The following is a 711,210-nucleotide window of genomic DNA, read 5'->3' as shown; positions in this document are numbered from 1 at the left end:
ACTCCACGTAAGCCGTTCGGCTTCTTTCAAGAACCGTGTGAACACCAGTATGCCTTTACGCTTGCTGCCTGTAACGGTGTTGTTCACTAGCCTTTGCACGATGTGCACGAGGTAGCCGTAGAAGTCTATCCTTTCGTATTCCATGGTGACAGACTTGTCCGTGTAGTCGGCACCGGTGGTGTTCACTTTCAAGTTACGTTCGTTCCAACCGACAGGATTCATCGGGTAATAATTCAACTTGGACAAATACCCCATGTCCAAGAGGGTGGAAATCTGAACCTGATAAATCACCTCGGAGAACACACATGGTCTTGTCCGGGTGATGAACTTCAACATGCTCCCGAAATCACGGCTTGAAGAAAGGCGGTAAGGTGTTGCGCTAAGACCTATGATCTTACAGTTTAGCTTTTGAAAGAACTCCTTATACATACCCTCTTTGGGATTGCACAAATGAGCTTCATCTACAAGCACAAATTTGAAGTGGCTGAATTGTTCCTTATGGTTGATTGCAGAGCCGATGGTGGCAAATGTTATCTTTGCTATCTGTTTTTGTCTGACAGATGCGGAATACACAGCACAATCAAACGGACAGATTTTAATCATCTTCTCATAGTTTTGTACAAGTATTTCCTTGCTTGGGCAAAATATGAGTACATTGTCATTTAGCCTGTTCGCTATATCTGCAATAACCCATGATTTCCCCCCGCCCGTTGGGATAACTATCAATCCGTTGTGTTTTACTTTTGGGTTGAGGAAAAAGGCTACCGCCTTGTCGGAGGCAGCCTTTTGATAATCTCTAAGTTGGATTTCCATCATGATGCCCTTTCTATCAGCGGAAGTATGTCCTTCCTTTTCAGCGTCTCATAAATGAACAGCCTCCCTCTTTGCGTCCATTCCGTGTTCATTATCACGTCAGGACGACCGTCATGATGCGTGATGTTTACCGATTTGCTGTGGACATAACCTTTTGACATGTAGGGCGCATAAAGAATCCATTGCCCGTTCACCTTCCGTTGTATCCCGTTTTCGGCCAAAAGTTTGTTGAATGCTTTGGCGCTCATCCCGTAGTCTTGTGCTATCTGCGTTGTTACCACCGTGCCTTTGCTTGAGAGGATGATTTCGAGGTAGTCGGTCTTTTTCTTCATCTCTACGATTTCCGCGCTCATGACCGATATTTGTTTCTGCTGTTCCTCTATCTGCTTTTGTTGGTTGGCGGCGAGCATGAGGGCTTCGCTGAACGAATGAGGCACGAGGTAGCCGCCGGACTTGGCGACTTTTTCACAAGCGATAAAATATCTCCGTGCTTGCTTCCCTTTTTCGTTACCCTCTAACATCGAAAGCTCTTTTGCCATGTCAACGGATAAGGCATATTCGATGAGTGGACGACCTCCAGAGGGGTTATTCATAAAATTAGGAAAAACCTCAAAATCCTGATTTTCAACGAAACCGTATTTCTCGATTCTATTCTTAATCCAATCAGCAAATTTTTGATTGCTTTCCAAAAAATGATGTAACTCTCTTGCAGATACGGCGCGTTTGCCGTTCTGCTCCGTGATTTTAATAAGTTCATTCATGTGGTACGATTGATTTAAATGTTAGACAATAGAACTTTCAAGCAATCCTTGTGTGGGTCGCTTGAACGATAGGTTTTACAGAACTCTGCAAATGCTTCTAAAAGTCCGTTGGATAGGATGAAATAGTACGCCTCGTTTTTGGCGTTCTTCTCTATTTCAAACTTACGATAAGACACAGTTTTCGCACTGCGGGGCGCAAAGTTGCGGGTACTATTATTCGCCTTAACTCTGATTTCGTTGGTCTTTGGCATTGAACGAAATTTAAGTTATTGAACGAAGAAAGGCTATCGCCTCCCGTCTCGCCAAAGACCGATACACATAGTGAATATGAGCATCCAATGGGATTTGATAGCCTTATATCCTTGCAGATATGTACGCTTACAAACGAACATAAAAATATGCCCACTATTCAACTATTTATGTAGTCTTTGGCGAAGACATTGCAAAGATAGCTCAAATTTCTGAAATGCCAAGCAATAGCCTTATTTTTTTATCCGGTGGGCAATATCATGATGGCATTGTTCTTCTTCGCTTTGTTGTTGAAGAAAGAAACGGCGGCATCAGAGGCTTTCTGTTGGTAATCTCTTAGTTTGTACATGGTCAATAGTGGGTTGTTATGGTTAATTCTTTTACTCCATTCATGTAAAGGGCATGAAAATAGGCAGGAATAAACGTGTTCATATCTACCCAGCCTTTTTTAGCCATGTGTATTATCCAGTCTTTTTCAGTCAGTCTGGACTCGTCTATAGAATACATTGGATGTCCTAAGTGGCGCAAACTTCCATCTTGTTTCACTTCCCAATCTTTAGACAATTTGTCGGATTCATCGGTGTAATCTTTTTCAATATCCAGGAATGACACATATTCTCTTTTCATCTCGCCTTTTGCTTTAATTTTTTTCATACTTTTTATCCAATAAAAAAGGCCGCAACCTTACAGGATGCAGCCTTTCAGTTATTCTTTGTATTGCATATAAAAAAAGCGGTGAAAATAAATTCCGCCGCTCCGTAAACAAATGCCTGAATTGCGAATCAAACGAGTTTCAGGCGGGTTATCTTATTATTCTACGTTCAACTCCCTATGCTGTTCCAAATACATATCCCTTAAAGGCAAGCTGAGGATGAAACAAACATCCTGTAGGGAAAGGTTATAAGGCTTGTCTTCTCCGGATTGGCCTTTCAGCGTATAAGTAGGTGATTTATAGACAAAATCCTTTAAAGGCTTGAATATATCATTGTCTGTATTGGCCAAAAGTACCCAATAGGCCGCGTCTTCCACATCCAAAGCCGCTTTGGGATTTCGTTCGTCTATCTTCGAGAAAAAGAAATCTTTGTTAGCTTCCAAAAATGTTTTCCCATTTATGTCTCCAAACACCCTCACCCCGTTATCGTTCAAACGTCGTGGGCTTTTCTTTAATGAAAAAATATTGGAAATGCTCTCGTCTTTAAGCACTAAAATATTCTTTATGGTAAGAATATCGTCTCTCATGCTTTCTAAATTAGATTTGAGCACCGTAAGTTCAGCCTCGTGATTTCCGCACCGGCTTTCCAGTTTATCGTGTTTTTGGTCGTGTTTGTCCTCCCATTTTGTAAGCTTACGTGAAGCTACAAAGCATGTCACACCTACTATGATGACAATGGCAAAAGTAGGCCAATTTGCAAGAAGATATTCCAATATGGTTTCCATGTCTTTTTTTTATGCTTACTCTCTGTCTACAAATATAAGCGATTTGCATGCAGGATGCACGTGCTGCGCGTTATAATTTAGTTTTATTTAAAAAACAAAAGTATGATAAAACAGTTTTCAAACGCCCTTTTCCTTTTTCAGTTCGCGGACTTTTTGGGAATATTCCTCAATAAGTTCCTTGTACTCGGACTCTGAGTATTTACGGCTTTCGTTCTTCGCCCTGTATTCCACCATGTCAACCCTCTTTTCTCCAATTTGGGCGACAAGGCCGCGCCGGAACATTTGGGCATTGCCTTGGTTGTAAATGTTGCACGCCACACATTGGGGGCGGCAGTTGTCCTCATCAAAGCGCGTGGACATATACCGGCGTGACATGTAGTGGCCGTTCTGTATCTTTTTCCAAGGTTTGAACGCCCCACAGCTGATGCACTGGCACATACCGCCAGGAAGCGCGTATTTGAGACGGATGTATTGGGAAAAAACTGTATCAAGCTTCTTTTTGTAATCCGGCTTCTTCTTTACTTTGATACCTGCCTTGTCGAATAACGGCAAGGGCTTTTCTTTCTTCTTTGGCTTTCGTTTTATGTAGTACGGCATAATTCATTGTTTTAGTTTGTGGTAATCGGCAGGACTCGAACCTGCAATCTACCCGTTAACCAACAGGCGCGTTAACCAATTCCGCCACGATACCATGTGCCCGTCCTATCTTCACAGACCGGAGGGGCGTTGTTTTAACTAATACCTAATCCTAACCAAATAGTATAATTATAGTGGAGGCCGCCCCGGAATCGAACCGGCTTCTTTACCGTATGGCAATATCCTTCCATGTGGACGAACGGCCTCGGGGAATACTCCTTATTTTGTCATTTTTAGGAAATTCGGTGCAATGCCGTACAGCGGTGTTTTACCGTCCCATTTGTCGATGAATTGTTTATAAAGGATTTCTTCCGTCAATCCGCGTGATTGTATCAAGGCTTGCTCAGTTCGTAGTTGTTCAAGCTCGTTCCGCTTCTTCTGCTCTTCTATCTGTTGATCTAACACGGAAATATTGGTGTTCACTTCATTCCGGCTGTCTATCTTCTCGCGTACTTTGTCAGAAAACTCCAACTGTGCAGAAAACGACTTCAATTCAAGTCCACGATCCTCAAACTCATTACGGACAATCTCTTCCAATTTCTTTTCAAAAGCCAACGACCCACCGTCTGCCATCAGTGTATCGGTCTTGTATTTGCGGCTTTCTTCTTTTATCAAATCATAAATGCGAGGTTCTAAGATATTATCCTCCAAGGATTGCATGAAACCGTCTTTTCCGTTCTCGGTGTCGGCACGGTCGATGTGCTTGTTGTCAAACACCACGTCTATGGCACGGCTCTTGGAAACCTTGTAAGAGTAGACCGGGCGAGCGGTAAACTCGGTGTTGTCGGCGGCTTTCAGCATGACGGGTTCGGAAAATTCCCCGCGTTGGTCGAACAGTGGCACTTGGAACAGCTCCGTCCCCGGCTCGACTACCGACACTTTTCCGGAAACTATGGAAAAGTCCTCTTTCCCGGACTTACCATAGTTTTCCATCAATACGCCCGCATAGTTGGGGGCCACGCGTTGGCACGATGACATTACAAAAAATGCAGCAATGAATGTGAACATGGTTTTAATCTGAATCTTTTTCATTCTTAATAAATTTAATTAGTTTGTTGAGAAAATAAATGATTGTTGCTATTATGATTGCGATGCCCAACCACGCATTGACGTGGTTGAACAGTTTGTTGCCTGCCAGGCATCCGGCCAAAAGCACTATGACGGGTATGAAGTTACTTCTCATGAAAAGTACGATGTTTGGGTTGAAAACTCCGGTATCCACCAATCCGGGATGAAATCATTCTCCATGCACAGCCTCCTATACTTCAATGATTACGATGTCAGGCGCAACACCTTTGATTGCTTCTATCTGTCCGTCAATCACATTGTTCTTGTATTCTTCAATGGCCTCATTTGCACCGGCAGAAACAAGGGATAATGAAACATCACGGCCATCCACATCTGCATAAATCTCGACCTCTATTTCTTCACATGCAAAGCCTTTGAAAAGAGGAATGTTCAGCTTGAAGGACTTCGGAAGATTGGAATCTACCACTTGCGAATAGTTGTCAACCTTGCTTCCATTTTCCTCTTTGCTGCGCTCGATGTCCTGATTTACTTTAGCCTTGAAATTTTTCAAAGTAGAAACCAGTGTCATGTTCTCAGCCTTGTCCTTGAAGAAAGCCCGGTGCATCTTGAAGAACTGGGACAGCTTGATAGGCTCCCATTCTTTTCCTGTGTTTACTCCGAACTCCAACATTTCTTTTGAAAAACACAATACGCCATTGATTTGTGTACGGTAATAATTGGTCTCGTCTATCGTGAGAAGCAAACTCATGTTATTACGGCTTACAGTAATATTTGAGGACTTCTGATTGATAAGTTCCACACGTTTTTCCAACCACCGTAGAGGTGCATCGATAGTACCTTCAAAGACAACTCTTTCTGGCTCTTTGGGGTCGAGTGCTGCGGGTGCTTCACCTTCTCTTAATACTACTTCAATAGGTCTGCCGTTGTAATCTTTCGGCACAACCAAGTTGATTTTGTTCTCGCTCATGATTCTGTTCCTGTTTTACGGTTAATACTGAATACTGTCTTTTGCATCTCTTGTGGCATGATTGGACGACTGTAAACCAATTCGCCAAACCGGTTATAGAATCCGGCCATCTTTTCCTCATGGTAGAGGATTTTGGCACATTCTTCATTGTCCACGAACTCCGAACCTTTCTTTATATGCTCCAAGAGTTCTTGTTTCTCCTCGTTCAAAGGTTTCAACCGCTCTTTGAACTCTTCCATTGCCTCTTTCTTCTCAATCTCAATGTCGTTGATGGTGATTGAAACCTCGGCCAATGATTCTTTCTTTTGTGCCAACTCGTCAGGATTAAACCTGTGGGTGTAACCAATTCTCTCTACTGCATCGGCATTGTCCTTTAAGAATTGCCAACGCTCTTTCTCAGGGATGTCCTGACCCAAAAATTTGTCCATAATCAAATAAATTCTTTATTACGTTCTACTTCTATTTCCATTAATTGTATCAACCTTTCCTCATCGGGGCTTGGGATATAGATACCGGCATTTGACGCACACCAGTTTCTGAAACGGTCTACCGTAAGGGCAAATTCAGAACTGTCCAATTCGGAAGAGCTTCTAAGGTACTTCACATGCCCAAGATATTTGTCTTCCCTTTCCCGAATAAAAGTACCAGGGTTGCAAAGAATCTTGTAATAGTTACGCTTCACATATTCCATGGTTTCACCGATTTGGCACCCGAAATATGAAAGGCAGACATGAAGGTATTTGTTGGCCTGAATGCTCCTCTGTGGTTTCTTCTCGATCAAATCAAATATCTTTTTGTCCTTGATGAGCTTTTCCAATTTTGCCCTTGCCTGCCCGGCGTGGAGTTCGTTGGAACCGTCGTACCTCATAAATTATCAGAAAGGCAAGTCGTCAAGAGGTGACACGCTTGGGGCTGCGGCCACTTGTTCGGGGGTTGGTGCGTTCGGTTGCGACTGGTAGGTCTGCAAGTCACCGATGAAGTAGTTTTCCCCCTCCTTCCGTTCTTCTTTCTTGGGGGAACAAGAAACGAAGTGGGTATATGTCCTGTCGCCAAAGGTTGCAGGTTCTTTCCTTTCCCCCACAAAGATGTTCAGGAATATACGTTCCTTTCCGTCCTTGCACATGATTTTCTTCATCTGTGAGCGTGGTATGTCGCTCAGGCAGATACTTCCATATAAACTGCTCATTTTCTAATGTTTTTTATGTTACTATTTCACTTTTAAAATCACGCTTCCGGAAACCTTGGTTTTGATGAGATAAGCCTTGTAAAGGTCGGGATGGTCGGAGGCGAAACGCTTCTTGTCGAAGTCTTCCCTTTCGCTGTCTTCCTTGCGTGTAAAAGACACTCTGTCCCCGACCCACTTGCTTACACCGGCATTCTGCATCTCGAATTTTACGCCATCGGCCAGTTCCTTTTTCTTTTCTGACCAATATTTATATTGCCGGTCGATTTCGGCTATGGCATCTTCCATGGCGGCATATTTTTCCGGAAGGCTCGTATCCGTGAAGGAAAGGGCATAGGGGTTGGCGAATTGCTCACCGTTCACCTCGTGCTCCATCAATGACACCACCACACCATCCGGGATGCGTTCAACTTCCACGAGTTCATGGCGTTCTCCGCGTAGCCAGATGGCATAAAGGTGGAGGACTTTTGCGCCGGGATTCTGACGTTCAAAAAGGTAGGCGTAGACGGAAAGCTGCCACCTGACATATTCCTTGTCAAGCTTATAAGTAGTCTTTATGTCAGCCAATGTAAATGTTGATTCGCCATCCCTGTAAACCTTGTCGATGCAGCTTGCAAAGTGTTCGTTGTCTGATACAAGGTATTCGCTTTCCTCATGCTTCAGGGCGTATGTCTCTTTCAGTTCCTTGTAGCCTATTGCCTCTGGACTTTCATGTTCCACACCTAGACTGTCCACCAACTCACAAACCGAATGGATGAATGAGCCGCGTTCTGCGGCGTTGCGCATCGTTTCTTCATCAATCCCGTCATACTTTCCGGGAAAGAGTTGCCGTGAAAGCATGCCGGTTATCCCGTCAAGCATCCTGCCGGCCGGCGTTATGTAGGTGTGAGTGGCCGGATAAAACACGACATCCGATTTTTTAAGCTTGTACATAAGGCACCTCCTTTTTCCTTTCACCCAGACGCTTCATGAAAGCCTTGTCATCATGAAGCATGGTATATTTGTTGAATATTTTGGATAGTTCGGCCGTGTCCTTGGCAGCATCTATCTCTTGGAAAGCCATGTCCCGGTTGTCGGAAAGCCCGTCGTCCTTACCGCCGGTGTTCGTGTCGTCGCAGTCTTTCGTGTCGTCGATACAAAACATTCCGTTCAGGGCGTACTTCCGGGCATAGGAAGAAGCCGCTCCCGTCACCTGTGAGCCATCCATGCCTTTCTTGCTTTCTTCTTCACGAGCATAAGCGGTAGTCGATACGGTTTCGCCGTTCTCATTCTTTAATGTGACGGTGGCCTTTACATATATGCGCGTACCAACAAGAACCATTTCGTCGGCGATCGTAAGTTCGCACTTATGTTCATACAATAAGGGCTTCAATGCCTCCAGTATGTCTTCGCAACTCCGGTACTTGTACTTCCCGAAGTTGTTCCATTGCCCTTTGGGAGCTTTCAGGCTGTGTTGGATTTCTATTAGTTCTTTCATTTTACTTCCAATTCTGATTTGAGGAATTGCTTCAGGTCACGACCGTAATAAAACGGACGGCCATCCGAACCTGTGATAATTATTTCATTGTCCCCCTCGCTACAATCCCGGCTATATTCGCCATGGATAAGGCTTGTTTGACTTCTGCCTTGGAGTAGTAAAGCGGAGAATTACGACCAACGCCTTTCCTTGTCGCCCGAATGACACCTTCCGAAACCAAACGGTTAAAACGCTTGATGTCTATCCGCATCATTTTTAACCAAAGTTTTATTTCAGATGCCCGGACTAAATCTTGCGGTGGCTCGTATGCTTTGACGGCCTGCATATAGCCCACTTGAACAAAGTCGGCTATGACAGAATTTAGTTCTTGAATGTCCATGATAATTTACTTTATACATATAATAGATATATAACCGGGATATTCTGTTGCAGAAACCCTAAACTTCACATCCATTGCTGTTTTCAGTTCACCCAAAAGCCGTCCCGTGCTATTTCTTCGGCTTGCTTCTGCCCTGATTCCATTATATCTTTTTTTCTCGAACGGGACTTTGTACACATCCCCTTTTTTCATGCTGTAAAATAAGCCAACATGAGTATAATTTTCATCTATCATTATTTCCTTTATCATATTTTACCTCCTTTCCGTTACCATAAATTTTTATCCGACAATGTGTCATAATACTCTTTGTTAGCCATGTATTCTTCGGCTATCTCACTGTCCGTGTCATGCCCCAATACTTTGATAAGTTCATAAACATGCGGATTCAGGTTGTTCACAATCTCGTTTGTCCGGTCTGCGTGTCCGGCTAACCCTAATGCCACTATAAACAATGTGGCGATTCCAATGTTTCTTAATGTTTTCATATTGTTTGTTTTAGTTTGCTACCCCTCAACGGCTTAAACCGGTTGTTACCCCGAATCTTACGGGAGGGGATATTTTAATTTCATCACGCTGCTGTCTCATGCTCTTCACGGTTTCACGCCGTGCCTCACCGCCATTCGATTGCTTTTACGCTACTGTAACCCGCATCTGCTATGTGTATGTTTCGATTCTATCTCACTGCCATACCGCTTATTGCGCCGCGTTACTTTCAAGCCCACGCGGACTGGCTACCATTTATGCTTGGGTCAAGCCGTCTTTATACTGTTTCCGCCAGTGTCTTGTTGGTGGCCGGGGAATCGAACCCCGGCTTCATCCCATCACCAATATATCCCGTATCCGTAACCTTGGGCGCGGTCTAAGGCCATACGGTTGTCCATTGCGGCCTCATATTCTTCATCGTCACGCATCTCTTCGAGATATACTTCGTTGTCTATCTTTTCGCTGCTTACCGAATTCTCTATCAGCTTTTGGATGTTGGGGTATGCCTTACGGGCATCATCACCGTATATCATAGCTTCTACTTTACCCGCCAAGGCATCGTATGACACTTCAAGGTCGCATGTTCTACCCTCAAAGTACGCGTGTGAGGTGCGTTCCCAATGGTTGAACCTGTTTATCAGCTTGTCCTCTATCGTAGCCGCAAGACTTATTAATTGACTTTTGATGTTTTTTCTCATAATCGTGCGTATTTTAAATTAATAATCGTATATTTGTGACGTTGTTGTTTCACGTTGATGATGCAAAGATAGATATTTTATCAATATATTCGATTTGTATATTGATAATTTATCAAGCTATTAACGCTAATTAACATAATAGAAATGAGGGAAAAAATGTTCAGATTTGACAAATACATGAAATACAGAAACTTGAATGATAATCAAGTTACTGTAGAATGTAAACTAAGCCAAGGGTTGCTAAGCCAAGCAAGAACGGGAAAGAGTGACCTCGGTAATTCAACAATAAATAAGATATTGAATATTTATCAAGACTTAAACCGTGTTTGGCTTTTGACTGGCGAAGGCGAGATGCTCAACTCGGCTTATTCAAATAATAGGGTTACCATGAATGGTAATGAGAATATTAGTAATATCGGGGGACAAAATATCAGTATATCCCTTCCCGAAGAGGGTTCTCAAAAAATTATTAAACCGGACGGGACTGTGGAACTGCATTCCATGAGTAAAAATATAGATAATTCCAACAATACCGATAAATTTATTGAACTTCTTAAAAAAAAGGATGAGCAAATCGACCGGTTAATAACTTTGTTGGAAAAGAAATAAATCAGAATGTTTAATCAATTAATATATTATGGAAAATAAACTTTATATAACAACCACAAATAAATTCGAGAATGGCGAAATACAAAAATATATGGGATTGGTATGTACAAACGTAGTTGTTGGTACAAATGTATTTTCTGATTTCGCAGCTTCTTTCACTGATTTCTTTGGAGGAAAATCGAATTCATATAGAAATAAATTGGAATACATCTATAAAGAGGCTTTGAAAGATTTAGAGAACAGAACAAGAAAGCTTGGTGCAAACGCAATTGTTGGAGCAAGGATAGATTTTGATGAAATATCCGGAAAGGATAAGTCTATGTTTATGGTTTCCATATCAGGAACAGCTTGCCGTGTAAACATAAACGAATCAGAAATAAAGGAAGAAATCCAATCAGGAATTATAGAACAAGAAGTGTTAGAAAAAGAAATTAAAAAAAGAGAAATCATTAAATCAATAAAAGAGAACCAAAAAGTAGAAGAAGAATGGATTGAATTCATGCAAGAAAATCCTATAAAAGAAATCATTCCTGATTTAATTGGATTATACATAGCAGAGAAAAAAAATTATAGGGCTGTAGATGGAATCTTTAATGTAATTAAATCTTACAATAGAGGTGATTTAATACCAATATTATATGATAAGATTTTGGATTATAAAGATTTCCAATACAGTATTGATATAATTAAGAGACTTAAATTATTTGATGCGAATAGGGTGTTAAATATTTGCAAGAATGACCTAAAGAAAGGAATTTTACTTTTGAATATAGAACCCAATTACTACAAAAAAGAAGAATTAGAGTACATGAAGGGAATATGCCAATATTATGAAAATATGCCCAATACTGGTAAAATAGAAAAATTAAAAACTGGAGTATTTAATAAAAAAGAAGAAGATAAATTTATATGTGAAAATGGTCATACAAACAATATTGACTCTATTTTTTGCGCAAAATGTGGTGTAAATATAAATGGACTGAATGAAAAAGAATTTGAAGAAGTAAATGAATTTAAAAATAGAGTTCAAGTCTTGATTGATATTTTAAAGTAAAGTGCAACTAAACTAACACAAGATTCCTGTTAATCACCCAAACTTTAAATATTCGGACTTCAAATTGAAGATTTCCGATGTTTTTGGAGTTTATAAAGTAATTTTATATTTATCAATTAAATAGTCATATTATGAAGAAAGTATTATTAATACTGCCCATGTTGGTGGCTTTGTTTTTTATTGGGTGCAGCAGTGACGATTATAAAGACAATAAGGAAATCAATTTGTTAAATGGGACAAAATGGTCATATACAACCTCTACTTTTAATCATATTCAAAAAGAATTTGAAGATAAGGAGAATAAAAGTAATGTGGAATATCTTTTAAGAATATGTCCAAGTATAAATTATACAATAGAAGATTATAATATAGGAGAAGAAAAGTTTAAAATCAATCTTTGTGAACATAATGGTCATTCACGTCACGAAAAAGATTCTTTGAGCTTCTATGACCAAAAATGTTATTATGAGTATAGAAGTATTGAATACATTCAGGATGTGACAAAAACAACAGAAACTGCAACATATAAATTTAAAGAGGGGAATTATATTGGGTCTTTTGGAGGTAGCAGCTATTTTGGTGTAACTGTAAAAAGTTACGGCGTTTATAGGAGTACGATTGGAGGAGATGTTGTTGTTATACCACTCGACGGGAATTATTGTTACAACATGTCTTCAGTAAAATACTGTTCAGAAGTATTGGAACAAGAGATTGATTCTGACACCAAAATACTTTATTATGATTTTGATAAAGATAATATATCTATATTCGACGGAAGTTATGATATAAAAGGAAGCTATTCAGACTATTATATGAATCTAAACTTTAATCTACCATACGAAAGAAGCGTTATGTTGCCGAAAAAGCAATAAACTCCCTTAAAAGTTCATCGCATTCAAAACAGAGCACAGCCATGGAACTGAAAGACTTCGTAAAAGAAACATTGGTACAGATAACAAAAGGAGTGAAATAAGAACGGATGCAGAATCAACCATGGATGAGTTATTGGTGACAGGATAGGCAGGGCATTTAAAGAATAGTTTTGCAAATTGTTTACCCGTTGTTTTCCCTTGTTGGAATAAAATAGATGTAAATGAATTAAAAACAAGTAGTTAATAAACAACTCCTCTCAGATTGTGGTTCTGAATGTCGTGGGTTCGAATCCCACTAGTCACCCAAAGAAAAAGGATTTCCCGTCGGGAAATCCTTTTTTAATGCCTTTATATCGTACTCCCCGATACAAAAGAACAGACAGATGCTCCCTTGCGAAAACATCCGTCTATTACGAATCCGAGAAATCAGATGAGGGCTGCCTCAAAAAATATATTGGACACGTAATTGCCCCAAGAATAGGTTTTTCTTGTAAAATTCATTGCAATGTTCTCCTACAAGGACATAACTTCCGTTCAGTTTTACGGCCAAATATTCATTCAAATAGAAGTTAGCTCCCAACGAAACGTCGCTTTCCCGTCCGCCCATGATGCCGGCCCTGCCATCGTTCAAGTTCGTATAATTGAAACGTGCCGTGAGTTCTACGGCCTGTTTACTGCCCGGCCTGCCGGGAATGCCGTACAGATCGTCATACGCAAACCCTCTTCCCCGGACCAGAAAGCCTGCCTGCACGTATCCTCCCTGCGGACGGTAAGCCTCCCCTTCCGTACGATTGAGACGGTTCAGAAAGTATTCCCCCTGTGCCATGAAACGCGGAGTGGTATAAAGTATCTCAAAAACGCCTTTGAGTTCTGTCCCTAAACGATCCACGGTGGCTTCCATCAATGGAAACGGGAACATGGATGTCACGCCATCATTCGATACAGTTTTTGTCGGCGGTTCCACCGTATTCACCGGTTTGGTACGGAAAGAAAAAGCACCGCCCACATGCAACAGATTCCCTTTCCACCGCTTGCGCCAAACGCCCCGCGAAGTGGAAACCAAAGCGTTAACCTGCCCGTCACCGATTTTATTGATGTCGTTATGCGTATACAATCCCGTAGCCCAATATCCAAATGGCAGACTGGAATGATAAGTCAACCCGAGCTTGCGTCCGTCCGTAAAAGCCAATACGGATCCGGCCGACTGATGAAAGCGCATGTCTGCCGTACTGATGAGCATATCCATGGAATAAGGTTCATAAGCATTTCCTAACGAAAGGACACCATGTTTAAAGTGATAGTTCAACAACAAATCCTTGATGGCTACTTTGTTTCCTCCCAAACCAATGTCGGCTTTCATTTCATATTGCCTGTAAGTAGCTTTGAAGCCCACACGGAAATCTTCCAAGCGATAATACCCCTGCACATTTTCCTTGCCATAACCGGACACAGCGGCATCCAGCAATGCCCTCGAACGAAACTTCACGGTAAGAGGTTCGTCCGCCAGTGCCGTCATAAAGCAACTTCCCATGCCCAACCACACGCATGCCATCCATTTTCTCATACGCACCGGTTCAGTATGTTCATGAATTGCGGAAGTGCCTCTTCCACAGGTATTGCCCAACCATAATCCGCCACATTGAAGATCGGAGCCGTACGGTCCGGGTTAACAGCTATCACGCAACGCGCTCCGGTGATGGCCGCCGTATGCTGTATCTGTCCGCTGATACCGATGGCGATATACAAATCCGGAGCTATCGTATGCCCGGTCTGCCCCACTTGCACGGAAGCGTCCACCAATCCGGCTTCTACTGCCGCACGAGACCCGGCCACCGTCGCACCGATACGTTCGGCCCACTCCCGGATTTCATCGGCACATCTCCGCGTTTTCACGCCTCGTCCTATACCTATTATAATAGAACTGTCGTTCAGCGAAGTTCCGGCCACTTCTTCCGCCACGGTCTCCAACACGCGAACACGGCTGTCGGCTCTTCCTGCCTCATAAGCATGATAGACGATTTCCCTCCTCCTCGAAGTATCCCTCTGCCGGGCTTTCATCACCCCGGGACGTACGGAAGCCATTTGCGGCCTACAAACGGGGTTGACAATCGTAGCCATCAGATTTCCTCCGAAAGCCGGGCGTATTTGGCGCAACAGTCCGCTGTCCGTATCCATTTCCAACTCCGTACAATCTGCCGTCAATCCGGTATGCAGTACAGCAGCCAATCGTGCGGACAAACCACGACCGCATGGCGTAGCCCCGATAAGCAGGACCGAAGGATGCTGTTTGCGCACCAAGCCGGCCCACACCTCCGTATAGTTTTCCTCCACAAAATCCGATAGAAGCGGAGACTCCACCACGTGCACGCGGTCTGCACCGGCGGCTATCAACTCATCTGCCCATGCAGCCACCTCACCGCCTATCAGTACAGCCTCAACCGGTTGGGGACGGCAAGCCGCAAGTGCCACAGCCTTTCCCAAAAGTTCCCGGCTTACCGGTGCCAAAGCTCCGTCCATGACTTCCGCCCACACCCAAATGCCATTGGAATCATCCACAGGCTGTTCCTGCCTTTCATCTTGACGCTGCATCACCCAAGCTCCAACCGGACAAGCCTGCACACAAGCGCCACATAACCGGCAATTCTCTTCATCCACCTCCGGAAAGTCGCCCATACGGATAGCCCCATAGGCACAACTTTCGGCACATATTCCGCAGGATACACATTGCCCGGCCTGTAATTGAAGTATAAAATCCTTATCTTTATTCATTTTCATCTTGCTTTTTAAAAATTAATTCCGCGTCTCATGCTTTCACGGACGACTGCAAAAAACTTTTCCCCGTCGGGAAGCCATTCCACGTCTTTCTTCCGTTGAGGCACCATAGTAGACACTACTTGAGTAGGAGATGCCTGCAATCCGACCTGCGAAGGTTCCAGTCCCAAGTCGCATTCATCCCAATGAAGGATGGCCTGCCGCTGAGCCCACCGCCAACCGGCCAGTGTGGGACAATCCAGTTCCCCCGTCTCCCGACCAACCGTCACGACACAAGGCAAATCCACCTCCATACGTTGGAGTAAACGACCGGCCTTCTTCCTCACACATATACAAGTATCCGATATGTCCGAAACCTCCATCAAATGCGTCACTTGGGGAATGTCCAACTGTCCGGCTACCTCAGGCCCCACTTGTGCCGTATCGCCATCCACCGCCATTTTCCCGAAAAGCAACAAGTCGTATTCACCCAACTTGCGCACGGCTGCCGCCAGTACCAGGCTCGTACACCACGTATCGCTTCCGGCAAATGCCTTGGAGGACAACAAAACCGCCTTATCCGCCCCTCTTTGCAAAGCCTCCCGGAGCACTTCTTCCGCCGAAGCGGGTCCCATGCTTACCGCCACTATCTCAGCCCCCGTCTGCCTTTTCAATTTTACTGCCAACTGCAAGGCATACAAGTCATCAGGATTTGTCCGGGTCATGGCCGACGAACGCTTCAGCGTCCGGGTTACAGGATCCATCTCTACCTTTGTAGACAAAGGCACTTGCTTTAAGAATACAATATACCGCTTCATATCTTTCGCTTTTTTATCTTCCATATATCCGAACCCTATCCACCTTTTTTATTGGAACGGGCATCCGCACACCTTTTTTGAAACTCAACCGAAAACGAGTCCACTGCCCCGAAACGGTCCGGTGCAAACCCGGCCGGATCCACAAACGGCTCTTCCCGCAAAATCAATTCTGCGGCCAAGCGTCCCATACCTCCACCGGCAGCCACGCCTCCTCCACAGCATCCGGCTACGGCATACAACCCTTCGTATGGACGCACCTGCCCGATAATGAATTTGGCATCCGGCACGTAACATGAAGGCCCGGCCACATAATGCGCGACACCCAGCGTTTCTATGTCCGGAAGATAACGCTGTAGCAACGGGGCACACTCGTCGAGCACTTTCCATTCGGCTGCCTTATTGAAATCGAAATCCTCCAACTTATCCGTCAATGTGTCGGGATTGAAGGCTTGACATTCACTTTCGCGCAAGCCGATAATCAACGCCCCCACATCCGAACGGGTGAAAGCACGGGCATCGGGAATCACCGTAAAAGGATGGTTTGCCGGAAAACGCCCGGGGTTTGTTCCCGTAATCCAAAAATGACTCCGTACCGGAGTAAAAGGAAGCCCTACCCCTAAAGGACGCATCAACAGGTTGGCCCACGAGCCTGCGGCATTCACGACAACCGGCGCCAGTACTTTTTCCCCGTCCGCCAACTCCACTCCTGTCGCCTTGTCTCCAACAGCCACAATGGCTTTTACTTTCGTATTCGGACGCAATTCCGCCCCGAGACTTCGTGCAGCACGTGCATAACCGGAACATAACAAAGCACAATCTATAAACGCATCCGTAGGCATGTAAAGCGCCTCTTCTACCGCCGAGACCTCCATCCAAGGAAGAAGTTCTTTCAAACGCCTCCGGTCGATACGTTCATTCGGTATTCCGAAACGTACGGCCGCTTCTTCCAATGCTTCGAGTTCTTTCAGCGATGCGTCGGACGAAGAGATGGTCACACTGCCGCACTGCTGCAGTTCGAGCGATTCCCCCAAAAGGCACTCTATTTCATCGATGCAATCATACGTTTCCTGCACCATTTCCATCAAAGCCGGTTTGGTACGCGCCCGTGTCAACAGGCAGGCTGCACGGGACGAAGCCTGCGACGCTATCTCGTTGGCATCCAACAACAACACCTTCCCCGCCTTACGTTTGGCCAACTGGTAAGCCGTGGCGCATCCCAACAAACCGCCACCGATAATTATCACATCATAATCCTGTTTCATCGTCAAATTGCATTATATTGAGGATTCATATACAAAGTCGTACGCTCCGTCTGTTCTTTCCCATGCCCTTGAGCGGAATACCGTTTATAAATCAATACGGCAGCCACTGTGAACAATACCGCACAAACCGCGCCGACCGCGCATGCCATGTGGTTGTAAAGCGCAAACCACTCCATGTCGAAATTCAGAAACTCCTTGGTGGAAAGCAGAGTCACCGTACCCATGTAGCCGATGAAGTCGATAATGGCGATGAAGAAACCTACATTTCCCCTGATACGGAAACAAGCGATGAAGCGATCGAAGAAAATCGTCTGGAAAGTCAGATAGGCAATGTAGAGGCACAGGCTCTGCACAAACAACCACACTACTGGCTGCCAATCCAATGCCTCATAATTCAGCGACACGTATGTCATGACCAAACAACCGGCAATGACCAGTCCCATCAAGCACATCAAAGCCCGAATATTGCTGCGGAAGAAGACGAAAGCGGCAAAAATCCCGAGGATGACCAACGTAACAATCGTATCCACCTGGGCGAAAAGCCAAGAAGACTGATTGCTCATATCCAGGATATTGACCAGAAAATCTTCCTTGATATCGCGCAGCACTAGCAACATGAAGTTGCCCACGAACAACAAGGTAAGAATCGGAGCGTAACCTCGGAACAAGCGTTTACGTCCGTTTCCGTCCAATGTCACACGTTCGTTACGCAGTGCAATATCTTCTTCCGTAGGCTGTGGCAGACGCTTCAACATATACCCCATAAAAACGAGAAGAGGCAAAGCAAAAGCCCCAATCACGGCAGGCATCCAGAACTGTCCCACGTGCATCTCGTTCATGGCAAACAAGCCGAAACTCTTGGCCACACCAGAACTGAACACCATGCTTACCCCCAACAGACTGGCCAACATGTCCGTCACCTTGCGTCCCTCGATAAAGCTGAATATCACGCCCCACATGCAACCGAGCGACAAGCCGTTCAAAAACATGGCCGCCACATTGAACGGAGGAGCCAACAGGCCGAAGCCGACCAAAGCAGCCTCGGCTGCTACCGCCGAACAGACGAAAAACTTGAAACGACGCTCCTTCTTCAACTCCGAAATCAACTTGATGCCAAAGAACTTGGCTATCACATAACCTAAAATCTGAATCGTCGTCACCGCCACCTTGTAGTCCGTGCCGAAGAAATCAAGCCCCTCGAACGAAGCCGCCGTATAAGGTTTGCGCAAGGCATACACCAAAGAGTAGGAAAGCAAGGCTGCACCGCCCGCCCACAGGATGAGCAACGCATCCGAAAATCTTTTGTTCTTTACGATTTGTTCCATAACCATAGTTTTGTTTTCGGCTGCAAAACTATCCCAAACCGCCATCTGAAAAAATTAATTCATCATATATCATACGCCCGTCCAAACCCGTATTTATAATGTAACATTCATCTCACGGTAATGAAGCACGAAAGCAACAGGTTTGTAACATGGAAAACGTACCTTTGCCCCAAAGAACATACGTATGGACAAATTGGTATCACTCTACGAACGAATGAAGAAACTGCGCGAAGCCGGTGTACGGATGAAGGACATCTCCGAGGAGACGGGCATCGCGTCCAGCGTACTCTCCTCGCTCTATTCTTCCGTGCTCCCCACATACATCAATCTGCTCTCCGGAGGATGCGGTACGGAAAGTGCGTTAGACCAAGGGCTGCAACAAGTCAACAACGTGTCGAAACGCAAACTGCAAGGTTGCCTCGACGAATTGTACGACAAAGTGAGCCACATCGAGCCACGTTTCGTTTCCAACAAAAACGGCGGACGACCTTTCCTGGACGACATCGAGAAAGAAGCCATCAAATACCTGCCCAATGCCGGCACCTATACCGGGCTTTACCAGTCTTACAGTTCTTCATCCTACTCCGACGGACTGAAAGTGGAGCCTTATATGATATCCTCTATCGTAGATGGCGACACCATGCCCAAAGTCTATTGCCAGAACCTGTCGGGTGACTACTATATCGGCGTGGGGCTGTTCTCGCCGTTTCAAATCGGTTATCTGATGTTCAACGAACAAAAACGCCTGCAACTTGCCCTGAAGGTGGTCTACCTGCAACTGCCCATCATCGAGTATCCCCAAATCATGAAAGGAATCTATCTGACACACGACTATAACCGCAATCCGATCGCCCGGCGCATCCTCTTTGTCCGGCAAGGCGACGAAATCCCACTGGAAGAGTTTGCCGACTTACGCACAGAAGTAATCCCCAAAGCACAACTGACCGGAGAACTGTTGGAATACTATAATTACACTTGCTGCAACGAGGATATCATACGGAGCATGATGCTGATATCACCGGACAAGGATACCAAAGAACTCCAACGCGAAAAGCAACTCCTGAAAATCCTCAGTACACAAGAGGGTCTCTGAAGATACGGCACCCGCCATACGAAAGGCCGCAGAAGGATATCTCCTTCTGCGGCCTTTCGTATAAAACCTTACTTTCATTCTTCCGTCAGACGAATCGCAAAGCCACCTCCGCGAGCCATATCCAACGTCAGTTTCGTATTCCGGTCCACATTCATCGTCTCGCAGGCATACGTTGTCGGATGGTCGCCCGACTCTAGTTTATCCTTGAAAACCACGGCGCGGTAGGTCTTCCCGCGTTTCAGGAAACCGAAGTCCACCGTCACGCTACGCGGTGTCCAGTTCGTCATGCCGCCCACGTACCAATCCTTACCGGTTTGCTTGGCCATCACGATGTACTCGCCCAAACGGGCATCGAGCGGAAGGGTCTTGTCCCACACCGAAGGAACTTTCGACAGGTAATCCAAAATGTCGGGATATTTGTTATATTCCGAAGGCGCGTCGCACAGGTAACCGATCCAATGGTCGAATATGACATACATGGACAAGACATGCGAACGCGTCCCCATGTTCATCGGAGGGATGCTGTCCAGGTCACGTGGTTGGAACTCTTCGGGCGTCACGTTGCGCATGCCGCCCGGCGTGTAATCTTCCGGTCCGGCCAATGAACGGATGAAGGGGAAACGTGTATGGTATTCGGGCGTGATGGTCTTTTCCCAGAAATTGCATTCAGCCCCTCTCACAGCCTCATAATTCATCACGTTGGGGTAAGTACGGTTCAAGCCCACCGGTACGGGACAACCGTGGAAGATGGCCACCATCCGGTACTGCGCCAACCGTTCGGCAAATTCGCGCCCCCAGCGCATGGCAATCTGGTCGTTGCGTTCGAAGAAATCAATCTTGGCACCCGCCACCCCGCACTCGTGCATCTGCTTGATCCAATCGTCCGGATTCTCCAAGGGGCAACTGGCCCAAGTCCAAACCAATATCTTCACGTTCTTTCCCCGGGCATAGTCGCACAATTCCTTGATGTACTCCATTTTCCATCCGGCATCGAGCGTCATGTACTCTATACCGTTCTCCGAAGCCCAGTCTACATAGTATTTATAAAGTTGCAACGAAAGATGTTTGTTCCCCACCGGGAAGTCCACGCCTTCCACCACGGCTTTGTGCCACCATTCCCAAGCACTCTTTCCGGGTTGTATCCACGAGGTATCCTCAATCTTGCAAGGTTCGGCCAACATGTAGACCAACTCATTGTTCAACAACGTCTTGTCGTCGTCGGACACGATCATGACGCGCCACGGGAACGTACGGTCGCCTCCCGTCCTTGCAATGTAATCCTCACGTGAAATCACCAAATGGTTGGAATACCAACGGTAAGGGTTCGACGGGTCTCCGTCCATCACTTCTTTGGGGTAGGCCGCCCACTTTCCGCGCATGGCATTCTGCCCGGCGGCTTCCATATACAAGCCGGGATAATCGTAAGTGTCCGATTCCGTCACCACCACCTTGTAGGGCTTGCCGGGATACTCGAAGAGCACCGGAGAAACGGAAAAACGACCGGCCGGAATCTCACCCGGCGAACGATACACCTTGTAAAGCCGCTCGAAATTACGGTAGCCCTGATGAATCTGGTGCACCTTGCCCGACTGTTCACGCTCGGGTGCGGTATTGCTGTCGCACTCCGGGAAATACACCGTAGGGGTAAAAGCAAAATTGAACACGGCATCTTCGCTGTTGATAATGATTTCCTTGTCCCAGTGCGTCACGAAACGGTAAGCCCACCCTTCGTTGTAGGCTCTCACGACCAGGTCGTAGTCCGTGCCGTAAGACAACACTATTTCATTGTACGCCTCTTCCAGGGTCTTGTTTTTCCCCGCCACGACGTCTATCTTGCGGTTCACACGGTCTTTCTTCACAGAGGTCACGGGGTCGCCTCCCACGTTACGCCCGTCGGACAGGTTCATCCCTACCACCGAAGGTTCCACCAACTTCACCTTATCGTACCACACTTCAAATTCCGTACACCCATCCACACGGAGCTTCACCTCCAGTTTCTTGTCGGGCGAAGCCAATTTGTACTCTTCCGCTCTCAGGGCAAACGTCCAACAGAAGAATACTACCAAAGATAACATGATTTTTTGAGCCATATCGCTATATAGATTTAAGAATGATTATTCGTCTGCAAAGTAAGCCTGTTTCACTAAAAGCCGGAATGGAGAGAATCACTTATCACATGGACAATTTTGCGATTCTCTCCATTCCTATATGACTTGCCGTACAGCCGCTCATTCCCCCCCCCCACTGCTTGTTCGGCGTGCGCCCCAACACGAAGTGCAACTCACCGCCACGGACGATATCCTCGTGATCGATGTAACAACGGTTGTAAGGCTTGCCGTTCAGCGTGGCCGACTGTATGTAACAGGCATCGGGCGCATTCCCCTCCGTAGTGACTACAAACTTACGGCCTTTGGCATAACGGCGGTCGAGCACGATTTCCACACGGTCGAACACAGGAGCTGTCAATTCATAACGCGTCTCGCCCGGACAAAGCGGATGGAACCCCGCAGAAGCCAGGATATACCAGGCCGACATCTGCCCCACATCCTCATTGCCGCACAGTCCGGCCAGACTGTTCTTGTAAGCGTCGGCACAAATCACACGCGTCCAGTACTGCGTGAGCCACGGTGCCCCCAAGCGGTTGAAGAGGAAAGGCACGTGGTGCACGGGTTCATTGGCATGGTTGTAATAAGGATTCCAATAAAATTCGCGCGGCGTGTTTTCAAAGAAGGATTCCAAATCGGCCAGCACCTTGTCGCGGCCGCCCATGATTTCCACCATGCCGGGCACGTCGTGCGGCACGAACCAACCCTGTTGATAGGGATTACACTCCATGCAACCGTACCACTCCTGCAAGCGTCCCTTTTCCGGCCAGTCCGCCCACGAGCCGTCGGCATTGCGCACGCGGAACCATCCCTTTTCCTTATCAAAGATTTTACGGTATGCCTGCCCGCGTTGGTGGTAAGTGCCGGCATCCTCCGTCTTGCCCAGAGCCTCGGCCCATTCGCCTACGCACCAGTCGAAGTATCCATATTCCAACGTTTCCGATATGCCGCTGCCGCCGGGCGAGTATCCCAGTTCCGGATGATGGCCGATGCGGTCGGCCGTCTGGCGGGCAAAGCGGTAGGCTTTCTCCACGTCGTATCCGCGTATGCCTTTCATATAGGCATCGACGATGACGGCTATGGCCGGATTACCCAACATGCAGCCGCTGTAAGCGTTCAGGAACTCCCAACGTTCGTACACGCCCGTACCGTTTTCCTCGGCCAGAGTGACAAACGAGTTGATCATGTCGTTCACCACCTCCGGATTGATAAGGTTTTGCAGGGGGAACTGGCTGCGGAACACATCCCAACCGCTGAATACCGTACGCTTCTTGAATGCGTCGGTCTTGTACACCTTCCGGTCTCCTCCTACGTATTCACCCGTCACGTCGCGATAGTCACGCGGGTCTATCATCGTGTGGTACAGCGAAGTATAAAAAATCGTGCGCTCATCCTCCGTCCCCCCGGAGATTTTGATTTTCGACAAGGCCTCGTCCCACAGCGCAGCCGCCTTTTCGCAATACCGCTCGAAGTCCTTTCCCTTCAATTCGGCTTTGAAGTTCGCCTCCGCCCCCTCCAGACTGACAAAGGAAATGGCCGTGCGCATCAGCACCTGTTCACCCTCGCACGTGGGAAACTCCGTATAAAATCCCAGGTGGTCTCCCTCCATGCGGTCGGGACGTTCCGTCACCTTCGCCCGGCGCACCGCATCGGCAAATTCCGGCAAAGTCACGTTTTCCAACTTGCGCCCCATGCCTTCGGGAAATTCGGCCGACCATACGCCGTAACGTTCCAACGGCTTGCTGAAACGGGTGTAAAAGTAGACCGTATAATCGGCCTTCCCTCCCCCGTTGCCCCAACCGCCTCCGTCGGGCGTGCAACGCATCCATCCGCGAATGGTGTAGTCGTCCACACGCTCCACGTACTGCCGGACAGACGTACCGCCCACACGGCGGGCCAAGTCGATTTGAATGCGCGAACATTCGTTTTCCGGATAAGTGAAACGCATGACCCCGCCGTGAGGCGTGGCCGTCAGCTCCGCCCGGATGTCATAATCGGTCAGGCGGACAGCGTAATATCCTGCACGTGCCGTCTCGCTCTCCTTGTCGTAACGCGAACGGTAGCCCTCTTCCGGACGTTCCGCCTCGCCGCGATACGTATGCAAAGGTCCTGTGGTGGGCATCACCAGATAATTCCCCAAATCGCCATACCATCCGACACCGCTCATCTGGGTCAAGGCAAAGCCTTCGATGGTCGTATGTTCATAACTGTACCCCGAACCGTTGTCGCCTCCGGTAATGGTATTGGGGCTGACCTGCGTCATGCCCCACGGCGTAGCCACACCAGGAAAGGTCTTTCCCAACCCATGTTCGGCCTTGGCCATTTGCGTGTTCGTCGTGGCTCCAATAAACGGATTTACATACTCCGACAAGCGTTTCCCGCCACGAGCCTGCACGCCCAAAGACCACACGACCGCTATGGTCAGCACTCCGGCCTGCTTCAAATTCATCTTTATTTCCATGATATTCCGTATGATATTTAAATAGTATAACTCTGTGTACAAAAGTACGAAAAGAAAAACTTGCCCATGTCCGAAATTCTCGTCAAAAACATGTAATTTTGCTTCATAGTCAATATTTTTTATTGCAGGCCGTAAAACTGGCAGTCCATCAACAACACTCTATCATTCAACTACTTCCGATTCTTTAAAAATCATCAGGAGATTGATTTTTTATTCTGCTCCAAACGATTTTCCACTCTCATGAGATTGATTTTTCGTTCTGCGCCAAACGATTTCACGAACTCCGCTCAACAATCCACCGCCCCCTGTTTGTCAAAATAAGCCACCACACCTCCGGCATTCCGCACCGCCTCCTGTCCACCCCCAAACGCCCCACCGCAAAATCGTCCATATCATAAGTGATTCTATCCATTTCCCAAACCGTAAAAAGCATGTTACTTTGCATCCGGAAATAAACAAACTTAAATCAACTCATTCACATGAAGACGAAAACGAACCTTTACCTGTTTTTGATTGCGCTGATTTCTGCCATGGGCGGATTCCTCTTCGGTTACGACTGGGTCGTCATCGGTGGCGCGAAACCTTTTTATGAACAATATTTCCAGATTGCAAACAGCCCCACGATGCAGGGTTGGGCCATGAGCAGCGCGTTGATAGGCTGCCTCATCGGTGCGTTGAGCGCAGGAAAGTTGAGCGACCGATTAGGACGTAAACCGATTCTGATCGTGGCCGCAGGGCTGTTTATCTGTACAGCCATAGGGACCGGTGCAGCGAATTCCTTCGGATGGTTCAACGTGTTCCGCCTCATCGGCGGATTCGCCATCGGCATCGCCTCGAGCCTTTCTCCTATGTATATAGCGGAAATCGCCCCGGCCCACTTGCGCGGACGTTTCGTGTCCATCAACCAGTTGACGGTGGTACTGGGTATCCTCAGCGCACAAATCGTCAACTGGCAGATTGCCGAACCGGTGGCCGACCATGCCACAGCCGAAATGATCCGTCTGTCATGGAACGGGCAAACGGGATGGCGGTGGATGTTCTGGGCCATGACCGTACCCGCCGCGCTGTTCTTCTTCTTCAGTTTCGTGTTGCCCGAAAGCCCGCGTTGGTTAGCTTCGTCGGGATATAAGGAGAAAGCATTCAGAATCTTCACGAAGATAGGCGGCGAGGCACATGCTCGTGAAGAACTGGCCGCCATCGAAGCCGCCTCGCGCGAAAAGACCGTGGAGGGCGGATTCCGGCAGTTGCTCCATCCCTCGATGCGCAAAATCCTGCTCATCGGAGTGGTAATGGCCGTGTTGCAGCAATGGTGTGGCATCAACGTCATCTTCAACTATGCCCAGGAAATCTTCATGGCTGCCGGTTACGGCGTGTCCGACGTGTTGATGAACATCGTGGTGACGGGAGTAACCAACGTGATTTTCACCATTCTGGCCATGTGCGTGGTAGACCGTTGGGGACGCAAGGCACTGACACTCTTCGGCGCGTTCGGCCTGACGTTGATCTACGCTTTCATGGGCGCAGCCTACTGGTTCCACATCAGCGGCGTACTGCTGCTTGTCATCGTGGTGGCCGCCATCGCCTGCTATGCCATGACATTGGCTACGACCATGTGGGTCATCATCTCCGAAATATTCCCCAACCGCATACGGGGTGTGGCCATGTCTGTTTGCACATTTGCCTTGTGGGCAGCCTGCTTCATACTGACTTACACGTTCCCTGTACTGAACACGGGACTGGGCGCAGCCGGGACATTCTGGCTCTATGGCATCATCTGCCTCGCAGGAGGCATCTTCGTATGGCGCCGCCTGCCTGAGACGAAAGGCAAGAGTCTGGAAGAAATCGAACACGAACTTATCCAATAACTTCATACATCATGGAAAAAATCACATCCTATTTGATTCAAAGCACGGTGAACACCTCCGAGGTGCGTGCATGGGAAGAGGACATCCTGCTCCCCACCTACGAAATCGGCAAGGAAGAAAAGAACCCGATTTTCTTGGAAAAACGTGTATACCAAGGCAGCAGCGGTTCGGTATATCCCTATCCGGTAGTAGAAAAAATCTCAGATGAAAAGAAAGACAAGCTTTACCATGCGCTCTTCATCGAGAACGAATATATCAAGGTGATGATACTCCCGGAACTGGGCGGACGTATCCACATGGCCTACGACAAGGTAAAGCAACGCCACTTCGTGTACTACAACCAAGTGGTGAAGCCCGCGCTCGTCGGGTTGACCGGCCCGTGGATTTCAGGCGGTATCGAGTTCAACTGGCCGCAACACCACCGCCCGTCCACGTTCCTGCCCACAGACTTCTCCATCGAGGAGCATGCCGACGGCAGCAAGACAGTATGGTGCAACGAAGTGGAACGCATGTTCCGCACCAAAGGCATGCAAGGCTTTACGCTCTATCCGGGCAAGGCATACATCGAAATCAACGTGAAGATTTACAACCGTACGTCTTTCCCCCAGACGTTCCTGTGGTGGGCAAACCCGGCCGTGGTGGTCAACGACCACTACCATTCAGTGTTCCCGCCCGATGTGAACGCCGTGTTCGACCATGGCAAGCGTGACGTGTCATCGTTCCCCATCGCAACAGGCGTGTACTATAAACAAGACTACTCTGCCGGTGTGGACATCTCGAAATACAAGAATATCCCCGTGCCGACCTCATACATGGCCATCCAATCGAAATTCGACTTCGTAGGAGGCTATGAAGAAGACGTGAAAGGCGGATTGCTCCACGTGGCCGACCATCACGTGTCGCCGGGAAAGAAGCAATGGACATGGGGAAACGGCGACTTCGGACGCGCATGGGACCGCAACCTGACGGACGAGGACGGCCCGTACATCGAACTGATGACGGGCATGTACACCGACAACCAACCGGACTTCACTTGGTTGCAGCCCTACGAGGAAAAGTCGTGGAAACAGTACTTCATGCCTTACGCCGAGGTGGGCTACGTGAAGAATGCCACCAAGGACGCGTTGCTGAACATGGAAGTCAAGGAGGGCAAAGGCAAAGTCATCCTGTACACCACCGGAGTTAACAAGGACGTGCATGTATTCGTCAAGGACAACGTGGGCGGTGCCACCCTTTTCGACAAAGTCATCTCCATCTCCCCGGCAGAACCGTTCCAAGCAGAATTTGCAGCCGAGGGCTTGAAAGACGAAGACATCCTGGTTGAAATCCGCAACCATGAAGGCCGTATCCTGGTAAGCTATCAGGCCGACAAACCGGAAATCAAGCCCGTACCGGATCCGGCCAAAGCCGCCAAAGACCCGAAGGACATCGCGTCCATCGAGCAACTTTTCCTGACGGGACTGCACTTGGAGCAATACCGCCACGCGACTTACAACCCGATGGACTACTATGAGGAAGCGTTGCGCCGCGAACCGGGCGACGTGCGTTGCAACAACGCCATGGGGTTACTCCTGATGCGCAAGGGACAATTCGCCAAGGCTGAAGGTTATTTCCGTAAATCCGTCGAGACCCTGACGGAACGCAATCCGAACCCTTACGACGGTGAACCGTATTACAATCTGGGTTGGAGCTGTCTGATACAGGACAAAACGGACGAGGCGTACGACGCTTTCTTCAAATCGGCTTGGAATGCCGCTTGGCAGGATGCCGCCTATTACAACTTGGCTGCCATCGACTGCCGCAGGGGCAACTTCGAGAAAGCTCTCGACCTGATAGACCGCTCGCTCGTGCGCAACTGGCACCACCACAAGGCACGCCAACTGAAAGCTTCCATCCTGCGCCACTTGGGACGTAAGGAAGAAGCCCTCGGACTGATAGCGGAATCGCTCAAGATAGACCGCTTCAACATGGGATGCCGCTTCGAGCAATATCTTCTCACGGACAACGACAACGTACTGAAGGAAATGCAGCGACTGATGCGCGGCGCAGCCCACGTCTACATCGAATACGCACTCGATTTCGCACAGGCCGGACTTTACGACGAGGCCATCAACTTGTTGGAGGGTTACGCCGCCACACAAAGCTCAGTCTACCCGATGGTACATTACGCGTTGGGCTACTGCCACTCACGTAAAGGCGACACAGTCAAGGCGCTCGAATATTACAAAAAGGCCGAACAGGATGACCATTCTTACTGCTTCCCCAACCGCATCGAAGAAGTATTGGTGTTGCAGGATGCGATGAAAGAGAACCACGAAGCCTGCGCCAAAGCGGCCTACGCCCTCGGCAACTTCTGGTATGCCGCACGGCAATACGACAATGCCATCACATGTTGGGAGGCATCGGCCGCCATCGACCCAACGTTCCCCACCGTATGGCGCAACCTCTCGCTGGCTTACTACAACAAACGCAATGACCCGCAGAAGGCCGTGGATACACTGGAGAAGGCTTACCGCCTCGATGAAAGCGACGCCCGCATCCTGATGGAATTGGACCAGCTCTACAAACGGCTCGGACGTCCGCAAGCGGAACGTCTCGCATTCCTCGAAGCCCATCCGGCCGAAACGGAAAGCCGCGACGACCTGTCCATCGAGCGCATCACGCTCTACAACCAATTAGGACGCTATGAAGAGGCCAAGGCACTGATTGCCGCCCGCAAATTCCATCCGTGGGAAGGCGGTGAAGGAAAAATCACGGGACAATACACCATCTGCCATGTGGAACTGGCCAAAATCGCCCTGCGCGAACACCGCTACGCCGACGCTTTGGCTTTGTTGCTAGCCACAGACCAATACCCGTATAACTTGGGTGAGGGCAAACTCATCAATGCCGAAGAGAACGACATCTGGTATTACAAAGGACTGGCTTACCGCGGACTGGGAGACGAAGAAAATGCCACGCTTTGGTTGCACAAGGCCACCCAAGGCTCTGCCGAACCGCAACAGGCGTTCTTCTACAACGATGCGCAACCGGACAAGATTTTCTATCAGGGACTGGCTTGGCGCGCATTGGGCGAGGAAGGCAAGGCACGCGGACGCTTCAACAAGCTCATCAAGCACGGTGAGAAACACTTGTTCGACCACTGCCGCATAGACTACTTTGCCGTATCGTTGCCCGACCTGGCCATCTGGGAGGACAATCTGGACAAGCGCAACGCCATCCACTGCAACTATGTCATGGGATTGGGCTATTTAGGATTGGAAGACCGCGTACACGCCATCGAGTACTTGGACAAGGCACGCGCTTTGGACATCAACCACCAAGGCGCACAAATCCATCGTGAATTATGCGAATAAACACACAAGTGATCTGTAATATGCCGACGGGCACCCCGGTTTACGGCTTCCGGTTGACGAACTCAACCGGGGCCGTGGTTGAACTGGCCAACTGGGGTGCCCGTTGGCTTTCTGCCATCGTGCCGGACAAACACGGAGAGATGGCGAATGTGCTCGTCCGTCCGACTGACCTGCTGTCGGACGGATTCTACATGGGAGCCATCGTGGGCCGTTTTGCCAACCGTATCGGAGACGCACGCTTCTGCATAAACGGGCAAATTTACCAACTGGAAAAAAACGACGGACAGAACACGAACCATGGCGGATTCTCCGGATTCGACCGCATGCTGTGGGACTGGGAAATTTTGGACGACGGTGTACGCTTCAAGCGGCTTTCTCCTGACGGAGAGGGAGGTTACCCTGGCAATGTTCACGTAACAGTGGAATACCGTTGGACCGATGATAACGAACTGTCCATTCGTTACTATGGAACGACAGACAAGGCAACCTTTCTGAATCTGACGAACCATGCCTACTTCAATTTGGGCGGCAAAAAAGAGCGAATCACGGGGCACATATTACACATCCCGTCACATACGATGTTGGACACCACCCCACAGTTCATCCCTACGGGAAAACGGGTAAATGTGGACGGCACGCCTTTCGATTTTACTTCAGCCAAGCCCATCGGACAGGACTTATATGACGACCACGAGCAACTGAAATGGAACAAAGGCTACAACCACTGTTACATACTGAAAACAGAAAAGTCTCCCGACATGGTGGAGGCCGCCCGATTGTCCAACCCCACCACGGGCCGCAGCCTGACGGTAAAAACCGATCTGCCCTCCGTACTGCTCTACACAGCCGGTTATTACGTCTACCCCGATACCGCCGTCTGCCTCGAAACGCAATACTATCCCGACACGCCATCGCATCCCGATTTCCCCTCCTGCCTGTTGCGCCCCGGGGAGGAATACCGGCAAACTACTGTGTTCCGGTTCGATACGGAATAAGACTTTACATCACCAACACGCCCCAAAATGCGTGTTGGCTTTTTCCAAACACTATAGAATCATCAGATATAAACAACCGACTTTCTGCCTTCATACAATATGCCCCGAACCTCATTCAACCTATATTTTACAGGTGTCAATGATTTGGGTTATCCACCTATTGAATCTCGGACATTTTTCAAGCATACTCATTATCCCCACCTCCAATGCTATTAAGTTTCCCTCCAACACTTTATTGTAATCAGATTTCAAGGCCAACAATCTTTTAGAAGGTGCTCCCTCTGGAGATGAATTTATATCCTCTGGATTTTCATACGAGGAAACAATATTACCTGTTCTTTTAGCACATTCTTCTGGAAAATAGTATGCAAAGCCATTATTATTAGAAAACAAAAGAGCCTCAAATTCATGTAACTGGATATAAGAAAAGAAACGTCTATCTCCGATATTTTCATTCATAGCGCTTTCCAGTGCTTCGACACGCTCTATTTTACTGGCTTTCGCCATACATTCTTCATACCTTGGCATGGTGTTAGGTATCCTGAAAAAATCAATAAATGTAGTCACAACAAAATCCTTTCTTGAAGATTTCAGAAGCAATTTTACGGTATTCCATAAATGTTGGTAATTCACCATTCCACCTCTCCCGTTCCTACTGGTCCGGATTAAAACAGGAGTAATGCTAAATACACCAAATCCCTGTAAATAAGGAGAGATAACAGTATTGACAAACTCCTGCTCAGTTTGTCCTTCCACAACAATATATACACGTCTCATAGCTGTCCTCCTATCATATTCTTCTCCCACAAATCACTAATAGACAAATCGTATTCATCCATCCATGTCGCCAAATCCTCTTCTGACAAATGCCTAAAAACAGATTGGCTTTCAACCCTATCCACAACTATAATATCTTCCACATCAAAACAATTCACTAAATTTGTAGATTGTGTGGATAAAATAATCTGACTCTTATTGGATGCACGTTTAACAAGTTCGGCAAACTTATTTATAGCAGCAGGATGCAAACCAAGCTCGGGCTCATCAATCACAATAATCTCGGGGGTTTTTGATTGCAACAGTAAAGTGGCCAAAGCAATAAAACGTAAAGTCCCATCCGAAAAACTGTATCCGTTAAGATACATATCAGTCTCCTTTTCTTCCCATTCCAGACGTATTCTTTCCTTATCATTCACATCCGGACGTAACTTGAAACACTTAAAATAAGGCGCAATGGAACTTACCACCCCTTCTATCAACCGAAAATTAGTTTCATCATTCTGCATCATAGAATAGAGAAATGCCGCCAAATTAGAACCATTGTCACGAAGGTATTCGTTATCATTGATATTACAATCTCCACGCATAGGAGAACTTGCACTGGTATCATGAAAATGATATACCGTAAAGCTACTCAAATATTTCTTTAAATAACCGGCCCTCCATTTGAGATTTTGGATTAAAGAAGATTCTTCAACAGCGGAATCCCATAGCGTCTTATTCCATTCCGTATAATCCTTACCTTCTGTATGGAAATTATTGAAATAATCCCCCGTTTTTTCTATAAATCCCTTATTGGATTGCGCGGGTTTTATTTCAAAAAAGAAAGCATTATTATTATCGAAATCCAACAATCCATGGATGGAAGGAGATACCTTCCTCCCACGATACAACAAGCTGTCAATACCACCTTTTGACAAAGTATAACTTCCGAACCGTTGCTCATATATGGCTTTCGTCAATTCAAAAAATGAGATAAAATTACTTTTACCCACACCGTTTGAACCAATGAGCACATTCAATCGGTTTAAGGGTAAAGACAAATCCCTTATCGACTTATAATTCTTTATTATAACCTGCTCTATCATATCATACTGTTTTTATTATTCCAATCAGTCCCATAAACTCAAAACACATCTCACAAAGCCATGAAACCCCTTCATCCCATTTTGATTTATCATCCATATCAAAAGAGCATACTTTTATCTTTCATTACTTGTACTCCACACAAATATACTATATTCACACAACTCCAACAATCATATTATGGATTAAAGATAAAGTATTAACAATATTTTATGGCACATATCAAGACCTTGCACAGCCATGTTGCATTAAACATTATAACAGGGCTATCCGAACAAATGCCCTTTACCTCACGGATACAACAAAAAAGACCTGCTGAAAAACAGCAAGTCTTACATGGAGCGGAAAACGGGACTCAAACCCGCGACCCCCAGCTTGGAAGGCTAGTGCTCTATCGACTGAGCTATTTCCGCGTGATTTCCCTGAAATCGGATGCAAAGATAATGAAAAGAGCCATTATATGCAAGCCTATCGCGAAATTACAGTCATTTTTTACCCAGAATAGTTTCTCCTTTCCACTGGAGCAGCCCCGGACTCATCCATTTCAAGACTTGCCCCGTCACAGTCCGGCCTGCTTCCATTCCATGTATCCACCGTCAAGTTCCACTACCTTATAATGAAGCTCACTCAGAATCCGTGCAGCTTTCTTGCTGCGTTTCCCACTCCGGCAATACAAGGCTATGGTCTTGTTCTTCGGTAAAACGGCCTTGCTCTTCTGTTCGAAATCCGGTTGTAACACGTCTATGTTCATCGCCCCGGCAATATGCCCCTCCGCATATTCTTCGTCCGTACGTACATCTAAACGCACGACCGCCGTATCGGCAATGCATTCTTTGAATTCTGCTACGGAAAGCGAACGGAAATCCCCGTCCGAAACATGGCAACCGAAAAGGCTGCTCAAAAATGCACTCATTCCCATGGCTACCCCCAATATATAGAAACGTCTCATACTTCTCATTCTTTAATCCCCAATCAACAAAAACCGCATCATTCAACCGTCCGGACCCTATTCATATCACGAGGTTTGGGAGAAGGTTCTTCGTCCGGATAACCGAAAGCTATGGCATAAAGTAATTTATGCGTTTCGGGAAAATCCAATTCATCAAGCAATTCACGACCTTCCGGTTCATTCAGGAAACGGCAAATACCACCCAAGCAACATGAACCAATCCCTAACGATTGAGCCGCAATCATCATGTTTCCACCCAACAGCCCGCAATCTACCTGCGACAAATCATAAGTCGTATCGTATGCGATAAATACCAACACAGGTGCACCGTATGCCGCCCGAAGAGTGGTTTCCCCCTGTCCTTTCCCCATAAAATGGCTGTAAGCCGAATCTATCGAAGCCAACAAACGGGGATTGTCCACAACACGTACTTCCCACGATTGAAGTCCCTTCCCGTTGGGAGCATACAGCCCACATTCCACAATCTGCGCCCACTTGTCCTTCTCCACCGGTTGAGGCTTGTATCTCCGGATGCTGCGACGCTGCAGAATCGTATTCACGACTTCATTTTTCACCACCACACTGTCTGCCGCCCCCGTTTCTCCTTCACGGGAAGCAGGCTCCGTATGGCAACTGCAAAGCAGGAAAATTCCTGCTACTAAAGATAATAGAGATTTCGTATTCATGTCTCGTTCCTCAATTATATAATTATTTAAAACCTTATCCTTTCTTTTTTGATTTATATTCCGACGGCGACATGCCCATGTATTTCGTGAACTGCCGGGAAAAATAAAGCGAATCCTCATAACCGACCAACGGACTGATCTGACTGATTTTCAAATCTGTGAAATCCAGATAATGACAGGCTTCCTGAATACGGAGGTATCCCAAATAACGCAAAGGGGGAGAACCGGTCTTGTCCTCAAAGACATTGGAGAAGTAAGACGGGGAAAGTTTCACTTCGCGGGCAATATCCGTCAGACGGATTTTCTTATTCAGGTTTTCCTGCATGAAATGAATGGCACGCTGCACCACGTCTCGTTTTTCCTGCACACCCGCAAAACGGCACTCACGGTATTCTCCAAGAAACTTCATGGAACCCAGAAAGTGGAAAAGGCTCGTCGTGGCATACAGCATGTAGTTCTTGTTATACCCAGAACTGACCGAAGCATAAATTTCTTCAAACAGCAGCAGACGTTCTTTGATACGGGAATGTTCTGCCGGTGAAATATCATGCGGCTTACTGAACCCTACGCTGAAAAAGGCGGCTTTTGCGCCATCGAAATGAATCCAGTAAATCGTCCAAGGATTCTCGGCTTTACTGCCATAAGCATGTGCCTTATATTTGGGCAAAATGAAAAACTGGTTAGCCCCAACGTCATAACGCTTACCGTCCAGTTCGAACCATCCCTCCCCCTCTACACAATAAATCAGCACAAACTCATTGGAATCCTCCTCTTTCCGCTCACAATAATGAAAACCTGCATGCGGATAATAACCGATATCCGTGATATAAAGCTCGCGGCCCAAAGGGTCGCGCTTCAACTCTTCTATCAAAAATCCCGGCAAGACGACTATCCGTTCTCCCTTGAATCCTTCCTTTATCCGTGGCATGGCTTTTATTTTTTTAAGGTGCAAGCAAAGTTAAGAAAAACAAGGATACAAAAAGCCATACCTCCTTACTTTTCTTACAAAAAAAGAGCCGCATCCGGTAAAATATCTCCCGAAGCAACTCTTTTTTCATTCAATCACAATACGTAAAGTCTCACTTGATGCGCTTATAACCATACACAGCCAAATCCCCTAGCTCTTCCTCGATACGGAGCAACTGGTTATATTTGGCCATACGGTCGGAACGGCTCAAAGAACCGGTCTTGATTTGGCCGCTGTTCGTGGCCACGGCAATATCGGCAATCGTAGCATCCTCTGTCTCTCCCGAACGGTGGGAAGTAACCGTTGTATAACCATGGCGATGAGCCATCTCGATGGCATCCAAAGTTTCGCTGAGCGAACCGATTTGGTTCACCTTGATCAAAATGGAATTGGCACATCCCATGGCAATCCCCTTGGACAAGAAGTCCACGTTGGTCACAAACAAGTCATCGCCCACCAACTGGCAACGTCCGCCGATACGTTCCGTCAACTTCTTCCAACCGTCCCAGTCATTCTCGCTCATACCGTCTTCAATGGAATCAATCGGATACTTCGTGATTAATTCTTCCAGGTAGGCAATCTGCTCGTCTGAAGTACGCTTCTTACCTTTCCCTCCTTCAAAAATGGTATAATCGTACACTCCATCTTTATAGAATTCGGAGGAAGCGCAGTCCATACCAATCATCACATCCTTACCCGGCACGTAACCGGCAGCCTTAATGGCAGCGATTATGGATTCGAGAGCATCCTCAGTGCCGTCCAATGAAGGAGCAAAACCGCCTTCATCTCCTACAGCCGTGCTCAAGCCACGGCCGTGAAGCACTTTCTTCAAGGCATGGAACACTTCGGCCCCCATCCGCAGCCCCTCACGGAAAGAAGGAGCACCCACCGGACGAATCATGAATTCCTGAAAAGCTATCGGCGCATCGCTATGCGAACCTCCGTTGATGATATTCATCATCGGCACAGGCATCACGTATGTGTTCACGCCGCCAATATAACGATATAAAGGAATGTCCAAATATTCCGCAGCAGCCTTAGCCACAGCCAACGATACCCCGAGAATGGCATTGGCACCTAAATTAGACTTTGTCTTCGTGCCGTCGAGTGCCAACATCTTGTGGTCGATGGCACGCTGTTCCAAAGCACTATAGCCCACCAAGGCCGGAGCAATTACCTTATTCACATTTTCCACAGCCTTCAACACGCCTTTACCTCCGTAACGTTTTTCATCTCCGTCACGTAGTTCCAAGGCTTCGTGTTCGCCCGTAGAAGCTCCCGAAGGCACCGATGAGCGGCCCACCACGCCGCATTCCAATTCCACCTCTACTTCTACCGTCGGATTACCACGGGAGTCCAATATCTCACGCCCTTTGATTGATTTGATTTTCATATTCACTTTTGTTTTTAAATTAAACATCTTTTTCCATGGCAAAGTTCATCACTTTACACCATTCTTACAATACCTGAAAAAAGGGATTCTAACAAGACGCAAGATACTGACTTTTAAGTACGCCTGCAAACAGGAGAAGTTAAATATGCAGTTTTATACCGACAGCCAGACTTAAAATTTCTTTAAACTTGATGCTACGGTCACCAAAGAAAGTACAGAAATCGGTATCACACGCCCCTAATTCATAATACAAGGATATATCTTGTACCCTCCAATTGGAAACATCCGGTATGTCATACACGATACGTTGGCCCAAGGACAGATTGGCACGGATACGAGTTGAGAAACCGTAATATCCTTTAGGATAACGGTCCGGCTCGTGCGTCCAGAACTTATCGCTTAACACGGAGGACAAGAACAAACTGCATGACAAGGGCTGAATCACCCACGCACTTCCTTTCACACGTAACCGCCAGGGCAGATACGATTGTTTCAGAGTGAAAACGGCCTTATGATGTTCACTTTCAAATTTAGGCAGAAAGCCCAACATGACATCTGTCTCCCATTGCTGCTTCTTCCCGTATGTCCAACCCGTACCGATTGAGGCGGCACCGATGCTTCCCGCAAACTGTATCTTGTAATGGTCGGGAATCAAACGTTTCCACCCCTCCATACGGCGTGCCATCATTTTCTCATAGCGTGTCGGGACAGAGTCTGCCCTCTCCGTCGCGCCCTGCCCCATTACAAAAGAAGGCATGCCCACTGAAAACCATATACTAAAAATCGCAACGTTCAATTTCATATCCTTCTTCTTTTATGGTAATGACGTAATACCCTCGCTTCCCGACTGTCGTACATCCGTAATATACGACTCCGTCATCAAAAAACTCCTCTTCTGCCCAACGGTGGATGTGGCCGAACAGACAAAACTGCACATGGGGGAAACTGGCAATGTAATGCTCAAAGGCGCGCCCCACATTGTTGTTGAACTCCCCGTCGCCGGGCGGCACGTGCATGGCCACAATGGTTTTCTCTACGCCCACCGGCATATTCCTCAATTCGTCCTCCATAAAATTGAAATCGGGAACCGGATGGCTGTAATCATATTCGAGCGCGTTGGTATTCAAACAAACAAAACGCACATTGCCAACCGTAAAAGCAAAATTGTCACTCCCGAAAACTTTCTGGTACACATCAAAACCCGTCCCCAGACAATCATGATTCCCCAACAGGCAAACATACGGCACCCGTAACTTGTTCAAGAAATCACGTGCCCATAAGAACTCTTTCGTCTCCCCGAAGTCTGCCATGTCGCCGCCATGCAACACAAAATCAATGTCGCCACGGTTATTGATGATATTCACGACTTCTTTCGTTTCGTCATACCGGCGTTGGGTATCGCTGATCATGGCAAAACGGAACTCACGCCTTCCCCGCATCTTGTCTTCAATCAAACGGATGTTCTTCTCCGTCAGCCCGGTCTCTCCTTCTATACGCGTATCGTAGGGATGATATTCGATGATTTCGCAAGAAGACAATATTCCCACCCCGCAAAGTACACCCACGACGGAATTGTATATTCTGCTCATAAAAAACACTTTTGAATATCAAAGATAGAAAAAGAAGCAATACGAAACACACAAAAAGTCCATTTCGGATGGATTAGAAGAATAATTCCTCCTTTTAGGACAACACCCCAAGCCTGCCCCACAAGAAAAAAAGCACGACAAGGGGCAAGCATACAGAAGCCCTGAAATCATTTGGCGCAGAATAAAAAATCAATCACAGCCAAACGATTTTTCATTTGGCTGTGATTGATTTCCGTTTTGGCGCAGAATGATCCCCCGCCATTACCTATATGATTTACAACATCTTACGGAAGCCCTCAAGAAATAAAGATTTCATACAATATGGCATACCGGCATCAGTCAGGGAAGATGCCTTTATAGCGTGCCTTAATGGCTTCTACCCTCTCCCGAGCAAGAGGAGGCACGTCGGCTAACGGGTAGTCCAACCCGAGTTCCTCGTATTTGAACACCCCCATCGTATGATAAGGCAACCATTCTATTTTGCGCACAACCTTGTAATGTCGTACAAACTCTACCAGTTCATCCAACAGCGTGTCATCGTCCGTCAGGCCGGGTACGACCACATGGCGAATCCAAACCTCCGTACCTCTCTTTTCCAATTCATCAAGCAAAGCCCGGGCATTCCGTCCGTCACTTCCGCTGACTTTCCTGCAAAGTTCGGGGCGAAGCGCCTTAATGTCGAGAAGCACCAGGTTCGTATAATCCAACACTGCACATACGCGTTCATTGAACACGGCCCCTGAAGTATCCAATGCCGTATGAAGGCCTTCCTCGCGGCAGAGACGAAAAAACTCGCGGCAGAAATCAGCCTGCAACAAGGGTTCGCCCCCAGTCAACGTCACCCCTCCACGGGCTATGAAACTGCGTACCTTGAGCACTTCGGCAAGCAATTCCTCCGGAGCCATTTGATAACGGGCCGGACGACCGGCATCCCAAGTGTCCGGATTATGGCAATACAGGCAACGAAGCGGACAACCTTGCAGGAAGGTCACAAAACGAATTCCGGGACCGTCGACGGTCCCGAAACTCTCCAATGAATGTATTTTACCCACCAATGGTTTTTCCATTTCCTTTTATATTATAAGGAGTGGTTGATGGTACGCGAAATGACATCCAACTGTTGTTCACGCGTCAGCTTCACAAAGTTCACGGCATAGCCGGACACGCGGATGGTCAACTGAGGATACTTCTCGGGATGTTCCATGGCATCCATCAACAATTCCTTGTCGAACACATTGACATTGAGATGTTGGCCGCCGTCCGGAGTGAAATAACCATCCAACAGGCCGACCAGATTATTTACCTGAATGTCGCGCTCCTTGCCCAACGTAGCCGGAGATATGGCAAAAGTGTAAGAGATACCGTCGTGTGCATGATGGAACGGAAGCTTGGCCACCGAAGCCAACGCCGCAACGGCTCCTTTCACGTCACGCCCGTTCATCGGGTTGGCCCCCGGTGCAAACGGAGTACCGCCCTGGCGGCCGTCGGGAGTCGTACCGGTTTTCTTTCCATACACCACATTGCTGGTAATCGTCAGGATGGACTGCGTGGCAACCGCATTGCGGTAAGTCTCGTGCTGACGGAGGTAATCCATGAATTTCTCCGTGATTTCCACTGCGATGGCATCCGTGCGGTCGTCATTGTTGCCATAAGGCACATACTCGCCTTCACGCTCGAAGTCCACAGCCAAGCCGCGCTCGTCGCGAACCACCTTCACCTTGCAGTCGCGGATGGCAGCCAAAGAGTCGGCCACGATGGACAAACCGGCAATACCGGTAGCACGGATACGCTGTACGTCGCCATCGTGCAGAGCCATTTCGTATGCCTCATAGTCATACTTGTCGTGCATATAGTGGATAATCTTCAAGGCATTCACGTACACCTTGGCCAACCAACGCATCATCTGCTCGTATTTCTCCATCACCTCGTCATAGTCAAGGTATTCGCTCGTAATCGGTTCGAATTTGGGAGCCACCTGCACACCGCTACGCTCGTCGCGCCCGCCGTTGATGGCATACAGCAAGCACTTGGCCAGATTGGCACGGGCTCCGAAGAACTGCATCTGCTTGCCGATTTTCATCGGAGACACACAGCATGCGATGCCATAGTCGTCACCGTAATCCACCCGCATCAGGTCGTCGTTCTCATACTGGATGGCCGACGTGTCGATAGAAACTCTGGCACAGAACTTCTTCCAGTTCTCCGGCAATTTGTCCGCCCACAGCACCGTAAGGTTCGGTTCCGGAGCCGGCCCGAGGTTGTAAAGCGTATGCAGGTAACGGAAACAAGTCTTCGTCACCAACGTGCGGCCGTCCACGCCCATGCCGCCGAGGGATTCCGTCACCCATACAGGGTCACCGGAAAACAAGTCGTTATATTCGGGCGTACGCAAGAACCGTACGATACGCAACTTTATAATCATCTGGTCTACCAACTCCTGTGCTTCTTCTTCCGTCAGTTTCCCCTCGCGGATATCTTTCTCGATATAGATGTCGAGGAACGTAGAAGTACGCCCTATGGACATGGCCGCACCGTCCTGGTCCTTCACCGCAGCCAGATAAGCCAGATATACAAACTGCACGGCTTCGCGGGCATCCTTGGCCGGACGGGCCACGTCGAATCCGTATGCGGCACACATCTTCTCAAAATCCTGCAAGGCACGAATCTGCTCCGTAACCTCTTCACGGTTGCGGATGATTTCATCATTCAGTTCCTGGATGTCAAGGCGTTTTTGGAATTTTTTCTTGTCCTCAATCAAACGTGCAGTACCATACAAAGCCACACGACGATAGTCACCGATGATACGGCCACGACCGTATGCATCCGGCAAACCTGTAATAATGGCCGAACGGCGACATGCCAACATTTCATCGGTATAAGCTGAAAACACTCCTTCGTTGTGCGTCTTACGGTATTTCGTGAAAATCTCTTTCGTCATCGGGTCGAGATGGTAGCCGTAAGCTTCCAAGCTGTTTTCCACCATGCGGATACCGCCTTTCGGAAAAATACCACGCTTGAGCGGGGCATCCGTTTGCAGTCCCACAACCACTTCATTATCCTTATCTATATAACCCGGCCCGTAAGTCGTGATGCTTTGGGGGAGTTTTGTTTCGGTGTCATACACACCCTTCTCACGCTCCACCTTGAACATCTCGGTCAATTTGTTCCACACTTTGCGGGTCTTCTCCGACGACGGCTTCAGGAAAGAATCATCCCCCGTGTAAGGAGTATAATTGTTCTGAATGAAATCACGCACGTTGATCTCCTTCTTCCACAATTCGCCTTTGAAGCCGGCCCAGCTTTCGTTGTTACGTTCCATAATTTATCCGTTTTAGTTATTTATGTGCTAACCGGCTGCAAAGATACGGAGAAATAACGGATTCCCCTATACCGACTTGTAGGTATTTCAAATTTAAAACTATCCTTATACTACTTTTGTATTCATTCCAATCAAAAACCGGACCAATTATGGAACCTGATATACATCCGGTCTGGGTTCCGTGTTACTGTTCCCGGATAAGGAGGCTTAAAATCACAATAACGGTTCCCCGAGTCCAATATCAGGCGATACACATTTTGCCCGGGCAACTTTACCAGAATCATTCCTTTGCTGAATCCAAGAAATTCATATATGAACTGTTCTTTTTTATCATTCACAATCAGATGCTTGCCAATAATAAAGACCTTTCCGGTGGCACTGACCCGCACATCTTCCTTCCGGAACGAGAAGTCCAGCCCGCGTTCCCTGAAGCGGAACATGTACGCGGCATCCTGCTTGACCAGTTCAAACCGCCCGAGACGTCCGAGTTCCGGCATCCTTTCGTAGTGCCTCCGGGTCTTGCCGTCCCAATAAACCTGCTTTCCCGTAAAGTCACACCCCTTAAAAAAGTCCCCTTTGCATTCCACCTTTCCATAAAGTTCCGGCCTCAAATCACGCCCCTTCCCGTCCACCACCGTCACCTTCCCCCGGAAGACGGCATCGTATGGGTAAAAACACAGGGCAAAATAAGGTTCAGGTATCCGTTCTACCCGCACGAACTGAGGGGCACACACCTCTTTTCCATCCAACGCTATGCCGTATTTTCCGCCCTGCATAAAAACTTCCATTCCCTCGCGCTTCTCCTCTTTCCGTTTGATACGGACCATCTCCAGATTCACCAACTGTTTTTCCATGGCCTCTTCTCCTATATATATAGGAAAAGTATTGCCCGTTGTGGGTCGGCCAACCTCCCTTCCATCAAACATCCGCTGCCAGTCCCATCTTTGTATAGGCATACCGAAAGCCAAATACAGTCCCACCTGGTCCAATACCATCACGTGGCTTTTCTTGCAGGATACACGCATCCCCCGCCCCACCTGCTGCAAATATTTGGCCAATGAAAGCGTGGGTCGGGCAAGTTGGATGACCTCTACCTCCGGCACGTCCCATCCTTCCGAGAATATGTCGACGTTGACCATCAACGTGAAACGGCCGTTCCGATAGTCTTCCACCAAACTCCGGCGTTCCTCCGGCGGAGTCTTCGCGTCAATCATGCAACAACTTACCCCGCCATCCCGATAATACTCCAAGATATGACGCGCATGTTCCCGGTTTATGGCATACACTATGCCTTTCTTTCCTGAAGCAAACGTCCGGTAAGTGTCATACAGATGACGGATGCTTTCAGGACAATCCATCACCGTAGCCATCTCTTTCAACTGGTAATCGCCATCCGCACCACGCTTGGACAACAGTCCCACCCGGCGTACCGCCCTACTGTTCGGGTCGGCACTTATATATTCAAAATCAGCCAACCACCCCTCGTCGATAAAGCGTTCCATACTCCACGTTTGGAGCAATACCTCGAACAAGTCCGTGAAAGGTTCGCCGCTCAACCGGCAAGGCGTAGCCGTCAGTCCCAAGAAAAGAGCCTCCGGCCACTTTTCCCACAATATGCGGTAAGTCTTCGCCAAGGCATGATGAGCCTCGTCCACAACCACAACAGAAGGGCAAAAAGAAAGACTATCTATACATCGGCTCAACGTCTGTATGCTCGCCACCCGGACGTTCTCCGCCAACAACGCCTTCCGGCCACCGGCAATCACCCCGTGGCGTACTCCGAAACGAGACAAGGTTTCCGAAATCTGCTCTACCAATTCTATACGGTGCGTCACGACCAACACCCCGTCCGCAGCATTCTCGCGGACCACGGCAGCCATCAAGTACGTCTTCCCCGTCCCTGTAGGCATCTGCACCATCACGCTCCTGATCCCGCCCCACCATTTTTCATACAGGCGGTGCTTCATTTCCCACTGATAGCTGCGCAATTCCGTATAACCAGAATCTACTTGCTCCATATTTTGCTATACGCAATAGCTGTACTATATGACAAAAGCAAACACAGCATGAATACCACGACAATCGGCGTTTTATACCCGATACAATAAAATATGATATCAAAAACGAACATGTGTACCAAATACCATTCGTATGAAAAGCGGTTGGTCCACTCCAACAACCGGTTAAGCGGCTTGATTCCCACCTTATAGATGACAAGAGCAAGAGACATATAACCCACCAATGAGGGTATGTCATTGTAAAGTTTCCATGGCCACCCCGCGAAGCCCATTATGCCAGTCACCCCCACACCGGCCACGCACAACGGCAACAAATATTTCCACTGGGGCACTTCCAGTGCTTTAGGATTGCCATGATATATTTCTGCCATCTTCATCCCTAAGCAAAACTCCCACAAATATTGCAGGAAGAAACTATTCCAAACCCGCTCCTCTGCATATCCTAATAGGCCTACGGATGTAGACCATAACAGGCTGACAATGAGCGCAAGCTTTACCCCCCCCGAATGTTAAATAACTTAACAATAAGAGGCCAAGCAAGATAGAACTGAATGATAGTAGACACAAACCACATCTGCCCTCCCATAGAACTCTCCAGTTCAGGAACAAACATTTTGAAAAGTAACAAATTGCCCCACAGCGGCATGAACCATTCACGCCCCATACAAGCCATCCAGACCGCCGTGGCCACGCACAAGACGGCCATCGGCATATAAATCCTCGTAAAACGTTTCTTCAGGAAAGCTATGTATCCTAAAGGCTTACGAAGGTAAGAAAGGTATAAGCCAAATCCCGAACAGAGGATAAAAACGTGTACTCCGGCACCACCAAAGGCTGCTGCTTTTTCCCATATTCCGGAAATCCCCAACATCCCTACAAGATGCATGATTACTATGGTAAAAATGGAATACCCGCGCAAAAAGTTTACCACATCAAGCTTTTTCATTTTCATTTCAATCTTTAAACGGGTTACGATAAATCCCAAGCAGTTGCCGGCCGAAATACAAAAAGAATTTCACATCATCCACAAAGTATCTCCTGAACATTCGCTTGGGCTCCATCAGGAATCTGTAAAACCATTCCATCGCCAACATCTGCATCCATTTCGGTGCCCGTTTCACATTGCCGGCCTCAAAGTCGACCGTAGCCCCCAAAGCCATCCAAATATCGACTCCCGGCATGCGGCTTTTATGACGGAAAATCCATTTTTCCTGTTTGGGCGCCCCCACACCGACCAGTACCACATTGGCACCGGAAGCATTAATGGTACGGTAAATCAATTCATTTTCCTCCGGTTTGTTTTCAAAACCATACGAAGGAGACATCGCCCCCACCACGATTTCGCGCCCCACCGAGGCATTGATACTTTCCATGGCCTTTTGTGCCACACCTTCCATCGCACCCAAAAGAAATATCCGGCAATCCGGATTATCCTTATGATATTGATAGAAAGCCGTAAAGAAACTGCTACCCGGAATGGCTTCCGGTATTCTTTTCTTCAGCAAACGAGAGCACAAATACAAGATTTTACTGTCGCAAACCACCCACTCCGCCTTTTGATAAAGGTCATAAAACTCACGGTCATGCTGGAGTTTGACCAAATGATCAAGATTCGGAGTGACCAATACCCCGCGTTTCAAGCTTTGCAGCAGTTCAATCCGGGTAATGGACAAGAGGTTCGCATTCAAAATACGAACAGAATCAGACATCATAAAAAAAGAAATATGCTATTAAAAAAGAGAATCAAAAAGTTGCTCCCAAGATTGATATACAGAATCTAAAGAATATTTACGGCTCGTCACTATTGCATTTTCCGCCATGCGCTGACGCTCATCAGACGACTGCATCAGGACAGACAGCTTTTCTGCCATAAGCGCAGCATTATATCCCTTTTTATCATACGGCAAAATCAAACCATTTTTACCGTCTTCCACAATATCATATACAGCAGAATAGCTCCCGTAAACGGCTGGTACCACCCCAAAACTCATACACTCCGGCAGCACCAACGGAAAACCTTCAAACTCCGAAGTCAGCAATAAGATGGAAGCTCGCTCATAATACCCTCTTGGATTCTGAAAGCCCTCAAAAGAAACGTTTTCCAACTGCGATTCAAATACTTGATTCTTCAGATTCACCCTGTCCGGCCCATCACCCACTATAGTCAATCGCCAATCCGGATAACACTGTTCCAACAAAGCCCAAGTTTGCAAAATCCGCAGCACACGCTTTTGATTACAATCCAATCGCCCGACATAGATTATCTCTTTTTGTTTGAATAAGGGCGGCAAATCACCCCCGTTACAACATCTTTTAACATTTTATTCCAATGAATGCATACACTTCCACGTGAAAACAAGAAACTTTTGTCCCGTGCCGCTTTTGCCATACGTTCCCGGCTTCTCTGGTTTTCCATCAATTCTAATAGCATTTCGGCCATTGCCTTAGGACAGAAACCCTCTTTAGAACGATATGGCACAATCCGTCCGTCCTTTCCGTCTTCAAGAATATCATGGACAGCCGTATAACTATCCAAGACAATAGGTACAACTCCAAAACTCATAGCTTCCACAATCACAAGTCCGAACCCCTCATATTCAGAAGTCAAAAGCAATAAGGAAGCCCGCTCATAATAAGAACGAGAATTACGAAACCCTTCAAACCGAATATTTCTCAACCCCAAAGAACTCGCATACCTTTCCATACCCTCCCTATCCGGCCCGTCTCCTACAATTACCAATGTCCAATCAGGACATACACGTTCCACTTGCGCCCATACATCAACCACACGAAACACCCTTTTCTGGTTATTATCTATCCGGCCTACGAACAAGACCTCCTGACACTTCTTAATAAGGTCAAGTTCATAACCAGACGTTTCTATAGTGACTGGATTGGTAATAACCGCAAGCTTTTTTGTGTCTTTCAAACGTGTGAATTTTCGGAATCCATCCACAAAACTTTCCGACAACACCACATAACGGTCGCTATTGCGGTACACATACCGCATGCTTGCAGAAGTTATTTGCTTAAATACCCCATGCGCCATCCGAAGAAGGAACTTTCTTAACGGATTTCCCGTTTTTTCCAGAAGGAGTTCCACAGACTTTAATTTTCCGTTAGTAGAAGGATCATTGTGGTAAACAGCAATCGTTTTAACCCCAAGCCCCTTGGCCGCTTTCTTCAAAATCAAAGCTGGAAAAAATGGAAGTCCCCATTGGTTGATTACGACTTCTATATGACGGCTTGTCAAGATGCCTCGTAATGTAGCCACATTTCCATGCCCCACATGATAGCCGCTTAAGACATAAAAAGCGATGCGGTCGTCCAATCGCTGCCTCATGAGAGGCGAAGGTGGTTTAAAAGTAACAATCGTCACTTGATGGCCATGCTCTACAAAACTCTTTGCCAACACAGTCGTTACCATCTCCTGACCTCCGAGTTCAAAGGCTTTCATTAAAAAAAGGATGTTCATAAAAAATCATTTTATATTTGAAGTCTATTTACACAGCCTTCAAACAAACTATTCCATTTTTCCATAATCACCTCAATCCTAAAATCTTCCATTCTCTTTTTTGCCGCAGTCCTCAGTTTAACCCTTAATGACCGACTTTCAATCAACATGGAAAGATTCCGAGCAAAAGCGTCGACATCACCAAACGGACAAAGCAATGCTGTCTCCTTATCAGATAGCAGCCATTTCACCCCAACTATATCAAACGCACAAATAGGTACACCCATCATCGCGGCTTCCGCTAAGACCAAGCCAAATCCTTCGTGTTCCGATGTCAAGCAAAAGATAGAACTTTCCAAATACTTTTCCATCACATTGTCAACAGCGTCATTCAGTTTAAATGAATCTGCCACCCCCACAGCGTCTATCCTGTCCTGCAGCCAAGCCTTATCAGGTCCCATACCGTAAACATCAATTTGCCAACCTTTGTATTTTGAATGTATCCTTCGCCACACTTCCACCAACAAATCCAACCGTTTCTGTTCATGATACCTCGCCACACATATTATTTTTTTATTGTCCAACTCAGACAACACAGGAGAAACCAAGGGGGTGAAATTCCCTATCACCACACAATTCTTCACATTCCAATAATGTTTGTCTTCCTCGGTAAGTACCACGAACCTGTCATAACGCGCATATATAAATTGCGCAATCCCAAAATACAACGTTCTAAATATTTTACTTTTGTCATGCAAATTATAATCCATCCCGACTTTAGAAAAGTGAATCTCCATGACTTTAGGAACCCTCCTTTTCACAAATGGAATTATCCATGTCAATACCTGTGTCTGCGCATTGATTACAATATCAGGATTTACCTCTTGGATTACCTTACCTACTTTTCTAATATCCTTTGCGATACAACCCAACTTCTTCATTATGGTTGCATTCTCCCCCCCCGATTTTATTGTCCTTATTATCAGATTATTAGAAAGTTTAAAAGCAGATTCCACTTTACCGTTGTATGTACATATTGTAACTTCGTGACCTAACACATCAGACAAATAATTGGCTTTATCCACAACAATACGTGCCATGCCACCTTTGTAGCTTAAACCGTTGATAAAATACAATATCCTCATGATTATTACATTTTTATATTTTTACCCATGTATTCGGAAAGATATCAGGTAGTCCTGTGCCATGGTTCCACCATTTCTGGGGATAATAGATTCTCTTTTTCTTCCGTCCCAACCTCGCCCCCCAATAACTAAAGGTACTGTTAGCCATTATACCATATCGGCATTGTGACATCAAATACATATCAAGCGGAGAATCCGTACCAGAATTCCAATCCACAAAAACAGCACGGTTCCCTAATTCCAAATTCTGCTTTACCCATTGAATATCATCTGAAAAGCAAACAAACTTTACGAATGGACTTATCTCTTTCATACTTTTCAACGCCCTTTGATAATAAGAAAGCGTGCAACATCCCTCAAAAAGAGATTTAAAAGTCGGAGACAAATAATCTCCACGACGTACATGAACAAAACAGCAATCTGAAGAACGAATCTCGGATAAAAGCAACCTGTTCTTTTCAGAGAGACCAGACTCGTCTACCTTCCACTCTAACCAAATATTATCATCCGGTATATATTTTTTTGTAAACTTAAAAGGGAAAAACACAATAGCCCTGGGATATTTACAGATTTCCTGATTCAAATCCAACCATTTAGAATTTGGAACACATTGTTTATACAAATAAAATAGCCCCGTAACAGGCAAAACCCACCAAGGTTGACGAGGTAATGACACCTTAAACCATTTATCAATTTCTAACCCATAATGTTCTGACAGTTTCTTTCCATACAAGCCATAAAACCGCTCTTGAGGAAAAAGCCTTTTCAGGTAAAGATAAAAGGCATAAGCAAACATCTGATTACCTAAACCTCCTGTAAATACAAGTATTTTCACCGTATAAAATAATTAGTCCGTATTCAGTATTTTTACTACACGCGCAGGATTCCCACAAGCGACACAATCGGAAGGAACACTTTTGGTAACAACACTTCCTGCACCGATTATAGAACGCGCACCAATCGTCACTCCTTTTAAGATAATACTATTAACCCCTATCAATACATCATCTTCGACAACCACAGGCGCACAACGTTTTTGCTTAGCGTCTTCCTCTCTAACCCTACGTACATTGAAATCCAAAGCATGCGCATCTGTATCCATAACCTTCACATTTGCTCCTATTTTCACATAATTGCCAATTGTTATACTTTGGGCAGCCCAGAGTACCGTACTACTCATACCTACATGATTTCCTATGCATATGCAGGCATTCTCCCCTGCATAAAAAAACCTTCGATATTGCCACAAAGTGGATTCCGATGCCCGCCGCTTGACATATAAAAATTATCCCCGATAGAAACCTTTGCCGAGGGATCTATATTTACCCCCACATGCCCGTGTATTACACAATGTCGTCCTACGCAGATGACACACGCCCTCAACTTCATATAATTTTTGTATCGGTTACATAGATTAAAAAGCCTGCCCATGCAGGCCTTCAAAACATACAACCCTTTCATGCCACCTCCCCTTCTTTTGAAAGGAAGTAAGCCGGAACCGCATGCCTTTCTTATAGAATATTAATATTTATTAACTATATAGAAGAGGGTAAAATATGGCTTATCCAACGATAACGCATTTCGACGTATTTCCGGTACAGGAAACAAAAGCAACGAGCCGTCCATACATCCGGATAGTCATTCAATTCCAAAGATATAGTATCCGTATCAAACGAAATATATTCTAATCTCTGCTTAGAAATGAAACGTCCAGCAATATACCCACCTTTTCTAAAGGTATTTAAATGCCGCTCCACATAAGACTGAGGATAATAATTCAAACAAAAATTCCCATAAGTTTCAAATTCGGAAAAACCATTGGAAACACCGGGTTCAACCGCATTTATAATTTTTTCTATCCAGTCCTCTCCCCTAACGCCACACGAAGATATCCTACCTATCAGATCTGCCATGATTTGCTTGTCAAACATCATGTGTTCCGCAATATAAGATTTCTCATTAAATTCGGAGATATCCAAAATCCTTTTTATTGTGTCAAAATAAGGTTTATGGAATTCCTTTTTCATAGCGAACATAACCTTCCCATCCACAAAGAAATCTAGCTTCCTCAAAGGAATCGTATCAGCGTCCCAAGACAAGTAATATTGATTTTGGGAATAATCGCTCAATGCAAAACCCATCTTAATAAACTGTTGCAAATACCACCCCGGACGGCCATCCACGTTGCCACTTTGTTTGAGCAGGCTCTTTATTCGGAAAAAAGACAAACCCGGCAGCAACACATTCTCGTCAACCACTTCCATCCTCCTGGCTTCTTTGGGCAAGTACTTCCGGTACCTCGCATCCGTAATGATGTATATATTATCCGGGGAAATATACTTCACCACATACTGCAATACCCTGTCAAGCATCCCATAGTCCTTATAAACGACCGGGATTATCAAATCAAATTTATTCCTTTCCATACCCTATTTACATTTAAACCTTTCTAAGCATACACGTAACAACCGCTTGGCCTTTGTCCAAGCAAGAGGGAAAAAATAGAAATGTATCGCGGCCCGGGTCTGGGCTAACGTCAAAGCCCTACTGTGCCTTAACAGAATCCCGGTTTCTTGATGGATATACCTGCTAAATTTCGCATAGAACTCCTTAAACTCCGGAGTAAATATTTGTTGCCGGGAGAACAAGATGGTATCCCACAAACAAGCAATAGCTTGGGCGCGGAACGGCCAATAATCCTCACGCGAAACATGCAAATCAGCAAACTCAAGCAAGCCTTGGTAAATCGTCACCAAGTCGGTATTCATTTTTTGCTTTCTTGAAGACATAATACTGCCAGTTTTTCGAAGCCTATACACATAAACCGGATCCGGCAGAACATAGCAAGATTGCGCCAGATAAGTCATTCGGATTCCAAAATCCCCGTCTTCGTGATACACACCCGGCAGAAAGCGCAAGTTATTGTCTAAAAGGAACTGCCGACGCAAGATATAGCGTTGGCTGGCTCCTTTCAGATTCCCCACAAACATATATTCCCGTCCGGTCCTTGCAGACATGGAAGGGAAATTCTCAGCAGACTCCCTTCCGGTAGCCTCATCATGATGAAGCAAACGGGTAGCAATCATATCCACTCCATCACATCTTCGTACCACATCAATAACTCTGCTCACAGCTTCGGGAAGAAGCCAATCATCACTATCCACAAACCACACGTATTTGCCTTTGGCAAGGTTTAACCCCGCATTGCGCGCACAACTCAAGCCTTTGTTTTCTTGGTTTACGACAGTTATGTTGGACATCGTAGGAATAAATCCACTTGCAACCTCCATAGAATCGTCCGAAGTACCATCATTGACCAATATGACCTCATAAAGTGCCTCAACTTCCGGAGACCAAATGCTTTTTAAGCAACATAAAATATAGTCACGCACATTATAAACGGGAACAATAATTGTCAGTAGCATGTTGTTCTATATTATACCATTTATAAATAATGAAGAAAACAGATAAAAACGTTGCATCCGTAACCCCAATGAGACTTGTAGCAGAACGCATAATCAACCATGACAACAATAAGGCATACAAAACGTTCTTGCCCGGCGATGGCCGAGCCATCTTATACAAACATACGTTATAAAAAAGGTATCCGGCCAATCCGACCAACCCCTGATTAGTCAATAAGGGCAACCAAACCGATTCTCCCCCATAAAATTCATTATAGAATGATGAGGGATTGAATTCCATCCCTTGGCCAAACAAGGGTGATTGCAAAAAGAACCTTAATGCGATGGAAAACTGGACCATCCGCATTTCCGTGGAACTTCCTCCCGCATCGTCAGCCACATCGGATGCAAATACGGATTTTAAAAGGTACAAGACATAATCGCCTTGTAGCAACAGAAAACAAACAAGGATTAAGAGAAAAGGCCTTATCTTTCGAAAGGATATTTTCATATCACGGAATATCATGACAAAAGGGAACAGCCCCAAAATCGGAGTACGTGACGTACATATCACGACCCCACTTAACAACAAACAAATCCCCATAATTATCCAAGCCTTTCCACCGCGTGCCACTTTCAATAAATACCATACAAGAAGGTACAATAGCGTCACGCACAATACGCCATAACTTATGGCATGTGGAATAAAAGACCTATAACGTTCACGACCAAAACGCACCAAATCATTGTCTGAAAAGAACGAAAGTTCCTCATTGGATACAGATTGAATATAATCATCCAAAGGATTTATGCTCAATAAGGGGCCTAATAACCCATTTCCACATAAGAGAACTATAAAAAACAGATAAGAATAAACAGCAAAATATATATCTTTCCGGTTCTGCAAACAACAGTAATATACATACGAAAAGCATAACACGCTAATCAAAATTCTTGGAATATAATTCAATGCCATATCCGGATACAAGCAATTCAACACATAGGAAACTGAATAAATGACAAAACATTTTTTTAAAGGGAATTTCTCTTTCACAAACAAGTGCCTCCTCAGCCCAAATAGAGATATTGCAAATAAACAAAAGGCAAAATCAACCGTCATACTCGGCAACAACCTTACATTCATTCCAAAAAAAAGCTTAAAAGGCATAAACAATAATACCCCCTTCTTAAAATCATATAAAGTCAATAGGACGAAAAAAGCGAATAATACATAAATAATAGCCATACGCCTATTTTACCTCTTTAGTTTCTCCGCTATTCGGGACAAATAATACTTAACTGTAGAAATGCCATCATAAAAAATTTCTACGGGTGGAATACATCTCAACAATGGATATCTCATTTTATATACGAGCAACTTTTCTTTTATTTTCTTGTGATGATAGTTATATTCACTAATTTCCTCTACACCAACTTCATCCGGATGCAAAATCAGTTGTTCCCAACGTTCGATGTTTTTTTCTACACCAAAACGGGATTGTATAAAATCATATAATGCCCCAACATCATCCGAAGGAGACTTAATACGAGCTATGATATATTGTGCCAATCGGGAAGGATTCCGGTATAAATAAGACTTATTAAAAACAGTATCCAAATAAGCAGGATGCAAAACCGTAGTAATACTACAACCAGCAAGTTGCATTTCCATAGCTGTTATAGGCAAACATTCCGACACTCCTGTAGGATTAGGTACTGCAACCTTACATTTTCCCATTACGCCTAATTTTTCTTCTTTCAAGATTCCCAGAAAATGAACGGAAGGCAACACTTCCCCCTTTTCATTTGTCAAATACGACATAAACAAATCCTCATAATCTTTTTCCGCAATCCCATATCGTCCTAACCCGGCATCCCGATTGTACAGTTTACCACTCCCGATTACATATAATTGGGCATCGGGAATCTCACTCAACACTTTTTTCCATGCACTGGCTAAAACATGGAACCCTTTTGCACGCACTATACTGCCCATGTAAACCACATTATGGTTATCCCTATCCTCAGCCGCATAATACTCCCGTTCTTTTATTGGGAATATATTGTATATGTAGGTAGACTTTAATGTGGCCAAATGGTCACGGTACAATTCCATTTGCTCACGCCCCACGTTCACTATCTTTTGAACGTAAGGCAACTTCACAAATAAATCCAACAAGGAATATTTCACAGTATTATGCGCCCAAACAAGAATGGACAAGGATTTCGAAAAGCCATCCAACACATTTTTATCAAAATACTTAATATCCACAACCAACAAGTTTATCCCCAAGTCACAGCATTTGACGCAAACATCGTACAACTGCCCTGCATAAAAAACATTCTTATGAGGAAATGTTCCCTTAAAATTCACAAAAAGGTATACATCTATTTCGTTTTCTCTTTGTTCCAACAAATAAGGAACTAACAAAAACTCGTATTCCGACCCACCCAAGCCCGGGTTTCCAGTTATAATAGAAGAATAATCACCCTCTGGTAATGTTGGGTTATTCAAATAAAAGGCAATTTTCTTTTTCATAATGTTTTTACTTATTTATATGCCTACCTACCGTATTTTTCAATTTTAAAATCAATATAGAATATGTGTCATGATTGACACTCACAAATACCACTAAACCTATGGCAAAGGTAAATCCTAAAATCCACCCTTTTTCCATCAAACTAACAAAATAAAGCAACATGATAATTAGTATGTTATATACTATTACCGCCTTTGCTTTAAACTCTACAAAACCCGCAGAAAAGAATATTCGGCTCACCATCGACAATAAGTGAGATAGGATAATAGCCACGCAAGCACCCAACAAACCATATTGAGGTATCAGCAAGTAATTGAAAACGATGGCTCCTACCCCTCCAAAAATAGTGGAAATAAAAATATAATTACTTTTCCGAATTGCCGTAAAAACAGAACCAACAAAAGCCGAAGTGTTTGAAAATAAAACCGACAGACATAACAATGGAACATACTTCCAAGCTTCCATATATTCTGCTGACGTAAACAGCATGACAAACAACTTTGAAAACAAGACCAATACCATGCAAAGAAACGTCTGCATACCGAAAACCACCCGGAACATCTTATTGTAGTACAGAGAAAAATCTTTTTTTGCAAATTCTTCTATTGCCGTTATATTCCATGCTTGTTGGAATAATCCAAAAACCATATTCAGCACATTAGGTAATTTGTTTGCCACAGCAAACAAACCAATGGCAAACATCCCTACATGCCGTTCCAACAATGGCCGGTTTAAACTGGACACCAACCACCACATGATGGCCGTTGGAATCAGCGGTATGGAATATTTCAACATTCGTTTTAGACAAGTCCAGTCAAACATAAATACGGACAAGAACCGATATGAACGGGAATAGAAAAAAGTAAATATTCCAGTTATTGTATTAGCGATTATCATCGCAGTAGCAAACCCATAAACACCCGTACGAGGAATGAGTAATATGGAAAAAAGAGCTATTGATGCCGATTGCACAATCCCGGTAAAACTGAACACAGACATTTTATTGATACCACGACAAAAATCCTGCGCATATTTTTGAAACAAATTTGAAATTAAAATGCCATAGACATACCATATATATTCAAAAAAGCTATTCTTCGCTCCGATAAACGTCAACAGAAAGAAAGCAAAGGCGCACAATAAACTACAAAAAATCTGAAAAAAGAATCCAGATGAATAGTACTTTTTTATTTCAACTTCTGTCGCTCCTGAAGGAAACACAAATATGGCATCACTCACATCACACGCCACTACGTTAAGCAACAGCCCTGCATAAACACCCATAATGTCGGTGACACCATAATCTGCGGGTGAAAGCCAACTCGTGTACAACGGCAACATAATGAACCCCATTAACTTGGAGCCCACATTGCCTATCAGGACAAATGATATGTTTTTGGCTAATATTTTATTTCTACCCATGTTTCTGAAGTGCTTGACGGGCTTCTTGCAACGTACAGAAACCTTCATCTTTCACAAGGTCACGTTCCATCTCTTCGGCCCACCAATCAATAGCCGTATCCAAACCAAATGACAAGGCCGATGATGAATTAATAGTCGCAACCCGTTCAAACCCCGCACCTAAAAGTACCAACAGTTGCATGGGAACCACTTTGTCGAACACTTCCACATGCGGAAAAAAAGACTTGTAATCACACTTGTCACGCGGATGAGGCTTGATTACCACATTATCCTCGCCATAATGAGACACTATTTTTCTATAAACATTCATCTGTTCCTCCTCTGTCATGTGCCCGTCTACGGCATAAGGCTGCGTCAACAAGATGACTTTGCAACTCCTGAATCTGTCCATACATTCTTCATCAATATTAAAAATCCTAAGAATAAGCTCTTTCTTGGATTCTGGAAAACTGTTCCATGCTTCTTCAAGACGCATGACTATTTTCTCTTTCCCCTTATGGTAAGGCTTGTCATAAGGGGAAGAAGTATAAACAGCGGTAACTAGACGTGATGTCCCGACAGGGTGACAATAATAATCCCCGAAAAAAAATCTCGCTATCATACGTTTAAACGAGGGTGCTTTTTCAAACGACATATACCGTGCGTAAAGACTGCTCTTTTCCCATATATCCAACACGTTCGGGCAGTCTTCTACATACCCCATCTTCAGCCCTCGCAACAACCACCAATTAAAATCCAATCCAAAAATTTCCGAACGAAAAAGTTCCGGATACTTGATTTTCCGTATGGCAGGTACTAATAAAGCCGCAACAAAACGATTCCTAAAATACAATTTCCTCAAATCTAAAAAATACCGGTGCGGCATATGCTTTCGTATTTCCTCAGGAATATCTTTCGTAAAAAAATACACTGTATCCTTTATTTGCTCTTCCGTAGAAAGGAAGAGGTAAAACATGAAACAATACAATGAGTTTGGCATGCAAACCCTTTGGTCTCTTTTTGTCATATGTCATATATTATTTTAGAGTTATCAATACTGTTTATTCCATAGGCTTTACATTGATTTTTGGTAATTCATGTTAGCAAGAATCACCAAAACATACCTTCCGATTTAAGCCATTTCTCCGTACGGTATATATCATCCATGTCATGCACGTCAAAACTTTCCTTCACAATAACAGGCTTAACATAATTACCCATAAATCTCCAAGGAGCCTGACCTTCCTCCTTGCCATAAATGGAATTTAACAGGCGAAGAGACCAGAAATTATGACAAAGCACATAATTCAAGGGTAAATCCTGACGGTTGGTTGATATTTGACGACCATGAAAATCAAACCAAGTATCAAGACAGCCATCCTCACGTAATCTTTTGCTACGATAAGGATGGCGATCCAACTCCAACATAACTGGACATGACGCTGATAATCCCGGATTATCAATAAGGTTCATTATAGATTCCCTTATCCATTCAGTCTTAGTTATAGCGTTATTTGCGAGTAAAACTACCAATATATCTGGTTCACATCCATCATCTTTCATTACACCAAGCGCATGAACAATGGCATCTACATGTTGAGCTGTAGGTGATGCCAACTCTGCAGGGCGGACAATACGCTTATATCCGACCTCTTCAGCAGCACTTAAAATCTTTTCATCATCACTGCTGACATAAAAATCGGTGATAAGTTCACATTCCTTTGCTGCCATTGCAGGATATTGACACAGCGGTCGGCCAAGAACTGGAAGAATGTTTTTGTCTTTAAGGGAGTTATTACCACGCCCGGTTAACAATGCTGAAATTTTCATGCAACCCTCCTTTCTGCCAAGTGGAAAAGAGGATTGCAATATATTATGTTATTATATTTTACCCCCCCCCAACAGTAGTATTTACCATATATGGGTCTATCTGAGAAACAGACTCATCCATATCCAACCACGCACGCGCACATGCCAAATCCAAACCATCGTCTATGTCACATCCTGTTCTTTTATCAACGATGAATTTATAGGGATGTTGACCATGAAAATATGCCCATTCTATCATTTTCTCTCTTGGAGCCATCAGGATGCCATCTGTTACAAAATACAAAGCAGGCAGTTGTTGGCTTGGCACATGCTTCAAACCCAATTCATAATTCAGCGGTCCATTCTCATTCCAGATATAACGCTTGAAACACTCAACACTCATCAATGAGTCATAGCCATTCCCCAACGCAGGATAATATGCAGCAATAGCTTCCCTATAATGCCTTGGAAAAACCAAAGGAGAAGTACAAGTGGCCCATAATATAGTTTCACCGTCTACATTCTCAGCTATATGCCGCACTACCTCACCGAATGTTTTTGTCTTTTCATCACAATATTCAGGAGCACGCTTGTGTGTATCAGCACCTACAGTCTTGGCCATTGCCAACATCATGTCAGAATCTGAAGAAACCACTATCTTGGTAATCTCCGGCACTTCTTGTAATTGACGAATCTTGTTAACTAACAGGTTAGTCCCTGCAAAAGGGGCTACGTTCTTGTTTTTCAAGCGCGTACTACCGGCACGCACAGGAATGACAGCTGTAATTGTCCTCATAATTACTTCTTAATTTTAATATGACAGTTGATTTTAATACATTTATAGATGTTTTCCGATTATACCGTAAACATCCAATTCTGACATACCCCCTGCCTTTCAGGCCGTACGTCTAATATAAGATTAAAATGTAAGCACTCAATTTAGGGCATATCCCTTTGAAAGGGCATTTTTCAATACCCTAAACCGAGTTTTGTTAATAAATTAGTTTTGAATTTAACATTGGTCAATAGCCAAAGTGATTTTGCCAGAAACCATGTTGACATAACCCCTACACCCGTTAAAGATTTTAAAAAAAAGTTCCGATGAAGTTCCAGATGGAACCGCCATGAAGCTTTACCGTTCCAATCACACTGTGATAAGTTGCTGCCATTTCAGCACCGGCATCACGGAAGATACCTATTCCTAAAAACTCAAGACAAACGGACACCTCCCAATCAGCATACCACGCCTTGGGTTTTCTCGGATTCCATTAGATTCACTTTCATTCTTTACTCCTCAACCTTCCACTCTTCCACCCCTTTGGTATCAGACGAAAAGTTCACACCTACGAGGAACACCTTCGGGCCATCTTTCCGGTAAGGCTCGGCATAGCCTTTCTCATGAATCTGTCGCAAAGCCTCGTCGGCACTGCCGTCGAGTTTGATTTCCATCACATAGATGTAATCCGACGTTTTGATGACGATGTCGATACGGCCGCGATGGATAGTGCGCTCCACTTCGGTATAAAAGCCCATCATCTTGAAGATGACATACATGGTGTTCTGAAAGTAGAGCTCCATCTTGCCCATTACCTGGTAACTGTTATCGGCAAACATCGTCTGCAAACGTTCCATGAAAGCTTCGGCATCGCCGCGCTCTACCTCTTGGATGAACTTTTGGATGAAGAACTCCGATTCACCCCTTTCTTTCGGGGCGTAATATGGCAACAGGTAACGCACAAATCCGTTTTCCACTTCCTGGTTCGGAAAGCCTAACTTATACATTCTGAAACGTTCGTCATATCCTTTAATGGTCAGATAACCACTCTGATAAAGCAGAGGAACCGGATTCCTATGTACGGAATCTATGCTGTTCAACATATCCGAGGTTTGTTCCTCGTGCGCCAAATGGTTCAATTCATAATTCGTACGTTTCAGAATCTCCACCAAGAAAGAGGGAGTGCCCGTTTCAAACCAATAGTCATTGAATTGTTTGTTCTTCAACGCATTCAACAAGCTGAACGGATTGTACACCCCTATGGAATCTCGATCGAAATGATAACCATCGTACATTTCTTTTAATCGGTCCAGTGTTTCTTCATAAGTCAGTCCGTTACTTTCCGCCATCTCCTCCACCGCCGGTTTCAACCCGCTGTGCAATTCCTCTTCCGTGATACCGCAAAGTGAAGCCCAATTGCGATTGAGCGAAATATCTTCCAGATTGTTCAAGTCGCTGAACACACTGAGTTTACTGAACTTTGACACTCCGGTTAGCAAACCAAACTTGATATAGCGGTCTTGCGTCTTGAGCACGGAATAAAACAAACGGAGAATGCCACGCAACTCTTCCTGAAGTTCGTTGTTGCCGATGTTCTGAAGCAACGGCTTGTCATACTCGTCCACCAATATCGCGACCCTGTGACCTGTCTTTTCGTAAGCACGCTGCACAACTCCCTTGAAGCGCAAGCCCACGTTGCGTTCCGCTTCCACTGCCCCATACTCTTGCTCCCATGCCGTCAAGGCCTCGTTCAACGTATCTAAAAGCGATTGGACACTTTCGTATTTCCCGGTGTTCAAGTCGAGATGAAACACCGGACATTCCGTCCAATCCGTCTCTAGCCGTTCCATGGCTAACCCTTTAAACAACTCCTTTTTCCCTTTGAAATAGGCCTCGATAGTGGAAACCAACAATGATTTGCCAAACCGTCGCGGACGGCTCAGAAAATAATAGTTACCGGTATCCACCATCTTATAGATAAGCTCCGTTTTATCCACATATAGATAACCGGCCTTTATCAGTTTTTCAAAACTCTGTATGCCTATGGGAAACCTCATCTTCACAACCTGTTTAAATGATTCTTCCACAAAGATAACGGCCAAAGAAGAATAAACCAAACATTTCTACCTCTTTTATTATATACATGATTTATCCTGTACGGGAAGTTCCCTCAAAAAAGCCTTAGGAATATAGGCCGAAGCCAGAAAGCATATCGGCTGCAAATCCACGATGACACACGTCTGGCGGTCTATACGGGCCACTCGCCCCACTACGCCCTTGAAATCCCCTTCGGTAATCACGACTTGTTGGTCTTTCTTAATCCGGAAATCAGCCGGCGAGACGGCACGGATAGACTCGCTCCCTCCGATGGTGAAACGAATAAAATTGACCATTTCCTTGTGGGGTATAACCACCACGTCATTCAGCCCGTTTTCATTCAAAGACGTATGGTCGTACATGAAATGGAGGCTTACGGGCATCTTGTCCTTTCGACGGGATTCAGATTTCAATGGGAATGACACCAAACGGCGAGCCGTGCACTCGTCCGTAAACACGAAAACAAGATTGGGCAAGAGGGATTCCTCTACTTTCTTCTTCTCTCCTTTCACCATCTTCAATGTCTTCCGTTTCGGCACATACACCAAAACGCCCCGTTTCTTCAACAAGTCTTCAGCCTCCCGTTCACGTCCATACGTAGCTCTCAAAACATACCATCGGCATTCTTGCGGAAGACCGTGCGTCGGATGCAGGACATACTCCAAGGACACCCCGGTCCCGCATCTTTGCGAACCGGCGGCTGTGACGGGAGGCAATCCCTCACTCGGAAGACGGCTACCGCTTTCTTCCGGAATACTGGCTACATTAATCAACGTATCCATCACACCTTGGCACGGAAGTCCTGTGTGACGACACAAAAAAAGCGTGAGACCGTCGTTACTCGTCCCACCCTAAGAGGCTCTGGTATGCCCATCACTGTTGAACGAGCAACATCCAGAGCCCACGCCGATATGGATATAACTTCTCCCTTTACGACACAGTGCCCCGTATCGAAAAGGGATGCGCATATATACACATCCCGAGGACATCTACTGTTGCCTCATCCCTGACAGTGATTGAAATTTACCAGATTCCTTAGAGTCAAGAACAAGACGTCACGTAAACGCCTTTAATATGTCGCGAATCTCCGTCCCCACCCTTCCCCCGCATAAGCGGTTCGGCGCAGGCTTCCGTCCGTTTTCAGCATCCCTGACAAATTACTCCGTCAGGACAAGCTTCGCACGAACCCGGAAATTCTGCGGCAAAGATAATTATTTTTTCATTCCATTCAAAAAATTCACCTTTAATTAACTCATAAACTTCAGCGATGCCGCCTTGGTCCCATCGAAATGTGAAAACAGTCCGAAAACGTCAGGCAAACGACTTTCCGGTGTGCGGCAAACGTTCGAGCAATCTACTGAGAACTTTTTACGGATGTCCTGCAGGTGATGTTCCTTCCCCACCCCCTTCATTATGTTTTCATTAAAAAAGGGTTCACATCCTTCATTCTATCTAATAATCAAACGATTAAGGTGAACCCTTCACTCAAACAGCCTTCACAAGGGGGTCACCGAAAAAATGCGTTCCACACTGTGGCACAACGCTTTACGGTGAACCTTCAGCCGTCATTCACAAAAAAGAAAAATCAAATGCCCTTTATGGTTCCCGTACGAAAAAACTTTGTGCCATTTCATCCATCTCTTTTCGGAAAGGTTCACTCGTGGCCCACTGCACGATGGTCATGCACCGTAAAGGATTATCCTTATAATATCCGTAAGTGGTACGCCTCGCCTCAATCCATTTTCCATCCTTGAGGGAAATCCGTTGAGGGCTACTGACTTTCACAAATTCAACCCCGTTCAGAACGACCGTTTCGCAAGTACACCCCACAAGCAAATGCCCGTCACCGTCACATACGCTCAGCTCTAAAGCATCCCTCATCCCTTGGGCATCCGTATCAGCCGTAGCATCCGAATACTCTATAGTCATCCAGTTCAACCCGTTTTCGATGCGGAAATCCGACCATCCATCCGGCTTTCTATGCCAATTGGACGGATAACGGAAACTGAAACCACTCGCTTCATCGCTGAAAGGAATCCAGACATCCTGATCTGTCATGGTCCAACCCTCTACTACGGTATACTCCCTATTCTGCCCCATACCATCCTCTTCAGGATGAATACCCGTTTCTCCGTTTTCCACATAGGCTTCCAACTGCCCACTCCGCCAAGCTTCGCGCACGTCTTGGTAATCGGGAGGCATTCCGTGTGTCAAGGCGGAAAACCAACAGACAAGCTCAGACAACAAGACGAACTCTGCCAGACAAGCCACAACCATCCGTTTGCCCTTTTCACGCACCTTATCTGCCACTCCATATACCACCCCCAACAAGAATCCTGCGACCAACCCTCCTGTATGCGCAGCGTTATCCACATTATTATCCCCTATCCCATACAACAAATTATACAAAATAAATCCTCCGATGGCAATGAGCAAAATCTTTCGCCAGGAAGATTGGCCTTTATAAAACAACAAACGGGCAAACAAAGCACCATACAGGCCGAAAATTGCTCCGGAAGCCCCTACACTAATCCAGTCTGCATGGCAAAACAAACCGGCCACCGAAGAATAAAGCCCTGCAAGAGAATAGACCATGACGACCCTGAGAGAGCCCAACATAGGTTCCAAAAACAAGCCTACGAACAAAAGGGCATATACATTCATTATCAAATGTATAAGGCCGGAATGTACAAAATTGCAAGTCCATACACGCCAATAATCACCTGTTAAAGTCAACGGGCCAAAATTGGCTCCCCAATGCAACAAACTGATATTATCCGGCTCCAACACCCCCACGCCGGTCAAACACATCACGAAAAACACCAGTATGTTGCACCCCAAAAGCAACGGAATAGCCCAAAAATCCCTACGAGGAATGAAAAAAGATAGAAAAAAGCCTTTTCCGGGCTCGGCAGCACCTGCCAACACATCCCTATCCATATTTTCGAAGCTTCTTTCCCCGCCACTGCCTGATACCAACCGAGAAGACAGACTCGAACCCATATCAGGATCAAAAGCCTTGTGATTGTCCATCTGCAAATCCACCCTCAAAAAACGCTGCCATATCCCAATCCTAAAAAACGGTGTAGCAACACCTCACAGGATGGAAAATGGCAGCAAAACACCAAAAATCAAACTTTCTCTTTATTCCTTTATAATATGTTCACCGTCCTCCGCAATATGATAAGATTTGGTCAACATATTGGAAGACTTATGCCCCACCGTAATAAAAGCATCACCTTTTTCTATCTGGTAGCTTCGCACATAGCCCTCTTCCCCATATCCGGACGCCTCCAAAGCCTCTTTACAGAACACCGGCAAGTTCTCCACCAGTTTGGACACGTCATTGTAGGTGAAAAGCATATCCTTGAAGCCGTCATAAGTGTCAATCACATTATCGTCATGATCCGAAATCACCATGTCCTGTTTATCCAGTTTGTTACGGACATCCTTATTGTCGTACCAACTATATTCCGCCATCTTGTTCTTATCTTCCGGCGTCACGATTTGTATCGTCACACTCGTAGAAGGATTGCCCGGCTTGTAATTCAAATAGGTATAAATCTCGGCAAACTCTGCCGTTTCCTTTTTTGCCTTGGCCAATTCCAACAATTCATCTATCTTCCCGTCCAACTCGCCGACATTGGCTCCGATAATCGTGTCCGACGGCGTAGTGGTGGCATTCTCTTTCATTTTATTCACAAAATCACATGATGCCATCGTAACGGCAACTACACATAAGGCCAAAACTCCTTTCCAAACATTTGTTCCCATAGTTCCATTTTTTAAAAGTTATCACTCTACTTATTTGTTTGCGAAAGTTAGCGTTTTTATACTTAATAAAATTACCCCCCCCAGATATTTAACACAAATTTAACAATGCAAGTCTGACTTTCTAAAAAAGGAAGTATAAAGCATGCTTCCGGAAACTTAAGCCCCATATTAATAAACGGGTAAATCATTGGGGTACTCAAAAAACTTTTGTAATTTTGTCCCAAATATCGAAATCAGAATAAAAATGAATGTTTTAGAGTTAAGTGAACAAGAAATCGTAAGAAGGAACAACCTGAACGAACTCCGTGCCTTGGGCATCGACCCTTATCCGGCTGACGAATACCCGACAGATGCTTTCTCGACCGACATCAAAGCCGAATACAATGATGCTGCGGAAGAGAAACGCCAAGTGTGCATCGCGGGCCGTATCATGAGCCGACGCATCATGGGCAAAGCCTCTTTCCTCGAATTGCAGGACTCCAAAGGGCGCATTCAGGTGTACGTCACCCGCGATGATATTTGTCCCGGAGAAAACAAGGATTTATACAATACCGTTTTCAAGAAATTACTTGATTTGGGAGATTTCGTCGGTATCAAAGGCTTTGTTTTCAAGACTCAAACAGGAGAAATCAGCGTGCACACGCAAGAACTGACGGTTTTGGCCAAGAGCCTTAGGCCCCTGCCCATCGTCAAGATGAAAGACGGCGAGGTATATGACTCTTTCGACGACCCGGAACTGCGCTACCGCCAACGTTACGTGGACTTGATTGTCAACAGCGGCGTAAAGGAAACATTCCTGAAGCGTTCGGCCATCCTGAAAACGTTGCGTGCCGCCCTGGACGAAGCAGGCTACACGGAGGTGGAGACACCTATCCTGCAATCCATCCCGGGAGGAGCCAGTGCGCGCCCGTTCATTACCCACCACAACTCGCTCGACATCGACCTGTATCTTCGTATCGCCACGGAACTTTACCTGAAACGCCTCATCGTAGGCGGTTTCGAAGGTGTGTACGAAATCGGGAAGAACTTCCGCAACGAGGGTATGGACAAGAGCCACAATCCGGAGTTCACTTGCATGGAACTATACGTACAATACAAGGATTACAACTGGATGATGGCATTTACCGAAAAACTGCTCGAACGCATCTGCATCGCCGTGAACGGGGGCACGGAGAGCGTGGTGGACGGAAAGACCATCAGCTTCAAAGCTCCTTACCGTCGTTTGCCCATCTTAGAGGCCATCAAAGAAAAGACAGGATATGACCTGAACGGGAAGAGCGAAGAGGAAATCCGCGAGATATGCAAGACCCTGAACCTGGAAATCGACGACACAATGGGTAAAGGCAAACTTATCGACGAGATTTTCGGCGAGTTCTGTGAGGGTACTTACATCCAACCGACTTTCATCACCGACTATCCGGTGGAAATGTCGCCGCTCACCAAGAAACATCGTAGCAATCCGGCGTTGACCGAACGTTTCGAGTTGATGGTCAACGGTAAGGAATTGGCTAACGCTTATTCGGAATTGAACGACCCGATAGATCAGGAAGAGCGTTTCATCGAACAGATGCGCCTGAGCGAGAAGGGCGACGACGAAGCGATGTTCATCGATCAGGATTTCCTGCGTGCCTTGCAATATGGCATGCCCCCCACTAGCGGCATCGGTATCGGCATCGACCGTCTGGTCATGCTCATGACGGGCCAGACCACGATTCAAGAGGTTCTCTTCTTCCCGCAAATGCGCCCTGAAAAGAAAGTACCCAAGGACAGTGCCGACAAATACGCTGCCATCGGCGTGCCCGAGGCACTCGTGCCCGTGCTGCAAAAAGCCGGATATAACCTGGTAAGCGACATGAAGGACGTCAATCCGCAAAAGCTACAGCAACAAGTGGGAGAGGTCATCAAGAAATACAAACTCGACATCGAAAAGCCATCTGTCAACGACGTGGCCGAATGGATTGCTAAAATATAACAACCGGAAAATATGGGAAATTGTGGAACCATAGCCATCATGGGGGGCGGTAGCTGGGCTACCGCCATCGCCAAGATGATGTTGGAGCGAAACGATTCCATCCATTGGTACATGCGACGGGAAGACCGCATCGAGGAATTCCGCCGCCTGGGGCACAATCCGGCTTACCTGACCAGCGTGCATTTTGACGTAAACCGTATCCACTTCTCTGCCGACATCAATAAAATAGTGGAAGAAGCGGACACTCTGATATTCGTTACTCCTTCACCTTATTTAAAAAGCCACCTGAAAAAACTCAAGACTCGCCTGCGCGACAAGTTTGTCGTCACAGCCATTAAGGGTATCGTGCCCGACGAGAACTTGGTCTGTTCGGAATATTTTCATCAGGTGTATAACGTGCCCGACGAGAATCTGGCTGTTTTGGGAGGGCCGAGCCATGCGGAAGAAGTGGCTCTGGGACGGCTTACTTATCTGACCGTGGGATGCGCCGACTTGGAAAAGGCGCAAAACTTTGCCGACATGATCAGCAGCGAATACGTCAAGACCAAAACCAGCGACGACGTCATCGGCATCGAATACGCTTCGGTGTTGAAAAACGTCTACGCCATTGCAGCAGGCATCTGCAACGGCCTGAAGTATGGAGACAACTTCCAGTCTGTCATCATGTCCAACGCGGCACAGGAGATGAACCGCTTTCTCACGGTAGTACACCCCATCGAACGGAATATCATCGATTCGGTCTATCTGGGCGACCTCCTCGTCACGGGATATTCCAACTTCAGCCGCAACCGGGTGTTCGGCTCCATGATAGGCAAGGGTTACAGTGTGAAAAGCGCGCAAATAGAAATGGAAATGATAGCCGAAGGATATTACGGCACCAAATGCATGAAGGACATCAACAAATGCCTCCATGTCAACATGCCGATTCTGGATGCCGTATATAACATCCTTTACGAACGTATCTCGCCGAGCATCGAGATAAAACTGCTCACCGATTCATTCCGATAACTCATTATTGTTTTTTAATAGCGTAAAAAGATGAAGAATATTCAATTAGACATCACAAAAGCATCACAGTTTCTGAACGCTGATGCCATCGCGGCTTACGAGCCGAAGGTGAAAGCCGCACAGGAAGCTTTGGAAAACGGCACTTGCCCGGGTAACGATTTCTTAGGTTGGCTGCACTTGCCGTCATCCATCACCTCTGACTTCATTGGCGAACTGAATGCTACGGCACAGGTACTTCGCGAGAATTGCGAAGTGGTCGTAGTAGCCGGTATCGGCGGAAGCTACCTCGGCGCACGCACTGTCATCGAGGCTTTGAGCAACAGTTTCCAGTGGTTGCTGAACGATAAGAAGAACCCGGTCATCCTGTTTGCCGGAAACAATATCGGCGAAGACTATCTGGCCGAGATGTGCGCCTACTTAGCCGACAAGAAATTCGGTGTCATCAATATTTCCAAGAGCGGCACGACCACCGAAACGGCTTTGGCTTTCCGCCTGCTGAAGAAGCAATGCGAAGACCAACGCGGCAAGGACATGGCCCGCAAAGTCATCGTGGCCGTAACCGATGCCAAGAAAGGTGCCGCCCGTACCACGGCTGACAAGGAAGGATACAAGAGCTTTATCATCCCCGACAATGTGGGCGGACGTTTCTCCGTACTCACTCCCGTAGGCTTGTTGCCTATCGCCGTGGCTGGTTTCGACATCGCACAACTCGTGGCCGGTGCCGCCGACATGGAAAAAGCTACTGCCGCGGACGTACCTTTCATGGAAAACCCCTCGGCCGTATATGCAGCCTGCCGCAACGCTTTGTATGCAGAAGGCAAGAAAATCGAAATCTTGGTAAACTACCAACCTAAGTTGCACTACCTGAACGAATGGTGGAAACAATTATACGGAGAATCGGAAGGCAAGGACCAAAAAGGCATTTTCCCGGCTGCCGTGGACTTTACTACCGACCTTCATTCCATGGGACAGTGGATTCAGGACGGTGAACGCACCATCTTCGAGACCGTCATCAGCATCGAACAGCCCAACCACAAGGTGCTCTTCCCTTCGGACGACGAAAATCTGGACGGCCTGAACTTCCTGGCCGGAAAGCGTGTGGACGAAGTGAACAAAATGGCCGAACTGGGTACGCAACTGGCTCACGTGGACGGCGGTGTGCCCAACATGCGCCTGAGTGTCCCCGTGCTGAACGAATACTACTTGGGACAAATCATCTATTTCTTCGAGAAAGCTTGTGGTATCAGCGGCAACCTTTTGGGCGTAAATACCTTCAACCAACCGGGCGTGGAAGCCTATAAAAAGAACATGTTCGCCCTGCTGAACAAACCGGGTTACGAAAAAGAAAGTGAAGCCATCCGTGCACGCTTAAACAAATAAGCCCATGTTTGAAACTGAAAAAGACAAATATTTAATGAAGCACGGCTTTGGGGCGACGAGCCTTAAAGCCGTGCTCTTTGATATGGACGGGGTCCTCTTCGACTCCATGCCCAACCATGCGTATTCCTGGAGCCACGCCATGACGCAGTTCGGGCTTCATATCACACCCGAAGAGGCGTACATGCACGAAGGGCGTACAGGAGGCGGTACCATCGACCTGCTGGCACAACGCTGTTGGGGACGTAAAGCCACAGAAGAGGAAAAACAGACCATCTACAAAGCCAAGTCCGACGTGTTCAGCCGTTGCCCGGAAGCCCCGCAAATGCCGGGCGCTTACGAGCTACTGAAAAAGGTAAAAGCCGGCGGTTTCACTCCGATGGTCGTCACCGGTTCCGGACAAATCAGCCTTATCGACCGGCTGAACCATAATTTCCCAGACATTTTCCGGCGAGAACTGATGGTGACCAGCTTTGATGTAAAATACGGCAAGCCCAACCCTGAACCTTATCTCATGGGGTTGGAAAAAGCCGGTATACAACCGTGGGAAGGCCTTGTGGTGGAAAACGCCCCCTTGGGTGTACAAGCCGGAGTTGCCGCCGGCATCTTCACCATTGCGGTCAACACAGGCCCGTTGCCCGACAAAGTACTGCTCGATGCCGGAGCCGATTTGTTGTTCCCGTCCATGATGTCGCTTTGTGAACACTGGGAAGAAATACGAAAGACTTTCGCCTGACATTTTTATCCAACTATAGTATGACTTTATCTGAATTATTACAAAACGACCGGTTCGCCCGGGCGGCTGGTGTCGAAATACTCGACATCCGTCCGGGATATGCCAAAGCCCGGATGGAAGTCACTCCGGCGCATCTCAACGCAGCCGGAGTCTGTCAGGGAGGTGCCCTTTTCACGTTGGCCGACCTTGCTTTTGCCGCAGTAGCCAACAGTTACGCACAGGTAACCTTGTCCTTAAGCGCCAATATCACATTCTTGAAAGCCGTATCCTCCGGATGGCTTTACGCCGAAGCACGAGAGATACACCATCACCCACGCATTCCTTATATAGAGGTAAGAATCTGCCAGGAAAATGGTGATTTAGTGGCTATCCTCAACAGCACAGGTTACCGGAAGAAAGACGTATTACCTATCAACAATCCATCCGATACGGAACGACCATGAAGATCCTGCTAATTGAAGACGAAGAGGAGTTGCGGAATACCGTCAGGGAATACCTCACACGTGAAAAATTCATCGTGGAGTGTGCGGAAGATTATGCTTCTGCCATGGAAAAAGTGAACGATTACGATTATGACTGTGTCTTATTGGACATCATGCTGCCCGGCGGAAGCGGGTTGTCCATTTTGGCCCACCTTAAACGGACGCGCAAACAGGAAAGTGTCATCATCATCTCGGCCAAAGACTCCATTGAGGACAAGGTGGAAGGGCTTGACCTCGGTGCCGACGATTATCTGGCCAAACCGTTCCATCTGGCTGAACTTAATGCACGGGTGAAATCCCTGCTGCGCAGGAAAAAGGCCGGAGGAGACACCAGTATCGTACTGGGCAACCTGACTTTAGTGCCCGACACCCGTAAAGCAACCGTAGATGGGAACGAGCTGAACCTCAACCGCAAGGAGTTCGACCTGCTGTATTATTTCATCAGCAATCCCAACCGCCTCATCAATCGCATGGCATTGGCAGAATCCGTATGGGGCGACCACATTGACCAGGCGGACAGCCTTGATTTCATTTACTCCCAAGTGAAGAACCTGCGAAAGAAAATGAAAGCCGCAGGCGCACAAGCTGAAATAAAAGCCGTCTACGGCTTCGGTTATAAACTGGCATTCGATATGCCGTAAATCTTCCAGTCCGCCCATGAAGTTATTGCGTTATACCCACTTTAATCTCTCTTTCCTCCTTTTTTTGTTATTAGGCGGATGGGGAACCTTTTTCTATTACACCGTCATCGACGAAGTAATGGACGAGACCGACGATGCCCTGGCGAATTACCGGGATATTATTGTGGGGAAAATTCTGGCGGATTCTACTCTTTTAGATACCGAGGATAAAATCATACACAGCTACAGCATCCGTCCACTCGCCACGGAAGAAGTCGAGCACTATCGCGACCGGTACTATGACGGTACGGTATATATCGAGACTGAAGATGAATATGAACCCGTACGTATCATGAAGTCCTGTTTCATGGCTACCGACCTGAAATATTATGAATTGGAACTTCGGCTTTCTACTTTGGAAAGGGATGACCTGATAACGGCCATATTCAAATACCTTGTCGCACTTTACATCGCATTGCTTTGTTGTATCATCTTCAGCACACGCCTTATCCTGAAGTCCGTGTTCCGTCCGCTCGACCGCCTGTTGGAATGGCTTGAAAACGTATCACCCGGACGCCCGGCACCTTATTTGAATCCGGATTGCCGTATCCGGGAGTTCCGTACCCTGAACCGTGCTGCCCTTGAAATGCACGAACGAGCAGAAAAAGCATACCGTGAACAGAAGGAATTCATCGAAAACGCCTCCCACGAACTGCAAACCCCGTTGGCTGTCATCAACGGTAAGTTGGAGTTATTGGCCGAACATGAGAATCTCGATGAAGAGGAACTGAAAACCATCGACGATATGTTCCGCAGCCTGCACCGTGCCATACAGCTCAATAAATCCCTGCTCCTGCTTTCACGTATCCAAAACCGGCAATTCGAGGAAGTTGCAGAAGTAGACATGAACCGGCATGCCCGGCATATTATAGGACTCTTGTCTGACTTGTACGAAGAAAAAGAATTGGACTATCACCTGTCGGACACGGAAACCTGCCGCATCCGTATGAACGAATCACTGGCTCATACTTTATTGACTAACCTCATCAAAAATGCCATCATACATAGCCCGGACCATGGACGCGTAGACATCGTTATCCATTCTGCCCGAATCGAAATCATCAACGATGGAAACCAGGCACTTGACAAACAACAAATATTCAAACGTTTCTATAAAGGTAATGCCGGACAAAAGGAATCGACCGGATTGGGACTGTCCATCGCCCAATCCATAGCCAATCTTTACCATATAAAACTCACATATTATCATGACGGACGACACCACTTCGTGTTAAAAATTGCAAAGCCATAGAACTTGAAGTATAAATCCCAAATCTTTCCAGAATCAGGTATTTCCTTTGCGGTTACAATAGCATTACTAACCATTAAAAGAACTTACCGTTATGAGAAAGATGTTTGCCATATTGCTTTTGGGAATGGTCATCGTAACGACAGCTTGCGCTGACAATGATGTCATCACCCGTAATGTAAACGATTTGCCTGTTCCGGCACGTACGATTCTAAAACAGCAATTTGCCCATACTAAAGTTTCGTATATCAAAATAGACAAAGACTGGTTCAAATCGGCCACCTACGACGTACAGCTTGTCAACGGTACGGAAATATCCTTCGACAGCAAAGGCGATTGGACCGAAGTAGACGGAAAAAGGTCTGAAGTTCCTGCTTTTTTTATCCCGGCTCCCATCAAGAAACAAGTGAACGACATGTTTCCCGGGGAGAAAATCACCAAAATAGAAAAAGACAGCCGTGAGTATGAAGTGGAACTTACCAACGACGTAGACCTCAAATTCGACCGGAAATTCAATATCCGCGAGATAGACTGAAAAAACGAGATTTTCACAAGAATATAAACCTTAAAAAAAACAAAACAAAATGAGAAAGAATATATGGAAATGGGGGCTTTTCATCTTATTGCTCGCCCCGGTTATGACCGCATGTAAAGATGACGATGAGGATGACTACAACTTCCGGAATGATCCACACATCATCCAAACGGTAGAAAGCCGTTATCCGGGAGCACAAATCGTGGAAGTCGAGCGTACCTACCGAGGATATGAAATACAAATGTGGCTGAACAACGCAGAAGTGGACATGCACCTCGACCTCAACTATCAATGGCTTTATACGGAATTCGAGGACATTGCATGGACATCCCTTCCCGAAGCCGTTGTCAACAGCTTTACGCAAAACGGATTCACGTTCAACCCACGTGAAGACGATGTGGACCGCATTGAATATCCCAACGGAACAGAAACGTCCATACAATACCGTATCGAATTGGACCGTGAACCTACAGACATCATACTCTACTACAATGCGGACGGAAGCCAACACCCGGGAAGTGGCTCCGACCCCTCGGCACAAATCCCACAGGAAGTACGCCAAATGGTAGCGGCCAAATATCCCGGTGCCAATATTATTGAAATGAACCGCACTGCAAAAGGCTACGAAATACAACTGTGGCTGAACAACGCAGAAGTGGACATGCATGTAGATACGAATTACCAATGGCTGTTCACAGAGTTTGAGGATATGGCATGGACATCAGTTCCTGAAGCCGTAGTCAACAGCTTCACACAAGAAGGTTACACGTTCAATCCTCGTGAGGACGATGTGGACCGCATTGAATATCCCAACGGAACGGACACAGGTATCTATTACCGTATTGAATTGGATCGTGAACCGATGGACCTCATTCTGGTTTACAATCCCGACGGCAGCAAACGTTCATAAGAATATTTCCTTAAGGAAAGAGTCACTCCCTGCCGGTAAAGACATGCCGGCAGGGAGTGTTTTCATCCTCTTCCTGCTTACCAATACACCTGTTTGCCATCCTTATACTCGAACAACCGTTCCGCTTCTCCCCTACTCAAGTCGCGGAGTAACAAAAGCGCATGTTTCGGCACACCCTTGAAAAGTAAAGAGTCTGACGTGGCTGTTTGCCGGGCAAACCCAAAGCTCATACAAATCCCCCTTACGGACAAAATTATCCCGATTACGGGGTGTATAGACAATCTTCCCTATATGCTTTCGCTCGCCAAGGTCGAGTCCGGCCCATCCCCCGTCGGCGAAAGGATAATCATACGATGTGTCCGTATGCCCGTCGAACACATTGAAATAAGAATGGTCGCCTGCCGCACCGTCTTCCGGACCCAAGACTTTTCCGGCCAACGGCACCGTGTCATTGGCAGACGAATAGAACCCGGCCTCGGAGATATTCCCATAACCACCTGCCGGACCGTAATACCTCACATAACGGTATGCTTTGGAGGAATCTGTTTTTACCACGGTGCAAAGCCTGCCCGGAATCTCACGAATCAGGAGCAACGTGTCTTTTTGTTTGAAAGAAGGCGAATTGCTGCCCTCAAACACCCCATTGACCATCCGTCCCAAAAAGAACTCCCCAAGCATTCCGAATTTGCTCAGCAGAACGACATCTTCTGTTTCTTCCCGTGCCTCATAAAACTCCATTTTCCCGTTCTCCTTCCCTGCGCTGAAAGGTGAAGACACCGGATCCAATTTGTCATGAGCCGCGTCATAAACCGCCAGACAGTAAATGGTACCTCCGTGACAACCCTTAAAGACAGCATTGGAGCCGTCATATCTTGTCCATCCCACAGGTTTCCAAGCATAGCGGTCGGACATGCAAATGTAAACGACCTCGCCCCTTTTCACGTCCCGGACGAAATGCCGTTTCCCAACGGATAAAGTAAAAGCCTTGTCCGTGGCATACAGACGGGTGACATCCTCGAAGAATGGATAGCGGAATACAGGATGCACACTATCCAACGGCAACTGCAACGAATCCGTCATGGCACGGTTCAGGCTGAACCGTTGCCTGAACACTTTTCCATACACATCGTCATAGACTTCGGCTTTCAGCAAACGGTGCCACCAATAAAACATGGAAAAATACCAAGTCTGTCCATGTTGGTCTACCAAGAAGTTCCAGTAATGGGGCGCGTTGTTGTTACCACGCATCGGAAGTTCCTCTATGCCGCAAGGGATTCCCAACGCCCTGTAAATGTATACCAACATGTCGCACAAGTCCAGACAACTTCCGCCCCTCCAGTCCGCTATCCTCGGACCGATACGCACGCTCGTCGCCATTTCGCCCGTAAAATGAAAAGGTGCCCGGAGCAGGCTGTCCAAAACAATGTGGGCGGCAAATGTGGGGTTCTCTATTTGAGGGTCATCCTTATACTTCTCGATAATAGGCATGAACTGGTAATACAATTTTTCCCGCCACGGAACCAATTCCTCGTTTCCTATGCGGTAAGGCAGTATATACTCACAGAATTGCTCGAACGAAACGTTTTTGCCCCACGGCTGTTCCCTCCATACCTTGAAGGCCCATTCTATATTGGAAACCAAAAAGCCGGGTTCCATGTCCACGTCCGCTTTCCATCGTATCTGCTGCACGTTTTTGGGCTTTCCGCACAACCTTTCCGCCGAATCCAACGCCTGCCGGTACGTGTAACGTCCCGTGCTGAATATATCGTATGCCTTGTACATGGACTCCAACTCCCCACTGTCAGCCCCTTGGTAATATGCCATATTGTCTATCAGGAACAAAGCCGCCTCGTATTTCAACGAATCTTCCTGATATAATTCCAATATCCCCTTCAAACCGGGATTTTCAGCCAAAGCCATTTCGCGGACATGTACCCTTTCCGAACACCTCGAACCCCAGACGGCATAAACCCCAACCGCAACTATCACGATGACTGCCGTAACCGCCATCTTCCCAACAACCGGTTTTCTTATCTTCATAAGTTTCATAGCTTTTTCATCATTCCGTCTCGCGGCACCGTCTTTTCACCGTGCCGCACATCCTCCAATATTTCCTTTTTAATCCGTTGCACGTCCGGAGAATCCACCTTTATCCTCTTCCGGGCTACCACGTCTGCCACAGAATCCGCCCTATCCCGCTGTCTTCCGGACTTGTATGCGTAATACAGTCCCTCCAAAGGCGCAAACCTGACGGGGCACATCCAATGGGCCTGTTCATAATGTCGCACGGCTTCGCCATACTTCCCGGCCGCCCGGCAAATGTCCCCGGTCAGGAGGGACAAGTTATACGAGGGCCATAACGCCCGGCATTCCCTTGCCGTCGACAACGCCTCTTCACAACGCCCGGCATAAAACTGTTCGGCGGCATAATTATACAGGAAAGAAGCGTCATGGTGGTAATGCCCGTACAATTCCGCATACCGGGGCATCATTTCACGCGAATGCCCGCGCAAGGCTTGACGAGCCACCCGGCTCCATTCATATTCATAAGAATAGGCAACGGACACCTTTATCAACGCCACGACCGCTACCACTATTCCGACCATGCCAACCCAACGCCAACATTTCCCATTCATCCTGCCCCGTCCAAGCATACCGCTACACATACGTCCCACGGCCGCTATCCCTATCACCGAAGCCAACGGATATTTCAACGGATAGGAAAACAGGGCAAAAACGACGCATGCACACAAAGAAACAGCCAACATGCGGGAAAAGATGTCGCGCCTCCGGAACAATCCGGACAAAAGCCAAGCCAAAGCCCCCAATGACAATAATACGCCCGGCAAACCGTACTCAATCCATACCCATACGAACTCGTTCAACGGATGGTACACCTCACTGGCCAACCACGCATGTCCGCTATCGGCATGCGCCTTGAAGTAGTCGGCTTGCCGGGGCATATACTCCCGCAGGAAACCGCCGGGGCCATATCCGGCAAAAGGCCGTGCCTGCACCAGTTCCCATGAACGTTCCAATATGAAACGGCGTCCGTTGGTGGAATCCATCTTGACCACCGAAATGCCCCAGGCCAGACCAACAGCCAACACCGCCAAAATCGTCAGTTTCATCATACGATGACCTTGCCACTGTTTTTGCAACCACAAGGCGGCATACAATGCCAAACATATCCATCCGGTACGGGAACCCGCGCATAATATGGCTGTCAAGATGACCAAAGCACATACGGCAAGGGCAGAACGGAACCAAAGCCTTCCCGGGCACCTTTGCCACAAACAGGCATGGAACGGCAAAGCGGCGCAAAGGCAGAAAGCCAACCCGGCAGGATTGTCGAACGTGCCGGATGCCGCCATCCCTTCTTGTCCTCCCCGGAACATCCGGACTATCGCATACACGGCCTCCAAGAAAGCCACGCCCACTAAGGCTTCGCAAAACGCGTCTTCCACGCGCCCCCACCACCCAAAAGCCCGCCGTCCGGAACCTCGATGCCTGCAGGCCACAAGCACCTGTATCCCGAATGTCAAAAGCACCAACAGCCCTACGGCTTCGGCCAAGACCCATTTCGGCCTTAGCCATTCCTCCGAAAAGCCCCTTACCGGTGGAAAGAAACAGGCGGCAAACAGGCACAGGAACAAGTAAAAGTAAACGCCTGCCCCGTCTGCCACCTGCTTTCCTTCGGGAACACTTCCCCTGATATGTTGGCCGCTTCTCTCCATTACCATCGTTGCATCTCTTTTTCCGCCTTCAATATACGGCGGAACCGGTCACGGAACATCGTTTCGTTTTTCATGTCGAGCGTTTGTTTGAAGACCAACCCGTTGCGGTCGAAAGTCATCTGCTTGCCACTGTTGTAGAAATGGAACAACTCCTGTAGTTTGAGGTAACTTTCGCCATCTTCTATATGAACGATTGGTGCAGACAACTCTTTTCTTATTTGGGCGAACCTGTTTTCATCCGAATACGCCTCCCCGTTGACTATCGCGATGATTTGCAAGTCCGGAAAACTTTCATAATCTGCCATGATGTTCTTCACGGATGAATTGGAACAAAAGCTCCAATCCCCATTCGGGTCTGAAAGCCAAACCACCTGCACATACCGGCCTTTATACCTATTTAAAATAGACTTCATCTCCCGACAACCGTCCCCTTCCGGTATTTCATAGACCCATGAGGCCGAGTTCCCGGACAAACGGTTCAATTCCTTTATTTTCTCCTTAAAGTAGGGGTAAGTCAAATAGGAAGAAGACAAGAAGTCCACCAACCTTTCGCGTTGTCCTACACTCCATTCCCCTTGCAAACCTGTAATTTTTTGTGTGAGGTAGGCTTGCACAGCCCAAGGAGTCCCCTCTGCGCCGGTCAGTTCGCGCAAAAGGTTCACTTGAAGGCTGTCTTTTTCTATTTCTACTTTCACATAGTCCAAAGGTTCTGTTTCAGAAGAATTATCCCCAAAAGCATACATATCAAGGAAAGCCATCATATATGTCATATCGATAGACGGAGGATACCCCAAACTATAAGGCAAGAAAGAAAGCGACGGATCATCCAAAGAAAGGATGTTCAACACCTTATAGGCTGAATAATCATAACCTGCATAATCTTCTTTTTGCACCTGCACTTTTCTCGGGCGTTCTACCTTTTCTTCAAACAACCGGCTGGCCATGTACAAATAACGGTCTGTCAATTCAAACCTTTGACGGTTCTTCAAAAGATGCGTCTCCCATGGAGAAAGCTTGTACTTCCATGCCACATAGTCGCAAAGCCGCATGTTTTCCGCCACACTCTCGTCCACATTCTTCAGGAAATATTCAGTGTCCAGGTTCCGTCCATAATCCGACAAACGTTCCCATCCGTAACAGATGAGCGGCACGTCCTGATGTTTCAACAGGTTCTCATAACAGCCTTTCGGATGGCTACTGGCATACTCCACTGTCACATTATCTTCCCGCACCCCTTTCACGGTGATGTCAAGCGTATCCCCGGGACGGACATAGAAAGGAACAGGCAAGTTTCCACCTCCCATCTTCATTTCCGCCCACACCGGATGGTCCAAAGAAAGTTCTGCATAGAATGTCCCGTCCGGCTTCAAAGCCGTGCAAGGGCGATTTATGGGATAAGGGGCAATCTCCCTATGTCCCAAAAAACTGACATCAAAGAACAAAATACCATTATTCCAATCCCGTGAATATTCCTCTATCTTGCCGCGCACCACGGCCTTTCCCTTTCGGAACATCTTCTCGGAGGTCTCTTCCGCGTCCATCACTTCTTTGGCCTTTGGAATCTTCACCTTGGCCTTGGCTGCGTGGATGCCATAGATGCGGAACATATCCTTGTCCGTTCCTTCTATCAGGTCGAATATCTTCGTGTCCTTCGGCATCGGTTCGAAGAGCAGACGGAACTCCAACAGCCCGGCTTTCGGAATATAGCATTTCTCGCCCAACGCCAACCCTACAGCCCCCTTCACGGGATAGCGTACGTCCTCTTCATCGCTCAGGTACGTGGACGGTGCGAATTGGAACCAGGCATTGATTTTCCCCTTCGCCGTGCAATACATGACCGTGGCCGTGTCGGACAGCACCACCTTGTCTATGCCCACCATCCCCGCATTGGAATAGAAAAACTGCAAACGCGTATAGGCCATTTCACCTTTTCCTAATAGCGTGGTTGGCAGCAATGCTGCCACCAACCACAAGATTTTTTTCCTGTTCATCATTCTTCTTTTTCTAATAATTCACGTAAACTCCGACGGAACTGTGTCTCATTTGCCGTGTAAAGCGGAGTAGACAACATCTCCCCTTCTCTGTTCAACGTAATATCTTTTATATAATCAGGAAGTCGAAGTTGCGCACGCAAAATACTGCTTTCTTCAAAATCCAACCAATAACAGTCTTCCTCCGGCAAATACGCTTTCACAAATTGCTCGAATTCCTCTTTAGTACATGTATTGGCACTGAACAAAAATACGAACTGCAAATCTTTATGGTTCCGGAAGTCGGGTATCAAATTGACCATCCGGTTATTCACGAAATCAAAACCGCTGTTTCCGGGTTTCATCCATTCCATCTGCACATATTTTCCTTTATACTTGTCCACAATCGGCTGTAATATCTCAAGTGCCTTTCCCTCCAACTTCGTTGTAGCCGGAAGCGGCCGGGCATATTCGGAAGCCAAATCCCATATTTTCCCCTTCAAATAAGGATTCGTGAGGCAAGCTGCCCTATGCTCCACGATTTCTTTCCGCCCTTCCGGAGTCAGGAAATCAGGCAAGTCACAGACTTTGTTAACGAGATAAGCTTGAACCAAATAAGGAATCTCCTTGAACCCCATGACACCCCTAAGTTCCTCCACTTGCAAGCTGTCCATCAACCGCAGCCCTTCCACATCCGACCAGTCCACGTCTCCCATCGAAGCCAAAGACCAAGCATCCGTCATGGGCTGCATGTCCTTCATACGTGACACCATTGCGCTAAAATAAGGAATAAAGGACATGGACGGGTCATCTGTGGGCATCTCATTCAACACTTTATATAAGGAATAATCATTGCCTTCGTAAAAATCCCTCCGCAGTTCCTCATTCGGTGGATAATAGCCATACCGGCTCGACAGCATCCAGTTGGCCAATACGGTTTGGTTGATGACCACCGCCACCTGTTGCCGGGCTTTCAGGAGGTGCGCCTCCCATGGAGACAGTCCGTATTTCCACACGAAATAATCACAAAGCCGATTTCCCGTTTCCAACGTCTTCTCCGTCATGATCCAAAACTCCTCATCGGTAAGCGTCTTCCAAATCTCTCCCTTACGCTCCCATTCGGCATAGACTTCCGGCATCTTGCATTTCAGCAATTTCTCATGACATCCTTTGGAATGGCTGCTGGTGTATTCTACTGTCTCAATCCCATTCCCTTTCGCTTTTATCACCAAGTTGAGCGTGTCGCCCGGACGCACATAGACCGGAATATCCGGCCCATACCCCGGCTTCAGTTCATCCCACACGGGATGCTCCAAGGGCCACTCTATGCAAAAAGTGCCATCCGGACGAATCAGTGTGGACGATGAGTTTTCGGGACGGCTTCCCAACGTATTGTCCTCCACCGACATGACACCATACCCCCACCCAGGTTTGTAGCCTTCTATCTTTCCCCGTACCACGGCCTTACCTGTCCGGAACATGTTTTCCCCGATTTCCTCTGTATCTACTTCTTCCCGAGCCACCGGTATCTTCACTTTCGACTTGGCATCATGCAGACCGTACCAACGTGCCATATCACGTTCTTCCCCCTCTATCATGTCGAATATCTTCGTGTCCTTGGGCATAGGGGCAAAAACCAACTGGAACTCCGTCCTCCCGCTTTTAGGCATGTAAAACTTCTCGTCCAATGTCAATCCTACAGCCTTTCTTACGGGATACTCCACAGCTTTCTCGTCACTCAAATAAGTGCTCGAAGCCATTTGAATCCAAGAATAAGGTCTGAAACTTACGGAAAAATGCACCACTGTAGCCGTATCGGACAATACGACCTTCTCAATATTCCATCCTCCTGCATTATTGGAATACAGAGACTGCAAACGGGTGTAGACTACCTCACCTTTTCCGAATAAAAAGGTCGGCAACATGCAAGCAAGAAAAAAAGCCTGCATTTTAATGAATGCTGAACTCCTCATATTTTTCTCTTTTTAATATGCATACCACTCCGTTCGCTTACCGCACATTATTATATTGCATATACCGCCCACTGTCCGTAACGCCCACGGCCTCTACGCTGACTGCCGTCCGCTTGCTGTTGTTGTAAAGGCGGACCGTGGCACTCCCCTTCGCATCAAACTTCACTTCGGGCATCCATAAGAGCGTACGGCGGTAATCTTCCGTTCCGGGCAAAGGACGGCGACTGTAGTCGGGGCTGTAGAAATCGTCGCAGACGGCATAACCGTGCCACAGGTAACGGCGGTCACGGCAAGAAGGGAAATATTCCCCGTTGGGACGGAGCTGCATCCCCACGATGACTTCCGGTTGGTTGTCCTGCCGGTATTTCCAACTCCCCATTTCACGGGGCACATAGTCCGTATAAATATAGAACCGTTCCAACAGGCTCAGCGACCGGAATTTCTCGAATTCCCCACGCGACAGCCAATCGGGAACAGGATGGGTCGGCGTGCCCGGCATGACTGGCTTGTCCCACAAGCGGTTGGGCCAAGCATTGAAGGTCGTCCGAAGAAAATAATCACGGTATTTGTTCATGTCGCCCACGAACAAGAACGAAACGAGCGTGGACACGGCAGGACTGCTCAAATAATAGAAAGGCACATCGGCCAGGCCGTAGTCGGCCATCATGTTGTAGGCATCATATGCGTCTATCACCACAGCCGGTTTCGCCGGGTCGTAACGGCGCAACCCGTTCCTCCGCGTCCGTACCGTCACGGAAGGCAACACGCGGCCTTCGAACGCACCGCGCACAAGGCTGTCCTCATGGGCAAACGGTTCGAGGTCGCGCGGCGATATGTCCTGATAAAAACTGTAGGGATGCGCAAAATGGGGGTGGAACAAGTCCAACTTCACATAATAGTCCGGCCAAGCCTCCTCGTCGGTGAAGCCTTTCTGGCGCATTTTGCGGATATAGTCTGTACCCTTTTTCAGTTTCGCCGCACTGAGGAACATCATGCAATCACCGTAAATCTTGGGCATGGGCATGTAGAACGAGCCGTCTTTCGTCTGCTGCTTCAATTCAAAAGTCTCCGGTCCCTGCGTGAACATGGCCCAGACGTTCACCTCCTTTTTCAAATTGCTGATCTTTTTGAAATCTATGTTCTGCCTTTCAGAGCGGTTGACACATCCTCCGATGGTCTGGAACTTCTCGGGCAACCAAGCGGGCGCGAACCGTTCCACGTCCGCCATCTCGCACCATTTGTAACGCCGCCACCCCTGCACCATCATGAGCCGGTCGAGGGCCTGGCGGTGGAGGCTGTCATCGGATTCGAAATAATAACCGGGATTTTCCACAAACCCTTTGATTTCACTGGCAAGGAGCATTTCGGTGAGTATCGTGCCGTTGTCGTACGTATCCTCTTCCGTTTCCCGGTCGCGGACGGCAAGGGAAAGGCTGGACAGGGAATCCGCCGGGTCGGCTAATTGCAGATGCAAGGTGATGGAATCGAAAGGTTCGTAAGACTGGCAGATACCGGAAACGGCCAGCCTCGGGGCATCATAGTCGTGATGGTTGACGAAAAAGAGCCGGTCGGCGTAGATGCGCCCCTTGCCATCGAACACCGTAAGTTGGTTGACTCCCGTGGGGAGACTGTCCAACGGGATGGCCATCCGGCACGTACGGCATCCGGATGCCGCCCCGTCCGCCACATCCACGCTCCCGGACGAAAGAAGGGAAACAGGAAGCGTACGGTAGAAACGGGACACTCCGCCACTCATGACATGCAAGGCCACGGGGCCATCCACACCGACAGCCTGCACCACGGCCTCCACCACGCTGTCGCCCACCGTGACAGCCAAGGCACAACCTTCTTTCTCCACTTCGGGAAGTTCTTCCTCATACCCATACCCCTTGTAAGTGAAGGTAGCACGGTAATCCGCGTCCTCCGACACGTCCGGCAGGCGGAATGTCGTCCGGCCGCGTTCGTCCGTCCGGCAAACAGCCGCCACCTTTCCATCCTTATCCCGGACGGAAAGCTCCATGCCGCCAAGGTGTTGCCCGTCCTCGCCGTTCAGTTCAAGAGCCACCCGGCAAGCCGTGCCGGCCACGAGGTCCCCCCCTTCGGGATAGAAACGCAAGTCCACTTCGGGTTTCTTTTTCTTCGGCGTTTTATAGTAACGGCGCATGGGGCGTAACGTCATGTCTTTCACAAAATCCCCGGCTTCCTCGGGTTTGTCATATACGGGGAACACCCGGGAATAAAGTTTCTCATAGTCGCGGAAAAACTCCTTGGCCATCTTCTTGCTGTAGAACAAATCCTCCGAAATACGCACATGGGGATATTCGCACTGCCCGAAGTTGAGCATCCAACGCGTGTAGGCCCGCAATTCGTAGTATCCGGCATAAAGCGTGTCCTTGAGCACGAACATGCCGTGGGCTGTACCGTCCTCCATCTCCAATTGCTGCCGTTCCACGGAATACCCGTCCGGCGTGAGAAGCTCCACGTAGAGAATCTTGCTCAGGTCGGTCAACGTGCCCCGGTCGGAACGCATGACGTATCCCTTATACCAAAGGGTGTCGCCAAGGAAATAACAAGTGTTGTCCAAATGGAGATACACTTTTTCCTGCGGCAGCCCGACACCGAAACCCTCCACTTTGCGATAAAGCGAATCCGTACCTTCAAAACCTGCCGTTCCCTGCCCGTGCATGGGGAGCGGCCCCCCCAATCCACACATCAGCACCCATACTAAAAACACATATTTCATAGTCCTGCATTTTATTTAAACGACTGAGCATTACAAAGTAAAATAACAAAAACGACACAAGCAACTTTTCGCTATCAAATATTATCAAATCCGGTATCAAATATTATCAGAAAATGTCAACGCCAAAAAAACATCTTCTTTCTTTTGTTCTTTCCAGACGTTTCTTTTAAATTTGTAGGACTTAACCGGATAAAAATAACAAAAACATGAAACACAAAATTAACCTAATCGCGTCATCGGCCGCCATCTTAATCCTGACTGCAATCACAGGGGCATGCATCAGCCTACACCACTGTATGGAATGGGAAACCTACTGCGACGATGGCACCCTACCCTTATTGGCCATAAGGCACACGCAAAACATGATATTCCACGCCTATTACTGGATGGGCATTGCTTTCGTATGTTTATGCCTGATGACAGCCATGATGGTATGGTACTTCCGCCAACAACAAAAACGCCATCCGGAATTGGTCGATTTGATGGCAGACACGTCGGAATGCGAACTCCACAAGATACAAGTGAACATCTATACCAACGAAATCATCATAGACGGCATAGCCTACCCAAGCCGCTGCCAAGTGGTGTCCCTGTTGGACTACCTGATGAAACAACCCACGCACGAAATCTCATTCATGGAACTCAATACAGTATTCAATGAGAATTTCTTTGACGGCACGCCTGCTTCCAAACGGAGAATCAGCAACCTCAAATATGAAGTCAACGACTTGTTGAAAAGCGGAGGATTTGAAATGACCAAAGTTTCTGCCGACAGGTTTGCCTTGACCCCTATCAACCAAAGAGCATCCTGACATTGACAAAAAGTAAAACCGACCTCCACGAGACTCGCGTATTTCCGCCCCCTCACGGAAGTACCCGGAAATACGCGAGTCTCGCAGGGAGACGGAAAGACAATCTGACAGCCCATAAGGTTTTCTTGCCACATCCTGCTCAACGGGATGGAAAATGTAACGCTGAAGGCTCAAAGACGAGAAAGCCCCAACCGGATTTGCATGCCATTTTGACATCCGGCTTTTACAAACCAAAACACTCCAAATAGAATAAAACCACGCCTGAAAAGCCTTTCCTTACCCCGTTTTCAGGTGCTTTCCGTCGCCATGTGCGGATATTCCCTCAACAACGTGCGGAGAAAAAAAATGTTTTCTCAGCCGAACGAAAAACCATTCGGCTGAGACTGATTCTTAAAAATCCCCAACATAGTGAAAAAACAAGCCTGAAATGCTAAAAAATGTACCTAAAACCACCTTGCGCCCCCTCTAAAACCTGCCGGTTTTCAGGGCATGCCTTAATCAAAAAACGTGGTTTTACTGTCAAAAAGACAGCAAAACCACGAAATATCGTCCATTCATGAAAGTTACAGGCACGTTTACCCTTGGAGTCCGGCAGGCGCTTCCGCTGTCCCTTCCACTCCGCGCAACGGTTCGTTCTCTTCGGGAATCACCTTCTTGGCACTGGCCTTGGCGCCCAACTTGATAAGCTTGTTGGCCGCCCCCACCACGCTCAACCGCCCGTCCTTCAGCTTGTCGGCGGCCTTGGCAAAGGAGGATGAAGCATCTTGCAACTTCTGTCCCACCGTCTCGAAATGGCCGATAAAGTCGGCCACGCGGTCGAGCAACATCCGGGCCGTATCATAGATGGCCTCCTGGTTCTGCGCCTGTTGCATTTGGGTCCACGCAATCTGGATGATGCGGAGTGCCGCCGTGAGGTTCTGCTCGCCGGTAATGAACACCCCTTTGGAAAAAGCCTCACGCCACAACTCCGGTGCTTCGGCCAACGCCAACTGAAGCGCCCCTTCGTTGGGCACGAACATGATGACGTAATTCAAAGCCTGACGCGGCAACTTGATGTACGCGCTGTAATCCTTGCGGGCCAATTCGGCCACATGCTGCCGCACGCTACGGACATGCCGCTGTAGGGCTTCGGCACGCGCCTCATCGTTCTCGGCGTTCTGGTAGTCCACGAAAGCCGTAAGCGACACCTTGGAGTCGATTACCGCATCTTTCCCGTCGGGGTAATGCAGGATGGTGTCGGGAATCATCCGCTTCCCGGACTCTTCGTTCAAGATGGCCTTGCCGGTGCGGTCGCGCAGGGTCACCTGCTTCTCGTAATGTATGCCTTCTTTCAGCCCTTGGCTTTCGAGCAATTCGTCCAGAATCAACTCGCCCCAATTCCCCTGCACCTTGTTCTCGTTGCGCAACGCCGAAGCCAGCTTGTCGGCCTCAGCCCCGATTTCACGCGTACGCTTCATCACTTCCTCAATGGCTTTCTCCAACGAGGCCGTGTTCTTGTTATGCGTGTCGCGGCTGCTGTCCATGGCCGTACGCATTTCCCGGATGGTCTCTTTCAGCGGGTCTATGATAGCCGTCATCTGCACCGTGTTCTGCTGCGAAAGCTCACGGGTACGCTGTCCCAGAATCTCACGGGTGGCATTCTGCAACTGCTCCTGCATGAGGTCCATCTGTTCCTTGAAACGGCGGTTTCGCTCTTCGGCCTCGCGCACCATCTGTTCGCGCACCAACACCAATTCCTTTTCCACCGTCTGCTTGTCGGCAGCCAGACCTTTGTTTTCGCGGTTCAGCGTCTCGCACCGCTCTTGCAACTCGGCCAAACGGTTCTCCATGCGCCCCTCGCGCTCCTTGAAATCCTGCGACTGCCGTCCTGCCAGTTCTTCCATGTCGAGACGACGTTTTTCCATCTCTTCCTCACGGGCCTGCAGCAGGGTCTGCAAGGAAGACAAACGTGCCTTCGTCCACAAAAAAACAACACCGGCACCACATACCAAACCGGCGAGCAGCCATAAAAGTCCTGTCATTTCTTCTTTTTCCTTACGTTTTACAACAAAATTACATTTTTTAATGGACAAAGCAAAACGAACTTTGTATTTTTGCAAGATTAATCCCAAAAAACAAACAGAAATGGAACTCATACCTGTAAAAACGACAGCCCCGTATTATGCTGAAGCCGAACGGCTCATGACGGACGCTTTCCCGCCCGAAGAACGCCGTCCATTGGAGCGGCAACGCCAATACACCGACCACAACCCACTTTTCCACCCTCAAGTCGTTGTGGAAAACGGGACGTTTGCCGGACTGTTCAACTATTGGACCTTGGACGGGTTCCTTTATGGGGAACACTTGGCCACCTGCCCCCACTTGCGCGGCGGCGGACTGGGACGGCGCATCCTCGATGCCTTCATCCGGCAAGCCGGACAACCTATCGTGCTGGAAGTGGAGCCGCCCACAACCGACATTGCTGCACGGCGCATCGGCTTCTACCGCCGCTGCGGTTTCCGCCTGTGGGAACATCGTACCTATATGCAGCCTCCTTACGCCGCCGACCTCTCGCCGCTCCCCCTGCTCCTTATGGTGCACGGCGATTTGGACGAAGAGAAAGACTTTGAACGCATCTGCCACGAAATCCATACGAAAGTGTACGAATGGCAGGGAGGCAAGTTGGAACCCGAATCACCCTACAAATAAATCCGGTGCGGCGGAAAGCTTTCGCCGCACCGGATTTCCTTGCCGGCATCCCGTATTCCCGGGTCAATCCGTCTCGATACTGTTCAACAAGTCTGCCTTCCCCTCGTTAATCAGTTTCAATATCAATTCACCGAACAATGTGTTTTGCCAAGCAAACCATGCACGGGTAAAGTTCTTCGGGTCGTTCTTATGGAAAGACTCGTGCATGAATCCCGTACCGGCATCCGTATTCACCAACATTTCCACACAGGCTTTGATTTCCTTGTCGTCACGGCTCGTAAAAGCTTTCATCATGATGCTCATCGGCCAAATCATATCGTAACCGACATGCGGCCCGCCGATGCCTTCGCCCGCCGTCCCTTTAAAGAAATAAGGATTGTCCTTGCTCCATATCAGCTTGCGGGTATTCTGATACACCGGGTCGTCCACTGGCACGTCACCCAGATAAGGCATGGCCAACAGGCTAGGCACATTGGCATCGTCCATGAGCAAACGGTTGCCAAAACCGTCCACCTCGAAAGCATACACCTTTCCGTAACGGGGATGATCGTATACGGCGTATTTCTTCAAGGCGGCCTCCACTTCATCCGCCAATTCACGGCATTCTTTGGCCAACGTCTTTTCATGGTTCACCTCGGTCAATATCTCGGCAGCCTTACGCAAGGAAGTCACGGCAAAGAAATTGGAAGGCACCAGAAACTGAAACGTGGTGGCATCGTCGGAGGGTCGGAAAGCCGAGGCTATCAACCCCACAGGCTTCACCGGATTGCCCCATCCGTTATTGGTCATGGTGTCGAGCGCACGTTCCGTCTTGCGTTGGAAATGATAGGGGCCGTTCCCCTCCTTACGCTGCTGTTCCCGGAACGTCTGTAGAATGTAGGCCACGGCTTGCAGCCATTCGTCGGAGAAAACACTGGCATCTCCCGTCACCTTCCAATAATGGTAGGCCAGACGAATGGGATAACACAGCGAGTCGATTTCCCATTTCCGCTCATACACTTCGGGCTTCATATCCGTCATGTCGGACGCCCAATAGCTTCCCGTCGCCTCCTTATTGAAGGCATTGGCGTATGGGTCGATATTGATACACCGGAACTGACGGCGAATCACTCCGGCCAACATTTTCTTCAGTTCAGGATCCTCATTGGCCAACTGTACGTAGGGCCACACTTGCGCACCGGAATCCCGCAACCACATGGCATGTATATCACCCGTGTACACGAAGGTGTCGTCCGCCCCGTCGAAGTGGACGGTCGTATCCAACGTATTCGGGAAACAATTCTCAAACATCCATGCCAATTTCGTATTCGTCAACAGTTTCTTGGCACGTTGTATCTGTTCCTCCACAGCCTTGGACGTGAACAAACGTTTTTCAGGACGATGGCTCTTCCACGCGCTAACTTGGGTATTGTCCCGTTCGGCCACATACTCCTGCACTACGGCCGCCCGGGTCTCCACCGTCATTCCGGCAACCCCCACGGCGACTCCTACAATTTTAATAAGATTTAAGTTCATAACATTTATTGTGAATTAGTATTAAGTTGGGTTATCTTATAAAATAGATTTCCACCGTATGAAAACCCAAAGCACGGAACAAGGCCGTGAACTGATTGCGTGCATTGGCCTCTGCCCTACGCATATTTGATGGTGTCAGGCATTGGCGCAACATCTTCACGTAGGCACGGTCGTACAAATCTCGACGCACGTCATTCGACCACTTCCCACTCTCATAAAAAACCTTAGTACGGGCTTCGTCGATAAAATTCTTGTCCAGCAAATGCACGGCCGGCAAACGGAGAGTCACGGTATCACCACGTGCCTGCACCCATTCCCCGGTCACCCGGTTCATGTCGATGCCGATGCGGGGGACTCCGGTGTACACAGCCACCAAGCGGTCGTCGGTAAAGAATCCTTCGCGCAACGTGTCTGCCACGACTTCAGACTGGACCGACAAGAATTCCCATTGCCCGATTTGTTCGATACGGCGTATCTCCTGAGAGGTCAGCTCGATACGGTTATCAAAACCGACTTCCACCGATATGCCTCCTTTACGGTTCCATTTTACCAACAACCCGATAAAGACTGCCAATACGACGGCCACGACCAACCATTTCAGTGCACTCAACCATTTTCCCATTTCATTTCAGTTTTTCAGTCCGTCCTTCACGTTCCAACAGCAACGGCATATCTGCCGCCGTAAAATCCTTACGGAAAGAAACCACTATGTTCCGCTCGTCATAGCCCAACCTCGTCAACATCGGCACCAACACGTGGGCCGCATTCTCGCGGGCCATCTCCAAAATGCCCAACTGCGGCACGGAAGCCAGAATCTCGTCTTCCCCCTGACGCGTAAAATCGGCCAGTTCCGCAGAAGTATAGTCCGAACGTGTCAAAGACACAAATTGCTTCACTTCATCGTGATTGATGCGCGAGGAGGTCACGACCACCCGTGGATCGGGCAAAGTGACCACAATACGGTCGCCCGAACGCAACACATTCTTCTCGCCGAACCCCGTGAAGTCAATGTAAGCTTTCAGGGTTACATCGAGAGGTATCATGACCTTGCGTTCGCCGATAGGCACTTTTACATCGAACGTCCGCTGAAAGAGATTCCCTTTCACCCGCAACGGGTCATCCTTCAAAACTAATTTATGCACTTCATATTCGGCCGTATACAGACGGGCACACTCCTTTACCTGCATAACCAAGGAGAGCGTATCGACCCGGACGGCCTCTGCTTTCGTCTCTTTCCCGCGACAAGCCGACAAAAGAGACAGGCACAAAACTATGACAAAACAGAACGTTATTTTCATTGCAAATGCTTGGGGGCTTCAAAGATAGGCATTTATGGAATAACAGGCAACAAAAGAAGACCTAAAAATATAACAGACAAGCTTGTCCAACTCGCCTTTTTTTTGTTCCTTTGTGAAACGGTTGAGAAAAAGAAGAAAATGCAGACACATTTCAAATTCCTATGTATGGCATGCACCGTACTGCTGTGCTACAGTTGCGGTGGAAATAACCCGCAAACCGTCAGCGGATACAGTGAATATGAAAAACCGGACACGACAAATTCCGTGCAGGAAATGAAAGACTATCATTACAGTGCAGAAGTCAAAGTCGGACAAACGCGATATACGTACGACATCGTACGGGAGGTAAACGACACGCTTCCGTTAGTGACGGGGGACGGCGGCGAACGCTATGCCGACAACTATATCCGGTTGCGCGTGAACCGCGAAGGAAAAGAAATCTTCAATAAAGCCTTTACCAAAAACCACTTCAGAAACTATATGGAAAAAGGCTTCATATCCCATGCCATCTTGGAAGGAATGGCTTTCGACAAAGTGGACGGCAACAACCTGCGCTTCGCTGCCAGTGTCAGCTACCCGGCTTCGGACATCTACATCCCGTTGTCCATTACCATCTCGCCCGACGGCAATTACCAAATAACGAAAGATGAAGTCTTGGACACGGTGGTAGCCACAGACTCTACGGAAACGGGAGAATAAATCCGACACGAGGTTGACAACAGACAAAAAAGGAGGTGAAGACATGATAGTCATTAAAATAAGCCGTGGCGCAACCCAACGCATAATATGGATTCTGGCCCTCCTGGTTCTGGCCGGGGGACTTACGGTGGCTTTCTTCCACCTGCGTGACAAAATCTTCCCCTCCACCACGTTTGAACTGAATGACGAATTAGGGGGAAACATCTTCCCATCCCTGATTCTTTCCACAGCCACTACGGACACCCTCATCGTAGCCCCCACGGAAAAAGGCGCGTTGGGCAATCCCAAATCGGGAATCTCGATACAAATCACAAGTCCCGTAAAAGACGCCCGCCTCCATGTTGAGGTGGCAGAAACACCGTTTTTCAAACGTTCCGTATCGGAATTCATCCTTCCCGAGGAAGGAAAGGCTTACACGGTGTATCCCGACATTCTTTGGAACTACGACGCTTTACGCAACAACACACAGGCCGAACCCATCACCGTGTCGGTGGAAGTACAAATCAAAGACCGGGAGGCAAGCCAACGCGTACGCACGTTCTCCGTGCGCAGCATCAATGAATGCCTCATCGGCTACAATGACAAGAAGAACCGCTTCCACAATACAGGTGTCCTGTTTGCCGCATACGTGAACGAGGATAGTCCGTTGATAGACAAAATCCTGCGGGAAGCCTTGAACACACGTATCGTCAACCGTTTCATGGGCTATCAGAACAAGCGTAAAGACTACGTGGACAAGCAGGTTTATGCCCTATGGAACGTGCTGCAACGGCGCAAGTTCCGTTACAGTTCGATTTCATACAGCAGTCTTTCGAGCAACGTGGTCTATTCCCAACGCGTACGGACGTTGGAAGACGCCCTGGCTTCTTCGCAAATCAACTGCGTGGACGGCAGCGTATTGTTCGCCTCCCTGCTCCGCGCCATCAACATCGACCCGATATTGGTGCGTATTCCGGGGCACATGTATGTTGGGTATTACACCGACCGCAGTCATAACCAGGCTAATTTTCTGGAGACTACGATGATCGGAGATATAGACCTGGATGATTTTTTCCCCGAAGAAAAACTGGATTCCACTTCCGAAGGCAAGTCGCAGGAGGAAATGTCGCGGCTCACTTTCGAGAAATCCAAAGAGTATGCCCGTCGTAAATACTCGGCCGACAGCGCACGTATCCACACGCTCCCACGGCAATACATGTTTCTGGAAATCTCCAAGGCATTAAGACGGAAGATACAACCGTTGGGCAAATGAAACAGTTTCTAAAAAAGGAGATGGACTCTCGCAAAGCCATCCCCTTCAAGTTCCTGAAAAAATATCTACCGTCCACTCCTACGAAACGAATTTCCGTCTCTGCCCGCGCACGGTTCAACCTTCCTGCGACGGATAATGCAAATTGGCGTCCGTCATCTGTTCCAGCACTTCATGGAGGTATTTGGCAGACTCCCATTTAGCCATCGGCAAGTCCTGCAACAAATAATTGCCGCAGTCGCGCGGGGTTGCCCCAGGAACTTCCCCTTCATATTCCGCAATGAAACGGAACGTTTCTTTCATCAGTTCCACAATATCCTCCGACTGCAAGTCCCCTTTCATCAGCAGGTAATTTCCCGTCAGGCACCCCATCGGCCCCCAATACACAATCTTATCGGACCATACCGGATGATTGCGCAGGAACGTGGCCGCCAGATGTTCTATCGTATGCAACGCACCTTGCCCCAAAGCCGGCTCACGGTTGGGTTCTTTCATGCGGACATCGAACGTGGTCACTGCCTCACCTCCCACTTCATCTTTACGAGAGACGTAAATGCCCCGCAACAAGTGAATGTGGTCAATCGTAAAACTTGGAATTTTCTTCATTGGATTTATATGTTTTTTCGGATTAAGACAAAGAAGAAGGCAAACCCTCCAAGAAGGTACGTACTACCCCGAAAGATCGGTCGGCCATCGTTTCCCAAAAATTCTCGTACTGCTGCCAGTGCGCATCGGCTCCCGGCGTGTCGCTGATAATCCGGAAACTGATGAAAGGCACGCGGTAGAGGTGGCAAACCTGAGCTATGGCAGCCGATTCCATGTCTACGGCCAATCCCTCCGGGAATTCGGCCTTTATGGCATCAAACTCGGCGCGTTCCGTAATGAACTTGTCACCGGTACAAATCAACCCGGCATGCACGGGTACGGAAGCATCTAAAGAAACAGCTACGGAAAGCAAACGCCCGTCACAAACAAACCTGGCCGGCATATCTTGTATTTGTCCGACCTCGTTCCCGTTACCACACCACACATCGTGATAAACGACTTCCGAGGCTGCCACGACTTCCATCACCCCGGCTTTTTCGTCGATGCCTCCGGCCACTCCCGTACTCACCACCACATCCGGCTGCATGTGGGCCATCAGTTCGGACGCACCAACGGCTGCGTTCACTTTCCCAATACCACACTCCATGATATATAAGGTGTTCCCGCCCAACCGTCCTACGGTATACTCAAAAAGTCCATGCTGTTCCGTACGCATTCCCTTGACCAACCGGGCCAACTGTTCGCGTTCGGAAGCCATCGCTGCAATAATTCCTATTTTCATTCGCCATCGTCTTTATTTCCTTGCAAAAGTACAACTTTTCCACCACTAATTCAATATAACTGGAACAATCGGTTGTTCTTTCACATCGTCTATCGCAACAGAACGGTACTTTACACGGGCAAAATCTATGGCCTTCAAGTCGATACTTCGGATCTCGCTGTTGTACATGGTGCGGTAATAAAACACCAAACCTGTCATATCCGTGGCTGAAGTCCACTGCGTGGCACTCGGAATATCCACCGGCACCTTGGCATCTGCAAATTCAATCCCTACAGGAATGTCGAAATTATTCAATATCTGGAAAGCCTGCAGCACCGTCTTCCGCGCCGTAGCCTGCATGGGAGAAGAAGTCTGATAGAAAGCCGCACGCACAAAACGGGACGGAGGCGTCACGTCGCCGGGAATCCCTAAAAAGCCGCTGCCCGCGCCAAAAGCTGCAAGTTTCACCTTGCCAAACGGTTTGGCCTCTGCCCCTCCGGCATACAGGTTTACATAATTGTTCAGGTTCGTCATCTGCCATTCAAAACCTGGAGAGTTGGTAAGCACGCCTAATTCATTTTCATAAAAATGAGGAATGCCGCCCACAATCTCTAACACGACCTGTCGTCCCGAAGCGTCCGCAATACGCCAATGGACTGTAGAAGCACGTGGGTCGGATGACACTACATGTACTTTTCCAAGCGCCTCTTTTACCTCATCCACCGTCTTGAACCGAGACAACATCCAAGGTACAAGTTGCAAATCGGACAATGTACTCTCACGTTGCCCCTCACCGTACGCTTCATAACTACCGTAGTGAGGGAAGTAAAACAAACCGGCAGCCAGTCCGGCCTCATTCAGTCCATCGGCCACAAAATCCTCCAACTCCACGGCTATCCCTACATAACCGTATGCCGCCGTAAATTTCAATCCGTTTTTTTGTCCGCCAGGCACATATGATTGTTGCACATACCCCCGAGGAACAACCACATAACGGCTGTTCAGGTAGCTGCCGCCCCACTCTATGGTACGAGCCAAGACAGTGGCGCCGTCCTGCGACTTCAACGTAATTCCCGTACATGCCTCAGCAGTATGCGGAACACACAGCCCAACCGCCGTAACGGCAAGCCCGAAAACCATCCCCTTTATTATTTTATTCACATTCCTCATCTTTTCAATATTTTATATGGTTATATTTCGAAAGGTACGAAAAAAAACATACTTTTGCAAGCATAATCCAGTATTATATTTTCCAACTTCACAAAGATGCAACGCTTGTATGCCTTCTTATTATTGTTCCTAAATGCAGTATTATGGGTTCTTGTCGCAATCATCAGCCCCCTATATTTGTTATTGCATGCCCTCTACCAAACATGCAAACGATGCTTCGTACACCCCGAATTCCCCCGGAAGAGACTCGAATCCCTCATTAAAACTTATCTTAGAAAAGGGTAAGTAAGACTTGAAATATCCGGCCTCTCTACTCAAATAAAAGTATACAAACAAAAGGACTCCCTCCATCAACTTCCAAAAGTTGATGGAGGGAGTCCGCATCTATTAACTAACACCTAATGTAATTACTTCACTTCCTCAAAATCTGCATCTTGAATAGTATCATCAGAAGAAGAGTTTCCAGCGTTGGCATTACTCTGCCCTCCGGCATTCTGCTGTGCACCGGCTCCAGGCTGTGCACCACCCTGGTACATCTGTGCACTGGCAGCCTGCCATGCTGCATTCATTTCGGCAATAGCAGCATCGATGGCGGCAACATCACCTGCCTTGTGGGCATCTTTCAATTTCTGCAAAGCTCCTTCGATAGCAGGTTTCTTGTCAGCCGGAATCTTATCACCCAACTCTTTCAACTGGTTCTCAGTCTGGAAAATCATAGAGTCAGCCTGATTCATCTTGTCTACTCTTTCACGCTCTTTCTTGTCGGCATCTGCATTAGCCTCAGCCTCAGCTTTCATACGGTCTATTTCGTCTTTGCTCAAACCAGAAGAAGCTTCGATACGGATAGCCTGTTCCTTACCGGTAGCCTTATCCTTGGCAGACACTTTCAAAATACCATTGGCATCGATGTCGAAAGTCACCTCTATTTGAGGAACTCCACGACGAGCAGGCGCAATGCCGGTCAAATTAAACTGACCGATAGACTTATTCTGAGCGGCCATCGGACGTTCTCCCTGCAATACATGAATAGTCACTTCCGTCTGATTGTCGGCAGCCGTGCTGAAGACTTCGCTCTTGTTGCACGGGATTGTCGTATTGGCTTCAATCAACTTCGTCATTACGCCACCCATCGTCTCAATACCCATAGACAACGGCGTCACATCCAACAATACGATGTCGCCCACTCCGGCTTCCTTATTCAGGATAGCCCCTTGGATAGAAGCACCTACCGCTACGACCTCATCTGGATTTACACCTTTAGACGGAGCCTTGCCGAAGAAATCTTCTACTAACTTCTGGATGGCCGGAATACGGCTCGAACCTCCGACAAGAATTACTTCGTCAATGTCTGAATTACTCAAACCGGCATCCTGCATTGCCTTCTGGCACGGCACCTTACAAGCCTGAATCAAATTATCAGCCAACTGCTCGAACTTAGCACGCGTCAAGGTCTTCACCAAGTGCTTGGGTACACCGCCTACAGCCGTGATATAAGGCAAATTGATTTCCGTAGTCGTAGACGAAGACAATTCAATCTTGGCTTTCTCGGCAGCTTCTTTCAAACGTTGCAATGCCATCGGGTCTTGTTTCAAATCTACTCCTTCTTCTGCCTTGAAGTCAGCAGCCAACCAGTCGATAATCACTTGGTCGAAATCATCACCTCCGAGGTGAGTATCACCATTGGTAGAAAGCACCTCGAATACACCGCTACCAAACTCCAGTATGGAAATATCAAATGTACCGCCCCCCAAATCGAAGACAGCAATCTTCATGTCCTTATTGGACTTATCCACACCGTAAGCCAAAGCCGCAGCCGTCGGTTCATTCACAATACGTTTCACTTCCAAACCGGCAATCTGTCCGGCCTCTTTCGTCGCCTGACGCTGAGAATCGGAAAAATAAGCCGGCACAGTAATCACTGCTTCCGTCACTTCCTGACCCAGATAATCCTCAGCCGTCTTCTTCATCTTCTGGAGAACCATGGCAGAGATTTCCTGAGGAGTATAGAGACGACCCTCAATATCCACACGAGGCGTGTTGTTATCTCCTCTTACTACTGAATAAGGAACACGCGAGATTTCCTTCTGTACCTGATCATAGGTCTCACCCATGAAACGTTTGATAGAGAAAATGGTATTCTTCGGATTCGTAATCGCCTGACGTTTGGCCGGATCACCCACCAAGCGTTCGCCGTTTTTAAACGCCACGATAGAAGGAGTCGTACGCTTGCCTTCGTTGTTAGCGATTACTACCGGTTCGTTACCTTCAAATACGGAAACACAAGAGTTTGTAGTTCCCAAGTCAATTCCAATAATCTTTCCCATAATATATCTACTTTTTTATTATTAATCTAAATTGAATGTATTTCTTACGTCCGCCTCTTACAAAAGCAACGCACTGTTATAAAAACAAACCGCGTGCCAAACTATCTCATGAAGCAGAAAAAACTATAAAAAAAGATTTATCGGAATCAAGAGAGAGTTTTTCCGCTATCTTTGTTCTCGGACAAGCCCATCTGCGACAGTCAGACCTGAAAACTGCCAAAATGGCTGAAAAAATTTAAAATGTATGACGAAAATAGCACGACTTCTATTATTTCTTTGCACCTTATTGGTATTCCATATTTCTATGGCACGCCCACGGGTAGCCGTAGTACTAAGCGGAGGTGGTGCAAAAGGTACGGCACACATCGGGGCACTGAAAGTAATTGAAGAAGCAGGAGTCCCCATCGACATGATTGTAGGTACGAGCATGGGCAGTATCATCGGCGGGTTATATGCCATAGGATATACGACCGAACAGCTCGACAGCATATTCATGGCACAAGACTGGAACACATTGCTTAGCGACAAAGCTTATCGCAATGCACTTAACCTACAGGCCCGGGAACAAAATTCACAATACATCCTCTCCGTCCCCTTCTTTGAAAAACCGCAAGACTTAATCAGCGGAGGGGTCATCAAAGGAAGAAACATCGGGCGTATGTTATGGCAACTCACCGAAGGCTACCACGACTCCATTGATTTTCAAAAAATGCCAATCCCATTTGCCTGTATTTCCCAGGATTTGGTGACAGGCGAAGAGATCGTATTCCGAAACGGCGTACTGCCCATCGCCATACGTGCCAGCATGTCCATTCCCGGTGCTTTTGCCCCGATATCCATGAACGGCAAACTACTCATCGACGGTGGTATCATCAACAATTACCCGGTAGATGTGGCACGGCAAATGGGAGCAGACATTGTCATAGGGGTGGACGTACAGGATCCGATGAAAAATGCAGAAGAACTTCAAAACAATATCTTCGCACAACTCAACCAACTCATCGACTTGCAAAGGAAAGACCGTTGGGAACAAAACATAGCTCTTTCAGACGTCTATATCAAGGTCAATGTAAAAGGATACAACACAGCCAGTTTCAACACAACCGCCATAGACTCCCTGATGGGACGTGGAGCACAAGCAGCCCGTTCACAAATAGACACCTTACGGGCTATAGGCAGCCGCTTCTCTCCCGACGACTCCATCGTGAGCCGTCCCACACCTCCTTTCTTCTACATGCACCGCCCGGGAAATATCGAAGCGCGCTATGCAGGGAGCTTAAAAATCCTGATAGGCGACGCACCCAGAAATTCCATCAACCTTGGACTTAGGTTCGACAACGAAGAACTGGCCGCCTTGCTGTTCAACGGACAAATGCAGCTCGGGAAAAAAAGGAACCACCACGTCAACCTGACTTTACGTTTAGGAAAGCAAACTTATGGCGACGCACATTACAATCTCGACTTAGGCAGGGAATGGAACCTTACCACAGGCTACCGTTATACCTATAACGATTTTAACATCTATGAGAAAGGAGAACGGACATACGGCATCAGCTTCAATCATCATTTCGGAGAAGTCGGATTCACCAAAAGTTGGAAAAACGTACGTCTCAAATTGGGAGGAATTTACCAACTCTACAACTACGGCTCCTTCCTCTATCGCTTCGAGGACAACTCGCCGACAGACATTACCAAAGAAAGCTACCTGAAGTTCGGCACGCAATATGCCGTCAATACATTGGACGACAATTACTTCCCGACAAAAGGTTCCGAATTGGAAATGGCATATTACTATGCCATACCATTAAACGGGAACAAAGCCTTCCACACAGCGGGAATACATTGGAACGCCGCATTCTCTTTCAACTCACGCTTCACTTTAATGCCCCGGATAGAAGGGCGCTATCTGACGACAGAAAACACCGTTGCCGAAATGAACACGCTCGGTGGACAAGAAAGAGGCAAATACTTCAGTCAACAAATACCATTTTACGGCATCAACCATTTCGAGATGCCCCATCGTTCTTTGGTCGTGGCGGGAATAGAAGCCCGTCAACGCATCGGAGGGAAGCATTACGTCAGTGGTATATTCAACATCGCCGCCACATCGGATGACTGGATGCATTTTTTCAAAAACAGTTTCAACGACAACGACCTGTCGGGATATCACATCTTCGGTGGAGCCGTAAAGTATGACCTACGCACTTTCATCGGCCCTGTCGGTTTTACTATATGCTACAGCGACCGCGCCAAAGCTTCCGGATACATAAGGGCGGGATTCAATTTCTGAAACCCGCCCTTCAGTCCTTCACGGCTTTTTCACTCGGCTTTAAACTCCAAAACTCCGCCTTTCATCAAGTCACGGATGTCAATAAAAGGCGCATCCAGTTTCTTTCCGTTAAAAAGAATAACCGGCAGATGCTTATGTCCTTTCAGCCCTTCGGCACGAACTGTCAACACCTTGCCATGCGGCAGTTCCACACGGGCCGACGGGAACCTCGGAATCCCCAACGCATATTCTCCCGATGCCGGAGTCACCGGATAAAAGCCCAACGAACTGAACAGATACCAGGCGGACATCTGTCCGCAGTCGTCATTTCCCGACAACCCGTCCGCCCCGTTCCTGTAATGAGTGTCCAAGATTTCCGGAATACGTTCTTGCGCCTTGTCGAAACGACCGCAATAGTTATATAGATACACATAATGGTGGCCAGGCTCATTGTCATGCCGGTAATGCCCGTTGTCGAACACGTTATCGAGCGCTGCGGCAAAAGACTCGTCACCCCCCATCAAATCTATCAGCCCCTGCACATCCTGCATGACACAAAATTGATAAGTCCAGTTGGCCCCTTCGGTAAACCCTGCATGCTCCCCGGCCCAACTGCCATCGGCATTACGCGCTTGGAAAAGTTTCGTTTTCGGATTATACAAATAGCGGTAATTCTTTGCCCTTCTCATTAAATCTTCATAATCAGCCGTTTTTCCCAAAGCCTTTGCCATTTGGGCAATGCAATAGTCGCTTAAAGCGAACTCCAACGTACGGGCCACGGATTCATTGGTCTTGTCATCGGCCACATACCCGTTTTTCAGATAATTGGTCAATCCGCCCCGTGCTTCATATCCCCCGTTCCACCATTCGCGGTCACCCCAACGCGACTTATCGTCACCCGTAGGAGGCACGTAGGCATCCTTACGAATCGCTTCATACGCCTTCTCCACGTCATAATCGCGGAAGCCATTGACGTAAGCGTCCGCTATCACAGCGTCCGCATGCGTGCCGATCATGATATTCGTATAGGTAGGATTCGGCCATTTGGGTATCCAACCGCCCTCTTCATACATTTGTACCAATGCCGTAACCATGTCGTCCACCCGTTCGGGCGCCATGATTTGCAGCCAAGGATGTTCAGCCCTGAAAGTATCCCACAAAGAATAAGCATTATAGGAAACGCCCTGATGCACCTTATCGTCAAACGGACTGTAATAACGGCCATATTCCGAAAACTCCCGAGGATACTGCAAGGTACGGAAAAACGCCGTATAGAATATCGTACGGTCTTCTTCGCTCGCCCCCTCCAAGTCTATCTTGGAAAGCTTTTCCTCCCATTCCTTTTTCACTTTTTTCGTCACGGATGCAAACGAAGACCTGGCCGGAATCTCTTTCGACAGGTTCACCGCAGCTTGCTCGAAGTCGATAAAAGAACTGCCGATACGCACATCAACCCACGTCGTCCCCGCAGGAAACTCGACATATCCGCCTACAGAACCACCTTCCGCCTGTACAGACTTTCCGCTGACCGTCCCGTCGCGCCATGTACCGTAATCGGCAAAATCTTGGGAGAACTTCAACACATAATATCCCTTGAACCCCGGCAAGGCCGGCCCCAAATGGGCATCATGCCTTTCCTTATTATATATATGCACCTCACGCTTGTCGGGATAGATGCGTATGAAGCCTCCTTCGTTTTCCCTTCCGGCCTCCAAATAAAGCAAGGCTTTTTCATCCTTTGGGTATGTGACATGGAAGAAAGACGCACGTGAAGTCGCCGTCATTTCCGTGGTAATCTCCGAACCGCCATGTTTTCCCGAAGCGTATGACACCTTGTAATAATAAGGCTTAGCCACTTCTTTCCCACGGTCCAGACGTACTTGCCTGTCCTTCGCCTTAATCTTCAGTTCCCCACTTTGGGGCATCAGGGTCATGAACCCGTAATCCCCCATCCAGATGGCCGGTTGGTGCGTGCCCATAAAACCGATTAAGACCGAATCGCAATGGCGATACATCGTACGGGATATGCCGTTAATACGGGTCGCCGCACACCATTGGGTCATGGCAAACGGCGTGCCCACGGCCGGAGTCGTCCCCCCGTATTCCGTCTCATGGCTACCGTCCGTACCAATCATCATACTTACCTCATCCACATGGAATTTAGCTGTTTTTGCGGCTTTTCCCGACATGACAACAGGACACGAAGCCACACTCATCAATAAAAATAAAGTTCGTAATACTCTCATGTTATTAAAAATTTGGTTAGGGTTGTCTTACAAATAAACGGAAAAGAACAGCCCTACGGCCATTCTTTTCGTTCATAAAAAGGGATATTGTCACGGATTGGCATTGGCATCCTGCAAGGCTGCCGCAATCAGTCCTTCCACTTCGTCGCAGAGTTCGGGGTTGTCTTTCAACATCTTTTTCACGGCATCCCTTCCCTGTCCTATCTTCGTGTCGTTGTAACTGTACCACGAACCGCTCTTCTTCAGAATGCCCAGTTCCGTACCCAAGTCCACGATTTCGCCGATTTTGGAAATGCCTTCTCCGAAAGTGATTTCAAATTCAGCCTTACGGAAAGGAGGTGCCACCTTGTTTTTCACCACTTTCACGCGCACTTGGTTTCCAATCACCTCGTCGCCGTCCTTGATGCTCGTCACACGGCGGATGTCCAAGCGTACGCTGGCATAAAACTTCAAAGCGTTACCGCCGGTCGTCGTCTCCGGATTACCGAACATCACGCCGATTTTCTCACGCAACTGGTTGATGAAAATACAAGTGGTGTTCGTCTTGTTGATCGTGGAGGTCAGTTTGCGCAAGGCCTGGCTCATCAAGCGGGCCTGCAGGCCGACCTTGTTGTCCCCCATGTCACCCTCGATTTCGGCCTTCGGCGTCAAGGCTGCCACGGAGTCTATCACGATAATGTCAATGGCCGACGAACGGATCAACTGGTCGGCTATTTCCAATGCCTGCTCCCCGTTGTCCGGCTGTGAAATCCACAAATTGTCCACGTCCACGCCCAACTTGGCGGCATAAAAGCGGTCGAAGGCGTGTTCCGCATCGATAAACGCGGCTATCCCGCCGGCTTTCTGCGCCTCGGCGATGGCATGGATGGCCAAGGTCGTTTTACCGGAACTTTCCGGACCGTAAATCTCTATGATACGTCCGCGAGGGTATCCCCCCACGCCCAAAGCGGCATTCAACGCGATGGATCCCGTAGGAATCACATCCACTTGTTCCACGTGGTCATCGCCCAGTTTCATGATAGAACCCTTTCCGAAGTTCTTCTCTATCTTGTCCATTGCAGCCTGCAAGGCCTTCAGCTTTTCCGTATTCGGCCCCGCAAACAAAACTGCTTCTTCTTCTTTCTTTGCCATATTCTTTTTTATAATCAAATCATCTATGTTCCACCTCCCCACAGCACCCCGGCAAGGGATGCCTTCCGGGAAATGCAGGATTAAAGTTCAAGGTCGCCGTTGAACACTTCGTGCCACGGAAGCCCGTCCTTGTTCAACTCCTCCATGAACGGATCCGGGTCGAACTCTTCCACATTCCACACACCGGGCTTCTTCCAGATGCCTTTCAGGAACATCATGGCCCCGATCATGGCCGGCACGCCCGTCGTATAGCTAACCCCCTGCATGCCGGTCTCCAGATAAGCGGCATGATGGCTGCAATTATTGTACACGTAATAAGTCAGTTCTTTTCCGTCCTTCACCCCACGGATACGGCAACCGATACTGGTCTCGCCTTCATAGTTTTCACCCAAATCCTGCGGGTTGGGCAACACGGCCTTGAGAAACTGCAACGGAACGATTTTCACCCCATTGTAATCCACCTCGTCTATGCGTGCCATACCGATATTCTGAATCACGCGCAGATGCGTAAGGTATTCCTGCCCGAAAGTCATCCAGAAACGGGCCCGCTTGATGGTCGGGAAGTTTTTCACCAACGATTCGAGTTCTTCGTGGAACAACAAATAAGAGTCGCGCGGACCGATGTTCGGATACGTCAGGTCCTTATGGATTTCCATGGGCTTCGTCTCCACCCACTGTCCGTTCTCGTAATAACGCCCGTTCTGCGTGATTTCGCGGATGTTGATTTCCGGATTGAAGTTTGTGGCAAAAGCCTTATGATGGTTCCCCGCATTGCAGTCCACGATGTCCAGGTAATGGATTTCGTCGAAATAATGTTTGGCCGCGTATGCCGTATACACGCCGGAAACGCCCGGGTCGAAACCGCACCCTAAGATGGCGGTCAGTCCGGCCTCCTCGAAACGTTTCTTGTAGGCCCACTGCCAACTGTATTCAAAATGAGCCACGTCCTTCGGCTCGTAATTTGCCGTATCCAGATAATTGCACCCGGTTTGCAGGCAAGCTTCCATAATGGTCAAGTCCTGATAAGGCAAGGCCAGGTTCATCACCATGTCCGGCTTGTAACCGTTCAGCAGTTCCACCAACTCTTCCACGTTGTCGGCATCCACCTTTGCCGTTTGGATAGACGGGTTCCCGATGGCCTTCACGATGGCGTCGCATTTGGCCTTCGTACGGCTGGCAATCATGATTTCGTCAAACACTTCCGGATGCTGGGCCACTTTGTGCGCTGCTACCGTGGCCACACCGCCGGCACCGATAATTAAAACTTTTCCCATTTTTTGAATTCGGTATTATAATTAAATATGTATAGGATGCAAAGTTAATGACTTTTTCCAAGAAGCAAAGAAAAAGCCTGTTTTTTTGATTTTTATTTGAATTAGATAATTTGCTCACGCTCGGCAGACTCGAACAAGTTCGGTCTGTTCTCGCTTAATCGCAAATTTCGTCCCCTCTGATGCCCAACGCATTCATCAACGAATAACCGAGGATCTCCTGCCGGAACCCTCTCCCGGCCTGAGGCTCCATGGCCAGCAACGTGACGTCCTTGCCTTCGGTCCGGCCCAAAATCTCGCGTACTCGAAGACCGTATTTCTCCACGTCCGGCACGATGACCAGTCGTTTGATACCTTTCTCGTCGGCCAACGCCTCGAGCGACTGCAAATAGAGGGCATCTCCGTCCACCAAGTTCTCCACCTGTACGGAACTCAATTTGAACTCCCCCAAATGCCCGTCGCAGAACGCCTTGCCGTCAAGCTCGGCCTCGAAGTCCGAGGGCGTGAAGTTGTCCAAGGCTTTCCGCCCCTTGCCGTGAATCAACACGACCTGTATGTCGTTCTTCCCCTCGCCGACTCCCCCGTCCAAAGCCGCGCAAACCAACCATTGCGCCAGGTCGGCTTTAGGAATCGGACGGTTCAGCATCCGCTCGAAATTCACGATTAAATTGAACGCCACGGCATCCACGTAATCCGCATCCACCAGAATGACATTCTCACTCCATTTCGTTTCTTCCATTTTATGTAGTACTGTTTTCCGTTTACAAAGATAGCGAAAGGCGAGCGCAGTTCCAAGCCAAAAGCTTGCTTTTGAGTGAAAGACTGCCGAGCCGCATCCTATCTTCGTGAAACAAAGATAAACAAAGGCGGGTGCAGAGGCAAACGAAAACGAAGTTTTCTTGTGCCCCCACTCTGCCTTTTTGCTTTCAAAATGACAGCAAAAAGACAATACGGTACAGCGATAAAACCTTTATAAATCATGGTTCCAGACGTTTTCGGGACGTTTCCAGACACATTTTTTCACACTTGAAGTTCGTTTTTTTATCTTTTTAAGCCTAAACGCGTTTCAATCTCAAGAGATTGATTTTCCATTCGGCTGAAAAAACATTTTTTTTCTCCGCATGTCGTACGGGAAATGTCCGTACATGGAAGCGGAAAGCACCTGAAAACGACGTGGGAAAAGCTTTTTCCGGCTCGATTTCATTCTATTTGAAACATTTCCACCTGTAAAAAACGGATATCAAAATGCCACGTCCGTCCGGTTTGTGCTACCACCCCCTCCACTCTCCTGCGCAGAACCTTGCCACCCGGCTTTCCGGATGTTACCGGTAAGCCCCCTGTAGCTGACAAACAGCTTCTCCGCCACCCCTGCGAGAATCGCGTATTTCCGAAGCCACCCGGACAAGGACGCAAATAACGGATTCTCATGAAGGCCGATTTGACTTTTTGACAAAGAGGCTTGTCTCTTTTATGAAACCACATCTGCCGATTCCGTCAGCCCGCGAAGCGTTCCGCCTGCCATATTTTCATCTTTCATGACATTTTGTCAGTCTACGCCTTATGGCAAACATTTTGATACGAGATAAGTGTGGCTCGACAACGCCACGTTGGGAAACAGAAAAATAAACAATTAAATATAGAAAGGAAACAACCATGACTTTTGACAAATTTACCATCAAGGCTCAAGAGGCCATTCAGGAAGCCGTCAACCTTGTACAGGCAAGGGGACAGCAAGCCATCGAACCGGAACACTTGTTGGCCGGTATCCTCAAAGTGGGAGAAAATGTCACGAATTTCCTCTTTCAGAAATTAGGAGTCAACAGCCGGCAAATCGAACAGGTACTGGAAAGCCAGATTGCTTCGCTGCCAAAGGTCCAGGGGGGCGAACCTTACCTGAGCCGTGAAAGCAATGAAGTGCTGACACGGGCACAGGATTACGCTTCCAAGGGCGGAGACGAGTTCGTCTCGCTCGAACCGATGCTTCTGGCTTTGCTGAACGTGAAAAGCACGGCCTCCAGAATACTGAAGGACGCAGGCATCACCGAAAAGGAACTGGCATCTGCCGTCAACGAACTGCGAAAAGGGGAAAAAGTGACTTCTCAAAACAGTGAAGACACTTATCAGGCGCTCAACAAGTATGCCAAGAATCTCATCGAAGAAGCGCGGAGCGGAAAGCTCGACCCGGTCATCGGACGGGACGAAGAGATACGGCGCGTGCTGCAAATCCTGAGCCGACGTACGAAGAACAACCCGATATTAATCGGCGAACCGGGTACGGGCAAGACGGCCATCGTGGAAGGACTGGCCCATCGTATCCTGCGGGGCGACGTACCGGAAAACCTGAAAGACAAACAACTCTACTCCCTCGACATGGGTGCGCTGATTGCCGGTGCCAAATACAAAGGGGAATTCGAGGAACGTCTGAAATCCGTCATCAACGAAGTGACGAAAAGTGAAGGACGCATCATCCTCTTCATCGACGAAATCCACACGTTGGTGGGCGCAGGAAAGGGCGAGGGTGCCATGGATGCCGCCAACATACTGAAGCCTGCTTTGGCACGGGGCGAGTTGCGGAGTATCGGTGCCACCACGTTGGACGAATACCAGAAGTACTTCGAGAAGGACAAGGCACTGGAACGCCGTTTCCAGACGGTCATGGTCAACGAGCCGGACACGCTCAGCACCATTTCCATCCTGAGGGGACTGAAGGAAAGGTATGAGAACCACCACAAGGTGCGTATCCAAGACGATGCCATCATCGCCGCCGTGGAACTTTCCAACCGCTATATCACAGACCGTTTCCTCCCGGACAAGGCCATCGACCTGATGGACGAAGCGGCAGCCAAACTGCGCATGGAGCGTGACTCCGTACCGGAAGAACTGGACGAAATCGAACGCCGGTTGAAACAGTTGGAAATCGAACGCGAGGCCATCAAACGGGAAAACGACCAGCCCAAACTGGAACAACTGAGCAAGGAGATTGCCGAACTGAAAGAACAGGAAAGCAGCTACAAGGCCAAATGGGAAGCCGAACGCGGACTGGTGAACAAAATCCAGCAGAACAAACAGCAGATCGAGCAGTTGAAGTTCGAGGCCGAACGGGCCGAACGCGAAGGCGACTATGGCAAGGTGGCCGAAATCCGTTACGGCAAGCTCAAGGCTTTGGAGGACGAAATCAACCGGATACAAGACCAGTTAAAGGACACACAGGGCGGAGACGCGATGATTAAAGAGGAAGTGACCTCGGAAGACATCGCCGACGTGGTAAGCCGTTGGACGGGCATTCCCGTGAGCAAGATGCTGCAAAGCGAACGCGAGAAGCTGCTCCATCTGGAAGAGGAACTCCACAAACGGGTCATCGGGCAGGACGAGGCCATACAGGCCGTGAGCGATGCCGTGCGGCGCAGCCGTGCGGGACTGCAAGACCCGAAACGCCCCATCGGCTCGTTCATCTTCTTGGGAACGACCGGTGTAGGCAAGACCGAACTGGCCAAAGCTTTGGCCGAATACCTCTTCGACGACGAGACGCTGATGACGCGTATCGACATGTCGGAATACCAAGAGAAATTCAGCGTGAGCCGGTTGATTGGTGCGCCTCCGGGATACGTAGGGTACGACGAGGGCGGACAACTCACGGAAGCCGTACGCCGCAAACCTTATTCGGTGGTTTTGTTCGATGAAATAGAAAAGGCGCATCCTGACGTATTCAACATCCTGTTGCAAGTGCTCGACGACGGCCGTCTGACCGACAATAAGGGACGCGTGGTGAACTTCAAGAACACCATCATCATCATGACGAGCAACCTGGGAAGCGGTTACATCCAGAGCCAGTTCGAGAAACTGACGCCGCAGACCGGCGCACAAGCCCGCGAAGCCCTCATAGAGGAGACGAAAAAAGAGGTGCTCGGCATGCTGAAGAAGACCATCCGTCCGGAGTTCCTGAACCGTATCGACGAGACCATCATGTTCTTGCCGCTCACGCAGGAACAAATCAAACAGGTGGTGCGCCTGCAAATCAACGGCATCACCAAGATGTTGGAGGGCAACGGCGTAGCCTTGCAACTGACCGATGCCGCCCTGGACTTCCTGGCCGATGCGGGTTACGATCCCGAGTTCGGTGCCCGTCCGGTCAAACGGGCCATCCAGCGTTACCTGCTGAACGACTTGTCGAAGACCATGTTGGCACAGCACATCGACCGGACGAGACCCATCATCGTGGATGCGGACGGAAACGGATTGGTGTTCAGAAACTAAGCATAAACAAAGAGCGGGAATGTGAGGCCACACATTCCCGCTCTTTTTGTTCGTTTTTCACAATATACTTACTTTCAAGTATCCATGTGTCCACTCCTCTGCTGACATAACCTTATAAAACAATCAAGCAACACCACAATACCCAAAAACAAGTATTTTCCAATCCGGCAAATTACCGACTTTCCACGATTGCAAGACACGCTTTCCAAGTCGTATCTTTGCATTCGCAAAACAAACCTCCTAAACTCATCAAACATTGAAAACGGTAATCAGATTGTTAAGCCTTACATTGGCATTTATTACGGGAATAGGCCACCTTTCAGGACAAGCCCAAAAACAGGCCATGGTCTCAGGCAAGGTCATCTCCACTTCTAACGAAATCATGGACTTTGCCACCGTACAAGTCAAAGGAACTTCTATCGGAACACGTCCCAATGAAAAAGGAATCTATCATTTGAAAGTCGACGCGGGAAAACACACATTGGTGTTTAAGGCTATGGGATACGCCACGGTGGAACGTACCGTCACTCTCCAGGCCGGCGAACGCCAGAAGTTGAATATCAAAATGCACCAAAAAGATATGGAACTGGCCGAAGTGAAAGTGGAAGCCAGCCACGTGGGCCGCATCAACAAATCGGCATTCAACGCAGTGGCCGTAGACTTGAAAAGCATGGCCGGACTGAACAAGAACCTGGCCGAGGTGCTGACCACCGTTCCGGGCGTCAAGCTGCGCGAGACGGGCGGAATGGGTTCGGACATGCAACTCATGCTCGACGGTTTTACGGGCAAACACGTCAAGGTCTTTATCGACGGCGTACCGCAGGAAGGAGCCGGAACGGCCCTCAATCTGAACAACCTGCCGGTGAACTTCGCCGAACGCATCGAGGTCTACCGCGGAGTGGTTCCCGTCGGTTTCGGTACCGATGCCTTGGGCGGGGTCATCAATATCGTCACCAACCAAAGGAAACTCGGTTGGTTTGCCGATGCCTCTTATTCTTACGGCTCGTTCAACACCCACAAATCTTTCGTCAACTTCGGCCAGTCGTTCAAGAACGGCCTGCTGTATGAAATCAACGCTTTCCAGAATTTCTCGGACAACAACTATTACATTGATTACTACGTTACGGAATTCAGCGATGACGGCATTTCGGAGAACACCGACAAGACGAAGATTTACCATATAAAACGTTTCAACGACCGTTTCCACAACGAAGCCGTGAGCGGCAAAATCGGGGTGACCGACAAGAAATGGGCCGACCGCCTGATGCTGGGCTTCAGCTACACCCACTTTTATAAGGAAATACAAAACGGAGTATTGCAGAAAGTCGTGTTCGGAGAAAAACACCGTCATGGCTTCTCGTTCATCCCCTCTTTGGAATACCGCAAACGCAACTTGTGGGTCGAGGGACTCGATGTCATGGCCAATGTCAACTACAACCACAACATCACCCACAACATAGATACGGCATCTTACAAATACAACTGGTTGGGACAACGGAAATATACCGGCGTGCCGGGGGAGCAATCCAACCAGAACAACGAGGCCAAGAACAAGAACTGGAACGGTACGCTCACGGCCAACTACCGCATCGGCCACGCCCATTTGGTCACGTTCAACCATGTGCTGAGCACTTTTGAACGCACCACCCGTTCGTACGTCTCAGGAAGTTCGCGCCTTTCGGACTTCAGCATCCCCAAGCGTTCCCGCAAGAACGTCACGGGACTGTCTTACCGCTTCATGCCTACAGAGAAATGGAACGCCACGGTGTTCGGCAAGTATTACAACCAATACAACGAAGGCCCCGTATCCCAAAGCGACGACGGTATCGGCAACTACATACAGATGTCGCAAAAGACGAGTGCTTTCGGCTACGGGGCCGCAGGGACTTACTTCATCCTGAAAAACCTGCAGGCCAAGTTGTCATACGAGAAAGCTTACCGCCTGCCCTCGACCGACGAACTTTTCGGCGACGAAGACCTGGAAGCCGGGCGGGCGAACCTGCGTCCCGAAAAAAGCGACAATGTCAACTTCAACCTCGGCTACACTCCGCGATTCGGCAAACACGGACTGTACATGGAGGGAAGCCTCATCTACCGCGACACGAAGGATTACATCCGTCGCGGATTGGACAACGTGGGCGGCATGGACTTCGGATTCTACGAGAACCACGGACGGGTCAAGACCAAAGGGTACAATGTCTCCTTGCGTTACAGCTATGCGGACTGGTTCAGCTTGGGCGGGACGTTCAACAGCATGGACGCCATCGACCGTGAGAAACGGTTGGCCGAAGGCACGGGGCAGGCTTCGCTGACCTACGGACAGCGCATCCCCAACCAACCCTACCGCTACGCCAATTTCGACGCGTCGTTCTACTGGCATGACTTGTTCGGCAAAGGCAACATGCTCTCGCTCACCTACGACAGCTATTACCAGCACGAGTTCCCCTTGTACTGGGAAGACTTCGGCGACCCGGACACCAAAGCACGCGTTCCCGAACAGTTCTCCCACAACCTCACGCTGAATTACAGTGTGGCCAAGGGACGTTACAACTTTTCACTCGAATGCCGTAACCTGACGGACGAAAAGCTTTACGACAATTACAGCCTGCAAAAGGCCGGACGGGCTTTCTATGGAAAGGTAAGAGTATACTTCGGGAAATAAACAGCATCATTCACTCAATAAATAATTAAAAACATGGAAAAAAGATTCTTCACTTGGGCGCTTGCTGCCGCCCTCTGCGCCGGTGGCGCATTGACTTCGTGCAGCGACGACGACACCACTCCCGGCGGAGGCAATGGCAATGGCGGCGCCACGGCTCCGGGTACAAGCAAATACGTCATTGCAGCCAAGGCAGACGAAGGTACTTATCTCGTCACCAGCGAGACACTCGACGAAGGTAGCGTGACGGTATTGGGCAACGGCACGGAAGCCATCGGTGCATCCTACTGGGTATTTTACGGGCAGCAATACCTCTTCGGCTTGCAATATAACGATGGAAATGCGGGTACCGGAGCCTCTTATGTCCTGAACGCCACAACCGGAAAAGTAAAAGAAGCACGGGAATATACGTTCAACCGTGTAACGACATACGGGACATGGGGCGACAATGTCATCACGTCTTCCACCAACGATGGCTCGAAAGAGAAAGATTCTAAAGGCCATTATGCCAAATATTTGCAGTTCAACTATCTAAACGTACATACCGGTAATACGACAACAGGTACGCGCATCGCGGAAAACTTCCTGGGTAACGGAGAAATCGTCAGCTTTGCCGGTTTCGTAGAAGCCAACGGCAAGCTCTACACCTCGGTAGTCCCCATGGGCATGAGCCACTACGGCGTGAACACCTACCCCGAAAAAGTCACGGATCAAGCCCTCATAGCAACCCAAGACGGGGGGAGCGGTTCCGGAAAATATACAGCCGGGCAAATCCCTTCGACCCAATATCCGGACAAGGCTTTCATAGCTATTTACAGTGGGGACAGCTTCAACGATACTCCGGTCATTGCGGAAACCGATAAGATTGGCTTCGCCTGCGGACGTATGAAATCACAATACTATCAAACCATTTGGGCAGCGGACAACGGTGACCTTTATGTATTCTCTCCGGGCTACGGACGTACGGCCACCTCTTCTGCCGACCTGAAGAAAGTCACAGGACAACTGCCTTCGGGCGTTGTCCGCATCAAGGCCGGCCAGACCACTTTCGACCCGGATTACTACTATAACCTCGAGTCACAAGGCACCGGACATCCGATGTTCCGTTGTTGGCATATCACGGCCGACTATTTCTTGCTTCAGATGTACAGCGAAGGAACGATGAGCGGCAAGAATGCACCGACCAAAGAATTGGCCGTATTCAAGGGCCAAAGCGGCACGCTGACCCAAGTAACCGAGGGATTGCCGGCCCAAGACAAGATTTCGTCTTTCGGTATTCCTTTCAGCGACAATGGCGTGGCCTACATTCCGGTCACGACCACAGACGGCGACGCTCCGGCACTCTACAAGATAGACCCGGCCACGGCTAAAGCCACCAAAGGATTGACCATCATTACCCACAACAGCGTGTCGGCCATCGGCAAACTGTCTGCTACGAACTAATTTTGGGATATGAGAAAAACATTCGCCAAGATTCACCTTTGGTTTTCCCTTCCATTCGGCATCATTATCAGCGTCGTCTGCCTTTCGGGGGCGGCGTTGGTATTTGAGCAGGATGTCACCCGTGCCTTGAATCCCGGCTTTTACCGGGTCGAAGCAGAGGACGGGGCAAAGCCGCTCACGCCTTCCGAACTGGTCACGAAGCTCGGCATGCAACTTCCGGACTCATTGCAGATTTCCGGCCTGCAAATGTCAGGCGACCCGGAAGAAGCCTGGATGGTCAGCTTTGAGCACTTAAACCGCAAGACGCTAAGCGTAAACCCTTACACCGGCGAGATAAACGGATGGAACAAAAGCTATCCTTTCTTTCAGATCATGCGCAAACTTCATCGTTGGCTAATGGATGTCCCGCCCCGGAAAGGAGACAAGACCGTGGGTAAAACGATCGTCGGTGTCACTACGTTGGTCTTCGTTGCGATACTCATCAGTGGTGTGGTGATTTGGATACCGAAAACCAAAAAGGCTCTGAAAAACCGCCTTCAAGTATCCTGCAACAAAGGATGGCGGCGTTTCTGGTACGACAGTCACGTATCGCTCGGTTTCTACGCCACACCATTCCTCCTCGTCATGGCACTGACCGGGCTTACCTGGTCGTTCACTTGGTACCGCACTGCCGCCTATTCCCTTTTCGGTGGCACCGCGCCAAAAGAGGAAAACACGCCTCGACCGGAATATCAGCAAAAGGGACGGAAAGATACCGCAAAACAGTCCCGGCCGGAAAGACAGCAGCATATCAGGGGAGAAAAAGGCCGGGAAGGAAACACTTTCAATTATGCCGTATGGGACAAAGCCGCAGACGCTGTCCGCCAGATTTATCCGACCTACAAGTCGGTCAAGTTGGGTACGGAAGGCATAGAAGTAGCCCCCAACCCGAATACCGACCGTCGTCAAACGGATAAAATACAATTTGACCCGCAAACAGGTCGCCTCGGTTCCATAACCTATTATAAGGATGCCCCGGCCTCACAGACGCTGAAAGGTTGGTTTTATGCCTTCCACACCGGCTCCTGGGGCGGCCTATGGACCAAGGTGCTTTATTTCCTGGCTGCTTTCATCGGAGGGATTCTCCCGCTCAGCGGCTATTACTTGTGGTACAAACGAAAGTTCTCGTCTCGACGGAAACGTTAACACCTTCATTCTACGTAATGCACACGTCCCCGGGAAATCCCAAACGGAAATTCCCGGGGACGTATCTTATATCCTATAACCCGACCCACTCCTCCGAAAAAATAGGCGGACTGATCCATGTCGGGTCGCGGAACCACCGACGAGGATAGATTTTCATACCGTTGCCGTCTACGGCCAAATATGCCCCCCAAAAGCTGAACGTGGAATTGGAAATGATATGCCCACGACACAAAGTCATCAAATATAAATCCACGTAGTCGGGCATCAGTTCCGTATGTTCCACATATACGGCATCCTCCATCCAAAGATTCTCCCTCACCCATTCCATATCATCGGAAAAGAAAAAGAAACGCGCATCGGGCCTCTTCTTTCTGACATAAGCAATGGCTTGCCGGAAATAGTCCACTCCGCATAAAACGAAACTCGAGTTCGAAGGATGCAAATAATCTCCGCGCCTCACGTGTACCGATACCGGGTAATCCACGGCTCTTATCATCTGTACGAAACCACTCTGTAGTTCTGCCAAAAACTGACGGAAAGAGAAGTAACGACGAGCATTCGGTATAAAACGCCGATGCTGGCTGTAATCGTCTATCAACACGGCGTCGGGCTTCTCATCATCATACAGCCTTTTCAAAACTCCTACGGCACGACAGATCTTGAGCCCCCAAACCACCAGTCTTATCCCCCACGGACAGGAAGGCAATTCCAGTTCAAAACAATCGGAAAGCCTCAATCCATCATGCTGTTTCAACCTACGGCGGTCGTAAAACAGATAAACCTTACCGTTTCCGGAGTCCATCAAATCCCGGAAACGACAATATTCAAACATCTGGTTCCCCAGTCCTCCTTTCAGACAAACGATTTTCATGCCGTCCGCATACAATTCTAAAGACGTATTTTCTTCTTCACCTTTTTCGACTCGTTTTGCAGACGGTCGAGTGCCGTCACCACATACGTATATTTCCGGTTTCCGTCCTCGTACGGCAGTTTATAGAAAGTGTTCGGCGTAATCGCCACGATATTCTCGGCATATTCCAAATCTACAGGCTCGCCCTCGGCAAAACGGTAAACCACGTATTGACACGCACGGTCCATCTCGCCTTTTCCCCTTGGCGCACGCCAAAACAGCATGTAGCCGTCTTCCGTCCACAAGGCAGTCAGCTTGCGCACCTTCTTCGGCCGCTTGTGGTCTATCCACGGCATCTCAGGCTGCAAAGCCGGATAACGGTGGTAATAGTTGCGCAACATCGTGCCATAGTTTCCTTTGTTGTCCACCACGGCCTTGGCATACCATTGGCAACTGCCCTCGATGTTAGGCAGCGAACGTTGCAAGGCCATCTTGCGCTCCATCTGGTGTTTGTTCGGGTCCACGGGGTCGGCTTTGGCTACCGTGCGGTCCACGTCCTGCCCGATGATGAGCGGCCTGTGGCCGGCATGCTCGCTCCACCAACGTATCAGTGTATCATAATCTGCTGCGGAATGCCCGATTTCCCAATACACCTGAGGAATGTTATAATCCACCCAACCTTCCTTCACCCACTTCAGCACATCGGCATAGAGATCGTCATAGTTCTGCAGTCCGCGCGTATTGCTGCCGTTCTCCGGGTCGCTCTTCAAGTTACGGTAAATACCGAAAGGAGACACGCCGAACTTCACCCAAGGCTTCACGGCATGGATGCAGTCGTGCAACTGGCGGATGAAAAGGTTCACGTTCTCCCGCCGCCAGTCATCGCGGTTCATCCCGTTCCCGTAACGCGCATACGTCTGGTCGTCCGGGATGCGCAAACCGCTTTCGGGATAAGGATAAAAGTAATCGTCGATATGAATGCCATCCACGTCATAACGCAACAGGATGTCCGTCACGACGTTGCAAATGTAGTCCCGGTTCTCAGGCATCCCCGGATCCATAATCAGTTGTTCGCCATACCAGAAATACCGCCCGGGATGCTTTCTGTAATCATGTGTGGCAGCCAGTTCCTTCGTACCCTTCGTTTTGGCCCGGTAAGGATTGATCCAGGCATGCAGCTCCATACCCCGTGCATGACATTGGGCTATCATCCATTGCAACGGATCCCAATAGGGAGAAGGCGGCGTGCCTTGCTTTCCGGTCAGATAACGGCTCCACGGTTCGAAGCTGCTGGCATAAAGCGCGTCGAACTCGGGGCGCACCTGAAACAGTATGGCATTGATACCGCACTTTTGCAGTTCATTCAACTGGTACGTCAGCGTACGCTGCATCTCTGCCGTACCCAACCCCATAAACTGATAGTTCACACACTGTATCCATGCGCCGCGAAACTCCCGTTTGGGCGACAACTGGGCCTGCAACGCAAAGCTGCAAAGCCACATCATCAAAAGCAAAAGTGATTTTTTATTCATCATACACGTTATTTCCGTGCAAAAATACAATAAAAATCCATCATGCCTTTGCCAAACATTGACTAACTTTGCAAACATAAGGACAATTAACGAAAACAACTGATGAACGACTACATACACATCAAGGGGGCAAGGGTGAACAACCTGAAGAATATCGACCTGGACATTCCGCGCAATAAACTGATTGTCATCACCGGCCTGTCCGGATCGGGCAAGTCTTCGCTAGCGTTCGACACGCTCTACGCCGAAGGACAGCGACGCTACGTGGAGAGCCTGTCGGCTTACGCCCGGCAGTTTCTCGGACGAATGAGCAAACCGGAATGCGACTACATCAAAGGCATCCCGCCCGCCATCGCCATCGAGCAAAAGGTGAGCAGCCGCAATCCCCGTTCCACCGTAGGGACTTCCACTGAAATTTACGAGTACCTGCGCCTGTTGTATGCCCGTATCGGGCACACTTTCTCCCCCGTGAGCGGTCAGGAAGTGAAAAAAAACACCACGGAAGACGTAGTGCAATGTATGTTGTCCTACTCCAAAGGCACGCGCTTCACCGTACTCGCCCCGTTGCAGGTCCGTGAAGGACGTACCCTTCAAGAGCAACTGGACAGCGACTTCAAGCAAGGATTCTCGCGCATCGAAGTGGACGGCGAGGTCGTGCGCATCGAAGACTTCATGTTGGAACTGTCCTCGGACCCGTCGAAAGGCGAACACCGCACCATCCATCTGCTCATCGACCGCATGAGTTGCGATGACAGCAAAGACAGTATTTCCCGACTGACAGACTCGGCCGAAACCGCCTTTTATGAAGGGAACGGGCAATGTATGCTGCGCATCGCGCCGTCGGGTATCCTGCACTCCTTTTCCACACGTTTTGAAGCGGACGGCATCACGTTCGAGGAACCGACGGACAATTTGTTCGCCTTCAACTCGCCGGTCGGTGCCTGCCCCGTATGCGAGGGATTCGGACGGGTCATCGGCATCGACGAAAAGTTGGTCATCCCCAACTCGGCCCTCAGCGTGTACGACGGAGCCGTGGTCTGTTGGCGCGGAGAAAAGATGGGCGAATGGAAAACGGAGTTCTGCCGTAGGGCTCAGAAAGTGAACTTCCCTATTTTTGAACCCTATTACAAGTTGACCCGGGAACAAAAAGATTATCTATGGCACGGGACGGCCGGTGCTTCATCGCCCGATGAGGAAGTCTGCATCGACAACTTCTTCAAGATGTTGGAAAAAGACCAATACAAAATACAGAACCGCGTCATGTTGGCGCGTTACCGGGGCAAGACGATCTGCCCCCAATGCCACGGCACGCGCCTGCGTCCCGAAGCCGGATATGTGAAAGTGGGCGGGCGGGCCATTTCGGATTTGGTAGACCTGCCCGTCACCGAACTGAAGAAGTTCTTCGACACGCTGACGCTCACCGCCCACGAGGCGGAAGTGGGCAAACGCCTACTCACAGAAATCAACAACCGCATCCGTTTCCTGCTCGACGTAGGACTGGGATACCTCACCCTGAACCGCCTGAGCAACACGCTTTCGGGCGGCGAAAGCCAACGCATCAACCTGGCCACGTCATTGGGCAGCAGCCTGGTGGGTTCGCTCTATATCTTAGACGAACCGAGCATCGGACTACACAGCCGCGACACGGACAAACTCATCCGTGTGCTCCGGCAATTACAACAATTAGGCAACACGGTCATCGTGGTAGAACATGACGAGGAAATCATCCGTGCGGCAGACTACATCATCGACATCGGACCGCAGGCCGGACGATTGGGCGGTGAGGTGGTGTTCCAAGGCGACCTACAGCAGATGTTGGCCGAGAAACCGCAGGGCACACGGAGCTACACCGTGAAATACCTGACGGGGCAGGAAACCATCGCCTTGCCGGACAGCGTACGCCCATGGACAAACTATATCGAAGTGAAAGGCGCACGGGCCAACAACCTGCGCGGCATCGACGTACGCTTCCCGCTCAACGTCATGACGGTGGTCACGGGAGTCAGCGGCTCAGGCAAGTCCACCCTCGTGCGCGACATCTTCTACCGTGCCATGAAAAGGCAGTTCGACGAAGTGGCAGACCGCCCGGGAGAGTTCCTCGGACTGGAAGGCGACCTGCAAATGGTAAAAAATATCGAGTTCGTGGACCAGAACCCCATCGGAAAATCCTCGCGCAGCAACCCCGTCACTTATATCAAGGCTTACGACGAGATACGCAAACTGTTCGCCGCACAACCGCTGTCCCAACAAATGGGTTTCACGCCCGGCTTCTTCTCTTTCAACACCGAAGGCGGACGTTGCGAGGAATGCAAGGGCGAAGGGACAGTCACGGTGGAAATGCAGTTCATGGCCGACCTCGTGCTGGAATGCGAGTCATGCCACGGCAAACGGTTCAAAAGCGACCTGTTGGAGGTGAAATTCGGCGGGCAGAACATTTACGACGTGCTCAACATGACAGTGAACCAAGCCATCGAGTTCTTCGACGCACAGGGGCAAGCCAAGATTTCCAAAAAGCTCAAACCACTACAAGACGTGGGACTGGGCTACATCAAGTTGGGACAATCGTCCAACACCCTATCGGGCGGCGAGAACCAACGCGTGAAACTAGCCTACTATCTCGGCATGGAAAAGGTGGAACCTACCATTTTCATCTTCGACGAACCGACCACGGGGCTGCATTTCCATGACATCAAACGCCTGTTGGCGGCTTTCGACGCCCTCATCCTGCGCGGCCACACGCTCGTCATCATCGAACACAACATGGATGTCATAAAATGTGCCGACCACATCATCGACCTCGGTCCGGAAGGAGGCGCGCAAGGCGGCAACGTGGTCGTGTGCGGCACACCGCACGAAGTAGCGGCCTGCCCGGACAGCTATACGGGCCGCTACCTGAAAGAAAAGCTCTGAAGTCCGGCCTGACCATATAAGAAGCCCCTCGCACATTCACCGTGCAAGGGGCTTCACCAACCTTAAAATCCACTATCCTCTACCGGACCATGGCTTTTACCACAGTAGTCCGTCCGTCGGCACCGGCCACCTTGAAGAGGTAAGCCCCTCTTGCCAGTACAAAAGCCACTTCGTTTCCTGTAGCCTCCTCGGTAGCCACAATCTTACCGTCGACCGTCACCACGGTCACGGCATCGCCGTCGGCCACACCAAACACGGTGGCCTTGCCCATACCGGACTTCACATATATATCATGCCGTTGGTCTGCATCCATACGTTTGAAACTCAAAGTAAAGCGTCCCTCAGCGACTCCCGCTTCCGCCGTCCGGAACGAGTAAGCCCCTTCTTTCAGGTCGGCCGCCTTGCCCGTCACTGCATCTTTCAGTATCACATATTCATAATCCCCGGCCTCGCAGTCTTCCGGAATGCCGATGGAGTACATTCCCGCTTCGGGCAGGCTTACGCCCACGCCTATCTTGCCTTCACGGTCGATGGCCGAAAGCAACGAATAACGTCCGCCGTCGCGTACGGCAAAGATTTCAGGTTCGCCGTTGTCGTTCATCCATTTCACGCCGTCGTGCGCCAAGTCGAATTCCATCGAGGCTTCTTCCGACGGCACCGCCATCAACTGCAACTCGTCATGGATGCCACCGGTTTCCACGCCTCGCTTGCCTGCTTCAGGCGCAATATAAAGCGCCAAGTCCGTACTACGTACCGGTTCCTGCACTTCTTCGGCACGCATCCCCACGTCAAACGTCTCCTTTTCTTTCAGGGTTGCCGTCTGCGTAAAGACTGCGCTGCCCGCAGGAATATTACCCTGTACACGCGTACCGTCGGATGACAAGCCCATAGCCGTGTAATACCCATCATTGGCATAGCCATACACCACACGGCCATATTCCATATCCTCGTAGTTCATCGTACAGAGGTATGGCGAACCGAAGAGGTTCCATCCCATGTTCTCCTTATGGGTGAACTTATCCCCGTCTTCATCAGCGGAACTCCAAGGAGCATTGAAATTATACTGCTTCAATTCGATGCTCTTCGGCTGTCCGTCTTCCTTGTAATCCGTTCCATAGAAACGCAGGGTCATGTCCTTGTCATGTCCTTCCGGTGCCTCAAAGAGCAACCCTTCCGTCACAGCCTCAAGCACACCCGAAGAAATATCCCTCCAAGCTTTCGAATCACTCTCCTCGAAAGCGTAGTCATGTCCTGCACGCAAATTCCCGTCATACCGGAATATGCCTACTTGGGTATCCTCTTTCCCGTCCACTGTCATACGGTCTACACGGAATGGCATAGCCACCAAGTCCTTATATCCGTTATCCGCCACCAGTTTGCGTTCTGCGGCAAAGTGCGTCAAAGCGACTTGCCTGCCTCCGCCCCACAAGCCGGCACCGTGTTCCAACAACAAGAACCCGGGGTTGAAAGGCGATGCGGAAGCATAGCCGCGCTTCAGGCGCAGTTCACCGCCTTCGCGCACGTACACCACTGACTTTCCATGCGGATAGTCACCGTCCGTCACCTCCGCGCTCCCCTCCACGTTCCATGTCTCGAAACAGCCGTTGTCCACCGTGCCACGCACACGCAGGTTACCCGCAAGGTCTTTCTCATGTCCGGCCCTCGTCATGTAAGTCTCGATATCCGTTTTCCCGCCATCGATATTCCCGGTATCCGTTTCCTTCAACTGGTATGCCCAATATCCATCGGCCACATAACCGTTCTCCTGTCCGGCCTCCACCGTGTTTTCCTTCGAGGCATCGCCCAACGTGCCGCCGTTCACAGCCGTCACGTTCACGGCCTTTCCTTGCCCGTCCACGGTCGCCCCGTCCACAATACTATTATATAATACTCCACCGGTTCCCAAATCCAACTTGCTGCCGGATGCAAGGATAGAAGTAGACAACATGCCTGCGGAAACTCTGTTATCTTCGCCCTTCACTTCAAAGCCGTCCACCACACTGGCACCGGTCATTTCCAGGGAGGACAAGGAAGAACGTCCGGAAACTTCCAACAAGCCCTTCCGTGCCGCCAACACGGCGTCGGGTGTTTCTCCGGCCTCATCGGCCATGCTGCCATACACTTTCACATTCTGGCGGGCCAGGCGCAACGGCAAGCCTTTCACGTTCCCGTGTACAAACACGTAACCGTTCTCCCCTTCGTGGCCCTGGGCATATACTGTAGCCAAATCGGCAGCCCCTTGCAAATCGCCCATGGCATTGGCCCAGTCGCTTCCACTTTGGTCTCCTCCTGCCACACCGGCTTTCACATAAATCACCGGTTTCAATTCCGACGCATATTCGTATGCTCCCACGTCGATGCCTTCTCCCACCGCACGCTGGCTTCCGGCCAAATCGCTTTCGGCAGACGGAATCGGTTCATCTTCTTTTCCCAACACCTCACGCTGATAGGCCGCATTGTCGCCTTTGTCCAACAAAGTCAGGTTAGGACGGATACGGTAGTCACGTGACAAAACATCCCCATTATCCGGATCCACAAAGTTCGGTCCATGCTCAATGTCGCTGTTCTCAGCTGTTCCCAAAGAGACATTTCCATTTCCGGACAACCCGTCCAACTCCTCGCCGTTCCTCCATGCCACGGAGTTGTACACCGCTTTCGGGGTGCCTTCCACAGCCTTCCTCTGGTTTTGCGCAAAGGTGGCATTGACCACCGTGGTTCCTGTCGTGGCTCTCAGTCCAGTCTGCCCGTCGCCCATCAAGGTATTCACAATCAGAATATCCCCGTTGCTCTCCGTCAAGTCGATGCCTGTAATATTGGCGCGTGAAGCCACATTCTTCAATGTGAGCTTGCCTTCGCCGGAAGCATTGGCCCGGACACCGGTATTACCGCTACGGAATGTCAAGCCCTCCACAGTCACCGGCTTACCCTTGGTACTGACATCCAACAGGATGGTATTCCCATCCTTAGCCGATATTACCGTAGGTTGGCCAAAATCCTGTTTACCAGCATCGTTATAAGAGCCTTTCACCGTCAGACTCTTTGTCACGATATCCTCCGTTGTGCCCATATTGATTTGGTAAGCCACATTGCCCGTGTACAAATTGGTCTTAATACTATATTCACCGGCTTTGATGAATACCTTTTTCTGGATGGTCGAAGGATTAGTTTGCGAACCGGTGGAATTGGCCATTGCATTCAAAGCGCCCCGCAAGTCGGAAGTAGCATTCTCCCAACTCTCCCCCGAACGGTCGCCGCTTTCTTCCGTAGCCACGTAGACGGCATCCAAGCTATACAGGTTAGTCGGATACTGGTATTCATACAAACCTATATCTATCTTCTTGTCTTGCTCTTGTCCCTGTTCATCCTTCGGGCCGGCATAACGTTTGTCCCCCGCCATGTATCCTTGGTACGCCTCCTTATTGCTGTTCATCCATTCACAGTAAGCTCCCGATTCCTCTCCCCCGACTGTTTTTTCACCATGACCGGCATCTACCAAAACAGAAATAGCTCCCGGATTCCAACGTGCATCCGACACATATCCTTCGACACCGGCCACCGTGGAGGGACGGGAGAAACGTGGCCCGTCAATATGGTTGTTTCGGGAATCAAGCTGTACAAATCCGGTCGACACCACATTATCTTCCAACGGTACATCGGAAGCTGAATAGACCATTTTAGCTACTGATACCGGTGCACCTTCCCCTTCATTGCCCCATACCACCGTATTGGTCAGTAACCCGCCGGGCACATATAAAGCCGCATATTTACTGGCCTTGTTCCTTGCAAGGGTATTGTTCATCAATTCCACCGTAACATCTTCACCGCTCGTAGCCAAGGCACCTCCCATCGAAGGTTGTCCGTCCAAAGCCCCGTCTGCCTCGTTGTTCACCCAAAGCGTATTGACGGCTTTGAACGAAGCCTTTCCACCGCGGCTTCCGGCCACGTATACCGCTCCTCCCCGGACGTCATTCACCGTAGTCCCTTCTCCTACCTTAGGATTATCCACCGTACCGTTTCCGGCAAACACGGAACCGGATACGACGACATCCGCATTCAAGGCATGCAATGCGCCTCCGCGCACAGCCTTATTATTCAACAGCCGGCATCGATTCAATGTATAGTCTACGCCATAGGTATATATACCGCCTCCTCGTCCAAATTCCTTCTGTCCTTCCAATGTAGAAGCCGTCTCGCCATCCATAATGGTCAATCCGTCCAATACCACGCCCTTGCTGTCCGTAACGTCGTCTTCTGCCCTACTATATATCACATGGTACACGTTACGTGCGCCTTCAGCCACATTCACACGTCCGGAAAGGATGGTCTGGTGGGCAAAATCCCAGGGCTCTTTCACACCGTTCCCGCTAAACTCTCCTGATTCACGTTTGTTCAACAAATCCTGTATCTGTTCAGGAGCATAATTTGATATATCCTCAAAATGAACTCCGCTTGCATTCACCAAGGATATCTCCCCCCAGGCATACGGTTCGTCTCCCTTAAACCCACCGAACAACTTGACATTGTCTGGAATGACATACGAATTGTCACGTTGGCTTGGTTCTCCCGCACTCTCGTCCGCCCCACCTTCACGAGTGTACAAAGGCTTATACGTGCCTTCAGCCAACCAGATTTCAAATTCAATGTCCTTTGCATTTGGAATGACCTTGGATGCCCGTACCTGGCGGATATACTTCAAAGCATCGCCCAAATGGAAAAGACTGGTATAGAACGAACATCCCAACAATTCGCCCTCCTTTCCGGCTTCTTCCTCTGTCAATTCCGTATTGTTGAGAGGAGATACGAAAATGCGCCGCACCACCTCATGCGCATTCTCCGGAATCTTCATCGTCCCCCCGGGATGCGCATAGGCTCCTGCATCTATCAGAGATTCTTCGTCACTTGTATTCTCCGCACGAAGATTGCCTTGCATATCGTAAATAGAAACATCAAGTTTGTCCACCCAATTCTTCTGAAACCTTACCGATGCCCCATGCTTGATCAATGCCGAGAACTCCCTTGGCACATAATAGTCGTTTTTGAAATAAAGTTTCCACTCCGTGGTCATTGACTTGTTGCCGTAATTGGACGGCATTTCATACGTCTCCACGAAACAGTTATTAAACGGGTAGAAAGCCGTCACCTTGGAGTCGATAGAAGCAAACAAAGCATCCGGGTAAACCTCTTGCGTGATACCGCTCACGTTCTTGTCGCTAGGAGCCGTATTGCCCCATACCACGGTATTGGCTGTCAACGCCGCACCACGCTCCACAAATATACCGCCCCCCGTACCTGTAGCCGTGTTCCCTGCCACCGTGGAGGAGATAATATAAGAACGCGTTTCCACTTGGCTCATATCTTTCCCTTCGGTACCGGCATAGATACCGGCTCCCTTTTCAGCCGTATTGCCCATCACACCGCATCCGGAAACCCGTCCACCGGGCAAAACGAACAGCCCGCCACCTTCCGTAGCCGTATTGTTACGCACCACACAGTTGCGCACATGGGCATTCTTTGGCACAATGGTTCCGCCCCCCCGGGTTCTTGAATCTCCATACCCGACGGTAGACGTAGCCTGTCCGTCCTCCAAATAGACACCGTCGAGCACAGCCGGCTTCTCCAATGCCGCCGTGGCTTCCGTGCCAAACTGCACGGCATGGTAGCCGTTCACCTCTTGACGCGTACCTGTGGCCTCGGAAACCGCGCTCAACACAGTCATATAACGGGCTGCATCGCGTGGAGATGCCTCATCCCAGTTTCCTTCCTCCGTAGACGTACCTTCCCAATAACCACCCTTGACCGTCACCCCCGCAGGAATGACGAAAGTATAACTTTGCGGGTCTTTGGGATCAGACAGCGTATTGGCATGATAAACCACTCCCTCTACATTAGCTCCTTCGTACCCGGCTATCTTCACCGTCACTCCGTCTCGGCTTGCCGCCAACCGTCCGGCTGCATTCAACACTTCCTGCAACTTCATGGCGCAGGCCGCATTCGCAGGAGAATCTCCCACGGCAGTCCCTTTTCCGTTGAAAGTCACATAAAATATTCCGTCGGCATCAGCCTTCACGGCATCTTCATTGTTCCGCTCGTATGCCCCGATGTCCACCGTACAGTCCTTGATACGGTCGGTGAAGTCAACATCTGTGGCGGGAAGGGATATATTGTCTCCCAAATCTTCCGTACCATGGTTCAAGCAGACCGTGGCAGCACTCAACCTGTAATTATTCTCGGTCGCGGCCTCATCTCCCTTTTCGAAAGGATTGGACGATGCAGCACTACCCGAATAACAGTCGTGAAGCCGACGTAAGACTTCGTCGCTTAAAGTTACGTTCGACTGTATGTAACTATTGTACGCCCCATTGAATTTTGTCACGTCCACAAAGCCCAACGCGGCATTGCTGTTGCCATAAATCAAACAGTTGTAAAGACGTAAGTTGGCAGAACCATAACTGTCACTAAAATACTGATGCAATCCGCCCGTTCCGTTAGACTGATTATAAGCAATCGTATTGTTGTAGAAAGTGGCCGCTTCGATAAAGATACCACCCCCATGGGTTTGTGCATAATTGTTAGCCACCAAGTTGTTATACCCGGTACCGAGAATCATGTACATGCCACCGCCGTATGATTCGCCACCTTCGTTACGGTTGTTCAGGATAAAACAATTGACCACCTTGCTGTTCTCTCCGTCACAATAAATCCCCGCCCCACGCGTACAACCGGAGGAATTGTAGTTTTCCGTCACCACGCAATTCTGCAAGGTCACGCCACGGAACATGCGCACGCCTGCACCACCATCTCGATTGGCTTGGTAACCCTTATAAAATCCGTGACGGATTGTGAAACCGTCCCATGTGGCTCCTTCATATTCCACATAACCTCCTTCTTGGTTCTCCCAACGGTAGGTGTTGGAAGCTGTCTCATCCGCTCCAGGAACGGAGTTGCCATAACCTTTATTTATCCAATGGTTGCTCCAATCATTCCAAGTCCATCCCCATTCCCAATAGCTATACGAACTCTCCCGACCCGACGGTGATTTGGTCGGCAAACACACATCCGGTTGGAACAACACAGGCTTACGGGTCCTACCCGGCAAACTACCGGAATTGTTAACCGGATTGGTTTCCTGTATCTGCAAAATCGTTTCATATAAATTCTTCTCCAAGCCCTCCGACTCCTGATTGGCCGGGATGTATTGCGAGAGCAACGGATGGCGGTCATCCAAACCCGGTGTTCCGGAAGCCGGGAAACCGCCCAATACCTCCACCTTGTCTCGGATGACGAAACCCTTATAGTCGGTATAAGTTCCTCCGGCCACCCATACCTGTACACGCTGGCCGCTCTCGGCAGAAGACGCCGCACGCTCTACGGCATATTGCAATCCGCCAATATACCGTTCATAACGTTTGTTACGGATATTGATACCAGAGGCACCCGTCACATGGGTCACTCCACCATGAAATTCCGTCTTGTAATTCACATTACTGGCCTCCAGATTATTTTCATTGAGATGCTCGAAAAACAACTTGCTAGCTCCGGAAGTCTCACCATAAGGACGGGCCGAAGCATCATAGAAACCCACATAACGCGAATCTGTTGTGGAAACACCTAATGTGTTTTTTCTGCCAAGGTCGTAAACCTCATTGCCCGCAATGGCATTTTCCCATGACGAGCCGTCTTTGCGGCCTGCCCCGCCGGCCGTGACATAAAGCACTGTCCCGTTCTCCGGCAGGTCGGCCTCGTAAGCACCTTTGTCCGGCATACCACCTAAATTACGCCCTTTCCCGACAATGTCCTTATCCAAATGCGAAGGTGTCCCGGCAGCCTTGTTTATCAAGCTTCCGGCCTCAGCGGAACTGGTATTCGGCAAGAAACTGGAATAGCCGCCCAGATAAGTGTCATATCCCATGGTCGCACCGGCTTGATTCGTGGGATTGGCAAAGTTTTTAGCCCCTTCAACCCCCAAGGAAGCTCCGGTGAACGTGTCAGCCCCCGCCGTGTTCCCGGCAGAAAAAGAAGAAGCCCCCATATCGGCAGGAGCCGACCCCATGTTGTTCACCACGGTGACATGGTACATCGTAAGGTCGTTGCACAAAATGACCGGATTGGTTTCCGTAGTATTCGTATTATTGTTGACCACACAATTCTCTAACGTCAGCTTAGCTGCGGAAGCCGAAATAGCCGCACCGTTCACCGCCGTATTATTCTCGAAAACCGTATTCCTCACGGTAACGTCGGCTCCGGAAGCCACCAACAAACCTGCCCCTTGGGTACTTGTAGCTTCCCCGGCAGCATATCCTCCTGTAACATGCAATCCGTCGAACACCACCTTGGCTCCTGCCTCGACGGTAATGCAATGGTAAATGCCGTCTTCCAGAGCCGTACCATCGGGATTCCCATTAATCCAAGTACGATATGTCAAAGGATCGCGTTCTCCCACTCCTCCTTCCATTCTCTGATAACCGCCCTTAATCGTCAACGTCGCCCCGCCCGGCATTCTCGATACATTCACAGTAGCCGTCTTAGGATCCAAATTGGTAAAGGCATAGCGCGGATAACAATCTCCTTCTGTAATACAAATCTCGAATGATTTTCCACGGGCTTTCTCCTCATCATAAGCTGCGAAGCAAGCTATGGCCTCATTGACGGAACGATAAGCTTTCTCCCAACTGCTTCCGTCGTGGCTCGGAGTGGTACACTCCATATCCACATACAAACGGATGACATCCCCGTCTTCCTGCGGATGCAACGGCATGGCCTTGACGGCCACGGCGCCCAAGCAAGGTTTCTGTGCGAAAAGCGTCCCGCGAATATCCAATTCCGGATTCAGCAAAACGTCTTCGGGAAACTGCCCCAATGTAAGTCCCCTGGCCCGTAAATTAGACCCGGTTTGGGGTATCCAATGATAATCCACCGAAGTCCAACCGGCTTGCACACCGATATCCTGGGGCATCTTTTCCGTTTCAAAGTCCGGAGATATCACACTTTCCTCAGGACGGGAATTGGCTTCCGTCAGCGAAATCAAGTTCTGTTGGAGGGTATTGTTCCACACGGCATTGCCCATGCCAGAAACAGCAGTATAAAAGAAACGCACCTTATCCACCGAAGAGTTATCAGCATAAACAGGAACGTTGATGCCATCAATCTGATTGTTCCACAATACGGAATTCACCACCAAGGCATATTCGTCCACATACAGTCCACCCGTACGGGAGGTTCGGCTCGCACTCGCATCTGCCCCATTCGGCGTGTTATTGTTCGTAATAGTGGCATGCAACACCACCCCTCCCCGGTCGCAATATACGGCACCATTTTTACGGCTCGTATTGTTACTGACCACCGAAGTAGACAATATCAGATATTCCGGATGCCGCCCGTCAAACCAGGCTTCATGGCTTGCCATGTATATTCCGCCTCCATCGTCAGCCGAATTATTAGCCAACATAGACCGCAAGACAATGCCCGTATTGTCCATGTAAACACCTCCTCCGCTACCATCGGCATTGTTATTATAAATCAGCGAACCGCTCACACATCCGCCTTCCATATATACAGCGCCTCCGTTCCCTTCGGCCGAATTCTCCGTGACAATACAATTATTAAGGTAGGCATTAGCCTGCATATAGACACCGCCCCCTCTGTCGCCGTCATAATCCCCCGCATATTCAACCCTTGCACTTCCTCCCTTAATGGTCACCCCATCAAGTACCGTGGAACGAGTGAAAGCACTCCCGTCCATACGGGCAAACCATACTACATGACTGGAATTGCTACCGCTCACCGTCCATTTCTGGTCATTTTCAGACCATACGCATTTCCGCCCCGTCTCATCCTCACTGACGTAACCGGACCCTTTCAATACCGTCAGGTACTCGTATTCCCAAGGTATGCCGCCGTCCTTAAGCTTACGCTCTCCCTTGCGGGTCTCTGTCCCGGCAAAACCACCATAAACGTTGATACCTTCTTTCATGATGAAAGCCGCAGTGTGCTGCTTGCCGTTCTCCATCAACTCCGTAGGAGCATACTCTCCCTGGGCTACCCAGACCTCGCCCGCCTGTCCGGTCTCGGCCAAACGGTTGATGGCTGCCTGCACATCCGGAAATGCTGTCTCCCAACTCTTGCCATCGGCACCGACCGACGAAGCCCCTTGCTTGACACGCAATACCCGTTCGGCCGGTACCGCCTGAAACTCGTATGCACCGATGTCTATCCTGCCATTAGAAAAACGTGGATAACCGGACAAGTCAACTTCTCCATAATCCGTGTAGACCTCGTCGGCACCTTTGTCTATAAATGCAGAGCCCTCCAACACTTCCCATGCCCAAATCGGATAAGCATCATTGTTCCAATCGAAATCACGGTCGAAACTCGTCTTTTGGGAGGGACTGGAAAAGAACGGTGAAGCCTGGGACCGGTCGTTGTTTTTATCGCTTACATAAATATTGCCATCTGCGTCGATGCCACCCGCATCCGTCACTTCATGGTAAGAAGAAGATTTGAACTTCGGGCTAATTTCATCAAACAGTGCCGTATTCCCCCATACCACGGTATTGAACACCGCATAATCATCCGTCTGCCGTGTCATGTCGATACCGGCTACAGTATTGCGGGCCACAGTAGAATTGACCACACGGGAGGAAGGAGATATACGGACTCCCCCATTCTCATTGTTAAACACGGAAGTATTCACTACCGTGCCGGCACCTTCCAACCAAATTCCTCCCCCGGCATTTCTTAATTCCCCGCGTTGGCCCGCCGCATTATTGTAAACCATGCAACGTTCTATCAACGACGTGTTCGTAGCTTCATCGGCATTCCCCTCTACATAAAGGGCTCCTCCCTGAGCGGCATAATTATTGAAGAAAAAGCACCGGCTGATAGTATAGGCGCACGCATACTCCCCGCCTTTCACTTCTATTCCTCCACCGTTTTGCCCTTCCGCATGCCCGCCCATGATGGTGAATCCGTCCACCACCGAGCGCTCGTTGTTCTTGTTATCCGACTGCGCACAATCCACGCTCACTTCCAATACCCGTACCGCATTGTCCTGCCGGGTAGTGTTCCCCGTATAAATCAAGGACGTAGGATCTATTCGGTCATCGCCATTCAAGTCGGCAGAAAGCACCGAACGGAAAGTGAAGCTGCAGGCCTTCCCCTGCGTGGCACGCTGCTCCACATCGGTTTCATTTCCATAAAAACCGCCATAGAGCCTCACGCCAGCTTTCAGGAAAAAAGGCTTGTCTTTGGCATCTACTTTGTACACGGCTCCTGCCTCAAGTCCCTGCACCCAAATTTCATCACCGGGGACAGCCTTCGACAAAGCGTCTTCCAACCCGTAAAACGGTCCGTCCCAAGCATTTTCCACCTTCGGAGCCTGACCGTCCGGAGTCACGTAATAACGTGTCTGTGCCATGGCAGCCAAAGCCATCATCCCCCATAACACCATAAACAAAGAAAAACGTCTTTCTGACATCCTTCGTACATTGAATGTATTGATTACAGGCATATACATGATTATAATGATTTTACGTGTTAATTACCTTGATTGGACATCAGCTGCAAGTCATGACTTTCAGCCTCAAAGGAAGTTCCTTTCACAGACAGGTTCACCTTATGCCACGAGGCTGCATCCAACGGTGAAAGAAATTCCGCCGTGTATTCGGTCTTCTCGCTTGCGCTTTCTCCCTTCTTCTTATGGGACACACTGAATGTAAACTTATTCTTCTGTCCGGAAAAGGTGTAGAAATAGGTACGTCCGTTACGTTCGCTCACCGCATCGTCTGCTTGGTAATAGCCTGCGTACGTAAGGGCTTCTTCCGCCTGATGGAATTGCGGGAAGAACCATCCCCTTTCCGTCCCGTAAAGTGTGATGCTTCCCATCCGGGCTTCCACATAACCTTCGGGAGAATAAGCGTCCTCAGCATCCCATTGCACGTCCACTTTGGCTATTATCCGTTGGAGGGTTACTTTGATTGTGGTAATCTTTTCCTTTTCGACCTCTATGGCTTTTCCGGCCCGGCCGCTGAAAAGACTGAGCAAATAGGCCTTTTTCTCTTCTGCCGTAGAAAAACCAGAAAGCAATGCCGTCTGCAAGTCTTGGATTCCCTGTTCCGAAGAGGCCGTCACGGTCGTCACGCCTGTTTCCTTGTAGGCCACGGCATATACATCCCTTACCGTTCCGGCAAAAGCGTAAAACTTTTGTTCCTTGCCTGACACATAATCTTCACCCAACGAATAGTGAAGCACTTGCCCCCAATCGTACACAAGGAAGATGTCAATCCGTGTCCATTCTGCCGTACCTTCGCCCGTACCGGAACCGGGGTCTCCCATCCCTCTCAAAGAAGCAGCATCCAATCTCACCGACACTGTCACTTCGCAATCCTTCGGTGGCAACAAAGTCTCACCGGCCGGTTCTTCCCCTCCGCATGCCGTCCAACACAGCAGACAGAAGAGCCACAGCCATTTCATCCCTTTCCGTACCTTATGCTCCATATCCTTTTCTCCTTACATCGTTCATAACCAGTTACATTTCACCTTCATAATCATTACCCGGCTTCCAATCGGTGTCTATCTCCACACCGGCCGTGATGTCTACGGATTCGCCCCCCGATTCGGTGATGTCGAACTCGGCTTCCAACACGCGCCCCGCCTCTATGGGTTCAGTCACGGTAAATATATGTTGTATGATTTTATCTTCAAATTCAGAGTAGAAATACAATTTCCACGTGCCGGTGGTCTTCGTGGCGTACCGGCGGACACCTTCTCCCAAGGTGGGATAACAATAAAAGACGAAATCGTCGCATTGGCCGCTTACCGTCTTCCTGAAACCGGAAGCGTCGGTCACCATCTTGTCATGGTCGACATATTCATCGGCCCAACAACGGAACCCGCCCTTGGTCTGCGACAGGTAGCACTTGACGTTCGCTAGCGTGGTAGGATGGTTCACGCGGATTTTCATCTTGCCCACTACCGGACTCATCAGCACCGTGTAGTGCTCTTGGTCCCGGTTCTCCAACTTCAAACTCAACAGGCCGACAAAAGGAGCATAGGCCAAAGCCCGGACTGTATCTCCCGCCACCGGCGTTTCATCCACACATACTCCGGACAAGTCATTCCCAAAAGCATGCACGCCTCCCGTCACCATGTCATTATTATGATTGGCCACCGCGATATGGTCGTAATCGCCCATAGGAAGGGTGACCTTAAAATAGAGGTCTTCCGGCATGTCCTGCGGAGCAAACATCTTGTCATAATACAGGCTTTGGGGCGTATTCCAAAAACCTAAATGAAGCGAATGCAAAGCATCGTCGAACTCTGGATCAACCCCGTGCTGCAAATCTATCTGGTAGGATACCGTAATGTCCCGCATCTCTACGCCTGTAGGACAATCGGACAAATCCTCGTCTATACACGCGGCCAAGGACAAAGCGCACACCATGCATGCCCCTATGCCATATCTGTCTATGTTCGTCTTCATTCGTTTCATCAAAATCCTTATTCAATTCTGTTCATTCTGCTATTGAAAAACAGCAAGGCCGCACGGCCTGTGCAGCACAAAGCCGCACAACCTTGCTGTGATGAGTGGACTTTCCCTTCCTTTTTAGAAAACAGGGAAACGGCCTACGGTTTAGATTTCCTCCTCGTAGGTCACACCTTTCTGCCAAGCCACATTGATTTCCACACCGATATTGACATCCGTTGAAATGACTTCCGAACCGGACACACGTCCCCAGTCGGTTACAGTGGCATTCAGCAATGTAGTGTAGTCTTTCATGAAGACATCCTTTCCTTCAGCGTCTGCCTTGTCATCCGTCAATACCAACGGCAAGAAGAGGTAAGTGATTGTAGTTCCACCTAAAGTTTCTCCCTTATCATTCTTGATATATGTATTTTCAGGCATCTCGAATACGATATTCATAGATACATCTTCGTTATCCTTCGTAGCGGCTACTACGGAATAGAAAGATGCCCCTGCCACCTTTCCGTCAGACAGGCCAAAAGAAACGGCTTGGTCTACAAACCCGTCAGTGTTGACTCCGGTAGCTGTCTCATAGATGGATACCAAATCAGTACCAACCCGTTCAAAATCGGTATCCAATTTCTGGGACTGTCCACCGATAATGATGCTGTGTACTTTTATACCGGCTACATCTGCCGTCTTACCCTCACCTGACAACTCTGGGTTATCATAGAAACAAGTTGTAGAAGCATCTCCATTGATAATACCGGCCGCCAACATGCCAACGGCATAATTTACATTGGACAACTTGATGGCTTTATAACCCTTAATAGACGTTCCCACAGTAATGGCAGTACTTGCGGCATCCAAAGTTTCTCCCCCATAAATCTGATTCCCCGTAATGCCGGCATGACCGTAATAATACAATCCATGCGGTTTGTACAACGTACTTGTCACCTTCTCGGCATCATAAGGCGCAGTGGTCTGTGTCAATGTGGAAGTCACTCCATCAAAAATTTTGCTTTCATCCAATGCGCTGATATTACCGTACACCTTGAACTCGTTGATGTTCTCGTTCAACTTCGCAGTTTCCTCCACGCGAGAAAGGTCATTGGTGAAATTCGGCATCTTAATCGGATTAAGATAAGCGGAAGAAGCTTGAGGCGTAGCGGTGGTAATCATCGGCACCACATAAATGTTGCTGATGGTTTGGATGGTAGCACCCATGTTAGCCTCATCCTGGCTCAAACGCTTGTCCACAGCCCCTTTCACAGAAAGAGCCAAAGTCACATCGTTCTTCTTCCCGTTAATCAACGAACCGAGGTCCGTTCCTCCGGCGACCTCCTCGTCACTCGAGCAGGAAGCCAATCCCATCGTACTGGCCACGATTGCCGTGGCAAACAAGTACATTCCATTTTTCATTTTCATAAAAGTTAAATTTTAAATGAATAAAACAATTAATAAACTCTATAATTAGAAAATCTCATAAATTCCGTCATTCCACGGCCTGTACGCCCTTCAGGTTGCCCGCAGCCTCGCTGTCGCCCGCCTTCACGGCACGCTCGAAGCATACGATGGCCTCCTTACGCTGCCCCGTCTTGAAGTAGGCCACACCCAACGTGTTCCACTTGCGTTCGTCGTCCAACGGTTCGAGCAGGGCAACCGCCTCGGCATCGCGCCCCCCGCGCACCAAAGCCACGGCCCGGTTGATAGCTTCGGCTGCCTCGTCCGGCACAGCCTCATAGTAAGCACGGATATACCCCGAATTACGTTGGTCGGCAAAGACCGACTGCTTCAGGTATTGGTAAGGCCGCCCGCCATTGAGCCTGCGGATACGCTGCTCGCGCAGGTTGGCATCCGGCGTGTGGTCGATGATTTGCAACAGCTCCTGCCGCTCGTCCAGGTCGCTCTCGGCGATGACATCGCGCAAGTCGGCCCATGCCTCCCCTGCACCCACCACCTCATACACACTGTCGGGCATGTCCACCCGGGCATCAAGGTAGTCTTTCAGGACTTCGGCACGCCGCCCGGCCAGATGCTCGTTGAAAGCCACGGAGCCTTCAATGGATGCCAAGCCCACAATCACCACCTTCACGATGGATGAGGTCTTGTCGTCCTTCACGCGCCGCATCATGTCCACGATACGCGCCAACGTGGCCTCGTTGTCGCGGAAGTCTTCGCGCAAGTCCCACTTTCCCACGGGGAAATGCACGTAAAGCGCATCTTTCATTTTGCGCAAAGGGATGTCGCGCGTATAGGGCTTGTATTCGCTGACGGGCTTCAGCACGGGTTCGCGCACGGCAATCTGTTCAGCCACGCTCAGCACTGGCACGACAGCCTTGGGTTTCGACGTGAACCAACACGTAGCACCCAAATCGAGCGCAGCCAACGGCCGCACGTCACAGCAGTCCTCGAACTCGCAATCCACCGTAAGCGAAAGCTCCGACGCACGCATCCACGGCTCCGCCTCTACCACCTTATTATAATATAGGGTATCGGCGGCAGCTGCCACGACGGCACGTTCTTCACCGTGCAAAGCCGCACGGCGGTCGAAGTAACGGCGGTTGCGCCGCCCGGCCAGTTCCACAGGAGGCAGCGCCAACGTGTCGCCCGCCTTCGTGGTAAGGCGCGGCGTAAGGATGAGACGGTCGTCGGAGGTAATTTCCACATCGCCGGCAGCCACGGAAAAGGCCACTTTGAGTTGCGTACTGTCCTGCCACGACAACACAGGTTCGCCCGTCGGCACCACCTGTTGGGCCGACAACGGACAGGAAGACAGGCACAAGGCCGCTGCTCCCATCCACGCTTGTATATCATTGATTATCTTCATCTTTTCGGTCTGATTTACTTGAACACATAAATAAAAGACACGGACAACTTGGTGGGCACGAAGCGGTGGGTAGTACGCTCTTCCAACTTGTCGCCACACTTGCGGCACTCATAGGCACTGAAGTCTGCGAAAGAATAGCCCAACCCCAACTCGGCCTCCAAACTCCAATGGCGGCTCAGGATCCAATGGTAGCCGTAACCCAGACCCACAGCCCACTCATTACCCTGCATGCGCTCATCTTCCAACTTGGGCAACAGGCCGAAAGGCAGGTTCACCCCTCCGGCATTAAACCGCGTGTAAGAAGCGTGAAGCCCTAAGAAGTGCCCACCGAACGGACGGCATATCCAATAACGGTACTCCGGCTGCACCCGTAGGTGACGCCATTTCTTGTTGTCGGAAAACGTCCAGGGATTCCACGAAAGCCCCAAAGCCATGGTGGACTTGCGCCCCACTTTCACTTCGGGTTCCAAATTCAACGAAGCTGTAGCCCAGTTCACCACATCCGTTTTTAACGCTACGGTCTGTGCTTGAACAGCGACGAACCAACTGCACAGCCCCAGCAAACATAAAACAAGTCGTTTGCTCTTCATCATGGTTTTCAGTTTATAGAATATACGTAAAGGCCCGCTTTCATCTGAAAGCGGACAATATACCAAATGCCCGACATGGCCAAACATAGCGGGGTTTATCGACAAAATACAAAAAGATATTACATGATTTACATGTGTGTGTGTGTGTGTGTGTGTGTGTGTGTGTGTGTGTGTGTGTGTTTACACAAATATTCGGAACAACCAAATACAAATAGTTAAAAAAGCAGTTCAAAACGCATGTTTTCTCATATAAAATCGTCAAAAAACGGTATTTTTCGCCCTTGCACAGTACTATCAGCAACGGCCTCCACACCGTAGCACCTCTCTGATTTCTATGTACAAGTCCGTTTTTCATCATCGCATTTGGATAATATTACGTGACAAATATAGAATTTATAAACAAAACAAACAAATTTTCTCGACATTTTTTTAAAAAATCATGGATATAAGTACTCTTCACTTCCCTCCAAAGGGTTTTATAAAACCATCCTTCATCCTTCAGAATCTGTCATAAGACACTATAATACAATATATTATAAACTGAAGAATGGTTTTGTGAAACTTCTGGGTAGGGGTAGGAGCTTTCAGACAAAAGAACAAAAGGACACAAGGTGAATGCCGACTTCCACAAACGGGATTTGACAAGTTGCACCTTATGTCCTTTTGTCTAATAATAATTCCCGGAGAAGGGTTTCGCCCTTCTGTCACCCAAGACCGGCAGTTCCGCTTACTGCGCGGGTGCCTGCTGTGCCGGAGCTTGCCCGGCCGGAGCAGCCTGTTGCTGCGGTTGGCTAGCACCGAATCCCGGCAAATTGTTGGAATTTACGGCCTTTTGCTCGGTGGCCGCCTTCATCATGGCAGACTCTTCCGTAGCCACTTTGGGAATAAAGAATACCGAAACCACGCTCAATACGACCATGGCAGCCGCCAATCCCCAAGTCAGTTTTTCAATCACATCCGTCGTCTTGCGCACACCCATAATCTGATTGGAAGCGGAGAAGCTAGAAGCGAGACCTCCACCTTTGGACTCCTGGATGAGTACAACCAGACACATCAGAATGGCAAGAATGACGATGAGAACAACCAATACTGTGTACATGTTTACGATTTTTTATTTTTATTATTTATTATCAATTTCTCCAAGAAACGAATCTGGTCTGCAAAGTAACGGTTTTTTTTTGGATATTTCAAACTTAACCGCCTTATAATTTCCATCGCTTTGGTATATCGGCCTTGTTTTATATAAATTTTAGCCAATGTTTCGGTAAAATAGTCCTCATCCTCCTCGTTTTCGCCCTCGGCAGGAAGAGCAGGAGTCTGCAACTCGCTGTCGGCATCCTGCTTCAGTACGATGCGTTTATCCCCTTGCCCGATAAATTCGTCTATCAGTTCCTGATGCTGCATGCGGGGCACTGCCGTAATCGTGTCGGGAGCGTCTTCACTCTGCATCAGGTATGCCATATAGTCTGTGGAAGCATCCACCGGCTTCGGGCGGTGGGGCTTCTCCTCCGGCAAGTTGGCCAGAAAATTGTCTATGAGCGAATAAGTGCGGTCCTCTTCCACCTCTCCCGCCTTCTCTGCTTTCGTCTGATACTTCTTGACGGGTTCGAACCGATAGTTTACGCCTTCTATCAAACGGAACAGGGCTTTACGGTCGGGCAGGAAAAAGGCGGCGCGACGAAGCTCCCGGTCGAAAGCCGCATCGTGCAAGAGGTACAGATTACGCAAATAGAGCAGACGGGCCGGTTGGAAATAAGGATAGTCGCTGACCAACTTCTCCAGGCGGGGCAACGTCTCCTTATCCAGTTTCTCCGGATGCTTGATATAATCCGACAAGTTCAAATCCATATCCTTACCAATTCGCTACGGTTGCATTAAATATCTGGTCCACAATATCCTTCACCATCTGGGTCACCAGTTCCTCTTGTACAGCGGTCAACTGTTGCGAAGAGTCATACTGGGAGGTGGCACTGAACTTCTGTTCGAAGTCTTCATCATGGTTGGCATTATTCACAAAACGGACATTCACTGTCATCTTCAACTGCACCTGCGACGAAAACCCGTCGGCAGACACGGCCTTGTTGAACTGGCTGTATTCCACAATCTCGCCCGAAAGCTGCAAATCCCCGTTACGGTTCACCTGCCTCAACTTGGTCTGGCGGGCAAAGACGTCGGTCAACTGGTTGCTGAAAATAGACTGCATGGGCGCCCATACGTATGCAGAGCGGATGGGGAAAGGTGAAATCTGTATCGTCTTGGTTTTCGTATAGTCGATGGATGCCCCGTTGAATTTATAGGAAATAGAACAAGCCGCCAACAAAAAGACACAAGACAACAGCCCGACCACCTTACTTTTAAATATCCTCTTTATCCAAACCATATTCCTTTATTTTACGATAAAGCGTCCTTTCGGAGATGTTCAGTTCCTGGGCGGCCTTGCGACGCTTGCCCCGGTTCTTCTCCAAAGCCCTCACTATCACCTGACGTTCCACGTCGTTCAAAGACACGGTCTCTTCCACATATTCTTCCGGAGTCTGAAACTCATCCGCCCCTTTGGCCGCATGAGCCACCGGATAAGTGACATCCGGCTGATAATAAGTAATAGGACGCTCGACAACCTGAGGGGCGGAAGAGTGCTCACGCTCCACCCGCTGCCCGTGCACCAACTTTTTCAGTTCCGTCACGTCGTTGCGCAAATCGAAAAGTATCTTGTACAACAGTTCGCGTTCGTTTTCAAAACTGTGGCCTTCATTCCGTTTGTTCAACGGTACGATGTCATGCGTCACCGGATCTTCGGGGATATACCCGGACAAGATTTCAGGAGTGATAATCCGCTCCGGGGAGAGGATGGAAATCTGTTCCGTCACGTTCTTCAGTTGGCGGACGTTCCCCGGCCATGAATATCTTTTCAGCCTTTCCTGGGCGGCTTCCGTCAGCTCCACAGGATCCGGCATATTATACTTTTCCGCCGTGTCCATCGCAAACTTCTTGAAAAGCAGCACCACATCGTCCCCCCGTTCGCGAAGAGCCGGCATCTTGACGGGAATCGTGTTCAGGCGGTAGAACAGGTCTTCGCGGAAACGGCCGTCGCGGATGGCCTGCGCCATGTTGACATTGGTAGCCGCCACGATGCGCACGTCGGTCTTACGCACGTCGCTCGAACCGACCCGGATGTATTCTCCCGTCTCCAACACACGCAACAAACGCGCCTGCGTGGCCAAAGGCAGCTCTCCAACCTCGTCAAGAAACAGCGTACCTCCGTTGGCCGCCCCGAAATAGCCTTCACGCTCTCCTATCGCCCCGGTAAAAGCCCCTTTCTCATGACCGAACAGTTCGGAATCTATCGTCCCTTCTGGAATGGAACCGCAATTCACGGCAAAGTATTTCTTCGTCTTCCTCAGGCTGTTGTCGTGGATAATACGGGGAATGATTTCCTTTCCCACGCCGCTCTCCCCGGTAATCAATACGGATAAGTCCGTCTTGGCCACCTGCAAAGCAATGTCCACTGCATGGTTCAACCCTTCCGAGTTGCCCACGATACCATATCTTCTTTTCTGTGCCTGAACGTCGGATGTATTCATATCTTCTCCCAAAATGCGATTGTCGACAAAATTACATAAAAAATCCCGTGGGACACAACTTTAACCGCATTAATTTAAGAAAAACTAAGCAGGCTTATTGCCCAGTTTGATCAACAGCAAACCGACGGCTGTCCACACCAGTTCGCGCAGACGGACAATCAAACCGGTGTAAACACCGTAGGCACCGGCCAGGGAAAGTCCGCCCACGGCTAAGGCAAAACCGCCTTCACGCGCTCCCATACCCATCGGAATAAAGAAAAACAAATTGGCAAAAAGCGACGTGAAAGCCTGTATCAGCACGCAATCCCAAAAAGAAACATGATCGGTCAGTATCAGCAAGATGAACTGGATTTCAAGACAACCGGCCACCCGCACGGCGAACTCTATGAACAACGACAGGTAGAACGTGGACTTACGCTGTGCATGCAAGGCGGCTATCTGGCTGTCCACCTTCCGTATGGACTCTTCCCGCGTGCCGATGAACCGCCGCAGACGGGACTTCAACCCGGGTATATGGGCCAACAAGCGCAAGGCTTTCATGGCTAACCCGTTTTTATATCCCTTCTGGAAGAAGTAAATGCCCGCAGCGCAGAAGGCGGAACAAACGGTCATGAATACCGCCATCCCCGCCGACATTTCCCGTCCATAGAGCCACAAATAAAGGAGAATGGAGAAAGTCCAAAAACAGAAATGGGAAAAGATGTGCATCATGGCATACAAAATCACACTGGATGTTGCCTTGGCCGCCCCCACGTAGGGCGTCAGCTCCATGATACGGTAAGGCTCGCCGCCGAGCAGTCCCACCGGAGTGACATAGTTCAGCGCATAACCGCTGACCGTGTACTTATAAATCTTCAGGAAAGGAATTTTCGGTGCCGCCCCGTCGTGGATGATGACCGACCAAGCCCAGGCGTTGGCCAGATAAAGGAAGACCCATAAGAGGATGACGGCCGGAAACCAGTATCCCGCCCGACGGACGTTGTCCCATAATTCCGAATAGGACAAGTCCGAAGTGCAGAGCATAATAATGATGGCCACCACGCCGATGGCCAGAAACACGTTACGGTAAAGAGGCTTCATGTTATTCTTCCGGAGCGTTCAGTTTGAGTTTGTCGCTGTCGTCACGACGCTCGTGATACTGCTTGCGCAAAGGATGGGCATACGCTTCTTCGTAACGGGCACGGTTGCGGTACACATCCAATGCCGCATAGACCGCCTGGCGGAAGGATGACTCGTCGGCCTTTCCCTGTCCGGCGATATCGTAGGCCGTACCATGGTCTGGAGAAGTACGGACGATGGGCAGTCCTGCCGTATAATTCACCCCGTCCGCCATGGACAGTGCCTTGAACGGTGCCAATCCCTGGTCGTGATACATGGCCAACACGCCGTCGAAATGCTCGTACGTACGGTTTCCGAAAAAGCCGTCGGCCGCATAAGGGCCGAAACAGAAAACGCCATCCTTCTCCATCTCCAGGAGAGCCGGACGGATAATATCCTTTTCTTCCGTGCCCAACAGGCCGCCGTCGCCGGCATGGGGGTTCAGTGCCAATACGGCGATACGCGGGTTCGATACATTAAAATCCTTGCGCAACGCCTCATGGAAGATACGGATTTTTTGCATAACGGCTTCCTTGGTTATCGCCTGCGCCACGTCGCGAATCGGCAAATGTGTAGTCACCAAAGCCACGCGAAGCACGTCATTCATCAAAATCATCAGTGCCTCCCGGCCTTCGCCGACGCGCTCCTGTATATATTCCGTATGTCCGGGAAAGTGGAAACCATCTCCCTGTATCGTTGCCTTGTTGATGGGTGCCGTCACCAATACATCGAACAGTCTCTCGCGATAATCCACCATAGCCCTTTCCAAAGCCGCCAAAGCCGCTTTGCCGCTCTCGGCAGAGGGCTGTCCGAAATCGATTTTCACCTCTTCTTCCAGACAGTCCACCAAATTCAACTTGCCCTCCACGGCCTCGTCCGCTTTTTGTATCGTGACGAAGTTTGTCGTCAGCTCCATCGCCTTGCGGTGATAAGTGGCCACTTTGGGCGAACCATATATAATAGGTATACATAACTCCAACATCATCGGTTCGCTGAAAAGCTTCAGGATAACCTCGTATCCCACACCGTTTATGTCACCGTGGGTTATCCCCACCAATATCTTACCATTCTTCATATCTTTTGTTTCTGATTTATTCTTGTTCTTTTCCTGCCACCACGCTGACTTCGGGTATGTTGGCTTTCAATTCACGGGCTTGCTCGCCCGGCAAGCAAAGGGTGTACAACGCAGCCTCCAACCGACGAATCAGCCCTCTCTTCATTTTCTCCGGCGCATAAACAAAGCCTTCCGCCACCACCACGCGGTTGTTCAACGTGTCCACCCGGGAATGGCTGACAAACGGGCCGCCCATGGCATCATGCTCCATTTTCCACAGTCCGCGTGCCTCCATGGCATACCCTCCTTTCACCGTAATGGGTTTCACCGAAGTACAAACCGTGTCGGTAGCCATATACATACGGGGTTCCACACCGGGGATATTGACTTTCATCACGGAATCGCGTTTGGCCAACACGTATGCCTTGTTGAACGTCCAAGGCCCTTCATAAGGATAGGAATACATACAGATGTTCACTAACCCGGAAGCCGTGTTGGAAGAAGTCCAGAAGAAGTCTTTCCCTTTCTTGTAGCTCTTGATTTCCGCCGGTGCCCAGAATTGGCAACCGAAGATGGAATCGGCCAAGAAAGACACGACTTCCGAATGTTTTTTCTCCAATTCATTGATTTGCCGGTTCATTTCCATTTTCACCAGAAAGTCGATGATGGCCTGGGAGTTCTTTTTCACAAAAGCGGCAAAGTCCTTTTCATTCGGACTTTGAATCGTCAACAGGACCTGCGGTTGGGCATACACGTCGCGTGTGAATTTCATTTTGGTCTGTGTATATTGGTCGGGAGCTATATCCACCTTTATGATGTTCCGAAAAATATTCAACACCTGATTAAAACGCGAAGGGTCGGTCTGAGAAATACGGAACGAACGTTCGGGCTGCGGAAGGCCGGGAATATCCGTATCCAACACATCAAACAACGCACGTCCCGCAGGACGCTGCCACAGGGAATCACCAACAACAACCAACACTTCGTACGGGCGCCCACTGGACGTAGGCTTAGTCAAATGGTCACAGGCAGCCAACAGTATCACGGCAACCCATATTCCGCACCACGACATCCATCGATTTCCTAAAATCCTTTTCATAGCCTTATTCTGTCTTTTTAAGTTCCACACCTTGTTGTTTCGCCGTGCTCAACAATCCGCAAGCGGCAAAAATATCCTGTCCGCGCGACGCCCGGATGGTAGAAAAAAGCCCGTGCCCGGTCAGGTAATCCCGAAAACGCAACATGCCTTCCTCCGACGTCCCCTTCAAGTCCACGCCGGGAACGGGATGGAAACGAATCAAGTTCATCCGGCATTCCACCCCTCCAAGCAAGCGCAAGAGCTCCTTGGCATGCGCCAAGGTGTCGTTCACCCCTTCAAACATCGTATATTCAAAAGAAAGGCGACGTTGGTGCGTAAAGTCGTACTCCCGGAGCAACGCCACGATTTCCTGCAGGCCGTAACTGTTCTCGGCCGGCATCAACCGGGCACGTTGGTCGGCAAACGGGTTATGCAGGCTGACTGCCAGATGACATTCACTCTCGTCCAAAAAACGTTTCAGCCCCTTGCGCAGTCCGACGGTAGACACCGTAATGCGCTTAGGACTCCAGGCATAGCCATAATCGGCTGTCAGAATCTCCGTGGCGCGCAACACATTATCCAGATTGTCCAACGGTTCTCCCTGCCCCATGAACACCACATTGGTCAGGGTGTCGCGCTCCGGCAGCGAATACAGTTGGTTCAGGATATCAGCAGCCGTCAGCTGTCCGGAAAAGCCTTGTTTTCCGGTCATGCAAAAACGGCAGTTCATCCTGCACCCCACCTGGGAAGACACGCAAAGCGTAGCCCGGTCGCCATCGGGGATATACACCGTCTCCACGTATCCGCCCGCCGCCGTACGGTACAGATACTTCACGGTCCCGTCTGCCGAGCGTTGGCAATCCACCGGACCCAAGCAGCCCACGGTATAACGTTCGTTCAACAAACATCGGTTCTTCGCCGAAATATTGGTCATTTCGTCAATGGAAGCCACCTTCTTCCCATATAGCCATTCCGCCATCTGACGGGCGGCAAAAGACGGCATACCGATTTCCCCCGCCACGGACTTCAACTCCGACAACGTCATGCCCAATAATGCTATCTTATCCTCCACGGTTATCTCTTCTCCTTTATTTTACAGGCAAAGTTACGGAAAAAAGAGAAAACTTTCCACTATATTGGACTTCTATTAGTATATTTGCACGCTATAATACATAAATTACCACATGAAATCGTCATCACATTCTCCACGAATAGACTGTTTCCTCCCTTGCGGAACGGAAAATCAAACCGCCGGACTGGTACAGGAACTCCGCGACAGCGGATGGACAGGCCGTATCTACGGGCTATGCCCCGCAGGCGTCGGGGCCATCCTGCCGGAGACCTGCCTGCCGTTACCTACCGACGGGATTTTCAGCACACAGACTATCCTGGACATGGCTCGCCTCTGCGAGGCCGAATACTGCTTGTTCTACCACAAAGCCTTGCCGCTGGAACTGGGATTCCATGCCCTCGACCGACTGTTGCGTGTGGCCGACGACACCCGTGCCGACTTGCTTTATGCCGACCACTACGCCATACAGGACGGGACACGGCAACCCCATCCGCTCATAGACTACCAAAAGGGCAGCCTGCGCGACGATTTCGACTTCGGCCCGTTGGTCCTGATACGTACCGAAGCCCTGAAAGCATACGCCGGACAAGAGAATTTGCCCGACTATCATTTTGCAGGATGGTATGACTTACGTCTGTATCTGAGCCGTCACGGCGAGTTGTTCCATTTAAACGAACTCCTTTATACGAAAACGGAAACCGACGCCCGGAAAAGCGGAGAGAAAAACTTCGACTACGTAGACCCGAAAAACCGCACCGTGCAAATCGAAATGGAAAAAGCCTGCACGGAGCACCTGAAGCAAATCGGGGCTTATCTGGCTCCCGATGAATTCGACGAGGTAGACTTCCGTACCGAAGATTTTCCCTGTGAGGCCACCGTCGTCATTCCGGTACGCAACCGGGTCCGTACTATCGAAGATGCCATCCGCAGCGTGCTGTCCCAAGAAACAGATTTCGATTTCAACCTTATCGTGGCAGACAATCATTCCACAGACGGAACGACGGAAGCCATCGCGCGTTATGCCGCCCGTGACCCTCGCGTCGTCCACCTTATCCCCGAACGCGGCGACTTGGGCATCGGGGGCTGTTGGAACTTGGCCGTACACCACCCGCGTTGCGGACGCTTCGTCGTCCAGTTGGATTCGGACGACCTGTACAGTTCACCACAGACTTTGCAGCGCATCATACAAACTTTTTATCATGAAAAGGCAGCCATGGTCATCGGAGCCTACCGCATGACGGACTTCTCCCTGCAAACTCTGCCGCCGGGCCTGATAGACCACAAGGAATGGACACCCGAAAACGGACGCAACAATGCCTTGCGCATCAACGGACTGGGTGCCCCGCGCGCTTTCTTCACTCCGATTCTGAGGAAGCTGCAAATCCCGAACACCAGTTACGGGGAAGATTATGCGCTCGGCTTATGCTTTTCACGCTACTATCGCATCGGGCGCATTTATGAAGAACTTTACTTGTGCCGGCGTTGGGAAGGCAATTCCGACGCGGCACTGAGCATAGAAAAAGTCAATGCCCACAATCTTTATAAGGACCGGCTACGTACTATCGAGATAGAAGCCCGCCGCCGGTTGAACCGACTGTGGGCACACCCGCTGACCCCCGAAGACATGCAGGCTTTCTTCCGCAAGCAATTAGAGGACTGGGACGAAGCCCGACAACGTTACGAAGACCTTCAAAAAGCGGAAACCAAGGAACTGGTCATCGGCGACCATACGCTGACCGCCCAGTTCAATCCGGCACGCATGACCTCGACCGGAGCCAGCATCTCCGCCGAAGCCTTGGCCGCACGCCCGTGCTTCCTTTGCGACCTGAACCGGCCGGAGGCACAACATGCCCTACCCATAGAAGGACATTATCAACTGTTGGTGAACCCTTATCCCATCTTACCGGAACACTTTACCATTCCGGCACGGAGACATACTCCGCAAAGCATCCTGCCTCACTTCAAGACCTTGCGCAACATGGCCTGGAACATACCGGAAGCCGTCTTTTTCTACAACGGCCCCGTATGCGGCGCTTCAGCCCCCGACCACATGCACTTCCAGGCCGGGAAACGGGGTGTGCTGCCCATCGAACGGGACTGGAAAAGTTACGAAATGGGGATGGAAAAACTCTATCCTCTGCAACCGGCCGAAGAAGAAAGCATCGAGGAAATCATGATGCAGAACGCCAACTGCGGACTTTACATCCTCAAAAGTTATATCTGTCCGGTATTTGTCATCCGCACCCGTCCGTCGGAACATCCCTGCCTGCTTTTTGAAAAACTCTACTATGCCCTTCCGCTCTGCGACGGGGAAAGCGAACCGCGTATGAATATCCTTTGCTGGCGGCAATCCTGGAACGCCGGACGCGAAGACGAAATCGTCATCTTGATTTTCCCACGCAAGAAACACAGACCGGCTTGCTACGGACAGACCGGCGAGCATCAACTGCTCGTCAGCCCCGGAGCCTTGGATATGGGCGGGCTGCTCATCACACCGCGAGAAAAAGATTTCCGAACCCTCACGGCCGGACTGGCTACGGACATTCTGCGTGAAGTGACGCTGAGCGAGGAAGAGCTGCAGCCGGTCATCGGGCAGTTCACCCGTCATCTGAAGAAAGACGGCACGGAAAACACGGAGCCACGCACGGCTCCTGAACGGCTTCATGAAGGCACGGAACCCGAGGTCAGCGTAGGCATCATGAGCCGGCAACGCATTCGTTTCTCTCTCAACGCCACCTACTCGGCCAAAGGCAGCCTCGTAAGGGGCGAGCAAACGGTGGAATGCAGCGAAGGAGGCATCCTGTGGAATGGAAACCTATACCGGGAACTGACTTTTACCCCACAGGAAAACAAAGCTTCTTTCTCGCTTTACGACGTGACAATCGGTATCAAATTCCATTGGGAACGGCAAGAAACGCAAATCTTCAGCGGCACGTTGAAATTAGTGGTGGAAGAAGAAAAAATCGTGGCCATCAACGTGTTGCCGGTGGAAGACTACCTCATCAGTGTCATTTCCAGCGAAATGAACGCCTCCGCCTCTCCTGAGTTCCTGAAAGCATCGGCCGTCATCAGCCGGAGCTGGCTCTATGCCCAGATAGAAAAGCGCAAACAACTGAGTAACCACGACCGTGGATTCTTCTCGTTCAGCAAAAGCGACGGAGAGCTGATCCGTTGGTACGACCGCGAAGACCATACGATATTCGACGTATGTGCCGACGACCATTGCCAACGCTATCAGGGCATCACGCGGGCCAGCAACGAGGCCGTGGTGGAAGCCGTCAAAGCCACACGCGGACAAATCCTCACGTCGGGGGATGACATCTGCGACGCACGTTTCTCGAAATGCTGCGGCGGAGCGACCGAAGAGTTCGAATACTGTTGGGAAGACAAGCATCTATCTTACCTGACCAGCATCAGAGATATTGCGCCTGAGAACCTGTCGGGCATCCGTCCGGCACTTCCGGACCTCACCCGGGAAGAAGAGGCGGAAAAGTGGATACGAAGCAACCCGCCTTCGTTCTGCCACACGGAAGACGAAGAAATACTCCGCCAAGTGCTGAACGACTACGACCGGGAAACCACGGACTTCTACCGTTGGCGCGTGGAATACACGCAAGACGAATTGTCCGGGCTCATCGAGGAGAACCTGAAAACGGATTTTGGCAGCATCCTCGACCTCATCCCCGTGGAACGCGGACGAGGCGGACATATCAGCCGGTTGAGAATCGTCGGTACACAGGAGACACTCGTCATCGGAAAAGAGTTGGAAATACGCCGTGTATTAAGCCACACCCATTTGTTCAGTTCGGCATTCGTGGTCGACAAGGAGGATTTGCACGACGGCATACCCGGCCGGTTCGTCCTCCACGGTGCCGGATGGGGGCACGGCGTGGGCTTATGCCAGATCGGGGCGGCGGTCATGGGAGCCAAAGGTTACCGTTACGACGAAATCCTGAAACATTATTATGACGGAATCACCATCCGGAAAGCCTACTCCTGACAGCCTTATGAAAAGAAAACCTTACGCCATAGACGACCGGCAAACACCGGAAACCCCAAGCCGGAACCCATGGAAATGGATTCCGACCCTGTACTTTGCCGAGGCACTGCCTTACGTGACGGTCATGAGCATCTCTACCGTCATGTACGAACGCATGGGACTTTCCAACGCCGAAATCGCTTTCTACACTAGCGCACTCTACCTCCCGTGGGTCGTCAAACCCCTATGGAGCCCGTTCATCGACCTTGCCAAAAGCAAAAGATGGTGGATATTGGCCATGGAGTTCCTCATCGCCGCCGCCATAGCCGGAGTGGCCTTCACGCTTCCCTCCGCCCATTTCCTCGTCTTTACCCTGATGTTCCTGTGGATGATGGCTTTCAGCAGTGCCACCCACGACATCGCAGCCGACGGTTTTTACATGTTGGCGCTCGACCCGCACGAGCAAAGCCTGTATGTGGGCATCAGGAGCACGTTCTACCGCATCGCCACCATAGCGGGCAGCGGACTGCTCATCATGTTGGCGGGCACGTTGGAAACTTTCACCCGCCGCATCGCCTATTCGTGGAGCATCGCTTTCTACGTGCTGGCGGCATTCTTCATTGCCGTGACTGCCTACCACTTTTTCCACTTGCCGCGCCCCGACTGCGACCGGACACGAAAAGCCGTGTCGGCCCGCAGCCTGTGGAAAGACATTTGGCTCACCGTCACATCGTTTTTCCGGAAACCGCAGCCTGTGGCCGCCGTCCTTTTCATGCTTTTCTACCGCCTGCCGGAAGCGTTGCTCATCCGGATTTCCAACCTGTTCCTGATTAAACCCGTCAGCGAAGGCGGACTGGGGCTTTCCACGCAGGAAGTAGGGTTCGTACAGGGAACGGTAGGCGTACTCGGCCTGACCCTCGGCGGCATCATAGGCGGTATAGCCGCCTCGCGCAACGGGCTGAAAAAGTGGCTGTGGCCGATGGTATGGAGCATCACGCTACCAGACCTTGTATATGTCTATCTGAGTTACTTCCAGTCTACGAATTTCTTGCTTATCAACGCCATGGTATTCATTGAGCAATTCGGTTACGGCTTTGGCTTCACTGCCTACATGCTGTTCCTCCTATATTATTCGCAAGGGGAACAACAGACTTCGCATTATGCCTTCTGCACGGCTTTCATGGCCCTGTCCATGATGCTGCCGGGCGCCGTGGCCGGAGAATTGCAGGAAGCCGTGGGATACTTCCACTTCTTCCTTATCGTAATGGCCTGCTGCTTGGTGACGGTCGGCGTCACAGCACTGCTGAAAATAGACCCGGAATTCGGGAAAAAAGAACATCATGGAAACCAAGCATAACCTACGGAAAGCCTTGTTGGTGGCCGACGGAGGCTCCACAAAAACCGACTGGTGCCTGGCAGTTCCCCATCGGGAGCCTCAGCTTTTCCGTACGCGTGGACTCAACCCTGCCCTGTTGGAACCTCCCGCCATCCGGGAAATCCTGCAAACGGAACTGCTTCCCCGGTTGGCCCCCCATCTCCAAGGACCGGAAACGGAAACCCATATCTATTATTACGGTGCGGGATGCCTGCCTTCCGTCTGCGACAAGATGGGACAGGCCCTTACCGGACTCTTCCCCCGCTCCACAGCCGAAGTCCATTCCGACCTGTTGGGGGCTGCACGGGCCTTATGCGGACACGAAGCCGGCATTGCCTGCATTTTGGGCACCGGTTCCAATTCCTGCCGTTACGACGGACAGGACATTGTGCAACATGTGTCTCCGTTGGGATACATCTTAGGGGACGAAGGCAGCGGCACAGCTTTAGGCAAACGCCTGATAGGCGACTGGCTCAAAGGACTTTTAGACGAAGAACTAAGCCGTAAGCTGGCGGAAAGCTACGGATGGGACGAAGCTGACATCATCCGGAAAGTGTACCGAGAACCGGAAGCCAACCGTTTCTTAGCTTCTTTCACACCTTTCCTGAAAACCCACCGTACCCACCCTGACGCCCACCGTATACTCACAGACTGCTTCAAAGCCTTCTTTGAACGGAACATCATGGCTTACCACCCCGGATCGCTTGCCGTACACTTCGTGGGCAGCATAGCCGCCATTTTCCACCAAGAACTGGAGGAGGCTGCCGGAATATACGACATACGGATAGGAAACATCCTCAAAGAACCGATAGACCGGATGGTAAATTACCATCGGCAAAAACTGAAAGACAAAGCAGATTAAAAGATTTTTAAGGAAAATGCAGTGTTTTTCGCAAAATATGTTTTATAGCATGTTTTTTTACTTGCACGCACCTAAAAATGCGCTTACCTTTGCAGCGTTATCCTGAAAACAATCTTTTTACCTTAAACAAAACTAATACCTAAAAAACTAAAGAAATACGGGTCGCTGTGAAGCGACCCGTATTTCTTTTATCCCTTTAAAAAGGTCCCGTCACCAACCGAGGCCGACAACGGGACCACCGCTCAGGGGCAACTGACGGGAAAGTAATCGAATGAAAAGCGCGGAACTCCACCGTAAGACAATATCGCAGCATTCTTTTCCGGCCTGAGGATAAAAGTGATAGATTGCGTTTCGCTGCGATTTTCTCCGTCTCCCACCTTTTCGTATGTGACCGTCTGCGGAATGCGACAGGTGGTTTTCCCCCACAGTCCGGCATACCAAATAAAATCATAAAGCCCCGGAAAACAATTCATCTCTTGGAGGTAGATACCGGGATTTAACTTCAGGGAATCCTGCATGTCATAGCCAAAAGTATAAATCTCATGCCTCTCGTATAGATTGTTCGTATGGGAAACATCGGAAACCACCGTCTCCAGATTCCCGTCCTTCCAAGTGTACCGCGCCACGCCGGTTTCCCTGTAGCCCGAACTGTTCTCACGATGGTAGTTCATCTCGGTTATATGTCCCTCGGAGTCGTAAGAAGCCGATACCTCTCCCCTAAAAGGACGGGCTTTTCCACCGTTTGCCGTCTCTTGCTCCATGCCGTTGAATTCCATATAAACCACATGGCCTTCCGGAGCGACACGAACGGGCTTGAAACAAACCTCGCGGACACGACCGGTGGCTACGGACTTCTTTTTCGTGAAAACCCGAAACGCCAATGGATGCGTCTCCACTATAAAAGTACCATATTCCGTACTGTAGCCTCCGACTATCCGTCCGTCACGATATTTAAACCGGGTCATATTACTATCCCCCCGACTCCATCCGGCAATCGGACGTACGATACCCATATCTCGCAAACAGGGAACCGACACAGCGACTTCCCCTTCTAAGGGATGCGATTTTTTATTACTCCGACAGGCCACACAGCCACAGGCCATATACGTAACGAGCCATATTTTCATCAAACTACGGACCATTCTTATCATATTCCTGCGTTACTATTATTTTATATTACCAATAGCGGTCCATCTCTTGGTAAGAGATAGACTACCGTTTGCAAATGTAGGTAAAAAGCCAGATAACGCCAAGTAACTGTATGAAAAAATCTAAGAAATGCGATGTTTTTCTAAACTTTGTATTTTTTAAATGGCTGTAAAATAGTATATTTTAAATGTCGGTCTATCTCTTACCAAGAGATGGACTTTTTTTCATCCCCCAATAGACCTCGGAAAAACGGCTAAGAAACAGCAAACAAGATGCCCTGTTTATAAAAAACGTTAAATACAACCATTTTCATTTCCCACCTATTGTTTATTTCAAAAAAGTCCGTAACTTTGCATCGTGTTTTTCATAGTATTAGATTTAAGGTTAACAAAGGTTGGGTCAGAGCGCTGACCCTTTTTTTATATCCTTACTGTGAAGTAGGGATATTTTTTTGTAGTCGGAAAAAGAAAGATTACGGGGAGTTCCACAGTATCCCTCAGCCACTTACAGAAGCATCGTTTATCAACATTTTTCCGCTCAAAAGCACCACTGAAAATCAATCGTTTACATTCTTAAAATTGTTCTGCGCCAAATGAAAAATCGTTTGGCTGAAATTGATTTTTCAATCTGCTGCAAACGATTTTTCAATCTCCGCAAGATTATTTTTGTTGGTATAGATGAAAAAAATCCCTATTTTTGCAAAACATACAAAGCAAAAAGGAAAAAACATGCAAAACACCATGAAAAGACATCCACGCGTGGACGTGGCTGACGTATTACGCGGAATAGCCGTAATGGGCATCATCCTGCTACATTCCATCGAACATTTCAATTTCTACTCCTTCCCCGACACGGCAGGACAAAGCGAATGGCTGAACTTCAGCGACAAAGCCATCTGGGACGGCATGTTCTTCCTCTTTGGCGGGAAAGCCTATGCCGTTTTCGCATTGCTCTTCGGTTTCAGTTTCTTCATCCAATACGACAACCAGCGGCTGCGCGGAAAAGATTTCAGGGGACGGTTTTGCTGGCGGCTCGCCCTGCTGTTCCTCTTCGGCAACCTGAACGCCTCGTTCTTTACGGCGGAGGTGTTGGTGCTCTACTCTTTAGTGGGCTTCATCCTTCCGCTCACCTGCCGTCTGAAAGACAAGTGGCTGCTGATATTGGCCTGCGTCCTGCTCATCCAGCCCCTGCCCTTATACTACGCCATCCGGGCGGCCTGCGACCCGGCATTCGTCACTCCGGCCGTACCCACCGGACATTTATGGGCACAAACTTTCGCCGTACAACAAGGCGGCACGTTCTGGGAAACCGTACGCGTGAACCTTTGGGAGGGACAACTGGCCAGTCTGGCTTGGGCCTGGGACAACGGACGCGTGTTCCAGACGGCGGCCCTATTCCTCTTCGGACTGCTCATCGGCCGACGGGGCTTGTTCCTGAAAGAAAACCTGAAAGTGTGGAACAAGATACTTTGCGGAGCCTTAGTTGCATTTTTCCCGCTGTACGGGCTTGGCAACATGCTGCCCGACTTCATCAGCAATCCGTCCGTATTGACCCCGCTGAACCTTGTGGTAAGCTCTTTGTATAAATTCGCTTTCATGTTGGTACTGGTTTCGGGCGGGCTCATGGCCTTTTACCGCACCCGGATGCAAGCGTTCATGAGCAAAATCATCCCATACGGCAAGATGAGCCTGACGAACTACATCACCCAAAGCATTGCCGGAGCCATGCTTTATTACAACTGGGGCTTTTCCTTGCACGACGATTTGGGCATTACGGCCAGCCTGTTGGCCGGAATGGCGTTCTTCGTCCTGCAATTTTCTTTCTGCAAATGGTGGATGAAACACCACGACCACGGCCCGTTGGAATATGTGTGGAAACGGGCCACATGGCTGAAATGACCCGTATGGTTACGAATGTTCCTTAACCTTATCATATAATGAGAACTTTATTCCTTCTTATCTTCTTGGGAGTGGCCGGAAACATTTCCGTCCCCTCCCATGCCAAGTCCAAACCACGTGGGGGACAAAACTATTACGTAGACGCGCAAAACGGTGATGACCGCGCCGACGGAAAGAGCGAAAAGACGGCTTGGAAAAGCCTGTCGCGGACGAAAGAAATACAACTGAATGCCGGCGATTCCTTATTATTGCGCAGGAACTCATCATTCAACGGGCTGTTGGAAGTGTCGGCCGAGGGGATGGCAGGACGTCCGGTCGTAATCGGTGCTTACGGCACAGGCAGGAAACCTTGCATCCAAGCCCCGGACTCGTCGCTGTACACGGTCTTGGTGCGCAATTCAGACTATCTCACTTTAGAGAATCTGGAGGTCGTGAACACCGGAAAGCAAAGGATGGCGAACCGCACGGGCGTGAAAGTGCTCTGCGAAGATTATGGCGTGTCGCACGACATCGTGCTCCGGGCACTCCATATCCACGACGTGAACGGCAGCCTGATCAAACAGAAAGGGGGAGGTTCGGGCATACTCATCGTCAACCGGGGTAAAGACACGCCCTCCACGTTCGACGGATTACGGGTGGAAGACTGCATCATCCGGAGGTGCGAGCGGAACGGCATCATCTGGTCCGGTTACAGCGACCGCGAACATTGGCATCCCAACACACGTACCGTCATACGCAAAAACCTGATAGAGGAAGTCCCGGGCGACGGCATCGTCCCCATCGGATGCGACGGAGCCTTGATAGAATACAACCTGATGCGCAACTGCCCGGGCACATTGCCCCACAGCGAGGCCGCCGCAGGCTTTTGGCCTTGGAGTTGCGACAACACCGTGATGCAGTTCAACGAAGTGAGCGACCATAAGGCCCCATGGGACGCACAAGGATTCGACTCGGATTACAACTGCCGCAACACGACCATACAATACAACTATAGCCACGACAACGACGGCGGACTGGTCCTGATTTGCAATTCAGGCACGTACCACGGTGCAGGCAACCAAGGCAGCGCGGTGCAATATAATGTGAGCATCAATGACGCTATCCGCCCGCGTGCGACCCGTAGCGGAATATTCTCGGCCAACATCCACATTGCCGGTCCTTGCAAAAACACATTGGTACAACGGAACCTCTTGCATGTCAACCCCAAAACGGAGCCGTTCATCGACCGCAGTATCATCACGTCCGATTCATGGGACGGCTATGCGGACTCTACCGTGTTCCGGGAAAATGTATTCTTCGTCCCGCAGGAATCAGAAATCCGCCTGAACCGCTCCACCCGTAACACGTTCGACGGGAACTATTACTTAGGCAACATAAAAGGCCGTCCCGAAGACCCGAACGGCAGAAACGCATCGGACTATTACAACCAGTGCATCAGCAAAGACCCGTCCGGCTTCAACAGTTTGTCTTTTCTCTTCGACACGGTAATTATCGGTGACGGCTCTGCCGTACTGAAAGCGGTGAACCGGGACACCATCCACCGCTTTTTTGAAATGATGAAAGAAGAATGAGCCTTTCAAAAGAATAACGGGAGCCAGTCTTGCCGACCTCGCTCCCGTTACACTTTTTTTATAATATGGCTTTGCCCGTTCCTTAAATGGACAAAATCCCCAATACATTTATCAACTCTTTCTTCACCGGCTTGTCGCTCTTGATGGCATTGCAGAACGGTACGTACACCACTTCATCATTCTTGATGCCGATCATCACGTTACGCTGCCCTTCGCGCAAAGCCGTAATGGCGCCTACCCCCAAACGGGAAGCCAAAATACGGTCGTAAGCACTCGGAGAGCCGCCACGCTGCAAATGCCCGAGAATAGACACGCGCACGTCGAATTCGGGATATTCTTTCTTCACCCGGTCGGCATAATACATGGCACCGCACTTGGGGCTTTCGGACACGATAACCATACTGGAACTCTTGCTCTTGCGAATACCCCGGCTGATGAACTGTTCCAACTGGTCGGCATTGGAAGAGTCTTCGGGAATGATGGCAGCTTCCGCCCCGCTAGCTATCGCACTGTTCTGCGCCAGGAAACCGGCATCGCGCCCCATCACTTCGATGAAGAATATACGTTCGTGCGAAGTCGCGGTATCACGAATCTTGTCTACACACTGCACAATGGTATTCAACGTCGTGTCGTAACCGATAGTGGAATCCGTCCCGCTCAGGTCATTGTCGATGGTGCCGGGCAGACCGATACAGGGCACATCGAATTCCTCAGCAAAAATGCGTGCACCTTCAAGCGAACCGTTACCCCCTATGATAATCAAGGCATCAATACCCTGTTCCACCATGTTGTCATAAGCCTTTTTACGCCCCTCCGGCGTAAGGAATTCCTTGCTGCGAGCCGTTTTCAGAATCGTTCCTCCCCTCTGGATGATATTGCTCACATTCTCTGTCGTAAATTCCTGAATTTCGTTGTTAATCAATCCTTCATAACCACGATATATACCTTTTACCTTCAAACCCGCTGCTATCCCGGCACGCGTAACAGCGCGGATAGCGGCATTCATTCCGGGAGCATCTCCTCCGGAAGTCAAAATACCTATACAATTAATCTTTCCCATGTTAGATGATTATAAATGACGCTGCAAAGATACAAACAAAAACAAGAAATACATTCATTTTCTTGCCTTTTTAATTGCATATTTATACCTTTTATTGTAACTTTGCGCCCGATTATATACAACATAATGTCTAACATTATTAATTTTATTATTTTCAATTAATTAAATGGCAGAATTAAAGAACGTAGCACCGTTGGCAGACTTCGACTGGAATGCTTATGAAAGCGGTGACACTCTGGTGAACGAGAGCCGCGAAGCTCAGGAAAAGGCCTACGAAGGCTCTTTAAACAAAGTAAATGACCATGAAGTGGTTGACGGTACGGTTATCGCGATGAACAAGCGTGAAGTGGTGGTGAACATCGGCTTCAAGTCAGACGGCATCATCCCGATGAGCGAATTCCGCTACAATCCCGATTTGAAAGTCGGAGACAAAGTCGAGGTTTACATCGAGAACCAAGAGGACAAGAAAGGACAGCTCATCCTTTCTCACAAGAAGGCACGCGCTACCCGTTCTTGGGATCGTGTGAACGAAGCCCTCGAAAATGAAGAGATCATCAAGGGTTACATCAAATGCCGTACGAAAGGTGGCATGATTGTGGACGTATTCGGCATTGAAGCATTCTTGCCGGGTTCACAAATCGACGTGAAACCCATTCGCGACTACGATGTATTCGTAGGAAAGACTATGGAATTCAAGGTCGTTAAAATCAACCAGGAATTCAAGAATGTCGTTGTTTCGCACAAGGCTCTTATCGAAGCCGAATTGGAACAACAGAAAAAAGAAATCATCAGCAAGCTTGAAAAAGGACAGGTACTTGAGGGTACCGTTAAGAATATCACCTCTTACGGCGTCTTCATCGACTTGGGCGGCGTAGACGGTCTGATCCACATCACCGACCTCTCTTGGGGACGCGTGAGCGATCCGAAAGAAGTGGTACAGCTTGACCAGAAGATCAATGTGGTTATCCTTGACTTCGACGACGAGAAGAAGCGTATCGCATTGGGTCTGAAACAGCTGACTCCGCATCCTTGGGACGCTTTGGATCCGAACTTGAAAGTAGGTGACAAAGTAAAAGGCAAAGTTGTCGTGATGGCCGATTACGGTGCATTCATCGAAATCGCTCCGGGCGTAGAAGGTTTGATCCACGTATCGGAAATGTCTTGGAGCCAACACTTGCGTTCTGCACAGGACTTCATGAAAGTGGGTGACGAAGTAGAAGCTGTCATTCTGACTTTGGATCGTGAAGAACGTAAGATGTCTTTGGGCATCAAACAGCTGAAAGCCGACCCTTGGGAAAACATTGAAGAGAAATACCCCGTAGGTTCCAAACATACGGCCAAAGTACGCAACTTTACGAACTTCGGCGTATTTGTCGAGATAGAAGAAGGCGTAGACGGTTTGATTCATATCTCCGACCTTTCTTGGACAAAGAAAATCAAGCATCCGTCTGAATTTACGCAGATTGGCGCAGAAATCGAGGTTCAGGTATTGGAAATCGACAAAGAAAACCGCCGTTTGAGTTTGGGTCACAAGCAACTTGAAGAGAATCCTTGGGATGTGTTTGAAACCGTATTCACGGTGAACTCTATTCACGAAGGTACTATCGTCGAGATGTTGGACAAAGGCGCTGTAATCCAATTGGAATATGGTGTAGAAGGCTTTGCTACTCCGAAACATTTGGTGAAGGAAGACGGCAGCCAGGCTCAACTGAACGAAAAATTGCAGTTCAAGGTAATTGAGTTTAACAAGGAAAGCAAACGTATCATCTTGTCTCACAGCCGTATCTACGAAGATGCACAGCGCGCTGAAGCTAAAGAAGCCAAAAAAACAACTAACAGCGCCAAGAAAGGTACGAAAAAAGAAGAAACTCCGGTGATTCAAAACCAAGCAGCTGCTACCACCTTGGGTGACATCGACGCATTGGCTGCATTGAAAGCCCAAATGGAAAAAGGCGAATAAGCCACATTCCTAAATAGGAAAAAATACGAAAGAAAGGGTGATGATTATTTCTCATCGCCCTTTTTTATGTATTTTTGTACAATGAAACTCATATCCGGAAGGCATGGAAAAGTTTGAATTGACAATTTTGGGATGCGGGTCTGCACTACCTACCACACGGCACTTCGCCACGTCACAGGTCATCAACATCCGCGAAAAATTATACATGATTGATTGCGGAGAAGGAGCACAACTGCAGTTGAGGCGTTCGCGGCTTAAATTCTCGCGGCTGAACCATATATTCATCTCCCACCTGCACGGCGACCACTGTTTCGGTTTAATAGGCCTCATCTCTACTTTTGGCTTATTAGGGCGTACAGCGCCTCTATACGTACATGCCCCGGCGGCATTCGGCCCCATATTGCAAAGTCTGCTGAGCTTTTTTTGTAAAGGGTTAGATTTCCGTGTTGAGTTCTACCCCGTAGATACCTCGCGCCATACTTTGATTCATGAAGACCGCTCCGTCTACGTTTACTCCATCCCCCTGCGCCACCGTATTGAATGCTGCGGTTTTCTGTTTCAGGAGAAAGCCACTCTGCCACACATCCGGCGAGACATGATCGATTTCTACCGTATCCCGATCTGTGAAATCAATAACATCAAAAACGGAATGGACTGGACTACGGAAGACGGCACACTCGTCCCCAACCACCGGCTTACCGAACCATCGGACCCTCCACGCTCTTTCGCCTATTGCTCGGATACGTGCTATCTACCGGAACTTGCCCAATATATCCAAAAAGCAGATTTATTATTTCATGAAGCCACGTTCTCGCACGATGACCTGGCAAGGGCAAAAGAAACATTCCATACCACGGCCCTACAGGCAGCCACACTCGCACGGGACAGCCAAGTCAAAAAGCTCTGTATCGGTCATTTTTCGGCACGGTACGAAGACGAAAGCCAACTCCTGAAAGAAGCCCAAAGCATATTTGAACCGACAATCCTTGCAAGGGAAAATCTTCTCATAAAAATTTAACGAAGGGAAAAATCGTTTTTCACACAATAAAATTTGTTTCTTCCGTTAGGAATACCTATATTTGTACCATTAGAATAAATGAAGAATAAGACTATGATGAAAAAGACACTTCTTTTAATATTGACGACCTTCCTCCTGAATACCGCAGGAGTTTGTTGGGCGCAAGAAGAGAAGAACGAGCCGGAGACAGAACTTTCGGCCACATCCATAGTCGTGAAAGGCTCTACTTTATCAGTCTATAACGCCAACGGAAGCATATTGGAGATTTTCTCCCTGACAGGTACTAAGGTGGCAACAATAAGAATTGACAGCAACGAAAAAACAGTAGACTTATCTCTGAAGAAAGGCTGTTATATATTAAAGGTTAATAAAGTAGTGCGCAAGATTTCCATCCGCTAATTCATGTAATGGGATTTTCTCGTTTTTTCAATCTCTTCCTCTTCGGTCTGATTATCATTTCATGCCATGAAGAGAAAAGAAATGCAAACATCAACATCCAGTTGGACGATTTTGCAGATTGGAACATACGGGAATATAGTTTGTCCAGTCGGAAAATACGACATGAAATCGACAGCCTGCGGCTACTTCCTCTCAAAATGTATGCAGACGAGCATACCCGTAAATACTATGCCTCCAGTGCTCCTTTCCTTTGGATTACCCGCTCGGGCATAGATGAAAAAGCGGATACGTTACTGACTTACCTCCAAAAGGCTTCTTTGGCCGGTCTACGGGAAAGTAATTTTTATATATCCGAGCTTCAAACGAACCTGCGACGAATCCGTCAACTGGATTTCGACACCGAAAACAACATCAATTCCGTTTTCGGACGTACCGAGTTCCTGCTTACGAAAGCTTATCTCAGATACGTATGCGGACAACGCTTCGGATACGTCCAACCGAACTATATTTTCAACCGGTTAGAACAAACGGACACAACGAAAAAAGCTCCTTTTCGCCGATTGTATGACACCGAGACGGAAAGCGCGAATCAAGAATTCATCCATAAAGCCCTCTCTATACTGAAAGACGGGAACTTTACCGATTTTTTCCGGGACATACAACCCGATAACCCATTATACTACCAACTGACAAACCTTTGCCTGCAAACGCAAAATCCAGAAACACGCCGTAAAGCCATCATCAATATCGAACGGAGCCGTTGGCGAACCCCTCGCGCCGCGCACGACAAGTACGTATGGGTCAACCTGGCTGCCGCGAAGCTTTATGCCGTAGACGAAAAGAAGCCGGAATATCTGGACATGAAAATATGCATCGGCAGCCCCAAAAGTAAAACCCCCATGTTGCAAAGCCGTATCGAAAGGGTAGACATGAATCCATATTGGAACATCCCATACAGCATTGTAAAAAAGGAGATAGCCCCTCGACATGCAGGAAACGAGGCTTATTTCTCACGCAACCGTTATCGTATTTTCAGTAAAGAAACCGGAGAAGAACTACCTCCTGCAGCAGTCACGGCCGACATGCTTACCAGTGGCCGTTACAGGGTACGCCAAGATAACGGAGAAGGTAATTCCTTGGGAAGACTTATATTCAGGTTTCCCAACAATTTCTCCATCTACCTGCACGACACCAACAACAAACAGGCTTTCAAGCGCACAAACAGAGCCATCAGCCACGGATGTATCCGAATAGAAAAACCGCTCGAACTGGCTGTCTTTTTATTAGATACACCAGAAGAAAAAACAGTAAACAGACTTCGGGAAGCTATCGGACTACCTCCGTTGAATTCATCTATTCCCATAGAAAAAAAAGAAGGCGAACCGTTGAAAGTAGGCATACAACGTTTCGATCCTTCCATACCTGTCGTCATAGACTATTACACCCTCTATCCGAAACCCGACGGCGGATGGGAAGAAAGTCCCGACCCATACGGTTATGATGAAATTTTACTCAAAAAGTTAGAAGCTTTTTAAACCATCTTCCCTTCCGGGTGTCCTATCTAAACAACGACTTGTACGAGCATGAATTCTACGGAGGAAACTTCACTCATCCACCGGCTGAACCAACCGGAACATCAACGCCAAGCATTTGAACAATTGGTGAACCTTTACAGCCCTCAGCTGTATCGTCAAATCCGCCGTATGGTATACAGTCATGACGACACCAATGACATTTTGCAAAATACATTTATCAAAGCATGGGTCAATTTAGACACTTTCCGCGGCGATGCCCGTCTGAGTACATGGCTTTACCGTATTGCCACCAATGAAACCCTGAACTTCCTACAACGGAAAAAAGACACGACCGGACTGGACGATGCCCCGTCGGCCATCGTCAGCCAACTGACGGCCGACGAATATTTCGATGGAAACGAAACGGAGCTTCAGTTGCAAAAAGCCATCGCCAGTTTGCCGGACAAGCAACGCGCCGTATTCCATTTAAAGTATTACGAAGAAATGAAATACGAAGAAATGAGCTGCATATTAGACACCAGCGTAGGTGCCTTGAAAGCCTCCTACCACCATGCCGTGAAAAAAATATGCGATTTTTTTAAATCCCAAGATTAAACCTTTTGAATCCGGAAATATCAAATATACAAAGAAAGGAATGCCAATTATGAAAGAAGAAGATTTCATCCGAAAAAAATACGGTTCCGGCAACCCGTTCAAGGTTCCGGAAGAGTATTTCGAGCAGTTTACGTCCGAATTGATGAGCAAATTGCCGGAGAAGGAAATGAAGCCTGTTCTCTCTATGCCCTCCCGCCGACGAACACGCATACGCACGCTATGGTATGCAGTGGCCGCCGCCCTATGCGGTGCCATGTTTCTCGGAACATATTATCTCCGGTCCGTAATTCACCCCCACAGTGAAAGCCCTGTGGCACAATATGGAGAGACCATAGAAACCGAAGACATTTATATGGATGACGTTCTCGATTACGCCATGGTCAGCAACCACGAAATCGCCCTATATTTGACAGATGTGTATTAATTCATAGACATAAAACCAGATGAAAAGAAAAATACTGCCCATGTTCGTCTTGTTTTGGGTACTCGGTCACATACAGTTCATGGCCCAACCGCCCAAAAGACAGTTCTCTCCTCAAGATTTTGTGAAGCGTCTGGAGAGTTTCATCGTACGTGAAGCCTGCCTGACTCCGACCGAAGCCACGGCCTTTTTCCCGATTTTCCACGAACTTCATGACAAACAACGGGGCATCAACTGGCAAATCAGGGAACTTAAAAAAAGAAGCCTCCCTGCCCATGCGACAGACAAAGATTACTATAACCTCATCAAAGAAATCAATAAATTAAAGATTGAGTCGGCCGAACTGGAAGACCTTTACTACAAAAAAATGTGCAAAGCGATTCCGGCCCGGAAAGTACATGAAGCGATGCAGGCCGAAGACCGCTTCCACCGTCGCATGTTACGTAAGTTCAGCAACCGGCCGGACAAGTCCAAGCAAAAGTAAGCACAGCTCGCAAGGCTGTGCTTTTTCGTTTCAAGTCCATATCTAAAGAATACATAAAAAAGCCCCCTCCCCATCCCGATAACAGATTAATCTTCGTAACTTTGAAGAAGATATATGATATAAACCCTAACATGTTTTCATCCATGCTGACCACCCTCTGCATCTTGATTCTTTCCGCCATATTTTTTGTCAGCGGAAAAATACGTTCCGACATCGTGGCATTATGCGCCTTAGTAGCCCTGCTGATATTCCAGATCCTCACTCCGGAAGAAGCCCTGTCGGGATTCTCCAACTCCGTAGTCATTATGATGGTGGGCCTGTTTGTCGTCGGAGGAGCCATCTTCCAGACCGGCCTGGCCAAAATGCTAAGTTCGCGCATTCTCAAACTGGCCGGAAACAGCGAGCTACGCCTGTTCATCCTCATCATGGCTGTCACCTCGGCCATCGGCGCTTTCGTCAGCAACACTGGTACCGTGGCCCTGATGCTCCCGATTGTCGTCAGTTTGGCGGCATCCAATCCCCACATGAACGCTAGCCGGCTACTTATGCCGCTAGCCTTTGCCAGCAGTATGGGCGGCATGATGACCCTAATCGGCACGCCTCCCAACCTCGTCATACAGAACACGCTGACAGACGCGGGCTATCCCAACCTCTCTTTCTTTTCATTTCTTCCCGTAGGACTTATCTGCGTAGTTACAGGTACCATAGTCCTGCTGCCACTCAGCAAAATGTTCTTATCCAAGCGAGGTACAGAAAGCCGCACAGGCAAGCATTCGGGAAAGTCGCTCAAAGAGTTAGTACATGAGTACGGACTCTCCGACAACCTTTTCCGGTTAAGAGTCCCTGCACAGTCCGCGCTGAAAGGCAAAACCATCATAGAACTGGACATACGCCGCAGATACGGGCTGAACATCCTGGAAGTACGGAGAGGAGAGGCATCGCAACACCGTTTCCTGAAAACCATCACGCAAAAATTGGCCGAGCCGGACACCATCCTGCAAGCAGAAGACATCCTATATGTCAAAGGAGATTTCGAACAAGTACACACTTGGGCTGTAGCACACCGGTTGGAAATCCTTGACGGCCGGGCTTCGGAAGACATACGCAGAGACCGTTCGCTGGATTTCTATGACATAGGCATCGCAGAAATCGTCTTAATGCCGGCCTCAAGGATCGTCAACCGCACGATTAAAGAAATAGGCTTCAGAGACAAATTCAATGTTAACGTATTGGGTATCCGCCGTAAGAAAGAATACCTGTTGCAGGATTTGGGAGACCTTCGCATCCACTCCGGCGACGTACTACTCATACAAGGTACATGGAGCGACATCTCGCGGTTGAGCAAAGAGGATGAAGACTGGGTCGTATTGGGAGAACCGCTTGACGAAGCGGCCAAGGTGACCCTGGACTACAAAGCCCCGTTGGCAGCAGCCATCATGATACTGATGGTCGCCATGATGGTATTCGACTTCATCCCCGTAGCCCCCGTCACGGCAGTCATGATAGCCGGTATCCTGATGGTGCTGACCGGATGTTTCCGCAATGTGGAAGCGGCCTATAAAACCATTAATTGGGAAAGCATCGTGCTGATTGCCGCCATGCTTCCCATGTCGTTAGCCTTGGAAAAAACGGGAGGAGCCGAGTTCATATCCAACAGCCTTGTCAACGGACTGGGCAGTTACGGCCCTTTGGCACTCATGGCCGGAATCTATTTCACGACCTCCCTGATGACCATGTTCATCAGCAACACAGCGACGGCCGTATTGTTGGCTCCCATAGCTTTGCAAAGTGCGCAACAGATTGGTGTCAGCCCTGTCCCTTTCCTGTTTGCCGTCACCCTCGGTGCCAGCATGTGTTTCGCGTCTCCGTTTTCCACTCCTCCCAACGCATTGGTCATGCCGGCCGGCCAATACACCTTCATGGATTACGTCAAAGTCGGATTGCCGCTGCAAATCATTATGGGCATCGTCATGATATTCGTACTGCCCTTGCTTTTCCCCTTCTGACTTCACCTTCGAAGTTGCAGATAATCTTAAGCTAAAAGTAGGGTTCAGACACACTCCGAACCGTCTTCAGATATTGGATTTTCATTCTGCGCCAAACGATTTTTCAATCTCCTGCGATTGATTTTTCGTTTGGCGCAGAACGATTTCACGTTGTAAGGCAGATGATTTTTGCCTCTCAAAAAAGCACAAAAAGTTACTTTAAACAAAAAATATGCAACGCAGCCGAAAACAAGATAATCCCATACCGCTTACCTTTGCAACGTACCGAAAGGACAGGAAAAACAATATAAACAAAAAACATCATTTGAATGCCATGTATGTATCTACGTTAAAACTTCAACCCGGAATATGCCTGAAAACGGTGTTCGCATTACTATTGGCCGCCTCCGCCTCTGCATGCCATTGCCGTAACGCACGGACGTGTCCGGACAAGCAAAGACTCATCGTCACCACAGACCTCGGGGGCACGGACCCGGACGATACCCAGTCGATGATTCATCTTCTGGTATGTTCCAATGCGATAGACATCGAAGGGTTGATCAGCTCGCAGGTCTGGTCGGACATGCCGGACAAGGTGGACCGAATTCATGAAGTTGTCGGGCAATTTGAAAAAGTCCTGCCACGCTTGAAAAAACATGCGGAAGGCTATCCTGAACCGGGCTACCTCTGCTCCGTCATCCGGCAAGGCCAAAAGACATCCAATATGGCGGGCGTGGGAGACGGCAAAGCATCTCCCGGCTCCGAACTCATCATCGAAGCCGTGGACAAAAAGGAGGACCTGCGACCGGTATGGATTGCCGCTTGGGGCGGCATGAACACTGTGGCTCAGGCACTTTGGACTGTGACGCACACGCGCTCCCCCGAAGACATCGAAAGGTTCGTACGTAAAATCCGCATCTATGATGTGTTGGGACAGGACGACGCTGGTGCTTGGATTGCCAAGAACTATCCCGGTATCTTATACATCCGTAACAAAGCGGTTTACGGATGGACACCATCGGACACGTGGGTCAGGGAAAACATACAAAGCCACAGCCCGTTCGGGAAATACTATCCCGACAAGGAGTGGGTGTTTGAAGGAGATTCGCCATCTTTCCTTTACGTATATGCCAACGGGCTGAATGTCCCCGAAGAACCTACTTTCGGGGGATGGGGCGGACGCTTTTCCACTTACAAGGCCAAGAACGTGCGAGGTATGGATTTCATCACCCGGAGCGGGAACAACGAAAGCCAATACGATCCGTACTGCATGTACGTCAGCGCAGCCGAAGGAGGCGAGGCTATAAAAAGATGGCAACAGGAAATATGGAACGACTTCGCTGCACGCATGGCATGGACTACCACAAGCGAATATTCCGCCGTCAACCACCATCCTACAGCCATTGTGGACGGGCATGACGACATGAACTGCATATATAAAAAGGTGAAGGCAGGCCGTGATATGGAATTCGACGCTTCCGCATCTTACGACCCCGATGGGAATCCGTTGGATTTCCGTTGGGAAATCTATGCCGAACCCAGTACGTATAAGGGTAAGGTAAACATGGAAAACGGGGATTCCCCGAAATGCCGCATACAGATCCCGGCAGAGGCATCCGGAAAGTCCCTGCACGTCATTCTCTCCCTGACCGACCGGGGCACGCCGGCACTGACGGCATATAAACGGATAGTCGTACAAGTATTATAAGAAACGGGGCGTTACAAGTCGCCCCGTTTCTCCATTTCTTTCGCCTCGTTCCAAAGCGCATCCATTTCTCCCAAGGTCATATCCTTCAAAGATCGTCCTTGGCGGATGGAATGTTGCTCCACATAATTGAACCGCCGGATGAACTTGCGGTTCGTACGCTCTAAGGCGTTGTCAGGATTGATATGATAAAGCCTTCCGGCATTGATGACACTGAAAAGGAAATCGCCGAACTCATCGGTGGATTTCTCCTTGTCCCCCCGAGCCAGTTCTGCCTGCAATTCGCCAAGCTCTTCCCTCACCTTGCCCCATACGTCCTCTTTCTTTTCCCAATCGAAGCCGACATTACGAGCCTTGTCCTGAATGCGGTAAGCCTTGATGAGCGAAGGCAAAGCTTCCGGCACGCCACCCAACACGCTCTGGTTGCCGTCTTTCTCCTTCAATTTGATTTGTTCCCAATTCTGGCTTACCTGGCCTGCCGTGTCTGCCTGCGCTTCGCCGTACACATGCGGATGGCGGAAAATCAGTTTGTCCGTCAACTTGTCACACACGTCTGCTATATCAAAATCCCCCGTCTCACTGGCAATCTTGGCATAGAAACACACGTGCAACAGCACGTCGCCCAGCTCCTTGCAAATGTTTTTCTTGTCGTCTTTCATCAGGGCGTCACACAACTCAAAGGTTTCCTCTATCGTGTTCGGCCGCAAACTCTCGTTCGTCTGTTTCCTGTCCCACGGACACTTTTCGCGCAACGTATCCAACACGTCGAGGAAACGCCCGAAAGCCTCTAATTTTTCTTCTCTGCTATGCATAAATATTCCTGTTTATCCCGCAAAAATACGCTTTTTTCCCGCTTCGCCCAATACCGGCGGGACATTTTTGCCATAATAAACACCGATGGCAGAGACTCGGCAAATGCGATAGCCACTATCGAAACTTTCGCGAACGAAAACTTTCCGGAGAACGACAAACCGCCTACTTTTGCGGTACCAAAAAGAAAAAAGACATGAATAATCAGATGACCATTTGGATTTTAACCGTAGGTTGCTTATTTTTGATTTTTATTTTCAGAAGCATCCAAAAGGTGCGCAAGGAAACGGGAGACAGCAAGATTCTTGAAATAGGAAACGAAAACAATATCTATGACGAATTCGACGACGACGAATCATAAAGAGGCACTCATTGCAGAGACGGATATTCCTGCAACGCCGAAAGATGCATGCATCTTTCTTTCCGACTACGCCGCATGGCTCTTAGGATGCGGTGCCACATGTATCCGTATAGAAAAGAATGTAAAACGGATGGCCGACAGATGGAACATGGTATCGGAAATGACCATCTTGCCCTCTCATATACACATGACAGTGTGGAACGATGACCGCAGCCACTCGTACAGCAATATCGTAAGGCTGCATCATACGGGCATCAGTTTCGACATCAATACCCAACTGAGCAAATTAAGTTGGGCGATAGCCGACCGGAAAATAGGTTTCGCAGAGGCCCAACGGAATTTTGAAGCCATCGTGCAGACCCGACCGGCCAATCCTTGGATGGTGTGGATACTGGCATCCTTGGCCAACATGGCATTTTGCCGTCTGTTCGGAGGAGATTTCATAGCCATGGCCATCGTACTGACAGGGACATTGGCAGGCTACAAACTGAAACAGGTCATGTTGGAAGACAGGCAAGACGTACGTTTCGTTTTCTTCTGCTGCGCGTTCTTCTCTTCCGTAATCGGTGCGGCGGGTTACGTATTCGACCTCAGCGATACACCGGAAATCGCCCTTGGCACCAGTGTCCTGTACCTGATACCGGGCATTCCTTACATTAACTCCGTAAGCGACCTTCTGGACGGCCACTATATCAGTTCATTCAGCCGTTTCATGAATGCCATGGTACTGACCGCTTGTTTGTCGGCCGGCTTGTGCGGCGGTTTATTACTCATGAATATCAAATGGCTTTAACGATGATGACTTATCTCTTCAATATTCTTCAGGACGGATTCTTTGCGGCGATTGCTGCCATCGGCTTTGCCAGTATCAGTAATCCTCCGCGTCAGGCTTACAAGTATTGTGCCCTCATAGCGGCCTTGGGCCACGCCACACGGTATGTCCTCACCCACAACGCTTACGGTGAGATGCACCTCATCAGTGCTAGCTTCATCGCGTCGTTGGTCATCGGCGTACTGACAGTGTTTCTGGCTCCACGTGCCAAATGCCCGGCGGAGACCTTCTCCTTCCCTGCACTGCTACCCATGATTCCGGGAATGTACGCCTACCGTACGATTGAAGCTCTTTTGCTCTGCCTGACCTATCAGGAAGAACATGCTTTCAACCACTATTTCTATCTGTTGTCCTACAACGGTTTGACTTGCACATTTATTATATTGGGAATGGTCGTAGGAGCCACGCTACCCATCTTCCTGTTCAAGAACACTTCATTTAAAGCCACACGCTAATCACCGACAATATGGAATTACGACAACTCAGGTATTTCGTCAAAGCAGCCGAAACACTCAACTTTTCCGAAGCCGCCAAAGGGCTGTACATCACACAAAGTACATTATCCCAGCAAATCCGACAACTGGAAACCGAGTTGGACGTACAACTCTTCCAACGCAACAGCCATGAAGTGACGCTGACCGAAGCCGGAGCGGAACTTTTGCCATACGCCAAAGAAACCCTGTATGCCGCCGACACGTGCAAAGAGCACATACGCGACCTGCAACAACTGCTCACCGGCACGCTAAACATCGGCGTGACCTATTCGTTCAGCCCGATTCTGACGGAAACTGTGTTGGCTTTCATGAAACTGTACCCCGAAGTGAAACTGAACATTTTCTACAAGACCATGACGGAACTGATGCAAATGCTCGTCAAGCGAGAAGTGGATTTCGTATTGGCCTTCAAGCCCACACGCCGTTACGAACAGATCGAATCGCACATCCTCTTCGACAACCACCTGTCGGTCATCGTGCGTTCCGACCATGCTTTGGCCCAAAAACAGAAAGTGACACTCAGCGAACTGGAAAAATATGAATTCGCCCTGCCTAGCAAAGGCTTGCAGGCCCGGAACACATTCGACCAAGTGTTTTCCGAACGCGACTACAAATTCAAAGTCCGTGTGGAACTGAACGAAGTCAATATCCTGCTGAAACTGATTAAGAAAAGCAATCTGGTGACCATACTCTCCGAAGCCACCATACACGACGAAACGGATGTCAAAGCCATCCCGTTGGATGTCAAGGAATATGAGATGGAAGGATGCATCCACACCTTAAAGCACACCTACCGGAAGCACTCGGCCCTCAAATTCATCCAACTGCTCAGTGAATCGAACGCCATCCGCGAAAGGATGCACACTTGGTTAGGATAGCAAGTTAGAACGGGGTCTCAACGTACTGCCGGTCAAGAGCACATGGCGCCGCAAAACCAACCAACCGAACAAGACACAGCCTTTCAGGATACTGGACATACTGATGGCCCACCATACGCCGGCTATCCCCCATCCCCAATGTCCTAAAAGCAAAGCCAGAGGGATGCGCAACATGTTGCCGGTGATACTGACCAAAGCCGGGGGCACCGTACGCCCGGTACCGTAGAAAACACCTTGCGTAGTGATCTCAAGCATCATAAAAATCATGGAATAACTATCTATTTTCAAGAAAAGCCCTCCGGCACGGTAAGCATCCTGCTCCGGTGTAATAAGGGAAAAAATCCATTCGCCGCCTACATAAAACAAGGCCGTGCATCCGATACCTATGGCAGCCGTAATCCCCAACGTCATTTTAAACGCCTTGCGGATACGCTCCTCACATCCGGCCGCATAGTTTTGTGCCACGAAGGTACCCAGTGCAGTGCTGAATCCTTGTGAGGTGTACCAAGCTATGGCTTCCAACTGCCCACCGGCCGTCAAAGTCATTACCCCCAAATATCCTCCCTCTGCCGATGCCGTACGCCCCATGAACAAACTAATCAAAGAGAAAAAGATATTCAACAAAGCCACCGGCAACCCGACTTTGAAGATTAAAGGTACATAAGGCAAACGCAACGGAACCAATATCCGAAAACCTTCGAACAACCGGTGCCTCCTCATCAATACGTAAAAAAACATCAGGCAAACCGTAGCCTGAGAAATCCAAGTAGCCCAAGCTGCCCCCAAAATCCCCATGTCGAGACCTAAAATGAAAAGCGGGTCAAGCAGCATATTGAGTGCCAATCCTATTCCATTTACATAAAAAGGAACCTGCGTATGCCCCGAAGCATTGTAGATCCCGGTGAAAGCAGCAGACGTAAAAATAAAAGGGAAAGCCGTAGATACCACCCGCAAATAGTCCACTGACAATTGCGACACATCACGTTCCATCCCGAATATCCCTATCAACGGAGTAGCACACGTCCAGATTAATGTAGTCCATACTATGGAAATCAACAAAGCCAACGTCAGATTATGCGATGCATAAGCCTGTGCCTTATCCATACGCTGTGCACCTATGCACTGGCCGACATTTACCTCCGAACCAACCTTGTTGATAAGAGCCAGGGAATTACTCGTCCAAGTCAGCACCCCGACTGCCCCAATAGCCGCAACCGATTTGCTACCCAAGCTTCCTACCCAAGCCATATCGGTAAAACTATAGGCCATTTGGACAAATGACGAGCCCATGACGGGAAGAGCCAGTCTCACCAGTTGTCCGCGAATAGAACCGCAGGTCAAATCTTTAACGTATTGCATCATAGGAATAAAAAAGCTGAAAAGCGGTGCAAAGATAGTGATAATCCGGAAGATTAGTCTTTTTTCATATTTATTATTAGGCAAAATGCAATAAAACAAACTACTTTTGCAGCCGAATTATCCTATACCGTTTGAACATCCAACCCATTATGAAATGAAATATCCATTGAACAAGAAAGAATTGAGATTTAAGAAAAAGAAGTTTCTTTATGCTTTTATATGCATCGCATTGGTGGTAGGCGTATACTGGATTCTGACCCGCGAGAAACAACCGGCCCCCGAAATTCCGGTGGTCTCCGTCATGCCCGTGGAGCAGCAAAATGTGGAAATCTTCGGAGAATACGTAGGACGCATACGTGCCCAACAGTTCGTGGAAGTACGTGCCCGTGTGGAAGGTTTCCTGGAGAACATGTTATTTGAAGAAGGCACGTACGTCAGCCGCAACCAGGTTCTTTTTGTCATCGACCAACGACAATACCGTGCCAAAGCCGACAAAGCGCGTGCACAATTAAAAAAAGACGAGGCACAAGCCCGAAAGGCCAAACGCGACTTGGACCGCATCAAGCCCTTGTACGAACAAAATGCAGCCAGCCAGTTGGATTTGGACAATGCCGTGGCAGCATACGAAACGGCTGTGGCTAGCGTGGGAATGAGCCAAGCCGATCTGGACCAAGCGGAACAAGAGCTGGGCTACACCATCGTGCGTTCCCCCATCTCCGGTCACATCAGCGAGCGGCATGTAGACTTGGGTACTTTGGTGGGCAGCGGCGGCAAATCGCTGTTGGCTACTATCGTCAAGAGCGATACGGTACTGGTGGACTTCAGCATGACCGCCCTCGACTACCTCAAGAGCAAGGAACGTAACGTAAATATCGGGCAAAAGGACCAGAACCGCTCTTGGCAGCCTACCGTCACCATCACGTTGCCGGACAACACGACCTATCCTTTCAAGGGATTGGTGGACTTTGCGGAACCCCAAGTAGACCCGCGGACCGGCACCTTCTCCGTACGTGCGGAAATGCCTAATCCGGACCACGTGCTGTTGCCGGGACAGTTCACAAAAGTCAAAGCCCTGCTTGATGTCCGCGAGAAGGCCACGGTGGTCCCGCAAAAGGCACTTATTATCGAAAAAGGCGGGGCTTACGTCTTTGTCATGCGTAAAGACTCCACCGTGGAACGGCGTTTCATCGAATTAGGACCGGAATTCGGGAACCACGTCGTAGTGGAACGCGGCCTGGTTCCGAACGAACAGCTTGTCACCGAAGGTTACCATAAGCTGACCCCCGGCATGAAAGTGCACGTAGCCACGGCTGAGACAAACGAAAAGAAACAGCAAACGAAAACTGCCCAATAATCAAGAAGCCCATGAAAGTGACTTATTTCATTGACCGTCCGGTGTTCTCGATGGTCATATCCCTACTGATTGTCATCGTGGGATTCATAGGTCTGACCTTATTGCCCATTGACCAATATCCTCAAATTACGCCTCCGGTAGTCAAGATCAGCGCATCCTACCCGGGAGCCAGTGCGCTGACGGTATCGCAGGCCGTAGCCACCCCCATCGAACAGGAACTGAACGGAACACCGGGCATGCTGTATATGGAATCCAGTAGTTCCAATTCCGGAGGTTTTTCCGCCACGGTTACGTTCGACATCTCTGCCGACCCCGACTTGGCGGCTGTAGAAATACAGAACCGCGTGAAACTGGCAGAATCACGTCTGCCTGCCGAGGTGATACAAAACGGAATCTCCGTGGAGAAACAGGCTCCTAGCCAACTCATGACCTTATGCCTGACTTCCGACGACCCGAAATTCGATGAAATCTATCTGAGCAACTTTGCCACCATCAATGTGCTCGACGTATTGCGACGCATACCGGGTGTAGGCCGTGTGTCGAACATCGGAAGCCGCTATTACGCCATGCAGATATGGGTTCAACCGGACAAGTTGGCCAACTTCGGCCTGACGGTACAGGACGTGCAGAACGCCTTAAAAGACCAAAACCGCGAATCCGCAGCAGGCGTACTCGGACAGCAACCCATAGAAGGTTTGGACATCACCATCCCTATCTCTACCAAAGGGCGGCTCTCTACCGTCAGCCAATTCGAGGAAATCGTGCTCCGTGCCGATGCAGATGGCTCGCTCATCCGGCTGCGCGACGTGGCACGCATCTCGCTCGAAGCCCAGTCTTACAACACGGAAAGCGGTATCAACGGAGGGAATGCAGCCGTACTCGGCATTTACATGCTACCGGGAGCAAATGCCATGGAAGTGGCAGAGAACGTGAAAAAGGCCATGGACGAAATCAGCAAGAACTTTCCGGAAGGACTGGAATATGAGATTCCGTTCGACATGACGACTTACATTTCGGAATCCATCCACGAAGTGTACAAGACGCTCTTCGAAGCATTGGTATTGGTGATTTTCGTAGTTTTCCTTTCCCTGCAAAGTTGGCGTGCCACGCTGATACCCGTCGTGGCCGTACCGATTTCCCTTATCGGAACTTTCGGCTTCATGCTGATATTCGGATTCTCGCTTAACATGTTGACTTTGTTGGGACTGATTTTGGCCATCGGTATTGTGGTGGACGACGCTATCGTCGTGGTAGAGAACGTGGAACGCATCATGGAAGAAGAACATCTCGGCGCATACGAAGCCACAAAGAAAGCCATGACAGGACTGGCCGGTGCCCTGATAGCCACATCATTGGTATTGGCAGCCGTGTTCGTGCCAGTAAGCTTCCTGCCGGGCATCACGGGACAACTCTACCGCCAGTTCACCGTAACGATTGTGGTATCGGTACTGATTTCCACCGTAGTGGCCCTGACGCTAAGTCCGGTCATGTGCTCGCTCATCCTGAAACCGGCCGACCCGAACAAACCTAAAAACATCGTTTTCCGCAAAATCAACGAATGGTTGTCCGTCGGAAACCACAAATACATCCAAGGAATCCAAAAAGTCTTGATACATCCTAAACGAATCATTCTGAGTTTTTGCCTGGTCATCGGGCTGACTTTCGTCCTTCACCGTATGGTGCCGACCAGTTTCCTCCCGGTAGAAGACCAAGGATATTTCAAGGTGGAACTGGAGCTTCCGGAAGGAGCCACACTCGAACGTACACGGAACGTGACCGAACGTGCCATCCGTTACCTGATGGAGAACCCGGCTGTGGAATACGTACAAAACGTAACCGGAAGCAGCCCCCACGTAGGTACGAGCCAAGCGCGTAGCGAACTGACCGTCATCCTGAAACCATGGGAGGAACGGGACAAGACCACGATTGATGAAGTCATGGCCGAGGTCAAAACGCATTTTAAGGAATACCCCGAATGCAAAGTCTACCTGTCCACCCCTCCGGTCATTCCCGGGTTGGGTTCATCGGGCGGCTTTGAGATGCAACTGGAGGCGCGTGGCGATGCCACATTCGAGAACCTCGTACAGGCCACCGACACCTTATTATATTATGCGGCACAACGCAAGGAACTGTCGGGACTTTCATCTTCCCTCCAGGCCGAGATTCCGCAGCTTTATTTCGATGTGGACCGCGACAAGGTGAAACTGTCCGGCGTACCAATGGCCGACGTTTTCTCCACGATGAAAGCCTATACCGGGTCGGTCTACGTCAACGACTTCAACATGTTCAACCGTATCTACCGCGTGTACATACAGGCTGAAGCCGACTACCGTGAGCATCCCGAAAACATCAATTTGTTTTTCGTACGCGGAAGCAACAACGCCATGATACCACTGACCTCCTTAGGTACGACTTCCTATACGACGGGGCCGGGCAGCATCAAACGTTTCAACATGTTCAACAGTGCCATTATCCGAGGAGACGCCGCCGACGGTTACAGTTCAGGACAAGCCATGGAAGTCATCGAACAGGTAGCCCGCGAGCATCTGCCCGACAACATCGGCGTGGAATGGAGCGGACTGTCCTATCAGGAAAAACAAGCGGGCGGGCAGACCGGCCTCGTGCTGATGCTCGTGTTCATCTTCGTTTTCCTGTTCCTTGCAGCCTTGTATGAGAGTTGGATGGTACCCATCGCCGTACTGCTGTCCCTGCCGGTAGCCGCCCTCGGTGCATACCTTGGCATCACGCTTTGTGGGTTGGAAAACGACATTTATTTCCAAATCGGACTGGTGATGTTGGTCGGACTGGCCGCAAAAAACGCCATCCTGATTGTCGAATTTGCCAAAGACGAAGTAGATCGTGGCGGAGACTTGGTAGCCTCGACCCTCCATGCGGCACGCCTGCGTTTCCGTCCCATCCTCATGACTTCACTGGCCTTCATTTTGGGCATGTTGCCCATGGTAGTGGCCAGCGGTCCCGGCTCGGCTAGCCGCCAAGCCATCGGCACGGGCGTATTCTTCGGTATGATAGTGGCCGTATCGGTCGGCATCCTGTTGGTACCGTTCTTCTTTGTGCTGATATACAAAGCCAAAGGCAAATTCAACCGCAAACGCCTTTCCGGTGCCGGACTCATCTTATTGGCAGCCGGCACGGGACTGTCATCCTGCCAAATCGGCAAATCCTATACCCGTCCGGATATGCCCTTGCCCGCCCGGCTCGACACGCTTACGCAAGACACGGCATCCATAGGCGACCTCTCGTGGTGGGAACTTTATAACGACACTACTCTTCAACAGCTGATTCACCGGGCACTCACGTACAATAAAGACCTGAAAATAGCATCGGCACGAATGAATGAATTGGCAGCCCTGAAACGTGTCGACTTTGCGAACATGTTTCCACAAGCCACCGCTCGCCTGAACGGCAATCGTGAAACGACAAACTACGGCGGTGACAAATTCGATGCCGACTCGGAACTCAGCCTTACCGCTTCCATTTCTTGGGAACTTGACTTGTGGGGCAACCTCCGTTGGGCACGCGACCGCAGCACGGCGGAATTTCTGGCTTCGGTGGAAAACTGCCGGGCCGTAAAAATGGGGTTGGTGGCACAGGTGGCACAGTCTTACTTCGAACTGATGGCGTTGGACAACGAACTGGCCATCGTGCGCCGTACATTGGAAGCTCGGCGAGAAGGCGTACGGTTGGCAGAAATCCGTTTCAAGGGTGGGCTGACCTCCGAAATCGTATTCCAACAAGCTAAAGTGGAATTGGCCAAGACGGCCACCATGGTACCAGACCTGGAACGCAGGATTTCCCTGAAAGAAAGCGAAATCGCACTCTTGACTGGTGATTTCCCCTACGCCGTAAACCGCAACATCCTACCCGAAGAAATACAGTTGCCCGACGCTCTTCCTTTGGGGTTGCCCTCCACGCTTCTGGAACGACGCCCCGACATACGGAAAGCCGAACGGGAGCTGATGGCAGCCCATGCCGAAGTTGGATTGGCTTACACCAACATGTTCCCCCGCCTGGCACTGACCGCCACATTAGGTACGGAAAGCGAAACGCTTCGGGATTTCCTGAAATCGCCCTACTCCTACCTTGCAGGCAACTTACTGAGCCCCCTCTTTGCCATGGGCAAAAACCGTGCAGCCCTGAAAGCGAAACGGGCCGCTTACGAAGGTGCCGTGGCCGAATATGAGCAAACAGTGCTCACAGCCTTCAAGGAGACACATGACGCCATCATCAACTTCAACAAAATAAAAGACATCTACGAGTCGCGCCGCCAACTGGCCGAAGCTTCGCGCACGGCAGTGGAGTTGGCACAACTGCAATACATCAACGGGGTCATCGGTTACCTGGACCTTCTGGACGCCCAACGTAACTACTTCGACGCCCAAGTGTCGTTGAGCAACGCCGTGTGCAACAAACAGCTGATGATTATCAACCTCTATAAAGCCCTCGGCGGAGGTTGGAAGTAATTTATTTATTCCCCCACTTTCTTGCAATTAACACAGAAAGTGGGGGAATGTATATTTCATCACTATTTTTCTTTGACCTGTCCCTTGTAATACATCACCCTTGGCTTAGTTCCCATATATACATATTTGATAAAAGAATAGACAGAATCCCTTCCGGCTTCTATATCCTCCACCATTTCCTGTTCCCATTTCGGCTCAAAGAATCTCCGCCCGATATCCCGCGAGCCAGCAAAGAGCCCCTCCACATTGCCATCTTGATTCCTGATGCTAATCGTAGCCAACTGGTCGAGCAGTCCATAATCTTCACGGGCGGCATCAAAAAAATACTGCAAATAATAAGTCTCACCTTTCCTGACAATCCGAGGATAGGCATAGTCGCGATAATAATCAGGAGCAAGCTGCAAAATGACCAGACTTCCCTTGGCTTTTAGGTATGCCGCCCGTTCATCCCTCGGCCAATGAGAAAGCCACCCGCCATTTTTCTCCAAAAGCTTCTGGCAAACCTTCTTTGCCCTTTTAATCAGCCTGTCATGCTCACGCAACGTCAACGGGTAGGGATTCACCGCACTCACATAGCCATAAACCATCACTGAATCTACCTTTTCTCCTTGTGCCGGGGCTGCCAGCACACCACCGCACGCGAGCATCCCGGCCATCCATATTTTCATTATCGTCTTCATCGCTTCCACCTCTTTTCTATAATTTTCGGTATTACTTCATGCCTCATCACGATATTCCCCTTGTAATTCCTGTTGGGAATGATATAAGGGAATGGAATCCATGTCTTTGCCAACCCGTCTTCCCACTCCGGAGGGTAAAGCCTTATCCCAATATAATAGGGTACCTCAAAAGAATAAGCCTGCGCATCCTCATCACACACCTTCACCTCTACCATACCATGACGCCGGGCATCTTTTTCATACGCCCGGTCTTCAATTCTTGGATCAAACCAAAACAAGGCACTGTACACCTTGATGGCACGCTCTCGTTCATACACTCTCATTTCCGTTACGGACATCTCCCTAATATTCATGTTGTCCGAATAATAATCCGGCAACAACTGCAATATGACTTTCTTGGCCTTGGCTTCCAGGTATGCCCAACGTTCTTTAAAATTCCACTCTCCCAAGCGACGGTATTCGTTTTCCTTGAGCAGACTGTCGCAAACCGACCTGTATTTCTCCACCCGCTCCAAACGTTCGGTTTCCGTCATAGGGAATGGGGGCGGAACCACCATCAGGTAGTTTCCCAACGTCACAGTCCTGCGTCCCTCCACATGGTAGGTATACTCCCGGTAACGCTCCTGCGCCCCACCACACAAGCAGGCACTTGCAAGCCCTATGGCACATATCACTTTAACTCCGTTTCTCATAATCCCATTCAATAAGTGTCCAAATCCGCCCAACTTTTCGGAGTCGGACGACGTTCTTCACGATTCTCGTAATAAAGTTTAGCAGCCTGATGCAAATCATGGCCACCATATATCTCCCCCTCAAAGTCTGCACTATAATCATAAAGATAAAAGGCGATACCGTGCGCACCCACGGCTTGTATATCCCCACCGGAAAACCCCACTCCCCGATGCGCCTCCGGTGGACAATAAGTCAACGGGGTATGTGTATGGAAAAAACCGATAGGATACCAAGCCTCATCCAAAGGATCCAATGGAGAAATGATTTCAGGAGCAGTAAAATCCGTATGGGCGGTTTCGTCACAATTCATAATCCATGGCCCATCTTTGATTTCATCTCTCTGCACCGAGACCTCACCATTTTTTGCCACTGCATATATCCAAAAAGACTTTTCCCTCCTTCCCATTTCACTGGCATCTTCCAAAGTTTCATTCCAAGCCTCATACATGTCATCTGATAGTGCTGCTTCAATTTCTAATGGATCCGGAAACCACACCTCTACGTTTTCCACCTTTGAGACTCTAATGGTATCCTTTTTCTCATTTTGGACGACTAACTTAAACTTCCATTCCCCAAGAATGGACAAGAAAATACGGGGTACCACCTTCTGACTCACCTCTCCATCGGCATATATGATACCTTATAATGGATAGACGGATCATCGATTATTTTATAATTCGGTTCTGCCCCGATATTCCCTATCACGTAATACCGCCATCCGTCATATTCCCCTTCCGGAAACGTCAACACATTCTCTTTCCTTACGCCCATATAGTCGTTTGTACCATCTAAATTGAGTGACAATCTCGAATCCATCGCAAAAACGACTCCATTCTTTTTTAATATCCTGACGCCATATTCGTCAAACGACTCCTCTTCCGTACAAGAAACGATGACTATCAACAACATGAACACATAAATTATTTTTTCTTTCATAAACCTTATTTTTAAGATGGCTAAAAATAGAAACAAATATGAGAAACGGATGCTAATAATCATTCAGCCCATCACTCATTTAATATATTTAACGAAAGTTAGACAAGTTGTGATGATATAACACATATCGGATACAGCACTTTTTTAATAATCAACCCAAATAACGGTTTAAACAGCAAATCAAGCCAGAACAGAAATTCAAAAAGAGACAACAATGCTCAAAAGAAATCCCTCAAAAATGCGCGCCAAACGATTTTCCGCTTTCAAGAGGACAAAAAGACGGGCAACGTAGAGGATGAAAATCCCTTTTCCGGAAATCAGTTTTTGTGTTCTTCTTCCTCCTTCCGTTTCTTTTCTTGAATCAAACTCATGAAAGCCGAAGATATAAGACCAGTGGGAATGGCTATCATCGCAATGCCTACCATACAAATCACACCGCTCAGCAACCGTCCCAATGCCGTAACCGGATAGACATCCCCATAACCCACGGTGGTGAACGTCACCACAGCCCACCAAAAACCGTCGCCGATATTGGCAAAGGCTTCGGGTTGTGCCTCGTGTTCGATATAGTACATCAGGATGCCCGAAAACCCTAAGAGGATGCCACAAGCCGTACAAGCCGTTATCAATTCATCCTTCACCATCTGCAACACACGTCCGATAAGTTGGAACGAGCGGGAATAGCGTATCAACTTAAAAATCATTAAGATGTAGGCCAGTACCGCCAAATGTACAAAGATGGTCTCCCGATACAGGTAAATGATGAGAAAAGGGATGACAGCCACAAAATCTATCAAACCATAAAACGAAAACAAATACCTGAAACGGGAACGCCAAGCACGATACTGACGATATTGGACAGGAGCTGCTATGATGCGCAACACATATTCGACCGTAAAGACGAAGGAGGCCAAATAACAAAAGCTGTATAATTGCAGGCGATAAGGTGCAGAGGACTCGAAAGAACTGCAAATCACGGAGAAAATCGCCCCGACAATGAAAAACAAGACCGTATAGCGGAACCACCTTGTCGTTAAATATCGGTGTACGGCAAGATACAACTTTTCATGATGAATCACGAACCTCTTCCTGCCCCGAGCCGGAATCGTAGGATGCGCCCTGTGTTTTATTTCCATTTTATCACTAATTAAACATCCAAAGGTAACATTTTATTCTTGAACCTCCATCTCCTTATTAGTTTTTATAAAGAAGAATCGCGTTGATATGTAATATATATTAAAATCATGTTTTTTATACCTATTTTCTTGTCTATCCTAAAACATTTCATTATAATTGTCAAATTCAGGAGATAAAGATGTAGTTGGCATTCAGCCCTACAAGAACAAGGGGGTGAGAAAAGACTATTTTTGTTTATTAAAAAACGGACGCTTATGAAACAGAAAATTCTCAGCTTAATCATTATTCTAATGGCAGGAGCACAGCCCTTATTTCCTTTCGAGTGGGAAGAAGACACCTTGACCAAAGAGGTGGACTTTAGTGAGGAGGTAGACGATGTTGTACAAGATGGTGATGCTTGGTGCGTCTATGCCTCCATGGAAGCGGTAGACGGTACGGAGCAATGTACGCATTGTTTTAACTATATCCACAATTTCTTAGTTGGAAAAGACTGCAACGTCTATGGTTCATCTTACATTCCTGATGACAAATACAAAGCTGCGATGGAGATGTTCAATAATAATTCTAACTCGACATGCACTTCCAAAGAAACTTTCTCAAAGTTCGGAGTGGCAGGAGGAGACAACCGCTTCTTGGAATCGGAAGGATATAACAATGTCAGCGGTACGACTTTTGCGAAACAACTGATGGATCCAAACGAATACATATCCTCTCCCGTTTTATTGCAAAAAGCAGACGGAGAATTTGGACATTGCGTCGTATTCGTACGCTCTCAATATTATAATAAAGATTGGTACGACCGCTCAAGTTCCATAACGATAATGGATCCATACAGGGGTTGTGAAGAAGAAATAAGTTATGGACAATTGATGGAATATGATGCAGTATATAGCAAATAAACAAAAGACTCTATCTTTATCTTTAACATTAAAATAATATAGTTATGAGAAATAAAATATTCTTTTTCGTTTCACTGATTGTTTTTGGTACATTACTTTCTTGTGTAAATACAAGTATCAACATGGAAGGGCCTTCAGCCACCGCCCCTAAGGCATTGCCAGTATATGCCCTTCAAGCAGCCGCCCTACTGCCGGGAGGAAGCCTGTACACCCCCATCACAGAAGGTGCTCGCGACACCATTTTAAACAAAATCCAAAAATATGAAACACGACAAAAGGATAAAAGTGTCGCAGTTTCCACCAAATCACTACGGAATATCCGTTACTTTCCTGTAATAGAAGCATTCAAAGATAGTACAGACCACGTACAACATTATCGGGCATCGAAAGGTGTAGTCTGCCTGAATGAAACAAGCCACATTTACTATGGGGCAGAATATCAAGACCGAAGCAATTTTAAGAAAGAAGACAACCTCTACATGTACAACGGCATCAAGGAAGTACACGGACAGAAATTTGCCGACGAAACGGTAAGACGGTACAAGGCCATCAAGTGGACTGTTGGTAAATATTTTAAGGACGGAAAAATGTCCAATAAAATGGACTATGCCATCCAAGAGTCTGACGATGGCAGTTTCTTTATGCTAAAATCCACTACCCTATACGGTGGTAGTAACGACATCTGCTATTTCAAAGACGGCAAGCCGTATATTTGTAAAGAAGGTAAAGATGGCACCATCATCGGAAAAGAACTGCAATGAGATACTTGACCGACCGAACGGAATTTACCGAGTACACAAAGGTATTTACCGTAATTTAATTGTCCCAAACTCCGGCATATATAACCTTTTTTATGTAACTTTGCAAGTCCTAAAAAGAAATACATAAAAACGTTATATACAATGGAATTAGCAAGTAAATACAATCCGGCCGACGTAGAGGGCAAATGGTACCAATACTGGCTCGACCACAAGCTTTTCAGTTCTAAACCCGACGGACGAGAACCTTATACGGTAGTCATCCCGCCCCCCAATGTGACGGGGGTGCTCCACATGGGGCACGTGCTCAACGAAACCATTCAGGACATCCTCGTGCGCCGCGCCCGTATGGATGGTAAGAACGCTTGTTGGGTGCCGGGTACCGACCATGCTTCCATCGCCACCGAAGCCAAGGTGGTAAACCGTTTGGCGGAAAAGGGCATCAAGAAGACTGACCTCACCCGCGAAGAGTTCCTGAAATATGCCTGGGAATGGACGGACGAACACGGTGGCATTATCCTGAAACAGTTGCGTAAACTGGGAGCCAGTTGCGATTGGGACCGCACGGCCTTCACCATGGATGAGAAACGGAGCGAAAGCGTCATCAAGGTATTCTGCAACCTGTACGACAAAGGATTGATTTACCGTGGCGTGCGCATGGTGAACTGGGATCCGAAAGCCCTGACAGCCCTCTCGGACGAAGAGGTGATTTACAAGGAAGAACACAGCAAGCTGTACTATCTGAAATATATGGTAGCCAATGAAAACGGCCAACCGGACGGAAGCGGACGCTATGCCGTGGTAGCCACCACGCGCCCCGAAACCATCATGGGCGACACGGCGATGTGTATCAACCCGAACGACCCGAAGAACACGTGGCTGAAAGGACAAAAGGTGATTGTGCCTCTGGTAGGCCGCTGTATCCCCGTCATCGAAGACGACTATGTGGACATCGAGTTCGGAACGGGTTGCCTGAAGGTGACACCGGCACACGACGTGAACGACTATATGTTGGGCGAGAAATACAACCTGCCTTCCATCGACATCTTCAACGACAACGGCACGATTAGCGAGGCTGCCGGGATGTACGTGGGCATGGACCGTTTCGACGTGCGCAGGCAAATCTGCATCGACTTGGAAAAAGCAGGATTGTTGGAGAAAGTGGAAGACTATACCAACAAGGTGGGCTTCTCCGAACGCACCAACGTGCCCATCGAACCGAAGCTTTCCATGCAATGGTTCCTGAAGATGGAACACTTGGCGCAAATCGCTTTGGAGCCGGTGATGAAGGACGAAATCAAGTTCTATCCGGCCAAATACAAAAACACTTACCGTCACTGGATGGAGAACATCAAAGACTGGTGCATAAGCCGACAGTTGTGGTGGGGACACCGCATCCCGGCCTACTACCTGCCGCAAGGCGGATTCGTGGTGGCCGAGACCGCCGAAAAAGCACTCGAACTGGCCAAGGAGAAGACCGGTGACACCAACCTGACTGCATCCGACCTACGTCAGGACGAGGACGCATTGGACACTTGGTTCTCCAGTTGGTTATGGCCGATTTCGCTGTTCGACGGCATCAACCATCCGGGCAACGAGGAGCTCAACTACTATTACCCCACGTCCGACCTCGTAACGGGTCCGGACATCATCTTCTTCTGGGTAGCGCGCATGATCATGGCAGGCTACGAATACGAAGGGAAGATGCCGTTCAAGAACGTGTACTTCACCGGCATCGTGCGCGACAAATTAGGACGCAAGATGAGTAAGTCGTTGGGTAACAGCCCCGACCCGCTCGATTTGATAGAACGATACGGTGCTGACGGCGTACGTATGGGAATGATGCTGTCCGCCCCGGCAGGTAACGACATCCTGTTCGACGACGCACTCTGCGAGCAAGGCCGCAACTTCAACAACAAGATATGGAACGCCTTCCGCCTCGTGAAAGGCTGGCAGACGGCCGACATCGCGCAACCGGAAACGGCAGCCATCGCCACACGTTGGTTCGATGCCATGCTGAGAACCACAGCAAGGGAAGTGGCAGACTTGTTCAAGAAGTACCGTCTGAGCGAGGCCCTCATGGCCGTGTACAAGCTGTTCTGGGACGAGTTCTCCAGTTGGTACCTCGAAATGGTCAAACCGGCTTACGGACAGCCCATCGACAACAAGACGTACGAACAGACCTTGTCGTTCTTCGACACGCTGTTGAAACTCCTGCACCCGTTCATGCCTTTCATCACCGAAGAACTTTGGCAACACATCTATGACCGCCTGCCGGGTGAGAGCATCATGATTTCACCGCTCCACACCGCTGCACCTACGGAAGACGATGCCACACTTATCTCCCATGTCGAAAACGTAAAAAGCATCGTGGCCGGCGTGCGTACCGTACGCAACCAAAAGAACATCGCCCCGAAAGAGGCATTGACATTGGAAGTCGTGGGCGGGAATCCGGAAGCAGACTTTGAAGGTGTCATCAAGAAAATGGGCAATCTGAGTGCCGTCAACCCTGTGGTACAGAAAGGCGAAGGCACGGCTTCGTTCATGGTGGGCACGACGGAATATGCCGTACCGTTGGGCAACCTGATAGACGTGGAAGCGGAAATCGCCAAACAAGAAGCCGAACTGAAACACTTGGAAGGCTTCCTTGCAGGTGTCTTGAAAAAGCTTTCCAACGAACGTTTCGTAGCCAACGCCCCCACTGCCGTGGTGGAAATGGAACGCAAGAAACAAGCCGATGCCGAAAGCAAAATCGCGGCTTTGAAAGAAAGTTTGGCCAAGTTGAAGAAGTAAAGCCCTTCACCACTATTATTGGAAGCAACCGTTTGCACGCCCTACCAAGCATGCAAACGGTTCTTTTTATTTCCAACTCCCCCTATTCATCCATAAAATCAAACCAAGTGCTTTTTTAACAGAGTTTTCTTTGTCCGAACCCCGCTTTTCACTACCTTAGCCCACGACAATAACATATCGTTAACTCAAAAACACATTTTACTATGGAGCATCTCCTGTTTTGGATGATTCCCGTATCATCCTTGTTGGCATTGCTGCTGGCTTGGTACTTCTACCGCCAGATGATGAGAGAGAGTGAAGGCACACCGGCCATGCAGAAAATCGCCTCGCATGTGCGCCAAGGTGCCATGTCGTACCTGAAACAACAGTACAAAATCGTGGGACTGGTCTTTCTGGCACTCGTCGTGCTGTTTTCGGTCATGGCCTATGGCTTCAACCTGCAAAACTCGTGGGTACCGATAGCCTTCCTCACCGGTGGTTTTTTCTCCGGACTTTCCGGCTTTTTAGGCATGAAAACGGCTACCTACGCATCGGCACGTACAGCCAACGCTGCCCGTAACTCCCTGAACAAAGGACTGCGCGTGGCTTTCCGCAGCGGCGCGGTCATGGGGTTGGTCGTTGTCGGACTCGGCCTGTTCGACATCTCTTTCTGGTATCTCCTTTTGGATGCCTTTATCCCTGCCGACATCTACGCCCCGACAGCCAAACTCTGCATGATTACCACCACCATGCTGACCTTCGGCATGGGAGCCAGCACGCAGGCCCTGTTCGCCCGTGTGGGAGGCGGCATCTACACGAAAGCGGCTGACGTGGGTGCGGACTTGGTAGGCAAGGTGGAAGCCGGTATCCCGGAGGACGACCCGCGCAACCCGGCCACGATAGCCGACAACGTGGGCGACAACGTGGGCGACGTGGCCGGTATGGGGGCCGACCTGTACGAGTCTTATTGCGGTTCCATCCTGGCCACCTCCGCATTGGGTGCCGCGGCATTCATGGCCGGAGGCGACGTGGACATGCAGTTCAAGGCGGTCATTGCCCCGATGCTGATAGCCGCAGTGGGCATCCTGCTCTCCATTTTAGGCATATTTTCCGTGCGCACCAAGGAAGACGCAGGCATGAAAGACCTGCTCAACTCCCTGTCCGTAGGCACGAACCTGAGTTCCGCCCTGATTGTCGTGGCGACTTTCCTTATCCTTTGGGTGTTGCAGATAGACAACTGGCTGAACATTTCGTTTGCCGTGGTCATCGGGCTTTTGGTAGGTATCGTCATCGGACGCTCCACGGAATATTACACGTCACAGTCCTACCGCCCCACCCAACTGTTGGCTGAGAGCGGAAAAACGGGCCCGGCCACGGTCATCATATCCGGTATCGGGTTGGGCATGGTGTCCACCACCATCCCAGTGATAGCCGTCGTCATCGGCATCATCCTTTCCTATTGGCTGGCTGCAGGGTTCGACTTTGCCAACGTGAGCATGGGGCTATACGGCATCGGTATCGCCGCCGTGGGCATGCTCTCCACCTTGGGCATCACCTTGGCCACGGACGCTTACGGCCCCATAGCCGACAACGCGGGCGGAAACGCTGAAATGAGCGGACTGGGCGAGGCCGTGCGCAAACGCACGGATGCTTTGGATTCGTTGGGTAACACCACGGCAGCTACTGGCAAAGGCTTTGCCATCGGCTCGGCAGCCCTGACCGGACTGGCATTGTTAGCATCCTATATCGAAGAAATCCGCATCGGTCTGACGCGCTTGGGCGAAACTGTACTGACCCTGCCGAACGGCGACACGTTGGCCATACATGATGCTTCGTTCACCGACTTCATGACCTACTATGACGTGACGCTGATGAACCCGAAAGTCCTCTCGGGCATGTTCATCGGCAGCATGATGGCTTTCCTTTTCTGCGGGTTGACCATGAACGCCGTAGGGCGTGCAGCAGCCCACATGGTAGAGGAAGTGCGGCGGCAGTTCCGTGAAATCAAGGGCATCCTGAGCGGAGAAGCCGAACCGGATTATGCCCGTTGCGTGCAGATTTCCACCAAAGGCGCACAACGTGAAATGGTCTTCCCTTCGCTACTGGCCATCGTAGCTCCCATCGTTACCGGACTGGTATTCGGCGTGCCGGGCGTCATCGGCCTTTTGGTCGGCGGCTTGTCGGCCGGTTTCGTGTTGGCTATCTTCATGGCCAACTCCGGTGGTGCCTGGGACAATGCCAAGAAATATATCGAAGAAGGTAATTTCGGCGGGAAGGGCGGCGAGGTACACCGTGCCACCGTGGTGGGCGACACCGTGGGCGACCCGTTCAAGGACACTTCCGGCCCAAGCCTGAACATCCTCATCAAGCTCATGTCGATGGTGGCCATCGTCATGGCCGGACTCACCGTCTCGTGGAGCCTGTTCTGACCTTAACTTTATACTATATAAAACCTTCCCCTCCGTCTTATCTTCACGATAAACGGAGGGGATTTCTGCACAATAAACACATAAAAACAAATATTCTTGAATCTAATTCACCCAATCGGATATTTCCCTGTATTTTTCACTATACTAAAAGTGTCACGCCCTCAATTTACAAATTAATCCCATTCTCCTCTATATCCCGACAAAAAGACATTGTTTTAATCCTTTACGCTTGTTTTAAATTGAGAAAACAGCATCAGATAAAGCCCCAAAAGAGAATAATCATACAAAGAAGCTGTGTATTTCCGCATAAATCCTGCATATATGCAAATCAATCTCAAGAGATTGAAAAATCGTTTGGCTGAAAGCGATTTTCCGATGTGCGCAGAACGAACGGAAAACATATACCACACGACTTAAAACCAAGCTCCAAACGCCCCCCAAACAAGATTTTAAGCATACGAAAAACACTATTTGAACTCATTTTGTTTCCAAAAAACAAAAAACAAACGGATAGGAATTGCGACATTTCGCTTACATCCTATCCGCATCTGTTCGTATGATTCGACATAAAGGCGAAACAAAAAACGGGAAAAACACCCGACGGCTTACACTCTGCCTTTTCCCCAACACGCGAGAATGCCCTCGCACGGAACAAAACGCCTTCTGTCCGAAAATACGCGATTCTCGTCCCATGAGATTTGACATTCTGACATTTTGATAAATCCTCGCACCCGGCAAAACCCAAACGGACTTGACTTTGCCCTCACCCAATCGCGATTTTGTCCGTTCAAGGGATACCTTATTCCTCCAAAAGCTTTTTCAGGAAATCATCCAAATCTTCGTCCAACCCCTTCAGCAATTCACCGTCCACTATCACCGTCTCATCGTCCACAAGGTACAAGTCGCAAAGCGTTTCCTTGTCCTCATCCACCAGGACGAAAGAATAAGGCTTCAATAAGGACAGGTTCTCCAACGTATCTTTCATATTTTGGATACACTGGCGCAACACGGGCGTAATCTCTTCATAGAAATCCTCATCTCCGTTATCCATCCACTGCTCTACTACGCAACGCGTCAGCTCTTCATCGTCATCGTTGAACGCCAACAACTCGCCGGAATCGGCTTTTACCTGAAGATGGATATCCGTCAAGGCCAAATCCTCCCGGCCTTGCGGGTATTTGGCTGCAATCTTCCTGAGTGCACGTTCAATCTGCTGGATGGTCTGTGAAGTGGCTTTCATAATCTGTCATTTTTGTCTATAGTTATATCAAAGGTACAAAAAAAACAGTATCGGAAAAACATTCCAGTACCAAAATTTAAGGAAGAGAAGCGAAAAAAACATCATGACATCCGAAGAGAGTACCCATACAACAAACTTCCCCCGAACGCAGCCGGAAAACCCGACCCCGTCCGGGGGATAATACAACTTATCGTCAGTCTGCCGATTTACAACCCGCGTCCGTGACAGTTCTTAAATTTCTTTCCGCTACCGCAAGGACAAGGGTCGTTACGTCCCGGAAGCTTCTCAGCCACTACCGGTTGCTGCTTCTGCGGTTCACGCGTATCCTGACGGGCAGCTGCCTCCTGGTTGGGGTCGGTCAAGTCCTCGCGGGATTCCACGTATCTCTCCTGACGGGGAGCCGGTTCCGGTTCGGCCTCACGCACCTGTTCGGGCTGCTGCACCGGAATCTGCCCGCGCATCAGTACGCTGACGGTCTGGTTGTTAATCTTGTCCACCATGGCATCGAAGAGCTTCACGCTTTCGAGTTTGAAAATCAACAAGGGGTCTTTCTGTTCGTAGCTAGCGTTCTGTACGGAATGTTTCAGCTCGTCCAGTTCGCGCAAGTTCTCTTTCCACGCCTCGTCGATGGTATGCAGCATGATGGCCTTCTCGAAAGCCTTCACGATGGAACGGCTTTCCGTTTCGTAAGCCTCTTTGAGCGGAGTGGAAATCTGATAAATACGACGTCCGTCCGTCACGGGCACCATGATGTTCTCATACATGTGCCCTTGTGCCTCATACACCTGTTTGATGACAGGCTGGGCCACAGCAGCCAACATATCCGTCTTTTGCTTGAAACGTTCCATGGCAGCCTGGAAGGCCTTTTCGCACAAATCTTCACGCTTCATGCTGTTCATCTCGTCCTCCGTAAACGGCACTTCCATGGCCATGACCTCGATAAATCCTTCCTTGCATCCCTGGTAGTCATTATTCTCGATGATATTCACGCAACGGTCCCAAATCATATTGGAGATGTCCATCCCGATACGCTCCCCCATCAGGGCGTGGCGACGCTTCTCATAAACCACCGTACGCTGTTTGTTCATCACGTCGTCGTATTCCAACAGACGCTTGCGCACGCCGAAGTGGTTCTCTTCCACCTTCTTCTGGGCACGCTCGATGGCATTGCTGATCATCTTGTGTTCAATCATCTCGCCGTCTTCAAAGCCCAACTTGTCCATCACCCTGGAAATCCGTTCGCTGGCAAACAGACGCATCAGCTTGTCCTCCAAGGACACGAAGAAAACGGATGAACCCGGGTCTCCCTGACGTCCGGCACGACCGCGCAACTGACGGTCTACACGACGGCTCTCATGACGCTCCGTACCGATAATGGCCAAACCACCGGCTTTCTTCACCTCGTCGCTCAGCTTGATGTCGGTACCACGACCGGCCATATTGGTGGCAATGGTCACCGTACTGCTTTGTCCGGCCTGCGCCACGATATCCGCCTCCTGTTGGTGCAACTTGGCGTTCAACACGTTGTGAGGAATCTTACGCATCTGCAACATCTTGCTCAACATCTCGGAAATCTCCACCGAAGTCGTACCGACCAAAACGGGACGTCCGGCCTTTACCAGTTCTTCTATTTCCGTGATGACGGCCTTATACTTTTCACGCTGTGTCTTATACACACGGTCGTTCATGTCCTTACGTGCAATCGGACGGTTGGTCGGAATCTCCACCACATCGAGTTTATAGATGTCCCAGAACTCTCCGGCCTCGGTCACGGCCGTACCGGTCATACCCGCCAACTTATGATACATGCGGAAATAGTTCTGCAAGGTAATCGTGGCAAAAGTCTGGGTGGCAGCCTGCACCTTGACATGTTCCTTGGCTTCCACAGCCTGATGCAAGCCGTCGCTCCAACGGCGCCCGTCCATGATACGTCCCGTCTGCTCGTCCACAATCTTCACCTCGCCGTCGATGATGACATATTCATCGTCGCGGTTGAACATGGTGTAAGCTTTCAGCAACTGCTGCAAGGTATGCATACGCTCGCTCTTCACGGCATAATCGGAATAGAGTTGGTCTTTCTTCATCACGCGCTCTTCGTCGGAAAGCGACTTGTCCGCCTCCAAAGCCGACATGGCCGACGTGATGTCTGGCATGACGAACAAATCCGGATCGGAAGTAGCCTTAGACAACCAGGCAAAACCCTTGTCCGTCAAATCCACGCTGTTCAACTTCTCATCCACAACGAAATACAACGGTTCCACAGCCTCGGGCATGCGCTTGTTGTTGTTTTCCATATAGATTTCCTCGGTCTTCAACATACCGGACTTGATTCCCTGTTCGGACAAATACTTGATCAAAGGTTTGTTCTTGGGCAACGCCTTATGGCTACGGTACAGTTGCAGGAATCCCTGCTCCACCTTTTCCTTGTCTCCCGAAGCTATCATCTGCTTGGCCTCGGCCAGATATTGCGTAGCCAACTGGCGCTGTACGCCCACCAACTTCTCTACCAAAGGCTGGTATTGTTCGAACAACTGGTCATCGCCTTTAGGCACAGGCCCGGATATAATCAACGGCGTACGGGCATCGTCGATCAATACGGAGTCGACCTCGTCCACGATGGCGTAATTGTGTGCACGTTGCACCAAATCCTTGGGATTCGTTGCCATATTGTCGCGCAAGTAGTCGAAACCGAACTCGTTGTTCGTTCCGAACGTGATGTCGGCCAGATAGGCACGACGGCGGGCGTCGCTGTTGGGCTGATGCTTGTCGATACAGTCCACACTCAAACCGTGGAACATGTAGAGCGGCCCCATCCACTCGGAGTCACGCTTGGCCAGATAGTCATTGACCGTCACCACATGCACGCCGTTTCCGGTCAGGGCATTCAGGAACACAGGCAGGGTTGCCACCAATGTTTTACCCTCTCCGGTCGCCATCTCGGCAATCTTGCCTTGGTGCAGCACGACACCACCGAAAAGCTGCACGTCGTAGTGTATCATATTCCACACCGTATCGTTTCCTCCGGCCGTCCAATGATTGTGGTAATGCGCCGTGTCGCCCTCAATGTCCACGAAATCGAACTTTGCCGCCAACTCGCGGTCAAAATCGTTGGCCGTCACGTCCACGATTTCCTGAGTGGCAAAACGCTCGGCCGTGGACTTCACGATGGAGAACACCACCGGCATGACTTCGTTCAAAGCCTGTTCGTAGCGTTCCAACACGTCTTTCTCCAACTTGTCAATCTGCGAAAAAAGAGAAGAACGGTCTTCAATCGGCATTTCTTCCACCTTTGCCTTCAACTCTGCAATTTTAGCCTTGAGGTCGTCGGCCGAAGACTGCACGTACTTTTTCACTTCCTGCGTCTTGGCACGCAGGGCATCATTACTGAGTGCCTGAATTTCAGGGTAAGCTTTTTTCACGGTCTCTACCAACGGCTGAATCAACTTCATGTCCCGGGTAGACTTATTCCCGAAAAGCTTGCTCAAAAACTTGTTTATATCCATATATTTTGTTTTGTTTTTTTATTCACGCGATGCGCTTTGCGCTTCTTTGCGCAAAGTTAATCAAAAAAAGTAAAAGAATAGAAAATTATTTAAATATCTTCATCAGCGGACGGCCGATAAAGGGGCTGCGGAACATGCGTTGGGAGCGCGGATACGCATGAAACGGGCCACAGTGGGGGCGATACAATCCACCGTCACCGGCGTCTTTACCGTTTCAGGCCGTACGTTACACCCGAAAAAGAAAATGGGAAAACCTACGTATGAAGCCCTTTCCAAGGTCTGTTCATGCGTCTCTTCGTTGACAACCTTCCAACCTGGAGATACTTCAATGAAAATATCTCCCGAACGCATCTGGTTGAAGCTGTTCCTCAAACGGCGTATTTCGGTCTCTCCCGCAGACAAAGCCAACCGTTGGGAAGTGTACACGTCTTTTACACCGGCCATCTGTATCAAGAAAGCCTGCGCACGTGTCAGCACGTCGCTCAAATTCAGTTGTTTGTCTTCTATAAGTTTCTGGTTTAAGAACAGTTGCGAGCCGAACTCCGTCTCGACATACTGCCCTTGGCCATATACTGCCATCAGGTACATGTTCAACAACGCAGAAGCACGCGTCACGCTGAACGTACCGGTGGGTATACGGTATTTCGAGAAATCGGTGATTTCGTCATCGGTATATCCCGTAGAAGTAACGACCAATAAAAAACGCCCGGCTCCTACTTTCTTTTCCAACATCGTAATCAACTCTGCCAATTCAAGGTCAAGGCGCACATACGTGTCCTGCAACTCTACCGGAACCTCGGCTACCGGCTTATGATCGAACGTCCCCGCATAATACGTCAGAGACAGGAAATCCGTCACAAGGTCTTCGCCCAACTCGGTATGATCCAAACAATGTTTGGCGAAACGGTTGACCTCGTCATTGACATAGGCACTGGTCTTGAACTCATAAATCTTACGGTCCCCTGCAAACTTATGTGTGAACCCTTTGCTCTCTTGAGGCGAAATAAAGAAATTGAAATTCTCTACAATCGGACTGATTGGGGTCCAGGACAAATCGGAAATACGACCGGACAAACGGTCGGAAACATCATAACGTAAGGCCCAATCCGGATACTGGCCATAATAAGACGTACTGCTCCACTGCCCGGAAGCATTGTCTATCCAAAAAGCACCGTCGGCGGCATGCCCGGCTGCTAAGATTGCAGCATCGGCATCCGGGGCAATGCTGTACACCAAAGCCCGCCCTCCGGTAGCCATCTTCAGTTCATCGGTGACGGTCGATACATTCAACGCCACCGGAGAGTACTTCTCGGAAGTCAGCCATCCCTCGCACGCTGTGTCGTCCACACAATACATCGGACGCAAAGTCTTACGATCCATCCAACGTCCGCCCACGATTCCATTATCGTAAGGCACCGTGCCCGTCATGATACATGCCACTGCCGAGGCACGGTCTATGTGGGAAAAAGGATAGGCTGCATCCATATAGCTACGCCCGTCGCGCATCACCTTATTGAAACCTCCGGCTCCGAAAAGCGAAGAAAAGGCTTCCATATAGTCCGTACGCAACTGGTCTATCGTCACGTTGACCACCAACCGAGGGACAGGATGCGACGTCTGGGCTTCCATATTGGCCCAGGTCAGTACCATAATCAACGGAGTCAGAAAACGATAGCTTCTATAATGCATGGCTTGCTTATTTTTCTTTTTTTCGATAGCTTATCCAATAACTACACGAACGTAGCAACAAAGCTAAGGCCAAAGGTACAATTACCACACAGAAATCTTGTGGTATCAGGGCAGAAAAAAACATAAATAATATTAAAACCGACGCGTTTAATGGATGGTAGTAAGTTTTTCTCCTTTTAACTGCACACCAAACCACCCACGGCATGGCCACCAACGGAATGGGATTGAAGACCCAAATCTGCCAATTCGAGCCTACTGTGGGATGAACGGAGAAGAAAAAGAGAAACGTGACCACCAATCCGATTCCTCCGACCAATGACATCAAAAAAATGTCTATCCCCCAAAAACATGCATGACGCCACCGTTCCACTACGGTCAACCCCGCCACGCAAAAGAAAAGTATCCATGCTGACAGTGCCGGAGACCAAGGGAATTCTTTCTGTATTTCCACATCACGCCCTTCAACCACTTCCGATTGAGACAACACCAACGGCCGCGTACTGCCGTCAGATTCCTGAATCACCGCGTCATTGGCGTAACGCAACAAATAAAAAGGAGCGAACATCTCGTCACGTACAGAAATAGGACGGTCGGCCTCCGCCCCCAAACAAATGTCATTACCCAATTCCGCCCAAGGATGCTGAGCCGTATACTGATGAATAATCTCGCGACATGTACGGACAGTGTCCTGTTCCGGATAAATAATCTTTCCTTCCACAGCCTCCTCTATACGGTCGCGCGCCCGCGTCGTACAATTATCATAAAGAAAGTTGTAGCGGTATTCCCTGTTTTCCGGACGCATATTCTCTACCAACAACGTCCAAAGCCGTTCCTTCTCCGACGCACTCAGATTCAGCACTTGCTGATAGACGGTCGACCCGCGCTCTTCATATTCCTCGGCAAAGTAAGCAAAAGGCAAGGCTCCAATCTGATAATCACACTCGCCTCGCGTAAAGCGCCATATAAAATTCGGACGGTTAAAGCTGAACACCCCGTAATTAAAAACCCAATCCTCCGCCGTGGTATATGATTTCACACGAATGGCCGTATGGCCATACAAAGAATAAACCTCGGTTCCGGGAGAACAAGTCAAAAGGCTAACCTCAACAGAGTCGGCCCGAAAGGCATGAGCCACTCCTCCTATATATAATAGGGTGTATAAAAACAAAAATCTCAAATATCTCATTCCATGCCATATTTAGCTTTGCAAAGTTAGTGCATTTTCCCTTTTGCCCCATGCCATTCACAGAAAAAAGCGAGACGAGCATCTTTTTGACAAAGAATTAATCTGCCATGTTATTTTTTGATTAACTTTGCAACCGCAAAGCATGAACACGTGAACTTAATCATAGACATAGGAAATACGTTGGCCAAACTGGTAGCCTTTGACGGTGACACTCCGGTGGAAGAAATCAAGACCTCAAATGAAACACTGGAACGCCTGCCGGAGTTCGTGAATAAATATGCGTTTAAACAAGGTATCGTAGGAAGTGTGTTCGGCATCACCGCAGAAGCCGAACGACAACTGAAAAGGCTCGACTTCCCTTTGTTGTATTTAAATGCACAGACTCCCGTCCCGATTACAAACGATTACCGGACTCCGGATACGTTGGGGGCGGACCGGTTGGCTGCGGCCGTCGGTGCCTACATGCAATATCCTGGACATGACATCCTTATTGTCGATGCCGGGACATGCCTGACCTACGAATTCATCGACAAAAACGGACATTACAAGGGGGGGTGCATTTCCCCAGGACTTCAAATGCGCCTAAAAAGCCTCCGCGCTTTCACGGCCAAACTTCCGTTGATAGACAGCGAGGGGCCGCTCTTGGACATCGGATATGACACGGAAACGTCTATCCGCTCCGGAGTCATTCAGGGTATGAAGTTTGAAATTGAAGGGCGCATCAAATATTTCCAAGAAAAATACCCGTCCCTTTTGGTTTTTTTAACTGGCGGCGATATTTTTAACTTTGATAGCAAAATAAAAAATCTCATCTTTGCAGACAAATATATAGTGCCCAGAGGGCTAAACCGAATATTAGCATTTAATAATGAGCAGTCATAAACTTATACTATGCGTGTTGCTGACCATGGCAACACTATATGCTCCCGCACAAACCAATGGTTCAAACTCCCCGTATTCCCGCTTCGGACTCGGCAGCTTGAAAGACCAGTCGCAAGGTTTCAACAAGGCTATGAGCGGAGTGGCACTGGGCTTTCGCGACGGGAACCGCATCAACATGCAAAATCCGGCATCTTACTCTGCCATAGACTCTTTATCATTCATATTCGACGTAGGCCTCACGCTGCAAAACGTAAATTTCAAAAGTGGAGGTAATAGTATCAATGCGCACAACACAACGTTGGACTATATCAACGCCGGCTTCCGTTTGTGCCCGGGACTGGGATTTTCATTCGGTTTTATTCCTTTTTCCAGTATTGGATACAACTTCTCGGAAAGCAAATATCTGGGCGACCATTTCAACAGCGGTTCGACCATGACTTATACCAACAGCTATACCGGCGACGGAGGGCTGCATGAGGTGTACGTGGGTTTGGGGTGGAATCCGTTTGCAGATTTGTCTATCGGAGCCAATTTCGGATACGTTTGGGGAAACTATGCCCAAAACATCACACAGACATTTTATGAAAATGGAACAGCCACTAGCGCAAGCAACGGATTACGTCGACAAATAGATGCCGACCTCTCATCTTATAAAATAGATATCGGTATACAATATCCTATACAACTTGGTAAAAACGACGTTTTGACTCCCGGTATTACATACGGTATCGGACATGCGATCAACTCTCCCGCCCATTATTACAGTTATGTGGCCAATGGAGACACCACGAAATCAGTCATAGAAAAGGCTTTTGAACTACCCACATCTTTCGGAGTCGGATTGGCGTGGGCACACAAAGAACAATGGAAAATAGGTTTGGACGTAACTCATCAAAGGTGGGGAGAATGCCGCGTGCCTCAAATCATAAACGACAAGTTTGTCAGCACTACGGAAAACTATATGAACCGTACCAAAATTGTTATCGGAGGTGAGTTCCAACCGGACCGTTACAGCAATAAATATTTAAGACGAGTACAGTACCGCGCAGGAGCATCCTTTTCCACACCTTATTATAAGGTAAACGGACATGACGGCCCACGGGAATTCGGCGTAACGGCGGGATTCGCCCTCCCCGTATCCAACAATATCAATAACCGTTCCGTGGTCAATATCGCATTTCAATGGGGCAGATCCGTTCCCGGCGTATCATCTTTGATTACAGAAAACTACCTGCGGCTCAACGTCGGTATTACGTTCAACGAAAGATGGTTCATGAAATGGAAGATTCAATAATGAGGAAAAGTAAGATAAAGTCTACGGCGGGATTGTCCCGTTCGACCCACATAACAGTCTCCGTTTGGGCGACTGTTATGCTTATTTTAGTACTCTCGTGTTCTACGGAAAAGTCAAACCACGCTCCGGCCATAAACGAAAACGACTCCTTACCTTTCATGCAATCATGGGGCATCTCGACCCTTATTTCGGACTCCGGAGTCATCCGCTATAAAATCACGGCAGAAGAATGGAATATCTACAATACGACCAATCCGCCGCGATGGACTTTCGTAAAAGGCATACTTTTGGAAAAGTTCGACTCCACGTTCCACATCGATTGGTTTGTGCAATCGGATACGGCATATTGCCACAACCAACAACTATGGGAGTTGCGCGGACGTGTGGTTATACGAAACCAAGAGGGTACTGTCTTTACCAGCGAAGAACTTTTTTGGGATATGGACCGTCACGAAATGTATTCCAACATGTTCATGACCATCCGGAAACCGGATGAATTCCTACAAGGTTATAATTTCCGTTCCAACGAGCAAATGACACGCTACTCTGTCAGCAATGCCAATGCCGAAACGCCTTTCAGCGATAGTGGCAGTTCGTCCTCCAATGACTCGGTCATGCGTGCCGCTCCCACCAAACCCAATCAGCCATGACACTGACCATTATAGAAATCATCATCATACTGTTGCTCTCCGCTTTTTTCTCGGGGATGGAAATTGCATTTGTCTCTTCCAACAAACTTCGAGTCGAACTGGACCGCAGCGATGCCAGTCTGACGTCCAAAATTCTGACCATATTCTATACACGCCCAAATGATTTCATCTCAACCCTTTTGGTCGGAAACAACATTGCGTTGGTCATCTATGGTATTTTAATGGCAGGAGTGATTAACGAATTCGTCCTTTCCCCGATCCACTTAAACCAAAATGAAGGGCTGAATGTGGCTCTGCAAACCATCATTTCAACCCTAATCGTGTTAGTAACTGGAGAGTTCCTTCCGAAAACGCTATTCAAGATAAACCCGAACCGTATGCTGAAGATATTCGCCGTTCCGGCGTTTATCATCTACATTCTACTTTATCCCGTATCCAAATTCACCAGTGCGTTATCTCGCGGCATATTGCGCCTGATGGGACTTAAAGTAAACAAAAAAGCGTCGGAACAGGCTTTTACCAAAATAGACTTGGACAACCTGATACAGTCCAGCATCGAATCGGTTCAAAATGAAAACGAAATTACGGATGAAATCAAGATATTCCAAAATGCCCTGTACTTCTCGGAAGTCAAGGTTCGGGACTGTATGGTGCCGCGAACAGAAATAGAAGCGGTGGAAATCAGTTCATCCATAGAAAACCTTAAAAACAGGTTTATTGAAAGCGGAAATTCCAAAATCATCGTTTACAAAGAAGACATTGATCATATCGTAGGCTTTATCCATTCATCCGAAATGTTCCGGAATCCGGCTGACTGGACTTTACGAATTAAAGAAACTCCTGTGGTCCCGGAAACGATGTCTGCCCAGAAGTTATTAAAGAAGTTCATGCAGCAGAAAAAATCTCTGGCTATCGTAGTAGACGAATTCGGCGGAACTTCGGGAATCGTAACGATGGAAGATTTAGTAGAAGAAATCTTCGGCGATATTGAAGACGAACACGACAATACAAACTACATTGCCCAAAAGGTTGATGAGAATGAATACGTCCTGTCCGGACGACTGGAAATAGAAAAAGCCAATGAATTGTTGGGATTGGATTTGCCGGAATCCGAAGAATATGTCACCGTCAGCGGATTAATTCTACATCAATACCAAAGCTTTCCGAAACTGAACGAAATCATCAGATTCGGCCATTTCGAGTTCAAAATCATCAAGAATACAACGACAAAAATAGAACTTGTACGTCTGAAAATCATCGAATAACTAAAATTTAGCCTGACAGACATGAATATGTGCGAAGATTTTTGTATCTTCGTGCGCTTAAATCGTTTAAAGAAAATAATAAAAACAATAATCATTTAAATCAATGGCAACATTACAGAAAATCAGAGCTAAGGGGCCTTTGTTGGTCATCGTGATCGGCGTGGCTCTTTTTGCATTCATTGCCGAAGAAGCCATGCGCTCCATCCAGTCTGCTTCTAACGAAAGCAAGCAGCAAGTCGGCGAAATTTACGGAGAGCGGATTTCAGTACATGAATTCCAAAACTTAGTGGACGAATATGCGGAAGTTGTGAAGTTCACCAGTGGCAACAGTGCACTCAACGACCAACAGCTTACCCAATTGCGCGACCAAGTTTGGAACACATACGTCAACAACAAACTCATCGAGCACGAAGCTGAAGAGTTGGGACTGACCGTCACTGACGCAGAAATCCAATCCATCATTTCGGAAGGCAACAGCCCCATACTGATGCAAACACCTTTCCGCAACGAACAAACTGGCCGTTTCGATGCCAATGTCCTGAAGAAATTCCTGACCGATTATGAAGGCATGAAAACCAAAAGCGAACAGATGCCGGCCGAATACATGGACTACTATAACAGTCTCTACAAATTCTGGATGTTCATTGAAAAGACCCTCCGTCAGGAAAGTCTTGCGCAAAAATACCAAGTACTGTTGGGCAAAGCGATGTTAGGCAACAAAATCATAGACAAGGCCGCATTCGAGGCACGTGCCAATGAAAGCGACATTATCATGGCTGCCGTGCCCTACTCTACCATTAATGACAAAGATATCAAAGTGGAAGAAAGCGATTTAAAAGCCAAATACAATGAGTTGAAAGAAAGATTCAAGCAAACAGCCGAAAGCCGCGACATCAAATTCATTGATGTACAGGTCAAAGCCAGCGCAGCCGACAAGGCAGCCTTAGACAAAGACATGGCGGAGACTGCCACAGCGTTGGCTGCCGGAGGCGACATTGCTAAAATTGTCCGTGAGAGCGGCTCTACGATTAATTACAGTCCGCTTCCGGTCAGCAAGAACATATTCCCCAACGACATAGCTTCACAATTGGATTCCATGGCTGTAGGACAGATGAAAGCTCCCTATTATTATGCAGGAGACAACACGATGAACATCATCAAGGTAATCAACAAGATTTCCGCACCGGATTCCATTCAGCTCCGCCAAATACAAGTGGCAGGTGCCGATATGAATGCCATCCAAAAGACAGCCGACAGTATCATGACGGCATTGCACAACGGTGTGGCTTTCGATTCCATCGCCAAGAAATACAACCAGACCGGCGAAAAGACATGGATTACTTCACGTAATTATGAAGGTGCTCCTTTGGACGGCGACAACTTGAAGTTTATCAAGACCATCACCAACATGCCGGTGAATGCCACCGAAAAGATTGACTTTGCCCAAGGATGTATCATCGCACAAGTTACAGACCGCCGTGCCATGATCAATAAATATGATGTGGCCGTAATCAAATGCCCGATTGAGTTCAGCAAAGATACTTATGCAAAGGCTTATAACGACTTCAGCCACTTCATTGCTTCCAATCCTACCCAAAAGGATATCGAAGCCAAAGCACTGAAAAACGGCTATAACTTACAAGAGCGTAAAGACTTGTTCAGCAATGAACATTATGTAGGAGGAGTAAGCAACACGCGTGAGGCCATGCGATGGATATTCAATGAAGACACCGAAATAGGCAATGTATCTCCTCTTTACGAATGTGGTGAGAACGATCACATGCTTGTGGCCATCCTTACTGGTATACACAAGGACGGTTACCGCACGATGGAGGATATGAAAGAATATCTCACGCAAGAAGTCATCAAGGACAAAAAAGCCGAGATGCTGAAAGAGAAACTGGCCCAGACAAAAAGCATAGCAGACGCCATGAAAGTACAAGGTGCCGTAAGCGACACCATCAAGCACGTGACGTTCAGTGCCTCTGCTTTCGTAATGAAGACCGGCTCTAGCGAACCGATATTGAGTGCCGTAGCCAGCAAAACAGCGGCCAATCAATTCGCAGGTCCGTTCAAGGGCAATGCCGGAGTTTACACGTTGCAGGTTATCAACAAGAACAAATCGGCCGAGAAGTTCGACGCTAAAAAAGAAGAGGCTCAACAAGAGTCCCTCAACATGCGCGCCATCAGCCGTTTTGCCAATGAACTGTATGAAAAGGCCGAAGTAAAAGACAATCGTTACCTCTTCTTCTAAAAAAGCGGAGACTTTACGATAAAAACAATAGAAACCTACAAGATTATACTATCTTGTAGGTTTTTTTCGTTATATTTGTAAAGTAGAGCTTTTTCTACCCATTAAAAAGAATATTATGGAAGATTTCAACTTACTGGCCCCCCTGCTGTTGGCCATTGTCGGCTTGTTAGTCGGTGCTATATTAAAGTCCATACTGAGACGAACGGGCTTTCCCTATACCGTAGGACTGTTTGTATTCGGTTTATTGATAGGACTCCTCAACCGTTTCCACTATTTCGACTTCATGCCACGCGTAGAAAACGCAGTGGCAACCGTAGCCGATACGAATCCGGATTTCATTCTATATGTTTTCCTCCCCATTTTGATATTCGACGCGGCATACGAAATGAACATGCACATCTTCAAAAAAACATTAGCCAATTCCACCCTACTGGCTGTCCCTGGATTAGTCGTCTGTATGCTGCTTACAGCCGCCCTCATGATTGGCATCAGCCTGTTTGTTCCGGAATACGCCTCATGGACATGGCCATTGGCTCTCATGTTCGGTGCCCTCATCAGCGCGACCGACCCGGTAGCCGTCGTCGCTTTATTGCACGAACTGGGTACCAGCAAACGTTTTTCCACTTTAGTAGACGGAGAGTCTTTGCTCAACGATGGAACCGGCATAGTATGTTTCATGCTGTTTTTCGGAGCCTATACGCTTAGTGGAGCAAGCATAGCTTCTCCCATAGTGCAATTTCTGGAAGTAGTTATTGGAGGAATACTTTTAGGATTCTGCCTGGCTCGACTAACAATATGGTTCATTACACGTATCAACTCGGAGGAGATGATACAAAACAGCGTCATCATCCTTTCTGCCTACGTCACGTTTATTCTGTCCCAATACTATATGGGCATATCCGGTGTCATCGCTTTAGTGGCTTTCGGACTGACCATCTCTTATACCGGACGCCCCAGACTGAAACCGCAAGTAAACATATTCATGGAAAAGTTTTGGGGACTTCTTACCCACATAGCCAATACATTGGTTTTTATCATGGTCGGCGTGGTCATTGCAGAGAAAGTAGACTTGAATTGGTCCGACCTCATCATTTTGTTGCTTGTCTACGTAGGACTAAACCTCATCCGTTTTGCCATGATCATGCTTTTCTACCCCGCTATGAAAAGATTGGGATACGGACTTTCCAAACGCGAGTCCGTCATCCTGACATGGGGCGGCCTTCGCGGAGCATTAGGCATGACATTGGCCCTGATGGTTTCTTACACACCGGGGATTCCGGAAGACATCAGGCGACAGGTCCTGTTTCTCACAGCCGGTATCGTCACGCTCACTCTTTCCATCAATGCCACCACCATGCGTTGGCTATTGAGACGATTGGGCTTAATACAAGTTTCCAACGCCAGAGTACTGATAGATTCCAAAATCCAAGGATACTTACACGACAGTGCAGAAAAATATATGGAAAAACTGTCTGCAAAGCCAACATTGCATGATGCTAACTGGAACAAAGTGAAAAAATACCTTCCACCGTCTCTGCCGTTGCCTTCGTCTGGAACTCTTCCCACAATGGAATTCCTTTCCGAAATACGTCTCCGTATATTGGACCGCGAAAAGGCTGTATGCCATCAACTTTATGATGAAGGTGTCGTTTCGAAAACCACATTCCTTCATTTGATGAACTCTCTCGACGAGATGTATGACCATGACGGACAGTATACGTTGGATTTCCGTCCTTCCATATTCGATTATTGCGACCGAACCTCCATCCTGACTCATATTCAAAAGAAACTTCACTTGGGGGACAGTGTCAGTTTCTACTTCCGCGAACGTATCGTAAACGTATATGACATGGCCAGAGGGTTCATCATTTTACAAAACGAGGACCTGAACCTGTTAAACGAACTCAACGCTTCCGAACTCCTCACGCCCGAACAGAAAAAACGATTGGACATTCTCCGTACGGAAATCAACCATAACATAGACCGAATGAATCACGTCACCTTGCAACTGGAACAAAATTACCCGAAGGCTTACCGCCACGCGCTCACCGTCAAGTCTATCCGTATGATGCTCACTTACGAGCGTCGCACCATCCGTAAACTCCAAGACGATGGCGTGATTTCCGAAAAAGACGCAGAACGCTTCATCGAAAAAGTAGACGAACGGACAGACCAAGGCAATTCTTTCCGCTATTCAGTACCGGGCACTCTATTACGGGGAATACTACACGCAATAGGCCCGAAGAAGAGATGACCCACAATGGGGGACGGAACGTCAGGTTCCGTCTCACTTTATTTCACCCATTCTTCCAATTTCTTTTTCAGCACTCCTGTCCCATAGCCACGCCAGACATGCATAATCCGCCCTTCAGGTGATACAATCACGTAATGAGGAATGCCTTTGATACCATAATGAGCGTATATTCCCACTGTCCCTTGCATATCATTCAGGTTGGTCCATGTAATACCCTTTCTTTCGGATGCTTCTTTCCAAACCTTTTCACTGTCAGAACTGATACTCACTACAACAAGCCTGTCTTTCCACATCTCTTGTACCTCACGCATCTCAGGAAAAGCCATCAGACAAGGACCACAGCCTGCACTCCAAAAGTCGAGCAACAAATACCGTCCTTCAAAATCCGACAGATGGCATACCTGCCCTTTCAAGTCATACAAGTCCGTGTCGTACACGCAATCGCCTACTGCTACGGCTTTAGGAGGAAACAACTGTGCGGTTACCTTCTTTCCTGCTTCCGTCCCAAGCCAATCCTGAGGAATACGCTCATACAATCGTTTCAAATCTTCGGTATAAGGAAACGAATCCACCACACTCACAAATGCGCTCCGTGCATTCATTTGCTGCATCCACACCTTATTTACCGGCATCTGTTCCATGACGGCTATGTCATTCCTGATAATGAGCATTTCAAGCGAATCTACCATGGGATTCAAATTCTCTCTAATACTGTCTTGATAGGCTTTCAGCATCTCTTCTGACAAATCCGGATCGTCTACTCTATCCCACAGTTCTCTCGTCTTTACCATGACTTCCTGTTGTTCATCTATCAATGTCCTCGACGCATCAATAAAGCGGTTATACCACTGTTGTTCCGGAATCTTGCTTGCAACCGACCAAGTACGCAACAATTTATTGCAACCTTCTATCCTAACCGTATCTCCGGCAGCCGCATAAACATCAAGATAAGTACTCGGAAATCCCTCACTTAGCCCCATCAGTACAAAATTCTCCACTTGGCTATTCAAAGAATCAACTGTAAACGAGAACCTTCCGGTTTCCAACGTGTCCGTCTCCATCTGTCTCATCACTCTTCCATCCGTACTATACAGTCCTATACAAGCACCATCTTCCACATGGAACAAACGTCCGGTTATCACACACGGTTCTTGTGCCTCAGCCGTAAGGGATACAAAAGCACCCAAAAACAATATCAGCTTTTTCTTCATGGTGCTACTAAATATAAGACCCAAAGGTGTCAGATAAACCGACACCTTTGGGTCTTATTAAATTTTCAATTCATCAATTATTCTCCGGACGCAATTTACGCACCGTTTCTGCCGTACGCCACATTTCGCTGTCGTGCAAAGCCTTCAATTCAGCTTCCAACTTCACGCGGTAGTCAGGCTTCGAGTTGGAATCAATCGAGATTTGCGCCTCATTACCGGTCACTACGCTCTGGTACAACTTCTGCACCACCGGCTTGATGGCATCGTGGAACGGGCCCATCCAATCCAATGCGCCACGCTGCGCCGTCGTGGAACAGTTGGCATACATCCAGTCCATACCATTCTTGGCAAACAACGGCATCAAGGATTGGGTCAATTCTTCCACCGTTTCATTGAAAGCCTCGGAAGGAGTATGTCCGTTCTCGCGCAATACCTCATATTGTGCCAATAACAAGCCCTGGATAGCACCCATCAAAGAACCACGCTCACCGGTCAAATCGGATGTAGCCTCACGCTTAAATGTAGTCTCGAACAAATAACCAGAACCGATACCGATACCGAAAGCCAGTACTTTATCCAATGCCTTACCACTGGCATCCTGATAAATAGCGTATGAAGAGTTCAAGCCGCGGCCTTCGAGGAACATCGTGCGCAATGAAGTACCCGAACCCTTGGGAGCCACCATGATGACATCAATATCTTTAGGAGGTACCACACCCGTACGGTCACTCCAGTTAATCGCAAAACCATGAGAGAAATACAAGGTCTTGCCCGGAGTCAGATAAGGCTTGATGGTCGGCCACAACTGCATCTGAGCCGCATCGGAAAGCAACATACAAACTATCGTACCCTTTTCGGCAGCTTCTTCAAGAGAAAACAAAGTCTCCCCCGGCACCCAACCGTCAGCCACAGCCTTGTCGTATGTCTTACCCTGACGTTGGCCTACAATTACATTAAAACCGTTATCACGCAAGTTACAAGCCTGACCAGGTCCTTGAACACCATACCCTAAAACTGCAATCGTCTCGTTCTTCAATATTTCACGAGCCTTTTCCAATGGAAATTCCTCACGGGTCATCACAGTCTCGATGACACCGCCAAAATTCAATTCTGCCATTTTCTATTTCTGTTTTGTGCGACAAACAGCCGCGTTCTTTATTAAAATCCTTTTTTGCACTAAACTCGACGACAAAGTTACAAAATTATTCTAATACACCTACAATAAATTGCTATTTGTTATCAAATTTAAGTTTACTTCGACACACGACTTCCCCCTCGGGATTCTCTCCTCCCACGTTTTTACGGACTTCAACATCGTAAGTCCCGTCTTCGTTTTCCTCGCGGAAGAAGCTGAGCGTGTCACCGGAATAGCTTTCAGCCACGTAGGCCATTTCAAAACGGCGTATCACATGCCCGGCATACCATTCCTTGGAAAACAAGTCCAACACATGTTCAATATATTTAATACTGTTCACATGCCCGTTGATGTCTATATCACTATAATACACATCCATAGAACGTACCGGCATACAACTGCTCACCTTGATACGGCCAGGCTTCTCTATCGGGCAAGCCTTTTCCGTCTCTATATAGTCTACGATATCACCGCCGTGCAGCGACAACAAATCTGCCGGTTTACGGGTATCCATATTGATCATGGCCCACACGGAACGCGCATAACCGTAAACCTTACCGTCCTCCCCGTAAATGGAAAAGTTACGGTCGGTAAACAAACGGTATACGTTCTCCACCCACGTATCGACAGAGAACTCCTCATATTGGGACGGCATGTCTTCCAATTCAATGGCCAAACGTGACAACACCCACGTGTAGTTGCTCTCATTCAGTTCTGCCATACCGAAACCGCGCTCCGTGGCATGGAATCCGGCACAGTTGAGCAAATGGTTGCCCAACACCCCCATGAAAAGCTTTCCCGTGAAATCCACGTGAAAAGGTTCGGCCACAAACGAATAAGTCCCGACTTTATTCTCTTTCATTCGAATCCCTACCTTATTTATTCTTTATTTTGAAGCTCCTCATACGCACGCCGCCTTTCTTCCAAAAACTCGTCCAGATATTCCGTACAACTCTTTGTAATGGCTATACGCCCCGAACGCACGTATTGCAATACGCACTTATACTCGTTCAAAGCGAAATAAAGCGACATGATGTCATCTGTCATTCCCTTTTTGCTGACCACGGTATAAGTCGGGTTCACCTCCACAATCTGCGCTCCGTGCTGACGTACGGCCTTTGAGATGTCCGGATTCTCCAACACCTTGGGAGTGGCCAGTTTATAAAGCGCCACTTCCTGGATGAAGATTTCGTCGTCCGTGAAATAATGAGCCTGAAGCACATCTATGCGTTTCTCTATCTGCTTGGTGATAATCTGCACCTGTTCCTCCGTGCTCCAACAAGTAATGGTATACTTATGTACCCCCTTGATACTGGAAGCCGACACATTCAGACTTTCGATATTCACCTGCCTGCGGGTAAAAACCGCAGTCACCTGATTCAAAAGCCCCGCAAAGTTCTCGGAGAAAACAATCAAGGTATAGAATTTCTTCTCTTGTTCCATCTAAAAATCCTCCCGTTAATAATCCAAAACCATGTCGTCCACGTCATTGCCCGGACAACACATCGGCAACACACGGCCTTCTTCAATCACGGCCACCTGCAACAAGTAAGGCCCTTCTGCCTCGACCATCTCCCGTATGGCCGCAGCCAAATCCTCACGCTCCACGACCGTACGGTTCGGTATGCCGTAAGCCGAAGCAATCATATTGTAGTCCGGATTCATCATCGGCGTGAAAGAATACCGTTTCCCGAAGAACATTTCCTGCCACTGGCGCACATTACCCAGGTAGTTGTTATTGAGCAATATGATTTTCACCGGACTACGTTGTTCCATAATCGTGCCCAACTCCTGAAGCGTCATCTGAATGCCTCCGTCGCCTAAAAAGAGACATACCATACGTCCCGGAGCGCCGAATGTGGCTCCGATGGCAGCCGGCAATCCGAATCCCATCGTTCCCATACCACCGGAGGTCACGATGCTGCGTTGTTCCGAGAATTTGAAATAACGGGCAGCCATCATCTGGTTTTGTCCCACGTCGGTCACCAAGACAGCCTTATTACCGGTCATCTCCGTTACCTTACGTACAACCTCCCCCATCTTTATCGGTCCGTCTGCCGGATGGATTTCAGGTTCTACCACTGCCTCCTTTTCTCTCTCGTGATGTTCCCCGAAACTGTCAATCCACTCCGTATGCCGGTTAGGCTTCACCAATTCGAGTACCTGGGCCAACGTCTGTTTGCAATTCCCTAACACGGCTACATCTACCGGTACATTCTTGTTGATTTCACTGGGATCTATTTCAAAATGTATCTTTTTGGCCTGACGGGCGTATGTACTTAATTTGCCAGTTATACGGTCGTCAAAACGCATGCCCACGGCTATCAGCACGTCACACTCCTGTGTCTTTACGCTGTTGGCCAGACTTCCGTGCATACCCAACATCCCCATATTCAACGGATGGTCGGACGGCAAAGCAGACAAGCCCAGCAAAGTGCAACCGGCAGGAATATCGGCCCGTTCAATCAACTGACGGACTTCTTCTTGCGCGCCGCCAAGCTCAACCCCTTGTCCGACAAGGATAAACGGACGTTTCGCGTTGTTTATCAATGCAGCCGCCTGACGTATCGCCCACGGATCGGTCTTGGGCACAGGCACATAACTGCGAATGAAATCCGTACCCTGCGGTTCGTAGTCCACCAAGCCGACCTGCGCATTCTTGGCAAAATCCAGCACGACCGGCCCCGGCCTGCCGCTCTTTGCAATATAAAAGGCACGGCTTACCGCCCAAGCCACATCTTCCGGACGGCGGATCTGATAGGCCCATTTGCTAATGGGTTGCGTCACGCCTACCAAGTCGCATTCCTGAAAGGCATCGGAACCCAACAAAGAAGCACCGACCTGCCCGGCAATCACCACGATGGGCGTACTGTCCATCATGGCATCCACAATGCCGGTAATGGTGTTCGTCGCCCCCGGTCCACTGGTCACCAATGCCACTCCGACCTTACCCGACACACGGGCATACCCTTGTGCCGCATGGGTAGCCCCTTGCTCATGCCGTACCAATACATGGTTCAACTTATCCTTATATCCGTACAAGGCGTCATATACCGGCATGATGGCACCTCCCGGATAGCCGAAAAGCGTCGTAACCCCTTCGTGCTCCAACGAACGCATCAAAGCCTCTGCGCCTGTTATCTTTTCTTTTGCCATATTGAAAACTGTTTTTAATCTACCATACGAACTCCACCCTTGTCGGCCGAACTCACCATTGAAGCGTATGCTTTCAGCGATTTGGGTACGACACGCTTACGCGTCATCGGACGTTGCGGACGGGCTGCCAATTCAGCTTCGCTCAACTTGACGTTGATGCTCCGGTTCGGGATGTCTATTTCGATAATGTCTCCGTCCACAATCTTACCGATATTCCCACCGGCTGCCGCTTCGGGCGAAATATGGCCGATACTTAAACCGGAAGTGCCCCCGGAAAAACGCCCGTCGGTAATCAGGGCACACTCTTTCCCCAAATGACGGCTTTTCAGATAGGATGTCGGATAAAGCATCTCCTGCATACCCGGTCCGCCCTTTGGTCCTTCGTGCGTGATGACCACCACGTCGCCACTCACCACACTTCCGTTCAGGATGCCTTCACAAGCGTCTTCCTGAGAATCGAAGACTTTAGCCGGCCCGCTGAAATGCCAGATGCTTTCGTCCACTCCGGCCGTCTTCACCACGCAACCGTCTTGGGCTATATTCCCGAACAGCACGGCCAAGCCGCCGTCCTTGCTATAAGCATGTTCCACATCGCGGATGCATCCCGTGGCACGGTCGGTGTCCAACGTATCGTACACCTTGCACTGCGAACCCATCTTGTTACTGAAGACCCCGCCCGGCGCACTGCTGTAAATGCGCCGCGCCTCATCGTCCACCTGTCCGGACGTAATACTATATTTCGCAATATCTTCGCCTAAAGTACGGCCGTTCACCCTGCGGCACGACGTATCCAACAAACTGGCCTTTGCCAATTCACCTAATATATTAAGGATGCCGCCCGCACGGTTACATTCCTGGATGGAATACTTCTGCGTGTTGGGAGCCAACTTGCATAGGCAAGGCACTCTACGGCTCAGTGCGTCGATGTCCGCCATCTTGAAGTCCACCCCGGCCTCGTTGGCCACGGCCAACAGATGCAGCACGGTATTGGACGACCCGCCCATGGCAATATCCAACGTCATGGCGTTCAGGAAAGCCTGACGCGTGGCGATGCTCTTCGGCAATACGCCCTCATCTCCTTCCTCATAATATTTGAACGCATTCTCTACCACTAATCTGGCCGCATCCTGAAACAAACGGATACGGTTGGCATGCGTCGCCAAAATAGTCCCGTTCCCCGGGAGGGAAAGGCCGATAGCCTCCGTCAGACTGTTCATGGAGTTGGCTGTAAACATCCCCGAGCAACTACCGCAACCCGGACAAGCACATGCCTCAATCTTCACCATCTCCTCATCGCTCACTGACGTGTCTGCCCCTTTGATCATGGCCGTAATCAAGTCGGCGTTCTCCCCGTTGATTTTGTGTGCCTCCATCGGTCCTCCGGAAACAAACACCGTAGGGATATTCAGGCGCATGCTAGCCATCAGCATGCCCGGCGTGATCTTGTCGCAATTCGAAATGCAAATCATGGCATCCGCCTTATGCGCGTTGACCATATACTCCACGCTGTCGGCGATGATATCGCGCGAAGGCAGAGAATACAGCATCCCGTCGTGCCCCATAGCGATACCGTCGTCGATGGCTATCGTATTGAATTCCGCAGCATAGCATCCCATCTTTTCGATTTCAGCCTTCACCATCTGCCCGATTTCATGCAAATGGGTATGCCCCGGCACGAACTGGGTGAAAGAATTGACGATAGCCACGATCGGCTTCCCGAACTGTTCACGTTTCATCCCATTGGCCACCCACAATGCACGGGCTCCCGCCATACGGCGTCCTTCTGTGCTCTGCGCACTGCGCAACTTATGTTTCATCTTTATAGCGTTTTTATACTTTTTCTTTATAGCTGCAAATTTAGTCCCTTTTTTCCTATTAGACAAAAGTTTGGGGTATAAAAGTGAGATATTCATAAACAACAGTTACCAAATCAGGTCACACCAAAGAAAATCGATACAAATATACGTTGTTTTATTTTAAACTGTCATCCTGCTATCGAAACGACATTTGTAGTCAAAAAATGGATGGAAATATATCACGTTGCAGTCTCATATACGCACACCTCTTCACTAACGCCTCATACAACACAAATTAAAAGCAAAACCGATTAATGCGCGACTTGACACGTTACAATGCCAAATATCCTGCACACCTGATGTCGAAAGACAAGAAAAGAGAGTCCGCCCCCCGATGGTATAACCATCCAAGGAAGGCATGGACGCTTTATTTGGGCCGTGGAACCTGTCGAATTGCCCCATTATTACCGTCCGGACGAAATCACCCCGGAGATGTACAACCGACGGATACGCATTATCGGTGGACAACTTAATGATTGTGAAGATGGACTGATAACCACAAGAGGTTCAAAGACCAAGAGGTCGTTGGTTAAACGACCAACCTTGTTGGCTTCTTCTGTGGAAGTAGAACCGGAATACTTCCAACTCCTCTGAAAGATTTATGCTATTTTCCACGAGAAACGGAAATGGCATATAAACTTTTTCGCTATATTTGTAAATATATAAATTAAGGTGGAGGAACAAATCATGCAACAGGGCGGAAGACTTTACCCCATAGGAATACAAACGTTCGAGAAAATAAGGAACGGCAACTATTTGTATATAGACAAGACCCAATATGTCTACCAAATGGCGCACTCATCTTCGAATTACATGTTCCTGAGCCGTCCGCGCCGTTTCGGTAAGTCTTTGCTGACCAGCACCTTGGAAGCCTATTTCGAAGGCCGGAAGGAGCAGTTCAAAGAATTGGCCGTGGAAAAGTTGGAAACGGAATGGACGAAATACCCCGTCCTGCATTTCGACATGAGCACGGCCAAGCATGTGGACAAGGAGCGCTTGGAAAGCGAACTGAACCTGAAACTGATTGAATACGAAAACGTATATGGCCGTGGCGAAGGTGAGGAAAATGTGAACCAACGCCTACAAGGTGTTATCCGCCGTGCCTACGAACAGACGGGCCGCCAAGTGGTGGTGCTCATCGACGAATACGACGCGCCCCTGCTCGACGTGGTGCATGAAGAAAAAGACCTGCCCGTCCTCCGTAACATCATGCGTAATTTCTATAGTCCGCTCAAAGCCTGCGACCCCTACCTGCGCTTCGTGTTCCTGACGGGCATCACCAAGTTCTCGCAACTGAGCATCTTCAGTGAACTGAACAATATTAAAAATATCAGCATGCTGCCGGAATACGCCGCCATCTGCGGCATTACGGAGGAGGAGATGGCTACCCAGATGGATGAAGATTTGGACATTTTGGCCGGACGGTTGGGTGTGAGCCGTGAAGAGGCTGTACAGAAACTCAAGTACAATTACGACGGCTACCATTTCGCGTGGCCCTCGCCTGACATCTACAACCCTTTCAGCCTGTTGAACGCTTTCGCCGACGGGCGGTTGGATTCCTATTGGTTCGGCAGCGACACGCCCACTTACCTCATCGAGATGCTGAAAAAGTACAATGTGCAGCCCCAACAAATCGGAGGACGGAAAGCCATGGCGGAGTCTTTCGATGCCCCCACGGAACGCATGACGGACATCGCCCCGTTGCTCTACCAAAGCGGTTACGTCACCATCAAGGGATATTCCCCCATCACACAGCTCTACACGTTGGACATCCCCAACAAGGAGGTGCGCCTCGGACTGATGAAGAGCCTTTTGCCCGGTTATTTGGACCGCCGTACGACGGACGGTTTGACTACCGTGGCCTTGCTCTATGAGGCCATTTATGAAGAGCGGTTGGACGACGCGTTGCGATTGTTGCAGACATTCCTTTCCACCGTTCCTTATTGCGACCGCACGGACTACGAAGGCCATTACCAACAGATGCTTTACGTCATCTTCAGCCTCCTCGGCACGTATGTGGACGCGGAAGTACGTACCCTGAGCGGACGGGTGGACATGGTGATGCGCACGGCCACCACGCTCTACGTCGTGGAACTGAAACTGAACCAGTCGGCCACAGCCGCCATGCAACAGATTGACCTGAAGAACTATCCCGAACGCTTCGTCCTGTGCGGCTTGCCCGTGGTGAAGGTCGGCATCAACTTCGACATGGAAAGGCATACCCTGAAAGATTGGGTAATCACTAACTAAAATACACCCAAGGGAATTTCCAAAAACATCCTTCATCCTTCAGGATGTATGTTAAATATCTATCATACAACACATTAGAAACTGAACGGTAAAATTTCATCTTTCAGTTCCCTTTCATGGCAGAAAGCCGTCAAACGTTCTGCGCCAAACGATTTTTCAATCTAAGCCAAACGATTTTTCATTCTCCGCAGATTGGTTTTCCGTTCTCTTCCAAAGGAAATGAAACGTGGCTGAAGGATAGCTGAAACATCCTTCAGCCCATAACGCACAAACAATGAATCAATTAGCATGCATCCTGAAAGATGAAGGATGTTTTTGGGAAAACTCTTATGTAGGAAGAGAGAGATAAGCTGATAATAAAACAATTGCGAATGGCGGATTTTATTCGTAACTTTGTCCATACAAAATATCCAAAACATGCACATTACAACTCCTATACGTACCACAGAGACTATTGAGGCACTGACCCGGCTGTGGGAAGCATCAGTACGGCAAAGCCACCATTTCCTGACAGAAAAGGACATACAAGCATTAAAACCATACGCAAAGGCCGGTCTCGAATCCATAGAAAACCTCTTTGTTTCATACGAGCAAAATGAAGCCACAGGATTTATCGGCATAGAAAAAGACAAAATCGAAATGCTTTTCATCTCACCTGAATATTTCGGAAAAGGTATCGGGAAGCTACTGCTTACCATGGCTTGCGAGAAACTCGGCGTGCGATATGTGGACGTAAACGAACAAAACCACAAGGCAGAAGGTTTCTACCGCCATTTGGGGTTCCAAACTTTTGAACGCACGGAAACAGACGAGCAAGGTAACCCATTCCCTATCCTGAAAATGAAACGAGTACCCCTACCTCCCCCTACATATCAGATAGAAAGAGAAACGAAATAGGGCTTTAAAACCATCAAAACAAGCCATCCGCTTTTGTTTGTCATTTATTTCCTGTAACTTTGCAACTCTTTATCATTAATAATAGGATATATATGGATACGACACCCAACAAGTACATCACCGTCGCATACGAACTCTATACGGATTTCGACGGGAAAAAAGAATTAGTGGAAAAAGCTCCTATTGAGCACCCTTTCCAGTTTATTTCGGATATGGGCACAACTTTAGATGCTTTTGAAGCACAAATCAAACCGTTACAGAAAGGAGAGAAATTCAATTTCACACTGTCCGTAGAAGAAGCTTACGGTGAGTATGAACAGGAACGCGTACTGGAACTGAACAAAGATGTATTCAAAATAAACGGACATTTTGACAAAGAGCATATTTATCCGGGAAGCGTGGTACCCTTGATGAATGCAGACGGAGCACGTTTTAACGGAACAATCACAGACGTGAAAGAAGATACCGTAACCGTAGACCTGAATCATCCCTTAGCCGGAAAAGCATTGAACTTCATCGGTGAAGTCACTGAAAACCGCGATGCGACAAAAGACGAAATACAAGGCATGCTCAACATGCTGAGCGGCGAAGGAGGTTGCGGATGCGGATGCGACAGTTGTGGTGGAGGTTGCGGAGACGATTGCGGCTGTGACGGGCACCATCACGAAGAGAGTTGCGGATGCGGACATTGCCATTAAAAAACGGCATCTGTATATTTTATATCGGAAGGGTGAGACATGAGCAATACATTCGGTAACATATTCCGGCTGACGACTTTCGGGGAGAGCCACGGGCCTGGAATAGGCGGAATCATCGACGGATTTCCGGCCAGTATCGACATCGACCAGAACTTCATACAACGCGAACTGGACCGTCGTCGGCCGGGACAAAGCAGAATCACGACTCCCCGCAAAGAAGCGGACAAGGTGGAACTGCTGTCCGGAGTGTTCGAAGGCAAATCTACCGGGTGCCCTATCGGCTTCCTGGTACGCAACACCAACCAACATTCCAATGATTACGACAACATACGCAACCTGTACCGACCATCACATGCCGATTTCACCTACACTCAAAAATACGGCTTGCGTGACCATACGGGTGGAGGACGTTCTTCGGCACGTGAAACCATAGCACGTTGCGTGGGCGGTGCCTTGGCAAAACTGGCTCTCAAACAAATCGGAGTGGAAATCTATGCCTATACCTCACAAGTGGGTAACATAGCTTTGGAACACGATTATACGCATTACGACCCGGCACAAATCGAAACGAACGATGTACGTTGCCCGGATACGGAAAAAGCCGCTGCCATGGAAAGCCTCATTTCGGAAGTCAAAGCAAAAGGAGATACAATCGGAGGTATCATCACGGGAGTAATCCGCCATTGCCCCATAGGGTTGGGTGAACCGGCTTTCAGCAAACTCCATGCTGCATTGGGAGGTGCCATGTTGGGCATCAACGCCGTAAAAGGATTCGAATACGGACGAGGGTTTGCCGGAGTAAGCCAACGGGGAAGTGAACAAAATGATGTCTTCATAGCAAAAAATGGAACCATCGGAACACGCACCAACAATAGCGGAGGCATACAAGGCGGAATCAGCAACGGACAAGACATCTATTTCAGGGTGGCTTTCAAGCCAGTCGCTACCATCCTGATGGAACAGGAAACCGTAACACTGGACGGAACCCCGACGATCATAAAAGCTCGCGGACGGCACGATGCCTGCGTACTTCCTCGTGCGGTACCTGTGGTAGAAGCTATGGCGGCCATGACGATTCTGGATTATTACCTGCTCAACAAAACCACGCATTTATAATTGCAACGGAGAAAAATATCCGGATTCGTAGAAAAAAGCAGTTATTTCGCAGATTCTATTTGGATGCGGCCGAAGGAATAACTATCTTTGAAACGTAAAGGATATAAAGTTGTGAAACTTTAAGATAGCTTAGTTAAAAGTTTAGTTTAGTTTAGTTTTTGTGTTGGTATCCCGCCTCGGTTTTGAGGCGGGATATTTTTTCCCACATGTTCCTTTTTCTACCTTTCTCTTTCAGCAGTTTGAAAAGGAGCCAACCTCACCAAATCCATTGTATTTTTATAAGGACAACAGCAAGGTTGTAATCTAAAAAACAAAACAACCATTTTCATACCTATTCGTAACTATTTTGCATAAATTTTATCCGAATCATCAGTTTTGAAAAATATCTTTTCTTTTTCTCAAGAAAAACCGGATTACGCCCCATTGCATTTTGGCAATCAATTAGTACTTTTGCAAAACAAAACGTCACGATACAACAAAATAATATCGCATATAGATTATGAAACAAGAAAAACAAAATCCTTTTATCAAATATAACGGCATTAAAGATGCAAAGAAGCACATCCACAAGGCAAGTGGATTGTACGACGCCTCGAACGAACATGACGCATGCGGAGTAGGTATGATTGTGGACATACACGGCAACAAATCCCATGAATTAGTGGATTCTGCCCTTAAAGTGTTGGAAAACATGAAGCACAGGGGGGCGGAAGGCGCCGACAACAAGACGGGCGACGGGGCAGGCATCATGCTCCAAATCCCCCATGAATTCATCCTCCTGCAAGGCATCCCCGTCCCGGAAAAAGGAAAATACGGCACAGGGCTTGTCTTCCTGCCCAAGGACGGGCAGGAGCAATCCCACATGCTAAGCATCATGATTGAGGAGATAGAACGGGAAGGCTTGAACCTGATGCACTTGCGCAACGTGCCGGTCAATTCGTCTATCCTTGGAAAAGACGCATTGGGCACGGAACCAAGCATCAAGCAAGTATTCATCACCGGTTCCACTGATACGGAGAACTTGGAACGCACCCTATATATAATAAGGAAGAGGATTGAGAACCGCATACATCACAAAGATTTCTATATCGTATCCCTGTCGAGCAAGAATATCGTGTACAAAGGAATGCTGTCGTCCGTACAAGTGAGGGAATACTTCCCCGACCTGACCCAACCGTACTTCACCAGTGGGTTGGCCGTCGTGCATTCCCGATTCAGCACCAATACCTTCCCGACCTGGAGCCTGGCGCAGCCTTTCCGCCTGTTGGCGCATAACGGTGAAATCAACACCATACGGGGCAACCGAGCTTGGATGGAGGCACGGGAAAGCGTGCTCTCCACACCCACGCTTGGCAACGTGAAACAAATCAGGCCCATCATCCAACCCGGCATGAGCGACAGTGCCTCGTTGGACAACGTGTTGGAATTCTTCGTCATGTCCGGCCTGAGCCTGCCCCACGCCATGGCCATGTTGGTGCCGGAATCCTTCAACGACAAGAACCCTATCAGCGAAGACCTGAAGGCTTTCTATGAGTACCACTCCATCCTGATGGAACCGTGGGACGGCCCGGCCGCCCTGCTCTTCAGTGACGGACGCTATGCCGGAGGCATGCTCGACCGCAACGGCCTGCGCCCTGCCCGTTACCTGATAACGCGGAACGACATGATGGTCGTGGCCAGCGAGGCAGGCACCATCCACTTCGAGCCGGGGGACATCAAGGAAAAAGGACGGTTGCAACCGGGCAAAATACTCTTGGTGGACACCCAAGAGGGAAAAATATACTATGACGGGGAACTGAAAGTCCAGTTGGCTGCTGCTAAGCCCTATCAGCAATGGCTCTCCACGAACCGTATAGAACTGGACACGCTGCGAAGTGGGCGGAAAGTTGAAAACAATGTGGAGGACTACAGTCGCAAGCTGCGTAACTTCGGCTATACGCGCGAAGATATCGAACGCACGCTCATCCCGATGGCAACGAACGGAGCGGAGCCGACCGCTTCCATGGGGAACGACACCCCGTTGGCCGTGCTCTCCGACAAGCCTCAACTGCTGTTCAACTATTTCCGCCAACAGTTTGCCCAAGTGACCAACCCTCCCATCGACCCGATCCGCGAGGAACTGGTCATGTCGCTGAGCGAGTACATCGGTGCCGTGGGTATGAACATCCTGTTGCCGAGCGAGGCACACTGCAAAATGGTACGCTTGCCTCATCCTGTATTGACCAACACCCAGTTGGATATCCTGTGCAACATACGTTACAAGGGGTTCAACACCGTGAAGCTCCCCATCCTGTTCGACGTGCACGGAGGGAAGGCTGCCTTGCAAGAAGCCTTGTCCACCTTATGCAAGCAAGCGGAAGCGTCCGTCGACGAAGGAGTGAACTACATTATCCTGTCCGACCGCGGAGTGGATGCCGGACACGCAGCCATCCCCTCGCTGTTGGCCGTAAGTGCCGTACACCACCATTTGATTTCCGTACAAAAACGTGTGCAGACCGCACTGATTATCGAAAGCGGTGAAATCCGTGAGGTCATGCACGCGGCCCTGCTGTTGGGTTACGGGGCAAGTGCCATCAATCCCTATATAGCTTTTGCCGTATTAGACGATTTGGTCAAGCGACACGAAATACAGATGAATTACGAAACAGCAGAGAAAAACTACATCAAGGCTATCTGCAAAGGATTGTACAAGGTGATGAGCAAGATGGGCATCAGCACGATACGTTCTTACCGAGGTGCCAAAATATTCGAAGCTGTCGGACTCAGTGAGGAATTACTGAAAACCTATTTCGGCACGCCGGCCTCTACCATCGGTGGCATACGGTTGGAGGAAATCGCAAAAGACTATACCATTTTCCACGATGCCGGTTTCCGGCTCACAGAACCCGGACACCTCTTGCCCCATACCGGACTGTTCTCTTTCCGCAAAGATGGCGAGCAACATGCCTGGAATCCTGAAACCATATCAGCCCTGCAAATCGCCACGCGCCTTGGCAGTTACAAGAAATTCAAGGAATTCACGAAGATGGTGGACGGGAAAAAACAGCCGATATTCCTGCGTGATTTCTTCGGGTTCAAACGTAACCCCGTCGACATCAACAAGGTAGAACCCGTGGAGGACATCGTCAAGCATTTCGTCACCGGTGCCATGTCGTTCGGTGCCATCAGCAAGGAAGCCCACGAAGCCCTGGCATTGGCCATGAACGAGCTTGGCACCCGAAGCAATACGGGAGAAGGCGGGGAAGACAACGCCCGTTTCCATGAGACATACGAAGGCATCCCTCTTTGCAGCAAGACCAAGCAGGTGGCATCCGGACGTTTCGGTGTCACGACCGAATACCTCGCCAATGCCGAAGAGATACAAATCAAAGTAGCACAAGGTGCCAAACCGGGGGAAGGTGGCCAACTTCCGGGTTTCAAAGTGGATGAGGTGATTGCCAAAACGCGCCACTCCATTCCGGGCATATCCCTGATTTCTCCCCCGCCCCACCACGACATCTACTCCATCGAAGATTTGGCACAACTGATTTTCGACCTGAAGAATGTCAACCCACAAGCTCGAATCAGCGTAAAACTGGTAGCCGAAAGTGGGGTCGGCACGATAGCCGCCGGAGTGGCCAAGGCCAAGGCCGACCTGATTGTCATCTCGGGCGCGGAAGGTGGAACGGGTGCTTCGCCTGCGTCATCCATGCGTTATGCGGGCATCTCTCCGGAAATCGGTCTTAGTGAGACCCAACAGACTTTGGTACTCAACGGACTGCGCGGACAAGTACGCCTGCAAACCGACGGACAACTCAAAACAGGGCGCGACATCATCGGCATGGCCCTCCTCGGGGCCGAAGAATTCGGCTTCGGCACGACCGTGCTTATCGTATTAGGATGCGTCATGATGCGCAAATGCCACACCAACGCCTGCCCAGTCGGGGTCGCCACCCAAGACCCGGTATTGCGCAGCCATTTCCGAGGACACTATAAATATGTGGTGAATTATTTCCGCTTTTTGGCCGAAGAAGTACGCGAATACTTGGCAGAAATGGGATTCACACGACTGGAAGACATCGTGGGGCGCACTGACCTCATCGAAATTAAGCCTGTGGAAAAAGAGACAAAAATTGGGCTGTTGGACTTCAGCCGACTATTACACAAGGTGGAAAGCAATACGGCCATCCATCACGTATGCGAACAAAAGCATGAAATCAGCCACGTGAAAGACGTGGAAATCATAGCCTCAGCCACAGAAGCCCTCGAACATGGCAAGGAAGTATCCCTGGAATACGCCATCGCCAACACCGACCGCTCCGTAGGAGCCATGCTGTCAGGTGCCGTAGCCACACGGTATGGCAACGAAGGGCTTCCCGAACAAACCATCAACGTGAAATTCAAAGGTTCAGCCGGACAAAGCTTCGGGGCGTTCCTAGCCCACGGCATCTGCTTCAAACTGGAAGGCGAGGCAAACGATTACTTGGGCAAAGGGTTGAGCGGCGGACTGATTTCCGTCTGTCCTCCCGTGCGTTCCAACTTCGATGCGGAAAAGAACACTATTGCGGGCAACACGCTGCTATATGGTGCCACGAGCGGCGAGGTCTACATCAACGGCCGGGCCGGCGAACGTTTTGCCGTACGCAACTCCGGAGCCATCGCCGTCGTGGAAGGTGTGGGAGACCACTGCTGCGAATACATGACAGGGGGGCGCGTGGTCGTGTTAGGCGAAACCGGACGCAATTTCGCTGCCGGCATGAGCGGGGGCGTGGCATACGTTTGGGACAAAAGCCATACGTTCGACTACTTCTGCAACATGGAAATGGTGGAACTTTCGCTTTTGGAAAACTCCACCTCACGCAAAGAGCTGCATGAACTTGTCCGCCAACACTACCTCTACACCGGTTCGAGCCTGGCCCTCACCATGTTGGACGACTGGAATCACTACGTAGACGAGTTCATACAAGTCACACCCATCGAATACAAGCGCGTACTGGCAGAAGAGCAAATGCGCAAACTGCAACAAAAAATAGCAGACGTACAACGGGATTACTAACAGAATCGACAAACGACAAAAAATAAAGAAAAAAATGGGAAACCCTAAAGCATTCCTCACCATATCGCGGCAGGAAGCCGGCTACCGCCCGGTGCACGACCGCATCAACGACTTCGGAGAAGTGGAACAGACCCTGAACACCAGTGACCGCAAACTGCAAGCCTCACGTTGCATGGATTGCGGAGTGCCTTTCTGCCACTGGGCATGTCCCTTAGGTAACCGTCCGCCCGAGTTCCAAGATGCGCTTTACAAAGGCAAATGGGAAGAAGCATACGAAATCCTGTCCCAAACCAACGATTTTCCGGAATTCACCGGACGCATCTGCCCTGCGCTCTGCGAGAAAAGCTGCGTGCTGAAACTGGCCATCGATGCCCCGGTCACCATCCGTGAGGATGAGGCGGCCATCATCGAAGCAGCTTTCCGCGAAGGCTATGTCAAACCGAAGACCTACCCACGAAACGGGAAGAAAGTGGCCGTCGTAGGTTCCGGCCCGGCAGGCATGGCTGCCGCCAACCAACTGAACCGCATGGGGTATGAAGTAACGGTATTTGAAAAGGATGAAAGCGTGGGCGGATTATTACGCTTCGGGATTCCGAACTTTAAACTCAACAAGGCCATCATAGACAGGAGAATAGAAATCATGAAAGCTGAAGGCGTCATCTTCAAGACAAACTCACCCGTAGACATGAAACACCTGCCCGAAGGTTTCGATGCTTACTGTATTTGCACGGGAACACCACAGGCACGCGACCTCGACATCCCGGGGCGTAACCTCAAAGGCATACACTTCGCATTGGAAATGCTAGCCCAACAAAACCGGATTTTGGGCGGACAGACCTTCGGCAAGGAAGAACGCATAAACGCCAAAGGCAAACATGTGGTCGTCATCGGTGGCGGCGATACGGGAAGCGACTGCATCGGCACGAGCAACCGACAGGGTGCGACCAACGTCACGCAAATAGAAATCATGCCGAAACCTCCGGTAGGGCATAACCCAACCACCCCATGGCCGCAATGGCCCGTAATCTTAAAGACCAGTTCCAGCCACGAAGAAGGATGCACACGCCAGTGGTACCTGACCTCCAACCGTTTCATCGGCACGAAAGACGGCCGGGTTTGCGGTGTGGAAGTGGAAGAAGTGGAGTGGGTTCCCAATCCGGACGGAGGCCGTCCCGTCATGCGCCCTACTGGGAAAAAGGAAACTCTCAAGGCTGACCTCGTGCTGTTGGCCATGGGATTCCTCAAGCCCCAACAGCCGGCATTCGCAAGCAATGTTTTCGTGGCCGGAGACGCGGCCACCGGTGCTAGCCTCGTAGTCCGCTGCATCGCAGGAGGACGCAAAGCGGCCCAAGACATCAACGCTTACTTAACAAAAGCTTTAACGCCATGTGTGGAATAACAGCCCTTTTCAACCTCAAACAACAAACGCCTGAATTACGAAAAAAGGCTTTGTCCATGTCTAAGAAAATCCGGCACCGCGGGCCGGATTGGAGTGGCATTTATTGTGGCAAGACAGCCATCTTATGCCACGAACGCCTTTCCATCGTTGATCCGCAAAGCGGCGGGCAGCCTCTTTTCTCGCCCGACCGTAAACAAATACTGGCCGTCAACGGGGAAATCTACAACCACCGCCAAATCCGTGAACAGTATACCGGACGATACGACTTCCAAACGGGCAGCGACTGCGAGGTCATCCTCGCGCTCTACCGGGACAAAGGCATCCATTTCTTAGAAGACCTGAATGGAATTTTTGCCTTCGCCCTTTATGACGAAGAACAGGACGACTTCCTGATAGCCCGCGACCCCATCGGAGTCATACCTTTATATATAGGACATGACAAGGACGGCATCCTATATCTGGCCAGCGAACTGAAAGCACTTGAAGGTTTCTGCGACGAATACGAGCCGTTCTTGCCGGGACATTATTACTGTGGCAAGGAAGGGAAGATGACGCGTTGGTACACCCGTGATTGGATGGACTACTCGAACGTGAAGGACAATTATACCCATGACGCCTGTAACGCTACTAAAGTCACGGACTGTGGAAACAGCTATCCCATACAAGTAGAAGCCGTACGTGATGCCTTGGAAGCTGCCGTACGCCGCCAACTGATGAGCGACGTTCCCTATGGCGTGCTGCTCTCCGGCGGATTGGACAGTTCCGTCATTTCGGCCATAGTGCGGAAGTTTGCGGCACGCCGCATCGAGACCGACGGGCAATCCACGGCGTGGTGGCCGCAACTCCACAGCTTCGCCGTGGGACTGAAAGGCGCCCCGGACTTGGCCAAGGCCAAGGAAGTTGCCAACTACATCGGTACCGTACACCACGAAATCAACTATACCATCCAAGAGGGATTGGATGCCGTGCGTGATGTCATCTACTACATCGAGACCTACGACGTGACCACCGTGCGCGCCTCCACCCCGATGTACCTGCTTGCCCGCGTCATCAAGAGCATGGGCATCAAGATGGTATTGAGCGGTGAAGGCGCAGATGAAGTGTTCGGCGGTTACCTCTATTTCCACAAAGCACCGGATGCCCAGGCCTTTCACGAAGAAACGGTGCGCAAGCTCTCCAAACTGTACCTTTACGACTGCCTGCGAGCCAACAAATCCCTCTCAGCATGGGGCGTGGAAGGGCGCGTTCCTTTCCTCGACAAGGAATTTCTCGACGTGGCCATGCGCCTCAACCCGGCAGTCAAAATGTGCCCGGGCAAGACGATTGAAAAGAAAATCGTACGCGATGCTTTCGCCAATCTCTTACCCGAAAGCGTGGTCTGGCGGCAGAAAGAACAATTCAGCGACGGCGTGGGATACAGTTGGATTGACACATTGAAGGATATCACATCACAGGCCGTCAGCGACGAACAGATGGCACATGCCTCGGAACGGTTTCCCATCAACCCGCCCATGAACAAAGAAGAATACTATTACCGTAGCATCTTCGAAGAATATTTCCCGAGCGACAGCGCAGCCCGAAGCGTACCGAGCGTACCGAGTGTGGCCTGCTCCACAGCCGAAGCCTTGGCTTGGGACACCTCGTTCAAAGGACAAAACGAACCGAGCGGGCGAGCCGTAAACGGAATACATGAAGATGCCTACAGGAAAACGAAAATATGAAAATAGAATTTACCAAAATGCAGGGGGCTGGCAATGACTACATCTACGTCAATACCCTGAAGTACCCCGTCTCGCATCCCGAGGCATTGGCAAAGGAATGGAGCAAACCACATACCGGCATCGGAAGCGACGGGCTTGTCCTGATAGGGCCTTCCGAAACAGGAGATTTCAGCATGCGCATCTTCAACGCAGACGGTTCAGAAGCCATGATGTGCGGCAATGCTAGCCGCTGCGTCGGCAAGTACGTGTATGAATACGGACTTACCGATAAAAAAGAAATCGCCTTGGAAACCCTCTCCGGAATAAAAACCTTATATTTACATTTACAAGGCGAGAATGTGGATTCGGTAACCGTAGACATGGGGGCTCCGTGCGACATTCGTACCGTGGATTTAGGAAACGGCTATCTTTTCCGTGAAGGTACAGCCGTAAACATGGGCAACCCGCATCTGGTGATTTTCACCCATGACGTTTCTGCTATTGACTTGCTTTCCGAAGGTCCGGCCATGGAACATCACCCGCTATTCCCGAACCGCGTCAACGTGGAATTCGCCCAGGTCTTACCCGACGGGAATGTCCGGATGCGTGTATGGGAACGAGGCTCAGGTATTACACAGGCCTGTGGAACAGGAGCGTGCGCTACGGCCGTAGCCGCTGCTTTCACCAGACGTGGCAAAGGCAAGACCGACATCATCATGGATGGAGGCACACTCACCATCGAATACGAACCGCAAAACGACCAGATTCTGATGACCGGTCCTGCCACAAAAGTATTCGACGGAACAATAAATATGGATAGATAAAAACAACATAGCATTATGGCATTAGTAAACGAACATTACCTCAAACTGCCGGGAAACTATTTATTCTCGGACATCGCCAAGAAAATAAACACGTTCAAAGTGACCCACCCGGGCAAAAGGCTCATCCGCCTGGGTATAGGGGATGTGACCCGTCCGCTGCCACAGGCATGTATCACGGCCATGCATAAGGCCGTGGACGAAATGTCCACGGCTGAAACATTCCATGGATACGGACCAGAGCAAGGCTATGATTTCCTGATTGAAGCCATCCTCAAAAATGATTTCGCTTCTCGCGGCATCAGCCTGAGCCCTACTGAAATCTTCATCAACGACGGTGCCAAAAGTGACACCGGCAACATCGGTGAGGTCCTGCGTTGGGACAACAGTATGGGCGTGACCGACCCCATCTATCCGGTCTACATAGACAGCAATGTCATGTGCGGACGATCCGGCGAATTGGGAGAAGACGGGAAGTGGAGCAATGTCACCTACCTGCCCTGCACGGCAGAGAACCATTTCATCCCGCAAATTCCCGACCGGCGCATAGACATCATCTACCTATGTTATCCCAACAACCCGACCGGCACAACCCTAACTAAGACGGAACTGAAAAAATGGGTGGATTACGCCTTAGCCAATGACACCTTGATTTTCTTCGATGCCGCATACGAAGCCTACATCCGTGAAGACGATGTTCCCCACTCCATCTACGAAATCAAAGGTGCGAAACGTTGTGCCATCGAGTTCCGTAGCTTTTCCAAAACGGCAGGGTTCACAGGTGTGCGCTGCGGTTATACGGTAGTACCCAAAGAACTGACAGCCGCCACCTTGGAGGGCGAACGTGTCCCCGTCAACAAACTCTGGAATCGCCGCCAATGCACCAAGTTCAACGGCACGAGTTACATCACCCAACGCGGAGCGGAAGCCATCTATACGGCAGAAGGCAAGGCGCAAGTGAAAGCCACCATCGACTATTATATGGAAAACGCACACATCATGCGCGAAGGCCTGCAATCTGCCGGATTCAAGGTCTATGGCGGAGTCAATGCGCCCTACATTTGGCTGAAAACACCCGATAACACGGGTTCCTGGCGTTTTTTCGAGCAACTGCTATACGAAGTAAACGTAGTCGGCACACCGGGCGTAGGCTTCGGCCCCAACGGTGAAGGCTACCTCCGCCTCACGGCTTTCGGCGAGCGCGAAGACTGCATCGAAGCCATGCGGCGCATCAGGATGTGGATATAAACAGAGGTGTTTATACTCCAACAGCTACATAAATTAAGTTAAAAGGATTCCACTCTTTTGTTCAAAAGACAAAAGAGTGCGTATCTTTGTACTATTAATGAAGCATTTTCAAAAAATCATACTGTCATTCCTATTTGCAGCCATTACATTTCTAATTTCTGCCAATACGAACGCTTTCCGTGAACAACACTCGGAAAGTAAAAAAGTATATGCCGAAAATGTACACAAACAGCAAGAGTTACACACGGTAAAGTCACAAGTCTTATTCGATGGGGAAATTTCACCGGAAATCGTATGGGCACGGGTATTGACAGCCCAACCTACACGTTCTCTGCAAAATTTCCATTTACAGACTTTGCAATACCTGCCATTCCGCACCCAAAAACGATTATCTGCACTATGCGGAATGAGCACCAATGGCAAACAATTCGAAACGGCAGCCCCATTCTACTGCCAACCTTCATGCGAATACTATGTGTTCGCTTTATGCCGCCTACTCATTTAGCGAGATTTCCTTATCCGATTTATAGACAGACTGGCAAAGGTTCATTTTGCCGGAATAATAGTGTATTATCTCATTATGTTTTATTTTATAATTAAAAAGATATGGAAAATCAAGCTATAGCCCAACGTCCTAACGAACAGGATATCCAAAAAAGATTCAACTCACGTAACGCTGTCTCATCCGGCATACTTATAACAATAGGCGTTTTCATGGTATCGCTTACCCTTACGATGCACACTACAGACAGCAATATCCTTTCGCTCGTTTTCATGGCGTGTGGAGGAAGTATGGCCATTTATGGCATGATACGGATTTTGAGCCATGCCTCCAGAACCGTATATGCTCCTACCGGCAGTACAATTAAAGAATACCATCTATACTATTCTCCGGAATATTTTGATACATTGCAACATGTCATTGAAGCTAATGGGGTTCCCGAATGCATTCCTGTAGCTCCGGTGGACAATACTACAGTCAGACTGGATATCCTCATGTCGGAAGATAAGAAGTTTGCCCGGTTACAGTTATTGAAATACGAAAACTATATTTTCCATCCGGCCACGGAAGTTTATTATTATCCCGAAGCTGAAGCCAGACGCATCCATGCCTTAATGAAAAATAGCAAGTAAATATTCCACACACTTCTTTTAGCACCCTCCACGCGGATTTGTCTTTCATAGAGACATCTTTTGTGGAGGGTTCTTTTGCATGGCCAAAAATTATCCATATATTTGCCACAAGCGTTTCTGCAATTCTACATTACAAGATAAAAAAGCGGGTAATGAAATACCGTTGACATCCCGAATGAATGCAGCGGACACTTGTTTGACATTGTACACCGTAACGGTGCGACACATCTCTACACCAACGGCCAACTCATTGCAGACAAATTCCACGATGTCCACCCGCTATTCTACGGCCCATGGTGACTGCCACCAACTGAAGTACGCATACCCATTACAATTCACCACGGTTTTATTTCATTAAAAACATAGTCTATCGTGACACTATCAGGAACCTTGTCTATGACGGAAGCCATATAAGCAGTAGTTTTCTCACCAATCAAAGACGGATAGAACTCGTGTGTGACCTCATAGCGGTACAAGGTTGGCGACAAGGGAACAAGTTCCACTTTAAAACCTTTCACCCACACACCACTTTCTACAGTGTATTTCCAAAGTATCACAGAATAACGGCTGTAATCCACCGTATAAAAGAATGTATAGTCCCAAGCTTCAGGCCACGTCACATACTTTAAGAAATCCGGTATCATACGTATCAAAGCAAATTCCTTGTCTTCCATATCAAGTTCGGGAGTCGACAAACCACTCTTTAAAACATTCGTAGTGTATATCAATCCCAAACCACGTTCGCTCCTCACCGAAAGCGACACACCGCACGATGCCGGAAGTTTGGCATATTTCCCACAAATCAAACGGACGGAAGAAGTATCGGCAGGGGAATAAAAGTAGTCAAATAAGTATTCAAAGTGCTCGCCAACTTCCACCAACGTGTCACGTTTCACATAATATGAGGGAGAATAAAGTTCCGCGCTCCCCAACAAATAAGTATACCGTTCGAAATCCAAATCCTCAGGCACTGGCAACGTGTCCGGTAACCACACAGACAAATCGTCACGGCTGTCAAGGCGTATCACTCGATCCCGTTCCAATAAAGGTAATAAAGAAGCGAAGAAAGAAGAATCTGTAGCTGACAACATTTCCTTCACCAAACTCACTTTACTCGTGCCTACACTGTCTGGACACATTGATACCATATCCACCTCTTCTGTATCACTGCAAGATACCTGGCACATCACAACCATAAGAGATATCAACCATTTCATAAAAAAATTCTTCATACACTTATCTTTTTATCAGAAATTTATCAACAAAATTGGTAGTTAGTATTTTTTGCCACTCCTTCTTTTTACTTTCTCAGGATTTCTTCCGCTTCTTTTTTTATACTCCTTACCTTTGGCGATTTTTTCACCTTATTCGCCTTGTCCAAGATGATTTTGGCAAGTTCCTTTGCCCGATATTCGTCACCAGATTCCTGATATAATTTCATTTCATAATAAAGAGGAAGATAACGACAAGGAATCATGGCATGCGCATAACGATATTCTTTAATAGCCGAATCCGGCATATCCAAATGGAAAAAATCATCAGCCATCAGTATCCTTACATTATAATCAGCCATACGAACAGCACATTCTTTCAGCACTTTCAGGCTTTCTTCATATTTCCCCGTATAGTGAAGTAACGCGCCATAATTATATAAGAACAAGCGATTGTCCTTATAGTCTTCATACATAATGGCATATCGCGCCATAACCTTATCATCGATATTTGATTCAGCCTGCTCCTGAATATGAATCCTATAAAATTCTTTTTTATAACAAGAAAAAACAACAAAAAAAGAAAAAATACAGATACACAATATGCCGATAGACACAAGCTTTGGTTTATGTAACTTGACGGATGCCCCATACGCCACATAAAAAAGCAACAATATAATAAGCCATACGAACGGAACTGCAAAAGGATAAGAAAAACAACACCAGACGTTTAACACCACCCAAATACTTGCCATAAGCCCCCTCTGTGGATACATGGAACACAAAATCATACGCAACGTGAACCCCATAAAAACAAGCACACCAATAAGTACAGCAATACCATAGTTCACCGCTACCAATATAAATTCATTAAACGGATGGCTGACTTCTCCGGCCAAAAGGCTGAAAGAAGAATCCGGATTCAAAATGAAATATTCGGCTTGCCTGTTCATATATTGCGAGACGAATCCCCCTGTCCCCCAACCATAAAACGGACAATCCGCTATCATTCCCAAGGCAATACTCCATATCAGAAACCGCCCGTTGGCCGACTCCGGTTTATACACATAAAGCACACCAACTAAAAATATCACCCCAATTATTAACGCGAACAAGAAGTATTTCTTTCTGAACAAGGATTTTATTTGCATCAATTCCATATAACTGACTATTAAAAGAGCAAAAAGAGAAGACAGTAAGGCCGTCCTGGAATCGGAGAGGATAATGAATAAAAAGAAAAGTGAAGACACTAACGACCAAAAAGAACTCTCTTTTGCACTCGACTTCAAAGCATAATAATAACTGACAGGCAGACAAAATGACAAGAGCATGCCAAACACAGCCGGATTCTCAAAACTTCCGGAAAAGGAATGAAAACAGAAATAGCTATGTACCATTCCTGAAAGTTGAAGCGATGCATATACTATTTCCAAAATCCCCACACAACAGAATGTCTTAAGTATCTTGTCCAATGGCAACGGTTTTATGAAAGTATGGGAAATCAGCAACCTTCCCCCGTAATATCCGGATGCCACGATAATGGCCGCCCAAGTCCAACAACGCCGTATGGCATCTGCAAGTTCAAGATGAGCCGCAGATATGCAAAACACGCTCCCCATGCACACAAACAATGTGGGGTAATGTACAAACTTTGTATTCATAACAACCGATTAATGCAAGTTCAACTTTTTTACATCCTCCTCACAAGGGCAACCGGAAAATGCACCATCCTCTATTAAAGTAAGCGAAGATGGAAAGACGACGTGATTCAGTTTGCCGCAACCATCAAACGCATAGCTACGGATGACAGAAATCCCTTCAGGAAAATCTATGACAGCAAGTTTGTTGCAATTCATAAACACATACTCTTGCAGTTCTTTCACACCTCCCGACATTTGCACAATGGCCAGTTGGGGACATTGTGTAAATGCAAACTCTCCTATGGATGTTACAGAGTGAGGTATAACAACTTCAAAAAGATTTGGGCAACGAGCAAATGCACCATCTTCGATAGCCTCCAAACCATCCGGAAGGAAAAGTATGTTTTTCAATAACGGCTTTGCCGAGAATGCCGATTTGCCAATCCTTTTCACACCATTGGGAATAGAAGAAGCCGCACATCCTAAAACAAGAACCGCAGAATCTCTCCTGATAATGGCATTGCAACTGTCTGGTGAACTATACACAGGGTTATCCTTATGCACTGTTATTCTGGACAAAGCATCACAACTATCAAAAGCATTCACAGAAAACAATGTCATGCTTTCGGGAATATGAATTTCACGAATCTGCGTTCCGGCAAAAGCATATCCTCCGATACATTCCACACCTTCCACAAGCCGGGAAACAGCACATCCCGCTATCAACTTCAAACTACCGGTCTCTATAATTGCATTACAATTCCGGCGAGAATCATAAAACGAGTTTTTCCGGTCTACAACAACCGAAGACAAACTGTGACATCCCCAAAACAATCCTGGATATTCTCCCGCATCTATCTGCTCAACATTTTCGGGTATATACAAAGATTTCAAGGATTCACATCCACAAAAAGCAGCTTCGCCTATGCTCTTAAGTGACCGAGGGAGAATAACATGTTCCAAATCCACACATCCGTCAAAAGCCCATTTCCCTATTTCGCGAACTCCTTCAGGGATTCTAATTTCCTTCATGCCATGACAATAAGCAAAAGCTTCCTCCCCAATGGACTTCACACTGGAAGGAACAGTCGCAGCCGGACATGCAACAACAAGTTTGTCAAGTTCTGTATCTATGATGGCATTGCAACAGTCTCTCGAATCTATGAAATCATTATCCGGATCTACCACAATGGATTTAAGGTTCCGACAACCGACAAACATATGACGTCCATAACCCGCCGAAGCCGGAAGCTTCACCGTTTCAAGATTGATGCAAGCACCAAAAGCATTGTCACCAAACGTAGACACTCCTTCATCTACTACCAAATGACGTATTTCCGCACAACCGGAAAACCCATCCGGTGCCACGCCTTGTACCTTGTAAGTCTTCCCCTCGTGCTCTACCGAAGCTGGAATGTGAAATTCCTTCTCCATAGGTTCTTGTGATTTGTAAACAGTACGTGCCCTGGATACCAACACACTCCCGTCATATAAAACCTCAAACTCGAATCCACCCTTTATAAACTTGGGTCTACCATGTATCAATGACATGCAGCCCCACATAAGTGCTATAAAAAACCATATTCTTTTTTCCATACGCATGCTTTGAATGAAGTATAGGAGCTACAAGCAAGCTCCTACACCATTAACATATAATAACATCTTCTACCGTTTTTGTTTCAAACCTACATTTAATAGCGTTTGCTATATTTTCACTGGGCTTTATTCTATCTAATATATAATAGAAAATCCAGTATAATCATACTTGTCGGGATTCATTTTACTTCGTCCATTCTCTGCCGATTTAATACTAATAATACCATTTTTATTTACTCCTGTACAAATACTTGCATGCTGTTCACTATTAGAATTAATAATATACGTGCCACCAGGATGTGCTTTTTTCCATTCCGAAGTAGAAACATGAGCCTGCATTTCTTCATAAGAATCAAAAGACAATATCTCCCCCTTGAGAATACCACTTTGCCGACCAATCTCCGCTGCCAAAGAAGGTTTCATTGCACCACCCGTATACGGCTGATAATTCGCGTCCACGTTTCCGTTTCCATCAACCTTTTTATACTCCATTGCAAATTTCTTCACTTCAGCATAAGCCTGAGCTGCAGTATAAATATTACCTTGTGCATCTCTACCTATGGTACGTCCAAAAACTTTCTTTTTCTTGTCTACTGCAATTTGAAGAATCGCATTAAGCATACATTCGTCCTCCTCTTTTGGAACATCAAAAGTACTGGGAGGCAATTGATTTCCTGTCGTTATATCAAACTGAGAATTCCTTTTAAACAAAGGAACTGTCTGATTGACATCAAGACCTGCCGGTTCATCAAAAAAATCCGAATCATCATTACAGCCCACCATAAAGGTGACACTTGCTGCCACTATTGCACATAGAGGTACAGCCGCTTTTGAAAATTTCATTTTTTAACTTTTTAAAATTCTTCCTACTCTAGCTTTTCGGATTCCGCCCTTTTTACCTGTTTGGTCAGGCAACTATTGCACGAAAATTATCTTTCACGCTTCTAAACAACTTTCACCACCACACTTGCAAACCATTCTCATATGAAAATATACGTTCTTCTGAACCTTTGGTCAAATCTTTCAGAAGATAAAGCCCTCCACTAGGTATACCTGTAAGGCAAAGTTCGTTGCCCTTGGCTTTTTGATGGACAAGTTCCTTCCAACGACTTTCCATCCAACAATACAAGACATAGTCATCCCCTACCTCTATACAGTTACCGTCATTACGTGGAATAAAGCGCAACCGGGATATTCGGGTCCCCGATGGCAGTTTAAGGCCGACCCAATTTCCATCTGGACTTTTGGCACAAAACCCTGTAAGGATATTGCCATCGAAAACATTTTCTTTTCTGGCCCAAGCTTCTCCCTCCGACCCGATAATTTCCCCAATGACTTTCTTCCCGCCTTTGTCAAAAAAGACAAGTTCATTGATATTGCAATACGAGCCTTTTCCTCCGATATAGCGTAAATATTTGTATGTCCTATCATCTTTGACAGGAATATCATACCAGTTCCCATCCGTAATTCCTTTGTGGATATAGAAAACAGTACTATCAGAAAAATCAGAATGGTTGGAACCTTGAAACTGTCCTCCATCCATACGGAAATTAAAAAAATCCTCCGCTCCCATAAAAGGATATTTACGCACCAGTTCCATGGTTTGACATTTATGTATATCAGCCTTGAGACTCATAATTTTTCCGTCTTTCTTAAGAAGAAACGGATCACCGAACGGCACTATTTGCCCATTCTCATAAACAGCTGCCATATAAACTATGTCACGCCCCATGGATTTAAATGTAACTTTTCCTCCTTTTATCCGACCATAATAGACTGGCACCCAATTGTGATTATCGAACACACAGATGTATGCCAAACGATGGTTTTCCACGAAATCACAGGGTACATTCATAGTCACATCTGATATCGGACAATATTCTTCCGTCACATCCGTATATCGCGGATTCTGAAATAAGACAGGTACTTCCGTCTCACCCTCCATATCTTCGGCCATCTTTCGATTTAGAGAAAAACACCTTCGAAAAACCTTGGGCTTCTTATAAGGATGGAAATAGTGCACGGTATCCCCCGGAACATTACCTGCATAAAACGTCACCGATTTACCATCCGGCTTAATAATAACACTCCAAGAATGCCCTTGGCTCCGGTTTCCCCACTGTGGAGCAAAGTCTTCTGCCGCAGGAATCCCAAGGTGGCGACACAAATAGATGGAGAAATCCGCTTCATCCAAACATTTCCCGGACTTTGCCTTAAATAAGGTGTACCCTTTAGGTGAAAGCAAACCATTATTCGTATAGAATTCAAACTGATGTGCCACGTCATAAACACGAATAGCTTCCGAAATGGCCGAACCAATAGAATAAACAGGATTGGAGTGTTCACGTCCTCCGCACTTTTCAAAACACCATTTTTGCGTATCCTCTTCAGAATATGGAGCCTGTACCAGATATTCCACACCGGATTGCATGTCTTTCTCTGAGTCGAGATACATTCCCGTATGTTTATTCATAATACGGAAATAACCACCACCAACCGGAATTATAGCCCAATTTTGAAATGGACGCAAAACAGAATATCCTTGTGAAACCACGGAGTATGGGCATAATGTTTCTGGTGTACCGAATTTAACCTCAAGACATCGGTCTATAGAGTCCTTTATACAAGAATGTATTTTCCATAACAGGTATCCTTGATAATCCAACCGAAGCAACTGGGTACTGTCGCTTTCAGACAAGGGGTAAAGCTCTATTCCTGACAATTTTGAACCTTGTGAAAAATCAAAGGTGATATAGTTATGAGTTTGCTTATTACTGACATAATAATAATCCGTAGAAAAGTCTGTTTGCCCTCTGTCTGGATAAGGTTCAACCGAACTAAACTGTACATAATCCAAATCCAATAAACCAGACGGGTTACAAAGAGTTACCACATTCGCGCCTTTCTTTATATTAAACGCCTTATTAAACCACTTTTCAACAAAAGTATCCATGTTACGTGTTTTGGCCAAATTCAATGTATCGACAACCTCTCCATTGACTTTTAAAAGAGCAGTAAGATTTTGTGCCATAGTGGCATATCTCATAATTAGGCGCTTCTTCGCATCATTGTTGGAAACGACATTAAAGGCAACCTCCGATTGAACAGAACAAAGCGTAGCACACCTATGACACGACGCACCGTCAGCTTCTTTTATGCCGGAAGATAGAAGGTGTCCGTTTTCAGCTTCATATTGCAATCCCCGGCGAGTAATTATATCATTCTTCTTCAATAAAGGAAACTCCTCTTCGATTCCCTCATGCCAATCACTCAGCAACTCGTTGTTCAGCCTGTAAGGAAGTACGTACTCAAAGAAAACGGTCTTGTCATATTCCCTGTTCCAACCCATATTCCTCCATACGTCACAGGCATAATTTATCATTTTGATGAGATAGCCTGCTCTTACTGCCGTTATATCTGCCACCATCCTGGTTTGGGAATCATCAACAGCCATCGCATGCCGGTTGAAATAATTTGTCCTGTCGTTGAGCGGCTCCATAGCCGTTTTTAAATACAACGAATCGTATAGCCGAGTTGCCGGACCTACACATGTAGAATGAAAAGGCATGTTTTCAATGAGAAATCTGGCCGCTTCATATTTGAAGCCGTCTTTCTCACTTTCGAAATGTTCCAACACTTTTTCAAGTTCCATACGGTTACTTCCGGCTCGCTCCAAGGCTTGATTTAATCGCAAATCACATGAATTAAAAAATATAGCCACACAGCACAATAGAGAAGGCAATAGAAGATGAGCGGAAATCCTAAGAGACTTTTTCATCACACACAATTTAAAGTTAAATTCATAGAAGTCCGCTCTGCTTGAAACAGAACGGACTGGAAGAACCGTCACATGGCAAAGGCATTGAAGCCCCCATCCACCACGGCCACCGTCCCGGTAACGAAGGCCGAGGCATCGCTGATGAGATAGTGTATCGTGCCGCAAAGCTCTTCGGGACGGCCGAAACGTTTGAACGGTGTCTGGCGGATGACATCCTCGCCGCGCGGTGTCAGGCTACCGTCGGGGTTGGTAAGCAGCGCACGGTTCTGGTTCGTCAGGAAGAAGCCCGGCGCGATGGCGTTCACACGGATGCCGGAAGTGAATTTCGTGGCTACTTCATTGGCCAAGAAGGCCGTGAAGTTGGAAATGCCCGCTTTGGCTGCCGCATAACCGCACACGCGGGTCATGGGACGGAAAGCCGCCATGGAACTGAAATTGACAATCGCGCCCTTTCCTGCCTCCACCATCGGGCGGAGGAATATCTGCGTGGGGATGACCGTTCCCGTAAGGTTTACATTCAACACCCGTTCGAACTCTTCCACCTTGAGGTCGAAGAACGTCCCGGTCGGCGCAATGGTGGCACCCGGCATGTTGCCGCCCGCCGCATTGAGCAAGGCATCCACCTTGCCGTAGGCCGACAACACGTCTTGCAGGTTCTGCTCCACTACGACCGGATTCATCACATCCGTTTTCAGAAACATCACCTCGCCGCCTTTTCCGCAAATATCATCCGCTATCTGTTTGCCGGTCTCTTCATTACGCCCCATCAGTACCACCTTGGCACCTTGCAGGGCAAGGTACTCCCCGATTTCCCGGCCTAGCACACCCGTACCGCCGGTAACGACCACCACTTGTCCTTGAATATCAAATAAATTCTTCATGTCCGTTTATTTTTAACCTTTATCCATTTTCAAATTTTTCCTTCCGCTATCTCACGGTTCACTACTGCCATAACCCCTTCCATCTGCCCAAGGGCCAACATGCGCCCGTGGAAAGAGTAACCGGCATTGTACCCCATCTTCTCGTCGCCCAACATCAGAGGAGCATGGTCTACCCTCATCGGCAAGGAAGGATTCTCCTTTTGGAACGTGCGTACCAAATCAATGATGCCCGCACGTCCGGCCAGATGGGAAGCTTCCTTGAAATTGCCGCCGGGCAGCACGTCCGTGCTGCGCAGATGCACGAATTTCGTGCGAGAAGCATACTTGCGTGCCAGTTCCGGCACATTATTGTGCGCTCCGGCACTCAACGAACCGGCACAGAACGTCAACCCGTTGTGCGGGTTGTCCACAGCGTTCAGGAACCAAGTGATGTCCTCGTCGCACGTCACGATGCGTGGCAACCCCAGTATCTGCAAGGGAGGATCGTCGGGATGCACGCACATGTCCACCCCGTATTGCTCGCATACCGGCATGACGGCGGAGAGGAAATAACGCATGTTCTCGCGCAAGGCATCACGGTCTATACCTTTATACAGGCCGAGCAGCTCGCGGAAGATTTCCACCGGCTTCTCATCGTCTTCCTTGATATTACCGTTCACGAACCCCTGCGTCTTGATGATGATGTTTTCCACCAGTTTATGGTCATCCTCCGGTGTCATCACAGCTTTCTTCCGTTCCACCTGTTCCATGATGTCTGCCCCGTAATCGGTTTCCGCCCCTTCTCGCTTCAGGATGCAACAATCGAAATAGGCGAAATCCGCACGGTCGAAATAAAGCGACGACGTGCCGTCCGCATTCGGATATTCCAAGTCGGTACGCGCCCAGTCGAGCACGGGCATGAAGTTGTAGCACACCGTCTTGATACCGGCCTTGCCCAGATTGGCCAAGCTCACGATATAGTTCTCTATCAGGCGGTCACGGTCAGGACCGCCATACTTGATGCTTTCACTCACCGGAAGGCTTTCCACCACCGACCAACGCAGACCGGCCGCTGCGACATAGTCCCGCATTTCCGCCACTGCCTCGTAAGGCCAGATTTCCCCGTTCGGGATGTCATGCAAAGCCGTCACGATGCCTTCCACGCCAATCTGGCGCAACATGGACAACGTGATTTTGTCTTTCTTCCCGAACCATCTCCAAGTTTTTTCCATATCTTCTTTTCTTTAGAACCTAAAATAGTTTTTGGCATTGTAATAGCAGATGTCTTCCACCATCTGCCGGATGCGCGGCATTTCGCCTACGGGCATCTCGCCCTTCTCCACGTCACGCCCCAAAAGGTTACAGAGCGTGCGGCGGAAGTATTCATGGCGCGGGTAGGAAAGGAACGACCGCGAGTCGGTCAGCATCCCTACAAAACGGCTCAACAGGCCGAGCACGGAAAGGGCGTTCATCTGCCGCTCCATCCCGTCCTTCTGGTCGTTGAACCACCATCCCGAACCGAACTGTATCTTGCCCGGCACGCTCCCGTCCTGGAAATTACCAATCATCGTGGCCACCATCTCGTTGGCCGCCGGGTTCAGGTTGTAGAGGATGGTTCGGGGGAGGATGCCACGGCTGTCCAAGCGGTCAAGGAACCGTGCCATGGAGAGGGCGGTATTGAACTCGCCGATGGAATCGAAACCCGTATCCGGCCCCACGAGACGCATCATCCGACTGTTGGCATTGCGTATCGTCCCGTAATGGAATTGTTGTGTCCATCCCTTTTCGGCATCCATCCGGGCAAACTCCACCAACATGGCCGACTTGAAACGGGCACATTCCGCACCGTCCAAAGGCGTACCGCCATATACCTTGTCAAACAACCGCTTAATGTCGTTTTCCACATAATCTTCTGCATAGAATTCCGACAGCCCGTGGTCTGAAAGACGGCAGCCTTGTGCGGCAAAGAAGTCATGACGTGCTTCCAATGCTCCGACAAAATCGGCATAACAGGAAATGGTCTGCCCGGAAACTTGCTCCAACCGCCCCACATAGTCGCGGAATGACGAGGGACTCTCCACGGCCATCGCTTTGTCCGGTCGCCACGTCGGGAGCATCCGGATCTCAAAACCGCTCGCTTTCGCGGCGATATGGTATTCCAAACTGTCCACCGGGTCATCGGTGGTGCATACTGTTTCCACATGGTAATGCCGCATCAGCCCACGTGCGGAAAACCCAGGTTGTGCCAGTTTCTCGTTGCATTCTTCGTAAATCTCGCGAGCCGTTGAGGGGTTCAACAATTTGTCGATGCCGAAAGCCGTGCGCAGTTCCAGATGCGTCCAGTGGTACAACGGGTTGCGCAAGGTATAGGGTACTGTCTCCGCCCATTTTTCAAACTTTTCCCAATCGGAAGCATCGCCCGTAATGTAACGTTCGTCCACCCCGTTAGTGCGCATGGCACGCCACTTGTAATGGTCTCCCCCCAACCACAATTCCGTAATGGAACGGAAGCGGTAGTCCTCCGCCACCATCCGTGGGTCGAGATGGCAATGGTAATCAATGACAGGCAAACGTTCGGCATGCCCGTGATAAAGCTCCCGCGCGGTATCCGTCCCGAGCAGGAAATCCTTGTCCATAAATGGTTTCATGTTTCTTGTCTCCTATTCTTTAATCAACTGGTAGCGCGGCACCAAGAGTTTGATGATGACCCAACTCAACAGATACCCTAACGACGCCACCATAAATACTATCATATAACCGGCTTCGATACCCCGGAAGCCTAAAAACTCCATCTGCGTTTCCTTGGAATAGGTAAACAACATACCGGAACACATGTTGAACAGCAAACAACCGATACCGCCCGACATACCACCAATACCCGTCACTGTGGCCACGGCGGATTTGGGAAACATGTCGCCCACCACGGAATAGACATTCGCGCTCCAACTCTGATGCGCCGCCCCGATGATGCCGATTATCACGATGGGAAACCAATACGACCAACTCCCCAAAGGCTGGGCCACCAAGCCGATAAGGGGAAAGAAGGCATAAATAAGCATGGCGCGCATGCGTCCGGCATAAGGGTTCATACCCTTGTGCCCCACGAACCATGTGGGCAAATAGCCCCCCACGATGGAAAGCATCGAAATCAGATAGAGGGTGAAAATGAGTAACATGCCCGTCGTGGAGTCCGAACTGTATCCGTAGACATCATGCACGTAAGCCGGTGCCCAAAAGAGGAAGAACCACCACACGCCATCGGGCAGGAAACGTCCGGCCACGACAGCCCATGTCTGGCGATAAGTCAGGCACTTCCAAATGCCGATACCCCTCGTCGGACGAGCCTCATCCGTACCTTCGGCTAAAGGAGCATCGGCGGCGGAATCCTGCTCAATGTAGGCCAGTTCCGCAGCATTGACACGCTTGCTTTTCTGCGGCGCATCATACACATACACCCAAACGCCCATCCAGACGAAGCCCACGGCACCCACCAAGAGGAAGGACATCTCCCAACCCCAACAACGGGCCAGCAAAGGTATGACGAAAGGAGCAAGCAAGGCACCAATCTGTGCCCCGCTGTTGAACACACTGGTAGCGAACCCACGGTCCTTTTTCGGAAAATATTCTGCCGTAATCTTGATGGCTGCCGGAAAATTTCCGGATTCGCCAATGGCCAACACGCAGCGGGCTGCCAAAAAAAGCCAGACGCTGACAGTGGCCACGGTCCACACACCGTCCCCCACCGTCTGCAACGTAGCCAGGTTCTGCCGCGCCCCCGCGAAATCCGTCAGCCACTCGCCACCCAACAGCCCGTTAGTGGCAATCCCGCAAAAGGCATGGAGGCACGCCCCGGCCGACCACAGCCCTATGGCCCACAAATAACCGCGCCGCGCACCTACCTTGTCGATAAACTTGCCGACGACCAACATGGCTATGGCGTACACAATGGAGAAACACCCCGTGATAAGCCCATAGTCCGTGTCGTTCCACCCGAATTCAGGCGCAATAAAATCCTTCCACGTCAGCGATAAAACCTGACGGTCCATGTAGTTGATGGCCGTAGCCAGAAACAACATGGAACACACGACCCAACGATAACGGGTCATTCCTGCAAATGTTTGATTTGATTCATTCATGTTTTTCCGGTTTTCCTTAAAGTTTATATTCCGTAAACGTTGCAAATATATAGTTTTCACCCACAAACGAGCCTAAAAAACAACTCGAATTACATGCGATGTAACATATTCAAAAAAATTTGCTACACCACAAAAAGCCCAAGCCATGCCACTCGTTAAAATCCGGAAGGCTCCCACTACTTACAAAGATAAGCCATACCACTCCTGCCCGAAAACGTATTCATGAAATTGAACGAAACGGCACCCCATTTTGAACGAAAAGCCACATAAAAACAAAATGTCAAAATGCAAAAGACACACATGCGAGAATGCGCCATTTCCCTCCTAAAAGACAAACAGCTCCCCACGATGCATTCTCGCACGATGGCACCGGAACAGAAAGACACTCACTCGGGATTCATACCGACTCGGCCTCACGGCAAAGCCCAAATCCTGCGGACATTTACGGCTAAGCGGTCATCTTTTACCCACATTCACTTTACATCTTGTCATTAGTTCCTTGTACGCCCATCGTCGTGAAATAGCTCGAAAAAGAGCTTTTCCATGATGCTTCCACCACGGAATCTTCTTTGTTTCCGACCCATTTGCGGAGGTTTTTATTTTTTTCTGCGCAGAAAAAAATATCGCTTTCAGCCGAATGAAAAATCATTTGGCTGAAAGCGGCAAGCAAAAAAGCGTAAAAAAATGAAAGAAATGCGGCATAGAAACATTTCATCCGGTGTCCTATTAACATTTCGTTTCTATTTATGGCATTTAACAGCTCTATCAAAAGTGCTTTGATTGACATTTTGTCAGCACTATACCCCCAAGTGAAGCCATTCCATACAGGCAAAACTATCTTTCAGATTTTTTGGAGGGAGAGAGGAAATATGATAAATTTGCGACCGAAAACACGATTCTCATTTCAAATCCATCCGATGATGATCAAACAGAAACTTTTAACGGGATACCTCTTGCTATGCCCGTTGTGCCTGCAAGCACAGAAATGGCTTCCGGCAACGCCGGAGGAAAACCGCGAAATCCGATTATTGGGATGCCGTTACGACAAAGAACGGTTAGTTAGCCGCACGCCCATAGACGGCAGAAACCCCGAATGGGAAGTCCGCACGGAAAAACAAAAGGTGCAGGACGGCGAACTGTTCACGTTCCGCTTCAAGGCTTTAAAAGACATGCCTGAATCCGGTGTGGCCGTGGCTTTCGACCGCTACCGTTGGACGAGCGACAATTACGTGATGATTCCGGCTTCCGTCTACAACGGCAACCGCCAACGCATCGTGAACCGCAATTACGCCACGGGGCTCGACCCGTCGGATTATGACCGTCCGGACCTGGCCCTGACCTCCAACCCCATCCCGCAGCTTTCGCCTGATTTCGGCAGCTCCTCCCGTTTGGAGGTGAGCGTATGCAACGCCGCCACTCCGGTCATCGCATTCCTCGACCGGCAAAAGCAAGAAGGTGTTCTCCTCCTGACCGACCAGGGAATCGAACGGGACGGACAAATCATAGACCACGCACTGATAGTGGAAGAGGCTCCGGACCGCAGCATGGCCTCGTTCGTCATCAGTGCGCCCGGCGTGAGGGAGAAAAAGCCGGAGTTCATCGGCTTCAGCCCCAGTCCGGACCGCGGCCTCGCGATACGCAAGGGAGACGAAATCACCATCCGCGTGACCCGCCTCAGCTATCCCTGCCACGACGTGCCGCAACTGCTCGGCCACTTCATGCACGACCGCAAACGCCATATCCGATGCGCCGCCCCACGCCACCTCGTGCCGATGAGCGAAGTGTTGTCCATCATGGACCGGAACATCGACGCACGCTATTACCAAAAAGACAGTGTGGAGTTCTACCGCCCCGAAACGGCCGACTGGATGTCGTACGGATGGATTGGCGGACTCATCAACACCTATCCCATGCTTGCCATTGGCGACGACGAGCACCTGCGCCGCGTGGCCCGCACGTTCGACTTCGCCTTGCCTCGTGCCAAAGGGAAAAGCGGTTATTACTATGACATCCTGCAACCGGACGGCACGATGCTCAACCGCGATGCCGCCGCCGTAGTGCCGGGCGTGGCGGTGACGCGCCGCAATGCCGACGTGCTCTATTGGATGGTGAAACAATTCGACCTGATGAAGCGGATGGGCAAAAGCGACCGCATCCGGCCCGAGTGGGAAGATGCCGTGCGCAAACTGGCCGACGCATTCGTACGCACGTGGAAAGAAGAAGGCACGTGGGGGAACTACCTGCACGTGGAAACAGGAAAAGTGGCCGTGTTCAACACCACGAGCGGGGCAATGGCCGTGGGCGGCCTGGCTCTGGCTGCGGAATACTTCTGCCATCCGGAGTACTTGAAAGTGGCCGAACAGGCTGCATCCGACTTCTACCGCCAGTTTTCCATCGTAGGCTTCACTTCGGGCGGATGCGGGGACATCCTACAGAACTCCGATTCCGAAACCGCCGCCGCCCTGATGACCTCCTTGACGACCCTATACGAAAAGACCGGAAAAGCCGGTTACCTGCAACAAGCCCAAGACCTGGCTCATTTATGTGCCTCGTGGACCGTCTCGTTCGACTACCGTCTGCCCGACGACACGCCATTGGCCCAGTTGGGAGCCAACTTGACAGGTGCCGTATGGGCCAGCACACAAAACAAACATGGCGCGCCGGGATTCTGCACACAGTCGGGCGACGCGCTGTTCAAACTCTACCGTGCCACGGGCGACACGTTGTATGCCGAACTCCTGCGCGACATCATCCATGCGCATGCCGAGGGCATCCAACCCAACGGCAAAATCACGGAACGCCTCACTTACTGCGATTCCGACCGGCGCGGTTCGCGGGCCGACGGATGGGAAACGGGATGGAACGAGACGAACGGGGCGTTGATGGCTTTGGAAATACCGGGCATATATGTCCGCACCGACCTCGGCCGGTTCTACGTGTTCGACCACGTGGAGGCACAGGTGGTAAAAAACGACACCAAACGGCTTGTTCTCCGCCTCACCAACCCCACGGCATACGATGCGGAAGTCACCCTCGTGGCCGAAAACGGCGAATCAGCGAAGAAACCTTTGGGCGACAACGCTTTCCTCAAATGGAAAGACAAGGTGAAAGTAAAAGCCGGACAGTCGGTCTCCTACACGATCAAGAAATAAAACAAGACGAAAGCCATTCCTGCCCCCGGCACGGCAAGAATGGCTTTCTGTTTTCATCGGCACAGTCCTGACACGAGAGATAGGTGTCAGCGCAAATTCCAATATACCACGTAACGTTGGCGATGGACATCATACAAGGGCTTGACCTCCACGCCGTCGGGCGTGACGAACGCCAAAGCCTTTCCCTTGCGTTGCAACACGTTGCCGGGATGCTTCTCGTCCCAACGCAACGCACAGGGCAGTCCTTCGGGAATATGATAGTCGTACGAATAATAATCATTGTACTTCGCCGGATCGGAATACGGTGCAGGCGCTTGCATGCCTTCCGTCCCCAATTCACCGGCCAGTACCACCGGCCCGTAAAGCAAAGCCCCACGCTCCGTCCCGTCCGGTGTACGCTCCAGACGCAGTCCCATGGCATAATCCGCTTCTATACGGTCGCCATCCTTCCAACGGCGCGACAGGAGGATATATGAGCCGGGCTTTTGCCGCACTTTCACCTTCTTGCCGTTGACTTTCACGTAGACCTCACTGCTCCATGACGGATAGCGGAGCCTTACCGTCAGCTGCTTCGGCTCGTCCAACCCGACCGTAAACGTCACCTTGCCCTCTTCGGGGAAACGGGTATCCTGCCGCAAGACCAGTCCTTTTTCCTGCCATTTCACTTCGGAAGGGATAAACAGATTCACGAAGATGCCGTCCCGGTCATGATAATAAATGGCTTCGGCATACTTGGCGTGGTTCTCGAACCCGCTGCCCACACAGCACCAAAACGAGTTCTCGGGCGTGCTGTACACCCGGTGCGTACCCGTCTGCAAAGGAAGGAAATAGGCCACCATCCCCGACGCAGGGTCCTGTTGGCCGAGGATGTGGTTGTACAAGGCACGTTCGTAATAATCGGCCACCTCGGGCGAAGCATCCCAACAAAACAAGTGGCGGCTCAGTTTCAGCATGTTGTATGTGCAACAGGTCTCGCCTGTATAACCGCTGATATGCGCGGTGAACTTGTCCGTGGGGAAATAATGTTCCTTGTCGCTGCTGCAACCCGGCGCAAACGTGTGACGGTCAATCATCGTATGCCAGAAAAACTCGCTCAGGGCCTTGCTGTCCGCATCGCCGGTCAGTTCATAATTCCGGGCCTCGGCCAACACTTTCGGGATGAACGTGTTCGTGTGCTTCGTGCCCAAATCGTCCTTTTGCGCCTTCAATGGGTCGATGACCTCGTTGTGGTAGAAGAAACCGGCCAACCATTTGTAACGTTCGTCGCCCGTCAAGGCATAAAGGTTGTAAAACGACTCGTTGATGCCTCCGAACTCGTTCCTTATCATCTTGCGGCGCGTCTCTTCCGAAAGGGGTTTGAGTTTCGCATAGGCCCAGTCGCCCATCTTCCCCGCCACCTCCAAAGCCTGCGTGTTGCCGGCATAAAGATATTGGTCTATCAGCCCGGAGAATATCTTGTGCAAAGTATACCACGGTGCCCAAACACTTGTGGCACGGATATTACGGTTAATCAGTTCTTCAGGAAATGCACTTAAATAACCGTTCCCAAGGGCAACCTGCACCTCTGCCAAACCGGCCACAAGACTGTCGCCTTTCAGTTTGAACACTTCGCTTCCCGTCGCGGCATACATCAATGACAGGGCCGAAAGGAAATGCCCCGTGGTATGTCCCCGCAACTCGCAGTCTAGGGACTCCCATCCGCCCAACTTCTTCACGGTCATGTAACCGCCCTCTCGCCCCGCAAAGATACCGGCCGTGGTCCGGAAACCATGCAACAAGCGGTCCACGCCAATAGACACCATCCAAACGGAGTCCCGCATCATGTTGTCGCGGAAACGCCCCGGCAACAACCTTACGTCCTGCAATTCAAAACTCTCCGCAGCAAGCGGCACTTTCACCCCTTCCTTGAATTTGTCCCCGTATATGCCGGGATAAACGGATTGGGCGCAAGCCATAGTGGCACAGGCACACAACAAACTACATAACCATTTTCTTTGTTTCATCTATCTATGTTTTTTATGATTTAACCTGTTTCTTCAATATCACATTTCCATCCTCATAGACCACCTTTTCTGCATGTCCGTTCACCCGCAAGGATGAAGGACGCGAGCCTGCATGGAAAACAGCCCGCACGTAGGGCTGTCCTTGTACGTGCACATCCAGCTCCTTGCCTTCGGCATGCTGCATCACGAACAACTTCGACAAGGAAGAATAATAAGAAACGCCGCCCCGGCGCAGGGCACTGCCATAGCAAACGAAGATGTCCCCGGCCGTAGACGGATCTGCCCCTTCGTCATACGTCACGGTGAACATATAGGCATCTGTGGTCCACCCGTCGGCCTCAATCCATGAATTATTGTGCATCAACCTGCCGTCGGCCTGTTGGTTGATATACATGTCGGTCACTTTACCACCGCGACGCACCCGCAGCCCTATCCAGTCCTTGCCTTCGCGTTTCTCCATATAAGGCAGGTCTTTGTCTCCGGGATGGTCTTTCAGGATGATGGCGGTCAACCCTTTGATGCGTTTATGCTCACCGGGCAAATGGAATGAATAATACTCCTCTTTGCCTTTCAAGTCTTCCGTCGGTCCGGTCTTCACTTCCCAATACAAATCTTCCGGATAGTCATGCACGAAATCGGACAAGGCCAGCAGACGGGGATAAAGCGGACGGATGATGACAGACGCACTATCCGACGTGACGGTCAAGTCCGGCCCCCGCTTCACGGCTTTTCCGCTATAATGCCACAACCATTCGAAGTGCCCGGCATGATGTGCCTTGATGTCGTCTATCACGTAAATGACCTTATCCATCCAAAGGAAATGGCGGAAATTCCGGCTGAACTTGTCCGCCATCGGCCCCGTACCGTTGGCCAACACGTATTTCACCTGCCCGTTATCCATCAGATGATGCAGGCTACCGCGCAGATAAGAGCCTTCATACTGCTGTTCCCGCGACTGCCCTTCGCCGTTGAAAAGCACCACGTTGTGCGCATCGCTTTGGAAGAAATATCCCCGGTATTCAGGATTGGCATAACCACAATTTCCTGCATCCTTGAGGATGTCCACGCCTTTATGGAAGAGTATGAGCGAATTGGCATCGGCATGCGAGTGGTTCCAGGTATGCCCGCTCTTGACGGCCAACATCGTGGCATCCTTTTTCCATGAATCGCGCACCATGGCCCATCCGAAATCTTTCAGCAGCCATGAGGTCGGCAAATCCGGTGTTTCGGGAGCCTTCCGTGTGTCCGGCATGTACAGGAACCCCATGGGGCGGTTGCGGAAATAACCGTCACGATGTTGCCCTTCCTGTACCTGGTTGAAGTACCACAGCATGTCCGGACGCTGTATCCCCAAAGCATACAAGAGCATCATGCTCGACTCCGCCGTCACATTCTTATGACTATCACCGAATCCTACATCATAAAGAATGCCCGTACGCGGATAACATACTTGCAGGAAATAATCGGGCAGCTTTTCCAGTTGTGGCACGGGAGAAGCCTTCCGGCCGGGATGCACGTTCTGCCAGGCTATCCTGTACTGCAAAGCTTCCTGTATGCCGAAGTTGGCATAGTTGAGGCTTTCGTACATACCTCCGGCCTCGTCGAACGTCTTCATCTTGTTTTGCAACACGTCCCCGGCAAAACCGAACCATTCGGGCATGACCTCATTCAAGGTTGCCGCCCACTCGCGGGCCTGAGGCAGCTCGTTCTGCAACGCCAAAGCCAACAAGCCCGCATTGTACACGCAAGAGGTCCACCAGTTATGTCCCATGGAATTGAGGGTATGGATACGCGTGGGTTCCAATACCCAGTCGCCCAAAGCCGGTTCCAACCCGAGACGGAGCAACTTTTCTGCCAAATCCTTCCTTTCTTTTTCGGACAAGGTCTCGTAAATGGCATCGTACGCCAGGGCGGACATCAGGCATTTGTGGGACAACCCCAAATCGGACCGCCATACGGGCTTCCGCGACAGCATTTCCTCGCTTCCCCATGTCTTGGCACTCGTCAACGATTGCAAAATGGACTTCAAACGGTCGGCATAACGTTGGTCGCCTGTCATCAGGTAAGCCAAAGATAGATAGTCCGCCCTCCGGAAATTATTTCCTTTCAAAGCCCCGTCGGCCACCTTGCGGATGTCCTCCCAACAACGGGCCATGCAGGTATCCGACTCCATCCTCGACTTGGCCGCTTCCACCCTCGCCTTTGTAAACAGCAAGGCCGGATGCTTGACTTGCTGCGCATACAGCGAAAAGGAGAGGAAAAGTCCTCCCACACAAACAAAAAACTTTTTCATCTTATATCTAAATCATTAAACGCTTCTATATCCTAATACGATTGAAAACCGCAAAATACTGACTCGAAAAGAAAAAAAATCAGTTTGGCGTAAGTGAATTGCCTTTCCCAATCGTATTAGGATATGAACAAGGTTTTAAAAATCAAATTTTACCATCAATGAAAAAACAATTCATTTCTTTGTGCATGTTGTGGTTGGCCACCTCGGGATGGGCCTCGCCACACACTTACAAACTATGGTCGCCCGACCGCAATTACGAGTTCACCTTTACGCAAGAGGATTCGGACGGTGCAACCCGGCTGTCCTACACCTTATCATACAAGGGAAAAAAGATTATAGGGAAATCAGACCTGGGAGTAGACATAGAAAACAAATTATTGGAAAGTGCCCTCGGCATTCCTAACGACCCTTGCAAGCAGTGGGGCGACAACCGGGCTTTTATCGGGGCGGATTCTGCCGAACACAAAGAGACATGGAAACCTTTATATGGCGAACGGGCAGAAATCCCAGACCATTACCGCAGCCTGTGTGTCAAGTTCAGGAAAGGAGAAGCCCCTTCGGAAAAAGCACCGGACGGTTATGACCGTTCCCGTACTTATTTCATGAACGTGGAAGTGAGGGCTTACAACGAAGGCGTGGCTTTCCGCTACCACTTCCCTGTTACCACCAACGGGCTGTTCCTGCATATCACCAAGGAACTGACCGAATTTGCCATGCCCGAAGGCACCATGGCCTACTATGAACCGTGGGCACAGGCCCCCATCACATTGCTGCCGCTAAAGGGATGGGACGGAGAAAGCGAACGCCCCTTGACCATGAAGCTGCCGGACGGATTGACCGTGTCCTTGGGCGAAGCCCGCATGCGCGATTATGTGCGTACCAAGTTCGGACTTTCCCCTTCCCGGCCGAACACCGTCACGGCCAACATGTATGACTGCGCGGATGTCATCTCGCCCTACGATACGCCTTGGCGCGTCATCATGGCGGCAGAACGCCCCGTAGATTTGATTGCCCACAACCATATCTACCTGAACCTGAACGATCCCTGTGCGCTGCAAGGAGACCTTTCATGGATTAAACCCGGCAAGGCATTCCGCTGTGGGTTAAAACAAAAAGACGCGTTGGCGGCTGTGGATTTCGCAGCCGAACGAGGCCTGCAATACATAGAACTGGATGCCGGATGGTATGGGCCTGAGATGTTCATGAGCAGTGACGCCACAAAAGTGGCCGAAGGTAAGGATCTGGATTTCAAAGCGCTTTGCGACTATGCGGCCACAAAAGGCATCGGCGTATGGGTTTACGTGAACCAACGCGCCCTGATCCAACAATTAGACGACATACTTCCCCTTTATAAAAAATGGGGCATCAAAGGCATCAAGTTCGGTTTCGTACAGGTGGGCAACCAGTTCTGGACCATCTGGTTGCATAACGCCGTACGCAAATGCGCGGATTATGGCATCATGGTGGACATACATGACGAGTACCGCCCCACGGGATTGAGCCGCACCCTGCCCAACCTGATGACCCAGGAAGGCATAGCCGGTAACGAAACCATGCCCGACGCACGGCACAACACCACCTTACCCTTCACGCGTTTCCTTGCCGGACCGGCAGACTACACGCCTTGTTACTTCAACAACCGGGTAAAAGCCACACACGGCCACCAATTGGCCATGCCTGTGGTGTATTACAGTCCCATCACTTTCCTCTATTGGTACGACACGCCCCAACTCTACCGAGGCGAAAAGGAACTGGACTTCTGGAAACACGTACCGACCACATGGGACGAGACCTACCCGATAGACGGGCAAATCGGTGAGTACGTAGCCATCGCACGGCGCAGCGGACAAAAATGGTTTGTGGGAGTCATGAACGGTATGGACGCACGGACACTCTCGTTACCCACGGAGTTCCTGCAACGGGGAAAGAAGTATGTGGTGACACTTTACGAGGATGACCCTGATTTGGACACACGTACCAAGGTTGCCACCAGACAAAAGACCATCAAAGGCGGCCAGTCCCTCAAACTAGAATTGCAAGCTTCCGGCGGGGCGGCCATGGAAATAGAAAAAGCCCCATAAGAAGCATCCATTTTTTGCCAATACTAAAAACCGGGGATGCCGTTCTTGGCATCCCCGGAATATTTGTACTTGTTACCCTCGTCAATGTACCACAACCTTCTTACCATTTACAATGTAAATTCCCGGACGGGTAGGATTCGAAATGGCACGCCCCGAAAGGTCATAGGTTCCTTGCATTCCTTCAACCACCGTGTCTGCCTCCACATCATTGATGCCGGTCACATCATCTTCGGTCACGTTACTTCCGTAATAGAAAAGGCTAAAATTATCGAACACAATCCAGTCGGAAGGAACCACCTTGGTGTTTTTCAAGCCCACTTTCATGTCTTCTACATCTTTCTTGATTTCTACGACAAGCGTATTGTCGTAAAGATGTTCCTCCATATAATCGACAGCTGCGGCCACATTATTAGGGATATACAAATCCTGCGTCAAGACCTGAGAAGCCGTTCCCAACTTTTTCTCTTGTCCTCCTGCCATGATATTGTTAATCAGGGAAGACTTGTTATATAAATAAACAGCTGCGGCCACGTTGTCAATGCCGGAAACATAATCCTTACCGACTTGGGAATAGGCACCCGGACGTTCAAAACCCTGTACCCCGACACGATACACCCCTTTGGGCATTTGTTTCAACGTCTGATACATGTCGAACGTCGAAGAAGTATTGCACAGCCCGTTCGTGAAAAGAAGCACGTCGGCTTGGGCGCATTCCCAACCGTCAAGGCTTTCCATACCGGCATTGTCTATCAGGAAAGAGAGATCGTAAGCCGACAGGTTGTCAAGCACCGTGTTCGTCATAAACGAAGTGATGCCCGTGTACATCTCGCGGATAGCACCATCCAGTTCTTCTACGGTCGTAAGGTTGTCCACTGCCGCTTCCATCTTTTGGATCAAGGCCGTGAAGCTACCGGAAGCATCGTCCGTGGCATCATGGTGTGAAACTTCCACCATTTCCTTGGCACCTGCCACATAACGACGTAGTTTCTCACGATTCAAAGCCACCTTACCTTCGTCCACCAAACGCAACTGGTCGGCCGTGAGGATGACCCAACGCTGGCTGGCTGCCGCATTACTGAAATCCTGCGAAGAAGCCGTCTTTATCTCTCCGTTTGCCTCGGCCTGCAATGCCGGAGGAGTCTCAATCCTACGCTTGCCTTCGCATATCCAATACCCCTTGGTATTAATGGAATGTTCACCCGCTCCCAAAATAACCGGAACACGGCCTCTCATCAGGTGGAAACTTTCATTCTCTCCGGGTTCGGCCACTTCGGCGGTCTTGATGGTACCACTCTTGAAAGTAAAATACTTACCCGACTTGGCATTACGCAACAGGTAATAGCATGTCTGGGGTTGGAACACAAGATACCAGGCGTAGGCATCGTCACCAACCAATTCGTCCGTAGAAACAGCACGATAAGCCAACGTGCCGTCCGCATTCTCTGTCAGGTAAGCCGTCCCGCGTCCGTAAGCCTCATCTTCGTTCGTGATATAGTATTTAACATCATCCTCGCTCTCAAATATATAATAAGGAGTGGGCGAACCACCGGAAGGAGGCAAGCCATCCACTCCCAATCCAAACGTCTGCAAGGCATTGGCGATATAAAGCAAACGTGTGCCATTGTCAGCCCCGGCTCCGTTGATGCCGAAAGGCCCCATGTGCATGCCATCACCGTTACACAAATCCTCCCCATTGGTCAAAAACTCCACAATAAGATTGGCCAAGTCACCTTGCCACCATACACCGGACTGGATTTTAGGCATTTTGGTGGGATACAAACCCTGCCACTTGGTAGATGCCTTGAGTTCTTCATACCACCAACGTCCGTGTTGACCTACTCCCACACCATGATTGGATTCATGCATTACCGTTCCAGTGCGTTGGTATGCAGGGTTAGGACCTACCGACATCCATCCCCCATAACTACATTCTGCCGTCGGAGTACCGGCACCAAAAGACACTGTAATCCCATAATCCCGTATGCTCGTCCATTTGTTGTAGTAGTCCATCGCCTCGCGACACGCATTACTAATCCGTTTGTTGTCGTCCGGTCCTCCATTGTTAGCATAACTCCAAGTACAGTTCCCCATGGGAAGCGTTATGATTTTGCGCACTTCACCGTATCCCACGGCATTACCCTGTGTCATGGCAAAAGCACGTACATAATATACTGTGGCCGGTTCCAAAGGTTCCATGATATAAATGAGACCGGGATAGTTCAACACTTGCTCCCCTTCGGTCACATAATTGTCTGCCAAAGTCGGTTCTTTGTGGGTGGCCCAACAATAGCCCTGCAACTTGATGTCCTTCTCTTCCATGCCATTCACGGTGACACGTCCCAAAGCTCCGACGGCACCACGGGGAATGAAACTCGATGTCACCACCCCCGGCACATCACCCGAAGGATTGGCCGCATAATACAGCAATTCTGCTTGAGCCAACTCCTTGACCAACAATTCTATTTCTTCCCTTGTACTCTTGGCCGCCTTGTAAAGCCCGTCAGCCTTGTCGATGGCCGCCTTCAGCCCGTCCGCGCCGTTAGCCAATCCTTCGGCAAGCACCTTCTCCGACTTTTGGATGACTTCCAAGAAGAAAGCATAATCCCCCACACTGGTTTGCGAGGCATTGATTGCCGCACGCAAAACGGCTGCATAACCCGCGATGTCTTCCACCTCAGTCACAGCCTTGGCTTCTTTCACGGCCTTCGTCAGCGCGGCAAGACTGTCGGCATGCTGGTAGGAAGCGAGCAACGCTTCTCCTTCCTGTATCATCTGCTTGAACTCCGCAAACTGGACATCGGCATCGAATCCCGCATAATAAATATGGAAATCATCAAAAGCCACTTTGTCTCCGGTACATCCTATTGTGTTCACTCCTATTTGAGCCTGATTGTCCACTACCACGAAATCGAGCGTGTACTGAGCTGTTCGGTTCAGTTCTTTCTTCGCATTGTTGGCATACACATAAGCACCACTCTGTACAATGGCCGGATTACTTTCCTGAATGTTTTGAGCCGACAATGTAAGCCGGTAATTCCCGTTGGGCAATTCTACAAACTGGTAGATGTCAGCATCCGGCACTTTTGCCCCACCATTCCAAATTTCACAATAATAGGAACCGCTCTTCAGCACAAAAACGTCATTGCCTTGGGTGCCGAACCCAGTAGACACCCATCCCTTGGTATCGTCCTCAAAATCTGGATTCAACATATTGGAAGTCATTTCCAACGGTTCTTCGGGTGAAGCCAACGCAAGCCGGTAATTATAAATGGCAGCCTTCAATGCAGCATACACCTCGGTCACATCCTTAGTAGAAGTCCCGTCTACCACAGCTTTCCCGTCAGCCAAAGCGGCATCGAGCACTTTCTGTTCGGGTGTGTCAAGATGCTTGTCGATACTCTCGGCTTCTGTGATAAGTTTGCCCACCTCTTCACGAAAAACTTCATAAGTCTCTTCCGTTGGTTCTTCAAGAGTCATGTGAAAATCATCCACACATACGTAATTCCCCGTTGCCCCTTGTACAAGGAGACCAATCTCCAATGTACCATCTACCGTCGTAGTCTTCACGTCATATTTTCCCGGCAAATTAATTTCGGTTTTGTCGTCATTGGCATACAACCACACCCCTGTCTGTTTGGCATCGGCATCATTCTGTTGGATGTTCTGCGCGACCACGCTCACCGTATAAGTACCCGCAGGCAAATCGGTTAACACCTGCTCGACACTGCCATCCGCCACCCGGCTTCCGGCTCCACTCCAGGTCTCGACATAATAATCGCCCACCTTCAAAGGGAAGTCGCTATTTCCTTGGCGTCCCATCCTACTGATTTCCCAACCGGTAGCTTCCTCCTCGAAGCCGGGATTGACAATGCGCTCCGTCATGTCCGTCTGTGCATGCAGCGACAAGGCCACGCACATGAAGAGAGATAGAAAGAATTGTTTTTTCATTGTGGTTAATTTTAAAAATTAGAAATCAAGATAATTATTGGTGCTCCTTCTCAATTTGATAAAAGAAACCGGATTACCTTGTTACAAAGGTAAGGGAAAGCCTCAACCAATACATTGAATTATATCGACAAAGAATAGCACTTTACCACCCATTCTTACATTTATCTCATATCCCCCATGCAAACCTTCAATGAACGGCATCGCCTACCGTTGTCACTCCAACGCAAGACAAATACCCCACGCCCCGGCAGGTGTATTTCCGTCTTGCCACATCTGTCACCCAACATACTGCAAAGGCTACCATCAGCCGAATATAGCCGTAAATCGAGCAATGCCCCGTCTGCCCACAGACGAAGCACGCTCCCATGTACATCATAACGCACATCAGCAACGGTTTGTATTGATGGCACTCCCGTAACAAAGTTTTCCAGTTCTTCCACACTACGGAATGTTTTAACCCAAGCCACACGATAAACATCATTCACTAATCCCGCCACTTTCAAACCGAACCGCGAAAGTTCCCATAGGTCTTCACTGCCCAACCGGTTATCCGCACCGAAATTTCTCGTGCGGAGGTCGCAATAATACACGTTGTCCCCGATACGGCCGGTCCACTTACCGTAACCGTTGCCGAAAGGCCCGCGTTCCGTGTCCACCGCAATCCGGTCAGGTTCCGCGCCGTCCACCTTGATGGCAAACACAGGCCAGTTACGCCCATCAAGCAAAGTCTTTCCCGTCAACTTGATGTCCCCGCGATAGGAACCGTCAGACTGCTTGGCACAATGCACCACCATACACCCGTCATCCACAGCAAGCTCCACGCCGGAAGTCACAGCCGTCCATCCGGCCACCGTCGCATCCGCACGGGCAAAGTCTTCATCCAAATGTCCCAGACCTTCGGGAGCAGGCAACGGAGCAGCCTCATAGAACAATAAAGACCCGCAATCACCTTCGGGATTGAAACCCTCAGGACGGAACTTCTCCAATAACTCCTCCGTATAGGGCATTTCCAACCCACGGCGATGGACATAATGGTTGAATGGAGCCTCGAAGATGGGACGTATCACCCCTCGTCCTTTTTCCGATATGACCGGCCAGTTGCTGTATTTTCCTGTCACATCTTTCCATACCTTGTAAGGGACATCGTAGCCCAAATTGTAACGTGCCACATACTCGCACCCTTTCAAGAAACGGTTGTCCAACAACCCATAAAGGTCATCTCCCTGATGCCAAGCTACCTCACACACCATCGCCATGGCCGACAGTCCCAACATGCTATGCTGTTGGTCACGCCCGCTCTCCTGAAGCTGTCCGGTCTCACCGTCGATATAGTTCCGAATCGTGCCGTTATCCTCCCCGTCCAGGTAAAAGTCCTTTGCCCGGTCATACATTTCCCTGTCATCCGTCAGGATGGCTGTTGCCATATAAGCCTTCGTCACGATCAAGCCCCAATTTCCGTTGGTACAGGCCGGCATGGCATAAAAATCGTCCATTGCCCGCTGAAAATGTTCCTTCAACATAGCCACGACGTTTTCAATCTCGGTCCCAGGGATTCCGGAGTCCGTATGCTTCAGTATTTCCAAGGCACTGGCTATCTTAAATCCTTCCAAGCCTGCCAAAAGCATGCGGTCGTTCGATTCTGGTATTCCTTGCAAGGTAGAAGCATAAGCCGAAAGGATATCCATCGATTTACGGGCATACATCCGGTTGTCCGTCAACACCCACATCAGGGCATCCTCGTAGGCCGCACTGAAATCCGAACTCATCCCATTCGAGGTGTACTTGTAATCCGGATGGTCGCGCGAAATATAAGGATAAGGGCCGTTCATTTTATACGCCTCTCCTACTCGGGGCGAAGATTTCAATAATAGAAAACCTTCATACACAGGATAAGCCCGACGAGCAATATAGTCTTTCATTCGGAACACGCTCTCCTTCGTGACAACGATACCGGGGTGGACAAACGACTTTTCGCCATTTTCCTCTAATCCGGCACTTTCTGCCTTCATGCCCCAAACACTGAGTAAGACCAATAACAAGCCACGCAAAAAATGTCTGTGTGTCATATCATATCTTTTATTTACTGTTCCACAAATTCCGTACCTCATGGCAAAACCAACTTTTTACCGTCCACCACATAGATTCCGCCCGGCAAGGCCACGCGCCAATCCGGCCGGGAGGTATCCACCGGCACGCGAGTACCGTCTATACGGTAAACGGCAGGAGAACCTTCACATTCCATTGATATGCGAGGCACAGTAAGAGGAGTATCTTTCAAATCCTCACCATAGCGTGCCATCAACTCTTCCAAGGTATAAAAGCCAATGTCATCTATTCTCGTGTCTTTATACAGCGACTCTCCATTCACGGCAAAGCACAAACCTTTCAATGTGTAAGCCTCTACGCCTTCCGCATAGCAATCCCCCAATAAAGGCTCGATACGGCGGTTGGCAGAAGAATCCAACTGCCAGACGAACAACTGTTCGTCTCCGCCCGCTCCGCATCCTTTCACGGAATAGGTTGCCGCCTGCCCGCTCGTACTGGCCTTCGTCTCGTCATCCATTCCTCTGGGTAACCGATAGGTTGCTTCTTGGAACGCCACCATGTTCAAGTTCACACCATGGATAGCCAAGTACAATTTATCCGAAGTTATATGATATGCCATAGGTTCGCCCACCACGGTAAAAGTCGGTACAAGTTCACTTGCATAACGATTGGAAACCAAAAGTTTGTCACTCTGGTCTGTCAGAATTTCCCCTTTCCCTATAGGAGTAGAATAATCACGGGAGTTCCACACATAATCGGTTTCTTCCGAAGGACGGGCTGTCTCCTCCACACGGATAGAACGCAGACGGACTGCATTATCCGTTCCTTTTACGGTCATACGCAACACACTGGCACCCGCACGAAGCCTCAACACACCTAACTCATGTTCTTGGAATCCTTGTCCCACAGGCAATTCGCCCCCAACAGCCGTGCCATTATCCACTGCGGCATACAGTGCGCCTCCAACTACCGACACCTCAGCATCGGCCCAAATGCGATAATACCCGTCTTTGGCTACGGTAAAACTATAGTTCATCCATTCACCATCTTCCATCCCGGTTACGACATAGCTATCGCCTACCGTTTCTATTTCCACGGTACCGTCCGTACGATACAACTTACATTTTTCCGTGCCTTTGTCATGGTAAGTCAGCCCTTCACCGTTTGCGGCCAAACTATAGAAGTCATAATCCACGGCCCGTATCGTTCCAGGCAAGGCCGGAAGCCCAGACACATGCCGACCATCCACAAACGTCCCGCCATCTCCGGCCATCCAAACCGTACGGTAATCCAACAAACCTCCGGGCATGCTGCCATCCTCCGCCTTCTTCACATCGAAAGCACGCTGTACCCAAAGCAAACTATCTGCCGGTAATCCCATACGTACCTTATATTGCATCCACATCGTACCGGGACTGTGGAACTGCTTCCCTCTCGTCCAATCCGTTTGGTTTCCTTCCGACCATGGATTGATTTTCAGGCCCTCCCAACGGGCACAACGCGCCATGCGGCGGATGAATTGCCCATTCTCCACCGTTGGCTCAAAAAGTTCTTCTTCCGGCCAATACTTGTTCTTCATCTGTTCACGGTTATACCAACCGTAGTTGTACTTGGCCGCATAAGTGATGCCCTGCAAGATTCGCCCGCCGTAGGCAGAAAACACGTCATCGCCTTGGTTCCATGCCGTACGGGCAATGTCCACCATATTACACATGCCGTCCATGATATGCCCTTGGTCACGCGAAGCCTCCTGACACTGGCCGTTCTCCCAAATCCAATACTTCAACTCATCGTCATAACCATAGTCTTCCTCCTCGCCCACCGTAATCTTGCTTGCGTCATATAAGATATAGTATTCATCATTCACGTGTGACTGAACACCGTGCGGTATTTTCGGCCCTTTAGGATAAGGCAGGTCATCCTGACGATGGGACAGGCTCAACAATTTTCGGTAAGCCCGCTCGTAAATGGTATCGTTGTCCAAATAGATACCCATGGCCATCAGGGTACGCAAACCATACAAGCCTTGGTTGCCATGTCGTCCCGGATCACCTTGAAAAATATTCCAATACACCGTCACACGGTTTTCCAACGTGTCGGACGAGGAGTATTTGGCATAATAATCTTCCACTGTACTATATCCGGGACTCACCAGGAAATCCTTGAACCCCTGTTGGTCTTCGGGTTTCCATCCCTCATAATCACGCAATAATTCGGCAGCCTCAATGAGCATGGTAGCCTTGGAAGCATCCAAGCAATTCGTCCCATAAGGTTTAATACTACGTACGGGAGCATAGCGGTTCAGCACGGCCACGGCTTTGTCCGCATAGGACGTTTCATCCGTCAGCTTCCACATCATGGCATTATGGAAAGCCACCTGTCCGAACTCATCCAACCACAAATTAGGATTATCCCAAATGACAGGCTGCCCTTCGTGGACAGGCAAAGGACGTTCATAGTCACGATAAGTCGTGTAACGGCTTTCCTTGAATTCAAGGAAAGCCGAATAATAAGGTTCTTGACCGGCATCCACCATGGCCCGCATCCTGTCGATATCAGCCTGTGTATAGGATATGCCGGGATGCTTAAACACACGCTGCTGCCCCATGGCATTCAGTCCGGCCAGGCAAACGCACAATAATATCATCTTTTTCATACATCCTCCTTTTTTATTTTCCGTCAAACTTCACCGTCGTAGGCAAATACCAGTTCTGCGGATTTTTCAGTTTGGCGCGTATGGCCTCGCGTCCGCTACCCGTAAACTTATCTGCCACTTTGTCTGCCAAATAAGAAGGATCGTTCCGATAACGGGCAATGCGCATCAGGTCATGGAAACGGTTACCCTCCAATGCCGTCTCCAAGGCATATTCCGCAAGAAGTTCGTCCTCCACGAATCGCAGGGTATCTTCGGCCGTAGCACATTCTTCGATGACATACGTCGGGTCAAGCTGCAGGTTCTGTTGCCCACAACCACGCCCGTGCAAACCGTAGTTCCCGGAGAAGAAGCCCACATTTCCCGAATACGTAAGCCCGAAATCTATCCAAGGCTCACCGGTCAATTCGTCTTTCAACAGGTCATTGTATATTTCATAAGTATCCTTGTTCAGGCCATATTTCAGCACACCATAGAATGCCAGTTTAGGCTTTCCCAAGCGATTGACGGCCTCGGCATAACGCAGGTAAACCAAAGCCGTGCGGCACAAGACAACGTAAGCGTTGTCATTGGCTTCCATATAATTATACTTGTCCACATACGGACGTTCCGTCTCACTCCCGTTCACGGTTTCCATCTCCCGGACGTATGTACCGTATTCTCCACGCAAGTCTCCGCTCACGGGTTTGGTGTTGATGGTATAAGCCTGTCCATTGAACAAATCAATCAAGGTTTGGGACGGAGCCAGAACATACGAAGAATTGAACATTTTGGATAATCCGGAAGAATTCCCTGCATATTCGTCAGTAAAAGGAATAGCTGTCAAAATGTCGGAATACGCGAACCCTGAGAACTGTGTCGGCCAATTCATTCCGGCAGGCAACAACGTGGACTCATTGTAGGAATTTGCATAAGAAGATGTCGTCAAACGGTTCCAATATATCAGGTCATAATATGTTTGCGCTGCTTTCAAGAAATCACGGTTCCACATATAAAGTTCGCCCAACACGAAACGTACAGGCAACATCAGTTGGTTGGCCGTATAATTCTCGTATCGCACGGAACCGGCAAAACCAGGATCGGCATTTCCCATCACCCAACCATTGCTTGTCGGCGTGTCATCCGATACCATCCAAGGCAACACGTTTTCCAAATCCTGAATCAACACAGGCAACAAACCATCCAAATCCAATGTCCGCATCTCCACCGGACGACTCACATCCAAAAAGGCATCGTCAGCATACTTCACCCGTCCATAATCCAAACACAACTGCAAGTAACACCAAGCACGGAGCGTCTTGGCCTGTGCCATATAAGGACGCAACACCTTGACAGGATAATTCTTATCCTCCTCCCTACGGGTAATAGTGGTATCCAAGCGGTGGATATAATAATTGCAATTGTTAATCAACGCATAATAATCGCGTTCTTTCAGGTAAGAATTTTCCTCATCCACATTGAATTCACAGATGTCATGCAATTCCTGAGAGGAGTTTTCCGTCACATCCATCAGGTCCCCCCGGAGTTCGCCCATAATCACATAATTGTCCCCGACAGCCTGCAACCCTTGCAACAGGCCGAACAACCCGGCCCGGGCTGCTGTTTCGTCCTCGTAACGCTGCCCATCGGTTTTCAACACGGCATCAGAATCCGTTTCAAAAAAGTCGCTGCAAGAAGCGCACAACCATCCGGCGCATCCAAAACCTATATATAATAAGGTATATCTCAAAATCTTCTTCATGGTTTTTACAAATTAAGTTTCACACCGATTTGATAAGAACGACCGTGGCTCAACAATCCATTGTCGATACCTTGGTACAACACACCGGACTGCATGGACACGTCCGGATCCGGCCCCAGATACTTGGTCAAGGTCAAAAGGTTGGAAGCACCCGCCCAAAACGTTACGCCTTGGATATAAATGTTGTTGATAGGCCAACGATAAGACAGACGTACATCCTTCAACTTGAAAAAGCTGCCGTCTTCTATCCAACGCGAACTGAAACGACTGTTCCCCATCGGGTCGCCATACACCGCTTTCGGCATATCCGTCACCTGTCCTTCGTAGCGCCAACGGTTCATGACCGCCTGAGTCTGGTTGAACGTACCGGACATGCTCTCCAAAGTCTGCCGTTGATAATTGTATATATCACCGCCGCATTTGAACGTACAGAGTAGGTCCAAAGCAAAACGCCCCATCGTGAAACGGTTTCCCCACGAACCAGTGAAATCAGGATTCGGATCACCTATGACCGTTTTGTCCTTATCATCCAATACCCCGTCTGCGTGCAAGTCGGCAAAACGTACATCACCGGCATGAAAAGTGCTATAGGAGGCATCTTCATTCTGTATCCTCAATCCTGCAACACGCGCCTCGGCTTCCGTAGCATACACCCCGTGAGCCTCATAACCATAGAACACTCCGGCAGGACGGCCTACAGAAGTCAAGACTTCTCCCCCCAATATCTCCGTAGTGTAATCCCCATCCGGCAAGGCCGTGATTTCATTCCTATAGCGAGCGATGCCTATTTCCGTATTCCATTTGAACGGTTTGGTATCCAACACTTTGGCAGAAAAGGCTATTTCGATTCCTTTGTTGGAAAGTTCGCCTCCGTTTTGCAGGAAATCTTCCAAACCGGTTTCCGTATCTGCTTGCTTCCATGTGAGCAAGTCTTTCGTCCGATGTTGGTAATAATCCACGCTGATGCCCAACCGGTCGTTCAGGAAAGCCAAATCCACACCCACGTTCCATTTGCGTGTCGTCTCCCATTTCAAGGCAGAATTGGCAAGGTTCGCCAACTTCAGACCCACGGCTGAACCCAGATAATTCACTCCGGAAAGATAAGAATAGCCATACATACCGTCGATGTTGTCGTTCCCTGTGATACCGAAACTGGCTCTTAGGTTCAAACGGTCGACAAAAGCCAATGGACGCATAAAACGTTCATTAGTGACTAACCATGAGCCACCTACACTCGGGAACGTCCCCCACGTGCCTCCGCACATCCGGAAACTTCCGGGGGCATCCTTTCCGAAACGGGAAGAAGCATCCATGGAAACTGCCGCCCACAAAGTATAACGTTCCTGATAGGTATATTTTCCTTGTGCATACAAAGCCACGGAACTCCAATCGGTGTTCAAGCCGTCCACCGTACGGTAAGACAAAGAATTATTCATGTTCGATACCTTGTCGTTTCCCGTATTATGACCGTCCTCATATACACTCTTGAAAGAGGAATTCATAATGCGGTATCCCACAAAGGCATCCACAAAATGGTCATTGTGAATCAACTTATGATAAGACACTTTGGCCTCACCGAACAAGTTGTTCTGTGTTACCGTCTGGTCCTTCACCGTATTCTCCCACACTTGATTGCCAACGACTTGCGGGGACACGCCTACCATCGGGGAAAAATAATGGCTTTTAGAGTTATTGAAGCTATAACTAAAACGCCCCTCAACTGACCAGTTGTCCGTTATGTCCCATTTCGGTGCCAAACTCACCCCGAAACGGTATTGTTTGTTCGTATTCTCGGCATTGGCCAACAAAGCCAACGGATTGGACACACCCAAATCATCCACGTCATTCAGCGTGTTCGTCAACTGAGTACCATCGTCAGTATAGCTGTATCCCACCAAAAAAGGAGCCTTAACCAGTGCCAAATAACGCGGCGAGGTGGTCTTGTTCACCCCGTCATCCTGAAGCGTATAATTCAGATTCGTAAAATACACATCCGTAGCCAAAGTCAAGGTCTTGGTCAGGAACACATCGGAATTGATACGGGCGTTCAAACGGGAAAAGTCCGTTTCTTCCACTACGCCTTTCTGTCCGTCATAGCTCAACGAAATGGAATACTTGGCAATATCGTCCCCGCCCTGCACATTAATGCCGTAATGCTGCATATTGCCGTTACGGGTCACATTATCCGTCCAATCATTATGCTGGTGGTAAGTGGAATAGTCCGCTGCTGCCGGATTCATTCCTAAATATCCATCGAACAACGTAGCCCACTTGCCAGACTGCCCGCTGCCTTTCAGCATCTCACTCAAATAGGTACGATAGGCATCGCTCCCCATCACCCTCATGGCTTTAGGAGCCTGTTGGAAACCGAAAGACAAGTCGGCTGCGATACGGGTCGTAATGCTGCGCCCACGCTTAGTCGACACAAGGATAACCCCATTAGCTCCTTTACTGCCGTATAAAGAAGTCGCGTCCTTGATAACCTGTACGGACTCTATGTCGTTCACGTCAATAAAAGCCAACGGATTCTCATAAAAGCCGTCATGAACGGTCTCCACCAACGTAGAAGTATCCCATATCGTACCATCCACAACGATCAAAGGCTGTGCGTTCACATTTAATGAATTGTATCCCCGTATGAACATGTTGGAACCTTCACCGCCCACAGCACTCCGGGTGGCCGTACGCACATCGCTTCCCCATCGTTCCCCCAACACATCATCTAATGAAACGGCTTGCGTATTGGTAAAGGCATCCTCCCCCTTCAACGTCAGGAACGCATCACTGTACACAGAAACCTCCTTCACCGAATCGCCCTGCAAAGGCACGATACGCTGCAAGTATCCTTCCGAAGAAAGCGTCAATTGTACCATATAAGACGGTACACGCACTTTATACCTACCATTTTCGTCTGTCAAAGAAGACCACGCTCCGGCAGCCACCTTTACGCCTTGCACGGGACGGCCCGTCTGTGCGTCCGTCACCTTACCACTCACATAAATCTTCTGCACCTCTTTTCCGCGTCCGGAAAGTTCCCCGGCCTGTGCGGAAACAAATCCCAAAGCCATGGTCATCATGGCATATTTTAATATGTCCGTCATCGCATTATTCTATTACAGGTTCAAAAATTAGGCAATCTATCCGCATGGTACGGGTATATTTCGTCGTCTCATTCCGGGCCACATTCGCCTGCACACGCAGTTTCACGCAATCATTATCCTGCGTTTCAGGACCGGAAAAGGGGGATTCCGAATAGTTGGCATAAGGCAACTTGATTTGGGTGACGAACATCTTCGTCATGGTACTGCCATTCGTCGGAGCCTCACCCACGATTACCTCGTCCTCATACATCCGACCATCCTCATGCACATAATTCAAATAAAAATTCACTTTCGTACTGTCAGCTTCCACGCCCTCCATATAGGCACAAGCCGGAGCAAACACACAATACACGTTGTACCGAGCTGCCAATGTATTGGGCACGGTAAACTGTACAATAGGCTGTTGGCGGGGATTCTCACTGGTAGCCGTCACCTCAATAAAACGTTGTTCTGATACAGAATCCCGAAACAGCGTAGCGGACGAGCTGCGCGAACTGATAACCGCATAATTGGACTCGCGTCCCGAAGTATTCTCGGCCTCGACCACGATGGTCTTCAACCAAGACTCCTCCGGCTTATGGAGCAAGTCATCGGTTTTCCAAATCCGGCCGTTGCTGACCGGTTCTTCAACGGCCCCGGCTAACAGGTAAGAAGGATGATGGAATACATTGCCCGAAGTGGAAGCCAAAGAATCACCGGGAACAGAGGAAAAATCAACGTCCTTGCGGAATACCAAATCCATACAAATGGCTTGCTTCATCCAAGCTTCCGACAAGGAGTCCGACAAGGCCGTACTTACGGCATACTCCCTGTCTGGAATAATCAAGGATTTCACGGTGTCTTTCAACGTCTCGCCGAAAGTACGGAAATACTCTGCCATACGCCCCCGGCTTTTTTTCCATCCCTCATCAGAGGGAACAATCATCGTGTACACACTGTCTTCCGAATGCAAGTGGCCATACCGCTGCAACCAATCATTATTGAAATCGAAAATCGAATCGTACACGATTTGTCCCGAAGCGTTCTTGCCGATAGCCGTACTCTTTTCCTCATTGAACGTGTATTCGTCAAAAGAAGTCAGGAATGCCGCAAGCGAATCCGTCCCATTTCCTTCCTGGCAGATATTCTCATACAGATTATAATAGAACGGGGCTATCCGCGACAAACCGTGAACCAGTCCGTTTCCGGCCGGGATTTCTTCTGCCTTTACCGGAACTCCGGCAAAAGTATAGTTACCGTTTTCACGGGCATAGTCCTGCGATTTCCCGTTCAGCATTTTCACCCTCACGGAAGAAGTATCGGCCAAGTCTACCCCTCCATAAAGGTAACGGGAAATATGGTTCTCCAAGAATTGAGACTTCGTTTCCGCATTCACCGTGTAACCGGCCATAGCCTCATTGTCCGGAGCCCATACCGTAAAGGTCTGGTCCGTGGCCAATACGGAATCCAGTCCCGCACGTTTCACCACACTGCAAAACTCAGAGTACTCCGGCATGCTCTCCAACACTTGCATCAGGTTACGGGTCTCCACGGTCCCGTCCAAACCGTAATGCTCGTCCCACAGGTTATCCTGGCAACCGGCCATAACGGCCAATGCCCCGGCGGCTAACGATATTTTTATCATAATCTTCTTCATGATGTCCTTCATTTGGAATTACTGTTCTTTTGTTGCATAATATGAATTCTGGTGTAATTGGGTATTGGCGTTCATCTCCGTCAACGATATGGGAAGATACCAAGCCAACGGATTGGACAGGCGAGCCTTGTAAGTAGAAATCTCACGGGCATACGCCTCCTCTAACAAAGCATACGAATTTGAAGTTGACCCTTCCCGGCGCACCTTGCGCAACAGGTCGTACCATCTCTTACCCTCGAAGCAAAGCTCGCGACGACGTTCTTGCAGAACCATCGCACGCACGTCATCCATCGTAGGATAATCTGCATACTCCAATGAATCCATTTCCATCGTGGCACGCTTGTAAGTGACGTTACACAACGAGATAACCGTCTTCCGTTCATCATCCGTCACAGCCATTTCGGCCAAAGCTTCCGCTTTCATCAAATAAATGTCGGAAAGACGGTAGAATATCCAATTAGCCGTACTGGTAGAACTTCGGTAAACATATTCTCCCGAAGAATGGGGCACCAAAGCCGATGCCGGCGACTGCCCTTCATACTTGAACACTTTGAAACTCGTAGGAGGAACAACAGCACCGTCCGACCCGACATCCACAGTAGCTGCCACAAAGTCACGGGCACGGTAATCATATTGCACGTCCTGATAAGCATTGAACATTTGCGCTGTCGGTTCGAAATGCGCACTCTTACCCTTGCTACTGTTACCATACAGATTGGCCGTAGCACCATTCATCTTCCCTTCGCTGTCGAAATTCAATTCGAAAATGCTCTCGGTGGAATTTCCATTATAAAAAACGGAATTGTACATACGGTTTCCCTCCACCATCATCATCTCCGTCTCATATAAAGCTTCGTTGCGCAACACGCGGTCACAAGCATCCACACAAGCCTGATAGTCGGCACGTGCATCGGCATTGCCTACATCGGAAGCTTTCCACAAATACACATCGGCCAGAAGCGCACGCACGCCATTTTTTGTAATGCGTCCACGAGTGTACTGTTCCGTGGGCCACTCCTCTGGAGCATAACTTTCCGCCAGTTTCAAATCCTCTATCATGGCCGGTACGATAACACCGTCAGCCGAACTCTGTGCCACTTGGTAATCCTGCTGTTCACTTTCGCTAGGTTCCGTCACGTAAGGCACATCACCGAAACTACGTATCAAATAGAAATAACAGAGCGCACGCAAGGTATATGCTTCTGCCAGATAATTGTGCAAACGTTCTTCGGTAAAGTTGGCATCACGATCACGTACGGCAGGAGCCGACTTAATGACCTTGTTACAGATATTGATGACTTTATAAAAATCGCCCCAAGTCACCAATGCGTTAGAGGACAGCAAATTGGCATCTTTCAGATACTGTTCGTCCGTAGAAGCCGATGTCGAATAATCCATATTGTCCGAACGCGCCTCCCCCCAATAGATTATCCGGCTAATCACATTGTCTTCCAACATAAAACGGTAGCAAGAGGCCACCACGCTCTGCACGTCCTCTCCCGTCTCCCAATATTCATCGTCCACGATGTCATCTTCCGGATAAAGTGTCAGGAAATCGTTGCATGCAGTAAAAGCCCACAGGCATGAGGCTGCCAACAAGATATTTTTCAGATAGTATTTCATTGTTTTCATCATTTCCGTTTTTTAATTAAAATGTGGCTGAAAGTCCGAAAGTCCATTCCTTGGCACGTGGAGTCATGGAGTTGTCCACAGCTATGCCATAATAGTCTTTGGCCGTATCCGTACAAATAGAAATCTCTGGATCTACACCGGAATATTTGGTAAAACACCAAAGGTTGTTCACCGTGAGATAAGCACTCAGGTTCGTCATTCCGATACGCTTTACCCAATTAGAGGGAAAACGGTAACGGAAAGTGATATATTTCACACGAAGAAACGATCCGTCTTCCACATAACGGTCGGAAGCCAACCAATTGTACCCTTGGTTATATACGGCACGAGGCATGTCGGTCACATCACCTTCCTTACGCCAACGCCAATTCACCGTTGTACACTGATTGTAGGCATTATACATGTTCTCGGCGTTCATACGGGCCATATTCACAATCTTGTTGCCCCAACGGTAATTGCAGAACAGATTCACGGAGAAACGGTCATAACGCAAAGTGAACCCGAAACCACCCTGCATTTTGGGGTTACAGTTTCCTAAATAAACCACATCATACTGGTCGATACTACCGTCGTGGTTAATGTCCTCATAAATGGCATCCCCACCTTGGAACTGGTACTTGGTCGTGCTGTGGTAATAGTACATCGGTTTCACCGTTCCGTCGAAGTTCGTCATCGGCACACCGTTCTCATCCCGGGCCACCGGACAGGTTTTTCCCTCGGCAACAGCCTGGTCATAACGGTCATAACTGTAAGAATACACACCTTTGTAGCGGAAGCCGTAAATAGAACCGAAAGAATTTCCCTCCTGCAAACGGGTATAATAAGCACCGTTCCCAAAGGCCGAATGATTGTTGAAGTTGTTCAATACACTCGGATCAAGGCTGCGGATCATGTTCTTGTTAGAAGCAAAGTTCGTATTGATATCCAACGAGAACTTGCCTTTTTCCACCACCTTGTTGAAATTGACTGTAAGTTCCCAACCGTCATTGTCCATCCGTCCTACGTTCTTGTAGGTCAAAGTAGCAAAACCGGAAGAAGACGGTATATCGATATCCTTAAACAACAAGTCGTCCGTACGCTTCTTGTACCAATCATACACGACAGATACCTTCCCGTTCCAAAGTTCCATATCGAATCCCAAGTTCAACGAGGTCACCTTTTCCCATTTCAAGCCGTCGAGCCGGATACGGGTAGGATACACCGCGCTCAAATCCATATATCCCGTGGAATTCGTTGTCAACAAGCTGTATTGCAGGTAGTTTTTCCCGGGTTGTCGTCCGGCAATACCCCAACTCGGACGGAAAGCCAACAATGTCAGAACCTTTCCAGTGTACTTGTTCAACCAAGGTTCATCCGAAATAATCCATTTTCCACCCACGCCGGGGAAGAAGCCGTAACGGTTGGAGGGGCCGAATTGCGTGGATCCGTCCACACGTAAATTGGCATCAAAGATGTAACGTCCCTTGAAGCTGTAGTGCACGCGTCCCATCCACCCCAAGGTCTTATCATTACTGTTACCGTTCTCCGTTCCTGAAATATAACCTGTAGCCGTGGCATCCGTAATATCCGAACTCGGCAATCCTTGCTTTTTCACATATTGGGAATGGCTGGTCGTAGTAGTCAATTGCATCAGAGCCTGTGCCTGCAAGTTATGGTCGTCATTCAGGAAATGGCTCTGATAAGTAATACCATGCTCCGTTGCCACGGTTAGCTTACCGGAAGTCTTGGTTTCCGCCACATTGGCCGAACCGTAATTATCCGCAGCGTTGTACACGCACTCGGCAGGCAAGAACCTTTCCTCCCTTTCGTTGTTCAAATCGATGGCCACCCATCCCAAATAACGCAAATAATGCTTTGCCGGATCGAAAAAGTCGTACTGCAAGGACATCTTCGGCATCAGACGATAACCCTTCAGGTCATTTTTGGCCAACTTGCCCAAAGCCACAGGATTCTTCAAGTCACGCTGTTCCTTGTTGAAGTCCGTATTGATGTCCATGTTAAGGTAACGCCCGGTACTGTTACCGTCTGCATCTTCCTCGTAAACGGCCATGTTCGGCATCTTCTTGTAAGCTATATCTAACAATTTATCATAATTACGGTCGTTATCCGAATAGGTAAACTGGAACTCTGAGGTAAACAACATACGGTCGGACACATAATAATCCAACTGCGAACGGGTAGAGAAACGTTTGTAACGTTCACCCATGACCGTACCTTTCTCGTCATAATATCCTCCCGAAATACGGAAAGCAGCCCTTTCGCCTCCTCCCGATACGGTCAGGTAGTGGTCATTCGTCCAACCGTGACGCGTCACCTCGTCCACCCAGTCTGTATTGTTATTGTAATTCTGGTTATCGGGCTCATAACGCAACTCGTCATAGTCATACTGTTCATAAGTCTCGTCGCGCCCACTCAGCGTACGGTTGAAATAGGCCTGCTTCATCATCATGGTATAGTCACCGCCCGACAGGAGCTTCATTCCCTTGGGCTGTGTGGCACCGGATAATTTATAGGTATAAGAAACCCGTGTCTTGCCGCGTGTACCCCGCTTGGTCTTGATAAGCAGCACACCGTTGGCTCCCTTGGAACCCCACATGGCCGTAGAAGCCGCATCCTTAAGTACCGTGATTTCTTCGATATCCTCCGTGTTCACGCTCAACAAGTCCGCATACTCTTCTTCATTGGCCGTGCCGAAGTCGAAGCTCTCATCTATTTCACCACTGTAAGGAACACCATTGACTACCACCAAAGGCTGCGAATTACCGGTTATGGAAGTTGTTCCACGGATACGCATTTGGCTGCCCGAACCGGGACTTCCTCCCATGACAATGTCCAGACCGGCCACACGTCCCTGCAAGGCATCGTCCGCCGAAGCCACCGATACGCCTTCCATGGCATCCATCTTGAACGTCGTCATGGCCATGCTCACCTCCCGTTGGGGGATATTGAACGCCCCGTCCGGACCTTTTTTATGAGCCTTGACCACCACTTCGCTCACTTTCATCGTATTGTCCACCATCTTGACGTTGAACTTGCGTTGAGAGCCGATGGGAAACTCCTGCGTCTTATACCCCATATAGGTGAACACCAACTTATTGTTCACATTCTTCACCTTGAATGCGAAGTTACCGTTCATATCCGTAGTCATTCCCCCGACCACACGGTTCGTGGCATCCTTTTCAGCCACGGTACAGCCCATCAGTTCAAGGCCGTCATTCGCATCCACCACATGCCCGCTCACCATCACCTGCGCCCCGGCATGCAGCATTGTGCCTAAAAAAGCCAATAATATCAATACTCTCTTCATTGCATTGCTGTTTAAGGTCATTTTAATTCTGTTTTGAATCACCGGACGGACGGTCGAACATCAGCACTTGGTCTATTTGCTGAATTACGGCATACGTATAAGCCTCAATCGTCGTGGCTTTCTCCTTGTCGCTATTGTTCAAGGTAAGGTCACGCGTCATCAAGTTATAGGCGTTTCCATTCGTCAGCACATGGGCCGTCACCTTTCCGAGCGCATGGTCCGCTTCCGAAGAGAGGGTCACGCTTCCGCCCCGGTTCGTCACATAAATCGGATAAAACTTGTTCGTATTCTCGTTGATCGTAGAAGTCAGATAAGCCTCGTCCTCCACTTGTTCTCCTTTGACGAACACGGAATTATCTTGAAAATGATAACGCACGAAACGCTCCATCACGTTCTCCAACGAATCACGCACCGACAGGTCACCCTCGTTCTCAATCTGCGCCACTGTGGGAATCCAGCCTTTTTCCTGTGCCCCACGTATCGCCTCGTTCGTCGGCACATACACGGTATAATGATATTGGTTCAAGAACTTCACCTTGCGTCCGGGAGCCACGGTAGAAGTAGTCGGGTTGTTGACAAAGATGCCCAACAAGGCACACATGTCATAAAACTCCTTGAATTCATCCCGTGTGGAAAGCACGTCATAGATAGAAGTGGTGGTATTCTGCAGAATGCCATCAATCAAATAAGCATTGCCGTTCTCCTTATTATATACTTTCGTAATGGACAAAGGAGTTTCATTACCAGCCCCGCTGATTTTATTATCTGCCGTGATACGAATCGGGGCATAGCCCTTGGTAATGAAGTATTCCTGCCCTGCAGCCCGCGCCGCAGCAAAATCCTCATTGCTAGCCGTCACCAGGGTTTGGCAGTTCAGGATGTCCTCCAAACGGTTTTTCAGGATGCCGCTATTGCTGACCACTCCATTCGTGCCCAAAGGAAAACCATTGTCCATAATCACTTCCCCGTCCGAAGTCCGGGTGGCCGTGGCAGCCACTGTATTCTGCGCTGTCAAGTTAAAATCCAACTTACACTGGTAATTGGTCGAAGCATATGATTTGGCCACCGGATCCACGTAATCCGTCATGTATTCATTCGGCGTGATAAAAAACTGGTACGTACTTTTCAAAGAACGCAAATAGTAAACGAATTGTGCATCCACCATGGCTTGGTTGAATATGGAATTCAATGAATCGATTTTAGCCGGCCCCATCACCGTCCGGTAGTCTAACGGCGTAAAGACTTTGTCCGTCACATATACCACTCCGTTGCGCCCTACGAATTTATCCACGATATTCTCCTTGCTTACTTCCATCTCATAACCGGCCTCATCCTTGATGTCGTTAAAACGACTGGGCAACGAAGAAAGGAAAGAATATTTCTGATGATTGGCCACGATGTCAGCGGCAATGTTATCCGGCACGTTGTCCCACGAACCGAAAGCCTCGAAGAAATCGCTGCCCTCTCCGTCGGCCGACAAAAAGCGGTCCATGGCCTCGTTCGTTGGCACGAACATGCAACCCATATCCGTTTCATAACCGGGTTGGTTGGAGTTTCCCCCCTTGGGTTGGTACAAATTCCATCCGGGATCGAAATAAAGCAAACCCGGTGCATTCGTACCGTTGAACTCCGTAAAAGCATACGCCGGACTTTGATTGAAATAACGGGTTTGGAAAATAGAATCGCCATTCTCGTCACGTTTATAGAACACCGGACAAGCGAAACGGTCCATCAAACTGTTGAAACGACTCACATTTCCGTTGGAACGGATATAGGCTGCCATGTTCTCGGGCGGAACCAATACATCCTCCAACTCATGCAGGTAGCCGTTCTGGCATACGATGTCCTTCTGGATAATCTTGTTGGCAAACAATGACGCATCCTCAGCCTCACGGGGAATGCCGGTCACAAAACTGAAATCATCGTCCGTAATGCGCTTACCTTCCATCACATCGGGGAAGAACTGCACCAATGTCCATTTCGTCGCATCGGACAACAATTTGATGGGTTTCCCTGCCCGGCGATAGGGTGCAAAGAATTTACTGTCCGGCAACTTGTCGGCGGCCACCACCGGAATGGTATCTTCCACCTCGAAATCCGTCGTACGGCGGAACGTGATTTGCCCACGGTCGCTCAACGACAAACGCTCCAACAGCTGTGAATAAGGGATAGTCCCAATTTTCAGCAACATCATTTTGAAAGAATAAGGCAAGTCCTCGTAACGGCGATACCCCATTTCGTTTTCCTGGAAAAAACGCTCGAAAGAGGCATCATTGGAGAAAAACAGCGTATTGCTTCCCGATACCTTCATGGCATCCGTATACCCGCAATCATCTATCAGACGGATATAATAGTTACAGTCCCCGCGCTTTTGCAGGTAATCATAGATGTTGCTGTTCAGCCACGACGGGATATGGTCTTCCATCTCCTCGAACTTGTCCGTACAGGCGACCGGGAACGCCCATGCAGCCCCCAGAGCCAACATCGTCAGTAATTTATAGTATTTCATGATACGGTAATATTTGTTTCCTTTTTAATGTGTATCTTCACTCTCTATCAGGTTAGTCGGCATGAACTCGATATAATCCAGATGGCAGTTGCCATTGAGCATCTGCACGAAACGGAATTCATGCGTGGAAGTCTCCGGCCAACTGAAAATCCCCAATACCTTGCGCATCTCGAAAGGATCGTTACGGGTGGAACCTTTTATCCCGCCGCTTTGCCCCATCATCAATTCACGCGAACAGAAGCTGTCCGGTCCTTTCATGAATCCACGGTTGTGCATGCTCTTGTCATTCTCGTAACCGTATGGGTCGTCTTCGCGGGAACCTTCATCCCACCATGCCCCGGAATTGTCCTGTGTAAACTGCCACACCTGTTCCCAACCGATGGAAGCGTCCGTTCCCTTCAGCCGCATGTCGATAGGGATGCCGCAAGGCTCGTCGTCCAGATAGAATTGCGTGATGCCACGCGTGGCCGCATCCACACGATAACCGATGCGCACTTCATAACTTCCTGCCGGCACCGGCCCCACGGTAATGGACGCATCGAACATGCCCCAGATTTCGAGATAATCCCCAAGGAAGAAACTGTGCATGTTGGAACCTATATACTTGGCAAATATCGTACTGCTTTCCTCGAACTTGAAATTCTTACAGTACCCTTGCGGCACATAATAATCCTTGTTGGAGATGACATCGTTGTTACGGAGTTCCGGTGTAAAGATGGTGAAGTCCATGCGGATACGCTTGCCACGCATGATACGCCCTATCTTATCCTCATCATACACCAACATGTCGGTAAGCGCATGGATGACCCCGTTTTGGCAATCCAGATTGCTGTGTGCCAAATCCAATGTCACCACATCATCTTCTTCCTCTGCCATATTCGTATATTTCGCATCATAACAGTTGCGTTCATCATTGAATACGGGCTTCTGCGCATCTTGGTCTCCCCATTTGAACGCCTGTACCGTGATAATAGTCTGGTCAGCCATAGGCACCAGATATTGTTCCAACCAAAACGAACCGTCACGATAGTTCTCGCGCAACCAGTCCGCATCAATCCAAGTGTGGGTCATCACATAATCCCGCGTGTTTACGATTTGGTTGGAAGTCAGCATCACCGGCAACAGGTGGTAGGCCACAAAACGGTAAAGGCTGCTGCGCTCATCCGTGTCCGGCAAATCCTTCCCTTCGGGGAAGTACGTCCGGGCATAAGCCCGCATGTCTTCCAAAGACCGGATACCGTTCAAGGCCAACACGGAATCCGTTTCCAATAAAGCCGTATAACGGTAATTCTTAGTCTTGGGGAAATTCGCGCTACCCGAATAAGGGTCGTCTGCCGGTTTGGATGTAGCGGGAACATAAGTCTCATCGTCCAAAAGCGTCAGGGCATCCCGTAACCCAGTGGCATGCAGAGCCTCACCATACAACTTGAAATGCCCCTCCGACTCGATGTAATCGGCCACCAAGTCCGTATTGCCGGCCAACGCCTTGTCCACCACATGCACTACGCCATTCACTTTAATATGGTCGCCCGACACGATACGCGCCGTATTGTTGACCATCCAAGAGGCACCGTCAGACGCAATGGAGGTGTACAAATAACGCCCCAACATGTTTTTCGTCTCGATGGCACCGGACTCGAACCCCGCTGTCTCATAATAAGGCACGCCATTGGCCTCACCGTCTATCAAATGGTAAAACACCATCTCTTTGACCGCCTCCACGGAGTCCAAGAAGTTGTCGAACGTGCCATACCCTTGTTCCGAAGCATAAGCTTCCATCGCCTCATTGTCCGGCACGAAACAAGTATACGCCCCGTACGATTCCAACAAGGAGAAAGCCCCCGCCACCCTCAACGCCTCCGCAAAATCGGAATATTCCGCGTTGTTTTCCACAAAGTCACCGATGGTCTCTCCCGTAAACGTCGTGTAGTTCTCTCCCACGTCGTCCGAGTCTTGACAGGCGGTAAAACTAGCCAGGACCATAACCGCGATACATGACAAAAACTTAAGCCTCATAACTTATATTCTTTTATCTTCTTCATTTATTCATTTCCTACGGAAAGAACTGCTCTATCCCCTTCTATACCCTACTACGATTGGGATTTTTAAAATACCTACAAGAAGCTTAAAAAAAATACTTTTTCCCGTCAATGCGTATCTTCATCCTCTAACAGGTTGGTCGGAATGAACTCGATGTAGTCGAAATGACAACTTCCGTCCAACATTTGTACCACACGGAATTCGTGCGTCGCCATTTCCGGCCAACTGAAAATCCCCAAGACTTTACGCAAAGCATACGGGTCGTTACGGGCTGAAGCCTTCACTCCTCCGGTCACACCTGAAATCAGCAGTTCCTTGGACCCGAAACTATCCGGAGCTTTCATAAAGTTACGGTTATGGAGGCTTTTGTCATTTTCATAGCCATAATAGTCATCCGGATTTCCTTCCCCCCAACTGCCGATATAGGGATTGTTGACCTGTGTGTACACGTATGCCTGTTCCCAACCGATAGAAGCATCAGTTCCTTTCAAGCGCATGTCAATAGGTATACCGCAGGGCACACCATCGAAATAAAACTGCGTGATACCGCGATGGTTCGTGTTTACACGATAACCGATACGAACTTCGTAACTTCCTTCCGGTATCGGTCCGACGGTAATAGACACATCGAACATGCCCCACATCTCCATAAAATCATGCAAGTAGTCGCTGTGCATGTTGTCCCCTACATATTTTGCAAAGACATTGCTGCTTTCCTCGTATCGCAATTTCTTGCAATACCCCTCAGGTATATAATAACATTTGTTAGAAATAATATCGTTGTTACGAAGCTCAGGAAGGAACGTAGTGAAATCCATACGGAAACGCTTGCCACGCATAATGCGTCCTATCTTATCCTTGTCATACACCAACATGCCGGTAAGCGCATGGATGACCCCGTTCTGGCAATCCAGATTACTATGCGCCATATCTAATGTCACCACATCGTCCTCTTCTTCGGCCATATTCGTATATTTCGGGTCATAACAGTTACGTTCATCATTGAACACTGGTTTTTGAGCCGGTTGGTCACCCCATTGGAATGCTTGTACCGTAATAATCGATTCGTCTGCCATAGGTACCAAATACTGCTCCAACCAGAAACGTCCGTCACGGTAATTCTCACGCCGCCAGTCTTCATCCATCCAAGTCTGCGTTATCACCAAATCCCGTGTATTCACAATTTGATTGGAAGTCAGCATCACCGGTAAGAGATGATAACCTACAAAACGGCTGAGACTGCTGCGCTTGTCATCATCCGGCAAATCTGCCCCTTCGGGATAATACCGTTCTGCATATTCCCGCATGTCGTCCAAAGTATGGATCCCGTTCAAAGCCAACACGGAGTCTGTCTCCAATAAGGCTGTATAACGGAATTTCTTAGCTGCGGGGAAATAACAAGTAGAAGAATAGGGGTCGTTAGACGGTTTGGTCGTAGCCTGTACATAAGTCTCATCGTCCAAAAGCATCAATGAATCCCGCCATCCGGTAGCATGCAAAGCCTCGCCATACAGTTTGAAATGCCCTTCCGACTCGATATAATCGGCCAACAAATCCGTGTTACCGGCCAGGACTTTGTCTACCAAATGCACCACGCCGTTCACTTTTATATGATCCCCCGAAATGATGCGTGCCGTACTGTTGATCATCCAAGCCGCCCCGTCAGGCGCAATGGAGGTGTACAAATAACGCCCCAACATGTTTTTCGTCTCAATGGCACCGTTCTCAAACCCGGCCGTTTCATAGTTGCCCACGCCTCCGCTTTCGCCGTCAATCAAATGGTAGAACACCATCTCCTTGACCGCCTCCACGGAGTCCAAGAAATGTTCGAACGTCCCATAACCTTGTTCTCTCACGTAAGCTTCCATCGCCTCATTGTCCGGCACGAAACAAGTGTATGCTCCGTACGACTCCAACAAAGAGAAAGCATTGGCCGTTTTCAAGGCTTCCGTAAAATCGGAATACTCCGCATTATTCTCCAGAAAATCACTGATGGTTTCTCCGGTGAACGTCGTGTAATTCTCTCCCACGTCATCCGAATCCTGACAGGCGGTAAAACCAGTCAGCACCATAACCGCGATACATGACAAATACTTAAACCTCATAACTTTATTTTTTATTTTCTTCATTTATTCATTTCCTACGGAAAGAACTGCTCTATCCCCTTCTATACCCTACTACGATTGGGATTTTTAAAATACCTACAAGAAAACCAAAAATATTTGTGTACATCATCAGAAAAATCCGCGCCTCTTGCCAAAGGGCGCGGATTCATAATATGTCCATACAAGCTTTTTTCACTCAACAGCAGTGAAATAAAATCATTTCTCAGGCGTAAAAACCCCCACGTAACCGCCGCCTGAACCCATCTTTATCTTCAGCAACTTACCAGAAGAGATACATACCGTCTTTTTCGACACTTGAGTAGGTTGTTTACTAGTATTCTTGGCATCCGCCCAATACGTCAGCTCATAATTCCCTTCAGGCAAGAATGAAGTATCAATCCTTATTTCACGTTTCGTGCTGTTGTTCATTGCCCCGATAAACCATTGCTCTCCCGAACGCTTTGCCAAGGCGACATATTCACCGGGATATCCAGCTAAAAAATGGGTATCATCCCATACCGTAGGCACCAACTTCAGGAAATCAATACCCGGTTGTCCCAAAGCATAACGCGGATGTTCACACATAACGGTTAAAGGACTATTATAAATCACGAATTTCGACAGTTCTGCACAACGGGTATTGGGCACCGTTGTAGGAGTTTGAGGCTTAAAGTCCTTCATCGGCACATTCAAGAAACCACCAGGCGTATAGTCCATCGGCCCGGCAAGCATACGCGTAAAAGCAAGAGTTACATTGTGTTCAGGAGTAACACGCGCAGAGAATTTTGAATACTCTCCACCCATTACACCTTCGCGAGTCAACAAATTGGGATATGTACGTTCCATGCCATCGGGCTTGTAAGCACCATGGAAGTTCACCATCAGCTTATGTTTGGCGGCTTCTTTCACAATACGGTGATACCAGTTCACCATATCTTGGTCATCTCGATCCATAAAATCTATTTTTACACCGGCTATTCCCCATTTCTCATATAGAGCGAAGGCCTCCTTGTAACTGTCATCCTTATTCACATCCGTACAATACAGCCATAACCAACAACGCACGTTCTTCGAGCGGGCATAATCCAGTATTTCCGGCATATTCAGTTGTGGCGCCGGCTTGGTGATGTCTGCCTCCACTTTGTTATATGGACCATACCATTGCCAGTCTATCAGCATATACGGCCATCCCTGTTCCGATGCGAAATCAATGTACTCCTTTATCACACTGGTTTCCATCTTCACTTCACCACTCCACCAATGATCCCAAGCGCACATTCCAGGTTTTATCCATGAAGTGTCATCCAAAGCACAAGGTGGATTCAAGCTATACACCAACTCCGATTCAATAAACTTACCCGGATGATTACCTATCATTATCACACGCCAAGGCGTGGCCTTCTTCTCACAGAAACAGGCTTTCACCCCATCTTCCTTTTCACCAGGCAAAGGAGACAATTTCGTAACAAGCATCTGCCTTCCCTCCTGTCCGCCGTCCGACTTCCCGATATAAAAACCTGGATAATCATCAATATGAGCCTCAGTGATGGCTATATAATCCTGCTTGTCTATCTCAACCAAAAAGGGAAGTCCCACCACTGTGTCGACCGGAAGCACGCCAAGCCGCGTAGGCACAAACTCGGCTTCCTGACTGGAGGTGTAATTACGTTTGTACTTCGCAGCCCAACCAATGGCATTTACGGGTAAAGAGAATCCTGTCAATTCACGGGTTATCTGTCGATTACCAATCTTTCTTGCGCCATACAATTGGTAACGAAAAGCGATACCATCGTCATACACCCGGACAATAAAATCCATACGTCTTCGGTCGCCTGCTCCTTCTTTCAAAGCCAAAGTCATCTCATTCCAACTCACTTTTACTTTTCCATGCTTGTTTTTCACCACAGGAACCCAAGTATCAGACTTTGCCTCCATAGAAGGGGTATTCACTAAAGTAAAACCGCCCGACATAGGTTTCTCCCCCTTAAACTCAAAACCTAATGGAGAATCACAAACTAACGTCTTTCCATTATAAGAAACAGAATACCCCAAATTCTCTCCACTGTGGATTCTCATCTGTATCTTTCCGTCAGGAGAGGCCATCTGCCATTGTTGCGCAGATAGATTCGATACCAACAACAAACATAAAACTATCAGATAATTTTTCATATACCATAAAAAAAACAATTTATAATCACCGTCACATGTTGTCCGTACAGAACAAACTTAATGAATGCCACGTAACAAACTACATATCTTCCTCTATTATCACTAACGGGGACGGAACATATCCGCCCCCGTAGCCAATCCGCTCTCACAGACTTATTTCACCAACACTTTTTTCACCATACCATCGGCACGCACGATATAGATGCCCGGACGGACGGTTTCATGCACCGTGCCCTCGAACTCGGACACGCAAGTGCCATCAACCGTATAGATTGCACCGGATTCCGAAGTGAAGACATTGATGGTGCGTCCTGTCACGAAGACCTTCAAGTCACCGCCGTCGGCCTGCACGTCGCGCACGCCCGTGGCAAAGCTTTCGGACGGGATGTTGTCCACAGTCTCGTAGGTGCGAATCCAGTCGATGTAAAGCGCATCGCCTTGTTGGAAACCCGCTGTACTCATGAACTGACCTACATAATTGGTCTTACCGACACCGATGTAACGCAACAAATCCCAATAATACACATCACCCTTCATTTCCGCATCAGACAAACTCAAGGCAAATTCCGAATTCAAACCGTTCACTTGCTGCAAGAAGTTAAACTTGTCCACCGTAATCTCCGGGTTCGTACCCTTGCACTTCATGGCAATATAACGGCGTACGCCCGGATTGAGGCTAATCATGCAGGATTCGTCACGCACTCCGCCTTCCGGGTCACGGTCGTAAAAGTTCGTGAACACGCCACCTTCACGACGCATGGACGGACTGGTCGGATAAGTAGTCACATTGCCCAAAGACGTTCCGTCGAACGAATCGTATGTATCAGCCGCCGTCAGTTTCAGGCACTGCAAATCTTCACCCTCTGCATCTTTATAGGTATCCTTGTTCACACGCGACCACATGCGCCAACGCTGCATGCGCCAACCGTCCAACATGAAGGTCTGGCCGTGTTCGCCCATCACAAGTTCCGCACCGTTGATGGTACCCTTGGTGCTCGGATCGTCTTCTGCCTCTCCATTGAACTCCCAAGCCTCGAACAGACCGGTCTTTTCATCATCCGTCGGGTTGTAGCTTCCCAAAGCATCCTCTATCAAGAAGCAATAGGGTATCATGGAATCGTAGTCTTCTGACGAGAATTCAGGGAACTCTTTCACCGGTTTCAACTCGTAACCCGACTTGTAATAATAGAATGACCCGCACTTCATGTCGAACGAGCCATACCCGTCGCGGTCGGCAAAAGTAAAGGTGGCCGCATCGTCCGTACCTTTCACCATAAGCAAAGTACCGTCCGTGCATTGCACGACTACACCGTCTTTACCTTTCAGGTTATATGCCAACTGCCCGTTGCTTTCACCTACCGGAACGAAAGTCAACGGAGTGGCACTCTCATTGGCACCCAAAGCCAAAGGATAGCCCGTATAAGTGTCTTTCGTCACTTCACTCGTAGACACATACAAAGACGTACCATTGTCTGCCGTACGGATATAATTATAAATCAAATCCTCTGCCGGATTGACGTATGAATAGAACTCGGCTACGGCGGCATTCACCTCTTCGATAGCGGACAAATACTCTTCCGTCGCGGCATCGGCCTTGTTGTACACACCGTCCGCCTTCGCATGTACTTCCTTCAAAGCCGCATACGCCTCGTCAGCATCCCCCATGTAGTTTTGGAAACCCTTGATGACCTTCTCTGCTTCGTACAAAGCCGTGTTCAATATGTCTTTTTGGGGATTGGACACCGGACCATCGCCCCAGTTTTCCTCGGCCGTCAGGCTCTTTACAGCCGCATCCATGGAGGGGAAGGTTTTCAACCATTTGACGTTCATATACGGCATTTCCTCCGGCGTTTTGGCACGCTTCACGATAGTGTCTCCCTTTTCATCCGTCTCCGCATACATCGTGTCGCCACGGGTGATAAATCCGACAGAGAAATGGGAAATCTTTATCGGGACACGGTCTATCAAACGACGTGACGCCAACGCCATGGAAGAACTGTCGCGGATGGAAGCGAAGTTGACGGCCACAATGATTTCACACTTCTCCTGATCTTCCGTCACCGGCAAACGCTTCATGTACCATACCGTGTCGTTCTTCTGTGCCGTCAGATCATTGTCTCCTGTGTTCACGCGGACCGACAGCGTAGAGTCATTCCGGTCGCGATTATATAAAAATATGGAATCACGCCCCAAGGCATCCTTGGCCCAAGGGGCATGCCCCTTCACTACGTCCAAAGCTTTCTTGAACCCCCAAATGCCGCCTCCTTGTTCGTTTTCCATATCCACGTCCTGTGCCCCGGTGTATGGGTTGTGCCAGAAGAACTCTATCCAATAATTGCTTTCATTGGCTTTCTTGGTTTGCGACTGGCGCGGAATGGAGAGTTTGGCCACGAACACCGGATGCTCAGGAGTGATGGTCATGAATCCCTCACCTTTCACCTTTTCTTTCCAGTCCAAGCGGCCACGCAGCAAGAAACCGCCGTTCTCAGGCTTGAACTCCTTTTGATGCACCCCCGGGATAAACCTCAGATAATCCCCCTCGAACTTAAAACTCGGATACCATTGCGCCCACTGTTTCCCTTCGGGGCCGAAATCCATCAAGGCATTGGCCTGCATTTGGGCCGCCGTCCAGTTGTAATACCCGTCCACGCCGTGAACGTCACGTGCCCCGGCCATGCCGGCATAGCACAACAAAGACGCGCCAAGTAAATGTCTTAGTCTCATAAAAACAAAAATTTAAAGTTAAACCATACATGTTGACAACTCCTTCTATATCCTACTACGATTGGGAATAAGAAAATACCTACGCCAAACAAAAAAAATCATTTTGTCCGTTTTATCCAATAAATCCGCGCCTCTTGTCAAAAAGGCGCGGATTTATCTGTTTCCCGGCTCCGGCTCTTACCGGACAAGGACTAACCTAACCGGACTTGCATATCAACGTACGATGACTTTCTTCACTGCCGCTCCGGCACGCACGATATAAATGCCCGGACGGACGGTTTCATGCGCCGTGCCCTCGAAAGCAGCCACACGTGTTCCGTCTACGGTATAAATACCGCCTGCCTCTGCCGTGAAGACGTTAATGGTGCGTCCTGTCACGAAGACTTTCAAGTCACCGCCGTCGGACTGCACGTCGCGCACGCCCGTGGCAAAGCTTTCGGACGGAATATCGTCCATGCTCTCGTAAGTGCGGATCCAGTCGATGTACAGCGCATCGCCTTGTTGGAAGCCCGCCGTACTCATATATTGACTCACATAAGCCGACTTACCGACACTGATATAACGTAACAAATCCCAATAATACACATCACCTTTCATTTCCGCATCTGCCAGACTTAATTCAAAACCTGTAGCATTGGTTTCCGGCTTAGCCAAGAAGTTAAAGACATCCACCGTAATCTCCGGATTCGTCCCCTTGCACTTCATGGCAATATAACGGCGTACGCCCGGGTTGAAGCTAATCATGCAGGATTCGTCACGCACGCCGCCTTCCGGGTCACGGTCGTAGAAGTTCGTGAACACGCCGCCCTCACGGCGCAATGCCGGATTAGACGGATAAGTCGTCACATTCCCTAAAGATATCCCGTCGAACGAATCGTATGTATCAGCCACCGTCAGTTTCAGGCACTGCAAATCTTCACCCTCTGCATCCTTATAGGTATCCTTGTTCACACGCGACCACATGCGCCAACGTTGCATACGCCAACCGTCCAACATGAAGGTCTGGCCGTGTTCGCCCATCACAAGTTCCGCACCGTTGATGGTACCCTTGGTGCTCGGGTCGTCTTCAGCCTCTCCATTGAACTCCCAAGCCTCGAACAGACCGGTCTTCTCGTCATCCGAAGGAACATAGCTCGACAAGGCATCCTCAATCTGGAACAAATAAGGCTGCATGCCTTCGTAATCCGTATCCGGGAATTCATCCACCGTCTTCAACTCATAACCGGACTTATAATAATAGTACGAACCGCATTGCATATCGAACAGTCCGAAACCGTCGCGGTCGGCAAAGGTAAAGGAAGCCGCATCGCTTGCACCGTTCACCAAAAGCAAAGTCCCGTCCGTGCATTGTACCACTACGCCATCCTTGCCTTTCAGGTTATATGTGACCAAACCGTTGTCTTCGCCCACGGGCACAAAAGTTAAAGGCATGGCACTTTCGTTAGCACCCAATGCCAAAGGACGGCCCGTGTAACTGTCTTTCGTCACTTCATCAGACAAGGCATACAAAGAAACGGAACCGTCAGAAGTTCGGATATAATTATATACCAAGTCCTCTGCCGGATTGACGTATGAATAGAACTCGGCTACGGCGGCATTCACCTCTTCGATAGCGGACAAATACTCTTCCGTCGTGGCATCGGCCTTGTTGTACACACCGTCCGCCTTCGCATGTACTTCCTTCAAAGCCGCATACGCCTCGTCAGCATCCCCCATGTAGTTTTGGAAACCCTTGATGATTTTCTCAGCCTCGTACAAGGCTGTGTTCAGCACATCCTTTTGCGGGTCAGCCTTTTCACCGTCACCCCAGTTGTTCTCTGCTGTCAGGCTCTTTACCACCGCATCCATGGACGGGAAGGTCTTCAGCCATTTCACTTCCATGTACGGCAACTCGTCACGCGTCTTGGCACGGGAGAAGATCGTATCACCGTTCTCATCCGTCTCCACGTACATGGTATCGGAACGCGATATGCAGTTCACCGTAAACTCCGAAAGGCGGATTGGCACGCGGTCTATCAGGCGGCGCGACGGCAAAGCCACGCTCGATGAATCCAAGATGGACGCAAAGTTAATGGCCACCAGAATTTCACAACGCTCCTGGTCTTCCGTCACAGGCAAACGTTTCATATACCATACCGTATCGCCCTTTTGGGGTGTGGGAGACGTTCCCTTGTCATTGATACGGATGGACAATGTGGAGTCTTCTCGCGCCGCATTATATAAATAGATGGAATCGCGCCCCAAGGCATCTTTGCTCCATGGGCAATGGGATTTCACCACATCCAACTTCTCCTTAAATCCCCAGAATCCACCGCCTCCGTCATTCGGCATCGGGTCGTTCACCTTACCTGTATAAGGATTATTCCACCGGAAACTTATCCAAGTATTGCTGTTACCCGGCTGTGCGGCCTCCGACTGCCGAGGTATGGACATCTTACACACAAACACCGGATATTCCGGACGCATTGTCATAAATCCCGCACCGCTTACTTGCTCATTAAACTTAATTCCGGAACGGAATTGAAAGCCCCCCTTAGTTGGTTCCAACGTCGTGTTATTCACCCCGAGAATCCACCGGAGATAATTTCCTTCGAATCCAAAACTCGGATTCCACTGTGCCCATTTCTTTCCGTTGTTGTCCAAAGAAATATTGACACCAGACTGCATCTGGGCTGTTGTCCAGTTGTAATACCCGTTCACCCCGTGAACGTCACGTGCCCCGGACATGCCGGCATAGCACAGCAAAGACGCGCCAAGTAAATGTCTTAGTCTCATAAAAACAAAAATTTAAAGTTAAACCTTAATTTTATAACCTCTCCTATTTCCTACTACGATTGGGAACGAGAAAATACCTACGGCCTCATCACATTTATCCACAAACCAATGTGGCAAGGGAGAGGGGTGGCAGCTCGAATTCCAACCGTTGGCCGCCTATTTGCAGGTTACGCTTTTCTGGTTGCGGTCCGGAATTGCATGTCACAACCACCGTCTTGCCCTCATGGTTACGGAAAGCCAACATGTTCCCAGGGGCAGACACTTTCAACCGCCGACTCCCGGGCTGCACAAAATGCGACAGGTGTTTCATCAAATAAAACTCATCGGTATAGACCACCTCACGTGTCTGGCGGTTCACCCTCACCAAGGAGTTTTGAGCCCAATCCCAACCGCTTTTGCCCGTCTCATCCAACACCATGTTCCAATACATATAGGAACTCACGCCATGGTTGAAACAATGCACCACGGCTTTCCAACTTCGTTCAAGCGAAGTCCAGTCGTTTTCCCCGTCGCCGCATTCGTTTTCCGTCTGCATGTAACGGTAACGGGGGTATTCGCGCTGAATAACCGGTAACGCTTGCTTTCCCGTCCATTGTACTCCGATACCATCGATGGCCGCAGCTGCATCCTTGTCTTTCAAGAACGCACGCACATAATCGGGATTCGGATAGTTCACCGTACCCAGCCAAATCTCAGTATCGATACCGTCTTTCTTAAATTGCGGGGCCAGGAACTTACCGACGAAAATGGCCAGATCCTCGGGGCGCCATGTACAAGACGGCCAAGCCGGTTGCCAAGCGATTTCGTTCTGCGGCATCACCATGCTGATGTTCACCCCATTTTTCCGGTATTCCTGAATGTATTTGGAAAAATAAAGTGCGTATGCCTCCAAGTAGCCGACCTGCATGTTGAAGCCGGTCGTATGGATGAATGTGGCCCGACGGGGATCAAGACGGTTGTGTCCCGTCCCTAACTTATCCACCCCATGGCTTTTCAGAGAATAATGCTCATTGATTTTCATCCAGATGGGGGGTGTCCACGGACTGGCCCACAATTTCAAGTCTAGCCTCAACTTCAAGGCTTCCTTAATGTAGGGTATCAAAGTATAACGGTCACGCCCGACATTGAAATTACGCATCTCATAATCGTCTTTCACGTCATCATAAGAGTAATAGGCAAAAGCATAATCGCTACAAGCTATCGGTGTACGCCCGTAAGCGAAGTTTATGCCTTCTTTAGCAAACAAGGCTTCCATGACTTTTCCACGTTCTTCTGCATCCAAACACTGCAAAGCATCCCAACCCAGTTCGTTGAAAGTCCCGCCAAACCCGTCTACCTCTTGCATCAGGCTGTCCGTATAAACATACACATCAGCCTTTTGCCCGTCATTTTTCAACACTTTGACCTTCTGCCCCTTCCAACGTTCCGTAGCTGTAGTCGTAACCATCTCAATCTGTTGAGCTGCCACCGAAAGATATGTGCATCCCAACCCAATCCATAATAATACGTTTCTTTTCATATTTATTGGTTTACAAATAATTTAAAAAATCAACATTTCATTTCACCGTCATCGTGCGTACCACATCTGTTTCCGGACGGAACGGACGGCCGTTCACCGTCACATTCTCCAACGTGTACCCTCCTACGCTCCTCTGTTTGTCGTAGTCTATGATCAGGCTAGGATTGATATTCCCCTCCGGGGCCGTCACCGAAATATTGCGGAAACGGACATTTTCGACACGGTTGCCCGGCGCACGGTTATACTTTTCACTGTAATCCACGCGCATCTCGAACAAGCGGGCTTTCGGCACGTCTTCTATGCGAATGGAATCATACGTCACATCGCGGATGGTATTCTTGTCACCGCAACCGATGGTAAGCATGCCGTCGCCTGCATGGAAAAGGATGTCGCAATCATGTATGCGCACGTTTTCCAATGTCTCGCCGGTCTCGCTACGGTCGTCGCCATGCGTCCCGATATTGACCGGATGCGCCCAGTCGCACCACAGAGTGGCCCTCGAAATGTCAAAGTCACTACTTCCTCCCCAATACCACCAACGGTGGTTGTAAAGGGCAATGCAGTCGTCCGAATTACGCAGGAACACGTTGTGGATTTTCACATGCCGGCAACACATCAGGTCTATGCCGTCGCTCCAAGGACGGGCAGAAAAAGACTTGAGGTTACGGATGGTGATGTTTTCCGACTGTCCGCCATATACCGTATAATGCTGTGGGTTCAATACGGTCACACCGTCCACCAATACGTCCTTGGAATAGGTGATTTCGATGCCGCGCAACGGATGGGCAATGATGCCCCGCCCGATGATGCGCACATCCTCGGCACGGTCTACAATAAGCCGTGCGCAGACCACCGCGCCCGGTGCCAGATAAACGGTCGTATGGCTCGGTATCTTGATTTCCCCGCTAGGCAAATCCTTGGGCTTATGCACGCCCGGTCCGAAATAAATCAGCCGTGCGTCCTGCATGAATATGTCCTGCGCGTTTGGAGCCGTCCAGTTGATAGTGCCCGGTTCATCGCCTGTATAGGTTTCCGTAAGCATGGCATTGGCAAAGACATGCAGGTTCTGTTTCCGCTCGCCGTTGAATTCCACACTCAGGAATTCCGGACGCTGCAAGGCGAACTCCACCGTACGCTCGTCCACCTGCCGGGCCACAATGCCCCGTGAAGCCGGTTTCACCTTCACTGCCATCCGGCCGTCTGCGCCCAAAGCATCGGCACGGCAGTTCCTGACCTTCACCGCCACTGGCCCACCCATCTCGAATTCGGCAAAAGAAGCGTGACGGACCTTCCGCACATCCACTTCGCAATCCAGATTCGGAACTTGTCTCCACTCACTGTCACTGCCTGCAAGAGGCTTTACGTACACCTCGTAATCCGGATTCCGTTTCAGCCCTTCTTTTCCTTCGGGCCATTCACTCACCCGTATTTGTGCCTGCACCGTCCAAGCCATCAGGCACAACAAGATGGCCATTTTACATTTTCCCATTCCTTTCATGTTTTTAGCGTTTTACATCATGTTTCAGGTAAAGTTTCTTTTTCAGCCTTAATGCGCAATATCGTATAAGAGAACGGACGGAACTCATAGGTAAACTTCCGGCCGAAGTCCCCATACGCGGAAACCACAGGCGTAATCTTACGTGGCTCTTCGAAAGAGTTTTCTGCCAAAGCACTGTCTGCCGCCAAGGTAATGACTTGCCCGTCGGGTACCACGTCGCCGGCACCTTTGAGACGGAACGTGACGGGATAAGGGGTTTCTGTAGCATTGACCACCTTCAAGACCAATTCCCCACGCGGTTCGTCATAACCGGAAGCCACGAACTGCAACGGCACGGGGGCGGGTTCGTGCGATAACATACGCACCCCATTCACATAGAGTTCGCTCTTATGGGGACTGACAATCAATTTTAAATCGTACCAAAGGCCCGTTTCCAATCCTTCGTAAGGACGTTCAGCCAATACTTTTCCCCGGTTGCTGTTCGCAATCTGTTGCAACATCACCTTGCAGTTGCCCCATCCCCCGATATTGTACATATATCCGTCCTGCCCGTTGCCCGTCATGCCGAAATATAGCAGGAAACCTTCCGAACCTCCCATCTTCCGTGCCTTACACTCCAACACGAAATCCTGACTGTCCACACCATTCAGGATGTACTGCGTACCGGCCTCGTTGGAAACCTGAGACAAGACCTTGCCTTCATACTTCCATGCGCCGCTCCGGCGTGAGAAGTCTTCCAAGGACAACGGCACGGGCTTACCGCCCGATATCAGCTTGATATCCTTGAACTCTACTTGGGTCATCCACGAACCGAAGCCCACATGCCCTGAAGGATACGCCGCCGTACCGGCCCCTTTCAGTACCTTGTCGTTCGGCACGGTGTACGTAGGCTTGTTTTCCGCAGCCATCTGTTGCACGTAATATGAAGCCCGGCCTACGACTTGTTCGGAATCGAACCAAATCAGATTGGTCGGCCATTTCCGATTGTTCCGGTTTTCCAACAATGGGGCATACGAAGCCATCCGGACCAAATCGCCGTTCTTCTCCATGCCGCCAATAAAGGCTGCTTCGGACAAAGCCGCCAACATGTTGCCTCCGCCCACTCCCCGGTTGCAGGCATATTCACCCACATATACCGTATGCTTGCCTCGCTCGTAATCATCGAACATATCCGTATTGCGGAAAAAGAATTCGGGAGCCACGTAATAATGCGGATCGACCATGTCGGTCTTCGTAATCTGCATCGGGCCGTTGCGTTCGGGCATCTCATTATATATTAATGTAAGCTGCGGATACTTCTTTTTGACAGCCTGATAAAACAAGTCGAAACGTCGGTCATACTCCGGCCCCCAATTTTCGTTGCCGATTTCCACATACTGCAAGGGGAAAGGCGCGGGATGGCCATCGGCAGCCCGGCGTGCCCCCCACTGGGTAGACGTATCGCCCAAAGCGTATTCTATCGCGTCCAGACAATCTTGTATATAATAAGGTATGTCGCCCTCGGAAGAAGCATCTCCCATACGGAACTGGCAACCTAACCCTACATTGCATACGAACATGGCCTTGGCTCCGACATCCTCGCAGAACTGCAACATTTCATAATAACCGAAACCGTACGAACAACGGTAGCCCCACGTGCTGTATTCTCCGGGACGTGCCGCCGGATCACCCAATGTTTTTTTCCATTCAAAACGGTTGTCCAAGGTGATGCCTTCCACCACGCAACCACCGGGCCAACGGAAAAAAGCGGGACGGAGTCCGGCCAACATTTCCGCCACATCCTTACGTAAGCCGTTCGGACGTTGCTTGAACGTCTGTTCCGGAAACAAAGACACATAGTCCAACCAAGCCTTACCAGGTGCATTGAATTCCAAAGCCAACGAAGCCTTGCCGTCCGTTGCGGAAGGCGTGAGTACCAGTTTCACATCATGCCACTCGCCGTCAGCCGGACAAGCCACGGGTGCCAAGGCCAAAACGTCCCCCGATGCAGAAAGCATTTTGGCGACGACCGTGCCCCGGTAACCGGGGGCCAGACGAAGAATCGTGCGCAAATGATAACGTTCGCCCTTTTTAAGTCCCATTCCCCAATACCCCTCGTTGATGACTTGTACCGGACTTTGCGAGCCACGCACCGTGACTTCCAGGTTATTCGGTGCCGTGGCAAACTTTGGGCGGTCTTGGGTCAGCCGCATGGATGCTGCCGACGGGTCTCCGGCTTTCAGGCTCCAAGCCCTGACCTTCCCGCCATGCCATTCAAAAGAACGGTCGCGTACTTCACCCGTCAAATGATATTTCCGCGCCACCGGCCGCAACTTCAGACCGTCCACCCGGTAACCTTTGGGTATCACGTCCTCCTCAAAACTACGGTTCTGCACCAACTCGGCATACAAACCTCCATCCCCGGCATGGTTGATTTCCTCAAAAAACAGGCCGTACATCGCAGGGGATATTTCCACCCCACGTCGGCTTAAGTCCACCACTACTTCTTCTGTCGCGACGGATGTGTCTTGGCATCCTGCCGCCACCACACTCATCAATGCTCCGCAAAGCCATTGTCTCACACGCATAAAGTTCTTTTTGAATTTATTTTATTATAATATGATTTTACGCACCCCCGTATGTTCTCCGTCGGATACCTTCAACAGATATACACCGGAAGACATGTGACCGACCGGCATACCACATTCCAAACCTCCGGAAACCCCGACCGTGCCGACCAATGTACCGGACAGCGAATACAGGCCGACAACCGTATTACGGGCTGGAACTGACGAGAAGCGGACCGTAAGCCTGCCGCCGGAAACCTCCGCACACCATTCAGCTCCGGCCTGCGCCGTACTTTCCACACTGCTTCCCTCAGACACGACCTGCGTCCGGACTACGGGAAGCGCGGAGGCATAAAGCAGATTGCCCGTTTGCAACGCCGTGATTTCGGAACGGCCCGCCGACAAAGGTAAAAGACCGTGGCCGTTCACCACTTCAACCACGGAAGGAGCTGAACTCTTTAAAGCCACGGAAAGACCGGAAGTGGAGGATACCGGAGGCGTGAAAGCCTCATCGCCCACTTTGCATTCCGCCAACTCCCCAAAAGTGATGGCCTGCGTGGCGGCTCCATATAAAGCCGAAACCTGACCGGCATCCAAGGCACAATCGTACACGCGAACGTCGTCCACCCAACCGAAAAGAGAAGGGTCGGAAGCGTAAGCCGAACGCCCGATGAAGTTTTGCGTGGTCGCTCCCAAGGAAGACGGCGACAAGGTCAGGTTCTCATTCCGGCCCACCTCCACCCCATTGGCATAGAGGATTCCCGTGTTCCCCTTTTGCGTCAGCACGATGTGCGTCCACGCTCCGGCTTTCATTTTAAAATTCGTGTTGATTTGCTGTTCATCCGAATTACCGCCCTGGGTGATGGCATAACGCAAGAAGCCGGTCTGCGCGGCTTGGACCGTCAAAAAGAAATTATTGTCCGTGCCCCGGTTGCAGTCCACAATACGTGCCCAATTCTCCACACGCTCAGGTCTCACCCAAAGCGACAGGCTGAAGTCCTTCCAACCCGATGCCCAACCGGAAGGAAAGGACAGGTAGCCGCCATTCAGGCGTACACCGGAATGGAACTTGCCGCCTTCGTACCCAACATTACCCACCAACTGCGCCACACCGCCGTTCCACACGTCCGTGGCCTCCGTTCCGGAGCCTTCGTCCAACGGCCAGTACTGGCAACGGCCCACCTGGGGATAGGCTTTTGCCTCGTCGGAAGCTTTGCCCTCGCCTACGGCATTCACGGCCGACACCACATAATAATACATCTGGCCGTTGTCCACTTTGTGGTCCGTAAAACGGCAGTCCATCGCACGCCCCATCAAAGTATAGGGTCCTCCAAAGGAAGTACCGCGCCGCACTTGGTAATAGGCCGTACGCTCGCCAGTAGCCTCCCACGACAGTCCCACGAAACCGTTACCCGCAAAAGCCTTTACTCCTGAAGGAGCGGAAGGCAAAGACAAGGCGGATGTGGAAGCGGAACCTTCTGCACACCCATTACTCTCACCGGCAGCATTGGAAGACCATACCTTATAATAATAGGTGGTGGCAGGCTCCAGACCGTCGTCCACATACGAAGGTTCGGACAAATTGGTGGCCAACGTGACAAACGGCCCGTCAGGCGATGTGGCGCGGCACAGTTTATAAGCCGACACATGGCCTTGGGTGCTCCAAGACAGTTTCAAGGCCGTGCTGCCCGATGTTTCCACTTTCAAATTCTCCGGCATGGGCGGCAAGGCCGTACCGGCAGCCGTCAAGGACACATGGTCGAAACTTACGGTATAGCCCTCCGGGCGGCCGCCACCGCCGCAGACCCATATTCCGGCCAAACAATCCGTCGGGAACGGGATGTCCGCCGCCCCAATCTGGTGCCAGACCGTTCCGTAATCGGAAACGTATGCTTCAAACTTATCGCCCTTGCGCACCAGTTTGAACCAAAACGGCATCCATGTGTGGTCGCTTCCGTCTATCCATCCGCCACCGTCGGACGTACCTCGCCAAATGAAATGGGTTTGCCGCGTTCCGGCATCGCCTACCCACAACATGACTTTTTGGGAAGATGTCGTAGTGTTCTCCCGTACCACAAGCCCGAATTTCTCTTTGTTTCCGAACTGTTCGCCCGAAAACATCCTGGCCACTAATTCAAAATCACCGCTAACCGCCGAGTATGTAAAATTGCCTTCCGGATGGTCCGGCCTGTATATATCCCGTCCGGAACCCGTTACCACGAAAGTGTTACCGTTTACCGGAGCATACTTTGTCACCCCGTCTATCATCCAGTCTTCCTTGTCAATATCCCTCTGCGTCCACCCGGCCGGAAATAATGTGGTAGATCCTTGTTCCGCCGTAGCACTCACGGGAGCCGTCCAACCGCTCTCACCAGACTGGTTCTTGGCCCGCACCCGGTAATAATAAGTCTTTCCCGGAACGATGGCTGTATCGGCATACTCCGAAGTGGCATTGCCCGACCAACTTCCTATGGTTTCAAAACCACCGTCCGGCGACATGGAACGTTGTATGTCGTAACCATTTGCCACATCTCCACCTGCCGGCTTCCAATCCAAAGCAATCCGGTGCAACCCTCCCTGCGCTTCCAGCCCTTCCGGCACGGGAGGTACGGGACAAGGCACATACGCCGTGGTCGTATCGGAACAAGTGTACATCAAACCGTACAGCACGTCCACGTTTTTCAGTTTCATCATCGTGCGCAACCAAGGGGCATCAAGCCCTTTCCGGTCTACATAATGGTGATATACCAGTTCATTTGCCAATATGCGGTTGTTCGGCATGGAACCGGGATTCCCGCTGGACGGCGCAGGATAGTAAAATTTATGCCCTTGGTATACGATAGGTTTCCAATCTACGGGATGTTCGAGATTGAACTTGGCATAATATTCAAAACCTTTCAGCAACAGGTTGTCCTGATAGGAAAACATATCCACTCCCTGATTCCACAACGTCTGGCAGAGGTCTGCATAAAAATCAAGTCCAATCACTGCATGGGGCTGGTCACGTCCCATTTCCGTAGGTTGGCCGTCAAAGACAATACCTTGGTTGATACTACCTCCGCTTGCCCCGTTTTTATAATAGTCGATGGCACTGTTCACCATTTCGGCATCATCAAGATACACTCCGATGTAAAGGCAGCACGTGTTGGCCGGGCCGTCCCATCCGGGCCAAGATCCCGGCGTGCCCAAGAAATCCCGGCAAGCCGGATAGAAATAATCACGGGCCATTTTTTCAAAACGCTCCCGATCTTCCTGCTCCCATCCGGGATACAACCGGACGAGGTCGGCAGCTTTCATAAAAGCCGCTACCGGCAACATGAACAATTCTCCCGTCACCACGCTTTTTATGCTGTTCGACCAATCGTTCAATATGTCCACGGCACAACGGGCATGCGACTCATCTCCGGTCACATACCAACGCAACATGTTGTAATAGGCCGCCTTCGCATCGCGTTCGGCCCTTTGCCGCGTACCGTCAGACCCTCCTAAAGTAGGTTTCGGACTGGCTTTGAAATCTGCACGGGAATCCCGGAAATTGCACAAGGAATCCCACCCCTCAATCCAAGGATGTTCCTTAGCCAGGACTTTCTCTTTCATCCGGTCCAAATCGGCACGGGAATGGTTCAACCCCGGATGTACGAAAGGAGCTTGCAAAGTCTGCGCCAACCCCGGAATACATGCCGCGACGCACACGGCCCATACTACCAACTTTTTCATTTCACGTTCTTTTTAAGGTTATGACAATCAAAAAAAACCGCAGGAAACATCATCAATCCCCGGCATCCTCCAAGTAAATCACTCTGCTTGAATAAGCGTTCTTGCGGTTGCGTTCCACCTGATGCACGTATGGCAACTCCAAGCCGTTGGCCATCAGGAAAGCCCCGCTCACGACCTTACCCTCGTAAGGCAAGGGCTGGTTGTCGATACGGTTCAACTCGCGGATACGGTAGTTCTTCTCGGCATCCAGCCCGGACATCCTGACACGTGGCAAGTGCTGGTTCATGAAATGTTCCGTCTTCCACCAATAGAACACAGCCTCCGCCTTATCCTGCGAGACGTACATCAAGGAAGCGGCTCCCAATCCCTCATAAGGAGACAGCAGGCGGTAAAGGTCTCCTTTCTGCACGACCGGACGGATGGTCTTGTAATCCGCGATGGCCCTGCGGCACATCTCCTTCTCTTCTTCCGTCATGTCCTTCGGTTGTATCTCCATACCGAGACGGCCACTCATAGCCACGTCGATACGGAACTTCAAAGGTACCGTACGGAATGTCTGGTGATTGGGTGCCGCACTGATATGGCTAGCCATGGCCATGGCCGGAAAGAAATACGATGTCCCCCACTGCATATAAATACGTTGCAAGGCATCGGTGTTGTCGCTCACCCAAAACTCGTCGAAGTAGGGCAACACACCGTAATTGGCCCGTCCCCCGCCTTGTGCGCAAGCTTGCAGGGTCAAGTCGGGGTATTTCTCCCTGATACGGCGGCATACAGCCTCAAATCCGCAATGGTAGGCTATATACAGATGGCTTTGCCGGTTACCTTCAAGATAATGCGAACCGTGATTCAGTATACCCATATTGGCATCCCACTTGATATAATCTATACCGGGATACTTCGTCATCAGGCCGTCCACCACGCCGAACACGTAATCCTGCACATCGGGATTGGACAAATCCAACACCAACTGTGTCCCGCCGCGGCCGGTCACAGGTTCTCGCCCGGGAGCCTGTACAATCCAATCGGGGTGCTTCTCATACAGTTCGCTCCGGGTATTCGTCATTTCAGGTTCTATCCAAATACCGAATTTGATGCCGCGCTTCTCTGCCTCACGGAGCAACTTGCCCACCCCTCCGGGCAGTTTCCGGCGGTCGGTCACCCAGTCGCCCAAAGAAGTCTTGTCGCTGTTGCGCGAATATTTCCCACCAAACCACCCGTCGTCCATCACGAAAAGCTCTCCGCCCATGGCCGCGATGTCGGACATCATGGCTTCCATGCCTTCTTCGTTGATTTTAAAATACACCCCTTCCCAACTGTTCAACAGGATTTTGCGTTCACGGTCGCCATGCGCCAACTTGTACTTACGCCCCCAACGGTGGAAGTTCCGGCTAGCCTGCCCCAAACCTTCACTGCTGAACGTCAAGGCCAACGGCGGTGTGGTGAAATCTTCTCCCCGCCCCAGATGCCAGGACGAACGGTCTTCGTTGATGCCGGCAAAGAAATGGTGGTATTCGCTTTCATCGGTATTGACACGCAACTTGTAGTTACCGCCATAGCACAAAGCCGCCCCGATGACCCTCCCGTTGTCTTCCTGCGGACGGCCATCCAAGGAAAACATCACTTCCGCATGGGCGGTGTGGGAATTGCGCACGCCATCCTTGTTTTGGATGACCTCCATACCAGGACGCAAAGGCTCTTGCACCAAACGCGCTTCATTGGCCCACGCCCCGTAAAGGCGGGACAACCATACGTCGCCGCGACGCACGGGCAAATAAGCTGAAGCAAACTGCCCGAGCACCACTTCGCCTTTCTCTTCGTTGCGGAAAGAGGACCATGCCTCGATAATGTCCACATCCCGATAAGCCTTGTAATACAACGTCACATAGAAATCATATACCTTGTCTTTCATTCGGATGGAAAGCGTACGGGCCTCACCGGTATCCTTTTCTTCCATCGCGCACACCTCCAACTGCGTGGACAAGTTCCCGTCACTATGCCGGACGGCAAATGCCGCCTCGTACGGGCAGTCCAGTCCATAAGCCGGATAAGCCGGTTGGTCACAGTTCCTGACGTAGCCGATGTTTTCCACATCCAACGGTGAAAGGCTGCGCCCATAATATACATACTTCGGTTCTTCACCCTGTTCCACATCCAACACGAGCGAAGTGTTCGGCGTGGAAAGACAAACGTTACGTGCTTCACTTCCCACAGGCAAGCAAACGGCAAGGCACAATATTCCCCATGCCCGTGCCGCCTTCCTCTGCCACGGGTTCCTGTCATTCAACTCCATTCTTTTATTTTATTAGATTGATCATTCCACTATCAGTACCGTTGTCGAACACGGCTGTACCATCAAGACCTTATCCCTTACGACTTCTTTTCCGGGGAAGGTATGTACCCGTCCCTCCGTCGGGACCGCCACCTCGAATGTCCGGTCACGGGTACAGTTCATGGCTATCAGATATTTGCCGTAACGCAAGGTATAGAAATCCCCCTTTCCGGCATAGACGCTTTCCTGTCCGGGCTTAAACTCCACGCCATCGGGTATCCTCGCTATCGGAAGCTGCTCGCCGGTATGGGCCGACTTTACCTCGGGATAGAAATTCCGCGCGGGAGAGAAAAAGAGATTGTTCCGTTCGGGACGGGTGTAGGTATATCCGCTCGGTGTATACCGGATGTCTTCGAACACGGTGGCCACACGGTCGCATTCTGGAGTGATGTAGTGTACACGCGCCAAGAAGTTCACCGCGAAATTGGCCCGCCAATACAAAGATGTGTATAGGATTTCATCCCCGTTCTTCAACGCCACCACGCCTACTTCCTCGTCCGAAAACAGCACGTCCGGCATGCCTTCCGACATGGGCAGACGTCCTTCACGGCGCGGCTGTTTCATAATCAGCTCATATTCGCCCGGCAAACGCAAGAGCGTATAGGTGGAATTCAATCCTCGGTCTTTCATCTTCTCCTTGACCACGGCAAAGAACTGGTTGTCCTCCATCATTTGTTGGGCGTATGCCACCGCTTCTGGATCCAACGTGGCGGCCGCAGCCATGATGGGCGTGCCCTCACGATGGTAGCCGCGCTCACCGTAAGTGATGCCTGCCGGATAATAGCCATGGTCACGCCAACCGATGACCGATTCGCCACGCATGGCGGCATATCCCTCATTATCTGGCGTGGGATAACGGAAATGGCTCCGCGCATGCAGGATTTTCAACATCTGGGCACGAACCAAGGGGTCACGAGTGTCCGTCAGGCCGCGTTCACCCGTAGCCTCATAAAGATGCACCATCCAGTTCAGTATTTCGCCATAGCCGCCCACGTAGCCCAATTCCTTGCTCAGTCCGTCCTGTGAAAACTGGTAATATATCTTCCCCAACGGCCACGTAGGCAGCCCGTCGGCCGACAAACTACCCGACCACGGGGCTATGCCCATGGATTCATAAATGAACGCCAAGGCTTGCCAGACAGGCAGAGCCTTTTCCGGTGCAAAAACAGCCAACATACGGTTCACGTTATACAGATGTAAATCCACAATCATGCTTTGGTTGGTGTACGAACGGCGGTGTGTCTTGGCATAGTCCACACACGCGGCAAACATGTCCGTCCAGTTTTCCCTCCGCGTACGCCCGTTGGCCATTTTCCCGTCCCACACTTCACGAATCTCCGGCAAGAATACATTCAAAGCCTCGCACAGGGGACCAACTGTCAGCCATGAACCGTCGTAAACCGATTTGGGTTCACGGGCAAAACGTTCATAATATTGGTCGGCCGTACGGATGACCAGCTCCGCCACGGCTTTGTTCCGGTAAGCCACCGTCCAAGGTTCGTGGTAAGCGTATGCCAAAAGGGCTGCGGTTTCCTGGTCGATTTCCGTTTTCTTCATATAGCCGGATATCTGGCGGTTCACAAATTGCCTGACTTCCTCCATGACTTCTTCACCCGGTGCCGTACGCACCCGGCGCTCTCCCTGCTCGAATTCCCGAATTTCTTTCTTGGAAGGCCGGAAACAGGCCTCTGTATGGGTATACCCTTTATAAATGGCCTTCGACGGTTTCTCCATTACTTTCTGGTACGCGTCGAAAGAATTTCCGTAACGTGCGATACGTCCGGTGGAGCGGATGCTCAATTCTATTTTCTTCTTCCCTTTCGTCATGCTGAGCGGCAAGGGCACGGTGGTATAAGTGAAATGTCCCGGACGCGGCAAATCCTCATTGGCGATATCCAACACGTCGTAGTCGCCCAAATGGCGGTAACCCACCTGCTTTCCCTCGCAAAACAATATCAACAGATTGCTGTTCCCACTGTCGGAACCCCAAAAACGGGCGGTGAAGTAATTCTGCCGCTCCGGATCCACTTCCATCGTGAAGGTCATATTACCACCCTCCACCCGTTCACCGGGCACAGGTAACAACACACGGGCCGGTTCTTCCATCCCTCCTCTGACAATCTCGGTTGCCTTGTCGGAAAAACCATGTCTCCGCTCGGAAGACGGCTGTCCGAAGACAATCTCGTCCCAAACTCCGGCCACACGTGCTCCCCATATATTCACTGTTCCTATCACCCACACGGCACACCAACAAAATCTCAATATATCCATGGCTCTTTTCTTTTTTAAGGTAAAAATACAAAAACATACTCAGGATTCAATATTCCCCGACAGCTTTAAGATAAGCCCTAACCAACATACGGCCTTTCTGTATTTGCGCCTGTACCGTGCGGCGGCTGACATGGAGTTGCTGTGCAATCTCCTCGGCCGACTTCTCCCTGAAACGGTTCAGGTAATACACGTTCCGGCAAGCCAATGGCAATGCCTTCATCCGTACATGTTCGTTCTCCACCAGACTTTGGGCATGTATTTTCTGCTCCATCTCGTCCGAGGCTTCCGACCGGAAGTCATACATATACGAATAGGCCTCAGCTTTTCTCACCCGTCCCCTCAGCCGGTCGACCAAAATGTTCTGGACGACCGTAAACGCAAGATTACGGATGGTAGCGGCACACACCATGTCCCCCATATTCAGGATTCGGATGAATGCGTCCTGCACGGCATCTTCGGCATCCTCCATGTCATGGATACGTTTATAAGCATAAGCCACTAGCTTTTCGCGATAAAGGGCATAAGCTTCTGCCACCAACTCTTTTTTAGGAATTTCGTTCAGCTCTTTCATGATATTATGTGTTTTAATATTTATTCGCCTTTTGGACATCGCAAAATTATGGATTGGAAAATCAAAAAACAACCCCTTGTCCTTTTCATGGCGTTTATTGAGATTTTATCAGACTAAAAACTATATAATATACTGAAACACAAATATTTACCCCCCCAATCAGCAGTCTGTAAAAATTGGACGGACTTGCAGATATGAGCTTCCATGCGGGGAACACCACTTTTTCAAGCCTTTTCCACCTAATTTGCAAGGCCAAAACTTGCAATCCTGCGCCTAAAAATATAAATTTGCAGACGTTAACGAAATAAATCGATTCATGAAAGTTTTCCGAACCTATCTATTGATATTTGTTTTTGCCACCATCCTCCCGTATCATAAGTGTATTCCATTAATGGCGAATATCCCCCATCACATACATTATATGACGGATTTAGATGGTTTGCCCAATTATACGGTATACAAAATATTTAAAGACAGCCAAGGAATGATGTGGTTCGGTACGTTCAACGGCATCTGTCGGTTCGACGGCCGTTCGTTTACACATTTTCATATAGACTGCCCAAAACCGTTCAATGCCGTGACAGACATTGTGGAAACTGAAAAGGGAGAAATCCTGTTCGGTACACGCAAAGGACTTTATCTCGTCAACCAACCATTGCAAACCTGTGAACATATCTGTCCTCAAATCAATTATGTCAACGGATTCGGAAAAGTGGGGCACACACTTCTCATCGGAGCAAGAAACGGCTTGTGGCAATACGAAAATCCAGAAAAAGCAGAAACCATCAAAATCGGAAACAACATCATTTCCAAAGGAAATAGCATCAATGACATCACAGACGACGGCAAAGGAGGAGCATGGCTTTGCAGCAACGAGCGCCTGATTCACCTGAACCTACGGCAAAAGACCCTGAAAACGTTTGAAGCAGACCCCAAACTATTCACTGGATACCTTCGTAATATCTGCCGCGTGGGTGAACGCCTATTCATAGGAACAAACAACAACGGTTTGTTTGCCTTCGACCCGGCTACAGCTTCATTCCGTCCCTATATCAATATGGACTGCCCGGTCATTTACGACCTCTATTCCGATGGCAAAAGCTTGCTCTATGTCTCTACCGATGGCAACGGAGCCTATATCATAGACACCCATACGAACCAAATCGTACGGACTTTCCGTACAGACACTCCAGACTACCCTCTTCCGGCCAATGCCGTCTATACTTTCTGGCACGATGCGGAACTCGGTATCAACTGGTTCGGCTTTGCCCAAGACGGTGCATGCTACAACTATTACCGACAACCGGTTTTCCAGATTTACCGGTACAAGAACTTCGACACCGGAAAGCTTACCGTACGAAGTTTTTGCATACACGACGGAGACAAAGCCATAGGCACAAGAGAAGGACTGTGGTTTATCTCGGAATCACGGGACATCGTCCACTATTTCACTCCCGAACAACTCGGCGGACGCATCGTGACCAATATCCAATACTTCGGCGGACATTTCGTCATCGCCACCTATGAAAAAGGATTATGCACCCTCAATCCGAAAACTTTGGAACTGCACCATTTGGATCAGGACGAAAAACTGAGAAGCGGTAATTTCAGTCGCATCGAGCCTTTACAAAACCGGTTACTCTTCGCATGCAGCAATATGGGAATTTTTGTGCTCGACACGGATTTCAACATCGTCAAGCACTTCCATAGCCGCAACTCGGAACTACCGGACGGATACATCTGCGACATACAGTTCGACCTTACCGGCAAAGGTTGGATAGGCTGCATAGACAAACTGGCTATTTATGACCCGCTTACACAAACTATCCAAGCCAGAGATTTTCCTAAAAACTATTTTAATAACGAAGCTAACCTGACTTTCAACCTTTGCCGCAACGGTGACATATTGGCCATGTCGGAGACTTCCGTTTTCCGCACCAAATCGGACCTGAGCGAATATACCACGTTGGACCTTTACGACCGCATACAGGTCGGCAACATCTTCTTCGTCACGGAAAACCGGCAGGGAAAATATTGGATTGGTACCGACCGAGGCCTCTTCCTGTTTGAAAAAGATTTGAAACACTACCGCCAGTTCAACGAGACCGATAACCTCCCTTCACTGAAATTCAATCGGAATGAATTCCAAGAAACCCCAGACGGCACATTCTGGTTTGGCTGTACCGAAGGGCTTATCTACATTCCCCGAAAAGACCAGACATTGCTCACACGCCCGACCAGAGGAAAAGTGATACTAAACGAAGCCACGGTAGACGGCTTGCCGTTGTCGCCGTCAGATTTCCACCTACAGTCCACACAGTATAAAATTAGATTAGGTTGGAATTTCCGCAGCCAAACATTGGCTATCGTCCCCCTCTTGCTCAACTATGGGCATCCGCAAGGCCGGTATTATGAATATTCGATAGACGGAAGCGATTTCCGTTCTTATGCGGAAGGGGAAAACATCTTGTTCAACAGACTATCCTTAGGCAACCATGACTTGAAAATCAGGTTAGCCGGACACGAGGAGACCGCTACGACATGGCAAATCTCCGTGCGTCCCTCCATTCTGTTCTATCTGGAAACCTTGCTGTTCATCTTGTTGCTCCTCGCGACATGGCAGTTCCACGTCCTCAAGACCAAACGCATGAGGATCAAACAGGCCTTTTCCCGCAAACATCAAATGGACATGGCCATCGCAGCCTCCCGGGCAATCAGGATGCAAAAGGAACGGGACGAACAGAAGAAAAAGGAGTACGAAGAAGCACGGGCACAGGCTTTGTACCAAAAATCCAAAATGAACCACAATGAACACAAAACCATCTATAAAAAAATCAAGGAATGCATGGAGCAGGAAAGGCCGTATACCAACCCCAACCTGCGCCTCACGGAACTGGCCTCTATGGCAGATACGACTCCGGCCAAACTGTCACAAATGCTCAACCAACATTTGAAACAGACTTTCTTCGACTTCATCAACCTTTACCGAGTGGAGGAATTCAAACGCCGCGTGACAGACGAGAAGAACAGCCAGTACACAGTGTCGGCCATCGCTGAAGCCTGTGGCTTCAAACGTTCCACTTTTTTTGCCACCTTCAAGAAGTTCGAACATTGCACGCCCACAGAGTGGCTGCAAAAGAAAGAAGCTGAACGCCCGTCTAAAAACAAAGCGAAAGCGTCAAAAGACAAGCAAACCGGAATGGACTGACAATATGTCAAAAAGTAAATCCTTGCCTCACGAGAATCCGTGATTTCCACTTTTCCGTAAGACGAACCGGAAATAACGGATTCTCGTGAAGATTGAAAAAGTCAAGAAGAAAGCAAAATTTGCCCTTTACGTTCCTTATGGACTTGTTTACCGGCCCATGCAATACGGTTCACAAGAAACTTCCGCAGACAAGATGCAACGGAAGTACATTTTGGCACTTCGTCTATCCACGTTTTTACGAACCAAATAGAGTTTTTCCACCTCAAAAAGCCATACTTTCGGGCGTTTTCAGCCTCCCCAAACACCAAAAGGCAAAGGCACACCCGTCATTCTGCGCCGAATGATTTTCCACCTTGCTCCAAACGATTTTTCATTCGCCTGAAAGAAATTCGCATTTTTCCGGAATAAAAGGCGTTTTCCTGCATATATTTCGTATAATTATTCACAAAACACAATTTTCAGAGAAATTATTTCTATATCCCGGTTTACTGAAATCTTTATTTCACTTACATTTTGATTCAAAAACATACAATCGTATGACACATAGGCAAATACAACAAGTCCATAGCCCTTGCCCCCCCTTAACCCGTCAACGGCGGAGGACATAAAAGCTGCGCTCCACAGGTTCGGCCGTCTGTACCTGCCCGGGCAAGCCGTATTGCCAGGCCACCACCGTCACCTTCACCGGGAACTTGGCACGGGGCGGGATACGGGTCAGGCGCAAAGCCGAACCTTCCACCTCGGCAGGTCCCTCCTTTACATAATAAGATACAGGAAGACCGCAATCCGAAACTGCCTTGAGCGACACCACATCCGTCCCCTCCCCGACATCTTCCAGACCGGGAAAGAGCAAACATTGCCGTTTACCCTCTTTAAGAGGATAAGGAATGCGGATGGTGAGTTCCTGCACCACACTCTTATGGCGGTCGTCCCCATCGTAACAAGCCACAAGACACATCTCTGCCGTACGCTTCACATTGTCTGTGCCCATGCGGTAGAAATCCACCTTGAATGTCGTATCGTCCACCACTTTCACCGGGCCGCAAATACGTTCGACATAAGGATGCCCCTTCACGTCCGGACGCACCACCTTGCGACGGAGGCTATCGGTGAAAACAGGCCGCAAGCGGAACGTCAACCCGTCTGCCTCCGGTATGAAACGCGGATTGGCCTTGACATGCCGTTCTGCGTCATATCCCACCAAACGCCCCTGCTGCTCCACACCCAAATATAACAGTTCCTTCCCACGTTCTTCGGCATAACGGGCTTCCGTAAGTTCTGCCATCTCACGGTCGAAATACCAGAACGCATCATGCACGTCGCCCTTGTATTTCGCAAAAGGGGCGGCCTTGGCCCGATGCGGCTGCACGGGATGCCAACGTTCCGCCAACCACCCATCCTCGGGACGCACTTTCTTCAACTCCGGAACATGGCTTCCCGAAGCATCCTCCGGCAAACGCACCAGCATGGCCTTCTTCACGAACAAGGCGATATATTCCGCCGTACGGTCCGACACATCGAAATGGCCGCGACCCGCATCGCACAAAAACGAAATGCAACTCCCGGGATACATCATGCGGAATGCCAGGGCCGGATTGACACGGGCCTCCCACCATTCATACTCTCCCTCTACCATCAGGCCGGGGATGCCGTCGATATTCCTCGTACGTCCCCACTCTATATTGTCGCGTCCGTAACCGGTCAGGTTCGTGCGTGGGGCATCACCGTGGTAAGACACCACGGCCAACGTACGCTCCGGATGCCACGCGGCAAAGTTCCAAGGGAAAGTAGCCATGGCGGAATGGCCGAACGGCACGACGGGCGCATACGCCAGTTCCGCATATCCGCTGACCTCAGCCAAATCTTCCAACATACGCCAATACGCTTCCGGTGTACCCTTATCTGCATTCCACACTTGATCCCACCCGGGTGTAACCCAAACCAAAGCCAGTCCCATGTCCCGAATGGCACGACGGAAAACCTCGTTCTCGAACAACGTTTCTTCACACATGTTATGGTTGCCCACCATGACGGCTTTCACCCGATGGCAATCGTCCGGGATGTAAAGGAACGCCCTCGGATGCCCACCGGTCTCGTCAGAAACAATGCCGGGTATGGGCACCGACCATTGCCATTCGGCCGCCCACCCCCGGCATACCATCAAAACTAATCCTAATAATAAAATTTGTCTTTTCATTGTTCCCACGCATTTTTTCCTGAAGAAACAACCTTCTTACCCCACGCAAAACCAATCCTCAAACTAACTGTTAACCTAATTTCGATGAATAAGTGCATGAAAAAACCAACTCATCTTTATCTTAAATACGTTCGAGAACCACAAAAGACTTATTCCAACCAGTTAAATAATACTAAACAGACTGATAGACTCCCACGCCCTGCCACCGTAAGCCGGTTGCTCAGCCCCGGAATGGCCTCCGGACAGACATTTCCAATCCGGATTGAGGTTCAGCACTTCACGGGAAGCACGGGCCGCGCCCAATAACAGACACCAACTTCAAAGAAACAGGGCACACAAATATTCCGGTAATACGTTCATGATATCGTTTGATTCGTTAATACCTTAAAATGTCACGCCGCGTCTCCTGCCCGTCGGTATAAAACACGACCGTCAATGTGGACAATTCTTTTGCCGTAGGAGTAAATGCCGTTTTCATCCGCAGTTCCTGCACACCATAAGGCAACAGTTTCCCGACTTCGCCTTCAGCCAACGTACGTCCATCAGCCTGCACCGCCACACGGGACGGACGGGAAGCCGACAAACCATAGTTCTTCACTTCCAGAATCAAAGCCTGCCGTTCTTTGTCATACATGGGATAAGCCGCCGAAAGCATGGCCGGACGGTAATCCACGTAAGGCAAGGAAGCATAGCCGTAAAGCAAACCGCCCTTCTTGCCGCGTCCTAACAATTTGGGCGCGAACTCATCCGGCCCGATGCCGCTCCCCGCCCCGTCGAACACCGCAATCAAATCCTTCCCTTCCTTACGGGTACGGACCACTTTGCTGCCCCGGCCGAAATTGACTTCGGTAAACGACCCGAAGCGCAAGGACCTCACGTCTATGTCTTTTTGCGGGTTGAATCCCTGTTCCGCCCGTATCCTCACCTCTATGGCCTTCGTGCCTGCCGTAATAGGTTCCTTGTTAAGCACTTCCAAGCGCAATCCCGGATTCAACGGAATGCAAATATTCTTGGAACTATGGTTATCGTTCGGTTGGTCTTCCCATTTTATGGTGTCGATTACCGCAAAGTTCATCTGCACGGCACGCCCCGACTCGTCCTGAAATACCTTGGGACGCTCGTACTTGAACCAATGCTCCACCCGTCCGTCCGGATGCACGGACACGCCTGGCACGTAGGCTTCGCCTTGTTCCGTCACCCAATGCAACCCGTCCTTGGAACGTTGGTAATAGGCGATGCGTCCCAACCAATCGTTGACAATCAGATGATATTGCAGGGAATCGCGCCATACCACCGGGTCTTCAAACCGTCCCTCCACCGGAGGATATACGCTACGGTCTGACAACTGTTCGTAAGGAGCAAGGCCATCGCGGCTAATCCACACGCCACCGCCCCGGCACACCATCAGGTAAGAGCCGTCCGGCCTGCGCGCAAAAGTCAGGTTGGACAAGCCTTCCACGATGTTGCGGTTACGCGTATTGAAAGTGAATCTTCGGTACTGCCACGGCCCTTTCACGGAAGGGGCAATATAATACCCGTCAATGACATAGACCACCACGCGGCCATCCGCCAGCCGGAACGCTTCGGGATTGTGTCCTTTGCCTATCGTGTCGCGCACGGTATACGGGCCCTCCAAACGTTCGCCCACGGCATGGTATACCGTAGAGTTAGGCCAGAACATGTGGCCTTTAGGTGAGTTTTCCGGCCATCCGCAAACAAACAGATGGTATTTCCCGTCAGGCTCCCGCAAGATGTTTCCACCCCAAAAAGACGTTCCGGCCAATTCAATCCCATTATCCACCAGACGGGGACGGACACTGTCCGCTCCCCATACGTCGGCCGACAGGACTTCGCCTTTCATCGGTTGCAAACGGTCCATAAAACGGGCACCTTCCACTAAGTATTTCCAATCGGACGGACGCTCCCGTTCCGTCACTTGTGCACGGGCTCCCCAACCGAACGCAACGGCCAAAGAGAGCATAAAGAGTCTTTTCATTCGTACCTTAGTTTTTATTCTACGGCAAAGATACCGCATTTGCGTCTTATCATGATAGGACAATCCCCAACAAGAATAGGACAAAAAAGCATTTTTCTCCCCACACAACCGGCATCCCTATAATCATATATACGAAAATACGATACGAACGACCAACCTTTATCTTATTTTTCTAATATGATTAACACCGGATACAGGCTAAAAAGAGCGAGAAAATAAAATATCCTGAAAACAACCTTCCACCTCAGACAAACCTAATACCCTGAAACCACATTAACCTAATTTCAATATTAACCAACTGCTTTCATTATCTTATACGCTTGAGAACGGCAAACTACTTAACCGTCCTCCCATTTTTTTTCGAAATTTCTTCAGAAACCATGTTTGCTATCACCGGACTGCCGTAGAAAGAGGAAAAACCGTCGGGCTTGCTACTGCTGCCCGTCACATGGGCAATGAAGAAACCATAGACACCCTCGCGCAAGTTAATCCAAGGGTAAGCTCCGGCCCATCCCGGCGAACTGATACGATAGGCCTCTCCGGTCTCCTCGTCCACCATTTCACGCCATTCGCCCAGTCCGTAAATGCCCTGATGATGACGTCCAAGCGCACGCTCCACATATTCTCCAGAAGCGACTTTAGCTGTTCCCACTTGGTCTGCCTGCATTTCTTTCACGGTGGCTTCCCCAAGAATACGCTGTCCCTCGAAAACGCCACCATGTATAATCATGTCTAAAAAGTTCATATAATCATTCAACGTCGTACACAGCCCGCCGCCCAACATGGGTGCGTGTCCTCCGTCCGTATTGACAGGAGTGAAATGGGAACAAGTCATGCGTAAAGGCCCGGCTAAAAGCTCCTGAAACAAGGTTTCAAATTCCTTCCCCGCAGCCACCTCGGCCATGCGCCCGGCCACCTGCATGGCCAGACCGCCATACTCGAACCGCGTTCCGGGCGTGAATACGGTATCTAAAGGCAAGATTTCCGCTACGGCCGAATCCAAATGGTTGTAATTATCGACCCGAGGTTCGGGCAAATAAGGCCGGATACCCGATGTATGAGACAACAACCGGCGTAAGGGAATCACGCCTTTCGGGTCTCCCTTGAACTCCGGCAGCCATTTCTCCACAGGGTCGTCCCATGACAGTTCCGTCCGGTCTACCACGGCGGCCACCACCGCAGCGGCCACCCACTTTCCGGCAGAGGCCACATAAACGGGAGTGTCCGGCGATACGGCACCGTATGACTTGCGGAACAAAACCGCCGTATCCTGTTTTACACAAATGGCCGCACCGGGATAATATCCCTTGTCCACCCAACCTTGAATCAACGAGTCAAGCCCCGTAAAGTCCGGCTTCTTCCCGTGCGTTCCGTTCCCGCCGCCGCAAGCGGCCACCATGCCCCCTAACAGGCATCCCCATATCCAAACTTCAATTTTCTTCATACGTTTGCCATTTTATCATCCACCATCTATTCCATAATACGTTTTTCCGGCCCATTTTACTTATTCTATTTTGTTTTTTTTGCATTTCCCTTGTAAATGCGAAAAAAATCATCCAAACCGAATGGTATCGACAAACGCCTTGACTATCTCACGACCGTCTCCATCTGTGGGATGTAAAGACTCCGAATGCCACTACAGCCCCATTCTTCATTCCACAAGAGCATACAGCCCACAATAGGTCTTCTTTTCTACATACTCCATTATTTTAAGTCCTAAAAGCCGGACTGTCTCACGACACCCCGGCTACACCATCTAAATTCCAAAAAAATAAAGAATCTTGCCGTCAACGAATGAACAGCAATTCGCGATACTTAGGTAACGGCCACATCTGGTCGTCCACAATCAACTCCAACTTGTCGATATGGTAACGGATTTGTTCCAACATCGGTGCAATGGTGTCATGGTAGGCCACGGCCTTTGCCCGTTCGCCTTCAATCTTGTTGGCCACCTTGCGAGCCTCGACCATCGCATCCACGTGATCCTTGATATAGGCCGTGCGTTCGGAAATCTCCCTGATGATGGCCAGGTTCTCGGCCGACAATTTGCCGGCTTCTTCCGCACTGAACAATCCCTTCATCTTGTACACATTGTCTATCAACTTGCTTTGGTACCCGATGGCCACAGGCACGATATGGTTCATGGCCAAATCGCCGAGCACACGTGCTTCTATCTGGATTTTCTTGGTATAGGTTTCCCATTTCACTTCATTGCGGGCTTCCAACTCCACTTGGGTCATCACTCCTGTAGACCCGAACATGGCAATGCTCTCTGCCGACAAGTAGTTGTCGAAAATAACGGGGCAGCTCGTCTCGCAATCCAGACCGCGCCGCTCTGCTTCGGCCTTCCACTCATCGCTGTAACCGTTCCCGTCGAAACGGATGGGCTTGCAGATTTTGATATATTTCCGTATCACCTGGATAAGGGCAGCCTCTTTGGTCTCGCCTTTATCCATCAAGGCATCCACTTCAGCCTTGAATTCCGTCAGCTGTTCGGCCACAGCGGTGTTGAGAGCTATCATCGCGCTCGCGCAGTTGGCCTCTGAACCCACAGCCCGGAACTCGAAACGGTTTCCGGTAAAGGCGAAAGGCGACGTACGGTTACGGTCTGTGTTGTCTATCAACAACTCAGGAATCTGCGGAATGTCCAACTTCATCCCATGCTTGCCCTCCAAAAGGACCAGTTCCTCGTCAGTGCTCTCCTCCAGGTGGTCAAGCACACGGCTCAACTGCGTGCCGAGGAAAGAGGAAATGATAGCCGGGGGGGCCTCGTTGGCTCCCAAACGATGAGCGTTGGTGGCACTCATGATGGAGGCTTTCAGCAAACCGTTGTGCCGGTACACGGCCATCAGGGTGTTCACGATAAATGTGATGAAACGCAAGTTCTCCTCCGCCGTCTTGCCCGGAGCCATCAGCAGCACGCCGGTATCGGTACCCAACGACCAGTTGTTATGCTTACCGGAACCGTTCACGCCCTTGAAAGGCTTCTCATGCAGCAACACGCGGAATCCGTGCGTGCGGGCCACCTTGCGCATCAGCGACATGATCAGCATGTTGTGGTCTACAGCCAAGTTGCATTCCTCGAAGATCGGAGCAAGCTCGAACTGGTTTGGCGCTACCTCGTTATGGCGTGTCTTCACCGGAATGCCCAGTTCCAATGCCTGTATCTCCAAATCCTTCATGAAAGCGGCCACACGGGTCGGGATGGCCCCGAAATAATGGTCTTCCAACTGTTGGTTCTTCGAAGCTTCATGCCCCATCAGCGTACGCCCGGTCAGCAACAAGTCCGGACGGGCGGCATACAAGCCTTCGTCCACCAAAAAGTATTCCTGCTCCCATCCCAAATAAGAAACCACCTTCTTCACAGAGGGGTCGAAGTAATGGCACACCTCTACCGCCGCCTTGTCCACCGCACGCAAAGCCTTCAGCAAAGGAGCCTTGTAGTCAAGCGACTCACCGGTATAAGCGATGAACACGGTGGGGATGCACAGCGTGTCGTCTACCACGAATACGGGCGAAGAGGGATCCCAAGCACTGTAGCCGCGCGCCTCGAACGTGTTCCGTATGCCCCCGTTGGGGAAGGACGAGGCATCGGGTTCCTGCTGCACGAGCAACTTTCCCGAAAATTCTTCCATCATCCCGCCTTTGCCGTCGTGCTCCACGAAAGCGTCATGCTTCTCTGCCGTGCCTTCCGTCAACGGTTGGAACCAGTGGGTGTAATGCGTCACCCCCAATTCCGTAGCCCAACGCTTCATGCCCGAAGCCACCTCGTCGGCAATGTTGCGATCCAAAGCGGCACCATGGTCCATGGCATCCACCAACTTCGCATATACAGTACTGGACAAATACTTGAACATCTTCTCGCGGTTGAACACATACTTGCCGAAATATTCACTGGGGCGTTCCGTCGGAACAGCCACTTCTTTCGCCTTCACATGGAAGGCACTCTCTACAACCCTGAATCTTAATTCTGACATAATCACCTAAGTATTTTGATTTCCATATTATTCTTGCCGGTTACGGCCTGCCTTACAAATCGTAGGCAGATTCACCGTGTTCGTAAATGTCAAGCCCTTCTTCTTCCACTCTCTTGTCCACACGGATGCCGACCAGTTTGTCCACTACCTTGAACAGCACGAAGGTCATCACCGCACTGAACACCATCGAAATGACCGTGGCCGCAATCTGAATCCACAACTGGTTCCAATCTCCGTAAAGCGCACCCTGCACGCCATCTTCACCAGTGACAAAACGGGTGGCAAACACGCCGGTAAGCACCGACCCGATGATGCCGCCCACCCCATGCACGCCAAAGGCATCGAGGGCATCGTCATAACCGAACTTGGGCTTCACTACAGCCACCATCCAGAAACAAACTGCCGACGTTATCAAACCGATACACAACGCTCCGAACAAGTCTACCGAACCTGCCGCCGGAGTAATGGCCACCAAGCCCGCCACGGCACCCGTACAAGCCCCCACCGTAGTGCATTTCTTGTTGACGGCCCAATCAATGGCCGCCCAAGTGACGGCTGCCACGCACGTGGCGATATGCGTCACCAGAAACGCATTGGCCGCCAGACCGTCGGCTGCCAGGCCGCTTCCGGCATTGAATCCGAACCAACCCAACCAAAGCAATGCCGTGCCTAAAAAGACAAAAGGAATGTTGTGCGGAGTGATGGGACGGCCTGCCCTATAATCCTTACGCCGCCCCACCATAAGTGCCATCACCAATGCGGCCACACCTGCGTTGATATGTACCACCGTGCCTCCGGCAAAGTCCACGGCACCCATTTCCATCAGGAAACCGCCGCCCCATACCCAATGGGCCATAGGCATGTAGACCAGTATGCTCCACAACACCGTGAAGCACAAGAAGCCGGCAAACCTCACACGTTCGGCGAACGCACCGAGAATCAAAGCCGGTGTAATCAGGGCGAACATGCACTGGAACATTACGAACAGCATTTCGGGAATGCCGGTCGCTGTCAGCGTGTCCAAACCTATGCCGTTCAACATCACCTTGTCGAATCCCCCGATACCGTATTTAAAGAAACCGCTGCCTTCATATCCGGTGCCGAAGGCAAGGCTATAGCCGAAAGCCACCCACAAGATGCTGACCACCCCGGCTATGGCCAGGCTCTGCATCACCAGGCTCAGCATGTTTTTCTGACGCACAAGGCCACCGTAGAACAAGGCGATTCCGGGAATCGTCATCATAAACACCAAAAGGGTTGCCACTATCATCCAAGCCGTGTGGCCTGAATCCAATATCACTGATGTATCCATAATCTTACTTTTTTATCATTCAACTAAGTTTTTAACCTTGGTGGAAACCGTCCCGCCTCACTTTTCCTGTTCCGCGTTATAAAGCGCGATGTCACCGCGCTCCCCCGTACGGATCCGGACGGAATCCTCCACCGGGATGATGAAAATGCGCCCGTCGCCGATTTCGCCCGTATAGGCAGCCTTCATCACGGCTTGCACGGTCTTCTCCACGTTCTTGTCGCGCACGACGATGGACACCAACATGCGCTCGATAGAACTGGTGTCGTAGGCCACGCCACGGTAAATACGCGCCTCGCGCATCTTGCCCACGCCCCTCACTTCATAATACGAGAACCACTCGATGTCTGCCGCCAACAAGGCGTCCTTCACATCATCGAACTTGGTCCGCCGAATAATCGCTTCAATCTTTTTCATAATTAACCCATTTATATTACTGATCCTATTCTTTCTTTTTATGTTATCCCTTCAAACAACCTTACTTACCTTGTCCAAAACCAACCTTTAGGAATTATCACATTTTTATTATGCTTAGAAACTGAGTCCTGCCGTAAAATAGGCGTTCTCCGTAGCCGGGTTCCATGTCACCTTGGCAAACAAGGGCAAGGCAAACGATTGGGTTACCCGAATCTCCTTGGCCGCCCGCAAGGCTACCTCGGACACTTCAAAGCCCGAACAACCGCCATTATAGAAAGATGTCTCCCAAGGCACGGCCGCCACCGTGGCATTCCAATCCAAACCGCCTAAACGGAAAGGAGCGGAAAGTGCAAAAAAAGAAGAGTAAGCCCGCTTGCCATCCTCTTTCAACCCGTCGTTGCCACCGATGTTCGTGTACCAGTCCACGGCCAGGAAGCCGAAGTCATACCCAACCTGCGCTTCGTAGACATGCAACGTGGAATTGCTGCCGAAATGGAAGTACTTCCCGTCAATATTCGCTCCCGTCTTGAAATTCGTCCCCTTGCTGAAACTGTAATCGGTAACCGACACGCTGAAACCTTTTATGGCATAGCCTAAAGTCAAATCGAACTCTTTGGCATATTCGCTGCCCCAAGAGGCTGAACCCCATGCCGTAAGCGAAAGGCCTTTCCACGAAAGCGAAACGGAAAGCTGTATGCTGACATCGCCTAATTCCTGGCCACGCCAAATATAACTGCTCACCAAGTCTGCCCCGACTGAGGCTTCCACCTTGTCTTGCGCTCCTGCTGCCACCGGAACAAGCGTTGCCGCCATCCCTAAGGCCATTGCTTTCTGAATCTTCTCCATCATACTTCTTACCTTTTTATATGAAACATAACATACCAACTCCATTCTGCGCGTAGAAATTTTCTTTTTGTATAACTATAACCACAAATATCAATCAATATGCTTTTGTTTAATGCAAAGTTATGTCTTTTTGATAGCTCAATAAATAAATTCGGTTTCCTTTTTACAAAGAATATTTGAATAGATTGCGATTTATTAGCACTTACACAACAAAACCTTTCTGATTATAACTATAAAGACCAAAATACTCGTGTTCTTTCACCAAAATAAAAACCGTTGAAAACTTATTTGCCAAAAACGCCCCATGCTCCCAAGCCCTGTACGTCCCCATATTATTGGAAGCGATTTCATAATCCTCCCTACACATTTTACAAATTGTCAAAATGCCAAGCCAACCACTGCGAGAATCATCCATATCCCTTCTGCCACCGACAGTCACGAAAAAAACGAAATCTCGCACGCCGGACTTTTATCCCAATGACATCTTACACAGGCATTTCGTGTACACGCAGACAGACGAACAAGTCATTGAACCGCACGTCAGCCGACGGCACGTAAGCTTCATCCCCGTATCTGCCGACATCCTGATTTCCGTTTCTGCCCCGTAAACAGGCCACAATAAGAGAAAAAACGAAGAGAGAACCTCGTTTTTTCCACCGCAACAAGACCTTTCCACCTCCGTTTCAACACACCGCTGCACTGACAAGAGGAGAAAAAAAGTGTTTCTTCAAGAGACCGAAAAACCAATCTCTTGAGATTGAAATACATATATACAGAAAAAGGCCGCATATATGCAGCCTAAAACTTATATTTATTCAAAACTCGCGTTTTTCCACCCCATTATATCCGGTTTTCACTTCACAGAAAAAAGGAAAAAGCTATCATCCTGCAATAAAACAAGAAACAAACGCGACAATTTGCCAGGTCTTGTTTTCCTCGGAACAAACCGGACATCCCCGAAAGCCCAAACGGACTGTGCCGGAAAACCCATACAAGCCTTCCGGCACAGCCCTATCGGATATTTCTTATCAGAAATAAAAACCTAATCCTAACTTCAAGCCGACCTTGCTTCCGTCCGAGAAGTCATTCAGGCTCATGTGGTAATATACCGCCGGCTCTATCGTGATGAAACGGTTCACGAAAAAGGCATACCCCACCTCGGGGCATAGCTGCACGTTGTTCACGCTCTTGGTGGCATGCTCATACTGCAAACCAAGGCCCATATAAATGCCGTTTTGCGTGAAATAATAACGCCCGCCTACTCCCATCTGGAAATGGTCGGTCCAACGCGTATGGTCGTACCCCAACTTTCCATAAAGCATCCACGCCTTCTGTATGAAATAACCTCCATTCAGCTCCAAACCGAAATTCAACTTCTCGTTGGAACTATAGGATAACCCCAAACTGGTGGTGGAAGCCGACACATACGTAGTCCCCTTCTCAAATTGTGCCTTCGCACCCATTGCCGCCATCATCAGCAGCAAGGACAGCATTAACTTTCTCATATTATCTTTTTTCTTGATTAATATTCATATCATGTTCTTGTTTATCCGCCAATTTTTCACGCCGCCGGTAAAGATACCACAACGCCACCAGTATCACGGCATTTAAGGCCATCGTAGCCCAAATATGCCGGCTGCCCATATCCGTACGGGGGATGAAATAGGCATACACCGCTACGGAATATAAAGTAAATCCCAACAAGATAACGGTGGATTTCCGGAACCGTCTTCTTTTCATACCCTTGTCTTTTTAAATTGTAAATACCATTTCATGAACATTCCTAATAAGAGTGCGGCCACCCCTCCCCCGACTGCGCAACCCAGCACGTAGGACAACCCGAATCCTTCGGGAGCCACCAGTATATAGGTCGTACAGACAGCCGTCATGAACAATGCCGGAAACAGGGTCACATAAAACGTCTTTCCTTTCCGCGCAAGCCATACGGTAACCGCCCATAACGTAAAGATAGACAAAGTTTGATTAAACCACGCAAAATAGCGCCACAATATATCAAAGTTGATATTCATTAACACTGCGGCGATGACAAACAAAGGCAATGAAATCATCAAGCGGCGCAAAATGGTGTCTTGCCTATAATGCAGGAAATCGGAGGCTATCAGGCGTGCGCACCGGAAGGCCGTGTCGCCCGAAGTTATGGGAGCCGCCACCACACCGAGTATCGCCAGCACGGCACCGGCCGTCCCCATCCAATCCTGGCAAATGGCATTGACCACAATGGCGGGATTGGATTTTCCCGACGGTGACATCAGTTCGGCCAACGCCTCATAACTGCCTGCAAACTTAATGGCCGCAGCCGCCCATATCAAAGCCACCACACCCTCGGTTATCATAGCACCGTAGAACACGCGCCGCCCCAATTTCTCGTTCTTCATGCAACGCGCCATCATCGGGCTTTGGGTGGCATGAAAACCGCTGATAGCCCCGCAGGCTATCGTAATGAAAAGCATGGGAAATATGGAAAGGTTCTTATCGGGATGATGGCTCTCGAAAGCCGACGTAATCTCGGGCATCCAACCGTCGTGGGTGAAAATGCCGATCAACACACCGACAGCCATAAACAACAAGGCCACACCGAAAAGGGGGTAGATACGTCCGATAAGGGTATCGATGGGCAACAAAGTAGCCAACACGTAATACACGAAAATCACAACGCTCCAAAACAAAGCGGAACCCCATGCGCCCCAGTCCCCGGTCATGGAAGCCAACAACCCGGCAGGCGTGGTGACAAATACCGTGCCGACCAAGACCATCAGAATCAGGGAAAAGACTCGCATCACCAGGCGGATACCCGCCCCCAGTTCGTCGCCCACCACTTCGGGCAGACTGGATCCGTTCTTCCGCAGGGAAATCATGCCGGACAGGTAGTCGTGCACCGCCCCGCCGAATATGCATCCGAACACAATCCACAAATAAGCCGCCGGCCCGTAAAGGATACCCAGAATCGCACCGAATATAGGTCCCGTCCCGGCAATGTTCAGAAACTGGATGAGATAGACTTTCCACGTAGGCATCGGTGTATAATCCACACCGTCGGCCATCGTATAACAAGGTGTCTTTCGGGAGGCATCCACCCCGAATACTCTTTCGACAAAGGCACCGTAGACGATATAGCCCAACACCAGTAGCACCAATGCCGTAGTGAATGTTATCATATCAGGTTATCAATTAAATCACGCAAAAATAATAAATTGTATCGTAAACCATGGCATTTGTCCCCGAAACTTTCATTTTATACCCCGAAAAGCTTAACTTTGCACCTGATAAAGCTGCATACACCTACATGAAAAGATATATCTTCTCCTTATATATATGTGTCACCGGCTGCCTGGCAGCAATGGCCACGCAACGTTTCGATTCACTCTTCTCCCCAAAACGGGAAACCCGAGCCGTGTGGTTGACCACGTTCAGCAGTTTGGACTGGCCGAAAAACAAAGCGGACTCCCCGGCCGGCATCAAGGCACAACAGGATGAACTGTGCCATATACTCGACCGGCTCAAAGAAGTGAACATCAACACCGTGCTGCTCCAGACCCGGGTGAGAGGAAGTGTCATCTACCCTTCGGCCATAGAGCCGTGGGATGGCTGCCTGACCGGCACCCCGGGACGTGCGCCGGGATACGACCCCTTGGCCTTTGCCATCCGGGAATGCCACAAACGAGGGATGGAGCTGCATGCGTGGCTTGTAGCCATACCTTGTTTCAAGGCATCCGCTGCCACACGCATGGGAAAACGTTCCGTACTGAAAACCCATCCCAAACTTTGCGTACGCCACGGAGACAGTTGGTATCTCGACCCAGGGCAACCGGGAACCGCCGACTACCTGGCTTCCCTCTGCCGTGAAATAGCAGCGAACTACGACGTGGACGGCATCCATTTCGACTATATCCGTTATCCGGAAAACGCGGTGAAATTCAACGACGCCGCCTCTTACCGCAAATACGGCAAGAGGCAAAACAAGGCAGACTGGCGCCGCAGCAACATGACCCGTTGTGTACGGGCGATGTACCGGGCCGTGAAAGCAGCCAAGCCCTGGGTCAAGGTCAGCTCCTCGCCCGTGGGCAAGTTCAGCGACCTGAGCCGCTATCCGTCCTATAACTGGAATGCCTACTCTGCCGTACATCAGGATGCACAGGGTTGGTTGCGTGAAGGAATACAAGACATGCTGTTCCCGATGATGTACTTCCGGGGCAATCATTTCTACCCTTTCGCTATCGACTGGAAAGAAAACGACTACGGCCGGTCGGTCGTCCCGGGATTGGGCATCTACTTCCTTAGTCCGGAAGAAAAGGACTGGCCGTTGGAGGATATTACCCGCGAGTTGTATTTCACACGCTCTTTAGACCTCGGGGGGCAGGCATTCTTCCGTTACGCGTATCTGAACGACAACCACAAAGGCTTGTTTGATTTCCTGAAAGACGTATATTACCCCTTCCCGGCCCTGCCATCGGCTTGTAACAGCCTGGACAGTATCCCGCCGGAACGTCCGGGAAATTTACACAAAAGCCGGGAAGCGCAAACGTATGTGCTCCGATGGTCGCCGTCTGTCGATAACCGATGCGGAAAAGATGTGAGATACAACGTGTACGCTTCACGGACCTCTCCCGTGGACATCGCTTCCGCACGGAACCTTATCGCCGTGAATGTGGATTCTTGCAGCCTTCCCGTCAACGGGGAATTCTGCACCCTCAACGGCATCAGTTTCGCAGTAACGGCCATAGACCGTTTCGGAAATGAAAGCGAACCGGCACAGCTCCCGTCCGGATGGTCCGGCAGACCGGACTTCCCAAGGCGATTCCTTCCCCACGACTCGCAGACCTTGGACATCCCTGAACAGGACAGCCCTTACGTAGCGGTTGTAGATGCGTACGGGCGTATCGTCAGTACGGCACCTTACAGCCGCCGTGTCCGTATCGGGCATTTAGCCAAAGGGCTGTATGAAATCAGGACCTTGGCCAAGAAAGGACGCTCAAAACACATCGGATATTTTATCAAATAAATTCGACCGTCTTATGAAAACAGTCAGACTTATCACCTGTGACGGAGCCTTTCAAGCCCGTTTGATTCAGGGGGCGTTGGAAAACGAAGGCATCGCCTCCGTCCTGCACAACGAAAACACGTCCAACATCCTGCGCGGATTCACTCCCACGATTTCCGGAGTGGATATTTTCGTGTATGAAGACGACTATGAACGTGCCATGGCCCTGCTCGAACGCAACCAGATGATACCGGAACAATTAAAATACTGTCCCTGCTGCCATTCGCCCCACATCAAGTTCGTATTGAAAAAGTCTCATAGTTTCAGGGCGTTCATGGCCGCCATATTCAGTATCCTGGCCGGCGCACCTCCGGGCACGACGCATTGGGAATATGTATGCAAAGACTGTGGGGCGCATTTTGAAACGCCCACAGCACGACAAAGGAAAGAGACACAAGACACCACCACACCCGACACAAAATGAACATCAGACCTGCACAATCCTCCGATATGCCCGGCATCATGGGCATATTCGACCACGCCCGAAAATTTATGAGGGCTAACGGCAACCCTCACCAATGGACAGACGGTTATCCTTCGGAAGAGCTCATAGAAACGGAAATCCGCCACGGACACTGCTTCGTCTGCGAAAACGAAACGGACGGCATGGTAGCCACATTTTGCTTTTCGGTGGGAAACGACCCTACCTATTCCCATATCGAAGGGAAATGGCTGAACGAGGCGCCATACGGTGTGATTCACCGCCTGGCATCCAACGGAAAGGCCAAAGGCGTCGCCCGGCAATGCATCGCATGGTGTTTTGCCCAGCACCACAATTTACGCGCAGACACCCACGCCGACAACCTCATCATGCAAAAGCTACTGAAGGCCAACGGATTCCATGAATGCGGCATCATCTACACCCGCGAGTCGCCGCGCATCGCTTATCAAAAGGTCACGGATGCCGCTCCATCCGGACTCCAAGCATAACGCCGCATATCCACGTTTCCGTTTCTTCTGAAAGCCACACCTTCGGCTTCCAACAATGCCTTCTGTTCCGGCCAGGACGGGACAAGCCGTCCACAGCCATTCACCACCCGGTGGCAGGGAAGGCCGAGCGCATCCGGTACGTTACGCAAAGCCCTACCGACCCAACGGGCATGTTGGGGAAAGCCGACCAAAACGGCAATTTGCTTATAGGTTGCCACCCGACCGACCGGAATCTCTTTCACGATGCCATACACATCCTGATAAAAAAGGGAAGCATCTACCATGCCATCTGCAACTGTTATCTGATATTATCTGATGTTTCACTCTCACAATAAAGTGTACGATACAGCATCCACGTCCCTGCTGTTCGTTCCCACCATGAAGGTGAAGTCGCCTTTCTCCACCACAAAATTCATCCGATTGTCGTAAAAGCCTAATTGCTCATCGGTAATATCAAACACGACCTCCTTGCCCTCTCCCGGCTTCAAGGCTATTTTCTCAAAGCCCTTCAGTTCTTTGACCGGACGGGTTATAGAGGCAGACTCATCCCTCACATACAATTGTACGACCTCCTCTCCCTCATAACGTCCAGTGTTCTTCACTTCCACTCTCACACGGGCGTGCACCTTCCCGCCATCGCCCGGAAGCACCTTTAGGGCCGAATACTCAAAAGTGGTATAAGACAGGCCGAACGCAAAAGGGAAGGCCGGTTCGGAAGGTATGTCAATGTACTTGGCACACCACCCGCTGCTCGCATAAGGACGTCCCGTACTCTTATATTGGTAATACAAAGGAAGCTGTCCCTGATGCGTAGGAAAGGTCATCGGCAATTTACCGGAAGGATTATAATCTCCCCACAACACGTTGCAAATGGCCGGTCCGGCCTCGCTACCCAACCACCACGTACACAAAATAGCCGGAGCCTGCTGACGCACCTCGTTGAAAATCACGGGGCGACCGCACATCATCAATACAATCACCGGCTTACCCGCCTTTACCAATTCCGTCACCAACCGCTGCTGCTGTTCCGGAATGGATATGTTTCCTTTAGAAGTCATCTCTCCACTTTCCCAAGCACGCTCGCCCATGGCCACGACAACAACATCAGCACGTCGGGCAGCCTTTAGCGTTCCTTTTAAATCCTTAATTTCATTACTTTCCAAATCATAGCCCTCGTGAAAGTCTACTTCCACACCACGCTTTTGCATGGCTTCGTAAAGTGTTACCACCTTACTCTCGTCGGCACACGTCCATGAGCCGCACATGTCTTTCTGCGACTTTGACAAACCACCAATCAACGCCACGCGCCTCACCGATGAAGCCAAAGGCAACACTGCCCCCTCGTTCTTGAGCAACACCACAGAGCGCTCTGCCATATAGCGTGCCTCCCGGCGCGACCGTTCCGACCCGATGACGGTACGCTCCCGTTCTTCATTGCAATAACGGAAAGGGTCGTCAAACAAACCCAACTTATATTTCTGTTCCAAAATACGGCGGACAGCATCGTCCAACAAAGCCTCCGGCACTTTCTTTTCTCGAACCAGATCCGCCAAGTTCCGGGCATAACATTCCGACACCATCTCCATATCCAAACCTGCCGTGATGGCCTTGTTGGCGGCTTCCTTCTGATCCTTGGCATAACGATGGTTCACCATCTCTCCCACAGAACCCCAATCGGACACAACAAATCCTTGGAAACCCCACTTTTCTTTCAAGAGACCACGCAGCAAATCTTCGTTACCGGTACACGGGCGATTCTCGAAATCATTGAACGCACTCATGACCGTGCCCGCTCCGGCTTCTACACCAGCCTTGTAGGGCGGCATATAGAAATTGGCAAAATGCCCCCAAGACATGTCCACACTGTTATAATCCTTTCCGGCCACCGCCGCACCGTAACCCACAAAATGCTTGATACAAGCCAAAATCGTACTGTCGGCCGACAAGTCGTCACCTTGCAAACCACGTACACGGGCAGCGGCCACTTTGGCACCATAATACGGATCTTCGCCCGCCCCCTCCATGACACGTCCCCAACGGGCATCCCAACTGATATCCACCATCGGGGCAAACGTCCAATGCAGCCCGGCTGCCGCAGCCTCCCGTGCGGAACACCGCGCCCCCATCTTGATAGCCTCCAAATCGAAACTTGCCGCCTCAGCCAATGGCAACGGGAAGCCGGTGCGAAAACCATGTATCACATCCAATCCGAAAAGCAAAGGAATCTTCAAACGGGATTTCATCGCCGCTTCCTGATATTTACGGGTCTCTGCCGCACCGGACACGTTCAGCATGGAACCCAACAAACCTCTACTGATATCCGTCGTACGGCTCAACTGTGTATTATCCGGCCCCGTGGCAAAACCTCCTGCACACTGGCTCAACTGTCCAATCTTCTCTTCCAACGTCATCTTCTTCAAAAGGGAAGATACAAAACGGTTCATACTCTCATCATCCTCTGCCGCACGCAGCCCTGAAGGCCATAAAAGCCCAACACAACATATTGTATAAAAAAGAGTTTTCATATCATTTTGTCATTATATACACACTATCTATAAAAATATTGAAGAAAGAATGGTTCACCGTATTCCCACGAAAATAAAAATCTTTTTGTCCACGATAAATTCATGTTTTACCCCCGTCCCTCCCTCCTTTGGGAAACACCCACAACGCCGCCCGGTAATGTACGGACGGGGACACCGGAGCCAACGGCAGATATCCCCTAAGCAACTTTCTTCCGGACAAGCGTAACGAGTGCGTTTCTTCACATCGGCAGTGCTCCGACCACAACCGCCCCGCTTCCTTCTCATAGTCTATCACAAAACGCGCTTCCGAAGAGGGAGCCAGGAAAGAAGCCAAATCGACAGAAACTTGTCCCATCGTGCGGCGCAAGTTGATTTCCACACAAGGATGCACACACAGGTATTCGGCCCCCGGTACACGGCACAACATCATATCCACACCCAGGTGGCCGCTGTAGCCGTTGCCCAACCAACCTGCCAAATATTGCGTAACGGCCCTTTTCAACGTCTGCCATAAAGGCAAAGGAACCCTATCGGTCAACCAACGCACCTTATCCTCTTCGGAAGCCACCCAATTCCCGGCATACGTGCCGCGTGCGGTGGTCAGGAAAACCGAAAGCCCCGTATACCTCACGATTCCGGTACCGTCGGCATAAAATTCCATGGCAAAATCCGACACCTTATCATATACAGGCTCTACGATTACCCCGCCTTGTTCACGAAGCTGACGCAGACACCAACCCGAAAGCGGCGGCGCATAACCTCCCCGCCCCAAACGCAAGCCCTTTCCGCTGCCCGACCACGGCGCCTTCAATAGGGTTTCGGGATATTGCCGCATCCTTCGGATGATGTCCTGTTCGCCGGTACAGTAATAAGAAACGCCACAAAGCCTATCCCTCCACTCCTGCCCCAAATCCGAATCGGGGCTGCATAAATAAGCCAACATGTCCACGGCATGACGGCGGTTCGACAGCTCACGGTAACGCGCCAAACGCGCTTCATCAGGCAAACGGCTTCTGTCCGCACCGCCCGTCAACAGACGTTGCACCATCAATGGGCTCCATCCCCAAGGGGCGACGTCGGCATCCGAAGGCAAGCCGTCGCGCCCGATCCATCTCACTTCCGGACAAATCCCGCCAGTTCCTTCCGCCCAACACCGGGCAACCTCCACCGAGTCCACGCACACGGCATCCCCCGTCTGCGCCCACCATACGGGCAATGCCGAAAGGTCGTCGGCCATCTTCCGTGCCGAAGCCGGGGGGATGAAATACGGACTGGGGCAGGCCAACGCCAGGTCGTTCTCGGGATTGAATATATGCAAGGTCATGGAGGAGAATGAAGAACAAGACCCGGACTTTTACTTCCCGGCCGGCAAAACGCCCTCCGAGGTCATCAGCACGCGCCGCATCGTGCCGTCGGCATTATAATATAAATAATCGGCACATACGCTCCGGCTGCACGATGTCCCACCCTTCAAGGCACCGTTGTGATAAAAAAAGTACCACCTGCCTTTATATTCCTGAATAGCCTGATGGTTTGAGCTGCTATTCCCGGCCCATTCGTTCAGAATGCCCTGATAAACCCAAGGCCCCTCTATATCGTCGGCCATGGCGTAAGCGATACGCTCGGGAAAACCGCTGGCATAAGATAGGTAATACTTATCACCGCGCTTGTGAATCCAAGGAGCTTCTTCAAACACAAACCCGTCAAAATTCACCTGACGGATTTTCCCTTCGATTTCAACCATGTTTTCTTTCAGCCGTGCATAATAGCATTCCCCGTTGCCCCAGAATATCCAAGCCTGCCCGTCGTCGTCAATCAAAACTGTCGGGTCGATGCAAGCCCACTGTTTCTGAGACGCGAAACAATCGGCCACGGTCAACAAGGGTTTGCCCAACGCATCTTTATAAGGGCCTTCCGGACGGTCGGACACAGCCACCCCGATGCCCGTATGGTCGGTACTGACATACCAGTAAAACTTCCCGTTCCTTTCCACCACCTGCGAAGCGTATGCAATTCCCGAAGACCACTTGAACTCGTCCGCGCGCAACGGTACGGGATATTCCCGATAGTGTTCTAAATCCGTCGTAGCGAACACGCACCAATTCTCCATGTGCGTACGTTGCTGGTTGCCCTCAAAATCTTCGCCCGCAAAAATCCAAAGCGTATCCTTATAAACCAGGGTTGCCGGGTCGGCTGTATATTTATGCCGCACCACGGGATTTCCTTCCGCTTTCCATTCATATACTTGCGCCCGTACGGCTGAAAGCAGCCAAAAGGATGCTAAAAATACAGAAATAAGTCTCATTTTTCGAATTGTTTTTTAATTCCACATTTAAATTTATCCGACAAATATAACGCTTTACTTCCACTCCACCTATAATCTGCCCTACATTTCACCCCACAAACACTTCCCCGCCCCCATTATCGCAAAATCCGCCTTTTTGAAACCAATCTTCCATTACATGCAACAAGAGAAACAGTCCTTCCTGAAAAAAGAGCCTACTTTTGCCCTGTCAAATATCAAACATCAATCAAAGAAACATGAGAAAAAACGTTCTTATCTTAGCTTGCATCTCCATCTTGTCTTTCACAAGTTGCACTTCACAAAAAACGCAGGACTACACCGCCTATCTGTTTGCTTACTTTGAAGGTTCGGGCGAACTGATGGCACAAGAACAACTGAGATTTGCTGTGAGTGCGGATGCCGTACACTGGAAAGCCCTGAACGGGAACCGCCCCGTCATCCCATCGGACGAAATATCCCAAACGGGGGGCATACGCGACCCGCACATCCTGCGCGGAGAAGACGGGCATACCTTTTATATCACGGCCACAGACATGTTCACCCGAAAGAACGGTTGGGAATACAATCCCGGCATCGTCTTGCTCAAATCCGGCAACCTGACCGATTGGACACACGGCATCGTCGACTTGGAAAAATCCTACCCCGAGAAGTTCGCCCACATCAAATGGGTGTGGGCACCCCAAACCATTTACGATCCCGAAGCACGGAAATACTTGGTCTACTTCACCGTACGCTTCGAATACGACACCGCCCTCAATTTCTATTGCGCATACGCCAACGAAGATTTCACGGCATTTGAAAATGAGCCCCAACTGATGTTCGCCCCCAAATACGGTGCCATAGACGGCGACATCATCCATAAAGACGGCACCTATCATTTCTTCTATAAAGGAAACACCAAAGACCGGAACGGCAAAGAACTGAAAAGCGGCATACAGCAAGCCACGGCCCCGTCATTACGCGGCCCGTGGAAAGAACATTTCGCATATCTCGACGCGTATGCCGGAACCCGCACGCACGTGGAAGGCTCCAGCATATTCAAACTGAACGATTCGGACGAATACATCCTGATGTACGACCTTTACAGCAGCGGACGCTATGAATTCCAACGCAGCAAGGACCTCATCCATTTCAGTTCCAAACCGGAAACCTTCGCCAAAGACTTCCATCCGCGCCATGGTTCCGTCATCGGCATCACCCGCGAAGAGGCCACCCGTCTGGACCAAAGATGGGGAGGAGCTCCAGAAGAAGCCAAACAGTAAAAAACCAAATCCATTACCTAATCTCCATTTCAGATGCGGCAAACGGCAAAATCCTTTCCCTTTAGGACGTACCCGTTTGCCGCTTAAAAAGTCCTTCCGACAAGCGGAATAAGAAGCACAGGAAACTTTCCTAATAAACAAATGAAAGGACATACCCCCTTTTTACCGACAAAACGTAAGTTCCACGGATTTTCTCCGAATGAGACGCTCCATGTTCCGGCTACGTTCCATGTTGTTTTCACCCCTTTTTAGATACATAAATTCACATTTCAACCTTGTTTTTAGACTTTTTTCAGCTTAAACGCATTTCAATCACAGCCGAATGATTTTTCGTTCGGCTGAGAAAACATTTTTTTTGTCCTCGTGATGGGGCATCCTTCTCCGCATGCGAGTGGAGAAAAGCCCTGAAAACAGAAAAAAAATATGCCCATACGGCTCGTTTTTCTCCTAAACGAGACGCGTCGGACTGCAAAAAACGAATGACAGGATGCCCTACGGAGTCCGTTTCATGCTTCCACGAATCCCGCCCCCGCACGCACGTCGTGCCTGCATGCCGTGCATCTTGAAAGCCCGACAGGCCGAAGGGAGTTCAAAATGTCACTCGCCCGACGTGCGAGAATCGCGTATTTCCGCACTTCCCCGCCTTCAGCCCCAAATGACGCATTCCTACAAGGCCGAAATTGACAATTTGACAATCTGCATGCTTCGAATAAGAAAATGAAGAAAAAACAAAGATTTTGCCAACCCGACTTTGCACTTTTGCGGTTTTACACTATCTTTGCATATTGTATCAAGCACCAAAGGATGGAGTCTTTTTTCAGAACACATGCGTACCTTGTGGAGCACACCCACGCTCCTGTCCGTCGCGCCCTCATGGACGAGATAGACTGGAACGACCGTCTGATTGGCATTAAAGGTACACGCGGAGTAGGAAAGACCACTTTCCTCCTGCAATATGCCAAAGAACACTTCCACGTGGAAGACCGGAAATGCCTCTACATCAATCTGAACAATTTCTATTTTCAGGGCAAGGGCATTGCCGAATTCGCCACAGAGTTCTACGAAGGCGGGGGAAAAGTATTGCTGATCGACCAGGTGTTCAAACAACCGGACTGGAGCACGGACCTGCGCAAATGCTACGACACGCTGCCGGGGCTGAAAATCGTATTCACCGGTTCGTCCGTCATGCGGCTGAAGACGGAAAACCCGGAACTGAACGGCCTGGTGAAATCATACAACCTGAGAGGTTTCTCTTTCCGCGAGTTTCTCAACTTGCAGACGGGCAACGACTTCCCGTCTTATACGCTCGACGAAATCCTGAACCGTCATGAACAAATCGTACGCAGCATCCTGCCTAAAGCCAGTCCGCTGAAGTTCTTCCAAGACTATCTGCACCACGGTTTCTACCCGTTCTTCTTAGAAAAGCGGAATTTCTCCGAAAACCTGCTCAAGACCATGAACATGATGCTCGAAGTGGACATCTTGCTCATCAAACAAATAGAGCTGAAATATTTGGCGAAAATCAAAAAATTACTATATTTGCTCGCGATAGACAGCCCGGTGGCTCCCAACGTCAGCCAGTTGGCAGAGGACATCCACACGTCGCGGGCCACGGTAATGAACTACATCAAGTATCTGGCCGACGCGCGGCTCATCAACATGATTTATCCGAAAGGGGAAACCTTTCCCAAAAAACCGGCCCGGATCATGATGCACAACAGCAACTTGATGTACGTCATCTACCCGTGCCGCTTGGAAGAGCAGGACATCCTGGAGACTTTCTTCCAAAACACGATGTGGAAAGACCATAAACTGAACAAGGGAGAAAAGGGCACTTCGTTCCTGGTGGACGAAAACCTGAAATTCAAAATCTGCCCCAACGAAGAACGACGGCGGAACGCCGAAACGATATATGCCCGGCATAAGATAGAAATAGGGCACGGGAACGAAATACCGATATGGTTGTTCGGATTCCTATATTAAGTTGAATATAAAGAAATTGTAGTTTAATCTCGTAATATTAATCATTATTATGGCAAAAGAAAAAAAGTTTATCACTTGTGATGGTAACCAGGCCGCAGCGCATATCTCGTATATGTTCTCGGAAGTTGCAGCCATCTACCCCATCACCCCGTCGTCGACCATGGCAGAATACGTGGACGAATGGGCAGCACAGGGCCGTAAGAACATCTTCGGCGAAACAGTGTTGGTACAAGAAATGCAGTCGGAAGGCGGTGCCGCCGGAGCCGTCCACGGTTCGTTGCAGGCCGGTGCGCTGACCACGACTTACACGGCATCCCAAGGTTTGTTGCTGATGATTCCGAACATGTACAAGATTGCAGGCGAACTGCTGCCTTGCGTGTTCCACGTGTCGGCCCGTACCTTGGCTTCTCATTCACTGTGTATCTTCGGCGACCATCAGGACGTCATGTCTTGCCGTCAGACCGGTTTCGCCATGTTGTGCGAAGGTTCCGTACAGGAAGTGATGAATTTGGCCGGCGTGGCACACTTGTCTACCATCAAGAGCCGCGTGCCGTTCCTGAACTTCTTCGACGGATTCCGTACGTCTCACGAAATCCAGAAGATTGAAATGCTGGAGAACGACGACCTCGCTCCCTTGGTAGACCAGGAGGCTTTGAAGGAATTCCGCAGCCGTGCCTTGTCGCCCGAACATCCGGTGGCACGCGGTATGGCCGAAAACCCCGACACGTTCTTCACTCACCGTGAATCTTGCAATAATTACTACGACGCAGTTCCCGCCATCGTAGAGGACTACATGAACAAGGTGTCTGAAATCACCGGCCGCAAGTACGGCTTGTTCTCTTACTACGGTGCCGCAGACGCTGAACGCGTCATCATCGCCATGGGGTCCGTAACCGAAGCCATCCGCGAAACCATCGACTACCTGACCGCACAGGGCGAAAAGGTGGGCTTGGTAGCCGTTCACCTGTACCGTCCGTTCTCGGCCAAACATTTCTTGGCTGCCGTTCCGGCCACAGCCAAGACTATTGCCGTACTGGACCGCACGAAAGAACCGGGTGCCAACGGCGAACCGCTGTATCTGGATGTGAAAGAATGCTTCTACGGCAAGGAAAACGCCCCGGTTATCGTAGGCGGACGTTATGGCCTCGGGTCTAACGACACGACTCCGGCACAAATCTTGGCCGTATACGAGAATCTGGCTCTTCCGGAACCGAAAAACCAGTTCACCCTCGGCATCGTGGACGACGTGACGTTCACTTCGCTTCCTCAGAAAGAAGAGGTGGCCATGGGCGGCGAAGGCATGTTCGAAGCCAAGTTCTACGGCTTGGGTGCCGACGGTACGGTGGGTGCCAACAAGAACTCCGTGAAGATTATCGGCGACAACACCAACAAGCACTGCCAGGCTTACTTCTCTTACGACTCTAAGAAGTCCGGTGGTTTCACGTGCTCTCACTTGCGTTTCGGAGATTCTCCCATCCGCTCCACTTACTTGGTGAACACGCCTAACTTCGTGGCTTGCCACGTTCAGGCTTATCTCCACATGTACGATGTGACCCGTGGATTGAAGAAGAACGGTACGTTCTTGCTCAACACCATCTGGGAAGGCGAGGAACTGGCCAAGAACCTGCCGAACAAGGTAAAGGCTTACTTTGCCAAGAACAATATTAAGGTATATTACATCAACGCCACCAAGATTGCACAGGAAATCGGGTTGGGCAACCGTACCAACACCATCCTCCAGTCTGCATTCTTCCGTATCACCGGCGTAATCCCGGTAGACCTCGCTGTTGAACAAATGAAGAAGTTCATCGTGAAGTCCTACGGCAAGAAGGGTGAAGACGTGGTGAACAAGAACTATGCTGCCGTAGACCGTGGCGGTGAATACAAGGAACTGGCCGTAGACCCGGCATGGGCCACACTCGAAGCCGATGCTGCTCCGGCCAACAACGACCCTGCATTCATCAACGAAGTGGTTCGTCCTATCAACGCACAGGACGGCGACTTGCTGAAAGTTTCCGCATTCAAGGGCATCGAGGACGGTACTTGGCCGCAAGGTACGGCCGCATACGAGAAACGCGGTGTGGCAGCCTTCGTTCCGACATGGAACCCCGACAACTGTATCCAGTGCAACAAGTGCGCATACGTTTGTCCCCACGCTGCCATCCGTCCGTTCGTCCTTGATGCTGAGGAAATGAAGGGCTTCAACGCTCCGGTCATCGAAATGAAGGCTCCGGCAGCCATGAAAGGCATGAATTTCCGCATCCAGGTGAGCGTGATGGACTGCTTGGGTTGTGGCAACTGTGCCGACGTATGTCCGGGCAACCCGAAATTGGGCAAGGCACTTACGATGGTTCCGTTGGAACAAGAACTCGATGAAGCTCCGAACTGGAACTATTGCGCCAAGAACGTGAAGAGCAAACAAGACTTGGTAGACATCAAGAGCAACGTGAAGAACTCACAGTTCGCACAGCCGTTGTTCGAGTTCTCCGGTGCATGTTCTGGTTGCGGTGAAACTCCGTATGTGAAATTGATTTCTCAGTTGTTCGGCGACCGTGAAATCGTAGCCAACGCCACAGGTTGTTCTTCCATCTACTCCGGTTCCATTCCTTCTACTCCTTATACGACCAACGCCAAAGGTCAAGGTCCGGCATGGGCCAACTCTTTGTTCGAGGACTTCTGCGAATTCGGCCTCGGTATGGCATTGGCCAACAAGAAGATGCGTGCACGTATCGAAGAGCTGCTCAAGGGTGCCATCGCTGCCGATGAGACTCCGGCCGACTTCAAGGCTGCCGCTCAGGAATGGCTCGAAGGCAAGGACGACGCAGATGCCAGCAAGGCCGCTGCCGAAAAACTCGTCCCGATGATTGAGGCAGGCAAGGCTGCCGGTTGCCCGGCTTGCGCCAAACTGTCCGAACTGGCACACTATTTGGTAAAACGCAGCCAGTGGATTATCGGTGGCGACGGTGCCTCTTACGATATCGGCTACGGTGGTCTGGACCACGTCATCGCTTCGGGTGAAGATGTCAATATCCTCGTATTGGATACCGAAGTATATTCCAACACCGGTGGCCAGTCTTCCAAGGCAACCCCGCTCGGTGCCATTGCCAAGTTTGCCGCCTCCGGTAAGCGCGTACGCAAGAAAGACTTGGGTATGATTGCCACCACTTACGGTTACGTGTACGTGGCACAGATTGCCATGGGAGCCGACCAGGCACAGTGCCTGAAGGCCATCCGCGAAGCCGAGGCTTATCCCGGCCCGTCCATCATCATCGCTTACGCTCCTTGTATCAACCACGGTTTGAAGAAGGGCATGGGCAAATCGCAGGCAGAGGAAGAAGCAGCCGTGAAGTGCGGTTACTGGCACTTGTGGCGTTTCAACCCGGCTTTGGAAGCCGAAGGCAAGAACCCGTTCTCGCTCGACTCCAAAGAGCCTGACTGGGATGCTTTCCAGGATTACCTGAAAGGCGAAGTCCGCTTTGCTTCCGTCATGAAGCAATACCCGGCCGAAGCCGCCGACCTCTTCAACGCTTGCGAGGATATGGCCAAGAAGCGTTACCAGAGCTACGTGCGCATGACCAAGATGGACTGGAGCGAATAAGCTTCTCCCTGATTGATAAATAGAAAAGAATGCGTTCCCTGTTGAAGGAACGCATTCTTTTTATAAGCTTTATTCCTATAAGAATTACGTCCTATCAAGCGTGAAAACCATTACCTTTTCGCCCCTTAAAAAGCCCATTTCTGCGAGAAATAACTTTTGCCGTGCTTGATATAAATAAGACTTAAGCTACCTCCTTGTATCTTGTATAGACATACTCATAGATTTTCTGCCGATACTCCGTTATGCTGTTTTCATCATAGCATTCCGGCAGTTCCGCCCATAATGTGTCGCGAATCAAGTTGTCTATCGCCGCCTTGGTTTCTTGCTTGTCTGTCCAATGGTCAAACTCGGCAATCTTTTCCTTGATTTTCTTGAGCAGATTGACTGACACCTTCTTGATGCTTTCAATGTCCTTCTTGCTAAGGTTGTCAGAGAACAGCAAATCGTAAACAGAAAGTTCTTCGTCACTTTCAAAACCTTCGCGCACATAGCGTTTTTGTTCTTGGTCAAGGCTTTGCGACAATGCCATCAGTTCCATGAATGTCTTTTCTATGCCGACACGGTCTTGCTCACTGTTGTAACGGTTTATGATTTCCGTGTATTTCTCATAAAAATTGATGCGCATGGGATTGTTATTGAGCATTTGTTCAATCCTTTGCTTGACAAGGTCTTCCAAATCATTCAATACCAATCTTGGTGTCTTGGTCTTGGCGAACTCCTTGCGCAACAAGTCGAAATCAATCTTGCTGATGTCAAATTGTTTGGCCGGTTTATTCCCATCACCCGGCACCACTTGCACATAGTCGTTTACTATCTTGTTGAGTTCCACCATCAAGTCGGTGTTGTCGGCATGTTTGATTTTCTTGTTCAGTTCTCCGCTTATAACTGTTATGGCATTCTTCTTCCTCAGCGTGAAGTCGTCCACTTCTTCGCGGTTGACATATTTGAACATGTTGGCCAATTCGCTCGCGTATGTTTTGAAGGTCTTTCTGCTTTCGTTGGTTTCACAAACAGCATTGGCTGCATCGCGCACCAAAGCCAACTTGTCAAAGCCTGTGGCATCCATTAACTTTTGGAGTTCAAAACCACATTGGGAAAGGAACGTTGTCGCCAATTCTATGCTCTTTCCTATGCGTCTTATCAGTTCCTCCTTGTCTATGGCAGGTGAACCGCCGTCGGTGCCATTCTTCTGCATGGTATAGTCTGCCAAGGCTTTGCGTAACGCCTTTACAACACCTATGTAGTCGATAATCAACCCATTGCTTTTTCCTTCCGCCTTTCGGTTTGCCCGGGCTATGGTCTGCATCAGCGTGTGTGCTTTCAAAGGCTTGTCGAGATACAGGCAAGACAAGGTTTTCACATCAAATCCCGTCAGCCACATGGCACAGACGAACACCACCCGGAATGGACAGTCTGCCTGTTTGAACTCTTTATCAAGTGGGCGTTTTTCCATTTTCCTACGATGTAGTTCTATATCCAGTCCCCACTTGCCGAATGTCTGCATCTCGTTCTGTTCCTGGCTCACCACCACGCACATTTCCGTTTCGCGTAGCCACTTCAACTTGCGGTCAATCTCCAATGCCTCTTGTTGGGTGGAGTGCTTGCGCTTTTCTTCGGTCTCGGCAATTACTTGTGACCAATACTTTTGTGCTAAGTTGTACATCCTCACACAGGTCACTTTGTTGATGCAGACGAACATCGCCTTGCCGCTTGTCCAAAGGCCAGTGTAATGGTACACAAAATCCTTCGCCACTTTGTCAAGGCGGTCTTCTGCCGTAAGCAGGTGTATCTCTTTGGCAAATTCCTTTTCGAGTTTTGCTTCTTGAGCCGGGTCAAGGTCTGCCTTTTCAATGGCTTCGGCTATACGTCGGTTCAGTTCGGCATTGTCCTTATCCATCATCGGTATGTTCAACTGTTCCCCCCTGTTCTCATAGAACAAAGGCACGGTCGCACCATCGTCCACAGCCCGCTTGAAGTCGTAAATGGAAATATAACCACCAAATGTCCGCTCGGTGATGTTGTCGTTGGCCAACAAAGGTGTGCCTGTAAAACCTATGCGCGAACAAGTAGGCAGCAAGCGGCGCATGTTCTCGGCATAATACCCGTATTGGCTGCGATGGGCTTCGTCCGACATGACAAGAATGTCATAATCGGGATTGATAGGCTCTGCATCGGGCTTGTTGAATTTCTGTATCAAGGTGAATATGAAGCCGGGATTGTCTTTCAGCATGGCTACCAACCGCTCACCGCTTGTGGCTATGTACTTCTCGGCCTTGGTGGAGCCAAGCAATCCGCAACCTTCAAATGTGCCGCTAATCTGTTCGTTCAATTCATCTCGGTCGGTCAGCACCACAATGGTGGGCGAACCTGTGAAGCGGCGGCGTATCTTTTGGGCAAGAAACAGCATCGAGTAGCTTTTTCCGCTGCCCTGCGTATGCCAGAATACACCAAGTTTGCCGTTTCGGAGCTTGCGCTCCGCGTATGCCTTTACCGCCTCGTTCACGCCGAGATATTGGTGGTTTAGGGCAAGAATCTTTGCCGTCTTGCCATCGGAGTGGTCGTAAAGGATGAAATTCTCCAGCAGGTCTATGAAGTTATCTTTCCGGCAGATGCCGCGCAACATGGTTTCAAGTTCCACACTGCCCTCGTCTTCTTCTTTCAGGCGTTTCCATTCGTGGAAGAACTCCCACGGGCTGCCCAACGTGCCGACCTTGGCTTCAAGGCCGTTTGACAGCATGACGATGGCGTTGTAGTAGAACAGTTGCGGTATGGTGTCGAGATAGTCGCGGTAGTTGTCGTTGTAGGCATTCTCCACCTCCACGGTGTTCTTTTTCAATTCAACGAACAGCAGGGGCAGGCCGTTGACATAGCCCACGATGTCGGTGCGGCGGCGGTATAGTTCGCCGTGTATCTTCATTTCCTTGACGGCGAGAAAATGGTTTTCTTTTGGTTCACCAAAGTTAATGAGCATGGCTTTGCGCGTGTCGGATTCACCCTTGCTGTTTTTCACGGCAATGTCTATCCCGTCGCGTATCAGCCGATACTTTTCTTCGTTTACCTGTATGAGCGATGCCGTCGAAAGCCGTGTTTCGAGCGCACTGATAGCTTGTTCCACCTGCGTGTCGTTCATCCACGGATTCAGTTTCCGCAAGGCCTGACGCACATGGCGTTTCAGCAAAACCTCACGATAGTTTTTTCGCCCGAATGTACCATTCTCACCCAACACTTCCTGATTGTAGGCTGTTGCCACATCCCAACCTAATTCATCGTGCAGCAACTGGCCTGCGCTTTCTTGCACCAATATGTTTTCTGAATACTCGTTCATGGCTCTAAACTTTTATTTCGCCCGACATCAACTTAGGAAGCAAGCGGTCGCGTGCTTCGGTAAGAAGGATAATTTCTTTTTCAACATTTCGTATGATATTGTAATAAGGCTCAACAATGCCTACATATTGTTCCTGTAATAGCTTTGGGGCCTTGAGCATTTTTATGGCAGATAGTGTATTGCGATTTAATGTTGGAATCGCTCCTCCGTTATTCAAAACTGAAAAATCCACAGTTTGCAGTATACCATAAAGATAAAGAAAATGATGCTCTTTCATGTCACTTATATATAATGATGTGTTGTGAGGCCAAAAGTCTTCCCATATCAACTGATATTTCCCCAAACTGCCAGACCTACCTGTTACAATGCCTGGTCCATGAATTTTGTATTTATTGTGATAACCAATAACCGAGGTTGAACCTACCACTGGATATTTACCGTATTGCATGTTGCTTCTTGTCAAATCATAGCCTCGATGGAAGGTCATTATAGAATTGATATCTGTTTTCTCCCAACCCTCCGGCACTCCATCCACAATCTTAGTTTGTTCATACCCCGGAAAACGCAAATCCACAAACCATTCTTTGTAAAGCCGCTGTGCGGCTTCCTCCAAAAGTTTGATTTGACAACGGTAGTTGTCTATGAGGTTGTCGTAAGCGGAAAGAAGCAAGCCTATTTTCTGTTGTATTTGTTTGTCTTCAAAAACTTTAATCTCAATCTCTTCAAAGGCTGCTTTTGCAATAAACTCACGCCCTGAAGCTGTACCTTTGTTGTGTAACTTCAGTGATGGGAGAAAGTTGCGAAGAAGGTAATAAGCATAATGGTTATCAAAGTCTTCATTAGGAATAATGGCATTTATAGATTGATTGACAAAGCAATCGCACGGAGTCATAGTAAGTTTTGTCCCTATAGTCCCAATGCATGGAACGCAAATAGAATCTTTAGGGACAATTCTCGACTTACATTGCTCTGCGGATTTTTTCGAGAACATTTCTTCTGTGGAGCGAGTGTATTTCTCGTTTTCATTTATGTCTGTAGGTTTTATCCATAACGCATAATCGCCATAATTGTCTTTATCTTTTTTAGGTGGCGTGCTGCCCGTTACAACATTACCTAAAAATCCAATTGTTACAGTCTTCAACCCGTTCATACTTCATCCTCCTCCAATTCTTTTTCAATTTCATCAATTTGCGGCAAGGCTGATGCCACATCCGCAAAGAGCTTTTCTGTTTCGTATTGGGCAATGCCGAGAGGTTGCGTTATGCCCCTCAGTGCAAAACGCGCTTTTGTATCACTCTTTGTACGGCAAAGCAACAGGCCGATAGTCGGTTTGTCGTCCGGTGTTTTCACATACTCGTCCACAGCCGATATGTAAAAATTCAGCTTGCTCACAAATTCGGGTATGAACTCAACGGCCTTCAGTTCCACAACTACATAACAATGCAGTTTGAGATGGTACATCAACAGGTCGATATAATAGTCATCCCCGTCCACCGTGATATGGTATTGGCGACCCACGAAAGCAAATCCCCGTCCCATTTCTATCAGGAAGTCGGTTATCCGCTCTGTAAGTCTTTTCTCAATGTCAAGTTCGTTTTGCAGGGCGACCGTCCCTAAGAAGCTGAATTTATACGGGTCTTTGAATGCCTGCCTTGCCAAATCGGATTGAATGGGTGGAAGTGTGACGGCAAAGTTGTTGATGCTTTTCCCTTTGGCATGGATATATCCGTTGGCTATCTGCGTAAGCATGGTGTCGCGCGTCCAACCTTCCGATGCCGTGGCCATGATGTAGAACACGCGTTCGGCAGGGTCTTTTACCTTTGAAAGCAGCGAGATATGGTGATACCATGTGATTTGGGTGAGCGGGAGTTGAACCATTTCCTCGTCCGCCTTAATTTGTGCAAGTCCGACTTGCCCAATTGGTATTCTCTGTAATTCTGCAAGTGTCGTTTTTAGGATTGGATATTTTTGTAATTGTGCAAGTGAGACTTGCACAATTGGAAAATCAGGATAAGAATCGGCAAATCGTCTCATTTCTTTAAGATTACGTACGGAGTATCCCCTGTCATCAGGGAAGCGTTGCATCAAATCCCGCGATAACTGATTGACCACTTGCGCTCCCCATCCTTCACGTTTCTGTTTTTCAAGGATGTCGCAGCCTATGTGCCAATACAACGAGAGCAGGTCGGCATTGACCCGTAAGGAGGTTTGATACTTGGCTTTTTCAATAAGTTCAATGATGCCCTTACGCCATTCGGTATAACCTTTTGGCAGCAATTCCCCACTTGTAAATTTTTCAACTTGGAATGTCATTTCAACGCCTCCCAATTCTGTTGTATTTTAGCCATCAACTGATTCGCCTCAGTTTGCAGCTTGGCAAGTTCTGCATGTATTTCGTTCATACGCTGGGTGAAATCCACACCGTCATCTTCCGTTTCCGCCACTCCCACATAGACACCCGGCGTGAGGCTGTAGTCCTTTTCGGCTATTTGCGCGATGGTCGCTATGCGGCACAAGCCGGGTATGTCTTGGTAAACACCGTCATAGCCGAATTTTGAAGTGAGCCATACGGCTTCTTCCGCCACGGTCACGGATTCCCTCAATTCGGTCACTTGCGCTTCTAACTCTGCCACGACTGCTTTCAGTTCCGCCTTTTCCTTGCGCTTCTTGGTGGCTTTCAGTGCCTCTTGGTGTTGTTTCAGGCTGTTGGCAAAAGTGGTTTCGGTGGATTTCGCTGCTTGAAATATATCTTCAAAAGTGGGATTTTCCGTATGCCAAACCATATTGTCATATTTCCCGGCTATCTGTGAGAAATATCTCCAATAATCTTGTATCAGCCTTTTGTAATTATCAGTCTCTCCCCTGTAAAGCCAAACGATGGCACCCAGATTGCGCAACTGCCATTCGCTCCATTCGTTAAGTGTGCGGTCAACCACGGTATAATAGTTTCGTGCATCAATGAACAGCACTTTGTCTTTCAGGTCCTCGGCTTTCCCTTTGTTGAAAAACCAAAGCGAACATGGCAAAGACAGCGTGTAAAAAAAGTTATTGCCCACACTGACCATTACATCCACATGGCCTGTCTCCACAATCTTCTGCCGGATGTCCTTTTCTTTACGGGAAGAATCAGTGGCAGAAGAAGCCATGACAAAGCCCGCACGACCATTCTCATTAAGGTAGGAATAGAAATAGGAAATCCAAAGGTAGTTGGCATTGCTGAACGACTTGCCCGACTTGTCAACACCGGGAATACCGAAAGGCAAGCGACCAGCGTTCATGGCATTCTCCACATTTACCTTATCTACGTTGAAAGGCGGGTTGGCCATCACGTAATCACAGCAACCGTCAAGGTTGTGGGCATCGTGATAGAAAGAGTTTGCTTCATCGCCCGATTTGATGACACCAGTCAAACCATGTACGGCCATGTTCATCAGACAGAGTTGGGCGTTGTATTCCACTTTTTCTTGTCCGTAGAAAGTCATCTTGCTATTGGCTTCCATGCCCGATTGTTCCACAAAGTCGCCCGTTTGCACAAACATGCCGCCAGAGCCACATGCCGGGTCGAGCAGTATGCCTTCCTTGGGTTCGAGCACGTTGACTATCATCTTGACCAATGACTTGGGCGTGAAAAATACACCATCATCGCTTGCCACATTCTTGGCAAACTTGTTCAAGAAATACTCATAAATGCGGCCTATAATATCGCCCCCGACTTCGGAAAGCGCACTGTTGTTGAATATGCGGAGTAATTCGGAAAGCAATTCAGGGGCAAAAATGGTATAGTTTTTTGGTAAGACCCCATGCAACTGTTCCGATTGTTGCTCAATCAGTTCCATTGCGTTGTTGACCACTTCACCGAGACTTCCCAATGTGTTCCCGTTTAGGCCAGTCAACTGCAATGACGCCACATTAGCAGGCAGGTTCACCAGGTAATCATATTGTACTTCTTTGGGCAGGAATATGGCGGACTTGGCTTTGAAATCGCTTGCTTCAACAGGTAATTTCCGCCCGTTTCTCATGGGACGGTTGGCAAGGATTTCCTGTTCGACCAATTTGAAACGACTAAAAGCATAGCGCAAAAAAATCAGTCCCAACACTGGCATACAATATTGGTTTGATGTCAACTTCGACCCGCTCCGCAGCATATCTGCCGATTCCCAAAGTTCCGCTTCCAGTTTTCTTATGTTTATCATACAGCTATTGTCTTTTCTCCGTACTGTTTAATAGGTCTTTAACATCCACTTCAAGCAATCTGGCGATTTGGCCAAATGTACGTAAATCAGGCTGTGCCGTATTAGAGCACCACTTGCAGACCGTGCAGGAACTTTTACCCAATTCGCCTGCTAACCATTTGCCTGTTCTTTTCTTTTCAACAAGAACAACTTTGATGCGATTTAGTCCCGTCATTTCTAATAGTTTTAATTTGAATGTAAAGACAATTAAACTTATCTAAAAACCTTTCAATTTATTTGATTTTCCTTTTGTTGCACATACCTATATACAGCCTCCGAAATATCGGCTATAACCCGGGCCGTGGCCTGTTCGCTTTCTTCCGAATCGCGGACCAACACGGCAATACTGTAACGATGCCCGTCCGGAAGGAAAACAAAACCGATATCGTTTGTCCCGATAATCTGTCCCTTTCCGTTACGGTCGCCCGTACCAGTCTTGTGCCCGATGACCGCCTTCGTACCGGCAAGCGGTGCCGGCAGACGGTCGCGCCCCGTCTGGCAGGAAATCATGGTTTGCTCTATGAAATCCCGGTATGCTCCCTTAGCCGCCTTACCCGAAACCAACCATTCCAACAGGCGTACCGCCTCTAACGGAGTCGTCCAATTCCGGTAACAATCCGCCAGATTGCGGTGCATATCGTCCTCCGTGACTTCAATGGCAAAATCCCGCAAGCCCATGCTGCGTAAATACTCATCCGTAGCAGCCGGGCCTCCGAACACCCGGAAAAGAATGTCGCAGGCATTGTTGTCGCTCAGGTGCAAAGTATACTTCAAAAGCTCGCCCACGGAAAGAGACAGGTTTCCGTCCGGATACTTGTCCCGTAACGGACTGTACGTATCCGGGTGCAAATCGTCCGGCCGGACATGCACCAACGTATCGAAAGAAACGCCACGCTGCCCGCAAGCGTCAGCCACGGCCAAAGCCTGATGGAACTTGAATACGCTCATCATGGGAAAGCGCACGTCATTGTTCACCGTCAGCGTGTCCCTCCCGTCCAATATGACGGCTATTCCGACTTGCGCTTTCTTGTCTGCCACCATACGGCGCAACTGTTCCTGCAAATCTCCCCACCCGGCCTGCAATGCCAACACCGGAGAGAGGCACAAAACGCCCGCCCATATCGTACGTATCCGTCTTTTCATCTGCCTTCCCCTTTTGCTCTTTACTCCAGGCCTTGTTCTTTCAACCGCAAACGAATCAAGTCCAAATGGGACATGTATCCGCTGAAAGTCACGGATATATCCTCTTTATGCACTTTCAACACCGCCAACAGGGCTTTCACCGTACGGGGAAGGTCGGAAGTAGTGGTTGCCTCGTTCAACCGCAACGTCGCGGGAAGGCGGTCCATCCGCTCTTCAAACCAATGCGTCAGCTCGTCCACTTCCTGTTTCGTATATGCCGGTTTATAAATATGCGGATTCTTTTCCACCGCAGGCTTCTGTTCTTGCTCTTCTGTCATCTTTCGTCATTCATTAAAAATACACGTTCCTAAAACCGTCTCGGCACAAGCATATCCTTCTTCGTACAAGGCCGTCAGTTTCCCTATATTGTCTTCAAGACGGTCCACCTCGAGTTTTTCAAGCGGACGCACCACCAGAATCTTTCCTTCATCCTCAAGTTGCTCTATCAGCTCCAACTGGCGGTTATAACATTCGCACCTGTGGCTGAGCGCCACCCGCAGACGGGGAAAACGGCGATAAATAAAAGAAGGAATACGGATGTCCCGGCCCGTCTTGCGATAGCCTCGGTTGCGCGTCAGCACGACTACGTTGCGTTCATAACCGAGCGACATCGCCCGCTCCACCGGTATGGAATCCACGATTCCACCATCCAACATCGGCTCCCGGTCTACCATGACCACGGGACAAACGTATGGCAAGCTGCTAGAAGCTTTGGCTATCCGTATCAGTCGGTTATAATTCTCTTTCTCCAACAAATAATTGGCACGCCCCGTCAGGCAATTGGTGGTCACCATCTCGAACACCCCGGGATTGGCCCGGTAAGCCTCGAAATCGTAAGGCACGATGCGCTCCGGGAAATCCTTGTACAGCAGTTCTTGGTTCAGTATGCTATGTTGCGTCCACAAAAAACGCATACCGATATATTTGTATTTTTTAAGCATGTCGATATTACTGTACTTCGCCCGCCCGCGTTGGCGGCTCATATAGGACAAGCCATTGCACGCCCCTGCCGACACGGCCACCGTGTAGGGAAAATCAACGTGATGGTCGAGTAGCCAGTCCAACACCCCGCAGGTAAAAACTCCGCGCATGCCCCCTCCTTCCAACACTAAACCCGTATGCTTGCCTATCTCCATAATTATTCCTAATTTACGAGTAAAGTTAATGAAAATCCCAAATGAAATCAGTATTTTTGCATACTTTATTAAATGTTTCATCTTTAAACTACGTTTATGTTATTTGACAAAGAAACATATATGGCCCGACGCGACCGGCTGCAACGTCAGGTGAAAGAAGGCTTGATATTGCTTTTCGGGAACAACGATGCACCGTCCAATTATCCGGCCAACGCATACAAATACCGGCAAGACAGTAGTTTTCTTTATTTTTACGGACAGCACCGCGAAGGACTCGTGGGGGTAATCGACATAGACAATCACAAGGAATACCTGATTGGCAACGATATTGACATCGAAGACATCGTATGGTTCGGTGACGTGGACAGTGTGGCCGACCTTGCCGCACAAAGCGGCGTGGAACACAGTGCCCCGATGAGCCGTCTGGAGGAATTGGTAAGAAAAGCCCGAAGCCAAGGACGAAAAATCCACTTCCTGCCTCCTTACCGCCACGACCTGATGATCCAACTCATGGACCTGACAGGCATACATCCTTCACGGCAACGCGAGGAAGCATCGTTGGAACTCATCATGGCGGTCATCGACCAACGGGCTGTGAAAACGCCGGCCGAAATAAAGGAAATCGAGCGGGCCTGCGCCATCGGCCATGAGATGCACACGACGGCCATGCGCCTTTGCCGCCCCGGAGTGAGCGAACAATACATCGCGGGCACCATCAGCGGTATTGCCTCGGCCAAAGGTTGCATGACCAGTTTCCCCACCATTCTTTCCATGCACGGGGAAATCATGCACGGCTACCCTTCTACACGTCCTTTGGAAGACGGACGGCTGATGCTTTGCGACGCAGGAGCGGAAACCAACGAGAACTATTGCTCGGACAATACGCGCACCACTCCCATCAACGGCAGGTTTACCTCCCGCCAACGGGATATTTACAGCATCGTGGAGGCTTGCCATGACCACGTACTGGACATCGCACGCCCCGGCATCAAATGGTGGGACGTGCACATGAGTGTAGCCCGCCTCATGACCGACCGCCTGAAAGAACTCGGCCTGATGAGAGGCGACACGGAAGAAGCCGTACGCAACGGAGCGCACGCCATGTTCTTCCCGCATGGCCTGGGACACATGATGGGCATGGACGTGCACGACATGGAAGGATTGGGGCAACGGCATGTGGGCTTCGACGACGAAGTGCAGCCGTCCACGCAATTCGGCACGAACTGCCTGCGCTGCGGACGCCGTTTGCAAGAAGGTTGGGTCATGACCGACGAACCGGGCATTTATTTCATCCCGGCCCTGATTGATGAATGGAAAAGCAAAGGAATCAACAAGGATTTCATCAATTTCGACCTTCTGGAAACCTACAAGGATTTCGGGGGCATCCGCATAGAAGATGACATCCTGATTACAGCAAACGGTTGCCGCATGTTGGGACATGAACGCATCCCGTACCATATAGAAGACGTGGAAGAGTTTATGGCACAAAGGACTAATTAATGTATCACTAAAATATCCGAAATGAAAAAACAACTTTTATTTATCGCATGTGCTTGCCTGTCACTGGGCGTATCGGCCAAGAAACACGTGGAAAAAGCCGACACCGGTTTCGTCTTTACCACGGTGAAAGAAAACCCTATCACTTCCATCAAGAACCAGAACCAAAGCGGTACGTGCTGGTGCTTCAGCACGCTGTCTTTTTTCGAATCCGAACTGCTCCGCATGGGAAAAGGCGAACATGACCTTTGCGAAATGTTCGTCGTACACAAAACGATGGAAGACCGTGCCGCCCAAACCGTCCGCACGCACGGCGATGTCTCGTTCGCGCAAGGAGGAAGTTTCTACGACGTGATCTACTGCATGCAGAATTACGGTATCGTACCGCAAGAAGCCATGCCGGAGCCGGGCACGCTTTACGGCGACACACTGCCCAACCACAATGAGGTGGACCTCGTAGCCACAGCCTTCGTAGATGCTTTGGCCACGAGCAACCTGAAAAAACTGTCTCCCGTATGGAAACAGGCTTTTTGCGGTATCTATGATGCCTACTTGGGCAAATGCCCCGAGAAATTCACTTACAAAGGCAAGGAATACACTCCGCAAAGCTACATGCAGTCGTTGGGCCTGGACATGGACGATTACGTGTCCCTGACTTCTTATACCCATCATCCGTTCTACAAACCTTTTGTCATCGAAGTACAAGACAACTGGCGTTGGTCGCAATCCTACAACTTGCCAATCGACGAATTGATGGAGGTATTCGACTATGCCATTAACAACGGGTTTACCATCGCGTGGGGTTCGGACGTGAGCGAGACAGGCTTCACACGCAACGGTATCGCCGTGATGCCGGACGTGAAGCAGGCAGAAGACTTGGTAGGTTCAGACGCAGCCCGTTGGCTCGGATTGAGCAACAACAGCAAACGTGCGGAAATCGTCAAGAAACTGACTTCCAAACCGCTTCCGGAGGTTAAAGTCACTCAGGAAATGCGCCAGATGGCTTACGACAACTGGGAAACGACGGATGACCATGGCATGCAGATTTACGGTATCGCCAAAGACCAGAACGGAAAAGAATACTACATGGTGAAGAACTCGTGGGGCGATGCCGGAACTTACAAAGGCATCTGGTACGCTTCGAAAGCATTCGTTGCCTACAAGACCATGAATATCGTAGTGAACAAAAATGCCATCCCCGAACCAATCCGGAAAAAATTGGGGCTGAATTAAAAAAGACAGAGGAACAACCGCTTTCTCATAAAGAGAGTAAAAAGCTACCGCAGTTTTCCAAAAAAGATGGGGAAACTGCGGTTTTCTTATATTTTTTTCCTACTTTTACATGAATAACCGTGTGGCCACGTGACAAGCCTCACGCCCGGAGATAGCATAAAAAGGAAAAAAATACATATAATGAACTATAAATGGAAATTAGAACCTCCTACACCGGAAAAACAGGAAGCGGCTGAGAGATTGGCCAAAGAGCTGAACATCAGCCCCATTCTCGGTCGTCTCTTGATAGAACGCAATATCACGACGGTGGCGGATGCCAAGAAATTCTTCCGTCCCTCGCTCACAGGGCTGTACGACCCGTTCATGTTTACCGATATGGACAGGGCCGTAGAGCGCCTGAACAAAGCTTTGGGACGCAAGGAGAGAATCATGGTTTATGGAGATTATGACGTAGACGGCTGCACGGCTGTAGCATTGGTCTACAAGTTCCTGCAACAATATTATTCCAATATCGACTATTATATCCCCGACCGTTACGAAGAAGGGTATGGCGTGTCGGTCAAAGGAATCGACTATGCATACGAAAGCGAGGTCAAACTGATTATCGTGCTCGACTGCGGCATCAAGGCCGTAGATGAGATTGCATACGCCAAAGAAAAGGGTATCGACTTCATTATCTGCGACCACCACGTACCGGACGAAATCCTTCCGCCGGCCGTGGCGATTCTGAATGCCAAACGATTCAACTCAACTTATCCCTATCCCCATTTGTCCGGCTGCGGCGTAGGTTTCAAATTCATGCAAGCTTTCGCACAAAGCAACGGCATCGAGTTCAGCCAACTTATCCCGTTATTGGACCTTTGTGCCGTCAGCATTGCGTCGGACATCGTACCGATTATGGGAGAAAACCGAATCCTGGCCTACCACGGCCTACGGCAACTGAATGCCAACCCGAGCATCGGGCTAAAGGCCATCATCGACGTATGCGGCTTGTCGGAACGGGAGCTGACCATCAGTGACATCATCTTCAAAATCGGACCGCGTATCAATGCTTCGGGACGCATACAAAACGGAAAAGAGGCCGTGGCGTTGCTTGTGGAAAAAGACTATCAGACAGCGCATGAAATGGCGGAACAAATCAACCGCTACAACGACATGCGCAAAGGCTTGGACAAGTCTATGACGGAGGAAGCAAACGGTATCGTAGAGAAACTGGACAAACAAAGCGAACAAAAATCCATCGTCATTTACAACGAAGAGTGGCACAAGGGGGTTATCGGCATCGTAGCCTCACGCCTGACGGAAATCTATTACCGGCCTTCGGTCGTACTGACCCGCACGGACAATCTGGCCACGGGTTCGGCGCGTTCCGTCTCGGGATTCGATGTCTACAAGGCTATCGAAAGTTGCCGGGACTTATTGGAGAATTTCGGAGGACATACGTATGCTGCGGGCTTGTCCATGAAAGTGGAAAACGTACCGGAATTCCACCGGCGTTTCGAAGCTTACGTGGAAACACATATCCTGCCGGAACAGACTTCGGCCATATTGAACATCGACGCGCAAATAGACTTCAAGGACATCACGCGCAAATTCCACCATGACCTTAAAAAGTTCAACCCTTTCGGACCGGACAATACGAAACCGCTGTTCTGCACGCAACATGTATATGACTACGGAACGAGCAAGGTCGTAGGACGCGAACAAGAACATATCAAATTGGAATTGGTGGACAACAAGAGCAACAACGTCATGAACGGCATCGCTTTCGGGCAAAGTTCACAGGCCCGTTACATCAAGACCAAACGTTCTTTCGATATTTGCTACACTATCGAAGAAAACACACATAAACGGGGCGAAGTGCAACTTCAGATAGAGGACATCCGCCCCTCCGGTAAAGAATAAGCTTCACAAGATCCTCGCATGGAAGACGTTTATCTGTCCATATTGAAAAAGTATTGGGGGTATGACGGGTTTCGCGGCATACAGCGGGAAATCATAGAAAGTATCGGAAACGGACGGGATACTTTGGGGCTTATGCCAACCGGTGGCGGCAAGTCCATTACATTTCAAGTGCCTGCGCTTAGCCGTGAAGGCATTTGTATCGTGGTCACTCCGCTTATCGCTTTGATGAAAGACCAGGTACGTAACTTGCGCGGAAGAGGCATCAAGGCTGCTGCCGTCTATTCCGGACTGTCACGTGAGGAAATCCTCGTTACGCTGGAGAACTGCATTTTCGGCAATTATAAGTTCCTCTATGTATCCCCCGAACGGTTAGCCTCGGATATCTTCCTCGCAAAGGTGCGCCACATGCCCGTGAGTTTCCTTACGGTGGACGAGGCGCACTGCATCTCCCAATGGGGATATGACTTCCGGCCTTCGTACACCCGGATTGCGGAAATCCGTAAAATCCTGCCGGACATTCCGGTTCTTGCCCTAACGGCCACGGCTACGCCCGAAGTGGTCAAGGACATCCAACGCCAGTTGGCTTTCAGGGAGGAGAATGCTTTCCGTATGAGTTTTGAGCGGAAAAATCTGGCTTACATTGTCCGGCATACAGAAGACAAGTTTGGGGAACTCATCCATATTCTAAACAGCACGAAAGGATCGGCCATTGTATATACCAGAAGCCGCCGGAATACCCGGGAGACCACGGAGAAGTTACAAGCTGCCGGTATGTCCGCGACCTTTTACCATGCCGGACTGAACGATGCGGAAAAAGACCTTCGCCAACATCAATGGCAAGAGGACAAAATACGGATTATGGTAGCGACCAATGCTTTTGGCATGGGAATCGACAAGCCGGATGTACGTTTGGTCATCCATCTCGACCTGCCGGACTCCATAGAGGCTTACTTCCAGGAGGCGGGGCGGGCCGGACGTGACGGTGCACAGGCTTACGCAGTACTGCTATACCAAAGACACGACCGTACACGCTTGATGAAACGTATCCCCGATACTTTTCCGGACAAGGATGCCATACGGGATGTGTACGAACACATTTGTTATTATTACCAGATGGCCATGGGAGACGGTTACAACGTAACCCGCGAATTCGACTTAGACGAATTCTGCCGTAACTTCAAACACTTTCCGGTCCAGACCGACAGTGCGCTACATTTATTGGAACGGGCAGGCTATATTGAATATACGGAAGAACAAGACAACGCCTCCCGCATACACTTTCTGCTCCGCCGCGACGAGCTATACCGCATTCATGAACTCGAGGCAGAACAGGAACAACTCATCCAATGGGTTTTACGCAGCTATGGAGGCGTGTTCAGCGATTATGTCTTTATGGACGAACGGCGTATTGCGGCTTTATCCGGGCTGACCACAGACCAGGTTTACCATGGACTGTTGGCACTTGGCAGGGCCAGAATCCTCCATTACATCCCCCGCAAAAAAACGCCTTATATCACCTTCTCTTGTAAACGCATCGAAAAGGAACGTATCGTATTCCCTCCTTCCGTGTACGACGAACGCAAGAAAAATTTTAAAGAGCGGATTGAGTCCATGTTATACTATGCAGAAGAGGCTGACTTTTGCCGTAGCAAAGTCCTTTTGCACTATTTCGGTGAAAAAGACGCACCCCCCTGCGAACAATGTGACGTTTGCCGGAAACGGAAATCTCATCCGCATACGGATGCTACGGACAAACAAATCATCGCACTTATACTGGAGACTTTAAAGGACGGCCAGAAGCACAGTGTGTCGGAAATGACTTTCCCGGGCATTCCCCGTGAAAAGACAGCACAGCTTCTGCACCAAATGATTGAGGAAGAAACCGTACGTATTCAAAATGGCGTATTGTTTCTTCCTCATCCCTGAGAATCTCATTCCTCAACGTATATGGAATACACTTGCTATTTAATGGCTACTTTCACCGTACGTTTTGTTTCTTCTTCCATCCAAGTAAGAATATAAATACCCTTTCTAAAAGAAGACAAATCTGCTGTCTGGCTTATTCTAAACTGCATGACACATTCACCATTTGCCGCATAAATGGAAGCATGCCCGTCTATTTGCTTCATGTCATTGGACTCAAAATGCAACTGTTTTGTGTCCGGATTATACAATACCCAATACTGACTCTCGCGACCAGACGATTCCACTGAGGTCTCCCCTTTTGCTTCATCTTTCTCAATACGCCATTGCCGGGTATCTTTCAAACTGTTCTCCGAATCATTGGTCCAACTTAACACACTATTTCCATTTTCCGCAGAACCTCCCGCATTATTTATAGCCAATTGGGTCAGCCTATTGACCAATATGTAAGTGTTGCCTGTATTTACCGGTACAAAACTCCATTGTTGACGGTGTTGGGAACTACGCGGTTTACGTAACTCCAACTGTGTTCCTGTTTTATAAATTTCTCCTTCTTTCACGGCACAGTCGTACAAAGCCAAGCCGCTTTCACGATTGACGATCTGATAGTATTCTCCTACCGCCAGAATCTCCCACTGTTGGGTTTCTCGCTCACGAGCCGGCGACCATGTACATACTTTATCCCCTTCGCTGTCTAAAACATCAATGGCATTGCCTGTACCTTTATTAAAAAGACGATAATAAAATCCCGTATCCAACGTAAACTCCGGAGTAGGTTCTTCCATGCTCCCCATCTCTTCCGCTGCTTTGGCAAAAGTATTCGTCAAATATGCGCAATGCGTATGCAGAAATGATTTTAAATAATCTACCCCCTCCTGATATGTACTAAAAAGCACAATCTCATTATAGTCCCGCCGGTCGATAGGCCACTTCTGGAAATTCATGGCTTGCGAACGGTCTATAACTACAGACATACTGTCGATATAATCCATGACGTGCTCTTCTATCCCACGTGCCAGATACTCCTTCCACGTCCGATTTATCAACTGTACGAACCAAGGATCTTTCCACATTTGTAATACCCACTTCTGTGTCAAGTCTCCTCCAAAACCTTTATTTATCATCAAGCTCTCTGATACATCTCCCACGCGGTTGCAATTATTGAAAGCAATATCGTAATCCCATAAAGGTCCCCAATAGAATTTCTGGTCATCTTTCTTCTTGTACATATAGGTACTCCAGAAACCGTCCACATTACCGGTCAACTCTGTTGAAATATACCAACTGGCCAAAGTCAAGGAATCCACATAAGGACGATATCCCTTTTCCGGATCTGCAAAATCCGAAGAAAACAAGGCATCTTCGAACAATTGCATGTGGTTCTTAATATACTCTATTTGTCTAGGAATAATCACCTCTTCATCCGGAGATTTTACCGTTACCAACACATTACGTTTCGTTTTATAATGTACAGGTTCAGCCGCACCAAAACCATCAACCTCCAAAAAGTATCCACCGGTTATATTAGCACCCTCCGTAGGAATCTCATCCTGTTCATCAATATCCACACGCTTCTTTCTTACTTCCATTTGGTCGGATAGTTGGTAATTACCCAAATATGTACCGTTCAGTATCAAATCCACAAACTGGGCACCGGCCGTAAAAGGCTGTCCGGCAAAATCTCCGATACAGGCAGCCACAGCATTACGAAGCAAAGTTTTATCTGCAAAATTAGCCAACAGTGTCCAACTCTTCGCCTTTGCCCGTTCCGGCCCCATGAATTCCTGCTTTTCGGCAAACTTTATCCTATAAGGTTTCTTATCCAAATTCCAAGTAGAATTTCCACGTCCCCTAACACCTAATGCATCGTACGTCTTCACGCCATTACTGTCTACATAATGCAACACGGCATCCACATAGTCTTCTTTGCTCACTATAGGTCGGCCGCCTTCCGTCTCGATATAAATAGTGGGCAAATCTGTCTGCTGCACGTATTCCTGTGCCTGAAGTTGGAATGTACAGGAGAACAACATCAAAAATAAGCTTAAACTAAGTATTTTTCTTTTCATATCAAATAGATTTATGGTTTCTGCGCGTAAAGGTAATACTTTTTCGTGAGACTTTAAACTCTTAAGCAAAAAAACAAGCGAAAGTCACTTCCAAATTCAATGTAACACCGTCTTTACGCCTTGAGATGGAATGGAAGCAAGTGAGGTCATTTTACAAATTCTCTCTACACAGTGGCTCCCCCCCTTTATGCCTATACAGCATATTAGCGCCGGAGGATGTGAAAGGGGAACCTCGCAACGGCCATAAAAAAACCCGTTCCCCCGCCCGGCATGGGCCGTGCGCGGGGGAACGGAATGGAAAAAGGCGGCTACCTACTCTCCCGCCTTGCGGGCAGTACCATCGGCGAGGGCGGGCTTAACTTCTCTGTTCGGGATGGGAAGAGGTGGGACACCGCCGCTATAGCCACCATGATGGATTCGAACTGCGGCACGCGCCGGGGCGCGGACCGAGTGTGGGACACAAGTCAAACAAACAAAACGAAAGGATGACGAACAGGAATGCCATGTGCGGGCAGGGATACCACGAACGGCGAAAGCTTTCGGGCTATTAGTAGTGCTCGGCTTTGGCGTCGCCGCCTTTACACCTGCACCCTATCCACGTCATCGTCTTTGACGGCCCTCTAAAAGGAAATCTAATCTTGTGGAAGGCTTCGCGCTTAGATGCTTTCAGCGCTTATCCATACCCGACGCGGATACCCGGCGGTGCGCCTGGCGGCACAACCGGCAAACCGGAGGTCGGTCCGGCACGGTCCTCTCGTACTAGTGCCCGAACCACGCAAATTTCCAACGCCCACGATAGATAGAGACCGAACTGTCTCACGACGTTCTGAACCCAGCTCGCGTGCCACTTTAATGGGCGAACAGCCCAACCCTTGGGACCTTCTCCAGCCCCAGGATGTGACGAGCCGACATCGAGGTGCCAAACCACTCCGTCGATATGAGCTCTTGGGAGGGATCAGCCTGTTATCCCCGGAGTACCTTTTATCCTTTGAGCGACGGACCTTCCATGCGGAACCGCCGGATCACTATGCTCCAGTTTCCTGCCTGTGCGGCCTGTCGGCCTCCCAGTCAAGCGCCCTTCTGCCATTACACTCTGCGGCCGGTTACCAATCGGCCTGAGGGCACCTTGAGGAGCCTCCGTTACGCTTTTGGAGGCGACCACCCCAGTCAAACTACCCGCCAAACGCGGTCCTTGTATCCAACAAGTTAGTACCCAGACGGCCAAAGGGCCGTATTTCAACGACGGCTCCAAAGGCACTGGCGTGCCTCATTCTACGCCTCCGGCCTATCCTACACATCGACGGCCCGGGTACAACGTTAAGCTGTAGTAAAGGTTCACGGGGTCTTTTCGTCCCATCGCGGGTAATCGGCATCTTCACCGATACTACAATTTCACTGGGATCACGGTTGAGACAGTGTCCGGATCATTACACCATTCGTGCAGGTCGGAACTTACCCGACAAGGAATTTCGCTACCTTAGGACCGTTATAGTTACGGCCGCCGTTTACCGGGGCTTCAATTCGGGCCTTCTACATAAGTATGAGCCCTCCTCTTAACCTTCCGGCACCGGGCAGGTGTCAGGCTGTATACGGCTTCTTTCGAATTTGCACAGCCCTGTGTTTTTGTTAAACAGTTGCCTGGACCTATTCTCTGCGCCTCGTTTACACGAGGACCCCTTGTTCCGAAGGTACGGGGTCAATTTGCCTAGTTCCTTAACCGTGAATCTCCCAAGCGCCTTAGTATGTTCTACCCGACCACGTGTGTCCGTTTACGGTACGGATGACTTGGTGCTGGAGTTTAGCGGGTTTTCTCGGGAGCATGGTTACCGGCGCTGTCGCGTTGCCCAGAAGGGCGCCGCGTACTTTCGCGCTTCGGCTCGGGAGGTGGGCTTGCCTGCCTCCCTCGTAACCTTTGCGCTTAAACCCCCTTTTCCGTCAGGGGGCGGCCGTGTCACTTCTCCGTCGCCGCGTCACACACCAAGACAGTAACGGAATATTAACCGTTTGATCCATCGCCCTCGCCCTTAGGCTTATGCTTAGGGACCGACTCACCCTGAACCGATTGGCGTTGTTCAGGAAACCTTGGTCTTTCGGCGGGAGGGGATCGCACCCTCCTTATCGTTACTTATACCTACATTTGCTTTTCCATCCGCTCCAGAGCCGCTCGCGCGGCGCCTTCGACGCAGGATGGAATGCTCCCCTACCGATATTCTCATATCCCACGGCTTCGGTAACTGGTTTCATACCCGATTATTATCCACGCCCATCCCCTCGACTAGTGAGCTGTTACGCACTCTTTGAATGAATGGCTGCTTCCAAGCCAACATCCTAGCTGTCTGGGGGGACGGACTGCGTTAGTCTAACTTAACCAGCATTTCGGGACCTTGGCCGGTGGTCTGGATTCTTCTCCTCTCGGGCACGGACCTTAGCACCCGTGCCCTTACTCCATGGATTGGCCGGCGCGCATTCGGAGTTTGTCAGGACTTGACAGGCGGTGAAGCCCTCGCATCCTATCAGTCGCTCTACCTCGCGCCGGGAACTCCACAGGCGGCACCTAAATGCCTTTCGGGGAGTACGAGCTATCTCCGAGTTTGATTGGCCTTTCACTCCTACACTCACCTCATCCAGAAGCTTTTCAACGCTTATTGGTGCGGACCTCCATCCCGTGTTACCGGGACTTCATCCTGGACAAGTGTAGATCACCCGGTTTCGCGTCTGCCACCACCGACTCCTGCGCCCTTTTAAGACTCGCTTCCGCTGCGGCTGCGGGGCTCATGCCCCTTGGCCTTGCCGGTGACGGCAACTCGTAGGTTCATTATGCAAAAGGCACGCCGTCACGCCCAATGGGCGCTCCGACCGCTTGTAGGCGCACGGTTTCAGGATCTTTTTCACTCCCCTAACAGGGGTGCTTTTCACCTTTCCCTCACGGTACTGGTTCACTATCGGTCTCTTACGAGTATTTAGCCTTGCCGGATGGGCCCGGCTGATTCACACAGGATTACACGTGTCCCGCGCTACTCAGGATTCCGCTACGCTTCGCATGGCTTCGTGTAAGGGGCTGTCACCCTCTATGGCGGAACTTTCCAGTTCCTTCCACTCGCCATCACTCTTGCGACATCGCGGTCCTACAACCCCGGCGATGCCTGGACAACGCCGGTTTGGGCTATTCCCCGGTCGCTCGCCACTACTGGGGGAATCATTATTTATTTTCTTCTCCTGCGGGTACTAAGATGTTTCAGTTCCCCGCGTTCGCCTCCCGCTCTCGCGGGATAACGTTTCTTCAAAACGTTGGGTTGCCCCATTCGGATACCCGCGGGTCAATGGCCATTTGCGCCTCACCGCGGCTTGTCGCAGCTTATCACGTCCTTCATCGCCTGTAAGAGCCTAGGCATCCGCCGTGCGCCCTTGAATACTTTCGCCTCGGCCGCCGGCCGCCTTCCACCAGGGAAGATACGGCAGGCGGGCCTGCCTGCACATGTTCGTTAAAACATACCTCGTTCGCTTTCTTTACGTTTTGTCTGTCCAACATGTCAATGATCGCATGCCCCCTCGGGGCCGGGTGGAGAATAACGGATTCGAACCGTTGACCCCCTGCTTGCAAAGCAGGTGCTCTAGCCAGCTGAGCTAATCCCCCCGAAAATACCCGCGTAGTCCCAGGCAGAGTTGAACTGCCGACCTCCACATTATCAGTGTGGCGCTCTGACCAACTGAGCTATGGGACTGGCGTGACCCTGTGACCCGGATGCGGGCGGGCGGCGGAAACGCCACCGGGCGGAAGCTGAGCCTCCTGCATCCCTCACTTATCCTTTTTTAAGCCTCACATACCAAAACAAGAAAGACAGCCGTACAAGAGGAAACTACCCGGGAGCGGACGCGGAATGGACCGTTTTGCGGGAAGGACCCCAGAAAGGAGGTGTTCCAGCCGCACCTTCCGGTACGGCTACCTTGTTACGACTTAGCCCCAATCACCGGTTTTACCCTAGGCCGACCCTCGCGGTCACGGACTTCAGGCACCCCCGGCTTTCATGGCTTGACGGGCGGTGTGTACAAGGCCCGGGAACGTATTCACCGCGCCATGGCTGATGCGCGATTACTAGCGAATCCAGCTTCGTGGAGTCGGGTTGCAGACTCCAGTCCGAACTGAGAGGGGTTTTAGGGATTGGCCAACCGTCACCGGGCAGCGGCCCTCTGTACCCCCCATTGTAACACGTGTGTCGCCCCGGACGTAAGGGCCGTGCTGATTTGACGTCATCCCCACCTTCCTCGCACCTTGCGGTGGCAGTGTCCCCAAAGTGCCCGGCATTACCCGGTGGCAACTGGGGAGGGGGGTTGCGCTCGTTATGGCACTTAAGCCGACACCTCACGGCACGAGCTGACGACAACCATGCAGCACCTTCGCAGGAGTCCCGAAGGAAAGGGCCGTCTCCGGCCCATGCACCTGCGATTCAAGCCCGGGTAAGGTTCCTCGCGTATCATCGAATTAAACCACATGTTCCTCCGCTTGTGCGGGCCCCCGTCAATTCCTTTGAGTTTCACCGTTGCCGGCGTACTCCCCAGGTGGAATGCTTAACGCTTTCGCTTGGCCGCCGACACTATGTCGCCGACAGCGGGCATTCATCGTTTACTGTGCGGACTACCAGGGTATCTAATCCTGTTTGATACCCGCACCTTCGAGCCTCAGCGTCAGTAATGCCCCGGTACAATGCCTGCGCGATCGGAGTTCCTCGTGATATCTAAGCATTTCACCGCTACACCACGAATTCCATGTACCCTGTGCATACTCAAGGCTGCCAGTTTCAACGGCGGAACGCGGTTGAGCCGCGCCATTTGACCGCTGACTTGACTGCCCGCCTACGCTCCCTTTAAACCCAATAAATCCGGATAACGCTCGCATCTTCCGTATTACCGCGGCTGCTGGCACGGAATTAGCCGATGCTTATTCATAAGGTACCTGCAAATGGCCATACATGGCCAACTTTATCCCCTTATAAAAGGAGTTTACAACCCGTAGGGCCGTCGTCCTCCACGCTACTTGGCTGGTTCAGGCTCGCGCCCATTGACCAATATTCCTCACTGCTGCCTCCCGTAGGAGTTTGGACCGTGTCTCAGTTCCAATGTGGGGGACCTTCCTCTCAGAACCCCTACCCATCGTCGCCTTGGTGGGCCGTTACCCCGCCAACAAGCTAATGGGACGCATCCCCATCCTTTACCAATTAATCTTTATTCATCAAGCCATGCGACTAAACGAATTCATCGGGTATTAAACTTCCTTTCAGAAGGCTATCCCCGGGTAAAGGGCAGGTTGGATACGCGTTACTCACCCGTGCGCCGGTCGCCATCAAACTTAGCAAGCTAAGTTCATGCTGCCCCTCGACTTGCATGTGTTAAGCCTGTAGCTAGCGTTCATCCTGAGCCAGGATCAAACTCTCCATTGTAGAATATCTTTTTGACCCGCCTTACGGCGGGGCATATCGTCTGTTCCGGACTCCCCGAACTTGTCACGCCTACCGGCGTGCCGCTCCTGGTTCCCCCTCAACTCGAATGAGGGGTATGACGGTTCGTTTCTTTTTTACCCTTGGACATTTCTCAAAGAGGAAACAACCTCCAAAAAAACATCCAAGCTCTTGTACTACTTTCTCTCTTTATGTAAGACTTTCAATGAACTCTTTCATTTACCGCCCCCGCTCCGCAGCGGCCACACAAGGCCTTGCTTCCCGAAAGCGAGTGCAAAGGTACAACCTTTTACCATAACTGCCAAACGTTTGCCAATAAAAACCGAAAAAAATATCAACCGGATTAATTTACACCTTATTATATTTAACGTATTCCGATGTTTGAATCGCGTCATTCCCCCGCATACCCATATATGAAATCGTCCAGGCTTACGTCTCACGTGTTCAAAGCGTCACGGATTCATGGAATTCCACCACAGCCTCGATACCTTTCCGAAACATATCCAATGGGAAATTCTCATTAGGCGAATGAATCGCATTACTCTCCAAACCGAATCCCATCAAAACAGTCTTGGTTCCCAAAATCTTTTCAAAATCACTTATGATAGGGATACTGCCACCACGGCGCACAGCCAACGGCTTTCGCCCGAACGCCTTGGTGAAACCTTCTTCCGCAGCTTTGTAAGCAGGCAAGGTTATCGGACAGACATAGCCTTCGCCACCGTGCATAGGAGTCACTTTCACCTGCACGTAGTCCGGAGCTATGGATTCGATATAATCGACAAACATCCGGGAAATCTTCTCATGCTGTTGATGGGGAACCAAACGGCAAGACACCTTGGCATAGGCTTTAGACGGCAATACGGTCTTAGAACCCTCTCCCGTATAACCGCCCCAAATACCACACACATCGAACGACGGACGGCAACTATTCCGCTCGATCGTGCTGTATCCGTTCTCTCCTTTCAAAGCATGTACACCGATAGCTTGTTTATAACGTTCCTCGTCAAACGGGATTTCAGACAGCATCCGACGTTCTTCCTCCGACAGTTCTTCCACTTCATCATAAAAACCCGGTATTGTAATACGCCCATCTTCGTCAGTCATACGAGCCAACAAACCACACAATACATTAATCGGATTAGCTACCGCTCCACCGAAATGCCCGGAATGCAAATCACGGTTCGGCCCTGTCACCTCGATTTCCCAGTAAGCCAAACCTCTCAGTCCCGTCGTAAGCGAAGGCAGGTCGAGCGCGAGCATACTGGTGTCGCTCACTAAAATCACATCACAAGCCAACAGCTCACGGTACTCTTGCAGGAAAGCATTCAGACTGGGAGACCCGATTTCTTCTTCCCCCTCCAATATGAATTTGACGTTATGGCACAGAGCCCCTTCCCGCACCATATACTCAAAAGCCTTTAGTTGAATCATAGACTGCCCTTTATCATCATCCGCCCCACGGGCAAATACATGTCCGTCACGCACTTCCGGTTCAAAAGGGTCACTTTTCCATAAGTCCAACGGTTCGGCAGGCATCACATCGTAATGGCCATATACCAAAACCGTTGGCGCATCCTCCCCCACACGCTTTTCCGCATACACCAAAGGATTTCCTGAAGAAGGCATCAACCGCGCTTCATCTGCTCCAGCCTCTAAAAGCAAATCTCTCCAACGTTCGGCACAAGCCACCATATCATTCTTATGCGCCGGGTCGGCACTCACGCTCGGAATGCGAATCAGACTGAACCACTCTTCCAAAAAACGGGCTTCATTTTCTTCGATATACTCTTTTACGCTTTTCGCCATATATTTTCCATTTAAAAATTTCACACTTTGCATTCTTTGCCCAAATATATAGAATATATTCCATTGTCCTGCTATTTTAGACATAAAAAAGCCTTCCGCTCCTTGCAAACAGGAACGGAAGGCCATATTTGCCCAATGTGCCATACTTAAATCTTCTTCGACCAGACGGATGCTTCTCCTGAACGTAACCCGCCCGAAGATACTTTAACCGTAATTTTTCCAGGATTAAACGTCGTCCGCACCGCCACGCGCATCAAACCACCTTCGGCCTGCAACTCCGTATCGCCCGGGGCATGGTATTCCAAAGGTTTTCCTTCCGTGACATAGAAATTGTAAGAACCTTTGTACACCCCTTCGCCTTCCACTTCAAACTTCAACTGGTTGTCGGCAAAAGGACACCAATGCCCATCCTTGTCCACCACGCGCACCGTAGCGATGAAAGCATCCGAAGCATTGGCTTTCAATTCAAATCTTTCCCCGTCCGGTTTTGGTGTCGGTTCTTCGATTTCCACTTCCAAAGCGTACGGCTCGCCGGCAGAGGCGATCTCATCCTCGCAAACGGGACGTTTCCGTTCGTCCAACCCCACGGCCTTGACCGTACCCAGCTCCCATAGGATGCCTTTCCACGTGCAGCGGCGCGTCCGCGCCTCCGGTTCCACAATCCCACGGGATACCCCGTTGACGAAGAGTTCCACATAAGGACAGTTGCTCCACGCATCCACGTCCTGCAATCCCCGGAAGTTCCAATGGCTCTGCAAGGCCACACCGGGACGCTCGTCGAAAGGCACCCAAACGGCTTTCTCGAAAATCCGGTACAGCAATTTCGGGAAGCGGTTGCCGTCCATGGCGCACGAACCAAGGCTCTTTTGGTTGCGCATGCCGTTGAGGTAAATGGTGTACCCCTCCCCATACGTCTCGGCCAACATCCAATTAATCCATCCGCATGCGCGTTTGTCCATATTATCAAAATAATTATTCACATAGTCCATCGAGAACTCTTTTTCATTATCGTAGTCGAAACGGGCGATGCACCAACTGGGCAAGCCCGACCAGTTCGTCCCGTAGACTTCCGTATTCCACGAAGGACTTCCTTCCACTTTCTCATAACGGTTTGTATAACCTATCACGACCGGTTCGTTCTTGTCCCACTCCGGTGGGTAACCGTCGCGGTTCTGCACGAGACGCGGTTGGATGTAATCCCATTTCTTCACTTGTTCCAGCGTATAAGACGGCAGGTATTTCTCCCCATCGTACGCCAAACCATTATTCGACTCCCAAATGACCACGCACGGATTGTTCCGGTAGGCCACCATCACATCGCGGTCGTACTCCCTTTTGTAAGTAATAGCCGGTTCGTCCTTCAACGCCCATTCATTGTCGCCGCTGTTGACAACCAACAAGATGCCGTAGCGGTCGCAAGCCTCGAACACTTCGGGAAAAGGCGGTTGGTGCCCCACGCGCAGCGTGTTGCCGCCGCACCGCGCTATCCGGGCCATGTCATTCCACCAGAAAGCCGCAGGGACAGCGGCCCCCAATCCCGGGTAATTATTCCGGTAACCGAAGCCGCGCAAAAAACATTTCTCACCGTTGACATAGCAAAAATCCTCGTCCCACGTGATTTGCCGGATGCCCCACAGACGGCTTTGCCTGTCCACCAGTCGTCCGTCCACGTAAACTTCATTCTCCACCTTATATAAATAAGGTGTACCGGAAGTCCCTATCGGATACCACAAACGGGGACGCTCCACCACTCCCGTCCGGTCAAACAATACGGTCTGACCGCCTGCGGCACGACGTGTGTCCTTGAAAGCCAAAGCGGTCTTGCCTTTCGCATCCTTCAGATATGTGCGCAGCTCCACGTCGCACGCTTCCGTACCCGCATTCTCCACGTTCACCTGAAAACGTACTTCGGCTTTGTCTTTGGTAGCCGACACCGTCCCGAAGTAAGTTCCCCACTTGCCCATAGGAGAATAAGAATCAAAAGGAATGTGCACCTTGTTCTTCTTGTGCAGGTAGACGGGGCAGACGATACCTCCCATGGCCTGACCGAAGCCTTCGTTGGTCCCGAAACCGGGCCAAGTGAAAAACGTGCCCTCGGCATTGGACACCCTTACCGCAATCTGGTTCTCTTTTCCATAACGCAAATAAGGCGTAATGTCCACCACGAAAGGCAATGCACTCCCCACATGGGTCACAGCTTCCGGCTGCTTCACCTTTGTATTGCTTCTTATCGGAGTTCCGTTCACATACACCGTTGCCCCTATGTTCACTCCCTGAAACTCCAAGAAGAACATCTGCCCACGGTCTTTTTCGTCTATGGTTATTTTCTTACGATACCACGCTTCTCCACGCCAACAACGCTCTCCCGTACTGGTATTCAAATAAGTGTCCTGCTCATTATAACAATGAGGAATCCCTACCGTCTGCCATCCGGTATCGTCGAACGAAAGCGAAGCCATGGCCCCGGCCTGTTCATAATCCTGCCCTGCTTTAGGGTTCACTTCCACTTCACTCAACGTTACAGGCACATCCTGTCCCTGTTCTGCCTTGCATTTCAATCCGGAAAAACGCACATAACGTGCCGTCCCCTTAACTTTCAAATTCAAATAAGTAGCCGTCACCGTCTCGGTATACCCCACCGTTCCGGTATGCCCCACGGTCGTAAAGTCGCCCTCTTTATGGAGCACACAGAGTTTCTTTCCTTCCGAAAGGGTTTGCCAAGTACTACCGTCGGCGGATACTTCCAACTTGACCTCTGCAAACCTCGTCCGGTCCGTGTCGAACCACAGTTTCACAGAAGATAAGGAAACGGACTTGCCCAAATCCACGCTCCATATTCCTCCTTCCGGAGCATCTCCAAGTTTCCAGTCCGAATGGATATCACCGTCGTGAACCACGGGAACGGACTTTCCGTCCAAACACACCTGCGCGTCTTTCGCCAAATTGATTTCCTGACGCACCACTTTCGTAAATTTCCATGGAGTATCCCCCAAATTAATACGTGTAGACACACTTTTAGCCTGCCCGCCACTCGCAAAAGCCAACAAGCATAGACACATTGACAATAAGTCTTTTCTTTTCATGTCGAAAAACTGTAAATTAAGTTTTTTAGGTTGTGATTATTTTTAAAGAACCGGTCCCGCATTTCCTTGCCTTCTACCACGGGGAAATGCCATCCGATTTCACATTAAAGTTCGTAAAAGTCCATCGTTTTTGCAAGCGGAAGAACAAAAATTAACGGTGTGTACGCGCCCAACACAGTTCACCAACGGGCACAAAGGGCTTTATACCGGAAAACATGGCTTCCTGCACGAAGGACAAACCGTAAAAGCCATCCCAAGACAGAAAAAACGTAAAGATTCATAAAAACAGAATCTCATTTGATTTTCAAGCATTTGAATCCTCAAAATCAATCTGCGGAGAATGAAAAATCAATCTGCGCCAAACGAAAAATCAATCAAAGGAGATTGAAAAAACGTTTGGCGCAGATTGATTTTTGTATATAAGTTTCCTACGAAAATACCAGAAAACGAAATAAGCCGAAATACGATTACTCCACCGTGACCGACTTGGCCAAATTACGTGGTTGATCCACATCCTTGCCCTTGCATACGGCTATATGGTAGGCCAACAACTGCAAAGGGACGGAAACCACCAACGGCTCGAAACATTCCATTGTCTCGGGAAGTTCTATCACCTCGTCCGCCAAATCCCGTATCTTCGTGTCGCCTTTCGTCACGAGCGCAATGACACGTCCCTGACGGGCTTTTACCTCCTGGATATTGCTGATGAGCTTTTCGTACATCCCGTTGCGTGTGGCGATGACAAACACCGGCATTTCCGAATCGATGAGCGCAATGGGACCATGCTTCATCTCAGCAGCCGGGTAGCCTTCGGCATGGATATAAGAAATTTCCTTCAACTTCAAGGCGCCCTCGAGCGCCACAGGATAACAGTAGCCGCGCCCCAGATAGAGGCAGTTGTGCGCATAGGTGAAAATCTTGGCCATCTGGGCTATCTGTTCATTAGCCTTTAGTGCCTCTTTCATTTTCTCGGGTATGGCCACCAACTCCCGCACCATCTTGACATACTCATCCTGCGAAATCGTCCCGCGCGCCTTGGCCAAAGCCAACGTCAACATGGCTAATACCGTCACCTGCCCCGTGAACGCCTTTGTAGAAGCCACGCCTATTTCCGGCCCCACATGGATGTAAGCCCCGGTATGCGTGGCCCGAGGTATGGAAGCACCCACGGAATTACAGATACCGAACACGAACGCCCCTTGCTTGCGTGCCAGTTCGATGGCGGCCAACGTGTCGGCCGTCTCGCCGGACTGCGATATGGCAATCACTACGTCGGTAGGCAAAATGACGGGATTACGGTAGCGGAACTCTGAAGCATATTCCACGTATACGGGAATACGGCAATAGTTCTCGATAAGTTGTTGGCCAATAAGCCCCGCATGCCATGACGTTCCGCATGCCACGATAATAAAACGGCTCGCGCTCAACAACTTGTCCTTGTGGTCGATGACCGCCGAAAGCGTCACGTTGTCGGCATCTATGTTGATGCGCCCGCGCATGCAATCAAGCAGGCAATCCGGCTGCTCGAAAATCTCCTTGAGCATGAAATACGGATAGCCTCCCTTTTCCAGTTGGCCAAGATTGATGTCCACCGTTTTCACCGTAGGGTGCATGCGCGTGTTGTCCATATCCACCACCTTCAGCTCGTCTCCGGGACGGATGACGGCGATGTCCCCGTCTTCCAAGTACACCACCTTGTCAGTGTATTCCACAATAGGGGTGGCATCCGAGGCCAGATAAAACTCATTGTCGCGCCCGATGCCCACCACCAACGGACTGCTCTTGCGTGCGGCGATGATTTGTTCGGGATGCCTTTTGTCCAATATCGCGATGGCATAGGCACCGATGACCTCATGCAAGGCCACTTGCACGGCACCCAACAAATCCAAATCATTGCTCACCTGGATATATTCAATGAGCTGCACCAACACTTCGGAATCCGTCTGGCTGCGGAACTTCACGCCGCGTTGCTGCAAACGTTCCTTCAACGTGGCATAGTTCTCGATGATGCCGTTATGGATCAGCGCCAGGTTGCCCGATGCCGAATAATGGGGATGGGCGTTTTCTGCACATGGTTCGCCATGCGTGGCCCAACGCGTATGGGCGATACCGATATGCCCGCTCACGTCTTTTGCTTCCACCGAGCGTTCCAAATCGCTGACCTTGCCTTTCGCCTTATACACATTCAAATCTCCCGAATTACTGATCAAAGCCACGCCGGCACTGTCATAACCACGGTACTCCAGACGCTTAAGTCCTTTTATCAAAATGGGGTAAGCCTCTCTCTTACCTATATATCCGACTATTCCACACATATTCCATTTATTTTTCCAAAAGCAAACTTAGTAAAGTCTAAACGCTTAAACATGATTTATCGTACAAATGTACGTTATTTTAAGCAATTTTAGTATATTTGCGCACAGAAAAAAACGAGAATAAAATGGGATTTCTAAAAACATTGTTCGGCGCCCGGGAAGAGTCCCCGGAAGAAAAAACCGAGAAACGCCGCGAGCGGGATTTTAACGTACTGAAATATGACGGTGTACGCGCCTGTAAAATGGGGGAGGTCAAATATGCCATACGTTGTTTCCGCGAAGCACTTGCCCTCCGGAACGATTCCGAAACCGCAAGTTATCTGGCCGAAGCCTTGCTCTCCGACAAACAGGCTGAAGAAGGCCGGAGCATATTGGCAAAACTGGCCGAAGAACTGCCGGACCATATCGGCGTACGGTTGGCCATGGCCCGTGCCGATGAAATGATGCAGGATTATACGCGCATGGACGAAGATTGCCAGGCCGCCTTGCAAATCGACAGTTGCCATGCCGGAGCGCTCTACCGCTCGGCCCAAGCCAAACATGCCTTGCACGACGAACTGAACGCCGTGGCCCTGTTGACACAAGCCATCGTACAGGACGGCCATTTGACGGAAGCTTACCTGTTGCGCGCAGAAATCCTCCGCGCCATGGGCAGCCTGACAGAAGCCGAAGCCGACATCGACCACTTACTTGAAAGCGAGGAAACACGACCTGCACCCGAAGAAGCCGTAATGTTGAAAGCCGCACTGCGACTGCAGCAAGGGGATGCTCCCACAGCCATTACCTATTATAATAAGGTGAAAACGCAAAACCCTCTAATGGGAGAAGCGTACGTGGGACTCAGCACGGCATACGCCGCCAACCGTCAGCTCGACCGGGCACTGTCCACACTGGACGAAGCCGTGGAACTCATGCCGGACTTCAGCGAAGGATACAAAGAACGCGGACGCATCAAACTGATGCTCAACGACAAGGCCGGGGCGACCGATGACCTGAAAAAAGCGTTGGAAACCTCTCCGGAAGCAGCCAAGGCCGTCGAAGGACAGTTCAGCAACATAGAACAAGAGATGAACGGACAATACAAAAACCGTAACCCTTACGGTTTCTAAATGTAATCAAAATCAGGTATTCTTTCACATTTTTCCCGTTTAAGAGGAAAAAAGCGGCGAAAACATTTGCCGGGAATGAAAAAATCCCTAATTTTGCAACAGATTCAAAAATACGAAGATGAAAGAATTATTCAACACATATTTTTATTTCTTCTTTTACTTTTACTTTAGCCATAAAGTGAAGCGGGAGTTCGTATGTGTACCAAACAGAGAATTATACTAATCCAATAAGACATGAGGTCCCGCTTCCCACCGAAGCGGGACTTTTTTGTAAAAACGACAAAACAAAAACAATGAAACGAATTGCAATCCAAGGTATCAAAGGGTCGTACCACGACATGGCCGCCCACTACTTCTTCGACAAAGAGGACATAGAACTTATCTGCTGCTCCACCTTTGAAGAAGTATTTGCCACGGTAAAGGACGACAGTACGGTACTCGGTATGGCTGCCATCGAGAATACCATAGCGGGCAGCCTGTTGCACAATTACGAGTTGCTTTGCGACAGTGGACTTACCATCGTAGGCGAGCATAAGCTGCGCATTTCCCACAGCCTGCTTTGCCTCCCGGACGACAACATAGAGGACATCACCGAGGTACATTCCCATCCGGTAGCCCTGATGCAATGCCGCGAATTCCTGGCCCGGCATCCTCGTCTGAAAGTCGTGGAAGGAGAAGATACGGCCGGCTCGGCGGAAATCATCAGCCGGGAACAACTGCGCGGACAAGCCGCCATCTGTTCCAAATTCGCAGCCCCGCTGTACGGCATGAAAGTATTGGAAGAAGGCATCGAGACCAACAAACACAATTTCACCCGTTTTCTGGTCTTCAGCCAACCGCAACGCGCCAACCTGCTGCGTGATATACGCCAGACCAACAAAGCCAGCCTGGTATTCACCCTTCCCCACGAAGAAGGCTCGCTCTCGCAGGTGTTGTCCATCCTTTCTTTCTATAAATTGAACCTGACCAAAATACAATCCCTCCCCCTCGTGGGAAAAGAGTGGCAATATATGTTTTACGTAGACTTGGGCTTCGACGATTATACCCGCTATTCACAAAGCATAGATGCCATTACCCCGCTGACCAAAGAACTCAAAATATTAGGAGAATATCAAGATGGAAGACAAACTATATAAATTCCGCATACAGCCAGCCGAACGGCTGAGTTCCGTACAGGAATACTATTTCTCAGTGAAACTCAAAGAAGTGGCACGCATGAACGCCGAAGGTAAGGACGTTATCAGCCTGGCTATCGGAAGTCCGGACATGCCCCCTTCGCCCCAAACCATAGAAACGCTGTGCGAAGAAGCCCGACATGCAGACGCACACGGCTACCAACCCACAACGGGCATCCCCGAACTGCGCCGGGCCATGGCCGATTTCTACAAACGGTGGTACGACGTGGATTTGGACCCGGCCTGCGAAATACAGCCGCTTATCGGCTCCAAGGAAGGCATACTCCACGTCACGTTGGCCCTGGCCAATCCGGGCGACCGCGTGTTGGTGCCCAATCCGGGATACCCCACCTACACGTCGCTCAGCAAAATCCTCGGCCAACAAATCACCTATTATGACTTGCAGCCCGAAAACGGTTGGCAACCCGACTTCAAAGCCTTGGAAGAAATGGACCTGACGGGCGTGAAAATCCTATGGACCAACTATCCCAACATGCCGACGGGTGCCAACGCCCGGCGCGAAACGTACGAAAAACTGGTAGACTTCGCCTTGCGCCACAACCTTGTCATCGTGAACGACAACCCGTATAGCTTCATCCTGAACCACGAACGGCTCAGCATCCTGCAAGTCCCTGGCGCCAAACGCTGCTGCATCGAGTTCAACTCCATGAGCAAGAGCCACAACATGCCGGGTTGGCGCGTAGGCATGTTGGCCACGAACGCGGAATTCGTGCAATGGATTCTCAAAGTGAAGAGCAATATCGACTCGGGAACCTTCCGCCCAATGCAGCTCGCAGCAGCAGCAGCCTACCGGAACGATGCCCAATGGCACGAAGAAGCCAACATACACGTGTACGCCGAACGCCGGGCACTGGCCGAGGAAATCATGCGCACACTGGGCTGCACCTTCGACCCGACGCAAGTGGGCATGTTCCTTTGGGGGCGCATCCCGGAAAGTTGCGACAACGTGGAACAACTTACGGAGAAGATTCTGCACGAGGCACGGGTCTTCATCACGCCGGGATTCATCTTCGGCAGTAACGGTAACCGGTATATCCGGATTTCGCTTTGCGCCAAAAAAGAGAAAATAGCCGAAGCTTTGGAACGTATCCGAAAAGTATTTTAAGCACCAAAAAGCATTGAATTAAAAACATAACGATATGGACGATTTACGATTAACTTCCCTGAACCTTCCGGGAATAGACGAAAACAAGCGACCACTCGTCATCGCCGGCCCCTGCAGTGCCGAAACTGAGGAACAAGTCATGGCCACCGCCCGGCAACTGGCCGAAAAAGGATTCAAGATATTCCGTGCCGGTGTATGGAAGCCGCGTACCAAACCGGGAGGATTCGAAGGTATGGGCGAGACGGCATTACCCTGGCTGCAACGCGTCAAGGAAGAGACCGGCATGCTGATAGCCACCGAAGTGGCCATGCCCAAGCATGTGGAAGCGTCTCTCAAAGCCGGAGTGGACTTACTTTGGGTCGGAGCACGTACTACAGCTAATCCTTTCGCCATGCAGGAGCTGGCCGATTCCCTCAAAGGTGTGGACATCCCGGTTTTGGTCAAAAATCCGGTGAATCCCGACATCGAACTTTGGATAGGAGCCTTACAGCGCATCAACGGGGCAGGCATCACCCGTTTGGGGGCCATCCACCGCGGATTCTCCAGCATCGACCAGAAAATCTACCGCAATGCTCCCATGTGGCACATCCCCATCGAACTGCACCGCCGTTTCCCCAACTTGCCCCTCATCTGCGACCCGAGCCACATCGGCGGACGCCGCGACTTGATTGCCCCGCTCTGCCAACAGGCCATGGATATGGGCTTCAACGGATTGATAGTAGAAAGCCACTGTAACCCGGATTGTGCATGGAGCGACGCCAAACAACAAGTCATGCCCGATGTGCTCGACTTCATACTTGACCGTCTGGTGGTACGCGAGAACGTGGAAATGACAGAAAGCCTGTCAGCCCTGCGCAAACAGATAGATACCTTGGACAATGACCTGATGGACCTGTTGACCCGCAGGATGCGTGTGAGCCGCGAAATCGCGACCTATAAAAAGGAACACGACATGGCCGTGGTGCAAACCGGACGCTACTCTGAAATCCTTGACAAACGGGGGGCGCAAGGCGTACTCTGTGGAATGGACGCAGATTTCGTCAGGAAAATCTATGAAGCCATCCACGAGGAAAGCGTACGCCAACAAATGGACATCATTAACAAGTAAGCACGGACAAAAAGAACAAACATCATGAGAATACTCATTTTAGGAGCCGGGAAAATGGGCTCATTCTTCGTGGACTTGCTGAGTTTCGACCATGAGACGGCAGTATACGACATCGATGCCAAACGGCTACGGTTCATGTACAATACGCAACGTTTCACCTCGATGGACGAAATAGACGCATTCCGCCCCGAACTGGTCATCAATGCCGTGACACTGAAATATACACTGGATGTCTTCCGACAAGTGATTCCCCACCTGCCTCAAGACTGTATCCTGAGCGACATTTCGTCCGTCAAAACGGGATTCAAGGAGTTTTATGAAGGTGCAGGCATGCGTTATGTCAGCACACACCCCATGTTCGGCCCCACGTTTGCCAACTTAGGCAGCCTGAACCACGAGAACGCCATTGTCATCAACGAAGGCGACTATATGGGACGCATCTTTTTCCGTGACTTATACAGTCGGCTCGGATTACATGTCTGCGAATACTCGTTCGAGGAACATGATGAGACCATGGCCTACTCGCTCAGTATTCCTTTCGTATCGACTTTCACCTTCGCTGCGGTGATGAAACATCAGGATGCCCCGGGCACGACATTCAAACGCCATCTGAAAATAGCCCAGGGCGTGCTGAGCGAAGACGACTGCCTCCTTCGGGAAATCCTTTTCAACCCGCGTACCAAAAGTCATGTGGAGCGCATCCGCGAAGAGTTGAAAAGCCTCATCCACATCATCGACGAGCGCGACGAAGAAGGGCTGAACCGCTACCTGACACGTATCCGGGAAAACATCAAATAAAAAACGCCCGAAGGCTCCATACCCAACCGCAAGCCCGGACCCACTCTACAAGCGTCCGGACCTGCGGTTGGACTTTTTTTGAAAAAGGGAACGATTTCCAATAACCACGGACATGAATAGGAAAATAAATGGCTATCTTTGCGGACATGAAAAGAATTATTCTGATTACAGGAGGAGAACGCTCCGGTAAAAGCATGTATGCCGAACAGTTGGCACTGCGACTGTCCGAACAGCCTGTTTACATGGCCACGGCACGCATTTGGGACGAGGAGTTCCGCCAACGCGTACATATCCACCGCGAACGGCGAGGCCCGCAATGGACCAACATTGAGGAAGAAAAATACCTGAGCCGCCACGACCTGAGGGGACGGACGGTGTTGGTGGATTGCGTCACGCTGTGGACCACGAATTTTTTTTTCGACTATACGCCGCAGCCGGGTTCTCGGGTTCCGAATCCCTCCGACACCGTGGAAAGCCGACAGGCCCAAGCCGGAATCCGGCAAGTAGAGGAGACGCTGCAAGCCGTGAAAGAAGAATTCCTGCGCTTCACTTCGCAGGAGGCGACTTTCATATTCGTAACCAACGAAATCGGGATGGGAGGCGTATCGACTAACGAAGTGCAACGCCGCTTTACCGACTTGTTGGGTTGGACCAACCAATTCGTAGCGTCCCAGGCCGATGAGGTCTACCTGATGGTGAGCGGTATCCCTGTGAAAATCAAATGAACATGAAAACATTCCGAATTACGACTCCGGACGAGGCTTTGCGCCCTGCCCTGCAAAACAAAATAGACAACCTGAACAAGCCGAAAGGGTCGATGGGACGGTTGGAAGAATTAGCCCTGCAAATCGGCCTGATACAACACACGCTCTCACCGGAATTGCGCCACCCTTGCCACCTGCTGTTCGGTGCCGACCATGGAATCGAACGCGAAGGAGTCAGCATATCCCCTCGCGAAATCACCTGGCAACAGATGATTAACTTCAGCCACGGGGGAGGCGGAGTAAATATGTTCTGCCGCCAACACGGTTTCGACCTGTTCCTGATAGACATGGGAGTGGACTACGATTTGCATTCCTATCCCGGCATCATCGACTGTAAAGTAGCACGTGGTACACGGAACTTCCTTCACGAAGCGGCCATGACGGAAGAGGAAACGGACCGATGCATAGAAACCGGTGCCCGCATGGTGACAGAATGCCACGAACGGGGCTGTAACGTCGTCAGCATAGGCGAAATGGGAATTGGCAACACCTCTCCTTCTTCCATTTGGATGCACTTGCTGACCGGCACGCCGTTGGAAATGTGCGTGGGGGCAGGAGCCGGACTGGACAATGCCGGTATCCGCCACAAATACGAGGTCCTGCAAAATGCCGTACAGCATTTCCGCGCCCATCATCCCGACCTGCAAGATGCCGATGTCTGTTCAACCCAGTACGCCACGGAAATGCTCCGTTGGTTCGGCGGCTTCGAAATGACGGCGGCCATCGGTGCGATGCTGCGTGCCGCCGAATTGGGCATGGTGATTCTGGTGGACGGTTTCATCATGACGGCCTGCATGCTGATGGCCTCACGGCTTTATCCGGCCATACGCCACTATGCCGTGTTCTGCCACGAAGGCGACGAGGCCGGACACCGGCGGATGCTCGCAGCCTTGCATGCCCGAGGGCTGCTCCAGATAGGCTTGCGCCTCGGTGAGGGCACAGGTGCTTTGTGCGCCTATCCGCTCTTGCAATCCGCCGTCCGCATGCTCAACGAAATGAACAACTTCGAAAACGCTCACATTACCAAATACTTTTAATCCCGCATCCCACTATGACAGACCGACTATGGGCTTCACTGATTTTCTTCACGCGCCTGCCTTTCTGGCGCATCCGGCAAGTGGACGCCAAGTGTTTCAAACACGTGGTAGACTACTGGCCGTTCGCAGGTTGGCTCACGGGAGGTACGGCCGCTCTCGTTTTCTGGCTTGTTTCAGGGATTCTACCGGTCACCACGGCTGCTTTGGCAGCGACAGGCACACGCTTGTGGCTTACCGGTGCCTTGCATGAAGACGGATTGGCTGACTTCTGTGACGGATTCGGCGGAGGTACCACACGCGAACGTACATTGGCCATCATGAAGGATTCCCATATCGGTACGTATGGTGTCCTGGGACTGGTCTTCTACATCGGACTGCTAATCAGTCTGGTCTCGGCTCTGCCGCTTTGTATGGCTCCGGCCATTATCTTCACAGCCGACGTGTATGCCAAAGCATGCAGCAGTTTCATCATCCTGCAACTCCCCTACGCCCGGACGGCAGAACAAGCCAAAGCGGGGGTCGTTTACTCCGTCTGGAATAAACAGGCTATCGCTAGCCACGTATTCCGTTGCCTGCTCGCCCTTGTCCCATGCGTAGCGTGGCTCCTGTCCGGCCCGACCGTTTTCCCTTTCTGGGCTTTTCTGGCTCCCCCGGTTACGGAACTTCTGCTCACCGGCTGGATGAAACGCCGGTTGCAAGGTTATACGGGCGACTGTTGCGGTGCCTTGTTCTTGCTCTGTGAGTTGAGTTTCTATTTATCTATTGTCATACTTTACCATTTCATATAATCCCGTCATGGAAATCTATTTAGCCCGACATACCTCAGTAGACGTCCCACGCGGCACTTGCTACGGTTTTACGGATGTTCCCCTCCGTGCCACATTCCGGCGCGAAGCCACTGCCACCCGACTACGGCTTGGCAACCTCACTTTCGACCACGTGTACACCAGTCCGCTCAGCCGGGCGGCCAAGTTAGCCACATTCTGCGGTTATCCCGCTGCCGAACGGGACGAACGGCTGAAAGAAATGAATATGGGCGACTGGGAAATGCAACGTTTCGATGACATCATCGACGAACGGTTACAACTTTGGTACGACGACTTCCTGAACCAACCGACCACAGGCGGAGAATCGTTCCGCGACCTTTATGCCCGAGTAGCAGCCTTCTTGGACGACCTGAACAGGAAGGACTACCGGCGTGTAGCCATCTTCGCCCACGGCGGAGTACTGATTTGTGCCCAAGTTTATGCCGGTGCCATCCCGTTGGAAGACGGTTTCAAGCATCTGACATCCTACGGCGGCGTAGTGAAAATCAATATCTGAGCATCATGAAACATATATTGCTTTATCCCGTCCTGCTCATTTGCTTCCTCGCCTGTCTTCCCGCCAATGCCCTTCCGTACGTTTTCAGCCGGTTGGATGCGTCGGACGGCCTAAGCGACAACCAAGTGCAACATATCCTGCAACTGCCGGACGGACGGATGGTCTTCACGACATTAGGTAACATCAACCTATACGACGGCATGCGGTTCCATTACATACACCGGAACGACTCCGACGTGTATGCCATCGACGGTTACCATGGGCATTACCATGTATATGTAGGCGACCATGAAAGACTTTGGGTAAAGGATTACGGCAAAGCATGGTGCCTCGACCTCCGGCATGAACGGTACCTCAAGCAACCGGAACAGGTTTTCTCAGAAACGGGGATACGGGAAAAAGTAAACGACTTGTTCGTGGACTCCGAAAAGGGATTATGGTTGGTCTCTTCCAAAGGAATTTGGGAAACCCGGAAGAAACGTTACCTTTTACTCCCGAAAGATGCCGGCGAGTTGCAGGACGTTGAAGTCTCGGACGGACGAATTTACCTTTTTTCCAGTTCCGGGGAAGTGCTTTGCTACTCACAAAACCAAGGTAAACTGCTTTACCGGGCAACGGCTTATCCGGAAAGCGAACATGCAAACTACGGCCGCACCTCGCTCGTGGTCAAGGGACCTGACGGCAACTTCTACCAAGTCAGGAGCGGCATGAAGTCCGGATTGTTCGCCTTTTTCCCAAAATCGCGCACATGGAAGCAATTATTGGATACCCAAAGCCCCTTGCACACGTTGATAGTCCCATCTCCCCAAATGGCTTACATCAGCAGCCTGAACGGTATTTGGGCCATCAACCTGGCCAACGGCAAAGCCCATTTCCAATCTAGCCTCCGTACGACCGACGGCAAGCAACTACAGACCGACCTCAACACCATATACCAAGACCGCCAACAGGGCATTTGGTTGGGCACAGGAAACCGTGGCATACTCTACACCCACCCCGAACGTTTCAAATTCATCTCCACGGCCACGCAGGAAGAACTGCCATTTGAGGATTCCCTGAAAACGGCTACAAGACAACGGGCACGACGCCCGCCCATTTTCAAAGGGCAACAGTACAATGACGTGCATACCGACCGCCACGGGCGGACATGGGCCGGCACGCCGGACGGGCTGCGCCTTTTCTTCCCCGGACAAGACCAATACCGTACATTCTATACGGAAGACGGATTACCCAACAACTTCATCCATGCCATCACGGAAGACGGGCACGGGCAAATATGGCTGTCCACAAGTGATGGCATCTCGCGCCTGACCGTCAACGAAAACGCAGATTCGGCATGGTTTACCAATTACCGGCAGGAAGACGGAACGCTCAAAGGGGAGTACCGTAACCAAGAAGTACAAAATTTGCCGGACGGAAGCATTTTGATGGGGGGAGTGAACGGATGGACGATGTTCCACCCCGACAGCGTGGAAATCCCCCGCAAGGATTTCCTCCCCCTTCTCATCAGTCTGTCTTTGTACGGAGAGCCAGTACACATCTCACAGGATTCCACCCACACGCATCCTCTTCTTCCACAAGCCCCGCCCTACGTCAAACATTTCGAGTTCAATTACAGGCAGAACCACATCGGCTTCGACTTTTCTGCCCTGAACTATGCCTGGCCTACACACACCTATTACCGTTACCGTCTCATCCACGAAGGTGACTCCACATGGCATATAGTACGCCCGCAAGCCAATAGCAGTATCATAGACCACAAAGGCAACCTGCATCTGACCTTTTCCCTTCTCCCACCCGGAAACTACCGCCTGGAAGTCATGGCTTCCACACAATCCCACCTTTGGGATGGCCCTGTCACGGATGTCACATTCACGATCCATGCCCCATGGTGGCTTACCCGTTGGGCTTACGCAAGTTATGCCATCCTACTCCTGCTATTGGCAGCCATCGGAATACGCCTATATATACGTCAGACCAAACGACGTATCCTGCGCCGGCACAAAGAAGACATTCTTCTCCTACGCATCCAACACCTTATCGAACGGTGCGACAGTTACGAACAACAAGCCTCAATAGCCAATACACGCGACAACAAACCACAAGAAAAAGAAGAACCACCTATCAGCGCCAATGACAGTGATTTTTTAAACAAGGCCGTAGCTTTGGTTGAGGCTCACCTGAACAGCCCGGGATACACCGTAGAGCAGCTTAGTAAAGACCTATGCATGGAACGCAGCGGATTGTATAAAAAATTAAATACGTTAATAGACAAATCGCCTAGCCTGTTCATCCGGAGCATTCGTCTGCGGCGAGCCGCAGACCTCATCCGAAAGGGGGGGATGAACATGGCAGACATAGCAGAACAAGTAGGATTCAGCTCGGCCAGCTACATGAGCAAATGTTTCCAGGAAGAATTTGGCTGCCGACCTTCGGAATACGCCGAAAAAGAGCAAGAATCAACATAATTACCACACGTTTCAACATAATTGTTACTGGTTTTTATCTGTTCTGGAATAACTTTGCACCATCAACATTCACTTTAAAAGTTTTCAAGACATGAGAAAAACCTTATTGACATTTTATGGCTTGGCTTGCATGGCCTGCCTGCACGCACAAGAGGTGACACGAACGGCGGAAGGCGCAAAAAATTTCATCCGCACACAAGATGTGACGGAAGAAATACGTTTCTATTCCGACGCCATCGTGCGTGTTATCAAGTACCCCGCACGCCAAATGCCCGACAAAAAAAGCTATCCGGTCATCAAGACACCGGAAAACATAGATATTTCCTATACGGAACAGGGCGGCAATTTATCCATGAAAACCCAAAACTTAGAAGTCATCATGGATAAGAATTCCGGCAAAATCACATTTAAAGACCTCCAAGGCAACTTATTGATACAGGAAAAAGAATTTGGCACGAACTTCATTCCATGCAAAGACGGCCCTCATGCCAGTTACCGCGTGACGCAACGTTTCATGCTCGAACCCGACGAAACCATTTTTGGACTGGGACAACAACAAACAGGCAAGTTGAACCAACGCGGCCAAGAACTGATGCTACGTAATGAAAACACTCGCATATGTATCCCCTACATCACGTCGGAAAAAGGTTACGGCCTCTATTGGGACAACCCGTCACCTACCCTTTTCTCCGACACACCGCAGGAAACCAGTTTCAACAGCGAAGCCGGACTGATGAGCGACTATTACATTATTTATAAAGACGGCACACAAGACGGTGTCATTGCCGGCGTACGTGAGCTGACAGGACAAGCCTCCATGCTTCCACTCTGGACCATGGGATTCTGGCAATGCCGTGAACGTTACAAAAGCCCCGATGAACTGTGTGGTGTATTGGACAAATACCGCGATTTGGAGATTCCCTTGGACGGTATCGTGCAAGACTGGCAATACTGGGGATGCGATTCCAATTGGAATGCCATGAAGTTCATGAACCCGCGCTACATCAACAAAATGGGAGACCCGGAATGGATGAGATATTTGCCTAACGGCGAAGATCCCAATGCCAAATATCCGGAGCCACGCATCAAGACCCCCAAAGAAATGGTGGAATATGTGCACAAGAACAACGCCCACCTGATGATTTCCGTATGGGCTAGCTTCGGACCTTGGACAGACCAATACAAGGAACTGGATGTCATGAATGCGTTATTAAAGTTCGAGACATGGCCACGTAATGCCGGAGTACACCCCTATGACCCCTTCAATCCCAAGGCACGGGATTTGTATTGGCGTTACCTGAAGAACCTTTACGACTTGGGCATTGATGCCTGGTGGACGGACTCCACGGAACCGGACCGCTTTGACATGGGTGAGAAAGAATTCAGCCTTCCTACGGCAGACGGCACTTTCCGTAGCGTGCACAATGCCTTCCCGCTTGTCAGCAACCAAGGCGTATACGAACACCAACGTGCCGTATCGGACAGCAAACGCCTGTTCCTCATGACCCGTTCCTCATACTTTGGCCAACAGCGTTACGGCTCATTCTGTTGGAGCGGCGATGTGTCTTCACAATGGAATGTCATGCGTGCCCAAATTGCGGGCGGATTAAATTACTCGCTTTGCGGTATCCCTTACTGGAACACGGACATAGGAGGTTTCTTCGGTTGGGAATATAACAATGACTGGCACAACGTGGCCATGCAGGAATTGCAAGTCCGTTGGATGCAATGGGGTTGTTTCATGCCTATCATGCGTAACCACTGTTCTTCGCCCATGGAAAGCGAAATCTACAAGTTCGGTGAACCGGGCTATTGGGCCTACGATGTCCAAAAAGATTTCGTTGAACTGCGTTACCGGCTTTTGCCTTATATATATAGCCTTTGCGGTGAAGCCACCCAAAATAACGGCAGCATCATGCGCCCGTTCGTTATGGATTTCCCCAAAGACAAGAAAGCCATCCGGACCGACAATGAATACATGTTTGGCCGCAACCTGCTCGTGATGCCCGTTACAGATTCACTTTACACCTATTTAGACCCCAAGACCAAAAAGGGATACACTTCAGTACCCGATGTGGCCAAGGCCGTGAAGAATGTAAAAGTCTATCTGCCCCAAGGTGCCAAATGGTACAACTTTTGGACGAACGAATTGCATGCCGGAGGGCAAACGGTCAATATGCCATGCCCCATCGACATCATGCCGGTGTACGTGAAAGCCGGTTCCATCATGGCCTTCGGCCCTGCAGTGCAATACACATCCGAAAAGAAGTGGGACAACTTGGAAATCCGTATCTATCCGGGAGCCGACGGCGAGTTCACCCTCTATGAAGACGAAGGCGACAATTACAATTATGAAAAAGGAGCTTTCAGCCAAATCCGTTTCCATTGGGATGACGCAACCCGCACACTGACCATAGATGACCGTAAAGGCGAATACAAAGGAATGTTGAAGAAACGTAACTTCCGTATCCTCGTAGTAGACCGCCAATCCCCTTCGGGCGACAAAGAACCGACCCAGTTTAGCCGTTCCGTACGTTACAACGGAAAAGCACAGGCCATCAAGTTGTAAAAAAAACTTTTAAACATCTGGATGCCGCACGCCTTCGCAATTCATTACCGCAGGTGTGCGGCATTCGTTTTTTACGAACACAACCCTTAACTCCATTTTGGGTAACAGCAAGCCATCGGGGGACATCCCCCTACACTGGAATTTTCCAAAAAACCTGCTTCATCCTTCAGTACACAATATAAATATATAATAATCAAATTATTATAAACTGAAAGTTGTTCCGGTCATCTTTCAGCCATGCTTCATTTCTTTTGGAAAAGAACGGAAAACCAATCGGCTGAGAATGAAAAATCATTTGGCTGAGAATGAAATATCGTTTGACGCAGAACGTTTGACGACCTTCAGCCATGAAAGGAAACTGAAAGATAGGTATTTAATCTTTCAGTTCACAATATATTATATGATAGTCGTTTACCACATATCCTGAAAGATGAAAGACTTTTTTGCAACCCTCTTTGGGAAGAGCGCATGAGAAATCCCCCTAATTTTCCTTTCCAAATTGGCATTTATTATCCAATTTCTGAATAACATAATCCTATTTTATGGATGTTTATTTTCATATCTTTGTATAAAAAATTTTAAAACTATATTAATCTAATTTTTATTTTCAACATATTAAAATTTAAGGTTATGAAAAATAAAATCAGCCCCATCTTATCTATGGGTGCGGTGTTGTTCTCGTTCATGCTAACGACTTTATTTCCGAGTTGTAACGACGACCTTGCCGCCGACAGCTATTACACATTCACGGGAGAAATGATGAGCGACTTTTTAGAAAACCATGAAGATTTCAGCCAATTCAAACGTATAGTGGAGAGGGCAGGAAGAATGGACTTACTGGCAAGCCGGGGGGCGAGGACGCTGTTCCCGCCCGTGAACTCCGGCGTGGAAGATTTCCTGAAAGAAAGGGGATACGCCTCCGTCGAGGACATTCCGGCATCTTTTTGCGACACGCTCGTCAAAGCCTGCCTAGTAGAACGGACATTGTACACATACAACCTGTCCGAAACACATCAGGAAAGCAACCAACTTGACCTGCCCGTAATCATCGTGACCGACGGAGACACGGTCGATGCCAACGGAATGACACTCAGCGTCATCAACCGGCGTGCCGCCATCATCAACGAATTGAAGAACGACTCCGTGGAAAACGGCGTGGTGCATCCCGTGGACAAGGTGATTGTGCCCAACACCAGTCTCGGAGCCAGCCTGTTAGACGATAACCACCAGGACTTCACCATTTTCTATGAAGCCCTCAAACGGACGGCCCTGCTCGATTCCTTGTCACGTTACCGCGATGATGATTACGAAGTGTGGAAAAATAACTATAAAGAATTTACACAAAGCATGCACATCGGGAACGAGGACTACGTGGGCAAACGCCCCGACCATCGATACAGCGGTTTTACCCTCTTCATCGTGCCCGACAAGGTGCTTTATGAGAAGTATCCGGACCGTTTCAACGAGGATATGACCATGGATCAAAAGATTGATGCACTGTACGACTTGGCCGTAGAAAAATACAACGACAACACATCTGCCAGTATTTTCGGGCTGGACAAGACAGAACCCGCCTCAGGCAAGACTTATAAAGAACTGTATTGGGACAAATCCTCCCTGAAAAGCCGGTATAACCCGTTGAACATGTTCCTGTCCTACCATATCCTCGACCGCCTGTTCACCAGTACGGCCAAGCTCATCAACTGTTGGCAAATCAACACGGCCTATGCCGACCCGACGGAATGGGTGGGAACGATGCTGGATTTTTCCTCCATCAAACTGGAAAAAGTGTACCGTACAATCGATCCGGCCGTGGAGTACGAGCGCGAGTTCTACATCAATCATAGCGAAGCTTGCATGTACAACAACTACGAACGAATCCGCGGCGCCCACTTGACAACTCCTGAAAATGCAGACAACTTTTCATTGAACGTGGCCTATTATTACGTGGACGACGTGTTGGCCTACGACCAAACCATGCGCAACAAGGTGATGAACACACGCATGCGCATTGATTTCATGACACTTTGGCCGGAACTGACCAATAATAATATCCGTTTGGCCGGGAATCCTACACAAGCTTATAATTCTGGTGACAACAGTGAAGACGGAACCGAAGCAGGCGGCTTCAATTACTACCTTCCACCCGGTTATCTAAGAAACGTGTCCATCAGCGACAATACCACATTCTTCATATCGCGCCCCATCGTATATTGGTCCAACATGGGTGGAGATGTATTAGGCATACTGGGAACAAGTTACGATGTAACATTCCGACTGCCGAACGTACCGCCCGGAACATACGAGCTTCGTTTAGGTTACTGTGCCTTAGTGGATCGTGGCATCGGTCAAGTCTACGTGGACGGCATTCCACAAGGTATCCCAATGGATATGCGCTATAGTGCAAGTGACGCAAGAGTAGGCGGACTCTATAACGGGGGCAAAGGTTGGAGAAACAAAGAAGAAAATTCCAGTGGTATTTACACATCGGAAGAGCTGGAAGAAAATGCCCGGGTAATGAAAAACAACGGCTACTACAGTGCTCCCAAAAGTGTATTCTACGGAAATGACGGTAACGACGCGCCAAGATACAGCGCAAATACTTGTACTATTTATTATAACCAAGATAACTTAATGCGCCGTAAAATCTGCAATGTGGAAGTAAAAGCCAATACACACCACACCATACGCTTGCGTTCTGTACTAACTAGTAGCGAAAGTGGAAACTTCACCCTTGACTACATGGAACTTGTACCCATAGACATCTGCGGAGCCGGAGGTCTTGGAGAGGACCTTTACTAATAAGGCTGATTAAAATATCTTTGGTTTAAAGCCGCACACCATTACGACCCTATGTCATTGGCGTGCGGCTTTCAGCGTCCTTTCACTTAAGTCCGACATAATGAACAAGATTTTGCATTTATTATCCAAGTTTCGGATAATATCATCCTATTCTGGTTAGTGTAGCTTTTTATACCTTTGCATATCTGACAAGAAATCAAGAGTGAATTAATCTAATTTTTATTCTTACAAATTTTAAGATTATGGAAAACAAATTCAAATCTTGGATATCCCTATGCGCCCTATTGCTCTCGGTCGTACAGATACCCCTTTTTTCCGGTTGCAATGACGACCTTGCCGCCGACAGCTATTACACATTCACGGGAGAAATGATGAGCGACTTCCTGAACAACCATGAAGATTTCAGCCAATTCAGGCGTATAGTGGAGAGGGCAGGAAGAATGGACTTGCTGGCAAGCAGGGGAGCGAGGACGCTGTTCCCGCCCGTGAACTCCGGCGTGGAAGATTTCCTGAAAGAAAGGGGATACGCCTCCGTCGAGGACATCCCGGCATCATATTGCGACACACTCGTCAAAGCTTGTTTGGTGGAGCGTACCTTGTATACATACAACTTGTCCAAAACGCATCAGGAAAGCAACCAACTTGACCTGCCCATAATCATCGTGACCGACGAAGACACGGTTGATGCCAACGGAATGACACTCAGCGTCATAAACCGGCGTGCCGCCATCATCAACGAATTGAAGAACGACTCCGTGGAAAACGGCGTGGTGCATCCCGTGGACAAGGTGATTGTGCCCAACACCAGTCTCGGAGCCAGCCTGTTGGACGATAACCACCAGGACTTCACCATTTTCTATGAAGCCCTCAAACGGACGGCCTTGCTCGATTCGCTCTCCCGTTACCGTGACGACGATTACGAAGTGTGGAAAAACAATTATGCCCCATTCACGCAAAGCATGCGTATCGGGAACGAGGACTACGTGGGCAAACGCCCCGACCATCGTTATAGCGGTTTTACCCTTTTTATCGTACCGGACAAGGTTCTTTACGAAAAATACTCCGACCGTTTCAACGAAAGCATGACCATGGACCAAAAGATTGATGCACTGTACGACTTGGCCGTAGAAAAGTACGATGACAACATTTCAGCCGGCATCTTCGGATTGGACAAGACTGACCCTGCCACCGGCAAGACTTATAAGGAGCTGTATTGGAACAAATCCTCCCTGAAAAGCCGGCATAACCCGTTGAACATGTTCCTTTCCTACCACATCCTCGACCGCCTGTTCACTAGCACAGCCAAACTTATCAACTGTTGGCAAATCTACACGGCCTATGCAGACCCGACGGAATGGGTGGGAACGATGCTCGACTTCTCTACCATCAAACTGGAAAAAGTGTATAGCACAATCGACCCGGCGGTGGAATATGAACGGGACTTCTACATCAACCATAGCCAAGCCTGTGCTTATAACAATTACGAACGAATCCGCGGCGCCCACCTGACAACTCCTGAAAATGCGGACAACTTTTCATTGAACGTGGCCTATTATTACGTGGATGACGTGTTGGCCTACGACCAGACCATGCGCAACAAGGTGATGAACACACGCATGCGCATTGACGTACTGACCTTGTGGCCGGAACTGACCACCAACAACATCCGCCTTTGCGGAAACCCCACTCAGGGTTACAACGCCGGGGACAACAGCGAAGAGGGAACCGAAGCCGGAGGCCACAATTATTATCTCCCACCGGGTTACCTGAAGAACGTGAAGTTCAGTGAAAACACCATATTCTTCTTGGAGCGTCCCATCGTACAATGGTCTAATATGGGCGGGGACGTGGTAGGCATATTGGGAACAAGCTACGACATCACGTTCCGCCTGCCGAGCGTGCCGCCCGGAACATACGAACTGCGGTTGGGGTACACTGCTTTGGAATCCCGTGGCATCGGCCAGGTCTACGTGGACGGTATTCCACAGGGTCTACCCATGGACATGCGCATTTTCGGAAACGACGGAAGTATCGGTGGTCTCTACAACGGATGGGCTGGTTGGCGCAACAAAGACGAGAATGCCGGTGGAATCTATACCACGGAAGAGTTGGAAGAAAACGCCCGAATCATGAAGAACAACGGTTATTACAGTGCTCCCAAAAGCGTATTCTTCGGTAATGACGGGAACGACGCACCGAGATACAGCGCAAACACATGTACCATTTATTATAACTCAGTAAACTTGCTGCGCCGCAAAATCTGCAACGTGGAAGTAAAACCCAATACCCACCACTCCGTGCGTTTACGCTCCGTATTGACCAGTAGCGAAACTTCTGATTTCACGCTTGACTTCATGGAACTGGTTCCGATAGACATCTGCGGAGCCGGAGGTCTTGGGGAAGACCTCTATTGACAGGTTGAATTCTCGCGAAGCCGTTACCGCCTGCCACAACGGTACACATACCTGCCTACCCTTCATTATTGACAATGAAGGATAGGTATTTTTTGCTTTTTTAGGACGCAATTTCATTTTTAACAGAAAAAAACGAATATATTATATATTTCTTTAGTACCTTTACAACCCGAAAAAAAATAGAATTAACCTAATAAAACCTATTCGATCCATGAAGTATCTATCCAAAATTACCCCATGTATCTGCGCCATCCTCCTTTTAATAGGACAGGGTGGGATTCTCACAAGTTGTAACGATGACCTTGCAGCCGACAGTTACTACACTTTCACCGGTGAAATGATGAGTGATTTTTTGGCGAACCGTGAAGATTTCAGCCAGTTCAAACGCATCGTAGAACGAGCCGGCAGAATGGACTTGTTGGCAAGCCGGGGAGCGAGGACGCTGTTCCCGCCCGTAAACTCCGGCGTGGAAGCTTTTCTAAAAGAAAGAGGATACGCCTCCGTCGAAGACATTCCGGCATCTTTTTGCGACACGTTGGTAAAAGCCTGCCTTATAGAACGAACGTTGTACACATACAACCTTTCTGAGACGCATCAGGAAAGCAACCAATTGGATTTACCCTTGATTATCGTGACCGATGGTGACACGGTCGATGCCAACGGTATGACGCTCAGCGTCATTAACCGACGTGCCGCCATCATCAACGAACTGAAGAATGACTCTGTAGAAAACGGAGTAGTACATCCTGTAGACAAGGTTTTAGTACCCAATACCAGTCTGGGAGCCAGCCTATTGGATGAGAACCATGAAGATTTCACCATCTTCTATGAAGCCCTCAAACGGACCGCACTGCTCGACTCCCTGTCACGCTACCGTGATGATGACTACGAAGAATGGAAAAACAACTACGCTCCATTCACACAAAGCATGCGTATCGGAAATGAAAACTATGTAGGCAAACGTCCGGATCATCGATATAGCGGTTTCACGCTTCTCATCGTACCCGACAAAGTACTTTACGAGAAATACAACGACCGTTTCAACGAGGGCATGACCATGGATGAAAAGATCGACGCCCTGTATGACTTAGCTGAAGAAAAATACGATGACAACACTTCTGCTAGCATCTTCGGGTTAGACAAGACAGACCCTTCTACCGGAAAGACATACAAAGAACTTTATTGGAACAAATCTTCATTGAAGAGCCAATATAACCCCCTGCACATGTTCCTGTCTTACCATATCCTCGACCGGTTGTTCACTAGCACGGCCAAACTGGTAAACTGTTGGGGAGTCAATACGGCTTATCTTGACCCGACGGAATGGGTCGGCACCTTGTTAGACTTTTCTACAATAAAATTGGAACGGGTTTACCGTACAATCGACCCTGCGGTAGAATACGAACGTGATTACTATATCAACCATAGTCATGCCAGCGCGTACAACAATGATGAACGCATCCGAGGTGCCCATCTGACGACTCCTGAAAATACCGACAACTTCTCGTTGAATGTGGCTTATTTCTACATAGACGACGTGTTGGCCTACGACCAAACCATGCGCGCCAAGGTCATGAATACCCGTATGCGAATCGACTTCATGACGTTGTGGCCGGAACTGACCAATAACAACATCCGCTTGTGCGGTAATCCTACACAAGCCTATAACGCCGGAGACAACAGCGAAGACGGGACAGAAGCCGGAGGTTACAATTATTATCTTCCACCCGGTTACTTAAAGAATGCCACATTCAGCGAAAACACCACTTTCTTCATACAGCGCCCCATCGTATATTGGTCGAGTTTGCATGGAGACGTATTAGGCGTTTTGGGTACGAGTTACGACGTGACCTTCCGCCTGCCTAATGTGCCTCCCGGCACCTACGAACTGCGTTTAGGTTATTGCGCCTTGGCCGACCGCGGAATCGGACAGGTTTATGTGGACGGCGTACCTCAAGGCATTCCTATAGACATGCGATACGGCCCTAGCGACGCAAGAGTAGGCGGCCTTTACAACGGCTTCAAGGGTTGGAGAAACAAAGAAGAAAACTCCAGCGGTATCTATACTTCTGAGGAATTGGAAGAGAATGCACGTGTCATGAAGAATAACGGATACTACAGCGGCCCTAAGGGTGCGTTCTACAATAACGACGGAACTGACGCACCAAGATACAGTGCAAGCGTCTGTGTAACTCATTATAACCAGAACGATTTGATGCGTCGTAAAATCTGTAACGTGGAAGTAAAAGCAAACACCCACCATACCATACGTTTGCGTTCCGTGCTTTCAAGCAGTGAAAGCGGAAACTTCGTCCTCGATTACATGGAACTGGTTCCGATAGACATCTGCGGAGCCGGAGGTCTCGGGGAAGACCTCTATTAAACACGTTCCGCAACAAACCATAGTCCCATCTGTATACGGCTTTCTAACAAGGCCGGAATACAGATGGGACATTTTTTTCGGGCATATTTAGGATTTTTCATACTTCTCCTTGCCATATTCACCACATATCAGCTATATTTGCTTTTTACGATTGTATTCATTAAAACTTTAACGCATGAAGAATTGGAGAATAGAGGCCATTATCTTGGCCGTAGGATTGTCATTAGCCGGCGTATTCGTACGCAATGGCCTCAGCGAGTTTTCATCCCACAGCCGTGTAGTAACCGTCAAGGGGTTAGCCGAAATGGAAGTAAAAGCCGATAAGGTTACGTGGCCGCTGACTTATAAAGTCTTGGGAAACGATATGGTATCCCTTTATAATGAGATAGAGGAATCCAATGCAAAAATCATCGCATTCCTGAAAAGCAAAGGGGTCAAGGAGAATGAAATTAGCATAAACGCCCCGGAAATCATCGACACCAAAGCCGAACGCTATAATACGACCGTGCAACCCTACCGCTACAATGTAACCACGGTCATCACGGTCACCTCTAAACAAGTAGACTTGGTGAGAGGTCTCATCAACGAACAAAGCGAACTGCTCAAACAAGGAGTTGCCATCATTTCCGGAGATTACCGCTACAACGTGGCATACGACTACACGAGCCTCAACGACATCAAGCCAAAAATGATAGAGGAAGCCACCAAAAATGCACGTACGGCTGCCGAAAAGTTTGCCAAAGACTCGGAAAGCCGCTTGGGAAGCATACAACGCGCCTACCAAGGACAATTCTCCATCGAGAACCGGGATCCGAACACACCTTATATAAAACAGGTACGTGTCGTTACGACGATAGACTACTCGCTTGAGGACTGACCGGAGTTCACAACTTGGAAATGGATTCCAACAGACCGGGTATATCAGCAGGGCTGTCCGCAAAACGGACGGCCCCGTTTCGTTCCAAGAAATCCCGGTCGCGGAAACCCCATAATACAGAAATACACGGAAGCCCCGCATGGGCAGCCGTAGCCACGTCTACATCCGAGTCTCCTACGTAAACGGCTTCGTCCTTTTCCACCCCCAGTTCCTGCAATGCAATTTCCACCATGTCGGGAGCCGGTTTGCGACGTATGCCGGCACGCTCTCCTACGGCCACTTGTACCGTATCCTGAAAATAATGACGATAGAGTTCATCCACCCCGCCTTGCAGTTTATTCGACACAATGGCAATCTTATAACCGGCCATTTTCAGTTCATGCAACAAATCCGCAATACCCGGATATAAACCGGTCTTCACCATGCAATGTTCCACATAATAGCGTTTGAAACAGTCGAAAACAGCCTCAAACCGCCCACTATCCGTACCGGTTGGCACGGCACGTTCCATCAATTTGCGCACTCCGTTACCCACAAAACTGCGCACCTCCTCCACACTGCGCGGAGGAAATCCGAACTGTACCAGAGCATAATTCGTACTATCCGCCAAATCGTCCAACGTATTAAGCAACGTACCGTCCAAGTCAAAAACGACCGTAGTAATTTTCGCCATCCTTATTATCTATAATCGAACAAAATTTCCGCAAAGGTACAAAAAAGCGGCCCACACACAAGTGCAAGCCGCATAAAGTCTTACCTTATTTGCTAAATCAGAATGCGTAACCCAAACGAATCATATGGTTTACCGCACCGGCCGGGCCGTCATCCCACGCTTCTCCGAAACCACGCTTGAAGGTGTATTCAAAGTTAACACGTTTATACCATACGCCTAAGCCCAACAAGATACCTCCGTCACAACGGTTGTAATCATCAATGTCACCAATCTTAATTTCATCATCCACGAATTCTTCCCAATGTTCCCAATCATCATCAACGTCCCATTTAATCTTGCCTCCCATATCAACACCGAAGAAAGCACCGAAACGTCCGTCAATGGCAAAGTTGTTTGTCAAATTGTACTTATAACCAATGGTTACCGGGATATTGAAATTATGTGCCCGAAATTTCATATCAGAGTGGTCGGCCTCAAAACCACGCGTACCAAACATCAAGCCCACATTCCAATAAGCACCTTTATAAAAGTTCTTGTTATAATCCAAGCTAATATTGTAGCTCGGCAACATGTCCAACCCTGCGGTATTGTCCCCTTTGAAATTATTAGCCGCAAAACCACCACGCAAGATGAATTCTCCACCTTTCACTTGTGCATTCATCGTAGCTGCCCCCACCATGAAAGCTGCTACCAACATTAAAAAGATTTTTTTCATAAATTAAGTTTTTAAATTAAACAATATCGGCGCATTTATCACACCTCACACAAATATACGCAAATAAAATCTATCTGAAGTAGATTTCAGAGAAAAAAGATTCTTCATCCTACTTTTTGGAAACAAATAAATCCAAAACGGACAAAAGAAAGTAAAAATTAATAAGAAAAACGATGGAAGAATTTGATTTATCTCTTCATAAGAGAGCAACTATTTAATGCAAAAATATTCAAAAGATTGTATAACGCAAAATTATCTTCCGATAAAATACAAATTATGTGCACAAAATGTTGAGAAAGTTAAGAGAAACCGTCTTTTCAAGAAGGCTATCATACTATATAACAAGATGAAACGCCACACAATTGCTCTCTTATGAAGAGATATACATTTAAACCAAAAAAGGAAACACAGATATGAGATTCGGAATACAACCTTATAGCATGTTTTTTCTACTCGCTTTAGCTTGTGAATCAATTATGGCTCAAAGCGTAGACTACTCGGTGGTGTCTGTTCCGGAAGAATCGGGAACCGATTTCACCCAAATTTCCCAGACCACAGATTATGTGTGCATGCCGGAAGTCAAACGAAGCAACCGAGGCATCGGTTGGTTCTCCAACCGCATTCTGGATATTTCCACAGACGGAAGCCAGATTGCCTACCTGTCTTTCCGTAACAACACGACCAATATCTTCATTAAAGATTTGAGTAAACAAGGTTCTTCCATCCAGAAAACCAACCGTACTGCCGTATTGGACTTTTCTTATTCACCCGACGGTAAGCAAATCGTGTTCTCCGAGGCTCGCGGGAAGACCAATCAGATATTCCAAACGTCTGCCGACAAGGGTTTCGTATGCCGCCAAATCACAACCGGCAACATGGACTATTCCCCGATTTATTCGGCGAATATGAATTTGATATTCTTTGCCCGACAGGAAAACAAAAGCATCAGCATCTGGAGCCATGACATGAAAAACAACTTCTTAGCCAACTACTCCCAAGGCCTGAACCCCTACCCCGTCAAAGGCGAACCGGCATTCATCTGCGTGCGCCCCAATGCTGCGGGACACAGCGAGATATGGAAGGTCAACTACGAGACTGGAGTGGAGGAATGCATCGTCTCGCAACCCGATCGCGACTTCACCTCTCCTTCCATCTCACCGGACGGACAATGGTTGTTGTTCGTGGGAAGCAGTAAAATAGAAACCGGCTCTTTTTCTTACTACAATACCGACTTGTTCGTGTCGCGTCTGGACGGAACGGGATTTGCCCAACTCACCTACCATGCCGCAGACGACCTCAGCCCGGTGTGGAGCAAGGACGGACACTACATCTACTTTGTGTCGCAACGTGGAAACAAAGAAGCCAAAGCCAACATCTGGCGTATGACATTCAACTATTAGTGTTTAATCAAATAATTTACTAACATCAAAATTTGGGATTATGAAAAAGTTTAAGTGTTTATTGACCGCGATGTTGTTGGGTTGCTCTACAATGTCTTTCGCACAGTTCATGAACGGCAGCGGTTCATCAGCTTCATCATCTTCTGACGTAGAGGCTTGGAAAGGTTTGCGGTTCTCGTATGACCGCGTATTCATCAACCAAGACTTCGACGACCCCGATGACTTGGATATGAATGGATTCTCCGTAGATTACGAACATGCTTTTAAAGTCGCTAAGAAATTGCCCTTGTTCATCCAAACCGGTATAGGAATCAACTTCTCACGCCATAGCGACAGTGAAAGCGAATCAGATGAATATTATGGCTATACAGTCGGATATGAATCCAAGAATTCTATCACACAATTAGGCTTGAACATACCCATAAATTTAGTCTATGGCGTAAAAATCAACGAACAGTTGGCCATCAAGCCTTACACGGGTTTCTATCTGCGTGTAAATCTAATGGCAAAAGAAAAGGAAGAATTCACTCTTAATATTCCATCAGAGTTTGAAGACTACATTGACAGAAGCGATTACGAATACGACGAAAGCTATAACTTGTTCGACAAAGACGACGTAAACGAATTGTATGGTTCCGACGACTGGAAATGGAACCGTGTGCAGTTCGGATGGCAAATCGGAGCCACACTCGACATCAGCAAGTTCAACGTGGGCATCGGTTATGCTCTCGATTTCAATGAAATCACGGAAAAGACCAAAACCAGCAAGTTTATGGTCAAATTAGGATATAACTTCTAATCCATAGAAGTTTCTTCATGGCTTAAACCAACGGGAACATGCAGTGAGTGCACGTCCCCGTTTTTTATCCACCCTCTCCCTCTCATATCTTATCATTTTTACGTACCTTTGCCCCAAAATGGAATCACCATGCTCAACGGACACGGAGACGACTCATACCGGTACAACCGTAAGATAACCCTGAACTTCAGCAGCAATGTATATCACCATACATCGCTTGCCCCCCTGTTCCGGCATTTGGAGAACTGTTGGGAGCAAGTACGTTCCTATCCCGAACCGTCACCGTATGCCGTAGAAAACAAACTGGCCCAAGCGATGGGGATAAGCGCAGAATCGGTCTGCCTGACGAGCGGAGCCACAGAAGCCATCTATCTGGTTGCGCAGGCTTTTTCCGGAAGACGTTCCTGCATCCTGTCCCCCACGTTTTCGGAATATGCGGATGCCTGCCGCCTGCACGGCCATCAGGTACAATCCATCTATACCACCGACCATCTGCCGGAGGATGTGGACATCGTGTGGATCTGTAATCCGAACAACCCGACCGGAGCCGTCCTTCCCCACGATGAGATGAAACGGTTAGCCGCGCAGCATCCGGATGTCCTGTTCGTCATCGACCAAAGTTATGAGGATTTCACCCTGCGCAGGCTGTTTTCTCCGCATGAAGCCGCCGCACTGCCTAACGTCATATTGCTCCATTCCCTGACGAAACGTTTCGGCATCCCGGGATTGCGCGTCGGCTACCTGACCGCCCGGCGGGAATGGACGGCGCGTGTCCGGCAGAACAAAATGCCGTGGTCGGTCAACACATTGGCATTGGAAGCCGCCCTCTTCCTGACGGAACATGAAAAAGACTTTCGGTTCGACCTGCAAGCTTTATTAGAAGAGCGGGCACGCGTGGCCAGGCAATTGGAAGCCCTGCACATAGCCGAAGTTTGGCCAGGAGAGACCCACTACCTGTTGACCCGGCTACGGATGGGCAAGGCCTCGGCACTGAAGGACTACTTGGCCGAAACGCATGGCATGCTCATCCGCGATGCCGGTAATTTTGAAGGATTGGACGAACGGTACTTCCGCATAGCCGTACAATCCCCCGAAGAAGACGACCGCCTGCTCTCCGCCATCGGAGAGTGGATGTTTTCCATATAACCACGACTATGCACAGCATTATTCCTTTACTCATCGGATGGGGGTTGGACCTCTGCACCGGAGACCCCGCCCGGCTACCGCACCCCATAGTGGCTTTCGGCCGTTGGATCAGTTTTTTTGAACGGAAAGCCAACCACGGGAACCACCGGCGTGCCAAAGGGACTTTCTGGACCATCGCCACGCTCTGCACCCTGTTCCTATCCGCCCATCTCGCCTTGGCCACCTTATGGGCAGCCTGCCTGCAATGGGAGATCTGGGGAACTTATTTGTACTATCTCGTGACGGGCATACTTATCTTTTACTGTCTGGCAGGCACGACGCTCGTCCGGGAAGTGCGCAGGGTATTCCGAGCCGCCGACCGTTCTTTGGAAGAAGGAAGGCGGCAAGTGAGCCGCATCGTAGGACGGGATACAAGCCGCCTCAGCGACCAGGAAATACGCACCGCCGCTTTGGAAACCTTGGCGGAAAACTTGAGTGACGGTGTCATCGCCCCGTTATTCTGGCTCTACGTGCTAGGTATCCCGGGGATGCTGACCTATAAAATGATCAACACCATGGATTCCATGCTCGGCTACCGCACCGAACGGTTCAAGGACTTCGGCCGCACAGCCGCCCGGATAGACGATGCCGCCAACTACTTGCCTGCCCGGCTCACCGCCCTTCTGATGGCGTTGGCCACGTGCATCCCCTTCCGGAAAGGCAAAAGCGCCCGCAACCTGAAAGAAGAACTGCGCTTCATCCGACGCTACGGCCGGATGCATGCTAGCCCGAACTCCGGCTACCCCGAAGCGGCGTTGGCCGGCATATTGGACTGCCGCTTCGGCGGGCCGCACCACTACTTCGGCGAGTATTGTTTCAAACCGTACATCGGAAACCGCCTGCGCCCGCTCACCACTGCCGACATGCGACAGGCCGTGGCCATCAACCGGTGTGCGGAAATCCTGATGATCCTGACGGGCGTCTTACTCTACCTCCTCTGACGACAAGATGCGATAGAACTTCTCCATATCCAAATGCCGCCGAACATGGGCGGCCAAAAGGTCGTATTGCCTTTCTTTGTAGTCAGCATAGTCCTCCGTAGTCCCGCAAGCTGTCCCCTCCGTATAAGGAGCCAAAAGGAAATCCAAGACAGAAGGGTTGTCCAGAATACCATGGATGTAAGTCCCCATGCAACGGTCATGGACATAACACCCGTCGGCTGTCCCGTCCGCCAATCGGTTCAAGGGGATGAAGGATTGCCCTGCCTCGTCGGCCACCGTCCTGCCCATGTGGATTTCATAGCCCCGGCACAGCGTTCCGCAGCCGTGAAAACGGAACTCCACCTGACGGGTCACTTTCTCCCGGCCGATGACCGTATGCACGGGCAATAGCCCCAGACCGGACAAGCGTGCCGGTGTGCCTTCCACCCCGTCGGGGTCGGCCACCTCCGTGCCCATCATCTGATAGCCTCCGCAAATCCCCATGACGGTCTTGCCGCCCCGGGCTGCTTGTACCACGGCCTCGGCCAAGCCGTTGCGTTTCAGTTCGCGCAGGTCGTCCAACGTGCTTTTACTACCGGGTAACACGATGACATCCGCTTTCTGCAACTCATCTGCCCGGTCGGTGTAATACAGGTGCACCCTGTCGTCGCGTTCCAATCGGTCGAAATCCGTGAAGTTCGACAGATGGAGCAACTTCACCACGGCCACATTCACCCGTCCCGCTACGGCACGTCCGTTCTTCTGTTCCAGTTCCACGGAATCCTCCTCCTCAATCTGTATGTCGTGGAAATAAGGTATCACTCCGAGTACCGGCACGCCGCACACTTCCTCCATCATCCGCACACCATCGTCGAACAACCGACGGTCGCCCCTGAACTTGTTAACGATGATTCCTTTTATCCGGCAACGGTCTTCAGGTGTCTGCAACATGATGGAACCGTAAGCCGAAGCGAAAACCCCGCCCCGGTCGATGTCTGCCACCAAGAACACGTCTGCCCTGGCATGGCGGGCCATGGGCATGTTCACGATGTCGCGGTCCCGCAGGTTGATTTCGGCAATGCTGCCCGCACCCTCCATCACAATGGGATTATAGCGGATGGCGAGCCGGTCGAACGCTGCACACACCGCCGCCCGCAGTTCCTCCCGTCCGCCTCGGCGGAAATAGTCGTAAGCCGAACTGTTCCCCACGGGCCGCCCGTTGAGCACCACTTGCGACGTATGGTCGGAATTCGGTTTGAGCAGCACGGGGTTCATATCCGTGTGGCACGGTATGCCGGCCGCTTCGGCCTGTACGGCCTGCGCCCGCCCTATCTCAAACCCTTCGGGAGTGGCATACGAATTGAGCGACATGTTCTGCGCCTTAAACGGGGCGGGACGGTAACCGTCTTGCCGGAGGATGCGGCATAAGGCCGCCGCCAGTACGCTCTTGCCCACGTCGCTCCCCGTACCGGCCAACATGAAAGGATGTAATTTTCCCATATACGAATCATGGATGATTATGCCGCAAAGTTAAGGCGAAACCCGTGATAATAAAAATGAAAGGTCTGAAAAATGAACCGTCACCATGACCGGACGGAAACAATGGCAAAGCCCATACGTTCATTTTATCCAACAAAACGACCTCGCACCGTGAAATCGCAACACACTATATTCTAATAAATTACAATCTTAAAATCAATCTCCTGAGATTGATTTCCCGTTCTGCGCCAAACGATTTTTCATTCTACGCCAAACGATTTTCCGTTTGGCGCACGATGAAAATGCGCCTTCAAGTCCTCTTACAAACGGAAAGGCGGTATCGTGCCATCACTACCGGGGACAACCCAAAAGAGGATGCCCCGGTACACCCCGAAACATCCCCCTACTTTACCCCTTATGCCAAGAAGGAGAAGAACTGCTTACTGTATTTCAATCACACGGTTCACTTTCGCTTTTTCTTCCGGCGTGCGTTTCGGAAGCGTGATGTTCAACACTCCGTCGCTCACGTTTGCACTGATCTTGTCTTTCTCTACATCATCCGGCAAAACCAAAGCCTGTTGGAACTTGGCGTAAGAAAACTCACGACGCAAATAGCGTTTGTTCTTCTTGTCTTCCTCTTTTACCTCGTTCTTTTTCTCCATCGAGATAACCAGTTCTCCGTCTTCGCCCAAATGGATGGTAAAATCTTCTTTCGTCATTCCCGGGGCGGCCACTTCCACCTTATAGTCTGCGTCGCTTTCTATCACGTTGATAGCCGGTGCCGTGGCGTTTACCTTGCCCATCCATTCATTATCGAAAAAGTCGTTAAACAAACTCGGTAACCAATTCTGTCCATTGTACTTTCTAATCGGTGACATAATCTTCATCTCCTATCTTTTAAGTTTTACATTCATTTTTTTCTTTCCGGACGGCCTTCCTGCCGGTTGCCCCGTCCGCTTGATTAAAATACAAACCCCGTACCCGGCAACTCCAAACTTTCATCGGGCCGCCTGAGATTAAACTTTTGAAAACCTTTTTAAGCCTGTACGGACTGATTTTAAAATTGTGCAATCCTTTTTAGCACCAACTCTTTTTTCCAACTGACACTATTGGCGTAGGAAGCGACAAAATGTCAGCAATCAACGGTTTATCATTTTCTTTCTATTCTTTTTATTTCATTATATTTTACTTCGCAAGGATAAATCCTTATATTTGTAACATGATTATTTTTCTTTCAATCCCCAATCACCCGACGAAGCAGAAATATCCGGTAGGGCGCATCTTCCAGTCGCGAGGAAATGATGGAACGTATCGCAGACATATACATTATTAATATAACAAAAACAGAAAATGAAGAAAATGACGTTCAAAGTTTGCATGGCGGCTTGCTGCGCCGCATTGGCCTTAAGCGCCTGTAGTGAAGAAGATGCCACCCTGCACGGCGTGGCACCGTCGAAAATCGGTACCATCAGCCTGAACACCGGCAAAGACCAAGTGCGCCCCGGCCAACCCCTGACAGCCTACATCGCCCTCCCCACAGGCGGGCAGAACATCAGCGAAGCAACTTACACATGGGGTGTCCTGAACTATCCTTCGGACAAGGAAGAAAACGGCACGGCCTATTTCAGCTTCACCGCACCCGAAGAACCGGGGCAATACAATTTATCGTTTAACGCCCGTTACTTGTTCCTCGGTCCTGACGCGGAAGGCAATATTTACAAGGACATGAGCAGTACGTTAGACTATACCGTCATTACCTGCAACATTTTCAGCAGTTTTTGGAATGATGATATAACCACCACCCTGAAGGTATACCCCCAACTCACGGAAAACGAATCGCAACCCGGCACTTATTTGGGCACATTCGCGGACAAACTGTCCTCCAGTTCTGCCGCCACCATCAACCGTGCCTTCATATTCAACAACGACGTTCTGTCGAAAATCACGGAATATGAAATCTACTCCAATAAGGACGTAAAGACATACGCCAGAAAATTCTATCTCCTGCTGAACTATGCCCAAAGGAGATTCAACATGGAAGTGAAGGCCACATATTACGACGATGCTTCAGTTCCCGGCCTCCATACCCCGATAGCCGAAGAAGACTGGAACAATGAAAATTGGAGGAACGAGATTGGCCAAAAACTCCAAGCCGGTACTCTCCGCCTTTATTGCCAATTACAAGACGAGCATACCCAACTGTGGCTGAGTGCGTTCAACACCAGTGACGGCAGTGGCATCTACATCGTCCGTGACTACACTGCGAATACCATCAGATAAACCTTTCGACATGAATCACATGCTGTGCAATTAGCACGGCAAAAAAACATAAACAAAAAGCATCGCATCCCTGTATGCCATTGCACGTTTCTTCGGGAAACGTCCGGCCATACAGGGACGCGATGCTTTCAACAAACGATAAAACTATTGTTTCATCAAGTATGCCTTGAATCCGGCAAAATCCTTGCCCATCGGGATACTCTTCTTCTCCCCTTTCATGAAGGCTGCCAACTTTTCAGGTATGTCCACCGAGCCACCGATGATATTCTCCACCGTGGCTTGGAACTTGGCCGGATGTGCCGTTTCGAGGAACACACCGCATTCACCCTTACGCAGCCCCTCGCTCAAAGCACGGAAGCCGCAAGCCCCATGCGGGTCGAGCAAGTAACCGTTTGTTTCATAACAAGCCTTTACCGTCTCGGCAATCTGCGCGTCGGTATAAGTCGCCCCGCTGATTTCAGCCGTAATGGCCGCGTGGCTTCCCTTGTATAAATCGTAAATACGGGCAAAATTACTGGGGTCGCCCACATCCATGGCATTGGCGATGGTCTGCACCGACGCACGGGGATGGTATTCTCCCGTCTGCAAATAATTATAGAAGATGTCGTTGGCATTGTTGGCTGCAATGAAACGCTTCACCGGCAAACCCATCACCTTGCCGAACAGTCCGGCCGTGATATTTCCGAAGTTTCCGCTCGGCACGCATACCACCAACTCGTCGGCCTTACCGAGCTTCTTCATCTGGGCGTAAGCGTAGAAATAGTAAAATGCCTGCGGCAGGAAACGGGCCACGTTGATGGAATTGGCCGAAGTCAGCTTCATGTGACGGTTCAGTTCCTCGTCCATGAAAGCGTTTTTCACCAAAGCCTGGCAATCGTCGAACACGCCATCCACTTCGAGGGCGGTAATGTTCTGCCCCAACGTCGTAAACTGGCATTCCTGGATGGCACTCACCTTGCCTTTCGGATAAAGTACATACACGTGGATGCCTTCCACACCCAGAAAACCGTTGGCCACGGCACTCCCCGTGTCGCCGGAAGTAGCCACCAACACATTCACCTGATTGCACCCTTCCTGCTTGATGAAGTATCCTAAAAGGCGGGCCATGAAACGCGCCCCCACGTCTTTAAAGGCTAACGTGGGGCCGTGGAAAAGTTCCAAGGAATAGATGTTCTCCGTCACTTTCACCACCGGACAGTCGAAACTCAACGTGTCGTACACGATTTGTTTCAATGTATCGGCCGGTACATCCTCTCCGAAGAAAGCGTCCGCCACGCGGTAGGCCACTTCTTGAAAAGAAAGGTCCTGTATTTCGTCGAAGAACGACTCCGGAAGATGCCGGATTACCTCGGGCATAAACAAACCTTTGTCGCTCGCCAAGCCTTTCACTACGGCTTCGTGAAGCGTAGCGCGGTCGGCCTTACCGTTCGTACTATAATATTTCATAAAGTATGTTCGATTAATGTTTCATAAATTCACGAATAAACTCATCGCCCCGAAGCAACCCGTAACTTCCGGCTTTAGCAGCGTCCTCATCGAACGTCTGCACGCAGTCCGCCTCTATGCCCGAATAGTAAATGGCAAACGGTATCGGGTCGGGCGTATGCGTACGGTGGGCGCAAGGCGTAGGATGGTCGGGCAACACGGCGATGGCCACCGGCTCTTCCCAACCCTTCACGGCTTCCAAAATCGGACCGATGGCACGGCGGTCCAGATTCTCTATCGTCTGCAACTTCAATTCCACGTTCCCGTCATGGCCGGCTTCGTCGCTTGCCTCCACATGCAGATACACGAAATCACCGTCTTTCAAGGCTTCTATCGCCGCTTGGGCCTTGCCTTCATAATTCGTATCGTACAAACCGGTAGCCCCTTCCACATCTATGACGCGCAAACCGGCATAACGTCCGATACCCCGTATGAGGTCTACGGCGGTAATGACCGCACCCTTTTTGATTTGAGGATAAGTCTCCGTCAACGGGACCATGGCCGGACGGTTGCCGCCGCCCCACGGCCAAATACTGTTGGCCGCATCGCGGCCTTCCTTCATCCGGCGGAGGTTCAACGGATGGTCGGCCAACAATTTCTGCGATTCCAAAACCAAGTGGTTCAGCAAGTCCGCAGTTTCCTGTGCTTCGGGCATTTCTGCCTCCACCAAACAGTCACGGAAAGGCGTGCCCGGCACATCATGCGGAGGCGTACAACGCAGGTGCTTGTTTCCGCCTTTAATGACCAACAGATGGCGGTACTGCACTCCCGTATAAAAATGTATGCGCCCGTTACCTAACTTTTCTTGCAGGAAACGAATCAGCACATCCGCCTCTTCCGTCTCCAACCTTCCGCAAGAATGGTTTTTTATCTTACCTTCTTCAATGCAAATCAGATTACAACGCAACGCCAAATCGTCATCGGCCAATTCGACTCCGATACTGGCCGCTTCAAGTGGGCCACGCCCTTCATACACCTTGTGTTGGTCGTAGCCCAAAATGGAAGAATTGGCCACTTCGCTACCGGGATGAAAACCCTCCGGCACGGTCTGCAACAGTCCGTTGCGTCCCATACGGGCTATCCAATCCATATTAGGCGTATGGGCATATTGCAGCAGCGTCTTATTGCCCAAGGCCGGAACTTTCCAATCGGCCATGCCGTCGCCCAGTATAATAATATGCTTCATCTTTATCTCCTTACCTTAATTATATATATGTCATACGTTGGCAATACTCATGATGTCGGCAAAAACACCGGCCGCAGTCACTCCGGCCCCGGCCCCGTACCCCTGGATTTGCATAGGATACTCCTTATAGCGTTCGGTAGTCAACAAAATTATGTTGTTGGAACCTTCAAGATTATAGAACGGATGTTCGCGCCCTACCTCACACAGTTCCACACTGGCTTTGCCGTTTTCGTAACGGGAAACAAAACGCCAACGTTTTCCTTCGCCCTCCAACACCTTACGCCTCCGTTCGAAATCGGCATCCAGGGAAGGCAGGTTCTTCCAAAATTCATCCAATGTGCCCTGGAAAAACGAATCGGGCACGAACAGGTGCTTCTCCACATCGGACTGCTCGATACGGTAACCGGCTTCACGCGCCAAAATCACCAACTTACGGATGACATCCTTTCCACTCAAATCCACACGGGGATCGGGCTCGCTATATCCTTCTTCCTTGGCCAACCGCACGGTCTCGCTAAACGGGACGTCGGCCGAAATCTTGTTGAATATAAAATTCAAAGTTCCGCTCAATACGGCTTCTATCTTCAAAATCTTATCACCGCTGTTCAGCAAATCGTTCATGGTACGGATAATGGGAAGACCGGCTCCCACATTCGTCTCGAACAGGAACTTCACCCCACGCTTACGGGCTGTAGATTTCAGTTTCTGATAAGTGGCGTAATCGGAAGAGGCCGCAGCCTTATTGGCCGCCACCACGGAGATGTTATGCTCCAGGAATTCCTGATACAGCCCGGCCACATCGGCACTGGCCGTACAGTCGACAAACACGGAATTGAAGATGTTCATGCCAATCACTTCGTCACGCAAGCGGTTTAAATCGCTCGGTGCACTAAGCGTCAACCGTTCACGGCAGTTCTCCAGACCGATACCTTCTCGGTCGAACATCGCATTATGCCCGCTGGCAATACCCACGACCTTAAGCTTCAATCCCCGTTCTTTCTTCAATTTCTCACTCTGCTGCGCCAACTGCGCAATCAAGCTGCTACCCACCGTCCCTACTCCGCACAGAAAAAGGTTGAGGACTTGGTATTCCGAAAGAAAAAAACTATCATGGATGACATTGAGTGTCTTGCGCAAGAACTGTCCGTCCACCACAAAAGAAATGTTCGTCTCCGATGCCCCCTGCGCACAAGCAATCACATTGATACCGCTACGCCCCAACGTTCCGAACAACTTACCGGCGATACCGGGCGTGTGCTTCATGTTCTCGCCCACGATGGCCACTGTAGCCAAACCGCTTTCCGCCGTCATCCTGTACATCGCTCCCGTCTCTATTTCCTTGGAGAACTCCGCATTCAAAACCTCGCAAGCCGCATCGGCATCCGCATCGCGCACACCGATGGAGGTGCTGTTTTCGGAAGAAGCCTGCGAAACGAGGAACACACTGATACCGTTATTGGCCAAAGCCGAGAAAATCCGTCGGTTGACCCCAATGACACCGACCATGGACAAACCTGAAACCGTAATCAATGTCGTTCCGTTTATACTGGAAATACCCTTGATAGGCTTCTGGTCTTCGGCGATGTCGCTCTTAATCACCGTGCCTTTTCCCGAAGGATTAAACGTATTTTTGATGAGAATCGGGATATTCTTTACGCAAACCGGATAGATGGTAGGTGGATAAACCACCTTCGCACCGAAGTTGCAAAGCTCCATAGCCTCTACATAACTCAACTCATTGATGGTATAAGCGGTGGAAATCACCTTAGGGTCGGCCGTCATGAACCCATCCACATCGGTCCATATCTCCAAAAAAGAGGCATCCAATGCCGCTGCAATGATGGAGGCCGTATAGTCCGACCCTCCACGGCCTAAGTTCGTCACCTCTCCGGAGTCGGCATCCGTGGAAATGAATCCCGGCACCAAAGAGACCTTCGGCAAGTCGACAAAAGCCTGTTTGACCAATTCGTGCGTCAAATCAGATGCCAACAACTGACGTCCCGACTTAATCTCTGTCTTAATAAAGGTACGAGAGTCAAACCATTTGGCTCCGTCTATCAACACGGCTACTATATTGGACGACAGCCGCTCCCCGTAGCTGACTATGGCAGCAGATGTCTTAGGCGAAAGGTCACGGATAAGATAAACGCCTTGATAAATGCTTTTCAACTCATCCAACAAGGCATCGATAGTCTCCGACAAACGTTCCTTATTTTCTCCGGAAGGAATTACAGTTTCTATCATCTGGTGATGACGCTCGGCAATCTCGTCAAACTCGGACAGGTAAGACAAGTCTCCGGCCAAGGCCAACTTAGATGTCTTTATCAACTTGTCGGTAATTCCGCCCAATGCAGATACTACGACCACCACAGGCTCCTCTTCAGCCTCAACAATCTTTTTAACACTCAGGATGCTTTCTACGGAACCTACGGATGTTCCCCCAAATTTTAATACTTTCATATCTACGTTTTCTGAATTGGATCTCTTTGCATGCAGGCCCACAACACCTGTCTCGACCGCTCCGAGACCTTAATATTTCAAAGTTGTTCTATCGTTACATAACATCCGCAAAAATAGCAATTATTTATCTAAAAAGGCTTATGAAATAAAATTAATTTGTATTTTTGCCTAATAAATCATCGACATTAAGTATACATTCACATGACAAAAAAAAGTTTTCTTCCCTATATCTTATTACTGTTGATTGCCATGCCGGTGAACGCCGGAAAGGATTTCTATGAAGGAGAACCCGTATATGCGAGCCGTTGGAGGGATTACCGGCGGAGTTCTTACTTCGGCCTGCGTTTCGGTCTGAACGTCCCTACGGTACGATACAAAGGGACAGGAGGAGAAGCACAGACCAACCCGTTACCGCGCTACCACATCGGGTTGGTTTACGGGAACAAGCTCGGAGACGGACTGCCCTTTTATTTGGAAAGCGGATTAATCTACACGGAAAAGGGGACGGAAATAGAAGCCACGGAGGAAGTCGAGTTTAAGAAATGCTACATGAGGTATCTGGAAATTCCCATTGTCCTGAAATATAAGCTCAATACTAACGCCGACGATTTTACCGTGCAACCGTTTTTCGGTGGTTTCATGGCCGTAGGCGTAGGCGGAACGGCCAAACTTTACGATTCCCGTACCAAGATAGACCCTTTCGGAGCCGACCGCTATAAACGCTTCGATGCCGGACTACGGGTCGGCTGCGGCATGGCTTTCCAGAATTTTTATTTTGAAATGGGCTATGACATAGGATTGTTCAATATCGCCGGACGAAATTATAGCGAATACCATTACGACGACTTCGACGGGCATATCCGCACGGGCAATCTCACGATGTCCTTGGGGGTAGACTTCTAACCCCCAAGGTAGGCCGCAGCCGCCTCCGCGCAACGTTCCCCGTCCATCGCGGCCGACACGATGCCTCCGGCATATCCGGCACCTTCGCCACAGGGGAACAATCCTTTCAACCGCACGTGCTGCAACGTTTCGCCATCACGCGAAATGCGGATAGGCGCAGATGTACGGCTTTCCACTCCTATCATCACGGCCTCGTTGGTCAGGAAACCACGGGAGGCTTTGCCGAAACGGCGGAAGCCCTCTGCCAGCCGTGCCGTGATGAACTTCGGCATCCAGAAATGCAAAGGCGAGGACACCAGTCCGGGAGCATACGAACTCGCGGGCAGGTCGTAACTCAAACGCCCGTTCACGAAATCTGCCATCCGTTGCGCGGGAGCCGTCTGCCGGCAATTCCCCTGCTGCCAGTTCTGTTCTTCCAAGGCTTCCTGGAAGAACATCATGGCCAACGGATGCCGCACGTCCGGCTGCCAACCGGAAACAGCCATAAAATCGGCCAGTGATTTCTCCTCCAGATCTTCCGGGTGCAACTCCACCACCATACCGGAATTACTCCATTTCGACCCACGGTTGCTGGGCGACATCCCGTTGACCACCGTCTGCCGGGGACCGCTGGCAGCCGGAACAACGAATCCACCCGGACACATACAGAAACTATACACCCCACGGCCTTCCACTTGTTGCACAAAGCTATACTCCGCAGCCGGAAGATACTTTCCCCGCCCGTTCCGGTTGTGATATTGTATCTGGTCGATGAGGAGCGACGGATGCTCCAAACGCACACCGACCGCCAAGCCCTTGCTTTCGATTTCCACACCATGGGCATGCAACCAACGATAGACATCACGCGCCGAGTGCCCCGTGGCCAGGATGACCGGCCCCCGGAATGTTTTCCCCGTGTTCGTTTCTATCCCCACGACCCTATCTTTCTCTATGAGCAAAGCATCCATACGGGTCTCGAAATGCACTTCTCCCCCACAGTCCAGAATCGTCTTGCGCATATTCTCGATGACTCTCGGAAGCTTGTCCGTCCCGATGTGGGGATGGGCATCTTGCAGGATGGACACACTGGCACCGTGTTGGCAGAACACGTTCAGGATTTTCCCCGCATTCCCGCGTTTCTTGCTCCGGGTATACAACTTCCCGTCGGAATAAGCTCCTGCACCGCCCTCCCCGAAACTGTAATTACTCTCGCTGTCCACTTTATGCTCACGCGATATTTTAGCCAAATCCAACTTGCGGTCGCGGACGTTCTTGCCTCGTTCCACGATGACGGGACGATACCCCGCTTCGATCAGGCGCAAGGCGGCAAACAGCCCGCCGGGACCGGCACCGACCACGACCACCTGCGGTCGTCCCTCCACATTCCGGTACGCCGTACGGACAAATTCATCGTCCTCCGGCTGCTCATTGACATACACCCGTACCTTCAAGTTGACGAATATCGTGCGTTGACGGGCGTCAATACTGCGTTTCAACACTCGAATGGCCGTCAGCGTCCGTTCGTCCTTTCCTTTCTCGCACGCAATGTAACGGCGCAAGGCCTGCTCGTTGGCCGCCGTTTCCGGCAAGACCCTGAGTTGGTATTCTTCTATCATATCCTTATCGTTATCTGTTCGTTTAACCGAAAAGCGCACGGAGCGCCTCTTCCACTTTCCGCACTGGGACAAGTTCTATCTTCAGTTTCGACGTGTCGAATCCCTGCAAGTTGTGACGCGGAACAATCATTCGCCGGAAACCGAGCTTGGCAGCTTCCGCCACACGTTGCTCGATACGGTTCACCGGACGTATCTCGCCGCTCAAGCCGACTTCCCCGGCCATGCAGACACCGCTTTCGATGCCTGTGTCCACATTGCTGCTCAACACGGCGGAAATGACGGACAAGTCGATGGCCGGATCGGTCACTTTCAACCCTCCGGCTATGTTCAGGAACACGTCTTTCTGCGCCAGCTTGAACCCAACCCGCTTCTCCAACACGGCCAACAACATATTCAACCGGCGCAGGTCGAAGCCGGTGGCCGAACGTTGCGGCGTGCCGTAGGCTGCCGTGCTGACCAGTGCCTGCGTCTCGATGAGGAAGGGGCGCACGCCTTCGATGGCCGAAGAGATGGCCACGCCGCTCAGCCCTTCGTGATTCTCGGTGAGCAACAGTTCCGAAGGATTGCTCACCTGCCGCAAACCGTCCTGCCGCATCTCGTAGATGCCCAACTCGGCCGTACTGCCGAAACGGTTCTTGATACTGCGCAGGATGCGGTACATATAATGTTGGTCGCCCTCGAACTGCAACACGGCATCCACGATATGTTCCAACACCTTGGGGCCGGCCAGTGTCCCCTCCTTATTGATATGGCCGATCAATATCACGGGAATGTTGCTCTCCTTGGCGAATTTCAACAACAGCGCAGCGCACTCGCGTACTTGCGAGATACTGCCGGGCGAACTGTCCACGGCCTCGGTCATGATGGTCTGTATGGAATCTATGACCACCAACTGCGGCTGCTCGTTACGGACGTGCAGGAAAATCTGATCGAGCGAAGTCTCGCACACGACCATGCAAGACGAACGGGACAAGAACCCTTCCTGTCCGTCCGCCTTTCCTCCTGCCCTTGGCACCAAACGGTCGGCACGCAACTTCAACTGCCGCGCACTCTCCTCGCCGCTGACATAAAGCACACGCTTGTCCGTCATCTTCAGTACGGTCTGCAAGACCAAAGTGGACTTCCCGATACCGGGTTCCCCACCCAAGAGCACCAATGAGCCGGGCACCAGTCCGCCGCCCAACACGCGGTTCAGTTCCTCGTCGTGCATGTCCAACCGTGGTTCCTCGTCGGTCACAATCTGTCCCACGGGAATGGGCCGCCTACGCAACGGTTCCCCCGGCAACGCCTGGTGAAATCCTCCTGACGCGATGGCCGACACACTCTCCTTACGCACTGTGAATTCCTTAAAAGTATTCCATTCCCCGCACGCAGGACAACGCCCCACCCACTTCGGTGATTCCTGTCCGCAATTCGCACACACATAGACGGTCTTATCCTTTGCCATAGAATCTCCTTGTTCTTTGAAAGGATAAAAGTACAGAGTTTTTCCGGAGTGACCATAAAAATGCGGGAGAAAATTTTTCCAAACCACACGATTGACAAAAAGTTTCCGGATACTTTCGTTTCATCACAAAAGGAAAGCAATTCCGCGTTTTGCAGTTGAAATAAAAAAGAAGATGGAGTGCCGTTTAGAAGCCCGTAAGTTAAAAAAGCGGGAAGAGAACTGATTCTATCCGTCATTTCTGCCCGTTTCGCCTCATTTTTCTGCTGAGAATAAAAAATCGTTTGGCTGAAAGCGATTTTCCATTCTCCGCAGATTGGTGCTTCAAACTCCATTTTTTGGATAAAAACATTCAGGAATATCCCCGAGACAAGAGATGTCAAGCCAGATTTTTTCTCTAACCGACGCTTTTCAACCGCTCTAAAAACAAAAACAAAATGCAAGCTTACTTCGTTTCAAACTTACTCCTCTACAAGCTTCCAACGCCCAATGCCCACTTTTCATTTTCAAAAAGACCGTAAAAACGCCCCGAAAACTTTCTCCATGTACAACCTCAGCTTTCCAAATAGTGCGCATTCTCCCATCATGTTCCCTTCCGGGCACAAATACGCCATTCTCGCCACTTCCAAACTGACGTTTTGGCACTCTGACACTTTGTCTGTTTACCACCCGATGCAGGCCCGTCATAACGGGCGCAACATTTCGGCCAGTCCGGCAAACGAACAAAAGCGGGAGGAGATACCGTTTTGTGTCCATACCATATCCTGCGGACTGATGACTGCAAGACTCGCTACCCCCTCTCCGCCCTCGTCCGGCGCAATGGGGCGGAAACCGTGCCGCACCAAAAGGTTCTGTGCCCAATAACGCAAAGCCTCATCGGCTGCTTCCAGACGAACCACCCGGTTGTTACGGTTCTCCGGGGCGTAGATGCCGCGAACCGCGTCGAAACGGATGGACGTGCTGCCAAACAGCCGGTCCATCGCCCCCGACAGCACCAAATCCTCGGTCGTCCCGCACAGCATCTCGCGTTCCTGCGTCATCAACCATAAGCGATCGGACATGGCCAAGGCCTGGTCCACATCGTGCGTGGAAAGCAAAACGGCCTTCCGTTCTTCCACCGCCAGTTTCCGGAGCAGGCGCATCACCTCCATACGGCTTTCCACATCCAGAAAAGCCGTAGGTTCATCCAAGAGAATCAACGGGCATTCTTGTACCAGCACCTTGGCAATCATGGCTTTCTGTCGTTCCCCGTCGGACAACTCCGCCACATAACGACGTGCCTTTCCGGCCATGCCGACCTCTTCCAACGCCCACCATACCAAGGCTTTGTCGGCAGAAGCCAGACGGCCGAAAAAACCGGTGTACGGTTGACGCCCCAAAGCCACCAGTTCGTAAACGGTCAGCCCGCCTGCCTGCATGCGGTCGGTCAACACCACGCCTATGATCTTGGAACGCTCATGTGCGGTATAAACATCCAAAGGCCGTCCCATGAGCACCAGACGACCGGACAAAGAAGGCTGCATGCCTGCCAACGTACGCAACAAAGTGGATTTCCCGGCTCCATTGCATCCTAACAAACAGGTCAGTTCGCCGCCCGACAAACTGAAATCCAACCCTTGATGCACTTCCGTCAACTGCTTTCCCTGGCGGTACCCCGTAGCAATCCGTTCCCCTTCGAGCACTATCTGCTTTCCCATTAATTGAAATACTGTATTCTACGTTGGTTCACAATGACATAAATAATCACCGGCGCACCCAACACGGGTGTCACTGCATTCAGGGGGAGAAGTCCCGCCTCACCGGGCAGGATACAAATCAAATTGCAAAGCAAGGCCACCGCCCCGCCGCTCAACAACGTCACCGGCAAAAGGGCATTGTGGTTCGACGTCCCCAACAGCAACCGGGCCACATGCGGCACAGCCAACCCGATGAACGACACCGGGCCGCAAAAAGCCGTGACCACAGCCGTCAGGATTCCCGTAACCACCAACAACATGCTGCGCGTACGACGTACATTCACCCCAAGGTTCTCCGCGTAACGTTCTCCCAACAACAAGGCATTCAGCGGCTTAATCAACAGGATGGACATCAGCAACCCGAGTGAGGTGAAAGCCGCAAACCACGGCAGTTGTTCCAACGAAACGCCCCCGAAGTTGCCCATCCCCCAAACCATGTAAGAGTGCACGCCTTCGGCCGTGGCGAAGAAATTCAGCAAGGAAATGGCCGACGAGGCCACGTAGCCCATCATGATGCCGGCAATCAACAGCATGACGCTGCTACGTATCAGCGTGGAAAGAAAAAGAATCACCCCCATGACCAACACGGCACCGACGAAAGCACCGGCCACCACGGCCAGAAAACCGGAAAAAGAGAAAGTGCCGGCCGACACCATTCCACCTCCGGCCAACATGACCAAGGCCACCCCGAGACTTGCCCCCGAACTGATACCCAAAATCGACGGGTCCGCCAACGGGTTGTTGAACACCGTCTGCAACATCAGGCCCGAGGCGGCCAAGGCGGCCCCACAGCACCAGGCCGTCACGCACAAAGGCACGCGGGATTCCCACACGATGAACGACCAAGCTTCGTTTTCCACCGTCCCACCCGTCAACGCGCCCCAGACCGCTCCGGCCGGAATGTCCACCGAACCGAGCAGCAGGTTAGCCGCCGCCAACATAAAAATGACGACGACCAATATCCCTCCGCACACATATCCTTTACGCTCCACCGGAATCATCTTTTTCAGTCCGCTAATTTACGAAAATATCTGCCACCTTCCGCCTTTGCCACGTCCGGATGGAATATTTTTATCAAATCTTCCAGCAACCATTCGGGATGGAAAGGCGTTTCTTCATAGTATGGCACCCTCCCGGTATTGCAGCCGTACACCCGCCGTTCACGGAAGGCCCGGAATCCGGCGTATGGCGCATAATCGTTTTTCAGATTCCGATAGGTCTTATCCTCCGGCATGTTGTACTTAATCAGCCAAATGTCGGCATCCTTCGCTTTCTCATACACCGTCTCAAAGCTCAGGGGAGACGAGCCGCTGTTCTTCAAGTCACGGAACACATAGTCGGCACCGGCATCGGCAAACGTCCGTCCGACCGTACTGCGTCCGCCCGGCACATACCACGTGGCTCCGGACTTCAAATCGGCAAACACGGTAGGCTTGTCTTTCATTCCGGCCACTTTTCCGGCCCACTTGAGATAATCGGCTTCTACCCGGGCAAACAAAGAATCGGCCTCGGCTGCTTTTCCGAACAACAGGCCGTAGAAACGCATCCATTCGGCACGCCCCAACGAAGAGGTTTCCATATAGTCGGCACATTCGATGATGGGAATGTCCAACTTGCCCAACCGGCCATATCCCCCGCTGTTTTCAAACGGAGAAAGCATCACAGCATCGGGATGCAACGCCATAAGCTTCTCGATGTCCGGATTCATCCCGCTGCCCAAATCCGCGATACGTCCCGTGCGGCATCCCTCCTTGATGTAGGGCAGGTCGATATACCGGAGGTCGCACACTCCGCCCACGGCAGCCAGTGCCCCCAACTCTTCCATCAACCCGCAATGCACAGACGAATAAATGACGGCTTTCTGCAACGGCACGCGTACGACCGTCCCCTGCGGCAGACTGTCGGGCAATGGCTCGTCTCGTCCGACCAACACATACGTGTGCAGTATTTCCAACGTATCCCACGGATTTCTCAGCGTAGCCACCCGGTAACCGTCGTAAGACACAACCTTCAGGTTCTCTGCATACTTTAAATCCAACGTGTCACCGCCCTCGTCCAAAAAGGAAGCCGTCTTGCCCCCGTCCTTACAAGAGGACAGAAGCAAAACGGCAAACAAACCATAAAAAAGGCTACTTACCTTCATCTCCTTATTTTGTGACAAACACCATCTTCGAGGTGGACATTCCGGCTTCAAACGTACGTTTATAAGTTCCATCCGCCCCGTATACATGTACGTCGGATGCAGCACCGTAAGGTACGTCAAACACATACACATCGCCAGATGCTGGATCAACAGCCAAACCGTTGGCACTCTGCAAATCAGCCATGTCCATAAACTCTTGCTCATCTCCTGTCTTTAAGTCACGGACGTAAGCACGAGCCACTTCCGGCATATAATACTCTGAATAAAGGATGTACATTTTCTCCCCGGCATTCGCGATATAAGTTGCACGGCACACCTGTTCCACTTGGTCTGTTTCCGGATCGAGACGTTGCATCGTACCGTAAATATACTGGTCCGGAGTCAAGGACGGGCTTCCTGCATAGTTGCCATTGGACACGAAGTATACATACCCGTCTTCTGCCGTGATGCACTGGGTATAAGGATTGAGCATCACTTCAATATCCTTCAGCTTGGTGAAAGAAGCTGCATCAACCACAGCCAACCACTTTCCTTTTGAATACCCCGAAATATTGACATACAGTTTGCCGTTGGCGGAGGTAATGGCCTCGGGATGGTCATAACCTGTTTGTGCCCCGGCATCTATAAGATTCAGTTTGCCATCGATGGCCATGGAAGTCGTATCGATACGGGAAACCGTCCCATCGTATGCTGTAAAATAAACCTTCCCCTCACACGCTGCCATGTAGCGAGGCTCAACCGGAGTACCGTCTTCGGTAGCCACCGGAATGGATTTCAGAACCTTGCACTTACGGTCCATGATGACAACTTTGGAAGAACCGCTCACCGTCACGTATATTTTCGAACCATACACACAAAGGTCTTGCCCCAAGTCGCCAAGCCCTTCGCCATTGGCAGCCGCATAAAGGTCTTCGCTCAACTTTCCGGTCTGAAAATCCAAATATTGGATACTGGCATCATTTCCACCCCAATTTCCGGTATTCAACACATAAGCTCCCAAAGCGACCACGGGGGAAGGAACCGCAGTGCTGTCACTTCCATTGGCACCGCCTCCATTTCCACCAGTCTCTTCTCCCGGCTTTCCACCATCTCCAACCGTGTCATCATCCTCGCTACAAGCGGTAAAACACCCTAAAGCCAGAGCCATTATGGCCCATTTACACCATTTCATTTTCATTTTTTTCGTTATTAAAAGTTTATAAAGAATATGTTATTGCCACTTTAAAATTCCTCCCGGGCATCGGATAGTAACGCACCACCTCATAATTTCTTCCACCCAGATTGGCCGCGTCCACCTGCAGGCGCAACTTATGATCCCTGAACCGGAAAACACGGTACAAGGAAAGGCTATGATCGGAATAGGCATTCACGAGATTGCTCTTTTTGTTTTGCGGCAGACGATAGCGTTCACCGCTCCATGCCACATTATATGCCAGGTTCATCCACGGCATTTCAAGTACCACACTTCCACCTCCGGAATGTTTCGGCGTATAGGCAATCTGATGACGCCACAACTTGCTACCGCGTTTCGTCACGTCTTCCGCCTGCATGAAACTGTACGCTCCTGTCAAACTCAAATTCCAAGCTTTTGCCAAAGCCCATTCGGCAGCCAGATTGGCATCCACGCCGTAAGTCTCCACTTTGCCTACGTTGGACATTTTCCATACGAACATCGTCGGAACTGCCACAATCTTGTCTTTCACCTTATTATAATAAGCATCCAACGAAAAGCTCACGTAATCCGCCACTTTTCCCATACGTCCGGCCCAGGTGGTCCCTATATTCCATTGGCACGTTGTTTCCGGACGCAAGCGGCTGTTCCCAATGAGCAGATAATAGAGGTCATTGAAAGTCGGGACACGGAATATGTCTTTATAAGACACGCGCAAACGCCAACTCGCCTTTTTCACAGGGCGCCACGCCAGGCTTACCGCCGGAGAAAGCCGCTTACGGTCGTCGGCAGCCATCCCTAAAGAAACTCGTTCGGTAATGAAAGTATTCAGTAAGGAAGCCGTCACCTGAAACTGCGGTTGACGGTATTGTGCTGAAAAGGCCGTCAGACTGGTATAACGTTCCGGGTATTGGCATTGGTCCAACGTCGTGGCCAAATCGTTATACACAAAATCCTGCGCCAACGAAAAAGAAAGGTTTTTCACGGGCATCGCCCATAACGTCGCGGTCAGGTAGGTCTCCGTCTGGCGAAAACGGCCTTCCGTCGGCCCGGCAGCCTTCTTGTCCGTATCTTTGTTCCAACTATAATTGAACTTCCCGGAAGCCTTCAGTTTCCACTTCTCCGAAAAACGGTTCTCATACCTCAACTGGCCGAAATAATTACGGTCATAAAGCCGTTCCGCCGCATAGGGATTGTCATATACGACACTACCGGGCAATCCTCGACGGGAATCGAACAGATACCCCTTCACATCCAAATCCTGACGTTCTGTCAAATGGGCAAAAAGATTCACCTCCGCACGGTATGCCCCTATGTCGCTATTGTTACGCCGTCCTTTTATCTGTTTATCCAAGTTCATCATCGTAAAATGATAATTCCCGTCGGCACGTAAATATTCACCGTAAAGAGAACAAGACAAACGCGGCGTGAACCGATGGGCATAGAAGAATGAGGGGTTGGCCAAACCGTAAGACCCCGCCTTCACCTTTACCGAAAGAGTGAAATCCCGGCCTTCAAAATCAGGCCGGCTCGTTTCGATGCTCAACGCACTTGCAGCAGCCAACATGCGTGCCGTCTGATAAATATTGTCGCTTTGCCCGATAGTCAACGTCAATGAAGAAACATTATCCAACGAGAAACGGGAGATGTCCACCTGTCCCGACTGGCAATCCCCTATGGCCACACCATCGTAGAGCACGGCTGTATGCTGTGCGCCCAGACTGCGTACGGAAACAGTTTTCAACCCTCCCACACCGCCATAATCCTTCAGGGTCACCCCCGAAAAATGCCGTACGGCATCCGACACGTCCAACACGCCCATACGTTCCAACTCCGCCTTATCAAGCGTCTGCACAGGAGCACCCGAACGTACGGTGGCAGGCAAAGCCTTCTCGGTCACCGTCAGACCTTTCATCTGTTTCAGCCCCACATCCACGCTATCTGCACCATTTTGTGCGAGCACGAACACAGTCTCCATACAAAATGACACAAGCAACCATCCTCTCATTTTATGAGATTCCTTGTATACGCCCATTTATATCTTCATTCTTCACTCAAGACACCTTCCTCCCATCCCACGGAGATTCCGGCATGACTACGTTTTGCAGGTCTTCTGACTTACTCCGGCTTGTTGGCCTTCCCACCTTATTATTATAAATAAGGAAGTGGCTTGAGGTTTGAAACAAACCGCACAATGAGTTCACAGCAGCGGGACTGTCCGGGATTTCCACCCGATTCCCTTTTCATCTGCCGACCTGAAAGGGCTTTCCCATAGGCCGGGCAGAACAAAACGTTGCAAAGTTATTAAAAAAATCAGTATCCCAAGACCTTTTCATTGATTTATATCAAGAAAAGGGCATTTAAATGATAACAAATGCCCTTTTACTTGTTTTGCAGGAAGAATCGCCGTACCTTTGTAATGTCATAAGGAACAAAAGATATTTAGTTTTTAGGTATTTAGCTCCGTGAAGGAGCAATGTTTAGGTAAAAGATTGTTAGATTAAAAAAGAAAGGTAAGAAGATTATGACAGGATTAATGATTATCGCAGCGGTCGTAGTAGCTATGGCAGTTGCAACAGGTTCAAAGAAGAGCAACGGTAAGTTCTTGGGTTCAAGTACTTCAATGTTGTTCGGTAATAAAAACCTGAATGCAGGTGCAGCTTGTTAAGTGCAATGCACCTTAGTTTGAAACCAATTAAATTTTTGATAAGGTAAGGATGTCTGGAATAAGGCATCCTTATTTCTTTTTAAGATACGACGAGATTTGAGTAACTTTGCATGGAAATATGAGCGTGAACATGAAACTATCCCCCGAGATTGCCATTATAGAAGCCAACACATTGACCTGTATGGGACTACGCGGCCTCATTGAACGGATGATGCCACAAGCTGTCGTCCGCACGTTCAACAGTTTTGAACAACTGATGCGCGACACACCGGACATGTATTTCCACTACTTTATTTCAGCCCAGACCCTTGTGGAGCACAGCGCCTTCTTTGTGGAACGGAAAGAAAAAACCATTGTGCTTACCAATGGGACAACCGGCACCCCTCAAACCTCCCACTTCCATACGTTGAATATCTACCAAAACGAAGACAATATGGTGCGTGCATTGCTGCAACTGCAACAGTATGCGCATGCTCACGGACGACATCTGCCCCAAGGTATGAGGAAGCCCATATCGGGAACCACAGCCTATACCGACCCCAACGGACTCAGTCATCGCGAAATCGAAGTGCTCATACTCATTGTACGCGGACTGACGAACAAGGAAATTGCCGACCACTTGTGTATCGGCACTACCACCGTTATCTCCCACCGCAAGAACATCATGGAAAAACTCAATGTCCGCTCCGTATCGGGACTGACTATCTATGCCGTCATGAACGGGTACATAGAGGCCGACCGCATCTGAAGAGTATTCCTTATAAACTTTTAGTTCTCTCCAATCAAAACCAATCTATTTCCATATTTTTTCCCTTTCCATTGCTTCTTTCATATTCTTGCAATTTAAGCCCTGCTTCTTTTTTAAGATATCCCGTCAAAGAAGAAGGTACTTTTTCTTTCTTCCCTACTATTTGATGAGCCTTCTCCAACATTTCCAAATCCCGTCCCTCTTTTTCATACAACCCCATCAACAGATATAAAGGGTAAATACGGTGGGGAACTCTATAATAAGCCTTATAAAACATTTCTTCAGCCTCCTCAAACCTGCCAAGAGCTTGAAAGTTTTTTCCCATGAGATTAAAAAACATGGGGTCAGAACTTCGTTTTGACCCTTCATTTAATATTATGTTGCTTTCTTCGTAATGACCATTATACGACAAACACATTCCATACTCAAAAAGGAAACCAACATCTTTCTTCAAATCGGGATACAAAACCCTGTAACAATTCTCTATGCCCTCATATTTTTCCCTATCAAAATATGGCCGCACCATATCCCAATGCCTCACGGCCACCCACGTTCGGTAAGATTTATTAAATCGGATACATACCATCGTACCCATTCCAATCAAAACCAACAAGTCACACACCAATCCAACCTTTCCATACCTTTTCTTTTCATCAAGCACCATTGGCATCCACGCAGCCCATAATAAAATAAACAAAGATAATAAGCATGTGGCAAAATATCGAAGAGGATAAGAAAAAAAAGAAACCACCATAAAACTCACCATTGCACCACATAACCCGACAACCTCAACATTCCGACACCTAAGAAGGCGTATATAGATATAAGCCATAAGGCACAAACAAGACAAAACTCCCGGCAGTCCAAGTTCTATCCATATCTGCAAATATTCATTATAAGCATAATCCGGGGCACCAGCCAACATTTCCTCATCCTGTGTCCCTTTCTTATCCCGAAAATACGCTTCTTGTGCTTCCCCATAAACATACGGGAAACCGCCTATCCCCCCCCCGGAGAATATCTGTTGTTTAGCCACCGGATAAGAGATTTTCCAGATGAACAAACGACCGTCTGCCGAATCTTTTTTCAGCACATACATGCCATACAAAAAAGGAACACAAAGAACGAATACAGCCAACAATACAAAACACTTTTTTATCCACGCACACTTCATCCGTAACCAAAACATTGACATCAAACTGATTACAGACGCCACCCAAGCTGCCCGACTTACACACATGACGAGTATGACTACGGAAAACAAAAGATAAAAAGCAGAAAGATAAAAAAGCATATTTGTAACCTTTTGCCCATGTCTAAACCTCACAAACAACGCATAGTCCAAGGCCAAGGGCAAAATAAGGACAATCAAACCCATCTATATAGTGCCATGCTTTGCCCTCATCCAATATCCCTATTCCAATGGGATGTTATATCCCTTGTGGAAATCCTCGCTCTGATAAGCCTTATGCTCATCCCAATAGACCAAAGAGCCTCCGCAAGAACCATACAGCCGCCCGTTCACCTGGTCATAACCGACAGTATGGGAACCATTCACTTCGATGGCCTGCCCTGCTTTCTGCATATCTTCTTTTATGACCTGCACGCTGTTTTGGGCTTTGTCGTACACGCACCACACTGTCACTTTCACTTGGGCTTCGGGATAGTCCTTTGAATGGAACACGATTCCTTCAATTTTCCTGAAAGACAGATTTTCATCTATTTTCACGTAACTGCACGTATTCCACACGATAGTGGAATCTATTGGCGCAGGTAACGCAAAAGTGAGCATTTCACCCGCCCCGTCTTGCTTCCCACGAACCTCCATCTTTTCACAAGCCTCCGCCAAACTTTCGTAAAGCCTACGTTTCTGTTCTTTGGACAAGTCCTTTTGTAGAACGGAATAATCCACCTGGTAATATCGGGATGCCTTTTTCCACAATTCGTATTCTTTTTGGGTTGTTTTCTCTTTTACCCAATCCGGCATAGAATCAAGGGGGCAGAAAGAAGAACCGGTCTCCTTGTCCAATGATTCCCCGGACTTTGGAGCAACCTCGCCCTGAGCCAAACACACTTGCCCCAAAAGTACCAACAATAAAAATACAACTTTTCTCATGACTGCTACAATATATTTTGCTTTTTTCATCGTTCTCTTTTTTTTAGTTTTTAAATATCTGTTCACTCTACACACTACCATTGCATTAATGTTTCATTCCATAGGCAATATTCTTATTCATGTTCCACATATATTTAAATCTCACATCGCAAAGTTAAGCATACTTTTGAGTAGAAACCAAATATTTGAGTTTGCATTTTCAGATATCGAGATTTTTTCTATCTAATTGAATATGTACAAGTTACAAAAATCCTATCAAAAAAAGAATTTGCATCGTATTTTGAAAGCTAAATTTTTGGTATTTATTTTAGCTTTAAGACCACTTTTTATAAACAGGTACTATACTTAGGCAAAACATTAAACAAACCTTCGTGTTACCATCTCTTTACCCCCACACAACCTTACCCAAGATTCGCGTATTTCCACCCCAAACCCGACGTGACGGTTTCGGAGCGATTCTCACGCACCGGACGCAAAACACATCGTATCCCTTTCGCTTCCGCACACCTGCAATCTGTACGACCTGGGCAGATTTCGTCCGCAGGGCGTGCTGCCATGTGTCAGCCTACGGCACGTTCTGCCTACAAAACGACACTTCGTTTTTGTCATCCGAAAACCATCAGTTAGACGAAAAAACGGCATTTTCAGCACATTTTCATCTCGTCCGGCTTCAAACTCCTCCACTTCCTGCGGAGAAAAACCGGAAAATCTGCGGAGAAAAAAAATGTTTTCTCAGCCGAATGAAAAATTTTCTTCTTCATAAAAAACGGGAAATTGAAGGTAAACGCGCACTGAATCCGTCATTTTTCACATTCGGCAACGGTTTTACAGTTCCATTAACTCCTGTTTTGGCGTGAAAAAACAAGGAAAAACAGAATAAAATAGAGGAAACCGCAGGCCAAGGATAAAGAAAACAATATACAAAATCTATTCCATGACCACTTCCGTATGCCTTTGCTTCCGGCGGAAAATCCTAATAAATAAGGATTGCCCCACCCGACGATTCATCGTAACTTTGCATCCCGAAACAAAAACCACGGATGGACAGATTGAGCATCATATCAGCAATATTATTCCTCTCGGGCGCAACTTCATACGCGCTCCCCATCGAGGAAACGGCAGAAGACAGCGCACGGGTAAAAGACATCGAAGAGGTGGTCATCGTATATTCTCCCAAAGAAACCGGCAAATTACGGCAAGCTCCAATCGCCGTTTCCCTTTTCGACCGGACGGCATTAGACGACCAACATACTGCTTCGCTGAAAGAACTTTCGGCTTTCGTACCCAACTTCTACATGCCGGACTACGGCAGCAGCCTGACCTCGGCGGCTTACATACGCGGCATCGGTTCGCGCATCAACACCCCGGCCGTGGGATTGTACGTGGACAACGTAGGATATGCAGACAAAAGTGCCTACGACATTGAATTGCTAGACGTGGAACGCGTGGACGTGTTGCGCGGCCCGCAGGCCACACTGTACGGACGGAATGCCATGGGCGGCCTGCTCCGCGTGTTTACCCGCAACCCGTTCCATTATCAAGGTACGGACATCCGCATGGGGACTTCGGTAAAAGACAAGGGTTACCAGTTGTCGGCATCGCATTACCAAAAGACAAGCCACAGGATGGCATACGCCTTGAGCGGGTTTTACAAGCATTCGGAAGGGTTCTTCGAAAACGTCACACGGCATGAGACAGTAGGAGGAAGCGAAACCGGAGGCGGACGCGTACGGATCATTTACCTTCCGGCAGAGGCTTGGAAACTGGACTTCTCTACGGATTATTCGTATCGTGAAGACCGGGGTTACCCCTACCGCTATTTGGGTGTCACCGAAGGAGAAGAGCCACGTCCCGACCGTATAGGCCGCATCCTCTACAACCGTCCTTCATTCTACCGCCGGAGCTTGCTGAACAGCAGCCTCAACGCGCAATATACTGCCGACCGGTTCATCCTGTCGTCCGTCACGGCCTACCAAAACCTGAACGACAACATGACGCTTGATCAGGATTTCACGGAAGCGGACTATTTCAGCCTGACCCAAAAGCAACGCATCAACTCCTGGAGCGAAGAACTGACTTTCAAAAGCCGCAGTAACCGCCGTTGGGAATGGATAGGAGGTATCTATGCCATGCGCCAGACCCTACACACGAAAAGTCCGGTATCTCTGACCCGCGAGTTCATGAACACCGTGTTCGACAAAGCCAATGTCGCCATCAGCCCGATGGGTATGGGACTTACATTAGATATGCCAGTTTCCCCCTACGTGGCCGACGGGGCTTTCGACACCCCGACCACCGACCTTGCCGCTTTCCACCAAAGCACGTTCAACGACTTGTTCGGGACGGAAGGGCTGAGCCTTGTGGCCGGCCTGCGCGTGGAATATGAAAAAATGAGGTTGGACTACGATTACGGTGGTCGCATGGACTACGGCGTGGAGCTTACTTCCCCTATGATGCCGCTCGTCCTCGAAGGCCTGTCGGACGACAGCCATTTCCGGGGCAGCCTGAAACACGATTACGTGCAATGGTTACCTAAGGTGGCCTTGCAATACCACTTTTCGGCGCAAAACAACGTGTACGTAAGTTGGAGCAAGGGCTACCGCAGCGGAGGATACAACGTACAGATGTTCAGCGACCTGGTGCAAGGCGATTTGAAAAGCCGGATGATGCGCTCCGTCAAGGACAAGACGGCGGAGACGCTGAACGGACCGATGTACGCCCACATGCCGGAAGCCGTGAAACAGATGATTGTCAGCCAAATTCCGCAGGAGGAGTTTTCCGGAACTCCGGCACAGACCCGCTTCAAACCGGAATACAGTTATAATTATGAGGCAGGCGGGCACTTCTCGTTCTCGGACGGCAAGATACAACTGGATGCCGCCGTGTTCTACATGGACGTGTACGACCAACAGATTTCCAAATTCGTGAGCAGCGGATTGGGGCGTGTCATGGTCAACGCCGGACGGGGACGGAGTTGCGGTACGGAAATAGGACTGCGCGGCGGATGGTTGGACAACCGCCTGACGTGGCATGCGTCATACGGCTACACGCACTCCGTATTCAAACGCTATGAAGCGCAGGAAGCCCGGACGGAAACAGCGCAAGAGGCGGTGAAATATGACGGTAACCATGTGCCTTTTGTCCCCATGCACACGCTCGCGGCAGGTGTGGAATACGAACAACCTTTGAAACACCATAAGATAAAAAGCTATTTCTTCGGCGTGAATACCACGGGAGCCGGAAAAATCTACTGGAGCGAGGACAATGCTTACCACCAACCGTTTTACGCGCTGTTGAATGCCCATGCCGGTTTGGACTTCGGCTCCGTACGCATCGACATCTGGGGCAAAAACCTGACGGATACGGACTACGACGCTTTCTTTTTTACTTCGGCCGCTACCACCCGCAACATGAAATTCGGACAACGGGGCAATCCGTTACAGTTCGGAGTGGATGTCAGCCTGCATTTCTGACTCTCCCCCGCAAGACAGACGGGTCATTCATTCCATGCACCGCAATGCGGACAACGCCCTTTGCTGTGAAGCTTGGCTCCGCAACGCCCGCAAACGTAAGGACAACGGGCATAACGGAAATAACGCCACAACGCCCAACCGACGTAAAACAAGAAAAAAGGATAGCCGAGATAATACAACGTGGTGAGCGAAAAGAACAGGTAACACCCCGCACATACGCCCAACAAGGCAAACAAGTACAGCATGGCTTCCTGAAAAGGGAGTTGCCGGCAAACGTCCTCCACCGATGCTATGGACAGAATGACTATCAGCCACACGGAAGCCACGAACAAGCCCAAAATAAACGGCAATCCGAAAGGATTGAGTGTCGGGTGGAAATAAAACTCCGTCCATGTATCGGGTACAAAATTCTGCATACTGGCATAAAGCGTTGCGGCACCAGACAGCGTCAGGCATAGCAAAGTAGGGTAACAACTTCCGATGTCATCGAAATGCACGATATGGAAACGCTTGCGACGCATACGGCGTACCAACCACAATACCAACAGCACGCCTAAAACGGACAGGAAATATATCAGGTGCGTATTGCTGAAAGCATGGATAAACTGCGAAATGGAATCATCCGGAACAACCCGTGCCAACAAATCCTGCTCGTGCACCCAACCCATGGTGGACTGGTCGCGGGCTACTTTCACCCAAACCGAATCCACCGTGTCCTCCGGCACAATCATGACTTCAGCCACGACGAGACGGTCGTCCGCAAATACAGCCACGGTGTCTTCCGGCACACCTGCATGTACCGGATTATGGACGGGATGTACGGTTTGCAGGCACAAAGAATCTTCCACCACCACGAAATTATAATTCCGGTTATAATGATGGGAAGCCTCAAAATCAAGCGAATCCTTCCGTTTCTCCGTCAAATCCCACTCGTCGGAATAATCGGGCTTCTGGTAATAACAACCGACCGACAACAAACTGCCTAATAACAGGTAAATCAGAAAAAAGCTACTCTTCCGCATCGGCACAGACTTTCATTTGGCAGGCTTTACAGTCGAAAGACAAACGGAAACGGCGTCCGTCGGACGAAACCAAATAATACGGTTCACGGAAAGGAGACTTCTCTCCCCCGTAACGCGGACACCATCCCATGCTGTAACGCAGGCAATGGCGGCAAAACATCAGCACGGCACCGGCAGGTTCCCGTTTCTCGAAAGCCGGAGCAATGCACACTGCCCCTTGCCGGTGGTAGAAGTCCTCAGCCTTGCGGTTCATCACATTGGCCAGATACGTCACCTCTTCCGGAACCCACCGCACCGGAGCCTTCCCTTGCTTTTCATCCCGGCTGCGCGTAAAGGCTGTCGGAAGAGGGCGCACCTCTCGCAACTCATTCATTTTGCGTGCCGACAGCAACCGTCCTACCAACGTCCTGCGCCAATCGGCTAATACGGAAGAAGGGATAAACCAGTCGGAACGGAAACGAATGTCCACTCCGTCCGCCTCGAACGGCGTATTTCCTAACTTGGATAACTGGGCCTTGATGTTTTCGGCCTGCGAGCTGCGTGCCTTTTCTTTGGGATAGGGGAAAGCTACGGTTACCGACACCTCGTCCTCGTCGCGCACCTCCAACGTGAAACCCTCGGCATACTCGCCCAACGTCCATTCCACCCGGATTTTGCGGACAGCGGACGGACGGGACAGCACGTCCTCGAACGCCTTGTCGAAATTGCGGTACAGACGGGCGTGAGGACGGACACGCGGCATTTCCGCCGGATAAATCTTATTGGCTTCCACACGGTTCACGCGAAATCCCTGCAAGTTACCCTGCTCGTCCAAAAAGCACAGTCCGTCACCGTTGGCAAACGGCTTGACTCCGGATACGACAATACACCTTCCACGGACGTCTTTCACCGTTCCCACTTCTTCACCCAACGATTTGGGCGTATGGAACGAAAAAATATCAGGTGTACGGCCATCCAGAAAATAACGGGTGAATCCTCGGTTGAAACTTTTCTCCAAACAGGGTGTGAACGCCAAAGAGACCTGCCCCGATGAAGCCCGGCGGTACTCCGGACGGCGTTTGAAGATTTCGTCCAGACGGCTGCGGTACCACGCAGTCACGTTTTTCACGTATGCCACGTCCTTCAGACGTCCTTCGATTTTCAACGAAGTCACACCGGCATCCAACAAGCGTTCCAAATCCGCTCCCCGGTTCATGTCCTTCAAAGAAAGCAAGTGGCGGCCTTGTTCTATCATACGTCCGTCGCTGTCCACCATATCGAACTTCAACCGGCAGAACTGGGCGCACTCTCCCCGATTGGCACTCCGCCCGAAGCAATGCTGCGACACGTAGCACTGCCCACTGTAACTGACGCAGAGTGCCCCGTGCACAAAAACCTCCAACGGCACGTCGCAAGCCGCATGAACGGCCTGAATCTCGGCCAAAGACAGTTCACGTGCCAACACCACCTGGCTGAAACCCAAACCGTGGAGAAACTTCACCTTATCCGGCGTACGGTTGTCCATCTGCGTGCTGGCATGCAAAGGGATGGGCGGCAGGTCGAGTTCCAGCAAAGCCATGTCCTGCACGATGAGCGCATCCACTCCGGCACGATACAACGCCCACACCAACTTTTCCGTCTCGGGCAATTCCTCGTCCTTCAATATCGTATTGACCGTGACATACACTTTGACACGGAACGTATGGGCATACTCCACCACACGGGCGATGTCCTCCACGGAATTGCCCGCCGACGCCCTTGCCCCGAAACGGGAAGCACCGATATACACGGCATCTGCCCCGTGGTCCACTGCCGCCATGGCACATTCCACATTACGGGCCGGAGCCAGAAGCTCCACTGGTCTTTGTCTAATCATCGGATACTGTTAATATCGTAAGGAGTTTCCTGATACACGTAATAATTCAGCCAGTTGGAAAACAACAGATTCCCATGAGCACGCCACGTCACCAACGGTCCTTCTTCCGGCACATTGTGACAGTAATAGTTCACCGGCATGTCTATCGGCAAACCTTTCTCCAAATCGCGACGGTATTCCGTATCCAAGGTATAGGGGGAATACTCGGCATGCCCCGTGATGTAAATCTCCCGTCCGCCACGCGCCATGACCATGCACACCCCGGACTGGGGAGATTCGGCAATGACCTCAAGGCCGGGCACCCGGAGCACGTCCTCGCGCCGTATCTCCGTATGGCGGCTGTGCGGCATATAAAACTCATCATCGAAACCGCGGAATATCGGCAGCATGGGAGCCAACGGATATTGCTTGAAAACACCGAACATCTTCCGGTCCAACTTGTATTTGGGTACGCCATAATAATGGTACAATCCGGCTTGGGCGGCCCAACAGATATAAAGGGTGGAAGTGACATGGGTACGTGCCCAGTCGAAAATCTCCTTGATTTCGTCCCAATAGTTCACCTCCTCGTAATCGAGATGTTCTACTGGCGCACCGGTAATAATCATACCATCGAACTTCTCTTCCTTCATCAGTTCGAAATCACGGTAGAAAGCTTTCATGTGCTCCACCGGCGTATTCTTCGACGTGTGCCCCTTCACTTTCATGAAAGAGACCTCGACCTGCAAAGGCGTGTTGGACAACAGACGGACAAGGTCGGTCTCTGTCGTAATTTTCAACGGCATGAGGTTCAATACGACAATGCGCAACGGGCGGATGTCCTGCGAAGAGGCCCGCGAGCTGTCGATGACAAAGATGTTCTCTTTTTTCAACAACTCGATGGCCGGAAGCTTATCTGGTAAATTTAATGGCATGTATAATCGGTTTTATCGTTTCTATGACCACGCAAAATTAGCAAAATCTTACCGAAACGCCTACCATTTTAACGCAACAAGCGGAACGATTTAGAATCTTTATCGTTCCGCTTGCCTAAAAAATATATGCCTGCGCCGAATGGCTTACCAAATCGTCACGCGCTTTTCTTTCGGCACGAACATCGAATCTTTTTCAGTGATGCCAAAAGCCTCGTACCAAGCGTCGATATGGGGCAATGCGCCGTCCACACGCCAACGTCCCAATGAATGGGGGTCGCTCTTCGTCCGTACGCGGATCTCCTCGTCACGGATGTTTCCGGCCCACAGGTTCGCATAAGCCAGGAAGAACCGCTGTTCGGGCGTGAAACCGTCTTCCGTCTGCAAAGGCTTCTCTTTCATCGCATTTTGGAATGCCGTATATGAAACCATCAAACCACCATGGTCGGCCAGGTTCTCACCCAAGGTCAAAGCACCGTTTCCTTTCAAACCGGGCAACACCTCTATATTGTTAAAGAAATCCTCCATCACTTTGGCACGGGCTTCGAAGCGTTCCGCATCACCCGGTGCCCACCAATCGGTCAGGTTTCCGTTCTTGTCGAACTGACGGCCCTGGTCATCGAATCCGTGCGTCATCTCATGACCGATAACCACACCTATGGCACCATAATTATAAGCATCGTCGGCCTCCATATCGAAGAACGGCGGCTGAAGGATACCGGCCGGGAAGCAAATTTCATTGGTCGTCGGGTTATAGTAAGCGTTCACAGTCTGCGGAGTCATGTACCATTCGTCACGGTCGACGGGCTTATTCAACTTCTTGTCGATGATATATGCCAAATCGAACTCATTGCTGCGCACGATGTTGGCCCAGTAACTGTCATCCTTGATTTCCAAACCCGAATAGTCGCGCCATTTGTCGGGGTAGCCCACCTTGACATAGAAAGAAGCCAATTTGTCCAAAGCCACTTTCTTCGTCTCGTTGCTCATCCAATCCTGTACTTTGATACGTTCAGCCAAAGCGTCTTGCAGGTTTTTCACCAGTTTCACCATACGCTCCTTGGCGGCTGCGGGGAAGTATTTCTCCACATATTTCTCGCCCAAGCCTTCGCCTAATACACCTTCCACCGTACCTACGGCTTTCTTCCAACGCGGACGGTCTTGCTGCTTCCCGCTCATCACCCTGCCATAAAAATCAAAACGGCAGGCACGGAGTTCATCGCTAAGATAGGGAGCCGACGAATTGATCAATTTCCATTCCATGAACGCTTTCTGGTCTTCCACCGGAGTTTCGGCCAATATCTTTTCCACCTCATGAATCGGCTCGGGTTGGCCTACGCTGACTTCTTTCAGTCCCTGAATACCCATCGTACTGAAAAATACATCCCAATCTATTCCGGAATAGTCTTTTTTCAGTTCCTCGTACGTCATCTTATGGTAATTCGCTTCGGGATCACGCTGCTGCACGGCCGAATAAGAAGGAACGGCAATACGGGTTTCAATGCCCATCACAGCCTCCATCTTACGTTTGGCCTCTTCTGGAGTAGAGCCGCACAAGGTGAACATCTTCTCCATATATGCCTTGAATGATTCACGGATATGCACCGTAGCCGAATCATTATCCAAATAATACTCTTTCTCTCCAAGGCTCAGCCCCCCCTGTCCGATTTGAAGGAGGTTCATGCTGCTGTTCTTGATGTCGGCATCGATGTAGAAGCCGAAGTAACCGGGAAGCCCTTTCCGGCCAAGCTTGGCCATCTGGGCTATGATTTCCTTGCGGTCCTGGATGGCCGCAATGGCATCCATATCCTCTTTAATCGGGGCATAACCGTCCTTGTTCTGTTTCACGCTGTCCATGGCGATGTTATACAAATCACCGATTTTCTGCTCCAATGTCCCGACTTCGTGCTGTCCTTTGGCCATGGCTTCAATCAAACCGCGCAACTGCTTGTTGTTGTTCTCAATCAAGACCTCAAAATTCCCGTAAGTCGAGTACTCGCCTGTGAGTGGATGGGCTTTGATCCAACCGCCACAGGCATACTGATAAAAATTGTCTCCCGGCTTTGCCGTCTGATCCAAGTTAGCCAGGTCGATTCCCGTCTTGGAAGTCGGCCCGCCGCAGCCCGCCAATGCCAAAGAAGCAAAGGCCATCATCGGAATAAATTGTTTTAAGTTCATCATATCATTCATTTAAGATAATATTTGTAGAATATTCAAGATTGTGCCTCTTCAAGTTCCAACGAAGTCTCTTCCCACGTATTGACGGCCTCGTCCAACTGCTTCTTCAACGCACCATGGCGTTCGTAAATCGAAACATCGGCAGCCCCTTCCGGTGTAGCCATCTGCTCTTCCAACATTTTCACTGCGGCCTCCAACTCCTCGATTCGGGCTTCACACTGCTCCACAGCCTTCTCCAACTTACGGATTTTTTTCTGTTGTTCTTTCTGCTGTTCGTAGCTCAACCGATTGGAAGCTCCTGTTTTTTCCTCCACAGAAGAAACCACCGTCGAAGATGTGGAAAGTGAAGGTTTCTGCAAATCGTTCAAAGATTCGATATTCTTACGCTGCAAGAAGTCATAGATGCCTCCCAAATGTTCCTTGACCATTCCCCCGCCGAACTCATACACTTTGGAGACGAGGCCGTCAAGAAATTCGCGGTCGTGGCTTACGACAACCACCGTCCCGTCGAAATCCCGTATGGCATCCTTTAATACGTCTTTGGAACGCATGTCCAGGTGGTTCGTAGGTTCGTCGAGAATCAGGAAGTTCACGGGTTCGAGCAAGAGCTTAATCATGGCCAAACGGCTCCGTTCCCCCCCCGACAACACCTTGACTTTCTTCTCGGAAGCTTCGCCGCCGAACATGAATGCTCCCAATATGTCGCGTATCTTCAAGCGGATGTCTCCCTTGGCCACACGGTCTATCGTGTCGAACACCGTCAGTTCGCCGTCTAAAAGTTGCGCCTGGTTTTGTGCAAAATAACCTATCTGCACGTTATGCCCCAACTTCAAACTCCCCTCGAAAGGAATCTCACCCATAATACATTTAACTAAGGTAGATTTTCCTTCGCCGTTCTTTCCGACAAACGCCACCTTCTCGCCGCGTTTGATGGTCAAGTCCACATCATGGAACACGACATGTTCCCCGTATGCCTTTCTCACGCCTTCACAAATCAGAGGGTAGTCGCCGCTACGCAAGGCGGGCGGGAACTTCAGCCTCAAAGCCGAGTTGTCCACCTCATCAACCTCTATCGGCACCATCTTTTCAAGCTGTTTGATGCGGCTCTGTACCTGCACGGCCTTAGTGGGTTTATAGCGGAACCTTTCGATAAACTCCTTGATGTCGGCTATTTCTTTCTGTTGGTTCTCGTATGCACGAAGCTGCTGCTCGCGACGTTCTGCGCGTAACCGCACGTACTCGTCATACTTTACCTTGTAATCGAACACGCGGCCGCAGGAAATTTCCAAGGTTCGGTTGGTTACATTATTGATAAAGGCGCGGTCATGACTCACCAAGACGACGGCATTGGCCTTAGTGGCCAGAAAATTTTCAAGCCACTGTATGCTCTCGATGTCCAAATGATTGGTCGGCTCATCGAGCAACAGCACGTCGGGTCTCCTCAACAGCAACTTGGCCAACTCTATACGCATGCGCCATCCTCCGCTGAACTCACGGGTGGGACGGTCGAAATCCCCGCGCACAAATCCCAAACCCATCAAAGTGCGTTCCAGTTCGGCCTGATAATTCATACCGCCCATCATCTGAAAACGCTCGCTCTCATGCGTAAACTTTTCCACGAGAGCCATGTAGCTTTCACTGTCGTAATCCGTACGGTCGGCCAGTTCCTGGTTCATCCGGTCGAGCCGTTCCTGCATTTGGCTGATATGGGAAAAGGCTTGTTCTGCCTCTTCACGCACCGTATGCTCGTCGCTCAACACCATCACCTGCGGCAGATAGCCGATGGTGGAACCGCCGGAAACAGCCACCGTCCCCGAGGTGGGCTGTTGCAATCCGGCTATAATCTTCAACATGGTGGACTTCCCGGCCCCGTTCTTTCCCACGAGGGCGATACGGTCTTTGTCATTGATGACATACGAAACGTCCTGAAACAACGGGGTCGCCCCGAACTCCACCTTTAACTTTTCAACTGATACCAATGCTCTATAATTTTGTTGCAAAGATAGTGAAAGGCAGGCGCAGGAACAAAAGAAAACATCGTTTTCTACTTGTTCCTGTCCATCCCTATTCTTTTTTCGTCCTTATATGGACTGTAGAATCAGTACCCGCGTGAACCAAGGCGGGCGATTTCATCCGGATTCAAGGCACGATGGTAGACCGTATAACTTTCCATACGGCCATTGCAAGCGTCCAAGACCAAACGGCGCAAACCGCAATCGCCCTCGATGGTTTGGTCGACCAAGCCATTGACATAAGTGGTCAAACGTCCGTTTTCCGACACGACGGCAAGCGCGAGGCGAGGATAGGGCACCACGGGGTACCATTTGCCGTTCGTCCCCCGGCCATAACGTGACCAACTGTCCGCCGTTCCCAACACGTTGCAACTCCGGACGGCTTTCTGCCCTATCGTCAAACAAGGCTTGAACGAAACGGAATCGGCTGCCCACGACCAACCGTCTGCCTCGCAGACAGTACCGTGTAAAGGCATGCCGTCTGTCGCCACCGAGATGAAAACCGTGAAATCGCCTTTCTGCCATTCGCGTGGGACATCCACTTTAATCCCTTTTCCTTTTTCCTGCATCTGCCCGCCTGCGGCGCATTTACCTGCCACCACACCCTTGTCCAAATCCACAGGTTCTTCCGTCCACCGGAAATCGCCGTAAACGGAAGTGGGATACCCCGGACGTGCTGAACTGACAATCCAATCGAAATAGTCACCATGCATCCATGCCAGACGTAAAGGCGAACTTTCGGAATCCGGAAGAATGTAAGGCCGCACGTTATTCTTACGGGAATGGCGGGTAACAGGCTCTGCCTTCACGTCCCCACTGCGGACATCTACCGTGTACTTGACAATCTCATACACACGCCCGAACGCCCCACTGACGGGCACAGAACAATACACAACCTCCGGATGTGCCGGATCTATGGCCATGCCGCCGCTGTAACAACGTTCGATATCCGGCGTCTGGTGGAAATGACCTCCTGCATGCGCCAAGAAGATTTCCTTCCAAGCTTGTCCGTCCCAATACTTATAGTAATAATCATGCCGCGTCTTGTCCCCACTTATTTTGACCATGGCTATTACCGGATGGCCCTGCTTGTCGGTAGCCACCTGCCACACCCAGTCGCGCACACCGGGCGTATGATCTACGACCGCTACCGGGTAATCTACGGCATGCTGCTCCGTACGGTTCACCTTAAACGGTCCGTCGGCAATAGTAGACAAGACCTTGCCCTGTACGTCTTCTAATTGCAAGGTTTTGATGTTGACACTGTTCAGGTATAACCAATTCGGATTTTCGTTATCCGGATGACCGGTCGTATAGGTAAACATGATACGGTCTTTCCCGTTGGAATAGTATTTGGCATACGGACGTGCGCCCGTGGACTGCACCATCTGGTAAGGCCCCCAGTCCATCTTCACCTCATCATTCTCATCCGGCAATGACAACCGCGCGATGGTGGGATGCCAACGGATACCGCGCCAACATAAATAGATATGCTCCGGGTCGTCGGACAATATGAAAGGAGAAGGATAGGTCGTATTGTCTTTCGTCAGGATTTTCCTCTCTTCGCCCAACGTCGTAATGTCGCCGGGGGCATGCGATATGCGGTAATAGAAGCACGGCTCATCCGTATGGCGCGAATAGAATATCATGATACGTTCGTCCGGCAATACCAGAAACGTCGGGTTGTTATGGTCGTCCGGTTGGAAGTAAGAACGTACCAACACCTCCGACCTCCGCCCCTTCAGAAAATCATACTGCACAGCCTTCACAGCCCCATGCACGTCGATATAACCGACATAACTGCTGTTTATCGTGCCGCTTTCATTCTCATAATGCAACGCACGCGGGTCGGCAAACCAACACCATGCGCCTTCGTCGGCCAATTTTTTACCTTCGTAAACCGTAGCCTCGGCGGGAGAAAGATGGTTTTGTGCAGCCGCCGTCCCTACAAATCCGACCCAAAGGGTCACCGCAATCAATAATAAATTTTTCATGAATATGGATTAGTTTAATGTATTTGCCTTTCTACGGCTTTCATTTATCATGTAATAATAAGCCGCGCAAGCCGTCAAGAAATATACCCCGGCCTGAATCCACAGGCCGACGTACTCGAATGCCACATCCTCCAATAAAGCCCCCATCGTGTTGATACGTACGAAACCGTTGATGCCGAACGTAGAAGGAGCCAACCAGGATACATATTTCCAGAAATCGGGCACAGCCACTCCCGGCCATGAAATACCCGAAATGAACAACAAAGGCAAGGAGGTGAACACGAATACCAACATGCAAGTCTCACGTTGGCACACCAGAATGGAACACGTCATGGCAAAGAATATACATGCCAACAAATAAGGCACCATGAACGCCAACAAGTCAGACGTTTGGGGTATTTGAGCTAAATGGAACAGTTGTGGCACTACAATCAACACCCACACGCTCACCAAAGCATACAGCATCAGGTAACACAGAGCTTTGCCCAACACCAAACGCACCGTACCTCTCCCTGTCCCTTGAACCAGTTGGGTATGCAACGTGGCCCGTTCGCGGGCAGAACCGTTTATCAGTCCTATACCCAGAAGCAGCGTCTGTTGGATGACCAACATCAACACAGCCGGAATCAGGAAACTGGCAAACCCGTTCGTCGGATTGAACAAAGCCACACTCTCGTACCGTAAAGGTGCAGTAGACACTTCATCCTGCCGCACGGTGGTATTCCCCATCCGTTTGATCTGCAATTCGGTGTTCATATCCAAAGACACGTCCGTACACGCCGTCAGCAGCGCTTTGTAGTAAAGCAATCCGCTCATATCGCAGTACAAACCGACATACGCCTGTTGCATCCGGTTGACCTTACGGCTGAAATCATCCGGAATACGGATGATGCCATATGCTTTCGTGCGGCGCATCAATTCTTTCGCCTCTTCCATATTTCCCGTCCGCGCCACGACTTTTACATCGGGAGAAGCATCAACCCTGCGGACAAAGTCGCGGCTGAGAGCCGTATTCGCCCCATCGACCACCACCGCCGGGACTTCCCTGACCGTTTCTCCCGTATAAATAAAAGCATAGAGCAAGGGATAAAGTACCGGTACCAGAATAAAAAAGATCAGTACTCCCTGGTCACGCACCACACGACCGGCTTCCTTACGCCATATAAAAAACGTATCACTGACAGCCTCACGGAATAGGATATGCAATTCTTTTATCGTTCTCATGACAGATTAAGGTATATAATCATAGTTCAACATTACCGTACGCAACCGCCTGAGCAATAGTAACGGAAGTAGAACGAACAACAACAAAGCCAAATAAGGCTTCCAAGCATAAACCATCGGGTAACCGTTCAGCGTCTGACTGACATAAATCAGGAAATAATGCCTCAACGGGAATAAGTTACTCAGCACTTGCAAAGCCGGATGCATAGCCATCACCGGGAACGAAAAACCCGAAATGGAAAACGACACGACCCCCCACAGCGAACTGGAACTCAGAGCCAACCGCAACGTGGGCAGGACAGAAATGAGAAATACTCCGAAGGACTGCGATGCCAACACCATCAAAAAAGCAGCACATAACAGCGGACCGATACCGCTATGGCACGGAAAACCCAGTATGCCATAAAGGTAAGCGTCGTAAGCTGCGGCTACGCTGAAAAAGATGACCGTATGAGGAAGCAACTTGCCTACAAGGGCATTCCACATCCGATTGTCCGCCATGGCCAACCACTCTTTCCCCGTACCCTCCTTGATTTCGCTCCCGATGGCAAAGACCGTGACCATGAATATCATCATCATCAAGATGCCGGGCAGAATCGTATTGTTCAAATAGACCGAATAGTTCAGCCACGGATTGGACAAAGCGTGCGTGTCGATGACGATCGGTTGTAAGAAAGCCATAGCCGTACGCTCGTCCATTCCTTTGGCCTGCAACGTCTGCAAGCCGACCGAAGCATTGGCCAACACGGACATCGTACGTAAATCACGATATATCAATGAACCGGCAATAAGCAGGCTGTTATTGGTATAAAAAGACACCGTGGGCTGCCGGCTCGACAGAATCTTTTCGGTAGTGCCCTCCGGGATATAGTAGAAAGCATAAATTCTACCTTGTTGCATGGCCCGCCGCGCCTCACTGACCGAGGCATAATCTTCTGTCAGGTGCACTTGGCTGAAAGCATCCATGTTACGCAATATTTCCCGCGTCGTGGACGTATTGTCTTCGTCCACCACTCCCACGGGCATATCCTTGGGTAGCCCCTCGTACATCAGCGTGGTAAAGAAAAGGCAACAAAGGAGTGGAGCCGCTACCATGCAACAAAGGTACAACGGCCGGGAAACCAGCCGCCGTAACTCACGCACCATAATGCCTGCTATACCATGAGACTCCTGCATGCCCGTTACCTCCTTATCGTTTGATGATGACCGACATGCCCGGACGAAGCACTTCCTTCACCCCCACCGGAACCGCACGCACCTCAAACGTTTTCAAGTCGAATTGTCCGGTGGTCTTGGTTGCTTTCCATGCCGCATAAGTTCCCCTGTCCTTCATGTAAGTCACTTTCAGTTTGATGTCTTTACCGAAAGCAGGCACGTACGCCGTGAATTCTTTTCCCACGGCCAAACCGCTTAACAAATCTTCACGCACATTGAATGTCGCCCAACGGTCGTCCAACATCGTAATGTTCATGATAGGCGCTCCCGTACCGACCAATTCTCCCGTCTCGGGGAAAATCTCGGAGACTTCACCGTCCATCTGCGCCAATAATATAGTCTCTCTCATGTAAGACTCCACCTCGGCAATCGCCCCCTTCGCACGTGCGACTTGTGCGGCTGCCGCTTCCTTATCCTCACGCTGCGCCCCATTACGTGCCATTTCGTATTGTGCCCGGGCGGCGCGTTCCGTGGCTTTCATCGCCTGATAGTTTGCATAAGCCTCGTCACGCTTCTGTGCGCTCATCACTCCTTCTTCGAACAAACGGTTGACGCGATGATAAGACTTTTCCGCAATATCCAAACCGGCTTTTGCCTTTTGCCACATCTCGTATGCCCCCTGCAACTGTTCTGCCCGCGTCCCGCGGTCGGCTTTTTCCTTAATAGCTTGGGCTGCCTGACCGGCCGCTTCGGCCTGTGACAGTTTGGCCGCCACATCCGGAGCCTCCAATACGACCAACGTATCCCCGGCTCTCACATGATCGCCCTCCTTCACATAGAAATGCAATATCCTGCCCGGCACCTTACTGGAAACCCTATATTCAGATGCCTCCATTTGTCCCTGGACCGACTCATCGTCGTGCCCCAACAGAAGCATTCCTGCCACAGCTACAGCCGCAATGACCACCACGAGCGTTACCAACGCCCATATCACATTATTATTTTGTTTCTTGAGTTCCATACATCCATTTACATTTTATTATCGTCAAGGTTTCATTCTCATTATAATCCCGGGCCTAACGTACCCATGGCCTTTTGCAGGTAAGTCTGTGCCAACTTCAAATCTATCTGTGCGTCAATCCTATCCGACTGGGCGGAAAGCCAGGCCGTTTGGGCCTCCATGACATTCGTCACAGGAATCACTCCTTCCTTGAATCCCTTATCGGCATAACGGAGATTCTCTTCCGCTTTTTCCATGTTCTTCTCCGACAAAGCCAGTCTCTTTTGTGCTTCCGTATTCTTAAACAGGCTCTGATTGACCTGTAATTCTATCTTTTCCTGCGCTTCGGTCTGCTGCAAACGGGCGATATTGACTTCACTTTTAGCAGCCTTTACCTTATATATACCCTCATTCCAATGAAAAATAGGCACGGAAAGCATGATGCCCACGTTCCACATCCCACGGAACTTATTCTCGAAACCGTTCAACAATGAAGGATTGGAAACCAAATATCCACCGGTCAAAGCCAACGAAGGCAGCATTTCCGAACGAACCACCCGTACTTTGTCTTCGTATATCTTATGAGCCCAATCCAAACTTTTCAATTCCGGACGATTAGTCCACGCCCGCTGTACGGCATCCTCGGGTACCGTCTCCGACACTTGCAAATCCGTCCGGCTTTGCATAAATCGCTCACGATCGGCAGAGGCAAGCGAGCTTGTCTCTGCGCTCGCTAACTCGCGATTTTCATCCGTCAACGTGAACTTCGTGTCCAAATCCATACCGCACAACTGACAAAGCACCATTTTAGACAAAGCCAAACCATTGTCAACCTTAGTCAATAGCATTTCAGCTTCGTTTACTTTCACCTTTACCGTCAATCCGTCCGCCTTGGTAGCCACTCCTTCCCGTATCATCTTCTCCACATCGCCGTCCAGACGGTTTACCAAGTCCAAGAAGCTCTCCGCCATCTTTTTCTTATAGCTCAAAGACACGACTGTCCAATAGGCATCATCCGTGTTGAGAATCAAATCCTGCAACTGGGCATCATGCTGCGTACGCGCCAATGCTTCGGAAAACTTCGTGATACGGTGGTAAGCCCTGATTTTACCCCCCATATACAAAGGTTGCATCAGTGTCACAGCTCCGGCCCACATGTTACGGGTATCCGTCCGCAAGGCATCCGTCAGTTCATTGCCCAACTGGTTTAAAGCCGTGGACATGCCGTCCAGTTTTCCGCTCTGTATGGCCTGCTGCAAAGAAGCCGCCAACTGGGGATTCGTCTGTGCGATATGCTGGATGATAGGAGTAGCCGCCTGTGTCAACCCTTGCTGCAACGAGGTTCCCATGTGGTTCAGAGCCGATTTCTGCCCGTCGTTCAACAATGAAATTTCATCACTGAAATACATGTACGTTCCCGTGGCCGAGAAATCCGGAAGGAAGTTGGTAAATGCCGCTTTCCGGTCATAATGTGCCTTCCGCATCCTTTCTTTGGCTATCAGCAGGCTCTTGTTGTTTGCAATGGCCATATTCCGGCAACTATCCAGGCTGAGCACACGCTGCGCGTGTAACATGCTGAAAAAAGCCGCGAGAATCAAAAAGCCGAAAAGTCTTTTCATCTTGTCTGTTTTTAATATTCCGCTTGATCGTCACCTGAAAATTGCATAGGCAACGATGCAAAAGTATAACAAAAATAGGTCAAATCCTCATGATTTAACCTATTTTCGTACATATTGCACATTCCTCAACATTTCTACTTCTCATAGTTGAAGCTTGCGTTTCCGATATTATGCCCATCGGCAAAAACCGACACGCGATAAGTACCCTTGCTCAAAAACTCATTGACATCCCAATATACCGTCACCGACGTAGCTTCTCCGTTATATTCGATATCCTTTTTAGCAGAATACTCCAAGTTCCGGTTCTCATAGACAAACGTTCCTCCGTTCGTCAGCACTTCGTTGTTCGGTTTGGTGATGCGCACATAAATACTCCGGTTTCCGGCTTGTGCCGTAATGTTCCTCGCAATGACAAAGCTGACGACAAACTTCTTCACATCCTTGACTTTACGGGCCTTCTTCCCACGCTTGTTCTGTCCGACCATAGAAATGCCCGTGGCATCCAGTTGGGAAGCGATGGCCACTTTCTCGCTCAGCGTTTCCTTTTCCGTAGACAGGTTCGTGATAGTCTGCGTAGCCTGGGTGTACTGGGCTTTCACCTGTTGGTTCTCGCTACGAAGCTGCTCGTTTACTCGGTTCAACGAATCTATTTCATGCACATAGCTTCTCAAGATGCTGCGCAACGTGGCCAATTCTTTTTTCAGACGCATGATTTCGGCCGCATCAGTGGCTTTCACTTGCTTCAATTCAGCCAACAACTCTTCCGTCCGTTGCTGCTCCTTATCCAACTGGGCTATCAGCGAATCATTGTTGATTTGCGTTTTCATTTCGCTGTACTGCTGGGCAAAGCGGGCATATTCGTTTTCCATCTCCCTTTTGTCCATTTCCGCCAGTTTCAGCATTTCCTCTTTCTCTGCACTCTCCTGCATATAAGAATAGACCATGTAGCCTAATCCCGCACAAAGGAGCAAGACTACGACCGAAGCAATGATGATTATCTTTTTCTTGTCCATAGTTGAAGTGTTTTTCGCGTTCCTCGCACGCGCTCCCAAACTTATTTATAATAACGGACGCAAAGATAATTCTTTTCTGCCAAGGCAAAAAGCATTTTTCAACTTTTAAAAAGAAAAAAGTAGCGGCTGATTTTATATAAATACAATCTTTTTTCCTAAATTCGCGACCAATTACAGAAAATTAACATCCTCGTCATCATGATGAAAAGACTTTTTGCCGGGCGTTTCATCCGCTCGATAGGTTACCTTTTAAGTGTACATCTCGTAGCATTGCTGTTCTTCTTCGGACTCCGTGTCGCGCTTTTTATCGCCACAGACTATGATTTCCCGAAAGAGATATCGGAAGACTATGCCTTGCAAAGCGTGGCGTTCCTGCGCGGTCTCTGGTTCGACAACGTCATCGCCTGTTACATCCTGCTGCTGCCGTTGGCGGTATTCTGGATAGCCGGATGGTTCGGCTACACCGCCCGTTGGCTTTACCGCTCCTCTGCGTTCTTCTTCATCTTTTTCTATTCGCTGTGTTTCATCATTTCCGCAGCCAATATCCCTTATTTCGCCTACTTCTTCAAGCCCATCAATTCCTCCATATTCAACTGGTTCGACTACGCAGGCACCACAGCGGGAATGGTATTCGGCGAAACGTCCTATTACCTTCCCATCGCTTTGGGACTGGCAGCCATCGCGGCTTTTGCCTGCATCACCCTCCGGTTGTCACGCGCGTTCTTCCTTTTAAGCCGGAACGCCGCGCCCCCGGCAAACAGATGGAAAGCCGCCGCCCTTACGTTTGTGGCCGGAGCCGCCCTTATAGGCTTGTGCTTTTTCGGCATCCGCGGACGGCGGGGTTATAACCCCATAAAAGTAAGCCAGGCGTATTACTGCAATGATGCCTTCCTGAACCAATTAGGGATTAACCCGGTATTCAACCTGATGACCAGTGCCATCGACGACAACCGGAAGGAAAACCGCCTCCTGCACCTCATGGCGGAAGACGAAGCCATAGCCCGCGTGCAAACCCTCCTCGGACGGAAGGGCATGGACGGCATATCGCCCATCGCACGCCGCGTGGAAGTCGACAGCCTGCCGACACGCCGCAACGTGGTCGTCATCCTCATGGAGTCCATGTCGGCTCACCTGATGCAAACTTTCGGTCACGAAACCAGCCTTACGCCCTTCCTCGACAGTCTGTGGCAACAATCGCTCAGCTTCAGCCATTTCTATTCATCCGGCATCCACACCAACCATGGCATGTATTCCTCGCTCTATTCGTTCCCGGCCATGATGAAGCGCAACGCCATGAAAGGCTCCGTCATTCCGGTCTACTCCGGCCTGCCCACCGTACTGAAAGAAAATGGTTACCATAACATGTTCTTCATGACGCACGAATCGCAATACGACAACATGAACGCCTTTTTCCGTACCAACGGTTTCGACGACATTTATTCGCAGGAAAACTACCCGGCGGACAAGGTGGTCAACGGATTCGGCGTACAAGACGACTTCCTATTCCAATACGCCCTGCCCGTGCTCGACCGGCAAGCCCAAAGCGGACAACCGTTTTTCAGCGTCCTGCTCACTATCAGCAACCATCCGCCTTACATCATCCCGCCCTACTTCCATCCGCGCAGCCGGACGACGGAAGAACAAATCGTGGAATATGCCGACTGGTCCATCCGGAACTTCATGACGGAAGCCCTCAAACGTCCTTGGGCGGACAACACGCTGTTCGTCCTCTTGGGCGACCACGGCAAACTGGTGGGCACGCCCGAATGCGAAAGCCCGCAATCGTATAACCACATCCCGCTCATGATTTACGGGCGGGACATAGCTCCGCGTATCGTGGACGCTTACGGCGGGCAGGTGGATTTGGCCCCGACCCTTTTGAGCCTGTTAGGTATCGGTTACGTGCAAAACGATTTCGGTGTGGATTTGCTGAAAGAGAAGCGTCCTTATATGTATTTCACAGCCGACAACCTCATCGGCGTGAGGGACTCGTCACGCCTGTTCCTTTATTTTCCGGACACGCAACAGGAAATCCGATACCGCACGGAGGGTATGACTGTACAGGCTGCCGAGGACGACCCGGTTTTCCGCGACATGAAGCAATACGGTTTTGCCATGCTCCAATGTGCCGAGGTACTGGTGCAACGGCAACAAACCCTCAACCATCCTCAAGAGGGCAAGCGGTAGAAAGCGGATCCGGCTCCCTCCTTCCTGAATTTGACATTCTGTCAAAAAGTCAAATCCAAGCATACGAGAATGTCGTATTTGCAGCCCAACTGAACAATCGGTGCAAATACGCCATTCTCGCGTGTTTACCCATAAACAAAAAGTCAGCCTGTATCCGATCCGGCTTTCATTCGGACATCTGGCATGCCCAACCGTCCGCATCCCCATGGAAACCCGTCAGCTTACACAGGATTATCATGGCAAAACGACACACGGATGACGACACTTTCCGGTCTCCAAATAGAGGAAAAAACGGACTTTTCCTCCTGTCTTTCCACCCTTTCCCAGGCATTCGTCCCCGTTTTTATCCATCCTGTGAAACCGTTCTGCGGCAAATGATTTTTCATTCGCCTGCAAACGAAAAATTTTCTTCCTCATGATGAATTGCATATATACGGAATATCGTTGCATAACCGACTCCGTACACGGATATTTATTCAAAACAAAAACCCTAAAAAGGACTGAAAGCGGTTTTCCATCACCAAAATGGGATGCAAAAAGCAACAAAATGACAACCTTTTGCCCTCTATTCCCTGCAAAATTACTTGGAAACGATTTCTTTTTTTTGTATATTTGCATACGGTGATACATGCCGTAGAAAGGAGCAACCAAGAACAGCATACGATTCTACGAACCGGTTCCGGAAACGGACATGGCACGCGTCACGGCTACCGTCGCAGCGTTCAATTCCGGACGGACATCCGAAATCGGTTTTTATGCCATCAGCATCGCCACACCTTACCGGCGGTATTATGCCTTGTGGCGCATATTCGCAGACGAACGCCCTCCCCTCTTCATCCGTACGTTGGCTGATACATTCGTCATGGCCGCAGGCAAAGCCATGGACTTGCTGAAGTACTGCAAGGTAACTCTGAAGTGGATGGACAATACTTTTTTCATTCCTTATTACGAACAGACTTACGACACGCTGCCCTTCGGAAAATACCGGGGCAAACGCATCGCGGAAGTCTACTACATCGACCCGAACTACGTCCTGTGGATGGCCAACCGCTTCGAGCCGGAAAAGAAAAAGCTCCTGAAACTGAAAGAAACCGCACAATGTTTCGCCGTGGTACACGCGGAACTCAGTCCCCCACGACGGCCTGCCTACCGTTCGCCCAGCCGTTACGTCGGGGAGATAGGAGAAAAACTGGAAGCCCTCCGCTTGAAAATCCTATTCGTCAAGCAGCAAGTGGACACTTACAAGCCAGACTTTTATATCGACCAACGCATTTTGGCCGCAGACAGCCAAGGAAACCGTTATATCTTCACCGAAAAAGCGGCCGGAAAAAGCCAGACGCCCAAAGCTTTGAGCTGCTTCAGCCGCCAGTTTTCACCCGGCATGGACATCACGCTCTCCGCCCGCGTCATGGGGCATTACGAGAGCCGGGGCGTAAAATATACGCGTTTAGGGTACGTGAAATACGGTTGACGGTTATTCCAATACCGTCACCTTGCGTACCACGACCTCCTGCAAAGGACGCTCTTTTGCCGTACGCACTTTTTCTATGGCCTCAGCCACTTGCAGCCCTTCCACCACCTCGCCGAACACGGTGTATTCTCCATCCAAATGGGGCGCACCGCCTACTGTGGTATAGGCCTGTTTCTGCGCCTCGTTAAACGGCACAGGCGGATGGGCAGCTACCTTTGCTTCCGCCTCATGCAACAAAGAGTCTTTCAGACTTTCCAGTTTTTCGGTTTCGCCACGACGGCGCATCAGGTACATTTCTTTGAGATGCCCTCGCGAAAGTTCCTCGTAAAGCGTATCCACCCGGCTTTGGTAAATGGCAGAATAAAGCTCCATCAACGAACTTGGCGTATAGGCCTTCCCCGTCACGATATAGAACTGTGTACCGCTGGAGGCCTTTTCGGGATTCACGTCATCCCCCATACGGGCTGCCGCCAATGCGCCTTTCTTATGAAAATGGTGCGGATAACGGATCTCCGCCGGAATCGTATAACGGTAGGCCGCAGTATCCACGGCCGGTTTCATTCCCCCGGGTTTGAGAGCCGGGTCTCCGGTCTGCACCATAAAGCCTCGTACGACACGATGAAACAAAATATTGTCGTACGCCCCTGCCCGGGCTAACTTGATGAAATTATCACGATGCTTGGGCGTATCGTTATACAACTTCACTTTCATGTCGCCCATAGAGGTTTCTATCAGTACTTCAGTCTCTTCCATTGCTTTCTTCTTTTGCGGACCGCAAGACATTACAGTCATGCAGCACGCGATATAAATCATACTTTTCAATTTCATGCAACCGACGGATGACGATTATTATCCTGCAAAAATAATGAATATGGGGAGTTTTTGTTTTATTTTAGTGAAAAAATATTCCCGAATTCAAAAAAAAGCCGTTCCTTTGTAGTACACTATAACTGAGATTATGAAAAAAAGAATCCTGAAATGGGTAATCGGCATTTTACTCACCCCCATCATACTATTCTTCATATCGGCTACACTGCTTTATCTTCCTCCCATACAAGATTTTGCCGTACGCAAGGCTACGGCCTATCTGTCCGAGACCACTGGCATGAAAGTGCATGTGGGCCGGTTGCGGTTGACCTTCCTTTTCAATATCGACTTGCAGGACGTACAGATAAAAGACGGGCAGGACGACAGCCTGTTGGACGTAGAACGCCTGAACGTGGATTTGAGTTTCGCATCCCTGCTCCACGGGGAAATTGACGTGGAAGGCATCGAACTGACCCGTGCCGCAGTCAACACCAAATCCATGATTGCCGGGGTGGAAATCAAGGGTAGCATAGGACGCTTCTTTATAAACTCCCATGGTATAGAAATCCCACAGGAAATGGTGACGGTGAATACGGCCCTGCTTTCGGATGCCGACGTGGCCATCGCCCTGACGGATTCCACGACGGAAGACACGGCCGCCAGTTCGCCAGTGAACTGGAAAATCGCCCTCGGGCAAGTGGACCTGACACGCACCCGGGTACGGTTCAGCATGCCGGACGACAGCATGACCGTTTCGGGCGGAATCCTTGCGGCGACCCTGCGGAACGGTCTCATAGACTTAGGACAAGCCCTGTACACAGTGGAAACTTTCGACTTGCAGGCCGATTCGCTATTCTACGACCTGCCATACGAGAAAACCGCAGAAGGCCTGGATGTCAACCATATTGCACTCGGGGACATTGGTTTGGGCATCGACAGTATCACATTCGACGGAAATACCTTAGGACTTTCATTGGCGTTACGCGAAACGCACATGAAAGAAAAAAGCGGTCTGGAAATCCGTTCGCTGACAGGGCACTTCAATATGGATTCTACTTCCCTGCATGTATCCGGACTGGTACTCCGCACCCCGGATTCTTACATCAGGACACAGGCTGACATGGACCTTGCCTCCGTAGCCGAACAGCCCCAAGGGAAAATGTCCGCCCGGCTTATGGGAGAACTGGGCAAACAGGACGTATTATTGTTTGCCGGAGGATTGCCCCCTGCCTTTGTCAAGGCTTATCCCAACTCCCCCATCATCTTACGGTTATCGGCCGACGGGAATCTGGATACGCTGAACCTCACGACCGCAGAAGCACGGTTGGCCGGCGCTTTCGAGCTGAAAGCCGACGGAAAGATGTTCCGGCTGACAGACTCCGTACGAAGGTCGGGTCACGTGAATCTGGCCCTGCGTACACGCAATCTCGATTTTGCGAGGGCATTGGCCGGAGAAGAGGCTCTGGAAGACATAGCCCTGCCCCCGATGCGACTGGACGGAAATGTGGGGTTGGACGGACAAAAATACACCGCCGACCTCCGTTTAAGGGAAGGAAAAGGAAGCGTGCAAGTAAAAGGAGGATTCGACGCAGCACGGGCCTACCAGGCGAAACTGGCCATAAAGGACCTGCAACTCCGTCATTTCTTACCCAAAGATTCCCTGTACGGCCTGTCCCTCACGGCATCTGCCAAGGGCGTCGGAACGGATTTATTCAGCCGACATACCCGGATGCAGGCCGACATGACATTGGAAAGCCTGCAATACGGACAACTGCATCTCAGTGACATCAAACTGGATGCCGGATTGCAAAAAGGCAACGGTCACGTCGCGCTCGACAGCCATAACCCGCTATTGGATATGCGCTCCAGAATCGACGCGCTGCTAAGCCGACATAATACCGACCTGACTTTCAGTATGGATATGCGCAGCATCGACCTGTATGCCCTGCGCCTGACCGACAAACCGTTCAAGGCGGGTATGTGCCTGCACATGGACGGCAGTACGAACCTAAAAAACGCCCATACGGTACACGGAACCATATCGGACATATCCCTCATGATGCTAGATTCGGTATTCCGCCCCAAAGATTTGGCCATGAATGTGCTGGCTCTTCCGGACACCACGTATGCCGACATTTCGGCCGGCGACTTCAAACTGCATCTTGACGGACGCGACGGATACGAAACCCTGATGCAGAAAGGTGAAGAATTCATGGCCGTGGCCGACCAACAAATGCAACGCCGGCACCTGAACCAGGATTCACTCAAAATTTTCCTGCCACGCATGACACTCAATATGGAATCGGGGAAAAACAATCCCGTAGCCAACTATCTGACGGCCATGGGATATTCTCTCAACGAATTGAAGCTAAACCTGAACGCCGACCCTGAAATCGGCCTGAACGGAGGCGGCCATATTTACACGATGAATGCAGGAGGCATCTTACTGGATACGATACAGATGCACATCTTTCAGGATACGACCGGCGTAAAAATGGATGGACGGGTACGAAACGGCCCTAAGAACAAACAATTCGTATTCGAGTCCCGGCTGAATGCTTATCTGCACTCCACCGGAGCGGGAATCAATCTGATTTATCTGGATGACAAGCGTAAAAAAGGAGTGGATCTGGGACTGAGAGCCGACGTGCAAGACAATGGCATAAAGGTCGTGTTCTCACAAATTCATCCGATTATCGCCTATCGAAAATTCGATATCAACGAGGATAACTACATATTCCTGGGAAATGACAGACGGGTGGAAGCGGATGTGAATATGCTTGCCGACGACGGCACGGGAGCCAGGGTTTACTCGACGCCCAATCCGGAAGCCTTGCAAGACCTGTCTGTCAACCTGAACCATGTGAACCTAAAGGAACTGACTGCCGTCATTCCATACGCACCCCGTATCTCCGGATTAATGCAAACCGATGCCCACTTGATACAAACGAAGGAAAACCTGTCCGTCGTAGCAGACGTTTCAGTCGAAAACATGGCATACGAAGAAGCCCCTTTGGGAAACATCGGACTGGGACTGGTTTATCTGCCTAACAACGACGGGACACATTTCGTAGATGCACGTATCTCGCACAATGAAACAGAAGTACTTACGCTTTCAGGAGCTTACAAGGACAACGGCAAAAGCGGAACGATAGAGGCGGACTTGGACTTGGCTGAGTTCCCGCTGTCGTTGGCCAACGGTTTTGTCCCGGCCCAAATGGCAGCGTTAGGCGGAATGGCCGACGGCTGCATGAAGGTGAGCGGCCCGACCGACCGTCCCGTCGTAGAAGGATGGTTGGCCACCAAAGCCATGAAAATAACGTCGTCCGAATATAGTTTGAACCTGCGTCTGGAGGATGACACCATCAAAGTAAGGCAAAGCCACCTGAATTTAGACAAGCTGAACGTATATTCCACAGGAAAGAACCCGCTCGTGTTCGACGGAACAGTGGATTTCGCCAACTTCGATAATATCTTGCTCGACCTGAAAATGAATGCATCCAACTTCGAACTTATCAACGCCAAACGTACCCAACAGGCATCAGCCTACGGAAAAGTATACGTGGATGTCAATGCACGGATGGCCGGGAATCTGAACAATATCAACATCAACGGACGCTTGGGGGTATTGGGAAGCACCGATGTGACATACGTACTGAAAGACACGCCGCTTTCATCGGAAGACCGATTGAGCGGTCTGGTCACGTTCGTGGACTTCAGCGATACTACGACCGTGGCAACCCAGGAAGAAGTACAGCCCATGAACATGAACGTGATGATGCAAATCAGCATAGACCAGGGTACACAGGTACACTGCCTGCTAAGTGCCGACCGCTCCAAATACGTGGACCTGGAAGGTGGCGGCGAGCTGACCATGAACTATACTCCGCAGGGAGAACTGACGCTCACCGGACGTTATACGGTGCTGAACGGAGAAATGAAATACTCACTTCCGGTTATCCCTTTGAAGACATTCACCATCGCCTCGGGCAGTTATGTGGATTTCAACGGACCTATCCTGAATCCTACTTTGAACATCTCAGCATCCGAACGTATGCGTGCCACCGTAACGGAAAACGATACCCCACGCACCGTTTCCTTCGAAGTGGGGCTGTCCATCACGCGTACGTTGGAAAACATGGGCTTGGAATTCACCATCGCCGCCCCCGAAGACATGACCGTGCAGAACCAACTCGCAGCCATGTCGATAGAGGAGCGCGGGAAAGTGGCCGTCACCATGTTGGCCACCGGCATGTACTTGTTGGGGGATAATGAAAGCGGAGGGTTCTCCACGACCAATGCCCTGAATGCCCTGTTGCAAAGCGAAATCACCAACATTGCAGGCAAGGCTCTTGAAACCATAGACTTGAGCCTCGGCGTAGACCAAGAAACTACGGCCGAGGGGACGGAACGCACGGATTATTCATTCCGCTTTGCCAAACGCTTCTGGGGCAACCGCGTGAGCATCATCGTGGGCGGCAAAGTGTCTACGGGCGAGAATGTGGAAAATACCGGCCAGTCATTAATAGACAATGTATCGTTAGAATACCGCTTGGACAAGAGTGCCACTCGTTATGTCACCCTATTCTATGACAAGAGTTATGAATCTTTGTTGGAAGGCGAAATCACCGAAATGGGAGCCGGTCTCGTACTAAGACGCAAAATGACACGTTTAGGGGAACTGTTCATCTTCAAGAACAGAAAAAAGAATGAACCTCAACACGAAAAAGAGAAAAAATGATGAAGGCAAGACTGAAGATATATTGTGGCATTATCCTATGCTGCGGTTTGGCCGCAGGTTGCTCAACGACCAAGAACCTTCCCGAAGAAGAGGTTCTGTACACCGGTATCAAGGAAATAGACTATGGCCAAAAATCGAAAAAGAAAGCCAAGAAAAAGGCCAAACAAAAGGAGGAAGAGGGAGTCATTACCTCTCTTGCCGATGCTTACAAAGCGGTAGACGACTTACTCACACAAAGAGATTTGTCCGTGCTGAAACGGAAAGAGGAATTGACACAGGAGCAAAAGGATTCCATCGCCGCCGTGCAACGTATCGAAGAAGAGGCGTATGAAACGGCGAAGGAAGAAGTGGATGCGGCACTGGCTTACGCCCCCAACAACGCTCTTTTCGGAAGTTCGTCCTACCGTATTCCGTTCCCCACCGGACTGTGGATATACAACGCCTTGGTGGGTAAGAAGTCACGCTTCGCAAAATGGCTGTTCGACACATTTGCAGGTACTCCGGTTTTCATCAGCACCGTCAACCCGAAGACCCGTGCACTCGTGGCACAAAACACACTCCGGAACTACGGTTATTTCAACGGCACCGTGGATTATGAAATCCTACCGGAAAAGAACCCCAAAAAGGCCAAAATCAGCTATACCGTCAGACCGCGCAACTTGTTTCGCCTGGACTCCATAGCCTACCTTCGCTTTCCGGCTGTGGGCGACAGCCTGATACGGGAAACGTTCCGGCAACGTACCCTTTTCAGCGGTGATCCGTTCAGCGTAATCAATCTCGATGCCGAAAGAACACGTATTTATAACATGTTCCGTAATTCCGGTTATTTCTACTATAAACCAGAATACATTACCTACCGTGCAGACACCATACAGCGACCGGGATTCGTACAACTGCAAGTCGTGCCGGCCGACGGCATTCCTGCATCGGCCAACAAAAGGTATTACCTTGGACGAACCACCGTCAACCTGTTCAACAATGAATCTTACGAACTGACCGACACGCTACGGTTTCGCGACTACACCTTATATTATAATGGAGGAAAGAAAGGAAAAATTCCCTTGCGCTTCGGTGCCCTCCGGCGTAATATGTTCTATCGGAAAGGCATGCTCTACCGACAGGACATCATGAGCTTCGTACAACAACAACTCTCCGAAATGAATGTGTTCAGCACGGTAAACCTGAAATACGTTCCGCGTGACACCACTGCACTCAACGATACGCTCGACATCGAAATCACCGGTATCCTGGACAAGCCCTACGACGGGGAGTTCACCACAAAGGTGACCTCTAAAAGCAACGGGCAGATTGGGCCGGGCCTCTCGTTCAGCATGTCCAAACGTAATGCTTTCCGGGGTGCTGAAAAATTGAAATTCGAAGTACACGGTTCATACGAATGGCAAACCAACTCTACCGTAAAAGGACGCAGTTCCGTCATCAACTCCTACGAATACGGTACTTCATTGTCATTGGACTATCCCCGACTGATATTTCCCGGGGCACGTAAGTTCTCCCGACGCGCCAAAACGAGCACCTCGTTCGTATTGGATGCTACATGGATGAACCGGGCCAACTATTTCGGCATGGTGTCTTTGAGCGCACGGGCAGCCTATACTTACCAAGCACGTCCTACCATCAAACACGAATTCGTCCCGTTCCGCTTGGATTACGACGAACTGTTGAGTACAACCGCTACTTTCGACTCTATCATGAACGTCAACCAGGCCCTCTACGTAAGCATGCGCGACCAGTTCGTGCCTTCCATGCGCTACACTTTCACTTACTCCAGTCCGCGCAGAGCACGTAATCCGCGTACTTTCATTTTTGAAGTGAAAGAAAGCGGAAACGTCACTTCCGGTATTTACGCTGCTTTCGGCAAACCGTTCAACCAAAAAGACAAGAAACTTTTCAACGTGCCTTTTGCACAGTATATCCGTTTCCTGGCCGAGTTCAGGGAAGAATTCCGACTTACTCCCCGCACAAGCATCGCCACGCGAGTGGGAACCGGCGTGATATTCAGTTACGGAAACTCTACCGCAGCTCCTTACAACGACCTCTTCAGCGTAGGTGGTGCCAACAGTATCCGTGCGTTCACCGTCCGAGGCGTGGGACCGGGTAGCTATATTCCGGGCGCGTCGGCCTATTCCTATATCGACCAGATGGGAGACTTCAAAATCGAAATGAACGCTGAGTATCGCTTCCCCATCGTTTCTATGCTTTCCGGAGCCGTATTCCTGGATGCTGGAAACGTTTGGCTTCTGGATGCAGACGTAAATCGTCCGGGAGGAACTTTCGACATTTCAAGATTCGGCAAGGACTTGGCTTTAGGCACAGGATTGGGTATTCGTTGCGACCTCGATTTCCTCGTATTGCGTTTCGATGTCGGAGTGGGACTTCACGCTCCTTACGACACAGGAAAGAGCGGCTATTACAACATGCCGAAATTCAAAGACAGTCTGGGATACCATTTTGCCGTAGGTTATCCTTTCTAAACTTACGGGATACCATATTAGGTACAACGTTTGCCTGCACACTCATATACCGCATAAAAAAAGGAAGAAGAAAGGACGGTTGTCTCAAATAAAAAAGCTACTTTTGCAATACAAAACGCAAATATTTAACTTTTAAACGAACGAATATGAAACCTACACTTTTCTTGTTGGCTGCCGGAATGGGCAGCCGTTATGGCGGTTTGAAACAATTGGACGGACTGGGTCCGAATGGCGAAACCATCATGGACTATTCTATCTATGATGCCATCCGTGCCGGTTTCGGCAAAATCGTCTTTGTCATCCGCAAAGACTTTGAAGAACAATTCCGCACACAAATCCTTTCAAAATACGAAGGAAAGATTCCGGCTGAGTTGGTATTCCAAAGTCTGGACGCACTGCCCGAAGGCTTTACATGCCCGGAAGGCCGTGTAAAGCCATGGGGTACGAACCATGCCGTATTGATGGGTAAAGATGTCATCAAAGAACCGTTCTGTGTCATCAACTGTGATGACTTCTACGGCCGCGACGCATTCGCCACCATCGGAAAGTTCCTGAGCGAATTGCCGGAAGGCAGCCAAAACACATACGCCATGGTGGGCTTCCGTTGCTGCAATACGCTCAGCGAAAACGGCTCCGTAGCACGTGGTGTCTGCATGTATGACGACCATCATCACTTGAAAGATGTGGTGGAACGTACGGAAATCATGCGTGTGGACGGTCCTATCTGCTACAAAGACGAAGAAGGCAAATGGATTCCGTTGGAAGAGAACGTACCGGTCAGCATGAACATGTGGGGCTTCACTCCCGACTACTTCCAGCATAGCGAAGAATATTTCAAAGAGTTCCTGAGTAATCCGAAGAACATGGAAAACCCGAAAGCCGAGTTCTTCATCCCGCTGATGGTGAATAAGCTCATCAACGAAGGTACCGCTACGGTAGAAGTGCTCGACACTACCAGCAAATGGTTCGGTGTAACATACGCAGCCGACCGTGAAGCCACAGTAGAAAAGATTGCCTCCTTAGTAGCAGCAGGAGAATACCCGGAAAAGCTGTTCTAAACAAGGCTCTTTTATTTCTTTACCTAAAAAAAGAATCCTTCTTGCATGGAGTTCATCCGGCAAGAAGGATTCTTTTTTCATATTGCCCGCCCTCCATCTGACTGTCACCTAAAGTCAGTCTGTTTTTTTCTGCAAGATAAAGTAAAAAACACAGTATTGTCTTACACAAAAAATCGTAAAATGAAGAAATCAACAATCTGTAAAAGCAAGAAAGCCGACTTCTTGTCTTTCATGCAAAATCAAATCCAAGAAAAAAAGATGCGCAACAAAATCAAAACATCTGCGAACTACCAATCATCCCTGCGTTCCTTTACACATTTCCTCCAAAACAAAGGCTACTGTCGCCCTATAAGCTTCGAATCTATCACCGAAGAATTAATCGCATCTTACGAGACCTACCTACAACACGAACGCGGTATCACCAAAAACAGCAGTTCCTTTTATATCCGCACATTGCATGCGGCCTATAAAAAAGGAATTGCCATGCTCAATCTGAAACTTCGAGACCCCTTCGGCAACGTCTATACGGGAGTAGACAAAACCCGAAAACGGGCTGTAAACATCGATGTCATCATCAAACTCATGCAATATAAGAAGCTCAATAAAAGTATGGAATTCAGTCGCGATACATTTGTATTTTGCTTTTTCGCACAAGGTATGCCTTTCATAGACTTCGCCAAACTAAAAAAGGAAAATCTGCAAAACGGACGCCTCTCCTATTATCGGAGTAAAACCGGACGCCTGCTCTCTGTCAAGGTAGACAGAATCATGAGAACCATCATCAATAAATACGCCTCTCCCCAATCGGACTTTCTTTTCCCTGTGATGAAAACCACAGAATTCCGACAGTCCGTTTACGACTCAGCCTTACGGACATACAATCTCAATTTAAAAAAGCTATCCGAATTGTTAGGAGAGAAAGCCACGCTCACCTCTTACGTCCCGAGGCATTCATGGGCCTCGGAAGCCTTAAAGCTTCATATCCCGATGCACGTCATCAGCGAATCTATGGGGCATTCCAATGAAAAGACCACTTCCATCTATCTCACTTCGCTGGACCACCGCAACATTGATGCTGCAACAAGAAAAATATTTGAAATGGCAAATAGAAGAAGTAAAATAAAGAAACGAATCAGGCAGCCTTCAACAAAAACTTCAACGCTCTCCTATTCAGCAATATATCCTCAATATTATTATTCCATCTCTATGCAAGAGGTGGATAAATCCGATGCAAATGTAGATAAAATACTTAAACCCACAAAATAATCGGTCTTTTTTTCACCGAAAAACAAACGATTTACTAAAAAAACACGAAAGAACAGATTTGGAAGATGGTTCTAAAGCACTATGACTCACATATAATAGACAGGCCTACATTCCCTTTTTCCACCTCTTGCATAGAGAGAGAAATGAATATGCTTCTAAAAACAGGAAAGTAGAGAACATATATTTTTTAATTAATTTGTTTTATTATGAAGAAGAAGTTTATTAGTGTTGCGATGTTTTGCGCATTGATTGCCAGTACCCCGGTTTGGGTCGGCTGCTCAGATTACGATGACGACATTGCCAATCTACAATCGCAAGTAGACGCATTGAAACAAACGGTAGATGTTTCAACCGCAGAAGCCCTGAAAGCCTTGCAAGAAGCTCAAGCCGCCCTGCAGGAGGACATCAACGCACTGACAGCGGGCAAAGCCGACGCACAGGCCGTGAAGGACTTACAGGAAACCGTGGCTGCACTCCAAACAGCCATCACAGAGAACGACATCACCAAAATCGGTGAATTGAGTTCCCAGGTCAGCGAACTGGTCGCACAGGTAAATGGAATAGAAGGCGACTTGGATAAGACCCAAAGCGACCTTGAGAAACAAAAGACTGAGTTGGAAAGCAAAGTCAACAGCCTGCGTACCGATTTGGAGAAAGCCATTGCCGACAAAGCCGACCAAGCTACCGTGGACAGCATCAAGTCTGAATTGGATACGGCTGTAACGAACCTTACAGACGTAGAAAACCGTTTGGTGGAAGTAGAGAAATGGATTAAGAACAACGGACAGGAATTGGCTAAACTGACTGCAAACGTAAGCCAGATCAACAACCTGATAGCTAAAATCAGCGAAGAAGCGGCTACGACTATTTCCGACCCGGCCATCTTGGCAGCCATCAAGGCATTGCCCACCACGGTAAGTTCGCTTACCACCCTGCAACAACAAATCGGCAAGGAAACGGAAGCCGGAAGCATCCTCTACCGTCTGGCCGCCCTTGAAGAATGGAAGAACACTATCGTGACCGAATTACTGACCGGCACGGGATACAGCAGCTTTGCCGACATTTGCCAAGACATCAAAGAGCTGCAAGAAGCATTGACGGGCAGCGGCAGCGAAACTCCGGGCGTAGAACCGAGCGACCCGGGCTTGGTTGAACAATTCAACGCACTGAAAGCCGAAATGGCCAAGTTCGACATGATTCAAAGCGTGGTGTACATCCCGAACCTTACTTCTACCGAAGAAGGAGGCTATTTGTTGAAGTCTTCCGTGCTGAAAGTGTACAACGAAAAGCTCACGACAGCGGACAAATACGAGACGGTGGCACAAGGCATAGCATCCAACAAAATCCAATTCCGCGTGTCTCCGGCCTCTAAAGCCAACGACTTCATAGGAGAAAACGCCAAATATACCTTGACTTTCGACGGCTCGCTAATCAGCAAGAAAAGCTTCTCTAAAGTGAAGACGGCAGGAGCCCCCGTTTTAGTCGACGCAGAATCCGGCATCATCGAATACTCCGTAGAGACAGAAATTGGCGAGAATGAGATTTGGGCCGTTTGCGCCGTCATTAAGGCCGTAGACCCACAACCTGCCGAAGGAGAAGAAAGCACGGGAAGCGCAAAGGACAACACGGACCTGACCACGACCTATTTCAAGGCAACGAGAGTGACGGACAAGGTGAAAACCATTGAAATCACGAACGACAACAGTTCCGCAACGAGCTTGCCTTACATGAATCCGGATGGCAGCAACAGCATGTTGGACTACAGCAAGAACCGCAAAGTCGTAGGTAAGGCTGAAGATGGTTCCGTAATCGTGGAAGACATGGTAGGAGAATACGGCGTTCCGACTACGATTTCCTACGAACTGTCCACGTTGACGAACGACGACAAGAGCGACGACAACTGGTTCAAGATTGATAACGGCCAACTTACATTGCCGAATGCATCGAATGCCATGATCGGACGTAAAGTCACAGTCACTCCCGTGGCCGACTTCGGTTCGTTCCAACTCAAGGCACCGGCATACAAAGAAGTAACCGTCGCACGCCGCGTTGTAGAACATAGCGTAAAAGAGACCAAGGAACTGACATGGAACAAGGACATCCAGTTCATTGCCCTGAGCAGCGACGAAATGGACGAAATCATCAAAGCGACCGAACTGTCACGCGGTGACTTCATGGAGCTTATCGATGAAAACGAACCGGCAGACTTGGCCAAGTTGTGCCTGATGACCGGTAAAGACATCTTGGAAAAAATGCCTGCAGCAACCGACAAGGTAGCAAACGACAACACGCTGTACATCGTCGTTCCTGCCCGAATGAATACCGGTGAAGCCAAGAAACTCGATATCACATTGAAGGAACAAAACAGCAGTACCACGCAGACCGACTCTTACATCATCCATGTAAACGTCAGCAAGATGCAGTATCCTGTCACTGTAATCGAGAAGAACCCGACCCGCTGGACAGAAGACGGTCAGACCATCGAATACAGACCGCAGATTGAATGGGCTGACGGCTCAACCGACAAGGTGGAAAGCGTGGGCAACACGTTCAATGCCGAAGACTTGTTCGCCGACTATGCCGCATTGAGCCAACAGGCCGCCGACCTCGGCTTCACCCTCGTCATCAAAGCCAAGGGACTCACAAATACTGACGGTGTCAGCTACAACTCTGCCACCAGGGCACTTACTTACGACAAGACCCAATATAACGGCAAAGTCGTTGAATTTGAAATCTATTTGGACTACAACGGTACAAAGATTGGCGCAACCAACTGTAAGATCAGCGTACAGGCATTGAGCGGAACATGGACGAACCCGACTCAGATGGCCATGAGCGTCACCGACTTGTCTAAGACTTATGACGTGGCCGAAGGCGCCAAATGGGTTGATGTCGCCGGACGCACTATATGGGAAAACGGTGCCAAGGTGAAGACCGGCCAAGACGATAAAGGCAACTGGTTGTCCGACTTCAGCAAGGATCCGTTCTCGACAGCTGTATATGGCATGACTGCCCCGTCATTCCATGTCATCGACCCGAAGACCGGAGCGGCCATTGCCGACCAATATGTCAACGTAGACAGCTCTACCGGTGAAGTTTCGTTCACGGACGATGCCAAACAAGCGTCTTTCGCCACGGCTTATACGGTAACCATCCGTATCAGTGCCGATTCTCCGTGGGGCGCAATCACGAACATGCCGGACGACCATGTAGACATGACGTTCACCATTGCACAAGGTGCAAAATAATGACAAAAAGAGAAAGTAATCTCATAAAAAGCCTTGCCCGTCCGTTTTCTCTCCATCTACGGACGAAGTAAGGAAGGTTGGTCAGAGACGGTCTCCGCGAGGAGGCCGTCTCTTGTATTTATAACACTACGGACAACCGCGCCAGATAATCATAATGTTCCCCGTCCTGCAACCGTTCCGCACGGAAACCGTTTTCCTGTGCATAGTAGGCCAAAGTGTCGAAGTCCACATAGAGCCACGGGAAAGGTGCGCCTTTCACTCGCTTGTACTGCATCCGGAAATCCAACTCACCGTAGTAACCGGCATTCAGGTCGATGTCCAACGCGCCGTCTTCGTCTTCATAAATATAGCGCAAGTCACTGGAATCCACCAACACGCAACCGCCGGGTGCCAACAGTTGCTTCATGCGACGGAAAAACAAGGGCATGCGTTCCAGCCGCCCGATGATGCCGGAACCGTTCATCAGCATCAGCACCGTATCGTAACATCCGGTGAAAGCCTCGTCAAAGACATCCGCCTCCCAAGCCTGCCTCACCCCACGCCGACGCATCACGTCCACCGACAACGGCGAGATATCCACCGCCGTCACGTCCAACCCGCGCCTTTGCAAGGCCAGGCTGTGGCAGCCCGCCCCGGCACCGACATCCAACACCCGCCCGCGACACAAGTCCAAAGCTTTCCGTTCCAATGGCGGCATATCCTCCTCTTCACGGAACAACGTGCCGACCGGCATCTCGTCTTCGTCGAACTGCGGGGAGAACACCCGCAGGCGACCGGCCCTGCCTGTCTCATAATAGTCACGGATGGCCTGCCCCATCGGGTCACATCCGGCTTCCAACAATCCGTTCTTCATATTTTTATGTCTTAGAAGCGCAAAGATACGACAAATATCCTCGCCCCTATGCTTATTTGCATTATCTTTGCGGAAAAAGACAAGCAAGATGAACCAAGGACACATAGAAAAAAGGACGTTCCCCGTATTGGGGATGAGTTGCGCCGCCTGCGCCGCACGGGTGGACAAGACCCTCAACGGACAACCGGGGGTGCGCACGGCCTCCGTCAACTACGCGGCGTCCACGGCTACCGTGGAATACGACACGGCACAATGCAGCCCCGAACAACTGAAAGCGGCTTTGCAGGCTGCGGGTTACGACCTGTTGGTGGGCGATGACCGCAAACTGTTGGAAGACCGGGCGGAACAGGCGCACGACGAGAAGTACCGACGCTTGCGGCAACGCACCGTCTGGGCCATCATCCTCGCCCTGCCCGTGGCCGTCATCGGCATGTTTTTCATGCATACGCCATACGCCGACCTCATCTCATGGGCATTATCCACCCCCGTCGTCCTCTGGTTGGGACGGGATTTCCACCGCAACGCCTGGCGGCAACTGCGGCACGGCACGGCCAATATGGACACCTTGGTGTCGAACAGCACGCTCATTGCCTACGTCTTCAGCCTATTCAACATGCTCTTCCCGGAATTCTGGACGGCACGGGGCGTAGAACCACACGTCTATTTCGAAGCGGCGAGCGTCATCATCGCCTTTATCCTGTTGGGACGACTCTTGGAAGAAAGGGCCAAGGGCAACACATCGACGGCCATCCGCAAGCTCATGGGGCTGCAACCCCGTACGGTCACCATCGTGGACGACCGTGGAGAAACACATGAAATCAGCATCGACGACCTGCAACGGGGGCAAACCGTCTCCGTCCGTCCCGGCGAACGGATTGCCGTGGACGGCTCCATCGTCTCGGGCAGTTCGTACGTCGACGAAAGCATGCTGAGCGGCGAGCCTGCGCCCGTAGCCAAACGCGAAGGGGCACACGTTTTCGCAGGCACCATCAACCAAAGGGGGGCGTTCCGTTTCCGTGCCGAAAAAGTAGGAGCCGACACCGTACTGGCCCACATCATCCGCATGGTACAGGACGCGCAAGGCAGCAAAGCCCCCGTGCAACGGTTAGTAGACCGCATCGCGGCCATATTCGTACCGGCCATCATCGGCATCGCCCTCCTTTCATTCGCCTTGTGGTGGGTACTCGCCCCGTCGGACGGTTTCACGCACGGCCTGCTGGCTTTGGTCACCGTGCTCATCATCGCCTGTCCCTGTGCGCTTGGACTGGCCACGCCGACAGCCATCATGGTGGGCATCGGCAAGGCAGCCGAACACGGCATCCTCATCAAAGACGCTGAAAGCTTGGAAACCGCGCGGAAAATAGACACCGTCGTATTGGACAAGACGGGCACGCTCACCGAAGGGCACCCTATCGTCTCGGGTATCTTCTGGGAAGAAGACGGTGCGGCAAATTTGTCCGATATCCTTTACAGCATCGAAAAACGTTCGGAACATCCTTTGGCAGAAGCCATCGTGAAGCACATCCAGGGACGGGAAGTCCCCATCACCGGTTTCAAGAGCATCACGGGTTGGGGCGTGAAAGGATGCCATGGCGGCAAGACGTACTTCGTAGGCAACCGCCGCCTGATTGACGAACACCACATCAGCGTCAGCCAAAGACTGAACGAGATGGCCGATTGGATGAACAAAACGGGAGCCACCATCGTCTATTTTGCCAATGAAAAGGAGGTGCTTGCCGTCATGCCCATAGGCGACCGTATCAAAGAAACGGCAATCGGCATCGTGGCGGAACTGGACGAAATGGGCATAAAAGCATGTATATTGTCGGGCGACAGTTCCTACGCGGTAGGCAACGTGGCCACCGCTATCGGCACCTTCTATTACCAGGCAGAAGCAACCCCGAAAGACAAGGTAGCCTTCATCGAAAAGCTACAGCGTGCCGGACGGAAGGTGGCCATGGTGGGCGACGGCATCAACGACAGTGCCGCCTTGGCCCAAGCCGACCTGAGCATCGCCATGGGACGGGGCAGCGACATCGCCATGGACGTGGCGCAAATGACGATTATCTCGTCCGACCCGTCCAAGATTCCGGATGCCATACGGCTGTCCGCACGCACCGTGCGCACCATCCGGCAGAACCTGTTCTGGGCTTTCATCTATAATATAATAGGAATACCCATAGCCGCCGGGGTTCTCTACCCCCTTTGCGGCTTCCTGCTCAACCCGATGATAGCCGGGGCGGCCATGGCCATGAGCAGCGTATGCGTCGTGACGAACAGCCTGCGGCTGAAACGGGTCAGGCTGCAACATGAAGAAACCGAAATTTCAAAATTCTATGCAAAAATGAAGAAAGAATATAAAGTGGAAGGCATGATGTGCGACCATTGCCGCGCACATGTGGAAAAGGCATTGAACAACATCAAGGGCGTGAACGCCATTGTCACCTTAGACCCTCCCGTGGCCGTCATCGAATACTCAGGAGACGTGATTCCCTTGGAAGAATTACAGGCCGCGTTGGCCGAAGAGGGTTACAAAATCTCGGAAATGTAAAGGAAGGAGGAAACCATGCAGTTAGACAAGCTTTGCGTGGCCTGTTTCTCGCCCACGCACACTTCGATGAAAATCGCACGCGCCATCGCCGACGGCACGCGCATCGCACGCCGTGAGGAAATCGACCTGACCACCGACCCTGACGACACACCCGTTGCGGTACGCAATGCCATCTGCATCGTGGCCGCCCCCGTCTACGGGGGACTTGTGGCCCCGGTAGCCGTCCGGCGCATCGCCCGCCTGCGGGCGGAAAACAGCATCGCCATCCCGGTGGTGGTCTATGGCAACCGCGACTACGAGGATGCCTTGGTACAGCTCCGCGACCTCCTGCACGCCCAAGGGTTCACGCCCCTCTGCGGCGCGGCATTCGTGGGCGAACACTCCTACAGCCGCCCAGGCATGCCCATTGCCGAAGGCCGCCCTGATGCCGCCGACTTGCAGAAGGCCGCCGCTTTCGGGGCGCAGGCATACGGCAGCCTGTTGCGCCAACTGGACTTGCAAAACCCTCCGGCCACGGATGCACGCGACTTCGCCCTGACCTACGACAGCCCGTTGGAAAACCTTGTGACCGCGCCCGCGATGAAGGGCAACGTACCCTACAAGACCCTTGGCCCCTCCACACCGCAGGCCCCGGTAGTGAATGACAACTGCTACGGTTGCGGAGAATGCGTGGACTGGTGCCCCACCGGTGCCATCACCATAGCCGACGGACGCTCTGCCACCCGTGCGGACTTGTGCACCAAATGCTGTGCTTGCGTCAAGTTCTGCCCCGTAGGCGGACGCACTTTCGACACCCCTTATACTGCCATGTTGCACCAGAACTTCAGTGCACGCCGCGAACCGGAATGTTTCGTCTGACAAAATGTCAGTCTTGATGGCATAAGAATCGCTTATACGCCTCCGTATTCGGGCGAGGTGACAAAAAACGTCGGCATTTCAAGCCGACGTTTTTACTTTCCGCAACCGGAAGCAAGGTTTTCGCTTACAAAAAGACACCCTCTCCACACCGCCATGCGGCATGCCCCGCATACCAATGACATCCGCCAGCCTTTTCCCGTGACAAAAAGCATGAGGATTTGGCGCACGGAAATCCGTCAGATAAATCAAGAAAGGCTCTTCTGCCCTCCCTTTTACACCGTTTACCGCCCCCTTTTCCGCCGCACGGAAGACCGTTTCCGGCCGCCAAGCGGACAACTCCATTTTTTTCTACGCCAAAACTTTTTCCGCTTTCAGCCAAACGAAATTCCAATCTCAGGAGATTGAAACCCCGAATTCAAAAGAAATGCGTCATAAATACATAAAACGGGACTTATCCCGATTTGAATTTAACATTTCCTCTCTATTTGAGCCTTTTACGACCCGTCGATTATGCGTAAAAGGCTGACATATTGTCAGCACTTCACGTCCTGCCTCGTCCGCCTTATTTTCCCTTTCCCATCTTTTTTTTCTCAATTCTGTTTGCGTTACCAATAGTTTTATTTAATTTTGCCGCACCTAATCATTTACGAATTAATACCAAGAAAATTAGGAATATGGAAGCTGTATTCGGTTACATCATCGGCCTCGGGGCCGCAGTCATGATGCCCATTATCTTTACCATACTGGGCGTCTGTATCAAAATCAAGTTCGGAAAAGCCTTACAAAGCGGCCTTTACGTGGGTGTCGGCTTCGTGGGATTGTCGGTCATTACGGCGTTGCTCACCAGCAGCCTCAGTCCTTCGCTCTCGAAAGTGGTGGAGATTTACGACCTCAACCTCGAAGTGTTCGACATGGGATGGCCTGCTGCAGCCGCCGTGGCTTATAACACGTCGGTAGGCGCATTCATCATTCCCGTATGCCTCGGAGTGAACATCCTGATGCTCCTCACCAAAACGACAAAGACCGTCAACATCGACCTGTGGAACTATTGGCATTTCGCCTTCATCGGCGCGATGGTCTACTACACGATGGACAATATCGCATGGGGTTTCTTCGCCGCCGTCATCTGTTATATCCTGACGCTGATAGCCGCCGACTATACGGCTCCGAAATTCCAGAAATTCTACGATAAGATGGATGGCATCTCCATCCCGCAGCCTTTCTGCCAAGGATTCATGCCTTTCGCCATCCTCATCAACAAGGCGCTCGACCTGATTCCGGGGTTCAACAAACTGTATATCGACGCGGAGGGCATGAAGAAGAAATTCGGCATCCTGGGCGAACCGCTCTTCCTCGGCGTATTGGTGGGATGCGGCATCGGCGCACTGGCCTGCAAGAACGGGCAGGAACTGGTGGACGGCATTCCGGGTATCCTCGGACTGGGTATCAAGATGGGAGCCGTCATGGAGCTGATTCCCCGCATCACGGGACTGTTCATCGAAGGCCTGCGCCCCATCTCCGATGCCACGCGCCAGATGATTGCCCGCAAATTCGGTGAGAATGCCGGTCTGCACATCGGTATGAGCCCGGCCTTGGTCATCGGCCACCCGACTACGCTCGTCGTATCGTTGCTGCTCATCCCTGTCACGCTGTTCCTCGCCGTCGTCCTGCCGGGCAACCAGTTCCTTCCTTTAGCTTCGTTGGCCGGCATGTTCTACGTGTTCCCCATCATCCTGCCCATCACGAACGGCAATGTGGTGAAGACGTTCATCATCGGCCTTATCCTGATGGTCATCGGGTTGTATTTCGTGACGAACCTCGCGCCCTACTTCACCAGTGCGGCACACGATGTGTTCAACATCACGAAGGACACGGCCGTAGCCATTCCCGAAGGTTTCGAGGGCGGCGCACTCGACTTTGCCTCCAGTCCGTTGGCATGGGTCATCTTCCACCTGACACACACGGTGAAATATGTGGGTCCGGCCGTCCTCGTGGCCTGCACGCTCGGGTTGGCTGCCCTCAACCGCCGCGCCATCGTCCGCAAGAAGTACTAAGACGCGGGCGCATACCACGCATTTGAATCTAACATCACATAATCAAAAACAGAAAGAAAATGAAAAGATTTGCATTGGCTCTTTGCCTCGGCCTCGGCGCACTTTCGGCAAATGCCCAAATGAACTACAAAGTACAGACCGCCTGCCATCCGCAGGATGTCAAGCACTACGACACCGAACGCCTGCGCAGTGCCTTCATGATGGACAAAGTCATGGCTCCGGATGAAATCAACCTCACGTACACCCTCTACGACCGTCTGATTTACGGTGGAGTGATGCCGGTAAACAAGGTTCTGAAACTGGAGAAGTTCCATGAACTCGGACCGGAAATCACCTACTTTTTGGAACGCCGGGAATTGGGCGTAATCAATGTCGGTGGAGACGGTGTGGTAACTGTAGACGGCAAAGCATACGAAATGAAATACAAAGAGGCTCTCTACGTAGGCTGCGGCAACAAAGAAGTTACCTTCAAGAGCAACGACCCGGCCAAACCGGCCAAATTCTACATCAACTCGGCTCCCGCATACAAGCAGTTCATCACCCAGTTGATCACGACAGATGCAAAGTTACAGAAAGCCAACCCCAAGAAATATGTATTGGGCATCTCCGACCATTACGGCAAGATGGAAGAAAGCAACGACCGTGTGGTCAACCAGTTAATCGTAAAAGACGTTTTGGAGAAAGTGAAAGGCGGCGGCACGAACCAACTGCAAATGGGACTCACGGAACTGGCTCCGGGTTCCGTGTGGAACACGATGCCCGCACACACGCACACACGCCGGATGGAAGCTTACTTCTATTTCAACGTAACCGACGGCAACGCCATCTGCCATTTGATGGGCGAGCCGAAAGAGGAACGCCTCGTATGGTTACACAATGAGCAAGCCATCACTTCGCCAGAATGGAGCATCCACGCTGCTGCCGGAACCAGCAACTATAGCTTTATTTGGGGAATGGCCGGCGAGAACTTGAAATACAGCGACAAAGACGAAATCAAATATCAAGATATGCGCTAAGCGTTTGGTTACTACCGCATATACCCATATCCCCGCCCTCTACTCCAAAGGACGGGGATATTTTATTTTACACAGTTTAACACTCCTGCCGTTTGTTTTCCCATTTCTTTCCAGAATCAATCCTTTACTTTGTATCATCAAAAAGAAACAAATGTCTAACTTTCAAAAAATGAACATTATGAAAAAGTTATTATTCTTACTGCTGAGTGTATTCACTTTACAAGTCGCTCAGGCCGACAACGACAAACCCATCACATTCGACAAGCTGCCTGCTAAAGCACAGACCTTCATCAAACAGAACTTCCCCACGGAAAAGGTGGCATTCACCAAAATGGAGAAAGGATTCTTGGACACGAGCTACGATGTCGTGTTTGTCAACGGCAACGGGGTTGAGTTCGACAAGAACGGCGAATGGACAGAATTGGATTGCAAACGCAGTAGCGTACCGACGAAAGCCGTTCCCGCCCAAATCACAAAGTTCGTAAAAGAAAGCCATCCCAATGCTGCCATCCTCAAATTGGAGCGCGACCGTTACACCTACGAAGTGAAACTGTCCAACTTCTGGGAAATCAAATTCGACAAGCAATTCAATGTCATTGACATGGATATGGATGACTAAACAGAAAAAACTGCAAATCCGGATCCGGCACATTCCATCCCGAAAAGGGGGGAATGTGCCTTTTTCGTACCCCTCCGGTTACCGGCAGCTTTTTTCAGTACGCATATCCACAAAAACATATCTTTTCATAAAATAGGTTGTATCACGGCAAAATATTCAAGCAAGCTTAAGATTTTGCATTCGATTTGCATTATCTTTGTGAACATGAACATCCGTAAACTTTTCCTCTTTGCATTTTGGACGAGTTGCTGCCTGACATCGACTTTATACGCCCAAGAACGCGCCAAACCTAAAAACGGAGAAGGCGTATCGACATTTCTTCAACGTTTTGGCTACACTTCCCGTGCAGCCCAAAAGGAGTTTCTGGAAATCAACAAAGGGAAACTGACCCGTGACGGAGGCTTGATACTGGGACGTAGTTATCGGCTTCCCACCGGTAAGAAGTCCGGGAAAAAAGCGCGGGCAGGCAGCCGTAAGACTAGCGTCGTAGAACCGCTTTTCGGCCCGTCATACCAAAACGTATCCGTCCGTTCCCATGAGTTAGACGGTGCTTGCTTATATCTGGTCAGCGGGCACGGAGGTCCCGATCCCGGAGCCATCGGGAAAGCAGGTAACCGGGAATTGCACGAAGACGAGTATGCCTACGACATCATCCTGCGGTTGGGACGTGCATTGATGGAAAAAGGCGCCAAGGTACATATCATCATCCAGGATGAGAAAGACGGCATCCGCGATGACCGATATTTGTCCAACAGCGACCGTGAGACCTGCCTCGGGCAAACGATTCCGCTCGACCAGATAGCCCGACTACAGCAGCGGTGCGATGCCATCAACCGACTGACGTATAAGGACAAAGAGAAATACAAACGTGCCATCTTCATCCACGTGGACAGCCGTGGGCGGAAAGACCAGGTGGATGTATTCTTCTACCACTCTCCCGGCAGCAAGTTAGGAAAACGTCTGGCGGAAAACATTCACAAAACCTTTGAACGGAAATACGACAAACACCAACCGAACCGGGGATTCCGGGGTACGGTAAGCGAACGTTCGCTCTACGTATTAAAAAAATCCAATCCGGCGGCAGCTTTCCTGGAACTGGGCAACCTGCAAAACGAACGCGACCGGAAACGCCTCGTCATCCCGTCCAACCGCCAAGCCTTAGCCGACTGGATTTGCCAAGGTATCATAAAAGATTTCAAAGGGAAACAGTAAAACCGCAGCCCCTATAAGGCAAAAAGAACGCATAGAGGAAATCATCCCCTATGCGTTCTCTTTTTTTAGTGCACGCGCTTCACAGCGCACGCAACTACCAACCTATTATTTCATATAAAACTTCTTCACTGTTCCGTCAGAGTACTTGAAGATGTTGACCTGCCCTTTGACAGGTTCTGCCGCACGACGACCATCTACCGTATAGATGCCGGTAAGTTCTGCGCCATTGGCATTCTTCACGCCATAAATGCTGCTGCCTTTATGGGCTTCTTCAGCATCAGCCAAAACCTTCTCGATTCCGGCTTCGATGGCCGTTGCATCGATCTGGCTTTCGGCCGTCAGCTTCACTTCCTCGTACAAGCCCTTCACTTCGTTGCTGATGGAATCAATGTCCTCCTGCAAAGCAGCAATGTCGGCAGTGAACTGCCCTGCCACCTCTGCATAATCCGTTTCTATCGTTGTCTTAGCGGCGTCTAATTTAGCCTGCAAAGCCCCGATTTCTTCTGTCAGACGGACAAAAGCCTCGTCATTGGCAACCTTGGCTGCCTGTAAAGCCAAAGCGTCGTCCACCATCTTCACGATAGCCGTATCAATGCTAACCACAGGAGCCAACACCTCGTCATAAATAACCGGGAGCGTTTCATTGGCGTAAGCCTCGTCCACAGACTTCCGCAAATCCTCAATACGGGTAGCCACTTCCTGGACGGCATTCACGACGACCGCACTGTCTTTCACGTCAGCAGCCTCCGTATTGATTTTCTCCACGGCAGCCTCATAACGCGTACGCAGCCCCTGTATGGAGTCATTGGCAGGAGTATAGTAGGCGATGAAAGAATTAATCACCTCCATGACTAACTTACCCTCCATATTAATGCCATGCCCTGCATTATCCGACAAAATAATTTCATCCAACGAAAGTTCTGCAACCTCTTGGAAAGTCTCGGAAGCTTTCACAAAGAAAGAAAACACCACACCCGTATCTCCTTTGAGGGTATCACTCGTCAGACCACTCAGCACCAATTTGGTACGACCGTCTTCCAAAATACTGGAAGAGATAGACAAATTCTGTGGTAAACGTTCACCATATTCAAACTTAGGTGCACCGTTGGCCTCCGTATCCAATGACAGTCCTTCGGGCAACGACAACACTGCCTCCATACCACGGACACTCGTATAGTTACGCAAGCCCAAGCTTACTTTTTTAACACTACCGTCGTTCTTCATGCAAATAGAGTCTTCGGTAAGATAGAAAAAGCCCACGTTCGGACTCACATGTGCGGTATAGGACTCAAGGTGGTACCCCTTGATGTTACCGGTCTCTTCGTCAAACTCCGAACTGCTGCCTACAATGTTATCCAACACGATTTCACTGGTTTCCACCATATTCTCATTTGCCTTTACTTTGAAATAAGCCACGGCACCGCGGTCGCCTGCAATATTATAAATCCCATTGGGCTGAATGAGAAGGCGCACCGTCTTGATACCTTTGGCCATATCGTCCATGGAACTTTGCACCTCATTCATATAAATGCTGTGAGAAGAACGGCTCAAACGCACCTCATCGCGTTGTACGCTATTCGTAACGAAATCCAAGCCTTTGGGAAGCTTGAAGTCCATCTGCAAACCCACCATAGGATCGCTATTCTCCAAATAGACAGAAATCGTCTTCTCTTCTTCCACCTTGATATTGAAATTATCAATGGTGACCTTGTTCTCAGCTTCAGCACTTGCCACAAAAGCCATCACCATGCCCCATATCCATAGGCACTTCGCCGCAAACCGTCGCATCGAAGTATTTGTATTCTTTGTCATACGTTCTGTTTTTATTGTTCTACATTAATCCTTTAGAAGGAAAGCGCGGCCACCTTACGTGGCAGCCACGCTTCCTACACACAGAGACTTTATTCACTTACTTCTTCAAAACTTTCTTCACTGAACCGTCAGCATTACGGATAATGTTGATACCTCTTGTGAACTTGTCCATGATCTGACCGCCCACAGAGTATATTTTCTCTTTCACGCTTGGGTTGGCCTGCACACCATTGATACCGGTTACGCCGCCTTCGCCACTGCCACCGATGCTGTAAAGTACGCCATCGGCATCTGCTGCAAGCACATTGCCTACGGTCATCTTAGAAGCAGCACGACCCGATACTTCCAAATAAACCAGGGCTTCGCCATTTGCGTTAAGCTCTTTATTCTGGAGCGAACTTACCACGATGCGGTGCGTCGTCCCATCGGCCAATGTATTGGAATACAACTGGTGGTCGTCTGCACTTCCACCCAAAGATTCTCCCAACAAAGTTACGCCTGCGGGAAGCGTCACGTCCATCTGACAAGCTACGTAGGGGTTCACGTTTTTCAGAAGGATGGCTACACGCTTCGTACCTCCGACTTCTTCCATGTTCATCTCTACGCTTTCTTCGGTCTGCGTCATCGCAGGCTCTGCCAAACGTACACGAGGTGCCACTTGACTGACCTCCATCGTGTTGTAACCCATAATCTTGTTCGTGAGCTTCGTCAGGTCAGCCACGTTGATCCGACCGTCGTCATTCACATCTGCGGCATACTACTTGATCGTACCGGCGATAGCCTCGGCTTTAGACGGGTCGAGCACATACATCATCAATTCCGTGTAGTCGAGTACATCGACAACGCCGTCACGCAATACATCACCCCGTATGAACGATTCGGTTTCTATCGTCTCACGTACGTTTGCCATCCGTTCTTCCTGCTTTGCAAGTGCGGCCTGAATTTGCGGAAGGGCTTCCTTTACGTAGTGAATCGATGTCGAAACAATATTATTACCATTGATGTCTATATCGACGTAACCGTCTTTAGCCTGTTCGTTATACTCTTCGATTATATTCAAATCCTTATTGACAAGATTCAAAGTATCTCTCAAGGCATCTTCAACTTCGACAATGAATGTATGATTGTTCACAGACTTAACAAGTTCACTCCTGTCACTTTGCGCCTTATCAATCACACCCGTATATTCTATGCCGGAAGCCTTACAGTCCAAAGAATCGATACGCCACAACACTTTGTCCATAATGAATTTAAGCGTATTTTCGGCATCCACTCCAGCCAACTCGATGTCAGCATAGTATTCATCCATAGCCTTACCGTATTTGCCGATATGGGCCGTAATGTCAGCTATACTTTCTGCATTAGCCTTCTCGTCTACCTTGTAATACTCAAAGCCTGTCAACTTGTCTACTACAGTGGTGAGCGAGTCATTCAAATGAGCCATATCAGCCTTGCGAGCCTCGTAAGCCTCATCGTTGAGCGTATAACGTTCCTGATCTTTTGCGATGTCGGACAACAACGTCTTCAAATCAGACAAGATAACATCCATCTTGTGATTCAACTTGTCTTGATAGAACAACATGTTCGCCTTGTTCTGCTCTATACCGTCTTTCACGGCTACCACATCACTTTCAAGTCCGGCCATATCGCCCTCGAATTTACCCTGTACATTGGCATGACATGCAGCAAGCGTCTCTCGTCCAACCTTCACATCTCCTTCCACTTCTCCTGCACGGTTCATAAGAACTGTGTAAGCATTCTCTGTGGCAGCAGCATCCGTGTAAGTTGCCAGTTTCGTACGCATGCCTGCAATCCAAGTCTCATAAGCCAAGAATAACGGCTGTTTGGCTTTAGTTTCTGCGTTGTCGATTGCACCGCCTTTAGCGGTATCCTTCGTAAAGGCAGCCATTTTTTCCTTGATAGCTGTAGACAAAGCGTTTACTTCTGCCTCAGCGTCAGCATCGCCTTTCACCTTATTCTGTGCGTCGGCACAAGCGGCCTGCAAGACATTGAACTCTGCCAATATTTGAACCGATTCTTTCATATTGGCCGATCGATAGACTCTTTCGGTAGAAGTCGTGATGTTCTTGCATTCATTCTCGGCAGTTGTCTTGTAAGTGTTATCCAACCCACCTTCGTAACGTTTGGTCTCCAAATCGCTCATCAGCCTGTCGATACGAGCTTGCAAAGCCTCCACACCGCAAGTGTCGGTCAGGATATAGGCATCGACATACTTCGCAGCCTCATCCAACGGAGCCTGCAAGGCTTCAACTTTCTCAATAAGAACGTTATATACGTCATTATTGGTCACATAAAGGTTATGTTCCTTCTTCCCGTCGACATAAGCCTTATACATTGGAACACCGAACTGTTCTAACTTCGCATGCAACTCTTCCATGACAGCACCATAAATATGGCCCGTGTTATCAGCATACGTCTTTTCAGCTTCTGTCAACGTAGGCCGGGTTGCCTTGATATCATCAACGAATTTCTTTCCATCGACTCCTTCAAGATAAGCACCATTTTCATACCATTCTTCCAATTCTGTCAAATGGCTGTTGTATTGGTTAAGGGTATCGGTAGACAATGTCTCCCATTCGTACACTGCTGCAGGTTCTTTTCCATCCGCAATCCAAGCTTCGAAATTAGCGAAATCAGAGACGATGCCGTCCACTTTCGTGATATTGAACTGACCCGGAACGAAATCTTTGATAGCTTCTGCTTTTTCGAGGACAGCCTTAACGTTAGCAAACGCCTCATCAGCCGTAACATAATCGGCATCAACCAATTCTTGACGGGCATCTTCATACAGTTTATTCGCAGTTTCATATTCTCCGTCAAAGAACGTATACGTAGCACTTTGCACAGCTGCATCCATTGTATACAATATCTGGTCAATCTTGCTTTCGTATGCCCGTACGTCGGCCTCATATTGTTTATCAGGGTCGAACAACATCTTGTCTGTATTTTGAGCCTCGCTAAAGGCTGCAAAAGCTTCATTCTCGATGTTGTTGATTTCTTGAAGGTAGTTTTGGATACTTGCATTCGCTGTTTCTACCGCACTCTTAACGACATTAAGCAGTTCCGGAGTCTGTACTTTGCTGACCTGCCCTATCACATCCACAGCCTCGATGTAGCAATTACGCATATCCTCGACGGCACTGTTAAAGCTATTGTAACGGGTCTGGTTATCAGTTTTCACAGCATCCACGTAACCCTGCTCACGACTTGCTCCGATCGTAACCACCTGCATTCTGATGGTTTGCAATACACCATGTATGGTTCCATATTGTTCATCGGATTTACCCTTCTCAAAAGCTGTGGCAATATCCTTCGCAACTTGTCCTTCAAGTTTGCTCTTCTCCGCCTCTAATTGTTCGATAAAGGCTTTGGCTGCCGTAGTCGGGTCACCTACAGTCAATATGGTATACAAACTATCCACGGAATTTTTCACAGTTGCGTATTCTGTATCCAGTGTGTTATCCACTTTGATATTTGTCTCAGCATCCTTAGATACCTGCTTTATCTTTTCACAAATATCAGTGTAGCCCTCTTTGAAGTTGTCTTCCCGCGTCTGGCAGCTTTCGTCACTATTGTCGTTGTAATGGCTCTTCCAAGCCGCATTCACGTTAGCCACCCAATTATCGAAATCTATCACATACATGCCTTTCGGGTTGGTATTCTCGCCCAACAGGCCATTTACGTAATGGTTTTCACTATTGCCCAATGCCAAATTTGACAGTTCGCCCAATTCCGCTACTATCAAGTTGTGGATATCCGTCTTCTTGGTTTCTACGGCCAATCTTTCGTAAGCCGCCAAGTTCTTCCTGGCCACTTCCAATTCGGTCAATGTCGCTTTCACCTTGCCGTCAATAACCTTCATCGCCTCGTGAATAGCGGCACTGTCATTGTGTAATGTATCGCCCTTATACGCGTTCACCATCGCCGTCTCCTGCTTACCAAGCTCCGTGGTATAACTTCCCTTCAGGTCATCAAAATGCTTTTTCGACACATCCTTGTCATCAATAGGAGTCCAATTCGCATCAATCTTACCGATATTTCCCGCAATACCATCAGCAACCTTCGTCAGACTTGCCTGTACGGAGTTGTTCTTGGCGTGGATTTCCTTCGCCTCACCGACCTCATCAATGAAGGCACTGACATCCTCAAGAAGTTTCGCCATCTCAGCACTGGCATCAGACAAGGCTGCCAAAGTTTCAGCCTGCTTATCCTCGCTTGTGTAGTCCAAATCAGTTACCGTTTTTTCTATTTTATCTACAGAGTTGTACAATACCGTCTGCTTTTCAAGCAAGTTCTTTGCAAAAGACCCGTAAATCTCCGTAGTCACCGAAAGTCCATCCAGATCATCATTTACAGATTTGATATCCGCAGTGATTTGATTCTTCAAACGGTTGATGGTAATTACGACTACTTGCTGGTCATACCATTCTTTGTGCTTATCGAAAGTTCCCACCAAGGTTTTCACCTCGCCCGTGATACCTGTAGTTTCATTTCCCTTGGCATTGGTTGCCTCCGTCAAAACATTGTTCATGCCGTTAGCATGCGTATCCCCATCGGCATCCTTGGCAACCGTTGCGGCTTTCAAAGCTGTCTGAAGGTCGGACAATGTCTTGTTCATTTCGTCTAACTTGCCGCCATAAGTTGGCAAATCATCGATATTTTCGTCCGGTGTTTCCGTTCCGGTATAGACCGGTACATAACGTCCGTCGCCATTCCCGACCTTGTCCGAAAGCTTTTTGATTTCTGCTTGAATATCAGAGATAGTCTTTGCAGCGTTGTCATAAACCTTCACGACGGCCTTGGCAGTATTCACATAACCCTCGATTTTGCCCTTAAGAGATTCTATTTCAGTTTTCTTCGTATCTTTGTTATCGGCACAAGTCCCTTCATCAAAGCTTTTCTTTATATACGAAGAGAATGCATCTATCTCCTCTTGCAACTTCTTCTCATCGGTATCTTTATAGATGTCGCCCACCGACACGTCGCCATACTTCAGGGCATGCACTTCTGTCTTGGCCTTATCGAACGCAGCCGTTTGAACATCCAACGCAGCGGTCAATTCCACTTTAGCCTGATAGTTCGGCAAAGATTGGTATTCTTTTTCAATGATGGTATTCAGGCTCTTTGTCACCGGTTCCTTAGCCGTCTCGTATGCACCACCTTTTTGGGTATAAGCATCCAACGTATACTTCTTGTATTGATTTACGACCTCGGTTTCGATTGCCTTAAGATCGGCTTCGGCTTTTTCCAACTCGGACTTATACTTTTCGGAAACCACCGCGTCTTTTTTCAATTCCGCAAGCAATGCCCATGGACTCTTGCCGTCTGTCCTTTCAGCAATCAAAGCCTTGTATATATTGTCATTGTTTTGGATACTGTCCGTATAGAATTTATGCACCTCGTCTGTTTTCTTGTACAAACTGTCCAAAGCGTGCGTGTTAGCCTCATATCCCTCTTCTGCGGTCTGATGGTTCTCATTCGTTCCGTTTTTCCTCTCCACAGCTACAATGCCCAGGTTCACTTCGTTAAATGCATTGTGAGCCTCAGTACGCATCGTCTCATACAAGCCCGGGAAATCCTGAGGGTCTACCGCTACTTTCATGAAGGCCTGCAACTGTTCGTTATAATGAGCCTTAGTAAAGTTGATTTTCCCCAACACTTCGTCATAAGCCGTATGGTTCTTATCGACATTCACCAACTTATCGGTGAATTTTTTTATAGCTTCCGATGCCTTTTTGGCAAATTCACTGTTGAATGTTAGCGTACATTCAGTAGCAGCAGTACCATTATCATAATAACCTTCAATTTTAAGAAGGAAAGCATCGATTGTTTCCTTTGCAGCATTATATTCGCTCTGGGACAACACCTTGGCATAGTCCTGAGCACTTTGCTTGCTGTTTACTCCGTCTGCATCACTCAAATTGCCAATATTTGTATCCCAAGCGCTTTTCAGAGCTGTTTTTTGTTCTTCACCGACAGCCTTCGAAGCCGTATAAGCTCTCCAGTTGGCCAAATGCGCCTCGATATCCGTATCAAGTGCCTTGACCTCTGACATGAGTGTACTTCCTTCCACGCCATTGAGGTAAAACTTATACTCACCATACACCGTATAAGCAGCGAAATCACCGGCAGCATCATCTTTCACCCGATTGATTTTTACCGTCAGGTCACTATACCGCTTATTAAATTCGGCATATTTATCCGCATCATCCTCTTGGCTCACTTTTGCAATAGCCTTCGAAGCAGCATTAAGCAATGTCCGTTGTGCTCTAGCAAAATCGAATACCAGTTCCAACTTGAAACCGCCAACCCGGAATTCCTTTCCCGTCTCGACAGCCTCAATGGCAAGAGTAACCTCGGATGCCGCAGTACCTTCCACTTTGAACTCGCCGTTTGTCAACGCCTTGCCGTTCACCAAGAACTTAGCATTCATCGAGGTAGTAGCCGACAACTTGTATGTACCAGGTAAAAGGGAACCCAAAGACTGAGAAATCGTGGTACCATTTGGAGATGTCAACACACCGTTCACCAACGATGGTTTTTCCGCTCCCACCCATTGATCCACTTCTGTCTTAATCTGATCCAAATTTGCATTGGCATAGGCTGCCATAGAAGCAGATGTCATTGCAAGAACAGAAACCAGTGTCTTCTTTTTCATACTTTTAATGTTTTAAATTCTATACTTATCTTTTAAAGTCTCTTTATTCTTCAAGATGCCCCACCTATCTCTATATATAGTATAGGCACCCGCCTAATTTTGCATCGGTAAAATTACCTACAATTCAAAAATAACATGCAAACCTAAAAGGTGTTATTCGTGAACCATGCCATTCTTTTCGTGAAAACGCATTACACCTATGCCCCCAACTTCAAAAAAAGAGACCCACCACCCCAAAAGGCAAAAGTGCGCACCCTACTACGGCACGGGCATCCTACCCCGACCTTTTTAAGGGAAGGCATATATCCAACCAAAGATTTTTGTGAAAAGACCCTTCATCCTTCAGGTTGCATGGTAATCCACTCATAATTTTGACGTTATAAGCTGAAAGATGTTTCAGGCATCTTTCAGCCACACTTCATTCCGTTTGACTGCAATCGGGAAACCAATCGGCTGAGATTGAAAAATCAATTGGCTGAAAACGAAAAATCAATTGGCGCAGACCTTCTGACGGCATTCAACCATGAAAAGCAACTGAAAGACAGGCATCCTATCCTTCACACTGTAACATACTATATGACAACACATTGCCTCTCATCCTGAAAGATGAAAAATGATTTTTGAACCTTCTTAGAAAGGAAGCATGCGGACAAGAGCCACCAAATTTCAGTCCTCCCTATTTTTTCCTCCTTATCACTTTGTTTTTATCCGATAATTCCTTTTCTTTGCATAGACATAACATCTAACAGACAAATCCTATGGGCGAATTAAAAGACAGATACATACGTTTCGACTGGGCCATCAAGCGGATGCTACGCGACAAAGCCAACTTCGCCGTGTTGGAAGGGTTGCTCACCGTGCTCTTCGAGGACAAGACGCAAATCGTGGAAATACTGGAAAGTGAGGGCAACCAGTTGGCCGAAACAGACAAGTTCAACCGCGTGGACATCAAGGCCAAAAACAGCAAGGGAGAAATCATACTCGTGGAGGTGCAGAACACGCGGGAAGTTTATTATCTGGAACGCATTCTCTACGGCGTGGCCAAGACCATCACCGAACACATTTCATTAGGCGAGAGCTATGGAAACATCAAGAAGGTTTACTCCATCAGCATCGTCTATTTCGATTTGGGAAAGGGTAACGATTACCTCTACCATGGGCAAAACCGTTTCATCGGCGTACATACCGATGACGAGCTGCAAATCACGACCAAGCAAGAAGATGCCCTCTTACCCAAATACCCGAGAGAAATCTTCCCGGAATACTACATCATCCGCGTGAACGAGTTCAACAAAGTAGCAAAAACACCGTTGGAGGAATGGGTAAACTACCTGAAGACAGGCGAGATAGAACCTGAAACGAAAGCACCTGGATTGAGCGAAGCACGGGAAAAACTGAAATACTACAGCATGACGCCCGGTGAACGCCATGCCTACGACGAGCATCTCAATGCCATCATGATACAAAACGACGTGCTAAGTACCGCCAAAATGGAAGGCTTGGCCGAAGGAAGAGCCGAAGGAAGAGCCGAAGGAAGGGCTGAGGGATTGGAAGAAGGATGGGCGAAAGGAAAAGCCGAGGGCCTCTTATCCACCGCACGCAAGCTCAAATCCATGGGCATGCCGCCTGAAGACATATCACTGGCCACAGGACTTACGATAGAAGAAATCCAAGAATTATGAGTTCCCGGCATCGTCCCAATAGGGGTGATCGCACAAATGCATGCCACATGCCGGGATAGCGCACGCATTCAACGTTGCGTCACCATGGTATCCAACTTTCCACTGATGTTCTCCATAAGCATGCGAAGCACCGGTTTGGGAAGGTGCAAGGTATAGTTGGTACCATGATCGTCCACTAATACCGCCACCTGTTTCACCGCGTTGACATGAAAGACCCGCCGGGTGTTGACGATATATTTACGCCCCAAGCGCAGGAACGCGTCACCGGCCTTCCCCTTGTCCGAGAGAGCGGCTTCCACTTTGGCAAGGCCGAAAGGAATCATGAAATGTGTCCCCGAAGAGTAATAGACATGAGTGTAATGGTCGTCGGCCTCAAAATACAACATCCTGTCGAGATCCACGACATAGAGTTCACCATACACACTGAAGCATAGTTTGTTTTCCATCTGCGCAACCTCGCCGCACTGTCATCCTGCGGCTTCGTGCCCGTGTCTTCCTCTCAGGCACCGGTTAATTTTTTAAACGACATAATTCCGGGCACATACGAAAAAGCGTGGAAAACCCGCCCGTTGCTGTTCCACGCATTGAGGCTCTCGCATTGCCCATATCAGTAGAACAACAACGCACAGTCCCACGCCGATATGAACAACACCCACCTTTATGGCATCGTATGTGGTGTGCCACTAAAACGTGGCACACGCACCAACGGCAATAAAGGTATGCGCTCCTGTACACACCCCATGGGCATCTGCCGCTGCCATGTCCTGACTGATATTACGAATTTGCGAGATTCCAACGCGTCAAGAACAAAGCGTCTAAGCAAACGCCTTCTCAATATATGCACACCCCCACCGCTGTTTTACGGCTAAATTGCCTTACAACTTTTTTCCGTGTCTCCACATGAAAAACCCCTCTCGGCGTGGAATGTAAATGCAAAGATAGGAATAAATATAATAAAACCCGAAACATCCGGAAACAAACCGATGTTTCAGGACCTAAAAAACAAAATCGTTCAAAAACGACGTGCCCGTAAACGCGAACAGGACACAAGGCTTCCGCAAAGCGTGAAACCGCCAGCCAACAACATGGCAGCATGGGGCGCACGGTCCCCGTTGATATAAAAGAGCAAGGCTACCAAGGCTGCCCCCATGGTCTGCCCCACCAAACGTGCCGTGGCTTGCATCCCGCTTGCCCCACCGGTCCGATATGACGGTGCGGAACTCAGCAACAGGTGGTTGTTGGGAGATTGGAACAGTCCAAAACCGAAACCGCAGAGCATCAAACGTGCCACCAACCCGCCATAACCCGCCGACGGCGACACATCTGCCAACAAGAAGCAGCCGACACTCATCACCAGTAACCCGAAACCTCCCAACAGCCCCGGATGGATTTTCGTGGCCAACGTGCCGGCCAAAGGACCGGCCACCACAATCACCAAAGGCCATGCGGTCATCAGCAGCCCCGTCTCTGCCGCGCTCATCCCGAACGTGAGATGGAACATAAAAGGCAAGGCCACCATGCCTAACATTTGCGAAGTGAAAGAAAGGATACTGGTCAGCACGGACAAAGAAAACACGGGTATGCGAAGCAAATCGAAAGGCAGCATCGGATAGGGTTGGCGCAACTGACGACGCACGAAAACGGCCCCTATCCCGACCAAAAGGACAACTCCGACCACAATCCAACGAAAGGAGAGCCCGTGGGAAAAGGCTTCCACACAACCGATGAACAGACCGAACGTAAGAGCGTTCAGCACTGCCGAAGGGAAATCGAACCGTCGCCCCTCGACGCAAGTCGGATTCCCCGGCAAGTATCTACGGGCCAAAAAGAATGTCAGTACGCCGAACGGCAAATTCACGGCAAACAGCCATGGCCAGGAAGACACGGACAAAATAGCACCGGACAATGTAGGTCCGGCCACGGAAGCCAAAGCCACGACCGTGGCATTCAGCCCGAAACCTTTGGCCAGATGGCGTTTCGGATAAATCAGACGCACCAAAGAGCCGTTCACACTCATCACCATGGCCGCCCCCACGCCTTGCAACATGCGTGAAAGAACCAACAGGGCAAACGAACCGGACAAGGCACAACACAACGAACCGACGGTAAAGAAGACCATTCCCCACAGATAGGTACGTTTGAACCCGAACAGCTCGCCCAACGCGGAACAAGGCAACAGGGTCATGACGACCACCAGTTGGAAAGCATTGACTATCCAGATGGAATCGGAGGAAGAGATTTGCAACTGACGCGCAATCGTGGGCAAGGCCACGTTGCATATCGTGCCATCGATGACCGAAAGGAACAACCCCGAAAAAATAGCCACCATGGCATAATAGATTTGCGGACGGTGAAGCCCGTCCCAATCCATATTCCCCACCACGTGCACCGTGGAAGTTTTCCGCTCGTTTTGTACCATCGCTCTTTTCAAGTTAAAAAAGCCGTCCTGCCCACGGCAAAACGGCTTATACATTATAATATATACAATTACTTCTTTACCTCTACGATATGCGTCGGTGCCTGTTCCGCATTCCTCCGGTCGGTCTCTTCCACCACACGGCGGGCAAAGGCCATGAACGCTTGTCCCGTCTGGCTCCCGTCGTTCAATACTTCGGGCGTACCGTTGTCACCATTCTCGCAAATGCTCTGCACGATGGGAATCTGTCCCAACAAAGGCACGTGCATCTCTTCGGCAAGGCGTTTCACCCCTTCTTTCCCGAACAGGTAGTATCTGTTTTGCGGCAACTCGGCCGGAGTGAACCATGCCATGTTTTCCACCAACCCGAGGATGGGGACATTCACTTTCTCGTTCTGGTACATGTTGATGCCTTTGCGCGCATCGGCCAACGCCACTTTCTGCGGCGTGCTGACAATGACAGCACCGGTAATAGGTAAGGTCTGCACCAACGTGAGATGGATATCGCTCGTACCCGGAGGCGTGTCGAGGATGAAGTAATCCAAGTCGCCCCAGTTTGCATCGCCTATCAACTGCTTCAACGCATTGCAGGCCATCGCCCCACGCCACAAAGTGGCCTGGTCGGGATTGACAAAGAATCCGATGGAAAGCATCTTGATGCCGTAACTCTCCACCGGCACAATCAAATCACGCCCATTCACCGGTTCGGCATAAGGATGCGCATCTTCCACATGGAACATCTTGGGCATGCTCGGCCCGAAGATGTCTGTATCAAGCAGTCCAACCTTATAACCCATCTTGGCCAAAGCCACAGCCAAGTTGGCCGCTACCGTAGATTTCCCCACACCGCCTTTGCCGGACGACACGGCGATAATGTTCTTCACGCCGGGCAACAGTTGCCCCACCTCCGGGCGGGGAGCCTGCAAGGTTTTGGTGTGTATCTCCACCTCCACCTCCTTGCCCACGTAGGCATGGATGGCAGCCTCGGAAGCTTTCACGAGCGACTTGAGGAAAGGATTCGTCGGCTTGTCGAAAATCAACGAAAAACTGACATGCAGCCCGCTGATACGCAGATCGTCTTCCACCATCCCGGCCTCTACGATGTTCTTTCCCGTACCGGGATAACGCACGGTAGCCAGTGCGTCCATAATCAATTTGGGATATATTTCCATAAGTTCGGTATTTTAATTCGTTCTTTCATTTAGCCGTCGACAATCCGCTGCGCTTGCTGCGGTTGTAACTCCGGTATTCATCCAATTCTATCTCCACTTCCGGCTCCGACAGTTCTCCGGCTTGCGGCAAGAGGAAACGCATGTATTTGATATCCAGTCCGCGGTCGAGCCATTGCTGCTCGTAATACGTCCGGATGTTCAGGATACGGGCTTCTTCGGTATCCGGATGCTCGGCCAACGTACTGTGATACAAGTCGCGGGTGGAAAATTCCAAGGGCAAACCGTTCTTTTCCACCATATATTCCGTATAAGTGAAAAGGAAATTGGAATCGGTTTTCAAGTGAATCCGTCCACGGTCTTGCAGGAAACGGCGGTAACGCGCCATGAAGTAAGTAGACGTGAGACGTTTGGTCACTTTCTTCATCTGCGGGTCGCTGAACGTCAGCCAAATCTCGGCCACTTCGCCTTCGGCAAAGAAACGGTCGGTAACCTCTATGTTCGTACGCAGGAACGCCACGTTGGGCAAGCCTTCGCGCAACGCCTCCGTGGCTCCCGTCCACATACGGGCGCCCTTGATGTCCACCCCGATAAAGTTTTTGTCGGGATACAAACGGGCCAACCCCACGGTATATTCACCCCGCCCGCACCCGAGTTCCAACACGATAGGATGGTCGTTCCGGAAAAAATCTTCATGCCAACGCCCTTTCATATCGAAAGGCACTTCATCCACGACCGAATAAGGGTATTCAAACACATGAGGATAACTGGCCATGTCGGCAAACTTTGCTAATTTCCCTTTTCCCATTCTATTTTTATATCAATCTGTTTATCTATCACAAAGGTAGGCAATATCAGAAAAATAAAAAAGCCGCCGACAAACTTTTCCTCTTGTCGGCAGCTCAAAATCATGAATTCGAGAACTCTTTATTCCCCTTGCGCCTGAGCCGCTTCGTACTCGGCTTTCACATCCTCATAGAAGTGCGCCGAAGCTGATTGCATGTAAGGAACCAACCACAAGAGGCCGATGCCCAACGTCAAGATGCAAAGTAACCCCCAACCAATGAAGGTCAAGTACAAATAAAACAGGTCGAACTTATGCCCCTCCATCATCTTCATGCTTTTTTCAATGGCACCATTAAATTTCAATTCGGGATTATCCCGCAAGACAAAAACCGTCATGGCATAAGAAAAAGACTTGATGATGCCCGGCACGATAAGCAACAAGGTCCAAAGAAACGTATAGATACCGGTGAGTATCATCGTCCCGGCCACACGGGTGTAATCGCGAAAACCCTCGAATAACTGCCCGACCTTATACTCGTCTCCACTACGCAAATTGTCGAGGAACAGCACAGATATGCTCCAACCAAGAGGTATCAGCACCAACTGTATAATGGAACCTACTCCATCATAAACTTTTAAGTCGATACTAGCCGGTAACACTCCCATAACCGCCAGATAAACCAACGTAACCATAACCGCGCCGCCCCATTTTCCAGAAAGCGACGCCCGGGCTGCAGCCCGCATTTCACTTGCACTTCTAATCATAATAATAGATTTTTTAATGAATAAATCAGTCCATCACCACCGTAGTCCATCCGTGCACATCGGGTTCGATGCCGTACTGGATATTACGCAGGTGGTGATATAACTGTGTACAAACCGGTCCCGGCTTGCCGTCTTTGCTGATAATATAGCTCTTCTTGTTCTCCAAATCGTCGATACGCTCGATGGGACTGATAACCGCAGCCGTACCGCATGCCCCGGCCTCTTCGAAAGTGGCCAGTTCTTCTTCCGGAATCTGGCGGCGTTCCACCGTCATGCCCATGTCTTCAGCCAACTGCATCAGGCTCTTGTTGGTGATGGAAGGCAAGATGGACGTGGACTTCGGTGTGACATACGTATTGTTCTTGATGCCGAAGAAATTGGCAGCCCCGCATTCGTCGATATATTTCTTTTCTTTCGCATCGAGGTAAAACTCGCAGGAGTACCCCAAATCGTGTGCCATCTTGTTCGCTTTCAAGCTCGCCGCATAGTTCCCACCTACTTTATAAATACCCGTTCCCAACGGTGCGGAACGGTCGAACTCGCGGATAATCACGTATGGATTGGTGGCGAAGCCTCCCTTGAAGTATGGTCCTACCGGCGTGACGAAAATCACGAAGAGGTATTCGTTAGCCGGATGCACGCCCACTTGGGCACCCGTGCCGATAAGCAGCGGACGGATGTACAACGTGGCACCGCTCTCGTATGGCGGAATGAAACGCTCGTTGAGCCGCACCACCTTCTTGACCATTTCCTCGAAACGTTCCGTAGTCAGTTCGGGCATCAGTATGCCACGGCACGTGCTCTGCAAACGCTTGGCATTCTCATCCATGCGGAACACGCGCACCTTGCCATCCGGACAACGGTAAGCTTTCAGCCCCTCGAAAGCTTCCTGCCCGTAGTGCAGGCAAGTAGCCGCCATGTGGATATTGAGGGTCTCCTCCGAACAAACTTCAATCTCTCCCCACTTCCCGTCGCGATAATAGCAACGTACGTTATAGTCTGTCTTCATATAGCCGAAAGACAGGTTCGCCCAATCGATTTCTTTCATCTTTTCCGTTTTTTAAATTTCATTCTGAAAGACAAAATTACAGAATTTTATTATTTTAAAGGCATTTTCCGCAAAGAATTTATCATTTAACAAGAAAAACGCCATACACCGGACGAAACCGGAACCGCCTCAGGCTTCTTTCTCGCCCGTTTCCAGTATTTTTTTGATTTCTTCGTCCGTCACGTAAAGCTTCTCGCGGCAGAACGCTACCAAGCGTTGAGCTTCCTTCAATTCCCCGGCCAACTGGTCGATGCCGGTCTCGTTTGACTCAATCCGGCGCACCAATTCTTCCAGACGCGCCATAGCCTCCTCGTATGACAAGTTTTCTTTCTTCATATACCTTATATTATTGTACGACCGAGCGTATCTCGCCTTCCGCCAAACGGGTCGTGATTTCTTCTCCTCCTTTCAGTTCCGAAGCCTTCCGCACCAACTTTCCACCGCAAAACGTCATGCTGTAGCCCCTCTTGAGCAACAGGACGGGGTCGGCCGCCTCGCATTTCTGCTGCAGGAGCTGCAAGCGGAACCGCTCACGCTCCATGCGCACGGGGATGCCGCGCCCCAACCGCCCGGCATACAGGTCGAGGCGATGGTGTTCGTCGGAAAGGCGTTGCCGGCCGGCATGGAACAGACATGCGGCCATCTGCTCCAACCTGCGCTCCCCACGGGTACGCACCTGCAGGGCTGCCGCCGACAACCGGGCGGACAAACGCTCCACGCGCAAACGCTCACCTTCCATGCGCCCCTTGGCCTGCTGTTGGATTTCGCGTGCCACAGCCTCCAGACGCGAGGCCGCCTCCAACTGGTGATGGATGAGGAACGCGGCGGCAGCCGTGGGAGTCTTTACCCGCGTGTGCGCCACGAGGTCTATCACCGTGTCGTCGCGCTCATGCCCGATGCCGGTTATCACCGGCAAAGGGAACTGTGCACAAGCCGCTGCCAACAAATAGGTGTCGAAGCCGGACAAGTCACTGGTCGCCCCTCCACCACGGATAATCACCACGGCATCCCACTCGTCTTGCCGAGCCATGACGGCATCCAATGCCGCCAACACCGATGATTCCACATGTTCGCCCTGCATCACGGCAGGGAAAAGCCGGACGGTGAAACGCAGGCGATAGTCATTGCGGAGCAACTGGTTGCAGAAATCACCGTAACCGGCGGCTGTGGCCGACGAAATGACGGCTATACGGTTGGCCAACATCGGCAAAGGCAGTTCCTTATTGTCGTTCAGGATGCCGTCTGCCTCCAAGCGTGCCAGAATCTCCCGGCGTAGACGCGCCATGTCACCCAACGTATAGGCCGGATCGATGTCTGCCACGGTCAACGAATAACCATAAAGTTCATGAAAGGTGACCCCGACCTTGACCAAAACCTTCAGTCCCGGCGATAAAGCCCGCCCTGTCTCCCGCTCGAACATGGGTTTCAGCAGACGGTACGTCCCGGCCCAAACCACACCGCGAGCTTTGGCCACCAAGTCACGGCCGTTCACGGACTTCTGCACGAACTCCAGATAACAATGGCCGTTGTAAGCCTCGCGTACCTCGCTCAGTTCGGCCTGCAACCAATATTCGGCCTGCAACGTACGTTCCAACGTGCCGCGCACCAACCCATTCAGTTCATATAGTGTCAATGCCTCCATCTCAGTCTTCCAAATAAGCTTGCAGCCCCCGTTGCGAACCGATGTAGGCACCGCCCACCATCTTGTCGCCGACGTAGAACACGGCAGACTGGCCGGGTGTCACAGCCGAAGCCTTCTCCTTGAAACGCACCAGTCCCAATTCCTCGCTGCCTCCTTCTTCCGGAAAGAGGTTCTTCACCCGTCGCACGGTGCACGGTATCGGGCGGCTTCGGTAACGGATGCGCACCGACAAGCTGCCGTCGTCCCAAGTCCCGTCCTCCGGCATGCGCATGCCGGACACCAACATGTGGCTCGCGTCCAAATCGTCCGCATCACCCAGCATCACCGTGTTCTTCCGGGCATTCAACCTCAACACGTAGGCCGGCTTGCCCAAGGCAATGCCCAACCCCTTACGTTGCCCCACCGTGAAATACGGGAAACCGCAATGCGTACCGATGACGCGCCCCTGTACGTCGACAAACTTGCCTTCGCCCACGCACCGGTCCAAGTCCGGCACCTGCTCACGCAGGAAATCCCGATAGTCCTTGTCTATGAAACAAATTTCCATCGATTCTCCGCTGCGGGCTTTCATCTCAAATCCCTTCCGTGCCAGATAGCCCCGCACGTCTTCCTTTCTCATCGCGCCCAATGGGAAAATACAGCGCGACAGCACGTCTTGCCCCAACCGCCAAAGGAAATAGGACTGGTCTTTTTTCCCGTCCACACCGCAATATAATGCGTAGTGCCCGTCCTCTTCTTTCACTCTCACATAATGCCCCGTGGCAATATAATCGCAACCCAACTTGTCCGCCCACTCCACCAACACGCGGAACTTGAACGCGGGATTGCACATCACACAGGGATTCGGCGTACGCCCGGCAAGATATTCATCCACGAAATCACGGACTACGATATCTTTAAAGGCCGTCCGCTCGTCAGCCACATAATGGACGATGCCCAAACGAGCGGCCAAGGCCCGGGCATCTTGTATGAAATCGGGATATTCTTGCCCCGCATCGGTAAACTGGCGCGCCAAGTCCCACACGCGCATCGTCACGCCCACCACCTCGTAACCTTCGTCCTGCAACATCAGGCACACCGCCGAACTGTCGATGCCTCCCGACATGCCGACCAATACCTTCTTTCTTTCATGTTCCATATCCGTTAGCGTGAAAGTCCTTTTACACAAAAGTACGAAGAAAAAAATAAAGTAAGGGGAAAACCAAGAATTATTTCTGCGTCTTCCGACACGTCTATAAATATTTCTTACGCCTCCGGAGGAAGCCGAATCATTCTGCGGAGAACGGAAAATCAATCTCAGCCAAACGAAAAATCAATCTCCTGAGATTGATTTTCAAATCTACTGAGATTAAAATTCGATTCTGCGTCAAAATTTATTATACTGTATAACAACTACTTACTAAAACATCTATTCGGGATTCCATACCGACATGGTGTCAAGATTGTTCTATTTCAAAGAAAAGGCCGCTTTCCCTTGGAGGAAAACGGCCTTTAGTATCGTCTGACGGCTCGTGCCCAAGTTAGCTCAAGAAGCCCAACAACACACCGGCAGCCACAGCCGAGCCTATCACACCGGCCACATTCGGCCCCATGGCATGCATCAACAGGTAGTTCTTGGAATCGTATTCCAACCCCAGATTCTGCGAGATACGGGCAGCCATCGGCACGGCGGACACGCCCGCATTACCGATAAGCGGATTGATTTTCTTGTGTTTCGGCAAGAACAGGTTGAAGAACTTGACGAACAACACGCCCGAAGCTGTAGCGATGATAAAAGCCAAGGCACCCAAAGCAAAAATCTTTATCGTGTCCATCGTCAAGAACTCGCTAGCCTGCGTGGAGCATCCCACCGTAAGGCCGAGCAACATGACGATGACATCGTTCAACGCACTACCGGCCGTCTTGGCCAAGCGAGTCGTCTTCGTACTTTCTTTCAACAGGTTACCGAAAAACAACATACCCAAAAGCGGGAGGCCGGAAGGCACGATGAAAGTCGTCATCAACAATCCCACGATAGGAAATATGATCTTCTCGGTCTGCGAAACCTGACGTGCGGGCTTCATGCGTATCACACGCTCCTTCTTCGTGGTGAGCAAGCGCATCAAAGGCGGCTGGATGACCGGCACCAAAGCCATGTAGGAATAGGCGCACACGGCTATGGCCCCCATCAGGTTCGGCGAGAGCTTGGAAGACAGGAAGATGGCCGTCGGCCCGTCGGCTCCGCCGATGATGGCGATGCCTGCCGCCTGGTTAGGCTCGAAACCCAAGGCCAAGGCTATCATGTAGGCCCCGAAGATACCGAATTGGGCGGCAGCACCGACCAACAAAAGCTTCGGGTTGGCTATCAACGCCGAGAAATCCGTCATGGCACCGATACCGAGGAATACCAAAGGCGGATACCAACCGGTCTTCACCCCCTGATAAAAAATGTTCAACACGGAATTATCCTCATACAGCCCGACTTCAAGCCCGACGGCTTTAAAAGGAATATTTCCCAAGATAATACCCAAACCGATAGGAATCAAAAGCAAAGGCTCGAAATCCTTCTTGATGGCCAACCACAAGAAGAACGCACCCACCAGTATCATGATCCAATTCCCCAACTCGGCATTTGCAAAGCCCGTATAGGTGAGGAAGTCGGATAATTTTGTTCCGATGAAATCAAATACTTCCATAGCCCTAACCGATTGTTACCAGAATTGCACCTTCACGCACCGAGTCGCCCTTGTTTACATGCACGGCCATTACCGTACCGTCGCACTCGGCATTGATATTGTTTTCCATCTTCATGGCTTCGAGCACCACCACGGTCTGTCCTTTCTTCACGGCTTGTCCCACGTTGACAGCCACGGCATTCACCGTGCCGGGCAGCGGGGCACGGACGGCCGTACCGTTCCCGACCGGGACTTCGGGCTGCGCTGCCGGTGCGGCAGCCGGAGTGACAGGGCCATGATGCACATGGGCTACCGGACGGATGACCGGCTTGTGGGTCAAATGCATCGGACGTTCCATCTCCACTTCGAAAGGAATCCCGTTGACTTCCACTTGAGCCATGTTCCCCTCCACATCGTTAATCTTCACCGTATATTCGGCACCCTTTACCTTATATTTATATTCTTTCATGATGATTCTTTTTTTGATTAGACTTTAACGTTTGATTTTATTCCGGCCACTCACGCATGGTGTAGCCCTTCGCATTCCATTCGGAGTGCTCTTCGGTATGGTAAGTCAGGACGTTGCTCTCCACGTCATGCACGTCTTCCTCATAATCGCGGAGTGCCATGGCAATGACAGCCATATAGACTTTCATGTCCACCCCTTTGGTCTCCATACCCTGTTTGGCCATGACGGCAGCTTTGTCAGCTTGGTCGCGCACCGCACGGATAGCCCGCACACGGGCCATCTTCGATACCAGTGTCACGGCATAGCCGAACAGGCGGAAAAAGACATAAAGGGCCAACAGGCACCCGAACACGACCCCCATCGCCATGATGGACATGGCAATGCCATACGGGTCTTTCTCTTTGAATTCCGCAACTTTGTCCTGCACTTTGCCCTGTCCGGCATTCGGTGCCCCGGGAGTCACCTCTTCCGCATCAAGCACCATCCAGACGTAAGCCTCGCTATCAGAATCATACACCCGGGCGTATGACTGGTTTTCGGCCAAGGGCGGTACAGTGATGGAATCGAGCAACGTCTTGCCGTTTCCGTCAAACAAGGCGATGAAGTTTTCCTCGCCTTCCTTTAACGTAAAGTTGGTGTGCAAAGTACCGAGATTCGTATGCCCGTCGGCAAAAAACACGATGCGCTGTTGGGCAGTCAAGTTCGTGCGTTCATCCCCTTTCGGTACGAGCGACATCAACTTGACACGTTCCGGCACGGAAAGGTCTTTGTTCAAAGCCTCACGATTCGTAGTCAGATAACAACTACGGATGTTGTTGGTTCCCCACGAAGTGTTGGCAATCTCAATCCAACCCGAACGCTCCCCGTATTCGTCAATGAGACCGTGCGTGTTGGTCACAACCACTTCATTGATTTTGAAGCTGAAGGCCCCCTGCCCGAAAGCAGCGGCCACAACCGTCAAACCAACAAGGATTCCTAAAAATCTTTTGTGTAACATCATCTTTATATTGGATTACAATGGAATATTCCCATGCTTCTTCACAGGGTTCAATAATTTCTTGGTCTGCAACTGGGCCAACGCACGAATGACACGGAAGCGCGTGTTGCGCGGCTCTATCACATCGTCGATGTAACCGTACTTGGCAGCCTGGTAAGGATTGGTAAAGAGTTTGTTATACTCGGCTTCCTTCTCTTCCAGGAAGGCTTTCGGGTCTTCGGCTTCCTTGGCATCCTTGGCGTACAATACGGCCACGGCCCCGGAAGCGCCCATCACCGCAATTTCCGCCGACGGCCAAGCATAATTGATGTCTCCACGCAGCTGCTTACAGCTCATCACGATATGGGATCCGCCATAGCTCTTGCGCAAGGTCACCGTCACCTTAGGCACGGTGGCTTCCCCGTAGGCATACAGCAACTTCGCCCCGTGCAATATCACGGCGTTGTACTCTTGCCCCGTACCCGGCAGGAAGCCCGGCACATCCACCAAGGTCACCAACGGAATGTTGAACGCATCGCAAAAACGCACGAAACGCGCCCCCTTGCGGCTGGCATTGCAGTCGAGCACGCCTGCATAGCACTTCGGTTGGTTGGCCACCACGCCCACGCTCTGCCCGTTGAAGCGGGCGAAGCCCACAATGATATTCTTGGCATAATCGGGCTGCACTTCAAAAAACTCACCATTGTCCACTATCGCTCCGATAACTTCGTACATGTCATACGCCTGATTCGGATTGTCCGGAATGATTTCATTGAGGAAATCCTCCAAACGGTCAATCGGGTCGGTACATTCCACCCGTGGTGCTTCCTCCATGTTGTTTTGAGGAATATAACTGATAAGGGTACGGATCATCTGCATGGCCTCTTCTTCCGTTTCGGCCGTGAAGTGCGTCACACCAGACTTCGTGGCATGCACGCTCGCGCCTCCCAAGTCTTCTTGAGACACATCCTCGCCAGTCACCGTCTTCACGACTTTCGGACCGGTCAGGAACATATAAGAGGTGTTCTCCATCATCAAAATAAAATCCGTCAGGGCCGGAGAATATACGGCACCGCCCGCACAAGGCCCGAAAATACCGGAAATCTGGGGAATCACACCGGATGCCTCAATGTTACGCTGGAAGATATTGGCATAACCACCCAAGGCGTTGATACCTTCTTGGATACGTGCTCCGCCCGAATCATTGATACCGATACAAGGTGCCCCCATTTTCATGGCCTGGTCCATCACCTTACAGATTTTCTCGGCCATGGTCTCAGACAAAGAGCCTCCGTTCACCGTGAAGTCCTGTGCAAACACATAAACCAAACGCCCGTCGATAGTACCGCTTCCGGTCACGACCCCGTCCCCCAAATATTGTTTCTTCTCCATGCCGAAGTTGGTGCAACGATGGAGCTTGAACATGTCCATTTCCTCGAAACTGCCTTCATCCAGCAACATGTCAATGCGTTCGCGAGCCGTATATTTCCCTCTCGCATGTTGTTTTTCTATGGCCTTCTCGCCTCCTCCCATGCGCGCTTTGGCACGGAGTTCCACTAATTCCTTGATTCTCTCTAACTGATTACTCATGATACTTAATATGATTTAAGAAACACTATCTGCTACCTGTCCGCCTCACTCTGGCGGTTGAGTATTGCCATGCTGCAACAAAGGTACTAAAAAAGAATTTCCATCAAGCCTTTTATGCGGAAAAAATTAGTCGAAAAAAGATAACCGGCCTTACGGGCTTTTTTCGTACCTTTGCCTTACTTAAATTAACTTAATATGTCGAATCACGCTTCACCATTAGATTTAGGAACTCTTCCCGTCAGCAAGCTACTTAAACAATATGCTTTCCCGGCCATCGTCGCCATGACGGCTTCTTCACTCTATAACATGGTGGACAGTATCTTCATCGGTCATGGCGTGGGGCCTTTGGCTATCTCCGGGTTGGCACTCACGTTCCCTTTCATGAACCTGTCCGCAGCGTTCGGAGCCATGGTCGGAATCGGAGCGTCGACCTTGATATCCGTGAGATTGGGACAACAAGACTACAAAGCCGCCCAAGACATTTTCGGCAACGTCGTCACCCTGACCCTGATCCTGGGTGTCTTGTTCAGCATCGTGGCATTGGTGTTCCTCGACCCGATCCTGAACTTTTTCGGTGCCAGCCCCGCCACATTACCTTATGCCAGAGAGTACATGGAAATTATATTGTTGGGTAACGTCATCACGCACAGTTTCTTCACTTTCAACGCCATCCTACGTTCTACGGGCCATCCTCAACTGGCCATGAACGCTACCATCATGGCTGTGGTGGGAAACACCATCCTCAATCCTATTTTCATTTACGGGATGGACATGGGCATACGCGGCGCTGCCACGGCCACGATTCTGGCACAAATCGTCTCGTTGCTGTGGCAGGTGAGCGTCTTCCGCCGCCCCAAGGAGCTTATCCAGTTCAAACGTGGCATTTACCGCCTGAAAAAGAAAATCGTCAAGGATACTTTCGCCATCGGCATGTCTCCCTTCCTGATGAACAGTTGCGCTTGCCTCGTCGTAATCCTCATCAACCGCGGACTTGGACAATACGGGGGTGACTTGGCTATCGGTGCGTATGGTATCGTCAACCGCGTCTTGTTCATCTTCATCATGATTGTCATAGGATTAAACCAAGGCATGCAGCCCATCGCCGGATACAATTACGGTTCTCAGGACTACCATCGCGTACTCAAGGTATTGCGTTACACCCTGCTTTGGGGAACGTTGATTACCACAACCGGTTTCCTCATCGGGGAGTTGCTTCCGGAATTGTGTGTCCGTGCCTTTACAACAGACGAAGAACTGACCGACATAGCCGTGAAGGGTATGCGTATCGTAGTCATATTCTATCCTTTAATCGGCATGCAAATGGTCACGACCAACTTCTTCCAAAGCATCGGGCAGGCGAGCAAAAGTATTTTCCTGTCCCTGACACGGCAACTTTTGTTCCTCATCCCGCTGCTTCTGACATTGCCTCAGTTCTGGGGCGTAAAAGGAGTATGGTTGGCCATGCCCATATCCGATGCCATCGCATGTATAGTAGCCGGAATCATGTTAATCACAGCATATAGAAAATTTAAAAAATTAGCCGTATAACGTCATGAGAAAACATATCATTATCAATGTAGGACGCCAGTTAGGCAGCGGCGGACGCATCATCGGGAACCGCATTGCGGAAGATTTCAACATCAAGTTTTATGACAAGGAACTTTTGGACCTGGCTGCAAAAGAAAGCGGCTTCAATAAAAAGTTCTTCGAGCGCAATGATGAGCATAAAGGTTTCCTCAAAATACTTTTCAGCTCTTTTGCCCCCATCTTCGGTAGTAGCGACCCATACGCCAACCAACTCAGTGACGAATCGCTTTTCAAATTTCAAAGCGACGCCATCCGCAAGGCGGCCGAACAGGATTCTTGCGTGTTCGTAGGAAGATGTGCCGACTATATCCTGCGCGACTATCCCAACACCGTGAATGTCTTTATCACGGCCGACATGCCCGACCGAATCAAACGAGTCTGCGAGATGCTCCACATCACGGAAAAAGAGGCAGAAAAGAAATGTATAGAAGGAGACGAGAAACGTTCCGAATACTATAACTACTACAGTGCCAAGACTTGGGGAAGCGCAGCGTCCTATGACCTTTGCATCAATTCGTCTGCCTTAGGCATAGAAGCTACTGTCGACATAGTCGAAGACTTCATAGCCCAGAAGCTGAAACTATGAAGCGCATCGGATTGCTTTCGGACACCCACCGTTATTGGGACCGGAAATATCTGGAGTATTTTGAAGAATGCGATGAGATTTGGCATGCTGGAGACATCGGCTCCATGGAAGTGGTACAAAAATTGTCTGCATTCCGCCCTTTCAGGGCTGTATATGGAAACTGCGACGGTGAGGACATCCGTAAAATGTTCGGCGAGAAGCTCCGGTGGCGTTGCGAAGATGCCGAGGTGCTGATGACGCACATCGGAGGATACCCCGGCAAATATGCTCCCGACATACGAACGCAACTGTACAGTCATCCGCCTCATTTGTTCATCTGTGGGCATTCCCATATCCTAAAGGTTCAGTTCGACCCTAAATTAGGTTTGCTGCATATCAACCCGGGAGCTGCGGGCATCATGGGTTGGCACAAAGTACGTACGCTCGTACGTTTCACCGTAGAGGGGCAGACCTTCAAAGACTTGGAGGTGATAGAAATACCACGAACGGAAAGTTCATCCTGCATATTATAAAATCCGCATTATACGTATGGCGCCCGGTTTATTGGATAAACCGGGCGCCATACGTACAAATCTACCTGCACGGCATCAGAATGCCCCGCAAAGCAACAGTACAATCAACTGTGCCGTCAGAATGCGCAAGAACATCGTCAACGGGTAAACAGTAGAATAGCCCACAGCAGGAGCATCCGTACTGGATGCCTGATTGGCAAAAGCCAAGGCCGGGGGGTCGGTCGTGCTACCGGCTATCAATCCCATGATAGTGAAGTAGTTCAACTTGAAACGCATCCGGGCAATTATACCTATTATTAATATAGGTATCACAGTTATCAGGAAACCGGTCCACACATACGTCAGACCGTCACCGGCAACAACAGTCTCCACAAAATGCTCCCCGGCTTTTATCCCCACACTGGCCAGGAATAAAGCTAATCCGAACTCGCGCAACATGAAATTGGCACTTGTAGACACATACGTGACCAAACGGAACTTATAACCGAAACGGCCTATCAAAATGGCCACAATCAGCGGCCCTCCGGCCAAACCGAGCTTCACAGGCGTGGGCACGCCCGGGAAAGCAAACGGAATGCTTCCGAATATGATGCCGACCAGAATACCGACAAAAATCGTCACTAAGTTGGGATGATCCAAACGCTTCACGGAGTTACCCATCAGGCTCGCCACACGGTCGACTGCATCTTCCGGCCCAACCACGACAATCTTGTCGCCCACCTGCATACGCAAGTTACGGTCGGCGAAAAGGTTCATTCCGGAACGGGAAATACGCGTCACATTCACCCCATAGACAGAACTGAAATGCAACTGGCCGAAAGTCTTGCCGTTCATTTTCGGTTGAGTTACCACAATGCTCTTCGACACCATCGGCATGTCCTGCATGTCCCAGTCGATATATTCTTCCGGTCCGATAAAGGCACGGACAGCTTCCGCATCGTCTTCGGCACAAGTAATGAACAAGTGGTCGCCCAAATAAAACTTCGTATCCTTGGTCGGTATACTTACATGGCCGTCATGCAGGGCACGCGAACAAACATAATTGCGTCCCAAGAAATCGCGCACCTGCAGCAACGTCTTTTCATGCAGGGCCGTGTTCGTGACCTTCAAAGTCATCTTGTGAGGCTTGGCGTGCGGGTTTTCTGCCTGTTGCGCCAATATACGGTCTTCCTCGTCTTTCAACACGATACCGCAAATATAACGAATGGAAATAGTAGCAGCGATAATACCCACCACCCCGAGGGGATAGGCACAAGCATAACCTGAAGCTATCTGCGGAATGGCCTGCCCGTTCGCAAAGACCTGAGTCAACGCCTCCGTGGCCGCCCCCAATCCCGGCGTGTTTGTCACCGCACCGCAAAGTACCCCCACCATCATCGGCAAGTTACGCGGGTCGTTCGTATCAAACACACAAAAATACAAAACCAACATCACCAGGATGTTCAACGCCACGATGCCACAAGCCAACAGATTCAATGTCACACCACCTTTCTTGAAAGACTCGAAGAACCCCGGTCCCACCTGCAAGCCGATACAATACACAAACAGTATCAAACCGAAATCCTGCAAGAAATTCAACGTGGAGACAGGACCGGTAAATCCGAAATGTCCGGCCAAAATACCTGCAAACAACACGAACGTCACTCCTAATGAGATGCCGAAAAATTTAATTTTTCCCAAATAGACTCCCAAAGAAATTACCGCCGTGTACAACAAGACGATATGGGCAATGGAATTTGAATCAAACAGCAATTGCTCTAACCAATTCATCGCTTTACTTTAATTTTATATATAAATGATTTTTTAATTCTTCCTATTCGTCGGCAAAAGTACTCAAAAAAAGGACACCAACTGAGTTTTTCCATCTGATTTTTTGTACTTCTACAAAAGTTTTGTTACTTTTGTTCGATTGATAAAATTCTTTTTAACAGTATAGCTATGGCAGATAGTAAAGAAAAGCTTTTCTCTGACTTCATTGCACCTACGCGACAAGAATGGCTCGACAAAATCAACGTCGACCTCAAAGGTGCGGATTATCAGAAAAAAATGGTCTGGAGAACCAATGAAGGGTTCAGCGCAGAACCATTTTACCGAAAAGAAGATTTGGAAGGTATGGCGCAAACCCATGCACTTCCCGGCGAATTCCCCTATGTTAGAGGGAACAAGAAGGACAACAACCGTTGGTATGTCCGCCAAAACATCCGAGTGACCGTCCCAAAAGAAGCGAATGAAAAAGCACTCGACCTCCTGAATAAAGGAGTCACATCATTAGGGTTTAAAGTCCCGGCCAAAGAGTTGAACGCCACGTTCATCTCCACTTTATTGGAAGGAATCAAGGCCGATGCGGTGGAACTGAATTTCAGTACTTGTCAAGGTCATACCGTAGAATTAGCCCGTCTCCTGACGGCATACTACGATGAAAAAGGATATGACCGCGCCGCATTAGTGGGCAGCATCGACTTCGACCCGATGCAGAAGATACTGACCAAGGGCAAGGATACGACCGCCCTGTTGAACAGACTGGCGGAACTGGTCAATATCCTCGCACCGTTCCCGAAAATGCGTTGCGTTTGTATCAATGCCGACACGCTCTGCAACGCCGGTGCTTATATCTATCAGGAACTGGGCTATGCCCTGGCATGGGGGAACGAATACCTCAACCTGATGGTAGAGGCCGGTATCCCGGCAGCCCTTGCCGCCAAGAAAATCAAATTCAACTTCGGCATCAGCGGTGTCTATTTCATGGAAATCGCCAAGTTCCGTGCTGCACGCATGATGTGGGCCAACATCGTAAAACAATATAACCCGGTTTGTCCGCGCGAAGACTGCACCAACACGGGTGAGGATAAGTTCTGCAACTGTGCCTGCAAAATGTATGTCAACGCCACCACTTCCACTTACAACATGACGGTGTTCGACAGCTACGTGAACATGCTGCGCACGCAGACTGAGGCGATGAGTGCCGCATTGGCCAACGTAGACGCCATCGTAGTGACTCCGTTCGACACTCCATACGAGACTCCGACTGATTTTGCTGAACGTATCGCCCGCAACCAACAGCTGTTGTTGCAGGAAGAAAGCCACTTCGACAAAATCGTAGACGTGGCCGGTGGGTCATATTTCATCGAAACGCTCACCCGTTCGTTGGCAGAAGAAGCTTGGAAACTGTTCCTTACCGTAGAAGAAGAGGGCGGATTCCTTGCAGCCGCCAAGGCAGGCTGCATCCAAAAGGCCGTGAACGACACCAACGCCAAGCGTCATGCCAACGCAGGCAAGCGCAAGGAGTTCCTGCTCGGTACGAACCAATTCCCCAACTTCAACGAAAAGAGCGAAGGAAAAGCCCCATTGGCTGCCACATGCTGCTGCCACAGCCACGGTGACAGTTGCGAAAAACCGTTCGCCAAACTGGAAACAAGCCGTCTGGCTGCCGATTTCGAAACATTGCGCCTACAGACAGAACAAGCCGAAAAGCAGCCGGTGGCTTTCATGCTCACCATAGGCAACCTGGCCATGCGTCAGGCACGCGCCCAGTTCAGTTGCAACTTCCTGGCTTGCGCCGGCTACAAGGTGATAGACAATTTAGGTTTCCCAACCGTGGAAGAAGGCGTGGAAGCCGCCATGAAGGCAGGTGCCGACATCGTGGTGCTTTGCTCCAGCGATGACGAATACGCCGAATATGCCATCCCGGCTTTCAAAGCCGTGGACGGCCGTGCCATGTTTGTCGTGGCCGGTGCTCCGGCCTGCATGGAGGACTTGAAAGCCGCAGGTATCGAGTATTTCATCCACGTCCGTGTAGACCAACTCCAGACACTGAAAGAGTATAACGCAAAATTGGGAATCAAATGAGACAGAATTTTAAAGACATAAACATATTCTCCGGTTTCGGCCAAAAGAACGGCCAGGACTGGCAAAAAGAAAACGGTATCACCGCCAACTGGAAAACGCCCGAACAGATCGACATCCAGCCGGTGTACACCCAAGAGGATTTGGAAGGAATGGAGCATTTGGACTTTGCAGCCGGTATACCTCCGTTCCTGCGCGGCCCGTACAGCATGATGTACCCGTTCCGCCCGTGGACCATCCGCCAGTACGCCGGATTCTCCACCGCCGAGGAAAGTAACGCATTCTACCGCCGCAACTTGGCTAGCGGACAGAAAGGTTTGTCCGTGGCTTTCGACCTCCCGACACATCGTGGCTACGACCCAGACAACGAACGTGTGGTAGGCGACGTGGGCAAGGCCGGCGTGTCAATCTGTTCATTGGAGAACATGAAAGTGCTTTTCGAGGGAATCCCCTTGAACAAGATGTCCGTCTCCATGACGATGAACGGTGCCGTACTCCCCATCCTGGCCTTTTACATCAACGCCGGACTGGAACAAGGCGCACAGTTGGAAGAAATGGCCGGAACCATCCAGAACGACATCCTGAAAGAATTCATGGTGCGCAACACCTATATTTATCCACCCGCCTTCTCAATGAAGATTATTGCCGACATCTTTGAGTACACTTCACAGAAGATGCCTAAGTTCAACTCCATTTCCATCTCCGGTTACCACATGCAGGAAGCCGGTGCCACGGCGGACATCGAGCTGGCCTACACATTGGCCGACGGTATGGACTACCTGCGCGCCGGAGTGAACGCCGGAATCGACATCGACGCATTCGCGCCTCGTTTGTCTTTCTTTTGGGCCATTGGCATGAACCATTTCATGGAGATTGCCAAGATGCGTGCGGCACGTTTGCTGTGGGCAAAAATCGTGAAAAGCTTTGGTGCGAAAAACCCGAAATCCATGGCGTTGCGTACCCACTCGCAGACTTCCGGTTGGTCGCTTACGGAACAGGACCCGTTCAACAACGTGGGACGTACGTGTATCGAGGCCATGGCAGCCGTTTTGGGGCACACCCAGTCGTTGCATACCAACTCGTTGGACGAAGCCATCGCCCTGCCGACGGATTTCTCGGCCCGTATCGCACGTAACACGCAGATATACATCCAGAACGAAACCCAAGTGTGCAAGCACATTGACCCGTGGGCTGGTTCTTACTATGTGGAAACCCTGACGAACGAACTCGTCCACAAGGCTTGGGAACACATTCAGGAAATCGAGAAACTGGGCGGTATGGCCAAAGCCATTGAAACCGGTCTGCCCAAGATGCGTATCGAAGAGGCCGCAGCCCGTACACAGGCCCGTATCGACTCCGGCGCACAGACCATCGTGGGTGTGAACAAATACCGTTTGGACCACGAAGATCCAATCGACATCCTCGAAGTGGACAACACTGCCGTCCGCCTGCAACAGGAAGAAAACCTGAAGAAGCTGAAAGCCGGACGGAACGAGGAAGAGGTGAAAAAGGCATTGGCCGCCATCACCGAATGCGTACGCGAGTTCAACGAAGGCAAGAAGAGCGAACACAACCTGCTCGACCTAGCCGTAAAGGCAGCCAGCGTACGTGCCACGTTAGGAGAGATTTCAGACGCTTGCGAGGCTATCGTAGGCCGATATAAAGCCGTAATCAGAACTATTTCACAAGTGTATTCATCAGAAAGTAAAGCAGACGCCGACTTCGCCGAAGCTTGCGAGTTGACGGAAGAGTTCGCCCGGCAGGAAGGCCGCCGGCCGCGTATCATGATTGCCAAGATGGGACAGGACGGCCACGACCGCGGGGCCAAGGTTTGTGCCACGGGTTATGCCGACTGCGGTTTCGACGTCGACATGGGACCGTTGTTCCAGACACCGGCCGAGGCTGCACGCCAAGCCGTAGAGAACGACGTGAACATCATGGGCGTAAGTTCGCTGGCAGCCGGACACAAGACCCTCATCCCGCAAGTCATCGAAGAGCTGAAGCGGTTGGGACGCGAGGACATCATGGTCATCGCAGGCGGTGTCATCCCGGCGCAGGACTACGACTTCCTGTACAAAGCAGGCGTAGCGGCTATCTTCGGTCCCGGAACCTCCGTAGCCAAAGCAGCCTGTGAAATGATGAAAATCCTTTTGGACAAAGAATAAATACCACTTAATTTTTTCTTCATGGCGGTCATTCCGGCTTAGGTCGGGGTGACCGTTTTCCATATCTGGAGCATGGGGTAGAAAAGAAGAAAGCATATAGTCGGACTCCTCGCTGAAAATCATGAATAGCCAAACACGAAACAGCCAACCACCCGATACAAGACCAAAAAACGTCCGGCAGAAATGGAAAACCATCCGGCACAAAAAGAACAAAAAGCCTCAAAGGGAAATATAGATAACTTATAAACAGTCATTTATACATTATGAATCATCAATAACAACCGGTCGCCCAACATCAGTTCCAGCGAACCGTTCGGCACAATATAACGGTCGCCCCGCTTAATCATAATAACCAGCGTTCCTTCCGGAAGCGACAGTTCGCGAATATGACGTCCCCGTTGCAGAAGCTCTTCCGTACAAAGCACTTCACGTAACGTGCTCCCGACATCCTCGGTCAGTTCGATACCGAAGTTGTCCTCTTTTTCCGGCAAGGGTTCCGTAAGGCCCAACTTACGTGCCACCCATGACAAGGACATACCCTGAAAAAGCAAAGATATCAACGTGACGAAAAACACGATATTGAAAATCTGACTGGCACCGTCCACTTGCGCCATCACCGGATAGGTAGCGAAAATAATGGGAGCAGCCCCACGGATACCGACCCAGGAAATAAAAAGCTTGGATTTATTCGTGATTTTCCGTCCAAAAGGCAGAAGGCTTAACCATACGCTAAGCGGACGGGCCACAAAGGTCATAAAGACGCTGACCAGGACAGCCGTCAGCATGACGGGAAGCATCTCGTGGGGATTGACCAACAGTCCCAACATGAGGAACATCACAATCTGGAGCAGCCATGTCATGCCATCGAGAAAAGTTCCTATTTCCTTCTTCTTGAACAGGCGGCTGTTGCCGATGACCATACCGGCAATATAAACCGCCAGATACCCATTGCCTTTCAGCAAATAGACCGAGCAATAAATGATGAAAATGAAACAAAGCACCATGATGGAATAAAGCTCGGCATTCTTCAGGCTCACACGGTTGATGAGCCATACGGACAAACGTCCCAACAGATACCCCCCGGCTATGCCGACTACAAACTGCAGCAGAAAAGACCACAGGATTTCCCAACCTGAAACTCCTCCGGCCTGCAGGCATTGTATCAGGATGATGGTCAACAGATAGGCCATCGGGTCATTGCTCCCGCTTTCGAGTTCCAACATCGGTTTAAGATTATGTTTCAGGTTGATTTGCTGCGAACGAAGGATGTTGAAGACGGAGGCGGAGTCGGTGGACGACATCGTGGCGGCCAATAACAAGGAACCGATGAGGGTGAAACCGACGCCCGTATGCAGTTGCCAACCGGAAACCCAATAGACGAACAATCCGCAAAAAAGCGTAGTCAGAAACACGCCGGAGGTAGCCAACATGACCCCCGGCGACAATACCGGACGGATGTCCTCCATCTTCGTGTCCATTCCTCCCGTGAAAAGAATGATACACAATGCCACCATACCGATATGTTGGGCCACCGACACATCGTCGAACTGTATGCCCAGACCGTCTGTGCCGAACAGCATGCCGGCCAACAAGAACATCAACAGGGTAGGGATACCGAAACGGTAACCGGTCTTGCTCATCAGGATACTACAGAAAATCAGAAAGGCGGATACAAGCAATCCTATTTCAATGGAAACATTCATAGTTACGGCTCTTGGAATTTAATTGTACAAAGATGAAAAAAATAACATTCTTCGTCAACCGTCCGTGCCGTAAAAAAACAAAAAAGATATTTCCGAGTGTAACCGTACAAGGCTTGTCCCCACAAAAAAAGGAGCCCGAAAGCTCCTTTTATCCTCATATCACTTCCTTTACAGACCGGGTTGACGGTCCAAGTAACTGCGAATGTCGGGCGAAGAAGGACGCAACATATTGGCATTCACAATCTTCCCCTCGGGATCGAGCAGGATGAAATGGGGAATACCGTCGGCCTTGTATGCCGTCTGGAAACGGCTTCCCGTACCCAAAAACAACTGCATTCCCGTCATCGGATGACTTTTCACCATCTTCAGCCAATCAGCCTTACGTGCATCCGTAGAAAGGCTCAGGAAGGTGATATTGCGCCCTTTGTATTCTTCTTCCAACTGCTTGAGGAAAGGCATCTCACGGCGACACGGACCGCACCACGTCGCCCAAAGGTCGATGTACACATATTTCCCCCTGAAATCAGCCACAGTGTATGACTTCCCGTCCACATCCCATGCCCGGAAATCGGGGGAAGGGTTACCCGGACGGGCCAAATCCCAAGCATCATATTTTTCTTTGAAGGCAGCCTGCAGTACGGGATCGGTCACGTAAGTGCCGTGCAGATTCAGCAATTCATCTATATTGCTGATGCCGTACTGTTCCACTTGCTCGATAGCCAATACGTTCAACAGTGCCTGTTTCACTTTGTCATCCTCGATATGGTCGGCAATATAGTTCATCATGCAAATAGTACGGTCGTATGGTGTCTTTGCTTCTTCTTTCTTGCAGCCGAACATTCGGGCTATCTCCTTCATATACTCACGATACTCTTTCAGTTCTACCAGGTTTTCGTCTGCCACAGCATACTTTTTAAGCGTATCGTAATAGGCTTCGTCCGGGCGGTAAGTGGTATCCTGAGCCACAAAAGGATGCCCCACAGCGTACATCATCAGCGAAGAAGCATAGGCATAACGGATGCGGCCGGTTTCGACGGCAACGAAACGCGGACTGACTTCGTCCAACTTCCATGCCTTCAATATACGCATCATGGACTCTTCTTTCTTGTCCACCAACGCGGCGTACTCATCAAATGGCAGGGCCATCTTCTCTTGCGGGACATCCAACAGGGTCACCTGATTCAGATACTTAAAGATTTTCTCTTTGCCTCCATCCGCTTCAAATTTTACGGTTCCCTTGAAATCAGCCCCGTCGAAGGAGATATGGATACGATCTCCGTCTTCCAAAAAAATATTTTTGCTGTCCATTCCATAAAACAGACTGGCATGTACGGCACCTATATGCTGAAAGGTATGGCTACCGTGCCCGTTGTCGTCCAACGGAATCTCTACGATCGTAGTCTGATACACCACAACAACTGTCGAAGCCGTCTTATTTGCCACATCGACTGTCAACTGAATATCGGCCCGACTCTCTACGAACCCCAAAGCACAAAAGACAAACGTTAAAAAGGCTGTCTTAAACCACATATTATTTTTCATCATCTCATTCATTATTAATTATTGTTGATAAATTACTTTCTCGCGGTAAATCACGTCCACAATATCTGCAAAACCGGAGTATCGTTCCACCGGAACGGCATTCTGGAAATTGCCTTCATTCGTGAATCCGTCATAAATACGCAATGTACCCTCGCCCGTATCATTTTTCTTGCTGCCTACAATCAGGTCGTAAGAACGGTTGTCTGTGTCTTCTTGTTCCCACAGATAGAATTTCAAACAGGTGATTTCTTCTCCTTCTGGCAATTCGAACTGTAATTCTGCCGCCGGAGCCGCATTGGAAAAATTCACGCGATAGACCTTTCTACCCACGGCATAATACATAAATGTCTTCAGGGAACTGAACGCAAAGTGTGTGGCCCCGGCAATGTCGGTACAAGCAGACAAATCCACATAATAAGCTTTCTCATAGGCATAACCGTATTTGGCTTCGGCAAAAGAGTAAAGTTCATTGAGAATGATGCCATACAAGAAACGTTGGTTGTCTTTACCCAAAACGGCATATGTCATCCCGTTACCGTCCTGATTACGGTCGTAGCGGGTATTCTCCATACAGATAAAGTCCATCCGGTCTGCTCTTTTCGGCCATGCGAAAAGCTCTTCATTCACTGTAGGGAAACCGTCGGCGGCCAATTCATCCATCGGCACGTCTCTCACATTATCCAATCCGATAGACGCGAACTCCGAAGCACAGACCACAAAACGGCGGTTATTCTTGTCCCACATCATAAAAGCCGGAATAAAAGGAGTCCCTTTGGCATTATAACCGACTGCCGGCTCTACATAAAAACCATTGGCTCGGACGGAACCGAACAACCCGTCGCCGGACAAAGTATTACAATAATACACACGTCCCGCAATATCGACAAACAACTTGCCTGGCCTGTGAGAAGCCAAGCAACGTACCGTACCGGTATACATTCCGTTACCGAACTCATAACCTATCATATAGGAGTCGTTCCACTGAAAATCGTTATTGCTCAAACGCGTAGTCCCACTACCGGCCACCAAATAGAAAGGCTCTTGCATCCCAGGGTCGCAAACCAGCTGGTAAGGTTGTAGCCAATCCTCCAACTCCGTCCCTTTCAACAAATCATAATACACATTATCCGTTTCCTTGATGTGCGACACCATGTCCAGACGCACACGCCCGTTGTCGGAGCACAATACCAACCACCCCAACGAAAGCGGCGTATCCACGTTCAACGTGGCCGACTTTTGATAATACAGCCCCGACGCCTTCTCCCTAATGGTCAGTACCAACTGATAGTTGCCCTGTGCAAGAGTCAATTCCACATCCAGATTCAAAGCCGTACCCAACACAACCGGTTCCTGGCTCCCGGCCTGGTCGTACGCCTTCCATTCATAAGTATAAGCATCCGGTACGAACTCTTTTGCTGCCACCTCCGGCTTTACGACGAAAGGTTCACGGGAAATGGCAGAATAAGCGTCATCGAACGAAATGTTCAAATCGTTCAAATCCCTGTAATCGTAATTCCCCTTATCTTCCGCACAGCTTTGCCATAAGAACGGCAACACCAACCATAGCAAACGGATATATTTCATTCTTTCCATATCATTCCATTTTAGTTATCAGAGGTTATGGGAGTAAAATCCAACAGTTGGCGATCATCCCCTTCGGCTGCCGGGTCCACCAATGCGTCTACATCCACCGTTCCTTGTTCATATCCCAACAATATATATAATTGCTTCGTCATATAAGTATCTATTTCCCTTTGCATGTACACCCATTTATTGAAAGGAATAGCCCCCTTCACATTATAGTCGGCACGATCCACCACATCATCGAACAGCTTCCACATCAGACGTAACTTACGTTCTGAAAACTCGCCGACATACTCGGGAAGCCATCCGGCCGGAGGAGTAGAATAGAAGTCGGAAAAATCTATCCGGAACTTCAACATCTCGGTGTAAGGACGTTCCTCGCTTCCCGTAGAATCCCTCTCCAGAAACGTAGTGAAATACTCGTTAGCCGACAGTTCCAGATAAATGGACTTCAATTCCGTTTTAATGGCTTCCGTACGTTTCAAACGAACCACATAGGAAAACATGGAAGCATGAGCCGGTACCACCGCCGGTGTCAGCAACTCATAATCCACTCCTTCCTCGGCATTGTCCGACCAAACCTTGAGATTGACCGGACGATCGATATCAGCCTGCCTTCCAATGGTCTGTATGACTACCGGTACGTCGAGATACATCGTTTCGTCCGGCCCATAAACGAAAGTCAAAGTCGTCGTATCTACCAACACACTCCCCGAAGTCCGGTTATTAAAGTAAATTCCGTCGGGAGCACTATACAAATCCGGCGTACGTTCATCGCATGCACTCCACAAGCAAAGCGCAAGGCACATCGGAAACCATATTTTTAAATTCTTCATCATAACCTGTTTATTGTCTGTTGTCTGATTCCGTATCCGGTAAAGGAACTACAAAAAATTTCTCCGAAACCGGGATGAATTCCGTAATAGGATCAAAAGTAATCAATACCGGTGAATAGTTCCGCTTATGATAGAAAAAGATTTGTCCCTCCCCATACAGCTCTCTCACGACCTCGTATCCCAAGACACGCGGAGCATATTTAGATTCATCCATTTTCTCTACTCCACGGTGTTCCCGTAACTTATTCACCCAATTGCCCATAAGAGGGCGTTCGCTCACCTCGTCGTAAAGGTCTGCAATAATCAGATACATTTCTCCCAACCGTATCATCGGAACGATAGTGTTCTCTATCTTCCCCACTTCGGTAATGTCCGCATACTTATAGAAATAGTAATCATTTCCGCTCTTTTTCCAGTTGGCAATGTAACGATAGTCGTCAGTAGACCCGCCGTAGTCCGCTCCGCCGCCGAAATAAGGCATCTCCAGAAGAGCCGGATCCATCCTGAGCACCGGCTTCGGGCTTCGATCCGGATCGTTGTTGTTCTTGAACATCAGATTACGGTTCACATTCGTCAGACCGAAAATCACTTCCGTAGCAAAAATGCGATCCACATTCTCCGGTGTCCCTAACACGTCCGCTTTATTCACAAACGGGAAATGCTGCGGGGCAATATTAATAATCCCTTCGGCATAGCTTTTAGCCTTGGCTTTATAGTCCTCCTGATGCTCATCCTTGTAACTGGATATATAGTGATATGCCCGCGCCAACAACGCCTGTACGGCATAATAATTAAGCCTCAACGTACGGTACTCCAAGAAATTGCTTCCCCCCGTCGTCGCATGATTGACCAAATGGTCCGTCGTCGTGATAATCGGGTCATCGGCCAACAGTTTTTCCGCTTCAGACAAGTCCTCTATGACATGGCGCATCACTTCATTCCCCGGTAACAGTTCCTGCACCTGCAAGGTAGTGGATGTCTCATAGGGAATACTGGTCTTCGTCGGGTTCAGCTTATACACGGGACCGAACAGACGGAACATGTCGAAATGCAGCAAAGCCCTTAACGCCAACGCTTCTCCCCGAATCAAATTATAATTGTTGCCTGTAAAGACCGACTTACGACTCTCCATCTGTTCCAATATCGTATTGCAATTACGAATCAATGCATACGCCTTGTCCCACGTATTGTCGAGTCTCGTACGCCAATACTCGGTAGTGAAGTTCCGGTTGTTCAAATCAATATAATCGCCCCAAGTCAATGGATCGGTACCAATCAGATAAGACCCTCCCATAATCTCCACCATTTCCACGGTAAGCGTCTGGCCGTACAGCTCGTCCTTGTTCAAATCAATATACACTCCGTTAAGCAATTTCTTGAAACCTTCTTCGGTACTTAACAAATCACCTTCGGCCATGGTGTCGTAGGGCTTCACTTCAAGCCAGTCACTACATCCGGCCGTGAAAAACAAGCCGGAAAAAGACAATATGATATATTTTAATATTTTCATAATTTCTATAGCTTTAGAATACGGCTGAAACAGAAAATGACACAGTTCGCGCAAAAGGATAATCAATACCCCGTTCCGCTTTTACGGTAGACACCCGGAAGATGTCGTTCATGTTAGCCTGAAGGGTCAACGACGACAGACCGACCTTTTTAATGAAAGGTTGCGTGAATTCATATCCTACATTGAAGGACTCTCCGGCAAACGTATTCTCATCCATTACGAAACGGGAAGACTTGTCCGTTTTCTGCACTAAGGAGATACCCTTAAACTGCGCTTCCTGACCTGGAACGGACCAACGGTCATACAGCGCACGCCGGTCCTGATTGTAGTTTATGTCACTCAAATCGATATTCTCCACCTTATTATATAAGTCTGAATTGAATATCTGCCCCCCGAGTTGGTAACGGAAATAAGCTCCGAACGAAAAGCCCTTGTAATAAAAGGTCGTTCCCAAGACCCCTTCCAATTTGGGCTGCGTGTCACCGACGACCACTTCGTCATTCACATCATAATCGAACGAATAACTACCGTCTTTCTTAATAAAAAGCTCTTTACCCGTAGCTGGGTCAATACCTGCCGAACGGACAGCCCAAATAGCCGTCGGGCTTCCCCCATCGTAATAACGCGTCGTCCCCGTCACCGAAGCCTGTCCGGCTTTGTTCAAGGCACTCAAAGAATTGCCTATATTAGCGTACTCCGATTTATACGTCCGCGCATTCAAGCTGACGGTCCATTGTATCCCCTTCTCCACGTTATGAATAGGAGACACACGCAACGTAGCCTCCAGTCCGTTCGTATTTTGCTGGCCGGCATTCATCGCTACGCTCTTTACGCCTACCGAACCCGGTGTCGTAATGACAGCCAACAGCGAGTCTGTAATTTTGCGGAAGACATCCACAGTTACATTCAAACGATTGTCGAACATGGCTATATCCGTCCCTACCGTATAATTCAAAGTGTTCTGCCACTGAAGGTCGGAATTTCCCAAAGCCGATATCAAAACACCCGCACCGAACACATTGGTCATCCATCCATTGAATTGATAAGTCGTGAAAGCCTGATAAGCGGAAAAGTTCTGATTACCGGGATTGCCGACAGACGCACGCAACTTGAGCAGTTGGAACAGGTCCGTGCCGCTCATAAACTTTTCCTTGTGAATGTTCCAACCTATACCCACCGACCACGTATCGCGGAAACGGTGGCTCGACCCGAACATGGAAGCCCCGTCGCGCCGATAGTTAACGTCGAGCAAATAACGGTTGTCATACGCGTATCCACCATTCAAATAGAAACTGGCCGCACGCGTGGTGCTTTCGGAATATGACGGTTTTCCACCATCCGGATAGCCATTGGCAAAAGAAGGTGCACCGAACTGGTCTTCGGTGAAGCCTATTGCCTTATAACCGTTACGGGTAGACTCCGTGTTGGAAAAATTAAACCCGCCGACAAGATTGAGCATGTGGACTTCCCGGAACAGCTTGCCGTAAGTCACGGACAGGTCCCCTTCATACTTCGTGACAGCGGTAGTGGAATGTTCGTATGAGCCTTTCTCCGTATCGCTCATACTGTCGAAATCCGTATGCAACGGAGACAAACGCGTTTCGGCTGTGGCCGTAGTTTTCGTCACTCCGAATTTGGCACGGGCACGCAAATCCGTCGTGGCAAACCATTCCGCAATGAAGTTATTCGTAAAGCCAAATTCATCCCCACGGTCATAATTGCTCAGACGGGCATTCCAAAGCGGATTCGGAACAGGAGCCTCGTCGTCATTCTCCGGAACATACAAATACTTGTCTACTCCGCCATCGGCATTGTACTTGCGGTAATAGGGATTAGCCAAAGCATATTCGGAGAACGAGACCACAGGGTCGGACGTTTCCAGATAATCAATCGTCAGTTTATTACTGAACTGAAACTTCCCGGTACGATAAATCAAATCCAGATTTCCGGATAGGGTCTGGCGGCTCGACTCCTTCATCACGCCTTCCGTATTCCCGTAAGTCAGCCCTAAGCCATACCTGATTTTCTCTTCTCCGCCATCGGCATAAACATTATGTTTTTGCACGAAACCGGTACGCAACGGCTCACTCAACCAATAAGTATCCACTCCACGTGCCACTTCTTTCAAACGTTCGTTCCTCAGGTTGTCCAACCTCAGTTGGTTTAACGGGTCGTTCGTCAAATCAGTATATAACCCGGCCAATTCTTCGAACTTTATCTTTTCGTTGGCATTCATCAGGTTATAATCCGTCAAGTCGGCCTTTGTCAGGGAGAAGTCGCCTTTATAACTCAAGCGCAACCGTCCCTTCTCCGGCTTCACCGTCTCGATGACCACAACACCATTGGCCGCTTTCGAACCATAAATAGCCGTAGAGGCCGCATCCTTCAATATCGTAACGGAAGCCACGCGGTTCATGTTCAAATCCGAGACCGTCTGCAAATCGGTTTCAAATCCGTCCAGTATGAACAAGGGCTGATTCGGATCCGTACCATATTCCTCTTTCAACCCCATGATGCTGCTCTTGCCGCGGATTTCGATGTCCGGCATGCGGTTGGGATCTGAACCAAACTGGATGTTGTCCGCGATTTTGAAAGATGGATCGAGGGTTTTCAAACTCTGCAAGACATTCTGTACCCCGATTTTTTTCAATTCCGGTCCCTCGAAAGTAGCAGCCGACCCCGTAAAGCTTTCCTTCTTACGTTGGTATATTCCCGTCACCACCACTTCATTCATGGTTTTCGATGCCGGGGCCATCACAACCTTCTTAAAACTTTCCGTATGGGACGCGTCCAATTCCCGCTCTAACTTTTCGTAGCCGATATAAGTGAAAACCACTTTATAACGTCCTTTGGGCAAAGTTAATGAATAAGCACCGTCTATATCCGTCACCGTAATCACGTCCGTACCCAACACGCGAATGGAAACTCCAATCATGGTCTCTCCAGTCTCCTTGTCCACCACAACTCCTTTTACCGTCATTTTCTCCGGACTTCCGACTGTTTCAGCACGAACCGCCCCTCCGACACCTGTACCGTTCTGTGCATAAAGCGCAGAGACCGATGAAAGCGCCATAACAAAAACGAAAAGGGCAAACCCGGCACCGCAAGCCTTTAAACGGAAAAATACGATTCTCAAGTTTATTTTCATACTTCTTTCGTTATATATAAAAAGCAGGACATTATTACTCCTGCCAACCATTTTATATTCCCTTTCTCCAACACTTTGGAAAAAGAAAAATAAAACGAAGAGAAAGAAGTCCCACAAGACCCGGTTCCCTTCATTTTACATATATATCTTCAGGTTATTTCACTACAACTTTCGCTGTCTGACTGCCGACTTTTACCAAATACAGCCCAGACTTCAGACCGCCGAATGCAGCCGTAGCTCCGTGCACAGACGACACCAACATACCCTGTGCGTCAAACACACTGATTTCGGCACTTTCCAACCCTTCTACGCGAATCGAGCCGTCTGAACTATAAATTTTGACATCCTTGATACAACGGCTGCTAATGCCACTTCCTGTCTTCACGGCCTCACCGCCAACGACAGACATTTGCAATGGCATTTCCATTACCTCATCGAATCCGTTGTCTAATACCAAATAGCCCGAAGTCACCAACTTGTCTTTTTCCACAAAAAAGAACGGAGCTTCGTTGGGATTATACCCACCTTCCTCTGTCGGTTGCTGCCCGAAACACATGCCATTGGCCAGTTTCATATCATGCGGCAATACCAATATGCCACCATCGGCATAGAACTCAGCGGTCACATCCGTGTTTTCCACCCCAAACCAATTTCCTAAGCTCACACCGGAAGAAATCGTTTCTGAGGTATTTCCCGTAATTTTCAGCTTAAAATTTTCAGACGCATCAGCCAACAAAATATTATCGACTCTCGTCGACGCGAAATCGTACTCCCCAATCACATCACTAAGATTATAGGAGACTTCCTCTTTGGTCATGGTATATGCAGAAGCGTAAGAAAGCATCCCCATAACCTCATTCTCCATATCCATAATGGTGACATCTTCCAATGCATTCTGCGCCGTAATCTGTATTTTGCCGTCTTTCTCCGCCACCTGATAATTAAAGACAACAGTCCCTCCTGTAGATGCCGCATCCGCTACAACCATTAAATTCATTCCCATTATAAACACTGCGGTTGGCGTTTCTCCCTTCAACGTTCCATCTTCCTGGTTATAGGTCAACGTCACACCACCGCCATAACCGAAGAAACCGAGCACCTTCACTTCATTCTCTGATTCGCCCGGCAACACGGCCATATTATAATCCGTTGTGGCAGGAACCGGAGCCTCGCCCGCCGCTCCAGAAACCATGTCAACATAAGAGCATTCTCCACTAAATTTATAGCGGCCATACAAATCCTTAACCGAAGGGAAACCGGCTGCCGAAACCATTTCCACACCCAATGAAACAGCAAACAAGGCAATCAAAACTGCCTTAAAAATAGAAGTAGACTTTCTCATAGACACACTTTTTTACATTAAAACAATGCAAAAATAATAAAAAAGAAAGAAAAGAAGAGGCTTCGGGCGTTTTTTAACTATAAAACAACCGCAAAAATACAATCCCAATCCCCAGACATCCTTGTATCCACTTGCAAATCGAAAGACTTTCCCTGCATTTTTCCGGCAAAAAACACTATCTTTGTCCCGCTATAATGAAGAAGAGAAACGCATGATTGTATGTATCGCAGAGAAACCCAGTGTGGGTAAAGACATTGCCAAAGTGCTGGGCGCCACGCAAGACCACCGTAATTATTGGGAAGGCAACGGCTACCAGGTCACTTGGACTTTCGGTCATCTTTGCGAGCTGAAGGAACCGCACGAATATACTCCGCTCTGGAAAGCGTGGAGCCTTTCTTCATTACCTATGATTCCTCCCCGCTTCGGCATCAAGCTAAAAAGCGACAAGGGCATCGAAGAACAATTCCGGGTGATTGAGCGACTGATGCAGGCTGCCGACATGATCATCAACTGCGGCGATGCCGGGCAGGAGGGGGAGCTGATACAACGTTGGGTCATGCAGAAGGCCGGTGCCCGATGCCCGGTGAAACGCCTCTGGATTTCGTCACTCACGGAAGAAGCCATCCGTGAGGGATTCAGCAACCTGAAAGACCAGAGCGAATACCAGTCGCTCTACGAAGCCGGACTGAGCCGCGCCATCGGCGACTGGACTTTGGGCATGAATGCCACGCGGCTCTACACGTTGAAATACGCACAGGGACGCCAGGTGCTGAGCATCGGACGGGTGCAGACTCCCACACTGGCTCTCATCGTCAACCGTCAACTGGAAATCGAGAACTTCAAGCCGGAACCTTATTGGGTACTGACCACCAACTACCGTGATACAGTCTTTACCGCTGTGTTGGAACAAGACGAAGAGGAAACCGCAACGGCTTCTCAGGAAAAAGGTGCGAACGGCAACGGAAGCGGCAAGGCAAACGATGTGACACGCCGGGGATTCACCTCGGAAGAAGAAGGACGGAAAGCCCTTGAACAAATCAAAGACGCACCGTTCACGATTACGTCCGTCACCAAGAAAAACGGAACGGAAGCCCCTCCCCGCTTGTACGACCTGACCTCGCTACAGGTGGAATGCAACCGCAAGTTTTCTTTCTCGTCCGACCTGACCCTGCAACTCATCCAGTCGCTCTACGAGAAGAAAGTCACGACTTATCCACGTGTGGACACCACTTTCCTGAGCGACGACATTTATCCGAAATGCAACGCCATCCTCAACGGTATAGCCGACGAATATGCCGCCTTGCTCCAACCCTTGCGTGGCGCGGCGTTGAAAAAGAGTAAAAAGGTGTTCGACTCTTCCAAAGTCACCGACCACCATGCCATTATCCCCACAGGAGTAGCACCGCACGGCTTGACACCGGACGAACAACGGGTATTCGACCTCGTGGCGCGGCGTTTCATTGCAGCGTTCTACCCCGACTGCAAATTCGCCACCACCACCATCCTCGGCGAAACGGCCGACATCCCGTTCAAAGCCACCGGCAAACAGATTCTCTTGCCGGGTTGGCGAGAGGTGTATGCACAGGAGGCCAAGACGGTGGAAACCTTGGGAAAAAACGCCGAGGAAGAACGCACGCTCCCTGTTTTCACGAAAGGTGAAAGCGGCCCCCACGTTCCGGACTTGGCCGAAAAATGGACACAGCCACCCAAACCTTACACAGAAGCTACGCTCTTGCGCGCCATGGAGACTGCGGGTCGCCTGGTGGACGACGACGAATTACGTGATGCCTTGAAAGAGAACGGTATCGGCCGTCCGTCCACCCGGGCCGCCATCATCCAGACCCTCTTCAAGCGGCATTATATTCGGTTGGAACGAAAGAACCTTATAGCCACTCCCACGGGAGTGGAACTCATCAGCCTCATCCATGAGGAACTGCTCAAAAGTGCCGAGTTGACCGGCATTTGGGAACGCCGCCTTCGGTTGATTGAAAAGAAAACCTACGATGCCAAAACTTTTTTGGAAGAACTCAAGCAAATGGTAGCCGAAATCGTGCATACCGTCCTGGCAGACAACACCAACCGTCGCGTCGCGGAAACACAGGAAGATAAGCCTGTACCAAAAGGGAAAAAGGGAAACGTAAAAGAAAAGTCAGCTAAAGCACCAAGAACGGCACGCAAAATCGCGAGCAAGCGAGAGCAGAACCAAGCCCGCCTGACTATGCCGGGCGAGAGCGATTTATCTAAAAAGTCGGCCGCTCCTCAAACAGCCATAATCCCGGCCACGCCTCCAGCCCCCAAAGAGGGTGACCTCTGCCCGCTCTGCGGAAAGGGGCACATCATCAAAGGCAAGACCGCTTTCGGCTGTTCGGAATGGAAAAACGGATGTACTTTCCGCGCACCGTTGGAAATCTCTTCGTAAGCCGCGTCCTTGCATGCCATACCGCCTCCTACACAAGTTTTTCGTGAAAACATCCTTCATCTTTCAGGATGCACTTTAACATCCTCATAACATTGATGTTATAAGCTGAAGGATATTTCAGCCATCTTTCAGCCATGCTTCATTCCGTCCGGCAGAGACTGGAAAATCGCTTGGCGCAGAACGAGAGATCGTTCGGCTTAGATTAAAAAATCATTTGGCGCAGAACTTTTCATTGCTTTCTGCCATGAAGGGGAGCTGAAAGATGACTGAAACATCCTTCATCCTACAATTCATTCTATAACAACCGATTATCGAACAATCTGAAAGATGAAGGATGTTTTTGCAAAAAACCTTGGGGAAACATACAGAAAATGATGGACTCCGGCAAAATACCTTTTCTATCCCAACAATCTCCAACTATCCTAAGTTCTTTGAAGAAATAAAGAAAATCATTAGAAAATAAGAGATTATCGTAAAAATCCACTATCTTTGTATTCGGATTGAGGCAACTCTTTTCAATACACGTGAAATAAAAAAGGAGCGTTATGCTTTCATCTTTTGTTTTAGGACTAAGTATCGCTACTATAATAGGTATCGTCATAGTAACGATACGGTTATTGCTAAAAAAGAGATTAAATGAACTGTCGGAACGAATTACAACCATAACTCCTTATAAGGATATACAAAAAAGCAGAGAAAAGGAACTAAAGCAAAGTAATGAAAGTTTTTTCATTGATATTGAAACCGATTTAAGGAATAGTTTTAATGAACACATAATATCCTCTTCGGAAGAGAAACAATTCACAAAATATTATACTGAGTTCTTCCATAAAGTCAATTCTTTGCAGAGAAGTCTTGAAGCATTCCATATAAAACCGTCCGAGACAATCTCAAAATTTACACATGATTTCGGAAACATCCACTCAATTGTCAAAAGACATAATGAGCAGGTTATCCAAGACACTCTTGACACCCACAAAGTTTTTTTCGACCATTGTCTTAAATACCCGTTAGACACACAGCAAAGGCGTTCAATCGTGTCTGAGGAAGATAATTGTTTGGTGGTTAGTAGTGCAGGAAGTGGAAAAACATCGTCCATTGTAGGAAAGGGAAGGTTCCTGGTAGACATCAAGCACATCAATCCTCAAAAGATTCTTCTTATCAGCTATACAAACAAAGCTGCTGCCGAGTTGACGGAAAGGATGGATATAGAAGGACTAAGGGGATACACCTTTCATAAACTTGCTATTGACATCATCGGGAAAGCGACAGGACAAAAGCCCTCCATCTGCGATAACACAGACGCATTGTTTGTGAAAATATATCATAAACTATTAGAAGATAAGTGGTTCAAAAAAGGTATTATAGAATACTTTGTTGACTATCAAGTGCAAGAAGAGGATTGGGAGCATCACAAAAATGAGCGTAGACAAAAACTCTCCGAATTAAAAGAAGCACGCTTGAAAGCGCAATTCCCTGACATGGACGGGAAAACTATTTATGTTCGTAGTGAGCAGGAGCAGAAAATCTGTTTTGTATTATCTTCTTTGGGTGTGAAATTCAGGTATGAAGAGCCTTACGAACATCCATTGGCTGATGAAATGCATTCACAATACAGACCCGATTTTTCCATTTACTTTGAGCAGGATGGCAAGACAAAACGTATTTATTTAGAGCATTTTGGTGTGGATGAACATGGACTTGTTCCCACATGGTTAGCAAAAGACAAAGGCATTACTTATGAAGAAGCAAACCAAAAATACAATGACGGAATAACATGGAAAAAAGCAGCCCATGAGAAGTTTGGGACTATATTATTGACAACTTCAAGTGCTGATTTCCATTATTCAGATATTCGGCATACATTAAAAGCTTCATTGGAAAAGATAGGCGTTCCTGTTCAAGAAAAAACAGATGCCGAATTATACGATATGGTTCTTCCTCCAAACAGCAAGCAAGAAAAGGCTTTCATTCGGCTTGTTGTAACTTTTGTGACATTGATTAAGTCAAGCTGTAAGTCCATAAAAGAAGTTTTGAAACAGGCTAAAAATGTTGGAGACGAACGCAGTACATTCATTATCAAAAGAATATTCCAACCTGTTTATGAGCGGTATATTGAAGAATTGAAAAACAGCAATCAGATAGACTTTACCGACGCTATTCTGCAAGCCACGGAAATATGCCGTTCCACCCATCCTGTAAAGTATGAGTATATCATCGTTGACGAGTTCCAAGACATATCAGTTGACCGCTACAATTTCCTTAAAGTACTCCGAGAAGGCAATCCTCCTGCAAAATTGTATTGCGTGGGCGATGATTGGCAATCCATATACCGTTTTTCAGGAAGTGACATGGCTCTTTTCAATCAATTCTCTGATTATTTCGGCTCCACAGAAATCAATAGAATCGAAACGACATACCGTTTTGGAGAGCCTTTGGTAAGCCTGTCATCGCAATTCATCCAACGGAATAAGACACAGCTAAAAAAGGATATACACCCATTCAATCCGCAAATCAAAACCGAATTACAATTCTGCGCTTATGAACGGCGTGACTATTGTAACGCTATCGGACAATTGGTAGCGTCTATTCCTGCGGATAAATCCATCTTTCTGTTGGGACGGTATTCATTTGATGACTACTATTTATCATTTCTGTACAAATCTGTGAAAGAGGGCAATCGCTTTTACTACTTCATTAGAGGCAGAAAAATAGAATTCTTGACTGTCCATAAATCTAAAGGGCTTGAAGCGGATTATGTGATAATACTCCAATGCAACAAAGATACCTATGGCTTCCCTTCAATGGTAAGTGATGACCCTGTTCTTGATTATGTTTTGACCAAAAGTGACCAATATCCATATGGGGAAGAACGTAGGTTATTTTATGTGGCTATCACCAGAGCGAAAATAAAAACATATATACTTTACGACAAGCGTTTCCCGTCTGTTTTTGTTGACGAGTTCTTACATCCTGAAAAGGTCACGGAAGAAAGTTATGACAAGCACCCCAATGCAAATAAGAAATGGACACGCAGTGCTGACAAGTTTCTGCTTACTCTTTACCATGAAGGAAAGAGTATAAAGCACATCGCAGAGAAAATGGGAAGAAGTCAAACCTCTATCGTTATGCGAATAGGAAAACTAGAAGGCAAGCAATAATAAAAACGCTCATAATGCTTTTCATTAGACAAATTGCACTACTTTTGCATAATAAGAGTTGTTTGACAGAAAGAAAAGCAACGCATTTCACTAAATTTGAGACTGTTGCCAAGTCATTACCCCGTTATTTGAAAAAGGACTCACAAGCAGTTTATTTCTAATCTATTTTATTTCGCTATCGTTTTTTTAGAAAACAGCGGTAAATGATTATCCATTGGACGACATGTCCAACCCCATCCTGGTTATCGCAGAAGAACAATAAATAATGGTTAAACTGTATTAAAAACACAGGCATTTGCGTGTAAACAGCACACTCTTCACTCCCTATTTATATAACTTTGGAGAGAAATTCAACCCAATAACTTTTAATCACTTAAACCATGAACAGTACTCGTATCAACAAACTGATTCTTAGTTTACTATTTTTATGCCTGGCAACCACAGGCCGTGCACAAACCTTCCCTCGCCTGCTTTTGAGTGGGGATTATCCCGACCCGTCCATCATCAGGGAAGGAAAAGACTTCTACATGACAAACTCATCTTTCAATTACGCACCGGGACTGCTCATTTGGCACTCTACCGATTTGGTGAACTGGACCCCCATAGCCCGTGCACTCCATGCACTCGACGGTTCGGTCTACGCTCCAGACTTGGTGAAGTACAAAGGACGTTACTATATCTACTATCCTGCTGCCGGAGCCAACTATGTGGTCTATGCCGATGATATCCGAGGCCCGTGGAGCCAACCGGTGAAACTCGACCTGACGGGCATCGACCCTGGACATGTAGTGGGCGAAGACGGCAAACGGTATTTATATGTGGACAAAGGTGCCATAGCCCCGCTAAGCGACGACGGGCTGAAAGTGACGGGACCGAAAAAGACCGTCTACGAAGGTTGGCGGTTCCCCAAGGATTGGAAAACCGAAGGCAATGGCGACATGTTCCTCGAAGGCCCGAAACTGCTGCACAAGGACGGTTATTATTATATGGTATCGGCAGAAGGCGGCACCGCCGGACCGGCCACGAGTCACATGGTAGTCGTGGCACGTTCCAAAAGCGTGTTCGGCCCGTGGGAGAACTCCCCCTACAACCCTTTGGTGCATACCTACAATGCAAGCGACCCTTGGTGGTCGAAAGGACACGGTACGCTCATCGACGATGCCGAAGGGAACTGGTGGGTGGTGTACCATGCTTACGCACAAGGTTACCACACGTTGGGTCGCCAGACGCTGATAGACCCGGTGGAATGGACAGCCGACGGATGGGTCAAGCTGCGGCATGATGCCCGTCCGCTCCCGGCACAAGACCCTGAAAAACACGGACTGGAACTCTCCGATGACTTCACGGGCAAGCAACTCGGCCTGCAATGGACCTTTTGGAAGGAATACGCCCCCGAAAGCCTCTCATTCGGCAAGGACGGCATGAGCGTCAAAGCCAAAGGCAAGACTCCTACGGATGGACGTTTGCTTTTGACCACAGCCACAGACAAGAACTATGAGCTCACAACGGAAATCACCCTCGGAAAAGGGAACACGGGCGGTTTGCTCCTTTTCTATGACGAGAAGGCATACGCCGGTGTCGCTTCGGACGGAAAGACGCTCACGATATACCGCAACGGGGAAAAAGCCGAAACCATGCCTTCCGATTACCACAAGCATTTCTACCTCCGCCTGCTCAACCGTGCCAACCGCGTGACCCTCTCTGCCAGCAAGGACGGAAAGTCATGGAAGGAACTGGCCACGGATATCGACGTGTCAGGACTTCATCACAACAACTACGGTGGGTTCTATGCCCTCCGTCCTGCACTCCTGTCCGCAGGAAAAGGACGTACGACTTTCCGCAACTTCACCTACCGTGACGCCACACCGCAAGAAAAAGACATGGCGGCCTACCTTATGGTATTCCATCAGGACGAAGACCACTGCCTGCATGCAGCCATCAGCCGCGACGGTTATACGTTTACCGCCCTGAACGATGGCAAGCCCATTATTGCAGGCGATACAATCGCCGACCAGAAAGGTATCCGCGACCCGCATATCTACCGTGGCCCGGACGGCGGCTTCTACTTGGCCATGACCGACTTGCATATTTATGCACAACGCGAGGGTTACCGCGATACGGAATGGGAGCGCGACGGGAAAGCTTATGGTTGGGGAAACAACCGTGGCTTGGTGCTGATGAAATCGTTCGACCTCATCCATTGGACACGCACCAACATACGTTTCGACCAGATGTCCAAGGAATTTGCACAGATAGGTTGTGCTTGGGCACCGGAAACAGTCTATGACCCCGCCACAGGACGGATGATGATTTATTTCACCATGCGGTTCGGCAACGAGCAAAACAGGCTTTATTATGTCTACGTAAACCAAGATTTCAACCGTATCGAGAGTATTCCGCAAATCTTGTTTGAATACCCCTCTGGAGCGTCTGCCATCGACGGCGACATCACCCCGATATGGAACGAGGAACGGCAAAAAATGGAATATCACCTGTTCTACGTGGCGCATGAATCCGGTTCGGGCATCAAACAGGCGGTTTCCGACCGTATCGACGGAAGCTACCGGTTCGACCCGCGTTGGATAGACTTTGAACCGGTGGCCTGTGAGGCACCTAACGTTTGGAAACGCATCGGTGAAAACAAATGGGTACTCATGTACGACATCTTCGGCATCAACCCGCACAACTTCGGCTTTGTGGAAACCTGTGACTTCGTACACTTCAAGAACTTGGGACGCTTCAACGAAGGCATAATGAAAACCACCAACTTCCGGTCGCCCAAGCACGGTGCCGTCATCCACCTGACAAAAGAAGAGGCGGACCGGATCGAAGACTATTGGAACAATCAGAAACACTGAAAAAATCCTCCTCCCTGCACAGGCTCTATCTCCATAGGTAAAACCATAACGGAACCGCCTGCGCAACCCAAGCCATGGAATACGGTTTTTCTCATTCGTCCGTATTCGTGGCTTTTTATTGTCTTAACCATCTTTAATATTAAAAAAATAAGTAATTCGCCGTCCTTATTCGTATATACATAAAGAGATTTATTATCATTACTTAATTTACACTTATGAACAATGACATGAAAAGCAAAAGGAAAAAACTCTGCATGCTGTTAGCTTCTTGCTTCGTGGCATGTACCGGCACCGGACTTTATGCACAGGAAGACGGATTGCGACTGCACTTCGACTTCGAACAAGTAAACGGTACTTCCGTCACGGACGCTTCTACGTCCGGCATCATAGCTTCGTTGAAAAACGGTGCCAAGGTGGAAGAAATGGGAAAATACCATGTGCTCAATTTGGGCAACCAGTCTGGTTATCTTGATTTGACCGAAAAAACGGGCGCCCTATTCAAAGAAATGGACTCCTATACAGTCTCCATGTACTACCGGGTAGACGAAAACGCCTCGCTTTCCGGCGCGGGATTCTTCCTTTGGTCCTTCTCCACATCCATGGCTTGCACCGCTTCTGAGGGGAAATATTCGGCCTACCGCTTGAACGCACAACGGTTTGCCAACTCCACAGGTGGTTATCAACACGAAACGGGTATTGAAATCGGAGGAGAATCGGAAAAAGGCCAGTGGATACACGTCCTTTATACACAAAACGGAAAGAACGGCACGCTTTATCTTAACGGTGTACGCAAAGGGTCAAACAGTTCGATGCCTGCCAACTCGGAAAACTTCAATGCCTCCATTCCTTACGTATGGATTGGACGTGCTCCTTTTTCCGCAGACAATTACTTGAAACAAACCCTCGTGAGCGACATCAGACTTTACGGCAAAGTATTGGGCACGGCGGAAATCAACGCCCTCTCACAAATCACCGAAGATTTGGAGCATGAATTCCGCTATGGTACCCCCGGCGATTTCACAGCCCTGCGAACCGCCATCCGGGAAGCAGAAGATTTCTTGGCCGGACATGCTGCAATTTATCCGGAAGCTGCCGTGGCGATTTACCTGGATGAAATCAACATGGCCAAAACCCTCGCTGAAGAAGGAAAAGTGAACCAAAACGTCATTGACAAACAAATCAAAGCCTTGGCCGCAGCACAGAACACGTTGAAAGCCACTGACGGATTTGAATTCGATGACGAGGATGTCGTGGAAGGCTATGATACGGATAAAGGATTCCGACATCCCGGTGCTCTCCACACCGATGAGGACTTTGAACGCATACGGCAACAGTTGAAGGACGGCAACGCAAAAGTCATAGCCGCATACAATGTACTGAAAAACGCGGCTTATTCACAATCCAATGCCGCCACCTATCCCGTTGAAACCATTGTCCGTGGCGGAGGAGTAGGGGAAAACTATATCAACGCCGCACGTGGTGCCACCATCGCTTACCAGAATGCGCTTCGTTGGAAAATAGACAGGTCGGAAGAACACGCCCGCCACGCCGTAGACGTCCTTATGGCTTGGGCACGCACAACGAAAGCCATCGGCGGAGACTCCAATTATGCGTTGGCAGCCGGACTATACGGTTATGCTTTTGCCAACGCAGCCGAACTGGTACGCGACTACGAGGGTTGGAATGCAGAAGACTTTGCAGAGTTCAAACGATGGATGCTCAATGTGTGGTATCCTTCTTGTATAGGATTCCTACGTGGCCGAAACGGCACGTGGGAAAACTCCGGAGGATGGGGGAAGTGCCCTGGGCATTATTGGTCGAACTGGGGATTGTGCAACGTATTGGCCGTAATGAGCATCGGCATCCTTTGTGATGACGTGTTCCTTTATAACCAAGGCCTTTCTTTCTACAAATACGACCAAGTAGGTACTTTCGTAGACCCACGTACAGCCAACCCGATTTTGAATGACGGACTGACGGAATTCATAGGCAATCTGGTGGTCACGACACAAAATTCGGAGTTGGAAACAGGTGCGTACGGAAAATTGGGACAGATGCAGGAAAGCGGTCGCGACATCGGTCACGCTGCCATGGCTGCAGGATTGGCTGTGGATGTGGCACACATCGGATGGAACCAAGGAGACGACCTGTTTTCCTACATGGACAACCGTCTGGCCGCCGGCATCGAATATTTGGCGGCACAGACGCAAAGCGTGCCTAACCTGCCTTGGACCGACTATCATTATGCCGACCGGGGATTAGCTTGGTGGGACAACCGGTCGTGGCTACAAAAATCACCGGCACTGGGAGAACAAATTCGTCCGTACTGGGGCACCGTCATCGGACATTACGAGGGCATCAAAGGCGTGAAAATGCCTTTCTCTGAAATGGCTTACGAAAAAATGGGTATTGACGGAGGCGGACAGGGCAGTGTCAGCGGAGGATACGACCACATGGGCTATTCCGTGCTGATGAACACCCGAGACTTCGCACAACCTGACCAAGTGCCCACACCACTCACCCCTGTCATGGAATATAATGGAACAACAGTACCCCACAACGAACTTGGCGGGCTTACCAACACCTATGCCATAGCACCGACCAACGCCCTCCCGGTTGGCACTATCGTCACGCTGAAGCCCCAACTTCCGGTTGGCACGGCAGACACCGGGAAATGGAAATGGAACAACGGAGAGACATCCAAGGACATTACGATTGTGGCGAACAAGAGCGGTGTATGGCGCGTGACTTACACCAATGAAAAAGGCGTGGAAAGCGAACAGGCGTTCACCATTGCCGTAGCAGGAGATTGCGAAGAAAGCGACATTATACCTTTTATTACTGCCAATGGAAACAAATTGCAAACCCGCACGGTCAACATCCTATACGGCAACCCCGTAACCCTCGAAGTCCAAGCAAAGATGGGTTGGGGATATTACACATGGGAAAACGGAGCCACCGGTCCGTCCATCACTTTGCCGAACGTGACAACTAGCCGGAACGTATCCGTATTATTCATCGGACAAGGTGGACGGAAACAAAAGGTGACATTCCATATCAACGTGCAAATTGCCCGTCCGGACATCACTGTCAACGGAGGACGCTACACGGACTCCTCCATGGCCATAGTGGAACAAGGGGACAACGTGACCCTTTCTGTCACCCCATCCGACTTCATGGTGAACGGAAGTTACCTATGGAACGACGATTCGACAGGAGACGAACTTGTAATCAACGACATACAGACTTCCGGGACGTATAGCCTTTCTTATACGGCAGGAAACCACTCCACCACCCTCAACTATCAAATTTATGTAAAAGACGACAATTACCGAACTATCCCGGTCGGCTATTATTATATCCGACACAGAGGATATGACACTTACCTGACCAACCATGGGAACGGCACGGTTCCATCCTTTGAACCGAAAGGAAGAGAAGAGAACAAAGCCCAACAATGGTATGTGGACAACAGGCCGCCTTCCACGGCGTGCGGTTTCATGTCTTTATTGGACCAAGCCTATCTGAAAGATGACGGGACATGGAAAACAACATCCACAAGGATGTTCCGCCTCAGCGGAGCCAAAGGCATAACACCTCTGGCCATACAGAAATCCGCACGATCGGGTAAAATATTCTGGAATGTGGACGAAAACGGTAACATAAATTTCGCTGCAACAGAAGAACCTAACGATTATCCTTTTGAATTTATTCCCATAGAAGGCAGCAGCATACCTGAGACCCAAACGGGAAACCATACCGTCATACGTAAACTCTACTATACATTAGACGGCATACGAACTACCAATTTGCAGAAAGGCATTTATATCCGACAGACACTGTTCAACGACGGCACCATGAAACAAGAAAAGGTTGTCATTCGTTAGCGTTCCGTCTATCTAACAAGACACCCTCAAAAAGATACTCCTGAATCCATTTCGGTTCAAAAAAATCCGTTAGTTCCAACGGTAAATGAAATAAAAAAATTATATTTGCATACCGAATGGAATATGAAAAAATGGATTTCTCTTTTTGGGGGTATTTTTGTGACGTTATGGCTCGCAAGCTGTAGCGCGGAAAGCAATGTGAAAAAGGGAGATAAATTCTATGCCATAGGAGAATACTTCGAAGCGGCAGCCGAATACCGTAAAGCCTATATGCGCACCAAACCCAAGGAACGCGCCAAGAGGGGCGAACGGGCCTACAAAGCTGCGGACTGCTACCGGCGCATCAATTATACTTCACGGGCCATCGGATCATACCAAAATGCAGCACGATACAACTACCCGGACAGCATCGTTTATTTTTATTTGGCTGAAATGCAACGCAAAAACGGCGATTATAAAAAGGCGTTGCAGAATTATGAGATTTACCTTCAGTACAAACCAAACGACGTATTGGCACGTCCCGGACTACAGGGCTGTACCATGGCACCCATCTGGAAACAGAAACCGACACTGTATTCGATAAGGAAAGAACCGCTACTCAATGCCCGACGCTCGGACTATTGCCCGATGTTGGCAGGTGATGACATGGACATGCTGTATCTGACTTCCACACGCCCACAGGCAACAGGCAACGAACTGAGCGGCATTACGGGTATCAAGTCCGGTGATATCTTTATCTCCAGAAAAGACGATAAAGGGAAATGGCAGGCACCGGAACTGGTAGAATCCGAAGTAAACAGCGAATACGATGAAGGAGCCTGCGCCTTTTCGCCGGACGGCAAAACAATGTATTTCACCCGTTGCACGCATGACCCCGAATATCCACGATATGCACAAATTTATACCTCGGAACGCACGGATGCCAGTTGGAGTGCACCCAAATTATTGGAAATCACAAAAGACACTTTATCCTCCTTTGCCCATCCTACCGTATCGCCGGATGGCAGATGGCTGTATTTCGTATCCGACATGCCGGGAGGATTAGGAGGCTTGGACATCTGGCGAATAGAAATAGGAGAACATGGATTAGGCGGAGTGGATAATCTCGGCGAACCCATCAATACTCCGGGGAATGAAATGTTCCCTTCATTCCGTCCGAACGGAGATTTGTATTTTTCCTCCGACGGACACGTTGGCATGGGCGGATTAGACTTATTCAAGGCCGAACAGGACAGTGCGGGTACATGGACCGTAGAAAACCTGAAATATCCGATGAATTCGCAAGGAGATGATTTTGCCATGACTTTTGACGGACTGCACAACCGGGGATTTTTCAGCACCAACCGGGGAGATGCCCGAGGGTGGGACCACATCATGAGTTTCGAATGCCCGGAAGTATTGCTTACGGTCAAAGGATGGGTCTACGAAAAAGACGGCTATGAACTGCCGGAAGGCCTGGTTTACATGGTGGGCAACGACGGGACAAACTTGAAACTGAGCGTGAAAGGAGACGGTTCTTTTACCCAAGAAATCCAACCCAATGTAGACTATGTATTCTTAGGTACGTGCAAGGGATTCCTGAACCATAAAGAACAACTGCGAGTGGACACTAGCAGCATAAGCAAAGAATACGTACTTCAGTTCGAACTGGCTTCCATCACAGCTCCCGTACTGGTAGACAATGTATTTTACGCCTTCGACAGTGCGGAACTCACGGACTCTTCTACTCTTGCACTGGACTCCCTCGTCACGCTCATGGAAGACAACCCGAACATCACGATTGAACTCAGCTCGCATTGCGACTACCGGGGAAGGGATGAATACAATATCCGCCTCTCCCAACGCCGGGCAGAATCAGTGGTGAAGTACCTGATAGCACACGGCGTCGCTACCGACCGCCTGACTCCCATCGGATATGGCGAGACACGCCCGAAAGTCATCCGCAAACGATTGACGGAACGGTACCCGTTCCTGCATGAGAACGACACATTGACGGAGGCTTTCATCAAAAAACTGCCAGAAGAACAGCAGGAAATCTGCAACGCCCTGAACCGCCGGACGGAATTCCGCGTCCTCCGTACCACTTACGGTTTGTTCGATACTCCGGAAACCCCGAAAAACAACACGGAGGCAAAAGAGCAGTAATCTTTTTCCTCATGCCTATTTCAACCCGAACTTTACCGGTAAAGAAAACAACACCCTGATTTGGCAGATTTCCCCATCTTTTTCCACCACAAATTGCATATATACTCTTCCACTCGCTTCTTCAGATACACAAACTGGCGGATACTTTATATTTTTCGATAAGAAGGCCATACATGCCTTGTTTCCACACCGTCCCGTTGGCATAATACCACACCTTTTTTCGCTTTCCCCAAAACGCCTCCAACCCCCAAACTTTCAGAATCCACTCCTACAGACCGTTCTTTCACAATAACCCAATTTTGCGATTGCACACTTTGCAACCCCGCCATAAGCATCACAAGGAGACTCACAATAGTTTTCACCAAACACATATTCCTTCATTTCTAATCATAAAGCATACCCGACATGGAATGTCCCTGCCCGATATGCTTTATCGTTTAAGCCGGCATCAATGTGGAGATTTCCGTTTTCTCGCTTAAATGCTCCTTCAAAAAAGCCTTTATGCGAGCTATCAGATTCATACAACCATTACTCATCTCTTCATCCTGCGTCTGATAATCGAGATCGCCACACACGGAACCTACCAGATGTTCCTTCTCAGATGTACAATAATCCAAGAATAAGTGAATTTTATTCCAACTACTGTAATCCATAAAACGTGTCAGAAAGTTGCGCTGCCGTCCTTCCATAACCACGATAAAATCGGCCTGATTCAGTAAGTTGCCTACTTTATCAGGACCACTGCTTTCCGGAACCACACTTTCATGAGAAGTGACTCCCCACATGGCCATATCGGCGGACTCTACTTCAATATCCGGCACCTCTGCCTCTTGTATTTTCTTCTTAAAAAGATATTCTACAAAAGGTAACCTACAGGCGCACCCTGAACCGATAAATAAAATTTTCATAGCGCTGTATAGATTAAGTTAGACAATTAGACATCTACGGTGTGAGTAGAACTCTCATCGCTTCAATCCATTCACACTCTCAGGCTTTAAATATAGCATTTACAGAATAAAAAAGCAAGTAACAAGAGAGAAATATATCATTTTTTAGTATTTTTCACTTTATTCTATTGATTTACGCCGTAAATCTCCTTTTAAACTATAAGTCGAAAGATAGCTTGTCCGTATTTTCCACTCCTGTGGATAAAGGTTATTGGCCCGTCCGCCTATATTTTTCACGAAACCGATCGGAGTGTCCCGAAACGTCAGCAACACGTAACCTTTAGGAGTGTCGGGAGGCAAGACAAGCACTTCTTTACGTAAATAGGGCACCGCCATGTCGTAGGAAACGGGGACAACCGGGAAAGCCGCACGATTCAAGTCGACGGACATCGCTAAAGCGTGAAGCGGAATATAGTCCTTCCCCTTTACCGTAGCCAACGGAACACCAACCTGCCATACTTTAACCGATTCTCTCAACAAGCCTATCTGACGAGAGAATGAAGCACGTATAGCCGTCCACACCGGTCCGTCGGAAACGAAATCAAAGGTATCGGCATGAAGCAACCATGACCGGCAGGAAGCAGGCAAAGCCGGAACGGAAGCTTGTACAGTACGTTTCTTTTTAGACTTCACACGCTCACTTTTATACCAGTCAGAGGACATCCCCCAATCCGAAGCCCCTTCCTCACCATTTTTTCGTAAAACGGCCAAAAAGAAGCCTTCTCCACGAGTAAAACCGGGAATGAAATGGGCGACGGGAAAAAGCCTTTCCGCCTTCACCGTATCTTTTACAGAGGAGAGCGGAAGCAGGTTCCCCACGACTCCCCAACCCGGTTCCACATCAAGAGGAAGTATTTCCGCACCGAGTTCTTCGGCTATCCAAGCCACATTTTCCTCATCCTCCAAAGCATTCAGCGTACAAGTACTGTACACCAACAACCCACCAGGCTTCAACGAAGGCCATACGTCACGCAAAATCTCACGCTGACGGTCACGGCACATCCGGACAGCCTCCATACTCCAACCTGTCACGGCATCTTCTTCTTTTCGGAACATCCCCTCGCCGGAGCACGGCACATCGGTCACCAACAAGTCGAAAAAGGCTGGCAAACGGGCAAAATCCCTTGGATAACTGTTGGTCACTACCACGTCAGGATGTCCCCACTTCGTCAGATTCTCCAGTAAAACCTGAGCACGTGCCTTTACGGGTTCGTTGGCCACCAACAGACTACCCTCCGGCAGACACGAACGAATATGGGTAGACTTGCCGCCGGGTGCAGCACAAAGGTCGAGCGCTATCACCGGACGGGTTACATAACGGCATAAGACCTGCCCGAGAAACATGGAAGCAGCCTCTTGTACATAATAGGCACCGGCATGGAATAATGGGTCGAATGTGAACGGAGGACGTTCGCTCAGGTAACCTCCTTCACCGGAAGCCCAAGGCACCGGGCCATCTCCCCCATTCAAATATTCCGTCGAAAGACCGGCCCATAAGGACTTGAACGGATTCAGCCTCACACTCACGGAAGGTTCTTCATCCAAAGCTTGGGCAAAACGTGCATAACGCTCCGTACCAAGCAAACGTAGGGCGTAGTCTTTAAACTCCTGAGATATATCCGGTCGTGTCATGTCGTATCATTTTATGAGGATAAAAGTACGCAAAAAAAACGTGGCGAACAACAAAATCGGACGGATTTTAATTTGCTTCTGCGCTCGCCTTTCGCTATCTTTGTTCCCACGAAGATAGGATGCGGCTCGGCATAGCCAAACCAGAAAACTTTGTTTTCATTTGTCTCTGCACTCGCCTTTCGCTATCTTTGTACATTAAATCAAACCGCTTACCACATGAAACGCCCTATATTTCCCGTCATATGGCTTTGCCTTTTATGGGCTTGTCTCGCACAAAATATTGTCTTGGCACAAAATGGCATCACTGTCTACTCCGATACGGTGTCGGCTTTGGAAGACGTGGCCGACGATAGCACGTGGAGTTCTCCCCCATCGGTTTACTCCCACACATTTTCTCTCATGGACGATTTGGGAAACGAAGGAGTTTTGGACTTTTTATCTGGACTTCTCGGAATTGGCGGTGTGCTCTTTACAATACTTACCGTAATCCTGTTCCTCATTCCTGCCCTCCTCGTGCTTTTGGCCGTCTACCTGATATACCGTTCCCACCGCGAGAAGAACAGGAGGATAGAAAGAGCCGCGTATGCCCCTGAAAGACGGACGATAGACGAAGATACGAGAAACCAAATGCTCAAACAATCTGCCATAAAGAACGCCTGTTGGGGGGTAGGGCTTATCGTCGTTGAATGGATCATCGACTTCACAGACTTGTTGTTCGTCGTGGGCGTAGTCATGCTCTGCATAGCCGCCAACGATTGGCTGACCACCCTTATCAATAAGAAAAAAAAATAAAACAATATTAAGAATGAAACAATATCTCGACCTGTTACATAGGATAATGGAAGAAGGCGTGGAGAAGAGCGACCGTACAGGTACGGGCACCCTCAGCGTATTCGGCCATCAGATGCGGTTCAACCTCGAAGAAGGATTTCCGCTGCTTACCACAAAGAAGTTACACCTGAAGTCCATCATCCATGAACTGCTCTGGTTCCTGCAAGGCGATACCAACGTGAAATATTTGCAGGAACACGGCGTAAGGATATGGAATGAATGGGCAGATGAAAACGGCGATCTGGGACATATTTACGGGTATCAGTGGCGTTCGTGGCCGGACTATAAAGGTGGATTCATAGACCAGATACAAGAGGCTGTGGATACCATCAGACACAATCCCGATTCACGCCGTATCATCGTCAGTGCATGGAACGTCGGCGACCTCGGGAACATGAACCTGCCTCCCTGCCATGCTTTTTTTCAGTTTTACGTAGCTAAAGGGAAATTGAGCCTTCAGCTTTACCAACGTAGTGCGGATACGTTTCTCGGTGTTCCCTTCAATATCGCATCATACGCCCTGTTGTTGATGATGATGGCACAGGTGACGGGACTGAAAGCAGGCGACTTCGTACACACGTTAGGAGACACACATATCTATAAGAACCATCTGGAACAAGTGAAACTGCAACTCACCCGGGAACCTCGTCCCCTGCCTCGCATGAGACTCAATCCGGACGTGAAAAGCATCTTCGACTTCAAGTTTGAAGACTTCACATTGGAAAACTATAACCCTTGGCCGCACATTGCCGGTGCGGTTTCCGTATAACCCTCTAACCATCCCGACATGATATCCATTATCGTAGCTATTGCACGCAACCGTGCCATCGGTTTTGAAAACCACTTGCTGTACCGGCTTCCCGACGACCTGAAGCGATTCAAGGCACTCACCACCGGACATACCATCATCATGGGGCGCAAGACGTTTGAATCCTTTCCCAAAGGAGCGTTGCCCAACCGGCGTAATATCGTGCTGAGCAGAAACAAAGCTGCCGTCTTCCCCGGTGCGGAAACATTCAGTAGCTTACAAGAGGCCCTGTCACATTGTAAGGAAGAAGAAGAGATATTCATCATCGGCGGTGAAAGCGTGTATCAAGAGGCCCTGCCACTCGCCCAGAAAATATATCTCACGGAAATAGAAGACACGCCCCAAGAAGCGGATGCTTTCTTCCCCCCTTTCGACATCCGGCCATGGGAACTCATACAAAGTTCTCGACATAATAGGGACGAGAAACATCAATATCCTTTCTCCTTCAAAGATTATCAGAGAAAGAGCCGCCATTGATACCCAGAAGAAATTCCGTCTCAAACGAAGAACCGTATAGAATACAAGACTTAAAAAGAAAAAAAGAGGTTGTCCGCCTTCCTGACGAGACCACCTCTTTTTCTTTTCTCCCAATTATTCTTCTTCCTCTACTTCCACATCCATATTCTCCGTGCCGCCCTTCTTGTGCTTTATTTCAGGAATCGGCATCTGCCGGTTAATTGCCTCATGAAAAGAAATAATGGTTTCAGAACGTTGCAAGCCTAAAGGCTGTAACTTATCATGGATGATACTCAACATGTGATGGTTGTTCCGGGCATAGATTTTGATAAACATGTCATAATCGCCTGTCGTATAATGGCATTCAACCACTTCCGGAATATTCCACAATTCCGCAACCACCCGGTCGAAATCCGAAGGATCTTTCAGAAAAAGCCCCACATAGGCACAAGTCTCGTAACCGATCCTTTCCGGATCCAACACGTATTGTGAACCTTTCAAGACTCCTAAGCGAGTCAACTTCTGTATGCGCTGATGAATCGCTGCACCAGACACGTGACAAGCACGGGCCACTTCCAAAAAAGGAATACGTGCGTTGTCAGCAATTAACTTTAGAATCTGCTCGTCAAGAGCATCCAAATTAGCAATCCCCATAATCTATTCGTTTATTTATTGCAAAAATAAAGAAAAAACAAAGACCTTGGTATAAATCCATAAAAAAAACGGTATTTTCATAATGAAAATACCGTTTTTTAATAATATCCTTCTATCAATTTCGCTTTGCTGCAGAATAATTGATTTTTAAGGCCCACGATTTTCTCAGCACCTGCTTGATGTCTGTTATAATACCCATCTGTGTACGCTGATCCACTTTCATGGAAACCACTTGGGCTGCTTGGTCTGTCATTCTTGTACGTTCCTCCGCAATAAAATCCATGACTTCTGCAGGTTCTGCAAAACGATCATTCAATTGGATACGCGTACCTGAACCCATAGCTGCGCGCAACTGGTCGGTTGGTGGTCCTACATAAATGAAGGACACAGCAGACTTCTTTTCCAATTTCTCCAGTTCCGTACCAGTAGGCACCGTAAACTTCACTTTCAAAGTCACTTCGCGCATGGTGGTAACAATCATGAAGAAGAACAAGATTGTAAAAATCAAGTCTGGAAGCGATGAAGTATTCAATTCTGGCATCTCACGGCTTCCACCTCTGCTAAATCTTCCCATCAGTCATTTCCTCCATAATTTTTAGGTTCTGCCTCAGAAATCTTCTGCGGATAATACTCACGAATTGCAGCTTGATGCTCATCATCCAGAGCACTGTAAACTCTTCCGAACTTAGCTTTGCTCAACTCATCACGCAACTCATTATAAGCTCGTACCAATTCATTCTGCACTTGGAAATACACATTATAGCTCGTACCACGGTCTGTCTGCACTGAAATCACATGCTTGTCTGTCACAGCGCATACCCCCAACAAAGGAATATTCTTGGCGTGCTTCTCTGGCATCGTCGCACTGTTGTTTTCATTCTTGACGAATTCTTTCACTTTATCACACAGCTGTGTAATCTCAATGAAATCACCCCCGCACATTAACTGCCCGGCAGCATTGACCTTGACCATCAACACATTTCTCTCTTTCACGTCTATCTGCGCCTCGTCTTGTTCATCTTCAGGAGGGGGCGGCAAACGTCTTGCCAATCCCGAATCCGTATCCATTGAAGTCGTTACGAGGAAGAAGATCAGCAATATGAAAGAAATATCCGCTGTTGAACTGGCGTTCAGTCCGGGTACTTTTCTTTTTTTTCTTGCCATTCCTTATCGTTTTAGACGTTTTTCTTATTTCTTTCTCTTCATTATACCGGACATGTTGAAAACCACAGCTACGGTAGTCAATAACAACATGATATAAATGGAAACCATAAACATATCGGTTACTGTCACCATTGTCGCTGAAGTCACGGTTCCATCAGCCGCTGTAAATTCAGTTTCGCCCATTCCGAGCACCCAACCGATAACCAAAGAAAGTACCAAAATCGCAAAAGACACAGCACTGATTTTAGCACCCGGCACACCGCTAATATCTCCACCCTTAGAGCCCATGGAAATTTTAACACCGCGGATGACACTCCAAAGAGCTAACAAACACGTCACAGCGAACATGCCGTACATCAACCACATCAATCCTTCCGTACAAACAGGAGCGTTATAATCTCCTACGGGATTATCATATCCATATCCGAAGAATGCCGCAAAAAACAATACGATGATTGCAAAGCAAGCATACAGGACATAATATGACGTCATATATTTCTTTGCTGCCATATTGCTAATTATTTTTTCAAGTTATACTTCATGCACATGTCAAGCAAAGAAATAGTAGCTTCTTCCATGTTAGAAGTGATTTCCTCAATTTTGGAAAGGATATAGTTATAGAATACCTGCAATACCAATGCAACAATAATACCGAAGATAGTTGTGATCAAGGCCACTTTCATACCACCTGCAACGACTGTCGGGGAGATATCACCTGCAGCCTGAATCTGGTCGAAGGCCATCACCATACCAATCACAGTACCCAAGAACCCGAGTGACGGTGCCATTGCAATAAACAAGGTAATCCAAGAACATCCTTTTTCCAAATAACCGGCCTGCACGGCACCGTATGCCGTAATAGAACGCTCTACATCCTCCACACCGTCATCGAAACGCATTAAGCCCTGATAGCAGATAGAAGCAATAGGACCGCGAGTGTTACGGCAAATCGTCTTTGCACCTTCAACATCACCTGCATTCAGTCTTTCCTCAATCTGAGCCATCAATTTCTTAGAATCGATTTCAGCCAAGCTCAAGTAAATGATACGTTCGATGCAGAAAGCCAAACCGAACACCAAGGCTATAGCAACCAATGACATGAAGCCAGCATCACCTTCGATAAACTTCGTCTTCAATTCCTTGTGGAAGCTTTCTTCTTCTACCGGTGCAACGGTTTCTTCTGTAGCATCCATTGCCTCAACAGCCGCCGTATCTACAGCAGCCGAGTCTACAGCCGCACTGTCTACCATAGTGGCAGCCGAATCCGATTCCGCAGCAGCGGCCTCGTCAGTCTGTGCCATCATGGCCTGAGTCGCACCGAATGCAAAAACTCCAAACATCGCAATAATTGCAAATAACTTTTTCATTGTGTGTCTAATTTTTTAAGATTAATATTAATTATTATTATTTCCTCGTTTATGTTTAGCGGAGAGAGGGGGATTCGAACCCCCGATACGCTTTAGGCGTATACACGCTTTCCAGGCGTGCCTCTTCAGCCACTCGAGCATCTCTCCTTCTCAAAACGGGCGCAAGTTACAAAAAAAAACGATATGCCTCCGTTTTCGAGTACAAAAATATTCTTTTTTTTCCGGACTACCACCATACTCAGCCCAAAAAGTTCGTCTCATCCTACAAAAAGTTTAATTTTAACCTTTCGACGGCTTCATTTACGGGCGCCTGAATAAATTTTCAACGCATTTTCGTACGTTTGTCCGGCAACCGTTTCCACCGGCAAACCGTAAACTTCCGCCACTTTCACCAACGTGTGCCGGATATATGCGCTTTCGTTCCTTTTGCCCCGGCGAGGAACCGGCGACAGATAAGGAGCATCGGTTTCCAGCACCACCCGCTCTATCGGTATCTGCCGCAACACCTCCGGCAAGGCAGACTTTTTAAAAGTCAGCACACCATTGATACCTATCATGAATCCTTCGAATGAAAGCAACTCCCGCGCCTCTTCCGCCGTGCCGCCAAAGCTATGGAAAACTCCCCCAACCCCTCTCGTACGAAAAGGAGCGAGCACGTCCACCAGTTCTTTTTGTGCCGAACGGGAATGAATCATCAAAGGTAGCCCGTAGGCTAACGACCACTCCACTTGACAACGGAATGCTTCTTGTTGTTCCTTATAATAAGTACTATCCCAATAATAGTCCAATCCCACTTCGCCGATACCTATAAAAGGATGGCCGGCTTGCAGCAGTGCCTCCATACGCCCGAGCACCTCGCGATAATCTGCCCTCACTTCCGTGGGGTGAAGCCCCAACATCGGATAAAAAAAGCCCGGATGCCCCGTGCACAAGTCCAACATGGCAGGAATCGTCGACTCGTCTATGTTGGGGAGAAACACCTTTTCCACATCGTTCTGCAAGGCACGGGAAACCACCTCCTCCAAATCTCCGGCAAAAACCTCGTCAAACAAATGGGCATGCGTATCAATTATTCTCATCACCGACTTCCCCGCTCCTTCAAGACTTCCGATTCAACAAACTTTGCGCCATCTCCCACAAAGGTTCCTTCCGCTCCTCGGGTAAATTTACCTTGTCCAGAATTTCACGGGCCCGTTCATAATAAAAACGGATTTTCTCGTCACACAAGGCACGGATACCCATCTTGTCATACAATGCTGTCACTGCGGCTATCTTTTCTTCCGGCACATAAGTTCCTTCCTCTTTCTTCAGCCACTGTTCCAACCGTTCCCGGTCGGCAGGCAAAGCACGTCCCAACGCGTTAATCAGCATATAGGTCTTCTTGTTACACAGGATATCCCCTCCTATTTTCTTACCGAAAACCGCCGGGTCACCATATACGTCCAAATAATCGTCCTGCAACTGGAAAGCCAGGCCGAGGTTCTCGCCGAAACGATAAAGGAGTTCCGCATCCTGCCGGGGAGCGCCCCCCAACCATGCACCGATTTTCAGCGCACAAGCCAACAACACGGACGTTTTCAAGCGAATCATTTCTATATATTCCTCTTCGCTGACATCCGCACGAGCCTCAAATTCCATATCGTATTGCTGCCCTTCTCCGATTTCGAGGGCAGTTTCCGTAAACAAACTCATAACGTCTCCCAGATGTTCCGCCGGACACCCCTGCTGCATGTAGCGGTAAGCCATGACCAACATGGAGTCCCCGCTCAATATCGCGGCATTGTCATCCCATTTCTTATGCACGGTAGCCATGCCCCGCCGCATATCGGCCCTATCCATCAAATCATCGTGCAGCAACGTATAATTATGATAAATTTCGATGGCCACGGCTTGGGAACCGATTTCCTCAACCTTTTCCTTATACAGGTTATAAGCCATCAGCATCAATACCGGCCGGATGCGTTTTCCTCCCATCGAAAGGACGTAACGAATCGGTTCGTAGAGTTCTGCAGGCTGACGCTCGAAAGACATTCCGGCTATCTCGCCGTTAATGTAGTCTAAAACTTCTTTCCAATTATACATAGGCTATGTTTCTCACAAAAGGAGGCTGCCGTGAGCAGCCTCCTTAATATTATACATCTTATATTATTGCAATCTGAACATCACCGGCAATGAGAATTTCACACGCACCGGTTTACCTCTCTGCTTACCAGGACTCCACTTCGGCATCATCTTCAACACGCGTTCTGCTTCCTTTGACAGATAAGGATCCGGGCTGCGCACAATCTTGATATCCACAATGGAACCGTCCTTGTTCACCACGAACTGAGCGTATACACGTCCCTGAATACCTTGCTCCACACAAATAGGGGGATACTTGATGTTGTCGGACAACCACTTCATACAAGCTTCTTCACCACCGGGGAAACGAGGATTCTCCTCCACGATGTCATAAATCTGGTTTTCGTCCACTTCTTCCACCACAGGGCCTACCGGTCCCGTAGCCACGGCCGTTGTACCCGTACCCGGAGTCGTCACAATGGCTTGGTTCACTTCCTCGGAAGTTTCCACTTCCTCCTCCACCAATTCCGTTTCGTTGTCCACGATATTGATGATTTCAGCAATTTTCGGGGCCGCAGCCGGGGGGGGCGCCACCACTTCGGGCTGCTGCGTGATGGGAATCATGTCCTCCTCAATCGCCGCCGTGAATACAGGTTCCGTTTCAATAACCTTCTTGTCATGCTGTGTCCACTCGAATGCGACAAACATGGCCGAAAGAGCCAAGACAAAGCCCATCAGTAATCCGGTGCCTTTCTTGCCTTCGAGATCCGCGCTCAATGATTTTTTAATTTCCATATTATATTTAGCTTTTTACGTATTCTTCATGCAAGGGCAAAAGTAGCACATTTTTTTTATATACTCATGCGCTTCACCCCATTTTTTTTCCAATCTCACATTTTTTTTCGTTCTACACCCTAAATCGGACTTTTCCACGTTATATCTGCATAACGGTATCCCCATACGGAATTATTGCGCAAATATAATCAGATATTTCAGAAAATCCGTATCTTTGGCCACAAAATTCATTCCAGATGACGAAAAAGCTTATTTTAGCATTATATATCCTGCTTGCCGCCGCGTCACATGCCCAAGAAAGCAACTCCGTGTTCAACTTTTTGGAAATGCCCGTGTCCGCACATTCCACGGCTTTGGGCGGGCGCAACATCTCCCTGATAGAGGATGACGCGTCGCTCGTCTTCAGCAACCCCGCACTGCTCAGTTCCGTGAGCGACAAGACGCTGAATCTCAACTTCATGACTTACCTGCAAGGGTGTAACGTGGGGAGCGCGGCGTTTGTCAAGATATTGGGAGAACGTTCCACAATGGGCGTCACGGCACAATATGCCCACTACGGCACCATGGACGAAATCACGGCCGACAACGTCACCGTGGGCTCTTTCTCGGCCATGGACATGGCTTTGAGCGGAATGTATGCCTACAACCTGAACGACCGGTGGGCCGGTGGTGCCACGGGCAAGTTCATCTATTCGAAATACGGCGACTATTCGTCTGTAGCACTGGCCGTAGACTTGGGCGTAAATTACTACAACGAGAATACGGATTTCTCGTTGTCGGCCGTAGCGCGCAACCTGGGCGGACAGGTAAAAGCATTCGGTGAAATCCACGAAAAACTGCCCTTTTCCATGCAAATCGGTTTTACGAAAGGATTCGACCACGCCCCATTCCGCGTGTCCGTCACCCTCGTAGACCTGACACGATGGGACAAGGATTACTATTTCGCATCGGGCGAAGAGTTGTCTACAGGCAAGATGCTTATGAACCATCTGGCAGCGGGCGTGGATTTCCTGCCTACCGACTACATGTACCTGTCCTTAGGTTACAACTTCCGGAAAGCCAATGAAATGAAGGCGGCAGGCTCTTCCCACGCCGCCGGTCTTTGTGCCGGTGCGGGCATCCTGCTTTCCCGTTTCGGTTTCGGACTGGCATACGCCCAGTACCACCTGTCCGCCCCGTCTTTCGTCTTCAACGCGTCCTACCGCCTGTAAGGACAGACAAGTCCCCATTTCAGCTTATACATTATTATAATATACAGAACGACATGAAAAAAATCACGATTGCCATAGACGGTTTTTCCTCTTGCGGGAAAAGCACGATGGCCAAAGATTTAGCTCGCGAAATAGGCTATATTTACATTGACAGCGGTGCCATGTACCGTGCCGTCACGCTCTACTGCCTCCGGCATGGGCTATTCCACGGAGACGAGGTAGACACCGACCACCTGAAAACCGCCCTTCCGCACCTGAACATCTCTTTTAAGCTCAATCCCGAGACAGGAAGGCCGCAAACCTATCTAGACGGGGCGTTGGTGGAAGACGACATCCGTACGCTGGCCGTATCGTCCAAAGTCAGCATCGTGGCTGCACTCGATTTCGTGCGCAAGGCCATGGTCAGCCTCCAACAACAGATGGGACGGGAAAAAGGTATCGTCATGGACGGACGGGACATCGGCACGACGGTGTTCCCCGATGCCGAACTCAAAATATTCGTGACCGCCTCTCCCGAAATCCGTGCCCGACGCCGCTATGACGAATTACAGGCCAAAGGGGAAGAAGGCAGTTACGAGGAAATCCTGGAAAACGTGAAAGAACGCGACCGGATAGACACAAGCCGCACCGTAAGTCCGCTCCGTAAGGCCGACGACGCCATAGAACTGGACAACAGCCACATGACGATTTCCGAACAAAAGGAATGGCTTGCAGCCCAGTTCCGAAAAGCTACCGAAGCGGAATAAAGAGTATTCTATAAAAATATGCGAACCATTGCATACCAACAAGATAAATCTGGCTAAAAAATCTACTGAGAATGAAAAATCAATCTCCTGAGATTGAAAAATCATTCTGCTTCGATTGATTTTCCATTCGGAGCAGAACGAAACGATAACTTCAGCAAAACGGGAAAAGGGACTGTACGGCACAGTGCTTAAAACTTAAAGGATTTTTACAAATGAAGATAGAGATAGACCAAGGGTCGGGTTTCTGCTTCGGCGTGACCCGCGCCATCAACAAGGCGGAAGAAGAGTTGGCACGGGGAGCCACGCTCTACTGTCTGGGCGACATCGTGCACAACGGCAAGGAATGCGACCGCCTGAAAAAACTCGGCCTCATCACCATCGACCACGCCACGTTCTCGACCTTGCACCACGCCAAAGTGCTCTTGCGTGCCCACGGCGAGCCTCCGGCCACGTACGGGCAAGCCGAAACCAACGGGATTGAAATCATAGATGCGACCTGCCCTGTGGTACTTCACTTACAGGAACGCATCAAAAAGGAATACCAGGCGGGGGGCACGGAAAGCAAACAAATCGTCATCTACGGAAAGAACGGCCATGCCGAAGTGCTCGGTCTCGTGGGACAGACCGATGGCAAGGCCATCGTCATCGAATCGCCGGAAGAAGTGGACAAACTGGATTTCAACCGGGACATTTGCCTGTATTCGCAAACCACCAAACCGTTGGAGGGTTTCCGGAAAATCGTGGAATACATCGGCGCGCACATCTCTCCCACAGCCACCTTCCGTTACTACGACACCATTTGCCGCCAAGTGGCCAACCGCATGCCGCACATCCGCGATTTCGCCACACGCCACGATGTGATTCTCTTCGTGTGCGGCAAAAAGAGTTCCAACGGGAAGGTCTTGTATGACGAATGCCGGAGCGTGAACCCGCGCTCGTATTTGGTAGATGCCGCGTCGGAGATTGATTTCGTCTGGTTGGAGGACTGCCGTTCGGTAGGCATCTGCGGGGCCACGTCCACTCCGAAGTGGCTGATGGAGGAATGCGCCGAAGCCATCCGGAAGCGGATGCAACCGTAAACAGACAGGACGGGGCTTCCTGTCCATAATAAAAACAGCCGGGACGGATGCCACACATCTGTCCCGGCTGTTTTCTACGCGCCATCTCCGCTCACCGGAGCGAGGCGAAATATTCATCGAGCAACTGTTTGGCTGCCACGAAAGAGGTTTGCCGTCCCGACAACACCATGGCTTCGGCTTCGGCCAGACGGGATACAATTTGTCCGTTCTGGAAAAAACTGTTGCGCAACTGCTCGTTGATGGTCTCATACATCCAGTATTTGGACTGCTCGTTGCGCCGGTGTTCAAAATATCCGTTCCCTTTCACAAAATCCATATAGCGGTACACCATGTCCCAAATCTCCTTCACGCCCAAATTGTAAAAGCCGGAATAGGTCAGCACTTGTGGTGTCCACCCGCTTTCAGGAGCCGGGAACAGGTGCAACGCATTGCGGAACTGCGTAGCGGCCAACTGGCACTTGTCCACGTTGTTCCCGTCGCATTTGTTGATGACGATGCCGTCGGCCATCTCCATGATCCCGCGTTTGATGCCTTGCAACTCATCTCCCGTACCGGCCAACTGGATGAGCAGGAAGAAGTCTACCATGGAATGACAGGCCGTTTCGCTCTGTCCCACGCCCACCGTCTCCACGAAAATCTTGTCGAAACCGGCGGCCTCGCACAGGATGATCGTCTCACGCGTCTTGCGGGCCACGCCACCTAACGAACCGGCCGAGGGACTGGGACGGATAAAAGAGTCAGGATGCACGGCCAGTTTCTCCATACGGGTCTTGTCGCCCAAAATGCTCCCTTTGCTTCGCTCGCTGCTCGGATCGATGGCCAACACGGCCAATTTGCCTCCGTACTCCTGCAACACATGGATACCGAAAGCGTCGATACTCGTACTTTTCCCGGCACCGGGCACCCCGCTGATGCCCACGCGAATGGAACGCCCGGCATGGGGCAGGCACTTTTCTATCACTTCCTGCGCCACGGCCTGATGGGCGGGGTTCGTACTTTCTACCAACGTCACGGCCCGGCCGAGCACCGTCACGTCCCCTTTCAGGATGCCTTCCACATAATCCCCTGCCGACATCTGCTGATGCCGGTACCGGCCACGCTTCAGGTAGGGGTTCACAATCGAAGGTTGGGCTACGCCGCTGTTCACGGTCAGCCCCTTATATTCCGCACTGTTCTCAGGATGTTCCATAGCCGTCATCTTTATTGCTTCACGTTTACGGTAATAATCTCTTTCGAGCGGGCCGGGTCGTTCGTAATCAACAACACGCGCGGGCTGCTCTTCACTTTATTCAGATATTTAGCCAACACCGTGACTTTCAGCTTCGCCGTCTCGCCCGGCTCGATATTCCGGTCGCTCAACCCCACAGCCAAAGCCTTATTGAAGACTTGCAAAGTCCGGATTTCGAGCGTACGCTTGCCCTTATTGCTCACAAGGACTGTCATAGACTTCTTGCGCTTCCGTCCCAGTTCGCCCATGTCCAATGTGTCGGCGGAAAGCTCCATGTGAGGTGCCTGTTCCCTGTCTTTCGCCGACAAGGACGAAAAGTCGGGCAACAACACGGAAGAAACCGTAATCTCATTGTCTTCCGACACTTTGTCGCCCACCTTACGGGCCAAGTAGATGGAAGTCTGCGTCAACCCCATCTGATGCAACTTCTCACTGTCCAACGTAAGCATAATCTTGCCGATACGCCCGCCGCTCAACGTCTCCGGGAAATACTGTGCCGAGAGATAAGACGGCAAGTGCATCAGGTAAGGCTTGTAGCTCTTGCGGCCTAAATTGACGATTTGCAGTTCCACCATCGGATGGTCTCCTCGGTTCACGTTGTCAAATTCTATATTATTGATATTCAATCGCACATTACCCAAATCGATGGGAAAAGAGCCTGAATAGTCGGACAGTTTAGACACCACGCGCCCTTGTATATGCAGATAAACCGGCTCGTCCGAAGCATTGGTGTACACCTCAAGGTCTTTCTGGAAAACGCCTAGCATCTTGGCGTCATATACCGCCGTAATCGTACCTTCCGCTCCGGGAGCTATCAGCTCGCGCGTCCAGTCCACGGCCGTACAGCCGCATGAAGGGATGACTTCCGTGATACTCAACGGGTCAGTCCCCGTGTTGCGCAACGTAAAGTTTACTTTAGAAGGCAGTTGAAACATAATCTCACCCATGTTGGCCACATCGCGGTCTATGGCAAGCCGGGGTTGTGCCCACACGGCTCCCGCCAGTATCATTCCCCAAACGCTCAGGAAGGTTCTTTTCACAGACATATTCGTACTTTCATTTTGAGACAAAGATAAGAAAAACGGCCCCATCCCACAAGGAAGGAACCGTTTTTTTCAAGGTTTCACCGGAGCTAACGTACGCAAGGCGGCTTCCATACGGCGCACCAGGTCGCGTTTGTTCGTATCGGGCGAATAAATAAACCCTTCCGTCACCAACAAACGCCCCTGCGCAGAGTCGGGATATGCCAACGACACGAAAGGACCGCCGAGCGCCCCTTTGCGCATCTCCCACAGACCGCGCATCTCATATACCTGACGCCCGTCGGCCAACTGAACAGACCGTTGTACCACCAACGGTTCGCCGTTTTCACGTGTGGTGGTCATCCAGTTCTCGGGTGTCGAACCGGGAATATTCCGTTTCATGACCGAATCACGCAGATCTACCCACCGTTTGGTCAACAACATGCTGCTGTCTGCCAACGGAAGACTGTAGCACACATAGTTCATGTCTTGTGTCTGACGGTCTGACGAAGCCCAGATAAACTGTTCCCCTTTTTTGACCTTGGCGATATCTGCCGGCACCTTCACCGTATAGCCGAAAAGTTCCCGCGACGCGTCATCCACAACCTTGCTGTACTTTTTCTTCAAACGCGCTACTTCCCACTGCATTTCCGAAGCAAGGAACAAATCGGTTATCTGCTCCCGATGGGTCATCAGAAAACGGTTGAGCGAAGCCGCATCCCGCGCCTTGATGTTCACATAAGTCTGCGGTACGGCTTTCACATTATACGCCACTCCCATTTCCACCCCATCGGCTTGAGGGTCCTCACGCACCTCGATGATATTACGCATCGTGGAGTATTGCCCCGAATAATTTTCCGGGAATATCCGCATCATCCGGAACATGGGTTCGTACTGCGACAAGCCGGGCACACTGCCTTTCAGCACATCTTCCAACGAATCACGGGCACTCGTTTTCCAAAGCGAAGCATCTACAATCAGCAACAACTCCCCGGGCAGTCCCTTGGATGGCCCCAACGGGGCTTTCTTTTCTCCACCGCCACAGGCGAAACACATACACGCCACGCAAAGTGCTAAAATCCCTTGCCTCCAAAAACTTTTCTTCTTCATATTCATTTTACTTTAGGCGAGACACAGACGCGAATCCAATCCCGCAAATGACACAATCTGTTTCCATAACCACCCTGCGAATCGCTCACGAGCAGCCACGTACGCCGTCCGTCGGCCAGACGGCTTCCTTCGCACAGACCTTCGTAATTGGCCAATTTCGGCCTGACCAAGCGCATGCGGGTAGAAAAAGCCGCAACCGGTTCCTTTTTCAAAGCGTAACCGGATAACCGTTCCGACGGGGGCTTTTCCGGAAGTGCCGTTCCTGAACCGGGTACGACCTCATAAATCTTCATCAGGGTACGGGCTTTCAACCGCCTCTCCGGTACATTGAATTCCCGCTCCATCACCCATAAGCGTCCGCCTTCCTGCGGCCAGATCGCGACCACCCCGAAAGCATATTGTTCTCCTTTGGCCTCCGACACGGGCATGTCCAACGGATAAGCATACGATGCACGCGGCAGCCCGTCACGCCCGAAACTCTGCAAACGAAGGTAAACGCCATGCCCCGCACCGGGTTCAGCCACCCTGCCATCGACCTTCAAGGCATTCTCGGTCACGGTCCAGAAAGTTTCGGACTCACGGTCGTAACCCAAAGCTTCGAAACCATAATTCGGCGTAATGGCCGACCGCCCCAATGCCGGAGGGACAGCCAATTCCCGATGTGCCGGTGCGCCGTCCGTCCGATAGGCCACAATACGTTGGTCGGCTTCTCCGCTTACCCACACCAAAGAATCTTCCGGCACGAAAGCCACACCCTCCGCATCCCTTCCACCTTTCAAAGCGGAATCCGTTCCACGGAATCCTTCATTCACCACCTCGGTCACTTGTCCCGTCCGTTCATCCTGTACGATACGGAACACAAAGAACCCGTCCCGTGTCTCCTTGTCGCTCACCACGGCATAGTGCCCGTCTCCTATCGGCGTAATCCCGCTGTAATTCCCCGGCCGAATGTTCCACTGTCCCAAATCTTTCGGTTTCAAGAGTTCCACTTGCTGAGCCACCGCATATCCTGCGGAGAGCCACAGCATCACCATACCGAATATGACATTCAATACATATTTCATTTGCTTACCTCCAATACCGTTCCTGCCCCGTATGCACTGAACTCGGGTGCATACACCCCGTTCAGCTTCACCGCACCGAGGGCATAACGTCCGGCACGCTCCACGTAGCATTCCGCCTCTATCACGTAAGTCCCCTTGGGCAAACGCTCGAAGAAATAGTTCGTCGAAGCGTCCTTCACCTCCTTATAATATCCCAAACCATTGCGGTATTCATAGCCCGAACGGGAGTCCACAGGTTCCAGACAAGCCGCGCGGCCCGCTTTCAGGCGGACGTACTCATAGTCGCGGTCGGACGTGAGCACGTAACGGAGCGTCACGCGGTCGCCCACCCGGGGACGATCATTGTCCACTTCCTGGCGAATGCGAAGACCCGAAGCGGAACTGCCGACCTCGGACAACGGCAAACGGTATTGCGCATACACCGCACCCCAAGCGGACGGACGGTCTCCCGCCTTTTCCACTTTCAACAAACCGGCACCTTTCGACAGTTCACGGCCTTCCACCGTAGCCGTCACCGTACCCAAACCGGCCAACTTGCTTTCCGAAGATTTCAATATGGCTAGCTCTTCACCCTTCGGGCTTTCCAACCGGACCACATCATTCGAGCGCAAGACCAAATCCCGTTTTTGCCCTTGCATCAAGGCATACACGGCGTCCATGCTGCTCGTAGTAGTCCCCCAGGCCTGCAAACGCTTCTGCGATAACAGCCAGCGGCACATTCCCTCTTGTTCCTTTTCATCCGCGTTTCCCGGCGCTGATAATGCTTCCATCAACAATGTATGCACCGCAATCTTCCGGTCGGAACCCACAAAGCCGTTGGAAGGGTATTCAAGGTGCAACCCTTCTGCCCCGTCCACCAAATGTTCACGCAAAGAACGTACCAGTCCGGCGGCGGCATCAGCCTTGCCCATATAGCGCAATACGATGACGGCCTGGGCGGTTTCGGTAAGAGAAAGCCTGTCACTATCCCCCGCCATCCGTCGTTTTCCGTCAGCCTCTCTTTGTTCCACACAATCCAGTATACGGCTTTGCATATATCCCAAATCTTTACGGACAGATGCATCAAACCAAGTCACGTCGCTCAGGCTTGCCAAATAGAGGTAATCCAACCAATAGGAACCTCCGTACGCATGGATTTTATGCTCGCGCAGGCTTTCCTTGTCCCTGATAATTTCTTCGTGTGCCTTGCCCATCAAATAAACCATCATCTTCTTCACGTCCACATACTGCGCCAAGAGGCTGTCTGTCTTTACGCCCGCCCCGCTCCGGAGCAACAGACAAGCCACACGCTCTGTCAGCCATGCGTTGCCGGACATCCCCTTGAACCAACCGAACGAACCATCACCGCGCTGCAACTTGCCCAAAGCCTCGGCAAACCGGCGACGCAGGTCAGCCTGACGGTTGGCATCAAACAACTGTTGCAAAGCCGGCAACCGCTGCGTCTCCATCTCGGCATCAGCCACCCAAGGTGTTTCTTCCAACACGATGCCGGTCAGGTCTTCCCCGCCAGACAAAGGACTTTTGAGCTCTTCACCCGCCTCGCGTTGCCAAAGTTCCACCGCCGTTTTCACTTGTGGATACCGTGCGGCCAATGTAGAGGAAAGCGTGGAAGCATAATAGGCCGCACCCAATGAGAGCACATCATCCGTCCGTGGCTCCAACACGGAAGGCAGGGCCTGCACGGCATACCACAAGGGATTGGCCGTATATTCCACCGTCAGACAGCGGTGCTCCGCCTCAGGATGGTTGCCTTGGAACAAACCGCCGAGCCGTATCACCGTATCCCCCTCGTGCGACACCACGAAAGGCTGGGTCTGCGTCAGCCATTCCTTGTCCTCCAAAATAGGAAGATAACGCTGTTCCCCGTCTGCATGCTCCCCGGCTTCGAAGATTATGCGACAAGCCGGCAAGGACACACTGCCTGAAGGCGTGTAGGCAAAAGACACCACCGTATCCGATTCCGCCTCCATCTCCACCTTCACCGTCTCTTTCCAAAGGCCCTCTCCCGTAGCCGGGTCGAACACTTCCATCGTGGCCTTGCCTTCCAACGTTTTCCCGGTCAAGTTGAACAACGTGGCCGAAAGCGTGGCACGATCGCCCATCCGCACGAAGCGCGGCAAGCTGAGTTGGGCCATCACCTCTTTGGCGGCTACCACCTCGTCCGTCAACAAGCCCGCCATCATGTCTTTCGTATGGGCCAAAGCCATGAATTTCCACGTCGTCAGGCTTTCGGGCAAAGTGAAGCGCAAGGTCACCACGCCGCTCGTGTCTGTCATCAAACGGGGATAGAAAAAGGCTGTTTCATTCAGGTTCTCACGAATTACCACGTCTTGCGACACTCCGTCTGCCGCAACACCGTCCGCTGTTTTTTTCATGGCTGACATCGCCACGGGTGCGTGCAGCACAGGAGGTTCCGCAAGTGCAACTTCTGCCTCGGCTGCCTGCGCCCCGTACGCCATATCCAACCCGGCAATCCTACCGCTACCCGGAGACATGCCCACCACTACAGTATTATCCGTAATATTGAGCACTTCTTCAACCGTACGGAGACCGCCCCACGCCAACATCGCCGGATTAAAATAGTCGAACCGCAAAGGTTTAGAAACCGTGTAAGGGACACGTGCAGCATACGCAATATAATTGCTGCCGAACCAATTCGTCATACCCATCCTGACAGAAGGCAACGAGGGAAAGAAATGTTGGTAAAAATTCCAGCCATGCGGCTTGATGGCATCCAAGGAGGTATCATACAGTGTAGCCATCAGCTGTGCCGGAGCAGGCCGCCCATCGGGCAATGTGACCCGGAGCCGCCATGTTTCTTCCGTACCCGGCTGCAGACGGTCGCGGAACGATGTCCACGCAAGACGCAACTTCCGTTCAGGACACGGACGGACAAGCCGCACTTCCCTTGTCGAACAACGTCCGTCCCGCACCAAATAAAACACAGCCTGCATCCCGTCTGCCCCATCTGGCACGGACGGATAAGTGAAGTCCATGATGGTATCGGACACAGAATAAACCTTTTCCTCCAAAATACGGTCTTCACAGAACAACATGTAATATAGCGTGACACTGTCGGCCGCCGTACCCACCATCAGACGGGCAGGTTTATCCGGACGGACGGTGTCGTTCACGCAATAGAACCAAAGGTTATCATCGTTGCCCGGACGACGGTCCGACAGGCTGAAAAGTTTGAACGTGTAGGAGGTTTCCACCGTGTCACCTTCTGCCACAGCCCGTACCACCCATCCGTAATCCGCAGAAGGAAGAGCTGACAACTCCGCAATCCGCACCTCGCGGTTGGCAGGCAGACAGATACCCGACAACACTTTCTTCGTCAGTCGGTGTTTCTCCGACAAGAAGAGGTCGGCGGTCACTTCCACTGGTCCCGTATAAAGGGCACCCGCAGCCGTACGCACCCTTGCCGTAAAAGCAGGCAGGCTGTCTTTCACGCACGGTAATGCCCCCTCCAACGCAAGTTCCAATCCCTCCTTGGTCAAAGGGAATCCAATTTTGGCCGACTGCGTCTCGCCAGATGCAGACGTGACCGACACTTCCACCATCTGGCGCAGCCCCCAACTACCCCATGACTCTTCAGTCTCACGCACCGGAACACGCAACATGAACTGCCCGTCTTCACCGGTATAAACCGTATCGAGCGGAAGCTCCTTTTCCCCGTCGACCACCCGATAGAGGGCACGAACGACGAAAGATGTGGCCGACACCCGTGCATGCCGCAAGGGAACCCCATTGTAGTTCATGGCCATACCCATCAGGCTTACCGTGTCGCCCGGGACGAAGTGTTCGCCCACCTCGTCCAAATGCACCTCAAAGGTGGGACGCTTGTATACCTCTACCCTGAAATCCGTATGTCCCCATTCTGTACGTATGAAATAACGCCCGGAAAGTCCGGTCGTTGGCAAAGTGAAAGTGCCCGAAAACGTACCGAAAGCATCGCTCTCCACTTTTTGTTCCGCCACGGCCTTCCCATTCGGGTCGTGCAATTCCAACACCACCTTACGCCCTTGCACGGTATGGCTTTCAGCCTGTCGCTCATTGTAACACAGTCCACCCACATACACCGTCTGTCCGGGGCGGTACACCGCCCTGTCTGTGTACAAACGCTCCCGCACCTGTTCCCGTTCTTCTTTGTGGAAAGGCATCCGGAAACGCTCCTGCCAAGGTTGGGCATAACGGTCATCCCCTTTACGAGCCTTTATCGTCAGGCCGTAATGCCCTATATGGTTCCGGATATAAGCGGCATCGCGCCAACGGGCTTTTCCCTCGGCATCCGTCAAAGCGGTATGCAACAGCGTGTCACGATAGTACCATTCCACCGTGGCCGATGGCACGGGCCGCCCCGTACATCCCTCCACTACCGTGCAAAGGCTAGTGCTGTCCGGCAAGAAACCGCCCACCAATAACAAACGTGATGACTTCACCCCGTGGATTTGGGAGGGTTGCAATGTTTCTTGTCCATCCGCTTTTGCGACTATCATATAGTAGCCCACACCGGGAACACGCAAATCGAAAGTATCTGTCACGGCCTCGTATGGAGCATACGCCTTCCATGCCAGGCGTTCTGTCTTCCGCAATCGTCCATACCGTTTCAAGTAAGCCAAGCGGTCGCTCCTATACTTCTTTTCCACCTTATCCCAATCAGGTTCTCCCTCTGGCAACAGGTACCAACTTAACTCCACTCCGGACACATTGCGGTGTTCCACTCGTGCTTCGTAACCCATGTCGGGGTTCACGCTTTCAGACATCCGGAAACGCATTTCCGGTGCTTCCAGTCTTTTCCGGTGATTCAGTAGTTCCTTCGAACGTGGATAAGCCTTATATCTTTCATAGCCTTCTTCTATCCATTGCACTTTCAGGCGCGGACTGACCTCCAAATCGAGCATGCACAGATAAATTTCTGCCGCCAACGGCAAATCACCGAAATGGGCGAGCATCCGCTCGTACGCCTTATACGTTCCGGTTTGCAGCACTTCCCGTTCGCGCCTTGCCACACCGTCAGGGTCATGCTCCGCCACACCTCCATTCGACACACGTGCCACATGTCCGATAGAGTCTAACATCACCAACAATTCCGCCTCACGGTTTCCATTCTTACGATAGACAGCGAGCATTTGTCCATACACGTCCTTGTCTACATCTTCTATCGCAACGGTCCTGTACCGTTTCATAGCCACTGCCCGCCTCCCGATGACATTCAGCAAATCCCCGCCGAAGTAACCGGCATCCTTCCCTTTTTCCACAAAAGGCATGTAGTCGGCGGCTTTGGCCGCTGCCAACAAGTCCGGACGAGCCATGGACAGTTGGTAATTCTCCGATGCAACCTTCATAAACTGCTCCCGCGACCACTCGCGGATGCTGTCGGGATGGGCATCCGTACGGTCGCTGTAATTCCGGTTACGGCCTGCATTGTCTTCATACAATTCTCCCAACACGGAGGCCAGCACCGCCCGTTGAACCTCGTCGGTGGTCTGCCGTTTGAGCCGCTCCAGTTTCATGATGTCGGAATAAAAGCTATCGGGCACGATGTCCTGACGGAGCTTGCAACCGTAGAGCAAAGCTGCCATCTGCTGACCTTTTTGCCTCTCTTTGTCTGCCTTGGCGGCTATCTGTTCCACAACCTTATAAGCAGATTTCGGCAAATCTTGTCTTTCATATTTTTCCACTTGTTTCCATAAATCATCGAAACCCGCAGCCGGGCACCCTGTTCCGAAACAAAGGAACATCACGCATATACTCCATAAGATTTTTTGCTTCATAGTTATTTCTTTTGGTTTTTAGTTCTGATTCATGCAAATAACGGCATTCTTCTTGAAAAATGAAACTATTCAACGTTATAATATTCTAAAAACCATACATCACAGACCAACTGGTTCTCCAATTCACCCATACCCAAAGCCCAAAAACCTGAAAATCCACGACAAAACGAGAAGTGAGGAAGTGGTAAAATCGTTCTGCGCCAAACGAAAAATCAGTCTCCTTTGATTGATTTTTCGTTTGGCGCAGATTGATTATCGAATCTAAGGAGAACTTTTTAATGCATTCAACCAACTAAAAAACAGCTGTTTACAGATACACGTAAGAATAACAAGAAATCCGGACAAAGCGATGCAGACATCCGCTCCGCAACATGCCCCCGTAATCTCCAAAGCCCATCATGGCCGCATGGAAAAAGGGAACATGCCCGCACGACACATCCCCTTTCCCTATGCAAAATTCCGCTTATTTACGCCTTCTCCGGTATCCGGCGGAGCAACTCCTTCAGGAAATCCCAGAACTTGGTCACCGACGGGATGTGGCAACGCTCATCCGGCGTATGCGGCGAACGGAGCGTAGGACCGAAACTTACCAAGTCCATATCGGGATATACTTCCCCGATAAGACTGCACTCCAAACCGGCATGCACGACCTGTACCAACGCCTCTTCGCCAAACATCTCCTTATAGATTTCCACCATCTGCGCCGTAATCTGCGAATCGAAGTTAGGCTGCCATGCCCCGTAACGACCGCTGAATTCCACCTTCATGCCCGCCATGTTGAAGCAGCTTTCCAACATGGTCCCGACATAGTCCATCATGCTCTCGCTCGAACTGCGTGCCAGAACCAGCACTTCCGCACGTTCCGGTGTCACATTGACAATTGCCAGGTTGGACGAAGTCTCCACGATGTGCGGAATGGAGGGGATGTAGCGAAGTACGCCGTCATGACAAGCCATAATGGCATCCAACACATTGTCCTGAATGTCTTCCGGCACCTGAACCGCAGGCATATCCACGCGCTCCATCGTCATCACGATGTGCTCTTCCACGCCACGGTATTCTTCGGCAAACATGTCCGCACAATAATCCACCAGTCCTTGCAACTCATCCACATCATCCGCCGGTACCGTCACTACAGCTTCGCTCTCACGAGGTATGGCGTTACGCATGTTGCCGCCTTTCCACGAAGCCAACCGTGCTTCGTTCTCGCGGATGGCCATGTTCAGGAACCTCGCCATCAGTTTGTTGGCATTGGCACGGTTCTCGCAAATCTCCAAGCCGGAATGTCCGCCGCGCAACCCTTTGACCGTCACCTTGACCGCCACGTCTGCCGGGTCTGCCTCCACGGCTTTATAAGCAATCGATGCCGTCACGTTCACTCCTCCGGCACTTCCTACCACAAATTCGCCCATCGTCTCATTGTCGAAGTTCAGCAGGATGTCGCCCGTCAACGTGTCGGACGCAAGATGGTTGACCCCGTACATGCAAGTTTCCTCGTCGGCTGTAATCAATGCCTCCAACGGGCCGTGCTCCAGGCTCTCGTCTTCCATCACGGCCATGATGGCCGCCACGCCCATTCCGTCGTCCGAGCCCAAGGTCGTCCCCTTGGCTTTCACCCACTCGCCGTCGATATAGGTTTCAATGGGGTCGGTCTCAAAATTATGCCGGCTCTCTGCCGTTTTCTGCGGCACCATGTCCATGTGGGCCTGCATGACGGCTTTCTTACGGTTCTCCATGCCCGGTGTGGCAGGTTTGCGCATGACGATGTTTTCGCCACCGTCTTTGAAAGCCTCGATACCATGGGCTGCCGCCCAATCCAACAGGAATTGCTGTACTTTTTCCAAATGTCCTGACGGACGCGGAACCTGTGTCAATGCATGGAAATTCTTCCATACCACCTGCGGTTCCAAGTTCTTAATCTCGTTCATAACAACCTATTATTATGGTTTGACAATCTGATTTAATTTCTTCCACCCCCTGCTTCCTCCTGGCCTATCCGACGGGTAAAAGCCAATGCCCCGGCAGCATAGAAGCCCAACAACATGACAAGCAAGGTCTGCAACGTATGCACGATGAGCACGAACACGACAGCATCCGGCTCACATACGCCGTAGAGCACCAAAATGGTTTTCACCGCAAAATGCCACGGCCCGGCACCATTCGGCGTGGGTACCAAGACGGCAAACGTGCCGACCACGAAAGCTATCAAGGCGGCCATAGCCCCCAACCCCGAAGTATAGGAAAAACAATAAAAAGTCAAATAGAAATGCAGGAAATAGGCAAGCCATATCCCCAAGGAATACATTATATATATAGGTATATGGCGGACATTGCGCAAAGAAAACACTCCGTCCACAATATTGCGAAGCAAATTGCGGGTATGGTTGAACCACGCCAACCGCCTGGCCAAAACGGCAAGAAACACCAACACGACCAACAAACAAGCTGCCGTGACCCAATAACCGGCTGCAGAAAAGCGTCCGGCCAGTTCTTCAAAACTTACTCCCGTCTCGGCAAAGAACACCATGAACACCTTGACCTGCAGCAAGACTGCCAAAGCAGCCAATAACAAGATCAACAGGGAATCCACCATGCGCTCCGTCACCACCGTCCCCAAGGATTTCGTAAAAGAAGTGCCGTCGTACTTCTTCAATACACCGCAACGCAAGACCTCCCCCACCCGGGGCACCACAAGACTGGAAGCGTATGAAAGAAACACGGCATGCACGCACGAAGACAAACGCGGACGTTCTCCCAACGGAGCCAATGCCTGCCTCCAACGCACGGCACGCAACACCTGCGCCAACACACCGAAAGGCATGGAAAGCCACATCCACGTCCAATCCATCCCGTCGTTCAAAGCCTCCCACAGCCCGTTCCAGTCGAAATCACGGTACATCCACCACAAAATCAAGCCTCCCAACGCCAAGGGGAAGGCTATTTTTAACGCATGACGAATGATCTTAGAAGTTTCCAATGCCGTCTATGTCTATTTTTGATTACCTTTGTATCCACAAAAATAAAACAAAAAAACAACAATGAAGACAGTCAAGCCCAAAAAGTTTCTCGGACAGCATTTTTTAAAAGACCTGAAAATCGCACAGGACATCGCCGATACAGTAGATGCCTGCCCCGGAATCCCGGTGCTCGAGGTAGGGCCGGGCATGGGTGTCATGACCCAGTTCCTCGTCGGCAAGGGCCGCCCCGTCAAAGTGGTCGAGATTGATTTCGAATCCGTGGCCTACCTACGTGCCAATTACCCCCAGTTGGAAGAAAACATCATAGAAGACGATTTCCTGAAAATGCACCTGGAACGGACGTTCGGCGGGCAACCGTTCGTGCTTACGGGCAACTACCCTTATAACATTTCCAGCCAGATATTCTTCAAGATGCTCGACTACAAAGACCTCATCCCTTGCTGTACGGGCATGATACAGAAAGAGGTGGCGGAACGCATTGCCGCCGGTCCGGGCAGCAAGACCTACGGTATCCTGAGCGTACTCATCCAGGCATGGTACAGCGTGGAATACTTATTCACGGTGCATGAACACGTATTCAATCCTCCCCCCAAGGTGAAGAGCGCGGTCATCCGTATGACACGCAACTCCACGACGGACTTAGGTTGCAACGAGCGGCTCTTCAAACAGGTAGTGAAAACCACATTCAACCAACGGCGCAAAGTGCTTCGCAACTCCATCCGCCCCGTGCTGGCCGATGCCGACCACAAGGCACGGCAGGAAGGGCGGCTGCCTAAAGACCACGCCGAATTCCTCTCCGCCGAGATATTCGGCCGCCGCCCGGAACAATTATCCGTGGCCGATTTCATCAATCTGACCAATGCCATAACGCGGGAAACTTCCGAAACGGCATACTCCGGAGAAAAGATATAAAAAAACGGCCTCAAAGCCGTTTTTTTATTTGTAACTTCAAGCGGTTTATCGTATCTTTGCACCGCAATTTATCAGAGTATTTATTTAAAATGGACGATTATCACGCGGAAAATATGAACTAAGTAGGACAGAGGTTTGCAAGGAGCTGCCTCCGTTCCGTTATAATTATGGAGGATTTTTATTCATGCGAACATACTGGAATACAAACCGCGGCCTGCGCACGCTCGAAAAGTGGGAACCCAACTGTTGGGTGCAAGTTACTTGTCCGACTCAGGACGATATAGATTATCTGGAGAATACGCTCCACATCCCCGATTACTTTTTAATGGACATCGCCGATACCGACGAGCGTGCCCGCTATGAGTTCGACGACGGTTGGATACTCATCATCCTGCGTATCCCTTACGTGAAAGAAGTACGCTCGCGCACGCCTTATACGACCATACCCCTCGGTATCATCCTGAACAAAGAGGTGTGCATCACCGTGTGCAATTTCGAGACGAACATGATGATTGACTTCGTGAGCTACCAGCAAAAACGCGGATTGGGATTCACCGACTCCGTAGACATGGTGTTCCGCCTGTTCCTTTCGTCTGCCGTGTGGTACCTGAAACGGCTGAAGCAAATCAACCTGCTCATCGAGAAAGCCAAGCAACACTTGGATCGTAACGTGGACAACGTGGACCTCATCAACTTGTCGCGCCTGCAAGACAGCCTGACTTATTTCATCACTTCCATCCGAGGCAATGAGACGTTGCTCTCCAAGCTGAAGTTCAAACTTCCGGTGGACGAACTGGATGCCGACCTTATCGAGGATGTCAATATCGAGATGAGCCAGGCACGCGAGACGACATCCATCTATGCCAACATCCTCGACTCGACGATGGACACTTACGCCAACATCATCAACAATAACACGAGCGGCGTGATGAAAATGCTGACGTCCATTTCCATCATCCTCATGTTCCCCACGCTCATCGCCAGTTTACTCGGCATGAACCTGGTCAACGGCATGGAGAATTGGGCATGGGGATTCCCCGTAGCTTTGATGCTTACCGTGGGCATTACAGTGGCATTCGTATGGTATTTCAAGCGAAAAACATGGATTTAAAGCCGGGCAAAGTAAAAAAACAGGAGATTTTTTAGGTTTCCACCGTTTTTTATACTTAATTTGTGCCGATTAAATGAATAGTAAAACCGAATCAGATACTAAAACAAGTAACATGATGGACTCTCAAGAAACTCTCCAGACGGAAGAGAACGTAACAAAAAACGTAACACCTGAAGTGAACGAAACGGAAAATCAAACGATAGAAGTGCCGCAAACACAGGAAGAAGTCGTAGCACGAGTGAAGGAACTGGCCGAAGCCGACGCTCCGGCCGAGAAACAGGAATTGGATGCCCTGAAGCAGGCCTTCTACAAAATACATAAGGCAAACGTGGCAGCAGCCCGTACGCAATTCATCGAAAACGGAGGCGAGCCCGAAGCTTTCCTTCCGGTACCGAATGTGCTCGAGGACGAATTCAAGGCGGCCATGAACGTCATCAAGCAAAAAAGAGCTGAATTGCAGGCCGAACTGGACCGGCAGAAAGAAGAGAACCTGCAGAAAAAGCAGGAAATCTTGGAACGCATCAAGACCCTGAGCGCCACACCGGAGGAAGCCAACCAAGCCTACAAGGAGTTTAAGGAACTCCAGAACCAATGGAAGGAACTGACACTCGTCCCGGCAGAAAAAGCCAACGAGCTGTGGAAAACCTACCAGTTGTACGTAGAGCAATATTACGACCAACTGAAACTCAACAACGAATTCCGTGAGTACGATTTCAAGAAGAACCTGGAAATCAAAACCCACCTTTGCGAAGCTGCGGAAAAGCTGAACGAAGAAGCCGATGTCATATCAGCTTTCCAACAGTTGCAAGCCTTGCATCAGGAATTCAAGGAAACGGGACCCGTGGCGAAAGAATTGCGCGAAGAAATCTGGGCACGCTTCAAAGCCGCTTCCACCGCCGTGAACAAACGCCACCAACAATATTTCGAGGAGCTGAAGCAGAAAGAAGAAGAAAACCTGGCACACAAGACCGCACTCTGCGAGAAAATAGAAGCCATCGACCTGACCGCCATCAAGACGGCGGCTGCATGGGAGTCACAGACGCAGCAAATCATCGAGATGCAAAAGGAATGGCGTACCATTGGTTTCGCCCCTCAAAAGATGAACGTGAAGATTTTCGAGCGTTTCCGTGGCGCATGCGACCGGTTCTTCACGGAAAAGGCTTCATTCTTCAAACGCCTGAAAGAGGAACAGGCTCAAAACTTGGCCAAGAAAACGGAACTCTGCGAAAAGGCTGAGGCACTGAAAGACAGCACGGACTGGAAAGCCACGGCCGACAAGCTCATGCAGATACAGAAGGAATGGAAGGCCATCGGTGCCGTTCCTAAAAAGCATTCCGAATCTCTTTGGCAACGTTTCATCGGTGCCTGCGACTATTTCTTCGAACAGAAGGGCAAGAACACGGCATCCCAACGCGGGGAGGAAAAAGAGAACTTGCAAAAGAAGGAACAGGTCATCGATAAGCTGAAAGCCTTGTTGGAGTCCAACGAGGAAGAAAACAAACAGGATGCCGTAAGAGAGCTGATGAAGGAATGGAACGAAATCGGTTTCGTGCCTTTCAAGGAGAAAGACAAAATCTATAAGGCTTACCACGAAACGGTAGACCAACTGTTCAAGGCCCTGAACATGTCGGCCGCACGCCGCCGTCTGGACAACTTCAAGAACAACTTGAAGAACGATGCCAAAGAAGGCGGACAAGGCTTGTCCCGCGAACGGGAACGCCTGGTACGGGCTTACGAGAACAAACGCAGCGAAATCAAGACGTACGAGAACAACCTGGGTTTCCTGACTTGCAGTTCGAAGAAGGGCAGCAGCCTCCTCAACGAAATGAACAAGAAGATGGAGAAGTTGAAAGACGAATTGAACCTGATTGGCGAAAAGATTGCCGCCATCGACAAGGAAATCAAAGCCGCCCAGGCTGAATAAAAGGACAAACCATTTAAAAACAATTTGCCGCATCCGGAATTTTACTTCGGACGCGGCTTTTTTTATGCAAGTTTTTGAATTCATGCTCCGCCACAGCCTAATGTTGCGGAGCGCAGGACGGACGCACGGCGCAGAGACTTGCCTCACCGCCCTGAACAGCTTCAAGCGTTTCCGGAATCATGCCGATTTGGATTACGACGAGGTTACCTCCGACCTCGTGCAACGTTATGAAAGCCATCTGAAGGAACAAGGTCTCTGCCGCAACACGTCATCATTCTACATCCGGCAGTTCCGCACCTGTTACAATCTGGCTGTGGAACAAGGGCTGACTGCCGACCGGCATCCGTTCCGGCACGTCTACACCGGAGTGGACAAGACCGTGAAACGGGCACTCCGGCAAGAGGACATATCACGAATCTACCGCATGGATTTGTCCGGCTTGCCACAGGCAGCTTTCGCCCGCGACATCTTCATGTTCAGTTTCTTCACCCGTGGGATGCCGTTCGTGGACATGGCCTACCTGAAAAAGTCGGACGTAGCGGATTTGAAGAAAATCGGGCAACAGCTCGGCCTGTCCATACCGCTGACCACGCATTGCGCAAGACATTCAAATTCTCATTTCTTATTGAAAAAACAAATAGTTAAATCGTTTATTATTCCTGTTTTACATATTGTATAGATATATCCGGCACTTGTTTGTTATATAAATACAAGCATGATCCAATTGGAAGTGATAATCAGCTTTTATTCTATACTTGAAATAGTAACATCATCAAATTCATCCATATAATCGATAAGTCGTTCATTGTGATTACCGCGTTTAACCTTCATCTCAATGTTGGCCTCGAAGATTTCACCTTGTGAGGTACGACGGTCACGCAGTTCATAAGAATAGAGTTCAATGCAGTCATCCTTTATCTGGTTGACCACACGTTTCACGCTCTCTTTCTTAGTAGCTGTAAAGGTAAGTTGCACCGTAGTAGTTCCGACAGTCGGAATAAAGGAATTCATAACTTCCAGCCCGAAAAGCACCATGGCTGTAGCTATGCCGGCTGCTATATACATGCCAGTTCCACAGGCCAACCCGATAGCTGCCGTTACCCATAATCCGGCGGCTGTAGTCAGACCGCGCACTGCATTCTTTTGAAAAATAATTGTTCCCGCTCCAAGGAAACCAATACCGGAAACCACTTGTGCCGCTACTCTCGATGAGTCTTTTAAATCAAAGCCAAAGCCATATTGTGATACAATACAAAAAAGAGCACTACCCAATGCCACCAAGAAATGCGTACGGAATCCGGCTTCTTTTGAACGATATTCACGCTCTATTCCTATGACTCCGCCTAAAAGAAGAGCTACAAATAATCTAAGTGTTATTTCTAAAATCATATCCATCGTTTATATATTTTCGTTTCCTTGTCTTTGGGTATCCAACTGTCCACCAAAGCTCTGTTTTGTTTTATCCATTCCCTTACAGCCTCGCGTTCCGTTCCCCTTGTCTGCTCAATGGCACTCATCAGTGAACTGATTTGCCGGTCCGTAAGATGAATATTCCCCAACAGTTCTGCAGCGAATGGATGTTCCTTGCTGAATCCGGTACGGGCAATCGCCCGGATATATTCCGAGGCTCCATAGATATTTTTCGGGTCGTCCAATACTTTAAGTTCGTAACGGTCGAACATCCAATGGGGGGTCCATCCGGTTACTACAATCCATTCTTTCTTTTTAATCGCCTTGTCAAGAAGCGCAGTCATGGCCGGACCGCTTGAAATCATCAGTTTGTAATCCAGTCCGTAAGTTGGTATGGCCGTTTCCGTACATTTCATGATACCCGTGCCTGCATCAATGCCTACAATTTCCCCATTGAAACGTTCTGTGAACTCCGGCAGCTCCTCTATGCTGTTAATGGGGACATAAGCCGGTACCACAAGACCGATACGGGCACTGTCGAACACCTGCCCCAATATTTCAAATTTTCCCTGATATTTTTCAAAATAGGGTTTATGCGTAACGGGAAGCCAACTGTCAAGAAACACATCCGTCTTTCCACGTGCAAGCGAGGTGAATATCGGGGCAATATCCGCATTGAGCAGTTCTACTTGAAAACCTTGTTCCACAAGAATTTCACGGGCTAAATGGGTCACTGCGATACCTTCCGCCCAGTTAGGATAAGCGATGCTTATTTTATTGGGATTGATGACACACGATGTCATCAAGGTACTGCTGATAATGGTTGTGATAAATCTGAATATTCTCATAAATTCATTGTGCTAAATATGATGATTATTTCTTTTGGGCGATACCTTGGGTAATACGGTCTAAAATAATAGCCAGTATCACAACGGCAATGCCGCCTTCAAAGCCGAGTCCGATTTTCATTTGTGTGATGCCTTTCAGTACCACTTCTCCCAAGCCTCCGGCTGAAATCATGGCAGACACCACTACCATGGAAAGTGCCATCATGATGGTCTGGTTGATGCCGGTTAGTATGGTGGGTAAAGCCAAGGGCAACTGTACCTTGAAAAGTAATTGGCGGGGAGTGGCTCCGAACGATCGGGCAGCTTCTATTACGTTTTTAGGTACTTGCCGTATGCCCAATCCCGTAAGCCGCACCACCGGAGGCATGGCAAAGATGATGGTGGCGAAAGCACCGGGAACCGTACCCAATCCGAAAAACAATACCGCAGGAATCAGATAGACGAAAGCGGGCATGGTCTGCATACAGTCCAGAACGGGACGGAGCATCCGGTTACAGCGTTCACTTTTTCCCGCCCAAATGCCGAGTGGGATTCCTATCAGCAAAGCCATGCAAGTGGAGGAAAGCACTAAGGCGAGCGTTTGCATGGTTTCCTCCCAAAATCCCATACCCCATATCAACAACAGTCCCAGAAGAGTAAAAACCCCCATGCCTTTACCTACTTTCCACCAAGCCAGTGAAACGGTCAGTGGAATAAAAACATAAAACGGGATAGCGTACAATGCCAGTTGGAAACTATCAATAAAACTTTCTACGCCTACATTCAACGCATCAAAAAAAAACGCGCCTTCCTCGGCCAGCCATTCGATGGCTGCTTCTATATAACATCCTATATCTATCATTGTATATATCGTTTTTTGTATTATAAATCAATTGCTTGTTGGATAATGTCGTTTATCTCTTCCTTATCCTTGCCGGTCACTTCCACAATGAGCGATGAAAGTGGAACCACTCCTTCAAATTCGCGTTCTTCATTCACCACCCAGATCGGCGAATTGGTCTTGGTCATCAGCGGAAGGATGTCTTCCACCACCGTGTCTGCGGTAATGGAATGAACCTCGCTTTTTATGACCGAAGCGATGTCTTTCACCTTCGCTTCACGCAATTTCACAAGATCTCCCAACCGAACCTCGCCTTGCAAAATACCGCCCGCATCCACTACGGGAAGTACGGTAAGTTTACGCTCCTTCATTTTGCGTATGAGCACTTCCGGTCCTTCCTTACCCAAACGTGCCACCAGAGGCTTGTCCACCATAATCGAAGCGGCTGTGACGATACGGCTGCGATCCACATTCTCCACAAAACTCTGTACATAGCCATTGGCGGGTTCCGTGAGGATTTCCTCCGAGGTGCCAATCTGTTGAATCTCACCGTCGCGCATGATAGCGATACGGTCACCCAACTTGATGGCTTCTTCCAAGTCGTGGGTAATGAACACGATGGTCTTTTTCATTTTTGATTGTAAGGCCAGCAGCTCGTCCTGCATCTGCACCCGGATCAACGGGTCCAGGGCCGAGAAAGCCTCGTCCATCAACAACACCTCAGGGTCATTCGCCAAAGCACGTGCCAATCCGACACGTTGTTGCATACCGCCTGAAAGCTCGTTTATCATCTGATTTTCATAGCCGTCAAGCCCTACAAGTTTCATGCATTCCAGTGCTTTTTGTTCGCGCCCTTCCTTACCTATGCCTTGCAGCTCAAGTCCAAAAGCAATATTCTGCAACACGGTACGGTGAGGCAACAGGCCGAAATGCTGAAATACCATAGCCAGTTCCTTGCGTCGGACGGCACGCAGTTCCTCATCGGACATGGTGACGATGTTCTTGCCATCGACCGCAATTGCCCCAAAGGTGGGTTTATTAAGCCGGTTGATACAACGTAACAAACTGGATTTTCCGCTTCCACTTAACCCCATAATGACGAATATCTCACCTTCGTTGATGGTAAAGTTGGCTCCATTTACAGCGACAGTGCATCCTGTTTCTTTTTTGATTTCCTGTTTACTCTTTCCTTTCATCAGCATTTTGAACGCTTTGTTCCGTTCACGACCGAAAATAAGGTAGAGTTTCATCACTTCTATTTTCTTTTTTTCATTCATAAACAAACCTTTCTTTCATTCGTTAATCTTTTCTTCGGCTTAAACACAAAACAAGTTGAATGTCTATTTGATAAGCAAATAGACACACTGAAATTCGATTGTCATTCCATACGGAATAACAATCATTTCTTTTTTATTGTTTCAGAAAACAACTACAATAGGGGCGATACTAATAAGTCTGAATCATGTGAGATAAACGGACCTGTTTTCAACTAAGAATTGTCCCGATGATTCTGCCCTCTAAAGGCTTTTGTTGCACGATGTATTTGCAAAGATACTAAAAACATACGGTTAAACAAACGTTATTGGCTAGCATCCGGGACTTTTACAGCCCCATACGTAGTATGGATAAATTCTTAATATTTTTCAACAAATGGCAAAAGATGGCAAATAACCCGTATTTGTCGTTTTTTCCTTGCTTGTCAAACTTTTAAAGGCTAATTTTGCATTTTTGTTAATTCGCTCTGTTTGTTTCGTCATCTGAAAGAGCACAAAAAACTATTTCACAAATGAATATCCGACTGAAACCCAAAGAGATTACAGATGCTTATAGTACGCCCATTGTTCAGCAAACTTCCTTTTGGTCGAAAGTAAAAGAACAGCTTGGCATGAGTTCCTGCGCTTTCGATTACAGCGTGCGCAACAGTGACCTTTACACCCACGTGGGAGGTTATGCGTACACTCAAGCCGATTTCATTATGTTCTTTCAACATCTCAACCGTGAGGATTATATCGCTTATCTGCCCTATGGCCCCGAGATAGAACCATCAGAAGAAAATCAAGGTACTTTTCTGGAAGAACTTTCCGAATCACTTCGCTCTTTCCTGCCCAAGCATTGCATAGCCCTGCGTTATGACCTCAATTGGAAAAGCCATTGGTGCAAAGCTGATGATTTTGACGAAGCAGGCCGATGGGTAGGACTTCCCCAAAAAGAGTTTCAAGAAATAAAACTCAACTATGGCACTTGCTGCCATAACCTGCGTAAAGCCAACACCAACATTCTGCCGGCCAATACCATTGTACTTGATTTATCCACCGATGAAGAGAAAATACTTGCACGGATGAAACCCAAGACACGTTATAACATCCGCTTGGCACTGAAACACGGAGTAGAGGTGCGTTCGGCAGGAATCGAAGGATTACAGATTTGGCATAGCCTCTATCAAGAAACTGCTTTCCGTAACGGGCTTCACCTGAACGATATTCAGTATTTCCATTCCATATTTGCTTCAAAGATGGAATGTGACGACCCCAAAGTGAATGTAAAGTTACTCATAGCCTATCATGACAACACTCCGTTGGCTGCGATGTTCTTGGTGTTCTCATCCCATCGGGCTACTTACCTCTATGGAGCCTCTTCGTCATCTCACCGCAACCTAATGCCCACTTATGCCTTGCAATGGAGAGCTATACAGTTGGCGCGTGAGCACAACTGCTTGGAGTATGATATGTTCGGTATCGCTCCGTATGCCGATGCCTCACATCCCATGTACGGGCTTTATAAGTTCAAACATGGTTTTGGTGGAGAAATCTATCATCAATTGGGATGTTGGGACTATCCTCTAGAAGAGGATAAGTATCAATATTTTACGGCAAAGGAAATGAGCATGCAGGGATATTACCAACCTTAAAAGTATTCATTATAATCGGTAAAGAAGTCACGGTTTATGTTTTACAGTTCATCCTCATTTAATTATTCGTTAATATGTTGTTCTTTGTATGGTATAAGATCAGCGATGGATACCAGAATTTTAGCATTGCTGAAATATCACCCTTATAAAAAGATGGAAAAATACGGTTTGCGATAGATTGAAAAACGAATAAAGTTCATTTTCTTTTTCAGCAGCAGAAAGGTAACTTTCTCCATTGATGACTGTATTCTTCCCCACCCGTACATAAGGATTTAATGTCATACAAGGCACCAACGGGAAAACACGGAAAGTGTGAATTCCATAACAAAGAAAAGGATTCACCCTACTCCACATATTAGACGCCGAGGCCGACTAAGCGTCTTCTTACAGATTGGCCGGCAGGGGAAGCCCCGTCTTAAACTAATATTTACTCCGTATGCCACATGAGAATAAAGGCCAAAAGGATAAAGATTGAAATCGGGCAGAAAGCCTGGTGCCCATTGATTACAATCCTCAAAGCCATCACCGAAGCCTTCTGATTTCAAAGCCTGCCGCCTCCACGCGTCAGGCTTCTTTTTCCCAAACAGCTTCCTTCAGGCATATTCCGTCAGCCCGAAACATGAAACGGCGTTTCTACCTAACAAGTGTTAAAAGAACATAGCCACACCATAAAATCCTATCCCCCACACCTTGACGTGCCCCCTGTATCCCCCTCTCCCAAGAGTTTTCAGAAAAATGGCTTCATCTTTCAGCCCGAACGATAACACACTGTGTTCCAATACGTACAATAACTGAAGGATAGAACATCCATCTTTCAGCCTTCCTTCAGGATGAAAACAGGAAACCGGTCGGCTGAAAGCGGAAAATCATTTGGCGCAGAACGAAAAATCGCTTGGCTGAGATTGAAAAATCGTTTGGCGCAGAAAAAAAGCCCTTTTAAGGAAGAGCCTTTCCCGTCTTCCGTAAGGTATGCAGACACCTTCGGCTGAAAGATGGCCGGTACATCCTTCAGGGCACAACAAACTTGTTTTTAAGAGACTTACGATAAGACCTGAAAGATGAAGGAGCTTTTTTGAAAAATCCCTGTGAGGGAAAAGAATACCATTTTCACATCGCCCCGGAACCAACCACCGCGCACAAAAAAGGCTTTCCCCGAAATGAGGAAAGCCTCGTGTTGGACTACCAGTCCTTCAAATATCGCTCTGAATAGCATCTTTCTGATACTCGTTGATATATTAGTTAATGTTATCATTATTAATTAATAGTAGCGATAAGTATCATTAGACTGCATGAGTAGTCTTAATATTGGGCTCTGCATTGGGCGCAACTGATAATTATCATTATTCGCTATAATAACGATGTACAAAGATAATAATGATTATTACAATCGCATAATTTTGACATTAATTGTTGTAATATGGTTATATCCTATTAATTATAATAAATCATCACTTAATTATAGTACCACAATGATGATTATAAGACAAGTAGTCCTACAACTTATTGTACAGAGAATATAAGAAAGCAAAAGCTTTTGCTATTCTTGTGGTGAGAGAGCCCCAAAGGGAGACCAAATCAATAATCCAATATATCCCTGCTATCCTATATCCCTGATATTACAATATACGGCACTCGTGGCACTTGGCACTCAGCCTGCGAAAGACCTTGCTACGATTGGGCTTGTAACAGTTTACAAGTGCCAAGAAGTGCCAATTAGTGCCATTGATAATCAGATTATAGGCGACAAGGTTAATATACGTTAATGACAAAACATATAAAATCCAAGAAATGCTGGGTATCTCTATGACTAATTTGTCAGATTCAGGAGCAAATCAACTGACAAATTGTCTAATAATCTGACGATTAGTCATAATAATAGTATAAGTTATCCAAATCACCTCAAATCACTTTTTGCCTTAAATTACCCTGTTTTTTCCGTGGAACGATTTTTGATTTAATAACCACAGAAAATCATAATAAACTATATATGAACAGGCTAATCAAAACCTTTTATTCCACTAACAAAGTCAAGTTCTCACTAAAGAACCCTGCATTGGAAGTCTCTACTATCAGAGTGCGTACCAATATTAATGGTGAAAGATTCTCTTATTATCTTCCGTCAAAGTACAAACTGAATCGTTCCTGTTGGGACAGTGAAGCAGGGAGAGCCATTGAGGATGCAAAGAAGAATCCGCAATTAAAGGGCAATCCGCAGTTACAGTTGATTATGCGTAATATTAATAAGGAGATAGAGAAAACCCAGAATGCTTTAATTATGATATTGGAGTTATGTCAAGCTCATGGAGTAACTCCGACATTGGAGCAGGTTCGCACAGAGTTAAGGAAAGAATTGTTAGGAGAGCAACCCGAAGAGCAGGAAGAAGAAAAAGAAAGCAAACCTTTGATTACTGATTTCTTTGAGTTAGCCAATTATTATATTGAGTTGTGTGAGAATCAGTCTATTCTAAATCAAAAGGGGGAGAAGTTTGCCAAAGGTTCTATCTATAACCATAAAGCAGCAGTGAAAATTGTTAGGGAGTTCTGCGAATATGCCAATATAAAGAAACTATCTTTAGAAGATGTAGATGCTTACTTTTATGCAGCATTCCTAAAATATATGACTACTGAAGCGGAGCACGACAGGGGAAAATATAAGACTAACGGCATAGGAAAGATAGTCAAGAGCATTAAAGTCTTTGCCCGATTTGCCCACGAGAATGGCTATACCCTTAATGACAGCTACCGTAAATTTAAGGTATTCCGTGAAGAAGTGGAAACGGTATATCTGAATGAAACCGAACTAACAGCCCTGTATAATCTTAAATTACCCGAAAATTTGGCACAAGTACGAGACGCATTCCTCGTTAGCTGTTATACAGGGCTGCGATATGGCGATATGGCTCGTTTGGAACAGAAGCATTTCCACGATAGTACAGGTACGATAGAGATTGATACTCAAAAGACAAAGGAAAGGGTTGTTATTCCTATCCATCCAAAGGTAAGGGAAATATTCGAGAAATATAATCAGGCAATGCCTAAGGTACAATGCAACCAAGCAACAAACAGAAATCTGAAAACCATTTGTAAGGCAGCAGGAATAACGGAACTTATAACCCGAACCGAAACAATAGGCGGAAAGCGTACAGAGGTAACTTACCACAAATATGAACTGGTAAGCTCTCATACCGCAAGACGCTCGTTTGCGACCAATGCCTATAAAAGCGGTATGCCCACTCTTTCAATAATGAAACTGACAGGACACCGAACAGAAACTTCCTTTATGAAATATATCCGTATCGGTAAGGAAGAAAATGCAGAGATATTGAGTAATTACGAATTTTTTAAATAGAAACATGGAAGTAGCAGATTATTTTGTTAATTTAAAAGGTAAAAAACACACTCTTGAAAAAATTGATATACCATTATCGGAAATAATAGATGCATTAGGGCTGGACAAGGACAAGGACGAAGATATAGAAGAAGCAGAAAAAGTATTAAATTACGCTCTAAAATATGCTCAAGAAAGAAAGAATAAAAAAAATGGTATTAAAACTTTTACATTAAATGAATCAGTGTTACTAATGATATCCTTTTTAAGCCATTTTGATTTTAAATATTTAAGTCCTACTGATATTTCTGGTGTTGGAAATGTATTTTTTAATTATGACCCTAAAAAGATTCGTAAGGAGATTTATAAAATTAAAAATGATAAGGAAAATAGCAGAAATAAAGTTAAAGCTCAAATTGAGAATTTAATTAAGAAATTACAACCTTATCTTGAAGACGGAAGTTATAATAAGGAGCAACTTAATAAAATGAGACAATGGTTTATTGATAATGCGTTTAGTACAACCCCTCTTTTTAAGGAAGAAGTAAAAGAATAATTATATTTGTCTTGATGTAATCCCCCTATAAGTTACCAATACTTATAGGGGGATTACTTTTTTTATCCAATGAAGTCTATGTGATTAAGTATTTGAAAATCAATAATAAAAAAATAAGCACTGTTTCTAAATTGACCTTTTTTAACCAAACTGTCCTAAGGACACATCAATAAGGATTAGAAGTGAAATCCTGACCTTTGTGCAAAATTAAAAACACAAAGAGAAATGAAGAAAAATTTCTTAATAACAGATGATACCTTAGCAGCTAAGGTTGATTCATTAATGGAAATTGCCGAAACAGTAAAGGCAAAGTTAAGCAAAATGGAGAATAAAAAAAATTCTCCTAATAATAAGTATCTAACAAGGCAGGAAACAGCCGACTATCTTCGGTGCAGCCTTAGTAGTTTACACAGGATGGTTAATAATGGAACACTACCCTGTAGAAAAGTGGGCAGAAAGTCCTTGTTCCTTTTGAGTGATGTCGAAAATATAATACTAACTTTAAATGTTTAAAACATGGAAAAGAAACAATTTCCTTTAGAAATCTTTCCTCTTAAAATTATGGAGTTCGTGAATGAAACTATTATATGTTATGGTTATAACATACACTTTCTTACAGCAGCCATACTGATAGTTGTTTCTATTGCGATAGGACGCAGTGTAACTATACGTTTTAATAATGATTTTATTGTATCAGCATTGCTTTATATTGTTATAGTAGGTAAACCCAATACAGGAAAGACGCATCCGTTAAAGTTTGCTCTTGAGCCGATAATAAAGTTAGATTCTGAATTATACGAAAAGTATAAGGAAAAATTGGCTGAATATCTGCAAGCAAAGAAGGAGGATAAGTCCATTGATATTCCTGTTCCAGTGCTGGGAAAGATTATCATTAGAGACTTTACTATTGAAGCCTTATGCTCACAGCTTAAAAATAACCCAAGAGGAACACTTTTATATATGGATGAAATTATGGGGTGGGTTCGTAATATGGGCAAATATACAGGCGGTTCAGATATTGCTGCCTACCTAAGCATTTGGAGCGAAGAAGATATATCCGTAGATAGAAAAACAACGGAAAATCTTAGAATACAAAAACCGTTTTTATCAATTATTGGTGGAATACAGACAGGCATCTTATCGGAACTAATGACAAAAGATTTTTTGCATCAAGGTTTTTTAGATAGAATACTTTTTGTAATGCCACAAGAATTAAAGGCTTTGGAGTGGACTGAAATGAGTGTAAATTCTGAATTGAAAGACTTCTATTTTCAGTTTATTAAAAAGATGTTTGATATTCCTGTTGAAACAGTTGGAGAAGGTATAGTTTCTACTGTACTCGATTTCTCTGCTGAAGCAAAAGAATATCTCATATCATGGAGAAATACAACCCATAAGGCAGTTCTTCAAGAAAATGAGAATGAATATTATGTTGGTGCATACGGTAAAATGGATATTTACGTACTTCGTTTTTCCCTTATTCTGCAAATGATGTATTATGCAGCAGGAGAGGAGGATATGGATAAAGTAGGTTTAAGGGCTGTTAAGGGCGCTATTTGCTTGGCTGACTACTTTATGCAAGAAGCAAAGAAAGTATTTGATTTGGTCTTTGTCAGGGATATACGCCAAGAAATGAATGAGCAGAAAAGGAAATTTTATAATGCACTTCCCGAAATCTTTAGATTGCAAGACGGAATAAATTTAGGTATGGAAATGGGATTAACCTTTGATGTGGCAAAGAAATTTATTTCAAGGAATAAAGCATATTTTGAGAAAAACGGTAAAGGCATCTATAAAAAAACATTTATTGATGAATGAACATAAATACATCCTTGAGCCAAGCGGTAACAGACGGAAGTATCATGCCTGCCCCCATTGTGGGGCAGAAAAATTTACTTTGTACATTGATGTAGATACAGGACTACCGTTAGCAGACTATGTAGGTCGTTGTGAGAGAATTAATTCTTGTAGGTATCATTATCCGCCAAGAAAGTATTTTGAAGAAATTATTAATAAAAATAACAAATTTATGTACACAGAAAATGAATCCAAAGAAACAACATCAGTTGTTAAAGAAGAAAGAGTAAACAGACGTTATTCTAAAATTGTTGATTATGTAAAAAATGCTCTTTTCTGCTTTTTGGTTACAATATTTGGTAAACAAAAAGTTTTGGCTGCCTTTCAGAAATACGATGTACGAATATCAATGCTGTTTAGAAAGGACAACAAGTATGGAGCTGCTTTTATTATGAAAGCAAAAGATGGTCTTATCAGACAGGTAAAGGAAATGGCTTATGACCCGAATACAGGTAAAAGGGTAAAGGAAGAGCAAAGCGTATTTAAGTATGACTATAAAACCAATAGTTATCAGACAGACAATGACGGACTCAGAATACTTTACGCAGGAAAAAGCCTAATGAAAGATTATGACTTTGAAAACAAGTTGTGTTTCTTCGGAGAACATTTGTTGGCAGGTGAGGTAGACAAGCCTATTGCAATAGTGGAATCTGAAAAGACTGCCATTATATGCGATATATGTATGCCCGAATATATTTGGCTTGCAACAGGTGGCAAGAATGGTTGTAAATGGACAACAGACGAAGTATATCAAGTATTGAAAGATGCAAACCAGCCAATTATACTTTTTCCTGACCTTAACGCAACCGAAGATTGGACTGAAAAAGCTGAAATACTGCTAGCTGCTGGACTTGATGTCAGCATTTATGATTTGGAAGAACAAGAGGGAATAACAGAAGAGGATAAGGCAAAAGGCTTGGATATTGGAGATTATCTCATTCGTTTTTGGAAAGAAAATCATCCTGAAGATGGTGAAACGCTTGAAGAGATAAAATGCAAGAAAGCCAATATTCCTCAATTAAGTAAGATGCTTTCTTCTTTGTCTCCCAAGAAAGAACTTGGTACGATTGAGGAACTGGGGATAACGATAGACCCTAACGAAGTGGATAGCTTGTTACCCAAAAAGTCTTCGGCTTCGGTGTCGGATGTTGATTTGGATGTAATATCCGATATAGAATAAGCTCCTATTTTGGTAATTATCTGTATTGTCATATCATACTTGCTATAATGTCATTGAGTAAATTTTCGGCTCTTTGGTCATAATTCAGAGCGGATAAGTGGTTTTCAAGTTCATCAAAACCATTTGTCCGCTCAATTAATAATAGGAGGGTTTGTAAATCTTTGAAATCGGTAGTCTTACGCTGTACATTACTGCAGTTTACATAACGGTCAAACTTGGATGCAAATAGGTATATTGGGGACATGACCTTTATATCATTGATAATACAGCCGAACCTGCTGTTATTGTACTCATAATCAATAAGTATATCCGTGTCTGTATGGATATTGGAAGATTCCAAAGATAGCATATAGTCTGAATCTTCCTTAACCACAAACCCTAAAGTGTGCTTGATATTGCGGATAAACTTGTCCTTATGGCTGTTATCGTATGCTGTCCAAAAATCAAGGTCATTATCAGATCTGTTTCTCCAAAACGGAATGGAGTAATACCTACACAGCAAGTCTATTGCCGTTCCACCGATAAGGTATAAGCCATATCGGGTGGCGGTCTTTACAATCTCCGTATCGTATGGAGTGTATTGTTGGAATAGTGGTAGTGTGTTGCTCATTGATTGATAATATCAGGGTTAATAAGCAGGTAACCGTCCAAGTCTTGGCTCTCGTCCGTATATAGGTAATCTCCTATAATATCCCATACCAAACCCGAACCTACAACCGATTGGAACAGGCTCGACAGATTATAGACATCTTCCAATGTAAGCCTGCAATCTTCTTTCCCTACAAACAGCAATTTACATTTCTCGTTAGGTTCTATCTTGATTAGATTTTTCGTGATTGGACGGATAATCTCGTTAGTCAGATTAGTATAATCAAGCGACAGGGTACAATTACCCTCCTTGCTTATTATCTTGAATTTGAATATTTTCCTTTGCATGGGATTTTTTGCAACAAAGGTAGGTTGGCAATTACGACAGAATTAGACGTAGGTACAGAAAAAGAGCCACTACTCCGTAATTGGAATAATAGCTCTATGGATATGAGTTGCTATGGCTTATTCATCTAAATTATCAAAACTTGAATATTCTCCATTAAATTTTAAACGTGCAATTCCTGTATTTCCATTCCTGTTTTTGGCAACAATTATTTCTGTCTTACCATGCAAGTCATTACCATTTTCATCACTATAAATTTTATAATATTCTGGACGATGAATAAAACATATCACATCTGCATCTTCCTCAATGGTATTACCACGTAAATCTCTTAGTTTAGGACGTTTGCCCTCTATTCCAACACTATCTTCTGCGCCACGATTCTGTTGACTGAATGCTATAATCGGGATATTCAAGTCTTTAGCCAATGCTTTTAATCTACGTATAATATAAGCCACTTCCTCATTTCTATCTGAGAATAGAAGTCCTGCGCTTATTAATTGCAAATAATCAACAATAATCAGTTTTATTTGGAAATCACTAACCAATCGGATTGCTTGTTGGGATAATTCGTGTATGGACAAAAAGGGAGAGTCATCAAGGTAAATAGGAGCAATATCCATTTGCTTTTCAGCATCTTCAAGTCTGCGTTTTTCTTCTTCGTTTAAAGTATCCGTATAGCCATTGTCGTAAACCATTATTTTCTCTCCATTCACTTTGCTTAATGCCATACGAAATTTGTTTATAACTTGTTTATTTGACATTTCAAGAGAAAAGAAAGCAGTAGGTGTTCTGTTCTTTACTGCTATTTCTCTTAATAAAGACATTCCAAAGGCTGTCTTTCCCATTGCAGGACGAGCAGCAATAACAATCAAGTCGCCATTGTTCCACCCATTTGTTATTTTATCCAATTCAGGAAATCCCGATTTTATATTCGGTTTTTTAGTTCCCTCTAATCCATTTCTTCCAAAGCATTTCATATTTTCTAATTTTTATGATTAATACATTGCAAAGTTATTACCTGACCTGCGACATTTTCTGACGTAGGATTTGTTTATTTACGAAAACAACCGCTACAATTTTTCATAATCATAGCGGTTGGTATAGAGAAATTATTTCTTATTTTTCAAGAAACTCAAATCGGGTTCATGGTAACGGCTTGATTTCAGTATCTTACCGTCTTCACGATAAATCGGTTTTCCATTTTCGTCCAACTTGCTCATATTGCTTTCATGCACCGCATCGAAGATACGCTCAAATTCATCTTGTAAACCGTGAGAGACGACTGTTCCCAACAAGGTGTAAGCTATATCGGCTAATTCTTTGGCTACCGCTTGCAGCCGTTCATCCTCTGTATCTCCTGTGATTGCGTATTCTTCTGCATATTCATCAACTTCTTCTTTCATCACACGCATACGAAGTTCATGTAAATCTTGGGGAATGCGCAAAGTTGGCTGTTCATTTATGTACAAGCCAAAAGCCCGATGAAATTCTTCTAATTGTTTGAGCTGCTTTTTCATACCCTAATTTATTTGTATTATGTTAGTGATAGGATTAGGTGTTGATTCCGTAATTTCCATATTACCGTCTATATCAATCGTTCCAATAACAGATTGGCTTGTACTATATTGAAAACCTGCAAAATACAATAAATCAGAACCGTCCATTGTATAAATGGAACGAAAATCAATGCCTTTACTTGACAAGTCCAATTCCTTGATACTGTAGTCCTCTAATGCTATAATATCCAATTTATCCACAGATTTCCGTGCATATAAAGCATTTGCTGTAACATAGGTAGAATAATTCTTAGTGAAGAATCCGTTTAGATTAACAGGGATTTCTGTCAATGTCCTTGTTGCAAGTATATATTCGTATGTGCGTCCATAAACATTTATCAGCATCGTAGCCCTACGTTCGTTCCATTTCACTTGTATATCATTAGGCTGTGGTCTTCCCCAATAATCAAGAAGTTCCGTCTCTGCCATAATTTGACTTTGGAGTTCTTGTTTCTCATTCAACTTGCTAACTACAAGTTTGTAAGAATCGTATTCTCCACTCACAGCCGTGAGATATAAATCCTCGTTGTCGTGAGAAACAAAAGCGTTTCCATATTCTGTTTGGGGGATAAAATTAGAAATGATAAACTGTTGCGTACCATACGACGGACGGATATATCTGTAATCGTAGAAGCATATTCCTTTATTATTCACAACAAATTGAGCTTGGGGTACTGAAGCCTGTGCATACATTTCCAATTTCAAATTTGTAACATCTTGCGTATGTATTTTATACAAGACAAGACCAGAATATTGTGTTGCATAGATATTTTCTTGTTTATCTGTTATAGCGTTTTCTCCATTTAGTCCTATACCTAAATCATATATCGCTTCTGTCTCTTTATTAATGAGGTAAGAGTGTCCTCCATCTATTATTGGATCAAGAAGTATATTCCCATTCTCATCAAATGAGGGTTTATAATTTATAGGTCTTTCTGTGTTTATCATCAGATACGTTTCATTAATATCCCATATTTTAGACAAATCATTTATTCTAACCGTATCACCCTTATTGTCAATCCATGATAATTCCATGTCTCTACCGTCTTTCTTAATCTGCCGATATTGGGCAGCAGAAGAACGGGTGTTAGTTCCACTTGTATAGATATACTTTGCATCTTTGATATTCAGCCCCACAATATCACCGTGTTGGGGCAGTTGGGGCAGTTCATCATCATTACTGCAAGATACAAGAAAAAAGGCTGTACAAGCAGCCAATAAATACTTCAATTTCATGATGTTATTTCTTAATGTTATTAATAATTCTATCCGATAATTCTTTCAATCCGATTTCATCCAAACTGCTCAATTCAGCTTTTTCCCCTATCAAAAGAGGGTGTTTAGGATTCCCTTTCGTAGTAGCTCCGTATGCCTTGAAGTGATAATTCCTACTGAACAGGCTGATAATACCGTCAATATCTTTTTCTTTATTTCCAAACAACAAGTCATACAGGTATTTCCTCTTTCCGATAAGATTACCCCAAGCGCACCATACATCTGCTTCTTTTATTTCGGATAACAAGTTCTTTATGGCAGTCAGATTGTTACGGTGTATTTCCATATTGGGTTCTATATCCATGTCATCGGGATTGGTTGCACGTTGCGAATACACATTCAGCATATACCATGCTCCATATTCACCGCTTCTTTTGGTATATTTCTGTACCCTTTTTAGTGTCGGGTCAAGCTGTTCAGGTATTGCCGTACTTGGATTTATACCGATACAGATTAATGCTTTCTTACAGGAAGTATCAAATTGTTCTCCCAATACATATCTTACCCCTGTAACTTCATAGCCGTTTATTATCTGGCTTTCCGCTGTTTTCTCATACTCATACAGCCATCCTTTTTCAATAATTTTCTTTCCCATAATCCTTGAATTTTAACCAAGCGCTAAGTATTACTAAGCACAAAGATAAATCTTTTCTTCAACTTTACAAGTTGTTAATCAGAGTTTTTTGCATGAAGTCAAAGGTTGATATATTTGTCATACAGAAAGTTAAGGAGAAGCGTAAGGAGCTTGGCATATCACAGCGTGGTATGGCTGAAATTCTTGGTTGTTCTCCTAGCTTCATCGGACAGATAGAGAGCGACAAATTCGATATGAAATACAGCGTTCATCAGTTGTATGTCATAGCACAGGAATTTGAGTGTTCTCCTGCCGATTTCTTTCCTCCTCTTGATACAGACTTGTAAGTTTGCTGCAAATATCGGATTATGGGTACGACAGTTTAAGTCGGTAATCTTGCTTTTTTCATTATATTTCTTGATTTATGGGCAAAAAATAACCGTTACATTGCTGTAACGGTCTCTATATCGGTCAATCATCATATTTTGAGAGTAATTGTATTATCCTTTCCTTAATCTTGTTTCGCAATGAAAGTGGAGACAACACCTCTATGTATTCTCCATAGCTCATTATCTTGTTTTCTAACTCTGGATTTATTATGAGATGCAGTGTTATTATATCTCCGTTTATACTTTGTGAGGAGTGTATCGGCAAAGATTGGATATAAGGCAGCATAACGGCAGATACTTTCAGCCTTACTTCCTCTATCGGGGCATTGGGATTGTTAGCAGGTTCATACACCAGCCCATATACATTATCAAACTTCTTTGCTTTCTGCTCCAATTCTTCTCTACGTTGGAATACCTTGTCTGTAATCCGTATTTGTCTGATTCTGTCAAGTCCGAATGTGCGGAACACTCCCATATCCTCACAATAGGCGAACAGATACCACATTCCCTCAAATTCTTTCAAGAGATAAGGTTCTACGGTATATTGCTTTTGTTCTTCCGTCTGATAGCTAAGATGGTCAATACTGATAACCATACATTGCTGTACTGCTTGCAACAATACACCTATATTCTCTACTCCTTTAGCATGCGGATTGGGGCTTATTGACAGATATTTCAGCAGCTTTTGCCTATCCTTGATATTGGATAATATCACATCTGAACTTTCAGCTAATCCGAGAAAGTACAGCAGTTTATCCATATCCATGCTACAAGTTTCATCAATATAATAGCCGTTCTTTTTGCTGTCATAGATAACCTCTACATCAAAGTTACTCCTAATATCTGCCATATCACGTTGCAATGTCCGCAATGTAACGGCAATGTCGTTCCGCTCCAAGTATTGCAACAATACGGATGCACTTGGGTGGTCTCCTCTCATAATCCTACGAATGATAAGATAGTCTCTTCTTATAGTATTTTTATTGTTCATAGTTGATTGTTTATCAGTAATATAATATCAAGAATCGTTCCTTGATAACTCAATATGACAAGCCGTCATATCAAGGATATGCGATTTCTATATCGGCAAATATACGGAATACTCCACGACAATACTCGTCATATCAAAAGAATATTGCAGGCAAATCACTGTAAATACAGGCTTGACAAGTCGTCATATCTATATTGTGGGCTTTGATTGGTCTCCGATTGGTCTCAGAGCCCAATGTAGCTCTTGATATAAGGAAATATATCCCTTTTAGCACACTATCAATGGCACTAATTGGCACTTCTTGGCACTTGTAAACTGTTACAAGCCCAATCGTAGCAAGGTCTTTCGCAGGCTGAGTGCCAAGTGCCACGAGTGCCGTATATTGTAATATCAGGGATATAGGGGCATTATAATAGTATCATATAATATCAGAAAGTATCATCATTTTGGGCTCTATTTGGGGCTCTCAAAAAATAAGAAAAGCCCTAAGATATTGTTTCTTAGAGCTTTTCTTTGATTGGTTGTTGGACTACCAATCCTTCAATTATCATTCTGTACTGCATTCTATTGATACTTGTTGATACATTAATTAATATCACTATTGTTGATTATTAGTAGCGATAAGTATCATTAGATTGCATAAGTAATCTCAATATTGGGCTCTGTATTGGGCTCAACTAAAAATTATCATATTATGGTTATAGTTATAATTGTATAGTGTCAGGAAGTATCATCATTTTGGGCTCTATTTGGGGCTCTCAAAAAATAAGAAAGCCCTAAGAAATTGTTTCTTAAGGCTTTTCTTTGATTGGTTGTTGGACTACCAGGATTCGAACCTGGAAAAACAGGACCAGAATCTGTTGTGTTACCATTACACCATAGTCCAATCTTCCACAAAAAACAGATGCCACCGGCACTGTTGCAGTTGGGCTACCAGGATTCGAACCTGGAAAAACAGGACCAGAATCTGTTGTGTTACCATTACACCATAGCCCACTGTCCTTTTTGCGAGTGCAAATTTAGCGACTTATTTTTGAACCCACAAATTTTTATACCCTTTTTTCATGCGGGAACTGCCGTATCCACATAAATCCCAATCCACAGCAGCCGCCCTATGTTTCCGGGCGTACCGCCACGCACAAACCGGATTATATTATCTAAAAAAGATAAAAAGCAAAGGGTTTTGAGCCTAAAAATTGGAATGATAACATATTATATACTATCTTTGCCCGACAATTTATGTATGGATTAACGCATGAACGAAACGCAACAATTAGTAAATGCCATCACGGAAGGCATACAGGAAAAGAAAGGAAAGAACATCGTCGTAGCCGACTTGACGAACATAGGCGACACCATCTGCCAATATTTCATCATCTGCCAAGGGAACTCTCCCTCACAAGTGCGGGCGATAGCGGAATCCATAGAGGAATCCGCGCGGCTCAAAGCGCACGCCAAACCTGTAGCCGTGGACGGATTGAGGAACGCCGAATGGGTGGCAATGGATTATACGGACATCATCGTACATGTCTTCCTGCCGCAAACACGAGAGTTTTACGACATCGAACACCTATGGGAAGACGCGCAACTGACCGCGCTTCCCGACATTGACTAAACTCATCCTAAAACATCATGAACGAAAAAGAGAACAAGAATAAGATGCCCCGGTTCAACATGAATTGGATATACGGCATAATCATCGTGATATTGGTATACCTCTTCTTCACGGGAACGGGAGGAAGTTCCACCAAAACGGTGGACTACACGACTTTCGAGACTTACGTCAAAAAGGGTTACGCCACCGGAATCATCGCCCAAAAAGACAAGGGCGTGTTGCAAATGGGAGTCAAAAAAGAGCACCGCGCTGACGTGTTCGGCACAAACGATGTCAAAGGCATCGGAGGCCTGCCCGTCATCAGCGTGGAATATGCCGATAACAAAGCATTACTCGATTTGGTACATGAAGCACAAAACACCGGTGCGTTCAAGGGCACGTTGAAATACGAGCAGAGCAGCGACTTCATGAGCAATATCTTCTGGAACTTTTTCCCCTTGCTCGTCATCATCGCCATTTGGGTATTCATCATGAGACGGATGAGCGGCGGAAGCCCGACGGGGAGCAGCGTATTCAGCGTAGGGAAAAGTAAAGCCAAGCTCATAGAGAAAGGCGAAGCCACGAGAGTGACTTTCAAGGACGTGGCCGGACAGGCCGGTGCCAAAATGGAAGTGGCGGAAATCGTGGAGTTCCTCAAGAACCCAAAGAAATTCACCGATTTGGGAGGCAAGATACCCAAAGGAGCTCTGTTGGTAGGCCCTCCGGGAACGGGTAAGACATTATTAGCCAAGGCCGTGGCCGGAGAAGCCAACGTACCGTTCTTTTCCCTCTCGGGTTCCGACTTCGTGGAAATGTTCGTTGGCGTAGGAGCCAGCCGCGTACGTGACTTGTTCCGTCAGGCCAAAGAAAAATCCCCGTGCATCATCTTCATCGACGAAATCGACGCCGTGGGACGGGCACGTGGAAAGAATCCTGCCATGGGAGGAAACGACGAACGGGAAAACACATTGAACCAGTTGTTGACCGAAATGGATGGTTTCGGCACCAATAGCGGCGTCATCATCCTGGCTGCCACCAACCGGGTGGACATTCTGGACAAAGCCTTGCTGCGTGCCGGACGTTTTGACCGTCAGATACACGTGGACCTGCCGGACCTGAATGAACGGAAAGCCGTATTCAAAGTCCATCTCCGTCCGGTGAAAACGGACAGCACGGTGGACATTGACTTGTTGGCCCGCCAAACACCGGGTTTCTCCGGTGCCGACATCGCCAACGTATGTAACGAAGCCGCCCTGATTGCAGCCCGGCATGGGAAAAAGGCCGTGAGCAAAGATGACTTCTTGAGTGCCGTGGACCGTATTATCGGAGGATTGGAAAAACAGACCAAAGTCATGACGGTGGAAGAAAAACAGACCATTGCCTTGCACGAAGCGGGACATGCCACCATTTCCTGGTTCCTGCAATACGCCAATCCGCTGATTAAAGTGACCATCGTGCCGCGCGGACGTGCACTTGGCGCAGCCTGGTATTTGCCAGAGGAACGACAGATTACGACCAAAGAGCAGATGCTCGACGAAATGTGCGCCACATTGGGCGGCCGGGCTGCCGAAGAATTATTCACGGGTCACATCTCTTCCGGTGCGTTGAACGACCTAGAGCGCGTGACCAAACAGGCTTACAGCATGATTGCTTATCTGGGTATGAGTGAGCGGCTGCCGAACCTCTGTTATTACAACAACGACGAATACAACTTTACGAAGCCTTATTCCGACCAGACCGCACAACTGATTGACGAGGAAGTGAAGCAGATGATTGCCGAACAATACGAACGTGCCAAGTCCTTGTTGCGCGAACATCAAGAGGGACATGCGGAACTGGCAAAAATACTGGTGGAGCGCGAAGTGATTTTCGCCGAAGACGTGGAGAAGATTTTCGGCAAACGTCCGTGGACTAGCCGCACGGAAGAATTGCTTAGCATGAACGAAGAACTCCCGGGAGACGAGATGGCTCAGGATGCTGACGAGCAAAAAGAGGAACAGCCTGCGACTGCCTCGGAGGAGCAACCGACGGATATGCTATCCGAACATCCTACGGAAACCACGGCACAAGCAGACGCTCACGAGGCTGAAAAACCGCAAGACGCACAAGCCCCTAAAGAAAAATGACCGATAAAATAAAGAATTTATGTCTCCGCACAGCCACCGGTATCGCTTTCGTAGCGGTACTGGTGGGCGGTATTTTATGGAGTAACGTCACGTTCACCCTGCTCTTTGCCGTGGTAACGGGCCTGAGCGTACGGGAGTTTTGCCAAGTGGTGAACCGGCGGGCCGACGTACAAACCAATGCAGTGATTTGTACGGTGGCCGGAATTTACCTCTTTTTGGCCGTTTCGGGCTTTTGCAGCAACCTTACCCCTTCCGGGGTATTCATCCCGTATCTGCTATCAGTGGTGTACCTGTTGGTCAGTGAACTTTACCTGAAAAGCGAACATGCACTGAACAATTGGGCCTATACCATGATGAGCCAGATGTACGTGGCCTTGCCGTTTGCATCGCTCAATATATTGGCTTACCAACCCGAAGCGTCTTACAGCATCGGTGTGGCCTATGCGGGCATGCTGCCGTTTTCCGTATTCGTATTCCTTTGGGCCAGTGACTCCGGAGCTTACTGTTTCGGTTCGCTTTTCGGTCGTCACAAACTGTTTCCGCGTATCTCTCCGAACAAATCGTGGGAAGGTTCCGTAGGCGGGGGATTGGTAGCCGTAGCCGCATCACAGATTTTTGCCTGCTTCGAACCGTCGCTCGGCAGATGGGAATGGTTGGGACTGTCACTTACAGTGGTAATATTCGGCACATGGGGCGACCTTGTGGAAAGCCTTTTGAAACGGCAGTTACGAATCAAGGACAGCGGCAATATCCTGCCAGGACACGGAGGGATGCTTGATCGTTTCGACAGCTCATTACTGGCCATTCCGGCTTCTGTCATCTACCTCTACACCCTTACTTTATTATAAATTAAAGAGAAAAAGGCAACCCGGCCATGATGGCCATACCTGATACAAGAAGCGGGAACCATTTGCTCGAAGCAACGGTTCCCGCCCTTTCATTATCCGTACAGGCCTGCCTTAACGGCAGCTATCAGAAGAGGCTATCCGTTCCACGCCACGCCCCAACAGACGGAGCATGAGACTTGCCGCCTTCGCGGGCGCACCGGTATCCCCTAACTTGACAGCCATCTCTTCATAGCCCTGCAACATGGCTGTGCGTCCGTTTCCGCCGGGCAGAATCCGAGAAAGTTCCTCCCGTATATTCCCCACGCTCATCCCGTCGGCCACCAACTCCTTGACCACCTCTCGCCCGGCTATCAGATTGACCAACGAAATATAACGGACTTTCAAAATATGCCGACGCAAGAAAGAGACCAGTTTTCCGCAAGCTGTATAATAACATACCACTTGGGGCACCCGGAAAAGTGCAGTCTCCAACGTAGCCGTCCCAGACGTGACCAAAGCAGCGCAGGCATGGTGCAATATACGATAGGTCTGTCCGTACAGGATTTTCACACGGCTGCCCCGTAACACTTTTCCATAAAATTCAGGGTCTATATTAGGAGCCGCCGCCAACACCAACTCATACTGTCCGGCATAAACGGAAGCAGCCTCTACCATCATGGGCAAGTTGTCTTTGATTTCCTGTTTACGGCTTCCGGCCAACAAAGCTAAGACAGGCTTGCCCTCCAATCCGTTGTCTTCCGCAAAACGTTCAAAATCCCTTTCGTTTTCCTTTTTGTAAGCCTCCACTTCGTCCAACGTAGGATTACCCACATAATGAATAGGATAATGATGCTTACCCTCAAAGAAGTCCACCTCGAACGGAAGGATGGAAAAAAGCTCATCCACATCTCGTTTGATATTCTTGATACGATACTCCTTCCATGCCCATATCTTGGGAGAGATATAGTAATATACCGGTATGGGACTATGCGCATGCACGAATTCCGCCACAGACAAATTGAAACCGGGATAATCCACCAGAATCAACACATCGGGGTTCCACACCAAAACGTCCCGTTTGCATGCCTTCATGTTGTGCAGTATCGTACGTAGATGGAGCAACACGGGAATAAACCCCATGTAGGCCAATTCTTTATAATGACGTACCAAAGTCCCGCCCTGCGCCTTCATCAGGTCTCCTCCCAAAAAGCGGAAATCCGCTTCGGCATCCCGGGCTTTCAGTTCTTTCATCAGATGAGACGCATGCAAGTCCCCACTGGCCTCACCGACAATCAGATAATATTTCATAAAACCTCCAAGTCTTTGAGTCCGTCCATGGCCTGATAAGCCGTTACGTCCACCGTGACTGGAGTCACCGCCACATAGCCGTGTGCCAAAGCCCAAGCATCCGTATCCGTACGCTCCGGCTCCTTGTTGGTATACTCACCGGTAAGCCAAAAATACTTTCCGCCCCGAGGATGATCGGCCGCATACAACTCGTTGGACCACATCCCACGGGCCATCCTGCATACCTTCGTTCCACGGTACCCCTGTCCCGACGGTTGGGGAAAGTTTACATTCAGGCATACCCCTGCGGGCAATCCCGTTTTCAACACACGCGCCACAATGCCTCGCACGTATGGGACGGTAGGAGAAAAATCAGCGTCCTCATCGAAATCACACAAGGAAAAACCGACAGACGGGATGCCTTTCATACACCCCTCTAACACCACACCCATCGTCCCCGAATAATGCACGTTGACAGAAGAATTGTCCCCATGGTTGATACCACTGACCACCACGTCCGGTTTACGACCGGTTTCCATTTCAAGTGCCAGTTTCACACAGTCTACCGGAGTCCCGCTACACGCACAGATTTTTATGCCCGGACGTACAGCCATGACGCGATAACGTAAAGGGTCGTGCGCCGTAATGGCACAGGCAGAACCGGAACGCGCCCCGTCCGGTGCCATAACAAGAATGTCTCCCAAAGGCGACAACATATCTATCAATTCGTTCAATCCTTTTGCCTGTACTCCATCATCATTCGAGAGTAGGATAAGCGGCCTCATGTCGTTCATTTTCACCTATATTTGTTTCTACAAAAGTACGAAAAAAGGTTTAAAAGCTCAGTGCTTTCACTGAAAAACATTATCTTTGCGGCATGATGTTCCATATAGTTATTAACAATACAGTCGAGTTTTCAACAATTTAACGTTTCTATCTGCATTCTCTAAAGCGCAGTAGTCAGGAATACGTTACTTTTGTGCAAACCAAATATTAGGATATGGGAAAGATTATTGCTTTAGCAAATCAGAAAGGAGGGGTCGGAAAGACCACGACTTCGATGAATCTGGCCGCCTCTTTAGCGACATTGGAAAAAAAGGTCTTGCTTGTCGATGCGGATCCTCAGGCCAATGCATCTTCCGGTTTGGGAGTAGACGTATCAGAAATAGACTGCTCTATCTATGAATGTATCATCGACCATGCAGATCCGCGCGATGCCATCTATACTACGGATATCGAGGGATTGGACATCATTCCTTCCCACATTGATTTGGTCGGTGCGGAAATAGAAATGCTGAACCTTCCCAACCGGGAAAAAGTGCTGACGGGCATCCTTTCCCCCATGAAGGGCGAATACGATTACATTTTGATAGATTGTTCCCCTTCATTAGGTCTCATCACCGTAAACGCATTGACGGCAGCCGATGCCGTAATCATCCCGGTCCAGTGTGAATATTTCGCATTGGAAGGTATCAGCAAACTTCTCAATACGATCAAGATTATCAAATCCAAGCTCAACCCGTCTTTGGAAATCGAAGGTTTCTTGCTGACCATGTATGACAGCCGCCTGCGTTTGGCCAACCAGATTTATGATGAAGTGAAAAAACATTTCCAGGAACTGGTCTTCAAAACCGTCATCCAACGGAACGTCAAACTCAGCGAAGCCCCGAGCCACGGTCTCCCGGTCATCCTTTACGATACGGATTCCACAGGTTCCAAGAACCATTTGGCCTTGGCGAAAGAAATTATTGAAAAAGACAAATAACAGAAAAAAGAATGGCTGTACACAAGAAATACCCTGCTTTAGGACGAGGATTGGACGCTCTGATTTCCACCAAGGAAGTCCACACGGACGGTTCCTCTACCATTAATGAAATCGAACTGGACAAGATATCTCCGAATCCCAACCAACCGAGAAGGGATTTTGACCCTGAAAGTCTGCGCGAACTGGCCGCCTCCATTGCGGAAATAGGTATCGTACAACCTATCACACTCCGCAAAATGGAGGATGACACGTTTCAGATCATCGCCGGAGAACGGCGTTGGAGAGCTTCCAAACAAGCCGGCTTGCACACCATCCCGGCATACATACGTACGGCAGATGACGAAAATGTCATGGAAATGGCCTTGATAGAGAACATCCAACGCGAAGACCTGAATTCGGTGGAGATAGCACTGGCCTACCAACATCTTATCGAACAGTACAGCTTGACACAAGAAAAATTGAGTGAACGCATCGGCAAAAACCGCTCTACCATCACGAATTATTTGCGTCTGCTCCGTTTGCCCGCCCCTATTCAGATGGCTTTGCAAAACAAAGACATCGACATGGGACACGCACGCGCTTTACTCGCCTTGGACAACCCTACGCTGCAAATTAAATTATTCCAACAAATCATCCAGGAGAACCTTTCCGTCCGGAAGGTGGAAGAAATGGTCAAGGCACTCACGGAAGGCGAAAGCGTAAAAAGCGGAGGCAAAAAGATCATACCGAAAGGAGCACGCTTGCCAGAGGAATACAACGTATTGAAACAAAGTCTATCTAAATTCTTTCAAGCCAAAGTACAACTTACTTGTTCGGATAAAGGTAAGGGGAAGATTAGCATTCCGTTTGCGAACGAAGAGGAATTGGAACGTATTATCGAACTGTTTGACCGTTTAAAAAGTTGAAGTGTATTAGACTCTTATATCATCATTCACTCATCCTGCTCGGCATCTTGTTCATGCACGGTGGGGTGTCTTCAGTTTGGGGGCAAGCACCTCTGACAGCAGACAGCAGGCCTGCCGTACACGACTCTGCGTCCACCGCAGTTTCCCTGCTCACCGACACGTTGGCCGTTACGGCCAAAGACACCATCCCACCCGTTATCACCGAAACGTCCCCCACGCCCGGTGACAGTTTGCCGTCCGCAGGAACGTTGACGGACACCACCGCAACCGCATTGGATTCCACTGCCGTCGGCCTGAAAAGCGATTCATTGCTCCGCCACACGCCCCCTTTTATGGAAAAGCGTTTCATTCCCAATCCACAGCGTGCACTGTGGTTATCCCTGATTATTCCGGGAGCCGGCCAGATTTACAACCGTAAACTGTGGAAGATTCCTATTGTCTATGGAGGCTTTTTAGGATGTCTTTATGCCCTGACATGGAACAACCAGATGTATGGCGACTATTCACAAGCCTATCTGGATATCATGGATGATGACCCCAACACGAAGAGCTACGAGAACATGCTCCCGTTGAATTACAGCATTGCAGGCCGGGAAGAGCAATACAAAGAAATATTCAAGAACAAAAAGAACTATTACCGCAAGTATCGCGACATGAGCATATTCGCCATGATAGCCGTATACCTGCTTTCGGTAGTAGACGCATACGTGGACGCGGAACTCTCGTCTTTCGACATTTCCAAGGACTTGAGCCTACAGTTCGAACCTGCCGTCTTTAATTTCGGCGGACGGGGACGGGAGGCTTCGGTAGGCGTCCAATGTAATTTAAACTTTTAAACCATGATGAAGAAAATCGGATTATTCTGTATAGCAGCTTTATTGGCTACGGGGATGAAAGCACAAAACGACATCACCGTACACGACGACCAGACGGGAAAAGACGAAGTAATCGGCCTCCCGGAAGGTATGACCTACGAAATAGACAGCTTGTTGCAAGAATGGAACACCAAGAACTACCTGGGATTGGATGAGAAGTGCGAAAGTTCGGACGAGAATCCGCAATACAGCAAGGAGGAATACATCTCGCGCCTCAACCGCCTGCCCAATGTCATAGAAATGCCCTACAACGAAGTGGTACGGAAATTCATCGACCAATATTGTACACGGCTGAGACGCTCCGTATCCTACATGTTGGCAGCCAATAACTTTTACGTACCTATATTCGAGGAGGCATTGGAAAGTTACCAGTTACCCCTCGAACTGAAATACCTGCCGGTCATCGAATCCGCCCTCAACCCCGGAGCCACCTCACGGGTCGGTGCAGCCGGATTGTGGCAATTCATGATTTCTACCGGTAAAGTATATGGCCTCGATGTCAATAGTCTGATAGACGAACGTCGTGACCCCATCAAGTCCTCGTATGCCGCCGCACATTACCTGCAAGACCTCTATCAGATTTTCGGCGACTGGACTTTGGTCATTGCGGCTTACAACTGCGGGCCGGCCAATGTGAACAAAGCCATCCGACGCGCAGGAGGAAGCAGGGATTATTGGCAAATCTATCCTTATCTTCCGCAGGAAACAAGAGGTTATGTTCCGGCTTTCATTGCCGCCAATTACGTCATGAACTATTATTGCGAACATAATATATGCCCGATGACCACCACGTTACCGCCTAGCACGGACACCATCATCGTTGACCGTGACGTGCATTTCGACCAAATCGTAGCCGTATGCAACGTCAAGGCGGAAGAAGTCAAAGCCCTTAATCCGCAATATCGTACGGGCCTTATTCCGGGTGCCAAGAAAAGTTGCATTCTCCGCCTGCCCACTCACGGTATCAGCGCGTTCATTGCGGCCGGAGATTCCGTTTACACTTATAAGTCGGATGAACTGTTTACCAACCGTAGCGAGGTGGAAGTAAGCCAATCTGCAAAAAAATCATCCGCTACACGTTCACGCAGCGGCAAGAACAGCCGCAGCAAATCGAGAACCCACACCATACGCTCGGGAGAGACTCTCTCGACGATTGCGAAACGTTACGGAACGACCGTATCCAAACTCAAACGCCTCAACGGCATAAAAGGTACAAGCATACGGGCCGGGAAAACACTGAGGGTCAGATAAAACAGCTGCAAAAGAGAAAAGGAGGTAATTATGGATGACTTAGCCAAAAAGCAATTTGAGGAGGATAAAATGGTAAACGATGCCTTTCAGCATCTGATAGACACTTATTTGGCATCGCGCCACCGCAAAAAGGTGGAAATCATTACCAAGGCTTTTAATTTTGCCAAACAAGCCCATAAAGGAGTGCGCCGCCTTTCCGGCGAACCTTACATCATGCATCCGTTGGCCGTAGCCCAAATCGTATGCGGCGAAATCGGCTTGGGTTCTACCTCCATCTGCGCCGCCTTGCTCCACGACGTAGTAGAAGACACAGACTACACCGTGGAAGATATCTCCAACATCTTCGGTCCTAAAATCGCCCAAATCGTAGACGGGCTTACAAAAATATCGGGAGGCATCTTCGGCGACAAGGCGTCTGCCCAAGCCGAGTCTTTCAAGAAACTGTTGCTGACCATGAGCGACGACATCCGGGTAATCCTCATCAAGATTTCCGACCGGTTGCATAACATGCGTACGTTAGGCTCACAGCCTCCCAACAAACAATATAAGATAGCCGGGGAAACCCTTTATATCTATGCGCCGCTAGCCAACCGCCTCGGACTGAACAAAATCAAGGAAGAACTGGAAGACCTGAGTTTCCGGTACGAACACCCTGAGGAATACCAACAGATTATCGACAAACTCGCACAGACCCGCGCCCATCGTGAAACCCTCTTTGAAGATTTCACGCGCCCCATCCGCGAGGCATTGGACAAGATGGGACTTACCTATACCATCAAGGCACGCATCAAGACACCTCATTCCATCTGGTGCAAAATGCAAAACAAGCATATCGAGTTTGAAGAAGTCTACGACATTCTGGCCGTAAGAATCATCTTCGAACCCCAAAGGGCTGAGGACGAAATCAGCGAATGCTTCCGCATCTACGTGTGTGCCAGCCGTATATACAAGCCGCACCCCGAACGGTTGCGCGATTGGTTGACTCATCCGAAAGCCAATGGCTACCAAGCTCTGCATGTCACGCTTATGAGCAAGACGGGCCAATGGATAGAAGTGCAAATCCGCTCCACAAAAATGGACGAGATGGCAGAGCAAGGATTTGCCGCCCATTGGAAATATAAAGAAGGCAGCAAAACGACAGCAGACAGCGAAGACGAACTGGAAAAATGGCTCCACACCATCAAAGAAATCCTGGACGACCCACAGCCGAACGCCTTGGACTTCCTCGATGCCATCAAGTTGAACCTCTACGCCTCGGAAATCTTCGTAGTTACGCCCAAAGGGGAGTTCAAGACGATGCCGGCCGACTGCACGGCACTCGATTTCGCATTCAGTATCCACACGTTTCTCGGCAGCCATTGTATCGGTGCGAAGGTGAACCATAAATTAGTACCGCTCAGCCATAAATTACAAAGTGGCGACCAAGTGGAAATCCTGACCTCGAAAACCCAACGGGTACAGAAGGAATGGATTAATTTTGCCACCACGGCCAAGGCCAAAGGCAAAATCCAGGCCATCTTGCGCCGCGAAGAACGCGAACAGCAGAAGCAAGGAGAAGAAATGCTCAACGAATTTTTCGAAAAAGCAGAGATTGAACCCAACAGCATGAACGTGGACAAACTATGTGACTTGCACCACATCAAGTTCCGCGAAGAACTCTTTCAGGCCATAGGCACCAGAAATATCGTGTTGGGCACGGCCGACCTGAACGTACTTCATGAGAAATCAGGGAACAAGGGCAACAGTTGGACACATTTCATCCCTTTCCTGAAGAAGAAGTCTCCTTCTTCAAAAACAAAAGAGAAACCAACCCCGGAACAACCGGTCTCAATAGACCGGAAGAAAACAGTGATCCTGAACGAAGAAAACATCCAGAATTTCACCATTGCGGAATGCTGCCACCCCATCCCGGGAGATGACGTGTTGGGATATATCGACAGCGACAAGCACATTTACATCCACAAACGCCAATGCCCCGTGGCCGCCAAACTCAAAACCAGCGACGGCAACCATATTCTTGCGGCCACATGGGACGTACATAAAACGCTGTTCTTCCCCGCCACCATCAAAGTCAGCGGCATCGACAATATCGGTATCCTGCATGAAATGACCGGTGTTCTGTCCAACCAACTTAACATCAATATCTACAAATTGACCGTCACGACAAAGGATGGCATATTCGATTGCGAAATACAATTAGGGGTACACGACGTGGAAGATGTCAAAACCATCTGCAACAAACTGAAAAACATGACCGGTGTTGAAGAAGCGACAAGAATAGACTGAGGCATCCCCTCCATATACCATAGAAAGGAATCAGACCAAACCGTCTAATTCCTTTTTTATTTGCATCAACTCTTCCCGGATGCTCCGCAAGCGGGCGACAATCTCCGCATCGCGTTCCGCACCATCCTTATTATTCTTCAACGCCTTGCGAGCCGCAGCCAACTTCATGCCCTTGTCCTTGACCAAATGGCGGACAAGCCTCAGCTGATCAATGTCTTCCTGGGAATATTGACGTACGTTACGCCCTGCCTTTTTGGGAGTTATCGAGGGAAATTCTTTCTCCCAATAGCGTAGCAAAGTCTCGGACAAGCCCAACATTTCCGCCACTTCCCCTATGGAATAATAAAGTTTCAACTCCTTATTCGGATTCAGTGCCATAATTCAATTCTTTTTCCGTTCGTTTCCAGTCATTTCCTTGCAAAAGTAGGCAAAACGGCCTATCTTTGCAAAACTTTTTGGAAAATAGTAACGCATAAAATAAAAATCAAATGACTGCAAACGAAATCCGCGACTCGTTCGTCAAGTTCTTCGAGTCTAAGGGGCATCTTATTGTCCCGTCTGCGCCGATGGTCATCAAAGACGACCCGACGCTGATGTTTACCAATGCGGGCATGAACCAGTTCAAAGACATCATCCTGGGCAACCGTCCCGCCACAAGCAAACGTTGCACCGATTCGCAGAAATGCCTCCGTGTCAGCGGCAAACACAATGATTTGGAAGAAGTAGGCCATGACACTTACCACCATACCATGTTCGAAATGCTCGGCAACTGGAGCTTCGGCGACTACTTCAAGAAAGAAGCCATCGAATGGGCATGGGAATATCTGGTAGACGTGTTGAAAATTGACAAGTCCAACTTGTATGCCACCGTCTTTGAAGGTTCACCTGAAGAAGGACTGGAACGCGACAACGAAGCGGCCTCTTATTGGGAGAAGTTCCTTCCGGCCGACCACATCATCAACGGCAACAAGCACGACAACTTTTGGGAAATGGGTGCCACGGGTCCCTGCGGTCCCTGTTCCGAAATCCATATCGACCTGCGTCCGGAGGAAGAAAAAGCGAAAGTTCCCGGTCGCGAACTGGTGAACAAGGACAACCCGTTGGTCATCGAAATATGGAACCTCGTGTTCATGCAATACAACCGTAAGGCCGACCAAAGCCTAGAGCCCCTTCCGGCCAAAGTCATCGACACGGGTATGGGGTTCGAACGTTTGTGCGCCGTGATGCAAGGCAAACGTTCCAATTACGACACAGACGTGTTCCAACCCATTATCCGGGTAATCGGTGATTTATCGGATTGCCGGTACGGTGAAGACCCGAAGAAGGACGTGGCCATGCGCGTAGTGGCCGACCACTTGCGCACCATAGCTTTCTCCATTGCCGATGGCCAGTTGCCGGGCAATGCCAAAGCCGGCTACGTCATCCGCCGTATCCTGCGCCGCGCCGTACGCTATGCCTACACGTTCTTAGGGCAAAAAGAAGCTTTCATGTACAAGCTCCTGCCCGTGCTCGTGCAGGAAATGGGAAAATCCTACCCGGAATTGGAAGCCCAAAAGGTGCTCATCTCCAAAGTGATGAAAGAGGAAGAAGACTCCTTCTTGCGCACTTTGGAAACCGGTATCCGCCTGCTCGACCGTGTGATGGCCGAAACGCGCGCATCAGGGAAGACCGTCATAGACGGCGTGGAAGCATTCACGCTGTTCGACACCTACGGTTTCCCACTCGACCTGACGGAACTCATCTGCCGTGAGAACGGCATGACCGTGGACGAAGAAACGTTCCATGCGGAAATGCAGAAGCAGAAAGAACGCGCACGCAACGCCGCCGCCGTGGAAACGGGAGACTGGGTCGTAGTGAGGGAAGGAGAAACCGAGTTCAAAGGTTGGGACTACACGGAACACGAATGCCACATCCTCCGCTACCGCAAGGTGACACAAAAGAAACAGACGTTCTATCAAATCGTACTCGACTATACACCGTTCTATGCCGAAATGGGCGGACAGGTGGGCGACCGTGGTGTACTTTGTTCGGAACACGAAACCATAGAAATCGTTGACACCAAACGGGAAAACAACCTCCCGGTACATATTGCCAAGACTTTGCCCGAACACCCCGAAGCCGACTTCATGGCCTGCGTAGATACTGATTTGCGTGCTGCGAGCGAAGCCAACCACACTTGTACGCACTTGCTCGACCAGGCCCTGCGCACGGTGTTGGGCGAACATGTGGAACAGAAAGGTTCATTGGTCACCCCGGAATACTTGCGCTTCGACTTCTCCCACTTCCAGAAAGTGACCGACGAACAACTGCGCGAAGTGGAACGCATCGTCAATGCCAAAATCCGCGAAGACCTGCCCCTGCAAGACCACCGCGACATGCCGATAGAAAAGGCCAAGGAACTGGGCGCCATCGCGCTCTTCGGTGAGAAATACGGCGACCGGGTGCGCGTCGTGCAATTCGGCGACAGCGTGGAATTCTGTGGCGGTTGCCATGCCAAATCCACCGGCCGCATCGGCATGGTGAAAATCCTGAGCGAGAGTTCGGTAGCTGCCGGCATCCGCCGCATCGAGGCCATCACAGGCGAAAAAGTGGAAAACATGCTTTATACCCTGCAAGACCTGACTAACGAATTGAGAACCTTGTTCAACAATGCCCCGGACGTGAAAGCAGCCATCCTCAAATCCATTGAGGAAAACGCAACCCTGAAGAAGCAGATTGAAGAAAGCATGAAAGAAAAGGCCGCACAGGCCAAGGCACGTATCGTCTCGCAGGCCGCCATCGTAAACGGTGTTACGCTATACCGCAGCATTCTCCCCATGCCTGCCGATCTCGTGAAAGACATGGCCTTCCAACTTCGGAACGGTGCGGAAGACGCATTGGTCATCATCGGCAGCCTGCACGAAGGCAAGCCCATGCTGACGGCTGCGGCTTCAGACAATATGGTAAAGGCACACGGCATGAACGTGGGCAAAATCGTCCGCGAAGCAGCCAAGCTCATTCAGGGCGGTGGCGGCGGACAGCCCCACTTCGCCACAGCCGGCGGCAAGAATGCCGACGGGCTGAGCGCGGCCGTAGACAAGTTCGTCGAACTGGCGGCATTATAAACCGCACCACACCCCGGCATCGAATAGCAAGTGGGGAGGAGCATGGCTCTTCCCCACCTTTTTATTCCTTTATCCTGACTTATGAAAATGCTATGAATTTCCAAGACATTCCATTCTTTCTCGCCCCATCCGGAAAGATTTTTATAAAAGCCTATCATACAATGCAATACAAATCTCCTCATATCCTTATATCAATCTGCGGAGAACAAAAAACCAACATGAGGAGAACGAAAAATCAATCTCAGCCAACTGATTTTCCGTTCTCCTCATGTTGAAAAACGCCACGGATGCACCCATCAGAAATCCGTACAGAAACATTCTATACCATCCTGCTTTCCACTTGATTCGGTGGCCAGTTCACCAGATACAAGGTTTCCGTGGCCCGGGTAAAGGCCGTGTACAACCAACGGACATAATCGGGCGTAAGCATGTCTTCCGTCATATAGCCCTGATCCACGAAGACCCGTTGCCACTGTCCGCCCTGTGCCTTATGGCAAGTCACGGCATAGGCATATTTCACCTGCAAGGCATTGAAATAGGGATCGGTTTTCAACTTTTTCAACCGTTCACGCCTCACCGTAATGTCCATATAATCCGCTTCTACGGCAAAGAATAGGGCATCGGACTGTTTTTTCGTCAAGGCCGGTGCTTCGCTCTGTAACGTATCCAACAATACCGTCGCCTCCAGCTCTACATCGTCATAATCGGGAAAGCGCAGCCACACATCGGCAAAGCGAAACCCGTACATTTCACGCGTACGCCGCACTTTCCGCACGACCGCCACGTCACCATTGGCCAAGAAATCGAAGGGACAGTCCTTCTGTCCCGCAGTCCAGAAATAATTGTTCTTGGCCACTAATAACTGGTCGCCTCCCGTAAGTTCTTCTTCCCGCCCTAAGATGCGCCCCCTTATGCCGTTGTTATAAATGTTGGCTCGTTTGTTCGACCGCGTCACCACGATGGCCTGGTCCAGTCCGCACCGGCTGTAAGCTTCTTCCAAAGCTTCTATCAATTCATCTCCGGGTACGCGACGGATATCGGGAAAACCCTGGATGCGCACTTGGGGCAATCCGGTGTACTCATCCGCTGTAATCCAATGTCTCAGGCGTGTGGCATTCCACAATATGCCGCTCTCGTCATGCTGCCGGACCACTTGCGTCAGTTCTCCTTCCCATACATGCAAGCCATATCCTTCCAATGCGCGTCGAGAGAGGGCCGGACTGAGTTCCTCCCCCACGGGAGGCAACTGTGCCGTGTCGCCCACCAACATCAAACGGCATCCCTCGCCCGAATAAACGAACTGTATCAAGTCGTCCAACAAGCAACCGGAACCGAAATGCCCCACTCCGCCGGTACTCCCCGAAATCATGGAAGCCTCGTCCACAATAAATAAGGTATGTTTCTGCAGGTTGACATTCTGTAAGAAATTGTCCGTCTCATTGGAAAAAGTCTTCTGACGGTATATGCGCTTATGAATGGTAAAGGCCGGATGCCCCGCATGCAGGGCGAAGACTTTGGCCGCCCGCCCCGTAGGTGCCATCAGGACGGTTTTCTGCTTCAAATCGTCCAAGGCCCTGACCAACGCGCTCAATACGGAAGTCTTGCCCGTACCGGCATATCCGCGCCACAAACAAAGCCCGTCCTTGTCCCCCGACAAAAGGAAATCTGCCGTCATGGCTATCATCTCCCGTTGCCCGTTTGTAACTTCAAAGGGACATTTTCCCTCTATAAACCGCTCTAAATCCTTATTTATCATAAAACCGAGATAAAAAGTTCGCCGAAAAGTCGAATATTAAATTTATTTATCTTACTTTTGCGATGCGAATGTAACAAATAAAAATTATAAATGTATCATGAAAAAAGCAATTAATGTCATCCTGGGCTTATGCGCAGTGGTTTTGCTTTATCTCTGCTACGAGAGCATCATGCAACCCATCCAGTTCAACAAGGAGAAGGACATACGGGAAGCAGCAGTTAAGGCACGTTTGATTCAAATCAAAGATGCGGAAGAACAGTACCGCCAACAACATCAAGGTGAGTTCTGCGACACGCTCGACGTGCTGATCAACTTCATTAAAACGGCACAAATCCCCCACGTGACCAAGGTGGGAGAACTGAGTGACAAACAAATGGAAAGCGGGCTGACCGAATCCAAGGCTGCAGCCATTGTAAACAGCGGAGACGCTGCCGCCATCGCAGCCAACGGGTTGCAGAATTTCCGTCGCGACACGACATGGACTCCCATGGCCGAAGCCATTGTGGGTACAAACGGTAACGCAGATTCACTCAAATTCATCCCGTATAGTGACGGACAGACTTTTGAATTGGAGAAAACCATCCACGTAGGCCGCTCCGGTGTGACTCAAAATGTGATGGAATGCCGTGCTCCTTATTCTGCTTACCTGAAAGGCCTGAGCGAACGCGAGATTTACAACCTGACAGATGCGGCTGAGAAACAAGGCCGTTATGCCGGACTGAAAATTGGTGACCTCATGACCCCGAACAACAATGCAGGAAACTGGGAATAATCAAAGTCAAACTTATAATCTGTCCATCCGCCTGCACGCGGATGGATTTTCTTTTTATAGCTACAACCCGGCAACGACGGAACCGGTAGCTATAGAAGACTATATTTATCATGAAGAAGAAAGCGTCGCGGAAACCCTGAAAAAGGCCATCGGGCAATCTGCCATAGTCCAAAAAAGGAATAACTCCGTGGTTTATGGCTTAGTGACAGGACTCTCCATGCAAGTGCCTTTAGAATGTTTCCGGAAAGAGGAAGCCCATGCGCTCTATCGCCTGACATATGCTCAGGAAAAAACGGGCAAAACCTATTATAATATCCTGCCCCATCTGGAAATAGCCCAGATATTTACAGTAGACCTTGAAGTGGAACGCATACTCAGCCAATATTTTCCGAGCATACGTTTTTATCACAGCCATACCATGATATTGGAAAAGCTGTGGCTTTTGTCCCAACAGGACAAACGGCAATTATACGCTTATTTCGACGAAAAAGAAGTTTTCGTATTCGGCTATCGGGAACAACGGTTATGCTATGCCAATGCCTTTTCGGCCGACATGGCAGACAATGCGGTCTATTTTATCCTTTCCGTATGGAAAGACCTGAAAATGGATGTACGTCAGGAGGAATGCATACTATTGGGCAACGGCAATATAAAGAATGACACGGCACGGATCCTTACCCGATACTTGCAGAACGTCAGAAACACGGATACGGCCGATATTTACCGCCGTTCCACGTTGGCACGGAATCAGCAGCTCCCGTTCGACCTGTTGGCCTTATGGGTTCATGTGATATAATATAAATCATCGTTATGAGAGTCATCACCGGTATATACAAGGGCAGGCATTTCGATGTCCCCCGCAGTTTCAAGGCACGTCCCACGACGGATTTTGCCAAGGAAAACTTGTTCAACGTACTCAACGGCTATCTGGATTTCGAAGAAGAGCCGGAGGCGTTGGACCTTTTTGCCGGCACCGGCAGCATTACCATAGAACTGCTTTCAAGAGGGTGCGGAAAGGTGGTTTCCGTGGAGCGTGATGCCCAACATTTCCGCTTCATCAGCCAGATTATCGACACGCTGAAAGCCCCCAACTGCCACCTTTTGCGTGCCGACGTATTCCGTTATTTAGACCGGTGCAATGAACAGTTCGACTTTATCTTTGCCGACCCTCCCTATGCCCTGAAGGAATTGGAAGAACTTCCCGACCTCGTGTTCCGGCACAACCTGCTGAAACCCGACGGCCTGTTCGTGTTGGAACATGGCAAGACCAATGACTTCAGCACACATCCTTCTTTCAAAGAACACCGCGCATACGGGAGCGTGAACTTTTCCTTCTTCAAAGCAAAGGAGACAGCAAGCGAATAGAGGATTCGGCTACACGGCACCAAATGGAACGTGTCTCCCACGTCTCCAAGTTCAACATCCTGCAATGGCTCTGGTCTTCCTGAAACACTTTTTTCATGTGCAATGCCGCCTCTTTGTCGTACACGAAAGCGTTTACCTCGAAATTGCGCTCAAAACTTCTGAAATCTATGTTGGTAGAGCCACAGGACATCAACGTATCGTCACACACCAACGTCTTGGAGTGCAGGAAACCTTTCTGATAAAGGTACACCCTCACTCCGGCACGCATCACGTCGTGAAGAAACGAACGCGAAGCCCACGTCAGGAACCGCTTGTCCGTGCGCTCCGGTATCATCAAACGCACGTCCACTCCCGCCAGGGCAGCCGTTTGCAACGCAAACAACATACGTTCCGTAGGCATGAAATAAGGACTTTGCAAGTAACAATACTGACGTGCACGCAGGAGCGCCAGAATCATTCCCTGCATGATATCCGGCCACGGTGCCGTAGGTATGGAGGTCACAATCTGTATCAAGGCATTCCGGCTCACGTAGGGTTCACGGTCGCAGGCCATGATCTTACGGCACTCCTCTTCCCGAGGATAATAGACTTGGTCTGTAATCGTCTGCCCGGCCGCCACATACCAGTCTGAAAGGAAGGCACGTTGCAAACCGCCTACGGCATTCCCCATGATGCGCACATGCGTATCGCGCCATACAGGTTGGCTTCTATCCACCTGATAAAAATAACGCTCAGCCAGATTCATGCCGCCCACATAACCGATAATGCCGTCGATGACCACAATCTTCCGATGATTCCGGAAGTCCACCTTACTGGTGAATTTCGGGAAACGTACCGGAAGGAAAGGCGCCACCTGTATGCCATCCGTTTCCATCTGCTTGAAAAAGCGGTTCTTCACATTCCAACATCCCACGTCGTCGTACACCAAACGCACGCTCACTCCTTCGCGGGCCTTGGCTGCCAAAGCCTCGCGCACCAGTTGTCCCACCTTGTCATCTTCTATGATATAAAACTCCACATGAATGTGATGCCGCGCCGCAGCTATGTCACGTAACAAGTTATCAAGCATTTCCTCTCCCGAGATAAAGAAACGCATTTTATTGTCAGGATAGGGAAACGAACCGCTTTGCCGACGGAACAACTTAATCAAAGGCTTATGCTCTGCCGGAAGTTCCGGAAAACCTCCCTGATAGAAACGCACGGCCGAACGACGTGCAAGCTGGCTGGCACACGCCCGGCTTACAAAATGTTCCCGCTTACGATTCCTACCGAAAAAAAAATAAATAACTAATCCGATGACAGGTAAGGAAAACAACACCATCAGCCATGCCACAGTCTTCACCGGCTGACGGTTTTCCAAAATCACCACCAGCATCTGGCTCAAAACTATAAACAAGTAAAAAGCACCAAGTACACTATAAATTACCACATCGAACACGTCTCAATCCGGTTTCTTTATAACAAACATACAAAAAAGTATTGAAATCCGGCCAAGAAGCGGAAGAAAAAGCAACACAACTCCACCAAAACATAAAAATAGTGGTCCAAAGTCCCGGAAAACGGAACTTTGGACCACCGTAATCAATGAATTTGGACACCCGCTTAAAAACGTGGACCTCCGAAACCGCCACGCCCCCTCCGGGGACCTCCTCCATGGCCTTTTCCTTCAGGCTCTTCACCTATAACATTACGCCCTCCCAACAAATTGAGCTTATAAATGAAATGGACCATGACGTAACTGTTAATGGAATTGTTCCAAGAGTCCGTACGTTGCGTAGCGGAGACCGAACGCCAAATGTTACTCCGTTCGCGCAAAATATCATACCACTTCACTGCGACCGTGGCAGCATTCCCTTTCAAGAAACTCTGCGAAAGTTCCGCATTCCAAATCAATTCATTAGTATTCATCGTCGCATCATCATATCCTCGACGACTGCTTTGGTCTATGTTGGACGAGAAACTCATGTTCCACGGCATATTCACCTGCACGTTTCCCCCATAAGAAAAGTTATACGTATCCAGATTCGCATTCTCCTGCAAATCGTTCCGGGCATGCTGGTAGTTGATGTTGCCATTCACTCCTATCTCAAGTAGGTCATTACGGAAATTAAACCTGACCCGTTCCCCAATATTGGAATTCTTCGTGGTACTCTTTTGACTGAGGTTTACGATTTGGTCGGATGTAACATCTTGACTTACATCCGAGTCTGAACTTATATAACCTACATCATTCGCATAATAGAAAGAGGTAAAAGTGAAAAAGTTGAAATACTTCTTTTCCCCGATTGCCGTATTGAACATCAGCCCCGTCCAAGTATTCCAATTACCGTCGATATTCATAGGCATGGTGGTACGCCGTCCCGAAGCCTCATCATAAAGCACGGCCGTGCTGATGCTGTTTTTCGTCATGTTCATGTTCATATGCACCATCCACCCGCGTTGCAAATCGGGGATGTAATTGTTGTAAAACAGTTCCATGCGGTTATTCCACGAAGGTTTCAACCCAGGATTACCTTTCGACACGTTCAACGGGTCTGAATCGTCAGTCACATCCAACAAGTTCGTCATTGAAGGTTGCGAGGAACGCCCGTTATAACGGAAACGCAACTGTCCGGTTTCAGAGAACTTATAACGGAAATCTATACGCGGCGCCCAATTGTGCACATTGCGCACCACAGAAGTATCAAGACTCCCCTTGGTATAATCCATATAAGTTTTCTGCGGCTGCACAGACACACCCGCACTGAAACGTATCTTGTCTTTCCCATAACGGAACATCACCGTAGCCTCCTGGTTATGCTCCTTGTAAGTGGCATACTGGCTGTTTTGGTAATTGCGAGCCAATTCCAACCAATCCACACCCGGAATATACTCCAAAGGGAATGCCTCGAGCTGTTCCTGTGTAATGACACCTTTGGACACCAAGCTATCCAAAGAATACATCGAACGGTCGGAATCCGAATAACGGTACTGGTAGCGGTAGCTGAACTGCAAATGCGCGCCCTCAAACAACGGTTCGCTATAGCTCAAATCCGCACTCCCGTTATAACTTTTCGAAGGGTTCGCATTATATTGGTGCATGTAAGATTTTTCGTTGTTCCCATCAGGCTTGCGCCGGAGGAAATAATTCACTTCCGATATGCTGAACGACTTGTTTTCCGAATCGGAAAGCCCTCCCCTCATACGCAAAGTAAGGTTGCGTCCTTTGCTGTTCAGGCGACGGTTCACCATTAGCATTCCGTCCACGGAATAGCTTTTCCCGTCACTGTGGTTCCAACGCCTGTTATCATTCACCACGATACTGTCTGCCACATAATCACGGTATTGCGAAAGCGGATCGGACATGCCCCATGCGTACGGGTCATCATTGAACGTCACGCTACTGCTCTGCCCGTTGCTGTAATTTTCCGAATAAGAGAAATTGGGACGGAACATGATGCGCGTCATCGTATCCGGCGACCATTCAAGCCGGAAGTTAGAATTCACGTTCGTGTTACCCGACCGTGTCCGGCCAGAATTATTGGAAAAAGAACTGTTCGCCCCTGCGGAAAGGAATGTTTCGGAATTGGTAATGGAAAGTTGGTCCGTGTTACGATGGTAATAACGTGCATTCCCCCCCACCCTCAGGCGGCCTGCCTCATTTTCTTTCTTTCCGTTCTCCCATACGAAGTCGATTCCCGCCTCTTTCATGGCCTCCCGTCCGTTTTGGTTCAAGTTGTTGGCCCCCCCGAGCCCAGTCACGCGGAGCTTGTCTGTGAAATGGTTCACCATGAAACGTCCTGTATATCGCTTTTCCGTACCATATCCCCCGTCCACATTAGAAATCCATCCTTTTTTCATTTCCAGTTTCACGGAAAGGTCGATAACCGTCTCTTCCTCACCGTCCTCGATACCAGTCATCCGCGTATAGTCGCTCTTGCGGTCGTAAGACTTTATCTTTTCAATCATATTGGTCGGCAAGTTTTTCATCGCCACCCGGGTGTCGTTGTCAAAAAATTCCTTGCCGTCAATCATGATTTTCTTCACCTCCTTACCGTTGATGGTAATCGTCCCGTCTTCCGCGACCTCAGCACCGGGCAATTTCTTCACCAACTCTTCCAAAGCCGAGCCTTCGGGCACTCGATAAGCACCGGCATTGTAAACGAAAGTATCCGCCTTCATTTCCACCTGTGCCTGACGAGCTGTCACTTCGATCGCATCCAGTACAGCCGCATTAGTCTCCAAAAGGATGGTGCCCATTGCCATCGAAGGTTTTGAAGCCGCCACCTGTACATCTTTATAATAAGGCTTAAACCCCACCGAAGTAATTCTGAATATGTATTTCCCTGGTTTCACGCTTTTGATGGAAAACTTACCGTCCAATCCGGAACTGGCCCCCGCAACCAATGTACTATCTACAGGTTTGAGCAACACCACTGATGCTGAAAAAGCCGGCTCATTAGTGTCTTCCTCTATCACAGTTCCACTCACCGTCACACTCTTACCGGCAGTTTTCTTTTGTTCTCCAACCGCCGCATCCTGCGCCCATAAGCACAAGCTCCACATACATAGCACAAAAGCTAGCACGTTTCTTTTTTTCATGTTTATCCAGATCTTAAAATTAATTTTTAAACGCCATTCGGTAGTATGACGAACAACCCACCTATCGGTTTAATCCAACGGGTGCTTTTTAACAAAAAAAAATGTATTTATCACCTAACCACCTGCAAAATTAAATAATCCACAAGAAATAAAAGGCAAAATGGAACATTATCTTCCAAAAAACCTATCTTTGCAATCGAATTATCATGAACATGCGCTATGCAAAAGCAGAAAATCATTATTTCACAAAATCTGAGGGAGAGTTTGGAACAGGCCATAACCCACCAACCTCATGACAAGTTATTTGTCCTGACGGATGAAACCACATATAAAAAGTGTTGGCCGGTTATCTCCGGTTTCCCGTCCATGCAACAGTCTGAACACATCGTCATCAGTGCCACAGACGAACACAAAAGCATAGAGACCCTCATTTCAGTATGGACCGAATTAAGTCAAAAAGGCGGCACACGCCATTCCCTGTTGGTCAATTTAGGCGGGGGAATGGTAACCGACCTTGGAGGGTTTGCAGCCTCCACTTTTAAAAGAGGTATCCCGTACATCAACATCCCTACGACTTTGCTAGCCATGGTGGATGCAGCTGTAGGCGGAAAAACAGGCATTAACTTCAACGGTTTGAAAAACGAAATAGGAGCTTTCGCACCCGCCGCAAGCGTATTGTTGGATACAGAGTTCCTGAAAACACTGGACTACAAGAACATCTGTTCCGGATATGCGGAAATGCTGAAACACGGCCTTATCAGCACAGAAAAGCATTGGGCAGAATTGGTCTCATTCGACTTGGACGACATCGACTATCTCCAACTGCAAGAGATGGTGGCCCAAAGCGTAGCCATCAAGGAAAATGTCGTGGCACAGGATCCGTATGAACAGGGTATCCGCAAGGCCCTGAACTTAGGGCATACAGCCGGGCATGCACTCGAAAGCTTGGCCTTGGCAGAAGAGCGTACCGTACTGCACGGTTACGCAGTGGCCTGGGGATTGGTATGCGAACTTTACCTGAGTTGCCTGCGAGAGGATTTTCCAAAAGACAAGCTACGCCAGACTACAGAGTTCATCAAAAGGTACTACGGTGTGTTCCCTTTCGACTGCAAGGCGTACGAAACGCTATACCAATTCATGACCCACGACAAAAAAAACACGTCGGGAGAGGTCAACTTCACACTATTGGGCGGCATAGGAGATATCCGTATCAACCGTACAGCCGGAAAGGACGAAATCTTCAACATGTTGGACTTCTACCGTGAAACCATGGGTTGCTGACACATTTTTAATTTTAATATAAACATGATGAAAAAAACATTAACCATTCTCGCCATGGCCGGTTTGCTGGGCATCCCGGCACATCTTTCGGCTCAAAGAGCCAAGACAGGAAATCCCGTACTCCCGGAATTTCATGCCGATCCTGAAATCCTGTATGCGAAACAAACCAACAAGTACTACATCTATTCCACTACCGACGGAACTCCGGGATGGGGCGGATACTATTTCACGGTCTTCAGTTCCAAAGATTTGACCGACTGGCGCCACGAGGGTATCATGCTCGACTTGGGTACCGACCAAGTGAAGTGGTCCGACGGTAATGCGTGGGCACCGTGCATCATCGAAAAGAAAATAGACGGGAAATACAAATATTTCTTCTATTTCAGCGGCAACACGCCCAACGGGAAAGCCATCGGAGTAGCTACCGCAGACCATCCTTGCGGACCGTTCACCGATGCCGGACATCCTATCATAGACCGTCGGCCTGAAGGTCAGAAACACGGGCAGCAGATAGACGTGGATGTGTTTGAAGACCCCGTAAGCGGAAAAAGCTATCTTTATTGGGGCAACGGCTACATGGCCGGTGCAGAACTGAACGAAGACATGATGAGCATCAAACCGGAAACGGAAACACTCATGACCCCACAAGGCGGTACGCTGCAAGATTATGCCTTCCGAGAAGCTCCTTACGTGTTCTACCGCAAAGGCACTTACTATTTCTTGTGGAGCGTGGACGACACAGGTTCTCCCAACTATCACGTAGCCTATGGTACAGCCAAATCTCCGCTCGGACCGATTGAAGTAGCCAAAAATCCAGTTATCCTCATCCAACGTCCCGAACAGGAAATCTATGGCCCGGCACATAACGCCGTCCTACAGATTCCCGGTAAAGACGAATGGTACATCGTATATCACCGCATCAATAAGAATTATATCAAACATCAGCCGGGCGTACACCGCGAAGTATGTATCGACAAAATGGAATTCAACGAAGACGGCACCATCAAACCGGTCATTCCTACACACGAAGGAATCAAACGGGTGAAATGACCTGAATATCGGTAAACAATTCCGCATGAAGCGCGGATTGCCACACATAAGCAGCCGGATAACGGTTGCGCACTTCAGGGCAGGATAAAGACTGTATAACGTCGGCTTTATCCTGCCCTGTGACATAAAACCATGTATGACGGGCACGAACCATGACTTCACCGGTCATAGCAATGCGACGTTGGCCGGTGACGGGATGAGTGCTAAGTACATAAGGAGCCAAAGTATGAAGCAACTTTTCCTGTCCGGGAAAGACAGAGGAGGTATGCCCATCTGCTCCAATACCTAATAACACAAAATCAAACACTGGTATGCGCCCGTCCAATGGTAATTGCGACAACACCATCGAAGAATAGCGCAAAGCTTCTCTTTCCGCATCCTCTTGCCCTCCGCGTATCCGGAAAACCTGTTCCGAAGTTAATGGAACCTTATCCAACAAATGTATCTTAGCCAACCGGTAATTGCTGTCTTTGTTCCCAGAAGAAACACAACGTTCATCCACCCAATACACTCGGAAACGATTCCAAGGCGTCAATTCAGCGAACTCCTCTACCCACACATCAAACAAGACAGCCGGTGTACTGCCTCCTGAGAAGGCAACATTGACCATGTCGCCTTCACCCCCTGTCCCGGAAGGTTGCCTAATGGCAGCTAGCATATTCCGAAGCAACATTCTTGCCGCTTCACGGGCATTATCCGCTACATGTATGTTCATAGCTCACAATATAAATGAGTATTCGTCAAATTCTTACACGGATTGGTCCACGACGCTCCATGACGAGCCATCAGGCTATCTGCCTCCAACGGCCCCCACGAGCCTGCCGGATAACCGTAAAGCGGGCATTCCGGCACATCCTGCCAATATTTCAGTATCGGATCGAAAAAATGCCATCCGCTTTCTACGGCATCGCTACGGATAAACAACGTAGGGTCGCCCGCAATACAATCCTCTATTAAGCGTGCATAAGCATCCTCCGTAGGCAGGCGACCTAATTCGGCATAACTGAAGTCCATATCCATCGGGAGTACTTCGAAGCCTTCACCCGGCTTTTTCATGCCGAGACGCAATACAATCCCTTCATTGGGTTGTATACGTATCACCAAACGATTGGGTACCGGACAAGTACCTCCTTCGCAACGGAACAAGGAATAAGGTGCCGGCTTGAAGTGTATCACAATCTCACTCACTTTTGTAGGCATCTGTTTACCCGTGCGGATATAAAAAGGTACGCCGCCCCACCGCCAGTTGTTCAACTCCAACCGCATAGCCAAATAAGTTTCCGTCCGAGACAAAGTTGGCACTTGCTCTTCCTCTCTATATCCCTTACGGCCTTCAGAAGCCATATATTGCCCACGCACCACCGAATGACGGATGTCTTCTCCAGTCAATGGCGTCAAGGACTGGTAGACTTTCACCACCTCATTCCGGAATCCCGAAGCATCAAAGGCAGCAGGAGGCTCCATGGCTGTCACAGCCAACAACTGTGCCAAATGGTTCTGCACCATGTCGCGTAAGGTCCCTACTCCGTCATAGAAACCTCCCCGCGTCCCGATTCCCATATTCTCCACGGCCGTAATCTCTACGTAATCTATATAATTCCGGTTCCATAAAGGCTCGAAGACACTGTTGGCAAAACGGAGAGCCAGTATATTCTGCACCGTCTCTTTCCCCAAAAAATGATCGATGCGATAGATCTGCTCTTCCCGAAAGGCATCCAAATAAATACGGTTCAGTTCCAACGCCGACGACAAGTCATAACCGAAAGGTTTCTCCACGACGATACGCCTGAAACCATCGCCATCCCGATTCAATCCCTCCGCCTTCAAATGGCGGGGAATCACGCCGTAAAGCAACGGCGGAGTAGCCAAGTAATACAAATAATTATGAGGATTATCTATTGTCCGATCTATCTCCTCCAAGCGTATCCTCAACTCCGCATAAGCTTCCGGCTTCGAAGGATCGGCTGAAAGATAATGCAAGCAGGACAAAAATGCATGGATTGCTTTTTCGTCCACCTCGTCCGGTCGTACGAAAGAAAGCAACCCCTCACGTATAGATGTACGGAAACGGTCATCATCATAAGACGTACGCGCCATCCCCAACACAGCAAAACGGCGGGGCAACCGTCCCGCTTTATATAAAAGGTAAAGTGCCGGCATCAGTTTACGCCTTGTCAGGTCTCCCGACGCGCCAAATATCACAAGAGTCAAAGCATCCGGTTTGTTCATATTTCCTCCTTATTTTATTGTAGTGAGACCCATTCTTCATGATAAAACTTTCCCCTTTCACCATCCGTCCGCTCAAAAGTATGCGCACCGAAATAATCACGTTGCGCCTGAATCAAATTGGCAGGTAAAAAGTCCGTAGTCAAAGAATGGAAATAATTGAGCGCAGAGGCAAATGCCGGTACAGCCACCCCTTCACATACAGCCGTAGCCACCACTCTACGCCATGCAGGCAAAGCCTCCCTGACTTGCGTGGAGAAGGTTGGGAACAACATCAGATTCCCTCGTCCTCCCCCTGCCTCGTAAGCCCGGGCAAGTTCGTCCAGAAAAGCCGACCGAATGATACAGCCTCCCCGCCACATTCGGGCTATCATGGCCAAATCCAGATTCCACCCAAACTGTTCAGAAGCTCTCGACAGCAAATCAAACCCTTGAGCATAAGCCACTAACTTGGAGGCAAACAAAGTCTGTTCTACTTCATCAGCCGAGAATGAAGCATACGGTTCTTCCTCCAACCGGGAAGCATATACACGTGCCGCCTCCACACGCAGTTCCTTCTGCGTAGAGATATTACGTTGGAAAACAGCTTCCGCTATCAATCCGAACGATTCTCCCAATTCGAGCGCGTTCTTCACCGACCATTGTCCCGTACCTTTCTGCCCGGCCACGTCCAGAATACGATCCACCAAATACCCACCGTCAGCTTCTTTATAAGCCAAGATTTCGGATGTTATTTCCACTAAATAACTTTTTAAGCGGCCTTCGTTCCAACGACCGAACAAGCGACTCATCCGTTCATTGTCCATTCCACCGGCCCGTTTCAACAGGAAATAGGTTTCGGCAATCAGTTGCATGTCACCGTACTCTATGCCATTATGCACCATTTTAACAAAATGTCCGGCTCCGTCCGGCCCCACCCAGTCACAACAAGGGGTTCCGTCGGCTGCCTTTGCAGCCATATCTTGTAAAAGAGGGCGAATCAACGGCCAAGCCTCTTTCGCTCCGCCCGGCATGATGGAAGCCCCCCGAAGGGCTCCCTCTGCCCCGCCGGAAACTCCTGCCCCGACAAACAGCAATCCATGAGCGCGGCAAGCAGCTACCCGCCGTCCAGTATCCACATAATCCGAATTACCTCCGTCTATCAAAACGTCCCCCTCTGCCAGAAAAGGACTCACTTGGTCGATAAGTTCGTCCACTGCATTACCTGCCCGCACCATCATCATAATAATTCTCGGTCGGTTCAAAGATGCCACAAACTCTGACAAGTCCGAAAAGCCCAGAATTTGCTTTCCGGCAGCACGTCCTTCCACAAAACGTTCCGCAACACCTTCTTCCACGCCGGGCACAGTCCGGTTCCACACCGAGACCCTACGCCCGTTTCTTTCCATATTCAGCGCAAGGTTTTCTCCCATAACGCCCAGCCCAATCAAGCCTACATCCGACAACTGCTCCATAAGTTCTATCTTTTTATCGTTTATTCTTTTCCAAAGGTCAGAAAAGAAGCAGGTAAATCCAAATGTTTACGGAAATAATTCGTCTAACTTAACAACTTTATGGTTTTCATAAAATGCCAGTGCAAACTTTTTATTGTGTTTAAGAACAAAATACTATCCCGCAAGACTTTACTTAATTAAATATCTATGTAAACATTCGTAACTCCAATACAAAAAAACGCACCCACAGCACCCACAAGGGTATAAATCGTGAAGCGCAGAAACAAGTCTTGGAGAAAAATCTTCCCGTTCAAATAGATATTTTCAAATCAATTTGCTAATTTTGTAACAAATGCCTTATATCATGAAGCACTGGGTGACATTTTTGTATTTTACGGTTTGGTTTGGAAGCATGCTATGGTGTACATCCGGTCATTTTATAGATGCGGAAATCACGCCAAAATGGCATTGTGCCATTTTTGGGCAAACTTTTTTTGTTTGATAATTGATTGATAACCAGTAGTTAGTTTCGCTTAAAAAAGCTAATCTCTACTTATAAGCATACATAGAGGGTTTCAATAACCAACTGATACTGAAGACAAAAGTATATAAAAAAGTCGGATTGTAAAACACTGGAAAAGAACCTTCTTTTATCAATCAAGGAAATCAAAAAGTGTATAGAGCAAAGTGGCGCATGTATGGTATAGATAATTCCGTACATGCGCCACTTTCTTAATCATCTGATTTGCATTGATTTACATTAATTGTTATTATATACTATCATTTGGTACTGATAAGCATTGATTTTGCTTGTGGGGTGTATTATTGTCCACCTAAAAAAATCAAGAATATCTCCTTGAAACGGGTTTGACGAGCAGGTCGATGTGCTCGTGTTCAAGGATATGTTCCATAGCCTTGTATATGGGCATCTTTTCGATACCGGCAATCTTCAGGGCTTCCATCTTGATGGTATTCTCGATGAGCAGCAGGTAGTCTTCCTCCTTCAGCTCAACATATTTCTGTGACTGTGATTTTAATTTTGCCATATTGATGTTGTTATTTGTTTCCGAAGTCGGCAGGAATCTCACCCCACAGGCGGTTGTCCCAGTGCAGCACTTCGATGTCCTTGATTCTTGCCTCCATCACTTTGAGGAATATCTCCGCTTTCTGCAATGCCGGGCATCTGCGTGAAGAGGCTGTCTGTTTGTTACAATACCACGTGATGGCTGTAATGCTGTCCGAGTAGATTGTTCGCGGACTTTCCGGATGTTCCATGACATATCTGACCGCCTCGACAATGCCGAGAAACTCCCCGATATTGTTCGTCCAGTTACCGATAGCTTTGGAAAAGAGTTCTTTTCCTGAAGAGAGGTCGACAGCCCGGAAGCGTGTCAACCTCTCTTTTGCAGAATGGGCACCGTCGGTCGCAATACCCACGACCGGTTTTTCTTTCATTGAATTCCTCCCTGATGTCTGTCTCCCGTATAGATGAACCCGTCGGATTCCATACGTCGTACCAGAGCACGCGCCTGATTCAGATAGTCGGTGATGACACCTTCCTTGTACTTGATATCCTTGCGTCCCTTGAGGATTTCCAGCACACCGTCTATTGTGCGGCTCATTACGCTCTTGCCGTCTTTCGGGTCGAAGAAAATCTTTTTGTTGCCGAACGTCACAGTTACTTGATACAATGTCTTCGGGACGATCACTGTTTCCACATGCGCCTGAAATAACACGGGGGTAGCGGCAACGACTACATACCCGTTGGCTTTGTGCATGGGTTTCAACTCTACCGAGTATAGTATGTTTGGCTCGAGAGTTCCTTTCAGGTCTTCCGAAAGGACACAAATCTGCTTGCCGAATCTTGAGTCTTCACGGACTCCCATCAATTTACGTGTCTTGGAATGGCGCGAAACGAACCCTATCAGTTCGCCCGTCTCTTCCGATCTCGCAAACTTCAGTTGCGATTTTTCCGATGTCATATTACTGTTCTTTCATATTCAATCTATTGCTTTCAATTGACAATCTGTTTTCAATGGGTCACTTTTCCATACAAATATATGCCAATTTTTCACGCCAACAAAACGTTTTAGTTATTAATTTTCAGATGGTTATGTGTAATATATATAGAGAAAAGGCTGCATTCAGTACAGCCTTTCCTCCTCTGTAAAATGACTGAAACGCTCGTCAGTATCAGAAGTTTGCAGTAGATAACGGCATTTCCAATAACGGTAAATCCGCCTTCCGTTGGGTATACAGTGATTTATATCGTCAGCATTCAGATATTGGTTCCCTTGTTCCGTACCGTGGTGCATCCATGTAGCGCACCCGGGCAGGTCCGGGTTGTTCCGGACATAGAAGTCCATTTTCTCTTTACCGGCGACAAAGATATTGTGTATCCGTACGTCCTTATCGATAGGAAACCGGTAGGCGTACAACGCGAAGTCACAGATGTCGGTTTCCAGCAGGTTGCCGCCAAAGTGTTCGGGAGCTTTCCGTTTCAGGTTCTCGAACCCCTCCAGAATACCCGGCCTGTCGCATATCTCGGCAAACCTTTCATCCGTTACCGGCTCAGCCGTCGCATAAACCACCCGAAAACCATTATCCGTACTGTCCAGTACCATGACATGCGCGACTATCCCCGGTGATTTGTTGATACTTTCGTCAATGCTGTCCGAGTCCGTGGTCAGACAGCATTTCAGCGTTCCGATGATTAATACCGCTACCACCAACAGTGTCCAAGGACCTATTGCTGCCGCTATCAATATCAATTCATCGGCCCGTTTCCGTATTTGTTTCATTGATTTTGAGAATGTGGCGGCCGGATACCCCCCGGACCTCGGACACGCATACCTTGCATCCTGCATCCAGCAACCGGTTTCTACATTCTTCCAAGGCGGCGTCGGAAATCCTGATGGCAGGTATACCTGCCGCCGTCATCTTGAACCGGGGCACTTCCGTGATCCGGGTAATCGTTTCGGCATCATCAAAATACGCCTCGAATGAATCTCCGACATGGAAAAGGATGATGGTTTCCACGCCATGCCTTTCCTTCATGCCGCCGTAACAGCGGCGAATAATCTCTTCCTTTTTCATATCAAATAGATATATTAGGTTTGATGTCAGCCAAACATGAAAGTGCCTGTAATCCGTTCAACTGCCGGGCTTTCGTCCGAAATACATATACAGACTTTCTTCATCTGACAAATATACAATAAATTACGGAACGACCCATGTCTATTGCATGAAACTATCCTTTCATCTTCACCTCCCTTCTTTCAAATTGTTCGCGGATGATTTCAACGAGTTGTCCGATGCTGTCGATTTTGTGACTCTTACCGCAGGCTTTGCCATGGAACAATGGCGTGAAGTACAGGTTAAAATCCTCATCGATGGAAAAACCTCCCACGAGGACGATACCCGCCTTGATACGGTAATACTCGCCGTACATGGCGTAATCATCCGTAGTTTTGGTGAACCCGTACTCCGGCAACAAGTCCGGCAAAGTGTCCAGGATCGGCCGGATAACATCCTTGAGAAAATTCGGGGTCTCAACTTCCTTTTTCCGTTTCCGACCTTTTCTGCCGGTTCCGTTATCGTCTTGCAGGTAATGGGCATCGAAACGATCCCGATACCTTTCTGTCAGTTCCTTAATATCCATATCCTTTATACATTTAATTGTTTTCCTCAAGCCACTCTTCCAGTGTCATGGAGTCCTCGAAACCGTATTCGTCAATCTGTACATAGCCGTCCTTTTCCGTGATAAACTCTTTCCTGGTCAGGATGGTTCCGCCATGATTTACCATCACCGTCGGTTCGATGGTCGCCAGACGGTCCCCGTCATCCGACTCCCGGATATCGTATGCGTACAGTCCCTCCGGAACGGCATTCCGGTCAATCCGCATATCCGTAAACAATGCAGGCGTGTCATTGATGGTCATAGACTCAAAGGTCTCGTTGCCAATGTTTTCTTTTGTAATCATATTTATTGATTCAAATAGTTTATTATTCCTGCTTGGGAAGTTCAATGGCTCTTACCCAATTGTTCCGGTCATCAAAACATTCATCATTGATGTTGGCCGTAAATTCCAGCGGTGTCATCTTCTCAACCCGCGTTGCGGGGTTATTTTCGTAATCAACGATGATTTTCCCGGCCGGAACGTCACGTTCAAATTCGTCCAGCGGGAAAGAGAATATCCATATTTCCCGGTCTTTATCTTCCCCAAGAAACGCCTTGAGGTTGTCTGTATAAGCCTGGCATTTGTCCCACGAGGTTTCCACGAATGAAATGATTTCCTCTTCCGGTTTGCCGGTACGGTCTTTCAGGAATGCAACGGCATTCCCTTTCCAGATATCCTGCTCGACACAGAGTTCCAGATAACGTTCCCAGACTGTCACCAGCCAGTCCATGTTAATCTCATGCAGGTGGCGGCAGGTGAAACGCTCCCGGCTTTCCGCGTTGTAAAGCGTGCAGCTTCCGTCCGTGCGTATCTCCTCCAACCGGTACATGGTGTATACCGGTATCCCGTGGCCATACCCGTCTTCCCCTTCCTCCTCGACATATACCGTATGGGGCAACATATTTTCCGGCATTTTCGGTATCGCACACAGGTTGGCTATAACTTCCTGTTCCAACGCTTTTTGTTTCTCCTGTATTCTCATTGTCTATCCATCTTTTAGTATGATTTTACCTTCTTGAAATAATCTCTGTTTGTAACGACGGTGGTTGCGTATATTTTCGGTATGTTTCTTCCGGTCATATTTATACAAGCCTTTTGCCTTGTTCTCTCTCAGCAGTTCCTTGTTCCGCTCTTCGCTTTCTGGGTTCACAATGAAGGTTATCAGCCTGCGGCTGACACCGTATTCCCGGGCAAGCTGGCGCTGGCTGACAGCTTCTGTCATGTAACGGTGGAAAATTTCAGCCTTCTGAAAAGGAGTGAGCTTCTGCCTGCGGTCATATTGTGTCCCGCTGATGATTATTCCCGAGCTTTTGTATGGCATGGTGAAGTCTGTTTTTCGTTTGTGGTCCATGAATGGTAGATGCGTTGTTTGCCATCTAAGGAGAGTAGAAACCAGCGGCTATAAATCCGTTCCAGCGTTTCGGTGTCGTGCCCGTATATCGGTCCCAGTTCGTTTGCAAACATCGCCGCTACCTTCAGCCTCCTGGTATCGGACAGCTTCTCCCACCAGCGGCAAATGGTCTTGTACTGCTTCACGTCCGTTACAAGGTCCGGAACCGGAGCGGAGGAGATATATTCCGCCTCTTTGCCGCACGGTGCCTGCCAGAACCCCTGTTCGCAAAGAGCGCGTTGCTCGTCACAAACCCGTTCTGCAAAGGATTTGAGTGCCATTTGGAATATCTTTCTTTCCAGTTCCTTACGTTCCATGGACAGTTCATGCACACCCACGTTCAGCCCGTGCTTATTGCGTTCATCCGGGGAAAGCTTGTTGCTCAAGGCTTTCCTGACCAGTTCCAGCCGTTCTTTCAGAGGGCCGTATTCGTTGTTATCTAAATACCGGTTAAACAGTTCCTGTTCGTTTCCGGGCAGTATGAATATATTTTCCATCATGCATCATTTAAGTTATCGGATGTGAATAGGATATATCGCAGTGGATAGCGGGTGTCGGGGTGCGGAAATAGCCACGAGATCCCGTGCCGTCAAGGGGCGCAGAAAAACGGCATCGAACTCCTGAGTATCGTCTTCACGGATATCTCGGACTTCAATGATCCATGTGCCTTCATAGCGGCACCAGGCAATCACCTCCAAAATCATTTCCTTTCTGTAGTCAGCCGGTCCGTCCCCGAAACTTTCACGTATCCGCTTAATTGCATCGTCTGTCAGCCGGACAAATTCCCCTTTGCGGAACGGAGCTTCCGGCGTAACGGCAGGAGCCAGCATCTGCCAGTCTTCATGTCCGTCCAGGTCTTCCACAGCCATTGCGTAGGCTTTGTATTCAGCTTCGGTCTCGAAATGTCTGGTTATCACATATCCCCCGGATTCGGCCGTGCTCTCCACCGACGAGATATCCCCGGTTTTCCTGTATATGCTTACAGTATCCTTACCGAGTAGAACTTTTACTGTTATCATTATTGCAGATGGTGTGGTTTTATTATAAATGGAACTCCACGTCTTCCTCCTCGAACTCCGTGTCGTGGTCCTCGTTGTACCCCTCGACGGTCGAACCAGGGACATAGGTCTCTCCGCCAATCCCATAACGTCCGGCATCGAGCAGTTTCCGAAGGGTTTCGGTGTCCCCGTTTAGAATCCTTTCGATGTCCTCCCGGCTGCCCCGGACGCTAATTCCGAGACGTAGCCAGAGATTTTCCTCTCTCGAGGTGTCCGCCTCTTCCGACCGGTGGCGTATGATATGATAATCACTCCATCCGTCGGCATCGTTTACCCCGGCGATGTAGGCATTGTACTCCGCCTCAGTCTCGAACTCTTTCTCGTCCACGACGCCCCCGTTATCCGCCAGCCATTCTTCAGAAGGCAGTTCATTGTTCTCTTCATATTCCCGTACGGCGTCCTCGCCGAAAATCGTTGTTATCTTTATCATGTGTCTTTGGGTTTTGAATATTTGTTATTTAATGGTTATCAAACTCGTTTGCCCGAACCGGTTTGATTCGGTTCGCAGACAGCCACCCGGTTTCCGGCGCGTATCAGTTTGGGGAGATACACGTCCAGGTCACGAAAAGAAAACCGCAGTTCCTTGACGCCTTTCCCTTGCCCGTCGACGCGTTCGGCGGTGGCAATGCCCAAAATGCCGGAAGCGGCGATGGCATCATCCTCATACAATTCACAAGATTCCCCGTTTCGGAAAATGTACAGGGCATCCGGGTGCGCCGCTTTCATCTCGCGGTATTTTCCCATCATGTCGGAAACTCCCGGGACATTTCCGTTCCCCGTTACATTCCGGGTCTTCAGTAGGTTCCTCGTGGCGTCGATGTCGATGAAATTCGTCCAGCCGGCTTTATGAAGTTCGACAGCAGCTTCCCGCAGGGATACCTTCCCGTTCTCGACCTCCTCTTTCAGGGATTCGAGAATGTTCTTGATTTTATAATCATTCATCATATTTTTTATTCTTTGGTTACATTGTTACTTGTTCCGACGGTATTCCGGTCAAGGGGAAAGCACCCGTGGCCTCCGGTAACCCGTCGATACACTGCCCGTCGTCAGGATTTCCCCGACAGGTAATGCCCGATGGACTTGTAACGGTTAGGAATGTTCGCGTTCTCGTTGAAACCGTTCAGGCAGTGGAGCAAGGCATCTTCGAGCGTGACATAACGACGGTCGAAAGTTTGGATATTATCCAGACAATAAGCATTTACAGCGTATTTGAAAGGCGCGTACATCCTTTCGTTCTCCCGCTTTAAAATGACAAACCAGTCGAAATGGAGTTTCAAGCGGAAACCGTCGCTCTCGCCGACTTTCATCAGCCGCTCTTCGTCGAGAAGCCGCCGCACGAGTGTGGCGTCGAGCTGACGGGTATACTCCCTGTACGCCTTGATACGGGCCGTGTAAGCCGCGGCATATTGTTCGATGTCCGTTTCTTTCAGCCGATGTTCCGCCGGGTAAAAGTCCAGCACCTCTTTCGTCGTGACGGGAATTTTCAGGTCGTCCACCCCGATCTCGTAGGTCTTGTTTTCCAACACGTCGTGGAACTCGAACCCTTGAATTCCCATGAGGGTAAATTCTCGCGTCGGGTCAGGGAGCGCAAGTGATTTGAGCTCTTCGAGGTCGCGGCACACGGCCACGACCGGATACTTCTCGACCACGTCTGACGGGCCTCCGATGCGGATATACGCCTTTTCACACCCGTCGTAATCACCATGCCGGACAATGTCGCAGCAGATGTAGTTAGGGGCGGCACGATGCCGCGCCGTATATTCCGTCCAAAGCTTGTCCAGCCCGGCTTTTACTTCGTCAGGGTCGGTCAGGGCAACGTTGCCGCACTGGCTGCACCGGCCGTCCGACAAGGCGTTGCGGGTAAATTCGAGGAACTGTCTGGTGTTCGGGTCGATGACGGCGGTACATTTCACTCCAGTGCCGCCGCAGATACTGCATACGATTGACATAAGTTTTTTGATTTGTGTATTTATTCGTACAATCTTTCTTTTTGACGCTTTTTCAAGGTCATCCGGAGATATTGCATCAGTTTCCCGCAGGGACACAGGGCATGTTCCCGTTGGCGGGCATAACTCAGGTCCCCGTTGGAGAGAACCATGCCTTCAGCATTGAGACAGAGGTCGCCGTAAACGTAGTTCTCCTCCGTAAGATAAATCCCATGAACAGGGTTCGGAAACCCCTCCGTGCTGCGGCCTTCCCGGAAAAGGAAGATACGCTCGGCCTGTCCCCGGACTCCGAAAAAGGGATACGGGGAAAGTGCCGCGAGCGTGGCGGCATGCTCTGCCGGATCATGGAAGCGGTCGTCGCTCATTTCGAGCATGTGGCCGGAGTCCTGTTCCTTTTCCTCCTGGTACTCGTACAGTGCGGCGCAGGCTTCTATGAATTCCTCCGAACGGGATGTGGCAGAGCCGTTGGTTACGATATAAAAGTCATTGACAGTAATACCGTAGGCGCGTACCCGTTCGAGGATATGGCGGATGGCCCGGACGTTAAGCGACGGCTCGCCGCCCGTGATGTTGAAATGGCGAATATGCCTGACATGCCGCAGCAGGTTGCTTATATGTTTCAAAGGGATATCCACGGATTCGGCATCTCCCCGCATGCAATGGGTACAGCGCATGTTGCAACGTCGGGTAATCTCGATGCAGAGATTCTTGATATATAGTTCTCTCATATTCGATGTAGTTCGGCTTAAGTTTCATCCGGGATTTCCTTTCCCGTGTAAGGATTATACAGCGGTGTGTTGCCAACTGCCTCGGCGTCAATAGCGAAACTGCCACGGCCTACGTCGTAGAAGAGTTCCAGCTTTAGTGGCGTTGAAGCGATGACTTTCTCAGCCTCGGCTTGTGACAGGCCTGAATACATCAGGCATTTGACACGACACCGGAACATTTCCGGATTGGTTTCCGGCGTGGTAACTACATCAACGACCTCGCACACTTCATCCGTGATGGCGAAGCGGTCGGGATTGGGTGTGCCGTTCCTTCTAGAGCCGTCCGATGCGGCATGTCCGGTGATTGAATGGTTCCGCACCTTTTCGGCGGGATAGGTCTTATCGCCTTTGGCGAAATACGACTTGCCGGAGGCGACACAGGCATGATAGATTACGTCGTGGACCTTTCGTCCGTTGTCAAGTATAATTGTATAGACCGTTCCCTCCTGCAAGACAGGAACGGCATTCGGTTTATGAGACATAAGATTTGTTTTTAGCTGTTTATGAATTTCGGTCTTGCACGCCGCATGATGTGTAGGTCATCGTAACCGATGGCTCTCAGTTCGGAAAGCGGGTTGCGGTACTCCTTTTCATGGGCTGGCCGTGTCATGGCGATCACGCCCGCATAGTCGGCTGCGCCATGCTGGCCGACATGCATGTAGGAGGTTATTTCACCCCGCCGTCCGCTCCACGGTATGTCCGGGAACAGGGCGATGACCTGTCCGTCGGGATAGCGTCTAAAGACCACCTTCGTCATTTTTCCCGCAGATTTCCGTGTCGATTTCATAGTCCCCGTAATTTTTGAATTCATAGTCCACTTCGCTGATAATTTCGTCAACCTCTTCGTCCGTTATCTCATCGGCCTTCGGGTTGTCGATATCGAGCCGTACGGTCAGGTAGATGGTTCTTGTTGCCATAATATCATACATTTTTTAGTGTCACAAAGCCGGCCTATGACAGGCCGACGGTATATTTCTCTATCAGCCGCTTCCGGTACGCCTTGTCCTTTCCGGCGGCAAGGCTTGCCAGTTTGCGGATATTCCGGTTGGCTTTTTCCGCGACCTGCTCCACGGTCGGTCCGGGAGTCATGAAATCACGGCATCCGGCACTGCAATACAGCTGCTTTTCCTTGACCGTCCTGCCACAGGCCGGACACCGGCGCTTGCCGTCACGCTCCAGCACTTCCAGAATATTGGCATGAATGCCTTTCCACCATTCAATACGGTCTATGTCATAATCGTAGACGGTTATCGTGTTCCCGAAACTGCGGGCTTCGACCTCAACGGCAATGCCCTCATCTTCAAGGCAAACCTTCAATACCGGGTCTTCGTGAGGCTCACAGTGCCTGTCATACCAGATGATATAGGTGGGATCGTCCAGTTCGTCAGGCTCTCCCAGACAGAGTTCCGTAAGACCGTTGTTCACGAGAATGTTGCGGATGGCGTCTTGTAAATCTTTGATACAGTCCATTGATATTTCGTTTTATGGTTGTTCCTCATTCGTCAGTTCATCTCCGAAGCGTGGCCGACGAACTGGAAGATATCGGCGTATTGTTCGCTGTAGATATAGAATCCGTCCCGTTTTTCCCCGGTCTCCGCATCTATTCCGTCAGCAAGGAGATATTCCCCGTCATCCGTCAGGTAGACATCGGTAAGCTTGATACGGGGCGTGTCGTGCTTCCCGTACAAGGTTGTCGTGACGGGGAAGTTGTTGTCATCGAGTTCCTCCTCTTCTGTAAGGCCGAGTGATACGCGGCCATATTGTGCCAGGAACTCCAGCATGAATTTCAGCATGGCTTGCTCGGCCTCGTGCAGCCGTCCGTCGATAAAGGCGTACTGGGTGGCGAACAGATGCAGCTTGTCGGCGCTCATTTTGTCCGGGGCTTTGCCCGGCTCCGCATTGTCTTTCTGTATTTTATCCATATCTGTCATATTGTTGGTTTCATGTTTCCAGCGGGGTGAAGGAGACGGTCAGTATCACTTTCTCGTCACCCAGGTTGAACACTTTCAGGCAGTCGTTACTGATAGTCCTTTTCAGGATGTCTCCCCGGTATCGGGAATTGCGTACCTTGAAGGTAAAATCATCAATGAACGAGCTGATGCAATGAAGCACGTGGTCGAATTCTTCCTTACCATACCGTTCCATTTCAGGGAAAATGCCTTTCAGATGCGCCCGCAGGCTCAATATGTAGTTCGGGGTCTTGCCCGTGATTTTTCCCGAGTATGTGATTTTGTATTTCCTGTCCATGATATGCCGTTCCATTTAATCGTTACTGTCATACCAGCCCTCGATCTCATCGAAATAGCCGTTCGAGTCCCATTCTTCCAGCAAGGTGGTCGGGTACGTCCATTCAAGGCTGTAAAACAGATCCTGGCACACCTCTTCATTACCCTTGCACAGGGCGAGCAGTGAGTTATGCGTGAAACAGCCGTCACTGCTCTCCGGCACACGCCAGTCCTCACGGTCTTCTGCCGCGTATTCGGGTATATAGCACACTTCATCGGGGCGGTTGAGAAAGGCATCCTCGTTCTTGTAGATGTTTCCTTCCCCTCCGTATTCCAGTTCATAGAACACACCTTCCGGCGTTTCTATCCTGTTGCCAATCTCTATCATAGCGTTACCGTTTCGTGGGTATATATAATCACCATCCGGGAGGAGAGCACCTTGTCGCGTACCGTGGGGTTGGCGATTGCCCAATCGGAATGGAAATGCATGTCCGGAATGGATGCGGTGTCCACAATATCGCCCCCGTTTTCCAGATGGAGATAATCCGGCTGATACAGGTCGCAAAGGAATTTGCCGTCCGTATCGCTGATGGCGTATATCTTGCCGTCGAGTGCGGCCGTCATCTCCTCCTCGCTGCGGTAGACCAACAGGTATTTACAGCCGGTCTTCATCTCTTCCGCAATCCGCTTATGCAGTTCTTCAGGAGATAATTCACGCAGTCTTGACACGACCGCCCCGATACTTTCCACGGCATCGTAGCTGTCCAAGGCATCATGGCAGGTCGTTTCAAACTCCTCTTTCGGACGACCCGCAAAATTGATGGTACGGACTTCCTGCCCGTGCCCGCCGAGCAGGTAAAAGGGCGTACCGTTCCATTGTTCCTTTCTGACAGAGAGCGGCCGGGAGCATTCCCGTGTCTGCCGGTTCACAACGGCATACAGTTCCAGACTTTCCCCGCATTCCATACGCAGGATATGCCGGGCGAACTCCGTAAATGTCATGATTTTGATTCCTTCCCCGTTCGCCGTGAAGAAATCCTGTCTTGTCTGTTTCATAAATCCGTTTTTTTAAGAGTAGGTAATCGTTTTGTATAAGGGGTGGAATACTCACCTCGTTTTGAAAAAAAAAGACCGCCGCAGCCGTAGCCGCGACGGCCCGTCATCATTATGGCATGTGATGAACAGGTTCTATTTTCGTTATTCGGCCTCGTAGTACGGTACGCCGTGCCTTACCACTGCTTTTTCCATTTCTTCCCACCAGATTTCACTATGGCGGTCATTGTCAAAATCTATGGGCTTTCTTTTACCGAGCCGCAGCCGGTCCCGTGTCTCCATTTCCGTTTCGTACACAATCTGTTCCATTTCTTCGTCCGTAACATGGTAGGTATCGAACGGCTCCGGCAGAGATTCCAACTCCCTGCGTGACAGCTCGGATTGCCCGCAGGTGAAAACCTTGTCATAGAAAGCGTCATCTTTCGGCGGCAGTTCGGGTTCCTGTTCCGGCAGCACATCCAGATAATCCGACTCGTACAGGTAGTTTTCGCCGCGCCCCTTCGTCTGCCGGTTGTTCTTGAACTCTTCCAGATCACTTTCCGTCAGGCGGAATTCCTTCTTCTTACGCCGCAGGTACTCCATCATGTTTTCGAGGGAGGAGAACGGGGCTATGAGCTCCATGGAAGAACGGTTGTGCCAGGCATCGCTCCGGTACAGCAGGTAGACCTGCGGGCGGTTCCGGGCCGCCTCCTTACGGTATTCGCCGAACTCATACAGGGCGTTGTCGAAACTTCCGAATGCCAGCCGGACTTTGTCTTCGACGGATATGGACTCCCGGCATTCCTCAAAACGGCGTTGCACGTATCCGATGAAACCCACGTCTTCCAGAGTCTCCATGACCGTGATGTCATCAGTCGAGAGCGCGATGTCAGCTCCTGCGAAATTGTCGGCTGACAGCACGTGTTTCTCTTCATTGTATTCGTCTTCCGCCCTGCAGACGGCCAGACCGGGCGTTTCCGCCTCGATCTCCACGACCTTACGGAGCGTCTCTTCGATAGCTATCCGGTATTTTTTCATTGTATGATGTTTATTTGTTTCAGTTCACGTTTGTAGTTTCTCAATGACGGCTTGTGCCCTTTCTCCCTTACGATCTGGCGCATCTGTGCAAAGGTGTATGCCTTCTCCATGTCCAGGCCGTAGTCCGTGGCGAATGCCGTCATTCCGATATAGCAGAAGCCGAACTTCCGGTGCAGCATGTCGGCCGTATAAGGAGTCATGTCTTCCGCCAGGGTTACGGGGACAGCCATTCCCCGGATCTTGAACTTCAAGCCCTCGATAAGGGTCCCGCAGTTGTCGCTGTGGTAGGTCAGGTCCCTGCGGCGGGCGCAGTAACCGATGGTCTCGCCCATGAAGGTGTTGCGGAAGATTTCCGTACGGTTCAGGTCCTTCAACTTCTCGACACCGTAATAGCAGACCGCCTGTACGGCTTTCAACGCTTTGTCCACACGGGGTTTGACAAAGCGGGGGTCGTTTTCCGCCACGATCTTTTCCAGCCACGTGCGGTGGAAGGTTCCGACAGGCACGTCGAACACCTTCTCCGGTGTGCAGTATTTTGAATCCGACCGCGTCATCATCAGATGTGCCGAGGACGGCTCGTATTGTTCTTTCAGGTAAAAGGCCAGACAGGTATTGCCGACTTTGCAGTAAGTATAGTCGTCACGGCTGTTTTTCAGCGACAGCATCGTGGTTTCCCCGCCGTAGAACTTCTCGGGCAGTCCGGTCTGTCGGCAGAACTCCGTGAGGAAATGTCCGGGGATGGCACGTGCATAACTGCGCTCCCGGTAGCACTCCTTCGCCATTTGTGGGGTGATGAACCGTTTGGCAAAGTCACAGATATGGTGATGGCCGTAATCATACGCCGCCTGCGTGTTCGCGTAGGTCTGGAACTTTTTGGGCATCTGGCGGAACCAGCGGAAACACGTCCCGTGCTCCATGCAGTAGTCGACAAATTCCCGCGTCCATACATTTTCAGGAAATTCGGGACAGTTGCCGTTTCTTCGGATGAATGCCTTGCACACTTCCACCGAGAGCAGGGATTGTTCAGTTTCCTCGTCGATATAGCAGTTCGTCTCCCGTTTGCTGTTATCGATGGCAATGACCAGTCTTTCCGGTGTCTTGAACCGCTTCGGCAACTCCCCGAACATGTAAGGGTGTTTCTCCATCAGCCGGTCCGCCAGCATGTCGTCCAGATATACCGACAACGGCTTGAAAAACTGGGGGTCTGTGATGAAGTTTTTTCCTTCGGTCGAACAGACAGCCGCATGGAGAATCTCATAGGAATAGAACCGGGCGGGAACAAGCGAGAGGTCATGTTCCGCCATCTTGCGGTAGTATGCCGCAGTCTTGAAACGGGACGGCACGACGGCATCGGTAACCGTGCTCAATATTTTCATCCCGTCGAGCATCCCGTAATAGAACTCTTGAGTCTTTACCTCAACGGGGACATATCCGAGGATAAGCCCCGTTTTCATGACGGCGTCTGTCCTGCTGTCCGTGTAATACGGGTCGTAAATATAGCTGCGCAAGGCCAGGTATGCCAGTTGTGCGTCCCAAAGGCGTTCAGGTATGAAGGCGAGAATGTCGAAATCCCCGCGTCCGTTTCGGATGACCGCTTCTGCCATTTCTCGGGTAACCATTGCTTCGGGAACGGCCGTGATATTCTTCGTTTTTTTGCGCATGGCGTAGTCACAGACTGCTCCCGAACGGTACGCCTCCGGAATATTGCGCAGCTCGAAGCTGTGCCAGCTCTCCGTGCTGCCCGCGATGATTCGTTCTATACGTCCGGGTGTGAGGAAACGTCCCGGAATATGGCTCAGCACCTCTATTTCCTTGCTTTCGACGGCTGCTTCCACGATCTCTTCCGTGAACAGGTGTTCCGGCAGCCATTCTATGGCCGATACGATGTTATTGTGCCGCATACAGTTTCTTTTTAAGGTTGGACGAACGGACGATTCTCACAAGGCGGCACCCCCGGTAGACATAGAGTATCCTGGATTCCCGTTCGGCGAGTTCCTCAAGTCCCTGCCAGTGCTGCGGTGTATTTATCTTTTCGAGTCGGACATGGTTGTTCACATATACCGTGATCGGTTTCATGCTGTCATGGGAGGGCGTATCTTCGACGAAGAGCGGCAGTTCACAGTATTCTCCCTTGTCCATGACATGCCATCTGCCGTTATCGAACAGGAGGCACGTGTCCTCCATGCGGCCGAAAATGTCTGCGTTGTCCGCGATGCGTGATGCGGATTGCCGCGGTGTTTCCCGTCCGTCACGGATCTTTGAAAAACAGTGGACGGTATCGCCGGTTCCTGTCCATTTTCCATAGGGTGACGGTCCCAGTTTTTGTATGTCGCCCAGCGACAGCAGGGCATCTACCCGTCTGTCATTGGGATAGAACACCCGGAGTTTCCTCACAAGGTCTTTTGAAAGCGTCTCATGGAGCGCCTTGATGTGCCGGACACTGCCGTCCGGCAACAGTTTTCCGATTTGTATGCTCATAATAGTGCTATCTCTTGTTGTTGAAGTATAGCCGGGTCGTCCTTCTTTCGATTGACAGTCCGGCTTGAAAATTATGATTTACAGAAGTCTTCGGACTGGTATCCGGCCATGTCCGGTACGGAACCGCGTGTCATTCCGTCCTGTCGTCTTCCCGTCTTTTCATTTTCAGTTCCCTGCCGGTTGCCGTGCGGCAGAGCGGCAGTTTCCCGGAAGCGGTTTGCTTGCATCCCTCGACGAGCCGTCCTTCGGACACCATTTTCCCGTACATTTCCCTGATATAACGGTATGCCGGGGAGGTGTTCGAATAAACGGACTTCCCACGGAGTGTCTTGACACGCAGCTTTTCGACGAGTATTTCCAGCACCTGCTCCCGGCTCTTGTACAGGTTCCGGCGCTTGGTGCGGAAGGCGTCGAGAAAGACACCCCCGATAGTCATGTCATGAGTCTTGTGGTAATACGCGAGTTCTTCCTCCTCCGTCAGGTCGAGAATCTCGCCGTAAGTGTCAGTACGTAGGTACCGGAAGGTCGTTCCTTGTGCCAGAATCTTCTCGATAAGCTCCATGTGCTCTTTAAGAACAGGGCCCGATAACGATTGGGGATGACAGTACAGGCATGTCTTTCCGAGATACACCTCGGGACAACCGTCTTTGTATTTGTTTTCCTTGATGCTGAACCCTGTTTCCGTGAAAAGGCGCTTTACCTCGTCGAAGAAGCGTCCGGCTTTCTCTTCCGGCATGCGACCGCCGTCATAGCCGGACTCGACGCGGAAGTATGTGTCGATATATATCGGTGTGTCCATTTACAGTTCTGATTTTGATATGTTATATAAAGCATAGCCCGGAACCTCCCGCTCGGGTTCCGGGCATCGTTGAAAATATTCTCATAGACGTATGGAATCGAACACTTTGTCGATGTCCTCCTGCGCCAGCCCGATGTAGCGCCGGGTGGTTTCCAGGTTGGAATGGCGGAATATCTGGTTGAGCAGGATCAGGCCCTCGGCCGAGCGTCCCATCAGCTCGTAGACATAGCGCCCGAAAGTCTTGCGGAAGGTATGTGTGGAGAATGCCCTGATCGGCAGCCTGTACCTTACCTTGAATACCTTGAGCAGCCTGTTGATGTATTCCAGCGAGTAAGGTTTCCCGGTACGCGGGCTGAGAAAGATGTACTGTTCGGGGGCGGGTTGTCCGAGCATCTCGTACAGGAAACGGTTCTTCTCCTGCACGTCCCTGTTGAACTTGATCAGGCGGTTTTTCTTTGTTTTCTGCTCGATGCGGGTCATGGTGCTTTTTCCTAAGATGTCTTTCCAGCGCAGGGTCCTCACGTCGGAGGCCCTGCATGCCGTGCAGAACGACAGCCAGCAGTAGGTCTCCCACAGGTACTCGCCGTCCTTCTCAAGCCCGCGGACCAGCCTGTTATATTCCGCTATGGGCAGGTAGTCGGCTGTCGTCAGTTGTCCCTTGATTCTTGTCACGTGGCAGCCTTTTAAGATTCCGGCAACCCTTCCGAGAGCATCAGCTCGGCCAGCGCCCCGTTCTGGGGAATCATGGCCGGAATGTCCGTACGTCCGGGCTTGTAGATTTCGGTTGCCACGTTATAGATATCCCACGCCGTGAGCGTCTTCTTCTCTTCGGTGAGTTTGAGCAGGTCCTCGGTGAAGATGGAAATCTGGGACTGGTTCAGGGGATAGGTCTCCACCTTGGACGAAAGACGCTTGTCGGAACTGTCATGCGATACGCGCAATGCTGTCAGCAATCCGATGTAGGCGTACATCTCCACCGGGGTAATTACTTTCGCTTTCAGGCGGCGGATGCGTTCCCTGTCCTCGTTCATCTGTACCTCGAAGTTCGAGAGCCACTCGTCTACACGACCGAAAAGCTCTTCGGTGGTGACTTTGTCTTTCCCGTAGTTCGACACACTGCGTTCGGGGGAGAGGATGCACTGGTTGTGGCACACCCTGACGCACGGGCCGATGGCCGCCTGGATGCCGTCCTGATGGAAGGCGATGACAAGCGTCGTGGTCAGCTCGTCCGTTTCCCATTCCTTAATGCGGATGGTCGTATAAACGCGGCGCAGGATATGCGCCTCGACGGCCATCGCCCCGTACTTTTGTTCCACCTGGAGCAGGACGACCACGCCGGGCTGTGCCTTGTTCTTGTTCTGGGCGGCGAAGATTTCCTCCACCTCGTAATTCAGGTTGTGTTTCTGGCAGATGTCCGCCATGCGCTCTATCACCTCGTAATGGTAGATTCCCTTGAGCGGGTTGCCATAGATGTCATTTTCCTTGTGTGTGCGCCGGAGCGTGTCGAGCGTCATCACCTCGACGTTGTTGTTCTGGAAATCGAACTGCACGGGGGCGGCCGTTGTTGCTAATGCTGTTGCCATAATGATTGATATTAAAAAAGTTATACAATAAGAAAGGCGGTGAACCGTTGTCCATCGCCTTTCCGGAATTCATTTTGCGGTTTCAGGCAGGTAACGCCTGCATATCAGGTCCGTGATACTCGGGTAATACACGTTGCCATAAGTTCCGTATGGTCCGAAACGGGCAAGGAAGCGGAAGTAAAAATCTACCGGACGCCGGTAGCTCGTCTGTATTTTGGTTTTCAGCAGGCGGTAGGCGTACTCGTCAGAATTTTCCACCTTGACCTTGCGTCCGTTGAAATAATAGTTTCCCTCCTTATCTGAAGAAAACGATACCTCTTCCTTTGCCGGACGCTCGCCGGCAACGACCCTGAAGAAGTCCTCCAGGGAGCGGCAATCCTGGTATTCTACCGGAATCGTGTCGCCCTCTCGCAGTTTCACGTCCAGTTTGTCAAGCAGTGTCTTGATGGCGGGCGTGTAGATATTTTCGGATTGGAAGCATCTTGTATCCCGCCAGTATTTCTCGAAAAGAGAGCCGGTTTCAAGGAGTAGGAACAGGGTTTCACGCGCTGTCTGCGGTTTATCGGCCAGATATGGAATATACTCGGTCACCAGTATGGAAAGTGAAAGATACTCCTCCGGTTGCAGTTCGCTCTTCTGGTGCAGGTTACAGTGCCTCTCGAGCAGGGAGTCGATGTCGGCTTCCCGCAAGCTTTCGTCCGTCCATACCAGGCAACCTTCTTTCTTGCAGGCGGGACATTTATCCGCTCCATACGGCAGGAGCATCACCTTGCCGCAATCGGAACAGGTGACCAGGTCGCCTCGTTCCGTATAAACATCTACCGTTTCCATTCTCAATCCTCCGCGTAAGGCCATTCAAGGCAGCAGTCATTGCATACGGCCACGCCCTCGTCACTCAGAATGTCAATATCTGTGCCCCCACATTCGGGGCATACCGGTACCTTTTTCTTGTCCATTCGTCGCTCTGCCGCTTCTTCCGTCAGAAGCAGCGGCACCCAGTATGCCGATGTGCCGAAATCCCGTATCCCGTTTTCATCCTGTATGGGTTCACAACCTTTCGTTCCCATGTATTTCTGGGAGTCCGGCCAACACACGGCACGGTAACACTTGTCCCGTTCGGGAGATTTGCCGGTATGGCGTATATAGTCTTCCTCGGGCACGTAAAGCGCCCCGTTCTCCCCGCTTCCCCATGCCGGATAACCGGTTCCTTCTTCCTCGAAAGGAGCACTTTCCTCGGGAAATTCCACGAGTGCATATAACTTGTCATCCCATGCCAGGGAACACTCGCCGCAGTGGAACCGACTTTCGTGAATATCATAACGGATATTTTCCGAATTGCATTTCGGACAGATAATGTCTTTTGTTTTTACTTTCGGGAAACTCAGGATTTCTCCGGCAATGATTTCCATGCTGGGCCAGAACAACTGTTCGCAGTAATCGTCGGCCATCTTTTCCGCCAGATTCTGCATGTCGTCATCGCTGATCTTTTCCACATCGAAACCTTGTCCTTCCAGGTCATCGCGGTGGACGGACGTGATAGGGAAATACCCGGCGTTCAGCTCCCGGATAAATTGTCTTTCCTCTTCTGTCGGTTCGGGTAAGTTGTTGAAATATTCCCTGAGCCGTTGATAAAGTTCTCTTACCATAATTATATTCCTGTTTTTAATCTAATATCCACCAGTCGAGGACCAGTAGTTCCGGTCCATGATTTTTTCAAGTTCGAGGTCGGAACGTTCTTTCCAGAGGTCGAAGTCATCAAGCAGCTCCGTTCCGTCCTCCAGAGGAAGCACAGTATCCTCATTGTCAAACAGATAGTCTTGTATGTCATATCCGGACGGATAACGGTTTTCCCGGATGATTTCTTCTGCAATTTCCTTGTCCATTCGGTTGCCATTTTTTCAGTTCGCCGGTATTGTAACCGGATTCATTTGTTTTGTCTTTTCCTTGTAAAACCTGTCGATGGCAAGGAAGTAGTCCTCCGCATCCCAATCAGTGCCCGCATGCTCAGTCTCGAATTCTTCCGCCCACTGGACGATCTCGGCATTGACGGCACGGGAGTCCCTGTCCTCCCACAGGTTGTCCGCCCCGGCATTGTAGGCAAGGTCCACGACAGCCTCCTGCAACTTGTTGTAGCCGTTACACTCTCTACCGTTGGAACGCAGCCATAAGTCCACGTCGACGGCATCCTCTTCCGTCGTCCCATTGTGCAGGCACAGGCACTGCCCGTTGCCGTTATGGCATACGAGGACCGGCCGTTTGGTGTCGGGGCATATCCGTACCAGCAGCTCATTGGCGGCAAGTGTTTCCGTATCATGCCCATTGAGCATTGCAGGAAGCGCCTGGCTGACCAGACTCAGGATTTCCTGTTCCTCCTTTGTCCCGGACGGCTTGGAAGCCAACAGGTTCTGTATGCGTTTAAGAAGATTGTAAATCATAATCAGCAGTCATTATGTTCTTTCCAGATTTTACGTTTCTCGTCATAGCCCTTGTTTTCCCACCATTCATTGCAGGTTTCGGCAAACCCCTGATGGTTGTCTCCGGCCGGACACTTGTCCTGACGGCAACCCGTGATCTGTTCCATTTGATTTGCGTCCAACGAGTTCCACCATTCCTCCATGCGTTCTTTGAACTCTTTTAAAGTACAGAATGGCTGATGGTCCTCGCATTCGTCGCACCAGTTATCATAGCGGTCTATACCCGTGGTACCGATGAATGTACGGGCATTCGGATCCACCCATGCCTGGGTCTGTATATTGTCTGAACCGCACCCCTCGCATACGACAATCTCGTCGTCATTGACATCAGCGGAGATGAACCCGTGTTCTTCCAGCCAGTGGGCAATCTCAAGCAATCCCTCGGTCTGTACCTGTCCGATGGGCTCATCGAAATCCTCGCCGGCTTCGCCGTTGAGCGTGCAGAGCAGTTTGCCGTTCCCGTCGATGAAAAGTTCATAAACGGTCGCACTTTCATAACCGCCGTATCCGTAAAAAGCGGAATTGTGGACCACCACTATCGGGGAGGTTTCATACTCCGCTGATTCCGCCTCCCGGTAATGTACGCCGCAGTTGCGGTAGAACGTGCCGATGATGTTGTTCTCCTTCTTCACGGCGTCGCGGATTTTCTCCATAAGTGATCTTCTGATGGAGATGATACTGAGGTGCGCATAATCCTTACGGAGACGTCTGTACACTTCCTGCTCGAAGTTGCCTCGAACAGAGTCGAAAGGGGATACGCCGGCGTTCTCCCGGATATATTTGTCCTCGTTAAAGTTGTAGCGCCGGCAGACAATATTCTTGACGCGGCGGAATTCCTCTCCGGCAAATTTGAGGATACTGTTCTCGCCTAGCGAAGTCGGAAAATAGCAGCGGGGCATGTGCACTGTCATTTCACGGTAAAGTGTGTCATCGTCTTCCGGAAAGGTTCTGTCTGTTTCCGGCTTTGTAGGTTTTTCCTGTTCCATGTTGCTTGTTTTTTATCTGTAGTTGAACAATTTCCGGTTTGCCGCCCGTTGCATGGCGGTCACCATATTCTTATGTCATAATCTTTAAAATAGTATTCCAACTCTTTTAATCCTTCCAAAGAGTGCAGCTCGTTCTTTCCGGTCACTTCGATGTCGACGGATACTGCATTTTCATCTTTGATGTTTACTTTGGCATTGTCAAATACGCATCTTACATATTCTGCAATGCATGAGGCAGGCAGGTCGTTTTTTACAATATTAAGTACCATATTATTTATTGTTCATTAAATGTTTGCTACGTCCATAAACCGGGCACCGCTTGCGGTATCTGCATTCGCCCCGGGCCGCGTCGGTATGCGCCCGGTGCCATTCATCCCAGCTCTTCACTCCATTGTCTGTAAGGAATATGATCAGTTGCATGCAGCAGAAACCGCGTTCCTCACGTTTCCGGTCATGAAGGTTGGCCAGCCCGTTATCTTTAGGTTTCATACAGGTTTGATGTTACGGCAGGTTTGCTCGAAACGCCTTCATGGCATATCATTAAAACCATGAGACATGCACATAGGCATCGCTTTGGTCACTGCCGTTGATTAGACAATCGAGTACTTCGATAAACTTTTCCCGGTCCATCCCGACCTTTGCCAGGCAGGAATAAAATTCTTCGGCATTCTGCCGGAAGGTTTCATCCTGTTCTGAGATATGTTTTCTTAGCTGCTGCAGACCCGAACGGGCTATTTCGAAGTCATCGGTATAGGCGTCTTCTGCGGAGTTATCAACTTCGAACATTGTCAGGATATCATAAAAGATATCCTGACCGTCCCCGCCATACATACCCGGATATTTGTATTCGATTTGCCAAACTCTGGCTACATGTAGTTTTCTGGCCATTATCTTTTCATTTTTCGGATTTGTTGTCTTATGCAGTGCAGCATCAATTCGATACCACGGATGCTTTCCTCATTCTCTTTCAGTTTGTAATAGTAGGCGTTCGCTTCGTCGTAGTCTTCCCGTGCCTTGCGCAATCTGCATTCCTTGGCGTCACGGACCTGTTCATGGGACAGGTCGTAACCGATGAACTCGTCCATGAAACAGGAAACCGTACGCCCGTAATAGTGGTCCGTGCGGGTTTCCACCGCAGTACGGATGATGTCGTCGCACCGCCTTCCGAGTGTCCGGAGTACGTCGCTGATATGCCGGTCATGGTACTCGTAACCGAAGAAACGGGTATACCACTCGTGTTCCTGCCGGTTTGTCTTCCCCGCGTAATACTCGTACCATTGGGCGTCGCACTTGGTGTGCCTCTGGGTAACCTTGAATATGGCATACTCTTCACCGATCCATGTAAAACGTGAGAGTATCTCACTCGCTTCTTCCTCATAGTAGCTATCCCGCCAATTCAATTCTTCGGTCTGGCTGAGCGGGAGGAATGACTGTTTGGTGATCCACTGCCCGAAACCTTTGTGCGTGACATGCGGAAGCACTTTCACGACCTTGCTCCATGCCTCGTTGCAGGCTTCATCCAGTGAAGGGAAACTTTCAGGAAAGCGTTCCCTGTCCGTTCCGTCTCGCAACACCTCGTTCCAATCTTTGTCGCAGACAATGAGGGTGAGGTCCTCCCTCACATGGCAGTCGCGTTCGCAATAGCCGTAGGGAGCATCGCAGAGCGTGTACCACTCCTTCGGTCCATAACCGTCGTCACGTCCCAGATAGCGTCTGGGCTTCCCCTTCTCTGTCTGCACCTCCCATACTTCCGTGCAGTTTCCACGGTCGATATGGTGCAGGCGTACCCTGATTTCCTTGTTATCTCGTTTTTCTTCCATGTCGTTCATTTTTAGTATGGCCTGTCTTTTTCTTTTCGAGAATCCGGTAGATTTCTTCAAGGTCATGCTCATTGTCTATCGGTTGCCCGTATTCCGTATCCACGATGACCACCCTGGCATTGGCCAGGTGACATCCTGCTATCGTCTTGTCATAGTCGCTCCATTCAGGATTGATTTCTGTTACCGTGTCAAATTCAAGTCCGTATGATGTCTTCATTGTATTTCCAGTTATTATGCGTATTTTTCTATTTTATGCTGCCGCTTTGTTCTGCCCGTCGATAATATGCCTGCATTCGGCTTCCAGTTCTTTCATACATTCCGTACCATAGAATCCCCAACAACTGTCCAGTTCATTGTCATCGTCACTTTCCGGCATGATGCGATACCCGAAAACTTCCCCGGTATAGTAGTTGTCAAGGGTACTGATTTCGTCTTGCAGGTATCCCTCGATCCGCTTCCTGCGTTTCGCGGTGATGTTCTTCCACCCGTATTCCCGGCGCACCTTGTCCAACGGTACCGCGATGATTCCGAAAAATCCGGAATCCCACGGGCAGCTGAACGGCGAGGTGGATATTGTAATGCCGCCATGGTCGTAGAGGTAGACCGGCAGGGCGATATATTCCTTCAGGAACGATTCCCGGAAATTTCCGATATGCCCTTCAAAAACCTTGTCGATATCGAAGTGGTCATCAAACTCCTTCTCCGGGCGGTAGCGACGATGTGCCGTATAAAGCGTACCGAGATTGTCATACGCTTCACGCGGGCTTCGGGCGTCATCATCATAATAGATGTTGATGCGATACCCGTTATATTTGATTTGATTATATAGATTCATTTGCCTGGGTATTATGTTTTGTTACAAAGTCTTACAAATTGTTCCGTAATCTCGTCCCGCTCGAACTCGTCGCAGTTCAGGTCGAAGAATATACCCGAAGCCGCGAGCATGTCACGGGCTTCTCCGTAGGTAAGGTCGTTCCTGTGCCTGTATCTGTCCACCATATCCCGATGTTCGGCTTCCGCCCGGTCGTGCAGCCTCATTTTATACTGCCTGTACCATGCGGGGAACTGTTCCTTGGAAACCATATGTTCCAGCTGCAAGTCCCGGTATCTTCCCGGTGCCAGCAGGATGTGGCTGTCAATGTAGGACTTCGCCTCGGCTATGATTCCCTCCCTGGTGAAGGGACGGTGGGAGCGTGCCGTGAAATGCACCCATCCACCATGCAACGGGTGTTCGATTTCAATCTGCACACCCTGCCTCCTGACATGTACCACGATATAGGCGGTCTGGCCGGGGAACATATCGTCCTTGAGGCTCACTTCCCGGCAGGCCGGCGGGTCAACATGGATGTAGTGGTCCTGCCTTGCGCCCTCGAGGAACCTTTCAAGCTGCCGCATCGACTGGCAGTAGATGAATGTCCCCACGCGGCACTGGCCTCGGCGGATGTCGCCGTAATAGTACTTTCTTGCCCTTGCTCCGGTAATGCGGGACTCGTCCGATGCCTCGAAATAGCTCCGGTAGGTATCGTCCGTACGGCAGAAATCATATATTTCCTGAAAAGTCCTTGTTTTCATTTGTTACTCCTTTTTATGTATTGTCTTCTTCCGGCGGGGGAAATTCCCCCGTCCTGTAAAATATCTCTCCGAGACGGTCAGCCTGTTCCGCCAGACCTCTCTTCCGGACAGCCGACACGGCATCGCATGCGGCCTTTTCGTACATGCCCAGCAGTACCGCCTCGGGCAGGCGTTTCGTCCGCCACACCTCCTGTGCGGTGGCGAGCATCTCCACCTCGCAGCCCAGATGGGCGGCTGTGAGGATAATGACGGCATTGCCGATAAAGTTCGGTATGCGTTCTTCCTGTTGTTCTCCTTTCATTGTTCCGTGCCTTTAATCCGTTTCGAACTCGTCTTCATAGACCTCGATCTCCTTCCCGCTCTCGCAGATGCGTACCAGCCAGGTGTATTGGAGCCGTTCCAACAGCTCTATACGGCGATAGCCCTTGTAGGGCACTTTCAGCGTTGCAATGTCTCCCGGTTTCATGTCAGGCGGGTATTTCAAACTGGACATGGAAATGGAATTCGCTTATCAGGCTGCAGATCTGCGGTACTGATTTAGGATCCTCCCCGTAAGGGTAGAAGATGGTCCGGCAACGTGTCAGGCATCGGATACCCTGTTTTCGTAACCGGTACAGCAGGTAGGCCCTGCGTCGTAGTTGTTTCTTGCTCATCGTATAAAGGATTATGTCGTTTTGATTAGAATAGCGGTGTGGTCGTCAAACAGGGGCATCTCTTTACGTTTTCGATGTAATGCCTCCATTGAAAGATGCTCATCTTGTGTTAACAGGGATGAGCATCATTTCAATGGAGGGAGTACTAATTTATTCTGACCCGCCACACCGTGCCGCCTACCGGGCGGATGGAGATGACGGCCTATTTCTTACGCCATGCCGCCATCTTCTTTTTGATGTTGATATTGTTGTCCGCCAGCATTTTTTTCAGGACTGCCAGCAACCGCCAGCCTTCTCCGTTTTTATACTCTTCCGCCTTGGCTGACAGGAACGCCAGTGACTGGTACTTGTCCAGACGCCGACCCCGGTCATTGACAGCTGTGCAACCGTGGAAACGAATCAGGTTCTGCATGGTAAAGAACGCCCCGGCTCCCTTATAGGCATCCATCCATGCCTTGCTTTGAGGAGTGCCCCATGGCAGCCGGATACGACGGTCATTGAACTGTCTGACCGCGTTGTAAAGCTGTGTGGCGTCCAACGCGTGCCTGATGTGGGTTATCGCGATGGAAAGCGGGTAGTACAGTTTGGATTGCAGGTCCTCCACGAAAATATTACGGCCGTGTATACGCTTGTAGGGAACTCCCTTGCATTTTCTTGTTTCCAGGTTGCCCACGTGTTTTTTCAGCGCGTTGACATAGTCGCTCGCGATGGCCAAAACCACATCACGGTTGAACCAGCGGTTTCTCTCGGCAAAACCCGTGATGTCCTTGTGTTCCATCTTCATCTGGGCGTGCAGCTCGTTCAAGAGCATTTTCCACTGGTAATCATAGCCTTTCCGGTGAATCATCTCGGTCACCCCTGCCGGCTCTTTTTCACGGTAATGCGTGTATGACATCATATGGAACATTTGTGCCATGACCCACCGGCGGAAGAGTCGGTTGTTGGGAACGGTACCCTGTGCCATGATGCTGCCGAATATCGGGTCGTTGTCATCCAGGATGGTAAGTTTCCCGTCTTTGTTGGAGGCGATATACTCGCCGCCCTCGGCTCCCTGCATGGCGAACAGGCAGCTCACGTCCACACCGGCACCGCGGAGTGCCTCGATACGCTCCCGCGCCCCTTTGGGAAGTCCGGCGGGAGAATTATGGCCGGCCACCACCGGATAGACGGTGCCCAAATCCGAATTCTTGCCGATAACGGTGCCCGTGGCGGCAAATTCCTTGTCCGCGATGGCGAATTCCGTGCCGCATCCGGGGCACAGGACTTTTGTTTCTTGTTTCTTTCTGCTCATTGTGAATTTGTTAATAGTTGATTACTTCCGGGTTCCACCCATTTTCTGAGTATCACCAGGTCCTTGTCTTTTTCGCTTTGCCAGAACCATTTGCCCATCGTTTCGGGATTCCATGTGAACCCGCCTATAATCCGGCAGAGGATATAGAATTCCAGCTCGAATTGCGCGGTATCCCGGTGTTGCCCGTACAGCATGTCCCCGTCCTCGAGGTCACTTTCGGGCAATGCCATGAAATACCGGCGGGACTTGCTCTGGCTGCGCTCCGATGGTATCGAATGTTTATAGCGGCGGTACAGCTCCTCCACATCCGTGAAAAAATCCCCGCAGCCGTACTCCGGCAACCACGGAGCGCCATCATACCTGCCGTTCCGTATCATGTGTCTCCCGTTTACTTTTAAACTTCTGGACTGGAAATCAATCCGGAAATTTGCGCCGTTCTCTATGGCGGTGACGGTTTCTCGGTAAATATCTTCCATTTTCTCACCTGTTTACAATTAATGGCACTCAAACCCCTAGCGCGTATCTTTATAGTCCTGATAAATACAGTAGGACTTCGGTCCTGAACCAGGTAGTTGCCTGGCTCAGGACCAAGCTTGAATACTGTATCTTGAATTTGGGTCCCTCGTGCATATGCGGTCGCGCTACCTTCTGTTCAGGGGACTCATCCGGACGGCACATCCCTTTAAAAACCTGATACGGGCCGCGAGTACAGCTGGAACCTGTGTCATCTGTCGTGTTAGCAGGAGATGACACAGGCTCCAGCCGTGTGAATTGCGGCTCTGTTGAAATCCCGGCCTTGCCCCCTTTGCCCTGTGCTGTTCTTTTTGCGGTTCCCGGAATGCCGGCACGTTCCTTTACAGGTCCGATGTCTGCTGTGGCGGAAGCCGGAATGGCGCCGTCGTATAACGTTAGGGATACGACGGCGCGAGACGGGCTTATCGGGGACAGCAGGCTGAATCCATTCCCCCGAACCGCACGTTCCCGTGCTGGAAAAGACTGAAAGTTCTCATAATACCGGCACATGGCTTTATGCTTCCGATGTATCCCGCGTATGGGTCTTCTGCGGAGTCCGAAGGCGACGGTCAGCCGCCTTCAGACTCGGAAAGAAGACGTTGGTACGCGATGCCCAAACCTATTCCTTGAACTTTCCCGGTGTGCTCCGGTAACGGGTGCGGGACAGACGGCACATGACTTTAATTTCCCGATACATTACAGGCGCAGCCAGAATCGAGATGGGATTAACCGGGTGTTAGACCGGTTAATCTCGATATGGATTCTGGTTATAAGCCTGTAACGTTGAATAGCCTGCCCGTCCACCCGTTCTGCCGTGTGCCCGGCGTAACTTATAGCGATGCCACCAGCGTGTTGTACACCGCCCGGCTGGTCAGAAGGGCGTTACGCATGCAGCCGACAGTCAGGTAACCCGGTATGTCCCGGTCTGTTTTATCGCGGTTGGCCTTCACGTTGCGTCCCCGTCCCCGGACGATGCAGCCATCCGGTTTGGTTCGGACATATCCCAGACCGCCGATCTTGCACCTGCCCGTCTGAATGGCTCTAAAGCAGTCCATCACGAACTTGTTCAGCTCGTTGAGGTCACTCTTCACATTACAGACCGGCAATACCTGTATCGCCCAGCTGAACTCGCCCTTGTACAGGTAACGGTTCACGGCGTCCACGGCTTTTGCCAGTGTCGTGTCCCGGCAGCGGATTGTCCGCCGCTCGATCTCGTGCTGGAAGGTCTTGATGCGTGATGACGAGAGCGAGACCATGCCGCCCTTGATACTGAATCCTAAGAACTTGAACCAGACATCGGCTGCCAGGTATTCCACTTTCTTGGGATTTAGCTTCATGGATTTATCTTCCAGGCGTTTTTGGAGTGTGTCCATCGCTTTTTCATAATCCTTGCCGATAAAAAGCATATCGTCGGAATACCGGACGTAGTAGCCGTTCATTTGTGACAGTTCCCTGTCTAGGTCGTAGAGCAGTACATCCGCCAGCCAGCTAGCCACAGCACAACCCTGTTTCAAGGATTGATACTTGCTTTGCAACCGGTTATCTTCATCGAAATAGAGGTCCGAGTGGTAATATTTCCTAAGTACGTCTATCAGGGCAGACTGGCCGTGTTTGGCCTCCACCTTGTCGAACGCCTCGTCGATGAACCGTATCGGAACACTGTCGAAGTATTTGGAAAGGTCGGACTTCCAGCCCAGACAGCCGCTATTGCCGGTTTCTGTCATCCGGTGGCTGACTTCCGTAACTACCTTGCCGCACCCTATACCGGTCTGGTAGGACTTGCACGAAGAGTGCAGCATCTCCGGCATCAACTCGAAGAGCAGGTCGTTGGCGATACCCAGTACTACGCGGTCCATCGGCTCGTTTACGTACACTGTGCGGAACTCACCGTTGTCCTTGGGTATCTGCGCCGTGTGGGGAGGGGAAATCTCGTACTTTCCCCGGCGCATGGCATAGGCCATCGCCATACGGGTATGCTCGTCGGTCAGCCGAATAAGTTGGTCTTTCCTAATGTCTTTCAGCACGCCTTTCTCAATGGCCTTCGTCCACTGGCCTATGTCGAAGAACATTTGCAATATCTTGTCTTCATTCATAGCACTCAAAACTTTTTTGGGAAAGGATAAAATTCAGTATGTCCATGCCGGATTCTACGTCACATTCCTGCTCGTACTCCTCGCCCGTGTAGTAACTGTAACCCATGATGAAGATTTTCCCGTCTTTCCGGAGCGACGCGTTCGTGATGACCAGTTCCACGGGGTCACGGTCCACAACATGGAGATAGGTCGAGGATTGTTCACCGTTGTCATCAAGGCTGCCGCCACACTCGGAAAGCAGCTCCACGGACAGGGCGTAACATTTTTCATTCAGGGCTTTCTCCGCCACGTGATGGTTGTTCATCTCTTCCGTAAGTGTTCGGATGCGGTCACCGCGTCTCTGCTCGGGAACCGGTTCGAAAGCGGTTTCGAACATCCAGACAGGCATCCATTTATGGAAGACGGCGGGTCCCAAGCGGCATATGTAAACTTCATCGTTCTCTTTCTCCGTCTCCGGGATATCCATTCCCGAGGCTCGTGCTGCCGCTACGCTCATGCGCTCGAAACCGCCGAGGCAGGAAGGTGCCGACTTCAAACGGTAGGGACGGATGTTTCCTACAGGGACACCCATTGACATAAGTAGCATCCCCTTAAAAGTGTCGGTAACGGGAGTGGTTTGCTGTTTGTTCATTCTTTTATTCATTTTCTGGTCTTTGTACATACATTATGATTTCTCACGCATCCTCCGCAAGGGCTACAAGCCGCTCTTCCGGCAGCAGGAACTCCTCGTCCGTGAAGTAATAGCAGATTTTCCGGTCCACGGCCTCCGCCTCGTCCGATATGGGTGCGCCGTCTTTGCCGACCAGCACGTCTTGCAGACCCGTTACAGAGACTAGGGTTTTGTATTCCCCGCCCGTTCCACGGAACAGCGTCAGTTCCCTGACAAAATATTCCCTGTCATTCCATGTGATAATCTCAAACATTTCCTCCACTTCCGGGAACAGCCGGCACAGGACCGGAAACAGTTTGCAGGCATCGCTCCGGAGCATCAGGAAGACACATTCCATCAGGCATAGTCCGGCATCTTTGAGCATGGGCAGCAATACGTCCGTGCCTGCTCCGTTTGCCTCTGCCACTATCAGGGCTTTCCAGTATCCTTCCTGGAATGAGTCCGTCCAAGGGATGAGTTCGGCTGCCCTGACGGAATAGGAAACCGCGATTTCTTCCGGATTGTCCTCGTCCGTGGAAATCAGTCCTATTTTCGTGTCATCTTCGACAGGCTCCTTTACCGGCAGGCAGACTTTCATTTTCCGGAACGTGTCCGTGTCCTCGTCCGCCCAGTTGACAAAGCCGCCGAATCTTATAAAATCATATCTGCTCATTTGTCATTATTGTTTATTGTTATTTACCTTACAATTCTTCTGGTTCTCCATCGTTGATACTCCGGTAGAAACGGTCTCCGTCCGCCCACTTCTTGGCGGTGATAGCCAGCTCGAAAGCTTCCTCTATGGAAAGGCCGTCGGCGGGAAGGGCATCAAGGAGTTCTCCCATGCATACGTCATTCTCGCGATACTCTTTCTGCACCTTTCCGAGTGTCATTCTGCCCTTGTCCGTCTTTTTACGCCACAAAAGCATCTGTTGTATCCAATTTTTCATGCGATTCTTTTATTAAAGGAAATCCTTGGCATAACTGCGGGCTTCATTGAAAGTGTTGAAGCCGATTCCACTCATGCAAGAGATTGCCCAGTATCTTAATTTCCTGCTTTCGGCACGGGCAAGATAGATTTGCCCGATACAAATCCCGTCTTTGAGAATGTCATGCCGCTTGTCTTTTGTAATCCGTACCATGTTCCGACATTCACTTGTCCATTTTCCAAAATCCGTAATCGGACCCGTCACCGAGATGAGCACCGAAATAGTACCCCTCCGGTGAGTAACTATCGAGCGTGTCGAACAGCGATTCCAGCAATCCCGCCGCGTCATCGCTGTTCCACCAGTCTGCTTCTTTGTCCTCCATGGCATGGGCGGGGATGGCATTCATCACCTGCACGTACTCCGGTGTGTCACGGATAACGTCCAAGAACGCCGGAATCAGGTCCTGCGTGCGCATCGTGCCGTGGGAGATACTCTCTCCCGGCACGGCATGGAGGCGGTTTTGTGTCCTCTCGTCTATGAACATGGCATTTAGATAAAGGGCAGACGGGTATCTTCCAGCATGGAGGCCAGCATTTGACACATCTCGTATGAAGCACGGTTGCGGTCGTCAATGCAGCGTGAATCACGCCCTGCCATAGCGGTAATGGAAGCCTTTACCGTTCTGAAGAATGTCTGTTCCAGTGTCTTGTGGAAATAAGGAAGAGCCTGGGCGAAACGTTCGGACTTGAATCCCAAATCGTTCATGGCGTATTCCAGCTGTTTGGCCGCCTTGTACTCGCGGCTGTTCTCCAGGCTTTCCGGAATATCACCGAACTGTGCGGTCCGGAGCTGGCGTTCCAGTTCGATGACGGCCACCGAAAGCAACAGCTTGATGGCTTCCGGGTTGCCGATACCGTGTTTCTGCCCGTCAGCGGTATGGAACTCGATCAGGTTTACACTGTTATTCTCTTGTAATTCTTTGTAGCATGCGAGGGTCTTGCTGAGCGCTTTTGCTTTCTCTTTATCCATAATTTTATCTGATTTGATTGTTATTGCACACAAGTACGTCCCCAACGATGAAGTCTTTCGACGCCGGGTGATGAGCACGGAATATCCTGCTCGCTTCAAGATTGAGGGACAGAGGGATAAGTTTGCCTTCCTCGTTGACGACCATTGTCGTGCTCCCGTCCAGTTCCACCAGTTCGATGTAGCCGCCGACAATCGCCTGCATCTCCTCCAGCGTGAAGTCTGAGCCATTGGCTGGCTGCACGGGTTGGCGTGTTCCGTCCGTTTTGATGATTTCTGTCATAGTTGCTTTGAAATTTTAAGATTCATGACTCGCCAGTATATCCAAAATCTGTTGCAAAGGGAATTTTTCAGTATAGAATCGCTCGTCGGTATGTTTGCCGTACGCCCGGTATCTGGCTTCCCCGTTTGCAAATACCGCCAAGATATGGCTGACCAGCACATTGTCCGGCGGAACCAACCTTTCCAGTTCCGTTTCGGTCAGTTCCACGAAGCACCAGTTATTGTCTTCCGGCAAGTCCTCGCTGCCCAGTATCCCGTCCTCGTCCGGCTGGTAAAAACCAACCGATATGTCATAAAAGTTCAAAGACTGGAAACTGATGTCATCCTTGAATGGCTTGACGGCTTCCAGCCTGCCGGACTGTGTCTGTCTCCACTCTTTTGACAGGTACACGATTGCAAAGTCGCAGCAATCCCATGCACTGTCAGTTCCTGCCTTGAGCAGGAGGTATGGGGTAGGTTCATTTGAGATTTTCATCGTATTTCCCTCCTTTTATGCCACGCGTGATACCGTTTCACGGTGCGTAGCTGGTTAATGATATGGCCAAAAAGCTCGCGTGAATAGATGCGGTAATGGAACACAGCCGAATACTCGCATACATTGCCGTGAAAGTCCACGTGGGAGCGGTCATCCGCAAAGTCGAACAAGTCGCCCTGGATTTCCAGCGTGTATTTGTTCTTCCGTAGCCAGTCAAAAAACTCGAAGATGTCCTTCTTTTGGGAGTAGAAAGTGCAGTATTCGTAGCGGTTTCCGCGCAGGTTCCTCAGCAATGCCGCCATCTCGTTCCGTTCCCGGCGGTCGCCAAATTCGGATCCCGTCCGAGTGGCGAGGTTCTTCAGGAAATATATTTTACCTCCATACTCGAAATAGTACGGTATGTAGGTGACCGTCTTTTTGTACCAATTGACATATTTGACAAAGGAAGCCTTCTTGACGATGGCGGGATGCAGGTTTACTTTCTCCATGTGTTCCCGAATCTGGCGGTAGATTTCCGCATTGGAAAGACGTATGGGACGTTCCGCCCGGAAATACCTGCCGTCCGACTCGAAACAGAGCGCGTACAGGTTTCGGTAATACGGTTCCCCGACAAAGAACCAGTCGCTCTGCATGCGGGCCGGAGGCAGGCATTCCAGCAGTTCGTAATAACGTTCCTCCGTAATTTCATGGAAGGGCTTGCAAAGTGCCCGGGTATAACGCTTCACAAGCAGTGTCATGCGTACCGGTGATACAGCGACCAGGTACGGGTTCTTCTCCCTTTCGCGCAGTGCTTCCAGCGTCTCGCCGCCGTAGTCGCTGTGCATGTCATCCGACATCGACGTGAGGCATGTCCCGTCGAAATAACGTGAATCGATGATGTATCTCATGGGCACTGGATTAAATGGTTATTTTCAACACCTGACCGGCGGCATATTCGGCATTGCGGGTGAGCTGGCGCTGCCATGCCTGGTTGCGTGGCGCCCACTTGAAAGCGTTACGCTTCAAGGTTGTACGCATATCGGTATCGGGTATTTTGTCGAAGAGGATTTGCAGGCGGTCTTCTTCGAAGTTGTAGACCACCTTGCCGCCATCGAACGGAATCTCACGATTTTCACGGCTTGCCCGTTCCTGCTGCTTTTCCCGCACCTTGCGGACGAGTTCGGTATACTTGAAGATTGAATGGCGTGCCGTGACGACAGGTTTCTTGACTTTGTCGTTCCACTCTCGCAGACGAGCGACGGCACGGTCGATGATTTCCACGTTGCCATGGTTGACATAGGTGGAGAGTCGCCCGGCGAGGTTGCTGACGAAGAGAGCCCGGCTATAGCCTCGTGCCGTACCCGTATCGATACCGTGAATGGTCGAGGCGGCATCGTCGATAAAGGCTTTGACCTTCTGCCACTCCTCCTCGAGACGCTGTTCTTCGGGCTTGGCCGCTTCGGTAGCCTTGCGAATCGCTTCGAGTGCACGTTCTCGCCATTCCCGGAACGCCGTGACGCTCTTGGCGTGGCTGTTGCAGGCCTTTTCGTTGCGGCCCGTGTTGAAGCGTGCAGGTCCCGTAATCATCGCGCTGGCACAACGGCTGTTGGCGGCGATCATGGCAGAGAAATAGCGTTTGTAGTTTTCCATGTAACGTTCCCGCTGCTGCTCGGGCATCGACTGCAAATCCTCGTGCAGTTCCTTTTCGTGCGAGGCGATGTCTGACTCACCCCGCTCGTCGGGTGAGAAGGAGGTGAGGTTGTAGGAGCTGCACGCCTGCTTGAAATATTCTTCCAGATAGCCCGGGTGCGCCACTTCCACAACTTCCCAGTCCTTGAAGTCCGCCGGGGCGAGGATTTCTTCCTTGCCCGGATTCCCTACAAGATGGGAATAGCTGCAATACCCGTGTCTCTTTCCCCTGAAAAGAAACGCTACCGGTTCGCTTTCCGGGGCATCCACACGCCGCACCATGGTCACACGATGGGCATTTTCCTTTGTCAATAATGTTGTTTCCATACCTTTCTTCTTGATTTCGTTATTTGATTGTTTCCGATTTTTATTGTTGCTTCATCCGGGCGGCATGGTCCATTACAGAGGCGAACCCCACCTCGATACCTATCTGGTATCCGCCCTTGATAGTCGATTCCAGCTCCGCCTCGCTTTCGATCAGGGATTCCGAATCATCGGCATAAAGCCTGTACAGGGAGAATACGTCTGCCTCCCATAGCTTCCGGGCATTTTCCGCCGATACAAGCAGCCACACGAAACCGTCCTCACGGGTTACCTTGACGGCGGCTTCGCTATGGCTCAGAGTCCGCCACTCCTTGATGTCCAGTGCCACCCTCCACACGATATACATCAGCGCATCGTGGCGGCTTTTAATATCAGGGGAATCGCACAGGCGGCTGGCCACATCTTTGAGTGTCCGGAAAGAGTCCGCCATGAACTGCTCCACGACATACGGCTTTTCGGCAATGGCGGAACAGGCATCGTCCGCCCTGCCTGATTCCGGAACGGTCTGAATATCCTCCTCTTCAAGGAAGATTTCACGGTGCAGGTAGTCCAAGTAGTAATATGATTTCATTCCGCTTATTCTTTGGGGGTGAAAGTGATTCTCGTGTGCCCGTCATAACCGAAGGACGGTTTCAGGCCGAAGGCTTCGGCATCACTGCTGATGCAGCAGATGTCCCAAATCTCCAACCCTCCGGCGCAGGTTATGACGGTATTGTTTTCAGATATTTGCGGCGACTTGTCTTTCAATGCAGCCCCGCCGCAGATGCCGCGTAGAATAACACCACGCTGGTGGGTAGTAAGTTCTTTCGTTTCCATAGACCTAATCTTTTGCTTTTACACCGAACATGTTCTCCATTGTACTGGCGAGGGCTTCCTTGAAACCGTCGCTTACGCCCCAGTATTCAAGTAACCCGTTGCCGATGACCTGCATCTGTTTGTCGGTGGGCATATCGCCATCATACCCGTATTCCTTGAGCAGGGCACGGCTGATGATGACACCTTTTATCTCGTTGATTCTATGTTCCTCTCCCATAGCCGTTAATACATCTTTACCCGCAGACCAGATATCTGCTTTCTCGTTATTTCTGTCATTTTCTTTATCCGTTTATAAAAGCATAGGGGCATTCCGCCCCCATAGTTGTTATTAATTCATATTATTTTGCATGATTTTTTCCGGAACACCTATCCGGCATAGATGTACTTGAGCTTGGGCACTCCGTTCTGGAGCACGGTGAAGGCGTTTTCTTCCACCTGCACGTCCTTTGCCTTTGGCCACCATAGCCACGAGAGTTTCCCGTCGGGTTTGAGGAATGCCACGGCATTACCCTGCACTTTCCCGACCTCACGCACGCCGAGGTCTTTTCCGCCCTCGAACAGCCGGACACACCGCCACTTCGAGCCAAGCGTCATTTTCCGTTTCACGTCTGCTAATGTTTTCATACTCATTGCGTTTTTATTATTGCATATAAATTCTGCATTTCCGGTTGCACCGTCTCAGGCTGTCCGCCGAGAGCGGATAACTGCGGTTCAAATGGTCGGGAAACCCTTCTCGGAACATCAGCTCCGCCGTAGCGTACTCCTTGCACCATTTCCGCCGACGTCTCCCACGGGCAGGTCTCGTTTCCGGCATCCGCCTTTTCGGAGATTTCGGCACACGCCATTTCCCACCGACAAACACCGCTTCATATTCCCGTTGTAACACGCCGCTGCAATACGCCGCCACGCTGACAGCGGGCACACTTCCGAGCTGTCCCGTCGCGGCAAGGCTGTCAAGCGTATCGGTGGCAGCCTTGAAACTGGCAAAGCACCCGTAACTGCGGGTGCGCTTTGCGTCAAACACTTCTATCATATTTATTCGTTTTATTATTGGCACATCCGTTCTCCGCTTCCCCGCACAGGATAACAGCGGAAGCACGGCAGGCGGTTCCGCAGAACGCCAGACCGTGCTTAACCGTGTTATATACAAGGTAGGCACAACGCCTCACGGCGCAAGGAAGTCATATCGGAGGGAATTTTAGAAAAGTGCGGGCATTTCAGGGTGCAATCCTGACACAGTGTATATCAATGCCCGAAAAAGCGCGCACGCCCCGCAGTTTCCGCAGCACGTGTGCGCGTCATGTCACTCGCCATCGTCCCCGCTGTCAATTCCTGCGGTGATGTTGCATATCTCCTGCAATGCCGATTCTATCTGCACAAGGTCGTCGATGTCGAACTTCACGGCATCGCAGTCCTTCTCCCACACTTGGCGGGCTATGAAGACGGCATCATGCAGCGACCGCTCGGACTCTTCCAGAGCGGTCTTCAGGTCGTCCACGGTGTACTCCCCGTCCTGCGGCGGAGGTACAGTCCCGGCACCGTTTTTTGCCGGGAAATTCTTTTCGCCTATCACGTTACAGTTGCTTTCGCCCGAAATGAAAAGCGCGTATCCGTGGCATACGTCACAAGAACACGCGCTTACGACGGCAGATACGAAAAGGGCAGGCAGTCCCACACGTTCAGCGGGCTGCCTGCCGTCCTTTTGCCTTTTTCGGGCAGGTTTCAGTTACTCCGTTGCCCTTATGCCGCCTTTTTGCTTTCGTCGGCAACCGTTCCGGCAGGCTGTTCCGCCACCTTTTCAGCCTTGCCGGTCTTGGTCGTTTTCTCGGTTGGCTTTTCGAGGCTGGCGAGGTTCGGGGCGAAATCCATGGCGTTGCGGATAGCCTTTGCAGCGGCATGGATTGTCTTTTGGAAATCACGGTTTGACTTCTCGAGGTCTACTTTGGTCGGCACAAGACCGATACGCGCCCAAACGCTGTCGGTAAGGTCGTACTTCTTGATACGATTTCCCGACTTCTCGCAGATGATGATTTCCGCAGGGGTTGTGGCACGGAATTTCGAGCGTATGCCGTCGGCATCGGCACGCAGTTTCTTTTCCTCCGCAATGGTGTGCCACATAGTTGCGACCATGTTTTTAATCACACGGAAAATCTCGTTGTCCGACTTGTCGGCAGGCTCAAAGTCCGCACCGAAAAAGTGCTGTGCCGTCTGCACGAGTTCACCGTCCTTGTTGGTAGAGTTGTAAACCAACATGATACCTGCAAACGAACCGATGTTTGCATACTGTTCCTTGTTCAATTTAGAAGTTGCCATAATGATAAAATTTTAGAAACACTGCGCAAAATCACGCATTGCGGGCACTCGGGGAGTCGAACCCCGAACTTTGCACCATAGCGCAAAGTGTGGCATTTCCTGCCACGCGCCCAAAAATTTGCCGTGCATTTCACCCTGCACGGCAAAATTTTTCGTAACTTTGTCGCACTTAAAACGTACCCCATAGCAGAGCTATCCAAATGAGCGCATTTTCGGCATATCGTATCTTTGCACGAGTTCTACTCATCGTGTCGTGGCTCTGCGCTGCTTTACTCCAATTTCGGCAAGACGCTTCTCTGGCACGTTCCGGATCTTTTCCAATCCGGCAGCTAACAGTAAGGCGGTGGGCGGCTGGTGATTATGGGCATAACATTGGCAATGCTCTTTTCTCAAGCTCCGTGCGGACTGTTTTTCCGCTACCGTGCATTTTATCTCCGTGCGCACAAGGGCGCAATTATGGCATTATTCTTGCACGTCCTTTTCAGTGGCGGTATTCTCAATACTCCCAGCGACTTGCAAAAGTCTTGACGTATTTCCGGCACTCGGAATAAATACGATTTATCCCGTTCCATAAATTTCCCTACTTTCGTAGGTTGGCAATACTGGTATTATTGCCCCGTGCGAAGCGTGGTTATTTAACGCACTCTTTAAGCGTACCTAAACGCACACGGTGTTGTTTCGGGTGTTACCCTTTGACGGCTCAACAACTCACTTTCGTGTAAACGCCGTTTTTGTTTCTCGCTCTCGGCGGTCTTTGCTTTTCTGTTTTTTAATTCTGTTTTTTACTATCTATTTTTTTATTCGTTTTTCTCCGTACTTGTTTGCCGTTTGTTTGGCTTTCGAGTACATGACTATTATAAAACCGTTTTTCAGAACTGCAAAACTTTTTGAGAAAAAAAATTTGGAACGTTCCAAAAACAGCCTTTTTGCGAATATGGAACGCACGCGCGAAGTGAATTTGTAAATAGTTGAATATCAATAAAATAGAAAAAAATGATTTTCTTTGAAAAAAATTTTTCCTTTGCAAAAATCAAAAAAGCCCCGTTTCAACGTATGTATAAAATCAAAATCAGTTTTGTCTATTGATTATCAGATTATTAGCTGCTTAAAATGGATAAAATAGGACTGAAAAGATTTTTTTACTTTCAATTTGTAAGCAAAGATAATGTAAAAGACGTTTTTAGGCTTACTTTATACAAAAGTAAACCTAATAAATTATTGATATTCAATGGTGTAATAAAAATAAAAAGATTAGGGAGGGTGTACCCTCGGGTGCGGATTCGGTCTCTGTCCTCGGGCCGTTTTTTCAAGTCCGGTTTTCCAAAATGGCTCAAAATGCGGCTTTCGGATTGAAACTGTAAGCAGGTATCAAAAAATATACAGTAAAGTACTTGTATTTATCATGGTTGCTTAAGGTGCTGGTGTTCACCATGTCCCATATTTTTGAAATATTCTCATTTGTGGATGCCTGTCCTTTCAATTTTCACGGGTGTACAGACTTTCTGCACGATTTCCGGGTTCCGGCTTGAAGTTGTTTTTTAGATACGCTGAAAACGCATCAAAAAATATATAGAGACACGTCGGTATATTGACTGTTCTTAACCGGATTGGACGACGGAAAAGGAGGATGTGTATTCCTGTCATTCAGTATGTTCGGATATGCTTTTCACAATCGGACAATCTTGTAATGTTTTGTTCCTTAATCATATAGAATATACAGAACGAAGCTATCCACATGGATTCCGACTTATTTGTACGGTTTTTGTGACTTTATACAGGAAACCGTGGAAATGCAGAAGAAATGGGGTTCAGTCACCTGCCTTTTTGGTGAATTATACGTATATTTGCCGTATTGTATCCACTTATGTATGAAGTATGGCATTTTGCTGTTACAGGAAATATCTGGATAAAGAATCGAAAGAATGGAATCATATCATAAGAAGAAAATCGGGAGTATTCCGAAAGACAGCACGGGTGGGTCGTCCATTCGCAAGGGAATGGTCGTCTTCAACGGTGGGACATCGGAAACCGGACTTGTGGGAGATGTCACGGGTAATTGCGTGTCGGTTCCGGTAAGGATGACTGCGGGCAGAGAACTCGTTACCGATGACGCGGTCATGTTTCTGAATGATTGCCGGGAAGCGAGCGCAGAGCAAAAGATTGCCCTCCAACGCCTGCTGAACGAAGGCCATCTTGCATGGGACAAGCGCCGGGGTGTATGTTCGGAATCTCTCTATGCTCCCAAAGACGGACAGTTGGTAAAACTCAGTATCCTGGATGAGCATGTAATACTGGGGGCTTTCAAGGAAATCGACGCAAAAGGACGTGTTGTGCTGTATTGCCTGCTGGACGAAGACGGGAGCCTGCGCTATTCCCTGCATGAAACAGTCGGGTACGCGGTGAATCTCCAGATACTGCCTATCGGAACCAGTGGCCGTAGCAGGCTTTCCGATGCTCTACGCCAGAAAGGGCTTGCATGGAACGGACGGCTGAAGGAACTCGAACGGCTGGCAACACGTGTCAGACGCGGTGACAAGTACTATTACCTGAATGACATACTGGAAATCCGTGAATGCAGGGACAACAACAGGCCGGCGGACAGGAAACGGTTGGAATGCGGGAACTATTTCATGGAGCGGAGGGATGCCGAACTGGTACGTGACTGCGTGCGCTCTGTCGTAAGGCTGAACCGCGACAAGGATGCCAGACGGTAAGAGGGTGACGGTATAAGGTATTCGTTCTGTTTCTCTCTCTTGTATCTGGGGAGGAAGTGGTCCTTTAATCCTCATCTTATCCGTTTTCAACACTTTCCGATTCAAAAAAACAAAAAAACAGACGGCGTGCCGTCTGTCATGATTTGTTTCTTTTTTGGTATCTTTTTTCTTTGCGTCAAAGAAAAAAGTACATCTTTCTTCTTTCTTCTTGTATAATACTACTTATAGTATTGTTGCTACATTTGTAACACCCCTCCTGTCAGATACACGGTACATTTGTACCACATTGAGGGGAAAGATGTGGCGAATTTCGCGTCTTTCCACCCAAATTCCACTATCGGGAGCATGAATCGCAAGCCGATGTTGCCGCTTCGGAAAATTGCAGTCGCCTTTTGCAGGGCAGCATTGCAAGAACGAAAACGGTCTGATTTTCACGTGCAGGAAAATAACCGCAAAAAGAGATCCGATAAAACATCTATATATGAAAAATATCCCCTATATTTGCATAAAATTTACATATAACTGCGATATAATATGATTATTCAGTTCACAGTCGAAAATTTCCTTTCGTTCAAGGAGCCGGCGACCTTGTCTTTGGCTGCTTCCGCGCTGAAAGAAAAACAGACCCGGTCCGATGAGATTGTTTTTGAGCTTGAAGGTACGAACCTCTCTTTGCTGAAGAGTGCGGTCATCTACGGGGCCAATGCCAGCGGGAAATCGAATCTGGTCAAAGCACTCGATTTCTTCAAATGGTTTGTCATCAATTCCTCCAAAGGCGTGCAGTCCGGCGAAAGCATACGGGTGGAAAGTTTCCGTCTCAACCGGAGGACGGAACAGGAGCCCAGTTATTTTGAGGCGGTCTTTGCCGACGAAACGGTCCAATACCGCTATGGGTTCGAAGTCGATGAAAAACGTGTACACCGGGAGTGGCTTTATCAAAAGGGCAACAAGCGCAAGGCAAAGGAGGTGGAACTGTTCCTGCGTGACGGCGATGAGTATGAACTGCATCCCAAATTTTCGGTCGGCAAAGAGGTTGTCGCCAAAAAAATGGTGCGCGACAATGCGCTGCTTCTTTCCGTGGCAGCACAGTTCAACGAAAGCGTCTCGGTGGAAATCATGGGATGGTTGGCCAACACCACGATTGTTCTTGGCAGCAGCGACGAGCGGATTTGGGAAATGGCGATAGCCCAGATCGATGATCCGTCCATGAAAAGGCGTATTGTGGAGTTTGCCCGGTTTGCAGACTTCGGAATCGACGACATACGCAAGGTTGACAATACAGTCATCAGTTCACACCAGCAATATGACGAGGAGGGCAACGCCACGAAGACGGTCACTTTCCCGTTCCGCGTAAACGAATCGGAGGGTACGATCAAATACTTCTCGCTGGCTTATCCTATAATCGACGCGTTGGATCATGGCAAAAGGCTGGTTGTCGACGAGTTCGACTCGAAAATGCACCCTCTGTTGACAAGTCGCATCATCGGGCTGTTCAATTCCAGAGTGACAAATCCCAGGAATGCACAGTTGATTTTCACGACACATGACACCAACCTGCTTAATGCAAGCCTGTTCCGCAGGGATCAGATCTGGTTTACACAGAAAGATTCGTTTGGAGCCTCGGAACTCTATTCGTTGGCGGAATACAAGGTTCGCAACAGTGCACCTTTCGAAAAGGAGTACCTGATGGGGAAATATGGCGGTATCCCTGTCATCGGCCAGTTTGAACGGTTATTTGACCTGAGGGAGGAAGAATATGGCAGCACGGACGAACAAGCGTGATCCACGCGCGGCACGGACACTCAGGCGTATCAGTTTTGTCCGTGAGGTCAAACAATCCTTCCTGATCATCTGCGAGGGGGTAAATACGGAACCGGATTATTTCAATGCATTTCGCCTGACTTCCGCCAATATTAAAGCGGTAGGCCAGGGACTCAATACGGTAGGTCTTGTCCAAAAGGCTTTACGGATGAAAGAAGAAGAGCGGAAGAAAGGACGCGAGTATGACCAGTGCTGGGTGGTATTTGACAAGGATGACTTTCCCGATCGGGATTTCAACCGGGCTATCGGTATGGCGGAAGCCGGTGGCATGAGGGTGGCATACAGCAACCAGGCTTTCGAGTATTGGTTCTTGCTGCACTATAACCTGGTACAAGGCCCGATGCACAGAAATCAATATGAAACAAAGCTATCCGGCTTGTTGGGCTTCTCCTACAACAAGGAAGCCGGTACAGGCGGTCGTGTTTTCAGGGAGCTGGGCGGTAAACAGGCTCAGGCCATCACGAACGCAAAAGCCGTATTGCGCCGAATGGAGGGAATACCGCCGGCACAGGCGGAATCTTCGACAACGGTGCATCTTCTTGTGGAAGAACTGAATAAGTATATTTAGCATATTCTGTCGTTTGCCCGGATAATATTGTACCCGGCTACCACCTCCTTCCGGTTTTATCGGATTTTATGTCGCAAAAACACAAAAACAGACGGCAAATCACAACGATGCCGTCTGTTTTTATTCATTTACGTTCCGTGGACAGATACGCTCAAACTTTTCGGTGTCTCTCTTTCCATTGGCTGACCTCTTCGTCAGAGACGGATGCCACGGTCCTTTTTTCCACATCGAACATCCGATGACAGAATGCCCTGGTAGAAAAAGGATTTCCAAGTTCCGCCAATATCCCTACAAGCCGGTTGTAGGAATCCATGTGCCACAGGTAATCGTACATCCCGCTGACCGGCACCCGTTCAAGCAATCCCATACGCGTTGTCTTTTCCACGCACTTGTCGAAAATCCGCGAACCCATCTCCATGTTCTCCATGTAGTACCGCTTGCTGCGCAAGGTGTCGTAACCTTTTTCACGCAGGCGTGTACGGTCTGCCATGTACAGCATGAAGATGACCTCTTCCGGGGTGAACGCGCCGACCAGCCCGGTGAAGCATTTCATAAACGGTATCACGTGTTGCCTTTTGTCGTCATTCCCTTTCATGTCCGTTTTCGCGTTCGTTCGTCCGTAATGTTTCCGCTTCCCCGTCATCCTTAATCGACGGATTGACATAGAACTGGCATATCCTGCCGTTTATCATCGGTTTATACACGGCGTATCCCAGTTTTTTGGCGTAACGCCCCACGGATACGCGGTTGGCGAACTTGCCGGTATGTTCCGTCAGGTGTTCCGACATCTCCCCGACGGTCATTCTGCTTTTCAGTTTCATATCATTCGCGTTTAAATGTTTTCCTGATAAAGGATAGCCGCGACTAATACGAACTGTTTGCAAATGGTATGAATTAATAAGAGGCGGTTCCATGAAATCGGCAAAGGAGGAATCAACCGGTTATACTGATACTTCATTCATGAAACCGTCCCTCATCTATTTTCCCATTATCCGGACAATCTCCCGTATCGTGTCGAAGTTCCGCTCGTCCAGCCATTCTTTGGCCACGTTCCACGAGAGCGACATTCCGAACTTCAGGTTCTCCATGGTGATGGTATGGTGCGACAACCTGCCTTCAGTGGGCTTGAGCCCTGCCGCATGCAGTTCACACAGTCCGTCCTGAAAGAATGTGCACCCGCCTGCTTCCTGTTTCGCCTGTACCATCGGCACGATATACGGGATTTTTCCTAACAGCAGGCCTACCGCCCACCGAGTGGGTGCAAGACGCTCCCTGTATCCGGCTTTCAGCAACCGGAGGATGTCTTCCGGCGTACCGAGGCACGGTATCCGGCATTGCTGCCTGCACAGACGGCAACGGCACTCTACCGGCCGTCTTCCTGTCTTGCGGATGATCCGCTGTAATGCCGTTTCCATCGCTATGCACCCGGTGGGCAGTATTCAGGGTTCCTCTTGCGCCACAGTTCTATGATACACTCCCGTCCGGCCTGTGTCCATCGTTTGGTGGATCCGAAAGTATATACCTTGCCCCGGCTGTTCTCCCACGTGTAAGGCACATCGCATTGCCAGGCCCGGCAGGAAGGAAAGACCACCCATTGCCGCTTCTCGTACTTGCAGATGCCCTCTTCGGCAAGGAACTGGTGCAACTGTCGCGGCGATATGCCGAGTTCGTCAGCGATGCGCGTGCTCTTGAACCAGTCCCTGTTCTCGATAAACTCCTCGTAGAATACGATTTTCGGCAGGGATTCACTCACCACCTTCCGCAGTTCCAGAATCAGTCTCGTCGCCGATTCCATATCCTGCGGCATGGGACAATCCATACAGGGCAGACCGGGTGCCGCCACCCTGGGGCGTTCGCGTACGATTGTCTTCCCTCGTTTCACGGAGAGTTTGCCGATAGCCTCGCCCAACCATTCCGCCAAAGACAGGTCAGGGGCGATCCATCTGGCCAACGGTATGACAAGCGGTGATTCCAACCAGGTCGCACCGTGCCCCCGCCCCCGTGTGGTGAAGACTTGCGACTCGTATTTCCCGGTATGTCCGTTGCCGGCCATTTCCCTGCGGAGCATATCCGTGGAAGCGATGCGTAGCCATTCAGACGGGATTTTCCCGAAGTGCATCGTGATCTGCGTGGCGTTGACCATCAGCTTGTCGCCGACACGCCGGAACGTGACGGGGAACCCTTCCTCGAAGTGCATGACGATGTCGTCCTGCGGGACGGCGTGCAGCTCCCCGGCTTCCAGTTCCAGAAGCTTGTTGCCCCACACTTCCAATTCATCAAGCAGGTCACGGGGTATAATAGTCTCCTTGCGTACCAGTTGTAAAAGCCGGCGCATATCGATGGGACGGAAACCCCACTGTTCCCTGCCGTTTTTCCGGAAACTGATTTTCAATGCCGTCGGGCAAACACGGGCGATGGCGCCGTTTTCAAGCAGTTCGTCCCGCTTGAGTATATCGCATATATCCACGGCGCAGATATGGAGCTGGCCGTTATGGTTCCGGGAAACCCTTATGTTCCAGTCCCGGAACGGAACATTCCTATTTTCCCTCATAGGTATTTCCTCCTTTCTTTTGGTTATCAGACTTACGTTTGTTTTCAAGCAAGGCTCTCTTATGTGCCATCTTGCGCACCGGATAGTACGTGCGTTTCTCGCCGCAAAGGGCGTCATAATCTTTCAGCATCAGTGTGCCGAGGTCGGCCAGCTCGATTTCCACATCCGGATGCAGATGCCTGAAATAGAGTCCGCCGCTGCATACATACTTGCCCGTGCAACAGAATGAGATAGCCTGCAAGTTGCCTTTTGTCAATTCCGCCGCGCTGTGCAGCGAGCGCGTGACCGCTACAAGAACCTGTGCCCCGTTGAAGATGAGCACCATCTTGGGTCGTTTAAATGTGCTGCGTCTCATGTTGTTCTAAAATTTGCGTTAATTCCTCCTTTGTAAATCTAAGACCGGCAGCCTGTACCAGCCAAGTGTCTGAAACCGTAAATCCACCGGACAGCAGTTCGTCCACGCGCTCCAGAAGGTAGACACCGAACGCGGGATCGATGTAAACGACAAATAATAGAGCCAGACATTCATCAATTAACAGGTGTCCCGACGCCTCGTCACGGATGATCATCTTTTCCCTGTCTATTCCGTAGGCGTCTGCCAACGCCGTTGCCCAGTGATGGAAAGCGACACGGAAATCACGGACATTATGCCGGCGTGCATCTCCTTTGGCCTGGATGAAGCGTGTCGCGTCGAAATAGACCGGTCCGTCTTCCCGTAACGTTCCGAAAAGCAGATCGGGGAACTCCCTGTACCGGATTATCCGGCAGGGAATCTTTTCTTCTTTCATGTTCTCTTTTTCATTGTTCTTGGATTTGTATCTAACGTGGTGCAAAGATATATCTTTTTAATATGAAATACACTATAAATATATACATAAATTACACTTTTAATAAATTGTTAATCACTGATAATAAGATATTTACAACATAAATAAAACCGAAATATCTATATATTTAAGTTGTATATTTCGGTTTGTAAATCAAGCATTAAGAGTCCCGTTCTCCATATATTCTTTTAGCCGTAAAAACCTCTCTTGAGGATTGTCTCTACTCTTTGAACAAGAAACAAAAAAATTATGGCTACATCGGACAAATCATTTAACGGGGAACTCTTGGAGAGTATTTTTAAGACCTCCAAAAAGACAATTCAGGAGTATGTCCGCGAAATCGAGCGCAACAACCGCTACCGTTCATGCCGTCAGGATACCGGCTCGGGATATATTCTCGATGACCGCGCCCGGCTCATTGACCTGTATGAAGCCTGCCTGCAACAGGACGCTCATATACGTTCCGTTGTCGAGACACTGGAAAGCCAGATTCTCGGCGACCGCTATATGCTTGCCCGTGTAAACGAAAAGGGAAAATACATCAAGGACGTGGCGAACTCCCTGAAGATACAGGGTTCGCAGTTCGACAAGATAATCAAGGGCATAGTGGAATCCAAGCTCTACGGGTACACCCTGCTTGAAATCATGCCGCATACTGACCCCAGAACGGGCAGGCTGGCGGAAGTCAACATCATCGAACGGCGTAATGTGTTGCCGGACCAGAAAACGGTACTGAAGCGGCAGGGACTGTGGGAGCCGCATTGGGATTTACATGACCCGGCATATTACCGTTGTTATGTACTGGTAAACTCCGGCGACTTGGGACTTTTTTCCGCCACGACCCCTTTGATACTGGCCAAGAAATTCACGGTGGCCAACTATGTGAACTTTTCCCATACTTACGGACAGCCGATTATCCACGGAAAGACGGTCAGCGAGAGCAACGCCGACCGCAAGAGGCTGGCTAACGAGATAGCCAACGCGGCACAGAACAAGGTGGTGGTTACCGGCATTGAGGACGAGGTCGATATCAAGACATTCACCATGTCCAACTCGGAAAAGATATATACCGGGCTTATCGAGTTTGTGAACAAGGAAGTTGCCAACCTCGTGCTCGGCTCCGAGTCGATGGCCGGAGGGATGCAGTCGTACGTGGGTTCCACGAAAGCACACCAGGACATTTTCCGCGACCGTATCGAAGTCTACCGTCGGTATATCGAAAACGTCATGAACGAGGAGATAATCCCCCGCCTGGTGGCTATCGGGTATATCCCCGGAGGATTGGAGTTCCGGTATTCGAACCGGATAGAGATGAGCAACGAGGACCGCATCAAGCTCTATTCGCTGATCACGGACAAATATGAAGTGGCGGCCGATGAGATCGAGAAAGAGTTCGGTATCAATGTGGGCCGGCAGCTCAATGTTATCCCGGGATTAGGTTTCGGAGCCGAAGGCGGCTCATCCGGTCTCAGCCACAACGACCGGGGCATCATGTCGGACGAGGAGTATTTCCGGCGTTACGGACGCCCCCGGGGGGCGAAGGTCGGAAATTTTCTGCGGGGAGCGGAATAGAAGCCCGTCTTCCGCTCCCGGACAACGCTCCGTTCAGGGCTGTCAGGGCATCTGCAACCACGGAATCCGATACGGAAAAGGAGTATCGTGTCATTTTCGATGCATTCCGCAGGCTGATCCTCTATTGGGAGAACAGCGCGGAACGTCTCGACATTATAGAGGACATCATCACCCTGCGTGCCTCTTTCCTCATAGACCGTGCGCTGACAGGTCTGCGAATCGATATGGACCGGGCATTGGAGATACTGAAAAATCACAACTCCTTTACAACAGAGAGGGAACGGCAGCAGCGTGACATCCTGATTGCAGCTATAGACAACCTGGTGGATTTTGCCGCGGCAGAGGAGTATGCCATGCTCGGGGAACTGCCCGAGACAGCGGATGAACAGGACATGGAAGCATACGAAAAGATATGCCGCAGGTATAACCTCGTCCATGCGGAGGAAGAGAACAACCAGGTATTCTTCGCGGCCTCGATGGCCGCATGGTGGATGGCGGTGGATATGGATACCGTGCTTACCTACATGACACAAGGCGATGAACGGGTACGTGCCTGGCATCTTTCATTGGAAGGGATTTCCTTCCGCAAATCCGAGTTTCCTCCGGAGCTGATACCGCCGATCGAATGGGGATGCCGCTGCTTTCTGGTCGCGGAGGGGTTCGCCGCTGTCCGGGCGGCTTTGCCGGATAAGGGAGACTATCTGGAAAAGGTGGATCCGGTCTTCCGGGAGAGCCTGGCAACCGGCGGGCGTATCTTTTCCGATGCGCACCGCTATTTCTCCGTCCCGCTTCCGGGTTACATGAATGATATTGTGAAACGCATTAAAGGAAAGTTCGCCTATGCCCAAGATAACGCTTGATGAGTTTTGCAGCCACTGGGTAAGCAGGACCAGTACGCGCGTCATGGCCAGCCGGCTGGAGTTCAACGTATTCGACTTCGCAACTGCTGCCGGTGACTATACCAGGCAGCAGTTCGTGTCCTCATTCGCTTCGGGGGGATTCAACGGTAGCAAATGGGCGCCTCGTACCTCCAAATGGGGAAAGAGGTTCACCCATCCTCTCATGAACGATACGGGGACTCTGGCCCGGAGCATACAGTCGGAAGCCGGCCGGACAGACATAGTGGGACGGCGTTCGGACCGTACGCGCATCTTCCGGAAAGGCGCCAGGTATTGCATGTGGACTACGGAAAAGAGCTTTCCAGTCAAGGGCAAGCGGGGACGCAGCAAGGAGCGTTACGGGCATTATGCCGCCATACACAATACCGATCCGAAGTTCGGGCTGTACACGGTAAACCAGTATTCCACGCGCCGTCCCGTACACCGGCAGTTCATCGGATTCTCACCGAAGACGGACGACTATATCGCCGCCCATTTCATAGATATGATTTTTAAAGGATTTCCACACCAGCCGTTATGATAAAAGACAAACACCCAGCACCACAGCCCGCACAACCGTCGGCACCGGCGGAGAGCCTGCCTGAAGAAGTTTCCGCGAACCCTTTCGTGGAGATATACCGGGCCGTTAAGCGGGCTGTCCTGACCCTGCGGGAGAATCCGGACGACCCGTTGTCGCCGCCCCTGTTCAAAACCGTCGCTATCGACAACGGCCAGTTCGCCCGCATTGTCCGTGACGATAACACGGAGTATGAGACTGTGTTCCCTGCCGTGTTCATCCACTTTATCAACGTGAGGTACCTGGTACAGCAACAGCGTATCGGTGAGGGACGCGCCACCATGCGCGTGCGGTTTATCCTGAATACGCTCAACAATGCGGACGAAGACAAGGAATGCGAGGCGTTTCTGGTCTTCCAGCGGCTCAATGTAGCCATACAGGATGCCAAGAACCATGAGCCGGCGCTGAGCGAGCGGTGCAACCTGACCTATTTCGACATGCCGCTTTCAACCAATATGTTGCAGGCGTACTGGATAGACTACGAGGTATGGTTCAGGGAATCTTCCGCGTGGAAATACAGGGACTGGGTAAAAAGGTATGTGGTCATGCCCCCGTTCACCCAACACAGCGATGCGCCGCAACATGACAGCGGCGGACACGGCTTCCATCCGCGTCCGGAACATGACGAAGTATCTGGTTTTTCGGATACTGGATCGGAAAATTGAAATCCATGCAGGAGATTTATCCGCACTGCGTATAAACAGACATGAATCAGCAGATAATACAAGACTCATGATACATTTTCTGTACTTGCTGAATTTAGAATGTTCAGCATGCCGGTCTTGATACAAATAGTTGCAACCGGTCTGTAATTTGAACAATCTATTATACTGTAAAGATAATCGCATTTCCATAAATGGATGGATTCTCATATTTCCACTTCCATAAATAGCAGTGCAAAACCTTTTCTTTTTCCACCGCCTACTCTTGTTCAAATAACCCTTGCATATGGATATGAACACACTTCAATATGTCGTCGGAGAGGCGAAGGCAGGCCAGCCGGCTGTTATCCGTTTCTTCGGTCGCGTGACGGAAGAGACGACCTCACGTTTCAATGACGAGTTCGACTTTTTGGAAAATATCATCCGTCCCTCCTGTATCCGCGTGTTGATCAACTCGGAGGGCGGCAGTGTCCTTTACGGCATGTCCACCTATTCCACCATCGCCAATGCCACGGTGGATACGGAATGTATCATCGAAGGGGTCGCGGCATCGATGGCCTCCATCATCTGGGCGGCGGGCAAGCGTTCTCTCATGCGTGATTATGCCATACTGATGATTCATAACCCGATGTTGCCGGACGATGACGGAGGGGAACCGTCGGACATGGTAACGGCTTTTACCAAACAGATCGAGACGATTTACCGGAAACGGTTCGGCCTGAAAGCGGAGCATGTGCGGGCCATCATGGACGGACAGGCAGGAAAGGACGGGACCTATTTCGACGCACAGGCTGCCGTCAAGGCCGGCATCATACCTGCGGAGCATGTCATCCATACCTCGAAGCAGCTTTGCCGTAAAGTGCATGACGAGATAGAAGGATTGACCGATACGGCCGCCATCCAGGAACTGATGAGCCGTGTCAGCGCGGGAAATAAACCTTTCAAAGGCATTGAACCTACTCTTACAGAAACGGAAAACGATATGGCAAACGAAAACAAGACACAAGGCTTTGAGTACGGGGCGATTGCAGCCTCGCTGGGCATGAAGGACGGTGAGGTCAAGGACGTGATGGCACGTATCTCTGAACTGGCCGCGATGGAACCCAAATACAGAGAAATACAGAAATCACTGAGCGACGCGCAGACCGTCATCGCCGGAAAAGACGCCTCCATCCGGAACTTGCAGACAGACCTGGCCGCAGCGACGGCACGCCTTTCCGCCTACGAGCAGAAAGAGAAGGACGAGCAGGCTTCCCGTATCGAGACATTGGTGGAGAATGCCATTGCAGAAGGCAAGATTGACCGTGAGGCGAAAACGCAGTGGGTGGAGATGGCCGGTTCCAACTTCGAGTTGGCGGAAAGCACGCTGGCTTCCATTCCCGCGCGGGAGAAAATCTCGAAGGAAATCGCCGATGACCCTGCCAACATCCAGGCCACGGCGGAAGCGACAAAGACCGCCGAACAGCTGATGGCCGAGAAGGTGGCGGAAGTGGTCGGTGCGGATTTCAAGTTCCGAAAGCTCTGACAGACTATCCGCGGGCGTCCGCCCGATTTTAACTGACATGCCGGAGACCGCAGTGTCTCGCGCGGAAACAGCAGGTATCCGCCAGTCGGCCGAGTTTCATTCTTCAACGGAAAACTTAAAACGACAATGGCTGATACAGTAAACTTTCTTCAAAACGGGTATAGCGGCGAAGTACTTGAGGACTTGCTGACCTATACCGTGCAGGGCAATGATACAGTCCGCGAGGGACTGATTCATATCAAGACGGGCATCCAGCACCGCTATACGCTTCCTGCCATCAAGCTGGGCAACATTATCCAGGACAACGTGCCGACCCCACAACCCATCCACGGAGCCAAGGGCGATGACGGCACGAACGAGTACCAGTTCACCGAACGCCATCTTGAGCCGTCCGATTTTATGGTCTATCTCGAGTTTAACCCGAGGGACTACGAGAAGTACTGGCGTTTCGCGCAGCCGGAAGGCAATCTCGTGTTCCGCGAGCTCGACCCGAAAATCCAGGCGACGATGCTCCGTCTCCTTATGGACAAGAAAAACGAGTATATCGGAAACGCCATCTGGACTTCCGCCCGCGGAGGAGAGACGGTGGCCAAGATTACCGCACCGGAAGGCTGCACGAAAATCGGAGCCAACAAGGAGAAATATTTTGACGGGGTCATCAAACGGATCCTCGACAATGTGAACTCCTCCGATGCCGAGGTGGTTGCCGGAGGGCAGTGCATCATTTCGGGAACGACCGAGCTGACGGACGGGGCCGCGGTGGAGGCGGCGCTCTATGCGATGTGGAGGAAATGTCCGAAGCAGATCCGAAAGAAGACATCTCTGACCTTTGTGGTCGGATGGGACGCCTGGGACGCGTATGACCAATATATCTCGGACAAGCAGGTCAAGTATTCCGAGAATACCGAGGTCAACCGCTATCGCTTCAAGGGCAAGCGCATCGTCCCGGTCGTGGGAATCCCCGAACACACGATGGTGCTCGGCGAGTTCTCCACCGGCATGGACTCCAACCTGTGGATGGGGGTGGATTACGCGAACGACACGGACATCCTGAAAATCGACCGTCTGCAGGCCAACTCCGAGCTGTTCTTTTTCCAGATGCGCATGAAAATGGACGTGAACATCGTCCGCCCGGCGGAGATCGTGGTCCATACCGCCTACAAGAAGAGCGAATAACACACCTTTCTTCATTCTCAATATCCACCCGGGGAGCGGAGGCAAGGCCCCGTTCCCCATTTTCATTCTACTGTTATGGCAAAGAAAATCAACACGGAGGAAACTCCGCAGACAGACAACAATAATATTCCTGCACCGGAGGCTCAGGCGGTGCCCGTTCCGGAAACGGCATCGGAAAACCTCGGGACAGGCGGCGAGACTGAAGACAGGCTGCCGGCCAAGACCGCGGGGAAAGGGAATGCAGGGTCGGAGGAGACGACAGAGCCTCACATCCTGTCCCTGTTGAAAAAGTTCCCGGCATATCCGTCGCTGTACATCGACACGCACGGAGGAACCTATGCGCCGGACACGGCGGCCGCCATCAGGGGCAAGGCCGTACTCTACAGGAATCCTTTCTACAACGAACTTAAAAAGAAATCATAATGGCACTCGGTAATGTATTTATCAAGGATGTGGACGGCAATATTCCTTACGATACCGGCTCGTCGGGCGAGAAGGTGACGGGACTGCTGTTCGACGTGTCCCTCCAGCCGACGCTTTTCACGGAGGGGTATGGTAAAACCAATGAGACCAGGCTCAAGCCTGGCGATGTCTGCTACATCACCTCGTTCAAGTCCGCCGTGAACGACTTCGGTATCATCGAACGTGTGGAGGCAACCGACGAGGAGGAGATGAATGTCAATTTCCTGCACGGCATCCCGGCATACCATATCCGTGAATTTTTCCGCATGTCCGGCAATCCGGGCGGTTCAGGAAAACTCTACGTGATGCTCGCGGACTGTTCGGCGAACTGGGATGCGCTGGAAATCATGCAGCGTGCTGCCGGGGGTATGATCAACCAGATAGGCATATGGACGGAACAGCCGCTGTGGAAAGCGAACGGCGCATCGGAACAATACAACCTCAATCTGGTAAAGGGGCTCAACGACGTGGCCGTGGGGCTTGCGGAGCAGAACCAGCCGCTCTCGCTCATCCTTTCCGCCAATCCTTCCAATACGGGGGCGGATACGACTGAGGGGCGTCAGATTGACCTGAATAAAATACCTTCATGCATCTGTGAATCAAGCCGTATCAGCTGTATATTCGGCCAGGCGCATCACGAAAAGATCTCCACGATGCAGATGTGCAACAGGAACCATACGCCCGTGGGATTTTTGGGAGCGGTTATGGGAGCCATAGCAAAGGCCAACGTGCACGAATCCATCGCATGGGTCAAGCAGTTCAATCTCTTCGCGGACGATTTCCAGGAAATAGAGTTGGGGTTCGGGGACATCAACCTCGACGAGGCAGAGGAGAACTTCCTCAGCCTGAACCGGTACGAGTCACTCTCCCCGTCACTGCTGGACGAACTCGACGATAAGGGGTATATTTTTCCCATCAAGTATGCCGGCCGCGAGAACGGGATCTACATCTCGAAAGACCAGACATGCTCACATGGGGATTTCCGTACCATTGCCCGGAACCGCACCATCAACAAGAGCCGCCGTGCCGTGCGTGCAGCCCTGCTGCCGTATGTGAACTCACCGCTGATGGTCAATCCTTCAACCGGGTTCCTCGCCCCGTCGAAGATTACAGCTTTCAAGACACTCATCGGGGATATACTGGCCAAGATGCAGGCGGCGCAGGAAATTTCAGGATACGCCGTCACTATCGACCCGAACCAGAACGTGTTGGTGGACGACACGCTGCGCATCTCCTATGTCCTTGTCCCGGTGGGCGTGGCCGTGAAGATTTATGTAGAGGAAGGACTGTCATTAACCGCAAATAAGACATAGCATATGGCAATAATCAACAATGTAGCATACTCGTGGTCGATGATAACCCTGTCATCGACCGCCCTGGGAATCGATGAAGGTTCCACGACCCTTGAAGGCGTGTCGGCCATCAAATGGTCGAAGAAGCGCAAGGTCGAAAGTAACTACGGCATGGGAGGACGGCCGGTGTCGAGGGGGTTCGGGAACATTACCTATACGGCGAGCATCACGATGGACTATGCCACGCAACAGCTGTTGCGTTCGGTGTACGGCTCGCTGCTCGAAATCGGCGAGTTCGACCTGATTATCAGCTTTGCCAACCCGATGGCCGGCGAGGACTGGACAACGACGACCGTAACGCTCAAAGGTTGCATCTTCACGGAGGATTGTCTCGAGTCACAGCAGGATGATACCAATATCACCCATGAATTCGATCTCAACCCGTTCGATATCCAAATCGGCTCGGGTGATACAATCTAAGCTGTCATGGATGTAACTTTCGAGGGGAAATCTTCTACCGGAAAGAACGAATGGCTCACGCCTCCCTGCCTGCTTCGGAGGCTGGGGCCGTTCGATTTGGATCCGTGTTCGCCCGTAAACCGCCCATGGGATACGGCGCGACATCACTATACCATTGAGGATGACGGCCTGCAACAACCCTGGTTCGGACGTGTGTTCTGCAATCCTCCCTATGACACTGCACTGATTGTCCGGTTTATCCGCAGGTGTGTCGAACACAGGAATGCCGTCGCGCTCACTTTTGCCCGCACGGACACGCGCCTGTTCCACGAACTGATATTCCCAAACGCCGATTCAATACTCTTTATCAAGGGACGGCTCAGTTTTTACCATGTTACGGGGGAACAGGGTGGTACGGCCGGAGCGCCGTCATGCCTGATCGCCTTCAACAAAGAAAATACCGCGGTTCTGGAAACATGCGGTATCGACGGGAAGTTGGTGAAGCCACGACTTCAATAGTCAACCATAAATTTGTTACATAATAACCCGTCTGTTTGCCGGATATTGACCTTGGCTGACAGACGGGATTTATGTATGGCAGACTTAAATCGAAATATGCGCTTCCTTATCGAATGACGTATGCTCGTTACTGAACACATAGCCCAACTGGTTGCATATGCACCGGGTGTTTCCGATGACCTTATTGATATTGCGGTGCGAGTGGCCATATATCCAGTATTCAATCGGACTGTCTGCAATGAAACCGCCAAGCTCCACGGTAAATGCCCCATTGAGCGGACTGCCCTTGAACTCCGGCGCCATCAGTTCGAATGACGGTACATGATGAGTGGCGACAATGAGATGTCTGGCAGTACTTTGTTTTACGCTCTGTTCCAGAAAACGGAAACAGCGCGAATGTTCGTCATTGAACCTTGTCCAGTCCAGCGGTTCGCTGCCGTAACGCATCCTGCGGAAATCTGTGATGGCTGCCTCAGTTTCATAGGCATCCTGCAACAGGATATGTGACCACAGTGTGGTAGCGATCAATTCTATATCGTTACCCAATGGGATAACGGCATTATAGTGGCAGGTGATGTTTTCCCTGATTTTGAGCGACCAGCCGTTATACAGCTTGTCTATGTCGAACATCTTGTAAAACTCGTGGTTTCCGGGAACCACGATGACCCGGCTGTAATTTCCGGAAGCCCAGTCCCAGAACGGATGTCTGGAGTAGTTCTCATCTCCGATATATCCTATATCTCCGGCAAGGACAAGCACTTCTCCGGCAACAGCCAGCGGGTTGTGCTTCAAAAAACTGCTGTTCTCCCGAAACTCGAGATGCAGGTCGGATGCGTATTGGATTCTCATTGTTGTGTTATGAAATTGGCTTCAAGTTGTTCCAATAACTGTTCTCCGGAAATGCTTTTAAGTCCTGCCGATTTGAAAAAATCAGAGTTTGGCACTTCTTCTTTGACAGCCAGGCAAAACCTGTCAACATCTTGTTTAAGCGAATCAGGAACTTCGTAGGTGTCGGCAGGAGCAAGCATGGCAACCAGCCGGAATACATCTTTCTTGTGCTTGACGATATGTTTGCTGTCCACTTGTTCTCCATTGCTTTTCCGCTCGGTCATTTCTAAATAGGCCCTGCATTTCAGACAGATAAGACTTTCAATGTTCGCAATATGTACGCCCTCCTCCAACGTGCTGTGTTCAATGGTATAATTATAATAGTCATCATCCATCAAAATGGCTGACAGACTTGACAGGTCATCATCAACCGGAATGGGGGTAATGTGGGCATCGTCCGGGAATTTGACAACCCCGATATTTCGTGAAAAGAGTTCTATCTGATACGGGAAATCCGGATTTCCCGGTTCCTTGAACCTGTAATATTCATGCCTGCATTCCCCGTTCCCGGTTCCCTTATTCCTTTGTCTGTACCCTGCGGTTTTTACAAACTCCCAGAATTTTGCAGCAAAATCCGAAGACAGCGCCTCCACAATCAGTATAATGTCTATGTCCTTGGTCGCCCTTGGAGTTTGTGCATATATTTCTTCATACATTTCACAGGCAGTACCACCTATGATGACATAGTTTCCTTCATATCCGGTGAAAAACTCCCTGAATTTATCAATTCCTCTTACCATATCATATTATTTATCATAGTTTCCAATTCTATTTGAATGCGTTCATCATCCATATCCTTCATGGCCAGAAATAAAGACAATTTGTCTACAATGCCGTTTTTTGAGAAAAAACATGGATTGTAACGCCATATCTCTATGCGGGTCTCGCCATATTCCTTGTCTGTCCGGATTTGCAACCGTCGAGCTTCTTCTTTTGCAATGGCATAAGTGTCATTTTTTTCCTTGTTCAGCATTGAATATTCCGACAAGGCATTTACTCCACTAATACAAAATACTTCATCAGGCAGACTATCGGTATATACAATCCGCTCGATGGGGTTTGCCAGGAACGGCAACATCCTGTCCCATAATTCACGCTTTTTGAACTGAAATATCATACTCTTTGTCTTGCCGCCGGATAAAGCGATAACTTCTTTATCTTTCAGCCATCTGACCGCCCGGTTTACATTGGCATACGACACGTTGAAAAGATCTGCAATATCATAAGTTCCTTTCCCTTCGAGAGACTTTACTTCAAGATGATAAAGGATTATGCATTGGGCAATTGCAGGAATCTGCGTTTCTTCACCTCCCCCGATATTATTTTTATGCGGTTTCAAATCTATCAACAAATCCGGTATGAACATTTGCTTTTGCGGTATGATGAAATTTACACGATGTCTGACAAGACGCCGTACATTATAGGCCGCCACTGTACGCAATACAAATATTACCGGGCATTGGGCTTTTCGCTCAACCAGTTCTTTTTGTTTCCGCATCTGCCCCGGAGTATATGCAGAACTGTCTGCACTATACAGAAGAACTACGTCATGCCCCAACAAGTTAGCCGTACAAAATGTATAACCGGCAGTAATATTGGCTGGGAATGTATGCAAGACATCCTTTTCGACCGGCCTGATGTCCGCCCTCAAATCAAGCAATTCAGCGATGTACCGGCTTGTCACATCTATAAAATCATCTATTTTGCACATAATCATTTATGTTTGAGAATATGCAAAATTAACGATTATATACTATATATCAAAGAAATATATGAAATATATTCAGCGAAATTTCCTTTAAAGACTGATCTGGGAATATCAGGAGCAAAGAAGTTTTTTGTATAACATATGGATTACAAGTGAATAAGAACCGTGTCTTCAACCTTTCCACGATTCTTTGTCCTACTCTTTCGGTGAATCAAAACAAATTCGATATGGACGAAAAAATGCTTTCATTGGAACAGGAGATCAAGATCAAGGAAAAAGCCCTCAAACTGAAAGAGGAGAAGAAACTCCGCAAGATTTGTCCGATGGTCGTTTTCGGAGACACCGCAAACGGCGAGAAAGAGATTTATGTGGCCTACATGTCCGAACCGAGCTTTCCGCAGTTCAGCAAATTCATGGCCGCTTCCAAAAAGGACGAGGTAATCGCCATGCGCACGTTGGCCCGCGACTGCTTCGTGGACGGAGATAAGGAACTCGTGGACGACGAGTCGCTCTTCCTGTTCGGTCTGATGGGACAGCTTTCCGAGCTGATCACCACCCGCCAGAGTGTCCTGGTAAACTTATAAGCCGGTGGGTAGTGACCGACGAGCAGCGCATCCGCCAGCGGATGATCTATGTCCGCCACTACTTTCCCGGCGTCAACCTCGACACGATTTCCGACGAGGAGTTCGCGATGCTTTCCGAAGAGGCGTTGTGGCTGCACGAGCAGATGCTCATCAGCCGTATGCCCGTTCCGATGTCATTGCCGGAGAGGACTCCTTGACCTGCCGCCGTAAGCTTCCGGTTTGCGGCGGCCTTCGTTTCATAATCTCCGCCCTTGCGGAAAGACTATTCTTTTAACGCAGTACCCATTACCATGGCTCAGGAACAGAACTATCAGGTCAACTACTCCATCAACGTGGATGCCTCTCAGGGCACCAAGCAGGTTATCGCCTTCGGTGAGGCGGTAGGCAAGCTGGTACAGGCGAAAGCGTCCCTGACTCCGGCCGTCACGAACATCAAGAATATGATGGACGAGATAGACCGCGTGTTCCGCACCAAGAACGGCAAGAAACGTAATTTCGATTACCGCCTGACCATCGATACGAAAAAAAGCGAAGAGAAGCTGGAACGTATCAAGGGGTTACTCACGGATATTTCCACGCTTTCCAAAGGCATCAGCCTGACCATCAATGCCGGTCAGGCTTTGGACAGCAAGAAAATCAAGGCCAACGCCAAAAGCCTTTACGAGAAAAAGGCTGCCGAGATGCGCAAAGCGGAGATCGAAAAGAATGCCGCCTCGTCCGTTGGCACGATGGCAGACGCGCAGAAACGCATTACCAAAGCCATCGGGAAAATCAACTCCGCCCTGGTTTCCATGGAACGTGACCGGGAACTGCAAATCAAGACCGGGACGGCGGAAAACAGGTTGCAGCAGATACTTTCCCTATTGGGTCGTATCAAAAGTGCTTCTGTCATTTCTTTCAACATGCAGGGAGGCATACCATCCGAAGGACTCACACCTTCCGTTCCGGTGCCATATGCTCCGCAGGCCTTCGTAATGCCCGAAAAGGCCCGGCAAAAACTGATGGAACGGCTTTATGCAGGACAGCAGCTGCATCGCCAGAAACTGGTCCACGCGGAGGAGCTCTTTACCGCAGACCAGCGCCGTAAGGCGGCTCTGGCAGAAACCGCCGCGGCGGAAAAGCGGCGTGCCGATGAAGCGCGGGCTAAAGAACGGGAGTGCAAGAATGCCGCCCGTGCTGCGGAGAAAATACGCCGGCAGGCAGAACAGGCACGCCGTAAGGCAGAAACGGAACGTATAAAGGCCGAGCAGGCTGCAAGACGGCAGGAACAGCGCAATGCGATGCAGTCCGTCAGGCTCATGCAGCGGGAACATACTGCAGCCGGTACGCTCTACCGCAGTAAACGCCGTGCCGCCATCAACCGTATCCAGTATTCGAAAGCGCCGTCACTCAGGAACCTCCCGTTCGCTTCGATGCTCAATGCCTATATGGGTTACAGCCTGATCCGTTCGGAACTGACGAAGGCCATCGACTATTCCAACATCATGGAATCGGCACATTCCATCCTCCGTGTGGCGGACAGCGACCTCAAGACATTCGAGACCCGTTTTGACAGTATGGCCCGTCATGTCCGTAAAATCGGCATCGACACGAAATACACAGCCGTGGAGATTGCCGGTGCCGTCAAATACCTGTCGATGGCGGGCATGAATATCGAGACAATCAACAAGTCCATCCGCCCGATCACGAACCTGGCACTTATCGGTGACAACGACGTGTCGTATATCGCCGACCTGGCCACGAACATCATGGCCGGTTATGATATCCATAACGACAGCATGGACAGCGTGGCGGACATTATCTCCTCCACCATTTCCCGCTCGAATGTGAATATCGTGGAGATGGCGGAGTCATACAAGATGGCTGCCGGTTACCTGCGTATGGCGGGCGTGGACTTCACGGAAAGCAGTGCCGCCATCGGTCTTTTGGGCAATATGGGTCTGAAGGGAACGCTGGCGGGAACCTCGTTGCGTGCTCTTTCCACACGTTTTGCCAAACCTACCAAGGAGGCACAGGAAGTTCTGGACCGCCTGGGCATCCGGTTCACGGAAATGCGCGACATCGAGGGGGTGCAGGTCGAGAAACTCCGTCCTATAGCGGACATTTTCGAGGAATTGAACAAGAAGGGCGCGTCGATGGCGGATGTCCAGGCAATCTTCGGGAAAATTGGCGGTAACGCGGCGATGATGTTCCTGAAGAACTACGACAAACTACGAGAACTGACTTCATATAACCGGGGGTCCCAGGGCGTTTCCTCAGAACTGGCATTGGTAAAGCAGAATACGACCAAGGGATTGTGGGCGCAGGTGACCTCCCAGCTGACCGAAGGGTTCATGCAGGCATACGAGGTGTTGGAACCCTCTATCCGCACTGTGCTCCGCACTTTTCTGGCAAAGTTCAAGGCTCCGGAATTTACCCGTGGCCTGGTGTCCATCGGGAATGCCTTGTTGGACATCTTCACCGTGATCGGCAATATCGGCGCATGGGTGACCCGCAATTTCCATTGGATAGAACCGCTTGTCTTTACAGGCGTTGTCGCGACCCGGCTGTTCAAGGTGGCGGGAGCCCTGACGAATATCGGCATCGCCATGGGGTTTATCGGCAAACAGTCTGCGGCCACGACATCAATCAGTGTCGTGCAGGGGCTGCTGGGGGCGGGTGGTATCGGTAAGGTTTCGTTTGCCCAGAAGCGGGCCATCGTGTCGGCCATGCAGTCCGCAGGCGTGGCGGGACGGGGAGCGATGAACCGCGCCTTGATGGCCGGGGGCGGTGTCATCGGAGCCAAAGGAGTCCTGCAGTCGCTGTTTGCCACACAGGTGGCTACCGGCAGCGGACTGACCGGTGCTGCCGCCTCGTTGAGTGCCATCAGTACAGGCGCGGTTGCCGCCACGGCAGGTATAGCCGCATTGGTCGGGACTTTGGGATGGGTGGCTTACAAGACCTGGAAGATAAAGGAGGCGAAGGATGCCGTACTGGAAGAGATCGAATCGAACCGCAAGTACCGTTATCCGTCCATAGAGGCACTTTACTCCTCCCTGAGCGAGACCTATAACATGGCTGTCAAGACAAAGCGTGCCGTGGACGAGGTCGTTGCCGGCAAAAGTATCGAAGAGGCTTCGGGACATAAAATCGGAGCCTTCACATCCAACTGGTGGGCCGGGTTCTTGGGGGAATTTGCCATCGCTTCATCTGAGGGGATGGTATCGCGAGACCATGTGTATAACATGGACAAAGCCCGTCAGGATGACATAAGGGATGCGCTTGTCACCCTTGCCAAACGCGACAGCCAGACACGTATCGATGCCGCGTACGCCGAGTTCGGGAAGATGGGTACGGTATTGGAAGTGGACGCTTTCCTCAAGACGGTAAAGGAGCGTTTCGGGCAACAGGAGAAGGATCTCGACAAGTCTTTGTGGCGTATGCAGGATGGCAAGGCCGTCTATGTGAATGATATCGGGGACAGGTCGGAAGCGGTTGCCGCCCGCACATACGACTATGCCCGGTACATGAACACGCAGACCGTTCCGGAGATTGTGCGTGCCGCCACCGCTTATCGGAATGCCATATCGAGTGCCGCCAATGCGCATGAGCTGATGCGTAAGGGAGGGTTCGACTTTGACCAGTTCAGGGCCTGGGGATTCGAGCAGGACGAAAACGGGCTATGGAAACAGCGGGCACTGGGGCAGAACGCCACCGATGCGCAGCGTATAGACAACATCGCGCATCGCAAGCTGGCACATACGACACTCGTGAAGTTCTTTTCATCGCTCCGGCAGACTTTCGGAGGTTCGGCGGAGGCAGCCGAGAACATCCTCCGCGTGGCGGGCTTCACTCCCGACCAGTACGGCAACGAACCGGATTCCAACGATACACGTCCGTTTGCTGTCAACCCGATTACCAACACGCATCTGGATGACGGAGGGGCCGGCGGCAACTATTCCGGCACGGGGCGGTTGTCCTCGGCGGCACCTAAACAGGTCATCGTGAACATAGAGAGCCTGCTCAGTGTCAGGACCATCGACCTGATGAAGTCGAAGGAGGGGCAGACGGAAGAGATACAGAACCTGAAAGAACAACTGGCACAGGCGCTCATCGATGTCGTGCATGACTTCGATGCCTCCTGGAACGCATAAAATGAAAGGATTATGGGAAGACTGATACAAATCGCGGCCTCGACTTTGTTGAGCGGAGGCATACTCAACCACGGTTCGCTTGGCGGATACATCAGCAACGCCACGCGTCTGGCGTTGGGCATGGGGCTTGCCGAATTGCAGGACGGGCAGGTACATTACTTCTCCAGGCACCATGACCTGCTCAAACGGGCAGCCATACAGGTTGCCTCGCAGACGGCTTACGGGTTGCTACGTTCCTATCCCCGATACCTCAAATACTGGGAACAGCAGGTGCGGGACAAATATCTTCAGACACAGTCGCAGTCCAGCCTTGCGAACAAGACCGGACAGTACTACCAGCTCATCAGGGAACAGCAGGCGGTGGCGCAGAAGAAAAACCATATCGATTCCATCGTCGGCCGGACAGTGGCGGATTTTCTGGAACTGTCCATATCAGAGGAGGGGAAGTATTATGACAACAGCGAGTGCAAGGTTTTGCCGAACAGCCGGTATGGACTGGTGACATTCGTGGACCTGGGACCGCAGGTACAGGTCAGCAGCCGGAACAATATCCTGCTGACCCGGGTACAGGGGCGGGACTATACCCGCAAGGAATATATATCCGGGGGTGACCTCGAGATTACCATCAACGGCAAGATCACCTCCAAATACCCGGACGTGTATCCCGAGGCGGAAGTGTCCAAGTTTATCAGGCTGGTACAATACAAGGGTGTCATCGATTGCGACAACACGGTATTGCGCCAGTTCAACATTTCACGGTTGATTATACAGGGCTATACCTTACAGCCTACGGATTGCCGGAACGTGCAGCCGTATTCGCTGAACTGTGTCGCCGTGGAGCCATCGGAAGCCGTGGAACTGAAACTGGCGGAACAGGAAAAGGTGGACACGGCCATCAAGCACACGAACAAGTGGATCAAGTATGTTAAATTCGGTACGGAGGTCATCGACCCCGCCTCGTTGCTTAAACTGACACGTTTATGGGTATAGCTGCAATGGATATCCTCTGCTGTCGCATCACCATCGGGGATGCCGACCCATCCAATCCGATGAGGATACAGAACGGCGTGGAGATTACGGAAGTCCAGTCGCTCGAAATCAACGAGAGTTACAAGAAGCTGATCGGAACGGCCAAAGTGATATTCCCGAAAGGGTCGGTATGCCGCTCCACGATTATCGGGAACGTGACATTGGAGGGCAAGGACGTGTCGAGGATAACGACGGAGGTGATGCAGGACGGTGTCATCATCGAGAAACGCAGCGCGCAGCGTCTGGTTGACGAGACGACATTCAAGGTCGGACAGCGCATCAATATCAAGCTGGGCTACAACGGCGTGCTGAAAAATATGTTCGACGGATACATTACCGGATACAATTCGGACAGCACGCTGGAAATCCAGTGTGAGAATATGGCCTACAAACTCAAACTGAAACAGGCACCTCATTTCGAGACCCCGGCGAAAGGGACGACGGTGAACGAGGTGCTGGAAGGCAAGTATAATATCCTGAAAGATACCGGCTTCAGGATACACTCGGATACGAAGCGGTTTGAGATACATATCGGCAAGGTAAAGGTCACGGACAACTTCACGGTAGCGGATATCCTTTCCGAATGGTCGAAGTACAAGGTCTACTGTTTTTTAAAATACGATGCCGATGATGACGGGGCCATACCGTCCATTGCCGTCGGGCGTCCTTATTCGTCCAGCAAGGCTCAGCCGGTATTCCCGGAGGATGAATCGACAGGACCGTACAGGATATACTTCAACGAGCATGTGGCGCAGAGCAACCTGAAAGTGGTCAAGACCGATCCGAAGTTTTTGGCGGTGACGGGCAAGGCACTCGGGACGGATGAAAAATTCTTTGAGGTGACAGTACGCATGAATCCTGAATACGACCCGGCGACGCCGGGCAGCAAGGAGTTTCAGACGGTCAATGCCACGCAGATTTCAAAAAAGACGCACAAAGTAACGGGCAACACGACGGCATCAGGAGCGAAGACCAGGACCAAGGTGGATTTATCCACATATACCATCGTACCATATATGTCACCTCATGTCGGAATCAATTCCGACCGGCTTGTAGAAGAGACGACGGAATACTTTCGGAATTACAATCTGAACGGAATCACCGGCAATGTGACAGTATTCGGGGATTTCGGACTGTCTCCTGCCGTACAGGTGGAACTGATCGACTACCGTAATCCTTCCAAGAACGGCGTATACCTCGTGGAAGAGGTAACGACTACTTTCGGGGTGGGTGGATACAGGCAACAACTGAGTATTCCGTATAAAATTAGGAAATAAGATTTACCGTTATTCAACAGGAGGAATTTCTATCAATGGTTCTTCGTTTATTACCTTGATAATATTCGGAAGTTCGCTATTGTATTTATCGTCAGTAGAGCAATCAAAACCTTTTCTTCCACTAATGAAATCCGGTGTCGAAGTTTCAAAAGACCCTTTGCGTACAACCGGTATAAATTTAGTGGTTCCCTGATTGTTATATATTTCATGTGATATTATACCCCCTTCATAAGCGGCACCTCCTTTACCGGATTCAGCTTTCTCTTTATACTTTGGAGTCAGAATGCACAGAACTTTAGTTGCCTTACGGATGCTTTCAAGCATAAATTTAGGCAAGTCAGTTCCATGAGGTTGATACTGGTCTATTTGAGCATCAATCCCTCGTCTTCGCAAATCTTTGGCGAAAGTTTGAATCCAATTCATAAAGACATTGTCTTCTACCTCCCACGCATACGAAATCAACACAAACGGCTTGTTTTTATTCACAATTGGTTCTTCCGCCACTTTATTGAGAATTTCAGGCAGAGGCGTATTATCGATTGTAGGAATGTCTACATCTGCCCAAGGATTCAAAGCTTCTTGTATCGCATCTTTTGGAGTATTCATTAGCAGCAGCCTGTTTATTTTGATAGACAAATCTTTGAGGAATTTTTGTACATCATTCTCATCAAGAGCTAAAAATAAAGTCCTATACCATTTAATTCTTGATGTAAATCCTTCCTTTTCCCGCAATTCTGCCATATATTCCCCATATGTATGAGGTAACGACAATGTTGTTAAATATGGCCTGATTGTATTATAAAACAATGGTCCATCTACATACAGCGGCGCATAATCATTTTCTTTGTTCGATCCGATAATATTCCAAAGCTGTTCATATATATCTGATCTACTGGTCTCTTTTTCATAAATTGTCCGCTCAAGGGAAATTTTAGGAATAACACACTCTCCCCCATTTATAACATCGGCACCATTCTCCGTAAGAGCTATAAAATCTCTATCTTTTAAGTAGAGATAGCCATTATCAATGAGGGTATTTACCAGGAAATACAATATACCCAATTGATTACGAGTAAATTGCTTTTCAGCTGCAAATCTAAAATTTCTGAGCATGTTACCTTGCCCGGCTTTAAAGCATCTTGATTTTTGAAAGAAATCAAATATATATGTAATATAGGATTCTAAAATTTCTTGTTTCATAAGTAATATCATTGTCTTTGCAAAAGTACAAAATAATTGGCAACCAATAAACTATGCTCCTCCTATTCTTTCAAAAAACTCATGTCTTCAGACAAATCCAACCAGTTGCTTATCCGTGAGGCTATCCGCAAGATAGCCTTGGGACGGAGTATGGAGCGTATCAATCTGGCTCCCGGAGGCATGTCCGGTATCGGTACGGCCCGCATGATACACGGCTATGTAGCCAAGATACACGACAACCCCTCGGACGAGGAGTTTTCCGACTACGGCGGTACCATTGATGTCGGCGAGTACCCGGACGAGACGGCCTCCGCCGAACCTGTTATCCATAAAGGCGTGTTGCTCTCGGCCGCCACCAACAGCGAAGGCGGCTTCCTGATCGTCCCCGCACTTTTTTCCGACGTGACCATCTTCATGGATGCCGCCACCCGTTATGCCTATGTGGTTAACTTCTCCCATGTGGATATCCTGCGGCTCAATGCCCGCACGGAAACCGTCATCGGCGTGACCGAAATGGAGGAACTGGATCCGGAAAACGACTCTTCCCCGGACTACGACGAACTGGAAACCACCGGTAACGAGACCTCCACCCACTATACGCCGACTGCCGTCACAACAACCGTCAGGAATGACAAGGACAAGGAAGCGACAACCGTTATCGATGCGGAAAGCATCACGCATACGGTGGACAAGTCTGAAGTCAGACAGACAGCAGATAAAGTGGTACAAAAGGTCAATTCCACGACCGTTGCCGTTGCCGACAACAAGGTGACGCTCGGTGACGAGAATGCCACCGAGCCGCTGGTTCTGGGTAATGAGCTTGCCCGGCTGATGCTCGACTTCCTGACGGAATGTTCGAAAATCATGACTCCCACACTGATGGGCACGATGTCGCCGATCAATATGCCGAACTTCATCTCGCTGACATCACGTATCCAGAAATTTCTTTCCAAGACCAGCTATACCAAATGAGCGTACAACTGCATCCCGATATAGAAACCCTCGACAAGGAGAGCCTGTGCTATTCCATCTATGCACAGCTGTACCATAACTTTTTCAATGCCCAGCAGAAAAAGGACGACGAGCATCCTTACGGCATCGAGGAAGGCGACGAGACCAGCCTGAGACTGAAGAATACCGCTTACGGTTTTGCATCCGCCATTGCCGGAGCCGTTACGGGAGAAGGCGGTTCCGGAAGCGGTGGCTTGCTGTTGGATTACCTGAAAAAATCGGGCGGTGACATGACCGGCAAGCTCAGTGCCAATTACGGTTTCGAAGCCGGCATTGGAAACACCCGTATCCTGGAAACCTATTCGCAGGACATTACCGATCCGGAAGGTGTGGTAACTGCCATCGAGTACGGTATCAGGATTACCGGCAACCTGAAAGTCGGGGGCGACAGCCTGCATATCGGCGGCAGGCAGTTGCTCCGTTACGACGCGGACAAGGCCACCGCTACAATCAACGCTTCCCATATAGACTTTCTGGATGCGACGGTACATTCCAAAGGGGCATGGATTATCGGGGACGAGGATACAGGAATATCCATCTCCCCGACACGGCTGGCCGTGGGCGGGCAGGATGTCTATCATCGTGGCAACGCCAATACGGACACGGTGGATTGGATGATGCGGGACGGCATGGTGAGACGGAATCTGACGGTGCGAGGGAGTACGGTCATGGATGGCGGACTGAAAGCCTTGCAAGGCGTGGAACTGGGCGACAAAGGGAAATGTCTGCTTTCGTTTTCGGAAGAGGATGTCGCGCTCGGCGGGTTCCTCTCGTTCCTGGACGGGTTCGGCATCCGGATCGGAGATGTTTCCGTACTGCTCTGTACCGACAAGGACAAGATACAGCTCGGGAGTATCGGTGGTGACCTTCTTTTAGGCGGCGACCATACCCCGAAGATACGCCTGTTCTCTGGCATATCGGACGTGGACGGCGAGTGTCTGATGCTTTCCCCTTACGGAAAGGCTTGTTTTCCGGGCTCGCTGACTGTCCGCCACAACTACGGCGCCGACCTGCTCTCCTCATACCGGGTAGACACTTCCGATGAAGGTATCGTTATCCACAAGCGCTTGCGGATGGGCACAGCAGAGGGATTTATGTTCACAGGCGACAGGGAGCGCGTATCGCTTTCTTCCGAGGTAATCTACGAGGAAGAGGACGTAAGGACGGCTATCCCTCACAGCACGGATTTTTCACACCGTCCGTCCGTGAGCTGTTATGCCCCGCAGAACCGTCACAGCGAATCGTTCCATATCCGCACCGATGCCGATTTCGTTACGGTCGCTGTTCCGTTGGAAGCAGCCGGGCATATCGGAATCCATGCGTCGCCCACCCGGATTACTGACAGAATCCTATACTTGACAGAGGCGTTACGCCTGCAAGCGGTGGAGGACGGTATCCGGCATTACGGAAACAGCGTCTTTACCGGGTCGCTCTCTTCGGAGTTCTTTTCCCCGGGCCTTTCCGGAAGCGGATGGGCTGTCCGCCGGAACCGGACGACAGGAGGCGTCTCCGCCACATTCGACGAGGTGGTGGCCCGCCGTAAGTTCCGCGCCTATGAGTTCGAGGTCGAAAAGACTTCGGTAACCAACGGTTCCTTCTGGATCAGCGACAGCTGTTCGGGAGACACCGTGGAAAAACTGTCATAATCCATGTCCGTATTCCGTTATCCGACATACAAGATCCGTATCGCCCCCGACTCGCAGAAGACACAGGGACTGCAAGCCGGGGATATCATCCGCAGGCAATATGCCGAACGGGAGCGTACCGTCTATTCGCTGATGTGCGTGACAGAAACCGGAACGGAGCTTGTCGGAGACAAGGACGCCCCTTATTTCATCGGGGCATTGCTGGACGGGGACGAACCGCAGGGCGGTGAACTGCTGGACTTCGTGCGGATTACCAACCTGTTCGATACGGCACGTAGCGGCGCCTTGTACCTGACGGCTTCTGACAGCGATTCACCCTATATGGATGTCATCGACGGCATGGCGACCGAACGCTCCCTGTGCTATCCCGTCATGGACGGAGGCATGGCGGGAGTGCCGGACAAGTCCAGGTACGCCGTTTATGGCAGCATGCTGCAAACGGAATATCTGGATGCCGATTCGGAAGCGACACGCATTGTCCGCATTATCCGCAACGCGGAACCGGCAGGAAACGATTCCTTCGGGCTGATGCTGACATTGGAAGAACCGGTCGGATACCCGGAGCGCCTGCTGGTATCGTTCAAGGTCAGGTCTTCCAAAACATCAGGTTCCGTACCGATCCGATTCGGCTATACGAACCGTGAAAAGACGGATGCGGAAGATGAAATCTCCATCGGCCGGGAATGGAAGTACAAGTTATGGGTCATCACCGTGGATTACCCGGCACAGTACAGCCGGAGCCTGTTTCTTGACCTGACATCAAGCCTGGCCTCCGAGTGGGACTGGTGCGAGGTCGCCGACCTGAACATTGTTCGTCTTGCCTCCGTATCCGCTTTCAGCGAGGCGAGCAAGGCCCGTGTGGGAAAGGTCAGCGGCATCATCGATCCGGTCTTCGGCATGTTGGATGGTTACGGGGCCTATTTCCAGAATCTCTATGCCACACGCAATGTCAATATAGCCGGCACGCTTACCGCGGGAGACGAGAACGGTTTTTCAAGCACGTTTTATGTGGGCAAAATCCACAAGAATGTCATACCCGACAGCCTGTCCTGCCGGTTCAGCCATTCGGAAGAGCTGGATGAAACATCTCCCGCCGGACTCGGGCGGTGTGTACGGATAGCCGGAGACAGTCTTCTTGGTGCGCAAAGTGCCGCCTGGCGGGAGGCTCATACAGGAGTCTGTTATTGTTTCTCAGTCTGGATAAAAGCGGAAGATACGGCAGCCATCCGGTTCTATCAGGATGAACATCTTGTCGGTGATCGGACGGTGGCTGCCGGTAAAGGATGGGTCCGTTATAATGTCCCGTTCCTCATACGCGGGTCAGATTCCCCCGTCATGTGTCTCGGCATTGCCGCTTCCGTCCCCCTGTCGTTGTCCGCCCCTCAATTGGAGGCCGGAAGGAACGTGACCCCCTATCAGGCGACCGATGAAGCCTTGTCCTACACGGACGATTACGGTGCCTGGTTCAATAAGGGAGGTATCGGGGGTACCATACAGAATCCCCTGTTGCGGCTGAACGAAGACGGCTCGATCGTTTCACGGGACGGTTCTTTCGTCATCCATCCGGACGGGACGGGCCATTTCGCCTCGGGACGGTTCAAGTGGGGCAAGGATACCATCGAACTGCGCGATGTGACCATCCGCTGGGAAGACCTCGATGAGGAGGCGCAGGAACTGCTCAAGCCCCGTTCCGTCTCCCTGACAGGCGGCACGGCGTTCCATTTCAAGGACGAGCTTTCAGGCGCATGCGAGCCGGAGAATATCCCGCTTGTGGCGACCGAATACAATTTCGAGCCGGAAAGTCGGCAGTGGGAATACCTTGCCGTTGACGGCATATGGAAAGATGCCGGATGCAATGCCACCGTATTTGAAATGACACCCCCGTTTCATGGCTGGGAAGGGCGCGACGTGCTGACCCTCCGCTACACGGCAACATACCGTAATGAAAAAATCAGTGCGACCCATACCTTTTTCAAACTTTACGACGGATCTCCCTCCTATACTGTTTATGTGGAGTCTGAAAACGGCACGACATTCCGCAACGGAATCGTCTCGACGGTACTCCGTGCCAGGGTGTACAGGGGCGGTGAAGAGATTACATCGCTCATTCCCGACGGCAATTTCCGCTGGATACGGACGAGCCGCGATACGGAGAGTGACAGGATATGGAACGCCGCACCGCGTTACGGCAGGGAGATAGAGATAACCGGCGGGGACGTGTGGTGCAAGGCCGTTTTCGACTGTGAAGTGAATATATCAACAACATTACAATAAGCATATGGCAATCAAAGTAGCACGCGGACAAGTCACCATCATCGACCAGAATGATGCTGTCTCCTTACAGGCGTTTATCGGTTCCTCGCAACCGCTGACCCAGGTATTCAACAAGGATACCGGCGCGTATGCCCCCTCGTGGGCGGCATCCCCGTACCTGATATTGACCCCTTCTCTGTTTGTCAGCGGCAAGGCGGCCGTAGACCAGATCTCATCCGTCGGCAACGCGGCGACATTGACAGCCGGTGTCAAGAGCGGTTCCGCCAAATGGTACAAGGACGGCACGGTCATAACTTCCGGACAGGACAGCTGCACGATCGGCGCCGCTTCCGCCAAATACGCCCTGACCGTCAAGGCAAACCACATGACCGTTTCCGCCCCGCAGGTACGGTATACTTTCGAGGCAATCTACATCGATGCCAACGGGCTGGAGATTCCTTTCCGTGCGGAGGTACAGTTCACCCAGCATCTGAACGCGGGGGCGATGATTGCCGCCGTGGCTTATGCCCCCGACGGCATTGTCTTCAAGAACGATGAAGTGGCTACGCTCAAGGCGCACTGCGACCTGTGGCGGGGCGCCACCATCGATACGACCAATGTGACCTATGCCTGGGGCATCAAGGACTCTGCGGTATTCGCCAACACGACCCTTACAGCCGAGGCAAAAACCGGTGCGACCACCGTTACCGTCGCTTCCGTCACCAATATGGAAGCCGGGGGTAAAATCTCTATCGGGTCCGTGCAGTACACCATATCGGCAGTAAGCGCTTCAACCAAAGTGGTAACGCTGACTTCGGCACTCACGGGAACCAGCGCTTCTGGCAGTCCGGTATCCTGTCCGTATTACAATGCAATGCTGGGGGCCGGATGGGCCTGCCTGACTTCCGCCAATCCCCGTGGAGTGACGGCAGGCTGGACCACGAACGAGATTACCATTACGGCGGATGCCGTGCTGAATTTCGAGACATTCAAATGCGCCATCAAGGATACGGATACATCAGCGGGCAACAGTTCGGCAAACAAGGTGGTCTGCGATATCATCTCGTTCACGGACATGTCGGACCCCATCACGGTGGATCTTGTCAGCCAGAAAGGGTTCACGATAAAGAACAACGGCAACGATGTCGATGCCAAGGCGGTACTGTACCGCAACGGAGAGGAACTGGATGCGAACGGCACAGCCTATACTTATACATGGAAATTGTGGAACTCGGCCGGAACATCGGTCATAAAGACCTATACGGGAAAATCCATCACCGTATCGAAAGCGGATGTGACCGGCAAGGGCGTACTCATGTGCGAGGTATCGAAATAATATAGAAACGTTATTGATTTTAATGGACGGTGACCGGTATGAATCGGTCGCCGTATTTATTGAATGGCAATATTCTTATTTGTGACGGCAACCTGCTACCATTCTTTTGGCCTATACTTTCCGTAAAGAGCATATATGGTAAAGACACTGGTCGCCCGGGGGCAGGCGACAATCCACATACAGAAAGACGGCTATACCATCAGCCAGTCGCTCGGAGAATATGTCTTCCCCGCGGATGCGGACGGGAAGATACCCTCCGCCGTATCCGTCACTTCCACCATCCAGGTAACGCTCGGGGATTCCGATTTTTACGGATTCTCCATCGGACCGGTTGTCAAACCTGCCGGGTTCTCTTCCATATCCGTCAACAACAGCAACAAGACCATTACCTATAACATTGCGGCGGGTACGGCCACGCTGGCCGACCATGGTACGGTTTCCATTCCCGTCATCATATCCGGAGCTACCTATACCCTGTCATTTGTCTGGTCGAAAGCCAAATCCGGTACGCCGGGAAAAGACGGTGCAGATGCCTCCATGCTCGACTGGGTCAAGGAGTGGAACACGGGCAAGACACTTATCAACAACAACACGGTCATTACCCCGAAACTGTTCACCGGCATCAAGAACAGCGACGGCACTGTTTCCGGTATCGCCATCGGTTCATTCCCACTTTCCGTAAAGACAGCTTCCGGAACGGTTACTGTCGAAACTGTCAACGGCATCTATGGCTTCAAGGACGGTTACAAGACCTTCTACGTGGACAACGGGGGCAACGTGCAGTTAGGCAACGGCAGCCAGTCCATCAAATACAACGCTTCCACCGGCAAAATCGAGTTCGGGGCTGATGTCAGCCTGAACTGGGCCGGTGCGGCCTATATCGATAAGGACGGCATCTTTACCGGAAAACTCTCCGCCGATACCGTGAAAACGTTGCATCTCGATGCCACACAAATCACCTCGGGCACGATTTCAGCTTCTCGTATCGACGTGGCCTCCCTGAAAGCCTCGCTCATCACCGCCGGAAACATCAATGCCCTGACCCTCACGACCACCAAGGGAAGCATCGGAGGGTGGAGTATCGACAGTGACAGCATCTATCGCGGAACGAAGAAGAATGCTGCCAATACCTATACGGCGGCATCCGGATCGATGACTGTCGGATCAACGGGTATCCGTGGCTATAAATGGCGTCTTGAATCGACGGGAGCCGGTGCGGTGGCGGGCGGCAATATCGTGTGGGACGCTTCCGGAAATGTTACTTTCGCCGCTTCCGTTTCCCTTCAATGGACAGCCCCGATTGATTCCATAACCACCGCTCTGGGTGGTAACACCTACCCCAAACTGACCAAAATCACCGCGGCAGGTATTTATACCGGGAGCATTACCGCCGGTCAGATTACTGCCGGTACCATTTCCGCCGACCGTATAGCGGCGGGCAGCATCAATGCCTCCAAACTGGATACGGCCAGCGTGAAAGCCTCGCTGGTTACGGCAGGCAACATCGAAGCCCTTACGCTGAATGTCACCAAGGGCAAGATTGGAGGCTGGATGATCGGAGCGACGGCATTGAGCGGCAGCCATATCCTGCTTGACAGCGGGAACAGGCGCTTGGTGGTCTATGGATTGAACTCCAGCGCGACAGCCGGACAACGGGTACAGCTGTATTATGGCAGCGACAGTGATTTCGGGCTGTACGCGACCAACAGCGCGGGGGCATGTATCGCCCGTCTCGGTTCACAGAACAATATCGCCGGGTGGACGATAGATGTGTCTTCCATCCGGAAAGGCAACGTGGTGTTGGGCGGTGACGGTTCGATAACGAACGGTACAAAATGGAAGCTGAACAATGACGGCAGCGGTCAGATCGCTTCCGGAAACATTTCGTGGGATGCAGCCGGGAAAGTCTCGTTTTCCCCCGCTGTCTCCCTGCTGTGGAAAAACGACATAGAGGCGGCTCGGAAATCCAATTACGGCTATCCTTACTACCATAAGATTGTCATCAACGGAGAGGAAGACGTGTATTATCCTGTCATTTTCAAAGGCGGCGAGCAAACCGTCAAGCGGGATATCCTGATCCGTCGCGGTTATAGCGAGCAGGCTCCTGACAGTTGGAACACCTCCACCCATAAAGGCGGATTGATCCTGCTTGTCAAGGCCAATTTCGGCGGTTGGGGCGGTATCGCCTATTCTTGGGACATCTACGAGCTTTCCGAGATGTACTGCCGCATGTTTGCCGGGGCCGCCCTGTGCGGTAACAACTGCATGTTCGCCGTGTTCCTGCGTGGCGGCGGGACGGGCGGTGCGGTCTACCATATCTATTCCGACCAACCGATCGTCAGCAGTGCCATGAGCCCGTCCCCCATACCGGCGGCTCCCCAAATCGCCTATAACTCGGATTTGATTTTCCAGAGCGGTTCCACGAAAGCGAACGCCCCGGCTCCCCGTACGCTGACCGCTTCCGTGGAGGAAGAGATACGGCGCAGGCGCTTTATCGCATTGGCGCAAGGCAGCGACAGTACCCTTGCCGCCCATCCGTTGACTTATATCGGCTCTACGGGAATTTACACCGGAACATTGACGGCGGCGCAGGTCAATGCCGTCAGCATCAACGCATCCAGCATCAAGGCCGGGACACTCTCGGCTGACCGTATTGCGGCGGGCAGTATCAATGCCTCCAAACTTGATGCGGCCAGTATCAAATCCTCGATCATCAATACGGCCTATATCAACGGTCTGAGCTGTACCTTCACCAAGGGGAAAATCGGGGGCTTTACCATCGGGAGCGACAACATCACCGTCGGCAGTGTCGGAACAGCCGGTGCCATACCCTTGCAGATCCGCTCGGCATCAGCCGGAAGCGGTTACTGGTACACGGGAGGGTACAAACCATTGGGCATTACGCTGACCTGGCATCAGAGCAGCAATGCCGGCCATATTGTCTTCGGACAGATTGCGGCAAGCGGGAATACGGTCAAGACCGGATTCATCGGCATACAGATGATGTCCTGGGACCATCTGGAATACTTCTGCCTGTCGGCCAATTATACCAAAAGCGGAGCGAAGGAGGTCTATAACCGCATTGCTGGGTGGGCATTCGACCATAACCACATCTGGAAGAACAACATCTCGTTGGGCTCGGACGGTTCGATCACGAACGGTACAAAATGGAAACTGAACAACGACGGCAGCGGGCAGATTGCGGGAGGTAATATCTCATGGAACGCTTCCGGTTCCGTTATTTTCGCCTCTTCCGTGTCTGCCCAATGGACGACCGGAATCACGACCGCCCAGGAACTTGCCTCGGCCATGGCGTTCGGCAAGATGCTTTACCGTGACCCCACTTTCTGGAAAGGGAACAACGGCACTGCCGTCTATAACAATTCCGGTAACGGCATGGTGACGATTACCCGGGAGCAGGACACGGCCGCCCCCAATGACAGCAAGTACGTACTGAAGATACAAACCAAGGGTACGGCCAGCCCCGGCAACGGGGGATTCTATTTCGGAACGACTTGCAGCTCGCGCAAGGTACTGGTCGCCCGTATCATCGCCAAGATACCGGCCGGACGCAACATCTGTTGGGCGACCAACAGCATCGGCACAGGCGGCTCAAGTCGCTGGCTCACCCCCACGGCCGGTACGGGAGACTGGAAGGAGTACATCTACAAGGTCGTCTGCGGGACCTCGAATTTCTCCAGCACCCATTACTTCTATATCGACGGGGCACAGGGAACGGCTTCCACCCCGCTGACCTGGTATGTGGCCTATGCAACGGTCTTTGACCTGACATCGACGGAAAAATATACCACCACCATTGACGCTAATGGGGTATACACCGGTACCGTGAAGGCGAACCAGATAATCGTGGACAGTGCGTTGGTGGTTGGCGGAAGTTCCTATAACGGAAGTGTCTCCGTCAGGGATGCGAACAACGCTGTCAAAGTGACCCTTGACAGGACAGGCATCACGGCCGTGGCCGGTAAGATCGGCGGGTGGGCAATCGGAACAAGCTCGCTTACAGCATCCGCCCCAAGTTCCGGACACCGCATTGTCATCAGTGCATCCGGCTATATCTATCATGACAATCCTTCCTCGGGAAAAGATTACTGGGGTCTGAAGACTGACGGTTCCGCCACGTTCGGATGCGGGAAGATCTCGTTTGCAGCTGACGGTTCCGGGTATCTTGCCAACCAGAATATCAAGTGGGACGCCGGCGGTAACGTGACCATGACCGGAACGATCAATGCCAACGCCGGGACCATCGGGGGCTTTTCCATCGGTCAGGGACGTATCGGCTCTACCGCTTCGGGTAGCGGTTCCGGGGGTGGACTGGCCATTTACAATGACCTGTTCCGCGTGGGAAACACCACCTCCTATGTCCTTTTCGGGGCGAACACGTTTCCGGCATCCACAGGTGGTACATGCGCCACCGGCAGAATCGTGAACAACAAGTATAATTCATACCTGAACAACTACGGGCTGTATATCGAGGTAAAGAATGGATACAGGAATTATGGTGTGTGGTCCAACGCGGCATTGGTCGGTCCTGCCGCCATAGGCATCAAGATGAAGACCGTATATTTTACGGGCTCCGGGTATTCCATTGACTTCTCCGCCGCCAACATCTTCTGCATCTATGCCAATGCCACCTATAATGTCAGCCTCCCCAGCGCATCGTCAGTCGCGAGCATGTTCGGGTATTCGAGCCTTCCATCGGATTTCGCTTACGTGTTCACGTTGTTCTACAGTTATAACTGGGGTGGACACGTGAATATCATGAATGTGAGGAACCAGAACGGGGGCACGACAAACTACGGTATGGAGAGAGGGGATTCACTGACCCTTCTTTGCTGCAACTACCCGTCATTCCACTATCAGGCATTAAATTACAACAGCTAGTAACCGGAATCCATAGCCTTGCCCTATACTTATTAAAAAGCCAAAGCGTATGAACATTACCAACATCACTGTCACCAAGACCGCTGAAGAAAAGACGGAGAACGCCTCCTATGTATTGGAGTATTCCATTGTCAATGACGAGCTGAGCCGTCTTCATGTTTCCGTGAATGAGAAGGAAGCGGATACGGAAGGGAACATATCCCCCATCGGGATTATCTACATGGAACAGGGGAACATCTCCTGTAATCTTCCCGCTGGAAGGGAACTGGGTCCCATATTCCGGGATTTCGACAAGATGCAGCAATATATCCGTGAAAGTATCAATCCTAAAAAAGAATCATAATGGAACTGAGTGTCAAGGACCGCCTTTACCTGCCGACCTTCCTGCCGGCACGCGGCAACTTCAAGGAATTCAACCTCAAAAAGGAAATCCTGCGTAAAATCGCCATCGGTGACGAGGAGCGTAAAGCCATCAACCTTCGTGAAAATGCGGAAGACAAGCGTATCGAGTGGGACGTGGAGAAAGAGCATCCCTTGGAGGTAGAGTTCTCCGCCGACGAGATGGCCTACCTGCAAGCCGCCTGCGAGAAGATCTCGGACGAGGAACTGCCCGACGACATGTGGGGCACCGTGGAGGCGATTTATAACGAAATCTCCAACGCATAAACCGAAATTTCTGTCTGCCGCTACTCTTTACACAAAGAGTACCCCGGTCGTACTCTTGGGTGCGGCCGGGATTTTTATATCAACACCATGGCCAGAGAGGATATCATAATGGATGCCGAATACGGGGAAGTGGAAATGTCCGGACGGGTTGCCGGAAAGACTTTCCATAACTTCCGCCTGCTTGACAGCGTGGAAGATGCCGACAATGCGGACTTCCGCCACGGGGAGATAACCGTACCGGCGGACTTCCTCTCATCGTATAGCGATGCAAAAGGTATTCATATCCGTATTCCCTATACGCCCGACAACCGGTTATTGACGGTACGGATTGCCATGGAAAGCGGGTCCGGCGGCGTGGAATATGTGCGTTGCGCAGCCACCGGCAAATGCTGGTTCCCTGTCATGCAGGAATATGGTGACGGGACGAGGCAGGCGGTGACCCTGCCTTCGCTCTATGCCTTGAATGAAGACGGCCTCTATAACCTGATGATCAGGGAAGACTGCCTGGTTGTCTACAGCGGCGAGGAGACGGACTTCGGGATCGGAGCCTCCAAGATGCAGAACGGGACATTCCTGCTCAAGGCCGTGGCCGGCAATCTCTACCAGCATCCGACTACCGGTGTGGGGCTGATAGACTTCCTGCACTCCAACATGGAGAACAACGGCCTGGCCGCCAAACTGCAGGCGGAGTTTGGTGCGGACAAGGTCGTCATCAAGAACGCCTATATAGACTCGGCAACAGGAGAACTGTTGCTGGAAACCGAGGAGAAGGAGGACAACCATGGGTAATTACCGAGTCATCACCGGACAGAACATCTATGATGTGGCCCTGCATCTGTACGGAAGCATCGAAGGGATTGTGGACCTGCTTATCAACAATCCGGATCTTTCACTGGAAACGGAACTCCGCACCGGGCAGGAATTGACCTATACCGACGGATTCATCATCAATGCCGATGTGGTCGCCTATAACGAGATGCACGGCATTGTACCCTCCAACGGTGAACGGCATGTCTATCCCAAACATTTCACCCTCCCGCAGGCGGCCGTATTTTCGTTGTCAGCGGCACTTGTGTCCGTGCAGTGCGAGGTTTCCGGAACGGGAACGTTGGAAATCGACTGGGGCGATGACAGTGCAGCGGAAACCGTCATTCTCGGCCATACACCGTACACGCTGCACCATACGTTCAACAGCCGTGTGCGCCACAAGCGCAGGATCCGGTGGTTTGCCGATGCCTCGTTCCGCCATATCGACTGGAGCGGCATGAACCCCTCGTCCGTCATCCTTCTCCGTGAGCTGCACGTGGAAGAACTGACGCTCCGGGGTTGTGCCCTTGCACTGGACGGTTTCCGGATTTTGTCGGGCACTTACCGGATAGACCTGTCCGGAAGCATGATATCCGACCTCTTGCCGCTCGTCGAATGCCGTGGCCTGATGGAACTCGACCTGTCGGAGGCGCGGATCAGGCCGACCGTATTGGACGAATACCTGATGGCTATCGTGGAACGCTACGGCAACCGGCGTAACTGCCGGATGACACTGCCTGTCTCCCCGACGGGGACTTACAGGGAGCCGGACCGGGACGAAACGACCGGGCGTTACCGTATCATATCGGGTATGGAGGCCATATGGGTCATCCTGCATGAGGAGAGCTGGAACGAGGGCGGAGCCTGGGAGTTTATCATCGACAATAAAACCTATACAGTGGAATGAGCCGTACGATCAAGGAAATATACAACGAGGCCGTTGCGGAACGCAACCGGAGGCTGGAGCTGGCAGAGTTTGCCAGTGACTCCAAGCTGTCTGTCATGAACGGCATCCTCTGGGTAGTGGCGGCAGCCATATACAGTTTCGAGACCCTGCTGGATGTCTTCGCGGTGGATATTTCCGAAGCCATCAACGGGCGTATCAACGGTACGCCTGCCTATTATGCCAATGCCCTGCTGCAGTACCAGCAGGGGGACGAACTGACGGTGCGGGAAGACGGGCTGGCGTTCGGCTATCCGAATGTCGACGAGAGCAAACGCATCATCACGCAGGTATCGTATGTGGAGAGTACCGATGACCGGAATCTGGACAGCAAGCTGATCCTGAAAGTGGCCACCGGCACGAAAGGCAACCTTTCCGCCATACCGCCTGAAGACCTGGTACCCATCAACGCCTATATCGGCAAGTTGAAGTTTGCCGGGACACGGGTGGAGGTCATCTCCACCAAGGGCGATGTGCTGATACCGCGCCTGACGGTCTTCCATGACGGGGCCGTACCTGAATCCGAGGTATATGACGCCATCGAGGAGCAGCTGAACGCCTATATGATGGAAATCGACTTCGATGCCGCCGTCTATGTCTCCCGTCTGACGGATGCCGTACGTCGTGCGGAACATGTGACCGATGTTCATATTGACGAGGATGCGGTACCCGAACAGGGAATCTTCATAGCCAGCCACGATACCGACGGCCATATCCGGCCCCCGCAGCGTGTCGCCCGCATGACCCATACCGCATCGGGATACCTGAAAGAATCATCCGGCAAGGACGAGGAGGCCGGCCTACCCAACTTCCGTGAGGCCATCATCCTGAAAATAGAGAACCATGAGGTATAAGTTATCCATAGACCGCACCGTAAACCGCCTTGTCCCGCACTACCTGTCGGGACGGAAATTCATCCTGTTCGTGCAGAGCTGCCTCTACCCGCTGCAACGCACCAACGAGTGGTTCCGCAGTTTCACGAGGGAACGGCACATCGAGGCGCGCATGACCTCGCAGGTCATCTATTTTGAGTGGTTCCTGAACTACCGGTTCGGCAAATACATCAAGGACGGCAAGGACCGCATCTTCATCAAGGACAGCACGAGTGTCGGTGTGGACCTGTATCACGAAGGGGCGGAATACCAGCGTCCTTTCACCGTATGGTACAACGGGGAACAGGTTACGACGGACAACGAGGCGGAACGCCCCCGTCCGTTCTACCTGCTGGCGGAAGAGAAGCTGATCAACAAGGTCAGCTTCATGGTCTGCGTCCCGCCTGTCACCATACCTCCGCAGGAACTGATCTATATGCTTTCCTATGTGGTGAACACCTATAAGACAGCAGGCAAGACCTACCTGATCAAGATCGACGAAGACGAATACACCCCCAATAAGAATACAGGACAATGAAAGAATATATTGCGGAAACCGGCGGACGGTATACCTACTCGGACGATATCCTGAACTTGCAGGAACTGGCTCTCAGCATGAGTGCCGTTTTTGACGGCTGCTCGGACTTCATCATCTCCGGATGCGAGATCGAGGGTCCCCGCGTCTCCCCGGGTTATGTCTGGCTCGGCGGAAAGGTACGCCGTTTCGACGGCTGCGCCGATGCTGTCTATCCCTATTATATATACGAAATCAACCGGCATGAATCGGTGGTCTACGCCAATGAGGTCAACAAGCGCGGGCGTACCTGTTATCTCTGTGCCGGGGCCAAGGCTGTCCCAGATACGGTCGATCCGGTTACCGGCAAACTGCCGGCGGCCATCGAGGTGACGGAGAGCTACGCGCCCCGGTTCATCGACAAGTTCTTCGGACGCTATGCTGTCCTGCTCGATACACCTTTTGCCCGGCAGACCGTCAAGAAGGATCTGGTGCTGGCCGGAACGTTCACCGGGCAGAAAGAAATCAGCTCCAAGACCGCCGTCTCCGTCAGCGGCGGGAACGGCTACATGCTCAAAGGCATCGTCAAGGCGGACGGCCATGCCGCCATCGGTGCCTACCTGCACGGTCTGCTTGTCAACGAGATTGTCATCCGGACGGACGGCACGTTCAGTTTCATGAAACAAGGCAAGGAACTGGCCAGGGTTACGGAAGACGGCATATCCTGCGGTACTTCGCTGAATGAAAACGCCCGGATCGGGGCTGTCCGCATCAAGGGATACGACATTTATAACACCTCGGATGTGACGGATGAGGGTTGTATCCGTATCAATTACCACGGCACGGAGGGCGGCGGAACAAAATACCGTGACTTTGCCGTGCATGACGGAAAAGCCTGCACCACACCTGTTTTGAAAGTCATCGGGCGTACCGCCACCCTGCAGGTCGGCGGACTGCTCTCCCTGCAAAGCACCGGACGGGGTATCGATATTCAGAATACCGCCTATACGAAAGACAATGCCAGGCTGACAAACCTGATTACCTGGCGTGACAGTGCCGCCGCGCTGCTCGCCACCGTCGGTTTCGACACCACTGACAGTTTCCGTTTTGCGCTGAGGAACGCTCTGGGCGACATCGTGCTTGCCCCTTTGGGAGCGGTGGATGTGCTCGGTACGCTTAAAATCAACGGAAAATCCGTGTCCGACACCTATGTGACCGTCAGGGCCTTTACGGAGGCGATGGGAAAGAAAGTGGATGTGGTAGAAGGCAAACAGCTCTCTACCGAAGACTTCACGACCGAATACAGGAAGAAACTGGCGGCTATCACTACCGGAGAACTGACGGAGGGCGGCGAAGGTTATGTCACATCGGGAACCGTCGCGGCGGCTTTGAAAATGAAACTCTCCGCCGACGGGAACCTTTCCGATGTCATGGACAAGGCTGCCGCCCGGAAGAATATCGATGTCTATTCCAAAGCGGAAGCCGGGGAGGTATTTCTGGAAATCTCCGAAGGATTGAAGGAGCTGGTGCGCCTGACGGCGGACGAGATCAGCGGGCTGACGGCAGAGGAAGCCGCCGAACTGAAAGCAAAGCGGCAGGCGGCCGTCAGGGATACCCTCGATGCCGAAAAGAAAGGTACCGGGGAGCTGAAACTGACCAAGACCTCGAACCTGTCCGACCTTCCGGACAAGGGCAAGGCACGCAAGAACCTCGAAGTCTATTCCACGGCCGAGATAGACCGGATGATGGACGGCAAGCTCGGGACTGACTCCGCTTACGAGGGCATTGTCTTCACAGCCGAACTCAGGGACAAACTGCTGGAAATCAAGACCGGTTCGTTCGCCTACATAGATGAAGGTGGCATTTCGCACGCGCAGGTCGAGGGATACGTGATGACCTCGCAGGTTGTCAGGGAACTCAAGAAAAAGGCGGAACGGCTGATGGGCGGCTACAACGCTTCCGAAAAGGATACCATCGCTACCAACCTGAACCTGTATACCAAGGTCGGGGCGGACGCCCGCTTCGCCGCGCTTGAAAACCTGTTCCAGGATTACATCGACTTTTTGACCGGGCAAGGAAAATCCCCCATGGAAGCCCGGCAGCTCCTGCGGAACAAGTTGGACGTGCTGTCCAAAGACGAAATCGTCAAGGACTACCTGCGCAAGGACGGCAAACTTTCCGACCTGTCCTTGCCGACAGCGGAGGCGAAACGGCAGGCCTGCCGCGCTATCGGTGCCGCCTATGCGGAAGAATACCAGCCCCTGCTGGCGGATACAGGATGGATACGGATGGAAAACAGCGGCTCGGGAACAGATACCCAGGGGCTGTTTGTCCGCCAGATCGGGAATATCGTGTCCATACAGGGGTATATCAATACCGCACGCAGGGACGGCAGCAACTGGGGCGGCATCGTGGCCGTCATCCCGAACAAGATACAGCCCCCGAGATACAGCGTGCGCTGCAGCGCCGCTGACTGGAACGATGACCACAAGTACAACCGGGGCTCCTCGTTCACCATCTACGGCGGTTCGCGCAGGATACAGCTTTACGAGCGCGGTATGTACAATGTCAATGTAGAACTCAACTTCACCTATTTTGTATAGTCATGAAACATAAACTCAATGTAAACGGCGATATCGAAAGCCGACGGAGGATTGCGGAGCGCAGGAACGCTCCCGTCCGTGAAACCGTACAGCAAACCATTCAACCGCAACATCATGAAACAGAAGAAAATCAGGCGGCAGCCGCAGAAGAAACCGTCTCCCCGGCAGCAGAAGCCCCGAAAGCGAGAAGACGGAAGACCGCAGGGGACGCTTAAGCGCTTTCCTTTCGACGAGACACGGATAGGCTTCATGCTCCGGTATGAGATGCCGGTAGTCTATCATCTGCTCCGCAGGTTATGCGCCACGCAGCAGCCCTTCGAGCCGGACTGGCAGGTCATACGGTCGGTGGCGGAGGCATCGAAAGACCCTTCCTGCGGCAAGGCGAAGTTCCGCCGCTACCTGGACGAGTACCGCCGGGACGGGGTCTATTGCCGACGCGGGAAACGGCTCACGCCGGGGCGCAAAGCCTACTATGAAGGCATATGCCGCCGCAAGAGAGAAGAGTATATCCGCCGGAACCGCAGAAGGTTGCTTGCCGAAGCGCGGAACGCGCCGGGCGGCGACAGACTGCTCGGGGAGATTAAAAGCATTCTTAAAATGAAACGGTAATGCGTTGAAGGACAATACCGGTGACAAACATTCATGTACATGTATGGCTGTTCCGGGTGATTTGCCTAATTTTGTATTCCACGGTCGCTGCAAGACCTTTCCATATTATCAAATGAGTATCCTCTTTCGGGATACGGTCAGCGAGACATCCTCTCCCAGTTTTATCAGTTGAACGCGGACGGTGCAACCGAACCCGTCCGTCCTGTTACCAGTTTCTTTGCGATGCGGGTATGCCGTGTCGCATTCTTCGGGCATTTTTAAATCCATAAAACAAAGCGTTTATGCAAGAAGAAGAAAAGAACAACGGCATGGAAGGCATGTCTGTCGAGGAAATGTTCCTCGGCGTTCAGGAATCTTATCAGGAGGCACAGTTGCGTGCCCAGGAGGAGAACAGGGCTTTCGCCCGTACGGAGTTCTTCCGCATGGACAAGTTCGGGACTTACCGTCTCCGTATCCTGCCCATCGCTCCCAATCCGGACGGCTCGCCGACACGTCCGGGCTATGAGTATCCCGTCCACCAGCTGCTTCTGGAGCTGGAGAAACCCGCTACGGGGAACAAGCCCCAGAAGATGTATGTCACTGTCACCCGCGCTACCGATGCCGGATATAGCGTTGATCCCATCGAGACCTACCGCCGCATGGCCGTCGAAGCCGCAAAAGAGGATGGGGACGACAAACTGGCGGAAAAGATTGCCGGGGGCTCGTTCGGAGGCGGTCTGAAATACAGTTATGGCCACTGTCTCTATGTATTCGACCTGGGTGAACGTGCCAAAGGCGTGCAGATGATGACCCTTTCCCATGCCCAGTTTAAGGACCTGGATGAGAGGAAGTTCAAGCTGTGGAGCAAGAAACTGGCCAAGAATCCGTCTTACCCGTGCCCGGTTTCCTCGGTGTATGACGCCTATCCGGTGGAGATTGAAAAGCGCAAGAACGGAGCCAAGACCGAGTATGTCATTTCCATTGACAACGAATCGGAACCGGTACCGTTGACCAAGGAGGAGCTGACCGCCCTGATGGGTGCGCCGCGTATCCCGGAAATCATCTACCGCTACACCCGTTATCATCTGGGAGCCACCGTCGAGTTCCTCAAACAGTGCGACGGCATCTACGGCATGTCGCTCATGGAGACGGATGAAATGAAGACGGTCATCGACACGCTGGACGGTGAACTGCCCAAGGAGGACACATCCGCGTTCTCGTTCGACCGCCGTACGAAAGATAACAGGGAAAACGGGCGTGAAGGCGGAGGCATCTCGCTGGACGACCTTTTCGAACGTTATGACGAGCTTCAGCGGCAGGAACTCGGTGACAAGACCGAGGAGGGCCAGGAGCTGCGTGCGATGATCCGCGGCTACATCGAGCAGGAAGGACTCTCCGTGCGTGTCACACGCTCCACGAGCAACCGTGAACTGCTCGACCTGATCGAAAGCGAGATGGAGGGTCCGAAGCCCGGTGACGAACCGGAGGATGCCCCCGGGGAGGAAGAAGAGCAGCCGGAGGAAACGGAAGAGCGTGCCGGGCGTCCCCGCCGCCGCAGATAAGCCTTTCACAAGTTCTTGAATTCTAATCCGACGGGAGGCATCAGGGCCTCCCGTCCTAATCACAATCGCTTAGTATGAAAGAGAACAAACCCTGCCTTTTGTTATTGAATGACATCCACATCTCGAAAGACAACATCCCTGCATTCCAGGCCAACTGGCAGGAGGCCATGGGGATTTGCAGGGAACGGGATATCCGGGAAGTGGTTGTCGGAGGAGACCTGTTCTTTTCCCGTGCCGCCCAGACACTCGATGTCCTGCTGGCCGTCAGGGATATGCTTGTATCCGCCGCGGACCATGGCATCCATGTCACGCTGGCGGAAGGGAACCACGACAAGGTGAACCAGGAATCCCTGCGCGGATATTGTCATGTCTTCGACCGGCATCCGAATGTGACTGTCGTGGATGAGTACCTGACCCTGTGCCGCCCGGAATGGAAGTTCACGCTCCATGTAATGAGCTATTTTCCGGAAGACGGCTCTTTTGCCGAAAGGCTCGGACGATTGGCTGCGGAAGCGCTTTCCGGAAAACCGGAGCACTTCCTCTACATCCATGAGGGTATCAACGGGGCATTGGCACAGCCTTCGGAGAAGGAGCTGCCTGCCAGGATATTCTCTCCTTTCGACAAGGTCTTTGTCGGCCATTACCACAACCGTACCGTCATTCCGGGGACGGGAATCGAATATATCGGTTCCTCGCGCCAGCACAACTTCGGGGAGGACGAGGAGAAAGGATACACGGTGCTGTACACGGACGGCACGCACGAGTTTGTCAAGAACCGCGTGAACATGCGGTACCGTGTCATGGATGTGCCGGCGGAACGTGCCGGGCTGCACCTGATGGACGAGCTGCGTGAAATGGAGGCCGACGGCCGCTACAAGGTCAAGGTGCGTATCCATGCACCTGCCGCCGCGATGAAATCGGTGGACAAGGCCGTCTTGCTGGAAGCCGGAGCGGCGAAGGTGGAACTGGTTGCCGATGACGAGCAGCCGCCGGAAGCGGTATCCTCTTCGCTCTTCGAGAAATTCGACAGCCGCCGCATCCGGGAAACCTACGAGGACTTCTGCCGGGAGAAACAGATCGAGGATGTGTCGATGGGATTGGAGTATTTATCTAAAATAGAAAACAGATCATGTGGAAATTAAAGACGATAGAAGCCGAAAATCTCTGCGCCTTCCGTTCGCTGTCCTACACGCTGCGGCAAGGCGTGACGACATTGATTTTCGGCGATAACCGGGACAATGACTCCCAGCAGTCGAACGGGGCCGGCAAGTCTGCCCTGTTGGAATGCATCGCCGTGGGTATCACGGGCAGCCCGCTTAGAAAGATACGCTCAGAGGAGATTATCAACGATGCGGCGGAAGAATGCCGCGTCGCCTTACATTTCATCAACGATTCCGCCGCCGAGGAACTGCTCGTCAACCGCCGTATCCCGCGCAAGGGGGCCTCCTCTGTCAGCTGCACGCTTTACCGTGGGGGCAGGCAGGTGATGACCGACGAGGCGGTACAACCTTCGGTTGACGCCTATAATCGGTATATTCTTGACAAACTGGGTGTCACACGCGACGAGCTGCTCAACAATTTCATCCTTTCCAAATACCGGTATGAGGATTTCCTCTCGTCATCGGACAAGGAGAAGAAAGAGGTCATCAACCGCTTTTCCAACGGTATCCTGGTGGATGAAGCCATCGCCAAAGTGGAGGAAGACATCGTGCCGCTCTCTGAAAAGAAACGGCAGGTGGAACTGGAACTGGCCGGGTTGGACGGGCGTATCGGGATGTTACAGGAGCAGATACGCAAGGAGGAGGAAGCCGGAGCCGAGCGGGGGCGTACCCGTGTGGAACGTATCATGGGACTGGAAACGGCCATAGCGGCCAAGAGGGAGCAGATCCGTACCGGGCACGAGAACGTGGACAGGCTTGAGGAACAGCTTGCCGGAGTGCAGCGGGCGGACGAGGCTTTGCAGGAACTGGAAGCCGGAGATACCGCATTGGAAGCATGTCTGGAAAAGATAGCGGAAATGATGTCCCTCTTTCCCGATGCCCGGCAGACGGACTGGGACAAGGTCATTGCCGAAAAGAAAGGACGGTTACAGACCGCCACAGAGCGGTTGAAGGATTGCGATGCCGTCTTGAAACAGGCGGAACAGGAACTGAAAAACAGGACTGACGGCTGGGAACAGTTCAAGAAGGAGTATGCCGCATTCTGTGAGGCATACAGGGATCAGTCCGATACGACTGCGGAGAGACTGCGGGAAATCGACATCCGTCTGCGCGACCTGTCCGGCAGCATCGAGGAACTGCGCCATAAACGGCGTATCGTTTCTGCCGGTATTGACGGCCTCTCGAACAAACTGGCCGGCTCCATCACCTGTCCTTTCTGCGGGTATGAGTTTCTGGTGGCAGAACCACAGTTCGACATCAAGGCCGGCATGAAGGAACTGAAGCTCCGTCAACGGCAGCTCACGGAAATCAACGGCCGTATCGATGAGAAGCAGGAGGAGACGGATGCCGTGGAGTTGCAGCAGAACCGGCTGAACCATGAGCGCCGGATATTGGAAGGCAGACGCACCGGATGGGAGGAGCAGCTGGCCGGGCACGAACGGGCCGTCAGGAATGCCACCCGCCACGTGGAAGAGGTGGAAAGCGGGCATAAACGCATCGCTTCCGAAATTACCGCCCTGCAAAGTGAAATCGAAGGTGTCCGCCGCAAGGTATTCGACGAGGTGTTCGGATTCATAGACGAGCGCAATGCCGCACTGAACCGCGGCATACGGGTAGGCAAGGAAGATATACAGGCCGCGGCCTGCGCCATCGACACTTTGCAGGCCACGATCCGGGAGCTGGATGAGGCGGCTTCACCCGACCTCATACAATCGCTCAAGGACACTCTCCGTGAAACGCGCGGAAAGTCTAACGAGGCGGCAGGGCGCAAGACGGCCGTCGATACCCGGGTCCGTGCACTGGAGATACAGCGGGAACGGTTCGTGCAGTTCAAGACCTATCTGGCCAACACGAAAATCGAGGCGCTCAGCCGTATTACCAACGAATTCCTGCAAAACATCGGCAGCGACATCCGTATCCGCTTCGACGGGTATACCATTCTCAAGAGCGGTAAGGTAAGGGAGAAAATCTCCATCTCGCTGTTGCGCGACGGCATGGACTGCGGCTCGTTCGGCAAGTTCTCGGCAGGCGAAGCCGCCCGTGTGAATTTGGCGACCATCCTTGCCATGCAGAAACTCGTGAACAGCAACTGCGACGGGGACAAAGGACTGGACCTGCTCGTGCTGGACGAGATACTTGAGGCGGTCGATGAAGCGGGGCTGGCCTCCATGTTCGAGGCGCTGAACTCGCTCGGCGGTACCGTGCTGGTCGTCTCGCACGGGAATGTGGCGGAGGGGTATCCGCATAAACTGGTAATCGTGAAAGAGAATGGCGAATCAAGACTCGGAGAATAGCGTACTGACCCGGGAGCAGGTACTGGCGCTGGACATTGCCACGCATACCGGATACTTCTCCCTGCATGAGGCCGGGACATGGAACTTCACCGAAAGCAAACGGCGCAACGGCAACAAGATGCACGGCGCTTTCAGGACTACGCTGCTCTCGCTACTCCGTCGTTACGGCATCCGCCGCGTCGTGGCCGAGGATGTGAGCGTGAACCGCCATTTCTACGACATGCGGCGGCTCTCGGAACTCAGGGGCGTCCTGCTCGAAGTGTGCGATGAACTGGATATCCCGGAACCGGAGTTCGTCAACCCGGCTGTCCTCAAGAAATGGGCGACGGGAGACGGACACGCCACCAAGACGCAGATGGTCGCGGCCTGCAAGGACAGGTACGGTATTGTCCCGGTGGATGACAACGCGGCGGATGCCTGCCACCTCTTCTACTATTACATCCGCAGGCACAGGCTGTGACAAGCCGACAACGGTTTGGATTTTTTTCGGGCGGCGGTAATGCTGCCGCCCGTTTTTTCAATTGACGCTCACGGTAGCTGACAGATTAGGACATGAGATTCATTATCAACCTTTTCAGTCAGTGGAAACGTGGAAAAGAAAGATGTGTTTATTGCGGTTCTCCAGCCTGAAGACGAATCCGCGAGACAGAGGGCGGAACTTCTCAGAAAATATGTGATGCCGCACAAGAATCTGATATACAGCATTTGTATCAAATATACCTATAACCAGGAGGACATCGAGGACAACTACCTCGAGGCGTTGGCCAACTTCTTCAAGTATATGGACAGTTATGACCCGGCCCGTCCGGTAAAGACCTGGATCTATGCCGTGACCAAACGGCTTGTGGCGGACCTGAACAACCGCAACAGGAACCGCATGCCCCCGGACGACAATATCGACATTTCGGAAATATCCTCTTCGCTGTCGGATGAGGACGAACCGTCGGGAAACAGCATGGGGATGGACAACTACCGCGAGTTCTATAACGATGACATCCTCTGGGCACTGGACCGGCTCAAACCGATTTACCGGGAAGCCCTGCTCTTGCAGCAGGCTGGTTACAAACTCGGGGAAATCATGGAAATCACCTATAACAACGGTACTTTGCAGACCAGGAACGTAGAAACGGTAAAAAGCCGCATCTTCCTAGCCAAGACGCAGCTGCGCAAACTATTGACACGCGATGGAGAGAAAAGAATGGATTGACGGATGCCGGAGGCTCTTTACACGGCTGGTCCGCACCACGGTGTGGGCGGATTTTGTGTTCCCTACCGGCGGCAAGTCGGACAGGCAGCTCGGGATGTGTTTCGACGGCTTGTGCCGGGAGGTCGTCTCCGTCAGTGCGGAACGCCTGTCCGACTTCTGTATCTGCCAGACATATGCCATTTCCGGATATGATACCGCGTATCGCAGGAAATGGAACGTCTCGCATTCATTCGGAAAGAAAGCCATCGACCGCTATCTCCGCTCGGGAAAGGAACGCCGCTACCGGGAGGACCGGTGGCTGAAGAGTTTCGGGCTGTCACGGCATGATTTGGCGCGGGCAGTGGAAGACCGCCGCAGCCATCCGTTCGGGCGTTTTATTTATCCGGAATACGAGGAGACGACCAAGCGGCGACTGCTCTCCACCGAAGCGGGATATCTCATCTGTGCGCTCTCCACGCTGATGTGGACGCCTTTCTCCCCGTCATGCTCAAAATGTGCGAAAGCGGAGCCGTGCCGCAGAAGGACACAGGCGCGCTATCCGGAACTGTACCGTATCCGCTGTGAGGCGTGGCGGAAAAAGGAGGCGAAGCCATGAGTGCCGTCAATCCGCTCAGTGCCGAGTTCCTGTATGAACTCTATGCCACGGCGCTCAGACAGGAACCGTTGTGTGCCGTCCTAGCCCGGCATATGCGCAAGGAATACCTGCCGGACCGTTCGTTCCAGCAGGTACAGGAGGCGATAGCCGTACACTTCAAGACATACAAGACACCGCCGTCGTATGCCGTGCTGGCACAGACCTTCCATGAGGATTACGACGCCATCGAGCTGATAGACACTTTCCGGGAGTATGACGAGGGACAGAGTGCCGAGGTGATGACCGACATGCTGGAGTCCTACATCAAGGGGGTCCGGTTGCAGTCGGTCTATGCGGAGGTCGGGAAACTGTATAACGAGAACAAACAGGACAAGGCGGAGAAGACTCTTCGGGAATATGCCGAGTGGCTGGCAGGGTTCACGCTGAAGAGCACCTCGTTCGTCGATGTGGCCGCGACTTTCAAGGAGCGTTTCGAGAGGAACCGCCGGCGCGAGGAGGAAGAGGAACGCTCGGCCGCCCCTCGTGTGTCCCGCTTCTATATCCCGTATCTGGATGCGCTCAATGCCGGACGTAACCTGCGAGGTCAGCTGACCTGTTTCCTGGCCAGCACAGGCGTGGGAAAGTCACACATCGCCAAATGGATCGGTGTCAGGGCGGATATCGATGACGGGCTGCATGTGCTGCATTTCCAGCTGGAAGGTTCGGAAGAAGAGGCGTTGAACGCCTATTCCGGCGGACTGATTTCCAGGAACGCCTACTATTACGAGCGGGGAAAGATTTCGGATACGGAGATGAGACATCTGGAAAAACTGGTCGCCTCGTATGCCGGAAGCATCACGGTGCGCAGTTACCCGCGTTTCAATGCCCAGGTCTCGACACTCGACATCAAGAACGGCATTTCGGAATACAGGAAGCTCAAAGGATATAATCCGGACATCGTGATTGTGGATTCGATGGACTTGCTGACGGATGCCAACCGCCGTTCATGGGGAGCCGACCATGAACGGGCGAAGCGTATCGCGGTGGCTAATGACCTGAAGGACCTGGCGGCGGACGAAAAGGTATGGATGGTGGTGACTTACCAGTCTACCATCGAAGACCGGGAGTGGCTGAATGACGAGCGGAACGTGCTGACCGAGTACAACTGTTCGGAGGCCAAAGGTCTGGCCCGCCCGTGCACGCACCTTGTTTCGCTCAACCAGTCATCGGCTGAAAGAAAGGAGAACGTTATGCGCCTGCACGTGGCCAAAAGCCGGTTCTTCAAGAAAGGAGACACTATCAGGATTGCCACCGACTACGACAATGAGGTGTTCTATGACGGGCAGAGGACACTGAATCTGAACAGGGAATAAAAAGCCATCGATCCGGATGCGGTGTGTCGGTGGCTTTTTGACTTGTAACGACTGGAATGTTGAGAATATATGGCAGCTTACATGCGTAAAACCAATTCCGGACAGATACGATTTTTATTGTATGCCCTTTGTATTCCGCCATATCGTCCGTTCCCCATGTTATCAACAGCAGGTTTTCACATTTCAATTCCTCTGCCGCCTCCAAGGCTTTCAGTTTCCGCTCACGGGTCTTGGCGTTCGAGATATCATACGACCTTTGTTCGAGGAAAGTTCGAATGACCTCGCAAATACAAATCCATTATCTGTAGTAATTGGAAAACGATACTTTTCATTCAGTATATTTATTGTACTGCACAAAAAATACGCTTTTTTTATGTAGAGAGTGATCATTTTAGAAAAGTACATCTCTACACCTGAAAATCAGCCAATGCTGATTTTCAATCTCCTTATTTATATATTGTTTTATCGATTGGACAAAAGCAGTCTTTTTTGTCCAGCCGGGAAGACAATTTCTCTTTTCCTTTGGGTGGAACAGACCTTCCATGATTCTGCCGGTCTATTTTTATTGGGCTAATCCGGATTCTTTTTCCAAACATTTCAAACCAACCTGTAGCGGTCACGACTATACCTTAATATGGAACTGTCGGTACAGGAATATCAATATCTGGTTTCGGAGATAACCCGCGAGACGGGTGCCAAACGGGACGGGAGCGGTAAGAACCTTATCGTTCCGCGCTGCCCGTTCTGCGGAAAGTCGGGCGGTAAGTTCGGTATCTACATCGGCAAGGCGACTGCCCACCGCTGGCCTTTCATGGCCCACTGCTTCTCCTGCGGGGCATCCACCCGTACATTGGAGCAACTTCTGGCGGCTATCGGTCGCATGGACCTGATGGTTTTGCAGACAGCCGACATTGCCGCACCGTTGAACCTGCACCTGCTGGAGAAGGACGAGGCGGAAGAAATAGACGACGAACTGATGCCGGTCGAATTGCCGGACTTTTACAAGCGCACTTTCCGGCATCCGTATTTGCAGCGGCGCGGCTTCTGTTTCGACGATTACGAGTATTTCCCAGTCGGGATAACCGGCAGGCTCAATCCGCGCTACGCTGACTATGTCGTTTTTCCGGTCATCGATGACTGTACGGTTGTCGGCTATGTCTCCCGCCATACCTGGCCGAAAGAGGATATAGACGCCCACAACCGCAAGACCAGACATAGCGGCGGGTACAGGATCCTGCGTTACCGGAACTCCACGGAAAACGACTTTTCCAAACTCCTTTATAACTACGATGCCGTCCGTATGGATGAAACCGATACGGTCATCCTCGCGGAAGGTATTTTCGATGTCATCGCCCTGACCCGCAGACTCGAACTCTATGACAATTCCCATGTCGCAGCCGTGGCCACTTTCGGAAAGAAAATATCCGATGTACAGATCTACAAGCTGCAATCGAAAGGCGTCAGAACTGTAGTCATCGGTTACGATGGTGATGCCGTCGAGTCGGTAAAGCGGACGGCGGAACGGCTGAAACCCTATTTCGAGGTTTTCATCGCGGACATTGCCGATGCCGCCAAAGACTGGGACGAACTCACGGAAGCGGAAATCTACGGGATTTTCGCCTGCCGCCTGCTGTCCGTCCTTGAATACAAACTCAAAAAAGTACAGGAAAGATGATACAAGAACTTTTCTCATGGCTCGATGCACAACGGATAACCTATATCCCGGTCGATACGGAAGTGGTGGATATTCCCGGCTTCGGGCGGCTTTTCACGGCCGACCTGTCGGGAGTGGAATCCATTTTCCGCAGCGACGGGGACAAGCTCGTGTTCAACCTGATGGAAAGTCCGGATGTGCTGATGGAAGAAGGAATCTTCCATGTGGCCTTCCCGTTCGGCAGGAACTGGTACTATTATGACTTGCGGGAAGAATTCCGTTTCAACCTGCTGAGATATATCGGCCGACCCAAGCCTCCAGTACACGATGTACCTTTCGTGAACCTCGGCATCCATACCTCCTACGAACTGCTGAACGCCTGCGGCTCGCCGGAAGATTTGTGCCGCAAGGCGAAATGGCTCGGGCATACGGCTGTCGGCATCTGCGACCGTAATACAATGGCCGCCACGCTGAACCTTCAGAAGGAGTGCGCCAATACCGGGCTGAAACATATATTCGGCTACTCGCTGACAATGACGCACGAAGAAGAACGTGTCGGGCTGAAGATTTATGCCTTGGATAACGAGGGACTGCATAATCTGCTGCGCATCCAACGGGCCGTCATGGTCGATTCGGAAGACAACACCCTCCGCTATGAACAGCTGCTGATGTATGCCGCAGGTTGTGTGCCGGTCTTTGCCACCCGTTCAGTCTACTGGATGACCGGACATCCCAAACAGGTGGAGCGTATCCGAAAAGGTGCCGAAGCGGTCTATTACCAGATTGATGCCAACGAATACAAGGCGGACCGCATTGACAGGGAGCAACTGGAAGCCCTGAAATATTATTTCGGCAACTGTTATGATGCCGACACGGATTCATTTACAGTAGAACCAGTCCTGATTCCGGACTGCTACTACATGGACAAGGACGATGCAGGGTACAGAATCGTGGTGAACAAGATTGCCACGGGAACCGCCCATGAACAGAGCGATGACCAGTATTTCAAGACAGCGGATGAATTGTATGACACGCTCCGTCCTCTGTTCTCCGGGCAATGGGACTTCGATTCCCTGTTTAGGCGCATGTGCCGTCCCACGGTGGAGATTGCCGGACGTGCGGACGCCTCATTCGAGACCGGGCGAATGTTCATGCCGGAATACCGTATGCGACCGGAAGAGCGGGAACGGTATGGTGACCGCCGTACGATGTTCCTCCGACTGCTTGACGACGGGCTGGACCGGAAAGTGCCGGAACCGGAGCGGGAACGCTATCGGGAACGGCTGGACGAGGAAGTCTATATCATTGAATCGACCGACAATGTGGACTATTTCCTGGTGCAGTGGGATATGGTGCGGGAGGCGCACCGGAGAGGCATCGCAACTGGTATAGGTCGCGGTTCCGCCGGGGGCTCGCTGGTTTCCTACTTGCTTGGCATAACCTCCATCGACCCGCTGAAATACGACCTTATCTTCTCGCGCTTCCTCGTGCCGGAACGCTGCGGGCTCAGCTGGAAAGACGAACTGACGGTGCTTGCCCCGGACATCACACTCGGCAAGGGCGAACGCTATGTGGAGATGGAATCTGAAGGCAAGACTTACCGTCTGTGCACGGATGCCCGGATGCGGGTAATCCGTAACGGAGAAGAGCGGACGATATACGCAGATGAATTGATGTGTGGCGACGAAATCCTTTTTGACCGCCGAGATTGCTTGTGGAACCTAAAGGAACTCGAAACCCATGAATCCGACCTACGAACACCACCGTCCCTATGACGGTTGCGACCTTTACCGGGGCGATGCACTCGATGTGCTGCCCCTGCTGGCTGAAGAAGGCATCACTGCCGACATGGTATTGTCAGACCCTCCATACGGTACGACACATTGTCGATGGGACGCCGTGATAGACATCCCCGGGATGTGGAATGCTGTACAGGGCATATCCAGACCTGACACTCCCGTACTGCTGTTCTGCCAGCATCCTTTTACGAGCCTGCTGGGCAGCTCCAATCTCCGCAGGCTGCGGTATGCCTGGGTATGGGAGAAGACGCAGGCGACAGGCTTCCTAAACGCCAGGCGTATGCCGATGAAGGCGCACGAGGACATTCTGGTCTTTTACGACAGGTTGCCGAAGTATCATCCGATCAAGACGGACGGGCACAAGCGCAAGGTCGTGATGGCCGAACACCAGCGGAAATGCGATGCCGGCGAGATATACCGGAAGCACGATAATTTCCGGGATTACATATCCACGGAACGCTATCCGCGCAGTGTGCTGAAATTCAAGACGGACAAGCAGCTCTCCTGCCTGCACGCGACACAGAAACCTGTCGCCCTGCTGGAATACCTGATACGCACCTACACCGACGAAGGAGACATCGTCCTCGACTTTGCGATGGGCAGCGGCAGTACAGCCGTGGCCTGCCGGAATACGGGACGCCGGTTCATCGGCGTGGAGATAGACCTGGGAATTTTTCAGACAGCACTAAACCGTATAACCCATGGCTGACACCCGGGAAATCTGGGTGGATATCAAGAACTATGAAGGAAAGTACAAGATCAGCAACCTCGGGCGTGTCAAGAGTCTGGAACGGCAAGTTTCGCATGACGGTATCACCTGGACACAACCCGAACGTATCATGTGTCATTGGTGTGGGACGACTTCGCTCTATGACTGTGTCCGACTCTACAAGGGCGGTGTCGGAAAGAAGTTCTCCGTGCACCGTCTGGTGGCACAGCACTTCCTGCCCGACTGGAATCCGGGACTGGAGGTGAACCATATCGACGGGAACCGCGACAACAACCGTGCGGATAACCTGGAAATGTGTACGCACCAGCGGAATATGGAACATGCCATAGCGGGTGGCCTCAAACGGGATTACGGCGAGAAAAGCGTGAACGCCAAACTGACCAACGGGCAGGCGGAAGAGATACGGGTGAGGTATTCCTCCGGCCAGGCTTCCCAGAACAGCCTGGCAAAACAGTACGGTGTCAGCCGCCAGACGGTAAGCGCGATAATACGATACAAGAAATATATCAGATGAAAGTAACACATATAAGAATCAGGAAAGCAGACGGACCGCTGACGGTCATGGATGCCTTTGTGGACAAAGGACTGACAGAAGGCGGCCACGCTTCGCTGCCGGACATAGATGTCGACTATGCCTCCGACCGGCGGCAGGAGATCAAGGATTACCTGGAAGAACGGTACAACGCGGACGGCCGCCAGCGTGTCTTTTCCGCCGGCACCTTTACCACGATGAAACTGAAAGCCGCCTTGAAGGACGTGGCACGCGTACACCGCGTGCCTCACTCCATCGTGAACTATATTACCGCCATGATAGATGACGGCACGGACTGGACAGGACTGTTCAGACAGGCTGCCTTCAACAGAAAACTTCGGGACTTTATCCAGACCTATCCGCTGGTCATCGAGGACGTGCAAGGATTGCTCGGACAGCCCAAAGCGGCCTCCATACACGCCTCGGCCATCGTTGTCACACCGGACACGCGGGACGGCAGGCCCGCCGAATGCTTCGATTTCCTGCCGGTCCGTAAGATGGACGGGGCACTGGTATCGGAGTTCGACGGCTATTCGGTCGATGAGATCGGATTGTTGAAGGAGGATGTGCTGGCGACAAAGGAACTTGCCAAACTGAGTGCCGTCATCGAGTTGGTCAACCGGAATTTCGGGCAGGAACTTACTATCGGGCGTATTACGCAGGATATGCTGGAAGACGGGAAGACCTACCGACTGCTCTCGGACGGCAACACGCAGAATGTGTTCCAGTTCTCTTCGCCGGGCATTACCCGGTTTATCCAGGATGTACAGCCGGAGTGTATCGAGGACCTGATCGCCATCAATGCCCTGTACCGTCCCGCCACACTCGACATCGGTGCCACCGATGATTATGTCCGTTTCAGGCGTGGCGAAGTGGCCCCGGTCTATAACTACGGCTGTTATGAAGCAACGAAGAACACTTTCGGAATCATGGTCTACCAGGAGCAGTTCATGTCCGTTGCTCATACGCTCGGGGGATTCGACCTCGGGAAGACCGACTATCTGCGCAAGGCCATAGGAAAGAAGAAAGCCGACCTGATGGCCACGCTGAAGGCGGATTTCATTGCCGGAGCCGTCGGGAACGGATGCCCGGACTATGAGGCGGAGGAAATCTGGCACAAGATAGAGGTAGCCGGGAAATATTCGTTCAACCGTTCCCATGCCGCGGCATACGCCCTTACAGCCTATTGCGGGGCATGGCTCAAGGCCAATTACCCCTCGGCATTCTACACGGTGGCATTGCAATGGGCGGACGACAAGGAGATTCCTTCGTTGATGGCGGAGATGGAACGCTGCTCGTCGGCCAAGATCGTGCCGCCGGACATCAACCGCTCCGGGACGGAGTTCTTCACCGACTATGCCACCGATGAAATCTTCTGGTCGCTTACCCGTATCAAACAGGTCGGTGTCAAGACAGTGGAATACATCGTCACGGAACGCGACCGGGGCGGGGCATATACCGGTATCGAGAACTTCATCCACCGCATATTCCGTTACAAACTCAAGAAATACAGTTACTGGGACGACCCCGACAACGCGGAAGAGGCCGTGAAAGTCCCCGTGAACGCCCGGCATGTCAAGCACATGATCCTTGCCGGATGCTTCGACCGTATCGAAAAAGTCGGGGCGGTTACCGAACGCTGCGCGCTGCTCGAACGCACAGCACGGGAACTGGGATTCTCCCTTTCTGAAAAAGACTTCCCGCAGGACATGCGCGGGCGGCATTTCTTCTGGTCGCAGCAGCAGATTGCCGTGTCGGGCATAGGCAGCATCGATTATCGCCGCATCTTCAACAATTCGGAAGCCCGCAGGCAGGTCAAGGGAAAAGCCTCTTACCTGACCCTGGACGAGGTGGCACGGGACGAGAACGACGGCAGGCGTGCGACTGTCTGCGCCACGGTGGTGGATGTAACCGAACATACCTACAAGGACAGGGAGACGGGAAGCCGGAAGCGTTTCGCCAAGCTGACACTCTCCCAGAACAACCGTCTGGCGGAATGTGTATGCTGGAACGACTATTACATGGAACACCACACCGAGATCCAGTCGCTCAAAGACCGGGTGGTCATCCTCACTGCCGTCATCCGTTACAGCGACTACAACGGATGCAATACATTACAGACCTATAGGAACTCATTGTTATTCATTCAATCCTGAAAAGATATGGCACCCAAGACAGAACAGAAGATATATGTAGGCATCGGGCTGGACTTCGAGACCGGAGGGCTGGACTGCCGTGAATGCGCCTGTACACAGATCGCCCTGCAAGCCGTCCGTTTCGACACATGGCAGGTATTCGACCGCTATCAGGCGTATATCGCCCCCTACGGGAAACAGGACGCGGGGCTTCCCCGACGCAAGGTGTTGCGTACCCGCCATGAACAGGCGAAAGAACCGGAATATGTCCCGATGAAGTACGAACAGACGGCATTGGACTATTCCGCCATTACCATGGAGATGCTGCGCACACAGGGTGTGGACATGAAGAAAGTCGCCGGAGAAGTCATCGCCTTCGCCAAACGCAGCACCCTCTCGAAGGGCTATCAGTGCAAGCCCGTGCTGGTCGGACAGAACATCGCTTTCGATATCGGATTCCTGCAACAGCTGATGAACTATGCCGGACTGGCCGCCGAGTTTGAAAAGACCTTTTCCGGTACCAAGGACTATTACGGCAACTTCCAGCCGCACTACATCGACACGCTTGTCATGGGACGGTTGGCTTTTGCCGCTGATCCGGAGGTTACTTCGTATAAACTGGAACTGGTAGCCTCAAAATTGGGGGTGGAACTGGACGATGCCCACGATGCGGCTGCGGATGTGACGGCCACGCTTGACATCCTGGGGGTCTATACCTCCCGTCTGCGCCAGACGGAAGGGGCGGCAATCGCTACGCAGAAGAAAGAGAAAACCCGTAAATATTTCAAGATATGAGTATGGACACGAATAAGGAAGCCCAAGGCATTGACCGGGAACAGATTCCCGAGACCATTACATTCCGTACGGCGGACCGGATGACCTACGGGGCGCTGGGCTATGACGGGAACGAACTGATGGCGTTCATATCGGGCTACGACCTGGAAATCAAGTTCAACCTGCGGCTCATCAACTCGCTAGCGGATGCGGAGGCGTGTGCCGATGCGTTGGCCCAGGTATTCTATGACGCATTAATGGAGCAGTTGCTCAATGAAAAGGCGGATTTTGTAAAACCTCCGGGATACAAACCCGCTACTCTTTCAGAAAAGGAAGGAAGAACCGATGTCAGACAAGATAACGAACACGCAGGATAGGCCGGAAGAGAACCCGCTCACGGAGCAGGAGCTGCAATTCTGCAACCTCTATGTGAACGGCGGGCTGGAATATGCCGGACAGCCGAAAAAATGCTTTGTGGAGGTATTCGGTGAGGATACGGTGAAGAACCCGTATGCTTCGGCCAATTACCTGATGAACAAACCGCATGTGCTGGCACATATCAAGGCATTGCTCTCCTCGGAACGGTTCGAGATGGAGACGATGGCTGTAAAGCTGCAGGTGACCGAGACTCTCAAGGCAATCATGGACGAGACGGCCACTTCGGACTATACAGACCGTTTCGGTGTGCCGCTCTCTCCGGCACCGCTCAGGGCCGTGTCGGTCAATGCCGCCAAGGCGCTGATGGATATCTTCCCCATCAGGCACAAGGAGGAGAACCGCCTGCGTATCGAAGGCAGCGACGGCAATGTTATCTTCAATGTAATCGTACCCCAAAATCCTGTAAAAGATGGCGAAGCGGAAACGTAAAATCACTAAGGAAGAAATCGCCTGGTGGGTCTATCTGGCGATGATGATCGCGCTTGTCATCTATGGGTTCCGGGATAGTGCGGCAGCCGAGACTCTGCTGAGGGCTATCAGGGACGCATTCTCACTTTTAATGGAATAAGATATGGAACAACTCAAAGAATTTGTAATGAAGTACTTCAAGCTCATTGTCGTGGTACTCTCGTTCTCGCTGACACTGTACATACAGCATGTCAACAACACCGCCCAAATTGCAGAACTGGAAACCAAATGTATCGGTTTGGAAGTGGAAATCAAGAACCAGTATGACCGTATCAACGCCATGAAGCTGGACAAGTCCGTGTTCGAGGCAACCATGATGCAGCTCAACACGGTACAGAATGACCTGCACGAAATCCGTGCCGATATCCGTGAACTTCTCAAATGTCAGGGAACGCACAAGTAAAAACATCATGGAAAGACCAGTTATGAAAAAGAATGCATACGTTACCATCATCGCTTCGCCTGAACTCTCCGAAATGAGGTTGGACGAACTGGTCGGTCGCCGTGGACTGGTCGTTGAAGACCTCCCGCAGAACCGAAAAAAGAACCGGGGCGGCCTTGTATTGTTGGAAGAAATCTATATGGATGAATTTCTGTGGTTCATCCCCGAAGAATCAGTATCATATGAGTAGATTAAACAGAATACTTCTGGCAACGGTGTTGCTGCTCTGTAGCATCCTCTGGCTGCAGCACCGGCGGACAATACGCCTCACGGAAGAACGCGACCGATTCCGCATGAACAGCACCGCACTGCTTTCCGATGTGAAGCGGATGCAGATCGATTCAGCGACGATGGTCCTCGATGCCAAGGCATTGCGGCTGACTATAGATGAGTATAAAGAGTTCCGTGCCAAGGATGCCGAGACCATCGAAAGGCTAGGCGTGAAAATCAGGAACCTCGAAGTGGCTGCACGGCATGAAGTCGAAGTGAAAGCCCCGATAGATGCCGCCATCCGTGACACGCTCATTATCCGTGATACCGTTCCACTGCTGCGGCAGAAGGTGGAGATGGTTACACCGTATATCCAACTTACCGGGTTGATCGAGAACAAACGGCTCAAAGGCGACATCAAAGTTCCGGTAACCCTCAATCAGGCGGTTTGGGTAGAATACAAGGGATGGTGGTTCTGGAAGCGTGTAAAGGCTATCCATCAGTCCATTTCCAGTGACAACCCGTATGTGGAAATCAGGTATTCGGAATATATACGCATACAGTGAAAGAACATGTGTCTTTTATATGTGAAAAGTTCCTGTGACGCCGGTGCGCCAAGGGACTTTTTGCTTTTAGATGTGTTAAAGGCAGATGAATATTCATGCAATGGTTTCCCCGGGATTAGTTTTCAGGTGAAAAATTAAATAACAGATATATTCATGTGACGACCTGAATGTCCCCCGGATGAATGTTCGGGGGATTTTTTTTCTTTTGGGCGTTCCCGTGGGACGGTCGGGCTTTACGTTTCAAGTCCTCGCCTAAAGGCTGTGGGCTTTACTCTGCAATCCCTAACGCATGGCTGAAAACTCCTCTTGCCGGTGGTGTTCTTCTTCATACAGCCTCATGCGTTCTTGTAATGCTTCTTTTAAATTGTCGCTTTTTTTCAGTCCGAGTTTGGCACGTATGTTCGCTCGTTGGCTGGTTATGTTTCCGCTACTCCGATGTAATAATTCGCATATTTGGCTGACGGTCTTGTCTTGCAGTATTAAACGGCAGATGTTTAATTCGGACGGGGATAAATTGGGATATATTCTCCTGATTGTATCAAGTTTACTTTTTTCCTTTTTCTGGTATGCGGCAAGGGCTGTAAAAAGATTTTCTTTGGATTGTTCCCCTATTATGTTTAACAGGGAGCTTGTCTTTTCTTCCGGGTTATTCTCGCTTAACAACTCGGCGAACGCGAATAGTTCTTCCTTTTTCATTTGGAGACGTTTCAAAAGCATTTCCTCTTCCTCTTTTAGCAAGTTGCTACTTTTTAGCAAGCTGCTGATATTACTGTGTAAGGATCTTCCTAATAAGGGGATCATGGTGTATATGATGATGATCAAAGGCAGATAACTGTATAGGAACGGTTCGTCGGTGATAAGTGTGCAGATTGTATAGGAAGCTATGGTAAGGGAGGACAATAGGATGGAGATATTACTCATATAGGCACAGATGGAAAGCATGGTAAATAAGAGAGAGATAGTAATGTTACTCATTATCAATGCTCTTTGATAACTATATTCATATCCGCTACATATTGAGCAATAAATTATCTCGATAAAAATCTCGATATGTATGGCTATCAGTATAATGGAAAAGGTCGTGGTCAGATTTACTCTCTTTTTAAAATAAGCGAGAGTGCACATAATGATAAACAGGAATAATACGCTGTTAATATAATAAAACTGTTCATTGGGAAATGGAACTGAATATATGTATATGGGTGCGCATAAGGCCAGCATGAGCAGGGATAGATGAAAGACACGTTTTTGTTGATACGTTATTATCATTTCGCTTTCTTTTTTGTCGTAAGTTTGAGTTTTTATTGAACTTAGAAAAGTAGCGGCTTTTGTGCTGAATTTCATGTGTTTTATTGTTTTAAGTGTTATTAAGTATAATGTTTCCTGCAAAAACAACTGTTTTTTTTTTTTGTATGTTTAAGTACTTTTCTTTATGATGTTAAGTGTTTTTAATTGTTGTGTAAGCGTGATTGGCTGCTGTGGTAAGTGTTGTAGCTGTTGTGTGGTTGTCTTTTTAAGTATTTATAAGTTTAAAATACTTGTTTTTTGCTTTGGAGGTTGGTTTATAGGTGCATATCTTTAGCGGTTGAAATTCAGGGGGTGTAAAAGCCTGGGGTTGGATTGTCATATTAACAAATGATTAAATGACGAAAAGAGGTTTTTATATTAAATGTGTATTGTTCGTGCTCGTGTTGAGTATAAGCGGAGAAATATCCGCTCAGGAGAAGCGTGATTCGGTAAGGATCTATTTTCATCAAGGAAAGGTAAATATAGATACATGTTTACTTGACAATGGGAACGAGATGGAGCGGTTTGCTAAAATCTGTTCCGCATTGAACGACTCCGTCCGTCTTATCAGGAAAATTCAAATAATAGGAGGAGCTTCCCCGGAAGGAGGGGGGCTGTTGAATGGAAGGCTGTCTGAAAAACGAGCAGAGGTTTTGTGGCGGTATATATCACCTTATATAAAGATTCCGGTATTGGAGAGGGATTTTCATTTTTCGGGAAGCGACTGGAACGGACTTATAACGATGGTGAGAGCGGATGTGAATGTTCCGGAGAGGGAGGATGTCCTTCGTTTGTTGGAGAAGATCGTCCGTTTGGAAAACCAGGACAGCCCTTATTTGGGGGGAGAACTGAAAAGACTGAAAGGGGGGAGGCCATACTCATATTTGTATAAATTCCATTTTCCGAAACTTCGTTCGTCGATGGTGAAAATATGCTATGATAGTGATCCGATAAATCCCGTCAGAGATACGGTATATATACATACACGTGATACGTTGTGCATCCGTGATACCGTTACCGTCATAGCTCCGGTAAAGAAACGGCCGTTTTGCATGGCGGTGAAAACAAACTTGCTTTATGACGCTGTTTTGATACCTGACATCGGGGTTGAGTTCTGTTTGGGGAAGAACTGGTCTGTGGCCGGGAATTGGATGTATGCCTGGTGGAAAAGTGATCGGAAGCATAATTATTGGCGTATCTATGGGGGAGATGTGGAGTTGCGCCGCTGGTTCGGTCGGAGAGCGGTGGAAAAACCGTTTTCCGGGCATCATGTCGGATTGTACGGGCAGATCGTCACCTATGATTTCGAATTGGGTGGGAAAGGTTACTTGGGGGATAAATGGAGTTACGGGGGAGGCGTGGCTTACGGCTACTCGTTACCTGTGGGACATCGGTTCAATGTGGATTTCACGTTGGGAATCGGCTACCTTGGAGGATCGTACAAGGAGTACATCCCTTTGGACGGTCACTATGTATGGCAGACCACTAAAAACCGCCGCTGGTTCGGCCCGACCAAGGCGGGTATCTCTTTGGTGTGGTTGATCGGCCGTGGCAACTACAACGAGAAGAAAGGAGGCAGGCAGTGATACGGATACGCTTTTGTCTGGTGTTCATATTTTTATGGATAGGACTGACGGCTTGTGAGCATAAGGATTTATGTTACGATCATCCGCACTTTGCCAAGGTGCGGGTATTATTCGACTGGACCAAGATTTCCAATCATGACAAGCCTGAAGGCATGAGGGTCGTATTTTATCCGACCGACGATGAAAGCAACACGTGGATATTTGATTTCCCCGGAGGAGAGGATGGGGAAGTGGAGCTCCCCGAGAATGATTACCGGGTAATTTGCTTCAACTACGATACCGACGGGATGGTTTGGAAAGAAAACGGCAGTTACACGCTTTTTACTGCCGATACGCGTGATGTTCAGTCGCCGGATAACCGGACAATGGCTGTCACCCCACCCTGGCTGTGTGGCGACCATATAGACAGAGTTATCCTCAAGGACATTCCGGGAGGAAGCGCGGAGATAGTACGACTAACTCCCGTAAACATGGTATGTCACTACACGTATGAGGTGAACGGTCTTCGGGGACTGGATAGGGTGGCGGATTTGCGGGCCGCTCTTTCCGGCATGTCCGGCTCGCTTAACATGTCCGGCGACAGTTTGCCCGCCGGTCTTTCGGAGAGCCTGCTCTTTGATGGAATGGTTTCACGGAATCAGATTATAGGCGGATTCTATACGTTTGGACATTCCGCACTTGAAGGAGAGCCCAATGTTTTCCGGCTGTATCTCAAGAACCGTTCCGGCAGCATGTCTGTATTGGAACAGGACGTGAGCGACCAAGTGCATGATGTCCCGGTAGCGGGGCATATCGGTGATGTGCATCTGGTGTTGAATTTTGATTATGAGGTACCATCCGAGCCGGGAAGTGGCGGTCCGGGATTTGATGTGGACGTTGATGATTGGGATGATGTGAATGTGGATATAGTGTTGTAATCGAGTTTTATTAATTATATGTATCAATTTAAATTGTTTTTATTTATGAAAAAAAGTACAGTAATGCTTTGGGCAATCTTTGGAGCTCTACTCATGGGTTGCTCAGACGAGGAGATTGCGAATGTGGAAACCTCCTCACGGAATGCGATTGGTTTTAACGTGTTAAGTAATGCGGCGGAAACGAGGGCTATCCCTACTACCCCCGACAACTTGACGAGCACCGATTTCGACGTGTTCGCTTTTACGACGGATGGTACTGCCTTCATGGGAAAGGTAGACACGGATTTTGGACATGACGGAGTGAAGATCGTGTACAAAAATGGTAAGTGGGATTATGACGATGCGAACGACCTTCGTTATTGGCCTACCGAGGCTTTGGACTTTTACGCGTTCAATCCCGGAACGGTTAGTGAAGACATGATAGTGTTTTATAGTTGGGAAGCCACCAAGGATGTCCAAAAGATAAGTTATACCTGCATGGATGAGTATGGAAGCGGTACTACTCATGCAAACTACGACGTGATGTATGCCATGGCCAAAGGCCAGACAAAAGACATGAACAACGGAATAGTGAAATTTAATTTCAAACATATTCTGTCACAGGTCGTATTCAAAGCAAAGACCCAATACGATAACATGCAGGTGGACATCGACGTGATCAAGATTCATAATTTCAAATTTGCCGGCGCCTTCACATTGCCTGCGGCAGCCGATGGAACGGGAAGTTGGAGTTCGTCTGATTTAGCATTTCCACACGCATTTACCGTAGTGAAAAACGCAAACATCACGGTCAATAGCAATACCGAAGCTACCGATATTACCACAAATACTCCTATGCTGAATATACCACAGGAGCTGACTGCTTGGAAAGTTTCCGAAACAGCCACCAAAAGCAAGTTGGAGGCCGATAATGCGAAGCAATGTTATCTGGAGATCGCCTGCAAAATCCGGCAGTCCGGAGCTTATCTGTTGGGTTCAGCAAGCGAATACAAAACAATTTATGTTCCGTTCGGAGATACATGGGAACAGGGCAAGCGTCATATCTACACGTTGATTTTCGGTGGTGGTTATGATGATCAGGGAGAGGCTGTGTTGAATCCGATCCAGTTTGATGCAGAGACAACAGGCTGGGTTAATGCGGCAAAAGACGTAAACGTTTAATTAGGGACATTCATTAAATATTATAAAATTAGCCAACTAATTCATACACAAATTATTGCGAATTAGTTGGCTTTTTTGTATCTTTAGGTATTCCCCCGAAAACAAGGTTTGACGGCTAAAACGGGGGAAATACCCAAACTAATAAGATATGGCAAAGATACAAAATATTTCAGAAATTCACCCTACTTTGGGTTTTACAGAATTTGATATTCTGGAAAAATACCGCAAGAGTTTTAATGAGAGTGAGCTTGGTAAGCTTCATTCGGTCTTTCCGTTTGAATGTATGGCAAAAGCCGCAGGCCTGTCGGACCGACGCCTGGGCCGCAGGAACATATTCAGTCCTTCCGCAAAGATCGCCCTTATGGTCCTGAAGGCATACACCGGATTCTCCGACAGGCAACTGGTGGAACATCTGAACGGGAACATACACTACCAGATTTTCTGTGGAATTATGATCCCCCCGTCCCTTCCCATAACCAACTTCAAGATAGTCAGTGCCATCCGTAATGAGATAGCATCCCGCCTTGACATTGATTCTTTCCAGGAGGTCCTGGCTTCACACTGGAAACCTTATCTTGATAACCTTCACGTCTGCATGACCGATGCCACATGCTATGAGAGCCACATGCGTTTTCCTACGGACATGAAACTTCTTTGGGAAAGCCTCGAATGGCTCTACAGGCATATATGCCGGCATTGCAGGGAGCTGGGCATAAGGCGTCCGCGCAACAAATACAGGAATGTGGCGGAATCCTATCTGTCCTACTGCAAGAAAAGAAAGAGGAGAGCTTCAAGGACAAGAATGCTTAAGCGCCGTATGATCAAGCTTCCTGAAAAGCTCCTCAGTCAAAGGGATGGGATCCATAGCGAGTACGGTGCTTTACTCCGATATACCCAGGATTACCATAAGCGTCTTTCCACCATCAGAAAGGTCCTTGTACAGGAAAAGGAAATGTTTGAAGGGCGGAAAGTCAGTGACCGCATCGTCAGCATTGACCGTCATTATGTACGTCCCATCGTCAGAGGCAAGAAAACCAAGTCCGTCGAGTTTGGTGCAAAGGTCAATAATATACAGATAGACGGCATATCGTTCATCGAACACCTCTCGTTCAAGGCATTCAATGAGGGTATACGCTTGAAGGACTGTATCCGTATGCAGCAGAAGCTTATGAATGTAAGGGTAAGATGTGTGGCTGCCGATTCCATATATGCTAATAATGCCAACAGAAAGTTCTGTACAAAATATAGGATATCCACATCCTTTGTGCGCAAGGGAAGGGCGGCAAAAGATGAGTCTTTGAGGAAGGTGCTTAGAAGCGAACTCTCAAAAGAAAGGGCCACACGGCTTGAAGGAAGCTTCGGCACTCAGAAGCAACATTACTCGCTCTCAAGGATAAAGGCCAGAAACAGGAAGACGGAAATACTGTGGATTTTCTTTGGAATACATACGGCAAATGCCATACTGATGATAGAAAAAATCAGAAACAAAACAGCTAAAGCAGCATGATATGATGTTACTCACAGAATCAGAAGAGGTCATCAGACTTCTTCCGGAACGTCATGTCCTGTCGGATAGAATTATGTGAGAAAGCACCGAAAAATGGCAATAAGAACGGCCTATGAAGTGGTCATGCCCTATCATCTTCATATGCCATCTTATTTTTTAGGGACATTTACTGAATATCCCTAATTAATATCGTACCCGTTGGCAGGTTAAATAATCCGATATTCGTAGACCCGGAACGGGGCATTGAAAGCACTCTTGGAGTTTTTCATTTGTCAACAGGTTATTATCTTTGGATAGGTAGCTTTTTGACTTTGCTATTGGGCGAAATCGCATTGTTTGTATTAAAAAACAAAATAGGATGACTCACTATAATCTACTTCGTATTTTTCCATAAATGCAATCCTTGCCAAAAAGCAGTTTGTTCGGGTGGTTGTTTGGGCGTTCCCCCTTCGGGTCGGGCTTTCCGCTACAAGTCCTCGCTATGCTGTGGCTTTTCCCCTGCAATCCCTAACGTGGGTGAAAGGGTTTTCACTATCTTGCGCTTGCACTTTGACACACGGGGCTTCGGCTGTTCGCCGAAACTTCCCGCGCCCCGTCCCGCCCGAAAGAGTTCCCCGGCGTTTGTCCGGCAGCCGACATTATTCAAGGTAGTATTCTATAATATCTTTTATCAGTAGCTCTTCTCCTTGTTTCCATAATTTCCAGCCTTGTTCACTCTTTATTGTATCGCCTTGTACCTCAAACGGTTTTCGGACTTCTGTATTGTCCTTGAAGCAGACTACCGTCACCATGCGAAGATAGTCTTCCCAAGAGATATAGTAGGTGTCAAAGTCATGCGTTCTTTTCGCTGGAATACCATTTATCCGCATGAGGCTGCGGTTGCGTTGCATCCTGTTTCCATGCATCATAATCTGCCCAGATGAACAGTTGATCCATGCCGTTTTTCCGCTTTCCTCGTTCAGTACAATTTCAGCCCTTCCCGCCATTAAGCCCAACACTCTAAAACGGAGCATGGGAAAAGTGTAGGTCAGACTTGCCGTCTCTTCTAAGTATTCATGTATGTTGCTTCCGGATCTCCATGCCAAGGGCATTAACGTATCTGATTCCGAAGAGTAACGATAGTAATATCTGCCATCTTTGCATGAAGCGTTATTCTGTCCGTCCTGCCATTCCTGCGGATTGTCATCCTTCCTTTTCCGCTCGGCAATATCCTTGTCAAACGGATACTGATGCAGTGCAATGCTATCTTCCGGCTCCTTGCACGTTGCTGTCCGGTATAATGGTATGACGGGGTTCTGCTCGGCTATGACCTCCATGAACCCAATACCCAAAGGAGCATATAATCCATTCTTGCGTTGGAACTGGAAATGATTGCCTTGTATGAAAAGGGAGGGAAAATCATCGGAAGCAATCCCCGTTATTATATCCGCTTCGCCAATAACATCCGCTGTCCGTTGGTCTTGTTTGCATGAAGATGTGCAGGCGGACTCATTGTCTGTCGGAGGCATAGGCGGCTTGCAACTCATGACCGATGCAGCCGTCAAAAGTAGTGTTATGATGACGGTTTTCATCTAAGTTTAAGCCCCACCTTCACCATGCCATGTGCAGGTTTGGGTATTATCTTGATAGTTATGCTGTATCCATTGCCCTGATTTCTCACCGTCGGTGTATTGTCCCTCAATGGTTATATAGGGTTTACCCTCCCATGTTGATTCCACACGATACGAACCGTCGAGTTTTCCATTACGGTAGTGGCATGTAGTCTTGCTGCGTATTGCGCGGCCGTCCTCGAAGATTTCCCATTCCTCGCCATCTTTTTTCCCGTCGATATAATGAGATTCAAAAATCTGCTTACCCGTCTTGTTGGCAAAGCGACGTTCCCGCCCGTTCTCCACACTCTGTTTGTACTCCTTTTCTATCTCTATTTTTCCGTTACGGAAATAGGTCTTTACAGTTCCGTCTATCTTGCCTTGTAGTATGGGTGTTTCCTTTCGAGGAGTAACGCCGTCTTGGTAGTATTCCGTGAATGTACCGTTACGCTTGCCCTTGACATATATGCCCGACTCACGCAATACCCCGTCACGGTAGCGATGATAGTCACCGTTTATCATGCCGTCTGAAAGTTTCACGTGTTCTTCGTCAAGCCCTCGTATAATGCGATATTTTCCCTGCAACGGCCGTTTACTGTCTTTTTTATAATATACTGTGCGGTGTGCATCATCCGTCAGGGGCTGCAAATCATTCCATTCTACTGTTTGTTGTGCGGAAACCGTGCCGCAAAGCAACAAAAAAATGTATAGTATCAACATTCTATTCATATGTCGTATATTTTTATTTTTCGAGGTTGATAATGTTCTGTGGCAAACTGATTTTCAGGGGGGGGGCAAACCGCTTATTATATTTATTTTGAAGAAATTTCTCCATTCTTATAGCTTTGCTATAAAATAAAGCATTAATCCAACTATTATATTCACTCTTCAAGTTTACTTTTCACCAATTTCAGGAATTCCTCCTTAGTCATGAACCTGTCGAGAAAATCATTCAGTCGTCCCTCATTGGTTACTTCCGTGAAAAATTCCTCATGATCCGTACTCCAGATGACAGGATTCTCAGGGTCGTTATCTGACAGGCAGATGAGATAGTAATTGGGATAACCGTCCGTATAAAGCAGCTCTACAAAATCCGGAGTGGCACAATTTGAATACTTGATGATTTCACCCAGCTCTGCATTATCCGTAAACCAACCATTCCATTCTTCAAAATCCGGTGTCCCTTTTTGGAATGGCGTAAATGGTCTGGCAACCCAAAACAGTTGGCGGCGAGGTTCTTCATCCAAGGTAAAGAACGTATCTGTCATTTCCTTATAGAACGCCTCCCTGTCAGAATTGAACAACTCCATATGCTCATCCACCCAATCGCCCAAACCTTCAATCGGCTCTGTATCTTCGGCAGCCAGCCAGGGCGTGTCCACCGGTTTAAGGAACAAGGCCGTATCGAATGTAATGGCACAGAGATCCTCTTTCAGTGAATTCCCTTTCAGGTTTGCTACGTTGCCGCCCAGTAGCCTGATTCTGTCTGTTATTTCCTTTTTCATGAGTGCCGTATAATTTTGTTATTATTTTTGTTTGAGATTCACATGCCCGGACAGCCATTGGAAATATTTCCAGTCTTCCTTGAAAATCTTTTCCCCTTCGAGCATATAGGCGCGGAGAAGAAATTCAGTTGCATTGGTTTCATCCTCCATTTCCAGATAGTTCTCGCCAAGGCGCAGCAGGATGAAAGGATTGTCTGTCTCTCCGATATTGTAGCATTTGCGGAAAAACTCCAGCGACTTGCCGTAGTTCCCCATCATGAAATGGGCGTCACCGATTGAGCCGGCGAGCCAGAGATATGCTTCCCAGTCTTCCTTCGGTTCAGGAAGGATGTCCAGTGCCTCTTGGAAACAGGAGATGGCTTTCGCGTAATCTTCGCTTTCCATCGCCTCATTTCCCGTTTCTGACAGTTCTTCGATTCTGTCGTACAGTTCATCTGAAAGTTCCATATTCCTCTATTTTTCTTTGATATTCTTTGATGCCCACATCCCGATATCCTGCTTGCTCAATGCCGCAGCCATCAGGTCGGGGAATTTGTCAGGCGTACAGGCAAATGTGGGAACACCCAGACCGGCAAGATACTCGGCATTACGCTTGTCGTAGCAGGGCGCCCCGTCATCGTTCAGGGCCGGAAGCACAATCAGCTGCACACCGCTGGCCACAATGGAGGCGAAACGCTTGCGCATCTCCTTCTCGTCACCGCCTTCATAGAGGTCGGTCACCAGTACCAGCACAGTGTCCTGCGGCCGTGTGATCACACCCTGACAGTAAGTCAGGGCCCTGGCTATGTCGGTTCCTCCGCCGAGCTGGACACCGAACAACAGGTCAACCGGGTCCTGCAGGTCATCGGTAAGGTCAACGACCGAAGTGTCGAACACCACCATACGCGTATTGACGGACGGCAGGGAGGCCAGTACCGAACCGAAGATGCCGGAATATACGACAGAGGTTCCCATCGAACCGCTCTGGTCGAGACAGAGAATGATGTCCTTCAGAGCCTTGCATTTTCTGCCGTAGCCTATCCTGACTTCCGGAATGACGGTCTTGTACTGGGGCTGGTAGTTCTTCAGGTTCTTTATGATGGTCGTCTTCCAGTCTATCTCGTTGTAACGGGGATTGCGCCTTCTCGCCGAACGGTTCAAAGCACCGGTGACGGCCTGCTGGGTCGGGGAAGAGAGCTTCCGCAGCAGGTCATCCACGACCTTGCGTACAACCTGACGGGCCATGTCCTTGTTCTTTTCGGGAATGGCCCTGCCGAGTGACATCAGTGTAGCTACCAGATGTACGTCAGGGACAACTGTTGCCAGCATCTCCTTCTCGGTAAGCAGCGAATCGATATGCAGACGCTTGATGGCATCCCTCTGGATGACCTGCACGACGGTCTGTGGGAAAAACTCCCGGATATCGCCAAGCCAGCGGCTTACCTTTGGGGCCGACGACCCGAGTCCGCCGCGGCGGTCACTGTCATAGACGGCTTCCAGCGAACTGTCAAGGCGCTGTTCTTCCACCGTCAGCGTTACACCCGTCCCGTCAGCGGCATTCCCGCCGAGAGCCATACGCCATCTTTTCAAATATTCTGTTTCCATGTTCTGTTCCTTTTTTATCCGATTCCCAGAAGTCTGCCGAGCAGGGGTATTACTTTGGATGCATCCCCGTCATTGCAGGAATGTTCCCCGGAGGCGATTCCGGTATCGGTTCCGTTCAATTCGAATCCTTTGGCCTTCTCGCCGAGTTTGCGGCGCTCGGCTGTAGTGAAATTGCTGAATGTACGTCTGATCACCGGCAGCAGTTCTATGAAATTTGCGTCGCTCAAACCGCAGAGCCAGCCGTTCACGAGCTGCCACAGGTTGTCGTCCAGCAGCAGTACCGAACCTGATGCACGCAGGAATCCCTCAAACCAGTATGCGATGTCGGAAGGTGCGTTGCCCACCGATGAATAGAAGCTCAAGGTGTCACGCATCTCTTCACGCGATATCCTGCCCTTGTCGTAGAGTATGCGTGCCGCGTACCCGGAGAGCAGCGGATGCGCTCCTGATGAATTGCGGATCTGCTGCACGAACCCATACCACATGCCGTTCAGCTCTTCGTCATCAAGCGTGGATACGGCATAGTTGGTAGCCGACAGGTGTTCAAGAAGTTCTCCGGCTGCCTCCTCGTCGATGTTGATGCAGACGAGCAGACCTCCTGCAAGGATACGTGCCACCATGGCCCGGAGCATGTTGCCCACCTTGCTGAAATCCAGATTGCGGACATCGCCGTAACGGACGATGTTCACCAGGTCGGGAACCGCTTCCATCATCTCCACAATGTCTGTGGATGCCGCCGACAGACGGTCAAGACGGATGGTCATCGCTTCCACAAGCTCCGGAAGGTTGGCCGGAATGACCCGGTCAAGAAGTCCCGTCAGTTCGGGGATTCTGGTGATTCCGGTCATGCGGTCAGAGACGTACTTCTGCACGGCTTCCTCCACGGTATTGCCCCAGACTGCCCGTTCTATGATGCAGACAATCTGTTCCGGTCTATGGTAAAGACTCCATTTTTCCTTGAAAGTACCCTTGCCGCCTGCGGTTTCCGGCTTGGCCCAGTCTATGTCAAGCAGGGCCAGGCGGTGGAAGAACAGGCTGCGTTCCAGGTCGGTCTCCTTGCGCAGGTCAAGTGTCATCTCCTTTATTTCCGCCGTGAAAGGAACACGCAAGCGTTTCTGCTGCCGTTCCACGTCAATCAGGAGAGGGACTTTGGGTACCGCTTCCGGCACTTTGCCCAGACAGTTGCCCACGATGAGCGATTCCCTGACGAGCTGCAGCAGCATATCGTCCCCGAAGCCCATTACGGTGGTCACCGCCTCGTTGTATTCCTCAAGCGTCGGGGCGGGCAATCCACGCAACGCAGCTGTCGTCTGCGCCAGACGGACTGTCTCGATTACGTGGGCCACCGAGATGTCCATGTCCTTCTTCCTCAGAAGGGCCGCTATACGGCTGACCCACCAGGTGCCGTCATCTTCCGGATGATGCCACAGGTAATGGTACCATCCCGGAGAGTCTATGCCGGCCCCGTAACCGCTGCGGAAGGTGAGCCTGTCATACGTCCACGGAATCCACGTGCATTCCGCCTTTACCTTCGGGAGCCCTTTCAGCAGCTCGTTGTCATCCTTCACCTTCGGCATATTCTCCAGTGCCGGGACATGCCATGCCCCGCAGATTACGGCTATGCACCCGAAAGGTTCCTTCTGGGCCGCTCGTATCATGCGACGCATCCACGCTTCACGGACAAGGTTCCTGCGGGAGGTATGTTCCGAGAGGGCTTCCCTGAGCGCGGTCACAGCTTCCTTGACGGCCTCGAAGATGCCGCTGCCGTCTCTGCGCTGTTCTATGTTCATGTTCCACCACGATTCACCGTCAGTATAGCCGGCAGCTTCTGCCAGCAGGTCAAACGGATCACCCGGCTGTTTAATAGCTTCATCATCCGCTTCTACAGGCTCGTTGCCATCCTTCCTTTCCGCTTCGAAGGCAAGGGAATGGGCAAGCGGGAGATCGAAGAAGCGTAAGGTGACATTCTCCCGGAGAGCATAGCGCAAAGCCTGCCATTCCGGCGAGAAGTCGGCAAACGGATAGAATACGGCATTCTGCGGCACATCGGGTTGATAGCCGAGCAGGGCTACCGGAGGCTTCATCTGCCCGTAGGAGACGAACGGCATGAGAGCCTCGGCCTCCGCCGGTCCCTCAAGCAGTATGAGGTCGGGACGGATACGCTCAAGTTCCTGCAGGATGTTCCGGCAGGAGCCCGGCCCGTGATGACGTATTCCCAATAGATGAATGTCTGTCATATTACTTGTCTCATGCAAAATACGTCAATCAAATCATATCTCTTGAAGCCCTGTAGATGTCTTTCCAGCCCT

The 711,210-nt window shown here is 49.7% G+C and carries 552 protein-coding genes, 7 tRNA genes, 3 rRNA genes and 1 riboswitch (1 of these 563 running past the window's edge); of the genes, 214 read left to right on the top strand and 348 right to left on the bottom strand.

Annotated elements, in window-relative coordinates; translation table 11 throughout:
* The 7 genes from E0E47_RS17165 to E0E47_RS17135 all read right to left on the bottom strand — a co-directional run.
* A partial coding sequence (locus E0E47_RS17165; RefSeq protein WP_130894415.1) for a DEAD/DEAH box helicase occupies positions 1-813 on the bottom strand: 813 nt, incomplete at its 3' end.
* Entirely contained in the window at positions 813-1,574 is a 762-nt protein-coding gene (locus E0E47_RS17160) for a phage antirepressor KilAC domain-containing protein (protein ID WP_130894284.1), read from the bottom strand. The genes E0E47_RS17160 and E0E47_RS17165, both read right to left, overlap by 1 nt.
* Positions 1,575-2,174: 600 nt before the next feature.
* On the bottom strand, positions 2,175-2,477 hold the full coding sequence (locus E0E47_RS17155) for a hypothetical protein (RefSeq protein WP_130894283.1): 303 nt from the start codon (positions 2,475-2,477) through the stop codon (positions 2,175-2,177).
* A gap of 156 nt (positions 2,478-2,633) precedes the next feature.
* Entirely contained in the window at positions 2,634-3,260 is a 627-nt protein-coding gene (locus E0E47_RS17150) for a hypothetical protein (RefSeq protein ID WP_130894282.1), read from the bottom strand.
* Between the two features lie 117 nt (positions 3,261-3,377).
* Positions 3,378-3,857 carry a recombination protein NinG gene (locus E0E47_RS17145; protein ID WP_130894281.1) on the bottom strand — a complete coding sequence of 160 codons (480 nt, stop codon included), beginning with the start codon at positions 3,855-3,857 and terminating at the stop codon, positions 3,378-3,380.
* A gap of 19 nt (positions 3,858-3,876) precedes the next feature.
* A tRNA-OTHER gene (locus tag E0E47_RS17140) sits at positions 3,877-3,951 on the bottom strand.
* 164 nt (positions 3,952-4,115) lie between these two features.
* The gene (locus tag E0E47_RS17135; protein ID WP_232038508.1) at positions 4,116-4,928 is read right to left on the bottom strand and encodes an SPFH domain-containing protein; all 813 of its coding nucleotides are present in this window, start codon (positions 4,926-4,928) and stop codon (positions 4,116-4,118) included.
* Between the two features lie 35 nt (positions 4,929-4,963).
* Between E0E47_RS17135 and E0E47_RS17410 the strand changes: the two genes are divergently transcribed.
* On the top strand, positions 4,964-5,131 hold the full coding sequence (locus E0E47_RS17410; RefSeq protein WP_172604736.1) for a hypothetical protein: 168 nt from the start codon (positions 4,964-4,966) through the stop codon (positions 5,129-5,131).
* A gap of 23 nt (positions 5,132-5,154) precedes the next feature.
* On the opposite strand, the gene E0E47_RS17130 is transcribed toward E0E47_RS17410, so the two are convergent.
* From E0E47_RS17130 to E0E47_RS17085, 10 genes are all read right to left on the bottom strand, one after another.
* Positions 5,155-5,892 (bottom strand): hypothetical protein, encoded by a 738-nt coding sequence (locus E0E47_RS17130; RefSeq protein ID WP_130894280.1) that lies wholly within the window; start codon positions 5,890-5,892, stop codon positions 5,155-5,157.
* Complete coding sequence (locus tag E0E47_RS17125; RefSeq protein WP_130893121.1) at positions 5,889-6,320, bottom strand: hypothetical protein; 432 nt, start codon at positions 6,318-6,320, stop codon at positions 5,889-5,891. The genes E0E47_RS17130 and E0E47_RS17125 overlap by 4 nt, the downstream gene beginning before the upstream one ends.
* Positions 6,321-6,322: 2 nt before the next feature.
* Positions 6,323-6,760 (bottom strand): hypothetical protein, encoded by a 438-nt coding sequence (locus E0E47_RS17120; RefSeq protein ID WP_130893122.1) that lies wholly within the window; start codon positions 6,758-6,760, stop codon positions 6,323-6,325.
* Positions 6,761-6,766: 6 nt separating this feature from the next.
* Complete coding sequence (locus tag E0E47_RS17115; RefSeq protein ID WP_040602507.1) at positions 6,767-7,078, bottom strand: hypothetical protein; 312 nt, start codon at positions 7,076-7,078, stop codon at positions 6,767-6,769.
* Between the two features lie 21 nt (positions 7,079-7,099).
* Positions 7,100-8,008: a hypothetical protein gene (locus E0E47_RS17110; protein ID WP_130893123.1), complete on the bottom strand. Its 909-nt coding sequence runs from the start codon at positions 8,006-8,008 to the stop codon at positions 7,100-7,102.
* A complete protein-coding gene (locus E0E47_RS17105) occupies positions 7,995-8,552 on the bottom strand; it encodes an ERF family protein (RefSeq protein ID WP_130893124.1) in 558 nt (185 codons plus the stop codon). The genes E0E47_RS17110 and E0E47_RS17105 overlap by 14 nt, the downstream gene beginning before the upstream one ends.
* A gap of 79 nt (positions 8,553-8,631) precedes the next feature.
* On the bottom strand, positions 8,632-8,931 hold the full coding sequence (locus tag E0E47_RS17100) for a hypothetical protein (protein ID WP_130893125.1): 300 nt from the start codon (positions 8,929-8,931) through the stop codon (positions 8,632-8,634).
* Positions 8,932-8,937: 6 nt separating this feature from the next.
* Positions 8,938-9,180 (bottom strand): hypothetical protein, encoded by a 243-nt coding sequence (locus E0E47_RS17095; RefSeq protein WP_130893126.1) that lies wholly within the window; start codon positions 9,178-9,180, stop codon positions 8,938-8,940.
* A gap of 17 nt (positions 9,181-9,197) precedes the next feature.
* Positions 9,198-9,416, bottom strand: a complete 219-nt coding sequence (locus E0E47_RS17090; protein WP_130893127.1) for a hypothetical protein — start codon at positions 9,414-9,416, stop codon at positions 9,198-9,200.
* Positions 9,417-9,752: 336 nt separating this feature from the next.
* Complete coding sequence (locus tag E0E47_RS17085) at positions 9,753-10,112, bottom strand: hypothetical protein (RefSeq protein ID WP_232038507.1); 360 nt, start codon at positions 10,110-10,112, stop codon at positions 9,753-9,755.
* A gap of 177 nt (positions 10,113-10,289) precedes the next feature.
* Between E0E47_RS17085 and E0E47_RS17080 the strand changes: the two genes are divergently transcribed.
* The 3 genes from E0E47_RS17080 (at position 10,290) to E0E47_RS17070 (ending at position 12,647) form a co-directional block, all read left to right on the top strand.
* The gene (locus E0E47_RS17080) at positions 10,290-10,721 is read left to right on the top strand and encodes a hypothetical protein (RefSeq protein WP_130894278.1); all 432 of its coding nucleotides are present in this window, start codon (positions 10,290-10,292) and stop codon (positions 10,719-10,721) included.
* Positions 10,722-10,749: 28 nt separating this feature from the next.
* Complete coding sequence (locus E0E47_RS17075) at positions 10,750-11,775, top strand: YbjQ family protein (RefSeq protein WP_008624964.1); 1,026 nt, start codon at positions 10,750-10,752, stop codon at positions 11,773-11,775.
* Between the two features lie 131 nt (positions 11,776-11,906).
* Positions 11,907-12,647 (top strand): hypothetical protein, encoded by a 741-nt coding sequence (locus E0E47_RS17070; RefSeq protein WP_130894277.1) that lies wholly within the window; start codon positions 11,907-11,909, stop codon positions 12,645-12,647.
* 442 nt (positions 12,648-13,089) lie between these two features.
* Here E0E47_RS17070 and E0E47_RS17065 read toward each other — a convergent pair whose 3' ends face one another.
* From E0E47_RS17065 to E0E47_RS17045, 5 genes are read right to left on the bottom strand one after another with little or no spacing between them, the layout of a single operon-like run.
* Positions 13,090-14,211, bottom strand: a complete 1,122-nt coding sequence (locus tag E0E47_RS17065; protein ID WP_130894276.1) for a porin — start codon at positions 14,209-14,211, stop codon at positions 13,090-13,092.
* Positions 14,208-15,416 carry an electron transfer flavoprotein subunit alpha gene (locus tag E0E47_RS17060; RefSeq protein ID WP_232038506.1) on the bottom strand — a complete coding sequence of 403 codons (1,209 nt, stop codon included), beginning with the start codon at positions 15,414-15,416 and terminating at the stop codon, positions 14,208-14,210. Before E0E47_RS17060 ends, E0E47_RS17065 begins: the two co-directional genes overlap by 4 nt.
* A gap of 14 nt (positions 15,417-15,430) precedes the next feature.
* Positions 15,431-16,216 carry an electron transfer flavoprotein subunit beta/FixA family protein gene (locus E0E47_RS17055; RefSeq protein ID WP_232038505.1) on the bottom strand — a complete coding sequence of 262 codons (786 nt, stop codon included), beginning with the start codon at positions 16,214-16,216 and terminating at the stop codon, positions 15,431-15,433.
* 35 nt (positions 16,217-16,251) lie between these two features.
* Positions 16,252-17,478 (bottom strand): NAD(P)/FAD-dependent oxidoreductase, encoded by a 1,227-nt coding sequence (locus E0E47_RS17050; RefSeq protein WP_130894273.1) that lies wholly within the window; start codon positions 17,476-17,478, stop codon positions 16,252-16,254.
* Positions 17,479-17,480: 2 nt separating this feature from the next.
* Positions 17,481-18,809, bottom strand: coding sequence for a DUF5690 family protein (locus E0E47_RS17045; RefSeq protein WP_420873304.1), 1,329 nt, complete (start codon positions 18,807-18,809; stop codon positions 17,481-17,483).
* Between the two features lie 178 nt (positions 18,810-18,987).
* Between E0E47_RS17045 and E0E47_RS17040 the strand changes: the two genes are divergently transcribed.
* A complete protein-coding gene (locus tag E0E47_RS17040; RefSeq protein ID WP_130894271.1) occupies positions 18,988-19,896 on the top strand; it encodes a hypothetical protein in 909 nt (302 codons plus the stop codon).
* A 74-nt stretch (positions 19,897-19,970) separates the two neighbouring features.
* Here E0E47_RS17040 and E0E47_RS17035 read toward each other — a convergent pair whose 3' ends face one another.
* From E0E47_RS17035 to E0E47_RS17405, 3 genes are all read right to left on the bottom strand, one after another.
* Positions 19,971-21,986, bottom strand: coding sequence for a glycoside hydrolase family 97 N-terminal domain-containing protein (locus E0E47_RS17035; protein WP_130894270.1), 2,016 nt, complete (start codon positions 21,984-21,986; stop codon positions 19,971-19,973).
* Positions 21,987-22,068: 82 nt separating this feature from the next.
* Positions 22,069-24,450 carry a GH92 family glycosyl hydrolase gene (locus E0E47_RS17030; protein WP_232038503.1) on the bottom strand — a complete coding sequence of 794 codons (2,382 nt, stop codon included), beginning with the start codon at positions 24,448-24,450 and terminating at the stop codon, positions 22,069-22,071.
* Positions 24,451-24,736: 286 nt separating this feature from the next.
* Positions 24,737-24,874: a hypothetical protein gene (locus E0E47_RS17405; protein WP_172604734.1), complete on the bottom strand. Its 138-nt coding sequence runs from the start codon at positions 24,872-24,874 to the stop codon at positions 24,737-24,739.
* A gap of 67 nt (positions 24,875-24,941) precedes the next feature.
* Here E0E47_RS17405 and E0E47_RS17025 point away from each other — a divergent pair, with 67 nt between their 5' ends.
* The 3 genes from E0E47_RS17025 to E0E47_RS17015 are packed head-to-tail and all read left to right on the top strand — an operon-like array spanning position 24,942 to position 30,678.
* On the top strand, positions 24,942-26,327 hold the full coding sequence (locus E0E47_RS17025; protein ID WP_130894269.1) for a sugar porter family MFS transporter: 1,386 nt from the start codon (positions 24,942-24,944) through the stop codon (positions 26,325-26,327).
* A gap of 11 nt (positions 26,328-26,338) precedes the next feature.
* Positions 26,339-29,683: a DUF5107 domain-containing protein gene (locus E0E47_RS17020; protein WP_130894268.1), complete on the top strand. Its 3,345-nt coding sequence runs from the start codon at positions 26,339-26,341 to the stop codon at positions 29,681-29,683.
* Positions 29,674-30,678 (top strand): aldose epimerase family protein, encoded by a 1,005-nt coding sequence (locus E0E47_RS17015; protein ID WP_130894267.1) that lies wholly within the window; start codon positions 29,674-29,676, stop codon positions 30,676-30,678. Before E0E47_RS17020 ends, E0E47_RS17015 begins: the two co-directional genes overlap by 10 nt.
* 120 nt (positions 30,679-30,798) lie before the next feature.
* Here E0E47_RS17015 and E0E47_RS17010 read toward each other — a convergent pair whose 3' ends face one another.
* The 32 genes from E0E47_RS17010 to E0E47_RS16860 form a co-directional block, all read right to left on the bottom strand.
* Positions 30,799-31,455, bottom strand: coding sequence for a DUF4276 family protein (locus E0E47_RS17010; RefSeq protein WP_008624992.1), 657 nt, complete (start codon positions 31,453-31,455; stop codon positions 30,799-30,801).
* Positions 31,452-32,546 (bottom strand): AAA family ATPase, encoded by a 1,095-nt coding sequence (locus E0E47_RS17005; protein WP_130894266.1) that lies wholly within the window; start codon positions 32,544-32,546, stop codon positions 31,452-31,454. Before E0E47_RS17005 ends, E0E47_RS17010 begins: the two co-directional genes overlap by 4 nt.
* A gap of 335 nt (positions 32,547-32,881) precedes the next feature.
* A tRNA-Gly gene (locus tag E0E47_RS17000) sits at positions 32,882-32,957 on the bottom strand.
* A gap of 146 nt (positions 32,958-33,103) precedes the next feature.
* The gene (locus E0E47_RS16995) at positions 33,104-33,493 is read right to left on the bottom strand and encodes a rhodanese-like domain-containing protein (RefSeq protein WP_008624996.1); all 390 of its coding nucleotides are present in this window, start codon (positions 33,491-33,493) and stop codon (positions 33,104-33,106) included.
* Positions 33,494-33,531: 38 nt separating this feature from the next.
* Positions 33,532-34,179: a nitroreductase family protein gene (locus E0E47_RS16990; protein WP_008624998.1), complete on the bottom strand. Its 648-nt coding sequence runs from the start codon at positions 34,177-34,179 to the stop codon at positions 33,532-33,534.
* A 34-nt stretch (positions 34,180-34,213) separates the two neighbouring features.
* Positions 34,214-35,107: an AraC family transcriptional regulator gene (locus tag E0E47_RS16985; protein WP_008625000.1), complete on the bottom strand. Its 894-nt coding sequence runs from the start codon at positions 35,105-35,107 to the stop codon at positions 34,214-34,216.
* Between the two features lie 151 nt (positions 35,108-35,258).
* Positions 35,259-36,539: a phosphopyruvate hydratase gene (gene eno / locus E0E47_RS16980; protein WP_130894265.1), complete on the bottom strand. Its 1,281-nt coding sequence runs from the start codon at positions 36,537-36,539 to the stop codon at positions 35,259-35,261.
* A gap of 139 nt (positions 36,540-36,678) precedes the next feature.
* Entirely contained in the window at positions 36,679-37,341 is a 663-nt protein-coding gene (locus E0E47_RS16975) for a hypothetical protein (RefSeq protein ID WP_008625007.1), read from the bottom strand.
* Positions 37,316-38,128 carry a metallophosphoesterase family protein gene (locus tag E0E47_RS16970; RefSeq protein WP_008625009.1) on the bottom strand — a complete coding sequence of 271 codons (813 nt, stop codon included), beginning with the start codon at positions 38,126-38,128 and terminating at the stop codon, positions 37,316-37,318. The genes E0E47_RS16975 and E0E47_RS16970 overlap by 26 nt, the downstream gene beginning before the upstream one ends.
* Positions 38,129-38,463: 335 nt before the next feature.
* Positions 38,464-39,195, bottom strand: a complete 732-nt coding sequence (gene pflA, locus E0E47_RS16965) for a pyruvate formate-lyase-activating protein (protein ID WP_008625012.1) — start codon at positions 39,193-39,195, stop codon at positions 38,464-38,466.
* A gap of 11 nt (positions 39,196-39,206) precedes the next feature.
* Positions 39,207-41,447: a formate C-acetyltransferase gene (gene pflB, locus E0E47_RS16960; protein WP_008625013.1), complete on the bottom strand. Its 2,241-nt coding sequence runs from the start codon at positions 41,445-41,447 to the stop codon at positions 39,207-39,209.
* 131 nt (positions 41,448-41,578) lie between these two features.
* Complete coding sequence (locus E0E47_RS16955; protein WP_130894264.1) at positions 41,579-43,465, bottom strand: DEAD/DEAH box helicase; 1,887 nt, start codon at positions 43,463-43,465, stop codon at positions 41,579-41,581.
* A complete protein-coding gene (locus tag E0E47_RS17740; protein ID WP_232038502.1) occupies positions 43,453-43,836 on the bottom strand; it encodes a hypothetical protein in 384 nt (127 codons plus the stop codon). The genes E0E47_RS16955 and E0E47_RS17740 overlap by 13 nt, the downstream gene beginning before the upstream one ends.
* A gap of 122 nt (positions 43,837-43,958) precedes the next feature.
* Positions 43,959-44,417, bottom strand: coding sequence for an acyltransferase family protein (locus E0E47_RS17735; protein ID WP_232038501.1), 459 nt, complete (start codon positions 44,415-44,417; stop codon positions 43,959-43,961).
* A gap of 1 nt (position 44,418) precedes the next feature.
* Positions 44,419-45,174 (bottom strand): WecB/TagA/CpsF family glycosyltransferase, encoded by a 756-nt coding sequence (locus E0E47_RS16945; protein ID WP_130894413.1) that lies wholly within the window; start codon positions 45,172-45,174, stop codon positions 44,419-44,421.
* Positions 45,175-45,195: 21 nt separating this feature from the next.
* Positions 45,196-45,690, bottom strand: a complete 495-nt coding sequence (locus E0E47_RS16940; protein ID WP_232038500.1) for a glycosyltransferase — start codon at positions 45,688-45,690, stop codon at positions 45,196-45,198.
* 35 nt (positions 45,691-45,725) lie between these two features.
* On the bottom strand, positions 45,726-46,940 hold the full coding sequence (locus tag E0E47_RS16935; RefSeq protein WP_130894262.1) for a glycosyltransferase: 1,215 nt from the start codon (positions 46,938-46,940) through the stop codon (positions 45,726-45,728).
* A gap of 11 nt (positions 46,941-46,951) precedes the next feature.
* Positions 46,952-48,064, bottom strand: a complete 1,113-nt coding sequence (locus tag E0E47_RS16930; RefSeq protein ID WP_130894261.1) for a glycosyltransferase — start codon at positions 48,062-48,064, stop codon at positions 46,952-46,954.
* A gap of 13 nt (positions 48,065-48,077) precedes the next feature.
* Positions 48,078-48,899, bottom strand: coding sequence for an alpha-1,2-fucosyltransferase (locus tag E0E47_RS16925; RefSeq protein ID WP_130894260.1), 822 nt, complete (start codon positions 48,897-48,899; stop codon positions 48,078-48,080).
* Between the two features lie 12 nt (positions 48,900-48,911).
* A complete protein-coding gene (locus tag E0E47_RS16920) occupies positions 48,912-49,244 on the bottom strand; it encodes a DapH/DapD/GlmU-related protein (protein WP_130894259.1) in 333 nt (110 codons plus the stop codon).
* A gap of 355 nt (positions 49,245-49,599) precedes the next feature.
* A complete protein-coding gene (locus E0E47_RS16915) occupies positions 49,600-50,490 on the bottom strand; it encodes a DUF6492 family protein (RefSeq protein ID WP_262708104.1) in 891 nt (296 codons plus the stop codon).
* Positions 50,491-50,493: 3 nt separating this feature from the next.
* Positions 50,494-51,489 carry a glycosyltransferase gene (locus tag E0E47_RS16910; RefSeq protein WP_130894257.1) on the bottom strand — a complete coding sequence of 332 codons (996 nt, stop codon included), beginning with the start codon at positions 51,487-51,489 and terminating at the stop codon, positions 50,494-50,496.
* Positions 51,458-52,714 carry an O-antigen ligase family protein gene (locus E0E47_RS16905; protein WP_130894256.1) on the bottom strand — a complete coding sequence of 419 codons (1,257 nt, stop codon included), beginning with the start codon at positions 52,712-52,714 and terminating at the stop codon, positions 51,458-51,460. Before E0E47_RS16905 ends, E0E47_RS16910 begins: the two co-directional genes overlap by 32 nt.
* A gap of 9 nt (positions 52,715-52,723) precedes the next feature.
* On the bottom strand, positions 52,724-54,007 hold the full coding sequence (locus E0E47_RS16900) for a glycosyltransferase (protein ID WP_008628543.1): 1,284 nt from the start codon (positions 54,005-54,007) through the stop codon (positions 52,724-52,726).
* A gap of 7 nt (positions 54,008-54,014) precedes the next feature.
* Positions 54,015-55,430 (bottom strand): oligosaccharide flippase family protein, encoded by a 1,416-nt coding sequence (locus E0E47_RS16895; protein ID WP_008628544.1) that lies wholly within the window; start codon positions 55,428-55,430, stop codon positions 54,015-54,017.
* Complete coding sequence (locus E0E47_RS17730; protein ID WP_232038499.1) at positions 55,423-56,031, bottom strand: glycosyltransferase family 52; 609 nt, start codon at positions 56,029-56,031, stop codon at positions 55,423-55,425. The genes E0E47_RS16895 and E0E47_RS17730 overlap by 8 nt, the downstream gene beginning before the upstream one ends.
* Before the next feature lie 488 nt (positions 56,032-56,519).
* A complete protein-coding gene (locus tag E0E47_RS16885; RefSeq protein ID WP_008628547.1) occupies positions 56,520-57,239 on the bottom strand; it encodes an acylneuraminate cytidylyltransferase family protein in 720 nt (239 codons plus the stop codon).
* A 58-nt stretch (positions 57,240-57,297) separates the two neighbouring features.
* Positions 57,298-58,014, bottom strand: coding sequence for an acylneuraminate cytidylyltransferase family protein (locus E0E47_RS16880; protein WP_130894253.1), 717 nt, complete (start codon positions 58,012-58,014; stop codon positions 57,298-57,300).
* Between the two features lie 491 nt (positions 58,015-58,505).
* Entirely contained in the window at positions 58,506-60,050 is a 1,545-nt protein-coding gene (locus E0E47_RS16875; protein WP_130894252.1) for an ATP-binding protein, read from the bottom strand.
* Positions 60,051-60,128: 78 nt separating this feature from the next.
* Entirely contained in the window at positions 60,129-60,872 is a 744-nt protein-coding gene (locus E0E47_RS16870) for a UpxY family transcription antiterminator (RefSeq protein WP_021981534.1), read from the bottom strand.
* An 814-nt stretch (positions 60,873-61,686) separates the two neighbouring features.
* Positions 61,687-63,030 carry a rhomboid family intramembrane serine protease gene (locus tag E0E47_RS16865; RefSeq protein ID WP_232038498.1) on the bottom strand — a complete coding sequence of 448 codons (1,344 nt, stop codon included), beginning with the start codon at positions 63,028-63,030 and terminating at the stop codon, positions 61,687-61,689.
* A 204-nt stretch (positions 63,031-63,234) separates the two neighbouring features.
* Positions 63,235-63,864 carry a hypothetical protein gene (locus tag E0E47_RS16860; protein ID WP_008628559.1) on the bottom strand — a complete coding sequence of 210 codons (630 nt, stop codon included), beginning with the start codon at positions 63,862-63,864 and terminating at the stop codon, positions 63,235-63,237.
* Positions 63,865-64,108: 244 nt separating this feature from the next.
* Between E0E47_RS16860 and lysS the strand changes: the two genes are divergently transcribed.
* From lysS to E0E47_RS17720, 9 genes are all read left to right on the top strand, one after another.
* Entirely contained in the window at positions 64,109-65,836 is a 1,728-nt protein-coding gene (gene lysS / locus E0E47_RS16855; protein WP_008628560.1) for a lysine--tRNA ligase, read from the top strand.
* 12 nt (positions 65,837-65,848) lie between these two features.
* A complete protein-coding gene (locus E0E47_RS16850; protein WP_008628561.1) occupies positions 65,849-66,844 on the top strand; it encodes an NAD(P)H-dependent glycerol-3-phosphate dehydrogenase in 996 nt (331 codons plus the stop codon).
* A 30-nt stretch (positions 66,845-66,874) separates the two neighbouring features.
* Positions 66,875-68,224 carry a glucose-6-phosphate isomerase gene (locus E0E47_RS16845; protein ID WP_008628562.1) on the top strand — a complete coding sequence of 450 codons (1,350 nt, stop codon included), beginning with the start codon at positions 66,875-66,877 and terminating at the stop codon, positions 68,222-68,224.
* Positions 68,225-68,228: 4 nt separating this feature from the next.
* Complete coding sequence (locus E0E47_RS16840; protein WP_008628563.1) at positions 68,229-68,957, top strand: inorganic diphosphatase; 729 nt, start codon at positions 68,229-68,231, stop codon at positions 68,955-68,957.
* Positions 68,958-68,977: 20 nt separating this feature from the next.
* On the top strand, positions 68,978-69,400 hold the full coding sequence (locus tag E0E47_RS16835) for a PaaI family thioesterase (RefSeq protein WP_008628564.1): 423 nt from the start codon (positions 68,978-68,980) through the stop codon (positions 69,398-69,400).
* Positions 69,397-70,080, top strand: a complete 684-nt coding sequence (locus tag E0E47_RS16830; RefSeq protein WP_008628565.1) for a response regulator transcription factor — start codon at positions 69,397-69,399, stop codon at positions 70,078-70,080. Before E0E47_RS16835 ends, E0E47_RS16830 begins: the two co-directional genes overlap by 4 nt.
* Positions 70,081-70,096: 16 nt before the next feature.
* Positions 70,097-71,371: a sensor histidine kinase gene (locus E0E47_RS16825; RefSeq protein WP_130894251.1), complete on the top strand. Its 1,275-nt coding sequence runs from the start codon at positions 70,097-70,099 to the stop codon at positions 71,369-71,371.
* 91 nt (positions 71,372-71,462) lie between these two features.
* A complete protein-coding gene (locus E0E47_RS16820) occupies positions 71,463-71,903 on the top strand; it encodes a PepSY-like domain-containing protein (protein ID WP_008628567.1) in 441 nt (146 codons plus the stop codon).
* A gap of 49 nt (positions 71,904-71,952) precedes the next feature.
* Positions 71,953-72,813, top strand: a complete 861-nt coding sequence (locus E0E47_RS17720) for a PepSY-like domain-containing protein (protein WP_232038497.1) — start codon at positions 71,953-71,955, stop codon at positions 72,811-72,813.
* 132 nt (positions 72,814-72,945) lie between these two features.
* Here E0E47_RS17720 and E0E47_RS16805 read toward each other — a convergent pair whose 3' ends face one another.
* Genes E0E47_RS16805 through E0E47_RS16785 form a run of 5 tightly spaced genes read right to left on the bottom strand, consistent with a single transcriptional unit; the run spans position 72,946 to position 83,236 of the window.
* Entirely contained in the window at positions 72,946-74,853 is a 1,908-nt protein-coding gene (locus E0E47_RS16805; RefSeq protein ID WP_232038496.1) for a hypothetical protein, read from the bottom strand.
* Positions 74,854-74,858: 5 nt separating this feature from the next.
* Complete coding sequence (locus tag E0E47_RS16800) at positions 74,859-76,556, bottom strand: O-antigen ligase family protein (protein ID WP_130894250.1); 1,698 nt, start codon at positions 76,554-76,556, stop codon at positions 74,859-74,861.
* Positions 76,550-78,544 (bottom strand): hypothetical protein, encoded by a 1,995-nt coding sequence (locus tag E0E47_RS16795; protein WP_232038495.1) that lies wholly within the window; start codon positions 78,542-78,544, stop codon positions 76,550-76,552. Before E0E47_RS16795 ends, E0E47_RS16800 begins: the two co-directional genes overlap by 7 nt.
* Positions 78,541-80,493 carry a hypothetical protein gene (locus E0E47_RS16790; RefSeq protein ID WP_130894249.1) on the bottom strand — a complete coding sequence of 651 codons (1,953 nt, stop codon included), beginning with the start codon at positions 80,491-80,493 and terminating at the stop codon, positions 78,541-78,543. Before E0E47_RS16790 ends, E0E47_RS16795 begins: the two co-directional genes overlap by 4 nt.
* A 37-nt stretch (positions 80,494-80,530) precedes the next feature.
* Positions 80,531-83,236, bottom strand: coding sequence for a hypothetical protein (locus E0E47_RS16785; protein WP_130894248.1), 2,706 nt, complete (start codon positions 83,234-83,236; stop codon positions 80,531-80,533).
* A gap of 206 nt (positions 83,237-83,442) precedes the next feature.
* On the opposite strand from E0E47_RS16785, the gene E0E47_RS16780 reads away from it, so the two are divergent.
* On the top strand, positions 83,443-84,048 hold the full coding sequence (locus E0E47_RS16780; protein WP_130894247.1) for a hypothetical protein: 606 nt from the start codon (positions 83,443-83,445) through the stop codon (positions 84,046-84,048).
* Between the two features lie 575 nt (positions 84,049-84,623).
* On the opposite strand, the gene E0E47_RS16775 is transcribed toward E0E47_RS16780, so the two are convergent.
* Complete coding sequence (locus tag E0E47_RS16775) at positions 84,624-86,069, bottom strand: DNA recombination protein RmuC (RefSeq protein WP_172604732.1); 1,446 nt, start codon at positions 86,067-86,069, stop codon at positions 84,624-84,626.
* 103 nt (positions 86,070-86,172) lie between these two features.
* Between E0E47_RS16775 and E0E47_RS16770 the strand changes: the two genes are divergently transcribed.
* Positions 86,173-86,736, top strand: coding sequence for a GNAT family N-acetyltransferase (locus tag E0E47_RS16770; RefSeq protein WP_130894245.1), 564 nt, complete (start codon positions 86,173-86,175; stop codon positions 86,734-86,736).
* 63 nt (positions 86,737-86,799) lie between these two features.
* Here the strand turns inward: E0E47_RS16770 and E0E47_RS16765 are convergent, their stop codons facing one another.
* The 3 genes from E0E47_RS16765 to E0E47_RS16755 form a co-directional block, all read right to left on the bottom strand.
* Complete coding sequence (locus E0E47_RS16765) at positions 86,800-88,200, bottom strand: glycoside hydrolase family 125 protein (protein WP_232038537.1); 1,401 nt, start codon at positions 88,198-88,200, stop codon at positions 86,800-86,802.
* An 82-nt stretch (positions 88,201-88,282) separates the two neighbouring features.
* Positions 88,283-88,873: a DUF4230 domain-containing protein gene (locus tag E0E47_RS16760; RefSeq protein WP_130894243.1), complete on the bottom strand. Its 591-nt coding sequence runs from the start codon at positions 88,871-88,873 to the stop codon at positions 88,283-88,285.
* 1 nt (position 88,874) lies between these two features.
* On the bottom strand, positions 88,875-89,549 hold the full coding sequence (locus E0E47_RS16755; protein ID WP_008628630.1) for a DUF4230 domain-containing protein: 675 nt from the start codon (positions 89,547-89,549) through the stop codon (positions 88,875-88,877).
* Positions 89,550-89,687: 138 nt separating this feature from the next.
* Between E0E47_RS16755 and E0E47_RS16750 the strand changes: the two genes are divergently transcribed.
* Positions 89,688-90,248: a DUF4738 domain-containing protein gene (locus E0E47_RS16750; protein WP_232038494.1), complete on the top strand. Its 561-nt coding sequence runs from the start codon at positions 89,688-89,690 to the stop codon at positions 90,246-90,248.
* Positions 90,249-90,291: 43 nt separating this feature from the next.
* On the top strand, positions 90,292-91,500 hold the full coding sequence (locus tag E0E47_RS16745) for a hypothetical protein (protein ID WP_008628645.1): 1,209 nt from the start codon (positions 90,292-90,294) through the stop codon (positions 91,498-91,500).
* 114 nt (positions 91,501-91,614) lie between these two features.
* On the opposite strand, the gene E0E47_RS16740 is transcribed toward E0E47_RS16745, so the two are convergent.
* From E0E47_RS16740 to dnaK, 4 genes are all read right to left on the bottom strand, one after another.
* Positions 91,615-92,103, bottom strand: a complete 489-nt coding sequence (locus tag E0E47_RS16740; protein ID WP_130894242.1) for an S-ribosylhomocysteine lyase — start codon at positions 92,101-92,103, stop codon at positions 91,615-91,617.
* Positions 92,104-92,125: 22 nt separating this feature from the next.
* On the bottom strand, positions 92,126-92,824 hold the full coding sequence (locus tag E0E47_RS16735; RefSeq protein ID WP_130894241.1) for a 5'-methylthioadenosine/adenosylhomocysteine nucleosidase: 699 nt from the start codon (positions 92,822-92,824) through the stop codon (positions 92,126-92,128).
* A 45-nt stretch (positions 92,825-92,869) separates the two neighbouring features.
* Complete coding sequence (locus E0E47_RS16730; RefSeq protein ID WP_008628648.1) at positions 92,870-93,973, bottom strand: linear amide C-N hydrolase; 1,104 nt, start codon at positions 93,971-93,973, stop codon at positions 92,870-92,872.
* A gap of 407 nt (positions 93,974-94,380) precedes the next feature.
* On the bottom strand, positions 94,381-96,297 hold the full coding sequence (gene dnaK, locus E0E47_RS16725) for a molecular chaperone DnaK (RefSeq protein WP_130894240.1): 1,917 nt from the start codon (positions 96,295-96,297) through the stop codon (positions 94,381-94,383).
* A 244-nt stretch (positions 96,298-96,541) separates the two neighbouring features.
* On the opposite strand from dnaK, the gene E0E47_RS16715 reads away from it, so the two are divergent.
* Entirely contained in the window at positions 96,542-98,587 is a 2,046-nt protein-coding gene (locus E0E47_RS16715; protein ID WP_232038493.1) for a patatin-like phospholipase family protein, read from the top strand.
* Positions 98,588-98,616: 29 nt separating this feature from the next.
* On the opposite strand, the gene E0E47_RS16710 is transcribed toward E0E47_RS16715, so the two are convergent.
* From E0E47_RS16710 to E0E47_RS16690, 4 genes are all read right to left on the bottom strand, one after another.
* Positions 98,617-100,812 (bottom strand): GH92 family glycosyl hydrolase, encoded by a 2,196-nt coding sequence (locus E0E47_RS16710; RefSeq protein ID WP_130894239.1) that lies wholly within the window; start codon positions 100,810-100,812, stop codon positions 98,617-98,619.
* 90 nt (positions 100,813-100,902) lie between these two features.
* Positions 100,903-101,943 carry a recombinase RecA gene (gene recA, locus E0E47_RS16705; RefSeq protein WP_130894238.1) on the bottom strand — a complete coding sequence of 347 codons (1,041 nt, stop codon included), beginning with the start codon at positions 101,941-101,943 and terminating at the stop codon, positions 100,903-100,905.
* 80 nt (positions 101,944-102,023) lie between these two features.
* Entirely contained in the window at positions 102,024-103,217 is a 1,194-nt protein-coding gene (locus E0E47_RS16700) for a saccharopine dehydrogenase family protein (RefSeq protein ID WP_008628754.1), read from the bottom strand.
* A gap of 154 nt (positions 103,218-103,371) precedes the next feature.
* Positions 103,372-103,953: a DUF6621 family protein gene (locus E0E47_RS16690; RefSeq protein ID WP_130894236.1), complete on the bottom strand. Its 582-nt coding sequence runs from the start codon at positions 103,951-103,953 to the stop codon at positions 103,372-103,374.
* Between the two features lie 914 nt (positions 103,954-104,867).
* On the opposite strand from E0E47_RS16690, the gene clpB reads away from it, so the two are divergent.
* The 4 genes from clpB to E0E47_RS16670 all read left to right on the top strand — a co-directional run bounded on the left by clpB (position 104,868) and on the right by E0E47_RS16670 (position 112,755).
* Positions 104,868-107,468: an ATP-dependent chaperone ClpB gene (gene clpB, locus E0E47_RS16685; protein WP_130894235.1), complete on the top strand. Its 2,601-nt coding sequence runs from the start codon at positions 104,868-104,870 to the stop codon at positions 107,466-107,468.
* A 343-nt stretch (positions 107,469-107,811) separates the two neighbouring features.
* Positions 107,812-110,130 (top strand): TonB-dependent receptor, encoded by a 2,319-nt coding sequence (locus tag E0E47_RS16680; RefSeq protein WP_130894408.1) that lies wholly within the window; start codon positions 107,812-107,814, stop codon positions 110,128-110,130.
* 33 nt (positions 110,131-110,163) lie between these two features.
* Positions 110,164-111,570 carry a DUF4374 domain-containing protein gene (locus tag E0E47_RS16675; RefSeq protein WP_008628769.1) on the top strand — a complete coding sequence of 469 codons (1,407 nt, stop codon included), beginning with the start codon at positions 110,164-110,166 and terminating at the stop codon, positions 111,568-111,570.
* A gap of 9 nt (positions 111,571-111,579) precedes the next feature.
* Entirely contained in the window at positions 111,580-112,755 is a 1,176-nt protein-coding gene (locus E0E47_RS16670) for a PepSY-associated TM helix domain-containing protein (protein ID WP_130894234.1), read from the top strand.
* A gap of 73 nt (positions 112,756-112,828) precedes the next feature.
* On the opposite strand, the gene E0E47_RS16665 is transcribed toward E0E47_RS16670, so the two are convergent.
* Both E0E47_RS16665 and E0E47_RS16660 read right to left on the bottom strand, forming a co-directional pair.
* Positions 112,829-113,626, bottom strand: coding sequence for an alpha-1,2-fucosyltransferase (locus E0E47_RS16665; protein ID WP_130894233.1), 798 nt, complete (start codon positions 113,624-113,626; stop codon positions 112,829-112,831).
* A gap of 17 nt (positions 113,627-113,643) precedes the next feature.
* Positions 113,644-115,140: a glycoside hydrolase family 10-like protein gene (locus tag E0E47_RS16660; protein ID WP_040603025.1), complete on the bottom strand. Its 1,497-nt coding sequence runs from the start codon at positions 115,138-115,140 to the stop codon at positions 113,644-113,646.
* Positions 115,141-115,239: 99 nt separating this feature from the next.
* Between E0E47_RS16660 and uvrA the strand changes: the two genes are divergently transcribed.
* Complete coding sequence (gene uvrA, locus E0E47_RS16655) at positions 115,240-118,047, top strand: excinuclease ABC subunit UvrA (protein ID WP_130894232.1); 2,808 nt, start codon at positions 115,240-115,242, stop codon at positions 118,045-118,047.
* A gap of 79 nt (positions 118,048-118,126) precedes the next feature.
* Here the strand turns inward: uvrA and E0E47_RS16650 are convergent, their stop codons facing one another.
* The 14 genes from E0E47_RS16650 to rlmN all read right to left on the bottom strand — a co-directional run bounded on the left by E0E47_RS16650 (position 118,127) and on the right by rlmN (position 142,809).
* Entirely contained in the window at positions 118,127-129,520 is an 11,394-nt protein-coding gene (locus tag E0E47_RS16650; protein ID WP_130894231.1) for a right-handed parallel beta-helix repeat-containing protein, read from the bottom strand.
* 59 nt (positions 129,521-129,579) lie between these two features.
* Positions 129,580-130,539, bottom strand: coding sequence for a hypothetical protein (locus tag E0E47_RS16645; RefSeq protein WP_130894230.1), 960 nt, complete (start codon positions 130,537-130,539; stop codon positions 129,580-129,582).
* 31 nt (positions 130,540-130,570) lie between these two features.
* Complete coding sequence (locus tag E0E47_RS16640; protein WP_130894229.1) at positions 130,571-131,533, bottom strand: FimB/Mfa2 family fimbrial subunit; 963 nt, start codon at positions 131,531-131,533, stop codon at positions 130,571-130,573.
* Positions 131,534-131,674: 141 nt separating this feature from the next.
* Positions 131,675-132,934, bottom strand: a complete 1,260-nt coding sequence (locus tag E0E47_RS16635; RefSeq protein ID WP_130894228.1) for a hypothetical protein — start codon at positions 132,932-132,934, stop codon at positions 131,675-131,677.
* 67 nt (positions 132,935-133,001) lie between these two features.
* Positions 133,002-134,336, bottom strand: a complete 1,335-nt coding sequence (locus E0E47_RS16630; RefSeq protein WP_130894227.1) for a tetratricopeptide repeat protein — start codon at positions 134,334-134,336, stop codon at positions 133,002-133,004.
* A gap of 14 nt (positions 134,337-134,350) precedes the next feature.
* Positions 134,351-134,929, bottom strand: a complete 579-nt coding sequence (locus E0E47_RS16625; protein ID WP_130894226.1) for a DUF3575 domain-containing protein — start codon at positions 134,927-134,929, stop codon at positions 134,351-134,353.
* Between the two features lie 724 nt (positions 134,930-135,653).
* Positions 135,654-136,025 carry a preprotein translocase subunit SecG gene (gene secG, locus E0E47_RS16615; protein WP_008627111.1) on the bottom strand — a complete coding sequence of 124 codons (372 nt, stop codon included), beginning with the start codon at positions 136,023-136,025 and terminating at the stop codon, positions 135,654-135,656.
* Positions 136,026-136,027: 2 nt separating this feature from the next.
* Positions 136,028-136,774 carry a hypothetical protein gene (locus E0E47_RS16610; RefSeq protein ID WP_008627109.1) on the bottom strand — a complete coding sequence of 249 codons (747 nt, stop codon included), beginning with the start codon at positions 136,772-136,774 and terminating at the stop codon, positions 136,028-136,030.
* A 4-nt stretch (positions 136,775-136,778) separates the two neighbouring features.
* Complete coding sequence (locus E0E47_RS16605; RefSeq protein ID WP_008627108.1) at positions 136,779-137,306, bottom strand: LptE family protein; 528 nt, start codon at positions 137,304-137,306, stop codon at positions 136,779-136,781.
* Positions 137,281-138,507, bottom strand: a complete 1,227-nt coding sequence (locus E0E47_RS16600) for a sigma-54 interaction domain-containing protein (RefSeq protein WP_008627107.1) — start codon at positions 138,505-138,507, stop codon at positions 137,281-137,283. Before E0E47_RS16600 ends, E0E47_RS16605 begins: the two co-directional genes overlap by 26 nt.
* A gap of 84 nt (positions 138,508-138,591) precedes the next feature.
* A complete protein-coding gene (locus tag E0E47_RS16595) occupies positions 138,592-139,587 on the bottom strand; it encodes a lysylphosphatidylglycerol synthase transmembrane domain-containing protein (RefSeq protein WP_008627106.1) in 996 nt (331 codons plus the stop codon).
* Between the two features lies 1 nt (position 139,588).
* On the bottom strand, positions 139,589-140,680 hold the full coding sequence (gene pdxA / locus E0E47_RS16590) for a 4-hydroxythreonine-4-phosphate dehydrogenase PdxA (RefSeq protein ID WP_008627105.1): 1,092 nt from the start codon (positions 140,678-140,680) through the stop codon (positions 139,589-139,591).
* Between the two features lie 16 nt (positions 140,681-140,696).
* Entirely contained in the window at positions 140,697-141,758 is a 1,062-nt protein-coding gene (locus E0E47_RS16585; protein WP_172604731.1) for a DUF4837 family protein, read from the bottom strand.
* 4 nt (positions 141,759-141,762) lie between these two features.
* Positions 141,763-142,809 carry a dual-specificity RNA methyltransferase RlmN gene (gene rlmN / locus E0E47_RS16580; RefSeq protein ID WP_008627097.1) on the bottom strand — a complete coding sequence of 349 codons (1,047 nt, stop codon included), beginning with the start codon at positions 142,807-142,809 and terminating at the stop codon, positions 141,763-141,765.
* A 112-nt stretch (positions 142,810-142,921) separates the two neighbouring features.
* Between rlmN and E0E47_RS16575 the strand changes: the two genes are divergently transcribed.
* Genes E0E47_RS16575 through E0E47_RS16565 form a run of 3 tightly spaced genes read left to right on the top strand, consistent with a single transcriptional unit; the run spans position 142,922 to position 149,025 of the window.
* Positions 142,922-146,809, top strand: coding sequence for a DUF4922 domain-containing protein (locus E0E47_RS16575; protein ID WP_130894223.1), 3,888 nt, complete (start codon positions 142,922-142,924; stop codon positions 146,807-146,809).
* Between the two features lie 7 nt (positions 146,810-146,816).
* A complete protein-coding gene (locus tag E0E47_RS16570; RefSeq protein WP_008627079.1) occupies positions 146,817-148,145 on the top strand; it encodes an MFS transporter in 1,329 nt (442 codons plus the stop codon).
* Positions 148,129-149,025 carry a hypothetical protein gene (locus tag E0E47_RS16565; RefSeq protein ID WP_021980689.1) on the top strand — a complete coding sequence of 299 codons (897 nt, stop codon included), beginning with the start codon at positions 148,129-148,131 and terminating at the stop codon, positions 149,023-149,025. Before E0E47_RS16570 ends, E0E47_RS16565 begins: the two co-directional genes overlap by 17 nt.
* Positions 149,026-149,267: 242 nt before the next feature.
* Here E0E47_RS16565 and E0E47_RS16560 read toward each other — a convergent pair whose 3' ends face one another.
* Positions 149,268-149,990 (bottom strand): hypothetical protein, encoded by a 723-nt coding sequence (locus tag E0E47_RS16560; RefSeq protein WP_232038492.1) that lies wholly within the window; start codon positions 149,988-149,990, stop codon positions 149,268-149,270.
* A 912-nt stretch (positions 149,991-150,902) separates the two neighbouring features.
* Between E0E47_RS16560 and E0E47_RS16550 the strand changes: the two genes are divergently transcribed.
* Positions 150,903-152,072, top strand: coding sequence for a DUF418 domain-containing protein (locus tag E0E47_RS16550; RefSeq protein ID WP_172604730.1), 1,170 nt, complete (start codon positions 150,903-150,905; stop codon positions 152,070-152,072).
* 38 nt (positions 152,073-152,110) lie between these two features.
* The gene (locus E0E47_RS16545) at positions 152,111-153,643 is read left to right on the top strand and encodes a right-handed parallel beta-helix repeat-containing protein (protein ID WP_130894220.1); all 1,533 of its coding nucleotides are present in this window, start codon (positions 152,111-152,113) and stop codon (positions 153,641-153,643) included.
* Positions 153,644-153,725: 82 nt separating this feature from the next.
* On the opposite strand, the gene pfkA is transcribed toward E0E47_RS16545, so the two are convergent.
* Positions 153,726-154,703: a 6-phosphofructokinase gene (gene pfkA, locus E0E47_RS16540; protein WP_008627064.1), complete on the bottom strand. Its 978-nt coding sequence runs from the start codon at positions 154,701-154,703 to the stop codon at positions 153,726-153,728.
* A gap of 166 nt (positions 154,704-154,869) precedes the next feature.
* On the opposite strand from pfkA, the gene rpsA reads away from it, so the two are divergent.
* From rpsA to E0E47_RS16490, 9 genes are all read left to right on the top strand, one after another.
* On the top strand, positions 154,870-156,663 hold the full coding sequence (gene rpsA / locus E0E47_RS16535) for a 30S ribosomal protein S1 (protein ID WP_008627060.1): 1,794 nt from the start codon (positions 154,870-154,872) through the stop codon (positions 156,661-156,663).
* Between the two features lie 103 nt (positions 156,664-156,766).
* A complete protein-coding gene (locus E0E47_RS16530) occupies positions 156,767-157,681 on the top strand; it encodes a ribonuclease Z (RefSeq protein WP_008627058.1) in 915 nt (304 codons plus the stop codon).
* A gap of 93 nt (positions 157,682-157,774) precedes the next feature.
* On the top strand, positions 157,775-158,080 hold the full coding sequence (locus E0E47_RS16525) for a T9SS type A sorting domain-containing protein (RefSeq protein ID WP_232038491.1): 306 nt from the start codon (positions 157,775-157,777) through the stop codon (positions 158,078-158,080).
* Between the two features lie 8 nt (positions 158,081-158,088).
* Positions 158,089-159,615 (top strand): L,D-transpeptidase family protein, encoded by a 1,527-nt coding sequence (locus tag E0E47_RS16520; protein WP_008627055.1) that lies wholly within the window; start codon positions 158,089-158,091, stop codon positions 159,613-159,615.
* A gap of 48 nt (positions 159,616-159,663) precedes the next feature.
* Positions 159,664-160,209 carry an RNA polymerase sigma factor gene (locus E0E47_RS16515; RefSeq protein WP_008627053.1) on the top strand — a complete coding sequence of 182 codons (546 nt, stop codon included), beginning with the start codon at positions 159,664-159,666 and terminating at the stop codon, positions 160,207-160,209.
* 49 nt (positions 160,210-160,258) lie between these two features.
* Positions 160,259-160,633 carry a hypothetical protein gene (locus E0E47_RS16510; protein ID WP_232038490.1) on the top strand — a complete coding sequence of 125 codons (375 nt, stop codon included), beginning with the start codon at positions 160,259-160,261 and terminating at the stop codon, positions 160,631-160,633.
* 19 nt (positions 160,634-160,652) lie between these two features.
* Positions 160,653-161,114 (top strand): hypothetical protein, encoded by a 462-nt coding sequence (locus tag E0E47_RS16505; protein WP_008627049.1) that lies wholly within the window; start codon positions 160,653-160,655, stop codon positions 161,112-161,114.
* A gap of 143 nt (positions 161,115-161,257) precedes the next feature.
* Complete coding sequence (locus E0E47_RS16500) at positions 161,258-163,120, top strand: SLC13 family permease (protein ID WP_040602815.1); 1,863 nt, start codon at positions 161,258-161,260, stop codon at positions 163,118-163,120.
* 361 nt (positions 163,121-163,481) lie between these two features.
* Positions 163,482-164,807 carry a DUF1593 domain-containing protein gene (locus E0E47_RS16490; protein WP_232038489.1) on the top strand — a complete coding sequence of 442 codons (1,326 nt, stop codon included), beginning with the start codon at positions 163,482-163,484 and terminating at the stop codon, positions 164,805-164,807.
* 11 nt (positions 164,808-164,818) lie between these two features.
* On the opposite strand, the gene mazG is transcribed toward E0E47_RS16490, so the two are convergent.
* Positions 164,819-165,616, bottom strand: a complete 798-nt coding sequence (mazG, locus tag E0E47_RS16485) for a nucleoside triphosphate pyrophosphohydrolase (RefSeq protein WP_008627041.1) — start codon at positions 165,614-165,616, stop codon at positions 164,819-164,821.
* 194 nt (positions 165,617-165,810) lie between these two features.
* Here mazG and E0E47_RS17400 point away from each other — a divergent pair, with 194 nt between their 5' ends.
* Genes E0E47_RS17400 through E0E47_RS16465 form a run of 4 tightly spaced genes read left to right on the top strand, consistent with a single transcriptional unit; the run spans position 165,811 to position 168,179 of the window.
* Positions 165,811-165,975, top strand: a complete 165-nt coding sequence (locus E0E47_RS17400) for a hypothetical protein (protein ID WP_008627039.1) — start codon at positions 165,811-165,813, stop codon at positions 165,973-165,975.
* Complete coding sequence (locus tag E0E47_RS16475; protein ID WP_008627037.1) at positions 165,947-166,768, top strand: threonine/serine exporter family protein; 822 nt, start codon at positions 165,947-165,949, stop codon at positions 166,766-166,768. The genes E0E47_RS17400 and E0E47_RS16475 overlap by 29 nt, the downstream gene beginning before the upstream one ends.
* The gene (locus tag E0E47_RS16470) at positions 166,759-167,262 is read left to right on the top strand and encodes a threonine/serine exporter family protein (protein ID WP_130894217.1); all 504 of its coding nucleotides are present in this window, start codon (positions 166,759-166,761) and stop codon (positions 167,260-167,262) included. Before E0E47_RS16475 ends, E0E47_RS16470 begins: the two co-directional genes overlap by 10 nt.
* A gap of 11 nt (positions 167,263-167,273) precedes the next feature.
* Positions 167,274-168,179 (top strand): LysR substrate-binding domain-containing protein, encoded by a 906-nt coding sequence (locus E0E47_RS16465; protein ID WP_008627034.1) that lies wholly within the window; start codon positions 167,274-167,276, stop codon positions 168,177-168,179.
* Here E0E47_RS16465 and E0E47_RS16460 read toward each other — a convergent pair.
* Entirely contained in the window at positions 168,171-169,538 is a 1,368-nt protein-coding gene (locus E0E47_RS16460; RefSeq protein WP_040602813.1) for an MATE family efflux transporter, read from the bottom strand. The two genes, E0E47_RS16465 and E0E47_RS16460, sit on opposite strands and share 9 nt — an antisense overlap.
* 154 nt (positions 169,539-169,692) lie before the next feature.
* Between E0E47_RS16460 and E0E47_RS16455 the strand changes: the two genes are divergently transcribed.
* Both E0E47_RS16455 and E0E47_RS16450 read left to right on the top strand, forming a co-directional pair.
* Positions 169,693-170,892 (top strand): efflux RND transporter periplasmic adaptor subunit, encoded by a 1,200-nt coding sequence (locus E0E47_RS16455; RefSeq protein ID WP_008627032.1) that lies wholly within the window; start codon positions 169,693-169,695, stop codon positions 170,890-170,892.
* Between the two features lie 11 nt (positions 170,893-170,903).
* Positions 170,904-175,373 (top strand): multidrug efflux RND transporter permease subunit, encoded by a 4,470-nt coding sequence (locus tag E0E47_RS16450; protein ID WP_130894216.1) that lies wholly within the window; start codon positions 170,904-170,906, stop codon positions 175,371-175,373.
* A 62-nt stretch (positions 175,374-175,435) separates the two neighbouring features.
* Here the strand turns inward: E0E47_RS16450 and E0E47_RS16445 are convergent, their stop codons facing one another.
* The 5 genes from E0E47_RS16445 to E0E47_RS16425 all read right to left on the bottom strand — a co-directional run bounded on the left by E0E47_RS16445 (position 175,436) and on the right by E0E47_RS16425 (position 178,857).
* Positions 175,436-176,053 (bottom strand): hypothetical protein, encoded by a 618-nt coding sequence (locus tag E0E47_RS16445; RefSeq protein WP_130894215.1) that lies wholly within the window; start codon positions 176,051-176,053, stop codon positions 175,436-175,438.
* On the bottom strand, positions 176,050-176,745 hold the full coding sequence (locus tag E0E47_RS16440) for a hypothetical protein (protein WP_130894214.1): 696 nt from the start codon (positions 176,743-176,745) through the stop codon (positions 176,050-176,052). Before E0E47_RS16440 ends, E0E47_RS16445 begins: the two co-directional genes overlap by 4 nt.
* A gap of 8 nt (positions 176,746-176,753) precedes the next feature.
* Positions 176,754-177,296, bottom strand: a complete 543-nt coding sequence (locus E0E47_RS16435; RefSeq protein ID WP_130894213.1) for a hypothetical protein — start codon at positions 177,294-177,296, stop codon at positions 176,754-176,756.
* 101 nt (positions 177,297-177,397) lie between these two features.
* Positions 177,398-177,721, bottom strand: coding sequence for a hypothetical protein (locus E0E47_RS16430; protein WP_040602805.1), 324 nt, complete (start codon positions 177,719-177,721; stop codon positions 177,398-177,400).
* Between the two features lie 317 nt (positions 177,722-178,038).
* Entirely contained in the window at positions 178,039-178,857 is an 819-nt protein-coding gene (locus E0E47_RS16425; RefSeq protein ID WP_130894212.1) for an ion transporter, read from the bottom strand.
* A 255-nt stretch (positions 178,858-179,112) separates the two neighbouring features.
* Here E0E47_RS16425 and E0E47_RS16420 point away from each other — a divergent pair, with 255 nt between their 5' ends.
* From E0E47_RS16420 to E0E47_RS16405, 4 genes are all read left to right on the top strand, one after another.
* A complete protein-coding gene (locus tag E0E47_RS16420) occupies positions 179,113-179,757 on the top strand; it encodes a hypothetical protein (protein ID WP_130894211.1) in 645 nt (214 codons plus the stop codon).
* Between the two features lie 44 nt (positions 179,758-179,801).
* Positions 179,802-180,518 (top strand): hypothetical protein, encoded by a 717-nt coding sequence (locus E0E47_RS16415; protein WP_130894210.1) that lies wholly within the window; start codon positions 179,802-179,804, stop codon positions 180,516-180,518.
* Between the two features lie 141 nt (positions 180,519-180,659).
* Positions 180,660-183,308 (top strand): valine--tRNA ligase, encoded by a 2,649-nt coding sequence (locus E0E47_RS16410; RefSeq protein WP_130894209.1) that lies wholly within the window; start codon positions 180,660-180,662, stop codon positions 183,306-183,308.
* A 203-nt stretch (positions 183,309-183,511) separates the two neighbouring features.
* Complete coding sequence (locus tag E0E47_RS16405) at positions 183,512-185,716, top strand: sodium-translocating pyrophosphatase (protein WP_130894208.1); 2,205 nt, start codon at positions 183,512-183,514, stop codon at positions 185,714-185,716.
* 799 nt (positions 185,717-186,515) lie between these two features.
* Here E0E47_RS16405 and E0E47_RS16400 read toward each other — a convergent pair.
* The 4 genes from E0E47_RS16400 to E0E47_RS16385 form a co-directional block, all read right to left on the bottom strand.
* Positions 186,516-186,956 carry a hypothetical protein gene (locus E0E47_RS16400; RefSeq protein ID WP_008627013.1) on the bottom strand — a complete coding sequence of 147 codons (441 nt, stop codon included), beginning with the start codon at positions 186,954-186,956 and terminating at the stop codon, positions 186,516-186,518.
* A gap of 206 nt (positions 186,957-187,162) precedes the next feature.
* Entirely contained in the window at positions 187,163-190,459 is a 3,297-nt protein-coding gene (gene secA, locus E0E47_RS16395; RefSeq protein ID WP_008627007.1) for a preprotein translocase subunit SecA, read from the bottom strand.
* Between the two features lie 102 nt (positions 190,460-190,561).
* Complete coding sequence (locus tag E0E47_RS16390) at positions 190,562-192,109, bottom strand: alkaline phosphatase family protein (RefSeq protein ID WP_008627004.1); 1,548 nt, start codon at positions 192,107-192,109, stop codon at positions 190,562-190,564.
* A 46-nt stretch (positions 192,110-192,155) separates the two neighbouring features.
* Entirely contained in the window at positions 192,156-193,334 is a 1,179-nt protein-coding gene (locus E0E47_RS16385) for an Lnb N-terminal periplasmic domain-containing protein (protein ID WP_172604729.1), read from the bottom strand.
* A gap of 150 nt (positions 193,335-193,484) precedes the next feature.
* Here E0E47_RS16385 and E0E47_RS16380 point away from each other — a divergent pair, with 150 nt between their 5' ends.
* The 6 genes from E0E47_RS16380 (at position 193,485) to E0E47_RS16355 (ending at position 201,933) form a co-directional block, all read left to right on the top strand.
* Positions 193,485-194,216 (top strand): type III pantothenate kinase, encoded by a 732-nt coding sequence (locus E0E47_RS16380; protein WP_021980636.1) that lies wholly within the window; start codon positions 193,485-193,487, stop codon positions 194,214-194,216.
* A 25-nt stretch (positions 194,217-194,241) separates the two neighbouring features.
* Complete coding sequence (bamG, locus tag E0E47_RS16375) at positions 194,242-195,510, top strand: BamG family beta-barrel-assembly machinery protein (RefSeq protein ID WP_232038487.1); 1,269 nt, start codon at positions 194,242-194,244, stop codon at positions 195,508-195,510.
* Positions 195,495-196,160, top strand: a complete 666-nt coding sequence (lptC, locus tag E0E47_RS16370; RefSeq protein ID WP_008626997.1) for an LPS export ABC transporter periplasmic protein LptC — start codon at positions 195,495-195,497, stop codon at positions 196,158-196,160. Before bamG ends, lptC begins: the two co-directional genes overlap by 16 nt.
* Positions 196,157-197,425, top strand: coding sequence for a hemolysin family protein (locus E0E47_RS16365; RefSeq protein ID WP_008626995.1), 1,269 nt, complete (start codon positions 196,157-196,159; stop codon positions 197,423-197,425). Before lptC ends, E0E47_RS16365 begins: the two co-directional genes overlap by 4 nt.
* Positions 197,426-197,528: 103 nt before the next feature.
* Positions 197,529-199,679: a peptidylprolyl isomerase gene (locus E0E47_RS16360; protein ID WP_130894207.1), complete on the top strand. Its 2,151-nt coding sequence runs from the start codon at positions 197,529-197,531 to the stop codon at positions 199,677-199,679.
* 115 nt (positions 199,680-199,794) lie between these two features.
* Positions 199,795-201,933 carry a cation:proton antiporter gene (locus tag E0E47_RS16355; protein ID WP_130894206.1) on the top strand — a complete coding sequence of 713 codons (2,139 nt, stop codon included), beginning with the start codon at positions 199,795-199,797 and terminating at the stop codon, positions 201,931-201,933.
* 38 nt (positions 201,934-201,971) lie between these two features.
* Here the strand turns inward: E0E47_RS16355 and E0E47_RS16350 are convergent, their stop codons facing one another.
* From E0E47_RS16350 to ilvD, 6 genes are all read right to left on the bottom strand, one after another.
* The gene (locus E0E47_RS16350; protein ID WP_130894205.1) at positions 201,972-203,144 is read right to left on the bottom strand and encodes a TlpA family protein disulfide reductase; all 1,173 of its coding nucleotides are present in this window, start codon (positions 203,142-203,144) and stop codon (positions 201,972-201,974) included.
* Positions 203,145-203,217: 73 nt separating this feature from the next.
* The gene (gene ilvC, locus E0E47_RS16345; RefSeq protein WP_008619856.1) at positions 203,218-204,261 is read right to left on the bottom strand and encodes a ketol-acid reductoisomerase; all 1,044 of its coding nucleotides are present in this window, start codon (positions 204,259-204,261) and stop codon (positions 203,218-203,220) included.
* 112 nt (positions 204,262-204,373) lie between these two features.
* Positions 204,374-205,141, bottom strand: a complete 768-nt coding sequence (locus tag E0E47_RS16340; RefSeq protein ID WP_130894204.1) for an acyl-[acyl-carrier-protein] thioesterase — start codon at positions 205,139-205,141, stop codon at positions 204,374-204,376.
* A gap of 17 nt (positions 205,142-205,158) precedes the next feature.
* Positions 205,159-205,722, bottom strand: a complete 564-nt coding sequence (ilvN, locus tag E0E47_RS16335; RefSeq protein ID WP_008626986.1) for an acetolactate synthase small subunit — start codon at positions 205,720-205,722, stop codon at positions 205,159-205,161.
* Positions 205,723-205,737: 15 nt separating this feature from the next.
* Positions 205,738-207,435 carry a biosynthetic-type acetolactate synthase large subunit gene (gene ilvB, locus E0E47_RS16330; RefSeq protein ID WP_130894203.1) on the bottom strand — a complete coding sequence of 566 codons (1,698 nt, stop codon included), beginning with the start codon at positions 207,433-207,435 and terminating at the stop codon, positions 205,738-205,740.
* Positions 207,436-207,449: 14 nt separating this feature from the next.
* Positions 207,450-209,252, bottom strand: coding sequence for a dihydroxy-acid dehydratase (gene ilvD, locus E0E47_RS16325; RefSeq protein ID WP_130894202.1), 1,803 nt, complete (start codon positions 209,250-209,252; stop codon positions 207,450-207,452).
* A 417-nt stretch (positions 209,253-209,669) separates the two neighbouring features.
* Between ilvD and E0E47_RS16320 the strand changes: the two genes are divergently transcribed.
* From E0E47_RS16320 to E0E47_RS16265, 11 genes are all read left to right on the top strand, one after another.
* A complete protein-coding gene (locus tag E0E47_RS16320; RefSeq protein ID WP_130894201.1) occupies positions 209,670-209,885 on the top strand; it encodes a hypothetical protein in 216 nt (71 codons plus the stop codon).
* 93 nt (positions 209,886-209,978) lie between these two features.
* Positions 209,979-211,541, top strand: a complete 1,563-nt coding sequence (locus E0E47_RS16315; protein ID WP_130894406.1) for an ATP-binding protein — start codon at positions 209,979-209,981, stop codon at positions 211,539-211,541.
* 417 nt (positions 211,542-211,958) lie between these two features.
* Positions 211,959-212,438, top strand: a complete 480-nt coding sequence (locus tag E0E47_RS16310; RefSeq protein WP_008628430.1) for a GNAT family N-acetyltransferase — start codon at positions 211,959-211,961, stop codon at positions 212,436-212,438.
* Between the two features lie 92 nt (positions 212,439-212,530).
* A complete protein-coding gene (locus E0E47_RS16305) occupies positions 212,531-213,136 on the top strand; it encodes an FKBP-type peptidyl-prolyl cis-trans isomerase (protein ID WP_130894200.1) in 606 nt (201 codons plus the stop codon).
* A gap of 39 nt (positions 213,137-213,175) precedes the next feature.
* Positions 213,176-214,252 (top strand): chorismate synthase, encoded by a 1,077-nt coding sequence (gene aroC, locus E0E47_RS16300; RefSeq protein WP_008628434.1) that lies wholly within the window; start codon positions 213,176-213,178, stop codon positions 214,250-214,252.
* Positions 214,253-214,751: 499 nt separating this feature from the next.
* The gene (gltB, locus tag E0E47_RS16295) at positions 214,752-219,287 is read left to right on the top strand and encodes a glutamate synthase large subunit (RefSeq protein WP_130894199.1); all 4,536 of its coding nucleotides are present in this window, start codon (positions 214,752-214,754) and stop codon (positions 219,285-219,287) included.
* A 34-nt stretch (positions 219,288-219,321) separates the two neighbouring features.
* Positions 219,322-220,686, top strand: a complete 1,365-nt coding sequence (locus E0E47_RS16290; RefSeq protein ID WP_130894198.1) for a glutamate synthase subunit beta — start codon at positions 219,322-219,324, stop codon at positions 220,684-220,686.
* A complete protein-coding gene (gene asnB / locus E0E47_RS16285) occupies positions 220,674-222,407 on the top strand; it encodes an asparagine synthase B (protein ID WP_008628446.1) in 1,734 nt (577 codons plus the stop codon). Before E0E47_RS16290 ends, asnB begins: the two co-directional genes overlap by 13 nt.
* Positions 222,404-223,210, top strand: a complete 807-nt coding sequence (gene dapF, locus E0E47_RS16280) for a diaminopimelate epimerase (RefSeq protein WP_130894197.1) — start codon at positions 222,404-222,406, stop codon at positions 223,208-223,210. The genes asnB and dapF overlap by 4 nt, the downstream gene beginning before the upstream one ends.
* Before the next feature lie 15 nt (positions 223,211-223,225).
* Entirely contained in the window at positions 223,226-224,455 is a 1,230-nt protein-coding gene (locus E0E47_RS16275; protein WP_008628450.1) for an LL-diaminopimelate aminotransferase, read from the top strand.
* 606 nt (positions 224,456-225,061) lie between these two features.
* Entirely contained in the window at positions 225,062-225,589 is a 528-nt protein-coding gene (locus E0E47_RS16265; RefSeq protein WP_130894195.1) for a hypothetical protein, read from the top strand.
* A gap of 335 nt (positions 225,590-225,924) precedes the next feature.
* Here E0E47_RS16265 and E0E47_RS16260 read toward each other — a convergent pair whose 3' ends face one another.
* The 10 genes from E0E47_RS16260 to E0E47_RS16215 form a co-directional block, all read right to left on the bottom strand.
* Entirely contained in the window at positions 225,925-226,821 is an 897-nt protein-coding gene (locus E0E47_RS16260) for a hypothetical protein (protein WP_130894194.1), read from the bottom strand.
* Between the two features lie 68 nt (positions 226,822-226,889).
* Positions 226,890-228,131 (bottom strand): O-antigen ligase family protein, encoded by a 1,242-nt coding sequence (locus tag E0E47_RS16255; protein ID WP_232038534.1) that lies wholly within the window; start codon positions 228,129-228,131, stop codon positions 226,890-226,892.
* A 339-nt stretch (positions 228,132-228,470) separates the two neighbouring features.
* Positions 228,471-230,036: a leucine-rich repeat domain-containing protein gene (locus E0E47_RS16250; RefSeq protein ID WP_172604728.1), complete on the bottom strand. Its 1,566-nt coding sequence runs from the start codon at positions 230,034-230,036 to the stop codon at positions 228,471-228,473.
* Positions 230,037-230,171: 135 nt separating this feature from the next.
* Entirely contained in the window at positions 230,172-230,879 is a 708-nt protein-coding gene (locus E0E47_RS16245) for a hypothetical protein (RefSeq protein ID WP_130894191.1), read from the bottom strand.
* A 112-nt stretch (positions 230,880-230,991) separates the two neighbouring features.
* Complete coding sequence (locus E0E47_RS16240) at positions 230,992-233,688, bottom strand: RICIN domain-containing protein (protein WP_172604727.1); 2,697 nt, start codon at positions 233,686-233,688, stop codon at positions 230,992-230,994.
* A 194-nt stretch (positions 233,689-233,882) separates the two neighbouring features.
* Positions 233,883-234,695 carry an SDR family oxidoreductase gene (locus E0E47_RS16235; RefSeq protein ID WP_008628459.1) on the bottom strand — a complete coding sequence of 271 codons (813 nt, stop codon included), beginning with the start codon at positions 234,693-234,695 and terminating at the stop codon, positions 233,883-233,885.
* A 29-nt stretch (positions 234,696-234,724) separates the two neighbouring features.
* Positions 234,725-235,906, bottom strand: a complete 1,182-nt coding sequence (gene uxuA / locus E0E47_RS16230; RefSeq protein WP_130894189.1) for a mannonate dehydratase — start codon at positions 235,904-235,906, stop codon at positions 234,725-234,727.
* A gap of 12 nt (positions 235,907-235,918) precedes the next feature.
* The gene (gene uxaC, locus E0E47_RS16225) at positions 235,919-237,322 is read right to left on the bottom strand and encodes a glucuronate isomerase (RefSeq protein ID WP_130894188.1); all 1,404 of its coding nucleotides are present in this window, start codon (positions 237,320-237,322) and stop codon (positions 235,919-235,921) included.
* A gap of 12 nt (positions 237,323-237,334) precedes the next feature.
* A complete protein-coding gene (locus tag E0E47_RS16220) occupies positions 237,335-238,810 on the bottom strand; it encodes an MFS transporter (protein ID WP_232038486.1) in 1,476 nt (491 codons plus the stop codon).
* 478 nt (positions 238,811-239,288) lie between these two features.
* On the bottom strand, positions 239,289-239,597 hold the full coding sequence (locus tag E0E47_RS16215) for a hypothetical protein (RefSeq protein ID WP_130894187.1): 309 nt from the start codon (positions 239,595-239,597) through the stop codon (positions 239,289-239,291).
* Positions 239,598-239,727: 130 nt separating this feature from the next.
* On the opposite strand from E0E47_RS16215, the gene E0E47_RS16210 reads away from it, so the two are divergent.
* Entirely contained in the window at positions 239,728-241,962 is a 2,235-nt protein-coding gene (locus E0E47_RS16210; RefSeq protein WP_172604726.1) for a YyaL domain-containing protein, read from the top strand.
* An 86-nt stretch (positions 241,963-242,048) separates the two neighbouring features.
* Here the strand turns inward: E0E47_RS16210 and E0E47_RS16205 are convergent, their stop codons facing one another.
* On the bottom strand, positions 242,049-243,965 hold the full coding sequence (locus E0E47_RS16205) for a glycoside hydrolase family 127 protein (RefSeq protein ID WP_130894186.1): 1,917 nt from the start codon (positions 243,963-243,965) through the stop codon (positions 242,049-242,051).
* A gap of 13 nt (positions 243,966-243,978) precedes the next feature.
* Positions 243,979-246,258, bottom strand: coding sequence for a heparinase II/III domain-containing protein (locus E0E47_RS16200; RefSeq protein ID WP_130894185.1), 2,280 nt, complete (start codon positions 246,256-246,258; stop codon positions 243,979-243,981).
* A gap of 158 nt (positions 246,259-246,416) precedes the next feature.
* On the opposite strand from E0E47_RS16200, the gene E0E47_RS16195 reads away from it, so the two are divergent.
* The gene (locus tag E0E47_RS16195; RefSeq protein ID WP_130894184.1) at positions 246,417-248,339 is read left to right on the top strand and encodes a glycoside hydrolase family 97 protein; all 1,923 of its coding nucleotides are present in this window, start codon (positions 246,417-246,419) and stop codon (positions 248,337-248,339) included.
* 81 nt (positions 248,340-248,420) lie between these two features.
* Here the strand turns inward: E0E47_RS16195 and E0E47_RS16190 are convergent, their stop codons facing one another.
* From E0E47_RS16190 to E0E47_RS16090, 21 genes are all read right to left on the bottom strand, one after another.
* A complete protein-coding gene (locus E0E47_RS16190; RefSeq protein WP_130894183.1) occupies positions 248,421-252,287 on the bottom strand; it encodes a hypothetical protein in 3,867 nt (1,288 codons plus the stop codon).
* A gap of 161 nt (positions 252,288-252,448) precedes the next feature.
* Positions 252,449-254,353: a DUF4979 domain-containing protein gene (locus E0E47_RS16185; protein ID WP_172604725.1), complete on the bottom strand. Its 1,905-nt coding sequence runs from the start codon at positions 254,351-254,353 to the stop codon at positions 252,449-252,451.
* 38 nt (positions 254,354-254,391) lie between these two features.
* Positions 254,392-256,989, bottom strand: a complete 2,598-nt coding sequence (locus tag E0E47_RS16180) for an alginate lyase family protein (RefSeq protein WP_130894181.1) — start codon at positions 256,987-256,989, stop codon at positions 254,392-254,394.
* 13 nt (positions 256,990-257,002) lie between these two features.
* Positions 257,003-258,727, bottom strand: coding sequence for a RagB/SusD family nutrient uptake outer membrane protein (locus E0E47_RS16175; RefSeq protein WP_130894180.1), 1,725 nt, complete (start codon positions 258,725-258,727; stop codon positions 257,003-257,005).
* 5 nt (positions 258,728-258,732) lie between these two features.
* Positions 258,733-261,828, bottom strand: a complete 3,096-nt coding sequence (locus E0E47_RS16170; protein ID WP_130894179.1) for a SusC/RagA family TonB-linked outer membrane protein — start codon at positions 261,826-261,828, stop codon at positions 258,733-258,735.
* A 4-nt stretch (positions 261,829-261,832) separates the two neighbouring features.
* Complete coding sequence (locus E0E47_RS16165) at positions 261,833-263,464, bottom strand: fasciclin domain-containing protein (protein ID WP_130894178.1); 1,632 nt, start codon at positions 263,462-263,464, stop codon at positions 261,833-261,835.
* An 18-nt stretch (positions 263,465-263,482) separates the two neighbouring features.
* The gene (locus tag E0E47_RS16160; RefSeq protein WP_232038485.1) at positions 263,483-265,096 is read right to left on the bottom strand and encodes a RagB/SusD family nutrient uptake outer membrane protein; all 1,614 of its coding nucleotides are present in this window, start codon (positions 265,094-265,096) and stop codon (positions 263,483-263,485) included.
* 16 nt (positions 265,097-265,112) lie between these two features.
* Complete coding sequence (locus E0E47_RS16155; RefSeq protein ID WP_130894176.1) at positions 265,113-268,403, bottom strand: SusC/RagA family TonB-linked outer membrane protein; 3,291 nt, start codon at positions 268,401-268,403, stop codon at positions 265,113-265,115.
* Between the two features lie 22 nt (positions 268,404-268,425).
* A complete protein-coding gene (locus E0E47_RS16150) occupies positions 268,426-270,912 on the bottom strand; it encodes a hypothetical protein (protein ID WP_008628495.1) in 2,487 nt (828 codons plus the stop codon).
* Between the two features lie 24 nt (positions 270,913-270,936).
* Positions 270,937-272,928 (bottom strand): fasciclin domain-containing protein, encoded by a 1,992-nt coding sequence (locus E0E47_RS16145; RefSeq protein ID WP_130894175.1) that lies wholly within the window; start codon positions 272,926-272,928, stop codon positions 270,937-270,939.
* A gap of 131 nt (positions 272,929-273,059) precedes the next feature.
* A complete protein-coding gene (locus tag E0E47_RS16140; protein ID WP_232038484.1) occupies positions 273,060-275,057 on the bottom strand; it encodes a fasciclin domain-containing protein in 1,998 nt (665 codons plus the stop codon).
* Positions 275,058-275,273: 216 nt separating this feature from the next.
* A complete protein-coding gene (locus E0E47_RS17710) occupies positions 275,274-277,226 on the bottom strand; it encodes a glycoside hydrolase family 97 protein (RefSeq protein WP_130894173.1) in 1,953 nt (650 codons plus the stop codon).
* A gap of 153 nt (positions 277,227-277,379) precedes the next feature.
* Positions 277,380-279,950, bottom strand: a complete 2,571-nt coding sequence (locus E0E47_RS16130) for a hypothetical protein (RefSeq protein ID WP_232038483.1) — start codon at positions 279,948-279,950, stop codon at positions 277,380-277,382.
* Positions 279,951-280,163: 213 nt separating this feature from the next.
* Positions 280,164-282,725 carry a hypothetical protein gene (locus E0E47_RS16125; RefSeq protein WP_232038482.1) on the bottom strand — a complete coding sequence of 854 codons (2,562 nt, stop codon included), beginning with the start codon at positions 282,723-282,725 and terminating at the stop codon, positions 280,164-280,166.
* A gap of 94 nt (positions 282,726-282,819) precedes the next feature.
* Positions 282,820-284,244 (bottom strand): glycoside hydrolase family 30 protein, encoded by a 1,425-nt coding sequence (locus tag E0E47_RS16120; RefSeq protein ID WP_130894172.1) that lies wholly within the window; start codon positions 284,242-284,244, stop codon positions 282,820-282,822.
* A gap of 37 nt (positions 284,245-284,281) precedes the next feature.
* Positions 284,282-285,733 carry a glycosyl hydrolase family 28 protein gene (locus E0E47_RS16115; RefSeq protein WP_130894171.1) on the bottom strand — a complete coding sequence of 484 codons (1,452 nt, stop codon included), beginning with the start codon at positions 285,731-285,733 and terminating at the stop codon, positions 284,282-284,284.
* Between the two features lie 26 nt (positions 285,734-285,759).
* Positions 285,760-288,309 carry an alpha-L-arabinofuranosidase C-terminal domain-containing protein gene (locus E0E47_RS16110; protein ID WP_130894170.1) on the bottom strand — a complete coding sequence of 850 codons (2,550 nt, stop codon included), beginning with the start codon at positions 288,307-288,309 and terminating at the stop codon, positions 285,760-285,762.
* Between the two features lie 24 nt (positions 288,310-288,333).
* Positions 288,334-292,005 (bottom strand): LamG-like jellyroll fold domain-containing protein, encoded by a 3,672-nt coding sequence (locus E0E47_RS16105; RefSeq protein WP_130894169.1) that lies wholly within the window; start codon positions 292,003-292,005, stop codon positions 288,334-288,336.
* A 52-nt stretch (positions 292,006-292,057) separates the two neighbouring features.
* The gene (locus E0E47_RS16100; protein ID WP_130894168.1) at positions 292,058-294,298 is read right to left on the bottom strand and encodes an alpha-galactosidase; all 2,241 of its coding nucleotides are present in this window, start codon (positions 294,296-294,298) and stop codon (positions 292,058-292,060) included.
* A gap of 21 nt (positions 294,299-294,319) precedes the next feature.
* Positions 294,320-296,608: a hypothetical protein gene (locus E0E47_RS16095; RefSeq protein ID WP_130894167.1), complete on the bottom strand. Its 2,289-nt coding sequence runs from the start codon at positions 296,606-296,608 to the stop codon at positions 294,320-294,322.
* 46 nt (positions 296,609-296,654) lie between these two features.
* The gene (locus E0E47_RS16090; RefSeq protein ID WP_040602998.1) at positions 296,655-297,179 is read right to left on the bottom strand and encodes an RNA polymerase sigma factor; all 525 of its coding nucleotides are present in this window, start codon (positions 297,177-297,179) and stop codon (positions 296,655-296,657) included.
* Positions 297,180-297,600: 421 nt separating this feature from the next.
* Here E0E47_RS16090 and E0E47_RS16085 point away from each other — a divergent pair, with 421 nt between their 5' ends.
* Entirely contained in the window at positions 297,601-300,387 is a 2,787-nt protein-coding gene (locus E0E47_RS16085) for a two-component regulator propeller domain-containing protein (RefSeq protein WP_232038481.1), read from the top strand.
* Positions 300,388-300,976: 589 nt separating this feature from the next.
* Here E0E47_RS16085 and E0E47_RS16080 read toward each other — a convergent pair.
* The 7 genes from E0E47_RS16080 to E0E47_RS16050 form a co-directional block, all read right to left on the bottom strand.
* Positions 300,977-302,584, bottom strand: coding sequence for a hypothetical protein (locus E0E47_RS16080; protein WP_130894165.1), 1,608 nt, complete (start codon positions 302,582-302,584; stop codon positions 300,977-300,979).
* A gap of 376 nt (positions 302,585-302,960) precedes the next feature.
* On the bottom strand, positions 302,961-304,580 hold the full coding sequence (locus E0E47_RS16075) for a glycoside hydrolase family protein (RefSeq protein ID WP_130894164.1): 1,620 nt from the start codon (positions 304,578-304,580) through the stop codon (positions 302,961-302,963).
* Positions 304,581-304,914: 334 nt separating this feature from the next.
* Positions 304,915-306,024 (bottom strand): serine hydrolase domain-containing protein, encoded by a 1,110-nt coding sequence (locus E0E47_RS16070; RefSeq protein ID WP_130894163.1) that lies wholly within the window; start codon positions 306,022-306,024, stop codon positions 304,915-304,917.
* 343 nt (positions 306,025-306,367) lie between these two features.
* Complete coding sequence (locus tag E0E47_RS16065; protein ID WP_008624167.1) at positions 306,368-308,557, bottom strand: glutamine synthetase III family protein; 2,190 nt, start codon at positions 308,555-308,557, stop codon at positions 306,368-306,370.
* 52 nt (positions 308,558-308,609) lie between these two features.
* A complete protein-coding gene (locus E0E47_RS16060) occupies positions 308,610-309,869 on the bottom strand; it encodes an ammonium transporter (RefSeq protein ID WP_130894162.1) in 1,260 nt (419 codons plus the stop codon).
* Between the two features lie 57 nt (positions 309,870-309,926).
* On the bottom strand, positions 309,927-310,283 hold the full coding sequence (locus E0E47_RS16055) for a P-II family nitrogen regulator (protein WP_008624169.1): 357 nt from the start codon (positions 310,281-310,283) through the stop codon (positions 309,927-309,929).
* Positions 310,284-310,397: 114 nt separating this feature from the next.
* Positions 310,398-311,132, bottom strand: a complete 735-nt coding sequence (locus E0E47_RS16050) for a hypothetical protein (RefSeq protein WP_130894161.1) — start codon at positions 311,130-311,132, stop codon at positions 310,398-310,400.
* Between the two features lie 380 nt (positions 311,133-311,512).
* Here E0E47_RS16050 and E0E47_RS16045 point away from each other — a divergent pair, with 380 nt between their 5' ends.
* Positions 311,513-311,737 carry a hypothetical protein gene (locus tag E0E47_RS16045; RefSeq protein ID WP_130894160.1) on the top strand — a complete coding sequence of 75 codons (225 nt, stop codon included), beginning with the start codon at positions 311,513-311,515 and terminating at the stop codon, positions 311,735-311,737.
* A 420-nt stretch (positions 311,738-312,157) separates the two neighbouring features.
* Here E0E47_RS16045 and E0E47_RS16035 read toward each other — a convergent pair whose 3' ends face one another.
* The 3 genes from E0E47_RS16035 to E0E47_RS16025 are packed head-to-tail and all read right to left on the bottom strand — an operon-like array spanning position 312,158 to position 314,305.
* Positions 312,158-312,634, bottom strand: coding sequence for an outer membrane beta-barrel protein (locus tag E0E47_RS16035; RefSeq protein WP_008624175.1), 477 nt, complete (start codon positions 312,632-312,634; stop codon positions 312,158-312,160).
* Between the two features lies 1 nt (position 312,635).
* Positions 312,636-312,869: a hypothetical protein gene (locus tag E0E47_RS16030; protein WP_008624176.1), complete on the bottom strand. Its 234-nt coding sequence runs from the start codon at positions 312,867-312,869 to the stop codon at positions 312,636-312,638.
* Positions 312,866-314,305, bottom strand: a complete 1,440-nt coding sequence (locus E0E47_RS16025; protein WP_130894159.1) for a carbon starvation CstA family protein — start codon at positions 314,303-314,305, stop codon at positions 312,866-312,868. The genes E0E47_RS16030 and E0E47_RS16025 overlap by 4 nt, the downstream gene beginning before the upstream one ends.
* A gap of 50 nt (positions 314,306-314,355) precedes the next feature.
* On the opposite strand from E0E47_RS16025, the gene E0E47_RS16020 reads away from it, so the two are divergent.
* From E0E47_RS16020 to E0E47_RS16010, 3 genes are read left to right on the top strand one after another with little or no spacing between them, the layout of a single operon-like run.
* The gene (locus E0E47_RS16020; RefSeq protein WP_130894158.1) at positions 314,356-316,149 is read left to right on the top strand and encodes a glycoside hydrolase family 10-like protein; all 1,794 of its coding nucleotides are present in this window, start codon (positions 314,356-314,358) and stop codon (positions 316,147-316,149) included.
* Positions 316,150-316,162: 13 nt separating this feature from the next.
* Positions 316,163-316,612 (top strand): putative signal transducing protein, encoded by a 450-nt coding sequence (locus E0E47_RS16015; RefSeq protein ID WP_130894157.1) that lies wholly within the window; start codon positions 316,163-316,165, stop codon positions 316,610-316,612.
* Positions 316,609-317,118 (top strand): GNAT family N-acetyltransferase, encoded by a 510-nt coding sequence (locus E0E47_RS16010; protein ID WP_008624180.1) that lies wholly within the window; start codon positions 316,609-316,611, stop codon positions 317,116-317,118. The genes E0E47_RS16015 and E0E47_RS16010 overlap by 4 nt, the downstream gene beginning before the upstream one ends.
* Here the strand turns inward: E0E47_RS16010 and E0E47_RS16005 are convergent.
* From E0E47_RS16005 to E0E47_RS15990, 4 genes are all read right to left on the bottom strand, one after another.
* Complete coding sequence (locus tag E0E47_RS16005) at positions 317,076-317,402, bottom strand: MGMT family protein (RefSeq protein ID WP_008624181.1); 327 nt, start codon at positions 317,400-317,402, stop codon at positions 317,076-317,078. The two genes, E0E47_RS16010 and E0E47_RS16005, sit on opposite strands and share 43 nt — an antisense overlap.
* 42 nt (positions 317,403-317,444) lie before the next feature.
* Entirely contained in the window at positions 317,445-319,643 is a 2,199-nt protein-coding gene (locus E0E47_RS16000) for a glycoside hydrolase family 3 N-terminal domain-containing protein (protein ID WP_130894156.1), read from the bottom strand.
* A gap of 100 nt (positions 319,644-319,743) precedes the next feature.
* Positions 319,744-320,967 (bottom strand): hypothetical protein, encoded by a 1,224-nt coding sequence (locus E0E47_RS15995; RefSeq protein WP_130894155.1) that lies wholly within the window; start codon positions 320,965-320,967, stop codon positions 319,744-319,746.
* 30 nt (positions 320,968-320,997) lie between these two features.
* Positions 320,998-321,948, bottom strand: a complete 951-nt coding sequence (locus E0E47_RS15990) for a glycoside hydrolase family 43 protein (protein WP_130894154.1) — start codon at positions 321,946-321,948, stop codon at positions 320,998-321,000.
* 236 nt (positions 321,949-322,184) lie between these two features.
* On the opposite strand from E0E47_RS15990, the gene E0E47_RS15985 reads away from it, so the two are divergent.
* The 3 genes from E0E47_RS15985 (at position 322,185) to nifJ (ending at position 328,791) form a co-directional block, all read left to right on the top strand.
* On the top strand, positions 322,185-323,210 hold the full coding sequence (locus E0E47_RS15985; RefSeq protein ID WP_232038478.1) for a glycoside hydrolase family 43 protein: 1,026 nt from the start codon (positions 322,185-322,187) through the stop codon (positions 323,208-323,210).
* Positions 323,211-324,014: 804 nt separating this feature from the next.
* Complete coding sequence (locus E0E47_RS15975; RefSeq protein ID WP_040602426.1) at positions 324,015-325,193, top strand: ATP-binding protein; 1,179 nt, start codon at positions 324,015-324,017, stop codon at positions 325,191-325,193.
* Between the two features lie 49 nt (positions 325,194-325,242).
* Positions 325,243-328,791 carry a pyruvate:ferredoxin (flavodoxin) oxidoreductase gene (gene nifJ, locus E0E47_RS15970; RefSeq protein WP_130894153.1) on the top strand — a complete coding sequence of 1,183 codons (3,549 nt, stop codon included), beginning with the start codon at positions 325,243-325,245 and terminating at the stop codon, positions 328,789-328,791.
* A gap of 181 nt (positions 328,792-328,972) precedes the next feature.
* Here nifJ and E0E47_RS15965 read toward each other — a convergent pair whose 3' ends face one another.
* The 8 genes from E0E47_RS15965 to E0E47_RS15930 are packed head-to-tail and all read right to left on the bottom strand — an operon-like array spanning position 328,973 to position 338,666.
* Entirely contained in the window at positions 328,973-332,116 is a 3,144-nt protein-coding gene (locus E0E47_RS15965) for a type I restriction endonuclease subunit R (protein ID WP_130894152.1), read from the bottom strand.
* 4 nt (positions 332,117-332,120) lie between these two features.
* A complete protein-coding gene (locus E0E47_RS15960; protein ID WP_130894151.1) occupies positions 332,121-333,266 on the bottom strand; it encodes a restriction endonuclease subunit S in 1,146 nt (381 codons plus the stop codon).
* Entirely contained in the window at positions 333,263-334,429 is a 1,167-nt protein-coding gene (locus E0E47_RS15955) for a PDDEXK nuclease domain-containing protein (protein ID WP_130894150.1), read from the bottom strand. The genes E0E47_RS15960 and E0E47_RS15955 overlap by 4 nt, the downstream gene beginning before the upstream one ends.
* A complete protein-coding gene (locus tag E0E47_RS15950) occupies positions 334,426-336,309 on the bottom strand; it encodes an HsdM family class I SAM-dependent methyltransferase (RefSeq protein WP_130894149.1) in 1,884 nt (627 codons plus the stop codon). The genes E0E47_RS15955 and E0E47_RS15950 overlap by 4 nt, the downstream gene beginning before the upstream one ends.
* A gap of 4 nt (positions 336,310-336,313) precedes the next feature.
* On the bottom strand, positions 336,314-336,523 hold the full coding sequence (locus E0E47_RS17705) for a helix-turn-helix domain-containing protein (protein WP_130894148.1): 210 nt from the start codon (positions 336,521-336,523) through the stop codon (positions 336,314-336,316).
* Between the two features lie 53 nt (positions 336,524-336,576).
* Positions 336,577-337,491, bottom strand: a complete 915-nt coding sequence (bla, locus tag E0E47_RS15940; protein WP_130894147.1) for a class A beta-lactamase, subclass A2 — start codon at positions 337,489-337,491, stop codon at positions 336,577-336,579.
* A 20-nt stretch (positions 337,492-337,511) separates the two neighbouring features.
* Positions 337,512-337,808 (bottom strand): DUF6965 family protein, encoded by a 297-nt coding sequence (locus tag E0E47_RS15935; RefSeq protein WP_008624221.1) that lies wholly within the window; start codon positions 337,806-337,808, stop codon positions 337,512-337,514.
* Between the two features lie 6 nt (positions 337,809-337,814).
* Complete coding sequence (locus E0E47_RS15930; RefSeq protein ID WP_130894400.1) at positions 337,815-338,666, bottom strand: patatin-like phospholipase family protein; 852 nt, start codon at positions 338,664-338,666, stop codon at positions 337,815-337,817.
* 96 nt (positions 338,667-338,762) lie between these two features.
* Between E0E47_RS15930 and E0E47_RS15925 the strand changes: the two genes are divergently transcribed.
* From E0E47_RS15925 to E0E47_RS15910, 4 genes are all read left to right on the top strand, one after another.
* Positions 338,763-340,166, top strand: a complete 1,404-nt coding sequence (locus E0E47_RS15925) for an aminopeptidase P family protein (protein WP_130894146.1) — start codon at positions 338,763-338,765, stop codon at positions 340,164-340,166.
* 21 nt (positions 340,167-340,187) lie between these two features.
* Positions 340,188-341,396: a C1 family peptidase gene (locus E0E47_RS15920; RefSeq protein WP_130894145.1), complete on the top strand. Its 1,209-nt coding sequence runs from the start codon at positions 340,188-340,190 to the stop codon at positions 341,394-341,396.
* Between the two features lie 180 nt (positions 341,397-341,576).
* Entirely contained in the window at positions 341,577-343,301 is a 1,725-nt protein-coding gene (gene recJ / locus E0E47_RS15915; protein ID WP_130894144.1) for a single-stranded-DNA-specific exonuclease RecJ, read from the top strand.
* An 18-nt stretch (positions 343,302-343,319) separates the two neighbouring features.
* Positions 343,320-345,227 carry a RecQ family ATP-dependent DNA helicase gene (locus tag E0E47_RS15910; protein WP_130894143.1) on the top strand — a complete coding sequence of 636 codons (1,908 nt, stop codon included), beginning with the start codon at positions 343,320-343,322 and terminating at the stop codon, positions 345,225-345,227.
* Positions 345,228-345,262: 35 nt separating this feature from the next.
* Here the strand turns inward: E0E47_RS15910 and E0E47_RS15905 are convergent, their stop codons facing one another.
* The 9 genes from E0E47_RS15905 to glmS all read right to left on the bottom strand — a co-directional run bounded on the left by E0E47_RS15905 (position 345,263) and on the right by glmS (position 359,953).
* A complete protein-coding gene (locus E0E47_RS15905; RefSeq protein WP_130894142.1) occupies positions 345,263-347,293 on the bottom strand; it encodes a CotH kinase family protein in 2,031 nt (676 codons plus the stop codon).
* A gap of 299 nt (positions 347,294-347,592) precedes the next feature.
* Positions 347,593-347,704: ribosomal RNA gene (gene rrf, locus E0E47_RS15900) — 5S ribosomal RNA — on the bottom strand.
* Positions 347,705-347,819: 115 nt separating this feature from the next.
* Positions 347,820-350,713, bottom strand: a 23S ribosomal RNA gene (locus E0E47_RS15895).
* Between the two features lie 140 nt (positions 350,714-350,853).
* Positions 350,854-350,927 (bottom strand) — tRNA-Ala (locus E0E47_RS15890).
* A gap of 14 nt (positions 350,928-350,941) precedes the next feature.
* A tRNA-Ile gene (locus E0E47_RS15885) sits at positions 350,942-351,015 on the bottom strand.
* A 184-nt stretch (positions 351,016-351,199) separates the two neighbouring features.
* Positions 351,200-352,728: ribosomal RNA gene (locus E0E47_RS15880) — 16S ribosomal RNA — on the bottom strand.
* The 16S, 23S and 5S rRNA genes sit together here with 2 tRNA genes alongside, the layout of an rRNA operon.
* 462 nt (positions 352,729-353,190) lie before the next feature.
* Positions 353,191-354,555 carry a dipeptidase gene (locus E0E47_RS15875; RefSeq protein ID WP_040602452.1) on the bottom strand — a complete coding sequence of 455 codons (1,365 nt, stop codon included), beginning with the start codon at positions 354,553-354,555 and terminating at the stop codon, positions 353,191-353,193.
* A gap of 146 nt (positions 354,556-354,701) precedes the next feature.
* On the bottom strand, positions 354,702-357,638 hold the full coding sequence (locus E0E47_RS15870) for a DUF4982 domain-containing protein (protein ID WP_130894141.1): 2,937 nt from the start codon (positions 357,636-357,638) through the stop codon (positions 354,702-354,704).
* 467 nt (positions 357,639-358,105) lie between these two features.
* Entirely contained in the window at positions 358,106-359,953 is a 1,848-nt protein-coding gene (gene glmS, locus E0E47_RS15865) for a glutamine--fructose-6-phosphate transaminase (isomerizing) (protein WP_008624375.1), read from the bottom strand.
* Positions 359,954-360,078: 125 nt separating this feature from the next.
* Here glmS and E0E47_RS15860 point away from each other — a divergent pair, with 125 nt between their 5' ends.
* The 15 genes from E0E47_RS15860 to E0E47_RS15785 all read left to right on the top strand — a co-directional run bounded on the left by E0E47_RS15860 (position 360,079) and on the right by E0E47_RS15785 (position 381,906).
* Positions 360,079-361,062, top strand: coding sequence for a tetratricopeptide repeat protein (locus E0E47_RS15860; protein WP_130894140.1), 984 nt, complete (start codon positions 360,079-360,081; stop codon positions 361,060-361,062).
* Between the two features lie 293 nt (positions 361,063-361,355).
* The gene (locus tag E0E47_RS15855; protein ID WP_021980905.1) at positions 361,356-362,198 is read left to right on the top strand and encodes a prephenate dehydratase; all 843 of its coding nucleotides are present in this window, start codon (positions 361,356-361,358) and stop codon (positions 362,196-362,198) included.
* Positions 362,179-363,363: a pyridoxal phosphate-dependent aminotransferase gene (locus E0E47_RS15850; protein WP_130894139.1), complete on the top strand. Its 1,185-nt coding sequence runs from the start codon at positions 362,179-362,181 to the stop codon at positions 363,361-363,363. Before E0E47_RS15855 ends, E0E47_RS15850 begins: the two co-directional genes overlap by 20 nt.
* A 34-nt stretch (positions 363,364-363,397) precedes the next feature.
* Positions 363,398-364,471 carry a bifunctional 3-deoxy-7-phosphoheptulonate synthase/chorismate mutase type II gene (locus tag E0E47_RS15845; protein WP_008624367.1) on the top strand — a complete coding sequence of 358 codons (1,074 nt, stop codon included), beginning with the start codon at positions 363,398-363,400 and terminating at the stop codon, positions 364,469-364,471.
* Between the two features lie 24 nt (positions 364,472-364,495).
* Positions 364,496-365,269: a prephenate dehydrogenase gene (locus E0E47_RS15840; RefSeq protein ID WP_008624366.1), complete on the top strand. Its 774-nt coding sequence runs from the start codon at positions 364,496-364,498 to the stop codon at positions 365,267-365,269.
* A 146-nt stretch (positions 365,270-365,415) separates the two neighbouring features.
* Positions 365,416-365,994 (top strand): bifunctional adenosylcobinamide kinase/adenosylcobinamide-phosphate guanylyltransferase, encoded by a 579-nt coding sequence (gene cobU, locus E0E47_RS15835; protein ID WP_172604724.1) that lies wholly within the window; start codon positions 365,416-365,418, stop codon positions 365,992-365,994.
* Positions 365,995-365,996: 2 nt separating this feature from the next.
* Entirely contained in the window at positions 365,997-367,070 is a 1,074-nt protein-coding gene (gene cobT / locus E0E47_RS15830; RefSeq protein WP_040602450.1) for a nicotinate-nucleotide--dimethylbenzimidazole phosphoribosyltransferase, read from the top strand.
* A gap of 14 nt (positions 367,071-367,084) precedes the next feature.
* Positions 367,085-367,858 carry an adenosylcobinamide-GDP ribazoletransferase gene (gene cobS, locus E0E47_RS15825; RefSeq protein WP_130894138.1) on the top strand — a complete coding sequence of 258 codons (774 nt, stop codon included), beginning with the start codon at positions 367,085-367,087 and terminating at the stop codon, positions 367,856-367,858.
* A 7-nt stretch (positions 367,859-367,865) separates the two neighbouring features.
* Positions 367,866-368,393, top strand: coding sequence for an alpha-ribazole phosphatase (gene cobC / locus E0E47_RS15820; RefSeq protein ID WP_008624358.1), 528 nt, complete (start codon positions 367,866-367,868; stop codon positions 368,391-368,393).
* A gap of 5 nt (positions 368,394-368,398) precedes the next feature.
* Positions 368,399-370,861: a helix-turn-helix domain-containing protein gene (locus tag E0E47_RS15815; RefSeq protein WP_172604723.1), complete on the top strand. Its 2,463-nt coding sequence runs from the start codon at positions 368,399-368,401 to the stop codon at positions 370,859-370,861.
* A gap of 91 nt (positions 370,862-370,952) precedes the next feature.
* Entirely contained in the window at positions 370,953-373,430 is a 2,478-nt protein-coding gene (locus E0E47_RS15810) for a glycoside hydrolase family 31 protein (protein WP_130894137.1), read from the top strand.
* 630 nt (positions 373,431-374,060) lie between these two features.
* On the top strand, positions 374,061-376,232 hold the full coding sequence (locus E0E47_RS15800) for a fasciclin domain-containing protein (protein WP_130894136.1): 2,172 nt from the start codon (positions 374,061-374,063) through the stop codon (positions 376,230-376,232).
* Between the two features lie 242 nt (positions 376,233-376,474).
* The gene (locus tag E0E47_RS15795) at positions 376,475-378,646 is read left to right on the top strand and encodes a fasciclin domain-containing protein (protein WP_130894135.1); all 2,172 of its coding nucleotides are present in this window, start codon (positions 376,475-376,477) and stop codon (positions 378,644-378,646) included.
* Positions 378,647-378,857: 211 nt separating this feature from the next.
* Entirely contained in the window at positions 378,858-381,029 is a 2,172-nt protein-coding gene (locus E0E47_RS15790) for a fasciclin domain-containing protein (RefSeq protein ID WP_130894134.1), read from the top strand.
* A gap of 175 nt (positions 381,030-381,204) precedes the next feature.
* Entirely contained in the window at positions 381,205-381,906 is a 702-nt protein-coding gene (locus E0E47_RS15785; RefSeq protein ID WP_130894133.1) for an SIMPL domain-containing protein, read from the top strand.
* Positions 381,907-381,913: 7 nt separating this feature from the next.
* Here E0E47_RS15785 and E0E47_RS15780 read toward each other — a convergent pair whose 3' ends face one another.
* Positions 381,914-382,579: an HAD family hydrolase gene (locus tag E0E47_RS15780; protein WP_130894132.1), complete on the bottom strand. Its 666-nt coding sequence runs from the start codon at positions 382,577-382,579 to the stop codon at positions 381,914-381,916.
* Positions 382,580-382,676: 97 nt separating this feature from the next.
* Positions 382,677-383,294: an outer membrane beta-barrel protein gene (locus tag E0E47_RS15775; RefSeq protein ID WP_008624339.1), complete on the bottom strand. Its 618-nt coding sequence runs from the start codon at positions 383,292-383,294 to the stop codon at positions 382,677-382,679.
* A 476-nt stretch (positions 383,295-383,770) separates the two neighbouring features.
* Between E0E47_RS15775 and E0E47_RS15770 the strand changes: the two genes are divergently transcribed.
* The 4 genes from E0E47_RS15770 to cbiB all read left to right on the top strand — a co-directional run bounded on the left by E0E47_RS15770 (position 383,771) and on the right by cbiB (position 387,619).
* On the top strand, positions 383,771-384,694 hold the full coding sequence (locus tag E0E47_RS15770) for a TolB family protein (RefSeq protein ID WP_232038477.1): 924 nt from the start codon (positions 383,771-383,773) through the stop codon (positions 384,692-384,694).
* A 40-nt stretch (positions 384,695-384,734) separates the two neighbouring features.
* Positions 384,735-385,493 (top strand): outer membrane beta-barrel protein, encoded by a 759-nt coding sequence (locus tag E0E47_RS15765; protein WP_008624331.1) that lies wholly within the window; start codon positions 384,735-384,737, stop codon positions 385,491-385,493.
* A 129-nt stretch (positions 385,494-385,622) separates the two neighbouring features.
* Positions 385,623-386,639 carry a threonine-phosphate decarboxylase CobD gene (gene cobD / locus E0E47_RS15760; protein WP_130894130.1) on the top strand — a complete coding sequence of 339 codons (1,017 nt, stop codon included), beginning with the start codon at positions 385,623-385,625 and terminating at the stop codon, positions 386,637-386,639.
* An 8-nt stretch (positions 386,640-386,647) separates the two neighbouring features.
* Positions 386,648-387,619 carry an adenosylcobinamide-phosphate synthase CbiB gene (gene cbiB, locus E0E47_RS15755; protein ID WP_130894129.1) on the top strand — a complete coding sequence of 324 codons (972 nt, stop codon included), beginning with the start codon at positions 386,648-386,650 and terminating at the stop codon, positions 387,617-387,619.
* On the opposite strand, the gene E0E47_RS15750 is transcribed toward cbiB, so the two are convergent.
* Both E0E47_RS15750 and E0E47_RS15745 read right to left on the bottom strand, forming a co-directional pair.
* Positions 387,602-389,098: a cobyric acid synthase gene (locus E0E47_RS15750; RefSeq protein ID WP_130894128.1), complete on the bottom strand. Its 1,497-nt coding sequence runs from the start codon at positions 389,096-389,098 to the stop codon at positions 387,602-387,604. The genes cbiB and E0E47_RS15750 overlap by 18 nt on opposite strands.
* A 419-nt stretch (positions 389,099-389,517) precedes the next feature.
* Positions 389,518-389,955 (bottom strand): Hsp20/alpha crystallin family protein, encoded by a 438-nt coding sequence (locus E0E47_RS15745; protein WP_172604782.1) that lies wholly within the window; start codon positions 389,953-389,955, stop codon positions 389,518-389,520.
* 472 nt (positions 389,956-390,427) lie between these two features.
* Here E0E47_RS15745 and E0E47_RS15740 point away from each other — a divergent pair, with 472 nt between their 5' ends.
* Positions 390,428-391,357 carry a hypothetical protein gene (locus tag E0E47_RS15740; protein WP_130894127.1) on the top strand — a complete coding sequence of 310 codons (930 nt, stop codon included), beginning with the start codon at positions 390,428-390,430 and terminating at the stop codon, positions 391,355-391,357.
* 144 nt (positions 391,358-391,501) lie between these two features.
* Here E0E47_RS15740 and thrC read toward each other — a convergent pair whose 3' ends face one another.
* From thrC to thrA, 3 genes are read right to left on the bottom strand one after another with little or no spacing between them, the layout of a single operon-like run.
* Positions 391,502-392,803 carry a threonine synthase gene (gene thrC, locus E0E47_RS15735; RefSeq protein WP_130894126.1) on the bottom strand — a complete coding sequence of 434 codons (1,302 nt, stop codon included), beginning with the start codon at positions 392,801-392,803 and terminating at the stop codon, positions 391,502-391,504.
* 13 nt (positions 392,804-392,816) lie between these two features.
* Positions 392,817-394,028, bottom strand: a complete 1,212-nt coding sequence (locus tag E0E47_RS15730; RefSeq protein WP_130894125.1) for a cofactor-independent phosphoglycerate mutase — start codon at positions 394,026-394,028, stop codon at positions 392,817-392,819.
* 30 nt (positions 394,029-394,058) lie between these two features.
* Positions 394,059-396,488, bottom strand: coding sequence for a bifunctional aspartate kinase/homoserine dehydrogenase I (thrA, locus tag E0E47_RS15725; RefSeq protein WP_130894124.1), 2,430 nt, complete (start codon positions 396,486-396,488; stop codon positions 394,059-394,061).
* Positions 396,489-396,689: 201 nt separating this feature from the next.
* Here thrA and E0E47_RS15720 point away from each other — a divergent pair, with 201 nt between their 5' ends.
* Entirely contained in the window at positions 396,690-397,391 is a 702-nt protein-coding gene (locus E0E47_RS15720) for an outer membrane beta-barrel protein (RefSeq protein WP_008624311.1), read from the top strand.
* Here the strand turns inward: E0E47_RS15720 and E0E47_RS15715 are convergent.
* From E0E47_RS15715 to E0E47_RS15685, 7 genes are all read right to left on the bottom strand, one after another.
* Entirely contained in the window at positions 397,388-398,986 is a 1,599-nt protein-coding gene (locus E0E47_RS15715) for an NAD(P)/FAD-dependent oxidoreductase (RefSeq protein WP_008624310.1), read from the bottom strand. The genes E0E47_RS15720 and E0E47_RS15715 overlap by 4 nt on opposite strands.
* 22 nt (positions 398,987-399,008) lie before the next feature.
* Entirely contained in the window at positions 399,009-400,433 is a 1,425-nt protein-coding gene (gene radA / locus E0E47_RS15710) for a DNA repair protein RadA (protein WP_130894123.1), read from the bottom strand.
* Positions 400,434-401,113: 680 nt separating this feature from the next.
* Positions 401,114-402,127, bottom strand: coding sequence for an ABC transporter ATP-binding protein (locus tag E0E47_RS15705; RefSeq protein WP_130894122.1), 1,014 nt, complete (start codon positions 402,125-402,127; stop codon positions 401,114-401,116).
* The gene (locus tag E0E47_RS15700) at positions 402,127-403,167 is read right to left on the bottom strand and encodes an iron ABC transporter permease (RefSeq protein ID WP_130894121.1); all 1,041 of its coding nucleotides are present in this window, start codon (positions 403,165-403,167) and stop codon (positions 402,127-402,129) included. Before E0E47_RS15700 ends, E0E47_RS15705 begins: the two co-directional genes overlap by 1 nt.
* 5 nt (positions 403,168-403,172) lie before the next feature.
* Positions 403,173-404,309, bottom strand: coding sequence for an ABC transporter substrate-binding protein (locus E0E47_RS15695; RefSeq protein ID WP_130894120.1), 1,137 nt, complete (start codon positions 404,307-404,309; stop codon positions 403,173-403,175).
* 4 nt (positions 404,310-404,313) lie between these two features.
* Positions 404,314-405,480, bottom strand: coding sequence for a DUF5074 domain-containing protein (locus tag E0E47_RS15690; RefSeq protein WP_232038476.1), 1,167 nt, complete (start codon positions 405,478-405,480; stop codon positions 404,314-404,316).
* A gap of 25 nt (positions 405,481-405,505) precedes the next feature.
* Positions 405,506-407,515 (bottom strand): TonB-dependent receptor domain-containing protein, encoded by a 2,010-nt coding sequence (locus tag E0E47_RS15685; protein ID WP_130894118.1) that lies wholly within the window; start codon positions 407,513-407,515, stop codon positions 405,506-405,508.
* Positions 407,516-407,566: 51 nt separating this feature from the next.
* Positions 407,567-407,786: riboswitch (cobalamin riboswitch) on the bottom strand.
* 218 nt (positions 407,787-408,004) lie between these two features.
* Here E0E47_RS15685 and E0E47_RS17390 point away from each other — a divergent pair.
* Both E0E47_RS17390 and E0E47_RS15680 read left to right on the top strand, forming a co-directional pair.
* On the top strand, positions 408,005-408,148 hold the full coding sequence (locus tag E0E47_RS17390) for a hypothetical protein (protein ID WP_008624294.1): 144 nt from the start codon (positions 408,005-408,007) through the stop codon (positions 408,146-408,148).
* 130 nt (positions 408,149-408,278) lie between these two features.
* Positions 408,279-408,896 (top strand): response regulator transcription factor, encoded by a 618-nt coding sequence (locus tag E0E47_RS15680; RefSeq protein WP_130894117.1) that lies wholly within the window; start codon positions 408,279-408,281, stop codon positions 408,894-408,896.
* A 34-nt stretch (positions 408,897-408,930) separates the two neighbouring features.
* On the opposite strand, the gene E0E47_RS15675 is transcribed toward E0E47_RS15680, so the two are convergent.
* Complete coding sequence (locus E0E47_RS15675) at positions 408,931-410,274, bottom strand: O-antigen ligase family protein (RefSeq protein WP_130894116.1); 1,344 nt, start codon at positions 410,272-410,274, stop codon at positions 408,931-408,933.
* A gap of 36 nt (positions 410,275-410,310) precedes the next feature.
* Positions 410,311-411,042: a hypothetical protein gene (locus E0E47_RS15670; protein WP_232038474.1), complete on the bottom strand. Its 732-nt coding sequence runs from the start codon at positions 411,040-411,042 to the stop codon at positions 410,311-410,313.
* Positions 411,043-412,052: 1,010 nt separating this feature from the next.
* On the opposite strand from E0E47_RS15670, the gene E0E47_RS15660 reads away from it, so the two are divergent.
* Positions 412,053-414,485: a TonB-dependent receptor gene (locus E0E47_RS15660; protein WP_130894115.1), complete on the top strand. Its 2,433-nt coding sequence runs from the start codon at positions 412,053-412,055 to the stop codon at positions 414,483-414,485.
* 23 nt (positions 414,486-414,508) lie between these two features.
* Here E0E47_RS15660 and E0E47_RS15655 read toward each other — a convergent pair whose 3' ends face one another.
* From E0E47_RS15655 to E0E47_RS15605, 11 genes are all read right to left on the bottom strand, one after another.
* Positions 414,509-415,507, bottom strand: a complete 999-nt coding sequence (locus E0E47_RS15655) for a hypothetical protein (protein WP_008624287.1) — start codon at positions 415,505-415,507, stop codon at positions 414,509-414,511.
* Positions 415,494-417,362: a peptidase U32 family protein gene (locus tag E0E47_RS15650; RefSeq protein WP_130894114.1), complete on the bottom strand. Its 1,869-nt coding sequence runs from the start codon at positions 417,360-417,362 to the stop codon at positions 415,494-415,496. The genes E0E47_RS15655 and E0E47_RS15650 overlap by 14 nt, the downstream gene beginning before the upstream one ends.
* Positions 417,359-418,276 carry a homoserine O-acetyltransferase MetA gene (metA, locus tag E0E47_RS15645; protein ID WP_130894113.1) on the bottom strand — a complete coding sequence of 306 codons (918 nt, stop codon included), beginning with the start codon at positions 418,274-418,276 and terminating at the stop codon, positions 417,359-417,361. Before metA ends, E0E47_RS15650 begins: the two co-directional genes overlap by 4 nt.
* 144 nt (positions 418,277-418,420) lie before the next feature.
* On the bottom strand, positions 418,421-420,451 hold the full coding sequence (locus E0E47_RS15640) for a M13 family metallopeptidase (protein WP_420873310.1): 2,031 nt from the start codon (positions 420,449-420,451) through the stop codon (positions 418,421-418,423).
* A 35-nt stretch (positions 420,452-420,486) separates the two neighbouring features.
* Entirely contained in the window at positions 420,487-422,430 is a 1,944-nt protein-coding gene (locus E0E47_RS15635; protein ID WP_172604722.1) for an ABC-F family ATP-binding cassette domain-containing protein, read from the bottom strand.
* A gap of 119 nt (positions 422,431-422,549) precedes the next feature.
* The gene (locus E0E47_RS15630) at positions 422,550-424,457 is read right to left on the bottom strand and encodes a BNR repeat-containing protein (RefSeq protein WP_130894111.1); all 1,908 of its coding nucleotides are present in this window, start codon (positions 424,455-424,457) and stop codon (positions 422,550-422,552) included.
* Between the two features lie 9 nt (positions 424,458-424,466).
* On the bottom strand, positions 424,467-425,681 hold the full coding sequence (locus E0E47_RS15625) for an ABC transporter permease (protein WP_130894110.1): 1,215 nt from the start codon (positions 425,679-425,681) through the stop codon (positions 424,467-424,469).
* 6 nt (positions 425,682-425,687) lie between these two features.
* A complete protein-coding gene (locus E0E47_RS15620) occupies positions 425,688-426,776 on the bottom strand; it encodes an ABC transporter permease (RefSeq protein WP_008624278.1) in 1,089 nt (362 codons plus the stop codon).
* A gap of 94 nt (positions 426,777-426,870) precedes the next feature.
* Entirely contained in the window at positions 426,871-427,857 is a 987-nt protein-coding gene (locus E0E47_RS15615; protein WP_008624277.1) for an HlyD family secretion protein, read from the bottom strand.
* Between the two features lie 41 nt (positions 427,858-427,898).
* Entirely contained in the window at positions 427,899-429,455 is a 1,557-nt protein-coding gene (locus E0E47_RS15610; RefSeq protein WP_130894109.1) for a TolC family protein, read from the bottom strand.
* Between the two features lie 134 nt (positions 429,456-429,589).
* Complete coding sequence (locus tag E0E47_RS15605) at positions 429,590-430,468, bottom strand: hypothetical protein (protein ID WP_008618495.1); 879 nt, start codon at positions 430,466-430,468, stop codon at positions 429,590-429,592.
* A 198-nt stretch (positions 430,469-430,666) separates the two neighbouring features.
* On the opposite strand from E0E47_RS15605, the gene E0E47_RS15600 reads away from it, so the two are divergent.
* The gene (locus E0E47_RS15600) at positions 430,667-432,655 is read left to right on the top strand and encodes an LTA synthase family protein (protein WP_130894108.1); all 1,989 of its coding nucleotides are present in this window, start codon (positions 430,667-430,669) and stop codon (positions 432,653-432,655) included.
* A 691-nt stretch (positions 432,656-433,346) separates the two neighbouring features.
* A complete protein-coding gene (locus tag E0E47_RS15590) occupies positions 433,347-434,126 on the top strand; it encodes an exodeoxyribonuclease X C-terminal domain-containing protein (RefSeq protein WP_130894107.1) in 780 nt (259 codons plus the stop codon).
* Positions 434,127-434,129: 3 nt separating this feature from the next.
* Here the strand turns inward: E0E47_RS15590 and E0E47_RS15585 are convergent, their stop codons facing one another.
* Entirely contained in the window at positions 434,130-434,954 is an 825-nt protein-coding gene (locus E0E47_RS15585) for a peptidylprolyl isomerase (protein ID WP_008624270.1), read from the bottom strand.
* A gap of 130 nt (positions 434,955-435,084) precedes the next feature.
* Here E0E47_RS15585 and E0E47_RS15580 point away from each other — a divergent pair, with 130 nt between their 5' ends.
* The 5 genes from E0E47_RS15580 to E0E47_RS15560 all read left to right on the top strand — a co-directional run bounded on the left by E0E47_RS15580 (position 435,085) and on the right by E0E47_RS15560 (position 447,738).
* A complete protein-coding gene (locus E0E47_RS15580) occupies positions 435,085-439,674 on the top strand; it encodes a translocation/assembly module TamB domain-containing protein (protein WP_130894106.1) in 4,590 nt (1,529 codons plus the stop codon).
* Positions 439,671-442,166 carry a translocation and assembly module lipoprotein TamL gene (tamL, locus tag E0E47_RS15575; protein WP_130894105.1) on the top strand — a complete coding sequence of 832 codons (2,496 nt, stop codon included), beginning with the start codon at positions 439,671-439,673 and terminating at the stop codon, positions 442,164-442,166. Before E0E47_RS15580 ends, tamL begins: the two co-directional genes overlap by 4 nt.
* 146 nt (positions 442,167-442,312) lie before the next feature.
* A complete protein-coding gene (locus tag E0E47_RS15570) occupies positions 442,313-443,224 on the top strand; it encodes a nucleotidyltransferase family protein (RefSeq protein ID WP_008624251.1) in 912 nt (303 codons plus the stop codon).
* Between the two features lie 45 nt (positions 443,225-443,269).
* Complete coding sequence (locus E0E47_RS15565; RefSeq protein ID WP_130894104.1) at positions 443,270-444,490, top strand: tyrosine-type recombinase/integrase; 1,221 nt, start codon at positions 443,270-443,272, stop codon at positions 444,488-444,490.
* 206 nt (positions 444,491-444,696) lie between these two features.
* Positions 444,697-447,738: a hypothetical protein gene (locus E0E47_RS15560; RefSeq protein WP_130894103.1), complete on the top strand. Its 3,042-nt coding sequence runs from the start codon at positions 444,697-444,699 to the stop codon at positions 447,736-447,738.
* A gap of 118 nt (positions 447,739-447,856) precedes the next feature.
* On the opposite strand, the gene E0E47_RS15555 is transcribed toward E0E47_RS15560, so the two are convergent.
* Positions 447,857-448,591 (bottom strand): class I SAM-dependent methyltransferase, encoded by a 735-nt coding sequence (locus E0E47_RS15555; protein ID WP_130894102.1) that lies wholly within the window; start codon positions 448,589-448,591, stop codon positions 447,857-447,859.
* A gap of 88 nt (positions 448,592-448,679) precedes the next feature.
* Between E0E47_RS15555 and E0E47_RS15550 the strand changes: the two genes are divergently transcribed.
* The 6 genes from E0E47_RS15550 (at position 448,680) to E0E47_RS15515 (ending at position 456,901) form a co-directional block, all read left to right on the top strand.
* A complete protein-coding gene (locus E0E47_RS15550; RefSeq protein ID WP_130894101.1) occupies positions 448,680-451,142 on the top strand; it encodes a heavy metal translocating P-type ATPase in 2,463 nt (820 codons plus the stop codon).
* A gap of 15 nt (positions 451,143-451,157) precedes the next feature.
* Positions 451,158-452,000 carry a 4Fe-4S dicluster domain-containing protein gene (locus E0E47_RS15545; RefSeq protein ID WP_130894100.1) on the top strand — a complete coding sequence of 281 codons (843 nt, stop codon included), beginning with the start codon at positions 451,158-451,160 and terminating at the stop codon, positions 451,998-452,000.
* A 674-nt stretch (positions 452,001-452,674) separates the two neighbouring features.
* Positions 452,675-454,054 carry a PTS galactitol transporter subunit IIC gene (locus tag E0E47_RS15530; RefSeq protein WP_008624147.1) on the top strand — a complete coding sequence of 460 codons (1,380 nt, stop codon included), beginning with the start codon at positions 452,675-452,677 and terminating at the stop codon, positions 454,052-454,054.
* Between the two features lie 59 nt (positions 454,055-454,113).
* Complete coding sequence (gene kduI / locus E0E47_RS15525; protein WP_130894097.1) at positions 454,114-455,070, top strand: 5-dehydro-4-deoxy-D-glucuronate isomerase; 957 nt, start codon at positions 454,114-454,116, stop codon at positions 455,068-455,070.
* Positions 455,071-455,248: 178 nt separating this feature from the next.
* On the top strand, positions 455,249-455,689 hold the full coding sequence (locus tag E0E47_RS15520; RefSeq protein WP_172604721.1) for a PepSY-like domain-containing protein: 441 nt from the start codon (positions 455,249-455,251) through the stop codon (positions 455,687-455,689).
* Positions 455,690-455,893: 204 nt separating this feature from the next.
* A complete protein-coding gene (locus E0E47_RS15515; protein ID WP_130894095.1) occupies positions 455,894-456,901 on the top strand; it encodes an N-acetylmuramoyl-L-alanine amidase family protein in 1,008 nt (335 codons plus the stop codon).
* A 105-nt stretch (positions 456,902-457,006) separates the two neighbouring features.
* Here E0E47_RS15515 and E0E47_RS15510 read toward each other — a convergent pair whose 3' ends face one another.
* From E0E47_RS15510 to E0E47_RS15500, 3 genes are all read right to left on the bottom strand, one after another.
* A complete protein-coding gene (locus E0E47_RS15510; RefSeq protein ID WP_232038472.1) occupies positions 457,007-458,713 on the bottom strand; it encodes a hypothetical protein in 1,707 nt (568 codons plus the stop codon).
* 97 nt (positions 458,714-458,810) lie between these two features.
* The gene (locus E0E47_RS15505) at positions 458,811-459,458 is read right to left on the bottom strand and encodes a hypothetical protein (protein ID WP_130894094.1); all 648 of its coding nucleotides are present in this window, start codon (positions 459,456-459,458) and stop codon (positions 458,811-458,813) included.
* Positions 459,459-459,470: 12 nt separating this feature from the next.
* A complete protein-coding gene (locus E0E47_RS15500; RefSeq protein ID WP_130894093.1) occupies positions 459,471-465,392 on the bottom strand; it encodes a hypothetical protein in 5,922 nt (1,973 codons plus the stop codon).
* A 758-nt stretch (positions 465,393-466,150) separates the two neighbouring features.
* Here E0E47_RS15500 and E0E47_RS15495 point away from each other — a divergent pair.
* A complete protein-coding gene (locus E0E47_RS15495; RefSeq protein ID WP_130894092.1) occupies positions 466,151-467,074 on the top strand; it encodes an Rpn family recombination-promoting nuclease/putative transposase in 924 nt (307 codons plus the stop codon).
* A gap of 68 nt (positions 467,075-467,142) precedes the next feature.
* On the opposite strand, the gene E0E47_RS15490 is transcribed toward E0E47_RS15495, so the two are convergent.
* The 13 genes from E0E47_RS15490 to E0E47_RS15430 form a co-directional block, all read right to left on the bottom strand.
* Positions 467,143-467,520, bottom strand: coding sequence for a LytTR family DNA-binding domain-containing protein (locus tag E0E47_RS15490; RefSeq protein WP_130894091.1), 378 nt, complete (start codon positions 467,518-467,520; stop codon positions 467,143-467,145).
* 566 nt (positions 467,521-468,086) lie between these two features.
* Positions 468,087-469,547 carry an MFS transporter gene (locus tag E0E47_RS15485; RefSeq protein WP_008629923.1) on the bottom strand — a complete coding sequence of 487 codons (1,461 nt, stop codon included), beginning with the start codon at positions 469,545-469,547 and terminating at the stop codon, positions 468,087-468,089.
* A gap of 14 nt (positions 469,548-469,561) precedes the next feature.
* Complete coding sequence (locus E0E47_RS15480) at positions 469,562-470,662, bottom strand: Mrp/NBP35 family ATP-binding protein (protein WP_008629922.1); 1,101 nt, start codon at positions 470,660-470,662, stop codon at positions 469,562-469,564.
* Positions 470,663-470,687: 25 nt separating this feature from the next.
* The gene (trmB, locus tag E0E47_RS15475) at positions 470,688-471,467 is read right to left on the bottom strand and encodes a tRNA (guanosine(46)-N7)-methyltransferase TrmB (RefSeq protein ID WP_130894090.1); all 780 of its coding nucleotides are present in this window, start codon (positions 471,465-471,467) and stop codon (positions 470,688-470,690) included.
* A gap of 119 nt (positions 471,468-471,586) precedes the next feature.
* Positions 471,587-472,210: a DUF975 family protein gene (locus E0E47_RS15470; protein WP_130894089.1), complete on the bottom strand. Its 624-nt coding sequence runs from the start codon at positions 472,208-472,210 to the stop codon at positions 471,587-471,589.
* Between the two features lie 25 nt (positions 472,211-472,235).
* The gene (locus tag E0E47_RS15465) at positions 472,236-473,258 is read right to left on the bottom strand and encodes a branched-chain amino acid aminotransferase (RefSeq protein WP_008629918.1); all 1,023 of its coding nucleotides are present in this window, start codon (positions 473,256-473,258) and stop codon (positions 472,236-472,238) included.
* Positions 473,259-473,387: 129 nt separating this feature from the next.
* Entirely contained in the window at positions 473,388-473,594 is a 207-nt protein-coding gene (xseB, locus tag E0E47_RS15460; protein WP_008629917.1) for an exodeoxyribonuclease VII small subunit, read from the bottom strand.
* Between the two features lie 10 nt (positions 473,595-473,604).
* Positions 473,605-474,900, bottom strand: coding sequence for an exodeoxyribonuclease VII large subunit (gene xseA, locus E0E47_RS15455; RefSeq protein WP_130894088.1), 1,296 nt, complete (start codon positions 474,898-474,900; stop codon positions 473,605-473,607).
* A 1-nt stretch (position 474,901) separates the two neighbouring features.
* Complete coding sequence (gene mnmA / locus E0E47_RS15450) at positions 474,902-476,038, bottom strand: tRNA 2-thiouridine(34) synthase MnmA (protein ID WP_008629915.1); 1,137 nt, start codon at positions 476,036-476,038, stop codon at positions 474,902-474,904.
* A gap of 382 nt (positions 476,039-476,420) precedes the next feature.
* Positions 476,421-477,575: a sodium ion-translocating decarboxylase subunit beta gene (locus E0E47_RS15445; RefSeq protein WP_008629914.1), complete on the bottom strand. Its 1,155-nt coding sequence runs from the start codon at positions 477,573-477,575 to the stop codon at positions 476,421-476,423.
* A gap of 4 nt (positions 477,576-477,579) precedes the next feature.
* Positions 477,580-478,023: an acyl-CoA carboxylase biotin carboxyl carrier protein subunit gene (locus E0E47_RS15440; RefSeq protein ID WP_008629913.1), complete on the bottom strand. Its 444-nt coding sequence runs from the start codon at positions 478,021-478,023 to the stop codon at positions 477,580-477,582.
* Between the two features lie 37 nt (positions 478,024-478,060).
* Complete coding sequence (locus E0E47_RS15435; protein WP_008629912.1) at positions 478,061-479,023, bottom strand: OadG family protein; 963 nt, start codon at positions 479,021-479,023, stop codon at positions 478,061-478,063.
* Positions 479,024-479,035: 12 nt separating this feature from the next.
* Positions 479,036-480,589: an acyl-CoA carboxylase subunit beta gene (locus E0E47_RS15430; RefSeq protein ID WP_008629911.1), complete on the bottom strand. Its 1,554-nt coding sequence runs from the start codon at positions 480,587-480,589 to the stop codon at positions 479,036-479,038.
* Positions 480,590-480,784: 195 nt separating this feature from the next.
* Between E0E47_RS15430 and E0E47_RS15425 the strand changes: the two genes are divergently transcribed.
* The 3 genes from E0E47_RS15425 to E0E47_RS15415 are packed head-to-tail and all read left to right on the top strand — an operon-like array spanning position 480,785 to position 483,274.
* Positions 480,785-482,137 (top strand): MATE family efflux transporter, encoded by a 1,353-nt coding sequence (locus tag E0E47_RS15425; RefSeq protein ID WP_130894087.1) that lies wholly within the window; start codon positions 480,785-480,787, stop codon positions 482,135-482,137.
* Positions 482,138-482,141: 4 nt separating this feature from the next.
* Positions 482,142-482,762, top strand: a complete 621-nt coding sequence (locus tag E0E47_RS15420; RefSeq protein ID WP_008629909.1) for a cytidylate kinase-like family protein — start codon at positions 482,142-482,144, stop codon at positions 482,760-482,762.
* A complete protein-coding gene (locus tag E0E47_RS15415; protein ID WP_008629908.1) occupies positions 482,759-483,274 on the top strand; it encodes a metallophosphoesterase family protein in 516 nt (171 codons plus the stop codon). The genes E0E47_RS15420 and E0E47_RS15415 overlap by 4 nt, the downstream gene beginning before the upstream one ends.
* A gap of 75 nt (positions 483,275-483,349) precedes the next feature.
* Here the strand turns inward: E0E47_RS15415 and E0E47_RS15410 are convergent, their stop codons facing one another.
* Complete coding sequence (locus E0E47_RS15410) at positions 483,350-485,044, bottom strand: putative transporter (protein ID WP_008629907.1); 1,695 nt, start codon at positions 485,042-485,044, stop codon at positions 483,350-483,352.
* 168 nt (positions 485,045-485,212) lie between these two features.
* Between E0E47_RS15410 and mutA the strand changes: the two genes are divergently transcribed.
* Both mutA and scpA read left to right on the top strand, forming a co-directional pair.
* Complete coding sequence (mutA, locus tag E0E47_RS15405; RefSeq protein ID WP_130894086.1) at positions 485,213-487,120, top strand: methylmalonyl-CoA mutase small subunit; 1,908 nt, start codon at positions 485,213-485,215, stop codon at positions 487,118-487,120.
* Positions 487,117-489,282 carry a methylmalonyl-CoA mutase gene (gene scpA / locus E0E47_RS15400; RefSeq protein ID WP_021980984.1) on the top strand — a complete coding sequence of 722 codons (2,166 nt, stop codon included), beginning with the start codon at positions 487,117-487,119 and terminating at the stop codon, positions 489,280-489,282. The genes mutA and scpA overlap by 4 nt, the downstream gene beginning before the upstream one ends.
* 254 nt (positions 489,283-489,536) lie before the next feature.
* On the opposite strand, the gene E0E47_RS15395 is transcribed toward scpA, so the two are convergent.
* From E0E47_RS15395 to E0E47_RS15365, 7 genes are all read right to left on the bottom strand, one after another.
* On the bottom strand, positions 489,537-490,985 hold the full coding sequence (locus E0E47_RS15395) for a potassium/proton antiporter (RefSeq protein ID WP_008629903.1): 1,449 nt from the start codon (positions 490,983-490,985) through the stop codon (positions 489,537-489,539).
* Positions 490,986-491,153: 168 nt separating this feature from the next.
* Positions 491,154-492,515, bottom strand: coding sequence for a TlpA family protein disulfide reductase (locus E0E47_RS15390; RefSeq protein ID WP_232038471.1), 1,362 nt, complete (start codon positions 492,513-492,515; stop codon positions 491,154-491,156).
* Positions 492,516-492,545: 30 nt separating this feature from the next.
* On the bottom strand, positions 492,546-494,120 hold the full coding sequence (locus tag E0E47_RS15385; RefSeq protein ID WP_130894084.1) for a PKD-like family lipoprotein: 1,575 nt from the start codon (positions 494,118-494,120) through the stop codon (positions 492,546-492,548).
* A gap of 11 nt (positions 494,121-494,131) precedes the next feature.
* A complete protein-coding gene (locus E0E47_RS15380; protein ID WP_130894083.1) occupies positions 494,132-494,950 on the bottom strand; it encodes a hypothetical protein in 819 nt (272 codons plus the stop codon).
* Between the two features lie 7 nt (positions 494,951-494,957).
* Complete coding sequence (locus E0E47_RS15375) at positions 494,958-496,457, bottom strand: RagB/SusD family nutrient uptake outer membrane protein (protein ID WP_118147028.1); 1,500 nt, start codon at positions 496,455-496,457, stop codon at positions 494,958-494,960.
* Between the two features lie 13 nt (positions 496,458-496,470).
* Positions 496,471-499,605 (bottom strand): SusC/RagA family TonB-linked outer membrane protein, encoded by a 3,135-nt coding sequence (locus tag E0E47_RS15370; RefSeq protein ID WP_232038470.1) that lies wholly within the window; start codon positions 499,603-499,605, stop codon positions 496,471-496,473.
* 154 nt (positions 499,606-499,759) lie between these two features.
* Positions 499,760-500,947 (bottom strand): T9SS type A sorting domain-containing protein, encoded by a 1,188-nt coding sequence (locus E0E47_RS15365; RefSeq protein WP_130894081.1) that lies wholly within the window; start codon positions 500,945-500,947, stop codon positions 499,760-499,762.
* Positions 500,948-501,158: 211 nt separating this feature from the next.
* Here E0E47_RS15365 and E0E47_RS15360 point away from each other — a divergent pair, with 211 nt between their 5' ends.
* From E0E47_RS15360 to porE, 5 genes are all read left to right on the top strand, one after another.
* Positions 501,159-503,366: a DNA topoisomerase 3 gene (locus E0E47_RS15360; protein ID WP_130894396.1), complete on the top strand. Its 2,208-nt coding sequence runs from the start codon at positions 501,159-501,161 to the stop codon at positions 503,364-503,366.
* Between the two features lie 545 nt (positions 503,367-503,911).
* Positions 503,912-506,527 carry a UvrD-helicase domain-containing protein gene (locus E0E47_RS15350; RefSeq protein ID WP_130894079.1) on the top strand — a complete coding sequence of 872 codons (2,616 nt, stop codon included), beginning with the start codon at positions 503,912-503,914 and terminating at the stop codon, positions 506,525-506,527.
* A 380-nt stretch (positions 506,528-506,907) separates the two neighbouring features.
* Complete coding sequence (locus tag E0E47_RS15345) at positions 506,908-509,385, top strand: family 43 glycosylhydrolase (protein WP_130894078.1); 2,478 nt, start codon at positions 506,908-506,910, stop codon at positions 509,383-509,385.
* 227 nt (positions 509,386-509,612) lie between these two features.
* Positions 509,613-513,272, top strand: a complete 3,660-nt coding sequence (locus tag E0E47_RS15340; protein WP_232038469.1) for a LamG-like jellyroll fold domain-containing protein — start codon at positions 509,613-509,615, stop codon at positions 513,270-513,272.
* A 123-nt stretch (positions 513,273-513,395) separates the two neighbouring features.
* Complete coding sequence (porE, locus tag E0E47_RS15335; RefSeq protein ID WP_130894076.1) at positions 513,396-515,417, top strand: PorE family type IX secretion system protein; 2,022 nt, start codon at positions 513,396-513,398, stop codon at positions 515,415-515,417.
* A 437-nt stretch (positions 515,418-515,854) separates the two neighbouring features.
* On the opposite strand, the gene E0E47_RS15325 is transcribed toward porE, so the two are convergent.
* Together E0E47_RS15325 and E0E47_RS15320 are read right to left on the bottom strand one after the other, a co-directional pair.
* On the bottom strand, positions 515,855-516,325 hold the full coding sequence (locus E0E47_RS15325) for a low molecular weight phosphatase family protein (protein ID WP_008629870.1): 471 nt from the start codon (positions 516,323-516,325) through the stop codon (positions 515,855-515,857).
* Between the two features lie 159 nt (positions 516,326-516,484).
* A complete protein-coding gene (locus E0E47_RS15320; RefSeq protein ID WP_130894075.1) occupies positions 516,485-517,996 on the bottom strand; it encodes a methyltransferase RsmF C-terminal domain-like protein in 1,512 nt (503 codons plus the stop codon).
* A 216-nt stretch (positions 517,997-518,212) separates the two neighbouring features.
* On the opposite strand from E0E47_RS15320, the gene E0E47_RS15315 reads away from it, so the two are divergent.
* The 3 genes from E0E47_RS15315 to E0E47_RS15305 are packed head-to-tail and all read left to right on the top strand — an operon-like array spanning position 518,213 to position 520,112.
* Positions 518,213-518,788 (top strand): DUF6249 domain-containing protein, encoded by a 576-nt coding sequence (locus tag E0E47_RS15315; RefSeq protein ID WP_130894074.1) that lies wholly within the window; start codon positions 518,213-518,215, stop codon positions 518,786-518,788.
* Positions 518,789-518,801: 13 nt separating this feature from the next.
* Positions 518,802-519,596: a thymidylate synthase gene (locus E0E47_RS15310; protein ID WP_008629867.1), complete on the top strand. Its 795-nt coding sequence runs from the start codon at positions 518,802-518,804 to the stop codon at positions 519,594-519,596.
* 18 nt (positions 519,597-519,614) lie between these two features.
* Positions 519,615-520,112, top strand: a complete 498-nt coding sequence (locus E0E47_RS15305; protein ID WP_008629866.1) for a dihydrofolate reductase — start codon at positions 519,615-519,617, stop codon at positions 520,110-520,112.
* A 114-nt stretch (positions 520,113-520,226) separates the two neighbouring features.
* Here the strand turns inward: E0E47_RS15305 and E0E47_RS15300 are convergent, their stop codons facing one another.
* From E0E47_RS15300 to E0E47_RS15260, 9 genes are all read right to left on the bottom strand, one after another.
* Positions 520,227-520,745: an Lrp/AsnC family transcriptional regulator gene (locus E0E47_RS15300; protein WP_008629865.1), complete on the bottom strand. Its 519-nt coding sequence runs from the start codon at positions 520,743-520,745 to the stop codon at positions 520,227-520,229.
* A 115-nt stretch (positions 520,746-520,860) separates the two neighbouring features.
* The gene (locus E0E47_RS15295; RefSeq protein WP_008629864.1) at positions 520,861-521,319 is read right to left on the bottom strand and encodes an ExbD/TolR family protein; all 459 of its coding nucleotides are present in this window, start codon (positions 521,317-521,319) and stop codon (positions 520,861-520,863) included.
* A complete protein-coding gene (locus E0E47_RS15290; protein WP_008629863.1) occupies positions 521,319-521,909 on the bottom strand; it encodes an ExbD/TolR family protein in 591 nt (196 codons plus the stop codon). Before E0E47_RS15290 ends, E0E47_RS15295 begins: the two co-directional genes overlap by 1 nt.
* A 24-nt stretch (positions 521,910-521,933) precedes the next feature.
* Entirely contained in the window at positions 521,934-522,419 is a 486-nt protein-coding gene (locus tag E0E47_RS15285) for a hypothetical protein (RefSeq protein WP_008629862.1), read from the bottom strand.
* A gap of 8 nt (positions 522,420-522,427) precedes the next feature.
* Positions 522,428-523,276: a MotA/TolQ/ExbB proton channel family protein gene (locus E0E47_RS15280; protein ID WP_008629860.1), complete on the bottom strand. Its 849-nt coding sequence runs from the start codon at positions 523,274-523,276 to the stop codon at positions 522,428-522,430.
* A 59-nt stretch (positions 523,277-523,335) separates the two neighbouring features.
* A tRNA-Ser gene (locus E0E47_RS15275) sits at positions 523,336-523,423 on the bottom strand.
* Between the two features lie 149 nt (positions 523,424-523,572).
* Positions 523,573-524,355: a TatD family hydrolase gene (locus E0E47_RS15270; protein WP_008629858.1), complete on the bottom strand. Its 783-nt coding sequence runs from the start codon at positions 524,353-524,355 to the stop codon at positions 523,573-523,575.
* Between the two features lie 19 nt (positions 524,356-524,374).
* Positions 524,375-525,358: a polyprenyl synthetase family protein gene (locus tag E0E47_RS15265; protein ID WP_130894073.1), complete on the bottom strand. Its 984-nt coding sequence runs from the start codon at positions 525,356-525,358 to the stop codon at positions 524,375-524,377.
* A 63-nt stretch (positions 525,359-525,421) separates the two neighbouring features.
* Entirely contained in the window at positions 525,422-526,132 is a 711-nt protein-coding gene (locus tag E0E47_RS15260) for an energy transducer TonB (protein ID WP_008618667.1), read from the bottom strand.
* Positions 526,133-526,368: 236 nt separating this feature from the next.
* Here E0E47_RS15260 and porQ point away from each other — a divergent pair, with 236 nt between their 5' ends.
* From porQ to E0E47_RS15245, 3 genes are all read left to right on the top strand, one after another.
* Positions 526,369-527,343: a type IX secretion system protein PorQ gene (porQ, locus tag E0E47_RS15255; RefSeq protein ID WP_008629851.1), complete on the top strand. Its 975-nt coding sequence runs from the start codon at positions 526,369-526,371 to the stop codon at positions 527,341-527,343.
* A gap of 53 nt (positions 527,344-527,396) precedes the next feature.
* On the top strand, positions 527,397-528,089 hold the full coding sequence (gene cmk / locus E0E47_RS15250; protein WP_130894072.1) for a (d)CMP kinase: 693 nt from the start codon (positions 527,397-527,399) through the stop codon (positions 528,087-528,089).
* Positions 528,090-528,301: 212 nt separating this feature from the next.
* Positions 528,302-529,168: a 4-hydroxy-3-methylbut-2-enyl diphosphate reductase gene (locus E0E47_RS15245; protein WP_008629836.1), complete on the top strand. Its 867-nt coding sequence runs from the start codon at positions 528,302-528,304 to the stop codon at positions 529,166-529,168.
* 91 nt (positions 529,169-529,259) lie between these two features.
* On the opposite strand, the gene meaB is transcribed toward E0E47_RS15245, so the two are convergent.
* The 7 genes from meaB to E0E47_RS15210 form a co-directional block, all read right to left on the bottom strand.
* Complete coding sequence (meaB, locus tag E0E47_RS15240) at positions 529,260-530,357, bottom strand: methylmalonyl Co-A mutase-associated GTPase MeaB (RefSeq protein ID WP_172604720.1); 1,098 nt, start codon at positions 530,355-530,357, stop codon at positions 529,260-529,262.
* Positions 530,358-530,368: 11 nt separating this feature from the next.
* The gene (locus tag E0E47_RS15235; RefSeq protein WP_040603201.1) at positions 530,369-531,442 is read right to left on the bottom strand and encodes a DUF1573 domain-containing protein; all 1,074 of its coding nucleotides are present in this window, start codon (positions 531,440-531,442) and stop codon (positions 530,369-530,371) included.
* A gap of 69 nt (positions 531,443-531,511) precedes the next feature.
* Complete coding sequence (locus E0E47_RS15230; RefSeq protein ID WP_232038468.1) at positions 531,512-532,528, bottom strand: DUF4837 family protein; 1,017 nt, start codon at positions 532,526-532,528, stop codon at positions 531,512-531,514.
* 2 nt (positions 532,529-532,530) lie between these two features.
* The gene (locus tag E0E47_RS15225; protein WP_130894070.1) at positions 532,531-533,592 is read right to left on the bottom strand and encodes an esterase-like activity of phytase family protein; all 1,062 of its coding nucleotides are present in this window, start codon (positions 533,590-533,592) and stop codon (positions 532,531-532,533) included.
* A complete protein-coding gene (locus tag E0E47_RS15220) occupies positions 533,589-539,369 on the bottom strand; it encodes an alpha-2-macroglobulin family protein (protein WP_130894069.1) in 5,781 nt (1,926 codons plus the stop codon). Before E0E47_RS15220 ends, E0E47_RS15225 begins: the two co-directional genes overlap by 4 nt.
* A gap of 467 nt (positions 539,370-539,836) precedes the next feature.
* Positions 539,837-541,297, bottom strand: a complete 1,461-nt coding sequence (locus E0E47_RS15215; RefSeq protein WP_130894068.1) for an aminoacyl-histidine dipeptidase — start codon at positions 541,295-541,297, stop codon at positions 539,837-539,839.
* A gap of 32 nt (positions 541,298-541,329) precedes the next feature.
* Positions 541,330-542,346 (bottom strand): lysylphosphatidylglycerol synthase transmembrane domain-containing protein, encoded by a 1,017-nt coding sequence (locus E0E47_RS15210; protein WP_008629817.1) that lies wholly within the window; start codon positions 542,344-542,346, stop codon positions 541,330-541,332.
* A 61-nt stretch (positions 542,347-542,407) separates the two neighbouring features.
* Between E0E47_RS15210 and rsmA the strand changes: the two genes are divergently transcribed.
* From rsmA to E0E47_RS15190, 4 genes are all read left to right on the top strand, one after another.
* Complete coding sequence (gene rsmA / locus E0E47_RS15205) at positions 542,408-543,259, top strand: 16S rRNA (adenine(1518)-N(6)/adenine(1519)-N(6))-dimethyltransferase RsmA (RefSeq protein WP_008629815.1); 852 nt, start codon at positions 542,408-542,410, stop codon at positions 543,257-543,259.
* A 184-nt stretch (positions 543,260-543,443) separates the two neighbouring features.
* Positions 543,444-544,370, top strand: coding sequence for a magnesium transporter CorA family protein (locus tag E0E47_RS15200; protein WP_008629813.1), 927 nt, complete (start codon positions 543,444-543,446; stop codon positions 544,368-544,370).
* A gap of 112 nt (positions 544,371-544,482) precedes the next feature.
* The gene (locus E0E47_RS15195) at positions 544,483-546,294 is read left to right on the top strand and encodes a DUF349 domain-containing protein (protein WP_232038467.1); all 1,812 of its coding nucleotides are present in this window, start codon (positions 544,483-544,485) and stop codon (positions 546,292-546,294) included.
* 64 nt (positions 546,295-546,358) lie between these two features.
* On the top strand, positions 546,359-546,973 hold the full coding sequence (locus E0E47_RS15190) for a site-specific integrase (RefSeq protein WP_232038466.1): 615 nt from the start codon (positions 546,359-546,361) through the stop codon (positions 546,971-546,973).
* A 65-nt stretch (positions 546,974-547,038) separates the two neighbouring features.
* Here the strand turns inward: E0E47_RS15190 and E0E47_RS15185 are convergent, their stop codons facing one another.
* Genes E0E47_RS15185 through E0E47_RS15170 form a run of 4 tightly spaced genes read right to left on the bottom strand, consistent with a single transcriptional unit; the run spans position 547,039 to position 550,649 of the window.
* Positions 547,039-547,689, bottom strand: a complete 651-nt coding sequence (locus E0E47_RS15185; RefSeq protein WP_130894066.1) for an MgtC/SapB family protein — start codon at positions 547,687-547,689, stop codon at positions 547,039-547,041.
* Entirely contained in the window at positions 547,680-548,552 is an 873-nt protein-coding gene (locus E0E47_RS15180; RefSeq protein ID WP_130894065.1) for a glycine betaine ABC transporter substrate-binding protein, read from the bottom strand. Before E0E47_RS15180 ends, E0E47_RS15185 begins: the two co-directional genes overlap by 10 nt.
* A gap of 25 nt (positions 548,553-548,577) precedes the next feature.
* On the bottom strand, positions 548,578-549,393 hold the full coding sequence (locus E0E47_RS15175; RefSeq protein ID WP_130894064.1) for an ABC transporter permease: 816 nt from the start codon (positions 549,391-549,393) through the stop codon (positions 548,578-548,580).
* Between the two features lie 20 nt (positions 549,394-549,413).
* The gene (locus E0E47_RS15170) at positions 549,414-550,649 is read right to left on the bottom strand and encodes a quaternary amine ABC transporter ATP-binding protein (protein WP_008629800.1); all 1,236 of its coding nucleotides are present in this window, start codon (positions 550,647-550,649) and stop codon (positions 549,414-549,416) included.
* A gap of 509 nt (positions 550,650-551,158) precedes the next feature.
* Between E0E47_RS15170 and E0E47_RS15165 the strand changes: the two genes are divergently transcribed.
* The 6 genes from E0E47_RS15165 (at position 551,159) to E0E47_RS15140 (ending at position 559,201) form a co-directional block, all read left to right on the top strand.
* On the top strand, positions 551,159-552,280 hold the full coding sequence (locus tag E0E47_RS15165; protein ID WP_130894063.1) for a lipid II:glycine glycyltransferase FemX: 1,122 nt from the start codon (positions 551,159-551,161) through the stop codon (positions 552,278-552,280).
* Positions 552,281-554,267: 1,987 nt separating this feature from the next.
* On the top strand, positions 554,268-555,629 hold the full coding sequence (locus E0E47_RS15160; protein WP_130894062.1) for a site-specific integrase: 1,362 nt from the start codon (positions 554,268-554,270) through the stop codon (positions 555,627-555,629).
* 4 nt (positions 555,630-555,633) lie between these two features.
* Entirely contained in the window at positions 555,634-556,164 is a 531-nt protein-coding gene (locus tag E0E47_RS15155; protein ID WP_130894061.1) for a hypothetical protein, read from the top strand.
* A gap of 225 nt (positions 556,165-556,389) precedes the next feature.
* Positions 556,390-556,677 (top strand): helix-turn-helix transcriptional regulator, encoded by a 288-nt coding sequence (locus tag E0E47_RS15150; protein WP_130894060.1) that lies wholly within the window; start codon positions 556,390-556,392, stop codon positions 556,675-556,677.
* Positions 556,678-556,680: 3 nt separating this feature from the next.
* The gene (locus tag E0E47_RS15145) at positions 556,681-557,982 is read left to right on the top strand and encodes a DUF3987 domain-containing protein (RefSeq protein WP_130894059.1); all 1,302 of its coding nucleotides are present in this window, start codon (positions 556,681-556,683) and stop codon (positions 557,980-557,982) included.
* Complete coding sequence (locus E0E47_RS15140; protein ID WP_130894058.1) at positions 557,975-559,201, top strand: DUF6371 domain-containing protein; 1,227 nt, start codon at positions 557,975-557,977, stop codon at positions 559,199-559,201. Before E0E47_RS15145 ends, E0E47_RS15140 begins: the two co-directional genes overlap by 8 nt.
* Positions 559,202-559,229: 28 nt before the next feature.
* Here E0E47_RS15140 and E0E47_RS15135 read toward each other — a convergent pair whose 3' ends face one another.
* The 6 genes from E0E47_RS15135 to E0E47_RS15110 all read right to left on the bottom strand — a co-directional run bounded on the left by E0E47_RS15135 (position 559,230) and on the right by E0E47_RS15110 (position 563,564).
* Complete coding sequence (locus E0E47_RS15135) at positions 559,230-559,811, bottom strand: hypothetical protein (protein ID WP_130894057.1); 582 nt, start codon at positions 559,809-559,811, stop codon at positions 559,230-559,232.
* The gene (locus E0E47_RS15130) at positions 559,808-560,137 is read right to left on the bottom strand and encodes a hypothetical protein (RefSeq protein WP_130894056.1); all 330 of its coding nucleotides are present in this window, start codon (positions 560,135-560,137) and stop codon (positions 559,808-559,810) included. Before E0E47_RS15130 ends, E0E47_RS15135 begins: the two co-directional genes overlap by 4 nt.
* A gap of 117 nt (positions 560,138-560,254) precedes the next feature.
* On the bottom strand, positions 560,255-561,115 hold the full coding sequence (locus tag E0E47_RS15125) for a DnaB-like helicase C-terminal domain-containing protein (protein WP_130894055.1): 861 nt from the start codon (positions 561,113-561,115) through the stop codon (positions 560,255-560,257).
* A 132-nt stretch (positions 561,116-561,247) separates the two neighbouring features.
* Complete coding sequence (locus tag E0E47_RS15120) at positions 561,248-561,655, bottom strand: pyrophosphohydrolase domain-containing protein (RefSeq protein ID WP_008620343.1); 408 nt, start codon at positions 561,653-561,655, stop codon at positions 561,248-561,250.
* A gap of 3 nt (positions 561,656-561,658) precedes the next feature.
* A complete protein-coding gene (locus tag E0E47_RS15115) occupies positions 561,659-562,930 on the bottom strand; it encodes a hypothetical protein (RefSeq protein ID WP_130894054.1) in 1,272 nt (423 codons plus the stop codon).
* A 4-nt stretch (positions 562,931-562,934) separates the two neighbouring features.
* Positions 562,935-563,564 carry a DUF1643 domain-containing protein gene (locus E0E47_RS15110; protein WP_130894053.1) on the bottom strand — a complete coding sequence of 210 codons (630 nt, stop codon included), beginning with the start codon at positions 563,562-563,564 and terminating at the stop codon, positions 562,935-562,937.
* Positions 563,565-563,656: 92 nt separating this feature from the next.
* On the opposite strand from E0E47_RS15110, the gene E0E47_RS15105 reads away from it, so the two are divergent.
* On the top strand, positions 563,657-563,890 hold the full coding sequence (locus tag E0E47_RS15105) for a helix-turn-helix domain-containing protein (RefSeq protein WP_130894052.1): 234 nt from the start codon (positions 563,657-563,659) through the stop codon (positions 563,888-563,890).
* A gap of 124 nt (positions 563,891-564,014) precedes the next feature.
* On the opposite strand, the gene E0E47_RS15100 is transcribed toward E0E47_RS15105, so the two are convergent.
* The 3 genes from E0E47_RS15100 to E0E47_RS15090 form a co-directional block, all read right to left on the bottom strand.
* The gene (locus E0E47_RS15100; protein ID WP_130894051.1) at positions 564,015-564,923 is read right to left on the bottom strand and encodes a helix-turn-helix transcriptional regulator; all 909 of its coding nucleotides are present in this window, start codon (positions 564,921-564,923) and stop codon (positions 564,015-564,017) included.
* A gap of 815 nt (positions 564,924-565,738) precedes the next feature.
* Positions 565,739-565,809, bottom strand: a tRNA-Gln gene (locus E0E47_RS15095).
* Between the two features lie 39 nt (positions 565,810-565,848).
* Positions 565,849-565,919: transfer RNA gene (locus E0E47_RS15090), tRNA-Gln, on the bottom strand.
* A gap of 259 nt (positions 565,920-566,178) precedes the next feature.
* Here E0E47_RS15090 and rsfS point away from each other — a divergent pair.
* Genes rsfS through E0E47_RS15075 form a run of 3 tightly spaced genes read left to right on the top strand, consistent with a single transcriptional unit; the run spans position 566,179 to position 569,491 of the window.
* Positions 566,179-566,538, top strand: a complete 360-nt coding sequence (rsfS, locus tag E0E47_RS15085; RefSeq protein WP_008629788.1) for a ribosome silencing factor — start codon at positions 566,179-566,181, stop codon at positions 566,536-566,538.
* A gap of 17 nt (positions 566,539-566,555) precedes the next feature.
* The gene (gene ftsH / locus E0E47_RS15080) at positions 566,556-568,643 is read left to right on the top strand and encodes an ATP-dependent zinc metalloprotease FtsH (protein WP_130894050.1); all 2,088 of its coding nucleotides are present in this window, start codon (positions 566,556-566,558) and stop codon (positions 568,641-568,643) included.
* Positions 568,640-569,491: a phosphatidate cytidylyltransferase gene (locus E0E47_RS15075; RefSeq protein WP_008629784.1), complete on the top strand. Its 852-nt coding sequence runs from the start codon at positions 568,640-568,642 to the stop codon at positions 569,489-569,491. Before ftsH ends, E0E47_RS15075 begins: the two co-directional genes overlap by 4 nt.
* Before the next feature lie 111 nt (positions 569,492-569,602).
* Here E0E47_RS15075 and lpxB read toward each other — a convergent pair whose 3' ends face one another.
* On the bottom strand, positions 569,603-570,778 hold the full coding sequence (gene lpxB / locus E0E47_RS15070) for a lipid-A-disaccharide synthase (protein WP_130894049.1): 1,176 nt from the start codon (positions 570,776-570,778) through the stop codon (positions 569,603-569,605).
* Complete coding sequence (gene surE, locus E0E47_RS15065; RefSeq protein ID WP_130894048.1) at positions 570,775-571,551, bottom strand: 5'/3'-nucleotidase SurE; 777 nt, start codon at positions 571,549-571,551, stop codon at positions 570,775-570,777. The genes lpxB and surE overlap by 4 nt, the downstream gene beginning before the upstream one ends.
* A gap of 206 nt (positions 571,552-571,757) precedes the next feature.
* Here surE and E0E47_RS15060 point away from each other — a divergent pair, with 206 nt between their 5' ends.
* The 5 genes from E0E47_RS15060 to E0E47_RS15035 are packed head-to-tail and all read left to right on the top strand — an operon-like array spanning position 571,758 to position 577,839.
* On the top strand, positions 571,758-572,522 hold the full coding sequence (locus E0E47_RS15060) for a ParA family protein (protein WP_008629779.1): 765 nt from the start codon (positions 571,758-571,760) through the stop codon (positions 572,520-572,522).
* 11 nt (positions 572,523-572,533) lie between these two features.
* Entirely contained in the window at positions 572,534-573,427 is an 894-nt protein-coding gene (locus tag E0E47_RS15055; RefSeq protein ID WP_008629776.1) for a ParB/RepB/Spo0J family partition protein, read from the top strand.
* Positions 573,424-574,263, top strand: a complete 840-nt coding sequence (locus tag E0E47_RS17700; protein ID WP_232038464.1) for a DUF5683 domain-containing protein — start codon at positions 573,424-573,426, stop codon at positions 574,261-574,263. Before E0E47_RS15055 ends, E0E47_RS17700 begins: the two co-directional genes overlap by 4 nt.
* A 3-nt stretch (positions 574,264-574,266) precedes the next feature.
* Positions 574,267-575,553 carry a lytic transglycosylase domain-containing protein gene (locus E0E47_RS15040; protein ID WP_008629770.1) on the top strand — a complete coding sequence of 429 codons (1,287 nt, stop codon included), beginning with the start codon at positions 574,267-574,269 and terminating at the stop codon, positions 575,551-575,553.
* A 30-nt stretch (positions 575,554-575,583) separates the two neighbouring features.
* Positions 575,584-577,839, top strand: coding sequence for a RelA/SpoT family protein (locus tag E0E47_RS15035; protein ID WP_130894045.1), 2,256 nt, complete (start codon positions 575,584-575,586; stop codon positions 577,837-577,839).
* Positions 577,840-577,869: 30 nt separating this feature from the next.
* On the opposite strand, the gene E0E47_RS15030 is transcribed toward E0E47_RS15035, so the two are convergent.
* Positions 577,870-578,217, bottom strand: a complete 348-nt coding sequence (locus tag E0E47_RS15030; RefSeq protein ID WP_008629767.1) for a MerR family transcriptional regulator — start codon at positions 578,215-578,217, stop codon at positions 577,870-577,872.
* Between the two features lie 110 nt (positions 578,218-578,327).
* Between E0E47_RS15030 and alaS the strand changes: the two genes are divergently transcribed.
* Positions 578,328-580,943 carry an alanine--tRNA ligase gene (gene alaS, locus E0E47_RS15025; RefSeq protein ID WP_130894044.1) on the top strand — a complete coding sequence of 872 codons (2,616 nt, stop codon included), beginning with the start codon at positions 578,328-578,330 and terminating at the stop codon, positions 580,941-580,943.
* A gap of 319 nt (positions 580,944-581,262) precedes the next feature.
* On the opposite strand, the gene E0E47_RS15020 is transcribed toward alaS, so the two are convergent.
* Positions 581,263-582,699: an ATP-dependent DNA helicase gene (locus E0E47_RS15020; RefSeq protein WP_130894043.1), complete on the bottom strand. Its 1,437-nt coding sequence runs from the start codon at positions 582,697-582,699 to the stop codon at positions 581,263-581,265.
* A 97-nt stretch (positions 582,700-582,796) separates the two neighbouring features.
* Between E0E47_RS15020 and E0E47_RS15015 the strand changes: the two genes are divergently transcribed.
* The 3 genes from E0E47_RS15015 to E0E47_RS15005 are packed head-to-tail and all read left to right on the top strand — an operon-like array spanning position 582,797 to position 584,836.
* On the top strand, positions 582,797-583,471 hold the full coding sequence (locus E0E47_RS15015) for a hypothetical protein (protein ID WP_008629761.1): 675 nt from the start codon (positions 582,797-582,799) through the stop codon (positions 583,469-583,471).
* Positions 583,452-584,267, top strand: coding sequence for a DUF3822 family protein (locus tag E0E47_RS15010; RefSeq protein ID WP_130894042.1), 816 nt, complete (start codon positions 583,452-583,454; stop codon positions 584,265-584,267). The genes E0E47_RS15015 and E0E47_RS15010 overlap by 20 nt, the downstream gene beginning before the upstream one ends.
* Positions 584,268-584,281: 14 nt before the next feature.
* Positions 584,282-584,836, top strand: coding sequence for an RsmD family RNA methyltransferase (locus tag E0E47_RS15005; RefSeq protein ID WP_008629758.1), 555 nt, complete (start codon positions 584,282-584,284; stop codon positions 584,834-584,836).
* Here E0E47_RS15005 and cls read toward each other — a convergent pair.
* Positions 584,808-586,274 carry a cardiolipin synthase gene (cls, locus tag E0E47_RS15000; protein ID WP_008629756.1) on the bottom strand — a complete coding sequence of 489 codons (1,467 nt, stop codon included), beginning with the start codon at positions 586,272-586,274 and terminating at the stop codon, positions 584,808-584,810. The two genes, E0E47_RS15005 and cls, sit on opposite strands and share 29 nt — an antisense overlap.
* 164 nt (positions 586,275-586,438) lie before the next feature.
* Positions 586,439-589,417 carry a TonB-dependent receptor gene (locus E0E47_RS14995; RefSeq protein ID WP_130894041.1) on the bottom strand — a complete coding sequence of 993 codons (2,979 nt, stop codon included), beginning with the start codon at positions 589,415-589,417 and terminating at the stop codon, positions 586,439-586,441.
* 219 nt (positions 589,418-589,636) lie between these two features.
* Between E0E47_RS14995 and aroB the strand changes: the two genes are divergently transcribed.
* Both aroB and E0E47_RS14985 read left to right on the top strand, forming a co-directional pair.
* Positions 589,637-590,698: a 3-dehydroquinate synthase gene (aroB, locus tag E0E47_RS14990; RefSeq protein WP_008629747.1), complete on the top strand. Its 1,062-nt coding sequence runs from the start codon at positions 589,637-589,639 to the stop codon at positions 590,696-590,698.
* Positions 590,699-590,722: 24 nt separating this feature from the next.
* A complete protein-coding gene (locus E0E47_RS14985) occupies positions 590,723-591,748 on the top strand; it encodes a family 43 glycosylhydrolase (RefSeq protein ID WP_130894040.1) in 1,026 nt (341 codons plus the stop codon).
* Here E0E47_RS14985 and pgl read toward each other — a convergent pair.
* The 66 genes from pgl to E0E47_RS14645 form a co-directional block, all read right to left on the bottom strand.
* Positions 591,732-592,463 (bottom strand): 6-phosphogluconolactonase, encoded by a 732-nt coding sequence (gene pgl, locus E0E47_RS14980; RefSeq protein WP_130894039.1) that lies wholly within the window; start codon positions 592,461-592,463, stop codon positions 591,732-591,734. The genes E0E47_RS14985 and pgl overlap by 17 nt on opposite strands.
* Positions 592,460-593,977, bottom strand: coding sequence for a glucose-6-phosphate dehydrogenase (gene zwf, locus E0E47_RS14975; RefSeq protein ID WP_130894038.1), 1,518 nt, complete (start codon positions 593,975-593,977; stop codon positions 592,460-592,462). The genes pgl and zwf overlap by 4 nt, the downstream gene beginning before the upstream one ends.
* Before the next feature lie 14 nt (positions 593,978-593,991).
* The gene (gnd, locus tag E0E47_RS14970) at positions 593,992-595,428 is read right to left on the bottom strand and encodes a decarboxylating NADP(+)-dependent phosphogluconate dehydrogenase (protein ID WP_130894037.1); all 1,437 of its coding nucleotides are present in this window, start codon (positions 595,426-595,428) and stop codon (positions 593,992-593,994) included.
* A gap of 821 nt (positions 595,429-596,249) precedes the next feature.
* Complete coding sequence (locus E0E47_RS14965; RefSeq protein ID WP_004303920.1) at positions 596,250-596,453, bottom strand: hypothetical protein; 204 nt, start codon at positions 596,451-596,453, stop codon at positions 596,250-596,252.
* A 10-nt stretch (positions 596,454-596,463) separates the two neighbouring features.
* Positions 596,464-596,862: a ribonuclease H family protein gene (locus tag E0E47_RS14960; RefSeq protein ID WP_008143073.1), complete on the bottom strand. Its 399-nt coding sequence runs from the start codon at positions 596,860-596,862 to the stop codon at positions 596,464-596,466.
* The gene (locus E0E47_RS14955) at positions 596,859-597,389 is read right to left on the bottom strand and encodes a hypothetical protein (protein ID WP_004293684.1); all 531 of its coding nucleotides are present in this window, start codon (positions 597,387-597,389) and stop codon (positions 596,859-596,861) included. Before E0E47_RS14955 ends, E0E47_RS14960 begins: the two co-directional genes overlap by 4 nt.
* A 162-nt stretch (positions 597,390-597,551) precedes the next feature.
* Positions 597,552-598,208 (bottom strand): hypothetical protein, encoded by a 657-nt coding sequence (locus E0E47_RS14950; RefSeq protein ID WP_117901651.1) that lies wholly within the window; start codon positions 598,206-598,208, stop codon positions 597,552-597,554.
* The gene (locus E0E47_RS14945; protein WP_004293682.1) at positions 598,180-598,503 is read right to left on the bottom strand and encodes a MutS N-terminal domain-containing protein; all 324 of its coding nucleotides are present in this window, start codon (positions 598,501-598,503) and stop codon (positions 598,180-598,182) included. Before E0E47_RS14945 ends, E0E47_RS14950 begins: the two co-directional genes overlap by 29 nt.
* Before the next feature lie 154 nt (positions 598,504-598,657).
* Positions 598,658-599,068: a hypothetical protein gene (locus tag E0E47_RS14940; protein ID WP_021891778.1), complete on the bottom strand. Its 411-nt coding sequence runs from the start codon at positions 599,066-599,068 to the stop codon at positions 598,658-598,660.
* 13 nt (positions 599,069-599,081) lie between these two features.
* Complete coding sequence (locus E0E47_RS14935) at positions 599,082-599,390, bottom strand: LPD28 domain-containing protein (RefSeq protein ID WP_008143065.1); 309 nt, start codon at positions 599,388-599,390, stop codon at positions 599,082-599,084.
* Positions 599,391-599,412: 22 nt separating this feature from the next.
* Positions 599,413-600,069, bottom strand: coding sequence for a hypothetical protein (locus tag E0E47_RS14930; protein ID WP_004293679.1), 657 nt, complete (start codon positions 600,067-600,069; stop codon positions 599,413-599,415).
* Positions 600,070-600,072: 3 nt separating this feature from the next.
* Positions 600,073-600,408, bottom strand: a complete 336-nt coding sequence (locus tag E0E47_RS14925) for a helix-turn-helix domain-containing protein (protein ID WP_004293678.1) — start codon at positions 600,406-600,408, stop codon at positions 600,073-600,075.
* Positions 600,384-600,977 (bottom strand): hypothetical protein, encoded by a 594-nt coding sequence (locus E0E47_RS14920; protein ID WP_004293677.1) that lies wholly within the window; start codon positions 600,975-600,977, stop codon positions 600,384-600,386. Before E0E47_RS14920 ends, E0E47_RS14925 begins: the two co-directional genes overlap by 25 nt.
* A 12-nt stretch (positions 600,978-600,989) precedes the next feature.
* A complete protein-coding gene (locus E0E47_RS14915; protein WP_008143058.1) occupies positions 600,990-601,496 on the bottom strand; it encodes a hypothetical protein in 507 nt (168 codons plus the stop codon).
* Positions 601,497-601,518: 22 nt separating this feature from the next.
* A complete protein-coding gene (locus tag E0E47_RS14910; protein ID WP_004293675.1) occupies positions 601,519-601,965 on the bottom strand; it encodes a hypothetical protein in 447 nt (148 codons plus the stop codon).
* 38 nt (positions 601,966-602,003) lie between these two features.
* The gene (locus tag E0E47_RS14905) at positions 602,004-602,480 is read right to left on the bottom strand and encodes a MutS N-terminal domain-containing protein (protein WP_008143055.1); all 477 of its coding nucleotides are present in this window, start codon (positions 602,478-602,480) and stop codon (positions 602,004-602,006) included.
* 101 nt (positions 602,481-602,581) lie between these two features.
* The gene (locus tag E0E47_RS14900) at positions 602,582-603,484 is read right to left on the bottom strand and encodes a hypothetical protein (RefSeq protein WP_117901650.1); all 903 of its coding nucleotides are present in this window, start codon (positions 603,482-603,484) and stop codon (positions 602,582-602,584) included.
* A 20-nt stretch (positions 603,485-603,504) separates the two neighbouring features.
* Positions 603,505-604,209 (bottom strand): radical SAM protein, encoded by a 705-nt coding sequence (locus E0E47_RS14895; protein WP_025068530.1) that lies wholly within the window; start codon positions 604,207-604,209, stop codon positions 603,505-603,507.
* Positions 604,210-604,226: 17 nt separating this feature from the next.
* Positions 604,227-604,730, bottom strand: coding sequence for a hypothetical protein (locus E0E47_RS14890; RefSeq protein WP_004293671.1), 504 nt, complete (start codon positions 604,728-604,730; stop codon positions 604,227-604,229).
* 11 nt (positions 604,731-604,741) lie between these two features.
* Positions 604,742-605,005, bottom strand: a complete 264-nt coding sequence (locus tag E0E47_RS14885; RefSeq protein WP_004293670.1) for a hypothetical protein — start codon at positions 605,003-605,005, stop codon at positions 604,742-604,744.
* Positions 604,986-605,165, bottom strand: a complete 180-nt coding sequence (locus tag E0E47_RS14880; RefSeq protein ID WP_004293669.1) for a hypothetical protein — start codon at positions 605,163-605,165, stop codon at positions 604,986-604,988. The genes E0E47_RS14885 and E0E47_RS14880 overlap by 20 nt, the downstream gene beginning before the upstream one ends.
* Before the next feature lie 34 nt (positions 605,166-605,199).
* Positions 605,200-605,718: a hypothetical protein gene (locus E0E47_RS14875; protein ID WP_018665676.1), complete on the bottom strand. Its 519-nt coding sequence runs from the start codon at positions 605,716-605,718 to the stop codon at positions 605,200-605,202.
* 32 nt (positions 605,719-605,750) lie between these two features.
* The gene (locus E0E47_RS14870; RefSeq protein WP_004293667.1) at positions 605,751-606,179 is read right to left on the bottom strand and encodes a hypothetical protein; all 429 of its coding nucleotides are present in this window, start codon (positions 606,177-606,179) and stop codon (positions 605,751-605,753) included.
* A 10-nt stretch (positions 606,180-606,189) separates the two neighbouring features.
* Positions 606,190-606,510: a hypothetical protein gene (locus E0E47_RS14865; RefSeq protein WP_004293666.1), complete on the bottom strand. Its 321-nt coding sequence runs from the start codon at positions 606,508-606,510 to the stop codon at positions 606,190-606,192.
* Positions 606,511-606,861: a hypothetical protein gene (locus E0E47_RS14860; RefSeq protein WP_018665675.1), complete on the bottom strand. Its 351-nt coding sequence runs from the start codon at positions 606,859-606,861 to the stop codon at positions 606,511-606,513. It lies immediately after the preceding gene.
* A complete protein-coding gene (locus E0E47_RS14855) occupies positions 606,858-607,529 on the bottom strand; it encodes a hypothetical protein (protein ID WP_055205372.1) in 672 nt (223 codons plus the stop codon). The genes E0E47_RS14860 and E0E47_RS14855 overlap by 4 nt, the downstream gene beginning before the upstream one ends.
* Before the next feature lie 141 nt (positions 607,530-607,670).
* Positions 607,671-608,543 (bottom strand): DpnD/PcfM family protein, encoded by an 873-nt coding sequence (locus E0E47_RS14850; protein WP_119993140.1) that lies wholly within the window; start codon positions 608,541-608,543, stop codon positions 607,671-607,673.
* Positions 608,540-610,444 carry a hypothetical protein gene (locus tag E0E47_RS14845; protein ID WP_130894036.1) on the bottom strand — a complete coding sequence of 635 codons (1,905 nt, stop codon included), beginning with the start codon at positions 610,442-610,444 and terminating at the stop codon, positions 608,540-608,542. The genes E0E47_RS14850 and E0E47_RS14845 overlap by 4 nt, the downstream gene beginning before the upstream one ends.
* Positions 610,431-611,021 carry a hypothetical protein gene (locus E0E47_RS14840; protein ID WP_018665671.1) on the bottom strand — a complete coding sequence of 197 codons (591 nt, stop codon included), beginning with the start codon at positions 611,019-611,021 and terminating at the stop codon, positions 610,431-610,433. The genes E0E47_RS14845 and E0E47_RS14840 overlap by 14 nt, the downstream gene beginning before the upstream one ends.
* A 130-nt stretch (positions 611,022-611,151) precedes the next feature.
* Positions 611,152-611,820, bottom strand: a complete 669-nt coding sequence (locus E0E47_RS14835) for a hypothetical protein (protein ID WP_004293660.1) — start codon at positions 611,818-611,820, stop codon at positions 611,152-611,154.
* An 81-nt stretch (positions 611,821-611,901) separates the two neighbouring features.
* Positions 611,902-612,492 (bottom strand): tyrosine-type recombinase/integrase, encoded by a 591-nt coding sequence (locus E0E47_RS14830; RefSeq protein WP_004293659.1) that lies wholly within the window; start codon positions 612,490-612,492, stop codon positions 611,902-611,904.
* Between the two features lie 11 nt (positions 612,493-612,503).
* On the bottom strand, positions 612,504-613,403 hold the full coding sequence (locus E0E47_RS14825; RefSeq protein WP_130894035.1) for a DUF932 domain-containing protein: 900 nt from the start codon (positions 613,401-613,403) through the stop codon (positions 612,504-612,506).
* Between the two features lie 69 nt (positions 613,404-613,472).
* Positions 613,473-614,258: a hypothetical protein gene (locus E0E47_RS14820; RefSeq protein ID WP_004293657.1), complete on the bottom strand. Its 786-nt coding sequence runs from the start codon at positions 614,256-614,258 to the stop codon at positions 613,473-613,475.
* On the bottom strand, positions 614,237-615,049 hold the full coding sequence (locus E0E47_RS14815; protein WP_004293656.1) for a hypothetical protein: 813 nt from the start codon (positions 615,047-615,049) through the stop codon (positions 614,237-614,239). Before E0E47_RS14815 ends, E0E47_RS14820 begins: the two co-directional genes overlap by 22 nt.
* Positions 615,050-615,070: 21 nt before the next feature.
* Positions 615,071-615,286 carry a hypothetical protein gene (locus tag E0E47_RS14810; RefSeq protein WP_130894034.1) on the bottom strand — a complete coding sequence of 72 codons (216 nt, stop codon included), beginning with the start codon at positions 615,284-615,286 and terminating at the stop codon, positions 615,071-615,073.
* Between the two features lie 15 nt (positions 615,287-615,301).
* A complete protein-coding gene (locus E0E47_RS14805; RefSeq protein ID WP_004293654.1) occupies positions 615,302-615,838 on the bottom strand; it encodes a hypothetical protein in 537 nt (178 codons plus the stop codon).
* A 2-nt stretch (positions 615,839-615,840) separates the two neighbouring features.
* Positions 615,841-616,863, bottom strand: coding sequence for a hypothetical protein (locus E0E47_RS14800; RefSeq protein WP_004293653.1), 1,023 nt, complete (start codon positions 616,861-616,863; stop codon positions 615,841-615,843).
* A gap of 59 nt (positions 616,864-616,922) precedes the next feature.
* The gene (locus E0E47_RS14795) at positions 616,923-617,132 is read right to left on the bottom strand and encodes a hypothetical protein (protein ID WP_004293652.1); all 210 of its coding nucleotides are present in this window, start codon (positions 617,130-617,132) and stop codon (positions 616,923-616,925) included.
* Position 617,133: 1 nt separating this feature from the next.
* A complete protein-coding gene (locus E0E47_RS14790) occupies positions 617,134-617,352 on the bottom strand; it encodes a hypothetical protein (RefSeq protein WP_004293651.1) in 219 nt (72 codons plus the stop codon).
* A gap of 51 nt (positions 617,353-617,403) precedes the next feature.
* Positions 617,404-617,751, bottom strand: coding sequence for a hypothetical protein (locus tag E0E47_RS14785; protein WP_008143041.1), 348 nt, complete (start codon positions 617,749-617,751; stop codon positions 617,404-617,406).
* Positions 617,751-618,683: a hypothetical protein gene (locus E0E47_RS14780; protein ID WP_008143040.1), complete on the bottom strand. Its 933-nt coding sequence runs from the start codon at positions 618,681-618,683 to the stop codon at positions 617,751-617,753. Before E0E47_RS14780 ends, E0E47_RS14785 begins: the two co-directional genes overlap by 1 nt.
* Positions 618,664-618,900 carry a hypothetical protein gene (locus E0E47_RS14775; protein ID WP_004322721.1) on the bottom strand — a complete coding sequence of 79 codons (237 nt, stop codon included), beginning with the start codon at positions 618,898-618,900 and terminating at the stop codon, positions 618,664-618,666. The genes E0E47_RS14780 and E0E47_RS14775 overlap by 20 nt, the downstream gene beginning before the upstream one ends.
* Positions 618,901-618,933: 33 nt before the next feature.
* Positions 618,934-619,518: a hypothetical protein gene (locus tag E0E47_RS14770; protein WP_008143037.1), complete on the bottom strand. Its 585-nt coding sequence runs from the start codon at positions 619,516-619,518 to the stop codon at positions 618,934-618,936.
* Positions 619,519-619,529: 11 nt separating this feature from the next.
* Positions 619,530-620,255, bottom strand: a complete 726-nt coding sequence (locus E0E47_RS14765; RefSeq protein ID WP_008860791.1) for a hypothetical protein — start codon at positions 620,253-620,255, stop codon at positions 619,530-619,532.
* Between the two features lie 13 nt (positions 620,256-620,268).
* Complete coding sequence (locus E0E47_RS14760; RefSeq protein WP_004322729.1) at positions 620,269-620,556, bottom strand: hypothetical protein; 288 nt, start codon at positions 620,554-620,556, stop codon at positions 620,269-620,271.
* Positions 620,557-620,568: 12 nt separating this feature from the next.
* Positions 620,569-620,748 (bottom strand): hypothetical protein, encoded by a 180-nt coding sequence (locus tag E0E47_RS14755; protein WP_004322731.1) that lies wholly within the window; start codon positions 620,746-620,748, stop codon positions 620,569-620,571.
* Between the two features lie 362 nt (positions 620,749-621,110).
* Positions 621,111-622,199 (bottom strand): hypothetical protein, encoded by a 1,089-nt coding sequence (locus E0E47_RS14745; RefSeq protein WP_008143029.1) that lies wholly within the window; start codon positions 622,197-622,199, stop codon positions 621,111-621,113.
* Entirely contained in the window at positions 622,196-622,675 is a 480-nt protein-coding gene (locus tag E0E47_RS14740) for a hypothetical protein (RefSeq protein WP_004293642.1), read from the bottom strand. The genes E0E47_RS14745 and E0E47_RS14740 overlap by 4 nt, the downstream gene beginning before the upstream one ends.
* 867 nt (positions 622,676-623,542) lie before the next feature.
* Positions 623,543-624,805, bottom strand: coding sequence for an RNA-directed DNA polymerase (locus E0E47_RS14730; RefSeq protein WP_008143026.1), 1,263 nt, complete (start codon positions 624,803-624,805; stop codon positions 623,543-623,545).
* On the bottom strand, positions 624,798-625,436 hold the full coding sequence (locus E0E47_RS14725; protein ID WP_009316558.1) for a hypothetical protein: 639 nt from the start codon (positions 625,434-625,436) through the stop codon (positions 624,798-624,800). The genes E0E47_RS14730 and E0E47_RS14725 overlap by 8 nt, the downstream gene beginning before the upstream one ends.
* Positions 625,437-625,479: 43 nt before the next feature.
* On the bottom strand, positions 625,480-626,127 hold the full coding sequence (locus tag E0E47_RS14720; RefSeq protein WP_004293639.1) for a hypothetical protein: 648 nt from the start codon (positions 626,125-626,127) through the stop codon (positions 625,480-625,482).
* Between the two features lie 28 nt (positions 626,128-626,155).
* A complete protein-coding gene (locus tag E0E47_RS14715; protein ID WP_004293638.1) occupies positions 626,156-626,401 on the bottom strand; it encodes a hypothetical protein in 246 nt (81 codons plus the stop codon).
* A gap of 12 nt (positions 626,402-626,413) precedes the next feature.
* Complete coding sequence (locus E0E47_RS14710) at positions 626,414-626,593, bottom strand: hypothetical protein (protein ID WP_008143020.1); 180 nt, start codon at positions 626,591-626,593, stop codon at positions 626,414-626,416.
* Positions 626,594-626,603: 10 nt separating this feature from the next.
* Positions 626,604-626,924 carry a hypothetical protein gene (locus E0E47_RS14705; RefSeq protein ID WP_004303957.1) on the bottom strand — a complete coding sequence of 107 codons (321 nt, stop codon included), beginning with the start codon at positions 626,922-626,924 and terminating at the stop codon, positions 626,604-626,606.
* Positions 626,925-626,929: 5 nt separating this feature from the next.
* Complete coding sequence (locus E0E47_RS14700) at positions 626,930-627,409, bottom strand: hypothetical protein (RefSeq protein ID WP_004293635.1); 480 nt, start codon at positions 627,407-627,409, stop codon at positions 626,930-626,932.
* A gap of 4 nt (positions 627,410-627,413) precedes the next feature.
* Positions 627,414-627,689, bottom strand: a complete 276-nt coding sequence (locus E0E47_RS14695) for a DUF3846 domain-containing protein (RefSeq protein WP_008143017.1) — start codon at positions 627,687-627,689, stop codon at positions 627,414-627,416.
* Positions 627,690-627,704: 15 nt separating this feature from the next.
* Positions 627,705-628,163, bottom strand: a complete 459-nt coding sequence (locus tag E0E47_RS14690) for a hypothetical protein (RefSeq protein ID WP_008143016.1) — start codon at positions 628,161-628,163, stop codon at positions 627,705-627,707.
* Positions 628,160-629,050: a hypothetical protein gene (locus tag E0E47_RS14685; RefSeq protein WP_008860787.1), complete on the bottom strand. Its 891-nt coding sequence runs from the start codon at positions 629,048-629,050 to the stop codon at positions 628,160-628,162. Before E0E47_RS14685 ends, E0E47_RS14690 begins: the two co-directional genes overlap by 4 nt.
* 10 nt (positions 629,051-629,060) lie before the next feature.
* Entirely contained in the window at positions 629,061-630,158 is a 1,098-nt protein-coding gene (locus E0E47_RS14680; RefSeq protein WP_130894033.1) for a hypothetical protein, read from the bottom strand.
* Positions 630,159-630,198: 40 nt separating this feature from the next.
* Positions 630,199-630,726 carry a hypothetical protein gene (locus E0E47_RS14675; RefSeq protein ID WP_004293630.1) on the bottom strand — a complete coding sequence of 176 codons (528 nt, stop codon included), beginning with the start codon at positions 630,724-630,726 and terminating at the stop codon, positions 630,199-630,201.
* Positions 630,727-630,731: 5 nt separating this feature from the next.
* Entirely contained in the window at positions 630,732-630,971 is a 240-nt protein-coding gene (locus E0E47_RS14670) for a hypothetical protein (RefSeq protein ID WP_004293629.1), read from the bottom strand.
* Positions 630,972-630,975: 4 nt separating this feature from the next.
* Positions 630,976-631,188, bottom strand: coding sequence for a hypothetical protein (locus E0E47_RS14665; protein ID WP_004293628.1), 213 nt, complete (start codon positions 631,186-631,188; stop codon positions 630,976-630,978).
* Positions 631,189-631,337: 149 nt separating this feature from the next.
* Positions 631,338-631,595, bottom strand: coding sequence for a hypothetical protein (locus tag E0E47_RS14660; protein WP_004303959.1), 258 nt, complete (start codon positions 631,593-631,595; stop codon positions 631,338-631,340).
* 16 nt (positions 631,596-631,611) lie between these two features.
* On the bottom strand, positions 631,612-632,004 hold the full coding sequence (locus E0E47_RS14655) for a hypothetical protein (RefSeq protein ID WP_004303960.1): 393 nt from the start codon (positions 632,002-632,004) through the stop codon (positions 631,612-631,614).
* 270 nt (positions 632,005-632,274) lie between these two features.
* Positions 632,275-632,646: a hypothetical protein gene (locus E0E47_RS14650; protein ID WP_004293624.1), complete on the bottom strand. Its 372-nt coding sequence runs from the start codon at positions 632,644-632,646 to the stop codon at positions 632,275-632,277.
* 65 nt (positions 632,647-632,711) lie between these two features.
* Positions 632,712-633,284: a hypothetical protein gene (locus E0E47_RS14645; protein ID WP_004293623.1), complete on the bottom strand. Its 573-nt coding sequence runs from the start codon at positions 633,282-633,284 to the stop codon at positions 632,712-632,714.
* A 1,922-nt stretch (positions 633,285-635,206) separates the two neighbouring features.
* Between E0E47_RS14645 and E0E47_RS14630 the strand changes: the two genes are divergently transcribed.
* The 3 genes from E0E47_RS14630 to E0E47_RS14620 all read left to right on the top strand — a co-directional run bounded on the left by E0E47_RS14630 (position 635,207) and on the right by E0E47_RS14620 (position 638,387).
* A complete protein-coding gene (locus E0E47_RS14630; RefSeq protein WP_004293621.1) occupies positions 635,207-635,998 on the top strand; it encodes a hypothetical protein in 792 nt (263 codons plus the stop codon).
* 534 nt (positions 635,999-636,532) lie between these two features.
* Entirely contained in the window at positions 636,533-637,780 is a 1,248-nt protein-coding gene (locus E0E47_RS14625) for an AAA family ATPase (protein ID WP_004293619.1), read from the top strand.
* Complete coding sequence (locus E0E47_RS14620) at positions 637,755-638,387, top strand: RloB family protein (protein ID WP_004293618.1); 633 nt, start codon at positions 637,755-637,757, stop codon at positions 638,385-638,387. The genes E0E47_RS14625 and E0E47_RS14620 overlap by 26 nt, the downstream gene beginning before the upstream one ends.
* A gap of 151 nt (positions 638,388-638,538) precedes the next feature.
* On the opposite strand, the gene E0E47_RS14615 is transcribed toward E0E47_RS14620, so the two are convergent.
* From E0E47_RS14615 to E0E47_RS14590, 6 genes are all read right to left on the bottom strand, one after another.
* Positions 638,539-638,982: a hypothetical protein gene (locus E0E47_RS14615; protein ID WP_004293617.1), complete on the bottom strand. Its 444-nt coding sequence runs from the start codon at positions 638,980-638,982 to the stop codon at positions 638,539-638,541.
* Positions 638,969-639,208: a hypothetical protein gene (locus E0E47_RS14610; RefSeq protein ID WP_004293616.1), complete on the bottom strand. Its 240-nt coding sequence runs from the start codon at positions 639,206-639,208 to the stop codon at positions 638,969-638,971. Before E0E47_RS14610 ends, E0E47_RS14615 begins: the two co-directional genes overlap by 14 nt.
* Before the next feature lie 156 nt (positions 639,209-639,364).
* Positions 639,365-639,802 carry a hypothetical protein gene (locus E0E47_RS14605; RefSeq protein WP_004293615.1) on the bottom strand — a complete coding sequence of 146 codons (438 nt, stop codon included), beginning with the start codon at positions 639,800-639,802 and terminating at the stop codon, positions 639,365-639,367.
* A 2-nt stretch (positions 639,803-639,804) separates the two neighbouring features.
* Entirely contained in the window at positions 639,805-640,938 is a 1,134-nt protein-coding gene (locus E0E47_RS14600) for a phage antirepressor KilAC domain-containing protein (RefSeq protein WP_004303966.1), read from the bottom strand.
* Positions 640,925-641,263: a hypothetical protein gene (locus E0E47_RS14595; protein WP_004303967.1), complete on the bottom strand. Its 339-nt coding sequence runs from the start codon at positions 641,261-641,263 to the stop codon at positions 640,925-640,927. The genes E0E47_RS14600 and E0E47_RS14595 overlap by 14 nt, the downstream gene beginning before the upstream one ends.
* Positions 641,264-641,273: 10 nt before the next feature.
* Positions 641,274-641,726, bottom strand: a complete 453-nt coding sequence (locus E0E47_RS14590; RefSeq protein WP_004293612.1) for a hypothetical protein — start codon at positions 641,724-641,726, stop codon at positions 641,274-641,276.
* Between the two features lie 288 nt (positions 641,727-642,014).
* On the opposite strand from E0E47_RS14590, the gene E0E47_RS14585 reads away from it, so the two are divergent.
* The 10 genes from E0E47_RS14585 (at position 642,015) to E0E47_RS14540 (ending at position 650,887) form a co-directional block, all read left to right on the top strand.
* On the top strand, positions 642,015-643,337 hold the full coding sequence (locus E0E47_RS14585; RefSeq protein ID WP_008142945.1) for a phage portal protein family protein: 1,323 nt from the start codon (positions 642,015-642,017) through the stop codon (positions 643,335-643,337).
* Between the two features lie 224 nt (positions 643,338-643,561).
* On the top strand, positions 643,562-644,197 hold the full coding sequence (locus tag E0E47_RS14580) for a phage minor head protein (protein ID WP_008142943.1): 636 nt from the start codon (positions 643,562-643,564) through the stop codon (positions 644,195-644,197).
* Positions 644,178-644,756, top strand: a complete 579-nt coding sequence (locus E0E47_RS14575) for a hypothetical protein (protein WP_008860784.1) — start codon at positions 644,178-644,180, stop codon at positions 644,754-644,756. The genes E0E47_RS14580 and E0E47_RS14575 overlap by 20 nt, the downstream gene beginning before the upstream one ends.
* Entirely contained in the window at positions 644,753-645,457 is a 705-nt protein-coding gene (locus tag E0E47_RS14570) for a hypothetical protein (protein WP_004293608.1), read from the top strand. The genes E0E47_RS14575 and E0E47_RS14570 overlap by 4 nt, the downstream gene beginning before the upstream one ends.
* A gap of 283 nt (positions 645,458-645,740) precedes the next feature.
* Positions 645,741-646,979, top strand: a complete 1,239-nt coding sequence (locus tag E0E47_RS14565; RefSeq protein WP_004293607.1) for a Clp protease ClpP — start codon at positions 645,741-645,743, stop codon at positions 646,977-646,979.
* Positions 646,980-647,105: 126 nt separating this feature from the next.
* On the top strand, positions 647,106-648,155 hold the full coding sequence (locus E0E47_RS14560) for a hypothetical protein (protein ID WP_004293606.1): 1,050 nt from the start codon (positions 647,106-647,108) through the stop codon (positions 648,153-648,155).
* Between the two features lie 75 nt (positions 648,156-648,230).
* Positions 648,231-648,578, top strand: a complete 348-nt coding sequence (locus E0E47_RS14555; RefSeq protein ID WP_004293605.1) for a hypothetical protein — start codon at positions 648,231-648,233, stop codon at positions 648,576-648,578.
* On the top strand, positions 648,578-649,930 hold the full coding sequence (locus tag E0E47_RS14550; RefSeq protein ID WP_117513718.1) for a DUF2586 family protein: 1,353 nt from the start codon (positions 648,578-648,580) through the stop codon (positions 649,928-649,930). The genes E0E47_RS14555 and E0E47_RS14550 overlap by 1 nt, the downstream gene beginning before the upstream one ends.
* A 3-nt stretch (positions 649,931-649,933) precedes the next feature.
* Entirely contained in the window at positions 649,934-650,389 is a 456-nt protein-coding gene (locus tag E0E47_RS14545; protein WP_004293603.1) for a hypothetical protein, read from the top strand.
* Positions 650,390-650,395: 6 nt separating this feature from the next.
* Complete coding sequence (locus E0E47_RS14540) at positions 650,396-650,887, top strand: DNA N-6-adenine-methyltransferase (protein WP_004293602.1); 492 nt, start codon at positions 650,396-650,398, stop codon at positions 650,885-650,887.
* An 84-nt stretch (positions 650,888-650,971) separates the two neighbouring features.
* On the opposite strand, the gene E0E47_RS14535 is transcribed toward E0E47_RS14540, so the two are convergent.
* Genes E0E47_RS14535 through E0E47_RS14525 form a run of 3 tightly spaced genes read right to left on the bottom strand, consistent with a single transcriptional unit; the run spans position 650,972 to position 653,486 of the window.
* Entirely contained in the window at positions 650,972-651,736 is a 765-nt protein-coding gene (locus tag E0E47_RS14535; protein ID WP_004293601.1) for a metallophosphoesterase, read from the bottom strand.
* Positions 651,733-652,515, bottom strand: coding sequence for a hypothetical protein (locus E0E47_RS14530; RefSeq protein ID WP_117513717.1), 783 nt, complete (start codon positions 652,513-652,515; stop codon positions 651,733-651,735). The genes E0E47_RS14535 and E0E47_RS14530 overlap by 4 nt, the downstream gene beginning before the upstream one ends.
* Positions 652,509-653,486 carry a hypothetical protein gene (locus E0E47_RS14525; RefSeq protein ID WP_004303975.1) on the bottom strand — a complete coding sequence of 326 codons (978 nt, stop codon included), beginning with the start codon at positions 653,484-653,486 and terminating at the stop codon, positions 652,509-652,511. The genes E0E47_RS14530 and E0E47_RS14525 overlap by 7 nt, the downstream gene beginning before the upstream one ends.
* Positions 653,487-653,710: 224 nt before the next feature.
* On the opposite strand from E0E47_RS14525, the gene E0E47_RS14520 reads away from it, so the two are divergent.
* From E0E47_RS14520 to E0E47_RS14500, 5 genes are all read left to right on the top strand, one after another.
* Complete coding sequence (locus E0E47_RS14520) at positions 653,711-654,067, top strand: hypothetical protein (RefSeq protein WP_008860783.1); 357 nt, start codon at positions 653,711-653,713, stop codon at positions 654,065-654,067.
* 11 nt (positions 654,068-654,078) lie between these two features.
* Positions 654,079-654,264, top strand: coding sequence for a hypothetical protein (locus E0E47_RS14515; RefSeq protein ID WP_004293597.1), 186 nt, complete (start codon positions 654,079-654,081; stop codon positions 654,262-654,264).
* Between the two features lie 93 nt (positions 654,265-654,357).
* Positions 654,358-658,200 carry a phage tail tape measure protein gene (locus tag E0E47_RS14510; protein ID WP_130894032.1) on the top strand — a complete coding sequence of 1,281 codons (3,843 nt, stop codon included), beginning with the start codon at positions 654,358-654,360 and terminating at the stop codon, positions 658,198-658,200.
* A 12-nt stretch (positions 658,201-658,212) separates the two neighbouring features.
* Positions 658,213-659,190, top strand: coding sequence for a DUF6046 domain-containing protein (locus E0E47_RS14505; protein ID WP_004293595.1), 978 nt, complete (start codon positions 658,213-658,215; stop codon positions 659,188-659,190).
* Positions 659,181-660,506 (top strand): hypothetical protein, encoded by a 1,326-nt coding sequence (locus E0E47_RS14500; RefSeq protein ID WP_004293594.1) that lies wholly within the window; start codon positions 659,181-659,183, stop codon positions 660,504-660,506. The genes E0E47_RS14505 and E0E47_RS14500 overlap by 10 nt, the downstream gene beginning before the upstream one ends.
* A 9-nt stretch (positions 660,507-660,515) precedes the next feature.
* Here the strand turns inward: E0E47_RS14500 and E0E47_RS14495 are convergent, their stop codons facing one another.
* Positions 660,516-661,706, bottom strand: a complete 1,191-nt coding sequence (locus E0E47_RS14495; RefSeq protein WP_232038463.1) for a toll/interleukin-1 receptor domain-containing protein — start codon at positions 661,704-661,706, stop codon at positions 660,516-660,518.
* An 81-nt stretch (positions 661,707-661,787) separates the two neighbouring features.
* Between E0E47_RS14495 and E0E47_RS14490 the strand changes: the two genes are divergently transcribed.
* The 13 genes from E0E47_RS14490 (at position 661,788) to E0E47_RS14430 (ending at position 679,868) form a co-directional block, all read left to right on the top strand.
* Positions 661,788-662,678, top strand: coding sequence for a hypothetical protein (locus tag E0E47_RS14490; RefSeq protein WP_004293592.1), 891 nt, complete (start codon positions 661,788-661,790; stop codon positions 662,676-662,678).
* A complete protein-coding gene (locus tag E0E47_RS14485) occupies positions 662,675-664,363 on the top strand; it encodes a hypothetical protein (RefSeq protein ID WP_130894030.1) in 1,689 nt (562 codons plus the stop codon). Before E0E47_RS14490 ends, E0E47_RS14485 begins: the two co-directional genes overlap by 4 nt.
* 3 nt (positions 664,364-664,366) lie before the next feature.
* Entirely contained in the window at positions 664,367-666,637 is a 2,271-nt protein-coding gene (locus tag E0E47_RS14480) for a hypothetical protein (RefSeq protein ID WP_117677917.1), read from the top strand.
* 4 nt (positions 666,638-666,641) lie between these two features.
* A complete protein-coding gene (locus E0E47_RS14475) occupies positions 666,642-667,952 on the top strand; it encodes a hypothetical protein (RefSeq protein WP_018665661.1) in 1,311 nt (436 codons plus the stop codon).
* Positions 667,953-668,087: 135 nt separating this feature from the next.
* Positions 668,088-672,854 (top strand): hypothetical protein, encoded by a 4,767-nt coding sequence (locus tag E0E47_RS14470; RefSeq protein ID WP_117677916.1) that lies wholly within the window; start codon positions 668,088-668,090, stop codon positions 672,852-672,854.
* A gap of 49 nt (positions 672,855-672,903) precedes the next feature.
* Positions 672,904-673,197 carry a hypothetical protein gene (locus E0E47_RS14465; RefSeq protein ID WP_122139561.1) on the top strand — a complete coding sequence of 98 codons (294 nt, stop codon included), beginning with the start codon at positions 672,904-672,906 and terminating at the stop codon, positions 673,195-673,197.
* Positions 673,197-673,520 carry a hypothetical protein gene (locus tag E0E47_RS14460; protein ID WP_018665658.1) on the top strand — a complete coding sequence of 108 codons (324 nt, stop codon included), beginning with the start codon at positions 673,197-673,199 and terminating at the stop codon, positions 673,518-673,520. The genes E0E47_RS14465 and E0E47_RS14460 overlap by 1 nt, the downstream gene beginning before the upstream one ends.
* Before the next feature lie 108 nt (positions 673,521-673,628).
* The gene (locus tag E0E47_RS14455) at positions 673,629-674,309 is read left to right on the top strand and encodes a hypothetical protein (RefSeq protein WP_122139566.1); all 681 of its coding nucleotides are present in this window, start codon (positions 673,629-673,631) and stop codon (positions 674,307-674,309) included.
* Positions 674,302-675,234 (top strand): leucine-rich repeat domain-containing protein, encoded by a 933-nt coding sequence (locus E0E47_RS14450; RefSeq protein WP_122139560.1) that lies wholly within the window; start codon positions 674,302-674,304, stop codon positions 675,232-675,234. The genes E0E47_RS14455 and E0E47_RS14450 overlap by 8 nt, the downstream gene beginning before the upstream one ends.
* On the top strand, positions 675,231-676,124 hold the full coding sequence (locus E0E47_RS14445) for a hypothetical protein (RefSeq protein WP_121972118.1): 894 nt from the start codon (positions 675,231-675,233) through the stop codon (positions 676,122-676,124). The genes E0E47_RS14450 and E0E47_RS14445 overlap by 4 nt, the downstream gene beginning before the upstream one ends.
* Entirely contained in the window at positions 676,114-676,680 is a 567-nt protein-coding gene (locus tag E0E47_RS14440) for a hypothetical protein (RefSeq protein ID WP_122350364.1), read from the top strand. The genes E0E47_RS14445 and E0E47_RS14440 overlap by 11 nt, the downstream gene beginning before the upstream one ends.
* Complete coding sequence (locus E0E47_RS14435) at positions 676,677-679,259, top strand: hypothetical protein (RefSeq protein WP_130894029.1); 2,583 nt, start codon at positions 676,677-676,679, stop codon at positions 679,257-679,259. The genes E0E47_RS14440 and E0E47_RS14435 overlap by 4 nt, the downstream gene beginning before the upstream one ends.
* A 114-nt stretch (positions 679,260-679,373) precedes the next feature.
* On the top strand, positions 679,374-679,868 hold the full coding sequence (locus E0E47_RS14430) for a hypothetical protein (RefSeq protein WP_117677913.1): 495 nt from the start codon (positions 679,374-679,376) through the stop codon (positions 679,866-679,868).
* A gap of 108 nt (positions 679,869-679,976) precedes the next feature.
* Here the strand turns inward: E0E47_RS14430 and E0E47_RS17385 are convergent, their stop codons facing one another.
* On the bottom strand, positions 679,977-680,135 hold the full coding sequence (locus E0E47_RS17385; protein ID WP_004322843.1) for a hypothetical protein: 159 nt from the start codon (positions 680,133-680,135) through the stop codon (positions 679,977-679,979).
* 14 nt (positions 680,136-680,149) lie between these two features.
* On the opposite strand from E0E47_RS17385, the gene E0E47_RS14425 reads away from it, so the two are divergent.
* From E0E47_RS14425 to E0E47_RS14335, 18 genes are all read left to right on the top strand, one after another.
* Positions 680,150-681,409, top strand: a complete 1,260-nt coding sequence (locus E0E47_RS14425; protein WP_117677912.1) for a hypothetical protein — start codon at positions 680,150-680,152, stop codon at positions 681,407-681,409.
* Positions 681,410-681,483: 74 nt separating this feature from the next.
* Positions 681,484-682,551 carry a metallophosphoesterase family protein gene (locus E0E47_RS14420; RefSeq protein WP_117677911.1) on the top strand — a complete coding sequence of 356 codons (1,068 nt, stop codon included), beginning with the start codon at positions 681,484-681,486 and terminating at the stop codon, positions 682,549-682,551.
* Positions 682,539-684,863 carry an SMC family ATPase gene (locus E0E47_RS14415; protein WP_130894028.1) on the top strand — a complete coding sequence of 775 codons (2,325 nt, stop codon included), beginning with the start codon at positions 682,539-682,541 and terminating at the stop codon, positions 684,861-684,863. The genes E0E47_RS14420 and E0E47_RS14415 overlap by 13 nt, the downstream gene beginning before the upstream one ends.
* Positions 684,838-685,323: a crossover junction endodeoxyribonuclease RuvC gene (locus E0E47_RS14410; protein ID WP_117677909.1), complete on the top strand. Its 486-nt coding sequence runs from the start codon at positions 684,838-684,840 to the stop codon at positions 685,321-685,323. Before E0E47_RS14415 ends, E0E47_RS14410 begins: the two co-directional genes overlap by 26 nt.
* Positions 685,324-685,467: 144 nt before the next feature.
* Positions 685,468-686,070 (top strand): RNA polymerase sigma factor, encoded by a 603-nt coding sequence (locus E0E47_RS14405; protein ID WP_004322848.1) that lies wholly within the window; start codon positions 685,468-685,470, stop codon positions 686,068-686,070.
* Positions 686,048-686,665 carry a hypothetical protein gene (locus E0E47_RS14400; RefSeq protein WP_117677908.1) on the top strand — a complete coding sequence of 206 codons (618 nt, stop codon included), beginning with the start codon at positions 686,048-686,050 and terminating at the stop codon, positions 686,663-686,665. The genes E0E47_RS14405 and E0E47_RS14400 overlap by 23 nt, the downstream gene beginning before the upstream one ends.
* Positions 686,662-688,017, top strand: coding sequence for a DnaB-like helicase C-terminal domain-containing protein (locus tag E0E47_RS14395; protein ID WP_117677907.1), 1,356 nt, complete (start codon positions 686,662-686,664; stop codon positions 688,015-688,017). The genes E0E47_RS14400 and E0E47_RS14395 overlap by 4 nt, the downstream gene beginning before the upstream one ends.
* A gap of 634 nt (positions 688,018-688,651) precedes the next feature.
* Complete coding sequence (locus tag E0E47_RS14385) at positions 688,652-689,692, top strand: toprim domain-containing protein (RefSeq protein ID WP_122139558.1); 1,041 nt, start codon at positions 688,652-688,654, stop codon at positions 689,690-689,692.
* Positions 689,689-691,446, top strand: a complete 1,758-nt coding sequence (locus tag E0E47_RS14380; RefSeq protein WP_117677904.1) for a PHP domain-containing protein — start codon at positions 689,689-689,691, stop codon at positions 691,444-691,446. Before E0E47_RS14385 ends, E0E47_RS14380 begins: the two co-directional genes overlap by 4 nt.
* Positions 691,412-692,179: a DNA-methyltransferase gene (locus tag E0E47_RS14375; protein WP_009316563.1), complete on the top strand. Its 768-nt coding sequence runs from the start codon at positions 691,412-691,414 to the stop codon at positions 692,177-692,179. The genes E0E47_RS14380 and E0E47_RS14375 overlap by 35 nt, the downstream gene beginning before the upstream one ends.
* Positions 692,172-692,714, top strand: a complete 543-nt coding sequence (locus tag E0E47_RS14370; RefSeq protein WP_004322855.1) for an HNH endonuclease — start codon at positions 692,172-692,174, stop codon at positions 692,712-692,714. The genes E0E47_RS14375 and E0E47_RS14370 overlap by 8 nt, the downstream gene beginning before the upstream one ends.
* Positions 692,711-694,888 (top strand): helix-hairpin-helix domain-containing protein, encoded by a 2,178-nt coding sequence (locus E0E47_RS14365; RefSeq protein WP_130894027.1) that lies wholly within the window; start codon positions 692,711-692,713, stop codon positions 694,886-694,888. Before E0E47_RS14370 ends, E0E47_RS14365 begins: the two co-directional genes overlap by 4 nt.
* A gap of 6 nt (positions 694,889-694,894) precedes the next feature.
* Positions 694,895-695,662 (top strand): 3'-5' exonuclease, encoded by a 768-nt coding sequence (locus E0E47_RS14360; RefSeq protein WP_008860772.1) that lies wholly within the window; start codon positions 694,895-694,897, stop codon positions 695,660-695,662.
* Positions 695,659-696,018, top strand: coding sequence for a hypothetical protein (locus tag E0E47_RS14355; RefSeq protein WP_009316565.1), 360 nt, complete (start codon positions 695,659-695,661; stop codon positions 696,016-696,018). The genes E0E47_RS14360 and E0E47_RS14355 overlap by 4 nt, the downstream gene beginning before the upstream one ends.
* Positions 695,987-696,508, top strand: coding sequence for a hypothetical protein (locus E0E47_RS14350; protein ID WP_130894026.1), 522 nt, complete (start codon positions 695,987-695,989; stop codon positions 696,506-696,508). The genes E0E47_RS14355 and E0E47_RS14350 overlap by 32 nt, the downstream gene beginning before the upstream one ends.
* A gap of 142 nt (positions 696,509-696,650) precedes the next feature.
* On the top strand, positions 696,651-696,950 hold the full coding sequence (locus E0E47_RS14345; RefSeq protein WP_129614700.1) for a hypothetical protein: 300 nt from the start codon (positions 696,651-696,653) through the stop codon (positions 696,948-696,950).
* 22 nt (positions 696,951-696,972) lie between these two features.
* On the top strand, positions 696,973-697,179 hold the full coding sequence (locus tag E0E47_RS14340; RefSeq protein ID WP_008860768.1) for a hypothetical protein: 207 nt from the start codon (positions 696,973-696,975) through the stop codon (positions 697,177-697,179).
* Positions 697,172-697,765, top strand: a complete 594-nt coding sequence (locus E0E47_RS14335) for a DUF6549 family protein (RefSeq protein WP_008860767.1) — start codon at positions 697,172-697,174, stop codon at positions 697,763-697,765. Before E0E47_RS14340 ends, E0E47_RS14335 begins: the two co-directional genes overlap by 8 nt.
* Positions 697,766-698,047: 282 nt before the next feature.
* Here E0E47_RS14335 and E0E47_RS14330 read toward each other — a convergent pair whose 3' ends face one another.
* Positions 698,048-699,109: a helix-turn-helix domain-containing protein gene (locus E0E47_RS14330; RefSeq protein WP_007756689.1), complete on the bottom strand. Its 1,062-nt coding sequence runs from the start codon at positions 699,107-699,109 to the stop codon at positions 698,048-698,050.
* 299 nt (positions 699,110-699,408) lie between these two features.
* Between E0E47_RS14330 and E0E47_RS14325 the strand changes: the two genes are divergently transcribed.
* The 4 genes from E0E47_RS14325 (at position 699,409) to E0E47_RS14310 (ending at position 704,223) form a co-directional block, all read left to right on the top strand.
* Entirely contained in the window at positions 699,409-700,638 is a 1,230-nt protein-coding gene (locus tag E0E47_RS14325) for a DUF3575 domain-containing protein (protein WP_055204023.1), read from the top strand.
* On the top strand, positions 700,635-701,555 hold the full coding sequence (locus tag E0E47_RS14320) for a DUF5119 domain-containing protein (protein ID WP_130894025.1): 921 nt from the start codon (positions 700,635-700,637) through the stop codon (positions 701,553-701,555). The genes E0E47_RS14325 and E0E47_RS14320 overlap by 4 nt, the downstream gene beginning before the upstream one ends.
* A 45-nt stretch (positions 701,556-701,600) precedes the next feature.
* Positions 701,601-702,716 carry a fimbrillin family protein gene (locus tag E0E47_RS14315; RefSeq protein WP_130894024.1) on the top strand — a complete coding sequence of 372 codons (1,116 nt, stop codon included), beginning with the start codon at positions 701,601-701,603 and terminating at the stop codon, positions 702,714-702,716.
* Between the two features lie 148 nt (positions 702,717-702,864).
* Positions 702,865-704,223, top strand: a complete 1,359-nt coding sequence (locus E0E47_RS14310; RefSeq protein ID WP_130894023.1) for a transposase — start codon at positions 702,865-702,867, stop codon at positions 704,221-704,223.
* Between the two features lie 638 nt (positions 704,224-704,861).
* Here the strand turns inward: E0E47_RS14310 and E0E47_RS14305 are convergent.
* The 7 genes from E0E47_RS14305 to E0E47_RS14275 all read right to left on the bottom strand — a co-directional run.
* Positions 704,862-705,794, bottom strand: a complete 933-nt coding sequence (locus E0E47_RS14305; protein WP_117515197.1) for a hypothetical protein — start codon at positions 705,792-705,794, stop codon at positions 704,862-704,864.
* A 6-nt stretch (positions 705,795-705,800) separates the two neighbouring features.
* Positions 705,801-706,541, bottom strand: coding sequence for a toxin-antitoxin system YwqK family antitoxin (locus E0E47_RS14300; RefSeq protein WP_004328512.1), 741 nt, complete (start codon positions 706,539-706,541; stop codon positions 705,801-705,803).
* Positions 706,542-706,693: 152 nt separating this feature from the next.
* Positions 706,694-707,317, bottom strand: coding sequence for a hypothetical protein (locus tag E0E47_RS14295; protein ID WP_117722006.1), 624 nt, complete (start codon positions 707,315-707,317; stop codon positions 706,694-706,696).
* A gap of 21 nt (positions 707,318-707,338) precedes the next feature.
* The gene (locus E0E47_RS14290; RefSeq protein WP_117515201.1) at positions 707,339-707,764 is read right to left on the bottom strand and encodes a tetratricopeptide repeat protein; all 426 of its coding nucleotides are present in this window, start codon (positions 707,762-707,764) and stop codon (positions 707,339-707,341) included.
* A gap of 6 nt (positions 707,765-707,770) precedes the next feature.
* On the bottom strand, positions 707,771-708,901 hold the full coding sequence (locus tag E0E47_RS14285; protein WP_004328515.1) for a vWA domain-containing protein: 1,131 nt from the start codon (positions 708,899-708,901) through the stop codon (positions 707,771-707,773).
* A 14-nt stretch (positions 708,902-708,915) separates the two neighbouring features.
* A complete protein-coding gene (locus E0E47_RS14280) occupies positions 708,916-711,138 on the bottom strand; it encodes a DUF5682 family protein (protein WP_130894022.1) in 2,223 nt (740 codons plus the stop codon).
* A gap of 28 nt (positions 711,139-711,166) precedes the next feature.
* Positions 711,167-711,210: the 3' end of an ATP-binding protein gene (locus E0E47_RS14275; RefSeq protein WP_004328517.1), read on the bottom strand. The gene runs 1,036 nt beyond the window's last position; only the last 44 of its 1,080 coding nucleotides appear in the window; the start codon falls outside the window, past its right edge; its stop codon occupies positions 711,167-711,169.

The sequence above is a fragment of the Paraprevotella xylaniphila YIT 11841 genome (assembly GCF_900683745.1).
Taxonomy (GTDB): domain Bacteria; phylum Bacteroidota; class Bacteroidia; order Bacteroidales; family Bacteroidaceae; genus Paraprevotella; species Paraprevotella xylaniphila.
Note: the sequence above shows the minus strand (reverse complement) of the source record. Positions and strands in the feature narration are given on the sequence as shown.

Coding starts and splice junctions, on each gene's coding strand:
- E0E47_RS17160 (WP_130894284.1), bottom strand. CDS start 1,574: ATGAATGAACTTATTAAAATCACGGAGCAGAACGGCAAACGCGCCGTA.
- E0E47_RS17155 (WP_130894283.1), bottom strand. CDS start 2,477: ATGAAAAAAATTAAAGCAAAAGGCGAGATGAAAAGAGAATATGTGTCA.
- E0E47_RS17150 (WP_130894282.1), bottom strand. CDS start 3,260: ATGGAAACCATATTGGAATATCTTCTTGCAAATTGGCCTACTTTTGCC.
- E0E47_RS17145 (WP_130894281.1), bottom strand. CDS start 3,857: ATGCCGTACTACATAAAACGAAAGCCAAAGAAGAAAGAAAAGCCCTTG.
- E0E47_RS17135 (WP_232038508.1), bottom strand. CDS start 4,928: ATGAAAAAGATTCAGATTAAAACCATGTTCACATTCATTGCTGCATTT.
- E0E47_RS17410 (WP_172604736.1), top strand. CDS start 4,964: ATGATTGTTGCTATTATGATTGCGATGCCCAACCACGCATTGACGTGG.
- E0E47_RS17130 (WP_130894280.1), bottom strand. CDS start 5,892: ATGAGCGAGAACAAAATCAACTTGGTTGTGCCGAAAGATTACAACGGC.
- E0E47_RS17125 (WP_130893121.1), bottom strand. CDS start 6,320: ATGGACAAATTTTTGGGTCAGGACATCCCTGAGAAAGAGCGTTGGCAA.
- E0E47_RS17120 (WP_130893122.1), bottom strand. CDS start 6,760: ATGAGGTACGACGGTTCCAACGAACTCCACGCCGGGCAGGCAAGGGCA.
- E0E47_RS17115 (WP_040602507.1), bottom strand. CDS start 7,078: ATGAGCAGTTTATATGGAAGTATCTGCCTGAGCGACATACCACGCTCA.
- E0E47_RS17110 (WP_130893123.1), bottom strand. CDS start 8,008: ATGTACAAGCTTAAAAAATCGGATGTCGTGTTTTATCCGGCCACTCAC.
- E0E47_RS17105 (WP_130893124.1), bottom strand. CDS start 8,552: ATGAAAGAACTAATAGAAATCCAACACAGCCTGAAAGCTCCCAAAGGG.
- E0E47_RS17100 (WP_130893125.1), bottom strand. CDS start 8,931: ATGGACATTCAAGAACTAAATTCTGTCATAGCCGACTTTGTTCAAGTG.
- E0E47_RS17095 (WP_130893126.1), bottom strand. CDS start 9,180: ATGATAAAGGAAATAATGATAGATGAAAATTATACTCATGTTGGCTTA.
- E0E47_RS17090 (WP_130893127.1), bottom strand. CDS start 9,416: ATGAAAACATTAAGAAACATTGGAATCGCCACATTGTTTATAGTGGCA.
- E0E47_RS17085 (WP_232038507.1), bottom strand. CDS start 10,112: ATGAGAAAAAACATCAAAAGTCAATTAATAAGTCTTGCGGCTACGATA.
- E0E47_RS17080 (WP_130894278.1), top strand. CDS start 10,290: ATGAAATACAGAAACTTGAATGATAATCAAGTTACTGTAGAATGTAAA.
- E0E47_RS17075 (WP_008624964.1), top strand. CDS start 10,750: ATGGAAAATAAACTTTATATAACAACCACAAATAAATTCGAGAATGGC.
- E0E47_RS17070 (WP_130894277.1), top strand. CDS start 11,907: ATGAAGAAAGTATTATTAATACTGCCCATGTTGGTGGCTTTGTTTTTT.
- E0E47_RS17065 (WP_130894276.1), bottom strand. CDS start 14,211: ATGAGAAAATGGATGGCATGCGTGTGGTTGGGCATGGGAAGTTGCTTT.
- E0E47_RS17060 (WP_232038506.1), bottom strand. CDS start 15,416: ATGAATAAAGATAAGGATTTTATACTTCAATTACAGGCCGGGCAATGT.
- E0E47_RS17055 (WP_232038505.1), bottom strand. CDS start 16,216: ATGAAGCGGTATATTGTATTCTTAAAGCAAGTGCCTTTGTCTACAAAG.
- E0E47_RS17050 (WP_130894273.1), bottom strand. CDS start 17,478: ATGAAACAGGATTATGATGTGATAATTATCGGTGGCGGTTTGTTGGGA.
- E0E47_RS17045 (WP_420873304.1), bottom strand. CDS start 18,809: ATGGTTATGGAACAAATCGTAAAGAACAAAAGATTTTCGGATGCGTTG.
- E0E47_RS17040 (WP_130894271.1), top strand. CDS start 18,988: ATGGACAAATTGGTATCACTCTACGAACGAATGAAGAAACTGCGCGAA.
- E0E47_RS17035 (WP_130894270.1), bottom strand. CDS start 21,986: ATGGCTCAAAAAATCATGTTATCTTTGGTAGTATTCTTCTGTTGGACG.
- E0E47_RS17030 (WP_232038503.1), bottom strand. CDS start 24,450: ATGAATTTGAAGCAGGCCGGAGTGCTGACCATAGCGGTCGTGTGGTCT.
- E0E47_RS17405 (WP_172604734.1), bottom strand. CDS start 24,874: ATGGATAGAATCACTTATGATATGGACGATTTTGCGGTGGGGCGTTTG.
- E0E47_RS17025 (WP_130894269.1), top strand. CDS start 24,942: ATGAAGACGAAAACGAACCTTTACCTGTTTTTGATTGCGCTGATTTCT.
- E0E47_RS17020 (WP_130894268.1), top strand. CDS start 26,339: ATGGAAAAAATCACATCCTATTTGATTCAAAGCACGGTGAACACCTCC.
- E0E47_RS17015 (WP_130894267.1), top strand. CDS start 29,674: ATGCGAATAAACACACAAGTGATCTGTAATATGCCGACGGGCACCCCG.
- E0E47_RS17010 (WP_008624992.1), bottom strand. CDS start 31,455: ATGAGACGTGTATATATTGTTGTGGAAGGACAAACTGAGCAGGAGTTT.
- E0E47_RS17005 (WP_130894266.1), bottom strand. CDS start 32,546: ATGATAGAGCAGGTTATAATAAAGAATTATAAGTCGATAAGGGATTTG.
- E0E47_RS16995 (WP_008624996.1), bottom strand. CDS start 33,493: ATGAGACGTTTCTATATATTGGGGGTAGCCATGGGAATGAGTGCATTT.
- E0E47_RS16990 (WP_008624998.1), bottom strand. CDS start 34,179: ATGAATACGAAATCTCTATTATCTTTAGTAGCAGGAATTTTCCTGCTT.
- E0E47_RS16985 (WP_008625000.1), bottom strand. CDS start 35,107: ATGCCACGGATAAAGGAAGGATTCAAGGGAGAACGGATAGTCGTCTTG.
- eno (WP_130894265.1), bottom strand. CDS start 36,539: ATGAAAATCAAATCAATCAAAGGGCGTGAGATATTGGACTCCCGTGGT.
- E0E47_RS16975 (WP_008625007.1), bottom strand. CDS start 37,341: ATGAAATTGAACGTTGCGATTTTTAGTATATGGTTTTCAGTGGGCATG.
- E0E47_RS16970 (WP_008625009.1), bottom strand. CDS start 38,128: ATGAGCAGAATATACAATTCCGTCGTGGGTGTACTTTGCGGGGTGGGA.
- pflA (WP_008625012.1), bottom strand. CDS start 39,195: ATGGAAAAACCATTGGTGGGTAAAATACATTCATTGGAGAGTTTCGGG.
- pflB (WP_008625013.1), bottom strand. CDS start 41,447: ATGGAACGTAACAACGAAAGCTGGGCCGGCTTCAAAGGCGAATTGTGG.
- E0E47_RS16955 (WP_130894264.1), bottom strand. CDS start 43,465: ATGGAGCAAGTAGATTCTGGTTATACGGAATTGCGCAGCTATCAGTGG.
- E0E47_RS17740 (WP_232038502.1), bottom strand. CDS start 43,836: ATGGCAGAAATATATCATGGCAATCCTAAAGCACTGGAAGTGCCCCAG.
- E0E47_RS17735 (WP_232038501.1), bottom strand. CDS start 44,417: ATGAAAATGAAAAAGCTTGATGTGGTAAACTTTTTGCGCGGGTATTCC.
- E0E47_RS16945 (WP_130894413.1), bottom strand. CDS start 45,174: ATGTCTGATTCTGTTCGTATTTTGAATGCGAACCTCTTGTCCATTACC.
- E0E47_RS16935 (WP_130894262.1), bottom strand. CDS start 46,940: ATGAACATCCTTTTTTTAATGAAAGCCTTTGAACTCGGAGGTCAGGAG.
- E0E47_RS16930 (WP_130894261.1), bottom strand. CDS start 48,064: ATGAGGATATTGTATTTTATCAACGGTTTAAGCTACAAAGGTGGCATG.
- E0E47_RS16920 (WP_130894259.1), bottom strand. CDS start 49,244: ATGAGTAGTACGGTACTCTGGGCTGCCCAAAGTATAACAATTGGCAAT.
- E0E47_RS16915 (WP_262708104.1), bottom strand. CDS start 50,490: ATGGAAAGGAATAAATTTGATTTGATAATCCCGGTCGTTTATAAGGAC.
- E0E47_RS16910 (WP_130894257.1), bottom strand. CDS start 51,489: ATGCTACTGACAATTATTGTTCCCGTTTATAATGTGCGTGACTATATT.
- E0E47_RS16905 (WP_130894256.1), bottom strand. CDS start 52,714: ATGGCTATTATTTATGTATTATTCGCTTTTTTCGTCCTATTGACTTTA.
- E0E47_RS16900 (WP_008628543.1), bottom strand. CDS start 54,007: ATGAAAAAGAAAATTGCCTTTTATTTGAATAACCCAACATTACCAGAG.
- E0E47_RS16895 (WP_008628544.1), bottom strand. CDS start 55,430: ATGGGTAGAAATAAAATATTAGCCAAAAACATATCATTTGTCCTGATA.
- E0E47_RS17730 (WP_232038499.1), bottom strand. CDS start 56,031: ATGATAGCGAGATTTTTTTTCGGGGATTATTATTGTCACCCTGTCGGG.
- E0E47_RS16885 (WP_008628547.1), bottom strand. CDS start 57,239: ATGAAAATTTCAGCATTGTTAACCGGGCGTGGTAATAACTCCCTTAAA.
- E0E47_RS16880 (WP_130894253.1), bottom strand. CDS start 58,014: ATGAGGACAATTACAGCTGTCATTCCTGTGCGTGCCGGTAGTACGCGC.
- E0E47_RS16875 (WP_130894252.1), bottom strand. CDS start 60,050: ATGAGGTTTCCCATAGGCATACAGAGTTTTGAAAAACTGATAAAGGCC.
- E0E47_RS16870 (WP_021981534.1), bottom strand. CDS start 60,872: ATGGATACGTTGATTAATGTAGCCAGTATTCCGGAAGAAAGCGGTAGC.
- E0E47_RS16865 (WP_232038498.1), bottom strand. CDS start 63,030: ATGGATAGGGATGTGTTGGCAGGTGCTGCCGAGCCCGGAAAAGGCTTT.
- E0E47_RS16860 (WP_008628559.1), bottom strand. CDS start 63,864: ATGGGAACAAATGTTTGGAAAGGAGTTTTGGCCTTATGTGTAGTTGCC.
- lysS (WP_008628560.1), top strand. CDS start 64,109: ATGAATGTTTTAGAGTTAAGTGAACAAGAAATCGTAAGAAGGAACAAC.
- E0E47_RS16850 (WP_008628561.1), top strand. CDS start 65,849: ATGGGAAATTGTGGAACCATAGCCATCATGGGGGGCGGTAGCTGGGCT.
- E0E47_RS16845 (WP_008628562.1), top strand. CDS start 66,875: ATGAAGAATATTCAATTAGACATCACAAAAGCATCACAGTTTCTGAAC.
- E0E47_RS16840 (WP_008628563.1), top strand. CDS start 68,229: ATGTTTGAAACTGAAAAAGACAAATATTTAATGAAGCACGGCTTTGGG.
- E0E47_RS16835 (WP_008628564.1), top strand. CDS start 68,978: ATGACTTTATCTGAATTATTACAAAACGACCGGTTCGCCCGGGCGGCT.
- E0E47_RS16830 (WP_008628565.1), top strand. CDS start 69,397: ATGAAGATCCTGCTAATTGAAGACGAAGAGGAGTTGCGGAATACCGTC.
- E0E47_RS16825 (WP_130894251.1), top strand. CDS start 70,097: ATGAAGTTATTGCGTTATACCCACTTTAATCTCTCTTTCCTCCTTTTT.
- E0E47_RS16820 (WP_008628567.1), top strand. CDS start 71,463: ATGAGAAAGATGTTTGCCATATTGCTTTTGGGAATGGTCATCGTAACG.
- E0E47_RS17720 (WP_232038497.1), top strand. CDS start 71,953: ATGAGAAAGAATATATGGAAATGGGGGCTTTTCATCTTATTGCTCGCC.
- E0E47_RS16805 (WP_232038496.1), bottom strand. CDS start 74,853: ATGAAGATAAGAAAACCGGTTGTTGGGAAGATGGCGGTTACGGCAGTC.
- E0E47_RS16800 (WP_130894250.1), bottom strand. CDS start 76,556: ATGGTAATGGAGAGAAGCGGCCAACATATCAGGGGAAGTGTTCCCGAA.
- E0E47_RS16795 (WP_232038495.1), bottom strand. CDS start 78,544: ATGATGAACAGGAAAAAAATCTTGTGGTTGGTGGCAGCATTGCTGCCA.
- E0E47_RS16790 (WP_130894249.1), bottom strand. CDS start 80,493: ATGAGGAGTTCAGCATTCATTAAAATGCAGGCTTTTTTTCTTGCTTGC.
- E0E47_RS16785 (WP_130894248.1), bottom strand. CDS start 83,236: ATGAAATATGTGTTTTTAGTATGGGTGCTGATGTGTGGATTGGGGGGG.
- E0E47_RS16780 (WP_130894247.1), top strand. CDS start 83,443: ATGAAACACAAAATTAACCTAATCGCGTCATCGGCCGCCATCTTAATC.
- E0E47_RS16775 (WP_172604732.1), bottom strand. CDS start 86,069: ATGACAGGACTTTTATGGCTGCTCGCCGGTTTGGTATGTGGTGCCGGT.
- E0E47_RS16770 (WP_130894245.1), top strand. CDS start 86,173: ATGGAACTCATACCTGTAAAAACGACAGCCCCGTATTATGCTGAAGCC.
- E0E47_RS16765 (WP_232038537.1), bottom strand. CDS start 88,200: ATGACGGTGGAGACCCGGGCGGCCGTAGTGCAGGAGTATGTGGCCGAA.
- E0E47_RS16760 (WP_130894243.1), bottom strand. CDS start 88,873: ATGGGAAAATGGTTGAGTGCACTGAAATGGTTGGTCGTGGCCGTCGTA.
- E0E47_RS16755 (WP_008628630.1), bottom strand. CDS start 89,549: ATGAAAATAACGTTCTGTTTTGTCATAGTTTTGTGCCTGTCTCTTTTG.
- E0E47_RS16750 (WP_232038494.1), top strand. CDS start 89,688: ATGCAGACACATTTCAAATTCCTATGTATGGCATGCACCGTACTGCTG.
- E0E47_RS16745 (WP_008628645.1), top strand. CDS start 90,292: ATGATAGTCATTAAAATAAGCCGTGGCGCAACCCAACGCATAATATGG.
- E0E47_RS16740 (WP_130894242.1), bottom strand. CDS start 92,103: ATGAAGAAAATTCCAAGTTTTACGATTGACCACATTCACTTGTTGCGG.
- E0E47_RS16735 (WP_130894241.1), bottom strand. CDS start 92,824: ATGAAAATAGGAATTATTGCAGCGATGGCTTCCGAACGCGAACAGTTG.
- E0E47_RS16730 (WP_008628648.1), bottom strand. CDS start 93,973: ATGAGGAATGTGAATAAAATAATAAAGGGGATGGTTTTCGGGCTTGCC.
- dnaK (WP_130894240.1), bottom strand. CDS start 96,297: ATGGGAAAGATTATTGGAATTGACTTGGGAACTACAAACTCTTGTGTT.
- E0E47_RS16715 (WP_232038493.1), top strand. CDS start 96,542: ATGACGAAAATAGCACGACTTCTATTATTTCTTTGCACCTTATTGGTA.
- E0E47_RS16710 (WP_130894239.1), bottom strand. CDS start 100,812: ATGAGAGTATTACGAACTTTATTTTTATTGATGAGTGTGGCTTCGTGT.
- recA (WP_130894238.1), bottom strand. CDS start 101,943: ATGGCAAAGAAAGAAGAAGAAGCAGTTTTGTTTGCGGGGCCGAATACG.
- E0E47_RS16700 (WP_008628754.1), bottom strand. CDS start 103,217: ATGGGAAAAGTTTTAATTATCGGTGCCGGCGGTGTGGCCACGGTAGCA.
- E0E47_RS16690 (WP_130894236.1), bottom strand. CDS start 103,953: ATGGAAGAAACGAAATGGAGTGAGAATGTCATTCTGGTGGATGCGGAT.
- clpB (WP_130894235.1), top strand. CDS start 104,868: ATGACTTTTGACAAATTTACCATCAAGGCTCAAGAGGCCATTCAGGAA.
- E0E47_RS16680 (WP_130894408.1), top strand. CDS start 107,812: ATGGTCTCAGGCAAGGTCATCTCCACTTCTAACGAAATCATGGACTTT.
- E0E47_RS16675 (WP_008628769.1), top strand. CDS start 110,164: ATGGAAAAAAGATTCTTCACTTGGGCGCTTGCTGCCGCCCTCTGCGCC.
- E0E47_RS16670 (WP_130894234.1), top strand. CDS start 111,580: ATGAGAAAAACATTCGCCAAGATTCACCTTTGGTTTTCCCTTCCATTC.
- E0E47_RS16665 (WP_130894233.1), bottom strand. CDS start 113,626: ATGAAAATCGTTTGTCTGAAAGGAGGACTGGGGAACCAGATGTTTGAA.
- E0E47_RS16660 (WP_040603025.1), bottom strand. CDS start 115,140: ATGATGAATAAAAAATCACTTTTGCTTTTGATGATGTGGCTTTGCAGC.
- uvrA (WP_130894232.1), top strand. CDS start 115,240: ATGAACGACTACATACACATCAAGGGGGCAAGGGTGAACAACCTGAAG.
- E0E47_RS16650 (WP_130894231.1), bottom strand. CDS start 129,520: ATGTCAGAAAGACGTTTTTCTTTGTTTATGGTGTTATGGGGGATGATG.
- E0E47_RS16645 (WP_130894230.1), bottom strand. CDS start 130,539: ATGGAGCATAAGGTACGGAAAGGGATGAAATGGCTGTGGCTCTTCTGT.
- E0E47_RS16640 (WP_130894229.1), bottom strand. CDS start 131,533: ATGAAACGAATGAAGACGAACATAGACAGATATGGCATAGGGGCATGC.
- E0E47_RS16635 (WP_130894228.1), bottom strand. CDS start 132,934: ATGAAAATGAAAAATGGAATGTACTTGTTTGCCACGGCAATCGTGGCC.
- E0E47_RS16630 (WP_130894227.1), bottom strand. CDS start 134,336: ATGAAGATAATCAATGATATACAAGCGTGGATGGGAGCAGCGGCCTTG.
- E0E47_RS16625 (WP_130894226.1), bottom strand. CDS start 134,929: ATGATGAAGAGCAAACGACTTGTTTTATGTTTGCTGGGGCTGTGCAGT.
- secG (WP_008627111.1), bottom strand. CDS start 136,025: ATGTACACAGTATTGGTTGTTCTCATCGTCATTCTTGCCATTCTGATG.
- E0E47_RS16610 (WP_008627109.1), bottom strand. CDS start 136,774: ATGGATTTGAACTTGTCGGATTATATCAAGCATCCGGAGAAACTGGAT.
- E0E47_RS16605 (WP_008627108.1), bottom strand. CDS start 137,306: ATGGTTTGGATAAAGAGGATATTTAAAAGTAAGGTGGTCGGGCTGTTG.
- E0E47_RS16600 (WP_008627107.1), bottom strand. CDS start 138,507: ATGAATACATCCGACGTTCAGGCACAGAAAAGAAGATATGGTATCGTG.
- E0E47_RS16595 (WP_008627106.1), bottom strand. CDS start 139,587: ATGAAGCCTCTTTACCGTAACGTGTTTCTGGCCATCGGCGTGGTGGCC.
- pdxA (WP_008627105.1), bottom strand. CDS start 140,680: ATGAAGAATGGTAAGATATTGGTGGGGATAACCCACGGTGACATAAAC.
- E0E47_RS16585 (WP_172604731.1), bottom strand. CDS start 141,758: ATGAAAAGGATTTTAGGAAATCGATGGATGTCGTGGTGCGGAATATGG.
- E0E47_RS16575 (WP_130894223.1), top strand. CDS start 142,922: ATGAAATCGTCATCACATTCTCCACGAATAGACTGTTTCCTCCCTTGC.
- E0E47_RS16570 (WP_008627079.1), top strand. CDS start 146,817: ATGAAAAGAAAACCTTACGCCATAGACGACCGGCAAACACCGGAAACC.
- E0E47_RS16565 (WP_021980689.1), top strand. CDS start 148,129: ATGGAAACCAAGCATAACCTACGGAAAGCCTTGTTGGTGGCCGACGGA.
- E0E47_RS16560 (WP_232038492.1), bottom strand. CDS start 149,990: ATGACCCGGTTTAAATATCGTGACGGACGGATAGTCGGAGGCTACAGT.
- E0E47_RS16550 (WP_172604730.1), top strand. CDS start 150,903: ATGCAAAACACCATGAAAAGACATCCACGCGTGGACGTGGCTGACGTA.
- E0E47_RS16545 (WP_130894220.1), top strand. CDS start 152,111: ATGAGAACTTTATTCCTTCTTATCTTCTTGGGAGTGGCCGGAAACATT.
- pfkA (WP_008627064.1), bottom strand. CDS start 154,703: ATGGGAAAGATTAATTGTATAGGTATTTTGACTTCCGGAGGAGATGCT.
- rpsA (WP_008627060.1), top strand. CDS start 154,870: ATGGCAGAATTAAAGAACGTAGCACCGTTGGCAGACTTCGACTGGAAT.
- E0E47_RS16530 (WP_008627058.1), top strand. CDS start 156,767: ATGGAAAAGTTTGAATTGACAATTTTGGGATGCGGGTCTGCACTACCT.
- E0E47_RS16525 (WP_232038491.1), top strand. CDS start 157,775: ATGATGAAAAAGACACTTCTTTTAATATTGACGACCTTCCTCCTGAAT.
- E0E47_RS16520 (WP_008627055.1), top strand. CDS start 158,089: ATGGGATTTTCTCGTTTTTTCAATCTCTTCCTCTTCGGTCTGATTATC.
- E0E47_RS16515 (WP_008627053.1), top strand. CDS start 159,664: ATGAATTCTACGGAGGAAACTTCACTCATCCACCGGCTGAACCAACCG.
- E0E47_RS16510 (WP_232038490.1), top strand. CDS start 160,259: ATGAAAGAAGAAGATTTCATCCGAAAAAAATACGGTTCCGGCAACCCG.
- E0E47_RS16505 (WP_008627049.1), top strand. CDS start 160,653: ATGAAAAGAAAAATACTGCCCATGTTCGTCTTGTTTTGGGTACTCGGT.
- E0E47_RS16500 (WP_040602815.1), top strand. CDS start 161,258: ATGCTGACCACCCTCTGCATCTTGATTCTTTCCGCCATATTTTTTGTC.
- mazG (WP_008627041.1), bottom strand. CDS start 165,616: ATGCATAGCAGAGAAGAAAAATTAGAGGCTTTCGGGCGTTTCCTCGAC.
- E0E47_RS17400 (WP_008627039.1), top strand. CDS start 165,811: ATGAATAATCAGATGACCATTTGGATTTTAACCGTAGGTTGCTTATTT.
- E0E47_RS16475 (WP_008627037.1), top strand. CDS start 165,947: ATGACGAATTCGACGACGACGAATCATAAAGAGGCACTCATTGCAGAG.
- E0E47_RS16470 (WP_130894217.1), top strand. CDS start 166,759: ATGGCTTTAACGATGATGACTTATCTCTTCAATATTCTTCAGGACGGA.
- E0E47_RS16465 (WP_008627034.1), top strand. CDS start 167,274: ATGGAATTACGACAACTCAGGTATTTCGTCAAAGCAGCCGAAACACTC.
- E0E47_RS16460 (WP_040602813.1), bottom strand. CDS start 169,538: ATGCAATACGTTAAAGATTTGACCTGCGGTTCTATTCGCGGACAACTG.
- E0E47_RS16455 (WP_008627032.1), top strand. CDS start 169,693: ATGAAATATCCATTGAACAAGAAAGAATTGAGATTTAAGAAAAAGAAG.
- E0E47_RS16450 (WP_130894216.1), top strand. CDS start 170,904: ATGAAAGTGACTTATTTCATTGACCGTCCGGTGTTCTCGATGGTCATA.
- E0E47_RS16445 (WP_130894215.1), bottom strand. CDS start 176,053: ATGAAGACGATAATGAAAATATGGATGGCCGGGATGCTCGCGTGCGGT.
- E0E47_RS16440 (WP_130894214.1), bottom strand. CDS start 176,745: ATGAGAAACGGAGTTAAAGTGATATGTGCCATAGGGCTTGCAAGTGCC.
- E0E47_RS16430 (WP_040602805.1), bottom strand. CDS start 177,721: ATGAAAGAAAAAATAATTTATGTGTTCATGTTGTTGATAGTCATCGTT.
- E0E47_RS16425 (WP_130894212.1), bottom strand. CDS start 178,857: ATGGAAATAAAACACAGGGCGCATCCTACGATTCCGGCTCGGGGCAGG.
- E0E47_RS16420 (WP_130894211.1), top strand. CDS start 179,113: ATGAAACAGAAAATTCTCAGCTTAATCATTATTCTAATGGCAGGAGCA.
- E0E47_RS16415 (WP_130894210.1), top strand. CDS start 179,802: ATGAGAAATAAAATATTCTTTTTCGTTTCACTGATTGTTTTTGGTACA.
- E0E47_RS16410 (WP_130894209.1), top strand. CDS start 180,660: ATGGAATTAGCAAGTAAATACAATCCGGCCGACGTAGAGGGCAAATGG.
- E0E47_RS16405 (WP_130894208.1), top strand. CDS start 183,512: ATGGAGCATCTCCTGTTTTGGATGATTCCCGTATCATCCTTGTTGGCA.
- E0E47_RS16400 (WP_008627013.1), bottom strand. CDS start 186,956: ATGAAAGCCACTTCACAGACCATCCAGCAGATTGAACGTGCACTCAGG.
- secA (WP_008627007.1), bottom strand. CDS start 190,459: ATGGATATAAACAAGTTTTTGAGCAAGCTTTTCGGGAATAAGTCTACC.
- E0E47_RS16390 (WP_008627004.1), bottom strand. CDS start 192,109: ATGGTACTGACCTGGGCCAATATGGAAGCCCAGACGTCGCATCCTGTC.
- E0E47_RS16385 (WP_172604729.1), bottom strand. CDS start 193,334: ATGAGATATTTGAGATTTTTGTTTTTATACACCCTATTATATATAGGA.
- bamG (WP_232038487.1), top strand. CDS start 194,242: ATGGCAACACTATATGCTCCCGCACAAACCAATGGTTCAAACTCCCCG.
- lptC (WP_008626997.1), top strand. CDS start 195,495: ATGGAAGATTCAATAATGAGGAAAAGTAAGATAAAGTCTACGGCGGGA.
- E0E47_RS16365 (WP_008626995.1), top strand. CDS start 196,157: ATGACACTGACCATTATAGAAATCATCATCATACTGTTGCTCTCCGCT.
- E0E47_RS16360 (WP_130894207.1), top strand. CDS start 197,529: ATGGCAACATTACAGAAAATCAGAGCTAAGGGGCCTTTGTTGGTCATC.
- E0E47_RS16355 (WP_130894206.1), top strand. CDS start 199,795: ATGGAAGATTTCAACTTACTGGCCCCCCTGCTGTTGGCCATTGTCGGC.
- E0E47_RS16350 (WP_130894205.1), bottom strand. CDS start 203,144: ATGAAGAAAAAGCTGATATTGTTTTTGGGTGCTTTTGTATCCCTTACG.
- ilvC (WP_008619856.1), bottom strand. CDS start 204,261: ATGGCAGAATTGAATTTTGGCGGTGTCATCGAGACTGTGATGACCCGT.
- E0E47_RS16340 (WP_130894204.1), bottom strand. CDS start 205,141: ATGAAAGAGAATAAAGTCGGGACTTATTCGTTTGTGGCCGAACCTTTT.
- ilvN (WP_008626986.1), bottom strand. CDS start 205,722: ATGGAACAAGAGAAGAAATTCTATACCTTGATTGTTTTCTCCGAGAAC.
- ilvB (WP_130894203.1), bottom strand. CDS start 207,435: ATGGCAAAAGAAAAGATAACAGGCGCAGAGGCTTTGATGCGTTCGTTG.
- ilvD (WP_130894202.1), bottom strand. CDS start 209,252: ATGAAACATAAGTTGCGCAGTGCGCAGAGCACAGAAGGACGCCGTATG.
- E0E47_RS16315 (WP_130894406.1), top strand. CDS start 209,979: ATGCAACAGGGCGGAAGACTTTACCCCATAGGAATACAAACGTTCGAG.
- E0E47_RS16310 (WP_008628430.1), top strand. CDS start 211,959: ATGCACATTACAACTCCTATACGTACCACAGAGACTATTGAGGCACTG.
- E0E47_RS16305 (WP_130894200.1), top strand. CDS start 212,531: ATGGATACGACACCCAACAAGTACATCACCGTCGCATACGAACTCTAT.
- aroC (WP_008628434.1), top strand. CDS start 213,176: ATGAGCAATACATTCGGTAACATATTCCGGCTGACGACTTTCGGGGAG.
- gltB (WP_130894199.1), top strand. CDS start 214,752: ATGAAACAAGAAAAACAAAATCCTTTTATCAAATATAACGGCATTAAA.
- E0E47_RS16290 (WP_130894198.1), top strand. CDS start 219,322: ATGGGAAACCCTAAAGCATTCCTCACCATATCGCGGCAGGAAGCCGGC.
- asnB (WP_008628446.1), top strand. CDS start 220,674: ATGTGTGGAATAACAGCCCTTTTCAACCTCAAACAACAAACGCCTGAA.
- dapF (WP_130894197.1), top strand. CDS start 222,404: ATGAAAATAGAATTTACCAAAATGCAGGGGGCTGGCAATGACTACATC.
- E0E47_RS16275 (WP_008628450.1), top strand. CDS start 223,226: ATGGCATTAGTAAACGAACATTACCTCAAACTGCCGGGAAACTATTTA.
- E0E47_RS16265 (WP_130894195.1), top strand. CDS start 225,062: ATGGAAAATCAAGCTATAGCCCAACGTCCTAACGAACAGGATATCCAA.
- E0E47_RS16260 (WP_130894194.1), bottom strand. CDS start 226,821: ATGAAGAATTTTTTTATGAAATGGTTGATATCTCTTATGGTTGTGATG.
- E0E47_RS16255 (WP_232038534.1), bottom strand. CDS start 228,131: ATGCTCTTGTCATTTTGTCTGCCTGTCAGTTATTATTATGCTTTGAAG.
- E0E47_RS16250 (WP_172604728.1), bottom strand. CDS start 230,036: ATGGAAAAAAGAATATGGTTTTTTATAGCACTTATGTGGGGCTGCATG.
- E0E47_RS16245 (WP_130894191.1), bottom strand. CDS start 230,879: ATGAAATTTTCAAAAGCGGCTGTACCTCTATGTGCAATAGTGGCAGCA.
- E0E47_RS16240 (WP_172604727.1), bottom strand. CDS start 233,688: ATGGAACTTGAAAAAGTGTTGGAACATTTCGAAAGTGAGAAAGACGGC.
- E0E47_RS16235 (WP_008628459.1), bottom strand. CDS start 234,695: ATGAAGAATTTATTTGATATTCAAGGACAAGTGGTGGTCGTTACCGGC.
- uxuA (WP_130894189.1), bottom strand. CDS start 235,906: ATGGAAAAAACTTGGAGATGGTTCGGGAAGAAAGACAAAATCACGTTG.
- uxaC (WP_130894188.1), bottom strand. CDS start 237,322: ATGAAACCATTTATGGACAAGGATTTCCTGCTCGGGACGGATACCGCG.
- E0E47_RS16220 (WP_232038486.1), bottom strand. CDS start 238,810: ATGAATGAATCAAATCAAACATTTGCAGGAATGACCCGTTATCGTTGG.
- E0E47_RS16215 (WP_130894187.1), bottom strand. CDS start 239,597: ATGTCAATCAAAGCACTTTTGATAGAGCTGTTAAATGCCATAAATAGA.
- E0E47_RS16210 (WP_172604726.1), top strand. CDS start 239,728: ATGATGATCAAACAGAAACTTTTAACGGGATACCTCTTGCTATGCCCG.
- E0E47_RS16205 (WP_130894186.1), bottom strand. CDS start 243,965: ATGAAACAAAGAAAATGGTTATGTAGTTTGTTGTGTGCCTGTGCCACT.
- E0E47_RS16200 (WP_130894185.1), bottom strand. CDS start 246,258: ATGAAAAAGTTTTTTGTTTGTGTGGGAGGACTTTTCCTCTCCTTTTCG.
- E0E47_RS16195 (WP_130894184.1), top strand. CDS start 246,417: ATGAAAAAACAATTCATTTCTTTGTGCATGTTGTGGTTGGCCACCTCG.
- E0E47_RS16190 (WP_130894183.1), bottom strand. CDS start 252,287: ATGAAAAAACAATTCTTTCTATCTCTCTTCATGTGCGTGGCCTTGTCG.
- E0E47_RS16185 (WP_172604725.1), bottom strand. CDS start 254,353: ATGACACACAGACATTTTTTGCGTGGCTTGTTATTGGTCTTACTCAGT.
- E0E47_RS16180 (WP_130894181.1), bottom strand. CDS start 256,989: ATGAAAAAGATGATATTATTGTGCGTTTGCCTGGCCGGACTGAATGCC.
- E0E47_RS16175 (WP_130894180.1), bottom strand. CDS start 258,727: ATGAAGAAGATTTTGAGATATACCTTATTATATATAGGTTTTGGATGC.
- E0E47_RS16170 (WP_130894179.1), bottom strand. CDS start 261,828: ATGACGGACATATTAAAATATGCCATGATGACCATGGCTTTGGGATTT.
- E0E47_RS16165 (WP_130894178.1), bottom strand. CDS start 263,464: ATGAAGAAGATTATGATAAAAATATCGTTAGCCGCCGGGGCATTGGCC.
- E0E47_RS16160 (WP_232038485.1), bottom strand. CDS start 265,096: ATGAAAACAATGAAATACTATCTGAAAAATATCTTGTTGGCAGCCTCA.
- E0E47_RS16155 (WP_130894176.1), bottom strand. CDS start 268,403: ATGAAGAGAGTATTGATATTATTGGCTTTTTTAGGCACAATGCTGCAT.
- E0E47_RS16150 (WP_008628495.1), bottom strand. CDS start 270,912: ATGAAATACTATAAATTACTGACGATGTTGGCTCTGGGGGCTGCATGG.
- E0E47_RS16145 (WP_130894175.1), bottom strand. CDS start 272,928: ATGAGGCTTAAGTTTTTGTCATGTATCGCGGTTATGGTCCTGGCTAGT.
- E0E47_RS16140 (WP_232038484.1), bottom strand. CDS start 275,057: ATGAGGTTTAAGTATTTGTCATGTATCGCGGTTATGGTGCTGACTGGT.
- E0E47_RS17710 (WP_130894173.1), bottom strand. CDS start 277,226: ATGAAAAATTATCTGATAGTTTTATGTTTGTTGTTGGTATCGAATCTA.
- E0E47_RS16130 (WP_232038483.1), bottom strand. CDS start 279,950: ATGAGACTAAGACATTTACTTGGCGCGTCTTTGTTGTGCTATGCCGGC.
- E0E47_RS16125 (WP_232038482.1), bottom strand. CDS start 282,725: ATGAGACTAAGACATTTACTTGGCGCGTCTTTGCTGTGCTATGCCGGC.
- E0E47_RS16120 (WP_130894172.1), bottom strand. CDS start 284,244: ATGAAAAGAAACGTATTATTATGGATTGGGTTGGGATGCACATATCTT.
- E0E47_RS16115 (WP_130894171.1), bottom strand. CDS start 285,733: ATGGGAAAATGTAAAATGGCCATCTTGTTGTGCCTGATGGCTTGGACG.
- E0E47_RS16110 (WP_130894170.1), bottom strand. CDS start 288,309: ATGCGTGTGAGACAATGGCTTTGCGGAGCATTGATGAGTGTGGTGGCG.
- E0E47_RS16105 (WP_130894169.1), bottom strand. CDS start 292,005: ATGAAAAAGTTGGTAGTATGGGCCGTGTGCGTCGCGGCATGTATTCCG.
- E0E47_RS16100 (WP_130894168.1), bottom strand. CDS start 294,298: ATGGAGTTGAATGACAGGAACCCGTGGCAGAGGAAGGCGGCACGGGCA.
- E0E47_RS16095 (WP_130894167.1), bottom strand. CDS start 296,608: ATGGATATATTGAGATTTTGTTGGTGTGCCGTGTGGGTGATAGGAACA.
- E0E47_RS16090 (WP_040602998.1), bottom strand. CDS start 297,179: ATGAAAGAGCTGAACGAAATTCCTAAAAAAGAGTTGGTGGCAGAAGCT.
- E0E47_RS16085 (WP_232038481.1), top strand. CDS start 297,601: ATGACGGATTTAGATGGTTTGCCCAATTATACGGTATACAAAATATTT.
- E0E47_RS16080 (WP_130894165.1), bottom strand. CDS start 302,584: ATGAAAAGACAAATTTTATTATTAGGATTAGTTTTGATGGTATGCCGG.
- E0E47_RS16075 (WP_130894164.1), bottom strand. CDS start 304,580: ATGAAAAGACTCTTTATGCTCTCTTTGGCCGTTGCGTTCGGTTGGGGA.
- E0E47_RS16070 (WP_130894163.1), bottom strand. CDS start 306,024: ATGAAGAAAATTGAAGTTTGGATATGGGGATGCCTGTTAGGGGGCATG.
- E0E47_RS16065 (WP_008624167.1), bottom strand. CDS start 308,557: ATGTCAGAATTAAGATTCAGGGTTGTAGAGAGTGCCTTCCATGTGAAG.
- E0E47_RS16060 (WP_130894162.1), bottom strand. CDS start 309,869: ATGGATACATCAGTGATATTGGATTCAGGCCACACGGCTTGGATGATA.
- E0E47_RS16055 (WP_008624169.1), bottom strand. CDS start 310,283: ATGAAAAAGATTGAAGCGATTATTCGGCGGACCAAGTTCGATGATGTG.
- E0E47_RS16050 (WP_130894161.1), bottom strand. CDS start 311,132: ATGATGGAGAAGATTCAGAAAGCAATGGCCTTAGGGATGGCGGCAACG.
- E0E47_RS16045 (WP_130894160.1), top strand. CDS start 311,513: ATGCCAAGCCAACCACTGCGAGAATCATCCATATCCCTTCTGCCACCG.
- E0E47_RS16035 (WP_008624175.1), bottom strand. CDS start 312,634: ATGAGAAAGTTAATGCTGTCCTTGCTGCTGATGATGGCGGCAATGGGT.
- E0E47_RS16030 (WP_008624176.1), bottom strand. CDS start 312,869: ATGAAAAGAAGACGGTTCCGGAAATCCACCGTTATCTTGTTGGGATTT.
- E0E47_RS16025 (WP_130894159.1), bottom strand. CDS start 314,305: ATGATAACATTCACTACGGCATTGGTGCTACTGGTGTTGGGCTATATC.
- E0E47_RS16020 (WP_130894158.1), top strand. CDS start 314,356: ATGGCATTTGTCCCCGAAACTTTCATTTTATACCCCGAAAAGCTTAAC.
- E0E47_RS16015 (WP_130894157.1), top strand. CDS start 316,163: ATGAAAACAGTCAGACTTATCACCTGTGACGGAGCCTTTCAAGCCCGT.
- E0E47_RS16010 (WP_008624180.1), top strand. CDS start 316,609: ATGAACATCAGACCTGCACAATCCTCCGATATGCCCGGCATCATGGGC.
- E0E47_RS16005 (WP_008624181.1), bottom strand. CDS start 317,402: ATGGTAGATGCTTCCCTTTTTTATCAGGATGTGTATGGCATCGTGAAA.
- E0E47_RS16000 (WP_130894156.1), bottom strand. CDS start 319,643: ATGAAAACTCTTTTTTATACAATATGTTGTGTTGGGCTTTTATGGCCT.
- E0E47_RS15995 (WP_130894155.1), bottom strand. CDS start 320,967: ATGACCTTGCATATATTCAATCCCGAGAACGACCTGGCGTTGGCCTGC.
- E0E47_RS15990 (WP_130894154.1), bottom strand. CDS start 321,948: ATGAGACTTATTTCTGTATTTTTAGCATCCTTTTGGCTGCTTTCAGCC.
- E0E47_RS15985 (WP_232038478.1), top strand. CDS start 322,185: ATGAGAAAAAACGTTCTTATCTTAGCTTGCATCTCCATCTTGTCTTTC.
- E0E47_RS15975 (WP_040602426.1), top strand. CDS start 324,015: ATGGAGTCTTTTTTCAGAACACATGCGTACCTTGTGGAGCACACCCAC.
- nifJ (WP_130894153.1), top strand. CDS start 325,243: ATGGCAAAAGAAAAAAAGTTTATCACTTGTGATGGTAACCAGGCCGCA.
- E0E47_RS15965 (WP_130894152.1), bottom strand. CDS start 332,116: ATGAACGAGTATTCAGAAAACATATTGGTGCAAGAAAGCGCAGGCCAG.
- E0E47_RS15960 (WP_130894151.1), bottom strand. CDS start 333,266: ATGAACGGGTTGAAGACTGTAACAATTGGATTTTTAGGTAATGTTGTA.
- E0E47_RS15955 (WP_130894150.1), bottom strand. CDS start 334,429: ATGACATTCCAAGTTGAAAAATTTACAAGTGGGGAATTGCTGCCAAAA.
- E0E47_RS15950 (WP_130894149.1), bottom strand. CDS start 336,309: ATGATAAACATAAGAAAACTGGAAGCGGAACTTTGGGAATCGGCAGAT.
- E0E47_RS17705 (WP_130894148.1), bottom strand. CDS start 336,523: ATGACGGGACTAAATCGCATCAAAGTTGTTCTTGTTGAAAAGAAAAGA.
- bla (WP_130894147.1), bottom strand. CDS start 337,491: ATGAAAAGACGGATACGTACGATATGGGCGGGCGTTTTGTGCCTCTCT.
- E0E47_RS15935 (WP_008624221.1), bottom strand. CDS start 337,808: ATGACAGAAGAGCAAGAACAGAAGCCTGCGGTGGAAAAGAATCCGCAT.
- E0E47_RS15930 (WP_130894400.1), bottom strand. CDS start 338,666: ATGGAGATAGGCAAGCATACGGGTTTAGTGTTGGAAGGAGGGGGCATG.
- E0E47_RS15925 (WP_130894146.1), top strand. CDS start 338,763: ATGTTATTTGACAAAGAAACATATATGGCCCGACGCGACCGGCTGCAA.
- E0E47_RS15920 (WP_130894145.1), top strand. CDS start 340,188: ATGAAAAAACAACTTTTATTTATCGCATGTGCTTGCCTGTCACTGGGC.
- recJ (WP_130894144.1), top strand. CDS start 341,577: ATGAACTATAAATGGAAATTAGAACCTCCTACACCGGAAAAACAGGAA.
- E0E47_RS15910 (WP_130894143.1), top strand. CDS start 343,320: ATGGAAGACGTTTATCTGTCCATATTGAAAAAGTATTGGGGGTATGAC.
- E0E47_RS15905 (WP_130894142.1), bottom strand. CDS start 347,293: ATGAAAAGAAAAATACTTAGTTTAAGCTTATTTTTGATGTTGTTCTCC.
- E0E47_RS15875 (WP_040602452.1), bottom strand. CDS start 354,555: ATGGCGAAAAGCGTAAAAGAGTATATCGAAGAAAATGAAGCCCGTTTT.
- E0E47_RS15870 (WP_130894141.1), bottom strand. CDS start 357,638: ATGAAAAGAAAAGACTTATTGTCAATGTGTCTATGCTTGTTGGCTTTT.
- glmS (WP_008624375.1), bottom strand. CDS start 359,953: ATGTGTGGAATAGTCGGATATATAGGTAAGAGAGAGGCTTACCCCATT.
- E0E47_RS15860 (WP_130894140.1), top strand. CDS start 360,079: ATGGGATTTCTAAAAACATTGTTCGGCGCCCGGGAAGAGTCCCCGGAA.
- E0E47_RS15855 (WP_021980905.1), top strand. CDS start 361,356: ATGAAACGAATTGCAATCCAAGGTATCAAAGGGTCGTACCACGACATG.
- E0E47_RS15850 (WP_130894139.1), top strand. CDS start 362,179: ATGGAAGACAAACTATATAAATTCCGCATACAGCCAGCCGAACGGCTG.
- E0E47_RS15845 (WP_008624367.1), top strand. CDS start 363,398: ATGGACGATTTACGATTAACTTCCCTGAACCTTCCGGGAATAGACGAA.
- E0E47_RS15840 (WP_008624366.1), top strand. CDS start 364,496: ATGAGAATACTCATTTTAGGAGCCGGGAAAATGGGCTCATTCTTCGTG.
- cobU (WP_172604724.1), top strand. CDS start 365,416: ATGAAAAGAATTATTCTGATTACAGGAGGAGAACGCTCCGGTAAAAGC.
- cobT (WP_040602450.1), top strand. CDS start 365,997: ATGAAAACATTCCGAATTACGACTCCGGACGAGGCTTTGCGCCCTGCC.
- cobS (WP_130894138.1), top strand. CDS start 367,085: ATGACAGACCGACTATGGGCTTCACTGATTTTCTTCACGCGCCTGCCT.
- cobC (WP_008624358.1), top strand. CDS start 367,866: ATGGAAATCTATTTAGCCCGACATACCTCAGTAGACGTCCCACGCGGC.
- E0E47_RS15815 (WP_172604723.1), top strand. CDS start 368,399: ATGAAACATATATTGCTTTATCCCGTCCTGCTCATTTGCTTCCTCGCC.
- E0E47_RS15810 (WP_130894137.1), top strand. CDS start 370,953: ATGAGAAAAACCTTATTGACATTTTATGGCTTGGCTTGCATGGCCTGC.
- E0E47_RS15800 (WP_130894136.1), top strand. CDS start 374,061: ATGAAAAATAAAATCAGCCCCATCTTATCTATGGGTGCGGTGTTGTTC.
- E0E47_RS15795 (WP_130894135.1), top strand. CDS start 376,475: ATGGAAAACAAATTCAAATCTTGGATATCCCTATGCGCCCTATTGCTC.
- E0E47_RS15790 (WP_130894134.1), top strand. CDS start 378,858: ATGAAGTATCTATCCAAAATTACCCCATGTATCTGCGCCATCCTCCTT.
- E0E47_RS15785 (WP_130894133.1), top strand. CDS start 381,205: ATGAAGAATTGGAGAATAGAGGCCATTATCTTGGCCGTAGGATTGTCA.
- E0E47_RS15780 (WP_130894132.1), bottom strand. CDS start 382,579: ATGGCGAAAATTACTACGGTCGTTTTTGACTTGGACGGTACGTTGCTT.
- E0E47_RS15775 (WP_008624339.1), bottom strand. CDS start 383,294: ATGAAAAAAATCTTTTTAATGTTGGTAGCAGCTTTCATGGTGGGGGCA.
- E0E47_RS15770 (WP_232038477.1), top strand. CDS start 383,771: ATGGCTCAAAGCGTAGACTACTCGGTGGTGTCTGTTCCGGAAGAATCG.
- E0E47_RS15765 (WP_008624331.1), top strand. CDS start 384,735: ATGAAAAAGTTTAAGTGTTTATTGACCGCGATGTTGTTGGGTTGCTCT.
- cobD (WP_130894130.1), top strand. CDS start 385,623: ATGCTCAACGGACACGGAGACGACTCATACCGGTACAACCGTAAGATA.
- cbiB (WP_130894129.1), top strand. CDS start 386,648: ATGCACAGCATTATTCCTTTACTCATCGGATGGGGGTTGGACCTCTGC.
- E0E47_RS15750 (WP_130894128.1), bottom strand. CDS start 389,098: ATGGGAAAATTACATCCTTTCATGTTGGCCGGTACGGGGAGCGACGTG.
- E0E47_RS15745 (WP_172604782.1), bottom strand. CDS start 389,955: ATGTCACCGATTAGAAAGTACAATGGACAGAATTGGTTACCGAGTTTG.
- E0E47_RS15740 (WP_130894127.1), top strand. CDS start 390,428: ATGAAGAAAATGACGTTCAAAGTTTGCATGGCGGCTTGCTGCGCCGCA.
- thrC (WP_130894126.1), bottom strand. CDS start 392,803: ATGAAATATTATAGTACGAACGGTAAGGCCGACCGCGCTACGCTTCAC.
- E0E47_RS15730 (WP_130894125.1), bottom strand. CDS start 394,028: ATGAAGCATATTATTATACTGGGCGACGGCATGGCCGATTGGAAAGTT.
- thrA (WP_130894124.1), bottom strand. CDS start 396,488: ATGAAAGTATTAAAATTTGGGGGAACATCCGTAGGTTCCGTAGAAAGC.
- E0E47_RS15720 (WP_008624311.1), top strand. CDS start 396,690: ATGACAAAAAAAAGTTTTCTTCCCTATATCTTATTACTGTTGATTGCC.
- E0E47_RS15715 (WP_008624310.1), bottom strand. CDS start 398,986: ATGATAGAAGAATACCAACTCAGGGTCTTGCCGGAAACGGCGGCCAAC.
- radA (WP_130894123.1), bottom strand. CDS start 400,433: ATGGCAAAGGATAAGACCGTCTATGTGTGTGCGAATTGCGGACAGGAA.
- E0E47_RS15705 (WP_130894122.1), bottom strand. CDS start 402,127: ATGGGAAAGCAGATAGTGCTCGAAGGGGAACGGATTGCTACGGGGTAC.
- E0E47_RS15700 (WP_130894121.1), bottom strand. CDS start 403,167: ATGATTCCGGTGGAGCGTAAAGGATATGTGTGCGGAGGGATATTGGTC.
- E0E47_RS15695 (WP_130894120.1), bottom strand. CDS start 404,309: ATGAAGGTAAGTAGCCTTTTTTATGGTTTGTTTGCCGTTTTGCTTCTG.
- E0E47_RS15690 (WP_232038476.1), bottom strand. CDS start 405,480: ATGAAATGGTGTAAATGGGCCATAATGGCTCTGGCTTTAGGGTGTTTT.
- E0E47_RS15685 (WP_130894118.1), bottom strand. CDS start 407,515: ATGGGCGTATACAAGGAATCTCATAAAATGAGAGGATGGTTGCTTGTG.
- E0E47_RS17390 (WP_008624294.1), top strand. CDS start 408,005: ATGACAGGATTAATGATTATCGCAGCGGTCGTAGTAGCTATGGCAGTT.
- E0E47_RS15680 (WP_130894117.1), top strand. CDS start 408,279: ATGAAACTATCCCCCGAGATTGCCATTATAGAAGCCAACACATTGACC.
- E0E47_RS15675 (WP_130894116.1), bottom strand. CDS start 410,274: ATGGGTTTGATTGTCCTTATTTTGCCCTTGGCCTTGGACTATGCGTTG.
- E0E47_RS15670 (WP_232038474.1), bottom strand. CDS start 411,042: ATGAAAAAAGCAAAATATATTGTAGCAGTCATGAGAAAAGTTGTATTT.
- E0E47_RS15660 (WP_130894115.1), top strand. CDS start 412,053: ATGGACAGATTGAGCATCATATCAGCAATATTATTCCTCTCGGGCGCA.
- E0E47_RS15655 (WP_008624287.1), bottom strand. CDS start 415,507: ATGCGGAAGAGTAGCTTTTTTCTGATTTACCTGTTATTAGGCAGTTTG.
- E0E47_RS15650 (WP_130894114.1), bottom strand. CDS start 417,362: ATGATTAGACAAAGACCAGTGGAGCTTCTGGCTCCGGCCCGTAATGTG.
- metA (WP_130894113.1), bottom strand. CDS start 418,276: ATGCCATTAAATTTACCAGATAAGCTTCCGGCCATCGAGTTGTTGAAA.
- E0E47_RS15640 (WP_420873310.1), bottom strand. CDS start 420,451: ATGAACTTAAAACAATTTATTCCGATGATGGCCTTTGCTTCTTTGGCA.
- E0E47_RS15630 (WP_130894111.1), bottom strand. CDS start 424,457: ATGAAAAATTTATTATTGATTGCGGTGACCCTTTGGGTCGGATTTGTA.
- E0E47_RS15625 (WP_130894110.1), bottom strand. CDS start 425,681: ATGAGAACGATAAAAGAATTGCATATCCTATTCCGTGAGGCTGTCAGT.
- E0E47_RS15620 (WP_008624278.1), bottom strand. CDS start 426,776: ATGGTAGCGGCTCCACTCCTTTGTTGCCTTTTCTTTACCACGCTGATG.
- E0E47_RS15615 (WP_008624277.1), bottom strand. CDS start 427,857: ATGGAACTCAAGAAACAAAATAATAATGTGATATGGGCGTTGGTAACG.
- E0E47_RS15610 (WP_130894109.1), bottom strand. CDS start 429,455: ATGAAAAGACTTTTCGGCTTTTTGATTCTCGCGGCTTTTTTCAGCATG.
- E0E47_RS15605 (WP_008618495.1), bottom strand. CDS start 430,468: ATGGACAAGAAAAAGATAATCATCATTGCTTCGGTCGTAGTCTTGCTC.
- E0E47_RS15600 (WP_130894108.1), top strand. CDS start 430,667: ATGATGAAAAGACTTTTTGCCGGGCGTTTCATCCGCTCGATAGGTTAC.
- E0E47_RS15590 (WP_130894107.1), top strand. CDS start 433,347: ATGGCACGCGTCACGGCTACCGTCGCAGCGTTCAATTCCGGACGGACA.
- E0E47_RS15585 (WP_008624270.1), bottom strand. CDS start 434,954: ATGAAATTGAAAAGTATGATTTATATCGCGTGCTGCATGACTGTAATG.
- E0E47_RS15580 (WP_130894106.1), top strand. CDS start 435,085: ATGAAAAAAAGAATCCTGAAATGGGTAATCGGCATTTTACTCACCCCC.
- tamL (WP_130894105.1), top strand. CDS start 439,671: ATGATGAAGGCAAGACTGAAGATATATTGTGGCATTATCCTATGCTGC.
- E0E47_RS15570 (WP_008624251.1), top strand. CDS start 442,313: ATGAAACCTACACTTTTCTTGTTGGCTGCCGGAATGGGCAGCCGTTAT.
- E0E47_RS15565 (WP_130894104.1), top strand. CDS start 443,270: ATGGAGTTCATCCGGCAAGAAGGATTCTTTTTTCATATTGCCCGCCCT.
- E0E47_RS15560 (WP_130894103.1), top strand. CDS start 444,697: ATGAAGAAGAAGTTTATTAGTGTTGCGATGTTTTGCGCATTGATTGCC.
- E0E47_RS15555 (WP_130894102.1), bottom strand. CDS start 448,591: ATGAAGAACGGATTGTTGGAAGCCGGATGTGACCCGATGGGGCAGGCC.
- E0E47_RS15550 (WP_130894101.1), top strand. CDS start 448,680: ATGAACCAAGGACACATAGAAAAAAGGACGTTCCCCGTATTGGGGATG.
- E0E47_RS15545 (WP_130894100.1), top strand. CDS start 451,158: ATGCAGTTAGACAAGCTTTGCGTGGCCTGTTTCTCGCCCACGCACACT.
- E0E47_RS15530 (WP_008624147.1), top strand. CDS start 452,675: ATGGAAGCTGTATTCGGTTACATCATCGGCCTCGGGGCCGCAGTCATG.
- kduI (WP_130894097.1), top strand. CDS start 454,114: ATGAAAAGATTTGCATTGGCTCTTTGCCTCGGCCTCGGCGCACTTTCG.
- E0E47_RS15520 (WP_172604721.1), top strand. CDS start 455,249: ATGAAAAAGTTATTATTCTTACTGCTGAGTGTATTCACTTTACAAGTC.
- E0E47_RS15515 (WP_130894095.1), top strand. CDS start 455,894: ATGAACATCCGTAAACTTTTCCTCTTTGCATTTTGGACGAGTTGCTGC.
- E0E47_RS15510 (WP_232038472.1), bottom strand. CDS start 458,713: ATGACAAAGAATACAAATACTTCGATGCGACGGTTTGCGGCGAAGTGC.
- E0E47_RS15500 (WP_130894093.1), bottom strand. CDS start 465,392: ATGAAAAAGAAGACACTGGTTTCTGTTCTTGCAATGACATCTGCTTCT.
- E0E47_RS15495 (WP_130894092.1), top strand. CDS start 466,151: ATGGGCGAATTAAAAGACAGATACATACGTTTCGACTGGGCCATCAAG.
- E0E47_RS15490 (WP_130894091.1), bottom strand. CDS start 467,520: ATGGAAAACAAACTATGCTTCAGTGTGTATGGTGAACTCTATGTCGTG.
- E0E47_RS15485 (WP_008629923.1), bottom strand. CDS start 469,547: ATGTATAAGCCGTTTTGCCGTGGGCAGGACGGCTTTTTTAACTTGAAA.
- E0E47_RS15480 (WP_008629922.1), bottom strand. CDS start 470,662: ATGGAAATATATCCCAAATTGATTATGGACGCACTGGCTACCGTGCGT.
- trmB (WP_130894090.1), bottom strand. CDS start 471,467: ATGGGAAAAGGGAAATTAGCAAAGTTTGCCGACATGGCCAGTTATCCT.
- E0E47_RS15470 (WP_130894089.1), bottom strand. CDS start 472,210: ATGATTAGAAGTGCAAGTGAAATGCGGGCTGCAGCCCGGGCGTCGCTT.
- E0E47_RS15465 (WP_008629918.1), bottom strand. CDS start 473,258: ATGAAAGAAATCGATTGGGCGAACCTGTCTTTCGGCTATATGAAGACA.
- xseB (WP_008629917.1), bottom strand. CDS start 473,594: ATGAAGAAAGAAAACTTGTCATACGAGGAGGCTATGGCGCGTCTGGAA.
- xseA (WP_130894088.1), bottom strand. CDS start 474,900: ATGGAGGCATTGACACTATATGAACTGAATGGGTTGGTGCGCGGCACG.
- mnmA (WP_008629915.1), bottom strand. CDS start 476,038: ATGGAACATGAAAGAAAGAAGGTATTGGTCGGCATGTCGGGAGGCATC.
- E0E47_RS15445 (WP_008629914.1), bottom strand. CDS start 477,575: ATGGAAGTATTTGATTTCATCGGAACAAAATTATCCGACTTCCTCACC.
- E0E47_RS15440 (WP_008629913.1), bottom strand. CDS start 478,023: ATGAAAGAATATAAATATAAGGTAAAGGGTGCCGAATATACGGTGAAG.
- E0E47_RS15435 (WP_008629912.1), bottom strand. CDS start 479,023: ATGATGTTACACAAAAGATTTTTAGGAATCCTTGTTGGTTTGACGGTT.
- E0E47_RS15430 (WP_008629911.1), bottom strand. CDS start 480,589: ATGAGTAATCAGTTAGAGAGAATCAAGGAATTAGTGGAACTCCGTGCC.
- E0E47_RS15425 (WP_130894087.1), top strand. CDS start 480,785: ATGTCGAATCACGCTTCACCATTAGATTTAGGAACTCTTCCCGTCAGC.
- E0E47_RS15420 (WP_008629909.1), top strand. CDS start 482,142: ATGAGAAAACATATCATTATCAATGTAGGACGCCAGTTAGGCAGCGGC.
- E0E47_RS15415 (WP_008629908.1), top strand. CDS start 482,759: ATGAAGCGCATCGGATTGCTTTCGGACACCCACCGTTATTGGGACCGG.
- E0E47_RS15410 (WP_008629907.1), bottom strand. CDS start 485,044: ATGAATTGGTTAGAGCAATTGCTGTTTGATTCAAATTCCATTGCCCAT.
- mutA (WP_130894086.1), top strand. CDS start 485,213: ATGGCAGATAGTAAAGAAAAGCTTTTCTCTGACTTCATTGCACCTACG.
- scpA (WP_021980984.1), top strand. CDS start 487,117: ATGAGACAGAATTTTAAAGACATAAACATATTCTCCGGTTTCGGCCAA.
- E0E47_RS15395 (WP_008629903.1), bottom strand. CDS start 490,985: ATGAATGTTTCCATTGAAATAGGATTGCTTGTATCCGCCTTTCTGATT.
- E0E47_RS15390 (WP_232038471.1), bottom strand. CDS start 492,515: ATGTGGTTTAAGACAGCCTTTTTAACGTTTGTCTTTTGTGCTTTGGGG.
- E0E47_RS15385 (WP_130894084.1), bottom strand. CDS start 494,120: ATGGAAAGAATGAAATATATCCGTTTGCTATGGTTGGTGTTGCCGTTC.
- E0E47_RS15380 (WP_130894083.1), bottom strand. CDS start 494,950: ATGATGAAGAATTTAAAAATATGGTTTCCGATGTGCCTTGCGCTTTGC.
- E0E47_RS15375 (WP_118147028.1), bottom strand. CDS start 496,457: ATGAAAATATTAAAATATATCATATTGTCTTTTTCCGGCTTGTTTTTC.
- E0E47_RS15370 (WP_232038470.1), bottom strand. CDS start 499,605: ATGAAAATAAACTTGAGAATCGTATTTTTCCGTTTAAAGGCTTGCGGT.
- E0E47_RS15365 (WP_130894081.1), bottom strand. CDS start 500,947: ATGAGAAAGTCTACTTCTATTTTTAAGGCAGTTTTGATTGCCTTGTTT.
- E0E47_RS15360 (WP_130894396.1), top strand. CDS start 501,159: ATGATTGTATGTATCGCAGAGAAACCCAGTGTGGGTAAAGACATTGCC.
- E0E47_RS15350 (WP_130894079.1), top strand. CDS start 503,912: ATGCTTTCATCTTTTGTTTTAGGACTAAGTATCGCTACTATAATAGGT.
- E0E47_RS15345 (WP_130894078.1), top strand. CDS start 506,908: ATGAACAGTACTCGTATCAACAAACTGATTCTTAGTTTACTATTTTTA.
- E0E47_RS15340 (WP_232038469.1), top strand. CDS start 509,613: ATGAAAAGCAAAAGGAAAAAACTCTGCATGCTGTTAGCTTCTTGCTTC.
- porE (WP_130894076.1), top strand. CDS start 513,396: ATGAAAAAATGGATTTCTCTTTTTGGGGGTATTTTTGTGACGTTATGG.
- E0E47_RS15325 (WP_008629870.1), bottom strand. CDS start 516,325: ATGAAAATTTTATTTATCGGTTCAGGGTGCGCCTGTAGGTTACCTTTT.
- E0E47_RS15320 (WP_130894075.1), bottom strand. CDS start 517,996: ATGACACGACCGGATATATCTCAGGAGTTTAAAGACTACGCCCTACGT.
- E0E47_RS15315 (WP_130894074.1), top strand. CDS start 518,213: ATGAAACGCCCTATATTTCCCGTCATATGGCTTTGCCTTTTATGGGCT.
- E0E47_RS15310 (WP_008629867.1), top strand. CDS start 518,802: ATGAAACAATATCTCGACCTGTTACATAGGATAATGGAAGAAGGCGTG.
- E0E47_RS15305 (WP_008629866.1), top strand. CDS start 519,615: ATGATATCCATTATCGTAGCTATTGCACGCAACCGTGCCATCGGTTTT.
- E0E47_RS15300 (WP_008629865.1), bottom strand. CDS start 520,745: ATGGGGATTGCTAATTTGGATGCTCTTGACGAGCAGATTCTAAAGTTA.
- E0E47_RS15295 (WP_008629864.1), bottom strand. CDS start 521,319: ATGGGAAGATTTAGCAGAGGTGGAAGCCGTGAGATGCCAGAATTGAAT.
- E0E47_RS15290 (WP_008629863.1), bottom strand. CDS start 521,909: ATGGCAAGAAAAAAAAGAAAAGTACCCGGACTGAACGCCAGTTCAACA.
- E0E47_RS15285 (WP_008629862.1), bottom strand. CDS start 522,419: ATGGCAGCAAAGAAATATATGACGTCATATTATGTCCTGTATGCTTGC.
- E0E47_RS15280 (WP_008629860.1), bottom strand. CDS start 523,276: ATGAAAAAGTTATTTGCAATTATTGCGATGTTTGGAGTTTTTGCATTC.
- E0E47_RS15270 (WP_008629858.1), bottom strand. CDS start 524,355: ATGAGAATAATTGATACGCATGCCCATTTGTTTGACGAGGTTTTTGCC.
- E0E47_RS15265 (WP_130894073.1), bottom strand. CDS start 525,358: ATGTATAATTGGAAAGAAGTTTTAGACTACATTAACGGCGAGATAGCC.
- E0E47_RS15260 (WP_008618667.1), bottom strand. CDS start 526,132: ATGGAAATTAAAAAATCATTGAGCGCGGATCTCGAAGGCAAGAAAGGC.
- porQ (WP_008629851.1), top strand. CDS start 526,369: ATGACGAAAAAGCTTATTTTAGCATTATATATCCTGCTTGCCGCCGCG.
- cmk (WP_130894072.1), top strand. CDS start 527,397: ATGAAAAAAATCACGATTGCCATAGACGGTTTTTCCTCTTGCGGGAAA.
- E0E47_RS15245 (WP_008629836.1), top strand. CDS start 528,302: ATGAAGATAGAGATAGACCAAGGGTCGGGTTTCTGCTTCGGCGTGACC.
- meaB (WP_172604720.1), bottom strand. CDS start 530,357: ATGGAACATCCTGAGAACAGTGCGGAATATAAGGGGCTGACCGTGAAC.
- E0E47_RS15235 (WP_040603201.1), bottom strand. CDS start 531,442: ATGTCTGTGAAAAGAACCTTCCTGAGCGTTTGGGGAATGATACTGGCG.
- E0E47_RS15230 (WP_232038468.1), bottom strand. CDS start 532,528: ATGAAGAAGAAAAGTTTTTGGAGGCAAGGGATTTTAGCACTTTGCGTG.
- E0E47_RS15225 (WP_130894070.1), bottom strand. CDS start 533,592: ATGAAATATGTATTGAATGTCATATTCGGTATGGTGATGCTGTGGCTC.
- E0E47_RS15220 (WP_130894069.1), bottom strand. CDS start 539,369: ATGAAGCAAAAAATCTTATGGAGTATATGCGTGATGTTCCTTTGTTTC.
- E0E47_RS15215 (WP_130894068.1), bottom strand. CDS start 541,297: ATGAACGAGATTAAGAACTTGGAACCGCAGGTGGTATGGAAGAATTTC.
- rsmA (WP_008629815.1), top strand. CDS start 542,408: ATGAAGACAGTCAAGCCCAAAAAGTTTCTCGGACAGCATTTTTTAAAA.
- E0E47_RS15200 (WP_008629813.1), top strand. CDS start 543,444: ATGCGAACATACTGGAATACAAACCGCGGCCTGCGCACGCTCGAAAAG.
- E0E47_RS15195 (WP_232038467.1), top strand. CDS start 544,483: ATGATGGACTCTCAAGAAACTCTCCAGACGGAAGAGAACGTAACAAAA.
- E0E47_RS15190 (WP_232038466.1), top strand. CDS start 546,359: ATGCAAGTTTTTGAATTCATGCTCCGCCACAGCCTAATGTTGCGGAGC.
- E0E47_RS15185 (WP_130894066.1), bottom strand. CDS start 547,689: ATGGATATGATTTTAGAAATAACACTTAGATTATTTGTAGCTCTTCTT.
- E0E47_RS15180 (WP_130894065.1), bottom strand. CDS start 548,552: ATGAGAATATTCAGATTTATCACAACCATTATCAGCAGTACCTTGATG.
- E0E47_RS15175 (WP_130894064.1), bottom strand. CDS start 549,393: ATGATAGATATAGGATGTTATATAGAAGCAGCCATCGAATGGCTGGCC.
- E0E47_RS15170 (WP_008629800.1), bottom strand. CDS start 550,649: ATGAATGAAAAAAAGAAAATAGAAGTGATGAAACTCTACCTTATTTTC.
- E0E47_RS15165 (WP_130894063.1), top strand. CDS start 551,159: ATGAATATCCGACTGAAACCCAAAGAGATTACAGATGCTTATAGTACG.
- E0E47_RS15160 (WP_130894062.1), top strand. CDS start 554,268: ATGAACAGGCTAATCAAAACCTTTTATTCCACTAACAAAGTCAAGTTC.
- E0E47_RS15155 (WP_130894061.1), top strand. CDS start 555,634: ATGGAAGTAGCAGATTATTTTGTTAATTTAAAAGGTAAAAAACACACT.
- E0E47_RS15150 (WP_130894060.1), top strand. CDS start 556,390: ATGAAGAAAAATTTCTTAATAACAGATGATACCTTAGCAGCTAAGGTT.
- E0E47_RS15145 (WP_130894059.1), top strand. CDS start 556,681: ATGGAAAAGAAACAATTTCCTTTAGAAATCTTTCCTCTTAAAATTATG.
- E0E47_RS15140 (WP_130894058.1), top strand. CDS start 557,975: ATGAATGAACATAAATACATCCTTGAGCCAAGCGGTAACAGACGGAAG.
- E0E47_RS15135 (WP_130894057.1), bottom strand. CDS start 559,811: ATGAGCAACACACTACCACTATTCCAACAATACACTCCATACGATACG.
- E0E47_RS15130 (WP_130894056.1), bottom strand. CDS start 560,137: ATGCAAAGGAAAATATTCAAATTCAAGATAATAAGCAAGGAGGGTAAT.
- E0E47_RS15125 (WP_130894055.1), bottom strand. CDS start 561,115: ATGAAATGCTTTGGAAGAAATGGATTAGAGGGAACTAAAAAACCGAAT.
- E0E47_RS15120 (WP_008620343.1), bottom strand. CDS start 561,655: ATGAAAAAGCAGCTCAAACAATTAGAAGAATTTCATCGGGCTTTTGGC.
- E0E47_RS15115 (WP_130894054.1), bottom strand. CDS start 562,930: ATGAAATTGAAGTATTTATTGGCTGCTTGTACAGCCTTTTTTCTTGTA.
- E0E47_RS15110 (WP_130894053.1), bottom strand. CDS start 563,564: ATGGGAAAGAAAATTATTGAAAAAGGATGGCTGTATGAGTATGAGAAA.
- E0E47_RS15105 (WP_130894052.1), top strand. CDS start 563,657: ATGAAGTCAAAGGTTGATATATTTGTCATACAGAAAGTTAAGGAGAAG.
- E0E47_RS15100 (WP_130894051.1), bottom strand. CDS start 564,923: ATGAACAATAAAAATACTATAAGAAGAGACTATCTTATCATTCGTAGG.
- rsfS (WP_008629788.1), top strand. CDS start 566,179: ATGAACGAAACGCAACAATTAGTAAATGCCATCACGGAAGGCATACAG.
- ftsH (WP_130894050.1), top strand. CDS start 566,556: ATGAACGAAAAAGAGAACAAGAATAAGATGCCCCGGTTCAACATGAAT.
- E0E47_RS15075 (WP_008629784.1), top strand. CDS start 568,640: ATGACCGATAAAATAAAGAATTTATGTCTCCGCACAGCCACCGGTATC.
- lpxB (WP_130894049.1), bottom strand. CDS start 570,778: ATGAAATATTATCTGATTGTCGGTGAGGCCAGTGGGGACTTGCATGCG.
- surE (WP_130894048.1), bottom strand. CDS start 571,551: ATGAACGACATGAGGCCGCTTATCCTACTCTCGAATGATGATGGAGTA.
- E0E47_RS15060 (WP_008629779.1), top strand. CDS start 571,758: ATGGGAAAGATTATTGCTTTAGCAAATCAGAAAGGAGGGGTCGGAAAG.
- E0E47_RS15055 (WP_008629776.1), top strand. CDS start 572,534: ATGGCTGTACACAAGAAATACCCTGCTTTAGGACGAGGATTGGACGCT.
- E0E47_RS15040 (WP_008629770.1), top strand. CDS start 574,267: ATGATGAAGAAAATCGGATTATTCTGTATAGCAGCTTTATTGGCTACG.
- E0E47_RS15035 (WP_130894045.1), top strand. CDS start 575,584: ATGGATGACTTAGCCAAAAAGCAATTTGAGGAGGATAAAATGGTAAAC.
- E0E47_RS15030 (WP_008629767.1), bottom strand. CDS start 578,217: ATGGCACTGAATCCGAATAAGGAGTTGAAACTTTATTATTCCATAGGG.
- alaS (WP_130894044.1), top strand. CDS start 578,328: ATGACTGCAAACGAAATCCGCGACTCGTTCGTCAAGTTCTTCGAGTCT.
- E0E47_RS15020 (WP_130894043.1), bottom strand. CDS start 582,699: ATGATAAATAAGGATTTAGAGCGGTTTATAGAGGGAAAATGTCCCTTT.
- E0E47_RS15015 (WP_008629761.1), top strand. CDS start 582,797: ATGAAAAAAGCAATTAATGTCATCCTGGGCTTATGCGCAGTGGTTTTG.
- E0E47_RS15010 (WP_130894042.1), top strand. CDS start 583,452: ATGCAGGAAACTGGGAATAATCAAAGTCAAACTTATAATCTGTCCATC.
- E0E47_RS15005 (WP_008629758.1), top strand. CDS start 584,282: ATGAGAGTCATCACCGGTATATACAAGGGCAGGCATTTCGATGTCCCC.
- E0E47_RS14995 (WP_130894041.1), bottom strand. CDS start 589,417: ATGAAAAAAAGAAACGTGCTAGCTTTTGTGCTATGTATGTGGAGCTTG.
- aroB (WP_008629747.1), top strand. CDS start 589,637: ATGCAAAAGCAGAAAATCATTATTTCACAAAATCTGAGGGAGAGTTTG.
- E0E47_RS14985 (WP_130894040.1), top strand. CDS start 590,723: ATGATGAAAAAAACATTAACCATTCTCGCCATGGCCGGTTTGCTGGGC.
- pgl (WP_130894039.1), bottom strand. CDS start 592,463: ATGAACATACATGTAGCGGATAATGCCCGTGAAGCGGCAAGAATGTTG.
- zwf (WP_130894038.1), bottom strand. CDS start 593,977: ATGAACAAACCGGATGCTTTGACTCTTGTGATATTTGGCGCGTCGGGA.
- gnd (WP_130894037.1), bottom strand. CDS start 595,428: ATGGAGCAGTTGTCGGATGTAGGCTTGATTGGGCTGGGCGTTATGGGA.
- E0E47_RS14965 (WP_004303920.1), bottom strand. CDS start 596,453: ATGGCAAAATTAAAATCACAGTCACAGAAATATGTTGAGCTGAAGGAG.
- E0E47_RS14960 (WP_008143073.1), bottom strand. CDS start 596,862: ATGAAAGAAAAACCGGTCGTGGGTATTGCGACCGACGGTGCCCATTCT.
- E0E47_RS14955 (WP_004293684.1), bottom strand. CDS start 597,389: ATGACATCGGAAAAATCGCAACTGAAGTTTGCGAGATCGGAAGAGACG.
- E0E47_RS14950 (WP_117901651.1), bottom strand. CDS start 598,208: ATGAAACAAATACGGAAACGGGCCGATGAATTGATATTGATAGCGGCA.
- E0E47_RS14945 (WP_004293682.1), bottom strand. CDS start 598,503: ATGAAAAAGGAAGAGATTATTCGCCGCTGTTACGGCGGCATGAAGGAA.
- E0E47_RS14940 (WP_021891778.1), bottom strand. CDS start 599,068: ATGGATATTAAGGAACTGACAGAAAGGTATCGGGATCGTTTCGATGCC.
- E0E47_RS14935 (WP_008143065.1), bottom strand. CDS start 599,390: ATGATTACAAAAGAAAACATTGGCAACGAGACCTTTGAGTCTATGACC.
- E0E47_RS14930 (WP_004293679.1), bottom strand. CDS start 600,069: ATGAGAATACAGGAGAAACAAAAAGCGTTGGAACAGGAAGTTATAGCC.
- E0E47_RS14925 (WP_004293678.1), bottom strand. CDS start 600,408: ATGCCATACAAAAGCTCGGGAATAATCATCAGCGGGACACAATATGAC.
- E0E47_RS14920 (WP_004293677.1), bottom strand. CDS start 600,977: ATGATGGAAAATATATTCATACTGCCCGGAAACGAACAGGAACTGTTT.
- E0E47_RS14915 (WP_008143058.1), bottom strand. CDS start 601,496: ATGATAACAGTAAAAGTTCTACTCGGTAAGGATACTGTAAGCATATAC.
- E0E47_RS14910 (WP_004293675.1), bottom strand. CDS start 601,965: ATGATAAAGATAACAACGATTTTCGGCGAGGACGCCGTACGGGAATAT.
- E0E47_RS14905 (WP_008143055.1), bottom strand. CDS start 602,480: ATGATGAATGATTATAAAATCAAGAACATTCTCGAATCCCTGAAAGAG.
- E0E47_RS14900 (WP_117901650.1), bottom strand. CDS start 603,484: ATGTCAATCGTATGCAGTATCTGCGGCGGCACTGGAGTGAAATGTACC.
- E0E47_RS14895 (WP_025068530.1), bottom strand. CDS start 604,209: ATGAGAGAACTATATATCAAGAATCTCTGCATCGAGATTACCCGACGT.
- E0E47_RS14890 (WP_004293671.1), bottom strand. CDS start 604,730: ATGTCTCATAAACCGAATGCCGTTCCTGTCTTGCAGGAGGGAACGGTC.
- E0E47_RS14885 (WP_004293670.1), bottom strand. CDS start 605,005: ATGACGAAGGTGGTCTTTAGACGCTATCCCGACGGACAGGTCATCGCC.
- E0E47_RS14880 (WP_004293669.1), bottom strand. CDS start 605,165: ATGGCAACAAGAACCATCTACCTGACCGTACGGCTCGATATCGACAAC.
- E0E47_RS14875 (WP_018665676.1), bottom strand. CDS start 605,718: ATGGACTGTATCAAAGATTTACAAGACGCCATCCGCAACATTCTCGTG.
- E0E47_RS14870 (WP_004293667.1), bottom strand. CDS start 606,179: ATGACAGATATGGATAAAATACAGAAAGACAATGCGGAGCCGGGCAAA.
- E0E47_RS14865 (WP_004293666.1), bottom strand. CDS start 606,510: ATGGAACGGCATATCATGGACAGGAAATACAAAATCACATACTCGGGA.
- E0E47_RS14860 (WP_018665675.1), bottom strand. CDS start 606,861: ATGATAGAGATTGGCAACAGGATAGAAACGCCGGAAGGTGTGTTCTAT.
- E0E47_RS14855 (WP_055205372.1), bottom strand. CDS start 607,529: ATGAAACAGACAAGACAGGATTTCTTCACGGCGAACGGGGAAGGAATC.
- E0E47_RS14850 (WP_119993140.1), bottom strand. CDS start 608,543: ATGAAAAAATACCGGATAGCTATCGAAGAGACGCTCCGTAAGGTCGTG.
- E0E47_RS14845 (WP_130894036.1), bottom strand. CDS start 610,444: ATGCGGCACAATAACATCGTATCGGCCATAGAATGGCTGCCGGAACAC.
- E0E47_RS14840 (WP_018665671.1), bottom strand. CDS start 611,021: ATGAGCATACAAATCGGAAAACTGTTGCCGGACGGCAGTGTCCGGCAC.
- E0E47_RS14835 (WP_004293660.1), bottom strand. CDS start 611,820: ATGGACACACCGATATATATCGACACATACTTCCGCGTCGAGTCCGGC.
- E0E47_RS14825 (WP_130894035.1), bottom strand. CDS start 613,403: ATGGCAACAGCATTAGCAACAACGGCCGCCCCCGTGCAGTTCGATTTC.
- E0E47_RS14820 (WP_004293657.1), bottom strand. CDS start 614,258: ATGGCCTTACGCGGAGGATTGAGAATGGAAACGGTAGATGTTTATACG.
- E0E47_RS14815 (WP_004293656.1), bottom strand. CDS start 615,049: ATGGTAAGAGAACTTTATCAACGGCTCAGGGAATATTTCAACAACTTA.
- E0E47_RS14810 (WP_130894034.1), bottom strand. CDS start 615,286: ATGGACAAGGAAATTGCAGAAGAAATCATCCGGGAAAACCGTTATCCG.
- E0E47_RS14805 (WP_004293654.1), bottom strand. CDS start 615,838: ATGATTTACAATCTTCTTAAACGCATACAGAACCTGTTGGCTTCCAAG.
- E0E47_RS14800 (WP_004293653.1), bottom strand. CDS start 616,863: ATGGAACAGGAAAAACCTACAAAGCCGGAAACAGACAGAACCTTTCCG.
- E0E47_RS14795 (WP_004293652.1), bottom strand. CDS start 617,132: ATGGTACTTAATATTGTAAAAAACGACCTGCCTGCCTCATGCATTGCA.
- E0E47_RS14790 (WP_004293651.1), bottom strand. CDS start 617,352: ATGAAACCTAAAGATAACGGGCTGGCCAACCTTCATGACCGGAAACGT.
- E0E47_RS14785 (WP_008143041.1), bottom strand. CDS start 617,751: ATGGCCAGAAAACTACATGTAGCCAGAGTTTGGCAAATCGAATACAAA.
- E0E47_RS14780 (WP_008143040.1), bottom strand. CDS start 618,683: ATGGAAGAAAAACGAGATAACAAGGAAATCAGGGTACGCCTGCACCAT.
- E0E47_RS14775 (WP_004322721.1), bottom strand. CDS start 618,900: ATGAAGACATCATACGGACTTGAATTTGACACGGTAACAGAAATCAAT.
- E0E47_RS14770 (WP_008143037.1), bottom strand. CDS start 619,518: ATGAATCTATATAATCAAATCAAATATAACGGGTATCGCATCAACATC.
- E0E47_RS14765 (WP_008860791.1), bottom strand. CDS start 620,255: ATGAAAACAAGGACTTTTCAGGAAATATATGATTTCTGCCGTACGGAC.
- E0E47_RS14760 (WP_004322729.1), bottom strand. CDS start 620,556: ATGAAAGGAGAACAACAGGAAGAACGCATACCGAACTTTATCGGCAAT.
- E0E47_RS14755 (WP_004322731.1), bottom strand. CDS start 620,748: ATGTCCAGTTTGAAATACCCGCCTGACATGAAACCGGGAGACATTGCA.
- E0E47_RS14745 (WP_008143029.1), bottom strand. CDS start 622,199: ATGAGCAGAAAGAAACAAGAAACAAAAGTCCTGTGCCCCGGATGCGGC.
- E0E47_RS14740 (WP_004293642.1), bottom strand. CDS start 622,675: ATGGAAGATATTTACCGAGAAACCGTCACCGCCATAGAGAACGGCGCA.
- E0E47_RS14730 (WP_008143026.1), bottom strand. CDS start 624,805: ATGAATGAAGACAAGATATTGCAAATGTTCTTCGACATAGGCCAGTGG.
- E0E47_RS14725 (WP_009316558.1), bottom strand. CDS start 625,436: ATGAACAAACAGCAAACCACTCCCGTTACCGACACTTTTAAGGGGATG.
- E0E47_RS14720 (WP_004293639.1), bottom strand. CDS start 626,127: ATGAGCAGATATGATTTTATAAGATTCGGCGGCTTTGTCAACTGGGCG.
- E0E47_RS14715 (WP_004293638.1), bottom strand. CDS start 626,401: ATGAAAAATTGGATACAACAGATGCTTTTGTGGCGTAAAAAGACGGAC.
- E0E47_RS14710 (WP_008143020.1), bottom strand. CDS start 626,593: ATGGTACGGATTACAAAAGACAAGCGGCATGACATTCTCAAAGACGGG.
- E0E47_RS14705 (WP_004303957.1), bottom strand. CDS start 626,924: ATGTTCATAGACGAGAGGACACAAAACCGCCTCCATGCCGTGCCGGGA.
- E0E47_RS14700 (WP_004293635.1), bottom strand. CDS start 627,409: ATGGATAAAGAGAAAGCAAAAGCGCTCAGCAAGACCCTCGCATGCTAC.
- E0E47_RS14695 (WP_008143017.1), bottom strand. CDS start 627,689: ATGACAGAAATCATCAAAACGGACGGAACACGCCAACCCGTGCAGCCA.
- E0E47_RS14690 (WP_008143016.1), bottom strand. CDS start 628,163: ATGAAAATCTCAAATGAACCTACCCCATACCTCCTGCTCAAGGCAGGA.
- E0E47_RS14685 (WP_008860787.1), bottom strand. CDS start 629,050: ATGAGATACATCATCGATTCACGTTATTTCGACGGGACATGCCTCACG.
- E0E47_RS14680 (WP_130894033.1), bottom strand. CDS start 630,158: ATGGAAACAACATTATTGACAAAGGAAAATGCCCATCGTGTGACCATG.
- E0E47_RS14675 (WP_004293630.1), bottom strand. CDS start 630,726: ATGAAATCATATTACTACTTGGACTACCTGCACCGTGAAATCTTCCTT.
- E0E47_RS14670 (WP_004293629.1), bottom strand. CDS start 630,971: ATGGAAACGAAAGAACTTACTACCCACCAGCGTGGTGTTATTCTACGC.
- E0E47_RS14665 (WP_004293628.1), bottom strand. CDS start 631,188: ATGGGAGAGGAACATAGAATCAACGAGATAAAAGGTGTCATCATCAGC.
- E0E47_RS14660 (WP_004303959.1), bottom strand. CDS start 631,595: ATGAAAACATTAGCAGACGTGAAACGGAAAATGACGCTTGGCTCGAAG.
- E0E47_RS14655 (WP_004303960.1), bottom strand. CDS start 632,004: ATGATAGAAGTGTTTGACGCAAAGCGCACCCGCAGTTACGGGTGCTTT.
- E0E47_RS14645 (WP_004293623.1), bottom strand. CDS start 633,284: ATGGCAACTTCTAAATTGAACAAGGAACAGTATGCAAACATCGGTTCG.
- E0E47_RS14630 (WP_004293621.1), top strand. CDS start 635,207: ATGGAATCATATCATAAGAAGAAAATCGGGAGTATTCCGAAAGACAGC.
- E0E47_RS14625 (WP_004293619.1), top strand. CDS start 636,533: ATGATTATTCAGTTCACAGTCGAAAATTTCCTTTCGTTCAAGGAGCCG.
- E0E47_RS14620 (WP_004293618.1), top strand. CDS start 637,755: ATGGCAGCACGGACGAACAAGCGTGATCCACGCGCGGCACGGACACTC.
- E0E47_RS14615 (WP_004293617.1), bottom strand. CDS start 638,982: ATGAAAGGGAATGACGACAAAAGGCAACACGTGATACCGTTTATGAAA.
- E0E47_RS14610 (WP_004293616.1), bottom strand. CDS start 639,208: ATGAAACTGAAAAGCAGAATGACCGTCGGGGAGATGTCGGAACACCTG.
- E0E47_RS14605 (WP_004293615.1), bottom strand. CDS start 639,802: ATGGAAACGGCATTACAGCGGATCATCCGCAAGACAGGAAGACGGCCG.
- E0E47_RS14600 (WP_004303966.1), bottom strand. CDS start 640,938: ATGAGGGAAAATAGGAATGTTCCGTTCCGGGACTGGAACATAAGGGTT.
- E0E47_RS14595 (WP_004303967.1), bottom strand. CDS start 641,263: ATGGTGCTCATCTTCAACGGGGCACAGGTTCTTGTAGCGGTCACGCGC.
- E0E47_RS14590 (WP_004293612.1), bottom strand. CDS start 641,726: ATGAAAGAAGAAAAGATTCCCTGCCGGATAATCCGGTACAGGGAGTTC.
- E0E47_RS14585 (WP_008142945.1), top strand. CDS start 642,015: ATGGCTACATCGGACAAATCATTTAACGGGGAACTCTTGGAGAGTATT.
- E0E47_RS14580 (WP_008142943.1), top strand. CDS start 643,562: ATGGACCGGGCATTGGAGATACTGAAAAATCACAACTCCTTTACAACA.
- E0E47_RS14575 (WP_008860784.1), top strand. CDS start 644,178: ATGCCCAAGATAACGCTTGATGAGTTTTGCAGCCACTGGGTAAGCAGG.
- E0E47_RS14570 (WP_004293608.1), top strand. CDS start 644,753: ATGATAAAAGACAAACACCCAGCACCACAGCCCGCACAACCGTCGGCA.
- E0E47_RS14565 (WP_004293607.1), top strand. CDS start 645,741: ATGGATATGAACACACTTCAATATGTCGTCGGAGAGGCGAAGGCAGGC.
- E0E47_RS14560 (WP_004293606.1), top strand. CDS start 647,106: ATGGCTGATACAGTAAACTTTCTTCAAAACGGGTATAGCGGCGAAGTA.
- E0E47_RS14555 (WP_004293605.1), top strand. CDS start 648,231: ATGGCAAAGAAAATCAACACGGAGGAAACTCCGCAGACAGACAACAAT.
- E0E47_RS14550 (WP_117513718.1), top strand. CDS start 648,578: ATGGCACTCGGTAATGTATTTATCAAGGATGTGGACGGCAATATTCCT.
- E0E47_RS14545 (WP_004293603.1), top strand. CDS start 649,934: ATGGCAATAATCAACAATGTAGCATACTCGTGGTCGATGATAACCCTG.
- E0E47_RS14540 (WP_004293602.1), top strand. CDS start 650,396: ATGGATGTAACTTTCGAGGGGAAATCTTCTACCGGAAAGAACGAATGG.
- E0E47_RS14535 (WP_004293601.1), bottom strand. CDS start 651,736: ATGAGAATCCAATACGCATCCGACCTGCATCTCGAGTTTCGGGAGAAC.
- E0E47_RS14530 (WP_117513717.1), bottom strand. CDS start 652,515: ATGGTAAGAGGAATTGATAAATTCAGGGAGTTTTTCACCGGATATGAA.
- E0E47_RS14525 (WP_004303975.1), bottom strand. CDS start 653,486: ATGTGCAAAATAGATGATTTTATAGATGTGACAAGCCGGTACATCGCT.
- E0E47_RS14520 (WP_008860783.1), top strand. CDS start 653,711: ATGGACGAAAAAATGCTTTCATTGGAACAGGAGATCAAGATCAAGGAA.
- E0E47_RS14510 (WP_130894032.1), top strand. CDS start 654,358: ATGGCTCAGGAACAGAACTATCAGGTCAACTACTCCATCAACGTGGAT.
- E0E47_RS14505 (WP_004293595.1), top strand. CDS start 658,213: ATGGGAAGACTGATACAAATCGCGGCCTCGACTTTGTTGAGCGGAGGC.
- E0E47_RS14500 (WP_004293594.1), top strand. CDS start 659,181: ATGGGTATAGCTGCAATGGATATCCTCTGCTGTCGCATCACCATCGGG.
- E0E47_RS14495 (WP_232038463.1), bottom strand. CDS start 661,706: ATGAAACAAGAAATTTTAGAATCCTATATTACATATATATTTGATTTC.
- E0E47_RS14490 (WP_004293592.1), top strand. CDS start 661,788: ATGTCTTCAGACAAATCCAACCAGTTGCTTATCCGTGAGGCTATCCGC.
- E0E47_RS14485 (WP_130894030.1), top strand. CDS start 662,675: ATGAGCGTACAACTGCATCCCGATATAGAAACCCTCGACAAGGAGAGC.
- E0E47_RS14480 (WP_117677917.1), top strand. CDS start 664,367: ATGTCCGTATTCCGTTATCCGACATACAAGATCCGTATCGCCCCCGAC.
- E0E47_RS14475 (WP_018665661.1), top strand. CDS start 666,642: ATGGCAATCAAAGTAGCACGCGGACAAGTCACCATCATCGACCAGAAT.
- E0E47_RS14470 (WP_117677916.1), top strand. CDS start 668,088: ATGGTAAAGACACTGGTCGCCCGGGGGCAGGCGACAATCCACATACAG.
- E0E47_RS14465 (WP_122139561.1), top strand. CDS start 672,904: ATGAACATTACCAACATCACTGTCACCAAGACCGCTGAAGAAAAGACG.
- E0E47_RS14460 (WP_018665658.1), top strand. CDS start 673,197: ATGGAACTGAGTGTCAAGGACCGCCTTTACCTGCCGACCTTCCTGCCG.
- E0E47_RS14455 (WP_122139566.1), top strand. CDS start 673,629: ATGGATGCCGAATACGGGGAAGTGGAAATGTCCGGACGGGTTGCCGGA.
- E0E47_RS14450 (WP_122139560.1), top strand. CDS start 674,302: ATGGGTAATTACCGAGTCATCACCGGACAGAACATCTATGATGTGGCC.
- E0E47_RS14445 (WP_121972118.1), top strand. CDS start 675,231: ATGAGCCGTACGATCAAGGAAATATACAACGAGGCCGTTGCGGAACGC.
- E0E47_RS14440 (WP_122350364.1), top strand. CDS start 676,114: ATGAGGTATAAGTTATCCATAGACCGCACCGTAAACCGCCTTGTCCCG.
- E0E47_RS14435 (WP_130894029.1), top strand. CDS start 676,677: ATGAAAGAATATATTGCGGAAACCGGCGGACGGTATACCTACTCGGAC.
- E0E47_RS14430 (WP_117677913.1), top strand. CDS start 679,374: ATGAAACAGAAGAAAATCAGGCGGCAGCCGCAGAAGAAACCGTCTCCC.
- E0E47_RS17385 (WP_004322843.1), bottom strand. CDS start 680,135: ATGGATTTAAAAATGCCCGAAGAATGCGACACGGCATACCCGCATCGC.
- E0E47_RS14425 (WP_117677912.1), top strand. CDS start 680,150: ATGCAAGAAGAAGAAAAGAACAACGGCATGGAAGGCATGTCTGTCGAG.
- E0E47_RS14420 (WP_117677911.1), top strand. CDS start 681,484: ATGAAAGAGAACAAACCCTGCCTTTTGTTATTGAATGACATCCACATC.
- E0E47_RS14415 (WP_130894028.1), top strand. CDS start 682,539: ATGTGGAAATTAAAGACGATAGAAGCCGAAAATCTCTGCGCCTTCCGT.
- E0E47_RS14410 (WP_117677909.1), top strand. CDS start 684,838: ATGGCGAATCAAGACTCGGAGAATAGCGTACTGACCCGGGAGCAGGTA.
- E0E47_RS14400 (WP_117677908.1), top strand. CDS start 686,048: ATGGAGAGAAAAGAATGGATTGACGGATGCCGGAGGCTCTTTACACGG.
- E0E47_RS14395 (WP_117677907.1), top strand. CDS start 686,662: ATGAGTGCCGTCAATCCGCTCAGTGCCGAGTTCCTGTATGAACTCTAT.
- E0E47_RS14385 (WP_122139558.1), top strand. CDS start 688,652: ATGGAACTGTCGGTACAGGAATATCAATATCTGGTTTCGGAGATAACC.
- E0E47_RS14380 (WP_117677904.1), top strand. CDS start 689,689: ATGATACAAGAACTTTTCTCATGGCTCGATGCACAACGGATAACCTAT.
- E0E47_RS14375 (WP_009316563.1), top strand. CDS start 691,412: ATGAATCCGACCTACGAACACCACCGTCCCTATGACGGTTGCGACCTT.
- E0E47_RS14370 (WP_004322855.1), top strand. CDS start 692,172: ATGGCTGACACCCGGGAAATCTGGGTGGATATCAAGAACTATGAAGGA.
- E0E47_RS14365 (WP_130894027.1), top strand. CDS start 692,711: ATGAAAGTAACACATATAAGAATCAGGAAAGCAGACGGACCGCTGACG.
- E0E47_RS14360 (WP_008860772.1), top strand. CDS start 694,895: ATGGCACCCAAGACAGAACAGAAGATATATGTAGGCATCGGGCTGGAC.
- E0E47_RS14355 (WP_009316565.1), top strand. CDS start 695,659: ATGAGTATGGACACGAATAAGGAAGCCCAAGGCATTGACCGGGAACAG.
- E0E47_RS14350 (WP_130894026.1), top strand. CDS start 695,987: ATGTCAGACAAGATAACGAACACGCAGGATAGGCCGGAAGAGAACCCG.
- E0E47_RS14345 (WP_129614700.1), top strand. CDS start 696,651: ATGGAACAACTCAAAGAATTTGTAATGAAGTACTTCAAGCTCATTGTC.
- E0E47_RS14340 (WP_008860768.1), top strand. CDS start 696,973: ATGAAAAAGAATGCATACGTTACCATCATCGCTTCGCCTGAACTCTCC.
- E0E47_RS14335 (WP_008860767.1), top strand. CDS start 697,172: ATGAGTAGATTAAACAGAATACTTCTGGCAACGGTGTTGCTGCTCTGT.
- E0E47_RS14330 (WP_007756689.1), bottom strand. CDS start 699,109: ATGAAATTCAGCACAAAAGCCGCTACTTTTCTAAGTTCAATAAAAACT.
- E0E47_RS14325 (WP_055204023.1), top strand. CDS start 699,409: ATGACGAAAAGAGGTTTTTATATTAAATGTGTATTGTTCGTGCTCGTG.
- E0E47_RS14315 (WP_130894024.1), top strand. CDS start 701,601: ATGAAAAAAAGTACAGTAATGCTTTGGGCAATCTTTGGAGCTCTACTC.
- E0E47_RS14310 (WP_130894023.1), top strand. CDS start 702,865: ATGGCAAAGATACAAAATATTTCAGAAATTCACCCTACTTTGGGTTTT.
- E0E47_RS14305 (WP_117515197.1), bottom strand. CDS start 705,794: ATGAAAACCGTCATCATAACACTACTTTTGACGGCTGCATCGGTCATG.
- E0E47_RS14300 (WP_004328512.1), bottom strand. CDS start 706,541: ATGAATAGAATGTTGATACTATACATTTTTTTGTTGCTTTGCGGCACG.
- E0E47_RS14295 (WP_117722006.1), bottom strand. CDS start 707,317: ATGAAAAAGGAAATAACAGACAGAATCAGGCTACTGGGCGGCAACGTA.
- E0E47_RS14290 (WP_117515201.1), bottom strand. CDS start 707,764: ATGGAACTTTCAGATGAACTGTACGACAGAATCGAAGAACTGTCAGAA.
- E0E47_RS14285 (WP_004328515.1), bottom strand. CDS start 708,901: ATGGAAACAGAATATTTGAAAAGATGGCGTATGGCTCTCGGCGGGAAT.
- E0E47_RS14280 (WP_130894022.1), bottom strand. CDS start 711,138: ATGACAGACATTCATCTATTGGGAATACGTCATCACGGGCCGGGCTCC.